The organism is Pseudomonas extremorientalis, from assembly GCF_024584605.1.
Taxonomy (GTDB): Bacteria; Pseudomonadota; Gammaproteobacteria; order Pseudomonadales; family Pseudomonadaceae; genus Aquipseudomonas; species Aquipseudomonas extremorientalis.
In genome coordinates this window covers 3674086-4586083 of record NZ_CP089519.1, presented here as the reverse complement: position 1 = coordinate 4586083, position 911998 = coordinate 3674086, and the positions used below count along the sequence as shown (strand labels likewise).

The following is a 911998-nucleotide window of genomic DNA, read 5'->3' as shown; positions in this document are numbered from 1 at the left end:
CAGTTTCGGCGGGGTATAGCGCGATGACGCCAGAAGTCGCCGTCGACCTGTTCCGTGAAGCATTGTGGCTGACCACCGTGATGGTCGCCGTGCTGGTGGTGCCGAGCCTGTTGGTCGGCCTGCTGGTGGCGATGTTCCAGGCGGCGACCCAGATCAACGAACAGACCTTGAGCTTCCTGCCGCGCCTGCTGGTGATGCTGGTCACCCTGATCGTGGCCGGCCCGTGGCTGGTGCAGACCTTCATGGAATATATCCTGCAGTTGTACGGCAGTATTCCGCAGTTGATCGGCTGACCCGATGCAGTCCTTGCTGGCGTTGACCGACACCCAGATCAGCACCTGGGTGGCGTCTTTCATCCTGCCGCTGTTCCGGGTCACGGCCATGCTCATGGCCATGCCGGTGTTCGGCACCACACTCGTCCCACGGCGCGTGCGCCTGTACTTTGCGGTGGCGATTACCGTGGTGATCGTGCCCGGGCTGCCGCCGATGCCGCCGGTCAATGCCATCGACCTCAGTGCGTTGCTGCTGATTGCCGAGCAGATCCTGATCGGCGCGCTGATGGGCTTTTCCCTGACGCTGTTCTTCCAGGCCTTTGTGATCGCCGGGCAAATCATCTCGATCCAGATGGGCATGGGCTTCGCCTCTATGGTCGACCCTACCAACGGTGTGTCGGCGGCGGTGATCGGGCAATTCCTGACCATGCTGGTGACCTTGCTGTTCCTGGCCATGAACGGCCACCTGGTGGCCTTTGAGGTGATGACCGAAAGCTTTATCACCTTGCCGGTGGGGTCTGGGCTGGTGGTCAATCACTTCTGGGAGGTGGTCGGGCGGCTCGGCTGGGTATTGGGGGCTTCGCTGTTGCTGGTGTTGCCGGCAATCACCGCGTTGCTGGTGGTCAACATCGCCTTTGGGGTGATGACCCGTGCGGCGCCGCAATTGAACATCTTCTCGATTGGTTTCCCGTTGACCCTGGTATTGGGCATGGGGATTTTCTGGATCGGCCTGGCCGACATTCTCAATCAGTATCAACCGCTGGCGACCGACGCCTTGCAGTTCTTACGTGATCTGGCACGGGCGCGCTGAGCCATGGCTGAGAGCGAGAGTGGTCAGGACAAAACAGAAGACCCCACGGAGAAACGTAAAAAGGACTCCCGGGAAAAGGGTGAGATTGCCCGCTCAAAAGAGCTCAATACCGTCGCCACCATGATGGCCGGTGCCGGCGCGTTGCTCATCTACGGCGGCGGCCTGGCGCTGGACCTGATGGAGTTGATGAAACACAACTTCGCCTTGCCTCGCGAGGTGCTGCTCAATCCCGACGCCATGGGCCGGTACCTGTTGCATTCGGGCAAGATCGCGATCCTGGCGGTGCAGCCGATTCTGATCACCTTGCTGCTCGCCGCACTGATCGGCCCGGTCGCCTTGGGCGGCTGGCTGTTCGCTGCCGGCAGCATGGCGCCCAAGTTCAGCCGCATGAACCCTGGCGCCGGGCTCAAGCGCATGTTCTCCACCAAGGCCCTGGTGGAGCTACTCAAGGCACTGGCCAAGTTCATCCTGATCCTGTTCGTGGCGCTGATGGTGCTGTCGTCCGACATTGATGACCTGCTGCTCATTGCCCATGAACCGCTGGAATCGGCGATCATCCACAGCGTGCAGGTGGTGGGCTGGAGTGCGCTGTGGATGGCGGCCGGGCTGATCATCATCGCGGCGGTGGATGCGCCGATCCAGTTGTGGGAAAGCCACAAGAAACTGTTGATGACCAAACAGGAAGTGCGCGACGAGCACAAGGACCAGGAAGGGCGCCCCGAGGTCAAGCAACGCATCCGCCAACTGCAGCGCGAGATGTCCCAGCGCAAGATGATGGCCTCGGTGCCCGACGCCGATGTGGTCATCACCAACCCGACCCACTATGCCGTCGCCCTCAAATACGACCCGGAGAAGGGCGGCGCGCCGATGCTGCTGGCCAAGGGCAGCGACTTTACCGCCTTGAAGATCCGCGAGATTGCGGTGGCCAACGACATCCTGTTGCTGGAGTCGCCGGAGCTGGCGCGGTCGATTTTCTACTCCACCGACCTCGACCAGGAGATTCCCGCCGGGTTGTACCTGGCGGTGGCTCAGGTGCTGGCGTATGTCTATCAGATTCGCCAATACCGCGCCGGCAAAGGCAAGCGCCCGGATCCGCTCAAGGATTTGCCGATTCCGCCGGATTTGCGCCGCGATTCCTGACGTACTCCCGCTCTGCCTACCACTCATCGATAACTGTCGTCTACCTGTCAGACTTCACAGTAGCCAAAGCGCGCTGCTCGCGGTTCTATTGCCCTATGCACTGCGCGCAGGCTGTAAACGAGATGCAGGGAGAGTGGTTTTGAATCGGGTTATCAGAGGCATCGTCAAATCCTATAACCGGAAAACTGGAAAGGGTTTGATTGTCGTGGATGGCGAGGCCGTTCCGGTGGATCTCATTGGTTCGCGGGACGTCCGGCTTGCGGTGGGGGTGCAGGTGGTCTTTCAGAAGATCCATCGACCTGACGGCGTTTTTGCGTCCGATGTCAGGGTCATCCAGCAAGTCCTTGAGTGAGATGTCAGGAGAACGGCAATGGCAACAGGTACGGTGAAGTGGTTTAACGCGGAGAAGGGGTTTGGGTTTATCAAGCCGGACGACAATAGCTCGGATGTTTTTGTCCATTTTTCGGCTATCCAGACAGAGGGTTTCAAAAGCCTGACAGAGAATCAAAAAGTCGAATACGGCATCACTCAAGGTCCAAAAGGTCCGCAGGCCGATAACGTCAAGCCCTTGTAGTTTCGTCCTCACTGATCGTTTCAAGGAGTTGCCCGAGAGCGATCTGCCCTCTAAAGCAAAAGTTGGAAGGCTTCTTGCAATACCGCCTCCAGGACGCCCAGCCGCGTCAAAACTTTGCTTCAAAGGACACGAGGAATACTGGTGGATCGCTCTCAAATGCTCGGCACGGCACGCAGCACCCTGACTGACCTCTCGCGGGGCAATCTGGGTGTGCCGTTGTTGTTGCTGGTGATGCTGGCAATGATGATGTTGCCGATGCCGCCGTTCCTGCTCGACGTGTTCTTTACCTTCAACATTGCCCTGTCCGTCGTGGTGCTGCTGGTCTGCGTGTATGCCTTGCGGCCGCTGGATTTCGCGGTGTTCCCGACCATCCTGCTGGTGGCGACCTTGTTGCGCCTGGCGCTCAACGTGGCGTCCACCCGCGTGGTGATGCTCCACGGTCAGGACGGCCATGCCGCCGCCGGCAAGGTGATCCAGGCCTTCGGCGAGGTGGTGATCGGCGGTAACTACGTGGTGGGTATCGTGGTGTTCGCGATCCTGATGATCATCAACTTCGTGGTGGTGACCAAGGGCGCCGGGCGGATTTCCGAGGTGAGCGCGCGGTTTACCCTCGACGCCATGCCCGGCAAACAAATGGCGATCGACGCCGACCTCAACGCCGGCCTGATCGACCAGAACCAGGCCAAGACACGCCGCCTGGAAGTGGCACAGGAAGCCGAGTTCTACGGCTCCATGGACGGTGCCAGCAAATTCGTGCGCGGTGACGCCATCGCCGGCCTGCTGATTCTGTTCATCAACCTCATCGGCGGCATGGCCGTCGGTATCTTCCAACACGGCATGACCTTCGGCGATGCGGGCAAGGTCTACGCCTTGCTGACCATCGGTGACGGTTTAGTGGCGCAATTGCCATCACTGTTGTTATCCACAGCAGCGGCGATCATGGTGACCCGTGCTTCGGGCTCCGAAGACATGGGCAAGCAGATCAGCCGGCAGATGTTCGCCTCGCCCAAGGCCCTGGCCGTGGCGGCGGGCATCATGGCGATCATGGGCATCGTGCCGGGCATGCCCCACGTATCGTTCCTGACCATGGCGGCCCTGGCCGGCGGTGCGGCCTACCTGTTCTGGAAAAAGCAGAATGCGGTCAAGGTCCAGGCCCAGCAGGAGATTGCACGCCAGCAGGAACTGCTGCCATCCCCGGCCCGCGCCCAGGAAACCAAGGAGCTGGGCTGGGATGACGTGACCCCGATCGACATGATCGGCCTGGAAGTCGGCTACCGCCTCATTCCGCTGGTGGACCGCAACCAGGGTGGTCAATTGCTCGCGCGGATCAAGGGCGTGCGCAAGAAGCTGTCCCAGGACCTGGGCTTCCTGATGCCCACCGTGCATATCCGCGACAACCTTGACCTGGCGCCCAGCGCCTACCGCCTGACCCTGATGGGCGTGATCCTGGCGGAAGCCGAGATCTACCCGGACCGCGAGCTGGCAATCAACCCGGGGCAGGTGTTCGGCAGCCTCAACGGCATTACCGCCAAAGATCCGGCTTTTGGCCTGGACGCGGTATGGATCGAAATCAGTCAGCGCAGCCAGGCGCAGTCCCTGGGTTACACCGTGGTGGACGCCAGCACCGTGGTCGCCACCCACCTCAACCAGATCCTGTACAAGCACTCCCACGAGCTGATCGGCCACGAAGAAGTCCAGCAATTGATGGGTTTGCTCGGCAAAGCCTCGCCAAAACTCGCCGAAGAGCTGGTGCCGGGCATTCTGTCGCTGTCCCAGTTGCTCAAGGTATTGCAGGCGTTGCTGGCCGAACAGGTGCCGGTGCGCGACATTCGCAGCATTGCCGAGGCTATCGCCAACAATGCCGCCAAGAGTCAAGATACTGCCGCGCTGGTGGCTGCGGTGCGCGTCGGATTGTCGCGTGCAATCGTGCAAAGCATTGTAGGGCTTGACTCCGAGCTGCCTGTGATCACCTTGGAACCCAGGTTGGAACAAATATTGCTCAATAGTATTCAGAAGGCAGGACAAGGCCAGGAAGAGGGCGTTCTGCTGGAGCCAAGCATGGCCGAGAAGCTGCAGCGTTCGTTGATCGACGCCGCGCAACGCCAGGAAATGCAAGGCCAACCGGTGATCCTGCTGGTGGCAGGCCCGGTCCGGGCGATGTTGTCGCGGTTTGGGCGCCTGGCAGTACCGAATTTGCACGTTTTGGCTTATCAGGAAATTCCTGACAACAAGCAAGTGACTATCGTCGCGACAGTAGGGCCCAACGGCTGAGGGTAGTGGGTTATGCAAGTGAAGCGTTTTTTCGCCGCCGATATGCGTCAGGCCATGAAACTGGTTCGTGATGAGCTGGGCGCCGACGCCGCGATTATCGGCAACCGTCGTATTGCCGGCGGTGTCGAGCTGACGGCTGCCCTGGATTACACCCCTTCGGCCCTGGCGCCGCGCGTGCCGAACATGGAGCTCGAAGACGAGCTGCGCAAGACCGCTTCGCGCATCGTCTCGGCCCAGGCTGAACTGAGCATGCGTGGCGACAGCGATGCCACCACCAATCGTCAGTTGTTCGCTGGCCTGCCGCTGACCGCCGCCGAGCCATTGGTTGAGCCGACCTTCAAAGAGCCGCCGCGTCCTGCTGCGCCAGCCCCGGCAGCGGCGGTTGACCAGCGCGTGTTCGATTCGATGCGCTTTGAACTCAACGGTTTGCGTGAACTGCTCGAAGTGCAGTTGGGCTCGCTGGCCTGGAACCAGTTGCAAGGCAGCAAACCGCAACAGGCCAACCTGTGGCGCCGCCTGCAACGCATCGGCCTGTCCGGCCCATTGTCCCGCGACCTGCTGGCCCTGACCACCGAGATCGAAGAGCCTCGCCAGGCCTGGCGCATGTTGCTGGCCCATCTGGCGCGGATGATTGCCACCCCGGAAATCGAACCTCTGGAAGAGGGCGGTGTGATCGCCATGGTCGGCCCTGCCGGCATGGGCAAGACCACCACCCTGGCCAAGCTGGCCGCCCGTTACGTGCTCAAGTACGGCGCTCAGAATATCGCGCTGGTGAGCATGGACAGCTACCGTATTGGTGCCCAGGAGCAGCTCAAGACCCTGGGCCGCATTCTCAATGTGCCGGTGACCCATGTCGACCCGGGCCAGTCCCTGGCCAACGCCCTCGACCCGCTGCTGCGCAAGCGCGTGGTGCTGATTGATACCGCCGGCCTGCAAGCCAGCGACCCGGCCTTGCGCATGCAGTTGGAAAGCCTGGCCGGGCGTGGCATCAAGTCGAAAAATTACCTGGTGCTTGCAACCACCAGCCAGAAACAGGTTCTTACCGCTGCGTATCATAGTTACAAGCGCTGCGGCCTGGCCGGTTGCATCCTCACCAAGCTCGACGAAACCGCGAGCCTGGGCGAGGTGCTGAGCCTGGCCATCAGTCATGAATTGCCGGTCGCCTACCTGACCGACGGGCCGCGGATTCCGGATGATCTGCATCTGCCGCGCCGTCATCAGTTGGTCAGCCGTGCAGTCAGCGTGCAAATGCAAGACGAGCCTAGCGAGGAAGCGATGGCCGATATGTTCGCCGACCTCTACCACAACCCGGCGAAGCGGGTAGGTTGAGGACGGTATGAACACCGTGAAAAGTATCTACATCGATGGTCTGCAAGCGATTCACGCGGCCAAGCCATGTAGCCTGCGTCTAAGCAAGACAAGGTAAAGAAATAAAATGGGCAGCATGCATCCCGTACAGGTGATCGCGGTGACCGGCGGCAAAGGTGGCGTCGGAAAAACTAACGTGTCAGTGAATTTGTCCCTGGCCCTGGCAGAGCTTGGCCGTCGCGTCATGCTGCTGGATGCTGACCTGGGGTTGGCGAACGTCGACGTTCTGCTGGGGCTGACGCCCAAGCACACCCTTGCCGATGTGATCGAGGGCCGTTGTGAGCTGCGCGATGTGCTGCTGCAAGGGCCCGGTGGCATCCGCATCGTCCCGGCCGCCTCCGGCACCCAGAGCATGGTGCACCTGAGCCCGGCGCAGCATGCCGGCCTGATCCAGGCCTTCAGTGACATCGGCGACAACCTCGACGTGCTGGTGATCGACACCGCCGCCGGGATCGGCGAATCCGTGGTCAGCTTCGTGCGCGCCGCGCAGGAAGTGTTGCTGGTGGTCTGCGATGAACCCACCTCGATCACCGACGCCTACGCCCTGATCAAACTGCTTAACCGTGATTACGGCATGAACCGCTTCCGCGTCCTGGCCAACATGGCCCAGAGTCCGCAGGAAGGGCGCAACCTGTTCGCCAAGTTGACCAAGGTCACGGATCGTTTCCTCGATGTCGCCTTACAATACGTCGGCGCAGTTCCCTACGACGAGTGTGTGCGCAAGGCTGTGCAAAAGCAGCGTGCAGTCTACGAAGCATTCCCTCGTTCCAAGTGTGCATTGGCGTTCAAGGCTATTGCCCAGAAGGTCGATACCTGGCCGTTGCCCGCCAACCCCCGGGGGCATCTGGAGTTTTTCGTCGAGCGATTGGTGCATCAGACGAGCGCAGGACCCGTGCTATGACAGCGACCGGCTACAACGCTTACAAGAAGTCTGCCCGTGACAGCCAGGGCGAGTTGATCGAGCGCTACGCGCCCCTGGTCAAGCGCATTGCCTATCACCTGCTGGCACGCCTGCCCGCCAGCGTGCAGGTCGAAGACCTGATCCAGGCGGGCATGATCGGCCTGCTCGAAGTGTCGACCAAATACGACGCGAGCAAGGGGGCGAGTTTCGAGACGTATGCGGGCATCCGCATCCGTGGCGCGATGCTCGATGAAGTGCGCAAAGGTGACTGGGCGCCGCGTTCGGTACACCGCAACACACGCATGGTCAGTGACGCAATTCGCGCAATTGAAGCAAAAACCGGTCGCGACGCTAAAGATCACGAAGTTGCGGCCGAACTCCAATTGAGTCTCGACGATTACTACGGGATTTTGAACGATACCTTGGGCAGCCGCCTGTTCAGTTTCGACGACCTGTTGCAGGACGGCGAACATGAAGGGCTGCACGAGGACGGCGCGAGTGCTCATATGGAGCCATCGCGTGACCTGGAAGATGAGCGTTTCCAGGGAGCGTTGGCGGACGCGATTGCCAATTTGCCGGAGCGTGAGCGGCTGGTGTTGGCGCTGTACTACGACGAAGAGCTGAACCTCAAGGAAATCGGTGAGGTCCTGGGTGTCAGCGAATCGCGGGTCAGCCAGTTGCACAGCCAGTGCGCAGCCCGCTTGCGGGGGCGTTTGGGAGAGTGGCGAGCGCGCTGAACAGGCAGTGTGGGGACACTGCAGACGATACCGCGAGGGCAACCGGCCTTCGCGGGTTCGACCCGTGGTGCCCCCGGCAGTCCTTTTTGTGTAATGCCTGTTGATTGAAATGGCGCGTCCAGGTGCTGGGCGCGTTTAAGACTGCTTGGAGGTCGAATTGGACAAGAACATGAAAATCCTCATCGTTGATGACTTCTCAACGATGCGGCGGATCATAAAAAACCTGTTGCGTGACCTTGGGTTCACAAACACGGTCGAGGCGGATGACGGCATTACGGCCATTCCGATCCTCAACAGCGGGAGCATCGACTTTCTGGTAACGGACTGGAACATGCCGGGCATGACCGGTATCGACTTGCTGCGCCACGTGCGCGCTGACGAAAAGCTGCGCAGCCTGCCTGTGCTGATGGTCACCGCCGAAGCCAAGCGTGAGCAGATCATCGAAGCCGCCCAGGCCGGGGTCAACGGTTACGTGGTCAAGCCATTCACGGCATTGGCCTTGAAAGAGAAGATCGAAAAAATCTTCGAACGCATCCACGGCTAATGCCATCGCGGGGGAGCTATGGAGCATAAAGAAACGTCACAGGGAGACTTCGAGTCGACCCTGAAAAAGCATGCTCACCAGTTGGTCGACAGCCTTGAAAGAGGCCAGTTCGGCGACGCGGTGCAGTTAATCCATGAGCTCAACCAGACCCGTGACCGCGGCCTGTACCAGGAAGTGGGCAAGCTCACACGCGAGCTGCACAGTGCGATCGTCAATTTCCAGATTGACCCGCACATGCCCCAGGCCGAAGAAATCTCGCAAATCACCGATGCCACCGAACGCCTGTCCTATGTGGTCAGGCTGACTGAGGCGGCGGCCAACCGCACCATGGACCTGGTGGAAAACGCCACGCCCCTGGTCAACGGCATGGCCACTGAGGCCCAGGCCCTGAGCCACGACTGGGGCCGCTTTATGCGCCGGGAAGTGGGGGCCGAGGAGTTTCGCGAGTTGGCGCGTCGGGTCGACGGTTTCCTGTCACGCAGCGAGCAGGAAAACCGTACGGTTTCCAGCAACCTCAACGACATTCTGCTGGCCCAGGATTACCAGGACCTCACCGGTCAGGTGATCAAGCGTGTGACCCAGTTGGTCACCGAAGTGGAAAGCAACTTGCTCAAATTGGTGCTTATGGCAGGCCAGGTTGACCGTTTCGCCGGCATCGAACATGACCGCGAAGCGATCCTCTCGGAAAAAGATCCACAAAAACATCTCGCCAAGGGTGAAGGTCCGCAGATTCATGCCGATAAACGTGAAGACGTTGTATCGGGTCAAGATGATGTCGATGACCTGTTATCCAGTTTAGGCTTCTAAGGAGCACCCACATGAGCTTCGGCGCCGATGAAGAAATCCTTCAGGATTTCCTTGTAGAGGCCGGCGAAATTTTAGAGCAGTTGTCCGAGCAACTGGTCGAGCTGGAAAGCCGACCGGATGATGCGAACCTGCTCAATGCAATTTTTCGCGGTTTTCACACTGTAAAAGGGGGCGCCGGCTTCCTCCAGCTCCATGAGCTGGTGGAGTGCTGCCACATCGCCGAGAACGTGTTCGACATCCTGCGCAAGGGTGAGCGTCACGTTGATTCGGAGTTGATGGACGTGATTCTCGAAGCACTGGATGCGGTCAACGGCATGTTCAGCGAGGTGCGTGAGCGTGCCCCGATCACGGCGGCGACCCCGGAACTGCTGGCCGCCCTGGCGCGCTATGCGGAGCCTGCCGACACGTCGGCCGCACCGGTGGTTGAAGCCGCGCCGGAGCCTGTGGTTGAGGCCGAACCGGATGTGACCGACAGCGAGTTCGAGCAGCTGCTCAACTCCCTCAGTGCCGTCAAGGCCGAGGCGCAAGCACCGGCCGCGCCGGTCGCCGCACCGACCAGCGAAGACATCACCGACGCTGAGTTCGAATCGCTGCTCGACCAGTTGCATGGCAAAGGCCAGTTTGCGGCTGACGCCGTGGCACCCGCCGCTGCGGCTGCGGATGCACCGGCGGCCAGCGCCAGCACCGATATTACCGACGATGAGTTCGAGGCATTGCTCGACCAACTGCATGGCAAGGGCACCTTCGCGGCCGACGCCTTGCCGGAAGTCGCCGCCACGGCTGCGGCACCGGCTGCTGCCAGTGCCGCTCCTGCGGGCGATGGGCTGATCTCCGATCACGAGTTCGAATCCCTGCTGGACGAATTGCACGGCAAGGGCAAGTTCAGTGAAGTGGCCCCGGCCGCTGCGGTTGCGACAGCTGCACCGGCCGCCGCCAAGGCCGCTGCGCCTGCTCCAGCCGCCAAGCCAGCACCGGCTCCGGCCGCCGCACCTGCTCCGGCGCGCGCCGCCCCGGCACCGGCAGCCGAGAAGCCTGCCAGTGAAGCCGAGACCACCGTGCGGGTGGATACCGCGCGCCTGGACGACATCATGAACATGGTCGGCGAACTGGTACTGGTGCGTAACCGCCTGGTGCGCCTGGGCCTGAGCAGCGGCGATGAAGCCATGCAAAAGGCCGTGTCGAACCTCGACGTGGTGACCGCCGACCTGCAGACCGCCGTGATGAAAACGCGGATGCAGCCGATCAAGAAAGTCTTCGGGCGCTTCCCGCGCCTGGTTCGCGACCTCGCGCGTCAGCTGAAGAAAGAAATCAACCTGGAACTGGTGGGCGAAGAAACCGACCTCGACAAGAACCTGGTCGAGGCCCTGGCCGACCCGCTGGTCCACTTGGTGCGCAACGCCGTGGACCACGGCGTGGAAACCCCGGAAGAGCGCGAAGCCTCGGGCAAGTCGCGCAACGGCAAGGTGATCCTGGCCGCCGAGCAAGAGGGCGACCACATCCTGCTGTCGATCACTGACGACGGCAAAGGCATGGACCCGACCATATTGCGCAACATCGCGGTCAAGCGCGGCGTGATGGACAAGGACGCCGCCGACCGCCTGACCGACACCGAGTGCTACAACCTGATCTTCGCCCCGGGCTTCTCGACCAAGACCGAGATTTCCGACGTGTCCGGCCGTGGCGTCGGCATGGACGTGGTGAAGACCAAGATCAGCCAGCTCAACGGCTCGATCAACATCTACTCGACCAAGGGCCAGGGCTCCAAGATCGTCATCAAGGTGCCGTTGACCCTGGCGATCATGCCGACCCTGATGGTGATGCTGGGCAACCAGGCGTTCGCCTTCCCGCTGGTCAACGTCAACGAAATCTTCCACCTCGACCTGTCGCGCACCAACGTGGTGGACGGCCAGGAAGTGGTGATCGTGCGCGACAAGGCATTGCCCCTGTTCTACCTCAAGCGCTGGCTGGTGGCATCGGCCAAGCATGAAGAGCAGCGCGAAGGCCATGTGGTGATTCTCTCCGTGGGCACCCAGCGCATCGGCTTTGTCGTCGACCAACTGGTTGGCCAGGAAGAAGTGGTCATCAAGCCTTTGGGCAAGATGCTGCAGGGAACCCCGGGCATGTCGGGTGCGACCATCACCGGTGACGGTCGGATCGCGCTGATTCTCGATGTTCCGAGCATGCTCAAGCGTTACGCCGCTCGGCGTATTTGATTCTGGTGGGGCAGGGCGGTAGTGCCCGCCCCGCCTAACGGAGTGTTTATGGCAGTCAAGGTCCTGGTGGTGGACGATTCGGGTTTCTTCCGCCGCCGCGTCTCGGAAATTCTTTCCGCCGATCCAACGATCCAGGTGGTCGGCACGGCCACCAACGGCAAAGAGGCGATTGATCAAGCCATTGCGTTGAAACCGGACGTGATCACCATGGACTACGAGATGCCGATGATGGATGGCATCACGGCAGTCCGGCACATCATGCAACGCTGCCCGACCCCGGTCCTGATGTTTTCCTCGCTGACGCACGAAGGCGCCCGGGTCACCCTGGATGCGCTGGACGCCGGCGCGGTGGACTTCCTGCCGAAGAATTTCGAAGACATCTCGCGCAACCCCGAGAAGGTCAAGCAGATGCTCTGCGAGAAAGTGCACAGCATTTCGCGCAGTAACCGTCGCAGCCTGTTCAGCGCGCCTGCGCCAACCGCTGCGCCAGCACCGGCTCCAGCGGCACCGACATCGTCGTTTGCGCGCCCTGCGCCTGCGCCGGTGGCACGGCCTGCGGTGGCACCCGCTCGCACGGCGGCGCCTGCGTCTTCGCATTCGCCCGCACCCAAGCGCAAGGCCTACAAGCTGGTCGCCATCGGCACCTCCACCGGCGGCCCGGTTGCGCTGCAACGCGTGTTGACCCAATTGCCGGCCAACTTCCCGGCGCCGATCGTATTGATCCAGCACATGCCGGCGGCGTTCACCAAGGCTTTCGCCGAGCGCCTGGACAAGCTGTGCCGCATCAGCGTCAAGGAAGCCGAGGATGGCGACATCCTGCGCCCTGGCCTGGCGCTGCTGGCCCCCGGTGGCAAGCAGATGATGGTCGACGGCCGTGGCGCGATCAAAATCCTGCCGGGCGACGAACGTCTGAATTACAAGCCGTGCGTGGACATCACCTTCGGTTCGGCAGCCAAGTCCTACGGTGACAAAGTTCTGGCGGTGGTGCTCACCGGCATGGGCGCCGACGGCCGTGAAGGTGCGCGCCTGCTCAAGCAGGGCGGCAGTGCCATCTGGGCCCAGGACGAAGCCAGCTGCGTGATCTATGGCATGCCCATGGCCATCGTCAAGGCGGACCTGGCCGACGCCGTCTACAGCCTGGACGACATCGGCAAGCATCTGGTGGAGGCCTGCCTCTGATGGATGTACTGAGCCTGATCGGCATCATCATGGCGTTTGTCGCGATCATCGGCGGCAACTACCTCGAGGGCGGGCACCTCGGCGCCCTGGCCAACGGCCCGGCGGCGCTGATCGTGATCGGCGGCACCGTGGGCGCGGCGTTGTTGCAATCGCCCATGAGCTCGTTCAAGCGCGCCATGCAGATTCTGATATGGATCATTTTCCCGCCACGCGTGGACCTGCCCGGTGGCATCGACCGCGTGGTCAACTGGAGCCTCACCGCGCGCAAGGAAGGTCTGCTGGGCCTGGAAGGCGTGGCCGATGCCGAGCCCGACAGCTACGCGCGCAAAGGCCTGCAATTGCTGGTGGACGGTGCCGAGCCGGAAGCGATCCGCAGCATTCTGGAAGTGGATTTCTACACCCAGGAAAGCCGCGATATCAACGCCGCCAAAGTCTACGAAAGCATGGGCGGCTACGCGCCGACCATCGGCATCATCGGTGCGGTGATGGGCCTGATCCACGTGATGGGCAACCTGGCCGACCCCTCGCAACTGGGCAGCGGCATTGCCGTGGCGTTTGTCGCCACCATCTACGGCGTGGCCAGTGCCAACCTGGTGCTGTTACCGGTGGCCAGCAAACTCAAGTCGATTGCCATGCGCCAGTCGCGTTATCGCGAGATGCTGCTCGAAGGCATTCTGTCGATCGCCGAGGGCGAGAACCCGCGTTCCATCGAATTGAAGCTCCAGGGCTTCATGGATTGATGACCATGAGTATCTACTTGTGGCGAGCGAGCTTGCTCGCGTTGGGGCGCGAAGCGGCCCTGATCCAGGCACCGTGTTTTTTCAGAAAGATTGCGGTGCCGGGTTTTGGGGCTGCTCCGCAGCCCAACGCGAGCAAGCTCGCTCGCCACAATGAACCGGTTGGCAGTGAGTACTGTGTGCAGGGAGGTAATTGCCTGTGAGCCGTCGCCGTCGCGAGCCTGAAGAACACGTCAACCACGAGCGGTGGCTGGTGTCCTATGCGGACTTCATCACCCTGCTGTTCGCGTTTTTCGTGGTGATGTACTCCATCTCGTCGATCAACGAAGGCAAGTACAAAGTCATTTCCCAGGCGCTGATCGGCGTGTTCAACGATGCCGACCGTGCGCTCAAGCCGATCCCTATTGGTGAAGAACGGCCCAAGACCGTGACCCCGGCCAAGCCGCTGGTCAACGACAGCGATGAAACCGCCGCCGGCGTGGGCGGCACCAGCGACCCGCTGAAAAGCATCGCCGACGACATCAGTGCCGCGTTTGGCGACTTGATCAGCTCCAACCAGATGACGGTGCGCGGCAACGAGTTGTGGGTGGAGATCGAGTTGAACTCCAGCCTGCTGTTCGCCAGCGCCGATGCGATGCCCAGCGACCAGGCATTCACCATCATCGACAAAGTGGCGGCGATCCTCAAACCGTTCGAGAACCCGATCCACGTCGAAGGCTTCACTGACAACGTTCCGATCAGCACCGCGCAGTACCCGACCAACTGGGAGCTGTCGTCGGCACGAGCGGCGAGCATCGTCAGGATGCTGGCGATGCAGGGCGTCAACCCTGGACGCCTGGCGTCGGTGGGCTACGGTGAGTTCCAGCCGGTGGCCAACAACGCCACGGCGCAAGGCCGCGCGCGTAACCGTCGGGTGGTGCTGGTGGTCTCGCGCAACCTGGATGTGCGCCGCAGCCTGACCGGCACCGGCACCGCCAATGCAACACCGGATGCGGCCTTGAAGCGGGCTGGCACACAAACTGCACCGGCCCCGGTAAAACCGCCGGTTCGACAGAGTGCCGTCAATTCTCCGTCGCTGGCTCAATAACCCCATGCAATGTCTCGGTCGCGCCTGTGCCTGCCGGGAGGAACCAACCGAATGAGAGTCTGGGCAGTTGCCAATCAAAAAGGTGGAGTCGGCAAGACCACCACCTCCATCGCCTTAGCCGGCTTGCTGGCCGAGGCGGGCAAGCGTGTGGTCGTGGTGGACCTGGACCCTCACGGCTCCATGACCAGCTATTTCGGCTACGACCCGGATGCGCTGGAACACAGCAACTACGACCTGTTCCTGCACAAAGGCAGTGTGCCGGCCGATCTGCCCGGGCAACTGTTGTTGCCCACCAGTAACGAAAGCATTTCGCTGCTGCCGTCCAGCACCGCGCTGGCCACCCTGGAGCGCCAGTCGCCGGGGCAGAGCGGCCTGGGCCTGGTGATCGCCAAGACCCTGGCGCAACTGTGGCAGGACTTCGACTACGCGATCATCGACAGCCCGCCGTTGCTCGGCGTGCTGATGGTCAACGCCCTGGCGGCCAGCCAGCAACTGGTGATCCCGGTGCAGACCGAGCATTTGGCCGTCAAAGGCCTGGAGCGCATGGTCAGCACCCTGGCGATGATCAACCGCTCGCGCAAACAGGCGCTGCCGTTCAGTATCGTGCCGACCCTGTTCGACCGCCGCACCCAGGCGTCCCTCGGCACCCTGCGCGTATTGCGCGATGCCTACCCTGACACCATCTGGAACGGCTATATCCCGGTGGACACGCGCCTGCGTGACGCCAGCCGCGCCGGCCTGGCGCCGTCGCAGTTCGACCCGAAAAGCCGTGGCGTACTGGCCTACCGCGCGTTGCTCAAACACCTGCTGTCCCAGCAGCTTGTGGCGCAGGTGGCGTGATGAACCGTCCCGTCGAACTCAAGACCCGGCCGCAACTGGCACTGGAATCCTACCTGGATGCCCTGCTGCAGGACGCGACCGAGGAAGCCATGCCGGAACCGATCCTGGTACTGGAGCCTGCTGTCGAGCCAGAAGCCGCGCTGGATGAATTCCAGTTGGCGGTGTTGGAAGAACAAGCCCGGGATGCGCAGGTCGTGGTGCCGATTATGCCGGCCGTGGCGATCCCGGCAGTGGTCGAGCCGGTGGTGGAAGTGCACCTGCCGCCGAGCATCACACCGCCGCCGGTCACCGGTGATGATCGCCCGAGCTGGGCCGCCGAGCCGTTCGAATGCCTGTTGTTCGACGTCGCCGGCTTGACGCTGGCGGTGCCGCTGGTGTGCCTGGGCTCGATCTATTCCCTGGAAGGTCAGGAACTGACGCCGCTGTTCGGGCAGCCGGAGTGGTTCCTCGGCATCCTGCCGAGCCAGGCCGGCAACCTGAAGGTGCTGGATACCGCGCGCTGGGTCATGCCCGACCGCTACCGCGACGACTTCCGCCAGGGCTTACAATACGTGATCTCGGTGCAGGGCTACGAGTGGGGGCTGGCGGTGCATCAAGTCAGCCGCTCGTTGCGCCTGGACCCGAACGAAATCAAATGGCGCAGCCACCGGGGCCAACGGCCTTGGCTGGCGGGCACCGTGATCGAACACATGTGCGCGTTGCTCGACGTCGCCGAACTGGCCGAGTTGATCGCCAGTGGTGCCGTCAAAACGATGCCGGTTACTAAACGCAGTTGATTGAACAATAAGGTCCACGCTGGTGCGTGGCCAATCTTGAAGGGGTCAGGGGTATGAACAAGTCAGCGTCCGCACAAGGTTTGGATGATCCGATCCTGCAATGGGTAACCTTCAAACTGGACAACGAGTCCTACGGCATTAACGTGATGCGCGTGCAGGAAGTGCTGCGCTACACCGAAATCGCCCCGGTACCGGGTGCGCCGAGCTACGTGCTGGGCATCATCAACCTGCGCGGCAACGTGGTGACGGTGATCGACACCCGCCAGCGTTTCGGCCTGGTACCGACCGAGGTCAACGACAACACGCGTATCGTCATCATCGAGGCCGACAAGCAAGTGGTCGGGATCATGGTCGACAGCGTGGCCGAAGTGGTCTACCTGCGCCAATCGGAAGTGGAAACTGCGCCGAACGTGGGTAACGAAGAGTCCGCCAAGTTCATCCAGGGCGTGTGCAACAAGAACGGCGAACTGCTGATTCTGGTTGAGCTGGACAAGATGATGAGCGAAGAAGAGTGGTCGGAACTGGAGAGTATCTGATTGTTCCTTGAGGCTGCGGTGATCGTCCTGGCCCTGTTGTGGGCCGGGACGTTGGCATTTCTGCTGCGCCATGTGAGCCAGCAGCGCGAACTGTTGTTGCAACAGGCCGAGCGTGATGCGGTGCGTGACCGCCGCATCCTGGAGTTGGTCAAGCGGGTCGATCATTACCAGCAGAGTGCGGTGAGGGTGGGGGATGAGGTGCACGAATTGCGCGCCATTCTTGCGCCGTTGCCGGACAAGCTGGCGCAGATCGAGCAACGCGACCCTTCGAGCCTTTCGTTTGCCCAGGCGGCGAAGCTGGTGGGCATGGGGGCTACGGTGGATGAATTGACGCAGTCTTGCGGCTTGACCCAGGCTGAGGCGCAGTTGATGAGCAAGCTGCACAAGAGCTGATGTCTGGTCGTACCGCCATCAACTTGCAGGGGGCTGAGCCCTTCTACAACAAAACAGTACAAAAACGAATTGTTGGCAAATTCGCTGAGATACCCTAAAAGCCTTGAAGTAGAGCCTTCAAGAAAAAAATGAAGGTGTCCAGGGCGGTCTTTTTTTGCGAAATGTGTCACAGGGCCATACACCCTGATGGCACTTTTATGTCTTTGTGGTGACCAACCTGCGCATGTAGGAAGTTTCACTCACAAGGATGCGAAATGTCTTTCGACGCTTTACCTAGAACAAAACCCTCTGTTTTGCTGCAGTCTTGCGTCGCCACCTGCTCCCTTGTCGGTTTGCTTGCCAGTGCAGCGACACTGGCCGCTGAGCCTCAAGCGCCCGCCCAGCAATTGCTCCTGCAACAACAACGTGAACGTGCCCAGCGCGAGCAGTTGGAACCGTCCCCCGACGTCCGTCTCGAAACTCCGCAAGACAGCTCCGGCACTCTGCGTCTGCCGCGCAATGAAACGCCGTGCTTCAAGATCGACCGTGTGGTCCTTGGCGGCGACCAGTCCGAAGATTTCCAGTGGGCCTTGCGTGCCGCCAACCCGAGCGACGATCCGGTGCAGGGGCAATGCGTCGGCTCCGCCGGGATCAACCTGACGATGAAGCGCATCCAGAACGCGATCATCGCCAAGGGCTTCATCACCACTCGCGTCCTCGCCCAGCCCCAGGACTTGAACCAGGGCACGCTGGCGCTGGTGCTGGTGCCCGGACGCATCAAGCACATCCGTTTTGCACAGGGCACCTCCACGCGCGCCAACTATTGGAACGCCATGCCCGCGTCGCCTGGCGATGTGCTCAACCTGCGCGACATCGAACAGGCGCTGGAAAACTTCAAACGCGTGCCCACCGCCGAAGCCGATGTGCAGATCACGCCAGCCGAGGGCGCGGATGCACAGCCGGGGGAGAGTGATGTCGTGATTGCCTGGAAGCAGGCGATTCCAGTACGCGTGAGCCTGTCGGTGGATGACTCCGGCAGCAAGCAGACCGGCAAGTATCAGGGCAACGTCGCTCTGTCGCTGGATAACCTGGCGACCCTCAATGACCTGTTCTACATCAGTTTCAACCACGACCTGGGCGGCGGTCAGAGCGGTGACCGTGGTTCGAAAGGCCACACCGTGCACTACTCGGTGCCCTACGACTATTGGCAACTGAGCCTGACGTCCAGCGAGTATGACTACCACCAGACGATTGCCGGGGTGAACCAGGCCTATTCCTACAGTGGCCGCAGCCGGACCAACGAGGTGCAGCTGTCACGGGTGATCTACCGCGACGCGGTGCGCAAGACCACTGTGTCGGTTGGTGGCTGGAGTCGTACGTCCAGCAACTACATCGAAGACACCGAAATCGAACTGCAACGTCGCCGCATGGCCGGTTGGCAGGCCGGGATCAATCACCGTGAATTCATCGGCGCCAACACCCTCGACCTCGGTGTCGGTTATCGCCGTGGCACCGGTGCCCGTGATGCGCTGCGTGCGCCTGAAGAGGAAAACGGCGAAGGCACCTCGCGTTCGCAGATCATCACCGCCAACGCGCAATTGCAGGTGCCGTTCACCCTGTCGGATCAACGTCTGCGTTACGTCGCTGGCTGGCGCGGGCAGTGGAACCGTACACCGTTGATCCCCCAGGACCGCTTTTCAATTGGCGGGCGCTACACCGTGCGCGGCTTCGACGGCGAGCAGATCCTGTCGGCCGAACGCGGCTGGACGTTCAGCAACGACCTGGGCCTGAGCCTGGCCAACACCGGCCAGGAACTGTACCTGGGCGTGGATTACGGCGAAGTCGGCGGGCATTCCACCCAGTACCTTTCGGGCCGGCGCCTGGCTGGTGCGGTGGTGGGCCTGCGCGGGGGCTACAAACAATTTTCCTATGACATTTACACCGGCAAACCCCTGGAAAAACCCAAGGGCTTCCAGACCGCCGACGTGACCAGTGGCTTCAGCGCCAACTGGTCGTTTTGAAGGAGCCCAGCATGCATCACGACACCTTGGAGGTGCTTGCTCCCGAGCGCGCCGACAGCGCCATCGACGAAGCCCAGGTGCTGGGCTCGGCGGTGTGGCTGTGGATGCACTCGGCGGCCCATCGCGATGCGCCGTTGCACAGCCTGTCGACCTTGTTGTTGCCGGCGATCAAGCGGCGCCAGTTCATCTTGATCAGTGAAGCCGGGCAGCCGGTGTTTTTCATGTCGTGGTTGAACCTCAGTGCCGAGGCCGAGGCGCGCTATCTGCGCGAACCTGCGGTGTGCCTGCCGGCGGCGGACTGGGACAGTGGCGACCGCCTGTGGATCAACGACTGGGTCGCGCCGTTTGGTCACACCCGGCGCGTCAGCAGTTTGCTGCGCCGTCGCCTGTGGCCTGGAAGGATCTTCCGTGCGCTGTACCACAAGGGCGAAGAACGCGGTTTGCGCGTCATCGATTTCCAGGGCATCGCCGTGCTCGACCTGGAGGCGCAAGCCTGGTTTGCCAGCCACCCGTTACCTCTTCACGCGCTCTGATCAGCCACCGCGCAAGGGATTTGCATGAATAAGCAGCTATATCGAATTGTGTTTAACAAGGCTCGCGGCCTGTTGATGGTCGTGGCGGAAAACGTCAAGAGTGCCAGCAAGGCACCCGGCACCACGGGTAGCGTTGGCCGGGCCGGCGGTGCCGTGGCCACACTCACGCCCTTGCGCTTTGCGCTGATGGTGGGCATGGGCTGGGTTGCGCTGGTCATGCCGGCCCAGGCCCAGGTTGTGGCTGACGGTTCGGCCCCCGCAGGCCAACGCCCGAGCATCGGCGCGGCGGGCAACGGGGCGCCTGTGGTCAACATCACCACGCCAAGCGGGGCAGGCGTATCGCGCAACACTTACCAGCAGTTCGACGTCGACAAGCGCGGCGTGATCCTCAATAACGCCGTCACCAACAGCCAGACCCAACTGGGCGGCTGGGTCGAAGGCAACCGCGCGCTGGCCAACGGCAGCGCACGGGTGATTCTCAACGAGGTCAATTCGAGCAACCCCAGCCAGTTGCGCGGTTTTGTCGAAGTGGCGGGTTCCAAGGCCCAGGTAGTGATTGCCAACCCCTCCGGAATCGCCTGCGATGGCTGCGGTTTTATCAACGCTGACCGCGCGACGCTGACTACCGGGCGGGCGCAGTTCGAGAACGGTTTGATTACCGGCTATCAAGTCTCTGGGGGAAAGGTCAGCATCGGCGGCGCGGGCCTTGACGCCACTCGCGCCGACTACACCGAGATCATCGCGCGCACGGTCGAAGTGAACGCGGGCATCTGGTCCAAAGACTTGACTATCAAGACCGGCGCAGCAGGCCAGAACCCGGCCGACGCCCCCGCCGTGGCCATCGACGTGGCACAGTTGGGGGGCATGTACGCCGGCAAGATCACCCTGGTAGGCACCGGCGCTGGTGTCGGTGTACGCAATGCCGGACAGATTGGTTCCAGTGCCGGTGAAGTGGTCATCGGCAGCGATGGGCGTATCGAGAACCAGGGCCAGATCAGCAGCGCCACGCACCTGACCGCTCAGGCCGACAAAGGCATCGATAACAACGGCACGCTGTTCGCCCAGGGTAACCTGGCCTTGGAGACGGCGGGCAATATCGACAACAAGGGCATCGTGTCTGCCCAGGGCGATACCCGCCTGAGCGCCAAAGGCGCGAATTCGGCGATTCGCAGCGATGCCGGCTCTGCACTCGCCGCAGGTGTAGACAGCACGGGTAAATTGGGCAGCAGCGGTTCGCTGACCCTGACGGCGGCCGGCACCCTCACGGCCAAGGGCCAGAACCTGGCGGCGCAAACCATGAAGGCCACTGCCGCCCAGGTCGACCTGAGTGACAGCCAGACATCGGCTGGCACGGTCGAACTGAACAGCACCGCTGGCCATCTGGACCTGCGCCGCAGCCACGTCACCGCCGCTCAATCGCTGACGGCCAATGCCAGTCAAACCTTGTTCAGCGATGCTGCACAGGTGGGCGCGGCGCAAATCGGCATCGTCGCCATGGATATGTCCAACGTCGCCGGTAAGTGGGTGCAGACCGGCAAGGCGGGCATGCGGGTGACCCTCGCGCGCAATCTGGACAACCATGGCGGCATCCTGTCCAGCGGTGGTCGCCTTGATGTGAGCGCCAAGACCCTGGGCAACGCGGATGGCCTGGTGCAGTCCGGTGATGGCGGTGACCTGTACATAACGGCACAGGATGCGCTGGATAACAGCAACGGCAAGCTGGTGACCGCCGCGAATCTATCCCTCAACGGCGGCAACCTCGATAACCAGCGCGGGCAGGTCACGGCGGGCGCTGTGCTGGATATCAACGCCGCACAATTGAACAACGCCAAGGGCACCGTCGCCGCCGTCCAAACCCTGACAGTCAGGGCCAACAGCCTGTTGAACCAGGGCGGCACCCTGGGCTCGGTGGCGGGCGACCTGATCCTCGACAGCGATGCTGCCGTGCTCGATAACCGTGGCGGCCGCCTTGAGGCCGCCAAAGCCTTGACCCTCAACGCACAAGGTTTGAACAACACAGGCGGCGTCATCACGGGGGCCCAACTGCTGCTGGATACGCAAGGCCAGCGACTGGACAACGCCCAGGGCACCCTCGACGCCAGCGATACGCTGACACTCGATAGTGGTGTACTGAACAACGACGGCGGCATCGTGCAAGCCAAGTCGAACCTGTGGGTGGATACCCATGGCCAGCAACTCAGCAACCGCAATTCCGGTAGCACCGGCGGCATTCTTGGGCAGCGTGACGTCACGGTGCGTACCGGCCAGTTGATCAATGACCAAGGGTTTATCGGTAGCGCCGGCAGTCTGGCTGTTGACGCCGGACAGGTGAGCAACCAGTCGGGTCTGTTGCGTGCCGATGGTCATCTGTTGCTGACTGCCGCCAGTGCGGATAACCGTTCGACCCAGGGCGCCAACCAGGGCATCAAGGGCCTGGGCGTCGAGATGAACGTCGATACCCTCGATAACCGAGGCGGCTCGCTGGTTGCCGATGCGGCGTTGAGCATCACGGGCAGCGGTGCGCTGGATAACGACCAGGGCATTATCTCGGCCGGCAGCGTGCTGAGCGTGACTGACCGCGACCTTGCGCAGAAGCGCCAGGCCTTGAATAACGGCACGGGCACGCTGATTGCGGGCCAGTCGCTGCAGGTCGACAGCGCCAGCTACAGTGGCAGCGGTAAAGCCCTGAGCCTGAGAGACCTGGCGTTCAAGCTGAGCCATGATTTCGTCAACACCGGCCTGTTCCAGGCCAATGGCAACCTGTCTGTAGAAACGGCTGGGCTTTTGACCAACCAGGGTAGTTTCCAGGCGGGCGATGGGTTGCTGCTCAACGCCAGCGCACTCGACAACACCGCCAGCGGTTCGATCAGTGCCCGCCGGGTCCGGGTCAATGCGCTCAATCAACTCGACAACCGTGGCCTGATCGACGGCGAGGCCACGCGCCTGAGCGCCGCGAACCTGAACAACCTCGGCACGGGGCGTATATACGGTGATCACTTGTCGATTGCCGCCACCAACGTCATGAACAGCGTGGAAGGTTCGACGGCAGCCACCATCGCCGCGCGCAACCGCCTGGATATCGCCAGCCAGACTCTCGATAACCGTGAGCACGGCTTGATCTTCAGTGCCGGCGACCTGGTGATCGGTAGCACACTGGATGTCGATGACCACGCCACCGGCCAGGCCCAGGCGCTGAGCAATGCCAGCGCCACGATTGAAGCGCTGGGCAGCCTGAGTGCCAATGCCCGGCTCATCAGCAACACCAATGAACATTTCGCCACCGAGCGGGTACTCGTCTCCAATGAGGCACTGCAGGAATACCAACTGTCGGGCTCGACCAACCGCTATACGCCTTCGCAGATCTCGACCTACAAGGATGAGGTGCAGTACCTGGTGACCCCGGAGGGGCGCAAGGATCGTTGGAACTTCTATAACTACGACCGCGCGGTGACCGAGACCCGGATCGTCAGTTCCGACCCTGGGCAAATGCTCGCGGGTGGCGCCATCAACCTGACTGCCGACCACCTGCTCAACGACAAAAGCCGGATCATCGCCGGCCAGGCCCTGACGGCCAGTGTGGGCCGTGTGGACAACACCGAAGTGACCGGCGAACGGATTACCACCGACAGTGGTACCCTGACCAACTTCTATCGCATCCAACGCAAGGGGCGTGATCGCCAGGGGACCAGCGTCACGGCTTATAAGCCTGCGCCCTTGATCGAGCAGATCGCCCTCAGACCGACGGTATTTACCGAATACGCGACCATCAATGGCAGCGGCACACAGGTGGGTGCGCGGGTAATGGCCAACGTCGGCGATACCACCCGCGGTACCGGTGAGCTTGCCGGTGCGGGCAGAACCCACACCGTCAGCCCGATCAGCCAGGTGCAGGCATTGACCCAACAGAACGGTGCAGGCGCGGTGGAGCAGATCCGTACCGGCGGGTTCAACCCCGACCTGCCGGACAGCAGCCTGTTCCGCACCAACCCCAACAGTACGGCTGGCTATCTGGTGGAGACGGATCCGCGTTTTACCAATTACGGTCGGTGGTTGTCGTCGGACTATATGCTCGACCGCCTGAACCTCGATCCGGCCGCCACCCAGCAACGGTTGGGCGACGGCTTCTACGAGCAGAAGCTGATCCGCGAACAAGTCGCGCAACTCACGGGGCGCCGGTTTGTCGATGGTTACGCCAGCGACGAAGCGCAATATCGCGGCATGATCGACAACGCCGTCACCCTGGCCGAGCAGTGGAAACTGATCCCGGGCGTGGCGCTGACCGCCGGGCAAATGGCGCAGTTGACCAGCGACATCGTGTGGCTGGTGTCCAGGGACGTCACCCTGGCCAGCGGCGAAGTGCGCCAGGTGCTTGTGCCGCAAGTGTATGTGCGGGTTCGCGAAGGCGATGTGGACGGCTCGGGCGCGTTGATGGCCGGGCGCACCTTGAATCTGGATGTGCGCGGTGACCTGGTCAACTCGGGCAGCCTGGCCGGGCGCGACGGTGTGACCATCAGCGTGCAGAACCTCAACAATCTCGGCGGCCGCATCCAGGGCAACGAGGTGTCGCTCAATGCCAGCCAGGACCTGAACAACATCGGCGGCCTGATCAGCGCCAACAGTCGCCTGGCGTTGAGCGCCGGCAATGACATCAACGTGCGCTCGATCACCACCGACAGCGCCAGCGAGCAGGGCACCCGCACCGCGTTGTCGCGGGTGGCCGGGCTGTACGTGTCGGCCCCGGCGGCGAACCTGATTGCCACGGCGGGCAATGACATCAACCTGCAAGCGGCTCAGGTCAGCAACACCGGCGTGGGCGGCAAGACCGCGCTGGTGGCGGGCAACGACGTCACCTTGAGCACCGTGAAAGAGTCCTACACCCAGGCCAACCAGTGGGACGGCGACAACTGGCGCAAGGAAGCCGGGCGCAATGAGGTCGGCAGTTCGGTGCAGGCCAACGGCGATATCCGCCTGGGCGCCGGGCGTGACGTGCAGGCACGCGGTGCGCTGGTCAACAGTGACGCGGGCGCGGTGTCGGTCAGCGCGGTGCGCGACATCAACGTCGAGGCCGGCGAGCGCTTCAACAGTGCGGACGAGGCGCACAAGGTCAAGGGCAGCAACGGCCTGTTCTCCAGCAAGACCACCACCACCCGCGATACGGTCGCCCAGACCACCGCGCAAGGCTCGACCTTCAGCGGCGAGCAAGCGGTGGTGCAGGCGGGCAACAACATCACCCTCACCGGCAGCAACGTGGTCTCGACCTCGGGCACGGCGCTGGTGGCGGGCAATGACATCAAGGTATTGGCGGGTACCGAGACGCTCGACGAGAAACACACCAAGGACGTGAAGACCAGCGGCATGTTCAGCGGCGGCGCGATTGCCGTCACCATCGGCTCGCAGCAGCAGACCAACAAGGACAGCAGCCAGCAGACCACGGCCGCCGCCAGCAACGTCGGGTCCACCGACGGCAATGTGCTGATCAGCGCGGGCGGCGAATACCGCCAGGTTGGCAGCAATGTGAGTGCGCCCAAGGGTGATGTGTCGATTGACGCATCCGAGGTCAATATCCTCGAAGCGCGCAACCTCGCCGCGCAGCAGCAGGAGCAGCGCTTCAAGCAGACCGGCGTGAGCCTGACCCTGACCAACCCGGTCGTGAACGCGGTGCAAACCGGCCAGCGCATGAACAAGGCCGCCGAGCGCACCGACGACAAGCGCATGAAAACCCTCGCCGCGCTGAACACCGCGTGGGCCGCCAGCGAAGCGCATACCCAGGTGATGGCCGACCCGGCAGCGGCGGGCGGGATCAACTTGAGCATCGCCCTGGGCATGAACAAGAGCGAGAACAAAAGCGAGCAGACTTCCAACACAGCGGCCGGCTCGACGGTGGCGGCGGGGCACGATGTGTCGATTGTGGCTACCGGCGGCAAGCGCAACAACGACCTGACCGTGCAGGGCAGCCAGATCACTGCCGGCAACGATGCGTTGCTCAAGGCCGACGGCAATATCCTGTTGGCGGGTGCGCAGAACACCATCGAGCAGCACAGCACCAATAAGAGCGTGAACGGCAGCCTGGGGATTGGTATCTCTTTCGGCAGCGAGAAAAACGGCCTGAGTTTCAACGCTTCAGCCTCCCAGAGCCGCGGCAATGCCGATGGCAACGACCTGGTGTGGAGCAACACCCACGTGACAGCAGGCAACCAGGCCAGCCTGATCTCCGGCAAGGACACCACCCTGCGCGGAGCGGTGGTCTCGGCCGACAAGGTCAAGGCCGATGTCGGCGGCGACCTGAACATCGAGAGCCTGCAAGACACCAGCACATTTGCCTCCAAACAGAAGAGCATGAGTGCCGGCATCAGCATCTGCATCCCGCCGGTGTGCGCGGGTGCGGCGACGGCCAGCTTCAGCTCCAGCAATACCCAGCAGAAGTCCAACTTCGCCAGCGTCATCGAGCAATCGGGCATCCGCGCCGGCGACGGTGGTTTCGACCTCAACGTGCGTGGCAACACCGACCTCAAGGGCGGCGTGATCGCCAGTTCCGACAAGGCCATTACCGACGGCAAGAACAACCTGACCACCGGCACATTGACCGTGGCCGACATCCATAACGTGTCCGAAGCCAGCGTCAAGACTTCCGGGGTGGAACTCAATTCGGACATGCTCGACGGCAAGCTCGGCACGGCCAAGGCGCTGCTCGCCAACAGCCTCGCCAACGGCTCGGACTCCGATTCCGACTCCAGCGACACCCGCAGCGCGATCAGCGCTGGCACCCTGGTCATCACCAATGCCGAGCGCCAGCGCGTGGTGGCGGGCATGAGCGTCGACCAGACGATTGCCAACCTCAACCGCAATACCGAGGCTGCCCATGCTGCCGTGGAGCGCCTGGACGTGGCGGAGATGGGGCGCAAGGTCGAGGCAGAGCAGGAGATCAAGCGTGAGTTCTACAACCAGGTGTCGCTGCTGGCGGATGAGGCGTATCGCAAGATCTTTATCGAGAAGGCGCGGGTGTATGAGGTCTTGAAGGACGAGAATGGCAAGGCACTGCTGCTCGATGGCAAGAAGGTTCAGTACCGCGAGTTGAGCGACGAAGAAAAGCAGCACCTCAAGCCTGGCCCGGACGGCAAGGTACATATCGCCAACAACGGCATTTTCAACGACGCCGACGGTGCCGCCAAATATGCCGAGCAACACAGTTCGGCCGACACTGGGCCGCAGTATCTGATCCATTTCGAGAAGGCCAACAACTTCACGTCGGAGTTGATGATCGCGGCGTATCAGAAGAACCTGGAAAACGATTTCTGGGGCCTGTCCAACGCGACGGTGCAGACCAAGGAATACATGGTCCAGTTCGGTCAGAGCGGGTTGCATATCGACGGGCATAGCCGTGGCACCATGACCACGGGCAATGCCATGGAGTCGTTGGTACGTGATCAAGCGAACGTTGGGCTGTTGGGTGATACATCGATGAACTTCTTCGGGGCGGCGTATGGGGTGAAAAAGGCCGATACGCTATTGGGGATATTGCAGGACCGTACAAAAATCACCTCGGCGGAACAGCGCGACGGGTTGATCTTGCAGTATCAGAACCATGATTTCGACCCCGTTGCCCGCACACCGGGCGTAGGGTTCAACCCGGGGACTGGCGGCAACATTCCCGATGGCAGTAATCGCTTGTGGGAGTGGTTGAAGGTATTTGGTGCTGAGAACACCGTGCATAACTGCTACGCCAATGGCGGAGAAGCGTGCCGCAAATACTGGAGCCACTCCCCCACGGGCAAGCCAGAGTTCGTCAAGGTCCCGCAATCATGAGGAATCCGAATATGTTCAAGATTACCGTTATGTTGAGTCTGTGCCTTTTGGCACTCGGCGCGTGTACGCCCTTCCAGCCTCCGCCTGGGTCCTACACCCAATGGAAAAAGAAGGGAGTCTCCCAGCAGGGCGTCGACGAAGCAATGCGTGCTTGCGGGTACACCAACCTTGATGGTGTGGGAGACAAGTCGCCAATTGATGTGGTGCTGACGCGCTTCTACTGCATGAAGGATGCAGGTTTTACCCGCAAGGACAATCTGGACCTGTGCAAGGAAGGCCGCATCGGCGAATCGCCGGTGTGCGAAGGCCGCCGCTAATCCATCACTAAAAGGAACCAAGGAATGATCGATCTACGCAAAGGACTGTACGGCGCCGCATTGGTGCTGGCGGCAACCACCCTGGGCGGTTGCGCCTCGTCGGCCGCCGTCACTGGCGAGCCGGGGGTGAATATGGGCGACAGCTACCAGCAGGTGCTCGCCGTGGTCAGCCGCAACAACACTGTGACCAAGCAGGTCGATGGCCAGGGCTTTCGCGCCGAGGGTTATTCGGCGATGTTCAAGGACTGCCGCGTCAAGTACTTCCTGTTCCAGGACGCTGATGGCTTGCAGCGCGTGAGCTACGAGCCGGCGCCGCACCTGTCGGTCAAGCAGAATTGCCGCCAGCCGTAAACACCCCCGATGCGAAAGGATGGCTGATGAAAAGGTTAATGGTGATACCTGTTGTGTTGCTGGCCCTGGGCGGTTGCGGCCAGGTGGCGAACATCCGTTCGCTGTCCACCGGCTACGTGCCGCCGCAAAGCGGTGAGACCGCCCGGGTGCGTGTCGTCACCGACGGCCTGGTACGCGCGGTGCCGGGGCGTGACTGCCTGGACTGGAACGTGCCGGGCGCCGGGGTGATGGCCTCGGTGAAAGCCGGTTTCCCCGATCACAACGGCGAAAATCTCGGCATGCCCGGGCCGATCTACTCGTGGGCCGGGGCGGTTACGTCCGAATTGGTGGTGCCAGCGGGCAAACCGATCGCGTTCCATTACCTGGGGCGGTTGCAATACTCCCGCCAGTGCGCCAAGACCATGACTTTTGTGCCCAAGCCCGGGCGCGACTACATGGTGCAGGCGTCGATGTCGGCGGATTGTTCGTTCCTGCTCGACGAGTTGCCGGCGGACGGCAGGCAATGGGTGCGGATCGAGCCGACGCCGGTGGGCAAAGTCTCGATGTGCAACGCGATGGACAATTTCTAGGGCGGCCAATTAATTTACGTTGCCCATGGCTTTTTTTCGGTTGCCAAAGGTCCACATCCTTCATGCACCTTTGAATCCAGGAGTAAGCCCGCTATGACCAGCCCCAAGGCACTGTTGATCCTCCACGGCAAGCAAGCCCTCAACGAGGACGTGCGCGCTGCCGTGAAGGCCCGGCGCGAGCAGGGTGGGGAGTTGGCAGTACGGGTCACCTGGGAAGGCGGCGACGCCCAGCGCCTGGTCAACGAAGCCCTGGCTGACGGCTACACCCACATTATCGCCGGTGGCGGCGATGGCACCCTGCGCGATGTAGCCGAAGCCATGGCCCAGGCCAAGACCGACGCCAGCCTGGTGCTGATGCCCCTGGGCACCGCCAACGATTTCGCCAAGGCTGCCGGCGTGCCGTTGGAGCCTGACCAGGCCCTGGCGCTGCTGGACGTGCCACCCAGGGCCATAGACCTGGGCCAGGTCGGTGGGCAGATCTTCCTCAATATGGCCACCGGCGGTTTCGGCAGCCAGGTCACCGCCAACACCTCCGAAGATTTGAAAAAAGTCCTGGGTGGCGCCGCCTACCTGTTCACCGGTTTGACGCGGTTCAGCGAGTTGAAGGCTGCCTACGCCGAGCTGGATGGCCCTGATTTTCATTGGAAAGGCGAGTTGCTCGCGCTGGGCATTGGCAACGGTCGCCAGGCAGGCGGTGGGCATGAGCTATGCCCAGGCGCCATGGCCGACGATGGCCTGCTGGACGTCAGCATCCTGCCGGCGCCCCAGGAAGTGGTTGGCACCTTGCGAGAGTTGATGAACAACGGCTGGGGCCTGGACACCATGTTCGTCCGGGCGCGCCTGCCGTGGGTGAACATCAAGGTTGCACAGGGCCTGTATATCAACCTGGATGGCGAGCCGCTGCAGGGCGATGACCTGCACTTCCAGGCCTTGCCCAAGGCCTTGCGCGTGCACTTGCCGGTGGGGTCGCCGCTAGTCGTCCAGGCTGATGATCTGCTCGCGCACCGCGAATAGCACCAGGCCGGCCACGTCGAAAATCTGCAGGCGCTTCATGATTTGCGAGCGGTGGGCTTCCACGGTCTTGATGCTCAGGCCCAGGCCGTGGGCGATTTCCCGGGTGGACTTGCCGCGCACGATCAGGCGCAGGATTTCCAACTGCCGCGCCGTGAGGTTGTGGCTGTGGCCGGCGGGAGTGGTGGGCCCCTGGCTGCGCACCAGCGCCTGGTTGATCACGGTGTGGGCGATCGCCGGGCTCAGGTAGCGCTCGTTGTTGCGCAAGGCCAGCAGCGCGTGTTCCAACTCGTTGGCGGTGGTGTCCTTGAGCAGGTAGCCATGGGCGCCGGACTCCAGCGCGCACATGATCAGTTCCGGGTCGGTGTGCATCGACAGGATCAGCACTTTGCTCTTGGGGTAGGCGCGCTTGAGCTGCTGCAAGGCGTCCAGGCCGCCGGTGTGCTTCATCGACAGGTCCAGCAGCACGATATCCGGCAGCAGGGCGCTGAACTGCTCCAGCAACTGCTCGCCATCGCTGGCTTCGCCGATCACCGTGTAGCCGGGAATGTCCTGGACCAGCGCGCGTACGCCGGCCCGGATCAGTGCATGGTCATCCACCAGGAGTAATTTGCAGCTCACTCGAGAACCTTAGGGGAACTGGCCCGTTCGAGGGCGCGGGGCGCCCAGGGGAAAAGCGCTTCGATCCGTGTCCCTTTGCCTGGCTGGCTGCTGACGGACAACGTACCGCCAAGCTGATCTATCCGCTCGGACATGCCGGCCATGCCCCGTTGGCCTTCCAGGCCGGGATTGACGGCCGGTGAAAAACCCTGGCCGTCATCGCGGATAGTCAGCGACAGGCCTTCGGGCAAACGTTGCAGGCGTACCAGCAGGTTCTGCGCCTGGGCGTGGCGCAGCATGTTGGTCACCGCTTCCTGGGTGATGCGGAAGGCCGCCACCGCCATTTCTTCCGGGATTCCGGTCAGCCGTTGCTGGCATTCCAGGCTCCAGTGAATCGGCGTGTTTTCCAGGGTCTTGAGCAGGTGCGCGCGCAGGCTGGCTTCCAGGCCCAGGCTGGCCAGCTGACGAGGGTTGAGGATGGCGGAAACGTCACGCACCTTGGCCAGGGTTTCGTTCAGGGTGTTGCACAGCACCGTGCATTGGCTTTGCAGGTCGTCGGGCAGGCGACGCTTGAGCCATTCGCTTTGCAGCTTGGCCGCGGTGAGCAGTTGGCCGATATCGTCGTGCAGTTCACGGCTGAGGCGATGGCGTTCGTTTTCCTGTACCTGCAACAGGCGATCGGCCAGTTCCTGGGGCTGGAACTTGATGGACTTGCGTGAACGCCATTGTTGCAGGCCGACCACTACGAGAGTGGCCAGGTTAAGCACAATCACCAGCAACGGCAGCGGTTCTGAACTGGCATAGGTCCACAGGCTCAGCAGCAGCGAGCCAAGGCACAGGGCGAGGATCAAGCGGCGTGCATTGCTGCGGGACGCGGACCTTGCGATGAGTGTCTTGAGGCTGGCGTACATAGCGGATGGAGCCAATGAGGGTGCGCTGCGGGAAGCCCGGTCACTGGGGCTGACGGGGCTCTGTTTGGGATGCGTTATCGAATCGTTTTTATGCATGATGAAGTTGAGTCACTTCGAGCGGGGCATAGTACCACCACTATTACCGTTGGTCGCCTGGTGCCGTGCCTTACCGGATTATTGACCGCGCAAATACTCCGGGCGGTATTCCCAGAGTTCATGAAGTGGGGAGTTATATTATTTCTGTTTGGTTGTATCGTTATTACCGTTAATAGCTAATTGATATCTTCGTGTGCGCGGTTCAATTCCAGCCAATTAATAGCCGTGTCGTTTTTGGATAACTTCAGGTTCGAATACGACTTGGTATCCGTTCAAGAGGCGTGGTGTACACGCTGCTGCGGTTTATAAGTGAAATCCTTCTGCGGGATCTGAAGCGTGACGGTTGCAATCAATGTCGCCTGCTCACTCTCGTCCATACTCAGTTCGCCGGTGCGCACATCGATCAATTCCAGTTGCCACGCGAGCAACGTCAGGCACGCGTGCAGTGCATCCAACGCCTGGTCATGCAGTTGCATCGGGCTTGCCGCATTGGCGATCACGTACTGGATATGCCGGGAGAATTCGCTGATCACCTGCAGGGCCAGGCTGTCGGCCTTTTCGGCGAGTGTGGCCAGGCTAGCCTTCATGCAGTCGATGGCATCGCTGTCGTCACGAATCAGATGCAGATGGTTTAGGCACTCTTGCGACTTGGCCAGCAGCGTTTCTGCTTCAAGCAGGAACTCGGGAAGTGTGGTCTGCCATTCATTTGCGCTGTTCATCATACAAGTCTCCACAACATGAGGTCGGGTGATGAGATGTCGCACCGGGTGAATGGCTTAAAAATAGCGCCGAAATATGACTGGGACCTGTAGGTGGCTTCTGAGTTTTTAGTAGGACGTTTATTAGAGTGACGGCAACGGCTGTGCGCTGCCCTCATGAGCGGGGTCAATTGCGTACCTTCGATTGCCGACATCTGTATGTCTGGAAGGCCCGTGGGCCGAGGGCTTGGGATGGCAAACAAAAGCCTGACTCCATTCATGCATTGAGAATGGCGTCACATTAATGGCTATTAGATATTGCGAATATCAGGTTGGGCCTGATTGCGTGTAGGGGAATCCCTTACATAGCGGAACCTTGCGTCGAATTGAATGTCGCGCAACGTCGCTTTATTGCCATACGGAGAGGCCAGCGCAGTAAAGCATGATGTCAGTGTGACATCAATGGATTTACGTGGCATTTTACAGGGGTCAAGGTCTGGCACTCGCCGCCGATAACCCACGTTATGTGAACCGCACAAATTCCTTAGCGCATCAGGAGCTTTTAATGGCCGGCATTCTCGACACGGTAGATCAACGCACGCAACTGGTGGGTGAGAATCGCCTGGAGATCCTCATGTTTCGCCTGGCGGGGCGCCAACTGTTCGCGATCAACGTGTTCAAGGTGCAGGAAGTGCTGCAACTGCCCAAGTTGACCCTGATGCCCCAGCGCCACCCGTTTGTATGCGGCGTGGTCAATCTGCGTGGCCAGACCCTGCCGGTGATCGACCTGTCCCAGGCCATCGGCATGCGCCCGCTGGTGCCGGGCCCCAACAGCACCATCATCGTCACTGAGTACAACCGCTCGGTGCAGGCCTTCCTGGTGGGCGGTGTGGACCGCATCGTCAACATGAACTGGGAGGCCATCCTGCCGCCACCGACCAGTGCCGGGCGCCAGCATTACCTCACCGCCATCAGCAAGGTCGACGACCAGTTGGTGGAAATCATCGATGTGGAAAAAGTCCTGGCCGAGATCGTGCCGTACAACGCCAAGGTTTCCCGCGAGAAACTCGAAGACCCGGTGCTGGAGCGTGCCCGTGGCCGCGAAGTGCTGCTGGTGGATGATTCCAACGTAGCCCTGTCTCAACTGCGCGACACCCTCGGCCAGCTGGGTGTGAAGATGCACATCGCCAGTGACGGCCTCAAGGCCTTGAACATGCTCAAGGCCTGGGCCGACGCTGGCCATGTGATGACCGACAAGTTGCTGATGATCTTTACCGACGCCGAAATGCCCGAGATGGACGGTTATCGTCTCACCACCGAGATCCGCAATGACCCGCGTCTGCGCAGTCTTTACGTGGTATTGCACACCTCGCTGTCGGGCAGCTTCAACGAGTCGATGGTGAAGAAGGTCGGCTGCGACAATTTCCTGTCCAAGTTCCAGCCCGACAAGCTGGTGGACGTGGTCCGTCAGCGTCTGATGCTGGACGAAGTGCCTGCTTGACCTTAGGGTTATGGCTTTGCCCCTCAGGAATGCAGGCCCATGCTTCGTCTCAGCGCGTTGTACCGTTACCCTTTGAAGTCCGGCAAGGCCGAGATATTGCAGCAGGTCGGCCTGGATAAGCTCGGGGTGGACGGGGATCGACGCTGGATGCTGGTGGATGAAGCCAGTGGGCGCTTCCTCACGCAACGCGCCGTGGCCAGGATGAGCCAATTGTCGGCATTGTGGAACAGCAAAGGCGGGCTCACCTTGAGTTCGCCCGGTTACCCGCCGCTGGATGTCGCACTGCCGGGCGGTAATGCCGAGTTGCGCGGTGTGACCATCTGGCGCGACACCCTGCGGGTGCCGGACGCGGGCGACGCGGCAGCGGCCTGGGTCAGTGACTTTATCGGCAAGCCGACGCGGCTGGTGCAGATCCCCCTCGAACGCGCCCGCACCACCGAAGCCGGTTATGGCAGGGACGATGATCAGGTCGCATTTGCCGATGGCTACCCGCTGCTGGTGATCGGCCAGGCTTCGCTGGACGACCTTTCGCAACGCATCGGCCGGCCTATGGAGATGCTGCGGTTTCGCCCCAACCTGGTGATCGAAGGCAGCGCCGCCTTCGCCGAAGATAACTGGAAGCGCCTGCGCATCGGCGATGTGGAATTCCGTGCGGTCAAGCCCTGCTCGCGCTGCATCCTCACCACCATCGACCCGCAGACCGGCGAACGCAGTGCCGACCGTGAACCCTTCGCGACGCTGGAGACCTATCGCAAGACTGAAAATGGCGCGATTTTCGGCCAGAACCTGGTCAACGATGGCATTGGCCGCCTGGAAGTCGGGATGCCGGTGACCATTCTCGAATAGTGTTCGACGCGAATAAAAATGCCCGTCTCTCAGGAAACGGGCATTTTTTGTTTCCGGGAAACCCTTAGCCGCGGTATTCGCACAGGTAAGCGGTGTCCACGGCGACCTTGAGTTGGAACTTGCTGTTGGCCGGCACGTTGAACTGGCTGCCGGCGGCGAAGGTTTCCCAGTCGCTGGCGTCAGGCAGCTTGACGGTCAGGGCGCCGGACACCACGTGCATGATTTCACGCTGGGCGGTGCCGAATTCGTATTCGCCCGGGGCCATGACGCCGATGGTCGCCGGACCTTCTGCGGTGCCGAAGGCGATCGACTTGACGGTGCCGTCGAAGTACTCGTTGACTTTGAACATGGGCGATTCCTCGGAAAAGGGTCTGGAAAGGTCGGCCAGTATGCCCAAGGGCAGGGAAGCTGCCTAGACCGGCAGAATCAGTGGCAGCAGGCGCGCGGTGTTGCGTGCATCTTCCAGCGCCCGATGCTGCTGTCCATGGAACTGCATCCCCGCCAATTGCAGGGCACCGTTGAGCCCCAGGGGCTTGTCCAGGCGCCGGGCCTTGGCGAAGCGCTGCTTGAGGTTCACATGGGGCGTGGTGGCGAGTGCGCTGGCCAGGCCATGGCGCTGCCATTCCAGCTCCAGCTGCCTGCGATCGTAATCGCCCCAACTGGCCCAGCCTTCCAGGCGCGCCTGGTGTTGGCCCAGCCAGCGCTCGAACAGCGGCCATACGTCGGTGATCGGCACCGCGCCGTCGATGTTGGCCTGGGTGATGTGGGTCAACTGACGGCAAAAAGGCGTCAGCAAGGGACGGCGCAGCGGCCGCACAAAACGCTGGAAGTGATCCAGCTCGCGGCCCTGGCGGTTGACCAGGCTTGCGCCGATCTCGATGACTTCCATCTCCGTCACGGGCCAGCCGCCTTCATCCGTTGTGGCTTCAAGGTCAATAATCAGCCAATGGGGCATCGCGCAGGTTCCCGTACTCTTCCCTTTCTGTTGGGGATAGAGCGTAGCCCGGCCCTGTAGTTCCGCCTAGGGGCTAGACGATCTCGAGTAACACCTGACGATTGTGCACCTGGTCACCGGCGCTCACCTGCACGCCTTTGATCACACCGTCGATGCCGGCGGTCAGCGGATGCTCCATTTTCATGGCTTCGAGCACCAGCAGCAGTTGGCCCTTGGTGACGCTGTCACCGGTGCTGACCCGCACATCGACGATGGCACCGTCCATCGGCGCCTTCACCGTGCCGCTGCTGGCATCGGCCTGGCGGCTGGCCACTTGCTGCGTGCGGTTGGTCACGCACAGGCCGGGCATCCATAGTTGGTCGCCGTCGAGGTGATAGGCCATGCGCCGGCGGATGCCGTTGAGCACCAGGGTGGCGTGGCGGCCGTCGGCGCAGAGCAGCAGGGGGGCGGTGCTGACGGTGTGGATTTCGCCATTGACCTCAAGCCGATAGGTGCAAGGGCTACTCGCGGTGTTGCGCCAGCCCGACAAACCGTGGGGATGTTGCTCGGCACCGTGGGTGTAGAACAGCGCAGCGGCCAGGGCTAGCTGTTCGCTCGATACAGGCTGGCGTGGGATCTCGCTGAAGTGCTCGGCGATAAACCCGGTGCTGAAATCGCCGTTGATAAACGCCGGATGCTTGAGTAAATCAGCCAACAGTTGCTGATTGGTGGCGACGCCCAGCAACAGCGTGTCTTCCACCGCCCGCAGCAGTTTGCGCCGCGCCTCTTCGCGGGTGGCGCCGTGGGCGATGAGTTTGCCCAGCATTGGGTCGTAGAACGGGCTGATACGTTGACCTTGTATCACGCCATGGTCGATGCGCACGCCGGTCGCCGGTTCCCAGCGCAGCACCTCGCCGGTTTGCGGCAGGAAACCCTGGGCCGGGTCTTCGGCGTACAGGCGCACTTCCATGGCATGGCCGCTCAGGGTCACGTCCGCCTGGGTCAGCGGCAGCGCCTGCCCGGCGGCGATCTGCAGTTGCCAATCCACCAGATCGAGGCCGGTGATCAGCTCGGTGACCGGGTGTTCCACCTGCAGGCGGGTGTTCATTTCCAGAAAGTAGAACCGGCCATTGCGGTCGAGCAGGAACTCTACGGTACCGGCGCCCACGTAATTCACCGCACGCCCGGCCTTCAATGCGGCTTCGCCCATGGCCTGGCGCAACTCGGGCGTCATGATGGGGCAGGGGGCTTCCTCGATGACTTTCTGGTGGCGGCGCTGGACCGAGCAGTCGCGTTCGCCGAGGTAGATCAAGTGGCCGTGGCTGTCGCCGAACAACTGGATCTCGACGTGGCGCGGCTCGATCAGCGCTTGCTCAAGAATCAGTTCATCGCTGCCAAAGGCATTTTTGGCTTCCGAGCGGGCGGTGTGCAGGTTGTCCAGCAGGGCTTCGGGTTGGTGCACCAGGCGCATGCCGCGACCGCCGCCGCCGGCGCTGGCCTTGATCATCAATGGGTAGCCGATGCGTTCAGCTTCCTGTTGCAGCGTGTTGTCGTCCTGGGCACTGCCCTGATAGCCGGCAATGCACGGCACGCCGGCGTCGAGCATGGCGAGTTTGGACAGGCGTTTGCTGCCCATCAGTTCGATGGCCTCGACGCTGGGCCCGATGAAGGTCAGGCCGGCGTGTTGGCAGGCGCGGGCGAAGCCGGGGTTTTCCGAGAGGAAACCGTAGCCGGGGTGGATCGCATCGGCGCCGGTGAGTCTGGCGGCGGCGAGGATCGCCTCGATATTGAGGTACGACTGTTGTACCGGGGCGGGGCCGATATTGACGGCTTCGTCGGCCATCTGCACATGCAGGGCCTGGGCGTCGGCATCGCTGTAGACGGCGACGGTGCGGTAGCCCAGGGCTTGGGCGGTGCGCTGGAGGCGGCAGGCGATTTCGCCGCGGTTGGCGATCAGGATTTTGTTGAAGGCGGGCATGGGTTTATCCCTTGGCTGATGGGGTGTTTGATCGGACCTCATCGGGGGCAAGCCCCCTCCCACAGTGTGGGAGAGGGCTTGCCCCCGATGGCGTTATTTGCACCACCGAGGCTTTCTTTTCTGCACAAACGCCTGCGTTCCTTCAAGCCCTTCGTCACTGCGCACCGCTTCGGCAAACCACTGCGCGCCCCGATCCAGCACCGCCTCCAGCGGCTCATCCACACTGGCCAGCAACAGCGCTTTAGTCCGCCCATTCGCCGCCGGCGCGCACGTGAGCACCTGCCCCAGCACCTCATCCAACCGCTGCGCCAACGCCTGCGGGTCGCGCTCGGTAAAGTGCACCACCCCCAGCCGCTCAGCCTCAAGCCCGTCAAACCGTGCCGCTGTCAGCGCCAGCCGCCGCGCCTGGGTCAGCCCGATGCGCTTGACCACGAACGGCGCAATCTGCGCGGGCAGCAAGCCCAGGCTGGTCTCCGGCAAGCCGAATTGCGCCTGGTGATCGGCGATGGCGATATCGCTCACGCACGCCAACCCAAATCCACCGCCCAGCACCGCGCCTTGCAGCACCACGATCACCACTTGCGACAGCGCTTGCACTTCCTGCAGCAAGGTGCCAAATGCGCGGTTCAGCGCCTGCAGTTGATGGCCTGCGGTGACCAGGTCCTTCACATCCGCCCCGGCGCAGAAATGTCCGCCCGCGCCGATGATCACTACCGCGCGCGTCTGGATGTCCAACTGCGATAGCACCGTGCGCAATTCATTGACCATTTCCAGGCTCATCGCATTGCGGCAGTCGGGCCGGTTGAGGGTGATGTGCAGCACGCCGTTGTGGGGTTCGAGCAACAAGGTGTTCATGGCTGTTTCCCCGGCAAGGTGCCCATCAACTTGCAGATGATGCCCAGCATGATTTCGTCGGCGCCGCCGCCGATCGACACCAGCCGCACGTCGCGATAGGCGCGGGCCACGGGGTTGTCCCACATGAAGCCCATGCCGCCCCAGTATTGCAGGCAACTGTCGCTGACTTCGCGGCCCAGGCGCCCGGCCTTGAGCTTGGCCATGGACGCCAGGCGGGTCACGTCCTGGCCTCTGATGTACTGCTCGGTGGCCTGGTAGACCAGCGCGCGCAGGCATTCGATTTCGGTGGCGAGCTCAGCGAGGCGAAAGTGGATGACCTGGTTGTCGATCAGCGCCTTGCCGAAGGTCTGGCGCTGCTTGCAGTACTCGATGGTGCTGTCGATGCAATGCTCCAGGCCCTTGATCATATTGGCCGCGCCAAACAGGCGTTCTTCCTGGAACTGCAGCATCTGCATCATGAACCCCGCACCTTCGTGGCCGATGCGGTTGCGTTGCGGCACGCGCACGCCGTCGAAGAACACCTGGGCGGTCTCGGAGCTGTGCATGCCGAGCTTTTCCAGGGGCGGGCTGACGCTGATGCCGGGGGTGTTCATCGGCACCATGATCAGCGACTTGTTGATGTGCGGCTTGTCGTCGGAGGTATTGGCCAGCAGGCAAATGAAGTCGGCGCTGGGTGAGTTGGTGATCCACATCTTGCTGCCGTTGATCACGTAGTCGTCGCCGTCCTTGCGCGCATGGGTCTTCAACCCGGCCACATCGGAGCCGGCGCCGGTTTCCGAGACGCCGATGCAGCCGACCTGCTCGCCGCTGATGGCCGGGCGCAGGAATTCGTCGCGCAGTTCATCGCTGCCGAAGCGGGCAAGGGCGGGGGTGCACATATCGGTCTGCACGCCGATAGACATGGGGATACCGCCGCAACGGATGGTGCCGAACTCCTCGGCGGCGACAATGGAATAGCTATAGTCCAGGCCCATGCCGCCGAATTTCTCCGGCTTGGAAATGCCCAGCAGGCCGAGGTCGCCGGCCTTGCGGAAAATGTCGTGGATGGGAAAGCGCCCGGCCTTTTCCCATTCGTCCACATGGGGGTTGATCTCGCGGTCGACGAAGGCGCGGACGGTGCGGCGCAGTTCCTGGTGTTCCTGGGTGAAGATCATTTTTATTGTTCTCCTGATTAGAAACGCGCCACACCAAAGGTGTTGGGCTGCAATGGCCGCACCTCAGCCTCATGACAGATATCCAGCAGAAAACCGAGCAAGGTCCGTGTATCCCGAGGGTCAATCAGCCCGTCATCCCACAGGTTCGCGCTGCCGTAGAGCGCGGTGGACTGGCTGTCGAGCTTCTGTGCGGTGACCTGTTCCAGCATGTCCAGCACCTTGGGATCCGGCAGCAGGCCATCCTTCATTTGCTTGGCCTCAGTGACAATTCGCAGGACTTTGCCCGCCTGGGCACCGCCCATCACTGCCGTGCGGCTGTTGGGCCAGGCGAAGATAAAGCGCGGGTCCAGGCCACGGCCGCACATCGCGTAGTTGCCCGCGCCGTAGGAGCCGCCGACCACAATGGTCAGTTTAGGCACCCGCGCGTTGGCCACGGCCTGGATCATCTTCGCACCGTGCTTGATCACGCCTTGTTGTTCCGACTCGGTGCCCACCATGAAACCGGTGGTGTTGTGCAGGAACAGCAGCGGTGTGCGGCTCTGGTCGCACAGTTGGATAAATTGCGCGGCCTTGCTCGCGCCCTTCGGTGTAATAGGACCGTTGTTGCCGATCACGCCCACGGCGCGGCCCTGGATGTGCACGTGGCCGCAGACGGTGTGGGCGTCGAATTCGCCCTTGAAGTCGAGAAAGCGCGAGCCGTCGGCCAGTCGCGCGAGGATTTCACGGACGTCGTAGGGCTTTTTCGGGTCGTCCGGGATCAGGCCCAGCAGCTCTTCGATGGGGTACAGCGGTTCTGCGTAGGCACGTTTCGGCGCCTGTGGAAGGCGATCATTCCACGGCAACAGGCTGACGATTTCGCGCGCGATGCGCACGCCGTCCGCATCGTTTTCCGCCAGGTACTCGGCGGTGCCGGCGGTTTCTGCGTGCATCTGGGCACCGCCCAGTTCTTCATCGGTCGCCACTTCGCCGGTCGCGGCTTTAAGCAGCGGCGGGCCGGCGAGGAACAGTTTGGCCCGACCGCGCACCACCACCACGTAATCCGACAGCCCCGGCTGATAGGCGCCGCCGGCCGTGGCCGAGCCATGCACCACGGTGATCTGCGGCAGGCCCATGGCCGACATGCGCGCCTGGTTGGCGAAGCTGCGCGCACCTTCGACGAATATCTCGGCGGCATAGTTGAGGTTGGCGCCGCCGCTTTCGGCGAGGGTCACCACCGGCAGTTTGTTCTCCAGGGCGATCTGTTGCAGGCGCAGGGATTTCTTCAGGCCGGTGGGGGAAATGGTGCCGCCCTTGATCGCGCTGTTATTGGCCACCACCAGCACGCGCACGCCGCTGACGTAGCCGATGCCGGCGATCAACCCGCCTCCGGCGGCGCTGCCGTCCTTGTCGTCGTGCAGCTTGTAGCCGGCCAGGCTGGCCAGTTCCAGGAACGGCGCGCCGGGGTCCAGCAGTAGGTTGAGGCGCTCGCGGGGCAGCAGTTGGCCGCGCTTGTCGAACTTGGGCTTGGCGTCCTGTGCCTTGCTCAACAGGGTGTCTTCCAACTGCCGCAGCTGGGCGATGGCGGCCAACATGGCCTCGCGGTTTTGCGCGAATGGGGCGCTGTGGGCGTCGATCAGGGATTCAATCACCGGCATGGTCTATTGCCCCGCCTTGAGCACATCGGGCAGGTAGGCGCGGTGGAAGCCATTGAAGGGTTCGCTCGGCGCCTGCGCCTTGTGCAACGGCCAGGCACGACTGCCCAGGCTGGCGGCACCGTCGATACGCAGTGTGCTGCCGCTGATAAAGGCAGCGGCCGGGCTGAGCAGGAACACGATGGCCGCGCTGACTTCCGATTCGGTGCCGATACGCTTGAGCGGCACATGTTCGCGCAGCGTGGGAATCACCGCCTTGAACGCGCCTTCGTAGGTGTCCATGCCGCTGGAGGCGATCCAGCCCGGCGCCACGGCGTTGACCCGGACGCCGGCATAGCCCCACTCGAAGGCGGCGGTCTTGGTGAAGTTGTCCATGCCCGAACGTGCTGCCCCCGAGTGACCCATGCCGGGCATGCCGCCCCACATGTCGGCGAGCATGTTGACGATGGCGCCGCCGTGCTTGCTCATGGATTGGTTGAACACTTCCCGCGCCATCAGGAAACCGCCGACCAGGTTGGTGCGCAGTACGGTTTCGAAACCTTTCTGGTTGATTGCGGCCAGTGGTGAGGGGTACTGGCCGCCTGCATTGTTGACCAGGCCATGGATAGCGCCGTGGTCATTCAGGACCTGGCCGACCAGTGCCTTCACCGCCTCTTCATCGCGAATATCGCAGGCCTGCCAATGGGCGAGGCCACCGTCTTCAGCGATTTCCGCCGCGACGTTCTGCAGCTTGTCCGGCTTGCGTCCCACCAGGATCACCTGGGCACCCAGCGCCGCCAATTCATGGGCGGTGCAGCGGCCAATGCCACTGCCGCCGCCGGTGACCATCACGGTTTGCCCCTGGAACAGGTCGGCTTTGAAGATCGAGTCGAAGGCCACGGCAATGCTCCTGTTAGGCGAGTTGATCGGCAATGTGTTGCGGCACGGCAATCGGGATCTCCAGCAGTTGCTGGGCGAAGGCTTTGCCCTGCGGGTCGATGCGCAGGCTGGCGATGCCACCGCCGCCCAGGGCGTTTTCCAGCAGGAAGTTGAGGCTGTGGCTGCCGGGCAGATACCAGCGCTCGACACGGCCGTGCACGGGGTCGAGCAGATGGCCCATCCAGTCGACGATCACCTGCGGGGTGAGTGCTTCGGCGATCCATGGCAGGTAATCGGGGTGGCGGGCGATCACGCCGATATTGCTGTGGTTGCCCTTGTCTCCGGAGCGCGCCACGGCCAGTTTCACCAACGGCACGCTGGCGTCGGCGCGGCCTTGGGGCTTGGGCGGATCGATGGACGCATCGGGCAGGCGCGGGGCGTCGGCAGGTGGCAGTGCGCAGGGGTGGCGTGCGCCCTGGAAGTCGATCACCCCGTCACAGGCCGTTTTATCGATCAGGAACGAAAACAGTCGGATCAACGGGTACACCGTCGGCCGCCCGCCGACGATGCCGGTCAGGCCCGGTGCCATGCCGGTCGCGGCCTGGGCAATCTCGCGGGCGAACAGCACCAGTGCTGGTTTGTTGGGGTGGCGCACCGCCAGTTTCACCACCACTTCGCGACAGTCCTGGCGCCTGGCGTGGGCGCCGTAGGTGGCTTCGCTGCCGAGCAGTTCGATATTCACTTCGGTGTAAGGCGCCCAGCCGCGCTGGCGGAACAGCTCCGAGGTCTTGTTGATGATCGCCTGGCTGACCCGCTCGGCCTTGGCGACCGCATCAATGCCGGCGATCAGGCAACTGGCGGTGCAGCGAAAACCTTCCGGGTAAGTGGCGCTGACCTTGTATTGATCGGTGGGCGGCAAGCCCTTGGCGCCGTGCAGGCGTACCTGGTGTTTGCCTTGCTGCTGCAATTTGACCTGGCTGAAGTCGCAGATCACATCGGGCAACAGGTAGGCATGCGGGTCGCCGATTTCATACAGCAGTTGCTCGGCGACGCTGAGTTCGCTGATCAGCCCGCCTGTGCCGTCGACCTTGTTGACAGTGAATTGGCCGTCGGCGCTGACGTCGACGATGGGAAAGCCGATGTGCTCGTAGTCCGGCACGTCGCGCCAATCGGTGAAGTTACCGCCGGTGCACTGCGCGCCGCATTCGATGATATGCCCGGCCAGTGCGGCCTGGGCGAGGCGGTCGTAATCCTGCCAGGACCAGTCGAATTCATGCACCAGCGCCGCGCTGACTACTGCGCTGTCCACCACGCGGCCGGTGATGACGATATCCGCGCCCAGCTTCAGCGCCTGGGTGATGCCCGGCGCGCCCAGGTAGGCGTTGGCGGACACGCACAGCGGCGGCAACGGCGCACCGTTGAACATGTCGGTGATGCCGTGCAGGTGTTTGAGCTGGGGTTGCAGGTCGTCGCCCAGCAGCACGGCGATTTTAAGGGGGATACCGGCCTTGTCGCAGGCGGCTTGCAGGGCGGCGGCGCAGGCCTGGGGGTTGATGCCACCGGCGTTGCTGATCACGCGAATGCCCTGGTGCTGGATATCCGCCAGCAGCGGCGTGAGCACGTCGACGAAATCCGTGGCGTAGCCGGCCTGGGGATCTTTCATCCGCGCACCGGCCAGGATCGACATCGTGACTTCCGCCAGGTAGTCGAACACCAGGTAATCCAGCTTGCCGCCTTGCACCAGTTGGGCGGCGGCGGTGCAGGTGTCGCCCCAGAAGGCGCTGGCACAGCCGATACGAACCGTCTTGCTCATGAGAAATCCTTCCTCGAATGGCTGGGGTCGAGACTACCAAGCAAGCGCTTGGTTTGTAAACTGCGGATACAAGTTTCAGCCAAGCGCTTGCTTGGGTGGCCGCCACGGCCTAAATTGCGGGCCAAGACGTCCGTGGAAGTAGAGGAGAGAGGCATGGATGAGCACAAAGCCCTGCGGGTCATGCGCACCATGGTCGATGGCGGCCAATTGACCGACCCCGACAGCGCCCGGGGCAAGCTGCTGCAAACTGCGGCCCATCTGTTTCGCAACAAGGGCTTCGAACGTACCACCGTGCGCGACCTGGCCAGCGCCGTGGGCATCCAGTCCGGCAGCATCTTTCATCACTTCAAGAGCAAGGACGAGATCCTGCGGGCAGTGATGGAAGAAACCATCCACTACAACACGGCGATGATGCGCGCTTCGCTGGAAGAGGCGAGCAACGTGCGCGAACGCGTGCTGGCGCTGATCCGCTGCGAATTGCAGTCGATCATGGGCGGCAGCGGCGAGGCCATGGCGGTGCTGGTGTACGAGTGGCGTTCGTTGTCGGCCGAAGGCCAGGCCCAGGTGCTGGCCCTGCGCGACGTGTACGAGGCGCTCTGGCTGCAAGTGCTGGGGGAGGCCAAGGACGCGGGCTACATTCGTGGTGATGTATTCATCACGCGGCGTTTCCTCACCGGCGCGCTGTCCTGGACCACCACTTGGTTTCGCGCCGAGGGCAGCCTGACGCTTGAGCAGTTGGCCGAAGAGGCCCTGTTGATGGTTTTGAAGGCCGATTGAGGCGCAAGCTATTAATTTACCGCTGGAAAGTTGTCTCTCCAGACAAAAACGCCTAGCTTATCGCCATGAGCGTTTTTGAACGGTGTGTGCCTTGATGTTTTCGCCATGGCGGCTGGCTGCAGGACTTACCTTTTGGGCACTGGGCACCGCGTGGTGGATGCCAGCTTCGGCTGCGCAGTTGGTACGCATCGGCGCGGCGCATTTCCCACCCTACACCGTACGGCCGGAGCAGGGCGCCGACACCGGTTTGCTGCCGCAACTGGTCGAAGCCCTGAACGCCGCGCAAACCGATTACCAGTTTGTGTTGGTGCCCACCTCCATCCCCCGACGCTTTCGTGATTTCGAGCAGGGCCGTGTGGATATGGCGATCTTCGAAAATCCCGATTGGGGCTGGCAGAACATTCCCCACACCAGCGTCGACATGGGCCTGGAAGATGCGGAAATCTTCGTCGCCCAGCGTGAGCCCGGTCGTGACCAAAGTTATTTCGCCGACCTCAACGGCAAACGCCTGGCCGTGTTCAGCGGTTATCACTACGCCTTCGCCAACTTCAACCCCGACCCCAAGTACATGGCTGAGCACTTCAACGCCACGTTGACTTACTCCCATGACAGCAACCTGCTGATGGTCGCGCGCGGGCGTGCCGATATTGCCTTGGTGACGCGCTCGTACCTGAGTGATTTCATGGTGCGCAATGCGCAAATGGCGGGGCAGTTCCTGGTCTCGGAGCGCATTGACCAGGTCTATCACCACTTCGCATTGCTGCGCCCGAAGGCGCCGATCACGGGGGACGCGTTTGCCGCGTTGCTCAAGCGCTTGCGCGACGATGGCGAGATGCTGAAGATTTTCGAGCCGTATCGCATTGATGTGATGGCGGTGCCCTGAGGCACCACCGGTGCGGCATCACACCCTGCGCGCAAACGTATCGCTATGGCTGCCCGACACCTTGCGGCAGTGCACCAGCGCATCACGGATCATGAAGTTCACCAGGGTCGGCGACACGCCCAGCTCCTTGGCGATGTCCTTTTGCGGCACGCCGTGCAGGCGGTACATCTCGAACGCATAGCGGGTGCGCTGGGGCAACTCGGTCAGGGCGTCGGCGATGTTTTCCAGGGTGTTGAAGTTGATGTGCGAGGTTTCCGGTGAAGCGCCGTGAATAACCACATTCAAGCCTTCCTCTTCCGTCCCGGAGTATTTGAGCTCCAGGGCCTGCTTGCGGTAGTGATCGATCGCCAGGTTGCGCACGATCTGGAACAGATAACTCAATTGAGCCTTGAACGAAGACGTGATTGTCGGCGCCGATTGCAGCCGGAAGTAGGCGTCCTGCACCACGTCCTCGGCGCGGGAGCGGCAGCCGGTAATGCGTGCCGCGATCTTCACCAGAATCAGCCGATTATCGACGAATGCCTGGAGAAGCGGTGAGTCGCACCTGCCTGTGGATACTTGTTCCGTCATGGAAATCACCTTACTGCCAATAGGTTAGGGGAGGGCGTCCGTGCCGGGGCCTCCTACACATCGGGCAACAAATTATGCTGAATGATAATGATTGTCAAATGAGAAGGCGAACTAATCTTATGCTTTCTCGTTTGGTGTGAACCACGTCTCGCCCATACCTGGCGACTAATTATTTGCCGGTGCCGTCCGTTCTTCTGGGTGACAGGTCCGTTAGTAAAACGACCAAGGAGGAGGACGACATGGGTTTCTATCGTGCAAGCGGCGTGTATCGGTCTGGAGTTGTCGCCTGATGAGTACGCCGACTCGACTGCGCCTGTTCTGCCTGCCTTATTCGGGCGCCAGTGCCATGGTTTATGCGCGTTGGCGCCGGGCCCTGCCTGAGTGGTTGCAGGTCTGCCCGCTGGAATTGCCCGGCCGTGGCATGCGCATGGACGAGCCGTTGCAACGCGATATCAAGGCCTTGGCTGCGCAGCTCGCCGATGAAATCAGCTGCGACTTGAACGGCCCCTATGCCCTGTTCGGCCACAGCCTTGGTGGTCTGCTCGCCTTTGAGCTGGCGCACGCCTTGAACGCTCGCGGTGTGCCCGCGCCGCTCGCCTTGTTCGCCTCCGGCACAGCCGGGCCAGCCCGGCGTGATGTCAGCGAATACGCCATCGAAAAGACCGACGAACAACTGATCGCCCGCCTGCGCGAACTGCAAGGCACCACCGAAGAAGCCCTGGCCAACCCCGAATTGATGCAGTTGATGCTGCCGATCCTGCGCGCCGATTTCCTGCTGTGCGGCAGTTTCACCTACGGCGAACGTGCACCGCTGGGCATGCCGATCCATGTGTTCGGCGGCAAGCAGGACAGTGTGCGCGCCGACCAGTTGCTCGACTGGCAACTTGACGCCGCCAGCGGCTTTTCCCTGGACATGTTCGACGGTCACCACTTCTTCCTCGTGCAACACGAAAGCGCGGTGCTGCGTTGCGTGCGGCGCTACGCCGACGAACACCTGGCCCGCTGGCGCAATGGCGCGGCGCGGCCACTCGCCGTCGGCTGAACAAACCCCCGAATTCTTGAATTTCCCGTAAGCCGATTTCAGGCAGGAACCCCATGATGGACGCCTTCGAACTTCCCCGCACCCTGGTCCAGTCCCTTCAACGTCGCGCCGCGCAGACCCCGGACCAGGTCGCCTTGCGCTTCCTCGCCGAATCCGCCGAGCACAGCGTTGTGCTCAGTTATCGCGACCTCGACCAGCGCGCCCGCACCATCGCCGCTGCCTTGCAGGCCAATGCCGAGCTGGGCGATCGTGCGGTGCTGTTGTTCCCCAGCGGCCCGGATTACGTCGCGGCGTTCTTTGGTTGCCTGTACGCGGGGGTGATCGCGGTGCCGGCTTATCCGCCGGAGTCCACCCGCCGCCATCACCAGGAGCGCCTGCTGTCGATCATCAGCGATGCCGAGCCGCGCCTGTTGCTGACCATCGCCAGTCTCGCCGATGGCCTGGCGCAGATCGAAAATGCGCCGCCGGTATTAAGCGTCGATAGCCTGGAAGGTGTCGGCAATTGGGTCGGCCCTGACCTGCACCCGGACGATATCGCCTTCCTGCAATACACCTCCGGCTCCACTGCGCTGCCCAAGGGCGTGCAAGTCAGCCACGGCAACCTGGTGGCGAACGAAGTGCTGATCCGGCGCGGTTTCGGCATCGACCTCAACCCCGACGACGTCATCGTCAGCTGGCTGCCGCTGTACCACGACATGGGCCTGATCGGCGGCCTGTTGCAACCGATCTTCAGTGGCGTACCGTGCGTGCTGATGTCGCCGGCCTACTTTCTCGGCCGGCCGTTACGCTGGCTGGAAGCGATCAGCGAATACGGCGGAACCATCAGTGGCGGGCCGGATTTCGCGTATCGCCTGTGCAGTGAGCGGGTCAGTGAATCGGCCCTGGACCGCCTGGACCTGAGCAAATGGCGCGTGGCGTATTCCGGGTCCGAACCGATCCGCCTCGACACGCTGGAACGCTTCGCCGAAAAGTTCGCCACCTGTGGTTTCACCCCGAACAATTTCTTCGCCTCCTACGGCCTGGCCGAGGCGACCCTGTTCGTCGCCGGCGGTAGCCGTGGCCATGGCATTCCCGCGCTGCGCGTCGACGAACAGGCCCTGGCCGCCAACCGTGCCGAGCCAGGGCACGGCAGTGCGATCATGAGTTGCGGCACCAGCCAGCCCGAACACGCGGTGCTGATCGCCGATCCGCACAGCCTCACCGAACTGCCCGATAACCACGTCGGTGAACTCTGGGCCAGCGGGCCGAGCATCGCCCACGGCTACTGGCGCAACCCCGAGGCCACCGCCAAGACCTTCGTGCAACATGCCGGCCGTACCTGGTTGCGCACCGGCGACCTGGGTTTTATCCGTGACGGCGAGGTGTACATCACCGGCCGCCTCAAGGACCTGCTGATCGTGCGCGGCCACAACCTGTACCCGCAGGACATCGAGCAGACCATCGAGCGCGAAGTGGAAGTGGTACGCAAAGGCCGGGTCGCCGCGTTCGCGGTGAATGATCAGGGCCTGGAAGGCATCGGCATTGCCGCCGAAATCAGCCGCAGCGTGCAGAAGATCCTGCCGCCCGATGCGCTGATCAAGGCGATCCGCCAGGCCGTCGCCGAGGCCTATCAAGAGGCGCCGAGCGTGGTGGTGTTGCTCAATCCCGGTGCCTTGCCGAAGACTTCCAGCGGCAAGGTGCAACGCGCGGCGTGTGCGCTTCGTCACAGGGACGGCAGCCTCGACAGCTATGCGCAGTTCCCCGATCTGCAAGCGCAGGTGAGCGCTGGAGCGCTGGAATCCGACCTGCAAAACCAGATCGCCGCGATCTGGTGCGAACAGTTGCAGGTCGCGACCGTTGCGGCCGATGACCACTTCTTCCTGCTCGGCGGCAACTCCATCACTGCCACCCAAGTGGTCGCGCGCCTGCGTGAAACCCTCGGCCTGGAGTTGAGCCTGCGCCTGCTGTTCGAAGCGCCGACCCTGCAAGGCTTTGCCGCGACTGTCGCGCAATTGCAGCAGGATGGCGGCGTCGCCCAAGGTGTAATCCACAAGCTGTCCCGTCAGAAGGAACTGCCCCAATCCCTGGCACAGAACCGCCTGTGGATCACCTGGCAACTGGACCCGCACAGCAGCGCCTACACCATCCCCGGTGCCCTGCGCCTGCGCGGCGAGTTGGACGAAGACGCGGTGCGCGCCAGCTTCCAGCAATTGATCCAGCGCCACGAAGCCCTGCGTACGCGCTTCTATGAGCGCGACGGCCAGGCTTTCCAGCGTGTCGACGCCAAAGCGGATTTCGAACTGCAAGTCATCGACCTCAGCGACCTGCCCGTTGCCGAGCGCGAAGCCCGTGCGCAACAGATCCGTGAAGACGAAGCGCGCACCCAGTTCGACCTGGAAAAAGGCCCGCTGCTGTGGGTGACCCTGGTGCGTCTGGATGACGAAGATCACCAACTGCTGGTGACCCTGCACCACATCATCGCCGACGGCTGGTCGCTCAATATTTTGATCGACGAATTCTCGCGCCTCTACGCCGCCGCCGCCCAAGGCCAGACCCTGGAACTGCCGCCCCTGGCCCTGCAATACGCCGACTACGGCAGTTGGCAGCGCCAATGGCTGGCCGAAGGTGAAGGCCAGCGCCAACTGGCGTACTGGAAAGCACAGTTGGGTGAAGAGCATCCCACCCTCAGCCTGGCGACCGACCACCCGCGCTCGGTACACCACTGTCACAGTGCCTCACGCCACACCGTGCGGCTTGGCGCCAGCCTCAGCAAAGCGATTCGCCACGCCGCCCAGGCCAACGAGTCCACCCCATTCATGCTGCTGTTGGCGGCATTCCAAAGCCTGCTGCATCGCTACAGCGGCCAGCGCGATATCCGCATCGGCGTGCCCAACGCCAACCGCCCGCGCCAGGAAACCCAAGGCCTGGTCGGCTTCTTCATCAACACCCTCGTGTTGCGTGCCGAGCTAGATGGGCGCCTGCCGTTCAACGAGCTATTGGCCGCGACACGCCAAACGGCATTGGGCGCCCAAGCCCATCAGGACCTGCCCTTCGAGCAACTGTTGGAAGCCTTCCCGCAAGCCCGCGAACAGGGCCTGTTCCAGGTCATGTTCAACCACCAGCAACGCGACCTCAGCGCCTTGCGCCGCCTGCCGGGCATGCTCGCCGACGAGCTGCCGTGGCATAGCCGCGAAGCCAAGTTCGACCTGCAATTGCACACCGAAGAAGACCGCAACGGGCGCCTGAGTCTGTCGTTCGACTACGCCGATGAACTGTTCGAAAACGCGACCATCCAGCGCCTGGCCGAGCACTACATCAACCTGCTGCATGCCGTCTGCGAACAGCCCCGGCAAGCCATCGGCGACCTCATGCTGATGCAGCACGACGAACAGGCGCCATACAGCCAAGCCCCTTGCGCGCCCGCCCAACAGTGGCTGCCCGATCTGCTCAACCAGCAGACCTCGGACAGCACCGCGCTGGTCTGGGACGGCGGCAGCCTGACCTTCGCTCAACTGCACACCCAGGCCAACCGCCTGGCCCACTACCTGCGCGATAAAGGCGTGGGTCCGGACGTGTGCGTGGCCATCGCCGCCGAGCGTTCGCCGCAACTGCTGATCGGCCTGCTGGCAATCATCAAGGCCGGTGGCGCCTACGTCCCCCTGGACCCGGACTACCCCGCCGAACGCCTGGCCTACATGCTCAAGGACAGCGGCGTCCACCTGCTGCTGACCCAGACTGCATTGCTGGAACGGGTGCCGAGCGCTGACGGCGTCTGCGTGATTGCGATGGACAGCCTGCACCTCGACAGCTGGCCCACCCAGCCGCCCGGCCTGCACCTGCACGGCGATAACCTCGCCTACGTGATCTACACCTCCGGTTCCACCGGTCAGCCCAAGGGTGTGGGCAATACCCATGCGGCGCTCGCCGAGCGCTTGCAGTGGATGCAGGCCACTTATCAACTCGACGCCACCGATGTACTGATGCAAAAGGCGCCGATCAGTTTCGACGTGTCAGTGTGGGAATGCTTCTGGCCGCTGATCAGCGGTTGCCGCCTGGTGCTGGCCGGCCCCGGTGAGCATCGCGATCCGCATCGCATCGCACAGTTGGTACAGGAGCATGGCGTGACCACGCTGCACTTTGTGCCGCCGCTGTTGCAGCTGTTTATCGATGAGCCGCAGGTGGCCGAATGCACCAGCCTGCGGCGTCTGTTCTCGGGTGGTGAAGCCTTGTCCGCCGAGCTGCGCGACCGCGTGCTGGCACAGTTGCCAGCGGTGCAATTGCACAACCGTTATGGCCCCACCGAAACCGCGATCAACGTGACCCACTGGCACTGCCACGCCGAAGACGGCGAGCGCTCGCCGATTGGCCGTCCGCTGGGCAATGTGATCTGTCGCGTGCTGGACGAGCAGCTCAACCCGGTGCCGCTGGGCGTGCCGGGTGAGCTGTGCATCGGCGGGATTGGCCTGGCGCGGGGTTACCTCGGTCGCCCTGGGTTGACCGCTGAACGCTTTGTTGCCGACCACCATGGCACGCGCCTGTATCGCACCGGCGACCGTGCCCGGTGGAACGCCGACGGTGTGCTCGAGTACCTAGGCCGTCTCGATCAGCAGGTCAAGCTGCGCGGTTTCCGCGTGGAGCCGGAGGAAATCGAAGCGCGCCTGCTCGCCCTGGATGGCATCGCCCAGGCCGTGGTGCTGGTGCGTGACGCCCAGTTGCTCGGCTACTACACCGCCCATGCCGAACTGGACGAACAGCAGGTCAGGACCGCCCTGGCCGCCGAACTGCCGGAGTACATGGTGCCCGCGCTGTTGATGCGCCTGGACGCCATGCCGTTGAGCCCCAGCGGCAAGTTGGACCGCCGCGCATTGCCGGAGCCGGTGTGGCAAACCCGTGAGCACGTCGAACCCGAAACGCCGTTGCAACAGCAGATCGCTGCAATCTGGCGCGAGGTCCTCGGGCTGCCGACAATCGGCCTGCACGATGACTTCTTCGCCCTGGGCGGTCACTCCCTGCTGGCTACGCAAATCATCTCCCGCACCCGCCAGGCCTGTGATGTCGAGCTGCCGTTGCGCACCTTGTTCGAAGCCAGCGAGTTGGGCGCTTTCGCCGAACAGGTCGGGCTGATCCAGGCCTCGGGCCAACGCAACCAACAAACCGCCATCGCCAAGGTCGACCGTAGCCGGCCGGTGCCGTTGTCCTATTCCCAGCAGCGCATGTGGTTCCTCTGGCAGATGGAACCGGACAGCCCGGCCTACAACGTCGGTGGCATGGCGCGCCTGCGTGGCGTGCTGGATGTCGGGCGTTTCGAGGCGGCGTTGCAAGCGCTGATCATGCGTCACGAAACCCTGCGCACCACCTTCCCGAGCGTCGACGGTGTGGCCTGTCAGAAGGTCTCGGCACAGACCGGCTTGCGCATGGACTGGCAGGACTTCTCCGCGCTGGCCGAACCCGAACGCCAGCAACGCTTGCAGCAACTGGCCGATCACGAGGCGCATACGCCGTTCAACCTGGAAACCGGGCCGTTGCTGCGCGCCTGCCTGGTCAAGGCCGCCGAGCGTGAGCATTACCTGGTGCTGACCCTGCACCATATCGTCACCGAAGGCTGGGCCATGGACATCTTTGCCCGTGAACTCAGCGCGTTGTACGAAGCCTTTATCGACGAACGCCTGTCGCCGCTGGCGCCGTTGCCGGTGCAATACCTGGACTACAGCGTGTGGCAGCGCCAGTGGATGGAAGCGGGTGAACGTCAGCGCCAGTTGGATTACTGGACTCGGCAACTGGGCACCGAACATCCGCTGCTCGAACTGCCTGGCGACCGCCCACGCCCACCGGTGCAAAGCCATCGGGGCGAGTTGTACCGCTTCGATTTGAGCGATGACCTCGCCGCCCGCGTGCGTGCCTTCAACGCCGAACACGGCCTGACCCTGTTCATGACCATGACCGCCACCCTGGCCGTGTTGCTCTACCGCTACAGCGGCCAGACCGACTTGCGCATCGGTGCGCCCGTGGCCAACCGTATTCGCCCGGAAAGCGAAGGGCTGATCGGCGCGTTCCTCAATACCCAGGTGCTGCGTTGCCAGCTCAACGGGCAGATGAACGTGGCTGAGCTGTTCGAACAGGTGCGCCACACCGTGATCGAAGGCCAGTCCCATCAGGACTTGCCCTTCGACCACTTGGTGGAAGCCCTGCAACCGCCGCGCAGCGCGGCCTACAACCCGCTGTTCCAGGTGATGTGCAACGTGCAGCGCTGGGAATTCCAGCAGAGCCGCCAACTGGCTGGCATGACCGTCGAGTACCTGGCCAACGATGCCCGCGCGACCAAGTTCGACCTCAACCTGGAAGTCACCGACCTCGACCATCGCCTGGGTTGCTGCCTGACCTACAGCACCGATTTGTTTGATGAGCCACGCATCGCCCGCATGGCCGAGCATTGGCGCAACCTGTTGGAAGCGTTGATCGCCAATCCCGAGCAGCGTCTGAGCGAATTGCCGTTGCTCAGCGCCACGGAACAGCGCGCGTTGCAGGACAGCCTGGGCATCGAAGCCGGTGAACATCGCCTTGATCAGTGCATTCACACGCTGTTCAGCCAGCAGGCGAAAGCCCGTGGCGATGCGCCCGCGCTGACCTTCGCCGGCGTTACCCTCAGCTACCGCGAACTGGACGCCCGCGCCAATCGCCTGGCCTGGATGCTGCGCGAGCGTGGCGTCGGCCCGCAGGTGCGGGTCGGCCTGGCGTTGCCGCGTTCGCTGGAAATGGTCATCGGCCTGCTGGCGATCCTCAAGGCCGGCGGCGCCTACGTGCCGCTGGACCCGGAATACCCGCTGGACCGCCTGCACTACATGATCGAAGACAGCGGCATCGGCCTGCTGCTCAGCGATGCGGCGATGTTCGATGCCCTTGGCGAATTGCCGGCGAGCGTGGCGTGCTGGTGCCTGGAAGATGATTTGCCGGTACTCGCCAACTACCCGACCGATGAGCTGCCGTTGATCAGCCTGCCGCAACACCAGGCGTACTTGATCTACACCTCCGGCTCCACCGGCAAGCCCAAGGGCGTGGTGGTGGCCCACGGTGAAATTGCTATGCATTGCGCGGCGGTGATCGAGCGGTTTGGCATGCGCCCGGACGATTGCGAGCTGCACTTCTATTCGATCAACTTTGACGCCGCCACTGAGCGCCTGCTGGTGCCGTTGCTCAGCGGTGCGCAGGTGGTGTTGCGTGCCCAGGGCCAGTGGGATGCCGAGGAAATCTGCGGATTGATCCGCACCCATGGCATCAACATCCTGGGCTTCACCCCGAGCTACGGCAGTCAGTTGGCGCAGTGGTTGGCGACTCAGCAGCAGACCTTGCCGGTGCGCATGTGCATCACCGGCGGCGAAGCCCTGACCGGCGAACACTTGCAGCGCATTCGCGCGGCGTTCCAGCCGCAGGTGTTCTTCAACGCCTATGGCCCGACTGAAACCGTGGTGATGCCGCTGGCCAGCCTTGCACCGGAGCAGTTGGAGGAGGGCGCCGCCAGCGTGCCGATCGGCAGCATCATCGGCGACCGTGTGGCGTACATTCTCGATGCCGACCTGGCCCTGGTGCCGCAAGGGGCGCCCGGCGAGTTGTATATCGGTGGTGCGGGCCTGGCGCAGGGTTATCACGAGCGTCCGGGCATGACCGCCGAGCGGTTCGTGGCCGATCCCTTTGCGCGTAACGGCGGGCGCCTTTACCGCACCGGCGACCTGGTGCGCCAACGCGCCGATGGCCTGGTGGAGTACCTGGGGCGGATCGACCATCAGGTGAAGGTTCGCGGTTTCCGTATCGAATTGGGCGAAATCGAAACCCGCCTGCTGGAGCACGAGTCCGTGCGTGAAGCAGTGGTGCTGGCGCTGGATTCGCCGAGTGGCAAACAGCTGGTGGCTTACCTGGTCAGCGATGCCGAGCACCACGCATTGCGCGATGCGCTCAAGGCGCACCTCAAGGCGCAACTGCCGGACTACATGGTGCCCGCGCACCTGATCGTGCTCGACAGCATGCCGTTGACCGCCAACGGCAAACTCGACCGTCGTGCGTTACCGCAGCCGGATCCCGAGGCGAATCGCCAGACCTATGTTGCGCCACGCAACGAGCTTGAACAGACGTTGGCAGCGATCTGGTGTGCCGTGCTGAATGTGCAGCAAGTCGGCCTGGACGATAACTTCTTTGAACTGGGCGGTGATTCGATCCTGTCGATCCAGGTGGTCAGCCGTGCGCGGCAGGCCGGGATTCATTTCAGCCCTCGCGACCTGTTCCAGCACCAGACCGTGCAAACCCTGGCTGCCGTGGCCACGCGCTCCGAGCGAATCACCGCCGAGCAAGGTGTGCTCACCGGCAGCTCGGGCCTTACGCCGATCCAGCACTGGTTCTTCGACACCGAGATCCCGAACCGTCAACACTGGAACCAGGCGCTGGTCCTCAAACCCTTGCAACTGCTGGACCCTCATCGCCTGGAGCAAGCGCTGCTGGCGGTGCTGGAACACCACGATGCGTTGCGCCTGAGCTTTTCCCAGCGCGATGCACAGTGGCACGCCGAGCATCTAGCCGTGCCGGAAGGTGGCGTGCTGATGCAGGCGCAAGTGCGTGATATGGCGCAGTGCACTGCGCTGTTCACCGACACCCAGCGCAGCCTCGACCTGCAACGCGGCCCGCTGCTGCGCGCCTTGCTGGTGGACGGCCCCCAAGGGCAACAACGCCTGCTGATCGCGATCCATCACCTGGTGGTGGATGGCGTGTCCTGGCGCATCCTGCTTGAAGACCTGCAAACGGTCTACCGCCAACTGAGCGACGGCCGCTCCGTCAGCCTGCCGGCCAAGACCAGCGCGCTGCGTGACTGGTCTGCGCGTTTGCAGGCGTATGCCGGCAACGAATCCCTGCGCGAAGAGTTGAGTGTCTGGCAAGACCAATTGGCTGGGCCGGAAACCGTATTGCCGGTGGCCCGTCCGCAAGGCTCGCTGCGTAATCGCGATGCCGACACCGTCAGCGTGCGCCTGGATGCCGAGCACACCCGCCAGTTGCTGCAACAGGCCCCGAGCGCCTATCGCACCCAGGTCAACGACCTGTTGCTGACCGCCCTGGCCCGTGTGCTGTGCCGTTGGACTGGCCATGCTTCGGCACTGATCCAACTGGAAGGCCACGGCCGTGAAACCCTGTTCGATGATATCGACCTGACCCGCAGCGTCGGCTGGTTCACCAGTGCCTACCCGCTGCGCCTGACCCCGCACGCCGGACAGGGCGATTCGATCAAGGCGATCAAGGAACAACTGCGCGGCGTGCCGCATAAGGGCCTGGGTTATGGCGTGTTGCGCTACCTGGCCGATGATCTGTGCAAACACAGCATGGCTGCCTTGCCCAGCGCGCAGATCACCTTCAACTACCTGGGTCAGTTCGACCAGAGCTTCGGCGCCGATGCGCTGTTCCACCCGCTGGACGAGTCCGCCGGCCTGGCCCATGACCCGGACGCGCCGCTGCCCAACGAGTTGAGCGTCGACAGCCAGGTGTACGGCGGTGAACTGGTGCTGCGCTGGACCTTCAGCCGCGAACGCCATGATCAACAGAGCATCCGTGAACTGGCAGATGCCTATCTCGCTGAGCTGCAAAGCCTGGTCGCACATTGCCTGCAGGACGACGCCGGTGGCCTCACGCCGTCCGACTTCCCGCTGGCCCACCTGACCCAATCGCAACTCGACAACTTGCCGGTGCCCGCCAGCGTCATCGAAGACGTCTACCCGCTGACGCCGATGCAGGAAGGCCTGTTGCTGCATACCCTGCTGGAGCCGGGCACCGGCCTCTACTACATGCAGGACCGCTACCGCATCAACAGCGCCCTCGACCCCGAGCGTTTCGCCCAGGCCTGGCAGGCGGTGATCGCCCGCCACGAAGCCCTGCGTGCGTCGTTCTGCTGGAACGTCGGCGAAGACATGCTGCAAGTGATCCACACACCGGGCAGCACGCCGATTGAGTACCTGGACTGGAGCAACGACCCGGAAAGCGAACAGGAACCGCGCCTGCAAGCGCTGCTCAAGCAGGAGCGCGAGGCCGGTTTCGATCTGCTCAACCAGGCGCCGTTCCACCTGCGGCTGATCCGCGTCGGCGCCGAGCGCTACTGGTTCATGATGAGCAACCACCACATCCTCATCGATGCGTGGTGCCGTTCGTTGCTGATGAATGATTTCTTCGAAATCTACATGGCCCTGGGCGAAGGCCGCGCCCCGCAATTGGCCACGCCGCCGCGTTATCGCGATTACATCGCCTGGCTGCAACGCCAGAACCTGAGCGAAGCACGCCAGTGGTGGCAGCGGAACCTGCAAGGCTTCGAGCGCACCACGCCGATCCCGAGCGACCGTCCGTTCCTGCGTGACCACGCCGGCCACGGTGGCATGGTGGTGGGCGACTGTTACACCCGCCTCGACGCTCGCGACGGTGCACAATTGCGTGAGCTGGCCCAGGCTCACCAACTGACGGTCAATACCTTCGCCCAGGCAGCGTGGGCGCTGGTATTGCGCCGTTTAAGTGGCGACCGTGACGTGCTGTTTGGCGTCACCGTGGCTGGGCGCCCGGTAGAGATGCCCGAGATGCAGCGCACCGTTGGCCTGTTCATCAACAGCATCGCGCTGCGGGTGAAGCTGCCCGAGGACGACCAGCGTTGCAGCGTGCGCCAGTGGCTGAGCGGTTTGCTCGACAGCAATATGCAACTGCGCGAGTACGAATACCTGCCGCTGGTGACGATCCAGAAACTCAGCGAACTGCCCAAGGGCCAGCCGCTGTTCGACAGCCTGTTCGTGTTCGAAAACGCCCCGGTGGAAGTCTCGGTGCTGGACCGTGCGCAAAGCCTGAATGCCACCTCGGACTCGGGCCGCACCCACACCAACTTCCCGCTGACCGCCGTGTGTTATCCGGGCGATGACCTGGGCTTGCACCTGTCCTACGACCAGCGCTACTTCGACGAAACCACCGTGCAAGGCATGCTCGGTGAGTTCAAGCGCCTGCTGCTGGCGCTGGTTCAGGGCTTCCATGGCGACATGGCCGACCTGCCGCTGATTGGCGAGCAGGAGCGTGAGTTCCTGGTGGAGGGTTGTAACCAGAGCGAGCATGCCTACCCGCTTGAGCGCAGCTATATCGAGTTATTCGAACAACAGGTGGCCGCGCATCCGCAGCGCATCGCCGCCAGTTGCCTCGACCTGCAATGGACTTATGAAGAGCTGAACCGGCGCAGTAACGGACTGGGTCATGCGCTGATTGAAGCCGGCGTGGGTCTGGATCAACCGGTGGCGTTGCTGGCCGAACGTAACCTTGACCTGCTGGGCATGATCATCGGCAGCTTCAAGGCCGGTGCCGGTTACTTGCCGCTGGACCCGGGTCTGCCGAGCCAGCGTTTGCGCAGCATCATCGACTTGAGCCGCACGCCGTTGCTGGTATGCACCGAGGCATGCCGCGAGCAGGCCATCGAGTTGCTGGACGGCTTCGACTGCCAACTGTTGGTGTGGGAAGAGATACCGGCACGTGGCGAAAACCCGGGGATCTACAGTGGCCCGGACAACCTCGCCTACGTCATCTACACCTCGGGCTCCACCGGCCTGCCCAAGGGCGTGATGGTGGAGCAGCGCGGCATGCTCAATAACCAGTTGAGCAAGGTACCGTACCTGGCCTTGAGTGACGGGGATGTGATTGCGCAGACCGCGTCGCAGAGCTTCGATATTTCCGTGTGGCAGTTCCTTGCCGCGCCGCTGTTTGGCGCGCGGGTGGATATCGTGCCGAACACTATCGCGCATGATCCCCAAGGTCTGCTGGAACACGTTCAGACCCAAGGAATCACCGTGCTGGAAAGCGTGCCATCACTGATCCAGGGCATGCTGGCCCAGGACCGTATCGGCCTGGATGGCCTGCGCTGGATGCTGCCAACCGGCGAAGCGATGCCACCGGAGCTGGCGCACCAGTGGTTGCTGCGTTATCCAGAGATTGGTTTGGTGAACGCCTATGGTCCGGCGGAATGTTCGGACGATGTGGCCTTCTACCGTGTCGACCTGGCGTCGACCCGTGGCACTTACCTGCCGATTGGTACACCGACCGACAACAACCGTTTGTACCTGTTGGATGGTGCGCTGGAGCTGGTGCCCCAGGGTGCTGTGGGTGAGTTGTGCGTCGCCGGCACCGGCGTAGGTCGCGGTTACGTCAGTGACCCGCTGCGCACCGCCCCGGTGTTTGTGCCGAACCCGTTCGGTGCGCCGGGCGAGCGCCTGTACCGCACCGGCGACCTGGCGCGTCGTCGCAGTGACGGCGTGCTGGAGTACGTCGGGCGTGTCGACCATCAAGTGAAGATTCGCGGCTATCGCATCGAATTGGGTGAAATCGAAGCGCGCCTGCACGAACAGCCGGAAGTGCGCGACGCGGCGGTGGGCGTGCAGGAGGGCGTCAACGGCAAGCACCTGGTTGGCTACCTGGTGGCGGCGGATGCAGTGCTTAACCCAGGCGAACGCCTGGACCGCATCAAGCAACGCCTGCGCGCCGAACTGCCGGAATACATGGTGCCGCTGCACTGGCTGTGGCTTGACCGCCTGCCGCTCAACGCCAACGGCAAACTCGACCGCAAGGCCCTGCCGGCCCTGGAGATCGGCCAGTTGCACAGCCAGGACTACCTGGCGCCGCGCAACGAACTGGAAACCACCTTGGCCGCGATCTGGGCCGAAGTGCTGAAGGTTGAGCGGGTAGGGGTGCAAGACAACTTCTTCGAGCTGGGCGGCCATTCGTTGCTGGCCACGCAGATTGCCTCGCGGGTGCAAAAGACCTTGCAGCGGGATGTGCCGCTGCGGGCGATGTTCGAGTGCAGCACGGTGGCGGAGTTGGCTGAGTATATCGAGGGGCTGGCGGCCAATGAGATCAGTGCCGAGAAGGTGGATCGGTTGAGTGATTTGATGGCGGAGTTGGAGGGGTTGTGAGGGGGCCGTTGGTCTGAACTGTCAATTTTGACAGTAGGCGAGAAACCGTCAAAAGAGCTCACTTGAGGGAGACCTTCGGCCTCAGATCTGGCTGAGGGTAATAAGTCCTGAACACGGAGTTCTTATCATGGTTAAAAAAACCGCAACGCCGAACGGTTCTACAACGACTGTCGAAGCTCCAAAACCTAAACTGCCAAAGCCCAAGGCGCTGGAGGTGAACAGCCCGTTGGTTTCTAGTGAAGTGAACGCAACGGTGGCTACTTCCAGAATGAAGGGTTCATACCTGAAATTCGACCCGCGGATGGACGAGGATCACCCCATTACCGTCACGTTCCGCACACGGGAAACGCCTGGGCCGGTGTTCAAGGATATTGTGTATCCAAGCCCTGAGCCAGGCGAAGGAAAGACTGAAATCCCTCTGCCTTACATGACGAAGGCTATGGAATACACGCTCGTAATCAGTTATACCGGGACAGTAAATGGGCAAGCAGCCACTTCTTTGGAGAAAGAAGTTTTAATGGAGTTTTACCCAGCGAGCGAAGGTAAAGAGCTCGCCCCTTACTTTCTCAAAGAAAAAATTTTTCAAAATACACCTACCTTAGATATGCACGATTTCAAAGGGGATGGGATTGTCAAAACGAAGGTTCCTTATCTTGCCCAAGTAGGCGATAAGTTTTACTGCACTCTCGTTACGCAGCAATTTAGTGGGGATCCCGTTTTCTACACAGGAGCTTACGGGTATGAGTTAACGGTTGAGGATATTGAGTCAGGCGAACTTACTCATGCTGTTAGCCGTGGTTGGTTGGCGCGGCAAATACCACTGTATGAAGCAATGACCTTGCAATGTGGCTATATAACGAGTGGCTTAGCGGCGCAGCCTCCAGCCGACGTTACTAACCCCGATGAGAAGACGCTTCTTCCAAGGAATGCCCTTCAAATTCAATATCGTCGTACGACTGCTTTCATTGGGGACCAACGCCTTGATCTTCTGCCTGCACATTTGCGGCAGTCCGCCTTTTTCAACAATGAATGGTGCCTTAACCCAGAACTCACCAAACAAGGTGGGAATGTGGACACTCCCGGTTTGGACACCTATGCAGACGACCAAGTCTGTTTTTATGTGAGTGGGCCGGGTTATGGGAGCAAGCCGCTTGGCTGCGTGACAATCCAAAACGACGGGGATCTGGCAACCATCGAGCTATCGCCCTGTGTCATTGCCTGCTTTTTTAACAAGCCGATGACGCTGACCTACACCGTTCAATTCCCTAACAATAATGAACCACAGCGATCACCTGAACGTGTGGTCAATGTATTACTGCCCCAATTTCCTCACGCTGAGATCGAACAAGCAACGGGCAATATCGTTGATCTCAATACATTTTCAACGGACGCGACTGCCTTTGTGTCTGTAGGGGACTATGCCGAATGTGCGAAATGTTGCTGGATGTGGATCACGGGTGAACGTGAAGACGGCAGTACTTACCGTTTTGATGTTCTGATGGATGCGCCTGTTAACGATGATTGGAAGGCCAACGGAGTCGATTCTCCGATCCTCAGGGCTGAGCTGCAAAAGCTGGCTGATTGCAGCGAATTCAAGCTGCATTTCGCGGTGAGTTTTTGTGATAAATGTGATCTGGCGAGCGCGCATGAATTCCCTGCTCAAACCTTCAAAATCGAACAGGAGCCCTTGGCTCTGATCAAGCCGGCCGTGAGGGAAGCGGTGGTTGACCAGTTGACCGCTTACAACGGACGCAACGGCGTACATGTAGAAGTGGATTACGTCGGCAATAACCTCAAGCACTCCATCTCTGTCTGCTGGAAGAGGCCGAACGGTTCTTACTGGCCATTGGCCCCTAAACCTGGTAGCCCAACGGGTGCGGTGGTTTGGATGTTGCCGCCGGAAGCCGTGATCGAGAGCATGGGTAAAGTGGTGGAGATCATTTACACGGTCACCACCGCATGCAAGGTGCAGACTTCACCACCTTTGAACTTGAACGTCAGTTTGCCGGTACGCCTGGAGGCACCAAACGTGCTGGAGGCGACGCCACCCAGGACTCAGAACGCCGTTCTGGACCTGAGGACATTTACTGGGAACGCCAATTCTCTCGAAGATACGATGTGGTTCCTGCAGGCAGGACAGAAGTGCTGGTTGCGGGCGGACGGGACGGACAAAAACGGCAATGCCTACTCGTTCAATGTGTATTCGGCCAGAACCATTACGGCGGCAGAGGAGACCGCGGGGGTGGCGGGGCCTGTACTGCGATCCGAGTTGGATAAGCTAATGGACAAAACCAACTTGACCTTAACTTTCAGCGTTGCAACTGACGGTAGCTCGACTGCGAACGTGGTGTGTCCACCACGGGACTTGACTGTACTAGCTCCACTGTATGACTTATCCCCATTCACGGGGGGTAATTGGAATGGCTGGGGCCCTGGTGCTGCGGCCTATCGTCCGGTGGACCTCCTTATGATGAACCTTGGAGGAAACTGGGTCTTGGTTCATGACGCAAGTGATACTAGAGCTGGGGAGTTGATGAAAAAGCGTTATGACGGGTTAAACATTGGTAGAACCTATGAATTTAGTATTAGGGTTAAGAATCGCAATGGGTACCTGCCTGTCCCTACGCTTTCCCTTCAGGCTACAGATGGCCTCACGGTGATTAGAGTCACTGCGCCTACGCAGTTTTATGCGCAGGCATTTGTTGAGCTAAAGGGCACGTTTCAAGCCACGGCGTCGACTATGTGGTTGAGTGTCATTACCTATCAATCGGTACCCCCCGGGGGGGATGGTGATGATTACGAACTTGACGACGCTCTGGTGCGTTCAATTTAGCGCCCCCCAAAGTCATGACTAGCTCAACTGTAGTCAAGCGTTTGCATCACTAAAACCTGGAATACAGCTTTGATGGAGTCGGGCCTCCAGTTTTTTGGAGGCCCTTTCCGGAGGAGGCAAATCGATTTATTTAGGCCCCAAAATCTTCCCCAATTTCTCCGGCGAAGGCGCCCCTTGTTGCTGCTGCAACCCACCTTTGTCATCCAGATAGAAAATCGCCGGCGTCGCCGACAATTCCAGCTCCTCCATCAACTTCATGTTGCTATCAAGCTTGGCCTCGATATCCGCCGGGATCTTGTCCAGTGCCTGCAACTTGCTGCCCTTGCCAGCGGCTTCGTGTTCCTCCAGGGCTTTTTGTGGGTCTTTGGCGGCGAACAACGCAGCCGATTTGCCCGGGCTGTCTTCGCGGATGATGCCGACCATGATGTGGCGCAATTGCACCTTGCCGGCCTTCACCCACGGGCGGGCCTGTTCCCAGAACATGTTGCAGTAAGGGCAGTTGGGGTCGCTGAACAGGTAGACGATGCGGGGGGCTTTAACGTCGCCGTCCTGGATCCAGCTGCTTTTTTCCATCTTGGCCCAGACTTCCTTGGCCATCGGCGCGTACACCAGCTTTTCCAGGGGCGCGCTGCTCAGGTCGTTGCCCTGGGCGTCGTACAGGTTGCCGGCGAGCACGCTTTTGCCGTCGGCGGTCAGGTAGAGGGCCATGCCGCGGTTCTGGTACTGGGCGGCGTAGCCGGTGAGGCCGCTGGGGGCGTCGAACTTGCCGAGGATCTTGGCGCCCTTGGCTTCGATCTGTTTGATCGGCGCCGGCCAGTCTTCGGCCTGGGCCAGGGTAGCGGCCAAGGTCAGTGGCAGCAGGGTCAGCAGGTGGCGGAGGCGAGGCATGTCGGTTTCCTTGTGGCGGCAGGGGCGTTGTCGAAGGGTTCCATGGCGCGGGCCAGGCTGGCCTGGGACAGTTCACCAAGGTGGCTGTTGATCAGGCGTCCATCGGCTTGGTAGAACAGGGTGGTCGGCAAGGCCATGGAACCTACGGCCTGGCCGAGGCGGCCGCTGGCGTCGAACAGCACGTTGTCGAGGGTCAGGCCCTGGGTGGCGAGGAAGGTGCTGACGCTTTGCATGCTTTCGGCCTGGTTGACGAACAGGAAGGTCACGTCGGGCCGCTGGTGTTGGGCGCGCTCCAGTACTGGCATCTCGCGGCGGCACGGCGGGCACCAGGTGGCCCACAGGTTGATCACCAGCGGGCCGCCCTTGTAGTCGGCCAATTGCACCACCTCGCCATTGGCATTGCGCAGGGTGATGTCCGGCAGTTGCGAGCCCTTGTCGTACAGGCTCAGGGACAGGCTGGTCATGCCCCAGAACACCAGGCCGGTGATCACCCCGGCACTCAGCGGCTTGCGCAGGGCCGGGCGCCGCCAGCCATAGGCCAGCGCACCAAGGACCAGGGCGATCACGCCGGGCCAGGCGAGGAAGCCACCGTCGCGCAGGTCGACCATCTGCACCCAGTCGTTGCGGTAGTCGCTCCAGTACATCAGCACAAAGCTGACGCGGGCAGCGAGCATGCCCAGCAGGAACAGGCTGAACAGCACTGATTCCGGGTTTTCACCACCACGCTTGGCCACGCGCCAACCCACCAGGGTGGCGAGAATCAGCGCACTGATCAGCAGGATATGATTCAGGGCAATGGCGAAGGTGCCGATGGTCAGGGTCAGCATCAGAGAGCGTCTCGGGTTTGCATCCAGCGTTGCAGGAAAGCGGCGGCATCCACTTCGCCGGTGATGCGTTGGGCGCGGCGTTCTTCACCGTCCGGGCCGATCCACACGAAGCTCGGTGGGCCAGGCACTTTGTAGCGGCCGAGCAGCGCGCGGCTGGCGGCGTTGTCGGCGGTGACGTCCAGGCGCAGCAGGCGTACGTCTTTGAGCGCCTGCATGACTTCGGGTTTGCCGAACACCTGCTTTTCCATGATCTTGCACGACACGCACCAGTCGGCGTAATAGTCGACCAACACCCATTGGCCTTGGGCCTTGGCGCTGTCGAGCTGGCTTTGCAGCACGGCCGGGTCGTTGATGGTCATGAAGGCATCGTGGGCGGAGGCTGCGCCAGCGACCCGTGAACCGCTGTAGACCTTCAGCGGTTGCCACAGGTCTTCGCTGCCCCCCGCTGCGCCCACCACCAGCACCGCGCCCCACAGGCCCAGTACCAGGGAGCCTGCGCCAAATACCTTGGCGGCCAGGCCGTATTCGCGGGCCAGGGTCCAGCCGCAGTAGGCCATGACCAGCGCGAGTACGCCCCACAGGCCGATCCACAGGTTTTCGCCGACCACCGGGCGGATCATCAGCACGGCGGTGCCGAGGAACAGGAAGCCGAAGATGCCCTTGAGCACGTTCATCCAGGTGCCTGGCTTGGGCAGGAAGCGGTTGCCCACGGTCACCAGCAGCAACAGCGGAATGCCGATGCCGATGCCCATGGCGAACAGGATCAGGCCGCCGTGCAGCGCATTGCCGCTCTGGGCGATGTACAGCAGGGCACCGGCCAGGGGCGCGGTCATGCACGGCCCCACCAGCAGGCCGGACAGCGCACCGAGAATCCCTGCGCCCACCAGGCTGCCACCGCTTTGCTGGCGGCTGACGTTATCCAGGCGATCACGCAGGAAGGCGGGCAGTTGCAGTTCAAAGAAACCGAACATCGGCAGGGCGAGGATCACGAACAGCGCGGCGAAACTGCCCAGGATCCACGGGGTTTGCAGGAGCGCGGCGAGGTTGGCGCCAAGCAAGGCAGCCAATACGCCGAGCGCGGCATACACCAGCGCCATGCACACCACATAGCTGCTGGCCAGGGCAAAACCGCGACGCGGGCTGGCACCACTGCCCACCACCAGGCCGGCGAGAATCGGCAGCATCGGCAATGAACACGGTGCAAAGGCCAACAGCAGTCCCAAGCCAAAGAATATCAACAGGCTCCAACCCAGGCTGCGTTGTTGCAAACCGCTGGCCAGGCTCTGGTCCTGGGCTTGTGCGGCGGTGGCGACGGCCGGGTTGCCACCCAGGTCCACGGTGATCGACTGCGGCGGGTAGCACAGGCCCGCATCCGCACAGCCCTGCCAGCCCAGCTTGACCTGGCCGGTGGCGCCGGCGGGAATCTTCACTTCCAGGCCTTGGCGATAGACCTCCTGGTCGCCGAAGAACTCATCGCTGTGATCCTCGCCTTTGGGCAGCACGGGTTTTTCGGCCAGGCCGTCGAACTTCATGCGCTGCTTGTACAGGTAGTAACCGTCGGCAATCTGCCAATACAGCTGCATCTCGCCACTTTCAAGACGTTCGGAGGTAAAGATGAAGGCCTTGCCCACCGGGAGGAAATCGGGTTTGGTCTCAAACGGGTTGCCCGGCACGGCCTGGGCCAGCCCCGCGAACAACACCAGCAGAAAGGTAAACAGATGCCGCATGGTCAAGCCTTAGTTCGATGCAAGTAGGCACACAATGTGTGGCGTTGATTAACCGATGATTAACCACGGCTATTCTAGATTGAGTGAGGGGTGTTTAGCGGCATAATCTGCGCTTAATCCGCTGCCCCTTTAATCTCCCCATCTTTCATGAAGGGTTCACCATGCACGTACTGGTCTGTGAAGACGACAAACTGATCGCCAGCGGCATTGTGGCCGGCCTCACCGCCCAGGGTTTCACCGTTGAACACGTGGCCACGGCGGGCGCCGCACGCGCGATGCTCAAGGCGGCGACGTTCGACATCATGGTGCTCGACCTGGGCCTGCCGGATGAAGACGGCCTGAAGTTGTTGCAGCAACAGCGCAGCCAGGGCCTGGAGATTCCGGTGCTGATCCTCACCGCGCGGGACTCGGTGACCAATCGCGTCGACGGCCTGCAAGCCGGCGCCGATGACTACCTGCTCAAACCCTTCGACCTGCGCGAACTCGCCGCGCGCCTGCAAACCCTGCTGCGACGGGTGGCAGGGCGCAGTGTCAACCTGATCGAGCATGGCCGCCTGGCCTACGACCCCAGCAGCCGCGAAACCTTCCTGGGCGGCGAGCCGGTTGACCTGTCGCGTCGCGAGCAGGCGCTGTTGCAAGCCCTGCTGCACAACAAAGGCCGGGTGCTGTCCAGCGAACAGCTCAAGGACAGCGTCTACGGCTTCAACGACGAACTGGAAAGCAACGCGCTCAACGTGCATATCCACCACCTGCGGCGCAAGTTGGGCAACGGCATTGTCGAGACCGTGCGCGGCCTCGGCTACCGCCTGGGCCCAGCCGATGGGGGCGAGGACGTATCGTGAAAAGCCTGCGCCTGCGCCTGACGTTCAAGCTCGGCGCCGCCTTTGTGCTGATCTGGGCCCTGGCGGCGGCCTGGATGCTCAACGACCTGCGCAACCAGATGATGTTCTCCCTCGACCAGCGCCTGGTGGCGTCGGCGCGCATGGTGGCGGGGCTGACCGAACAGATGCCCGGCCTGGCCAGCGTCAGCGGCGGCGCGCATTTCAGCGCTGAACAATTGAATGTGCCCGGCGGCATGGCCTGCCAGGTCAGTTCCCTGCGCGGGGAAATCCTGGCGCGCAGCCACACCACGCCGGATGAGGGGCTGGAGTCGCGCAAGAGCGGGTTTCGCGACCAGGTCGTCGATGGCGTGGGCTGGCGCAGTTTCACCCTGTCCCGTGGCGACCTGCTGATCACCACGGCCGACCGGCAAGTGGAGCGCGAGGCGCTGAACCTGTCGATCCTGCTGGCGGCGTCGGTGCCGGTGGGCGTGGCGATGCTCGGCTGCCTGTGCCTGTTGTGGCTGGGCATCGGCCAGAGCCTGCTGCCGCTCAACCGCATGCGTGACGCCTTGATGCGCCGCAGTGCCGATTCCCTTGAACCGTTGCAGATCCACCCGTTGCCCAGCGAACTCGAGCCACTGCTGGACACCCAGAACCAGCTGTTGCAACGCATTGCCAAGACCATCGAGCGCGAGCGCCGCCTCACCGGTGACGCGGCCCACGAACTGCGCAGCCCGCTCACCGCGATCAAGACCCACCTGCAAGTGGCGCGCATGACCGAAGGCGCGGCCCGCGACCAGTCCCTGGCCCATGCCGAGGAGGGCGCCGACCGCCTGCATCGGACCCTGGAGCAATTGCTGTTGCTGGCACGGGTCGAGGGTAACCTGTCGTTTGACGATGGCATGCACTCCAGCGCCGAAGAAGTAGCGCGCCTGGCGATCCAGGATGCCAATGCCGGTGACAATTCGCGCATCGACCTGATCCTGCCGGACGACCTTTCGGCCACCCCGGTGGACATGCCGGTGGGCCTGGCGGTCGCCGCCTTGCGTAACCTGCTGGACAACGCGTTGCGCCACACGCCGACCGATACCCGGGTGGAACTCAGCGTATTCACCGCCGCCGATAATGTGGTGTTCCGCGTGCGTGACCACGGCAAGCAGATTGCCCCCGAGGACTTGCAGTACCTGACCCAACGCTTCTGGCGCAACGGTAACAGCGAAGGCTGTGGCCTGGGCCTGGCGATCGTGCAAGCGATCGTGCAGCGCTGTTCCTGCTCGTTGAAGTTCGACAGCGGGCCGGACGGACTGCGCGTTGACCTGGGTATGCCACTGCGCTGCTGATCACTTTTCTTTCAAGTGCCAAATAGCTACCGCCCTCCTGAAGTTGAAGCCTTCAGGATGGCGGTAATTTTTTGCGCTTGAACGGGCTGAATGACTCGGCCTGTATTGAAAAAGGACGGTTCTCATGTTGGTCATCGATACCAGTTTCCCTGCCAGAGGCTTCAACGATCGCAACGGCGAGCCCGTGCGGCAGGTGATCCTGCATTACACCGCAGCGCCTTTTGGTGCCTCACTGCGCACCCTGACTCAGGATGGGGTGAGTGCACACTACTTGCTGCCCGACCCTGATGAGCCCGACTATCGCGCGGCTGGCTATGAAGAGCTGCGTGTCTTCCGGTTGGTGGAGGAAGACCAGCGCGCCTGGCACGCCGGGGTGAGCCATTGGGCGGGGCGCGACAACCTCAACAGCCGCTCGATTGGCATCGAGATCGTCAACCAGGCGCGGGATGACGGCGGTGTGTTCACCTTTGCGGCCTATGCGCCGGAACAGACCGACGTGTTGATTGCACTGGTTCGCGACATTCTTGAGCGATACCCGCAGATCGGGCCCACCGACATCCTCGGGCATGCGGACGTGGCGTTCGGTCGCAAGAGTGATCCTGGGCCGCGGCTGCCGTGGCGGTGTCTGCATGAAGCGGGAGTGGGGGCCTGGTTTGATGAGGCGACACGGGCGATGTATCAGCGCCGGTTTTGCCTGGGCCTGCCGCCGGAGGTCGAGGTGGAGCGGGCGTTTCAACGCTATGGCTATGCGCCGGCGAAGAACCGGCAAGGGTTTGAACAGAGGACGCGGGCGTTTCAGATGCACTTTCGGGCGCGGGATTACTGCGGGTTCCTGGATGCGGAGACCTGCGCGATTTTGTATGCACTGAACGAAAAATACCGCGGTCTTTGACGCCGAACGCAATTCCAATGTGGGAGGGGGCTTGCCTCCGATTGCGCTCTGTCAGTCCCGACACCAGTGACTGATCCATTGCTATCGGGGGCAAGCCCCCTCCCACATTTGGTTTTGTATTCACTGGCGAGTGATCAAAGGCCCTAAATCCCCTCGACGCTGGTGCGTTTCCAGAACAGGAAATCCGTGCGCATGCCCCTTGGGGCCAGACGCCAGCGGATCGGCAGTTTGGTCACCATCATCAGCGTATTGAGGGATCGAGAAATGTCAGTCGCTACCAGCCGTATCGAAGACGCCCAGGTGCATGAAACGCTTTACCAGTTCGACGAAACCCCGCTGCTGGCCCGTCAGCGCCAACAGGAATCCAATGCCCGCAGCTACCCGCGGCGCATTCCCCTGGCACTCAAGCGTGCCAAGGGGATTTACGTGGAGGACGTCGAAGGGCGCAGCTTCATCGACTGCCTGGCCGGCGCCGGCACCCTCGCGCTGGGGCATAACCACCCGGTCGTGATCGAGGCTATTCAACAGGTGCTGGCTGATGAATTGCCCCTGCACACGCTGGACCTGACCACCCCGGTCAAGGACCAGTTCGTGCAGGACCTGTTCGGTTTGTTGCCGCCGGCGCTGGCGCGGGAAGCGAAAATCCAGTTCTGCGGCCCCACCGGCACCGATGCGGTGGAAGCCGCATTGAAATTGGTGCGCACTGCCACCGGGCGCAGCACCGTATTGTCATTCCAGGGCGGTTATCACGGCATGAGTCAGGGCGCCTTGAGCCTGATGGGGAGTCTGGGGCCGAAGAAACCCCTGGGTGCCTTGCTCGGCAGTGGCGTGCAATTTCTGCCATACCCCTACGACTATCGTTGCCCGTTCGGCTTGGGCGGCGCGGAAGGCGTGCGGGTCAACCTGCACTACCTGGAAAACCTGCTGAATGATCCGGAGGCCGGTGTATTACTGCCGGCGGCGGTGATTGTCGAAGTGGTGCAGGGCGAGGGCGGTGTGATTCCGGCTGACCTGGACTGGCTGCGCGGCCTGCGCCGTATCACCGAGCAGGCGGGCGTGGCGTTGATCGTCGATGAGATCCAGAGTGGTTTCGGCCGTACCGGCAAGATGTTTGCCTTTGAGCACGCCGGGATCATCCCGGATGTGGTGGTGATGTCCAAGGCCATCGGCGGCAGCCTGCCGCTGGCGGTGGTGGTGTACCGCGACTGGCTCGACACCTGGCTGCCGGGCGCCCATGCCGGGACCTTCCGTGGGAACCAGATGGCCATGGCGGCGGGGTCGGCGGTGATGCGCTACCTCAAGGACCATGACCTGGCCGGTCATGCGGCGGCCATGGGCGAGCGCCTCGGTGAACACCTGCGCATCCTGCAGCGCGACTTCCCGCACCTGGGGGATATTCGTGGTCGCGGGCTGATGCTCGGCGTGGAACTGGTCGACCCGACTGGCACGCCGGACATTCAAGGTCATCCGCCGGTGCATCGCCAATTGGCGCCGCTGGTGCAGCGTGAATGCCTCAAGCGCGGGCTGATCCTCGAACTGGGCGGTCGGCATGGCAGCGTGGTGCGTTTCCTGCCGCCGCTGGTGATCACCGCCAGCGAAGTGGACCGGGTGGCGGACATCTTCGGACGTGCGTTGGCGGCGGCGGTCGCCAGCCTCTAATTTTTTGCCAGCCTGGTACGTTTCTACAGATATCGGTACTGCGCACGGTGCGCAGCCAGCCTTATAGCGATGGAGAACAGCAATGACCTCAGTATTTGACCGCGACGACATCCTGTTTCAGGTAGTGGTCAACCATGAAGAACAGTATTCCATCTGGCCCGACTACAAGGCCGTACCGGAAGGCTGGCGCACCGTGGGCAAGAGCGGCCTGAAGAAAGAGTGCCTGGCCTATATCGAAGAAGTCTGGACCGATATGCGTCCACTGAGCCTGCGCCAGAAGATGGATGGCGCCACGCTCGCTTAAGCACCGCAAATCAAATGTGGGAGCGGGCTTGCCCGCGATAGCGGTTTATCAGTCATCGAATACATCGCCTGACACACCGCCATCACGGGCAAGCCCGCTCCCACAGAAACGCTTTACAGTGCCTGGTTGGCGTACAGGTAATCCGTCGCCAACGCCGCCAACGTTCTCACCCCCACCACCAACGCTGATTCATCCACAAAGAACCCCGGGTTGTGGTTCGGCGCCGCCTTGCTCATATCCTGATCTCTCGGCGTCACCCCCAGGAACACAAACAGCCCCGGTGCTTCCTTGGCATAAAACGAGAAATCTTCGGCGCCGCCCACCAGCGGGCTGTGCACCACGTCATCCTTGGCCGCCCAGCGCAGGCTCGGCAGCATCTTCTCGGTCAATGCCGGGTTGTTGATGGTGGGGTCGTACTTCTCGATGATGGTGACTTCAGCCTTGGCGCCGCCGCTTTCGGCGATTTTTTCCACGGTCTGCCGCACATCCGCGTGCAGTTTCTGGCGGATGCCGTAGTCGTAGGAGCGAATGGTGCCGGTCATGTCCACCGACTCAGGGATGATGTTGTAGCGCGTGCCACCGTTGATGGTGCCAATGCTCACCACTGAGGGGAACGAGGAAATGTCGGTGCGGCGGCTGATCACGGTTTGCAGGCCGACGATGGTCTCTGCGCCCACGGTGATCGGGTCGATGCCGTCCCAGGGGCGACCGGCGTGGGTCTGTTTGCCGAGGATCTTGATGCGCAAGTCATCCGAGCTGGCCAGGGTCGGTCCCGGGCGGTAGGCAATCTGGCCGGCGGGTACACCCGCCCATACATGCAGGCCAAACACCGCGTCCGGCCTGGGCGCCTTCATCACGCCTTCTTGCACCATCATTTTGGCTCCCCAGGTATTTTTACCGTCGGGGATGAAATCACTCGGGCCTTCTTCGGCCGGTTGGAAGTAGAACACCACGGTGCCGGGCAGGCGCTCGCGCATGCCGGTCAGGATCTTCGCCGTGCTCAGCAGGATGGCGACATGGGCGTCGTGGCCGCAGGCGTGCATCACGTCGACATCCTTGCCCAAGTAGGTGCCCTTGGCTTTGGAGGCGAAAGGCAAGTCGGCGACTTCCTTCACCGGTAGTGCATCCATGTCGGCACGCAAGGCGACGGTCGGGCCGGGCAAGGCGCCTTTGAGTACGGCGACCACGCCCGTGCGCGCGACGCCGGTCTTGACCTCGAGGCCCAGGTCACGCAGTTGCTTGGCGACCAACTCGGCCGTGCGAGTCTCGGTGTTGCCCAGTTCAGGGTGGGCGTGAATGTCGCGTCGGGTTTCCAGCAGCGCCGGCTCGAGTGCTGTTGCCTGGGTGGCGATTGTCTCCCGGGCCCTGTCCTGGTCGCTGCTGGCGGCAATCACGACACTGCTGGCTACCGCGCACAGCATGCCGAAAGCCCATTGGTGTGTCAGACCGGTTAAACGCATAAGGACCTCTCCTGAGTTTATTGTTGTTGATCTTTCTCCTGCACCGTGCCGGCGGTCACCACCTGCACACTCAAACGCGGCGTAGCCAGATCCAGTCCTGCCTCATCCAGATGCCGTTTCAGCGACAGGTTGAACGCCCGCGACACTTCCCACTGTTTGATCGGCGCCGTCTTGAACCGTGCCCGCAGGATCGCGCTGCCCGACTCGAAACTCTCCACCCCCTGAATCTCCAGGGGCGACCAGATATTGCGGCGTTGCAGCGGGTCGTTGCGCATTTTATGGCCGACGTCGCGCATCAGCTTGATGGCGTCGTCGATTTCCATGTTGTACGGGATCGCCACCCGGAAGATCGCGTAGCCGAACTCCCGCGAGTAGTTTTTGATGCTCTTGATCTCGCTGAACGGGATGGTGTGCACAATGCCGTCGATATCCCGCAGGCGTACGGTACGGATGGTCAGGCCTTCCACGGTGCCCAGGTGGCCGCCCACATCCACGTAGTCGTCGATGGCCAGGGAGTCTTCGATGATGATGAACAGGCCGGTGATCAAGTCCGCCACCAGCGACTGCGCGCCAAAACCGATGGCCAGGCCGATCACACCGGCACCGGCCAGCAGCGGCGTGACGTTCATGCCCATGTTCGCCAGGGCGACAATGGCAGCAATGATAAAGATGGTCACGAACAGCACGTTGCGGATCAACGGCATCATGGTCTGCGCACGGGCATTGGCCAGGCCCTTGCGCGAGCGGGTGAGGGCATGATGGATCGCCGTGTCGCTGAGGATCCAGATCAGCCAGGCGAACAACAAGGTCCCGGCCAGGCCGAACAGCTTGACGCTGACTTCATGGCCATCGCCTTCGGTAAAGCGGATCAGCGACAGGCCCCACACCCGCAGGCCCAACTCGATAAACACCAGCCACACGATCAGGTGGGCCAGGGTGTAGACGAAGCTTTTCAGGCGTTCGGAATACAGCGCGTGGCGCTTGTGACCGCGTTGCGGCTTGAGCGCGTGGCGTCTCACCAATCCGTTGATCACCATGCACAGCACCAGCAGCACCGTACACAGCAGGGACTGGCGCAAGGCGGTGCTGGTATCGCCAGCCGAGACGAAGGTGGCGAACAGCGAGATACCCACCAGCAGCAAGGCCGGGATGTACCAGAAGGACCCGATGATTTCGATGGTGTCGCTGAGGGCGCGGCGCGTCAGGCGGCGCGACAGCGGCTGGTTGCGGATCAGGTGGGCGATGGGCCGGCGGAAACGCAGGATGAATACACCGGTCGACAGCGCCGCCATCACATTGGCGACTGTCGCGGCGGTGTGGGACAGGTGCTGGCCCAGGGCCTGGACCAGTCGCGGGTCGCTCAAGGCCTCGCCAAAGGCGGCAAAACTGCCGATCCACCACAGCGGGCGGAACGCCTGGTGGCGCAGGATATACAGCGCGCGATGACGGTGCGGGCCGTCGAGTACCGAAAAAGCGATCACGCAGATCGCCGAGAAACAGGTGCCCACCACCAGTGCGTAGGCCAGCACCATCGCCAGGGACTTGCCCAGGGACGAGGGCAGGGCGTAGCTCAGGTACACCGTGATCACCAGGGCGATCATCCACGGGCCGAGCTTGCGCAGGGCGAAGCGCACCATGTCCCAGGTGCGTGGATGTTGCGGCAATTCTTCAGGCAGGCCGAAACGTTCGCGCACTCGATGGCTGAGCCAGATCAGCGCGTACGCCAGCAGGCTCCACACCGCGAGGATCAGGGCAAAACCGAAAATGATCGGCAGCCATTCGTTGGCCGGCAGCATCAGCGCGCCGAGTTCTTCCTTGGCCAGGTCGACCTCGTTGGACCAGCGCCCCAGCGGGCTGTCGGCGCCCGAAAACTGTGCCTCGAGATTGGCCAGGGTGCCGCCGATCAAGCCCAGCACACCTTCCTCGGCGGCCGGCTGGGCCTTTTGCGTGGCGGCACGCAGCTTTTTCAGGTCGCTCAGCAACTGAGTGCGCTGCTGGTCGTTTTCCAGGGTCTTGATCACCTCGTCCAGCGACTGCCCCAGCGGCACTTCGGCCTGGGGTTGGGTCTTGTTGGTGGTGCCGAGCAGGCCGGGCAAACCCACGGCATGGGCAGGCGTGAGCGGCAGCAAGGTGAGCAGGGCGATCAAGCAGTAGCAGGGCAGGGCAAACAGACGGGAAAGCACGAGGCGGTCAACCTTGGAAACGACGGGTTGAGCGAGTGTACGAGTGCAAGCGTCATTCGGCCAGTTTGGCGAGGATCTTGTACACCACGGTGCCCAGGATCAGCAGCATGCCGAGCCACATGCCGAACACGCCAAGGGGCTTGTCGCGAAAGTTGAAACCCACGGCCAACATGATCATGCCGATCAGGATAGGGATAAGCATGGCGTGGAAGGAAGACATGGAGATCATGGTGCGACGGCCTTGTCGGAGTGGGAATACTGACAAGTCTAGGTCGGATTATGAGAAGTGCAGGTGATATAGATCAGGGGTACACAACACCAATGTGGGAGAGGGCAAGCCCCCTCCCACATTCAGATCAGGGCAGATCGTGGCTCGCGTAGAACGCCCCCAACACCTTGACCAGGTGCGCCAGGTCATGGCTGCCGCACAGTTCGCGGATCGAGTGCATGGCGAACGTCGGCAGGCCGATGTCCACGGTGCGCACGCCCAGGTGGCTGGCGGTGATCGGGCCGATGGTTGAGCCGCAGCCCATGTCGCTGCGCACCACGAAGCTCTGCACCGGTACTTCCTGGGCCATGCACAGGTGGCGGAAGAACCCGGCAGTTTCGCTGTTGGTGGCGTAGCGCTGGTTGCTGTTGACCTTGATCACCGGGCCGGCGTTGAGCTTGGGGCCGTGGTTGGCGTCGTGCTTGTCGGCATAGTTCGGGTGCACGCCATGGGCGTTATCGGCTGAGACCAACAGGGATTTCTGAATGGTGCGTACGAATTCATCACCTTCCGGCAGCAGGCGACGCAGGGTCTGCTCCAGCATCGGGCCATCGGCGCCGCACGCCGAGCAGGAGCCGACTTCTTCGTGGTCGTTGCACACCAGCACGCAGGTTTCTTCGCTGTCGCTGGTGAGCAGGGCTTGCAGGCCGGCGTAGCACGACAGCAGGTTGTCCAGGCGTGCGCCGGCGATGAAGTCACCGTTCAGGCCGATGACCGCAGCGCCTTGGGTGTCGTAGAAGCTCAACTCGTAGTCGAGCACCACGTCGGCGTTGAGTCCATGTTCGCGTGCCAGTTGATCGGTGAGCACGGCGCGGAAGTCCACGCGCTCGTCACCGGCAAATTGCGCGAGGATGGGCGGCAGCTCGGTCTGGGCATTGATCGCCCAACCCTGGTTGGCTTCACGGTTCAGGTGAATGGCCAGGTTGGGGATGATGGCAATCGGCAGCTTGAAGTCGATCAACTGGCTTTCGACCTTGCCGTCGCGGCGGAAGGTCACACGGCCGGCCAGGGACAGGTCGCGGTCGAACCACGGCGCCAGCAGCGCGCCGCCGTAGACTTCCACGCCCAGTTGCCAGAAACCCTGGCGTTGCAGCTCGGGCTGGGGCTTGACCCGCAGGCACGGGCTGTCGGTGTGGGCGCCAACCAGGCGGATACCGCCCTGCAGCGGCGAATGACGGCCAAGCTTGAAGGCGATGATCGAGGAGTCGTTACGGGTCACGTAATAGCGCCCGTTGGCCTCGGTGGCCCAGGTTTCGCGTTCGTCGAGACGCTGGTAGCCGGCCGCTTCCAGGCGCTGGGCCAGGGCGGCAGTGGCATGAAAAGGAGTAGGGGAGGCCTTGAGGAAGTCGATCAGGCCTTGATTCAACGCTTCGCGCATAAATAGCTCCAGACAGCAATGCGCGGAGTTTACCGTTCGATGGCAAGAAGTGCACAGCACAAATGTGGGAGGGGGCTTGCCCCCGATGGCAGTGGGTCAGCCAACCCATACAGTGATTGACACTCCGCCATCGCAGGCCAGTGGAATCATCGCACCGCCCCTCCCAGATTGACTGCGTTGACAGCTTTAGAACGGTGCGGGGCACTCGAAGCGCAACCGCTCGCCACTTTGCGGGTGAGTGAAGCTCAACATGCTCGCATGCAGGCACAGGCGTGGCCAGGCGGCCAGGGCTTGCTCATGGGCATACAGGCCGTCACCCAGCAGCGGGTGGCCGATGGAGAGCATGTGCACACGCAACTGGTGCGAGCGCCCGGTGATCGGCGTCAGTTCGACGCGGCACCAGTCCCCGCAACGCTCCAGCACCTTCCAGAACGTCAGCGCGTGCTTGCCGAACTCGTGGTCGACCACATGCCGCGGCTTGGTCGGTGGGTCGTAGCGCAGCGGCAAATCGATGCTGCCACTGTCCAGTTCCGGTTGGCCCCAGGCCAGGGCGGTGTAGGCCTTTTCGGTTTCACGGTCATGAAACTGGCGGGACAGCTCACGGTGCGTATCGGCATCCCGCGCCAGCAGGATAATGCCCGAGGTTTCCCAGTCCAGGCGATGGACGATACGGGCTTCGGGATAGCCGTTTTCCTGCAGGCGGGTGATCAGGCAGTCCTTGTTGTCGTCGGCGCGGCCAGGCACCGAGAGCAGCAGGGTGGGCTTGTTCACCACCAGGACGGCGGCGTCCTGATACAGGATGTGGATATTGGACAGCGGCATCAAACAGCCTCGTAACAAACGCCAACGGCGGCTCGCCCACCCGGTTCCCGAAAAGGGATCAAGGTGACCGAGCCGCCGTGGCGGCCGCCTGTTCGATCAACGATCAGGCAGGGTGATATTGAGTTCCAGAATCGAGCAGCTGCCGTCATTTTCCAGGGCGACATGCACGTCATCGTTGCCGATATTGACGTACTTGCGGATCACCTCGACCAGTTCCTTCTGCAAGGCTGGCAGGTAGTCCGGGGTGCTGCGTTGGCCGCGTTCGTGCGCCACGATGATCTGTAGACGCTCTTTCGCGACCGACGCGGTCGTAGGCTTTTTGTTGGCGCGAAAGAAGTCGAGAAATTTCATTGTTTAGTTGCCTCCAAAGATACGCTCGAAGAATCCCTTCTTCTTGACATCGAGGAAGCGGTGTTCCACGGTCTTGCCCAGCAAGCGATCGACGGCATCGCTGTACGCCTGGCCGGCGTCGCTCTGGTCATCAAGAATCACCGGCACACCCTGGTTGGAGGCTTTCAGCACCGCCTGGGATTCTGGAATCACGCCCAGCAGGGTCACTGCGAGGATTTCCTTTACGTCTTCAACGCCGAGCATCTCGCCGTTGCTGACACGCTCAGGGTTGTAGCGGGTGAGCAGCAGGTGCTCCTTGATCGGATCGCGGCCTTCTTCGGCGCGCTTGGACTTGCTGGCCAGCAGGCCGAGCATGCGGTCCGAGTCACGTACCGAGGAGACTTCCGGGTTGGTCACCACGATGGCTTCATCGGCGAAGTACATCGCCAGGTGAGCACCGGTCTCGATGCCGGCGGGGGAGTCGCACACCACGTATTCAAAGGTTTCTGCCAGTTCGGCGATGACTTTGCCCACGCCTTCTTTGGTCAGCGCATCTTTGTCACGGGTCTGGCTGGCGGCCAGCACGTACAGGTTTTCAAGGCGCTTGTCCTTGATCAGGGCCTGTTGCAGGTTGGCTTCACCGTTGACCACGTTGACGAAGTCATACACCACGCGGCGTTCGCAGCCCATGATCAGGTCGAGGTTACGCAAACCGACGTCGAAGTCGACGATAACTGTCTTGTGGCCGCGCAGAGCGAGGCCGGTACCGATAGCGGCGCTGGTGGTGGTCTTACCCACACCACCCTTGCCGGATGTAACCACGAGAATCTTGGCCAAGGTGTTTCACCCCTAAGGAAAAAGGACTTTTCAGTCCCTGAAAAACATCTCTTGGAACTCGCTGCAGGCGGACAGCCTTGTAGGAATAAAAAATTCCTACATAAGTAATGCCGGTTTCGCTGTGCTATCAGAGTCTAGAGATGCTTGGAAAATGCGGCAGTATCCGTTAAAGACGGATGATGTTCAACACATCGCCCGACAGGTTGACCTGCACCGAAGCCCCCCACAGCGGATCACGGCGCAAATCTTCTGAAACCTTGTACTGGCCTGCGATGGACACTAGCTCAGCGGTCAACTGCTGGCAAAAAATACGGGCCTTGGTATCACCCTTGATGCCGGCGAGGGCACGTCCGCGCATCGGGCCGTATACATGGATGTTGCCATCGGCGAGAAGTTCCGCCCCCGGGCTGACCGAGGAGACCACCACCAGGTCGCCCCCCTGGGCGTAAATCTGCTGCCCGCCGCGTACGGGCGAGGTGATGATCTTTGTAGGCTTGATCGCAGGCTCGGGTGGTTTTTCCGGTTTTTTCTTCTCTTCGCCGACCAATGGTTCCAGTGGACGCTCGCGCGCGCCGGACGGTGGCAGTACTGGCAGTTCAATGGCGATGGCCGCCGCGATGTCTTCGATACGGCTGGCGCGAATCGCCAGGGTGCGCAGGCCATGGGAGCGGCACACGCGCATCAGGCCGGGCAAATCGATACTGCCCTGGTCGGCGGGCAACTTGTCCAGGGCCAGCACCAGCGGGGCGTTGTTGAAGAAGTTCGGCGCCAGGGCGACCTTGGCCGCAAGTTGGCGGTCCAGGGCGTCGAGGTCGTTACGGGCGAGTTCCAGTACGGTGATGGCGAGCATGCTGCCTTTCAGCTGGAACACGGGATCTTGGTCTAGCGGTTCGGTTTGGCTCATGGTCGGCAAAAGCGGCTTGTCGCGAAAAGTGTCGAGACTTATAACGAGAACACTCACTGGCCGCAAGCCGGGTCGAACCGTTGTAGAATGCGCGGCCCTTGTCTTTACCGGAATCTGTAATGGATCGCCCGCGTTTTCGAGCTGTATTTTTTCACCCGCGTTTCTGGCTGTTATGGCTGGGGCTCGGCCTGTTGTGGCTGGTCACCCAACTGCCGTACCGCGCGCTGCTGACCATCGGTCGCCTGCTGGGCGCCGGCATGTACCGCGTGGCCGGCGAACGCCGCCGCATCGCCGCACGCAACCTGGAACTGTGCTTCCCGGAAAAATCCGCCAAAGAGCGTAAACAGTTGCTCAAGGAAAACTTTGCCTCCACCGGCATCGCGTTCTTTGAAATGGCCATGAGCTGGTGGTGGTCGCGCCAGCGCCTGGCGCGCCTGGCCCACGTCGAAGGCCTGGAACACCTCAAGCAGGCGCAGTTGGATGGCAAGGGTGTGATCCTCATGGCCCTGCACTTCACCACCCTGGAAATTGGCGCAGCGTTGTTGGGGCAGAAGCACACCATCGATGGTATGTACCGCGAGCACGGCAACCCGCTGTTCGACTATATCCAGCGCCGTGGCCGCGAACGTCACAACCTCGATTCCCTGGCCGTGGAGCGTGAAGACGTGCGCGGCATGCTCAAGCTGCTGCGCGCCGGCCGTGCCATCTGGTACGCACCGGACCAGGACTATGGCGCCAAGCAAAGTATCTTCGTGCCGTTGTTCGGCATCCAGGCCGCTACCGTGCCGGCCACCAGCAAGTTCGCCAAGCTGGGCAAGGCACTGGTGGTGCCGTTCACTCAACAGCGCATGGCCGATGGCAGCGGTTACCGTCTGGTGATCCACCCGCCGCTCACCGACTTCCCCGGCGAAAGCGATGAAGTCGACTGCCTGCGCATCAACCAATGGGTTGAAGCCTCCGTGCGTGAATGCCCCGAGCAATACCTGTGGACCCACCGCCGCTTCAAGAGCCGGCCACCGGGTGAACCCAAGCTGTACGAAAAACGCCGTCGATAAGACAGACATTTCCCCACATGGAGTGACGCAATGCGCCCAGCTGAACCGGTTACTGGCTTGATTCTTTCCGGCGGCGGGGCGCGAGCGGCGTATCAGGTGGGGGTATTGGCGGCGATTGCCGAGTTGCTGCCGCCGGGGGCGCCCAATCCTTTTCCGGTGATCGTCGGTACGTCGGCCGGTGCGATCAATGCGGTAAGCCTGGCCAGTGGCGCCATGGACTTCACCGCCGCGATCCAACGCCTTACCGCTTTCTGGCAGGGCTTCAGCAGCCATCTGGTGCTGCGCAGTGACTGGCCGGGGGTGATCCGCCAGGCGAGCCGTTTCCTGATCCACAGCCTGCTGGGCTTGGGCGCACAAGTACCGGTGGCACTGCTCGACAGCACGCCGCTGAAGGCGCTGCTCAAAGACAAGCTGCATCTGGACGGCATCGACGAAGCCATCCGCAACAAACACCTGCATGCGGTGGCGGTTACGGCTTTTGGTTATGAGTCCGGGCAGGCAGTGACCTTCTATCAGGGCGGCGGCACCATCGACGCCTGGTTGCGCCACCGCCGTATCGGCCTGCCGACTCAACTGACGGTCGAACACCTGCTGGCCAGTTCGGCGATCCCCTTGTTGTTCGCCCCGGTCAAACTCGACCAGGAATACTTCGGCGACGGCGCCGTGCGGCAGTCGGCGCCGATCAGTCCGGCGTTGCACCTGGGCGCCAGCCGCGTGCTGGTGGTCGGTGTCAGCGGCAACCCGCGGGGCAATGAGCCGGCGGTACAGCGCAGCTACACCGGCCAGGAGCCGACCCTGGCGCAGATCGGTGGGCATATGCTCAACAGCACGTTCATTGACAGCCTGGAAAGCGATATCGAATTGCTCGAACGCTTGAACCAGTTCAGCCATGTCGCGCCGGGGGTGGCGGCGGTGGAGGTGCTGGTGATCGCACCCAGCCAGCCGATCGACGAGATCGCGGCGCGGCATCGCCAGGAACTGCCGGCGGCGTTGCGCTTGTTTCTGCGCGGGCCGGGGGCGACCAAGACGAGCGGGGCGGGGGTGTTGAGTTACCTGCTGTTCGAGGCGGGGTATTGCAGTGAATTGATCGAGCTGGGGCGACGGGATGCGTTGGCCAAGCGCGAGGAATTGTCGAAATTCCTCGGCCTGGCCTGACGGTCAGAAGTGATACTTGACCAGGAAGCTCGCCGTGTCCTGGTTGGTCTTGAACGCGCCGGAATCTTCGATCCCGTACTTGTTCTTCCAGTAGTCGTATTCAAAACCCACGTACAACTGCTTGTCGCCCCAATGCAGCGCCTTGCCCAGGTCATATTTGACCTGCGGGTTGAAGTGCAGGTTGGCGTGGTAGGTGCCACGGGCGTTCTTGTCGTTGTCCGTCACCCAGTCCATGAAGCCGTCGATCAGCACGTCGGAATTGCCCACTGGGATGGTGTAGGACCAGACCGGCGTGATCTGCCAGACGCCGTCACCTGGGCGATTGCCTTCGGTCTGGCGTTGGTAGAAGTTCAGCTGGAAGTAATCGAAACCGGGGATGTTCAAGTCAAAGCCTGGCCCGAGCAGGTACGACTCGTTGTCGCCTTCGCCGAACTCGTAAGTGAACGCCAGCAATACATCCTTGATGGGGCCGAAGGACAGGTCTTTATCGAAGATTTTGCCGAATGACAGACGTGGGCTTATTTCGCCGTAATACGTACTGGGGCCGACGTTGCCGTCTTCCTTGCCGTTGTAAAAGATGCGGTCGACGAAGATAAAGTTATCACCGTACTTCCACGCATCGGCATGTTCGAACGTGACGGTTTGCTGAATCTGCGGGTTGACGGTAAAGCTCTTGCCCCACAAGTAAGTCAGGCTGTTGTTCTGCCACTGCAACAGGTCACCGGCCACGGCTTGGCCACCGGCCAGCAGGGATCCCGCCAGCATCAGGCCTTTGAACATAGGTTTCATTCGGTTGCTCCCGAGTTAAAGTTTTATGGTTTTTCTTCTACGCAGGCGCTCTGGTGTGGCGCCTTTTGGTTCGCTGCAAAAATCGTCTGTTCGGTCAGCTTTAGTGCTTTTAGCAAGAGCTGCGCCAAGGTGTTTAAAAAGCCAAAAAATCCCCGTCGGCTGCATGAGATGCAGTCGAATTCAGAGGACATTTGCGCACTTTGGCCGCAGACATTAGGCCGGGATAAGTTGGCCTTGCAGTCAGCTTTTACATTCGCTGTTTTTTTTTGAGTCGATTCGAGCGGGCGCGGAGAATACTGGCTCCCAGGCCTGGGCTCAAGTGCGCCGTTACAGCGCGCGCGGGGCGAGAATGGGGCACGGCTTGTGACCGGCCCCAGGTGAGCGGTGTGCATGTTGATGTTCCCTGTTTCGTTATTGTTTTTGTGCGAACGAAGGAATCAATGCGTAGGAGCAACGGCTGGTCGTTCAGAACCGCCGAGAATGTTGAACAGGATATTCAGCGACAACGCGCTGAGGGTGGCCATGGCGATACCGCTGTGGGTAATCGGGCTCATCCATAGCGGCAGCTGCGCGAAGAACTCCGGGCGCACCACCGGGATCAGGCCCATGCCGATGCTCACCGCCACCAGCAATTGGTTGCGCCGGTCGGCGATATCGGCTTCCTGCAGGATCTTGATCCCGGTCGCCGCCACCATGCCGAACATGGCAATCGCCGCGCCGCCCAGCACCGCCGGCGGGATCGACGCGACCAGGTACGCCGCCTTGGGCAGCAGGCTGAGCACGATCAGAAATGCGCCGGCCATCATCGTCACCGAACGGCAACGCACGCCGGTCATCTGCACCAGGCCGATGTTCTGCGCGAACGAAGAGTGGGTGAAGGTGTTGAAGAACCCGGCAAAGAACGATGCACCGGCATCACACAGCAGGCCGCGCCGCAGCATTTTCGGCGTGACGTCCTGGCCGGTGATCTTGCCCAGCGCGAGGAACATCCCGGTGGACTCGACAAAAATGATCACCACCACCAGGCACATCGACAGGATCGGCGCCAACTCGAATTTGGGCATGCCGAAGTGCAACGGCGTCACCACCTGCACCCACGGCGCCTGGGCCAGGCCACTGAGGTCGACCATGCCGATGGCGCCGCACAAGGCGTAGCCCAGGCCCATGCCGATCAGCACCGAGATGTTCACCCAGAAGCCACGCATGAAGCGGTTGATCAGCAGGATGGTGGCCAATACCAGCGCGGCAACCGCCAGGTAGACCGGTGAGCCGAAAGTCGCGGCGGCACTGCCACCGCCGGCCCAGTTCACCGCCACGGGAAACAGCGACAGGCCAATCGCGGTGATCACCGTGCCGGTCACCAACGGCGGGAAAAAACGCACGACCTTGGACATGAACGGTGCGATCAGCATGCCAAAGAACCCGGCAGCGATGGTCGCGCCGAAGATGCCCTGCAAGCCGATACCGGGCATGCCGGCCATGGCGACCATGCTGCCGACGGCGGCAAAACTGGCGCCCATCATCACCGGCATGCGAATGCCCACCGGGCCGATGCCGAACGACTGCACCAGGGTGGCGATGCCGGCGACCAGCAGATCAGCGTTGATCAGAAAGGCGATTTCTTCACGGCCGAGGCCTGCGGCCTGGCCAATGATCAAGGGCACGGCGACGGCGCCGCCGTACATCAGCAAGACGTGTTGCAGGCCTACCAGAATCAGTTGCAAGAGGGGCAGCCGCACCAGGGCGGGTGCGGCGGGAATCTGCGGTTCGGCTAACTCGGTCATGCAACACCTCGGATCTTTTTATTGTTGTGTTGTTCGGCATTCAATTGCCGGGTGGAACTCGATCTTCAAAACCCTGGAGACCCTTGTGGGAGGGGGCCTGCCCCCTCCCACCTTTGGATCTGCGCCAGCCTGTCAGTTGGTACGCGCCCCCTGGTTGATCCAGGTGCCAATCAAATCCCGCTCCTGCTGGGTCATCTGGGTGATGTTGCCCAGCGGCATGATCTGGCTCGCCACGGCCTGCGCCTGGATACGTGCGGCCTGCTGCTGGATCTGCGCCGGGGTGTCGAACATCACACCCGCTGGAGCCGTACTGAACAACGGACTGGTGGGCTTGGCCGAGTGACACACGGCGCAGCGCTCCTGGATCACCCCGTGGACCTTGTCGAAATCAATCGTCGCCTGGGCCGGAGCAGGTTCAGCGGCGGGGGCGGCAGGCGCTGCCGGTTTCAAGCCACCGCCCAGTGCGGTTTCCGGCAACGGTTGGTACTCGATGGCCGCCGGGGCCTTGGCCACTTCGGCCACCGGCTTGGGGCCGGTCACGTAGGCGAGGCAGATCATTGCCAGTGCACCCACCGGCAACGTCCACGCATACTTCTGGCTGTTATGCCGGGTGTTGAAGTAGTGGCGCACCAACACCGCCGCCACCGCGATGCCCGCCAGGATCAGCCAGTTGTATTGGCTGCCGTAGGTGCTCGGAAAGTGGTTGCTGATCATGATGAACAGCACCGGCAAGGTGAAGTAGTTGTTGTGACGCGAACGCAGCAGACCTTTGGCGGGCAGCGCCGGGTCCGGCGTGCGGTTTTCCGCGATCGCCGCCACCAGCGCGCGTTGTGCCGGCATGATGATGCGGAACACGTTGCCCACCATGATGGTGCCGATCACCGCACCCACGTGCAGGTACGCACCCCGCCCACTGAACACTTTGCTGAAGCCGTACGCGGCGGCAATCAACAGCACGAACAGGATGAAACCGAGCAGGGCAGGGCGCTTGCCCAGGGCCGAGTCGCAGAGGAAGGAGTAGATGAACCAGCCGGCGAACAGTGAGCCAATGCCCAGCAACACGCCTTCCGGGCCACTGAGACTGCTGCCCGGGGCCAGCAGGTACAGCGTCGGGTTCCAGTAGAACACCACGCACAGCAGCGCAATGCCCGACATCCAGGTGAAGTAGGCCTCCCATTTGAACCAGTGCAGGTTGTCCGGCATGGTCGGTGGGGCCAGTTTGTACTTTTCCAGGTGGTAGATACCGCCACCGTGGATCGCCCACAAGTCACCGGCCAGGCCGCTCTTGGGGTTGACGCGATTGAGGTTGTTTTCCAGCCAGACGAAGTAGAAAGAAGCGCCGATCCACGCGACGCCCGTGATCATGTGAACCCAGCGCACGCTCAGGTTCAGCCATTCCATCAAATGTGCTTCCACAGTCTTTACCTCTCGCCTGTCACCCTTGTTGTCGGGTGATCAGACCTTCTCTTATTGGTGGGGGGCGAGGATCAACCGCTCATCCTCTTTGAAAAAATGCTCATCGCAGTTATTGCCTGTGCCACTGCGATCAACCACCAGGAAGTCATCCCGCTTTTCGATCGTCAGCACCGGGTGGTGCCAGACGCCGCGATGGTAATTAATGCCCTGCCTGCCGTTGGTGACGAAGGCGCGGACCAAGCCCGATACAGGTTCATCGCCAAGTGGCGCGACCACGATCAGAAAGGGGTTGCCGAGCAGCGGAATGAAAGCCTGGCTGCCCAGCGGGTGTCGTTCCAGCATGCACACGGTCAGCGGCATGTCCTGCGCATCGGCGCGGAAGATGCTGATGATTGCGTGGTCTTCCGGCGTCGCGGTTTGCACCGTCGCCAGCTTGTGAAAGCGCATGGTCGACCCGTTGTTGATCATGAAGTGATCGCTGCCATCGGTTTCGATAACGTCTCCGAAAGGGGCGAAGGCTTCTTTGGTCAGGGGTTCGATCATCAGTGTGCGCATGGCTGTCTTCTTAAATTTTCGAGTGTGATGGTGTCTGGTCTACCGTTATCGCGGGCAAGCCCGGCTCCCACATTTGACCGCATACTCCTGTGGGAGCCGGGCTTGCCCGCGATGGGGTCCACCCTTATTTCGCTACCTTACCGAGGACCCGCAGGCGACTTACGCCCCCATCCGGGAACACATTCAGGCGGATGTGGGTAATCGGCCCCAGCGCCTTGATCTGCTCGGCGAAGGTGTGTTCGGCGTGCATTTCCAGCTTCTGCGCCGGCAGCAGTTCGCGCCAGAACAGCGACTGGGTTTCGATCTGGCTGTCGGTGCCGCCCTTCACGAACGCGCCCTGGATCGAGCAGGTGTCCGGGTAGTTGCCCTTGAAGTGCAGGGTGTCGACGATGATCTTCTCGATCTCGCCCGGGTGACCCAGCGCCACGATCACCCAGTCATTGCCCGGTGTGCGACGACGCGCGGTTTCCCAGCCGTCGCCCATGTTGATGCCACGGCCTGGATTGAGGATGTTGCTCATGCGACCGAAGTGTTCATCGGAGCAGGCCAGGGCACGGCCACCGTTGAGTGCTGCCGCCAGGTCGACCTGTTCGTTGTCGCCCACCGAGGACCAGTCGCGAAACGGCACGCCGTATACGCGCAGGCGCGCCACGCCGCCGTCCGGGTAGATGTTGAAACGCAGGTGGCTGAAGGCCTGGTCGTTGTGGATCTCGTGATAGTGGTGGCTGTTGCCTTGCAACTCGACGGCGGACAGCACTTCGACCCACTGGGTGTTGTCATCCGGCTCGCCCGAAGTCAGGAAGCAGGCTTCCAGGGAGGCCGATGGCGGGAAGTTGCCGGTAAAGAATGAAGTGTCGATGTCCACGCCTTTGATCGAGCCTGGCACACCCAGGCGGATCACAGCGCTGTCGTAGCCTTCGAAGCGTTTGCGGCGCGACTCCCAGCCGTCCATCCACTTGCCGTTGTCATCGAAAACGCCCTCCTTCCATACAGCCGGGGTCGGCTGGAACAGGCGGTTGGCGTCGGCGAACCAGTCATCGGTGACGGAGATGATCTTGGTGCCCAGGCGGGCGTCGGCCAGGTTGACGAACTTTTCGAAAGGTACGGCGTAAGCTTTCATTCTTCTTGTCTGCCTTAGATAAAGTGGCTGGGGATGGTCGTTTAGAGGGTCAGTAAGCGGAACAACGCGATCTTGTTGATCTCGGCCAGTGCACATTTGAACTCGGCCTCGACCGAGTTGTGAATGCGCGTTTCGAACGCGGCCAGGATCTGATGCCGGTTGCTGCCTTTTACCGCCATGATGAAGGGAAACTTGAACTTGGCCTTGTAGGCGTCGTTCAGCTCGGTGAAGCGCGAGAACTCTTCGGCCGTGCATTGGTGAATCCCCGCGCCAGCTTGCTCATCGGTGCTGGCTTGGGTCAGTTGGCCCTGGACGGCGGCTTTGCCGGCCAGGTCCGGGTGAGCGTTGATCAGCGCCAGCTGGCTGGCATGATCAGCGCTCAACAGGATGTCGCTCATGCGCTGGTGCAGGGTTTCGATCTGGTCGATCGAAGCATCCTGGCCCAGGTCGAAGGCCTTTTCGGCCACCCATGGCGAGTGTTCGTAGATATCGGCGAAGGCAGCGACAAACTCATCTCGGCTCAAGGTCGAGGGTTTCAGGCCGTGGAACGCAGTCATTTCGCCGCTCCCGTGTAGGGGTGGGTTTCCTGCCAGTGGCGGGCAATGTCGACGCGGCGGGTGAACCACACCTGCTCGTGACCTTTGACGTACTCGATAAAGCGCTTCAACGACGCCAGGCGCGCCGGGCGGCCGATCAGGCGGCAGTGCAGGCCGATGGAAAGCATCTTCGGTGCCTCGGCCCCTTCGGCGTAGAGCACGTCGAACGCGTCCTTGAGGTACTCGAAAAAATCATCGCCCTTGTTGAAACCCTGCACCTGGGTGAAGCGCATGTCGTTGGTGTCCAGGGTGTAGGGGATCACCAGGTGCGGCTTGCCGGTCGGGGTGTTGGGTTCCCAGTAGGGCAGGTCGTCGTCGTAGGTGTCGCAGTCATAGAGGAAGCCGCCTTCCTCCATGACCAGCCGCCGGGTATTGGGGCCGGTGCGCCCGGTGTACCAGCCCAGTGGGCGTTCGCCGGTGAGTTCGGTGAGGATGCGGATGGCTTCGAGCATGTGCTCGCGCTCCTGGGCCTCGTCCATGTATTGGTAGTCAATCCAGCGGTAGCCGTGGCTGCAGATCTCATGGCCGGCGTCGACCATGGCGCGGATCACATCCGGATGGCGCTGCGCGGCCATGGCCACGGCGAAGATGGTCAGCGGGATATCGAATTCTTTGAACAGCTTGAGGATACGCCACACGCCGGCACGGCTGCCGTATTCGTACAGCGACTCCATGCTCATGTTGCGCTCGCCCTGCAGGGGCTGGGCCGAAACCATTTCGGAGAGAAAGGCTTCGGATTCTTTGTCGCCGTGCAAGATATTGCGCTCGCCGCCTTCTTCGTAATTGAGTACGAAAGACAGCGCAATGCGCGCCTTGCCCGGCCAGTGGGGGTGAGGAGGGTTACTGCCGTAACCGATCAGGTCGCGTGGGTAGTCAGCGCTCACTGCAGTCTTCCTTCTTGTTCGTCGTAGTAGCGATGAGTGATTGTATACAACTTATCGCGCACTTTGTAAGCCTACATTTCTGCATTTTTTCGGCGTAGCGCTAGACCAGTGGTGTAGCAAGAAACTTGCCTGGTTGGTCAGCTAATGGACAAAAGGTCGTTTAAAAGCAAGGATAACGCGCAGATTGCCCTGTTGAGCAATGGCAGCAGGCGGATCTGAGAGTTTGTGATTTTTATTGTGTACAATTTTTTTAAAAAGTGTCTTAATCGATCATCGCCGGCTTTTTCGATGCCCTGAAAAAGTGCGGATCATTCTTCTATTGACCACAGGAGGCGCGTAGACGCCATGGGACGCTTGACCACACACGTATTGGACGCCGCACACGGCTGCCCCGGCAGCGCAATCAAGGTTGAGCTGTACCGCGTCGAAGGCGCGCAGCTGGCACTGGTCGCCACCGCGCAGACCAACAGCGACGGCCGCTGCGACGCACCGTTGCTGCAAGGCGATGACTACCGCAGCGGCGTGTACCAATTGCAATTCAGCGCTGGCGATTACTATCGCGCCCGTGGCGTGCAACTGCCGGAGCCGGCCTTCCTCGATGTGGTAGTGCTGCGTTTCGGCATCAGCGCCGAACAGGATCACTACCATGTCCCGCTACTGATTTCGCCCTACAGCTACTCCACCTATCGCGGTAGCTGAGCGTCAACTCGCTTCACACCCCCAAAGCCCTTCGTTGGTTTTTCGCCCGCCCACACTGCGGGCTTTTTTCGATTCTGGGCTTAACTATCTAGCTCCTTTCGCGTGTGCGCCCTATTTAGGCTGGGTTTTTCTCATTGATAGAAAACACCATGAGCCCGCCCCCCGATACCGATGATGCAGACATGGCCGCCCAAGCGGCGTCGCAGGAAATACGCAAAACACTGCGGTGGCGAATAAACGCCAGTACGCATCCCAGCCGCTTGATCAATAAGATTGCCTTTGCCGACCTTCGGTGCGTCGAGTCGACTCGGGCGCTTGCCCGCCTGATAGGACGTTCGCCCACAGTGTTGAAGGTCATCCGCGCCGAGCTGCACAAGGCGTTCGAGATTGACCCGGACACACTGTTGTTTACCGAGCCCAAACCGCCGCTTGTACCTGAGAAGGTCCAGACGCTGACCGAGCGGGCATTGTTGTTGCTGGTCAAGCCGGTGGTGGAAATCAACGTCAATGCCTTTACCGTCCTGAGCGTCAAGGGTGAGCCGAGTCGTCGATTGTCCTACACGCCGTTGGAGGTATTGCAGCGGGTAGTCGAGATGCGGCTGTCTGACCGGCTGGCGCGTGCGCATGACACCTATTGGAATACCCTGGCCGAGGGTTCCTGGCTGACGCGGCGTGAGCGCTGGATCGAGCTGCATGCAGGACTGTTCGCTGACCGGGCCTTTATCTCGTGGCAACTCAACGAACTGTCGAGTGCGGCAATGCTGATGGTCCAGGCCGTGATCGATGCCCCGACTGCTGAAGCACGCCAGCGGGCAGGTGGGCATTGGGCCAACGTGCACGTGAGCCAATTGATGTGGCCGGGCTCGCCGGCTGAAGCGATCCCCGGAGCGTTGCATATTTACCGTGAGGGTGAGTCTGCTGAAGCCCTCCACGTGACTTACCTTCCAGGTGTGGTACGCAACTTCTACGAGTACCCGAGCTTCAACGACCTTCAGTGCGGCCTGCTGGAGCTGGACAGAGAGCGCTTTCACCAGTTGTGGCAGTGTATGCCGTTGAAGCGGCGCAATGGATTGTGCTCACCGGCCGGCCTGTCGTCGGCAACTGGATTCGCGTGTGGTCCGAAGATTGTGGGGGATGCGCTGACGCAAGGCACGCAGATGTTGCTGGAGGGGCAATGGGCCAATGAAGTCGCTTGTGCCTTTACGATTAATCTGGCCCAGGTCTTCTCCGCAGAGCCCCCCCAGTCTCAATCGCTGGAGGTAGTGCCCTTTCTCAGGTTCATGGAGCGCACCAGAAAGCAGTTGATCGGCGGCGTTCGCCTGGGGGCCATCCGCGACTCGTTACTTGAATGGGATCATCAGCGACGACACGCAGAAATAATTTTTGCCAGCATGCCACCCGGCCTCGCATTCCTTACCGTAAAGCATCAGGTCAAGCGCTATGAAAAAGGCCTGGTCGCGCTGTTGGCTCCGAATGATCCCGCTGCTCAGACACCTGCGTACCAAGATCACCTGTCGCTGATGAGCCAATTGGAGATTCATACACAGGCGTTAAAGACGTTGATCAAGGAGGCACCGCAAAGGTCGCTTGATCTGGCTTTTTGGGCTGAACGACCCGGCGGGGCGGGTACTCCCAGGCGTGTTTCGCTGTTCATGAACGCCCAGGCCGAGGCTCTGCGCTGTGAGGTTCAATTGCAACACCGGCTCAAGCTCCTCAGCACGGCACATCGGGACTTGATGATTGAGGTGATAGATCAGCCTTTGGCAAGCAAGCGCCCCGGCAGTCAAACCCAGGTGATGTCAGTCGCCATTGGCAACGACCCAGACGCCTTCTATCCGCTCCATAACGTGTGGGTGATCACCACCGCAGCGGCGTTGAGCAGGCCGACACGCCAGCTTCCCGTGGTTCTGTACGCCTTTGGGGAAGAGGGGGGGGTATTGGCTTTTTCCGGGGTGGACGGGCTAACACGCAGTCTCAAGGCAAGCCTGGGCAGTCGGGACGACTCTGTGCTGTGGGGCTGTGTCGAGCACGATAAGCGTCGCGACTTACGTGCACATGCCGCCCGTGAAACCCTGAGCGTGCGCTATGTAGACATCCCGGGTAAGCCCGCGCTGGCCACTCTCAAGAAGTTGCTGGGGACTTACGACCGATTGCACAAAAGCAGCGAAGATATCACCCGCGTTTTCAGTGAGGTAAAGGATGCGCAGTTGAGCCGTGCACTGCTGCTGACTGAGCTGGAGCAACAACTGAAGGTGCCTGTCAACAGCGCCCTGAGCCGAGCGCAGGCGAATATTGAGCTGCTGCGCAAGGTTGCGCTTGAAGCGAAAAAACTGCCGACATGGTTGACGACGGCAACGCGTGCGCAGCGTAGGCACTGCAGGCGCGTGCAAAAGCACTACATGAGCAGCGCCTGGGCATTGTTAGCGCGGCAAGAACAGCGTCTGCCAGATTTACACACGTATGCCAGGCAGGCGTTGACCGCCCGCTTGTATAGCGAGGGGATCGCCCTGGAGATTGATATGGACGAGCCTTTTATCGCGATGTCTGGCGATATTCACGGCACCTATTGTGATTACGAAGAGGCCTGCCTACTGAAGGACCCGAAAACCCGATTGCCTCTGTCTTCTGCATGCAGGGCCTTCAGTCTGATGGAGGTGGCGCTGCAAAACCTGGATCCGCTGGCATCCTGGACCCAGTACAAATTAAACCGTGCCTGTCTTCTGCGAGTGCCGTGGCCAGGCTTTCATGTTAACCATCTGAGGCAAATAATCGCTTCGCTGGATATCGGCGGTCGGTACGGCGTGCTGATCAAAGACAGTTTTTATCCACCCGTTAGCCCTGACCAGTCGCTCAGCGAAGGCCGAATGCCTGAGTTACTGAATCGAGTGTTGCGCGCGGGCGTTGACTATCATCTGTTTTCAGCGGTTCAACAGGGGCTGTCGGCGCAAGCGCAGAGCGTATTCAGCACTGCAATGGCCGCGCGAACGCCGCAGGACCTGTTGAAAAACCAGCATGAATTACAACTGCACGTGGTTCATCTGGTTGGGCATACGCTGCAGCATGATCGCTATGTCACCGGGATAGTGGTCGTGCAAGACAAGCACTCGCAGCTTTGCGTGGTCTATTGGCCGCAGGCCCCGCACGCCTGGGTGCTCACTGAGTACAGTAGTCTTGAACAAGCCACGGCTGAATTGAATCGCTTCGGCGCATTGCCCGATAACGCCAAGACGCTGGCGCGGCAGGTCGCCGCCGGCTGGGCCTTTGAGGCAACGTTCGACGCTCTGTTTGAACGCAATGTCTTCAGCCTGGCTAAAGCGAAGGCTGGGATGTTTTTTGTGATCGGGAAATGGCTGTTGTCTCGTGTGACCCGCGCAAAGCATCTGGAGCCATCGCTGTCGCTTGATGAGATAGAAGCGCAGGTGTTCGAGCAGATTGCCAGCAACCCAAAGGATTGGCTGGCGATTGTCCCCCGGTCCAACAGCGATGCCCAGGCGTTGCTGTACCACGGCCATGTGCAGTGCCTGCAACGACAGACACAGGCCGCCAGCTATTCCAATAAGGCGCTGGAGGAATATCGAACCCGGCGCCTTCGCGACGATAGCGTATCTAAAATACGGATGATGTTAGGTGTCTTTTTTCCGATTGCCGGGGCGTTCAATGACATCGTTGAACTGTACCTGGCGGTGCGGCGCTATCAGCGTTCTGGCGATCCCCGTGATAAACGTGTGTTGGCCGATACGATAAAGCTTTCTATGGTTGGTCTTGTGATGACCTTCGTACCCGGCCCCAAGAGAGTCGGTAATGTGGCGAATGCTGCTATACGCTCTGCTTTGCCGCCGGCGTTGGGACGGATACGCCGTTGGCGTGGGGAACTGAGTGGCGTTCCCCGTCCGGTGTCATCGGTGAAGCAACTTCCGGCGCTGGAGCGTTTCAAAGTCAAATCGGTGCCCGAAGGGGCCGTGGCGCTCAAAGGGCTGGGCGAGGACGGTGTGTACGCGAAGGGGGGCACGCTTTTCATGGCGGATGGCACCCACCATTACCCTGTTTATCGGCGCAACAACGAACCGTTTCTTCGCCTGAAAAACCAGCAGGTCGCGGGCCAGGACGAACTGATCCTGAACATCCATGAGTCGGGCGAGTGGTTGCTCGGTGCGGACGCGCCCCAGCCCGTGGCGGGGACGAGTTCAGGAACGTTGAATCCATGGCGCTCGCCGGTGTCGCCCCCGCCTGATTGGTGGCCGCCCATTGTGCGCACGGCGACGGAAAATACGATTCTTCGATCAACTAGCACGACTGAACATTGGACAAGTTGGCGTATACCAGCCCCTGATCCTCGACAAGTGGTTTCTCCTGCACCTGGCGTTTTCCGCGTTCCCGGTGAGGCCCCCGGTTGTTCCTATAATGTTGCGCGAATCGCCCCGCCGAATGTTGCATTCGACCACCTGACAAGTGGTTTTTACAGGTTGCTACCTGAGGGACAGCAGGCGCCTTTGAACCGTATTGTGTTTATGACAAGGAATGAGCCTCTGGCTTCAAAGGCTGCCGTTGATATCGTGCGCTGGACAAGCACGGCGCGGCATGAACAACCCCTTCCAATGTCCTTCTCTGCCCAGGGCGAATGGATACCCCATGCTCCGCTGTTCGACAGACCGTTGGCTCAGTCTGTAGGTGAGGCCTTCCCCTCCATGACAATCAGGGATCGAGATCTCACTGTCATACGCATGATTGAGTTGTCTGGGCCAGAAGGTTCTGCAACGGCAACTCATTTGCTTAACATCCGCACAACGTTGGACAAATGGTTGCCGCCACTGCCTGCTCGGCCGGGGCAAACGGATGACTTGTTGAGAATGCTAAGGCCCGTTGAGAGGGGCACCGGGAACTTTTTTATTGGTTATCAGGGTGCTAGCCCTGGCTTCACGCGTGTTGACTTTCAGATGAGGGGATTAGACCCCTCATTGCGGATCGTTAAGTCTCGTATCTCCCCCGAGCGCCGCACTGTGATGATGACTGCCGTCGAGGGGGGGCTGCTGCAGCGGGGGTTCACGGTTCATCAACTAGACGTTAAGCGTCCCGGTTCCCCATCATGTGAGTTGGCGGCGACGCATCCCGGGTCGAATTCACTTTATTACGTGTCAGTTCACTGGGTAGAGGGAGGGAGTATCCACTTACAAAAAAGACTGACCGATGAATGGCTCAACATTACCATTCGCAGAAACTCAAAGAACCCAGCATTCTTGCCCGTCAAAACAGCTATGGAGGAAGGGCGGTTGGTCCGGATCGTGGCAGGCATTCAATGGCCCACCACGGGTACGGTTCCCCCGAGCATTTATTTTGTCAAAGTGAGTCCATCCTGACCTTCATCAGCGACATCACCCCCGCACCGCCAAACAACCCTGCGCTGACGCGGTTGAACCAGCCTTGACCTTTGCCGCTGCGTAGATACCGTGCGGCCCCCTGGGCGCTCAAGCCATAGGCAAGCTTGCAGAGCAGGTCGAGCAGCGTCCAGGTGGCGATCATCATTAGCAATTGCGGCAGAAATGGCCTTTCGGCGCTGAGAAACTGAGGCAGGAAGGCGGCGAAAAACAGAATGTCCTTGGGGTTGCTCGCGCCGAGCACAAATGCGCGGCCAAACAGGCTGCAAAAGCGCGGTGTGGCAGCCGACATCATGACCTCGGCGCCTAGGGCCGGTTGTCGCGATTGCTTCCAGCTCTGCCAGGCCAAATAGAACAAGTAGGCTGCGCCGACCACCTTGAGCGCACTGAATAGCTGTTCCGACGCCAGCAACAGCGCGCCCAAGCCGAGGGCCGAGGCGCTGAGCAGGCAGATCGAGGCGGTTACGCCGCCGAGGAAGGCAGGGTAGGAGCGGCGCAAGCCATAGTTGAGGCTGTTGCTGATCATCAACAACGACAGCGGCCCGGGGATCAGGATCACCACCAATGCCGCGCCACTGAACAACAACCAGGTTTCCAGACTCATGCCTTGCTCCTCTTTATAGAAATATGAATTTCGCGATGAAAATCGCGCACAGCACCCACAGGCTCACGGAGATCTCGCGGTACTTGCCGGTACCGGCCTTGAGGGCCACGTAGGTGATAAACCCCAGGGCAATCCCATCGGCGACCGAGAACGTCAGCGGCATCATGATCGCGGTGACAATCGCCGGAATGCTGTCGGTGGCCTCATCCCAATTGATATGGGCCATGCTCGCCATCATCAGCATTGCCACGTAAATCAGCGCACCTGCGGTGGCATAGGCCGGAATCATCCCGGCCAGCGGTGCGAAAAACATCGCGGCCACAAACAGCACGCCGACGGTGACGGCGGTCAACCCGGTACGGCCACCTGCGGCCACCCCGGCAGCACTTTCCACGTAGCTGGTCACCGGCGGCACACCGACCATGGCACCGAACACGCTGGAGGCACTGTCGGCCTTCAATGCACGGGACAGGTTGTCGATCTTGCCGTCGGCATTGACCAACCCGGCCCGTTGCGCGACGCCCATCAGTGTACCTGCGGTGTCGAACATGTGTACAAAAAGAAAGGCAAATACCACGCTGATCATGCTGACATTGAACACACCCGCTACGTCCATCGCCATCCAGGTCGGCGCCAGGCTCGGTGGGGTGGAGATGAAACCGTTGTAATGCACCAGGCCCAGGCCCCAGCCGGCGAGGGTCACGGCGATGATGCTGATCAGGATCGCGCCGAAAACCCGGTGGTAGCTGAGAATCGCGATCAGTAAAAAGCACACCGCCGCCAACAGCGGCGCAGGCTCATGCAAGGAGCCGAGCTTGATGAGGGTCGCCGGGCTGTCGACGATGATGCCGGCGGTCTTCAGGCCGATCACCCCGAGGAACAACCCCACGCCGGCACCCATGGCGTGGCGCAGGCTGACGGGGATGCTGTTGAGCAGCCATTCACGCACCCGGGACAGGGTCAGGAACATGAACAGCACACCGGAGATAAACACGGCGCCGAGGGCGGTCTGCCAGGTGTAGCCCATGGTACCAACCACGGTGTAGGTGAAAAACGCATTCAAACCCATGCCCGGCGCCAGGCCCACGGGCCAGTTGGCATACAGCCCCATCAACAGGCAACCGAGTGCGGCGGCGATGCAGGTGGCGACGAACGCCGCACCGTGATCGATGCCCGCGTCGGCCATGATGTTGGGATTGACGAAGATGATGTAGGCCATGGTGATGAAGGTGGTGAGGCCGGCGATCAGCTCGGTCTTCACTGTGGTGCCATGCAAGCGCAGTTTGAACAGGCGTTCCAGCCAGCCATTTGGTGAGGGGGCAAGGTCCAGCGTCGGGGCTTCGGATTTGCGGCTATCCACAGCGAGTACTCCTCAAGCATTTTATTGTTATGGCCAGCGCGGAAGCGCTGAGAGGTACTGGCGGGTTTGTTGACCAGTAGGTCAGGAACTCGCACCAAGCGAATTATGCTTTTGTATACAAATAAAGCAAATAATGTTTTCTATCTGCTGCGCCAAATAGATGAAAGGCAACCACAGGGTCAGGGCTGGTTGGCGAGCGCCTGATTCACCGCCAGCCACCCAACCACCGCGTCTTCACCGGCGTCATTGAAGGCACGTTGCAGCAACTTCACCTGTTCGCGGCGCAGTGACTGTTCGAAGCGCAGGCCTTCTTCGGTCAATTCCAGCAGGCGTTTGCGCTTGTCTGTCTCGGACGCGACGCTGTTGACCAGGTGCATCTCCTGCAATTGGCGCAGAGGGATGTTCAGTGCCTGCTTGCTCACACCGAGCAGTTCCAGCAGTTCCTTCACGCTCAGCGCCGGGTAGCGCGCGATGAAAAACACGATGCGCTGATGCACCCGGCTCAGCCCGCGGCGCTCGAGCATTTCGTCGGCCTTGGCGGTAAACGCCTGGTAGCCGAAGAAAAACGCTTCCATCGCGGCCTGCTGGGCGGTTGGGTTTTTAAGGTCAAGCATATTGACGTATCCGTGCGAGTCGTCGTAATTTCGGTCAACCAGTTTGACGTATTTCCCACAGTCTTCGCTACCGGTGACCCCATGGCCTTCTCTGAACGTGTTACGCGCCTCAAAAGCTCCCTGATCCGTGAAATCCTCGCGGCAGCCCAGCGCCCGGAAGTGATGTCGTTCGCCGGTGGCCTGCCGGCCGAAGCGATGCTGCCTGCCTTGAACTGGGACGACATGCCGCTGAACATCGGCCAGTACGGCATGAGCGAAGGCGAACCGCAGTTGCGCGAACTGCTCGCTGCCGAGGCGCGTGCCCTGGGCGTGCCGTGCCAGGCCAGCCAGGTGCTGGTGGTCAGCGGCTCCCAGCAGACCCTCGACCTGGCGGCCAAGCTGTACATCGACAAGGGCACCCGGATCCTGCTGGAAGGCCCGACCTACCTGGCCGCGTTGCAGATCTTTCAACTGTTCGGCGCCGATTGCCTCACCGTGCCACTGGACGCCGACGGCCCGGACCTGAACGCGTTGCGTGCCAACCTTGAACGCCATCGCCCGGCGTTCATCTACCTGATCCCGACCTTCCAGAACCCCTCGGCCGTGCGCTACAGCGAGGCCAAGCGCGAAGCCGTCGCCGCCTTGCTCGACGAATTCGGCGTGACCCTGATCGAAGACGAACCCTACCGCGAACTGACTTTCGACGGCGGCAGCGCCAGACCCATCGTCGGGCGCCTGAAAAAAGCCAGCTGGATCTACACCGGCACCGTGTCCAAGACCCTGTTGCCGGGCCTGCGCGTGGGCTATCTGATCGCCAGCCCGGACCTGTTCCCGCACCTGCTCAAGCTCAAGCAATCGGCGGACCTGCACACCAACCGCGTCGGCCAATGGCAGGCCATGCAGTGGATCGGCACGGAGCAATACCAGCAGCACCTGACTCAACTGCGCGGCTTTTATCGCGAGCGCCGCGATGCTTTCCAGTCGGCGCTGGAGCGTCACTTCGTCGAGCTGGCCGACTGGCAGGTGCCCCAGGGCGGTTTATTCTTCTGGCTGACCTTGAAACAGCCGCTCGACACCCGCACCTTGTTGGCTCAAGCGCTCGACCAGAACGTCGCGTTCATGCCCGGTGAACCGTTCTTTTCCGAGCCCGACCGACACCTGGGTTCGTTGCGGCTCAATTTCAGCCATATCGACCCGGCCCGTTTGGACGAAGGTCTCAAGCGCCTGGCCGCGGTGGTCCGTCAAGCACAGCACGCGCAAGCAGCATAAGGGGGAGCCCCATGTACAAGGTTTATGGCGATTACAAGTCGGGCAACTGCTACAAGGTCAAATTGATGCTCAGCCTGCTGGGCATCCCGTACCAATGGATCGATGTGGACATCCTCAAGGGTGACACCCAGACCGCCGAGTTCCTGGCGAAGAACCCCAACGGCAAGATCCCCGTGCTGGAGCTGGAAGACGGCACCTGCCTGTGGGAGTCCAACGCGATCCTCAACTTCCTTGCCGATGGCAGCGAGTTCCTGCCCACCGAACCGCGCCTGCGCACCCAAGTGTTGCAGTGGCAGTTCTTCGAGCAGTACAGCCATGAGCCGTACATTGCGGTGGCGCGGTTTATCCAGTTTTACCTGGGCCTGCCCGAGGACCGCCTGGAGGAATACAAGAAACTGCACAAAGGCGGTTACAAGGCACTCAAGGTCATGGAGCGCCAACTGCAACTGACGCCGTACCTGGTGGGCGAGCAGTTCTCCATCGCCGATGTGGCCTTGTATGCCTATACCCATGTGGCCCATGAGGGTGGTTTTGAGCTGGAGGCTTATCCGGCTGTGCAGGCGTGGTTGAAGAGGGTTGCCAGCCATCCCAAGCATGTGGCCATGCTCGGTTAAACCTGTGGGAGGGGGCTTGCTCCTCCCACATTCAGTTCTTCGTTCAGCAAGTCAAAGCAGCGTTGCGCCGCCGGGCTCAGGCCCATCCCGCTGCGACTGATCAGCCCGATCTCCCGGTTTACGCCGGGATGCTCGATGTGGATGCGCTTCAACCCCGCCAGGCTGTCCGCCGCCGATTCCGGCAGCACACTGATCCCCAACCCCTGGCGCACCAGTGCCAGCACCGTCGACATGTAGTTGGCCTCCATGCCCGCGTTCATCGTCAGGCGCGTCTCATCGAACAGCGCATCCACTTGCTCGCGCACGCTGCTGTCGCGGCCAGTGAGGATGATCGGTTGGTCCGCCAGTTGTGCCAGGGTCAGTTTGCGATGGCGGGTCAGCGGATGACCGACCGGTACAAACGCGCACAGGCGATCGTTCAGCACTGGCACGAATTCCAGGCCATGGCTGAGCCGTGCACGCACGCCAATGCCGAAATCCACCTCGCCCGACCGCACCTGGGCGTGTATGCGATGGGCCACCAGGTCATGCAGGCGCACTTCGATTCCGGCAAAGCGCTCGCGAAACAGGCGCAGTACCGGTGGCAGGCTGCCGGCACAGACCGAGGGCAGGGCGGCGATGGTCACCACGCCTCGGCGCAACGCCGCCAGGTCGCGGGACCCGCTGACGATGTTGTCCAGGTCCAGCAGCAGTTTTTCCATCGGCCCGCGGGCCTCCTGGCCGGCGGCGGTAATACTGACGTGACGCGGGCTGCGGTCGAGCAGGGCGACGCCGAGCCAATCTTCCAGTTGTTGCACCTGCACCGTCAGCGCAGAAGGCGACAGATGCAGCTCATTGGCCGCCTTGGTGAAACTGCCAGTACGGGCCACCGCAAGAAACGCCTGAATGTGTTGGATACTGTTCTTCATTTTGTTTTTCCGAACACTAGCGGGTGAATATTCCAATTTACAAAGACTAACCTGCTTCCAATACTCCAGGGAAAACAATAACCGACCAAAAAGGTCGCTCTGGAGTAACCCATGCTCGCTACCCTGGGTGTCATTACCATCCTGTGCCTGCTCGCTGCCGTCATGAGCAAACGCCTCTCGCCGCTGGTGGCCCTGATCGCCTTGCCGATCATCGCCGCACTGCTCGGTGGGTTCGGCCTGCAAACCAGCGCCTTCATCATCACCGGTATCAAGAACGTCGCCCCCGTGGTCGGCATGTTCGTCTTTGCGATCCTGTTTTTCGGGATCATGACCGATGCCGGCATGCTCGACCCCATCATTGATCGCATCCTGCGCACGGTAGGGACGCGTCCTACACGCATTGTTGTAGGCACCGCGACCCTGGCGCTGCTGGTACACCTGGACGGCTCCGGCGCGGTGACATTCCTGGTGACGGTGCCGGCGATGTTGCCGCTGTATACGCGGCTGGGTATCGATAAGCGCATCCTGGCCTGTGTCTGCGCGATGGCGGCCGGGGTCAACTTCCTGCCGTGGACGGGCCCGGTGCTGCGCTCGTCAGCGGCCCTGCACGTGCCGGTGGCGGACCTGTTCCAGCCGTTGATCCCGGTGCAGATCGTCGGCCTGATCTTTGTGTTTGCCTGTGCCTGGTGGCTGGGCCGTCGCGAAGAAAAACGCCTGGGCCTCGGCGCCGGCTCCACGGTGGATGCGGTGCCGCAACGGGTGCTCAGTGAAGACGATATCAAGCTGCGTCGCCCGCGCCTGTTCTGGGTCAACCTGATCCTGACCGTGCTGGTGATGGTGGTGATGATTGCCGGCTGGGTCGACCCGGTGGTGATGTTCATGCTCGGCACCGTAGTGGCGTTGTGCATCAACTATCCGAACGTAGATGCCCAGCGTGCCCGCATCGATGCCCATGCCAAGACCGCCCTGACCATGGCCAGTATCCTGCTGGCCGCCGGGGTGTTCACCGGCATCATGCAAGGCACCGGTATGCTCAAGGCTATCGCCGAAGTAGCGGTGGCGCAGATTCCGGCGGGTCACGGCAAGTTGATCCCGGCGGTGGTGGGGTTCATTTCCATGCCGTTGAGCATGCTGTTCGACCCCGATTCCTACTATTTCGGCGTGATGCCGGTGATCGCCGAAGTCGGCAAGGCCCTGGGCGTCGACCCGCTGCAAGTGGCCCAGGCCTCGTTGCTGGGGGTGCACACCACCGGCTTCCCGGTCAGCCCGCTGACCCCTGCGACCTTCCTGTTGGTGGGCCTGTGCAAGATCGAGTTGGCCGATCACCAGCGCTTCACCATTCCGTTTCTGTTTGCCGCGTCGGTGTTGATGACCCTGACCGCGTTGCTCCTGGGAGTGATTTGAGATGAAAACCTTACGCATCGGTTCTGGTGCCGGCTATTCCGGCGACCGTATCGAACCGGCGGTCGAGTTGGCCGAACACGGCGACCTGGATTACCTGGTATTCGAATGCCTGGCTGAACGCACCATCGCCTTGGCGCAACAGGCGCGGATCAGCGATCCGCAGGGCGGTTACGATCCACTGTTGAGTGAGCGCATGCGCCGGGTGCTGCCGTTTGTGGGTGTGCAGACCGGGCGCCGTCGCCTGCGGGTGATCACCAATATGGGCGCGGCCAATCCAGTGTCGGCGGCGGCCGAAGTGCGGCGAATTGCTGTTGAGTTGGGCCTGGATCTCAAGGTGCTCGCTGTGGTGGGCGACGACGTGTTGACGATGTTGCAGCCCGAGTTTCTGCTGGATAACGGCCAGAGCGTCGGCTCTTTGGGCGAACGGTTGATCTCTGCGAATGCCTACCTGGGCGTCGACGGCATTCTGCAGGCATTGCACGCCGATGCGGACGTGGTGATCACCGGGCGCGTGGCCGACCCCTCGCTGTTCCTGGCGCCGCAGATGGTTGAGTTCGGCTGGGCGGCGGACGATTGGCCGCGGCTGGGGCGCGGCACCTTGGTGGGTCATTTGCTCGAATGTGCCGGGCAAGTCAGCGGTGGGTATTTTGCCGACCCGGGTTTCAAGGATGTGGATGACCTGGCGCGCCTGGGTTTCCCGCTGGCCGAGATTGATGCTGACGGTCAGGCCGTGATCACCAAGGTCACCGGCTCCGGTGGGCGGGTCAGCCGTGCCACCTGCACCGAGCAACTGATCTACGAAGTGCATGACCCTGCGGCCTATCTGACGCCGGATGTAACCGCCGATTTTTCCCGGGTGTGCTTTGTCGAGGAGGGCGCTGATCGCGTTCGTGCCCAAGGTGCTGGTGGTCGCTCGCGTCCCGAACGGTTGAAGGTGAGTGTTGGCTATCTGGACGGCTGGATCGGCGAAGGGCAGATGTCCTACGGTGGGCCCGGTGCTGTCGCACGGGCGCAGCTGGCGCGGGATGTCGTGCTCAAGCGCCTTGAGTTGATAGGCGTGAAGATGCAGGACGTGCGTGCCGAACTGATCGGCATGGACTCGCTGCACGGCCCGCGCAGCACGTTGGAGCCCTGGGAAGTGCGCCTGCGCGTGGCGGCTCGCTGTGAAGAGCGCAGCGAAGCGGTGCGCGTGGGCAACGAAGTGGAAACCCTTTACACCAATGGCCCGTCCGGTGGCGGCGGCGCGAGCAAGAGCGTGCGGCAGGTGGTGGCGGTGGCGTCGTTGCTGCTGCCGCGTGATGCGGTCAACCCGAGGATCGAAGCATGAAGCTGCACACACTGGCCCATTCCCGCACGGGGGATAAGGGCGATACGTCGAACATTTCGATCATTGCCTATCGTGCCGAGGATTACCCCTGGCTCTGCGAACAACTGACCGTCGAGCGTGTGGCTGGGTTTTTTGCGGATCTACTGGAGCCAGGCGCCGCACCGGTGCGGCGCTATGAGCTGGCGAATGTGCAGGCACTGAACTTCGTGCTGCCGGGCATCCTGCGCGGCGGTGTGACCCGCTCGCTGGCGCTGGATGCCCATGGCAAGTGCCTGGGCTCTGCACTGCTGGACATTGATTTGCCAATAATGAACTAAGTGTGGGAGGGGGCTTGCCCCCGATAGCAGAGTGTCAGTCACACACTAAGTTGACTGATACACCGCCATCGGGAGCAAGCTCCCTCCCGCATGGGTCATCCAGTGTCTGTCAGACCGCAGCGAAACGCTTGTCGAGGTAATCGATGATCACCTTGGAGTCATACATCCAGGTGGTCTGGCCATTCTCTTCAATGCGCAGGCACGGCACCTTGATCTTGCCGCCTTGCTCCAGCAGGGTCTGGCGGTCCTGCTCGTTGTTCTTCGCGTCCTTCAACGCCACCGGCACATTCAGGCGGTGCAGGGTGCGACGGGTCTTCACGCAGAACGGGCAGGCGTGGAACTGATACAGGGTCAGTTCCTTGGCCGCTGCATTCACCTGCGCCTGCTGTTCGGCGGGGCGCTGTTTTTTACGGGGACGGGTCAGGAAGTCGCCCGCGATGATGATCTGGCCGAGGCCGACTCGAAGTGCTTTGACCAACATGGTTTAAACCTCTTGCCCATAACTGAGGGGCGGCAGCTTACCTGAATTCTGCGGGCGAAAAAAAAACCGGCGATGAACGCCGGTCTTTTCCTACGCAGCCCGTTACTTGATCAGGCTGAGGAATTCGCTGCGGGTCGCCGCGTTTTCGCGGAACTCACCCAGCATCACCGAAGTGATCATCGACGAATTCTGTTTCTCCACACCACGCATCATCATGCACATGTGCTTGGCCTCGATCACCACGGCCACGCCCAGGGCGCCGGTGACTTGCAACACCGCGTCGGCGATCTGGCGACTGAGGTTTTCCTGGATCTGCAGGCGGCGGGCATACATGTCGACAATCCGCGCGACCTTGGACAGGCCCAGCACTTTGCCGCTCGGGATGTAGGCAACGTGGGCCTTGCCGATAAACGGCAGCAGGTGGTGTTCGCACAGCGAGTACAACTCGATGTCCTTGACCAGCACCATTTCGCTGTTGTCGGAGCTGAACAAGGCACCGTTGGTGACTTCTTCCAGTGTCTGCTCATAGCCGCGGCAGAGGTACTGCATCGCCTTGGCGGCACGCTTTGGCGTGTCGAGCAGGCCCTCGCGGGAAACGTCCTCGCCGAGTTGGCCGAGGATCGCGGTGTAATTCTGTTCCAGGGACATGAAACTACCTGTGGGATTTTCGCAAAGCGCAAGGTTACGGTGGCGGGCACATCGCTGCAAGCCTGACGATGGCACTTGTTACTCGTCGCGCCCTTCCATCATGGTCCGCTTGAGCATCACATACACCGCCCCCGCGCCGCCGTGGCGGGCCTGGCACGAGGTAAAGCCGAGTACCTGGGCGTGCTGGCGCAGCCAGGTGTTGACGTGGCTCTTGATCATCGGCCGCTTGCCGTCCAGCCGCACGGCCTTGCCATGGGTGACGCGCACGCAGCGGATTTCGAATTTGGTGGCTTCGGCGAGGAAGGCCCACAGGGTTTCCCGGGCTTTTTCCACGGTCATGCCGTGCAGGTCGAGGCTGCCTTCGAACGGGATCTGGCCGATCTTGAGCTTGCGCATCTGGCTTTCCTGCACACCGTCGCGGGCCCACATCAGCTCGTCTTCGGGGCCGACGTCGATCACGAACTGGTCCGACAGGCCGTCCACGGTGGTGGCATCGGTGCGCACGGTCGCGGCCTGGCGCAGCTTGGCGATCTGCGCGCGGTCGGCCTTGGGTTTGCCGGTGTCGGCGCGGTCGTGCTTGATCGGCTTGACGCCGCGCAGCTCGTTTTTGAACAGGGAAAAATCGTCGTCTTGCATGTCAGCCTCCGCGAAGGGCGGCCAGTTTACCTAAATCGCGGCGGCCGGGGCGCAGGAAACGCTATCCAAGCGCCATCAGTCGTGTTTTTTCATCAGGTGCGAAGCGATATTAAGCGACAACGGCTGGCGCATTTTCCGACGGCTGCGCCGCCACAACCATACGCCCAACCACAGTACCAGCAGCCCGATCCCCAACAGGATAGCCGAGCCGCCAGGGCTGGCATTCAGCTCGCCAAGGGCCGGGGAGTGACCAGACAGACCAGCGCCACCAGCGCCGGCCAACAGCAGACCTACGATCGCCAGCAGCGCGGCGATGCCGGCAACCAGGCGCAGACGCCAGTTGCTCGGGCCCTTGGGGCGCAAGCGACGAGCATCAAAACCATCGGATATCTTCATTCCGACCTTTCCTCCAGGGTATCGGCCCTTCGACCGGACAATACACAGGTTGTTCCGGGGCGAGGGGTAAATGCGCCAAATGAAAAGGCTTTGCGGATGAGCGGGGCAATAAACATTGCCGCACCGCTCATCAGAAGGTCGATCAGATCAGGTCTTTGGTCAACGCCAGGGTGGCGAAGTTGTCGGCCATGATGGCCATTTCGGTCTGCTGTACGTGCTCGGCGCTCAGGATGCCGCCTTTGCAAGGCAGGTCGCGGGTGGCGCAGGCATCTTCCACCAGGGTGCAGCGAAAGCCCAGGTTCTTGGCGGCACGCACGGTGGTGCTGACGCTGGAGTGGCTCATGAAGCCGCAGACAATCAGGTCCAGGGAACCGAGGTCCTGCAGGTGTTTTTCCAGGCCGGTGCCGTGAAATGCGCTGGGCAGCAGTTTGCCGATGATGGTTTCGTCGCCTGCAGGCTCAAGGCCCGGGATGAACTCACCCCGTTCGCCTTGCGGGTCGAACAAGCCGCCAACGGTGCCCAGGTGACGCACATGCACGATCGGGCGCCCGGCGTTGCGCGCTGCGGCGACCAGTTGCTTGATGTTACCAACGGCCGCGTCCATGCCCGAGAGGGCGAGCGGGCCGCTGAGGTATTCCTTCTGGGCGTCGATGATCACGAGGGTCGCATGGCTGAGGTTCGCAGCTGCGTAACCACGACCGCTGAGTTGAAACATCGTCTTTGGAACGGACATTCTGGGGCTCCTGTGAGGGGGGCTTTTGCGACATTGTCCACTGGCTGAGCGGTTCTGTGAATCGCTACCATCGTAAGGTACGCCGTTGTTGACGTGTAGCCATGTCAAGAGGTGGGCCTGTTTGACACAATGATGGCAATTCGGATGAAATCCGACGGATGGGCGCTGGGTTTCGTACATCGTCGGTACAGGTGAACGCTGTTAGAATCACCAGTCGTTTTTTCCAGGAGCTTGCCCCCGTGATCACATCCCGCCTGCGCACGTTGCGCGACCACATCCGTTGGGCTGTCAGCCGTTTCCATGGGGAAGACCTGTTTTTCGGGCATGGCACTGACAATGCCTGGGACGAAGCCCGTCAATTGGTGCTCGGCGCGTTGAACTTGCCGTGGGAGATTGCCGACAGTTATCTGGACTGCAACCTGGAGGAAGAGGAAGTTTCCCATGTGCAACGTTTGCTGCACAGGCGCATCCATGAGCGCGTGCCCACCGCGTACCTGTTGAACGAGGCGTGGTTCTGCGGCATGTCGTTCATCGTCGACGAACGCGTGCTCATCCCCCGTTCACCGATCGGCGAGCTGATCGAAAACCGCTTCGAACCCTGGCTGGCGCAACCGCCGGCACGCATTCTCGACCTGTGCACCGGCTCCGGCTGTATCGGCATTGCCTGTGCCTACGAGTTCCAGGACGCCGAAGTGGTGCTGGGCGACCTGTCGTTCGAAGCCCTGGAAGTGGCCAACCAGAACATCGAGCGCCATGGCGTCGATGAGCGCGTGTACACCGTTCAGGGTGACGGTTTCGACGGTCTGCCGGGCCAGCGTTTTGACCTGATCGTGTCGAACCCGCCGTATGTGGATGCGGAAGATTTCGCCGACATGCCCGACGAATACCAGCACGAACCGGAACTGGGCCTGGCCTGTGGCGATGATGGCTTGAACCTGGTGCGGCGCATGCTGGCCGAAGCGGCGGACCACCTGACCGAGAAAGGTTTGCTGATCGTGGAGGTGGGCAACAGCCAGGTGCACGTCGAGGCGTTGTACCCGGAAGTGGACTTCGCCTGGCTGGACTTCCAGCGTGGTGGGCATGGGGTGTTCATGTTGACGGCGGAGCAGTGCCGCCAACATCAGGCGGTGTTTGCCGCCCGCGTTTAACCCACCTTACTGAACGAATAGGGCCAATGTGGGAGGGGGCTTGCCCCCGATGGCGGTGGATCAGTCAGCTACTCCAAATACTGACACTCAGCTATCGGGGGCAAGCCCCCTCCCACATTCAGACCTTATTTCAAGGCATAGACTCATTTCAGCGGTGGGTGGCAATCCAGATCAACAACCCCGCCTGAAACACCGTAAACGCCACCAGGCAGGTGATGGTAAAGCGCAACCCGCTGTCCTCACGCTTGAACTTGGTGACCTTTTCCTCTTCCTTGCGCAGCTTCACTTCCTGCTCCGCCAGGTTCTGCTCAGCCTGTTGCAGCATCTGCGCGGCTTCGAGAATCTCCACGAACTGCACCTTCTCGGTGTTCCAACTGTCCAGCACATCACCGACCTTGCCCGGCTGCACATTACCTTTGAGGTGTTGCACATCGGCGTAGGCCACATCAAAGCCCTGGATGCGCAGGAAGTGATCGCGGCGCAGGCGGGTGGCCTCGTTCAAGGCATCTTTGTTGGCCAGGTCGACGCCGTCGACGCGATAGTGTGACCACTTCTTCTTCGCCCACGCGGCGCCCTGGGCCACCAGGAAGCGACCGATACCCCGGTTGGCTGGTTCGATTTCGAGGCTGTTGCCCGGGCCGAAGTGCACACGGTGCTTGTCGTGGTCGACCCAGATATCCAGGTGGTTCTGCTCACGGCGCACGCGCTGCCCTGGCAGCTGGATGACCATGCGCAGCAGGCTGTGGTGTTTGTCATTGCGCTCGGCGTAGCCGAACTGCACGAACCGCAACGGTCGCACGCCAGTGGCACGGTCGGTGGCCAGGGGCGCCAGGCGCAGCATCTTGAAATGCTCGGCCTGGACATCCGCCCACGGCAGGGGCGCCGCGTCGACGGCCTCGGTTTTTTCAGCCGGGGTGTCGGCGGTGGATTCCGGTGTTGCTTCAGTGGTTGTCATGCGGCGCGATCCTGTCCAAGCCCAGCGAGCCGACAGTCTTTTTACTGTCGACCCAGGGCTTATCGGCCGGTTTTCCCAGGACTGGAGGCAAATAGTCGCTTAATGGGGTTGAAGTCCTTCGATAAAACGCACGACGCGGCTGCCCAGCTCGGCGGCGAGGGGTAGTTGCGGATCGTTGTAGGAGGCCAATTGTTGCTTCACATCGTTGGGCACGATGCGCATCACGTGGTTCATGCCTTCGATCACCGCCAACTGCGCGTCGGGCTTGGCCTTTTTCAATTGCTGGGCGTCGCTCACACCCACCTGGATATCGTGGGTGCCCTGGATGATCAGCGCGGGCATGCGCAACTGGGCGAAAGCGGCCGATGGGTCGGCACGGAACAGGCTGATCAGGTACGGCTGCACACTGGGGCGGAAAATACCTTCCAGCGGGCCAGGCACGTCGTTATCCACCTGGCCGGCCTTGAGGTGATCGAGGATCTCGTTGCTGCGCAGCAGCAGGGCGGGGGGCAGGTGATCGGCCAACTGCTGGCGGATCACCTGGTCTACCGGGCGTGCGCTGCCGGACAACGAAATGACGCCGGCCGGGTCCAATTGCGGCGCGGCGAGGGTCGCCACCAAAGCGCCTTCGCTATGACCCAGCACAATCAACGGCCCCAGGCGTGTGTCGGCCTTGAGCCGCTTGCCCCAGGCCACGGCATCGGCCACGTAGGCATCCAGGGTCAGGTTGCGCTCATCCGGCGTGGCCGCCAGGCTGGCCGCGACGCCGCGCTTGTCGTAGCGCACGCTGGCGATATTGTGCCGCGCCAGTACCCAGGCCAGACGCTTGAGGCTGTCGTTGCGCGCGCCGTCGGCACTGTTGCCGTTGCGGTCGGTGGGACCGGAGCCGGCGATGATCAGTACAACCGGGACTGGCCTATCGGATTTGGGCAACAAGAGTGAGCCAAACAACTCGCCACTGCCGGTGTCGAGGCTGATGGGCCTTTGCAGCACGACCGGGGAGGCGGCGAAGCCAACGCTGGAAAACAGGGTGAGGGTCAAAAGCAGAACTCGCAGCATCATCGCGCCATCATGGGGAAGGTGCCGGTTGGACCAAGGTCTACCGGGAAGGTTTCGAGGATGAACTACTCGGTTAGCCTGCGTATACTGGCCGCCTTAAGTTATTACGGTTGACTTGATTCAACTGATTTCACGGAGCGCCCTGCATGTCCGGCAATACCTTCGGCAAGCTGTTCACTGTCACCACCGCGGGCGAAAGCCATGGCCCGGCGTTGGTCGCCATTGTCGACGGCTGCCCGCCAGGCCTCGAACTGTCCCTGGAAGACCTGCAGCGTGACCTCGACCGCCGCAAGCCCGGCACCAGCCGCCACACCACCCAGCGCCAGGAGCCGGACGAAGTCGAGATCCTCTCCGGCGTGTTCGAAGGCCGCACCACCGGTTGCGCCATCGGCCTGCTGATCCGCAACACCGACCAGAAGTCCAAGGACTACTCGGCGATCAAAGACCTGTTCCGCCCGGCCCACGCCGACTACACCTACCACCACAAATACGGCGAGCGCGACTACCGTGGCGGCGGCCGCAGTTCGGCCCGCGAAACCGCCATGCGCGTGGCCGCCGGTGCCATTGCCAAGAAATACCTGGCCACCCAGGGCATCGTGATCCGGGGCTACATGAGCCAACTGGGTCCGATTGAAATCCCGTTCAAGACCTGGGACAGCGTCGAGGACAACGCCTTCTTCAGCCCGGACCCGGACAAGGTGCCGGAACTGGAAGCCTACATGGACCAGTTGCGCCGCGACCAGGATTCCGTCGGCGCGAGGATCACCGTGGTGGCCGAAGGCGTGAAGCCGGGACTGGGCGAGCCGATCTTCGACCGCCTCGATGCGGAACTGGCCCACGCGCTGATGAGCATCAACGCCGTCAAAGGCGTTGAAATCGGTGCCGGCTTTGCCTGTGTGTCCCAGCGTGGCACCGAGCACCGTGACGAGTTGACCCCGCAAGGCTTCCTCAGCAACAACGCCGGCGGCATCCTCGGCGGTATTTCCTCCGGCCAGCCGATCGTGGCGCACCTGGCGCTCAAGGCCACATCGAGCATCACCACGCCAGGGCGTTCGATCGACGTGCACGGCAACCCGGTGGACGTGATCACCAAGGGCCGCCACGACCCATGCGTCGGCATCCGTGCCACCCCGATCGCCGAAGCGATGATGGCCATCGTGTTGATGGACCACCTGCTGCGCAATCGTGGGCAAAACGCCGATGTGCGCGTGAGTACGCCGGTGCTGGCCCAGTTGTGACGGCGCTGCTGTGACAGCCCTCCCATACTGGCGCCTCTCCAGCTTCTACCTGTTCTACTTCGCCCTCCTGGGGGCGACCGCGCCGTTCCTGGCGCTGTACTTCGATCACCTCGGGTTCTCCAGTGCGCGCATCGGCGAGCTGGTGGCCATTCCCATGCTGATGCGTTGCGTGGCGCCCAACCTGTGGGGCTGGCTGGGCGACTACACCGGCCGGCGCCTGGCCATCGTGCGTTTTGGTGCGGTGTGCACCCTGGCGAGTTTTTCGCTGATCTTCGTCAGCCATACCTACGCCTGGCTGGCCCTGGTCATGGCGCTGCATGCATTCTTCTGGCATGCGGTACTGCCGCAATTTGAAGTGATCACCCTCGCGCACCTGCAAAAGCAGACGGCGCGCTACAGCCAGATCCGCCTGTGGGGCTCCATCGGGTTTATCCTCACCGTGGTGATCATGGGCCGCTTGTTCGACTGGTTGAGCCTGGACATCTACCCGGTGGTGGTCGTAGTCATCATGGCCGGCATCATCGGCGCCAGCCTGTGGGTGCCGAATGCGCAGCCCGCGACCCACGGCAATCGTCTGGCGGGCGATGGCTTCCTCAAGCAATTGCGCAGCCCCGGCGTACTGGCGTTTTATGCCTGCGTGGCATTGATGCAACTAAGCCACGGCCCGTATTACACCTTCCTCACGCTGCACCTCGAACACCTGGGTTACAGCCGGGGCGTGATCGGCATGCTCTGGGCGCTGGGGGTCGTGGCGGAAGTATTGATGTTCCTGGGCATGAGCCGCATCCTCATGCGCGTTTCGGTGCGTCGTGTACTGCTGGCGAGCTTCCTGTTGGCGGCATTGCGCTGGCTGCTGTTGGGGTCGTTTGCCGAGTATTTCTGGGTGTTGTTGCTGGCGCAGGTGATGCACGCTGCCACGTTCGGCAGCTTTCATGCAGCCTCGATTGCCTTTGTGCAACGCAGTTTTGGTGACCGGCAACAAGGCCAGGGCCAGGCGCTCTACGCCGCCCTGGCCGGCACCGGCGGTGCGCTGGGTGCGCTGTATGCCGGCTACAGCTGGAACCTGTTGGGGCCGACCCTGACCTTCAGTATCGCGAGCGTCGCGGCCCTGGCCGCCGCCCTTATCATCGGTCTTCGATTGCACGAGCAGAACCAAGGAACCCTTCAATGAGTTATGTCGCCGTCTACTGCGCTGCTTCACCGGACACCCCGAACAAGGTGCTGACCCACCCCGAGGATATTGCTGCGACCCTGGCCGCGCACGGCGTGCGTTTTGAGCGTTGGCAACCGGTTTCTATCGAGAAGGGGGCCACAGATGCGCAACTGATTGCGGCGTACAAGGCACAGATTCAAGCCTTGGGCTACGCGGATGCGCAGGTGCTCAGGGTGACGGAGGATCATCTCCAGAAGGCCGAGGTGCGTGCGGGCTTTCTTGCCGAGCGCCGCTGCAGCGAAGCTGCCGCACGTTTCATCATCGCTGGCCAGGGGCTGTTTTCCCTGCACATAGGCGATTATGTATACGCCGTGCGTTGCGAGAAAAACGACCTGCTTGTGATCCCGGCCGGTATGCCGCACTGGATTGACATGGGGGAGAACCCGCACTTTGTCACACTGCGGCTGTTCAATACGCTTGAAGAATGCATACCGGAGTTCATCGAGGACGATATTGCCAGTCGTTTCCCCGGCCTGGACGACTAATCCCCACCGATCAAAAACTACAACCCCTGAAGGTTGGAAGTTGCTGTGGGAAGAAACTTAAACTTCTGTAAGGCTTGGATGTTTATGCGCGGGCCTGCGCCTTAATACCATTCGTTATGTAACCCTCTGCGACATCAATGTTTATGTCACCTGTCAATAGGAGGAATCCGAAGAGGGGGCGGCATGAGCCAGAGAAAGGAGAGGAACTAATGAGTGGCCCCAAGGAATCGTTTCTACCGCCATATTCGGTACCCAATGCAATCAGGCGACGTTTGAACCTGGCTGGCAAGGCCCTGACTCCGGCGGAGTTGGAAATCCTGCGCTGGGCTTCGGAAGGCAAGACCGTCTGGGAGATCAGCCAGATACGCGCCACGTCCGAAGCAACCGTGAAATTCCACCTGCGTAATATCTATTGCAAGCTGCAAGTGACCAATCGGGTACAAGCCGTCAATGAAGCCAGCCGCCAGGGGCTGTGTTGAACCCATGAAAAAGGGCCGCGACGCTCAATGCGTCGCGGCCCTTTTGGGTATTTCAGGCTTAAGCCGAGTGGTAGGTCGGCAAGGCAAAGCGGTTCTGGCTTTGCAGCATCGAAATCTGCGGCAACTCGCTGGCCTGTTCAGCCAGGTCGCGGCGAATGGCGCTGATGACCCAGGTCAGCTGATCGGCAGTGTGCAACTGCTGATAGGAGATCGAACGCTTGACCTGTTTACCTTCGCTGTTGCGCAGGGTCAGCAGGATGCCGCCGTCTGGACGAGGCTGGGTGGTGACATCGTAGTTGGAGAATACTGAAGCGAATTTATCTTGGATCAGGCTCATGTCTATCAGCTCCGTTGGCTCAAGTGGGCAAGCATGGAGAGATAGGTGCAGTGATTGTGCCAGCTAGTGATTTAGATAAATATCGTTATAAATCAATGAGTTATAAAAATACAAAATTTCCGGATTCGTGCAATTTGCATGAATGGCCATCATGCATCCTGCATTTTGCGTTGCTGGGCGCGCTCGGGCAGGTGCCTCATTACTCATAATGACTCTCTCTGCCTGGCTTAATTCCTTTTTTCAGCGTTCGCTTATCGGGATACAAAACTTTTCAAATCCTGCGTGTACAGCCGAAGAGGGCCTGACGTACTTTTCTGCAAGGTTTACGAACAATAAGAAAAAGGACGTTCCCATGAGCCACCCGCAAAACGACATGATCACCTGGGGCATGATGCTGCGTAAGGTGCCGGCCATTGTTCGTGCTCTGCCTCGGGTGGTGCGCGGCATGCGGGCCGCCAATGTCACCGACCCCGCTCAGCCCTGTGGCCTGGGCTGGCAGTTTGAACAAGCCACCCTGCGCAACCCGGATGGCACCGCCTTGTTGTACGGCGAGCGCGTGCTCAGCTACAGCGAAGCCAACCAGCAGGCCAACCGTATTGCCCACCATCTGCAAGCCCAGGGCATCGGCAAGGGCGATGTGGTGGCGATCTTTATCGAAAACCGTCCCGAGTTGCTGCTCAGTGTGCTGGCCGTGGCCAAGCTGGGCGGCATCTGCGCGATGCTCAATACCGCGCAGACCCAGGCGGCGCTGCTGCACAGCCTCAACCTGGTGAACCCGGTGGCGATTGTGGCCGGTGCGGAATTGGTGGCTTCCTATGACGCGGTACGTGAGCAGGTGAGCATTCCCGCTGAACGCACCTGGTTTGTCGCGGACCAGCAAGCCACTGCGCTGCCCGATGGGTATTGTGACCTGATGGCTGCCAGCGCTGGTGGGCCGGTAGATAACCTGCCGAGTACCGCGCAGATTTTCTTCAACGACCCCTGCTTCTATATCTATACCTCCGGCACCACCGGGCTGCCCAAGGCCGGCATCATGAAACATGGCCGCTGGACCAAGACCGCGATCAGCTTCGGCAGCATTGCGCTGGACATGGGGCCGGAGGATGTTCTTTATTGCACCCTGCCGCTGTACCACGCCACCGGCCTCTGTGTGTGCTGGGGCTCGGCGATTGTCGGGGCGTCCGGTTTCGCTATCCGGCGCAAGTTCAGCGCCAGTCAGTTCTGGGAGGATGCGCGCAGATTCAAGGCGACCACCCTCGGCTACGTCGGCGAACTATGCCGCTACCTGCTCGACCAGCCAGCGGCCGAAAACGACCGTGATCACCGCGTGACCAAGATGGTCGGCAATGGCCTGCGCCCTGGCGTGTGGGCGCAATTCAAGGCGCGCTACGGCGTGGAGCATGTCTGCGAGTTGTACGCCGCCAGCGACGGCAATATCGGTTTTACCAACATATTGAATTTCGACAACACCGTCGGCTTTTGCCTGCAACACTGGGCGTTGGTGGACTACGCCCACGACACGGGTGAACCGATCCGTGGCGGCGATGGTTTCATGCACAAAGTGAAGACCGGCGGGCAGGGCTTGTTGCTGGCCAGGATCGATGAAAAGTCGCCCTATGACGGGTACACCGACCCGGAAAAAAACCGCAAGGTGATCCTCACGGATGTGTTCGAGAAGGGCGACCGCTACTTCAATACCGGCGATCTGGTGCGCAGTATCGGCTTCGGCCATGCACAGTTCGTCGACCGCCTGGGCGACACCTATCGCTGGAAGGGAGAAAACGTCTCCACCACCGAAGTGGAGAACATCCTGTTGCAACATCCGCAGATCGCTGAAGTCGTGGCCTATGGCGTGGAAATCGAAAACACCAACGGCCGTGCCGGCATGGTCGCCATCACCCCGAGCGAATCGCTGGCTGCCCTGGACATGCGTGAGTTGCTGCAGTTCGCCCACGGCCAGTTGCCGCACTATGCCGTGCCATTGTTCCTGCGGATCAAGGTGAAGATGGAAACCACCGGCACCTTCAAATATCAGAAGGTGCGGCTCAAGGAGGAAGCCTTCGACCCGGACAAGGCGGGCAATGACCCGGTCTACGCCTGGCTGCCGGGGTCGGACAGTTATGTGCCGGTCACCGGGCAATTGCTGGCGCAGATCCAGGGTGGGCATTTTCGTTATTAAAGTAGCGCCATTGATTCTGCCTATGGCCGCTTTTGACAAAAAAGCCATGACAGGGGGGAACTCCCTCGTGACACTGGGCGCCATATAAAGGACCAGACAAGGAGCCCCACATGTCAGACCAAGCCAAACAAATGACCGAAGACGAAGCCGCCGAATTTGCCGAGCAGGTCTTCGACGTTGCCCGCAAAGGCGACGCCGCCATGCTCGCTGCGCTGCTGGCCAAAGGCTTGCCGGCCAACTTGCGCAACCACAACGGCGACACCTTGCTGATGCTCGCGGCTTATCACGGCCATGCCGAGGCGGTAAAAGTGCTGCTGGAGTTCAAGGCCGATCCGCAGATCGCCAACGACAAGAACCAGCTGCCGATGGCCGGTGCAGCGTTCAAGGGCAACCTGGACGTGGTCAAGGCGCTGATCGACGGAGGCGCGCCGGTGGACGCCGCGTCTTCCGACGGCCGTACGGCGTTGATGATGGCGGCGATGTTCAACCGCGTGGAAATGGTCGATTACCTGCTGGGGCAGGGCGCCAACCCCAAGGCCACCGACGCTAATGGCGCCACCGCACTGGCTGCCGCGCAAACCATGGGCGCGGTGGATACGACGGCGCAGTTGCAGAAACTGGTGTAGGCTACGCGCCCTCAAAAGCCAGCCCGCTACAGGACCATTCCCATGAAAACCGCCCTCGTCGAACTCATCAGCAAAATCAGCGCCGGCGTCATGGGCGAGGACGAGGTGGCGCGCATCGCCGATGAGGCAGCCCAGGCCTACGCCGACCCGGCCGCGTTTCTGGCGGCCAACCCGGATATCAACTATGACGACACCTTCCCCATCCCACTGGGTGAGTGGGTGGTGGTCGGCAGCCTGCCGGACACCGTGCTGTTCCAGGCCGACACCTATGGTGACCTGTTCGCGCAGATCGTCGCGTCGTTCGGCCCGGGCGTTGCGTTCAACCTCAAGCCCAAGCAACTGGCCAAGACCGAAGACCTGACCGCACTCAACCGCATCCAGATCCAGATGAGCGCCCTCAGCCCGGAGGATGGCGGCTATGTGCTGCTCAACTTCAGCCAACTGCTGGATGACGAGATCCAGGCGGTACTGGTGTACGGCAACGACCTGCCGCGCGTGCTGGAGCTGTGCGCCGAAATCGGCATCAAGGGCGAACCGTCCCTGGAAGCGCTGAAAGTCGCGGTTCACGTCTGAAATAAAACGGAACCCCCGTGAGGGCTGACTATCCTACAAGGGCATGCCCTCACTTAGGAGCGACACCATGGGTTCCACGTTTAATAGCTTGATCGGGCTGATCATCCTCGCGCTGGATATCTGGGCGATCATCAACGTATTCAAAAGCGGCGCAAGCACGGGCGCCAAGGTGTTGTGGATCTTGTTGATCCTGCTGCTGCCGGTGCTGGGCCTGATCATCTGGGCGATTGCCGGACCACGGGGTAATGTGCGGATCTGATCTCGCACACCACCTGGCAGCTGTCGAACCCTGGCTCGGCCGCTGTCGGGCCACGGGTTTACCCTTCAATTCATTTTGTGTTTCGAAATATTCGCTGCACAAAATTTTCACATCCCTTCCAAGACAATTCGCCGGCTTTATCTTCCTGCCAAGGCCCTGTCCCAAGAGCCACTAAAGGCGGAGCGTCGGTGCACGTTCAGTAATTAATAGCCTTGCCGCCGTTGATCGGGCACCATTCGCGCCACTGCACTACTTCGTCACTTAAACTTCCAATGGGTCCTGAAACGACATGGCAAACCCGGACGCCCTGAGTCAGCAGCGAGCTTCTAATCGCCTGCTGCAACCGACCGTCAAATCCCATCTGGCGTACACGCTGCTCTGCGCACTGGTCATGATGGTGATGTTCTCCCTGCTGCGCCTGGCGCTGCTGGTCTACAACCGCGAAATGATCCTCGACACGCCGGCCTCGACCTTCCTCGAAGCGTTCGGCAATGGCCTGCGCCTGGACATTCGCCTGGTGATGTACCTGCTGGTCCCGCTGCTGCTGGCCTTGTTCAGCGTCCGCGCCATGGCTGCGCGTGGGTTCTTCCGTTTGTGGCTGACCGTCGCGTCCAGCATCGCCCTGTTCCTGGGCCTGATGGAAATGGACTTCTACCGCGAGTTCCACCAGCGCCTCAACGGCCTGGTCTTTCAATATGTGAAGGAAGACCCGAAGACCGTGATGAGCATGCTCTGGTACGGTTTCCCGGTGGTGCGCTACTTGCTGGCCTGGGCCGTGGGTACGTTGATCCTGAGCATGGCGTTCAAAGGCGCCGACCGCGCCACACGCCCGCGTGGCCCGTTCAGCGGTGGCAGCATCGGCACTCGCCAGGTCGCGCCGTGGTACACGCGCATCGCGGTGTTCGTGGTCTGCCTGCTGATCGCCGTGGTCGCCATCCGTGGCACCCTGCGCCAGGGGCCGCCGCTGCGTTGGGGGGATGTCTACACTACGGATTCGAACTTCGCCAACCAGTTGGGCCTCAACGGCACCTTGTCGCTGATCGCCGCGGCCAAGTCACGGTTCTCCGAAGATCGCTCCAATATCTGGAAGGCCACCCTCGACCAGCCGCTGGCCACCCAGACCGTGCGTGACATGCTGGTGCTGCCGCAAGAGAAACTGGTGGATACCGACATCGCCGCCGTGCGCCGCGACTACATGCCGCCGGCCGAGAAGACCCTGCCGATCAAGAACGTGGTCGTGATCCTCATGGAAAGCTTCGCCGGTCACTCGGTCGGCGCCTTGGGTCGTCCGGGCAACATCACGCCGTACTTCGACAAACTGTCCAAGGAAGGCCTGCTGTTCGACCGTTTCTTCTCCAACGGCACCCATACCCACCAGGGTATGTTCGCCACCATGGCGTGCTTCCCGAACCTGCCGGGCTTCGAATACCTGATGCAGACCCCGGAAGGCAGCCACAAGCTGTCGGGCCTGCCGCAGTTGCTCAGCGCGCGCAAGTTTGACGACGTGTATGTGTACAACGGCGATTTCGCCTGGGACAACCAGTCGGGCTTTTTCAGCAACCAGGGCATGACCAACTTCATCGGTCGCAATGACTTCGTCGACCCGGTGTTCTCCGACCCGACGTGGGGCGTGTCTGACCAGGATATGTTCAACCGTGGCCTGGAAGAGCTCAAGGCGCGTGAAGGCGGCAAGCCCTTCTATGCGTTGCTGCAAACCCTGTCCAACCACACGCCGTACGCGTTGCCGACGCCGTTGCCAGTTGAGAAAGTCACCGACCGTGGCAGCCTCAACGAGCATTTGACCGCCATGCGCTATTCCGACTGGGCCCTGGGCCAGTTCTTTGAGAAGGCCCGCAAGGAGCCTTACTTCAAGGAAACCCTGTTCGTCATCGTGGGTGACCATGGCTTCGGCAACGAGCAGCAGATCACCGAAATGGACCTGGGCCGTTTCAACGTGCCGATGCTGATGATCGCGCCAGGCATGCAGGAAAAGTTCGGCGAGCGTGACCACACCGTGGGCACCCAGATCGACATCGTGCCAACCATCATGGGCCGCCTGGGTGGCGATACCCTGCACCAGTGCTGGGGCCGTGACCTGTTGAACCTGCCGGAAGGCGATAAGGGTTTTGGTGTGATCAAGCCATCGGGCAGCGATCAAACCGTGGCATTGGTGACGGCAGATCGCATTCTGGTGCTGCCGAAGGAAATGCCACCGAAGTTGTGGGAATACGAACTGGGCGCCAACCCGACCGGTAAAGTGATTCCCGAGTCGCCGGACGAGGCGGCACTGAAGCAGAAACTTGAGTCGTTCCTGCAGACCGCTACCAAGAGCCTGTTGGATAACACCGCCGGTGTGGTCAACGGCAAGCCGGACTAATTAACCGGCCATAAAAAAGAGGCCCTTTAAAGGGCCTCTTTTTTTGCCTGGCGTTTATATACGCCCAAGCAACAACAGTACCAGCAGCACCACCAGGACAACGCCCAGGATACCTGACGGGCCATAGCCCCAGTTACGTGAGTGAGGGAACACTGGCAGACCGCCGACCAGCAGGAGGATCAAGATAATGATCAGAATGAGGCTCATGGTTTTTTTCCTTATTGGCCTTCTGCAAAGACCGGTTGTTTAACGATAGGCCCGCATATTAAAGACAGACGCCTTAACAACTCCGACTGTGGTTCTTCGCAGAAAATTCAGTATTTTTTTAAAGCATTTCGCACACAGGCTTATTTCTTTTAATGCGCTCGCAACTAAACCTATTAGTTGAAAAATATTGAACTTAGGCTATACGCGAACATCCGACCCGGCCCACGGTTTGCCAGGGGCATTCATCACTCTGATGGTGGATGGGGGCAGGAAAAACCTTCGCTACACTGCCGGTCACTTCTTCCGTGAACCACAAGGCAACTTCCTATGCAAAATCGCATGATGATCACTGGCGCCGGGTCCGGCCTGGGTCGTGAAATCGCTCTGCGCTGGGCCCGTGAGGGCTGGCAGTTGGCCTTGTCGGACGTGAGCGAGCCCGGCCTGCAGGAAACCCTCAGGCTGGTGCGCGAGGCCGGTGGCGAAGGTTTTATCCAGCGCTGCGACGTGCGCGACTACAGCCAGCTCACCGCGTTCGCCCAGGCCTGTGAGGTCAAGCTGGGCGGTATCGATGTGATCGTCAACAACGCAGGCGTGGCGTCAGGCGGTTTCTTTGCCGAGTTGTCCCTGGAGGACTGGGACTGGCAGATCGCAATCAACCTGATGGGCGTGGTCAAGGGCTGCAAGGCGTTCCTGCCGCTGTTGGAAAAGAGCAAGGGCCGCATCATCAACATCGCCTCCATGGCCGCGCTGATGCAGGGGCCGGCCATGAGCAACTACAACGTAGCCAAGGCGGGTGTGGTGGCGTTGTCGGAGAGTCTGCTGGTGGAGCTCAAGCAGCAGGAAATCGGTGTACATGTGGTGTGCCCATCGTTCTTCCAGACCAATCTGCTGGATTCCTTCCGTGGGCCGACCCCGGCCATGAAGGCCCAGGTGGGCAAGTTGCTGGAAAGCTCGCCGATTTCGGCGGCGGATATCGCCGATTACATCTATCAGCGGGTCGCGGAAGGTGAGTTCATGATCCTGCCCCACGAACAAGGGCGCATGGCATGGGCGTTGAAGCAGAAGAACCCGCAGTTGTTGTATGACGAAATGACCAGCATGGCCGACAAAATGCGCGCCAAGGCACAGGCCGCCAAAGGCTGACCGGGAAGTGGTCTGTCAGGCATTTTACCTACACATGTAAGTAGTGCCTGATTTCACGGCAAGCCATTGATGCACACCACAGCCTGCGCGCATGGTCGAGGTCCTTTCACTGTTAAAAGGACAACCGCCATGCTGGTTTTAAGCCGCGCCATAGGCGAAGTCATCTCCATTGGCGATGACATCGCCGTGCATATCCTCGAGTTGAACGGTACCCAGGTGAAGTTTGGCGTTGAAGCGCCGGCCGGGGTGCATGTACATCGCGCGGAGGTGCATCAGAAAATCCGCGAGCGCCAGGCCGCCAGCACCCATCCGGTGCAGGTGCCCAATCTCTGACGTCAGTCGAACAGATGCTTGGGCACGTCGTGCTTGAGCATCAACTGGCACTGCTCGCTTTCCGGGTCGAACACGATCAGCGCCTGGCCCTTGGTCAGTGCCTGGCGCACACGCAGTACGCGGGTTTCCAGCGGCGTGTCGTCGCCATTGTCGGTGCCGTCGCGGGTCACGAAGTCTTCGATCAGGCGTGTGAGCGTGTCGACTTCAAGTGCATCGTAGGGAATCAGCATACAAGCCTCGGGTGATGGATCCCGGCGATCCTACTGCGCCGGGACCGTAGTTGCCAGTCTCAGGACTTGTTGCCCACCAGGCTATCCACCGACGGCACTCGCGTGTCGCTTTCCATCTGCGTCTCGTGCTCGATCTGGTGACTGAACCGGTCCAGGGAACCCTGTGCCGGCTGTGCATCGCTGGCGAACACGGGCGGGCTGAGAATGTAGGCGCCCAATAGACGACTCAGCGCCGCCAGACTGTCGATATGCGTGCGCTCGTAGCCGTGGGTCGCATCGCACCCGAACGCCAGCAACGCGGTGCGGATGTCGTGGCCGGCGGTGACGGCCGAGTGCGCGTCGCTGAAGTAGTAGCGGAACAAATCGCGGCGCACTGGTAACTCATTGTCCGACGCCAGGCGCAGCAAATGCCGCGACAGGTGATAGTCGTACGGCCCGCCGGAATCCTGCATCGCGACGCTCACCGCATGCTCGCTGGAGTGCTGGCCGGGGGCGACCGGCGCAATGTCGATGCCGACAAACTCACTGACGTCCCAGGGCAGTGCGGCCGCTGCGCCACTGCCGGTTTCCTCGGTGATGGTGAACAGCGGATGGCAGTCGATCAGCAACGGCTCGCCACTGTCGACGATGGCCTTGAGCGCGGCCAGCAGCGCGGCAACGCCGGCTTTGTCGTCCAGGTGCCGGGCGCTGATGTGCCCGCTCTCGGTGAATTCCGGCAGCGGGTCGAAGGCGACATAGTCACCGATGCCAATGCCCAGGGAATCGCAGTCGGCACGGGTGGCGCAGTAGGCATCCAGGCGCAATTCCACATGGTCCCAGCTCACCGGCATTTCATCCACGGCAGTATTGAACGCATGCCCTGAGGCCATCAACGGCAACACGCTGCCACGGATCACGCCGTTATCGGTAAACAGGCTGACGCGGCTGCCTTCGGCAAAGCGGCTCGACCAGCAACCCACCGGCGCCAGGCTCAAGCGGCCATTGTCCTTGATGGCGCGCACGGCGGCGCCAATGGTGTCCAAGTGTGCTGATACCGCACGGTCGGGGCTGTTTTTCTGGCCCTTGAGGGTGGCGCGGATGGTGCCGCGCCGGGTCATTTCAAAGGGGATGCCCAGCTCTTCCAGGCGCTCGGCGACGTAGCGCACGATGGTGTCGGTAAATCCGGTGGGGCTGGGGATGGCGAGCATTTCCAGCAGCACTTTTTGCAGGTAGTTCAGATCCGGTTCGGGGATGTTTCGGCTCATAAAGACTCCTGATGAGGTGTGGCGAGCAGCCGTGTTGTGGCTAGCTGGCTCACCACAAGAGGTCCCCTGGTCACAGGGTTATTGAGTGGCAGGCTGGCTATGGGGAAACAACAAATCCACAAACTTCTCCGCGGTCGGTTGCGGCTCGTGATTGGCCAGGCCGGCCCGTTCGTTGGCTTCGATAAACACGTACTCGGGTTGGTCGGCGGCGGGCACCATCAGGTCCAGCCCCACCATGGGAATATCCAGGGCGCGGGCGGCGCGCACGGCGGCGTCCACCAGCGTGGGGTGCAGGATGGCGGTGACGTCTTCCAGGCAACCACCGGTATGCAGGTTGGCGGTGCGGCGCACGGCCAGGGTCTGGCCACGGGGCAGGATGCTGCTGTAGTCATAGCCAGCGGCTTTCAATGTGCGTTCGGTCTCACCATCCAGAGGGATTTTACTTTCACCGTCGGTGGCGGCCTGGCGACGGCGGCTCTGGGCTTCGATCAATGCGCCAATGGAGTGATGACCGTCACCGGTGACTTCCGCAGGACGGCGGATCGCGGCGGCCACCACCTCGAAACCGATGACCAGGATGCGCAGGTCCAGGCCTTCGTGAAAGCTTTCCAGCAACACGCGGCTGTCGAACTGCCGCGCCGCTTCAATGGCTTGCTGCACCTCTTCGATACTTTGCAGATCCACGGCGACGCCCTGACCCTGCTCGCCATCCAGCGGCTTGACCACGATGCGCTGGTGCTCATCGAGGAACTCCAGGTTGTCATCCGCGCTGCCCGCCAGTTGCTGCGAGGGTACTTTCAAACCGGCGGCCTTCAGCACCTTGTGCGTCAGGCTTTTGTCCTGGCACAAGGTCATGCTGATCGAGCTGGTCAGGTCGCTCAAGGACTCACGGCAACGCACACGGCGCCCGCCATGGCTCAGGGTGAACAGCCCGGCATCGGCGTCATCCACCTGTACATCGATACCGCGCCGATGGGCTTCCTCGACGATGATCCGCGCATAGGGGTTGAACCCCGCCTGCGGGCCAGGGCCGAGGAACAACGGTTGGTTGATCCCATTCTTGCGCTTGATCGCAAAGGTGGTCAGCGCGCGAAAACCGAGCTTGGCGTAGAGATTCTTGGCCTGGCGGTTATCGTGCAACACCGACAGGTCCAGGTAGCTCAGGCCACGACTCATGAAGTGTTCCACCAGATGGCGCACCAGTACTTCGCCCACGCCGGGGCGCGTACACAGCGGGTCGACCGCCAGGCACCACAGGCTGCAACCGTTTTCCGGGTCATGAAACGCCTTCTGGTGACTCAGCCCCATCACGCTGCCGATTACTGCGCCGCTGTCTTCATCTTCCGCCAGCCAGTACACCGGGCCGCCCTGATGGCGCGGCGTGAGGCGTTCAGCGTCGACCGGCAACATGCCGCGCCCCTGGTACAGTTGGTTCACCGCCAGCCAATCGGCCTCGGTCTGCACCCGCCGGATGCGGAAGCCGCGAAATACCCGGGTAGCCGGGCGATAGTCGCTGAACCACAGGCGCAGCGTGTCGGAGGGGTCGAGAAACAGCTGCTGGGGATCGATGCCCAGGATCTGCTGGGGCGCCGCCACGTACAGAGCAATGTCACGCTCACCCGGCTGCTCATGGAGCAGTTCCTGGGCCAGGCTGGCCGGGTCGGGAAAGGTATGCCCGATCAGCAACCGGCCCCAGCCGCAATGCACCGCAATCGGCTCGGCGGCCAATGGGCTGCCGTCTTCCGCCAGGCGCGCCTGCAGGCGCTCGTAGGTCGGCGCCTGGCCCTTGATCAAGCGTTGGCTGTAGGCCGCTGCGAGAGGTTTCATCAATCAGATTCCTTGTTCGCTGAGCCACAGGTTCAGCGCTGCCAGTTGCCACAGCTTGGAGCCACGCAACGGCGTCAATTGGCCCTGCGGGTCGGTCAACAAGCGGTCCAGCGCGGCGGGGTTGAACAGGCCGCGATCCTGGCTCGGGTCGAGCAGCAGTTCGCGTACCCAGTTCAAGGTATCGCCCTGCAAGTGCTTGAGGCCCGGCACCGGGAAGTAGCCCTTCTTGCGGTCGATGACTTCGCTCGGAATGACCCGGCGCGCGGCTTCTTTCAGCACTTGCTTGCCGCCATCGGGCAACTTGAATTTACCTGGCACGCGGGCCGACAGCTCCACCAGGCGGTAGTCCAGGAACGGCGTGCGCGCTTCCAGGCCCCAGGCCATGGTCATGTTGTCGACGCGTTTGACCGGGTCGTCCACCAGCATCACCGTGCTGTCCAGGCGCAGGGCCTTGTCCACCGCCGCATCGGCGCCGGGCATGGCGAAATGTTCGCGCACGAAATCGCCAGCCGCGTCGTTGGCGGTCAGCCATTTGGGCGCGACAGTGGCGGCATAGTCGTCGTAGCTGCGGTCAAAAAATGCATCGCGATAAGCCATATAGGGATCGGCGGCACCGTCGACCTGCGGGTACCAGTGGTAACCGGCGAACAACTCATCAGCGCCCTGGCCGCTTTGCACCACCTTGCAGTGCTTGGCCACTTCCCGCGACAGCAGGTAGAAGGCGATGCAGTCATGGCTGACCATCGGCTCGCTCATGGCGCGGAAGGCGGCAGGCAGTTGCTCGATGATCTCACTTTCGGCGATGCGCAATTGGTGGTGGCGCGTACCGTAGTGTCTGGCGATCAGGTCCGAGTACTGGAACTCATTGCCGGCCTCGCCACCGGCGTCTTCAAAACCGATGGAAAAGGTCGACAAATCCTGTACGCCGACTTCACGCAGCAGGCCGACGAGCATGCTCGAATCGACCCCACCGGAGAGCAGCACACCCACATCCACCGCAGCGCGTTGACGGATGGCCACGGCTTCGCGAGTGCTGTCGAGCACGCGGTCGGTCCAGTCTTCCAGGCTCAGGTTTTTTTCATCTTCGCGCGGGCCGTAGGGCAGGGTCCACCAGGTTTGCTGTTCAGCCTTGCCGCTGGCATCGATACGCATCCAGCTGGCCGGCGGCAGTTTTTCGATGCCCGCCAGCAAGGTGCGTGGTGCCGGCACCACCGCATGGAAATTCAGGTAGTGATTCAGGGCTACCGGATCGAGGATCGGGTTGATATCGCCGCCCTTGAGCAGCGCCGGCAAGGCCGAGGAAAAGCGCAGGCGCTGGCCGGTGCGCGACAGGTACAACGGCTTCACGCCGAGGCGGTCGCGGGCGATGAACAGGCGCTGGGCATCACGTTCCCAGATGGCGAAGGCAAACATGCCGTTGAGCTTGGGCAGCAGTGCCTCACCCCAGGCGTGGTAACCCTTGAGCAACACTTCGGTGTCGCCGCCGGAATAGAAGGCGTAGCCCAGGGCTTCCAGCTCTTCGCGCAATTCCGGGAAGTTATAGATCGCACCGTTGAAGGCCAGGCTCAGGCCCAGGTGCGAATCGACCATCGGTTGGGCCGAGCCGTCCGACAGGTCCATGATTTTCAGGCGCCGATGGCCCAGGGCTATCGGCCCCTGGGCATGAAAGCCCCAGGCGTCGGGGCCTCGCGGGGCCAGGTGATGGGTGATGCGTTCAATCGCCGCCAGGTCGGCAGGTTGGGCATCGAAACGTAATTCTCCAGCTAATCCGCACATAAATTCCTTACCGGTTTTTCCGTTGGGGAGCATAAAACTCAATACGCCCAAAAGGGCGCGTACCCAGAAACTGACACGGGGCTATTCGTGGAGTTTTAGATCAATCGGTTATAAGCGGAGTGGGCCTGTCGCAAGGCGGTATACAAATACCCGGTTTTGACCCAGGCCAGGCTTATCGTTTGGCGTCATGTTCAGCTGGCTGAGGAAACATGCCGATGACGCAAAACCGCGATTTGAGTGAGGTCGCCGCAGGGGCGACCCAGGATGAGCTGGACAGGGCATTGCTCGACATGACCGCCGACCTGGACAAGGCGCAGGTTTTGCGCAAAACCCTGCCGCACTGGTTGGTTGAGGCCGACGCTTCGATACTCACGGCCCTTGAGCAGGCGCATATCGACAGCAAGGCGATCCGTGAGAACGTCCGTTATCTAATACAGCGCCTGGAATCGCTGGATCAATACTGCGCAGAGCGCTTGACCAATTTTCTGCGGGCCAAAGGGGTTGAGTCGCCGGATGTCAGGCAAGACCTGCTGGAGTTGCCCAAACGTAAGCTCACCGGCGTCAGCCCTGACCTGGGCGGCGGCTTGCACCAGACCGTTACCTACACCAAGCAGAGCCTGCTGCACGCGGCGATGCAGAATTTCTCCGAAGAGCGCGCCGAACCGGGGGGCATGTCCGTCGCAGCGGTGGTGCGCTCTGCGGCCACCAGGCAGCCGATGGTCGGGATGACGGTGCCTGAATTTGTCGGTTATTGCCGGGAGCTGGACCTGGGGGCCCTCTATCAAAAACACATCGAAGAGGTCTTCGACCTGCCCGACCCGAAAAGCAAAGAGGAAGTCAGCTCCTACAACCAGGCTGCCGTCAGTATTGGCCTGGGCAAACTCATGGACATGCGCACGGATCTGCATATTGCCTTGTGCAAGGGGCATATCGAAGCCGGGACCTATGCCCGGTTGCTCAAGCTGATCGGTTTCGACCGTCCGGCCAGTGAGCTCAAGAGCAAGGTGCCGGGCAACGGTCTGACTACGTGGCAAGGCGTGAACATTGATGACACCTGTGTGTGGAGTGTATTGGTGTTTTCCGACAGCGTACCGGGCAGCCTGGATACCGGCCCCTTTATTGTCTACATGCCTAACGAACCCTCCAGGCCCTGGTACGAGTACCCGACGCTGGAAGACTTCAAGCTGTACTTGTCCTTGAAGCTGCAAATCAAGAGCTACCGGACGTTTTTCGAAGGGTACCTGGATGAGTCCAACCGCCTGGATTTTTTCGAATCGTTCGACATGACGCGCAAGGTTGGCCAGCTGCGCGCCTTACCCGTCACGACCAGCCTGACGGGGTTCTTCTTCCAGGCATTCGTCGGCAAGATTCAATTGGATGCGTTAGTGCTGGCGGTGCCCAAGGCCCAGGTCGACCAGCAAGCCAGTGAAGAGCGCACGCAGCGCTATCTGGACCTGGGGCTGGACCTGCTGAATGTGGCGGCGTTGGTGGTGCCGGTGTTGGGTCAGTTGATGCTCGGGGTAGCCATCGGACAGCTGTTGGGGGAAGTGTTCGAGGCCGTCGAGGACTGGCAGCACGATGAACATACCGAGGCCCTCAGGCATCTGGTGAATGTGGCCGAAAACGTCGCGGCCATGGCTTTGTTTGTGGCAGGGGGGCGGGTCGTGGGGACGTTGAAGCGCACCCTGACAACCTCTACGGAGTTCTTCGAGAAGTTCGAAACCGTCACCACTGCCGACCAGGGCCAGAAACTCTGGCGGCCACGGCTCAATGCCTATCGACAGCCTGAGCCGGTCGCACGCCAGACCGTGGCCAGTTCTCGCGGCGTCTACCAAGTCAACGGCCGCTCTTACATCCGGATGGGGGGAAACCACTATTCGGTTGCCTTCGATACCAAACTGCAGAAGTGGCGGGTTATTCATCCACAGCGCCCGCAGGCTTACCGCCCGACGCTGGAGCACAACTTCCGTGGTGGCTGGCAGCATGTCTACGAGCGCCCCTTGCAATGGGACGATCCCGTCTACAGCCTCAGGCGACTGGATCCAAGCCTTGAGGAATTGCCCGCTGAGCCGTTGTCGAACCTGGCAACCCTCACAGGAATGACCCTGCCACACTTGCGGGCATTGGGCAGTGCCTACGAGCCGTTACCCGAGCGTTTTCATGACAGCGTGCTGCGCTACAAGCAAAACGACAGGGTCCGTGAACTGATGGAGTACCTGGCGCGTGGTCAACGTCCGGATGCGAGTACCGCACGCGTCCAATTGTTTGCATTGCCGCTGGTGCCTGGCTGGCCCCAGGGACGTTTTTTCGAGGTGCTGGACGAGGAGGGCGAACTGCTGGAAAGGCATCCGGAAACAGCACCTTTCGATTATGAGGACCTGAGCATCCATATCACCCGCAAGGAGTTGAGGGATGGGCGGGTCATGGACACCTTGCTGGAGCATCTGAGCGACGAAGAGCGTGTCGACCTGTTGGGCAAGGGCGTGGCGGAAGACGACATGCGCAGCACACTGGAGCGGCGTCTGTTGGACACCCTGCGTAGCCGGCATCAAACCGTGCTTGATCGTTTGTGCACCTATTACGCCGGTGTTGCTCTGAACGAGTTGGTGCCGTTGTGCGAACGCTTCAAACAACTGCCGCCCCGTGTGGCGTGGGAGCTGTACTCACAGGCCACATTGTGGGAGCGCCGGTATTTGCGCACCACTGGCCGAGTACCACTGGTGCTTGCCCAGCGGGCACGCGAGGCGGTGGACCAGTTGGAGCAGGACCGCGCGCTGATGGGCCTGTACTGGCCGGAGTTGGCGGGGGACGGCACCCGACGCGTGGCCGTCGGTATGCTGGAGCGAATGCCCGGCTGGCCCCGAGACCTGGCATTGCAGGTACGCAGGCACACCCTGAGCGGGGAGGTGCTGGCCGAGACGGGCGCTTCAACAGCTGCGACGCAGAGGACCCTGGTCAGTACGCCCCAGGGGTATCAGGCATTCGATCAAAAAGGCAAGGCCCTGGGGCCGGTCGCGACAGGCGCGGACGGCTTGTACACGGCGCTTTTCGATAGCCTGCTGCCACGCCAGCGTATTGCATTGAAGCTCCAGGCCGAGAATGAGGCCGCCGACTTGCGGGGCCGCCTGCGTGCCACCACGGTGCATGAGCGTGAAAGCGTCGCCCGTTACCTGTGGCCGGAACGCGGGCTGCTGGAAGAAGAACCGCTGATCTGTACCCAGTCGGCGCGGGGCGAGGCAGAGCATTTTCCGGCGGCGTTGGTGCGTAAGGTCAACAAGCTTTATCCCTTGTTCAGTCCGTCGCAGGTCAACGATTTCTTGCGCGATGCGGGCCATGATCACCTGTCTCGTGCCAAGGCGGTCCAGGCACGTGAGCAGGAGTTTGAAGCGCTGCACACGGCACTCAAACGCTGGCGTGCCGAGAGGTCTGTCAATATCGTGCAGGCCGACCCCCTGTGGGACTATCGATTGAGTCGCCACCAGGCGGCGAAAAGCATCGAAAAATGCTGGCGACGGATGTCGACCCTGCCCGATGAGCGCGCCAGCCAGGTTCCAGGGCTGTTGCTCGATGATATGGTCATCGGCCCTCTGCCGACATTACCCGCACAGGTGCGCTTCGATCACGTCGAGCATTTGTCATTGCGCCGTTTGAACCTGACCGACGATGTGGCGTATTTCCTCAGCCACTTCAAGGGGCTGCGCACCCTTGAACTGGGCGAAAACCAGATTACCCGGCTACCTGAAGCCCTGTCGCACATGCCGGGCCTGGAGCGGTTGTACCTGAGCAACAACAAACTCCAGCTCACCGAATACACCCGTGCCAAGCTGGCCGATCTAACGCGCCTGAAGGTGTTGAGCCTGGCGGATAACCCGCTGCTGGACCCGCCGGATATCAGCCGTATGTTCGCGCTGCGCAGCCTGGTGTTACGCAACTGCCGGCTCAAGGAACTGCCCAGGGACCTGTGGCGTCTGCCTTATCTTGAACACATCAATTTGCGCGCCAATGACATCAGCGTGCTGCCGGAGTGGCTATTGCGCGTGCCGCGAAACGTTGCCCTGGGTGTCAACTTGCGGCACAACCCGTTATCGGCTCAAAGCCGACTGGCCCTGAAAAATTACCGGCAGGCGTACGGTCCGGGCATGGGGTTCCTGGAAGATGATATTGCGCGTTTGAACGAGCAGAGCGCACGCGAACTGTGGCTGGCGGACGAACGGATGGCGGGCTATGCGGCGAAGAAAGTCACGTGGACGGGCCTCAAGGACGATCACCGATCGGACGCCCTGTTCAAGTTGCTCGCGGAACTGGGCGGCACCAAAGACGCCGAGTTCGTGCGTGAGGACCTGCAGCGCCGCGTATGGCGGGTGCTGGAGGCTGCCGCAATGAACAGCGAACTGCGTGAGGAAGTATTCGAACGGGCCGCCACGCCGATCAATTGTGACGATGCCGCCGCCGTCAACTTCAGCAGCCTGGAAGTCCTGGTGGAAATCAGCGATGCCAAGGCCCTCATCCAGGGGCGTGCGCTGACGCCCAGGCCGCTGTTGAAACTGGGTCGTGGCCTGTTTCGCCTGGAGCAGTTGGAGGCGATTGCGCGCCGTCACAGTGGCCTGCATCCTGCCGCCGATCCATTGGAGGTCAGCCTGGCTTTCCGCACAGGGCTGGTCGGCGAATTCTATTTGCCCGGCCAGCCTCGGCACATGCGTTATTCGCGGCTGGGGGAGGTCACTCAGTTGGCGCTGGATGAAGCCAAGGCTGAAGTCACGCTGGCCGAGCTGTCCCCCGAGCTGATGACGTATCTCAAGAAGCTGCCGTTCTGGACCGACTACCTCAAGCGTGCCCATGCGGCTCGCTTCGAGGCCTTGAGCTCGCCCTATGACGAGCGCCTCAATGACATCTTCGAGCAAAGCCTGGTACTGAGCGATGCCGATTACCGTAGTCGCATGCACACCGTCCTCAGTGAACGGGAGCAGGCCGAAAGCGTGCTGATCGAGCGCTTGACCGAGGACGCCATCAAGGCCGAAGCGCTGGGCTCCGTGTGTGAGGTCCCAGCCGGTTGATCACTCGACCTTGCCGGTGGTGGCGCGGATCAGCGCCCGCACGGCAAACCGATTGGGGTGGCAGGCGTCAGCCACGGCGCGCGGCACCGGCAGCGGCTCGTTGTCCAGCCAGGCGGCGAGCAACTCCGCACTCAACGGGGCGGTGATCAGCCCCCTTGAGCCATGGCCGCTGTTGACGTACAGCCCGTCCAGCCAGGGGCAAGCGGTGCCTGGCACTTGCCGGGCGTCCTTGCGCAGGGCGGCGTAGGCCTGGTCGAACGCCTGGCGGTCAGCCAATGGTCCCACAATCGGCAGGTAATCCGGGCTGGTGCAGCGGAACGCGGCGCGACCTTCCAGGGTCGCCGGCTCCAGGGTGTCGGCGCCCAGGCGCTGGGCCAGGTCCTCGGAGATGCCCATGAGCAGCTCCAGGTTTTCGGCATGTTCAGCGGCGGTGGGCGTAAGGTCATCGCTTTTGAAGTCGAAACTGGCGCCCAGGGTGTGCTCGCCCAGGCGTGGCGGGGCGACGTAGCCTTCGGCACACACCACCGTGGCCAGGGCCTGGCTGTCGGCGGTCTGCGGCAAACGGGTGATCTGCCCGCGAATGCGCTTGAGGGGCAGGTCGGCGAACCGCTGGACTTCGGCGGCGCCGGCCAGCACCGCCACGCAGGCGCTGGCCAGCAGGTGTTCACCGTCCCAGGCTTGCCACTGGTCGTCGACATGACGCAGGTCGAGCACATCGTGGTGGGTTAGCACGGTCACGCCCGGTTGATGGGCTTGCCACTCGCACAATGCGGGTGGGTGCACCCAGCCGCCTTCGGGGAAAAACAGCCCACCGTGCGCCAGTGCGATACCGGCGCGGGCCTGGGCCTGGTCGCGGTCGAGCAGGTGCAGCAAGTCCGGCGCGAAGGCAGCGGCCAGTTGCGCCTGGCGCTGGGCCTCCTTGGCATCGAAGGCCAGTTGCAGCACGCCGCAACCGTCCCAGTCGACGCCGCGATGCAAGTGCTCCAGCACTCGACGGGTATAGCCGAACCCGGCCACGATCAACTGCGACAAGGCAGTGCCGTGGGCCGACAGTTTCAGGTATAGCACGCCCTGGGGATTGCCGGAGGCTTCCCGCGCCACGCCGTCATGGCGCTCCAGCAGGCTGACTTGCCAACCCCTGGCCGCCAGGCTGGCCGCCGTCGCACAGCCCGCCAGGCCGGCGCCGATCACCAGTGCGTGGCGGTCACCCGTAATGGCGGGCGGCCTGGCGAACCACGGCTTGGCCGCGGCCGGTACCGGCGTGTCGGTCGGCCAACCGAGAAACTCCCCACGGAGGATCTCCCACTTGTGGCCAATGCCCGGCGTACGTTTCATCTTGAACCCGGCGGCATTGATCAGCCGACGCACCCAGCCGGTGCTGGTAAAAGTGCTGATGGTCGAACCCGGTGCCGCCAGGCGTGCCAGTTCGGCAAACAGCTCGGCGGTCCACATATCCGGGTTTTTCGCCGGGGCGAAGCCGTCCAGGAACCAGGCGTCGATCTGCGCGTCCAGTTGGGGCAGTTGCTCCAGGGCGTCGCCGATCAGCAGGGTCAGGGTCACGCGGCCGTTATCCAGCACCAGGCGCTGGAAGCCCGGATGGATGGCAATGTATTGCGCCAGCAGTTGTTCGGCGAAGGGTTGCAGTTCCGGCCAGAGCAGCAGGGCGCGTTGCAGGTCGGCATGGCTGAGCGGGTACTTTTCCACGCTGACGAAATGCAGGCGCGCACCGGCCACGGCGTGTTGTTCGAACAGTTGCCAGGCGCAGAGGAAATTCAACCCCGTGCCGAACCCGGTCTCGCCAATCGCCAGCCGCCCACCGGCGGGCAGCGCGGCAAAGCGCTCCCGCAAACGGTTCTGTTCCAGGAACACGTAGCGGGTTTCTTCAAGGCCTGACTTATCGGAAAAGTACACATCGTCGAAGATCCGCGAGTGCGGGCGACCTTGGTCATCCCAGTCGAGTTGGGCGTGGGTGATGGGATTCATGGGCGGCTCGGTAAAGGCAAGGCCGCCATTCTAGCCGATCAACCGGCGTTGAATTGATCCATGGCAAGCGCCGGTGGAATTTCCTCCCGCGTGTTGCTGCCTAATCCGCTAGTCTTGAGCCATCTTGAAACGGAGCTGCCCATGTTCGAATCCGCCGAAATCGGTCACGCCATCGACAAAGACACCTTTGAGGCCGAGGTGCCGGCCCTGCGCGAGGCCCTGCTGGAAGTGCAGTACGAGCTGCAGCAGCAGAAGCGCTTCCCGGTGATTATCCTGATCAACGGTATCGAAGGCGCCGGCAAGGGCGAGACGGTCAAGCTGCTCAATGAATGGATGGACCCGCGCCTGATCGAAGTGCGCACCTTCGACCAGCAGACCGACGAAGAACTGGCGCGCCCGCCGGCCTGGCGCTATTGGCGCCAACTTCCTGCCAAGGGTCGCATGGGCATCTTCTTTGGCAACTGGTACAGCCAGATGCTGCAAAGCCGCGTACATGGGCAGATCAAGGACGCCCGCCTCGACCAGGCCATCGCCGGCGCCGAACGCCTGGAGAAAATGCTCTGCGATGAAGGCGCGCTGATCTTCAAGTTCTGGTTCCACCTCTCCAAGAAACAGATGAAGGCGCGGCTCAAGGCCCTGGCCGATGACCCCCTGCACAGTTGGCGCATCAGCCCGCTGGACTGGCAGCAATCCGAGACCTACGACAAATTCGTGCACTTCGGTGAGCGCGTGTTGCGCCGCACCAGTCGCGACTATGCGCCGTGGCATGTGATCGAAGGCGTGGACAGCAACTACCGCAGCCTCACCGTGGGCAAACTGCTGCTCGAAGGCCTGCAGAATGCGCTCAAGCTGTCCAAGGGCAAGGCCAGCGGCATGAACCCGGCGCCGTTGATCGCCTCGGTGGACAAGAAGAGCCTGCTGGACAGCCTCGACCTGTCCCAGCGCCTGGACAAGGACGATTACGAAGAACAACTGATCACCGAACAGGCGCGTTTCTCCGGACTGATGCGCGACAAGCGCATGCGCAAGCATGCCCTGGTCACGGTGTTCGAGGGCAACGATGCGGCGGGCAAGGGCGGGGCGATCCGTCGGGTGGCGGCAGCGCTGGACCCGCGTCAGTACCACATCGTGCCGATTGCCGCGCCCAGTGAAGACGAACGCGCCCAGCCTTACTTGTGGCGGTTCTGGCAGAAGATCCCGGCGCGCGGCATGTTCACCGTGTTCGACCGTTCCTGGTATGGCCGCGTGCTGGTGGAGCGCATTGAAGGCTTCTGCACCCCGGCGGACTGGATGCGCGCCTATGGCGAGATCAATGACTTCGAAGAGCAACTGCGCGATGCGGGTGTGATCGTGGTCAAGTTCTGGCTGGCCATCGACAAGGACACGCAACTGGAGCGCTTCCAGGCCCGCGAGGAAATCCCGTTCAAGCGCTTCAAGATCACCGAAGACGACTGGCGCAACCGTGACAAATGGGATGACTACCGCGCGGCCGTGGGCGATATGGTCGACCGTACCAGCACCGAGGTGTCGCCCTGGACATTGGTGGAGGCCAACGACAAGCGCTGGGCGCGGGTCAAGGTGTTGCGCACCATCAACCTGGCGCTGGAAGAAGCGTTCGCCAAGACCGACAAGCACGACAAAAAGAAAAAGAAAAAATGACGCAGTGAGCCGGCTCGCCATGGTTTTGTATCTATGGGGTGAATGATCGTCGCGGTGGCGCGGGGCGGGATCTATGCTCGATCCGACAACCACAAGATCGAGGTAGCCCATGCGTGAAGTAGTGATCGTCGACAGTGTGCGAACCGGCCTGGCCAAGTCCTTTCGCGGCAAGTTCAACCAGACCCGCCCCGATGACATGGCGGCCCATTGCGTCAACGCGCTGCTCGCCCGCAACGGCATCGACCCGGCGACGGTGGAGGATTGCATCGTCGGCGCCGGCTCCAACGAGGGCGCACAGGGCTACAACATCGGGCGCAATGTGGCGGTGCTCTCGCAACTGGGCACCGGCGTGGCCGGCATGACCCTCAACCGGTTCTGCTCCTCGAGCTTGCAGGCGATTGCCATTGCGGCCAACCAGATTGCGTCGGGTTGCAGCGATATCATCGTCGCCGGCGGTGTCGAGTCCATCAGCCTGACGATGAAAAGCGTCAATACCGACAACCTGATCAACCCGCTGCTCAAAGAGCAGGTGCCGGGTATCTATTTCCCCATGGGCCAGACCGCCGAGATCGTCGCGCGTCGCTACCACGTCAGCCGCGAAGAACAGGACCTGTACGCCCTGCAAAGCCAGCAGCGCACCGCCCAGGCCCAGGCCGATGGGCTTTTCAGCGATGAAATCGTGCCGATGGCGGTCAAGTACAAAATCGAAGACAAGAACAGCGGTGAGGTGCAGATCCTGGAAGGTGTGGTCGATCGTGACGACTGCAACCGCCCGAACACTACCCTGGCCAGTCTGCACGGTTTGAAGCCGGTGTTCGCCGAGGATGGTTCGGTGACGGCGGGCAACTCGTCGCAGCTCTCCGACGGCGCCTCGATGACGCTGGTGATGAGCCTGGAGAAAGCCCTGGCACTGGGGCTCCAGCCCAAGGCGTTTTTCCGTGGCTTCACCGTGGCCGGTTGCGAGCCGGACGAGATGGGCATCGGCCCGGTGTTCTCGGTGCCCAAGTTGCTCAAGGCCAAGGGGTTGCAGGTGGCGGACATCGACCTGTGGGAGCTTAACGAAGCGTTTGCCTCGCAATGCCTGTATGCGCGCAATCGCCTGGAAATCGACAATGCCAGGTACAACGTCAATGGCGGTTCGATCTCCATCGGGCATCCATTCGGCATGACCGGCTCGCGGCAGGTGGGGCACCTGGTGCGTGAGTTGCAGCGACGCAACCTGCGTTACGGCATCGTCACCATGTGCGTGGGCGGCGGCATGGGGGCCACCGGGTTGTTCGAAGCGGTGCGCTGATCGGCAAATTAAGTGTTCGCTACACAAAGTGCATCGGGTGCCCCTAGAATGCGGCTCCACTTCCTCCAGCTTCTGGGGTACTCATGCACATCTCTTCCGGCCGCTGTGTCTATGGTTTTCTCCTGACCCTGCTGACCGCGTTTCTGTGGGGCATTCTGCCGATCAAACTCAAGCAGGTGCTGCAGGTGATGGACCCGATCACCGTCACCTGGTTTCGCCTGATCGTGGCCGGCAGTTGCCTGTTCGTCTACCTGGCGCTGACCAAACGCTTGCCCAGCCGCAAGGTGCTTGGCCCCCGGGGTGGTTGGCTGGTGGCGATGGCGGTGTGCGGACTGGTGGGCAACTACGTGCTGTACCTGGTGGGCCTGAAATTGCTCAGCCCCGGCACCGCGCAGTTGGTGGTGCAGATGGGGCCGATCTTTTTGATGGTCGCCAGTGTGTTCGTCTTCAAGGAGCGCTTCAGCCTGGGACAGGGGGTGGGGCTGGTGGTGTTGATCATTGGTTTCGGCCTGTTTTTCAACCAGCGCCTGGAAGAACTGCTGACCTCGCTCGGCGCCTACACCGCCGGCGTGCTGACCATCCTGCTTGCCACCACGATCTGGGTGTTCTACGCCCTCGGCCAGAAACAACTGCTGACGGTGTGGAACTCGCTGCAGGTGATGATGGTGATCTACCTGTCCTGCGCCGTGTTGCTCACGCCTTGGGCACATCCCCTGGAGGCGTTGCACCTGAGCCCGCTGCAAGGCTGGCTATTGCTGGCGTGCTGCATGAATACCCTGGTGGCCTACGGCGCCTTTGCCGAAGCGCTGGCCCACTGGGAGGCCTCGCGGGTCAGTGCGACCCTGGCGCTCACGCCTTTGGTGACCTTTGTGGCGGTGGCCGTGGCGGCCTGGCTGTGGCCCGACTATGTGCAGGCCGAAGAGATCAACGCCCTGGGCTATGCCGGGGCGTTGGTGGTGGTGCTGGGTTCGGCAGCCGTGGCGCTGGCGCCGTCGTTGCTCGCCGGGCTCAGGGCCCGGCGGTTGCGCCTGGCGTCCTAGGCTAGGTGCCCAGCATGTCTTCGGGGCGAACCCACTGGTCGAACTCCCCATCGGTGAGGTAGCCCAGTTCCAGCGCGGCTTCCCGCAGCGTCAGCCCTTCGGCATAGGCCTTCTTGGCGATCTCGGCGGACTTGTCGTAGCCAATGTGCGGGTTGAGCGCGGTGACCAGCATCAAGCCACGCTCCAAGTGTTCCGCCATTTGCACAGGGTCAGGCTCCAGCCCGGCCACGCAGTGTTCCTGGAAGTTGTTGCAGCCGTCGGCCAGCAGGCGGATCGACTCCAGCAGGTTGTGGATGATTACCGGCTTGTACACATTCAACTGCAAGTGACCCTGGCTGGCGGCAATGCCGATGGTCACGTCATTGCCCAACACCTGGCAGGCCAGCATCGACAGTGCTTCACACTGGGTCGGGTTGACCTTGCCCGGCATGATCGAGCTGCCCGGTTCGTTGGCCGGCAATTTCACTTCGGCCAGCCCGGTGCGCGGCCCGGAGCCCAGCAGGCGCAGGTCATTGGCGATTTTCATCAGGGCCACGGCCAGGGTTTTCAGCGCGCCGTGCAGCGTCACGAGAGGCTCATGGCCGGAGAGGGCGGCGAATTTGTTCGGCGCGGTGACGAACGGCAAGCCCGATAGCGCCGCCAGCTCCGAGGCAATCGCCTCGCCGAAGCCATGGGGCGCATTGAGCCCGGTGCCCACGGCGGTGCCGCCCTGGGCCAGCTCGCACACGGCGGGCAGGGCGGCACGGATCGCACGTTCGGCATAGTCGAGTTGAGCGATGAATGCCGACAGCTCCTGGCCGAAGGTGATCGGGGTGGCATCCATCATGTGGGTGCGCCCGGTCTTCACCAGCTTCATATGTTTGGCGGCTTGCTCTGCCAGGCCGCCGGACAGGGTGGCAATCGCCGGCAGCAACCGTTGATGCACCGCCTGCACGGCGGCGATGCTCATGGCGGTAGGGAAGCAGTCATTGGAACTCTGGGAACGGTTGACGTGATCGTTGGGGTGCACCGGGCTCTTGCCGCCGCGCTTATTGCCCGCCAGTTCGTTGGCGCGACCGGCGATCACTTCGTTGGCGTTCATGTTGCTCTGGGTCCCGCTACCGGTCTGCCACACCACCAGGGGGAACTGGTCGTCATGTTGACCGGCCAGCACTTCGTCGGCGGCCTGTTCGATCAGGCGGGCGATGTCGGCGGGCAGGTCGCCATTGCGGTCGTTGACCCGTGCCGCCGCCTTCTTGACCAGGGCCAGGGCGTGCAACACCGCCAGGGGCATGCGCTGCTCGCCGATGGCGAAGTTCACCAGCGAACGTTGGGTCTGGGCGCCCCAGTAAGCGTCATCCGGGACATCGACTTCTCCCAGGCTGTCGGTTTCGATACGGCTCATCGGGCACACTCCTTCAGGTTCGTTTGCGCAGTTTAGGCTGTGAAGAGCCTCGGGGGTTCCCCTGAAAGACTTTTCATCGGGCAATCCCTGTCCGACAAGGCCCGGGGTTGAGCCCTAAGGTTTTTTAGGCGCAGAATGGGCGCCCTTGGGGTCTTACCTCGCCTGCTAGAAAAGGAAACTCGATGACTCGTCTTCGTGCCATCTGTACCGCGGTTGCTCTGGTTTGCGCCAGCGGCCAGGTTCTTGCCGATACCGCCAGCCACAACGCCAGTGCCGAAGCCTTCCTTACCCTGGCCCACGCCGACAAGCTGGGTACCCCGGTGTACATGCAAGTGCAACAAATGTTCGCCCAGCGTTTCGAACAGACCAAGGCGCCTGCCGCCAAGCAGTCCGTACTGGACAGCTACCAGGCCAAGGCCAACGCCGCCCTCGACCAGGCCATCGGCTGGCCGAAGCTGAAACCGGACATGGTCAAGCTCTACACCACCAACTTCAGCGAATCCGAGCTCAAGGACCTGGTTGCCTTCTACCAGTCGCCACTGGGCAAGAAAGTCCTGGAAAAAATGCCGCAACTGACCCAGCAATCGGCCCAGATGACCCAGGCGAAGCTGGAAAGCGCCGTGCCGGTGGTGAACAAGCTGTTGGAAGACATGACCAACGAGCTGACGCCTAAAGCCGCCGCCCCGGCCAAGAAGAAGTAAGCAGGAATGACCATGCAACAGCGTATCGAAACGGCGCTTGCCGCCCTGGGCACCGACCACCTGAGTGTGCTGGACGAAAGCCACATGCACAGCCGTGGGTTGCAGACCCACTTCAAGGCCGTGCTGGTCAGCCCGCAGTTCGAGGGGCTCAACCGCGTCAAGCGCCACCAGAAGGTCTACGCCACCCTGGGTGACCTGATGAGCGAGTTTCATGCGCTGGCGCTGCATACCTACACGCCTGAAGAGTGGGCGAAAATCGACGCAGCCCCGGCCTCGCCGACCTGCGCCGGCGGGCATGATTGATGATCGGGTGTCTCTGACACCGGGCATTTGTTAGAATCCGCGACGCGCCGCCTAGACGGCGCGTTTTTTTTGCATCCGGTTCACCCCTTACGAGGGTAGCCACCTGGAGAGAACACCCATGACTCAACCGATTGTCGTGGCGGCACTGTATAAGTTCGTCACCCTCGAAGATTACGTCGCCCTGCGCGAGCCACTGTTGCAGGCGATGCTCGACAACGGCATCAAAGGCACCTTGCTGATCGCCGAGGAAGGCATCAACGGCACCGTTTCCGGCAGCCGCGAAGGCATTGATGGCTTGATGGCCTGGCTGAAGAACGACCCGCGCATGGTCGACATCGACCACAAAGAATCCTACTGCGACGACCAGCCGTTCTACCGCACCAAGGTCAAGCTCAAGAAAGAGATCGTGACCCTGGGCGTCGAAGGCGTCGACCCGAACAAGAAGGTCGGCACCTACGTCGACCCGCAGGACTGGAACGCGCTGATCAGCGACCCGGAAGTGCTGTTGATCGACACCCGTAACGACTACGAAGTGTCCATCGGCACCTTTGAAGGCGCGATCGACCCGAAAACCACCAGCTTTCGCGAATTTCCCGACTATATCAAAGCCAACTTCGACCCGGCCAAGCACAAGAAAGTCGCCATGTTCTGCACCGGCGGCATTCGTTGCGAGAAGGCCTCGAGCTACATGCTCAGTGAGGGTTTCGATGAGGTCTACCACCTCAAGGGCGGCATCCTGAAGTACCTCGAAGAGGTGCCGCAGGCAGAAACCAAATGGCAGGGCGACTGCTTTGTTTTCGACAATCGCGTCACCGTGCGCCACGACTTGAGCGAAGGCGACTACGATCAATGTCATGCCTGCCGCACACCCGTGAGTGTTGAGGACCGCGCCTCCGAGCACTATGTGGCGGGCATCAGCTGCCCGCATTGCTGGGATAAGCTGCCGGAGAAAACCCGCCGCAGTGCGATCGACCGGCAGAAGCAGATCGAGCTGGCCAAGGCCCGTAACATGCCGCACCCGATTGGTTTCAACTACAAGCAAACTCCTTCCGAGGCCTGAGCCATGTCCGCGCGCCTGCTCTATGTAATGGACCCGATGTGTTCCTGGTGCTGGGGCTTTGCCCCGGTGGCCGAGGCGTTGGTGGAGCAGGCCCAGGCGGCCGGCGTGGAGCTGCACCTGGTGGTGGGCGGCTTGCGTACCGGCAGTGGCGCGGCGCTGGAGCCAACCACGCGGCGCTACATCCTGGAGCACTGGCAGGCGGTGACCGACGCCACCGGCCAGCCGTTCAAGCGTGACGGCGCATTGCCCGACGGTTTCGTGTATGACACGGAGCCGGCGTGCCGCGCCATCGTCACGGCGCGCAGCCTGGCGCCGGATTGTGCATGGAAGCTGCTGGGGCTGATCCAGCGCGCGTTTTATGTCGAGGGCCGCGACGTGACTCTCGCCAGTGTGCTGGTGGAACTGGCCGAACAGGCGGGCATCCCGCGCATCGAGTTTGCCGGCGAATTCGACCGCGCCGAACAGCACGCCGCCACCGCTGCCGATTTTACCTGGGTACAGGACCTGGGCATCGCCGGTTTCCCGACGCTGCTGGCCGAGCGCAATGGCCAGTTGGCGTTGCTGACCAACGGTTACCAGCCGCTGTCCGAGCTTTCGCCTTTGCTGGGCCGATGGCTGGAGCGAGCCACCTGTGCATGAGCAACCTCAACGCACCGACCGCCTGACCTGGGCGGAAATCCGCCGCCTGGCCCTGCGCCACAAGAAGTCCCTGTGGATCGCCAATGGCGTCGCCGTGCTGGCGACTCTGTGCAGCGTGCCCATCCCTCTGTTGTTGCCGTTGCTGGTGGATGAAGTGTTGCTGGGCCGTGGCGATGCCGCGCTCAAGGTGATGAACCACGCCTTGCCCCTGGGCTGGCAGAAAGCCGCCGGCTATATCGGCCTGATGTTGCTGGTGACGCTGTTCCTGCGCTGCGGCGCGCTGGTGTTCAATGTGGTACAGGCGCGGCTGTTTGCGCGGTTGGCCAAGGACATCGTGTACCGCATCCGCGTGCGCCTGATCGAGCGGCTCAAGCGTATTTCCCTCGGCGAATACGAAAGCCTGGGCAGTGGCACGGTCACCACCCACCTGGTCACCGACCTGGACACGCTGGACAAATTCGTCGGCGAAACCCTCAGCCGGTTCCTGGTGGCGATGCTTACGTTGGTGGGCACGTCGGCAATCCTGGTGTGGATGCATTGGCAACTGGCGCTGCTGATCCTGCTGTTCAACCCGTTGGTGATCTACGCCACGGTGCAGTTGGGCAAACGCGTCAAACACCTGAAGAAACTGGAGAACGACAGCACCTCGCGGTTTACCCAGGCCCTGACCGAAACCCTGGATGCCATCCAGGAAGTGCGCGCCGGCAACCGCCAGGGCTTCTTCCTCGGGCGCCTCGGCCAGCGGGCCCAGGAAGTGCGCGACTACGCGATCCATTCCCAGTGGAAAACCGACGCATCGAGCCGCGCCAGCGGGTTGTTGTTCCAGTTCGGTATCGACATCTTCCGTGCGGCGGCCATGCTCACGGTGCTGTTCTCCGACCTGTCCATCGGCCAGATGCTCGCGGTGTTCAGCTACCTGTGGTTCATGATCGGCCCGGTGGAGCAGTTGCTGAACCTGCAGTACGCCTATTACGCGGCGGGCGGGGCGCTGACGCGGATCAACGAACTGCTGGCGCGGGCCGATGAACCGCAATACGCGGGCGGCGAAGACCCGTTTACCGGGCGCGAAACCGTCGGCATCGAAGTACGTGGCCTGAATTTCGGTTATGGCGAAGACCTGGTCCTCGACCAGTTGAACCTGGCCATCGCGCCCGGCGAGAAGGTCGCAATCGTCGGCGCCAGCGGCGGTGGCAAAAGCACCCTGGTGCAACTGCTGCTGGGCCTGTACACGCCCCAGGCCGGGACGATCCGCTTTGGCGGTGCCACCCAGCAGGAAATCGGCCTGGAGACCATCCGCGAGCACGTCGCCGTGGTGCTGCAACACCCGGCGCTGTTCAACGACACCGTGCGCGCCAACTTGACCATGGGCCGCGAGCGCAGTGACCAGGCCTGCTGGCAGGCACTGGAAATCGCGCAGTTGGAGGCGACCGTCAAGGCGTTGCCCATGGGCCTGGACAGTGTGGTGGGGCGTTCCGGGGTGCGGTTTTCCGGCGGCCAGCGTCAGCGCCTGGCGATTGCGCGCATGGTGTTGGCCGAACCGAAAGTGGTGATCCTCGACGAAGCGACTTCCGCCCTGGACGCCGCCACCGAGTACAACCTGCACCAGGCGCTGGCGCGCTTCCTCAGCGGCCGTACTACACTGATCATCGCCCACCGCCTGTCGGCGGTTAAGCAGGCAGATCGAGTCTTAGTGTTCGACGGCGGTCACATTGCAGAGGATGGCGACCATCAGCAATTGATTGCTGACGGTGGTTTGTACGCCAAACTCTATGGGCACTTGCAACAAGTACGTTGATTTAGCCTAGGCTGAGCTATCGGAAGCGGTGTTTCGCGTGCGTATCCAGCAGTGCATGTGCAAGGGGCTTCATGAAGCAAAAGCGGACTCTCGGAACTCCACGGTTGTTGGGCATTGTCTGGCCCTTTATCGCCGTGGTGCTGTTCCAGGCATTGTTGGGTTGTGTCAGCCTCTACGTGCTCTCGGCGGTGCGCGGTTATGTGGCTGGCGAAAGCCTGTGGTCCAAGGGCCAGAAAGACGCGATCTACTACCTGACGCTGTATGCCGACAACCGCGACGAAACCACTTACCTCAAATACCAGCAGGCGATCGCCGTGCCCCAGGGTGGGCATGAACTGCGTGTCGCCCTGGACCGCTCCACCCCTGATCTTGCTGCCGCTCGGTTGGGTATCCTCAAGGGCGGCAACCACCCGGATGACGTCGCCAGTCTGATCTGGCTGTACCTCAACTTCCGCCATTTCAGCTACCTGGAAAAAGCCATCGAGCTTTGGACCGTGGGCGATGGCTACCTGGTGCAACTGGATGACCTGGCGCGAGAGATGCACGGTGCAATCACCCGTGACCAGGTCAGCGCCAACGATGTGCGCCAATGGAAGGCGCATATCATCGCCATCAACGAAGGTGTGACGCCCGCTGCCAAGGCGTTCAGCGATGCCTTGGGCGAAGGTTCGCGGATGATCCTGCGGCTGCTGGTGATCACCAACCTGGCCACGGCACTGGGCCTGATTGTGCTGGCGCTGTTGCGCACGCATAAACTGCTGGCCCAGCGCCATGCCTTCGCCGACGCCCTGCAGCAAGAGAAGGAGCGGGCGCAGATCACCCTGGAGTCGATTGGCGACGGGGTGATTACCACTGATGTCGATGGCGCCATCACGTACATGAACCCGGCGGCCGAGGCGCTGACCCACTGGAATTCTGCCCAGGCCCAGGGGCTGCCCCTGGCGGCGCTGTTCAATCTGCTGGATGACAATGCCCAGCCCGATGGCTTTACCCTGATCGAACATATCGTCAAGGGCCAGCTCGGCGGCGGCAGGGAGCATTCGAAAACCATCCAGCGCCTGGATGGCAGCACGGTCTCGGTGACCCTGGTAGGCGCGCCGATCCGCAGCGCCGGCAAGGTGACCGGGGCGGTGCTGGTGCTGCACGACATGACCCAGGAGCGTCAATACATCGCCAACCTGTCCTGGCAGGCGACCCATGACGCCCTGACCGGCCTGGCCAACCGCCGTGAGTTCGAGTACCGCCTGGAGCAGGTGCTCCACCCCATGGGGACGCAGCAGGGCGGGCGGCATGCGCTGATGTTCCTCGACCTGGACCAGTTCAAGTTGGTCAACGACACCTGTGGCCATGCGGCAGGCGACGAGTTGTTGCGGCATATCTGCGCGCTGTTGCAATCGGACCTGCGTGAAGGTGACACCCTGGCGCGCCTGGGCGGCGATGAATTCGGCATTCTGCTGGAGAACTGCCCGGCAGCCGCGGCTGAAAAAATCGCCGAGAGTCTGCGTCATACGGTGCAAAGCCTGCACTTCGTATGGAAGGGCCGGCCATTCATGACCACCGTCAGCATCGGCCTGGTGCACCTTGGGCACACCCCGACGACCCTGGAAACCTCACTGCGCGCCGCCGACATGGCGTGCTACATGGCCAAGGAAAAGGGCCGCAACCGCGTGCAGGTCTACCACGCCGACGACTCGGAATTGTCCGTGCGCTTCGGCGAAATGGCCTGGGTGCAGCGCCTGCACATGGCCCTGGAAGAAAACCGGTTCTGCCTCTATGCCCAGGAAATCTCACCCCTGGGGCACACTGACGGTGGCGATGGGCATATCGAGATCCTGCTGCGCCTGCATGACGAGGCTGGCCGCATCATCCTGCCGGACAGCTTTATCCCGGCCGCCGAACGCTATGGCTTGATGACGTCCCTGGACCGCTGGGTAGTAGAAAATGTGTTCAAGATCATCAGCCGATGTCTGCAGGAGCGCCCGGGGCGTCCCTTGGCGATGTGTGCGATCAACCTGTCAGGCATCACCATTGGCGATGATGACTTCCTCGGGTTTTTGCGTGAGAAGTTTCATACATACAATATTCCGCCGGGCATGATCTGTTTTGAAATTACTGAAACCAGCGCAATTGCAAATTTGGGCAGTGCGATCCGATTTATCAATGAACTCAAAGCCTTGGGTTGTCATTTTTCGCTGGATGACTTTTGTGCCGGAATGTCCTCGTTCGCATATCTCAAACATTTACCTGTAGACTTCCTGAAGATCGATGGAAGTTTCGTAAAGGATATGCTGGACGACCCGATTAACCGCGCGATGGTCGAAGTGATCAACCACATCGGCCATGTCATGGGTAAGCGCACAATTGCAGAGTTTGTCGAGACACCGCACATCGAACAGGCGTTACTCGAAATTGGTGTGGATTACGCTCAGGGCTACCTGATTGAACGACCGCAATTGTTTACCTTTGATAGCTTGCAGTGTCGACCTGTGCGGCCGCAGCCTCTGTTATTCAAGGCGCCCGGCACATTCCGCTGAAAACTTTGCTGGTCTGTACAATCACACTTAAAAAGGAGCCTTACAGTGATCGACACATTCAACAGAACCGGCCCGCTTATGGAAGCCTCGAGTTACCCCGCCTGGGCTCAGAAACTGATCCTGGACTGTAGCGAGAGCAAGCGCCGAGTTGTCGAACACGAACTGTACCAGCGCATGCGCGACAATACGCTCAGCGCCAGGACCATGCGCCACTACCTGATCGGTGGCTGGCCGGTGGTGGAGCAGTTTGCCTTGTACATGGCACAGAACCTCACCAAGACCAAATTTGCCCGCCATCCTGGGGAGGACATGGCGCGCCGCTGGCTGATGCGCAATATTCGCGTGGAGCTCAACCACGCCGATTACTGGGTCAATTGGGCCCGTGCCCACGGCGTGAGCCTGGACGAATTGCAAGCCCAGGACGTACCGCCGGAGTTGCATGCCCTCAGCCATTGGTGCTGGCACACCAGCTCGGCCGATTCGTTGATCGTGGCCATTGCCGCGACCAACTACGCGATTGAAGGCGCAACCGGCGAGTGGTCCGCCGTCGTGTGTTCCACCGGTGTCTACGCGGCGGCCTTCCCCGAGGAAGAACGCAAGCGTGCGATGAAGTGGCTGAAGATGCATGCCCAGTACGATGACGCCCACCCGTGGGAAGCGCTGGAAATCATCTGCACCCTGGCCGGGATGAACCCCACCAAGGCATTGCAGGCGGAACTGCGCCAAGCCGTGTGCAAGAGCTACGACTACATGTATTTGTTCCTGGAAAGCTGCATGCGTCTGGAGAAAGAAAAAGCCCCGGCGGTGATGCGTGAGCGTCAGGCGCGGGTTGCCAGCGAGGCTTGATGTAACCGTTGTGGCGAGCGGGCTTGCCCCGCGTTGGGCCGCGAAGCGGCCCGCTTTTTATTCAAAAAGCATGGGACTGCTGCGCAGTCCAACGCGGGGCAAGCCCGCTCGCCACAACATGCCCGATTACCCCAACAAGCCTTATTGCCCCAACAAGCCTTATTGCCACAGCAAGCCAGTTCGCTACAGCTGAAGGGGGTTACCCCGCCATCGCCAGGCGGTTGCGGCCTTCGCGCTTGGCCACGTACAACGCACTATCGGCCCGGCGCAGCAGGCTTTCGGCAGATTCGGCGGGCAGCAGGGTCGAGCAACCCAGGCTCACCGTCAATTCGATCCGCGTTCCGTCCGCCCAATAATCCTGGGCTTGTGTCGCCTGGCGCAGGCGTTCGCCAACCATCTTCGCCGCATCGCGGCCGGTGTTGGACAGCAGGATCAGAAACTCTTCCCCGCCATAACGAAACACCATGTCCACGTTACGCAGCTGGCTCTTGATCGATGCCGCCACAGTGCGCAGCACGTTGTCGCCGGCGGCATGGCCGTGGGTGTCGTTGATGGTCTTGAAGTGGTCGATGTCCAGCATCAGCAAGGACAGCGGGTTCAGGTGGCGGCGCGCCATGTCGATTTCCCGTTGCAGGGTCTGGTCCATGGCGATGCGGTTGCCGGTCTCGGTCAGTGGGTCACGCAGCGCGCTGCGGGTGGCGGCGCGGTAGAGCAGGGCGTTGCGCATCGGGTAGAGCAGGGTCGCCAGCAGCGATTCAAGTTGGCCGAGTTCTTCTTCCGCCAGGCGCTGGTTGCGCCGGAAGATCAGCTCGCCCAGGTGCTCGCCTTCATGGCTCAAGCTGTAGCTCATCGAGTGATGGCCGCGATGGCCGAACTCCAGGCGCAGGTCGCTGGCCTGGTGACGGTAGTGCAGGGCGTCCAGGGGCACCAGGCGTTGGATCTCACGGAAGAACAGCGCCAGAATGCGCTCCGGTTCCAGGCTGGTTTGCAGTTGCTGGCCCAGTTGCTGGCGAAGTTCGATAACGGTGGTGGGGCGGCGCGGCAGGAGGGCGGGTTGACCAAAGCCCAGGCGTTGCAATTTGGCACTGTCAAAGTCAATTGCATGGGTCTGGGTAGGTGTTTTCATAACCGTTCGGCCTCTAAGCGCTCAGCTGTCTTACAGGCTCGATGAGAGTGGCGAATGCCAGGCGTCTTACTGTTCCTTCAGTTCCGTAAAACATGAATTACAGTCTAGACCGCTTTACCGTGGGTTATAACCCCTGGGCACTGCCGCACGTCTTGTCATCGCTTAACCTGCTTGGAGAGGGTTAGAGCGAGTTTCATGCCACATTCGTTCAATTAAATAAAAAGCCTTACAAATCAAGCGACTGTTTTTATCTCTAAAAACAGTCGCCGAAGGATGACGCCAGTTATTTGGCAAGCGGGCGTCGCGCTTACTGTTTTTGCGGATCGAACTGTTTATCGCGAATAAACAACGCCGGGATGACGCCGCAGATGAAGTACGCGCCGCCCATTACCAGAAACCCCATGCCGATGGAGCCATGGGACGCCAGGAAACCAATGGCTGCCGGTGCCACTGCCGCACCAATGCGCCCGATGTTGTAGGCCCCGCCCACTGCCGAACCACGAAACTTCGCCTCGAAGCTTTCGGTCATGTAGGTGGCATTCACGCCATAGGGAATCCCGTACAGGAAACCGAACACCACCAGCATCCACAAGATGTTCTCCGGGCTCTGGAACAACACGATTACCGGCAGGAAGACCGCCGTGCCCAGGGCGCCAAACGCAAACACGGCGCGACGTCCCAGGCGATCCGCCGCCAACCCCGCAAGGATCTTGCCGAAGATCATCGCGGCGTAGGTGCCGACCATATAGCTGGTCATCGACTTGAAGTTCATCCCCAGTTCGCTTTCCAGGTAGGACGGCATCCAGTTGTTCACACCGTAGTAGCCGAACTGCAGGAAGCCTGCGGTCAAGGCCCAGAGCAGGAACATGCGGCTGGCTTTGGGGTCGCTGAAGATCAGCTTGAACATGCCGTCTGGCTTTTTCTGCTGGGCTTGCCGGGTGCCATTGGCTTTCTCCTGCGCGCGCTCGGCGCGTGCGGTCAGCCAGGCTTGAGGCTCTGGCACCAGGCGTTGCATCAACACGGCGAGGATCACCGGGATGATCGCCACGTAAAACAACCAGCGCCAGCCGTGTTCGGGCAGGATCCAGCCTGCCAGCAGCGTGGCGACGATGTACCCCACCGACCAGCCAGCCTGTAGGGTGCCGAGCACAGTGGTGCGGTAGCGGGTCGGCACGTATTCGGCCATCAGCGTATTGCACGCCACATACAGCGCACCCAGGCCGAGGGAGGCGAAAAACCGCGTGCTCGCGAACTGCCAATAGCTGTGGGTCATGCCCAGGATCGCCGTGCCCACGGAGAACAGCACGATGCTCCACACGACGGTTTTGACCCGGCCGAAGCGGTCACAGGCCCAGCCCCCGTAGATGCCACCAATGGCCATGCCGGCCAGGGTGAAACTGCCCAGGCTGCCGGCCTCGACGCTGGTCAGGCCGAACTCGGCCTTGAGGCTGCTGAGGCTGTAGGACAGCAACATGAGGTCTGCGCCATCGATCAACAGACCGAGGAAGCAGAAGATAAAGACAATGATCCACAGTTTGCTTTTTGCAGGCGACAACGCGCCCGCCGATGCGGCGACTTCCATAGCGATACCTTGTTGTAGTTGTTAGGGCATTGGGTATGGGTGGTGCTCAGCGTTGCGCCGCGCGAATCATGTTGCGGGCAATCACCAGTTGCTGGATCTGCGTGGTGCCTTCGTAGAGGCGGAACAGGCGAACATCCCGGTAGAAACGTTCAATGGCGTACTCGCTGATATAGCCGGCGCCGCCATGGATCTGCACACAGCGGTCAGCGACGCGACCGCACATCTCGGTGGCGAACATCTTCGAGCAAGAAGCTTCGGTGCCGATGTCCCGGCCTTCGTCACGCTTGCGGGCGGCGTCGAGCACCATGCAGCGCGCCGCATAGATTTCGGCCTTGCTGTCGGCGAGCATGGCCTGGATCAGCTGGAACTCGGCAATCGGCTGGCCGAATTGCTTGCGTTCGATCGCGTAGTTCAGCGCGTCACCCAGCATGCGCTCGGCGGCGCCCACGCTGACGGCGGCGATGTGCAGGCGGCCTTTGTCGAGGACCTTCATGGCGGTCTTGAAACCCACGCCTTCCACGCCACCGATCAACTGGCTGGCTGGCACGCGGACGTTGTCGAAGATCACGTCGCTGGTGTGCGCGCCGTGCTGGCCCATCTTGTGATCGCGCTTGCCCAGGGACAGGCCTGGCGTGTCACGTTCGATGATGAACGCGCTGATACCGCCCGAGCCGCGGATCGCCGGGTCGGTGCGCGCCATCACCGTGAAAATCCCGGCGTGGGGTGCGTTGGTGATAAAGCGCTTGGTGCCGTTGATCACGTAGTGGTCGCCATCGCGTACGGCGGTGGTTTTCAGCGAGGCGGCGTCGGAGCCGGAGTCGGGTTCGGTGAGGCAGAACGAGCTGAGCAGCGCACCGCTGGCCAGCAACGGCAGGTAATGTTCCTTCTGCGCATCGGTGCCGTCGAGCAGGATGCCGATGGAGCCGATGCCATTGTTGGTGCCGAAGTACGAGCGGAAGGCCGGGGAGGTGCGCCCCAGTTCAAAGGCGATGGTCACCTCTTCTTCCATGGTCAGGCCCAGGCCGCCGTAGGCTTCGGGAATGGTCAGGCCGAACAGGCCCATGTCCTGGAATTGGCTGATGATGTCCGCCGGGATTTCATCGGTTTCGGCGACTTCGTTTTCCCGTGGGATCAGCGCTTCATCGACGAACTGCGCAATGGCGTCCACCAGGATATGCAGGGTTTGTGCGTCTCGGATCATGTGCAGCCCTCAGCGGCCCGTTCGGCGGGCCTGTTATCGTCAATCTGCCGAGGCCATGCACCTGTCCAGCTAGCGGGTGGCGGCCTCGATATTGTTCACCATGTGCTTGAGGCGGGGGCCGATGTCGTCTTCGAGTTTCTCCCGGGAGAGGTGGAAACTCGGTCCGCCACAGTTGAACGCCAGCAAGCCGTGTTGTGCGTGTCGCAGCGGTACGGCGATGGCGTTGACATCGCGGTGCCACTCACCGATCGACATGCAATAGCCGAAATCGGTGTAGTCCCGGAAGGCGCGTTCCAGCCCCTTGCGGATGTTCGGCCAGTCCTCCAGATGGCGCTGGCGGATGTGGTCGAGAATGAACTCCCGCTCGTTTTCCGGCATCGCTGCCAGGCAGGCGCGGCCTGCTGAACTCAAGTGCAACGGCAACCGTGTACCGACCTGGCGGCGCATGGTCATGTTGGCTTCGCCCTGGACCACATCCAGGTACACCGCGTCGAGGCGGTCGCGGGTGGCCATCGCGACGGCCGCCTGGGCGTACTTGGCCATGGTCTCCATCAACGGGTGGGCCACGGCGCGGATCGACAGGTTCGACAACATGGCGTAACCGAAGGCCATCACGCCCACCTCCAACTGGTACCGGCCCGACTGCGGCAGGTGCCTGAGGTAACCCAAGCGGGTCAGGGTGTGGGTCATGCGGGTGATCGTCGGTTTCGGCAGCCCGGTCTTGCGCGCCAGTTCCTGGTTGCCCAGCACACTCTCGCTCGGCGTGAAACAGCGCAGCAGTTCCAGGCCACGGGCCAGGGCGGTGACGAACTGGCGGTCCTTGTCTTCCTCCTCATCGTTGTGCATCGGGTCAATCAACAAATGCTCGAAGGCGTTGTTGCCTGCTGGGACTTGGTTGTTGTCCGAGTCCGGGTTTCGACGGCGCATGTTAAGCCTCATTTTTTTATAAAATCAACAAAACAAAATAGTATTCCGCACAGCGAAACTAAGCAACTTTTTGCTTGGCGATTATTTGATGCGATAAATCCCGATAAAACAGCAGGTTAAAGACTGTATGTGCATGAGTTCGGGTTTTTACGTTTACACCTGTGGGGACGATACTTATGATTATCGATAAATACGGAATGTTATTTCGCATAGCGAAACAAGTGCAATCCAACTAACAAGAACTGTGCAGCAGGAGTCAATGTGACCAACGCTAACCCACCCGTGGTGACCCTCGACGTCCAGGACAATGGCGTGGCCGTGGTCCGTATCCATCGCCCCGAAGTCAAGAACGCCCTGAATACCCAGGTGCGTGAAGCGCTCGCCGAGCACTTTCGCGCTTTGGCTCGCCGTCAGGATGTGCGTGCCATTGTGCTGACGGGGGGCGAACAGTTCTTCGTCGCAGGTGCGGATATCAAGGAGTTCGCCGCTGCCGGGGCGATCGATATGTACCGCCGCCACACCGAATATCTGTGGGAAGCCATCAGTCGCTGCCCCAAGCCGGTGATCGCGGCCGTCAATGGTTTTGCCCTGGGCGGTGGCTGTGAGCTGGCGATGCATTGCGACCTGATCGTGGCGGGCGAGTCGGCGCGGTTTGCCCAGCCGGAGGTCAAGCTGGGCTTGATGCCGGGGGCGGGCGGCACCCAGCGGCTGGTGCGGGCGGTGGGTAAATTCCAGGCGATGCGCATTGCGCTCACCGGCTGCATGGTCAGCGCAAAGGAAGCCCTGGCCATGGGCATGCTCAGCGAGATGGTCAGCGACGATCAGACACTGCCCCGCGCCCTGGAACTGGCCGCGCAGATCGCCGCGCTGCCGCCGTTGGCGGTGGAGCAGATCAAGGAGGTGATGCTGGCCGGTGCCGACCTGCCGCTGGAGAGCGCCCTGGTGCTGGAGCGCAAGGCGTTCCAATTGTTGTTCGACTCCAAGGACCAGAAGGAGGGCGCTGCGGCGTTCTTCGAAAAACGCACGCCGCAGTACCGGGGGGAATAAGCATGAGCGACGCTATCAACACGATGGGCCTGGTGGGCACCGGTGTCATGGGCGCGGGCATTGCGCAAATCGCTGCTCAGGCCGGTGTTCGGGTATGCCTGTTCGATGCTCGCGACGGCGCTGCGCAAGCGGCCCGTGACAGCCTCGGTGGTACATTTGCGAAGTTGGTGGGCAAGGGCAAGATCAGCCAGGCGGCGGTGGACGCAGCGTTGGCCAACTTGCAGGTGATCGACCGCCTTGAGGACCTGCGCGATTGCGACCTGGTGGTCGAAGCCATCGTGGAAAACCTCGACGCCAAACGCGGCCTCTTGCAACAGCTTGAAGGTATTGTCAGCCCCACGTGCATCCTGGCGACCAACACGTCTTCACTCTCCGTCACGGCCATCGCCACTGGTTGCCGGCACCCCGGGCGTGTGGCGGGCCTGCACTTCTTCAACCCGGTGCCGTTGATGCGCGTGGTGGAGGTGATCGATGGCCTGGCCACCGCGCCCAAGGTCGGTGAGGCATTGCTGGCCCTGGTTGCACGCACCGGCCATCGCGGCGTGCGCGCCAAGGACACGCCTGGTTTCATCGTCAACCACGCCGGCCGGGCCTACGGCACCGAAGCCCTGAAGATGATGGAAGAAGGCATCGCCGAGCGCGGCGATATCGACCGTATCCTGCGCGACGGCGCCGGGTTTCGCATGGGGCCGCTGGAGCTGCTGGACCTCACCGGCCTGGACGTGTCGCACCCGGTGATGGAGTCGATCTACAACCAGTTCTACCAGGAGCCCCGCTACAAACCGTCGCCCCTGACCCGGCAGATGCTGGTGGGCGGCCGCCTGGGGCGCAAGACCGGGCACGGCTTCTATCAGTATGAACACGGCCAGCTCATCAACGGCCCGCAACCCCAGCCGGTGCCCACGGTGCAACCGCTGCCACCGGTGTGGATCGCCACGGAAAACAGTGAAGACTACGAGCGCTTGAGTGCCCTGGTGATCGACCTGGGCGCCCATCTGGAACACGCTGCGCAACCGTCGCCACAGGCGTTATGCCTATTGGCGCCTTACGGCCGCGATGCCACCAGCACGTGCGTGCACTTCGATACCGACCCGGCGCGCACGCTGTGCATCGATGTGCTGACGGACCTGTCGCGCCACCGCACGCTGATGCAAAACCCGCTGACGGCCCCGGCGATGCGCGATGCCGCTCACGCCTTGCTCGCAGCGGATGGCGTGGGCGTCACGGTGATCGGCGACAGCGTTGGTTTTGTGGCCCAACGCACCTTGGCGATGGTGGTCAACCTCGCCTGCGACATTGCCCAGCAGCGCATCGCCAGTGTCGAGGATATCGACCAGGCCGTGCAGCTCGGCCTGGGCTACCCCAACGGCCCGCTGGCCTGGGGCGATGCCCTCGGGCCACGACGCCTGCTCACGATTTTACAGCGCATGAGCGAGCTCACCCACGACCCGCGCTACCGCCCCAGCCCGTGGTTGCGGCGACGGGCGCTGCTGGGGATTTCCCTGCGCCATGAAGCGCCGAAAGCCGGCTGATTTCCCAACCTCACAGGATAAGAAAAATGGGTGCATTGACAGGTTTGCGGGTGCTGGATCTGAGCCGTGTGTTGGCCGGCCCCTGGTGTGGGCAAGTGTTGGCCGACCTTGGCGCGGAGGTGATCAAGATCGAACGCCCGAAAAGCGGCGACGACACCCGTGCTTGGGGCCCGCCGTGGATGAAGACCGACACCGGTGAGTCGTCCGGCGAGGCTTCGTATTACCAGTCGACCAACCGTGGCAAGTTATCCGTGGCCATCGACATCGCCAGCCCCGAAGGCCAGGAGTTGGTACGGGCGCTGGCGGCCAGTTCCGATGTGTTGATCGAGAACTATAAAGCCGGCTCCCTGGCCCGCTACGGCCTGGACTACGCGACCCTGGCCGAGCTCAACCCGCGCCTGGTGTATTGCTCTATTACCGGCTTCGGCCAGACCGGCCCGCGTGCCGAGGAGCCGGGCTACGACTTCATCATCCAGGGCATCGGCGGCCTGATGAGCATCACCGGCGAGCGCGATGACTTGCCCGGCGGCGGCCCGCAAAAGGTCGGCGTGGCGTTCTCCGACCTGATGACCGGCCTGTATTCCACCGTGGCGATCCAGGCCGCGCTGCTCAGCCGTGAGCGCACCGGCGTGGGCCAATACATTGATATGGCGTTGCTGGATGTGCAGGTCGCGACCTTGGCCAACCAAAGCATGAACTACCTGGCCTCGGGCAAGGTGCCGCAGCGTTATGGCAATGCCCACGCCAATATCGTGCCTTACCAGGTGTTCCGTGCCGCCGACCGCGACTTCATCATCGCCTGTGGCAACGACAGCCAGTTTGTCGCGCTGTGCCAGAGCATCGGCCTGGCGCATCTGCCGGACGACCCGCGCTTTCGCCGCAACGCCGACCGCGTGGCCCATCGCGAAGAGATTGTCGCGCTGCTCTCGGCGCACTTTCTGGGGCGCAGTGCCGATGAGTGGGTGGCGTGTATCCATGCCTCGAAGGTGCCGGTGGGGGCGATCAACTCCATCGCGCAATCCCTGGAAGAACCCCAGGTGATCGCGCGCAACCTGATGGTGAAGATCCCCCATCCGCAAAACCCGGAGTTCGCCATGGTCGGCAGCCCGATCAAAATGTCCGGCACCCCCGTGGAGTACCAGCGGCCGGCGCCGAGGCTGGGGCAGCACACCGACGACATCCTCGGCGAGCGGTTGGGCTTGTCACCGGAGCAACTGGCCCGACTCAAGGCCCGCGGGATCGTTGAACAGCAGGGTTAGACCAGGGTGGTGCGGTCGATCTGCGCGATGGACGTGACGCCAGTCAGGGTCATGGCCACGCGCATTTCCTTGGCAAAGATGTCCAGCAGGTTTTCCACGCCGTGCTGGCCATCGGCGGCCAGCGCGTAGGCGGTGGCGCGTCCCAGCAGGCACGCCTTGGCACCCAGGGCGAGCATGCGCACCACATCCAGCCCGGAACGGATGCCGGAATCCACCAATACGGTGAGGTCATCGCCCACTGCATCGGCAATCGGCGGCAAGGCTTTGGCGGTGGACAACACGCCGTCCAATTGGCGGCCGCCGTGATTGGAGACCACGATGCCATCGGCGCCGAAACTCACCGCGTCCTTGGCGTCCTGGGGGTCGAGGATGCCTTTGATGATCATCGGGCCTTTCCAGAACTCGCGGATCCACTCCAGGTCTTTCCAACTGATCGACGCGTCGAAATTGTTCGCCAGCCAGCCGATGTAGTCTTCCAGGTGGGTGGGTTTGCCCAGGTATTTGGAGATATTACCCAGGTCATGGGGACGGCCCATCAACCCCACATCGAAGGCCCATTGCGGCTTGGCGACGGCTTGCAGCATGCGTCGCTGTGCGGCGAACGGGCCGGACATGCCCGAATGGGCATCGCGATACCGTGCGCCGGGCGTGGGCATGTCCACGGTAAATACCAGCGTCGTCACACCGGCCGCTTGCGCGCGCTCCAGCGCGTTGCGCATGAAGCCGCGGTCCTTGAGCACATACAACTGGAACCAGATCGCTTGCGCGCTTTGCGACGCCACTTCTTCAATCGGGCACACCGACACCGTCGACAGGCAGAAGGGGATGCCCTTGTTCGCCGCCGCCTTGGCTGCCTGCACTTCACCGCGCCGCGCATACATGCCGGTCAGGCCGACCGGGCTGAGGATCACCGGCATGTCGAGTTCCTGGCCGAACACCGTGGTCTTCAGGCTCAGATTGTCTACATTGCGCAGGATGCGCTGGCGCAGGCTGATCTCGGCCAGGTCCGAACTGTTCGCACGCATCGTGTGCTCGGCGTAGGCGCCGCCGTCGATGTAGTCGAACAGGAAGCGCGGCAGCTTGCGCTTGGCGGCTGCGCGGTAGTCGGAGGCGGACGAGATGATCATTTTTAGAGGCTCCACGGGCAAGGTGGCTTCAGGATAGGCAATTCTCTGGCATGATAAAAACAACTTTTATCGCTGGCAGCCAGTCGCCAAAGGAATACTGATGAACCTGAGAACATTGCGTGCCTTTGTAGAAGTGGTACGCCAGGGTGGTTTTTCCCAGGCTGCCGAGGTGGTGTCCCTGACTCAATCCAGCGTGAGCAAGGCGGTCAAGACCCTGGAAGACGAACTGGGCACGCCGCTGCTCAATCGCCTGGGGCATCGCAACGAACTCACCGCCGCCGGCGAAATTGCCTACCGCCGCGCCCTGGTGCTGCTCGCCGAGCGCAATGACCTGGTGGCCGAGATCAACGATTTGTGCGGCCTCAAGCGCGGCGTACTGCGCATCGGCCTGCCGCCGGTGGGTTGCGGCGTGCTGTTCGCGACCATGTTCGCCACCTACCGCAGCCGCTACCCGGACATCGACATTGAACTCACCGAATACGGCAGCAAAAAACTGCGCGAGTGCCTGGAAGCGGGGGAGGTCGACCTGGCAGCGCTGCTGCTGCCGGTGGACGAAGACTTCGACTACCAGCCCGTGCGCAACGAACCGTTGATGGCCGTGCTGCCCATCAGCCATCCGCTGGCCGACCTTGAACGTATCGACTTTACTGACCTAGCCTATTCGCCGTTCATCTTGTTTGAAGCCGGCTTCGCCCTCAACGCCAAGATTCTCGCCGCCTGCGAGCGCAAGGGCGTCACCCCCAAGGTGACCGCCCGCAGCGGGCAGATCGACTTCATCATCGACCTGGTCGCCGCCGGCCTGGGCGTAGCCTTCGTGCCACGCATGCTGGCGCACAAACACCAACACCCCGGCATCGCCCTGATCCCCTTGGACGAACCCCACACCGACTGGCACATCGCCCTGGCCTGGCGCGCCAGCGCCCACCTGCCACCCGCCGCCCTGGCCTGGCTGGAACTGGCTAGGGAGCACGCCGTTTCAACCGGCCATCCGGTTTAATCACGCCGAGTGCCAGAGAAAGCTTGACTTCTCCTTTTCAATCAGTAACATACGGCGCATTCCGCGATAGCTCAGTTGGTAGAGCAAATGACTGTTAATCATTGGGTCCCTGGTTCGAGTCCAGGTCGTGGAGCCAGATAGCGACATAAAGAGAAGCCTGCAGAGATGCAGGCTTTTTTTTGCCTTGGATTTCTCTGAGGTTGATCAAAGCGCACAGCGTGACCAGCATGAAGCCGTCTCTAATCCTACGATTCAGAGGGAGCGGGGCGGGGAAAGGGGAGGATAACGTCAGTAAGGGGTCCAGTACGCTGAAGGCATTGGATGCCATGGGCCAGTTTATAAATGGCCCGACAGGCGATGCCAAATTTGGTAACAGCAAGCAGAGTTCCAGCGAGCAGGTTGTTGAGCAAACTAATCGTTCATCAACCCTCAAGGCGGGTAACGACGTCGATCTGTCGGCCGGTAACGATGTCACGATCAAGGGCAGCCAAGTGGGTGCGGGTCGCGACATCAACATCAAAGGTCGCGATGTCACACTCGATGTTGCTAAAGGCGGTGTCAGCCAGGAAAACACCCAAAGCCAGAGCTGGGGCGGAATTCATGGCGGCTCCAGCGGTGGTATCAAGGTGGGCGTGGGCGGCAGTCATGGCGTAGCCAATGAAGACCGTAATCGTGAGTCCGCTACTGCCACCAATCTGGATGCCGGTCGTGCGATCAATCTTGATGCCAGCAATGATCTGAACCTGATAGGGACGCAAGCCAAAGCTGGCCGCGATATCGACCTCAAGGCAGGAAATGACTTGAATATCCGTTCTGAACAGAACGGTGCTACCAACGACAGCAATCGAAGCAGCGGCGGGGGGGAAGTCGGCATTACAATTGGTTCCGAGGGCTTTGGCGTCTACGCTAGTGTCAGTCTCGGAAAGGGCAACCTGGAGCGTGATAGTAAGCGCCAACAAGATGCCTATCTCTATGCCGGTGATCGCCTAGGCTTCACCAGCGGCAAGGACACCAACATTGCGGGTGCCACTTTACGCGGTGATGAAGTCGTTGGCCGTGTTGGAGGTGACCTTAATGTCGCCTCGGTGGCAGACACGGGGAAGGTCAAAGGTAAAGAGTTCGACATCAATGCGACCGTTACCATTGGCCCGGGAGCCGGTGTCAGCGGTTCAGTCGGCTTTGGCCAGACCAGCGGCAAGACCAATTGGGTCGAAGACCAGACGCGGATTACTGCCAAGGACAAAGTGGACATCCGCACGGAGAATCACACTCAAATCGATGGAGCGCTGATTGCCTCGGATACCGGCAACCTAAAGCTGGACACCCGTACCCTCGGTTTCAGTGATATTGCGGGAGAAGACAAAGAACACGGCTACTATCTGAGCGTCGGCGGTACTTTCACGTCAGCTAACAGCAAGACAGCCACGACCCAGGATCCGACTCAGGTTGGTAAAGGCAAAGAAGGCGAGACCAGCGCAAGTATCAGCGGTTGGAAGTACGATAAAGAGCGAGAACAAGCTGTTCGTGCCACCGTGGGGGCGGGTGACATTGTCGTGCGCAATGATGCCGAGACAGGGGCTGACTCAACGGCCGGTCTGAATCGTGATGTCAGCAAAGCCTATGAGGTCACTCAAGACAAAGAGTCGCGTACAGATCTCTACGTCAGCAGTTCATCGGTCGAGGATGCACTCCATCCTGTCGATACGGCCAAGAAACTGGCCTTGGGCGTGTACAACTACGACAAGAAATCCAAGGAGAACTGGGACGCAGCCAGCACTGGCATGAACGCCATTATCAATAAGGTGGAGGCTGCTCTTGGTCGCAAGATGGATGCGGGCGCTCTTGCCATTGGCGGCAAGGACTTGGCGGAAAATACTCTTGAAGCGTTGATTCTTTCTGGCAAGAGCCGTGCCGATGCCATGGCAATGATGAGAGATCCGGGCTTTCAGCAGGGCGTGCTCGCGCAGCTCGACAACATCATGCACGTCAACGATGTTGTGCTGAAAAAGACGCAGGCAGACGTTGGGCCGATGGTGGATGAGTATATGTCGTCCGCTGCCGGGTCTTTGGTCATCAAGACACCAGTGGTCACTGAGGGTGAGCAAAACGCGCAACAAGCGACATTGTCACCCTTGATGTTGATAGTGCGGACGACCAGTACCTTACAGGTTTCAAGCCTGGAACGATAACCAGCTATCAGCAGTATCATGATAAGCAGGGAAGTCGGTTAAAATATGAAGCTGGGGAATGGAAAAACTGGGAGTGATGGTGAATGACTTTATTAGTTCCTGATCTTATGGCTGAGTTGAGTCCTGGCTTGAGTGCGGCTGGTTTTTATTTGGGCGAAGATTTTTCCTGTGTTCAGGAAAAAATTGGCGCTGTGGAGTGGTACGACTCAAACTCCGCTCTTAATAAAATTTTGCTCGAAAGTTCAGTTTGGATTGGCGTTCGAACGGCGGTGGGCTCCGCCATCGGTATAGGTGCAGTCGTGGAGTCTTTCAGCTATCGGAATGACTGGGTTTCATTGGATTTTGGGGAGGGCAATAAGCTATATAGGATAGTGGTTGGTAGAGGCTATCAAGGGAAGTTTAAAGTGGTTATGCCTGGCAGTGACCTACTGCTGCTTGAGGATTTTTACGAGTTGGATTTTAATGAAGTGGATGATGAGTTTCTGATTATTGAAAATGGTGAATATATAGAGGGGATTAGCTTTATTACCGACTATAGAGCACCCTTGGAGTATGAGTCTAATCAGAAGATCGAATTGATATCGGTGCATGACTGGTCGTTTCAATAGAAGTAAATTTGGAACCAAGTATGCTGGGGCGATCAAATAAAGAGTATAAACGCGGGCAGACCCCGCGCAGTAAGACCCCGCGCAGTAAATGGGGTCAGACCCTGAGGGATCCTTGATCACCGGTATCGATCTGAGCCGGATCACCGGGAAAGATCTGCTTGGCGCCAGCAGAATAATAGAGGCTTAAAAATGACCATTACCATGAGTGTTGAGATTGAGGAAGGCATTTCATTTGATGCGATTTCCGCGGTGATATCCAAGCTGGCGGGCGGGTATACAATTGAACAGGAATATTTGACTGGGAATTTTGATTGTTCAAATTGCTATTTTGCGTTTCGCCGTGTTTTTCCTCATGATGATGTTGCTGCCGAAGGCGTAGAGGCTAGCTGGAAAGTAAGTGTGCGAGGTGCGTTTCATGCGCCAATCAGATCTTTATCTGAGAGCTCAAAAGACATTCAGGATTTTCTTGTTGGGCTTTCAATAGAAACAGAACTGAGATTTGTACTCTCTTTTCAATATGAGAGCGTATATGCCGTTCGTGATGAGCAGGGTTTAAGGTTTGTAAATAGCATGGTTGTTGAACCCTGAGTGATCGCTGAGAATTTAAAGTCGCCACTTTGTCTTTGTTTTTTCTCAGGTTTTGTAGGTGAAGTGTGTTTGGGGAATATGAATTTTTGCTGGATTCAATAGGGTCAGAAGATTACTGGTCGGATGTAGGAATTGATGTCGCGGCCTCCAAGATCTCTCAGTTTGATAATTCAAGCTGGGACGAACTTGAATCTACTCTTCTGGCGAAGTCTGAAGTCTGGCGAGGTCGGTGCGCGGAGTCTCTCGGTGACTCGAATGATGAGCGGGCGTTGCGTGTTTTGCTAACGCTTCTAAAAGCTGGAGAGGAGTCGGTTGTCATTCATGCAATTGAATCAATTGAGTCAGTTTTTTTGGCTGGCTACATTCATGACAGGGCGCAGGTCTTACGCGCTCTAGATGAAGGATTTGAGGCAGAGAGCAGAACGTTGAAGCTAATGGCGGCTACGTTGGTCAGGAAGTTAAGTGAGGCATGAAGATTGCTCGGTAGCTGACAGAGGACGCCTCCTTTTCCTACAGGTCATTGTTTTGCCACGCTTTGACAAGCCAACCCAACCCGACTAACTTTCGTGGCGTGACGTATTCGCGTACTCACGCTATGCAGCGATTCTATTTCTCCAGCACGTTTTTCGTGGCCCAGTTGTGACTAGTCGGTAGCAAATGACTGTTAATCATTGGGTCCCTGGTTCGAGTCCAGGTCGTGGAGCCAGATAGCGACATAAAGAGAAGCCTGCAGAGATGCAGGCTTTTTTTTGCCTTGGATTTCTCTGGGGGGATCAAAGCGCACAGCGTGACCAGCATGAAGCCGTCTCTAATCCTACGATTCAGAGGGAAGCCCCATGAAAGTCGCTGCAGTGGTTTCAACCAAAGACGGCAGAGTCGGCGTAGCGAACGTCATGATTCAGCCCCTGGCGGATGACCGAAATACGCCTTGTAGGCGTGGTTGAAGTTGGCAGGGTTGGCGTACCCCAGGCGGTGGGCAATCTGCGCCACGTGCCATTTGCGCTGGCGCAGCAGGGTGCGCGCCAACTCCAGGCGCTGCTGGCGCACATAATCGAGCATCGATTGGCCGTACACCCGGCTGAAGGCACGTCTGAGGGTGGTTTCACCCACGCCCAGTTCCCGTGCCAGCGCCAGCGTGCCGGGTGGTTTCATCAGGTTTGCGTCGAGCTTGAAGCGTGCTTCATGTGCCAGGTCCGAATGGCTGCGCAACGGGGCCGTGGGCTTGGCCGGTTGTGGCGCCAGGTGCGTGGCCAGCTCGACCAGCACGGCCAGGCTCAGGCTTTCCTGGTTCAGCCGTTCCAACGCCCCCTGGTAGGGCGAGTGATAAAGGCGCTCGAACAAACGCCCGACGGCGCGACAGCCGTGCAGTTCTGAAAAGTGCATGCCATCGTCGAGCAGCCTGGCCAGCGATTGCAGTGACGGGTCTTCTTCGGCCAATTGGCGCAGGTAGTCGCCGCCGATGCGCAGCCCGGCCATGCGCGCACGGCTGCCGGCAGGCATCTGGTCCATGGCTTCCATGCTTTCGCTCAAGCCCAGCACATGGGGCGCGCCGGGGGTGTATTCATTTAGCCGGCCGTCTACCCGATGCTGCCATTGCCCACCCAGTACCTGCACGATGCACACGCTGTCGGGCAGCACCTTGTGGATGCGTAACGGTTCGGGGAACTGCAGATCGCAGTCGAAATACTGCAGGTGCGGCCGCACCGTCTGCGCACGGTAATGGCCGATCGCGCTGCCCATGACCTGCTGCGCGCTGTCATCGAATACACCGGCCTGGTCCAGGGCCTCTGGGTGATCGAAGCAGAAGTGGGTGTCCAGATAGGGGTTGCGGCGGTCCATTGGCAAAAGCGTCCGTCAGAGCGGGTGGGCAGCGTTGCATGATATCGACATCGGGCAGCCCGATCAGTTGTTGTGAGTCACGGCCTTATTGTTGTGCGCCACGGCCGTGCCGCTTGGCAGGCGTCGGCGCGTTGATTTCAATGGTCGGCTTTGAACTGTCGAGGAAACCGTAAATGTTGATATATCGCAAGTGGGCAGCGCTGCTGGGCCTGGTTCTGGCCGTGATCGTGGGGATCGCCCAGGCTGACAACCGCCCGGAAGTCGCGGAAAAAGTGCTGGCCTATGCCGGCGAAGGCGGCGTGAAAGTCTGGACCCTGCGCATCGGCACGCGCAGTGACAATCTGGCGCTGGTGCAGGTAGAGGGCGTGGACCACGACTGGAACATGAAGATCCAGAAAATGGCCGTGGAAAAGACCGGCAAGGACACCCGCTATTCCACCACCGTGGACGGCCAGAAGTTCGTCGTGCTGGTGCTGCGTCAAGGCTGGGGCGAGCTGTACTTGCCCGGCGAAGCTCAAGCGTTGAACGTTGGCTATGACGAGTTCCTGTCCAGCCAAGGCAATGCGCAGGCATTCCTGACCGATTATTTGCAGGCCAACTGAGCAGTGGGTCGATTCGCACGGTGGTCGTGGGCGCTGACGATACTGGTACTGCCGCTGGCCCTGATGGGGTGGGCCAGTCTGCAGAGCTGGCGCGCCGATGAAGTGCTGCGGGACGCGCAAAGTATCGACGGCGACTACGCCTGGCTGCGTGTGCGTCAGGCCCTGGCGGGGTTGGCGTACTGGCTGGCCATCGCCGCGTTGGTGGCCGGGCTCTCAACATGGCTCAAGATGCGGCTGGACGCATGGCGCGCGCGGCAATCCAAGGACTTTCTCTACGGCCGTCTGTTCCTCTGCTGGCGTGCTCTGGGCCACTGGTTGGTGGCCTACACCGGGCTGCTGGTCTGCGCGCTGGCGCTGTGCCTGCTGTATGAACTGAGCTGGGGCTGGAGCCACTTCAAGGCCGGCGGCTGGTTCATGCTGTTGGTGGCGGTGCCAGTGATTACCGTGCTCTGGACAGGCTGTCTGTTGATTGAGCGGTTGCGCCGGCAATGGCACGCCTTGGACCGGCCTTCCTCGGCGTTTCTGGGCCAAACCCTGGGGCGCGCCAAGGCACCGGCCTTATGGGCGTGGGTTGAGCAACTGGCCAATACGGCCGGTGCGCCGGTGCCCGACCATATCGTGGTGGGCATCGACCAGGCGTTTTTCGTCACCAGCGTCGATGTCGCGCTGCAGCCCGCCGGTGACGTGCTCAGCGGGCGCACCCTTTACTTGCCGCTGACCTACCTCTCGAGCCTGAGCCAGGCCGAAGCGGCGTCGATCATCGGCCATGAGCTGGGCCATTTCAGCAGTCGCGACACCGAACGGGGCAGCGAGATCGGGGCGCATTTCAGCCTGATGTGCCTGCACTTTTCGTATATCAGCGCTGGGGATGCCGACCCGGCGTGGGTCGAGCGCCCGGCAATCTGGATGACGCAGCGTTTCCTGCACCACTTTCAACTGGCGGTGCACCACTGGGGCCGCGCCCAGGAATTGGTCGCAGATAGGGTGGGCGGCAACATCGGCGGCGAGCGCTTATTCTGCCAGGCACTGTTACGGGTCATCGCGCTCGACGGTGAGATCCACACGCTGCTCACCGAGCGCCACCCGAACCTGATCCAGGCCCTTGCCGACCACCTGCTTCATACACCGCTGCGCTTGGACAAGGCAGCGCTGGACCATGCCATCGCGCACCCGTTCGATACGCACCCGCCGACATCACTGCGCATGCAGCAACTGGGCGTGCGACTGGATGACGACCTGCTGGCCCAGGCCACTCGCGTGCCTACCGAGCACGACCGCCACTGGTTCAGCCAACTCACCCATGCATCGTCCTCCGATGTCGGGCTGCCTGTATCACCGCCTATATCAATCGCTCAAGGAGAATGACCCATGACCCAACCCTCCGATCCGCTGTCGGATCTCGCCAGCACACTCAGTCAGGAATATGCCGACTCCCGCGAAGCTCAGCGCGAGCGTGCGATCGCCGAACTCGAGCAGGTCATCCATCGCGTGCCCGAGCAGACCGAATTCACCAATTCGCGCCGTTACAAGGTGCGCGGTCCGCTGTTTTTGCTGATTGCCCTGGGCTTGCTGGGCTTCGGGCTGCACCGAGGTTACAACGGCTTGGCCGTGTGTGCCGCGGTGATGGCCGTGGTGTTCGTACTGCTCACTTGGCAGCACCGCAACGCCGGGCAACATACCTTTATGCGCCTGACCCGCCGCCAGTTGTTTGTGGACACCTTGAGTGCGCCGGTCGATCTCGTCGAAATTGCCGACGTCAGCGTCAGTGAGGAAGGCTGGCTGACGGTACAGAAACTGATTTTGCGACCCGGTGCGCCCCTGCCTGTGCATCGCGCCACGCGACAGCTGTTCGGCAACCAGGCGCTGGCCCTGAACAAACCCCAGCCGCAGATCCTGATTCAATCCGCCGGCCTGATGCATGAGGGCCATACCCTGGATGACGACCAGATCGCAGGCATCCTCAACGCCTATTGCCAAGCCGCCCAGGCCCAACAACATCTTGATGCGCTGCGCCAGGGCACTCAGCGCGATTCCTGAGCGGTTGTACGGTAGAGCCGGTTCAGGGTTGTTGAAATTGCCTCGCTGCATTGACATCCAGATCCGCAAATCAACCTGTTGAGCATTCAGTTTATGACCGTGATCGCGCCAGTTGCGATGGCCGCGATCAACATCACCAGCACGGTGCCTAAGGTCCACTTCAGCGAGACCCGCTGGTTATCGCCATAGTCAATGTCCAGCAGCCCGCACAGTAGGTAAGTGGAGGCCACCAGCGGGCTGAGCAGGTGCACTGGCTGGCCGATCAACGAGGCGATGGCCATTTCGTGGGGGCCGATGCCGTAGTGGGCAGCGGTTTCGGCGAGGATGGGCAGCACTCCAAAATAGAACGCGTCGTTGGTCAGGACGTAGGTGAACGGCATGCTGAGCAGCGCGGTGATGACTGACATGCCGTGGCCAGCCTGCTCTGGCAGGATGGCGATCAGGTTATCGGAGATAGCCTTGATCATCCCGGTGCCGCCCATGATGCCGACGAAGATGCCCGCCGCAAAAATCAGCAGGGTCACGGCCAACACATTGTCGGCGTGCCGACCGATGACTTCCTTCTGCTGTTTGAGCGTCGGGTAGTTGATCAGGCAACCCAGGCCGAAGGCGACCATGAACAGGATCGGCAGCGGCATCAGGCTGAGCATCATCGAGCTGATGAGGGCGACCGTCAGGACCACATTGAACAGAAATTTCGGGTCGCTCAGGCGAACGTGTGCGTAGCCTTCGAGCACCTTGTCTTCGCTGACGCTGACAATACCCAAACGGCGGTATTCCATTCGACCTAGCCACCAGGCGGCAAAAATCACCCATACACCGCCAGCAATCATGATGGGAACCATCTGTAAAAACAGCTCGGTGATGTCGACGTGCATGGCACTGGCCGCTCGCGAAAACGGCCCGGCCCACGGCAGGATGTTCATCACCCCGATGGCCAGCAGTAGCACGGTGGCCATGACCTGCAAACGAATGCCGGTCAGACGATACAGCGGCAAAAAAGCTGCTGTGGCGATGATGTACGTGGTTGCGCCGTCGCCGTCCAGGCCAACGCACAACCCCAGCACGGCGGTGCCGACAACGATCTTGCGCGGATCGCCCTTGACCAGCCGCAACAGCACCTTGATCAGCGGGTTGAACAGACCGGCGTCGGTCATCATGCAGAAATACAGGATCGCGAAGGTCAACATGATGCCGGTGGGGGCGAGCATCTTCACGCCGTCGTACATCATGCCGCCCAGTTGCGTGGCGAAACCGCCGAGGCAACCGAAGAGGATCGGCACCAGCAGCAGCGCCACCAGCGGTGAAAGGCGCTTGCTCATGATCAGGTACATGAAGCAGACGATCATGGCGTAGCTCAGAAAGATCAACATGGGCATCCCTTTTATTGGTTTTGTAGGGGGCGAGCGCGGGACGGCTCGCGTTCTTCGGGCCGAACGAAGCCGGTGCAGCAGGCGCACAGGATTCAGCGTGTTGCGGGTTTAGTGGTGCGAGAACATCGGCTGGCCGCTGTGGGGCAGGTCGGCGACCAGGATGGAACCGGTAGAAGAGTCGGTGATGAACAATTGCCGATTGCCCTCGCCACCGAACGCCAGGTTGGTCAGGGTGCGGCCTTGGGTGCACGAGCGGATGCGGTACAGCGGCACGGCGTGAGGGTCGAACACCCAGACGCAGCCGTTACCGGCATCGCACACATACAGATTGCCTTCGCTGTCCAGCGCCATACCGTCGGCGCCACTGACGCCCCCGGCCATGGCGGTGAAAATGCCCGCCTTGCTGGTGCCGCCGTCGCGTTGGATCGGCAGGCGCCAGACAGCGTTGCCCCGAGTCATCGCCACGAAGAGCGCGTTCTGCGCGAGGTCCATGACAAGGCCGTTGGGGCTCGGGCCGTTGTCGATCAGACGCGTGAGGGTCTGCTTTTCCAGATCATAGGCGTAGACGCGACCGGTCGGGTCCTGCTGCCCGGTCTGGCCCTGATCGGTGAAGTACAGCTTGCCGCCGGCATCGAAGAATAGGTCGTTGACACCCTTGAAGCCTTCGCTGCGACTGTGAGTGAGGAACGGTGTCACCGCGCCGGTGTGCGGAACGAGCGTCAGGAGCCCTTGCTTGTAATCGGCGATGAAAATCCGCCCGTCGCGGTGGATTTTCAAACCGTTGGGCCAGCCATCGTACTCGGCGATCAACGTCCAGTGGCCTTGAGGGTCGATGCGCAGGATGCGGCCGTAGGGAATGTCGGTGACGTACAGGTTGCCGTCCCGGTCGAAGGACGGCCCTTCGAGAAAGCTTTTGACCTTCTGCCCTGGTTTGTTGGCGCGTACCCAGTCGGAGTCGCCGTCTTTCCAGAATTCTTCGGGCAGCGTGGTGAACACGCGGGTCGACAAATCGCGAGGCGGGGCATACAGGCTCACAGGATCAGCTCCTACGGGGGCGAACGGAAAGCACCGATCTTGCTGGTGACGAGACCTTTTCGCCTTATTGTTTTTGTTCTATCTGACAGAACGTTGTGTTTGCAGATAGAACAAGGTTCGACTTTATTTTTTCAGCTGTCAACCCACCGGGATTGTCTGTTTTTCATTTCGCCATTCATCACCAGGCACTCCCAACGCTCTCGGGAGCGCCCTGACGCATCGCTCGGGATGAGAGGCGTTGACAGTGGGATTTTGTCGGCTCATGATTATTTCAGAACAGTGTTCTGTCAGATAGAACTATTGCATTCCACCACCCGGAGACCCGGCGATGAACTCTAATAACAACCTGGACATCCTGATCAGCGAGGTCGGCCCCCGTGATGGCCTGCAAAGCATTAGCGCGACCATGCCCACTGCGCTCAAGCTTCAATGGCTGACGGCCCTGGCCGACGCGGGCTTGAAAGAGATCGAGGTCGGCTCGTTCGTGTCCCCCAGACTGCTGCCGCAAATGGCCGATGCCGCCGAGTTGGTGGCGCACATGCGTCAGCGTTCGGACGTGTTCGTTACCGCGCTGGTGCCGAACCTCAAGGGCGCCGAGGCAGCGTTCAACGCGGGCGTACAAAAGATCACCCTGCCCATTTCCGTCAGCGAGCCCCATTCACTGGCCAACATCCGCAAGACCCATCAACAGGTCTACGACGAAGTGCGCACGGTGATGGCCCTGCGCAACGAGCGCTTCCCGCACGTCGAGGTCGAGGCCGGGCTGTCGACGGTGTTCGGTTGCACGATTCAGGGCGAGGTGCCCGAGGACGACGTGCTGCGCATGGCCCTTACGATGGTCGAGCTGGGCGTCGATGAAGTCGGGCTCGCCGACACTGTGGGGTACGCCAATCCGGCGCAGGTGCGTCGCGTGTTCACCCGTCTGCGCAACGAGATCGGCAGCAAGGCCGGCAGCGCGCATTTTCACAATACCCGTGGGCAGGGCCTGGCCAATGTGGTCGCGGCGCTGGATGTTGGCGTCACCACCATCGATGCCTCTCAGGGCGGTATCGGCGGTTGCCCGTATGCGCCGGGGGCGTCGGGCAATATCGTGACCGAGGATCTGGTCTACCTGCTCGAGTCCATGGGCCTGCGCACCGGCGTGGACATCGACAAGCTGGTGGCCGCTCGCGCCTGGCTGAAACAGGGCCTGCCAGGAGAGCCGCTGTATGGCTTCATCCCTGACGCAGGCGTCGGCAAGAATTTCCATTACGCCGGAGGTGCGCGATGAGCCTGCTCAATCGGAACCTTCAGGCGCTGCCGCTGGCAGGCGTGCGCGTGGTCGAGTTCGTGCACATGGTCATGGGCCCGACCTGTGGGCTGGTGCTGGCTGACCTCGGCGCTGAAGTGATCAAGGTCGAGCCGACGCCCGAGGGTGACAACACGCGTCGCCTGACCGGCTCCGGCGCTGGCTACTGGATGACCTACAACCGCAACAAGAAAAGCTTCGCGGTCGACATCAAGACCGAGGAAGGCATGGCCGCGGTGCGCAAGCTGATCGAAAGCGCCGATGTGGTCACCGAGAACTTTCGTCCCGGCGCCATGGACAAGCTCGGCCTGGGCTACGAGCAGGTCAAGGCGATCAAGCCGGACATCATCTACAGCTCGATGAAAGGCTTTCTGCCGGGGCCGTATGAACATCGCACTGCGCTGGACGAGGTGGTGCAGATGATGACGGGCCTGGCCTACATGACGGGTCCCGAAGGCCGCCCGCTACGCGCCGGTGCCTCGGTCAATGACGTAATGGGCGGTATGTTCAGCGCCATCTCGATTCTGGCGGCGCTGTGGCAACGCAAAAACACCGGGGAAGGGCAGTTCGTGCAGACCGGGCTGTTCGAGAACTCAGCGTTTCTGGTGGGGCAACACATGATGCAGATGGCAACCACTGGCAAGCCTGCCGCGCCGATGCCCAGTCGTTTGTCAGCCTGGGCGATCTACGACGTGTTCAATACCCTGGGCGATGAGCAGGTGTTCATGGGCGTGGTGAGCGACAGCCAGTGGGTCAATTTCTGCCAGGGTTTTGGCTTTACAGAGCTGGGGCGCGACCCTGGACTGGCGAAAAACACCCAGCGCGTGCAGGCCCGGGCGAGGATTCTGCCGCAGGTCCGCGAGCGTCTGGCGCAAATGAGCAAGCAGGAGGTCATGGACCTGTGCGAGCAGACGGGCCTGCCGTTTTCGCCGATCCAGCGGCCGCAGGACCTGTTCGAGGACCGGCACCTGAACGAGTCGGGTGGGCTGGCCCATCTGACGCTGGAGAATGGCGACGCGGTCAAGGTGCCAATGCTGCCGTTCGAGATGAATGGTCGTCGCTTCAATACCCGCCTCAATGTGCCGCAAATGGGCAGTCACTCTGCCGAGCTGCTCGAAGAAATGGGCTACGCGTCGGGTGACATCGAAGCGTTGCGCGGGCGTGGCATCGTTCGCTGATACCGCTGGAAGGGATTCCTGATTCCTGTAGCTGACGGACATTCCCGCCGTCAGCCTTATAAAAATAAATGCTGAGGAAACCCGTCATGGCCATCGTCACGACACCCCCGCACAGCAGCGATATCAGCAGCGTGCGCTCCCTGGATGCCGAACAGACCCGCGTCCTGCACAAGGCCGCCTGGCGCTTGATCCCCTTGCTCGCGCTGGCGTATTTCTTCAATTACCTGGACCGCACCAGCGTCGGCTACGCCGCGTTGCAGATGACCGAGCAGTTGGGCCTGACCGCCACGCAGTTCGGCCTTGGCGCGGGCATCATGTTCTTCGGCTACTGCCTGTGCGAAGTGCCGAGCAATCTGGCGATGTACCGTTTCGGCGCCCGCCTGTGGATGGCGCGGATCATGATCACTTGGGGCCTGGCCGCTGCTGCCACCGCGATGATCGTCGGGCCGTACAGCTTTTATATTGTGCGCTTGATCCTCGGCATCGCTGAAGCCGGCTTCTTTCCCGGCGTGATTTTCTTCCTTACCCTGTGGTTCCCCGCGCAATACCGCACGCGGGTGTTGGCCTGGTTTACCGTGGCCACGCCGATCTCGTTTCTGGTGGGTGGGCCGCTGTCGATCTGGCTGTTGCAGATGCACGGTTTGCTCGGGCTTGCGGGTTGGCAATGGATGTTTCTCATCGAAGGGGTGCCAGCGTGCATCCTCGGTTTGATTACCTTGAAGGTGCTGACCAACCACCCGGCCGAGGCCAAATGGCTGACCGCCGAAGAACGCCATGTGCTGACCGGCATGCTCGCCGAAGAGCAGAGCAAGGGGCAGCACAGCCATGGCTTCAAGGCCGCACTCAAAGACCCACGCGTGTGGATTCTCAGCTCGATCACCTTCAGCTTCACCCTGGGCTCCTACGGCATCGGTATCTGGTTGCCGCAGATGCTCAAGGCCCATGGTGTCGAAGTCAGCATGATCGGCTGGGTTGCGGCCATTCCGTACTTCTTTGCCACTGTAGCGCTACTGATCTGGGCCAAACATGTGGACCGTACCGGCAAAGGCATTTTCAACCTGACCGTGGCCATGCTGCTGGCAGGCTTTGCGTTAATCCTGGCGCTGCGAATGGACGCGCTGGTTCCGGCACTGGCAGGGATTACTTTAGCGCTGATCGGCACGATCGCTGGCAAGACGATTTTCTACACTTTGCCGGGCAAGTTCCTGCGCGGGCAAGCCGCAGCGGGTGGAATCGCACTGATCAATTCCATTGGCGCGTTTGGCGGGTTTGTCGGGCCTTACCTGATGGGCTTTTTGAAGGACTACACCGGGTCGTTCACCGCAGGTCTGATGGTCATGGGCTGCATCATGTTCGTTGCCGCAGCAATGGTCGTCTCGCTTCGCTTCTTCCTGCGCGAGTAGTGAGCAGCGGCTGCACTTTTTTCAGAAGGGATCGGGCGGCTCTGATATTGTCTTGCGGGTTGGCGGGGTGGTTTGCGAATCATCCGCCGCCTGCGAGCGACGAATCGACAATGAGTGTCTATGACTACCGAATCTGAAAAAAACCTTTCCGACCAGGCCGCCAATGCCGAAGGCGGCGTGGCTGCCGTCGACCGCGCATTTGCCATTTTGTCGGCCTTCAGCATCGAGCAGGACTGTCTGGCCCTGGCCGAAATCGCGCGGCGGACGGGGTTGTACAAAAGCACCATCCTGCGCCTGATCGCCTCGCTGGAAAAAGCCGGGTTCGTCCGTCGCCTCACCGATGGTCGTTACTCGGTCGGCCCTGAGCCTCTGCGGTTGTCGCAGCTGTACCAGACCTCGTTCCGACTGCGCGACGTGATTCACCCCTTGCTGGAGTCGATCACTGAGGAAAGCGGTGAAACCTCTTCGTTCTACGTGCTGGAAAACGGCAGCCGCGTCGTGTTGTTTCGGGTCGAGCCCAAGCGTGCGGTGCGGGTTTCGGTGCTGGAAGGCGCGCGCTTTCCGTTGCAGGCCGGAGCGTCAGGCAAGATCCTTCGGGCCTTTTCCCGCGATGCGGAGCCTGCATTGACCGAGGTCCGCGAACGCTTCTGGGCCTGTTCCTTCGGCGAGCGGGACCCGGAAACTACCGCCGTATCAGTGCCGGTGTTTGCCATGGGCCATGAGTTGAAAGGGGCGCTGACCTTGTCCGGTCCGTCCGACCGTCTGCTCAAGGAACACATCGAACATGCGGCGTCGATCCTGTTGAGAAACGCAGCCATCGCCAGCAATGCGCTCGGAGGTAATGACCGAGAACTACGTGCAGCTCTGACACGTCTGGGCGAATCGATGGTCCGTCGTTAACCGGCGAGCGACCGCTTAGGGCCGATGTTGTGAGAGGCAGCAGTCGGCCCACCCAAGGCCGGCAATACCCATTCTCTTGGAGTCGGTAGTGGTACAAAGTTGTACATTTAATTGACGCCACTATATCGCCATCTTAAGATCGCCGCTCATTGATGGCACTACGCCATATAGAGGGATCTAGAAATGTGGCGTTTGGTACGCCGGACCAGGCTTGGCCTGCTGTCCGCTTGTTTTTGCCTGGGCTTCGCCGGGACGGCTCAAGGCGCGACCCCGCAGAGCACCCCGGGCGTCACTGATCTGATCCGTGATCGCCAGGATCGTCTGCTTCAAGAGCAACAACGCCGCCTCGACGAACTCAAGGACCTGCCCGGCAAAGCCGTCGCTCCTGCCAAACCGACGGCGCCTGCTGACACCCGCTGCTTCGCCATCAAGGCCATCGAACTCACCGGTGCCGACGCGCTGTCTGAACGCGAACGCAACGCGCTGATCCAGCCCTACATCGGGCAATGCCTGGGCGTACCGCAACTCAATGAGGTGCTTAAGCTCATCACCGACCACTACCTGGCCAAAGGACTGGTCACCAGCCGTGCCTACCTGCCGCAACAAGACCTCTCCAGCGGCGTGCTCAAGATCCAGGTAGTCGAAGGCAGGCTCGAAGGATTGAAGGGCGAGCAGGGCAGCGGCATCACCGACCGGCAACTCGCGATGAGTTTTCCAGGCAAAAAGGGTGAATTGCTCAACCTGCGTGAAATCGAGCAGATGGTGGATCAACTGAATCGTCTGCCCTCGAACCAGGCCCAGATGGAGTTGGCTCCCGGCAAAGAAGTAGGCGGCAGCGAAGTGCTGGTCAAAAATACCCCGCAGAAACCCTGGCGCGTCGGCCTGTCGCGTCACAACGGCGGCCAGCGCGCCACTGGCGAGCAGCAGTGGGGCGCCAGCCTGGATTGGGATAACCCTCTCGGTCTGGCTGACCAACTCTCCCTGCGCGGCGGCCACGATGCCGTCAGCGACCACCAGAAGACCTCGCGCAACTCGATGCTCAACTACAACCTGCCGTTTGGCTGGTGGAACCTCAATTACAGCTACAGCGAGACTGAATACCGCTCCCTCGCCCAGGCCAGCGGCTTCAACTTCAAGCAGTCCGGTGACAGCCAGAGCCACCAGTTGCGCTTGGAGCGGGTCGTCCACCGCGACGCCCTGAGCAAGACTTCTCTGAGCACCGGCGTGGCCTACCTGCGCACCAACAACTTCATCGAAGACAGCAAGCTCGCCCTGAGCAGCAACCGCCTCAGCGAAGCCCAGTTTGGCATCAACCACGGCCGGCGCATCGGCGGCTCGTTCCTCAATGTCGACCTGGGCATGCAGGACGGCATTGGCGCTTTCGACGCCCAGGCCAACCACAACCCACGACCCGGCCAGGCGGATGCGCGCTACCGCAAATACACCGCGACCCTGAGCTACCTGTACCCGTTCAAGTTGTGGGGCGAGTCATTCAGCTTCAGCAGCCTGATGACCGGCCAACGCAGCGAAGACGTGCTGTTCAGCCCGCAACGCATGAGCCTGGGTGGGCAGTCCTCGATTCGCGGCTACAAGGATCAAAGCCTGTCCGGCGACAGCGGCGGCTACTGGCGCAACGACCTGCGCTGGAGCCGCCCGGTGACCTGGGCCTGGATGCAGCCGGTGTTCAGCGAATACGGCACCAGCCTCGGCTACGACCAGGGCGTGATCAGCCATGGCCGCTACAACGCCGAACAGCACGGGCGCATGACCAGCAATTCCCTGGAACTGTTTGCACGCGGCAAGAACGTCGCGGCCACAGTGACCTTTGCACACTCTTTGGAACGACCGGGGCCAATCACTGAACGTGAAGCGCCGATCTACTTCCGTATGGATTTCTTCCTTTAATTTTTTATCGCCCTTTGGGCATCGGGACATGACATGGACGTTTGCCAGTTCGCCTTTCTTGCGCGCCAACCTTCTGCTGCCTTGAAAAGCCGTTCTACCTTCCTGGGCTTGCCCAAGCGCGGGTTGGCGTTGGTACTGGCGAACGCCATGTTCTGGCAGCCCCTGCTGGCTCAGGCGGACGGCATTGCCGTGAGCGGACCGGGTACGAGCCTTGGGCAGGCGGGTAACGGCGTTCCGATCGTCAACATCGCTGCGCCCAACGCTAACGGGCTATCGCACAACCAATTCCACGACTACAACGTCGGCGCCAACGGGGTCATTCTCAATAACGCGACCAGCCGGACCCAATCCACCCAATTGGGTGGCATCATCGTGGGTAACCCAAACTTCAATGGCAGCGCCGCCAGCGTCATCCTCAACGAGGTGAATGGCGGCAGCCCCAGCCAATTGCGTGGCTACACCGAAGTGGCGGGGCAGTCGGCCCATGTGATTGTGGCCAACCCCTATGGCATCAGTTGCAACGGTTGCGGCTTTATCAACACCCCTCAAGCCACCCTCACCACGGGCAAGGCGGTCATCGAAAACGGCCAGATCAGCCGCTACCAAGTGGATCAGGGCAACGTCGCCATCGAAGGCACCGGCCTGAACGCCAGCAACGTCGATCAGTTCGAAATCATCACCCGCGCCACCACCCTCAACGCGCAGCTCCAGGCGAAAAAGCTCACCATCGTAGCGGGTCGCAATGATGTGGATGCGCGCACGCTGAACGCCACGGCGCGTGCGGCGGACGGCAGCAAGGTACCGGACCTGGCGATTGACTCGTCGGCGCTGGGCGGCATGTATGTGGGTGCGGTCAAGTTGGTGGGGACCGAGGCCGGCGTAGGGGTGAAACTGTCCGGGGACATGGTCGCCGGTGGTGATATCCAGATTGATGCAGCGGGCAATGTGGTCATGGGCCAGACCTCGGCCGGTACGGCAGTGGCGGTCAAAGCAGCCAGCGTAGAGGCCAAGGGCGCCGTGTATGCCGGTACTGACTTGTCGGTGACCACCCAAGGCGCACTGACCAATCAGCAAACGCTGGCGGCCAGGGACAGCATCACACTGGACGCTGCTGGGCGGTTGACCAACAACGGGATCATCGAAGCGGGCGTCAATGCGGATAACAGCCGCAATGCCCAAGGCGATGTGCGCTTAAAAGCAAATAGCATCGACAACAGCGGCAAGACGGTGATCGCCAGCCGTGACTTGACCATCAACACGGGCAACCTGGCCAACCAGGGTGGCACCTTGAGCGCTCAACGCGATGCGCAACTGAACGCGTCGACTCTGGACAACCAGAACCAGGGCCGCATCCTCAGCGCGGGCAACCTGGGAATCGACGCCAATCAACTGCTTAACAGCCAAGGCGGATTGGTCACCAGCACGGGCAACTTGACGGCGGGCATCGGGCAACTGATCAACCGCAGTGGCGAGCTGTCGAGCCAGGCTCAAGTCGTGCTGCAATTGGCAGCGCTGGACAATGTGGCGGGCCTGGTGTCGGCAGGTCAATCGTTGAGCCTCAACGCATCAGGTCTGGTCAATAACCAGAGCGGTCGAATTGCAGCGCGTCAGTCGGTGCAGGTCAATACCGGCGCTCTAGACAACAGTCAAAAGGGCGCGCTCAACAGCCAAGACTCTCTGACGTTGAATCTCAACCAAGGGCACTGGGATAACCGCAACGGTCTGATCAACGCCAGCGGTCAATTGACCCTTAACAACCTCAAGACTGTCGATAACCGTCAAGGCGAAATCTCCAGCACGCAGTCATTCCTCCTGGCCGCCAATAGCCTCGACAACGACGCGGGTAAAGTGCTCAGCGACCAAGACTTGACCCTGCGTATCGCCGGAGCGATGAACACTGCTTTGGGCATGGTTTCGGCGTCGAACCTCTACATCAACGCCGCGAGCCTGAACAACCAGGGCGGCAAGCTCGGCGCACGTAATCATCTGACAACGAACATCACAGGTCTGCTGGATAACCGCACCGGCGAGCTTCTGGCAACCGACCTTGCGTCCACCACCGGTGAACTGAACAACGACCGCGGCCGCCTGCAAGGCGATCGCTCCCTGGTGCTCAACAGCGGCGTGGTGTCCAACCAGCGCGGGACATTGGCGGCAGGTGCAACCGCTACCCTCAATGCATCCCGCCTGGACAACAGCGTAGGCACGTTCACCAGCGACGGCGCGTTGGTCGCGGCGATCACCGGGCAATTGCTCAACCAGACCGGTCTGTTTGCCGCCAAAGGTGATGCACGCCTCAACCTGGGTCGCCTTGATAACCAACAAGGCACGCTTGTCGCCCATAACCTCACTGTGCAATCGAGCGGCCCGCTGAATAACCAGCGTGGCACCTTGCGCGGTGATGTCGCGTTCAACTTGAGCGCTGGCCAAGTGGATAACAGCGAGGGCGGCCGCATCAGCGCGGGCCAAATGCTGAATGCTGGCGTCAGTGGTCTGGATCAGCACAACGATGGCCGATTCTTCGGCCAGGGGGATGTGCGCCTCGATCTCAATAACGGTCATTTGAACAACCAGGGTGGCACGATCAACGCCCCAGGCCAATTACTGCTGAGCAACCTCGCCAGCGTCGATAACCAGGGCGGCGAAATTTCCAGCACCCAGGCGTTCACCCTGGCCGCGGACACCCTGAATAACCACCACGCCAAGCTCCTCAGCGAGCAGGGTTTGACCGTGCGCATCGCCCACGCACTCGATAACACGCAAGGCTTGATCTCGGCTAAAACCCTGGACGTGCGCGCCGCCAGCCTGACTAACCAAGGTGGCACGCTCAGCGCCGGCGATGGCTTGATCGCGCAGATCGACGGCGCACTGGATAACCGCAGTGGCAAGCTGTTGGCGCGCACGGCATCGGTCAACAGTACGTCGCTGGATAACCGCGAGGGCCTGCTGCAAGGCGACGCGATGCTCTCGCTCAACAGCGTGGGCCTGATCGACAATCGCCAGGGCACGCTGTTCGCCGGGCAGGCGATGGACATCACCTCGACGCGCTTGGACAACAGCGGCGGGAAGCTGACCAGCGACGGTCGCCTTACCGCGTTGCTCAGCGCGTATCTGCTGAACCAGGCTGGTCTGTTCAGCGCAACCGGCCCATTACGGGTGAGCACGGCAAGCCTGGACAATAGCGCCAAAGGCAATATCCACAGCCAGGCGGGTGTAGCCCTGGACCTGAACCACGGCCATCTGAACAACCAAGGCGGTTTGATTCATGCGCCGGGTGCGCTGCTACTGAGCAACTTAAGCAGTGTTGATAACCAGGGCGGGGAAATTTCCAGTGCCCAGGCCCTGGTGTTTACCGCAGGCAGCCTCGACAACCGGGGCGGCAAGTTGCTCAGCGAGCAAGGGCTTGTGGTGCGCGTTGCCAACGCGCTGGACAACACCAAAGGCCTGGTCGCCGCCACGGGGTTGGACCTGCACGCAAACAGCCTGGTTAACGCCGAAGGCCAGCTCAAAGTCCGCGATGATCTGACGCTGTCCGTCGACACGGCCCTTGACAATCGCCACGGTGAAATCGTCGGTGCTACCACCACCTTGAGCAGTATGAGCCTGGATAACAGCCAGGGGCTGTTGCAAGGGGATCGGTTACTTGACGTCACCACCCGTGGTATCGCGATCAACCGTGGCGGCCGTTTTGTCAGCGGTGAGCAGGCGGACCTGGCGATGGGTCAATTCGATAACCGTGGCGGCAGCGTAACGGCAGCCGGGCCGATGCAGGTAAGCGGCACGCAGCTGGATAACCGCGAGGGTGGCTTGCTCAATGCACGCCAGTCGCTGGTGATGAAGGTTGATAACCTGAACAACCAAGGCGGCGAAGTTTCCAGCCTCTCCGACCTGTCATTTAACGGCAGGCAGTTCGACAACAGCCACAAAGGTCGCCTTCTGGCGAACGGCGCACTGAGTCTGGAACTCGACCAACTGAACAACCAGCAAGGCACCGTGCGCAGTGACAAGCGCCTAACCCTGCAAACCACCACATTGAACAACGACAGCGGCCGCCTCAGCAGCGGCGCGGCGTTGAACCTGACCGCCAACGGCGTTCTGAGCAACCGCAGCGGCGAGCTGCTTAGCGCAATGGCGTTGACCGTGAGCAGCGCCAGCATCGACAACAGCGGCGGCAAAATGATCGGTGACGGCGCGGTGCGCATCACGACCGGCGCGTTGAATAACCAGAGCGGCGGGCGCCTCACCAGTGCCGATCTCCTGGACCTGACGGCAGGGCAGGTGGATAACCGTTTTGACGGCCATATCGCCAGTAACAAGGCACTGACCGCCAGCCTCACCGGCCTGGATCAGCGCAACGGTGGCCAGCTCTACAGCACCCGCGATTTAAGCCTGGACATGAACCTCGGCGTTCTCAACAACGCCGGTGGCCTGATCCACGCGCCAGGGCAATTGCTGTTGAAAAACCTCGCCTCCGTCGCCAACCAGCACGGCGAAATTTCCAGCGAGCGTAGCTTTGTCCTGGCTGCGAAAAGTCTGGATAACAGCGACGGCCATGTGCTCAGTGACCAGGCGCTGACCCTCAAAGTCGACCAAGCGCTGATCAACCTCAAGGGCGTCATTGCTGCCGCAGGCCTGACTGTGCAAGCAGAGCGACTGGATAACTCCAGCGGCGTATTCAGCAGTTCCAAAGACCTGGCGTTAACGTTGGGGGCCGACCTGCTTAACGATGACGGCGAAGTCTCCAGCAGCGGCGCCACAGTGGTCAACGCGATGACCCTGAACAACCGCAACGACGGTCATGTGATGGGCGACATCAGCCTCGACCTGACAACCACCGGCGCGCTGTCCAACCAAGGCGGCACCTTGGGTGCCGGCCAGCGTTTGAACGTGACCGCGGCCAGCCTGGATAACAGCCAGTCCGGCAGCCTGGCGACCGATGGCAGCCTGACGCTGAAGGTCGATGGCCTGCTTGATAACCAAGCCAAAGGTGCTGTGCTCGCCAAAGGCGTGATGGACATCCAGGCTGGGAGTGTGGACAACCGCACCGGTCGCCTGTCCGGACAGAACCTGCTGACCCTGCGCAGCAATAGCTTGGACAACCGTGGCGGAGCGGTGCGCGCCAATCAGGGCCTGAACCTGCATGTCGGCCAAGTCGACAACCGCGAAGGCGTGCTAAACAGCAAGCAGGCGCTGGTGCTTGCCGGCCAGTCCTTGAACAACCAGAACGGCCTGACCAGCGCGATTGGCCCGGTACGCCTGACCCTCGATACCGTCGAAAACGCCAAGGGACGCATTGCCAGCCAGGATGATCTGGACGCCACGGTTGGCGTGCTGAATCAGCAGGGCGGTCAGTGGGTCGCCCAGGGCAATCTGAGCCTCAACGCTGACACCTTGGATAACCAAGATGGCGGCCTGCTCGCCGCGACAAAAGTGCTGAAACTCAAGGTCGGCAGTACCGACAACCGCAGCGGGGAAATCTCCAGCCAGCAGAGCATCGACTTCAGCGGCACGCGTCTGAATAACAGCGGCGGCAAGTTGTTGGCCGGTACTGGGCTGGAATTGGTCATGGCCGAGGTGATCAATCAGGCCAAAGGTTTGATCTTTGCCCAGGACGCTCGGCTTACCGGCACTGCTGTCGATAACACCGATGGCACTGTTGGCGCTCAGCGTGCTTTGGCACTTCAACTGAAGGCAGGCCTGGACAACACCGGCGGCAAGCTCACCAGCGAAGGCTCCATGGAGCTGGCAGGCCAGCGCATCGACAACACCCGCGGCAAGATCTCCAGCGCAGGACCGCTGACCCTTGCGAGCGCAGCGGCGCTAATCAACCAAGGTGGCACCGTCGAAAGCGGCCAAAACCTCACACTGACCAGTGCCAGCCTGGAGAACACCAACGGCCTGCTCAAAAGCCAAGGCCTGGCGACGGTCAACACCGGACTGTTCACCAACGGCATCGACGGCCGCGTGATCAGCGCCGACAAGCTCGACCTCCGCGCCACCCAGCTCAACAACAGCGGGCATATCGGCAGCGTCGGCGCCATGAATGCCAGCCTTACCGGCCTGACGCAGCTGGGCGGCGCCGAACTGGTCAGCACCACGCAACTCAACCTTGACCTGCACAATGGCGAACTGGTGAACGCAGGGGTGATCAACGCACCCCTGCTGACACTCGACAAACTCGCCACTGTCAACAACCAGTACGGCGAAATCTCCAGCCAAAACGCCTTCACCCTGGTCGCAAAAAACCTGGATAACAGCAACGGCAAACTGATCAGCAACCAGGCACTGACCCTGCGTGTGGAGCAACTGCTGGCCAACCTCAAAGGCCATATCAACGCCGCCAGCCTCGATGCCCGCAGCACTCGCCTGGACAACACCGAAGGCCTGCTCAGTGGCCGTGGCGATGTCACCCTCAGCGCCAGCGAATGGTTCGATAACCAACGCGGTAGCGTGATCGCTGACGGCGCCTTGTTGCTGACCAGCGCAACGCTGGACAACCGCAACGGCGAGATCGCAGGCAAGGCGCTTGCGACGATCAACGCGAGCAAACTCGACAACCAGAACGGCAAGCTGATCAGCACCGACGCCCTCAACCTACGCGGCGCAAATCTCGATAACCGCAACGGTCTGGTAGGCGCCACAAAAGCGCTGAAACTCGACGTGGCGACTGTCGACAACCGCAGCGGCGAATTGACCGGCAACGCCGACGTCAGCGTCACCGGCCAACAACTCAACAACAGCGACAAGGGCGTGGTGTTCGCAGGCGGTACGTTGAACCTTGCCGTTGATCAACTCATCAACCGCACCCTCGGTGAACTCAACGGCCAACGCTTGATCCTGACCGGCACATCGCTGGATAACAACGGCGGCAAACTGCTCAGCCAGGAATCGCTAAAGCTGGATCTCGCAGGTGATTTCGACAACAGCCAAGGTGTGCTTAGCAGTGAAGATGCGTTGGCCGTCAAGGCCCGTAGCCTGAACAACAGCAAAGGCAGCCTGTCCAGCGCCAAGGGCTTGAGCGTCTCCGTCACCGACAGCCTCAACAACAGCGAAGGCAAACTGGTTACCGACGGCGGCCTGACCCTGCAAAGCGCCAATCTGGGTAACCAGCAAGGCATCATCAGCGGCAAAGGCCCGGTCACGGTTAGCACCGGAGGGCTGAACAACCAAAACGGCCGCCTCAACAGCGGCGATACCCTGGACTTGACCACCGCACAGTTGAACAACGGCGGCAGCATCGGCAGCGCCAAGGCGCTAACCGTCAGCGTCACCGGTTTGGATCAGCAGGGCGGCAAGCTGTTCAGCAACGCGGGTTTGAGTTTCGACCTGAACAACGCTCAACTGAACAACCAAGGCGGATTGATCAACGCTATTGGCCCACTGACGCTCAACCACCTCAGTAGCGTCAATAATCAGGGCGGTGAAATCTCCAGCGCCCAAGCCTTCACCTTGGCCGCGCAAAGTCTGGATAACAGCAACGGCAAGCTGCTGAGTAATCAGGACCTGACCCTGCGCGTCAATCAAACCCTGGCTAACCTGAAAGGCCTGATCGGCGGCGCCAGCCTCGACGCTCACGCAGGTTCCGTCGACAACCGTGGCGGCACGCTCAATAGCCGCAGCGACTTGCAACTGACCAGCGATGGCTTGTTGAGCAACCAGGACCAAGGCTTGATCAGTGCCAAGCAATCCTTGAACCTCAACGCTGCCAGCCTCAACACGGGCAATGGCGGTGAAGTCTCGGCCAAAGGCGCGTTGACCGCGAACCTCAACGCTCTGGCACTGGCGGGCGGCCGCGTGGTGGGCGAGCAGGGGATGACCCTGGACCTCAACAACAGCGACTTGGACAACCGCAACGGCCTGCTGCTGACTAACGGCCCGCTGACCCTGAAAAACCTGCGTGACCTGAATAACCAAGGCGGCGAAATCTCCAGCCAGCAAAGCTTCGCTCTGACGGCGCGCAGCCTGGACAACAGCGCCGGCAAGCTGATCAGCAGCCAAGTGCTGACTGTCAACGCGTCCACGATGAACAACACCGCAAGAGGCCTGCTGTCCGGCTGGCAAGGTCTGAACGTCAGGGGTGACAACCTCGACAACCGTGACAACGGCACGCTCTCCAGCCGCAGCGGTGCAATTGACGTGCGCCTGAGTGGCGCGTTGCAGAACAACAACGAAGGCGCGCTGGTTAGCCAAGGCCGTTTGGGCGTCAGTGCCGCCAGTCTGGATAACAGTGGCAAAGGCGTGCTGTCCAGTGGCGACGGGCAAACGCTCACCGTGGCCGGTGCGTTGACCAACGTCGATGGCGGTTTGATCGAAAGCGGCAACACGCTGGATCTGCAGGCGGCAACGCTGATCAACCAAGGCACGATCAATGCCCAACAAGCGATGACTGTCGTCGGCACCGACCTGAACAACAACGGCGGCACGTTGGCGACCAACGGCCGCCTGACCCTCAACCTGCTCGGCACCCTCAACAACAGCGGCGGCAGCATTGCCAGTTCCGGCCCCTTGTTGCTTCAACGGGCGATGCAGGTCAACAACGACGCCAAGGGTAAAATCATCAGCCAAAGTCTGTTGACGTTGTTCAGCGGTGGCCTGAACAACAGCGGCAGCGGCACCCTCGCTGGTAAAGACCGCGTAGCGATCACCAGCAGCGGTATCGTGCAGAACAACACCGACGGTCTGATCTACAGCCAGGACGCCGATGTGCAGTTGACCGCGGTGGGATTGAACAACGCCAAAGGCAAGGTGCAGGGTCAAACCGGCCTGGGCCTGAACATCAGCGGCGACCTCAATAACCAAGGCGGCACGCTCCAGGCCCATAGCCTGAACCTGAATGCCAACCGCCTCGACAACCAGAGCGGCTTCATCGCTGCGCAGACCGGCGATGCAGTGGTCAACGCCAACTACTTTGCCAATGCCAATGGTGGGATGTATGCCACCGGCTTGATGCGAGTCAGCGGTGTGCAACTGGACAACAGCGCCGGGCAGATTGCAGGTCGTGCGGTTGAGCTGAACGCCGGTGGCGCGCTGATCAACCGCAGCGGTGTGATTGAAAGCGACAGTACCCTGAGCGTGACGGGCGGCAGCGTCGACAACCAAAACGGGCAACTGCGCGCGCTGGGCCGCAGCGGCAAAACCAGCTTCCAGCTCGGCGGTGCATTCGATAACCGTAATGGTCGACTGGAAACCTCCAACGCTGACCTGACCCTGAATGCCGGCGGCTTCCTGAACCAGGGCGGGAGCCTGTTGCACGGCGGCACCGGCACTTTTGATATCGCCACCGCCAACCTGATCAATGCCGGCGGCAACCTGGTGACCCGTGGCGGCCTGACTCTGGCCGCAGACAGCTGGACCAACAGCAGCGTGATCCAGGCCGGACGCTTGACGGTCAACGTCAATACCCTGAACCAGACCGCCAGCGGCCAGTTACTCGCCTCCGACAGCCTGACGGGCAACGGCGGCAACTGGAACAACGACGGCCTGATCGCCAGTGACGGCACGGCCAATCTGACGCTGGCCGGCAGCTACGGCGGTAACGGGCGCTATAGCAGCCTGGGCAACCTGGGCCTGAGCGCTGCGCAGATAACCGTGAATGAAACCGCCAGCGTGGCTGGCAGTGGCACTTCCCAACTGACCACCGGGGGCCAACTGCTCAACCGTGGGCGTTTGACCTCCAGCGGCGACTTGCGCATCAACGCTGGCAGCATTGTGAACACCGGCACGTTTGGGGCTTCGCAAAACCTGGTGCTGACGGCCCAAAGCTTGCTCAACGATCACGCTGCAAGCGGTGTCGGCGCACGCGGATTCCTGTTCAGCGGCCAGGACTCGACCTTCAACCTGGGCAGCCTGACCAACAACTATTCGGACATCTACAGCCTGGGCAACCTCACGGTAGCGGGTGTAGCCGGTGGAACCCAGGCGCAGAGCGTGCGTAACGTTTCCGCCAGCATCGAGAGCATGGGCGACCTCCGAATCGCGGCCAACGACGTGGTCAACGAGCGCGAAAAATTCAAGCTCAACCAGCAGTTGACGTCCGTGGGCGTGGGCATTCGGTGCACCCAGCATTGCAGCGGCGGTTGGAGTGACCGACGCCCTGCGGTGACCTTGAGCCGTACCGTGTCGAGTGTGCTTGAGATCGACTCGCCTTCGGCCACCCTTAGCGCCGGGCGCAACATGGTGGTTACCGGGCAGAACTTCACCAACCGCTACAGCGTGGTGTCGGCCGCCAATGACCTATCGATTACTGGCGAAAACATCCTCAACCAGGCAGCTACCGGTGGTTCCGGTTCTCAGAGCCAGGAATACGGCGGTATTACCAAAATCTCCAAGGGCCAGTACAACCAGATGGTCGCCGCGGTGCAGGCCTATAACCGCGCGCACCCGCAGGGTTCGCCAGTGGATGAGGCGGCGTTTGCGGACTTGATGGCGCGGTTCAGTCCGTCGCTGTTTCCCGGTATCAACCAGCCCATCGCCGTACAAGGCGGCACCCAAGTGGTGGCCCCGGCGATTATTCAGGCCGGTGGCAATGCTGCGCTCACCGCCAGTAAAAGCATCAACAACATCAACGTGATCAAGACCGCGCAGGCGGTGGGTGGGCGTTCGCTGGACACCGGCGTAGGCGCCAATAAAACCCAGGTGGTTGTGCTCAATGCACAGTTGCCACCCGACCTTGCCCAACAGCAGGTCAACCCCCTGACCCTGCCGGGCTTCGGTTTGCCCAGCGGGCAGAACGGATTGTTTCGTTTAAGTGGCCAAAGCGGCACGACGGGGCAGGCGGGCACTGTTAATCAGAATTGGACGCTGGGCAGCGCCAGCCTCGATCCGAGCCAGCGCCAGCAAGCGCTGCCATCCACCCATGGCCGCGTGATTCAAGTCGGCGAAGCGGCGCAAGTAGCCACCAGCACGCGTCAGGTCGCCGTGGCTGCCCGTGAAGCGGGTTTGCTTAATGCGGTCGCCAGCGCCATCGATACCGGCGGTGTAGGCAGCGCCGATGTGCAAATCCGGCTGCCGGGACGCACCAACGGTGCCGACATCACCCGCGTTGACGGCATTGACGCGCGCAATCCCGCGGGTGTTTCCCAGCCTGCGGTCGATGGTTCGCGGCCGGGCATCGGCCTGCCTGCCGTCACGCCAGGCGATAGGGTTGTGCATACGTCGTCAGACGGGGCTCTCCCTGATCTGAGTGTGCCGGGCTTGTCGACCAATGCGCGCAGTACCGACGTTGCGGCGATCGCTGCGTCGGAGACCCAACTGCCGGGCCTTACCCCGGCTGTCCAGGACGTACTCGCTGGCGGTCACATACAACCACCCGTCGTCAGCCAGCCCACGGCATTGGCCGGCCAAACCATCAGCCGCGTCCAGGGCCTGCCGGACAGCCGTGCCGTATCGCAGCCGCACAAATACCTGATCGAAACCAACCCGGTACTCACCGACCTCAAGCAATTCATGAGCTCGGACTACCTGCTGCAAGGCCTGGGTTACAACCCAGACGAAAGCTGGAAGCGCCTGGGCGATGGCCTGTACGAACAGCGTCTGGTTCAGCAGGCCGTGCAAGCGCGCACCGGCCAACGCCTTATCGACGGTCAGACCACCGACGAAAAACTGTTCAAGTACTTGATGGACAACGCCATCAGCAGCAAGCAGCAGCTGAACCTGTCGATGGGCGTCAGCCTCACCTCACAACAGGTCGCAGCCCTGACGCATGACATCGTGTGGCTGGAAGAGCACGAAGTGAACGGTGAAAAAGTCCTGGTGCCGGTGCTGTACCTGGCCCAGGCCAATAACCGTCTTGCCCCCACCGGAGCCTTGATCGCCGGTAACGACCTGAACCTGATTGCCGGTGAAAACCTGGTCAACGCCGGCACCCTGCGCGCCACCAACAACCTGTCGGCCAAAGCCGCCAATGATGTGACCAACAGCGGGCTGATCGAAGCAGGCAACCGCCTGGACCTGCTGGCGGGCAACAACATCGTCAACAAAGCCGGAGGCATCATCAAAGGGCGAGATGTGACGCTGACCGCCATCAATGGCGATGTGATCAACGAGCGCAGCGTGACCGGTTGGGATGACAAAGGGGCAGGGTATTCGCAGCATCGCGATTATGTGGACAGCGCTGCGCGGGTTGAGGCGGCGAATGATCTGGACATCGGCGCCGGGCGAGACTTTGCCAGTGTCGGTGGTGCTCTGCAAAGCGGTCGCGACACGACCATTGTCGCTGGGCGCGATGCCAGCTTAGTCGCCGCCGAAGAACGCAATGCGATGGATATGGGCAAGCGCCTGCAATCCAGCAGCGCCACACAACACGGCTCCGATGTGGATGCCGGGCGCGATGTGAATGTCAAGGCGGGACGAGACATCGCAGCGATCGCCAGTCAGATCGATGCCAAGCGCGACATCAACATGCGTGCTGGCGGTGATTTGATTCTGGCTTCGGCTGCAGATGAGGAACATTCCTCCCGCAAAAGCAAAAAGGAGAAACGTCAGGAAGATCATGTCAGTCAGGTTTCGACCGCGCTGAGTGCGGGTGAGGATGTATCGCTGGGTGCGGGTAAGGATCTGGCGATGATTGCCAGCCGGATCACTGCGGGGGACGAGGCATACCTGGTTGCTGGCGGTAAATTGGCGCTGCTGTCGGCAGAAGACAGCGATTATTCGCTGTATGACATGAAGAAGAAGGGGAGTTGGGGCACCAAGAAAACCCAGCGTGACGAGGTGACTAAAGTCACCAACATCGGTAGTGAAATTAAAACCGGTGGCGATCTTACGATTCAGAGCCAGGGTGATCAGAAGTACCAGGCTGCCAAGTTGCAAAGTGGCAATGACCTGACCATTGCCAGTGGCGGTAGTGTGACGTTTGAAGGTGTTAAGGACCTTCATCAGGAAAGCCACGAGAAGTCCAATAACAATGCTTTTTGGGTGTCATCCAAAGGCAAAGGCAATACCGACGAAACCGTGCGTCAAACGCAAATGGCTGCCGCAGGCGCTATTGCGATCAAAGCGGTGGATGGTTTGAAAATTGATGTAACGCAGGTCAATCAGCAAACGGTTAGTCAGTCCATTGATGCAATGGTCAAAGCTGATCCGCAATTGGCATGGATAAAGGATGCAGAAAGGCGTGGCGATGTAGATTGGCATCAAGTTAAGGAAATTCACGAGAGTTTCAAATACAGCAACTCCGGACTTGGTCCTGCGTCGCAGATCATTATCGCGATCGTGATGGCTACTGTCGTAGGGCCTATGGCTGCGACTGCGGCGGGTGGTGGTGGTGTCACGGCGGCGGCGGTGGGGGCTGTTGCTTCAGGTGCCGCGACTAATGCAACCGTCAGCGTTATCAATAATCGGGGCAATCTGGGGGCAGTGTTCAAGGACGTCACCTCATCGGATGCGATTAAGGGCTACGTGATATCGGGCGTGACGGCAGGCCTGACGAAAGGGCTTTTCGATGGTTGGACAGGCACGCAGACCAATCCAAACACAGGGGCCGTTATCACTTCGCCAGCCCTCAACACCTGGACCGGCGTTGGCCAGTTTGCGGCGAACCAAGCCTTGCAGAACGGTACGTCGACTTTGCTGAGCAAAGCGCTCGGACAAGGTGGTGACTTTGGTGATGCACTCAAAGGCGCATTGTTCAATACATTGGCAGCCGCAAGCTTCAATGCTGTGGGGGATTACACCAAGGGCAAACTGACTGATGGCTACCCGCCGAAGATATTGGTGCATGCGATGGTCGGTGGATTACTTGCCCAGGCGACCGGTGGGGACTTCAAGACCGGCGCGTTGGCGGCGGGTATTAACGAAGCGGCTGTAGTTCAGTTGGATTCGTTGGTTCGCGGCGATAAGAATCTGCTCTCCATGAGTTCCCAGATAGTTGGGGTCTTGGCGGCGGCTTCCCAGACGGATGCGGATGCGAAGTCTATGGAGAAGGGCGGTTGGGTAGCGAAGAACGCCACACAATACAACTATCAGGGGCATACCGACGATTACAATAAGAAGCGTGGGGCATGTTCGATTAACCCTACCGCCAACGGATGTTCCACGATCTTGAAAATGGAGGGGACATCGTCAAGCGACCTGGGTGATGTCATTATTCATCAGGATGATAGCGGTAAGATTGTTAGTTATACATTGAAGGATGAAGTCAGCGGAAAGCCCTTTATAACGATGGAGCCGCTGGAATATAAAATATATATTACAGCGCCCGATGCTGTTCGGCAGGGATATAAAAGTGCATCTCAGTGGAATCTGGATATAGCCTCAGGGCTGGCTTACGGTTTTGAGGGTAACAGTTCAAAAGCTTCCGAGGGTTTGGTTTCGGTTGTTACCAATCCGGGGTACTGGGGTGAAGTGGGATTGGGCATGGCACTCTCGCTGGCTCCAGGTGGCGGGTTCGCCCGCTGGGGAGCTAGCAGTGAAGCAACAACAGTTTCCGTATTCCGTAAAATGTCGGTGGCAGAAGCGGATGCAACCTTGGGAGCTATGAAGCTGCAGCCTGCAATCCCTAAGACGAACTCCAGCAAATACTTGTCGGAATCGATGTCGAAAGTTGAAGCATTCCAGAATAATGGCGCTTTGGGCGTGGATCAAAAAATCGTGGAATTTGTTCTTGACAAGCGTGGCTATGATGCAATGATGTCGAAAGCGGTGGATCAAAGTGCTTCTAAAGGTATTGATGCGATAAAAATAAACTTAGAAGGTATTGACCCAGTTTCTAATTTTCGAAATATCGGGGTGCCTCCTTCGCTATTGGAATCATTCAATTCACTTGTTAAACACGTTAAAGTAGTTGGAGAGTAGCCGTGAACGAATCTGATTTTAATGATATTAAGAAACAATTGATTAGGTACCTCTCAACCGGGCTTGTCGAAAATGCAATTGAATATTTCAAAACCCGCTCGCATTCACTGTCTGAGTCTGCATGTGCTGAATGTTTAGGTGATATATGTTTCTATCAGCGTGACTTTGCCCAGGCTATTAAGCATTATGAAGTCGCTACCCAGTTGGCCCCAGATCAAGTCATAGCTCGATATCTTTTCCTTGCAGGCGTATCGAATGAGCGCGCGTCAAATGTTGTCGACGCATTCAAATATTATCAGGCCGCCATTGAAGCCGAACCCTCATTTGTCGATACGTATCTTGAACTCGGTGCGATGTTGGTTAAGGTGGGAGATCTTGAAGGCGCCTTGCAGTGTTATGAGGATGCTATGGAAATAGAACCTACAGACTTGGCCATTCATGAAAGTCTGGTGTCGATTTTGGGGGAACTTCACAAGCGTACTCCGGAAAAATATGCTGATAAGTATTTAGCGGTCAACGCGGAAATTGAAAAAATTAAGCATTCCGGAAAGTCGACACCCTCGAACCGTCAAGCTGCGTGGTGAGTAAAATTGATAAAGAGGATCCTTAAGGGGCGGATTTATTGAATTTGAGGTGGGTGACGAAACGAATTGAGTGATGATGCTGTATCTAATCGGGCCGACAATCGCCTCGCGCTGAATGGCGGGCTGATGGGGTAAACTGTGTTTGACCCTGAGGGATCCACTGTTCGTTTTGTTGATGAGGTTGAAAAAAATGCAGGGGTTGATATCGAACATAGAGGCCGTGGTAGTCCGAAGTTAGATGTGGGAAAAAATAGAAAAAATCTGTCCCCTTTTGTACTATCACTTCCAGGTGATACGTAATAGCAAGACTGGAGGAATAACAAATGCCTTTATCACTATGCCGCCGATGACAAACTGATGGCTAGTTTGGCTTGGCTTGAGAGCCTCAAGGAGTCGTTTGTTTCAACGGGTCTGGATTATGAAGACCTTTACGAATTGATAGAGGCTTCTATGGCGAGGGGGAAGATTAATTTTCCAGCGCTTATCTATAACGCCTCGCGGGGATTTGGCTTTTCTGTGAGTGAAGGATTTTTTTACTCTCTTGATCAGGACTGGGACGTTCCAGAAGATTTCAATGAGGTCAGTTTCTTTCTGGGTGAAGTGGGAACTTCAAGTATCCCAGTGCCTGACTACGTTTTCCTGATGAAAGTTGCAGCTGATGTTTACTCTGCATTCTTTCCTGATGATAGGGGCAGTATTCTAAGGTCTGCTGAAAGATTAGAAGAGCGCTACTCAAAGAAGTCTCCAGTCTAGTTTAGGACGTTTATTCAAGATAAAAATGGGCGGATTTATTTGTTATTCATTTGCTAGGCTGAATAGAAAATAAATCTGTCTCATTTTTCTGTTGGGGAAGTTTTAAAGTATTCAAAAAGTCTTAGTCCTGAAGATTTTATACCGAGGTAGATTTCATGAAGTTGAATTACAGTCAGTCTAATGGGCTCGAGAACTTCTTTTGCGGGCAAGGCAGAGAGGAGGTCAGGAAGGTTATAGGTTTGCCATATAAGGTTTTTCCTAAAACTGAATTGTCAGAAAATTCAATTGACGCCTTTGGTGACGCTGTCATGCAAGTTTGGTACAACTGCTCTAATGAGTTGTTGGGGGTGGAGGTCTATTTTCCTAATGCTTGTTTTTATTATGATGGCAAGCAGGTTTTAGGTCTGCCTATTGAGGCAGTTGAGAGTTTTTTTGTGGCTGAGGGCGTGTCTTTTGAAGTGGAGAAAGATAAAACCGGCATAAACGTTAACCAGAATTCGGTCAGGTTTTATGCTCCTGATATGGATGATTTAGGGGGCGAGCCACGGTAGAGGCTGTATACGTTGGCTTTAAGTAGGGGCGGGACTTTAATTTAAAAGTTAGCCTTGATTACTGCGGTGCAACAGGACTTGGAAGGGTTGCGTCGACATTCTTTTTTCTCAAGCAATGCAACATACTCTGTACGGTGGTAAGCAAAGCAGTGGGGGACATATGGGACCAGGACAGGAAGGAAAGACAGTCTTCACTGAAAGTTGAGAGGAAATAGGGGGCAGACCCTGAGGGATCCGCACAAATTTATTCCAGGCTCTGCGTCTGATGATGCACCTCATCACGCAGAGCATGCTCCAATGTTTTTAGGTGTTTTCGGTCACCGAAACCTGTGAAACTGCGCCCATACTCCAGGCCAAAACGCCACAATGGAAGTACTCGCTTCTCTTTGAGGATGTTGCTTTGATAGCGCTGTTCCAAATGGTTATCCCTTGCCTGCAATCCTGCTAGGAAGATGAGGTAGCTGGCTAAAGCGGCAATCAACAACACTTCGATGCGCTTTGGGCAATGGCTTCGATGCAGATTCAGGCCCAATCCCAGGTGCTCCCTTTTTACATCTCGGAAGCCCTCTTCGATCTGCATGCGGCGCTTATAAATCGCCACGATTTTTGCTGGGGTCCACTCTATTTGCGGCAAGTTACTTGCAAGCAACCACGGCTCGCACTCACGTCTGGCAGACTGCCGGCTTCGCTTGCTTCTGGCAACTGTGCTCGTAACACTTTGGCGTTTACGACCCTTCGCTGAGTGGCGAACGCAGTACAAATCGACGAAGTGAGGAGCGCTACGCGTCATCTCGACACGGCCTAAGCGGAAAGAGGGGGCAGTCCAGGGTTTTGTAAAGGTAATCAGCATTTCTCTTTGAAACATGTGAATGGTGGTCTGACCCCCTATTTACAGGGGCCGTTATCACTTCGCCAGCCCTCAACACCTGGACCGGCGTTGGCCAGTTTGCGGCGAACCAAGCCTTGCAGAACGGTACGTCGACTTTGCTGAGCAAAGCGCTCGGACAAGGTGGTGACTTTGGTGATGCACTCAAAGGCGCATTGTTCAATACATTGGCTGCAGCAAGTTTTAATGCCATTGGCGACTACACCCATGGGGTACTGACGGAAGGCTACCCTCCTAAAATTGTGGTTCATGCAATGGTGGGTGGCTTGCTCTCTAAGGCCACAGGCGGGGACTTCAGAACGGGGGCTTTGGCAGCCGGGATCAACGAAGCTCTAGTCGTTCATCTGGACTCTTTGGTTAAAGGCGATAAGACCCTTTTGTCCATGAGTTCACAGATTGTGGGAGTGCTGGCAGCGGCTTCGCAGAAGGATGCTGATGCTAAGTCGATCGAGAAGGGTGGCTGGGTTGCGAAGAATGCTACGCAATACAATTTCGGGGAGCATCTTCCGGCAGGATTGGCGCAGTGCGGGCAGGCGTCAACTACCCTCGCCGAATACATGCAGAAACAGGGGTATTCTGCTGAAGAAGCTGCGCAAGCGCAGTTGGCCCTTGCACAAGGTCAAGGTTTTGATGGGCCACAGCCTGCGAATGAGTTTGTGAAGGCGTGGGCCATGTTCATGGCCGGAGAGCTGACAGGTGTAGGCATTGCGGCAGTTTTAGGTAAGATGGGATTGTGGGGTGCAAAAGCAACGGCGATTGAGTTTTTGCCGAAGGCTACCCGAAATAGTGCAGGACAGATTGAGGCCAATGTTAGCCAAGGCAGCGCCATAAAGACCCTTGAGTCTAATGGTTATATAAAATCTATTTCCCAGGATGGCTCAGTTACTGTGTTAACTAACGGTGAGAAAACATATCGTTTCTATCCAGCTTCGACGTCCACTGGGCAACCCTCCGCCTCGTTGACTGTAGAAGGGCTGAAAAAACCCACCGCGAAAATCAGATTCACAGAGGAGTAGTGATGGCTATTTCTAGAGTTGAAGATTTAGAATTGACTTTTTTCCTTGATAGGTTGACAGGTATTATTGACTTTAATAAAGATCTGCCGATGAAAGTGTTTACTAGTGGAGGGCTTTCGTTTTGGTTCTTTGAGAGACCATTGTTGTGTTATGTTGATGTGTGTGTCGGGTTGATCTTGAAGAGTGTTTCCAGTTTTAAGTCAGATGTATTTATAAAGTTTTCAGGAGGTGAAGCATTGGAAAAAACTTGTTTTTCTGTCGATGGAAGTGATTTGGAGAGAGACGTTTTTTGGTTGAATAAACGGTTTGAAAGTTTTTTTGATGGCGCGGTTGGTTATCCAATTATTCTATGCGATAGCGCATGCGATTGGATCGTCTTTGAAAGTGCATATGAGGAATTTGGTGTAATTGCTGTAAGGGATTCAGCGCTAAATGAAGAATTTAATGAGTATTTGGATTTAAATTTTATTTCGAAGGATACGTTAGCTGAGTTGGCAGCGGGTTCCTCAGTAGAAGGTAAAACAGCAAAAGCTCTGATGTCTTCGTATTGTAGCTAGTTTCCTTTAATCGCTGAATGGGAGCGAAAAGGGGACGGATTTATTTTTTATCCATTTGCTAGGCTGTAATTTTTTAAGAAAGGAGGTTACCTATGCCCAGAATGGGACGCATCGTTTCGGCAGACTATCCGCATCACGTTGTACAGCGTGGTGTTTGCTGCTGAAGAAAATTGCCAGCGTTATGTGAGCGACCTCCGAGAGCTCAAGAACGCATTTGGAATAAAACTATATGTCTATTGTTTGACGATAAATCATGTCCATTTGTTAGTGGCACTAGGCAAATCAGTGGCGGGACTAGGGCAGTTAATCAAGGTGCTTGCCGCTCGGGCTACTCGATATCGAAAAAAGTTAGAGGGTCGTACAGGTACGTTATGGGAGAGTCGATATAAATCAAGTTTGGTACAAACAGCGAATTATTTGCTTGCGTGCTGTCGGTATATTGAACTGAATCCAGTACGTGCCTGCATGGTAGCTGATGCAGTAGATTATCCATGGTCAAGTTATAACGCCCGTGTGGGGCATGCGGTTAATGGGGTCTGACCCTGGGGAGTCAAGAATCCCGGATATAAAGTTTTATATGAGTTTTCGAATCAAAAAGTTGAGGTATAGGCTAAAGCGTTCATTCGGTCCAATGGTTTTGATAACATTGTTAGTACTAGGACAAGAATTCCATGAGTGCAGCAGATATAGAGTTATGGTTTTATGCGCGCCCTGATAAAGCTCAATCTATAAATCAGCGACATGCTGAAGTCATGGATAGAATGTCTCGGATTGGTGCTCCTTTAGGATTTGCAGGTCTTGAGCTTCCGGCTACCCCGAGTTGCGGCGACGGATTGGTTGCAACCTATACGATTAAACTTCCCATCAGAGGGCTCCGGTGTGTGGGGGACTATGCGTATCGTGGTGATCGATACATATATGAAGATAGAGCCTCCTTTGACGAGCACTTGCGGTTTGGATTTAAAATATCAAATAAGGCTATTGATTATACGCTTGTTGTGAATGAGTATTTGCCAAAAGTGATTGAGGCGTTCAAGGGGTATAGGGCTCATGTATCCTATGACCTGTATGGTCTGTATTATCAAGGAGGGCTGAGCGATGATAACGCGGTTTATAATCGGTTGCGTGAGGACAAAACTTTAGATGTTGATGGGCGCAATAATATCTATACGCTATATCCTGCCCAGTTCTGGGATGCAGAACTTTGTCAGAGTGCTCTAGGCTATGGGCCTGATGAAGTAATTGCACGATTGATAGGAAAGTGTCGTAAGGCGGTACGGCTGATGGGGGGGGTCTATTTAATTCTCAACGATGACCCGAGCATGTCCTATGAGACTTTTGTACAAATGAATGAACAGATCAAGCCGATATTGGGTCTGGTGTAGTGGGCATATCTTGAAGGAAAGGGAAGAGGGAAGGGGGGCGGATTTAAATTCTCTGAATAAATAAGTCTGGCCCATTTTCTCCCTTTTCTCCAGAAAGGTGGCCTGAATTATAATATGAAGCGATAGTTATTATGCTGGTAAATGAAACGTTAAATGATTTTAGGTTTCGTTCGTTTTTTATGAGTGGAGATTTAGTATGTGAGTTTTTGGTGTTGTTTTTTAACCTGTCTTCCACCGGATGGGTATCGTTGACAATTAGTGAGGGTGTTTCAAGTTTTGTGTCGTTAAGGTTGGAGCCGGAATTGCTCGGGCTGCCTGAGGTAAATGATGATTTTTCGTACCCTGTTAAAACTTTTAGTAGTTTGAAAAGTTTTTTTGGGTTGAGCGTTGTGGCGGTTTATGAATATAGGAAGGTTGGTGTTGACGGCGGCTGTGTCGGAGTGTATTTAGAGTTTGATGGTTGCGGACTTAGTGTGCTTGAATCTGATGATTGTCTGTCAGTTGTAGAAAGTAATATTGATTTTTCTAATGGCTGCATTTCGCTGTGTGAGATAAGTATTTAGGAGGTCTCGAAGTCAGGCCATATCTTTCCAAACAAAAAATTACAAAAAAGAGAGCGGATTTAAATTTTCTTAATATATGAATTTGACCCTTTTTCTCGCTGTGAATGTTGTCGAGGATCAGGGCGTCATGTTGCGTTCGCCTAGGAATACTCCGCGATGGAAGAAAGAGTGACTTACGCTGAAATTAGGGCTTGGTTTTTGGGCAGTTATTACAGCTACTGCAGAGTAAAGCTTAGGCATCGAAGCGCTTGGGTCGAAGGTGAAAGCGAGGTAGGCTTTGCCTATAGCGAACTCGAAAACTCCTTCGATCTGCCCGTTGAGAAATTGATGCTTGAAATTTTAGCCCTTGTTCTTTCAGCGGGTCGATCTTCCGAGAGTGTCAAGAAATATCATATGGATTCTGCCTTAAAGCTGATCGAGAAGATTGGCCTTTCCTCTGTGTTGAAAGAGTTGCCGCCGGAAGAGGCCGCAGATTTTATAGATGATCTTCGAGTATTAGGGGTTTGTTAAACTCTGTATAAAGGTGGTTTTAAGATCGTAAGAAACCGCAGGCTCGGCAAATGTGTATCGTATCAGTCATAATGGGATTGAGTAAAATATCGCTGTCGGAGTCAGCACTAATGGCCTTGTAGTGCGCGCGAATTAGGTAAGTACATGGAGGATTTTAGAATGATCAACTTAAGACTGGCGAATGAATATCTGGCAGGGCCGATATTTTGCCCTGATTCAGATCAAATGGGGCACGTTGACATCGGAGACTTACCTGTTTCGTAACCGATCCATCACCCACACATTCAAAGCCGCCCATTGAAGCCCGATGCTGCGCTCCCGATCTCTTTCTGGAGCCGGCACCTCATGATGCGTCCCGACGCCAAAGTCGAAAAAGTTTACCTTTACCCCAAGTCCGTGAACTTACGAAAATCCATCGACGGCCTAGCCGCCCTGGTCGAGCTGGATATCAAGGTGGCCGTCTTCGACCCGGTACTTTTCGTTTTTCTGAATCGCTCCCGCAACCGGGTGAAATCCTCTATTGGGAGCGCAACGGCTTCTGTCTTTGGCTCAAGCGCCTGGAATCCGAGCGTTTCAAAACCTCGCCCGACGTCACCGACGAAGCCATCGTATTGAGCGTCCAAGAACTGAACTGGTTGCTCGACGGTTTTGACCTTTGGCGCAATCGCCCTCATCAGGTTTTGACCCCACGCTACGTAGCCTGACCCGGTATAATCCGGGCCATGATTTCCCTGCCCGACGACCTTCCTGATGATCCTGTTTTGCTCAAGCAACTGCTGCTTGAGGCACTCAGTCGCCAGGAAGAAGTGGCCCAGGCTTATCAAACCCACATCGTCGACCTGAAAGAGCAGATCAAGTTGCTGCGCGACCGCTTGTTCGGGCGCAAGTCCGAACAGACTGTCGAGCCCAACACGCCGCAACTGGCGCTGTTCAACGAGCCCGAAAGCGAGCCGATGCCGCTCGTTGATGACCCTGACGAAGAAGCCGTTGCGCCGACGCCGCGCCGCGCCGTGGCAAGCGCAAGCCGTTGTCGGCCGATCTGCCGCGTATCGAAATCATCCACGAACTGCCCGAACACGAACTGACCTGTGCCTGCGGTTGCCGCAAACACGCCATCGGCGAAGAAACCAGCGAACAACTGGACATCGTGCCGATGCAGATCCGTGTCATCAGGCACATCCGCAAGGTCTACGGTTGCCGGGGGTGTGAAACTGCACCGGTCACGGCTGACAAGCCTGCTCAGTTGATCGAAAAGAGTATGGCCAGTCCCAGCGTGCTGGCGATGCTGCTGACTACCAAGTACGTCGATGGCTTGCCGTTGCACCGGTTTGAAACCGTGCTCAGCCGACATGGCGTCGAGATTGCGCGCCAGACGCTGGCGCGCTGGGTGATCCAGTGCAGCGAACACTTCCAGCCACTGCTGAATTTGATGCGCGACCGCTTGCTGGAAAGCCCGGTGATCCACTGCGATGAAACCCGCGTCCAGGTGTTGAAGGAGCCGGATCGTGACCCGACCAGTCAATCTTGGATGTGGGTGCAGGCCAGTGGCCCACCGGACAAGAAAGTCGTGCTGTTCGACTACACCTCCAGCCGAGCGCAGGATGTACCGTTGCGTTTGCTGGACAGCTATCGCGGCTATGTGATGACCGATGATTACGCCGGCTATAACGCCTTGGTGTTGCAGCCGGGCGTGGAGCGACTGGCATGCATGGCGCATGCACGCCGCAAGTTCGTGGATGCGCAAAAAGTGCAGCCTAAGGGTAAAACCGGGAGGGCTGATATCGCGCTGACGATGATTAACAAACTGTACAGCATCGAACGCGAATCCAAAGACGCCAGCGATGAGCAACGGTTTATCGCTCGTCAGGAAAGAAGCTCGCCGATCCTGGCCCAACTGAAAAGCTGGCTGGCTAAGACCCAATCCCAAGTGACGCCGCAAAGCGCATTAGGCAAGGCTGTGCACTATCTGGCAAATAACTGGAACCGACTGGAGCGCTATGTCGAAGCGGGTTATTTACCCATCGACAACAACGCCGCTGAAAGAGCGATCAAGCCGTTTGTGATCGGACGCAAAGCTTGGTTGTTCAGTGATACCGTCAACGGCGCCGCCGCCAGCGCAAAGATTTACAGCTTGGTCGAGACCGCCAAGGTCAACGGCCAGGAGCCCTATACGTGGCTGCGCCACGTACTGGAGCGGTTGCCATATGCCTCGACGGTCGAAGACTACGAAGCCTTGCTGCCGTGGAACTGCTCACCGGAGATGCCACGGTAAACCGTTGACTCACCTTGGGATAGGTGGGGTTTATGGATCGCTTACAATGCAACCGTCAGCGTTATCAATAATCGGGGCAATCTGGGGGCAGTGTTCAAGGACGTCACCTCATCGGATGCGATGAAGGGCTACGTGATATCGGGCGTGACGGCAGGCCTGACGAAAGGGCTTTTCGATGGTTGGACAGGCACGCAGACCAATCCAAACACAGGGGCCGTTATCACTTCGCCAGCCGCCCTCAACACCTGGACCGGCGTTGGCCAGTTTGCGGCGAACCAAGCCTTGCAGAACGGTACGTCGACTTTGCTGAGCAAAGCGCTCGGACAAGGTGGTGACTTTGGTGATGCACTCAAAGGCGCATTGTTCAATACATTGGCTGCAGCAAGTTTTAATGCCATTGGCGACTACACCCATGGGGTACTGACGGAAGGCTACCCTCCTAAAATTGTGGTTCATGCAATGGTGGGTGGCTTGCTCTCGAAGGCCACAGGTGGGGACTTCAGAACGGGGGCTTTGGCAGCCGGGATCAACGAAGCTCTAGTCGTTCATCTGGACTCTTTGGTTAAAGGCGATAAGACCTTGTTGTCCATGAGCTCACAGATTGTGGGAGTGCTGGCAGCGGCTTCGCAGAAGGATGCTGATGCGAAGTCGATCGAGAAGGGTGGCTGGGTAGCTAAAAATGCTACGGAGTATAACTACCTGGGCGATCATCAAAAGGCTCAGAGAGAGAAAGAGCTGGCAGAAAGCAGTGACTCGTTGGATCGGCTCAGGATCAATACGAAGTGGGAATTGATCGATGCTGGGCAGGACGCCAGCTTTGCGGGTGGGGCAGTGGTTGGGGTGCCGGAAGGGCTACTTGATACGGTCAAGGGCATCTTGGAAGCTGCCAGCAGCCCGATGGAGACGTTTCGGGCATTGAAATCCGTGGTTCAAAGCGGGGATGTGCTGGGTAACGTCTCGGACGCCATGAAGCAGTCCTATATCCAACGCATTGACAATCTAGAAGCGGAGTATGAGAGAGCCGGGGCGAGTGGATCGTTTAACGCAGGGCGTGAAACCGGGAAGCTGATAAGCGAAGTGGCGGCGCTTGCGACGGGAGTGGGAGGAGCCCTAAAAGGAGGGGCATTGCTCGTCGAAAAGGTCGCTGCTAAGGTTGTTAAGGTGGAGTTGAAGGGTGCAAAAGGACCAGTGCAGGTTATCCCTGATGCAATCAGCCCACCGAAGCTCAGCCCGGTTGAAGACCTGTTTGGGCAGACATTTGAAAGTATCCCGCTGTCGCACCTTCCCAATTGGAAGACCGGTTCGCTTGTAAATGATGGGGTGTTGGGCGAGCAACTGGCCCTTCAAACCCTCAATGGAAAAACCGGCCTCAATTTCAAGCCATTGCAGAACGGTAGCAACCACGGCTGTGATGGCTGCGCGGTGGCGATCAATGGCGATACGATTACCGTGGTAGTGATGGATGCGAAGTCTTCGGTGAATGGCGTGAGTAAGGCCGGTACGCCGCATGGGGACCCGAGGACGCGGTTGGAGGGGTGGCTGGGTAATAAATCAATTGCCGACTCTGATCCTGCCTTGCGTGATGCTTTGCAAGCGGCGTTGGATTCAGGAAAAGCCAAGGTTCAAGGTGTAACAGTCAAAGTCGGTGTTCCCGCCCCCGGTAAAACAGGTGTAGCAGAATTTAAGGTGGAACCATGGACCAAGAAGTAATTCAGTGCGAGCGCTCGGGCGTAAACCCAAAATGGCCCTCCTACAAAAGTGTGCTGGTGCGCATAGCCAAGGGACCACACGTCTCAGATGAATACGAGTTGAACGGCATCCGTGAATATGTTGAGCGCGGTGATGCATTTGCGAAGCCATCAATGCCTGTACCGAATAGTGACAACGTTACGCGTAGTAGCTCTGAATGGATGGCCGTTACACGAGCCCACAAGGTATTGGCAACCGCACCAGATAATCCGCAATGGCTTCTGGAATTGGCCCATTGGCTGCGCTATTACCAAGTAGGCATTTGGCAGTTGTTCTTCTGGGCGGGCCAGTTCGACATTATTGCCAAAGCGGCAGGCAATGATCGACGGCGCCAGAACTACAGCATCCAAACCGCCACTAATATGATGGCCGCTATGGCGATGTTAGGCTGGAAGGATGCCGTCATCCATCAGGGCTATCTCACCCATGCGGCTCTCAACCGTGGGCATCAATTAGTGATTGAGTACGAGGAGCAACACCGCCGCGCCCAAGCCTTTATGCTGCGTGTGTTTGCCGATTGGGTGGGCGATGTCTCGCATCAATGGCCTGCTTATGCTTACGACGAACCCATCTACGAAGCCTTGTTGGCCAAGTGGCGCACTCCCTGCCCCGACGACCTGATGCCCTGTCTGTTGGCCGCGTGTGACCGCCACACTTGGCAAACCGGCAAAGAGAGCCAGAAGAATTCCTACGACTTCAATCAGGATTGGCACTTGGAGCGCGTGCCCGTGGAAATTCTCTATATCTTGCGCCTGCGCCAGTGGGAAGGTTTAGCCAATCCGCAGAAGATTGATCATCCGCTGCTGACCGCGCCCTTTGACCAATTGCCGCCCGAGCAGCCAGTGCCTGAGTTGGACAAGTTGATGCAAGGTGTGCTCAAGCGCGCAAGGGAAGACTGGCCGCAGTACGATGAAGTGCTGTCTTTGCCAGCATTGAAGGGTTGAACAGGTGCAAAAGCCACAGCGGGTTCTGTAGACAAGCAAGCGATGCCTAGTTTTTCCAATCAATTCCCAGATCATCCAACCGTTGTTATAACGCTAATCTCAGATACAAAATTGACCCAAAGCGCAGAAAGATATAGCTAAGTCGTTCTTCAGGATGGTCAGTTAGTGAACGGGCGAAGGTTTAATGATGTAGGTGGTGGTCACATTGACCTAGCGAATGGCAAACCCGTTGTTGCTGCGGGATAAGTAAAATTGTGAGCGGAAAAGTTAAATGTATTGATAATGCATAAGCATACTATGACCCCTCTGGTCGGGCTGCTCAAGCCGCAGCAGAAGAAGCTTTTTCTAAAAAAGGGTTTGAAATGGGAGAGGAATATATAGAAAAGTCTGGGTGCCAGATTCTGGCAATTCCAGAAAAGGTGTTTGGGGGCCGAAATGAATGACGTCATTAAAGAGTTTGATGAGCTTTGTGATATAGCTATAGCCGCTTTTGGTGAAGAGCTAGACATTACCTATGAGGGGGGCTTGATAAATATTTTGGAGTTTGTAAAAAAAACATCCTGGCTGTAAAGAATGTTTCATAAATAGATTTAAATTGATTTTAGTGTCTCGGGGGGGCTCCATTTGAAGTTGTGGAATTTTGTATGCGTGAGCTTCAGTGGCCCGAAATTAAAGAATTTGTCATTTCAAACATGAATCCTTCTGAGGACCCTCGTAGTGAGGCCCTACAAAGTACATTAACCGCATACGACGAACGTTGGCCTGATGCGGATCTTTACAGTTACTATGGTGGGGATTAATGGGTCCAAAGCAACTGGTGGCGCTGCCAGAAAGTTAGATGATCTAGCTACTAGTGGCTTAAGTTCAGCGTCAAACCTGCTAAGTGGAACAGGTCTTGGTGGTTTCAAGGTCGACTCAAGTGCAGGCGACATCACTGCTATAAATTCACAGTTTGGCAGTTTGGTTTCATTCAGAGAAATTGATACGGCTATTGCAGATGCTGCCAATTATGATGGTTTTTATAAAGAAAGCGGGTTCAATGATCAGGGGTATTACTGGCGGGCATCTTTTTGGTAATGGAAATAAATGGACTGCTGTTGAAGTGGTTGAGCAGCTGAATGTAAAAACGGTGTGGATGGCCCGCCAAAGCAAATTATTTGGAATGTTGTGGATAAGGGGTAAATGGGGTCTGACCCCAATTAGTCCGTGGATAAGGGGTAAATGGGGTCTGACCCCAATTAGTCCCAGTAAATGGCGGCTGACCCTGAGCAGTCCCGTTAGAGTAGTTGGAGAGTAGCTGTGAACGAGTCTGATTTTAATGATGTTAAGAGACAACTGATTCGGTACCTCTCAACCGGGCTTGTCGAAAATGCAATTGAATATTTCAAGGCCTGCTCGCATTCACTGTCTGATTCTGCATGTGCTGAATGTTTAGGTGATATATGTTTCTATCAGCGTGACTTTGGCCAGGCTATTAAGCATTATGAAGTCGCTACCCAGTTGGCCCCTGATCAAGTCATAGCTCGATATCTTTTCCTTGCAGGCGTATCGAATGAGCGTGCGTCAAATGTTGTCGACGCATTCAAGTATTATCAGGCCGCCATTGAAGCCGAACCTTCATTTGTCGATACGTATCTTGAACTAGGTGCGATGTTGGTTAAGGTGGGAGATCTTGAAGGCGCCTTGCAGTGTTATGAGGATGCTATGGAAATAAAGCCTACAGACTTGGCTATTCATGAAAGTCTGGTGTCGATTTTGGGGGAGCTTCACAAGCGCACTCCGGAAAAATATGCTGATAAGTATTTAGGGGTCAACGCGGAAACTGAAAAAGTTAAGCATTCCGGAACGTCGACACCCTCGAACCGTCACGCTGCGTGGTAAGTAAAATTGATAAAGGGGATCCTAAACGGGGCGGATTTATTGAGTTTGAGGTAGGTGACGAAACGAATCGAGTGATGATGCTATATCTAATTCGGGCCGACAATCGCCTTGCGCTGAATGGCGGGTTGATGGGGTAAATGGTGTCTGACCCTGAGGGATCCCGACCAAGCCAAGTTCCATCAGATTACGTAATGATTGACGGGAAGAAAGTTATCGCAAACACTAGGAGTTCAACTGCTTTGATAGAGGCAGGCGTTCCTAAAAATCAATGGTATGGAACCAATAAGACAGGAATAAAGGCATATGATAACTTGACCTTTGATGATTTGGTAAGGCAACAGCTTAATAACAACTACGGCGGCTCTGTAGATAAGGCTAGAAAATGATTGAAAAAATTAAATTGTCAAATCCTAGGCAACTGCTTGATCTCGATCAGTTGTTGCCTGGTGGCGGTGAAAATAGATTTGAGATTTTTTATTCGGGAACAACTCTTGAATTGGATGTTTATTATGATGATGAGAATTCAAGTGCTGGAGAGATTAAAAAGAGTATTCGTTTCTTAAAGGTTTCATATTTTTTAAAGCAGCCATTTCCCGGTTATAGTTTTTTTAGTTGTAAGGATGATGGTGATATTTCAATGCTTGGATCTCTTGTTGAATATGGATATTCAGATATTATAGCCATGCAGCAGGGCAAAGAGCTTTCAAGTGGTGACAAGCATTACAGGCTATTTCTGCATTCTGTAGGTGTTGCGTTATATGTAGTTGCAAAATCAGTAGAGGTTTGAGTTTGTGAGGTGGTAAGTTGTTGAAGGTAGGGTGTGTTCACGTGATTTAAGCATGTATAAAAGGCCTGATTTCTTGGTGTTAGTGGTTAGGCTTTGTAAGTGTTAAGGGCTGTTTCTTGTTTGTTTTTGGGGTCTTGTACCGTTGTATGGGAGAGGAAAAGTTGTCGTTGGGGAATTCTGTCTATCTATTATCTTCGATAATAAAGTTACGCGGTACGTGATTGGTTGACCAAGTGTTGTTTTCGGCCCGAAAGAATTTGAAACTGCTTGGATCAATTCGTAGTCTAGAACTTGTCCCTCTTTAGCTGCCCCTCAATTAGTAAAGCAATTTTCGCCCAACCTTCTGTATCTAGCTTAATGCCGAAGGTTACTCGGTAACTGACAGAGGGCGCCTCCTTTTCCTACAGGTCATTGAAAAGTCCTGCTTTGACAAGCCCCTCCAACCCGACTAACTTTCCTAGCGTGACGCACTCATGCGACCCACGCTATGCAGCTAACCTATTTTCTGCGCCACATTTCGTCGTGGCCCCAGTGCGCCTAACAGCTAGCAAGTGACTGTTAATCATTGGCTCCCTGGTTCGAGTCCAGGTCGTGGAGCCAGATAGCGACATAAAGAGAAGCCTGCAGAGATGCAGGCTTTTTTTGCCTTGGTTTCTCCCTGGCGATCAACGCGTCCAGTCTGGCAAGCCGGTACTAGGGCTGTGAAACTGTGGCGGTGCCAGGCACGGCTGCTTGGCGAATCGTGTAGCGAATATGCAGGATGACGTCCGTCAGGCTTATCAGTAGCTCGCGTTGACGCGTCGTGGCGTTCGGAAATGACAGCACAAAGACGCCCTCATTGATCGGTATACCTTCGAACGGGAAATACTTGCCGTCATTGAAATCAAGTTGGAACTGGCCATTGTCATCAAACCCGCGGGACAACGCTACCGCCTTGCAGCCGTCAGCGAGTGGATGGGTGGAGGCATACTGAAGTACCGCCTGAACGTCTTGGTAAGGGCCGAGCACCGCCGGTAACGACACGCTCAGCGTCTTGATCTGGCGCAACGTGCCCAAGTTCAGTGCGCTGGGGTAATCATCGTTTATCTGCATGGTATTCAAGTTGAATTGGATCGCCAGCAGGTCGTTCGCCAGGCTTACCTCGATGACCTCGGGTTTGCTGGGCGGGGTAACGTCGTTGAGCAGGTCGCGCACCACCTGACTCAAGGTCTGCTTCGACAATTGCTGCAGGGAAACAGTGCGTTGTACCTCTAACGTGCGGCGGTCCCAGTCCAGGTATCTGTTTTCCATGTGCTGAAGGTTCTGCAGCAGGCCTTCACCTGCCAAAAGGCCCTGTTTGGCGTCGCTCCAATTGCCTGAGCGCAGATACGCCGTAATATCGCCTGTTTCCCATTGATAACTGCGCTGTGCGCGGGCGCAGAGACCGACGGTCAAATCATAGAGTTGGTAATACAGCGCCGCGAGGCGGCCGGCCTGCCAGTTGAACAGCGTCTGGCTGGTGAAGCGGGTGCTCAGCGTATCCAGGACCGCTTGGTTATAGGCCTGTTCCCGTTCTGTTTGCGCCGACTGTTTGCGCGCCATGGTGATCTGTTCCGTTGCTGAAAGGATCTGCTCGTCCAGTTGGGCAATGTCATGCGCGCTCTGGTCAAGCATGGCCTTCCACTCTTCGCGCCGGCGTGCATATTGCTCGGAAGCCTCGAGTTTGTTGGCTTTGCCGTTGTTGGATTGCGCATCCAGCTCCAGCACCTGTGCCGCCGCTTGGGCCAAGCCGCCAAACTCCTTGTAGCCGATGCCGAAGGCCATGCCAGCTGTGAAATGGGTTGGGATCTGGTTTAAGAAGCCCGCGGTGGTGGCCAGTGCGCCGGCGCTGAGTTGTTTGTCACTGGCGCTGGTGCGCAAATCCAAGGCGCGTTGTTCGTTGTCGGTGATATGCCGGTCATACAAATCCTTGTAATGCAGTTCACGCTGCTTAACGCCGGCCAGGTTCGCCTGCAACGAGGCCAGGTTATGCTCCAGTGACGCGATATTCGCCAGATGCACTTCGTTGGCCATGCCCAACAAGGCGCCCTGTTGAGTCTGTTGCAACACCCCCAACGCATCGGCGTCGCGCCGCTCCAGGATGCCCTGCAAGTTGCTGCCAAACTGGATCACCTGTTGCACGGCCGTGCGGGCGCGCTCGAGCAACAGCAGGAAGCGTTGGCTCCCAAGGCCTAGGCCGGCCATTGAGGGCGCCGGGTCGCTGCCATCGCCGGCTTGCCGGGCCTGCTGCAGGGCGGTGGGGGAGACGGGTTCTTCGAACAGCCGCATAATCAATGGCTGGCCGTTAATGGAGAGGTTGTTGCGCAGGTTGAACAGACGCTGCTCCACCCGCCGCCAGTACTCCAGCACAGCGCCATTGAAGGGCTTCTTGAACGGGCCGTTGGTCACTTGGATCTGCCCAACCAGGCCGGGTGCCAGCGCCGTGGGGTAGGCATCGAATAACTTTTCCAGCAGTTTCAGTGACACGCTGTTTTCGACACTCGCCTGACCCAACGTCGGATCAGCCCAGTTCAGCAGCAGCGGCATGGCCGGCCGCCGACCCAGCAGTTGCAGGGCTTGGACGTACCACATCTTTGCTTCGGTCAAACTGTCACGGTTTTGCTGGCGGTACAGATGGTCGCCCCGCGCGAGCAGCAGTTCCAGCCAACGCAGGTACACGGCCAGCTTATAGTGCATGGGGTCGTCGAGGGCGATCAGGTCTGGGTCATCGGTGTTTTCCAGCGAGGAAGGGTTCCAGGTGGTGTCCTGTTGCAATGTCCGGACGTTCCAGAAGCGCGGTGTGCTGCCGATCATGTCAAGGCTGCCGTCTGCCTTGCGATAGCCGGCGGGGTTGAAGATGCGCTTGAACCAGCGCTCGGCTTCGTCGAAACGCTGCTCGGCCAGCAGCCGATTGGCGATCAGGAAAGGCACGTGGAAAAACAGCTCCCAAGTATATTGGCCTATGCCGCCTTCGAAGCGTATGGGTGTATTAATGATGGTACCGCCCCAATCTGTTCCACTCGGGTCGACAGGGATGGCTTGGGTGTCCCACGAGAGCAGCACGTCGGTGCCTTCCTGCATCCGTTGTTCCAGTAGCGGCCCTGCAAGGGTCGTCATCACATGCTCGGCACCGGCGCTGCCTGCGTAGTATTGTAGGTAAAAGACTTGACTGTGTCCCAAGCGCTTGGGAGAAGTCACCATCCACCAGTTGACGTCCGGCGTGAAGTTTGTGATTTTTGCGGGTTGATCAAAAGTCGCTCGCACGAGAGGGACATCGTAAACAATAAGTTCACGGTATCCGCCGGAGGTTGTTATCAAAAATAACCTAATCGTTATGCCGTGATTCGACGCTATGACTTGCTGGCTATAACATGTTTGCAAACGCACTCTTTTATTTGCATTCGTGCGGAGCTCTTTATACGAATATAGAGGTTCAATGCCGCCGCCTTTTGTCAATGTAATAAAATACGCGTTGCCGTCTTGAGTCTTGGGGGTAGATGTAAAATACAATTCTCCTTCCCATATGGTGAAGTCAGTAACAGTGGTGGTGTAGTCCTCGGCTCTCGCTGATGCCGCTACCGTCACGGTATGAGTCGGGGGGGCCAAGCGAGGCTGGTATTTAAGTGGTTGAAAAACGGGATAGTTGGTAATCGTTGGGTAGAGTCCAATGTCGTAGTTGAAAGTGAAACTCCACGACTTACCGGGCGAGTCGATATGTTGTAGAAGTTTGCTGAAGCGACATAAGTAGCGCACTTTGACGTTTGCTTCTTGTTGAACGAAAAACACACCCAATGGCCGATCTGCTGGGCTCCCTTCCTCTCTTAGTTCTGCTGCAAACAAGCGTGTGGGGTTTACGAGATCCGTAGAAGGAATTAAATTTTCCAATGGATAGCTACGCTGCGCCCATTGACCATTTGCCTGCAACGAAGCGAGGTGCAGCTCCCACGAGACAACTTCCCGTGCCACCAAATCGTTTTCCGAGCTACCGGCTTTATCAATCTGTAATTTACGAATCTTTTTGTGTAACCACAGCACATGGACCCGGTGATTGAAATACACAATCGCTGGATCACCTTCTGCTTTGATAGGCACTTGGATCTTGGACCACTCACTCCAGGCCCCAGGATTACGCAATCGACCGTGGACTCCGCCCCTGCTGCCATCGACATAGCGCCAGTAGCAGGCGCCATCATGATCAAGGGAGCGACCTAGAAAATAGACAGGTGTATTGGCTACCTCCGGCTCGACCTGGTAGGCGCTGAACGATCTGATATCCAGCACAGCCCGCAACTCCCCCACATAATTGCGCATCGCCTGCTCAACCCGCTCTTCGGTCACCCGCCCCTGGTTGATGGTCAGCTCCAGGTTTTTGAACAGCGTGGTCTTGCGGTAACGCAGTGCCGGGTCCAGATAACTGGCCGGGTAGTGCAGCAAGCGTTGCAACCCAGCCCAGGTGGCGTAGCGCTTGTTGTACGCGTCCCACTGGGCCAGGTAGCGGTCGGGGCGCGAAGCCTCTGCCATGGCGGGTAGGCTGATGCCGGGTTCCAGCCACTGGCGACAGCGATGGATATACAGCTGAACGCTGGCAATCGCCTCGGCAATCCGGCTGGTCGTGACCTGGCCGCTCACCTGCGGGTCCAGCAGCAGGTACTCGTAAAGGTCGTCGGCCGTTTTGATGCTTGCGGCGAGAGTACCCAGCCCACGTTCAGGAATGACGTACGTCAGATAGTAGCTCAGCAGCGCATCGCGCTTGGCTTGGTTGAGCGAGATTTCCAATGCGCTATTCATGATGCCTCCGGTTCAGGCGTGGGCAGCGGCGAGGATATTGGAGGCGAATTGTTCAAGCGTATTCTGGTCGGGTATCGTTCCGGCCAACAGATCCAGGAGGCTCAGATCCGTCGGGGCCTGGCCAAGCTTCTGCCCCAGTTGCATGCGCGCGACGAGCGGGTACAGCTCACGAAAGCTCCTGGGCACGACGGCAAGTAATTTCATGCAGCCGAGTACCTGAATTTTGTCCCAGCCATGTAACAGCGCAAGCTCCTCCGCTATGTCTGCGGGCGCCGTCAACTCGCCGGCCGCAGCGCGCTGCAAATACCGCCGCCCTTCGGCCACCGGCAGTACCAGCAATTTCTGCCAGTGCCGGTAGCGTGACAGCAGCAACAGCAATGGCAGGTCGGGAAGCGGCGGCAATAATTCGCCGGTCAGCAGCGAACGGGAAGGGTGCGGCATGATGAGTGCCAGGTCCTGCTCGCTGAGTTGCGCCCAATGGCACAGCAGGGCGAACTGGGCAAGCAGGTTTGCGTATTGCACCAACTGTGGGAGGTCCGATTCCAGGGTCGATAACCCCCTCACCGGGCTACTGTAATAGGCTTGGATCTGCTCCCAGAAGGTCAGCACCGAGTAGCCGGTAAATGCCGGGTTCAAGCGAGCGGCAACGGCATCGATCCATTCGATCAGACGCAGGGACGTGCCCGGTTTCAAACCAAACTGTGCACCGACGTGCCGACACAGCAGTTCGAACAGCGCCTGATCGCTGCGAGTATCACCGGGTTGCCCACTGAGCGTGCTGTAGATGTTCTGGAAAAAGCTTTGCAGCTCCGGTGTCGCGACCTGGCGATAGTCGCGGGAGGTCATCACAATCAGACGGGCGGCATCCAGGCCTTCGCGCTGCATCCAGTCCGCCAGGTAACCCGTGCGCTCCAACGCCGCGAGCGCTGCCGCCACCGGCCGCTCTTGCCGGCTGAGACTCTGAGCGATCACGCCCCGTGCATCCAGCAGATCCCACAACTGCAATGCTTCGTCCGGAGCCAGCCCAAACAGGCGTGGGATCGCCACCAACCGATAGAGTGCGTCTACATGCTTTATATCCAGGGCGGGCAGGACATAGCCGTTGGCGGCCCCATCATCGATGACCCCAGGCAGAAAGCGGGCCAGTAGGATGAGCACATCGGCACTGATGCCCAACCCTTGGCACAATATGGCGCGTGCCGCCTGTGAAGGTGCATCGTCGCGCGGTGGCGACAGGAACAGGCGCGTATTGAGAAAATCGTCGTTTCCAAACAACTCCCGGAAAAACGACTGCTCGCCCGTGCGGTGGTAGGTGTTGATCGAGCCGATACACGCAACGAAGGCATTGACGGAAAAACCGTAGCGTTCACGCAGCGGCAGGTAGACGGCCAAGGCTTGGAGTGGCCGGGTCAACGGGTAATCGTAGAGGTTGACCGCCGCCGCCACGATCAACCAATCAAGCTCTTCGAAGGTCATCCCGACGCGCCGCTGAAGCCGGATCACGCGATTGAGCCGTTCCAGACTTTGACCGTGACGGTTGTACAGCCTGCTGGTCGCCGGGTTGTTGGCAGGCGGCGTCGCGGGGTGCCCTGCCCGTGTTCCTACGTACGCATACAGAGGGGGGTAGGGGTTGACGTCACTATCCCAGCCGTGAATGTAGCGGGCGCCGTACTTCTGCGGGGCAATCAACGGCCACTCCAGGGAGATTGGGCCGTTTGATACATATTGCCGAGGCCTGGGTCGGTAGGGGGGGGAATACCCAAGAACAAAGGTTAGAACAAAATCAGATCGGCTCAGCACTCCTGAGTCGATATCCAAGGTTATTCTCACTTCTCGCGTCACTCCTGCCGGCGTGCCGTTACTCCAATGGATCATGGGGTCGTCACTCGTGACCGATTCGTTTCCCCAGCGCATTTCAATATAGAGTGACGCATCTTCCATATATGCAGAGGTGACGGTATACCGGGCAGTTACCTGAGCCACCCAAGTAATCTGATCAGCCTCCCTATCTATTCTTATGTCGTAGATCGTGACTAAAGAATAGCCACCATCATCAGACGAGTGATCGATCCTTAGTTCTACCGGTTTACGGTATTCGAGTGTGCGATCGCCCACATCTCTCTGAATGGCACCCACACCCAGTGCCTGCATCAACGTCTCCTGGTCCAGCTGAGTACGTTCCAGCAAGGACCGATCCTTCTGAATCGCTGTAATAGTGGCCTCCGACCCCACATGCGTCATGTCCGCAATTCGGCTCAAACCGTAGTATCGCCCGACTGTGGCCTGGGTGTTCTGCATGCCCTGCGTCAGTATCCCGAACTCCTCAGGCGATAACGCCAGCCGATCGCGCACGCAGCCCGGGGTCAGTACTTCGGTGTTCCATGCATCAAAGGGGATAGATGAGAACGCGCGCGCTTCGTTATCGCCCAGCGTGGCCCATATTTCGGCTTGCGAACTCTTCAAGGCAGCCAAGCCCTGGCGGATCTGCTCGCTGGCATGGTTGTAAGGCAAGTTCGTCGGATAAACCTTGGTGCGCAGCTGTTCTTCGGCATCCCCCACCACGCCTTGCTCCAATACCTCCAGGATCAGGGTCAAGAGGGATATTTCTTTGTTCAGGTTGTTGTCACTCAACGGCAGGCGACTCAGGTCGGGACGCCGCTTATCCAACTGCAAACCATGGGTGGCGGGATGCAGCCCTTTGGCGACCTGGTACAGCGTCGTCAGGTATTTGCCAGGGGAAAACAGCGAGCCCATCGAATCGGGATTGGCATAGAGCAGGTTCTGGCCGAACCAATCTTGATAATTGCCGCGGGAGCCGAGGGCGCGATCCAGCCACTCGGCATCATAGGCAATGCCCAGCTTGGCGATGGCCTGGGCGATCGGCTCGCCGCGTGCGGTCAACCGGCGATGCAACCGGGTCAAGGCTGCGGCGTGGGCTTCGGCCTGTTCAAAAAACTGTTGCGCCGCAGCCCGCTCGCGCTTCGCAGTTTTCTTGCCCAGATAGCTGGATATCGTCTCGGCACGGCCCTTACGGACGACGTCGAACACTGACTCGTAGCCCCGCTCGGCCAGTTGCTGGCGAAACGCTTTGATCTGCGCCACATCACTGTCGGGGGGCGGGGTGACTGCCGGTGGCGGCTTGTCTGCTGTCTTGACTGTCTTGCGGGTGCGTACGGGCGCCTTGGCCGCAGTAGCGCTGGGTGCGCTTTTCTTCGCCATACGTTTCTCCTAACGTACAACATTGCGCACACTGCGGTGGACCGTGCATTGAGTGATGAATATGTAGTAATAGACGATTTTTTTAAGAGAGCAAGACGAGTCCGTTTCTGGTTCTTCACTTAGCAGTGAGTCTCACCTCCACCGGTAAAAACCGCCCCCTCAATGTGATAAACCTGTGGCTCATCCGCAAAGTATTGCTCCAGTCCCAGCATGAATACGCGATGGCTTCGACCACACCGGAAACGTCATGACTGGTGATGGCGGGGAGGGACACCAGGCCAGCGTAGTCGCCGCGTCGTACCTGGTAATCCAGCGGGTTGAGGGAAGTTGCGTGGACCCGCACCAGCACCTGACCCTTTTGCGGCACAGGCTTGGGTACCTCGCAGGGTTCGAATGAATCCGGGTCGCCAAATGATTCAAGCATCATCGCTTTCATTGCATTACTTCGTTTCAGTATCAGTGGGGTATCGGGATTTCTCGATATCCTGGGATAAAAAACTAAAGCTCCTTGCCTATGATCTTGGTAAGGGCGCTGATGGTTGCTTCGTTTCGCTTGTAATACGTCCACCGCCCGATGCGCCGTGTCTCGATCAACCCCGCCCGATGAGCCAGGTCTACCACCAGGCCGCGCGGCGCTGCGGCTTGCAACTCATCACTCCCGGCTTTGATTTCCAGGCGCTGGTGATGGAGGCGATCTACGGCGAACGGGGGATCAAGGCGGGGTTTACCGCTGGCGTGTGCCGTGAGCAGTTGCTGCTGGCGGCGGAGCATTTGTGTGAACAAGGGGCGAAGGTGTTGATTCTCGGGTGTACCGAGTTGCCGTTGGTGCTGGCGCATTGCGAGGCGTTCGAGATCGGCGCCCACCGGGTCGCCCTGGTTGACCCCACGACGGTCCTGGCGCGCCGTTGTGTCAGCCTTTCGTCGGGAGCTCATCGTGTCGGATAAAAAAATTTTGTGAGCGCCGCTTGAAAATTTCCAGCCTGAACCTACTTAGGTTTTACGCGATGCCGAATGCGGGTCGCGTATCAAATCACTTGGAGAAACCTCAGGAGATTTTGCAATGGCTACTACTCTTTCGTTGGCCCCACTGTTCCGTCACTCTGTCGGCTTTGACCGTTTCAACGACCTTTTCGAATCGGCGCTTCGCAGCGAGGCCGGCACCACCTACCCACCTCACAACGTCGAAAAGCACGGTGACGATCATTATCGGATCGTGATTGCGGCCGCAGGCCTGGTGGAGGATGACCTGGAAATCCAGGTGGAAAAAGGCGTGTTGACCGTCGCCGGCGGCAAGCGCGAACACGATGAGGGCATCACCTACCTGCACCAGGGCATCGCCCAGCGCGCGTTCCGCTTGTCGTTCCGCCTGGTCGACCACATCGAAGTGCAGGGCGCGCAGCTTTCCAACGGCCTGCTGAGCATCGACCTGCTCAGGGTGGTACCGGAGGAAGCCAAGCCAAAACGCATTGCGATTGGTGGCGCTGCCAAGGCGGATGTGAAATCCATCAGCGAGCAGTGAGTTGAAATGAATAAAGGCGCTCTTTGGAGCGCCTTTATTTTGCCCAATGATTAACAGTCATTTTCTATCTTATTTGCGCTCGTCGTTTGAGCCCGAGTCCACCCCTGCGCGGCCGGGCACGATGCCAAGGGCTCGGGATCGTCCGCTGCATATGGGGTCAGGCCTTTATGAAGAATTATTTAAGAATGACCTGGCACATCCTGTCGGCGTGAGTGCTTTCTGGGCGTACCGCGTTTTTGACTCCCTTCATTAACCCCTAATAATCAATTGCTTGAAAAAGAATAGTCAGTGTCGGATCGGGAAACCGTTCATAAGCTGGCTATCTTTTTATGCGCGTTTTATTCCAAAAAGGTCTTTTGTCGAAAAAGCGGCGACATGATTGATTCACGTTGAAGTGTAATAACTTGTTTCAGATTTTTTGCCGCTTTTGGGTACCGATCTGAGGGCTTTCTGTCGGATAACAGGGGGACATCCGTTCGTTGCGATGCGGTGGTTTCGGCCTGTGACATTGATGATTTTGCTTCCACCCACGCGGTGGAGTGCAAACAAGGGATCTGTATTAATTATCGAGGCTTGAACCGATGAACCTACAAGGGCCAGGACTACACACTTGGTAAAGCACCCGCCGACAGCCGGGGCGACCTGGCTGTCGGCGCGGTTGTGCGCCTTTCAAGAGGATCACAAGCATGGCATTCACCACCCTGATACTCGATGCACCCGGCCCGCCGTTGTTATTCGAGGAAGTCGACCGATTCCTCGCGTTGGGCCTGGTCGTCACCCTGAATCTCTACTATTTCACTGATAAGGATGGTATCCGCGAGCACTATGGCGAGCGCATTCACTACACCGAGATCAACGGTCACGACCGGCAGGCTTTCATGGGGGCCGTGATGTTGGCCGGAGGGTACAGCGTGTTCAAGACGCGCCTGAATATTCCCATTGAGGGCGAACTGATTCGCAACGCTGCGTCACCGGCTCTGCCAACGCCGCTGCGCGCTATTGCTCAAGCCGGTACGGGTGTCAACCATATCGACCGGCAAGCGGCCCAGCAGTGTGGCGTGACCCTGCTGAACACTCCAGGCGCCAACGCGATTGCGGTTGCTGAATATGTCCTGGCCCAGGCGTTGTATTTATCCCGGGACCTGGACCACTACAACGCTGAAACGCACAAGGGATGCTGGTCCAAGGGCACCTTGGCGCCAGGCCTGGAGTTCGGCGAACTCACGCTAGGGGTGGTCGGCACGGGCAGCATCGCTCAAGAGGTCGCACGCAAGGCGGGAGCGCTCGGTCTCAAGGTCATCGCCACCGGTTCGGAACGCTTTACCGACCAGGTCGCGCGCAGCCTTGGCCTTGAGCGCCGGCAAACCCTCGAAGCATTGCTGAGGGAGGCCGACGTGGTCTCGATCCACGTACCGTTGACCCCGCTGACCCGCGGCCTGTTTGGGCTGACCCAGTTCAGGCAGATGCGCCAAGGTTCGATACTGATCAACACCGCGCGCGGCGGCATCGTCGATGAAGCGCAGTTGGCGAGTTTCATGACGGCGTTTCCCAGGCATATAAAAGCAGTCGCCATCGATACCTTCGCCCTGGAAAAAGACTGCTTCCACTCGCCACTGGCAGGCGTCGGCAATGCCCAGCTCACACCGCATATTGCAGGCACCACAACGACGGCAATCCGCAAGGCTTCGCGGCAGATTGTCGACAAGATCCACGCGCTCAGCCTGGCGGCGAACGCAGGTTAACCCCTCGACACAAGGAAGCCTTCCTCATGCAACGCTCTATTCATCAACGCCTGGACGCCCTCAGTTGTACCGACCTCAAGCCGCTGGACCGGTCCTTCAGCCTTACGGGCAAAGCCTGGACCCTGCGCTACGGACCTGTTGGCCTGGAGGGGGGCTCGGTGGGCGACGGCCATCGACGCCGGTGTCCCATTGCGGCAAGCGCGCGCAGACTACGGGTACCACGCCTTGCAAACCCCGCGCGGCTGACAACCCTGATCGAGCCAACGGCGTAAGCAAGCAGTGGCACACTGGGCGAGGACGTGTTGCAATCCCCCGCAGCCGTAACCGGGTGGACCCAGTGTGAAACGCCATTTCGAAGACCTGCAGCTCGGCAGCATCGAGCTGTTTTGCCTCGCCGCCGAAGCCAACAGCTTCACCGCCGCCGCGCAGGTTGCCGGTGTCACGCCGGCGGCCGTGAGCCGCAGCATTTCACGCCTGGAAGAGCGCCTGGGCTCGCGGCTGTTTGTGCGCACCACGCGCAGCATCCGCCTCACTGACAGTGGCCGCACCTTCTTCGAACAATGCCGCCAGGCCCTGACCCAACTGGTGGAAGCGCAACAGGAGGTGATGGGCGCGCAAGCAGTGCCGTCCGGCCTGTTGCGCATCAGTATTCCCACCACCTACGCCCATCACCGTCTGCTGCCGCTACTGCCCAGGTTTCGTGCGCTGTACCCGCAGGTGACGGTGGATATCCACATCAGCAATCGCAATATCGACTTCGTCGCCGAAGGCTACGACCTGGCGGTCCGTGTGCGCGCCCAGCCCGACTCATCGCTGATTGCGCGCCTGCTGGAAGACGCCGAGTTGGTGGTGGTCGCGGCACCGTCCTATCTTGAACGCGCCGGCATCCCACAGACGCTGGAAGATCTGCCCGCCCATGAATGCATCCAGTACGAATTGCCCAGCAATGGCCGGCGTATCTCCTGGCTGTTTCAGGTGGATGGCAAGGCGCAAGAGTATGCGGGGCAGGCGGGGTACAGCTGCTCCGATGATGTGCTGGGCGGGGTGACCCTGGCCAGGCACGGCGCGGGGTTGTTTCAGACCTACAAGTTTATTGTCGAGCAGGAACTGGCTGACGGCAGCCTGGTAGAAGTCCTGCAGCCGTTCGGTGGGCGTTCACGGCCGTTTACCTTGTTGTATCCCCATGGTCGCTATGTGCCGCATCGGGTGCGGGCGTTTGTGGATTTCCTGATGCAATGCCGGGACGAATCGGCGGCGCCGTAGACGCGGCAATATCCCAGGTCAGCAGCAGTTGGCTGATCGCCGCGTCGATGCTGGCGTGGGGTACGTTGTCGCGCGCAAGGATCGAAATGCCCTGCAGGAAACTGTCAAATACCGTCGCCATCACCGCCGGGTCAATCGTGCCTGGCAATTGCCCTGCACGTATCGCACGCTGCACACAGGCCACAATCCCCGCCCGTGTGCGCAGCCGCGATTGCGTCAATCCATTCGCCACCCGCGCATTCTCGGGGCTCGGCGCACTCATCACGCCCAGCGCCACCATGCAACCCTTGGGATGCCCGTCTTCACACTGCATGCGTGCCGACTGGCGCAGCGCCGTTTCAACCGCCTGACGCGGCGACAGGCTTTCGTCCCACAGGCATTCGGTGACCTGTGCATAGGTCGTCAGGTAGCGCTGTACACATTCGTCGAACAGCGCCTCTTTGGAACCGAACGCCGCATAAAAACTCGGCGCGGAGATACCGCCACCCAGGCCAGCCTTGAGTTGGGCGAGTGAGGTGGCGTCGTAGCCGTGCTGCCAGAACAGGTGCAAGGCCTGGTCTACGGCGTGATCGCGGTCGAAGGTGCGGGGGCGGCCCATTTGTGCCATGGCGGATCTCCGGTGGGGGAAGCGAGATAAATACTAGTCGATACATATGTCGTTGACAACGCGCTATGTCCGGTCGCAACATTTGTATCGATCAGTATTTAAATCTCGCTCAAGGAGTTACCCGTGACACCTTCACTCACTTTATCGGAGTCATCCGACCGCCTGCCCATCGGCGCCTTGCTAGCCCTGGCCATGACCGGCTTTATCTGCATCGTCACCGAAACCCTGCCCGCCGGCCTGTTGCCGTTGATCAGTGACGGCCTGGCGATTTCCCCGTCGATGGCCGGGCAGATGGTCACCGCGTATGCCTTGGGCTCGGTGCTGGCGGTGATCCCCATGACCATCGCGACCCGTGGCTGGCGCCGGCGCAATGTGCTGTTGCTGACCATCGTCGGTTTCCTGCTGTTCAACTCCATCACCGCGCTGTCGTCCCACTACGGTGTGACCCTGGTGGCGCGTTTTTTTGCCGGTGTGGCAGCGGGGTTGGCCTGGAGCCTGCTGGCCGGTTACGCCCGGCGCATGGTCGCGCCGCACCAGCAGGGCAGGGCGCTGGCGTTGGCGATGGTCGGCACGCCGATTGCGCTGTCGTTGGGTGTACCGCTCGGCACTTGGCTGGGTGGGTTGGTGGGATGGCGCACCACGTTTGGCCTGATGTCGGCGGTGAGTCTGGTGTTGATTGCGTGGGTGTTGGTCAAAGTCCCGGACTACGCTCCCCAGCCCGCCCATCAACGTATGTCGCTGGGCCAGGTGCTGAGCACGCCGGGCGTACGGCCGGTGCTGGCGGTGGTGATCAGTTGGATGCTGGCGCACAACATTCTGTACACCTACATTGCACCCTTCGTGGCGCCGGCGGGGTTGGCCAAGCGGGTCGACCTGGTGCTGTTGGTGTTCGGGGTTGCCGCGCTGGCAGGGATCTGGCTCACGGCCAGGCTCGTTGAGTCGTTGTTGCGCAAGACCGTGCTCGTCAGCCTGGCGGTGTTCGCGGTCGTCTCGCTTGGGCTGGGTCTTTTTGGCAACCTGCCGGAAGTGGTCTACCTCGGCGTGGCCGTGTGGGGCCTGAGTTTCGGCGGCGCCGCGACCCTGCTGCAGACCGCCCTGGCCGATGCGGCGGGCGATGGCGCCGACGTGGCGCTGTCGCTGAATGTGGTGGCCTGGAACAGCGCTATCGCCGGCAGCGGTGTCGTCGGTGGGGTGTTGCTCGAGACCTGGGGCGTGGCCTCGTTTCCGTGGGCGATGTTGCTGTTGATCGGTGTGTCGCTGGCGATTGCCTGGAGCGCCCGTGCCCATGGTTTCAAACCCGGGCGGCGCATGGGGGCGCAGATAATGGCTCATTAAACCCTCGGACGAATGCCAGAGGGTGTACGCTGGGTATCAATTCATCGGATATCAGCCCTTCATGTCCACGCTAAGCGAAGAGAGCCGCCAGATCGTAGCTTCTCTGGCGCACCGTGTTGGTCCCTCCGTGGATATCGCAGGCATCGCCGAGGCGATCACGTCGATATTGCAGGACATGGACGCAGCACTCACGCCCATCATCGGGCAGCAAGGCTGTGTCGCCTTGCTGCGCCGCAGCCTGCACCTCAGTGCCTCGGCCCATGCGCGATTGGCCGGCATGCACGATCGTGTGCAAGCCACGCCTGACAGATCCGGGCTCAAAGCCGTACTGCTTGAGCAGACTGAGGCCGATGCGCTGTTTTTCGGTGAGGTGCTGCTGACCACTTTTTACACTTTGCTCACCACGCTGATCGGGCCTTCGCTGACCGCGCGTTTACTACGCGACGTGTGGGAACCTTCTTTGAGCGACACCCCTTCGCAGGAAAATTCGCCATGAGCACCAAAGTAACGATCAACCGCCTGGCTACCGGTGTGCCAGGGCTGGACGAGGTGCTGGGCGGAGGTTTGCCGGAGTTTTCGTTCAACCTTATCGCCGGTCCGCCTGGCTGTGGCAAGACCACCCTGGCGCATCAGATGATGTTTGCCCTGGCGACACCCGAGCGTCCGGCGCTGTTTTTCACCGTGCTGGGCGAGCCGCCGCTGAAGATGCTCCGTTATCAGCAGCAGTTCGACTTCTTCGACAGCGACGCGATCAACCAGTCGATCCGCTATATCAACCTGGCCGACGACACCCTGGCCGGCGACCTGGACGAAGTGCTGCGCCGGATTGTCAGCGAAGTGGAGGCGCATGCGCCGTCGTTGGTGTTTGTCGACTCCTTCCGTTCGGTGGTGCTGGCCAGCCAGACCCAGCACAACCCCAATAACAACCTGCCGCAGTTCGTACAACAATTGGGTATGTTGATGACCACGTGGCAAGCGACCACCTTCCTGATCGGCGAGTACTTCACCGAGACCGACACCAACCCGATCTTCACCGTGGCCGATGGATTGATCTGGTTGCGCCAGAGCGTCGAGCGCAATTCGATGGTGCGCAAGATGGAAATCATGAAGATGCGCGGCCAACCGACCTTGCCGGGGCTGCACACCTTTCGTATCGCCAGTTCAGGCATCAGGGTGTTCGCACCGGCCCCGCTCAACCCGGACGAGACGCCGAGATCGCTGCCCATGCAGCGCCTGAAAATGGGCGTGCCACGCCTTGATGAGATGCTCGGTGGCGGCCTGCCCCGTGGCTATTCGTTGCTGGTGGCGGGGCCTTCGGGGTCGGGTAAGAGCATCCTGGCAGCGACCTTCCTGGCCGAGGGCGCGCGCAATGGCGAAGCCGGTGTGATCGCGGTGTTCGAGCAACGGCCCAACCACTCGCAAAACGCAACGCTGGCCGACTTGATCCGCAGCGGCCAGGTCAGCCTGGTAGACAGCCGGGCGCCGGACCTGTCGATCGACGAAATTGTCCAACTGCTGCTCAGCGAAATCAGCCGCTTGAACGCCACGCGGGTGGTCATCGATTCGCTGTCGGGCTTTGAGCTGGCCCTGGCGCCGACCTTCCGCGCAGACTTCCGTGAGTCGTTGTCACGTATGGTCACCGCGTTGACCCGCGCCGGGGTCAGCGTGTTGATGACCTCAGAGCTGGAAGACCGCTACACCGACCTGCGCTTCAGCCCCTACGGCACCGCGTTCCTGACGGACGCGATCATCGTGCAGCGCTACATCGAAGTCCGCAGCCGCCTGCTGCGCATCCTGGCCGTGGTCAAAGTGCGCGCCAGTGCCCACTGCGACGAGCTGCGCCAATACCACATCAATGACGATGGCCTGCAGATCGGCGAGATGCTCGCTGACCAGGAGGGGCTGCTGGGTGGGCGTCCGACGACCCAGCGCACAGGAGACCACAATGATTGAACTGACCCATGAGTAATTCGGCGGGAGAGGACGCGCGTAAAGTGGCCAATGCGGCCCATGAGCTGTTCCTGCTCGGCCAGAAAATCGTTGAAGCCCGTGCCGTACTGGCTGTGCTGCAGCAACAACTGGAAGGCGCCAACACTCGCCTAGAGGATACCCAGCATGTCGAGCAACTGATCGAGGCCAACCAGCAGTTGGTGCTGGCACTGCTCCTGGCCCAATCCGACACTGTCGCGGCGCCGAAGGTAGAGGACCAACTGCTGTTCCAGAAGCTGCGCGAAGCCAATGCGCAACTGGTGTTCGCCGCACTCAGCGCCCAGGACCTGCAGGTCACCGCCGAACGTGCGTTAGGTCAGCAGAAACGCATCCTGGCGATGGTCGCCCATGAACTGCGCAACCCGCTGACGCCTATCAGTCTGATTGCCGAGCGCATGGTCCGGCTACCCAGCGACGAACTGCCGCGTATGCGTGAATTGATAGAGGGCCAGGTCCAGCATATTTCCCAACTGGTCGATGACTTGCTGGATGTCTCGCGTGCCAGCACCGGCAAGCTGCGCATCCACCGTCGCGAGGTGGACATGCTGCGTATCCTGAATGCCGCTGTCGAGGCCTATAGCCCAGTGATGATCGGTCGAAAGCAGCAATTCGATGTGGTGTTGCCGGATGTTATCCCGAGCCTGTACGGCGACCCCGTACGGCTTGCGCAGATCCTGCACAACCTGCTGGGCAACGCAGCCAAGTACACGCAAGCGGCTGGCCGTATCGCGATGGTGGTGAGCGTAGAGGCCGGGCAACTGAAGATCAGCATTGCCGACAACGGCATTGGCGTGACCGCCAAGGCCTTGCCGTTCATTTTTGATCCTTATGTGCAAGATGCCCACGCCATCGGTTTCAACAGCGCCGGCCTGGGTATTGGCTTGACCGTGGTGCGCGAACTGGTCGAAGCCCACGGCGGTACAGTGACGGGCATGAGTGAAGGACACGGCAGGGGCAGCGAGTTTGTGGTCGTGCTGCCGCTATCCAGTCAAGGGATCAGCCGTGCATCGCGCAACTGATCGAACACGTCGAAAAAGGCCTGGTCGCTGGCCTGGTAAGCGGTGAAACCCAGTTGGCGGCTCTTGGACATATCGGTGACCACCTCGATCGGCCGTCCCAGGTCGGCGTCGGTGTGCCATGGCGAAATGAGTCGGCTGATGTCGGCTTCTTTCAGCCCGTACTGCGCCGCGATCTGGTTCCAAGTGGCCTGGTCGTCGGCCATCTGGCGCTCGAGTGGGGCAGGCGCGGCTGGGAACGGTGCTGGTGCAAGGCCGAAGTAATCGGCAATCTGCCCCCACATCCATTGCCAGCGGAAAACATCGCCATTGGTGATGTTGAACGCCTGGTTGGCAGCCGCTGACGTGGTGGCTGCCCATAGCTGTTGCTGGGCCAATTGCCGCGCATCTGTCATGTCGGTGAGGCTGTCCCATTGCACGCGGGAGCCTGGGAACACGAATGGGCGCCCGGTGTATTTGCACACGCTGGCGTAGACGGCGAGGGTGGTCGCCATATTCATCGCATTGCCCACAGCGACACCCGTGACGGTGTGCGGGCGGTGCACGCTCCAGGTGAAACCATCTTTCTCGGCCGCAGCGAACACTTCGTCTTCCTGGGCGTAGTAGAAATTCTCCACGTCCAGGCGGCCTTGGTCTTCGCGGAACGGAGTTTGCGGCAGGCTGCCCTTGCCATAGTTTTCAAAGGGGCCGAGGTAGTGCTTCAGCCCGGTGACCAGCGCTACGTGTTGCACACTGCCGGTGGGGCGTAAGGCGTCCAGCACGTTGCGCACCATGGCGGCGTTGACGCGGATGTTCTCGACTTCCGTGGCCTGGCGCGACCAAGTGGTGATGAATACGTGGGTGGGTTTTAACGCGGTCAGTGCCTGCTGTACGGTGGCCGGGGATTGTAAGTCGGCGCTTATCGGGATCACGCCGGGCACCTGGGAGGGGCTGCGTGAGAGCGCGGCAACCTGCCATTGGTTGTCCAGCAGTAATTGGGTGATGGCGCTACCAACGATGCCGCTGGCGCCGACGACTAAGGCTGTCTGGGTCATAAAATTCCTCCGAGGATGTAGGGTTCTGAACCCTTGCATGTAGGAGAGGTTCAACCTTTACCGAAAGCCTGGCGGCACCAAACAGGTATCTGAGGGTCCATAGGCCCCGCACGAATATTCGCGCGTGTCCGTTTACCCTTACCATAAGATCTAACGCATGTACCTACGCAACGTTGCAGTCGGGCTGTCGGCCCTCGTTTTGCTCTCCACCGCTGTAGACGCACGCAGCCTCGCCAATCCCTATACCCCCACCCAGCAGCGCAGTTCGTTTGACGGTTGCGCCCAACTCTTTCCTGCCACCAGACCGATCAACACCGCCACCGTCCCGGCGTCGATGAAGCCTCTGGCCCTGTGTTCGGACACCTTTGCGGTGCTGTACTCGCAAACCAGCAAGACCCCGCTGGTGGTCGTCGAGCGCCTGAATGCCGCGCAATTGAAAGACGCCAAAGGCGAGGAGCGCACCAACCAGTTCTATGCGGACCCGCGCATTCCCCAGGGTGGCCGCGCGGAGCTGAGCGACTACCGCAGCCAGCACCCGGCCGTGGACCGTGGTCACCAGGCCCCGGCCGCCGATGCGCCTGACGCGCACGCCATGGCGCAGTCTTTTGCCCTGTCGAACATGGTGCCCCAGGACCCCACCAACAACCGCAAGGTCTGGAGCAAGGTCGAGGCCGACGTGCGCAAGTTTGCCGTGCGTGCCGGTGGCGACGTGTATGTGTTCACCGGCCCGTTGTTCGACCCGGGCTACGGCACCATCGGCCACAACAAGGTCTGGGTGCCGACGCGGTTGTTCAAGCTGGTGTATGACGCCTCCAGCAAGCGCGCCTGGGCCTATGTGCTGCCCAACGCCGAGACGCGCATCCAGAAACCGATGGACTACGCGACGTTTGTGAAGAGCACCGGGCTCAAGCTGCTGGGTGATCTTCCGGTGTCGGGGTCGGTGGGGCGGGGTTGACCCCCATCTTGCGGGCCAATCGTGGTGAGCAGGCATCTGTGGCAAGCCCGCTCGCCACAGATGCATGAACAGCTTTACCTGGCTTTTTTCAACGCCTTGAGGCGCTGTGTCGCACGCTGTACGGCCGCCATCTTCTCCGGGCGTTTCATGCGTTTCCATTTGCGGATGTCATCCTTGGTGCGTCCGCAACTGACGCAGAGGTCGCCGCTGAGCTGGCAGAGGGAAACGCACGGGTTCTCGATGTCTTTGGCCACGGGTTCACCGGCTGATGGAGGAAAGGGGCGACGTCAGGCCACACGCATCCCGGGATTATCTACACACAAGGGTATACTCGCCACCCTCGCAGCCTACTCCTTTCAAACAGACCGAGATTCCCCATGAGTACCTCTCTGCCTCTCACCCCCGCGCGCAAACCCGTCGCGCCGCTGGTGGCCTTTATCATCCTGGTGCTGGGCGCCCTGTTCCTGCAAAACAGCGTCGGTTCGCACCAGGTGTTGTTGCTGGTGGTCGGCGCGGCACTGGGCTTGACCCTCTACCACGCCGCCTTCGGTTTCACTTCGGCCTGGCGCGTGTTCATCAATGATCGCCGTGGCGCTGGCTTGCGCGCGCAGATGGTGATGCTGGCGCTGGCGGTGCTGCTGTTCTTCCCGGCGCTGGGGGCGGGCACGCTGTTCGGGCAGCCGGTGACCGGGCTGGTAGCGCCGGCCGGGGTGTCGGTGGTGTTCGGGGCATTTATTTTCGGCATTGGCATGCAGCTGGGCGGCGGTTGTGCGTCGGGCACGCTGTTCACCGTCGGCGGCGGCAATGCGCGCATGCTGGTCACGTTGCTGTTCTTTATCTGCGGTTCGTTGATCGCCACGCACCATGTTGACTGGTGGTTCGGGCTGCCGGCGTTCCCGGCGGTGTCCATCGTCAAGAGCTTCGGCGTGGTGCCGGCATTGGGCTTGAGCCTGGCGGTGTTCGCGATCATTGCGCTGGTGACCGTACGGCTGGAGAAGGGTCGCCATGGTCAATTGGAAGAGGGCGTGAAAAGTGAGCACCGAGGCCTGCGCCGCTTTCTGCGCGGGCCGTGGCCACTGGTGTGGGGCGCCATCGGCCTGGCCCTGCTCAACTACGCCACCCTGGCGCTGGCGGGACGGCCCTGGGGCATCACCTCGGCGTTCGCGCTGTGGGGCGCCAAAGTCGCCAGCGGCCTGGGTGTGGACGTGGCCAGCTGGGCGTTCTGGCAGATGCCGGGCAATGCCAAGGCCCTGGCCGCGCCGGTGTGGGAAGACATCACCAGCGTGATGGACATCGGCATCGTCCTCGGTGCGCTGCTGGCCGCCGGCCTGGCCGGGCGCTTTGCCCCCAGCCTCAAGATTCCGGCGCGCTCGCTGGTGGCGGCTGTGATCGGCGGCCTGCTGCTCGGCTACGGCTCGCGCCTGGCGTACGGTTGCAACATCGGCGCGTACTTCAGCGGCATCGCCTCGGGCAGCCTGCATGGCTGGGTATGGCTGGTGGCGGCGTTTATCGGCAACAGCGTGGGCGTGCGGTTGCGGCCGTTTTTCTTTGCGGGGGAGCGGCGGCAGGTGGCGTTGAGCGGTTGCTGAGTCAGCTTTCCGGGGAAAGGCTTGGGTCCTGGGCAGCTTCGGCCGCGAGCTTTTCCCGGTCTGCCTTGCTGATGTACTTGTCCTTCTTCTTCGGCGCCAATTTGGCGTTGGCCTTCCTGGCTTTTTCCTTGAAGAGCTGCTGGAGTTTTTTCTGGCGGTTCATGTGGTTCTCCCCGGGTTGTACAGGCCCGGGATGATACCAGCTAAAAATCGGCCGCCGCGCGCCGTGCCGCTGTCCGCCCCAAAAAACCGGTGATCAGATCCAGCACCTGTTGCTGAATCACCGCCCTTGGCCGAGCCCCCTCGCCATCACGGCAAATCATGCCATCGCCCGGCGAGTCTTCTTCGATCAACGCCATGCCACCCGGCTTGCAGATCGACATAAAGCTGAAGTGCGTAGCGTCGCTGATCTCCACATACTCGGTCGAGGCCTTTGGCATACGCCTGACCATATCGGCGGACTCCAGGTTGGGGTCCATATCTTCCGTTGGCACGCCCCCCGCAATCACCAGCGCTGGCACCGGCAGGGCGGCCAGGCTGGCGTCGGTGAAGCCGCGCGACAGGCCCAGGTCCAGGGTCACCACGGCGCCGACGCGTGGGTCGCGCAGGTCAGCGGCCAGTTGGGCCTTCGCCGCCGGTGTCGCGGCGGGTTTGATCTGCTGGTAGCCAATGCAGCCGCCCAATTTAGGGTGAGTGTTGCAGTCGCGGGCGAAGAGGTCCGGGTCGAAACGCGCGCCGGCGATTTCCATGGCAGTCCAGCCACCGATGGAGTGGCCGACCACGGCGATACGGTTGTTTGCCACGGTGCCGAACTGCGTCGGCTGGGCGATCACCGCATCGATGGCCCGGCTCAAGTCTTTGGGCCGTTGCCACAACTGCGCAGCGGCCTGGGGGCTGCGATCCTTGCTGGTGGTGCCGGGATGGTTGACCGCCGCCACGATGTAACCCTGATGGGCCAGGGCGCTGGCCAGCCACACCTGGTTGCCCCAGTTGCCGCCGTAGCCGTGGGAGAGCACCACCAGCGGATGTTCGCCGCTCGCTGCCGGCGCATCGGGCACTGCCAAGGCACCGAAAAACACGGCGTCATCGCGGATCAACTCAGGCGTAGCTGCGGTGGCGGCGGGGTACCAGACCACCATTTGCAGCGGGCGTTGTGCATCAGGGACGTTGATGCTCTTGAAGCCGATGGGCGTGGTGTCGGCGAATGCAGGCATCGCCAAGCCAATCAACAGCAGCGCGGTGAGGGTGGTTTTCACGGTTTTATCGTCCTTGATGTGAGGGCGGCATCATGCCTTGGAACAGGGGTTTTTAATAGAGGGGAGGCGGGACTAGGAAGTTACTGACAAAGTCCTACTTGTAAGTATTACAGATAAGGGCTTCATGTTTTTAGGAAGCGGGTGCCTTACTTGAATTGAAAAATCGTGCAAGGGTAGTGGTGTGATTCCTACTGCTGGAATGATTGGAACCTCAGGTATTAATTTGTGAACTAGGGTGAAGATTATGAAGAGCTCGAAAAGTATCAATAAGGTTTGGCTTGCTGTGGGTGTTGTTTTAACTATTTTTACAAAAAATTCCGTGTTGGCGGCGGAGGGCGTCTTTACTAAAACGGTGGCACCAACTCCCGTATTGGTACTGTCCAATTCTAATACTGTGCCGAGTCGTGAATTCGCAAACTTTAGCGTGCTGGCTGCGGATATTCCCTCAGGAACACTCCAAGACCCCAAGCAGATATCAGAAATTCGGTGGAGTACAACGTACTATCCTGGGACACTGAGTGAGAAGGTTGAGCTGTGTTACTTTCGCTCCTTCAGTGCTGAAAAAGATTGTCGTGATATCTTTCCGAGTTCTTCGGGTGTGCTGATGGATTTTAACAATCAGTCATTCGGTCATGGTTCAAAAGTTACGATTTTTCATACGGTATTGGGCGGCACTCCACCTTACGCTCGTCCTGCCGGCGTTGATTCTGTGACAATTAAATATAGCTATTAGTGTGGTGTGATGCCCGCAGCCAATTTGGCTACGGGTATTTGGATAGGTAAGAAACTTTTACATGACCATTCACATGCCTAACGCAAGGTGAATACTAATGATCACTATCAGCCCTAATACCTCCTCGTCAAACAATCGCGTGACGAATGATTCCGTCGGCATTGTTATTCCGTCCACAGTCTCGCCTGACAACGCCGAGGCTGATACACCCCTCTCTATGCGTAATGACGGCACCATGACCGTCTCAATCCTGGCGCGTCAATTGAGTGATGCGGCACAGCGTGCGGAAACGCCCATGGCCCAAAAGAACGCCGACTCCCTAGAACCCATCACCGACGAACAGTATTTCGCCAACAAGGCACAACACGACGCAGAGATTCCAACGGCCAATAATCCTGAACTCCTGGCCCGTGCGCGACAAGCGACAGGTTTCCTCAACGGCCATGACAGCAACCCCTTCAAGGGACTCGGGCGAGACCAACTCAACCTGATCGCCCGCGACAACGGCGGCGCCTTCACGGTTAACGAGCGAAGGGTGGCGTGGGAAACCGTCCAGTCGATGGCGCCTTCAGGTGTTTCTTATCCTGAGCCAGTCCCCATTAACGGTCGTGAGACCTTCATTTCGCGCATGTTTCACAATGGCGAACCACCCGTTGCCCTTCCACCCGCGACCTTTGAAAACGGCACTCAAAATCGCAACGACTTTCTCACCCTCGATGACCGTGCCTTGATCTCGGATATGTACGCTTATGCACATTCAGAAGGTGCGGATCTACGTCACGTCGACCGATTGGTTTATGCACTCGCTGACTATCGTTATTTCAGCGACGGTCGCCAACTCATTAGCAATAATGGCTATTACGTCGATGAGTATTGGACGACGTTCGATTTCAAGCCGGAGGACGCCACCATCGCTTCACGGATACTGTCCAGTTCAGCGCTCGGCAGCAGCCGTATTGACCCGGGTTTTGTGAAGCACATCCTGGATCCGGGCATTGGGGTGTACTCCCACTTTGGCGGCATACCGTTCCTGGAGCGTATGGTGAAAAAATTCTCCAGTGAAGGTGCGGATCAACCCCCCCTCTGCAGTGAGTACGTCACCTTCAACTACGCCAAGGCGGCGGACCATATCGTCACCACCACGCACAAGGACATAAAACTCCCCCCCTCCGAGGCTCTCTTCGAAGTCGTCAACGGGGTGTGGAACCTCACCGAATACGGCAAGGCCGCCGGCTATGTACTGGATGTGGCTAACCGCCGTGTCTATAAGCCAGAGGAACCAGCAAGCGTTCCAACTCACCCGGTTTCAAACGTGAACGGGCCTGACGGTGAAGCTTCCAACAAAACCTTTCTGGACGCTCTCGGTGAGACTCGCGAGCCGCCCCAAGCACGCTGGATCTGGCCCGGCCACCTGTTCAAATTGATGAAAAACTTCAAACCCTGAGCTCCCGGCGCACTGCGTAACAAACCGTGAATCTTGCTATTGGCCAACACGGCCCCATAACTAGGCAGGTATTCACTTATCGCAAGGGCAGACCATGACCAACTCAACCGAAACCGCCATCCTCGCCGGCGGTTGCTTCTGGGGCATGCAGGACCTGTTGCGCCGCTACCCCGGCGTGCTGCACACCCGCGTCGGCTACACCGGCGGCGATGTGCCGAATGCCACCTACCGCAACCATGGCAACCACGCCGAAGCGATTGAAATCGTGTTTGACCCGGCGGTGATCAGCTACCGGCAGATTCTGGAGTTCTTTTTCCAGATCCATGACCCGAGCACGCCGAATCGGCAGGGCAATGATTTGGGGACCAGTTATCGTTCGGCGATTTATTACCTGAGTGAGCAGCAGCGGGAGGTGGCCGAAGATACGGCGGCGGACGTGGATGCATCGAAGCTGTGGCCGGGGAAGGTGGTGACGGAGATCGAGCCGGCGGGGCCGTTTTGGGAGGCGGAGCCGGAGCATCAGGATTATCTGGAGCGGATTCCCAATGGCTATACCTGCCACTTTATTCGGCCGAATTGGAAGTTGCCCAAGCGTGGCTGAAAGCACTGCCTGGAAGCGCGAGTCGTTGTAAGGGGCAGCCCTTTCAAGGTCGTTAGGTAGAACTGACGATAAGTACCCTGTGGCGAGCGGGGCAAGCCCGCTCGCCACAGTTGCAGTGTTCGCCCTTATGGGACGGCATCAGCCGGATATGGCCGGTTTCTCAAAGACCTGGATCGGCTAGCGTAGCTTCGCGCTCCATCAGCTTATCCACCAACAAAACCCCCAACTCACTCAACTGGTGAATGGCCAGCACCACATCCCGCTGTTTACCCGTCAACGCCTCCGACAGGTCGAGCAGCAAGGCGCTGACCGAGGAAAAGGTTTCGTAGCTGTTGACGATCAATGTTTCGTTGCTGGCATCGCTGGCGATGCTGAAGAGTGGCGCAGGTGGTGCTTCGGCACCGGGGTTGAGGTAATGGTCAATCGCACGATTCGCCGCATGATTGAGCTTCAGGTCGGGACCGTTTGGAGGATTGGGCGTGACTTTGAACATGTGTGTTGTACCTGTTTTAGGGCCAACACCTTTTCGCTACTAAACGAGAGGGTGGCGGCTGTACGCAGGTTAGTAGACCGGGGAAACACACAAAGCCGGCGCGCCCGAGGGCGCCCTGCGCACAGCCACCATCAAGCACAGACAAGAACATCTGATCGATGAGGCTCATGCACTTTATGTTGTCACTCGGGCTACTAAACCCGATCACTGAGTGTTCAGCGACCGAGCCACCTTAGAGACGCTCACCCAAGCGCACAAGCCGGCGGATTCTGACGCAAGCTTAGGCAACCGGGCAAGGCTCGCGCCTTTCGTCCCGGCAGGATTAGGACTTGTCGTACGCCCTGTACGCGTTCTGCAGCACGATATGGTCCGCCACGTACTTCGCATCGTGCCAAACCCCATAGATAAATGAAGATGCGCGGTTGACCAGGTTCGGCAAACCCAGGAAGTAAATTCCGCTCTGTGCCGAGATCCCGCGTTTGTGGAACGGCTCGCCTTTCTCGTCGAACGCGTCCACCTTCAACCAGCTGAAATCGAACTTGAAGCCGGTGGCCCAAAGGATTGTGGTCACGCCCGCTTCAGCCAGGTCCAGGCTCAACATCGGGTTCACCAGGCACTCTGGATCGGGCAACAGTTCCCAGGCCTGTGGCTCCGGCGGGAACGGCAAGCCATTGGCCTCGATATACGCATCCGCATCGCGCAGTACGTCAAAGTAAGCGCGGTCGCCTTCAGCCACGTTCTCGGCCAACCCCGGTTGAAACCTCATCACGCCTTCCGCCCAGTCCTGGGTAACGCCCACCAATTGAATGCCTTGATGTGCCAGTCGGCGAAAGTCCACCGTCTTGCCGCCTTCGTAACCACTCACCGCAAACGCCACGTGCTTTTTCTTCGGCTGGATCTTGACTTCATCCCACAAGCCCAACGCGCCCAGCCACCAGCAATAGTCGCGGCCACGATAGGCGCGGGGCGGGCGGTAGTGTTCGCCCACCGAGAGGTACACGGTCTTGCCGGCCTTTTGCAGTTCTTCGGCGATCTGCGAGCCGGAGGCACCGGCGCCGACCACCAATACGGCGCCTTCGGGGAGTTGGCCGGGGTTCTTGTAGGCGCAGGAATGCAGTTGGTGCAACGGTGCGCTGGCGGGGACGATGTTCGGGATTGACGGGCGCTGGAACGGGCCGGTGGCAGCAACGACGTTGGCGGCTTCGATCACGCCCGCGGAGGTGGTGACCTTGAAGCCGGGGCGGCCTGCGTGGCGTTCCACCGACTGGACTTCCACGCCCGTGCGGACAGGGGCCTGCAACTTATCCGCGTAGGCCTCGAAGTAGTCGGCCATGCGCTCTTTCGGCGGGAAGGCTTCCGGCGAAATGCCTTCGAAGGTGAGACCGGGAAAGCGGTCATGCCACGCCGGCCCGTTGGCGACCAGAGAGTCCCAGCGTTCCGAGCGCCAGCGTTCGGCAATGCGGTGGCGTTCCAGCACGAGGTGGGGCACACCCATCAAGGACAGGTGCTCGCTCATGGCGACGCCGGCCTGGCCTGCGCCGACGACCAAGGTGTTGATTTTTTCGACGGACATAGGCGGTTCCTGAACAGTCATTAGGCGGTTTGGCCTAGCAATTCGGCCACAGCCGTGATTGCCAGTTGGTAACCCAGCGCCCCCAACCCGGCGATCACACCGGTGGCGGCCCTGGACACATAGGAGTGGTGCCGGAAGCTTTCGCGCTGCCAGATATTGCTCATGTGCGCTTCGATGATCGGGCCGTCGAACGCCAGCAACGCATCGAGGATCGGCACCGAGCTGTAGCTGAGCCCGGCGGCGTTGATCACGAGGGCGTCGGCGTGCAGGCGTGCTTCCTGAATCCAGTCCACCAGCACGCCTTCATGGTTGCTCTGGCGAAAGTCCAGCGTCAGGCCCAGGGCGGCGGCGTGGCGTTGGCAGCGGGCGTCGATGCTGGCGAAGCTTTCGCTGCCATAGGTGCCGTTTTCATCCAGCCCATACAGGTTGGCGTTAGGCCCGTTGAGGAAAAACACACGATGGGTCATGGGGCACTCCAGGCAATCAGCGCTTTCATACGGCCCAATCGTCCGGCACCACGGCGATCACATCGATCTCCATCAACCATTCCGGCTGGCCCAGCCCGGAGATCACCAACCCAGTGGAAATCGGGAACACACCTTTGAGCCACTTGCCCACCTCCTGGTACACCGGCTCGCGGTAGCGCGGGTCGATCAGATAGGTGGTGGTCTTCACGATGTGCGACAGGTCCGAACCTGCTTCTTCCAGCAGTAGCTTGACGTTCTTCATCGCCTGCTCGGCCTGGGCGCGCGGGTCGCCGAGGCCGACCAGGTTGCCGTCGAAATCGGTGCCGATCTGGCCGCGCACGTAAATGGTGTTGCCGGCGCGCACGGCCTGGCACAGGTCGTTGTCCAGCGCCTGGTTGGGGTAGGTCTGTTGGGTATTGAACATGCGGATGCGGGTGTGGGTCGGCATAACGGCAACTCGTGGGAAGCGGGATAGATCCAGCTTCACACCGCCCCGGCTGCGGCGAAACCAGCATTTGCGCGGGGTAGTGCTTAGGAAAAACCGAAGCCCGTGCAGGTCATCGGTTTGCGCCTGACCCGGCACGAACCCTGCAACACCACCGGTACAGTCATTGTTGAGGGGCAGGCGTCATGCTCAGTCGTATTACTCAGCGTCAACTGGAGTATTTCGTCGCGTCGGGAGAGGCGGGCAGCATCAGTGCGGCCGCCGAGCGCATTCATGTGTCGTCGCCGTCGATCTCGGCGGCGATCACCCATATGGAGGCGGAGCTGGGCATTCAGTTGTTCATCCGCCATCACGCCCAGGGCATTTCCCTCACGGCGGTGGGGCGCCTGGTGATGCAAGAAGCCAAGCTGATCCTGGAGCAGATGACCAACCTCTACACCATCGCCTCGGAGTCCTTGAACACGGTGCGCGGGCCGTTGCGCGTGGGTTGCCTGGAGTCGCTGGCGCCGATGATCACGCCAGAGCTGGTGTTCGGTTTCGGCCGTGCGTTTCCCGGCGTACGGCTGACGCAAGCCGAGGGCAACCATGAAGAGCTGCTGGAAAAACTGCGCAGCGGCGAGCTGGATATCGCCCTGACCTACGACCTGGTGACCAGCCCGGACATCGACTTCCAACCCCTGGCGCAACTGCCGCCCTACGTGATGGTGGGCGAGTACCACCCACTGGCGAACTCACCGGCCGTGAGCATGCAGGACCTGGAGGCCTTCCCGGTGGTGCTGCTCGACACGCCGTGGAGCCGTGACTATTTCCTCAGCCTGTTCATCCAGGCCGGCACCACACCGAACATCATCATGCGCTCCACCAACCTTGAAACGGTGCGCGCCATGGTGGGCAACGGTATCGGCTATTCCTTCGCGAATGCGCGGCCCAAATCGAACATGTCCCAGGACGGCAAGCGCGTGATCCGCCTGCGCCTGGCGGGTGCACACCGGCCGATGCGCCTGGGCTACGCCACGGCCAGCAACACCCAGCTGTCGCGGGTGGTGTCGGCGTTTGCCGAGCGGTGCCGCATGTTTGTGTCCGACCAGTACATCCCCGGCATGGCGCCGCCGAGCTTTTTTGACCCGCATGCGGTGCGGGTGTTGAGCGGTGTGGGCTGAGCTTGCACCAGTAAGTGGCATGCGCAATACGGCCGATTCAAGCCTGCACCAAAGGTGGGAGGGGGCCCCTCCCACATTGGATTTTGGTTGCTCTCAGGCTGCATAGGTTCTGCCTACCCAGTGCCCCGGCTTTTACGAATTGACCCCAACCGCCTCCCGCCACGACTCTGAACCCATCGATGTAGATCAACTTCTCAGGGCACAGCGACGATGACATTCGACTGGAACTACATGTTGGGTTTGCTGGGCGATGCCGAGTTCTGGCGCGCGACGTGGACGGTGATCAAGCTCAGCACCCTGACCTGGGTGTTGAGCATTGGCCTGGGCTTTCTGCTGGCCCTGGCCAAGCAATCCAGACATGGCCTGCTGAGCGTGCCGGCCCGCGGCTACATCTGGCTATTTCGCAGCCTGCCGTTGCTGGTGCTGCTGATCTTTATCTACAACCTGCCGCAAGCGTTGCCCGGTACCTCGGCGGTGCTGGCCGACCCGTTCTGGTCCGGCCTGTTGGCCCTGGTGATCTGCGAGACCGCCTACGTGGCTGAGATCCATCGCGGTGGCCTGCTGTCGATTCCCAAAGGGCAGGGCGAGGCGGCTCGGGCGCTGGGCCTGAAGTTCTTCGGCACCCAGTGGCGCGTGGTAATTCCCCAGGCGCTGCGGGTGGCGTTGCCGTCGCTGGCCAACGAATACATCTCCATCGTCAAGCTCACCTCCCTGGTGTCGGTGATCTCCCTGACCGAGATCCTGATGGTCGGCCAGCGCCTGTATTCGCAGAACTTCCTGGTGATCGAAACCATGGCGGCGGTGGCGTTCTTCTATGTGTTTATCGTCACGGTGTTCGACTTCCTGCTCAAGCGCCTGGAGCGCTTTCTCGACGTCAACCAGCGCAACGTGTCCCGTGTTCCCGATGCGGCGGTGCTGGCCCTGGCGACCCAGCAGCGCACTGCCTTGGCGCGCCCGGCCAATAATGGCGAGTCGGCGTTGCAGGCCACGCGGTTGCACAAGGCCTACAACGATATCGAGGTATTGGGCTCGGTGAATCTGCAGATCCAGCCCGGTGAAGTGGTGTCTGTGATCGGTCCGTCGGGCTCCGGCAAGACCACGCTGATCCGCCTGCTTAATGGTCTGGAGCAACTGGACAACGGCGAGATCAGGATCAATGGCCAACCCTTCATCCACTTGAACAAAGTCGGCGCGCAGAAACCCCAGTACATCGAGCACGCCGAGCATCGCCTGCACATCGGCATGGTGTTCCAGAGCTTCAACCTGTTCCCCCACTTGAGCGTGCTCGACAACCTGCTGATGGCGCCCAAGTACCACCGCCTGGGCGCGACCGCCGAACTCAAGCAACAGGCCTACGCGCTGCTGCACAAGGTCGGCATGCTCGACCACGCCTGGAAGTACCCGCACCAGTTGTCTGGCGGCCAACAGCAACGCGTAGCCATCGCCCGCGCCTTGATGATGCGCCCGCAGATCATGCTGTTCGATGAGCCTACCTCGGCGCTGGACCCGGAGAAGGTCAACGAGGTGCTGCAGGTGATCGAAGCCCTGGCCGAGGAGGGCATCACCATGGTCATCGTCACCCACGAGATGAACTTTGCCTTCAAGGTCTCCGACCGCATCGTGTTCATGGAGAAGGGCCGCGTGGTCTGCGACGACACGCCGGGCGTCTTGCGCAGCGGCCACAACCCACGCGTGGAGGCGTTCCTCAAGGACGTCTCGCTGGCGTGATCTCTTTAACGTTCAGGAAACACTAAAATGATCGAGCAATCGCAAATCGAACAATTCCAGCGCGACGGCTTCCTGGTGGTCGAAGGCGTGCTGTCGCAGGATGAAGTGGCCGCGTTGCAGAACGACTTCGACCAATGGGTGGAAGAAAGCCGCAGCCATGACCGGGGTTGGGGCGCCACTGTCGATGGCCGTGAGCGCTTTGACCTGGAGGGCGACCACCGCGCCGACCACCCGTCCCTGCGCCGGGTCAGCTCGCCCACGGAGATTTCGCCGGCCTATGAGCGCGTGGCGTTGCACTCGCGCATGGCGGCGATTTCCGCGCAACTGATCGGCGCCCAGGGCACGCGTTTTCACCACAGCAAGATCAACTCCAAGCTGCCCCACACCGCGACGCAGGTGAAGTGGCACCAGGACTTTCTGTTCACGCCCCACAGCAACGACGACATCGTCACCGCCTTGCTGATGGTCAGCGAAGTGACGCCGCAGAACGGCCCGCTGAACGTGATCCCCGGCAGCCACAAAGGCCCGCTGTGGTCGCACTGGCAGCATCAGCGTTTCACCGGTTCGGTGGACGACAGCGTGGTCGCGCAACACTGCCAGCAACCGGTGGCCTGCTACGGGCCGGCCGGCTCGGTGTGCTTCATGCACACCCGGCTTTTGCATGCTTCCAGCCCAAACGAGACCGAACTGCCGCGCACGCTGTTCATCAGTGTCTATGCCGCTGAAGACGCGCTGCCCTTCGGCGAAAACCCGTTGCCCAGCGCACATGCCGGCCTGTTGGTGGCCGGTGAAGAAAGTGGCTTGGTGCGTTCCACCGACAACCACATGCGCCTGCCGCAGAAGCCCCGTGGTGCCTCGTTCTTCGTGCAACAGGCGGGACAAGATTCAGCCACTGCCTAACCCCCCTAAACCCTTGCAGGTAATCACCATGACAGCGTTTCGTAAAAGTGTTCGTCCCCTTGCCGTGTGCCTGCTGGGCGCAGCCGTTGCACTGACCTCGTTGGCCGCTTCGGCGTTCCAGCAGGACGGCAAGATCATCGCCGGTTCCGACGTGACGTTCTTCCCCTATGAGTACATGGATAACAACAAGCCGGCGGGTTTTGATATCGAGTTCATGGACGGCCTGGGCAAGGTCATGGGCCGCCAGGTCGAGACCCTCGACACACGCTTCCCCAACCTGATCACTGGCCTGCAGGCCGGGCGTTTCGATGTGACCAACTCGTCGATGTACATCACCGCCGAGCGGGTCAAAGTGATCGACATGATCCCTTATCTGAAAAGCGGCGAGTCGATCCTCACCCTTAAGGACAGCGCCTTCCAGCCCAAGACCCCGGAAGAGTTCTGCGGCCACAAGATCGGCTCCATGGGGGCCACCTCGTGGCTGGCGCAGATGAACAAGCTGTCCACCGAATACTGCGTCGCCAAGGGCCTGAAGCCGATCCAGATCAGCGAATACAGCACTGACCCGCAAACCACCCAGGCGCTGCTGGCCCACGCCGTCGAAGCGCAGATCACCGATGCCGCCGTGGCCCGAGGCGTGATCGACAAGCTCGGCAGCCGCGTGGTGATCTCGTCCGACACCCTGATCTACCCGGTGCTCAACGGCTTCGGCGTGAAGAAAGGCAATGACACGGTGAAAAAAGCCCTGCTCGACGGCCTGGAAAAATACCGCGCCACGCCGGAGTACGCCGCCCTGCTCAAGAAGTACAACTTCCAAGCGCCGACCGATGCCGACATCGCCGCACTGATGCCGAAGTAAACCTACACGCGCGTGCCGCATTCGCCTGCGGCCGCGCCCTGCGGAGAGCGATCCATGGCGTTATCCCACGAAGAACAGACGCGCATCGACCTGGCGGCGACCTTTCGCATCATCGCCCATCTGGGCATGCATGAAGCGGTGGCCAACCACTTCAGTGCCGCCGTTTCGGCCGATGGCAAACAGTTTCTGCTCAACCCGAAGTGGAAGCACTTTTCGCGTATCCGCGCGAGCGATCTGTTGCTGTTGAATGCGCACGACACGGCCTGTGCCGATCACCCCAACGTGGACGCCACGGCCTGGTCGATCCACGGGCAGATCCACCGGCTGTTGCCACAGACCCGTGCGGTGCTGCACCTGCACCCGGTGTACACCACCGCGGTGGCGTGCCTGGCCAGGCCGCACATCCCGCCGATCGACCAGAACACCGCGCGTTACTTCAACCGCGTAGCCGTGGACGAGTTGTACGGCGGCATGGCCGACACCGAGGCCGAAGGCGCACGGCTGGCCGGGTTGCTCGACGGCAAGACGCGCTTGTTGATGGGTAACCACGGCGTAATGGTCACGGCCGGTTCCATCGGTGAAGCGTTCGACGACATCTGGACCCTGGAACGTTCCTGCCAGATCCTCGTCACGGCCTGGTCCACCGGACAGCCGTTGCGGGTGCTGTCCGATGAAGTGGCGGAAAAAACCGCGCGGGGCTGGGAAGGCATCGCGGACTTTTCGCGCCAGCATTTCGAAGAAATGAAGCAGCTGATGATCGACGCTGACCCTTCCGTGCTCGATTGAGGACACCTCCATGACGTTTTCGGTTGTCGCCCGCTGCGCCGAGACGGGCCAGTTGGGCATTGCGATCAGCTCATCGAGCATTGCCGTGGGCGCGCGTTGCCCATGGCTGCGTCCCGGCGTGGGCGCGGTGGCATCGCAGAACATTACCTTGCCGAGCCTGGGGCCTCAGGTGCTGGATTTACTGGAGCAGGGCCTGACACCGAGTGAAGCGCTGGCGACGTTGGCCGGTCAGGATCACAGCGAGTATCGCCAGGTCAGCGTGATTGATCACTTGGGCCGCACCGCGCATTTCAGCGGTGCGCAGACCCTGGGTATTCACCACGCAGTGAGTGGCGAGCAATGCGTGGCGGCAGGGAACATGTTGGCCAACCCCGGCGTAATCGAGGCCATGGTGGCGGCGTTCGAAGCGGCCCCGGGGCACCTGGCCGACCGCCTGCTGGCCGCGATGCACGCCGGTGTGGCAGGTGGTGGTGAAGCGGGGCCGGTGCATTCGGCGGCGCTGGTGATTGTCGATGACCTGCTGTGGCCAGTGGTCAATCTGCGTGTGGATTGGGCCGATGCGGACCCGATCAGCGCCCTCGACCAACTCTGGCAAGCCTATCGCGGGCAACTGCAGGATTACATCGACCGCGCCCTCAACCCGCAGATCGCACCGGGTTATGCGGTGCCGGGAGATGACCGATGAACAGCCGCGACCTGCTGGCGCAACTGGTGCGTTTCGACACCACCAGCCGCGAATCCAATCTGGCCTTGATCGACTTCGTGCGCACCTATTTGCAAGACCACGGCGTGGCCTGTGAGCTGGTGTACAACGCGCACAAGAGCAAGGCCAACCTGCTTGCGACCATTGGCCCGGCGCAGGTGCCCGGCATCGTGTTGTCCGGGCATACCGATGTGGTGCCGGTGGACGGGCAGCGCTGGCGCGTGGCGCCGTTCGAGCTGACCGAACAGGACGGCAAGTTGTACGGCCGTGGCACGGCGGACATGAAGGGCTACATCGCTTGTGTGCTGGCGTGCGTGCCGGCGTTGGTGCAGGCGCCGTTGCGCATGCCGGTGCATATCGCCCTGTCCTACGATGAGGAAGTCGGTTGCCTGGGCGTGCGCTCGCTGATCGAGCGGTTCCACGGGCAGCCGGTAAAGCCGCTGCTGTGTGTGATTGGCGAACCCACCGAACTCAAGCCGGTGCTGGGCCACAAAGGCAAGCTGGCGATGCGCTGCCAGGTGCATGGCGCGGCGTGCCATTCGGCGTACGCGCCGGCGGGCGTGAACGCCATTGAATACGCGGCGCGCCTGGTCAGCGAATGGGTGCGGCTCGGCGAAACGCTCAAGGCGCCAGAGCATCTGGATGCGCGTTTCGACCCGGCGTTTTCTACGGTGCAGACTGGTTTGATCAGTGGCGGCAAGGCGCTCAATATCGTGCCGCAGGACTGCAGTTTCGACTTTGAAGTGCGCTCGCTGCCGGCCCAGGATCCCTGGCAGGTGGTGCAGCAACTGCGTGACTACGCCGAGTACTCCCTGTTGCCGGCGATGCGGGCGGTGAGTGCGCAATCGGCGATCAGCATCAGTGAGTTGTCGAGCTATCCCGGGCTGGCCACATCGCCTGAAAGCCAGGCCGCCGAATGGGTGGCGCAGTTCTGTGGCTCGCAGGATTTTGGCACGGTGGCCTTTGGGACAGAGGGTGGTCTGTTCGACCAGGCCGGTATTCCTACGGTGGTGTGTGGGCCTGGCAGCATGGAGCAGGGCCACAAACCGGACGAGTTCATCAGCCTGGCGCAGTTGCAGGCCTGCGACCGGATGTTGGCGCGGGTGCTGAAGTTTGTGAGCGTGTAGGTTACCTGTGGGAGGGGGCTTGCCCCCGATGGCGATGGGTCAACTAACAATGCAGTGACTGGATGTCCGCAATCGGGGGCAAGCCCCCTCCCACCTTTGATCTTTGTTGTGCCCTCTAACTGTCAGTGCTTTTTGCCACACCCACCCGCCACTGCGCAGGCGGCAGGACTCCATTGACCAGGTAATTGCCTACGATCCGCGACTTGTACACCCGCGGGTTATGGTTCGCCAGGGTGCGCGCATTGCGCCACAGCCGGTCCAGCGCCTTGCTGCTGGCGGTGGCACTGGCGCCCAGGGCGTCGAACAAGGCGGTGGTCGCGGCCAGCGTCGCATCCACCACCGGGTTCACCGCCAGGCACACTTCCAGCTCGGCCAATGCAACCTGCGGATCATCGTCATGCAGTGGCTGGTCATGGGCAATCACAGACTGCGCGGTGTACTCCAGGCGTTGCGCCGCTTGCTGGGCAATCGCTTGAGCAGCGTAGGCTTGGCTCGCGACTTCGCCAATCACCTGTAGCAGTTGCACGTCCTCGCCTGCGGTGTCGGCATTGCCCGTGGTGAAGGTGCGGGCGCGCTGGCTGAGTTCTTCGGCACCGCTGAGGGCGGCGCGTCGGGCGATTCCGGCGAGGGTGCTGAGGTGGTAGAGCTGGAAGAACGACTGTCCATGGCCGAAGCGCTGTTGGGTGGGGCGCGCATCGTTGTCCATCACCGGTGCGTGATCGAAGATGCAGGTGCCGCTGGCGGTGAGGCGTTGGCCGAAGCCGTTCCAGTCGTCGACGATCTTCACGCCGGGGGCTTTCAGGTCGACGACAACCGTATACACGGTGCCGTTTTCACCGGTCGCGATGGTATTGATCAGGTCGCTGTAGAGCGCGCCGGTGGTGTAGAACTTCTTGCCGCTGATGCGCAATGCGCCGGCGGCATCGCGGTGCAGGCGGGTGTCGAAATCGCCACGGGCTCCGTTGCCGACTTCGGTGCTGCCGGGGGAGAGCAGGGCGCCTTGGCCGAGGCGGTCCAGCCACTTGGCGCGCCAGTCGAGGTCCTTGGCGCTGAGTACGTCTTCGCAAAAACCAAAGTGGCCGCGCAGGGCCTGGGTGATGTTGGAGTCGGCGGCGGACAGTTCCGCAAGCAGCGTGAGCAGCTCGACCAGGGTCGCATCCTGGCCGCCATAACTGGCCGGCAGGCGCCAGCGCGGCAGACCCAGGGCGTTCAGTTGCTGGATCACCGTGGCGAGGCTGGCGCGTGTCTGATCCGCCTCGGCGGCCTGCGCGAGAATGTGCGCAAACAGTGGGCGAAACGGCGCGGCCAGTTGTTCGTAGCGGGCAGTGGGCGGAGCGCCCCAGATATTCAAAGCGGGAATCGACATGCAATGGACCTTGCTGAAAGTGGTTCAGGTGCTGGGGTCCAGTGGTCTGGTGACGTCACCCTAACCCAGCGGCAGCGAAGGTTTTAATACGAAAAGCAACTAGCGACCTGTGGGACGGTTCTATCGATAGTGCCCAACAGTATTAAACCCCGCGCTTTTATTGCGTTAGTTTCTACCTGACGCGACCAGACTGCATGCCCACAGATGGTTAAACCAACCCTCTAACCCTGTGGGATTTTTCATGATCAACCGTCGAACACTGCTGTCCTTGCTGGGCGTGGCCTCCCTTGCGCTCTATGGTCCGTCGGCCAGCGCCGCCGAGCCGTTGACCCTCGTCGTGGGTGACCAGTTCTTTTCCAACCGCATCGTGCTGGAGCTGTCCGGCGAGCTGAAGGACCTGCCGTACAAAGTCGACTTCAAGCGCTTCAACACCGGTTCCCCGGTAGCCTCGGCCGTGGCCAGCGGCGCGCTGGATGTGGGCATCGTCGGCGACACCCCGGTGATCAGCCTGGCCGCCAACGGCGCACCGGTAAAAGTCGTCGCCAGCACCCAGACCAGCCTTGATGGCGTGGGCATTGTGGCGCGCAAGGGCATTCACTCGGTGGCCGACCTCAAAGGCAAGACCGTCGCCATCTGGAACGGCTCATGGAGCCAGCAACTGGCGTACAAGGCGCTGGATGAAGCGGGGGTGCCACGCAGCAGCGTCAACTTCAAATACCTGCTGCCGGCCGAGGCCAGCCTGGCGTTGACCCAGGGCGACATCGACGCCTTCGGTACCTGGGAACCCTACGTGTCGCTGCAGGAAAAAGAAGGCAGCACCCTGATCCGCAACGCCAAGGGCCTGATGAGTGCGCCGACCTACATCGTGGCGTACGAGCCGGCCCTGGCGCAGAAAAGCGCGATCATCAAAGACTTCATTGCCCGCCTGACTCGCGCCCGAGCCTGGAGCAACGCCCACGTCGATGAATACGCCGAAGCCTGGGCAAAGGCCAACCAGTCGGCGCCGGAAATCGCCAAGGTGTGGTTCAAGCGCGATGCAATCAAGGTGCTGCCGATCTCGCCGACGATTATCAGCGAGGCCCAGGCCACGGCGGACTTTTTGGTGGATGCACAGATGTTGAAGCAGCGGTATGACGTGGCGCCGTTGTTTGATCGGGTGCTTTAAACATTGGGGAAACAAGCGCTCATAGTATCCATCCGATGGTTGTGCAGGTGCTGAACCAGGGTTTTTTGTTCCGGCGCTCGCCGGAAATAAAAATCCATTGGCATCGACAGGGAGTAGCCGAGGATATGCCGATCCTCGATCTGGATACGTCCGGAACCAGCGTCTATGAGGCTTCGCGCTTTCTTGACAGCCCGGAGACCATCAGTGCGTATCTGGCGCAAAGTATGAAGGCTCAAGACATGCAGGTGCTGATGAAGGCGCTTGCCGAGATTGCCAAGGCCCAAGGTGTGAACAAAGTGGCCGAGGCGGCTGGGGTGAACCGGGCGAGTCTTTATAAAACGTTGAAAGGCGGCTCGAAGACCCGCTACGAGACGATCCAGAAGCTGATGCTGGCCTTGGGCGTCGAGCTGACGGTACAGCCAATTGCAGGAGCGGGCGTGCTCGCGAAGAAAACCTAGGCATTGCGTTTATCCGGAGAGGACGCGTTATCGTTGGCGATCTTCGCGAGCAAGCTCGCTCCTGCAGGAAGGGGTTATCGCACCAGGCAGGGTTGCTTGTTGTTGAAGCGCCACCCCGGAATCAAGAATTGCATCGCCACGCTGTCATCCCGCGCGCCGAGGCCCATGCCTTTGTAGACTTCGTGGGCCTGGGCCACGGCGTCCAGGTCGATCTCCACACCCAGGCCTGGTTTGCTTGGGACCTTCACGTAACCACCTTCGATCTTCAGCGGCGCTTTGGTCAGGCGCTGGCCGTCCTGCCAGATCCAGTGGGTGTCGATGGCGGTGATGTCGCCCGGTGCTGCGGCGGCCACCTGGGTGAACATCGCCAAGGAAATATCGAAGTGGTTATTGGAGTGCGAGCCCCAGGTGAGGCCCCACTCATGGCACATCTGTGCAACACGCACCGAGCCCTGCAGGGTCCAGAAGTGCGGGTCGGCGAGGGGGATGTCGACCGATTGCAGCTGGATCGCGTGGCCCATCTCGCGCCAGTCGGTGGCGATCATATTGGTGGCGGTCTTAAGGCCGGTGGCACGGCGGAATTCGGCCATGACCTCACGACCTGAGTAACCGTTTTCTGCACCGCAGGGGTCTTCGGCATAGGCGAGTACGTGGTGCTGGTCGCGGCACAGGCGGATAGCCTCTTTCAGTGACCAGGCGCCGTTCGGGTCGAGGGTGATGCGTGCATCCGGGAAGCGTTCGGCCAAGGCGGTGACCGCTTCGATTTCGGCGTCGCCGCTCAATACGCCGCCTTTGAGCTTGAAGTCGTTGAAGCCGTATTTGGCCTGGGCGGCTTCGGCCAGGCGCACCACGGCGTCGCTGGTCAGGGCCGTTTCATGGCGCAGGCGGAACCAGTCGTCGTCGCTGTCGGCTTCGTTGCGGTAGGCGAGCGTGGTGGCGTTGCGGTCGCCGACATAGAAAAGATAGCCGAGCATTTTTACCGCATCGCGCTGCTGTCCTTCGCCGAGCAAGGCCGCCACCGGCACTTCGAGAAACTGGCCCAGCAAATCGAGCAGCGCCGCTTCCATGGCGGTGACGGCATGGATGGTGATGCGCAGGTCAAAGGTCTGCAGGCCGCGACCGGCGGCATCGCGTGAAGCAAAGGCGCTGCGCATCTGGTTGAGGATGCGCTGGTACTGGCCGATGGGCTGGCCGATCACCAGGCTGCGGGCGTCTTCCAGGGTTTCGCGGATGCGCTCGCCGCCGGGCACTTCGCCGACGCCGGTGTTGCCCGAACTGTCCTTGAGGATGACGATATTGCGCGTGAAGTGTGGCCCATGGGCGCCGCTGAGGTTGAGCAACATGCTGTCGTGGCCGGCGACGGGTATGACCTGGAAGTGCGTAACGACGGGAGTATTCATGGCAGGTTCCTGACGGGTCTCAAAGTGGTTTGCCGAGGGCGGCGGTGGGCACGCCGCTCGGTGGCTTCAATGCGGCAGAGGGGGCCGTCCTGGCAAAAAACACCAGGATCGCGGCGAACACCGAGGTGCCGGCCAGGCCATAGAGGCCACCCTGGATCGAACCGGTGGTCTGCTCCAGAAAGCCGAAGGTGGTCGGCGCGACGAAGCCGCCCAGGTTACCGATGGAGTTGATCAGCGCGATCACCGCAGCGGCAATGCGCACATCCAGGTAGCCCTGGGGGATCGGCCAGAACAGTGACGACGCCGACTTGAAGCCGATGGCCGCAAAGCAGATCGCCACAAACGCGAAGATAGGCCCGCCGGTGGTCGACATGAACATCCCCGCCGCCGCAATCAGCAGTGCTGCCGCGACCCAGGCCTGCTGGAACTTGAACTTGCCGGACAACGACGCGAAGGCATACATGGCGATGATCGAGATCAGCCACGGGATCGAATTGAAGAAACCGACCTGAACATCACTCAAGTCGCCCATCTTCTTGATGATGCTCGGCAGCCAGAACGTGGCGGCATAGATCGTCAGCTGGATGCAGAAATACAACGCGCAGAACAGCAGGATCTGGCGGTCCTTGAGCAGCTTGCCTAGGGTCGGCTTGACGCGGGTGAGGGCTTCGCGGTCGCGTTGTTCCTGGTCGATGGCATTGACCAGTGCGTCCTGTTCCTCGCGGGTCATCCATTTGGCGTCGTGGGGTTTGGAGTCGAGCCAGAACCACACAAAGAACCCCAGCGCCACTGAGGCCAGGCCTTCAATGGCAAACATCCATTGCCAGCCGTGAAAGCCAAACCCTTCGATCTGCAACAGCGCGCCGGAAAGCGGACCGGAAATCAGTGACGCGACCGCCGAGCCACTGAGGAAAATCGCAATGGCTTTACCACGCTCCACACCGGGCAACCAGCGCGTGAAGTAGTAGATCACCCCCGGGAAAAAGCCGGCTTCAGCCACGCCCAGCAAGAAGCGCAGGATGTAGAAGTGGGTTTCGTTCTGAATGAACGCCATCAGCGTAGCGACGATGCCCCAGGTGAACATGATGCGGGTCAGCCAGATACGCGCGCCGACCTTTTGCAGCAGCATATTGGAGGGCACTTCGAAGAGGGCATAGCCGATGAAGAACAACCCGGCACCGAAGCCATACGCCGCTGCGCCGATGCCCAGGTCGTGTTCCATGTGCGTGCGCACAAAACCGATATTGACCCGGTCGATGTAGTTGAGGATGAACATGATCACGAACAGTGGGAGCACATGGCCCTTCACCTTGCTCACGGCGCGCGTGAGGACGGCATCATTTTCGGGTGTGGCAGATGCATGGCTTGAAGTGGTCACCATTCCAGACTCCCCCTGATTGTTTTTATGTGGGTTTGCGTGTCGAGTTGCCAGACATCATACAAGCTGTTTTATTTTTTCTGCAACATCCTTGGGTTTTCTTGGTTATAGAGAGCTTTACAAATTAGTTGTCATACAAGTTGGCGGTTTTTTGCGCATCAACCACCCAGTAGGCGCGAGGGCCAGGTGGGGATGTTAAGCTTGCGGCTGCTCAACCCTGTGGACGCGTAATATGCCCATCGATAATGGAAGCTCTGTCCGCAGACGCTCCACCAACCTGGCCCAAGGCGTGGTCGACGCGCTGACCCAGCGCATCCTGCTCGGCCAACTCAAACCCGGTGAAAAACTGCCCTCGGAATCCACCATCGTGCACGAGCACGGCGTGAGCCGAACGGTGGTGCGCGAGGCTATCTCCAAGTTGCAGGCGTCCGGCCTGGTCGAGACCCGCCACGGCATCGGCACCTTTGTGTTGGAGCAGCAGGCCCAGCAAGGTTTGCGCCTGCATGTGGACACGGTGGCCAGCGTGCGCAACATGCTGGAGTTGCGCCTGGGCCTTGAAGTACAAGCCGTCGCGCTGGCGGCCGTGCGCCGCACCGACGCCCAATTGGCCCACATGCGCCAGGCGCTGGACGACTACCAGGCTTCCCTGGCCAGTAACGACAGCTGCGTGGAGGAAGACAAACGCTTTCACCAACTGATCGCCGAGGCCACCGGCAACACCTTCTTCACCGAAATCATGCTGCACTTGGGCAATGCGATGATCCCGCGCACCCAGGTCAAGGGCGATGAGCGCGGCGGTGCCGACTTCGCCAGGCTGGGCCAGTTGGCGAACCTGGAACACGAGGCGATCTTCAACGCGATCAAACGCCAGGACCCGGACGCCGCCCGCGCCGCCATGGTGCTGCACCTGACCAACAGCCGCGATCGTTTTTCCGGGGAGCAGGGCCGTTGAACGAACACAGCTTATCCCTGCGCCTGGAGCGCGTGGCCGCTAACGTACCGGCGAGTACGCGGCTGGCCGATATCGGCTCCGATCACGGTTATTTGCCGGTGGCGTTGCTGCGTCGCGGCCTGATCACGGCGGCAGTGGCGGGGGAGGTGGCGACCACGCCATTCCATGCGGCGCGACGTACCGTGCGCGACAACGGCCTGGAACAGCAGGTCACCGTGCGCCTGGCCGATGGGCTGGCGGCCATCGAACCCCATGACGGCATCACCGCTATCAGCGTCTGCGGCATGGGCGGCGAGACGATCCGCGACATTCTTGAAAGCGGCAAACGGCACCTGAGCGGCCAGGAGCGCCTGATCCTGCAACCCAACGGTGGCGAACAACCGCTGCGCCAGTGGCTGATGGACAACGGCTACGCGATCCTCCATGAAGAGCTGCTGCGCGAGAACCGTTTCTACTACGAGATCATCGTGGCCGAGCGCACCGGACCGGTGGCCTACACCGCCGAACAGCTGTACTTCGGCCCCCTGCAAATGCAGGCGCGCAGCCCGGCGTTCCTGGCCAAGTGGCAGCGCCTGTTGCAGCAAAAGCACAAGACCCTGGCCAGCTTCGAGCAGGCGCGGCAGGCGGTGCCGCAGGAAAAGTGGCAGGAGATTTCCCAACAGGCCAGGTGGATCACCGCGCTGCTGGCTTGATCGACCCTCATTCAAACCTGATGACCAAGGAAAACCACCATGGCAGACGCCATCGACCCCACCTTCTACGACCGCGCCGACGCGCATATCGAGCTGTCGAACGCGCAGCTCCAGGCCCACGAAAACCTCGGCCAGGTCAGCGCCTCGATGATGTTTGGCACCACGCGCTTCAACGCCTGGGCGAGTGCGCGCAACTTCAAGTCCGGCGCGGAAATGGCCGATGCACGGGAGGCGATGTTGAAGTACTTCTGCGACCAGTACCGGATGATGCTTGAGGATAATCTGGATGATCACATCAATAACTTCAGCCGGTACATGGCCGGACAGACGCAAGGGTAAGCGAGGCTGTCGGGGAGTGAAAATGTAGGAGGGGGGCTTGGATTTGTGGCGTGGTTACAAATCTGCGCTCAGTGATGGGTGGTTTTGCCCCATTTCAGGGCGCTTTGCGTGCACCGTCAGGTGCCAACCCGTCTGTATCCGGCCTCTCTACCAACGGCCCACATCTTGCTAGTGCCTTCCCAATCAATGACATGGCATTTTGCTGTTAGTCATTTCAAGGCTTCACCCGGCGGTGCACCGCCTGGGTCGTTTTTGGGGAGTGGTCGCACATGCACAGCCTTTTATCACCGGGTATCCGCCTGCTGGGGCGGTTCGGCTTTGCGCGCAAGTTCCAGATTCTATTCTTCCTGTTCATGCTGCCCCTGGCGGGCAGCCTGTGGATGATCGGCTCGGACTACCGCGACAAACTGACCGTGATTTCCAGCGAGCAATCCGGCGTTCGCCAACTGCTGGCCCTGGATGGGCTGGACGGCCAGTTGACGGCGCAGCGCAACCTGGCCGCACGCTGGAAAGCCGCCGATATCCTGCACGCCCCGACCCCGGCGGCGAAGGCGGCGATGGACAAGGTCGATGCGAATTTCCCACTGATCCTGCAGAGCCTGCAAGCCCTGGGGGATTCACTCAAGGCCCGGAATGCCGGTGCCGACGTGCTGGCCCGCTTCGATGCGTTGCAGGCCACGGTCAAGGGCATGGACTCCCAGTCCCTGCGCACCGTGGGCTGGTGGCCGGACGGTTACGACCGTTTCACCTCGGCCCTGACCGCCATGCAAACCCTGCGCGAACAGATCACCCTGGACGCCGGCCTGATTCTCGACCCGTGGCTGGAAACCTACCTGTTGATGCAGATTTCCACCCAGTACACGCCGGACCTGATCGAGCGCATCGGGCGCATGGCCAGTGTCGGCCAGTCTTCCATCGCCTCGGGGCAATTCACCTTGCAAAGCCGTTTGCAGATGCGTGACCTGCGCGGCCGTATCGGCGATGCGCGGGACCAATTGGTCAAGGCGGCGGCCTCGCTCAAGGCCAAGCAATATGCCGGCCTGGAACCCTGGACCACCCAGTACGACACCAGCCTGCAACGCCTGGACAACGAACTCAAAGTGCTCGACGACGGCGTGTTCGGCGGCACCATCAAGCTTGATACCGCGGCCTTTGAAACCAGTGTCGACGGCATGCTCGACAGCCTGGGCGCGCTGCGTAACCAATCCCTCGACTCGCTGGATGCGCGCCTGGGTCACTACCGTGACCGTTCGTTGCAGAAATTTGTCCCCGTCGCGGCCCTATTCAGTCTGCTGGCCCTGGCCGCGCTGTACCTGTTCATGTGCCTGCAAGCCTCGATCCGCCGCAGCGCCAGCGGCATCACCACCCTGGCCGAGTCCCTGCGCGACGGCAACCTGTGCGTGGAGGTGGCGGTGGAAGGGCGCGACGAACTCGCGGCCATCAGCACCGCGCTGAACGTGGCGGTGGTGCAACTGCGCACCAGCCTGCTGGGGGTCAATCACGAGACGCAGCAACTCGGCTCGGCGGTGCTCACCCTCAATTCGCAATCGGGCAGCACCCTTACCGAAGTCGAAGACCAGCAACACCAAATCAGCCAGATTGCCGCCGCTGCGACCCAGCTGGCCGCCACTTCCCTGGGCGTCGCCAAAAGCTGCGAGCACGCCTCGGGCAGTGCCCAGCAGACCCGGCGTATTGCCGAAGACAGCAGCCGTGACAGCCAGCGCACCACGGCCAGCATCCAGCAACTCAACCAACGCCTGACTGATACCGCCGATGCGCTGGAGCAAGTCAGCCAGCAGGGCCAGCAGATTCAGTCGGTGGTCGACACCATTCGCGGCATCGCCGAACAGACCAACCTGCTGGCCCTCAACGCCGCCATCGAAGCCGCGCGCGCCGGCGAGCAGGGCCGTGGTTTTGCGGTGGTGGCCGATGAAGTGCGCAGTTTGTCGCAGCGCACCCAGGCCTCCACCGCACAGATCGCCGGTACCGTGGACAGCCTGCGCGCCACGGTCAGCCAGGCGGTCACCCTGATGGGCGCCGCGTGTGAACAAGCGCTGGCGGATGCGGAGTCCGTCACCGGGCTGGGCACCCGTCTGGGCGAGATCGCCGGGGCGGTGCAGCAGGTGACCGACACCCTGGCGCAGATTGCCACCGCCGTCGAGGAACAAGCGGCGACGGCGGATGAAGTGAGCGGCAACATCCAGCAAGTGGACCAGGCCGCCGGGCGCTTGCTCGACGGTGCGCGGGCAGTGAACCGCGCAGCCGACACCCTGAGCAAAGGCAGCCAGGCGTTGAGCGATAACACGGCGCGGTTCCGCCTGGGCTGAGCAATGGGATGAACCTTCGGCGGATATGGGGCTCACTTGTCAGGTAGCCCTGTGTTCTTGCCGAAAGGAATCCGCATGCCCGCCACGCCCCTCCCGCACGGCCCCGTGATTCGCGAACTGAGCCTGCGCGCCGTCATCACCGGCACCGTGCTCGGCATTCTGCTCACGCCCTCCAATGTGTACGCCGGGTTGAAGATCGGCTGGTCGTTCAACATGTCGATCATTGCCTTGCTGATCGGCTATGCCATCTTCCAGGGATTGGCCAAGCGTGCCACCGAACCACTGCCGTGGACCTTGCACGAAAGCAATATCAACCAGACCGTCGCATCGGCCGCCGCGTCGATCATTTCCGGCGGGTTAGTGGCGCCGATCCCGGCCTATACCTTGCTCACGGGCAACCAGTTGGACGCTGTGCCGATGATCGCGTGGGTGTTCTCGGTCAGTTTCCTGGGCATTTGGATCGCCTGGTATCTACGGCCGTCTCTGCTGAATGACCACGCGTTGAAATTCCCCGAAGGCATGGCCACCCTGGAAACCCTGTTGCACATTTACAACCACGGTCGCGAAGCCGCGACGCGTTTGAAGGTGCTGCTCAGCGCCGCGCTGCTCTCCGGTTTGGTCAAGTGGGTCGATACCTTTATGTGGGCGTTCCCGCGCTGGTCGCCCAGCGCGCACTTGGAGCGCCTGACGTTCACTGCCGACCCTTCGCTGTTGCTGGTGGGCTTTGGCGGCATCATCGGCATTCGCGTGGGCCTGACCCTGCTGCTCGGCGCCTTGCTCGCCTGGGGCGGGCTGGGCCCCTGGTTGTTGGCGCAACACCTGGTGACATTGCCTGCGGACAGCAGCGGCCCACAGTTTGCCGCGCTGGTGGAGTGGTTGCTGTGGCCGGGTGTGAGCCTGATGGTGTGTTCCACCCTGGCCTCGTTGACGATACGTTTGTGGGGTTTGTACCGATCGACCCAGTCCAGCGGCGGCTCGACGTGGACCCTGCCCAAGCCCGGGCCTGCCGCTGGGTTCGCGCTGTCGATCGGGCTGGTGGTGAGCCTGCAGGCGCTGCTGTTCGGCATCGACCTGGGGATGGCGTTGCTCACCATTCCGCTGGCGATCTGCCTGGCTGCCGTCGCCGCGCGCGTGGTGGGAGCCACCGGCATCCCGCCCATCGGTGCCATCGGCCAACTGTCCCAATTGAGCTTCGGCATCGTTGCGCCGGGGCAGGTGCCGATCAACCTGATGAGCGCCAATACCGCTGGCGGTTCAGCCGGGCAATGCACGGACCTGATGAACGATTTCAAGGTGGGCAAGGCCATTGGCGCCACACCGCACAAACAAGTGATCGCGCAGATCCTGGGGATTTTCATCGGCAGTATCGTCGGCGTATTCGCCTACCTGGCACTGATCCCCGATCCGCAGTCCATGTTGCTCACCGAAGAGTGGCCGGCACCGGCGGTCGCCACCTGGAAAGCGGTGGCACAAACCCTCACCCATGGGCTCGACTCGCTATCGACCAGCATCCGCTGGGCGATTGCCATCGGCGGCTTGGTTGGCGTGCTGCTCGGCGTGCTGGACAGCACCTTGCCTGCCCATCGCGCCCGCTTCCTCCCGAGTGCCGCGGCACTGGGCCTGGCCTTCGTGCTGCCGGCTTCGGTTTCGCTGATGATGGCCCTGGGCGCCATACTGACCTGGCTGGTGAGCTGCCGCTGGCCGAGCCTCACCGAGCGTTTTGCGATTACCGCCGCTGCCGGCTTGATCGCGGGGGAGAGCATCACCGGCGTCGGTGCTTCATTGTGGTCGATGGTGAGGTGACGCATGGCTCGGCAAACGCCGAGCCTGCCGTCCCGGCCTCAGGCGATCTTCACATTCATGGTGATCTTCGCCGTAAACACCTTCACCCCGCCCTCATCGAAAATATCCACCGGCACGATCTTGTCGCCAGCCGTTGACCAGTCAATGCCACTGCCATCCGCCACCGCACGGATGTTCGACTTGGCCTTCGCCAGGTACTCCACGGTCATGCCCTTGGGAATCCATCTGGCGCCTTGGGCAATCGACACATCCGTCATCGTGCCGCCGGCCAATTCCGCCGCGTTGCACAACGCAATCGCATGCACCGAGGCCAGGTGGTTGGTGATTTCCTTGCGAAACGGCACGTTGACCACCGCATGGCCTGGGCGCAGTTCGGCGATTTCAGGGTTGATGGTGCTGAAGTAGGGCGCCACCTGGCAGGCCATCTGGCTGAACGCGGCTGGGCCTACGCTGTTGAACATGCTGAGAAACTGACTCATGGATTTCCTCCTGATAGGTTTACAGAATAATATTCTGTGACGGAACAATATTCTGTGAACTCCAAGGGTGTCAAGCCATGCCTTCTCTAGCGGCTGCTGTACCTTTAGACTCCGCACATTTGGCGAGCGACTTCATGCACGCACCTGATCTGATCGAGCGCACCTTCCCGGGCCGACGCAGCGACCTCAAGCGCAGCATCCTGCGCGAGGCGCTGGCCTGCTTTAACGAAGTGGGTATTGAAGCCACGAACATCGAAACCATCCGCGCGCGGTGCGACACCAGCGTGGGTGCCATCTACCACCATTTCGGCAGCAAGGAAGGCATCGTCGCCGCGCTGTTTTTTGCCGCGCTGGAGGACCAGGCCGCCCTGCGTGAGCACTACCTGACGCAGGCGCAAACCGCCCAGGCAGGTGTGCAAGCGTTGGTGTGCAGCTATGTGGAGTGGGTGGACGCACAACCCGACTGGGCGCGCTTTGTGTTCCAGAGCCGTTTCGCCGTGGCCAACGGCCCGTTCAAGGATGAATTGCTCACCCGCAACAAACAGCGCAATCGGCAATTGACCGAGTGGATGAGCGAGGAGGGCCGCGCTGAAGCGTTCAGCCACATTCCCGCCGAGCTTTTGCTCTCGCTGATCATTGGCGCGGCAGAAAACTACGCCCGGGCGTGGTTGTCCGGGCGGGTCAAGAAAAGCCCGAATGCCTATGCGTCGTTGTTGGCCCAGGCGGCGTGGGCGTCGATCAGCCAAACGCCTCCTCAATAAACGCCTCGAGTGTCTTCTCTTCCAGGATCTCCATGGAGAAGTGCCCGAAGCGCTTGGGCAGCCAGATAATGCGCCCGCCAGAAGGTGACTGTAGGTTCTCGCGGGCCAGGGGCACGCCGTTTTCATTCTCGGGTTGCACACCGGCGGCGATCAGCTCGTCATAGGCGACCTCGATGTCCGGCGTGGTGTAGCAGTGGCGGTAAATCATGCCTTCGCCGTGGGCGTCCAACAGCTCGCGCAGATTCCCGACAATCGGCTGGACCAGCATGAACCGCTCTTGCCCCATCAGCACCACGGCATAGCGCACATGCAGACCGCCGCGTTCCCACACGAAAGTCTTTGAGATGCGTGCGTTGAGGATGTGCGCGTAATAGGCGCAAGCCTCCTCGAGGTTTTCAACCAGTATGTCGACGTGACTGAACTTCAGGTCCATGGAGGAACTCCTGTGAAATCGATCCCCATGGTAACCACGCGTGTTTGTCGCGTTGAAATTTAATTGTCGGCACTCCCGGACGCTGGCGTAGTCTGTTTCCAAGACATCCTTTCGCTCCGCGGAGTACTCAATGATCATCGTCCACCACCTCAACAACTCACGTTCGCAACGCATCCTGTGGCTGCTCGAAGAACTCGGCCTGCCTTACGAGATCAAGCGCTACCAGCGTGACCCAAAGACCAACCTGGCGCCGCCGGAACTCAAGGCCATCCACCCGCTGGGCAAATCCCCGGTGATCGAAGACGGTGGCCAGGTGTTGATCGAGTCCGCCGCGATCATCGACTACCTTATCCGCCATCACGGCCAGGGCCGCCTGCAACCGGACCCGGCCAGCGCTGCCTATGACACCTACGTGCAATGGCTGCACTTCGCCGAAGGCTCGGCCATGTTGCCGTTGATGCTCAACCTCTATGTTGGCCGCCTGGGTGAAGCCGGCGCGCCGTTGCATCCGCGTATTGAATCGGAAGTGGCCAACTACCTGGGTTATCTGAACGACGCACTGACAGATAACGCGTACTTGCTGGGCGACGAGCTGAGCGGTGCGGATATCCAGATGAGCTTTATCGGCGAAGTCGCCGGGGCCCAAGGCAAATTGCAGGCCTACCCGCACCTGGCGGCTTGGGTAGAAAAATTCCAGGCCCGACCTGCGTATCGCACGGCAGTGGAGCAGGGTGGGGAGTATGCGTTTGCCAAGTGACTAGCGCTGCGTCAGCCCTTTCTGTGTGCCGGTTTTGAGCGGATGCCCAGGTAGATCAGGTAAACCGCGCCCGCCCACTTCACCGCGTTGAATGCGTTAGCCAAGGTCATCAAAACGGGGCTCGACCGCCAGTTATCCCCAACTGAACGTCGTTTACAACTGTTAACGGATTCAACGGCGCAATCGCTATAGGCTTTGCGTGGTCCTTCAGGAGTCCTCGACCATGAACCTGCGAGCTGTCGTCGCCACGTTGTTTGCCTTTGCCCTTTTGCTGCCGTCACCGGCCGAAGCCTCGGCGCCTATCACCCGTGTCGCCATATATCGTGGCCTGGCAGGCTGCGATGACTGTTCGGAAAACGTGGCAAAGGCCCTGCAGCGCATCAACCCCAACTACCGTATCGACTTCGTGGGCGCCGACGAGCCTATCGACATCACGCCGCAAACCCTGGCGCGCTACGACCTCTACGTGCAACCCGGCGGCGGCCAGGACATCCCCGGCGCTTTGCGCAGCCTGGGCGATGCGCGCAGCGAAGCGATCCGCGATTACGTGGCCAACGGCGGGCGCTACCTGGGCTTGTGCATGGGTGCCTACCTGGCGGATGACAACAACCTCGGCCTGATCCCGGTGGACCTCGACGGCGAAGCCGGCCGCCCCGGTTTCGAAGTGCCCGACAGCGCCGACGCCGCCGTGCAGGTCACATGGGACGGCAAGCCCGACCAGGTGTTCTTCCAGGACGGCCCGTTCTTCCCCAAGGTAGCGCCCTACACGGCCATCGCGACCTACCGCAACGGCGACGTCGCGGCGGCGCGGTATACCTTCGAGAAGGGCGTGGTGATCCTGAGCGGCCCCCATCCTGAAGCCAGTGCGCAGTGGTTCGAGAACGCCGAAATCCCGTTGAGCCAAATGCCCCGGGGGGACCTGTTTGGTTCGCTCATACGGCACTTCTAACCGCCTCTTCATTCCTTGTGGTGAGCGGGCTCATTGTGGTGGACAGGCCCGTTCATCACACGTTGAGTACGACTGCGGCTAAAACACAATGGGCGATCAGCCGGCGCGTCGGTGTGTTCTTGCGTGGGGTGGAGCGCCTAATCAGCGCACCACATCCAGCGTCTGGATTTCATTCACATAGTGGGTCTGGCTCGACGTCGACTCCAGCGTCAGGGCCACCCCCAGGTCCTCGATAAACGCGCGCGACGACGTGTAGCCGTCCTGTTCGCAGGCCAGCCGGATGGCATCGCCTGTCAACGATGCAAACACCTGGCGCGCCGGGAAGCGCTCGCCGACCTTGCAGGTCAAGGTGGTCTCGGTCGGTTTGTCAGTGGGCTTGACCGGCACATTGGCCATCTTCAGGTGCGCACTCAGGGTCTGGCCCGCTGCCCAACTGGTCGGCAGTTTTACCTCGGCCTCGCGGGTCTGCAGCACCTGGCCTTCGCCTACACCGTTCATTTTCGATTTCAGCTGGATCAGGTCCGCCAACATCAGTCGGTCCACATTGAAGGCGCTGCCGTAGGCCTCATTCTTGACCAGCAAACCGCCCTCGGCCTTGAACCGGATGGTGATCGGCGCGTCCTTGCCCGCGGCATTCCTCGACAGGTAGGTGTAGCTCAACGTCTTGAACCTGGGCTGCAACAACGGTGCATCGAGGCTCTGGAGCACAGTGGGCGGTACCGGCACATCGGCGAGATTGGTGTCGGCCACTGTGCGCGGGTAATCGACCGGCGCGATGTCCGGCCGCAGCAGCGCGACCAGGCCGGGAGTCACACCGCCCTGCACCGAACAACTCACACGGGAATGCTGGCCCTCCGGTTCCACGATCAGCACCCGCTCCACATGGCGCAGCCCCGGTGCCTTGCCCGGCATCGGCTTGATCGCCTGCCAGCTGTTGCCCACCTTCAGCTCGCTGCGCGTGTATTGCCCTTCGCCTTTTTGCAGCGCTGCGGGTTGGTCCAGCAGTGCGGCAAAGCGCTGCGCGACCTCATCAATGTTGCCGTCCACCGTGAAACCCCAGAAGTAATACAGGCCCAACGGGCCGAGATCGCTGACCTCATCGTTGTAGGACAGCAACTTCAAACCGGCGATGGCCGGCGCGCTCACCGGCACGGCGGTGGCCTTGGGGTCGGTGCGATCGCGCACCGCGATCCAGCTGAAGTCCTTCTCTTGCTTGAGCGGCGCGTAGGCCTGCCAGGCGTCGCGGTGGGTGTTCAGGCTGCTGAAAAAACTCGCGTCGCAGCGGGTGAAGGCCTTGAGGGTGTCGACCAGGGCGGCGTCGTCGGCGTGGGCCATCGAAGGCGACAGTAGGGCAGACGCGAGCAGGGCAGCGGAAAGCGGCAACTTCATGGGGCGGGATTTCCTTTTCAGCGGGCGGAGAGCAGGGCGAGGCATTATCCAGCAGTTGGGCGCCAGGCTCTAGTTGGCTGAGCGGGTCAGGCGCAAACGCCAATTGCCGCCGTGCTGGGTTTGGCAGGCTTCTTCGGAGTCAAGTTGAACGCAGCGCGGCAACGGCACGGGTGGGATGTCGGCATCGTGCAGGGCCGCGGCTGTGAGTTCGCGGATGCGTGCGTCCAACCCGGTCGCCACCGCGTGGTCTTTATTGGCGCGGGTGTCGAAGACCCAGGTGATGCGCAGGCTTTGAGGGAAGTCGGCGTAGTTGACCGTGTGCGTCAGCCATTCAAACCCCGGGATTTCAGCCTTCGCTGTTTCGCAGGCGTCAGTCAGTGCTGCGACCAGTTGGCGTTCGATACCAACGGTTTCACGTTTGGACAGGGCCATGTATAGCTCCGAATGCAGATCAATTATAGGCGCTGTCGAGCTTCAGCGAGGCTGCTATGGGATCACCTCGGTGTCCAGATAGCGCGACGCGCCAGGGCTACGCCTGAGCTCTAAGCGCACTGATGATAAACCCATGCAGGCTGTTGACCGCCTTGGATCCGCGCGAAGCCCGACTACGTAGAATCGACACCTCCATCGGTTCGATAGCGCCCAAGCCGTGTTCGCTGCTCAAGACCTGCAAGGACGGCTGCACGGTGCACTCCGTAATCGCAGCAATCGCCAGCCCACCTTCCACGGCGGCGAGCTGGCCGGCCAGGCTGGAGCTGTTGTACACCACTTTGAACTGGCGGCCCTGTTGCGCCAGTGAATTCACCGCATACCGGCGCGCCAGGCTTTCGCTTTCGTAGACGGCGATAGGCACCGGGTCGCGGCGCCACAGCTCGAATTGCGCGGAGCCGACCCACACCATCGGCTCCTTGAACAGAAACGTCCCTGTGTGCGGCGAGTCCCTGGACACCAGCGCAAGATCAAGGTCGCCGCTGCGCAAACGCGGGATCAGGGCGGTCGACTGTTCACAGGTCAGCTCGATGTCGACCCCCGCATAACGCGGCGCAAAACGTTTGAGCAGCGGCGTGAGGTACTTGGCTGCGTAGTCCTCGGCCACCCCCAGGCGGATACGCCCGGTCAACGCCTCGCCGTGAAACGCTGCCTGGGTCTCGGCGTGCAGGGCGAGCATGCGACGGGCATAGCCCAGCAGTGTCTGGCCGTCATCGGTCAGTTGCAGGTGCCGCGGGCCACGGTTGAGCAAGGGCCGGCCCAGGGCAGCCTCGAGTTTTTTCATCTGCATGCTGACGGCGGACTGCGAGCGGTTCACCTCATGGGCCGCCCCCGACAGCGAACCGGCATCCACCACGGCGACGAAGCACTTGAGCCAATCGATCTGCAAATCGCTGGAAGACATGGCGATAACCTTTATTCGTTAATCGAATGGCTGCGACGTGAATTATGCGCTTTTCACGGCCGTTGTTCATTTGCAAGATAGCAGTCAAAACCACCCATTGCGGACTTGATCATGCCCTTCGAGACCTGGTTGCTCTACCTGATCACCTGCTGCGGGATATCCGTGGTGCCAGGTCCGAATGCGTTGCTGGCGCTGACCCATGGCGCGCTGCACGGCAGTCGCAGAACCCTGTTCACCATCAGCGGCGGCGTGCTCGGTTTTGCCTTGGTGCTTGCGCTGTGCGCGCTGGGCCTGGGCGCACTGATCCAGGCCTCGGCCACCGCGTTCACGGCTTTGAAGATTGCCGGCGGGCTCTACCTGATCTGGCTGGGCTACGGACTGTGGCGCGCCGCCCCCGTCAGCCTGGAAACAGCGGCCACTTCCAGCCTGCGACGCTGGTCGCTGTTCCGCCAAGGGTTGGTCTCGGCCCTCTCCAACCCCAAGGCGTTGCTGCTGTTTACCGCGTTTATCCCACCCTTCCTCGACCCCCACAGAAACATCATCACGCAGACCGCCATCATCGCGCTGACCTACGCCGTGGTGGAGTTCGTCGTCGAATACCTGGTGGCCAGCGCCGCGCACCGGGTGCGGCCATGGTTGGCCCGCACCGGGCGGCGGTTCAATAAAGTCTGTGGTGGGTTCTTTGTGTTGTTCGGGGTGGCGTTGCCGTTGCATAGCTGAGGGCGAGACGTGGCTCAGAAGTTATCGCCCCAATTGCACAACTTGCTCTCACCCAACGGCACCCGAGTGCCCTCAATCTTGCCGACCAACATGCGCTTGAGCGTCACCCCGCACTTATAGCGACCCGCTGCATCCAGCTCATAGTCCATCCCCGCCTCAGGCACGAAAGTGAACATGTTGTAGCAACGATTGCCGATGTAGTGAAACGCGATGGGCTGCCCGGCCGGCACCCGCAGTTCGCTCATCACCGTGCCATCCGAATACCGCTCCACGGGCGCCATGCCCAGGCTTTCGCCGTTGCGGTCTGCATAGCCCTCTCGATTGGCCACCATCACCCCCGCGCCGGGCAGGCGGAAGTTGATGCAGTTGGAATTGGGCACGGCGCGCACCATGCCATCGCTCATCACACGCAGGCGCACGGTTTCAGCGCTGGTGGGCGTGGCGTAGGGCGTGGAGAACGAGCGCACATCGGTCAATGCGCCGCAGCCGCTGAGGGCGGCGAGGAGGGTGAGGCAGATGAGTGGCTTGAACGGGCGCGGGGAGTTGAGCATGGTGTCGATTCCATTCGTAAGGGGGTCGATAAGCGGGGTCAGGCAACCGAAGCACGTAGCCGTTGCCACTCACTCCAGCAGTCTTCGGCGACGATATCTGGATAACCTCGCTCGGTTTCCATCGCCAGCGCGGTGCTGAACGGCAGCGCGATACAGGTGGCTGCATCGCGGATTTCACACACTTCGGCTTCGGTCAGCGGCGTGCCTTTTTTCGCCTCGGCGGCGGTGAGTACAGCCACAAGGGCGGGGACAAAAACCAGGCATAGCGGATCGGTGGACATCGAGTGCTTCCCTGCGTGAGCGGCGCAAAAGGCGCCAGTGTAAACGTGGGGCGGGTGCTTGGGGGAGGGCGTATTCAATATCTCGCCCGCGCTGTCGATAACCTCTGCTGATGTGATCAACAGGAACGCCGTGCGCAGGAAGCCAGATGATGATTTTCGATGTCAATCGCTACGCCCAGATCTACTACCAGAATATCCAGCCCTCACCGGGTAACGACTACCCCCGACTCAAGGCGTGGGAGTTTCTCTATGAATACATCTGGGACGAATCCCGCCCTCGCTGGGCTGACCTCATCAGCGAAGAACAGATCGACACCACCGCCCTGCATATCGGCTTCTACCTGGCGAACTGGGGGATGTTCCGTGGCTCCTCGGGCCTGCTGCAGAACAGCAACCTGGACCTGATGAAAGCCTTGGCCAAGCGCCTTTTTACCGGCCAGGGCCCGGAGTTGTTTGAACTGTCCCTGGATAATTTCGCACCCGGCGCACCGGACCTGGCGTACAACCAAGCCTTGTTGGACAGCGTATTGGCCTCCATGGAGACCTTGGCCACCAACGTCTCCTGGACCGACACCCTCAAGACCAAAATCCTGATGGGGGTCTGGGGAGAGTGCCCGGCGCTGGACCGTTTCTACATTGCCGCCTGCCGCGATCTGTTCCCACGTCGCGCGTTCATCACCACCGCCAGCGGGAAGGGGCTGACGGCGTTGGCGGGCGTGGTGGAGCAACTGAATCCTTCACCCCTGCCGTTGAAAACGGGGCGTCTGGAACTGCCGTATCCTACGGCGCGGGTGATGGATATGGCGTTGTTTCAGTATGGGCTTGGGTTGTAAGCCTTGTGTGGAAAACGCAGAAATAGGGGGCAGACCATCATTATTGAAAACGTGGTCTGACCCCCACGGAGAATGCGGTGGAGGTGTTGGGGGGAGGGAGGGGGAAGTTTTCTGCTGCGGAGGAGGGAGCGGATGACTGTGGGCTATCGGCCAAAAGTGGTCAGTCGGCCGATGAAATTTGGCTTGTACCAACCCACGATGTTGTATGTAATTCCACGCCAATTCAGTGCATAAAGCGGTTCGCAGGAATGGACACCAGCTCCCTCACATTTCAACAGTTGTTTCGTCCGGGAAGCGCCTCAAATGGCTGCACCGTGGCCGAACGACTCTCCATCGATTTTCAGATAAACGAACGTTCGTTGCTCAGTGCTCTCGTTATGGCAGCTGGTGATCATTCCGATTTCATGGGCTGTTTCGTCAAGGGCTTCCCGGAGCAAAACAAACAATCTAGTTCTCGTCTGCTATTACGCGAGCCAGCTGAAACAGAGAGCGGTCGGATACTCCTTTACATCTGCCCCGAGTGCGGCGACATCGGGTGTGGCGCCTACGCAGTATCTGTTTGCCAAAACGATGACTGTTTCACGTGGGATTCCTTTGCTTATGAGAACGGCTATGAAGAGCCTCAAATTATAGATGTCGTTGGCCCCTTCACATTTGAAAAGCATGCCTATGAGGCTGCTATCAACGACGCGGCTGCGTTCTAGAGGTAATTCAACCTGAATTGCTAAAGCGGGCCGATTGTGTCCGTCGACCGCCGCTTTTGGTAGATATCGGTCAGTTATGATAGGCAGAAATCGGCCAGATGCAGACGCCACTCAATTCAGCGCGCTGATTGTGATTGCTCTCGAAATCAGGGAACGAGCGACGAGTCCTCCTTTCAAAAGCGTAACGAATCCTTCGATACCGCTTTCCAGACACTTTAGCTTTTCCATCGCCTATTCCTTATTTGATTCGCATCAAACGGAATTGGGCTCAGACCACCATTATTGAAAACGTGGTCTGACCCCCAATTCTCCCGATTTTCTCCCGACGCCATGCCCGAAGGCGGGCGCCTCCTGCTCGAAACCAGCAACCACTGGTTCGACGCCCACACCGCCCGCGCCCATGACCTGCGCGAAGGCCCGTACCTGCGCCTGAGCGTCACCGACACCGGCACCGGCATGCCCGCCGACGTCGTGGCCCACGCCTTCGAACCCTTCTACACCGCCCAACCCCTCGGCTTGGGCACCGGCCTGGGCCTGTCGATGATCTACGGCTTCGCCCAACAATCCGGCGGCCAAGTGCACATCCACTCCACCGAAGGCGAAGGCACTTGCGTGTCCCTCTACCTCCCACGTCACCACGGCGCCGCGCCGGGTGATTAACTAACACCGGGGCAAGTGGCCATCGAAGTCGCCCAACACGGCGAAACCGTACTGCTGGTGGACGACGAATCCACCGTCCGCATGCTGTTCGCCGATGTACTGGGTGAATTGGGCTACACCGTGATCGAAGCAGCCGACAGCGCTGCGGGGCTGAAACTGCTGCGCCCGGATGTGCCGATTGATTTGCTGGTGACGGATGTGGGGCTGACGGGCGGGGTGAATGGGCGGCAGATGGCCGAGGCGGGGATGGCGCTGGGGCCGGGGTTGAAGACGTTGTTTATTACCGTGTACGCGGAGAACGCGGTGATGGGGTATGGGCAGTTGGGGGAGGGGATAGGGTTGTTAGTGAAAGGTTTATATACGGGATGTATGGTGAATATTTAATTAATTGCAAAGGGGGGCGGTGGCTGCTAGTTTCACGTTGGTTGCGTGCTTCGCTGTCGGGTGTGGGGAGTCCTCTTGCCTCCCCACACCTCCTATCTCGAGCTTAAGTCGCGCCGGGAACACTTAGGTGAATTAGTTTTTGCTCGTTTGGACTGATGCTCGAGCCGAAAAATAATTTATGCCCTGGAAAAGTCGAGATGAAGTCATATTTCTCCGTTTGGTAAAAGTTTCGTATTACAAACTCGATAAACTGCCGTGGAGTCAGGGGGCAACCAACCGGGATACGACAACCCTCTACATCACCCAAAGTAAGGTGACACGTGGGGTGGATAATATCTTTTGCTGCCAGTACGTCGTAGTCAAATCTTAAGGGGAACGGAATTAAGCGCCTTGAGACAATGTCTACGTATACCTCCTCCCGCATATATAGCTCAGGGTCATCTTGGAATGAACGTAGGCTCGGAGATGGATAATACGCCAAGCGATGTTTGATGAGTGAGTTGTCATCAAAAATATACGATAGCTGAAGTAATCCGCCATCGACCAGCTTGACATTAAAAGACCGTTTTTCTAGCAGTTCAGAATATATGATGTCATAGTCTATGTCTGACATGGCAATAGATATATGTTCTGCTCCTTGAAAAGAAACCTCCCATTTGTTGTTTCCGGTCTGTCGAAGAGCTGGGAAATTTTGATCGTCAGATAAACCATTTCCTATTAGCTCCGAAATTAAGTGCTCTAGGTCCTCGCGGATTTGATGAGATGGAGATGGGTTTTTTTTCATTTCTGCCCACTCAGTAACTTGAGTAGTTTCTGTCGAGTGTCATCATCAAGGTCTTCAGCAATAAGTTCGCCGGTTTCCAAAGCTTCAGTTAGCTCTTGGGCACTATATTTTTTCTGCTCTAAACGTTTTTTCTCATGAGTTGATAAGTCGCGATGGACAATTCGAATCTTTCCTAGCTGTTCATCGGTTGGATATTGCATATTTAATCGGAATGCATTTTTTTTGAGCTCTTCGAATTCTCGTAGTAGTCCATCCATTCCAGGGCCGTAGCCAACAACTCTAACCCAGCCCTTACTTCGCGTAATTGCTGTGAATAAGCGGTTTCGCAGTGTGGATAGGCCAGCACCATGACCATCACAGTCTTGAGCATTTATCACGTAAACCATGCCAGCTTCATTTCCCTTGGCTCGGAAAATCCCGGTAAATGTGACAGAGCCGATATCGGACCTAAAAAATACGTCAGCGTCCGTGTCTACCCCTGCTAGGTGGCTCTGGATTCCTCGACTAAACAAGGACTTTCTGATGGGGGCGCATCGCTCTCGCGCGCTTATGGGGTCCGGGTTTATGATAATGACGTCATCATGTCTCAGCTCGTCTTCATTTATATTTTTTTGAATTTGTTCAGCGATCCAATCGTTTTGTTCGGATTCGGTCGAAAATTTTATTATTTGTACTAAGTCATTAATTGCAGAGTGGGCTTCCAAAAATCTAGGGCTGGTCTCATCGGTGCGTTCCAGAGATACATTGTGCCCTTTCGATAGTTCTCCGTCGTGAACTCTATAGCCAATTTCTTCCCATAGGGCTGGTTGTTCAAACATTTGAACAAGGCCTGTGTCGGTACCTTTTAGTGGGGGGCGATAAACTCCAAAACCCAACGCGTGGGCTGTTGCAAGAATTGGGCGTGAGTTTCGGTAGCACTTTTGTAGAATTACGTCTTTACGAGGGTCTCTTTCCAATGAGACTAACGGATTGCCCCTATCATCTGCACCAAAAATATCTTCTGGTGGTGGAAGTGAAGTTCCAGATAGGTTTTGCAGTTCATCATATGCATAAACTAAGCGCTTTGGAGGCTTAAGCATCGAATAGCATAACTGCAAAAAGCTCGGAGAGAAGTCCTGTGCTTCATCAACAAGAATCGTATCGTAAATTTCAATCGGTGCCTGTATTTTGCTCAAAGCATCACGACAAGCACCGTCAAACGCTTTGTTGTTTCCTCCATGTTTCAGGCTTGCGCTACGAAAGTCGTAGAAGTCAACGCCACTTTGTCGACATGCTTCATAATAAATACCGTCCCGCTCGATTCCTCCGGGTGCACCCCAAGCATTGAGAATTCGAAGCTTAGTCCAGTCCGGCTCTTCGCCGCTCTGCTCAATACAAAAATTATTAATCAATCTCTTAAACTGTGCTTTCAAAGATCGAGTGTTGAAAGTTACTGCAATGCGCCAGTCCGGTTGCTGAGTATGAAGGTACGCAGCCTTAAGTGCGAGAACTATAGTCTTACCTGATCCTGCTAGCCCCCTAATTCGTTGAACACCCTCTACGGTTTCAACGACGGCGCGATTTTGTCTGTAATCCAGCGTTGCAATTGAATCTTCTAGTTTTTTTAGTTTTGCCCCGCGAGAGTCGGGCCTTATTACATCACGCTTAGACCTACTTTTTCTGATTGAAGATAGACTCTCAATGGCTGAGGTCGTTAAGCGATAGATTTCGTCATCAGAATTTTCCCAGGTTAGCTCTCGTACAATGTTAGCTAAGTTGCCTTCATTTGCTAGAGGGTAGCCATCTTCCGCAAGGGCTTGTACATCACCAATAGCTGGTGCAAATGTTACTACATGTAGTTGTGGGATCAAAGTTCGACCCTTCATAAGGTCTTTGTGTAGCTTTAGTTTTGACTCAATTTTATTCGCGAGGTCGTCTTGGCGTTCAGAGTAGTTTCCAATGTTTTGACCTTCTAATATGTCAAACAAGACTATCCCTTTGTCGGGACTTAGTAATGTCGCATCAACAAAGTATTTACCTTCTGGGGTGGCGATCAAAGGGTATCCAAAAAAACAGCTTCCATCTAAACCTACAATGTTTGCAAGGCACTCTTCCAGCGCGGTCGAAGCAACTGGTTTTCCGTTCGTGCCTCTGGTGAATTCAACTGTATTCATAATTAGTTTCCGGCGTTAGGTGTCTACCGTGATGGCTCGCCACATCTGGATGGAGCTAGGTGTGTAGTATACAGCGATGGCATGTGAGTGAGAGGAGGGATTGAAACGGTTCTTTGCTGCGTGCCACAGCTGTGCCATGAGTTTATGGGCTCTGAATCTGCTTCTCAATGTATGGGGATCTAAACCAGGTTTCCGCGAATCTGCAGGTCGAAGCTTTGTTGTTTCTAGCTAAATTGTGTGTTTTTCCATTCAGATGACTGTCAGTCAAACCACCTTCCTAAACAGGATTTCGAGCCTCATTTCCTAAAAATTTTAGGCTCAATTGCCATCAATGCCCTCGAAAATCGACCGAATAAGCGGCAGAGCTGAAAGCGTTGTGGTTGACCTTAGGTTCAAAAAACGATGGTGATCCCGCTGTAACGTCGTCGCACGTAGCATACGACGACGCAGAGCTTTGCGCCGAATATCTGGGTTTAACGTGTTAACGCTCAGTCTGTGGAAGGCACTTCGCGGTCCAGCAGTTTGGCAGTGAGGAGTACGCCTAGCTCACTTAATTGGTGGATAGCCAGTGCAATATCTCGATGTTTGCCGCTCAGATCGTCGGATAGATCGAGCAGAAGGGTACTGACAGAGGCGAAGGTTTCGTAGCTATTGGCAATGAGGGCTTCATTGCTTGCGTCTGGAGCAACGCGAAAGAGCACGGTTGAATCCTGCATGACGTGAGACATAAAGATATCCTGACTTGGGCCACCACCTCCCCGCTACTAAACGAGTGGGTGGCAGCTGTACGCAGGTTAGTAGACCGGTGGATATCTAAAGCCGGCGCGTCCGAGGACGCCCTGCGCACAGCCGCCATCAAGCACAGACGTTATGTCTGACTGATGAAGCTCATGCACATTCAGATAACCGATCCGGGCTACTAAACCCGATCACCGAGAAATTCAGCGACCGCGCCACCTTAGTTTCGACCACCCCAGCGCACAAGCCGGCGGATTCTGACCCACGCGTAGGCAATCGGGCAAGCCACTGCCCAGCTTTGGGAATTGTCCTAGGACACCGCCCTCACACCGTCACCACGATTTTCCCCACCTGCTGGTTCGCCTCCAAAAACCGATGCGCCTCCTGCACCTCATCCAACGCAAATGTCTTCGCAATCACGGGCGCCAATGCGCCAGACGCCAGCCCGTCCAGAATGAACGCCTTGGCCCGCGCCAACGCCGCCGGGTCGGCGACGATTTCGGCGTACAGATACCCTTTGAGCGTCAAGCATTTGCCCAACACGGTAAACAACGGAAACGGCGTCGGCTCCGAGCTCAGCGCGCCGTACTCCAGCAAGATGCCGCCTCGGGTCATGCTCTGGGTGAGGGCTTCGAAGCCCGGCCCGCCGATGGGGTCGAACACCACGCGGGCGCCTTGGTCGTGGGTGAGTTGCATCACGCGTTCGACCAGGTTTTCTTCGTCGCTGACGATGACGTGCGCTGCGCCGGCATCCAGCAGCGCCTGTTTTTTTGCACGGGTGCGGGTCACGCCGATGGCGGTGGCGCCGACGCTGCGGGCGATCTGGAAGGCGGCGAGGGCGACGCTGCTGGAGGCGGCGGTGACCAGCACGGTGTCGCCCTGGGTCAGTTTGGCCTGTTCCACCAGGGCGCCCCAGGCGGTGACGTATTGCATCCAGCACGCGGCGGCTTGCACAAAGCTGATGGTTTGCGGGTGTTTGACGGCGAGGTGGGCGGGCACGTTGGCGACTTCGCCATAGGTGCCCCAGCGGGCGATGTCCAGCGGTGGGATGACGCTGACGGCGTCGCCCACCTGCAGGTCGGTGACACCGGTGCCGACCGCTATCACCACACCGGCCGCTTCGTAGCCCAAGCGACTGGGGAATTCGGCTTCCTGCAGGTAGGCGTGGTTGCGGAACATCACTTCGGCGCGGTTGAGGCCGAAGGCTTTGACGTCGATTTGGACCTCATCGGCGGCGGGGGCGGGGACGTCTACGTCTTCGAGTTTCAAGACGCTGGCGTCGCCGTAGGCGTGAATCCGGACGATGCGTGCCATGGGGGCTGACCTCGGGGTTGATCGATAAGGCGTTCAATGTAGGCCGCAGGCGGATGGAGATAAAGCACAAACGCCTGCCCGTGCCTCAAGCCTTGGCCAACCTGCGCGCCTCAATCCGCTCAAACAGCCACATCCCCAGCGCCATCGCCAACACGAACACCCCCACCTGCCATTGCCCGGTCAGCAACAGCGCCACCGCAGGGCCGGGGCACAGCCCGGCGATCCCCCAGCCGACACCAAACACCACACTGCCGAGCACCAGCCGCCGGTCGAGGGTGCGCCTGGTCGGCATCTGTATCGGCGCGCCCAGCAACGCGGTGCGGCGCTGCCTGGCGACGTAGAAGAACACGCTGCTGACGGCGAGCGCGCCGAGCATGACCAGCGCCAGGGACGGGTCCCATTCGCCGGCCAGGTCGAGAAACCCGAGCACCTTGGCCGGGTTGGTCATGCCGCTGAGGTACAGCCCCAGGCCGAAGAGCAGGCCGGCGATCAAGGCGGTCAGTTTGCGCACGCTCAGGCTCCCATCAGATGGCGGATGATGTAGACAGTGGCAAACCCGCTGCCCATGAAGCACGCCACCGCCACCAGCGAGCGCAGCGACAGGCGTGACAGCCCACAGATCCCGTGCCCACTGGTGCAGCCGGCGCCGTAGCGGGTGCCGAGGCCTACCAGCAGCCCCGCCAGCACCAGCGCGGCGCCACCGGCCTGGATCGACGCGCCGGGCAAGGTGGCGAACAGTGACCACAGCCAGGGCGAGGCGAGCAGGCCTAGCAGGAACAGGGCTTTTTCGGCGCGGCCTTCAGCGTGTTTGGCCAGCAGGCTGCCGAGCAGGCCGCTGATACCGGCGATGCGCCCGTTGAGCAGGATGAACAGGCCGGCGCTGAGGCCGATCAGTGCGCCGCCGAGCAGGGAGGCCCAGGGGGTGAAGTCGGGGGAGAGCGTCATGGTGCTGGGCCTGCGGGGCGGGTGGGGGATCCAGCTTAGCGCTATCACGGTGTTGTGGGGCAGTGTCATGAAAAAGGCCGCCCGGTGAGCGCGATATGCGCAAAAGCCGCGCCTTTCTGTGCCAGCCGGTCTACCATGCCACCCCGGCAGTGGTTCCACGCGCTACCGAATTCTCTCTTTTAAGGTATCGCCCATGTCCATCGACCAGATCAGCCTGCCCAAGGGCGTCGGCCCCCACGCCACCAAGCTGTTCGACGCCATCACCGGCGCCGCCACCCCTGAGGAACTCAACCGCGCCGGCGGCAAGGCCGAGGGTTTTGTACTGGGCCTTGAGTCCACCAAGGCCATCAAGAGCCAGGTCGCCGAGTCGTTGTATGTGGTTTACGACGACGCGGCGGCGCATCGGGCTAGTGAGTTGAAGGGCTGAGATCAGAAGCCCTGGCTGACGCTGATCCCGCGTGAGATCGAAAAGCGCGGGTCGATCAACTGCAACCCTGGTTCACCCTTCACCCGGCCGACGGTCACGTGGTAGGTCTTTGGCGCTTCGGAGAGGTTTTCCGGGTGGCGCGTGAGTTTCTCAATCGCCGGGTTTTTCGCCCACGGGGCGACGGGCTTCTGGCGGATGTCCACGGTCACCTGCCAGGATTTTTCCACGGCCGGTCCCATCTGGTCAGTGTTGACCTCGGTGCTCTGGACCCTGGCGATTTCATAGCCCTGGGCGTAGCAGAACCCGGAGGCCTGGGGCACGTGGGCGGCTTTACCTGGTTCGGTGAGGGTGTAGGTCTGGTCGCTCTTGACCAACAGGCCTGCATCGACCAGCGCATCGAAGGCCGGTGCGTTGCCCTTGGACACGCTGCGGGTGAAGCTGTCGCCCAGAGTTACGGGGAAGTCTTTGAACATCGGCGCGCTGATGCAGGAAGCCCCTTCCAGGCGGGGTTGCAGGGCGGCTTGAATGTCGGTGTCGGAAGGGCTCTCGCTGCAGGCGGTTAGCAACAGGCTGCTGGTGGCAACGAGGGCCATGGTGGTGATTCGCATCGTTTTATCCTTGACGATTGGGGCCGGTTTTTAGCCCGCGGCAAAGTGTATAGAAATCCTGCTGTCACGAAACCCTCCACACCGTGGTGTAACCTCTGCCGTTCGAGCGCGTCACGGATAACGGAGAGCCCATGACATTGACTGTCGAAACCTTGCTCAACCTGGCCATGGCCAACCCCATCAACGCCGAAATCACCGCGCGCCTGCCCGACCTGGGTGTGGACCAGTGCTTTCTCACGGCGGGCTGCCTGTTCCAGGCGGTGTGGAATCATCAGTCGAATTTGCCGGCGGCCCAGGGCGTAAAGGACTACGACGTTTTCTACTTCGATACCGACCTGTCCTACGAGGCTGAAGACGCAGTGATCCGTGCGGCCGAGCGCTTGTTCCAGGACCTGGGCGTCAACGTCGAGGTGAAGAACCAGGCGCGGGTGCATCTGTGGTACGGCGAGCGCTTTGGCCGGCCTTACCCGCAGCTGCACTCGGCGAGGCAGGGGATTGACCGTTACCTGGTGGCGGGCACGTGCATCGGCCTGGAGATTGCCACGGGGGAGGTGTATGCGCCTTATGGCTTGGAAGATGTGGAGCAGGGCGTGTTGCGCATCAACCCACTGCATCCTGAGCGGGCGTTGTTTGTGCAGAAGGCCCGCAGTTATCAGGCGCGCTGGCCTTGGCTGAACATCGTGATGCCCTGAATCGCAGTGAACTTTTACCCGCGTCCTACGCGTCAAAGTTGAAATACCCAGCCAAGGACCGTCCATGACCTTCTTCATCTTCCTGCTCGCCTGCGCCGCCGCTGCCAGTACCGGCATTATCTTCAAGCCGGGAGCCTGGTACGAATCCCTGGTCAAACCCAGCTTCACCCCACCCAACTGGCTGTTCCCGGTGGCCTGGACGATCATCTATCTCTTACTGGCCTGGGCCGGTTACCGCCTCAGCCTCATCCCGGGCAGCCAAATGGTGCTGGCCTTGTGGGCCGCGCAGATTGCGTTGAACACCTTGTGGACGCCGGTGTTCTTCGGCGCCCATCGCATCCTGGCCGGGATGGTGATTATTGCGGTGCTGTGGCTGACCGTGGCGACCATGGTGGTACTGGCGGTGCAACTGGATTTGATCACCGGCTTGATCCTGTTCCCCTACCTGGCGTGGCTGTGCGTGGCAGCGGCGCTGAACTTTTCGATCCTGCGGAATAACCGCTGATGGCCCACAGAACCTGGCCCGCCAGTGACCCGGAACTGGCCGAGATGCGCCGCTTCAACCAGAAGCTGGCCTGGATGCCGCGCTTCAAGATCCGTAATCGCGTCACACCGCGCCTGATCCAGGCGCTGTTGCGCACCAGCCAAATGCTTAAGAAAGCGCCGGCTGCTGAATGCAAACTGGTCGACTCCGTACCCGTGCGCATCCTGCGGCCGAGCGGCAAGCCCAAGGGCGTGGTGCTGGATATCCACGGTGGCGGTTGGGTGATCGGCAATGCGCAGATGGATGACGACCTCAACCTGGGCATGGTCAACGCCTGCGAGGTGGCGGTGGTGTCGGTGGATTATCGGCTGGCGGTCGACACGCCGGTGCAAGGGCTGATGGACGACTGCCTGGCGGCGGCGCGTTGGTTGCTCACGGCCGATGAATTTGTCGGCCTGCCGGTGTTCGTGGTCGGCGAATCGGCCGGCGGGCACTTGGCGGCGGCGACATTGCTGGCGTTGAAGCAATGGCCGCAACTGCTCCAGCGCGTATGCGGGGCGGTGTTGTATTACGGCGTCTACGACCTTACCGGCACCCCAAGCGTGCGCGCGGCGGGGCCGGACACCTTGTTGCTGGACGGCCCGGGCATGGTCGAGGCGCTGCGCATGCTGACCCCGGGGTTGAGTGATGATGAGCGTCGGCAGCCGCCGTTGTCACCGTTGTATGGCGACTTCGAGGGCCTGCCGCCGGCGTTGATGTTTGTGGGGGAATTGGACCCGCTGAAGGATGACACGCTGTTGATCGCGGAGCGGTGGCCGGGGGCTGAGGCGCATTTGTTGCCGGAGGCGGCGCATGGGTTTATTCATTTTCCGGTGGTGATGGGGGGGAGCGTGCTTGCTTATAGCCGCCAGTGGATCAGTGCCCGACTGGGGAGATGATCATTCAAGCCGCCATGTAAGCGTGCGTACGTCTGGGATAAAGGGCAGTGGGGTGTGCGAGTTGCGCCTGTGAGTGCTGCCGGCAAGACGGTAAAGGCTGATCCATTGAACTTAAAAACTGATCGATGAGTCAGGTTAATCAGCTGCTCTTCTTCACCTCCCAGGACTTTTCCATGCGCGAATACACCCTCAGCTACCTGTTCAACGATGAATCCCGCACCCACGTGTTCGAACTTGAGCAATCCCGGTTGTCGATACATGAGGCGGCGTTGCACCTCCTGCAGCTGCATTTCGGCGATGCCGAGAATGGCTTGATCCTGCCCCCTGCGGATGCAAGCCCGGAAGAAATTCTGGAGCAGGCGCAGGTGTTGGGGATTACGCAGATAGCCATTGTATGAGCCCAAGGCTCAGCATTCAGGCGGTCGCGACGGCGGATATCCCTGAGGTATTGAGGTTCGTGCTGCAAGCTCGTTCCGAGCTTTTCCCCAAGCTCAATGCAGAGGGGATGCCGGCAGACTTGGCGCGTTTCGAGGCGGTCTATCTGCAGGGCCATGGGCAATTTCTGATCGCTTGCGCTGAGGGGCAGATTGTCGCTGCCATTGGCTACCTACCCTATGATGGACGTTTCCCGCAGTTGAATTACCAAGGCCGCAAGACGGTGGAGGTGGTGCGGTTGTTTGTGCTTCCCGCCTTCCGTCGTTTTGGCCTGGCGAGGCAGTTGTACCGCGCACTGGAAGCGCTGGCGCAGGCGGATGGGGTTGAGGTGATGTACCTGCATACCCACCCATTTTTGCCGGGGGCGATTGAGTTCTGGGTTCGGCAGGGGTTCGAGGTGGTGGATGTGGAAGCAGACCCGGTGTGGCGGACGACGCATATGCAGCGGTCCCTGTAGGCCTGTTGTGGCGAGCGGGCTTGCCCCGCGTTGGGCTGCGCAGCAGCCCTGAAACCCTGCGCCCCGGTTCGACCTGGAGGAATGCAGCGGCCTTATTGGGGCTGCTTCGCAGCCCAACGCGGGCAAGCCCGCTCGCCACGATAAACCGCTATTCCAGTATCAAGCGGAACGCAGCCGCAGGATCTGCGCCCCATCAAACGGGTCCGTCAGGTAATGCGCCTGCACGCCGAATGTCTCGTGCAACCGCTGCGGCGTCAGCACTTGCAGCGGTTTGCCCAGCGCCACCAACCGCCCGCGATCCAACACTGCCAGGCGGTCACAGGTCAGTGCCTGGTTAAGGTCATGCAGCGCAATCAAGGTCGTCACGGGCAGCGCCTGCACACCCTTCAAGATCGCCAGCTGATGCTGGATATCCAGGTGATTGGTCGGCTCATCCAGCAACAGAATCTGCGGCCGTTGCGCCAAGGCGCGGGCGATGTGCACGCGCTGGCGTTCACCGCCCGAGAGGCTGCGCCAGGCGCGGTGGCTCAGGTGGGTGGCGTCGACGTCGCGCAGGGCCTGGCGCACGATGGCATCGTCCTCGCTGGACCACGGGCTCAGCGCCGACAACCATGGCGTACGGCCCAGGGCCACGGCGTCGAATACGCGGATGGCGTCGTCGGTGTCGGCCTGTTGCTCCACCACGGCCAGTTGCTGCGCGATGGCGCGGCGGGACAGCGTGCCCAGGCGCTGGCCGCCCAGCAGCACTTCGCCGGACGCTGGTGCACGTAGCCCGGCCAACAGCTTGAGCAAGGTGGATTTGCCGGAGCCATTCGGGCCGACGATGCCGAGGGTTTCACCCAACTGCACGTCCAGATGAACATCCCGCAGCAACTCGGCCTCGCGCACCTTGAAGCCCAGCCCGCGGCAGCTCAATACGCTCATCGCGCATTCCTCCGGCCGATCAGGATCAGCGCAAACACCGGTGCACCGACCAGCGCGGTGACCACGCCGACCGGAATCACCTGGCCCTTGATCAGCGTGCGCGACAGCACATCCGCCGCAATCAGGAATAACGCGCCACCCAAGGCGCTGGCGGGCAACAGCCGCGAATGCCCGGTGCCAAGCAACAGGCGCACGGCATGGGGAATCACCAGCCCGACAAAACCGATAGAGCCGACAATCGACACCATCACTGCCGTCACCAGCGCCGCGCAGCCCACCAGCACAAATTGCACGCGGCGCACCGGAATACCGAGGGACGCCGCCGAGTCGCTGCCAAAGGTAAACGCATCCAGCGCCCGGCGGTGCCACAGGCACACGGCCAAGCCGGCGACCGCCACCGGCACCGCCAGCCACACCGAGGGCCAACGCACGCCGCTTAGATTGCCGAGCAGCCAGAACAGGATGCCGCGCGCCTGTTCGGAGCTGGCCGACTTGGTGATCAGGAACGCGGTGAGCGCATTGAACAATTGCGAGCCGGCAATACCGGCGAGGATGATCTGGCCGGTGCCACTGACCGAACCGCTGGCCCGCGCCAACAGGATCACCAGGGCAAACGCCGCCATCGCGCCGATAAACGCGCCCGCCGACAACGACACCAAGCCGCCGCCCACACCCATCAACGCCACCAGCACCGCACCGGTCGAAGCGCCGGCGCTGATGCCCAGCAAGTAGGGATCGGCCAGCGGGTTGCGCAACAGCGATTGCAAAATCACCCCGCAGGTGGCCAGCCCGGCACCGCAGGCGGCGGCGACCAGGGCGCGGGTGAGGCGGTAGTTCCACACCACGCCTTCATCGATGGGGTCGAGCACGTAGCCGGCGCCCCACAGTTTGTTGGCGAGTACCTGGAGCACCACCTGTGGCGAGATGGCGGTTTCACCAATGGCCACGCCGGCGAGGACGGCAACCAGGAGCAGGGCCAGGGCGAGCAGGGCGCGCATCATTTTGGCAGGTCGTAGCCGTCGATGGCCGTGGCCAGTTGTTCAAGGCCGTCGAACATACGGATGCTGGCCTGCAACGCCAGGGCGTCGAGGATGATGATGCGGTTGTTTTTCACCGCGTCCATGTTGCGCGTTACCGGGTCGCTGCGCAGGAAGGCGAGTTTCTTTTCATGGTCGTCGGCCGGGTAGCGGCGGCGGTCCATGCGCGCGATGACGAGGAAGGTCGGGTTGGCCTTGGCGATGGTTTCCCAACCCACGGCGGGCCACTCTTCATCGGACTGCACCACGTTGGAAAGGCCCAGGGTTTGCAGCATGAATTCGGGGATGCCCTTGTGGCCGGCCACGTATGGATCGCTGGCCATCTCGGCACTGGAGAACCACACCAGCGCGCTGGCCTGCTTGAGGCCTTTGCCCTGCACGGTGGCGACGGATTTGGCCAGGCGCGCCTTGAGTTCGTCGTTCAGCTGCTGGCCGCGCTCCTGCACGTCGAATATCTGCGCCAGTTGGCGGATGCTTTTATAGATAGTCTCGATGCGAAACGGCTCCAGCCGCGTGCCGTCGGCGCCCACCAGGTTGTCCTTGCCTTCGCAGTCGGAGGGCAGCAGGTAGGTGGGGATCTTCAGTTCATGGAACTGCTCGCGGGTGCCGACCACACCTTGCGCGCCGACCACCCATTCCAGCTCGGCGGCCACCAGTTGCGGGCGCTTGGCGATCACGGCTTCGAAGCTCGGTTCGTTGTTGGCCAGGCGCTCGATTTTATCGTTCTGTGCCTTGTACTGCGGCAACACACTGTTGAACCACAGCGAGGTGCCGACCACTTTATCGGCCACGCCCAGGGCATACAGCATCTCGGTGGCGGCCTGGCCGATGGTCACGCTGCGGGTGGGAGCTTGCGCAAAGGTGATCTGGCTGCCGCAGTTTTCCACCGTCAGCGGGTAGTGAGTGGGCGCGGCTTGGGCCAGGGCACAGAAGCCAACGCCTGTGAGCAGGGCGGTAACGCGTGGCAGCATGGGGCGATCTCCGAGTGAAGCGTACGTGCCATTCGGAAATTCACTCTCGGGCTCCGGGGGAGCGACAGGCAAGAATGTCCTTCCCGGACACCCCGCCGGTTAGTGATTGAGCTTGGGCCGGCAGGTCTCCTGACTGATGCGTCGTCGCCAGGCTCCAGCCTTCCCGGACGAGGTCCAGTGGCATCGAGGAGCAGGCTCGGCATCTACAGTTGCGGGGGCAGTTCCGGTTGGCGCGGGTGTACCGCGCCTCGGATTCCCTATTAGTCCCGTTTGGGAACCGGCGCGGTATGGTAGTTGATTAAGGCGGGGCGACATAGCCCACGGCGTGCCCGGTCAGAGACGAATGTCCTCGGGCCCCTGGATCAGCGCTTCGATGCGCGTGCCGGTGGCGCGTTCTTCGTTGCTGAAGCCGTCGTAGTCGGCCAGGTTGCCGAAGCGGATGCCGGTCAGGCGCTCGATCTGGATCACGCTGCGCTGGTAGGTGCGCAGTTGGCCGAACACCAGGTCCAATTGGCCCAGTTCGCGGCTCTGATCGATCATGTAGGCGCTGGCCGAAGGCTTGCCGTCATCGCTCAGGTAGGCGACCACCTTCCAGAACGCCTTGGGGATCTGCACGCCCCGGTAAATGCGGTCGTCGTCGGCGAACACCGGGCCGCTGAACACCGTGGCCCGGGCTTTCCAGCGTTGGGTGTTGTCGAGGATGTAGTCTTCGAGTTCCAGCCAGGTCTTCTGGTTGAACCCGCTCATCTGCGGCGAGCAGTTGGTGAAGTGGAAGGTGTCGAGGTTGGCGGTTTGCGCCACGTCGCCCCAATTGGGGTCCTGGCGGCGCACCAGGTGGCCGCGGTCCAGGCCATTGCCGGCGTAGAGCGCTTCGCCGACTTGGGCGTCGACCGGCAGGCGGCCATCGTAGGCCCAGGTGTCGTTGCTGCGGATGATGTCCACATGCTGGCCGCCGTCGATGTTGACGCCCACATACAGCGCGAGGCGCTTGGCGCGTGACATCGTTATGGAGAAGTGCGTGTAGTCCAGGCGCTTCTGGGCATCGCTCGCCAATGCTTCTTCCAGTGTGGGCCAGGGCACCCCGAAGCTGCCGAGAAAGTCTTCTGCGTAGCCACTTCGGTCCTTCAAGTCTTTGGCCGGTGTGACGCGGGGTGTCGCTGCCCTGGCCTCCAGCAGCGTGGGGCTCGGCGCGATCAACGGGCGCAGGTCGGCGAGCCGGGGGCGGTAGGCGAGGTCGATTTTGGTTTTACGTGCGGGCATCGGTCAGTCCTCCTTGGATAAACACGACTGCAACATAGATTAATGACAATTGATCATACGCACTAACCCCTGGGGGCTATCCTCAAACGGTCACCCGGACGTTCAGCACACGCCAACAAGGAGCCAGCCCATGTGTGATCGCCATTACCGTAACCCGATTTTCTGCCTGATCCCGCCCTATATGCTCGACCAGATCGCGCGTAACGGTGACAAAGCGCAACGGGATGTCGCGCTGCGTACCCGCGCCAAGGACAGCACCTTCCGCTCGCTGCGCATGGTCGCGGTGCCCGCCAAGGGCCCGGCGCACCTGGCGCTGGCCATGGGCGCCGACAAGCGACGCTCGATCTACAGCGCCGAGGGCAGCGACAGCCTGCCGGGCAAACTCATCCGTGGCGAAGGCCAGCCCGTCAGTGGCGACGCGGCGGTGGACGAGGCCTATGATGGGCTGGGTGCCACCTTCGACTTTTTCGATCAGGTCTTCGACCGCAACTCCATCGACGATGCCGGCATGGCCCTGGACGCTACCGTGCACTTTGGCCAGAACTACAACAATGCGTTCTGGAACTCGACCCAGATGGTGTTCGGGGATGGGGACGGCGAGCTGTTCAACCGCTTCACGGTCGCCCTCGACGTGATTGGCCATGAGCTGGCCCACGGTGTGACCGAGGATGAGGCCAAGCTGATGTATTTCAATCAGTCCGGCGCGTTGAACGAGTCGTTGTCGGACGTGTTCGGTTCGTTGATCAAGCAATATTCGTTGAAACAAAAGGCCGAGGACGCCGATTGGCTGATCGGCAAAGGGCTGTTTACCAAGAAGATCAAAGGCACCGCGCTGCGCTCGATGAAAGCCCCCGGCACCGCGTTTGACGACAAGCTGCTGGGCAAGGACCCTCAGCCCGGACACATGGATGATTTTGTGCAGACCTACGAGGACAATGGCGGGGTGCATATCAATTCCGGTATTCCCAACCATGCGTTTTACCAGGTGGCGACGAAAATCGGCGGGTTTGCCTGGGAACGTGCCGGGCGCATCTGGTACGACGCGTTGCGTGATGCGCGGTTGCGGCCGAACTCAGGGTTTTTGCGCTTTGCACGCATTACCTACGATGTTGCCGGTCGCCTCTACGGCGCGAACAAGGATGAGCAGAAGGCGGTCAAGGAGGGCTGGAAGGCGGTCGGTATTTCAGTCTGACGTGAGGAGCAACCATGCAAATTTCGCTGAAGGAAAACGGCGGGCCTGCTTTTTTTCCGGGCCTGGCCAAGCCGCGTACGGTTGAGCTGGACAGCCTGCCCGAGCAGGACCAGCAGGAGTTGCGGCAGTTGGTCGAGGCGTGCGACTTCTTTCAACTGCCGCAAAGCAGTGAACCCGCGCCCGGTAACCCGGGCCAGGTGCATTACACCCTGACGGTGAAGGAGGACCAGCGCGAACACACGGTCTGTGTGCTCGCGCCAGTGAAGTCGCAGGCGCTGGAGGGGTTGGTGCAGTGTGTGCGGCGGCATATTCGTGCATAAACAATTTCAGGCCACCGCATGCCTGTGGTGAGCCACAGGTCAGGCGCTGCTCTGATTTATGTGCGATCCAGCCACACGGTCTGCGCGTTGCAGAACTCGCGGACACCGAAGTGCGACAACTCGCGGCCGAACCCGCTTTTCTTGATCCCGCCAAACGCCACCCGAGGGTCGGAGACACTGAAGGCATTGACGAAGATGCCGCCGGTTTCCAGCTGATTGGCGATGTCCCGCGCCTTCGCCGGGTCGCGGGTGAAGATGCTCGCGGTGAGGCCGAACTCGCTGTCATTCGCCAGGGCCACGGCGTGGTCGGCGTCGCGGGCGGTGATGATCGAGGCCACGGGGCCGAACAGTTCCTGTTTGAACGAGGTCATCTGGTCGGTGACGTTGGCCAGTACGGTCGGCGCGTAGTAATTACCGGTGCCGGGTACTTTATGGCCGCCCAGCAGCAGGGTCGCACCTTCTTCCAGGGTGGCCTGGACCTGGCCATGCAGCTCGTCGCGCAGGTCGAAGCGGGCCATCGGGCCGATGTAGGTGGTGGCTGAAGTCGGGTCGCCCATCACCAGGGCGCGGCTGGCTTCGAGGAATTTGGCGGTGAAGGCTTGCACCACGCCTTCCTCGATGATCAGGCGCTTGGCGGCGGCGCAGACCTGGCCACTGTTCTGGAAACGGCCGATCAGGGCGGCTTGTACGGCGGCATCGAGGTCGGCGTCGTTGAGCACGATGAACGGGTCGGAGCCGCCCAGTTCCAGCACGCATTTTTTCAATGCGGCACCGGCTTGGGAGCCGATGGCGATACCGGCGCGCACGCTGCCGGTGAGGGTGACGGCGGCGATGCGTGGGTCGGCGATGGCTTGGGAGACACCGTCGTTGGTCACGTTGACCACTTCAAACAGGCCTTTGGCAAAACCGGCGGTGTGGAACGCCTGCTGGATCAGGTAAGCGCTGCCCATCACGTTGGGTGCGTGTTTGAGCACGTAGGTGTTGCCGGCCAGCATGGTCGGCACGGCGCCGCGCAGCACTTGCCACACCGGGAAGTTCCACGGCATCACCGCGAAGATCGGACCCAGTGGGCGGTATTCGATCTGGGCGCTGCCGTTGTCCACCTGCGTCGGTTCCGGGGCGAGCATGGCCGGGCCGTGGGCGGCATACCACTCGCTGAGCTGCGCGCATTTTTCGATTTCGGCACGGGCCTGGGCGATGGGTTTGCCCATTTCCAGGGTGATCATCTGCGCCATGTCTTCGGCTTGTTCGCGCAGGGCGCTGGCCAGGCTCAGCAGCAACTCGGCGCGCTGGCTGACCGGCTGGCGGCGCCAGGTGCGGAAGGCGAGGGTGGCGCGCTCAAGGGCGGCATCCAGTTGCTGCGTGGTTTCATACGGGTAGCTGCCGACCGTTTCGCCGTTGGCCGGGTTGATCGAGAGGGCGTGGGTAGTCGCGTTCATGGCACCGTCCTGCTGAATGATGAGGTTGGGTTCAGCCTACGGGGCTATATCTTTTCTGGAAACTGAATAATATTAAGCAATATATTCACGATTGGAGAATGACTTGGACCTGGTGCAGCTGGAAATCTTCAAGGCCGTTGCCGAGCAAGGCAGCATCAGCGCCGCCGCGCAGTTGATTCACCGCGTGCCGTCGAACCTGACCACGCGCATCAAGCAACTGGAGCAGGACCTGGGCGTGGAATTGTTTATCCGCGAGAAAAGCCGCTTGCGTCTATCGCCGGCGGGCTGGAACTTCCTCGGCTATGCGCGGCGCATCCTCGACTTGGTGCAGGAGGCCCGTGCGACAGTGGCGGGGGAGGAGCCCCAGGGTGCGTTTGCCCTCGGTTCGCTGGAGAGCACGGCGGCGGTGCGTATCCCGGCGTTGCTCGCGGCGTACAACCAGAAACACACCAAGGTCGAGCTGGACCTGAGCACCGGGCCGTCGGGCACGATGATCGAAGGCGTGTTATCGGGGCGGTTGGCGGCGGCGTTTGTCGACGGGCCGGTGCTGCATGCCACCTTGGAAGGCGTGGCGGTATTCGAGGAAGAGATGGTAGTGATCGCGCCGCTGCATCACGCGCCGATCACCCGGGGGCAGGATGTGAATGGCGAGAACATCTACACTTTCCGCTCCAACTGCTCGTATCGGCACCATTTTGAGCGCTGGTTCTCACAGGATGGCGCGGTGCCGGGCAAGATCTTCGAGATTGAGTCGTACCACGGCATGCTCGCCTGCGTCAGTGCCGGCGCCGGGCTGGCGCTGATGCCGCGCAGCATGCTCGAGAGCATGCCGGGGTCGGCGGCGGTGAGTGTGTGGCCGCTGACGGACAACTTCCGGATTTTGAATACCTGGCTGATCTGGCGGCGCGGGACGGTGTCACAGAGCCTCAACAGCTTTGTAAAGCTGTTGGAGGAACGCGATCTGGTTGCTTCCTAGATTGTGATTGGTATCAGCCGCCGAATTGCAGGGTGCCCATGGCCAGTTTTGCCATGATTGCAGTTGCGCCCAACTGCACCAGCCACAGCGCCAGGCCGCCAAGGAATACACCGAGCGCCACTTGCAGTACCAGGCTCTTCTGGCGCTTTGCTTGCGGTGCACGCGGGGGGAAGTGGTCCAGCTCGTCGCGGTCGGCACGCAGGTCCAGGTCGTCGTTTCTCATAAGGTACTCACAGCAAAGGGGCGGTCGAGGTTCAGTCTAGGGGCTGGAGACGAAAAAGGGGAAGCCATCGGCTTCCCCTTCTGGTGCAACGGCTACAGATTTACAGCACCTGAACGATTGCCTTTGTGACTGCATCAATGTTCGACTGGTTCAACGCCGCCACACAGATACGCCCGGTATCCAGTGCGTAGATGCCGAATTCGCTGCGCAGGCGGGTAACTTGCTCAACGGTCAGGCCGGAGTAGGAGAACATCCCGCGCTGGCGGCCGACGAAGCTGAAGTCGTGCTCCGGAGCAGCCTTGGCCAGGGTGGCGACCATCTGCTCACGCATGCCACGGATGCGCAGGCGCATTTCAGCCAGTTCGGTTTCCCACTGGGCGCGCAGCTCAGGGCTGTTCAGCACCGCTGCCACGATGGCCGCACCGTGGGTTGGCGGGTTGGAGTAGTTGGTGCGGATCACACGCTTGACCTGGGACAGGATGCGCGCGCTTTCTTCCTTGGACTCGCCGACGATGGACAGTGCGCCCACGCGTTCGCCGTACAGGGAGAACGACTTGGAGAACGAGCTGGACACAAAGAAGGTCAGGCCCGATTCAGCGAACAGGCGCACAGCGGCGGCGTCTTCGTGGATGCCGTCGCCAAAGCCCTGGTAGGCCATGTCGAGGAACGGCACCAGGTTCTTGGCCTTGACCACGTCCAGCACGTTCTGCCAGTCGGCCGGGCTCAGGTCGACGCCGGTCGGGTTGTGGCAGCAGGCGTGCAGCACCACGATGGATTGCGGCGGCAGGGCGTTGAGGTCTTCGAGCAGGCCGGCGCGGTTCACGTCATGGGTGGCGGCGTCGTAGTAGCGGTAGTTCTGCACCGGGAAGCCGGCGGTTTCGAACAGCGCGCGGTGGTTTTCCCAGCTCGGGTCGCTGATGGCGACGACGGCGTTGGGCAGCAGTTGCTTGAGGAAGTCAGCCCCCAGCTTCAGCGCGCCAGTGCCGCCGACCGCTTGTACGGTGGTGACGCGACCAGCGCTGAGCAGTGGCGATTCAGCGCCGAACAGCAGGGTTTGCACAGCCTTATCGTAGGCTGCGATGCCATCGATCGGCAGGTAGCCACGGGCGGCGTGTTGCGCCACGCGAATGGCTTCCGCTTCGGCAACGGCACGCAAGAGTGGAATCTTCCCCTCCTCGTTGCAGTAAACGCCCACGCCAAGGTTGACCTTGGTGGTTCGTGTATCGGCGTTGAATGCTTCGTTGAGGCCCAGGATAGGGTCGCGTGGTGCCATTTCGACAGCGGAGAACAGGCTCATTTTTGCGGCAGCTCTATGGGGGGTAGGAGGGACGTGTCGCGCTCCAGCCGAATGCACTAGAGCGGTGCACAAACGGGGAGCTAGTATAGAGGCCATCACCGTCGAGGGCGACAGCCGAAATGGCTTTTCGGCCAAGTTTTTCGGTTTATTTGCTGACCGTTAGTCTTATTGCAACATTGATCCGGCACGGCACGTAGGACGATGGTCTTGAAACCCGTCACATTCGGCACCACTTCTACAGCTATCATGGTTTTTTCCTGCAACCTGCGATGATCATTCGCGGGTTGCCGAGCTATTTCGTCCCTGGCGGTTTCGAGTCTGGGGTGACTTCACGAGGTACGTTATGTCGGATTTCCAACTCGTCACCCGTTTTGAACCCGCCGGCGATCAGCCGGAAGCCATTCGCCAGATGGTCGAAGGCATCGAGGCCGGCCTGGCCCACCAGACGCTGCTCGGGGTGACCGGTTCGGGCAAGACCTTCAGCATCGCCAACGTGATCGCGCAGATCAATCGTCCTACCCTGGTGCTGGCGCCGAACAAGACCCTGGCCGCGCAGCTCTATGGTGAGTTCAAGGCGTTCTTCCCGAACAACGCGGTGGAGTACTTCGTTTCCTACTACGACTACTACCAGCCCGAAGCCTACGTGCCGTCCTCCGATACCTTTATCGAGAAGGATGCGTCGATCAACGACCACATCGAGCAGATGCGATTGTCGGCGACCAAGGCGCTGCTGGAGCGCAAGGACGCGATCATCGTCACCACGGTGTCGTGCATCTACGGCCTGGGCAGCCCGGAAACCTATTTGAAGATGGTGCTGCACGTCGACCGCGGCGACAAACTCGACCAGCGCGAACTGTTGCGTCGCCTGGCCAGCCTGCAATACACGCGCAACGACATGGACTTTGCCCGCGCCACCTTCCGGGTGCGCGGCGATGTGATCGACATCTACCCGGCCGAATCCGACCTGGAAGCGATCCGCATCGAGCTGTTCGATGATGAAGTCGAGAGCCTGTCGGCCTTCGATCCGTTGACCGGCGAGGTGATCCGCAAGCTGCCGCGCTTCACGTTCTATCCGAAAAGCCACTACGTGACCCCGCGTGAAACCCTGATGGGCGCTATCGAAGGCATCAAGACCGAGTTGGCCGAGCGCCTGGAGTACCTGCGTTCCAACAACAAGCTGGTGGAAGCCCAGCGCCTGGAACAGCGCACCCGTTTCGACCTGGAGATGATCCTGGAGCTGGGCTACTGCAACGGCATCGAAAACTACTCGCGCTACCTGTCGGGACGCGAGTCCGGGGCGCCGCCGCCGACGCTCTACGATTACCTGCCGCCGGATGCATTGCTGGTGATCGACGAATCCCACGTCAGCGTGCCGCAGGTCGGCGCGATGTATAAGGGCGATCGGTCGCGTAAGGAAACCTTGGTGGAATACGGTTTCCGCCTGCCGTCGGCGCTGGATAACCGGCCGATGCGCTTTGATGAGTGGGAAGCCATCAGCCCGCAGACTATTTTTGTGTCCGCCACGCCGGGCAACTATGAGGCCGAGCATGCCGGCCGTGTGATCGAGCAATTGGTGCGGCCGACCGGCCTGGTCGACCCGGAAATCGAAATCCGCCCGGCGTTGACCCAGGTCGACGACTTGCTGTCGGAAATCACCAAGCGCGTGGCCCTGGATGAGCGGGTGCTGGTCACCACGCTGACCAAGCGCATGTCCGAAGACTTGACCGACTACCTGGCCGACCACGGCGTGCGCGTGCGCTACCTGCACTCGGACATCGACACCGTGGAACGCGTGGAAATCATCCGCGACCTGCGCCTGGGCACCTTCGATGTGCTGGTGGGGATCAACCTGCTGCGCGAAGGCCTGGACATGCCGGAAGTGTCGCTGGTGGCGATCCTCGATGCGGACAAGGAGGGCTTCCTGCGTTCGGAGCGCTCGCTGATCCAGACCATCGGCCGTGCCGCGCGTAACCTCAATGGCCGGGCGATCCTGTACGCGGACCGCATCACCGGTTCCATGGAGCGGGCGATTGGCGAGACCCAGCGCCGTCGCGACAAGCAGATCGCGTTCAATCTGGAAAATGGCATCACGCCCAAGGGCGTGTTCAAGGACGTCGCCGACATCATGGAAGGCGCCACTGTGCCAGGCTCGCGCAGCAAGAAGCGCAAGGGCATGGCCAAGGCTGCCGAGGAGAGCGCCAAGTACGAGAACGAACTGCGCTCGCCGAGTGAGATCACCAAGCGGATTCGGCAACTTGAAGAGAAGATGTACCAGCTGGCGCGTGACCTGGAGTTCGAGGCGGCGGCGCAGACGCGGGATGAGATTGGCAAGTTGCGCGAGCGCTTGCTGGCCGTTTGATTGGTGGTGGTTTCATCGGGGGCAAGCCCCCTCCCACATTTGACGGTGTTCACATATCGACTGTGGGAGGGGGCTTGCCCCCGATAGCCGCGCCTCGGTTTTCCAGAAATCCCCCAGGCTGTTACCATTCGCTCCTTGTTTCAATTTTCAGTTTTATCGCCCATTCGAGACCTGCCATGACCACCGTCCGCACGCGCATCGCGCCATCGCCTACTGGGGATCCCCACGTCGGCACTGCTTACATCGCCTTGTTCAACTACTGCTTTGCCAAGCAGCACGGCGGTGAATTCATCCTGCGGATCGAAGACACCGACCAACTGCGCTCCACCCGTGAGTCGGAACAGCAGATTTTCGATGCCTTGCGCTGGCTGGGCATTACCTGGGCGGAAGGTCCGGACGTTGGCGGACCGCATGGCCCGTATCGCCAGAGCGAGCGTAGCGATATCTACAAGCAATACACCCAGCAACTGGTCGACATGGGCCATGCGTTCCCGTGCTTCTGCACCGCAGAAGAACTGGACCAGATGCGCGCCGAGCAACAGGCCCGCGGCGAAACCCCGCGCTACGATGGCCGCGCGCTGCTGCTGTCGAAAGAAGAAGTGGCCCGTCGCCTGGCCGCTGGCGAGCCTCACGTGATCCGCATGAAGGTGCCGAGCGAAGGCGTGTGCGTGGTGCCGGACATGCTGCGCGGTGACGTCGAGATCCCGTGGGACCGCATGGACATGCAGGTGCTGATGAAGACCGACGGCCTGCCGACGTACTTCCTGGCCAACGTGGTCGATGACCACCTGATGGGCATCACCCACGTATTGCGCGGCGAAGAATGGCTGCCGTCGGCGCCGAAGCTGATCCTGCTCTACGAGTACTTCGGCTGGGAACAACCGCAGCTGTGCTACATGCCGCTGTTGCGTAACCCGGACAAAAGCAAGCTGTCCAAGCGCAAGAACCCGACCTCGGTGACCTTCTACGAGCGCATGGGCTTCATGCCGGAAGCGATGCTCAACTACCTGGGCCGCATGGGCTGGTCGATGCCGGACGAGCGCGAGAAGTTCTCGCTGCAGGAAATGGTCGATAATTTCGACCTGTCCCGCGTGTCACTGGGCGGGCCGATCTTCGACATCGAGAAGCTGTCGTGGCTCAACGGCCAGTGGCTGCGTGATCTGCCGGTGGAAGAGTTCGCCAGCCGTGTGCAGCAGTGGGCGTTGAACCCCGAGTACATGATGAAGATCGCGCCGCTGGTGCAGGGCAGGGTGGAGACGTTCAGCCAGGTCGCACCGTTGGCCAACTTCTTCTTTGCCGGAGGCGTGAACCCGGATGCCAAGCTGTTTGAATCCAAGAAACTCTCGGGCGACCAGGTTCGCCAACTGATGCAGTTGATCCTGTGGAAGCTCGAAAGCCTGCGCCAGTGGGAGAAGGATGCGATCACCGCGACGATCCAGGCGGTGGTGGAGTCCCTGGAATTGAAATTGCGTGATGCCATGCCGCTGATGTTTGCCGCGATCACCGGGCAGGCCAGTTCCGTGTCGGTGCTTGATGCGATGGAAATCCTCGGCCCGGACCTGACCCGTTTCCGCCTGCGCCAAGCCCTTGATTTGCTTGGTGGTGTATCGAAGAAAGAAAACAAAGAGTGGGAAAAGCTGCTGGGCGCCATCGCCTGAGCACACGGTTGAAACGACGAAACCCCGGTTTTCCGGGGTTTCGCTGGTAAGTGATTGTTATCCCGGCAAAAAATTTTGGAAATTGTTGAAAATAAATTTGACACGTTTCCAAACCGCCATTAAGATTCGCCCCGTCCTCACCGATGAGGGGCTATAGCTCAGCTGGGAGAGCGCTTGCATGGCATGCAAGAGGTCAACGGTTCGATCCCGTTTAGCTCCACCAATTTTCAGGTTCAAGGTCTGGCCACACCGTCCTTGAATCGATCAGTTCTCAGCGCTGATCAGATGTACAGAAGGTTTTGTCCCCTTCGTCTAGTGGCCTAGGACACCGCCCTTTCACGGCGGTAACAGGGGTTCGAGTCCCCTAGGGGACGCCAGTTTCACCAAGCAGTTCGAAAGGTCTGCTGCGTCGCGAGACGAAAAATCCGGGGCTATAGCTCAGCTGGGAGAGCGCTTGCATGGCATGCAAGAGGTCAACGGTTCGATCCCGTTTAGCTCCACCAATTTACAGTTCCAAGGTTCCGGCCACACCGTCCTTGGATCGATCAGTCTCAGCCTGATCAGTGTACAGAAGGTTTGTGTCCCCTTCGTCTAGTGGCCTAGGACACCGCCCTTTCACGGCGGTAACAGGGGTTCGAGTCCCCTAGGGGACGCCACGATTACCCGCTCTGCGGGATTTTTAAGGGTCATTCAATTATTGAATGGCCCTTTTGTTTGTCTGGCGTTTGGCCAATTCTTTTTCCTTTCCTACTTTTCTTCTGACCAGCGGTCATGCCCGTCGCTTGCCAAATATTATTATGGTAATAATATTCAACCCATGAACATCGGAGGCGATGATGAGCGATAAAAAAGCGCAAACCCGCGAACGCATTTTGCAGGCCGCCAGCGCCGCGCTGATCCAGCGTGGCCCGGCTGAACCGAGTGTGGGCGAAGTGATGGGCGCGGCGGGGCTGACCGTCGGTGGTTTCTACGCGCACTTCGAAAGCAAGGATGCGCTGATGCTGGAGGCCTTCACCCAGTTGCTGGCCAAGCGTCGAGCGTCGATTGATGACATGGACTCACAGCTGACCGGAGAGGAGCGCAGAAGCCTGGTGGCGGCGTTCTACCTGTCGCGCAAGCACCGCGACTCCACTGCCCAGGCTTGCCCGATTCCCGCCACGGTCGGCGAGATGAGCCGCCTGCCGGATGAGTTCCGCCAGGCGTTGAACGAGCACTGTGAGCTGATGGCTGCGCAGTTGGCTGCCAGCCCCGAAGACACCGACAAAGCCCTGGCTGACATGGCGCTGATGATCGGTGGTCTGGCCCTGGCCCGCGCCTTGGGGCCGGGTGAGTTGTCTGACCGTGTGCTGCGCGCCGCCAAGTCGGCCGTGCGCTAGAAGAGGGCTGCATGATGGGCACGCTTACCTGGGTTCGTCGCTTCAACAGCACGCTGGGCCACTTGGTACCGCAAACGGTGGCCAACCGCATGCGTCGCGCCTTCATGACGCCCCGCGACCTGCCGCCGCGTGACTGGGAACTGCCGCTGCTGGCGCAATCGGAGCGCATCACCCTGCGTTTCGGCTTGTCCGCGTTGCGCTGGGGCCAGGGGCCGGCGGTGTTGCTGATGCACGGTTGGGAAGGGCGTCCTACCCAATTTGCCAGCTTGATCAGCGCATTGGTCGACAACGGTTATTCCGTGATTGCCCTTGATGGTCCCGCCCATGGCCGTTCGCCGGGGCGTGAAGCCCATGTGCTGCTGTTTGCCCGCGCCATGCTTGAAGCTGCCGCCGAGTTGCCGCCGCTGCACGCCGTGATCGGCCATTCCATGGGCGGCGCCAGTGCGATGCTGGCGGTGCAGTTGGGGCTGCGCACCGAGGCGTTGGTGAGTATCGCCGCGCCGTCGCGCTTTCTGGATGTGCTGCGCGGCTTTACCAGGATGGTCGGTTTGCCAGCGCGGGCGCGTTCGGCGTTTATCCAGGAGGTCGAGTTGACTTTCGGAATGCCGCTCAAACACCTGGACGTGGCGCATTACCAGATGAATATTCCCGGCCTGATCGTGCACGCCGAAGATGACACCTTCGTTCCGGTCAAAGCCTCGCAAGCCATCCACGAAGCCTGGTTCGACAGCCGCTTGCTACGCCTGGAGCAGGGCGGTCACCAGAAAGTCCTGGCCGATCCGCGTGTGATCGACGCTGTACTGGCGTTGCTGGCCAGCTGTCGTCTACAGGAGCGGCAGAGCGCCTGATACACTCTCCTCGCCGACATTAATCGACTGGGAGCAAGGCATGGGCTGGGATTTGGCAACGCCATTCATCATCGATCTGCAGGTTGCGCCTGAAGACATCGACGGCCTGGGGCACGCCAATAACGCGGTGTACGTGTCCTGGCTGGAGCGCTGCGCCTGGCGCCACTCCCAGCGCCTGGGCCTGGACCTGACCGAATATCGGCGCCTGGACCGCGCCATGGCCGTGGTGCGTCATGAGATCGACTACCTGGCCGCCGGTTATGAAGGCGACGAGCTGCAACTGGCCACCTGGATCGTCGACTGGGACCAGCGCCTGAAAATGACCCGGCGCTTCCAACTGGTCCGCCCCCGTGACGGCGCGACCCTGCTACGTGCGCAAACCACCTTCGTCTGCATTGAACTGTCCACCGGCAAGCCCAAGCGCATGCCGGCTGAGTTCCTCGACGGTTATGGCCCCGCCCTGACAGGGGGTTAACGGTTGCTGTGGGAAACCCAGTAAACTGCGCCACAATTTTTGTTGAGTGTTTTCCATGCAAATTGCTTTGGCGCCCATGGAGGGGTTGGTCGACAACATCCTGCGGGACGTGCTGACCCGTGTCGGTGGTATCGACTGGTGCGTGACCGAGTTCATCCGCGTCAACGACCGCCTGCTCACCCCGGCGTATTTCCACAAACTCGCCCCGGAACTGCTGCACGGTGCCCACACCGCTGCCGGTGTGCCGCTGCGCGTGCAATTGCTCGGCTCTGATCCGGTGTGCCTGGCGGAAAACGCTGCGCTGGCGTGTGAGCTCGGTTCGCAGGTCATCGACCTCAACTTCGGCTGCCCGGCCAAGACCGTCAACAAGTCCCGTGGCGGTGCGGTGCTGCTCAAGGAGCCGGAGTTGCTCAACCAGATCGTCGAGCACGTGCGCCGTGCTGTGCCGGCGCACATCCCGGTGACTGCCAAGATGCGCCTGGGTTTCGACAGCCCGGACGGCGCCCTGGTGTGCGCTACGGCCCTGGCGGAAGGCGGCGCGGCGCATATCGTGGTGCATGCGCGTACCAAGACCGACGGCTACAAGCCACCGGCGCACTGGGAGTGGATCCCGCGTGTGCAGGATGTGGTCAAGGTGCCGGTGTTCGCCAATGGCGATATCTGGAGTGTCGAAGACTGGAAGCGTTGCCGTGAAATCACCGGTGCCGAAGACATCATGCTGGGTCGGGGCCTGGTGGCGCGCCCGGACCTGGCGCGGCAGATCGCTGCCGCGCGGGCGGGGGAGGAGGTGGTCGAAATGACTTGGGCGCAGATGCAGCCCCTGCTCCAGGACTTCTGGACCCAGTCGGTGGCGCAACTGACCGAGCGACAGGCGCCAGGTCGATTGAAGCAGTGGCTGGCGATGCTCACGCGCAACTACCCGGAAGCGGTGGAGCTGTTTACGGCGATGCGTCGGGAAACCGAGCTGGCCCAAGTGAGCCGTTTGCTCGGTATGGTGCCGGTAGACAGTCAGTGAGTGACGGCGCTGAAAAATAGCGTTGATATTTAATAAGTTTTCAAATACATCGATAAATGGGCGCCCTTGGCGCCCTTTTTTTGGGCTGTGTTTAAGTGAAAGTTCCGGGTTGTCAGGGGTGCAGCATTAATGTTTATCGAGGGTGATAGCGCGTTCTGAATGTATGCAGTTATTTGATTGATACCTTGATTTTCAGGAAGAATACAGTTTAATTAACTTCTGGTACGCGCTTGTGCGCAATTAACATAAGTGTGAAATCTTGCCGGAGTAAATGGTTTCATTATTTTAGATTTGGGCTTGGTTGTTACCTTGTTTGTCCATGGAATACTCGCTGGTGCAGTGGATTTAGAGCGGTTTCTTGAATAGTCATAGGCTAAAACCTGATTCTTGATTTTGTTTGCCTTTTGTGAAGTTGGATTGTTGGAACTTGATTGCGTTTCGGTCCACGAAAATAGGGACTGCGAGATGATGATTGTTTCCAGTTTTACATTAATTGCTGTCCGGATTTCCAAATGCTTCGAGGCAGCACATAACTAATCATGAGGTTACAAGATGTCTAATGTATCGCTTGGCACTCCTAAGGCTTTTATTCCGGAACTCCCGTCGGCGAGCAAAAGTTCGACCGGTCTTGTGAAAGATGTTGAGCGCGTCGGCACGCTCGCTACGGATCTCGGTATTAAAGGGGTTGCACGAGACGTTAATCAAACTGTGACGGAGGCAAAGGAGATTTCCGTTAACTCCGATGCGCTGGAAAAATTATTTGAGATGTTTGATCTGGTCTTCAAAGCCATGCGCAGCCTGTTGTCCGGCAGGGGATTCAGTTCTCATGCCACGACAGTAGTACCGCATGCAGCCAAGGCGGAGAGTGGTGTTGAAGTGTCTGTGGAGGGTGGTTCGAATTCCCAAGGGAAGTCGTCACCTTTTGCCAGGAAAGGTGAACGGGTCTCCGGCGGCATTGCGGGCGTGACTATCAATGCAGACGGCTCCACGCAAATGAAGACTGTTGACGATAGTAAGAAATCGACAGTCACTGCGGATAAGGAAGCTAAAGTCAATGTTGGTACTGACGGCTCTGTGCAAGTGAAGACTGCTGGTGATGCTACTAAATCGACAGTTACCGCAGATAAGGGCGCTAAAGTCAATGTTGGTGCTGACGGCTCTGTGCAAGTGAAGACTGCTGGTGATGGTACTAAATCGACAGTCACCGCAGATAAGGACGCTAAAGTCAATATTGGTGCTGACGGCTCCGTGCAAGTGAAGACTGCTGGTGATGGTACTAAATCGACAGTCACCGCAGATAAGGACGCTAAAGTCAATGTTGGTGCTGACGGCTCCGTGCAAGTGAAGACTGCTGGTGATGGTACTAAATCGACAGTCACCGCAGATAAGGAAGCTAAAGTCAATGTTGGTGCTGACGGCTCCGTGCAAGTGAAGACTGCTGGTGATGGTACTAAATCGACAGTCACCGCAGATAAGGACGCCAAAGTCAATGTTGGTGCTGACGGCTCCGTGCAAGTGAAGACTGCTGGTGATGGTACTAAATCGACAGTCACCGCAGATAAGGACGCTAAAGTCAATGTTGGTGCTGACGGCTCTGTACAAGTGAAGACTGCTGGTGATGGTACTAAATCGACAGTCACCGCAGATAAGGACGCCAAAGTCAATGTTGGTGCTGACGGCTCTGTGCAAGTGAAGACTGCTGGTGATGGTACTAAATCGACAGTCACCGCAGATAAGGACGCTAAAGTCAATGTTGGTGCTGACGGCTCCGTGCAAGTTAAAACCACAGGCGATAATAAAGCGGCGACAGTCACTGTGGGCAAGGACGGCAATGTAAGCGTTGGTGCTGATGCCTCCATGGGAGTGAAGACTGCCAGCGATCATACTCAATCGCCAACAGTCACTGCGGGTAATGACGCTCAAGTCAATGTTGATTCCAGCGGCGGTGCACACGTCAATACGGCGGGCGGTAAAAAATCGACCTCAGTGACTGCCGGCAAGGACGGTGATGTTAAAGCGAACGCGAGTGGCGGCAAGCAGATGAACATCACTGGTTTTAGCAATAGTTCGTCGGCGGAGACTGTCGGAAATAGCGTTCAGGGCAAAGTTGGCAGTGACGCGCAGGTGGGCACGTCGGGTAGTGATGCCCAAGTGCAGGTCATGCCAGATGGCAGTACGCAAGTGAGCCTTACACCTGAGGAAGGCAAACAATTCAGGGTGCGTGTGGAGGCCGGTGTCAACGTGCGGATCAGTTCGGAGGGTTGGGGGGAGAACCAACCAGTAAAAATCCGTGACATTACCCCGGGGCAGTCGACGCGTGTGTCGCTGGATACGCAGCCGGAGGCGGAAGTAAAGACCATTTCTCAGTTGAAGGCAGAGGCGAGAGTGGGGACTGAATCCAAGGTGAATGGCGAGTCGAACCCGGAGCAAAAGGTCGAGGTGAAGGTCGAGTCTGAACCCAAGGTACAGACGCCGCCTAATCCAGAGCAAAAACCTTCGGACAAGGTTGATGCAGGGCCAACTGTCGAAGTGAAAAACCCCACCGCCCCGCGCCGGGTCATGAATCCTCGACTGGAGGGGGTAAGGGCCTGATGTGCAGGCGAGCCTTGATAACACCCGGCTCGTCTTAAGGGTTTGATGAGGGATCCAGCCTCCCCGATCACAGGTGCGATTGGGGAGGGCTGGTTGGGGGGCAGCGTTTTTTTCACTCATTCAATTTGGTTTCGGAGGGTTTATGACCTTTGCTGTCTTTGCTCCTCCTGTCGGCTGGGGAAATTCACCGGACTACAGGCACGTTACCCACGCTACGGAGCAGGCGGTTGCCAAACCGACCGCAAAGGGCGTTGGCTTTGAGGCTTCTCGGCGGCATTTTGGCGAGAACTTTGATACCAGCACCCTTGCGGCGGTCATCAAGATGATGATGGCAACCTTTGGGCCAAGACCTGAAGACATGTTTGCCTGGTTCGCACCGGCTGCCGGGGGGTATGCCTTCACCATGAAGGATGAGTTCAAGGGAAAGATTTCCCACCACGAACTCGAACAGACAAGGCGCGCCTCCCGTTTCACCGGCGCAGACAGCGACGCAGTCGACAGCGCCAACGTCGCGCTCGCCGCCTATGTTAAACGTAAGCAGGTGATGGGCGGCTATCACCGCTTTGAGGACGCTCTGGCTGACACTCTGCAGGGTGAGACGACGCTGCGAGGGCTGCAGGGCATGGGTGTGTACGGGCTGTCGCAATATGTTCCGGCGCATCAGATGGTGGGTGATGGGGGGGCGGGTGTGCTCGAGACGCATAGCCGAGGCAGTGCGTTTGTTCTCGATGGCGTCAGGCACGACTGCAACGGTAGGCGCCGTGTTGACCGCGGGTACGGCTACCGGCTGTTCAACGACAAAGCCCAACCCGACACGGCTTCGCCGAATGGCAGAAACACGGTTGTTTCACAGATGCCGGTCGGCATGAAACCCAAGAATATATGGAGCGGCTTTTATCAAGGTGCCGAAGGTAATTGTGTCGCGGTGTCGGCGATCAAAGCCGCGATGATGAGGTTTGGCCAGAATCCCGCGGGCATTTACAAAAGTCTCAGCGCTGTACCCGGTGGTTTTGAGGTGATCATGCGTGATGGCTACAAGGTGTTTCTCAGCCATGAAGAGCGGCGCAAGGCCGAGCATGGGGCAAACCTGGACGGTTCTGACCAGGCGCTCAAGGACGACGCTATTTTTTTGTATGCCGTGAGCGCCAAGCGTGCGCAAATGGAGAACAATGACATGCGTGCTGGCCGCAGTTTCGAGGACGCCATGCATTCGTTGAACGACGGAGAAGCGCCGGGCCAGGTGTTGCGCAGGTTGGGGTTGTCTGCCTACGTGCGGCAGAGCAGTCCACAAGAGTTGGCCAGAGGCGCCATTGGCACCCTCGCAGACCACTGGCATTCGGTTGTGGCCATAGGCGGCTCGGTGGACAACTACGGCCAAAAGCTCGGCTTGATGGCATCGGGGTGGTCCGATAGAGCAATGTGGGCATTGAAGCTGGTGTGAGGGGCTACTTCAACAGTTGCCGGAATCCCTCGATCGGCAAGGGTCGGCTATGCAAATAACCCTGGAACAAATGGCAGCCCAGTTTTTGCAGGAATGCCAGTTGCTCCGGGGTTTCAACGCCTTCGGCGATCACTTCCAGGTTCAGGCTGCGGGCCATTGCCACAATCGCACGGATGATTTCAGCGTCGTTGGGGTCATGGGTCGCGTCGCGCACAAAGGACTGGTCGATCTTCAGCGCATCCACCGGCAGCCGCTTGAGGTAAGTGAGCGATGAATAGCCGGTGCCGAAGTCGTCCATGGCAAAACTAACGCCGAGTTTTTTCAGGCGGCGCATTTTGCTGATGGTGTCGTCCAGATTCTGGATCACGATGCCTTCGGTGATCTCCAGTTTCAAAAGGCTGAACGGCAACTGATGTTGCTTGAGGCTGCGCTCCACCCGCTCCACGAAGTCGTTCTGGCGAAACTGCCGGGGGCTGATGTTCACGCACAGGCTGAAATTCAGTGGGTCTACCAAGCCTTCGTGGATCAGTTGTTGAAAGGCCGCGCAGGCTTCATCCAGGATCCAAGTGCCCACCTCAAGGATCAGGCCGCTGTCTTCCAGCACCTTGATGAATTCGGAAGGTGACTGAGCGCCCAATTGCGGGTGTTGCCAGCGTACCAGGGCCTCGGCGCCGACGATCTTGTTGCCCCGCGCGTCCACCTGGGGTTGGTAATGCACGCTGAACTCGCCACGTGATAAGGCCAGGCGCAAGTCTGTCTCCATGCGCAGGCGTTCGCTGGCGGTTTTTTGCATGCTGTTGTGAAACATCTGCGTGGTGTTGCGCCCTGAATCCTTGGCGCGATACAGGGCGATGTCGGCACGCTTGAGCAAGTCCGCTGGCGTGGAGCCGTGATCGGGAATCAATGCCACGCCAATGCTTGGCGTGACCTGCAGGCGATGACCGTCCAGGAACATCGGCTCCGAGAGCAACTCACGCAGGGTGTCGGCCAACTCCTGCACCTGGCCGCTGACTTCCATGCGCGAGCCTTCCAAGCCGCTGAGCAGCACCACAAACTCATCTCCCCCCAGGCGCGCCACGGTGTCTTCCATGCGCACGCTGGCTTCCAGGCGCGCGGTGACAATCTTCAACACCGTGTCACCCACCGGGTGGCCGAGGGAATCATTGATGTGCTTGAAGTGGTCGAGGTCGAGGAACAGCAGTGCGCCGCGCAAATTGTGGCGCTTGAGCAAGGCGATCTGCTGGCTCAGGCGGTCCATCAGCAGGGCGCGGTTGGGCAGGTTGGTCAGCGGGTCGTGATAGGCCAGGTGGCGGATCTGCGCCTGGGCGTTTTTCAGCAGGCTCACATCGCGGGCGGTCAGCAACAGGCACGGGGTTTCATTCAGGGTGATGGGCTCCACCGAGACTTCCACCGCCAGCAACTCGCCGCGCTTGTTGTGCCAGAGCATTTCCAGGTGATGAATGCGGCCCTTGATCTGCAACTCGGCCAGCAGCGCGGCGCGCTGGTTTTCATCGGCCCAGATGCCGATCTGATACAGCGTCAGGCCAATGGCTTCCTCGGCGCGGTAGCCGGTCAGGCGGCAGAAGCCGTCGTTGACCTCCACATATCGACCGGTGTCGCGCTCAGTGATGGAAATGGCGTCGGGGCTGGAATGGAAGGCCTTGGCGAACTTCTCTTCGCTGGCCTTGAGCGCCGCTTCCGAGCGCTGCTGCTGGGTGATATCGCGCAGCGTGGTGACGATGCACGACTGGTCGCCCACCTTGATCAGACGGCTGGATATCACGCAGGTCAGGCTTTGGCCGCTCTTGTGATGCACCACGATCGCCACATTGTTCAATGCCTGCTCGCGGATCACCCGCTCGATACGCTGCAGGCGCTTGCTCGACTCGTCCCACAGGCCGATCTCTTCGGCGCTTTTGTCGATGACCTCGGCGGCCGTCCAGCCAAAGGTCTGGGTAAACGCGGGGTTGATCTCGATAAACGCGCCGCCCTCCAGACAGGTGACGCAGATCGGGTCCGGGCTGGCCTGGAACAGGCTGGCAAATTTTTCTTCGGAAGCGGTCAGGCGTTGTTCGCGTTCCACCTGGTCGGTGATATCCAGCAGAGTGCCGGCCATACGCAGGGGCGCCCCGTGCTCATCGCGGTACAGGCGGGCGCGGCTTTCGAGGTAGCGTGAGCTGCCGTCTTCCATGGGCACGCGATACGTCAGCTGATAGTTGCCGGCCGGGCCTTCGCGTAGGGTGCGGTAGGCGTTGCGCATGCTATCGCGCTCTTCATCGGGCATGCCCTCGAAGAAGGCGTCGAAGAACTCATGGAACGGCTCCGGCGGCAGGCCGTGCAATTGGGCGGCGCGGGCCGAGCCGTAGAGCATGCCGGTGGGGATGTGCCAGTCCCAGGTGCCCAGTTGCGCCGAGTCCAGGGCCAGGTCGAGGCGCTCCTGGCTGTCCTTGAGGGCCTGCTCGGCGTTTTTGCGCTCAGTGGTGTCGAGAAACGTACTGATCAGGTAGGCCTCGCCCTCCAGTTCGACTTTTTGTGCGCTGAGCGTGCCATCGTGGATTTGGCCGTTACTGGCGCAAAATTGCACCTCCATGGTGATGGGCTCGCCCTTGCGCTGGGTGGCCTTGACCAGCTGCGCGCGTTGCTCGGGGTGGCGCCACAGGCCCAGGTCCAGGGTGGTGCGGCCGATGGCATCGGCGACCGGCCAGCCGAAGAGCATCTCGAAATACTGGTTGGCTTCACTGATCAGTCCGTCGGACTGGCGCGTCAGCAAGACCATGTTGGGGCACAAGTGAAACAGCGTGGCGAAGCGCTTTTCGGAGTGGCTGAGGGCGCTTTCCCGCTCGCGTTGGTGGGTGATTTCGCGGATCACGCCGATCATGCGCCGGCGTCCGGCCTTGTCCGGTAACAGGCTGCCGTTGATTTCCAACCAGTGGAAGCTGCCGTCGGGCCATTGGATACGGTGGTGCATGGCCTGCTCGAACGGCTCGCCCGCCAGCACCGCGTGAAAGGCCCGTACCACCCTGGCGCGATCCGCCGGTGCCAGCAGGTCCAGATAGTCCAGGTCCTTGGGCAGTGGCTGGCGCGGGTCAAAGCCGAACAGCGCCTGGGTGCCCCGCGACCAGCTTATCCTGCCGGTGTCGATTTCCCAGCACCAGGCGCCCAGCCGGGCAGCGTTGAGCGCGGCCAGCAGTTGCGGGGCACTGTCCCAGCTTTGTTCCGCCTCTTGGGGGTCCAGGGCGTAAATGCGGGGCAGGGGTGGCACGGAGTCGACGGGGTTGCGCATTATCAAAGGGCCTTGGCTCGATGGGCGTATGGCGCGGTACAGTTCAGACCTTGAGGCCGCACGGTTTCATGCCGGTATCCCTGGCAGATCGACCTGTGCATCCAATAGGCTCATGAAAGCCCGCGCAGCATTCGACAGCGTCCTTTCGGTGTGCACGATATAGCCTAGCTGGCGACTGAGCTGTATGCCCGGCAAAGCGATACTTGCCACCTGATCATCGAGCATGGTGCGCGGCAACACGCTCCAGGCCAGGCCGATCGACACCATCATCTTGATCGTTTCCAGGTAGTTGGTGCTCATCGCGATATTCGGCGTGAGGCCCTGGGCTTCGAACAACCGGCTGACGATATGGTGGGTGAAGGTGTTGCCGCCGGGAAACACTGCCGGGTGGCCGGCAATATCGGCCAGGTTGACGTGGCCGTTGCTGATCAGGCTGTGCTCTGGCGCCACCACGAAATCCAGTGGGTCGTCCCACACCGGGGTGGCGCGCACCAGGTTGTGGGGATCGGGCGCCAGGGTGATCACCGCCACTTCGGCGCGGCCGTGGAGGATTTCTTCGTAGGCCACTTCCGAATCGAGAAACTGAATATCCAGCGCCACATTCGGGTACGCCCGGGTGAAGGCGCGCAGCACCGGCGGCAGGCGATGCAGGCCGATATGGTGGCTGGTGGCCAGGGTCAGGCGCCCGCTGACTTCGCCGGTGAGGTTGGTGAGGGCGCGGCGCGTGTCGTCCAGCACGTTGAGGATCTGATAGGCGCGTGGCAGCAAGGCCCGTCCGGCCTCCGTCAGACCGACTTCACGGCCCAGGCGATCGAACAGGCGCACCTTCAATTGTTGCTCCAGGCCGGCAATGCGCTTGCTGATGGCCGGCTGGGTCAGGTGCAGGCGCTCACCGGCACCTGAGAAGCTGCCGGTCTCGGCGATGGCGATAAAGGCATTGAGGTTGGCCAGGTCCATGGTGTATTCCAGTTGGTAATCCAAAGCATAAAAAATATGAATTTGAGTTATTTAATGTAGCGCCATACCATCAGCCTCACAAGCCAAAGGGTTATTGAAAAGCCCGGCATAGAGAAACACCGCTGATGAGGACCGACTGATGGCCGGCAAAACGCTTTACGACAAGCTTTGGGATTCCCATGAAGTGAAACGGCGCGACGATGGTTCGTCGCTGATCTATATCGACCGCCACATCATCCATGAAGTGACCTCGCCCCAAGCGTTCGAAGGCCTGCGGCTGGCCGGGCGCAAGCCTTGGCGCGTCGACTCCATCATCGCCACCCCGGACCACAACGTGCCGACCACCCCTGAGCGCAAGGGCGGCATCGAAGCCATTGCCGACCAGGTGTCGCGTTTGCAGGTGCAGACCCTCGATGACTACTGCGACGAATATGGCATCACTGAATTCAAGATGAATGACGTGCGTCAAGGCATCGTGCACGTGATCGGTCCGGAGCAGGGCGCCACCTTGCCGGGCATGACCGTGGTGTGCGGCGACTCCCATACGTCCACCCACGGTGCGTTCGGCGCCTTGGCCCACGGTATCGGCACCTCCGAGGTGGAACATGTGTTCGCCACCCAGTGCCTGGTCGCCAAAAAGATGAAGAACATGTTGGTTAAAGTCGAAGGCCAGTTGCCGTTCGGCGTGACCGCCAAGGACATCGTGCTCGCCGTGATCGGCAAGATCGGCACCGCCGGCGGTAACGGCCATGCCATCGAGTTCGCCGGCAGCGCGATTCGCGACCTGTCCATCGAAGGCCGCATGACCATCTGCAACATGTCCATCGAAGCCGGTGCCCGCGTGGGCATGGTGGCGGCGGACGAAAAGACCGTTGAATACGTCAAGGGCCGTCCATTTGCCCCACAAGGCAAAGATTGGGACGCCGCTGTCGAAGCCTGGAAAGACCTGGTCTCCGATGCCGATGCGGTGTTTGACACCGTGGTCGAGCTCGACGCTGCCCAGATCAAGCCGCAAGTCAGCTGGGGTACCTCGCCGGAGATGGTCCTGGCTGTCGACCAGAACGTGCCGGACCCCGCGCAGGAAGCCGACCTGGTCAAGCGCGGCTCCATTGAGCGCGCCTTGAAGTACATGGGCTTGAAGGCCAACCAGGCGATTACCGACATTCAGTTGGATCGCGTGTTCATCGGTTCCTGCACCAACTCGCGGATCGAAGACCTGCGCGCCGCGGCGGTGATCGCCAAGGGCCGCAAAGTGGCTTCGACTATCAAGCAAGCCATCGTGGTGCCGGGCTCGGGCCTGGTCAAGGCGCAGGCTGAAGCCGAAGGCTTGGACAAGATTTTCCTCGAGGCCGGTTTTGAATGGCGTGAGCCGGGCTGCTCCATGTGCCTGGCGATGAACCCGGACCGCCTGGAGTCGGGTGAGCACTGCGCGTCCACCTCCAACCGTAACTTCGAAGGGCGTCAGGGCGCCGGTGGGCGTACCCACCTGGTCAGCCCGGCCATGGCCGCCGCCGCTGCCGTCAACGGTCGTTTCATCGACGTTCGCGAATTGATCTGAGGAATACCCGATGCGTGCTTTTACCCAACACACCGGCCTTGTCGCCCCTTTGGATCGCGCCAACGTCGACACCGACCAGATCATTCCCAAGCAGTTCTTGAAGTCGATCAAGCGCACCGGCTTCGGCCCGAACCTGTTCGACGAGTGGCGCTACCTGGATGTGGGCTACGCCTACCAGGACAACTCCAAGCGCCCGCTGAACAAGGATTTTGTGCTCAACGCCGAGCGTTACCAGGGCGCCAGCGTCTTGCTGGCCCGGGAAAACTTCGGCTGCGGTTCCAGCCGTGAACACGCGCCATGGGCCCTGGAAGAGTATGGCTTTCGCAGCATCATCGCGCCGAGCTATGCCGACATCTTCTTCAACAACAGCTTCAAGAACGGCCTGCTGCCGATCATCTTGAGCGATGCCGAAGTGGACGAGCTGTTCAAGCAGGTCGAGGCCGAAGAGGGCTACCAACTGACCGTTGACCTGGCCGCGCAGACTGTGACCCGTCCAGACGGCAAGGTGTATCACTTTGAAGTGGATGCGTTCCGTAAGCACTGCCTGATCAACGGCCTGGACGATATCGGCCTGACCTTGCAGGACGGCGATGCGATTGCCGCGTTTGAAGCCAGGCACCGGGCGAGCCAGCCTTGGTTGTTTCGCGATGCCTGATTGGCGGTAACCGTGCGGGCCCCATCGCGGGCAAGCCCGACTCCTACATTGGAATGCATTCCAACTGTGGGAGCTGGCTTGCCTGCGATAGCGCCAGTACCAACACCCCAAAACCCAAGGAAACCACCATGACCACCACCGCCCACACCCAAGTTGTGCAAAAACAATTCGGCGAGCAAGCCTCCGCCTACCTGAGCAGTGCCGTGCACGCCCAGGGCACCGAATTCGCGCTGCTCCAGGCCGAACTGGCCGGGCAGGGCAGTGCGCGACTGCTGGACCTGGGCTGCGGTGCCGGTCATGTCAGCTTTCACGTCGCGCCGCTGGTCAATGAAGTGGTCGCCTACGACCTGTCCCAGCAGATGCTCGACGTGGTCGCCGCCGCTGCGACGGACCGTGGTCTGGACAATATCCGCACCGTGAACGGCGCCGCTGAGCGCCTGCCGTTCGCCGATGGCGAGTTCGACTTCGTGTTCAGCCGTTATTCGGCCCACCACTGGAGCGACCTCGGCCTGGCCCTGCGTGAAGTGCGCCGGGTGCTCAAGCCGGGTGGCGTGGCGGCCTTCGTCGATGTCTTGTCACCGGGCAGCCCGCTGTTGGACACTTACCTGCAAACCGTTGAAGTGCTGCGCGACACCAGCCACGTGCGCGATTACTCTGCCGCCGAGTGGATGCAGCAGCTCAGCGAATCCGGTCTGCATGTACGAACCAGCAGTCGCCAGCGCCTGCGCCTGGAATACACCTCGTGGGTCGAGCGCATGCGCACGCCGCAGGTGCTGCGCGCGGCGATCCTCGAGCTGCAACAGGCGATGGGTCAGGAAGTGCGCGATTATTACGAAATTCAGGCTGACGGCACCTTCAGCACCGACGTGCTGGTGGTCTTCGCCGAACGCTGATTGTTTTTTCCCGACCTGCCCACGGGCGGGTCGCTTGATGAAATGAGGAACGCATGAGCAAGCAGATTCTGATTCTCCCTGGCGACGGTATTGGTCCGGAAATCATGGCCGAAGCGGTCAAGGTGCTGGAACTCGCCAACAGCAAGTACAGCCTGGGTTTCGAGCTGAGCCACGATGTGATCGGCGGCGCGGCCATCGACTTGCATGGCGTACCGCTGGCCGATGAGACCCTGGAGCGCGCGCGTGCGGCCGACGCCGTACTGCTCGGCGCCGTGGGCGGCCCGAAATGGGACAAGATCGAACGTGACATCCGCCCTGAGCGCGGCCTGCTGAAAATCCGTGCGCAACTGGGCCTGTTCGGCAACCTGCGCCCGGCGATCCTCTACCCGCAACTGGCCGACGCCTCGAGCCTCAAGCCGGAAGTGGTCGCGGGCCTGGATATCCTGATCGTGCGTGAGTTGACCGGCGGTATCTACTTCGGCTCGCCACGCGGCGTGCGCGAGTTGGAAAATGGCGAGCGCCAGGCCTACGACACCCTGCCGTACAGCGAGAGTGAAATCCGCCGTATCGCCCGTGTCGGCTTCGACATGGCCCGCGTGCGTGGCAAGAAGGTCTGCTCGGTGGACAAGGCCAACGTACTGGCCTCCAGCCAACTGTGGCGCGAAATCGTCGAAGAAGTGGCCAAGGACTACCCGGACGTCGAACTGAGCCACATGTACGTCGACAACGCCGCCATGCAACTGGTGCGTGCGCCGAAGCAGTTCGACGTGATCGTCACCGACAACCTGTTCGGCGACATCCTGTCCGACCAGGCGTCGATGCTCACCGGTTCCATCGGCATGCTGCCGTCGGCGTCCCTGGACACCAACAACAAGGGCATGTACGAGCCTTGCCACGGTTCGGCGCCGGACATCGCGGGCCAGGGCATTGCCAACCCGCTGGCGACCATTTTGTCGGTGTCGATGATGCTGCGTTACAGCTTCAACCTGAGCGACGCGGCGGATGCCATCGAGAAAGCCGTGAGCCTGGTGCTGGATCAGGGGTTGCGCACCGGCGACATCTGGTCGCAGGGTTGCACCAAGGTCGGTACGCAAGAAATGGGCGACGCAGTAGTCGCCGCGCTGCGGAATCTGTAATCTCTCGGGCCCGCTTGCAGTTGTTGCTGCAAGGCGGCCCACTTTTTAACAAGGTGTAGTTGCGATGAAACGTGTAGGTCTGATCGGTTGGCGCGGTATGGTCGGTTCCGTGCTCATGCAGCGGATGCTGGAAGAGCAGGATTTCGATCTTATCGAGCCGGTGTTTTTCACCACTTCGAATGTGGGTGGCCAGGGGCCGTCCGTGGGCAAGGATATTGCTCCGCTCAAGGACGCCTACAACATTGAAGAGCTGAAAACCCTCGACGTGATTCTGACCTGTCAGGGTGGCGACTACACCAGCGAAGTCTTCCCCAAGCTGCGCGAAGCCGGCTGGCAGGGTTACTGGATCGACGCCGCCTCGAGCCTGCGCATGCAGGACGACGCGGTGATCATCCTCGACCCGGTGAACCGCAAGGTCATCGACCAGCAGTTGGATGCCGGCACCAAGAACTACGTCGGCGGCAACTGCACCGTCAGCCTGATGCTGATGGGCCTGGGCGGCTTGTTCGAAGCTGGCTTGGTCGAGTGGATGAGTGCCATGACCTATCAGGCGGCCTCTGGGGCCGGCGCGCAGAATATGCGTGAGCTGATCAAGCAGATGGGTGCGACCCACGCCGCGGTCGCCGATCAACTGGCCGACCCGGCCAGCGCGATCCTCGACATCGACCGCCGCGTGGCCGAAGCGATGCGCAGCGATGCTTACCCGACCGAAAACTTCGGCGTGCCGTTGGCCGGTAGCCTGATCCCATGGATCGACAAGGAACTGCCGAACGGCCAGAGCCGCGAAGAGTGGAAGGCCCAGGCCGAGACCAACAAGATCCTCGGCCGCTTCAAGAGCCCGATCCCGGTGGACGGCATCTGCGTGCGCATCGGCGCGATGCGCTGCCACAGCCAGGCGCTGACCATCAAGCTGAACAAAGACGTGCCGATCACCGATATCGAAGCGTTGATCAGCCAGCACAACCCGTGGGTCAAGCTGGTGCCGAACAACCGTGATATCAGCATGCAGGAACTGAGCCCGACCAAGGTCACCGGCACCCTGAATGTACCGGTGGGTCGTCTGCGCAAACTGAACATGGGCAGCCAGTTCCTCGGTGCGTTCACCGTGGGCGACCAGTTGCTGTGGGGCGCGGCCGAGCCGCTGCGCCGCATGTTGCGGATCTTGCTGGAGCGTTGATCGCGTGAGGCAATGATGGAAACCCGCGCTCTGGTGACAGGCGCGGGTTTTTTGTTGTTTGGTCGGGCCTCATCGGGGGCAAGCCCCCTCCCACATTTTGACCTGCGAACCCGTTCGAGTGTGGGAGGGGGCTTGCCCCCGATAAGGCCATCAGCCCTACCACAAATGCCAGCTTAATTGCCTCACCCCCCACCACCCGGTAAAGTGCCGCTCCCCCCGCAATGCCCGAGGCAGCCCCCATGACCCAGACTTTTGAAATCGCCGTGATCGGCGCCACCGGCACCGTCGGCGAAACCCTGGTGCAGATCCTGGAAGAGTTGGATTTTCCGGTGGGCACTCTGTATCTGCTGGCGGGCAACAACTCGGCCGGCGCCTCCGTGCCCTTTCGTGGCAAGAATGTGCGGGTCAAGGAGGTCGACGAATTCGACTTCAGCAAGGCGCAGTTGGCGTTCTTTGCGGCGGGGCCGGCGGTCACCCTGAGTTTTGCGCCGCGTGCCACGGCGGCTGGGTGCTCGGTGATCGACTTGTCCGGCGCCTTGCCGGCCACGCAGGCTCCGCACGTGGTGCCGGAGGCCAATGCCCACGTGTTGGAGGGGCTGAAGAAGCCGTTCCAGCTCGGCAGCCCCAGCCCGTCGGCGACCAACCTGGCGGTGGTGCTGGCGCCTCTGCGGGGCTTGCTGGATATCCAGCGGGTGAACGTCACCGCCAGCCTGGCGATGTCGGCCCAAGGGCGTGAAGCCGTCAGCGAACTGGCCCGGCAAACCGCCGAGCTGCTGAATATGCGCCCGCTGGAGCCGAAGTTCTTTGATCGGCAGGTCGCCTTCAACCTGTTGGCGCAGGTTGGCACGCCAGACGCCCAGGGGCATACGGCCCTGGAAAAACGCCTGGTCCATGAGTTGCGTGCAGTGCTGGAATTACCTTTGCTAAAGATTTCCGCAACCTGCGTTCAAGCGCCGGTGTTTTTTGGCGATAGCCTGACAGTGTCCTTGCAACTGGGGGCGGCGGTTGATCTGGCGACAGTGAGCCGTGCACTTGACGCTGCGCCGGGCATCGAGCTTGTGGATGAAGGGGATTTTCCTACAGCCGTCGGCGATGCAGTGGGCCAGGATGTGGTCTACGTCGGTCGCGTCAGGGCAGGTGTGGATGACCCGGCGGAACTAAATCTGTGGCTGACGTCAGATAACGTACGCAAAGGCGCCGCACTGAATGCCGTGCAGCTGGCGCAGTTGTTGATAAAAGGCCTTGCGTAAAAGATACTTGGCGGCAATTTGTAGATTGATTCTAGCCAGGCGCTATGCTTGGTCCCAGGCAGGAAAAGTTGCGCGTCGGTGACCTATCGGCTCGCCATGCCTTATGGCAGCGGTTACCAACCTTCTCGCAGGCCGGGGAGTGTTCAAACAAAGGATGAGGCTATGGTTCAAGTTCGCAAACTGGTGTTAGCAATAGCGGCCGCCTCGGCGCTGTCCTCCGGTATGGCGCAGGCGCTGCAGCTGGGGGAGATGACCCTCAAGTCGAAGTTGAACCAGCCGTTGGCGGTGGAAATCGAATTGCTCGATGTCGGTGGCCTCACGGCCTCCGAGATCACGCCAAGCCTGGCTTCGACCCAGGCATTTGTGGACGCGGGCGTTGATCGCCAGGCGTTTCTCGATGACCTGACGTTTACCCCGGTGGTCAATCCAAACGGCCGCAGCGTGGTGCGCGTCACCTCCAGCAAGCCGTTGCCTGATTCCTACGTGCGTTTCCTGTTGCAGGTGCAATGGCCTAATGGCCGTTTGATGCGTGACTACAGCGTGTTGCTCGACCCGGCCAAGTTCGAGCAGCCGGCACCCACCGCTGCCGCGCCTGCGCCGCGTCTGGCTGCGCCGACCAACGCCGCGCCCGCCGCGAGCAAACCGGCACAGCACACCACCACCTCCCGCGACACCCTGTGGGAAATCGCCGCGAAGCACCGTAATGGCGGCTCCGTGCAGCAGACCATGCTGGCGATCCAGGCGCTGAACCCGGATGCGTTCATAGACGGCAATATCAACCGGCTGAAAACCGGCCAGGTCCTGCGTCTGCCAGATGCCGTACAAAGCACTGCACTGCCGCAACCCCAGGCAATTGCTGAGGTGAGCGCGCAAAATGCCGCCTGGCGCCAGGGCCGACGCGCCGCCACCAACCCGGCAGCGGGCAAGCAGCAACTGGACGCCACCAAGCGCACCCAGGCCGGTAACGCGCCCGCAAGTACCAACACCAAAGACAACCTGAGCCTGGTGTCGGCCGAGGCCGCCAAGAAGGGCGCCAAGGGCAAGGCGGGCGACAGCGCGGCACTCAGCGACAAGCTGGCGATGACCCAGGAGCAACTGGACACCACCCGTCGCGACAACGAAGAGCTGAAAAGCCGCGCGGCAGACCTGCAAAGCCAGTTGGACAAGCTGCAAAAACTGATTCAACTGAAAAACGATCAGCTCGCCCGCTTGCAGGCTGAAAAGGGTGTTCCGGCTGCTCCGGCGACTGCCGCGATGCCCGCGCAGTTGGCAGGCGAGCCATCCACTGCACCTGCTACGCCCGAGGTCGCCACCCCTGCACCCGTCGCGCCAGCGCCTGAGCCGGTCAAGGCGGACGCGGCACCGGCCAGCGCCGACGGCAAATTCAATGAACTGCTGACCAACCCGATTGTTCTCGGTGTGATCGGGGGGGCGGCGGGCCTGCTGGTGCTGCTGCTCCTGCTGTTGTGGGCGCGCCATCGCAATGCGCGCCGCGAAGAGGAAAAACACCTGCGCATGGCGCGGGCCCTGGCTGAAGAGCCGGAGTTCACCTCGAACCTTCATGACGACCTGCCGCCGAGCAGCTTCGAAGGCCTGGAGACGCCGCCGCCCAGCGTAAAGCTGGCCGCCGCACCGGCCCCGGCTCCGGTGGTTGAACCGGCGGTTGTTGTGCCGACTGTTGCTTCCGTACTTGCGCCGCTGGCGGTTGCCGTGGCCCCGGTGAATTCAAACGATGCGCTGGCCCAGGCCCAGTCTCATATCGATCGTGGCCACCTGAACCAGGCTGCCGACGTGCTGGAGCAAGCGATCAAGCATGAGCCCAAGCGCAGCGACCTGCGCTTGAAGTTGATGGAAGTCTACGGCCTGCAAAACGACAAGGACGGCTTCGTGACCCAGGAGCGTCAACTGGTGGCCAATGGTGAAAACCACGCCCAGGTCGAGCAGCTCAAGACTCGCTTCCCGGCCATGGCCGTGTTGGCGGCGGGTGTCAGTGCCGCGGTGGCGGCTGCTGCCCTGGATGCTCAATACGTCAAGGATTTGCTCGAAGACAAACCGGCGCCTGCGCAGCCGGAGGCCTTTGACACTGATTTCGATCTCAGCCTGGACGATCTTGAAGAAGCTTCCCCGGCTCAGATCAAGGACGATCAGCAGACCTTTGAGTCGCTGTTGCAGCAGCAGACCGAAGCCAAGGCCGAGACGGACGACTTGTCGGACTTCGATCTCGACCTGCAACTGGATGCCCCGGCTTCGGCACAATCCGACGACGACTTCCTCTCGGGCCTGGAAGAGCAGATGAAGGACGTGCCGGCCGTGGAGCCGCCGACCCTCACGCCTGCGGCATTGGATGACTTCGATTTGCCGGAGGATTTCGACCTGTCCCTGGCTGATGAGCCGGAAGCGGCCGCCAAGCCCGATGCTTTCACGTCGGAACTGTATGATGTCAACGCCGAGCTGGATCGCCTGTCCCAGAGCCTGGAACATCCGTCCATCGAGCCGTCCTTTACCGCGGAAGACGCGGCGCTGGGCGATGATGAGCCGGAATTCGACTTCCTCTCCGGCACGGATGAGGTGGCTACCAAGCTCGATCTGGCCCAGGCCTATATCGACATGGGCGATGCGGACGGCGCGCGGGATATCCTTTCCGAAGTGTTGACCGAAGGCGATGAGGTTCAACGCGGCGAAGCCAAGGAAATGCTCGGTCGGTTGGCTTGACAGCCCGTTGTTCAAACAGCGGCGACCTTCGGGTCGCCGTTTTGCTTTTGTGGGCTCTCCTGCAAACCGGCATAATGGCCGCCTTCGCGCAACTCATCAGGCTCTCAGTTCTTGGCAAATATAGATAACCCGACCGCCGAAATGGCGGCCGCAGGCTTTTACCGCATCGCCTTGGGCGTGGAATACAAGGGCTCGCGCTATCGCGGCTGGCAGCGTCAGGCGTCCGGCGTGCTGACGGTGCAGGAGACCCTGGAGAACGCCCTGTCGAAAGTCGCCGATTCACCGGTATCGCTGATGTGCGCCGGGCGTACCGACGCCGGTGTGCATGCCTGTGGCCAAGTGGTGCATTTTGACACTCAGGCCGAGCGGTCAATGAAGGCCTGGGTGATGGGCGCAAATATCAATTTGCCCCATGACGTCAGCGTCAGTTGGGCCAAGGTCATGCCGGCGCATTTTCATGCGCGTTTCAAGGCCATCGCCCGGCGCTATCGCTATGTGATCTACAACGACCAGATCCGCCCGGCGCACCTCAACGAAGAAATTACCTGGAACCACCGCCCGCTGGATGCCGAGCGCATGGCCGAGGCTGCGCAGCACCTGGTGGGTGTGCATGATTTCAGCGCCTTCCGTGCTGGCCAGTGCCAGGCCAAGTCGCCGATCAAGGAGGTCCACCACCTGCGGGTGACTCGTCACGGCAAGATGATCGTGCTGGATATCCGTGCCGGGGCCTTCCTGCATCACATGGTGCGCAACATCGCCGGGGTGCTGATGACCATCGGCACTGGCGAGCGTCCGGTAGAGTGGGCCAGGGAAGTGCTGGAAAGCCGCGTTCGTCGCACGGGAGGGGTCACGGCACACCCGTTCGGCCTTTACCTGGTGGATGTGGAGTACCGCGACGAGTTCGAGTTGCCGGAGCGTTTCATCGGACCACACTTCCTCACAGGTTTCAGCGAACTTGGCGGCTGACGCCCGGAAAAGCTTTTGTTACCATCCGGGGCTTTCTCGGTCCAACCCTGGAGGTTTCCACGACATGTCAGCCGTTCGCAGCAAGATTTGCGGGATTACCCGCATAGAAGACGCGCTGGCGGCGGTCGAGGCAGGGGCGGATGCCATCGGTTTCGTGTTTTATGCCAAGAGCCCACGGGCGGTGAACGTGCTGCAGGCGCGAGCGATCATCGCCGCATTGCCGCCGTTCGTGACCACCGTGGGTCTGTTCGTCAATGCCAGTCGCTGCGAGCTCAACGAAACCCTGGATGCCGTAGCCTTGGACATGTTGCAGTTCCATGGCGACGAAACGCCTGAGGAATGTGAAAGTTACCAGCGGCCGTATATCAAGGCGCTGCGTGTCAAAGCCGGGGATGATATCGCGGCGGCGTGTTCCGCCTACGGCAGTGCCCGCGGGATTTTGCTGGACACCTATGTCGAAGGCGTACCCGGCGGTACTGGCGAAGCGTTCGACTGGTCGCTGATTCCCGCAGGCTTGAGCAAGCCGATCATCCTGGCCGGCGGGCTCAACCCCGCAAATGTCGGGGCGGCAATCGAACAGGTGCGACCGTATGCCGTGGATGTCAGCGGTGGGGTGGAGCAGGGCAAGGGCATCAAGGATCACAGCAAGATTCGCGCATTCATGCAGGCTGTGCGCAACAGCAGGGGTGCAATGTGACGGCTGGCAGTCTGCCGCCGTCCATAACTACCACTGTGTAAAACAGCCCGGCGCCGCCTGTGGTGGCCCGGAAACGAAGTGGCAACCCTGCGCTGGCAGGTTGTCTGGAAGGCTGAGGATACAGGCAGGAAAAGGCCGGTCGAACGTCTGACCCCGTCCAGCCTGTGTCATCGCCACATATGAATTTAGCTCAAGGGCATACGCGGGGCTGTGTTCAAGCCACCGGTACTGGAGAAAGAAAGCATGAGCAACTGGTTAGTAGACAAACTGATCCCTTCGATCATGCGTTCCGAGGTGAAGAAAAGCTCGGTTCCTGAAGGTCTGTGGCACAAGTGCCCATCCTGCGACGCGGTGCTGTACCGCCCGGAGCTGGAAAAGACCCTGGACGTTTGCCCCAAGTGCAACCACCACATGCGTATCGGCGCCCGCGCCCGCATCGACATCTTCCTCGACGCCGAAGGCCGTAACGAGTTGGGCGCCGACCTGGAGCCGGTTGACCGTCTGAAGTTCCGTGATGGCAAGAAGTACAAGGACCGCCTGACCGCTGCGCAAAAGCAGACCGGTGAGAAAGACGCCCTGATTTCCGTCAGCGGCAAGCTGCTGGGCATGCCGGTCGTGGTGTCGGCATTCGAGTTCTCCTTCATGGGTGGCTCCATGGGCGCCATCGTCGGTGAGCGCTTTGTCCGCGCCGCCAACTATGCCCTGGAAAACCGTTGCCCGATGATCTGCTTCGCGGCCTCCGGTGGTGCGCGCATGCAGGAAGCCCTGATCTCCCTGATGCAAATGGCCAAGACTTCTGCGGTCCTGGCACGCCTGCGTGAAGAAGGTATCCCGTTCATCTCCGTGCTGACCGACCCGGTCTACGGCGGCGTTTCCGCCAGCCTGGCGATGCTGGGTGACGTGATCGTCGGCGAGCCCAAGGCGCTGATCGGCTTTGCCGGCCCGCGCGTGATCGAGCAGACCGTGCGTGAAAAACTGCCGGAAGGTTTCCAGCGCAGCGAGTTTCTGCTGGAGCACGGTGCGATCGACCTGATCATCCCGCGCGGTGAGCTGCGCCCACGCCTGGGCAACCTGCTGGCGCAAATGATGGGCCTGCCGACTCCGGTGTACGTCGCGCCTAAAGTCGAGCCGATCGTCGTGCCGCCGGTGCCTGCAAACCTATGACCCAACGTACCCTGGGCGAGTGGCTCGCCTACCTTGAGCAGTTGCATCCGTCCGCCATCGACATGGGCCTGGAGCGCTCGCAACAGGTAGCGGCCCGCCTCGGGTTGGGCCGCCCGGCGCCGCGAGTGATCACGGTGACCGGCACCAATGGCAAAGGCTCTACCTGTGCCTTTGTCGCGGCGCTGCTGCAGGCCCAGGGGCTGAAAGTCGGCGTCTACAATTCCCCGCACCTGCTGCGTTATAACGAGCGGGTGCAGCTCAATGGTGTCGAAGCCACGGATGAGCAACTCTGCGAAGCCTTCGCCGCACTCGATGCGGGCCGGGGCGAGATCTCCCTGACTTACTTCGAGATGGGCACCCTGGCGGCGTTCTGGCTGTTCGAGCGTGCGCAACTGGATGTGGTCGTGCTGGAAGTCGGCTTGGGTGGGCGCCTGGATACGGTCAACGTGGTGGATGCCGATTTGGCGTTGATCACCAGTATTGGCGTGGACCACGCCGACTATCTTGGCAATACCCGTGAGTCCGTGGCCTATGAAAAGGCCGGGATCTTCCGCCAGGGCAAGCCGGCGTTATGTGGTGATATCGATCCTCCGCACACCTTGCTGGACAAGGTGCGTGAGCTGGATTGCCCATTTTTCCTGCGTGGCCGCGAATTCAATCTCCAGATCGGCGCCTTTGACTGGCAGTGGCGTGGGCGTGATGCCCGTGGCCAGGTCGTCGAGCTGAGCGGCCTGCCGCTGCTGAACCTACCGATGGAAAACGCCGCGCTCGCGCTGCAAGCCTATCTGCTGCTGGATCTGCCGTGGAATGCCGAACAGATCGCGGCCACCTTGCTGGCGACTCGCGTGGTAGGGCGTCTGGACCGACGTGAATTCGAATGGCAGGGCAAGCGCCTGAACCTGCTGCTGGACGTGGGGCATAACCCCCATGCGGCCGAGTACCTGGCGCAGCGTCTGTCGCGCACGCCGCCGGTCGGTCGTCGCTTGGCCGTGTTCGGCCTGCTGGCCGACAAGGACCTGGAGGGTGTGGTCGCGCCCTTGCTGGGCAGTGTCCAGGCCTGGGCCGTCGCGCCGCTGGATACACCGCGCAGCCGCCCGGCCGCCGAGCTGGAAGCGGCCTTGCAGAACCTTGCTGCGCCGGTGACGTCGTATGCAAGCGTGACCGATGCCCTTGAAGCGCAGTGCGCCATTGCCACGCCCAACGATGAGATTCTGTTGTTCGGGTCATTTTATTGTGTTGCCGAGGCGCTTGAGTGGTTAGCCCGGCGCTCCACGGAGGAAGCTGCACATGGCATTACTGGATAGCGCATACAAGCAGCGAATGGTCGGTGCCCTGGTGCTGGTGGCATTGGCGGTGATCTTCCTGCCAATGCTGTTTTCTCGCCAGGATGAAGAGCGTCAGGTCGTTGTCGAGGCGCCGGCCGCGCCCCAGGCGCCCGCAGTGCCTCAGGTGCAGGTTGAGCCAGTGGTGGTTCCAGAGCCTCAGGCCTTGCCGGAGGAGGAGCCGGTGCCGACTGATGCTCAGGTAGTCGCACAGCAAGCGCCGTCGATGCCGGTGCAGCCGAGCGTGCCGGTGGTCAAGCCGGCGCCTGCGCCGACCGTAGCGGCCAAGCCTGCTGCGCCGGCACCTGCGCCCAAGCCGGTAGCGCCGCAGCCCGCCGCGCCGGGCAAGCCGGATGTCGGCCAGAGCCGCATCGATCCGAATGGCTTGCCGATCAGTTGGTCGATCCAGGTGGCCAGCCTGGGCAGCCGCGAGGGCGCCGACGCGTTGCAGAAGAAGCTGCGTAGCCAAGGCTACAACGCCTATATCCGTAGTGCCGATGGCAAGAACCGGGTGTTTATCGGGCCGCTGATCGAGCGTGCCGAGGCAGACCGCCTGCGGGATTTGCTGGATCGCCAGCAGAACCTCAAGGGTTTCGTGACCCGGTTCCAGCCTGAGCGGGGTTGAAAGCGGATTTGCTCACCCCAAACTACTGATTTGCAAGGCAGCCACAATCACAGCTTACCGACAGCCCGACGCTCTGCTAAAATGCGCCGCCTCATCTGTCCGTAGGCTCCAACGTGCCATTTACCTGGGTTGATTGGGCGATTGTTGCAATCGTCGCCATCTCCGCTTTGATCAGTCTAAGCCGCGGCTTCGTCAAAGAAGCACTGTCGTTGCTGACCTGGATCATCGCAGGAGTCGTAGCCTGGATGTTCGGTGGTTCATTGTCGGTCTACCTGGCCGGATACATCGAGACACCTTCGGCTCGCGTCATCGCGGGCTGCGCCATCATGTTCATCGCCACGCTGCTGGTGGGGGCAATGGTCAATTATCTTATTGGCGAGTTGATACGTGTCACCGGCCTCTCCGGGACCGATCGATTTCTCGGCATGGCCTTCGGCGCCGCGCGTGGCGCGTTGCTGGTGGTCGTGGCGGTCGGGCTCTTGAGCCTGGGGCCGGTACAGCAGGATTCGTGGTGGCAGGAGTCGGTACTCGTGCCAAAATTTCTATTGGTTGCAGACTGGTCCAAGAACCTCATTCTGGGGTGGAGCAGTCAGTGGCTGGCCAGCGGAATCAGCGTACCCGCTGATCTTCCGTTCAAGGAACACCTCTTGCCGGCCAAAACGCCTCAGTAAGTTGTGTTCAGTCAAGATTCATTAAGTAGGGGTTGCGTCGCATGTGTGGCATCGTCGGTATCGTCGGTAAGTCGAACGTCAATCAGGCGCTGTATGACGCGCTAACCGTCCTCCAGCACCGCGGCCAGGACGCTGCCGGTATTGTGACCAGCCACGACGGCCGGTTATTCCTGCGCAAGGACAATGGTCTGGTACGTGACGTGTTCCATCAGCGTCATATGCAGCGCCTGGTCGGGCATATGGGCATTGGCCATGTGCGTTATCCGACTGCCGGTAGCTCGACGTCGGCCGAAGCTCAACCTTTCTACGTCAACTCGCCTTACGGCATCACCCTGGCGCACAACGGCAACCTGACCAACGTTGAACAACTGGCCAAGGAGATCTACGAATCTGACCTGCGCCACGTCAACACCAGTTCCGACTCGGAAGTGCTGCTCAACGTGTTCGCCCACGAGCTGGCCCAGCGTGGCAAGCTGCAGCCGACCGAAGAAGACGTCTTCGCCGCCGTTACTGACGTGCATAACCGTTGCGTCGGTGGTTACGCGGTAGTGGCCATGGTCACCGGCTATGGCATCGTCGGTTTCCGTGACCCGCACGGCATCCGCCCGATCGTGTTCGGCCAGCGTCACACCGACGAAGGCGTCGAGTACATGATCGCTTCCGAAAGCGTGTCCCTGGACGTGCTGGGCTTCACCCTGATTCGCGATCTCGCGCCAGGCGAAGCGGTGTACATCACTGAAGACGGCAAGCTGCACACCCGTCAGTGCGCCGTGGCGCCGAAGCTCACCCCGTGCATCTTCGAACACGTCTACCTGGCGCGTCCGGATTCGATCATCGACGGCGTTTCGGTCTACAAGGCGCGCCTGCGCATGGGCGAGAAGCTGGCCGAGAAGATCCTGCGCGAGCGCCCAGAGCACGACATCGACGTAGTGATCCCGATCCCGGACACCAGCCGCACCGCTGCGCTGGAACTGGCCAACCACCTGGGCGTCAAGTTTCGCGAAGGCTTCGTGAAGAACCGCTACATCGGCCGCACCTTCATCATGCCGGGCCAGGCAGCGCGCAAGAAGTCGGTACGCCAGAAGCTCAATGCCATCGAGCTGGAGTTCCGCGGCAAGAACGTGATGCTGGTGGATGACTCCATCGTGCGCGGCACCACCTGCAAGCAGATCATCCAGATGGCCCGCGAAGCCGGTGCGAAGAACGTGTACTTCTGTTCCGCAGCGCCTGCCGTGCGTTACCCGAACGTGTACGGCATCGACATGCCGAGCGCCCACGAGCTGATCGCGCACAACCGTTCGACACAGGACGTGGCCGACCTGATCGGCGCCGACTGGTTGATCTACCAGGACCTGCCAGACCTGATCGAGGCGGTCGGCGGTGGCAAGATCAAGATCGAGCAGTTCGACTGCGCGGTGTTCGACGGCAAGTACGTGACCGGCGACGTCGACGAGGCCTACCTGAACAAGATCGAGCAGGCGCGCAACGACTCGTCGAAGATCAAGACCCAGGCGGTCAGCGCGATCATCGACCTGTACAACAACTGAGTGACAACCGGCCCTGAGGGGCCGGTTTTGTATCTTAAATAAAGAATTGAGTAAGGAGTGGCAGCATGAGTCAGGAATGGGATGCCGGTCGGTTGGACAGCGACCTCGATGGCGTAGCTTTCGATACCCTGGCTGTGCGCGCCGGCCAGCACCGCACCCCGGAAGGTGAGCACGGTGATCCGATGTTCTTCACCTCCAGCTACGTGTTCCGTACTGCGGCCGATGCCGCTGCGCGCTTTGCCGGCGAAGTGCCGGGCAACGTGTATTCGCGTTACACCAACCCGACCGTGCGTGCGTTCGAAGAGCGTATCGCGGCGCTGGAAGGCGCTGAGCAGGCGGTTGCAACGGCGACCGGCATGGCCGCCATCCTGGCGGTGGTGATGAGCCTGTGCAGCGCTGGCGACCATGTGCTGGTGTCGCGCAGCGTGTTCGGGTCGACCATCAGCCTGTTCGAGAAGTATTTCAAGCGTTTCGGCATCGAAGTCGATTACGTGCCCCTGGCGGATCTGTCCGGCTGGGATGGGGCGATCAAGGCCAACACCAAGCTGCTGTTCGTCGAGTCGCCGTCCAACCCTCTGGCCGAACTAGTGGATATCGCTGCGTTGTCCGAAGTGGCGCACGCCAAGGGCGCAATGCTGGTGGTGGACAACTGCTTCTGCACTCCGGCGTTGCAACAACCGTTGAAGCTGGGCGCGGATATCGTTGTGCACTCGGCCACCAAGTTCATCGATGGCCAGGGCCGTTGCATGGGCGGTGTGGTGGCGGGTCGCAGCGAACAGATGAAGGAAGTCGTCGGCTTCCTGCGCACCGCTGGCCCGACCTTGAGCCCGTTCAACGCCTGGATCTTCCTCAAAGGCCTGGAAACCCTGAGCCTGCGCATGAAGGCCCATTGCGCCAACGCCCAGGCCCTGGCCGAATGGCTGGAGCAACAGGACGGCATCGAGAAGGTGCACTACGCCGGCCTCAAGAGCCACCCGCAACACGAATTGGCTCAGCGTCAGCAGCGCGGTTTCGGTGCTGTGGTGAGTTTCGAAGTGAAGGGCGGCAAAGAGGGCGCCTGGCGCTTTATCGATGCGACACGCCTGATCTCCATCACCGCCAACCTGGGTGACAGCAAAACCACCATTACCCACCCGAGCACCACGTCTCACGGCCGCCTGGCGCCGCAGGAGCGTGAGGCTGCGGGCATTCGTGACAGTCTGATCCGCATTGCGGTAGGCCTGGAAGACGTGACGGACTTGCAGGCTGACCTGGCTCGCGGGCTGGCAGCCTTGTGATCGAGTGGTCCATGGAAGCCGCAGTTGCCAGTAACGGCCGTGTTGCGCTGGTCACCGGCGCGGCACGGGGCATTGGCCTCGGGATTGCCGCATGGCTGATCAGCGAAGGCTGGCAGGTGGTATTGACCGACCTGGACCGTGAGCGCGGTTCCAAGGTGTCCAAGGTGCTGGGTGAGAATGCCTGGTTTATCAGCATGGACGTGGCCGACGAGAAGCAAGTCGCCCAGGGGGTCGCCGAGGTGTTGGGGCAGTTCGGGCGCCTGGACGCGTTGGTCTGCAACGCGGCGGTGGCCGACCCGCGCAACATCACGCTGGAAAGCCTGGACCTCGCGTACTGGAATCGGGTGCTGGCGGTGAACCTCAGTGGGCCGATGTTGCTGGCCAAGCACTGTGCGCCGTATCTGCGCGCCCACGGCGGCGCTATCGTCAACCTGGCGTCGACGCGGGCTCGCCAATCGGAGCCGGACACCGAGGCCTATGCTGCGAGCAAGGGCGGCTTGCTGGCCCTGACACACGCCCTGGCGATGAGCCTGGGGCCGGAAGTGCGGGTCAACGCGGTCAGCCCCGGCTGGATCGATGCGCGTGACCCGGCGGCCCGGCGTGCCGAGCCGTTGAGTGACGCCGATCACGCCCAGCACCCTGCGGGCAGGGTAGGTACGGTGGAAGACGTGGCGGCAATGGTGGCGTGGCTGTTGTCGCGCCAGGCGGGGTTTGTTACCGGGCAAGAGTTTGTCGTGGATGGCGGCATGAGCAAGAAGATGATTTACAGCGAGTAGGGTGGATAGCTGTCTTGAAGCAATTTTGTCTTTTTCAGAAAAACTTCAAGCAGGCTATTGACTTAGGTCCGCTACCTGCGTAAATTTCGCGGCCTCAACGAAGCAAAGGGTGATTAGCTCAGCCGGGAGAGCATCTGCCTTACAAGCAGAGGGTCGGCGGTTCGATCCCGTCATCACCCACCACTTCTTGAGAGTTTTGCTTCAGGGCAAGACGCAACGTTAAAGGTTGCACCGACGCGCAGCGGTAGTTCAGTCGGTTAGAATACCGGCCTGTCACGCCGGGGGTCGCGGGTTCGAGTCCCGTCCGCTGCGCCATATTTTCCAGGTTCGATGTGTCGGACTTGAGATTGAACAGCCAATGCTGATCGATCAGATGTTTAAAGACGGTTGAGTCCTTATGTTCAGCCGGTCAAGCGATACGCAGCGGTAGTTCAGTCGGTTAGAATACCTGCCTGTCACGCCGGGGGTCGCGGGTTCGAGTCCCGTCCGCTGCGCCATATCTGTCTCAAGGCCTACTGAACGCCTTGGAGCACAAAGCAAGCCTCTGGCTACTTTGATCCGATAGCAAAGACCCTGGTCGAAAGACCGGGGTTTTTTGTGCCTGTGATTTGATAAGTGCGACCTGTAGGAGCCTGCAAACGGGCTCCTACAGGTTCGAGTCAGAATCCCAATTTGTCGCGTAGCCCGTAGTACCAGGCACCCATTGCCGCAAATGGTGTGCGCAACAGTTGCCCACCCGGGAACGGGTAGTGCGGCAGGTCGGCAAACGCGTCAAAACGCTCTGCCTGGCCTCGCAGTGCCTCTGCCAGTACCTTGCCCGCCAGGTGCGTATACGTCACGCCATGGCCGCTGCAGCCCTGTGAGTAGTAGATGTTGTCGCCCAGGCGACCCACCTGCGGCAAACGCGACAGGGTCAGCAGGAAATTGCCGGTCCAGGCGTAGTCTATCTTCACGTCCTTGAGCTGCGGGAAGGCCTTGAGCATCTTCGGGCGGATGATCGCTTCGATATTCGCCGGGTCGCGCGCGCCATACACCACGCCGCCGCCGAAGATCAGGCGCTTGTCGCGGGTGAGGCGGTAGTAGTCGAGCAGGTAGTTGCAGTCTTCGACGCAGTAATCCTGCGGCAGCAACGTTCTCGCCAGCTCATCGCCCAAGGGGGCGGTGGTGATCACTTGTGTGCCGCACGGCATGGACTTGGCGGCCAACTCCGGCACCAGGTTGCCCAGGTAGGCATTCCCCGCGACGATGATGAACTTGGTCCTGACCTTGCCCTCGGCGGTATGCACCACCGGGTTGGCGCCGCGCTCGATACGCACGGCAGCGGATTGCTCGTAGATCGTGCCGCCCAGGGACTCCACGGCGGCCGCTTCGCCGAGTGCCAGGTTGAGTGGGTGGATGTGCCCCCCGCTCATGTCCAGCAAGCCGCCGACGTAGTTGTCACAGGCTACTACTTCGCGAATACGGCGTTCGTCCAGTAGCTCCAGTTGGGTGTGGCCGTAGCGCTCCCATAGACGCTTCTGTGACTCCAGATGGCCCATGTGCTTACTGTTGAGCGCGGCGAAAACACCACCATCCTTCAGGTCGCACTGAATCTGATACTTGGCCACCCGCTCACGAATGATCTTGCCGCCTTCAAACGCCATCTGCCCCAGCAGTTGCGCCTGCCTGGGGCCGACACTGCGCTCGATTACATCAATATCACGGCTGTAGCTGTTGACGATCTGCCCGCCATTGCGGCCCGAGGCGCCAAACCCCACCTTGGCGGCTTCCAGCACCGTCACGCGAAAACCGCTCTCCAGCAGGAACAGGGCGCTGGAGAGGCCGGTGTAGCCGGCGCCGATCACGCACACATCGGTTTCGACGTCGTCTTGCAGGACTGGGCGAGGTGGAGCTGCATTTGCGGAAGCGGCGTAATACGACTGGGGGTAGGGGGTGTTCGCCATCCTGGAACCTCTGTTTTATATTTTTTACGAGTGCGCCGATCCTACCTGAGTTGAAAATTGCCTGCCAGCCACCCGAAATCCGCAGGTGTACCCCACGCAAATAAAAAATTCGCATATTCATAGGGTTAGCTGCAAAAAAGATGTTGACACCCCTCCGGAATTCCGTAGAATGCCGCCTCACAGCAGGCACGTAGCTCAGTTGGTTAGAGCACCACCTTGACATGGTGGGGGTCGTTGGTTCGAGTCCAATCGCGCCTACCAAACAAAATCCGCTCTGCTGGGCGGTCTAGAAGGGCTCACCGAAAGGTGGGCCCTTTTTTGTTGCCTGCGATTTGAAAAACTTTTGCAAACCCTCTCTTCAGCCCGTATCTCCAAGAAAAATCTGCAGCAACACCAGTTCAACTACCGCCACCAGCAGTAAAAACATCACGAACCTGAGTGAGAACACGCGTTTTCGCCGTGGTGGGGTGTAGTCGCCTGCGAACTCAAGCAGCTTCCAGATGAATTCGAGAAACTCGCTCATGATGAGGGCTTACTTGGCCTTGGCGTTCTTGATATCGCTGATCATCTGTTTGGCAATCGCCTGCACCTGCTTCTGCGTCATGGCCGAGGCAATGCCTTCCCAGGCGGATGACGAGGTGTCGTAGGTACGCGAGCCAATCGGCGTGCCTGATTTCAGGTCGAAGTAATTCGCGCGGGAGAACACCCAGGCGTTGCCTACCAGCGCACCGGCTACATACCGTGAGCCCGGCTCGATGTAACGAAACTTGCTCACATTGATCTTGATGCCGACACCCTCTTCACCACTTGGTGCTACCGCCGTGCTTTCGGTGACGTTGAAGCCGGCCTGTCGGGCTTCGACCTGAAGCGCGTTGTTCCAGTCGCGCTTGAGCAGGTTCCAGTCCGGGTTTTGCTCGACTTGGCCTTCGCCCTTGATGCTCACCACGAGGTTGTGTTTCGCGGAGTCCGGGATCGCCAGCGCTGCGCTGCTGCCACTTTTTACCTTGGCGGCGCAACCACCCAGCATGGACAGCGCAACTGCGCAGGAGAGGGCGATCAGGGCCTTTTGGGTTTTCATTGAATTTCCGTATCCACAGCAGTTAGGAGGGAGAGGCGTGCGCAGGCCATTCGCGCAGGCCTGTTAAATAAGCGGCGCCAAGATGCGCGAATCCCTGCGGGTCTGTCCACATCTCGTTACATGCAGGCTGTGCAATCACCCACAAAATTTATTGGTTCGCAGCAACAATTTTTCTTGTTGGACACCTCCCGCCCCCAGGCAGCAAAGTTGCCGCCACTGACGCTCGACCTTCTGGGTCAACAATAAAAAAACCGAGCCGACTGCACGCCACTTCCTGCTGTGAACCCTTTGTTCACATCCTGCTGTAATGGCCCCGCAGCGCGCACTTAAGGACCTCACCGCCATGCAAACTGTTGTGAACTTATGGCCGTTGATCGGCGTACTGGTGATCGTGGTTGGCTTTGTATTGCGTATCAACCCTCTGTTGGTGGTCACCGCCGCCGCTATCGCCACCGGGCTTGCCGCCCATTTCCCCCTGGAAAAAATCCTCGCCACCATGGGCGATGGCTTCCTTCAGACCCGTGCCCTGCAATTGATTCTGTTGCTGCCCCTGGCGGTCATTGGACTGCTGGAGCGGCATGGGCTGCGCCTGCATGCGCAGAATTGGATTGCACGGTTCGAGCGCGCCACGGTCGGGCGCTTGTTGATCATCTATCTGTTTGTGCGTGAATCCACGGCCGCCATGGGCTTGACCAGCCTGGGCGGGCATCCGCAGATGGTGCGTCCGCTGCTGGCGCCGATGGCTGAAGGTGCAGCGGAAAAACGCTACGGCAAACTTCCCGACAAACTGCGTCATAAAGTGCTAGCGATGTGCGCGGCAACTGACAATGTCGGCCTGTTTTTTGGTGAGGATATCTTTGTCGCCTTCGGTGCAATCGCCTTGATGCACACCTTCCTGCTGGGCTCGGGGATTGATGTGGAGCCGCTGCATATTGCGGTATGGGGGATTCCTACGGCGATCTGCGCCTTCATCATTCACGCGATCCGCCTGCATCGGTTTGACCGAAGGCTCACCCGAGAGATGACGCCGGCCGCTGCGCTCGTGGAGGCCGCACAATGATTATTTCCATTCAATACCTGTATTGGCTGGCCGGGGTTCTGCTGCTGATCACGGCGGGCATGATCCTGATGGATCGCACCCATCCCAAACGCTGGACCAGTGCATTGTTCTGGCTGTTGTTCGCCATTCCATTCCTGATCGGTGAGCGTCTGCCGTCGGTGGCTATCGGGGTAGGCATAGTGGTCATGGCCTTGATAGCCGGCATGGGCGGCGTCGGCCGTGGCAAGCATGCCGAGCTGCACGACAAGGCATCCCGTGCCAGTGCTGGTCGCCTGGGGCACAAGCTGTTCATCCCGGCGTTGGCGATCCCGCTGACCACGGTGATCGGATCGGTGTTGCTCAAGCACACCGAGATCGGCGGAGTGCCGTTGCTGGACCCGAAAAACACGACCTTCGTTTCTCTCGGTATCGGCTGCCTGATCGCCCTTGGCCTGGCGTGCTGGTTGACCCGTGATACGCCGGTGCAGGCCTTGCGTGAATCCCGTCGCCTGACTGAAGCGCTGGGCTGGGCCATGGTGCTGCCGCAGATGCTGGCAATGCTGGGTTTACTGTTCAACGAAGCCGGGGTTGGTACGGCTGTCGCGCATGTCACCACTACCTATATCAACCTTGATTTCAAGTTGGTGGCGGTGATCGTCTATGTGCTGGGCATGGCGTTGTTTACGGTGATCATGGGGAATGGCTTTGCAGCTTTCCCTGTAATGACCGGCGGTGTCGGCGTGCCGGTGTTGGTGGGTATCTATGGCGGTAACCCCGCGGTGATGGCGGCGATCGGTATGTTCTCCGGCTACTGCGGTACCCTGATGACCCCGATGGCAGCCAACTTCAATATCGTCCCGGCGGCGTTGCTCGAGCTGCCGGACAAGAATGCGGTAATCAAGGCCCAGCTTCCGACCGCGTTGATGATGCTGGTGGTCAATATTGTGCTGCTTTATCTGTTGATGTGAGGCCGTGATGCAAATTGTACTGCTGACGGGTTTCGAGCCCTTTGATCAAGACCGGGTGAACCCCTCCTGGGAAGCCGTGCGCCAACTGGACGGCGTGCGACTGGGAAGCGATGTGCAGATTGTTGCGCGATTGCTGCCTTGCGCATTTGCCACGGCGGGCGCTTGCCTGACCGGGCTGATCGACGAGTTGCACCCGGCGATGGTGATTGCGACTGGCCTGGGGCCTGGGCGTAGCGATATCTCAGTCGAACGGGTGGCGATCAATATCAATGATGCACGCATCCCCGATAACCTCGGGGAGCAGCCTATCGATACGGCTGTCGTAGCCGGCGGCCCGGCGGCCTACTTCACGACCTTGCCGATCAAGGCGATGGTCAAGGCTGTGCGCGACGCGGGAGTCGCGGCCTCGGTATCGCAGACGGCTGGGACATTTGTGTGCAACCAGGTGTTTTATCTGTTGCAGCATGCGCTCGCAGGTTCTGGGGTACGCAGTGGGTTTATCCACGTACCTTTTCTGCCAGAGCAGGTGGCAGATTCACAGCGGCCCTCAATGGCGTTGGATACGTTGGTTGTGGGTCTGCAGTCAGCTGTGCTGGCGGCGTGGCAAACACCGGTGGATGTAGAGGAAGCGGGCGGGCAGGTCAGCTGATCGGCCCGACGCTCCTCAAATCGCAAACAGTCGAGTAAGCCCGAAGGTGATAGCGCAAGCCAGGCCTGTCATGGCGAATGCGGTTGCCACGTACCATTTGATAAGGTTCAGTTCAGTAGTTGCCAGGTCTGCCTTGGAAGCGAAGTGCTTGTCCATGGCGTCTGCCTTGCTCGAAACGGTGATCAGCTTCTCATTCATTTCAGCCAGCCCCTTTTCCAGTAAACCTAATCGCATTTCCATTTCAGGATCTCCATAATTTTACCGCTGCCGGCTCTCCCTTGAGCCCCTTGGGAAGCGAGACTAGTCTGGCTCGCGACCAGTGTTAAGAGACAAACCTTTGCAAAATAACACCGGGCGTTTGCGCTCAATCTTCCCGTCTAGGAAAGAACAGCTCAAAACACGTCACACCTGCCTCACTGCTTACGCTGTACCGCCCGTTATGCAGTTGCATGATGGTTGCCACAATCGATAATCCCAACCCGTTGGACTGTGCAGAACGTTCCCGTGACTCATCCACCCGGTAAAACCGTTCGAACAGCCGCGGCAGATGCTCGGCGGCGATGGTCTCGCCCTGATTGCTGACCCTCAGGTGAATGCCATCGGCGCTTGGCACGGCGCGGATCTCCAGCTCGGTACGTGGCGCACCATATTTGATGGCGTTGGCGCACAGGTTCGCCAGCGCCCTGCGCAGCAGCATCGGCTCCGCCCAGATCACGCCTTCACCTTCTGCGTGAATGCTGATATCCGCATCACCCGCCAAGCCCTCAAAGTACTCGGCGATGCGCTCCACCTCGTCCCAGGCACTGAGTTCCTGGCGTTGCCGCAAAGCACTGGCCGGGTCGGTGCGCGCGAGGAACAGCATGTTATCGAGCATCCGCGCCAGGCGTTCAAGCTCTTCCACATTGGACGCCAACAACTGCTGATAACTTTCAATGCTGCGGTGCTGTTGAAGGGCGACCTGTGTTTCCCCCAGCAAATTGTTGATGGGGGTGCGCAGCTCGTGGGCCATGTCGGTGGACACCTGACCCAGTTGGACAAAGCCCTTGGCCAGCCGCTCAAGCATGGTATTGAATGAATCAATCATCGGCAGCAGTTCTTTAGGCGCACCGTGGCTGTCGAGGCGTTCAGCGAGGTTGCCGACGCCAATGCCTTGAGCGTGCCGGGCCAGGCGTCGCAACGGTAACAGCCCGCGATGAACCAGCAGGTAGCCGACCAGGGCCAGGATGAGTGCGGCAATGCTCGCCAGGATATAAACGCTCAGGCGATAGCTGGCGAGTACGCTGGTGCGCTCGGTCATCAGGCGCCCCGTGGTGACTTGCAGGCTGCCCAGGTCGCCGGAGTCGATGGACGCGGCGACGGTGGCGAAGGGTACGCCGTTGATGCTGGGAAAATGGTGTACGTCGGCGAGCGTCAGTTCGTGGTTCTTGGGGACCGGGGGTATGGAAGGCAGGTCGATATTGCCGGGATTGACCGTCAGCAATGGCTTCTGTCCTGGCGCGGCGATGCTCAGTACCGATTCGCGGTTGCCGAGCATGTTCTGGAACAACTCCGGCTTGGTCTTGATCAGGTCCAGGGTGTTGCTGTCATTGAGCAGGTTGCGCAACTGATCGATGCGGTAGATCAAGGCCGCGTCGTCACGCATGATCAATTCCCGCTCCAGTTCGCGATACAGCGCCACACCGAGGGTCGCCAGCAGGGCGAAGGCGAGGAGGGCGAAGATCAACGCCAGGCGCAGGGTCAGGGAGTAATGACGGCGTGTGTTCATGGCTGGGTATCGAAACGGTAGCCGATGCCACGCACGCTGTGGATCAGCTTGAGCTGGAACGGGTCGTCGATTTTCAGGCGCAGGCGCCGTACGGCCACGTCGACCACGTTGGTGTCGCTGTCGAAATTCATGTCCCACACCCGCGAGGCGATCAGCGAGCGGGACAGCACCTGGTCCTGATGAGTGGCGAACAGGTGCAGCAAGGCGAACTCTTTGTTGGTCAGGGTGATGCGGGTGCCGGCGCGGGTGACACGGCGTTTGAGCACGTCGATTTGCAGGTCGGCGATCTGCAGTTGTTCCTCTTCCCGGCTTGGGCCGCGACGGGTCAGGGTTCGTAAGCGTGCCACCAGTTCAGCGAAGGAAAAAGGCTTGATCAGGTAATCATCGGCACCCAGCTCCAGGCCCTTGATGCGGTCGGCAATGTCGTCGCGAGCCGTCAGGAAAAGTACCGGCGTATCGGCTTCCTTTCGCAGGCGGCGCAGCACCTCCCAGCCGTCCATTTTCGGCATCATCACATCCAGCACGATCACGTCGAACGCTGTTTCCAGGGCCTGGTGCAAACCGTCCACGCCGTCACGGGCAAGGCTGACGGAGTAACCCAGTTCCTGCAGGCCGTTGAGCAGGTAATTGCCGGCCTTGGGTTCGTCTTCGACTACAAGAATGTTCATGGGAAGTGCCCTGTCTCAATGCGTGGCGCAAGTGTAGCCCGATCAATTGTCGCTGGCGCAACCGATGCCCTGGACCTGGTAGTCCAACACATGTTCGCGACCCTGGCTGTCCAGGTAGTCGAGGCGCGCCGGGACGATGCCGCATTGGCCGTAGGTGTCGGTGCTCGACAGCACTTTGGCCACATCCAGGTGCACGAAGAAGCCGGTTTTGTCATGGATCACAGGTTCTGCGGCAAGCACGGAACCGGTAGCGAGCAGAGCGGTAAAACCGAGGACAAACAGTTTCATGGTGGTATCTCTCTTAAAGGGTTGGCTGCCAGATCGTGACAGTGAGTTCACGGTAACCAGGCACCCCGAACAGCCAACCAACAGGATGATGACAAGTTTGTAATGCGCGGCTCAGGGCTGGCGGCCAGAGGCCTCGAGGATCAGGTCGGTGATTTCCTTGGCGTGGGACACCAGCGACAGGTGGCTCGAAGGCACCTCGATGGTGGTGGCGTTCATGCGCTTGGCGAGGAAGCGCTCCAGGTCCGGATTGATGGTCTGGTCATTCGCCGACACTGCATACCAGGAAGGCTTGGTGTGCCAGGCGGCGTTGACGGTGCGACCGCTGAACAGGGTCTTGGCGATGGGCTGCTGCACGGCGTACAGCTCCATGGCCTTGGCATGCGGCACATCGCCGGCAAAGTATTTGAGGAAGGCCCCCTGGCTCAGGGTGAGGTAGCCGTCGTGGTCTTCAACGCCGGCCCGCACCGGCATGCTCGGATACTTTGCCGAGAGTGCGACAAAGTCTTCATTGGCGTCCGGCGCGCGGGCGGCCACGTACACCAGGGCGCTGACCTTCGGGTTGGCCCCGGCGTCGCTGACCACGGTGCCGGCGTAGGAGTGGCCGACCAGCACGGTGGGGCCGTCTTGCTGGTCCAGTACACGGTTGGTGGCGGCCACGTCGTCGGCCACCGAGGTCAGCGGGTTCTGCACGGCAGTGACATGCAGACCGGCGGCCTGGAGGCGGGTGATCACCTCGGACCAGCTCGAGCCGTCAGCCCAGGAACCATGCACCAGCACCACGTTATCGGCTTTGACTGGCGCCACGTTGCCGGCCATGGCGGTGCCCGTGCCCAGCATCAGCAGGCTGGCGGCGATCAGGCAGAGTTTGCTTGCAGGTTTCATGGGGGGACCCTTTTCATCAGTAGGAAGTGGCGTCATCCGGTGTGGGTGACTGACAACTCCACTGTATGAAGTGAGGGTGCTGGTAAGACTTACCGCTCCATTACAAACCTGTAATGCAATCTACGGATCACCTCGGTAGCGTTTACAAGCACCGAGGTGATCCGTAGATTGCATCGGCCTATCATTTTTCCGCCCATGAGGAATTCGCTCAGTGTCTATCCGAGCTTCAGCCGTGTTCAACCGCCGTTACCGTGCCTTTTTGTTTGATATGGATGGGACCTTGCTCAACTCCATTGCCGCTGCCGAGCGGGTGTGGAGCATCTGGGCTGAACGTCATGGGCTGGATGTGGCGGCTTTTTTGACGACTATTCACGGCGCCCGCGCGATCGACACCATCACGCGCCAGGCATTGCCGGGCGTCGATCCCGAGGTTGAAGCGCAGTGGATCACCGAGGCTGAAATCAATGATGTCGAAGGTGTTGTGGCGATTTCCGGCGCCGTGGCATTTCTGAGCCGTCTGCCGGGTGATCAATGGGCGTTGGTCACTTCTGCCCCCAGGGAGTTGGCGTTGCGCCGACTGCAAGCAGCGGGCATTGCGCCGCCGGCGGTATTGGTGACGGCTGAAGACGTGGCCGTCGGCAAGCCGAATCCGGCTTGTTACGTTTTGGGGGCGCAACGCCTGGGTGTGCCGGTGCAGGAATGCCTGGTGTTTGAAGATGCGGCGGTGGGTATTCGTGCGGGAGAGGCCGCAGGCGCGGATGTGATGGTCGTGACGTCGACGCATCACACGCCTGTGGCCACTGACCACCCTTCGATAGACGGGTACCAGCAGTTGGACGTACAGCGTGACGCAGACGGCTTGTTGTACTTGCAGAGTCGGGCGGGCTGATACGAAAAGGCCAAACTCGTGCTGTGACGCTGTTGATAGCGGCGCCTGCTAGCGATGAGCGCGATATCACTGACGAGTTTGCCGGCACAACCTGCGTTGCACGGACTTCTGGATAGGTTTGAGACAAAACAGGAACAAGTACCCGCAAAGCAGCAGCGCCAAGTCCAGCCCCGAATGAGGAGCGGCGGAGCCGGAGCCTTCGATTGCATACTTCAAACCATAGGCCAGCCCTGCGAAGACCCATCCTATCGATAAGGCGATCATCCAAGACGTGTAGGCAAATGGCGGTGGGGGCCTGGGCCGCATCGACATGCTCCTGAATGCACACGGATGGCTGAGTGTCAGTCAGAAGATTCGGCTGAGAATGAAACAACAAGTTCCGGGCGTGAAGACAGTTTCATCTTTCCATGAAGATGAACGCATTGGTGGCGTCAGTCACGCAGCAATGACAAGAGCGGTGTGAAGAGGTTTTCGCCAGCCATTACAGTGCACGAAAGGGCTGGCTACTGAGGGCGCTTCAAGGCGTCTGGTTTTTGTCCGGGGCAGTCAAACCGGCCTGGATGCGCTGGTAGATCTCCTCGCGATGCACGGCAACATCCTTGGGTGCGTTGATGCCGATTCTTACTTGCTGGCCGCTGACGCCCAGGATGGTGATCGTGATGTCATCACCGATGTTTATGCTTTCACCAACTTTGCGGGTGAGTATCAGCATGGACTTCTCCTTGATTACTTTTAAGGACACATGTTTCAGACAGGGCAGGTGTCGGATGTGTGTAGCTTACTGCTAAGCGCTTCCCTGTGACTGCCTCTTTTTAGGACGCATAGAGGCGACATTAATTCCCATGGCGGCATCATACAGGTCTGCGATACATGATTCGCATTGTTTAAGCCAACGTTTATGACGGCCAGAATAGACAGTGAATGATAAAGTCGCCTCTTTATCTTTAAAGGAGCAGGGCAGTGCGTAAAGTAGCGATGGCAATGGCGGTGTTGGCATTGGCCGGTTGCGGTGAGGGCAAACGCGTGGAGGCCCCCAGGAGCAAGCCTGTCGTGACCGAAAACCAGCCTCGAACCGGCGCGATTGCTGCCCAGGAATGGGATGTGTGGGTCGGGCCGCCGGACCACAAGCTACAGGCCATCACCGACCTTACGGCCTGGTTGCTGGAACATGGTTTCAACTTTTACATCGTGAAGGTTGACGGCAAGGACGAAGTCTTGCTGGGGCCGTTCGCGACCAAGGCTGAAGCGGAGGCCAAGCAGGCACTGCTCAACGAGAAAATGGCGCGCGCCAAGAAAACCGATACCGAATCGCAGGTTATCGAGCACAAGGCGGCACAGTAACGCGCCGGGTGGGCGGGAGTTTCGCCCATTTTCAACTACAGGCTTTCAGATTCACCGGGCCGACAAACTCATTGCCGCGCCCCATCACACACGCCACTGTCTGGTTACGCTGGCGCTCCCAGGCCTGCACCGGGTAGGTCTTGTTCCAGGCTTCGTACAACTGGCGATCCTGTTTCGACAGTCGCAAGCCGTACTGTTTGCTCATATAAAAATAGGTGCGGGCGATCATTCCCCGGATGGAAGGGCGCGGCATGACCTTCTTGGCCTTGAAATCCACTTGAGTCAGGCAAGACCCATACTGCCCGCTTTGTACCGGCAGCCAGCCAAAACTGAAGTTATTTCGGTCACCGTTGACCTCACCGATGCTGGGTACCAGGTTGTGCAGGTCCGCTTCGGCACGCTTGAACACGTCATCATGGCGCGTGCAGTTCTTACGCCCACCGTCCTGCCAGCATTGGCGCTGATGCCCGATCTGCCAGGCGGGAACAATGTGCTCCCATTCGATGCGTGCGGCACGATTGGCGTTTTTGCGGGGGATGTAGCCACAGGCTTTCAAGTCCACGCGATTGCCCGTGTACTTGCAACCGCAATAGAACTCGGTGGATTGTGGAGCGTAGAGCTTCCAGGCGATTTTCTTGGCTTCACTGAACGTGCGTGGCGCCTGGGCGTGGGCGGTGACAGCAAAAAACAGGCAGCACACCGCGATAAAACGGACACTCATTGAATCAATCTTCCTTCGGTACAACCCAGAAAATCTGTACGCCACCGTCGTCACGATAGGCGAGGGTGACGTTGTCGTTCTCTGCTATTTCCTCCAGCAAGCGCGCCCATTCATCCTCGGGCTCGTCCGGCAAACGGAAGATCAACGCTGCCTTGGCTTTCTGGGCGTTGGTTGAATTGATGATCTTTTGCACGCGAATAGCCAGGCGTTCGTAGGCATCAGGTGCGGTTGGCACTGCGGAAGAGGACTTTGCCACGGAGTATTCCTTAATAGGCTGTACGCACATACAGTATTTAACTGTAGGCGATTTCGCAACTACTTAAAATTCAAGAAGTTCGTCTTACAGCAATTCAGGCAATTGGGTGTAGGGCGGGGCGGGATGGTGCAGGAGCGAGCATGCTCGCTCCTGCAGGGGGACAGTCAGGAATCAGTATTCCCAGAACATGCGCTGCAGCTCTTTGCTGTCTTGGGTCTTGGTCAAGGCGACCATGGCCAGGATGCGGGCTTTCTGCGGGTTCAGGTCGAGTGCAGCCACCCAGTCGTATTTGTCGTCAGGCTGTTCGGCGTTGCGCAGAACCATGCCACCGGCATTCACGTGGGAAGAGCGAATGATCTGTACACCCTGTTTGCGCAGTTCCACCAGGGCAGGTACGACTTTGGAGGACACGGAGCCGTTGCCAGTGCCGGCGTGGATGATGGCTTTGGCGCCTGCTTGAGCCAGGGCCTTGTAGGCAGTGTCGCTCACGTTGCCGTAGCCATAGGCGATCTCGACGTCCGGCAGGCTCTTGATGTTCTTGATATCGAATTCCGAATCCATGGTGTGACGCTTGGCCGGCAAGCGGAACCAGTAGGATTTTCCTTCAACCACCATGCCCAGTGGGCCCCATGGGCTCTTGAACGCTTCGGTCTTGATATTGATCATCTTGCTGACGTCGCGACCCGACTGGATCTCGTCGTTCATGGTGACCAGCACGCCTTTGCCGCGTGCATCCTTGCTGCCGGCCACGGCCACAGCGTTGTACAGGTTGAGCATGCCGTCCGCCGACATGGCGGTGCCTGGTCGCATGGAGCCGACCACCACGATTGGCTTGTCGGTTTTCTCCACCAGGTTCAGGAAGTAGGCGGTTTCTTCGAGGGTGTCGGTACCGTGGGTGATCACGATGCCGTCCACATCCTTGCTGTCGGCCAGTTCGGCGACGCGGCGACCCAGTTGCAGCAGGTTGTCATTGTTGATGCTTTCGGACGCAATTTGCATCACTTGCTCGCCACGCACATTGGCGATCTGGCTAAGCTCAGGAACACCAGCGATCAATTGCTCGATACCGACTTTCGCTGCCTGGTAGGTGGCGCTGTTGGCTGCGCTGGCACCGGCGCCGGCAATGGTACCGCCGGTGGCGAGGATCACCACGTTGGACAGTTTGGTCTTGGTTTCAACTTCCTTTGCCTGGGCGGCAACGGGGAACAACAGCAGGAGGGCTAACGCGCCCGGAACAAAAGTCTTCAGTGCAGATTTCATTATTTTTCTCTCTGGTTTTTGATGAGTGCTGTAGCAGGTTCATCTAGAACACCCGTGCGGTTCTGAATGCCACGAGGTGATGAGGTAGAGCAGGATCTATACCAGGCTCAGCGTAAACGCTAAAACAATTTAAATTATTGATTTATAACAGTTAATATTGATTTTTCGAGCTTGTTGATCATGTGGGTGTCCGGCTTTCCGAACATCGCACTGCATTGCGTTCGGTTGTCCGAAAAAGTTGATCGCCTGGCTCTGGGGGATGCATGAATGGTGCGTTCCAGCCTGTCGTTTCAGACAACGATAGGAAGTGTGTGATGTTTAGCTGCATCTATGCCCAAGCGTGAGGGACGGCCTGGATAAAAGGCTGTTTTCAACCGTTGACAAATCTCGACAAGGTTCTCATAGTTTGAACAACGCAAACGTTTGCGAGATGTTTCACGGAGTACTCATTGAGTATCGTGACAGCTCGTATCAGTCCCCCGGGTGGGAAGGCTGCCGAAGGGGTCTTCGGTGCAAGCGTTGCTCACAATAATCATAAGATCGGAGTGAACCCATGAAGCTGCCATTCGCTGGACGTCTTCTTGCTGTCGCTGTGCTTGCCGCCGCATCCGCTGCCCTGCCTCTCTCCTCTGCATTTGCCGATGACGCCGCCAAACCCAAGGTCGGCCTGGTCATGAAATCCCTCGCCAATGAATTCTTCGTCACCATGCAGGACGGTGCCAAGACGTATCAGAAAGAGCACGCCGCCGATTTCGACATGATCACCAACGGGATCAAGAACGAAACCGACACCAGCGCGCAGATTGATATCGTCAACCAGATGATCCTCGCCAAGGTCAACGCCATCGTGATCGCGCCTGCCGATTCGAAGGCACTGGTCACCGTGCTGAAGAAGGCCTCCGATGCCGGTATCAAGGTCGTCAACATCGATAACCGCCTCGACCCGGATGTGCTTAAAAGCAAGAACCTCGATATCCCGTTCGTAGGCCCGGACAACCGTAAAGGCTCGAAACTGGTGGGTGACTACCTGGCCAAGCAACTGGCCTCGGGTGACAAGGTCGGCATCATCGAAGGTGTGCCGACCACCACCAATGCCCAGCAACGTACCGCAGGCTACAAGGACGCGATGGACGCTGCCGGCATGAAGATTGTGTCCACTCAATCCGGCAACTGGGAAATCGACCAGGGCCAGAAAGTGGCGTCCGCCATGCTGAGCGAATACCCGGACCTCAAGGCCCTGCTGGCCGGTAACGACAACATGGCCCTGGGCGCGGTCTCCGCCGTGCGTGCGGCAGGCAAAGCCGGCAAGGTGCTGGTCGTAGGCTACGACAACATCGAAGCCATCAAGCCGATGCTGCAGGACGGTCGTGTGCTGGCGACCGCTGACCAGGCCGCTGCGCAGCAAGCCGTGTTCGGTATCCAGAATGCGCTCAAGCTGGTCAAGGGTGAGAAAGTCGATGCCAAGGACGGCGTGATCGAGACCCCGGTCGAACTCGTCCTCAAGAAGTAATTCCGGCAATACCCCAACAGCGCCCGCTCGTCCTGGGCGGGCGCCTGGAGATTTTCCTATGTCATCTTCCGCCCCGAACGCTGTCCTCTCGGTCAGCGGTATCGGCAAGACCTATGCCCAACCGGTTCTGTCCGACATCACCCTGACGCTCAATCGTGGGGAAGTGCTGGCGCTGACCGGTGAAAACGGCGCAGGCAAAAGTACCTTGTCGAAGATCATCGGCGGGCTGGTCACGCCGACCACCGGGCAGATGCAGTTCAACGGCCAGGATTATCGCCCTGGCAGCCGCACCCAGGCTGAAGAGCTGGGCGTGCGCATGGTCATGCAGGAACTCAACCTGCTGCCGACGCTGACCGTTGCCGAAAACCTGTTCCTGGATAACCTGCCCAGCCACTGCGGCTGGATCAGCCGCAAGCAACTGCGCAAGGCGGCGGTCGAGGCCATGGCCCAGGTCGGGCTGGACGCTATCGACCCTGACACTCTGGTTGGCAGCCTGGGCATTGGTCATCAGCAAATGGTCGAAATCGCACGCAACCTGATCGGCGATTGTCACGTACTGATCCTTGACGAACCCACGGCCATGCTCACGGCCCGTGAAGTCGAGATGCTGTTCGAACAGATCACCCGTCTGCAGGCCAGGGGCGTGGCGATCATCTATATTTCGCACCGGCTGGAAGAGCTGGCCCGTGTTGCCCAACGTATTGCGGTACTGCGCGACGGCAAGCTGGTCTGTGTCGAGCCGATGGCCAACTACAACAGCGAGCAACTGGTCACCTTGATGGTCGGTCGTGAGCTGGGCGAGCACATCGACCTGGGCCCGCGAACCATCGGGGGGCCGGCGCTGACCGTAAAAGGCCTGACCCGCTCGGACAAGGTCCGCGACGTGTCCTTTGAAGTGCGTGCGGGCGAGATCTATGGCATCTCCGGCCTGATCGGTGCCGGCCGTACTGAATTGTTGCGCCTGATCTTCGGCGCCGACCTGGCCGACAGCGGCACCGTGGCGCTCGGTTCGCCGGCCCAGGTGGTGAGCATCCGCTCGCCCGTGGACGCGGTAGGCCACGGCATTGCCCTGATCACCGAAGACCGCAAGGGTGAAGGGCTGCTGCTGACCCAGTCCATCAGCGCCAACATCGCTCTGGGCAATATGCCGGAAATCTCTGGCGGTGGGGTGGTCAACAGCCGCGACGAAACCGCCTTGGCCAAGCGTCAGATTGACGCCATGCGCATCCGCAGTTCCAGTCCGGCGCAGTTGGTCTCCGAACTGTCCGGCGGTAACCAGCAGAAGGTGGTGATTGGCCGCTGGCTGGAGCGCGACTGCTCGGTGATGCTGTTCGACGAGCCAACCCGAGGCATCGACGTGGGGGCCAAGTTCGATATTTATGCCTTGCTGGGCGAGTTGACCCGCCAGGGCAAAGCGCTGGTGGTGGTGTCCAGCGACCTGCGTGAGCTCATGCTGATCTGCGATCGCATCGGTGTATTGTCCGCCGGGCGCTTGATCGAGACGTTCGAGCGCGACAGCTGGACCCAGGATGAATTGCTCGCCGCCGCCTTCGCCGGCTATCAGAAACGTGATGCGCTGCTCAACGACGCAGTGCTTAGGGATACCCCATGAAAACCACAACTTCCCCTGGCAAGACCGGCGGCAACTTCTATGGCCTGGGTACCTACCTGGGTCTTGCGGGTGCCTTGCTGGCGATGATTGCGCTGTTCTCGGTGCTCAGCGATCACTTCCTGTCCTATGACACCTTCAGTACCCTGGCCAACCAGATTCCGGACCTCATGGTGCTGGCGGTGGGCATGACTTTCATCCTGATCATCGGCGGGATCGACCTGTCGGTGGGCTCGGTGCTGGCACTGGCTGCATCGGCCGTCAGCGTGGCGATCCTCGGCTGGGGCTGGAGCGTGTTGCCGGCTGCCGTACTGGGTATGGGTTGTGCGGCCTTGGCCGGCACCATCACCGGCTCGATCACCGTGGCCTGGCGCATTCCGTCGTTTATCGTCTCCCTCGGCGTGCTGGAAATGGCCCGGGGTGTCGCCTACCAGATGACCGGCTCGCGCACCGCCTACATCGGGGATTCGTTCGCCTGGCTGTCCAACCCGATTGCCTTTGGTATCTCGCCGTCGTTCATCATCGCGTTGCTGGTGATCATCGTCGCGCAGCTGGTGTTGACCCGTACTGTGTTTGGTCGTTACCTCATCGGTATCGGTACCAACGAAGAGGCCGTGCGCCTGGCGGGGATCAATCCAAAGCCCTACAAGATCCTGGTGTTCAGCCTCATGGGCCTGCTGGCCGGCGTGGCGGCGCTGTTCCAGATTTCGCGCCTGGAAGCGGCGGACCCGAACGCCGGCTCCGGCCTGGAGCTGCAAGTGATTGCGGCTGTGGTGATCGGCGGCACCAGCCTGATGGGCGGGCGCGGCTCGGTAATCAGTACTTTCTTTGGTGTGTTGATTATTTCGGTACTGGCGGCTGGCCTGGCGCAGATCGGTGCCACGGAACCGACCAAGCGCATCATCACCGGTGCCGTGATCGTGATTGCCGTGGTACTCGATACCTACCGCAGCCGGCGCGCCAGTCGGCGGGGTTGAACCATGGCAACCATCAAGGATGTGGCAGCGCTTGCGGGTATTTCCTACACCACGGTGTCCCATGTGGTGAACAAGACCCGCCCGGTCAGTGAGCCGGTGCGCATCAAGGTTGAAGCGGCGATCAAGCAGCTCGACTACGTGCCCAGTGCCGTCGCGCGCTCACTCAAGGCCAAGACCACGGCCACCATCGGTTTGCTGGTGCCCAACAGCCTCAACCCGTATTTTGCGGAGTTGGCTCGCGGCATCGAGGATTACTGCGAGCGTAACGGCTACTGCGTCATCCTGTGCAACTCCGACGACAACGCTGAAAAGCAGCGCAACTATTTGCGCGTGTTGCTGGAAAAGCGCATCGACGGCTTGATCGTCACATCGGTGGGCGGCGATGACAGTGGCCTCGCCGCCGGCTTGAGCGCAGTGCGCACGCCCATGGTGATCGTCGACCGGGCGCTGGATGGCATTGATGTGGACCTGGTGCGTATCGATCACGAGGAGGGCGCCTACCTGGCGACCCGGCACCTGCTCGAATTGGGCCATCGCGACATTGCTTGCGTTGGCGGCCCTGCCCATACCCGTGTCGCACAAATGCGTTTGGCGGGCTTTCACCGTGCGTTGCGCGAGGCTGGTGTCGAGGTGGCCGCCAACCGCACCCAGGAAAGCGATTTCACCAGCACGGGCGGTTATGCCGCCGCTGTGCAATTGCTGGCGCAAAACCCGCCCAGTGCGATTTTTGCCAGTAACGACATGATAGGTTTCGGCGTATTGCGTGCAGCGGCAGAGCGCAATATCCGCGTACCCGGCGAGCTGTCTGTGATCGGTTTCGATGACATTCAAATGAGCCGTTACGTCTACCCGGCGCTGACCACGGTCGGGCAGTCGATCGTGCAGCTGGGCGAGACGGCCGCCGAGCTTTTACTGCGAAGAATTGCAACACCCCAAATGCCATTCGATCAACGCATCGTGACGCCGAGCATCGTGTTGCGTGAGTCGACGGCACCTGTCTCCGGTACGTTCGCCCAATACCGCTGAACCGAATTGATGAGTACTGATGTATGCCAGCAAAAGTAGTGGTAATAGGCAGCTTGAACATGGACCTGGTCACCCGTGCCAGCCGTTTGCCCCGTGCCGGTGAAACCTTGATCGGCCAGACATTCTCAACCGTACCTGGCGGCAAGGGTGCGAACCAGGCGGTAGCCTCCGCACGCTTGGGGGCCGATGTGTCGATGATCGGCTGTGTCGGCAGCGATGCCTATGGCATCCAGTTGCGCGATGCGTTGGTGGTGGAAGGCATCGATTGCCAGGCCGTCAGCACCGTGGACGGTTCCAGTGGCGTGGCCTTGATCGTGGTCGACGACAGCAGTCAGAACGCGATTGTGATCGTGGCGGGCAGTAACGGCGAACTGACGCCAGCCTCATTGCAGGCGTTTGATGCGGTGCTGCAGACGGCTGAGGTGATCGTCTGCCAGCTGGAAGTGCCGATGAATACGGTAGGCTATGCCCTCAAGCGCGGTCGTGAGCTGGGCAAGACGGTGATCCTCAACCCTGCACCGGCCAGCGCGCCATTGCCGGCCGAGTGGTACGCCTCGATCGACTACCTGATCCCCAATGAAAGCGAAGCTGGCGCACTGAGTGGCGTGGCCGTCGACTCCATTGACAGTGCCAAGGCCGCGGCCACCCAACTGATCCAGGCGGGCGCCGGCAAAGTCATCGTCACCCTGGGTTCTCAGGGCGCACTGTTTACCGACGGCCAGAATTTCGAGCACCTGCATGCGCCCAAGGTCAAGGCGGTAGACACAACGGCAGCGGGTGATACGTTCGTCGGTGGCTTTGCTGCGGCGTTGGCCAACGGCAAGAGCGAGGCCGAGGCCATTCGTTTTGGCCAGGTCGCGGCGGCATTGTCGGTCACCCGCGCCGGTGCGCAGCCCTCTATTCCAACGCTGCATGACGTACAAGGTTTTGTGCCCTCATGAAAAAGACACCTCTGCTCAATATTGCCCTGTCGCGTGTGATCGCCTCCCTGGGGCACGGTGACATCCTCGTGATCGGTGACGCTGGCCTGCCAGTGCCGCCGGGTGTCGAGTTGATCGACCTGGCGTTGACCCAGGGCATCCCGGATTTCATCAGCACCTTGCGTATCGTGCTCAGCGAGATGCAGGTTGAACGCCATGTGCTGGCGGAAGAAATCCTGCTCAAGCAACCACCGGCGCTGGTCGAGCTCAATGCGCTCACAGAGCAGGCGGCCCTCGGTGAGCGGCGCCTGGTCAGCCATGACGAATTCAAGCAGCTCAGCCACAAGGCGCGCGCGGTGGTGCGCACTGGCGAATGCCAGCCTTACTGCAATATCGCGCTGGTGTCCGGCGTAACGTTCTAGCGTTCTCAACGACAAGGAGTGTTTTATGCAATATGGTCTTCCCACCCTGAAAAACCTGTTCCGGAGTGTTCTGCTTTTGTCTGCACTCACTGCTGCAAGCGCCCAGGCGGCGGAAAAAATCGACCTGATCATCGACACCGACCCAGGCGCCGATGATGTGGTGGCATTGTTGTTTGCCATGGCCTCCCAGGATGAGCTGAACATTCGCGCGCTCACCACCGTCGCCGGCAACGTGCGCCTGGACAAGACCTCCCGCAATGCACGCCTGGCCCGTGAATGGGCGGGGCGCGAGGACATCCCGGTGTACGCCGGTGCGCCCGCACCGCTGCTGCGCACGCCGATCTACGCCGAGAATATCCACGGTAAGGAAGGCATTTCCGGCGTCACCGTGCATGAGCCGAAAAAGGGCCTGGCGGACGGCAATGCCGTTGATTACCTGATCAATACCCTCAGCACTGCCAAGCCGCACAGCATCACCATCGCGATGCTCGGCCCGCAGACGAACCTGGCGCTGGCGCTGACCCAGGCACCGGAAATCACTCAGGGCATCAAGGAAGTCGTGGTAATGGGCGGCGCGCACTTCAACGGCGGCAATATCACGCCGGTGGCAGAGTTCAACCTGTTCGCCGACCCGGTCGCGGCTGAGATTGTGCTCAAGAGCGGTGTCAAGCTGACCTACCTGCCGCTGGACGTGACCCACAAGGTTCTGACCAGCGAAGCGCGCCTGAAAAAGATCGCCGACCTCAAGAACAACGCGAGCAAGGTGGTTGGCGATATTCTCAATGAATACGTCAAGGGCGACATGGAGCACTACGGTATTCCCGGCGGCCCGGTGCATGATGCAACCGTTATTGCCTACCTGCTCAAGCCTTCGCTGTTCAGCGGACGTGAGGTCAACGTGGTGGTGGACAGCCGTGAAGGCCCAACCTTCGGCCAGACCATCGTCGACTGGTACGACGGCCTGAAACAACCGAAGAACGCGTTCTGGGTGGAGAACGGTGATGCCCAGGGCTTCTTCGATCTGCTGACCGAGCGCCTGGCGCGTCTGAAGTAATGGGTTGACCGGTCCAGTCGGTTCTTATTCGCGCTCGGGGTCATGTGCCCCCATGTGATCGGCCGGGTATTTCTCGAATATCTGGCCGATGAACGCTTGGGCCGCCTGCGTACCCAGTTCCTTGACCAGCAGGTCGATGCCGATGATCGCCAATTCCTCTGGGCTGCCGGGGCTGTAGGAGCTTTGTCCTTGTGGCCACTTGGCTTTGATATCGGCTTGGAGCGTTACGGTGGTCATGTAGGTCTCACGGGGCTGAAAGTACTGGGCAATGCGCTGGAACGCGGTTCTTACCGGGCCAGTTAACCATTTTGCATCGCGTTTGGCACTGATACTTAGGCATGAGGCGATTCGGCATGACGCTGCTGCTGTGCGACACTGTCCGCCTGTTTAATTTCCGGGGACATCACGTGCAGATCGATTTGAACAACCCCGAGAACCTGACGCTGGCGAATGTGCGCCAGCTCCTCGCCAGTGCCAGTGACGATGAACATGCCCAGTTGCGGGTGACCAAGGCCGGAATTGCCTATATCTCTTCAGGGAGGGTTGTCGGTGGCGTGGATATCGATGGGCTGCTGTTCCGGCTGGAGACTTGGGCCAAGGGTTCCGGATACGTAGGGAATGTGGCCGCCAGTGATGAAGTCTGGGTGACACAGATCTTCAATGCACTGAAGGAAAACTGGCCGAAGCCTGCGTTCGACTACATCGATATCTATTGAGCACATTCATATCCGGTCACGATTGAGCGGGCGAATGCCTGTCCCGACTCAGGCAAACTTGCCCGGTGGCGGTTTACGTCTTGAAACCAATCCGCACAATCGCTGTCGCACGATCTCTGTCCATTTTTATCATAGGAGGCTTCATGCCTTGGAAGCTCGCATCATTCGGTACTTTGTTGGCGGCACTTGCGTTGGCGGGTTGCAGCACCCCGGGTGCCTCTGAGCCAGCCAAAGACGCCGCCGTGACCGACGCCGGTCATAGCCGCTGTGAGTCGAAGGCTGCCGAATTCACGATCGGCCAGAAAGCCTCGCCCCAGTTGCTGGAGCAGGCGCGTACCCGTGCCGGCGCGCAGAACGCGCGGATCCTCAAGCCGAATGACATGATCACCCTGGAATACCGCTCCGACCGCCTCAACCTGAACACCGATGACAACCTGGTGATCACGCGGGTCAATTGCGGCTAAGTCTCTCAAGGCTTTTGCAGTGCCCATAAAAAACCCCGTCACATGGACGGGGTTTTTTTAGCTCAGCGGAGAATTACTCGCCGCGAACCTGTGCAGCTTGCATACCCTTTTGGCCTTTCTCAGCCACGAAGGAAACGGTTTGGCCTTCTTTCAGGCTTTTGAAACCGTCGCTTTCGATAGCTTTGAAGTGTACGAACAGGTCGTCACCGCCACCTTGAGGAGTGATGAAGCCGAAGCCTTTTTCATCGTTGAACCATTTAACGGTGCCGGTTTGGCGATTAGACATGGTGTATCTCCAAGAAACATATATTTTCAGTAGTGCTGTGCTGCTCAGGCCAACTGGGCACACCGGGCTATCATAGTCGAAATGTTCGGCTTGGGAGCCCCCCCAAGGCATTGTTTGCTAATCAATAGCGTTGCGTTTAGTCCCTGTTCCGGCTGAAAGCCCCGATCTACGGGGCTTGCGCCCGAAATATCAACTGGTAAAAAAAGCCGTAAAAGCTGCGTAATTTGTGAGAAATGGCAGTTTTACAGCCGTTTTACCGGTAAAAAAACCGTCTGATCTGTGGCAGATATTACTTTTTCTTCACGACTTTGCAGGACGAAATAGCCGCGACTGCTTTGTTTTTAAGCTCCGGGCTGGCGTTCTGGTTGGTCATGAGCTCTTTGATTTCCGCAGTGCTCAATTCGGCGTTGATCTTGTCGGCGCCACATTCGCAGTGGGCTTTGGCAGTTTTGACGTCTACGTTCTGGCTGGCGGCTGCGCTGCAATCGCTGACGAAGCTGTCACGGGCACCGGCAGGCCAGTTGGACGGAGCGGCCGCCTGTGCACCGAGGGAAAGAAGGGTCAGGGAAGCGGCGAGAGCGAGGGTAGAGGTAAAACGCATCATGAGGATGCTCCTTTGGGTCGAGGACGAACGGCGATTCTCAGTGGGTTTGAGGCATTGCGTACAGCTCAAGTTCACTTTTGCAGCTATAAATGGTGGATTTTGTCGTAACGCAAGATAGCAGCGCCGCGATGACCGTTCATCTGTGCTAGCATCTTGCGCTTGGCTATTTCCAGGCGTGCCAATTGCCGCCTTGCCAGGTTCTTTTTAGCTCACTCCAGTCACTCTGGTTCGATTATCGGTTGGCCGAAAGGCTCCTGCCGCTGTAAGGCAGGCGTTCATCATTGAACGGCCTGGTGTTGGATCTTGTACTGGCTCATCCCAACCCACGTGACCTTTGGTAGGGGTCACCACTAGGAGAGGAGGCGCCATGCCAACTATTACTCTTCCCGACGGCAGTCAACGTTCATTCGATCATCCGGTTTCCGTAGCCGAGGTCGCCGCATCCATTGGTGCAGGCCTGGCCAAGGCCACTGTAGCCGGCAAGGTCGACGGCAAGCTGGTCGATGCCAGCGACCTGATCACCAGCGACGCCAGCCTGCAAATCATCACGCCCAAGGATCAAGAGGGGCTGGAGATCATTCGCCACTCTTGCGCGCACTTGATTGGCCATGCGGTCAAGCAGCTGTACCCCACCGCGAAGATGGTGATCGGCCCGGTCATTGAAGAAGGCTTCTATTACGACATTGCCTACGAGCGTCCTTTCACTCCGGACGACCTGGCTGCCATCGAACAACGCATGCACGCGCTGATCGAAAAAGACTACGACGTGATCAAGAAGGTCACGCCGCGCGCCGAAGTGATCGACGTGTTCACCGCCCGTGGCGAAGACTACAAACTGCGCCTGGTGGAAGACATGCCGGACGAGCAGGCCATGGGCCTGTACTACCACGAAGAATACGTCGACATGTGCCGTGGCCCGCACGTGCCGAACACACGCTTTCTCAAGTCCTTCAAGCTGACCAAGCTGTCCGGCGCCTACTGGCGTGGCGACGCGAAGAATGAGCAACTGCAGCGGATCTATGGCACTGCCTGGGCTGACAAGAAGCAACTGGCGGCCTACATCCAGCGCATCGAAGAAGCCGAGAAACGCGACCACCGCAAGATCGGCAAGCGCCTGAACCTGTTCCACCTCCAGGAAGAAGCGCCGGGCATGGTGTTCTGGCATCCGAACGGCTGGACCCTGTACCAGGTGCTCGAGCAATACATGCGCAAAGTTCAGCGCGAAAATGGCTACCTGGAGATCAAGACACCTCAGGTCGTTGACCGCAGCCTGTGGGAAAAGTCCGGGCACTGGGCCAACTACGCCGACAACATGTTCACCACCCAGTCGGAAAACCGCGACTACGCCATCAAGCCCATGAACTGCCCTTGCCACGTGCAGGTGTTCAACCAGGGCCTGAAGAGCTACCGCGAGTTGCCGATGCGCCTGGCCGAGTTCGGTGCCTGCCACCGTAACGAGCCATCGGGTGCGCTGCACGGCATCATGCGCGTGCGTGGTTTTACCCAGGACGACGCCCACATCTTCTGCACCGAGGAGCAGATGCAGGCCGAATCCGCCGCGTTCATCAAGCTGACCATGGACGTTTATCGTGATTTCGGCTTTACCGAAGTCGAGATGAAGCTGTCCACTCGTCCGGAAAAACGCGTCGGCTCCGACGAACTGTGGGACCGCGCCGAAGCGGCACTGGCCGCTGCGCTCGACAGTGCGGGCCTTGCGTACGACCTGCAACCGGGCGAGGGCGCTTTCTACGGTCCGAAGATCGAGTTCTCGCTGAAAGATTGCCTTGGCCGCGTCTGGCAGTGTGGTACCCTGCAGCTCGATTTTAACCTGCCGATCCGTCTGGGAGCCGAATACGTCTCCGAAGACAACAGCCGTAAGCACCCGGTTATGCTGCACCGGGCGATCCTTGGCTCGTTCGAACGGTTCGTCGGGATCCTGATCGAGCACTACGAGGGTGCATTCCCTGCGTGGCTGGCTCCGACCCAGGCAGTGATCATGAATATCACTGATAAACAGGCAGATTTTGCCGCTGAAGTTGAAAAAACACTCAACGAAAGCGGATTTCGTGCCAAGTCCGACTTGAGAAATGAAAAGATCGGCTTTAAAATCCGCGAGCATACTTTGCTCAAGGTTCCCTATCTTTTGGTTATCGGAGATCGGGAAGTCGAGATGCAGACTGTCGCTGTGCGTACTCGTGAAGGTGCTGACCTGGGCTCGATGCCCGTCGCCCAGTTCGCTGAGTTCCTCGCGCAAGCGGTTTCCCGGCGTGGTCGCCCAGATTCGGAGTAATTATTATTAAGCGTGAAATGAGACAAGATAAACGAGCTGCACCGAAAGCCCCGATCAACGAGAATATCTCGGCACGCGAGGTTCGGTTAATTGGCGCTGACGGCGAGCAGATTGGCATCGTCTCGATTGATGAAGCGCTTCGTATCGCTGAAGAGTCCAAACTGGACCTGGTGGAAATCTCCGCCGACGCAGTCCCGCCTGTTTGCCGGGTGATGGACTACGGCAAGTCGATCTTCGAAAAGAAGAAGCAGATTGCTGCGGCGAAGAAGAACCAGAAGCAGATTCAAGTAAAAGAAATCAAGTTTCGTCCAGGGACGGAGGAAGGGGATTACCAGGTAAAACTGCGCAACCTGGTACGTTTCCTGAGTGATGGGGACAGGGCCAAGGTATCCTTGCGATTCCGCGGCCGTGAGATGGCCCACCAGGAGCTGGGGATGGAGCTCCTCAAGCGGGTTGAAGCTGACCTGCTCGAGTACGGTTCGGTCGAACAGCATCCTAAGATGGAAGGACGCCAGCTGATCATGGTCATCGCCCCGAAAAAGAAGAAGTAATCAACAGGGCACGGCAGGCCTTCTGATTATGTTTATCAACTGAATGCGGAGTATCCGAACATGCCAAAGATGAAGACTAAAAGTGGTGCTGCTAAGCGGTTTCTGAAAACTGCTAACGGTATCAAGCACAAGCACGCTTTCAAGAGCCACATCCTGACCAAAATGTCGACCAAGCGTAAGCGTCAACTGCGCGGTAGCAGCTTGCTGCATCCGTCTGACGTGGCAAAAGTCGAGCGCATGCTGCGCCTTCGTTAATTTTTGGATCAAGAATAGAGGAAGTAACTCATGGCTCGTGTAAAGCGTGGCGTCATTGCCCGTAAGCGTCACAAAAAAATTCTGAAACTCGCTAAAGGCTACTACGGCGCGCGTTCACGCGTATTCCGTGTTGCCAAGCAAGCGGTAATCAAGGCAGGCCAATACGCCTACCGTGACCGTCGTCAGAAAAAACGTCAGTTCCGCGCTCTGTGGATCGCTCGTATCAACGCTGGTGCACGTGTTAACGGTCTGTCCTACAGCCGTTTCATCGCTGGCCTGAAAAAAGCGTCCATCGAGATCGACCGTAAGGTTCTGGCTGATCTGGCAGTGAACGAAAAAGCGGCGTTTGCTGCGATTGTCGAGAAAGCTAAAGCCACCTTGGCTTAAGTACCCCCGACAGTCACCCTGGGTTACGCTGTAGCCCAAGGTGTTAAACGTCATAAATAGGGGAAGAGCCTTCAAGCTCTTCCCCTATTTTGTATCTGGAGTCTGTACATGGAAAACCTGGACGCGCTCGTCGCTCAAGCCCTTGAGGCTGTGCAAAGCGCTGAAGATGTAAATGCCCTGGAGCAAATCCGGGTTCACTACCTTGGCAAGAAAGGTGAATTGACTCAGGTGATGAAGACCCTGGGGAATTTGCCGGCTGAAGAGCGCCCGCAAGTCGGTGCGCTGATCAACGTCGCCAAGGAGCGTGTCACAGAGGTGCTCAATGCGCGCAAGGCGTCGCTCGAGGAGGCCGATCTTGCGGCCAAGCTCGCCGCCGAGTCCATTGACGTAACCCTGCCTGGCCGTGGTCAGGCCTCGGGCGGTCTGCATCCGATCACCCGGACTCTGGAACGTATCGAACAGTTCTTCACCCATATCGGCTACGGCATCGCCGAAGGCCCTGAGGTCGAAGACGATTATCACAATTTCGAGGCACTCAACATCCCAGGCCACCACCCGGCCCGGTCGATGCACGACACCTTCTATTTCAACGCGAACATGTTGTTGCGCACCCATACCTCGCCGGTACAGGTCCGCACCATGGAAGCGAACAAGCCGCCGATCCGCATCGTCTGCCCAGGCCGTGTATACCGCAGCGACTCCGATATCACCCACTCGCCGATGTTTCACCAGGTCGAAGGCCTGCTGGTTGATCGCGATATCAACTTCGCCGACCTCAAGGGCACCATCGAAGAATTCCTGCGGGTGTTCTTCGAGAAGGAGCTGGCGGTACGTTTCCGTCCATCGTTCTTCCCGTTCACCGAGCCGTCCGCTGAAGTCGATATGGAATGCGTGATGTGCAGTGGTAAAGGCTGCCGCGTCTGCAAACAGACCGGCTGGCTGGAAGTGATGGGCTGCGGCATGGTTCACCCCAACGTGCTGCGCATGTCCGGCATCGATCCGGAAGAATTCTCGGGCTTTGCCTTCGGCATGGGTGTAGAGCGTCTGGCCATGCTGCGTTACGGCGTGAACGACTTGCGTCTGTTCTTCGACAACGACTTGCGGTTCCTCGCGCAATTTCGCTAGTCGTAACGAATCTTTAGGAGAGCAGGATGAAATTCAGTGAACAATGGCTGCGTGGCTGGGTAAGCCCGCAGGTTAATCGCGACGAGCTGGTTGCGCGTCTGTCGATGGCCGGTCTTGAGGTCGATAGCGTTACGCCGGCCGCCGGTGTTTTCAGTGGGGTGGTGGTAGGCGAGGTGCTGAGCACCGAGCAGCATCCCGACGCTGACAAGTTGCGCGTATGCCAGGTGAGCAATGGCGCGGAAACCTTCCAGGTCGTGTGCGGAGCGCCCAATGTGCGCCCGGGCCTGAAGATCCCGTTCGCCATGATCGGTGCCGAGTTGCCGGGCGACTTCAAGATCAAGAAGGCCAAGCTGCGTGGCGTTGAATCCAACGGCATGCTGTGTTCCCAGGCGGAGCTGCAGGTCGGCGAAGGCAATGATGGCCTGATGGAACTGCCGGCCGACGCGCCCGTGGGCCAGGACATCCGTGTTTACCTGGAACTGGAAGACGCCAGCATCGAGGTCGACCTGACCCCGAACCGTGGCGACTGCCTGTCCCTGGCTGGCCTGGCGCGTGAAGTGGGCGCTTTGTACAACGCCCCGGTCACTCGTCCGGTCGTTGCAGCTGTACTCGCTGTGCACGACGAAGTACGTCCGATCGACGTGCTGGCCCCCAACGCCTGCCCACGTTACCTGGGCCGGGTGATCCGCAACGTCGACCTGTCCAGGCCCACCCCGCTGTGGATGGTTGAACGCCTGCGCCGCGCTGACGTGCGCAGCATCGACGCTGCCGTCGACATCACCAACTACGTGATGCTGGAGCTGGGTCAACCGCTGCACGCGTTCGACCTTGCCGAAATCAACGGCGGCATCCGTGTGCGCATGGCGGAAGAAGGCGAGAAGCTGGTGCTGCTCGATGGTCAGGAAGTCAGCCTTCGCGCAGACACCCTGGTTATCGCCGACCACTCCCGCGCCCTGGCGATTGCCGGCGTGATGGGTGGCGAGCACAGCGGCGTATCCGCTACCACTCGCGACGTATTCCTCGAAAGCGCATTCTTCGACCAGATCGCTATCGCCGGCAAGGCCCGTTCCTATGGCCTGCACACCGACGCGTCGCACCGCTATGAGCGCGGCGTGGACTGGAACCTCGCCCGTGAAGCCATGGAGCGCGCCACTGGCCTGCTGCTGGAAATCACTGGCGGCGAAGCCGGCCCGATCACCGAAACCGTCAACAAGCAGTTCCTGCCATCGGTTGCGCCGATCACCCTGCGTGCCAAAAGTGTTGAGCAGATGCTTGGCCTAGTGATCGAACCGGCTGAAATCGAGCAACTGTTGTCCGCCCTCGGCCTGGGTATTTCCGCCGGTGGGGAAGGGCAGTGGAGCGTTGAAGTACCAAGCCATCGCTTCGATATCAGCCTGGAAGTCGACCTGATCGAAGAACTGGCCCGCCTCTACGGCTACAACCGCCTGCCGGTTCGTTACCCGCAAGCGCGCCTGGCGCCGCAACCCAAGGCCGAGGCGCGTGCGCACCTGCCTGAGCTGCGTCGCCTGCTGGTTGCCCGTGGCTACCAGGAAGCGGTGACCTACAGTTTCATCGATCCCAAGCAGTTCGAACTGTTCAACCCTGGCGTCGAGCCGCTGCTGTTGGCGAACCCGATCTCCAACGACATGGCGGCCATGCGTTCGTCCCTGTGGCCAGGCCTGGTGAAAGCACTTTCCCATAACCTGAACCGTCAGCAAGACCGCGTGCGCATGTTCGAGAGCGGCCTGCGTTTCGTTGGCCAGCTCGATGGCCTGAAGCAAGAGCCAATGCTGGCTGGCGTGGTGTGCGGTAGTCGCCTGCCGGAAGGCTGGGCACAGGGCCGCGATGCCGTGGACTTCTTCGACGTCAAGGCTGACGTGGAAGCGGTGCTGGGCTTTGCCGGTGCACTGGACGCCTTCACCTTCGTACCAGGCAGCCATCCGGCGTTGCACCCAGGCCAGACAGCACGCATCGAGCGCGAAGGGCGTTTGGTAGGTTTCGTCGGTGCCCTTCACCCTGAACTGTCGAAAACCCTCGGTCTTGATCGTCCGGTGTTTGTGTTCGAACTGGTCCTGGCTGAAGTGGCTTCGGGCAAAATGCCTAAATTCAGCGAACTGTCGCGCTTCCCTGAAGTGCGCCGTGACCTGGCGCTGATTGCCGACCGTGACGTGGCTGCCACTGCCGTTCTGGATGTAATCCGTGAAAATGCAGGGGAATGGCTGACAGACCTCAGGCTATTTGACGTCTATCAGGGTAAAGGTATTGATCCGCATAGAAAAAGCCTTGCAGTTGGCTTGACCTGGCAGCATCCATCGCGCACTCTTAATGACGATGAGGTGAATGCCACGACACAAAATATCCTCACCTCGCTCGAACAAAGGTTGAACGCCACGTTAAGGAAGTGACGTATGGGGGCTTTGACGAAAGCTGAGATGGCGGAACGTCTGTACGAAGAGTTGGGTCTGAACAAGCGCGAGGCCAAGGAATTGGTCGAGCTGTTTTTTGAAGAGATCAGACACGCTCTGGAAGACAACGAACAGGTCAAATTGTCCGGTTTCGGCAATTTTGACCTGCGGGACAAACGCCAGCGGCCTGGCCGCAATCCAAAAACGGGAGAAGAAATCCCGATCACGGCTCGCCGTGTGGTCACCTTTCGTCCAGGGCAGAAGTTGAAGGCCCGAGTTGAGGCTTATGCTGGAACCAAGTCATAACGACGAGCTACCCGTCATCCCAGGCAAACGCTACTTCACCATTGGTGAAGTCAGCGAGCTTTGTGCGGTAAAGCCGCACGTGCTGCGCTATTGGGAGCAGGAGTTTCCTCAGCTCAACCCCGTCAAACGCACCGGGAACCGTCGGTATTATCAGCGCCAGGATGTGCTGATGATCCGACAGATCCGAGCGTTGCTCTACGATCAGGGGTTCACCATCAGCGGCGCGCGCCAGCGTATGTCCGGTGATGAAGCCAAAGACGACACCACCCAATACAAACAAATGATCCGCCAGATGATCGCCGAACTCGAAGATGTGCTGGTGGTGCTGAAAAAGTAATTCCGGCTTTTAAAATACTTCCACATTTCAAAAGCTTGCGGTATATTCCGGTTCGCTTCGTCAAGAAGCAAACCCAGTAACACGCCTAGTCGGGGCGTAGCGCAGTCCGGTAGCGCACTAGCATGGGGTGCTAGGGGTCGAGTGTTCGAATCACTCCGTCCCGACCATATAAATCAAAGGGTTGCGAGATTTTATTTCGCGACCCTTTTTATTTGTGAACGATTTTACCCCCATAAAATCGCTGGCTCTGGGTGGAATTCTCACGGCTTTCACGTGGGTAGACGCAGGCGTTAGCGCTCACGCGTGGTCTCTTTATTGAATCGGCTGAAATCTTATTCTCGACGATTAGGAAAAAGTCGTGGCCGCGTCCGATAAGTTCTGTACGTGTGAGCTAAATCCATAAATGGACATGTCAAATCTATACAAATCAGTAGCTTATTTTTTGTCCATTGTCCATTTTTCTCAAATCGATGAACATGTCGGCTACCCCCACCCCCCACACAAAGCCCGCAATTCCATAACCCTCATTCCCCAAGTGCCGCGCACGACTCCTCCAGTTAGCCCTCCAGGCGCCCCGTCGGGTTCCCCAGCACGGCGCATTAAAGATAGTATTGTGCCATTACCTATGGACACTTAGATGCCCAGCCACCCCCGCCTAAGGGGAGAGTAGGGCGGTAGGAATTCGGCATGGATCAGCTACGCCACAGAAACGCAGACAGACGACCATCATATCCCGAGGCGGCTACTTGGGAGTCTTAGTCGTGCATGCGATTAGAAGAGCACCCGCTTGAAAGCCTGAAAGCCCAATAACTCAAGAACCCAGACGAATCCCCAGACGAACAATATGCCGACAACTAAGGAACTCATGCATGAGTGAGCAGGAACAGGAAAAGGGCCAGGAACAGAAGCAGGAATATGCTTTTCATCCTGCCGATCTAGTCGAATACGCGATGGACAAACCCATCGGCGCAGCCCGCGCGGCGCTGGCAATTGGACTGGAAGAAGCTGACGTTGACCCTGAAATCATTATTGCCGAACTGATGGGGAATATGGAGTTGAATCAGCGTTTCCTGAAGAAGCTCACGGGCGCCTTGCGGAAGAATCCAAATAAAATCCTTGGTGAGATGCCAGATCGTATCCAGACTCTACAGGTGGAGCGCGACCTCGGATTATGGTATGGGCTAATTACAACTCAGCAAGCAAAGTACCTTGTCGCAGAGGAGTAGCTAATGTCTTTTGGTGAAAATGCCATTAAGCTCCCTCCACCCCCGGAATTCGAGCTCACAGCACTGGATGTAGAAAAAGGTGAAACAGTTCATCCCCTGGATCGCCTGCAGATCATGTCTGCGGATACTTGGGAAATCTTTACGCTGGAGTTCGTCTCTTACTTAGGTAAAGACTACGAATCGGTCACTCGCTGTGCTGGTGCGGGAGACAAGGGGCGCGATGTCATCGCGCGGCATGCGACCGGGTGGGACAATTACCAATGCAAGCACTACAAAGATAAACTGAGCGTAGCAAACGTAGTTGGGGAGCTGGGTAAGCTGGTTTACTACACGTGGAGGGAGGATTACACCCTGCCGCGTGAGTACCGCTTTGTTTCCCCGAAAGGTTGCAGCTCTGATTGCATCGATATGCTGTCCAAGAAGTCTCGCATCAAGGCTGAGATCATTAAGCGTTGGGATAAGGTATGTAAGGATAAGATTACGAAGGCGGAGTCCATTCCTCTTGAGGGTGGTCTGTTGGATTATATAAATACCCTTGATTTTTCATTTGTTGATGAAATGTCTTCACAGGAGTTAATTGATAGGCACGCCCTGACGCCATATCACACGACGCGGTTTGGAAGCTATCATCTTAAGCGACCGCAGGTTCGGAAGCCTGAGCCCAGCGCTGTTGGTGATAATGAGAAAATTTATATTGATGCGCTTTTAGATGCGTTCTCTGATGCCGATGGTGCAGAGTATTCATTCAGTAGCGTCATGGACTCTGAGTATAAGGAAGATCTTGAGCGAGCGCGGATTAACTTTTTCAGCGCTGAGTCACTGGAGATATTTTCGCGCGATGCTTTTCCTACAGGATGCTATGAAAGCCTCAAAGGTGAGTGCCACGAAGGCTTGCACAGCGTGGTGCGTAAGAAATTCGATGATGGGTATCAACGTTTTCTCGAAGTAAGCACGCAGTCCGTTAATATTCCATATGACTCTCATCCACTTCGGCATTTCTTGCAGACCTCCGATCGAAAGGGGCTATGTCATCAACTGGTGAATGACCTAAAGTTTAAATGGATTAAGAAATAGATGACGAGCTCAAAGGATTTGTACAACAGCCCTGTGGAAGTTGGTGCACGCATTGTTCTGTTGCTTGCAGGCTTAGCCCGGCAGCTTGATCTCGATGAACTTATCTTCTTTGACTATGCCTCTATTTATAGTAGTGACTTTCAAGGGGATGCAAGCCTGCATCCAATCCTTTTGAATCGACTTGCCGAACTGGTGCGTAGGCGAGAAATTTTCCCCGGCGCCATAAAACTATTTACCGCTAAAGGTTTGATTACTTCCCAAGTTGATGAGAAAGGTGTTCGATACTCTATCACCAGTGCGGGTAGTGTGTTTGCCGCCAAGTTGAGTACTGAATATCATGTGGATTTCAGAAGACGTGTTTCTTGGGTCGAGGCTAATGTTGATTTTCTCGCTGCTCAACGCCGCACTATTTATAAAATTGACAGGGTGGTCTGATGTATATTGAAAGCGTTGTCGTGAGTGGCCCTGACCGTGCAGACGCCGCTGTTTATTTTGAGAAGGGTGCGAACGTTGTTCAAGGCGGCTCCAACACTGGTAAGTCCTACATTGTTCAGTGCCTGAAGTTTGCCCTTGGTGCAAATACGCCTCCAAAGCCTATCAACGAGTCGCAGGGCTACACCACTCTCAAGGTTAAGTTTGTGCACGATGATGGGCGCTCCTTCACTATTGAGAGGCACCTTTCAGAAAGCTCTAAGCCTACTTTTTACGATGAAGAGGGGAAGGTTCAAACCCTGGGGGTGAAACATAACCCTACAAAGATGAATTCGATCTCCAATCAATTCCTGGATAGGTTGGGGTTGAATGGAAAGCTGTTGTTGAAAGGTACAGCCTCTCTCAATAACGCTTCGTTCTCTCTTCGTGATTTCGAAAAAGTATTTTTGATGGATGAAACGCGAATCGTGGCTGAGTACTCTCCACTGGGTACGGGTCAGAAAGATGAGCGCACTATGGAGACATCCATTCTGAAGCTGTTGCTAACGGGGAAAGACGACACCGGGGTTAAAAAGGCTAAAAAGGAGTTGGCGTCAAAAGGGGCATTGAGGCACAGGGCAGCTGCTGTCGAAGACATTATCAAGCAATTCTATCCAGGTGACGACGCGGCTGAGGCGCTTGAACTCCAGAAGCTCAGTTCTTTTACGACCCAAGTTAAGCTTCGGCTCAAGGTGGCTGAAACTGAGCTGGAAGGCGCTTTTCATTCGAGTGAAGGGCTATTCACCCAAAAGGCCAGCCATATCTCCGAACTGGAAGTGGTCGAAGGAAAAATTGCTGAAGATAGGGCCCTACTGGGGCGGTTTGGCATGCTTGGCCAGAAATATGAATCAGACCGCCAGCGTCTACAGGGAATTGAGCAAGCGGCAGTCTTACTCGACGAGTCAGACGCGGTGCTTTGTCCAACCTGTGGCAATCATTTCGACTCCGAATCATGCACAACCGATGTCGATGACATCAAGAAGGGGGTTTCCTTCGAACTGGAGCGAATTTCGAAAAACCTCCATGAGCTTGGGGAGGCACAGGGATCCTTGGCGGCAGCGATTGAACGGAATACTTCCACCGCTGAGACTACCAAAACGTCCATCGCAGCACTGGAGAAGTTGATCTCCACAGAGATTCAGAGCTCAGTGCAGCTGGTGAGCGATCTGAAGGAGCTAGCCTCATGCCTCAACCAGGATCACTCGGCGCTGGATAAGTACGTTACGAATAAGGCCAAGTTAAGAGGGGAGCTGAAAAAGCTGGGTGTATTGCTGCTTGAGGAGCAAAACAAATACACCCCTGAAAGCTTTGAGGAGTCTGCCAAGCCTTTGGTTAAAGAGATTCAGGATATCTTGCAGCGCTGGAGTTTCCCGAATCACGCCCCGGTGGAATTCAACTTCAAAGCACGGGACATCACCATTGGTGGGAGTGCGAGAGGCAATTTTGGCAAGGGGTATCGAGCCATCGCGTCTTCTGCATTTGCTCTAGGGCTGATGAATCTACTAAAACTCTCTGGGCGCCACCCTGGCTTTGTGGTGCTTGATTCGCCACTGACGACATACAAAGAAGGGGATCCGGAGCCTGAGGAAGATGATGAGGAAGTGGCAGCGGACGTGATTTATGCGTTCTATCAGGATATTGCCGACAACTTCAAAGATTCTCAAGTGATTGTATTTGAGAACAAGGAGCCTGATATGGCGCTCATCCCTCATTTGAATTATCAGCACTTCACGAAAAGCAGAAAGAGTGGGAGATACGGCTTCTTCCCACTACGAGGCTGATCCGACTGTATAGTTTGTCGGTCACCCTTACATGGCGGGGTGATCGACTTACTAGCTTTCGGCTCTCTGTAAACACGAATGATTGGTTTGGGTGAAGGTACAGGCCAAAGCTTAAACCTTCCCGATCAGCGTCATGGGAGCCCTGAGTCTTGAGTCCCGAGTCATGGAGTCGTGGAGAGCTAATAACGCCCAAATATTAACTCGTGGGCTTGGCTTGGGCTATCCCCGTGCAGGTCAGCTAAAAAGTCTGTTTGCATGGCGGGCTGTTGAGGTCTTCTCCACAGCCCTGAGCGCATGAAATGATCAGTCGAGAAATTCTACGGTTGCATGCACGAATTGCTGGCCGTCCTCATTCCTCCAGAAGGTATGACTGCATTGCTTACACTGATGCTGAGTCATCGGTGGGTCAATTCTTTGCTGCTTGGTTTCGAGGTCATGACCATGGCATACGCTACAGAACAATTCCCAATCTAACCTGGCTGTTGCCCACTGAGATAAATTGATTTTGACGAGAGGGAGGGAGGCCTCGATGAGTGAGGCAAAGACCTGCGCCCATGCCTCGAACCGCGCCTGTTGGAATGTATGACCTTCCCACTCGCCTCGATCCAGGCCGGTGTTGTTCAGTTTCTCTTCGCTACCATGGATATACCCATTGAGCAGGCTGTAGGCATCGGAGATGGTAGTTTCCAGCTCTGTCGAAATGATCCCATCTTTTTTCAGGCGCGATAGAACTCCGTCCTTGCCACGTATCGAAGGCGCTTGGTACTCGTTAGATTTCCATTTCTTGAACAGCTCGGGCCGTCTGCAAAAATGGATTGGTAAAATGACGCTTTCGATGAATCCGCGCAGCACTTGCATGGACTGACGGTAGTACAGCGCGCCCGCCAGCTGTACAGAGCACATCAGATCAGACCGGGTTTCAAGCATGTGTGAAAGAGAAAAATATCCTGCTTCGGACAAGACGTTGCCGATGGTCTCTTGCCAAGCTATCAATGTCTTAGCTAACCGTCCGAACACAGGGTCATGCTCAAAGTCGACCATCACGGGTGCTTGGGTTCGTGCACCAGGCGCCGGCATTGAATGACTTGCGGTCTCTGCAAAGTGGTCTGCCAAAGCCAGGGCTTGGTTGATCGCTCCCTCCAGCCTTTCATCTGCCTGATCTTCATAACCCGTACCTTCAAGTAGTTTGTGAATGAAGGTATGCAGGTCGTTTCCTGACGCCCAGGCTGATATGGCCTCCGGAACGAATGGCAATATTGAGAGCGCGTTTTGCGGGAAGATTTCCTCTGGGCTCGCGTCAGTAGGGAAGGTACCTTCAAAAACACTGTCCATGAATTTCGATTTCCTTGGTAGATTTTGAAAATGTGAGCCTTCGGGGGGCGAGGGTGAGCATCCCAGCGTCTCGCTGAAATTCTATCGTGATGATCAGGTCTTCCACATGGTGCCATCTGTGGATTTGGAGGAGCAATGTGAATCCAGGAAGAGGCCGCAAGCATCGGCGTTGATCAATTACTTCGCGGAAAGTTTTTCAGCGCTCAGGCTAAGCGATCTTCGGCTTATGGGATCAGTGAATCACGGTGCCGGCAGCAATGAGTAACGTTCAAACAGCGAGCGATAGAATATTATCAGCACCTCCTCGGCATTAGGCTGCTGAAGCTCGTGAACACCGAAGCGATAGACCTCATACCCCACCAGCCTAAGAGCCCTGTCAGCTGCCATCATCTCGGCGTAGAGGCGGGGACTTGAGCGTCCGGTTGCATCGCAATAGTGGTGTTTGCCATCAATCTCGATGACAACCCGCACCCCGCCCGGCAATAGTAGAAGGAAGTCCATGCGCGACCTGAGCAATGCCTCCTTGCCGCGCCGTGAGACCGTCAGGGGATCCCAGTGAAACCAGACCTCGGGCAGTAAGACTGGAAGTTCAGGAATGTGTGTCGTGAAGGCCTTGAAAAAGCTGCTGAAGGCTAGCGCTTGAGGGGGCGATGATTTAGGCAGGCAGGCCTCCAGGCGCCGATATAGGCGATTTTTGGCCTGGCCTTCCTCGATGTCATAGGTTTGGGCATACCAAGCCTGTAGGTCGCGCCACAAGAGGCCGGTGCTTCCGATAGGTCGGTCATAGATCAGGATATCCGTTGGGTCGGACATCACCTCGATATCGTTGTCCAGGGCGTTGCCGAGTCGCAGATCTGGCTTCGTGGTGGAGGCGAAGATCAGGTTCTTGGGGGAGGACTGCTTGGCTGATCCTACGTAAGCCAAGGAGGCCGTCAGGAAGGCATCGTCCCCCACCCCGACGACAATGTGGACTCCACACGTTTTGAGGGTATCGTTGACGATCTCAATGAATTTTCGCTGAGCGGGTTCGCTGGGCAATACCCGCGAGGAAGCCAAGGCTTCGACGAATCGGCCAAATCGGGCATGCGAGGACTGAAACGCTCCGAGCTTGTCGAAGATCGTCACCGCATCCCAATCGGGATTTTCGATGTAGTGGCGGACAATTTCTTGGCGAAGTGTCGGGGTCGGTCGCAGCAAATTCACAAACGACATCGTGTCGATTTGCCAGAACTCACCGAGCACGTGTTCAAAAGCAGCCCTGTCTATGAATAGCTCGATGGGGTTGAGCCTTTCTGCCAGCTCTCTTCGGTAACGACCGGGGATGACAGGCGCTGTTCCATCGTCCCACACCAGCTCTTGAAGCTGGTCTCGCTCATGAGCCGCAAAGCCGATCAGTTCCAAGGCCGTCTGAGCGGCAGCCAACATTTGAGCATCACTCGAAGCTTCTACTGCTTTCTCAAGGTGTTGCCTTTTGGAGCTGTACTCAGTGCAATCATCCAGCCCTAGCCTGAAAAGCAATTCAGGGATCCGTGTATCCGTGTAGTGGTCTTTCTGGTTGCCCAAGATCTGACTGAAGGTATCTCGCAGGCTGGTGAGGTTTTGCTGGGTTCGAGGCATGCGCAGGGGGGGCTCCGATGTCGTTGAACGGATCGTGCTCACCCTAGTTCGATATTCGGCCCGTAGGTCAGAATATCTACCAGGCGCAGCGCTTTTCGAGCATCCGTCTTTAGGTTGGCGAATTCAGGGTCTCGCAGGGCAGTGATGAGCATTGAGCGGTCGCTGGCATCGGTCGCTGCTATGAGCAACTGGCGAGTCCAGTATTTCTTAGAATCTGGATTCTCGGACGCATACACCGCAGGAAAAGCCTGGCCGGCAGTGAATTCGCCGGCATATAACGCGGCTAGTGGCGGCATTGCTTCCAAAGATGCTTCACGAACAGTGCCTTCGTTGCGCTCCATCGAGTCGGGGATGCTTTCTCGTGCGGTTTCAGCCGCAGCAGATTGTGTGACGGTAAAGGTCGCAATTTCAGTAGCTGGCGGAAGTGTGCGCTCCTGTCTTTTGGCCTCAAGGGCTCTGATGGCTGCGGTACAGCGTTCTTTGAACTGTCCCTGAGCCGATACCGCCGAAGCCCTGCGAAGCTGGCCGATTAGCTGACCGATGTCGTCGACCATCGATACCAAGAACCAGTATGGGCGCTCTGTTCCTTGCTGGCTCAATGCAGTAGCCACGAAAGGCCACACCTCTTGACCGGTGAGCGTTTGCCGATCCAGAGTCTCGCGTAGCTGCTCAGGGCCTTGGAGGCACAAATCGAGCAAGAAGGACTCTGGGGGCAGATCCAGAATACCTTGATCGAGCCGTCCATTTGCATTTCCCACGTCTGCGCCAAACTGCTCACGCGCGTGGCCAAAGGCTTGGCGCATGTCCTGCAAGGCGATAGGTAACGCATTTGGGTCGTTTGGCCGGACAACTACTGGTAGTGCTTGGCCCCCTGCATTCATGCGACGGAACCTCATTGGTGCCGCGCGTTCAAGTGTTTCCAAAAGCAAAGTGATGTCAGCAGGGCGTGGCGAGACTACGGAGCGGTCAAACGCTTCAAGCCACTCCGGTGCTTCTGGGGGGACTTCGGGGAGGATCAGGAACAAAGATCGTAAGGCGTTGACCCGCTCGGTAATTGCATCGGTGCTTTGGAATTTTTGAATGAGGTCATCAATCAATACAGTCTGGTCGATGACTTCATCTGGTGGTATCGGCAACCGATCCATATAGGCGCGGATACGAGTTGACCTGGCTAGGAGCTCAAGGAAACTGTGAACCTTCACGGCTTGTTTCAGTGTCACTGTGCGAGACAAACCAAGGCCAGCATGGAGCCCGGTCGCCCGGTAGGTGAAAAGCACAGAAAATCCTTCTGACGCCTGCAGGATCGACTCGCGGTGTTGAGCGGGGTCGGCTACGCCTGCGGTCAGGAAAGAGCTAGCAGGAATGGGCGCGCGGAGTAAATCCCTCATGTCCGACAAAATCTGTCGCGCGCTTTTGTACTGGGTGGGGGACGCAGCCAGAGCCTCATCGCCCCGAACCTGAACGATAATTGCAGCCAAAGCCTGCTCAGCGGCGGCTCCGATCAATCCAATCGCGGGGGAGTATCGAGCTACCTCAACTCTCAGGCTTCCCCGATTTGGAGTGCCCAGGCAATGCAGCGCCAAGGCCAAAGATTCTTGGCTCGCTTCCAAAAGACGTATTGCGCTGTTACTGAGGTATCTGGGCATCGCGAATCCTTGCACTGCTCAATTGGTGGCTCAGCGGAGGATGGCCTGGAGAGGTCATCGTCTCTGGCTAGATCAAAGCGATCGTCACTGCTTACGACGAATCAGCTCCGATGGCATGCATGACGTCCACTGTACAGTGTGGACGCCATCGCTCAGACCGAAAAATTGCCGTGGTGCACTGTCGAATCGATGTTGCCGGGGCACTATCAGGTAAACCCCCACACGGGTGAATTTATAGAGACCAAAGGGGGAAATCACAAAGGTCTGAAGGCCTGGAAAGTACAGTATGGTGCGGAAACTGTTGAGTCGTGGCTCAATTGATCCATCAGCCGCGCTAGGAGTTTTCAGCCTAACGAGACCAGGCAACTCATGCTGCCTGTCCCAACGGACGCCACCGTCTGGCTCGCAGATCCGTAGCCCAGCAAGATTAGTGAGCCGTTGATTGGGCCCATCGAATTTGCCACTTCATTGCCTGAACTGCTGCTTGGTCTCTCTGTATTCGGCATGTCATGGCCGGCAAGCCGACTTTCAGCGGGTCATTCTAGTGATTAGCTTGCTTGGCCAGCACAAGCATCCCGAGCAATTCGGACGTATTGCCAGCGTGCTGCTTCAGCGCATCGTCCAGCAGAGTCTCCATATCCGTTTTCGCCAGCCGAAGCGAGCCTACGGCGATGGCAGCAGCGAACTCAAGGGCTGCGTCGCCGAAGTCCTTGTCCGAACGTGCAAACACCTTCACTAACAGCTCTTTCATCACCTTGCTGAGCTCAGGGCTGGATGAGTAGTCCAACTCCGCTGGGTGGCATGCCCTCAGCATGCACGCTTGCAGGATGGCCTCGTTGAATCTGAGGAAGCACTCTGGGGCCAATACGACCGACTCGTAGCCGTTGGGGCAGAGGCGCCTTTCGTGATCTTTGTGTTCCCGGGCGTTTTGGAGCACGGCTGCCATGGTGAGGTGCACCATGCTGGGCTCAACGTCAGCGTAGCGCCTGGCAATCTCGGTTTTGTTTCCGAAAAAGAGAAAACCTTCTGAGAGCCGCAGCGGGTTGCCTCGTGGCGAAAGCAAAAATCCTCGAAACGCACTTAAGGCTGCCTTTCCAGCTAGATCGAGGGACGGCAGGATGTTGGAGGTGTTGGGCAGGTGCTCAAGGCCTAGGTCATGGATGTTTTGTTCCGAATGAGCCTTGTGAGTTTCGATCAAGCGATGCCAAGAGTTGTCATTGGAGTCTTCACCAAGTGGGAGCTGTATCCAGTTGGAAAAGCCGTACTCCCTGGTCGTGGGGTTGCGAACCAAGAACATACGCAATTGGTTCCATGACGCGTTCGTCTGGGGGATACCGATCGGGGAAAGAAAATGCCTCGGAATGTACGCTTTGATGTACGAACGCAGATCGCGACTGATTTCGCGAAGCACGCCGCCATCTCGGGCGACGGTGGAAACGATCACTACGCCGGTGGCGTCTTTGCAGTTGTCCTTCTCCAGTTCGTGGTATGGAAGCACTGTAATCGACGAACCAGCAGCCAAGCGAGTGCGCAGGCGAGCCACGACGATCACTGCGAGAGCTTTGGAAGCCTCGTCATCGGCGTGGATAACGTGACTTACGGTCAGGGGGAATGACCAGTCAATTTCTGCGTCGAGCCATTTCTTAAACTCTGCGTGTTCCAGCAACTCGATGACATCAAGCTGCAGCAGCTTGCTCTTCGTTCCAACTCGGGTATTGAAAGGGTGTATCGAAAAGCCAAAAAACTGATGGAAATCGGTCAAGGCTTTCGGAGTATGTGGCTGTCCGAGAACGACTGGTCGAGGAGGCTTGGCTTTTGACGAGAAATTTTCGCCGATGATCTCGATCAGGGTGCCGTCGCTGACTTTCAAGTCAGGGAATGCGACCCCCATATTATCAAGCGCGACCATTACGTCGCCGGCTCGTCCCTGGGACGTCACATCGACGATGGTGGCGATTCGCTGAGGATCCCAAACGCTGCTTGCCATCTTCTTTGCCATGCTTCCGGACGTCGAGGCGGAGACAATGCAGAAATAGGGATCTGATGGAGGATTGATCTTCTCCAACTCATCATAGGAGTGGAAGCTGACTATCTCTGCCTCGGAGCGGCACAGGGCCAGGGCACATTTGACGTAAGCATAGATACCCATGGTATCGATGAAAACCTTGGTGCTCCCTTGCAGGGCCTGCCCGTGGCATAGCGTGATCAAGTATGCGACGACGTACAACTCTGCCTCGCCTGAGGCGATTTCCCTTGCTTGGATGAAGACCTTGTTCCGGCGTTGGGAAGGGTGCTTGAACACATGGCCAGAGGGGGCCTGGTGAATGGCACTGTTCTTCTCGATAAGGCTGTTTACGCCACGGGTTATGAGAAGCTTCAGATCCACGTTGTAAGGGCCCGTATGCGCTCCAAGGGCGTGTTGATTGAAGTTTGTGCCATCCCACTCAACGAAGGTGTATTGCTTCACGAAGTCAAAGCCAGCCTTCATGCCGCGCTTGATCATGGTTTGCAGGTGCAGATTGGCCGGATCCCAGGCTGCCTTGAACGTGTTGCATTGCTCGGTAGAGCCCACGATGTACACGCAATCGGGAAGATTGGCATCACTCTTGAGGGCGGTCTCTACATCGGTATACACATTGCCTTCGGTCAGTTGGCAGCGTTTATAGCAGAGCACTAGGGCTTCAATGCTGCCGTGCGTGGGGCAGTGTTTCAGGTGCCGCCAGGAATAAAAGCGTTCCATCACTGGGCCCTCAGCGGTACGAGAATAGAAATGACCGCACCTTGAACGGGCGAAAGGTTGGTTTCAGTCCAGTCATTGAAAGCAAAAAGGTCACGGTTATCGCCAGGCGTGAAGGCGTTGAACATCGACAGCCTTCCCGTGCGGATCCTCATCAGCCCGCCGATTTGCCTCAACTCTTGCAAGACCGAGGGCAAGCCTTCACCTGCTGCTGTCTGGGATTTCGACGTTGATTTGTGCTGCAGGCAACGGAGAAGCGCTCGTCGTTCATCTTCGAGTGACATCTCTTGCACGCGCTTGCCAGTGAAGCGGCTGACTAACCCTGGCCCTGAGTCAAAATAGCTGATCTCGAATGCCCGGAGGCTCTTGGCTCCGGTTTCGGTTCTAGCAGCTTCATCATTCCAGTATTTGTTCAGATCGGGGTGGCCAGAGAAATCGTCTTTGAAGGTCGACTCGTAAAACCGTGTCCAGCCCATCAGCACCCCCTCGACATGCGAGAGATACGGCCTGCCAGTATGGTCTGTGATCGCGTGCTCTTGGGTGTTTTGAATAAGCTCAGCAGAGAACAAAGCGAGCGCATCGACCAGGGACTCAGGTACTTTGGCCCTGCTTTGCTGCGTTGTACGATCCACTAGCGTGCGCATCACTGGGGCCATGCCGTCTTTCTCTTTAGCCTTGCCTCGCGAAGAAAACAGCGGCTTCAGATACTGGATTTTGGAACCTCCGACGCACAGGAGGTCTATACAGCGCCCCTTGACAAGGTCGTCAAACTCTTGAGCATCCATCGCTTGCATTCTTTTGGTCGCGAAGGTCAGAACGTCTCGGCGATCAATTTCCTTGCTACCAATCCGAATTCCCTTGGACAGCCGAACCCCTGCAATCCCAGGTGAGTAATCACAAACAGACTGCTGAGCATCCAGTTCTTGAGCGTTTGGATGAATGTCCAGATAGTCATCTTCGAGTTTTTGGCGAGCAAGCGTAACGACCATCTGCAGTCGCGATGCGTCATGCATCGGGCTATGTCGAGCGCCGAGGGTGTCTATAGGGAAGCGAAACACGGTATCGCTGTCGGAGTACTCGATCTGGGAGATGATTTCCTCAATCTCAACCAGGCTCCGGCACTTCCCCACGTGGTTAATTGCCAAGCTATCACCTCTGAAACGTGGGTTTACTTTTGGGCCGGGAGGCTTGCCAGGAGCTGCTTGATTTGGGGCTCGGGTTTCCAGTAATTGGGGCCCTTAAGGAATTTCCCATTCTCATCGTAGATAGGCTTGCCATCGGCACCTAGCTTGCTCTCGTTGCTGTCCATGATCAGCTCCAGTACGGCTTCAAGAGGGATGCCGTACTTCATTGCCTCGGAGCGGCAATACACGATGACGTCGCCGAGAAGGTCTGCAATGGCGACCTGAACATCGATGGCATCGTCTCCTCGACGAATCTGCTCAGTAATGTCATCGATCTCGGCGACTTCGTCGAGCAGCGTCCGCTTGAATTTCAGGAGGCGATCTTCTGCATCAGGGAAGAGGTGCGGAGCCTCATGGATGGGCAGCTTGTACATCGCATTCATTGTCTGGATGCGGTCACGAAAACTTTTGCTCATTGATCCATCTCCGTTGGTGAGGCGTTAGCAGCAGACACTACGCTTCTTTTTCATGGCAAAGCAATCCAAAACACCCTGGCCTGCCATAGCTTCGCAGACGCTCTCATGGCGCCTCTGTCTCGTAGTTTGCATTTCATCCGGCAGAGCAAACCCAGGCGTTAGAAGCTTGGCGTTACAATTATGGTGTTAACCTCTGACCTTTCTTCACAAAGGCGTGCCACGTCTGTCAGGCACGCTCTAGGACAGCAGGGAGCCTTCAGGTAGCGGATTCACCAACAACAGACCCTAATTCCCCATCACCTCTGGCCCAGGCCGAGGCAGAAGGAAAATCGCCCGTCCCTGACAGAAGCGTGATGCCGGTAAAGGGTGGCTTTTTCAGTGGTCTCGCCAGCCTCATTTTCGACGCCGTAGGTTTCAAGCAGCGCTCGGCTTGGAAAGCTGAGCACCTGGTCGGCGTAGGAGAGGGCTTCGAGTCGGGTAGAGACCATCGAGTGGAACTGGGCCGCGTTGAGGGGCGGACTGGGCGCCCGGAGGGTAAAACCGAAGGCTTGGCAGAGGGCTCTGCTCAAGGGCATAGCCAAGGCCTTGATGAAGGCAAGCTGATAGTTGAGCTGCGTCCAGGAACCACTGACCAGCCTGGTTCACCTCCATCAAGGAAGCGGCCCTCTTCAAGGACTGGAGGTTTGCAATCAGGGGGGAGATGTCGACCAGTTCAGTCGGATCACCCTCAACCAGTAACGCCCGCCAAGGTTGGCGCTTTCTAGCCTAGTTGAACAACTGGGTGAGGTCTGCGAAGAAGCTGATGGCCTGCCGGTGAGCGCCGCGGTTGACCACGGCCTGGATCAGCGCTCGGACATCATGTTCGGAGACGCTGCTCACTGCGGTCTTGCCGAGTGCTGGCATAAGGTCCTTGTTAAAGCGTCGTTGCAACTCGGCATTGCCGTCTTTACGCGCGACACCATCCAGCAGCCAGGCCTTGACCAGATCCTGGACGGTCAGTGTTTGCACCTTCGTTGTTTTTAAGTGTTCGGTCTCTACGTTAGCGGCGGCGTATGCCTGCACCTTCGCGGTTTTCTTGTGCTCGTTGGGATTGATCTGCTCATCAATAAGCGCACGGGCCTGGTTGCGCGCCTTGCGGATGTCCGTCAGGGATTTGCGCGGCCAGGATCCGCAGGAGTACTCTTTGTTCTGGTCGCCCCAGCGATACCGATAGAAAAAGCTGACCGACACACCGTCCTTACGCATTGAGATTCGACCGGCCAGATTGCCATCCTCCCGGAGGATTCGGCCGGCATCGTTGGCGGTCAGCGACTCGAGTTCTTTTATGGTGATTTTGGCCATAAAATCGGTTCCCCCTACTTTTCCCCCCACAAAAACGTCGGCTCTTGATGGACGTGACTGGACTCTCGTGGAGCAGAACTCCGCTGAAACTCAAGTAAATACTAGCTTTGAATATTCCAGAGTAAAATTTTGAAAGCTTTCAAGAAGTATGAAAAAGGAGATGGGGTGCTAGGGGTCGAGTGTTCGAATCACTCCGTCCCGACCATTATTCCTGAGTAAAATCAGACTCTTAAGCCGATCAGTTAGATCGGCTTTTTTGTGCCTGCACAAAACTTCTCGTTGATTTCGCTGATGTTCAGATCCGGAACTGCCTCGGACCAGATGATTTCCCCATGGGTCCCGCTGATAGTTCTTGGTCATGCCCTCAATTTGCGCCATGAGACGCCGATACGATAGGTATGACCCAAGAGGCGATGTCCTATGTTCAATGCAAGCCTTAAGAAACAGCTTCAATCTCAGACCAGTGAACTGTTAGAGCTTCGCCAACTGCGCGACGGTCTGAACCGTGAAATGCTGACGTTGAGTATCGACTCGTCGTTTAACATCACGGCCTGCAACGAAAACTTTGGAAATACGCTGGGCTACGCTCCGGATCAGCTTGTCGGTCGCGCCATGGCCGAGATTGTTCCCTCGTATGTCTCCAAACTGCCGTGCTTTCATAACTTTCGAGCGGCGGTGGCCGCGGGTAAGTCAATCAGCGACGATTACAGATACCTTCATGCCAATGGTTCGTTGGTGTGGATTCATGCACATTGGCAGCCAATCATGGACGCGAGCGGCCAGTTGAGTCATGTCACTTGCTACGCGACGAACATTACCTCCCGAGTGGAAAAAGCCTCGGAAAACGCGTCGTTCATTGAGGCGTTATTACGTTCTACTGCGGTGATCGAGTTTGATCTCTCCGGGCATGTACTGATGGCGAATGATCAGTTTCTACAAGCCATGGGCTACAACCTGGGACAGGCAAAAGGGAGCCATCACCGGGTTTTCTGTAAACCGGAGCTGACTTCGTCCCAGGTGTACAAGGACTTCTGGGCAAAGCTGAACAGAGGTGAATTTGTTGCCGGCCGGTTCGAACGTATAGACAGTCGCGGCCAAACGGTGTGGCTGGAAGCGACCTACAACCCGGTTTACGACACCGAAGGCAATCTTTGCAAAGTGGTGAAGTTCGCCACGGTAGTGACCGATCAGGTGGCCCGTGAGCAAGAAGTGAGCGGGGCCGCCCAGACGGCATTTGAAATTTCTCAGCAAACGGATGTCAGCGCTCAACGAGGCGCAGTCGTCGTCAACGATACGATGCATACCATGCGTAAGATTGCCGTTGATATGCAGGCGGCCTCCGGGGGAGTAGAAGCGCTGGGCAAACAGTCATTGTTGATCAGCTCAATTATTCAGACGATCAGCAGCATCGCGCAGCAAACCAATCTTCTTGCTTTGAATGCTGCGATTGAAGCGGCTCGCGCAGGTGAACAAGGTCGAGGATTTGCCGTTGTGGCTGATGAGGTTCGACAATTGGCGGGCAGAACCAGCACGGCGACTGAAGAAATCGCGTCGGTTGTCTTGCAGAATCAGAAGTTGGTCGATGAGACCGTCGCTGAGATGGCCAACAGCAAGTCCCAAGCCGAGCAAGGCCTGGAACTTGCCACTCAGGCAGGCCAGGTGATTGTTGAAATCCAGGACGGTGCCAAGCAAGTAGTCGACGCCGTGGGCAGGTTTGCGACCCAGTTGGCTTAGGGAGCGAAAGGGCGCGCCACAGCTGTCATCAAGGATGGGGCCTGGACACGGCCCTGCGCTGAAACGCCGGTCGGCTCAGCACAGGAACCATCCGCCCCTAAGTCATGTGTCGAGTGCCTGCTGTTTGGCTATTTCCTGGTTGCGCAAAATAAACCGCTGCAACTTTCCACTCGGTGTCTTGGGTAGTTGTTCGACGAATTCGATTTCCCGCGGGTAAGCATGTGCAGCCAGGCGCTCTCGCACGTGCAGGCGCAGGATTTCCGCCAATTCGGCGCTGGGCGAATACTGGCCATGCAATACGATAAACGCCTTGATCAGTTCAGTGCGCTGCGGGTCGGGTTTGCCGATCACCGCGGCCTCGACCACCGCCGGGTGTTCGATCAACGCGCTCTCGACATCGAAAGGCCCGACGCGATAGCCCGAGGTGGTGATCACATCGTCGTTACGGCCGACGAAGCTGATACTGCCGTCGTCATTCAACTCCACGATATCGCCGCTCAAGTAATAGCGGCTGACGAAGGCGTTGGTCGGCATCGCGAAGTAGCCGTTGAACCAGCACTGCGGCGAACGCTCGCGGTCCACCGCCAGCACGCCAGGCTGGCCAGTCGGCAATTCCCGGTGGGCGTCATCCAGCACGACAATCCGGTATCCCGGCACCGCATAGCCGGCCGAGCCCTCACGTACCGGGTGGCGTAGCCCATGATGATTGCACAGCACCATGCCGATTTCGGTCTGGCCGTAATGGTCGTGGATGACCACGCCGAGCTGTTCGGCAAACCAACGGATGACTTGCGGGTTGAGCGGCTCGCCGGCGCTGCTGACGATACGCAGGTGGCCGCGCACGGCGTCGGCGAACTCGGCTCCTGCCGCGATCAGCAGGCGATAGGCTGTCGGCGAGCCGGCCAGGTTGCGGATGCCGTATTTGGTGATGATCCGGCAGGTACTCTCCACCGAAAACGGCCCGTCATAAAACAATGTGGCATGGCCACATGCCAATGGGCCGGTCACCGCGTAGTACAGGCCATACGCCCAGCCAGGGTCGGCGAGGTTCCAGAATGGCTCGCCCTCACGCAGGTCGATTGCATCACGCATATAGCCCTTGAAGGCCAGGAGGGCGCTTAAAGGCACTTCCAGCGGTTTGGCCGGCCCGGTGGTGCCCGAGGTGCACATCAGCAGAAAAGGCGCACTGGCATCCAGCAACTCGGGTGCGCATTCGGTGTGTTGATGATCCAGTGCACTCCAGAAATCGTAATCGCCTGGGGCCCGTGCATGGTCGCCGGTCACCAGGATGCCTGGGCAGTCCGGGATGTCATCCAGCTTGGAACGGTTGTGCGCGTCGGTCACGATCCAGCGTGCCTTGGAGCAGCCCAATCGCTGCTCGATCGCCTTGGGACCGAATGCGGTAAAAAGCGGCTGGTAGACCGCGCCGATACGCCAGGTGCCCAAGATGGCGATCAACAGTTCAACCGTGCGTGGCATCAGACCCGCGATACGCTCTCCGGGCTTGACTCCCTGTTCCCGCAGAAAATTGCCGAAGCGCGCAGCATGGGCCTGCAGTTCGCTGAAGCGGTAATGCGTGGCACGGCCATCCCGCGTTTCGCAATACAACGCCACGGCATTTGCGTCAGCGTGGCGGTCGCAGCATTCGACGCAGGCATTCAAGGCATTCAGCTCGCCCTGCAAATCCTGCGCGGCCAGGCGTAAAAAATCGAAGGAGCTCACTGCTGAGTCGTAATCGCGCATAACGTACCTGATTGTTATTGTTGGATTAGGTGCTTTGCCCACGCCCATGGTGCGGGGGGGAGGTTGCCCCAGCCTGCAAGGCGGCCGACAGGGCCTGTGCGTCAAAGGCAGCCGCCCCCGGCAGGGCTCGCCAGGCCGACGGCCCGGCGGCGATTTCCTCGGCACTGAGCAGGCAGTGGTCGAGTTCACGCTGCAAAGCATGGGTGTCGAGATCCTGGCCGATGAACACCCACTCCTGCCGACAGTCACCGACGATGCTGTCCCACTTGGCCATGATGCTCTGCAACCGGTATTCATCCCGCGGCCACTGCGACTGCTCGATGAAGTTCCACCAGTGCCCGACGTAGTCCCACTGGAACTGCGCGCCGCTTTGCGCCAGCAGGCCGGTTTCCAAGTGTCGGCTGGCCAGCCAGAAATACCCTTTGCTGCGTAACAGGCGGCCGTTGCTCCAGGGCCGTTGGAGGAAATCGAGCAAGCGTTGTGGATGGAAGGGCGCGCGTTCGCGGTATACCCAGGACGTCACGCCATAGGTGTCCGACTCGGAGGCCGGAGCGTCTTCAACCTCCATTTTCCTCATCCAGCCCGGCGACGCCGCAAGGCTGGGCAAGTCAAACAGATGGGTGTCGAGGAGGCGGGTCAATTCGACCTGGCCGTGGGCCATCGGCATGATCCGGGCGGTCGGATTAAGGCTTGTGAGAATCGCCCGCACAGCCTGATAACCCGGCTCGTCGATCAGGTCCCGTTTGTTGACGAGAATGACGTTGGCGTATTCCACCTGCTCGATCAGCAGGTCCGCCAGAGGACGTGCAGGGGTGCTCTCCTGTGTGTCGTCGCGGGCCACGGTGTCCGGTGACCTGAGCAATGCCTGAAAACGGCTGCCATCGACCACCGTCACCAGGGTGTCGAGCCGTGCCAGTTCGCTGAGGCTGAAGCCTTCAGCGTCAAGGAAGGCGAACGTCTCGGCGACCGGCATTGGCTCCGAGATGCCCGTGGATTCGATGAGCAGGTAATCGAAACGCTGCTGACGCGCCAGGGCACTGATCTGTTCGAGCAGATCGGCGCGCAGCGTGCAGCAAATGCAGCCGTTGCTCATTTCGATGAGTTCATCGCGACCACGGTGCAGCGACACGTCGCGCTGCACCTCGGCGGCATCGATATTGACCTCGCTCATATCATTGACGATGACCGCCACCTTCAGGCCTTCGCGATTGCGCAGGATATGGTTGAGCAGGGTGGTCTTGCCGGCACCGAGGAAGCCGGAGAGCACCGTCACCGGCAGTCGGCCCGCCTGGGTACCGTCCCTCATACGTTCACCGCTCGAGGGGCATCGACGCGGTCCAGGTAGCTTTCGAACAGATCGACCACCACGAAGCCGTCGTCTGCCGCATCGCCCCACAGATCTTTCACGGCAAACTCCACATGGTAGGTCGGCTGATGCGCCGCGCTTGTATCGCCATGGCCGATCGCGTCCGGGAACGGCCATTTTTCCGACGTGCGATGCAACACCACGCCTTGCTTGCCGCGCACATAGGCCGGCATGCGGATATGCCCGGCCACGTACTCGTCGCGCACGACCACGCGGTCACCGACCTCAAACGGCGCTCGACCGGTGATCGCCGCACGACCTCCAGCCTGTGCCGGGTTTGCCAGCTTGAAGTGAGAACCCAAGGCCTGGTCGAGCTCCGCCTGGGTGATGACGCCCGTTTCGACCAGCAGGGTGGCGGTCGCGATGACGTAGCGTTCGTAGTACTGGGTGCCGACATGTTGGCGAACGTCCAGGCGTTCGACGGCATGACGCACTTCGTCCACGCTGAACTTCTTCAAATGATCGGCCCCGACGAACATCAAGCTGTAGGCCAGGTGCTCCCAGTCCTGCTTGAATACCTGTTTGTAGTCCAGGCTATTGATGGTGTGAGGGACTTTGCCAAAGCCTTGGAAACCGCCGAGATCGTGAAAGCCATCCATAATAGAAACTCCGGGAGTTGAACGATGATGCGTGGTTTTTCTCAGCCAACGCGGGGCAGGGCGACGCCGATCAGCACGTCTTTGGTCACGAGTGCCTGAAGCTGCTCCTCACTCATGTGCTCGGAACCTTCAGGCCTTACCGGCAACACCAGGTAGCGGGTCTCGGCGCTGGTATCCCAGACCTTGACCACCACGTCGGTTGGCAGCTCCGTCCCCAGTTCTTGCAGCACCGTGCGCCCCTCCCGGACCAGGCGTGCACGGAACTCGAAGCCCTTGTACCACTCGGGCGGCAGGCCGAGCACCGGCCAGTTGGTGCAGGAGCACAAGCTGCAGACAATGACGTTCTTCACCTGCGGCGTGTCTTCCAGCGCGACGATGTATTCGCCCTGCGGTCCGGTATAGCCGAACCGGGCACACGCAGCGGTGCCGTCCTTGAGCAACAGCGCCCGGAATTGCGGATCGACCCAGGCCTTGGCGACCACACGGGCGCCGTTCTCCGGGCTCCAGCCGTGCTCCATCAATTGCGTGAGCTGCTCGACGTAGCCCTCCGGGATAAGGTCCTTGCTCTTGAGGACTTGAAACAATGCCCAGGCCCGTTCACCTGGGGTTGAAGTGCCCGCAGGCGTGGAATTGGATGGACTCATGGGGTATCTCCTATCAGTCAACGCGGTTGTGGAGTGGTTGAAACGTGCCGGTGTTTCTTATTGTTTTCCAGGTTGGGCGCTCAGAGCGTGCGCCAGTCCACCGTGGCTTCGAACGCCGCCGCGGCCTGGTAGATCGTGCCTTCGCCGTAGTGCCTGGCGACCAGCATCAGCCCGACGGGCAGCCCGTCCACCAGGCCGCAGGGAATCGACATGGCCGGATGCCCGGTGATGTCTTGTGGCGCGGTATTGCCGATCATTTCCAGGGCGCGGGCCACGTATTCAGTGATCGAACAGCCCGCTGGCGGGTGGGGCTGGGCGGTGATGGGCGTGGTCGGCATCACCAGCAGGTCATAGCTCTGCAAGGCCTTGTCATAGCCTTGCCGGGCGAAGCGGGCGAGGTTCTGGGCCTTGGCGTAATACCGCCCGTTGTAGTGGGTCAGGCCGTACTGGCCGACGAACATGCACAGCTTGAGTGACGCGGATAATTGGTCCGCCTGTTCGCGCCAACCGGCCTGTTTGTCCAGCAGGCCGACGTCGTACAGGCCTTTCCAGTTAAAGCCCGCACCGTTGCCGTGCATCATCTGCATGGTCAAGCCTTCGCAACCGATGGGATGCCACAACGAACCTGCCAGGTTGTGTTCGGGAACGGACACCGGCTCGACATGGGCGCCCAACGCTTCGAGACGGGCGATAGCGTCGCGCACCTTGTCCGCCACGCGCGGGTCCTGATTGGCCAGCGCGAACCCCTCCTGCAACACGCCGATTCTGAGCCCGCTCACGCCCCGCGCCAGGTAACTGCAATAGTCATCGACCTGGGGCGCCGCCTGGCGTGGGTCGAGGCCATCGGAACCGGCCATGGCCTGCAGCATCAGCGCGTTGTCGTGCACGTTGGCGGAAATGGGGCCGACATGATCGATCGTCGCTTCAATCGCCATGATGCCGGTGTAGGGCACCAGGCCATGGGTGGGTTTCATGCCGTAGGTACCGCAGAAGGCCGACGGGATGCGGATGGAGCCGCCTTGATCGCCGCCCACGGCGATGTCGACTTCACCAGTGGCGACCAATGCCGCGCTGCCCGATGAAGACCCGCCGGCGGCATACCCGTGACGATGGGGGTTGTGTACCGGGGCTGGGTCAGAGGTATGGCTGCCGCCCGACAGACAGTAGTGCTCGCAAGTGGCTTTGCCGAGGATGGTCGCGCCGGCATCGAGCAAACGCGTGACCACGGTGGCATCGAAGCCCGGCACAAACCCTTCCAGCGGTGCGGCGCCGTTCATCATCGGGACGCCGGCCAGGGCGATGTTGTCTTTGAGCGCGACGGTTTTACCGGCCAGCAGGCCGCCACGGGCGCCATTTACTTCAGTCCGGTAGTACCAGGCGTTGAGCGGGTTTTCCTTGGCCGAGGGACGATAGCCTGAGCTGCGCTCGTAACGTATCGGCGGAACGAAATCACACAGTTCGTCGACCAGGTCGTATGCATCGAAACTCGGTTGCATCAGGTCCAGGTAGGACGCTGCCTGTTCGTGGGTCAGTTGCATGTTCAACTGGGCCGCAATGGCTAACAGCTGATCAAGCGTGGGACGAGTAATGGCCATGATTTTCCTGTCTTTTTATCGATTCAGTCCGGGTAGCAATGGACACCAAATTAGGCCTCTATCACTGTGTTCGCATGGTTGAGCAGGACACGCAGTTGGCTGAAAAGGACAGCGGCACTCAGAACACTTTCAAGACGCGCAGATTCAGGCGTGCACCTTCCCTGAAGCCTTGCTCCACCTCGATATCCCTGCCGAGCTGCGCCTGGACCTGCAAGGTTGGATCGATAAAGTGCGTGACCGTGAAACGTGCATAGGACGTCGATACGCCATCGTGCTGGTCAACGCCGTCGACGCTGGTTGCGGCCCCGGTGACATAGCCTCCGCCGAGGGCGAACGTGGTGCTTGGGGTCCAGTTGTAGCGCACGGCGGCCTGGTACTCGTAGCGCGTGTTTTCTTCGAGTTTTGCGCTGCTGGCGCCGTAGTCGTGATTGGTCGAAACCCAGGACACGTCTGCTACGGTGTCCAACGCCCACTGCGCTGAGAAGTGGTGGATGTAGGCTGCTTGTAGCGTCGCCCGCCAGCGATTCTCGCCCAGGTTCAAGGCATCGTTTTTGTCGTAGCTGCCCACGGGGATGTACAGGTAGGGGGCCAGGGCAAATACATCTTTGTTGGCGGTGGGCAGTGTCCACTTGAGCGGGGCGGTGAGAATCGGGTCGCCCACGCCGTGGGCATCGCCCAGTGCGCCGACATCGCCAGCGGCGTTCATGTAGCCGAACGGCAGCAATATCTGCGGTTCCCATGAAAGGTTTTCGCCGAGGCCTATGGCATGGATGTAACGCAGGATCCCTACGTCGGAGCTGAGCTTGGCGTTGTCCGAGGTTCGATGGCCGTTCTGATACAGCTCGGACCGGTCGGTGTGCTGGTAGTAAAACAGCACCGCATCGGCCCCGGCGGGCAGCGGCTCGAAATCCCCCGGCGCGACTTCAAGGGCCTGGCTTTTGGCAAATGGCAACATCCCCAGCACCAGCACGAGTCGACTCACGTTCATGGCCGTTCTCCTTGTGCGGCAGCGGCATCGCGCAGCATTCCGGTGTGCGGATGGCAGTTGATGTACTCGAAGATCTGGCTGTTGGCGTCTGACACTGACACTTCGTGGTACAGCCGCAACTTTTTCAAACCGGCGGCCACGCGGAAGAACGTCACGAAAATACGCAGGTGGGTCGGGTGGGATTCGGCCCAGCGCTCGAGTTTTTCCACCGAGCGCCAGTGGCCGATGTTGTAGCTGATGTCGAGAAAGTTGCCGTCCAGGTCGATATTGCGCACGAACCGATTGCTGTAGCAGCCCAGCGGCTGGCCGTTGTCACGCAGGAAGTCCATGCCGTCCTGCAAGGTTGGCAGAATTTCGTCGAGGTACAGCGCGCGCTCATCCGCCTCGGCGTCCGCCCAATCCTGGCCGGAACGAATCAGCGTGAGGTTGTCATGCCCCAGCACCACCACCCGTCCGCCCCTGGCAGGATCACCGCTGATCACTTGCAGCTCACTGGTAGGCTTCATCCAGTCGGTCTGGGAGATCGGAAAGCGGTCGCGCATCGAGCCCCAGTAACCGTGCTCTTCGATTTCGCCGCTGGTCTTGTCCATGACTGCGCCGACACCGGGCAGATTGTCCTGGAAGGCGTACAGCGTCTCGAACTGCTCCGCGCGCGGTGCGCTGATTTCACGAAAATAGCCCAGCCCGTCGTCGAGGCGATCCTGGGAGGCCCACCAGTCGTTGACCGGTGCGCAGCGTAACCAGCGGCAGTGAGCTGCCGGGTCTTTCCAGTAGCCGACCACCATCAGGTTATCGAAGCCGCTGTTGTCGGTGTGGTGGGTCACGTCATGGTTCTGCGGGCCATCGGCGAGGCTGAAGCTGCCGACGATGTGACGCATGGCCTGGAGCGCGGCTTCGCGCTGCGTCTCCCCTCGGTACTGCACGCCGAAGTAAGCCATCACCACCTGTTCCAATTGCTCGTCGGCGCGTGCAACCCACATGGCAAAGGGTGGCTGGTACTCTTCGGGCACACGGCGAGACAGGGTTCGTGGGCATTTGAGATGTGTGTCGATTGCAGATTCCATGTTGAGCTCCTCGTTATTTTCGTTCAGGCCTACGGGCGGGCATCAGTGCTGGGGCGACGGGTCGCGCTTGGCGGTCTGTCGTCGGCGCAGCAGCTTCATGGCCCCCCACTCAATCAACCAATAAGCCGACTCTTCAGGCACGAGGTCGCGCCTCTGCAAGAGCCAGGAGGCATCAGCCGAAGGGTGTGAACAGTTTCGATGCATGGCGTGCCTCATCAGCGGGGAGTTGAGCTGCTGTGAGGTGGAAATTAGGCGTGACGGCAAGGCGGCGCTTGGTTCGTCGAGACAACCGTTTGGCTGGAAGAGACAACGCCGGTGGGGACTCCCACGGGTGATCGGCGTTGGTGCGCCCGTGTCGAAAGCTCAGGCCTCTGTGCCTCTTATTGGGGACGACGAGGGCGTTGAAAGCCACGCTTGGGTGCAGGAAACCGATAGGCGTACGTGAGGGCGAGCGTCAATGTGCCTGGCCTGTTAATTGCTAGCGCTGAAAAGCCGGTAACACCTTTTCGAGCTCTTACTGCATCGCTGTACCGAGGTCAGTGCCATGAATCCAAGCACTCAGTATTCGACCCTTGCCGTTGCTGCACCACGTCGATTTGATTACTGGAAAGAAGTGGTCTGTCGCCATTGCTTGGCGGCCGATAGCAAACCCCTGTCCCAGAGCAGTTTCGATGGCGTTCTTGCGGTCAATTCCCTGGGCGCTCTCGATCTCTGTTCCCTGTCATCGCCCCTGCATTACTGGGAGCGTTCCGAGCAGCATCTGCGCAGCGGTCCGGCCGACGATCTATGGTTGGGGTTTGCCCGAAACGGTTATGGACAGATCGAACAGAGCGGAAGAAAAGCCAGCCTGGCAACGGGCAATTTGTTTCTTTATGACGCAACGCAACCGTTCCGATTCAGCCTTGGTGGTACCGAAAACCACCTGGTGCGTATTCCGCGGGCATTGCTGACCGAACGCCTGCCGCGTATTGCGGAGCACACCGCGATGGTCCTCGATGATCGGCGGCCTGGTGTGATTCCCTTGCGGGAAATGCTGCGCCAAGCAGCGATTACGCCGGCATCCTTACAGGATCAGGGCATCTCCAGTCGCTATTCAGGGGCGTTGCTCGACCTTCTGGTGATCAGCCTGGAACTCCAGGACCTGAAGGCCACTCACCAGGAACTGGACCTTTACGGCCGCATCATGCAGTACATCCAACGGCATCTGGCCGAGCCGGACCTGTCGATTGAGGTCATCGCCCAAGCCCACAATGTGTCGACCCGCACCGTCACGCGCGCCTTCGCGCGGCACCAGAAAACCCCCGCCGCAGAAATCTGGAGGGAACGCCTGAATGCCAGCCGTGAAGCGATCGAGCGCGGCCAGGTGCGCAGTATCTCGCAAGCCGCACTGGACTTCGGGTTTTCTGACTTCTCCCATTTCAGCCATGCGTTCCGCAAAGCGTTCGGCGTCGCGCCTAACACCCTGTTGCAGCGAAATTGAGAGGGCTTATCCAAGGAAATGAGCGGTCAATGCAATAGGGTCAAGCAGGGGGAGCGCTAGCCTGCGCTCCTGTTCCTGGACATATCAACCTCAAACGTTATCTCCTCTGCAAGCTGCTGTACGCTCGAGCTGTCTGCAAGCTTGGCCAGGTTGATACCCGTAGTGCAGAACATTGATTCAGTATCTGGCTGCCTGACAAAGACGGTAGCAGTCCAGCCATTGATCAGAACGCAATCGACCTTATGCCCCGGCAGACTCTGCTCCAGACCCTCGGTCAGCGATATTTTCTTCCAGCTGTGCATGATGACGTACTAACGTGGGTAGTGATGCACGGTTGACCTGCGCATCTTCAAGAAGTGCCACTAGGCCATCATTTTCAATCTGAACAACCTTTATACCTGATTGATCAAGACCCCGAATATTCCTGCTCGGCGCTTGCCAGCAGGTTGGCGCCAGTGCTCAGTGCCAGCACCGTGAACAACAGCACCAGGATCAGCGCTTTGTTCTTGAACAGCATGTTCGGATGACCTCACCTGAACCTGAAGGAAAGCGGCCGCAAGGGCCGCAATCGTCGACTTACCAGAGGGCAATGTCATAAGTGAGGTAAAGGCGGTTGCTGTCGCGGCCCCGGGAGAATTCAGAGCGATAGACATAGTTGCGCATGCGCACCCCCAGCCCCTTGAACGTGCCGGCCTGCACCACGTAGGCCAGCTCGGTATCACGCTCCCATTCCTTGACGGTGGTTGCGGACTTACCGTCATTGCCGCTCAGGTAGCGCGTTGAAAAGGTCAGGCCGGGCACGCCGACGGCGGCGAAGTTGTAGCCGTAGTTGAGCATCCAGGTCTTCTCGTCCTCCTCGATGAATTTGCCGATGCCAGCGTTGCTGAACGAGTAGACGGTGGCGCCGCTGATGTAGGGCAGACCGGCGTCTCCGCGAAGGGTCTGGTAGCCGCCGCCGACGGTATGGCCTGCGATCACGTAGGACAGCTGGCCGCTGAACATGTCGTTGTCGATTTTGCCTGCGTAGGCAGAGCCGCTATCGACACTGTTGAAGTAGCGCAGGTCGCTGGTCAGCACACCACCGGCCAGTGGCAGGTCGTGCTGGATACCGGCGAAATTCTGTCGGTAGAAGTTCTCGAGTTCTCCATAGAAATAACTCAAGCGAAGGTTTTTGCCCCATTTGTACTCAGCCCCGGCGTAGTTGAAATCCCCCGATTTTTCCCCGCTGTAGCCATCGGGCACGATCGGCACGCTGTTGGTGGAGTCGCGTAACTTGAAGCGGTCCAGGTGCCCGCCGGTGACGGTCAGGTTGTCGATGTCGGTGCTGCTGACCTGAGTGCCCTGGTAGGTCTGGGGCAACAAGCGTGCATCGTTGTAAATCAGTACCGGCGTCTTGGGCAGCAAGGTGCCGTACTTGACGGTGGTTTTGGCGAACCTGGCCTTTGCGGTTGCGCTGGCGCTGGCGAACTCGTCGGCCGCTCGCCCATCGTCATGCACCGGCATGAGCCCGGTGCCACTGCGACCGCGCCCCGAATCGAGCTTTACGCCATAGAGCCCCAGGGCGTCCACACCAAAGCCAAGGGTGCCCGGCGTGAATCCGGACTGATAGTCCAGCAGAAATCCCTGGGCCCACTCGGTACGCTCGCTTTTTGCCGTTCTGGCGGCTCGCGCACTCAAGCCGTGCTCGTCGCGAAAGTTCTCGTTGAAATACACATTGCGCAGTTGCAGCTTGAGTTTGCTGTCGTCAATAAAACCTTCGGCGTTCGCACTTGCGACCGGTACCAGGGCAAACGCGCAAAACAACGCCCGATGGGCATACACATGGTTCATGGCAAATGACTCTTTGTTGTTATTTGGGGTGCAGGGCGACACGCGCCCCGTGAGCGAGGCGCGCTGAAAGACAGCGGAGGTTGTGGGTGGATCAGGTGAACAGGCTGATGGCCCCGGTCAACAAGGCCAGCGCGGTGACGACCAGCGAGGTCAGCACTGCCCATTTGACGGTGGCCTTCTGGAAGTCGCCGATATCGCGATCGACCATGCCCACCAGCAACAGGGTCGAGGCCACCAGCGGGCTCATGAGGTGGACGGGCTGCCCCAGGATCGAGGCGCGCGCGATTTCAACCGGGTCGATGCCATACGCCGCGGCGGCATTGGCCAGGATCGGCACCACGCCAAAATAGTAGGCGTCATTGGACAGCACGAACGTCAGCGGCATGCTGGTGATCGCGACCACCAATGGAAACAGGTGGCCCCAGGACGGCGGGATCCAGTCGACGAGGGTCTGCGCCAGGGCGTCCACCATCTTTGTGCCGGAAAAAATCCCGGCAAAGATCCCGGCGGCGAATACTAGCAACACCACGGTCATGGCGTTACCCGAGTGCGCCAGGATGCGTTCTTTCTGAATATCCAATTGCGGGTAGTTGATCATCAGCGCGAGCACAAAGCCGATCAGGAACAGGATCGCGGAGTGCATCAACCCCATCACCAGGGCCGCCATCACCGCAATGACCAGCACCAGGTTGACGTAGGCCAGTTTCGGACGCTTGTGGGGGGTGTCCTCAAGAATCGCGTTGATGTAGCAATCGCCGCCACCGCTCTGCAGTTGGACGTTGCCGATCCGCTTGCGCTCGGCACGCCCCAGCAGGAAGGCGGTGAAGATCACCCACAGGGCGCCGCCGATCATGGTCGGCAGCAACGGCACGAAGTATTCGCCGGCATCCAGGCCCAACGCGGCAATAGCCCGTGTCGCGGGGCCGCCCCAGGGGGTCATGCCGCTCATGATGCTCAGCGACAGCATGGAAATGGTCGCCAGGATCATCGGGTTCATGCCGATGCGCTTATACAGCGGCAGCATTGCCGCACAGGTGATCATGTAGGTCGTGGTGCCGTCGCCGTCGAGTGCGACCAGCAAGGACAGCAGGGCAGTGCCGACGGCGATCTTCATCGGGTCGCCATTGACCCGCTTGAGGATCTTGCGGATCAGCGGGTCGAACAAGCCTGCGTCGATCATCAAGCCGAAGAACAGGATCGCAAACAACAGCAAGGCGGCAGACGGGGCGACCATTTTCAGGCCGTCGAGCATCATCTTGCCGGTGGTGCCGCCGAAACCGCCAAGCACCGCGAAGACGATAGGTACAACGGTGAGCGCGACGATTGGCGACAAACGCTTCGTCATGATGAGGACGGTGAATACGACCACCATGGCCAGGCCAAGGAAAGCGAGCATAGGACGATTCTCTTGTTGTTATCGTAATAGTGGCTGACGCCGAGGCGCACGCGCCCTGATCCGCCGGGCGGCCGAAGGCGCCTGGCGGAGGAGGGGTCAAGTCAGGGAGGGGCGTTGCCCGGTTATTGTTAAACGCGCTTGGGGACTTTCAAGTCTTCCCAGGCTTCTACCGGCGTCGCAGAGGGTTTTGCGTCGAGCATCCGGTGCAGCGTTTCGCGATGGCAGGCATTTTCCGATAGGGAAATCACTACCGTCGCGACGGCGTTGCTGGCCAGGCTGGTCAGGGCGCGCGCTTCGGACATGAAGCGGTCAACCCCGATCAGCAGCGCCAGGCCGGCCAGCGGGATGTCGTGAATGACAGTCAAGGTCGAGGCGAGCGCGACGAACCCGCTGCCCGTCACGCCGGCGGCACCTTTGGAGGACAGCAGCATGATCGCCAGCATGGTGATGATTTGCGTCAGGCTCAGGTCAATGTTGCAGGCCTGGGCAATGAAAATCGCCGCCAACGACAGGTAAATAGCCGTGCCGTCCAGGTTGAACGAGTAGCCGGTGGGGAGTACCAGGCCTACGACGCCTTTTTTGCAGCCCAGCGCTTCGAGTTTTTCCAGCATGCGTGGCATGACCGGTTCCGTGGAGGACGTGCCCAGCACCACCAGGAATTCTTCGCGAAAGTAGCGCAACAGTTTCCACAGGCTGAAGCCGTTGCTACGGCAAATGCTGCCCAGGACCACGAACACGAAGAAGCCGCAGGCGATGTACAACGTCATGATCAACTTCGCCAGCGAACCCAGCGAAGTGATGCCGTACTGACCCACGGTGAACGCCAGGGCGCCGAAGGCACCGACCGGGGCAAAACGCATCAGGTACGCGAAGATCTTGAAGACCATCTGTGAAGCAGCTTCGAGTACGTCGAGTACCGGCTTGCCACGCTCGCCCAGGGATGACAAGGCAAACCCGGACAACACTGCAATAAAGAGCACCGGCAGCACTTCCCCCTTGCTGAAGGCACCCACGAAGGTTTCGGGGATGATGTGCATGAAGAACTCCACAACCCCAAGCTTTGCCGCCGACTCGGTGTACTGGGCCAAGCCTTTGGTGCTCAGTTGGGTGGGATCAATGTTCATGCCGACGCCCGGCTGGAACACATACACCGCCACCAGGCCAATCACCAGGCTGATCACCGTAAGGCCAAAAAACAGCAGCATGGTCTTGCTGAGCAGGCGTCCAAGCGAGCGTTTGTCGCTCATTCCGGCAATGCCGGTGACGATGGTGCAGAACACCACGGGGGCAATCATCATCTTGATCAGCTTGATGAACGCATCACCCAGTGGTTTGAGCGCGATGGCCTGCTGAGCCCAGAAATGCCCGACCACAATGCCCAGCACCACGGCGCAGAGGATCTGGAAGTAGAGCGATTTAACAACTTTCATGGCATCACCCATTTTTAGAATTGTGCGGATGCAAAAATGCCAACGACCGCCGGAATTATCCGGCGAGGCGCTGTGACTCAGTGGCGTAGACGTAACCGGAGAAAAGCCTGCGCGCGGTGCGTACGACGGACGCTTGAATTGTCTCACCATTGCTGCCGGTGTAGGACAATACGACATCAATCCCGCCGCTTGGATGTTCGATACGCACCGCTTCACGACGCGGCGTGCTGACCCCGCCAAGCATCTGCGCGACGATGCTGCCTTCTATCACGCACGCGGTGGCCAGACCAATCGAGCCGGTAATGGCAAGCGCGCGGTGGCAGTTGTGTGGCATGAAATAGCGAACCTGAATCGTACCGCCAGCTTTCGCGGGCGAGACCAGCACCGGCTTGGGAATCACTTTGCCGCTGACATCGCCCAGACCCATGGCCAGGCCGGCCTGGAGCCGCAATGTCTCCAGGCGTCGCAGGAACTCCTTATCGGCGTCCAGTTCCGCTGGGCTCTCATCGCCTCGCTTGCCCAGTTGGCTGGCTTCGACGAGCACCATGGGCATCGCCATGTCGATACAGGTCACTGCAATGCCATCAAAGACGTCCTGCGTGTTGCCGGTGGGAAAGAGCTTGCCCGTCTTGCTGCCGGCTGCATCCAGGAAGGTCAGTTGCACCGGCGCCGCAGTACCGGGCACGCCATCAATGGCGGTATCGCCCTCATAACTGACTTTGCCATCCGGTGTGTACACCTGGGAATGGATGAAGGTCCCGGTGTTGACGTTGCGAATGCGCACGCGGGTGCGTCCGGGGGTGGCTTTGACCAGGCCCTGTTCGATGGCGAATGGGCCAACCGCACACAGCATGTTGCCGCAATTGGGTGCGCTGTCGACTCTGCGCTGAGACACCATCACTTGGACAAACAAGTAATCGACGTCCGCATCCGGGTGCAGCGAAGGGCTGACAATCGCAACCTTGCTGGTTTGCGGGCTGCCACCACCGATTCCGTCGATCTCCAGTTCATGACCGGAGCCCATCAGGTTGAGTAGCAGTTCGTCGCGGGCCTCGATGGACGACGGCAAATCCCAGTCGAGAAAAACCGGACCTTTGGAGGTACCACCGCGCATCAGCACACAGGGGATTCTTTGCATAATACTGACTCTTGTTGATCAATCGAGGTAATTGATGCTCTGTGAGCAAGAGTCTCAAGCTTTGAAAAATGTTTCCAATGCAAAAATTGACGTTATTATTGCGTTTGGCGAATGATGAATGTGCGCTAAACGACTTCCCAATTTCCTTGGCTGATGAGGCTGGACATGGACTATGAGCTGAATGACATACGATCTTTCGTGAAAATCGCCGAATTGGGGAGCTTTCACGAAGCGGCCGATGCTTTGCATCTGTCTCAACCTGCACTCAGCCGGCGGATAAAAAAACTCGAAGAGGGGCTGGGCACGGCGTTGCTGGATCGCACCACCCGCAAAGTCAGCCTTACCAGCGTCGGGCGTGACTTTCTTCCCAAGGCGCGCCGGTTGCTGGATGACTTCGACGAGTCGATTCTTAATATCCGTGAACTGGCCGAACGCCAGATCGGCCGTGTAACCCTGGCGTGTATCCCTACCGCCGCGTTCTATTTCCTGCCTTCAGTGATCCGTCTGTACAACGAGCGCTACCCGAAAATCCGCATCCGTCTGCTGGATTTGAGTGCGAATGAGGGGCTTGAAGCGGTGCTGCGCGGGGAAGCCGACTTCGGTATCAACATGATGAGTGGGCAGCACCCGGACATTGAGTTCGTGCCATTGGTCAGTGAGCCCTTTGTATTGGCGTGCCGGCGTGATCACGAGCTGGCAGGGCGCAGTTCGGTCACCTGGTCTGAATTGAGCGATTACCGCCTTATCGGGGTAGGGCGTTTGAGCGGCAACCGCATGCTGCTCGACCACGCTTTGTCGGGCTTGAGTTGGCGGCCGCAATGGTTCTATGAAGTCCAGCACCTTTCGACTTCACTGGGCCTGGTGGAGGCCGGCCTGGGGGTTTCGGCGATGCCAAGCCTGGCCATGCCGGCTGATGATCATCCCACCCTGGTCAGCGTTCCATTGATCGAGCCCGTGGTGAACCGCTCTTTGGGCCTGGTTTACCGCCGAGGGTCATCGCTTTCGCCGGCGGCGGAAAAATTCGTCTCGATACTGCTTGAGCAATGGCCACAGTGAACGGCCGCGTGTTGCCGTTCGCCAGTGGTCATCGTCATGAATGCGAGGTGGGCATGCTCTGAGTTGTTACTTCTGCCCACTGAGGGGGCGTTTTCTGAGCGGTCTGGTAGCAAGCTTGTGCACGATCCCTTCACGGTTTCCGCTGATGCAATGGGCCTATTTCATTTGAATCAAGCGCTTGGGTCATAGCGCCGTGATTTGGCATGCTTCCTGCTTTTTCGTATCCATGGATAATTGGATACAAAAATTCAAAAGGTGCTGCCGATGCAATTTGCCCCCGCTTACGTTGACCGCCAGCCCCTCACCGCCGAGGAGGAGGCCTACAACTTCCTGCTCGATGCCATTTGCGGCGGTCGCTACCGCAAAGGCGACCGTCTGATCGCCGAAGATATCGCCAGCGAAATCGGCATGAGCCGCATGCCGGTGCGCGAAGCCTTTCGCCGCCTGGACGCCCAGGGCCTGGTGACCTTGCGGCCCAATCGCGGCGCCATCGTCAGCGGCCTGGATATCGATGAACTGCACGAAGTGTTCGAAATGCGCAGCGCCCTCGAAGGCCTGGCGGTGCGCGTCGCGGTGGGGCGTATCGGCGAGCGCCAGTTGGCCGCGCTGGAGCGCTTGCTCGACGCGATGGACGACTACCGAGATGACAGTGCCGCCTGGGTCAGCCGGCACCGCGCTTTCCACGAATACCTGTGCAGCCTCAGTGGCCGCCCACGCCTGATGAAGCAGATTTCGGCGCTGTACTCACTGGTCGAAGCGCCCATGCGCCTGTGGTTGCAACACGGCGAAAAACCCCTCAGTGCCCGCCAGGAACACGCGGTGATCCTCGACGCGATCCGTGCCGGTGACGCCGCCCGCGCCGAGGCCGTGGTGCGCGAACACATCGAAGGCACCGTGCCTGCACTGATCCAGTTCCTGCAAACCGAACAACAATAAGAAACACCTGCTGTGTGTTGACGTTGAGTCCTGCCCCGTTAATCAACGAACTGGAGTGTCTGGTCATGCATAAACACCGCGCCTTGCTGGTGGCTGTCTCCCTCGGCCTCTGTACCCAATGGGCCGTTGCCGCGCCCCAGGTGCCGGAGCGCCTGAAGAACGTCGACAAACTCATCTACTGCTCGGGGATGGATTCACCGCCCCTGGTGTCCTTCGATGAAGCACAGAAACCCCGCGGGCTCACCATCGACCTGGGCCTGGAGATCGCCAGGCGCCTGGGCGACAAGCAGGTGCAGTGGCGAGTGATTCCGTTCTCTGGCCTGGTGCCGGCATTGCTCGCCCAGCAGTGCGACATGATCGTCGACCAACTGTTCGACAAGCCTGAGCGACGCCAGGTGATCGACATCGTCAACTACATGTATTCCAGCCAATCGGTGGTGGTGCCCAAGGGCAACCCCAAGGGCATCAAGACCCTGGATGACTTGTCCGGACACAAGGTCGCGGTGCTCAACGGCTCCACCATCAAGACCCTGCTGGACGCGCAGAACGACAGCCTGGCCAAGGCCGGCAAACCGCCGATGAAACTGGTGGTGTACAACACCGACACCGACGCCTTCCAGGCCCTGCGCATCAGCCAGGTCGACGCCTACGGTACCACCGTGGAAACGGCCGGCTATTACGCCGCCATGGCCCCGGACCTGTTCCAGGAAGGCGTGCCAGCGTTCAGCCGCATCCTTACCGGTTTGGGCATGCGCAAGGACGACCCGCAACTCACCGCCGCCGTGCAGCAGGTGATCAGTGATATGCGCAGCGACGGCAGCTACGTCCAGTTGCTGAACAAATGGCATGTCAGCAGCGACACACTCGACTGAGGCACACCGGCGATGAATTTCAATTGGGATGTGTTCTGGCAGTACCTGTTGCAGCCGAGCGGGGTGTACCTCACCGGGCTGTGGCTGACCTGCCTGATCGCGGTGTCGGCGATGCTGCTGGGCTGCGTGCTGGGGTTGGCGGCGGCGCTGCTGCGCTTGTCGAAGAACCCGCTGTTGCACTTGCCGGTACGCTTTTATGTGTGGCTGATGCGTGGTACGCCGCTGCTGGTGCAGATCGTATTCCTGTACACCGCGCTGGCGGCGGGCGGGATTTTCCGTTTCGAGGACATCGCGCTGTTCGGCCTGGTCATCCCCGGCAATATCCAGGCGGCGATCATTGCGCTGGGCTTGAACGAAGGCGCATACATGGCCGAGATCATCCGCGCCGGCATCGGCGCGGTGGACAAGGGCCAATACGAAGCCGGGCGTTCCCTGGGCATGGGCTTTGCCAAGCTGATGCGGCGCATCGTGCTGCCCCAGGCGTTTCGCGTGATCGTGCCGCCGCTGGGCAATGAGTTCAACGTGATGCTCAAGAACACCACCCTGGTCAGCGTGATCGGCGTGCAGGAATTGCTGCTGAGCACGCAGATGGTCACCTCGGCGACGTTCCGCGTGTTCGAGTTGTACCTGGTCGTGGCGATTTACTTCTTGATGCTTACCACGCTGTGGGGCTTTTTCCAGCGCTGGCTGGAGGCGCGCTTCGGCCAGTCCGACCGGCCATCCGCGCCGCCACCGGCGTCCAGCCGCATGTTCGGGCGCAGCACCTTGAAACTGCTGAGGGGACGATAACCATGGCGCACCAGAGTGAAGAACTGATCATCGAGGCGCTGGACATCCACAAGTCGTTCGGCACCCTGCAGATCCTCAAGGGCATCTCCCTGCAAGTGCGGCGCGGCGAAGTGGTGGTGCTGATCGGCGCCTCCGGCTCGGGCAAGACCACCTTTATCCGCTGCATCAACCTGCTGGAAGACATCCAGAGTGGGCGCATCCGCGTCAACGGTCGTGCCATGGGCTATCGCGAGCGCAGCGATGGCAGCCTGGTACGCGATTCGGAGCGCAACATCGCGCGCCAACGCCGCGACATCGGCATGGTGTTCCAGCGTTTCAACCTGTTCCCCCACATGACCGCGCTGGAAAACATCATCGAAGCGCCGATCCAGGTGCTCGGCACATCTCGCGCCGAAGCCTTGGAGCAAGCCCGTGGATTGCTGGCGCGGGTCGGCCTGGCGGACAAGGCCAGCCATTACCCGTCGATGCTTTCCGGCGGCCAGCAGCAGCGGGTGGCGATTGCCCGCGCCCTGGCGATGAAACCCCAGGCCATGCTGTTCGACGAACCCACCAGCGCCCTCGACCCAGAAACCGTCGGCGAGGTGCTGCAGGTGATGAAGGAGCTGGCCGAGGAGGGCATGACCATGGTGGTGGTCACCCACGAAATGGGCTTTGCCCGTGAAGTGGCCGACCGCGTGGTGGTGCTCGACCAGGGCGAACTCATCGAACAAGGGCCGCCGGAACAGATTTTCAGCCGCCCCAGCCATCCCCGTACCCGGGCCTTTCTCAGTCGTGTGTTGTGAGTCTTTCCATCACCCTGTGTTGACGAGTCTTAGCCATGTTGAAATTTTCTGCTCACGAGTACCCCTATCCCTCGCAGCGCCAAAGCGTATTTGCCCGTCGCGGCATGGTTGCGGCGTCCCAGCCCCTGGCGGCCCAGGCCGGTATCCAGATCATGCAACAGGGCGGTAACGCCATTGATGCGGCGATTGCCACGGCGGCCGCGCTCACGGTGGTGGAGCCCACCGGCTGTGGCCTGGGCGGCGACGCGTTCGCGCTGGTCTGGTGCAAGGGCCGGCTGCACGGCCTGAACGGCAATGGCCACGCGCCGGCGGCCTTGAGTATCGAGGCGGTCAAGGCGGCGGGGCACGACCGGATGCCGCTGTATGGCTGGACACCGGTCACCGTGCCCGGTTGCCCCTCGGCCTGGGCCGAGCTGTCCGAGCGCTTCGGCAAGTTGCCGTTTGCCGAGTTGCTGCAGCCCGCCATCAGCCTGGCGCGTGACGGCTTCCCGTTGTCGCCGGTGATCGCCCAGCTCTGGCAGGCCGCGCTGGATGAATTCGGCCCCCATCGTGACCCGGCCCTGGACGCCTGGTTCGACACGTTCCTGATCGACGGCCGTGCGCCCCGGGCGGGTGAGATATTCCGCAACCCGGCCCAGGCACGTACCTTGGAAGAACTCGCCGCTACCCGTTGCGAAAGCTTGTATCGCGGTGCCCTGGCCGAACGCCTGGATGTGCATTCCAGGGCCAGTGGCGGTTACCTGCGCGCCAGCGACCTCCAGGATTATCGCGCCCAATGGGTGGACCCTATCCACGTCAACTACCGAGGGGTGGACGTCTGGGAAATCCCGCCCAGCGGCCAGGGCCTGGTGGCGCTGATGGCGTTGAAAATCCTTGAAGGCTTCAGCTTCGATCACCGCGACAGCCAGCAGACCTGGCACCGCCAGTTGGAGGCGATGAAACTCGCCTACAGCGACGGCCTGCACCACATCACCGACCCGTTGCACATGCGCGTGGCCGTCGCCGACCTGCTCAGCGATGCCTACAGCACCCGCCGCCGTGGGCAGATCGGCGAACAGGCGCAGCCGCCCGCGCCCGGCGACCCCCATGCCAGCGGCACGGTGTACCTGGCCACGGCGGATGCCGAGGGCAATATGGTCTCGTTCATCCAGAGCAACTACCACGGCTTCGGCTCCGGCGTGGTGCTGCCCGACAGCGGCATCGCCCTGCAGAACCGTGGGCAGGAATTCAGCCTCGACCCAAGTCACGCCAACTGCCTGGCACCGGGCAAGAAAACCTTCCACACCATTATTCCCGGCTTCCTCACCAAGGACGGGCAGGCCCTCGGGCCATTCGGCGTGATGGGCGGCTACATGCAACCCCAGGGCCATGTGCAGATGGTGATGAACCTGGTGGACTTCGGCCTCAACCCGCAAGCGGCCCTGGACGCGCCGCGCTGGCAATGGCTGGGCGACATGAAGGTCGGCATCGAACACGGTGCCTCTAGTGACCTGGCCAATGCCCTGGCGCGACGCGGGCACCAGGTGCAGATCGCCAGCGACCTCACCGACTACGGGCGTGGCCAGATCATCCTGCGTGATCCGGTCAGTGGTGTATTGTGCGGTGGAACGGAGCCAAGGACGGATTCAACGATCGCAGTGTGGTAAGCGAAAAAAATTGGCTGAAGCCTGTCCCTTTTTTTCACCTCGCCTGTCATTCCAGGCAAGTGAACAATATCGAGAGCTTCCGCCAATGCCCGCAGTCCGCCCCTTGCTCAAACTGAGCCTGATGCTGAGCCTCAGCGCCAGCCCGTTTTTCGCCGCCGTCAGCTACGCCGAAGACACCGCCGCCCGGCGCAGCTACCAAGTGCCGGCGGGCAGCCTGAGTGCGGCGCTGACGCGTTTTGCCGGGCTGTCGGGGGTCAACCTGTCGGTGGACCCGGCGCTGGTCAGCGGGCGCAGCAGCACTGGCTTGTCCGGCGAATACGGCGTGGAGGAGGGCTTTGCCCGCCTGCTGCAAGGTTCCGGCCTGCAACTGCAAGCCATGGGCGAGCAGGCCTACATGCTGGTGCCGGTGCCGGAGGGCAGCAGCCTGGAACTGGCGCCCACGTCGATCCTCGGCACCACCGGCCTGTACGACGGCGACACCTACGGCGGTGGCCAGGTGGCGCGCCGCACGGCGCAGGGCATGCTGGGCACGCGGGATTTCATGGAGACTCCGTTCAGCATCACCACCTACACCCAGGAGGCGGTGAAAAACCAGCAGGCACGCACCCTCGGCGACCTGATCGCCGCCGACCCCTCGGTGCGCGCCACCAACCCGGCCGGTGGGCGCTACGAGCAATTCACCATTCGCGGGTTCAGCCTGTTCAACAGTGACGTGGCCTACAACGGCTTGTACGGCGTGCTGCCGACGTACACCATCGACATGGAAATGGCCGACCGCGTCGACATCCTCAAAGGCCCGAGCCAGTTGATCAACGGCATCTCGCCGCGTGGCAGCGTGGGCGGCGGGATCAACGTGGTGCCCAAGCGCGCCACCGACAAGGACATCAACTCGTTTACCGGCAACTGGGCGTCCGACAGCCAGGCCGGCGGTGCGGTCGACATTGGCCGACGCTTTGGCGAGGACAACCAGTACGGCATTCGCTTCAACGGCGTGAAGCAATCCGGCGACACTGCCTGGGACCACCAGAGCGTCGACCGCGAAATGGCCGTGCTGGGCCTGGATTTTCGCGGCGAGCGCCTGCGCCTTTCCACCGATATCGGCCACACCGAGCGCGACACCGATGCCCCCCAGGAGCGCGTGCAGGTGGCGGCCGCTGCGCCGGTGCCGAGTGCCAGCGATGTGCGCCGCAACTATGCGCAGTCGTGGAGCAAGGCTCGCACCAATGACACCTTTGGTACGGTCAACGCCGAGTACGACCTCAGTGACAACGTGATGCTCTACGGTGGCGTGGGCGCGCGCAAAAGCAACCACGACTTCCTGCGTCACGCGGTTTCGGTGACCAATGCGGCCGGCGATTTCAGCGTGCAGCCGCGGGATTTCACCCGCGATGAAAACGTGCGCACCTACACCGCTGGCGTGCGCAACTGGTTCCATACCGGGCCGGTGAGCCATGAGGTCAACCTGGCCGCCAGCTACTTCGACATGGACTTCACCAACGGCGGTGCGCGGTATACGGCGCCGTCGAGCAATCTCTACAACCCGGTGCAGTCGCCGACGCCGTCACGGCCGACGCGCTTCGATCCCAAGGTCTACACCGAAAACAAATTCAGCGGCGTGGCCTTGTCCGACACCCTGGGTTTTTTCGACGACCGTCTGTTGCTCACCCTCGGTGCGCGCTGGCAGCGGGTCAAGGTGACTGACTGGAGCGACGGGATCAAAGGCGACACCGCCTATGACGAAGAAAAGGTATCGCCGTCGGGCGGCATCCTGTTCAAGGCCACCGACAAGTTGTCGCTGTACGCCAACTACATGGAGGGCCTGAGCCAGGGCAAGATCGCGCCGTCGACCTCGAGAAACGAAGACGAGATCTTCCCGCCGTTCATCAGCCGCCAGGTGGAAGTGGGCGCCAAGTACGATGCCGGTGCCTTCGCGGTGACCGCCGCCGTGTTCCGCATCAAGCAACCGGCCTATGAAACCAATGCGACCACGCGGCTGTTTGGCCCCAACGGCAAGCGCGAGAATGCCGGTGTGGAATTGAGCGTGTTCGGCGAACCGCTCAAGGGCTTCCGCCTGCTGGGCGGGGTGATGTACATCGACAGCAAACTCAAAGACACCACCAATGGCACCTGGGACGGCAACCGTGCGCCGGCCACGCCCAAGTACAACGTCAACCTCGGCGCCGAATGGGACGTGCCGGGCCTGGAAGGCCTGACGTTGACCAGCCGTGGCATCTACTCCAGCTCGCAGTACCTGGACCAGTCCAATGTCAAGGAAATCGACGCCTGGAACCGCCTCGACGTCGGCGCACGCTATGGCTTCAAGGTGGATGACAAGCACATCACCCTGCGGGCGAATGTGGAGAACGTCGCCGATAAACGCTACTGGAGCTCGGCCGGTGCATCGGATGACAGCGAGCCGGGGCTGACCCTGTCGACACCGCGCACCTACCTGCTGTCGGCCACCGTCGACTTCTGACACTGGGCTGTGCAGGTTATAAATGAGAATGTTTTTTGATCACGCCGCGCCGATATGGAATAGTACCCGCCGTTTTCCCCGGCCTGCCTAGCCGGGGTGTTTTAACGCCGAGGTCCTTGTCATGCGAATGCTGCGTTCCATCCCCACCCTGGCCGCCTGTGTCCTGGCGTTCTCGTCCAGCCTGCTGAGCGCCGCCCCCATCGACCTCAACGACGGCCAGCACGCCGTGCATCTGCCCGATGCCCCCAAGCGCGTGGTGGTGCTGGAGTTTTCCTTTCTCGACAGCCTGGCCGCCGTTGACGTCACCCCGGTCGGCGCCGCCGATGATGGCGATGCCAACCGCGTGTTGCCCCGCGTACGCCAGGCCATCGGCCAATGGCAGTCGGTGGGCCTGCGCTCGCAGCCGAGCATCGAGGAGATCGCCCGGCTCAAGCCCGATCTGATCGTGGCCGACCTCAATCGCCACCAGGCGCTGTACAGCGACCTGGCGAGCATCGCGCCGACCTTGCTGCTGCCGTCCCGTGGCGAGGATTACCAGGGCAGCCTCAAATCCGCCGAACTGATTGGCAAGGCCCTCGGCAAGAGCGCGCAGATGGAGGCGCGCATCCAGAAGAACCGTGAAAACCTCAAGGCCATTGCGCAACAGATCCCGGCCGGCGCCAGCGTGTTGTTCGGTGTGGCGCGTGAGGACAGCTTCTCGGTGCATGGCCCGGACTCCTACGCCGGCAGCGTGCTTGAGGCCATCGGCCTGAAAGTCCCATCGGTACGCGCCAACGCCGCGCCCACCGAGTTCGTCAGCCTGGAACAGTTGCTGGCCCTCGACCCGGGTTGGTTGCTGGTCGGTCATTACCGTCGCCCCAGCATCGTCGACAGCTGGAGCAAGCAGCCGTTGTGGCAAGTGCTCGGCGCCGTGCGCAATAAGCATGTGGCCGAAGTGGATGGCGACAGCTGGGCGCGCAACCGTGGCGTGCTGGCGTCGGAGCAGATCGCCGAGGATGCGCTGGCGATTCTCAAGGGCGGTAAAGCCGTATTGAGCCAATAACCGTGCAACGCAGTTTCGCCGCCGTTGGCATTCTGCTGTCGGGTGCCGGGTTGTTCTGGCTGTCGCTGTACAGCTGGTCGCCATTTACCCTGACAGCGACGGATGCGTGGAATGGCCTGGTTCACCAGGGCCGCGTCGGCGGCAACATGGCCTATATCGTCGCCCAGTTGCGTGTGCCACGGGCCGTGTGTGCCGCGTTGGTCGGTGCCTGCCTGGGCCTCGCGGGGGCGCTGATGCAGGGCATTACGCGCAACCGCCTGGCCTCGCCGTCGCTGTTTGGCGTGACGGCGGGCGCCGCGCTGGGACTGGCCCTGTTTTCCACCGGCCTGGTCGCGCCGCCCTTTGCTGGCGGTGCGCTGCTGATGACCTGCCTGGGCGGAGCGCTGGCCTGGATCACCGTGTTCAGCCTGGGCGGTGCCTGGTCGCCGACCACGGCCCAGGGCCGTCTGGTTTTGGCTGGCGTGGCCGTGGCGGCGTTGTGCGCCGCGTTGACCCGGCTCACAGTGATCCTGGTCGAGGCCCAGGCGCAAAGCGTGCTCAACTGGCTGGCCGGTTCACTGGCCAATGTCGGCGCTGCGCAGGTGCAACTGCTCTGGCCATGCACCTTGATCGGCGGCCTGTGGGCACTCTGGTGTGCGCCGCGCCTGAACCTGATCAACCTTGGCGAAGACGCCGCACGCTCGCTGGGCGTCGGCATCGCCAGCCTGCGCCTGCAGGTGTTTGTCGCCAGTTTGCTGCTGGTGGGCGCCACCGTGTGTGCGGTGGGACCGATCGGGTTTGTCGGGCTGATCGCGCCGAATATCCTGCGTCAGTTCCTGGGCAATGACTACCGCTGGCTGATCCCGCTGAGCGCCACATTGGGCGCGGTGATCGTGCTGGGGGCCGACCTGCTCAGCCGCGCCGTTGCCTTCCCGGTGGAAACGCCGGCGGGAGTGGTCACCGCGCTGATCGGCGCGCCGTTTTTCCTCTTTCTTGCCAGGCGCGCCCTATGATCCGCCCACGACTGCGCTTGTGGCTGCTGCTCGGCCTGTTGCTGCTGGCAACCGGGGTCAGCCTCAGCGCCGGCACCCTGTGGCTCACGCCGCACACCGTTTTCGAACGCCTGCTGGCCCACGACGCCCTCGACTTTGAAGTGTGGAACCACCGTCTGCCACGCAGCCTGATCGCGATTCTCGCCGGTGCGGCCTTCGGCCTGGCCGGGGCGATTGTGCAGGGCGTGATCCGTAATCCGCTGGCCTCGCCGGAGATCCTCGGCGTAACCCAAGGCGCCGGGCTCGCGCTGACCGTGGCGATCATCAGTTGGCCACACCTGCCGATTGCGTGGCTGCCGCTGGTGGCTTGCCTGGGCGGGGCGGGTGGTGCGCTGTTGTTGGCGCTGTACAACACCGGCGTGATTTTTTCCGGGGTGCGCTTTGCGTTGTCCGGGGTGGCGATTGCGGTGACCTTGTCCAGTGTCACCGAGTTTCTGATCCTCTCTCACCCCTTGGATATCAACACCGCGCTGCTTGCGCTGACCGGCAGCCTGTGGAGTCGCAACTGGCACCATGTGGCGCTGGTGTTGCCGTTCCTCGTATTGATCCCCGTGGGCCTGTGCCTGGCCAAGCCGCTCAACCTGATCGCCTTGGGCGATGAGGCGGCCCACAGCCTGGGCACCGCGCTGAGCCGTACGCGTTGGTCGGCGATGGCCTGCGCGGTGTTGCTCACCAGCCTGGGCGTGGGGGTGATCGGTCCGATTGGCTTTATCGGCCTGGTCGCGCCGCACATGGCGCGCCGGCTGGTGGGCGGGCATCACCAGTACCTGCTGCCGGCGGCGATGCTGATCGGTGCGTTGCTGCTGGTGCTCGCCGATACGCTGGGGCGCACGCTGATCGCGCCCAGCGAAATCCCCGCCGGGGTGCTTACGGCGGTGATCGGCGCGCCGTATTTTCTTTGGTTGCTGGCACGGTTCAGGGGTTGATGACATGAGTATTCTCCAGGCACGTGAGCTGGACATCGGCTACGGCGCCACCCGTATCGTGCAAGGTCTGTCCTTTGCACCGCCCGCCGGCAAGGTCACCGCGTTGATCGGCCCCAATGGCTGCGGCAAGTCCACCTTGCTCAAGGCCTTCGCGCGCATCCTCAAGCCGACTCAGGGCGAGCTGACCCTGGATGGCCAGGCCTATGCCAGCCTGTCTGCCCGCCAGTTGGCCCGGCACATCGCATTCTTGCCGCAAGTGTTGCCGGTGCCGGAAGGCGTCAGCGTGCGCCAGTTGGTTGCCTATGGCCGCAGCCCGCATAACTCGCTGTGGGGACGCCTGAGCGGCAGTGATCAAGCTCACGTGAGTCAAGCCATGCAGCGCCTGGAACTGGACGTGCTGGCTGATCGCGCCCTCGCGGACCTGTCCGGCGGCCAGCGCCAGCGTGCCTGGCTGGCGATGGTGTTGGCGCAGAATGCGCCGGTGGTGCTGCTGGATGAACCCACCACTTACCTCGACATCAGCCATCAGGTCGAACTGCTCGACCTGATGGGCGAACTGGCTGCCGAGGGCAAGACCGTGATCACTGTGCTGCATGACATCAACCAGGCCTGCCGTTATGCCGATCACCTGGCGGTGATGCACGGCGGCAAACTGGTCGCTGATGGCACACCGGCGCAGGTGGTCAGTGCCGAGTTGATGCGGCGGGTATTTGAGGTGCAGGTACAGGTGATGCAAGAGCCGGTCGCCGGCACGCCGATGTGCCTGGTTGAAAAAAGCACTCGGGCCAAGGCCTGATCAAGATCAAGACCGACTCGCTTCGCATCGTGTGTACGGTTTTCGTTCTGTGTAGCCGGCCTGCTGTGGTGGGCCGGCCTGCTGTGGCGAGCGGGCTTGCCCCGCGTTGGGCTGCGAAGCAGCCCCAAAAACAGTCACGCAATCCAATCAGCGCGCTCCCACATTTCAACGCTCGATAATCCTGGTGAACGGCCACTCGAAAGTGCGAGTGTGCTCCGCGTCGCAGGTGAAGTAAGTCCTGTGAATTTATTGGGCTGCCGTTTAATTGTGGCAAAGCGCACAAGTGGCGAATTGCAACTAGCGAAGTAGTGGCTATTAGCTGCTAAGGCTCTGTCACGGGGTTCTTGGTCATTGTGTTTATTTTATTCCCCTCTTTCAGGAACTAGCGCTATAACTTCCAGTCGATAACCCCGGCTTGCTCTCGCTTGGGTTATGGCTAACTAATGGCATGTTTAAGTAGTTCTAAATAGCCATACTTTCTCGCAATACTAGATACCTCAACGTTATGTCGTCAGCGCCTATCGATGCCTGCCAGATGCAGATCCCGCACACCGACCAGGTGTGTGCGTGGTTGATGCAGCATGCTGGGCTGAAAACGGTAGACCTGGAGCGCGCCCGGCGCTTGCCGTCGGATGACCTGCTAAGCCTGCTGACCCGCCTGGGCCTGGTTTCCGATATCGAACTGGCCCGCGCCTGGGCGGCGTTGCTCGGTGCGCCGCTGTTGCTGGCGGACGCCGCGCCGCCGTTGCTCGATCCCTTGCCTGCCCTGACTGAACGCTTCATGCGCCATTACCAGGTCGCGCCCATGGGCTGGACCCAGGGTGGCCTGCGCGTGCTGGCCGCCAACCCGGCGCTGCGCTATCCGTTCCAGGCCCTGGCCTATGCATGCCAGGTGCCGGTGTGGCTGGCCATCGGTCCGCGCACTGAGGTCGACACACTGATCGAGCGCTACTACGGTCAGGGCCGTTCGGCCATGGGCACGCTGATCGAAAACCTCGATGAACAGGGCGGCGCCCAGGACGATATCGAACACCTCAAGGACCTGGCCTCCGAAGCGCCGGTGATCCGCCTGGTCAACCTGATCCTGCAACGCGCCGTGGAGCAACGTGCTTCGGACATCCACATCGAACCCTTCGAACACCAACTCAAGGTGCGCTACCGCATCGACGGTGTGCTGCATGACGCCGAAGCGCCGCCGGCCAGTTCCTCGGCGGCGGTGATTTCGCGGGTGAAGATCATGGCGCGGCTGGACATCGCCGAGCGCCGGTTGCCGCAGGACGGGCGCATCATGCTGCGTATCCAGGGCAAGGAACTGGACCTGCGGGTGTCCACGGTGCCCACCAGTTTCGGCGAGTCGGTGGTGCTGCGCCTGCTGGACCGGCAAACCGTGCAGTTCGACTTTCCCAGCCTGGGCTTCGACGGCCAGCGCCTGGCCGCCTTCCTCGACCTGCTGGAACGGCCCCACGGCATCCTGCTGGTCACCGGGCCCACCGGCTCCGGCAAGACCACCACGCTCTACACCGCGCTGTCGCGGCTCAACACCGCCGAGCGCAAGATTATCACCGTGGAAGACCCGGTGGAGTACCAGCTCGAAGGCATCAACCAGATCCAGGTCAAGCCCGCCATCGGCCTGGACTTCGCCGGGGCGTTGCGCTCCATCGTGCGCCAGGACCCGGACGTGATCATGATCGGCGAGATCCGCGACCTGGAAACCTGCCGCATCGCCATCCAATCTTCCCTCACCGGGCACCTGGTGCTCTCCACCCTGCACACCAACAGCGCCTCCGCGAGCATCACGCGGCTGCTGGACATGGGCGTGGAAAGCTACCTGATCGCCTCGACCGTCAGCGGCATCCTCGCCCAGCGCCTGGTGCGGCGCCTGGACCCGGCCACGCGTGTCGCTTTCGAAGCGCCGCCCGAACTGATCGCCGAACACGGCCTGGATCGCCTCACCGAACAACGCCCGATCCTGCTCTATCGCGGCGCCTATCACGGCCGCAGCGCCCTCACCGAACTGCTGGTGATGAACGACGAACTGCGCAGCCTGCTGATGCGCCACGCCGATGCCTCGACCCTGGAGCAGGCCGCGCGCCGCGCCGGTTTGCGTACCTTGTATGAAGAAGGTTTGCGCCAGGCACTGGCGGGGATTACTTCGCTGGAAGAAGTGCTGCGCGTGACCCGTGGAGAGGACGCGTGAGCCTGTTCAGATACCGCGCCCTGGACAGCCAGGGCACGCCGCAGAACGGTACGTTGGAGGCCACCGATCAAACCGCTGCGGTGGCGGCGCTGCACAAGCGCGGGTGGCTGCTGTTGCACATCGAACCGGCCGGCAGCCTTGGCCTGCGCACGGCACACAGGCCGTTGAAGGGCCAGGCGTTGGTGAGTTTTACCCAGCAATTGGCGACGCTGCTGGGAGCGGGCCAGCCGCTTGAGCGCTCGTTGAGCCTGCTGCTCAAGCAGCCCGGCCCACCCCAGGTACGTGCGCTGATCGAGCGCCTGCGCGACCGCGTCAAGGCCGGCAAGCCATTGTCCGCCGCGCTGGAGGAAGAGGGTGCGGCGTTCTCGCCGTTGTACCTGAGCATGGTGCGCGCCGGTGAGGCCGGTGGCGCGCTGGAAGGAACCCTGCGCCAACTCAGTGATTACCTGGAACGCAGCCAATTGCTGCGTGGCGAAGTGATCAATGCGCTGATCTATCCGGCGTTCCTGGTGGTGGGCGTGCTGGGATCCCTGGCGTTGCTGCTGGCGTATGTGGTGCCGCAGTTCGTGCCGATCTTCCAGGACCTGGGCGTGCCGATTCCACTGATCACCGAGGTGATCCTGGCCCTTGGAACGTATCTCGGCGCCTATGGCCTGGCGCTGTTGGTCGGGTTGATCGTGATCGTCTGGTTGGGGGCCGCGCGCTTGCGCGATCCGCTGTTTCGCGAGCATTGCGACCGGCGGCTGCTCGGTATTCGCGTGGTCGGCCCGTTGCTGCAACGCGTCGAGGCGGCGCGTCTGGCACGCACCCTCGGCACGCTGCTGAGCAATGGCGTGGCGTTGCTGCAGGCCTTGGTGATTGCGCGGCAAGTCTGCACCAACCACGCTTTACAGGCGCAGGTCGGGCGTGCGGCGGAATCGGTAAAAGGCGGCGGCACCCTCGCCAGCGCGTTCGGCAGCCAGCCGCTGTTGCCCGAACTGGCCCTGCAAATGATTGAAGTCGGCGAACAGGCCGGCGAACTCGACGGCATGTTGCTCAAGGTGGCCGACATCTTCGACGTCGAAGCCAAGCGCGGCATCGACCGCCTGCTGGCCGCGCTGGTGCCGTCCCTGACAGTGGTCATGGCGGTGCTGGTGGCGGTGATCATGCTGGCGATCATGCTGCCGCTGATGAGCCTGACCAGCAATCTATAAAGGAGCTGACCCCATGAGAAAACCACGCCGCCAAGGCGGTTTCACCCTGTTGGAAATGCTCGCGGTGATCGTGCTGCTGGGCATCGTCGCCACCATCGTCGTGCGCCAGGTCGGCGGCAATGTGGACAAGGGCAAGTACGGTGCGGGCAAGGCCCAGTTGGCCAGCCTGAGCATGAAGATCGACAGCTACGCCCTCGACGTCGGGGCACCGCCCACCAGCCTGCAACAGTTGGTGGACAGGCCCGGTGGCTATGCCAAGCCGTCGGACCTCAAGGACCCGTTCGGACACGCCTTCGGTTATCGCTTTCCCGGCGAACACGGCGCGTTCGATCTGATCTTCTATGGCCAGGACGGCCAGCCGGGCGGCGAAGGCTACAGCGCCGACCTGGGCAATTGGGAGTAGGGCCGCCATGTTGCAGCGCGGCTTCACTCTGCTGGAAATGCTGGTGGTGATCCTGCTGATCGGCCTGGCTGCCAGCGTGCTGGGGCTGGGCGTGCGCCAGGGCTTGCAGGTGGCGCAGGAACGCCGTGCGGTGGGGCAGATGGTGGAGGCGCTGCGTACCACGCGGGCGGGGGCGATTGTCAGCGGGCAGCCTGCGCGTACCGTATTCGATCTGAGCGACCGTACGTTCCAGGCGCCGGGGCGTGCGTTGCAACGGTGGCCGTCGCGGTTGCATGTCACGCTGCACACTGCCGAACAGGTCGGCCCTGGCGTCGAGTTCTACCCCGACGGCAGCTCCACCGGCGGCAATCTTCTGGTGGCCAGCGGCGCCCGGCGTTGGCGTATCGATATCGGCTGGCTCACCGGCAGCGTGCAATCCAAGGCGCTGCCATGAAGCGCCAGGCCGGTTTCACCCTGCTGGAAATGCTCGCCGCCCTCACGCTGATGGCGGTGTGCAGCACGGTGCTGCTGGTTGCGTTTGGCCAGAGTGCGCGCTCGTTGTCCCAAGTGGCCCACAGCGACCGGTTGACCCACGCGGCGCTGACGATTTTCGACCAGGAAGCGGCGGGGCGCTTGAGCAACGGTGTCAGTCAGGGCGAACTCGACGGCATCCACTGGCAGTTGACCAGCACCCGGCAGCAGGCACGGATTGTGCGCCTCGACCTGGTCCTCAGCGAAGGCTCGCACCAGGCCCGCTTCAGCACCTTGAAGGCGCGCCTGTGAAGCGCCGTGAACAGGGCTTCACCTTGCTGGAAATCCTTGTGGTGCTCAGCTTGCTCGGCGTGTTGCTGGTGCTGGTCGGCGGTGCATTGCTGGGGGCCAATCGTGCCGTGTCCAAGGCCCAGGCATACACAGTGAACCTTGATGAAGTGCGTGCCGCCCAACAGTTCTTGCGCACGGCGATCAGCGAAGCGTTGCCGCTGGCGGTGGGCGAGGGCGATGGTTTCTTTGTCGGCACGGCGCAGCGCCTGGAGTTCGTCTCGACCTTGCCCGGCGTGCTCGGTGGCGGGATCCATCGGTTCAGCCTGCAACGGGTCGAACAGGCGTTGCAGGTGCGGTTTTCTCAACGTGAACCCCAGGTGCTGCTGAACAACATCGAGGCGTTGCAGTTCAGCTATCGCGGTGAGTCGCCGCTGGGCCAACCCACCGGCTGGGTGAGTGAATGGCCCTGGCCCAGGCGCTTGCCTTCGGCCGTGCGTATCGCTGCCAGCGTGGAGGGGCCGGTGCCCTGGGTCACCCAGGTGATTGCCCTGCGCCTGAACCTGTCCAGCGGAAGCGTTGAAGAATGAGGCGCCAACGCGGTGCAGCGTTGCTGCTGGTGCTGTGGGTACTGGCGCTGCTCAGCGTGTTGCTCGGCGGCCTGGCTGGCTGGGTACAGCTGGAAAGCCGCCAGGCCCTGTGGCTGCGCCAGCACACCCAGACCGTATTGGCCGCCGAAGCCGGCATCGCGCTGGTCATGGCCGAGCGGCACTGGGTTGCCGATGGCCGCGATATCCCCCTGAGCTTTGACGACGCCATCTTGCACGTGAGCCTGCGCAGCGAGCGCGGCAAGCTCTACCTGATCAACGCTGATGCCCAGGACTTCACGCGCCTGGCCCTGGCCTGTGGCGCTACGCCGGCCCAGGCCAGGCAACTGGCCACGGCCCTCGAAGCACGACGCAACCAGGGCCTGGCGCCGTTGCGGGTGCTGGAAGAAGTACGCCAGTTGCCCGGCATGACGCAAACCCTCTACAGCCGCTTGCTGCCCGAAATCACCTTGTGGAGCGACCTGGACCGCCCTGATCCCGCCTTCGCCAGCCCGCTGATGCGCAAGGCGCTGAACCTGCCGCGCCAGGACGCCGAAGGCGTGGACCCCGGCGAAGTGCTGGTGGTGGACAGCCGCGCCGAGCGGCCCGGCGGTTATCAGGCGCGGCTTCAAGTCACCGTTTTATTGAGCCCATCGGAGGACAGCGCACAACCCTACCGGGTGTTGCGTTGGCAAGAATGAATCGACTGGAACCCATCGCCCGGCACTGGCGCGGCAGCCTGCTGCAACAGGGTTGGCAGGCATGGATCGCGGAGTTGCGCGCCTGTGTACCTGCGTGGCTGGCGTGGCAAGAGCCGCCCGAGCAGATCCATCACTGGCCATTGAGCGCGCCGGTCGCAGCAGCCAGCACGCGCCAGGTGCTGATGCTCGGCGCCGACGCTGTGCTGGTGCAAACCGTACAACTGCCCCTGGCGGCCGCGCGCAACCTCAGCGCCGTGGTCGGTTATGAGCTGGACCGCTACACGCCATTCGAGGCGGACCAGCTCTACTTTGTGGCGCGTCAGGAGCGGCGCACGCCCACCCACCTAGAGGTGACAGTGGTGGCGATCCTGCGCGAGCGCCTGGACCGGATCCTTGCCGACTGTGCCACCCTCGGCCTGCATCCCCACCGCGTGGATGCGGCCGACCTCGGCGTTGATCTGCTGCCCGCGCCACTGCGCCCGCAGCGGCCCACCGGCATGGGCCTGCAACGCAGCCTGCCGTGGCTGTGCGGGGCGTTGCTGATCGCGGCGATGCTGCTCTGGCTCAACGACCGCCAGCGCGTTATCGACGTGATGCACGCCAGCGTCCAACGGCAAAAAGCCGAGGTCGCCGAGGTGCACGCGCTGCGCCAGCAACTGCTCAATACCCGCGGCGCCGCGCAGTACCTCACCCGGCGCAAACTGGCGCAACCGCCACTGGCGGCGCTGCTCAACGACCTGACCACCTGCCTGCCCGCCGACACCTGGCTGGATCAACTGGACGTGAAGGATGGTGAAATTTCCATCTCCGGCCAGAGTGCCAAGGCCAGTGCGCTGATCACCCGCATCAAGGGCTGCCGCAGCCTGGAAAACGCCCAGTTCGAAGGGGTGATCCAGCCCGATGCGCGCACCGGCAAGGACCAGTTTGCCTTGCGCGCCCACCTACGCCAGGAGACCGCCGATGCGCCGACCCCTCACACCCCGTGAACGTCGCGGCGCGGCCTTGCTGCTACTGGCCGTGGTGGTCGGCGCGGCCTACTGGCTGTTGGTCGACAGCTGGTTTGCCGGCCCCTTGCGTGACATGGGCGAACAGGCCGAACAACTGCGCGAGCAACAGCAACGTTATGCCGGTGTATTGCGCCAACGCGATGCGTTACGCCAACAGCTTGAGCAAGCCCGCCAGGACCCCGCCAGCAGCACCAGCCTGCTGCCGGGGGACGACCCGGACGTGGTCGCCGCCGATCTGATGCAGCGCCTCGCTGACCTGATCAATAGCCACGCCAACCTCGGCGGCGGGTGCAGCCTGACCCAGCGCAAGCCCATCACCGCGGAGCAGGACGATGGCGAGCCTTATCGCCAGGTCAAGGTCAGCCTGACACTCGATTGCGCCATCGAACCCCTGGAAGCGCTGCTGCATGAGCTGGAGTACCAGCCGCCGTTCCTGTTTGTGGATGAGTTGCGCATCCGCCGCAGTCAGCAGGCGCCGGCCAGTGGTGGTGCGGGCAAGCTGGTGGTGCACCTGCTGGTGCGCGGCTACCTGCAACCGTCGCGGGTGACGCCATGATGAGCCGGTTGCGCCCCGTGGAGTGGGGCTTGCTCGGCCTGTCGGGGTTGCTGGGCGTGTTGATGGCGGTGATCCTCAGCAGCCTCGGTGATGAACCGCAATGGCTGCCCGAAGCGCCTGTGCGCGCCCATCCCACTCCTCGAGTACAAGGGCTGCCCAGTGTGCCGTTGGACAACCTGGCCGCGACGTGGCAAGCGCCGCTGTTCAGCCCGGATCGCAGCCCGGATCGTGTGGTGGGCAAGGCACAGGTCAGCAGCCTGGCCCATCTCACCCTCAGCGGCATCATGATCACCGGCAACCTGCAGATGGCCATGCTCAAGCAGGTCGACGGCCCGCTGCTGACCGTGCGCCTGGGCCAGACCCTGCCCAACGGCTGGCGCCTGGAACACCTCACTCCGCAATCCGCCCGTTTCAGCCTGGACGGCCGCACCCAGACCTTGAGCTTCTACGCCAAGCGCTTGCCGCCACCGTCCAAGCGCCCCCCCCTTACTTTGCCCCGCGAGCCCCTCCCTTGATCGACATGCGCACCTCCACGTTATGCCTGGCCACCGCCCTTGCCCTGGGCGGCTGTGGCAGCTTCCCCGACCGTCTCGAACCGGATGATGAGCTTCTGCATGAGGCCATGCAGGGCACTGGCTCGCAACGCCCGCCCGGCGAGGCGCCCCCAGTGGAAGTTGCCCAGCCCTTGGTCAAGCCCCCCGCGCAGCGCCAGTTGATGCGGGGCAACCAGCAGTTCGTGCGTCCGCCGGCGACCGCGCCGGGTGTGAAGGCAGAAGGCGGCGACATCGTGTTCAACTTCGCCGACCAACCCATCGAAGCGGTGATCAACAGCGTGATGGGCGACCTGCTGCACGAAAACTACAGCATCGCCCAGGGCGTGAAGGGCAACGTCAGCTTTTCCACCTCCAGGCCCGTGGACAAGCAGCAGGCCTTGTCGATTCTCGAAACCCTGCTGTCCTGGACCGACAACGCGATGATCAAGCAGGGTGACCGCTACGTGATCCTGCCGGCCAGCCAGGCGGTGGCGGGCAAGCTGGTGCCGCAGATGAGCGTGGCGCAACCTTCCAGCGGCTTGTCGGCGCGGCTGTTTCCGCTGCGCTACATCTCCGCCACCGAGATGCAGAAACTGCTCAAGCCCTTCGCCCGCGAGAATGCGTTTCTGCTGGTCGACCCGGCGCGCAATGTGCTGAGCCTGGCCGGTACGCCGGATGAACTGGCCAACTACCAGGACACCATCGACACCTTCGACGTGGACTGGCTCAAGGGCATGTCGGTGGGCGTGTTCGGCCTGCAACGCGCGTCGGTGGCCGAGCTGATGCCTCAGCTGCAAAGCCTGTTCGGCCCGGACAGCGGCATGCCCCTGGCGGGCATGCTGCGCTTTCTGCCGATTGAACGGACCAACTCGGTGGTAGCGATTTCTTCCCAGCCCCAGTACCTCAGCGAAGTCGGCGACTGGATCCGCACCATCGACGAAGGCGGCGGCAACGAGCCACAGATGTACGTCTACGACGTGCGCAACATGAAGGCCGCCGACCTGGCCAAGTACCTGCGGCAGATCTACGGCACCGGCGCGATCAAGGACGACACGCCGGCCAAGGTTGCGCCTGGCCTGCGCACGACAACCCTGTCGTCACTCAATACGGGTGGCTTGCAGAACAACCCGCCCGCTGCCGAAGAACCGGAGCCGGAGGAAAAGGTGATCGCGCCCACCAACGCGCTGGAGGCGGGTACCCGTATCACCGCACAAAAGAGCAGCAACCAACTGTTGGTGCGCACCCGTCCCGCGCAGTGGAAAGAGATCGAAGCGGCGATCAAGCGTCTCGACAATCCGCCCCTGCAAGTGCAGATCGAGACACGGATTCTTGAGGTCAAGCTCACCGGTGAACTGGACCTGGGTGTGCAGTGGTATCTAGGGCGGCTGGCGGGCAATTCCGGCAGCACCACGGTGGCCAATGCCTCCGGCAGCCAGGGTGCGCTGGGCGGTGGCGGGGCAGGGCTGGGGGCGACGGACTCGTTGTTCTACTCATTTGTCAGTTCGAATCTGCAGGTGGCGTTGCATGCGCTGGAAACCAATGGACGCACCCAGGTGCTCTCGGCGCCGTCGCTGGTGGTGATGAACAACCAGCCGGCGCAGATTCAGGTGGGGGACAACATTCCCATCAGCCAGACCACCGTCAACACCGGGGATGCCGATACCACGTTGAGCAGTGTCGAGTATGTGCAGACCGGGGTGATCCTGGATGTGGTGCCGCGGATCAATCCGGGGGGGTTGGTATACATGGATATCCAGCAGCAGGTCAGTGATGCCGAGAGTCAGAGTGGTACTAGCGATACGCCGGTGAATCCGCGTATCTCGACGCGTTCGGTGTCGACGCAGGTGGCGGTGCAGAGTGGGCAGACGGTGTTGCTGGGAGGGTTGATCAAGCAGGACAACGGGGAGAGTGTCAGTGCCGTACCGTATCTGGGAAAGATCCCGGGGTTGCGCTGGTTGTTTGGGAGTACCAGTAAGTCGAAAGATCGGACGGAGTTGATTGTGTTGATTACGCCCAGGGTGATTACCAGTAGTGGGCAGGCGCGGCAGGTGACGGATGATTATCGGCAGCAGATGCAGTTGTTGCGGCCGGGTAGGTAGGTGTACATATCCGTTTCTTCGGTAACGGCTACTTATGGTTCCGCTCTTACAGCGGCTCACTTTTGGAAAGGCCCAAAAGTAAGCAAAAGGCCTTCGCCCCAACACTCGGCACCTCGCTTAGGCTCGGTGTGCCCTCACTCCGGCTTGAATCCGTGGGCCGCCGCCACGCGCCATCCATGGCGCGGGGCGGCTAACCCGGCGTCCTGCCGGGTTACCCACGGATTCAAGCCTGCGTTCGGCCAGCGTGTTTGACGGGGCGCCCCAGATCAAGATCAAGAGCAAGAGCAAGAGCAAGAGCAAGAGCAAGAGCAAGAGCACGGCGGCCTGGTAGCCGACCTGAGTGGTGTAGATCAAAAGCAGAGCTGGTTGATTCCTCAGCCCAGAGTGGCCGGTATTTTACTGTCGATCTCGGTTAAATGTGGGAGGGAGCTTGCTCCCGATAGCGGTCTGTCAGTTGATGCATCTGTGCCTGCTTCACTGCTATCGGGAGCAAGCTCCCTCCCACAGTTTGATCTCCATACAGCAGTCAGATATCCGCCTGCTTTTGATCTGGCTTTTGATTTTGATCTTAGGCGGCCCCCCAAATCACTGTCGGATTACGGGCACACCGAGCCTAGGCGAGGTGCCGAGTGTTGGGGCAAGAGCCTTTTGGTTACTTTTGGGCTCTTTTCAAAAGTGACCCGCCGTAAGGGCGGAACCATAAGCCGCCGTGACTCAAGTAACGGATATGCCCCAATCCCCAAATCGCAAAAAACATTACTTATATGAATAACAAAATTCATAAATAATGAAATACAAGAATATTAGCTTATGCCCAAATAGCATTATATTTTCAAAACCCATTCCGTTATGTTTGAACTCAACAGCCTACCCCTGACCTCGGATGGTACCAATCTAGACTCGGATTCTGCGCTGCCACCCCGCAGCAGAACCGTTGGAAGGGAGTTCAACGTATGTTGCCAATTCAAACCTCGCCCCACACCTAGCCCCAAATCGCCCTGACACCCCAGAAAAAAACCGAGCACCGCGCCCACCCGCGTGACGGCCCGACTTCGCGATTTGGAAACGCAGGAACCCCTATGAAGCGAGTGCTACAACCCACCGCCGCATTCACCCTGGCCATCTTGGCCAACACCGCACACGCCCAGGATGACAGCACCCTGTCCACCGTGGTCGTCACCGGCAACCGCGGCGCCGAGCAGCGTACCGTCACCAGCAGCCCGGTGCCGATCGATGTGGTCAGCGCCAAGCAATTGCAGAACACCGGCAAGCCCGGCCTCATGGAGGCCCTGAGCGCAGTGATCCCCTCGCTGACCCTGCCGGAAAAAACCGGTTGGGACGCCAGCGGTATTGCCCGAGCCCCCAACCTGCGTGGCCTGAGTGCCGCCGAGGTGCTGGTACTGGTCAACGGCAAGCGCCGTCACACCGCCGCCACCTTGAACATCAACGGGATCAATATCGGTGCGGCCCCGGCCGACCTCGACCTGATCCCCATCAGCGCCATCGACCATGTGGAAGTCCTGCGCGACGGCGCCGCCGCCCAGTACGGTTCCGATGCCATCGCCGGGGTGATCAACGTGATCCTCAAGGCCGACACCAGCGGCACCGCGGTGACCAATATCGGCCAGGGCTATGACGGCAAGAAACAGACGGTGCAGCAAAGCCTCAACAAGGGTTTCGAGATCGGCGACGGCGGCATCGTGCAGCTCGCCCTCGACGCGCGCAGCCAGAACGATGACAACAAGGCCAGCGCGAACGGCTACACCTATGCCCAGGCCTACGAGCAGGCCGGGCGGTCGACCTACGGCGGTTATGGCACGCCCAAGACCAACCTGCTGACCCTGGGCTACAACGCCGAGTTGCCGCTCGACGACAGCCTCAGCCTGTATTCCTTCACCACCTATTCACGGCGCAAGGCCGAGCAGGGGCAGAACTTCCGCCTGCCGACCATCACCAACACCATCACCACCGGGCCCAACGGTTATCCCGGCGGCTACACGCCGACGTGGTTTATCGACGAGGATGATTTCCAGGCGGCATTCGGCGGCAAAGGCACGGTGGGCGAGTGGGACTGGGACCTGTCCACCACCTACGGGCGCAACGAGGCGGAGCAGGGCACCACCCATAATCAGAACCCGTCCCTGGGGGAGGCCACGCCGAATCACTTTACCTCCGGTACCTGGATCGCCACCGAGCTGACCACCAACCTCGACTTCAAGCGCGGCTTCGACATCGGCCTGCAAAAGCCTCTGGACCTGAGCGTCGGCTTCGAGCATCGGCGCGACACTTATGAGGTGCAGGCCGGTGACTATGAATCCTATGCCAACGGCGGCTACTGCGTGGCGCCGGGCAATTGCGCGTCGTCGGGCGCGCAGGTCACCAACGGCATTTCGCCTGACGAAGAAAGCAGCGCGTCGCGCAACAGCTTGGCCAGTTATGTCGATGTGGGCTTCAACCCGGTGCCGGACTGGTACGTCGGCACGGCGTTTCGTTACGAGCACTACAACCAGGGCGTCGGCGCCACGCGCAGCGGCAAGCTGACCACCCGCTATGACTTCACCCCTCAGTTCGCCGTGCGCGCCACTGTCAGCAACGGTTTCCGAGCGCCTTCCCTGGCCAACAGCCTGTTCAGCGCACGCTCCACCACCTATGGCGTGGTGGACGGCGTGTACCAGTCGATCAACTACGGCGTGTTGCCCGTGGGTTCCGCCGCGGCCCAAGCCCTCGGTGCCCAGCAATTGAAGCCGGAGCGTTCGACCAACTTCAGCCTGGGTTTCACCCTCACGCCCACCGACCGCCTGAGCTTCACCGCCGACGCCTACGTGATCAACCTGCGCGACCGCATCACCCTCACGGGCACCTTGCTCGGCCCCGAGATCACCCAGGTATTGCAGAACAATGGCATCCACTCCACCTCCGGCGGGCAGTACTTCATCAATGGCGCCGACACCCGTACCAAAGGCCTGGACCTGGTCAGCAACTACAGCCAGGACCTCGGCCGGTACGGTTCGGTGAAATGGACCGCAGCATTCAACTGGAACCAGACCAGAATCCTCAACTACAAGGAATCCACGGACATCCTCGGCACCTCCTACGAGCTGATGAACCGCGAGGCGCGCAACCTGATCACCGGCGTGCAGCCCAACACCAAGTTGATCCTGGGCGGCGACTGGAGCATCGATCGCTTCAACCTCAACCTGGCCCTGACGCGCTACGGCTCCTACAAGGAAGTGAACTCATCGGCCAATCGCGACCTGGACCGCATCTACAGCGCCAAGTGGATCACCGATCTCGACCTTGGCTACAACCTCACCAAAGACCTGAACATCGCCGTCGGCGCCAAGAACCTGTTCGACATCTACCCCAAGAAACAAGGGGTGCCGAGCAGCACCATGGTCAGCAGCTATGGCGTCTATTCGCCCTACGGTTTTACCGGCGGGTACTACTACACCCGCTTGACCTATGCCTTCTGAGGCCGAGGAATACACCATGCCTATCGTCGCCAAACCCTATGACCTGATCGACGCGCCCAGTCCGGTGCGCCAGGCCCGTGTCTCCACGCCGATCAAGGCCCTGCAGGTGGTGCCCGCCCGGCATCCCTGGCGCTGGGCCGGGTCGATCTTTGCGGCGCTGGTGCTGCTGGCCATCGTGCACTCGCTCGCCACCAACCCGCGCTGGGAGTGGGGCGTATTCGGCCAGTGGTTTTTTTCGCCGTCGGTGCTGCGTGGTCTTGGGCAGACGCTATTGCTGACCCTGCTGAGCACGCTGTTCAGCATTATCCTTGGTACCGCGCTGGCGTTGGCGCGGCTGTCGGGCTCGCCGCTGCTGGCGGCGTTGGCCTGGGGCTATATCTGGTTTTTCCGCTCGATGCCGGCGTTGCTGGTGCTGATCATCCTCTACAACTTTGCCTACCTGTATGACCACATCGTGCTCGGTGTGCCGTTCACCAGCCTGGTGTTCGCCGAGTGGTCGACGGTGGATGTGCTCAGCCAGTTCACCGTGGCCGTGCTGGGCTTGAGCCTGATGCAGGCGGCGTATGCGGCGGAGATCATCCGTGGCGGCCTGATCGGCGTCGACGCCGGCCAGCATGAAGCCGCCGCGGCCCTGGGGTTGCCGGCCTCGCGGCGCATCTTCCGGATTATCCTGCCCCAGGCGCTGCGCTCCATCCTGCCGTCGGGTTTCAACGAGATCATCGGCCTGGTCAAGGGCACGTCCATCGTCTATGTGCTGGCCCTGCCGGAGCTGTTCTACACCGTGCAGGTCATCTACAACCGCACCCAGGCGGTGATCCCGCTGCTGATCGTAGCGACGGTCTGGTACCTGATCATCACCACCGTGCTGACCAGCGCTCAGTACTACGTCGAACGCCACTTTGCGCGGGGCACCGCACGGGTGCTGCCACCCACGCCGCTGCAACGCATTCGCGGCTGGATCAAGGAGAAGACCCATGGCTGAAGCACGCGCCGGGCGCATCCAGATCCAGGGCGTGGGCAAGCGCTTTGGCAACCAGCAGGTGTTGAAAGACATCGACCTGACCATCGACCCGGGCAAGGTCACGGTGATCCTCGGGCCGTCCGGCTCGGGCAAGTCGACCTTGCTGCGCACCATCAACCACCTGGAAAAGATCGACAGCGGGCATATCACCATTGACGGTGAATACGTCGGTTACCATCGCAAGGGTGATCTGCTCTACGAACTCAAAGAACGGGAGATTCTCAAGCGCCGTATCGACGTCGGTTTCGTGTTCCAGAACTTCAACCTGTTCCCCCACCTCACCGCCTGGGAAAACGTCGCCGAAGCGCCCCTGGCCCACAAGCGCTGGAGCAAGGCCGAGGCCCAGGCCAAGGCGGCCGGGTTGCTGGCCAAGGTCGGCCTGGCGGACAAGGTCGATGCCTATCCACGCCAGCTCTCTGGCGGCCAACAACAGCGCGTGGCCATCGCCCGTGCCCTGGCGCTGGACCCCAAAGTGCTGCTGTTTGATGAACCCACCTCGGCCCTCGACCCGGAACTGGTGGGCGAAGTGCTCGACGTGATCAAGGGCCTGACCCAACTGGGCGTGACCCTGGTGATCGTCACCCACGAGATCGGCTTTGCCCGCGAGGTGGCCGACCACGTGGTGTTCCTCTGCGACGGCCAGTTGATTGAAGAAGGCCCGCCCGAACAGATTTTCCGCCAACCGCGACATCCCCGCACTGTGGCCTTTCTCGGCAAGGTGCTGTAGTTCAAGGAGTGACTGCCCATGTTTATCTCTACTGCCCGCGTGGCCCTGCTGGCGTTTGCCGTCAGCACCGCGCAACACGCATTCGCCGTGCAACAGGTCGACCTCAGCCCCGACCGCCCGCGCATCCATGTGCCGCGTAACGAGGCGGCCATCGCACAGATCCCGCCGGGCTTCAAGTTCGCCCAGCCGGGCAAGTTCACCGTGGCCGTCTCCGGCGTGGCCGGGCCGCCCCTGGCGCTGTTGGCCAGCGACGACAAGACCACCATCGGCAGCGAGGCTGACACCGCGCAGCTTGTTGCCGATAGCTTGGGCCTGCAACTCAATGTGGTGCAGACCAGTTGGGAGGACTGGCCCCTGGGTGTCAGTTCGGGCAAGTACGACGCGGTGATCAGCAACGTCACCGTGACCGAGGCGCGCAAGAAGCGCTTTGACTTCGCCACCTACCGCCAGGATGTGCTCGGCTTCTACGTGAAGAGCACCAGCAAGATCAGCGAGATCAAGCAGGCGGCGGACATCGCCGGGTTGAAGATCATCGTCGGTTCCGGCACCAACCAGGAAAAAGTCCTGCTGGCCTGGAACGAGGCCAACGAGAAGGAGGGGCGCAAGCCGGCGCTGTTGCAATACTTCGACGACCAGGCTGCCGCCCAGTTGGCCGTGCAGTCCGGGCGCAGCGATGCGCTGTTCGGGCCTAACTCGGTGTATGCCTATTCGGCGGCAGTCACTGGCGGTATCAAGCTCGTCGGCACGGTGAATGGTGGCTGGCCGTTGAAGGCCGATATCGCGGTGACCACGCGCAAGGACAACGGCCTGGTCAAGCCGATCCACACCGCCCTGGAAGGCGCGATTGCCGGCGGCCAATACGAGCAGGTGCTGCAACGCTGGGGCCTGGACATCGAGCGGGTCGACACGTCGCTGATCAACCCACCGGGCCTGCCGGATTAAGGAGCATCGAGCATGGGACTGACACGACGTGAAGCGCTGTCGAGCATCGCTGCGGTAGGGGGCGAGCTGGCGGTCAAGGACGCGCTGGCGGCATTGGGCCTGGGGCCGTCGTCACACCGCCGTCCGCAACCGTTGAAACTCAAGGAAGGCCTGGGGCAGGGCACGCGTGTGCTGGTGCTGGGCGCGGGGATTGCGGGGCTGGTCACAGCCCTGGAACTGACCCGCGCCGGCTTCGAGGTGCAAGTGCTGGAGGCCCGTGAGCGGGTGGGCGGCCGCACCTGGACGATCCGCAACGGTGACCGCGTGGACTACAAGGACGGCCGCACGCAAACCGCCGCGTTCGACCCGGGGCATTACTTCAACGCCGGGCCGGCACGGATTCCCAGCCAGCACCGCACGATTCTCGACTATTGCAATGAGCTGGGCGTGCCGCTGGAAGTGCTGGTCAACAGCAGTCATGGCGCCCAGGTACGGCCTGATGTGGGCAAGCCTGCATTCACGGTCGGCCAGGCCATCAACGATGCGCGCGGGCACCTGTCCGGCTTGCTCGCCAAGGCCGTGCAGCGCGATGCTCTCGATGATCTGTTGAGCGGTGAAGAGCGTACGCGCTTGCTGGCGTTCCTGCGGGTGTATGGCGACCTGTCCCAGGAGCTGGCTTTCGAGGGCACGATCCGTTCGGGGCACCTGGAATCGCCAGCCCACCCCGGCGCCTTGCCCGCCAGCCGCCGCCCGTTGGCGCTGGACCAACTGCTGCATCCGGAACTGTGGGGCGCGTTGCTGCACACCGAATTCCCGGAGTTCTCTGCCACCATGTTCCAACCGGTGGGCGGCATGGACCGCATCACCGACGCCTTCTACCAGCGCGTCAGCGGTCATGTACAACTGGGCGCCCAGGTGCGCCGTATCCGCCAGTTGGAAGACGGCGTGGCGGTGACCTATCACGACCAGCGCAGCGGCCGCGAGCAGGTCGTGCGCGCCGACTACCTGATCTCGACGTTGCCGCTGCCGTTGCTGGCCAGGCTCGACACCGACTTCAGCGACCCGATCAAGGCCGCCCTGCTCAGCACCCGCAGCGACCAGGCGACCAAAGTGGCGTGGCAGTCGCCGCGCTTCTGGGAGACCGACTACCGCACCTACGGCGGCCTGTCGTGGATCGAACACCCGGCGCGCCTGCTGTGGTACCCGAGCAATGACCTCAATACTCGCGAAGGCCTGCTGGTGGCGGGCTATGTGACCGGGGAGGGCGCCGATGTGTTTGGCGCGCAACCGTTCGACAAACAGTACGCCACCTCCAGGGAGGCCGTGGAACTGCTGCATCCCGGGTATTCCAAGCACCTGCGCAATCCGCTGGCGGTGTCCTGGGAGCAGATTCCCTACAGCGAAGGCCCGTGGCTGCAGCGCGAGCATTTCCCGGCCGACGCCAGCGCCTTGCTCGAAGCCGGGCATGGTCGGGTCTATTTCGCCGGCGACGGGCTGGTGCAAAGCGGCGTGGGTATCTGGCAGGAATCGGCGGCCAACTCGGCGCGCCATGTGGTGGGGCAACTGGCTGAACGGGTGACTCAACACCGTCATAGCGCGGCATTGGCCGCTTCATAAGGAGATTCATCATGAGCGACAGCATTCAACGTACCAGCGTCGGCGACTTCCCGATTTCCCAGACCGTCACGGTGCCGGCATCCGCCAGCCTGATCTTCATCAGCGGCACCTTGCCCGACCTGCACGATGCCAGCGCCCCGGCGGGCACACCGGCGGCCTATGGCAATACCGAAGTGCAGACGGTGTCGGTGTTCAACAAACTGCGCACGATCCTGCGCCGGCAGGACCTTGACCTGGGCGATATCGTGCAGTTGCGGGTGTTCCTGGTGGGGGCCGATGAGACGGGTGGCAAGCTGGATTTCGCCGGCTTGCAGGCGGGGTACACGCAGTTCTTCGGTACACCTGAGCAACCGAACAAGCCGGCACGTACGGCGCTGCAAGTGGTGGCGTTGCCATTGCCCGGTGCGTTGATTGAGGTCGAGGCGGTTGCTGCAAGAGCGGTGTGAGGCTCAACGAGTCTTGGCAATCACACCGCTCATGTATTGATTCAAATCGCGGAAGTCGCTAACCCTCCATGCGAACGGCGCTAGCTTCACGCCGTTCTCTCGCAACGTCCTTGGGATCAGGTCGCCATTGGGGCGAAGTATGATTGAAGAGACGATAACGCCTGGGTAGTCATTCAGGCGTTTTTTGAACGCGGCGGTGGTCAGGTCAGGGGTGGGGGGATTGCTCTTGTTGGCCAGGGGGCCTGTGCCTTTGATATCCGCGCCGTGACACATCGCACACCGCTGGGTGAAGAGGGTTTTCCCGTTGGTGTTATCCGCTGCAGAGAATGACGGTTGGAGGAGCGATAAAGCGCCGAGCGATGCGATAAGTACTCGTTTCATTTCCATATGGCCTTAGTGTGTCAATCAGATGTGAGCCGATGGCGTCAAGGACGGTGGGCCAGCCAAGGCTGATTACTCCTGCAGCTGCAAAGCCCGCTGCTTGAGCTTGCGCTTTTGCTCGAACGGCAGCTTCTCATCATCCCCATACGGCGCGCTGTACCAGTTGCCATAGGTCGGGTTGGGCAACAAGAACCAGCGTTGCCCCAACCAGTTCACATAGGGCTCCACCGCCTTGCGCTGATCCGCGAGGGTGTTGTGGTCGGCCTGCACGAAATCCCCCAGGGAATCCCCGGCCATCAATAACACGCGGGCATGGGCCGCGACCCATTGGCGGCGGCAGTTCTTGCCGTAGCCGGCGCTTTCGCAGTGGCCGGTGGGGGTGCTGGCGGCCAGGACCTGTTGGTCGCTTTCAACCGGGAAACCGCGCAGGCGCAGGTTCTTCACCGTGGCGGCGACCTGGCTGTGTTCGCGGTTGGTCAGGTAATACACCTTGATGCCTTTTTGCCGGGCTGCCTGCAGGAACGCCACGGCACCGGGCAAGGCCTGGGCCCTGGCCTGGTCGACCCAGGTGTTCCAACGGTCGTAGGAATAGACCTGGTTGTTGACCACATCGCGGGCGTTGAGCGGTACGTTGTCCAGCAGGGTTTCGTCGATATCGACCACCACCGCCGGCGGTAACCCGTTCAGGTTGCGTGGGGGAAAGGGCAGGGCATCCCAGGTGGGATCGGCCAACGCCACGTCAAGTTGACGGGTGGCATTGGCGAAGAGCTGGCGGTAAATCAACTCATGCTCGATGGAGGTCTGGGTCCAGAGCACGGCATCGAGTTGGTCATTGGCCGGCGGCGTTTGTTGGCAGCCCGCCAGCAGAAGCAGGCTGGCGAAGATCAGGTTGCGCATGGGCAGTCTCGCAAGTGAGGAGTGAATGGGCAGCACGTTAGCGTAATCACGGGCGCCATACAGGCATGATGTGTTCATCAATCGCCCAGTGGGGTTGGCGAGGTCGCAAGCATATGCCACCCACCCATCGCACATGGCTGGCGTGATCCAGCCAGTTGGCGTCACCGTTCAACACGGCCTGCCCCAGCGCAGTCAACGCCAGCACCTGGCGTGGCCAGTCCAGGTGCGTGTCGGTGGCGGTCAGTAAAGGGTTGTCGCCATCGATCAGCGGTCGCAACAGCGCATGAAACATCATGTCCCCCAGGAACGGCAGCGGTTCACGCTTGGCCATCAGTTCGGCGAACACTCGACCGAATGGCGTTGGCCCGTTCTCGGCGAGGTACGTCAGGGCCAGGCGCTCGGTCAGCGACAGGCCGTCGTGCAGGCCGGGCAATTCCTGTAATTGACGCAACAACGCCGGGGCAAGCAACGGCAAGGCGGTGTGGCTGTCGTGGGCTATTTGCGCCCATCTGACTGGCGAGCTGTCGCAGTACGCCGACCAGGCCTGTTTGGCCAGTTGCACGGCGTCCTCCTCGAGCAAGCGCCGTTGCGGCCATAGCCACGCCAATACATCCGGCGCCAGTTGGCCGATGCCGATAAAACGCTGCACGCCGGGAATGCGGTCCACCTCGATGAGCTCCAGTTTGTGCGGCACCTGTTCAAGACCGGCGAGTGCGCGGATCAGGAACAGCTGGTCATAGGCATCCGCTTCGCACCACAGCACACTGTGGTCGGCGCTGGCCAATGCGTCGAGGTGGTCATATTCAACGTCGACGCGACGAGCTGCATCGGCTTCATCGATGGCGAAGGCCTGGCTGATAAAGGCACTGCGCAGGGCGCGGAACGCCTGGCGGGGCAAATCGCGGACCGGGCCCATGCACAGCGGGTCGGCGAGCATCCGGAACTGCCCTTTGAACCCCGCCAGTTGCAGGCTGTGGGCAATGTCATTGCCGCAGCGCCAATGGGTGGTACGGGCTTCATCACTGGCGGCAAAATCGGGGTGGCGGGCGGCGAAGTCGATGGCATCGATATGGGCCTTGAGCTTTGGCCAACTGCTGAAACCCAGCTGCCTGGCGATTGCCCATTGGGCCAGGGACAGGGTAGCGTTCGGGTTTTCGGCTTTCAGGCGTGGCAGCAGTTCCTTGGCACGCTTGCGCTGTTGCTCAAGGTTGAGACGGCCATCGGTGTTGAGTGGTTGGGACATACGATCTCCTTGCACAAACCTTTTCCGCTTCAAGGTGGGGAGTCGTAGAAAAAGAGGGTGTTGCAGTGTCCTGGGCGCAGCCCTTTCCGCGGAAGGTGGCGTAGAGAGCGCCAGGCGGGAAATATAGGCAGTGCCGCGCTCGTTTGCAAATCAGTGTTGCGCGTCTGGCGTGTGATCAACCCAATGGGTCTTGATCCCCTTCGCCCACGCCACTGTGTAGAAACAGCTCAGCAATACAATCCCCCACTGTTCGGCATTGATGGATGACCAGAACCAGAACGGCTGGCCCGCCATGCCGAACAGGCAGGCGTAGCGGCGCACTTTCAAGCGTTTGCTTTGGCTGAACCAGATGGCAACGACGCCGAGGGCGGCGATCATGATTTGGGCAATCACGGGGGGCTCCTTGAATGGGAAAAGGCAGCCTTGGCGCAAGGCTGCCAAGGCATTACTTGTCCTTGCGCGCATCCATGGTCTTTTGATGCTCAGCCAAAAACGGCTGCTCTGCCGGATCAAAGCGGTCGATCCCGGCGGTAAAGCGATGCCAGTAGGGGTACAACGGCTGGCGACGCGTCACGGCTTCGATGCGTGAAGATTGTTCCTGGGTCAGTGTCAACTCAGTCGCAGCGAGGTTGTCGCGCAAGTGTTCTTCAGTGCGAGCGCCGACGATCAGCGAAGTGATCCCCGGTCGATCCTTGAGCCATGCCAGGCACGTGCGGGCTACCGAGACACCGTGTTCATCGCCGACCGCCGCAAGGGTTTCGATGATATCGAGCGCCCGCTCCTGATCATGCACATAGGGTTCCGGCCAACCGCTGCCCTGGCGGGTGTTGGCGGGCGGCTTGTGACCCCGACGGGTAGACCCGGTCAACAGGCCTTCGCCCATCGGGCCCCACACCAGTGTGCCCACCGACTGGTCCAGCGCCAGTGGCAGCAGTTCGTACTCGGCCTCGCGGGATTCCGGGGTGTAGTAGATCTGCTGGGTGACAGGTTTGAGCATGCCGTGCAGTTCGGCCTTGCCCAGGGTTTTCATCATCTGCCAGGCGGTGAAATTGCTGGTGCCGAAGTAGCGTATTTTCCCCGAACCTACCAACAGCCGCAGCGCTTCGAGGGTTTCCTCGATGGGGGTCATACCGTCCCAGTTGTGCAGTTGATAGAGGTCGATATGGTCGGTGCCCAAGCGTTTCAGGCTGGCTTCGCACGCGCGAATCAGATGGTAGCGCGAAGAACCGGAGTTGTTGGGGTTGTTGTCCACCGGGCTGCGGCCCTTGGTGGCCAGCAGGATATCGTTGCGTTTGGCGCCCAAGGCTTTGCCGACGACTTCCTCGGCCAGGCCGTGGGAATAGAGGTCGGCGGTGTCGACCATGTTCACACCCGCGTCGAACGCGATATCGAACATGCGTTTGGCCTGGGGGACATCCACCGATCCGCATTGCTCAAACTCGGCGCGACCGCCGAAGGGCACGGTGCCCAGGATGATTTCGGATACCAGCAGGCCGGAATGGCCCAGTTGTCGGTATTGCATGTCGCCTCCTCGGTAACGTTGAATCTAAAGCTCTGAGCCACACCGGATGCGATAGTTTGAATTTTTTGCATGAAATCCTGGCGAGTGTGCCTCACCATTGCATCATCCGGATTGAGAGGAACACCGCGTCCATGAGCGCACTGATTGAAACCCGCGCCCTCACGCGCCTGGACGAGCGTCGCCAGGTGCCGTTGCTCCAGCCCACCGATTTCAGCCTGCAGGCCGGCGACCGGGTGTCGATCACCGGCTCATCCGGCTCCGGCAAAAGCGTATTCCTGCGCGCACTGGCGCTGCTGGATGCGCCCACGTCCGGGCAGATCCTGTGGAACGGCGAGCCGATCGGCAACGCGCAGATTCCTCACTACCGCTGCCATATCAGCTACCTCTCCCAACGTCCGGCGCTGCTCGACGGTACGGTGGAAGACAACCTGCGTTTTCCCTACAGCCTCAAGACCTCGCGCAAGCGCAGCTTCGACCTGGCGACGGTGACCGCACTGCTGGGCCACGCCGGCAAGACGCCGGACTTTCTGGCCAAACACGCCGCCGACCTCTCAGGCGGTGAGTCCCAGGTGGTCTCGCTGATCCGCACCCTGCAACTCAACCCCGAAGTGCTGCTGCTGGACGAGCCCACCGCCGCCCTCGATCCCACCTCGTCCCGCGAAGTGGAAGCGCTGATCGACGCCTGGTTTGCCGAGGACAGTTCCCGTGCCTGCATCTGGGTCTCCCACGACCTGGACCAGGCCCGGCGCATGAGTGACATCCACTTGCAGATGAGCGCCGGTGTACTGAGCGGAGTGGCCCAGCCATGAATTACCAGAACCTCACCGCGCTGGACATGGGCATTGCCGCCTCACTGATCCTGATCAATGGCGCGCTGTCGCTGCTGTTGCGCCTGGGCCTGGGCCGCCAATTGCTGTGGGCGGCGGTGCGCACGGTGGTGCAACTGCTGGCCATCGGTTACCTGTTGGGCTGGGTCTTCGAGTTCGCCTATTGGTACGTGGTGCTGCCGCTGATGTGCGCCATGACCCTGATCGCCGGTCTCTCCGCCGCCGGGCGAGGACGGCGGACTTACCGGGGCCAGCGGGTCGACAGCATCCTGTCGGTATGGGGCAGCTCATGGCTGGTCACCGCCGTGGGGCTGTTTGCGGTGATCCGCATCCACCCCTGGTACGAGCCGCAGTACGCGATCCCGATCCTTGGCATGATCCTCGGCAACACCCTGACTGGGGTCTCCCTGGGTATCGAACGCATGACCCAGGAACTGACCTCGGGGCGCAACACCATCGAAATGATCCTGGCCCTCGGCGGCTCACGCTGGGAGGCCGCGCAGGACGCCATCCGCCAGGCGGTGCGCGCCGGCATGATCCCGACGCTGAACCAGATGACGGTGGTCGGCATCGTCAGCCTGCCCGGCATGATGACCGGGCAAGTGCTGGCGGGAGAAAGCCCGGTGGATGCGGTGCGCTATCAGATCGTGATCATGTTCCTGATTGCCGCGTCGTCGGCGTTGGGTACGGTGGGGGCGGTGTTGCTCACTTACCAGCGGTTGTTTTCTGCGAGCCATCGGTTTTTGCGCGACAGACTCGAGGAACGCTGAGCGGTATTGTTTCACTGGGTGAAATGCTCGATTGTAGAGCGTGGTGATTCCAACGTCAGGGGCCGGCGGTAGAGCATGTGCGGCGTTGCCATCCCATTCTCTTGGAGCCTTTCATGATCAAACTCTATGGTTTCCCGTTGTCCGGCCACTCTCATCGGGTCGAGCTGATGTTGTCCCTGCTGGGCTTGCCCACGGAATTTATTCTGGTGGACCTCAAGCAAGGCGCCCATAAGTCCTCGGACTATCTGGCCACGATCAACAGCTTCGGCCAGGTGCCGGCGATTGATGACAACGGCGTGGTGTTGGCCGACTCCAATGCGATCCTGGTCTACCTGGCCAACACCTACGGCAAAGGCCAGTGGCTGCCAAGCGATCCGGCAGGGCAGGCTCGCGTGCAGCGCTGGCTCTCGGCCGCCGCCGGTCAACTGCACGTCGGGCCCGCGTCGGCGCGGTTGGCCACGGTGTTTGGCGCGGACATCGATACCTGCGTCGCCATTGCCCGTTCCCACGCCTTGCTGAAACTGATGGAGACGCAACTGAGCCAAAATCGCTTCCTGGCCGGCGAGCAACCGACCATCGCCGATGTCGCTTTCTACACCTACACCGCCCATGCGCCGGAAGGCAATGTGTCCCTGGCCGACTACCCTCAGGTGCGTGCCTGGCTCGCCAGCATCGAAGCGCTGCCGGGATTTGTCGGCATGCCTCGCACAGCCGTGGGCTTGCAATCCCACTAACGCGAACCCTGGTTGTGGTCAGTGAGCCTGTTGTGGCGAGCGAGCTTGCCACAGGGGAATAGCGATATGCAGTTGCTTGAGAGGAGTGCCGATGGACCGATTTCATGAAATGCAGGTGTTCCTGGCGGTGGCCGAGGAGGAGGGTTTTGCCGCCGCCGCACGCCGCCTGAACACCTCGCCACCCAGCGTGACCCGGGCCATCGCCGCCATGGAGGAACGTATCGGCACCCAACTGCTGGCGCGCACCACCCGCAGCGTGCACCTGACCGAAGCCGGCCAGCGTTACCTGGAGGATTGCCGGCGTATCCTGGCAGACCTCGATGAAGCCGAAGAAGCGGCGGCCGGCAGTTACTCCATCCCCTGCGGCCACCTGACGGTCACGGCGCCAGTGCTGTTTGGCGAACTGTATGTGGCGCCGGTGTTGGGGGAGTACCTGGACCGCTTTCCGCTGGTGAACATCAATGCCTTGCTGGTCGACCGCGTGGTCAACCTGGTCGACGAAGGCGTCGATGTCGCAGTGCGTATCGGTCATCTGCACGAGCCGGGCCAGCAGGCGATCAAGGTCGGCGAAGTGCGCCGGGTCGTCTGTGCAGCGCCAGCCTATCTCGACCAGCACGGGCGACCCGAGCACCCGTCGCAGTTGCGTGAGGCCAAGATCGTCACGTCATCGTCGAGCCAGCTGGTGAGTAGCTGGGAGTTTGTCGACGCCGGCCAACCCTTGACCGTGCCCATCGAACCGCGCCTGGTCGTTACGGCAAACAATGCCGCGATCAACCTGGCGCGCCTGGGCTGGGGCATGACGCGGGTGCTGTCCTACCAGGTCGCAACGGCGGTGGCAGCGGGCGAGTTGGAGATCGTCCTTCAAGCGTATGAGGCCGAGCCGTTGCCGATCCAGGTGGTGTTCCAGAAAAGCGGCCGCGTGCCGGCCAAGATCAACACCTTTGTCGACTTTCTCAGCCATCGCCTGGGCCAGGACGCCGCCCTGAACCCTGCGATGAAACGGCGCGGTTGATGGAGCGCTATCGCGATATGCAGTTGTTCGCCGCACTGGCCGGACACTCGAGCCTGGCCGGCGCAGCGCGCAGTGCGCAGGTGTCCGGGCCGACCCTGGTCCGTGCGGTGGCCCGCCTGGAAGCGCGCCTGCGCGTGCCATTGCTTGAACGCAGCACGCAGGGCGTGAGCCTGACCGACGCCGGCAACGCGTACCTGGCCGATTGCGTGCGCCTGCTCGCCGCCGTGGACGCCGCCGAAGCCTCGGCCAAAGGCTTGCATGTGCAGGCCCAGGGCAACCTACGGGTGTTTTTGCCCTTTCTGTTCAGCGCTCATGTGATGGCGCCGGTCTTGGCCGACTACCTGGACCGTTATCCCGAGGTGAGCCTCGCGGCGCACTACCACGACTATTATCCCAACCTGCACGAAGAAGGGCTGGACGTGGCGATCCTCGTCGGTGAGTTGCCCGACTCGTCGTTGATCGCGCGGCCGGTGGGGCAGGTGCGGCATATCCTTTGCGCCAGCCCCGGTTATCTGGCGATTCACGGTGAGCCTCAACGCCCGGACGACCTCCAGCACCATCGGCTGATCGCCACTGCCGGCCAGGTGCATTGGGATTTCCAGGGCTACCCACTCAAGGCCCGTGCGCGCCTGGGCTGCGCCACGGTGCAGGGCGCGATCAATGCGGCGGTGCATGGGGCGGGGGTGATTCGCTGCCTGAGTTACCCGGTTCACGAGCATTTGCAGAGCGGGCAATTGCGTCGCCTGTTGCCGGGTTTTGAACAGCCACCATTGCCCGTGCACGTGGTGTACCGCGAAGGCCGCAACGCACCGATGCGCGTGCGCAGCTTTGTCGACCACTGCGTGGCGGCGCTGCGTGAACATCCGGCATTTCAACTGGCGTAACAGTGGATTGCCTGGCGTGGTGCTTCCCTGGGTGGCGAGCAGGGCGCAGCATCGGGCTATCCAACATGAGGTGCTTGCCATGAACCTGATCGAACCATCGCCCTGGCATGCCGGTGAACGGCACATGCAACAAGCAGTGGGTGTCGCCGAGCGCATGGCCGTGGTCGGGCCCAAGGTGATCCGTGATCATTTGCCCGAACAGCATCGGGATTTCTACCCTTTGTTGCCGTACCTGATGCTGGGTGTGGTGGACGAGCAAGGCATTCCCTGGGCGACGCTGCTTGAAGGCGCCCCGGGCTTTGCCCACTCGCCGGACCCGCAGACCTTGCAGGTCGACAGTCTGCCGTCGGCCAACGACCCGGCCCGCAACGCCTTGCGTGAAGGTGCATCCATCGGCCTGCTGGGCATCGACCTCAACACCCGCCGCCGCAACCGCATGAACGGGCATATCGGTGCGCTCGATCACGAAGGCTTTTCGGTCGACGTGGTGCACACGTTCGGCAACTGCCCCAAGTACATCCAATTGCGGCCGGTGGATGCCATCGCACGCAAGCCCGGCAGCGTGGCCGAACGTTCCAGCAGCCTGGATGACGCGGCCCTAGCGCTGATCCGCAATGCCGACACCTTCTTCGTCGCCAGCTACGTCGAGGTGGACGGCCAGCGCTCGGTCGACGTTTCCCACCGCGGCGGCAATACGGGTTTTGTGCGGGTCGAAGGCAACGTGCTGACCATCCCCGACTTTGCCGGCAACCTGTTCTTCAACACCCTGGGCAATCTGCAGGTGAACCCGGTGGCGGGGTTGTTATTCATCGATTTTGAATCGGGGGATGTGCTGCAGGTGGCCGGGCGCACTTCACTGATCCTCGACGGCCCGCAAGTGGCGCTGTTCGAGGGCGCCCAGCGCTTGTGGACCGTCACCGTGGAACATGTGGTGCGGCGCCCGGCGGCGTTGGCGTTGCGGTGGCAGTTCGCGGAGTTTTCGCCGTTCAGTCTGGCGATGGGAAGTTGGTAGCCAGCACCCCTCGATGATCCCCGATATGTTGCGGGATGTTGAACCGCCGGATTGAACGATTGCTTTGGGTTAGCCTTGTTTTCCTACCGACAACAAGGAAATGTCATGCAGAGAAAGGTCATTAATCCCACAACGGTATTCAACGCCCTGCAATACGGCTTCAGCCAGGCCATGGAAGTGCCGGAGGGTCGGCGCATCATGCTGTCCGGCCAGGTGGGTGTCGATGCCGACGAGCGCACCGTCGGCCCGGGTATTGCGGAACAGACCGCCGCCGCTTTGGACAACATCGAAAAGGTGTTGGCCGAGGCAGGCGGTGATTTGTCCCATGTGATCATGTTGCGGCTGTACATCGTCGAGTCCGCCCGTGACCAGCAGAAGCCGATCGCGCAAGCGCTGCGCGAACGCTTCCCGCACAACCCGCCGCCGTCTTCGTGGATTATCGTCAGCGGGTTGTCGTTGCCGGATTGGTTGATCGAAATCGAGGCGGAGGCGGTGATTGCGCAGGCGTAGATACAGTGAGGGCTAGGGGCACGTGAGCTTACTGTGGTGAGCTGATTTGTTGGGTGAGCAGGCCTAATGCAGCAGTCGGGCTTGCGCTGACGTCCCACGCGCCGCCCAGCGCTGTATACAACTTCACTTCCGCCACCAGTTGCGCCAGGCGGTCGACGATCAACGCCTGTTGCGAGCTGAACAACGTACGTTGCGCATCCAGGAAGGTGAGGTTGCTGTCGACGCCACTGCGGTAGCGATGCTCGGCCAGGTTGTAATACTGCTGGTTGGCCGCGACGAAATCCCGTTGCGCCTCCAACTGGTCGGTATAGGTCTGCCGCGCCGCCAGGCCATCGGCGACTTCCTGGAAGGCGGTCTGGATCGATTTTTCGTACTGCGCCACGCTGATGTCTTTTTGCAGTTTGGCGTAGTCGAGGCTGGCGCGCAGGCTGCCGGCGTTGAAGATCGGCAGGTTGATCTGCGGCTGGAACGTCCAGCTGCCCGAGCCGCCCTTGAACAGCCCCGACAGTTCGGTGCTGGCGCTGCCGGCGTTGGCGGTCAGGCTCACCGACGGGAAAAACGCTGCACGTGCCGCGCCGATATTGGCGTTGGCGGCGCGCAACTGGTACTCGGCCTGGAGGATATCCGGGCGGCGCTGCAGCAAGTCCGAGGGCAGGCCGGCCGGCACGCGGGCCACCAAGTCGGCGGCGAGTGGACGCGACGGCAATTGTTCGTCCACCGGGCCACCCACCAGCAGGGCGAGGTTGTTGAGGTCCTGGGCGACCTGGCGCTCATAGCGGGCCACGCTGGCGCGGGTGCTTTCGACGCTGGTGGTGGCTTGCACCACGTCCAGCGCCGAGGCTTTGCCGGCGGTTTTGCTGCGGCTGGTGAGGCGCAGGCTATGCTCGTTGGCCACCAGGGTTTGCCGGGCCAGGGCCAGCAATTCCTGGTCGGCACGCCAGGTCAGGTAGGCATTGGCGACGTTGGCGACCAGGCTCAATTGCGCACTGCGCCGCGCCTCTTCGGTGCCCAGGTAGGAGAGCATGGCCTGTTCGCTGAGGCTGCGGATGCGGCCGAACAGGTCCAGCTCATAGGCGCTGATGCCCAGGGTCGCGGAATAGCTGGAGGTGATGGCGGCCTTGCCGGTGCCGGTCACGTCCCCGGGCACACGCCGACGCTGGCCGGCGCCGGTAGCGGACACCGCCGGGAACAGGTCGGCACGCTGGATACGGTACTGCGCCTGGAACGCCTCGACGTTCAACGCAGCCACGCGCAAGTCGCGGTTATTGACCAGCGCATCGCCAATCAACCCTTGCAGCGCCGGGTCGTGGAACAGCTGCTGCCAGTCCGATGTGCCGGACTGCGCCAGCGCATACACGCCCGCCTGGGGATACTGCGCAGGCACGGGCGCCGCAGGCCGTTGGTAGTCCGGGATCAGCGAACAGCCGCCAAGCATCCAGGCCATCGCAAAGGTACTCAATTTATGCATCAGGCGCCCACCATCCACTTGGCCAGACCGTGCCTTCCACTCACGCCCAACTTGGCGGCGGCGCGCTTGAGGTAGGTTTCGATGGAGCTGTTCTTCACGCTGAGTTTCTCCGCGATCTGCGGCACGGTGCCGCCGGTCAGCAAGCCGAGGCACACCTCTTGCTCGCGCGCCGACAAGGTGATGTCGCCCAGGGACAGGCGCTTGTAGAACTCACGTTGCAATTGCGATTGCTCCAGCATCGTGTGGGCCGGTTCGACCTCGGTGTGCGGTGCCTGGCGCAGGCTCTGGGCGTGGCACTCGATCAGCGGCAGCAGGGTGTCCGACAGGCACTTGAGAAACGACAACTCGGCCAGGGAAAACCCGCGCTGGGTCGGCGGGCGATAAAACGAAATCACACAGCGCCGGTTGCCCTGGCGCGACACCAGGTTGCACTGGTGTGAGGTGTCACGCGGGTCTGCGCTGTTGGCCTTGGCTTTCAACTGGATCAGCAGCGGGTCCTGCATGCCGAGCATTTCGCGCAACAGCGGATGGTCGTCCATGGAATTCAGGGCCAGGGGCGGCAGGTCCTGCGTCTGGCCGGCGCTGCCCAGCAGCGTGATATCGAGCACACGGTCGCGTAGCTCGTCGAGGGTCCATTCGCTCAGATCCACCAGGTGGATCGGCACCCACTTGTCCACCAGGTGCAGCATGTGGGCGGCAAAGCCCGGGTGGCCACTGCTGGCAATCAACTCGCCCATTTCGGCGTAGAAATGGGGGCTTTGGGTGTTGGCAATACTGCTGGTCAAACTCATAGCCTTCTCATCCTTGATATCGAAAACCGTGTACAGACCCTCTGGGCCTCTGCGGGGCGATCCGTTGCTCACACACCAGAGTCGGTATTCGAAAGTGTATTTAGCCAGTGGATTTGTCCTACGTATGTAGCGGAAACGTGGGACATAACCTGCCATAAAAACCGCGTCATTAATTCGACGTTTCTGACAGGTAATTCCCACTACGAATAGCCAATGGAGATTTTTATGTTTAAGTAACTATTTGATATATAAGTAAAATATTGTTTTTAGAAAGCATTCGCATAAAAAAGCATCGGCCAGATATAGCCAATGTCCTACAACTCTTTAATCGTTTCAGCAATGAACCATCAGCCACGCCCGGTCTATCCATTCGGATGTCCGGGTTTAGGGTGACAGACAGCCCCTGGCCACCATGCTCCAATCCGGCCCATTCGTCGTAATGGGCACCCCTGCGCGGCCAGTGCCTGACCTCCATGAGAAGGATCTTATGAAGCATTCACCCAGCTTCCCCCTCACCGCCGCCCAGCAGGACATCTGGCTCGACCAACTGCGCGCAGGCGACTCGCCGTTGTACAACATCGGTGGTTATGTGGATTTTGCCGGTGCCATTGACCCCGGCCTGATGCAGCGCGCCGTTGAATGCCTGGTGGCCAGGCACGATGCGTTGCGCACGCAACTGCACAGCGACGCCGACGGCCTGCCTCGCCAGACCTTCGCTGCCACGTTGGCTGCGGACCTGGCGCTGCATGACGTTTCCAAGGCTTGCGATCCGCAGGCCGCGAGCCACGCCCTGATGCAGGCGCAAATGGCCCTGCCTTATGCGATGCAGGGTGCGCCGTTGTTCCGCTTTTTCCTGGTCAAGCTCGACGACGATCATTACCGCCTCGGCACCCAGGCGCATCACCTGATCCTCGATGGCTGGGGCTTCGGCCAGATGCTGCAATCCCTCGCGCAGCTGTACACGGCCCTGGCGCAAGACCGGCAACCGGACTTGCCGGCGCCGTCCTACATCGATTTTATCGACGCAGACCAGCACTACCACGCGTCAGCCCGTTATGCCCGCGACCGCGCCTATTGGCTGGACAAATACCGCTTGATTCCGGAGCCGCTGCTGACCCCACGGCACACGGCCAAGGCCGCGAGCAATACCTTGGTGCAGGCGTTTCCGGTGGCACTGCTCAACCGAATGGAACAGGTGGCCAACCGTTACCAGGCGTCGGCGTTTCATGTACTGCTGGCGGCGCTGTATGTGTATTTCACCCGCACCGCCCAACGCGAAGAATGGGTGGTGGGGGTGCCGATTCTCAACCGTTCCAATGCACGGTTCCGCTCCACCGTCGGGTTGTTCACCCAGGTCAGCGCCGTGCGCTTGCAGTTTGATGAGCAGTCGCCGTTCAGCGCGGTGGTGCGTGGGGTGCGCGACCAGCTCAAGCAGGACTTCCGCCACCAGCGTTTCCCCCTCAGCGAGATGAACCGTGAGTTGGGCCTGCGTCGCAGCGACCGCGGCCAGCTGTTCGACCTGTCGGTGTCCTTCGAGCAGGACGACCATGAACTGCGCTACGGCACGACAGTGGCCCGTGCGGTCAAGGTGTCCAATCATCACGAGCCGCTGCCCCTGGCCCTCCACCTGCGCAGCAACCGTTACCAGGACACCGCTTGCCTGCATTGCGTCTACAACGAGGCGTACTTCCAGCACGATGAAGTGGCGGCCCTGGCGCAGCGCTTGACCTGGCTGCTGGAACAGGGGCTGGAAGACACCGCGCTGACGATCAGCGATTTTTCCCTGGTGACACCCGCCGAGCAGGCGCGGTTGCAGCAATGGAACGCCACCGACCAGCCTGTCACCCAGCCACACACTCTGCACGCGCGCATCGAAGCCCAGGCCGCGCGCGCACCGGACGCCGTGGCGGCGGTGTACCAGGGGCGGCACCTGAGCTATGCCCAACTCAACCAGCAGGCCAACGCGCTGGCCCATCAACTGCTGGAGCGCGGCGTGCAGCCTGACGACCGGGTGGTGATCCTGGCACGGCGTGGTCTGGATACGCTGGTGGGCTTGCTGGCGATCCTCAAGTCCGGCGCCTGCTACGTGCCAGTGGACCCGGCCCATCCCGCCGAGCGCCTGAATTACCTGCTGCAAGACAGCGACCCGGTGGTGGTGCTGACCCAGCACGATTTGCTGCATCGTTTGCCTCAGTTGACGGTGCCGGTGATCCAGCTCGACCGCCCGACCTTCCACCTGGGCACCAACCCCCGCGTCGCGGTCAGCCCCTCTCACCTGGCCTACGTGATCTACACCTCCGGCTCCACCGGTTTGCCCAAGGGCGTGATGGTCGAGCACCACAGCGTCTCGAACCTGGTGGACTGGCACTGCCGGGCCTTCGACCTGCATGCCGGCAGCCACACCGCCAGCGTCGCCGGTTTCGGTTTTGATGCGATGGCCTGGGAGGTCTGGCCGGCGTTGTGCGTGGGCGCCACGCTGCACCTGCCGCCGGCCCATGATGGCGCCGAAGACATCGACGCGCTGCTCGGTTGGTGGCGGGCACAGCCGCTGGACGTCTGCTTCCTGCCGACGCCCGTGGCCGAATACGCCTTCAGCCAGGGCCTGCACCACCCGACCCTGCGCACCCTGCTGATCGGCGGCGACCGCCTGCGTTCTTTCACCCAGGCGCAGTCCTTCGCCGTGATCAACAACTACGGCCCTACCGAAGCCACGGTGGTCGCCACCTCCGGCCCCATGGCCGTCGGCCGGCCATTGCATATCGGCGCGCCTGTCGCTAATGCCAGGGTGTATGTGCTGGACGCGCAGCAACGGCCGCTGCCCATCGGGGTGGCAGGGGAACTGTACGTGGGCGGCAAGGGCATCGCGCGGGGTTACCTCAAGCGTCCCGAGCTCAGTGCCGAGCGATTCCTCGACGACCCCTTTACCCAGGGGCGCATGTACCGCACCGGCGACCTGGTGCGCTGGCTGCCGGACGGCAACCTTGAGTACCTGGGGCGCAATGACGACCAGGTGAAAATCCGTGGCGTGCGCATTGAGTTGGGCGAAATCGAAACGGCCCTGGCCACGCATTCGCATATTCAGGACGCCGTGGTGCAAGCCCGCGAAGGGCAGTTGCTGGCCTGGTTCGTCCCCCGTGAAGCCGTGCCGATAGAAGCCTTGCGCGCCCACCTGCAAGCATCGCTGCCCGACTACATGCTGCCGGCTGCCTACGTGCAGTTGGACGCGTTGCCCCTGACCGCCAACGGCAAGCTTGATCGCAAGGCGTTGCCCGCACCGACCCAAGAGGCGTTCGTCACCCGTTTGTATGAGGCGCCGCACCTCGGTGTGGAAAGCGTACTGGCGCAGATCTGGGCCGAGCTGTTGCAGGTGCAGCAGGTTGGGCGCCACGACCACTTCTTCGAACTGGGCGGGCATTCGTTGCTGGCCGTGCAATTGGTGCAACGCATGCGCCAGGTCGGGTTGCATGCCGATGTGCAGGTGCTGTTCGGCCAGCCGACCCTGGCGGCCCTGGCGGCGGCAAGTGAGCTCAGCGACGTGGACGCCCCCGACCTGGCCGAACTCGACCCTGCCAGCTTTGATCTGATCGTCGCGAGCATTCCCGGCGGCGTGGCCAATGTGCAGGACATCTACCCGCTGGCGCCGTTGCAGGAAGGTTTGCTCTACCACCACATCACCGATGAGCGCGATCCGTATCAGCAGCAGGCGCTGTTCAGCTTTTCGCAGCGCGAGCAGTTGGACGCGTTTGCCCAGGCCCTGCAACAAGTGATCAACCGCCACGATATCCTGCGCACCAGCCTGGTATGGGAGGCCCTGGAGCAACCGATGCAAGTGGTGTGGTGCCAGGCGCGATTGCGTGTTGAACCGTTGCGCGAGGACCCTGCGCCGCTGGATTTGCGCCAGGCGCCGCTGATGGCCCTGGACTATGCCGAAGAGCCGCAGCACTCGCGTTGGGTTGCGCGGCTGCGTTTCCATCACCTGGTCAATGACGCCACCTCGACCACCATCCTGATGCAGGAAATCCGCGCTCACTTGCTCGGCCAACAGGCGCAACTACCGGCGTCGGTGCCGTATCGCAATGTGGTGGTGCAAGCCCGTTCGCCGGCACGTCAAGCGGCGCACGAGGCGTTCTTTCGCGAGCAGTTGGGCGATGTCGACGAGCCGACCCTGGCCTTCGGTCTCCAGGAGCGCCAGGCGGATCGGGCGCACACCGAAGAAGCCGAACGTGGCTTGAGTGACAGCCTCAATCAACGTTTGCGTGCCCAGGCGCGTGGTATGGGAGTGAGCACCGCCAGTCTGTTCCACCTGGCCTGGGCCCAGGTGCTCAGCCGTATCGCCGGCCGCGATGACGTGGTCTTCGGCACCGTGCTGCTCGGCCGTTTGCAGGCGGGCGAGGGTGCCGATCGCGCCCTGGGCATGTTCATCAACACCCTGCCGCTGCGGGTGCGCCTGGCCGGGCGCACGGTGACCGAAGCCCTCACGCATACCCACGCACGCCTCAGTGCCTTGCTTGCCCATGAACAAGCCTCCCTGGCGCTGGCCCAGCGTTGCAGCGGTGCGTCGCCATTGTTCAACAGCCTGCTCAACTACCGCCACACCGACGCCGAGCGTGACCTGACCCTGGTGCCGGGCATTGCCTTGCTCAGCAGTGAGGACATCCTCAGCTACCCGCTGATGCTGACCGTGGACGACACGGCCAACGGTTTCCGGATCAAGGCCAAGGCGCCGCAGCAAATTGGCGCCTGTCGGCTGCTCGACTACCTCGAAACCACACTGATCAACTTGGCGGACACGCTGGACCAGGTGCCACAGACACCTTTGCGCGACGTTCAGGTACTGCCCGCCGGCGAGTTGAAAACCCTGCTGGTGGACTTCAACGCGACCGACACCGACTACCCCGACACCTTCACGGTGCAGGCGCTGTTCGAAGCCCACGCACGGCATATCCCCCATGCCATCGCCGTGCAGGCCGGCGAGTTGCAACTGACCTACCGCGAACTCAACGAACGCGCCAACCAACTGGCCTTCCACCTGCGTGAGCGCGGTGTGCAGCCGGACGCCCGCGTGGCGCTGTGCGTCGAGCGTGGATTGGAGCTGGTGGTGGGCCTGTTGGCCATCCTCAAGGCCGGTGGCGCCTATGTGCCGCTGGACCCGGGTTATCCGCGCGAGCGCCTGGCCTACATGCTCCACGACAGCCAACCGGTGGCGCTGCTGGTACACGCCGCTACCCGTGACGTGCCGGGTGACGTGTCGATCCCGGTGATCGACTTCGACCACTGCGCCTGGAGCCAGGCACCTGTCGGCAACCCGCTGGTGCCAGGGCTGAGCGTGGCCAACCTGGCCTACGTGATGTACACCTCGGGCTCCACCGGTACGCCCAAGGGCGTGATGATCGAACACCGTGGCCTCGGCAACCTGATGCACTGGGGCTCGCAGCTGTGCCCCAATGCCGAGGGCGGCGCGCTGTTGCAGCGGGCGCCGTTCAGCTTCGACGGTTCGGTGTGGGAGCTGTTCTGGCCGCTCTCCAACGGCATGCGCCTGGTGTTGGCACGGCCCGATGGTCATCGCGAACCGGCCTATCTGGCGCAGGTGATTCGCGAGCAGAAGATCACGGTGATCAAGTTCGTGCCGGCGATGTTGCAGCAGTTCCTTGAGCTGGAAGAGTCCGCGCTGTGTACCAGCCTCACTGATGTGCTGTGCGGCGGTGGCGAACTCACCGAAGCCCTGGCTCGTGGCGTGCAGGCGCGCTTGCCCAAGGTGCGCCTGCATAACGTCTACGGCCCCACCGAAGCCACGGTGGACAGCAGCGCCTGGACCCTGGAACCCGGCGCGCCGGTGCCGGCATTGCAGTTGCCGATCGGGCGGGCGATCAACAACACACGCCTGTATGTGCTGGATGAGCACGATGCGCCGGCGCCCATGGGCGTGAGCGGTCAGTTGCACATCGGTGGGGTCGGCGTGGCGCGGGGTTACCTGGGGCTGCAGCAGATGACCGCCGAGCGTTTTATCGACAGCCCGTTCGTGGCCGGAGATCGCCTGTATCGCACTGGCGACCTGGTGCGTTACCTGCCTGACGGCAATCTGGAGTTCCTCGGGCGTAACGACTTCCAGGTCAAACTGCGCGGTGTGCGCCTGGAACTGGGGGAGATCGAGTCACGGCTGCTGGTGCATCCGGCGTTGCGTGAAGTGGCGGTGTTGATTCGCGATGAACGCCTGGTGGCGTACTTCACCGTGCGTGCCGAGGCGCCGAGCCCGGATGCGTTGCGCGCCCATGTGCTGGAGCAATTGCCGGAATACATGGTGCCGGCGGCGTTTGTGCAGCTCGACGAATTACCGCTCAACCCAGCGGGCAAACTCGACCGCAAGGCCTTGCCGGAGCCGGGGTTGGGGGCGGTGGTGAGCCGAGCCTATGCCGCGCCGGTCGGAGCCGTGGAGAGCTTGATGGCCGGGATCTGGGCTGAGGTGCTGAAGTTGGAGCGGGTGGGGCGACACGATCATTTCTTTGAGCTGGGGGGGCATTCGTTGTTGGCGGTGAACCTGGTGGCGCGGATGCGCAAGGCGGGGGTGGAGGTGGATGCGCGGGCGTTGTTCAGTCATCCGACGGTGGCGCAACTGGCTGGGTGTGTGTTGACGCAGGTGCAGCGGGTGGAGGTGCCTCAGGCGGCTATTCCGCAGTTGGGGCGGCGGCGGCGGATTTGACGGGGCGCCTCAGATCAAAAGCAAGATCAAGAGCGACTCGCTTCGCATCGTAAATACGCTGCTTTTGTAGTCATTACATGAATGAGCGAAGCCGGCGTTAGCGTCGCGCAGAGAGCAGGTCTTTAGCATTATGCAGTGCCGTTTGTCGGGTTCTTTTTTTCACGTCTGTAGGAATAAGTTCCGTTTTGCAAGATATACCTGCGGTGGTGTTGGATTTTTCGATTATTTGGATAGTTTCTAAGGTGTTAAATTTACATGGATTGATTTTTTGAAGCACGGTTGGTGAGGGGCCTGATATTTTTGGCAATGGTTGATCTTCCGAAGTTCGTGAGTGAAATTTCCTAAATCTAGTAGTTATATTTCCCGCATAAGATTTTTATTGTTGTTGCGATATTCTCACGCTGGGCTAGATTTGGTTTTATTGCTTGATGAAGGGCAGCTCAAAGTCAATGTATGCACAAAGCTGGAGATTTGAGATGAACAGTGAAGTGTTCGGAGCGCTTGTTTATAGTTTCGAAAGTGAAGAAAGTTTCAACCCGTACGCCGGTAATGCAGGTGCGTCAGGCATTCAAGGCGGGTGCGGTGGTAATGGAGGATGTGGTGGGGCGGCAGGTATAATGGGGTAGGTGGGGCCTGCCATAACTCCATAATAGAGCCTTCATCGACAGAAAAGTAAATTCAGTATTCACAGAAGCTTGAGTCGTCGATGCTCAGCTCTAGACTAGGCATGATGGTCCCGTTTTCGTGAGGTCAATCATGGACTTTTATTTCGTATCGAGGCCGGCTTTGCTAGCGGCGTTATTCATAAAAGAACAACTCAGAGAACCTGTTGCATTATTTTGGACAGTGGTATCTCCAGTGGTTACCTATTATTTGCTTACCTACGCGCGTGCGCCACTGAGTGGTGAGGCCGTGGATTACCTGTCGAAGACTTCATGGTTTTACGCCTTTGTTTCCTCAAATGTTGCACTGTTCGGGCTTGCCTTTTACATAGTTGGTCGAAGGGAAAGTGGTTTTCTTCGGTCTTTTGTTTACACGGATCGTACGAAGGTTGTTTTTTTGATTGGGCAGTTTTCTGCATATTCAGTTGTTTCAATATTGTATTGCTCCGTATTTTATATGCTCACCCGAATTTTTTCAGGGGAGTTTGATGTCGCGGAGTATCTTGTGATCGTAGGGCGATTTTATGTTTGCTTTCTTCTTTTTTCTATACCCGCGCTGTTGCTGACGCTTGTCCCATTAGGCTTTCAAAATGCGAGTACCCTCTTTTCAATTTTGTCCCTTACGATGTTGGCTCTCGGGATCATCAGTATGGGTCCAGTGAGTCCCGCCTTAGCTATTGCCGGTTTTTTTAACCCGATGTGGTGGGCGAATAAGATTATGTTGGACGGCGTGGTTGAATGCGGTTTGGTTTTCTGGGTTGTTGTCATTTCACTTGTGTTTTTGTTTTTAGTGATGTGTCGTTATTTATTAATTAATCCTGTTTGGAGTCGTTATTGATGGCAAGGCTTCTCGTAGACTCTCTTGACGTCAGGTATGGAACTCATATCGTGTTTCATAAGGCTTCTCTGACAGTCACCGCCGGCTCCATATCAGGTCTTCTTGGCCCAAACGGCTCCGGCAAAACCACCTTTTTTGATGTGCTGTGCGGCCTGAAGAAAAGAGAGGGTGGTGAAATAAGCAGCGCCTTTTCCAAGCTGCTGTACCTGTCACAGATCATCAGCACACCCCCTGTATTTCGCATGTTCGACATCTTCAAAATGACCATGCTGTTTTGCTCCGACACCCGGGTCACCCAACAACATGCACTCGATAAAATCGAAAAATGGAGCCCCGGCATCGCCGATCGGTATTGCGAGATCTGGAACAAAAAATCTGCGCTCTGCAGCTATGGAGAGAAACGCTGGTTTTTTACGTTGTCGTTGCTCTGTGCCAACGCGGACCTGGTGATACTGGATGAGCCCACCGCGGGTGTGGATCCAGAGTTTCGTTATCACATTTGGCGCTGTCTGGAGGGGGCAGCGGCAGAGGGTGTCGCGGTCTTGGTTTCATCACATAACGTCGATGAGATCGTCGCCCATTGCGATGATTTTTATATGCTGAGCCAAAGGCGATTCAACCGGTTCACTGACGCGCAAGGCTTCATGGACGCGTACGACGCCCAAAGCCTGGATGAGGCATTTATCCATGCCGCCAGCAAAAAAATGTAAGACCGCCGTCTATTTGGGCACTGGAACGAACGCCACGCTGCCGTCCTGGCGTTTTTGAAACATTCGCTCGCCGTTGTCCGGCTGGGTGGTGATGACCTGGTGATCCGCGCCCAGGTAGGCCAACGGTGTCGGGTCGTCCTTGGAATACTGCGCGACGATGATCGTGCGCTGCGGGTCGAAGGCCTTGCCGCTGGTTTTCTGCAACCAGGCCATGAACGCTGCGCTGTCGCCCTGGCGCGGGAAGTCCTGGGACTCGGCCACGTAGTAGAACGGCTTGCCACCGTTTTGCAGGTACATCGGCACCTTGTTGTCCACTTCCACCAGCACCAGTTGCCACTCCTCCCACGGCGCGCTTTTGACGGCTTCAGTGCGCACGTCCTCGGCCAAGCGGGTGACGCCGCCATTGCCGTTGCTCCATGGATAGGCCACGCCAATGACCAGCAGCATCAACACCGCGGCGCAGGCGAACCCTTTGTACCAGCGCGGTCGGCTGGCGGGCCTGGCTTGCAGGCGTTCGCTGAGCCACCAGGCGCCGAGCAACTGGGCGAAGGGCACCAGTGGCAACACGTAGTAGCTGCGCCGGCTGCCACTGGCGGTGAAGAACACAAACAACAGGCCCAGGCCCCACACCAGCCATCGCACGTTGGGCGGGGTCTGGCGCCAGTGCCGCAGCGCCAGCCGCAGGCCGAGCAGCCAGCACGGCAGCCACGGCAGGGTGTAGGCGGGCAGGTAGATCAGGTAGGTGTAGATCGGCCCCATGTGGTCGAAGGGGTCGAAGAATCGCACCACGTTTTCGCGGAATACCAGGGCCAGGCCGCTTTGCCCATAGGTCGGCGCACCGTAGACATGCGACAGCACGAACGGCACGGCATACACCGCGGCGGCGATCAGCAGGGCGAGCACCAGGCGCAGGTTGAGATGCTGCTTGTAGCGCTGCTCGCCGAGCAGGTGCGGCAGCAGGACCAGGCCTGGCAGCACAAAGCCGATCAAGCCCTTGAACAGCGAGGTCACGGCGAGCAACAGGAAAAACACGGTATAGCGACCCAGCCGGGTGTCCTCTGGTCCACGCCAGTACCACCAGACCGCGGCCAGCACGCCACACACCGTCAGCACATCCGCCGTGGCCACCCGCGCCCAGAACAGAAAGTAGAAGGTGGTGGCGAGCATCCAGCCGGCGATCAGCCCGGTGCCTTTGCGCATCAGTTGCTCACCGAGCAGGTAGACCAGCCACACGCTCAGCCAGGCGCCGATCACCGAGGGCAAGCGCAGTGACCACGGCCCGAGGCCACCCATCAGGTGGGCCGTGGCGGTGATCAGCCAATAGGAAGGCAGGGGCTTGTCATAATAGGGCGCGCCCTTGAGGTAGGGGTCGAAGTAATTTCCGCTCTGCAGCATCTGCAAGGCGATGTTCGCCCAGCGGGTCTCCGGGCCCCACAGGTCGCGTGCGCCGAGGCCGGTGAGCAGCAGCAGCGCGGTAACGCCCAGCAATAGCAGCAGGGCGCCGCGCTCGGTCTTCCACAACGTCGTCATCAGGGCAGGCTCGGGTAGATGATCAGCTCGAGATAACCCTTGTAGTAACGTTTTCCGCCGGGCGGCAGTTGCCCGGCTTCGCGCATTTCACTGGTGCTGTTGACCCGCAGCAGCACGCCCACCGAGCCGTGCTGGCGCGCATCCTTGAGCCAGGCCTGGACTTCCTCCAATTCCACCTTGCGGTGCACCGAGCCTGCATACTGCAAGCCGTAGCGCAGCTCGCCCTCGGTGTCGTACAGCGACACTTGCGGGCGTTTCAGGCGCCAGGCCAGGGCGCTGGCACTGCCCAGGTCGTTGCTGAGCAGGGCTTGGGTCTGTTGCAATTCGTCCAGGTGTTCGAGCACAAATTGGTCGGGCATTTCGTTGTCCGCGATCCACGACGGCATGCTTGCCGGCAGCAGGATCACCAGAACGCCGATACCCATTGCAGGCATTGCCCACAGCGTCAACGGGCGAATCACTTGCAGCAGGTTGGCCAGAATCCACACCAGCAACACGATGAACGCCAGGGACAGGCTGAACATCTCGGCGTGACTGTTGCTGTACAGCGGCCGGGCGATTTGCAGGTAGATCAGGCCGATCATGGCCGCCATGCCGATCACGAAGTTGAACAGGCCATTGAAGCAGATGGTGCGGGCTTTGCCCTGCTTCACCAGGTCGGTCAGCGTATGACCCATCAGCAAAGCCAAGGGCAGCAGGCACGGCATGATGTAGGTCGGCAGCTTGCCTTTGCTCAAACTGAACAGGCCCAGGGGCAGCAGTAGCCATAACGCCAGGAAGGTAATCGCCGGCTGGCGTTTTTCCTGCCAGGTCTTGTGCAGGGCGGACGGCAGCAGCCCGGCCCACGGCAGGCTGGAAACGGCGATGATCGGCAGGAAGAACCACCATGGCCGCACATGCTGGGCGTTGTCGGCGCTGAAACGGCGAATGTGTTCATTCCAGAAAAAGAAGCGCCAGAAGTCGGGTTCCTGAAGATGGATGGCCAGCACCCACGGCAGGCCCACCAATACCGCGACCGCCATCGCCAGCGGGCCATAACGCAGCAGCTCTCCCAGGCGGCGTTGCCAGAGCATGTATGGCACGGCAATCAGCACCGGCAACACCAGGGCCAGGAAACCCTTGGTCATGAAACCCATGGCGCAGGCGAGGCCCACGATGACCCAGGCCCCGAGGCGGCCGCGCAGTGTGGTGCTGTCGAGCGCAAACCACAGGGCTACCAGACTCAGGTTGACCCAAAGCGTGAATTGCGGATCGAGGTTGGAGTACCCCGCCTGCCCGGCGACCAGGCCGAAGCTCAGGTAGAGCAGGGCACAGGCGAAGCTCTTGCGCGGGTCATTCCACAGTCGACGGGCGATCAGGTAGGCCAGCAGCACGCTCAAGCCCGTGGTCAGCGCCGAAGCGATGCGCACGCCGAACAGGTTCTGGCCGAAGACCGCCTGGCCCAGGGCAATCAACCAGTAGCCGCCTGCGGGTTTTTCGAAGTAGCGGATGCCCATGAAGTGCGGCGCCACCCAGTTACCGCTCTGGAGCATTTCCTGGCTGATCTGGGCGTAGCGGGTTTCGTCCGGGATCCACAAGCCATGCAGGCCCAGGGGCAGCAGGTAAAACGCAACGAAGGCCAGCAATAACACCGGCAGGGGTTTTAATCGGGTCATGCAAACGTCGCTCCCTGACGCTCAGTGATGTAGGTTTCAAGTTGTGAATTAATAGTTGGAAAAGTCACAGCGTTCACGCAATTGCAGAAAATATTCATGATGTCCTTATTTAAAAGGCGCAACTAAACATGCCAGAACAGGGCTGTCTTTTTGCTGAACAGGGCGAGGGGTAAGTTAGTGAGTCTGTTTTAGCGCGGCGGGCCAATCCGGGTTGTTGACGATGCCCAGGATCTTCAATTTGCCGTTGGGCAACGCCTGCACGAACAACGCGCTGCCATATTCGGGGAACGCGGCATGGGGGAAGCCCTGGGTTTTTTCGAAGTCGGCGATGCAACCACTGTGGGTGACGAACACCAGGTTGCGTCCGGGGGTCTTTTGACTGAGCAATTCCTCGCCCATGGCCGTGCCGCAGATGGCCTGTTGGCCCGAGGTCAGCTCGTTTTTGTCGAACATGAAACGCAGGGTCTGCGCCGTGCGGATAGCCGGGCTGGCAAGCACATCGCTGGTGTCCATCCCCATGGATTTAAAGGCATTGCCGAGCTTTTCGGCCTGTTGGCTGCCGTGCACTGTGAGGCCTTCCACCGGGCCCAGGCATGGGTTGGTGGAGCGGTCGCAGCGCTCTTCATGGCGCACCAGTACGATCAGGTCGCCGTCGCGCCACAGCGGCATCACTTGCGAGGTCAGCAGGCGGTTGCCGATGCCCAGGTCCCGTGGCGACGCCGGCCAGAACAGGCTGCAAACCAGCAGCAGGCCAACCACCGCAAGTCCCAGCCAGAGTCGTTGCAAACGCTTGAAAAAGTCCCGGGGCGAGCGCGGTTTGGTCAGGGTAAGGTCAACCACTTCATTCACCATGGGCATTGTTGGCAGTGTTGTATTAGTTAGGTGCAACGTTTTAGCGAATGTCCTTAGTGGGACCAGAGGCTGTCACACGACGGCTGTCTTTTCGCTGAACACCTTGCATGTAAAAAGTTGTGAAAAAGGGCAACTAACAAGTTGCCGACAAGTGATGCTTGGTGGGTAATTTAAAGAGGCGCGGGTGGGCAGCCGGTGAAATCCATGTGAAAAATTTGCGTGGCCTTGGGCGGTAGCCGTTATTCTCGATGGCCGCCCATCAAACGAGTGTTGTCATGTTGCAGGTGCAAGGTGTGACCAAAAGCTATGCCACCCCCCAGGGGCCTTTGGCAGTGTTGGCCGGTGTCGATCTGCACCTGGGCCGGCGCAGCAGCCTGGCGCTGATGGGCGAGTCGGGCAGCGGCAAGAGCACCTTGCTGCACCTGGTGGCCGGGCTCGACCGTGTGGATGGCGGCAGCATCCGGGTGGGCGAGCAGCGCCTTGACCAACTGAGCGAAGCGCAACTGGCCCATTGGCGACGTACCGAAATCGGTCTGGTGTTCCAGCAGTTCAACCTGATCGGCAGCTTGCCGGTCGAGGATAACCTGGCGTTCCAGGCGCGGCTGGCGGGGCGCTTTGACCCGCAGTGGCAGGCGCAATTGGTCGAGCGCCTGGGCCTGGGGGATTTGCTCAAGCGCTACCCGGAACAACTCTCCGGCGGCCAGCAGCAACGGGTGGCGGTGGGGCGCGCATTGGCGTCACGCCCGGGCCTGTTGTTGGCCGACGAGCCCACCGGCAACCTGGACGAGGCGACCAGCGACGAAGTGCTGCAACTGTTGCTGGACCTCTTGCGCGACAGCCCCACCAGCCTGTTGATGGTCACCCACAGCCCGCGCATCGCTGCACGACTGGACCGGCAGGTGGTGTTGCAGCGTGGGCGCGTCCTAGCCGCAGGCGCCGCCTGAGATGGCGGTATTTCAGTGGACTTTGCGCGCATTGCTCAGCCACTGGCGACGGCATCCCGTGCAGTTTTTCAGCGTGCTCACCGGCCTCTGGCTGGCCACCGCGCTGTTGATTGGCGTGCAAGCCCTCAACAGCCAGGCGCGAGACAGCTATGCCCGCGCCAGCCAATTGATCGGCGGCGAACCCCAGGCCAGCCTCGGTGCGCCGGACGGGGCGAGTTTCCCCCAGGCGGTCTTCGCTCAATTGCGCCGCGCTGGCTGGCCGGTGTCTCCGGTGGTACAGGGGCGGGTGCAGCTCAAGGGGCAGGAGGATGTACGCCTGCAGTTGATGGGCATCGATCCGTTGTCGTTGCCCGGCAGCGGCGCCGTGGCGGGGCAGCGCTTGAGCCAGGCGCAGATGCTCGCGTTTTTTGATCCGCCGGGGCGTACCTGGATCGCGCCGCAGACCTTGCAGGTCTTGGGGCTGCGCGAAGGCCAGCAACCGACCACTGTGGGCGGCCGCACACTGCCGCCATTGCAAGCCCAACCAGACATGGCGCCCGGCCTGTTGCTCACCGACATCGGTTTTGCCCAGCCTGTGCTGGATATGTCTGAGCGCCTGTCGCGGCTGCTGGTGGACAAGCCATTCGCCGCCAGCCAACCCACGCCGCCCGCCGGGTTGCAACTCAAGCAAGGCGAGGACAATAACCTCGCTCGCCTCACCGAAAGCTTTCACCTGAACCTCGACGCGTTGGGCTTCCTGTCCTTCGTGGTGGGGCTGTTCATCGTGCATGCCGCCATCGGCCTGGCCCTGGAGCAACGGCGCGGGCTGCTGCGCACGTTGCGCGCGTGTGGGGTCAGCGTGCGCCTGCTGATTGTGAGCTTGAGCGTGGAATTGGGCGTGCTCTCGCTGCTCGGTGGTGTGCTGGGCGTCGCCAGCGGCTACTTGTTGGCCAGTCTGCTATTGCCCGATGTGGCCGCCAGCCTGCGTGGCTTGTATGGCGCTGAAGTACCGGGACAGTTGAGCCTCAGCCCGTGGTGGTGGGGCGCGGGGCTGGGCTTGAGCCTGCTCGGTGCGGTGCTCGCCGGTGCCGGCAGCCTGTGGCGGGCGGCGCGCCTGCCCTTGCTGGCGCTGGCCAACGCACAGGCCTGGCATGAAGCTCACGGGCGCTGGTTGCGTCGTCAAGCGTGGGTGGCCGCGGCTGCGTTGCTGATCGCCGTGCTGGCGCTGTGGCTGGGTAACAGCCTGGCTGCCGGCTTTGTACTGATGGCGGCATTGCTGCTTGGCGCCGCCCTGGGGTTGCCGGTGCTGCTCAACGGCCTGCTCAAGGCCGTGTTGGGGCGTAGCCGTTCGGTGCTCGGCCAGTGGTTTCTCGCCGACTGCCGCCAGCAGTTGCCGGCCTTGAGCCTGGCCCTGATGGCGCTGCTCTTGGCCCTGGCCGCGAACATCGGCGCGGGCTCCATGACCTCGGGTTTTCGTCATACCTTCAACAACTGGCTGGAGCAGCGCCTGACTGCCGAGTTGTATCTCAACCCACAAAGCCCTGCCCAGGCCGAACAACTCGGCACCTGGCTGGCGCAACAGCCGTTAGTGCAGGCCGTGCTGCCCACCTGGCAGGTCGCCGTGCAAGTGCAGGGCTGGCCGGCGGACCTGTTTGGCGTGGTCGACGATCCCACCTACCGTCAGCATTGGCCGCTGCTGGAGGCCACGAGCGAACCCTGGGACCAGTTGCAGAAGGGCAACACCTTGATGCTCAGCGAGCAACTGGCGCGCCGGCTCGGGGTGAAACTGGGCGATGCCGTGAACATCCCCACGCCCCAGGGTGTGTGGTCGCCGAAGGTGGTGGGGATTTACGCCGATTACGGCAATCCCAAGGGGCATGTGCTGGTCAACTCACAACATCTGCTGGCGCACTGGCCGACGCTGTCACCGGCGCGTTTCAACCTGCGGGTGTCACCGTCGGACGTGGCGCCGCTGGTACGTGAGGTGCAGCGCGCCTTTGTCCTGGACGACAGCCGTATTGTCGATCAAGAACAACTCAAGGGCTGGTCGAGCCAGGTGTTCGAGCGCACCTTCGCCGCCACCGCTGCCCTGAACAGCCTGACCTTGGGCGTGGCCGGCGTGGCGTTGTTCATCAGCCTGTTGACCCAGAGCCAGAGCCGCCTGGGCCAGCTCGCACCGCTGTGGGCATTGGGCGTCACGCGTCGGCAATTGATGCTGCTCAACCTCGGCCAGACCTGGCTGCTGGCGGTGCTCACATTGGTGCTGGCCGTACCGCTCGGCCTGCTGTTGGCGTGGTGCCTGGATGCGGTGATCAACGTGCAGGCGTTTGGTTGGCGCCTGCCATTGCAGGTGTTCCCGTGGCAGCTGGCGCAATTGCTCGGGCTGGCGATGCTGGCGACCCTTCTGGCGTCGGCCTGGCCGTTGTGGCAGTTGTACCGCAGCCGTCCTGCGGATTTGTTGAGGACGTTTGCCCATGAAGATTAAGCCCCTGTTGGTGGCGTGCCTGTTACTGGCTGCTTGCGACAAAGTGCCTGCGCCACAGGAAAGCTTTGCCGGCCTGGGCAGCGACGCGGCGGACTTTGCCCAGGTGGTACCGGGCAAGGTGTTCAGCTTCCCCGAGGATCATGGCCCCCATGCGGACTTCCGTATCGAATGGTGGTACGTCACGGCCAATCTCAAGGACGCGCAGGGCAATGTATTTGGCGTGCAATGGACGTTGTTTCGCAATGCACTCAAGGCCGGTCCGGTGCAAGCAGGCTGGCATGACGCCACCGTGTGGCTCGGCCACGCGGCCGTCACGTCTGCCACCCACCATTACGCCGCCGAGCGTTACGCACGCGGTGGCGTCGGCCAGGCCGGGGCCCAGGCAGTGCCGTTCAACGCCTGGATCGATGATTGGAATTTCGCCACCCGCCCGGGTGCACTGGGCGCCTTGTCGGACATGCAACTCAAGGCCAGCGGTGCGCAATTCGCCTACGACCTGCACCTGACATCCAGCCGTCCATTGGTGCTGCAGGGCGACAGCGGTTACAGCCGCAAATCCGACCAGGGCCAGGCCTCGTACTACTACAGCCAACCGTTTTTCAGCGCCAGCGGCAGCGTCAGCCTTGATGGCCGGGTGTATCAAGTCAGCGGCCCGGCCTGGCTCGACCGCGAATGGAGCAGCCAACCGCTGACCGCCAGCCAGACCGGCTGGGACTGGTTTTCCCTGCACCTGGACCGGGGCGAGCAATTGATGTTGTTCCGAGTACGGCAAACCGATGGCGCGTCCTACCTGACCGGCACCTGGATTGATCGCGAGGGCCATACACAAACCCTGCACAACGCGGATATCCAACTGACGCCGCTGGAAACGACGGCCATAGAAGGGCGCAAGATCCCCACCCGCTGGTCGCTGAAAATCCCCGGCAAGCAGCTGGATATCACTACGCAAGCAGTCAACCCGAATGCCTGGATGAACCTGAGTATCCCGTACTGGGAAGGCCCGGTGCAGTTCGAGGGTGGGGTGGGTTACCTGGAAATGACCGGGTATTAGGATTGTTTCCGTAGGCTGTATTTCTTTGCTGCGTAGGCAGCTTCCCAAATGTAAATCGCCCCCCCTGGACGTGTGTCCGGGGCCTAGGCGCTTGCTTATATTTCGACGCCATCTTCATTGCTCACCGGATGTGAGGCATGGCGCAAAGCTTTATCAACGACCGCGCGACGGACTATCAGAGCTTGAAAAACCGACTGATGGGCGGTGCCCCGGGCCGCCAGCGTTCCGCTCATTTTGACGTGCTGAATAGACACCTGCGCCCCGGTTTGGTGGCGCCGGGACAACTGGTGATTATTCCCGACAGCCACAGCGTGAATTGCTCGGTCGAGGAGGCCTGGTTGATGCGGCATGCCGAGGAGGTAAGTCGTCACTTGCAGAGGCGTGCAGCGGTCGGTACGGAGGTGATCGACAACTATGACTTGCTGCAGAGTTTCATGGCGAAGGGCTCGGTAGGCATCGGCAGTGCGACGTCGGCCTGGGCGCGACATCTGGATGACGTGGCGCAGACGCTGGAGGAGATCGAGCGGTTGCATCAGCGCTTGAAGGACGGTGCGTTGGACAGGACGGCGTTTATCCAGCGGCGCCAGGCGTTGTTCCGGCGGTTGGAGGTGCAACTGCAAGGCGCGGCGCGGTTGGGGACGGGGTTGCAGGGTAATGAGTCGTTGAAAAAGGTGTTGGGCCTGTCGACCAAGAGCTATCTGCATAAAGGTGAGATTGCGGGGTATGCGAAGCGGATGCGGGAGATTGCGCAGATGTCGAAGTGGTTGGGTAAAGGGACTTATGTGGGGCTGGCGCTGGACGTGGGGGTGGCGGGGTTGGAGATCAGGGAGGCATGTGTGGCGGGGCGGGAGGCGCAGTGTAGAAGGGCGAAGTATGTGGAGGCGGGGAGGTTGGCAGGTGGAGTCTCAGGAGCTGCCTTTTTCGGAAGAATCGGTGCAGGAGCCGCTCGTAGGGCATGCACAATGTTCCTAGGCATTCGCATGAAGGGAACAGGTGAACTCGCCTGCGGAATTATCGGAGGCTCAGCGGGAGGGTATGTGGCAGGTGATAGGGTCGGTAGTGCTGGGGCGCTTTTGGGAGGAAAGATCATGGACGCCGATGGGGATTTGATATTCCTACCTGAGGGAACCTAACCATGGATTTTTTTCTCATCTACTCCATCGTGTTGTTTGTCGGGACGTTTGTTGTCTTGGGACTGATGATTTTTGCGGAATATGCAAAGCTCGATGAGGTGGAAAGTTATTTCCGTCAGAACGAAAGGGTCCTAGACAATAAGCGATTTTGGAAGCGAAACCAGTGGATCGACAGGCAATATCGCATGTTGCTTATTTCCGAGTTCTTCTCAGACTCAAAGCGCCATGTGGAGGCCGGTATTGTGACGGAGGCTGAATTAGCGTCAGTTCCTTTGGCGCTCAGGCGTTGGATGGTGTGGCCTTATAAAGTTGGCTATATCTGGGCCTTCGGTACAGCTATCTGGAGCTTCTGGCGCTGGTGGTGCGACATCCCCACTCCATAGAAATTGAAATTTCTTCAAAAAAATACTGTACATCCATCCAGTCATATCCTACATTCCATCCCAGGTGACCGGACGTCACCTGAGCTTCACTTTTTAACTATGGATGGATAAAAAATGAAATCGAAAAAAGCCTTTATGCTGGGCGCGGCCATGGCGGCCTCCTGCTTCGTTTCGGCCTTCGCCCTGGCCGAGCAATACCCTCACCTGGCTGCACAAGCCGTTCAAACTGACATCAAGCAAAGCCTCAAAGCCGCCGGTATAGTGCCGGCCACCAAGGCCCCAGCGACGCTCAAGCAGCAACTCAAAGCGGGTGCTCAACTGAAAAAACCGGCGTTCGCCGCCAAGGCCCAGGCCGATTCGGTGGTGGAAGATCATGCCGCTCCGGCGCCGGTAACCCAGGTCAAGAAAGCCGATGCCCAGGCAGCGGCCGCCGTGCAGGCGGCACTGGTCCAGGGCTGTGAAACCACGCTGGATGTGAACCAGTTGTACACCATCAATGGCGTACAGACCGGTGACCTGCTGTGCTACCACTTCAACCTGCCACAGAAGGCGCGCATCAACGCGTTGCTGGTGGGTCAGACCGCAGGCACCGACATGTCGTTGACCCTGTTCCAGGACGATGGTCAAGGCAATCCGCTCCCGCTGGGCACCTCCAATAATCCAGGCACGGGCGATGAAAGCCTGAGCGGGGTGGTGCCTGCCGGTGACTACTACTGGTTCATGGAAGCCAACGCAGCGGTGCAGGGCTCCAGCTTCCAGTTCGGTGTGGCGGTGGATGCCAACATCGATGCCTATGAACCTAATGACACGCCCGACACGGCGTTTCAACTGCCGGATACCCTGAACTACATCAAAGGCAACGCTGACAGCCTAGACGATGTCGACTACTTTGATTTCACGGCGGTCCGTGGCCAGAGCGTAGGCATAGCCCTGACGGCCGACGCGGCCAGTGGCAGCACCCGTAACAAGTGGATCCTTGAGCGTTTCGATGGCAGCCAGTGGGTCACCGTGGGTGCGAATGTCGTGTCGACGTCGATCCCGAACCCGGGTGTCGGTGGGGTAGTCAAGGTGCGTGTTCGTCCGAACCAACACCCGAATGAGCCTTGGAGCGCAACGGGCAAATACAACCTGTCCTTCGGTTCCAACCCTCGGGTCAACAGCCCTGATGTAAAAGGCGAAGGCAACGTGTTGCGCATCCCTTACTCCGCGTCCGACGTGGGGTATGGCTACATGACCACCCAGGCCTATCGCGACCTGACCTGGACCATGGGGCTGTCGGACAGCACCGGCGCACCGCTGGTGGGGCTGCACCCGATCGTCTACCTCGACCAGCACATCAACCCCGACACCGGTGCTATCGTCTACAAAGGGTATTCGGCGGCTACCAACAGTGCCGGTCAGGCGAGTGGCACGATCAACGTGGGCACCTGCTTCGGTGACTTCCAGACCACCTTTGTCGACTACGCCCAGGGCTACAAAAACACTTGGCGTACCGACTTCAACTACGGGGTATGGCGCATGGAAGTGCTGGAATACCCAGGTATCGGCGTCGGTGGTGATAACACTGAGTTCGTCAGCTTTGGCCATCTGTGCAAGCAGACCCTGCTCAGCAGCACCAAGAGCTAAGCGTGTTTAACCAGTAACCACCAGGGCATACAGGCCGCGCGCCTGTATGCCCTTTTTGCGTCAGGGCGCCAACGCCTGTGCCAACGGCAACCGCGCCATGCTCGTGCCCTTCAACGAGCCCAGGTACAACCACTCGCCATATTCCCGAGCGGTAGTAATGGGCGAGTAATTCCCCGCGCTGCCATCCTGCAAATTGGCAATCACCTTGCCTTGCGTATCCAACCCCAGCACAAAGGCTTTGCGCTCGATCGGCTTGGGCACCACCATCAACGCCCGCACCATCACTTTGCGCAGCAAGGGGTAGCCGGCGAAGCTGTCCAGCAACGGGTTACGCGGTGAATACAGTGCTACCCAGAAACGGTCCTGGCCGTTGAAACTGAGGTTGTCCGGCAGGCCGGGCAGGTTGTCGATAAACAGGTCATGGCTGCCGGCACGTTCGCCCTTGAGCCAATACCGGCTGATGCGATAGGCGCCGGTCTCATTGACCAGTACGTAATGTTCATCCGGGCCCAGGGCCACGCCATTGGCGAATTGCAGCTGGTCGAGCAGCACCTCGGTGGTGCCGTTGCTGAAGTCATAGCGCAGCAACCGGCCATCGCCACCATGCTCGATCACCGCTTCGCCGTCCTGGCCGTAACCCCAGCGGCTCGATGCATCACTGAAGTAGGCATAACGCCCGCTGGCGTCCACGGTGACGTCATTGGTGAAACCGAAGGGGACGTTATTGGCACCCGTGCTCAAGGTAGTGAGTTGGCGGTTTGCATCCAGGGCGAGCAGGCCCTTGATGCCATCGGCAATGATCAAGCGCCCATCCGGGTGCAGCGCCAGACCCAGGGGCCGCCCGCCGGTGTCGGCCAGCACCTCCAGGCTGCGGCTGTCGGGCGCGGTGCGGATGACGCGCCCGTCATGCAGGCCGCTGATCAGATAACCCTGTGCATCCAGCAGCAACGCCTCTGGCCCGGCGATGTCCTGGGCGCCGATCTTCTGCACGCCCTTGAGGCGCTGGTTTTCGGCGTAGGGGCCGTCCTTCATCGACGGTGGCTTGGGCGGTGTCCAGTTCACCGGTTGCACTTTGGTGGGCATCAGCAGCAAGAAGACGATCACCAGCAGAAACAGTACAAACAACAGATGACGCAGTTTTTTGGGACGGGTACTCATGACGATTCCTGGTTGTCGTGGGGGCCCGGCTCCCAGTACAGGGTGCCGAACAGGTAATCCATCAGCGGGAGGACGATATTGAAATTGCGCCCCTGCATCAGCTCACGGCGGTGATGCAGGGCGTGCAACTGGTGCATCTGGCGGATCCACGGCAGGCGTGCCACCGGGTGGTCGGCGGGCAGGTGCTCACAGGCGTGAAACAATTCGTAAAGCAAATACCCGAGGATCATGCACCCGGCGAACAGGCCGGCGACGTTGGGGCTCAGTTGCTTGATCAACCACCACGCGGGCAGTGTGATCGCCAGGCTGTGCAACACGATCAGCCAGGCCGGGAACAGGATGACGCGCCAGTCCCGGGGGCTGTCGTAGGTCATGTGGCCGGGGGTGAAAAAGCTGTGGTGATCGCCAGTATGGCGCGCATAAAACAGACGGGCCAAGGCGTGTTTGTGGTGGCCAAGGTGGCGGTGCACCAGGTAGATACACAGGTTGAAGAACACCAGCGTCGCCGGCACGGTCAGCCATTGCAGAGCAGTAATGTGATGTGTCGATGACCAGGCCAGGCTGATGCACACAATGCCGTAGCCGAACACGAAACCGGCGTGAAGCCAGGGGTTGTAGTGGGGCGCGACGTGGGCGCGGTAACGGGCGCGAAAGGTCTCGGTGGGATGGGCCATGGCGGGCAGCTCGGTATTTTTTATTGGAGGCTGAGCTTAGTTGGTACTCAAGATTGTGCGAGGTTTTGTGGTGCACACATGAACACGTGTGGGAGGGGGCTTGCCCCCGATGGTGGCGGGTCAGTCACTTACATCGCCAACTGACACTCCGCCATCGGGGGCAAGCCCCCTCCCACATTCCGACCGAAGCCGACCAGTGGCCCCTTGCGTCACGCGAATTTCCTTGTTAGCTTCTCGCAAAATGTTAACGATAACATTTGCTCTAACAATAAAAACAAAACAGAGAACCACGCCATGAAAATGCTCCCGAAAACCCTGTGTTTATTGGCTGTAAGCATCACCCTCGGCACCGCTGCCCCTGCTTTTGCCGACGCCGCCAAGCCGATCCGCATCGGCGCGTCCTTCCAGGAAATCAACAACCCCTATTTCGTCACCATGAAAAACGCCCTGGAAGAAGCCGGGGCGAGCATCGGTGCGAAACTGATCATCACCGACGCCCGCCACGACGTGTCCAAGCAGGTCAGCGACGTCGAAGACATGCTGCAAAAAGGCATCGATATCCTGCTGATCAACCCCACCGATTCGGTCGGCGTGCAATCGGCCGTCAAATCCGCCCATGCCGCCGGTGTGGTGGTTGTCGCGGTCGATGCCCAGGCGGATGGCCCGCTGGATTCCTTTGTCGGTTCGAAAAACTTCGACGCCGGCTTCCAGGCCTGTGAATACCTGGCCAAGAGCATCGGCGACAAAGGCAACATCGCCATCCTCGACGGCATCGCCGTGGTGCCGATCCTGGAGCGTGTGCGCGGTTGCAAGGAAGCCGTGGCCAAGCACCCGGCCATCAAGATTGTCAGCATCCAGAACGGCAAGCAGGAGCGCGACCAGGCGCTGACCGTCACCGAAAACATGCTGCAGGCGCAACCGACGCTCAACGGTATTTTCAGCGTGAATGACAACGGCTCCCTCGGCGCACTCTCGGCCATCGAAGCCAGCGGCCTGGACGTGAAACTGGTCAGCGTCGACGGCGCGCCGGAAGCGATCAAGGCGATCCAGAAGCCGGGCAGCAAGTTCATCGCCACCTCGGCGCAATACCCCCGCGACCAGATCCGCCTCGCCCTGGGCATTGCCCTGGCCAAGAAGTGGGGCTCGCAAGTGCCGGCCACCATCCCGGTGGACATCACCTTGATCGACCGGGACAAGGCCAAGGATTTCAGCTGGTAAATCACCCAGGCCCCACGCCGTCCGTGGGGCTTGCGGTCTCCTTCTGAATACGAGGTCGGCGGTATGAGCAGTCTTCTGAAGCTTGAAAATATCTGCAAGCGTTACCCGGGCGTACAGGCCCTAAAGTCCATCAACCTGCAGGTCGAGCGCGGCGAGATCCATGCCTTGCTCGGCGAAAATGGCGCGGGCAAATCGACCCTGATGAAGATCCTCGGCGGCGTCGAGCATCAGGACGAAGGCCAGATCCTGATCGATGGCCAGGCCCGGCAGTTCGCCACCTACCGCGATGCAATCGCCGCTGGCATCGGCATCGTGTTCCAGGAATTCAGCCTGATTCCCTACCTCACGGCAGTGGAAAACATCTTCCTCGGCCATGAGCTCAGCAACCGTTTCGGCCTGCTGCGCAAGCGCGAAATGGTCGAGGCCAGCGAGGCCTTGTTTAAGCGCCTGGGCGTGGCCATTGACCTGCAATGCGCAGTCAAGCACCTGAGCGTGGCCGAGCAGCAGTTTGTCGAAATCGCCAAGGCCCTGGCCCTGGATGCGCGCCTGCTGGTGCTCGACGAACCCACCGCCACCCTCACGCCCAGCGAAGCCGAGCTGCTGTTCGAGATCATGCGCGAGCTCAAGCGCCAGGACGTGGCAGTGATATTCATCTCCCATCACCTGGAGGAGATTTTCCAGGTGTGCGACCGCATCAGCGTGTTGCGCGACGGCGGCAATGTCGGCGTCACCGAGGTGGCCGACAGTGACATCGACCGCCTGGTCGAGATGATGGTCGGGCGGCGCCTGGAATGCAGTTTTCCGCCCAAACCGAGCGGCGCACGCGGCCCGCTGTTGCTGGAGGTCAGGGACATCCAGCTGGTGCGCAACGGGCCCCGCAACAGCTTCCAACTGCACAAGGGCGAGATCCTCGGTTTTGCCGGTCTGGTCGGCTCCGGTCGCACCGAACTGGCGCTGGGCATGATGGGTGCGCTGCCGTCGGTGAGCAAAGACGTGTGGCTGCGCGGTGAGAAAATCACCCTCGATGACCCGGCGCAAGCGCTCGCCCACGGCATCGGCCTGCTGCCGGAAAGCCGCAAGAGCGAAGGGCTGATCACCGATTTTAGCATTCGTGAAAACATCTCGCTGAACAACCTGCCCAAATACCAGAACGCTTCGGGCCTGATCGACAAGGCCAGGGAAAGCGCCAGCGTCGAAGACCTGATGCGTCAGCTGTCGATCAAGGCCCCCAGCGGCGAAAGCCGGGTGTTCAACCTCAGTGGCGGTAACCAGCAGAAGGTGGTGATCGCCCGCTGGATCAACCACCACTGCGACGTGCTGGTGTTCGACGAACCCACCCGTGGCATCGACGTGGGGGCCAAGGCGCAGATCTACGCGCTGATGCGCAGCCTCACCGAACAGGGCTACGCAATCATCATGATTTCCTCCGAGTTGCCGGAAGTCATCGGCCTGTGCGACCGCGTCGCCGTGTTTCACAAGGGCGCCATCGTCAAGGTACTCGAAGCGTCCGCCGTCAATCCTCAAGAGGTCATGCGCCATGCAACAGGGGGCTCAAGTGAATACGTCCATTAACACCGTCGACAGCAGTCGGCTGCGCCTGAACCTGGCGCGGCTGGTGCGCTCGCCGGCGTTCTACCCGTTCGTGGGGCTGGTGGTGGTGACCCTGGTGATGATCCTGGCCAGCGACACCTTCCTCACCGCCAGCAACCTGTCGAACATCGCCCGCCAGGTGTCGATCAACGCGATCATCGCGGTGGGCATGACCTGCGTGATCCTCACCGGCGGCATCGATCTGTCGGTGGGGCCGGTGATGGCGTTGTCCGGTACGCTCACCGCCGGGTTGATGGTCGCGGGCCTGCCGCCGGGCCTGGCGATTGGCGCGGGGATGTTGATCGGCGTGGCCTTCGGCGTCGGCAACGGCCTGTTCGTCGCCTACCTGCACATGCCGCCGATCATCGTGACCCTTGCGACCATGGGCATCGCCCGGGGCCTGGGCCTGATGTACACCGACGGCTACCCGATTTCCGGGCTGCCGGAGTGGTTCGGCTTCTTTGGTCGCCAGAGCCTGTTTGGCATCGAAGTGCCGATCCTGATCATGCTGGTCACCTACGCCGCCGCCTATGTGCTGCTGCAACACACGCGCATCGGCCGCTACATCTACGCCATCGGCGGCAATGAAGAAGCGGTGCGCTTGTCCGGCGTGCGCGCCGCGCGCTTCAAGTTGCTGGTGTATGGCATCAGCGGCCTGACGGCGGCGATTGCCGGGCTGGTACTCACCTCACGCCTGATGAGCGGCCAGCCGAATGCCGGCGTGTCGTTCGAGCTGGATGCGATTGCCGCCGTGGTACTCGGCGGCGCGTCGATTGCCGGCGGGCGCGGGGTGATCGTTGGCACTTTGCTCGGCGCCATGCTGCTCGGCGTGCTGAACAACGGCCTGAACATGCTTGGCGTTTCACCCTACGTCCAGAGCGTGATCAAGGGCGGGATCATTTTGCTGGCGATTTTCATCAGCCGTCAGCGCCACAAATAAACTCCTAACAAGCACAGGACTCCACACCATGGACAAGCACACCGACATGCAAGCCGTCGTCTGCCACGGCCCCAAGGACTATCGCCTGGAACGCATCGGCAAACCCCAGGCCCGCGTCAACGAACTGGTGATCCGCATCGCCGCCTGTGGCATCTGCGCCAGTGACTGCAAGTGCCACTCGGGCGCCGCGATGTTCTGGGGCGGCGACAACCCCTGGGTCAAGGCGCCGGTGGTACCGGGGCACGAATTTTTTGGTTATGTGGTGGAAGTGGGCGAGGGCGCCGCCGAGCACTTTGAGGTCGCGGTCGGCGACAAAGTGATCGCCGAGCAGATCGTGCCCTGTGGCAAGTGCCGCTTCTGCAAATCCGGCAAGTACTGGATGTGCGAAGTGCACAACATCTTCGGCTTCCAGCGTGAAGTGGCCGAAGGTGGCATGGCCCAGTACATGCGCATTCCCAAGACCGCCATCGTGCACAAGATTCCCGAGTCGGTGTCGCTGGAAGACTCGGCGCTGGTGGAGCCGATGGCCTGCTCGATCCACACCGTCAACCGTGGCGATATCCAGCTCGATGATGTGGTGGTGATCGCCGGTGCCGGCACCCTCGGCCTGTGCATGGTCCAGGTCGCCGCGTTGAAGACCCCGAAGAAACTGGTGGTGATCGACATGGTCGACGAGCGCCTGGAACTGGCGAAGCAATTTGGCGCCGACGTGGTGATCAACCCGGCCCGCGACAACGCCCGCGAGATCATCAATGGCCTCACCGACAACTACGGTTGCGACGTCTACATCGAAACCACCGGCGTACCGGCCGGTGTCACCCAGGGCCTGGACCTGATCCGCAAGCTCGGGCGTTTTGTCGAGTTCAGCGTGTTCGGCGCCGAGACCAGCGTCGACTGGTCGATCATCGGCGACCGCAAGGAACTGGACGTCCGCGGCGCGCACCTCGGCCCCTATTGCTACCCGATCGCCATCGACCTGTTCGAGCGCGGCCTGGTCACCTCCAAAGGCATCGTCACCCATGACTTCCCGCTGGACGACTGGGCCGAAGCCTTCGAGCTGGCCAACTCGACCAAGTCGATCAAGGTGCTGTTGAAGCCGGTGGTTTGAGGATGAATTACGTGATGGGGGTCGACATCGGAACCCAGAGCACCAAGGCGCTGCTGGTGGATGGTCACGGCACGATCATCGCCCAGCACAGCCAGGGGTATCGCGTGGATACCCCGAAAGTGCGCTGGGCCGAACAATGGCCGCAGGTCTGGCTGGACGCGGTCGAGATCTGTGTGGCGCAGTGCATGGCCAAGGCCGGCGTGGCGAAAGACCAGGTCAAGGCGTTGTGCATCAGCAGCCTGTACGGCGGCTCGGGGATTGCGGTGGATGCGCAGCTCACACCGGTGCACCCGTGCCTGATCTGGATGGACCGCCGCGCCGGCGAGCAGGTGGCCTGGGTGCGTGAGCATGTGGACCTGGAGCGCCTGTACGAGGTGACCGGCAACGCGGTGGACAGCTACTACGGTTTCACCAAGATGCTCTGGCTCAAGCAGCACCAGCCCGAGGTGTGGGCGAAAACCCGCTACCTGCTGCCACCGAACAGCTACCTCAACTGGTGCTTCACCGGTGAGTTGGCGGTGGACCACAGCAGTGCCGGCAACATCGGTGGCGTCTACGACGTGAAGACGCGTGGCTGGTCTGGCGAAATGCTCGATGCATTGGGCATACCGCCGGCGATGATGCCGGAGCGCCTGGTGTATTCCGGGGAGGTCGTCGGTGGGTTGCTGGAGGGGTGGGCTGCGCGTCTGGGCCTGCAGGCGGGGACACCGATCCTGGCCGGTGGCGTCGATGCGGCCATGGCAACCTTGGCGGCGGGAGTGACTCAACCAGGCAATCATGTGGCAATGATCGGCACCAGCATGTGCTGGGGGTACCTCAACCAGCAGGTGGATGCACACCATGGCCTGGTGAGCATGCCCCACGTCTACAACGGCCACCGCGACCTGTATATCTTTGGCGGTGCGATCACCGCCGGGGCTTCGGTGAGCTGGTTTCGCGAGCAGTTCTGCCAGGCCGAAGAGCAGCAGGCCAAGGCCAGCGGCCAGGACAGCCTGGCGTTGCTGGAACAGCGTGCGACGCATATCCCGGCGGGCAGCGAAGGGTTGTTGTTCCTGCCCTACCTGATGGGTGAGCGCAGCCCGGTGTGGGACGACCGCGCCAGTGGCAGTTTTGTCGGCTTGAACCTGTATCACAGCAGAATCCACCTGTACCGCGCAGTGCTGGAAGGGGTGAGTCTTGCCCTGCGGCACAACATCGAAGCGGGCACGCGCGGCGCGCATTCCCTGGACCCGCGCTTGATCGTGGTGGGCGGGGCGAGCCATTCGGACCTGTGGATGCAGATCATCGCGGACGTTACGCGGTATCCGGTGTACACCATCGTGCAGGAGGTTGAGGCGGCGTTGGGCGCGGCGTTGCTGGCGGCACATACGGTGGGGTTGGTGAGCGATGGGGAGATGGACAAGGGCTGGGTACAGCTGGAGTTGCGAGCCGAGCCCAAGGCGGAAAATGTCGAGGCGTACGACCGTGCGTTCGGCGAATACCTGGAGCTGTATCCGGCCCTGAAACCGATCATGCACAGCCTGCAGGATAACTGAATGAACGCAGCCTTCGACTTCACCCATCACCGCATCCTCGTCACCGGCGCCAGCAGTGGCATCGGCCGTGAAATCGCCTTGCAACTGATTGCCAGCGGCGCCGATGTGTTTGCCCTCGGCCGCGACGCCCAAGCCTTGGCCGAACTCGGCTGCCATAGCCTCTGCCTGGACATCGCCGACAGCGCCGCCCTCGACAATGCCCTGCAAGACCTGCCGCCGCTGCACGGCCTGGTCAACTGCGCGGGTATCTCGCGCCTGGAGCCCGCCGCTGCCATCAGCGCCGAGGCGTTCGACCAGGTGATGCAGGTCAACGCCCGCGCCGCCGCGCAGGTCGCCAGCCGCGTGGCGGCAAAAATGATCGAAGCGCAGATCGCCGGCAGCATCGTCAACGTCTCCAGCCAGGCGTCATTGGTGGCGCTGGACGATCACCTTGGCTACTGCGCCTCCAAGGCGGCGCTGGATGCGATCACCCGTGTGCAATGCGCCGAGTGGGGCCGCTTCGGCATTCGCGTCAACAGCGTCAACCCCACGGTCACACTCACGCCGATGGCAGCCATGGCGTGGTCCGCGCCGGCCAAGCGCGACCCGGCGCTGGCGGCAATTCCCTTGGGGCGGTTTGCTGAAACTGCGGAAGTGGCCCTGCCGGTGCTGTTCCTGCTGAGCCGCGCGGCCAGCATGATCAGCGGCGTCAGCCTGCCCATCGACGGCGGCTATACCAGCCGCTAGCCGTTTTCCAACTGGCCGGCGATGACCACCTTATCCCGGAGCTTGCCCGGGTCTTCGAGACGGTCAAGCAGCAGGCGTACCGCGCTGCTGCCGGCCAGGGACGCGTCGTGGGCCACGCAGGCGATGGGTACGCCGAAAATATCGGCGAAGGGCAGGCGGTCGATGCCGCAGATGGTCAGGCTGTCGTGGGGGATATTGTGCATGCGCAGCGCACGCAGGGCGCCGAGGGTGATCAACTGGTTGAACCCCATGATCGCGTCCGGCGCCGAGTGTTCGGCCAGGTAGTCGAGGGTGTGCAGGTAGGACGGCATCAGCGTGTAGTCGCCGGCCTGCACTTCGACCTGCACCTGCGGGTGTTCGGCCAGCACTTCACGCAGGCCTTTGAGGCGCTCCACAGTGATGCGTGAATGTTCGGGGCCGGTCAGCACCAGCAGGCGCCTGAGGTCGGGCGTCTGGCGCAGCAGGTAGTGCGCGGCCTGGATGCCGCTGTGGTAGTTGTCGAGCACCACGCGGCTGAACGGACTGTCGTGGATCGTGCGGTCGAGCAGCACCACCGGGGTCTTGCCGTTGGCCAGGCGTTCCAGGTAGTCGGGCTGGTAGCCCGGCTCATCCGAGACCGGCGACAGGATGATCCCCGCCACGCGGTAGCCCAACAGGGTGTCCACGGCCTTGCTTTCCAGTTCTTCCAGCTCATCGGTGTCCACCAGCATGATGGTGTAGCCGTGCTGCTTGGCCTCGCGGGAAATTGCCTTGATCATTTCGCTGTAGAACGGGTTGTCTACCGAGGCGGTGATCACGCCGATGATCAGGCTTTCGCTGCGCTTGAGGCCGCGGGCGAATGCGTTGGGCACATAGTCCAGCTCCCGCGCCACTTCGAGGATGCGCGCCAGGGTGGCCGGCTTGACCAGGTCAGGTTTGCTCAGCGCCCGGGACACCGTGATGGTGGTCATGCCGACCTGTTTGGCGATGTCGCTGATGGTGACGGACTTTTTCTTGTTCATCGGTAAGGCTGCAAAAGGAAACACCCGCAGGCTAGCATGCGCGGCGGATATTGTTGCTTCAAATCAGCGGGTCCCAGCGCTGCGACCAGTCGCTTTCGGCCTTGACCACCTCGCGCAGCAACGCCAGTGCCTGTTGCAACACCGCCGAATCCCGCGCCCGTGAATACACCAGGTACGTGGGGAAGCTGAACTCCGGCGCCTTGGGCACGCGTTGCATCACGCCGCTGTCCAGGTAGCTCTGCACCACGCGGGTGCGAAAATAACCGGCGCCGCCATTTTCCAGGATGTACTGCAACGCCAGCGGCCCCAGGTTGAAACTCAGTGCGGCGCGGGCCTTGTCGGGCAGGGCGGCGTCGTGTTGTTGACGAAAGCCGGGTCCCCAATCGATGTACACATAGGGCGCCGGGTTGCTCACCAGCTGCACCAGGATCAGTTTTTCCTCCAGCACCTGCTCCACCTGCAAGCCCGGCCAGTATTGCGGCTGGAACACCAGCGCGGCGTCCAGCACACCCAGCTCCAGTTGGCGCAGCAGGTATTCGCCTTCGCGGATTTCGGTGCGCAGGGCATGGCCGGGGATGTTCTGGCGCAGGGCCTGGGCCCAGCCGAGCATCAACGGGTTGCACAGGCTGACCTCGCCGCCGATGTGCAGCACGTTGCGATAGCCATCGGGCAACGGCAGGTCGCGTTTGGCCGCTTCCCAGGTTTGCAGCAACTGGTTGGCGTACACCACGAAGGCCTCGCCGTCGGCGGTCAGCCTGGCGCCGGCGCGGTTGCGGATGAACAGCGTGCTGCCCAATTGGCTTTCCAGGCTCTTGACCCGTGCGGTGATGGCGGTCTGGGTGACGTGCAGTTTCTCGGCCGCTGCGGCGAGGCTGCCGCAGCGGGTGATTTCGAGGAAGGTGCGTGCCAGTTCGATGTCCATGAAGCCCCCGGGGATGAATGGGGGGACAGTGTAATGGAATGGGGTTGAAACTGTGGGAGGGGGCTTGCTCCCAAGGTCTTCAGGTAGAACTGGCGAAAAGTACCCACAGTTGCAGTGTTCGTCCTCAGCCAGATAGGTCCAGGACCATCGGCGTGTACCCCGTCCCACATGGTGTCCTACGGTGTTCTGATGATTGGCGCTTGCAGGTGCTTGGTCGGGAATGCCTTTGCATACGCCTGGCACACCCGCAACACCTGCTCATCGGCAAACCGCGCCCCCACCACATGCAAGCCCACCGGCAAGCCATTCGCCGCCAGCCCGCACGGCACCGATGCCGCCGGTTGCTGGGTCAGGTTGAAAGGGTAGGTGAAGGGCGTCCACTGCGTCCATGCCTGCAAGCCGGAGCCGGGCGGTACGTCGTGCCCGGCTTCGAATGCGGTGATCGGCATCATCGGCGACACCAGCACATCGTAATGCTCATGGAACGCGGCCATGCGCGCCACCAATGCGGCGCGGGCTTCAAGGGCGGCGCTGAAGTCGTCCAGGCTCAACTGTTCGCCGCGTTGTGCAATCCTTGACAGTCCGGGGTCCAGCAGTTGTTTTTGTGTCTCGCTCATGGCGCCGGTCAGGCGTGCCGCGCCGGCTGCCCACAAGGTGCTGAAGACGTCCAGCGGGTCGCTGAAACCGGGGTCGATCTGCTCGACATGGGCGCCCAGTTGTTCCAGGCCTCGCACCGCCTCCGCGACCACCTTGGCCACTTGTGGGTCGACCTTCACGTAACCGAAGTTCGGACTGTAGGCCACACGCAACCCTTTCAAATCCGTACCCGGCGTCAGCCATGGTGTGGTGCGTGGAGCACCGATCAACCCATCCCGTGGGTCTGGCTGGGCGATGGTTTGCAGCATCAGCACACTGTCTTCCACCGTGCGGGTCATCGGCCCCAGGTGCGACAGAATGGTCATGGAGCTGGCCGGCCACTGCGGCACATAACCGAAGGTCGGCTTGATCCCGAAGGTGCCGGTAAAGGCGCAGGGAATGCGGATCGAGCCGCCGGCGTCGCTGCCCTGGTGCAACACGCCCAGGTTCAACGCCGCCGCTGCGCCCGCGCCGCCGGACGAGCCGCCCGCCGTGGTGCGGGTGTCCCACGGGTTGCGGGTGATGCCGTACAGTGGGTTGTCGGTGACGCCTTTCCAGCCGAATTCCGGGGTGGTGGTCTTGCCCAGCAGCACCGCGCCGGCCTTGCGCATAAAGGCTGTGAAGGGCGCGTCGACGTCCCACGGCCCTTCGGCGGATGAGGTGCGCGAGCCCTTGCGGGTCGGCATGCCGATGGTCAGCGTCAGGTCTTTGATCGACGCCGGCACACCGTCCAACGGCCCGCAGGGTTGGCCCTTGAGCCAGCGTTGTTCCGAGGCGCGTGCGGCGTTCAGCGCACCTTCCGGGTCGACGTGGCAATAGGCGTTCACCACCGGGTTGTAGCGCTCGATGCGCAACAAAGCGTCCTCGGTGACTTCCACCGGCGACAAGGTCTGGTCGCGAAAATGCTGCAGCAGTTGCACCGCTGTCAGTTGGCCGATGTCGCTCATGCCACGTCCCCCTGTGCCGCATTGACCATGGCGCGCAGCAATACCGCGCAGCCAGCTGCCAGGTCGTCCGGCGCGGCGTTTTCGATTTCGTTATGGCTGATGCCGCCTTCGCACGGCACAAAGATCATGCCGGCCGGGCCGAGTTCGGCGACAAAAATCGCGTCGTGCCCGGCCCCGCTGACGATGTCCATATGGCTCAGGCCCAAGGCTTCGGCGCCGTCACGCACCGCATTGACGCAGGCCGGGGCGAAGTCCAGCGGTGGAAAGTCGGCGGTAGGCGTCAGCTCAAAGGTCAGGCCGTGTCGCTGGGCAGTGGCTTCTATCACGCCGCGCACTTCATCGACCATGGCTTGCAGCTTGTCCGCGTGCAGGTGGCGCAGGTCGATGGTCATGTGCACCTGGCCGGGAATCACGTTGCGCGAGCCGGGGTGCAGGCTCAGGCAACCCACCGTGCCGCAGGCGTGGGGCTGCTGTTGATGGGCGATGCGGTTGACCGCGCTGACCACCTCGGCGGCGCCGACCAGGGCGTCCTTGCGCAGGTGCATCGGCGTCGGGCCGGCGTGGGCTTCGACGCCGGTCAAGGTCAGGTCGAACCATTTCTGCCCCAGGCACCCCATGACCACGCCAATGGTGGTGGTCTGGTCTTCCAGCACCGGGCCCTGTTCGATATGCGCCTCGAAATACGCGCCCACCGGGTGGCCGAGTACGGTGCGCGAGCCGGCATAGCCGATACGCTGCAATTCGGCGCCCACCGACAGGCCCTGGTCGTCGACTTTGTCGAGGGTGTCCTGCAAGTCGAACTTCCCGGCAAACACCCCGGAGCCCATCATGCACGGCGGAAAACGCGAGCCTTCTTCGTTGGTCCACACCACCACTTCAATCGGCGCTTGGGTTTCGATGTCCAGGTCATTGAGGGTGCGGATCACTTCCAGCCCGGCCATCACCCCGTAGCAGCCGTCGAACTTGCCGCCAGTGGGTTGGGTGTCGATATGGCTACCGGTCATCACCGGGGGCAGGGCGGGGTTGCGCCCGGCGCGGCGGGCAAAGATATTGCCGATGGCGTCGACACTGACGCTGCACCCGGCATCCTCGCACCATTGCACAAACAGGTCACGGGCCTGGCGGTCGAGGTCGGTGAGGGCGAGGCGGCACACGCCGCCCTTGGCGGTGGCGCCGAGTCGGGCCAGGTCCATCAGCGATTGCCACAGGCGGTCGCGGTTGATCAGAGGGGCGTTGCTCTGGAGCGGTTGCGTAAAACTGTTCATGTGCAATCTCCGGTCAGGCACTCAGGGCCAAATAACGGTTTTTGATCGTCGGGTCGGCGCGGAAGGCTTCGGCGCTGCCTGCGTATACGACGCGGCCCTGTTCAAGCACGTAATGGCGGTCGGCGAGCTTGTCGCAGACCATCAGGTTTTGTTCCACCAGCAGCACCGGCAGGCCGTCGTCCTTGACCTTGCGCAGGATTTTCACCAGTTCGTCGACGATCACCGGGGCCAGGCCTTCGGTGGGTTCATCGAGGATCAGCAGCTTGGGGTCGTTGAGCAGGGCGCGGGCGATGGCGAGCATCTGCTGCTCGCCGCCGGACAGCGCGTGGCCGGCGTTTTTGCGGCGCTCCTTGAGGCGCGGGAACATGGCGTACACGTCTTCGAGCTGCCAGCGACTGGTCTTGCGTGCGGCGATGCGCAGGTTTTCCTCAACGGTGAGCAAGCGGAAAATCCCACGGTTCTCCGGGACCAATGCCAAACCCTGACGGGCGATTTCGAAGATCTTCTGCCCGACCAGCGCCTGGCCGTTGAAGTGGATCTGGCCCTGGCGCGGGCAGATGATGCCGAGGATGCTGCGCAGGGTGGTGGTCTTGCCGGCGCCATTGCGCCCCAGCAGCGTTACCAGTTCGCCGGGGTTGACGGTCAGCGACACGCCTTCCAGCACGTGGCTCTTGTCGTAGTAGGAATGGATATTCTCGACGATCAGCATCAGGCAGCCTCCCCAAGGTATGCGGTGCGCACACGTTCATCGGCGCGCACGAATTCCGGCGTGCCTTCCACCAGGATCTGGCCGTGGCTCATCACCGTGATGCGTTGGCTGATGGACATGACAATGCTCATGTTGTGTTCGATCAGCAGTACTGTGTGATCGCGGCCAAGGTCGCTGATCAACTGAGTCATGATCGGGATATCGTCGATGCCCATGCCCGAGGTGGGCTCATCCAGCATCAACAGTTTCGGCTTGGAGCAGATCGACATGCCCACCTCCAGTACCCGTTGCTGGCCGTGGGACAACTCGCCGGCCAGGGTGTCGGCGCGGGCAGTGAGTTGCAGGCGTTCGAGCACCTGGTCGGCCATCTCCAGGTGTTCGCGCTGGCTGTCCACGCGACGCCAGAAGTTGAGGGCACGTGCGCCGTCACGGCCCTGAGCGGCCAGGCGCAGGTTCTCGCGCACGCTGAGGTTCTGGAACAGGCTGGTCAGCTGGAACGAGCGCGCCATGCCCAGGCCCACACGGCCGTGGGCGGGCTTGCGCATCAGGTTTTTACCGTCGAAATGAATTGCTCCAGCGGTGGCCTGGCGCTCGCCGGTGAGGCAGTGGAACAGGCTGGTCTTGCCGGCACCGTTGGGGCCGATGATGGTGTGGATGGTGCCGGCCTCGACCTTGAGGTTGACGCCATTCACTGCGTGGAACGCGCCGTAGGCCAGTTCCAGGTCCTGGGTTTCCAGCAGGATGCTCATAGCCCTTCCTCCTTGGCGATAACCACGTTCTTGCGGCTGCCGCGTACCTTCTCGAACAGCGACGCCAGGCCGCCCCACAAACCACCGCGCATGAAGATCACCACCAGGATCAGGATCACCCCCAGCAGCATCAGCCAGCGCGGCCACAGGTCGGAGAGGAAATCCCCGAGCAGCACGATGGAACCGGCGCCCAGCAACGAGCCAAACAGCGAGCCGGTGCCGCCGACGATGGTCATGATCAGGATGTTCTCGGACATCGCCAGGTCGATGTTCGACAGCGGCACAAAGTGCAGCAGCATGGCGTACAGCGCCCCGGCAATCCCGGTGACGGCGCCGGACAGCACGAACACCAGGATCTTGAAGTGCCGCGTGTCGTAGCCGATGGCCGAGGCGCGGGTTTCGTTTTCGCGGATAGCCATCAGCGTGCTGCCGAACGGCGAAGCGATGACCCGGCGCGCACCGATGAAGATCAGCAGGAACAGCACCGCGACAAAACCGTAGAACGCGCGGGCATCGGCCAGGGACAGCAGCACGGTGTCGCGGAGGCGGATTTCCGGGCGCGGCACGCTGAGCAGGCCGTTGTCGCCGCCGGTCCAGTCGCTGAGGGTGTAGGCGACAAAATACGCCATCTGGCTGAACGCCAGGGTCAGCATCACGAAATAGATACCGGTACGCCGGATCGCCAGGGCACCCACCAGCAAGGCCAGGAACCCACCCGCAATGGCGGCGCCGAGCAACGCGGTGAACAGGCCCAGTTGCAGGTGGATCATCAGTAGCGCCGCACAGTACGCGCCGGCCCCGAAGAAGATGCCTTGGCCGAACGACAGCAGCCCGGTGTAGCCCAGCAACAGGTTGCAGGCCAGGGCGGCCATGGCAAAGATCAGGATCTCGGTGGCCAGGGTCGCCGATGGCAAGATCAGCGGCAGGCCGATCAAGACTGCCAACACCCACAGCAGCATTGCGCGCGATTGCGTCTTGGCAAACGGCAGGGGATTTTTCTCGCTCATGTCAGGCTCTCCCGAACAGGCCGTAGGGACGGATCAGAATCACCACGGCCATCGCGCCGTAGATCATCAGGCTCGCACCCTGGGGCCAGAGTGTGGTCATCAGGCTTTGCACCACGCCCACCAGCAAACCGCCGACCAGCGCACCGCTGAACGAGCCCATGCCGCCGATCACCACTACCACGAAGGCCACGCCGAGGATCTCCGGGCCGACAAAGGGCTGCGCGCCGCGCAACGGTGCGAACAGCACACCGGCGACGCCGGCCAGGGCCACGCCGAGGGCGAAGGTCATGGAGAACAGGCGGAAAATATTGGTGCCCAGCAGCGACACGGTTTCGGTGCTTTCACTGCCGGCGCGCACCAGGGCACCGAAGCGCGTGCGTTCCAGCAGCAACCACAGGCCCAGGCCGACCAGCCCGGAAAACACAATGAGGAACAGGCGGTAGTAGGGGTACACGAAGTCACCCACCACCAGCACGCCGCGCAGCAGTTCCGGTACCGCGACGCTCTTGCCCACCGGACCCCAGATCATCACGCTGGCCTCCTGGATGATCAGTGCAATCCCCAGGGTCACCAGGATCTGGAACATGTGCGGCAAGTGGTAGATCCGCTGAATCAACAGGCGCTCGATCACCCAGGCCAGTGCAGCCACCACCAGTGGCGCGATCAGCAACGCCAGCCAGAAGTTGCCGGTGAGGCTCACGGCGGTGTAGCAGATGTAGGCACCCAGCAGAAAGAACGCGCCGTGGGCGAAGTTGACGAAGTTGAGCAGGCCGAAAATGATCGTCAGCCCGACCGCAATGAGGAAGTAGATCATCCCCAGCCCAAGGCCGTTGAGGATCTGGAACAGGTAAAGATTAAGCATGCAGGAACCCTCGGCAGGACGCCGCTTGCGCGGCCCTGCGCTACAAAATTCAGGGGATCAGCCGAGCGTGCAGCCCGTGGCGTCCACCGGCGGGAACGATTGGCCGGCGCTGAGCACCTTGGCCAGGTCGTCCTTGTCGGCCATCTCGCTGCTGGCCTTGCCGATCAGCAGGTAGTAGTCCTTGATCACCTGGTGGTCGCCGGCGCGGATCGATTCCTTGCCGGTGGGCCCTTCGAAACTCAGGCCCTGCATGGCCTTGGCCACGGTCGGCCCGTCGAAGCTGCCGGTGGCGATGATGGTTTCGAGCATGACCCTGGTGCTGATGTAGTCGGCGGCCAGCGGGTAGGTGGGGTTGATGCCGTACTTGGCCTGGGTCAGCTTGACCAGTTCACGGTTGAGCGGGGTGTCGACCTGGTGCCAGTACTGTGCGCCAAGGTACACGCCCTCGAGTACATCGCTGCCCAGTTCCTGGAATTGGTCGAGTCCGGCGGACCACACCAGCAGCACTTTCATGCGCTCCTTGATGCCGAAGTTGACCGCCTGGCGCAGGGTGTTGGACGACTGGCTGCCGAAGTTGAGCAGCACCAGCACGTCGGGTCTGGTCGAGATGGCGTTGGTCAGGTAGCCGGAAAATTCCTGTTCCTGCAGCGAGTGGTAGCTGTTGCCGACGTGTTCCAGGCCGTGTTCCTTGAGCACGTTTTTGGCGCCTTCGAGCAGGGCTTCGCCGAACACGTATTGCGGGGTGATGGTGTACCAGCGCTTGGCGTCGGGCAGCAGTTTGATCAGCGGCACCATGGTTTCGCGGATTGCGCCGTAGGTCGGCACGGACCAGCGGAACGTCGCCTTGTTGCAGTCCTTGCCGGTGACTTCATCGGCGCCCACCGGGGTCATGAACACGCCGCCGACCTTGTCGACTTCCTTGGCCACCGCCAGCGCCGACGAGGACAAGGTGCACCCCTGGAAGAACCGCGCGCCGTCCTGCTGGATGGCTTCCTGGACCTTGCGCACCGCCTTGCCGGCGTTGCCTTCGGTGTCGATAACCTTGTAGTTCAACGGGCGACCCAGCACCTCCGGGTGCTGCTCCACCGCCAGGCGCGAACCCATGTCGGCAAACTTGCCATAGCTGGCAAACGCGCCAGACATGGACTTGAGGCCGTAAAAGGTAAAGGGCTCGGCGGCGAATGCCGAGCGCACGCTCAGCGGGAGGCTGAGGGCGGCTGCGGCGGTGAGACTGGCTTTCAACAACGTACGACGCTGCATGGGGTGACTCCCTGGTTTAGTTATTGGCAGGAGTGGCAATGGCGATACGGTGGAGCAAGGGCCTGTGGGCAGGCCTGTTATTGGATGAAACGATGTGTGGTTGAAATGCTGCCCACATGGGGTCTGTGGTGTTCTTTAAGAGTGATCGAACTCCAGTAGAAAATGCGGGCTGACTTGGCCTTCAAGGGCGGTCATGTGGTGTTCGGCATCGCACATGTGTTCATGCATCAAGCTGCGTACCGCGCTTTCATCCCCGGCACGAAAGGCGATCAGCAACTGCTTGTGATAATCCAGGTTGGCCGCGTCGAACTGCTTGCGCTTGGGCTTGTAGGCTTTTTTCAGCACCACCAGGTCGCGCAGCAGGTCGTTGAGAAACTGCGCCATGAAACTCAGCAGCGGGTTGGGGCAGGCCTTGGCCAGCAGGTTGTGGAACTCCAGCTCCGCCAGGCGTTGTTCGCGCTGGCCGGCCTCGCTGTCTTCCGGGGCGCTGCAGAAATCCACGTTGTCTTGCAGGGCCTGGTAGTCGTCTTCGCTGAGGCGCCCGAGCACCGACACCGCCAGTTCCACTTCGATGACTTTGCGCAGTTGGTACACCTGTTCGCCATCCAGGTGCTGGAAGTGCAGGTAGTTGCGCAATGCGCGGCTGGCCGGTTCGGTGCCGGCCTGGTTCAGGTAGGCGCCACCGCTGGGGCCGGTGCGGGTGCTCACCAGGCCTTCCACTTCCAGGGCCTTGAGTGCTTCGCGGGCAGAGCCCTTGGAGCACTGGAAGCTTTCCATCAGCTCACGCTCGGTGGGCAGGCGGTCGCCGGGCTTCAAGGCGTCGGTGACGATTGAGCGCTTGACCGACTCGACAATCACATCGGACAGCTTCTGGCGTTTGCGTCGTAGCGGGCGGCTTAGCATGGGTTCGATTTATCGTATTAATGCGGATAAATAGCACTTAATAACGATCGACCCCCAACGTCAACGCCAGGTGTCGTTTTTGAGGACAACAGGTCGCAAACGAGGGTTACTGTCCTTCGGCGGAATCCAGGCAGCGGGTGGCCCGGGGTGGTTGCTTGCCGTAGATCAGGAAGTCGCCCACCCAGCGGTTGATGCAACGGCTGGCGTCCTGTGTGGACGAGTCTTTCAGGCGCAGTTGTTCAACGAAGGGTGCCGCCATTTCGCTCGCGTGCGCGTTGACCAGTACCATGCGCGTGACCCGTTCGGGAAACAGCGTGGCGTAGCGGTTGCCCAGGCGTGCGCTGTCGGCATTGCCCAGGTAGCGCAATTGAGCTTCACCGAGTTGGGTACGTACGAACTCCAGGTCCTGGGCCGCCTGCTCGATGCCATTGTCGGTACTGAGGTCGCGGGTGCTGAGCTCGATGACGTCATAACGGTCGACCAGCCGGCGATAGGCCGGGTGGGAGTGGGAGCCCCACAGGCTGGCCAGGTGGATGACGAAGGTGCCGACCTGAGTCTTCTTGGCCGCGTCGCCGGCCTGGGCAATGATCACGCCTTCACGGTTCAACGGGTCGCGGGCCCCGACGCGGGTTACGTACAAGCGCAACCTGCCCTGGCGGGGTGCGGCATGATTGCGCGGTACGCTCACGGTGCCGCATTGGGTCCGTTCCAGTACCGCAGGGTCCAGGCGTTCAACGGAGGGCAGGGGACAGTCCAGCAACCAGTCGATGGCAGTGGGGGGGATCAACGGCTGGGCTGTCGCAAGGTTTGCCATCAGCCAGAGGCAGGCGCCCGTCAGGTGTTTTGCAGCAGTCATCGAGAGGTCCCGGGCAACCGTGTGATAGCGGCTTTTTTACCAAGGACCTTGGGTCGAAGAATGTAGGCTGAAAGAACGTCTGTTGTATGAAATTGGAGTTTTGTTTATCGGATCTCTGTCTGCCAGCCACCACCCAGTGCTTTGTACAGGGCGATACTGGCCTGTAGGCGTGACAAGCGCAGTTGCACGTTCTGGTCCTGGGCCGCGTACAGGGTGCGCTGGGTTTCCAGCACGGTGAGCAGGTCTTCGGCGCCGGCCTGGTAGCGGCTTTCGGCAATCTGGAACGCCGTCTGCGCCTGTTGCAGTTCTTCACGCTGCCATTCGCGTTGCTGGTCGAGGCGGGTGATGCTGCTGAGGGCTTTTTCCACATCGGCAAAACCGTTGATGATTGCGCCGCGATAGGTTTGCAGCAGTTCATCCTGGCGGGCGCGGGCCTTGTCGCGTTCAGCGCTTAAACGGCCGTTGTTGAAGATCGGGCCGACCAGGCCGGCGGTCAGCGTGTAGTAGGGGCTGCGCAGGATATCCAGGGCCTTGTAGGCATCCGAGCCCAGGGTTGCGCCCAGGGTGATGGCAGGCAGCATGGCGGCGCGGGCCACGGTGACGTCGGCCTGTGCCGCCGCCAGTTGTGCTTCGGCCTTGGCGAGGTCGGGGCGGCGGCTGAGCAGTTGGCTGGGCATGCCCGCGCCGATGGTTGGCCAGGTCAGCGCCTGGAAGCTCTCGGAGCCCAGGTCCAGGCCTTGTACCGGCTGGCCGAGCAGGGCGGCCAGGGTGATCCGCGACTCTTCGCTCAGTTGCTGGATCAGCGGCAATTGGCGTTGCTGGCTGGCCACCAGGCTTTTTTGCTGGGCCAGTTCCAGCGCGGTGGCGGAGCCGGCGTCATAGCGGGTCTGCACCAGCGCGAGCACGTTGCGCGCATTGGCCAGGTTCAGCTCGGCAATCTGCTCGCGCTGCCGGGCGGCCAGGGTTTGCGCGTAGCGGTCGGCGACGCTGCTGAGCAGGGTCAGTTCCACCGTGGCCTGGTCGAACGCGCTGGCGCGCAGACTCTGTAAGGCGCTGTCGCGGGCGGCGGCGCGGCCACCCCAGAAGTCCACCTCGTAACTGGCGGTGAGGTTGGCGCTGTAGTTATCGACGGTATCATCGCTGCGTGTTGCGTCCAGGTCCGGGCCACCAGGGCCGCGCAGCAATTTCTGGCGGCTGGTGCCGAGGTTGAATTTCACCTCCGGCAGCAGCGGCGCGCCGGCGATCACTGCGCTGGCCTGGGCCTGGCGCACGCGGGCCGTGGCGGCGGCCACGTCGAAGCTGTCCCGGCGGGCCTGGTCGACCAGGCGATTGAGCTGCGGGCTGCCGAACTGGGTCCACCATTGCTGCTGGGTGGCCTGGGCGGCGCTGCGCTCGGTATATTGCCAGGCAGCCGGCGGTGCAATGCCGCTGTCGATGGCAGGCGGGTTGCCGGTGCAGGCGCTGAGCAATACGCAGAGGCCGGGCAGGTAAAGGGATCGTTTATTCACTGGTCAACGCCTTAACCGGATCGAGCCGGGCAGCTTTACGGGCCGGCATAAAGCCGAATACGACGCCGGTGACAAGGGCGCAACCGAATGCACCGAACACCGCCACCAGGGAAAACTGCACCGCCACCTTGGCCAGCACCAGCACGCCGCCCACCAACAGCGCGAGGGCGATGCCGCACAGGCCGCCGACCACCGAAAGCATCACCGCTTCGGTGAGGAACTGACGCAGGATGTCGCGCTGGCGTGCGCCGGTGGCCATGCGGATACCGATTTCACGGGTACGCTCGCGTACAGTCATCAACATGATGTTCATCACGCCGATGCCGCCCACCAACAGGGAAATCGCGGCAATCGAACCGAGCATCAGCGACAGTGTGTTCTGCGTGCGCGCCTCGGCCTGGATCATCGCGGCGTTGTTGGTCAGCTCATAGTCGCGCTTGCCGTTGTGCAGTTTTTGCATCAACTGGTCGATGGCCACCTCGGCCTCGCGGACCTTGCGCGCGTCCGCCGCGGCGATCACCACATACTCGGGGTTGTAGCTGCCGAACAGGCGCACGCTGGCGGCGGTGTAAGGGATGGCAACGCGATCGTCGCTGTCCTTGTTGCCGGAGCTGGCGCCTTTTTCCGCCAGCACGCCGATCACCTGGAATGGCACGTTTTCAATCAGGATGTACTGGCCGATGGGGTCGACCTCGCCCTTGAACAGCTTCTCACGCACACGATGACCAATCACCGCCACGGTGGCAGCGGCACGCTCGTCGGCGGCAGTGAAATAATTGCCCTCGACCACCGGCCAATTGAAAATCTCCGGGAAGTTGGTGTCGTTGCCGCCCACGTAAGCCATGTAGTCGACATTGCCGAAACGCACCCCGGCTTCGTTGCCGTTGACCGGCATGATGCGCTGCACCTGCGGCAGGGCCGCCAGCGCATGCACGTCATCGAGCGTCACGATCCCCAGCGGCGTGCGCGGATTCGGCGATGAACCGCTGAGGTAGATGATGTTGGAGCCGAACGCGCCCATCTGCGCCATGACCTGGCGCTTGCTGCCTTCGCCCACTGCCAGCATCACCACCACCGACGCCACGCCGATGATGATGCCCAGCAGGGTCAGCGCGGTACGGAAGCGGTTGATCCACATCACACGCCAGGCAGCTTGCACCGCGTCCACCAGTTCGGCTTTCCAGGCGCCGTTGTGCTCGGCGCCGTCGGCCAGGCGCTGGCGCAGGTCCACGGCTTGCAGGGCGCCGGTGGTGGCTACGGGCCTGGTGTCGCTGTCATTGGCCGAGTCACTGATGATCAAGCCATCGCGAATTTCGATGATGCGGTTGGCCCGCGCAGCCACTTCGCGGTCGTGGGTGATCAGGATCACTACGTGGCCCTGGCTGGCCAGTTCGTCCAGCAGGGTCATGACCTCGGCGCCGCTGTGGCTGTCGAGGGCGCCGGTGGGTTCGTCGGCGAGGATGATATGGCCGCCGTTCATCAACGCACGGGCGATGGACACTCGCTGCTGTTGGCCGCCGGACAGCTGGTGCGGACGGTTGCCGGTGCGCTCGGCCAGGCCCAGGCGGGTGAGCAGGGCGTTGGCGCGGGCATGGCGTTCGGCGGCGCTGATACCGGCGTAGATCGCCGGCATCTCGACGTTTTCCTGGGCCGTGCCCGAGGGGATCAGGTGGTAGCCCTGGAACACAAAACCAAAGGCTTCGCGGCGCAGCCAGGCCAGTTCGTCGCTGTCCAGGTGCGCGACGTTTTCCCCGGCGAACAGGTAGTCGCCGGTGCTGGGGCGGTCAAGGCAACCGAGGATGTTCATCAACGTGGACTTGCCGGAGCCGGAGGCACCGACGATGGCGACGAATTCCCCGGCATGGATCGCCAGGTCGATGCCGCGCAACACGTCGACCTGCGGGCTGTCGCCGCCGCCGTAGGACTTGCGGATGTCCTTGAGTTCGATCAGAGGCGTGTTCACCTCAACCCCCGTTGCCGTCGGCCGGGCCGACCAGCAGTTGATCACCTTCGTTCAGGCCGTCGAGTACCTGCACGCGCAGGCGGTCGCTGATGCCGACCTGCACCTGGCGCTGCTCGATACGGCCATTCTTGCCCACCACCCGGGCGATCTGCTGGTTGGCGTTGGTCGTGCCCTGTAGCGCAGCGATCGGCGCCGTCAGCGTATCCTGGGCCTGGCTGGCGACGAAAAATACCTGGGCGGTCATTTCCGCCATCAACGCGTTGTCGCTGTTGTCCACATCCAGCAACACGGTGTACAGCACCACGCGGCCGCTGCCGCTTTTATTCGAACTGTTGGGGCTGCCGCTGCCCTGGGTTTCGTTCAACGGCTTGGGCGGGATCGGCAGGATCTGCCGCACGGTGCTGGTCCAGCGCCGGTTGCCGCCGCTCAGGGTGGTGAAATAGGCGGTCATGCCCGGTTTGACGTGGCCGATATCCGCTTCCGAGACTTCCGCCCAGACGGTCATCGGCGACAGCTTGGCGATCCGCAGGATCAACGGTGTCTGCTGCTGTGCGTTGAGGGTCTGGCCGACCCGCGCGTCCACCGCGACCACGGTGCCGGTCATCGGCGCATAAATCCGCGTGTAGCCCAACTCGGCTTCATCACTGCGCAGGCTGGCCTGGGCTTGCAGGATCTGCGCCTGGAACATATCGACCCGGGCCTGGGTGGCGCTCAGTTCCGCCTTGGCGGTTTGTACGTCTTCCTCGCGGGTGGCGTTGCCGGCGACCAGGCGCTGCTGGCGCTGGTATTTCTGGCGCGCCAGTTCGTGCTGGGCCTTTTGCTCCTGCAACTGGGCCTTGAGGTTTTCGATGGCGTAGCGGCTGGCGTCGAGCTTGGCCTTCTGCGTGGACGGGTCGATCTCCACCAGCAGTTGGCCTTCCTGCACCTGGTCGCCGGCCTCGACGTGGATCTTGCGGATCTGCCCCGATGCCTGGGCGCCCACGTCCACATAACGACGCGGTTGCAGGGTGCCCAGGGCGGTCACGCTGTTTTCGATATTGCCGCGGGTGACGGTGACGGTGGTGAGGGTGTCACGCCCCGGCGGCAGCACCTGCCAGGCCGCGACGGCGATAATGGGGATCAGGCACGCGATAACGAGCAAGGCGCGTCGGGCAGGTCGAGGGCGTTTCATGCGTGGGTTTCCAGCCAGGAAAGTTCGGACCGCAGTTGCGGGGAGCTGACAAGTAAACGAGAGAATTGCGCGGGGATTTAGGCGGTTACATAAGCAGTTACAGCTCCCTTGAAGAAAAAAATCGTCCGTTGATGCGAGTCTGCTTTAAAAGTAGATGAGAATTACTATAAATTGCACACACTCAAACTGCCATCACCTGAACGCTGTCTTTTTTGCACCCGGGGACCTAATGCCGCCACCCCGCGGCCGGGAGTCATGTTGGAAAACTACTATCGCGAGCTGGTGTGTTTCCTCAACGCCAAGCTGGGCAACCGTCAGGTGGCCGAGGATGTGGTGCATGACGCGTATGTCCGGGTGCTGGAACGTTCCAGCGACACCCCCATCGAACAACCCCGTGCCTTTTTATACCGCACCGCGCTTAACCTGGTGATTGACGGCCACCGGCGCAACGCCCTGCGCCAGGTCGAACCGCTGGACGTACTCGATGCCGAAGAACGCTTTGCCAGCAGTTCGCCGCACACCACCCACGACCACGGCCAGCGCCTGGAACTGCTCGAACGCGCCCTGGCTGAGCTGCCGCCGGCCTGTCGCGACAGCTTCCTGCTGCGCAAGCTCGACGGCCTGACCCACCTGCAGATTGCCGAACGCCTGTGCATTTCCCGCGCGTTGGTGGAAAAACACATCGTCAACGCCATGAAGCACTGCCGGGTGCGCATGCGCGAGTGGGAAGCGCACTGATCACTGATCAGTTAAATTTTATTTCACTGTCCTCGTTTCCTATCAACACACGGCCTGATGTGCAGGCCTTGAAAGGTATTCCCGCCCCACCGCCAAGGGGCTTATCCAGAGGACACTGGAATGACACAGGCAATTGCTTCGCCCGCGGTTCACGACCTGATCGGTATCGGTTTCGGCCCTTCGAACCTGGCGCTGGCCATCGCCCTGCAGGAGCGCGAAAAGGCCCAGGGCAAACTGGACGTACTGTTCCTGGACAAACAGGCCGACTACCGCTGGCACGGCAATACCCTGGTCACCCAGAGCGAGCTGCAGATCTCGTTCCTCAAGGATCTGGTGACCCTGCGCAACCCCACCAGTCCGTACTCCTTCGTCAATTACCTGAAAGCCCACGACCGCCTGGTGGAGTTCATCAACCTGGGCACCTTCTACCCGTGCCGCATGGAGTACAACGATTACCTGCGCTGGGTCGCCGGCCAGTTCCAGGCCCAGGCGCGCTACGGCGAGGAGGTGCTGGCCATCGAGCCGATCCTGCACCAGCAGCAGGTCGAAGCCCTGCGCGTGATCTCCCGCGATGCACTGGGCGAGCAGCATGTGCGCACCACTCGTTCGGTGGTGGTCAGCGCCGGTGGCACGCCACGTATTCCTGAGGCGTTCAACGCGCTCAAAGGCGACAGCCGGGTGTTCCACCATTCCCAATACCTGGAGCGCATGGCCAGCCAGCCGTGTGTCGACGGCAAGGCCATGCGCATCGCCATCATCGGCGGCGGCCAGAGTGCGGCCGAAGCCTTTATCGACCTGAACGACAGCTTCCCGTCGGTGCAGGTCGACATGATCCTGCGCGGCTCGGCGCTCAAGCCGGCCGATGACAGCCCGTTCGTCAACGAAGTGTTCTCGCCGGCCTTTACCGACCTGGTGTTCCAGCAGGAGGGCGCCGAGCGCGAGCGCCTGGTGGCCGAGTACCAGAACACCAACTATTCGGTGGTGGATCTGGACCTGATCGAGCGCATCTACGGCATTTTCTACCGCCAGAAAGTTTCCGGCATCGCCCGCCAGGCGTTCCGCACCATGACCGTGGTCGAGAAGGCCACGCCGGGCCCGCTGGGCATCGAGTTGGCGCTGCGCAACAACGCCAACGGCGAAACCAGCCTCAACCATTACGACGCGGTGATCCTGGCCACCGGCTACGAGCGCCAGACGCACCGCGCCTTGCTCGCGCCGCTGGAAGACTACCTGGGCGACTTCGACGTGGCGCGCGACTACCGCATCGTCACCGACGAGCGTTGCAACGCCGGCATCTACATCCAGGGGTTCAGCCAGGCCAGCCACGGTTTGAGCGACACCTTGCTGTCGGTGCTGCCGATCCGCGCCGATGAAATTGCGGCGTCGTTGTATGCCCTGGACCGTGGGCGCGGCAAGGGGCGCTCGGTGCAGGACCGGTTGCTTGCCACCGCCAGCTGACCAACTGCGCTTGTGACCGGGAGGGCTGCCTGATACTGTACAAAAAACCAGTATCGGTAGCCCTCCATGCAGTTGATCGAAAAACTCAGCATTCTCGCCGACGCCGCCAAGTACGACGCGTCCTGCGCCAGCAGTGGCGCGCCCAAGCGCAGTTCCGAGGGCAAGACGGGGCTGGGTTCCACCGATGGCATGGGCATCTGCCACAGCTATACGCCGGACGGGCGTTGCGTGTCGTTGCTCAAGGTGCTGCTCACCAACTTCTGTCTCTACGACTGCCAGTACTGCGTCAACCGCCGCTCCAGCGACGTGCCCCGCGCACGGTTCAGCCCGGAGGAGGTGGTGACCCTGACCCTGGATTTCTATCGGCGCAATTGCGTCAGCGGGCTGTTTCTCAGCTCCGGCATCATCCGTTCGTCCGACTACACCATGGAGCAGTTGGTGCGCGTGGCCAAGCTGCTGCGCGAAGAGCACGACTTTCGCGGCTATATCCACCTCAAGACCATTCCCGACGCGGACCCGGCGCTGATCGCCGAGGCCGGGCGCTATGCCGACCGGCTGAGCGTGAACATCGAACTGCCCACCGAGGCCAGCCTGCAGACCCTGGCGCCGGAAAAAAAGATCGGCTCGATCAAGCAGGCCATGCAGACCATCTACACTGGCGAGCAGACGGTCCGTAACGAACCGCGTGCACCGCGTTTTGCCCCGGCCGGGCAGAGCACGCAACTGATCGTCGGCGCCGACGACACCGATGACAGCACCATCCTCCACGGTGCCGAGGCGTTGTACGGCAACTTCAAGCTGCGTCGCGTGTATTACTCGGCGTTCAGCCCCATCCCCAACAGCCCGAAAAGCGTGCCCCTGGCCGCGCCGCCGCTGATGCGCGAGCACCGCTTGTACCAGGCCGATTTCCTGTTGCGCAGCTATGGGTTCAACGCCAATGAGCTGTTCAAAGGCCCCGGCCACCTGGCCCTGGACATCGACCCCAAGCTGGCCTGGGCCCTGGACAACCGCGATGTGTTCCCTCTGGACCTGAATCGCGCCGAACCGACCTTGATCGCACGCATTCCAGGCATTGGCCTGCGCACCACCCAGCGCCTGGTGGACCTGCGTCGCGAACGCAAGATCCGCTTCGAAGACCTGGCGCGCATGCGCTGCGTGCTGGCCAAGGCCAAGCCGTTTTTCATCACCAGCGACTACCATCCGCAACAGGCCGACAGCACCAGCGTGCGGCTGCGCGAGCAACTGCGCGACCGCCCGCAACCTGAGCAGATGGGGTTGTGGGGGTGATCAGCCTGGAATGCGACAACCTGTTCGCCACCTGGCGCGACCAGGCACGCTGGCTGCTCAGCCATCAGGTCGATCCCAGTCAGGTGAGCTGGGGCGAGGCGGAGGTGGCGGACCTGTTTGCCACTGACCAGTCGATTCCCGAGGCGCCCGGGCCTTTCCAGACGCGAGTGCCCAAGGCCCTGCTGGAATTGCTGGAATCGGCTGCCTGCTACCACGGCGACCAACGCTGGAGCCTGCTGTATGAGGTGCTGTGGCGCGTCAGCCATGGCGACCGCACCGCGATGCTGGCCGGGGACAAGCTGGGCAGCGAGTTGCAGCGGCGGATCAAGCAGGTCAGCCGCGAGGCGCATCACCTGCATGCATTTGTGCGGTTTATCGCGCTGCCGGCGGGAGCGGGGCCGGAACTGCCGGAATACGTGGCCTGGCATGAACCGGCCCATGACATCCTGAAATCCGCCAGCCAACATTTTATCGGGCGCATGGGCCGTCATCGCTGGATGATCGCCACACCGTTGGATGGGGTTTACTACGATGGCGAGCAGTTGATCCACCAGCGTGAGTGCCCCGAGGCGTGGCGGCAGTTGGCGCAGAATGTCGAGGACCCCCATAGCGCGATGTGGCTGACCTATTACAGCCACATCTTCAACCCGGCACGGTTGAACCCCAAGGTGATGGAAGGGCATTTGCCCAGCCGGTTCTGGAAGAACCTGCCGGAGGGCAAGTTGATACCTGGGTTGATCAGCGAGGCAAGGACGGGGAAGCAGAAGGATGGGCAGGCCAGGCTGATTGGCACCAAGCCTGGCAAGAGAATCTTAAGCGGGCAGGGTTGAATATGTGGGAGGGGGCTTGCCCCCGATGAGGGAGTGTCAGTCACAGATGCATAGACTGACACACTGCTATCGGGGGCAAGCCCCCTCCCACATTCGATCGGCAGTGTTTTGGAGAGATAAGATCAGGCCAACTCGGTGGCGGTGTTCTTGACCACTGCCAATTCCGGATGCGCCACCAACTTATCGATGTGCAACTCATCATTGTTCAGCCAGGTCTCTGTCAACACCCGGTAATGCTCCATGTCCCGGCAACGCATGCGCAGGCTGTAGTCGAACGGCCCGCTGATCAGCTGGCATTCGAACACCTGCGGGCAGGCCTTCACACAGGCTTCGAAGGCCTTTTGCGCCGAGCGCCCGCTTTGGTTGGACAAGGCCACCAGCACCAGCAATGACAAGCCTGGCGAGACCATCTGCACATCGATGATCGCCCCATACCCACGGATCACCCCGCGCCGCTCCAGCTTGCGCACCCGTTCCAGGCAGGGCCGGGGCGTGAGGTGTACCAGCGACGAGAGCTTTTCGTAGGTGATGCGCCCCTGATGGCGCAGCACTTCGATAATGGCTTCATCGATGCGGTCCAGCGCAGGGGAGGAATGGGGTCCGTTGGCCTTGGTATCCATGGGTTTCACTTCAAACGGTTGGAAAGAAATTGCTGCAGGCGCTCACTGCGGGGGTGGTCGAGGATCCTGGCGTCGCCTTGTTCCTCAACCTTGCCCTGGTGCAAGAACAGCACTTGGCTGGACACCTGGCGGGCAAAGCCCATTTCGTGGGTGACCATCAGCATGGTACGACCTTCCTCGGCCAACGTCTGTATGACTTTGAGGACTTCTCCTACAAGTTCTGGGTCGAGCGCGGAAGTCGGCTCATCGAACAGGATGATCTCCGGTTCCATCGCCAAGGCCCGGGCAATCGCCACGCGCTGCTGCTGGCCGCCGGACAGGAACGCCGGGTACTGATCCGCCACGCGGCCCGGCAGGCCGACCTTGTCCAGGTACAGGCGTGCGCGTTTTTCCGCCTCGGCGGCGCTCACGCCCAGCACCCGGCGCGGGGCCATGGTGATATTTTCCAGCACGGTCATGTGGCTCCACAGGTTGAAGTGCTGGAACACCATGGCCAGGCGTGTACGAAGGTTCTGCAGTTGGGCCTGGTGCGGCGCGCGGGTGCCGGCGCGGCCTTGCTGCATTTCGATGCTGATGCCGTCCAGGGTGATCACCCCGGCGTCCGGCTGTTCGAGGAAGTTGATGCAGCGCAGCATCGTGCTTTTGCCGGAGCCGCTGGCGCCGATCAGGCTGATCACATCGCCATTGCGCGCATTCAGCGATACGCCCTTGAGCACTTCGTGTTCGCCGTAGCGTTTGTGGATGCCTTCGACTTGCAGCTTGATAGCGGCGGTGGCGGGTGTGGCAACGGGTTCGTCAACGGGATAAGTGGCCAGGGCCTGCGCGGACTGATTCATGGGTTAGCCTCGGGTAGGAACAAGAAAACGCATCCAGCGACGTTCGGCCAGTCGGAACAGGCCCACCAGTGCAAACGACAGCAGCATGTAGAGCAGGGCGGCGATGCCGAAGGCCTGGAACGTCAGGAACGTCTCGGCATTGGCGTCGCGGGCCACCTTGAGGATGTCGGCGACAGTGGCGGTAAACGCTAGGGAGGTTGCGTGCAGCATCAGGATCATTTCATTGCTGTAGGCCGGCAATGCACGGCGCAGAGCCGCCGGCACCACCACAAACAGGTTCAGCCGCCAGCCATGCAAGCCATAGGCGCGGGCCGCTTCGATTTCGCCATGGGGAATATTGCGGATCGCCCCGGCGAAGATTTCCACGGTGTAGGCGCAGGTGTTGAGCACGAAGGCGAGCAGGGTGCAGTTCAGCGCGTTGCGGAAAAACTGGTTGAGCAGGGCGTTGTCCTGCACCACTTCCAGGCTGTACAGCCCGGTGTAGCAAATCAGCAGTTGGATATACAGCGGCGTCCCGCGGAACAGGTAGGTGTAGACCTCTACCGGCCAGCGCAGCCAGAAGTGCTCGGAAACCCTTGCCAGTGCCAGTGGAATCGACAGCACGAAGCCGAACACCACCGAGATGATGAACAGCCACAGGGTCATGGCCACGCCAGACAGCCCCGCGCCATCGCTGAACAGGTAGGCCAGGCCGTATTGCTGGAACAGTTCGATCATCGCGCCATCCCCTTGATGCCGAGGTTGTAGCGCCGTTCGAGGCGCTTGAAGATGCGGTTGGATAGGGTAGTGATCACCAGGTACACCAGGCCGGCGAGGATCAGGAAGTACAGCGGCTCGTTGGTGGTCTTGCCGGCGTTCTGCGCGGCCTTGACCAGGTCCGACAGGCCGATGATCGACACCAGCGCCGTGGACTTGAGCAGCACCAACCAGTTATTGCCCAGGCCCGGCAGGGCAAAACGCATCAACTGCGGGAACAGCACCAGGTGAAAACGCTGCCAGCGGCTCAGCCCATAGGCGGTCGCCGCTTCCAGTTGGCCGACCGGCACGCTGAGGATCGCGCCCCGGAAGTTCTCGGTGAAATACGCGCCGTAGATGAAGCCCAGGGTGACGACGCCTGCGGTAAACGGGTCGATTTCAAAGTAGCCCCAGCCGAACATTTCGCTCAGGTCGTTTAGCCACAGTTGCAGGCTGTAGAAAATCAGCAGGATCAGCACCAGGTCCGGCACGCTGCGGATCAGCGTGGTGTAGAGCGTGGCCGGTACCCGCAGCCAATTGGCGCTGGAGAGCTTGGCGCCGGCGGCGATCAGACCAAGGGCGAGGCTCAGGGCCAGGGCGAGGAAGGACAGCTTGAGCGTCATCCACGCACCCTGGGCGAGCATCGGGCCGTAGCCCTGCAAGTTGAGGAATTCATTCATGGGAAGAATCTCGTTGGCGCGCACAGATTTACTGTGGGAGAGGCTTTTTGTGGGAGGGGGCTTGCCCCCGATGAGGGTGTGTCAGTGACACCTGTATCAGCTGACCCACTGCTATCGGGGGCAAGCCCCCTCCCACACAAGCCAGAGCCCACAGAGGGCAAGGGGGTTACTCGTGGTAGATGTCCTGATCGCCGAAGTACTTCTTCTGGATCTGCGCGTAAGTGCCATCCGCCTGCACGGCAGCGATACCCTTGTTGATCAGCGTGCGCAGTTCCTGGTCGTTCTTGCGCAGGCCCATGGCGATGTCCAGGGGCAGGGTCGGGTCCTTGAACGCCGGGCCGGTCTTGAAGTCGGCACCTTCGGGCTTGGACAGGAAGTTGAGCTGGGCTTCGAGCTTGTCGGTCAGGGTCGCGTCGAGGCGGCCGTTCTGCAGGTCGGCGTAGTTCTGGTCCTGGGACTGGTACGCCTTGATCTGCGCGCCGAGCCTGGCCAGGTGCGCACGGGCATAGGCCTCCTGCAACGAACCTTGCAGTACGCCGACCTGCTTGCCCTTGAGGGATTGCGGGGTGTCGCCGAAGTCGGCGCTCTTGCGGGTGATCACCGAGGTCGGGCTGAGGAACAGCCGGTCACTGAAGTCGATGATTTTTTCACGGGCGGGGGTGACGGCCATGGACGACATGATCGCGTCGAACTTGCGCGCACGCAGGGCCGGGATCATGCCGTCGAATTCGTTGTGGACCCAGGTGCATTTCACTTCGAGCTTGGCACAGATCGCGTTGCCCAACTCGATATCGAAGCCTTGCAGGCTGCCGTCGGCGGCCACGGATTCGAAGGGTGGGTATTCGGGGAATACGCCGAAGCGGATTTCTTTCCAGTCCTGGGCGTGGGCGGCGCTTGCGCAGAGTGGCAACAGCAGCGCGGCGAAGAGTGATCGCAATGGAGTCATGTGCAGGTCCCTATATTTTGTAATTGATGTCAGGGCAGTGAATAACTGGGAGCAGAGAATGCTTCATGATGGTGCGTTTTTTGTGTCGTTTACCCCGTGCATAAAGCGCGAATTGCGCTGTTAAAACCGGCAATGCAGCGGAATCGGCTGTGACACCCGCTGAATCGGCTTTTCATCCCTGAAAAACCGGCCTGCCATCGACGCAAAGCAGCAGGCCAGAGCGGTCTCAGGCGCGCTTTTTCTGCTGTACGCGTGGCTGTTGGGCCAGGCGTGCGAACAGGTCTTTCGGGTCGGCCAGGTCCGGCACCAGTTCCAATTCGCTGCCCACCTCCAGCGCCTTGGCTACGTCGAGTACGTAGCGCAGGGCCGAGTAGTCTTCGATGGCGAAACCCACCGAGTCGAACAGCGTGACCTGGCGCGCATTCTCGCGGCCTGGCTGCTGGCCGTTGATCACTTGCCACAGCTCGGTCACCGGCGAGTCTTCCGGCATGTGCTGGATTTCACCTTCGATACGGCTTTGTGGTTCGTACTCGACGATCACACGGGCGCGCTCGACGATACGTCGGTCCAGTTCGGTTTTGCCCGGGCAGTCACCGCCGACGGCATTGAGGTGCATGCCCGGCTCGATCATGTCGTCGGTGAGGATGGTGGCGTAGGCCTTGTCGGCAGTGACGGTGGTGACAATGTCGGCGCCTTTGACCGCCTCGGCCACGCTGCCGGCCAGGATCACTTTGATTGCCGGGAAGGCTTTGAGGTTGGCCGCCAGCTTGGCGGTGGCCTTGGCGTCGATATCGAACAGGCGGATTTCATTGATGCCGAGCATGGCGTGGAAGGCCAGGGCCTGGAACTCGCTCTGCGAGCCGTTGCCGATCAGCGCCATGCTGCGGCTGTTCTCGCGGGCCAGGTAGCGGGCGACCAGCGCCGAGGTGGCGGCGGTGCGGATCGCGGTGGTCAGGGTCATTTCCGCCAGCAGCACCGGCAGGCCGGTATCGACATCGCCCAGCGCACCGAAGGCCATCACGGTGAGCATGCCGGCCAGGGTGTTTTTCGGGTGGCCGTTGACGTACTTGAACGCATACAGCGACGCGTCGGACACCGGCATCAGCTCGATCACGCCGTCCGGCGAGTGGTTGGCCAGGCGCGCGCATTTCTCGAAATCCTGCCAGCGCAGGTAGTCGGCGCGAATGTACTCGGCCATCTCGGTGATGCAGGTGGGCAGGCCTTTTTGCGAGACCAGGTAGCAGAGATCGTTGACGTCGATATAGCGGGTCATGGCAAGACTCCTTATTGAAATGAGGGACGGGCAGGCAGGTGCACTTCCGCCAGCATGCAGCGGGCACTGCCGCCGCCGATGCGTTCGATGTTGTCGATGTTCACCACCACCGGCCGGGTGTGGCGTTCTATGTGTTGGCGCTGGGTCGGTTGCAGGGCGCCCCAGGCGCTGGCCGACATCACCAGCAGCGGCTGGCCGTCGCGGTCGTGGACTTCGAGCATGTTGCCGGCGAAGGCTTCCAACTGGTCGAAGTCGAGGGCGACGATGTCCTTGCCAGTGTCGCGCAGGGAGCGCTCCAGGGCCTGGCGCTCATCGGCAATCGGCAGGGCTTGCAGGCACACCACCGAGAGGTCGCGGCCGACGCTCATCATCACGTTGCTGTGGTAGATCGGCGCGTGGTGGCGGTCGACCGCATGGAACACGCAGAGCTGGTAGTCGAGGCGTTCGGCGAACTGGCGCAGGGCGTCGTGGTGAGTGCGCCCGGAGTGGCAGGCGTAGCTGATGCGGTGCTGGCGGTCGAGCACCATGCTGCCGGTGCCTTCGAGGAAGATGTTCTGTTGTTCGAGGTGGCTGAGGTCGATGGTGTCCTTGACCGTAAATCGCTGTTCCAACACTTGCAGCACGCCTTTGTCGCGTTCCAGTCGTCGGTTCTGGCCTTCCATCGGGTACAGCACCAGGCTGCCGTCGGCGTGGCTGCTCCACCAGTTGTTGGGGAAGATCGAGTCGGGGGTGTGCGGCGCCGGGGTGTCCTGCACCACCAGAACCTCCACGCCGTGATTGCGCAGGGTGGTGACATAGCCGTCGAACTCCTCCAGCGCTTTCTGCTGTGCGTGGAGCGGGTCGAGGGGCGGGCGTTGGAAACGGTTGTTGATCGCGGTGTCCGGGTTGAAGGCAAAGCGCGCCGGGCGAATCATCAAGACGGTGTTGGTGGTTTGCATGGGGGCACGAATTCCATGAGGTGAGCAGTGCGGCTATTTTGTGGGTTGTGCGGGATGAATCCCGGCTGAAACCGAGGGGTGGTTCAGCCGGGAAAGCTGAAAAGTGGGGTAGGGCAGCCGAATCGGCTGCCGGAGTGAAATGCACGCAACCTGTGGGAGGGGGCTTGCCCGCGACAGCGGTGGGTCAGCCAGAAAATCTATATCTGAAAGCATGCTATCGGGGGCAAGCCCCCTCCCACATGGGTAGAGTGGTGTTTGTTGCAGCTGTGTCAGCCAGGAGGAATTATGTCTACCGTCGTTCGTTTAGCCCAAGCCACCGATGCCGAGGGCATCAGCCAGGTCATCCTGGCCGCCCTGCACAGCAGCAATGCGCGGGACTATCCGGCGCATGTGATTGCGCGGGTTGCCGCTAACTTCACGCCGGAGGCGGTGCTGGAACTGCTCAAGCGACGCGTGGTGCTGGTAGCGATTCAGGATCAGGTGATCGTCGCCACCGCAGCGCTGGATGCGAATGTGGTGCGCTCGGTATTCGTCAACCCGCCGCTGCAAGGGCAGGGCATTGGGCGATTGTTGATGATCGAGATTGAGCTACGCGCCCGCGAAGCCGGGGTGACGGTGCTGAGCGTGCCGTCATCACTGACCGCCGAGCCGTTCTACACCAAATTGGGGTTTCACACCGTGCGCGACGTTTATCACGGCAGCGAACGTACGTTGGTGATGGAAAAGGCCCTGCTGTCCCGGCATCCCATCGGGCCGTATCGCGACCGTCAGCACCGGGCGCAGGTGGTGGCGTTGTGGCAAGAGGCGTTTGGCTACGAAACGGCGCACAACCTGCCCGCCCTGGCGATTGATAAGAAGCTGGCGGTCGACGATGGGCTGTTCTTTGTCGCGACGGACAAAAAAACCGTGATCGGGACCATTCTGGCCGGGTACGACGGGCACCGTGGCTGGCTGTATTCAGTGGCGGTGCATGGGGACTATCGGCGGCAGGGTTTGGGATCGTCGCTGGTGCGGCATGCGGAACAGGTATTGACGGCGCTGGGCTGCATGAAGATCAACCTGCAGATCACCAGTGGTAATGAGGGGGTCGTCGGGTTCTACGAGGCATTGGGGTATGGGGTGGAACCCAGGATCAGCATGGGCAAGAAGCTAGTGGTGAATATCCCCGAACAATGAAAAAACCCGCCAGATGGCGGGTTTTTCCAGGTGGCTCAGACCTTGACGATCCAGCCTTGCGGCGCTTCGACGTCACCGGTCTGCACACCGGTCAGCTCTTTGTAGAGCTTCTGGGTGATCGGGCCGACTTCGGTCTCGCTGTGGAACACGTGCAGCTTGCCGTTGTACTGGATGCCGCCGATCGGCGAGATCACCGCCGCCGTACCGCAGGCGCCGGCTTCCTTGAACTGGTCCAGTTTGTCGATGAACACTTCGCCCTCGATCACGTCCAGGCCCAGGCGGGTCTTGGCCAGTTCGATCAGCGACAGGCGGGTGATGCCTGGCAGTACCGAAGGCGACTTCGGCGTGATGAACTTATTGTCGTGGGTGATCCCGAAGAAGTTGGCCGAGCCGACTTCTTCGATTTTCGAATGGGTCATCGGGTCCAGGTAGATCGCGTCGGCAAAACCGGCTTTCTTCGCTTCGGAACCCGGCATCAGGCTGGCGGCGTAGTTGCCACCGACCTTGGCGGCACCGGTGCCTTGTGGCGCGGCGCGGTCGAAGGTGGAAATCTGGAAGTTGTGCGGCACCAGGCCGCCCTTGAAGTAGGCGCCGACCGGGATGCAGAACACCGAGAAGATGAACTCCGGCGCAGTGCGCACGCCGATGTTGTCACCGGTGCCGATCACGAACGGGCGCAGGTACAGCGCGCCACCACTGCCGTACGGCGGGATGAAGCGCTCGTTGGCCGCGACCACTTGCTTGCAGGCGTCGATGAAGTCTTCGGTCGAGACGTGCGGCATCAGCAGGCGGGCGCAGCTGCGCTGCATGCGGGCGGCGTTCTGGTCCGGGCGGAACAGGTTGATCGAACCGTCCTTGCAACGATAGGCCTTGAGGCCTTCGAAGCATTGCTGGCCGTAGTGCAGGGCGGTCGAGCCCTCGCTGATGTGCAGCACGTTGTCGTCGGTCAGGGTGCCTTCTTGCCATTCGCCGTTTTTCCAGACCTGGAGAAACCGCTTGTCGGTCTTGATGTAGTCAAAACCCAGCTTGTCCCAATTGATGCTTTCGTTACCCATGACACCCTCTATCGTTGGTCAAGTCGGTTTTTTTCTGGATGGGCGCAACAATACTGCATTCTTGGCTTGTGTGGGAGCCACTGGGTGGACGCCTTCAGCCCCTGTATTGACCGATCCACCACTATCGGGGGCAAGCCCCCTCCCACATTTGGAATGCATTCCCCTGTGGGAGGGGGCTTGCCCCCGATGGCCTCACCGCGTTTTTACAGATGCAGCGCGTGCCCCAAAGCCCGCAGCGCGGCTTCCTGTACGGCTTCGCCGAGGGTCGGATGCGCATGGATGGTGCCCGCCACGTCTTCCAGGCGCGACCCCATTTCCAGGCTCAGGCCAAAGGCGGTGGACAGTTCCGAGACGCCCACCCCCACGGCTTGCCAGCCGACGATCAGGTGGTTGTCACGGCGTGCCACCACCCGCACGAAGCCGGTCTTGGACTCCAGGGTCATGGCCCGGCCATTGGCTGCGAACGGGAAGCTCGACACGATGCAGTCAAGGCCAGCGGCCTTGGCTTCGTCGGGCGTCTTGCCGACCACCACCAGTTCCGGGTCGGTAAAGCACACCGCCGGAATGGCCGCCGGGTTGAATTCACGATGCTTACCGCTGATCAGTTCGGCGACCATCTCGCCCTGGGCCATGGCCCGGTGTGCCAGCATCGGCTCGCCGCTCAGGTCGCCAATGGCATACACGTTGCGCATGCTGGTCTGGCAGCGATTGTCGATCTTGATCGCCGCGCCGTTCATGTCCAGGTTCAGCGCTTCGAGGTTCCAGCCCTGGGTGTTGGGTTTGCGACCGACCGCAACCAGCACCTGATCAGTGGCCAACGACAAGGTGTCGCCGTTCGGGTCGCGCACTTGCAGGCTGCCATCGGCAAAACCGGTAACACTGTGCTTGAGGTAAAGCTTCACGCCCAGTTGCCTGAGGGATTCGTTCACCGGCTGGGTCAGCTCGGCATCATAGGCCGGCAGGATACGATCCTGTGCTTCGACCACACTCACGTCGGCGCCGAGCTTGCGGTAAGCGATGCCCAGTTCCAAACCGATGTAACCGCCGCCCACCACGATCAGGCGCTTGGGCACGCTTTTCGGTGCAAGGGCTTCGGTCGAGGAGATGATCGGCCCGCCAATCGGCAGCATCGGCAGGTTGACGCTTTTCGAGCCGGTGGCCAGCAGCAAGTGTTCGCACTGGATGCGCTGGTCGCCGACGTCGACGGTCTTGCCGTCCACCACCTTGGCCCAGCCGTGGATCACTTGCACCTTGTGCTTTTTCAGCAGCGCCGCGACGCCAGTGGTCAGGCGATCGACAATGCCATCTTTCCATTCCACGCTCTTGCGGATGTCCAGGGTCGGCACATCCACTTCGATGCCCAGTTGTGAACCCTGGCTGTGGTGCACGGTTTGCTGGAATTGCTCGGCCACATGGATCAGGGCCTTGGATGGGATGCAGCCGATATTCAGGCACGTGCCGCCCAGCGCCTGGCCCTCCACCAGGATGGTCGGGATACCCAGTTGGCCGGCACGGATCGCCGCCACATAACCGCCAGGGCCGCCACCGATAATCAGCAGGGTGGTATTCAATGTCTGCGTCATGCCTTACTCCAGGAACAGGCTGGCGGGTTGTTCGAGCAGGCCGCGAATGGCCTGGATGAATTGCGCCGCGTCCATGCCATCGACCACGCGGTGATCGAAGGAGCTGGAGAGGTTCATCATCTTGCGCACCACGATCTGGCCCTTGATCACCATCGGCCGCTCGACAATGCGATTGACGCCGACGATGGCCACTTCCGGCAGGTTCAGCACCGGCGTGCTGACAATGCCGCCCAGCGCGCCCAGGCTGGTCAGGGTAATCGTCGAACCCGATAGCTCATCGCGGCTGGCCTTGCCGTTGCGCGCCGCCGTGGCCAAGCGTGCGATTTCCTCGGCATTGCCCCACAGGCTGCGGGCTTCTGCGTGGCGCACCACCGGCACCATCAGGCCGACATCGCTCTGGGTGGCGACGCCCACATGCACCGCGCCGAGGCGGGTGATGACCTGGGCTTCGTCGTCGTAACGCGCATTGATCTGCGGGAAGTCGCGCAACGCCACGACCATGGCGCGCACGATGAACGGCAGCAGGGTGAGCTTGCCGCGTGTGGCGCCGTGTTTCTCATTGAGGTGCACGCGCAACTCGTCGAGGGCGGTAACATCGATTTCTTCAACATAGCTGAAATGCGCGGCGCGCCGGGTGGCGTCCTGCATGCGCTGGGCGATCTTGCGGCGCATGCCGATCACCGGGATCTGTTCCTCGGTGTTGCGTTCGGCATAAGGGTTGGCCGTTGCCGAAGACTTTGCCGCGCCTTGTTGCAGGTAGGCGTCGAGATCTTCGTGCAGAATCCGCCCGGCGGGGCCCGTGCCCTGCACCAGGCGCAGTTGAATCCCGGCGTCCAGGGCGTGTTTGCGCACGGCGGGGGAGGCCAATGGGCACTCGTCGGCGGCACGTGCCACGGGGGCCTGGGCCGCGACAAACGGTGCTGGCTTGCTTTCAACCATGACCGGTGCAGGCTTGGCTTCCATCACCGGTAAGGCCTTCGGCGCCTCTTTGACGACCGGCGCATCCTTGGCGTTGCCCGCGCCTTCCACTTCAATGCTGATCAGAATACTGCCCACCGCCATGACCTCACCCGGCTCGCCGCCGAGGGAGATCACCTTGCCGTGCACCGGCGAGGGAATGTCCACCATCGCCTTGTCGGTCATTACGTCCGCCAGCACCTGGTCTTCGACCACCATGTCGCCGACCTTCACATGCCACACCGACAGTTCAACTTCTGCGATGCCTTCGCCAATGTCCGGCATCTTGATAACGTGCGTGCCCATTCAGACCTCCATGACCCGTTTCAACGCCGCACCCACGCGGGACGGCCCTGGGAAATACGCCCACTCCTGCGCGTGCGGGTAGGGGGTGTCCCAACCGGTAACGCGTTCGATCGGCGCTTCCAGGTGGTGGAAGCAATGCTCTTGCACCAGAGACACCAGCTCGGCACCAAAGCCGCAGGTGCGGGTGGCTTCGTGTACCACCACGCAACGGCCGGTCTTCTTCACCGATTTGACGATGGTTTCCAGGTCCAGCGGCCACAGGCTGCGCAGGTCGATGACTTCGGCGTCGATGCCGGTTTCTTCGGCGGCGACTTGCGACACATACACCGTGGTGCCGTAGGTCAGCACGGTGACGGCCGAACCCGGACGCACGATGGCGGCCACGTCCAGCGGCACGGTGTAGTAACCGTCCGGCACCTGGGCTTGCGGGTGTTTCGACCACGGCGTTACCGGGCGGTCGTGGTGGCCGTCGAACGGGCCGTTGTACAGGCGCTTGGGCTCGAGGAAGATCACCGGGTCATCGTTTTCGATGGAGGCGATCAGCAGGCCCTTGGCGTCATAGGGGTTGGACGGCATCACCGTGCGCAGGCCGCAGACCTGGGTGAACACCGCTTCGATACTCTGGCTGTGGGTCTGGCCGCCGTAGATACCGCCGCCGCAGGGCATGCGCATGGTCAGCGGCGCGGTGAACTGGCCGGCCGAGCGATAACGCAGGCGCGCCGCTTCCGAGATGATCTGGTCGGTGGCGGGGTAGACGTAGTCGGCGAACTGGATTTCGGCAACTGGGCGCAGGCCATAGGCGCCCATGCCTACGGCCACGCCGATAATGCCGCTTTCCGAGATCGGCGCGTCAAACACCCGCGAGCTGCCGTACTTGGTCTGCAAGCCTTCGGTGCAACGGAACACGCCGCCGAAATAGCCCACGTCCTGGCCAAACACCACCACGTTATCGTCTCGTTCGAGCATCACATCCATGGCCGAGCGCAAGGCCTGGATCATGGTCATGGTGGTGGTGGTCATGGCGGTTTCCACTTCAATGCTGTTGTTGTGATCGTTCATGTCAGACCCCCAACTCTTGACGCTGGCGCTTCAAGTGCTCCGGCATCTCTTTATAGACGTCTTCGAACATGGTCGCGGCGCTTGGAATCTGGCCACCGGCCAGGGTGCCGTACTGTTCGGCCTGCTTTTGCGCGGCAATCACTTCGGCTTCAAGTTCGGCACTGACCGCCGCGTGTTCCTCTTCGGACCACTGGCCAATCCTGATCAGGTGCTGCTTGAGGCGGGCAATCGGGTCGCCCAGGGGGAAGTGGCTCCAGTCGTCGGCGGGGCGGTATTTGGAAGGATCATCCGAGGTGGAGTGCGGACCGGCGCGGTAGGTCACCCACTCGATCAGCGTGGGCCCCAGGTTGCGGCGCGCGCGCTCGGCAGCCCAGGCCGAAGCGGCGTACACCGCGATGAAGTCGTTGCCGTCCACCCGCAGGGAGGCGATGCCGCAACCGACGCCGCGTCCGGCGAAGGTCGTTGCTTCACCACCGGCAATCGCCTGGAAGGTGGAGATGGCCCACTGGTTGTTGACTACATTGAGGATCACCGGCGCACGGTACACGTGGGCGAAGGTGAGGGCGGTGTGGAAGTCGGATTCGGCGGTGGCGCCGTCGCCGATCCAGGCGGAGGCGATCTTGGTATCGCCCTTGATCGCCGAGGCCATGCCCCAGCCCACGCCCTGGACGAATTGGGTGGCGAGGTTGCCGGAAATGGTGAAGAAGCCGGCGTCTTTCACCGAGTACATGATCGGCAACTGGCGGCCCTTGAGCGGGTCGCGTTCGTTGGACAGCAACTGGCAGATCAGGTCCACCAGTGGCACTTCACGGGCCATCAGGATGCTTTGCTGGCGGTAGGTGGGGAAGCACATGTCGTCGATGTTCAAGGCCAGGGCCTGGGCGCTGCCGATGGCTTCTTCGCCAAGGCTCTGCATGTAGAACGACATTTTTTTCTGACGCTGGGCGACCACCATGCGGTTGTCGAAGATCCGCGTCTTGAGCATGGCGCGCATGCCTTTGCGCAGGATCTGCACCGGGACGCCTTCGGCCCACGGACCGAGGGCCTGGCCCTGGTCGTCGAGCACGCGGATCAGGCCCTTGGCCAGGTCGGCGGTGTCGGCGGGTTCTACGTCGATGGCGGGTTTGCGCACGGTGCCTGCGTCGGTCAGGCGCAGGTACGTGAAGTCGGTCTTGCAGCCTGGACGGCCCGAGGGTTCAGGGACGTGCAGACGCAGTGGTTCATACTGCTGGGTCATGGCTTTCTACGCTCTATCTTGTGAATTTCTTGTAGTGGGCGCGCTAGCTGACAGTCAGTCCCCGGGTAGGGGAAATCTTGTCCTACAACAATCATAGGCGTGGCGTAGAAGAATATTTATCTCTGTTTCGTTGCGCCCGCGGTCATTTGCGGATAAAAAACCTGCATAAACATAATAAACAGGTGAATTTGTCTCATGCGCAAACTGGACCGTACCGATATCGGCATTCTCAACGCTCTGCAGGAGAATGCACGGATCACCAACGCCGACCTGGCCCGCTCGGTCAACCTGTCGCCCACGCCGTGTTTCAACCGGGTGAAGGCGATGGAAGAACTGGGCCTGATTCGCGACCAGGTCACGCTGCTGGACGCCGACCTGCTGGGGCTGCACGTCAATGTGTTCATTCACGTGAGCCTGGAAAAGCAGAATGAGTTGGCGTTGCAGCAGTTCGAAGGGGCGATTGCGGACCGTCCGGAAGTGATGGAGTGCTACCTGATGGCCGGCGACCCGGACTACCTCATCCGCGTGCTGGTACCGACGATCCAGTCGCTGGAGCGTTTCATGATGGACTTTCTGACCAAGGTGCCAGGCGTCGCCAACATCCGGTCCAGTTTTGCACTTAAACAAGTGCGATATAAAACAGCGCTGCCGTTGCCACGGGATGGACTAATGGTATGAATATCGGAGAGTCGCAACAGCCGTTAATTATAATGGTTAGCTAAGCAATGATCTGCGTCATGTTTATTTGCCACTATTCATAAAAAAATACGTAAGTAGTCACGTTTTTTTCACACTCGGTTAAACAAAGTTGTACCCGTAAGGCCGTGTACAGCACGGCCAAGGGGAAGGGTGAGCCGAGATGTCCATGAGAGCCTTGAAGTTGAACTTTCGTACCACATTGTGCTTCGGTGTGGTGTGTTTCCTGCTATTAATACAAGGCGCAATGACGCTGATAAAAGTCGATAAGGTGTATTCATCGACGGTCGAAATACAAAACAACTGGCTGCCCAGTATTCGCCTGGCGGGCCAGATCGATTCCACGTTTTACAAACTTCGTCTGGACCTGCGGCGTTACGCCATGGAATACGCGGACAAGGACCCCGCCTCCCTGGAAAAACTCAAGGCGGTTCGCGCCGAAGTGCTGCAAGTTGCCGAGCATTATGGAACGCTGGTATCGAGCCCCGAGGAGCGTACCAAGTACGACCAGGCACTGAGCGAGATAAAAAACTACAGCCAGAAGATGGATGAATTCCTCGCGCAAGCCTCCAGCTTTTCCGAGGAACAAATGGCGGTGTATTTGCGCGACGTCAACGGCCCCATTGCACGCCAAGTGCAGGCCTCCATCAGCGATTTGATTGCGATCAATGAAAAGGGCTCGAAGACCGCGGTGCAAGCCGCCGCCAGTGAGCATGATGCGGCACGTTTGTTCACGTGGGTGTTGATGGTCAGTTCGGTGCTGATCGCCGTGGTGGTGGCTCGCTTGCTGACCCGCAGCATTATCAATCCGGTGCGGGAGTTGCTGGTGTCGACCGGCAAGATCGCCGACGGCGATTTGCGTGTGGCAATTGCCATCAGCGGCAATGACGAACTGACTGAGCTGCAACGGTCGACCGCCACCATGCAAATGAACCTGAAAAGCACGTTGCAGCACATCTCGGAGGCGTCCGGGCAGTTGGCGTCGGCAGCCGAGGAGATGAGTGCGATTACCCGTGAATCCACTGCCGGTATTGAACGCCAAAGCCAGGAAACGGATCAGGCTGCCACGGCGGTCAACCAAATGACGGCGGCGGTCGAGGAAGTGGCCAGGAATGCAGTGTCTGCTTCCCAATCGACGCAGGACTCGCAGCGTTCGGCAAACGTGGGGATGGAGCGTGTGACGCAAACCATTGCTTCGATCGAAAAGTTGAGCACTACGGTGCAGCAGACCGGGGTGGAAGTTGAAGGGCTGGCTAAACAGGCCCAGGACATCGCCCGGGTCGTCGAGGTGATCCGTTCCATCGCCGAGCAGACCAACCTGCTTGCCTTGAACGCAGCGATTGAAGCAGCGAGGGCGGGAGAGCAAGGCCGGGGCTTTGCGGTGGTGGCCGATGAAGTGCGGGCGCTGGCCCATAGAACGCAAACATCGACCCAGGAAATCGAACAGATGATTGCGAAAATCCAGAGCTGTTCGAGCGAAGCAGTGGCTTCCATGGCCCTCAATCGCAATGAAGCGGTAGACTCGCTGAAAGTTGCCCACGAAGCCGGCGTGGCAATCACCCAGATCACCCAAGCCATTACCGACATCAATGAGCGTAACCTGATGATTGCAACCGCGTCGGAAGAGCAGGCGCAAGTGGCGCGTTCCGTTGACCAGAACCTGATCAGCATCCGCGATCTGTCCATCCAGAGCTCCTCGGCCGCCGGTCAGACGTCGGTGGCCAGCCAGGAACTGTCCAGGCTCGCCGTTGACTTGAAGCAGATCGTGGCGAAGTTTGCGGTGAGTTGATCGCCAGGCAGGTCATGCCTTTGGGGGGATGATAAATGCTCAAGTGTATTGCGTGTTCCCAAGTGATGCTGGGAATGTATCTACACAAACTGGACGGCCCGTGGATCGGCCATGGGTTCTGGAAGAGCAGCTTTTTATTGGACCGTGAAGAGGACCGGCAGCGTTTGCTGACGTCGCAGGTCCAGCGGGTCTGGATCGATACCGCAAAAGGCTGCGACGAACCCCAACCGGCCCCACCGGCGCCGGTCACGGTCAAACAACCTGCCACACCCCGCGCTCGGGTGCCTGCCCCGGTGGAGATGAAAGCGGAGGTGGCGCGCGCAGTGAAGGTGTGCGCGGTCGCCAAGCGTGCCGTGGTCAGTATGTTCAGTGACCTGCGCATGGGGCGGGCGGTGGAGGTTCGTCAAGTGGCCAGCCTGGTGGAGGACATCTCCCGCTCCATGCTGCGTCATCCCCATGCCTTGCTTAGCCTGGTGCGCCTGAAAAAGGCCAATGAATACACCTATATGCATTCCGTCGCGGTCAGTGGCTTGATGATCGCGCTGGCGCGGCAATTGAACCTGTCGCCGGAACTGGTCCAGGAAGCCGGGTTGGCGGGGCTGTTTCATGATGTTGGGAAAATGGCCATTCCCGAGCAGATCTTGAGCAAGCCGGCCGGGGTGACCGAGGCGGAGTTCTGTACCGTACGCCAGCACCCGGTGGAAGGCGCGCAGATGTTGCGGCTATGCCCGCAGATCAGCGCCCTGGTGCTGGATGTGTGCTTGCATCACCACGAGAAATCCGACGGCAGCGGCTATCCCCTTGGCCTGGCGCAGGACCAGATCAGCCTGTTCGCGCAAATGGGCGCGGTGTGCGATGTCTATGATGCGATCACCTCGGAGCGCCCCTACAAACAAGGGTGGGGGCCCGCGGAGGCGATCCAGAAAATGGCCGAATGGAAGGGACACTTCGATGCCCGGGTGTTCCAGGCGTTTGTCCGTTGCGTAGGTATTTACCCCATCGGCGCCTTGGTGCGCCTGGAAAGCGGGCGCATTGGCGTGGTCGTCGAACAAAGCCCCGCGTCGCTGCTGACCCCCAAGGTCAAGGTGTTCTTTTCGGCGCATTCAGGCATACCGATTCCCCAGTCGGTGCTGAACCTGGCTGAGCAACCGGACAAGATCATCGGCCGTGAAAGCGCCGAGGAGTGGGGCTTCAAGCATGTCGACGAATTGTGGTCGGGGCTTGCGCCCTCCAAGTCGTCGTACTTTGAGTAAGCGCGATTCAGAGCTGGTTGAGCGGAATCTTCAGGTACACCACCCCGTTATCTTCCGCCGGCGGCATATTCCCCGCCCGCACATTCACCTGGATCGCCGGCAGCAGCAGCGTCGGCATCCCCAGCCCGGCGTCGCGTCGGGTGCGCATTTCTACAAACGCCGCTTCATCCACGCCGTCATGCACATGGATATTCCCTGCGCGTTGCTCGGCCACTGTGGTCCGGCACTTCGCCTCGCGGCTTTCGGGCGGGTAGTCATGGCACACGTACAGTTCGGTTTCCAACGGAAAGGCCAGCAACTTGCGCATCGATGCATACAACTGCCGCGCATCCCCGCCGGGGAAATCACAGCGGGCGGTACCGACATCCGGCATGAACAGCGTGTCACCCACCAGGATCAATCGGCCGTCGATCAGGTAGGCCATGTCCGCCGGTGTATGCCCTGGCACATGCAGCGCCTGGGCCTTGATATTGCCGATATGAAACACCTCATCCGGCGCAAACAGATGATCGAACTGCGAGCCATCCACACGGAATTCCGGCTCCAGGTTGAACAGGTGCTTGAACACACCCTGGACTTTGCTGATGGCCTGGCCAATCGCGATCTTGCCGCCCAAGGTGCGGCGCAGGTAGGGCGCCGCCGACAGGTGGTCGGCGTGGGCGTGGGTTTCCAGCAGCCACTGCACCTGCAAGCCGTGCTCGCGCACGAACGCGATGACGTTATCGGCCTGGGCGGTGTCGGTGCGCCCCGAGGCCGGATCGTAGTTGAGCACTGAGTCGACAATGGCGCACGGGCCGCCGTCGGTTTCATAGACGACGTAGGTGTAGGTCGACGATGCCTCGTCCAGAAAGGCTTGAATCAACGCTGGCATGGCGAACGTCCCCGATGGAGAAAAAAGTAGTTACAATCAGTTTACGTTTTCACATAATGTTTCGAGCTTAAGTGACACAAAGGACCCGAGGCAAATGGAATCTACTCTGAGTGAAGGCGAAGTTGCCCAGTTGCGCGCATCGGCGTCCAAGGCCTGCTCCTTGCTCAAGGCCCTGGCCAATGAGGATCGCTTGCTCATCCTGTGCCAGCTGACCCAGGGCGAGCGCAATGTCGGCGAGCTGGAAGCCCTGACCGGCGTGCGCCAGCCCACGCTGTCACAACAGTTGGGCATCCTGCGTGACGAAGGGTTGGTGGCCACCCGTCGGGAAGGCAAATACATTTTCTACGGGCTGGCCAGCCATGAAGTGATTCAAGTGATGAAGACCCTGTCCGGGCTGTACTGCGGCGCGGTCATAAAAAGCTGGGCGTGACGCCATCCGGCAGCGACCCTTGTGTGCATGTATTACAAAGGCGATAGACCATGACCGACCAACACTGGGGCCCTACCATCAGTGGCGATATCGTAGTCATCGGCGGCGGCTCGGCGGGCATCGGCCTGCTGGCCAGCCTGCTCAAGCGCGATCCCCACCTGCATATCACCCTGATCGAACCGAGCGACCACCACTGCTACCAGCCCGCCTGGACCCTGGTCGGCGGCGGTGCCTACGACGTGAAGAAAACCCGCCGCCCACTGGCCGACGTCCTGCCCAATGGCGTCACCTGGGTACAGGCCGCCGTCACCGAACTGCTGCCCGATGCGCAGACCCTGGTGCTCGACAGCGGTCAGCGCGTCACCTGGAACAACCTGATCGTCTGCCCCGGCCTGCGCCTGGCCTGGGAAAAGGTCGAGGGGCTGCAAGACTCCCTGGGCAAACATGGCGTCACATCCAACTACAGTTACCAGCACGCTGCTTACACCTGGCAGTTGGTGCAGCAACTCAAGGGCGGCAAGGCGATCTTCACCCAGCCGGCCATGCCGATCAAATGCGCGGGTGCGCCGCAGAAAGCCATGTACCTGTCCTGCGATCACTGGCTCAAACAGGGCACGCTGAACAATATCGACGTCGAATTCAACCTGGCCGGCGCCGCACTGTTCGGGGTGGCGACCTTTGTGCCGCCGCTGATGAAATACGTGGAAAAATACAACGCCCGCCTGGCGTTCAATGCCAACCTGGTGAAAGTCGATGGCCCTGCGCGCAAGGCCTGGTTCGAGGTGAAGGACCCCGAGGGTAACGTCCGCGTCGAGGAGAAAACCTTCGACCTGCTGCACGTGGTGCCACCGCAAGTGTCCCCGGATTTTATCCGCCAAAGCCCACTCGCCGACGCCGCCGGTTGGTGTGAGGTGAACCCCCATAGCCTGCAGCACCTGCGGTATCCGCATATCTTCGGCCTGGGCGACGTGTGCGGCACCACCAACGCCAAGACCGCCGCAGCGGTGCGCAAGCAAATCGTGGTGGTTGCCGAAAACCTGCTGGCCCTGCGCAAACAGGCGCCGTTGCCGCTCAAATATGACGGCTACGGTTCCTGCCCCTTGACGGTGGAGAAGGGCAAGGTGGTGCTCGCCGAGTTTGGCTATGGCGGCAAGCTGCTGCCGACCTTTCCCCTGGACCCGACCCGGGCGCGTCGTTCGATGTGGTTCCTCAAGGCGACCTTGCTGCCGTGGTTCTACTGGAACGGCATGCTCAAGGGCCGCGAATGGCTGACCCGCCTGAGCAAGGTGGACTGAATGCTGCTCGCCAGTGTGTTGGGATTGTTGATGGGCCTGGTCATGGGCCTGACCGGCGCCGGTGGCGGCATCCTCGGGGTGCCGGCGCTGGTGCTGGGCCTGGGTTTGAGCATGACCCAGGCGGCGCCGGTGTCACTGCTCGCCGTGGGCGCGGCGGCTGCGGTGGGGGCGGTCGATGGTTTGCGCCATGGCCTGGTGCGCTACCGCGCGGCGTTGCTGATCGCCTTGCTTGGCGCGCTGTTTTCGCCGGTGGGGGTGTATCTCGCCCACCAATTGCCGGAAGCCCTGTTGATGGGGCTGTTCAGCGCATTGATGGTGCTGGTGGCCTGGCGCATGTTGCAGCGGGAAAAACCCGAGGCAGGGCCGAGTGACCACGGCACCGCCTCCTGGGGCCAGAAGAACTGCATGCTCGACCAGCACACCGGGCGCCTGGCCTGGACTGCCAAATGCAGCGCGACCCTGGCCGCTCTTGGCGCAGTGACCGGTGCGGTGTCCGGCTTGCTCGGTGTCGGCGGTGGCTTCCTGATCGTGCCGGCATTCAAGCAACTCACCGACGTGCAGATGCGAGGCATCGTCGCCACCTCCCTGATGGTGATCAGCCTGCTGTCGTTGATCGGCGTGGCCGGCGCGTTGCATGCCGGTGTGCGCATCGAGCCGGTGGGTTGGGTGTTTATCGCCGCGAGTATCGGCGGCATGCTCGCCGGTCGGCGCCTGTGTTCGGTGATTCCTGCGCGTACCTTGCAAGTGGGGTTTGCCAGCCTGTGTGTCGTGGTGGCCGTGGGCATGTTGGTCAAGGCCGGTCTTACATCCTAAGTGCCGGGCCTGGACTAAACCGAACTTGCCGGGCACCCGCTGCCTTTCCAAAGCATCCGCAAATCAGGGCCAAGGCAGCGTATGCCATGGCCCACCTCCTTTTGATAATCGCCTCCGACATCAAGTCCCCGTTGCGGAGCGCACCATGCATAATAATAAGAACGTCCCCCTGCGTCTGTTACCTGCCTTTATCCTCGGCCTGGGCCTCAGCCCATTCGCCGACGCCGAAATCATGCTGTACGACAAGGACGAAACCACCTTCTCCACCGATGGCTACATCAACGCCTTCTACGTCAATAGTGACGTCGACCGTGCCGGTGACCAATACGACCGCCGCCAGTCGCGTGTGAAGATGGGCTTCTTGCCCAACTACCTGGGCTTCAACATGACCAAGCAGGTGGACGACCTCAAGCTCGGCGACAACCTGAAGCTGGTGGCGGAGTACAACCAGTTCCAGATCGAGGCGCATGACACCCATGCCCAAAATGAAGACACCGATACCTTTGCCGTAGGTGCTGTCCTCACGTGGTAGTCATCTGAAATGCAATCAAAATGTGGGAGGGGGCTTGCCCCCGATAGCGGTGGATCAATCACTCATGCATCGACTGATACACTGCAATCGGGGGCAAGCCCCCTCCCACATTGGATCTCCATTGGCTTTTGAGAGAGTGGTCTTGAAAGCCTCATCCCATCGCATCCCCCACCCAGTACCCAAGTAGCATAGGCCCATGCCCAGGCCCTTCGTACACTGATGCTTCAGAGGGGGAGGCAACGATGCACAACAGTGAAGGCGTAGTCAGCGCCATGTCCCAGGCCACCGATGCCGGGCAGGCCGCCGAGGAATTGGCCCAGCAACTGCTGCACCCGTACCTGGGTTTTGTGCTGTTTTTCTGTTCCGCGTCCTACGACCTCCAGGCCCTTGGCCAGGCCCTGCAACAGTGCTTCGGCAAGGTGCGTGTGGTCGGCTGCACCAGCGCCGGAGAAATCACGCCCCAAGGCTACGGCCGTAATTGCATCACCGCGATGGGCTTTAACCACGCGCACTTTTCCATCGCCACCGAGCTGATCGATCAGGTCGAGCACTTCAGCCTGATCGGTGCCCAGGACATGGTCGAACGTCTGGTCGGCGGCTGTCGCAGCAACACCCTGGCGCCGATCAAGGGCAACACGTTTGCGCTGACCCTGCTTGACGGCCTGTCCAGCCGCGAAGAAATGGTCCTCGCCGCCCTTAGCGCGGCTCTTGGGGATATCCCGCATTTCGGCGGTTCGGCCGGTGACGACAACTTCCTCACCCACACCCACGTGTACTTCAACGGCGTGTTCCACAGCGGCGCGGCGGTGGTGATGCTGGTCAACACCTGGCTGGATTTCGAGGTGTTCACCACCCACCATATCCTGCCGCGCACGGAAAAGCTGGTGGTGACCGGCGCCGACAGCGCGTCACGCCGCGTGTTCGAGCTCAACGCCGAGCCCGCCGCCGAAGAGTACGCGCGGCATATCGGCGTGGCGGTGGCCGACCTCGACCACCGCACGTTCGCCGCCCACCCGTTGGCGGTGCGTATCCACGACCAATACTACGTGCGCGCTATCCAGCAGGTGCATGAAGACCTCAGCCTGAGTTTCTACTGTGCGGTGGAAAACGGCATCGTGCTGACGGTGATGACGCCCGGCCCGCTGCTGCCGAACCTGCAGGCTCTGTTCGACGGCCTGCAAGCGCGCCTCGGCGACCTGTTGCTGACCATCGGCTGCGATTGCTTTTTGCGCCGCCTGGAGCTGGAGGACAACGGCACCCTCGAACAGCTCGGCGGTTACTTGCGGGACCAGCGGGTGATGGGTTTCAACACCTACGGAGAACAGTTCAATGGCATGCACATCAACCAGACCTTCACCGGGGTCGCCATTGCCCGAGGCCGGCGCTGATCTGCCCGCTCAACTGGCCCGGCTGCAACAGGACAACCTCAAGCTGGCGCGGATCAATGTGGCGCTGATCGAGCGCATCGAGTCCGGCATGCCCCAGGGCAACAACCCCTACACCACCTTCCAGCATTCGGTGGTGCTGGCCGAGCAAGTGCGCGAGCGCACCGACGCGTTGAACCAGGCGATGGCCGAACTCAAGGCCAGCAACCACCTGCTGATCAACGCCCGCCTGCGTGCCGAAACGCTGCGTGGCGAACAGGCGGCGGCGCAGAAAGCCCAGGAGAGCGAGCGCTGGATCCGCCTGATCACCGACAACGTGCCGGCGCTGATCGGCTACCTGAATGCCGACCTGGTTTATGAGTTCACCAACAAGGTTTATGAAGAATGGTACTGCTGGCCGCGCGGCATGATGCTCGGCCAGAGCCTGCGCGAAGTGCACAGCGAGCAGCATTGCCAGCGCCTGGACGCCTACGTCGCCCGTGCCTTGGCGGGGGAGAGCGTGACCTTCGAGTTCGCCGAAACCAACATCAACCACCAGGAACGCTACATGCTGCGTTCCTATGTCCCGAATATGCTGGCCAGTGGCGAGGTGGTGGGGATCTTCGTGTTGATCCGCGATATCACCGAACGCCGCCGCACGGCCGAAGCCTTGCACCAGGCCTACCAGCATCTGGAACAGCGCGTGGCCCAGCGCACCTCGGAGCTTACGTCGCTCAATGACCAGTTGCTCAAGGAAATTGACGAGCGCCGTCGCATGGAAACCCGCCTGCGCGAAGCCAAGCTCGAGGCCGAGCAGGCCAACCTGTCGAAAACCAAGTTTCTCGCCGCCGTCAGCCATGACCTGTTGCAACCGTTGAATGCGGCGCGGCTGTTCACCAGTGCCTTGCTGGAGCGTCCCAGCGAAGCCCTGGTGCGCAATGTGAGCAACTCCCTGGAAGACGTGGAAAACCTGCTGGGGACCCTGGTGGATATTTCCAAGCTGGATGCTGGCGTGATCAAGGCCGATATCGCGCCGTTCGCCTTGAGTGAGTTGCTCGACAACCTCGCCGCCGAGTACACCCAGCTGGCCCGCGCCGAAGGCCTGGCGCTGCACTTTGTCGGCTGCTCCGCGTTGGTGCGCAGCGACATCCAGTTGCTGGCGCGGATCCTGCGCAACCTGCTCAGCAATGCCATTCGCTACACCTACCAGGGGCGGGTGGTGCTGGGTTGCCGGCGTCAGCAGCAGCGCCTGTTGATCCAGGTGTGGGACAGCGGCATGGGGATTGCCCAAGAGCGCTTGGAGGAGATTTTCCAGGAGTTCAAACGCGGCGACGTGCAGCGACCGGACCAGGACCGCGGCCTGGGCCTGGGCCTGGCCATCGTGGAAAAGATCGCCGGGATACTCGGCCATCGTATCAGCGTCAGATCCTGGCCGGGCAAAGGCTCGATGTTCTCGGTGGAGGTACCGTTGAGCGCCACGGCCCCCAAGTCGCTGCCTGCGCCTTCCATGAGCGAGCCGTTGCTCGAGCGCCTGCAAGGTGCCCGGGTGTGGGTGCTGGATAACGACGCGGCGATCTGCGCGGGTATGCGTACCTTGCTCGAAGGCTGGGGCTGCCGGGTGATCACGGCGCTGTCGGAACAGGACCTGGCGCGGCAGGTGGACAACTACCATGCCGAGGCGGACCTGTTGATTGCCGATTACCATCTGGACGACGACCAGAACGGCGTGGACGCCGTGGCCCGCATCAACGCCCGGCGCGGGAGCGCGGTGCCGGCGTTGATGATCACCGCCAACTACAGCAATGAATTGAAGCAGCAGATACGTGAGTTGGGGCATACCTTGATGCACAAGCCCGTCAGGCCCATGAAGCTGAAAACCGCCATGAGCCACCTGCTCAGCCGGCCCTGACGAAATGCATATCAAATGTGGGAGGGGGCTTGCCCCCGATAGCGGTGCGTCAATCAATGGATGTGCTGACTGACACTCTGCCATCGGGGGCAAGCCCCCTCCCACAGTTGATTTGTGGTGTGTCAAAGGGTCAGCGACGCAGGTACGAGCCGAGAATTGAAGCAGCAGATACGTGAGTTGGGGCATACCTTGATGCACAAGCCTGTCAGGCCCATGAAGCTGAAAACCGCCATGAGTCACCTGCTCAGCCGACCCTGACAAAATGCAGATCAACTGTGGGAGGGGACTTGCCCCCTCCCACAGTTGATTTGTGGTGTGTCAAAGGGTCAGCGACGCAGGTACGAGCCGAGAATTGAAGCAGCAGATACGTGAGTTGGGGCATACCTTGATGCACAACCCCGTCAGGCCCATGAAGCTGAAAACCGCCATGAGCCACCTGCTCAGCCGGCCCTGACCAAATGCAGATCAACTGTGGGAGGGGGCTTGCCCCCGATGGCAGAGTGTCAGTCAGCACATCCATTGATTGACGCACCGCTATCGGGGGCAAGCCCCCTCCCACAGTTGACTGGTGGTGTGTCAGACCGTCAGCGGCGCAGGTACGAGCCGAAATCGATATCCCCGGCACTGAGTATCGCCTGCACCCGGTTATGCACATTCAACTTGCGCAAAATCGCCGACACATGGGCCTTCACCGTGGTCTCGGCAATCTCCAGCGTATAGGCAATCTGCTTGTTCGATTCGCCCTTGGTCATCCGCTCCAGCACCAGCAATTGTTTACGGGTCAGTGCCTGCAACAGCTCCGGGGCAAACCCCGGGCTGTCGTTCATCCGCCGCTGCCCGGTGTTTTTCTGGGTGCGGATGATGTCCGGCGGCAGGTACACATTGCCGTTGAGAATCTGCTGGATCGCCTCGGTCATTTGCAGGCGCGGTGATGACTTGGTGATAAAGCCCACTGCGCCGTAGGTGATGGCCTGCAGCACGATCTGTTTGTCCTGCTCGGCCGAGACAATCACCACCGGGATGGTCGGCGACTCGTTGCGCAGGTTGATCAGGCCGTTGAGGCCGTGCATGCCGGGCATGTTCAGGTCCAGCAGGATCAGGTCGAGGTCGTCATGTTCCTGGGTCAGGGCGAGGGCGCTGTCCAGGTCGGCGGTTTCCAGCACATCGCTGCCGGGGAAACCGTCGCTGATGACGTTGTGGATCGCCTCGCGAAACAGCGGGTGATCATCGGCGATCAGGATTTTGTACATGGCCGTTCACCTTCTTGTTGTGGTTTTTTATTCAAAGGGTTCGGGTGTCGCAGCCATCACTGGCAGGTTTGCCGCTTCCCATGCATCCAAACCATCGCGGTACCAATACACAGAGGTATAGCCCAGGTTGGCGGCCCGTTTTACCGCGTTCCAACTCAGCCAGCAATCAGCGCGGCAGTAGAACACCAGCGGGCGGTCCAGGTTGCCGCCCGTGTATTTGTAAAGGTGGCGCACAAAGTAACCTTGCCACTCGGGCGTGAGGTCGCCGTCGCCGGTATTGGCCAGCCAGTGACTGCCGGGCAGGTTGGCGTGGGGCTGGTCTTCGATGAAACGACCCTGTAGCCACGGGCGGCGGTACACGTCGATCAATACCGGTGCGGGCATCTGGGCCAACAGCGTTTGCAGGGCAGGTGTGTCGACAATGACGGCCCCGGGCAGGTGTTCGGGCGTGGGGCTGCGGTACAGGCTGATGCGGTAGCCATCGGCGGAAAACAGTGGAGTGTCGGCCTGTACGTGCGTGATGAACAGGCACAACAGTGCCGCAAGTGGCAGTCTAGCGGGCAGCATGGCGGGTCCGGTCCTTATCGTTATGCCCCCATTACACGCCAGTCCCGCTGCCTTGGGAATGCGACGATAGACAGCAAAACCAGTACCAAAGTAGTAGGTCCCATTGGTCCCCGGGGTTCTAGCATGGCCAGAGGTACTGCCATGGGAGGCACTATGAACATCCTGCTGGTCGATGATCACGCCGTGGTCCGCCTGGGTTACGCCAGCCTGTTGCGCAGCGGGCTGCCGGGTGTGGTGGTGCGCGAAGCCGCGAGTGGCGAGGACGCCTTGACGCGGGTGCACGAAGCGGTACCCAACCTGGTGATCATCGGCTTTGGCCTGCCGGGTATCAGCGGCCTGGAAACCACCCGCCGTCTGCGCCAGCGCCTGCCGCAATTGCGCGTGCTGTTTTTCAGCCAGCATGCCGAGTTGCCCCTGGTGCGCCAGGCGTTGGAGGCCGGTGCGTCCGGCTACCTGACTAAAAGCGCGTTGCCGGCGGTGATGCTGGATGCGGTCGAGCGCATTCTTGACGGCCACACCTATATTGAACAGGACCTGGCCACCCAGCTGGCTTACCACCCCACCGACCGGCGCCTGCAAAGCATGACCCAGCGTGAGCTGGAGATTTTCCTGATGCTCGCCAAGGGCACCCCGACGCGCGCGATTGCCGCTCAGTTGAGTATCAGCAGCAAGACCGTGTCCAATCACCTGACCTTGCTCAAGAGTAAGTTGCAGGTGAGTTCCCATGCCGAGTTGGTGCATTTGGGTATCGACATGGGGGTGGTGCGGGTGGCGGGTTAACGATCCCAGGTGGTCGGGCAATCCTTGCAACCGTCCATATTCGCATCCTGGAAATTCGCATAGTGCTGGCGGCTCCCGGTGAGCGTGGCTTTTTCCAGGTTGCTTTCGCCGAACTTGGCTTCTTGCAGGTTGGCGTCGCTGAGGTCGGCGCCTTGCAGGTCGGCCTTGCTCAGCCAGGTCATCTCCAGGTCGGCCGCACGCAGGTTGGCGTGGTGCAGCTTGGCCCCCGACAGCCGGGCAAATTGCAGGTAGGCGGCGCTGAGGTTGGCGTTTTCAAACTGCGCACCCTGGGCGAACAGCCCCCAGCCTTGCACGGCCATCAGCGTGGCGCCGGTGAAGTCGGCCAGGCGCAGGTTGGCTTGTTGCAGGCTGGCGCGGGTCAGGTTGGCGCCTTGCAGCTGGGCTTTTTCCAAGTTGGCCAGGTCGAGGTTGGCGTGGCGCAGATCGGCATCGCGCAGGTCTGCACCGGCCAGGTTCATTTTGCTCAAGTCCTGGTTGCTCAGGTCGGCGCCCTTGAGGTTGGCACCGGGGCATTGGCTGTGTGCGGCCAGGGTGCAGCCGTTGATGACCAGCGGCGCGTCGTCACCCTCGTCGGCGTGAGCCAAGGGCAGGGATAGCAGGATTAAAAATGGCAGATATTTCATCGCGAGACCTCTGGGGATCCTGGGGTGAGCGGGCTTGCTGTGGCGAGCGGGCTTGTTGTGGCGAGCGGGCTTGTTGTGGCGAGCGGGCTTGCCCCGCGTTGGGCTGCGCAGCAGCCCCAAAACCTGACGGCTCGTTGGTGCTGGAGAAAAGCCGGGAGCCGCTTCGCTGCCCAACGCGGGACAAGCCCGCTCGCCACAAAGGATGACCCCGGCATATAGGGTGAGGTTACTTCTGCGCGGTTTTCAGGTCCCAGCTCGGGATCTTGAACACCCAGAACGACCCACCCTGTGCCACCGGCTTGGTCAGCTCCGCCATGTCGCCGCCCCACAACGGCACCGCGCCGCCGTAGCCGACTGTCACGCCGATGTACTGCTCGCCATCCTGTTCCCAGGTGATCGGCGGCGAGACGATGCCGCTGCCGGTCTGGAATTTCCACAGCTCCTTGCCGGTCTTCGCGTCGAAGGCCTTGAAGAAGCCATCGCCGGTGCCGGTGAACACCAGGTTGCCCTTGGTCGCCAGTACGCCGGCCCACAACGGCAGGTGTTCCTTGTGCTCCCACACCACCTTGCCGGTGGTCGGGTTCATCGCCCGCAGGGTACCGACGTGGTCGTCATACATGCGCTTGATGCGAAAGCCCATGCCCAGGTACGCCGAGCCCTTCTTGTAGTTGACCTCTTCGGTCCAGTATTCCTCTTTCCACTGGTTGCCCGGGATGTAGAACAGCCCGGTGTCCTGGCTGTAGGCCATGGGGTTCCAGTTCTTGCCACCCAGGAACGGCGGCGAGACTTCCACCGGCTTGCCCTTGGTTTCACCCGGCAACGGCTTGGCCGGACGCTGGCCTTCGTTTTCCACGGGGCGGCCGGTCTTCAGGTCGATGTGGCTGGCCCAGGTGATGTTGTCGACGAACGGGAAGGCGTTCTGCAGCTTGCCGTTGTTGCGGTCGACCACGTAGAAAAAGCCGTTACGGTCAGCGTGGCCGGTGGCCTTGATGACTTTGCCGGCCTTGTCCTTGTAGTCGAACAGCACCAGCTCGTTGTTGCCGGAGAAATCCCAGGCATCGTTCGGCGTGTGCTGGTAGAACCACTTCACTTCGCCGGTGCTCGGGTCGACGCCGACCTGGCCGGAGGTGTAGAGGCTGTCGAAGTCGTGGGGGTTACCGTCCTTGGAGGTGCGCGCCCAGGTGTTCCACGGGCCAGGGTTGCCGGCGCCGACGATGATGGTATTGGTCTCGGCATCGAAGCTCGCACTCTGCCAGGGCGCGCCGCCGCCGTGGCTCCAGGCCTCGACCTTGCCGGTTTCGGTGGTCGGGTCATCCGGCCAGGACGGAGCCTTGACGTCGCCGGTCGGGGTGCTGTCCTTGCCGTTCAGGCGGCCCATGTGGCCTTCCACGAACGGGCGCATCCACACCTCTTCGCCGGTGTCCGGGTCGCGTGCATACAGCTGGCCGACCACGCCGAATTCATCGCCGGAGCTGCCGTGGATCAGCAGCACCTTGCCGCTGACCTTGTCTTTGATCAGCACCGGGGCGCCGGTCATGGTGTAGCCAGCGGCGTGGTCGCCAAACTTCTTGTTCCACACCACTTTGCCAGTGTTCTTGTCGAGGGCGATCAGGCGTGCATCGAGGGTGCCGAAGTAGATCTTGTCGCCGAAGATCGCCGCGCCCCGGTTGACCACGTCGCAGCACGGGCGAATGTTGTCGGGCAGGCGGTGGTTGTAGGTCCACAGGCGTTTGCCGGTCTTCGCATCGAGGGCGAACACCCGGGAATAGGAGCCGGTGACGTAGACCACGCCGTCGCTGACGATGGCCTGGGATTCCTGGCCACGCTGCTTCTCGTCGCCGAACGAATAAGACCAGGCCGGTGTGAGCTTGAACACGTTCTTGTCGTTGACCTGGGCCAGCGGGCTCCAGCGCTGGGCGTTGGTGCCCATGCCGTATTGCAGCACGTCCTTGGTGGTCAGGTGGTCGTTGGCGATGTCTTCCCAGGTGACGTTGCGGGTCTGTTTGGCAGGCTCGGCGGCGGCGAAGCTGGCCGCACTCAAGGACAGGCTGCCGACCAGCAGGAAGGCCTGCACGGCAAGGCTCAGCGGCGAGAGGGCGGGTAGCGATCTTATTGTCATGGTTGCAGTTCCCAGTGGAGGTTATGGCCTGCACAGGGTGCGATGTGAACGCCGTGGCGAATACGGAAAAAGTCCCGGTGTTGCCGGGACAATTTCCCGAACCGCCTCTGATTTAGCAGTGCCCCACAAGGCCTGCTACCAACGGATGAGAACCCGCCCACCAAAGCAGCATACGGGTCCTGCCGGGTGCTTCCTAAGATGGTTGCCATAGCCTCTGCCAAGAGGTTTTGCGTGCACTCCCGAGGGAAAAATAATGACAACAAAACGCAACGCCTTGATTACCGCCTGCCTGCTCGCCAGTGCAATCAGTAGTGGATCCGCCTGGGCTCACGGCAACGTGACGCCCACCGCCGTGGAAACCAAAGGCCTCACCCCGATCAAGGACGCTGGTGTGCCGCTGGACGCCGATGGCTGGGCCGCCACCAACCCCTATCGCACCACGCCCGAACATGACAAAGCGGTGGAGGTCGGTGCGTCGGCCTATAACCAGAACTGCGCGGCGTGCCATGGCCTGGAAGCCAAGTCCGGTGGCATCGCCCCCGACCTGCGCATGCTCGATGCCGGCGACGCCGGCGATGAATGGTTCGTGGAACGTGTGCGCCACGGCGCCGTGCGCGATGGCCGGGTGTACATGCCGAAAATGGCCGACTACCTCAGCCAGGAAGCCCTGTGGGCGGTGCGCACCTACCTCGACAGCGTGCACGTCGAGGAGTAAGCCATGGGCCTGCGCGGGTGGTGGCTGTGCTGTGTGCCGATGCTGGCCTGGGGCGCGCCCGTGGACCCGGTGCCCTCGGTGATGTGGGCCTACTATCACCAGCGCTTGCTCGACAATGCAGCGTTTGTGTTCGACGAGCGGGTGAAGCTCCTGGCGCCGCCGTTCGCCGAGGATGCGCGCCAGGTGCCGCTGGAGATCGACGCCCGCGCCTTCAAGGGGGACGTGGTGAAGATCCTTGCCTGGGCCGAGCTGAACCCGCTGCCGCAGATCGTCGATTTCCAGCCGTTGGGGCCAGTACTGCCGTGGCTGTCGCTGCGGATTCGTATCGAACAGGCCACGCCGTTGCGTGCAGCGGTGCTCACCCGGGATGGCATGTGGCATGTCGGCTCGGCCCTGATCGATGCCGCCGGTGGCGGCTGCACCGCGCCCAGCGTGGTGCGCACCCAACCCGGCTGGGAAGAACACCTGGGCGAAGTGCTCGGCGGCCGTTACCCGCGTGCCGAGTTCAGCCGCGTGAAACTGCAAGTTGCCCATCCGATGGATAACGGCATGATCAGCGGTATTCCCGAATTCTTTATCCACCAGGCCGAGCTGCGTGGCGCAGATAACCAACTGCTGGCACGCCTGGAACTGTTCCCCGCCGTCAGCGAAAACCCCAGCCTGGCCTTCGACATCGAAGGCCGCGAGCCCACGCGCCTGACCCTGCGCGACACCAGCGGCAACCAGTTCGAGGCGGCCATCCCATGAGCCTGCGCTGGATTGTGCTGTGGCTGCTGCTGTTCAGCCTGCCGGTGCTGGCGGACCTGGATTACGTCCTCAAACCTCGGTTGATCGCCGATAACACCTGGCTGCTGGAAGGCAGCACCGACAACTTCACCAGGGACAATGGCGGCAATATCGTCAATGTCGGGTTCATCGTCACCGAGCCCGGCGTGGTGGTGATCGACACCGGGCCGTCCAGGCGCTACGGCGAAGCCCTGCGCCAGGCCATCGCCCGTGTCACCGACAAACCGGTGATCCAGGTGCTGCTGACGCACCACCATCCCGACCACGGCCTGGGCAACCAAGCCTTCAGGGATGTACCGATTGGCGCCGTGGCCGGCACCAAGAATTTGCTGCATGAGCAGGGCGACAGCATGGCCGAGAACCTGTACCGCATGGTGGGTGACTGGATGCGCGGCACCGAAGTGGTGTTGCCCTCCGAAGCCCTGCCAGCGGGGGTGAAAACCTTCGGCAGCCACGACCTGCAACTGCTACACCTGCGCGGCCATACCGGCGCCGACCTGGCGATCCTCGACCGCAGGACCGGCGTGCTGTTTGCCGGCGACCTGGTGTTCTACCAGCGCGCACTCACCACGCCCCATTCACCGGGGCTGGCGATCTGGCTGGCGGATATCGCCACCCTGCAAGGCTTGCCCTGGACCCTGATCGTGCCCGGCCACGGCCCCATTGCGACCGACGCCAAACCCTTCGAACAGATGCGTGACTACCTCACCTGGCTCGATCAATTGCTACGCGACGGGGCAGCCCATGGCAGCGACATGCCAGAGCTGATCCGCAGCCCGATCCCCGAGCGATTCGCGGGCATCAACCTGAGCCGCTATGAACTGACCCGCAGCGTGACCCACCTGTACCCCCACTACGAACGCACCCAGATGCAGCCCATCAACACCCAACAATAAGCAGAGGCCTCACCATGATCTACGCCCAACCTGGCACCCCCGGCGCCATCGTCAGCTTCAAGCCGCGCTACGGCAACTACATCGGCGGTGAGTTCGTCGCACCGCTCAAGGGTGAGTACTTCACCAATACCTCGCCGGTCACCGGTGAAGTCATCGCCGAGTTCCCGCGTTCCAGCGCCGCCGATGTCGATAAGGCCCTTGACGCCGCCCACGCCGCCGCCGATGCCTGGGGCAAGACCTCGGCCCAGGACCGCGCCCTGGTGCTGCTGAAAATCGCCGACCGTATCGAGCAGAACCTGGAAGTGCTGGCTGTGGCCGAGACCTGGGACAACGGCAAGGCCGTGCGCGAAACCCTCAATGCCGACATGCCCCTGGCCGCTGACCATTTCCGCTACTTCGCCGGGTGTATCCGTGCCCAGGAAGGCGGGGCCGCCGAGATCAACGAGCACACAGCGGCTTATCATTTTCACGAACCATTGGGCGTGGTCGGGCAGATCATCCCGTGGAACTTCCCATTGCTGATGGCGGCGTGGAAACTCGCGCCGGCACTCGCCGCCGGTAACTGCATCGTGCTCAAGCCGGCCGAGCAGACGCCGTTGTCGATCATGGTGTTTGCCGAGCTGATCGGCGACCTGCTGCCGCCCGGCGTGCTGAACATCGTGCAAGGTTTTGGCCGCGAGGCCGGGGAGGCCCTGGCTACCAGCAAGCGCATCGCCAAGATCGCCTTTACCGGCTCCACCCCGGTGGGCGCGCACATCATGCACGCGGCGGCCGAGAATATCATCCCGTCCACCGTGGAGCTGGGCGGCAAGTCGCCGAACATCTTCTTCGAAGACATCATGAGCGCCGAGCCTGCGTTTATCGAAAAGGCGGCCGAAGGTCTGGTGCTGGCGTTCTTCAACCAGGGCGAAGTGTGCACCTGCCCCTCGCGGGCGCTGGTGCAGGAGTCGATCTACGAGCCGTTCATGGCCGAGGTGATGAAGAAGATCGTCAAGATCAAGCGCGGCAACCCGCTGGACACCGAGACTATGGTCGGCGCCCAGGCCTCGGAGCAGCAATACGACAAGATCCTGTCCTACCTCAAGATCGCCCAGGAAGAGGGCGCGGTGCTGCTCACCGGCGGCGCGGCCGAGCGCCTGGAAGGCGACCTGTCCAGCGGCTATTACATCCAACCGACCCTGCTCAAGGGCCACAACAAGATGCGTGTGTTCCAGGAGGAAATCTTCGGCCCGGTGGTGGGCGTGACCACCTTCAAGGACGAGGCCGAAGCCCTGGCGATTGCCAATGACAGCGAGTTCGGCCTGGGCGCCGGCCTGTGGACCCGCGACATCAACCGCGCCTACCGCATGGGCCGGGCGATCAAGGCGGGTCGGGTGTGGACCAACTGTTATCACCTGTACCCGGCGCATGCGGCGTTTGGCGGGTACAAAAAATCGGGCGTCGGGCGTGAAAACCACAAGATGATGTTGGATCACTACCAGCAGACCAAGAACCTGCTGGTGAGCTACGACATCAACCCGCTGGGCTTCTTCTGACCCTCTGATTGCAACGCGGTCCCCTGTGGGAGGGGGCTTGCCCCCGATAGCGGTGTGTCATTGACATAAATGTTGACTGACCCGCTGCCATCGGGGGCAAGCCCCCTCCCACATTTTGGCCTCTGTACATTCGCGACTAATGCAGTGCGCTTGATACTTCGAAAGTAGCATTCGCTGCCCCATCTCCCCCATGCATTAATGACCCCACCGGAATTTTCCGGAACAACAAGAGGACTGCCCCCATGTGGACCAAACCTGCGTTTACCGACCTGCGTATCGGCTTCGAAGTGACCATGTACTTCGCCAGCCGTTGATCGCGGGAGCTGTCGGAAGGATGCCTCTTTGGTCTGATTGCATTCGCAGCCGGATCGGTTAGTGTGGAGCGCATTCTTCCAAAATAATAAAAACAGGCTTTCCAATGAGCCCAAATCTGAGCCTCCTGCGTAAATTCGTCTCGCCTGAAATCATCTTTGGAGCCGGTTGCCGGCACAACGTCGGTAACTACGCCAAGACCTTCGGCGCGCGCAAGGTGCTGGTGGTCAGCGACCCCGGCGTGATCGCCGCCGGTTGGGTGGCCGATGTGGAAGCCAGCCTGCAAGCCCTCGGCATCGACTACTGCCTGTACAGCGCCGTCTCGCCCAACCCGCGTGTCGAAGAAGTGATGACCGGCGCCGAGGTGTACCGCGAACACCACTGCGACGTGATCGTAGCCATCGGCGGCGGCAGCCCGATGGACTGCGGCAAGGCCATCGGCATCGTGGTGGCCCACGGGCGCAGCATTCTTGAGTTCGAGGGCGTCGACACCCTTCGCGTGCCCAGCCCGCCGCTGATCCTGATCCCCACCACCGCCGGTACCTCGGCGGATGTCTCGCAGTTCGTGATCATTTCCAACCAGCAGGAACGCATGAAGTTCTCTATCGTCAGCAAGGCGGTAGTGCCGGATGTGTCGCTGATCGACCCGGAAACCACGGCCAGCATGGACCCGTTCCTGTCCGCCTGCACCGGCATCGACGCATTGGTGCATGCTATCGAGGCGTTCGTTTCCACCGGCCACGGCCCACTCACCGACCCCCATGCGCTGGAGGCAATGCGCCTGATCAACGGCAACCTGGTGCAGATGATCGCGAACCCTACGGACATCGCCCTGCGCGAGAAGATCATGCTCGGCAGCATGCAGGCCGGGTTGGCGTTTTCCAACGCGATTCTCGGCGCAGTGCACGCCATGTCCCACAGCCTCGGCGGCTTCCTCGACCTGCCCCATGGGCTGTGCAACGCAGTGCTGGTGGAGCATGTGGTGGCGTTCAACTACAGCTCGGCGCCGGAGCGTTTCAAGGTGATTGCCGAGACGTTTGGCATCGACTGTCGCGGCCTCAATCACCGGCAGATCTGCGGGCGGCTGGTGGAGCATTTGATAGCGCTCAAGCGGGCCATCGGCTTCCACGAAACCCTTGGCCTGCATGGTGTGCGCGTGGCGGATATTCCGTTCCTGTCCCAGCATGCGATGGGGGATCCGTGCATCCTCACCAACCCGAGAGAGTCGAGCCAGCGTGACGTCGAGGTCGTCTATGGCGAAGCTCTCTGACGACCAGCAACGCGCACTCGCCGGGTTGCTGGGGCTGGGCGACCAGTCGGCGCGCAAGAGCCATTACCCGGAACTCACGGCGCGGCTGGATGAGCTGGAGGCTGAGCGCAAGCGCTATATCCGTCTCAATGACGAGTTGGAGCAGCGGGTCGCCGCACGCACCGATGAACTGTTGGAAGCCAACCACAACCTGCAACAGCAGATCGCCCAGCGCGAGCAGATCGAACAGGACCTGCGCGACGCCCGCGACGCCGCCCAGGCCGCCAACCGCAGCAAGGACAAATACCTCGCCGCCGCCAGCCACGACCTGTTGCAACCGCTGAATGCCGCACGCTTGTTGATCGCCACCTTGCGTGAACGGTCGTTGCCCAGCGTCGAGCAGGTGCTGGTGGAGCGCACGCACCAGGCGCTGGAGGGCGCCGAGGACTTGCTCACCGACTTGCTGGACATCTCGCGGCTCGACCAGGCGGCGGTCAAGCCAGATGTGGCGCTGTACCGCCTCGACGAATTGTTCGCGCCGCTGGTCTCGGAGTTCCAGTCGGTGGCCCAGGCGGCCGGGTTGAGCCTGCGGGTGCACACCGGCTGCTATGCGATCAACACCGACTTGCGATTGCTGACGCGGATTTTGCGTAACTTCCTCAGCAATGCCTGTCGCTATACCGACGAAGGTTGCATCCTGTTGGGCGCGCGTAAGCGGGGCGATGGCCTGCGCCTGGAGGTCTGGGACACCGGGCGCGGGATTGCGGAGGACCGGCTGGAGGCGATCTTCCTCGAGTTCAACCAGCTTGACGTCGGCCGCGCAGCGGACCGTAAAGGCGTTGGGCTGGGGCTGGCGATTGTCGAGCGGATCGCCGAGATCCTGGGTTACCCCATCGCCGTACGCTCGTGGCCGGGACGTGGCTCGATGTTCAGTATCGAGGTGCCGTTGAGCAACGAGATCCCTCTGCCGATCAGCCAGTTGCCAGCCCAGCCGACCACCGGCAACCCGCTGCCGGGACGGCGTCTGCTGGTGATCGACAACGAGGTGAGCATCCTCGACAGCATGCGCGCGCTACTCGGGCAATGGGGCTGTGATGTGGTTACCGCCACCGACCAGGCCGGAGCGTTGCTGGCGTTGGAGGGCAGGGCGCCGGAACTGATCCTGGCCGATTATCACCTCGACCATGGGGTGGTGGGGTGTGCGGTGGTCAAGCACCTGCGTGAGCATTTCGAACTGAACATCCCGGCCGTGATCATTAGCGCCGACCGCACCGACCAGTGCCGTAGGGCGTTGCGCCGGTTGGAAGCGCCGTTGCTGAACAAGCCGGTCAAGCCCGGCAAGTTGCGGGCCGTGTTGAGCCAGTTGTTGGCCTAGGTCAACACGTCGCAGGTGCTTTTAGCCCATGCTCAAGGCCTGATCTAGAGCCTTGGAGTGGCCCATGAGTGCGGCATCTTTCAAATTACCCCTGGGCCTGGTCGTCGCCGTGTTGGTGATGGCCGGGGTGCTGCTGTTGCCGGTGCCCGCCGACTTGCCGGTCGCCGGGCACCGCATGCTGGCGATCCTCGCGTTTGCCGTGGTGGTGTGGATCACTGAAGCGGTGTCCTATGAAGCCAGTGCGATCATGATCACGTCGCTGATGGCCTTTCTGCTGGGCACCGCGCCGTCGTTGCAGGACCCCGCGCATGTGATCGGCACCAGCCCGGCGATCAGCATGGCGCTCACCGGGTTTTCCAACCCGGCGCTGGCGCTGGTGGCCGGGGCGCTGTTTATCGCAGCAGCCATGACCCACACCGGCCTGGACCGGCGTATCGCCTTGGTGACCCTGAGCCGGGTCGGCACCAGCACCCGGCGCATCCTGCTGGGGGCGATTGCGGTGACGGTGCTGCTCAGCCTCGTGGTGCCCAGCGCCACGGCGCGCAGTGCCTGCGTGGTGCCGATCATGATGGGCGTGATCGCCGCGTTCGGCGTGGACAAACGCTCGAATATCGCCGCCGGCATCATGATCGTGGTGGCCCAGGGCACCAGCATCTGGAACGTCGGCATCCAGACCGCCGCCGCGCAGAACCTGCTCACCGTCGGTTTCATGGACAAGATGCTTGGCCAGCGCGTGTCGTGGATCGACTGGCTGATTGCCGGCGCGCCGTGGGCGTTGATCATGTCGGCGGTGTTGCTGTTCCTCGTGCTCAAGTTGCTGCCGCCGGAGACCGACAGCATCCCCGGCGGTAAAGAGGCGGTGGCGCAGTCACTGGTGGAGATAGGGCCGATGACCGGCGCGCAGAAGCGCCTGTTGAGCGTTTCGGTGTTGCTGCTACTGGCCTGGGCCACGGAAGGGCGCCTGCACAGTTTCGACACCACCTCGACCACCTACGCCGGCCTGGTGTTCCTGTTATTGCCGGGTATCGGCGTGATGACCTGGAAGGATGTGCAGTCGCGCATTCCGTGGGGAACGGTGATCGTGTTCGGGGTAGGCATCAGTCTGGGAACGGCGCTGCTGACCACCCAGGCCGGGCAATGGCTGGGCGCGCAAGTGGTGGCGCATACCGGGCTTGACCAGGTGGGGCCGCTGGGTGTGTTTGCGATTCTTGGTGCGTTCCTGATCCTGATCCACCTGGGCTTCGCCAGCGCCACCGCGTTGACCTCGGCGCTGTTGCCGATCCTGATCGCGGTGTTGCAGACCTTGCCGGGGGATTTCAGCCGGTTGGGCATGACCATGCTCCTGGGGTTTGTGATGAGCTACGGGTTTATCCTGCCGATCAATGCGCCGCAGAACATGGTGTGCCTGGGGACCGGGACGTTCACGGCGCGGCAGTTCGCCAAGGTGGGGGTTCTGGTGACGCTGGTTGGCTACCTGTTGATGCTGGTATTCGCTGCGACCTACTGGAGTTGGCTCGGCTGGATCTGAATACGCAGGACATCCCAGGGGGGGCAGGGCGCCGAGTCGACTTGCCCTCGCACATTTCAGGTGATGCCTGTTCTTCGCATCAATTATGCCCTCGACATGGCAAGATGAACTCCGCTCAGGTTTACTGTCTCTGAGTATGGGTTTACCTGAGTCATCGAATGAACAAATACACCCCCCACACCTGGGAGCCCCACGAGCGCCCGAGCCTGCCCGGTTCGCCGTCTACGCCGCTGCACCCGACGCACAAGCGTTGGCTGTTCGCGATGGTGGGCGTGCTGGTGGCGATTACCGGTGGGTTGGGAAACGCGCTGGTCATCGCCAACCTGCAATACCTGCAGGGCGCACTCGGCGCGACCACCGCTGAAATGGCCTGGCTGCCCGCCGCCTATGTGATGACCAACGTGTGCATGAACCTGCTGCTGGTGAAGTTCCGCCAGCAGTTCGGGCTGCGTGCATTTACCGAGGTGTTCCTGGTGCTGTACGCCTTGGTGACTTTCGGCCACTTGTTCGTCAACGACCTCAGCTCGGCCATCGCGGTGCGCGCGGCCCATGGCATGGTGGGGGCGGCGCTGAGTTCGCTGGGTTTGTACTACATGATCCAGGCGTTCCCGGCCAAGTGGCGCTTGAAGTCCCTGGTGCTGGGGTTGGGTACGGCGCAGTTGGCGTTGCCACTGGCGCGCCTGTTCTCCGAAGACTTGCTGCAAATTGCTGAATGGCGCGGGTTGTATCTGTTTGAACTGGGCATGGCGTTGATCTGCCTGGGCTGCGTATTCCTGCTTAAACTCCCGCCCGGCGACCGCTTCAAGACCTTCGAGAAACTCGACTTCCTCACCTTCGCCATCCTTGCCACCGGTGTCGCCTTGCTCTGCGCCGTGCTGTCCCTGGGCCGCATCGACTGGTGGCTGGAAGCACCGTGGATCGGCGTGGCCTCGGCCTGTTCCCTGGTGCTGATCATGGCCGGCCTGGCCATCGAGCATAACCGCGCCAACCCGATGCTGATGACCCGCTGGCTGGGCAGTGGCGTGATGATCCGCCTGGCGCTGGCGGTGATCCTGATCCGCATGGTGTTGTCCGAGCAGTCCACCGGCGCCGTGGGTTTCATGCAGATGTTGAACATGAGCTACCAGCAGATGCACACCCTGTATGTGGTGATGCTCGCGGGGGCGATTGCCGGGCTGGCGGTGAGTGCGTTGACCATCAACCCCGCGCACCTGTTGATGCCGCTGGTGATCTCCCTGGCTCTGATGGCCACCGGGTCGGTGATGGACAGTTTTTCCAGCAACCTGACCCGGCCGCAGAACCTGTATGTCAGCCAGTTCCTGCTAGGCTTCGGCGGTACATTCTTCCTGGGGCCGACCATGGTGCTGGGCACCAGGAACGTGCTGGCCAACCCGCGCAACCTGGTGAGTTTCTCGGTGATGTTCGGTATCTGCCAGAACCTCGGCGGCCTGATTGGCGCGGCGTTGCTGGGCACGTTCCAGATCGTGCGCGAGAAGTACCACTCCAGCATGATCGTCGAGCACTTGACCCTGCTCGATCCGCGTGTGGCCGCGCGGGTATCGAGCGGCGGTTCGGCCTATGGCGGCATTGTCGCCGACCCCGAGTTGCGCAACCTCATGGGCATTCGCAGCCTGGCCACGGCGGCGACCCGCGAGGCGAACGTGATGGCCTACAACGATGTCTTCATGCTGATCGCGATCATCGCGATACTGACCATGATCTGGATCTTTATCCGCAGCCTGTGGCTGATGAGCACGACCAAAACAGCAGCCCCTCCCGTTCAACCCAGCGGCGCTTCTTCATGACCGAACCGACTTCCACCACCACGACCACCAACGCCATCGCCGCCACCCCGGAAGGCACCACGCCGCCAGGCGCCTCGGTCACCGAGCCACGTTCCCTGCGGGTGCGCATCGTCTCATCGCTGGGGTTTGCCGCGATTGCCATTGTCGGGGTGCTGATCGTGTTGTATGCCTGGCAGTTGCCGCCGTTCAGCAGCGCCGTGGAAACCACCGAGAACGCCCTGGTGCGTGGGCAGGTGACGATCATCGGCCCGCAACTGAGCGGCTATGTGTTCGAAGTGCCGGTGCAGGACTTCCAACACGTCAAGGCCGGTGACCTGCTGGTGCGCCTCGACGATCGCATCTACAAACAGCGCCTGGACCAGGCGTTGGCGCAACTGGCGGTGCAGAAGGCCTCGCTGGCGAATGTGGTGCAGCAGCGCAACAGCGCCGAAGCCACCATCAAGCTGCGCCAGGCAGCCTTGGTGGACAGCCAGGCACAAGCCCGCAAAAGCACGGCCGATTTGCGCCGCAATGAAGAACTGATCAGCGACGGCTCAGTGTCCAGGCGCGAGCTGGACGTGACCCGCGCCGCCAATGCACAGACCATCGCCGCCGTGGCGCAAGCCCAGGCCAGCCTGGAAATCGCACGACAGGACCTGCAGACAGTGATCGTCAACCGTGGCTCCCTGGAAGCTGCCGTAGCGAGTGCCGAGGCCGCGGTGGAGCTGGCGCGTATCGACCTGTCCAACACCCGCATCACTGCGCCGCGTGACGGTCAGTTGGGGCAGATTGGCGTGCGCCTGGGGGCCTACGTCAACTCCGGCGCGCAACTGATGGCGCTGGTGCCGCCGCAGCTGTGGGTGATTGCCAACATGAAGGAAACCCAGATGGACAACGTGCAGGTCGGCCAGCCGGTGACCTTCACGGTAGATGCCTTGAACCACCGCAAATTCCACGGCACGGTGCAGCATATTTCCCCGGCCACCGGTTCGGAGTTCAGCCTGTTGCAGGCGGACAACGCCACCGGCAACTTCGTGAAGATCGCCCAGCGCGTGCCGGTGCGGATCACCGTAGATCCGAACCAGGCCGAGAGCGAGCGGTTGCGGCCTGGGTTGTCGGTGGTCGTCAGTATCGACACTGCCGGGCGCCTGAAAAACGCTCCACCCTGACTCAACACACATCAAAACTGTGGGAAGGGGCTTGCCCCCGATAGCGGTGTCTCAGCCACCGCTGTATTACTGATTCACCGCCATCGGGGGCAAGCCCCCTCCCACATGTTGTATGTATTTGAGCTTGAAGTTGAGTTGTACCAACTGATTGTGTTCCAGCAGTTTCAGGCCCGGCCGTCCGGCCAGGTGATGGGCATTCACCGGATGGCTCACCGGTTCGATGCAGAAGAACCCCAGCCCCGGTGGGCAGTACAGCAGAAAGTAGTCGGCGCCGGTGGCCTGGCATTCCAGCGTGTAGCCCAACTCTGGCTGCTCGATCAGGCAATGCCCGTCCCACTGGCAAAAGCCATTGTCCACCAGGCCTTCCGGCAAGGTCTTCAACGTCTGGAAGTCCCAGGCGGCCGGCACGGGTGCCAGCCCCATGGGCAGTTTCGACGCATCACTCATCCACACCTGCGAGGCCTTTGCCTGCAACCGCGTTTGTGGTGTGCGCGGCAGGTAGGGATGCAATCCCAAGCCATGCCACGCGGGGTTATCCGCCAGATGAGTCACCCGCAACGTGATGCTCAGTTCACCGTCGCGCAAGCAAAACCGCTGCTCGGCGCGATAGGCGAACGGTGTGTCGCACAGCAGTTCCAGCACCACTTCGTCCGCCGACTGGCTGACTACCTGCCACGCCTGTTGCCAGGCCGACCCATGGATGGGCAGTGGGTCGGTCAGGCTGTTCGGCGCGAGCGCCAGCCAGCCGTCGGGGTTATCGAACCCGCCTTGGGCGATCCGGTTAGACCAGGGTGCCAGCGGATAACAGCCGAGTTTGCCCGGCAGGCCCGTATCCAGGGCCTGTTGGTCGCTGTGGCGCAACAACGGCTGGCCGCTGGCCCGCACGCGCCAGTTGACGATGCTTGCGCCCACGGCCGGGGCCAGGGTGAGGTGGGTCAGGTTGTCTTCCAGTTCGATCAGCATCACAGCACCACGCTTGGCAGCCACAACGACAGCGCCGGAATGTAGGTCACCGCCATCAGGATCAGGAACAGCACCCCATAGAACGGCAGCAGCGCTTTCACGGTCTTCTCGATGCTCACCTTGCCCACTGCGGCGCCCACGAACAACACCGCGCCCACCGGTGGGGTGATCAGGCCGATGCCGAGGTTGACCAGCATGATCATGCCGAAGTGCACCGGATCGACACCCAGCCCGAGCACCACCGGCAGCAGGATCGGCGTGAGGATCAGGATCAGCGGCGCCATGTCCATCACCGTGCCGAGCAACAGCAGCATGATGTTGATGCACATCAGGATCACGTAGCGGTTGTCCGACAGGGTCAGGAACGCCGTGGTGATCTTCGCCGGGATCTGCATCAGGGTCATGATGTAGCCGAAGCTGGCGGCGAAGGCGATCAGGATCATCACGATGGAAATGGTGCGCACCGTGCGGTGCATCAGCTTGGGCAGCTCGCGCCATTTGTAGTCGCGGTAGATGAACATGGTCACGAAGAATGCCCACAGCACGGCAATCGCGGCCGATTCGGTGGCGGTGAAGATGCCCGAGAGGATGCCGCCGAGGATGATCACCATGGCCATCAGGCCCCAGAGGGCATCGGCGGCGATCTTCAGCGCCTGCTTCAGGGGAATGACTTCGCCCTTGGGGTAGTTGCGCTTTTTCGCGAAGATCAGGCACAGCACCATCAGGCAGGCGCTCATCAACAGGCCCGGCACCACGCCGGCCATGAACAGCGAGGCGATGGACACGGTGCCGCCGGCGGCCAGGGAGTAGAGCACCGAATTGTGGCTGGGTGGCGTCAGCAACGCCTGCACCGAACCGCTGACGGTCACGGCGGTGGCAAATTCCCGCGGGTACCCACGGCGTTCCATTTCCGGGATCAGCACCGAGCCGACCGAGGCGGTATCGGCCACCGAGGAGCCGGAGATGGCGCCGAAGAACGTCGAGGCCATGATATTGACAAGGGACAGGCCGCCGCGCACAAAGCCCACCAGCACCCCGGCAAACGCCACCAGCCGACGTGACATGCCACCCTCGGCCATGATCGCCCCGGCCAGCACAAAGAACGGAATCGCCATCAGCGAAAACTTGTTCACGCCCCCGGCCACCTGAATCATCAGGGCCTGGAACGGGATGTCGATCCACCACGCGCCGATCAGTGCCGACATCCCCAGGGCGTAGGCCACTGGCATGCCCAGCAGGATCAAGGCGATAAAACTGCCCAACAGAATCAATGCATCCATTTCAGGCAGCCCCTTCGTTTTCTTCCACCAGGTCGAACCGCACCACGCGCCGCTGGCTCTGGTCGCCGAGCAGGAGTTTTTCCAGCACGAACACCAGGGTCAGCAGCCCGCCGATGGGGATTGGCATATAGGTGATGCCCACGCGCAGTGTGGGGATGGCGCTCATGAACTGGTTCCAGGTGGACAGGCACAACTTGGTGCCCCACACGGCCATGAACAGGCAGATGGTCGCCATCAACAGTTGCGCGACGATACCGGCGATCTGGCGTTGGCGTGGCGGCAGGCGGTCAGTCACCACCGCCACCGACATATGCGCACCCGCGCGGTAACTGGCGGCGGCGCCGACGAAGGTGAAGATCAGCATCAGCAGGATGGCGGTGGGTTCCGGCCAACTGGCGCCGGTGCCGAGGACGTAGCGGGCGAAGATGCCCCAGGGGATGATCAGCGCAACCCCCAGTACCGAGAGGCCGGCGACCCAGATACAGGTCATGTACAGGCGGTCGTTGATGCGCAGCAGTAAATTCTTCATGGCGTTCACCGTAACCGGGCGCGTCGGTGCCGACCGCGCCGGGCCTTGCTAGAGAAGGAGGGCGTTACTGAACGGCGTCGATACGCTTGATGATATCGGCGTAAGCCGCGCCGTATTTGGCGCGAACCGGCGCGGTGGCGTCATAGAAGGGCTTTTTGTCGACGGTGATGAATTCCACGCCGGCGGCCTTGAGCTTGGTTTCACTGCTGGCGGACTTGGCGTCCCACAGCACGCGCTCGTCCGCCTGGGCGGCCTTGGCGGCTTTCTTCACCATGTCCTGCTGGGCGGGAGTGAGCTTGTTCCAGGTGATTTTCGACATTACGATGGGCTCGGGCAAGATCAGGTGTTCGGTGAGGGTGTAGTACTTGGCGTTCTGGAAGTGGTTGTGTTCGAGCAGGGTCGGCGGGTTGTTTTCCGCGCCGTCGATCACCCCGGTCTGCAGGGCGCTGAAGATCTCGCCGGTGTCCATGGCAATGCCGTTGGCCCCCATTTCATTGAAGGCCTCGATGAACAACGGGTTGCCTTGCACGCGGATCTTCATGCCCTTGAGGTCTTCGATCTTGCGCACCGGTTTCTTGGTGTAGAGGTTGCGCGTGCCACCGTCCATCCAGGCCAGGGCCACCAGGCCGAATTCCGAATTGGTGATCTTGGCGAGGATCTCATCGCCGATCTCGCCGTCGATGACCTTGCGCATGTGCGCCTGGTCACGGAACACGAACGGCAGGTTGAACACATTCACGTCCGGCACCACCGGGCCGACGATACCGAGGCTGACACGGGTCATCTGGACCGCGCCGACCTGGGCCTGTTCGACCACTTCTTTCTCGGAGCCCAGCACACCGCCTGGGAAGTACTTGAAGGTCAGTTCGCCGTTGCTTTCCTTGGTCAGGGCCTTGCCCATGTTTTCTTCGGCGACGACGGTGGGGTAGCCGGCAGGGTGGATGTCGGCGAACTTGATTTCCAGGGCGTGGGCGGCGCTGGCGAGGGTCAAGCATGCAGCGGCGAGCAAGGTGCGTTTGAAGTCCATGGGGTGTCACTCCTGTCTTGTTATTGTTGTATTCAAGGCACAGCGATGCAGCTAGAGGGTGAACGTGGGCTCCGGCAATCCGACAACGCCGGGGTTGAGGGCGAACACGCCGCCGGACAGCGACTGGGGACTCTGGTCGTCACGGATCGAGGTGACGAACAGGGTGTCCAGGCGACTGCCGCCGAAGGCGCACATGGTGGGTTTCTTCACCGGTACGGTGAGGGAGCGGTCGAGGCGGCCGTCGGGGGTGAACCGGTGGATCAGGCCGGCGTCATTGGCGCAGATCCAGTAGCAGCCGTCGGCGTCTACCGCCGCGCCGTCGGGGCGACCGAGGTAGTTGTGCATGTCCACGAAAACGCGGCGGTTGGAAGGCGTGCCGGTGTCGGTGTCGTAGTCGAAGGCCCAGATCTGTTGCACCAAAGGGTGCGAGTCCGAGGCGTACATCGTACGGCCATCCGGGCTGAAGGCCAGACCGTTGAGGGTGATGAAACCGTCCAGTTGTGCATGGGGCGCCGCGCCGCAAGCGTAGCGGTAGAGGATGCCCTCGGCCGCATTCAAGCCCATGTTCAGCACCATGCTGCCGGCCCAGAAGCGGCCCTGGCGATCACAGCGACCGTCGTTCAGGCGCATGTCGGCGCGGGGGTGTTCGACACCGGCCAACGGCGTGGTGTCGAGGCTGCCATCGTTGTGCGGGGTCAGTTGGAAGAAGCCGGTTTCCATTCCCGCGACCCAGTTGCCGGCATCGGTGCGGGCGATACAGGCGAGCATCTGCGGGGCTTTCCAGGCGGCGAGATGGCCGGTGGCAGCACTCCAGCGTTGCAGGCCACCGTTGGGAATATCCACCCAGTACAGTGCGTTCTCCTCGGGCACCCACACCGGGCATTCGCCCACGGCGTTGCGGGCGTCGACGATCAATTCAGCGGTCATGGTCAGTCCCCGAATGGCCCGGCCGCGCAGAACGCGCCACCCTGGTAGACCTTGGCCGGGTCATCGGCGGCCACCGGTGGCTGGGTCTCGACCTGGGCGCGGAACACTTCCGAGCTGTCCTTGGGCGCAAAGCCCAGGTGCGCGGCGTAGCGGTTGTCCCACCAGGTGTCGAGGTTATCCGACATGCCGTACACCACGGTATGGCCGACGTTGGGCGTGTACAGCGCACGTTCCAGCAACTGTGTGAGGTCATCGAAACTCAGCCAGGTGTGCATCATCCGGCGGTTCTGCGGCTCCGGGAACGACGAGCCGATGCGGATGCTCACGGTCTCGATGCCATAGCGGTCGAAGTAGAAACTGGCCATGTCTTCGCCGTAGGACTTGGACAAGCCGTAGTAGCTGTCCGGGCGGCGCGGCGAGTGGGCGTCGAGCTGTTCACCCTGCTTGTAGAAGCCGATCACATGGTTGGAACTGGCGAAGATCACACGCTTCACGCCGTGGCGGCGGGCGGCTTCGTAGATATGGAAAATCCCGCAGATATTGGCGCCGAGCACTTCTTCGAACGAACGCTCAACCGATACGCCGCCGAAGTGCAGGATGGCGTCGACGCCTTCCACCAGGTGGTGCACGGCTTGCTTGTCGGAGAGCTCGCAGGTCTGCACTTCTTCGGACGCGTCGGCGGCCGGCGCCATGTTGGCGATGTCCGACAGGCGCAGCACGTTGGCGTAGGGGCGCAGACGTTCGCGCAGGACTTTGCCGAGGCCGCCGGCGGCACCGGTGAGCAGCAGGCGGTTGAATGGAACAGGCGTGGTTGTGGAAGTGGTCATGAGGGTTCCATTGTTGTTGTAGGTTGTCTTATGACTATGGGGAAGTATCGTTAGGGATTCCCTGGGTTGTCAACGCTCATACAGGCGATGGGGTTTCAAATGCGGGATATCCATTGACTCGACGTTTGCGCCCGACCCGAAACCTACAGCAGCGAAATCGGGTAGCTGATAAAGAGCCGGTTCTCGTCGAACTCGTTATTGCTGAAGTCCCGACGCATGGTCGAGTTGCGCCAGCGCACGTTCAAGTCCTTGAGTGCACCGCTCTGTACGGTGTAGGCCAACTCCGATTCGCGACCCCATTCCTTGCCATCGGTGATCGCCCCGGTGTGCACGTTGCTGCCGCTGATGTAGCGGTTCATCAGGGTCAGCCCCGGAATGCCGAGCACCACGAAGTTGAAGTCATGGCGCACCTGCCAGGATTTCTCCTTGGCGTTGTCGTAGCTGGCGTTGTAGCTGTCGTTGGCCAGGGTGCCGCCGCTGGTGCCATTGACCCGCATCCACACGCTGTCGCCGGTGAGTTTTTGCAGGCCTACATAGAAGGTGTTGCCGTTGTACCTGGCCGAGAGCAGGGCGAAGGCGGTCTTGTTGTCGAGGTCGCCGGCCAGCGCGCTGCCATCTTCCTTGCCGGTGAAAAAGCCGAGGTTGGCGCCCAGGGTCCAGTCGCCCACGGGTTGGCTGTGGGTCAGGTTGAAATACTGCTGCTGGTAGATGTCGGTGAGTTCGGCATACCACACGCCGACCTGGGTGCGTTTGTCGTTGAAGCTGTATTCGCCGCCACCAAAGTTGAAACGGTCGGAGGTGAACGCGGCTTTGCCGTTCATGAACATGTCTTCCATGCTCGCGTCGTTGCGCGGGCTGTTGCCGCGAAACTGGCCGCCGTAGAGGGTCAGGCCGGCGATCTCATTGGACGTGACCTGGCCGCCACGGAAGGTCTGGGGCAGGGAACGGCCATCGTCGGAGCGCAGGATCGGCAGTACCGGCATCCATTCGCCGACTTTCAGCTCGGTCTTCGACAGCTTGGTTTTCAGCGCCACACCCAGGCGTCCGAAGTTATCGGCCGGGCGGCCATCGCTGTGGATCGGCAGCAACTGCGTACCGCCGGTGCCTTTACCGCCATCGAGCTTTTGCGAATACAGGCCCAGCACATCAATACCGAAGCCCACCGTGCCTGTGGTGTAGCCGGACTTGGCATCGAGGATGAAGTTCTGCGTCCACTCTTCGGCCTTGCCCTGAGGGTTGCTCGGGTTGGTGAAGTTGCGGTTGAAGTAGGCGTTGCGCAGGTTGAGCGTGGCTTTGGCATCGTCGACGAAGCCTTCTGCCGAGGCGGCGAGGGGGAAGGTGAAGGCCAGGCTGCCGAGGCCGATAACACCCAGGCGAACGGAGGAATTGCGGGCGAGTGAACTCACAGTGAAGCTCCCTTTCTTTTGTTGTTTTTATTATTTGTCATACGTTGTCGTACAACATTGAGTGCGATATTTGCGAGGTTTTCAGGCGCTGTCAAGTAGAAGTTATACGATGACCTGCTCGGTGTGGAGGTTCAATGTAGGAGGGGGCTTGCCCCCGATGACGGTGTGTTTCAGTCAACCATGAGCATCGGCGGCAAGGTGCCCAGGAGGGAAACGGCGGCGACGGCGGCAATCCCCAGCACCCACTCCAGCTTCACGCTGGCCTTCAGGCTGCCCAGGCGTTCTTCACAGCGCTCGATACGCAGCCGGTTCAGCAGCGCCAGGGCCAACATGCCCAGCACCAGCAGCACCTTGATCAACAGAATCAGGGCGAACCCGTTGAACAACGGTGTAGGCCACAGTTGCCCGGTGAGTACACGCACGTTGATCAAGCCAGTCACCAGCAAGCCGGCGACCAGGCCATAACCCACACCGCTGAACCGTCGCAGGATCGGCTCCAGCGCAACAGGCGGGGATTGGCGCAGGATCAACACCAACAGCAGCAACCCGCCGAGCCAGGCACCGACACACACCAGGTGCACCACCTGATTGAGGATCAGCAATCTGCCGCTGAGTCCGTCCAGCATGGCGCCATGGCCGACCGGTGCCAGTGTCGCCAGCAGCAGTGCGATCACTGGCAGGCGCATCATCGGCCATGGTTTGACCAACACGATCACCAGCAGCAGGTTCAGCAACAGATGCCACACCCACACCTGGCCAAAGAAGGTCTTGCCCAGCACCAGCTGTACGGTGGCCGGCTGCAATGCCGCGTCCCAGCGGCCGGCCATGCTCGCGGTGATCAGTAACAGCCAGGCGAGACCGGAGCCCAGCCCCAGCCAGGCCAGCCCCCGGGTGATCCGCTCAAGTTGCCGGTCCAGCGCCGGTTGCGGTGCAGCGCCGAGCAGCCAGGGCCTGAATGCGCAGGCCCCGAACATCAACAACACGACGCTGAAATGCAGGAAACGGCACAGCACCAGCAGGGTAGCCACGGGTTACTGGCCGACCTTGAAGCTGTATTCGCCGTTGCTCTTGTGGGTATCGACCGAGACCGCGTTCCACACCACTTTGTAGGTGCCGGCGGCCAACGGGGCGGCTGGGGTGACCACCAGCACTTTCTTGTCGGCGTCCGGCGTTTCCAGGCCCTTGATCGCGATTTCGGTGCCGTCCTTGCTCAGGGACACCTTGGTGAAGGTGGCTTCGACGCCTTCGCTGAAGGTCAGGCGCAGGTCCTTGGGCGCAGCGACGCTGCTGTCGGCCGCTGGCTCCGCAGCCTTGAGGTGGGCGTGGGCAAACGCTGCCGAGGCGCCGAGCAAGGAGGCGAGCAGGGCGAGGGTGGTGAGGCTTTTCTTGATCAACATTGTTCAATACCTTCGGGGTCAGGGAGTCGGTAGAGCCATGTGCAGCAAGGGAAAGGGCTTGCCTTCGCCATCCAGCGGCGAGCGCGCGACCTGGATAAAACCATAGTGCAGGTAGAACCCCACGGCTTGTGGGTTTTGTTCGTTTACATCGACGGTGAGCGTGTCGTGACGGGCACGGGCGTGGTCCAGCAACTGGCGGCCGATGCCCTGGCCACGACGCTCGGGGTCGATAAACAGCATCTCCACATTGTTCCCGCCGGTACCGATAAAACCGGCGATGCCTTGTTGATCTTCATACACCCACACTTCCAGGGCAGGCATCGGCAGGTAGGTGTCGCGTACCAGGGGCAGCAAACGTTGAATGTCATCCTCGGGGAGGAAGTCATGGGTGGCGCGCACCGAGCGTTCCCACAGTGCTCCCAGCACGGGGTCGTCGGTGGCCACACGAGGTCGAATAGTCATTGCAATGATCCTTCATGGGGACCGCGATCCTAACCAATCCGATTTCCTGGGGAAAGGTTCGCGTCAGAAGTTTCACTATGGCCTGTCGCCCCGATCTAGAGCCGATGGTAGTCTTTAAGCCAAGTTGTTGTCAGGGAGCCCTTATGGGCAATCACAAGATCGGAATTCGTCGGGTCAACGTCGAAAAAATCCTGCTGGCCGCGGAGAAAATCTTCGCCGAAAAAGGCTACGGCAGCACCGCCATGGCCGACATTGCTGAAGAAGTGCAACTGCCGCGCTCCAACCTGCATTACTACTTCACCACCAAGAGCGAGCTGTACAGCGCCGTGCTGTTCGACCTGCTGGAAGTGTGGAAGCAGGACGCCCTGAGCTTCGAGACCTTCGATGACCCCCGGGTGGTGCTCAGCAGCTACATCCGCGCCAAGATGCAGCGCTCGCGCACGCGGCCGTATGGTTCGAAAGTCTGGGCCAACGAAATCATCCACGGCGCGCCGACCCTGGGTGAGGCGCTGGATGAAAGCCTGTACGACTGGGCCAAGATGAAGGAAGCGAAAATTCGCCAATGGGTGGAGGACAAACGCATCCTGCCGGTGGAGCCATCTAGCCTGCTGTACATGATCTGGGCCTCGACCCAGCACTATGCGGACTTTGATCACCAGGTAAAAATCTTGAATGATCACCAGCCGTTGTCAGATATGCAGTTCGAGAAGGCGATCCAGACGGTGACCAGTGTGATTTTGCGGGGGATTGGGTTGGAGCCTTGATCTTTGTTGGGGCTGAGGGCCTCATCGGGGGCAAGCCCCCTCCCACACCTGACTGCATTTCACCTGAAAGAATGCGGTCGAATGTGGGAGGGGGCTTGCCCCCGATGCCGGTCTAAAGGCCTACACAGCCTCCCGGTAGGGATTCCTCGGATCCTGCGTCCAATTCAAAAACGGCTTGCCGGTGTCTATCGGTACCATCTCGATGCAATCGGCCACCGGACAGGTGATCTGGCATAGGTTGCAGCCCACGCACTCATCGTCGATCACCTCATATTTATGCGTGCCATCCGCCTGTTTCAGGCTGGCAATGGCCTGGTGCGAGGTGTCTTCGCAGGCGATATGGCAACGCCCGCAGCCAATGCAGGCGGCCTGATCGATCCTGGCGATCACCTGGTAGTTGATATCCAGGTACTTCCAATCCGTGGTGTTGCCCACCGCTCGCCCGGAGAACTCCTGCAGGCTGGTGTAACCCTGGCTGTCCATCCAGCGCGACAGCCCGTCCTTCATTTCCTCCACAATGCGAAAGCCATGCAGCATTGCCGCCGTGCACACCTGCACCGCGCCGCAGCCCAGGGCGACGAACTCCGCCGCATCGCGCCAGTTGCCGATGCCGCCAATGCCGCAGATCGGCAGGCCCTGGGTCTGCGGGTCGCGGGCGATTTCGGCGACCATGTTCAGCGCAATCGGCTTCACCGCCGAACCGCAGTAACCGCCGTGGGTGCTCTGGGTGCCGACTACCGGCAGGGCGACCATGCGTTCCAGGTCCACGCTGGTGATGGAGTTGATGGTGTTGATCAGTGACACCGCATCCGCACCGCCGCGGTACGCCGCCCGCGCCGCCACGCGGATATCGGTGATGTTCGGGGTGAGCTTGACGATCACTGGCAGCGAGCAGTACGTCTTGCACCAGCGCGTCACCTGTTCCACGTACTCCGGCACCTGGCCCACCGCCGCGCCCATGCCGCGTTCGGGCATGCCGTGGGGGCAGCCGAAGTTCAGCTCGATGCCGTCGCAACCCGTGGCTTCAACCAGCGGCAGGATGTTTTTCCAGGACTCTTCGACGCACGGCACCATCAGCGACACGATGAGTGCACGGTCGGGCCAGTCCTTTTTCACCTGGGTGATTTCCCGCAGGTTGATCTCCAGCGAGCGGTCGGTGATCAGCTCGATATTGTTGATGCCCAGCACTTCCCGGTTGGCGCCGTAGTGCGCCGAGTAGCGTGACGACACGTTGACCGCCGCCGGGTCTTCGCCCAGGGTTTTCCACACCACGCCGCCCCAGCCGGCTTCGAAGGCGCGGACCACGTTGTAGGCTTTGTCGGTGGGCGGCGCGGAGGCCAGCCAGAACGGGTTGGGGGCCTTGATACCGGCGAACACAATCGAGAGATCGGCCATTACGCAGCCTCCACAGTCAGCATGAGTTGGGCGTGCATGGCTTCGGCGGCCAGCTTGCCGTGTTGCACCGCCTGCACGGTGAGGTCCTGGCCGAGGCTGACGCAATCGCCGCCGGCGTACACCCCGGGAATGCTGGTGCGCAGCTTTTCGTCGACGAAAATACGCTCGCCGACCCGGTGCAGTTGCTCGGCCAACGGGTCGTGCAGGGCCTCGTTATCGAAACCCTGGCCGATGGCCTTGAAGATCGCGTCGGCGGCCAGTTCGAAGGTTTCACCGGTGGGGTGCAGGCGACCGTTTTCCATGCGCGTGCGCAGGAAGCGCATGCCGCGTACATGACCCAGGTCATCCAGCAGCACGGCTTCGGGCTGGGCCCAGGTCAGCAGGCGCACCTGGTTGGCCTTGGCGATATCCTGTTCGTGGTGGGTGGCGCCCATGTCCGCCAGGCCGCGACGGTATACCAGGTTCACATCGCGGGCGCCGAGGCGGGCCATTTGCACGGCCATGTCGATGGCGGTGTTGCCGGCGCCGAGCACGATGCAGCGATCGGCCAGGGGCAGTTGGGTGAGGTCGTCGGCCTGGCGCAGCTCGCGGATGTAGTCGGTGGCGGCGAGCAGGCCGGGCGCGTCTTCATTCGGCAAGCCGAGCTGTTTGCTGGCGGCAAGGCCGAGGCCGAGGAACACCGCATCGAAGTGCTGGTGCAGTTCGCTCAAGGTCAGGTTGTCCCCCAGGCGCTGGCCGTGGCGGATCTCGATACCGCCGATCTGCAAGAGGAAATCCAGCTCCTTCTGCGCAAAGTCATCCACCAGTTTGTACTTGGCGATCCCGTATTCATTCAGGCCGCCGGCTTTTTCCCGGGCTTCGAAAATCACCACGTCGTGACCGTGCATGGCACTGCGATGGGCACAAGACAGACCGGCAGGCCCGGCACCGACCACGGCAATCCGCTTGCCGGTAGGCGCGGCGCGGTGGAAGGGGTGTTCGCTGAAGTGCGCGTTGTCGATGGCGTAGCGTTGCAACAGGCCGATCAGCACCGGAGCGCATTCTTCGGCGTTGTTACGCACGCAGGCTTGCTGGCACAGGATTTCGGTGGGGCACACCCGCGCGCAACTGCCGCCGAGGATATTGGCCGAGAGAATCTTCTGCGCCGCGCCTTGCACGTTTTCGGTGTGGATGTTGCGGATGAACGACGGGATATCGATTTCGCTGGGGCACGCGTTCACGCAGGGCGCGTCGTAGCAATACAGGCAGCGCGAGGCTTCCAGTTGAGCCTGGCGGGCGTTGAGGGGCGGCGCCAGGTCGGTGAAATGGCTGGCGAGTGTCGGTCCATCCTCAACGGGATGGGGGAGGTGGGTCAGGGTCTGGATCACGGTGTTGGCCTCACGGTTATTGAGGTGCTGCCTCTGATGGGCATTGGTTTTGTTGTTGCTTGCACTGGCCTCATCGGGGGCAAGCCCCCTCCCACACTTGACCGCGTTGATCCTGTTGGAATGGGGTCAATGTGGGAGGGGGCTTGCCCCCGATAGCGGTCTCAGCGCTTCACAGCCACTGGCCTGGAATACTCAGCCCGCTTGCTCAACTGCTCGAACACCGGCGGATACGCCGGCCGCTCCACATAACGCCCGGCCCCGCGCTCGGCGCGCAGATCGCCATCGGCCCAGACCAGCTTGCCCTGGCTGATGGTGTGGCTGGGCACACCGCGTACGGTCTTGCCTTCGAAGATGTTGAAGTCGACCTGCTGGTGATGGGTCTTGGCGGAAATGGTCCGCGTGCCCTGTGGGTCCCACAGCACCAGGTCGGCATCCGCACCTACGCGAATCGCACCTTTGCGCGGGTAGAGGTTGAAGATCTTCGCAGTGTTGGTGGAGGTCAGCGCCACGAACTCCTGCATCGACAGGCGCCCGGTGTTCACGCCTTCATCCCACAACAGCGCCATGCGGTCTTCGATACCGGCGGTGCCATTGGGGATCTTGCTGAAGTCGTCGCGCCCGGCGGCTTTTTGCTCGGCGCAGAAGCAGCAGTGGTCGGTGGCGGTGGTGTGCAGGTTGCCCGATTGCAGGCCGTGCCAAAGCGCGTCCTGGTGCCCGCGGGGTCGGAACGGCGGGCTCATCACGTAGCCGGCAGCGGTCTGCCAGTCGGGGTGTTGGTAGACGCTGTCGTCGAGCAACAGGTGCCCGGCGAGGACTTCACCGTAGACCGGCTGGCCTTTGGCACGGGCGTAGGTGATTTCGTCCAGCGCTTCTTTGGTGGACACATGCACCAGGTACAACGGCGTGCCGAGGGTCTCGGCGATGCGGATCGCCCGGCTGGCCGCTTCGCCTTCCACCTGCGACGGACGCGACAGCGGGTGCGCTTCCGGCCCGGTGATGCCCTGGGCCATCAGCTTGCGTTGCAGGTGATACACCAGCTCGCCGTTTTCCGCATGCACGGTGGGCACTGCGCCCAGCTCCAGGCAGCGCTCGAAGCTGGCGACCAGGGTGTCGTCCGCCGCCATGATCGCGTTCTTGTAGGCCATGAAGTGCTTGAAGCTGTTGATGCCGTGGTGGCTGACCAGCTCGGCCATTTCCTCGCGCACCTGCTCGCTCCACCAGGTGATCGCCACATGGAAGCCGTAATCGGAGGCGGACTTTTCCGCCCAGCCGCGCCATTGGTGAAAGGCTTCCAGCAAGGATTGCTGCGGGTTGGGAATGACGAAGTCGATGATCGACGTGGTGCCTCCCGCCAGGCCCGCCGCCGTACCGCTGAAAAAGTCTTCACTGGCCACGGTGCCCATGAAGGGCAATTGCATGTGGGTGTGGGGATCGATGCCGCCGGGCATCAGGTATTGGCCGCTGCCATCGAGTATTTCAGTGCTGGCGGGAATATCCAGGTTCGTACCAATAGCCCGGATCAGACCGCCTGCGCATAACACATCGGCGCGGTAACTTTCATCATGGGTAATAACGGTGGCGCCACGGATCAACAGCGACATGTCGAGTTCCTCACAGGCTTGACCGGCTTGTGCCAGTTCTAAGTGTTGTATTGCTGCTTGCCGATGGTCGGTTAATTCCTGTCATCGGTGACAGGAATAGAAACTAGCCCGAGTTTTTCGATTGGGCAAGAAGATTTTTTATAAGCATATATCGTTTTCAACCTATTGATTTTTAAGGATAAAAATCAATAATCACCAAAATGTAGCGACCTCTCACCATTTTGACGCACTTGACAGGTTCTTGAATTGAGCAACATTTCCTATTGCAAATCAGACGCTTGAGACATGCCTCTTGACGGGTAGGGGAAATAAAAATAATTGTGTTGCACCAGATTGAGTCCTGATGGTTCGGGCAACTTCCGCACTATTTAGCCTGAGTAAGGCGGCAAGTACCGAAGGCGCAATCGGAAAGCTGATAAACATCAGCACGTTATATAAGCGGTGAGGGTGCGGTAACGCTTGTCGGCACGGTTATTGAGTGCAGAGGCGGCTGGCCGGGCCCGTGATGTCATGTTGTTTACGAGGTACTCCGGCCGCCTGCACCCAACTGCAGGCGCGCAACAATAATTCGAAAAAACCGTGGAGCGGCCATGCAACAGAACAGATCGCAAGTCATTGAACGCAACGGCCTGTACGAACTCGACGCCGGCCCCGACGTCCTCGACAGCCCTCGCTACAACCACGACATGGCACCGACCAAGGTGCACGAACGCACCTGGAACAAGTGGCACATCACCGCGCTGTGGGTCGGTATGTCGATCTGCGTGCCCACGTATACGCTGGGTGGCGTGCTCACTGCGTACTTCGGGCTGTCGGTGGGCGAGGCGCTGATTGCGATCCTGCTCGCGAACATCGTGGTGCTGATTCCGCTGACGCTGAACGCCTTTCCGGGCACCAAGTACGGCATACCGTTTCCGGTGTTGTTGCGGTCGTCATTCGGCATCCTCGGCTCCAATGTGCCGTGCCTGATCAGGGCGTTGGTGGCCTGTGGCTGGTTTGGTATCCAGACCATGTTTGGCGGGCTGGCGATCCACCTGTTCCTGGGCTCGATCTTCGAGGGGTGGAAGTCCCTTGGCGGCACCGGCGAGGTGATCGGTTTCATGATTTTCTGGTGCCTGAACCTGTGGGTGGTGCTGCGTGGCGCCGAATCGATCAAGCGCCTGGAAACCTTGTCGGCGCCGTTGCTGGTGGCGGTGGGCATCGGCCTGCTGGTGTGGGCGATGCCCAACGTGTCGATCAGCGAATTGATGGCGATCCCGCCCAAGCGTCCCGAGGGTGCGAGCGTGACCGGTTACTTCATGGCCGGGCTCACCGCGATGGTAGGGTTCTGGGCCACCTTGTCACTGAACATTCCCGATTTCAGCCGCTACGCCAAAAGCCAGAAGGACCAGATTCTCGGGCAGATTTTCGGCCTGCCGCTGACCATGTTCCTGTTCGCCGCCCTCGGCGTGATCATGACCGCCGCTTCGGTGAAACTGGTGGGCGTGAGCGTGTCCGATCCGGTGACACTGATCGGGCATATCCAGAGCCCGGTGTGGGTGGCCGTGGCCATGGCGCTGATCATCGTCGCCACCTTGTCCACCAACACCGCCGCGAACATTGTCTCGCCCACCAATGACTTCCAGAACATCGCGCCCAAGCTGATCAACCGCACCACGGCGGTGATCCTCACCGGCCTGGTCGGGCTGGCGTTGATGGCCCATGAGCTGCTGAAGAAACTCGGCCTGATCGTTTCCGAGGTGAGCCTGGAGACCGTCTACTCCAACTGGTTGCTCGGCTATTCCAGCCTGCTGGGGCCGATCGCCGGGATCATGGTGGTGGACTATTTCATCACCCGCAAACAGCAACTGGACTTGGCCGGCCTGTATCGCGATGACGTTTACCCGGCATGGAACTGGAGCGGTTTCATCGCCTTCGGCGTGCCGGTGGTGCTGACCTTGCTGTCGTTGGGCAGCGATGCGTTCAGCTGGTTCTACAGCTATGGCTGGTTTACCGGTTCGGCGCTGGGTGGGTTGTTGTATTACGGCCTGAATGCCAAGCGCGGGGCCACGCCGGTCACCGTCAATCCATAAGAAGAAATGTAGCCTGAGGAGATCCCCATGAACGCTGCCCTGGACGTTCTGCAATCCACCCATCAGCACATCAACCGCGACCGCCTGTGGCAATCGCTGATGGACCTGGCCAGGCTCGGCGCCACGCCCAAGGGGGGTGTGTGTCGCCTGGCCCTCACCGACCTCGACCGCAAGGCCCGCGATCTGTTCGTGCAGTGGTGCGAAGACGCCGGCTGCACCGTGACCGTCGACGGCATCGGCAATATCTTCGCCCGCCGCCCCGGACGCAACCCTGACCTGCCGCCGGTGATGACCGGCAGCCATATCGACACCCAGCCCACCGGCGGCAAGTTTGACGGTTGCTTTGGCGTGCTGGCAGGGGTGGAAGTGCTGCGGACGCTCAATGACCTCAAGTTGGAGACCGAGGCTCCGTTGGAAGTGGTGGTGTGGACCAACGAAGAAGGCTCGCGTTTTCCGCCCTGCATGATGGGCTCGGGGGTGTTTGCCGAGAAATTCACCCTGGCCGATACCTTGGCCAAGGTCGATGTGGATGGCGTCAGTGTGGGCGATGCGCTGAATGCGATTGGCTACGCGGGCTCGCGGCCGGTCAGCGGGCACAAGGTGGGAGCGTATTTCGAGGCGCATATCGAACAAGGGCCGATTCTTGAGGATGAGAAGAAGACGATTGGTGTGGTGCTCGGCGCCTTGGGGCAGAAGTGGTTCGACCTGAAACTGCGCGGCGTCGAGGCGCATGCGGGGCCGACGCCGATGCACCTGCGCAAGGATGCTCTGGTGGGCGCGGCAGCGGTGGTGGCGGCGGTGAACGCAGCCGCATTGGCGCACCAACCTCATGCATGTGGGACGGTGGGTTGCCTGCAGGCTTATCCGGGATCGCGCAACGTCATTCCCGGTGAAGTGCGCATGACCCTGGATTTTCGTCACCTGGAGCCGGCGCGCCTGGACTCGATGATCAGTGAGGTGCGCAACGTTATTGAGGACACCTGCACCAAGCATGGGCTCAGTTTCGAGATGGAGCCCACCGCTGACTTCCCGCCGCTGTATTTCGATCAGGGCTGCGTAGACGCGGTGCGCAATGCCGCCAATGGCCTGGGCTTGTCGAACATGGATATCGTCAGCGGGGCAGGGCACGACGCAATTTTCGTCGCCGAACTGGGCCCGGCGGGGATGATTTTCGTGCCGTGCGAGGGCGGCATCAGCCACAACGAAATCGAGAATGCCGCACCGGATGACCTGGCGGCGGGATGTGCGGTGTTGTTGCGCGCGATGGTTGCAGCGTCAGCCGCTATCGCCAGCGGCAAGCTGGCCGCCTGAAATGCAGTAAAAAATGTGGGAGGGGGCAAGCCCCCTCCCACAATGAGTGTGTGTTCAGCTTTATATCCAGATTGCATCCCACAGCGGGTAGTCGCCAATCTTCTCTACCAACCCTGCCCTCAATGGGTTAGCCACCACATACCTGGCCATTTTCACCAAGTCATCTTCCTTGCGCAGTGCCCGGTCGTGGAAGCTTTCCTGCCAGAGTCTTCCCTTGCGTCCGCTTAGGCCGTTGACGGACCGCGTGCTCTTGGATTTTACCTGCCGCATCAGGTCCGCCAACGAGCCTTTTTTCAACTCAATAAGCCAATGAAAGTGGTCAGGCATGATCACCCACGCCAGCGAGTTTGCGAGCCCTCGGTACTGAGCCAGGCGAAACTGCCAGACCACCAGTCGACCGAGGTGGAAGTCGCTGAATATCGGTAGGCGTTCGTGGGTGTTGGTGGTGATCAGGTAGATGCGGTTGGGTTCGCTGAAGCGTCCGATGCGCAGCCGATGTGAAGCGGGTAAATCTGCCATTCCCTGGCCCTCTCAAGGTGTGTTCAGAGAGGCTAGATCGGTGTGTAAAGGCTGATTGGCCGGCCTTTGGCAGGATGTGTCTGGAAGAACGCCATCGGGGGCAAGCCCCCTCCCACATTGGTTCTGCGGCGTTCATACATTGTGTGTCTGGCACAGGAGCAGGGTGGAAGGGGACAAGCCCCCTCCCACATTGGTTCTGCGGCGTTCATACATTGTGTGTCTGGCACAGGAGCAGGGTGGAAGGGGGCAAGCCCCCTCCCACATTGGTTCTGCGGCGTTCATACATTGTGTGTCTGGCACAGGACAAGTGTGGGAGGGGGCTTGCCCCCGATTGCGGTAGTTCAGTTGACAGTTATGTGACTGACCCACCGTATCAGGCGCCCGGCTGCCAGCCACCGCCAAGCGCCGTCACCAACCCCACACTCGCCTGCAACTGCCGCGTCTGCACCGCCTGCAAGGTGCGCTGCGCCTGTAACGCTGCCGTCTGCGCCGTCACCACATCCAGATAACTCACGGCCCCCGCCTCGTAGCTGTTCATCGCCAGCGCCTGGGTGTGCTGCGCCGCATCCGCTGCTGCCTGCTCATCCAAGGCTTCCTGCTGCAGATCTCGCAATTGCCCCAGGTTATCTTCCACCTCGCGCACGGCCTTCAACACCTGGCTGCGGTAGTGCGCCGATGCCTCTTCGAATTCGGCTTTGGCCTGGCGCTCGTTGGCGCTCAGGCGGCCCCCGTCAAAGATCGGCAGGTTCACCAGCGGCCCCAGCGCCCAGTAGCGATTACCGGCGGACAGCAGGTTGCCGACGCCCTGCGTCTGCCCGCCAATCAACCCGGTCAGGCTGAAATCCGGATACCACGCTGCCTTCGCTACGCCGATGTTGGCGTTGGCGGCAAACACCCGCCGTTCCGCCGCTGCAATATCCGGCCGACGTTGCAGGAGATGGCTTGGCAGCTGCGATGGAATGCCCGGCAGTGCAATCAATTGCGGGCTCGGCGGCACGGAGAACTCGCTGGCCGCCACGCCCACCAGTTCACCGATGGCATGCTCGGTCAGGTTGCGTTGCCCGCGGACTTCATCCAGCTGCGCCTTGGCTTCGGCCAGTTGGTTCTGTGCACGCGTCAGGTCCAGCTCCGAGGCGATCTGGCCCTCATACCGGCTGCGGGTCAGTTGCAGGGCCTGGCTGAAATCATCCAGCGAACGCTTGAGAATCCGCGCCTGTGCATCCAGCCCATTGAGCTGCACATACAGGCTCGCCAGTTGATGCTGCAAGCTCAGGCGCGCCACCGCCAGGTCGTCACCCGACGCTTGCGCCTGGGCGTCACCCGCCGCCACCTGGTTGCGGATTTTGCCCCACAGGTCCAGGTCGTAACTCAACGAAAACCCTGCGCTATTGCTGTTGTACACCGACGGCTGCGTGGTCCCGCGTAGCGGCCGTGAATCCGATTGGCGCTGGCGCAACGGCTGTGCGCTGGCGGTGATCTGCGGGAACAGCCCGGCATGCAGTTGGCTGGCGTACGCCTGGGACGCATCGAAGTGCGCCAGTGCCGCCGCCAGGTCCGGGTTGGCCTTGAGCAGTTGCTGTTGCAGGTCGTTCAGGCGCGGATCGTGGTAGAGCTTCCACCATTCGGGCGCCAATTGGTCGGACGGTTGCGCGCTGTGCCAGGGACCGTCGCTGGTCTGTTCGCGGTAGTGCGCAGGCAGGTCAATCGGCGGCACCTTGTAGGTGGGCGCCATCGAGCAACCCTGTAACGCCAGCAGCATCAGTGCAACGAGGGGCTTAAGCCTTGGGCGCATGCGTACCTCCAGCGGCGTCGGCCAGTTGCACCGGGTCGCCTTCGCGCAGGGCGTCGGGCGGGTTGTCGACCACGCGGTCGGCGGGTTTCAGGCCCTGGTCGATGACCAGGCGTTCACCGAGGTCGAGGCCGATATGGATGTCTTGCAAGTGCACATGATTCTGCGCATCCAGCACCGCCACTTGCGTGCCCTGGGCGCGGAAGATCAACGCGCTGGCCGGGATGCTCACGCCATGGGTGTCCGCCGGGATCGGCAGGGTCGCTTCGGCGTAATCGCCGGGCAGCAGCTCGCCGTTGGGGTTGTCGGCCACGAACTGCGCGAGCAGGGTGCCGGAGCGCCGGTCGATGGCAGTGGAGTCGCCGATCAGGCGCGCCTTGAAGTGCTCGCCAGGATGCTCGGGTACCGTCAGCTCGGCTTCAAGGCCGGGGTGGATGACCGCGGCGTAGTTCTGCGGCACCGGTACATACAGGCGCAGTTGGTGGGTGTCGGCGATGTTGAACAGCTCCGGGTCGCTGTCGGTGTCGGCCTTGATCAACTGGCCGATATCGGTGTTACGTGCGGTGATGGTGCCGGCGAACGGCGCGCGGATAGTCTTGTAGCTTTCCAGTGCGGTCAGCCTGGCGTAGTCGGCAGCAGCGGCCTCGGCGTTGGCTTTGGCGGCGGCGGCATTGGAAGTTTTCTCATCGGCTTCCTGGCGCGACACCGAGTGGCTCGCCAGCAAGTTCTGCCAGCGCGTGGCGGTGGTGGCGGCCAGGCGTGCGTTGGCCTGTTCCTGCACCAGGCGTGCGTGGGCCTGCGCCAGTTGTTGGTCGAGGTCGGGGCTGTCGATCTCGGCAAGGATTTGCCCGGCTTCGACCCGCGTCCCGATGTCGGCTTTCCAGTCCTTGAGGTAGCCGCTGACCCGCGCATGGATCGGTGCCTTGCTCCAGGCTTCCAGGTGCGCGGGCAGGCGCAGGGTATCGCCGGCCGCATTCTGCTGCGGTTGGAACACCATCACCTGCGGGATGGCGGCGGTCTCGGTCCAGGCCGTGACCGACTGTTCGTGCAAGGTACGGGCGTGCAGGCCGTTGGCGACCAACAGGGCGGCCAGGGTCAGGCCGCCGACACCCATGAGCATCAGACGCTTGCGCGAGGGTTTGTGATCAGACGACATGAGACGTTTCTCCAGCTGTAGCACGATTAGGGTGACGACCGTGGACCAGGCTGAAGACCACGGGTACAAACAACAGGGTGGCGGTGGTGGCGAGGATCAGGCCACCGATCACCGCGCGGCCGAGCGGGGCGTTCTGTTCTTCGGACATCGCCAGGGGCAACATGCCGATGATCATCGCCAGGGCGGTCATGCACACCGGGCGAAAACGCGTGTAGCCGGCTTCCAGCGCCGCCTTCAATGCATCGCCATGTTCGGCCAGGCGTTCGCGGCAGAAACTCACCACCAGGATCGAGTTGGCGGTGGCGACGCCCATGCACAGGATCGCGCCGGTCAGTGCCGGCACCGACAAGGACGTGCCGCTGAGGAACAGCATCCACACGATCCCCGCCAGCGCCGCCGGCAAGGCGGTGATGATCACGAACGGGTCGACCCATGATTGGAAGTTGACCACGATCAGCAGGTAGATCAGCACCACCGCACCGAGCAGGCCAAAACTCAAGCCGCTGAACGCTTCATGCAGTGCATCGATCTGCCCATGCAGGCTGATCACCGCGCCTTTGGGGCGCATGGAGGCGGTGTCATCCAGCACTTTCTGAACGTCACGGGCCACGCCGCCGAGGTCGCGGCCTTGCACGTTGGCATACAGGTCCAGGGTCGGCTCGATGTTGTAGTGGGTCACCACCGCCGGGCTCTGCACGCGGGAGATGGTGGCTACACCGCCGAGGATCTGCGACTGGCCGTTAGCACCGGTCACCGGCAGGGCTTCCAGCGAGGGCAGGCTGTCGAGGCGGTATTGCGGGGTGGCCGCGACGATGGAATAGGACACACCGTTGGCCGGGTTGAGCCAGAAGGTCGGCGCTACCTGGGAACTGCCGGCGAGGGACGCCACCATGCTGTTGGTCACGTCGCGCTCGGTGATACCCAGGCCATTGGCGCGCAGGCGGTCGACGTTCACCTGCAGCGACGGGTAGCCGGTGGATTGCTGGATACGCAGGTCGGCGATGCCCGGTACGTTTCGCAGGCGTCGCTCAAGCTCCACTGCATAGGCGCGGTTTTCTTCATCACTGCGCCCGGAGATCTTCACGTCCAGCGGAGCCGGGGCGCCGAAGTTGAGAATCTGGCTGCTGATGTCCGCCGGCAGGAACGCAAAGTGGCTGCCGGGGAAACTTTGCGGCAGGGCTTCACGCAGTTTTTTCACGTAATCGGCGGTGGGCGCATGGTCCTTTTTCAGGGTGACCTGTATATCGCCATCCTGCGGACCGATGGTGCCGCTGCTGCTGTAGGCCATGTCGATGCCGCTGAGCGGAATGCCGATGTTGTCGACGATGGTGTCCAACTCTTCGGCGGGGATCACTTCGCGGATCCGCGCTTCGATGCGGTCGAAGGCCGCGGCGCTTTCTTCGATACGCGTGCCCAGTGGCAAGCGTACGTGCAGGGCCAGGGCGCCTGCGTCGGTAGCCGGGAAAAAATCCTGGCCCAGGCTCGGCAGCAGCAGGAACGACGCCAGCACACAGGCCAGGAAGCCGACGATAAAACGCTTGCGATTGCCCAGCGCCAAGGTCAGCAAGCCGTGGTAGGTGTCGCGGATGTTCGAGAAGTGACGCTCGAAGCCCTGCTGGAAATTCAGCACCGATTGCAGCACGCGATTGCGCGGTTTCGGGTGCTGTTCACCCTCGTGGTGGTTGATGAATTCATCTTCCGGGTGATGCCCAGCGCCTGGCTCCGGCGTGTGCGGCTTGAGCAGGAACATCGCCAGGGTCGGCACTAGCGTCCGCGAGAGGATGAACGAACTGGCCATGGCAAAGATCACCGCCAGGGCCATCGGCCGGAACAGGTAACCGGCGATGCCTTGCAGCAGGAACATCGGCACGAACACGATGCAGATGCACAGCAGCGAGACGAACGCTGGGCCGACAATTTGCGCGGCACCGTCGAGGATCGCGGTCTTCACCGCCTTGCCTTGCTCCAGATGCCAGTTGATGTTTTCGATGGTCACCGTGGCGTCGTCCACCAGGATGCCCACGGCCAGCGCCAGCCCGCCCAACGTCATCACGTTGAGGGTTTGCCCGCTGGCCGCCAGCAACGCGATGGCCGAGAGCACGGCCAAGGGAATTGACGCGGCGATGATCAGCGTCGAGCGCCAGCTGCCGAGGAACAGCAGGATCATCGCACTGGTCAGCAGCGCGGCAATGATGCCTTCCTGGGCCACGCTGCCCACCGATTGCTTGACGAACACCGATGCGTCGCCGAGCAGCGAGGTCTTCAGCGATGGCGGCAGGGTTTCGTTGATGCGCGGCAACATCTGGCGGATGCCGTCGATGATCGACAGGGTGGAAATGCTGCCGTTTTTCAGCGCCGGCATCAGCACGGCGCGGTGGCCGTCGACGCGCACAATATTGGTCTGCGGTGGCGAGCCGTCACGCACGTGCGCCACCTGGCCAATCGTGATCAGCGCACCGTCGACGGTCTTGATCGGCAGGTCGTTGAGTTCATCGATGGCCTTGGGGCTGTTGTTGAGCAGGATCGTGTATTCGTCGGGGCCGAGTTTGGCGGTGCCCACCGGGATGATCTGGTTTTGCAGTGCCAGGGCGTTACCCACGTCCTGCGCCGACAGGCCTTTGGCAGCCAGCGCCTGCGGGTCGAGGTCGAGGGTGATCTGGCGTTGCTTGCCACCCATCGGTGTCGGCATGGCCAGGCCGGGCAGGGAACTGAGCGGCAAGCGAATGTTGTTCTGCACCAGGTCGCGGATCTTGGCTTCCGAGAGGCTGGGGCTGGAGAACGCCATTTGCAGGATCGGCACCGTGGAGGCGCTGTAGTTGAGGATCAGCGGCGGCGTGATGCCCGGTGGCATTTGCTTGAGTACAGTTTGTGAAACCGCCGTCACTTGGGCATTGGCGGTGCGGATATCCACGCCGGGCTGGAAGAAGATCTTGACGATGCCCATGCCGGGCAGCGATTGCGATTCGATATGTTCGATGTCGTTGACGGTGGTGCTCAGGGAGCGTTCGTAGGTGTAGATCACCCGGCCGGCCATGGCGTCCGGCGACAGGCCGTTGTACTGCCAGACCACGGCGACCACGGGGATGCCGATATCCGGGAAAACATCAGTAGGGGTACGCAGGGCCGCCATTGGCCCGATGATGCAGATGAAGATGGCCAACACGATAAAGGTGTATGGCTTTTGCAGTGCGGTCTTTACCAGCCCGAGCATGCGTGAAACCTCCGGAAGGAGCAGGATTGCAAACCCCGGCAGTCTCACGCGACCCACCTAACACGCACCTTTCAGCCAGGTGAAGGAACATTTAGGTTAGGGCTGAAGATCGTTTCATATGTATTCATTTGTTCTACAAAGGGCAGCTCCTCAAGCTTGCAACCCATCGGACACATTGTCTTTCTTTGGAGCCCTGCCATGTCACTCAAACCTTTATTGTTGATTCCTGCCCTTGGTGCTGTGCTGTTGTTGTCGGCATGTGCCGGCCCGATCCCCAAGGCTGACCCGAGCGAAGCGTGGATCGGTCTGAAAGAAGAAGCGCCGAATGACCTGATGGCCGAGCGGGTAGATGGCAAGCGCGTGGATGACGGGCGCTTTTTTGAAGTGCCACCAGGCGATCATCGCCTGGATGTGACGCTGTTCGAGGAAGAACCCGGCGACGATAATCAGCAAGACTGCCAGGGGCGTGTCGAGTACAAGCATTTCAAGGCGGGTGAGCACTACACCCTGGTCGAATCCAGCCTGGGTACTACCGTGCGTGCGTCCTTGATGGACGGGCACGGCAAGGAAGTTGCGGCCACTCAGGACTTCAATTGCATGCCAGGCTAGGCGTGATGCACCGCGGCCTTGTGAGGCTTGGCGGGTGCCGTCGGTTTGACGTGGGGGTGATGGTGCCGGCGGGTAATGCGCAACACCCCCCACAGCATGGCGCCGGCTACCGCCAGCCAACCGCAGATCAACAGGAAAATCGTCGTTGCAAGGCTCATTCGGGCCTCCTTTCGCCCCGCAGGGGGCACACACAGTCTTCTCAATGGACAGTCTAGCTACCTGGCGGTTGCCTGCTATTGACCAATGGTCGAGTGCGACCAACTTCTTTGCTATATCCACGCCCCCTGCACAATCGCGATTGGGCTATGATCAGGGCCCTTACCGGCACTCGATCAAGAGAGTAGAAAATTGCGGTTACGGTCGAACCTGAAAACATCCTTGTTAATTGCTTGTGCCCTGGGCCTCGCGGCCTGTTCCTCCGCACCGTCGAGGCTGGCGGGCCTGCCGGAGCGAGTCGAACTCAATGGCGTGCCGACCTTTCGCAGCGAGGCTTATCAGAGCGGTCCTACATCGTTAGCCAGCATGCTGTCGCAACAAGGCATTGTCATGACACCGGGGTTGCTGGATAAGCCACTGCATCTGCCGGGCGGTGAAGCGGACCTTGAGCGCAACATGCAGGTACTGGCGCGTGAGTACGGGCTGATGGTGTACCCGCTGGATGCGAAGCTGACGGCGGTGCTGGCACAGGTCGCGGCGGGTTATCCGGTGATGGCGCGGATTGGTGGCGGGCTGTGGTCCGACGCGCACTACGTGGTAGTGGTGGGGTTCAATCAGCAGAAAAGCACGGTGCTGCTGCGCTCAGGCATGGATCGGCGCCTGTTGATGAGCTTCGGCGACTTCGAGTCAAAATGGAAAAGCGCCGGAAACTGGGCAATCCTCACCCAGCGCCCGAGCCAGTTGCCAGCCAATGTCGACGCGCAGCGCTGGCGGGATGCGGCTGACGCAACGGCCCAGGCCGGGCAGGAGCGGGCGGCGGCGCAGGCGCTGAAGGTGTTGGCGGAACGCAAATAAAAAACGGCGCTATCAAGCGCCGTTTTTTATGGTCGGTTATCGACGCGCTTCTGCAGCATTCGGCCGATTTTTCAGGTTCTTGTCGGCCTTGTAGCGCAACGCCACATCCGGCACCGACCCGCTCTTGCCGGTTTCAACCCAATTGCGGATACGGCTGGCATCGGCAAAGTGGGTGAATTTGCCGAAAGCGTCCAGGATCACCAATGACACCGGGCGGTTGCCCATGCTGGTCACCAGCACCAGGCAGTGGCCGGCCTGGTTGGTGAAGCCGGTCTTGGTCAGCTTGATGTCCCAATTGGCGCGGTTGATCAGGTGGTCGGTGTTGGAGAAGCCCAGGGTGTAGTTGGGCTTGCGGAACGACACGGTCTTTTCCTTGGTGGTGCTCAATTGGCTCAGCAAGGGGTAGTGACGCGCGGCGGCGAGCAGTTTGCTCAGGTCACGGGCGGTGGACACGTTGTGGATCGACAGGCCGGTGGGTTCCACATAGTGAGTGCTGGTCATGCCCAGCGCCTTGGCCTTGGCGTTCATCGCGGCAATAAACGCCGGGTAACCGCCTGGATAGTGGTGCGCCAGGCTCGCGGCGGCGCGGTTCTCCGAGGACATCAAGGCGATCAGCAGCATTTCTTTGCGTGGCATCTCGCTGCCGATTTTCACCCGGGAAAACACGCCTTTCATTTCCGGCGTGTCCTTGATGTTGATATCGATGTATTCATCCATGTTCTGCTTGGCTTCCAGCACCACCAGGCCGGTCATCAACTTGCTCACCGAGGCGATCGGCACCACCACGTCAGGGTTGCTGGAATAGATGACCTTGTTGGTCTGCAGGTCCACCAGCATGGCGCTGCCGGAGGCGATTTGCAGTTTGGAGGTATCACGCGGGGCCTGGGTGGTTTCGGCGGCATGAGCGAAAGTGCCTGTAAACGCAAAAAATAGGCTGACGATAGAGAGACGAATTTTCACGCGGATGAACTCGCTAAAAAAGTAAGGAAATACCGTTCGGGAACGGTTTTTGGATAAATGCCGTTACATTTTAGGAGTATGGATCAGAAAGTGTCGAATGTTCTTCTGGAACCAGACGAAAGTGCTTAAAAACTAAGAAAAAACAGGATTTATTACGGGCAATAAAAAGCCCTGCGATAAGGCAGGGCTTTTTCAGTACACCCGGTTATTAAGCGTGCAGGGTCTCTGCGGCGTACAGGGTGTTTTCCAGCAGGCAGGCGCGCGTCATCGGGCCGACACCGCCGGGTACCGGGGTGATCCAGCCGGCGCGGGGCAGGGCGGTTTCGTACACCACGTCGCCGACCAGCTTGCCGTCTTCCTGGCGGTTGATGCCCACGTCGATGACGATGGCGCCTTCCTTGATCCACTCACCCTTGACCAGGCCCGGCTTGCCGGCGGCAACCACCACCAGGTCGGCGCGGCCGACGTGGCCGGCGAGGTCCTTGGTGAAGCGGTGGGTAACGGTCACGGTGCAGCCGGCCAGCAGCAGTTCCATGGCCATCGGACGACCGACGATGTTGGACGCGCCAACAACCACGGCGTCGAGGCCGTACAGGTCGACACCGGTGCTTTCCAGCAGGGTCATGATGCCCTTCGGCGTGCACGGGCGCAGCAGCGGGATACGCTGGGCCAGGCGGCCGACGTTATAAGGGTGGAAACCGTCGACGTCTTTGTCCGGACGAATGCGCTCCAGCAATTTGGAGGCGTCCAGGTGCTCGGGCAATGGCAGTTGAAGCAGGATGCCATCGATCTTCGGGTCGTCGTTGAGGCCGTCGATCAGGTCGGTAAGGGCCTGCTGGGTGGTCTCGGAAGGCAAGTCGTAGGCCTTGGAAATAAAGCCGACCTCTTCACAGTCTTTACGCTTGTGCGAGACATAAACCTGAGAGGCAGGATCGCTGCCGACCAGGATCACCGCGAGGCCAGGCGTGCGCAGGCCTTGCTGGCTGCGCTCGGTGACTCGTTTTGCGATCTGCTGGCGCAGGCTGGCGGCGATTGATTTGCCGTCGATAAGTTGTGCAGTCATTACGCGTGATTAACCATCGAGAGGGGGAAGAAAAGTGCGCGCATTCTCGCATGCCAAGGCGTGAGGGCAAAGGCGCTTGGTCTGCAAATTGCCCTAACCCCTTAAATAAAATGAATTTTTTTCAAAAAAGATTTGACGGGTTTCGAGGGCGTCTATACTATTCGTCGCACTTGTCGGGCACAGCCTAGCACTGGTTAAGAAGGTCGAGCAGAATAGCGTGTTGTTCTGCAAGGCTGGAAGCACTTAGTTTGTAATCCTCCAAGAGTACAGATTAATAAGGCGCCCGTAGCTCAGCTGGATAGAGCATCCGCCTTCTAAGCGGATGGTCGCAGGTTCGAGTCCTGCCGGGTGCGCCATTAGGCAGCTTTGGCACAAGTAGCGTCAGATGGTGGGCGTAGCTCAGTTGGTAGAGCACGGGATTGTGACTCCCGTTGTCGAGGGTTCGATCCCCTTCGTCCACCCCATATTTTGAAAGGCGCCAGATTAATCGTCTGGCGCCTTTGCTTTAAGAGCTTCAAGCGCGGATGTGGTGGAATTGGTAGACACACTGGATTTAGGTTCCAGCGCCGCGAGGCGTAAGAGTTCGAGTCTCTTCATCCGCACCAAATAAAGCCTGGCCTTGTTGAGAAACGGGGTAGGGCTAGACAAAGAAGTGGTTTGGTTTCTTTGTTAACGCAATATGGTGGGCGTAGCTCAGTTGGTAGAGCACGGGATTGTGACTCCCGTTGTCGAGGGTTCGATCCCCTTCGTCCACCCCATATTCGAAAGGCGCCAGATTTAACAGTCTGGCGCCTTTTTTGGTTTCAGCGGTTCGACTATTCGGCGGCAGCACGTAGTGGGCCGCAACGGCAGGGCGTTTCGTCGTATTTATGTATCTCGATGATGCTGCGCTGCCTGTCAGCCCTGTTTGAAGGGTTGGCCGTCAGGGAGATGGATGACGACTTCTTCTATATATAGAAGGGGCGGCGCAGAGCCCTGGCGTGATGGGCTGTATTTGTCACCGGGGCGAGGTGCATCAGTGCCTTCGTACCGATAAATTGCCGGCTGTTTTCGGGCGTATTTGCAGTAGGGTGACTTCTTGAGTTTGACCCACTAGAATGCATGCCCTTGATTGGGGTCGGAAATGGCCGGCTAACGTCTGTGCAACGAGGAATATCCATGCAAGTTTCTGTTGAAAATACTACTGCTATCGAGCGTCGCCTGAGCATCACCGTGCCGGCTGAGCGTCTCGAGACTGCGGTCAACAAGCGTCTGCAGCAGACTGCCCAGAAGGCCAAGATCGCTGGTTTCCGTCCAGGCAAAGTGCCAATGAGCGAAATCAAGCGCCGTTTTGGTGCCGATGCGCGCCAGGAAGCTGTGGGCGACGTGATCCAGGCTTCTTTCTACGAAGCGGTCGTTGAACACAAGCTGAACCCGGCGGGTTCGCCGTCGATCGAGCCTAAGTCCCTGGAAGCAGGCAAAGACCTGGAATACGTTGCCGTATTCGAAGTGTTCCCTGAGTTTGAAGTGGCCGGTTTCGACGGTATCGCCATCGAGCGCCTGAGCGCCGAAGTGGCTGACTCGGACCTGGACAACATGCTGGAAATCCTGCGCAAGCAGAACACCCGTTTCGAAGTGGCCGAGCGTGCTGCCCAGAACGAAGACCAGCTGAACATCGATTTCGTTGGCAAGGTTGACGGCGAAGTGTTCGCTGGCGGCTCCGCCAAGGGCACTCAGCTGGTGCTGGGTTCCAACCGCATGATCCCGGGTTTCGAAGACGGCCTGGTTGGCGCCAAAGCCGGCGAAGAACGCGTTCTGAACCTGACCTTCCCTGCTGACTACCAGAACCTGGACCTGGCTGGCAAAGCCGCCGAGTTCACCGTGACCGTCAACAGCGTTTCCGAGCCTAAGCTGCCAGAGCTGAACGAAGAATTCTTCGCGCAATTCGGTATCAAGGAAACCGGTATCGAAGGTTTCCGCGCCGAAGTTCGCAAGAACATGGAGCGCGAGCTGCGCCAGGCCATCAAGTCCAAGGTCAAGAACCAGGTCATGGACGGTCTGCTGGCTGCCAACCCGATCGAAGTGCCCAAGGCCCTGCTGTCCAACGAAGTGGATCGCCTGCGCGTTCAAGCTGTTCAGCAGTTTGGTGGCAACATCAAGCCTGACCAGCTGCCGGCCGAGCTGTTCGAAGAGCAAGCCAAGCGTCGCGTCGTGCTGGGCCTGATCGTGGCTGAAGTGGTCAAGCAGTTCGACCTCAAGCCGGACGAAGACCGCGTTCGCGAAATGATCCAGGAAATGGCTTCGGCCTACCAGGAGCCTGAGCAGGTCGTGGCTTGGTACTACAAGAACGATCAGCAACTGAACGAAGTGCGTTCGGTTGTGCTGGAAGAACAAGTTGTGGATACTGTTCTGCAGAAGGCTAAGGTGACCGATAAAGCGGTCTCTTACGAAGAAGCAGTCAAACCGGCGGAAGCAGCACAAGCCGACTGATTGTCCAACTCGTTGGAAATTCAACCATAAGCCAGCCTCGCGCTGGCTTATGCGTTTTCAAGACATGACTATTTGGGAGTAACTGCAGAGCATGTTCCGTAATTCCTATATTCAGCAGAACTCTGATATCCAGGCCGCTGGCGGCCTGGTCCCGATGGTTGTCGAGCAGTCCGCTCGTGGCGAACGCGCCTACGACATCTACTCGCGCCTGCTCAAGGAGCGAGTGATCTTTCTGGTGGGCCCCGTAGAGGACTACATGGCCAACCTGATCTGTGCGCAGCTGCTGTTCCTTGAAGCGGAAAACCCGGACAAGGACATCCATCTCTACATCAACTCCCCAGGCGGTTCGGTAACGGCGGGCATGTCGATCTACGACACCATGCAGTTCATCAAGCCGAACGTGTCGACCACCTGCATCGGCCAGGCCTGCAGCATGGGCGCGTTCCTGCTGACTGCCGGTGCCGAGGGCAAGCGCTTCTGCCTGCCCAACTCGCGCGTGATGATTCACCAGCCACTGGGCGGTTTCCAAGGCCAGGCGTCGGACATCGAAATCCACGCCAAGGAAATTCTGTTTATCCGCGAGCGCCTCAACACGCTGATGGCCAAGCACAGCGGGCGCACCCTGGAAGAAATCGAGCGTGATACCAACCGCGACAACTTCATGAGTGCCGAAGCGGCGCAGGCATATGGCCTGATCGACGCAGTGATCGAAAAGCGCCCCGCTTAATATAAGCCGCTCAAAATAGGGCTGGTCGGCATGTCCGACCACTGGCGGGCTTGAAAAAGCCCGCATAAGCCTTCATCTTGTGTTGCAAGCCTATCGGATTTGGATCGAACGAATGACTGACACCCGCAACGGCGAGGACAACGGCAAGCTGCTCTATTGCTCCTTCTGTGGCAAAAGCCAGCATGAAGTACGCAAATTGATTGCCGGCCCCTCGGTGTTTATCTGCGACGAATGCGTCGACCTGTGCAATGACATCATCCGTGAGGAGGTGCAGGAAGCCCAGGCCGAGAGCAGCGCGCATAAATTGCCTTCGCCTAAAGAAATCAGCGGCATCCTTGACCAGTATGTGATTGGTCAAGAGCGTGCAAAGAAGGTTCTGGCCGTAGCGGTATACAACCACTACAAGCGCTTGAACCAGCGTGACAAGAAAGGCGACGAAGTTGAACTCGGCAAGAGCAATATCTTGCTGATCGGTCCTACAGGCTCGGGTAAAACCCTGCTTGCAGAAACCCTCGCTCGCCTGCTGAACGTTCCGTTCACCATCGCCGACGCCACCACCCTTACCGAGGCTGGCTACGTGGGTGAAGATGTCGAGAACATCATTCAGAAACTGCTGCAGAAGTGCGACTACGACGTAGAGAAGGCCCAGATGGGTATTGTCTACATCGACGAAATCGACAAGATCTCGCGCAAGTCGGACAACCCGTCGATCACCCGGGACGTTTCCGGTGAAGGCGTGCAGCAGGCACTGTTGAAACTGATCGAAGGCACGGTCGCTTCCGTACCGCCACAAGGCGGCCGCAAGCACCCGCAGCAGGAATTCCTTCAGGTTGATACACGCAACATCCTGTTCATCTGTGGCGGTGCGTTCTCCGGCCTGGAAAAAGTGATCCAGCAGCGTTCCACCCGTGGTGGCATTGGCTTCAGTGCAGAAGTGCGCAGCAAGGAAGAAGGCAAGAAGGTGGGCGAGTCCCTGCGTGAAGTCGAACCTGACGATCTGGTCAAGTTCGGTCTGATCCCTGAATTCGTTGGTCGTCTGCCGGTCCTGGCCACGTTGGACGAGTTGGATGAGGCGGCTTTGATTCAGATCCTCACCGAGCCGAAGAACGCCCTGACCAAGCAATACGCCAAGTTGTTCGAGATGGAAGGTGTAGACCTCGAGTTCCGTACCGACGCACTCAAATCAGTGGCCAAGCGGGCACTGGAGCGCAAGACCGGTGCACGTGGCCTGCGTTCGATTCTCGAAGGCGTGTTGCTCGACACCATGTACGAAATCCCCTCGCAGTCCGAGGTGAGTAAAGTGGTGATCGATGAAAGCGTTATAGAAGGCAAGTCCAAGCCACTGTATATCTACGAAAACAGTGAGCCGACTGCCAAGGCTGCGCCAGACGCGTAAGCGTTTCGCAGTGTTTGTATAAGCAAGGGGCCTCCAGGGGCCCCTTTGTTTTTACGGCGTTTTTACGCAGGAGCGTTTACTGCGTTAACTGCTGGCAATAAGCTTGTTTTTTTTGCATGCAGACCCCATCTTGGTTTCAAGCTTACTTTTCAATTGTCATAGAGGCGAAATCATGAAGACAACCATCGAATTGCCTCTCCTGCCGTTGCGTGATGTCGTCGTCTATCCGCACATGGTTATCCCGCTGTTCGTGGGGCGCGAGAAGTCTATCGAAGCCCTCGAGGCCGCGATGACGGGCGACAAGCAGATCCTGCTGTTGGCCCAGAGAAATCCTGCCGATGATGATCCAGGCGAAGATGCCCTGTATCGCGTCGGTACCATTGCCACCGTGCTGCAACTGCTCAAGCTGCCCGATGGCACCGTCAAGGTGCTGGTGGAAGGCGAGCAGCGTGGTGCGGTGGAACGCTTCATGGAAGTGGACGGCCACCTGCGCGCCGAAGTGGCGCTGATCGACGAAGTCGAGGCCCCTGAGCGCGAGTCCGAAGTGTTTGTACGCAGCCTCCTCTCGCAGTTCGAGCAGTATGTGCAGTTGGGCAAGAAGGTCCCGGCTGAAGTCCTGTCCTCCCTCAACAGCATCGATGAGCCGAGCCGCCTGGTCGACACCATGGCCGCGCACATGGCGCTGAAGATCGAGCAGAAGCAGGACATCCTCGAAATCATCGACTTGCCGGCACGTGTAGAACATGTATTGGCACTGCTGGATGCCGAAATCGACCTGTTGCAGGTTGAGAAGCGCATTCGTGGTCGCGTGAAGAAGCAAATGGAGCGCAGTCAGCGCGAGTACTACTTGAATGAGCAGATGAAGGCCATTCAGAAGGAACTCGGCGACAGCGAGGAAGGCCACAACGAAATCGAAGAGCTGAAAAAGCGCATCGATGCCGCCGGCCTGCCGAAAGACGCCCTGACCAAAGCCACCGCCGAGCTGAACAAGCTCAAGCAGATGTCGCCGATGTCGGCCGAAGCCACCGTGGTGCGGTCCTACATCGACTGGCTGGTGCAGGTGCCGTGGAAGGCTCAGACCAAGGTACGCCTGGACCTCGCTCGTGCCGAAGACATTCTCGACGCCGATCACTATGGCCTGGAAGAAGTCAAGGAACGCATCCTCGAATACCTCGCTGTGCAAAAACGCGTGAAGAAAATCCGTGGCCCCGTGTTGTGCCTGGTTGGTCCGCCGGGTGTGGGTAAAACCTCCCTGGCCGAGTCGATTGCCAACGCTACCAACCGTAAGTTCGTGCGCATGGCCCTTGGTGGTGTACGGGATGAAGCGGAAATCCGTGGTCATCGCCGCACGTACATCGGTTCGATGCCAGGAAGATTGATTCAAAAGATGACAAAGGTGGGTGTGCGCAACCCGCTGTTCCTGCTCGATGAAATCGACAAAATGGGTAGCGACATGCGTGGCGATCCGGCATCGGCGTTGCTGGAAGTGCTTGACCCCGAGCAGAACCACAATTTCAACGACCATTACCTGGAAGTCGACTACGACCTCTCCGATGTGATGTTCCTGTGCACCTCCAACTCCATGAACATCCCGCCAGCGTTGCTGGACCGGATGGAGGTGATTCGTCTGCCGGGTTACACCGAAGACGAAAAGATCAACATCGCCGTCAAATACCTCGCGCCCAAGCAAACGTCGGCCAATGGCCTGAAGAAAGGCGAGATCGAATTCGAGGTCGAGGCGATCCGCGACATCGTGCGCTACTACACCCGCGAGGCCGGTGTACGGGGCCTTGAGCGCCAGATTGCGAAGATCTGCCGCAAGGCGGTCAAAGAGCACGCGCTGGAAAAACGCTTCTCGGTGAAGGTCACGGCCGACTCCCTGGAGCACTTCCTGGGCGTGCGCAAATTCCGCTACGGCCTGGCCGAGCAACAGGATCAGGTCGGCCAGGTGACTGGACTGGCGTGGACCCAGGTGGGCGGCGAGTTGCTGACCATCGAAGCCGCAGTGATTCCAGGCAAAGGCCAGTTGATCAAGACCGGATCGCTCGGTGACGTGATGGTCGAGTCCATCACTGCCGCGCAGACCGTGGTGCGCAGCCGCGCCAGGAGCCTGGGGATCCCCCTGGACTTCCACGAGAAGCACGACACGCATATCCATATGCCGGAAGGGGCGACCCCCAAGGACGGTCCTAGCGCTGGCGTAGGCATGTGCACGGCGCTGGTTTCGGCATTGACCGGCATTCCGGTACGCGCCGATGTCGCCATGACCGGTGAAATCACCCTGCGTGGCCAGGTATTGGCTATCGGTGGTCTGAAAGAGAAATTGCTGGCTGCACACCGGGGCGGTATCAAGACCGTGATCATTCCTGAAGAGAATGTTCGCGACTTGAAGGAAATTCCTGACAATATCAAGCAGGATCTTCAGATTAAACCGGTTAAATGGATTGACGAGGTCCTGCAAATTGCGCTGCAATACGCGCCGGAGCCCTTGCCGGATGTGGCTCCGGAGATAGTTGCTAAGGACGAAAAACGCGAGTCTGATTCCAAGGAAAGAATTAGCACGCATTAATGTGTTAAAGCCCGGGGGCTTCCTTGACAGCTTTTTAGAGCCCTTGTTATAAAGCGGCTCTTAAGTGTCTGTAGGCCATTCAGCACTGGTTTTTGCTTTCACCAAAAAACTTAGAATCATACTCAATAGATATATAAGGGGACTTAGAGTGAACAAGTCGGAACTGATTGATGCTATCGCTGCATCCGCTGATATCCCGAAAGCTGCTGCTGGCCGTGCGCTGGATGCAGTAATCGAATCCGTCACTGGCGCTCTGAAGGCCGGCGACTCCGTGGTACTGGTAGGCTTCGGTACTTTCTCTGTGACTGATCGCCCAGCTCGCACTGGCCGTAACCCACAGACTGGCAAAGCACTGCAAATCGCTGCTGCCAAGAAACCAGGTTTCAAAGCCGGTAAAGCCCTGAAAGAAGCCGTTAACTAAGCTTCGACCAAGCCTTTACCTACCCGGGTCGGACGCAGGTTCGACCTGGCAGCGGAGCGGCCAGCAGACCCAGGTATTCATCGGGTCGCCAAGCCGGGGGGAACGAAAACCCCCGTCCGCTCCGCCAGTTGCGAGAAGGCGCATCCTTGGATGCGCCTTTCTTATATCCGTACTCTACCCACGCTCCACGGTTGCCTATTCTTGAAGTTCAACCGTTTCTGGGGGACGCATGCTGCAAAATATCAGGGACAATTCACAAGGCTGGATTGCCAAGACCATTATCGGGATCATCGTCGCGTTGATGGCGTTCACCGGTATCGAGGCCATTTTCCAGGCTTCGGGTAACAACAAGCAGGACGTGGCCAAGGTCAACGGTGAAGAAATCACCCAGACTGAACTGAGCCAGGCCGTCGACATGCAACGCCGCCAGCTGATGCAACAGCTGGGCAAGGATTTCGATGCTTCGCTGCTGGACGAAAAACTCCTGCGCGACGCGGCACTCAAGGGCCTGATCGATCGCAAGCTGCTGCTGCAAGGCGCCGCCGACTCCAAGTTTGGCTTCTCCGAAGCTGCACTGGACCAGGTGATCCTGCAGACGCCGGAATTCCAGGTGGACGGCAAGTTCAGTCCTGACCGCTTTGACCAGGTCATTCGCCAACTGGGCTACACCCGTATGCAGTTCCGTCAGATGCTGACCCAGGAAATGCTGATCGGCCAGGTTCGCGCAGGCATCGCCGGCAGCGGTTTTGTGACCGACGCGGAAGTCCTGGCATTCGCCCGCCTGGAAAAGCAGACCCGCGATTTCGCCACCGTCAACATCAAGGCCAACCCTGCCGCGGTGAAACTCACCGACGACGAGGTCAAGGCTTACTACGACCAGCACGCCAAAGAGTTCATGACCCCTGATCAAGTGGTCATCGACTATCTGGAACTGAAGAAGTCTTCCTTCTTCGACCAGGTCACCGTGAAGGACGATGAGTTGCAGGCTGCCTATCAGAAAGAAATCGCCAACCTCGCTGAGCAGCGTCGTGCCGCGCACATTCTGATTGAAGTCAACGACAAGACCACCGACGCGCAAGCCAAGGCCAAGATCGAAGAAATCCAGGCACGCCTGGCCAAGGGTGAGAAGTTCGAAGCCCTGGCCAAGGAGTTCTCCCAGGATCCAGGTTCGGCCAGCAACGGCGGTGACCTGGGCTTTGCCGGGCCTGGTGTCTACGACCCGGACTTCGAAACCGCCTTGTACGCGTTGAACAAGGACCAGGTCTCGGCGCCGGTGCGCAGCAGCTTCGGTTGGCACCTGATCAAGCTGCTCGGCGTTGAAGCACCGCAAGTGCCGACCTTTGCCAGCCTGAAAGACAAGCTGACCAAAGAGCTCAAGACCCAGCAGGTCGAGCAGCGTTATGTCGAAGCGACCAAGCAATTGGAAGATGCGGCATTCGAAGCCTCCGATCTGGCCCAGCCGGCGTCCGACCTGAAACTGACTGTACACACCTCCGCGCCGTTTGGCCGTGAAGGAGGCGAAGGTGTTGCGGCCAACCGTGCCGTGGTCACCGCTGCGTTCAGCCCGGAAGTGCTGAATGAGGGTGCCAACAGCAGTGCTATCGAGCTGGACCCGGAAACCATCATCGTGCTGCGTGCCAAAGAGCACCTGAAGCCTTCGCAACTGCCGCTGGAAAGCGTTGCAGCGGCGATCCGCACCCAGATGGCCAAGGAACGCGCCAGCGCGGCTGCCAAGACTCACGCTGACGAGCTGATCGCCAGCCTGCGTGATGGCAAGACCCCGCTGAACCAGCCGGTCGACGGCCAGGCCTGGAAGGTCACTGAAGCCGCAACCCGTACCCAGGAAGCGATCGACCCTGCCGTGCTGCAAGCCCTGTTCCGCATGCCCAAGCCTGCGGCCAAGGACAAGCCGACCTTCACCACCGTGACCCTGGCGGATGGTAGCCTGGTCATCGTGCGCCTGAACGGCGTCAACGAGGCCGCTGCGCCAACGGACGAAGAAAAGGCGCAATACCGCCGCTTCCTCGCCTCCCGTGTCGGTCAGCAGGACTTCGCGGCCTACCGCAAGCAGTTGGAAACCAAGGCTGACATCAAGAAGTTCTGATGTCGGTTTGACTCAAAAGCCCCCGGCCTGAAAAGACCGGGGGCTTTTTTATGGTCGCTGGAGTGGACTGCCCGGTGGGGTACGCGCCGTTCTGCTCCTTTTCAGCGTGCCTGCCGCGACCTTGAGCAAGCGCTGAAAATTCGGGCATTGCCCATGGTCAGGTGCCGGGCAGTCTGCCGCATGCCGCAAGCCCTGACTCATCGCTTTCAAGCGCTTGATGGTCGCGTCGATGCTGTCGGCCTTGTCCAGCAACAGCTGTCTGTCCACCTGCAATGCGCCCTCCAAGGGTAGCATGCTGCGGATTTCATCCAGCGACAGGCCGCCGGCTTGTCCGAGGGCGATCAGCGCCAATTGATCGAGCACGGCGGGCCTGAAGTGGCGCCGTTCCCCTGGGGCACTGGTCGCGGTGATCAACCCGGCCTTCTCGTAAAACCGCACGGTGGAGGAGGGCAGTCCCGTACGCCGGGCCACTTCCGAGATATCCATGATGACTCCCTTGACTTGAAGTTGACTTCAACTTCTATCCTGCCTGTGAACGAGGGTCTCATCAATCGGAGGGCAGGTCATGTTGTCGATGGAAGAAGGTGTAAGGCTGGTATTGATCGGGATCGGGGCGACTGTCGTGATGGATGTGTGGTCGATGATTCTCAAAGGCTTGGGCATTACAACGCTCGATTACTCGATGGTGGGCCGCTGGGCCGGCCACCTGCGTCACGGCACGCTTGCCCATGCCAGTATCGGCAAGGCCTCGCCGGTACGCGGCGAATTGGCGCTGGGCTGGGCGATTCACTATGCCGTGGGTATCGCCTTTGCGGCGCTGTTGGTGAGTATCTACGGCGTGCAATGGCTGCATGATCCCCAATGGTTGCCTGCGTTGATGGTGGGCACGCTGACGGTGGTGATCCCTTACTTTGTGATGCAGCCCGCGATGGGCGCGGGTGTGGCGGCGTCTCGCACACCAACACCTTGGAGAAATCGCCTGCGCAGTGTGCTGTCCCATGGCGTGTTTGGTGCCGGTCTGTATCTTTCGGCCGTGGTGCTCAGCCAGGTAGGGTCTTATTGATTCTTCAACTGCGGGCGCCTCTCGACGCCCCGGTCAATGCCCACAGCATCAGCAACACCACCGCCCAGGGAAATGCGGCGACGCCCCAGCCCTGGAGCAGCACCCCGCCCGCGAGGCCGCCGCCAGCGATGCCCAGGTTCCACACGGTCACCAGCATCGATTGCGCGGCGTCCGCCGACTCACCTGCCGATTTGGCCAGTGCGGTTTGCAGCAACGCAGGCAACCCGCCGAATGCCAGGCCCCCGGCGCGTCGTAGCCGGTCCTGCGCACTCCGTTGGTCAGTACCACCATCGAGTCCCTCAAGCATGTGGTGCTCGACGGGTTGGGGATCGCCTGCCTGCCGGACTACATGGTCGAACAGGCCGTGCAGCAGGGGCGCCTGCAAAGGGTGCTGGATGATTTTCTGGAACACCGAGGCAGTTTCTGGATGTTATGGCCATCAAGTCGCCATGCTTCGGTCAAATTGCGCGTGTTTATTGATCATATGTGTGCAGGTCTTTTTCCTACAGGCGGCGCAAGGTAAGGCTGTGACGTTTTACCGACAGGAATGCGCGCGCCAAGGGCTCGTTCTGTTGCACAATACCGCCCGGACCGTTTTCCTCAGGATTTTCAATGTCGACATCATTTCACTTGCGTAGCCTCGGGCTGGCGCTGGTGCTGGCGGGCGCCGCGGGCTGCTCGTCACCCAAGACCGCCATTTATGAACATGAGAATTTCGACGACTCCGGTACGTTTTCCCGCGATTACCCGGTCACCGATGTGGCGGCGTGCGAAGCGGCGCGACGTGCCTTGCTGAGCCAGGGCTATATCATTACCAGCAGCGATCCGAAACTGGTGGTGGGTAACAAGAGCTTCCAGCAGACCGGCGAGACCCACCTGCAGATCAGCTTCAACGTGGTGTGTGCCGACGATGGCAAAGGTACCAATCACTCGACCATGTTCGCCAACGCCTTGCAGGACCGTTACGCGCTGAAGAAGGTCAACAACTCCGCGAGCCTGGGCGTGGGCGTGCTGGGTTCGGTGTCGATGCCGATCGGTTCCACCGATGACTCGATGGTGAAGGTGGCGAGCGAGACCGTTTCGGCACCGAAATTCTACGAGCGCTATTTTGCGCTGGTGGACGTGTTCTTGCCTCAGGAAGTGAAGAAGGCCGCGCATATCCCGGAGCAGCCGAAAGCCGAGCTGGGTGTGCCGGAACCTAAAACCGCACCGGCAGCAGAGAAAACCGAGCCGCCGAAGGAGGAGCCTGCCGTTTCCCAGCCCGTCACGCCGCCTGCCGAGGCCGCGCCGATTGCGCCGCAGGCGGAACCCGCGCCGGCTACCAGTAACCCGGACCTGCCGGCACCGACAGAAGCGATTCCGCCCCTGCCGACACCGGCGCAGTAATTCAGACCGCCACGGGATTGACCTTGTCGACGTTGATCCCGTAGCGGCTGATGGCTTCACTGACTTTTTCACGACCGATAACGCCGTCATCCGCCAACGCCTTCAAGGCTGCCAGCGCGATGAAATACCGGTCCACTTCGAAGAACGCGCGCAGGGTTTCACGGGTATCCGATTGCCCGAAGCCGTCCGTGCCCAGGGCCACAAAGCGTCGGCCCTGGACAAAGGGGCGGATCTGATCGGCGAACAGCTTCATGTAGTCCGTCGCCACCACCACCGGCCCGTTCTGCCCGGCCAGGCATTGCTCCACATAACTTACCCGTGGCTCGCTCTGCGGGTGCAGCAGGTTCCAGCGTTCGGCTGCATGCCCGTCGCGGCGCAATTCGGTGAGGCTGGTGGCGCTCCACACAGTGCTGTGCACGCCGAAGTCCTGCTCAAGCAGCTCGGCCGCCGCGATCACTTCGCGCAGGATTGAGCCACTGCCCATCAGTTGCACCTGGGCCTGCTCGCTGGTCTTGAGCGGGTACATGCCCTTCAGAATCCCGTCTTCCACCCCTTCGGGCATCGCCGGGTGCGGGTAATTCTCGTTGAGCAGGGTGATGTAGTAGTAGATGTCCTCCTGTTCCACGTACATCCGCCGCATGCCTTCGCGAATGATCACCGCCAGTTCGTAGGCAAATGTCGGGTCGTAGGACACGCAGCACGGAATCACCGACGACAGGATATGGCTGTGTCCATCGTCATGCTGCAAGCCTTCGCCCATCAGCGTGGTGCGGCCGGCCGTGGCCCCCAGCAAAAAACCGCGTGCCCGTGCATCGCCGGCGGCCCAGGCCAGGTCGCCGACCCGCTGGAAGCCGAACATCGAGTAGAAGATATAGAACGGCACCGTCATCAAGCCGTGGTTGCTGTAGGACGTACTGGCCGCGATCCACGAGGAAATGGCGCCGGATTCATTCAGGCCTTCCTGCAGGATCTGTCCGTCCTTGCTTTCCTTGTAGTAGCTCAGTTGCCCTGCGTCCTGCGGGGTGTAGAGCTGGCCTACGGCGGAGTGGATGCCAATCTGACGGAACAGGCTTTCCATGCCAAAGGTGCGCGACTCGTCCGGCACGATAGGCACGATCAGTTTGCCCAGGTGCGGGTCCTTGAGCAGGGTGCCGAGGATGCGCACAAAGGCCATGGTGGTGGAGATCGCCCGTTCGCCGGTGTCCTTGAGCTGGGTGGCAAAGGCGGCGAGTTCGGGGATCTGCAAGGGTTCGACCGCACTGTGGCGTGCCGGTACATAGCCGCCCAGGGCCTGGCGGCGCGCCGCGAAGTAACGGGCTTCTTCGCTGTCGGCGGCGGGCTTGAGGTAGGGAATGTCGGCGAGTTGCTCGTCAGCGACTTCCAGGCCAAAACGATCGCGGAAGGCTCTTACCGCGTCTGCGCCCATCTTCTTCAATTGATGGTTGATGTTCTGGCCTTCGCCAGCTTCACCCATGCCGAAACCCTTGACGGTTTTCGCCAGGATCACCGTAGGCTGGCCGCTATGGCGCACAGCGGCGGCATAGGCGTTGTAGACCTTGTCCGGGTCATGCCCGCCCCGTGAGAGCTTCCAGATTTCGTCGTCGGACATGTCCGCAACCAATGCCAGCAACTCCGGGTATTTGCCGAAGAAATGTTCGCGCACATAAGCGCCGTTCTGCGACTTGTAGTTCTGATAGTCGCCGTCCACGCATTCCATCATGCGTTGGCGCAGCAGGCCGCTGTGGTCTTTGTCCAGCAGGGCGTCCCAACCACCGCCCCAGATCACTTTGATCACGTTCCAACCGGCGGCGCGATACAGGCTTTCGAACTCCTGGATCACCTTGGCATTGCCGCGCACCGGGCCGTCCAGGCGTTGCAGGTTGCAATTGACCACAAAGATCAGGTTGTCGAGTTTCTCGCGCCCGGCCAGGGAAATGGCGGCCAGGGATTCCGGCTGGTCCATTTCGCCATCACCGAGGAAGGCCCAGACCTTGCGCCCCTGGTGGGGTTTGAGGTCGCGCAGTTCCAGGTAGCGCATGAAGCGCGCCTGGTAAGCGGCAGTGATCGGGCCAAGGCCCATGGACACGGTGGGGAATTGCCAGAAGTCCGGCATCAGCCGTGGGTGCGGGTAGGACGAAATACCCTCGCCACCGGCCTCACGGCGAAAGCTGTCGAGTTGCGCTTCGCTGATGCGGCCTTCCAGGTAGGCGCGGCCATAAATGCCGGGGGAGGAGTGGCCTTGGATGTACACCAGGTCGCCGTCAAAGTGCTCGGTACGGCCACGAAAGAAGTGATCGAAGCCTACGTCGTAGAGCACGGCGGCTGACGCATAGGTTGCGATATGCCCACCCACCCCTGAGTGCTTGCCTGCACGCAACACCATTGCCATGGCATTCCAGCGGATAAACGCATTGATACGGCGTTCGATGGCCAGGTTGCCGGGGTAGGGCAACTGACGGTCCACCGGGAGGGTATTGACGTACGGCGTGGTCACCCGCCCGTAGAAGTCGCCATGCCGCGCCACGTCGAAATCCAGCAACTGATCGATCAGGTAGTGCGCGCGGGGCCGGCCTTCAGTGGACAACACCGATTCGATGGACTCCAGCCACTCGCGGGTTTCCTGTGGGTCGTCGTCGCGTCTGACAGCGTTGTTCGGGGTCATGTGAGGCTCCAGGGTAGGCAGGTTTGAAGTGGCGGGCTCCTTGTGGGAGTGCCGGCAAATGTAATTGCAATTGCAACTACATGGCCGAATCTAGCGCGGGATGAGCTACTATTGCAACCTTCTTGAAATTCCCCGGATGGTGTTGCATGTCGTCGAAAGAGCCGGATGTATGGTTCCGTTTTGTCAGGGCCCACAGGACGGTCATCCGTGAAATCGAGCGTCGCCTGGCTGAGGCGGACCTGCCGCCGTACGCCTGGTACGACGCGCTATGGGGTCTGGAAAGCGGCCCCGACGGCACCCGCCGCATGCATGAATTGGCCGACGTACTGGCCATCGAACGCTACAACCTCACGCGGCTGGTCGACCGCCTGGAAAAGGACGGTCTGGTGGTACGTTCCCGCTCCGACGGCGATGGCCGCGCGGCGTTTGCCGCGATCACCGAGGCCGGTCGGGTACTGCGTAAAAAGATGTGGAAGATCTACGAAAGCACGGTGGATGAGTTGTTTCTGTCGCAGATTGAGCCCGAGCAGCGCCAGGGCTTCGCCGACGCGTTGGAGCGCACCGCCGGGCTGGCGATGGAGGCGGGCGTGCAGACCCGCAGTCGCCGCAAAATCTGAAACCCTGCGGCGCTGCCTTGCCGTCACTCGCATTCCACTGCATAGCGCTTCATCGCGTCCTGCACTTGCCGTGTGTCGATCCGCCCTTCATCCGCCAATGCCCTGAGCGCCGATACCACGATCCAATATCGACTCGGCGCCGCCGCCTGCACCGACCCCGCGCCCAGCGCCACAAAGCGTGCATCCACGTGCGCCCCCAACTGATCGACAATCGCCTGCGGATACCCGGTCACCGCAATCACCGGCGCAGCGCTTCCCGCCAGGCAATCACGCAAATGGCAACCGCGCTTGGGCAGCCTGGGGTGCAGGCGATTCCAGCGTTCAGCTGCCGCTGCCTCGCGGGCCAGTCGTGTGTAACTGGGGCAGCTCCATAGCTGCGCGCTGATGTTCCAGTGCTGTTTGAGCAAGCGCCTGGCGTGCACCACCTCGTCAAGCGCACGGCCTGCGCCGAGCAATCGCACATCGAAGGGGCTGTTGCGCTGGAGTGGATACATGCCCTTGAGCGCGGCCTCCCGGTCCTGCTCACTCAACGGCGCTGCACTGTCCTGATCGTGCAACGCGAGGTAATAGAAACCGGGCTTGCCCTCGACATACAGGCTTCGCAACGCCGCCAGCACAATCGCGCGGGCTTCTTCCCCCGAGGCCGGGTCATACGGGGTACAGCGCGGATGAGTGGCCAGCCACAACGGCAAGGACGGCTGCGCACCTTTGGGCCAGCGGGAGGGCTGGTTTTCAATGTCGTTGCACAGGATGCCGCGCTGCCGGGTAACCTTCGATAGCGCGCTCAACTGTGCCGCCGAGTGCGCGCTGTGCAGGTACAGCAAGGGTTTTTCCACGGCGTTGCGGGCGAACCAGGCGGGCCAGTTACCCACGCGTCGGGAGTGCGACTGGCCGTGGATCACCCAGGCCTGGCGGCTGGATTCGAGGGTGCTGGCCATGCTGATCACGGTGTGCAACGGTGACCGGCTGGCGGGAGTGGCAGTGCTCAAGGCGTCGATACAGAGCTGCGCGGCGTGTGCGGTAGCGGCGGTCATGGAGAGGGTCACCTGGCGACGAGTGCCCATACCCTAATGGAAATTCGCATTTGATTGCAATTGCAATGATTGCAATAGTGCCTCATCCCTCGGGTGCTAAATCCCTGCAGCGCTGCTACGTTTAATCCTTGAGTGCAGGAACGTCATGACGTCGACATTTTTTCGTCATCACGGCACTTTAGGCTGGTGATGCAGGTCATTTATTTGCAACCCCTGTTAACGCAAGAAGGAGTCCGCCATGGACGATTACCAGGAAGAACTGCTTGAATACCACGCGATTGAGTTGGACCCGCTGGAACCGGCAGACGATGCAACAGAGCTGTAATAAAGACTTCAGGCGGAATGCCGCTGACTGCGGCGAAATTCCCCTGGGGTCTGGTTGTTCCACCGCCTGAAGGCCCGTTGAAATGCCTGGGCCGATGCAAAACCGAGCAAGTAGGCGATCTCGCCGAACGCCAGTTCCGTGTCGCGGATGTAGGTCATGGCCAGGTCACGGCGGGTGTCGTTGAGAATAGCGCGAAACTGAGTGCCTTCATCGGCCAGTTTGCGGCGCAGCGTCCAGGTCGGCAGCTTCAAGCGTGCCGCCACTTCTTCCAGGTCGGGTTCCCGGCCGCCATTGAGCATCGGCCCGAGCAAACGGGTAATGCGCTCGCGCAGGCTGCGGGTGCGGGTCAGTTGCTCCAACTCTCGCTCACACAGCTGCAACAACAGGTTCCAGGTGCTGGGGCAGTGCTGCGGGTTGCGCAGGGCCAGGGTGTGCTGGCTGAGGCGCAGTTGATTGGCGTCGGCACCGAAGTGAACGTCTCCCAGCGCGTCGTAGCGTTCGCGGTACTCCGGCGCCTCGAACTCGATGTCGATACGCTGCGCCTGCACCGGTTGCCGGGCCAGGCTCGACAACTGATGCAGCCAGCCGGCGATGATCGAGTCCACCACGAAGCGGTTGTAGGCGTTGTAGGGGCTGATGGAGTAGAAGCGCAACCAGGCGCCCTCGGCATCCTCGACGAAGCTCGACTGCCCGCGATAGTTGGAGCCGTACAGCGCCTCGAAACGCGTTAATGCGCGCGCCGCCTCGCGCACGTTGGGTGCCTGGTCGGCGGTGACGCCGGCGAGCCCCGCCTGGCTCAAGCGGCTGAGCTGGCCCATGCGCAGGCCCAGGCCCGGGTCGCCGGTGAGCTGGATGGCGGCATGGCCCAGGCGCATGTAACGCGGGATCGACAAGCGTGCACCGGCTTCGGCGAGGCGCGCCGAGTCGAGTCCGTATTGCAGTAGCAGCGGCTGCGGGTCCAGGCCGTGGCTGCTGATGGCATCGGCCAGGCTGTGCACGAAGCCCACCGACAGGTCCCCCAGCCGTACCGGTTTCACAACCAGATATTCAACAAGCGCGCGCCACGGGCCTCGCCATCGGCGCTGATTTGCCCGTTGCTGCTGAGAAAGCTGTGCCCGGCGGTGCCCAGGTCCCAGAACTGCCCGCGCAGGAACACGCTCATGCCGGCGCTGGCCTGGCTGATCGGTTGCTGGCTGATCAGCGTAAGACGGCGCCAGGCTTCGCCTTCACTGAGTTCTTCGGGCTTGAGGCTGATTTCGGTCGGGGTGGACACGCTTTTGAAGCCGCGCCACGGACGGTCCCAGGTATCGCGACCCAGCACAAAGGCTGGCACCGCGATCAATTGCGCGCCTTGTTCGTTGAGCTTGCGGTAGTTGTCCGGGTACCAGCTGTCGCTGCCGACCAGCACCCCCAGGCGCCCGGCCGGAGTGTCGACCACGCTGACCATGTTTTCATCGCCAGGCTTGATGAAGCCGCGCTCATCGTAGATCGGGTAGAGCTGGCGCTGCGGATCGCCGATCGGCAGGCCGTCGGCGGCAAACACCACGCTGGCGTTATACAAGGCGCCATGGCCGACCTGCAGTTGACCCTGGCTCACGCTCGGGTTCGGCAGGGTGATGGAGCCGGCCACCAACGTAACGCCGAACTCCTTGGCCAGGCCGCCGAACAACAGCTGATAGTCCCGTGCCATGCCCGAGGCTTTCATACGCAGGTAGGCGTCGTCGGTGCGGTTGTCGCCGGTGGCGCTGATCCAGGCGCGGGCGAACAGCAGCGGGTTGCTGACCGACAGCCAGTTCATCGCATCTTTCACATGGAGCGCCTGGTACACCTCGTTTTTTTCGCCGGTGAGCATCAGCCAGGTGCCGATATGTTCGGGCAGCACCACGATGGTCTTGTCATTGATCAGCCCCTGGTCCCGGGCTTTTTGCAAGTACGCCGCGAGCTTCAGGTGCAGGCGTTCCAGGCTCTGGTAGTCGGCAGGGAACAGTTCCGGCTGGATGCCCAGCAGGTTGCCACGGTCGGCAGGCAGGCCTTCGTTGACGGCGAGGGTGATCCGCAGGTCCGACAGGTAATGCGCCACGGGGCGTTCCTGGGTCCAGACCAGATAGGCGGCGATGGCGGCAACCAGCGCCAGGGAGACGGTAAGAGCAAGAAGTTTACGCATGGGGGAACAGACAACAGACCGTGTGCAGGGTTCGCCGACTAGGGTAGGGCCCATGGGCGGGCTTGCCAAGGGGCGCTGTGCATTTGGATCAATAACTTGTCAGTTTCAGTCATTGAGCCGTCATCCACCGCCTCTTAGTCTGTGGGACATAAACCGATGGCGGGTCGCACGAGCCCGTCACACCCCGTGATGATCCGTTGTGGAGCTTGACCATGACCGCTGCTGCCTACCCGCATCTGCTGGCCCCGTTGGACCTGGGTTTTACCACTTTGCGCAACCGTACCCTGATGGGTTCGATGCACACTGGCCTTGAAGAGAAACCCGGCGGGTTCGAACGCATGGCTGCCTATTTTGCCGAGCGCGCCCGGGGCGGCGTGGGCCTGATGGTCACCGGCGGCATCGGTCCGAATGACGAGGGCGGTGTTTATGCCGGCGCGGCCAAGCTGACCACCGACGCAGAAGCGCAGCAACACAAGATCGTGACCCAGGCGGTGCACGCGGCCGGTGGCAAGATCTGCATGCAGATCCTCCACGCCGGCCGATATGCCTACAGCCCCAAACAGGTCGCGCCGAGTGCGATCCAGGCGCCGATCAACCCGTTCAAGCCCAAGGAGCTGGACGAAGAGGGCATCGAGAAGCAGATCCAGGATTTCGTCACCTGCTCGCTGCTGGCCCAGGTCGCCGAGTACGACGGCGTGGAAATCATGGGCTCCGAAGGCTACTTCATTAACCAGTTCCTCGCGGCCCACACCAACCACCGCACCGACCGCTGGGGCGGCAGCTACGAAAACCGCATGCGCCTGGCAGTGGAAATCGTGCGTCGTGTGCGTGAAGCCGTGGGTCCGAATTTCATCATCATCTTCCGCCTGTCGATGCTCGACCTGGTGGAAGGCGGCAGCACCTGGGAAGAAATCGTGCAGTTGGCCAAGGCCATCGAGGGCGCCGGTGCGACGATCATCAACACCGGTATCGGCTGGCACGAGGCGCGCATCCCGACCATCGCCACCAAGGTGCCGCGTGGCGCGTTCAGCAAAGTCACCGCCAAGCTGCGCGGGGCGGTGCAGATTCCGTTGATCACCACCAACCGTATCAACACCCCGGAAATCGCCGAGCAGATTCTCGCCGAAGGCGATGCCGACATGGTCTCCATGGCACGCCCGTTCCTGGCCGACCCGGAGTTCGTCAACAAGGCCGCCGCCGGCCGCGCCGATGAGATCAATACCTGCATCGGCTGCAACCAGGCGTGCCTGGACCACACCTTTGGCGGCAAGCTGACCACTTGCCTGGTCAACCCACGGGCGTGTTACGAAACCGAGCTCAACTATTTGCCCGTTCAGCAGATCAAGAAGATCGCCGTGGTCGGCGCCGGTCCTGCCGGCCTGGCCGCTGCGACGGTGGCCGCCGAGCGTGGCCACCACGTGACCTTGTTCGATTCCGCCAACGAGATCGGCGGCCAGTTCAACATCGCCAAGCGGGTGCCGGGCAAAGAGGAGTTCTTCGAAACCCTGCGCTATTTCAAGCGCAAATTGCAGACCACCCATGTGGAGCTGTGCCTCAACACCCGCGTGGACGTGGCGCAACTGGCGGCGGGCGGCTATGACGAGATCATCCTGGCGACCGGCATCGCGCCGCGTACCCCGGCGATCCCGGGGATCGACAACGCCAAGGTGCTGAGCTACCTGGACGTGATCCTGGAGCGCAAACCGGTCGGCAAGCGCGTGGCGGTGATCGGCGCGGGCGGTATCGGTTTCGACGTGTCTGAGTTCCTCGTGCATCATGGCGTGTCCACCAGTCTGGACCGCGAAGCGTTCTGGAAGGAATGGGGCATCGACACCCAATTGCAAGCCCGTGGTGGCGTGGCCGGGATCAAGCCGCAACCCCATGCCCCGGCGCGTGAAGTGTTCCTGCTGCAACGCAAGACCTCCAAGGTCGGCGACGGCCTGGGCAAGACCACCGGCTGGATCCACCGTACTGGTTTGAAGAACAAGCAGGTGCAGATGCTCAACAGTGTCGAGTACCTGAAGATCGACGATGCCGGCCTGCACATCCGCATTGGCGCCGAGGGCGAACCCCAGGTGCTGGCGGTGGACAACATCGTCATTTGCGCCGGCCAGGACCCGTTGCGCGAATTGCAGGATGGCCTGGCCGCCGCCGGCCAGAACGTGCACCTGATCGGCGGCGCCGATGTGGCGGCCGAGTTGGACGCCAAGCGCGCCATCAACCAGGGCTCGCGCCTCGCGGCCGAGCTGTAAGACCCGGGGCGGGGCGGTGGTAGACTACCGCCCCGTTTTTCATGCAGATCCCGCCCGATGGGTCCCTTCGATTGGCTTCCCCACGCACCGCTTGAACCGCTGTATCTGGATTGGCTCAGAGGTGTCGAGCTGGCCGTGCTGCGCCTGGATCGCATCGACCCGCTGATCAGCGGCAACAAGTGGTTCAAGCTCACCGGGCATCTGGCGCAGGCGCAGGCCGCTCGTGGCCTGATCAGCCTGGGCGGGGCTTACTCCAACCATCTGCATGCCTTGGCTGCCGCCGGCAAGCGCTTCGGTTTCCCTACCGTCGGCCTGCTGCGCGGGCACCCGCAAGACACGGCCACCGTCCTCGACTTGAAAGCTTTTGGCATGCAGTTGCATTGGCTGGGTTATGGCGGTTATCGCGCGCGGCATGAACCGGGTTTCTGGTTGCCGTGGCGTGAGCAGTATCCCCACCTGCACCCCGTGCCCGAGGGCGGCGGTGGCCGTGCGGGCGCCCTGGGTTGCGCGGTGCTGGTCGAGCAGGTGCGTGTACAGTTGCACAGCGTGGGCTGGACGGATTACGACGCCTGGTGGCTGGCCGCAGGCACCGGCACCACCCTGGCCGGCCTGGCGCTGGCAGAGGCGGGCGCGCACCCGGTGTACGGCGCCATGGCGGTGCCGGACGATCACGGTGTGGCGCAGAACGTCGAGGCCATCGTGCAGGGCGGCTATGAACTGCTGGACGCCAGCCGAGGTGGCTTCGCCAAAATCGACGCCGAGCTGCTCGACTTCATCGAGAGCACGCAACAAGCCTGCGGCGTGCCCCTGGAACCGCTCTACACCGGCAAGGCGTTACTGGCCTTGAAGGTGCAAATCGAAGCCGGACGCTTCGCCCCCGGCACTCGTCTGGTCTTCGTCCACACCGGCGGTCTCCAAGGCCGGCGCGGCTTCAAGGGTTAGCGCGCTTGCCCGGCATCATCCGCAACGCGGTGTTATCCCGCAGGATGTAGTGGTGAGCGATCCCGGCCAATGCATGCAGGCCGATCAACCAGTAACCGATCTTGCCGAACAGCACATGCCAGCCTTCAATCTGCTTGGCCAGCGCCTTGTTTTCCGCGATCAGCGGCGGCAATTCAATGCCGTAGAACATCACTGAATGCCCCTCGGCACTGACAATCAGCCAGCCGGCGATCGGCATGCCGATCATCAATGCGTACAGGGCAAAGTGCATCAGGGTTGCCAGCAGGCTCTGCCACGGCGGCGGCGCCGGTACGATCTTTGGCGCTACCCCCAGGCTGCGTGCGAACAGGCGCAGCCACACCAGCACAAACACGGTGAGGCCGAACATGAAGTGCATCTCGACGATCAACGTTCGTGCACCGCTGCCTTTGGGAAACTGTCCGCGTAACTCAATGCAGGCGTAGACCACCGCCAGTAGCACCACCATCAACCAGTGCAACGCAATCGACATGGTGCTGTAGCGTGTATCGGAGTTTTTCCACGGCATCGCTGGGTTCCTCACTCATCAGGGCATACCTCCATTCTTTGGCGATGGAGTCCTTTAACTGTATGCCGGTTTTGAGCGGATTGCCTGACCGCGATCAACTTTTTTGTGAACGATGTCGTAAAGAGTGGGATGTTGAGTTGTTGATAATAAAAGTTAGTTCGGTCCAGTGTTCAGTGCGTAACATTTTGTAGGTTTGTAGATGTGGTTTGTTTTTTTTGGTACGACGTCGATGGGTTTTCATTTGAGGAAGGTAAATAATTTTTACTAATTGCAAGAGAGTGTAAGTGTAGTTCGATATTTGCGAGCGGGCAGTGGAGTCATGGTTACGATGTTTAACTTGCGGATTGTGCAATGACATACTTTGTCGACATAGAGGTGTGGCAGGTTCACGGGGGACGTGAGAATGTGCGCTTGCTAGAGGCGGTAATCGACTAGATCTCAAGTGGAATGCAATACCGCCTACGTAGGCGTTTGTGTTTTGAGGTGTGGTGTATTGATAGTTATTAAGTTCTAATATTGTGAGGTATTTGATATGAGTTTTATGTCGCGTGATTCCGTCAAAAGTTTCAGCGCATGGCCGAACATGCAAGGTTTTAGCTTGAATGCAAATCAACAAGAAGTGACTTCGGCTCCGACTGCGGGGGCGCAACTGAGAATGTCAGGGGTTGATGTGCATCGGTCTAGTACGCCGAGCGCCAAAAATATTCAAGAACAATTGGGTGCCTTGTTGTCAACGATGAGTGCTCTCGTCATGAAAATTAATACGATGTTGGAAAATAAAAATACACCCACGACAAAGCCGGTTAATAGTGTTTTAACCTCGCAGGCTCAGACGAAGCCTGTTGATCAGGCACCTTTAGCCCTCAGTGAGAGCACTAAGGCCTATTCGGCATTTTCTACAAAAAAAATTGGCGAAAAACCAGCTGATGTTTACACAGGGGTAAAATTTTCCAGTTACAAGAACGAACCAGTACTTTCATCGATAAAGGCGGCAATGGAAAGGTTTGGACAGAGTCCTCTAAGTGTTTATGCAAGTGTGACACGATCCGGTGAAGGTTACGATATTGTCATGAGGGACGGTGTTAAGGTCAGTATTACTCCCGGGGAAATAGCCAAAGCAAAGTTATTGTGTGGGTTCCAATATGAGCCGGGCAGGGAAAACGGGAGTATGTTTAAAGATGTTGTGTTTATGTATGCGGCGAGTGCCAAGAGAGTTCAGTTGGAGCGTCGGGAAGATAAACCGGTGACTTATGACGAGGCTCTCAATGTGCTTGCCTCTCATCCAGGGGCGTACGAAAGTCTGAAGCGGTTGGGGATTGTTGAATATGTGCGCTCCTCAACCGCCCAAGAGCTCGTTGAAACTGGAGCTATAGGTGTTGTGGAAGTCGGGTGGAATACAAACTTTGCACGTGACGGATTGCTGGATGGGTGCAATACGAAGAAGAGAATGCCGTCAGACAATCGTTGCCGCTCTGTTTATAGGCTTGTTTGATTGAGTTTTATTGGGCGGTTTCCATTGTTTGGCTGACTGATTTTTCTGCATCAGTTTGTTCAGGTGTCTATTGTATTTTCAGAGGATGTGAAATGAACTGCAGCCATGTGTCAGGTGTTGCCGGGTTTTCAGGAGATGTCGGTATGTATTCGGATAAGAATATCACGCCCAAACCTGTGGAGCGAGAAGCAGTCCGCTCAGGATTTTCAGGCCCTACGAAAAACACATCATTGCTTCCATCTGTCAAAAAGTCGAATCTTGATGGGGAGGTGGGCGCTATTGAAAGTTTGGTGTCCCTTGTTGCTGAATTAACGGCAGCGGTTGAGTTACTGCTGCGAATGATATCGAGTGATGATCGCCGAGACAAGGAACCCAATTCTTTAAGCGTATCCCATGATAAGAAAGACATCAGTCGAGTTGTGAATGATACTCCTGTGAGGCCCGTAATCGATAAGAAAAATGTCGCTGTTTTCAATGAAAAAGCGGTCGGGATCCCCAAGGATATTTGGTTTGGGTTCACTGAGGGAGAATTTAATAACACTGGGATGGTGGCGGGGATCAAGGCTGCAATGATGAGGTTTGGTCAGAGCCCCACGGAAGTGTTTGCTTCAGTCAGAGAAGGCAAGGGGGGATATGAAGTTGTAATGAAGGATGGCTACAAGACATCTATTACCCGAGAAGAAGTTGACAAGGCTCGACAGTGGGCAGATTTCAACGGTGCTGATGCAGGGATGATCAAGGATGCGACTTTTATGTATGCGGTGGCTGCCAAGCGCGAACAAGATAACAGATCCATTGAAATGCTCAACGGCGGAGTAACCCACTATCGCGACGACCCGTTCGAAGATGCAATGGATTCGCTGAACAACTATTTTTGGGGGCACAAGGCCTTGGTGAATTTGGGCCTCTCCGGCCACATGCGCAAGATGCCGTATTCGCAAGCAGAGTCAGAAGGCGTGGTGGCGGTAGTGACTGTTAACTATCAAAGTCTGCTCATGACGAACGGTAATGTCGATTTGGCTGGGCCGCAGAAGCTAGAGGGTTCGGCTAGAAAACGCCGGGGTCTTTTCGGTGAGGAGGCTATTGATACTCCCGTACATGCACTGCGTTAGTAATCAGTGCAGTTACATAGAATAGCGGGGCGTTGTGGTTTATCTCCAATAATCCAAGCCCGATGTTGGAGTCATCAGGTATTAATGGCTCACTTCATCGAACAAGCTGAGCCATTAATGTTCTGCGGCATCTCGCCTTCGGCCAGGCGCCGATTGATTTCAGTGATCACCGCAGGCAAGTCGTTGATGGTGTCGATCAAGTAATGCGGACGTGAACCTTCGAACATCGCTTCGATGCGCTTGCGCTCGCTGGCCAGAGTCGCGGCATCCAGGGCGCGGAACTGTTCGTAGGTCAAACCCAGTGCATTGCCGGAGCAGGTCAGGGCCACGGTCCACATGCCGGCGCGCCGCCCTTCGAGGATGCCCGGCACGGTGTCGTCGACCTTCACGCATGCCGCCACATCGTCAATGCCCAGGGCGATGACGTTGGCCAGGGCCTGGGCCGGCCATGGGCGACCGTTGGGCACTTCGTCGGTGGCGACCACATGGTCGGCGATATAGCCGTTGGTGGCGGCCAGGGCGACCACCTTGTCCATCACTTGCTTGGGGTAGCCGGAGCAGGAACCGATCTTGATGCCTTGTACCCGCAGCCGGGCGAGGGTGTCGAGGGCGCCGGGAATCAGCGCCGAGTGCTCGGCGATCTTCTCGATCTGCAACGGCATGAAGCGTTGGTAGATGGCCGTCACGTCATCGTCGGTGGGCGTGCGACCGAAGGCCTTGCGGTAGCGCTCGGCGACCTGCGGCTGATCGCACAAGGCACGGATGTGATCCCACTTGCCCATGCCCATCGGGCCACGGGCTTCTTCGATGGAGACTTGCACGTCGAATTCGGCGAAGGCTTCGACAAAGATCTGCGTGGGGGCGAAGGAGCCGAAGTCGACCACGGTGCCGGCCCAATCGAGGATCACGGCTTGCAGGGCGTTGGGGTTCTGGTAGTTCATGCGTGTGCTCCAATCGATGAGAGGGTGAGACCCATGGCCTGCAAGCCGTCGGCGATGGCGGTGACGGCGGCGTGCATGTCGTTGGCATCGACATGGCCGATGCAGCCCACGCGGAAGGTTTCTACCTGGGTCAGTTTGCCCGGATACAAGATGAACCCCCTGGCCTTGACCCGTTCGTAGAAATCCCTGAACTGGTAGCGCGGGTCCTGGGGCGCGTGGAAGGTGACGATGATCGGCGCCTGGATGGCGGCCGGCAGGAAACTGCGCAGGCCCAGTTCGGCCATGCCGTCCAGCAGTGCCTTGCAGTTATGGGCATAGCGTTGATGACGTGCGGGCAGGCCGCCTTCCTCGGCATATTGCAGCAGCGCTTCATGCAGGGCCGCCACCACGTGGGTCGGTGGGGTGAAGCGCCATTGGCCGGTCCTGGCCATGTAGCTGTGCTGGTCGAACAGGTCCATTGCCAGGGAGTGGCAGTTGCCTTCGGCGGCGCTCAACGCCTGTTTGTCGACGAAGACAAAACCCATGCCCGGCACGCCTTCCAGGCACTTGCCGGAGGCGGCGATCAGGGCGTCGAATGGCACCGTGCGGGCATCGATGGGCAACGCGCCGAAGGAACTCATGGCATCGACGATCAGGCGCTTGCCGTGGTGTTTCACCACCTGGGCGATCTCGGCCAATGGGTTGAGAATACCGGTGCTGGTTTCGCAGTGGATCAGCGCGACATGGGTAATGGCCTTATCGGCGTGCAGCAGGCGGCCCACATCGGCGGCGGTGGTGGGTTGGTCTTCGGCGGTTTCGAAGGTGCTGAAATCGCGGCCCAGTACTTCGCAGATTTTCGCCAGGCGCTTGCCGTAGGCGCCGTTGATCAGCACCAGTACCTTGCCGTTGCGCGGGACCAGGGTGCCGATGGCCGCTTCGACGGCGAAGGTGCCGCTGCCTTGCAAAGGCACGCAATGGTGGCTGGCGGCGCCGTCGATGATTGCCAGCAACTGTTCGCAGACGCTGGCGGTGAGCTGGTTGAAGCGCTCGTCCCATGAACCCCAATCCACCAGCATGGCCTGGCGGGTGCGGTTCGAGGTGGTCAGGGGACCTGGGGTCAGCAGGATGGGCGTCGTCATTACAAATCCTCGCGAAGCATCGGTTGAATCTACGGCGCCTAAATTGCAGTTTGGCTTGTCATCAATCAAATTGTTTGTTGTTATGCGAGCTATCAGTGAGGCCGATAACTATGAACCTGTTCCAACTGCGTGCATTCGATGCCGTGGCCCGCGAGGGCAGTTTTACCCGTGCGGCGGCGCGGCTGTTCATCAGCCAGCCGGCGGTGACCGGGCATATCAAGGCCCTGGAGGAGCACTACCAGATCGCGTTGTTGCGCCGCACCGCCAGGCGGGTGGAACTGACCGAGGAAGGCACGCGGCTGGCGGCCATCACCCGGGCGATCTTCGGCCTGGTGGACGAAGCGCAGACCCTGCTGGAGGCCAATCGCCAATTGCTCACCGGACGCCTGGAAGTGGCGGCGGACGGTCCGCACCTGGTGATGCCGATGATCGCCAGCCTGCGTGCACGCTACCCGGGCATCACCGTGAACCTGCGCCTGGGCAATGCTCAGGAAACCCTGGCGGCGCTGTTGTCCGAGCATGCGGACGTGGCGGTGCTGACCGAGGTCGAGCCGCGCAATGGCCTGCACCTGCAGCCTTTGGCCGAATCGCGGATCTGCGCGCTGGTGCCGGTGGCGCATCCGTGGGCGAGGCAATCCGAGGGCGTTCACCTGGAGCAACTGCATGAGGTCATCATGGTGCTGCGCGAACCCGGCTCCATCACCCGGCGCACGTTTGACGGTGCTTGCCTGGCTGCCGGTGTACAGCCCAAGGTGTTGCTGGAGCTGGACAGTCGCGAGGCGGTGACCGAAGCCGTGGCTGCCGAATTGGGGGTTGGGGTGGTGTCGTCGATGGAAGTCAGCCCCGACCCGCGCGTGCGCGCCGTGCCGATCCAGGGCGACGGCCTGGTGAACCGGCACCTGCTCGGTTGCATGGAACGGCGCAGCGCATTGCGCCTGATCCAGGCGTTTTTCGAGTTGGCGCCCTGACGGTTTTTTGGTGGAACGATGTGTTTTTGCGCTATAAACTCTGCCCCCAAAGCGCCGGCCAGTAGACGTTTGGGCGCGATGGACATAAAGAGAGTGAGTCATGGGCGCACAGTGGAAAGTCAAACATAAAGAAGCGGCAGCCAATGCCAAGGGCAAGATCTTCGGCAAGCTGGTGAAAGAAATCACCATTGCCGCCCGCAATGGCGCCGACACCGCAACCAACGCGCACCTGCGTCTGGTGGTGGAACAGGCGAAAAAAGCCTCGATGCCCAAGGAAACCCTGGACCGCGCCATCAAGAAAGGCGCCGGTCTGCTCGGCGAAACCGTGCAATACCATCGCGTGACCTACGAAGGGTTCGCCCCGCACCAGGTGCCGCTGATCGTCGAATGCGTAACCGATAACATCAACCGCACCGTGGCGGAAATCCGCGTGGCCTTCCGCAAGGGCCAGCTCGGCGCTTCCGGTTCCGTGGCTTGGGACTTCAACCACGTCGGCCTGATTGAAGCCTCGCCGGACAGCCCGGACGCCGATCCGGAAATGGCCGCAATCGAAGCCGGCGCCCAGGATTTCGAAGCAGGTGAAGAAGAGGGCACCACCCTGTTCATCACCGAGACCACCGACCTCGACGCCGTGCAGAAAGCCTTGCCGGAGCAGGGTTTTACCGTGTTGTCGGCCAAGCTCGGCTACCTCTCGAAGAACCCGGTGAGCGGTTTGAGCGATGAGCAGATGGCGGAAGTCGAAGCCTTCCTCGAAGGCCTGGACAACCACGATGACGTGCAGGATATGTTCGTCGGCCTGGCCGGCTGATCCCTCACAATGCGGGAGGGGACTTGCCACCTCCCACATCGGATCAGCGGAGTTGGACTGATTCCAGGAGCGCTTCGATCTCTTCGAATCCAGGCCGTGCCAGTACCTCGTGCTGACAGCAGTTTTTCTGCAGCTCGACTAAGTCGCTGCTCACCTGCTCCTCAACCCGCTCCAACAATTCCCCCAGCAAAATCCCGAACGCCCGCACTTCAATACGCTGCAACGCCCTGGTTTCCAAGGTATTCGCCGTGGCATGGAACGACGCCGCGCCAAAGTCCCCGAGCAGGCAGTCACCTGCTTCATTCCACAGAATATTGTGGCCATACAGGTCGCCATGGGTGATGCCGTGCCGGTGCAGATGCGCCGCTACCGAGGCGATACCACGGGCCATACGCAACGCCACCTCAAGGCTGAAACGGGTGTCCGCTGCGTAGATATCCCGGGTGCACGACGCCAGGCTCGGCAGGGCCGCGAGGTTGCGGTAGCTCGGGTCGATCAGGTCCATCACCAGGGCGGCCTGGTCATCGGGGTGGCCGACCACGCGGCCTTCGACCTTGATCAGGTTGGGGTGCAGCCCGGCGGCGATACAGGCCTGCATTTCGTGCAGCGGCGAACCGTCGCTGGTGATGCTGCCCTTGTAAAGCTTAACGGCGACGGGCTTTCCTGACGGCGCCCAGAGCGCCTTGCGGATCACCCCGGAAGCGCCTTCGCCCAGCACTTCGGCCAGTTCCAGTTCGGACCAGGGAACCTCCGGTGTGGTGTCTTCATCCGCCAGCGTCACCGCCATTTCCACCGGGTTACCGGCGTAGGCCAGCCAGGTCAGGCTCGGCAGCGTCAACAGCCACTCTGGCAGGCGCGTGAACCGGTTGGCGGCGATGCGCAGCAGTTCGAGGTTGTGGCAGTTGGCCAGGCTGTGCGGCAGGTGCGCCAGCTGGTTGCCGGCCAGCATCAGTTTTTGCAGCAATGGCCGTTCGCCCAATGCCTCGGGCAGCGCGCTGATGCGGTTATCGGTCAGGATCAGCCAGCGCAGCAGAGGCGGCAACGCTGCGGCGGGCACGTGGCTGATCTGGTTGGCCTTGAAGCCGATCATGCTCAGGTTGGCGCATTGACCGAGGCAAGCCGGCAGCTCGGTGAACCGGTTGTCCGAGCAGAACAGCACGCGCAGGTGCGGCAGGCGGTGCAGGTCGTCGGGCAGGCTGCTCAGGGCATTGCCGCTGAGGTTGAGGATTTCCAGGGAGTCGGCCAGCTCGAAGATTTCCCGGGGGAACTCGGTCAGCCCGCAGGACAGGTCAAGGCGCGTGATGCCGGCCAATTGGCCGGCCTTGAGTTGGGCGAGGGTATTCATGAACGGCGCGGTCACTCGGCAAAAAGGCGTGGAAGGCGCTCATGATAGCGGGTCGGACGCGGGTTGCGGGGCGGCCTGCTGCAATTGTCCGAGACGGCTGGCGGTGCGGGCGAGGTCGATGGCCTGGCCGCTCAGGGCAATCTCGAGCGGCAATTCGCCGATCAATACCAGATGCTTGTCGCGGTCGTAGAGCACATCCACCAGGTTGATAAAGCGCTGTTGCACGGCAATCGGGCAGTTCGCCAGTTGAGGCAGGCCGTCGATGATCCAGTGGTCGTAGTCCTGGCACAGCAGCAGGTAGTCCATCACCGCCGTCAGTTGTTCGCACAGGTCGTTGAAGGTGAAGGCAATGCTGCGCCCTTCATGGCGGCGGCACATCAAGGTCCGATGGCCCACGCCCAGGGGGCGCGGCGGGCTGTCTGCAGCGGGCAGGTCGAGCGCCGAGCGCTGATCCGGGGTGCCCGGCCACATGTATTGACCGCAGGTAAACCGTTGCGCACTCTGGGCCTGGGGCAGGCTGCGAAAATCCTCGGGTGAGCTGACTTCCAGCACCTCCATGCGCGCGGCGATCAGGTCGATCACCGGCTTGAAGCGCTCATGGTACAGGGGGTTGGGCAGCAACCCTTGCGGTGCATAGTTGGACGTCACCAGCACCAGTACACCGCGCTCGAAGAGGGCCTTGAACAGCCGCGTGATCAGCATGGCATCGCCGATATCATGGACGTGGAATTCGTCGAAACACAGCACCCGGCAGCCTGCCAACTGTTCATCGAGCGTCACGGCCAGGGCATCGTCCTGCGCACGGTGCGTGAACATGCCGAGATGCAGTTGGGCGAAAAAATCATGGAAGTGAACGCGCTGCTTCTCGGCGATCGGCAACGCCTGGAAGAACCCGTCCAGCAGCCAGCTTTTGCCGCGACCCACGGGGCCGTGGAGGTACAGGCTGCGGGCGGGCTGGCCGGCGAGCAGTTGTTGGGTTTCCCGGGCCATTGCGGCAATTGCGCGGGTTTGACCGGTGCTCAGGGTGTAACCCTGTTGCTCGGCCTTTTGCTGAAAAAACGCGGGAATGGGCGAAGCGTCAAGGGGCCCGGGCTTTTGGCCGAGCAGGCGACGGATCAGGGAAAGCGCGGCCAATGCAAGTCACTCTGTATTTCGATGGTCGCTCACTTTAGGGCGCTCGCTGCGTTTTGACCAATAGAGAAGGGCGCTGCCAGCTATCTCGAAAAAGCATCTCACGCCGGTAATCCTGTCCAGACTGGCAGTTTCTCGCTGAGTGACTAACCTCCTACACAGCAGTCACCCCTGTACAAGGATCTGGGGCAGTGAAGGGACGAGCAGTATTGGCAGTCATGGGCACAATGCTCTGCAACACGGCTTACGGTGCGCAGCTCCAGGTGGAGGTGCGTATCGACGTGCAGCGGGGCTGCCAGTTGGTGGGCACCACCCGCAGCGCTGGCATCGAGCAACTGGGCATACTGGATTTCGGCAGCGGCTCGCGTCTGGATGACCCGGCCGGGCCACTGAGTGCGGCGCTGATCAGCCAGCGCCAGCCGCGCCTGGAGTGCAACCCCGACACGCCGTACCAGGTCCGCGTCGATGGCGGCCTGCATGGTGGCACCGGCGAAGTGCGCTACCTCAGCGCCACCTCATCGACCAAACCCATTCCCTATCGCATCTATGCCGACGCGGCGCGGCGCGTGCCGTTGCTGGTAGATGTGCCGCTCAGCGGCCGGGTGCCGGACACAGGCTTCGTCGACCTGCCGCTCTATGGTCGCATCGAGCCGCTCAAGGACATCCCCGCCGTCGGCCGCTACACCGACCTGCTCAAGGTCACGGTGACATGGTAAGCCGTTGCCTGGCCCTGGTGGCCATGGGCGGCCTGCTGGTGCTGGCAGAGGACGTGCAGGCGGCTGTCTCCAGCGGGTTTATCCAGGCGCGGCTGGTGATCACCGCCAGTTGCGAAGTGAGCAAAAGCGTGGAGAGCGCGCCGGTCAACCCCACGGGCGGCACGGCGATGCTCGACTTCGGCAGTCAGGGCCCGACCTGGAACAACCCGTTGGGTGCCGGCGTCACCGCTGGCGACAAGGCGCCCCTGGCGGTGTCGTGCAACCCCTCGGTCTCGAGCTTCACCGTGACCATCGACGGCGGCACCAACGGCGATGGCACCACCCGGCGCCTGAGCAATGGGCGCCAGATGATTCCTTATCGGCTGTCCGCCGACCCGCAGGGGCACAGCGCCTATAGCATCGGGCAACAACGCAATTTTGTCGTGGCCAAGGGCACCCAGATACCGATCCCGGTGTTTGGCTCCGTGGTGGCAAATACCAGTGCCTTACCGGCAGGGATCTACACCGACACGTTGACGGTGACACTGGACTGGTAACTCAAGAGGATGAAAACCATGCATGTACTTGTTTCGCGATTAGGTGTTTGCGCACTGGGCCTGGCGATGGCCTCCAGCCTCAACGCGGCGACCACGGTGACCGGGCAGATCACCTCCAGCCTGATATTGATCGCCAGTTGCCAGGTCAACGGTTCGGGCGCGGCTACCGGATTGAACTTCGGTAGCTTGAATTTCGGCACCACCAATAGCCTGTTCACCAACGCCGATGCCCAGTTGCTGGGCGGTACTGGCACCGGTGGCGCGTTGTCGATCCTGTGTTCCAGCGGCACTACGCCAGCGGTCAAGGTACGCGCCGGTGCACATGACGGCGCGTCCCCCGGGGGCAGCCGTGCATTGGCCGACGGTGCGGGCAACTTCGTGCCCTACGATTTCTACACCGACAGTGGGCACTCCGCGCTGCTGGCGATTGACGGTGTGATCACCCTCGCCACCAGTACAGGCGTGGCGCAAACCGTCAACCTCTACGGCAGGGCGGTGGGCAAGGCGGGGCTGCCGGCGGGCACCTATACCGACACCGTGGCCGTGGAACTGACGTTCTAGCAATGTGGCTCAGAGCCTTGCTGGCCTGCGGGCTGGCGGTACCGCTGCCGTTGTCGGCGGTGACGAGCCAGAGTTTCCAGGTGAGCGCGACCATCATCCCGGGCTGCCTGATCGTGGGCGGCAGCTCCAATTATGGTGCGCTGACCTATGGCAGTCATTCGGCCCTGGCCACCAGCACGGTCACGGCGGCGCTGACGGGGGGCGTGACGTTGCAATGCACACCGGGCGTGACGCTGAGCATGAGCGTCGACGGCGGGCAGCACAGCAGCACCGGGCGAAATCTGCAGCTCAATAGCGGTAGCGCGCGGGTGGCTTACCAGTTGTTTCGGGATGCGGCGTTCAGTCAGGGCCTGGGGATCGACCAGAGCGTCAACGTGGCCTACAGCGATGCGAACAATATCAGCCTGCCGATCTACGGGCGGGTGCAATTGCCGGGCAATCAGCCTGGGGGGACATACAGCGACACGCTGCAGGTGCAGCTGACGTGGTAAGGCTATCGGTATAAGGAGTGGGGTTATGCGTTCACCATCCCGGCGGTTGTGGGCCGCGGGTATTGCCTTGAGTGCGGTGTGCACGGCGGGGCTTGTGCAGGCGGCCAGCTCGGTGCTGATCTGGCCCATCGACCCGGTGCTGGAGGCCGATCAACAGGCTAGCGCGCTGTGGCTGGAAAACCGTGGGACCGAAACCGCGAGCCTGCAGATTCGTGTGTTTGCCTGGAGCCAGAGTGGTTTCGAAGAGCAATACCAGAACCAGCGTGATGTGATCGGCAGCCCGCCCGTAGCGCGGATCGAGCCGGGGCAGAAACAATTGGTACGCCTGACCCGCACCCGTGAAGTACCACCGGGGCAAGAGTTGGCCTACCGCATCATCATCGATGAAATCCCTTCACCCCTGCAGGTGCCCACGCCGCCGGAAGGCAAGAACACCGCAGCGGCGATCCGCTTTCAGATGCGTTATTCGGTGCCGCTGTTCGCCTACGGCGCGGGCCTGTGGAACAAGGAGGACAGCACGCGCCAGCGTGATCCCAAGGGCGCCGGCAAGCCGGATCTGAGCTGGCACAAGGTCACGGTAGCAGGGCGCGACTACATCGAAGTGCGCAACCAGGGTGCCGTGCATGCGCGCCTTACCGATGCCGCATTCAAGCAGGGTGGGCAGACACGGCCCTTGGTGGATGGCCTGTTGGGCTACGTGTTGCCGGGCGCCAGCATGCGTTGGCCGGTGCCGCCAGCGCTGTCGGCCGACCAGCCGCTGCAGGTCAGGGTCAACGGCGCATCCCAGTTGGAGAGCCTCGCGCCGCAGCGGTAACAAGCCTGTAACGGGGCAGGAACGCCCCGGGATTTAAACGGATGGAGATGTCCATTGAAGGACACAACGCCATGGTGAGTCGTGGTCTGGCTCGCAGTCTATGGCTGTCGGTGGTGGGCGGACTGGGCGGCGCAGTGGTTGCGCTTCCGGGCGTGGCTGGCGACCTGCCACCGCCCCCGAGCAGTATGGAGGCTGTCGCCGATGCACAGTTGTTTCTGGAGCTGGTGGTCAATCAGATGGACACCGGCCGCGTTATCGCGGTCGATCAACGGGCCGGGCAACTCTATGTGCCGGTCAGCGCGCTGCAGGACGTGGGCATGAAGCTGCCCGGCGAATTGAGCGGCAGCGTGGCGCTGGACAAGATCCCCGGCCTGCACAGCGATTACGACAGCAACGGCCAGCGCCTGCTGCTGGATGTGCCGCCGTCGTGGCTGAAGGAACAATTTATCGGCAACCGCGACACTTACCCGCGCACCCAGGCAATGAGCAGCTTTGGCGCCTTGCTCAACTATGACCTGTATTTCAACGACACTGACGAAGGCGGCAGCTACCTCGCCGCCTGGAACGAAGTGCGGCTGTTCGACAACTGGGGCACCTTGTCCAATACCGGCCAGTACCGCCAGACCTTGGCTGATGGTGTCAGCAGCAGTACGTTCAACAACGGCTACCGGCGCTATGACACTACCTGGCGCTTCTCCGATGATGAGCGGCTGCTGACCTACGAAGCCGGTGACGTGATCAGCGGCGCCTTGCCCTGGAGCAGTTCGGTGCGCCTCGGCGGTGTGCAGTTCTCGCGGGACTTCGCGGTGCGTCCGGACCTGGTGACTTACCCCCTGCCGCAATTTGCCGGTGAGGCCGCGGTGCCGTCGTCGGTGGACCTGTTTATCAATGGCTACAAATCCGATAGCGCGCAGTTGCAACCGGGGCCGTACACCCTGACCAACGTGCCGTTTATCAACGGAGCGGGCGAAGCGGTGGTGGTGACGACTGACGCCCTGGGTCGCCAGGTGTCGACCACCGTGCCGTTCTATGTGACCAGCACGCTGTTGCAAAAAGGCCTGACGGATTTTTCGGTGGCTGCCGGCACCTTGCGCCGAGAGTACACCCTCAAGGACTTCGCCTACGGCCCTGGCGTGGCGAGCGGTACCTTTCGTTATGGTTATTCCGACAATTTGACCCTGGAGAGCCATGCCGAAGCCTCCACTGACCTGACCCTCGGCGGCCTGGGCGGTAACCTGCGGCTGGGCAATCTCGGCGTACTCAATGCCGCCGTCAGCCAAAGTCGATTCGAAGGGCGTAGCGGCCAGCAACTGAGCCTGGGGTATCAGTACAACAGCACGCGCTATAGCCTGTCCTATCAGCGGGTGGAACGACACGACGAGTACGCCGACCTGACCCTGGTCGACACCGCTTACGCCAGCCTCAGCAAGCGCAGCGAGCAGGTGACGCTGAGCCTCAACCTTGAACGTTTTGGCAGCCTGGGCATGGGGTATTTCGACGTGCAGGCGGCGGACGATTCGCGCACGCGGCTGCTCAACCTGAGCTGGAGCAAGCCGCTATGGCGCAATACCAGTTTCTACCTGTCGGCCAACCGCGAGATCGGCGACAGCAATTGGGCGATGCAGGCGCAGTGGGTGATTCCGTTCGACCTCAACGGCAGCCTGGCCTTGAGCACCGAGCGCAGCAAGGACGGCGCCAGTCGCCAGCGCCTCAATTACAGCAGCGCAGTGCCCAGCGAGGGTGGGGTGGGCTACAACCTCGGTTATGCCCAGGGCGATGGTGCGGCGTACCGGCAGGCCGACCTGACCTGGCGCTTGCAGTCTGTGCAATTGCAGGCCGGCGTGTACGGCAGCAGCGATGCCCAGACGCGCTGGGCGGATGCCAGTGGCTCGCTGGTGTGGATGGGTGGCGATACCTTCGCTGCCAACCGTATCAATGATGCCTTTGTGGTGGTGAGTACCCAGGGCTTCGCCGGTATCCCGGTGCGCTACGAGAACCAGCTGGTGGGCGAAACCGACCGTAATGGGCATCTCCTGGTGCCATGGAGCAGCGCGTACTACCGCGCCAAATACGAAATCGATCCGCTGAACCTGCCGCTCAATGTGCAAAGCCCGAATGTGGAGCAGCGTGTATCGGTGCGCCGTGGCAGCGGCTACCTACTGGAGTTTCCATTGCGCCGAGTGCTCGCGGCGAGCGTTACCCTGGTGGACACCCGGCATCAGGAATTGCCCTTGGGCAGCCTGGTGGTGCACGAGCAAAGCAACCAGCAGGCAGTGGTCGGCTGGGACGGCCTGGTGTACCTGGAAAACCTCTCGGCGCATAACACCTTGCAGGTCACGCTGGGTGAAGGGCGTACGTGCCAGGCGCGATTCGAGGTCAACGAGCAGGAACAAGGCGTGCCGCTGATCGGGCCGTTGGTGTGCCAATGAGACGCGTGGGCTGGCTGTGGCTCCTCGGGATGGTGTGCTCGGGGCAGGCAATGGCGCTGTGTTCGACAGTGGCGACGGCTCCGGTGAGTTTTGGCTCGGTGAGTTCGATCAACGTACGCACCGCGACGCAAAACAGCTCGACCCTCAATGGCGGTTTGAGCTGCACCGCTTCACTGATCGCACTCGGCACCGGTGACCACTTCTATGCCACGATCACCTCGACCACCAGCGGCATGGTCGGCCCCACGGGGGACGTGATCGGTTATACGCTTTATGGCAATAACACCACCACGTTCCCTATTACGCGCGGGCTCCAGTTCGATTTCGGGCCCAATGGCATTGCGACAAGCGCGGGGCTTTTGACGGGGCCGGGCAGCAAGAACCTGCCGCTTTACGTGGGCAGTATTACCGGGACCAATGTGGCGGCCGGCGTGTATACCGAAGTCCTCAGCGTTGCATGGACCTGGGATTATTGCATTGGCCTGGGGGTGGGTAACTTGTGCGTATTGCGCGACAAGAACCTGACTCCCCAAGTCAAGCTGCTGACCGTGAGCATGACCGTCACCAATGACTGCCAGATTACCGCGCCCAATATCAGTTTTGGCAGTGCGCCCGTCATCAGCGGGTTCACCGCGGTCACCGGCCAGACCATCAGTGTTTCCTGCACCAAGGGCAGTGCCTACAGCGTGGGCCTGAGCGACGGCCAGAACGCTGTCAGTGTGGGCGGGCGGCGGCGCATGATCTCAGGCACCAATTACCTGGCCTACGACATCTTCAAAAGCGCCGGCACCACGCGCTGGGGCAGCGTGGGCGCGGCGCGGCGCGACAGTTCCAGCGCCGAGGTCAACCCCGGCAACGGCCTGGGTATCGGCAGCCAGGTGTTCAACTACAACGCCAGGATCTACACCGATCAAACCACACCGCCCGCCGGCACCTACCTCGACAACGTGGTACTCGACGTGGGCTTCTAGAACTTCAGCATCGCCGGGGTGGGCTGATCCGCCGGGCTGACCACCGCATAGTTGTAGCCGGCACCGGACCAGTACTGGGCCTGCAAACCATCGGCGCTGCGGCTGCCACGGGGCAGAAAGCCGTTTTCCGGGCCTGGCGGGCGGATGTAGAAGCTGATGCGCCGCCCTTGCGGGTCTTCGTACAGCACCATGGCGGCGGCGCCTTGCTCGGTGGTGAGCAGGCGCCCGCTGACCGGCGTGAAGCCCGACGCGCTCAGGTCAGGCAGGCGGTGGGCCTGGTTGAAGTAGCGGTCGAGCCAGGCCTGCATCGTGCCGCCGCCCTGGCCCTTGTAGTCCGCCGGCATGATGCCGTCCTGGGCAAACAAGCGGAACGCCTGCATCGCGTCGGCCATGGGCAGTTGGGCCGGCTGGCTGACTTCACGGGCGTGCCAGCCACCGATACCGCCGAGGCTGACAGCGATCAGCAGCACGGCTGCCGTAGCCAAGTGGCGGCGTGATTGACGCTTGATGCGCTGGCGGATCAACGCCGGGTCCAGGTCCGGGTTGGCCGGCTGCTGCAGGGCACCGCCCAACGCGGCACGCAGCAACTGCGCGTCGTGCTGCCAGGCATGGACCTGGGCTGCGACATCCGGGTGGGCTGCCAGATAGGTTTCAAGTACACGGCGATCACTCTCCAGCAGTTGGTGATCGACGTAGGCATGCAAATCGCGTTCGCTGGGGGGCAGGCTGATCATTTGAGTATCCGCAGGGAAGGGCTGGCAATTTCGCCATCACTGAGTTGACGCAGGGCCTGGCGCGCACGGGACAAGCGTGACATCACCGTGCCGAGGGGCACATCGAGGATCTCGGCGACATCCTTGTAGCTCAAGCCTTCGACCGACACCCACAGCAGCAGGGCGCGCTGCTCGGTGTTGAGCTGATCGAAGGCTTGCAGGGTCGACTGGGCGATCACCGTGCGTTCGACCGACGGCTGCGCATCGTCACGCCCGGTAAAGAATTCCAGCATGCGCGCATAGCGCCGGGTGCGACGGTGGGCATCGAGGAACTGGCGGTAGAGGATCGAGAACAACCAGGCACGCAAGTCGCTTTCGACACGTTTATCGGCCCAACGGATGATCGCCCGCTCCAGGGTCGACTGCACCAGGTCGTCGGCGCTGCTGGCGTTACGGGTCAGGGACACGGCAAAGCGCCGCAGCCTGGGGATGAGTTCACGTAACTGTTCGTCGAGTTCATGCATGGGAATCTGGCTGGTCACTACGCTGGGATTAGAGAGACGTGCGCCGTTGAGGGTTATTCCCCGTGCTTGAAAATAAATCCAGGGCCAGGGAATAGAGCCGATCGGCGTTCGTCTTAATGCTCCGACCTTATGTTCACCCCTAAGGCCTTTGGCCCCGGAGTTCCTTCATGGTAGATCACTCATCACCGCCTCGTCCCCCGTTGAGCACCGCGAGCCTGATCGCGCGCCTGGCGGGTATCAGTGCCGTGGTTGCGGTTGTGGCGGGGGCCTTTGCCTACGTCAACGGCACCCTCGACCCACAGCGCCTGCGTCCTAAAACCCTGGTCAACGCGCTGGAAACCAACAATGGCGTGCACCCGGGCTTTCGGCGTAACCATGCCAAAGGCATCTGCGTCGCCGGGTATTTCGAGAGCACGCCCGAAGCTCGCACCTATTCCAGTGCCCAAGTGTTCAGCGAGGCCAAGACCCCCGTGATCGGCCGCTTTGCCTTGCCCAGCGGCAACCCTTACGCGCCCGACAGCAGTGTGCCGATCCGCAGTTTTGCGGTGCAGTTCTCCCAGGCCAACGGCCAGCAATGGCGCACCGGTATGAACAGCATGCCAGTGTTCCCGGTGGGCACGCCCGAGGCGTTCTATCAGTTGCTCCAGGCCGGCGCACCGGAGCCCGCCACTGGCAAGCCGAACCCGGCGAGCATGCCGGCGTTTTTCGCCGCCCACCCCGAGACCGCGCCGTTCCTGGCGTGGGTCAAGACTGCCAAGCCTTCGGCCAGCTATGCGACCGAAACCTATAACGGTATCAACGCGTTTTACCTGGTGGGCGCCGATGGCAAGCGCCAGGCCGTGCGTTGGGGCGTGGTGCCGCAGAGTCAGGATGCGCCGGGCGATACCGCGCCAGCCGGAAGTGATTACCTGGAACAAGACCTGGTGCAACGCTTGGCCGCCGGGCCGCTGCGCTGGCAGTTGAACATGACCCTGGCCAACCCGGGTGACCCAGTGGACGATGCGAGCAAGGCCTGGACTGGCGAGCATAAAGTCATCAATGCCGGCACGCTGGTGTTGCAAAGCAGCCAGCCGCAAGCGGACGGTGATTGCCGCGACATCAATTTCGACCCGCTGATTCTGCCGAGTGGCATCGAAGCGTCCAATGACCCGTTGCTGGCGGCACGCTCGGCGGCGTATGCCAGTTCCTACCTGCGCCGCGCCGGTGAAGTCGGCCCGTTGCACAGCGCCCCTCAGGAGTCGAAGCCATGAATGCCCAACCACGGTTTTTTGCCCCGCTGGCGCGCCTGCTGCACTGGCTGATGGCGCTGATGATCATCGCCATGCTGTTTATCGGCGCGGGCCTGGCGGCTTCAGTGTCGGAACGGCATGAGTGGTTGATCCACCTGCACAAGCCGCTGGGGATCGCCATTCTGGCGCTGGTGATCGTGCGCCTGGCGGTACGGTTCTCCACGCGCCAACCGCCGCTGCCCGTCGACCTGCCGTTGTGGCAAGTGTTGGCGGCCAAGGTGTCCCATGTGGTGCTGTATGCCTTGATGCTGGTATTGCCGCTGCTGGGCTGGGCGATGATTTCGGCGGCAGGCGATCCGGTGATGCTCAGCAGTTCGGTGCAGCTGCCGGCGCTGGTGGGCGCGAACGCGCCATTGTTCGCGGTGCTGCGCAAGGCCCATGGTTATCTGGCCTACCTGCTGTTCCTGACGGTGCTGTTGCACCTGGCGGCGGCGTTGTTCCATGGGCTGATCCGCCGCGATGGCGTGTTGCAGAGCATGACCGGCACCAAGGAGTGATGCCGGCGGGAGAGGGCGTCAGCGCAGCGCGGTGACGATATCGGCCACCGTGCTCAGCACGTCCTTGCCCAATTGCCTGGAGCGCTCGCCTGACCAGCCGGTCCTCGGGTTGGGCGCGTCGTCGTTGTCCTTGAAGGGCATTTCCAGGGTCAGCGACAGGCAGTCGTATTTCTGGCCGACCGCGTTGCATGCCAGGGTCATGTTGGCTTCGCCCGGCAGGTCGCGGGTGTAGCCGTGGGTGGTCTGGAAGTCGCGGGTCAGGGCGCTCAAGTGGCTGCGAAAGTGTTTTTCCAATGCCTCGATGCGTGGGGTGTAGCCGGGGTTGCCTTCGCAGCCAGCGGTGAAGACGTAGGGGATTTCCTCGTCGCCATGGATATCGAGAAACAGGTCGACGCCGTACTTTTCCATTTGTTGCTGGACGAACAACACTTCCGGGCTGCTCTCCTGGCTGGCGCTCTGCCAGGCACGATTGAGGTCCTGGCCCATGGCGTTGGTGCGCAGGTGACCGTGGAAGGCTCCGTCCGGGTTCATGTTTGGCACCAGGTACAGGTCGGCGACCTTCAGCAGTTTTTTCAGCTCGGCGTCACCGTCCTGTTGCAGGCGTTCGATGATGCCCTCCATGAACCATTCGGCCATGTGCTCACCGGGATGCTGTTGGGCGATGATCCAGATCTTGCGCCGACCTTCGCCACCCTTGCCGCGACGCAGTAGCTGGATGTCACGGCCTTCGGCACTTTTGCCGGTGGCCAGCAAGCAGGTATTGGCGCGACTCAGGGCCTGCTCGATCAGCCAGTCGTGGCGTTCGCGGCTATAGGGTTCGAAATAGGCGAACCAGGCGTGCTTCTCGCGGGTTTCCAAACTGATATGCAGGATTTCCCCGTCGAAGCGCGAAGGCACCCGGAACCAATTGACGTGGTCATAGGAGGCCACGGCGTTGTAGCCACTCCATGCGTGTGGGTAGGACGATTTACCCGCGTTGCTCAGGCGAAAGGTGTGGGTATGGCCCACGTGCATGCCTTCGGCCTTGAAATGGAACCATTGGTAATGTTGGCTGCGCGTGTCGGGTTTGATTGCCAGCAGTAACTGATAGGCGTCGTGGGCATCCAGTACCTGGATATTGCCACTGTCGAAGTCGGTGCTGATCCTGATGGAGGTCAAGGCCACGGTCATAGTCTGGTTGCCTGAATATGAGTGTTGTGGCGGCTATCTTACACAGGAGTCTGGTAAAGACTGGACGCAAAATTGTTGCGAAGGGGGAGGGGGCGTCTTCCTTGACGCCGCAGCAGCTTAGGATCTATGAGATTGATTCTCAAGCGCTATTTCGAAAAGATGGGGGCTAGAGCGGTAGACTGGCTTTCTTTTGGCGATAGTCTTTTGCTACCATGCGCGCCATCAAGCAACACACAGTCTTCATTAGCCTGAAGCCATGCCAGGGAAACTGGCAAAAAAAAGACCCGGCCAAAGAGCCGGGTCAAAAACCGTGATTAGCCTGATGAGGAGATATTCCAAGAGTCCGACCTAAGGTCCCTTGGTCTATCGACTGATCTCGCGATCAGCTGGGTCCAATAATAATCATTATCATTTGCAAGTCAAATGTTTTTATCCGTGAGATAGAAATATTTTTTCTTTGCGCCTGTCATCCGTTCGCTTGAGCCTCCGGCGCCTGCAACGACCGCTCCACCATCGCCTTCGCCATATCGATCAAATACACCACCGAAAACGCCAGGTCACGATGAGTGCCGCGATGGCTGCTCGCGGACTCATAGGCCGTGGCCGCTGCGCTGCGCAACAGGTCCGAGGCGTGCACCAGGGCTTCCTCCGGGCTGATGCCTGGCTTGATGGCAAACAGGGCATCGTCAGGGCCTTGTGCCGACATATCTTCTTTCAAGTAAAAGTCCAATGCGCGCTTGGCGGCGCCGCTGCTGCGCAGGTCGTGCAGCTCGGTGTCTTCGGGGATTTCAGGCAGCAGATACGGGCTTGTCGTCATAGGGGGCGGTACTCTGGGGTGGGTGTCGAAAACCTTATGCCCGATGATAGTACGTATCGTATTTATGTCGTTTTATGGATTACTACAAACTGTTTATTGCCCTGGAAACTGCGTGACGTATTGTCAGCGCCCATGGATAACTGGATCGCGTTGGTCAAGGCCAACATGGAAGACCGCAAGGTCACGCAAGGTGAACTGGCTGAGCGCCTGGGCATGTCCCAGGGCGGCGTCGGCCATTGGCTCAACAAGCGCCGTGCGCCGAGCCTGGTGGACATGAATCGGGTGCTGGCGGCGCTGGGGCTGGGCTATCTGGAAGTCGCGCTGGATATTCGCGAGCGGGTCGATGAGCCGCCTGCGGAGAAAAACTACAACCCGTATTTCCGTTATCCGGTCAGCGATTGGAATGGGTTGTGCGAAGTGCGTGAGCCGCGTACACCTTACGGCGCTGCCCGCTTCGAGCTGACGGATTACCATGCCCGGGGCGAAGCCTTCTGGCTGCCGGTCACCGGCGACGCCATGACCGCACCCAGTGGCCTGAGCATCAGTGCGGGCATGATGATCCTGGTGGACCCGGCCATTGCCGCCGAGCCCGGTAAATTAGTGGTGGCCCAGTGGGTCGGGAGCCCCCGGGCGACCTTTCGCCAGTTGCTGGAGGAGAGCGGCCAGCGTTACCTGGTGCCGCTCAATCCCACCTACCCGAAGCAGTTGCTGACCGACGATTGCCGCCTCCTGGGCGTCGTCGTACAGGCCACGGCAAAATTTTAACCAGCCGTTTCAAGCTCCACCAAAGTGCAACCTTCGGCAACCATTTCCCCTTCCTGGCAGAACAGTGCCTTGACCACCCCGGCCTGGGGCGCGCGGATGCTGTGTTCCATTTTCATGGCTTCCAGCACCACCAGTTGCGTGCCGGCTTCCACCGGTTGGCCCACCTCTACCAGCACCCGTACGATGCTCCCATTCATCGGGGCTGTCAGCCCACCCTGATGGGAATGGTTGGCCTCGACTGCAGCAATCGGATCGAACAGCGATACGCCGCGCATCTCGCCGTCCCAACGCAGATACACCGTGTGGTCATGGCGTACCGCCAGATGGCTGCGACGCACGCCCTGTTGTTCGATCAGCAACTGTTCGCCACGCAACTGTGGCGCCTGGGCGGCCTGCGTCACCAGTCGGTCCTGGCCATTGCAACTCAAATGCAGTGACATCTCGGCAGGCAGCCCGGCGCGAAAGCCGCGTTTATCTGCCCAGGGTCCATCCGATGGTGGCAGGCTCTGCATGAATGCCGCGGCGGCTGCCTGCCAGAATTCATCACCCAGTTCACCGGCCTCGGGCAACAACTCATCCTGATAGCGCGGAATGAATCCGGTATCCAGTTCCGCATCCGCAAACGCCGGATGCCCGATAATGCGCCGCAGAAAACCCAGGTTGGTCTTGAGCCCGCCGATGGCAAACTCATCCAGCATGCCCAACAACCGCAACCGCGCCTGTTCACGGTCCTCGCCCCAGGCAATCAGCTTGCCGAGCATGGGGTCATAGAACGGCGAGATGTTGTCGCCTTGCTCGACACCGCTGTCCACACGGCGCCCTGGTCCGGGTGCGGATTCGCGATACAGCGCCAGGTGCCCGGTGGCAGGCAGGAAGTCATTGGTCGGGTCCTCGGCATACAGCCGCACTTCGATCGCATGGCCGACCAGCGGCACCTGTTCCTGGGTGATCGGCAGCGCCTCGCCCTGGGCGACACGAATCTGCCAGGCCACCAGATCCAGGCCGGTAATCGCTTCGGTGACGGGGTGCTCCACCTGCAGTCGCGTGTTCATCTCCATGAAGAAGAAATCGCCACGCGCGTCGAGCAAAAACTCCACAGTGCCGGCACCGACATAACCGATGGCCTGAGCCGCACGCACAGCCGCCTCGCCCATGGCCTTGCGTTGTTCAACACTCAACCCCGGTGCCGGCGCTTCCTCGACGACTTTTTGATGGCGACGCTGAATCGAGCAGTCCCGTTCGTTGAGGTACAGGCAATGCCCGTGTTGATCGGCGAACACCTGGATCTCCACATGACGTGGCTTGAGCAGGTATTTCTCCACCAACATCTGCCCATTGCCGAAAGACGACAGCGCTTCTCGCTGGGCCGAAGCGAGCGCCTGGGCCAACTGGCTGACGTGCTCGACCACCTTCATGCCCTTGCCGCCGCCACCGGCCGTGGCCTTGAGCAGTACCGGGTAGCCAATGCGCTCGCAGGCGGCGCGGAAGGTGTCCAGGTCCTGGGCGTCGCCGTGATAGCCCGGCACCAGGGGCACGCCTGCGGTTTCCATCAGCGCCTTGGCGGCCGACTTGCTGCCCATGGCATCGATGGCGGAGGCGGGCGGCCCGAGGAAGATCAACCCGGCGGCTTCAATTGCACGGGCAAACCCGGCGTTCTCCGACAGAAAACCATACCCCGGATGGATCGCCTGGGCGCCGCTGGACTGGGCGGCGGCGATCAGCTTGTCGATTTGCAGGTAGCTGTCGGTAGCCTTGCTGCCGCCCAGGTCGACGCGGATATCCGCCTCACGGCTGTGCCGTGCATCGCGGTCGATGGCGCTGTGCACCGCCACGGTGGTCAGGCCCATGGCCTTGGCGGTGCGCATCACGCGGCAGGCAATCTCGCCACGGTTGGCCACCAGCAGGGTTGTCAATGTACTCATGAACGCGGCTCCTGGGGCTGCCAGCTCGGTGGACGTTTTTGCAGGAACGCGCGCAAGCCTTCCTGGCCCTCGGCGCTGACCCGGATGCGCGCAATGGCGTTTTCGCAATAGCGGCGCAGCGCTGGGGTGAGGGCACCGTTGCCCACTTCGCGCAACAGGTCTTTGCTGGCGCGCATGGCAGCCGGGCTGTTGTGCAGCAGGTTGGCGATCCACTGTTCGACCTGATGGTCCAGCTCGCCGATCGGATAGCTTTCCGCCAGTAAGCCGATGTCGCGTGCGCGCTGGCCGCCAAAGCGTTCGGCGGTCAGGGCATAGCGCCGTGCTGCGCGTTCGCCGATGGCTTGCACCACGAACGGGCTGATCACCGCCGGCGCCAGGCCGATGCGCACTTCCGACAGGCAGAACTGCGCATCATCGGTGCCAATCGCCATGTCGCAGCAACTGATCAAGCCGAGTGCGCCCCCGTAGGCCGCGCCTTGCACCACCGCCAGGGTCGGCATTTTCAATTTGGCCAGGTTGTACATCAGCTCCGCGAGTTCGCGGGCATCGTCCAGGTTGGTGTGGTAATCCAACTCGGCCGACTGCTGCATCCAGGCCAGGTCGGCGCCGGCGCTGAAGTGCTTGCCGCGCCCGCGCAGGACCAGGAAGCGCAGGGACGGATCGCCTTGTACCCGATCGAGGGCGATGATCAGTTCGCGGATCATCTCGGCGTTGAACGCGTTGTTCTTGGCTTCACGACTGAGCCACAGCGTGGCAAAGCCACGGGAATCGGTGATCAGTTCGAGGGTGTTGAAATCGCTCATGGGGTACAGCTCCATTTACATGCGGAACACGCCGAAGCGGCTCGGCTCGATGGGGGCATTCAGCGACGCGGACAAGGCCAGCGCCAGCACGTCACGGGTCTGCAACGGGTCGATCACACCGTCGTCCCACAGGCGTGCGCTGGAGTAGTAGGGGTGGCCCTGGGTTTCGTACTGGTCGAGGATCGGCTGCTTGATCGCGGCTTCTTCTTCCGTGCTGAACGCTGTACCGGCGCGTTCGGCCTGCTCGCGCTTGACCTGCACCAGCACCCCCGCCGCCTGTTCGGCGCCCATCACGCCAATCCGTGCGTTCGGCCACATCCACAAAAAGCGCGGGTCATAGGCGCGGCCACACATGCCGTAGTTACCCGCGCCAAAGCTGCCGCCGATGATCACCGTGAACTTCGGCACCTTGGCGCAGGCCACGGCGGTGACCAGCTTGGCGCCATGCTTGGCGATGCCGCCGGCTTCGTACTTCTGGCCGACCATGAAGCCGGTGATGTTCTGCAGGAACAACAAGGGAATGCCGCGCTGACAGGCCAGCTCGATAAAATGCGCGCCTTTTTGCGCGGCTTCGGCAAACAGAATCCCGTTGTTGGCCAGGATCGCAATCGGGTAGCCGTGCAGGTGGGCAAAGCCGCACACCAGGGTGGTGCCAAACAGCGCCTTGAATTCATCGAACACCGAACCGTCCACCAGCCGTGCAATGACTTCGCGCACATCAAACGGCTGCTTGGCGTCGGCCGGGATCACGCCGTACAACTCTTCACTGCTGTACAGCGGAGCTACCGGCGAACGTTGCAGCAACTGGCCTTGTTTGCGCCAGTTGAGGTTCGCCACGCTGCGCCGGGCCAGCGCCAGTGCATGCTCATCGCTGTCGGCATAGTGATCGGCCACCCCGGAAATCTTGCAGTGCACATCGGCACCGCCGAGGTCTTCGGCACTCACCACTTCACCGGTCGCCGCCTTCACCAACGGTGGACCGGCGAGGAAGATGGTGGCCTGGTCGCGCACCATGATTGCTTCGTCGGCCATGGCTGGCACATAGGCGCCACCGGCGGTGCACGAACCCATCACCACCGCAATCTGCGGGATGCCCTGGGCGCTCATGTTGGCCTGGTTGAAGAAGATCCGCCCGAAGTGCTCGCGGTCCGGAAACACTTCGTCCTGGCGCGGCAGGTTGGCGCCGCCGGAGTCCACCAGGTAGATGCACGGCAGGCGGTTCTGTTCGGCGATGGTCTGGGCGCGCAGGTGTTTTTTGACGGTGAGCGGGTAGTAGGAGCCGCCTTTGACCGTGGCGTCGTTGGCGACGATCATGCATTCGACGCCTTCCACGCGGCCGATCCCGGCAATCACCCCGGCGGCCGGCACGTCTTCGCCGTACACCTGATGGGCGGCCAGTTGGCTGAGTTCAAGGAACGGCGAGCCCGGGTCGAGCAAACGATTGATACGCTCGCGCGGCAGCAACTTGCCGCGTGAGGTGTGTCGCTCCTGTGCCTTGGCGCCGCCGCCTTGCTGCACGTGGGCGAGCAGGGTGTGCAGGGCGTCGACCTGTTGGCGCATCGCCGCGCTGTTGGCGGCAAACTCCGCCGAACGCGGGTTGAGCTGGGTGTGCAAGGTGGCCATGGTGCGCTCCTTCAGCGGGTTTCGTTGAAGAGTTCGCGACCGATCAGCATCCGCCGGATTTCACTGGTGCCGGCGCCGATCTCATACAGCTTGGCGTCGCGCAGCAGGCGCCCGGCCGGGAATTCGTTGATGTAGCCGTTGCCACCCAGGATCTGGATCGCGTCCAGGGCCATTTGCGTGGCGCGTTCGGCACTGTAGAGGATCACCCCGGCGGCGTCCTTGCGCGTGGTCTCGCCACGCTCGCAAGCCTGGGCCACCGCGTAGAGGTAGGCGCGGCTGGCGTTGAGCTGGGTGTACATGTCGGCAACCTTGCCCTGGATCAGCTGGAATTCGCCGATGCTCTGGCCGAACTGCTTGCGGTCGTGAATGTAGGGCACGATCAAGTCCATGCACGCTTGCATGATTCCGGTAGGGCCGCCGGAGAGCACCACGCGCTCGTAGTCGAGGCCGCTCATCAGCACTTTCACGCCGCCGTTGAGCGCGCCGAGGATGTTTTCTTCGGGCACTTCCACCTCATCGAAAAACAGCTCGCAGGTGTTGGAGCCGCGCATGCCCAGCTTGTCGAACTTGTTGCTGCGGCTGAAGCCCTTCCAGTCGCGCTCGACGATAAACGCGGTGATGCCGTGCGGGCCTTTTTCCAGGTCGGTCTTGGCGTAGATCACATAGGTGCTGGCATCGGGGCCGTTGGTGATCCAGGTCTTGCTGCCGTTGAGTACGTAATGGTCGCCGCGCTTATCGGCGCGCAGCTTCATCGAGACCACATCGGAGCCGGCGTTTGGCTCGCTCATGGCCAGGGCGCCGACGTGTTCGCCACTGATGAGCTTGGGCAGGTATTGGAGTTTCTGCGCGTGATTGCCGTTGCGGTTGATCTGGTTCACACACAGGTTGGAGTGTGCGCCATAGGACAGCGCCACCGAAGCCGAGCCGCGGCTGATCTCTTCCATGGCCACCACATGGGCCAGGTAACCCAGGCCGGCACCGCCATATTCTTCTGGCACGGTGATGCCCAGCAGGCCCATGTCACCGAACTTGCGCCACAGGTCGGCGGGGAACAGGTTGTCGATGTCGATCTGCGCCGCACGGGGCGCGATTTCCTTGCCCACAAAGGACTGCACCTGGTCGCGCAGCATGTCGATGGTTTCACCGAGGGCGAAGTTCAGGGACGGGTAACTCATGGACAGGCACCTTAATGTGAGCATTGTTGTTGTGTGGATGGGGCGCCAGGGGAGGGCGCTCACCTTTACGTTAACGTAAGCTTGCGTTACGGCGCTGTCAATCGTAGTTTACGTTTACGTCAACCTACAAAAAAGACAACAGGGGTCGTTATGGAACAACCGAACCAGAGCTACAGCCGCGGCTCACAGGACAAGACCTTGCTGGCCATGACGATTGGCCAAGCCTTTGACCGAACCGTTGCGCAATTCCCCGATGGCGAGGCCCTGGTGGTGCGTCATCAACAACGCCGCTACACCTGGCGACAACTGGCGGAGACTGTCGATTTGCACGCGCGGGCGTTCATGGCCCTGGGCATGCAAACGGGCGACCGCCTGGGCATCTGGGCACCCAATTGCGTCGAGTGGTGCATCAGCCAGATTGCCAGCGCCAAGCTCGGGGTGATCCTGGTCAACATCAACCCGGCCTATCGCAGCAGCGAGTTGGACTACGTGCTCAAGCAGTCCGGCTGTCAGTGGCTGGTGTGCGCCGGCTCATTCAAAAGCTCCGATTACCACGCCATGCTGCAGGAGCTGAAACCCGACGTGCGCGGCCTCATCAGTCTCGATCCCAACCCGCCCGCAGGGTTCATGCCGTGGTCGCAACTGGCCGCGCTCGGCGCTGGCATTGCGCCCGAACAGTTGCACAGTCGCCAGGCCAGCCTGCACTTCGATCAGCCCGTGAATATCCAGTACACCTCCGGCACCACCGGCTTCCCCAAGGGCGCCACCCTCAGTCATCACAACATCCTCAATAACGGCTACATGGTCGGCGAAAGCCTGGGCCTGACCGCGCAAGATCGCCTGGTGATCCCGGTGCCGCTGTATCACTGCTTCGGCATGGTCATGGGTAACCTGGGCTGCATCACCCATGGCACCACCATGATCTATCCGAACGACGGCTTCGACCCGCTGCTGACCCTCACCACCGTCGCCGAAGAACGCGCCACCGGTCTTTACGGCGTACCCACCATGTTCATCGCCCTGCTCGATCACCCACAGCTGGGCGACTTTGACCTGTCTACGCTGCGCACCGGCATCATGGCTGGCGCCACGTGTCCCATCGAGGTGATGCGCCGGGTCATCAGCGAACTGCACATGCGCGAGGTCCAGATTGCCTACGGCATGACCGAGACCAGCCCGGTGTCGCTGCAAACCGGAGCGGACGATGACCTGGAGCGCCGTGTGACCACGGTCGGGCGCACCCAGCCACAGTTGGAAAGCAAGATCATCGATGCAGACGGCAACACGGTGGGGCGTGGAGAAATCGGCGAATTGTGCACCCGTGGCTACAGCGTGATGCTCGGCTACTGGAACAACCCCGACGCCACGCGCGAGGCCATCGACGACGCCGGCTGGATGCACACCGGCGACCTGGCAAGCATGGATGCCCACGGCTACGTATGCATCGCCGGGCGCAACAAGGACATGATCATTCGCGGCGGCGAGAACGTGTACCCGCGTGAGCTGGAGGAGTTTTTCTTTACCCATCCGGCGGTGGCGGATGTGCAGGTCATCGGCATTCCGGATGCGCGCTACGGTGAGGCTATCGTCGCCTGGATCAAGTTCCACCCCGGCCATGTCGCCAATGAACTGGAGCTGCAAACCTGGTGCAAGGGCCGCATCGCGCACTTCAAGACGCCCAAGCACTTCAAGTTCGTAGAGGAGTTTCCGATGACGGTAACGGGCAAGATCCAGAAATTCCGCATGCGCGAGATTTCCATGGAGGAGTTGGGGGCAGGGCAGGAGTAAATCCCTGAATGCACAAAGGGGACCCGAGGGTCCCCTTTAATTTGTCGTTGCGTGCTCTTTTTTTATTATTGAGGGGCGGTCTATTGTTGTTTTTGGCAACCGTTACCCTTTACCGCTGTTTTTGGCGACCCCCATCCGGGATCAAGAGCAAACGTATTTTTTTGAGCGCTGATCTGCTTCTTCGTGATGATTCAACCAGTGGGCAGCTACCTGAGGTAGTTTTATTTTTCTCTGACCGGTTGCGGGTTTCGGCATGCCGTACCCTGCGAAGCACATCTTCTCCAAAAAAATCTGTTAGCTGCGTCTCTGCCGTGTTGTTTTTGTTATGTCAGAGTCGTTTCGTCTTATTTTTATTAGGTTTGGCGCTTTTTATTCTTGTTATGCGATAGAGATAGCAGAAGCCGTGCCAACTTTTTAAAACCCTTTAAAATCAATGAGTTGATTTTTGCGTAGGGATTGGCCTACGGCAAATACGACAAAATATGTTCCCGTGTTACTCGATGTGTAGGCGTGCGGTAACACATTGTCACGGCTAAGCTACTCAACCGGCGTTACGCGCCTTGGCCACACGCGATCCTGTTGGCCGGCCCAGTACGCTGCTGATCTGCTGCCCCGCGCCAATCAATGCCTCAAGGTCGATACCGGTCTCGATGCCCAGGCCGTTGAGCAGGTACAACACGTCTTCGGTGGCGACGTTACCGCTGGCGCCCTTGGCATAGGGGCAGCCGCCGAGGCCCGCGATAGAGCTGTCGAACACCGTAATGCCTTCCAGCAGGCTGGCGTAGATATTCGCGATGGCCTGGCCATAGGTGTCATGGAAGTGCCCCGCCAGTTTGTCCCGTGGCACCTGCGCCCCGACCACCTCGAACAGCCGCCGCGTGGCGCCTGCCGTGCCGGTGCCGATGGTGTCGCCCAGAGACACCTCGTAGCAGCCCATGGCATATAACTCCCGCGCCACCGCCGCGACCTGTTCCGGCGCGATCTCGCCTTCATACGGGCACCCCAGCACGCAGGACACATAGCCCCGCACGCTGACCCCATGCTGCCTGGCCGCCGCCATGATCGGCGCGAAGCGCTCCAGGCTTTCATTGATGGAGCAATTGATATTGCGCTGGGAAAACGCCTCGGACGCAGCGGCAAACACCGCCACTTCCTTAACGCCAGCCGCCAGCGCGTCCTCAAACCCGCGCAGGTTCGGCGCCAGCGCACCATAAGTCACACCGGGCTTGCGCTGGATCTGCGCAAATACCTCGGCGGAACCGGCCATTTGCGGCACCCACTTGGGCGAGACAAAACTGCCGACCTCGATATAGCGCAAGCCGGCAGCGCTGAGGGCGTCCACCAAATGGACCTTGTCCGCCACGCTGATGGGTTGGGCTTCGTTCTGCAAACCATCGCGCGGGCCGACTTCCACCAGGCGCACGTGTGAGGGGAGGGACATGGCAATTACCTTCTGATCAGTGGTCGGCCTGGCGCAGGGTGTGGGCCAGGGCCTGGGTGCAGCGCTCTTCGGCGGTGTCCAGTTCCAGCTTCATCTGTTCGATGTCCAGCAGTTGCTGTTCCAGCTGCTCACGGCGCTCGGCGATTTTTGCCAGCATGCTGTTGAGTTGCACGTGGTTGCCACTGGTGGGGTCGTAGAGTTCGATCAGCTCGCGGCACTCGGCCAGGGAAAAACCGATGCGCTTGCCCCGCAGGATCAGTTTGAGGCTGACCTTGTCGCGCGCCGAGTAGATGCGCTCCTGGCCCCGGCGTTCCGGGGCCAGCAGGCCTTGTTCTTCGTAGAAGCGAATGGCGCGGGTGGTGATGTCGAGCTCGCGGGCGAGGTCGGAGATGCTGTAAGTCGTGCTCATGGGGGCGCTCAAGGAGGTCTTGGCGTTAAGCTACTGGCAGGTTGACGTAAACGTCAAGGGTCGCGGCGTGACCCATCGGGGGCAAGCCCCCTCCCACAGGGGGCTCGCTAACCTCACGCCTGTTGTTTATCCAGCTTCTTCTCATGGGCCGTGACCTGCTGGCACAACTCGATCATCTGCTCGCGCATCCAGCGGTTGGCCGGGTCCTGGTCGGTGCTTTCGTGCCAGTACAGATGGGTTTCCACCGGCGGTACGTCGTTGACCGGCAGGTTGAACCAGTGCAGTTCATGGCGGCGGGCGAAGCGCTCGGGCACGGTCATGACCATGTCGGTCTGCTGCAGCACCTGCGAGGCCATCAGGTAATGCTGGGAGCGCAGGGCGATCTTGCGCTGGATGCCCATCTTGCCCAGGGCCAGGTCCACATGGCCCAGACCGTTGCGCCGGCTGGAAATATGGATGTGGGTCAGCCCCAGATAGTCATCCAGCGTGAGCTTGTCCTTGCCGGCCAGCGGATGCCCCTTGCGCATGGCACACACGTAGCGGTCTTCCATCAGCTTGACGTGGCGCACCTGCGGGTCGGTGTTGAGCGGCGCATCCACGGCAAAATCCAGGCGCCCGGCGGCCAGTTCCTTGGTGGTTTCGCGGCGCTTGGACAGGAAACTCTCGATCACCACCGTGGGCGCCAGGCGGCGCAGGCGCTGGAACAGCAACGGCAGGATCACCGCCTCGGTGAGGTCGGTCATGCTGATGCGGTAGGTCTTGGCCGCCTGTTGCGGGTTGAAGATGCGGCTTTCCTGCACTGATACCCGCAGCAACGACAGCGCATTGCGCACCGGGCCGATGATGTTCTGTGCCATCGGCGTCGGCACCATGCCCTGGGCGGTGCGCACGAACAGCGGGTCGTTGAAGGTCTCACGCAGGCGCGCCAGCGCGTTGGACACCGCCGGCTGGGTGATGCCGACAATCTGCCCGGCGCGGGTCAGGTTGGCTTCGGTGTAGATCGCGTCAAAGACGATAAACAGGTTGAGGTCGACCTTGCTCAGATTCATTTCGCAGCGCTCTTATTGTTAGGTGGCCATACGTCGATCATATATCGGTGATGAATGTTAATACACGCCGAGAATAGGCTAGGTAAATTATCAACGCTGTTCTAGCATCGATTGCATGACCTAAACAACCTCTCAGAGAAGGGAGCTGCTCATGGATTTCGCCTATTCGCCCAAGGTTCAGGAACTGCGTGAACGCGTCACTGCGTTCATGGACGCTTACGTTTACCCGGCCGAGCCGGTGTTCGAACGCCAGGTCAGCGAAGGCGACCGCTGGCAGCCCACCGCAATCATGGAGGAGTTGAAAGCCAAGGCGAAGGCCGAAGGCCTGTGGAACCTGTTCCTGCCTGAATCCGAACTGGGCGCCGGCCTCACCAACCTCGAATACGCGCCACTGGCCGAAATCATGGGACGCTCCCTGCTGGGCCCGGAGCCGTTCAACTGTTCCGCCCCCGACACCGGCAATATGGAAGTGCTGGTGCGCTACGCCAACGAAGAACAGAAGCAACGTTGGTTGGAGCCCTTGCTGCGCGGTGAGATCCGCTCAGCCTTCGCCATGACTGAGCCGGACGTAGCTTCCTCGGACGCCACCAACATGGCCGCCCGCGCCGAGCGCCAGGGCGACGAATGGGTGATCAACGGCAAGAAATGGTGGACCTCCGGGGCCTGCGATCCGCGCTGCAAGATCCTGATCTTCATGGGCCTGAGCAACCCGGATGCGCCACGCCACCAGCAGCACTCGATGATCCTGGTGCCAGTGGACACCCCGGGTGTGAAAATCGTGCGCCCGCTGCCGGTGTTCGGCTACGACGACGCGCCTCACGGCCACGCCGAGGTGCTGTTCGACAACGTCCGCGTACCCTATGAAAACGTCCTGCTCGGCGAAGGCCGGGGTTTCGAAATCGCCCAGGGCCGCCTCGGTCCAGGCCGTATCCACCACTGCATGCGCTCCATCGGTATGGCTGAGCGTGCGTTGGAATTGATGTGCAAACGCTCCGTCAGCCGGACCGCGTTCGGCAAGCCGCTGGCCCGGTTGGGTGGCAATATCGACAAGATTGCCGACTCACGCATGGAGATCGACATGGCGCGCCTGCTGACCCTGAAAGCGGCGTACATGATGGACACCGTGGGCAACAAAGTGGCGAAGAGTGAAATCGCCCAGATCAAGGTAGTGGCGCCGAACGTGGCCTTGAAGGTGATCGACCGCGCAATCCAGATTCACGGCGGCGCCGGCGTTTCCAACGACTTCCCGCTGGCCTACATGTACGCCATGCAACGCACCCTGCGCCTGGCCGACGGCCCGGACGAAGTGCACCGGGCGGCCATCGGCAAGTTCGAGATTGGCAAGTACGTGCCTAAAGAGCTGATGCGCAGCGGGCAGTAACACCGCGTCGCCTGCATCGGGGGCAAGCTTCCTCCCACACTTGGATGTGTTCACAGATCAAAATGTGGGAGGGGGCACCCCGATGAGGCCGGATCAGGCAATGAAGACCCATCAGCCCTCAGTAAACCCACACCTCCACCCGCCGATTCTTGATCCGGCCTTCATCCGCCGTATTCGCCGCCACCGGCATCTGCGCACCCAACCCACGGATATCGCGCAGCACCACGGCGTTCTTCACCAACTCCCGACGCACCGCCATCGCCCGCAACTTTGACAGTAGCGCGGCGCGCTGCGGGTCATCCTTGGCATCGCCAAAGCCCACCAGCGTCACCTGCTTATCCAGCTTGTCGTGGCTCTTCAGATACGCCACCACCCTTTGCAGATCCTGGCGCGCCTTGTTGTCCAGGCTGGCGCTGCCTTCTTCAAAGCGAAAATTCACCGTCAGGCGCTGGGCGTCGCGGGCGATACCCTGATAATCATCGGGCATCGACGGACGCGGTTGCACGGCGATCGCCTGCACCTGCTGCGCAATAAACCCGTTTGCGGCCACAATCGCCTGGCCCTTGGCGCTCTGGGTAAAGTCCACCAGCGCCTTGGCCCACGGGTTATGCCCGGACGGCGGCAGGTAGAAAAACAACCGGCGTGACAGCGGGTAATCCTCGGTAGCAATCAGGCTGTTGAGCGCCAGCATGGGCTGTGAATCGCCATCCACAATCGCCACGGCTTTGGCCTGGCGTACGTAGGGCAGGCCGATAAAGCCGATACCCTGCGGGTCTTGGCTGACCGCGTCGGACAGCTGCTCGCTGGACTCGAAACGCTTGGCACCCGAGGCAAGCGGCTTGCCACGCAGACGCAATACCAGTTCCTTGAACGTGTCGTAGGTGCCGGATTGATCATCCCGTGCATACACATGAATGGGGCCGCCCACTCCACCCAGCGCCTCCCAGGTACTGACCTCACCATTGAAAATCTGCGCCAGTTGCTCGGTATTCAGTGTGTTCAACGGGTTCTGCGGGTGGAGGATGATCGCCAGGCCGTCGATGGCAATCACTTGTTCGGCTTCAGGGCTTTTCAGGTCGCCCAGGGGTTCAAGGTCGACCAGTTCACTGTCCTTGATCGGGCGAGACGAGGCGGCGAGATCGGCGCTGGCTTTTTTCAGCGCCGTGAACCCGGTGCTCGATCCGTGGGCCGCGACCTCGATGGTCACGGTCTTGCCTTGGCGCGTCTTGCCGATCACACGCTGTTCATTGACGCCTTCGCCCGGTTCGCTGTGCACCGCCTGCAAGCCCTGATGCTCCATCAGCCCCTTGACCAGTGCCGGACCCAACGCCGCGCCAATGGTATTGGAGCCCTGGATACGCAGTGCCGGGCCTTGATCGGGAAGGGGCAGGGGAGCGGATACGGCGAAGAGGGGAAAAACGGTCAGCAGTAACAGAACGCGCAGCCTCATGCCGGCACCTTCTCAAGCCAAAGGGAGTGCCGCGAGAATAAGACAGGCAGGTTGCATAAATGTGACGGGTGCGCCGCAAGGCTGAATGTGGGAGGGGCAAGCCCACTCCCACTTTTTGCGATCAGCTCAGTTCCAGCCAGATCGGCGCATGGTCCGAAGGCTTCTCCAGCCCACGCAGCTCGTAATCCACCCCGGCATCCTTGACCCGCGAAAGCAGGCCATTGGAGGCCAGGATCACGTCAATGCGCAGCCCACGCTTGGGCTCGTCTTCAAAGCCCCGGCTGCGGTAGTCGAACCAGCTGAAGCGGTCGGCCACGTCCGGGTTGAGGTGGCGGAAGCTGTCCACCAGGCCCCAGTTCTTCAGGCGAGCCATCCATTCGCGCTCTTCCGGCAGGAAGCTGCATTTGCCGGTCTTGAGCCAACGCTTGGCGTTGTCGGCACCGATGCCGATGTCGCAGTCTTCCGGGGAAATGTTTACGTCGCCCATCACCACCAGCGCCTGGTCGTTGCTGAACTGGCTTTCCAGCAGCTGCTGCAGGTCTTCGTAGAAGCGCTGCTTGGCCGGGAACTTGGTCGGGTGATCGCGGCTTTCGCCCTGGGGGAAGTAGCCGTTCATGATGGTGACCGGGTGGCCGTTCGCGTCGGCGAAGGTGCCCCAGATAAAGCGACGCTGGGCGTCCTCTTCGTCACTGGCAAAGCCTTTGTGCACGCTCAGGGCTTCCTTGCGCGAGAGCAGCGCCACCCCGTAGTGGCCTTTTTGCCCATGGTAGTACACGTGATAGCCAAGGGCCTGCACTTCGGCCAGCGGGAATTGGTCATCGTGGACTTTGGTTTCCTGCAAACCGATCACGTCGGGCTGGTGCTTTTCAATCAGCGCCGCCAACTGATGAGGGCGGGCGCGCAGCCCGTTGATATTGAAGGAGACGATTTTCATGGTCGGCAGTCCAGTCTGGCAAAAGGGCGATGCTAGCGGACAAGTCGGACGGGGGCCAGCGTGGCGGTAGGGCACATGCACTGCTAATGTCTGGGAACGACTCGTGCTGTGTAGGTTCGTACCCATAAGAACGCTGCCTTTTGAGCCGCGCCCAGGGAGATTGACGGTATGCCGGACACTACAACTGCAATTGCTGAAATTCGCCTGCTCAACAGCGGTTACTCCCGCGAGGCCCGGTCCCTGTTGTACCAGGCCTATCGGCATGAGCCGACCTTCGCCTACATCTTCGAAGCCGAGCGCCCCGGTTATGAACAACGGGTGCGCGCCACCGTGCGCGAGTTGGTCAAGCAGCACTTCTTTCAGAAACTGCCGGCCATCGGCCTGTTCGTCAACGACCGGCTGATCGGCATCGCCCTGATCGCGCCACCGCAGCGGCGCCTGGGCATCACCGAAAGCTGGGCCTGGCAACTGCGCATGTGGCTGAGCACCGGCGTGCGCGGTACACGGCGTTACCTCGACTACCATCACGCGGTGCTGGCGTGCCTGCCCAGTGAGTCGGTACATGTACTGCCGTTGCTGGGCATTCACCCGCAGTTCCAGGGTAAGCATTACGGCGAGCAGTTGCTGGAAGCCGTGCACAATTGGTGTGCCGAAGACCCGCATTCATCCGGTGTGGTGCTGGACACTGGGAATTCACGTTACCTGGAGTTCTATAAGCGTCAGGGCTACGAGGAAATCGGTGAAGTGGCGGTAGGCCCGATCCTGGAACATGTGTTTTTCCATCCCAATCCGCAGTCGTTACATGCTGCAACGGCTTAATACAGAATTATTCAGATAAATCCGAGTTCAAAGAGTCTCCCTTGCTCGTGTAGCATCCGCGCCTATGAAGTTTCCAGGAAGATTTACCAGCGGCTTGATTCTGCTGTTCACAAGCTGCGGCGCGTTGGCGCAAAGCGAACTGGACGTGCGGATCAAGCCTTCGAACGACGCGTTGAAAGCCAACATCGAAGGCTATATCGGCGGGGTGGGCGATCGTGATGAAGAGGCCCTGCTGCGGTTCAGCCGTGGCGCCGAGGAGCAGGCGCGCAAAGCTGCCCAGGCCCTTGGCTTCTATCAGCCACAGATCGACAGTGAAGTGAAGGGCGGCAAGAACCCGCGCCTGATCCTCACCATCGACCCCGGCGAACCGGTGCATGTGCGCAACGTGACCATTCGGGTCGACGGCCCCGCCGCAGACCTCAAGACCTTTCGCGTGCCCGTCAGCAACGACCTCAAGACCGGCGCTGTGCTCAACCACGGCCATTACGAAGACGCCAAGCGCCTGATCCAGAACCAGGCTTCGCGCTACGGCTTTTTCAGCGGGCGCTTCACAAGCCAGAAACTCGCGGTAGACCCGAAGGCCGGTGTCGCCGATATCGAACTCATCTACGACAGCGGCCCGCGCTATACATTGGGCAAAGTCAGCTTCGCCGGCGACACGCCGTTTGACGAAGAGCTGCTGCAACGCATGGTGCCGTTCAAAAGCGGCACGCCCTACGATTCCGAACTGATCGCCGAACTCAACCAGAACCTGCAAGCCAGTGGCTTTTTTGAAGGCGTGCGCGTGGACGCCGCCCCTGCCGCGTCGACCAATGACATCATCCCGGTGGCCGTGCGCTTGGAGACCCGCAAGCCGCGCACCATGGGGCTGGGCCTGGGGTTTTCCACTGACGTCGGCCCGCGTGGCAAAGCCAACTGGACCCGCCACTGGGTCAACCCCCAGGGCCACAGCTATGGTTGGGAAGCCGAGCTGTCGGCGCCGCGGCAGAACGTCGGCCTGTGGTACGACATACCGCTGGACCCACCGCTCACCGATAAACTGCGCTTTGCCGGTGGCTATCAGAACGAAGAAATCGCCAATACCGACACCCTGAGTAAATTGCTCACCGTGGGTCCCGAGTGGCACAGCAAGCTGCCCAGCGGCTGGACCCGGGTGATTTCGCTCAAGTATCAGCGTGAAGAATATCGCCTGGGCAATGACTCCGGCCTGAGCAACCTGGTGATGCCGGGCGTCAGCTATTCCTATCTGCGCAGCGACAACCGCATCGACCCACACAACGGCTACCGCCTGCAATTCGACACCAAAGTCGCCAAGGAAGGCCTGGGCTCCGATACCAACCTGCTTTACGGCACCGCCATGGTCAAAGGCCTGACCACGCTGTGGGACAACCATCGCTTCCTGGCCCGTGCGCAGGTGGGCGGCAGTGCCACCAACGGCTACAAATCGGTGCCGCCATCGCTGCGTTTCTTTGCCGGTGGCGACCAGAGCGTACGGGGCTATGAGTACCAGACACTGTCGCCGGAGAACGACCGGGGCGATCGCATCGGTGGCCGCTACATGGTGGCCCTGAGCGCCGAGTATCAATATTCCATCGCCGAGAAATGGCGGATCGCGACCTTCGTCGACCAGGGCAACTCGTTCAATACCCTGGAAATGCCCAGCCTTAAAACCGGCGTTGGCGTCGGTATCCGCTGGGTGTCGCCGGTCGGCCCGATCCGCCTGGACCTGGCCCATGCCCTGGAAGACCCGGGCGGCATTCGATTGCACTTTTCCATGGGGCCTGAGCTGTGATGCGTGGTTTTAAAATAGCGGGGTTGGCCGTGGTGGCGAGCCTTGCCGTGTTGTTGCTGGCAGTGTGGGCGGTGCTGGGTACCCAGGCGGGCAGCCGCTGGGTGTTGGCACGCGTGCCGGGCTTGAGTGTCGACAATTTCCAGGGGCATCTGGGCGGCCAATGGAGCGCCGACCATCTGCTGTGGCAGCAGGACAGCAGCCGCATCGAACTCCAGGCGCCCAAGCTGGATTGGTCGCCGGCCTGCCTGTTGCGCATGACCCTGTGCATCGACCGCTTGGACGTGGAACAGGTCAGCCTGCAATTTCCACCGAGCGCCGAAGAAAGCAGCGGCCCCATCGCACTGCCTGACTTGAAGCTACCCGTGGCCATCCAGTTGGGCGACGTTCGCGTCGGCAGCCTGCTGTTCAACGGCAGCGAAGAGCTAAAGGGCCTGCAACTGGCGGCGCATTGGACCTCCGCCGGTATGCAGATCGACTCGGTTCACCTGCAACGCGATGGCCTGGTGCTGGAACTGGCCGGCCTGCTGCAACCCACCGGCGACTGGCCGTTGAGCGCCAGCGGTAATCTCAGTCTGCCCTATGCGCCAGATGATGCACCCTGGAAGGTGGCGCTCAAGGTTAAGGGCGACCTGCTCAAGACCCTCAAGCTTGACGCCGACAGCACGGGCTATTTGCCAGCCAAGCTCACGGGAGAACTTCAACCCCTGGTGGAACACCTCCCAGCGCAATTACACATCACCGCCGACGGCTTCAAGCCTAGCGCCGAGCTGCCCGACACCCTGCAACTCAATCAACTCGACCTCACCGCTCAAGGTGATTTGAGCCGTGGCTACCAACTGCTGGGCAAAGCCGTGCTGCCGGCGGAAAAAGGCCCGGTGGACTTGCTGCTGCAAGGCAAGGTCGACGCCAAGGGTGCGCAGATCGCCGGCCTGGACCTGAATGCCGGTGACAAGCAAAGCCTCAAGCTCAGCGCCAATCTGGACTGGCAACAAGGCTTCAGCGCCGATGCCAAGGTCGACTGGCTGGACTTCCCCTGGCATCGCCTTTATCCCGTCGTCGACGAGCCCCAGGTTGCACTGCGTACATTCAATGGCGAGGTCTCCTACAAGGATGGCAACTACCTGGGCAACCTCAAGGCTGACCTCGACGGCCCCGCAGGCAAGTTCAACGTGGTCACGCCGTTCAGTGGCGACCTCACGCAAATCTTCCTGCCCGAGCTGAAACTCATCGCCGGCCAAGGCAAGGCCGAAGGCCACCTGAACCTGCAATTCGCCGATGGCATTGCCTGGGACACGGCCCTCGACCTGTCGGCGCTGAACCCGGCATATTGGGTGGCCGAACTGCCCGGCACCCTGGCCGGGCCGCTGCGCAGCAAGGGCGAGTTCAAGAACGAGCAGCTCAAGCTGAACGCCGACCTCGACCTCAAGGGCCGCCTCCGCGGGCAAACCGCGGTGCTGGCGGCCAAGGCCGAAGGCGCGCGCGAGCAGTGGACCCTGGCCAACCTGGATATCCGCCTGGGCGACAACCGCATCAACGGCAGCGGCAGCCTGCAACAACGCCTGGCCGGGCAGATCGATATCAAGCTGGCGCGTCTGGCCCAGTTGTGGCCGCAGTTGCGCGGGCAGGTCAATGGCCGGCTCGACGTGGCCGGCAGCCTCAAGGCGCCCCAAGGCAAGCTCGGCCTCAATGGACAGCAACTGGCGTTCGCCGACAATCGCCTTCAAAGCCTGACCCTCGACGCCACGCTGGATAACGCCCAACGCGCGAAGATCGACCTCAAGGGCAGCGGTATCCAGGCCGGCGACACCCAGGTCGGCACCCTGACGGCCAGCGCCCAGGGCGATATCAAGAACCAGAAAGTCCAACTGGACCTGGCCGGCCCTCTGGTCAAGCTGGCCCTGGCATTGGACGGCAACCTCGACAAAGGCAACTGGCGCGGGCGCCTGGCCAGTGGCGACGTCCAAGCCGGTGGCCAGGACTGGAAGCTGCAAGCCCCGGCCAAGATCGAGCGCATGGCTGATGGCAGGCTGACATTTGCCGCGCACTGCTGGGTGTCCGGCCCCGCCAGCCTGTGCGGCGAAGACCAGCGCCTGATGCCCGAGCCGAAGCTGCGTTACCACCTCAAGCAATTCCCCATCGACAGCCTGGCGGCGTTCCTGCCCAAGGATTTTGCCTGGCAGGGCAAGCTCAATGCCGACCTGCAACTGGACCTCCCGGACAGCGGCCCCAAAGGCGTGGTCTCGGTGGACGCCAGTGGTGGCACCCTGCGCGTCAAGGACAAGGACCAGTGGCTGGATTTCCCCTATGACACGCTGAAACTGGAAACCACCCTCAACCCCAAGCGCATCGACACGCAGCTCAACTTTCAGGGCGGCAAACTCGGCGAACTGCTGTTACAGGCACAGATCAACCCGTTGCCGAAAAACAAACCGATCACCGGCAACTTCAGCCTGGTCGGCCTCGACCTCGCGGTGGCGCGGCCGTTTGTGCCGATGGTGGAGAAACTCACCGGCAAGCTCAACGGCAATGGCCGTCTCTCCGGCGGCCTGCTGGCGCCCCAGGTCAACGGCAACGTCAACCTGGTGGGCGGCGAGATCTCCGGGTCGGAACTGCCCATCAGCCTGGAAGGCTTGAATGTGCAGGCGCTGATTGCCGGCGAAAGCGTGCAGCTCAACGGCGCCTGGCACAGTGGCAAGGCCGGGCAGGGCAGCCTCAAGGGTCAGGTCGACTGGGGCAAGGCCCTGGTGGTGGACCTCAGTTTGCAAGGCTCGCAGTTGCCTGTCACGGTCGAACCTTACGCCGTGCTGGAAGTGGCGCCCGACCTGAAAATCAGCCTGAAGAACGACAAGCTGGCCATCGCCGGCAACGTGCACATCCCACGTGGCGACATCACTGTGCGCGAGCTGCCGCCGTCGACGGTCAAGGTTTCCGATGACACGGTGATCATCGGCAGCCAGACCGAGGAGGGCAAACCACCGATGGCCATGGCGATGGATATCAACGTGGTAGTGGGCGAAGACAAGCTCAACTTCTCGGGCTTCGGCCTCACCGCGAAGGTCCAGGGCCAGGTGCACATCGGCGACAACCTCGACACCCGGGGCGAACTATGGCTCAACGATGGCCGCTACCGCGCCTACGGCCAGAAGCTCGATGTGCGGCGTGCGCGGCTGTTGTTTGCCGGGCCGCTGGACCAGCCATTCCTGGATATCGAAGCGATTCGCAAGACGGGCGATGTGGTCGCCGGTATCCGCCTCAGTGGCAGCGCGGAACAACCCACCACGCAAATCTTCTCCGAACCGGCCATGAGCCAGGAGCAGGCGCTGTCCTACCTGGTGCTGGGGCGTCCGCTGAGCACCACCGGTGAAGACAACAACATGCTGGCCCAGGCTGCGCTGGGCCTGGGCTTGATGGGCAGTGCCGGGGTCACCTCGGACCTGGCGAAGAACCTGGGCATCCAGGACTTCGAACTCGACACCCAGGGCAGCGGCAATAACACCGCCGTGGTGGCCAGCGGCAAGATCACCGAGAAACTCAGCCTGCGGTATGGGGTCGGCGTGTTCGAACCGGCCAGCACCATTGCCTTGCGCTACCTGTTGAGCAAGAAGGTGTACCTGGAAGTGGCGAGCGGCGTGGCCAGCTCCCTGGATATCTTCTACAAACGTGACTTCTAAGCCACACAGGGACAAAAATGTGGAAAGGGGCAAGCCCCCTCCCACATTTGATCAGTGGCGTTGATGGATTTATGGCAAGCAGGTCAGGGCCGCCTGCTCATAGTTCAGCGCCTTATTGCGCTCGCCCAGCGTATACGGCGCCTGGCAGTGCTGGTCACCCCACTTGATCACCAGCGTACCGGCATCCTCTTCGATCAATGCCAATGCCTTGCCGCTAGGATCGGACATCGCGATCTGCTTGCCCGCAACACTCTCCAGCGACGCACCAAACGGGATGGGCTGGTGATGCGCGTCGAACAGCGCAAACTGCACGCGCCGCCCGCTCTTGCTGGTATAGCGGGCCACCACCACGGCCCCACGACGAGGCACGACCTGCTGGGTGGCGTTATCGATTTCAATGTCAGCGCCCAGGTCACGAGTGTCCAGGCTGATCCAGTTCACCCGGTAAGGCTGCGCATTGGGGATCACCGCATAGCCGTTACGGCCGGTCTTTGCCCCGGAAAAGCTGCCGATCTTCACGCCCTGCACGCCGTCGACGTGCGCCAGCGCAAAGGTCTCGCCCACGGTCTGGCCCAGGTTGATACCGCCTGGGTGGGCCACCACCGACCCCGCCACGTTGAGGTTCTGCGCGCTGTACCCACGGCCCTGGCTGTAGCCGCCGCTGATGTCCATCAGCGAGGTGCGGGTACTGAGGTTGGCCGAGCCGGTGCTGCCGCCTGTGCTGCTGTTACCGCCTTGCAATGAGTAATAGGTGTCGCTGTTTTCGGTCAGGTAGCCGTTGACGCCCAGTTGCGTGGTGTCGCTGCCTTTCTGCGTGCTGGCCGACATAAAGGCCCTCGGCGCGCGGGGCTTTGAGCCCAGCGGAAAGGATACGGACAGGTTGATCAGCGTGTCGTTGTTCGACGCCCCGTAGTTGCCCACGTCCTTGGTATGCGTGGCGCTGAGGTTGTAGCTCACGTCGCCCCAGTAGTTGCTGTAGCCCGCCGAAAGGCTTTGCGAACCGCCGCGTCCCCAGTAGCGCTGGTCGCTGGCATTTACGTACACACTGCCGAACTGCTGGTTGCGGCCCAGGCTCTGGTTGATGGTCAGGTCGGTGCGGGTCTTGGAGTTGCCGTTGCGTTTTTGGCCCTCATTGCTGAGTTCCTCGACGTGGTCGGCGAGGGTGCGATAGCCCTCGGTCGAATACCGATAGGCCGCCAGGGTGAAGTTGGTGTCGGTGCCGGTAAAGGTCTTGGCGTACAACGCGCGCACGCTGTTGCCCGTGACCTGCTGGCCGAAGGTGCGGCTGACGGAGTGGGTCATGTCCAGCGATACCGCGCCGATCGACGTGTTGCGTCCAGCCCCCACGGACAACGCCTGGAAGTCCTGCGTGGCTTGTATGCCGACAATCCCCGACAGGTTGCTGCTGATGCCATAGGCCAGGGTGCTGCTGACAAATTGCGGTTTTTCTTGCCCGTCGTCATTGCTGTTGTACTGGCCGGCGGAGAGGCTGTATTTCAACTGGCCTTCGCGCACCATGATCGGCAGGCTGGAAAATGCCTGCACCGTGACCCGGCGACGGCCGTCAGCCTCGATGACCGTCACTTCCAGGTCGCCGTTGGAGCCGCTGGGGTAAATGTCGCTGATCTCGAACGGGCCCGGCGGCACGTTGGCGGTGTAGAGGATGTAATTGTTCTGGCGGATTTCCACCGTGGCGCTCGATTGCGCAATGCCACGGATGATCGGCGCGTAGCCACGCTCGCTGTCGGCGCGCATGCCGTCGTCGGAGGCCAGCTTGAGACCGCGATAGCGCACGCTGTCGAACAGGTCGGTGTCCGAGAAAATATCTCCGGCACTGAACTGGCCCTTCAAGGCAGTCACGTCATGTTGCAGGTAGGTGCGGTTGCTCTTGAACGTACTGGGGCGGTCGGTGCTGCTGTTGAAGTTCGATTCGTTGCGCAGGCGCCACGCGCCCAGGTTAATGCCGTTGCGCAAGCCCAGGTTATTCGAGAGCGTGGTATCGGCGTCAGTGCTGTTGCGGTTGCTGCTCAATTGGTAATTGATGAACGCCGCAGGCACGCCTTCGTCCCACAGCGCAGGGTCGACGTAGCCGCGCCGCCCACGCTCCATGGCGCGTTGAGGCACGCTGACCAGCAGGCGCAGGCGCGGTACGTCGTAGCGCACGCTGGCATGCTCGATCAAGGCAGGCAGGTCCAGGCAGGCATTCGGGTCGGTATCGACGAGCTTGCCGCTGGCCTGTAATGCGCCGATATCGACGCCCACTTGCTGCAGTATCTCCAGGGTCAGGCAGGCCTCGACCTTGCCGTTTTGCGGGTTGCGGTGAAAGTCGATATCGCGCCGACCAACCAGGGTTTCATTGCCGTACAGGTCAACCCGGTAAGTGCCGGGCAGTACGCTGCTGCTGGCGAGCAGCGTGTGCAAATCGACGTCAGCTGCCGCACCTTGCAAAAACGAAGTATTGAATTGTTCGTCGCCATCGGCCTGGCACAATGAAGTGAAGCCCAGGGCAATCAATAACGGCGCCAATCCATCGCGCTTGAATAAAAACATGCAGGAACCCTATATCACCTCCGATACGAACTAACGGAGCGAAGAGAAATACAGTGAAAGTGCGGCTGCGCGAACGGCAGGCGCGTTATGGTGATTCTGTGTTCAAACTGGCTGATGTAGGCGCGCCGTTAACCAGTTGCGCGGAATAACGATCTTGCGCGCCATAGTCATTAATGCTGCCGAACATCAAGCGTGACGGCTGGCTTGAATTAAGTTGTTTAAGATTGAACTCTTTTAGTTCGCCCGGCCCAATCATTAGCGAATCGAACGGGTGTTCACTGACAGCACCGGCTTGCAGGGTAATGTCGGCAATCGACACGTGATAAATCCCCGGGTTGGTGACCCGCAGCACGTGCTTGCCGTCGTGCTCGGCCAACTGCCAGAGCAGCTCGGTCGGTGCCAGGTAGGCTTTGTTTTTCAAGCCGGCGGGGCGAAAGAACACCTTGATGCGCTGGCGCACGGCAAGCTGCAAGGTGTTCTGGGTTTTCGACGCCTGGGGGATTTCCTGCACGTTGAGCCACACCACCGACTCCCGGTCAGTAGGCAGGCCCGCGCCGGCATAAATCACCCGCAACAGCTGTTGCTCATTGGCCGTGACCCGTGCCAGCGGTGGGGTAACGGCAAACGGCACGGTGCCGGTAGCAGCGGTGCCGGTGTCGACCCAGGATTGGATCAGCACGTCTTCACCGTTGTTACGCACTGTGATACCGGCTTCTTTGTGCTGGCCATCGAACACCAGCCGTGTGCTGCTCAACGAAATGCCGGCCGTGGCCTGGCTGACCGCAAGCAGGCCCAGCAGGCCCGCGCAGAGGGAAAGAGAATGACGAAACAACATGATGGCTACCACTACGTTCGAGAGGTGTGCGGGGCCCGAAGGCCCCGCGACGCTGGGGGTTATTCGTATTGCAGGGTGAATGGCAGGGTGGCGTCGCCGCGACCCGCTACGACGGATGCAATGTCGGCCGTGGTGACATAGGCGGCCGAGAATTTCAGCGTGGTGTTGCTGTCCTGCAGGGTGTTTTCGATCTTCGCGGTGGTTGGCGAGCTCAGGTCGATCAGCGCGCCGTTGGCGTCAAGCAGCGCGATACCGACGTTCTTGGCTGAGCCCAGGCCGTCGATCAGCTTCAACACTTTGGTGCCGGCAACGATGCCCGAACCTGCGCCTTTGGTCGGTTCGAAGATCATCGCCACCTTGGTGCCGGCGTTGCAGCTGATCTTCATGTCGAAGTTCTCGGCGCTCAGAGTGCCGCTACCTTTTGGCGCGGTCGCGGTGCCCATGTCCTTGATGGACACTTCGCCCATGTTGATCGAGATGGTTTTGTTCAGGCCAATGCCTTCAACGGAACAGGCATCATTGTTGATGCTGCCGGTGAAACTGATGGTGCCACTGCCGGCTTTGGTTGGCGCGGTGGGTTCGCCGGCGGCGAATGCATTAACTGCGGCAAATACCGACAGAGCCAAGAGTGCGCGAGAGAACTGCTTCATGTTGTTTTTCCATGGTTGGGGTTAAAACAACACAATAAGGCGCAGGCCCTGAGTGGAACATCAGACGATCCCTAGAAGTGAACGTTAGTTAAACAAGTTGCGCTCTATGCAATAAGCCAATAAGTCCTGGTCGCTGCTGACTTCCAACTTGCGCATGGCCGCGACTTTTTGCGTGCTGATGGTTTTGGCGCTGCGGTTCAATCCACGGGCAATCTCATTGACGCTTTGCCCGGAGACAAACAGCCGCAGAATCTCATGCTCCTTGGGTGACAACCGGGTGAAGCGCTGGTCGAGGTCGAACGACTCCAGCACCGAGGTCGGCCGCGGCCCCTTGCTGCGAATCGGGTTGCCGCGCGCGACGGCCTTGAGCGCAGCCTGGATCTCCACGTGCAGCTGGTTTTTCTGGATCACGGCGAGGACACCCAGTTCCTGCAATCGCGTGAGGATCAGTGGGTTGGAGATCATGGTCAGCACCAGCACGCGCACCCTGGGAAAGTGCCTTACCAGGTATTCCAACAGCTTCAGGCCATCGCCGTAGGGCGAGTCTGCTGGCATGTTGAAGTCGGTGATCACCAGATCCACCTCGGTGTTTTCCAGCAACGTCACCAGTTCGTTGGAGCACACGGCTTCGCCCACCACGCGAAAGCGCTCATCACGCTCGACCAGTTCCCGCACCCCGACCAGCACGATGGGGTGATCGTCTGCGATGACTACGTTGAGGGTTTCCATGGGTTTTTTATCCAGAGTGAAGTTATTCAAGGGTGTCGAGCAATGCCGTGAGGCGCGCAAGGTGCTGCCGTACTTCCAAGGCCAGGGCCGGTGTGACCGCCATGCCGGTCAGGCGTAGCTCCAAACCGACAAAGGCGCTAGCCATATCGTCCAACTGCACCGCGCCCAGAGCGCCGGCCATGCTGTGCAGTTGCTGCGCCGCGCCATTGGCGTCCCGATTGTCCATCGCGGTCAAGGTAGTCTGTACGTCCTGGCGCAGCGTGGTGACAAACAGCTCACGCATCCTGGGCGACAACGGCGGCATGTCGACCACCGCCGGTATTTCGATCTTGCAGTGTTGTTCCAGCTGCGTACGCAAAGCGGCGAGGCTCAGGGGCTTGACCATCCACGCGTTCATGCCGACAGCGGCGCAATGCTCGCCTTCTTCGCGCAGGGCATTGGCGGTCACCCCGATGATCGGCAGCACGGCATCCTGTCGGCGCAAGGCTTCGGTCAGTTGGTAGCCGTTCATCACCGGCATATTCACGTCGGTCAGCACCAGGTCGAAGCGTCCCGGCAGCCACTGCATCAGCGCCTGTTCGCCGTTGGCCGCCACGACCACCTGGCAACCCAGGGCTTCCAATTGTTCTTTGATAATGGCCGCGTTGATTACATTGTCTTCGGCCACCAGCACCTGCAGGTTCAGTGGCTGTGCCTTGGCGGACGGTACGCGGCGTGGGCTTGCTTCGGCGCCATGCTGCGCCCGGTAAATCGCCCAGGCAATGGCGCGCACATTGTCGGCGTCGACGCTCCAGTCGGCACCGCACGGTTGAGCCGGGTCGGGCCCGCCCGCCGAGGCGATGATGCGCGTGCGGGGCCATGCCAGGTCCTGGGCGAAATCCACCAACAGCGCGTTAGCCGGCATCTCGGCTGACAGCGCACGGCTGGGAAGCCCCAGGCGATTGAGCCAGTTGATCAGGTGCTGCGCCCGTTCGGGTTCCTGTGCGCGTACGTAGACAGGCGGCAGGCCGGGGCTGAACGGCGGGCAATCGGCCAGGCTGCCGGGAACGACCTGTAATGCGAGCTGCAAGGTAAAGCTGCTGCCCAGCCCGGGCTCACTCACCACATTCAACTGGCCGTGCATCAGCTCGCACAGCCATTTGCAGATTGCCAGGCCCAGCCCGGCACCGGCCTGGCTGGCGGCATCTTCGGCCTGGTAGAAGGGGTCGAAAAGCTGGTGTTGCTGCGCCTGGGAAATGCCCACGCCGGAATCGCTGACCTGCCATTGCAGGCTCACCTGGTCGTCGCTGGTTTGCAGGACACGCAGGCGCAGCACCACGCGCCCGTTATCGGTGAACTTGATCGCGTTGCTCAGCAGGTTGTTGAGGATCTGGCGGATACGCTGCGGGTCACCGCGCAGTCGGTCCGGCAGGTTCGCGTCGATGCAGGCATACAGCTGCAAGCCCTTGGCGCGGGCGAAGGCGCTGTAGGTGCGCACGCTGTCCTCGCTCAGTTCCAGGGGGCAGAAGTCCTGAAGTTCGAGGGTCATTTGCCCGGCTTCGATCTTTGACACATCCAGCACGTCGCTGATCAGTTGGAACAGGGAGGTGGAGGAGCGCTGGATGGTCTGCAGGTAGTCCTGCTGGCGTGGTGCGAGCGAGGTCAGGCCGAGCAGCTCCAAAGTGCCTAGTACGCCGTACAGTGGTGTGCGGATTTCATGGCTCATGGTCGCGAGGAAGCGACTCTTGGCCAGGTTCGCCGAATCGGCCGCCTGACGCGCTTCCTCCAGAGCGGCAGCATCTTCGATATGCCGGGTAACATCGTGCACCGCGCACAACCACGCGTCCTGGCCTTGGTAACGGGTGGGCACGAAGGCCACGTGCAGGTGGCGGCCGTCACTTTCAAGGTCGGCCTGGCCAGGCGTGGTGCGCGGCTGCTGCTTGAGCAAGTCGAATAATGCGCGGGCGTCCTGCCATTGCTGGGCACGCTGGTTTTGCAGGAGCACGTGATGATCGCTGCGGCGGATCACGCACAGGCCGGTCGGCGCGGTGTCGATGACCGCGCGGCTGAACGCCTCGCTTTCGGCGATGCTCGCGTGGGCCTGGTGGGCGGGCAACACCACTCGCGCCGTGTACCAACGGTTGAAGGCGCGGCCACAGCCCAGCATCGCCAGCACCACGGCCAGCAGGCACAGCAGTGGCCACCGCGCGTAGTCGAGGAAACGTTGCAGGCTGATCATGTAGATCGCGGTCCACGGCTGCCCGCCCTGGCTGGTCAGTTTGAACACCAGGCCGTCACGGGTGACGTTCACACCTTCGTTCAGCACCTGGCCGGGCTTCAGCGCCCCGGTCAATACCACGCCGGCGGGGGTGATCAAGGTGAAGTTGTCGTAGATCGACCATTGCATCAGGCGCTCGATGTTATTGACCTTGGCCAGGTCCAGCAGCGATGCCAGCACTACCCAGGTGTTAGCGCCGTCGATGGTCAGTGCGGTCGGGGCCAGGTTGATGTCGACATAGCCCAGCAGCACGGGCGCAGCGTTGTCATCGGGCGTGGGGTCGTAGGGTTCCCAGTGCACCTGATGATCCGGCAACGATGAATTCTGTGCGTGCAGGCGCTCGTTCAACTGGGTCAGCACGTCCACCAGCGCGCCGACCGGCACTTGACCGCCATCGCGCAGCCGACCGGTGGCGGGCACGCTGATGTCGAAGTTGTCCGGGCCGTTGACCACCATCACCTGGGGCGACTGATAGTGGGAGGCGGCCCAGAAGGCGCTGTAGTAAGCCGACAAGTAGGTGCCGAGGGCAAATACCTTGGGGTAGTGTGCGGCGGCGATTTTGTCGGGGTTGATTTTCAAGCTGTAGGGCAGGGCAAACGGCAGCCCGCGACCTTCATAGATATTCGGCCCTTCTTCGGGCAGCGGCTTTTGCACAAAGGGTGGGAGCAGGGCAGAAAGGTTGAGTTCGCCCTGGATACTGCCCCGCGAAACATCGCGCAGGAAGGCTTCCTGCTCGTGGATATTCTCCATCAGTCGGGCGAAGTGGAATTGCAAGGTTTCATGCTGCTCCTTGACCATGCGCTGCACTCCCAGGTAGGTGATACCCAGCAGCAGCACCGCCAATACGCCCAGTACCAGCAAGCCTTTGTTCAGGCGCAGTGAACTGCTGGTGAGTTTCTCCAGGAAGGCATTGGGGGGATGCATGACGCGGTGACCTCGCAAGCTAACGGTGTTGTTCCACACCCGGCAGCCGGGTCAATAGGCGCTCGCTGGCCCGTCGTGGGTCAGCAATTGCTGGAACTGATCCGCAGAAACGGCGTGGGAGATCAGGAAACCTTGGACCTGAGTGCAGTCGATCTTACGCAACAGTGCAAGTTCTTGCGCGGTTTCTACGCCTTCGGCAACCACGATCAAGCCCAATTGACGTCCCAGGCTGACGATGCTGGTGAGGGCCTGGGCCAATTCTTCGTTGGCGTTGCAGCCCTCTACCAGGGCACGGTCGATCTTCACCTCGGTGAACGGCGCCGACACCAGGTTCATGTACGAGCTGTAGCCCTTGCCAAAATCGTCCTGGGACAAGCCGAACCCCTTGATGCGCAAGCGGCAGGCGCCGGCGTAGAAATTGCTGATGTCATCGGGTACCGAGCACTCCATCAGCTCGAAACACAAGCGTGCGGGCAAACCCTGGTGTTCCAGCACGAACGCGAGGATGCGGTCGGGCAGGTCGTGGCTGTTGAGCAGGTGCGTGGGCAGGTTGATCGACACTGGGATGTCATAGCCGTGTTGGCGCCACGTGGCTTGGGCGGCCATCGCTTGTTTCAGCACGCACCACAGCAGGCGTTCTTCCAGGTCGCAGGCGATCAATGCCGGCAGGAACACACCGGGCAGCAACAGGCCATGCTCGGGGTGCACCCAGCGCACCAGGGCTTCGGCCGCGACGATGCGACCATTGCTCAGGGCTTTCTTGGGTTGGAACCAGGCGTGCAGTTCACCGTTGTCCAGGGCATTCATCAGGCTTTGGCAATCGATGCCGGGCTGGGTCTGGGCCGGGGCAACCTGGCGCAGCGCCTGCAACTGGTCGATCAGGCAACGCAGGGCCGCGGCATTCACCGGCTTGGAAATCAACCCGATCACCTTCACTTGCAGGTTGCTCGCTACCAGACTCGCGCCCATCAGCATGCGCCGTGACGCGGCGCTCATGATCGCCAGCGCGGGGCGTGAGGGTTGTGCGGCCAGGCCCTGGATAAATTGCACACCGTCCATGCCGGGCATCAGCAAGTCGGTGAGCACCAGGTCGAAATCGCGTTGTTTCAGGCAGGCCAGCGCTGCTTCACCGTCCCTGGCGCACACCACATCAAAATCCCCCAGCTCGCTGAACAGGTTCTGCAGATACAGGTGCTGAAAGGGATGGTCTTCAACGATCAGAATGCTACAGGGTTTCATGGGTAGCTCGTGCGTAGGGAGCCAGGGCAGTGAACAAGGCTCGCAGTGTGAAGGGTTTGACCAGGCAGTGATTCATGCCGGCCGCCAGGCACAAGGCATCTTCACCGCGCAGGGCATTGGCGGTTGCGCCGATGATCGGGGTGTTGCAGCCAAGGCATCGCAGGGCTTCGGCCAGTTCGTAGCCATTGAGCTTGGGCATGTTGACGTCAGTGAGAACGATGTCGAAGGCGCCTTCGTACCAGCGCGACAAGGCCTCTTCGCCATCGCCGGCCAGCTCTACGGTACAACCGAGTTCTTCAAGCTGGTCACGCAGGATCAACTGGTTGATGGCGTTGTCTTCGGCCACCAGGATATGCAGGTGCAAGGGGTGCAGGTCGCGCCGCTCGCAACGCGCCTGGGACGGTGCGGCCTGGCCGTTCTGGGCGTGGCGAACCGCCTGGTGGATCGCGTTCAGGTCGTTGAGGTTGACCTGCCAGCCATCGCCGGTGAATTGCGGTTCGTGGGCACCATCGCTGCTGGCGAATACCCTTGGGCCGTGCCAGGAGGTGTCCAGGCTGCGCTCTACCAGTTCGAGCAGTACCGCGGGTGCGGCCAGCTCGGCGCTGGACGGCGGGCCGACCTGCGCACGGGCACCCCAGCGGCGCAGCCAGCCGCAGAGGCTGTCGGCCAGTTCGCGTACAGGCGAGAGCACATACACCACCTCCTGCGCCAACGGCGGCCGCAGCGACGGCACGATGCTAGCGGGTTGCTCCAGTGGCACGGCCAGGGAAAAGCTGCTGCCAAGCCCCGGCTCGCTGACCATGCGCAGGGTGCCGTTCATCAAGTGGGTCAGGCGCAGGCAAATGGGCAGGCCGAGGCCGGTGCCGGCGATCACATGGGGGTTGCCTTCGGTCTGGTAGAACGGCTCGAAGATCAGTGCCTGGTCTTCCTGGGCGATGCCTTTGCCGGTGTCCGAGACTTGCCATTGCAGACACGCCCGTTCGCCTTCACGGCTGAGCTTTTTGACCCGCAGTACTACGCGCCCGGAGTCAGTGAACTTGACCGCATTGCTCAGCAGGTTGTTGAGGATCTGGCGCAAGCGGCTGGCATCGCCGATCAGGCGCAGCGGCAGTTGCGGGTCGAGGCACGCATACAGCTGCAAACCCTTGCTCTGTGCGGCGGCGGCGTAACCCTGCACCACTTCCTGCACCAAGCTGGGCACACAAAACTCACTCAGCTCCAGGGCCAATTGGCCGGCTTCGATCTTTGACACGTCGAGCACATCGCAGATCAGTTGCAGCAGCGTCGCCGAGGAACCTTCGATGGCATGCAGGTAGCTTTTCTGCTGGGCATCCAGGCGAGTACGAGCGAGAAGCTCCAGGGTACCGAGCACGCCATACAGCGGCGTGCGGATTTCGTGGCTCATGGTCGCCAGGAACAGTGTCTTGGCTTCGTTGGCGGCATCGGCGGATTGGCGTGCCTGTTCCAGCGCCGCTTCGATCTGGGTGCGCGCACTGATGTCGCTGAAGGCGCAGAGCAACACGTCTTCCCCCTTGTAGCGGGTGGGCGCGCAGCTCAGGTACAGGTGGCGGCCATCGGCGGCTTTGAAGTAGTCGGTGAGGCAGGGGGCGTCCGTATCGAAGGCATTACGGATCCAGCCCGGCCCCAGCTGCGCGCCGGCCTGGCCGAGCCATTGTTGGGCGAGGGTGTTTTCCAGCACCACTTCGCCGTCCGTACGCCGCAGCACGCACAGGGCCACGGGCGCAGTCTGGATCACATCGCGGCTGAACAGCTCGCTTTCCACCAGCGCCTGGATGCGGTGGATGGCGGGGATGATGAAGCGGTGTTCCAGTCGGCGGGTCAACAGGGCCACCAGGCTGATGGTCAGCAGGCAGAAAAGCAGGGCGCCGAGCATCTGCGGCCATAGCGCCCAGAGCACCGCGTGCAGGTCGATGGAGTAGGTGAGCTGCCAGTCCGACGACTTCAGCTGTTTGCGCAACACCAATTGCTCGGGCAGCCAACCGTCGCCGACAAAGCCGAAGAAGTCCTGCTGGCGCAGGTGCGGCAGGTTTTGCCCGGGCGGCGGGTTACGGCTATTGCTGAAGAGGGGCATACCTTGGGCGTTGAACATGGTGAACTCGCCAGCACTGTGGTCGCTCAACGCCTTGGAGACTTCACGGTCATCCATTTCCAGGCCGAGCCAGCCGGAGTCCAGGTCGCGTTCATCCAGGCGGATAAAGATATATAGCTGCGAGTTGCCGCCGTCGGTGTGGGTCAGCCAGAGTTCCTGCAGGGTTTTCTGCTGCTTGAGGGCATTGAGTTGCACCAGCATGGGCGCGGGAAAGTCCGCAGCCACGGGACCCGCATCGTACAGTCGCAGCACCTGGGCATCGGTGCCGACGTACAGCAGGTTGAGCTGCTTGGCCTTCAGGAAGTCGCGCATGCGCTGGGTCAGCCAGATGCTCCATTGCTTACCCGGGATTTTGCCGAGCAACAGGCGGATTTCCTCATCGTTCACCGGCAGGTTCAATTTGGCCTTGCGTGTAGCCGACAGGCTGAGGCTTTCCAGCAGGGCTTCACGGGTGGTGAAAAAGGTATGGGCCTCGGCGATGGCGCTGCTCATGTAGCTGCGCCGCTGGGAGATCTCGTTGTTGAACGTAAATAGCAGGAAGCTGTACACGCCGCCCAGCATGCCCACCAGCAGCACCAGCGCAAAAATGCGCAACAGGCGGCGGGCGGCGTGGGGCGTGGACAGGACGGGGCTGATCTGGTGGAGATAGTTCTTTAATCGCATCCCGTCACTCTAGGGATGGCCGTATGTAGGAAAAATCAGACGATCCTTAGTTTGCTACAGGTAGTTCACGATAAAGGTGACTTCGGTGTTGGCGCTGCCGGCTTCGACGTTGCCGGTGGGCAAGCGGTAATACGAGGCCGACAAGGGAATCTTGAAATTGGTGCCTGTGGTGGTGAAACCGCTGAAGGAGTAGGTGGTATCAAACGCAATAGGTTGCCCGGCATCATCCATCAATTGCAGGCCGATGCCTTTGGCGGTGGAGCCGCCGTTGAGCGCGACGACACCTTTTGCCGCGTCGACGATGGGCGTGGTGGCCTTGAGCGAATAGGTCACTTTATTGATACCGGTCTGGCACTGGTTCAAGCCGATGTCGAAGCGAATGGTGCGAGGGGTTGCGCCTGCGTCGCGAAACTCCCAGAGCTGATAGTCGTCGCCCATGGCGACGGGCACGGAAGGGGTCTGGCAGGAGGCAGCGTTCAGCACCAAGGGGTTGGTGAGGTTGTACTTGCTGATGATCAGATCGTCAGATTGCAAGTTGCCCAGGTTGCCGGCAGCGACCTTGACCTGTGGAGACAGCGGGCCTGACTTGACGATTTCCAGGCGTACCGAGCCTGGGGGGATGCCGTAACTACTCGGCTTAAGGGAAGCAGGTGCAGCCATATAGTAATCCAGGCTGTCGATCCAGACGCGGAACGAAAGGCCTGTCTTGCCGATAGGGTAGGTCGAGCCGCTGGTGACCGAGCCTAACGCAGGGTTTATCACGATGCCGTATTGGGAGGAACCTGTGCATTTCCAGCTGTTCTGACCCGATTGCACCGTGTCTTGGTAAATCACGGTGCCGTCGGGAGTATCAGCGGGAACTGTCAGGCTGCCGCTGGACAGACTTGCGCCGAAATTAAGGGTTTCATTGGTGTTGACGGTGGCTGTGCAATTAGCCGCAGAGGCGGCTGATGCGCCCGCCAGTGTGACGACCGCGAGGCAAGCAAACTGTTTTAAGGAAGTCATGGGAAGGAGGGGGTCGACTGGTCAAAAGGCTACTCAGAGTACTCAGCGAAGGCGTCACACCCCATCAGGCAATCCTTAGAACCCCGCCATTCATCCGCCCATTACCAAGCAAGCTAATAATTCCATTTGACATTCGCTGCCTAAGCAGTAACATCTTGTCATACATTCACTGCCTAGGCAGTAATAAGGTGACTTCCGATGCCCCACTTCACCCCTGACAGCTTTCGCAACTGCCACCTCGGCCTGCTCCTGGGCCGGGCGGCGCTGCTCAAGGACCGCATTATCGACACCCATATGGAGCCGTACGGCGTGACCGCCGCGCAGTTCAAGGTGTTGATTATCATCGCCCAGTTCGACGTGGATACCCCGGCGGAGCTGTGCCGCAACCTGTCCCTGGACAGCGGTTCCATGACCCGCATGCTCGACCGCCTGGAGCAGAAAGGCCTACTGGCACGCCAGCGTTCCGAGCAGGACCGGCGCCAGGTGCGGCTGGTGCTGACCGAGGACGGCCAGCGCCTGGCGGACATGCTGCCGCACATCGGTGCCCAGTCGATGAACGAATTGGCCGGCGCACTGGAGCCCGGCGAGCTGCAGACCCTGGAGCGGATCCTCAAGAAAATTCTGGTAGCTGCCGGTGACGCCATCGTCATCCAGCGGGTAGGTAATCAATGAACACACGTGCACTCAGCCTGGTGCTGGTGGCCATGAGCATGGCCGGTTGCGCCAACTACAGCGGCCTCGACACCCAAGGCAAACGCCTCGACGCCAGCACATTGCAAACCGGTAAAACCTCGAGCGGCGTGACCTTGTCGAGCGCTGCCTGGCCGACCGCTGACTGGTGGAAAAGCCTCGGTGACCCGCAACTCGACGGCCTGATCCAGGAAGCCCTGCAAAACAGCCCGGACATGCAAGTGGCCAGCGCCCGTGCCCACCAGGCCGAAGCCGCCGCCTACGCTGCCGACGCAGCGCGCATGCCGACCCTGGATGCCAGCGCCGGTGTGACCCGCTCTCGCCTGGCCAAGGACCAGGACCCACGCGGGCAGGGCGATGCCTATTCGACGGTGCGCAATATCGGCGCCAGCTTCAATTACACCTTCGACCTCTGGGGCGGCCAGCGTGCGGCCTGGGAAGCCGCGTTGGGTGAGGCGCGTGCTGCCCAGGTCGACCAGCAGGCCGCGCGCCTGACCCTGGCGGCCAACGTCGCCAAGGCCTACAGCGACCTGGGCCAGGCCCATATCGTGCGCGACCTGGCCAACGATGACCTCAAGCGTACCCGGCAGATGCTTGACCTGGGCAAACGCCGGCTGAATTCGGGCATCGACAGCCAGTACCAGTACCAGCAGACCGAAAGCCTGGAAGCCAGCGCCCAGTCGCAACTGATCGACGCGGAAAAACAGTTGCAAAGCGCCAAGATCGCCCTGGCCGTATTGCTTGGCAAAGGCCCGGACCGTGGCAGTGAACTGGCCCGGCCCAACGTGCTGAAACCCAGCGCGGTGGCCGTGCCCTCGGTACTGCCGGCCGAGCTGCTGGGCCGGCGCCCGGACTTGATCGCCGCGCGCTGGCGGGTCGAATCGGCGGGCCGGAATATCGATGCCAGCAAGACGCGCTTCTACCCCAACCTCAACCTGAGCGCGAGCGCCGGGGCCGAGTCGTTGCTGGGGGATGCGATGTTCGGGTCGGCCAGCCGCTTCTTCAACATTGCGCCGACGATCTCGCTGCCGATCTTCGACGGCGGCCGCCTGCGTGCCGACCTCGATGCCCGCGACGCCGACTACGACCTGGCGGTGGCGCAGTACAACAAAACCCTGGTGCAAGCCCTGGGCGATATCGGCAACACCCTTTCGCAACTGCGCGACACCGGCCGGCAGATCCAGGCCCAGCAACATGCCGCGGACATTGCCCAGCAGTCCTACGACACCGGGGTGCAGCGCTACAGCTCCGGGATCGGTAACTACCTGGATGTGCTCAGCATCGAGCAGCAACTGCTGCAGGCCCAGCGTCAGCTGGCAACCCTGAATGCCGCGCAGATCGATCTGTCGATTCAACTGATGCAGGCCCTGGGCGGCGGCTACAGCGCCGACAACGTGGCAGCGACCACCCCCGCCACACGCACGGAATAATTTGAGGTATTTGTCATGGCCACTGCCGAAAACACCAATGCAACCGAACAACCCAAAGACAACAACCCACGCAAACGCAAGGTGATGCTGATCGGCCTGGCGCTGATCGTCATCCTCGCCGTGGTCGGCGTATGGGGCTGGTATGAGCTGTACGGCCGCTTCAGCGAAAGCACCGACGACGCCTACGTGAACGGCAACGTGGTGGAAATCACCCCGCTGGTCACCGGCACCGTGGTCAGCATCGGCGCCGACGATGGCGACCTGGTCCACGAGGGCCAGGTGCTGATCAACTTCGACCCGAACGACGCCGCCGTCGGCCTGCAAAGTGCCCAGGCCAACCTGGCCCGCACCGTGCGCCAGGTGCGCGGCCTGTACAGCAACGTCGACGGCATGAAGGCCCAGGTCAATGCGCAGAAAGCCGACGTGCAGACCGCCCAGGACAACTTCAATCGTCGTAAAACCCTGGCCCAGGGCGGGGCGATTTCCCAGGAGGAGCTGTCCCATGCCCGTGACAGCCTCACTGCGGCCAAAAACGCCCTGACCAACCTTGAGCAACAACTGAAAACCACCAATGCGTTGGTGGATGACACGGTGATCAGTTCTCACCCGGATGTGCAGGCCGCCGCCGCGCAACTGCGCCAGGCCTACCTGACCAATGCGCGCAGCACCTTGATCGCACCGGTCACCGGCTATGTGGCCAAGCGCACCGTACAACTGGGCCAGCGCGTACAACCGGGCACCGCATTGATGGCGGTGATCCCGCTGAACCAGCTGTGGATCGACGCCAACTTCAAGGAAACCCAACTGCGTGACATGCGCATCGGCCAGCCGGTGGACATCGAGTCGGACATCTACGGCAGCGACGTGAAATTCAGCGGCACCATCGACAGCCTCGGCGCCGGTACCGGCAGCGCGTTTGCCCTGCTGCCGGCGCAGAACGCCACGGGTAACTGGATCAAGATCGTGCAACGGGTGCCGGTGCGTATCCACATCAATGCCGAAGAACTGGCCAAGCACCCGCTGCGCGTGGGCTTGAGCACCCTGGTCAAGGTCGACCTGCATGACCAGAGCGGCCCGGTACTGGCGCAACAGGCGCCGCAGAAGGCCTCGTTCAGCACCAACGTGTATGACCGCCAACTCGCCGAGGCCGACGCCATGATCACCCAGTTGATCCATGACAACAGCCTCGCCGCGCCCAAGGCTGTGCAACGCTGATGAGCAATAACGCCTCCTTCACGCCACCCAGCCTGTTGATGGCCACCATTGGCCTGTCGCTGGCGACCTTCATGCAGGTGCTCGACACCACCATCGCCAACGTGGCGTTGCCGACCATTTCCGGCAACCTGGGCGTGAGTTCGGAGCAGGGCACCTGGGTCATCACCTCGTTTGCGGTGAGCAACGCGATTGCCTTGCCGCTCACCGGCTGGCTGAGCCGGCGGTTTGGCGAGGTCAAGCTGTTCTTGTGGGCGACGATGCTGTTCGTGCTGGCGTCGTTCCTGTGTGGTATTTCCACGTCGATGCCCGAGCTGATCGCTTTTCGCGTCATACAAGGCCTGGTGGCCGGGCCGTTGTACCCGATGACCCAGACGCTGCTGATCGCCGTCTACCCGCCGGCGAGGCGCGGCATGGCCCTGGCGTTGCTGGCGATGGTCACGGTGGTGGCGCCGATTGCCGGGCCGATCCTCGGCGGCTGGATCACCGACAGCTACAGCTGGCCGTGGATCTTCTTCATCAACGTGCCCATCGGTATCTTTGCGGTGATGGTGGTGCGTTCGCAGTTGAAGAAACGTCCGGTGCAGACCAGTTATCAGCCGATGGACTACGTCGGGTTGCTGAGCTTGATCGTCGGCGTGGGCGCCTTGCAGATCATTCTCGACAAGGGCAATGACCTGGACTGGTTCGAATCCAACTTCATTATCGTGGGCGCGGCGATTTCGGTGATTGCCCTGGCGGTGTTCATCATCTGGGAACTCACCGACAAACACCCGGTGGTCAACCTGAAGCTGTTTGCCTACCGCAACTTCCGCATCGGCACCATCGTATTGATCCTGGGGTACGCAGGCTTCTTCGGCATCAACCTGATCCTGCCGCAATGGTTGCAGACCCAGATGGGCTACACCGCGACCTGGGCCGGGCTGGCGGTGGCGCCGATCGGTATTTTGCCGGTGCTGATGTCGCCGTTCGTGGGCAAGTACGCGCACAAGTTCGACCTGCGCCTGCTGGCGGGCCTGGCCTTCCTGGCGATTGGCTTGAGCTGCTTCATGCGCGCAGGTTTCACCAATGAGGTGGACTTCCAGCACATCGCCCTGGTGCAGCTGTTCATGGGGATTGGCGTGGCGCTGTTCTTCATGCCGACCTTGAGCATATTGATGTCCGACCTGCCGCCGCACCAGATTGCCGACGGCGCGGGCCTGGCCACGTTCCTGCGCACCCTGGGCGGCAGCTTCGCGGCCTCGCTGACCACCTGGATCTGGATTCGTCGGGCGGACCAGCACCATGCCTACATGAGCGAGAACATGACCACCTACGACTCGGCGACCCGCGATGCCTTGCAGGCGCTCGGTGGGGCAGGGCAGAAGGCCTATACGCAGCTGGACCAGATCCTCACCAGCCAGGCATACATGATGTCCACCGTGGATTACTTCACGTTGCTGGGGTGGATGTTCATGGGGTTGATGCTGCTGGTGTGGCTGGCCAAGCCGCCGTTTGGCGCCAAGGCAGGGCCGGAAGCCTCAGGCCACTGATCAGTAAAGGTTGAAATACAATTCAATGTGGGAGGGGGCTTGCCCCCGATAGCAGTGGTTCAGCCAACAAATATGTTGAGTGTGCCGCCGCCATCGGGGGCAAGTCGAATCGTCGCACCGCCCCTCCCACATTTGGATCTTTGTTCACATTGGATTTGTGGTGTCTGAGGTTCAGGCGCCGGGCAACGCCAATTGCGGATTGACGAAGTCAAACGCCGCCAACTGAAACCCTTGCTCATCCACCTGCAGCGCCCAGCCCTGCTTGTCCCAATCCCCCAGCACAATGCGCTTGGCGGCCTGGTCGCCAATCTGCAACTTGTGAATGGCGGGGCGGTGGGTGTGGCCGTGGACCAGGGTGCGCACGCCGAACTGCTGCATCACCCGCGGCACTTCCTCGGGCGTCACATCCACAATGTCGTTGGCTTTCATGCGCGTCTGCGCCCGGCTTTCACTGCGCAGCTTGCGCGCCAGCTTATGGCGGGTGCTCAAAGGAAGGTGGCGCAGGATAAACAGCACGATCGGGTTACGCAGGATGCGCCGCAGCTTCATATAGCCGACGTCGCGGGTGCAGAGACTGTCGCCGTGCATCAACAGCACGGGCTCGCCATGGAGCTGCACGACACTCGGGTCCTTGAGCAAGGTGGCGCCTGCGGCTTTGCAGAACGCCTTGCCGATCAGGAAATCGCGATTGCCGTGCATGATGAAAATCGGAGTGCCGCTGTCGCTCAGTTCGCGCAAGGCTGCGCAAATGGAGCGCTGAAACGGTGTCATCCCATCGTCGCCAATCCAGGCTTCGAAGAAGTCCCCCAGAATGTACAACGCCTGGGCGCCACGGGCGCGGCCGTGGAGCAGATCCAGAAACGCCCGGGTGATGTCCGGGCGCGTATCGATCAGATGCAAATCTGAAATCAGCAATATCACCCAACGATCTCGGCTTTCTCGACGATCACGTCTTCTACCGGAACGTCCTGGTGACCGGCTTTACCGGTGGTCTGCACGCCTTTGATCTTGTCGACGACGTCCTGGCCTTCGGTGACTTTACCGAATACAGCGTAGCCCCAGCCCTGCACGTTCTTGCCGCTGTGGTTCAGGAAGGCGTTGTCGGCCACGTTGATGAAAAACTGCGCGGAGGCCGAATGCGGCTCCATGGTACGGGCCATGGCGACGGTGTACTTGTCGTTGGAAAGGCCGTTGTCCGCTTCGTTCTGGATGCTTGGGCGCTTGTCTTTCTTTTCTTTCATGCCAGGCTCGAAACCGCCGCCCTGGATCATGAAGTTGCCGATGACACGGTGGAAAACGGTGTTTTCGTAGTGGCCGGCGTTCACGTACTCGATGAAGTTGGCGACGGTGATCGGCGCTTTCTCGGCGTTGAGCTCGATGACGATGTCACCGTGGTTGGTGGTCAGTTTGACTTGAGTCATGTTGGCTACTCTTTTCAGGGAATTCGTGGGTTTGGGTGCCCGGGGCACCACGACCGGTATGGCGAAACTGCGGCCAAGGCGCGCAGTTTAGCGTGACCTGCAGGAATTTCGAGGTGGTTTTTTACCACTGGTGCGTTAAATGCACCGCAACCCTGTCAGCGGCTTGACAGCATCAGCTATGATAAGCCCTTTGTTTTGTCGGCCTAGCCCGGCCACGTACTTGTCTGTTCAAGGATCCTATGAGCAAGCCCACTGTCGACCCTACCTCGAATTCCAAGGCCGGACCTGCCGTCCCGGTCAATTTCCTGCGCCCGATCATCCAGGCGGACCTGGATTCGGGCAAGCACACGCAGATCGTCACCCGCTTCCCGCCAGAGCCCAACGGCTACCTGCACATCGGTCACGCCAAGTCGATCTGTGTGAACTTCGGCCTGGCCCAGGAATTCGGTGGCGTCACGCACCTGCGTTTCGACGACACCAACCCGGCCAAGGAAGACCAGGAATACATCGACGCGATTGAAAGCGACGTGAAGTGGCTGGGTTTCGAATGGTCCGGTGAAGTGCGCTATGCCTCGCAGTACTTCGACCAACTGCACGATTGGGCCGTCGAGCTGATCAAGGCCGGCAAGGCCTACGTCGACGACCTGACCCCGGAGCAGGCCAAGGAATACCGTGGCACCCTGACCGAGCCGGGCAAGAACAGCCCGTTCCGCGACCGTTCGGTAGAAGAGAACCTTGACTGGTTCGCCCGCATGCGCGCCGGTGAGTTCCCGGACGGCGCCCGCGTACTGCGCGCCAAGATCGACATGGCCTCGCCGAACATGAACCTGCGCGACCCGATCATGTACCGCATCCGCCACGCCCATCACCACCAGACGGGCGACAAGTGGTGCATCTACCCGAACTACGACTTCACCCACGGCCAGTCGGACGCCATCGAAGGTATTACCCACTCGATCTGCACCCTGGAGTTCGAAAGCCATCGCCCGCTGTACGAATGGTTCCTCGACAGCCTGCCGGTGCCGGCGCACCCGCGTCAGTACGAGTTCAGCCGCCTGAACCTGAACTACACCATCACCAGCAAGCGCAAGCTCAAGCAACTGGTCGATGAAAAGCACGTCAACGGCTGGGACGACCCGCGCATGTCGACGCTCTCGGGTTTCCGCCGTCGCGGCTACACCCCGGCATCGATCCGCAACTTCTGCGAGATGGTCGGCACCAACCGTTCCGACGGCGTGGTCGACTACGGCATGCTCGAGTTCAGCATCCGCCAGGACCTCGACGCCAACGCCCCACGTGCCATGTGCGTGCTGCGCCCGTTGAAGGTCGTGATCACCAACTACCCGGAAGACAAGGTCGACCACCTTGAACTGCCGCGTCATCCGCAAAAAGAAGAACTCGGCGTGCGCAAGCTGCCGTTCGCCCGTGAAATCTATATCGACCGCGATGACTTCATGGAAGAGCCGCCAAAGGGCTACAAGCGCCTGGAGCCGAACGGCGAAGTGCGCCTGCGCGGCAGCTACGTGATCCGTGCCGACGAAGCAATCAAGGACGCCGATGGCAACATCGTCGAACTGCGTTGCTCCTACGACCCGGAAACACTGGGCAAGAACCCCGAAGGCCGCAAGGTCAAGGGCGTGATCCACTGGGTGCCGGCGGCGGCCAGCATCGAGTGCGAAGTGCGTCTGTACGATCGCCTGTTCCGCTCACCAAACCCTGAAAAGGCTGAAGACAGCGCCAGTTTCCTCGACAACATCAACCCTGACTCCCTGCAAGTACTTACGGGTTGTCGTGCCGAACCCTCGTTGGGCGAAGCACAGCCGGAAGACCGTTTCCAGTTCGAGCGCGAAGGTTACTTCTGCGCGGATATCAAGGACTCGAAACCTGGTCAGCCGGTATTCAACCGTACCGTGACCTTGCGTGATTCGTGGGGCCAGTGATTCTGTTTAAGGAACTGTCGTGCTAACGATCTACAACACACTCAGCAAGACCAAAGAAGTCTTCAAGCCGCTGGATGGCAACAAGGTGCGCATGTACGTGTGCGGCATGACCGTGTACGACTACTGCCACATCGGCCACGGCCGCAGCATGGTTGCCTTCGACCTGGTGACCCGCTGGTTGCGTTTCAGCGGCTATGACCTGACCTATGTGCGCAACATCACCGACATCGACGACAAGATCATCAACCGCGCCAACGAAAATGGCGAGTCGTTCGACGCGCTGACCGAGCGCATGATCGCCGCGATGCACGAGGACGAGGCCCGCCTCAACATCCTCAAGCCGGACATGGAACCGCGTGCCACGGACCACATCCCGGGCATGCACGCGATGATCCAGACCCTGATCGACAAGGGTTATGCCTACGCCCCAGGCAACGGCGACGTGTACTACCGCGTCGCCAAGTTCATGGGCTACGGCAAGCTGTCGCGCAAGAAAATCGAAGACCTGCGCATCGGCGCCCGCATCGAAGTCGACGAAGCCAAGCAAGACCCGCTGGATTTCGTGCTGTGGAAAGCCACCAAGCCCGGCGAGCCGAGCTGGGAGTCGCCATGGGGCGCCGGGCGTCCGGGCTGGCACATCGAATGCTCGGTGATGTCCACCTGCTGCCTGGGCGAGACCTTCGACATTCATGGCGGCGGCAGCGACCTCGAGTTCCCGCACCATGAAAACGAAATCGCCCAGAGCGAAGCCGCCACCGGCAAGACCTACGCGAACGCCTGGATGCACTGCGGCATGATCCGCATCAATGGCGAGAAGATGTCCAAGTCCTTGAACAACTTCTTCACCATCCGCGACGTGCTGGAAAAGTACCACCCGGAAGTGGTGCGTTACCTGCTGGTGTCGAGCCACTACCGCAGCGCCATCAACTACTCGGAAGACAACCTCAAGGACGCCAAGGGCGCCCTGGAGCGGTTCTACCACGCGTTGAAAGGCCTGCCGGCCGTGGCGCCGGCCGGCGGCGAAGCCTTCGTCGCACGCTTCACCGAAGTGATGAACGACGACTTCGGCACCCCGGAAGCCTGCGCGGTGCTGTTCGAAATGGTGCGCGAGATCAACCGTTTGCGTGAGAGCGATCTCGACGCCGCGGCGGGTCTGGCGGCGCGCTTGAAAGAACTGGCCAGCGTGCTGGGGGTTCTGCAAATGAAGCCTGAGGATTTCCTGCAAGCCGGTGCCGAAGGGCGCGTGGATGCGGCGCAAGTGGATGCGCTGATACAGGCGCGTTTGACTGCACGTGCCAACAAGGACTGGGCGGAATCCGACCGACTCCGCGACCAACTCACCGCCATGGGCGTGGTGTTGGAAGACGGGAAGGGTGGGACGACGTGGCGGTTGGCTGATCAGGCTTGATTGGTAAACGCTGAATGAAAAACGCCCCGACTGGTTCGGGGCGTTTTTTTGCACATCCGTTTAACGGCTTACTCGATCGACTGTGGTAGCTGGCAGGGCGGGTGATGAGCGCCCTGTGGCGAGCGGGCTTGCCACAGTTACGCGCGATATTGAAAGTTGTGCTGATACCTATGTCGCGATAACAGAGTGTCTGCCATATATCGATTCGCCCACCTCCATTGCACGCTGGCTTTGCAATTGCTACGACAGCGATACTTCATAGCGGCTCTGCACAAATCCATTGTCCGATACATACGTGCCGAGATGACGAAGTTCTTGCTCGCTGCCCATCTGGCTGAACAAACAAACGCCTTTGCCCAGCAACACTGGTATGCGTGTGATGATCAACTCCTCGATCAGGCCCGCTTCAAGAAACGCCTGGATCGTCTGGCCACCGTCGATATAAAGGTGCTTCATACCGCGCTCGGCTAACATTGCCACCAGTGTGGTCAGGTCTCCCGCCATGACCTCGATCTTGCCCTCCAGATGTGTCGGAATCTGCAACTGCTGGCGAGACAGCGCAATCACCGGGATACCCTCATAGGGCCACTCCGCAAAGGACAACACCTTCTCCAGGGTCTTGCGTCCCATCACCAGCGCATCCACCGTGGCGACAAAGCCTTCATAAGTCACGCCGTTCAACTCGGCGGTTTCATACTCCGGCCGGTGCAACCAGTCGATATCGCCGTCCGGGCGGGCGATGAAGCCGTCGACGCTGGCGGCGATAAACACTGAACATTTGATAGGCATGGCGCAAACTCCTTTTGTGCGCTTGGACGCTAATGTTGATTTAATCCTCGCGTGTAACAACCGGGCGTCTGGGAAACAACCCTGATGCCCCTGTCTGCCGTGCGAGGATGTATGCGAAGTTGGTTGATCCGTTACCGTTACGCAATCATTTTCTGGTTGTGCTTCGGCGTTTTCCGTACCTCACTGGCGGACTGGAATCCCATTCCCTCCGGCTCCATGCGCCCGACCTTGCTGGAGGGCGATGTAGTGTTGGTGAACCGAGTGGCCTACGACCTCAAGCTGCCGCTCACGGACATTTCCCTGGTCAAGCTCGATAACCCCCGGCGCGGTGATGTGGTGACGTTCTCGTCGCCCAAGGATGGCATGCGTCTGATCAAGCGCATCGTCGGCATTCCCGGTGACACCCTGGAAATGAAAGATGAGGTGTTGTGGGTCAACGGCGTGCCTGCCACCTACAGTGACGCGCAGGACATCAGCGAACCCATCCTGCCCGGCCATACGGTGCCAGGAATCAAGCTGACCGAACGGGCGGCCAACCGTCAGCGCACGGTGCAGTTCATGCCGACGGTGCGGGCACTGCGCAATTTCGGGCCGGTGGTGGTGCCGGCCGGCAGTTACTTCATGCTGGGGGACAATCGCGATAACAGCGATGACTCACGGTATATCGGCGTTGTGCCGCGTCGGCTGTTGATCGGGCGCGCGCACCATGTGCTGGCATCGGCGCAGATCCTGGATCACTGGATGCCACGCCTGAACAGGTTTGGCGCGCCGATCCTGTAAGGACGAGCCCCCATTACCCTTTTAGGAGCTGGCAAGCCGGCTCCTACAGTTGGGTGTATTACGAGGGCCCCTGAATCCAGACACTAACTTTTGGGTTAGCCCATTACCTTTTCGTGCGTTCTTGTGGGCTGTCCGCCCGGTTCCTATCCTGCGGTCTTCGTTTATCCAGGAGTAGGTTCCATGAGCTTTGATCTCGGACTAAAAGGCCTTCGTGCGCTGGTCACCGGTGGCACCAAAGGTATCGGCGCCGCCGTGGTGGCGGTGTTGCGTGAACAAGGCGCCCAGGTGATTTCGGTCGCGCGTTCGGCGGCGGATTCGACGCCCGAAGGCGTGCATTTCATCGCTGCCGACCTAGGCACTGCCGCCGGTTGTGCGAGTGCTACTGAGGCGGTGAAGGCTCGGCTTGGCGGCGTCGATATCATCGTCAATGTGCTCGGGGGCTCAAGCGCGCCCGGCGGTGGTTTTGCGGTGCTCGATGATGAGCAGTGGGCGAATGCCCTGGGCCAGAACCTGATGGCGGCAGTGCGGGTGGATCGGGCGCTTCTGCCTGGGATGCTCGCGCGCGGCACCGGGGTGATTATTCATGTCACGTCTATCCAGCGGGAGTTGCCGTTGCCGGAGTCGACCACGGCGTATGCCGCTGCAAAGGCAGCATTGGCGACCTACAGCAAGAGCCTGTCGAAAGAAGTCACGCCCAAGGGTATTCGGGTGGTGCGGGTTTCGCCGGGCTGGGTGGAGACGGACGCGGCGGTAGCACTGGCGGAGCGCCTGGCGGAGCAGGCGGGAACGGACTACGAGGGGGGCAAGCAGATCATCATGCAGGCGCTCGGCGGTATTCCGCTTGGACGGCCGGCCAAGCCCCAGGAGGTGGCTGACTTGATCGCCTTCCTGGTCTCGCCCCGCGCCGCGTCGATCAGCGGCACCGAGTACGTGATCGATGGCGGCACCGTCCCTACGGTCTAATTCGTCGGTTTGGCGGCCTGCCATTTGAGCAGGCCATCCAGTACCGGGCACAGGCTCTGCCCCCACTCGCTCATACGGTATTCCACTTTGGGCGGCACCACTGGGTAGACCGTGCGTTGTACCAGGCCATCGGCTTCGAGCTGGCGCAATTGCTGGGCGAGCATCTTTTGCGAGATATCCGGGATCAGTCGCTCAAGGTCGGAATAACGCTGCACCTGGCCGCCGAACAGGTGGAATAGAATGATCAGCTTCCAGCGCCCGCCAAGCCAGGCGAGCGTGGTTTCGACGTCGGCGGCGGCGGTGGCAGGGGTGTAGGTTTTACTCATCGCATACGTCCTAGGACATTTCGGAAAGTTGCCATTTGTTTTGACGTCCGCTGCAGCCTGGCTTTAGATGGTCGACACGACCAAACCCACGATCAAACCAGCGGTGATTCAAATGGATTGTATCTTCTGCAGCATTGTTCAAAAGACCTCCCCAGCGCATATTCTGTGGGAAGACGACCAGCATATGGCGTTTCTTTCGATCTTTCCCAATACACCGGGTTTCAGCGTGGTAATCCCCAAGCAGCACTACGGCAGCTATGCGTTTGCGCAGTCGGATGAGGTGTTGGCCGGGCTTGCCGTTGCAGCGAAGAAAACCGCGCTTCAGATCGACCGTGCGTTTCCCGATGTGGCGCGCACCGGGATGATCTTGGAAGGGTATGGCGTGGATCACCTACATGCGAAGCTGTTTCCCATGCATGGAACCGGCGGCGACAGTACCTTCAAGCCGCTGAGTTCGAAGGTGGACAAGTTCTTCGAGGCGTATGAAGGCTATATCTCGTCCCATGACCATGTGCGGGCGGATGATGCCGAATTGGCTGAACTGGCGACCAGAATCCGATCTTTCGCCTGACACAGTTCAAAATGTGGGAGGGGGCTTGCCCCCGATGGCAGTGTGTCAGCCAGTATATCTGTAGCTGACCCACCGCTATCGGGGGCAAGCCCCCTCCCACAGTTCTGACCGTGTTTTCTATAGGGATCAACGGCGGCTGCTGACTTCGGCGGGTACATCATCCCCAGCCATGCGCTTGCGGAACAACGCCGTGCGCGCCAACAGCAACGTGGTCACCGGCACGGTGATCGACAGCAGAATCGGAATCAACCACCCGTGCAACACCGGCCCGGACTTGAGCACCGAAAAATAGATAATCGACGCCAACGCCACACACCACGCTCCCAGCGTCGATGCGAGTGCCGGCGGGTGCATGCGCTGGAAGAAGTCCTTCATGCGCAGCAACCCGATCGCGCCAATCAATGCAAATACACTGCTGAGCACCAGCAGCACGGCCACGACGATTTCCATCCATAACGGCATCATTCAATCACCTCCCCACGCAGCAGGAATTTCGCCAGGGCAAACGAGCCGACGAAGCCGAACAGCGCGATCAGCAGCGCCGCTTCAAAGTAGGTGTCACTGGCATACCGGATACCCAGCACCAGCATCATCAACATCGCCAGGATGTACAGGTAGTCCAGCGCCAGTACCCGGTCCTGGGCTGACGGGCCTTTGAACAGGCGGATAAGCGTCAGCACCATGGCCAGGGAGAACAGGAACAGGCTGAACAGGATCGCATTGGAGAGCAGCGCGCTCATTCGAAGATCTCCATCAGGGGCCGTTCGTAGGTGGTCTTGAAGTGCTCGATGAAAGGCGCCTCGTCGTCCAGGTCGAATACGTGCAAGAGCAGGATGCTGCGGTCCAGCGCCAGTTCCGACCAGATGGTGCCGGGCACCACGGTGGTGATCATCGACAGCGCGGCGAGGCCGTTGGGGTCGCGCAGGTCCAGGGGAATCCTGATGAAGCGCGAACGCGGTGGGCGGGAGCCGCAGGTCAGCACGCCCCAGGCCACTTGCAGGTTGGAGACGATCACGTCACGGCCCACCAGGAAAAACAGGCGGATGATCACGCCGGGGCGACGGATGCGGATCGGCAGTGGTCGCAACGGTGCCATCAGCAGCGGCGCAAGAAAGCCCAGCAGTGCACCCAGCAGCAGGTTGCCCGGGCTGACCGACAGGTTCAGCACCAGCCACAGCACCCACAGCGCCAGGGACAGCCACGGAGCAGGGAACAATCGCTTCATGGTTGCACCTCCAGGGCGGCGGCCTGGGCTTCGGGGCTCGGCACCGGACGCGTGGCCATCACCGCCATCACATAGTGCTCGGGGTTGTTCAGGCTCACGGCAGTGGCCTGGGTGTAGCGCAGCAGTGGTTCCGCCTTGAAGGTCAGCAGGATGCTCAAGCCCAGCAGGAAGAAAATCGGCACGCATTCATAGCGACGCAGTAGCGGCGAAGGGCGTTCTTCCGGGGTCCAGAAGCGCTGGATGCCCAAGCGTGCGAAGGCAATCAACGAGGCTAGGCCGGAGAGAATCAGCAACGCCACCAAGCCCCAGGCGGCTGGCCGGATCGGTTCGTCAATACTCACACCCAGGCCCAGCGGATTGACCAGCGCACTCAACAGACTGAGCTTGCCGATAAACCCGGAGAGCGGCGGCATACCGATGATCAGCAGGGCGCAGGCGATAAAGCTCAAGCCCAGGAACGCCATGGTCCAGGGAATCACCTGGCCGACCACGGCTTGCTGCTCATCATCGAGGTTGACGCCAGGGCGCGGGTGCAGGGATTCCATGGCCTTGGGCAACGCATCGATCTCTTCGTCCAGCGGCAGGTCGTTGGCCGAGCGTGACCGTTCGATCAATTCAGCCAGCAGGAACAGCGCGCTCAAGGCCAAGGTGGAACTGACCAGATAGAACAGCGCGCCCGCCGTCAGGCTTGGTTGGGCGAAACCGACGGCGGACAGCAAGATCCCCGCCGACACCAGGATGCTCAAGCTGGCCATGCGCTCCAGGCGCTGCGCCGCCACCATCGCCAGCGCCGCGCAAATGATGGTCGCCATGCCGCCATACACCAGCCAATCCCCGCCAAACAGCGCCGAAGCACCGGCCTGGCCGGAGAACAGCAGCGTCCACAGGCGCAGCACGGTGTACACGCCGACCTTGGTCATGATCGCAAACATCGCCGCCACCGGCGCACTGGCCGAGGAGTAGGCGGGCGCCAGCCAGAAGTTCAGCGGCCACATGCCGGCCTTGGCCAGGAACGCCGTCGCCAGGATCGCCGCACCGGCATGCAACAGGCCACGATCGGCCTCCGGCACCAGCGGAATTTTCAGCGCCAGGTCAGCGAAGTTCAGCGTGCCGGTGACACCGTAGATCATCGCCGCGCCAATCAGGAACAGCGAAGACGCCAACAGGTTGATCGCAATGTAATGCAACCCCGAAGACACCCGCGCACGCCCGGAGCCATGCAGCATCAGGCCATAGGAGGCCGCCAGCAGCACTTCGAAGAACACGAACAGGTTGAACAGGTCCGCCGTGAGGAAGGCGCCGTACAACCCCATCATCTGGATCTGGAACAGTGCGTGGAAGCTGGTGCCCGCGCGATCCCAACGGGCCATGGCGAACAGCAGCGCACTCACGCCGATGATCCCGGTGAGTACCAGCATCAGCGCCGACAGTTGGTCCACCACCAGCACAATGCCGAATGGCACCTGCCAGTTGCCCGGCAGGTAAACCCCAATCGAGCCTGGGCCGCCTTTTTGCGTCCAGTACAGCAGCAGGATGGCGATGCCCAGGCCGATGACGCTGGAGAACAGATTGATTTTCGCCTTGAGCGGGCGGCGCTTTTCGCCAAGCATCAGCATCAGCGCGGCGGTCAGCAACGGCAGCAGGATCGGTGCGACGATCAGTTGATTCACCCAATTCATTCCTTGGGCTCCCGGCCGTCCACATGGTCGGTGCCGGTCAGGCCCCGGGAGGCGAGCAGCACCACCAGGAACAACGCGGTCATGGCGAAGCTGATCACGATGGCCGTAAGCACCAGGGCCTGGGGCAGCGGATCGGTGTAGTTGAGCAGGTCCTGCGGCACGCCGCCCTTGATGATCGGCTCCTTGCCGATAAACAGGCTGCCCATGCTGAAAATGAACAGGTTGACGCCGTACGAAAGCAGGCACAGGCCCATCACCACCTGGAAGGTCCGTGGCCGCAGGATCAACCAGACGCCGGAAGCCGCCAGGACTCCAATGGCAATTGCGATGACTTCTTCCATCAGGCGGCTCCTTCCGTTGCGGCAACCACTTTGGCCTGGTTGCTCGGTTTATGGGCCCGCACGGACTGGTGACCGAGGGCGGTGAGCATCAGCAGCGTCGAGCCGACGACCATGGCGTACACGCCGACGTCGAAGAACAGCGCGCTGGCGATGTGAATGTCGCCAAGCAATGGCAGGCTGAAATGCCAGGTGTGAGTGGTGAGGAACGGGTAGCCGGCAAACAGCGCGCCGAGCCCGGTCAGGGTTGCCGACAGCAGCCCGAAGCCCATCCAGCGCATCGGCCGCAGGCTCATCTGCGCCTCGACCCATTGCGTACCGGCGACCATGTATTGCAGGATGAACGCCACCGACATCACCAGCCCGGCGACAAACCCGCCACCCGGTTGGTTGTGGCCGCGCATGAACAGGTAGAACGACACCACCAGCGCAATCGGCAGCAGCAGGCGCACCAGCACCGCCGGCACCATCATGAAGCCCAGGGCGGTGTCGCTGGCCTGGCGCGGGTTGACCAGGTCGGTGGCCACGTCCGGCGCCAACTGGCGCTGTTGCGGCGGCAACTCCATGCTCTCTTTTGACGGGCGGAAGCGCCGCAGCAGGGCGTACACCGTCAGCGCCACGGCGCCGAGTACGGTGATTTCGCCCAGGGTGTCGAAGCCCCGGAAGTCCACCAGCATCACGTTCACCACATTGCTGCCGCCGCCTTCGGGCAGGGCGCGGCTGAGGTAGAACGAAGAAATATCGTTGGGCGTCTGGCGCGTCAGCATCGCGTAGGACAGCAACGCCATGCCGCCGCCCACCACGGTCGACAACAGGAAGTCACGCAGGCGACGGATGCGCGCCTTGCGCAGCGAGCTGGGCAGTGGCGACACCTCTTCGATCCGCCTTGGCAGCCAGCGCAGGCCGAGCAGGATCAGCACGGTGGTCACCACTTCGACCACCAACTGGGTCAGCGCCAGGTCCGGCGCCGAGAACCACACGAAGGTCACGCAGGTCATCAGGCCGCACACGCTGACCATGGTCAGGGCCGCCAGCCGGTGGTACTTGGCTTGCCAGGCGGCGCCGAGGGCACAGGCTATCGCCAGCAGCCACAGGGTGACGAACACGATGGAGCCCGGGATCTTCGGGCGGTCGCCCCAACTGAGGCCACTGTTGAGCATCGGGATCATGCCGCCGATCACCGCCACCAGCACCAGCAGGAACAATTGGGTCTGCAGGCGCTTGGTGCTGATGCGTTTCTCGATCCTGCGCACGCCGCGCATCATCACCACCAGGCTGCGCTCGAAGCCGCGCTTGCCGTTGAAGTAGCTGATCACCGGCGGGTACTTGAAGCGGCCACGCTTGAGTTGCTTGCGCAGCAGCAGGTACAGCACCACGCCGCCGGACATGGCCACCAGGCTCATGATCATTGGTGCGTTCCAGCCGTGCCAGATCGCCAGGCTGTACTCCGGCAGCACGCCACCCACTACAGGCAGCGCGGCGGCGGCGAGGATCGAGCCGACCACCTGGGCCGGGAAGATCCCCACCAGCAGGCAGGTGAACACCAGCAACTCGACCGGTGCGCGCATCCAGCGTGGCGGTTCGTGGGGAGTGTGCGGCAGGTTGGTCGCGGTCGGGCCGAAGAACACGTCGACGGTGAAGCGCAGGGCGTAGGCCACGCTGAAGGTACCGGCGATGGTCGCGATCAACGGCAGGGCGAACTCCACCCAGGCCGTCGAGGTGATGAACACGGTTTCGGCGAAGAACATCTCTTTGGACAGGAAACCATTGAGCAACGGCACGCCGGCCATGGACGCACTGGCCACCATCGCCAGGGTCGCGGTAAACGGGATCAACCGCACCAGCCCGCTGAGCTTGCGGATGTCCCGCGTGCCACTTTCATGGTCGATGATGCCCGCGGCCATGAACAGCGAAGCCTTGAACGTGGCGTGGTTGAGGATGTGGAACACGGCTGCGACGGCCGCCAGCGGGCTGTTGAGACCCAGCAGCAAGGTGATCAGCCCGAGGTGGCTGATGGTGGAGTAGGCCAGCAGGCCCTTGAGATCATTCTGGAACATGGCGCAGTAAGCGCCGAGGAGGAGGGTAAGGGCGCCGGCACCGCCGACGATCCAGAACCATTCTTCGCTGCCGGACAGCGACGGCCACAGGCGGGCCAGCAGGAACACGCCGGCCTTCACCATCGTTGCCGAATGCAGGTACGCCGACACCGGCGTAGGGGCCGCCATCGCGTGGGGCAGCCAGAAGTGGAAGGGGAACTGCGCGCTTTTGCTCAAGGCGCCGATCAGCACCAGGGCCAGCATGACCGGGTACAGCGAATGCGCGCGGATCTGCTCACCCGCCGCCAGTACCTGGTCCAGGTCATAGCTGCCGACGATATGCCCCAGCAACATTACGCCCGCCAGCAGGCACAGGCCGCCGGCGCCGGTGACCATCAGCGCCATGTACGCCCCACGGCGCGCATCGGCGCGGTGGTGCCAGTAGCCGATCAGCAGGAACGAGAACAGGCTGGTCAGTTCCCAGAAGAACACGATCTGGATCAGGTTGCCGGAGATCACCAGCCCGAGCATGGCCCCCATGAAGGCCAGGAAAAACGCGAAGAAGCGCGGCACCGGATCGTCCGGCGACATGTAATAGCGCGCATACAGCGACACCAGCGTGCCGATGCCCAGCACCAGCATCGAGAACAGCCAGGCAAACCCATCCATGCGCAGCACGAAGTTCAGCCCGAGGCTGGGCAACCACATGAATTCTTCGCGGATCACGCCACCGTGGGCGATCTGGGGGTAGAGCAGGGCGACTTGAATAGTGCCGACCAGGGCCACCAGGCCGGCCAGCAGGGATTCGGTGTTACGTGCATTGTGCGGCAGCAAGGCCGCCAGACAGCTGCCAATGAACGGCAGAAGCAGTAGAACTATCAGGGACATAGGCTTCTAATCTGCGGGAGTTTGGGATGCATCATACGTGCCGCTTTCACGATCACCAAACGGCAAGATGTGGCAGGATCCTACAAGCTAAGCCGAAATCGCCCATTTGGCATTGTTTCAGGTAACCCGATTCGGGCACGCGACACCGCCCCCCCTGTGGGAGCCGGGCTTGCCCGCGATGGCGATCTGACAGCCACTGCAAGTACTCGGACCTTATCCCTGCTGTTCCTGTTCCCTCTCATCGCGCAATTCCAGGGCCTTCTGCCCCTTGGTCTTCATCTCGCTGACAATCACCGCCAACACAATCAACGCCGCCCCCACCATCGCGATCGGCGGGAAGCGTTCCCCGGCAATCCGCCCGACCACGCCGGCCCACACCGGCTCACCGGCATAAATCAACGTGGCGCGGGTCGGCGAAACACTTTGCTGCGCCCAATTCATCGCCACCTGGATCACCGCACTGGTCAAACCCAGGCCCACCGCGCTGAACAGCAGCAACCACGAAAACCCCGGCAGCGCCTCGCCCATTGGCACCACCATCAGGAACGACAGCAACGACGCCGTGGCCAGTTGCACCACGGTCACCCGACGCACGTCCACCTGCCCGGCAAAGGCGCTGATCAGGATGATCTCCGCCGCGATTGCCACCGCACCGATCAACGTGGCGATTTCACCGGGACTGAAATTCAGCGAAGCCCCCGCCGGCCCGGTCAGCAGCATCAAGCCGGTAAACGCCAGCATAATACCGATGCTCGGCATCAACCCCGGGCGACGGCCCAGCACCAGCCATTGCAACAGCGGTACGAACGGCACATATAACGCCGTGATAAACGCCGATTGACTGCTCAAGATGGTCTGCAAGCCAATGGTTTGCAGCCCGTAGCCAAACATGATCGCCACACCGATAAACACCCCGGCTTTCAATTCGAACAGCGTCAGGTCGCGCAACGTGCGCAAGGAAAAGCACCCCACCACAATCGCCGCGGCGGCAAAGCGCAAACCGACAAAAAACATCGGCCCGCTGACCGTCATTGCGTGCTGCACCAGCAAAAACGTGCCGCCCCAGATCATGGTGATCACCACCAGGATGCATTCGGCTTTGCTGAAACGGTTGAAACGAGGGGAGGCGGTCGGGGTGGTCATGGCGGCTCGGTCTTGCAAGGGAAAGGCACGGACCGCACAATGCGCCGCACGCTGGGCAGTATACTGCGCACACCCACCCATTGAGCAATATAGTGCACAAAGAAAATCCCCACCGGGCTTCGGTCCTGCAGCACGTCAGCCAGAACGTCCGTCGCCTGCGGCATGCCGCCGACCTGAGCCAGACTGCGCTCTCGGAAAAATCCGGCGTCAGCCGGCGCATGCTGGTGGCCATCGAGGCGGGCGAAAAGAACGTCAGCTTGTCCACCCTCGACCGCGTGGCCGAAGCGTTGGACGTGGCGTTCAGTGACCTGATCCAGGCGCCGGATGCCCCCGACCACAGCCGCATCAACGAACTGGCCTGGGCCGGTGACATTCCCGGCAGCAAGGCGGTGTTGCTGGCCAAGGCCACGGCGCGGCGCGAGGTCGAGTTGTGGGAAATGCAATTGGAGCCGGGCGATCGCTACAACCCTGACCCCGACCCGGATGGCTGGAGCGTGCAGTTGTTCGTATTCCAAGGCTGCCTCACGCTGCTGGTGGGCGATGAAGAAAAGCGCGTCGCCGCCGGTGAGTTTTATATGTTCGCCAGCCGGAACGTGCATGGTTATCGCAATGACGGCGACATGGCGGTGCGCTTTGTGCGCAACGTGGTGATCTAACTGTTCTTCCGGCAACAGTGGATGGACACTTTGCTGGTTTGAAACGCGCTCGGCTGCGCTGAAATGCCAGCAACTCGCTGATTTTATTGGCGATTAGATTCAGGCACGACTCCTGCAATCACCCAGGTAATCCCCTCGGAGCCTGGAGTCGGCCCATGTCAGCCCACCCTCAACACCCTGCCCATATCATCCGCTCGGACGCGGAGGCCATCGAGGTCGCCACGCGCCTGGCCAAACGCTTTGCCGTCGAGGCCAGTGCGCGCGACCGTGAGCGGCGCCTGCCGGTGGCCGAGCTCGACGAGTTCTCCGCGAGCGGCCTGTGGGGCATCACTATTCCCAAAGCGTACGGCGGCGCAGGCGTGTCCTATGTGACCGTGGCCGAGGTAATCAAGCTGATCTCCGCCGCCGATCCGTCCCTGGGGCAGATTCCGCAGAACCACCTGGGCGTGGTGGACATCCTGCTGCAAACCGCGACCGAGGCACAAAAACGGTACTACTTCGGCAAAGTCCTCCAGGGCTATCGCTTCGGCAACGCCTTCTCCGAAGCCAAGAGCAAGAACGCCGGCACCTTCGACACGCAGATTCGCTTCCATGGCGACACCGCGCAAATCAACGGCGAGAAGTTCTACTGCACCGGCGCGCTGTTCGCCCATCTGGTGCCCACCGTCGGCAACAATGAAGACGGCCAGGCCTTTATTGCCTTTGTCGAACGCGACGCGCCCGGCCTGAACGTGATCGACAGCTGGGACGGCTTCGGCCAGCGCACCACCGCCAGCGGCGGCGTGACCCTCGATGGCGTCAGCGTGCCCTTGAGCGCGGTAATCCCGGCCCACCTGGCCTTCGACCAGCCCACCGCCAACGGCCCGATCTCGCAGATCATTCAGGCGGCGGTCGATACCGGTATTGCCGTTGGCGCTTTGGAGCAGGCGAAAATCTACGCACGCCAGGCGCGGCCCTGGATCGACAGCCAACAGGATCACGGCTGGCAGGACCCGTTCACCATCGCCGCCATCGGCGACCTGGAATGGCGCGTGCACGGCACCGAAGCCATCCTCGCCAAAGCGGGGGAAGCGGTGGACCGCGCCCTCGCCGAGCCCGGCGAAGACAGCGTCGCCCACGCCTCACTGGTGGTCGCCCAAGCCAAAGTCCTTTCTGCCGAAACCGCCTTGCTCGCCAGTAGCAAACTGTTCGAACTGGCCGGCACCCGCTCGGTCACCGGCAAGCACAACCTCGACCGCTTCTGGCGCAATGCACGCACCCACACTCTGCACGACCCGGCGCGCTGGAAATACCACCTGATCGGCAACTATGTGCTCAACGGCGTAAAACCTGCGCGCCACGCCTGGAACTGAGGAACCTCACCCATGACTGCACTGACCCTTGCGCGCCAACTGCTGGACAGCACCCGCCGTCACGTTGAAAACAGTACTGACCCCTACGTGATCAGCCGCTTCGGCGACTTGCAGATTCGCGTCGATGTGGCCGCGGCCTTGTTTGAACGCGCCGAAACCCATCCAGGCCCGGTGGCGTTGACCGAAGCGCAAATCGCCGCCGCAGAGGCGCTGATCGCCGCGAGCAACGCCGAGTTCGAACTCACCGGCCAACGCACCGCACTGCCGTCGAGCCTTGATGACCCGCTGCGTACGAAGTACCAGATCGTCGGCAACTACCACCTCAACGGAGTGCTTTGATGTCCCGTGAAATCCGCTTGAACGCCTTCGACATGAATTGTGTCGGCCACCAGTCGCCGGGCCTGTGGGCGCATCCGCGTGACCGTTCGTGGCAGTACAAGGACCTGGAATATTGGACCGACCTCGCCAGGATCCTTGAACGCGGCAAGTTCGACGGCCTGTTTATCGCCGACGTGCTGGGCATCTATGACGTGTACAACGGCAACGGCGACGCGGCGATTCGCCAGGCCACCCAAGTGCCGGTCAACGACCCGCTGTCGCTGATCGCACCGATGGCCTTGGTCACCGAACACCTGGGCTTCGGCCTGACCGCTTCGTTGTCGTTCGAACATCCGTACCCGTTCGCCCGCCGTCTCTCGACCCTGGACCACCTCACCAAGGGCCGCATCGGCTGGAACATCGTCACCTCCTACCTGGAAAGTGGCGCCAAGAATCTCGGCCAGAAGGCCCAGACCGAGCACGATGCGCGCTACGACTACGCCGAGGAATACCTGGAGGTCTGCTACAAACTCTGGGAAGGCAGTTGGGAGGAGGGCGCCGTGTTGCGTGACCGCGAACGGCGGATTTTCAGCGACCCGAGCAAGATCCACGAGATCCGCCACGTCGGCAAACACTTCCAGGTGCCCGGCATTCACCTCTGCGAACCGTCGCCGCAGCGCACGCCAGTGCTCTACCAGGCGGGCGCGTCGAGCCGTGGCAAGCAGTTCGCCGCCGAACAGGCCGAGTGCGTCTTCGTTGCCGCGCCGTCCAAGGTGCTGCTGAAAAAGACCGTGGCCGACATCCGCCGACGTGCGGCCGAAGCCGGGCGCGATCCGAAGAAAATCCTGATCTTCAACTTGCAGACGGTGATCGTCGGCGAAACCGATGCCAAGGCCAAAGCCAAGTTCGAGGAGTACAAATCCTATGTCAGCTATGAAGGCGCCATGGCGCTGATTTCCGGCTGGACCGGCATCGACTTCAGCCAATTCAAACCGGATGAGCCACTCAGGCACGTGCATACCAACGCCATTCAATCGGCGGTAGAGGCGTTCTCTACGGCCGATCCGAACAAGGTCTGGACCCCGAATGAGCTGGCCGACTGGGTCGGTATCGGCGGCTTTGGCCCGCTGTTCGTCGGCGGCCCGGAAACCGTCGCGGACCTTTTGCAGGAATGGGTCGAAGAGACCGATGTGGACGGCTTCAACCTGGCCTACGCCCTGACCCACGAGACCTTCATCGACGCCGTGGACCTGCTGGTGCCGGAGTTGCAGAAGCGCGGGGTGTACAAGACCGAGTATGCCCAGGGCACGTTGCGCGAGAAGTTGTTTGGCGACGGCGCAAGGTTGGCCTCCAACCACCCTGGTGCCGGCTACCGCAATTTATCTGACGCGCACATAACCAATGTGGGAGGGGGCTTGCCCCCGATAGCGGCAGTCCAGTCAAAGCACTTGTGACTGACACACCGCCATCGGGGGCAAGCCCCCTCCCACAGTAGATCGGTGTTGATCCAAATAATCCAGCCAGCGGACCACCGCACGCACACACACCAATAGGAGCACTACCCCTATGAGCGTGCACGAACTCAAATGCCCACTGGCCGTGGAGTGGCCCGCCGAATGGCTCGGCCACCTGCCCAAGGCCCTCGAACAACTGCACCACTGGGCGCAGATTACGCCGCTGCACACCGCCCTGCGCCACAAGCGCCAGGGGCAGTGGTACGCATGGCGCTGGATCGACGCCTTGCGCGATGTGGAGCGCCTGGCCGATGGCTTGCGCCAGCAGGGGGTCAGCGAGCAATCGCGGCTGGCCCTCAGCGGGGCGTTCGAGCCGAACCTGCTGTTGCTGGCCCTGGCGGCGCAATCCATCGGCGCGCAGGTGCTGACCCTGGCCGATGACCTGGAGCCCGAGGCGCTGCAACACCACCTGTGGCGCATTCGCCCGACCCATTCCTATGTGCAGTGCCGCCAGACTGCGCGGCACTGGCAGTCGGCCAACTTGTTGGATTTTGCGCAGTTGCTCGGCCCGTTGGCGCCGACGCAACACTTGGCACGCTGGTGGCAGCCCACGGGTGAAACCCTGTTGTGGAGCGAAGAGGGCACCCACTGGCAGGGCGGTCTGGCGGTGGTGCTGGAGCAATGGCTGAACAGCGGTCACGGTCTGGCCTTCCCTGAAAGCCTGGCCTCGGCGCGGCGCGACCGCAGCGAAGTCGCACCCACCGGCCTGCTGTTGTCGCCCGCACGCTTGCAGCACCTGGCCGACGAGATCGAAAGCCGCCTGGCGCCCCACGGCACCTGGCGCCGACGCTTATGCGACTGGGCCATCGCCCACCCGCAAAGCGGCCTGCGGCGCCTGCTGAAAAACCGCGTGCGCCGGCTCCTGGGTTTCCAGCGCCTGGCGTACATCTGGCAACCCGTCAAAGCCGCCCATTCACCGGTATGGCTGGCGGAATTCAAACGGGACATCGCATGAGCCAGGCCATTTTGCAGGTGCGGAATATCTCGCTGTCGTTCAAGGGGGTCAAGGCGATCAATGCCTTGTCCTTCGAGGTGTTGCGCGGCGAGATCTGCGCGTTGATCGGGCCGAATGGTGCCGGCAAGAGTTCGCTGCTCAATGTGCTCAATGGCGTGTATCGCTTCGATGCCGGCGAGATTGTGTTCGAAGACCAGCACTTTCACCGTATCGATCCGTTGGGCGCCGCGCGCCGCGGCATTGGGCGCACGTTCCAGAACAACGCGCTGTTCAAGAAAATGAGCGTGCTCGACAACATCCTCACCGGCCTGTCGCGGCATATGCGCAGCAGCTTTATCGAACAGGCCCTGGGCTTGCCTCGCGCACGCCGGGAAGCCGAAGCGTTCCGGTTGCGCGCCCAAGGCATTCTCGAATTCCTGGAACTGCAAGCCCACCGCGATGTGCTGGTGGGCAACCTGTCCTACGGCCTGCAAAAACGCGTGGAACTGGGCCGGGCGTTGATCGCAGGGCCGAGCTTGTTGCTGCTGGACGAGCCCATGGCCGGCATGAACGCCGAGGAAAAACAGGAAATGGCGCGCTTCGTTGCCGACGTCAACCGCGACCTCGGCACCACCGTGGTGTTGATCGAACACGACATGGGCGTGGTCATGGGCCTGTCCGACCATGTGGTGGTGCTCGACTACGGGCGCAAGGTCGGCGACGGCACGCCGGCGCAAGTGCAGGCCAACCCCGAGGTGATCGCGGCTTACCTGGGAGTGGTGCACTGATGACGTTTTTCTTTGAAACCCTGCTCGGCGGCCTGCTCGCCGGCACCATGTATTCGTTGGTCGCCATCGGCTTCGTGCTGATCTACAAGGCCAGTGGCGTGTTCAATTTTGCCCAGGGCGCGATGCTGCTGTTTGCTGCACTGACGTTCGTCAGCCTGCATGACCAGGGCGTGCCGTTTGCCCTGGCGTTGCTGCTCACGGTGATTGTGATGAGTGTCGGCGCCTTGCTGATCGAGCGCCTGGTGCTGCGGCCATTGGTGAACCGTTCGCAGATCACCTTGTTCATGGCCACGCTGGGCCTGTCGTTCATTATCGAGGGCCTGGCCCAGGGGTTGATGGGCTCCCAGGTGCGGGCGCTGGACCTGGGCATCGACGACGTACCGCTGTTCGTCGGCCCGCTGATGCTCAGCCAGTTCGACCTGATCGCTGCCGCCGCTGCGGTGGTGCTGGTGACGGTGCTGGCGCTGCTGTTCAACAAGACCCGCATCGGCGTGTCGCTGCGCGCGGTGGCGGATGACACCACGGCGGCGCTGTCCATCGGCATCAACCTCAACCGCATCTGGCAGATCGTCTGGGCGGTGGCCGGCATCGTCGGGCTGGTGGCCGGGCTGCTGTGGGGCGCGCGCCAGGGGGTGCAGTTCTCGTTGTCGCTGGTGGTGCTCAAGGCCTTGCCGGTGTTGATCATCGGCGGCTTTACCTCGATTGGCGGGGCGATTGTCGGCGGGCTGATTGTCGGCGCGGCGGAGAACCTTGCCGAGGTGTACATCGGCCCGTTGATCGGCGGCGGTATCACGCCATGGTTCGCCTATGTTCTGGCCCTGGCCTTCCTGTATATCCGCCCCGCCGGCCTGTTCGGCGAGCGCGCCATCGAGCGAGTCTGAAACATGTCGATCCCTCTTGCACAACACACCGCGCCGTTGCTGCTGATTCAGCGGCGCATCCCCTGGGCCTTGATTGGCCTGCTGGCACTGGCCTTTATCGGGGTGCCGCTGTGGGGCAATGACTATTGGCTGAACGCGATCCTGATCCCGTTTCTGGTGCTGTCATTGGCCGGGCTGGGCCTGAACCTGCTCACCGGCTATACCGGGCAGACCTCGGTGGGCGCGGCCGGCTTCATGGCCGTCGGTGCGTTTGCCACCTACGGTTTTCTGCTGCGCCTGCCGGAGCTGGGGTTGCCGGTGGCGCTGCTCGGCGGCGGGGTCATCAGTGCGTTGGTCGGCCTGCTGTTCGGCCTGCCCAGCTCGCGGATCAAGGGCTTCTACCTGATGGTCACCACCCTGGCTGCGCAGTTTTTCCTGGAGTGGCTGTTCGTCAAGTTTCCCTGGTTCTACAACTACGGTTCGTCCGGGACCATTTCCGCGCCCAGGCTAGCGCTGTTCGGCCATGACCTCAACACACCGCTGGGCCGCTACCTGCTGACCCTGGTCACGGTACTGCTGCTGACCTGGACCGCGATCAACCTGGTGCGCAGCCAGGTCGGCCGCAACTGGATGGCGATCCGCGACATGGACACCGCCGCCGCCGTGGTCGGCATTCCGGTGGTGCGCTACAAGCGCCTGGCGTTCGCGGTCAGTTCGTTCTACCTGGGCATAGCCGGTGCGCTGTGGGCGTTCGCCTACCTGGGCACCGCCAGCGCCAGTAGCTTTGATATCAATCGCTCCTTCCAGATCCTGTTCATCATCATTATCGGCGGCATGGGCAGCATCGCCGGCAACTTTGTCGGGGCGGCGTTCATCAGTTTGCTGCCGATCTTCCTCAGCCATGCCGGGCAGGCGTTGTTCGGCGGCTCGGTGGATGCGGGGCAGTTGCAGAACCTGCAGAAAATCATCTTTGGCGTGTTGATCATCGTGTTCCTGATCAAGGAACCCGAGGGCTTGATTCGCCTGTTGCACAACTTGCGTGACCGCGTGCGGCAGTGGCCGCTGCGTTTCTGACATTCCCTTAAGAGAATCCCTATGCGTGCATCCTTGAAACGTTCCTTGATCGGCGCCGCGTTTACGCTGGCAACCTTGGCCGGTGCAGTCCCCCAGGCAATGGCCTCGCCGGACCAGCAATTCATTCCCCTGGCGACCTATCGTGTGGGCGCCTATGCGTCCAGCGGCGTGCAGGTGTGGGCCGGGATGATCGATTACCTGCGTTACATCAACGAGGTCGAAGGTGGCATCAACGGCGTCAAGCTGGTGTGGCAGGAATGCGAGACCGAGTGGACGGCAGAGAAGGGCATCGAGTGCTACGAGCGCTTCAAGCATGGCCTGGATGGCGCGCCTGTCGCGGTGTACCAGCCCAATGGCGCGCCGGCGGCGTATGCGCTGAGCGAGCGGGCCGAGGTGGACAAGATCCCGCTGATCACCCTCGGCTACGGCCGCACCGAAGCCACCGACGGCACGGTGTTCCCGTATAACTTCCCGGTGATGCTGACGTTCTACAGCGAAGCGTCGACGCTGGTGAACTACATCGCACAGCGTGAAGGCGGTTTCGACAAGCTCAAGGGCAAGAAGATCGCCACGGTCTACCACGACTCGGCCTACGGTCGCGAAACCCTCGGCCCGCTCAAGTTGCTGGCGGAAAAATACGGCTTCGAAAACATCCAGATCCCGGTCGCCGACCCCGGCAACGAGCAGTCTGCGCAATGGCGCCAGGTGCGCCAGGCCAACCCGGACTGGGTGTTCCTGCGCACCTGGGGCGTGTCCACGCCGGTGGCGGTGAAGACCGCCGCGCGCTTCGGCTTTCCGGTGGACCACATCATCGGCGACATCTGGGCCAGTTCCAGTGAAGACGTATTGCCCGCAGGCGCCGCCGCCAAAGGCTACCTGGCCCTTACGCCATACCCGGCCGGGGCTGATTTCGAGATCCACAAACGCCTCAAGCAATACATCCTCGACAAGGGCCACAGTGACCTCAAGGACCTGAAGAACTTCGGCAGCGTCTACTACAATTCCGGCCTGGTGAACGCCGCCGTGGCGGTGGAGGCGATCCGCACCGGCCAGGCCAAGTTCGGCAAGCGCCCGCTCAATGGCGAAGAAGGCCGCTGGGGCCTGGAACACCTGAACATCGACGATGCGCGCTTGAAGGACATGGGCTACCTGGGCCTGATGCAGAACCTCAAGCTGTCGTGCCGCGATCACGAAGGCGGCGGCTCGGCGCGGGTGCAGCAGTGGGACGGCGCCAACTGGACGCTGATCAGTGAGTGGATCGCCGCCGACCGTGGGTTGTTGCGCCCGTTGATCGATGAAAAGTCGGCAGCGTTCGCCAAGGAAAAAGGCCTGACGCCACGCACCTGTACCGGGGACGAATAAATCATGCGCCAGCCCGCCACCGATGCCGCGCAGTCGTCGCTGCTGACGGTCAACGATATCGAAGTGATCTACGACGGCGCGATCCTCGCGGTGGCCGGAGTGTCGCTGAGCGTGCCCAAGGGGGCCATTGTGGCCTTGCTCGGTGCCAATGGCGCCGGCAAGAGCACCACGCTCAAGGCCATCTCCGGGCTGGTACGTGCCGAGCGGGCCGAGGTCAGCCGCGGCGTGATCGAATACGCCGGTGCCGACCTGGCCGGCATCGACCCCAGCCAGCGCGTGCGCCAGGGCATGGTGCACGTGTTGGAAGGCCGCCATGTGTTCGGCCAACTGAGCGTGGAAGACAACCTGCGCAGCGGCGGCTTTGTGCGACGCCTGAGTCGCCGGGACCTGGAGCACGACCTGGAACGCGTCTACGCCTGGTTCCCACGGCTCAAGACCAAGCGCCATACCCGCGCCGGCCTCACCTCCGGCGGCGAGCAGCAGATGGTCGCCATCGGCCGGGCGTTGATGACCCGTCCTACTTTGGTACTGCTCGACGAGCCGTCCATGGGGTTGGCGCCTATGATCGTGCAGGAGATTTTCGCGATCATCGCGCAGCTCAACCGTGAGCAGCAGGTGAGCTTCCTGATCGCCGAGCAGAACATCAACGTCGCGCTGAACTATGCGTCCCACGGCTACGTATTGGATACTGGGCGCGTGGCCTTGAGTGGCAGCGCCGCTGAGCTGTTGGCGCGGGGCGACTTGCATGACATTTACCTGGGCAAACAGTAAGGGCGACTTCGCATGAATGAATCCATCCGCAACGCTGATGTCCTGATCATCGGCGGCGGCCTGAGCGGCACGATGCTGGCCGTGCAACTGCTGCGCCGGCCGGGCGCGCTCCGGGTGCTGGTGATCGAACCGCGTGCCGAGCTGGGCCGGGGCGAGGCCTACAGCGCCGTCGAACTGGGCCACACCCTGAACGGCAACGCGGCGCGCATGAGTGTCGACCCGGACAACCCTGACGACCTGACCCAATGGCTCACCGACTACATCGGTGCCGGCGGCTGGCCTGAGTCCGACCAGCAACACGTGCCGATCAGCGAACTGTTCCCGCCACGCGGGATATTCGGCTTGTATGCCCAGCAACGTTTGGCCGAGGCGAAGGCGCAGTCCGCATCCAGCGTGGAGCATGTGCGTAGTGAGGTAGTCGACCTGCAAGTGGATGAAGGCTCAACCCTGCTGACCCTCGATAACGGCCAGCAACTGCGTGGCGCGTTTGCGGTACTGGCTACCGGCATGTTCCCGGCGGCGCGTACACCGCAGACTGAATCCAGCGGGCTGAACGCGGCGGCGGTGGACCCGTGGGACGTGAGCGCGATGCGCCGGATCGACCCGCAGGCGCCGGTGCTGATCATCGGTTCCGGGCTGACCATGGTCGACGCCGTGGTGTCCCTGGAACAGGCCGGGCATCGCGGGCCGATCGAGGTGTTCTCGCGTCACGGCCTGCTGCCCCATGTGCGGCGGCAACCGCCGGCCTGGGGGGATTTCCTTGGGGAGGACCACCGCCTGCGCAGCCCTCGGCAGTTGCTGCGCGAGGTGCGCCGGCAATGCGCGCTTGCACGGGAGCAGGGCATCGACTGGCAGGCGCCGCTGGACACCGTGCGCGTGCATATCGCGCGCCTGTGGAGCCAGGCCAGCGAGCGCGAGAAGCGCCAGTTCGTGAGGCATGTACGGCCCTGGTGGGAGAGCCATCACCACCGCTCGCCGCCGTTGAGCGCGCAGTTGGTGGCGCGCTTGCACGAAGAGGGGCGGTTGCGGATCCGGGCGGCGTCGTTCAAGGGGTTGGAACCTTCGGGTGAAGGGGTGACGATTCGTTTGCGTTATCGCGGCGAGCAAGGCATCACCCAGGTCTCGGGCGCAGCGCTGATCAACTCCAGCGGTATCGAATACGACTGGCGCCGCGTGGCGCGGCCGCTGCCCCGGCAGTTGCTCAAGCGTGGGCTGATCCAGCCAGGGCCGCTGGCGTTGGGGATTGCGGCGGATGCGTCGGGGGCAGTGGTGGACGCCCAGGGGCAGGTCAGCCAGCGCTTGTTCGCCATGGGCCCGCCGTTGCGTGGGATGTGGTGGGAGAGCACGGCTGTGACTGATGTAGCGCTGCAAGCCAAGGCACTGGCCGCAAAGCTGGCGCCCCTCCCACATAGGGTTTTCCATTTATCTTGAGGTCTTCACAAGGCCGGGTTTCAGGCCGAAGACTTCGACGCCCTGCGCGGTTGATTGCCCCGTGGTCACCTTCACCCGCTCCACCGGCTTATCCATCGTCTCCCGATACTCCACCGTGTTGTCCGCCTGGATTGCCTGGCTGGGAATCACCATCGCCTGGGCATTGTTGTAGGTCACGATGGTCAGCCGCGCACTCATCCCCAGGCGCACCCGTTGCAACTGCTGCGGCGTGAGTCTGGGGATCGACAGGGTCACCGGAAACTGCGCGCTGCCCTGGCTGTCGTTGGCAATTGCCAAGCCGCTGACCACGCTTACCGAGCCGGTCAGCCGCTCGCCATCAAACCCGTCGCCCAGCACTTCCACCGCCTGGCCCTGATGCAACTGGTTGATGTCCAGCTCCGAAACCTTGGCGGTGATTTTCAGTCGTTCAATGTTCGCCAGTCCAAACAGCACCTGGCCCTGGCTGACCTTGCTGCCGGCCTGCACCGGGGCATTGTTGTTGCCGCCGCCCTGGGATGAGGTGTTGCCCGGTGGCGGCACCACGATGCCGGAGAACGGCGCCTTGACCTCCTGGCCGTCGAGCAGCTTGTGCAGGGCGTCGTATTTCACCGTGGCGTTGGTCAGCTCCATGTCGGCGATCTGGCGGTACTCGCCCTTGCCCTGGTCGATGGCCTGCTGCAGTTCGCTGCGGGCGGACGCGAGATCCAGTTGCTGCTGCTGGGTCTGTTGCCTGAGGTCGTCCAGTTCATTGCGCGGGATGATGCCGCGCTTGAACAGGTTTTCGCTTTCGGTGAGTTTGCGCTGGGTGTTGCCGGCGGTCATTTCGGCGGTGCGCAAGCTGCGGCGGGCGCGGCTGACGGCGGGGCTGCTGTCCCAGTCCTGCATCTCTTGCACGGTGCGCCGGGCCTTGAGCTGGGCGGAAAGCGCTTCGCGCAATTGCACTTCCAGGGTGGCCGGGTCCATGCGCAACAGCACCTGGCCGGCCTCGACCCGCTGACCTTGCTCCACCAGGTTGGCTTGCACGTTGCCATCGAAGGGCGCGGTGAGGGTGATCGTGGTATCAGGCTCGATCTTGCCTACCAGGCCGATCCGGTGCTCCAGCGCTTCGGGCTTGACGGCCAGCCACTGTTCGCTGGCACCGCCCGGATCGGACGCCGGGCTGCGCAAGGCCAGGCCCGCACTGCCCAGCAGGACGATCAACACAGCACCCAGCAGGCGTTTCTGATTAGTAGTCATTGAGGGCGATTTCCCAACTTTCCAGCGTCATGCCCAGGGTCAGGTCGAGCTGGGTCTGGGCGTTCAAATAAGCGATCAGCGCATTCAGTTGCGCGTTTTCGGCGTTGCGCAGGTCGGTCTCGAAACTCAGCACCTGGAAGTTGGTGGAGCGTCCGGCGCTGAGTTTTTCCCGCTCGATCTCGATCTTGCGCCGCGACAATTCCACGGCGCGCTGGGAAATTTCATACTGGCGCCAGCGGGTGCCGAGGTCACGCACCACATCGTTGACGCTGCGTTCCAGTTCCTGGCGTGCATCGGTGATGCGGATGGCCTGGTCCTCCACATTCACTCGCGCGCGCACTTCGGCCTGGCGCGTGCTGATATCGCCGATGGGAATCTGCACTTGCACCCCGGCGTAGCTGTCCCAGGTACGGTTGTTGGAACGGCCGGTATCGTTGTCAGTGTTGGCGCGCACCTGGTTGGCGCCGGCCACCAGGTCCACTTGCCAGCGACCCGAGTCCTTGGCGATCACCAGGTTGAGGTCGGCCTGCTGGCTGCCGAGCAGGGCGGCGAGGTATTCGGGTTGCTGGGTCTGCGCCAGGTTGAAGGCCTGGCGCTTATCGATCTGCATGGGCCTGGCCTCCAGGGCTTCGGTGGCGCGAATCGGCGTGGACAGGTCCAGGGCCAGCAGGCGCAGCAGCGCCAGGCGGCTGGTGTCCAGTTGGTTTTGCGCTTCTTCCACGCCCAGTTGCTGGGTGGCGATATCGGCTTCGGTCTGCACGATTTCGAATTCGGCCATGCGCCCGGCACTGATCAGCGCCTTGTTCACTTCCAGCAAGGTGCCGGAACGCTTGAGCGCATCCTGCACGATGCTCAGTTGCTCCTGGGCACGCAGCAGTTCGCGGTAGGTGGCAATGATCTGGCTGATGGTTTGCGCGACGGTGGCCTTGAGGTTCAGGCGGTTGGCCTGTTCCGACAGGCGCGACAGGCGCAGCGGCGCGGTGGTGGCGTCCCAGCCGGCACCGCGCAGCAGCGGTTGGATGATTGCCAGGTCAAGGCCGTCGCTGCGGTAGCGACCGGCGCGGTCGGCGTTGCTCAGTTGCTGGGTCCAGGCCATGCTCAGGCGTGTGCCGTACTCGCCGAGCAGGCTGGTGGCGGGCGCCACGTTGGCATTGCGCGTATTGTCGGCGGAGCCTCGGGTGCTGCGGTAGTAACTGTTGAGGGTGAGCTTGGGGTTGAACACATCTTCGGCCACGCGCAGGTCGAACTTCTGTGCCACCCGTTGCAGGTACGCGCTGCGGATCGCCGGGTTGTTGCGCAGGCCCAGGTACACCGCATCCCCGAGGGTCATGGCGGTGGTCTGGGCATTCAACGAAACGCTGCGCTCGTAGCCGCTGCGGGTGGTGCTGGGTGCCGATGGTCTGATGACCACGTCGGCGGCCATGCCGGGCAGGCTGGCGAATGCGAGCAGCCATAGCCATTTACTCATCGCGCAGGGCCTCCACTGGCTGCAACCGCGAGGCCGAGACCGCCGGGTAGATGCCGAAGAACAACCCCACCAGCAACGTGCTGCCCACCCCCAGCGGCAGGGCGGCGACCGCCAGGGCAAATTCCCAGCCCGACAGCCAGGCGTACAACCAGGCCGCCGTCATGCCCAGCACGGCGCCACACAAGGCACCGACGGCGGTGAGGGTCACGGCTTCGAGCAGGAACAGGTTGCGGATGTCGCGCTGGCGTGCGCCGAGGGCCATGCGAATGCCGATCTCGCGACGGCGCTCCGAGACGTTCATCAGCATCACGTTCATCACCCCGACGCCACCGCCCACCAGGGAAATCGCCCCCAGGGCCAGCAGCAGATACGCAAAGGTGCGGCTTTGGCGGGTCATGCCGTCGATCATTTGCTGGGGCACCTGGATGTCTGCATCGTGGTCGGAGAGCTGCGAGCTCAGGGCGCCAGCCACGTCCTTTGCAAGGCGTTCCATGTCCTGGCCGGGCGTGGCGCGGATGATCACGTTGCCGATCTGCGGTGTGGCATAGATGCGGCGCATGCCTTCGGCGGGGATGAACAGCGACTCGTTGGCCTGCACCGGCATCAGCATCGCCCGGGGCTGGTTGCGCAGGATGCCGATGATCAGGAACAGATAGTCGTTGATGCGCACACGGTCGCCCAGTTGCAGCGGGTCACCTGGCGCACCGAGCGCCTGGGCCAACTGGTCGCCGATCACGCCGTAGGTTTCATTGGCATCGAAGTTCGACAGGAAGCGCCCCTGCTGCATCACCAGGCGCATCGCGTCCTTGATGTCCGGCGTGCTGCCGACGAAGTTGGCGTTGGTGGTGCGACCGTGGAACACGATGGGCCCGCTGAACAGCGTGAGGGCGCCGATATGGGCAATCCCCGGCACGGTTTGGCGCACGGCGTCCAGGTCGAGGCGGGCAGGCATGGGGATACTGCTGCCGTCCTTGGGCGGGAACTGGGCGATCAGGGTGTCGGTGCCCATGTCCTTGAAGATCATCGCCGCGTCGGTGGCGGCGTTGTGGCCGATATTGATCAGCGCCACCACCGACGAACTGCCGATGACGATGCCCAGCAAGGCCAGGACCGAACGCTTGCCCAGCGTGCGCAGGCTGACGAACGCTTCATGCAACAGTTGGCTGAGGCTTTGTTCGACCCGCAGGCTCATAGGCTCCCGGCCTCTTGTACCACGCCATTGCGCACCAGGATCTTGCGCTCCAGGCGCTCGGCGATATGCGGGTCGTGGGTGACGATGATCAGCGTGACTTGCTGTTCGCGGTTCAACGCCAGCAGCAGGTCCATGATCTCCTGTGCGGTGGTGCTGTCGAGGTTACCGGTGGGTTCGTCGGCCAGGATCACCGACGGGTTGCCCACCAATGCCCGCGCGATGGCGACCCGTTGGCGCTGGCCGCCGGAGAGGTCGGCAGGGCGATGGTGGGCGCGGTCGGCCAGGCCGACCTGATCCAGCATGCGCAAGGCCTGTTCCACCGACTCATGCCGCGACACGCCGCGATAACTCAAGGGCAGGGCGACGTTGTCCAGGGCGCTGAGGCGCGGCAGCAGGTTGAAACTCTGGAACACGAAGCCGATCTGCTGGTTGCGGATAGCCGCCAACTGGTCCGGTGTGGCGTTGAAAATATCGTGGCCGGCGAAGTGGTACTGGCCGCAATTGGGCAGGTCCAGCAGGCCGAGGATATTCAGCAGGGTACTTTTGCCCGAACCGGAGGCGCCAAGGATGCCGCAGCTGTCGCCACTGGCGATGGACAGGCACACATCATTGAGAATGGCCAGGTGTTGCCCGGCCAGCTGATAGCTTTTGCCGATGCCTTGCAGGGAGATCAAGCCTGGGTGCGCGGGGGTATCTGTCATCATGACTACGCCTGCAGTCTCGACGATGCCGTGCTGCCCCCGGAAAAGCATTGTTACAAGTTCGGGAGCTGCCTGGCATGCGTCACGGACTGGTTTTATTTCTTGTTTTTAAAATATTGTTTGAATACTAACCGTGTTCCCGCTGCTTCGCCAGCCATGGATATAGAGCGGTTTCATCCTTTGAAACGATTTCCTCCATGGGCCTCCAGGCCGCTCAAAATTCATCCGACCAGTCTCAAAGAGCCGGTGGGCGCAGGCTTTTGATCATATGGCGCAGTGTCACTACTTGCTTTCAGGCGGCGGCCCCGGTATAAAAAATCAAATTATTTTTTAAAACAATATTTCCCACGTGGAACTTCTATGGTCGCGAAGAAAGTCAGCGCTCCAAACATTACCAAGACTCGATTGCTGGATGCGACAGAGGCTCTCTTCATCAAGTACGGATATGACGCGGTTTTGTTACGGCAGATTACCGAGCGTGCCCAGGTCAACCTGGCGGCGGTGAACTACCACTTCGGGGACAAGGATTCCCTGATGCAAACCCTGCTCAAGCAGCGCCTGGAGCCGCTCAACGAGCAGCGGCTGGAACTGTTGGCGCGGTGCGAGGCCGAGTCCGACGGCCCGCTGGACTGCGACACCTTGCTCGGCGTGCTGTTTGCCCCGGCCATGGGCCTGGAGCGCAGCGACCCGGCCAGTGCCAATGGGGAAGGGCGTTCGTTCATCCGCTTCCTGGGCCGGGTCTACAGCGACACCTCGCCGTTTATCCAGGAATACCTCAAGGTGCATTACCAGCCGGTGTTCCAGCGTTTCTTCGAAGCCTTTGCCCTGGCCCTGCCGGACCTGCCGCGCAATGAGCTGGGGGTGCGCCTGCAATTTGCCCTCAAGGCGATTTCCGGGGTGATGGCGGGTACCGAACTGCGGCTGCTGATGAACTCCATGAGCCTGGGCCGCCCGGCGACGGATGCCGAGGTGATGGCCAAGCTGATCACCCTGGTGTCGGCGGCGATTCGTGTGCCGCAGCAGAGCCCGGAAGCGGAAACAGCTTTGGCACGGGTGCTGGACACTCAGCGAGCTATTCGTGAACAAGCTGCGGCGCCGGTTGCCAAGGCCTTGCGCTGAAGCAAATCCGACACAAAAAAAAAGCCCGCTGGGGCGGCGGGCTTGATATGCAACATTTGTAACGGATGAGGCTTCACCCTACGTTCCGGGATGTGAATAAAACGTGAAAAATATGTAAGAAATGATGTGTAAAGTGCGATAGTTCATGCATTCAAAACACTACTTCAAACCATCACTCTTCGCTACCTGTCAACTTTGACAGCTAGACACGTTGAGTGATGAGGCGTGTGATTTCTCCCTGACTCGTGCACGACCTGCACGGGCTTAAACCCGGAGAAAAATCATGTCTGCCGAACCCAAAGGCCCCAAATCCTCGGTCGAGGACGCCGAGACACAGGCTTCCGCATCCTCTGAATTGTCCGCGTCAGGCACTGCGAGGCCTGCTCCGCGAAAAAAACCAGCTCCCGTGGTGAAATCGTCGGAAAGCCGCCCCGGGTTTACTATTATTGAGGATCTTGACTCTCCCTACACCTCCCCTACGCAGGTTATACCAGTAGAGAACGCGTCCTATGGTGTGGGCATCCGTCATCTTGAGGAGGGGGTGGACGTCGTTTTTGAGCGTTGGGAAACCTTTTCCGTGGGTGACATCTATCGGTTCAAGCAGGAAGACCTGGTGCTGATGCAGGACAAGGTTACGGATAACAGCACCACTATTAAACGAGTCTTCCTAAACATTCCTCGTAGCACTATGCCGTTGGGCTTCGTAAACGACGTCTACGGCGAAGTTGAGCGTGTTGGCACCACCACCCTCAGTACCTCGCCGCGCCAAGTTATATTTGTAAAGGACACCCGTCCGGGAGGCGCCGACGACTATCCCAATGAAAACTGGCACTCCAAACTGGTGTTGACCCTTTCGGATACAAATATTGACGCTGTCGTCGCAGCCAGGGGGGTTACTGCAACGATTCGCGCATGGGAGCACATGCGGGTTAACGACTTGGTGATGTTCTACTGGGGCGCGCATCGTTTTGAACTACCCCCTATTACAGCTGACCAAGTGGGTTTTGACCTGATTTTTTTGATCACGGGTGCATTCATAATCGCGGCCGGATCAGGTGATTTTGTCGCGCAGTTTTATCTGTTTGACGAGGTGCGCAACCGCTCGGGTGAGCTGCAGCCGTGGTGCAAACCGGTACCGGTAAAAGTCAATTTGAACATAGCGTTGCCGCCGGAACCGTTTATCGTCGAGGCGGACCCAAAAACGATGGTCCTGGACGCAGATGCTCTAGGTCAGGCTTCTGCCACTGCGGAAGTGGAGGTGCCGCGTGACAGTCCTTATTTTCGAGTGGGTGATTTTATCTTGCTCACCGTGCACGGCACCACTCCAACAGGTGAGTATGTGACTGAATCCTTGCGGCTGCCGGTTGACAAGATTCCAAAGTATTACGAATTTCCTATCCGGAACGAGTTGGTCCGCTCACTTATTCAAAGCACCCTGACGGCTTCCTATGTTAGGCAAAGAGACGGTGAAGATGATCTGCCCTCCAGGGAGACGACGGTTACCGTTGCCGGCCGGCGTTTTGAATTGCCAAGGCCACTGGTTCGCCAAGCCCATGGACCGTTCATCCAGCCGGACTTGCCGCTCATTACCGCGGAAATGCCGGACTACCAACCGCCGGGCAGCCCTGGGGACGATTTGACAGTTCGCATTCAGGGGGTTCGCTTGGACAACACCTCTGAACTGGTTTGGTCTTCGCGTCTGGCTGGCTCGCATGTGCGCACGCGTGATTTTCTCAATGACCAATACGCGCGTTTCGAAGGCTTGCGCGACACCAACGTGCACTACATCGTCACTGGCGCATTGGGGGTACGTGAGTCAGACCGCCGTTGGATACAAGTAGGAATTCCAGCGCGAACGCTGCAGGCACCTGTGTTCCAGGACGCGATCAATGACAACGTAGACCCCGCGCGGGTCGGCAGCGTGGGTACGCTGGAGCTGCGTGCGGATTTCAAACAGGGCGACCTGGTCATCCTTAAGTACAAGGGCTCCGTCAGTGGGGAAGCGCAGTATGAATACCCGCTGTTTGTAGCGGGCAATCCACTCTTGGTGGATGTTCCAAAACAGCTCTTCGTTGACAATCTGGACGGCACGCTCACTGCCAGCTTCCTGATTGACCGCTATGGTGTCTTCGAGTATTCCGAAGAGGCGGTGGTGACCATCGGCACGGCATTGGGCAAACTGTTCATGCCCGAAGTGCTGCAAGCCAACCCCGACACCCATGAACTCGACCCGATACATACATGGCCGGACGGTGCGACGATCCGGGTGCGTTACGAGTTCATCAAGCCCGCCGACAAAGTCGAGGCTGTCTTTAAGGGGCTACCAGGAATAGGCTGCTATTCGGAAATCAAGGAAGGGCAGACCGGAGACCATATCGACTTCACGGTCCCGGTCGGAGCCATCGGCTACAACATCCATCCTGATGGCCGTGATATCGAAGTGTCCTTTAAAGTGATCCGCAATGGATTTGCTACACCGTCACCGACACTGGTGGTGCGTTTACTCTCGCTGCATCATTTGTCTGGGCCCCTGATCGACAGCATTGGCGAGGACAGCGTGTTGCAGAAAACGTTGTTGGACGATCTGGACATGACTCGTGTGCCGCCATACCCCTACGCCGCGATGGGGCAACGCATGTGGTTGCACTATTCGGGCTGGCTCGACACGGGAGCTCCCTATGAGGAGTCGACGTTTGTCGCCCGCGAGGCTGTTGACGATGATGTCACATTTGGCCCATCGGCATATACGCCAGTGGGTCGTCTGCGCCGCCTTCAAGACTGGTCTGCACTGACGATACGCTTCTGGGTGGCGTTCGATCACAGTTCGCAGAAGGACAACGCTGTGCTATTTGGCGTTCGTCATCATGTGGTCCAGGACCAACCGAACGTATTTCCTCATCCGTCGATCAAAGACTCGACGCCTGCCAGCGGGCCGGAAGTGTCGGTTAACCCACTGACAGTCGAAAACAAGTGCCAGGTGCTGGTGAGCTACCCCAACATGAACCTGGGGGGGGTGGACAAGGTATTGCTTCACTGGATCCTTGCTAATGGTTTGACGATTGATTTGGGGCCGCTGGATGGTTTGGATGGTGGCACGGTTACCTACAACGTGCCCAATGATTTGGTCGCCAGGAGTGTAAACAGTACTGTTCATTTACAGTACTTCGTACAGTTGGGTCGAGGTGGCGAGGGTACATCCGATGAACAGAAGGTCACGTTCGGTACGATTGCGTCCGCCAACCTGCCACGAGCCCTCATCAATGGCGTGGCCCATGGAGGGAGCCTCAATCCACCTACACTTACCGGTGACGGCCGGATCGCAGTTGCCAAATGGCGCTTGAGTAGCCCCGGGCAACGGGTGTGGTTGTCGGTTTCCAGTCCTGGAGCTGTCACGCAGAACCTGTTAACGGCCTATCCGATCAATTCGTTGCAGGCTGCCAATGGCCTGCGCGACCATTTGATCTCGCGCGCCTGGTTATTGGGACTGCGGAATAACAGCGTGGTCACGGTCGCGTTGGCGGTTACCTTCAACGGCAGTGAGGAGCGCAGTGATGCGATACCTTTCCCTTCCACGCAGTACAACATTCGCCTGACGTCGCCGCTGAATTTCGACCAGTCTGCGGTCACTTTGAGTGCTCGGACTTACATACTTCCCGGAACTCCCAATATATTGCCAACCTTCGGCGCAGGAAACTCGATCACGCGCCGGGCTTCGGGAGGTACAGCGCCCTACTACTACTCAAGCAGTACATCGGTGGCCGTGGTGGATGGCGGAGGGCTGGTGACCGTGCGCGGCAATGGTTCTGCGACGATTACCGTCAGGGACTCGTCGGTGCCGGCGCAGACCCGCAGTTACACCGTTTATGTCAGCAACGTCGTGCAAGTGTATGGCATGGGCAGGAATACGTTCAGGAATATCAGTACGGCAGTGGCGAATGCTGGGCTACGCATGCCCAGTCTCGATGAGCTACGCGCCATCAACCACGCCTATGGAGCCAGGTGGCCCATGGGGTATGCGTGGTACTGGTCGGGTACCTTCTCCCATTCATTCCTCTTTACCAATTATTACTACTTTCTGGATATTCCTAGCGGTGGCACAGGGACGGAAGCCGACAAGTTGCTCGGCGGCCACCTAAATGGTATCGGGTTGAGATAACGCAAGCGTGAAGGGCTGGCCGGTGGATCGCATAGAGAAACCGGCCTTTTCATCATTAGTTGATTGAGTGAGGAGGCTCAGATCTTCCAGTGACTTGCACTATTGGCCAGTCGTTGGCGCATCGCATCCACATTCGCCGCCAACTGCACCGTCAATAAGCGATACCCATCCAGCGCGCTGTAGACCGGCGTATCCAGTGCTGGCTCGGTGCCTGTGATAGGGCTGGGCCGCTGCAACCGTTCCGTCACCCCCGACTTCAACGCCCGCGCCATCCCCACCAACTGCACTCGAATCTGCCGATGTTCGGTCCTCAACATCACCTGCATCCGCGCCATCGCCTGTTCATCCCGTGGATCGGGCCGGGTATTGCCAAGAATCTCCAGGGTGCTGATGCACATGCGCAAATGCCGCTGGATCGCGTCGAGTTCGGTCATGGAAATCCGCACTTCCTTCGACACCGACGGCATCAGCGAACGCAGTTGCACCATCGACGCATTCAAGCGGTTGAGCAGCTTGACGTGCTCATCATCGGTGACTGACTGGCCATTGATGATCCGGCTGTAGATCGCCGCACAATCGCGCAGCGCACTGGCCAGGTTGTAGCGCCACGAATACACGGCGTACAGCGGCAGGGCGAACGAAAACGCCAAGGCCAGCACAATGCCGATCAAGATATCGACGGTGCGCCATAGCCCATCGGAGATCGGGTTGTCCCCGTGGCCGGCGACGATAAACACGGTGATCGCTGACAACAGGGCGATGTAGCCGCCCTTGCCGATGGCGTGATAGGAAAAGAACCCGCACACCGCCGACATCAACAGGTAGGTCAAGAAGGGCAGGCCGAAGTAGGCCTGCTGCACCACCACCACCAAGCCGACGCTGGCGCCGATCAAGGTGCCATAGGCACGCTCCACCGCTTTCTTGCCGATATTGCCGTGGTGCTGCAGACCACCGATCACGATCAGCATGGTCACCGACGCCCACTCACCGTGGGGCAGGTTGATACCGGTGGTCAGCAGGATTGTCGCCAGCAAGCCGATGGACACGCGCACGGCGTGAATCAGCTTGGCATGGCGGTAGCGGCGGTACGGGTCGAGCAGGGGGCGCAACAGGCGCCGGGCGAAGAAGGGCAGGTTCATCGGTAGTAAAGTGGCCTCGAAATTCAGGGGGTACACGGTCCAAGTGTGGGAGGGGGCTTGCCCCCGATAACGGTGGATCAGTCAACCGGTCTGTTCCTGAGCGACTGCTATCGGGGGCAAGCCCCCTCCCACATTTGGGTCTGTAGCGTTTTCAGAAGATGTAGTCGGTAGTCAGGAAGCTTGAATCGCGGTTACGCAATATGTCGCTGACCAGCGCCTTGTTGCTCTCCTGGAACTTGGTCGCCACCAGGGTGCGGATCGAAAACACGCGCAACGCGTCATGTACCGACAGCGTGCCCTCTGCCGAGTTCTTGCGCCCGTTGAACGGGAAGGTGTCCGGGCCGCGCTGGCACTGGGCGTTGATGTTGATACGGCCGACCTGATTGGCGAAGGCGTCCACCAGGCGCCCGACTTCCACGGCGTTGGTGCCGAAGAGGCTCAGTTGCTGACCGAAATCGGAGTCGAGCACGTACTCGATCACGGTCTCCAGGTCGCGGTAAGGCACGATCGGCACCACCGGGCCGAACTGCTCTTCGTGGTACACGCGCATCTGCGGGTTCACCGGGTACAGCACCGCCGGGTAGAAGAACGAACCGCGACTTTCACCGCCATGCTCATTCACCACCTTGGCGCCATGTTGCGCGGCATCGGCTACCAGGCTGGTGAGGTAATCCACCTTGCCCACTTCGGGCAATGGCGTCAGCGCCACGCTGTCTTCCCACGGCATGCCGGGCTTGAGCGTGGCCAGTTTCTGGTTGAATTTCTCGATAAAACTGTCGACGACATCTTCATGCACGAAGAGGATTTTCAACGCGGTGCAGCGTTGGCCGTTGAACGACAGCGAGCCGGTAACGGCTTCGCTGACCGCATTGTCCAGGTCCACCTCGGGCAGCACGATGCCGGGGTTTTTCGCATCCAGGCCCAATGCCGCGCGCAGGCGGTGTGGTTTCGGGTGTAGTTTTTTCAGGTCGCTGGCGGCCTTGTTGGTGCCGATAAACGCAAAGATATCGATCTTGCCACTGGCCATCAGCGCACTGACGGTTTCACGGCCGCTGCCGTAGATCACGTTGATCACCCCGGCCGGGAAGCTGTCGCGGAACGCCTCCAGCAACGGACGGATCAGCAGCACGCCGAGCTTGGCCGGCTTGAACACCACGGTGTTGCCCATGATCAGCGCCGGGATCAGCGTGGTGAAGGTTTCGTTCAGCGGGTAATTGTAGGGGCCCATGCACAAGGCCACGCCCAGCGGTACGCGGCGAATCTGGCCGAGGGTGTCCTGTTCCAGCTCGAAGCGGCTGGAACGGCGGTCCAGTTCTTTGAGCGCGTTGATGGTATCGGTGATGTAGTCGCAGGTGCGGTCGAATTCTTTCTGCGAGTCCTTGAGGTTCTTGCCGATCTCCCACATCAGCAGCTTGACCACCGCGTCGCGCTGTTCACGCATGCGGCGCAGGAATGCTTCGACATGCTGGATGCGCTCGGCCACGCGCATTGTCGGCCATTCGCCCTGGCCGCGGTCATAGGCACGCACGGCGGCGTCCAGGGCGGTAAGGGCGGTCTCGGCGTCCAGCAACGGCGTGCTGCCGATATGCGCGCGCTCGTCGCCAAACTGCACCGGGCTTTGCACCTTGGCCAAGGGGCCGTTCCATACCTGCAACTGGCCGTCGACCAGGTAATCACGCTGTTCAATGGGCGCTCCGAGCTGGAACTGCTCGGGAACTGCGGCGGCGGAGGCAGGAAACAGCTGGGCGAGCAGGTTGCTAGTGGTCATGGCGCTACCCCTGGAATAGTTGCAAAACATGACTAGAGAGTCACCCAACAACAGGCTCTATGGCAAGGCTTGCGCGCTTTCTTGTACGCAGGGCTGTGCCCGGCGGTTAAACTGCGCGGCTTTTCAGAAGGAGTTCACATGAGTCAGTACCAGCCGGGCATTCTTGCCGCACCGGTGCCGTTGCAGGCACGCCATCTGTTTTTTGCCGTGGAGGCTCTGGCAGCCGTACCCGCTGCGTTGGACGCACTGGTGCAACTGACCGATTCGGCGGCAGTGGTCGGTCTTGGCGAGCCGCTGGTTGCCGCACTGGGCGCACGCGTTGAAGGCTTGCGCAGTTTTCCGGCCATCAGCGGGCCGGGCGCGCATAACCCGTCCACACAGCAGGCGCTGTGGGTGTGGCTGCATGGCGTGGATCGCGGTGAACTGCTGTTGCGCAGCCGTGCATTTGAAAAGGCCCTGGCTCCGGCATTTCGCCTGGTGCAGATGACCGAAGGTTTCCGCTACAAGACCGGCTTCGACCTCACCGACTACGAAGACGGTACCGAAAACCCCCACGACGACGCCGCGGTCGACGCCGCCCTGACCGACAGCGGCGCCAGCTTCGCCGCGATCCAGCAATGGCAGCATGACCTCGATGGCTTCGCTGCGCTGCCGGCTCAGGAGCGCGACCACATCATCGGCCGCCGCCATGGCGACAACGAAGAACTCGACGACGCCCCCGAGTCCGCCCACACCAAGCGCACCGCCCAGGAAAGCTTCACCCCGGAAGCCTTCGTGGTGCGTCGCTCCATGCCCTGGGCCGAGAATGGTCAGGCGGGCCTGATGTTCCTGGCGTTCGGCCATTCCTTTGATGCGTTCGAAGCGCAACTGCGCCGCATGAGCGGTCTGGAGGACGGGATTGTCGATGGCCTGTACCGCATCAGCACCCCCTTGACCGGTGGCTACTACTGGTGCCCGCCGATCAAGGATGGCCACCTGGACCTGAGCGCCCTGGGCTAAAGCACGCCGCAGGCCACACGTTCACCGCCGCCGCCCGACGGTCTCATCGCCCGCGGGTGCGCCGCCTGCTCGAACCAGGTGGGCGCGACAAAACGATAGCCCATGCCCGATGCCGTGGCGATGTACGGCACATCGTCATCGTCATCGCCCAGCGTGCGGCGCAGAGTCTTGATCTGTGTGCGCAGGTTGCATTCCTCGACCACCCGTTTCGGCCAGGCAATGTCGAGCAGTTCGGTTTTCTGCAGCAATTCGCCGGGCCGCGAGGCAAGGGCGATCAGCAGGGTCAGGGCGCGGTTGCCAAGGTTTACCGGCTGGTCATGCCTGAGCAGTTGGTGGCGCTTGGGCAGCAGTCGATAAGGGCCGAAGTGAATCTCAACGCAACCGTCGTCTTTGAGGAGAGTGGTGGGTGAATAATTCATGTCGGTCATAGATCACCTGAAAGATTTATATATAGCCGGCCTGAAAGCGAGTCCTTTGGTTATTAGTGCAGTTGCACTAGCAGGCGCGGAGGGAAGTTGCTCGCCAAGCAATTGGGTTGCTTGGGACGAGTTATCAAACGCGATGATTAAGTCGCTTCTGTTACAAATCAAAATGTCTGGAAAGTTGGGCAAAAGGCTATTAGCGAAAAATGTGAAGTAATCGCGAAAATAAATGCCGGGTGTCGCTAGGTGGCGCGTTTCAAAAGAGGCTTATTGTTCAGCATTGTTCAGTGGGTATTAGCGGAGTGCCCGTAAACATTGGTCTTGAGCGTGTTTTTGTTTTTCTCTGAAAGTTCCATGTCACTCAGGCGATGAATTTTTTTCAACGCCAGGTTGAGCCAGACCTTTCACAACCTGTATCTGAAACGTTTCACAAGCTTTCACAGCGAAGGCGTTTTGATCGTGAGTAGTATGGGGCCCATGCAAACCAACAACGGTTCGAAGGCGCATTGTCTGACGTTTTGGGCCTTCATCGGTTTGCATACTTTCAGCGTGCTGTTGCGCAACTGAATAACTTCCCTATCGATGCAAGGAGATGAACATGGCTGATGTCCCACCAGTAAAAGCAGGCGGCGCCGACGACGCTATCGCGAAGATGGAAGCTACCTTCAACATGGCTATCGAGAAGTCGGCCAAGATCACCGAAATCAGCACCGCGAAAAAAGCCGAGCTGGACGCCACCAAACAGCGTCCGCAGAACTGATTCGCCAAACGGGCGGCGCTGGCGCTGCCCGTTTACCTCTCGATTCCCGTTTTTATCCTGATTCTTGACCCCGTTGCACAGGCTCAAAGGGGCAAACCCGACTATGACAGCCCTGATTTCCCTGGGCCCGGTCGCCGCAACTGGCGCACCGACCCTGACGGTGACCGGCGGTTTGCATCAGGGCAGTTCCCTGGTGCTCGACCAGCCTGTCTACACCCTCGGCGCCGATCTGGCGGCTGATTTGGTGCTCAGCGATCCCGGCGTTGCCGGCCTGCACCTGCGCCTGCGTTTTGAAGGCGGCCAGGTGGCGGTCGAAGCCTTGGGCGGTGACGTATTGATCGCCGGCAATGTGCGCATTCCCCAAGGCAACGGTCATCGCGCGCGGCTGCCGGTGCAGCTGCGCATCGGCACGGCGGGGGTGAGCCTGGCAATGCCTGGCGGTGCTGAAAAACCAGTGCCCGCGTCACGCACATTGGCCCCCTGGATCGTCGCGACCGCGCTGCTGTTTATCTGTGCTGGAGCGCTGGCGTTTCGCAGTGAAGCACCACCGCAGCCGGCAACCGCCGTTACCGCCGTTGCACCGCTGAAAACACCTTCCCGCGAACAGGCCAAGGCCTGGCTGGAGCAGCAGTTGCAAGCCGCCCGACTGGATACCGTGAAGGTCAGCAACAGCAACGGCCAGCTCAGCGCCACGGGCACCTTCGAACAGTCGCAAAAACCGCAGTGGCTGGCGGTGCAGCAAGCCTTCGACCAGCGTTACGGCCAGCAGATCGTGCTCAACCCGCGCGTCGCCGTGCGGGCCGATGCGGCGGCGCCGCGCGTGCGCTTGCAGGCCGTGTGGTTCGGGCCTCATCCGTACGTGATCAACGACAGTGGCAAGCGCCTGTACCCCGGCGCGGCGCTGGCGGACAACTGGGTGCTGGAACGTATCGAAAACAACCAAGTGATCCTCGCCCGTGGTGAGGAGCGCTTCACCTTCACGTTGTGACCATGCTTTTAAGCTAAGGCCCTGGGATGAAAGTCGAACCCCGCCCGTTGATCCCCAGTGACGTACGCAGTGCGCCGGTCGAAGCTGTGCGCCCGGTCAATTCGCGCCAGGCCACCGCCTTCGAAGCGGTGCTCAAGACCCGCAAGACCCACACCCGTCGCTCCCTGCGCAGCGACCTCGAAGAACTCACCGGCGCCGCTGGCGTCGACTCGCTGTTGTTCGGCAGTGCTCGCTCCCTGGAACTGCTGGAGCATGTGATGGAACACATCCTGCCAAGCCTGGACGCCGAGCCACACATCAAGGCACTGGCCGTCGAGCTGATCGGCGAAGAGATCGAGATGCGCCGCACCCTCGCACAGCAACGCTCGGAGGTACACGCCTGATGGCCCGCGATAACGACGACGCCGTGCAACTGCTCAAGGGCATCGGCGAGCTGTACCGGCGCAATGGCCAGTCCCAGCGCGCCCTGGTGATGCTGCTGATCGCGGTCAACGTCGCCCCCGATGACGGCGTGTTGCTGCGCTCGCTGGTGCTGGCTTTCACCGACAGCGGCGACGCGTCCCGCGCCCTCGGCGCCCTGGACCGTCTGGTGGCGCTGGAAGGCGAGTCCGCCAGCCTGTTGCTGTTGCGCGCCCGCGCCTTGTGGTACGGCGAGCGCAAGGACGACGCGCGCCAGTGCTTCAAACGCTATCTGGCTGCACGCAGGGCCGGCGCATGAGTGCGCTCAACCGCCTGAACAACCTGGCGCGTCTGGCTGCCCAGCGCACCGACGTGATCATCGTCGCATTCATGCTGATGGCGATTGTGATGATGATCATCCCGCTGCCCACCTACCTGGTGGACGCGCTGATCGGTCTCAATATCGCCCTGAGCATCCTGATCCTGATCGTGGCCTTCTACATCGGCCACTCGGTAGAGTTCTCCGCGCTGCCGCCGCTGATCCTGCTCAGCACGCTGTTTCGCCTGTCGCTGTCGATCACCACCACCCGTTTGATCCTGCTGCACGGCGACGCCGGGCATATCGTCAAAGCCTTCGGCGACTTCGTGATCGCTGGGCAAGTGGTGGTGGGCATGGTGGTGTTCCTGATCATCACCGTGGCGCAGTTCGTGGTGATCACCAAGGGTGCCGAGCGCGTGGCGGAAGTGGCCGCGCGCTTCACCCTGGACGCGATGCCCGGCAAGCAGATGAGCATCGACAACGACCTGCGCAATGGTGATATCGACCAGGCCGAAGCCCGTCGTCGCCGCTCGCGATTGGAGCGTGAAAGCCAGATGTTCGGCGCGATGGACGGCGCCATGAAGTTCGTGAAGGGCGATGCCATCGCCGGCCTGGTGATCCTGGCGGTCAACCTGCTGGGCGGCATGCTGATCGGCATGATCGAGCGCGACATGCCGTTCGGCGTGGCGGTGCACACCTACTCGTTGCTCACCGTGGGTGACGGCCTGATTGCACAGATCCCGGCGCTGCTGATTTCGGTGGCGGCGGGCACCGTGGTCACTCGCGTCAACAGCGACGGCGAAGCGGGGGACCTGGGCAGCGAGATCATCAAGCAACTGGGCGCCAGCTACCGCGCTCTGGGGTTGACCGCGTTGATCATGATCGGCGTGAGCCTGCTGCCGGGGTTTCCGACCTGGGTGTTCCTCGGCTTGTCCCTGGTGTTCGGTGGCGCGGCATTCATGATGTATCGCCGGCATCACCGCCAGCCGGAACTTGAAGTGCTGGTCGAGACGCCGGAGCCGGTGGTCGAAGCCCAGGCCGAACGGGATGACAACCTGTTGCCCGATACCCGCGTGCTGCTGACCCTCGGCAGCGGCGTGTCCCAAAGCGCACCGCGCCAACTGCTGCGCCAACGCGTCGAAGCGCTGTGCCACGACCTGCGCACCGAACTCGGCGTGGATATACCGGTACCGGGCATCTACATGGAAGCCAAGGCCACGCCTGGCAGTTTCCGCGTGTCCCTGGAAGGCGTGCCGGTAAGCGAAGGCGAGTTGCCGACCAACTGCCTGCTGGTGCAGGACGATCCGGTGCATGTGCAGTTGCTCGACCTCGCCACGGTGCAGGCCGATTCGCCGCTCACGGGCCGCAACGCCCACTGGGTCGAGCGCCAACACGAAGACACGTTGCGCAACGCCGGCATCGGTTTCCTGCTGCCCGACGAGGTGTTGCGCGGTGTGCTGGAACGCAGCCTGCGCCGCTATGCCGCCGACTTTCTCGGCATCCAGGAAACCCGCCTGCTGCTGGAGCGCACCGAGGCCACCTACGGCGAACTGGTCAAGGAAGCCCTGCGCCTGGTGCCGTTGCAGCGGGTGGCCGAGACCCTGCGTTTGCTGGTGGGCGAAGGCGTGTCGATCCGCAACCAGCGCGCCTTGCTCGAAGCCATGGTGGAGTGGGGCGCCCGTGAAACCGATGCCGGGCGCCTGGCAGAGCACCTGCGCGCCGCGTTGGCACGGCAGATCAGCCATCAGTACGCCGACCGCAACCGGGTGATCGGTGCGCTGGTGCTGGCGCCGGGCCTGGAAGACCAGTTGCGCGGCTCCCTGCGTCGCCAGGAACCGCAGCGCGAGTTGATCCCCGAGGACGTCAGCCGCGCCTTGCTCGCCCAACTGCGCCAGGCGTGCGAGCACACCCGCGAGGTCAACAGCGCGGTGTTGCTGGTGCACCCGGAACTGCGCCGCAGCCTGCGCCGCCTGGTGGTGCGCGGCGAGCTGGAACTGGCGGTGCTGTCGTTCCGCGAGCTGGCCACCGAGTACAACCTGCAAGCGCTGGTGACCATCAGCCTGACCGAGATTTCCAATCGCCGCGGGCCTGCCGCGGCTTCCGTCACTCCCCTGGCGTCTGCCTCATGATGCGTTTTTGTGCGTTGTTGCTGACTGTGTTTTCGTGTGTGAGCCAGGCTCAGGAAATCGCCGCCGGTGCCGGAGGTTCTATCGCCCTGGCCTCCGGCGAAGGGCGCATCCTGCATTTTGTCGCCCCCGTGGACACGGTGTTGGTGGCCGAGCCGAATGTGGCCGACTTGCAGGTGGTGTCACCGGGCACCCTCTACATCTTCGGCAAGGCGCCGGGCAATACCAGCCTGATCGCCCTCGGCAGTGACGGTCAGCAACTGGCGAGCCTGAGCCTGGCCGTCAGCAGCGCCAGCCAGGCGGTGACGGCGCCGATGCAGGCATTGCATCCCGGCAACGCTGCGCAGATCAGCGGCGCGGGTAACCGTCTGATCGCCAAAGGCACCGTGGGATCGGTAGCGGAAGCCACGGACTTGAACGCGCTGCTCAATCCCCAGGGGCAGGGTTTCCAGAGCGCGATCAACACCACCGAGTACGCAGGGGCCGCCCAAGTGAACTTGCGGGTGCGCTTTGCCGAAGTGTCGCGTTCGGAGTTGCTGCACTACGGCGTGAACTGGAACGCGATGTTCAACAACGGCACGTTCTCGTTCGGCCTGATCACCGGCGGGCCATTGGCCGCAGCCTCGGCGGGTGGCTTGGCCGCAGCGGGCGCAGGCTCGGGCAATGTGAATATCGACGGCATGCTCGACGCCTTGCAGGCCAACGGCGTGCTGCAGATTCTCGCCGAGCCGAACATCACCGCCATGACCGGCCAGACCGCCAGCTTCCTCGCCGGTGGCGAAGTGGCGATCCCGGTGCCGGTCAACCGCGACCTGGTGGGCATCGAATACAAGTCGTTCGGCGTGTCGCTGTTGTTCAACCCGACCCTGCTGCCCAACGGCCGCATCGCCCTGCAGGTGCGCCCGGAAGTCAGCAGCGTGGTCAGTGGCGGCACCGTGGATTTCGGCAACTTTCATGTGCCGTCCTTCAGCGTGCGCCGCGCCGATACGCGGGTGGAAGTCGGCAGCGGGCAGACCTTCGCCATCGCCGGGCTGTTCCAGCGGGAAAGCAGCCAGGACATCGAGAAACTGCCGCTGCTGGGTGACCTGCCGATCCTCGGCAACCTGTTCCGCTCCAAGCGCTTCCAGCGTAATGAAACCGAGTTGGTGATCCTGATTACGCCGTACCTGGTGGAGCCGGTGCGCGGTCGCACCCTCGCCACGCCCCTCGACGCACCACCGGCTACCGCAGCGGCCACCGGACCGCGCAGCGGCGGGGCGTTCGGTTTCTACATGAATTGATCAGGGGGCCTGCCATGAATGTTTTACGTGTGTTGCTGCTGTTGCCCCTGGCGCTGATGGGTTGCCAGACCCACCTGGCGCCGACGTACTACTCATCCGAATACCGCGCCGATGGCTTGCCGACCCAATGCCAGCAACCCCCGGCGACGGACACCATTGGGCTGGGCGAGGATTTCAAGCCGACGTTGGCGCTCGGCTGTGCGAACAATTTGAACCTCATGCAGATGGTCGAGCGCAAGCAGGACTTGACCCAAGGCCGCCCCACAGGCCCGGCCATGGCCGCGCCAGTGGGCCGCGCTGCCCAGGTGTACATCGAAGGGTTTGACCGTGAGCAATTGCAGCGGCGCAAGGATCAGCAAGAAGCCAAGGCCGATGCGGCGGGGGGCAAGCAATGACCTGTGTTGCTTGTTGTGGCGAGCGGGCCTGTTGTGGCGAGCGGGCTTGCCCCGCGTTGGGGCGCGAAGCGGCCCCTGTCAAATTCACCGCATTCCAACAGACAGTTCTCAGCGCCTGGTTTTGGGGCTGCTTCGCAGCCCAACGCGGGGCAAGCCCGCTCGCCACAACAGGCCCGTTCACCACAGAAAGCTCACCCACAACAGATTCAGCGCGGATCCACCAACCCCAACTCCCGAGCCTGGGCCACCGGATCGCTGATCGCCTTGATGCGCTCGGCTTCGTTCACCAACCGCGCCCGTTCGGCAGCGGGAATATCGTCCAACGGCAGTGCAGCGATGCGGTCTTCGTACCCCGCCAAGACCATCACCAACAACTCATTACGCTGATGCCGCGCCAATGCGCGGGGCGACTGGGCGACCGGGGCGATGGTGTCCAACGCCTGCTGCGACTGCCCGCCCAGCGCATACGCCAGGGCCAGGTTGCAGCGGTTGTCGAGGTCGTCGGGCTTGAGGCTCAGGCTCCTGGCGAACGCGGTTTGCGCCGCCGCGGCCTGGCCATTGAGGATCTGCGCGACACCCAGGCGGGTGTACGCAACCGGCAAGCCGCTGATCCCGGCCGCCTGGCCCAGGGCGGTGACGGCACGCTGAGTCTTGCCCACTTGCAATTGCGCGGTGCCCAGGCCGAGCAGGGCTTCGGCATTGCGGGCGTCGAACCCCAGGGCCTGCTGGAAGGCCCGCTCGGCGCCCGCCGCATCCTTGGCGTCGAGCCTGGCCTGGCCGAGCTTGAGCCACAGCTCGATACCCGCGCCGGGTTGCTGCGCCGCCCGCTCGTACAGCGCTGCCGCACTGGCGTAGTCGCCGCGCTGGCTCAGGTCATTGGCCAGTTGCAGGGACTTGTCGGCATCGGTCGCAGGTGGGTGGGCGCAGGCGGTCAGCAGCAGGGTACTGGCGAGCAGAAATCTAGGGGTCATCGTCACAACTCGTCTGGCGAAGGCGGAGGCCATGTAAGCATATTTTTGATGGCTGTCCTATGCCTGTTCAGCGCCAGTTTCGCCCACGCTGCCGAAGAGCCTGACTGGTTCTCCCAACCCTACGCCTACGTGCTGGTGGACCAGGACGTGCGCAGTGCCCTGGAAGAATTCGGGCACAACCTCGATGTGCCGCTGGTGCTCTCCGACAAGGTCCGCGGCAAGGCCCGCAGCACGATTCGCGCGGCCACCGCCGGGGAGTTCCTGCAAACCCTGTGCAGCACCAACGGCCTCACCTGGTACTTCGACGGCAACCTCTTGTACCTCAACGCCAGCGATGAAATCAGCACCAGGCTCTTCAAGGCCAGTGCCCTGGACCTCGACCAGTTGCAGGCCTACCTCGGCAACCTCGATGTGTTCGGCCAGCAGTTGTCCATGCGCAACGGCCCCGAGGGCGATGAAGTGTTCGTGTCCGGACCACCGCCGTACCTGGCGCTGGTGCAGCAGCATGTCGATCACCTGCAACCCAAGGTCACCGCCGCCCCGGTGGCGCGCGAGCGCGGTGTGCGGGTATTCCGTGGCGCCCAAGTCAGTACCGAAACCCCAACCCAGTAAAGGAGCAGCACCATGTCCGTAACGGCCGTAGACAGCAATCTCGCCCCTGGTGGCGCCAGCCCTGAAGCCAGGTTCAACGCGGCGGTGGATAACGCCAAGGCCGGCGATAAGCCCGCCGAGCCCACCGACGCCGAACTCACCGATTCGTTCATCACCCAAGCGGTCACTTACGGCGGCCAGTTCATCATCATGCCGAAGATGCAGGAACTGCTGAACGACGCCATGTCCGATGACGACGAAGAGTAGGAAGCCCCTATGACTATCAGTCTCGCCGCCGGCGCTTCGGCGTTGCCGCCGTCTGCCGGCGCGGGGCCCGCCGGGGCCTCGCAGAACCTGTTCGAGCACATGGCCAACACCGCCAAGGGCATGCCCGAAGGCGCCAGCCCGCACCAGATCGGCTCGGGCCTGATGGAGCGCATGAACAGTTTCATCGACCGTACGCGGGCGTTTTCCGAGCGCGCCGACCTGCTCACCAACAATCCTTCGGCACCGCCGCCGGCCCAGGCAGAAATCCGCACCGCCAGTGCTTCGCCCCAGGGTGAACCCGGGAAAAAAGTCGGCGAGCAACAGGTCGACCAGATCGTCCACTCCCTGGGCAAGATGTTCGATTACTCCATCGAAACCCAGATGGTGGTGCGCGGTGCGACACAGATTTCCGGCTCCGCCAACACGCTGCTCAAGGGGCAATAACATCATGCCAAGCCCAAACCGTGCGCTGCGCCTGTTGCTGATCGGCCTGCTCGCCAGCCTGTTGCAGGCGTGCAACACCGACCTCTACACCAACCTCAGCGAGCGCGACGCCAACGCCATGGTCGCGGTACTGCTGCGCGGTGGCGTCCCGGCCGAGCGCAAGGCCCAGGACAACGGCCAGCTCAAGGTGGTGGTCGATGAGTCACGCTTTGCCGAAGCCATGACCCTGCTCGACAACGCCGGCCTGCCGCAGCAGAGTTTTTCCAACATGGGCGAGGTGTTCAAGGGCAATGGCCTGGTGTCGTCGCCGGTGCAGGAGCGGGCGCAGATGATCTATGCGCTCAGCGAAGAGCTTTCGCATTCGGTGTCGCAGATCGACGGCATCGTCGCTGCCCGCGTGCACGTGGTGCTGCCGGACAACGACCTGCTCAAGCGCGTGATCTCGCCGTCATCGGCCTCGGTACTGGTGCGTTACGACCCGGGCACCGACATCAATACGCTGATCCCGCAGATCAAGACTCTGGTCGCCAACGGTATCTCCGGGCTGAGTTACGACGGCGTTTCGGTGACGGCGATCAAGGCCGCCGTCGCCATCAGCCAGAACCCGGCGCAACCGCGCCTGGCGCGCTTCATGGGCCTGTGGCTGCTGGAAGACAACCTGGCCCAGGCGCGGCTGATGTTCGGGGCCTTGTTGCTGATCGCACTCGGTGCGGTGGGTGTGCTCGCCCGTCAGCAGTGGGCACGTCGTCAGTCCCAGGCGTTGTATGTGCTCAAGGAGGGTGAATGAGTTTGTTCGAACGCTGGCAGGGGCTGATTGCCGAGCCGCTGCGGTTTGTGCGCGGGCCGAGCCTGGGTGCATGTTTTGCCGATGAATTGCCAGACGCCGTGCTGCAGGCGATGCAGGGCCAGCCACGCTTTCGCCAGCGCCTGGAGCAGTTGTTGGTCAGTCATTATCAACTGGCACCCATGGCGCAATTGACCACGCCGATGGCGGCGGACTTGGCGGTGCTGTTGTTGTCGCCGGCACAGTTTGCCCGCTTGCCGAGGTTGTGCGGCGCCATCTGGCACGCCCCGACCCTGAGCCGCGAGATCCGTCGCGAGGTGGTCAACGAATTGCGCGAAGGCCTGGGCGCTGAGGTCTTCGTGAGTGCCCTGGCCTTGCGCCAACTCGGTGGTGCGGCGGATCTGCTGCGCGAGCCGGTCGAGTTGGTCGACGCCGTCGACCGCGATGGCCAAGGCTGTGTCGCGGCCTGGCTGCACGCCCAGCACGCCGACTGGCAGGGCTGGCTGCGTTTGCGCTTTGCCTTTCCCCAGGGCCACGGCGCCCGTGTACCGCGCGACCTGGAAATCGTCCAGGCCGCCGCTGCGTGCCTGCTGGCCGAGGAGATCACGCCATGAGTGAACTGCCAAGCCGTCCCACCGCCCGCATCCTGCGCGCCGAAGACGCCGCGTTGTGGAGCGATGGCTTTGCCTTCCTGCAAGCGGCCAAGGCGCAGGCCGAGCAGATCCGCGCCGACAGCGAGCAATGGCTGAGCAGTGCCCGCGCAGAGGGCTTTGAAAGTGCCCGGCAAGCCGGCGCTGAACAGGTGGCGCAACTGCTGCTCGCTACCCAAGCCCAGGTGCAGCATTACTTGAGCAGTCTGGAAACGTCCCTGGTCGACCTGGCCCTGGGTATCGTGCACGAAGTGCTGGGGGAGTTGGACAACGCCGAGCGTGTGGTGCGCAGTACCCGCCAGGCGTTGAGTGCGTTTCGCCAGGACCAGGCCCTGACCTTGTGGGTGCCGCCGGCGGACGTGGACGCCCTGCGCCAACGCCTCAAGCTGGAGGGATTGGCAATCGCGGTGGATGCGGATGAACAGCTGAGCGCCGGACAGGCTCGCCTGAACAGCCCGGCCGGCTCCGTGGAGCTGGGCCTCGAAGCCCAATTGCAGAACCTGCGTCGCAGCCTGTTGCCCTTTGCCGAAGAGGGCCTGGCATGAACCTGGAACAGCTGCTGCCACGCCTCTGCGAGCGCCTGGCCCAGGCGCGCCCGCGGCCCATGCACGGCACCGTGCTGAGCATTCGCGGTGTATTGCTGCGCGCCAGTGTGGCCGGGGCGAGCATCGGTGAGCTGTGCCAGCTGCGCGACCCCGGCAGCGCCCGCAGCCTGAGCGCCGAGGTGATCGGTTTTGACGGTGACGAGGCCATCCTGTCGCCCATCGGCTCCATGGAAGGCCTGTCCACGCGCACCCAAATCACCGCCACCGGCGAGACCCTGGGCGTGGCCGTCGGGGATGCGCAGCTCGGCCGGGTCATCAGCCCCATGGGCGATTTCCTCGACGGCGACGGCATGCCGCCGACCGTGGCCTTGCAGCACTACCCGCTGCACGCTGAACCCCCGGCAGCGTTTTCGCGACAGTTGATCGTGCGTTCCATGGCCCTGGGCATTCGCTCCATCGATGGCCTGCTGACCCTGGCCCAGGGCCAACGCATGGGCATCTTCGGTGAGCCCGGTGTGGGCAAGTCGTCGCTGCTCGCCAGCATCATCCGCAACAGCGAAGCCGATGTGATCGTGATCGGCCTGATCGGCGAGCGGGGCCGGGAAGTGCGTGAATTGCTCGATGTGCAGCTCGACGCCCAGGCCCGTGCGCGCACGGTGGCGGTGGTTGCCACTTCGGATCGCCCGGCGGCCGAGCGGGTGCGTGCGGCGTTTGTCGCCACCACCCTGGCCGAGTACCACCGCGACCAGGGCCGCAACGTATTGCTGTTGATGGACAGCCTCACGCGTTTCGCCCGGGCCCAGCGCGAGATCGGCCTGGCGGTGGGCGAGCCGCCGACCCGGCGCGGTTATCCGCCGTCGTTCTTTTCGGCCTTGCCGCGTTTGCTGGAACGCGCCGGCCCCGGGCCCACCGGCAGCATTACCGCGCTGTACACCGTGCTGACCGAGGGTGATGCCGCCAGCGATCCGGTGGCCGAAGAGGCCCGTTCGATCCTCGACGGTCACATCGTCTTGAGCGCCGAGTTGGCCCAGCGCAACTACTTTCCGGCGGTGGATGTGTTGCGCAGTCGCAGCCGTTTGATGGAGCAGGTCGCCGGTGAAGAGCACAAGCGGCTGGCGATGCGCATGCGTGAATTGATGGCGCGGTATGGCGAGATCGAAATGCTGATCCGCGTGGGGGAGTACTCCGCCGGCAGCGATCCTTTGGCCGATGAAGCGATCAACCGCCACGCCGCTATCGAAGCCTTCCTGCGCCAGAACGCGGGTGAGCCGAGCAACCTGGAACAGACCCTGGCCCACATGCGCCGGGTACTGGCATGAACAAGGAGCAAATCCAATGAAAACCCAACAACTACGCACCCTGCAAACCCTGCGGGTGTTGCGTGAACAGCGGGCCGCCAGCCAACTGGCCGCGCAGCAGCAACGCTGCGAGCAGACCCACGGTGTGCTGACTGACGCCAAGGAGCAATTGCGCCTGCACCGTGAGGCGATTGCCGAAGAAGCGCGGCAGGTTTATGCGTCCCTGACCGAAGGCCTGTCGGTCGCCAGTTGGCAGGCCGCCCAGGATCGCCTGCGCGGCCTGTCGGATGACCAGCAGCAACTGGAAAACGATGTGGCTCACGTGTCCACCACGCTGCGAAGCCAGGAGCGCGAGCGCGATGTGTTCCGTCAGGAGCGCCTGAGCCGCCAGCGCCAGTCCGAGGCCTGGCAAAGCCTGCTTGAGGGCCGTGAAAGCGCCGAGCGCCGGGTGGGCGAGCTGCGTGATGAAGGCGCCGGCACATGATTCCAGCCCTTGCCGATTCGCTGTCGCCGTGGCTGACCCACTACGACCCGGCGTTACTGGCTCTGCACAACCAGTTGCACCGCCGCTGCCGTCCCTGGCAGGGCCGTTGCGGCGGGCAGGACTTGCGCGTGAGCTGGGCCGCCGCAGCGCGCCGCCTTGACGCGCCGCGTCATGTGCCGCTGTCGCTTGGCGGTGCCGCGATGCGCCTGAGTTTGCCCGCTGCGGCGCTGGAGCAACTGATGCTGCCGTTGGCGCTGCCGTTCGATGTGCAGCCGTTGCCTGCGCTGCCGCGCGCGTTGTTGCTGGAGCTGGCGTTGCTCGACCTGATCGAAAGCCTGGAGCCGTTGCTCGGTCACCCGCTGCAGGTGCTCGAAGCCGGTGATGAGCAGGGCGTGTTTGCCCTGCGGCTGGCGCTGGAATTGACCTTCGGCAACCAGCCCGCGATGAGCGCCCAGTTGGACCTGAGCGAAAGCGCCGCCGTACTGGTCACGCAACTGCTAGCGCAATACGCCGAGGTCGAACCCGACCCCTTGCCAGGCCTGCGGCAGACCCTGGCGGTGGTGGCGGGGCGCCAGTGGCTGTCCCTCGGTGAACTGCGCAGCCTGCGCCCCGGTGATGTGCTGATGCTGGAGCAAGGCCCGGGCCTGTTGCTCGACCTCGATGGCCGCCTGCAGGCGCGCTGCCAATACCAGGGCGAAGTCCTGCGCCTGCAGGAAGCCTTGAAAGCCCCCTTTGTGGAACCGGAGAACCCCATGACTGATGTTGATGCCGCCGTTGCGCTGGATGACCTGCCGTTGAAACTGGTGTGCCAGGTGGGCAGCCTGGAACTGACCCTGGCGCAGTTGCGTGAACTGGGCGCCGGCAGCCTGTTGCAGCTCGACACGCCGGGTGTGGACAGCGTCGACCTGATGGTCAACGGCCGTCGCGTCGGCCAGGGTCAACTGGTGAAAATCGGTGACGGCCTGGGTGTGCGCCTGCTGAGTTTTGCCACCCCATGACCGGTTATCAGCCGAACCTGATCGAGATCATCCTGGTCGTTGCGACGATCGGGCTGATCCCGCTGGCGGTGGTGACACTCACCGGGTTCATGAAGATCTCGGTGGTGCTGTTCCTGATCCGTAACGCCCTTGGCGTGCAACAGACGCCGCCGAACCTGGTGCTGTACGGCATTGCGTTGATCCTGTCGGTGTACGTGACCACGCCGTTGATTGGCGACATGTACCGGCAGGTGGAGGGGCGCGACCTCAACATCGAGCATGTGGAGCAACTCAAGGATTTGGGCGATGCATTGCGTCCACCGTTGCAAGCGCACCTGAAGCGGTTTGCCAATGAGTCCGAACGCGGTTTTTTCGTGCAGGCCACCGAGACCATCTGGTCGCCTGAAGCACGCGCCGATTTGCGTGACGACGACCTAGTGGTGCTGATCCCGGCGTTCGTCAGCTCGGAACTGACCCGCGCCTTCGAGATCGGCTTTCTGCTGTACATCCCGTTCCTGGTGGTGGACTTGCTGGTGTCCAACGTGCTGATGGCCATGGGCATGTCGATGGTCTCGCCGAACCTGATCTCCATTCCGCTGAAGATTTTTTTATTCGTGTCCCTGAGCGGCTGGTCGCGCTTGATGCACGGTTTGATTCTGAGTTACGGCTGAGGCACGATCCATGGGCCAGGACGTATTCCTGTCATTGATGAAACAGGCGCTGATGACGGTGCTGATGCTCTCCGCACCGGCGCTGGGCGTGGCGATTATCGTGGGCTTGAGCGTGGGCCTGTTCCAGGCGCTGACGCAGATCCAGGACCAGACATTACCCCAGGTGGTGAAGCTGGTCGCGGTGTTGCTGACCATCGTGTTCCTGGGGCCGGTGCTCGCCGGGCAGGTGGCGGAACTCGGCGGCCAGGTGCTGGACAACTTTGCGATGTGGACGCGCTGACCGCCCATGGATGCCAGCCTGACCGCGCAGTTCCTCGAAGTCGCCTACCCGGTGATCAGCTCCGCGTCGCTTGCCGCTTGCCGTGCCATGGGCGTGGTGGTGATCACCCCGGCGTTCAACCGCCTGGGCCTCACCGGCATGATTCGCGGCTGTGTGGCCGTGGCGATTTCCATCCCGATGTTCTTCCCGGTGTTCGACGCGCTGACATCGATGCCGGAGCACGGCAGCCTGTTTATCGCCGGGTTGCTGATCAAGGAGTTCCTGATCGGTATTTTGATCGGCCTGCTGTTCGGCATTCCGTTCTGGGCCGCCGAGGTGGCGGGGGAGTTGATCGACCTGCAACGCGGCTCGACCATGGCGCAACTGGTGGACCCGCTGTCGTCCGGGGAATCCAGCGTGATGGCGACCCTGCTCACGGTGATGCTGATCACGCTGTTCTTCATGTCCGGCGGGTTCATCCTGATGGTCGACGGCTATTACCACAGCTACCAGCTCTGGCCGGTCACCGCGTTCACGCCGGTGTTCGCCAGCTCGGCGCTGCTGGCGGTGTTGTCGATCCTTGACCAGATCATGCGCGTCGGCGTGCTGATGGTCTCGCCGTTGCTGATCGCACTGCTGGTGACCGACCTGATGCTCGCCTACCTGTCGCGCATGGCGCCGAACCTGCATATCTTCGACCTGTCGCTGCCGGTGAAAAACCTGTTTTTCACGATCCTGATGGTGGTCTACATCGGCTTCCTGATCCCGCTGATGCTCGACCAACTGGCGGAGTTTCGCGGCACGGTCGAACTGCTCAAGACCCTGGCCGGCATGGAGTAGCCCATGGCCGATACCAGCGAAGAAAAATCCCAGCCGGCCACGGACAAGAAGCTCCAGGACGCACGCAAAAAGGGCCAGGTTGCCAAGAGCCAGGACCTGGTGTCGGGCATGGTCATCCTGTTCTGCACACTGTGCATTTCCGTTCTGGCGCCACGGGCCAAGGCCCAGGTCACGGCGCTGATCGACCTCACCGCGCTGATCTACGTCGAACCGTTCGCCACGGTGTGGCCACGGGTGCTCGACCATGCCGAGCAACTGGTGATCGGCATCACGTTGCCGGTGATGGCGGTGACCACCGGCGTGGTGATCCTGACCAATATCATCACTATGCGCGGGTTTGTGTTCTCCACGGACCCGATCAAACCCGAGTTCAAACGCATCAACCCGGCGGAGGGCATGAAGAAGATCTTTGCGCTGCGCAACCTGGTGGAGTTCATCAAGGGCCTGATCAAGGTGCAGGTGCTGGCAATCGCGTTCTACGTGGTGGGCAAGCATGCATTGCAGGCGCTGATGGAGTCGTCGCGCTGCGGTGCCGAGTGCATGCAGTCGACATTCTTCCTGGTGCTCAAGCCGCTGGTGTTTACCGTGCTGTGCGCATTCATCCTGGTGGGCGGGGTGGACGTGATGATGCAACGCTGGCTGTTCGGCCGCGACATGAAGATGACCCGCAGCGAGACCAAGCGCGAACGCAAGGACATCGACGGCGACCCGCTGATCAAAAGCGAACGCCGCCGCCAGCGCAACGAGATGCAGGCTCTGGCGACCAAGTTGGGTTTGGGCCGTGCGTCCTTGATGATCGGCACCACCGACGGTTGGGTGGTTGGCGTGCGTTATGTGCGCGGGGAAACGCCGGTGCCGGTGATCGTGTGCCGGGCCTCCCCGGAGGAGGCGTTGTTGATGCTGCAGGAGGCGTATGACCTGGGGATTCCCCATGCGCCGGACAAAACCCTGGCAGCGGACATCGCAAAAAAGGCGGTGGCTGGCGACCCGGTACCTGATGCCGCATTCCAGGCAGTAGCGGACTGGTTGGTGGCAGCCCGTCTGATCTGAAGTAAAGGTGGTGTCATCGCCTTTACTTCAGATCAGACGCGCATGGCTCCAGAGGTTGGGGCCGCCGCCACAACGGGTAAGACAGGCGCAACCGGATTGGCAGCGCCTACGACTGTTGGCGCCTTTTCGAGGGCGGTATCGACTGCCGGTCCAGGTGAATCGACAGAGGTCGCCTCTTTCACGGCAGGTTTTTCCGGGAGGCGCAGATGTTCGGGGACCTCGTTTTTCAGGGCTTTCCAGGACGGCTCAAGCGATACTGGCGGTTTTTTGGGGGGCGCGGCGGCTGGTTCCTTGTCGGGTGCTGGTTTAGCTGTCTTTTCACCTGCTATGGCTTTAATCGCTTTACCTGTGCCGTAGGTGGCGCCGGCAGTGGCCACACCGGTGACGGCACCGACAGCGATTGCTTTGCCAGCGCCAATCAAGGCGGGAATGATTGCAGCAAGAAATGGAAACATAGGTAGGGTCCTTCATTGGCCGGGACGGAAGCCGATCATGAGTGTCCAGAGCGCCTCCATCAGTTCCATTTCTTACTGCTGGGTTCAATCAATTCCTACGTCGTGGTTGTCGTTGGTCCACTCCGACGGTTTGAGCGAGTACTTATCCTGGTCTGCCTGACAGGGTCATTTCACCGCTGTAAAAGCTTGTGCGATTCATCCCGTGTTCAATCACTACCGGTGCTGGAGCCGCGGCAACGAGGCGATGCGCAACTTGGGTTCCTGCAACCGCGCCAGGTCGGTCGCGATCTGCGCCCGCCAAAAATGCGCGCCCGCCAACTGCGCGTCCACCCAGGCCTGGCGCAGCAGCACGGTGGCCTTGTCCACCGAGCCGTAGTGCGCCTGGCGCAGGATCAGTTGCGCCTTGATCCGCAGTATTTGCGGCACGAACCAACGTTCATGGCGGCCGAGGGCCAATTGCAGGGTGTCTTCGAGCACTTCCAGGGCGAGTTTTTCCAGGCCCAGGCGCGCCAGGCCCAGGGCGTACTCACAGCGCAGCAGGCTGTAGAGCTGGCTGTCGCCCTGGCCTTGCAAGTGGTGCAAGGCTTCGCCCAGTTGCGGCACGCCGGTTTCCGGGGCGCCTTCGCGGATCAGCAGGATGTTTTCGAAACACAGGCGAAATTGCCGCCAGATATGCAGGTCCTGGCCGGTGGTGCTGTCTTGCAGCAGGCCCAGGTAATAGCGCACTTTCGGCAGGTTGGATGCCAACAGTGCCAGGGGTATGGCACCCAGGCACAGGGTGTACCAGAGGGTCGCGGGGTGTTCGAGGGAGATGGCTTCGTCGACGCAACTGCCGATCAGGCGCAGCGCCGGGTCGACATCGCCTTCAAGCAACTGCACCTTGGCCTTGAGGCAGCGGGCGGCGATGCGTTGGTCGAATTGCAGGTCGATGATGTGCGAACGCGGTGCCGACGGCGAGCCCAGGGCTTCATCGATGTTCTGCCGTGCCCCCATCAGGTCACCCATATGGAACAGCGCCACGGCACGCATGCGCTTGCCGAGCAATTGTTGGCTGCCGCTGCTGTTCAGCGCGATGTAGCGCTCGGCCAGTTCCAGGGCTTCGGTGTACTGGTTGCAGCCGCAGCGGTCGGTCCACAGACCCCACAGGGCACGCAACTTGTGCTCGGCATCGCCGAGGTCGCGGGCGTCTTCGCATACCTGGCGCCAGGCGTCGCGCATCGGGCCGCCGGTGCCGTAGGTGAGCATCAGCACGCTGGCCAGGGCCGTATGCAACAACATGCGCTGGCGTAAGGGCAGCGGGATGAGGGCGTCGCTGGCCAGGCCTTTGTCGACCCAACTGCGGCACTCGCTGATCAAGGACACCCGCAGCCACAACGGCACGCCGCCCAGGGTCAATTCGATGCCCAGGGACAGGTCGCCGGTGGGCGAGTAGGCCCAGTCGAGGGCTGCCCGGATGGTATTGATCTGCGCAGCGTAGAGGGCCAGCCAGGTGCCTGGCGACAAGCCATCCAGGGTTCGCCCGGCTTCCTGCAGCACGCCGAGCGCATAGCGCGCATGACGCTGGCAAGTGGTACGGGTTTCGCCCTGTTCGTCGAGTTTTTCCAGGGCGTAGGCGCGGGTGGTTTCCAGCAGGCGGTAGTGCTTGGGCACGGTGGATTCGCTGGCGATCAGCAGCGACTTGTCCATCAGGCTTTCGAGCAAGGGCAGGGCGTTGCGTGGGGCCAGGCGGCTGGAGGCTGTCATCGTCTTGACCGCCTCCAGGGTGAAGGAACCAGTGAACACCGCGAGCTGGCGCAGCATGGCCTGTTCGTCGTCGCTGAGCATGGCGTAGGTCCAGTCCAGGGTCGCGCTCAGGGAACGGTGCCGGGCGAGGGCGGTACGCCGGCCAGTCATTTGCAGGCGGAAGCTGCCGTCGAGCAGGCCCACCAGGTCCTGGATGCCAAAGGTGCGCACGCGGGCGGCGGCGATCTCGATCGCCAGCGCGTTGCTGTCGAGTTTGCGGCAGATCGCACTGACGGCCGCGACGTCGGCGTCGGTGAACACAAAACCCGGGTCGAGGGCGCGTACGCGTTCCACAAACAGACGCACGCCGGACCATGCCAGGGCTTGCTGGGCGCTGAGGTGGGCGTGTGCGTCGGGCACCTCCAGCGGCGCCAGGTCATGCACCCGTTCGCCGTGTGCACGCAGCGGTTCGCGGCTGGTGGTAAGCACACAGCATTGCGGGGCGCTGCGCAGCAGGATTTCGACCACGTCGGCGGTGGCCGGCAGTACGTGTTCGCAATTATCGAGCACCAGCAGCAAACGGCGGTTGGCCAGGCTGGCGACCACACAGTGCAGCGGGTCTGCGCTGACGGTCTGGATACCCAATGCACTGGCGAGCATGCCGGCCACCCATTGCCCGCCAGTGGCGGGGGCCAGGTCGACGAAGCACGTGCCCAGATTGAGTTCACCGGCCAGGCGCTGCGCCACCGCCATGGCCACGGTGGTCTTGCCGATTCCGCCGGGGCCGGTGAGGGTCACGAAGCGCTGGCTCATGACCTGGTCGGCCAGGCTGGCGATCAAGGCGTCGCGGCCGATCACCTCAGCCGTCGGCGTCGGCAGGTTGGGCTCATCCACACGCACATAGGGCGCGGGCAGGTGCTCTTCACTGGCCGCCTGTACGGTGACGGGGGCGACAAAGCGATAGCCGCGGCCCGGCACGGTGACGATATAACTGCAGTTGCCATCGTCACCCAGCGCGCGGCGCAGCGCGACGATCTGTGCGCGCAGGTTGCATTCTTCCACCACCACCTTGGGCCAGGCGAAGGCGATCAGTTCGGCCTTCTCCAGCAATTCTCCCGCACGGGTCACCAGGGCAATCAACAGGTAGAGCGCGCGACTGCCCAGGGTGACCGGCACGCCGTTGCGCAACAACACATGCTGCTTGGCCAGTAATAGATAGGGGCCAAAGCCCAGGGTGCTGTCAGGGGCGGCCGGCGCGGGATGGTCTGCGTCCAGGAAGGACACTGCGTGGTTCTTGCTCGAGCTCATCAAATCGTCCTTTTTATAGTCAGGCTTGTTATTGGCGATCAGGCCATTCGCCCTTTTTGGGGTACAGATGTGCAGCAGCAGTCTTGGAAAAATGATGTCGATCAACCGTGTTAAAGGCTGCCCTCCTTTGGGGCGTGGTCGTTTTTATGGTGACGTCACGGAGCCTGTTTCAGGGGATGAGACTGTCTCAGAGCTGAAACATTTTATTACTAGAAATACTGATAAAGCAGAATGTATGCCAGTTGGCATGTAACAAACATGACAACAACCGCATGAAATTTATGGTGATTTTTGCGGTCGTCGACGACAGGGGAGGGCCTTCGTTCGGAAAGGCGAATATTTCTAATTGTGTCGTTCGGGATGCCGAATAAAGCGCCGGGGTTTTGGCACTGTTTTATTGACTGTGTATCGAACTGTATCCCTGCACCATCCTGATACACCTGCATGACGTTCTGTCGCGTTCGCGACACAGAGCGGATACACGCCTGGCTTTAACTCTGCTCACCAGCTGGCGCAGGCGGTCACCGACCCCAAGCGCCCTGGCCACCCTCAGTCAAGCCAGGAGACTCATCTTATGAAGCGTCCTTACGCAGCCCTCGCGGCAACCCTTGCGCTGTCCCTCAGCGCCTTCGCGGCCGTGGCTCACGCCGACGAGCCCAAGCCCCAGGAAAAATGCTTTGGCGTGTCCCTCGCCGGTGCCAACGATTGCGCCGCCGGCAAAGGCGCCTCGTGTGCCGGCACCGCCACCACCGACTATCAGGGCAACGCCTGGGTGCTGGTGGACAAAGGCACCTGCACCCAGATCAAGACCCCTAAAGGCTTCGGCAGCCTCACGGAGCAACCGTGATCCAGCGCCTGCTGCCCGAAGCCCTGCTGTTGCTGGTGGCGCGGGTGGCGATCGCGGCGGTGTTCTTTCTGTCGGGACGCACCAAGGTCACCGGGTTGATTGAACTCAAGCCGTCGACCTACACGCTGTTCCGCTCGGAGTACGCCTTGCCGCTGATTCCGCCGGAGTGGGCGGCGCACCTGGCGACCTACGCCGAGCACCTGTTCCCGCTGTTGCTGGTGCTGGGCCTGCTGACCCGTCCGTCCGCCGCCGCGCTACTGGGCATGACCCTGGTGATCGAGGTGTTTGTGTACCCCGATGCCTGGCCGGTGCACCTGACCTGGGCGGGGCTGTTGTTGCCGCTGCTGGCTTATGGCGGTGGGGCCTGGTCGCTGGACCGCCTGATGCTGGGCAAACGTTCTTAACTTTGATGGAGATTTCCCATGCGTATGCTTTCTTCCCTGGCCATTGCCATGGCCTTGACCGTTCCGATGCTGGCCCAGGCCGCGGATGCCCCGCAGCCCGGCACCGGTAAAAGCGTGGTGATCGTGCCCGGTTCGTTTGTCGACGGCTCCGGCTGGCGTGTGGTGCACGACATCCTGATTCACAAGGGCTACAAGGTCACGGTGGTGCACCAGGGCCACGAGAACCTGGCCGCCGACGTGGCCGAGGCGCGCGAAGTGCTGGAGCAGCAAGTCGGCCCGGTGGTGCTGGTGGGTCACAGTTCCGGTGGCGGGGTGATCTCGATTGCCGGCGACCGCGACAAGGTCAAGTCGCTGGTCTACGTGTCGGCGCTGCAACCGGAAGTGGGCGAGAACATGGCCCAGTTGATCGGCTCCATGCCGGCGCCCAGCGATGACATCAAGCAGAGCCGCGACGGTCACCTGTTCTTCGACCGTGCCAGGTTCAACGCCGACTTTGCCGCCGACCTGACCACCAACCGCACCGACTTCATGGCCGCGTCCCAGGTGCCCGCGACCACTGCCCTGTTCGGCGGCACCGTGTGGGCCGCGGCCTGGCACAAAAAGCCGACCTACGCGGTGGTCTCCACCGAAGACCGAGCCCTGAGCCCCGACCTGCAGCGCTGGATGTACAAGCGTGCCGGTTCCAAGGTCACCGAAATCAAGGCCAGCCACTCGGTGTACATCTCCCAGCCCGAGGCTGTGGCGAAGGTCATCGAAGACGCTGCTTCCGTTATCAAGTAATTCACCCCAACCCTGGAGAAACACCCATGAACACTGCACTCAAATCCCGCCTGAGCCTCGCTGCCGCTGCCGCCCTTATCGCCATGGCCTCGGCCTCATTCGCCACCGCCGCCAGCGCCGCCGACCAACAGGAAAAACCCGGCCGCTGCTACGGCGTCAACACCTGTAAAGGCACCAGCCTGTGTGCCACCGCCAAGAACGACTGCAAGGGTCTCAACAGCTGCAAGGGCGAAGGCGTGATCGTCAAGACCCCGTCCGAGTGCCTCAAGGCCGGTGGCACCTTGACCGAACCGAAGTAATCCACCCGGCGGGCCCTGTGTGGGCTCGCCACTTATTCGTTGCGGAGATCCGTCATGTCGACATCCAACCCTCACTTTTCAGGCTACGGCCTGGGGCTGCGCAAGGAGCATTACTGCGACTTCCTGGAGACTTCGGTGCCCGTGGATTTTGTCGAAGTGATCTCCGAAAACTTCATGGTCGCGGGCGGCCAGCCCCGGCACATCCTGCGCCAGGTGCGCGAGCGCTACCCGGTGGCACTGCATGGCGTGTCCATGTCCATCGGCACCGCCGAAGGGCTGGACACCGACTACCTGCGGCGCCTCAAGTCGCTGGTGGATGAAATTGAACCGCTGTTTGTCTCCGACCACCTGAGCTGGTCGCGCAGTGGCGGTTTCAATGCCCATGACTTGTTGCCGGTGCCCTATACCGACGAAGCGCTGGACCGGGTCTGCGCCAATATCCACCAGGCCCAGGACGTGCTGGGCCGTACGATGCTGTTCGAGAACCCCTCGAGTTACCTGGCGTTCGAGGGGGCCTGCATGACCGAGTGGGAGTTCATCACGGCCATGGCCCGGCGCACCGGCTGTGAACTGCTGCTGGACGTCAACAATGTGTTTGTCAGTGCGAGCAATCACGGTTTCGACGCCCTGGCGTTTCTCGACGGCATCCCCGCCGAGCGAGTACGCCAGGTGCACCTGGCCGGCCACAGCCAGGGCCGTGACATCTTGATCGACAGCCATGACAGCCCGGTGTGCACCGGCGTCTGGGAACTGTACGCACGGGCCATGCAACGGCTGGGGCCGGTGGCGACCATGATCGAGCGTGATGATGAGATCCCGCCGCTCGCCGAGCTGCTTCAGGAACTGTCGATGGCCCGGACGTTGGGGGCGGCGCTATGAACCTGGCGCAACTTCAGCAGGCTTTTCGCCGCTGGCTGGTGAACGCGTCGGATGAATCCGCGCAGTTGCTGGGCAGCAATCACGTCGGTTTGGCGGTGTACCATAACAACTACCGCGCCCAGTTGGTGGGCTGCCTCGAACAGGCGTTCCCCAACCTGCGCCGTTGGCTTGGAGAGCAAGCGTTTCTGGCCGCGAGCATTACCTATATCGACAACCATCCGCCCCATGCCTGGACCCTGGATGCGTACCCCGAGGGGTTCCACGCCACCTTGAAGGATGTGTTTCCACAGAATCCGGATGTGCATGAGCTGGCCTGGATCGAGTCGGCCCTGAATGAGGCCTTTGTCGCCGCTGACGCGCAACCGCTGGCCCTGGAAGCGCTGGCCGAGCTGGACTGGGACACGGCGGTATTGCAGCTCACACCGTCGTTGCGTTGCCACGACTTGACCACCAATGCCGAGGCCATCTGGTCGGCGCTGTGGCAGGAAACGTGCGCGCCGGAAGAGGTGATGCTGGAACAGGCGGGCGGTTTGCTGGTGTGGCGGCGGCAATTCACCTCGCGGCTGCGTCAGGTGGATGCGCTGGAACTTCAGGCGGTGCAGCAGGTACAGGCTGACGGCAGTTTCGCCGGGCTGTGTGAGTTCCTTGTGCAACGCCTGGGGGAGGACGCGGGCGTGATGCAGGCAGGTGAATACCTGGCCGCTTGGCTGGGCAGTGAATTGATCGTGGGGGTGAGAGATGTTTGACCGTCGTGGTTTTTTATTGCTGGCGACGGTGGTGATCACCGCCCCGGCGTTTGCGCTGCAACAGGTGAGCACGGATGAGGGGGAGGTGCGTTATGAGCAGTTCGGGCCGGAGGACGGCCGCGCGATCATCTTGCTGGCGGCGGATGTGCAGGTGTTTGCGGCGGTCAGCGGGCCGCTGGCGGCGCAGGGTTTCCGGGTGATCGTACCGTACCTGCGCGAGGCCGATGACGTGGCGCTCGGCCAGGATGTGCTGGAACTGATGAACGCGCTGCATATCCCCGAGGCGGTGCTGGCCGGTGTGGAACAGGCCGCACGCGTGGCGACGCACACGGCGACCCTGAAACCGACACGCTGCGTGGGGCTGGTCACGCTCAACACGTTGCCCCAGGCGGGTTTTGCCGAGGCGGTAGGGGTGATGGCTAAAACCGGGCACTGGCGAACATGAAAATACGGACAGTTAGCCAATCGGCCACTGAATAAATTCGCGGCTGCCATTAATCTAACCGCCTTAGTCACCTGCGCGGATTGTTCATGTCTTCTGTTGCCGATGGGTTGCCCCTCGATAAACGCCTGCCGGCCGTGATCGCGATCTCCCTGGGGATCGGCATGGCGACCCTGGACACGGCCATCGTCAACACGGCGTTGCCGACCCTGGCCGAGGGGATCGGCACCGATTCCGCTTCGGTGATCTGGGTGGTCAATGCCTACCAGTTGGCGATCATCGCCACGGTGCTGCCGTTTGCTTCGCTCAGCGATGTGCTGGGGCATCGCCGGGTGTACCTCGGCGGGTTGTTGCTGTTTATTGTGTCGTCGCTGTTTTGCGGGTTGGCCGGCTCGCTGCTCACCCTGACTGCCGCGCGAGTGGCGCAGGGGCTTGGGGCGGCGGCGATCATGAGCGTGAACACGGCGTTGCTGCGGCATATCTACCCGTCAAAAATGCTCGGGCGCGGGCTGGGCTATAACTCGTTGGTGGTGGGGTTGGCCTTTACCCTTGGGCCGACGGCTGCGTCGGCGATTCTGTCGGTGGCGACCTGGCATTGGTTGTATCTGATCAACGTGCCGCTGGGGTTACTGGCCTTGGGGTTGGGCGTGCGCTCGTTGCCGACCCTGCCGATGACCGGGCATGCCTTCGACCGTCTTGCCGCCGTACTGTGCGCCGGGCTGTTCGCCCTGCTGGTGCTGGGCCTGGGCACGGCGGTGCACGGTGCCCAGGGTGCGCTGACGCTGGGTGTGATTGCTGTGGCACTGGTCTGCGGCGTGCTGCTGTTGCGGCGCCAGGCCGGGCACCCGGCACCGATGCTGGCGCTCGACCTGTTCAAGCGCCCGGTGTTTGCCTTGTCTTCCTTGACGGCTGTGTGTGCCTTCAGCGCCCAGGGCCTGGCCTTTGTGTCCCTGCCGTTTTTGTTGCAGGCGGTGCTCGGCCATAGCCAGGTGGAAACCGGTTTCCTGATGACGCCATGGCCGGCGGTGGTGGCGGTGATGGCGCTGGTTGCGGGGCGTCTGGCGGACCGTGTGTCCCTGGGCGTGCTGTGCGGCATCGGCTTGTTGATGCTCAGCGTGGGGATGGCTGCGTTGGCCACCCTGGGCAGCGGCGCCTCGGCATTTGATATCGGCTGGCGCATGGCGCTGTGCGGGGCCGGGTTCGGCTTTTTTCAGTCACCCAACCTCAAGGCGTTGATGACCAGCGCACCGCTGGCGCGCAGTGGCGGGGCGAGCGGCATCGTGGCGATTTCACGCCTGCTGGGCCAGACGCTGGGCGCATCGCTGGTAGCGTTGTGTTTCCACCTGTCCGTGGGCAGCGGCCCGCATTATGCGCTGTGGCTGGGCTGCGGGTTTGCACTGGTGGGCGCGGTGGCCAGTGGTCTGCGTTTGTTGCCCTATGGGAAAAAGGGCTGATTAACGCTACCGTGGCGACCTGAATATTTCGGGATGTTTCAGATTTATGTCCAGCCTGGCCCTCCGCACCGCTGATACCCACTCCCGCCGCGCCGCTTTGACCCTGGCTTTATGCCTGCCCAGTGACGTGTTGCTCTACCTGTTGCTGCCCATGGAATCCCAGGCGTTCGGCATCACCCTGGCCCAGGCCGGGGTGTTGCTGGCCGCCAACCGTCTGGTGCGGATTTTCGGCTACCGGCATGTGCTCAATTTCTACGCACGCAACGGCGACCGCCTGACCTGCATGATCGCCGCCGGCGCCGCAGCGTTGTGTGCGGTGGGCAACTCAATGTTGTCCGGGTTTGCCGCATTGCTCTGCCTGCGCCTGGTGTGGGGCTTGTGCTTTGCAGCGTTGAACCTGTCGACCCAAGTGCTGGCCACGTCGGAACCTGCCGGCGCCTCACGCCGCGCCGGGCGCTCACGGGCGTTGATCGCCCTGGGGCCGATGCTGGCGCTGCCCCTGGGCGGCTGGCTGACGCTGTGGGCCGGGCCGCGTCCGATCTTTCTGATTCTGGCCGGGTGTTGCCTGGTGGGCTTGTGGATGGCGCGCGGTTTGCCTACGGTCGGGCATGATTTGCACAGCACCCCGGGCCGACGCTTCAAATGGCCGGACAGTGTGGCAGTGTGGTCGTTTATCGAGGGCGTGGCGCTGGACGGGCTGTTTATCTTCGGCCTGTCGCTCCAGGCGCAGAAGCTGCTGGGCGGGGATGCGGTGCTGATCGCCGGCGGCCTGATGGCGTTGCGTTATGTCTCGGAAATGCTCCTGAGCCCTTTGGGCGGTCGAGCGGCCCAGCGGTTTGGCGCCACCTCGATGCTGTTGCTGTTTTCGTTCCTGAGTGCCCTGGCCCTGACGGCGTTCGGCAGTTACTGGGTGATTGTCGGCGCGGCGGCGGTACTGGTGTTGCGCGCACTGCAACTGCCGCTGGTGACTACCCTGGTGGCGGAGCGCAATCCCGGGTCGATGCGCGTGTCGGCCCTGGCCTCGAATGCCGTGTGGCGCGATATCGGCGCCGGCCTCGGCCCCTTGCTCGCCGGCCTGCTGCTGCCGATCGCCTCGGCGCCGTGGGTGTTTGGCCTGGCCGGTGCAGCCATCGCCGTCAGTGCGGTGTTCTGCTGGCGGGCAAAAAATTCCAACTGATGATGTGAGGTTGTACGTGTCCTCTCAAGAAAGCTTCGTAGACGTGCTGGACAAGGCCTATCGACACTGGACCGGCCAGGGACTGCCGGCCCCGGCATACCTGGACGCACAACAGCGCCTGGCCTGGCTGCACCGCGACGCACCCTACAGCCTGCTGGCCCATGACGGCGGCGCAGATCCGCGATTTACGTATGTGAATGAATGCGCCCTGCAGTGCTTCAAATACCCGCGCGAGAGCTTTATCGGCATGCCCTCACGCTTCAGCGCTTCGGCCCTCGACCGCGATGCGCGTCAGCTGCTGCTGGAGCAAGTCACCGCCAACGGCATCGCCGAGGGCTACAGCGGTTGGCGGGTGGATGCGCACAACCAGCCGTTCATGATTCATGCCGGGGTGGTATGGACCTTGCTCGATGACGCCGGCCAGCCGTGCGGCCAGGCGGCGCTGTTCTGGCCCGACGAGCAGCGCATCGGCGAGTTGCCTTAAGCGGTTTTCAAGGCTGCCAGCCAGGCGGGGTCGAGACGGGTTTGTTCGGTGTCGATCCCCAGCGCCTGCATCCTGGCCTTGTGCGCCTCGACCTCAGCCACCAACTGCACCTGGGCGCTGGAGTTGGCCTCCAGCTCATGCATCTGCGTCAAGCCCAAGTGGTAGAAGCGCAGTACCTTGATCGCCGCCGGGTCATTGGCCTGCACCCGCTCGATGACCTTGTGCATCACATTGGTCACGCTCATCAGGCTGCGCTTGAGCTGCCAGCCATACACCGCCGGCGCGAGCCACCCCTGGGTCCAGAACGGGCCACGGACCAGGGCCATGGTGATCAGCACCCCGGCGAACACACCGCCGACATTGAAGCGGAAATTGTCACCGCCGGGCTCACCAAACAGCATCACCGCCAGGCTCGACAGCAGCATCGCCAGGGCGACGAACAACACGGCCACGATCAGCGTGCTGCGCCGGGTCTGTTGACGGAAGGTGACAGGGTCGCAGGGTTTGAGCTCGAACATCCGGGGCATTTCTCCAGAAGGGGCCGGCATCATCTCACGCTTGGGCAAACAAGTTGAACGATGCTGCACGGCGGTTTCTCTAAATTGGTGTAGACCCTTTGAGGTGAGCCATCATGCCCGAATACAAGCAACCACCGCCCGGTACCCCGAACCCTGACCGCACACCCGGAGAGGAAGAACGCGACAACGATGCGTTGCGCCCCAACGACCCGGCGGAGCGCCAGGAAGACGACGTGGAGCGCGTCGAGGAAGACCTTGAAAGCCTCCATGACAAGGCTCGCCCACTTTAAATGAGGAGAACGCCGTGAGTGACACATCGAAAGGCCCGGCTTCGGGCGAGCATTCCAGTGTTCAGGATGAACTGGGGTTTGATCCGGATTCACCGGATGTATCGGATCCGCAGGTAGACCCCATTGGCCCGGCTATCGCGCCGTTGGATAAGAAAAACACCGACAAGGACGAGCGGAAACCACCCTACGATCCGCTGGGAGATTTGAAGACTTGATCCGGCCACGGTCCTTGCGGCTCATTCTTGCCGACACGCATCGTGCGTGGCGAGGTCGCGATACTGTCCTTTGAAGTACACCAATGGCTGCGAAGCAGTCGCTTCAGGCAGGTTCATGGCTTTCACTTCGCCGATCACGATCAGGTGATCACCGGCGGCGTGTTCGGCGTGAATTTCGCAATCCAGCCAGTACAGGCTGCCGGCAATGAGCGGATTGCCCAGTGGTGATCCCTGCCACTCCACGCCGTGCCACTTGTCTGTGCCTCGCCGAGCGAACTGGTTGGAAATCCTGACCTGCTCGCCGGACAGGATATTGACGGCAAACCGGCCGGCCTGGCGCATCCTCGGATAGCTGGCTGAATTGGACATGACGCTGAATGACACCAGCGGCGGGCTCATCGACACGCTGTAGAACGACTGGCAAGTGAAGCCGATCGGCTCGCCGTCAACGTGGGAGGTAATCACTGTGATACCGGACGCGTAGTGCCCGAGGGCTTCTCGAAAGCGCGAGGGCTCGATGGGAGGTGACATAGGCGGTCCTGAATGGGGTGACGTGCGAATGCGCCAGGCAAGGCCTGACATCGTCAGGCCTTGCGCATTCTCAGTACGGGTTCGAGAGTTCGCTTCGGACAATCGCTGCGCCGGCACTCAACGCATTCAGCTTGCCCCTGGCGATGTGACGAGGCAGCGGCGCCATGCCACAGTTCGTGCAAGGGTAGAGCTTGTCGGCATCGACAAACTGCAGTGCTTTTCTCAAGGTGTTGGCGACTTCCTCGGGTGTTTCAATGGTGTGGCTGGCCACGTCGATGGCGCCGACCATCACTTTTTTGCCGCGGATAAGTTCAATCAGCTCCATGGGCACATGGGAGTTGTGACACTCCAGCGAGACGATATCGATACTGGATTGCTGCAGCTTGGGGAAGGCTTCTTCATATTGACGCCACTCTGATCCCAGCGTCTTTTTCCAGTCAGTATTGGCTTTGATGCCGTAGCCGTAGCAAATATGCACGGCGGTTTCGCATTTGAGGCCTTCAATGGCCCTTTCCAGGGTGGCCACGCCCCAGTCGTTCACCTCATCAAAGAACACGTTGAAGGCGGGCTCGTCGAATTGGATGATATCCACCCCGGCGGCTTCTAATTCAAGGGCTTCCTGGTTGAGGATTTTGGCGAATTCCCAGGCGAGCTTTTCACGACTCTTGTAATGGTTGTCATACAGCGTGTCGATCATCGTCATGGGGCCAGGCAGCGCCCACTTGATGGGTTGACTGGTTTGCTGGCGCAAGAACTTGGCGTCTTCGACAAACACGGGTTTCTGGCGGGAAACAGCCCCTACGACCGTTGGCACGCTTGCGTCATAACGATCACGGATTCGCACGGTCTCGCGTTTCTCGAAATCAACACCGCTGAGGTGTTCAATAAACGTCGTCACAAAGTGTTGGCGCGTCTGTTCACCATCACTGACGATATCAATGCCCGCGTGCTGTTGTTCCTGCAGGGACAGGCGCAAGGCGTCGTGTTTGCCCTCGGTCAATGCCTCATCCTGCAGTTTCCAGGGCGACCACAGTGTTTCAGGTTGAGCCAGCCAGGAAGGTTTAGGCAAACTGCCGGCGGTCGAAGTAGGTAACAACTTTTTCATCAGGGATGACCTTGTAGTATTAATGCGTCAAAGCGCGCAGTGGGCGGACCACTGTTGAAGAACAGCCTGGTAGGGTTTGATAAAGTGCTCTTCAACGAATTTTCCCTGTTCAATCGCCAGGCGGCTGCGTTCTTCTCGATCGTAGACAATCAACGTCAGTGAGTAATCCTGGTGCTTCAAGCTGGGTCGGTAGAATTTGCCGGCGGCAGAATTGGCATTGTAAATCTCGGGCCGGTAAATCTTCTGGAAAGTGTCCATGGTGCTGATGGTGCTGATGAGTTCAAGATTGCTGTAATCCGCCAGCAAGTCACCGGAAAAATAAAAGGCCAGCGGCGCAACACTGTGTGAAGGCATGAAGTAGCGAACCTTCAAGCCCATTTTACTGAAGTACTCATCCGTCAAGGAGTAGGCGTCCTGTTGGTATTCAAAGCCCAGTACAGGATGCTGGTTTTCTGTCCGATGATAGGTCCTGGTGTTCGAAACGCTCAGGCAGATCACCGGCGGCTTCTTGAAGTTTTCTTTGTACGTGTTTGAGTTGACGAAGTGCTTGAACAGTTTTCCATGCAAGTCGCCAAAGTTCTCGGGTGTGCTGAACTCGGTCTGATTCTTGTTGTGCGCTGACAAGGCAACGCTGAAATCGTAATCGCGAATGTAGGAGGAAAAGTTGTTGCCGACAATACCCTCACTGCGTTCATGGGTGTGTTGATCGACTATCGTCGTTTTCAATATTTCAATCAGCGGGATGGCGTTGCCACGCTGTTCAGGGGCAATGTCCATTTCAACCGAGACGATATCAAGTTCCACTCTGTAGCGATCACCCTTGGGGTTATCCCACTGCGCCAATGCATTGAAACGATTGTTGATCATCCTCAATGTGTTGCGCAGATTCTCCTGGCGACTTTTACCCCTGGCCAAGTTGGCAAAGTTGGTGGTGATGCGCGTGTTTTTCGAGGGCTGATAATGTTCGTCGAAACGCAGGGTTTTGAGGGTAAAGGCAAACTCGCTGTTCATTGTGGCCTGACATCCTGATTTCCGGAATACACCTGATGGGTTGTTCAGGTGCCAGATTGATTTCTAGAATCAATAATTAGGATGTAGTTTAGGTAGCGCATGGGTCGAGTGAAATTGAATTGATTTCACTGAAGCGTTAGCCCTGTTCATGATGGGCAAATGGTCAACTGCAGAGGGTGTTAAAAGCCCCACCTTGTACGATGGGGCTATGCACTTACTTGGGTGCGATCCACGTGACATCCGTAATCCCAAACTTCTCCGCCCAGGGCCGGGTGGTTTTCTTGACCTGCTCATGCCCCACGCGCCCCACGCGACTCACATGGGCAATATCGGCATCCACCGCCGCCCAGTGCCAGGCCTCGGCGTTGTTCATCACTTCAGCACGCACCACAAAGGTTTTCGGTTGACCGTGCAGCTGATAATTGATCGTGTAGATTTTTGCGGTACTCATGTTGCCTCCCTGTGTTGTTATAGATGGATAGGGCAGCGTTCAAAAAGGTTCATTCAAAATGACAATCTGCAGGTTGGCGCGGCATAGTGATGCCTTCTTCCTGTGCCCAAGGATCGCGCCATGTCTCTGCTGACCCATAGCCGTCTCTACCTGCAACGCCTGGGTTATGACACGCCGCCGGCGCCCACCCTGCACACCTTGCAGGCCCTGCAACTGCGCCACGTGTGCAGCTTTGCCTTCGAGAACCTGTCGAGCCTGATACGCCTGCCGGTGCCGATCGACCTGCCCAGTGTCGAACAAAAAGTGCTGTTGGACGGGCGGGGCGGCTATTGCTATGAGCTGAACCAGATGTTCCTGGCCTTGCTGCAGGAACTCGGCTTCGAGGCGCGTGGCATCACCGGCCGGGTGGTGATGGGCGGGGCGCCGGATGCACGCACGGCGCGTACCCATCGTTTGAGCCTGGTGACCCTGGACGGCGTGCGCTACATCACCGATGTCGGCTTTGGCGGCATGGTGCCCAGCAGCCCGTTGCAACTGGACACCGAAGCGGTGCAGGCCACGGCCCATGAACCGTATCGCCTGACTTTCGACGGGCAGGGCAGTTACACCTTGTGGGCACAAGTGGCCGAGGAGTGGCGTGGGCTGTATGTGTTCGACCTGCAAGTACAGGCGGATATCGATTACGAAATCGGCAACTGGTACGTCTCTACCCACCCGGATTCGGTATTTGTGGGCCAACTGAAAGTCGCACGCCTGGCACCGGGCAAGCGCCATACCCTGAACAACACCCACTATGCGATCCACTCCCTGGACCGGCCGAGCGAAAAACGCACGCTTGGCAGTGCCGATGAGGTGGTGCAGATGCTGACTGAAACCTTCAGGATTCGCGTGCCGGACACGGCAACACTTCGGCAAACCCTGGATGGCCTGGTCCTGGCTGCCTCCCGGGAATAGTGAGCTAGAGCCTCGCTGAACCGTTTTACCTCCAAATCCACGCAAATTAATTCGAACCTTTGGCGCATGCCGGGGTTCGAACCGTTTCCTGAATAATTTGCTCACCAGACAAGGAGATGTAAAACGATGTCCAAGCTATTCGGAAAACTCTTCAAGGGTTCCTCGCTGCTGGCGCTGGTCGCTGCGCCTGCCGTGGTGTTCGCCGCACCGTCCACCGACCCGATCTCCACCTTCGGGATCCTGGGCAGCTACAACGACTTCAAATTCGAAGGCGGCAGCCAGAGCGACAAGAGCCACATGCCTGAGGCGGGCCTGTTCTACAACTTCGGCAACAAGCTCACCGCCGAATCCGGCTTTATCTACCAGGCCGGTATCGAAGCCAAATACGGCGAAAAGAGCGATAACAAACTCAAGGAAGGCCAGGCAGACCTGGATCTCGGCTGGCGCGCCGCGCTGGATGCGCGCAACTTTGTCGACGTGATCGTTGGCGGTGGCTACAGCTGGACCCGCTACGAGCCAGAGATCAACGACCTCGACGTGAAGCTCACCAACAAATCGCCGTTCGCCAAGGCGGCCCTGGGCTATAACCACCAGTTCGATGACATGACCCTGCGTCTTGAAGCTGGCGCCCGTCGCACCATCGACGGTCGTACCAAGCTCAAGGTGGAAGATTTCGGCAGCGACACCGTGGACCTCAAGGACCGCACCAACCCTTACGCCGAAGTCAGCCTGTTGATGAATCAGAAGGGTAACCTGCCGGTGGTCGCGGGCTTGTACTACACCCGCACTGAGTACAAACTCGACGGTAACTCCGAAGTGGCTGACAACACCAAACTCAAGCGAGATGAGTACGGGTTCAAGGTCGGTATCGCGTTCTAAGTGCATCGCCCGGACGTGGGCGGCCAACGCCCACGTTCAACTGTCCCCGCCAGCCCCCCTTTGTGTCCGCCAAAACCCTCAACGCAGTCGCGTCGCTGCCTTAGTGTGGAACCTGCTTTCCATATCCTGAGAAGAGAGGGTGGCCATGCCCCGCATCGCCTACCAGACCCTGGCCTGGGCAATTTTCACCTCGGCGCGTTGGGCGTGGCCACTCGCATCCGCTCGCAGAACCGCACCCTGTATCACCTGCGCGAACGCTAGTGGACCGCCAGGACTGGGGGTGGCTGCGCATAACATGCTCGGCGGCCCATAGTGCTGAATGAAAAAGCCCCGAACCTGTCGGGGCTTTGTTGATCAACCCAATGCAGCGAGTTGCGCTACGGTTTCCGGGAAACGTGCCACCAGGCGAATCAGGGTGGCGGCCTGGGCATTTGGCTTGGCCCGACCTTGTTCCCAGTTTTCCAGGGTGCGGGTGTTGGTGCGCAGGTACATGGCGAACACCGACCGGGAGAGGTTGAGTTGTTGACGCACGGCCACCACCTCCTCGGCGGTAAGCGGCTCCAGTTGATTGAGATGAACCTTATGGGTTCGCAGGGTGACTTTGCCCTGGCGTTCGTTTGCCAGGGCGTCGAAGCCTTCGACCAGTTCGGAAAAAATTTCACGTTTCATGATGTGTTCTCGCTTTGATTTCCCTGTCCAGCATGTGTTTTAGGGCTTTTTTGTGCTGTGGTGTCAGGTCATCCTGTTCGTGCTTGCCGTACAGGGTGAACAGCCAGAATTGCGTGCCGCCCGACCACCAGTAGTAAATGACCCGCAGGCCACCGCGCTTGCCTTTGTTGCGTCGCTCGTCGATGAAGCGAACCTTGCGCAGTCCGCCTGTTCCCTCGATCACATCTCCTGCTTCCGGGTTCTTCATCAACTCTTGTTGAAAACCCTGGAAAAGCTCGTCACTCAGATAGTCCTTGCGATGCCGCTCGAAGGGCGGTAGTTCGATAAATAGAGCATCCATGTTCTGTACGTAGACTACGTATAGTTTGGTGGCCCACCTGCTTATGGTCAAGTGACCTGGCTGTGGGAACTTTCCTAAAACTCAAACACCATACGGCGGGCTTCGGCGTGCATATGCCAGATGAGTAGGCGAGTGGAAGAGGAAATTTCCGTGAGTTGAAAAGGGTGTTTGAACCCCATTGCCCAGAATGCAAAACGGCGCCCGAAGGCGCCGTTTTGTTGACTGCATACCGCTAAGCGATCAAACGCCCAACACCGCGTGCTGCACCAGGGTGAGCAGCGGTTGTGGGTACACGCCCAGGAAGAACGCGAGCAGGGCAATGGCCAGCAGCATTACACCGCCTGCCTTCTGTTCCCAGTGCAGTTCGGCATCCACACGGCGCAGGTTTGGCTCGATCAGGTACAGGGTGACCATCACGCGCAGGTAGTAGAACACTCCGATGGCGCTGCCCAGTACCAGGGAGGCAACCAACCACCACTCGTGCGCTTCGACGCCGGTGGCGACGATGTAGAACTTGCCGATGAAGCCCGCCGTGAGCGGAATACCGGCCAGGGACAGCATCATCACGGTCAGTACGGCGGTCAGGTACGGACGGCGCCAGAACAGGCCGCGGTACTCGTACAGGGCGTCGGCGTCACGGCCTTTGAACGGCGAGGACATCAGGGTGATTACGCCGAACGCGCCGAGGCTGGTGATCACGTAGGTGACCAGGTACACACCCATGGCTTCCACGGCCAGGCCTTTGCTCGCCACCAGGGCGATCAGCAGGTAGCCGAAGTGAGCGATGGACGAGTAACCCAGCAGACGCTTGAGGTTGTTCTGGGTCAGGGCCAGCAGGTTACCGAACAGGATCGACGCGATGGCGATCACGGTCAGCACGTTACTCAGCACGCCAGTGTTGGCAGCAGGCGAGATCTGGAACAGACGCACCATCACCGCAAACACCGCAACCTTCGACGCGGTCGCCAGGAAAGCGGCCACCGGCGCCGGGGCGCCTTCGTACACGTCCGGGGTCCACAGGTGGAACGGCACCAGCGACAGCTTGAACGCCAGGCCGATCAGCATCATGGCCAGGCCCAGTTGGGCAATCGGCGCAGGCAGGCTGGTGGTCGCCAGGGCGTGGCCGATACCGGTGAAGCTCAGGCTGCCGGCTTCGGCGTAGAGCAGGGCCATGCCGAACAACAGGAACGCGGAACCGGCGGCGGACAGCACCATGTACTTGATGCCGGCTTCCAGGGAGCGCTTGTTGAAGAACGCGTAGGCCACCAGGCCGTAGGTCGGGATCGACAGCAGTTCCAGGCCGATGAACAGGCCGGCCAGGTGCTGTGCGCTGACCAGCACGATGCCACCGGCCGCGGCCAGCAGGATCAGCAGGTACAGCTCTTCCTTGTTGCCTGGGTAACCGGTGCCGCCTTCGCCCATGTAGGCGTGGGCGAGGGTGACGCAGGCCAGGGTCGCGACCAGGATCAGCGCGATATACAGCAGGGCGAAGTCATCCACCATCATCAAAGGCGTGACCGCCAATGGCGCGACCTTGAGGGCCGGGATGATCGACAGCAGGGCCAGGTTCAGACCGGCACAGGACAGCAGGAACGTTTGCGAGTGATTGCGGCGCCAGGCGATTGCCAGCATCACCACCACGATGGTGAGGCTGGTGATCAGCAGCGGCGCAAGCGCGATAAAGTGTTGGATCGTGAATTCCATAGCGCTCTTACCGGGCCGAAGCGAGTTGAGAGAAGGCGGTGCCGAACCACTGCTGCACGCCATGCATCGTTGCGGCAGAAGTGTCCAGGAACGGTTGCGGATACACGCCGATATAGATCAGCAGTACCGCAAGGCCGAGCACCATGATCAGTTCGCGAGCATCCATCCCTTGCAGGACGGTGTCGGACTTGGCCGGGCCGAAGTAGGCGCGGTGGATCATGATCAGCGAGTAGACCGAACCGAACACCAGGCCGGAGGTAGCAATCGCACTGATCCACGGCGTTTGCACGAAGGCACCCATCAGGATCAGGAACTCGCCGATGAAGTTACCGGTGCCCGGCAAGCCCAGGGACGCGGCGGCGAAGAACAGGCTGATCGCCGGCAGGTAGGCGATGCGCGACCACACGCCACCCATTTCACGCATGTCACGGGTGTGCAGGCGCTCGTACAGCTGGCCACTCAGGATAAACAGGGCAGCGGCCGAGACACCGTGGGCCAGCATCTGGATTACCGCGCCCTGCAGCGCCAGTTGGCTGCCGGAGTAGATACCGATCAGTACGAAGCCCATGTGGGAAACGGACGAGAAGGCAATCAGACGCTTGATGTCGGTTTGCGCGAATGCCAGGAACGCACCGTAGAAGATCCCGATCAGACCCAGGGTCATGGCGATCGGCGCGAACTCGGCCGAGGCATTCGGGAACAGCGGCAGGGCGAAACGCAGCAGGCCGTAGGCCGCAGTCTTCAGCAGGATACCGGCCAGGTCCACGGAACCGGCAGTCGGCGCCTGGGCGTGCGCATCAGGCAGCCAGGAGTGGAACGGCACCACCGGCAGCTTCACCGCGAAGGCGATGAAGAAGCCCAGCATCAGGATGTACTCGGTGGTCAGGGACATCTTGGTCTTCAACAGGTCGGCGTAGTTGAAGGTAATCACGCCGGTGTTATTGAAGTTGACCAGTACCAGGCCCAGGATCGCCACCAACATGATCAGGCCGGAAGCCTGGGTGAAGATGAAGAACTTGGTCGCCGCGTAGATCCGGGTTTTCTTGCCGTCCGAAGAACTGTGACCCCAGAGCGCGATGAGGAAGTACATCGGCACCAGCATCATTTCCCAGAAGAAGAAGAACATGAACAGGTCGAGGGCGAGGAACACGCCGACGACACCGCCCAGGATCCACATCAGGTTCAGGTGGAAGAAACCCACGTGACGCTGGATCTCTTTCCAGGAGCAGAGTACCGAGAGGATACCCAGCAGGCCGGTCAGCAGGATCATCAACAGCGACAGGCCGTCCAGGGCCAGGTGCACGTTGATGCCGAAGCGCTGGATCCACACGTGCTTGAATTCAAGCGCGAAGGTCGGATCGACACCCGGTGCCGGAGCAAATGAATAGTCGCCATGGGCCCACAGCCAGAGGCCGAGCGCGAGTTCCAGGGACATGGTCAGCAACGCAATCCAGCGGGGGAGGGTGGCGCCGAAGCGTTCACCCATCCAGCAGAGCAGGCCGCCGATGAAGGGGATCAGGATTAGCCAGGGCAGAATCATGACAGGCTCGTTTCCTTTCGCAAGTTCGCAAAGATCGCAATGTTCATAGTCATATCGCTACCACGACGATGGCGCCGATTACCAGCACGGCACCGGCCGCCATGGAGGCTGCATACCAGCGCAGTTGGCCAGTCTCGCTGCGGCTCAGGGCGGTGTGACCGGCCTTGGCGGCACGCGGGATCAGACCGATGGTCTGGTCGAGCGGGTCCTTGCGCAGAATGTGGCTGATGGCGAGGTAAGGCTTGACGAACAGTTTGTCGTAGATCCAGTCGAAGCCCCAGGCGGCGAACCACCAGGCCGACAGGAAGCGGCCGATGCCACTGTTGGCGATGGCCGTCACGAAGCGACGCTTGCCGAGGAACAGCAGGGCCGCCAGCAGGATACCGGCAATGGCGATGGCGCCTGAGGCGATTTCCAGGCTGTGCTGGGCTTCGCCACCGGCATGGCCGACGCTTTGCGGCAGTACACCGTGCAGAGGCGGGGTGATCATGGCGCCGACGAAGGTCGACAGGATGATCAGTACCGACAACGGCAACCAGTGCGAGATGCCGTGGCCTGCGTGAGCTTCGGTCTTGGCTTCACCGTGGAAGGTGATGAAGATCAGGCGGAAGGTGTACAGCGAGGTCATGAACGCACCCACCAGGCCTGCGTACAGCAGGTTCTGGTTGCCGCTGGCGAAGGCTTCCCAGAGGATTTCATCCTTCGAGTAGAAACCGGCGGTCACCAGCGGCAGGGCGGCCAGGGCGGCACCACCGACGATGAAGCTGGCATAGGCCAGTGGCAGTTTCTTCCACAGGCCGCCCATCTTGAAGATGTTCTGCTCGTGGTGGCAGGCCACGATCACCGCACCGGAAGCGAGGAACAGCAAGGCCTTGAAGAAGGCGTGGGTCATCAGGTGGAAGATCGCCGCGTCCCAGGCGCCAACGCCCAGGGCCAGGAACATGTAGCCGATCTGGCTCATGGTCGAGTAGGCAAGGATGCGCTTGATGTCGGTCTGTACCAGGGCAGCAAAGCCAGCCAGGACCAGGGTCACGCCACCAACGATGCCGACCAGGTGCAGGATGTCCGGCGCCAGGGTGAACAGGCCGTGGGTACGGGCGATCAGGTAGACACCGGCGGTTACCATGGTGGCAGCGTGGATCAGTGCGGAAACCGGGGTAGGGCCGGCCATCGCGTCCGCCAGCCAGGTTTGCAGTGGCAGTTGCGCGGATTTACCCACGGCGCCGCCGAGCAGCATCAGGGTGGCCAGGGTGATCCAGAAGTCGCCAACCTGGAATTTCTGCGGTGCCAGCACCAGCAGTTCCTGGATGTTCAGCGTGCCCACTTGCTGGAACAGGATGAACAGGCCGATGGCCATGAACACGTCGCCGATGCGGGTGACGATAAAGGCCTTGAGTGCTGCGTTACCGTTGTTGCGGTTGCTGTAGTAGAAACCGATCAACAGGTACGAGCACAGGCCCACGCCTTCCCAGCCGAAGTACAGGAACAACAGGTTATCGCCGAGCACCAGGAACAGCATGCTGGCGATAAACAGGTTGGTGTACGAGAAGAAGCGCGAGTAACCGGCTTCACCGCGCATGTACCAGGACGCGAACAGGTGGATCAGGAAGCCCACGCCGACCACCACGCCGAGCATGGTGATCGACAGGCCGTCGACGTAGAGGGCGAAGTTGGGCTTGAAGCCCTCCACCGACATCCACTGCCACAGCACCAGGGTGTAGTGACCGCCTTCCGGCGGTGCCACGTTGAATTGCCAGATGACGTAGGCGGCAACGATCGCCGACAGGCCAATGGAACCCACGCCCACCAGGGCAGACAGATTTTCCGACCAGCGTCCACGGGAGAACGACAGCAGCAGGAAACCGATCAGGGGAAATACGAAAGTCAGAAAGATCATGTTCATCCGCGCATCTCACTGGCAGCGTCGATATCAAGCGTGTGGAAGCGACGATACAGTTGCAGCAGGATCGCCAGGCCAATGCTGGCCTCGGCGGCTGCCAGGCTGATCACCAGGATGAACATGACTTGTCCATCCGGCTGGCCCCAACGTGCACCCGCAACGATGAACGCCAGTGCCGCGGCGTTCATCATGATTTCCAGGCTCATCAACACGAACAGAATGTTACGGCGGACCATCAGGCCGACCAGGCCAAGGCAGAACAGGATGCCGGCGACCGCCAGACCATGCTCCAAAGGGATAGCAGGCATCGTCATTGCTCCTTGGCTTCGTTGCGGCCCAAGTGGAAGGCGGTGACGGCTGCAGCGAGCAGCAGCATCGACGCCAGTTCGACCACCAGCAGGTACGGGCCGAACAGGCTGATGCCCACGGCTTTTGCATCCACGGTGGTGTGGCCGATGGCCTGGCCGCTCTGGTGAGCGAACAGCACATACAGCAGTTCACCCAGCAGCAGCGCTGCCAGGACAACCGGACCGAGCCAGATGCCGGGCTTGAGCCAGACGCGTTCCTGGGCGACCGAAGCCGGCCCCAGGTTAAGCATCATCACCACAAACACGAACAGCACCATGATGGCGCCGGCATAGGCGATCACTTCCAGCACACCGGCGAACGGCGCGCCGAGGCTGAAGAAGGTCATGGCCACGGCGATCAGCGAAATGATCAGGTAGAGCAGGGCGTGCACGGGGTTGGTGTTGGTGATCACGCGAAGCGTGGACACAACCGCGATACCCGATGCGAAATAGAAAGCGAATTCCATCTTTCTTCCTTAAGGCAGCAAGCTCTTCACGTTGATCGGCTCGGCTTCGTTTTGTGCGGCGCCTTTCGGCTTACCGGCAACGGCCATACCTGCAACACGATAGAAGTTGTAATCAGGGTTTTTACCGGGACCAGAGATCAACAGATCTTCTTTCTCGTACACCAGGTCCTGACGTTTGAACTCGGCCATCTCGAAATCCGGTGTGAGCTGGATCGCGGTGGTCGGGCAAGCTTCCTCGCAGAGGCCGCAGAAAATGCAGCGCGAGAAGTTGATGCGGAAGAAGTCCGGGTACCAGCGACCGTCTTCGGTTTCAGCTTTCTGCAGGGAGATGCAACCCACCGGGCACGCCACGGCGCACAGGTTGCAGGCTACGCAACGCTCTTCGCCATCGGGGTCGCGGGTCAGTACGATGCGGCCGCGGTAGCGCGGCGGCAGGTATACCGCTTCTTCCGGGTATTGCAGGGTGTCGCGTTTGCGAAAGCCGTGACCGAACACCATCACCAGGCTTCGCAACTGGGTACCGGTACCCTTAACGATGTCGCCAATATATTTGAACATGGGTCAAATCCTCACTGAACCGCAGCCGCTGGCGTGTGCATCAGCACCACGGCAGCAGTCACCAGCAAATTGATCAGGGTCAGCGGCAGGCAGAAGCGCCAGCTGAAATCCATCACCTGGTCATATCGTGGACGCGGAATGGAAGCGCGCAGCAGGATAAACAACATGATGAAGAACGCGGTCTTCAGGAAGAACCAGAAGAACGCCAACTGCGGCAGGATGCCGAACGGTCCGTGCCAGCCGCCGAAGAACAGCGTGACCAGCAGGGCCGAGATCAGGATGATGCCGATGTATTCACCGACGAAGAACATGCCCCACTTCATGCCGGCGTATTCGATGTGGTAACCGTCGGCCAGTTCCTGTTCCGCTTCCGGCTGGTCGAACGGGTGACGGTGAGTCACGGCGACACCAGCGATGAAGAAGGTACAGAAGCCGAAGAACTGCGGAATGATGAACCACAGGTTCTGTGCCTGGTACTCGACGATGTCGCGCATGTTGAACGAGCCGACCTGCACCACGATGCCCATCAGCGCCAGGCCCATGAACACTTCGTAGGACACGGTCTGGGCCGAGGCCCGCAAGCTGCCCAGCAGGGCGAACTTGTTGTTGCTCGACCAGCCGGCGAACAGCACCGCGTAGACCGACAGGCCGGCCATGGCGAAGAAGAACAGCAAGCCGATGTTCAGGTCCGCCACGCCCCAGGTCGGGGTGATCGGGATGATCGCGAAGGCGATCAGCAAGGCGCTCATGGCCACGACCGGTGCCAGGGTGAAGATCACCTTGTCGGCAAACGGCGGGGTCCAGTCTTCCTTGAAGAACATTTTCAACATGTCGGCGGCGATCTGGAACATGCCGAACGGGCCAACGCGGTTCGGACCGTAGCGGTCCTGCCACCAGCCCAGTAGGCGACGTTCGACGAAGCTGAGCAGGGCGCCCGCGACGACCACGGCCAACAGGATCACGATGGCCTTGACGACCGAGATGATCACGTCGATCACTTCAGGGGTGAACCAGGTCATTGCGCTGCCTCCTGCAGACCGTCAACGGTTTTGCCAAAGATCGCAGGCGGAATACCGGCGAGGCCTTTTGGCAGTGCAACCAGGCCTGCACCCAACTCATCGTTGATGCGCAGCGGCAGACGCAGGGTCTGGCCGGCCACGTTCAGGCTGAGCAGGGCACCGTCGTTGACGCCCAGGCGGTCGGCTTCGGACTTGGCCAGGGATACGTAGGCTTCAGGGATGCGGCTTTGCACCGGCGCGGCCTTGGAAGAGTTCTCTTCGCTGCCGAACAGGTGGAAGAACGGCACAACCTGCCAGGTGCCCTGGGCTGGGTTGAACGGACGCGGTACGGCGGCGAACCAGTTCAGTGCGTCACCGGTGCTTTCGATCAGGCGGGTGCCCGGGTCGCCAGCGCGGATGTGACCACCGACTTCGTCCTGGAACTTGTTCCAGGCCTGCGGCGAGTTCCAGCCCGGCGACCAGGCGAATGGCACCTGCTGACGCGGCTCGACCGAACCCGAGTAGCCTTCCATGGAGAAGGCGAACGCGGTGTCGTTGTCTTGCGGGGTACGCGGTTCGTGCACGCTGATGTCGGCGCGCATCGCGGTACGACCGGAATAACGCAGCGGTTCACGGGCCAGTTTCAAGCCCTTGATGCGGAACGAAGCGGACGGTGCCGCATCGACAATCCGCGCCAGTTGCGGGGCGCTGGCAGCGGTGGCTGCGGTGACGTGGTCGAGCTGGGTCCAGTCGATCGGCTGGTTCAGCAGGGTGGCGCGCAAGGCATGCAGCCAGCGCCAGCCTTCGTGAACCAGGATGCTGGCGTCCATGTACTTCGGATCGAACACCTGGAAGAAGCGCTGGGCACGGCCTTCCTGGCTGACCAGGGTGCCGTCGCCTTCGGCGAAGGTGGCGGCCGGCAGTACCAGGTGGGCGCGGTCGCTGGTGGCGGTCTTCTGGTGATCGGCAACGATCAGCACTTTGGCCGCGTTCAGTGCCGCGTCGACCTTGGCCGCATCGGTGCGGGTGTACAAGTCGTTTTCCAGTACCACGATGGCGTCGGCGTTGCCGTCGGTCACCGCTTGCAGGGCAGCGTCCAGGGACTCGCCACCGAGCATGGCCAGGCCGAGGCTGTTGGCTTCCGGCACCACCAGGCTGATGGAACCGTTCTTGTCGCGTAGCTTCAGGGCCTTGGCGATGTTGGCAGCGGCTTCGATCAGCGCCTTGGAACCCAACGAGGTGCCAGCAATGATCAATGGGCGCTTGGCCGCCAGCAGGGCGTCAGCGATGCGCTGGGCCAGCTCGACGGCTTCGGTGTCCAGGCCTTCGACGGCAGGCGCGCTGGCGTCCAGGGCGTGGGCCACGGCGAAACCGAGGCGGGCCAGGTCGTCCGGAGCTGCGTGCACACATTCTTCGGCGATGTCGTCGAGCTTGGTTTCAGCAATGCTCGCAATAAACAGCGGGTTCAGCGCGTGCTGGCCGATGTTCTTCACTGCGGCGTCGAGCCACGGCTGTACGCGCATGGCGTCGGCCATGTCTTCGGCCTTGCCCTTGACCGACTGGCGCAGCGACAGGGCGATGCGGGCGGCGGTCTGGGTCAGGTCTTCACCGAGCACGAAGATCGCGTCGTGGTCTTCGATGTCGCGCATGTTCGGTACGGGCAGCGGGCTGTCGTTCAGCACCTGCAGGACCAGGCGGATGCGCTCCAGTTCGCCGGCTTCGATACCGCTGTAGAAGTGCTCGGCGCCGACCAGCTCGCGCAAGGCGAAGTTGCTTTCGAGGCTGGCGCGGGGCGAACCGATACCGACGATGTTGCGGCCGCGCAGCAGGTCGGCAGCTTTATCCAGCGCGTCGTCCAGGCTCAGCTTGGCGCCGTCGGCCAGCAGTGGTTGGCGAGGGCGGTCTTCGCGGTTGACGTAGCCATAGCCGAAACGGCCACGGTCGCACAGGAAGTACTGGTTGACCGAACCGTTGAAGCGGTTTTCGATGCGACGCAATTCGCCGTAGCGCTCGCCCGGGGAAATGTTGCAACCGCTGGAGCAGCCATGGCAGATGCTCGGGGCGAACTGCATGTCCCACTTGCGGTTGTAGCGCTCGGAGTGCGTCTTGTCGGTGAACACACCGGTGGGGCAGACCTCGGTGAGGTTGCCGGAGAACTCGCTTTCGAGCACGCCGTCTTCAACACGACCGAAGTACACGTTGTCGTGGGCGCCGAATACGCCGAGGTCGGTGCCGCCGGCGTAGTCCTTATAGAAGCGCACGCAGCGATAGCAGGCAATGCAGCGGTTCATTTCGTGGGAAATGAACGGGCCGAGGTCCTGGTTCTGGTGGGTACGCTTGGTGAAGCGATAACGGCGCTCGTTGTGGCCGGTCATCACGGTCATGTCTTGCAGGTGGCAGTGACCGCCTTCCTCACAGACCGGGCAGTCGTGGGGGTGGTTGGTCATCAGCCATTCGACGACGCTGGCGCGGAACGCCTTGGATTCTTCATCGTCGATGGAGATCCAGGTGTTGTCGGTGGCTGGGGTCATGCAGGACATGACGATACGACCACGGGTGTCGTTCTCGTCGGTGTACTGCTTGACCGCACACTGGCGGCAGGCCCCGACGCTACCAAGCGCGGGGTGCCAGCAGAAATACGGGATATCGAGACCGAGCGACAGACAGGCCTGTAACAGGTTGTCTGCCCCATCGACTTCGAGCGCTTTGCCGTCTACGTGGATAGTGGCCATGGTTCAAAGTTCTTCGTTGGCCCGTTGTCAGCGGGCGTGGCTAATGGAATCTTGTTATTCATGGGCCTCAACACAGCCTCTACGGCGTCAGCCCATGAGAAAGCGAAGGGCACGGACCCTTCGCCTTTTAAAGCGTTACGCGCCGACTACGATCGGCCTTGCCAGAGGCGGGACGGCAGCGCTGGTAGGCGCGATGCCGGCTTCGAACTCCGAGCGGAAGTATTTGATTGCGCTGCCCAATGGCTCCACGGCGCCCGGTGCGTGAGCACAGAAGGTCTTGCCCGGGCCGAGGAAACCGACCAGGCCCAGCAGGGTCTCGATATCACCCTCGCGGCCTTCGCCGTTTTCCAGCGCCATCAGCAGCTTCACGCTCCATGGCAGACCGTCGCGGCATGGGGTGCAGAAGCCGCAGGACTCGCGGGCAAAGAACTGCTCCATGTTGCGCAGCAAGGACACCATGTTCACGGTGTTGTCGACCGCCATCGCCAGGCCGGTACCCATCCGGGTGCCCACCTTGCCGATGCCGCCGGCATACATTTGTGCGTCGAGGTGCTCGGGCAACAGGAAACCGGTACCGGCGCCGCCTGGCTGCCAGGCTTTCAAGGTGTAGCCGTCGCGCATGCCGCCGGCGTAGTCCTCGAACAGCTCGCGTGCGGTCACGCCGAACGGCAGCTCCCACAGGCCAGGGTTCTTGACCTTGCCGGAGAAGCCCATGAGCTTGGTGCCCATGTCCTCGCTGCCTTCGCGGGCCAACGATTTGTACCAGTCCACGCCGTCGGCGATGATCGCCGGCACGTTGCACAGGGTCTCGACGTTGTTCACGCAGGTCGGCTTGCCCCACACGCCCACGGCGGCAGGGAAGGGCGGCTTGGAGCGCGGGTTGGCGCGGCGACCTTCGAGGGAGTTGATCAGTGCGGTTTCTTCACCGCAGATGTAGCGCCCGGCGCCGGTGTGCACGAACAGTTCGAAGTCAAAACCCGAACCCAAGATGTTCTTGCCCAACAGGCCGGCGGCCTTGGCTTCTTCCACGGCACGGTTGAGGTGCTTGGCGGCGGTGGTGTACTCGCCACGCAGGAAGATGTAGCCCCGGTAGGTTTTCAGCGCGCGGGCGCTGATCAGCATGCCTTCGATGAGCAGATGGGGCAGTTGCTCCATCAGCATGCGGTCTTTCCAGGTGTTCGGCTCCATTTCATCCGCGTTGCACAGCAGGTAGCGGATGTTGATGGATTCGTCCTTGGGCATCAGGCCCCACTTCACGCCCGTGGGGAAGCCTGCACCGCCGCGGCCTTTGAGGCCAGCGTCTTTCACGGTCTGGACGATATCGTCCTGGGCCATGTCCGCGAAGGCTTTGCGCGCAGCCGCGTAGCCGTTCTTGGCCTGGTACTCGTCGAACCATACCGGTTCGGCATCGTCACGCAGGCGCCAGGTCAGCGGGTGGGTCTCGGGCGAACGCTTGATCAGGTTGGCCGGGCCGAAAGAAGTCAGGGTCATGGGTAGCCCTCGAGCAATTGGGTCACGCCAGCGGGCTGCACGTCACCGAATGTGTCGTCGTCGATCATCAACGCCGGCGCCTTGTCGCAGTTGCCCAGGCAGCACACCGGCAGCAGCGTGAAGCGGCCGTCCGGGGTGGTCTGGCCGAGGCCGATGCCCAGCTTGTTCTGGATCTCGCTGACCACCGATTCGTGGCCGCCGATGTAGCAGACCATGCTGTCGCACACGCGAATGATGTGGCGGCCCACCGGCTGACGGAAGATCTGGCTGTAGAACGTGGCCACCCCTTCGACGTCGCTGGCAGGGATGCCGAGGATTTCGCCGATGGCGTAGAGGGCGCCGTCCGGCACCCAGCCTCGTTCCTTCTGGACGATCTTCAAGGCTTCGATCGACGCCGCGCGCGGGTCTTCGTAGTGATGCAGCTCGTGCTCGATGGCCGAGCGCTCGGTTTCACTCAAGGTGAAACGGTCTGTCTGGATAAGCGTGCTGTTCATGCTTAGCGGTCCACGTCGGCCATAACGAAATCGATACTACCCAGGTACGCAATCAAGTCCGCGACCATCTCGCCTTTGATCACCGAAGGGATCTGCTGCAAGTGGGCGAAGCTCGGGGTACGGATCCGGGTGCGGTAGCTCATGGTGCCGCCATCGCTCGTCAGGTAATAACTGTTGATACCCTTGGTCGCTTCGATCATCTGGAAGGACTCGTTGGCCGGCATGACCGGGCCCCACGAAACCTGCAGGAAGTGCGTGATCAGGGTTTCGATGTGCTGCAGCGTGCGCTCTTTCGGCGGCGGCGTGGTCAGCGGGTGATCCGCCTTGTACGGGCCGGCCGGCATGTTGCGCATGCACTGCTCGATGATCTTCAGGCTCTGGCGCATTTCTTCGACGCGCACGATGCAACGGTCGTAGGCATCGCCATTGGCCGCCAGCGGGACTTCGAATTCGAAATTCTCATACCCGGAGTACGGACGTGCTTTACGCAGGTCGAAATCGCAGCCGGTGGAACGCAGGCCGGCACCGGTGACGCCCCATTCCAGGGCTTCCTTGGTGTTGTACTGCGCGACGCCGATGGTACGCCCCTTGAGGATGCTGTTATCCAGCGCGGCCTTTTGGTACTCGTCCAGGCGCTTGGGCATCCAGTCGATGAATTCCTTGACCAGGCGTTCCCAGCCGTTCGGCAGGTCGTGGGCCACGCCGCCGATGCGGTACCAGGCCGGGTGCAGGCGGAAACCGGTGATGGCTTCGATGACCTTATAGGCGCGCTGACGGTCGGTGAAGGTGAAGAACACCGGGGTCATGGCGCCGACGTCCTGGATATAGGTCCCCAGGAACAGCAGGTGGCTGGTGATCCGGAAGAACTCGGCCATCATGATGCGGATGGTGTCGACGCGGTCCGGTACCTTGATACCGGCCAGTTTCTCGACCGAGAGCACGTACGGCAGGTTGTTCATCACGCCGCCGAGGTAGTCGATACGGTCGGTGTACGGGATGAAACTGTGCCACGACTGGCGCTCGGCCATTTTCTCGGCACCACGGTGGTGGTAGCCGATGTCCGGCACGCAGTCGACGATTTCTTCGCCGTCCAGTTGCAGGATGATACGGAAGGCGCCGTGGGCCGAAGGGTGGTTCGGGCCCAAGTTGAGGAACATGTAGTCCTCGTTGGTGCCGGAGCGCTTCATGCCCCAGTCTTCCGGACGGAAGCGTGCAGCCTCTTCTTCAAGCTGTTGCTTGGCGAGGTTGAGGCTGAACGGGTCGAATTCGGTGGCGCGCGCAGGGAAGTCCTTGCGTAGCGGGTGACCTTCCCAGGTCGGCGGCATCATGATGCGCGTCAGGTGCGGGTGGCCCGGGAAGTCGATGCCGAACATGTCCCAGACTTCGCGTTCGTACCAACTGGCGTTCGGCCAGATACCGGTCACGGTCGGCACGCTCAGGTCGCTCTCGGACAGGGCGACCTTGATCATCACGTCGCTGTTACGTTCGATCGACAGCAGGTGGTAGAACACGGTGAAATCGGCGCCGCTCGGCAGCCCCTGGCGCTTGGTGCGCAGACGCTCATCCACACCGTGCAGGTCATAGAGCATGACGTACGGCTTGGGCAGGTTGCGCAGGAAGGTCAGGACTTCGACAAGCTTGGCACGCGCCACCCACAGCACCGGCATGCCGGTGCGTGTGGCCTGGGCGGTGAAGGCGTCAGGGCCAAAACGGTTATTGAGTTCGACGACCACATCCTGGTCGTCTGCCTTATAAGGCGGGATGTACAGAGCACTGCCTGTAGTCATGGTTTTTTATCGCTTTCGGTCAACGTAAAGAATGAAACCAGGTGTTCGTTCTATTAAAGAAGCGGCGCTGGATCAGACTTCGTCGGGGCTGCGCAGGTTGGTGACTGCGATACGCTGTTCGCGGCGCTGTTCCTTTTGCGAGGGCATCTCGGCGCGGTACACGCCTTGATCGCCGACGACCCAGGAAAGCGGGCGACGCTCCTTGCCAATCGATTCCTGCAACAGCATCAAGCCTTGCAGGAACGCTTCAGGGCGAGGCGGGCAGCCAGGCACGTAGACGTCCACGGGCAGGAACTTGTCCACCCCTTGAACGACGGAATAGATGTCGTACATGCCACCGGAGTTGGCGCACGAACCCATGGAGATAACCCACTTCGGTTCGAGCATTTGCTCGTAGAGACGCTGGATGATCGGCGCCATCTTGATGAAGCAGGTGCCGGCGATAACCATGAAATCCGCCTGGCGCGGCGAGGCCCGGATAACTTCGGCGCCAAAGCGCGCGATGTCGTGGGGCGCCGTGAAGGCGGTGGTCATTTCCACGTAGCAGCACGAAAGACCGAAGTTGTACGGCCACAGGGAGTTTTTACGCCCCCAGTTGACCGCGCCACTCAGCACGTCTTCCAGCTTGCCCATGTAGATGTTTTTGTGGACTTGGTCTTCTAACGGGTCGGAAACGGTTTCCCGCTCGCCGATGGGGTACTGCTCGTTAGGAGCATCCGGGTCGATCCTGGTGAGATTGTATTGCATCGCCAAAGCCTCATTGTTTCAGCTTCGCTTGCCGCTTACGACGAGCTTCCGGAGCCCAGTCAAGGGCGCCCACTCGGAATAGGTAGACAAGACCTGCCAACAGAATTGCTATGAAAACGAGGGCTTCGACGAATCCGGTCCAGCCGCTTTCGCGGACGGACACAGACCAGGCAAAGAGAAAGAGGGCTTCGATATCGAAGATCACGAACAGCATCGCGACCAGATAGAATTTGGCTGAGAGCCGCAAGCGGGCGCCACCTGTAGGCAGCATGCCGGACTCGAACGGTTCATTTTTGCTGCGACCCCAGGCTTTTGACCCGAGGAGGCTGGAAACACCGAGCATGAAGGCGCAGAGGCCGACAACACCGAGGAGGAAAATGGCAAAGCCCCAGTTGTGGGCCATGAGTCCTGTCGCTTCGGTCATGCTGGAAATCCTTAACAGAGAGCAAAGGTCTCTGAGCTCGAAAAAGTAACGATGCAGTGACGATATGTCGCACTGCAATCAATCGCGGTGATTTTATGGCTAAACACCGGGCAAGTAAAATTCCGATAGCGAAATTATTCGATGGAATAAGCACATAGTGCACCTTCTTGGGGCTGCAGCCCTTGTGTGGCGGGCATTAGCGGGCATTTAATCAAATGTGTTTTGTTTAACCGGTAACGAAGTTTTCACGAGCTAAATGATAATGAATATTGTTTGCGCGGGTTTTAAGCGGGTGTGTGTGGTGGGGCGGGGGAAGTTGCTGTTACTTGGTTGAATACCGCTTAGTTGCCGACGGGGATCTTTTAACCGATTTGATCCCTGCCAATACCGCTCTGGATCAATGTTTTGCACAAAATCCAGAGCCGCGTCGGCATTTCCAGTGTGGGAGGGGGCTTGCCCCGATGACGGGATGTCAGTTGATACGTCTGTGATTGACCCGCCGCCATCGGGGGCAAGCCCCCTCCCACAGGTTGATCTTCATTTTGACAGGGAGGTTTTTCACGGGGCAAAAAAACGCCCCGAACAGGTCGGAGCGTGATCTTTGTGCGGCACTGCGGTTAGGTCTTCCCTGGGGCCGCAGTGGCCGTGTACTCAGTCAATCAGTGGAACTGCTCTTCTTCGGTCGAACCGGTCAGCGCGGTCACGGACGAGGTGCCGCCCTGGATCACGGTGGTCATGTCGTCGAAGTAGCCGGTGCCCACTTCCTGCTGGTGGGCCACGAAGGTGTAGCCCTTGGCGGCGTCAGCGAACTCCTGCTCCTGCAGCTTCACGTAGGCGGTCATGTCGTTGCGGGCGTAGTCGTGCGCCAGGTTGAACATGCTGTGCCACATGTTGTGAATGCCGGCCAGGGTGATGAACTGGTGCTTGTAGCCCATGGCGGACAGTTCGCGCTGGAACTTGGCGATGGTCGCGTCGTCCAGGTTCTTCTTCCAGTTGAAGGAAGGCGAGCAGTTGTAGGACAGCAGTTGGTCCGGGTATTCCTTCTTGATCGCTTCGGCAAAGCGACGGGCTTCGTCCAGGTCCGGCTTGGCGGTTTCGCACCAGATCAGATCGGCGTACGGCGCGTAGGCCAGGCCGCGGGCGATGGCCTGGTCGAGACCGGCACGTACCTTATAGAAACCTTCCTGGGTGCGCTCGCCAGTCACGAATGGCTGGTCGTACGGGTCGCAGTCCGATGTCAGCAGGTCAGCCGCGTTGGCATCGGTACGCGCCAGGATGATGGTCGGCGTGCCGGCAACGTCAGCGGCCAGGCGGGCAGCGGTCAGTTTCTGTACGGCTTCCTGGGTCGGAACCAGTACCTTGCCGCCCATGTGGCCGCATTTCTTCACGGACGCCAGCTGGTCTTCGAAGTGCACGCCGGCAGCGCCAGCCTCGATCATGCTCTTCATCAGTTCGTAGGCGTTGAGTACGCCGCCAAAACCGGCTTCGGCGTCGGCCACGATCGGCGCGAAGTAGTCGATGTAGCCTTCATCGCCCGGGTTCTTGCCGGCTTTCCACTGGATCTGGTCGGCACGACGGAACGAGTTGTTGATGCGCTTGACCACGGTCGGCACCGAGTCCACCGGGTACAGCGATTGGTCGGGGTACATGGATTCAGCGGAGTTGTTGTCCGCCGCCACTTGCCAGCCGGACAGATAGATCGCCTGGATACCGGCTTTCACCTGCTGGACTGCCTGGCCGCCAGTGAGGGCGCCCATGCAGTTGACGAAATCTTTGTCGGGACGGAAGGACGGCTTGGCACCTTGTGTCACCAGGTTCCACAGCTTCTCGGCGCCGAGTTTTGCAAAGGTGTGCTCAGGTTGAACCGAGCCACGCAGGCGGACGACGTCAGCAGCGGAATAAGCGCGGGTCACGCCTTTCCAGCGTGGGTTTTCAGCCCAGTCTTTCTCAAGGGCTGCAATTTGCTGTTCGCGTGTCAGTGCCATGGAAGTAAACCTCGTCGCGTGTTCTTGTGGTGGAAAAAATCCATTTGCCAGCCCTGCATTCAAATGCGTGGGCAGGGCTGCTCGCTGACCAGAAGCTTAGGCGGTCATGTCGGGTCTGGCGGGGAATGCGACGGGATGAACGAGTGGCGGGAGGGTGGAGTAGGTACAGGCGGACCGAGAACAGTCTCCGGGCGTCGTGGGCCCTCGGGTGCTCAACAGCGTGTAGCCGGGTTACCTGGTTAGCTTCCGTCCCTCGGGACAACTTCGTTCCAGTCGCAACCTCGTCAAACACGCCTTGTGGGCGGTACAGACACGAATCGGCTCGGGTGGGTAGCTTGGAGCGACGATCCGAAGGCCCTTGCCAGGGCCCCTGATTAGCGGGAGCGAGGCCATCATGCCCATGCTTTTTTGGATCGTCAAATGTTTTGTAGTGCTTTTTTTCAAGCACTACATCTTTAGTCTAGTACGACTCGTCAGTCAGTTTTTGGTGCTTCAGTTCAGGGTGTCGACCTTGACCCGTACTGTCAGGTCATCGCGGCCCTGAGTAGAGTAGCTGCGGGTTGTAGAGGATTTGTCGGCCTGGGTCTCGCGATTGATGCCGGCCAGGGTGATCCATTCACCCAGGCGCCCGCTGACGGTTGTGTCGGTACTCTGTACGTTCACTACATCGGGACGCTCCTGGCTCATGCGGTCACGGTTGGTGCTGATTGCCAAGTGTACGGTCTCGCCGGTGACGCTGGCGGTCACGTAGAAGCCCTGGGTCACGTTGCGATACTGGGTCTGGTTCTGCAGGCGGCCATAGCTGTCCTGCTGGGTGGTGGTCAGCGGCACGCTCTGGCCGACCTGGATCAGCGCGGGCACGCCTTCGCTGGCCTGGATCTGCTGGACGCCGCCGTCGCGGCTGGTGGTGCCGTAGCTGATGATGCGGGTCTGGCTGTCACCGGTGTTCTGCTGGTTGTTTTCGTTGGTGTCGACGGTGATCAGCAGGCGTTTGGCCGGCGTATCCAGCTGGGAAAGCAGGGCACGCAGGTCCTGGATCTTGCCGGGGTCGGCCTTGACGATCAGTTGGTTGCCGTAGGCGCTGACGGTGCCGTCCTTGCCGATGAAGTTCTGTGCCACCGGCAGCAGGTCGGCGCTGGTACGGTTGCTCAGGTTGACGACTTCGGTATCGGCCATGGCCGCGGCGCTGGCGGTCAGGAGGAGGGCGGTGAGCAGGGTGCGTAGGGACATGTCCGTTATCTCTGCGAGTCAAAGGCTGGATAGTGCCAGTTTGTCGGCCTGGCAGGTCGCAAATTGAATCGTAGACGGCAAAATGCCCTGGCAGTGCAGGGCATTTATGGTGCTGCTGATATCGCTTTCGCAGGCAAGCCAGCTCCCACATTTGACCGCATTCCAAGGAGTGTACTCGGTCAAGTGTGGGAGCTGGCTTGCCTGCGATGCAGGCGACGCGGTGTCGGATCAGTCCCCGCGCACCATATCCACATGCGGAATCCCGACCTCAAGAAATTCGTCACTGACGATCTTGAAGCCCAGCCGCTCATAAAACGGTGCTGCATACACCTGCGCACTCAGGAACTGCCTGGTCTGGCCACGTTGTTCGGCCACGCCAATCACCGTTTCCATCAGCTTGTCGCCGACCTTCAGCCCGCGCCAGTCCTTGAGGACCGACACGCGGCCAATCTCGCCGCTGGGTAGCAGGCGGGCGGTACCGATCGGAAAATCACCTTCGAATGCAAGGAAATGCACTGCGCCGGCGTCGTCCGCGTCCCACTCCAGCTCCGGTGGAACCGATTGTTCAGCGATAAACACCGCTTCACGAATGCGCCGAATCTCGGCGATATCCTTTTGCCAGTCCGCGACACTTACGTGAATCCTATTCATCGGCAAATCCCAGGCTTCCTTGCTTGACCAATTCACACAGCAGGTCGCGACCGTCTTCGTCTGCCAGCCATTCGCCCAGGTTCTCGCTGTGCAGCGCATCGGCCGAACACACCAGCTTCAGCAGTTCACGCAGCTTGCCCGGCAGGTAACGGCTCTGGCCACTGGCAAACAGCAATACATCGTCGTCCACTTCGGACCAGGCCAGGCGCGCACTCGGGTTGCGCACCAGGATCGCACCGTCCTGCAGGCTGTTGAGGAAGTCGTCTTCGCCCAACTCTTCGCCGGCCACCAGTTCAGGATAGCGCGGTTCGGTCATGAACTGGCCGAACCAGGTCAGCAGCATGCGCTCGTCGCTCATGTGCTCGGCCAGCAGGCTCTTGAGGCGGTCCAGGGCGTCGCTCTGGATCTGGTGCGGGTCGCTGACCGGCTGGGCGTCAGCGTCGGTATAGCGCTCTTCGTCGGTCAGGTACTGGCTGAGGAAGTCGGTGAAGTGGGTCAGCACTTCGGCCGCGCTCGGTGCACGGAAGCCCACGGAATAGGTCATGCAGTCGTCTTCGGCAATGCCGAAGTGCGCCAGGCGCGGCGGCAGGTAAAGCATGTCGCCCGGTTCCAGGACCCACTCGGCGCTTTCTTCGAATTCGGCGAGGATACGCAGGTCGGCGTGCTGCAGCAGCGGGCTTTCGGAGCTGCACATCTGGCCGATCTTCCAGTTGCGCTTGCCTTGTGCCTGCAGCAGGAACACGTCGTAGTTGTCGAAGTGCGGGCCAACGCTGCCGCCCGGTGCGGCGAAGCTGATCATCACATCGTCGATGCGCCAGCTCGGCAGGAAGCGGAACTGCTCCAGCAACTCGGCCACTTCCGGCACGAACTGGTCGACCGCCTGTACCAGCAGGGTCCACTCGCGCTCGGGCAGGGTGCTGAAGGCATCTTCGGCGAACGGGCCGCGACGCAGCTCCCACGGGCGCTCACCATGCTCGATCACCAGGCGCGACTCGACTTCTTCTTCCAGCGCCAAGCCGGCCAGTTCGTCGGCGTCGATCGGGCTTTCGAAATCAGGGATGGCCTGGCGGATCAGCAGCGGTTTTTTCTGCCAGTAGTCGCGCAGGAATTCCCGTGCCGTGATGCCGCCCAGAAGTTGAAGAGGGATATCAGGATTCATGTGTAACCTATTGAAAAAAAGCACTTTTCAGACTGGAATAAAAACGCCCGGCGCGGCCGGGCGTCTCAAAGGGTCTTGCGATGATCAGATGCGCTTGGCTTGCTCTACAGCGTTGCCAATGTAGTTGGCCGGGGTGAGCAGTTTCAGCTCGGCCTTGGCGGCGGCTGGCATGTCCAGGCCGTCGATGAAAGTTTGCAGTGCTTCAGGGCTGATGCCCTTGCCGCGCGTCAACTCTTTGAGCTTCTCGTACGGGTTTTCGATGTTGTAGCGGCGCATCACGGTCTGGATTGGTTCGGCCAGGACTTCCCAGCATGCGTCCAGGTCAGCGGCGATCTTCTGCTCATTGAGCTCAAGCTTGCTGATGCCCTTCAGACTGGCTTCGTATGCGATCACGCTGTGAGCGAAGCCCACCCCGAGGTTGCGCAGCACGGTGGAGTCGGTCAGGTCGCGCTGCCAGCGGGAGATCGGCAACTTGCTGGCCAGGTGCTGGAACAGGGCGTTGGCGATGCCGAGGTTGCCTTCGGAGTTTTCGAAGTCGATCGGGTTGACCTTGTGCGGCATGGTCGACGAACCGATTTCACCGGCAATGGTGCGCTGCTTGAAGTAGCCCAGGGAGATGTAGCCCCAGATATCGCGATCGAAGTCGATCAGGATGGTGTTGAAGCGCGCAATGGCGTCGAACAGTTCGGCAATGTAGTCGTGCGGTTCGATCTGCGTGGTGTAGGGGTTGAAGCCCAAGCCCAGCTCGTCTTCGATGAAGGCGCGGGCGTTGGCTTCCCAGTCGATCTCCGGGTAGGCCGACAGGTGGGCGTTGTAGTTGCCTACGGCGCCGTTGATCTTGCCCAGCAGCGGTACGGCGGCGACTTGAGCGATCTGGCGCTCCAGGCGGTACACCACGTTGGCCAGTTCTTTGCCCAGGGTGGTCGGCGACGCCGGCTGGCCGTGGGTGCGCGACAGCATCGGCACGTCGGCAAAACGGATGGCCAGTTCGCGGATGGCATTGGCGGTCTGGCGCATCAGCGGCAGCATCACGTCATCACGGCCTTCGCGCAGCATCAGGGCGTGGGACAGGTTGTTGATGTCCTCGCTGGTGCAGGCAAAGTGGATGAATTCGCTGACCTGGGCCAGTTCCGGCAGCTTGGCCGCTTGCTCTTTGAGCAGGTATTCGATGGCTTTTACGTCGTGGTTGGTGGTGCGCTCGATCTCCTTCACACGCTCGGCGTGCTCCAGGGAGAAGTTTTCCGCCAGAGCGTCGAGCACAGCGTTGGCTTGCGCGGAAAACGCCGGCACTTCGCTGATGGCGGGGTGAGCGGCCAGGCGCTGGAGCCAGCGCACTTCAACCAGTACGCGAGCACGGATCAGGCCGTATTCGCTGAAAATAGGGCGCAGGGCCTGGGTTTTGCCGGCGTAGCGGCCGTCTACAGGGGAAACCGCAGTGAGCGAAGAGAGCTGCATGGGGTGTTCTCGGACAGTCGGGCAACGAAATGGGGCGCGTATCATACATGAAAAAATCCGCCGGTCCGTTGCCAACTGACCGGCGTATTACGCGTAACGGCTTGAAAATGGCCTGCTGCTGCGACTTATTCGTTGCGCATCAACGGGTAAAGCTCTTTGAGCAATTTGCGACGGCTGATCACCAGCTGCCAACGATGACCACCCAACTGGCGCCACAACCGCGCCGAGCGAATACCGGCCAGCAGCAGGGCGCGGATTTTCGAAGCGTTGTTCGGTTGCTGCAGGTTGCGCATGTCGCCGTGGACCTGGATCCGCTGGCGCAAGGTGCTCAAGGTGTCCTGGTACAGCGCGCCACAGGCCGCGATCACGTTTTCGTGGGCCGGGCCGAAGTGTTCCACCTGGGACTGGATCTGCGGCAGGCGTTTGCCGATGGTTTCCAGCATGTCTTCGCGCTTGGCCAGTTGACGCTCCAGGCCGAGCATCGACAGGGCGTAGCGCAACGGCTCGCGTTGCAGGGTGCTGGGGTCGCGCTCCAATGCGCCGATCAGTGCGCGATAACCTTCGCGCAGCGCCAGGTCGTCGCCGCCGTAGACCTCCAGGGTGTCCTTGGGGTCGCGGATCAGCAGGCTGCCGAGCATGCAGGTCAGGCCGGCCTCGGTGACCTGGCCGGTCTTGGCAATCTTGTCCACCAATACCGCGGCGAGGAACACCCCGCCCAGTGCCGTCAATTGCTCCTGGGTCGGGCTCATGCCTTCTGGCTCCAGGCTTCGGCGATTTCAATCACGCCGCCGCCCAGGCAGATTTCGCCGTCGTAGAACACCACGGACTGGCCAGGGGTGACCGCGCGTTGCGGGTCATCGAAGGTGGCGCGGTAGCCGGTGGCGGTTTTTTCCAGGGTGCACGGCTGGTCACTCTGGCGATAGCGCACTTTGGCGGTCAGGCGACGTGGCGTGCTCAGGTCGATCGGGTTGACCCAATAGATTTCCGAAGCGAGCAGAGCGCCGGAGAACAACAGCGGGTGCTCGTTGCCCTGGCCGACGATCAGCACGTTGTTTTCCAGGTCCTTGACCAGCACGTACCACGGCTCTTCACCGGCGTCTTTCAAGCCGCCGATGCCCAGGCCCTGGCGCTGGCCGATGGTGTGGTACATCAGGCCATGGTGACGGCCGATGACGTCGCCTTCGGTGGTGCGGATCTCGCCCGGTTGTGCCGGCAGGTATTGCTTGAGGAAGTCGCTGAAGCGGCGCTCGCCGATAAAGCAGATGCCGGTGGAATCCTTCTTCTTGGCGGTAGCCAGGCCGTGTTTCTCGGCGATCCTGCGCACTTCGGGTTTTTCCAGCTCGCCTACCGGGAACAGGGTCTTGGCGATCTGTTCGCCGCCGACGGCGTGCAGGAAGTAGCTCTGGTCCTTGTTCGGGTCCAGGCCCTTGAGCAGTTCGGTGCGGCCATCGATGTCGCGGCGGCGCACGTAATGGCCAGTGGCGATCAGGTCGGCGCCAAGCATCATGGCGTAGTCGAGGAACGCCTTGAACTTGATCTCGCGGTTGCACAGGATGTCTGGGTTGGGCGTGCGACCGGCCTTGTATTCGGCCAGGAAGTGCTCGAACACATTGTCCCAGTACTCGGCGGCAAAGTTGGCGGTGTGCAGCTTGATGCCAATCTTGTCGCACACGGCCTGGGCGTCCGCCAGGTCGTCCATGGCGGTGCAATATTCCGTTCCATCGTCTTCTTCCCAGTTCTTCATGAACAGGCCTTCCACCTCATAACCCTGCTCCATGAGCAGAACGGCGGAAACGGAAGAGTCCACGCCGCCGGACATGCCGACGATGACGCGCTTCTTTTGTGTGTCAGAAGGGGCTGGATCACGCATAGGGTTTCAACGGGTGTCTTGAAAAAGGACGCGATTCTATCAGGCTCAGGCCTTCAAGGCTAAAGAGAAGGGCGGATCAATTCGAGACTGTGGCAGTGGCCGGCCAGATAATCATCGATACAGCGGATGATCAGCTCGCTGCGCCAGTCGTCGCGCAGGTCCATCAGTTCGTCGCGGGTCAGCCAGCGGGCACGCAGGATACCTTCGTCGAGTTGATAGTCGGGGTGGTGTTTCAGGGCCTTGGCGATGAAGCAGACACGTTGGTAGGTCACGCCGTTGCTGGGGGCGGTGTACAGGTAGATGCCGACGATGCCGGTGGCTTCGACGTCCCAACCGGTTTCTTCGAGGGTTTCGCGGACTGCGGCTTCGGTGAGGGTTTCGTGCGGGTCGAGGTGGCCGGCGGGCTGGTTGAGCACGGCGCGGCCGCCCTTGAGCTCTTCGACCATCAGGAAGCGGCCGTTGTCTTCGACGAGGGTGGCGACAGTGATGTGGGGTTGCCAGGTCATGGTTGCCTCTGGATTTAAGATGCGGTGCTGTCCTGGAACAGGATAACAGTCAGTGTGGGAGGGGGCTTGCCCCCGATGAGGGCGTGTCAGTTGATCTATCTGTGCCTGACCCACCGCTATCGGGGGGCAAGCCCCCTCCCACATTTTGATTGGGTTTTCTCAGCAAAAAAGCACATAAACAGAAACCCCGGCACAGGGCCGGGGCTTGTTTGCATCCTTACAACCTTACTTCAACTTGGCAATCGCCGCATTGAGGGTGTTGCTTGGGCGCATGGCCTTGCTGGTCAGCTCCGGGTTCGGCGCGTAGTAGCCGCCGATGTCCACTGGCTTGCCCTGGACGGCGTTGAGCTCGGCAACGATGGTTGCCTCGTTCTCGGTCAGGGTCTTGGCCAGTTCGCCGAACTGCGCTTGCAGTGCAGTGTCTTCGGTCTGGGCGGCCAGGGCTTGAGCCCAGTACAGCGCCAGGTAGAAGTGGCTGCCGCGGTTGTCGATGTTGCCGACTTTACGCGATGGCGACTTGTTGTTGTCGAGGAACTGGCCGGTGGCCTGGTCCAGGGTCTTGGACAGGACCAGGGCCTTCGGGTTGTTGTACGTCACACCCAAATGCTCGAGGGACGCAGCCAGGGCCAGGAACTCGCCCAGGGAATCCCAGCGCAGGAAGTTCTCTTCCACCAGTTGTTGTACGTGCTTCGGCGCCGAACCGCCGGCACCGGTTTCGAACAGGCCACCGCCGTTCATCAGCGGCACGATGGACAGCATCTTGGCGCTGGTGCCCAGTTCCATGATCGGGAACAGGTCGGTCAGGTAGTCGCGCAGAACGTTGCCGGTCACCGAGATGGTGTCCAAGCCCTTGCGGGTGCGCTCCAGGGTGAACTTCATCGCGTCGACCGGCGACATGATGCGGATGTCCAGGCCTTCGGTGTTGTGGTCTTTCAGGTAAGCCTGAACCTTCTCGACCACGACGCCGTCGTGTGCACGCTGAGGGTCCAGCCAGAAGATGGCCGGGGTGTTGCTGGCGCGGGCACGGTTGACGGCCAGTTTGACCCAGTCCTGGATCGGCGCGTCTTTGGTCTGGCACATGCGGAAGATGTCGCCGGCTTCGACTTTCTGTTCCATCAGCAGGTTGCCCTTGCTGTCGGTGACGCGGACTACGCCGTCAGCCTTGATCTGGAAAGTCTTGTCGTGGGAGCCATACTCTTCGGCTTTCTTCGCCATCAGGCCGACGTTCGGCACGCTGCCCATGGTGGTTGGGTCGAAGGCGCCATTGGCCTTGCAGTCTTCGATGACCGCCTGGTAGATGGTGGCGTAGCAGCGATCCGGGATCACCGCCTTGGTGTCGTGCAGTTGGCCGTCGGTGCCCCACATCTTGCCGGAGTCACGGATCATGGCCGGCATCGAGGCGTCGACGATCACGTCGCTCGGCACGTGCAGGTTGGTGATGCCTTTGTCGGAGTTGACCATCGCCAGGGCAGGGCGAGCCGCGTAGACGGCCTGGATGTCAGCTTCGATCTGCGCTTGCTGCTCGGCCGGCAGGGCCTTGATGCGCGCGTACAGGTCGCCGATGCCGTTGTTCAGGTTGAAACCGATCTGCTCCAGCACGGTGGCGTGCTTGGCCAGGGCGTCTTTATAGAACTCGGCAACGATCTGGCCGAACATGATCGGGTCGGAGACCTTCATCATGGTGGCTTTCAGGTGGACCGACAGCAGCACGCCTTGTTTCTTGGCGTCTTCGATTTCAGCGGCGATGAACGCACGCAGGGCTTTCTTGCTCAGCACGGCGGTGTCGATGATTTCGCCGGCCTGTACCGAGGTCTTTTCCTTCAGGACGGTGGCGGTGCCGTCCTGGGCGATCAGCTCGATTTTGACAGCATCAGCGCCTTCGATCTGTACGGCTTTTTCGCTGCCGTAGAAGTCGCCATTGCTCATGTGGGCGACGTGCGACTTGGAGTCGGCAGCCCAGGCGCCCATTTTGTGCGGGTGCTTGCGTGCGTAGTTCTTGACCGACAGCGGTGCGCGGCGGTCGGAGTTGCCTTCGCGCAGTACCGGGTTCACGGCGCTGCCCTTGACCTTGTCGTAACGTGCGCGGGTTTCTTTTTCCGCGTCGGTGGTTACGGTTTCCGGGTAGTCCGGCAGGGCGTAGCCCTGGGCCTGCAGTTCCTTGATCGCGGCTTGCAGCTGCGGGGTCGAGGCGCTGATGTTAGGCAGTTTGATGATGTTGGCTTCAGGCGTAACGGCCAGGTCGCCCAGTTCGGCGAGGTGGTCCGGGATAGCCTTGGCACCCAGTTGCTCGGGGAAGCTTGCGAGGATGCGCGCGGCGAGGGAGATGTCGCGGGTTTCCACGGCAATATCAGCGGAAGCGGTGAAGGCCTCTACGATAGGCAGCAGTGAATAGGTGGCGAGGGCCGGGGCTTCGTCGGTGAAGGTGTAGATGATCTTCGAGCGGGTGGGCATATTCGGATTAACTCTCTTCTTTGCTGAAAGCGTGCGCAGAAACTCGAGATGCGCCGGGTGGAGCGCGTTCGTTCAAAGTCATCCATGAGCGAAATGTCGAGGTTTCTTCGCGGTGATGTTGGGTTGCATCAGTCGAGCGTCAAGCGGGTGGACTATTGTAATAGTCCTGCTTTGTAGCGGAAGGCTGTGTTCTAGAGCGGTCCGCCGTCGTGACTCTTTGGTCAGCGGCGGCATTATACATAGGTCGCTATGCTTACGCCGAGCCTTCATACAAAAGGTGTGTCGTCCATTGGTCTAAAGGTCGCAGGTACCTGATTGCGACGAAAGTCGCACGATGTGCTCAAGATTGGCGATTTTGCCTTTGCTTTCAGGCTTGTAGGCGACAAATTATGCTGTTTTCGATGCAAATGAGCATGGCGCGAGGTTTCAGTCGCCATTTATCTGGAGTAGGCTCGAACGCAGCCAGATGTTCAATCCATAGATGGAGTTCAGCATGGGATACAAGAAGATTCAGGTTCCGGCAGTCGGCGACAAAATCACCGTCAATGCAGACCATTCTCTCAATGTTCCTGACCAACCGATCATCCCTTACATTGAAGGTGACGGTATCGGTGTCGACATCAGCCCGGTGATGATCAAGGTAGTCGACGCCGCTGTTCAAAAGGCCTACGGCGGCAAGCGCAAGATCTCCTGGATGGAGGTTTATGCTGGCGAGAAAGCAACTCAAGTCTACGACCAGGACACCTGGCTGCCCCAGGAAACCCTGGATGCGGTCAAGGATTACGTGGTCTCCATCAAGGGCCCGCTGACCACCCCGGTGGGTGGCGGCATCCGTTCGCTGAACGTGGCCCTGCGCCAGCAACTCGACCTGTATGTGTGCCTGCGCCCAGTGCGCTGGTTCGAAGGCGTGCCCAGCCCGGTCAAGAAGCCTGGCGACGTGGACATGACGATCTTCCGGGAAAACTCCGAAGATATTTACGCCGGTATCGAGTGGAAGGCAGGTTCGCCTGAAGCGATCAAGGTGATCAAGTTCCTCAAGGAAGAAATGGGCGTGACCAAGATCCGTTTCGACCAGGATTGCGGAATTGGCGTGAAGCCGGTCTCGAAGGAGGGTACCAAGCGCCTGGCGCGCAAAGCCCTGCAATATGTAGTGGATAACGACCGCGACTCGCTGACCATCGTGCACAAAGGCAACATCATGAAGTTCACCGAAGGTGCCTTCAAGGAATGGGCCTATGAGGTAGCGGCTGAAGAATTTGGTGCGACGCTGCTGGATGGCGGTCCATGGATGCAGTTCAAGAACCCCAAGACTGGCAAGAATGTGGTGGTCAAGGATGCTATCGCCGACGCCATGCTCCAGCAGATCCTGTTGCGTCCGGCTGAGTATGATGTGATCGCCACCCTCAACCTGAACGGCGACTACCTGTCTGATGCCCTGGCGGCGGAGGTGGGGGGGATCGGTATTGCGCCGGGTGCCAACCTTTCGGATACCGTGGCGATGTTCGAGGCGACCCACGGTACTGCGCCGAAGTATGCGGGCAAGGATCAGGTCAACCCGGGTTCGCTGATTCTGTCGGCAGAGATGATGCTGCGCCACATGGGCTGGACCGAGGCGGCGGATTTGATCATCAAGGGCACTAATGGCGCGATTTCTGCCAAGACTGTGACTTATGACTTCGAGCGTCTGATGGACGGCGCCACGCTGGTGTCTTCGTCTGGCTTCGGTGATGCGCTGATCTCGCACATGTAAGCGACAGGGGTAAGAAAACCGGCCACACCGTAAACGGGATGGCCGGTTTTTTATTGGGCGCCTGCTCGGTAGCTGATCAGGCTAATTGCTCTTTTGATTTTTGAGCGACGCCCTCTCTGGCTGTGCCGATGGTGACTGGCGCACTGATTTCGATCGCGTGCTTGCCTTTGGGCCCCTGAATAATGTCAAAGGAGACCGGCTGCCCAGCTTTCAGCGTTTTATAACCTTCCATTTTGATCGCTGAGTAATGCGCAAAAAGGTCTTCATCCTTGCCGTCTTCAATAATGAAGCCGTACCCTTTGGCATTGTTGAACCACTTGACCTTACCGCTTGCCATACCCATATCCCTCTGCACCAGACTCCATCACTGGAGTATCATCCAGTTTATCCGTCCTAACCCGAATAAATAAGGTTGACTGCGCGGACCTTTTTTACCCACTGTGGGTTCTATTGGTTGTAACACCGTTTCGCCGATAGTCAAGGCGACCAGTCGGTCAGAGTTGAAATTCTGACAGGTCGCCCCCACCACTGTATTTGAACCACTGACGAACCTTTCTTTCCATGCATGCAAACAGCCAGATTCGACTAACATTCAATCAGGATCGACCGGATCAGCAACATGATGACGACGGTTCTGCAGGCATTGCTGTTCAGGAGGCCAAGCCTGCTCTACAGGCGCCGCCGATGTACAAGGTGGTTTTGTTCAATGATGACTACACACCGATGGATTTCGTGGTCGAAGTGCTCGAGGTGTTTTTTAACCTGAACCGCGAGTTGGCGACCAAGGTAATGCTGGCCGTTCACACAGAAGGACGGGCAGTATGTGGAGTGTTTACCCGCGACATCGCCGAGACAAAGGCCATGCAGGTCAACCAGTACGCCAGGGAAAGCCAGCATCCGCTACTCTGTGAAATCGAGAAGGACGGTTAACGCCGACCACTTGGGTATGAGGTGAAGCTATGTTAAACCGCGAGCTCGAAGTCACCCTCAATCTTGCCTTCAAGGAGGCTCGTTCGAAGCGTCATGAGTTCATGACCGTCGAACACCTGCTGCTGGCACTTTTGGATAACGAAGCTGCCGCCACCGTTCTACGTGCGTGCGGCGCCAACCTCGACAAACTCAAGCATGACCTGCAGGAGTTTATCGACTCCACAACGCCACTTATTCCAGTCCACGATGAAGACCGTGAGACCCAGCCAACCCTGGGCTTCCAGCGGGTGCTTCAGCGTGCCGTGTTCCATGTTCAGAGCTCCGGTAAGCGTGAAGTCACGGGCGCCAATGTGCTGGTGGCGATTTTCAGCGAACAGGAAAGCCAGGCAGTGTTCCTGCTCAAACAGCAGAGCGTTGCCCGTATCGATGTCGTCAACTACATCGCCCACGGTATCTCCAAGGTGCCCGGGCACGGCGATCATTCCGAGGGTGAGCAGGATATGCAGGACGACGAGGGCGGTGAGTCTTCTTCTTCGGGCAATCCACTGGATGCCTATGCCAGTAACCTCAACGAACTGGCGCGCCAGGGGCGGATCGATCCGCTGGTGGGGCGTGAGCTCGAGGTTGAGCGTGTCGCGCAAATCCTCGCGCGTCGTCGCAAGAACAACCCGTTGCTGGTGGGCGAGGCAGGCGTGGGTAAAACCGCGATTGCCGAAGGCCTGGCCAAGCGCATCGTGGATAACCAGGTGCCGGACCTGCTGGCCAACAGCGTCGTCTACTCCCTTGACCTGGGCGCCTTGCTCGCCGGGACCAAGTACCGTGGCGACTTCGAGAAGCGCTTCAAGGCGCTGCTCGGTGAGCTGAAAAAACGCCCGCAGGCGATCCTGTTCATCGACGAAATCCACACCATCATTGGTGCCGGTGCAGCCTCCGGTGGGGTGATGGACGCCTCCAACCTGCTCAAGCCGCTGCTGTCGTCGGGTGATATACGCTGCATCGGCTCGACCACGTTCCAGGAATTCCGTGGCATCTTCGAGAAAGACCGTGCCCTGGCACGTCGCTTCCAGAAGGTCGACGTGTCCGAGCCTTCGGTAGAGGACACCATCGGCATCCTGCGCGGGCTCAAGGGGCGCTTCGAGGCGCACCATGGCATCGAGTACACCGATGAAGCCCTGCGTTCAGCCGCTGAGCTGGCGTCGCGCTACATCAATGACCGGCACATGCCGGACAAGGCCATCGACGTAATCGACGAGGCCGGTGCCTACCAGCGTCTGCAGCCGGTCGAGAAGCGTGTAAAACGCATCGACGTGCCGCAGGTCGAGGATATTGTGGCGAAGATCGCGCGGATTCCGCCAAAACACGTCACCAGTTCCGACAAGGAGCTGCTGCGTAACCTGGAGCGCGACCTCAAGCTGACCGTGTTCGGTCAGGATGCGGCCATCGACTCGCTGTCCACCGCGATCAAGCTGTCGCGTGCAGGCCTCAAGTCGCCGGACAAGCCGGTGGGTTCGTTCCTGTTTGCCGGCCCGACCGGTGTCGGCAAGACCGAAGCGGCCCGGCAACTGGCCAAGGCCATGGGTATCGAGCTGGTGCGGTTCGACATGTCCGAATACATGGAGCGTCACACCGTGTCGCGCCTGATCGGCGCGCCTCCGGGTTATGTCGGTTTCGACCAGGGCGGCCTGTTGACCGAGGCGATCACCAAGCAACCGCATTGCGTGCTGCTGCTCGATGAAATCGAGAAGGCCCACCCTGAAGTCTTCAACCTGCTGCTGCAGGTGATGGATCACGGGACCCTGACCGACAACAACGGGCGCAAGGCGGATTTCCGCAACGTGATCGTGATCATGACCACCAACGCCGGTGCCGAAACGGCCGCGCGGGCTTCCATTGGCTTCGCGCACCAGGATCACTCGTCCGATGCGATGGAAGTCATTAAGAAGAGCTTCACGCCTGAGTTCCGCAACCGCCTGGACACCATTATCCAGTTTGGTCGCCTCAGCCATGAGGTTATCAAGAGCGTGGTGGACAAGTTCCTCACCGAGCTCCAGGCGCAGTTGGAAGACAAGCGCGTGCAGCTGGAGGTCACGGACGCGGCGCGCAGCTGGCTGGCCGAAGGCGGCTACGATGCGGCAATGGGCGCACGCCCAATGGCGCGTCTGATCCAGGACAAGATCAAGCGGCCGCTGGCCGAAGAGATCCTGTTTGGCGAGCTTTCCGACCATGGTGGCGTGGTACACATCGACCTGAAGGATGGCGAGCTGACCTTCGAGTTCGAAACCACGGCTGAAATGGCCTGATCGATAGCTACGGGCGTCAATGTGGGAGGGGGCTTGCCCCCGATAGCAGTGTTTCAGTCGCTACATGAGTGACTGATCTACCGCTATCGGGAGCAAGCCCCCTCCCACATTGGTTTGTGGCACTTGGTAAATAGCGCACACACAAAAACGCCCGGCATAACCGGGCGTTTTGTATTGACTTGCTTAGCGAGCGCGGTAAGTGATGCGCCCTTTGCTCAAGTCATAGGGCGTCAGCTCGACGCGCACTTTGTCACCGGTAAGAATACGAATGTAGTTCTTGCGCATCTTGCCGGAGATATGCGCGGTTACGACGTGCCCATTTTCCAACTCCACACGAAACATGGTGTTGGGCAGGGTGTCGACGACAGTGCCTTCCATTTCGAAGCTGTCTTCTTTCGACATGCAGTAAAGCCCTCGGTATCCAGTGAATGGCCCGGTGCAACTGCGCCAGGCAAAAGCGGCGTGCATTGTGCCCGAAAAAGGGTGTTCAAGCCAAGGGGTTCTAGTTAAGCACGACCCATCTTTGATTAATCAGCAGTTCAATGGGCCGATATTGGGTCTTGTAGTTCATCTTTTTGCAGTTCTTGATCCAGTAGCCGAGGTACACCGCCTCCAGTTCCTGGCGCAAGGCTTCGCCAATTTGCCAGAGGATCGCAAAGCGTCCCAGGCTGCGGCGTTCTTCGGCGGGTTCATAGAAGGTGTAGACCGCCGACAGGCCGTTAGGCAACAGATCGGTCACCGCGACAGCCACCAGCCGACCGTCCGCACGAAATTCGTAGAAGCGCGAGAAGGGCAGGTCGCGGACCAGGAACGTGGAAAACTGATCGCGGCTGGGCGGGAACATATCGCCGTCAGCGTGGCGTTGCTCGATGTAGCGCTGGTAAAGGTCGAAATATTCTTCGGTGAAGCGCGGCTTGGCCGACGTCACCGTCAGGTCGGCGTTGCGTTTGAGGATGCGTTTCTGGTTGCGGTCCGGTAGAAACTGCGCAACGGGGATGCGTGCGGGCACGCAGGCATTACAGTTCTGGCAATGCGGCCGGTACAGATGATCGCCACTGCGCCGAAACCCCATCTCCGACAGGTCGGCATACACATGCACGTCCATAGGCTGGCTGGGGTCGAGGAACAGCGTGGTGGCCTGCTCGTCGGGCAGATAGCTGCAAGAGTGGGGTTGAGTGGCATAAAACTTCAAACGCGCCAACTCGGTCATGATCAACCCTCGGATAAGCTTTGAAATAAGTGTAAGCCAGGAGCGCGGATGTCGCCTAGGAAACCCACGGTCCGGCGTTGGGCTGGTCCAGATGGTCGTGCAGGAACCCTGCGAAGTCGCTGCGGGATATGGCGCGGGCACCCAGGCTGTGCAGGTGATCGTTGGGCATCTGGCAGTCGATCAGCACAAAGCCCCAGGCCTGCAATTGATGGGTCAGCGTGGCAAAGCCGAATTTCGAAGCGTTGTCGGCGCGGCTGAACATGGACTCACCAAAAAACAGCTGGCCCATTGCGAGGCCGTAGAGGCCGCCTACCAGTTCACCTTTGTCCCAGACCTCCACCGAATGCGCGTAGCCGCGCTGGTGCAGTTCCAGGTAGGCGCTCTGGATGCCTTCGGTGATCCAGGTGCCAGCGGCATGGGCGCGTGGCGCCGCGCAGGCCTGGATAACGGCGGCGAAGTCCTGGTCGAAGGTCACGCTGTAGCGCTGTTGGCGCAACAGTTTGCCCAGGCTGCGCGATACATGCAGTTCGTCGGGGAATATCACGGTGCGTGGGTCGGGCGACCACCAGAGAATCGGTTGGCCCTCAGAAAACCAGGGGAAGCAGCCGTGACGGTAGGCTTGGATCAGCCGTTCGGCGCTGAGATCACCGCCGGCGGCGAGCAAGCCATTGGGTTCGCGCATGGCCTTGGCCAGTGGGGGGAAAGTCAGTGAATCGCGTTGTAACCAGGTCAGCATGGCATCCAGGCTTTACGGAAGGGGAGGGGAGTGGCAGGAATGACACCTGCGGCGGCAGTGCTGATTATTGTCGACCTGGCGCCATCGGACCAGCCCGAATCGGGCATTAAGGTGGATTAGCGTGAGCAGGTGTTTCTGCAACTCTATGCCGGGGGCGTGGTCGTAATCGGGTCTGTTCCATGCAGGCCATTTGCCAAGCTTGCCTTGATTGGTAAAAACAGCTCATAAGCCTTTGTCAGCAAAGACAATGCATGCTCAAATTGAACATCTTGTGACACACAATTGGCTATGCTGCTGGAAGAGCGCCAAGCGGCGTGGCATCAGGGACACAAACCCGTACAATGCGGCCATTGTGGCGTTATCGTCATTTCATCCAGCAATAGTCCGGTGTTAAACAGTAGATTCAACGACGCTCGTTCATTTTTTCAGCTGCTCGGATTGGGCAGTATTTGCAGTCATTCAACAGATGGACGCGCTAAAGGCGCAGGAAAAGACCCGTTTTGAAGAAATCCGCCGCAACACCTAAAGCAGCAGTCGTGCCGGCCTGGCGCCAGCACCTGCATTATCGCCTCAAGGAAGGTGCGCTGATCGCGATCGGCGCGCTGTGCCTGTTCCTGATGATGGCCTTGCTGACCTATGGCAAGGACGATCCGGGCTGGAGCCACAACAGCAAGATCGAAGACGTGCAGAACTTCGGTGGCCCTGCCGGTTCCTACAGCGCCGATATCCTGTTCATGGTGCTGGGTTACTTCGCCTATATCTTTCCGTTGCTGCTGGCGATCAAGACCTGGCAGATCTTCCGCCAGCGCCATGAGCCGTGGCAGTGGAGCGGCTGGCTGTTCTCCTGGCGTCTGATCGGCCTGGTGTTCCTGGTGTTGTCCGGCGCGGCGCTGGCGCATATCCATTTCCATGCACCCACCGGCCTGCCGGCGGGCGCCGGTGGTGCGCTGGGCGAAAGCCTCGGCGACCTGGCGCGCCGGACCCTGAATATCCAGGGCAGTACCCTGATGTTCATCGCCTTGTTCCTGTTCGGCCTCACCGTGTTCACCGACCTGTCCTGGTTCAAGGTGATGGACGTGACCGGCAAGATCACCCTCGACCTGCTGGAGCTGTTCCAGGGCGCCGCCAATCGCTGGTGGGCGGCCCGTGTCGACCGCAAGCGCATGGTCGCCCAACTGCGTGAGGTCGACACCCGTGTCAACGAAGTGGTGGCCCCGAGTACACCGGACCGGCGTGAGCAGGCCAAGGTCAAGGAACGCCTGATCGAACGCGAACAGGCCTTGAGCAAGCACATGTCGGACCGCGAGAAGCAGGTGCCGCCAGTGATTGCTCCCGCGCCGCCCAAGCCGGCCGAACCAAGCCATCGCGTACAGAAAGAGAAACAGGCGCCGTTGTTCATCGACAGCGCCGTCGAAGGCACCTTGCCGCCGATCTCGATCCTCGACCCGGCCGAAAAGAAACAACTCAACTATTCGCCGGAGTCCCTGGCGGCCGTCGGCCACCTGCTGGAAATCAAGCTCAAGGAATTCGGCGTCGAAGTATCGGTGGACTCCATCCATCCCGGCCCGGTGATCACCCGTTACGAAATCCAGCCGGCCGCCGGTGTGAAGGTCAGCCGCATCGCCAACCTGGCGAAAGACCTGGCCCGCTCCCTGGCCGTGACCAGCGTGCGCGTGGTGGAAGTCATTCCCGGCAAGACCACCGTGGGTATCGAGATTCCCAACGAAGACCGCCAGATCGTGCGCTTCTCCGAAGTGCTGTCGACGCCCGAGTACGACAACTTCAAGTCGCCGGTCACCCTGGCCCTGGGCCATGACATCGGTGGCAAGCCGGTGATCACCGACCTGGCGAAGATGCCCCACCTGCTGGTCGCCGGTACCACCGGTTCCGGTAAGTCGGTAGGGGTGAACGCGATGATCCTGTCGATCCTGTTCAAGTCCGGCCCGGAAGACGCCAAGCTGATCATGATCGACCCGAAGATGTTGGAACTGTCGATCTACGAAGGCATTCCACACCTGCTGTGTCCGGTGGTCACCGACATGAAGGACGCCGCCAACGCCCTGCGCTGGAGCGTTGCCGAGATGGAGCGCCGCTACAAGCTGATGGCGAAGATGGGCGTGCGTAACCTGTCGGGCTTCAACGCCAAGATCAAGGAAGCCCAGGAACGCGGCGAGACCATCGACGATCCGTTGTACCGGCGCGAAAGCATTCACGACGAAGCGCCAAAGCTGACCAAGCTGCCGACCATTGTGGTGGTGGTCGACGAATTCGCCGACATGATGATGATTGTCGGCAAGAAGGTTGAAGAGCTGATCGCGCGTATCGCCCAGAAGGCCCGTGCCGCCGGTATTCACTTGATCCTTGCCACCCAGCGGCCGTCGGTGGACGTGATCACCGGCCTGATCAAGGCCAACATCCCGACGCGCATGGCGTTCCAGGTGTCGAGCAAGATCGACTCGCGGACCATCATCGACCAGGGCGGCGCCGAACAACTGCTCGGCCACGGCGACATGCTCTACATGCCGCCGGGCACCAGCCTGCCGATCCGGGTGCACGGCGCCTTTGTTTCCGACGATGAAGTGCATCGTGTGGTGGAAGCCTGGAAACTGCGCGGCGCACCGGAGTACAACGATGACATCCTCGCCGGTGTGGAAGAAGCCGGCAGCGGCTTCGATGGCGGCAGCGGCGGTGGCGACGATGATGCCGAGACCGATGCGCTGTACGATGAAGCCGTGGCGTTCGTGCTCGAAAGCCGTCGAGCCTCGATTTCCGCGGTGCAACGCAAGCTGAAAATCGGCTACAACCGTGCCGCTCGTATGATCGAAGCCATGGAAAACGCTGGCGTCGTGACCGCAATGAACACCAACGGCTCGCGTGAAGTCATTGCCCCCGGGCAGATGCGCGACTGATCCCGCGCCGCGTGACAGCACGCGGCGCGTCCTGACTACTCAATGAGGACTCCCATGCGCTTTATCCGCATGCTGTTGTTGCCGGCACTGGCCCTGACCGCTGTTTCGGCGCACGCTGACCCGGCCTCCGTCGCCAGCCTGAAGAACCTGCTCGACAAATCCCAGACCCTGACCGCGCGCTTCTCCCAGTTGACCCTGGATGCCGGCGGTACCCAGTTGCAGGAAACCGCCGGCGAAATGGCCGTGCAGCGTCCTGGCCTGTTCTACTGGCACACCGAGGGCAAGGCCGAGCAGACCATCGTGTCCGATGGCCAGAAGGTCACCCTGTGGGACCCTGACCTGGAACAGGCGACCATCAAGAAGCTCGACCCGCGCCTGAACCAGACCCCGGCGCTGTTGCTCTCAGGTGACGTGTCGAAGATCAACGACAGCTTCGACATCACGTCCAAGCAGACCAGCAACGTGATCGAATTCACCCTCAAGCCGAAATCCAAGGACACGCTGTTTGACACCCTGTCCTTGTCGTTCGGTAACGGCGTGATCAACAACATGCGCCTGATCGACAGCGTCGGCCAGCGCACCGATATCCTGTTCTCCGGGGTCAAGGCCAACCAGCCGGTACCGGCGTCCAAGTTCAAGTTCGACATCCCCAAGGGTGCCGACGTGATCCAGGAATAAATTCCCCAGAGGTTTCAAACGCTGCCCATGGACCTGTTTCGAAGTGACCCGATTGCCCAGCCACTGGCCGCACGCCTGCGTTCGACCAACCTGGATGAGTACGTCGGTCAGGAACACCTGCTCGCTCGCGGCAAGCCCCTGCGTGAAGCCCTGGAGCAGGGTGCGCTGCACTCGATGATTTTCTGGGGGCCACCGGGGGTGGGCAAGACCACGTTGGCGCGGCTCTTGGCGAAGGTCTCGGATGCGCACTTCGAAACGGTCTCGGCGGTACTCGCCGGGGTCAAGGAGATCCGCCAGGCGGTGGAAGTCGCCAAGCAGCAGGCGGGGCAGTACGGCAAGCGCACCATCCTGTTCGTCGACGAAGTGCACCGTTTCAACAAGTCGCAGCAGGATGCGTTCCTGCCCTATGTGGAAGACGGCACGCTGATCTTCATCGGCGCCACCACCGAAAACCCTTCGTTCGAGCTCAACAACGCCTTGCTGTCGCGGGCGCGGGTCTATGTGCTCAAAAGCCTGGACGAGGCCGCGATGCAGAAGCTGCTGCAGCGCGCCTTGAACGAAGACAAGGGCTTGGGCAAGCGCCAACTGAGCGTGAGCGAAGAGGGCTTCAAGATCCTGCTGACGGCCGCCGATGGCGATGGTCGTCGTTTCCTCAACCTGTTGGAAAACGCCTCCGACCTGGCCGAAGACGGCGGTGAGATTGGCGTCGACCTCTTGCAAAGCCTGCTCGGCGACACGCGCCGCCGCTTCGACAAGGGCGGCGAGGCCTTCTACGACCAGATCTCGGCACTGCACAAATCCGTGCGCGGCTCCAACCCCGACGGTGCGCTGTACTGGTTTGCACGCATGATCGATGGCGGTTGCGACCCGCTGTACCTCGCCCGCCGCGTGGTGCGCATGGCCAGCGAAGACATCGGCAACGCCGACCCGCGTGCACTGAGCCTGTGCCTGGCGGCATGGGACGTACAGGAACGCCTCGGCAGCCCGGAAGGCGAGTTGGCGGTGGCCCAGGCCATCACCTACCTGGCCTGCGCGCCAAAAAGCAACGCGGTGTACATGGGCTTCAAGTCCGCATTGCGCGCCGCCGCCGAATATGGCTCGCTCGAAGTGCCGATGCACCTGCGCAACGCGCCGACCAAGCTGATGAAGCAGCTGGGTTATGGCGATGAATACCGTTACGCCCACGATGAGCCGGATGCTTACGCGGCCGGTGAAGACTATTTTCCCGATGAGCTTGAACCGTTGCCGCTCTATCAGCCGGTGCCCCGTGGCCTGGAGCTGAAGATCGGCGAAAAGCTCAATCACCTCGCGCAACTCGATCGACTCAGCCCCAGACAGCGGAGAAAGTAGTGTTCAAGACGATTCTTGCCGTGTCCGCAGCCGGCATCGCTGGTACATTATTGCGTTTCGCCACCGGCACCTGGGTCAGCGCCAACTGGCCCAGGCATTTTTACGCGGCGACCCTGGCGGTCAACCTGGTGGGCTGCCTGATCATCGGGCTGTTGTACGGCTGGTTCCTGTTGCGCCCGGAAGTACCGATTGAAATTCGCGCCGGCTTGATTGTCGGCTTTGTAGGCGGTCTGACGACCTTTTCATCCTTTTCACTGGATACGCTGCGCCTGCTTGAAAGCGGGCAGGCCCTGATAGCCTTCGGGTACCTGGGCATCAGCGTATTCGGCGGGCTGCTCGCTACCTGGGCCGGCCTGTCCTTGACCAAACTTTGATAAACGAGAGACCGACATGCTCGATTCCAAACTGTTACGTAGCAACCTTCAGGACGTAGCGGACCGCCTGGCATCCCGTGGCTTTGCCTTGGATGTTGCGCGCATCGAAGCGCTGGAAGAACAGCGCAAGACCGTCCAGACCCGCACCGAAGCACTGCAGGCTGAGCGTAATGCGCGTTCCAAATCCATCGGTCAGGCCAAGCAGCGCGGCGAAGACATCGCACCGTTGATGGCGGATGTCGAGCGCATGGGCACCGAGCTGTCCGAGGGTAAAGTCGAGCTGGAAAAAATCCAGTCCGAGCTGGATTCGATCCTGCTGGGCATCCCCAACATCCCCCACGAATCGGTGCCGATCGGCGCAGACGAAGACGGCAACGTCGAAGTGCGTCGCTGGGGCACGCCGAAGGCCTTTGATTTCGAGATCAAGGACCACGTCGCCCTGGGCGAACTGAGTGGTGGCCTGGATTTCGAAACTGCCGCCAAGATGTCCGGCGCGCGCTTCTCTCTGTTGCGCGGCTCGGTTGCACGCCTGCACCGCGCCCTGGCGCAGTTCATGATCAACCTGCACACCGGCGAGCACGGTTACGAAGAGGCCTACACCCCGTACCTGGTGCAGGCGCCGGCGCTGATGGGCACCAGCCAGTTGCCGAAATTCGAAGAAGACCTGTTCAAGATCAGCCGCGACGGCGAAGCCGACCTGTACCTGATTCCGACCGCCGAAGTGTCGCTGACCAATATCGTCTCCGGCGAGATCCTCGACGCCAGGCAACTGCCGATCAAGTTCGTCGCCCACAGCCCGTGCTTTCGCAGTGAAGCCGGCGCATCGGGCCGCGACACCCGCGGCATGATCCGCCAGCACCAGTTCGACAAGGTCGAGATGGTGCAGATCGTCGAGCCGTCGACCTCGATGGACGCCCTGGAAGGCCTGACCGCCAACGCTGAGCGCGTCCTGCAACTGCTGGAACTGCCGTACCGCGTGCTGGCCCTGTGCACCGGTGACATGGGTTTCAGCGCCGTGAAGACCTACGACCTCGAAGTGTGGGTGCCGAGCCAGGACAAGTACCGCGAGATTTCGTCGTGCTCCAACTGCGGTGATTTCCAGGCCCGTCGCATGCAGGCGCGTTTCCGCAACCCGGAAACCGGCAAGCCGGAGCTGGTGCACACCCTCAACGGTTCCGGCCTGGCCGTAGGTCGTACCCTGGTGGCGGTGCTGGAAAACTACCAGCAGGCTGACGGTTCGATCCGCGTACCGGAAGTGCTCAAGCCTTACATGGCGGGCGTTGAGGTCATTCGCTAAATGGAATTTCTGCCGCTGTTTCATAACCTGCGCGGCAGTCGTGTGCTGGTCGTCGGTGGCGGGGAGATTGCCTTGCGCAAATCCCGGCTGCTGGCCGACGCCGGGGCGGTGCTGCGGGTGGTTGCTCCCCAGATCGAAGACCAGTTGCGTGAACTGGTACTGGGCAGTGGCGGGGAACTGATTCTGCGCGGTTATCAGGAGGCTGACCTCGACGGTTGCATCCTGATCATTGCGGCAACCGACGACGAGCCGCTGAACGCGCAAGTGTCCAGCGATGCCAAGCGCCGTTGCGTACCGGTCAATGTGGTCGATGCGCCTGCCTTGTGCAGCTTGATCTTCCCGGCGATCGTCGACCGTTCGCCCTTGGTGATCGCCGTGTCCAGCGGTGGCGACGCGCCGGTGCTGGCGCGCTTGATCCGCGCCAAGCTGGAAACCTGGATTCCATCCACTTACGGGCAGCTGGCCGGGCTGGCGGCGCGTTTTCGTGCCCAGGTCAAAGGCTTGTATCCGGATGTGCAGCAGCGGCGTGCGTTCTGGGAAGAAGTGTTCCAGGGCCCGATTGCCGACCGCCAGTTGGCCGGGCAGGGCGATGAGGCCGAGCGCTTGCTGATCGAGAAGGTCAACGGCGCGCCGCCTTATGCGCCGGGCGAGGTTTATCTGGTGGGTGCGGGTCCGGGTGATCCCGACCTGCTGACCTTCCGTGCCCTGCGCCTGATGCAGCAAGCCGATGTGGTGTTGTACGACCGTCTGGTCGCGCCCGCGATCCTCGAACTGTGCCGCCGGGATGCCGAGCGTATCTACGTCGGCAAGCGTCGCGCCGACCACGCCGTGCCACAAGACCAGATCAACCAGCAACTGGTGGACCTGGCCAAGCAGGGCAAGCGGGTGTTGCGCCTCAAGGGGGGCGATCCGTTCATCTTTGGTCGTGGTGGCGAAGAGATCGAGGAACTGGCCGCCCATGGCATTCCGTTCCAGGTGGTGCCGGGAATCACGGCAGCCAGCGGTTGCGCGGCATATGCCGGGATTCCGCTGACCCATCGCGACTATGCGCAGTCGGTACGCTTTATCACCGGGCATTTGAAGGACGGGACCTCGGACCTGCCCTGGCATGACCTGGTGGGCCCCTCACAGACCCTGGTGTTCTACATGGGCTTGATCGGCTTGCCGATCATCTGTGATCAGTTGATCAAGCACGGGCGTGCGGCGGATACCCCGGCGGCCTTGATCCAGCAGGGCACCACGTCCAACCAGCGCGTGTTCACCGGCACCCTGGCCGACTTGCCACGCATGGTGGCGGAGCATGAAGTGCATGCGCCGACACTGGTGATCGTCGGCGAAGTGGTGCTGTTGCGCGAGAAGCTGAAGTGGTTTGAAGGCGCACAGTCGCAGGTCTGAACCTTGAAAGCATCGGGGGCAAGCCCCCTCCCACATTGGACTGCATTCCAGTGTGGGAGGGGGCTTGCCCCCGATGAGGCCCTAAAAGCCAGCCAATACGTCGGATCAGTTCCACACGCCTTTGCCAATCAATTGCTTCCGATCGTGCGGTTCATCAAACCCCTGCGACGGCCCCTTCGGCACAATCCCCGTCGGGTTGATCGTGCGATGGCTGGCATAGTAATGCCCCTTGATGTGTTCGAAATCGACCGTCTCGGCCACCCCCGGCCACTGATACATCTCCCTCAACCAATTCGACAGGCTCGGGTAATCCGCAATCCTGCGCAAATTGCATTTGAAGTGGCTGTAATACACCGCATCAAAGCGAATCAGCGTGGTGAAGAGCCGTACATCCGCCTCCGTCAGGTAATCGCCGGCCAGGTAACGATGGTCGCCCAAGTGCTGTTCCAGATGATCCAGCTCGGCAAATACATCATCAAACGCACGTTCATACGCCTGCTGTGAGGTGGCGAAGCCTGCGCGGTACACGCCGTTGTTCACCGCCGGGTAAATGCGCTCGTTCAAGGCGTCGATGGTTGCGCGCAACGGCTCGGGGTAGAAATCCAGGGTGTTGCCGGTCAATTCATTGAAGGCGCTGTTGAACATGCGGATGATCTCCGCCGACTCATTGCTCACGATGCGCTGCAGCTTTTTGTCCCACAGCACCGGCACGGTGACGCGCCCGGTGTAATCGGCGGTGTCGGCGGTATAACGTTGGTGCATGAAGGCTAAGTCGTCGAGTTTGTCGCCGGTCGAGCCATGGGCCTTGTCGAAGGTCCAGCCATTTTCCAGCATCAACCAACTGACCACGGACACGTCGATCAGGCTTTCCAGGCCCTTGAGCTTGCGCAGGATCAGCGTGCGGTGAGCCCAAGGGCAGGCCAGGGAGACATAGAGGTGGTAGCGGCCGGCCTCGGCTGTGAAGCCGCCTTCGCCACTCGGGCCTGGCGCGCCGTCGGCGGTGACCCAGTGGCGGCGTTGCGCCTGTTCGCGCTGGAACGCACCGTCCGCGCTACTTTCGTACCACTGGTCTTTCCAGTGCCCTTCGATCAGCAAACCCATGACTGGCTCCTTGGCTAATAAGCGTTGGAACCCAGTCTAAAGGGATGAGTTCGAACTAAAAGCGCAAAGACCGGGGGTTAATCATCGATTAAATCGATTTGTCCCGTGCGATCCAGTATTGCCGGGCCAGTTCAAAGGCCTGCTCCCGTGGGTGACCCAGGCCACGCAGGGCCAGGGCCATGGTGGCGATCAGTGCCAATTGCGGGTAGCTGTCCTCAATGTCGCCGCGCCACACGGCTTTCAAGTGTTCGGGGTCGAGGGTGGCCGGCTTGACGTGGCGTTGGGCGGAGAGGGCGGGCCATTCTTCGTCCCAGCTTTCGCCGCCGGTGGTGCCGTACAGATGGCTGAGGGTGTCGGGGTTGATCTCGACCTCGCCGCCATCGCCCTTGACCACAATCACATTGTCGCCGAGCAGGCCGCTGGCATCGCGGTGCACGCCTTGGTAACCGGGATGGAAAATGCTTTGCAGCCCCAATCGCGCATTCAGCGGATTGAGCAGGCGCGCCAGGGAATGGATGGGCGAGCGCAAGCCCAGGGTATTGCGCAGGTCGATCATGCGTTGCAATTGCGGCGCCCAGTCACCCAGCGGGATAAAGGCCAGGTTGCCTTTTGCATAGGCAGCCTCGACCTGCTGCCAGTTGCGGCACAAGGGAATCTGCAAACCCTCCAGCAATTGCTCGGTGTACAGCCGTCCCGCCGTGTGGGCGCCGCCGCCGTGCATGAGGATGCGCACGCCGTTTTGCGCCAGGCACTTGGCCGCCAGCAGGTACCACGGCAGGTGGCGTTTCTTGCCGGCGTAGGTCGGCCAGTCGACATCCACGTTCAGTGCCGGGGCATCCAGGCGTTCGCGCACGGCTTCGGTGAAACCGGCCAGTTCTTCCGGGCTTTCTTCCTTGTGGCGCAGCAGCATCAGGAAGGCGCCGAGCTGGGTGTCCTCGACTTTTTCGTCGAGCAGCATGCCCATGGCTTCGCGGGCCTCCTCACGGGTGAGGTTGCGCGCACCGCGCTTGCCTTTGCCCAGGATGCGCACGAATGGTGCAAACGGGTGCTCGGCAGGGGTTTGAAGAGTCAGCGGGGCAAAGTCGGTCATAAGCAATTCGTCGGCCTGGGCAGGCCCGCCAGCTTGGCGGCGAGTTTGGCGGGAGTGCCGTTGAACAGTTTGTTGAGGTGCAGGCTGTTGCCTTTTTCCGGGCCCAGCTTCAAGGCGGTGTACTTGATCAGCGGGCGCGTGGCCGGGGACAGCTGGAATTCGCTGTAGAACTGGCGCAAGAGCGTGAGGATTTCCCAATGGTCCGCGGTCAACGCCAGGGTTTCGGCGGCGGCCAGGGCGCTGGCGACTTCCTCGGACCAGGCGTTCAGGTCGACCAGGTAGCCGTCCTTGTCCAGTTCCAGGGTGCGTGTGCCTACGGTCAGGGTGTTCATAGCCAGCCGTTGACCTTGTCGTAGTCGAGCGACAACTGCACGAAACCCGGGTAATCGACGCTGTCGGCCCAGTCCGGCAAGGGCAGGTTGCGCGCCTGCATGTCTTCGGCCAGCACAAACACCTTCACGCCTTTGGTTTGCAGCGCCGCGTTGTGCAGCCCATAGGCGCCGTCGCCGCAGAGCAGGATGGCGTCATTAACGCCACAGATACGCAGGCAGCTGTCCAGGCGGCTATCGGTAAACGGGGAGTGGGAAACCACATGTAGAGTCGACATCAGAGGGTTATCACCTGGTCGTAACGGTCAATCAACTGGGAGATCGCAGCGCTGTCCAGCGGCTGTGCGCTGGCGGGTGTCGTGAGGCCGCGTTCGGCCAGGCTATGGTGGCAGGCGAATACCTCGTCGATACCGAACAGGCCCAGCGCCTGCAGGTTGGCGCCGAGGTCCTTCTGCTGCACGGCCTTGGCGTCCTGATGTGGTGCCAGTTGGAACACGCCGTCGTCGAGGAACAGCAGGCCGATGGGCAGATCGAAGGCACCGCCAGCCAGCACGATGTCCAGTGCTTCGCGTGCGCCCGGGCCAGACCAAGGTGCCTGGCGGCTGATCACCAATAGGGATTTGGACATGTCACGGCCCTCCAAAACAGATCAGGCGATCGGCGGCCTGGGCGGCGTCGTGCAATTGCCCCAGGCCCGACAGCTCCCACGGCGCATCGAGGTTGACCGCACTGCGTTGATAACGGGTGGCTTCCTCCTCGTTGAGCACGCCACGACGCAAGGCGGCGGCGATGCACACCACGCTGTCGAGTTGGTGCGCGCTGACAAACTCACGCCATTGGCGAGCGATGTCCTGCTCATCCTGGGGCACAACAACCGAATTGGACGCGCTGTACACGCCGTCCTGGTAGAAAAACAGCCGCACAATCTCATGCCCGCCGGCCAGTGCCGCCCGGGCAAACAGCAGGGCGCGGCGCGAGGAGGGCGCGTGGGCGGCACAAAACACTGCAATCGCAAACTTCATGGAACACTCTGCAAGCAAACGTGGGCCAATGATAAAGCCGCCGCCGCGAAAAAGCCCGCCGTGATCAAAACGGTCACTGTCGGTGACCGTTCCGGCGATTGCCGACCGGCGCAAGGCTGCCTAGTCTGTGGGCATTCAAAACCGAAATGGAGTGCCCATGTCAGGTCCCTTGGCGTCCCTCAAAGTGCTGGATTTTTCCACCTTGCTGCCTGGCCCGTTTGCGTCGCTGATGCTGGCAGACATGGGCGCCGAGGTGCTGCGTATCGAGTCACCCACGCGCATGGACCTGTTGCGCGTACTGCCACCCCACGACCAGGGCACGTCGGCCAGCCACGCCTACCTCAACCGCAACAAGCGCAGCCTGGCGCTGGACCTCAAGCAGGCCGAGGCGCTGGAGATCTTACGGGCGCTGGTCAAGGAATACGACATCCTGCTTGAACAATTCCGCCCTGGGGTGATGGAGCGACTGGGGTTGGGGTATGAGGCATTGAAGGCGATCAACCCCCGGCTGATATATGTATCGATCACCGGTTATGGCCAGACTGGCCCGTACAGGGACCGCGCCGGGCACGACATCAATTACCTGGCGCTGGCCGGGGTGGCCAGCTACACCGGGCGCCGGGACAGCGGCCCGTTGCCACTGGGCGTACAACTGGCGGATGTGGGCGGCGGGTCGCTGCATGCGGTAGTGGGGCTGCTCGCGGCGGTCATCGCCCGGCAGCAGAGCGGGGTAGGCCAGTACCTGGATGTGAGCATGACCGACTGCTCGTTCAGCCTGAACGCCATGGCGGGTGCGGGCTTCCTGGCGTGCGATGTCGAGCCTGAACGCGAAAGCCATGTGCTGAACGGTGGCAGTTTTTACGATTATTACCGCTCGCGGGATGGGCGTTGGATGTCGGTCGGCAGTCTGGAGCCTGGGTTTATGCAGCAACTCTGTGACGCGCTGGGACGGCCGGAGTTGGCGGCGCTGGGCCTGTCGCCCACACTCAAGCAGGCGCTGCAGGTTGAATTCGAGAAACGAAGCTTTGATGAGTTGTGTGAGTTGTTTGCCGGGGTGGATGCGTGTGTGGAGCCGGTGTTGAGCCTGAGTGAAGCGGTGCAACATCCGCAGTTAAGGGCTCGGGCGCTGGTCAGTCAGGTGCCCAGGGGGGATGGCTCGAGCCAGGCGCAGATTGCCTGCCCGTTGAAGTTCTCGGAGGGGTTGCCAGCGCCCAGGCATATAGGCGCTGCTGTGGGGGCGCACAGTGATGAGGTGCTGGCGGAGTTGGGGTTCAGTGTTCAGCGCATACAGGATCTGCGGCGGACCAAGGTAGTAGGGTGACTGGATCGACGCCATCGGGAGCAAGCTCCCTCCCACACTCGATAGGCGGCGCGGTCAACAGGTGGGAGGGGGCTTGCCCCGATGAGGCCCTCATTCCACTCGGGTTTCACCGGTAAACACCAGCGTCTGCCGGCACCGCCTGCACAAATACCTTCGGCCCTGAGCCACCATGCCATGGCGCTGGGGCGAGAACGGAAAGTCACTGTCCGCGCACGGGCACTTGTAGATATAGCGGGTCACCTGGCGGCGCTTCACGGCATAGGTGTGGCAACGGTCCGGCGGCAGTTCGTAGACCCCGCGCATGATCAATTGCCATTCCTCACCATGGGGCTGGATGCGTTCACCAAACAATTGGTGGGCAATCAGGTGCGCCACTTCATGGGCTACGGTCTGCTTGAGGAAATGTTGGCTGTTTTCTCGGTACAACTGTGGGTTGAAGCGCAGCAGGTTCTCGTGCAAATGCGCGACACCGGCCTTCTGGCCCCGCAGCTTGAGGCTGACCTGGGGACGTTTGAAGCTTCGTTTGAAAAAGGATTCGGCTAGCAGGAAACAATCTTCGACGCGGGTATTGAGTTGCTCGGGCATGCTGTACATATCTCCAGAGACGCCCAGTATGCCGCAAAGCCGGGTGTTTCCGAATCTGTCAGGCGCCGAATGGTCATGCATGATGCACAAAGCCACCTTGCGGTGGCTTTGCCCACGGTTCATCTGCTCAGTTGGTATAGATCGGGCCTACGCCCAAGCCCCAGACAATCACGGTAAAGGCCATGATCGCCACCAGCACCACCAGCCCCACGGCCAGTATGGAACTGGAAAACAGGAAGCCTTCATCCGGATCAATGTTCATAAAGGTCGGCACACCTACATAAAGCAGGTACACCGTGTAGCAGATGGCCGCCGTGCCTACCACCATGCCCAGCCACATATGTGGATAGAGCGCCGCCAGCCCGCCGATGAACAGTGGCGTGGCGGTGTAGGTGGCAAACGCCACGCAGCGGGCCATGCTCGGGTTGGCGTCATAGGTACGCGCCATCCAGTGAATGAATGCACCCATCACCGCCACGCCGGCGAGCATCGCGGCGTAGGACATGATGGTCATCCACAGTGCGCTTTCCTGGGTCAGCATCACCGGCGCGCGGTTGCCGATGACCCAGCCGACCTGGGTGGTACCGATAAACGCGGAAACGGCGGGAATCGCCGCGAGAATCAGGGTGTGAGTGAGGTACATGTGGCCGATGCTTTCTTCTTTATCGCCACGGATTTCCCGCCATTCCTGGTCGGGATGGGTAAAAAGCCCCACGACGTGATGGATCATGCCAGTCACTCCTGTCGTTATTGCCATCGCCCCCCATCGGAGCGCCCACGGGCCAAATGGCCTCAAAGGTCCTGGATAGCTGTGCGACCTCTTGTCGCAGTATAGGAAGGGATGACCGGAATAACTTTAGGGCCTTTAGAGCGAATTGCGCTGTAAACGTTGGGGTTAATCGCAGATTGGAATGCAGCCCCCTCCCACATTGGAACTCGGTGATTCTTACCGGTAAAATGCTGGGCTTTTCGTCACACACCTCCAGCGGATCCAAGCGCCATGGGCACTCTTACGGTCAACCAGAACAAACTGCAAAAACGCCTGCGTCGCCTGGCCGGTGAAGCGGTCGCCGATTTCAATATGATCGAGGACGGCGACAAGGTCATGGTCTGCCTCTCCGGCGGCAAAGACAGCTACACCATGCTCGACGTGCTGTTGCACCTGCAAAAGGTCGCGCCGATCAAGTTCGAGATCGTGGCCGTCAACATGGACCAGAAACAACCGGGCTTCCCTGAGCATGTGCTGCCGGCCTACCTCAAGGAACTGGGCATCGAGTACCACATCGTCGAGAAAGACACCTACTCGGTGGTCAAGGAACTGATTCCGGAAGGCAAGACCACCTGCTCCCTGTGTTCGCGCCTGCGCCGTGGCACGCTGTACACCTTCGCCGATGAGATTGGCGCGACCAAGATGGCCCTGGGGCACCATCGCGACGATATCGTCGAGACCTTCTTCCTGAATATGTTCTTCAATGGCTCGCTCAAGGCCATGCCGCCCAAGCTGCGTGCCGATGACGGGCGCAACGTGGTGATCCGCCCGCTGGCGTATTGCAACGAGAAAGACATCCAGGCTTACTCCGACTTCAAGCAATTCCCGATCATCCCGTGCAACCTGTGTGGCTCCCAGGAGAACCTGCAGCGCCAGGTGGTCAAGGAAATGCTGCTGGACTGGGAGCGCAAGACCCCGGGCCGCACCGAAAGCATCTTCCGCAGCCTGCAGAACGTGATTCCCTCACAGTTGGCCGACCGCAACCTGTTCGACTTCACCAGCCTGAAAATCGATGAGACCGCCGCGTCGCGCTTCGTCAATGTTGTGAACCTCTGAGCCCATTCAAGGCTCTGACACACGGCGCTCGCGGGCGCCGTTTTCCATTCAATTGCCAGGAGAGGGCATGCGCGATTACAAGTGGCTGCACGAATATTGTCTAAACCGCTTCGGTTCGGCGGCCGAGCTGGAAGCCCACCTGCCTGTGCCCAAAACTGCGGCGCAATTACGCAAGATCAGTGATGATCGCTACCTGTCGACCCTGGCGTTGCGCGTGTTTCGTGCAGGCTTGAAGCACAGCGTGGTGGACGCCAAGTGGCCGGCGTTCGAAAAGGTGTTTTTCGGCTTCGACCCGGAAAAAGTCGTACTGATGGGCGCCGAGCACCTGGAGCGGCTGATGCAGGACACCAGCATCATCCGCCACCTGGGCAAGCTCAAGAGCGTGCCGCGCAATGCGCAGATGATCCTGGATATCGAGCAGGAGAAGGGCAGCTTCGGCGCGTTTATCGCCGATTGGCCGGTGACCGACATTGTCGGCCTGTGGAAGTACCTGAGCAAACACGGCCACCAGCTCGGCGGGTTGTCCGCGCCGCGCTTTTTACGCATGGTCGGCAAGGATACCTTTGTGCCGAGTTATGACGTGGTGGCGGCGTTGAACGCGCAGAAGATCGTCGACAAGGCGCCGACCAGCCTGCGCGACCTGGCGACGGTGCAGGGCGCGTTCAACCAGTGGCACGCCGAGAGTGGACGGCCGATGTGCCAGTTGTCGATGATGTTGGCGTACACCGTCAACCATTGAGGCCGGGGTGATGCCATCGGGGCAAGCCCCCTCCCACATTGGATAGGCGGCGCGGTAACAGTGTGGGAGGGGGTTTGCCCCCGATGACGTATTTCAGGCCGCTGCCAACCGCCGGTTCAACTGATGCCGCCAGCGCACATACAACAGTGCCGTGCAAAACACCGCCAGGCTCGCCAGCATCTCCAGCACCCCGAACCACTGCCGGTTCGGGTCATACGCCGCCAGCGCGCCCTTGATGAAATACAGGTTCACCACAAAGCACATCCATGAGTGCCCGCGCGCGCTGCCCAGCAGCATGCCTGGCGCCAGCACCAGCAAGGGCACCAGTTCGATCAGCAGGATCACCCACGGCCGTGCGCCGTGCAGATCAGCAACGAACAGGTAGTACACGCACAGCAACCCCACCAGGCCAAAAAACGCCAGCAGGCTCAGCGCGCGAGCAATTCTGACCCGTGGCTCCAACCACGCCTGGGGTGGCAGGACCTTAGGCTTCCTGGCCACGACCGCCCTCCAGCAGGGTGGCGGTGTTCGCCAGGCGTAGCCCCAGGGCGCGGCACAGGGCGATCTCATGCTGGTCGAGCATGCGCTTGCCGTCCGGCCCGGCGTGATGGCTGGCACCATAGGGCGTGCCGCCGCCCTGGGTATCGAGCAAGGCCTGTTCGCTGTAGGGCAGGCCGGTGATCAGCATGCCGTGGTGCAGCAACGGTAGCAGCATCGACATCAGCGTGGTTTCCTGGCCGCCGTGCAGGCTGGCCGTGGAGGTAAACACCCCGGCCGGCTTGCCGACGAGGGCGCCGGTGAGCCACAGGTTGCTGGTACCGTCGATGAAGTACTTGAGCGGCGCGGCCATGTTGCCGAAGCGGGTCGGGCTGCCCAGGGCCAGGCCGGAGCAGTGTTTCAGGTCGTCGAGGCTGGCATACAGCGCGCCTTCCTCCGGAATGCTCGGTGCCACGGCTTCGCACTCGGTTGAGATCGCCGGCACGGTGCGCAAGCGTGCCTCCATCCCGCCTTGCTCGATACCCCGGGCAATCTGCCGGGCCATTTCGCTCACCGAGCCATTGCGGCTGTAATACAGCACCAGCACATACGGCGACGTCACGGCAGGATCTCCAGTACGTTTTCCGGCGGCCGGCCGATGACGGCTTTGTCGGCGGTTTCCAGGATCGGGCGTTCCATCAATTTCGGGTGATCGGCAATGGCGGCGATCAACTGGGCTTCGCTGAGGCTGGCGTCGGCCAGGTTCAGGGTTTTGTATTCATCTTCGCCGGTGCGCAGCAGTTGGCGCGCGCTGATACCCAGCTTGCCGAGCAGCGCCTTGAGTTGCGCGGCGTCCAGCGGGGTTTCCAGGTAGCGTACGACGGTGGGGGTGAGGCCACGGGCCTCCAGCAGCTCCAGCGCACCGCGGGATTTCGAGCAGCGCGGGTTGTGATAAAGCGTCAGATCGGTCATGTGCGGGTCGCATCTTGCGTAAGGTGGCGGGTATTCTACCCGTGCAGCGACCTGTCCTTAAACCGTAAGAGGCGATAGGCCGCAGCCAACGTTCATTTTTGCGAAGGATTACCCCATGACAAGGCGACTGATCGGTGCATTGGCGATCATCACAACCCTGCTGCTCAGCGGCTGCGGTAACGATTACGGCGTTGACCAATTTGGCAAGAAGGTGGCGTCCGAACGCTTGGACAAGCAGTGGCTGGTGGTCAATTACTGGGCCGAATGGTGTGGTCCGTGCCGCACGGAAATCCCCGAGCTCAATGCCTTGGCCGAACAGTTGAAGGCGCAGAACGTGGGCGTGTTCGGGGTCAACTTCGACAATGTCCAGGGCGAAGAGCTGAAAGCCGCCAGCGACAAGCTGGGCATCAAGTTCACGGTACTGGCGCAGAACCCGGAAGAGATTTTCGATATTCCACGCAGCGAAGCGTTGCCGGTGACCTACATCATCGATGACAAGGGCAAGGTGCGCGAGACGTTGATGGGCGAGCAGACGGCGGAAGGCGTGCTGGCCAGGCTCAAGGCCTTGCGCGGCTAGGGGCTACCCGGAATCAAATGTGGGAGGGGGCTTGCCCCCTCCCACATTTAGCTTCCATCAATCCATGGATTGGGAAAATCAGCCTTCCTCAAGCCACAGGCGGATCGGTTTGCCCTCGGCCGGCCAGAACCGGGTCTGCTCGATCGGCGAGATATCCCAGCGCTGCACGCCTTGCAGGGCCTGGAAGAAGCGGTGTTCCTGTTCCATCAACGCTTCGGCGCAGAGTTTGCGGGTGCTGCCGATCTGGCCGAAGCTGAGCTTCTCACCGTCGACGGTGTAGGGCGCGAACCAATGGTTGCAGCCGCCGTTGCCATAGGCGCGACCATCGGCGCCGAGGGTGACGGTCAGGTGCGCGTAATCCATCAGCGGCCGCTCGCCAATCCATTCCACCACGTAGCTGTGATCCTGTTTGAGCTTGACCGCGTCGCCGGCACAGCCGGTCAGGCCCGCCCCGAGGGCGGCGAGCAGAAACAGGCCTCTCATTGCGCAGCCTTCTGGCATTTCGGGCAGCGGTGCTTGTCGCCCTCGCTGGCCCAGCCCAACTCGGCGATCCGCGCATTGGCGGCCGGTTGCAGCGGTTCTTTGGTCAGCTTGGTTTCCACCGCAAACTCGAAGTCCAACACGGCGTCGCAGCTGTCGCAGTTGACCTTCCAGGTGTGAATCTCCAACTCCCCGAACTTCGGCCCCTGGGCCATGGCGACCCACTGGCCCGCCGGGCGGATGGAGTAGCGCGCGTCACCTTCGACGGTGAGGCGCATCGACAGGGTTTTACTGCCGCGCAGGGAGACGATCAGAACGTCGCCATGCTTGATCGAGCCACCGTTGCCGGTGACCTGGTAACGGCCCGGCACCAGGGCGCGGCATTCGATCAGGGTGTGTTGCGGGCTCAGCAAACTGAAGCGGAAATCGTGTTCGGCCATGGATCCTCCAAATAGGCGCGGCATCCTATCACGGGTGCTGGCTCATCATGAGCCTGGTATGTAACCGCTGATCATCCTTCGACGAGGTTCTGTGCCCGGCCATCGGCCCAGGCGGCAATGTTGGCCAAAGTCGTGCCGGCGATGGCGGCCAGGGCCTCGCGGGTCAGAAACGCCTGGTGGGCAGTGATGATCACGTTAGGGAAGGTCAGCAGGCGTGCGAGCACGTCGTCCTGCAAGGGCAGATCAGAGCGGTCCTCGAAAAACAACTGCGCTTCTTCCTCATAGACATCCAGACCGAGGTAGCCGAGCTGGCCGTCCTTGAGCGCCTTGATCAGCGCCGGGGTGTCGACCAGCCCACCGCGACCGGTGTTGATCAGCATCGCACCCGGTTGCATCTGCGCCAGGGACCGGGCGTTGATCAGGTGTTTGCTGTCGGCGGTGAGCGGGCAGTGCAGGCTGATGATCTGCGCCTGGGCCAGCAGTTCGGGCAGGCTCACGTACTGCGCGCCCAGGGCCTGGACCTGCGGGTTGGGGAAGGGGTCGTAGGCCAGCAACCGGCAGCCGAAGCCGGCCATGATGTTGGCGAAGGTGGCGCCGATCTGTCCGGTGCCGACCACGCCGACGGTCTTGCCCACCAGGTCGAAACCGGTGAGGCCATGCAGGCTGAAATCGCCGTCGCGGGTACGGTTGCAGGCGCGGGGCAGGCGGCGGTTGAGGGCGAGGATCAGCGCGACGGCGTGTTCGGCCACCGCATGGGGCGAGTAGGCCGGTACGCGCACGATGGTCAGGCCCAGGCGCTTGGCGGCGGCCAGGTCCACATGGTTGTAGCCCGCCGAGCGCAGGGCGATCAACCGCGTGCCGCCCTTGGCCAACTGCTCCAGCACCGGGGCGCTGAGGTCATCGTTGATAAAGGCGCAGACTACTTCGTGATGTTCGGCCAGGGCCACGGTGTCGAGGTTGAGCCGGGCGGGCTGGAATTGCAGCTCCAGGCCTACGGGCAACGGTTCGCCGAGAAAGCTGTCGCGGTCGTAGGTTTGGCTGCTGAAAAGAATCACGCGCATCAAAAGGCTCCCCGCAATTAATCAGTTGGAAACGCTGGACAACTGTGGGAGGGGGCTTGCCCCCGATTAGGGTGTGTCAGCTACAGATGCTTCGACTGATACGACGCTATCGGGGGCAAGCCCCCTCCCACAGCTGATCGGCGTCAAAGTCTCTTCAGGCGCTGACCCGCGCCTCACTGGCCAGCCGTGCAATCGCCATGTCGAGTTCGTCCAGCGCATGCATGGCCTTGGCGTCATCCTGCTTGAGCAGGGTTTCGGCACGGTGGCAGGCGGCGCGCAGTTGCGGTACGCCACAGTAACGGGTGGCGCCGTGCAGACGATGCACCCGTTCAATCAGGGCGTTGTTGTCGTTGGCGTCACGGGCAATGGTGATGGCGAGTCGGTCGGCTTCCAGGGAGGCAAGCAACATGGCGAGCATGTCTGCTGCCAAATCAGACTTGCCGGCCGCCAGGCGCAGGCCTTCCTCGTGATCGAGCACCGGAAATTGCACGCCAGGGCCGAGGTTGTCTGTCGCGCGCTCCGGCCCCTGATTGCGCAGGGCCAGGCCGGTCCATTTCAACACCACCTGGGCCAGTTGGCGTTCGCTGATGGGTTTGGTCAGGTAATCGTCCATGCCGCTTTGCAGCAAGGCGCGTTTTTCATTGGCCATGGCGTGGGCGGTGAGGGCGACTACCGGCAATGGCGTGCCGCTGCGTTCGCTTTCCCACTGGCGGATCGCCTCGGTGCTTTGGCGGCCGTCCATGCCCGGCATTTGCACATCCATCAGCACCAGGTCGAAGGTGTCCTGCTTCACCGCGTCGATGGCCGCATAACCGCTTTCCACGGCGCGTACCCGGGCGCCCATGTCTTCCAGCAGGGTCTGGACCAGCAACAGGTTCGCCGGGTTGTCATCCACACACAGTACACGCGGTGCCCTACTGGACAAGGGTTCGCCGGGTTCGCTGCGCGTGGGGCGCGGGCTGATCAGGTCGGACAAGGCACGCCGCAATTTGCGTGTACAGGCCGGCTTGGCCTGCAATTGACTGTTGGGGTTGGGCACCGACTGATTGAACAGCATCTGTTCGGTGGTGGGGCACAGCACCAGCACTTTGCAGCCCAGGTGTTCGAGGTCTCACAGGTGCTGGTTGAGGCGCTCGGGCGGGATGTCGTTGGCAGTAACACCAAGGACGGCAAGGTCAATGGCTTGCTCGGTCTGGTGGGCACTGGTAATGCCGTTGGTCAGGCTTTCCAGGCTGGTGAACGGCGTGACTTCCAGGCCGCAGTCTTCCAATTGGTGCTGCAGCGCCTGGCGTGCCAGTTCGTGGTTTTCCAGCAAGGCAACACGATGGCCCAGCAGGGGCGCCGACGGCAGGTCCTCCACGTCGTCGCGGGTCTTGGGCAGGTTGAGGCTGATCCAGAACTCCGAGCCTTCGCCCGGTGTGCTGTCGACGCCGATTTCGCCGCCCATCTGTTCGATCAGGCGCTTGGAAATCACCAGGCCCAAGCCCGTACCGCCGGGTTGGCGCGAGAGTGAGTTGTCAGCCTGGCTGAAGGCCTGGAACAGGGCACGCACGTCCTGGTTGGACAGGCCGATGCCGGTGTCCTGCACGCTGATGCGCAATTGCACGCTGTCTTCCTGCTCGTCCTCGATCATCGCTCGCGCCACGATGGTGCCTTCGCGGGTGAACTTGATCGCGTTGCTGATCAGGTTGGTGAGGATCTGCTTGAGGCGCAGCGGGTCGCCGACCAATGCCAGCGGCGTGTCGCGGTAGACCAGGCTGACCAGTTCGAGCTGTTTGGCATGGGCGGCGGGGGCGAGGATGGTCAGGGTGTCTTGCAGCAAGTCCCGCAGGTTGAACGGAATGCTGTCGAGGACCAGCTTGCCGGCTTCGATTTTCGAGAAGTCGAGGATCTCGTTGATGATCCCCAGCAGGTTGTCGGCGGATTTTTCGATGGTGCCCAGGTAGTCGAGTTGACGCGGGGTCAGCTCGCTCTTTTGCAGCAAGTGGGTAAACCCCAGGATGCCGTTGAGCGGCGTGCGGATCTCATGGCTCATGTTGGCCAGGAACTCCGACTTGATGCGACTGGCCTCCAGCGCCTCCTTGCGCGCCAGGTCCAGCTCGATGTTCTGGATCTCGATGGTTTCCAGGTTCTGGCGTACGTCTTCGGTGGCCTGGTCGATGCTGTGTTGCAGTTCTTCCTGGGCGTTCTGCAGGGTCTCGGCCATGCGGTTGATGCCAGAGGCGAGTTGGTCCAGTTCCTGGCTGCCCAGGGGCGGCAGGCGGGTTTCCAGGTTGCCGTCCTTGAGCTGGGCCACGGCTTGCTTGATCTGGCCAATCGGCGCGTTGATGGTGCGGCTGATACGCAGGGCCAGTGCCGCGGTGCAGATCAGGCCGATGGCGATCAGCAGCAGGCTGGCGAACAGGCTGCGGTAGCCACGCAGCAACATGCCATTGTGGGACAGTTCCACCTCGACCCAGCCCAGCAGGCGGTCGGCTTCATCCGGGATCAGGTCGCCGGCGAGGTTGCGATGGCGGCCAAACACCGGCAGCAGGTAGCGCGTGGCGTCATTGCCGGTGCGTTGCAACAGGTGTGAGCTGTTGCCGATGGGGGCCTGGTTGAGCATGGTCGGGCCGGCGTGGGCGAGGGTCGCACGGTCCGGGCTGAGGAACGACACGGTGCGCACGTCCGGCTGCTCCAGGGACTGGGTGGCGATGCGCTCCAGCAGGTCGGTGTTGCGTGCACTCAAGGCGGGCGCCACCAGTGGTGCCAACTGCTCGGCGATCATTTCGCCACGTTGCAGCAACTGGGTCTGCAGTTCCGACAACTGCATCCAGGTGAAATAGCCGCCCAGCAACGAAGCCATCAGGCTGGTCGGTAATAAGGTCAGCAACAGTACGCGGCCTTTTATCCCCATTCTTGTCAGCACGCCACTCTCCTGCTACCACATTGATATCGATGATTCACACGGGCATCCGGCCCGCGCCACCTGCGCAGTGTAGCCATTTGCGCAGCGCGGAATCTTGCAAATTAATGACATATGGCAATCTTCGCGCCATTCGGCGCCCGGTGGCGATTGCCTGTGGCGGGGTAATCTTGAATAATCAGCCATTGAGAATGACTTGCAGATACTAATGAATCCCGCAGCAATTGGCCTACCCAGTATCCTGACTATTGAAGATGACCCTGTTCTGGGCGCTTATGTCCATGAGCACCTGGGCCGCTGTGGTTTCCACGTGACCTGGTGCCAGAATGGCCAGCAGGGCCTGCAGATGGCGCGCGAGCAGGCCTTTGACGTGGTGCTGATGGATATCCTGTTGCCGGGGATGGACGGCCTGTCGATCCTCACTCATCTGCGCCAGAGCCATTCGATCCCGGTGATCCTGATGTCTGCACTGGGCGCCGAAGCCGATCGCATCAGTGGTTTTCGCCTGGGGGCCGATGACTATCTGCCCAAGCCGTTCAGCATGATCGAGCTGCGCGTACGCATCGAAGCCATCCTGCGCCGGGTGGCCCTCGACCGCCGTCCGCTGCCGATCTCTGCGCCGGTGCACGACGATGCCCGCACCCTGCGTTTCGATGATGAACGGTGTGATGTCTTCCATCTTGACCACTGGGCCGGCTTGACCCGCAGCGAATACCGCCTGCTGGAAACCCTGCATCGCAACAGCGAAGAAGTCCTCAGCAAACCTTTCCTGTACCAGCATGTGCTGCAACGCGGTTATGCGCCCCATGACCGCAGCCTCGACATGCATATCAGCCAGATCCGCCGCAAGCTCAAGGCGATCAACTACACCGAGCGCGAAGTGCGCACGGTGTGGGGCAAGGGCTATGTGCTGAGCGGTCACGATGACGGGCTTTGAACGCCCCTTGAAACGGCTGCCGGGCCGGCACTCGTTATTCTGGAAGCTGGCCTGCCTGCTGATCGCCTTTTGCTTGCTGATGATCTGGCTCAGTTGGTCCTGGGGCCGCTACATGGAACAGAAGAACGCCTACCTGTCCGATGAGGCGCGAGGCACCTTGAGTGGTTATGCGGTCGCGGCTGAGCAGGCGTGGAGTCGCGATGGCAGTGCCGGCGTCGACGCTTGGCTGCAGGCGATGGGCAAGCGTGAAAGTACCTGGATAGGCGTGATCGGCAATGACCTGCAATCGTTGAGCAGCATCCCGCTGAGCGACAACGAAAGCCAGCGACTGACCTTTCTGCGTGGGTTGGATTGGCCGGTGAGCCGGCATGTCAAAGGCCTGCCATGGCTGAAGATCCCGTTTCCGACCGACCCCCATGCGGGGTCGCTGGTGATCGAGTTACCCCAGCGCTTTATGCCGGGGCGCTACCAACTGTTCTGGCGAGTGGTGACCAACGGGGTGATTCCCGGACTGTTTACCCTGTTGCTGTGCATCGGCCTGTATCGGCTGCTGATCATGCCCCTCAATCAACTGCGCGAGCAGGCCAATGCCTGGCGCGCCGATCAGTTGAATACGCGGTTGTCCCACGACGCGACCAGTCGCCAGGACGAGTTGGGCGAACTGGGGCGAGCGTTCGACCATATGTCCGAGCGTTTGCAGGGCACCGTGGTGTTGCAGCAACAGTTGCTGCGAGACATGTCCCATGAGCTGCGCACCCCGCTGAGTCGACTGCGAGTGGCCTGTGACAGTGAGCAAGACCTGACGCAGCTGCGCGAGCGGCTTGGCCGTGAAATCGACGCGATGCAACGTCTGGTTGAAGACAGCCTGCAACTGGCCTGGCTCGACACCGAACGGGCGCCGCTGCCCCAGGAAGCTATCCAGCTTCAAGCGCTGTGGGACATGTTGCGCGAAAACGCTTGCTATGAGAGCGACTGGCCAGCGTCGCGGCTGCCATGCCTGCTGGGGGGGGACTGCTGGGTGCGAGGCAACCTGAATGCGTTGGCCCAGGCTTTGGAAAACATCTTGCGCAACGCTATTCGCCACTCACCGTCGGGCGGTGTGGTCAGCCTGGACGGGCGTCGCGAAGGTGATTGTTGGCATGTCTGGCTGGAGGATCAGGGCGGCGGGATCGATGAAGGGGATCTGGAACGGATCTTCGCGCCTTTTACTCGCCTGGACGGTTCACGCCCCGGCGATGGCGGCTTCGGGCTGGGCCTGAGCATCGCCCGCAACGCCGTGCAGCGCCAGGACGGCAGCCTGTGGGCGGAAAATACCGGGCAAGGCCTGCGCGTGCACCTGCGCTTGCGGGCCTGCTAAGCGCGACGCTGTTTGCGCTTTTTCCACTGGTGGGCCACCCACCAGCGCCAGTAGCCCATGGTCAGGCAATAGGCGAGGGCGCCCAGCACCAGCCCCAACACCACTGAACCCAGCAGAAACGGCTGCCACAAGGTGCTCAGTTGGCCACTGATCCACTCCCAGGTCAGATCGTCGGGCAGGCTGCGCGGTGGCACGTTCATCAGCCAGGCGCCGGTCATGTAGGTGCAGATAAAGACCACCGGCATGGTGATCGGGTTGGTCAGCCACACCAGGCTGACGGCGATGGGCATGTTGCCGCGCACGGTGATCGCCAGGACCGCGGCTAACAGCATCTGCAAGGGGATTGGGATAAACGCGGCGAACAAACCCACGGCCATTGCGCGTGCGACCGAGTGTCGGTTCAGGTGCCAGAGGTTCGGGTCATGCAGCAACGTGCCGAGAAACTGTAATGACTTATGTTCCCTGATACTCGTGGGATCGGGCATGTACCGTTTGAATAAGCGCCGGGGCATAAGGGATCCAGGTCAGTTCGAGGGGCAAGTATGCCCGCATTCTATAAACAGAAAATTCAGACTTTGTGACAAAACATCATAGGCCGCCCTGGGCATCCGGCTAAGACTGAGTGGATCACTTGAAAAGGATGATTCATGAAGACAGGGATGTGCGCGTTTGCGCTGGGGTTGCTGGCCCTGCGTTTTTTGCCGGCGTTGCCGCCTATGGGCTGGCTGGTTGCCTGGCCGGTGCTGGCGTTGATGTTGTTGCCGTTTCGTACCTACCCACTGGCGTTTTTCCTGCTGGGGCTGAGTTGGGCATGCCTCAGCGCACAGTGGGCGCTGGATGATCGTCTGATGCCTGCCCTGGATGGCCAGACGCGCTGGCTGGAGGGCCGGGTGATCGGGTTGCCGCGACAGACGGGCGAAGGTGTGCGCTTCGAACTGGCCGATAGCCGGTCGCGCAATGCCCGCTTACCCAAACGCATCCGCGTGTCCTGGCGTGGCGGGCCGCCGGTGCGCAGCGGTGAACGTTGGCGCCTGGCGGTTACCCTCAAGCGTCCGACCGGGTTGCTGAATTTCCACGGGTTTGATCAGGAAGCCTGGCTGTTGGCCCAACGCATCGGCGCCACGGGCTCGGTCAAGGATGGCGAGCGCCTGGCGCCAGCCCGCAATGCCTGGCGCGACAGCGTGCGTCAGCGCCTGCTGGCGGTGGATGCCCAAGGCCGGGAAGCAGGCCTGGTTGCCCTGGTACTGGGCGACGGCTCAGGGTTGGCCGCTGCCGACTGGCACGTGTTGCAGGACACGGGCACCGTGCATCTGCTGGTCATTTCCGGCCAGCACATCGGTTTGCTGGCGGGTTTGATCTATGGGCTGATCGCCGGGTTGGCCCGCTACGGTTGCTGGCCGCGAACCTGGCCGTGGTTGCCCTGGGCGTGTGGCCTGGCGTTCAGCGCTGCGTTGGGCTACGGCTGGCTCGCAGGGTTTGGCGTGCCGGTGCAACGGGCTTGTGTGATGGTCGGGTTGGTGTTGGTGTGGCGGCTGCGCTTCCGGCATCTGGGGCTGTGGTGGCCGTTGCTGCTGGCGCTCAATGGGGTGCTGATGCTGGAGCCGTTGGCCAGTTTGCAGCCTGGGTTCTGGTTGTCGTTTGCGGCGGTGGCGGTGTTGATTCTGGCGTTTGGTGGGCGGTTGGGGCCGTGGAGCCTGTGGCAGGCATGGACCCGACCGCAGTGGCTGATTGCCATTGGGCTGTTTCCGGTGTTGTTGGTGTTGGGACTGCCCATCAGCCTGAGCGCACCGCTGGCCAACCTCGTGGCTGTGCCGTGGATCAGCCTGGTGGTGTTGCCGCTGGCGCTATCGGGGACCGCATTGCTGCCATTGCCATTTATTGGCGAAGGTCTTCTGTGGCTGGCGGGCGGCGCTCTGGATGGTTTGTTCAGAGGGCTGGCGTGGCTCGCCGGACACATGCCGGCGTGGATCCCGGCGCAAGTACCATTGGTTTACTGGCTGGTGAGTCTGCTGGGTGCCGTGTTGCTACTGCTGCCCAACGGCGTGCCGTTTCGCGTATTAGGCTGGTCAATGCTGTTGTTGGCAGTGTTCCCTGCGCGAGAACTGGTGCCCCACGGGCAGATGGAGGTGGTGCAGTTGGACGTGGGGCAGGGGCAGTCGCTGATTCTGCGCACGCGCCACCATGCATTGCTTTACGACGCCGGACCGCGCACCGGAACCTTTGATCTGGGCGCGCGGGTGGTGCTGCCGTCGTTGCGAAAACTCGGGGTGAGGGCATTGGATCTGATGCTGCTCAGTCACGCCGATGCGGATCATGCCGGCGGCGCGTCGGCGATTGCCAAGGGCATACCGATCAAGCGCGTGGTGGGCGGGGAAACCGATGGGCTGCCGGCATTTATCGGTACGCAACCTTGCGTCAGCGGCGAGCGATGGACCTGGGACGGGGTAACGTTCGAACTCTGGCAGTGGCCTGGCGCCATCAGTGGTAACGCAAAGTCCTGCGTGTTGCAGGTGCAGGCCAATGGCGAGCGCCTGTTGCTGACCGGCGACATCGACCGCGAAGCCGAACAGGCCATGCTCGCGTCGCCTCTGGCGGTGCCCACCGAGTGGCTGCAGGCGCCCCACCATGGCAGTCGCAGCTCTTCGTCCTGGGCGTTTGTCGAGCGGCTCTCCCCCCGTAATGTGCTGATCTCGCGGGGGCGCGGCAATGCGTTCGGCCATCCCCATCCGCAGGTGCTGGAACGTTACCAGCGGCTGGGCAGCCAAGTGTATGACAGCGCCGAACAGGGCGCCGTGCGTGTGCAACTGGGAGCATTCGCGCCACCGGTCGTTGCGCGCAGTCAACGCAGGTTCTGGCGCGAGCGCTTACCCTAGGGGTTCAAGGCCTCGGCGGATGGGGTCTGTGGCCGACGCACCTATATGGTAAAGTGGCGCACTTTTTCGAGGGGACATTCACTGTGTGGGAATTGGTCAAATCCGGCGGCTGGATGATGTTGCCGATCATCATGAGCTCCATCGCCGCACTCGGCATCGTCGCCGAACGCTTGTGGACCCTGCGCGCCAGCCGTGTGACCCCCGAGCATCTGCTGGGGCAGGTCTGGGGCTGGATCAAGAACAAGCAACTGGACAAGGAAAAGCTCAAGGAGCTGCGCGCCAACTCCCCGTTGGGTGAGATCCTTGCCGCAGGCCTGGCCAATTCCAAGCATGGTCGCGAGATCATGAAGGAGTGCATCGAAGAGGCCGCCGCCCGCGTCATTCATGAACTGGAGCGCTACATCAACGCCCTCGGCACCATCGCCGCCATGGCGCCATTGCTCGGCTTGCTCGGCACGGTGTTGGGCATGATCGACATTTTCAGTTCGTTCATGGGCTCCGGCATGACCACCAACGCGGCCGTGCTGGCCGGTGGTATCTCCAAGGCGCTGATCACTACGGCGGCCGGCCTGATGGTGGGTATTCCTTCGGTGTTCTTCCACCGTTTCCTGCAACGCCGCATCGATGAGCTGGTGGTGGGCATGGAGCAGGAGGCCATCAAGCTGGTGGAAGTGGTGCAGGGCGACCGCGACGTGGACCTGGTTGGGGGCAAAGCGTGAAATTTCGCCGCAAGCAACGGGAAAATGTCGATATCAACCTCGCGTCGCTGATCGACGTGGTGTTTATCCTGCTGCTGTTTTTTGTCGTCACCACGACTTTCACCCGGCAAACCGAACTGCGCGTCGACCTGCCGGAAGCCGTGAGCGGTTCGCCGGCCGAAGACCAGCAAGTCAAGCAACTGGACATCGCCATCAGCGCCGACGGGGTGTTTTCGGTGAATAACCAATTGCTGGAGAAAAACGACCTTGCCAGCTTGATGGAAGCCTTGCAGAAAGAGTCCGGCGGCGACACGCAGTTGCCGCTGTCCATCAGCGCTGATGGCAAGACCCAGCACCAGGCTGTGATCACCGCGATGGACGCTGCCGGCAAGCTCGGTTTCAGCCATTTGCGCATGAGTACCGTCGAGGCGGCGAGCCAACCCTGATGGCCATGTCCGATCGTTTGCTCAAGGCCTGGTACGAGGGCCATCCGGCACTTTCGCTACTGCGGCCGTTGGAGTCCCTGTATCGCCGGGTGGTGCAGCGCAAGCGCGCACGGTTCCTGGCGGGTGAGGGTGATATTTACCAAGCGCCGGTGCCGGTGGTGGTGGTCGGTAATATTACCGTGGGCGGCACCGGCAAGACGCCGTTGATCCTGTGGTTGATCGAACACTGTCGGCGCAGCGGCTTGCGTGTGGGTGTGGTCAGTCGCGGTTATGGCGCCAAGCCACCACAGTTGCCGTGGCGGGTCGAAGCCAGCCACAGCGCCGAGGTGGCGGGTGACGAACCGTTATTGATCGTGCAGCGCTGCGGCGTACCTTTGATGATCGATCCTGATCGCAGCCGTGCGGTCAAGGCGCTGCTGGCCAGCGACACTCTGGACCTGATTCTCTCCGACGACGGCCTGCAGCATTACCGCCTGGCCCGCGACCTTGAACTGGTGCTGATCGATGCCGCCCGTGGCCTGGGCAACCGTCGCTGCCTGCCGGCGGGGCCGCTGCGCGAACCGGTGGAGCGTTTGCAGAGTGTCGATGCGTTGCTGTACAACGGCGCCGCCGACGACCGCGAGGACGGCTTTGCCTTTCGTTTGCAGCCTACTGCACTGGTCAACCTGCAAACCGGCGAGCGCCGGCCAGTGGATCATTTTGCGGCGGGCCAGCAGGTGCATGCGGTCGCCGGCATTGGCAACCCGCAACGTTTCTTCAACACCCTTGAAACGCTACACTGGCAGCCGATACCCCATGGGTTTGCCGACCACGCGACTTACAGTGCCGAGGTCCTGAATTTTACGCCGTCATTGCCGCTGGTCATGACCGAGAAGGACGCGGTGAAGTGCCGCGCCTTCGCCCAGCCCGACTGGTGGTACCTTGCGGTGGATGCGCTGCCGTCGCCGGCGTTCGTCGCCTGGTTCGACACGCAGTTGATGCGTCTGTTGCCTGCCCGTCTTTTGCCTTAAACCGCTTTTTTCCAGGAAACACTCATGGACACCAAACTGCTCGACATCCTCGCTTGCCCGATCTGCAAAGGCCCGCTCAAGCTCAGCGCCGACAAAACCGAGCTGATCAGCAAAGGCGCCGGCCTGGCGTACCCGATCCGTGATGGCATCCCGGTGATGCTGGAAAGCGAAGCCCGTACCCTGACCACCGATGAGCGCCTGGATAAATGACCACCGCCTTTACCGTTGTCATTCCCTCCCGCTATGCGTCGACCCGCCTGCCGGGCAAACCGCTGCAACTGATCGGCAACAAGCCGATGATCCAGCTGGTATGGGAACAGGCCTGCAAAAGCAGCGCCGAGCGCGTAGTGGTGGCCACCGATGACCCACGCATCATCGAGGCCTGCAAAGGCTTCGGCGCCGAGGCGGTGCTGACGCGTGAAGACCACAACTCCGGCACCGACCGCCTGGCTGAAGTGGCCACAAAGCTCGGCCTGGCGCCCGACGCCATCGTGGTCAACGTGCAAGGTGACGAACCGTTGATCCCGCCCGGCGTTATCGACCAGGTGGCCGCCAACCTGGCCGCCCATGGTGAAGCGCGCATGGCGACCCTGGCTGAGCCGATCGAAGACATCGAGACCCTGTTCAATCCGAATGTGGTCAAGGTGGTCAGCGACATCAACGGCCTGGCGCTGACGTTCAGCCGTTCTACCCTGCCGTGGGCACGCGATGCGTTTGCCAAGCAACCGGATGTACTGCCGGAAGGCGTGCCGTATCGCCGTCACATCGGCATTTATGCCTACCGCGCCGGTTTCCTGCATGACTTCGTCAGTTGGGGCCCGTGCTGGCTGGAAAACACCGAATCCCTGGAGCAACTGCGGGCGCTGTGGCACGGCGTGCGCATCCACGTGGGCGATGCACTGGAAGCGCCGCCGGCTGGTGTCGACACGCCCGAAGACCTTGAGCGCGTCCGTCGCCTGCTGGGGGCCTGATGGAGGTTTTGTTTGTCTGCCTGGGCAATATCTGCCGCTCGCCCACCGCAGAAGGCGTGCTGCGCCACAAACTGCGCGAAGCGGGGCTGACTGGGCAGGTCGATGTCGCGTCCGCCGGCACCGGTGAGTGGCATGTCGGCAACCCGCCGGACCAGCGCAGCCAGCGTGCGGCGTTGGCCCGCGGCTACGATCTGTCGGCCCAGCGTGCCCGGCAGGTCTCCCGCGCCGATTTTGCGCGCTATGACCTGATCCTGGCCATGGATCACAGCAACCTGCGCAACCTCAAGGCGATGCAGCCGGGGCAGGGCAAGGCGGAGCTGGACCTGTTCCTGCGCCGTTACGATGGCGAAGTGGACGAAGTGCCAGATCCGTACTACGAAGGTGAACAAGGCTTCGAACGGGTCCTGGACCTGATCGAACAGGCCTGTGATTTATTGGTGATCGAATTGAAGGGGCGGTTATGACCTTGCAGGTGCTTGCGCAGGTATCGCTCAAGCCATTCAACAGTTTTGGCATTGATGTGCATGCCCAGCTGTTCGCCGAGGCCCACAGCGACAGCGATGTGCGTGAGGCCCTCACCTATTCCACCGCACACAATGTGCCGTTGCTGGTGATCGGCGGCGGTAGCAACCTGTTGCTGACCCAGGACATTCCGGCGCTGGTGCTGCGCATGGCCACCCAGGGCATTCGTGTGCTGCACGACGACGGCCTGCACGTGGTGGTCGAGGCCGAGGCGGGCGAAGCCTGGCACCCCTTCGTGCTGTGGACCCTGGACCAAGGTTTCTGTGGCCTGGAAAACCTCAGCCTGATCCCCGGCACCGTCGGCGCCGCGCCCATGCAGAACATCGGTGCCTACGGTGTCGAGATCAAGGATGTATTCGCTGGCCTGACCGCCCTGGACCGCCGCACCGGCGAACTGCGCGACTTCAGCCTTGAGGAGTGCAACTTTGCCTACCGTGACAGCCTGTTCAAGCACGAGACCGGGCGCTGGCTGATCCTGCGCGTGCGCTTCGCCCTCAGCCGCGCCAGCCACCTGAAACTCGACTACGGCCCGGTGCAGCAGCGCCTGGCGGCGCAGGGGATCACCGAGGCGACGCCGAGCGACGTCAGCCGTGCCATCTGCAGCATTCGCCGTGAAAAACTGCCGGATCCGGCGGAGCTTGGCAATGCCGGCAGCTTCTTCAAGAACCCGTTGGTCTCCCAGGTGCTGGCGGCTGAGCTGCAGGCGCTGTATCCGGACCTGGTGGCCTACCCGCAACCTGACGGGCAGATGAAGCTCGCCGCCGGCTGGCTGATCGACAAGGCCGGCTGGAAGGGCTTCCGTGAGGGGGACGCTGGCGTGCACAAACTGCAGGCGCTGGTGCTGGTCAACTATGGCGCCGCCTCGGGGCATGACATTGCCAACCTGGCCCGCCGCATTCAGCGAGACATTCTGCAGCGCTTCAAGGTCGATCTGGAAATGGAACCCAACCAGTACTGATCTTCTGAAAACAAAAATGCCCCGCATCTTTCGATACGGGGCATTTTTATTGAGGTAAGTAATCAGTCATCGCGGCTCATGATGCCGAAGATCTGCAACAGGCTGATGAACAGGTTGTAGATCGACACATACAGGCTGATGGTCGCCATGATGTAGTTACGTTCGCCACCGTGGATGATCGCGCTGGTCTGGAACAGGATGCACACCGAGGAGAACAGCACGAAACCTGCGCTGATCGCCAGTTGCAGCCCGCTGATCTGGAAGAACATGCCCGCAACCACTGCCGCCAGCAGCACGAAGAAACCAACGGTGATGAAACCACCCAGGAAGCTCATGTCCTTGCGGGTGATCAGCACATAGGCCGACAGACCACCAAACACGAGCGCCGTCATGGCAAACGCCGAGCTGACCACTTCCGCGCCGCCGGCCATGCCGAGGTAACGGTTGAGGATCGGGCCGAGGATAAAGCCCATGAAGCCGGTCAGGGCAAATGCCGACACCAGGCCCCACGCAGAGTCGCGCAGTTTGTTGGTGAGGAAGAACAGGCCATAGAAGCCGATCAGCACCACAAAGATATTCGGGTAGCCAACGCGCATCTGCTGGGCCACGAACGCCATCACGCCGCTGAATGCGAGGGTCAGGGCGAGCAAGCCATAGGTGTTGCGCAACACGCGGCTGACTTCAAGCTGCTCAGCCTGCGCGTTACCATTCACTGCGTAATTCTGTTCGCGCATGGCGACACTCCTTCAGTTTTGAAACGTTCAGTCGCAAAGATCATAACAGACGCTCTGTAACAAGCTATGGCGAGAGTTTGACAGTGTGTTTCATTCGGGTATTATGGCGCCCGCTGAGACGGGATAGGCTACTATAATCCTGTGATGCACAAGGGAAATTGGCAGAGTGGTTGAATGCACCGGTCTTGAAAACCGGCGGACGTTAATAGCGTCTCCAGGGTTCGAATCCCTGGTTTCCCGCCAAGATTCAAACGAAAGCCCCGCGAATGCGGGGCTTTTGTGTTTCTGGGGTTTGGGTGGAGCGCGACGGTTTTTGAGAGGCGTTCCGAAACTTCCGGGTAGGCGTTCCGAAACTCTGCCTATTTTGATGGTTTGGCAGTGGCGCCAATCCTTCTGTATACCCGTTTGGTGATCTCCTGCTTGCTATGTCCCAGCAGTAGGCTTGCGTCGCCAATATCGAGGATTTCCGATGCCGCCTTGGGTCTGATGTCACGAAACTGAAACCCTCCAATCTTTGCTGCGAGCATAGGGTCGCCCTGATCGAGCGCGTTCTGCTGCGCCTTTCCCCTTGCCTTGTCCCAGCGTAGGCGCAACATACCTTTCGTCATCCTTTTACCGTACTTGTTGATGAGTAGGTACTTGGACGGGTGATTGGCATTCCTTTCGGTTATCTCTCTAACCAATTTCCCGAGACTGTTTTCTCCGGATTCTGTTCGCATCAAAATTCTGAGTTTCTGCCCAGTTTTACCTTGAGTGACTAGGAAGTAATCGCCCTCTGTGTCGTCACTACGCATGATGATTACGTCGGCCGGCCTCTGGCCTGTCAGGTAGGCCAGATCCATGGCTTCCTTAAGTTCGGGGCCCGCCATACCGTAAACTGCGTCCCAAACCACCGCATTGGCGTAGTAGTCGCGTGGAACCTCCTTGTTCTTCCTGACGCCTTGGCAAGGATTCTCCCGCTCGGTGAGGCCCCACTCGCGAGCCATATTGAAGACGTGAGAGAGAAGGGCGATTTCCCTGTTAGCCCTGACCTTGGCGGTGCGTGCGTCGCGATACCCAGCGATATTTGCCGGCGTGATGGAGTCTATGGGAGCCCCATCGAATGTGGGACGTAGCTGTTTTAGTTCGGCCAGGTTGTCTTTCTGGGTACGCTCGCCTTTTTTCGGAATGACGTCGCGGACGTATCGATCAAATATCCCCTGCATTATGGTCAGATCTGCTGGCTTTTCCTTGGCCTCAAGCTCTGCCCACTTCAATCGGGCTTTATTCAGGTCGCCGCCAAGCGGGATTTCTTTTCCCGTCGAGTCTTTGTAGTAGTAACCGACCCATACTTTACCGTTCTTACGAGGGCGTTTACGGCGGACCATTCCCGGAGGCAAGTCCCTATTTTCTGTGTTTCGAGGCCGCATCTCAGTTCACCCTGGAGAAGTCAGGCGTCCAAACTGGCCGCGTAGGTGGGGGGCTTTGCTCAATTAGTACTGGATTGCTCATGCCTAGCTTCATGCGAGCGTACATGCGCCCGACTAAAGGGCGACCCCCACGGCTCTCGATGAATACCCAGTTGCGGTCGATTAGCCACTTTCGTTGGTGGGCTCGCTGCTTATAGCCGGTTAGGTCGGCCAGTTCATCGTCCGAGAAGATTTCAGCCTCTAGGGCTTTGGGCTGTGAACGGGTCGTATACCCCACGACAGGCTGCGCGAGCGGGCGTTTCTGAGCGTTTAGCGTTGCATCAGCGAGCGCTGCCCCGCGCAGCTTTTCGTGGGGTATAAGTGCCTCGGCGGTGTCGCTGGAAGGAGCAATAATGCCTGCTGCTACGCAGCAGAGGCTGTTTGTTTCTAGCGTGTCGACGCTACCTGCAATGCGGAGCAAAGCGGGCAGGGCGCCGGTGTTGTCCTGTTGGTTCTTCATGCCGCTTTCCTCCGATGTTCGATTGCGAGTTGGTCCATCAGCCGCTGGTGGTAGGTGAGCCGGGCTTCGGCGGCAGGCCATGGGCGGATGGTTTCAACCATGGGTTCGATGCCGACCAAGCAATCCCAGATAGCCGGATCGGTTGGCATCAGGTCGCGGCGTTCGGTAGCAAGTGCGATCAAGTCGGCCTTGTAGATGCACGCGGGGAGTTCTGGGGCGATGTCGAACCGCTCGCACACTCGCCACCAGATACAATCCTCAAAGTGCTGGTAGGCGCTAATCCACTGCTTGAGTGGCCGCGTCATGTCACCCAGGTACGCCTCGGCGGCGTCGTGAAGTAGGGCCGCGAGTTTGTGCTCTTCCGGCACCAGCTCGGCAACGATGCAACTGTGTTGGGCCACGCTGTAGAACTCGCGGGTGTGGCCGTTGAATCGGCACAGGTGGGCCAGTGCGTGCGAGATGTCCCGTGGGTCGATCATGTCGGCGTTATGCTCGAACAAGTCGAAGCGCTTGCCGGTGGAGGTGAGGATCCAGTTCATGCGGCTTCCCTCACCAGGTCGGCCAGCAACAAGGCGTTATCGGTTGCCTTGTGCAATTGGCGCAGAGCTTCATAGCCGATCAGGGCTTTCAACTGGCGGTCGAACTCTTTGCTGTAGCGGGTCAGAGCGCGCAGTTGCTTGGTGGCCTTGGCGTGTTGCTGCTCCAGTGTGCCGGCGGCTTGGGGTGTCAGGCGCAGCATAGGGATGGCTCGGCTCATGCTGCATCCCTCTTCAACTCGAAGCGATCCATCAGCGCAGCCATATTCAGTGCCTTGTCACGTAGGGCAAGCGCCTGAGTTGCTTGGGTTTCGGATCTGACAGCGCGGAAGGTGTCTGCCGCGAGCTTCAGCTTTTCGGCAATGTCCAAAAGGGTGTAGCGGTCTTGTGGTTCCCGGCTCAATAAGAGTTCGGTGCGCATGCATTGATCTGACATATCTTTGAGAGAGGCTGCGTATGCGGCTGAAGCTTCCTCCCGGCCTGAGACGTACCCTTTGGAATAGCCTTCGTCGTAGCCATCATTTTTGCCATCTGTGAGGCCGCCTCGGTAGCCGACCCAGTAGAGGATGCCGGTGGCGAATACGATGCCGATCAGCGCGCAGATTTGAATCGCAGTCATGTGGTGTGCTCCTGGTAGTTACATTGGCTGGTGGTGGCAGCCGTTGGGGTTACTGGTCTAGCTCGGTTGAGTCGTTTTGCAGTCGTGCCATGTCCTCGTCTGCTCTGTAGGCGCGGATATCGATCAGTGCCGCGACATGCTTGATGTGCGCGTACCGCAAGGCCTTCACACTGTGATCCAGCGTGGTTACCGGCAGCTGAATCCGGCCGCTGTTGATCGCCTCGGTGAAGGTCTTTTCGTTGAGATTCTTGAAGTAGTGCACGCGCAGCTTTTCCAGGGGGATAAGCACGTCGCCGAAGAGTTGGTGCAGCATCTCGACGGTCGCGCTATCCGGTGCGGGTTGCAGCCGTAGCGGTGTTTGACTGTTGGTGCTCATGGGCAGCGGCCTCCTTGCGTTTGAGTCGTGAAGGGTGGTTCCAGGCATTCAGGCAATGGCGTTTGGTCAGCTCCCGCAGATGCTCCGGCACTTCGAGGAGCGCAGCGTTGCGCTCCTCGCGTGTGCGCATGGCGACGATCTGGCGGGCGTACTCCCTAGGCCACGTCACGGTTGTCTGCCGGGATGGCTGGCAGTTCGAGGCCCAACTGCTCGGCGAGCCAGCGGATGCCGGCTTGGCGGACCCTGGTCGACTGGCTGTACTGCATGCCGGCGGTTTCGTGGTACCAGTTGCTGTCCTTGACTCGCAGGTACTCGCGATCCCGCACAGGGAAGGCCGGTAGGTTGCGGTCGTTGAGCAGGCCCTTTTCACGCATGAGTGCGATCAGCTTCGGGCGGGTGAAGCCGAAGTACTTGGCGGTTTTTTCCAGGCTACGTTCCATTTTGGCCTCCTAAGCAGCATGCGCGGCGGGTGTCGCCACGGCGGCCAGGTGGGTGATGGATTCGGCCACCATGGAGTAGATCTCCACGTCGCTGCCGTACACCGTGAAGCACTTGGTGCGTGGCTTTCTGACGCCGATGCTCATGATGGTGGTGATGCCGGTGCGGGTTTTGTTGCGGTGGATTGCCAAGTTGATCGGTTGCTCGAAGCCCATATCGAGACTGAGAACGCCGCCGGTCTGCACTAGGTCTAATACTTGCTGCTTTTGTTCGGTCTCGAACACGCCGAAGCGGCGGTCTGCATGTGGCAGGGATGATGGATCGTTTGGGGTGGTTGGCCCGTTGACGATCTCCTCAATGAAGTCCGCCAGTTTGAGGTGCATCTTCTTGGTGTTGGCCAGGGTCAGCGTGTGGCGTTCGCTGCCCAGTTCAACGGTGAAGTGCGTGTCGGCTTTGCGGCGCTCCACGTTCAGGCGGAAGGCCAGAGCCTCACGCTGTGTTTCTGCGCGCAGCAGGTGGTTGAAGGTTTGGGTCAGGCATACCTGGGCCTTGAGCAGGGTCAGGGTACGGTTGTCGAGTTTGTACTTTTTCATGCTGCGTGCCCTCCGCCGTTTGGATCGAAGGGGGCAGGTGAGTAGCGCTGTTTCAGCTTGGGTTTGGACGCGATGAAGGCGCAGCCGCAGTCTTGTGCCAGGCGGCGGATTTCGAAGATGCGGGAGGGGTTAGCAGCGCTCGGATGGACGTGCAGGGTGGCTGTGGTGTGCATGGTGTTGCCTCGCTCTGTGGTGGAAGAGTGAGGCAAAGTTAACCTATAAGGTTAATTTGTCAAGATGAGGGAGTAAGTGTTTTCGCATGCGGCCTTGGATCGGTATCGCGTCTGCTATGGCAATGTGCTACTTTTTTCAGCGCGACGACCTCGAACACATCAAGCTCATTGACCAATTTCTATAAGGAATTAGACGTGGAAACAACGGATGTCATTACTTTTACAGTTGGCGTAGCTTTGGCTATTGTTTCTATAGCACTTGGCGTGTTTGCGATCTGGTATAGCCAGAAATTATCTGAAAGCTCCAATGCCGCCCTCGAATCTGTAAAGGATCTAGCAAGAGAAACAAAAATATTGGTAGATGCAAGTCTATCCCAGCAGAAAGATTTCTCAAATAAAATGCTGGACTCAATTCTTCAGCAGAATAAGTTTGGGAGTGGTGCAGTTGATATGACATCTGAAGTGGCGCCAGCTTCAGTTGTTACTTCTGAGATCACTAAGATATTAGAGATATTCGAGAAAAATATTGGTTCTTCAATAGCGAAGACGATAGAGAGTGTCCAGGCATCTAATCCAGGAAAACAGGAGGAGCTCAAACAAGCACTTGAGGCGATCCAGCGAGACATAGGGAATTTAAGTCAAGCGGCCCCAGTCATATCGTCTGTCGTTACCGGTTCTGATGAGTTGCGTCAGAGTTTGCAGTCTTTCCGCGATCATCCTGCCCACTACGTTGTTCTTAATGGAGTCGTAAGTGGCGGCTTAAGAGATTATGAGGATAAAGATAGGGTTGCGGATGTGTACAATTTTCCCAGCGGTTGGGAGGATGGTATAGAGAATCTAATAAACAAAGGGGTACTTGAAGCTGATGGCGACGAGGGCTTCGATATTCCGATGCAGTACGAATCTCTTTTGAAGGATTGGATAGCGCGTAACAGCGTCAGGCTGGATCGCCTTAGGAATATGTATAAAAAGAGGAAGGACAAAGGCCCTAGCGCTCCTACCACCATGGAAGTCTTAGTTGGAAGCCAATTTGAACACTGAGGACATTTGGATTAAAGATCTGATATTTTCCATCGCGCCCGACCGCAGATTGTCCATTCTTCTGTGAGTTTGATTATGCGTTCAGGCCAGTCTGGGTTGAGCGCATACAGATACAGTTCAGTTCCTTCTTGTCTCAATTGCTTAAGAGTCGCGGCTTGATCTCTTGTTCGCTTGGCAACAACATAGTGTCCAGGTAGCGCTTCAAGGCTGGGATCAACTACAATTTTGTCTCCAGCTAAAAACTTAGGCTCCATGCTCATACCTTCAACTCGCAGAATAAAAGCCTTAGGTCCGACCGGACCAGGAGCGTCAATCCATTCTTCAGCATCTGCGGTGTCAATATGATTTTCAGGCTCGCACCATGCACCTGCCGCGATCGAGCCTATAACAGGTAGTTTACGCCCCGTGTGGCTAAGTACAGTTGCATCATGAGTTGTACCGCGACCATAAGATATATCTAAATAGCCGTTCTCTAGGCAGAGAGCCTTTTCGATTTCGCGAGCGATTTGATCGCCAATCCCTTTGGTAGGGTTCTTACCGCCGAAGGCGCTTACCTGTGCCGGGGCCTTGCCCAGAAGGTCGGCAATATCGGTCAGGCGGAGCTTTTTCTCCGTCAATATTTTCCTGAAGTTTTGAAGGCGAGTGTCTGCGATTTTCATGGCAAGAGTCTGGCCAAAGTAACCTTCGAGATAAATGTCCTCCGGGGTATTGATAGTGTTAACCTCTGGGGTTAATATGCGCCTGGAGGTGATCACTTTGAAACTACGCGATTACATCAACAATTTGGATTCGTCGGGGCTTGAGACTTATGCGAAGCGATGTCGTATCGCTGCGAGTTATCTACGCCTACATATCAAATACGCCAGTAAAGATCCGAGTGTATCTCTCATCAGGTCATTAGCTCGTGAAAGCGAAGGTCACGTGTCTATTTCAGATGTTCTGGAGCATTTCGGCATCCACAGGGAGGGTTAAGCTGATCGAAATTTAGCTAGAAAAAAGGCGACCCAAAGGCCGCCCAGTTCCTCCCGGCACACACCACCACAGTGCTGTCGGGTCGCGACGAAGGTAGGAGGGCACACCACATGCAAACCGCCTCCCTTTATCGCGCTGCCAAGACACGGATGTCTTGGGTTGCTGCCTTTTCCACCACAGATTAGGCAGCTGTTGCGCCAGAGGTGAGCAACGGATTGTTCGCCTCGGCACGGTGCCGGTTTCGATCCCTAGATCTTGCCGGCGTTTGGGCCCTTTCAAGCCACGCGGCAAATGTATCACCACTACACGTCGCGGGGCACTGGCAACTTAGTAGGATTAATGCCATGAGCCGAGTAGCTTTAAGCTGTGTTGATCGAGCGCAAAAGGAAGTACTGACGCTCGAATTAGCCTTGTACCACGCCGCACGGGACTATCCCGGCGGTGCCGCCGCAATCGCCGCCACCACCGGCCGCAATGCCACCACGCTGCAGCACAAGTTGTCTCCCACCCATCCCTCGCACACCGTCAATATCCAGGAGTTCGGCGAGATCCTCGAACTGACCAAGGATCGCCGCATTCTCGATGCGGTGCACGCCCTTGTCGGCGACACGATCTGGCAGGAAATGGCTGAGGCGTACACCAACGACATGCCTGAAACCCTGACAACGGGTATCGCCATGTTTTTCCGGCAGGTCGCCGATTTGTCCGAAACCTGGGCCAAGCACATTGGCGACGGCAAGGTCGACGACGGTGAACTGGCCGAGATCCGCCAGTTGGTGTTTCGCGGCATTCAGGGATTGTTGGGCATGTACAACCGCGCCCGCTACGTCAACCAGACGACTTGTGGGGTGGAACGTGGCTGATATCGCTGATTTTGCAAATGATCTGGTACAGGAACGGATCGATCAAGCCGTGGCTGCACGCTTGGCGCTGATGTCCAGTACGGCCCAGCACTCCCTGATGTTCTGTGATGAGTGCGACGAACCTATTCCTGAGGCGCGCCGCTTGGCACAACCCGGTTGCACGCTCTGCATTGGGTGTAAAACCGCTTGGGATCAGAGGGCTTCTCGTTATGCTCGATGACGTGTTCAATCAGTTCGCGGACTACGGTCTCGAACCCGCGCAGCCCCTCGTATTCGGAAAGCTCACCCGTTGCAAAACCACCCAGGATAAGGGCAAGGAAAAGAACGGCTGGTACGTCATCCACGAACACCGCACCGAAAAGAACGAGACGCTGATCTTCGGTAGCTTTGGTGACTGGCGCTCCGGCGAGACCCAGAAGATCAAGGTCAAGGCCAGTCGTATGAGCCCAGAAGAGCGCGACGTCATGCGCGCTCGCCAGGAGGATGCCAAGCGCAAGGCTGCCGAGATCGCGGCCAACGCGTCACGTCGAGCGGCCAACCGCGCTGCCGGACTGTTCAAGCGTATGCCGGAAAAGGGCAAGAGCGCCTACTTGGATCGAAAGCAGATCGTCGGCTTCAAGGTTCGCTATGCGCCACGTACCGGCGCTTTTTTGGTCCCCATGTGCAACGTGCGCGACCAGATCGTTGGCCTGCAGGTGATCTTCCCCGCGAAGCAAGAGGACACCGGGCGTGACAAAGCCTACTGGCCCTACGGTATGTCGAAGGAAGGCGCATTCCACCTGATCGGCCCACACCCTGAACCGGGCGAGCCGGTGCTGGTGTGTGAGGGCTACGCCACGGGCGCAAGCCTGCACATGGCGACTTCGCTCACCGTCGCCATCGCCTTTGACGCGGGCAACCTGCTACCGGTCTCCAAGGCCATGCGCGAGCGCTTCCCCGGCTGCCCGCTGATCATCTGTCGCGATGATGACTGGAAGACCAAACGCCCCAACGGCGACCCTTGGAACCCAGGCGAAGAGAAGGCCAACAACGCTGCGCTGGTTGTCGGCGGCCAGGTGGTTGCCCCGGTGTTCTCCGGCGTGCGCGAGGTCAAGTGGACCGACTTCAACGACCTGCACGTCGCCGAAGGTTTGGAGGCCGTCCGCCGCCAGGTGCTGGCGGTGGTCAAGCCTCCTGCAGCTGGCGGTTGGAAAGACCAACTCGCTCGCACCGAGAACGGCTCCCTGATCGCGCACATGCAAAACGTCGAGCTGATCCTGGGCAACGACGAGCGCTGGGCCGGTGTCATCGGTTACAGCGTGTTCAGCTCCAAGATCGTCAAGCTAAGGTCTGCACCCTTCGGCGGCGGTGCAGGCGATTGGGCCGATATCGATGACATGCGAGTGATGAAGTGGCTCGCGCAGCAGTACAACCTGCGTGTGAAGGCGTCCCATGTGATCGAGGCGGTCAGCGTGGTTGCACACGATCATGCCTTCCACCCGGTCCGCGAGTACCTGGAGAAGCTGGAGTGGGACCGCGTACCTCGCATTGAAACCTGGCTCACTGATGTGCTGGGCGTCCAGGCCAGCGAGTACTCGGCCAAGGTCGGCAAGCGCTGGCTGATCTCTGCGGTCGCACGGGTAATGCGCCCAGGCTGCAAGGCTGACTCGGTGATGATCCTCGAAGGCGGGCAGGGTGCTGGTAAGTCCACGGCAATGGGCGTTCTCGGTGGCGAGTGGTTTATGGATACTCCTTTTGCTCTCGGCGACAAGGACAGCTTCCAGGCAATTCGCGGCAAGTGGATTGTCGAGCTGGGCGAGCTGGACAGCTTCAACAAGGCCGAAAGCACCAAGGCCAAGCAGTTTTTCTCCGCGTCCACCGACACCTACCGCGAGAGCTACGGCCGCAGAACGAATGACGTGCCACGCCAGTGTGTTTTCGTGGGCACCACCAACCAAGAGGAGTACCTCAAGGACGCCACGGGCAATCGCCGCTACTGGCCGGTGTTCTGCAACAAGGTCGACCTGGAACAATTGCGCGAGATCCGCGACCAGCTATGGGCCGAGGCGCTGTTTTGCTTCGAGGCCGGAGATATCTGGTGGGTGAACAAGGACGAATCCAAGATGTTCGCCGAGGCCCAGGACGAACGCTTTGTCGTCGACGAATGGGAAGGGCCGATCCTGGCCTGGATGGAAGAGTCGCAGATCGGCGAAACGGCCACCGGCAACGAGATCCTCACCCAGGCGCTCAAGCTGGACTTCGGCCATTGGGGCAAACCTGAGCAGATGCGGGTCGGGGCGATCATGCACCGGTTGGGCTGGCGCAAGCGGCGCATGCCGGCATTGCCTAAGAGTGGGGTGCGGCCCTGGGCCTATGTAAAGCCTGCGGGTTGGGGGCGTGCGTCTGCGTTGCAGCAGTCGGTGATCGAGGAGCCTTGCTTCGATGATTAAGCGAATCGACGAGATGCTCAAACTATGGGCGCAGGATCTGCACTCACCCATGCCGGAAAACATGGGCGGGCCGAGCGGCGGCAACATGATCGCCATGCTGATGGAATGCAAGGGCGAGTTGATACGCGGCACACGCGGCAGTCGGGTGCTGCTGGATGAATCGGCCGACATCGAGCTGATCGTCAACAAGCACTTGCCGCCGCAGCTGTCGGTCGTTGTGCGTGAGCATTACTGCAACCACGAAAGCTTCCTCTCGCAGAAGTACACCCATTGCGGATGCGGTCGGGATACCTACTACCAGCGTCTGCACGAAGCACACCTGCACATTGCCGGCATGCTGATGGGGAAGGCTGCATGACCCCCGGCGTTACTCCGTGTGCCTTTGTCCTACTGTCCGCCCTTGTCCGACTGCCATTTAGCGCAGTTGGACAGGCGCAGGCCGCACCGTTGTTGGCCTGTCCTACCGTCCAACCTTCACCCGCCCCACGCACACATGAGCATAGCGAGCATGTAATCGCGCCCATGGCGCGCATGCGTGCTTTTAGCTTTCTCTCTATACACAAGAGAAAAGGAATAAAGGTAGGACAGTAGGGCAGAGCCTCGTATTCAGACGCCTGTAGCTGTCCTACCTCGATCAAGAGTAGTGGGACAGGTCAGACGGGGCACCAGAAACGATAGCCGACTGAATGCGTTGTCCCTGCGTTGCACCTGCGTCATACCTGTATTGCACCCGTATTGCGCCATGGCATTAAAACTCCCTTGCTGCCACCGGAATCGACCTGTAAAAAGTACCCATCTTCGATAGGTGCGACCGCAAGGCTAAGGGCGTTCTGAACGATTCGAACCTTCACCTTTGGCCCAGATTGCAGTTACCGCAATGGTAGCCACCAGGTACACGAAAAAGTTCAGCATGTAGAAGAACAAGCCTATTACTTCCATTCTCTGGATCGGCGCTTCGGAATAAGCAAATTTGTAAAACTCATTAGCAGAACTAATTAGCATTGCGAGAGCACCTAGAAGGGCTAGAGATCGATACAAGATGCTTCCCATAATTCTGAGGCGGCGTACCGCTCCGCCTAAGACGTCTGCTGGAGCAAACAGCCAAGCGACAAAACTTCCTCCGATCACGGTCGTAAGCAAGCCAGTGAAAACCCCAGAAGCATCCATGTAACACCCTGTTTTAACTTGAAGTTGAACAACCGACGATATCAAGAAACCCGGCCCTGAGCCGGGTTTTTGCATTGGAGAGAGTGATGACGAACGAGCAGCAAGCACTTATTGAGATGCCGGTCTGGATGGTGATCCTACTGTCCTTGGTCGGCGGGATTTCCGGCGAGGCATGGCGGGCCGACAAGGCGGGGGTAAGCGGCTGGTCCCTGGTCCGCCGCTTGCTGCTTCGGTCCGGGGCCTGCGTGGTCTGCGGGCTTTCCACCATGATGTTGCTGCACGCGTCAGGCATGTCGGTCCTGGCAGCGGGAAGTATCGGATGCCTCACCGCGATGGCCGGCGCCGATGTCGCCATCGGTCTGTACGAGCGCTGGGCCGCCAAGCGGTTGGGTGTGTGCGATGTGCCGCCCACGGGCGGCGGTCAGGCGTGATGCGCTGGAGGCCACGGAATACGTGGCCTGTAGAGGTATGCGCCAAAATGAAGTGCCGAAAGGCCGCCGGGGACCCTGGGGGCATTCGAGGGACACGGGGCATGAAACCCGCAGGAAAGCGTTAGCGAACAGTTCACCAGCTTAGTGAACTGAGGTGAACAGGTGAACTACCCCGTATTCATTGGGTGAACAGGACATTCCATCATGACCGTAATTAGCAAAACGGAGTTTGCGGCGCGACGTGGTTGGGCCAAATCGTATGTTTCTAAGCTGGCTAATCAGGATCGGCTGGTGCTGACTCACGACGGCAAGGTCGACCTGGAAGCCACCGAGGCTTTGCTCGCTGACTCTGCTGATCCGAGCAAGGCCGCTGTCGCGGACCGCCACAACCGGCTTCGCCTTCAAAAGGAGGCTCAAAACGCCGCCGAAGAACCTGCGGTGCCGCAAGTTGGGCTGGCGGCAGACTTTCAAAAGTCTCGTGCGCTGCGTGAGCACTACCTGGCACTGCAGGAACAAGCCAACTTTCACAAACAGCAGGGTTCTCTGGTCGAGCGCGAAGCTGTTGAAACCGGTGCTTACAACGCCGGACGTCTTTTGCGAGATCAGCTCCTAGGAATGTCTCCACAGCTCGCGCCTGAGCTGGCAGCGATGACTGATCCATGGCAAATCGAGAGGCACTTAACGGCGGCGATCCGCCGCTCTTTAGAGGACGCTGAACGTATGTCTTCATCCGACCTTGAACATGTACTGAACACGAGTTAAGCCCATGCATACGCAAATGCCTGATGGTGAAGAGGTTTACCGTGAAGCGTATTTCCGTGGGCTAAAACCTGATCCGGATGTCTGGATTGATGAGTGGGCTGACGAGTATATGCGGATCCCGCGTGATACCGGGGCTGCTGAGCCAGGCCAGTATCGCACCTCACGGACACCTTACGCTCGTGAACCGATGCGGTGCCTTTCGCCGGCGCATCCCTGCAAGCGTGTGATCACTATGGTCGCATCGCAACTGATGAAAACGCAGATCGGCCTGAATTGGATCGGAGGCCTGATTCATATGGCTCCGTCGAATATCCTCGCGCTGTTGCCTAGTCTGGGCCTGGCAAAACGGGTGTCCTCCAGAATCAACAAAACCATCAAAGCCACACCTGTGTTGCGTAAGCGTGTCGCTTCCACCAGGTCGCGAGACGCACGCAATACCATGGACACCAAGGAGTTCGAGGGCGGCTCGCTTTACGTAACCACTGCGGGATCTGCAGCCAACCTTTCAGAGCTATCTGCGCGTTATATCTATGGCGATGAGATCGACCGGTGGGAAGTTGACGTAGGGGAAGAGGGCGATCCTATCGAGTTGGCAGAAACGCGGGGTAGCACTTTCGGCCGCAACGCCAAGTTCTATTTCTCCAGTTCGCCGACCATCAAGGGTGCTTCGCGTATCAGCGACCTGTTCGAGTCCAGCGATCAACGTTACTACTACGTTCCATGCCCGTACTGCGGTCACATGCAAGTACTTGAGTGGGAGAACCTTCTCTACTCTGCAGACTTTAGTGTGGTGCATTACAAGTGCGCAGCTTCTGGGATGGACTGCGACGTGCTGATTGAAGAACACTTCAAGGGGCAAATGTTGGCCCAGGGGGAATGGCGTTCCCAGGCACAAGGCGATGGCGAGACGGTCGGCTTTCATCTGAATGCGCTCTATTCCCCTCCAGGTTGGATGGACTGGCGCACGCTCGCCAGGCAGTTCGAAAAGGCGAAAAAAGCCCAGGCCAAGGGCGACCTTGAGCCCATGCAGGTGTTCTACAACACCCGCCTGGCTAAGGTGTGGGACAGCGCGCAAGAGCAGACCAAGGCATCGGTGCTGATCGAGCGGGCGCGCCGGGAAGGGTTCTCCCTTGGTGCGATGCCGGCCGCTGTGATGATGATCACCGGCGCTGTCGATGTACAGGCCGACCGCCTGGAGTTCATGGCAATGGGCTGGGGCGTCGGCATGGAGCGCTGGGTCATTGATCATCGTGTGATCGCGGGCGACCCTTCGGACGAACGCACCTGGGCTGTGCTGGATGAACTGCTGAAAGAGCGGTACCGGCACCCCTGCGGCGTCGGCTTAGGCATTCTTGCAGTCGCCGTCGACTCCGGCGGCCACCACACCGACGAGGTATACCAATTCTGCCGCGTGCGGCGCTGGCGCAACATCTTCGCCATTAAGGGCGCGAGCAAGCCCGGTAAGCCGGTGATCGCTCAGCGGCCGTCTATGGTCGATGTAACCTGGAAGGGCCAGACCGAACGCGGCGGCGCCGAGCTTTGGTTTGTTGGTACAGACACCGCGAAGGATTGGATCTACAACCGCTACCAGTTCGAGTCCGGTCCAGGGGCTTTGCATTTCGCCAATGACCTGCCGGACGAGTTCTTCGCCCAGTGCGTGGCCGAGCGCAAGGTCGCCAAGTATGTGCGCGGTCACAAGCGTATCGAGTGGATCAAGGGCAAAGCCGAGCGAAACGAAGCCCTCGACCTGATGGTGTATTGCCTGGCGATGGCGCATTACCTCGGCATCAACCGGTATCAGGAACACGACTGGGACCGGGTACGGAACTCGCTAGCACAGGCCGGTTTGTTCGATGAAAAGGTGGTCGCTGCTGAGCGTGTCACGGTCGCCGCAGAGGCTCCCGCGACCCCCCAAGTGGCGCCTGAACCCGTTGCCCCGGTCGCCCAACCGCGACTCGCTGCACCCCCACAACGCCGCAGCTCCACCAGCGGTTACCTGAAGAGACGCTGATATGTCGTTTACTCCGAAGCACCTCGAAGCCATCGAGCGCGCCATCGCACGTGGTGAAAAGACCGTGCGCTACAGCGACCGCACGGTGGAATACCGCTCCATCGACGAACTGCTCAAGGCTCGCGACGAGATTCGCACGTCGCTGACCAACGCCGCCGGGCCACGCTCTCGCGTGATTCGGCTTACCCACGGAGGCAAGGGACTCTAATGGCCCGACATTATCCGACGCTCACCCGTAATGGATTCTTGCTGCCGTCGAACATCAAGGCCAGTTACGAAGGCGCCGGGGAGGGCCGGCGTTCGGCCAGTTGGGAAGCCACCGACAACGGCATCAACAGCATCAACACCCCGGCCCTGCGCAACCTGAGGGCTCGCTCGCGGGCGGCGGTGCGTAATGATCCGTACGCGTTCAACGTCATCGACAAGCGCGTCAGCAACCTGATCGGTACCGGCATCACGCCCAGGCCGACCACGGATGACGCGGCCCTGCGCAAACTCAAGCAACAGCTGTGGGACGACTGGGTGGATGAGGCGGACGCCGACGAGCTGACCGACTTCTACGGCATGCAGGCGCTGGTGGCGCGCACCGTTGAAACGGCCGGTGAGTGCTTTGTGCGGCTCAGGCCGCGCAGTCCGAGCGAAGGTTTAGCGGTGCCACTGCAGCTGCAGGCACTGGCCCCTGAGTTTGTCCCACACGACAAGTTCGAGACCGCCAAAAACGGCAACGTGATCCGCGCCGGGATCGAGTTCAACCCGGCAGGCAAGCGTGTGGCCTATTGGATGTACCTGTCGCACCCACGCGACTCCTCGTCGCTGAATGCCGGCTACAACCAGTTGGTGCGCGTGCCGGCGGCGCAGGTGCTGCACATCTTTGAACCGATGGAGCCGGGGCAACTGCGCGGTGTACCGCGTTTGGCGCCCGTGTTAAAGCGCCTGCGCAGCTTGGACAACTACGATGACGCGGTGCTGTTCCGCCAGGAAGTGGCGAACCTGTTTGCCGGTTTTATCAAGCGGCCATCACCGGAGATGGGGCAGCAACCCCGCGATCCTGTCACGGGGCAGCTGCTGACCACCGACCGCGACGGCTTCACACCGATGGTGGCCCTGGAGCCCGGCACCATGCAGGAACTGGGGCCAGGTGAAGAGGTGGAGTTCTCCAAGCCACCGGACGCCGGCAACAACTACCCCGACTTCATGCGTCAGCAGCTGATGGCTGCGGCGGCGGGTTCGGGCACGCCTTACGAGATCCTTACCGGCGATATGCGAGAGGTCAACGACCGGGCGCTGCGGGTGGTACTCAACGAGTTCCGGCGCCGCCTGGAGCAGCTGCAATTCGGCGTGTATGTGCATCAGCTGTGTCGCCCGGTGCGAGCCGCCTGGATGGACATGGCGGTGCTGTCCGGTGCCCTTGTGCTGGAGGACTACGCGCAACGTCGCCGCGAATACCTGCGCACACGATGGGTGCCACAAGGCTGGGCCTACATTCAACCAGTACAGGACGTCCAAGCGCGGCGGATGGAAGTGCAGGCGGGCTTCGGTTCGCGCAGCGAGATGTGTCTGCGCAACGGATACGACGCGGAAACCATCGACGCGGAAAACGCGGCTGACCTCGCCAGGTCCACCGATCTGGGCCTCAACTACACCACGCTTGATGCCATCGAGCCGATTGATGACAAGGAACAACAATGAGTAAAAAAGCGATCCCGCGCATTTATGACAAGGCTGGCAAGCAGGTAAAAGTCGCGGATAAAAGTTGGTACACCTTCAAGGCCAGCGGCGAAGCCGAGCAACAGACCATTGAGGTCTTTGTATACGGCGAGATCGGCACCTGGGGTGTCAGCGCTAATCAGTTTGTTCAGGATCTGCGGGCGATGGATGACGGCGCTTCCCCGGTGGTTGTGGCGTTCAACAGCATCGGCGGCGACCTGTTCGACGGCCTGGCTATTCACAACGCGCTGTCGCGCTTGGGCGAGCGCTGTACCGGGCGCATTGATGCGCTGGCTGCCAGCGCGGCCAGTGTTGCCGTTTGTGGCGCTCACCGGGTGGTGATCGCGGCCAACGCCATGCTGATGATTCACAACCCCTACACCTTTACTGGCGGTGATGCCGAGGACTTCCGGCGTGTCGCCGACGTACTGGACCAGACACTGGAAGCGATCATTGCGGCTTACAAGTCCAAAGCGCCGGACATCGACGAGGCCGAGCTGCGGCGCATGGTCAACGCCGAAACCTGGCTAACAGCCAACGAAGCAGTGGCCTTGGGCTTGGCCGATGAAGTGGGCGACGGTCTGAAGGTGAAAGCCTGCCTCGGGCAGGGCAGTGTGTTGCAGCGCTTCCAGAATGCCCCGGCTGAATTGCTGGCTCAGTTGGACGAAGAGCCAGATGTCGAGCCGACGGATCCTGTAAAACCTGCGGATCCAGCACCCGTATTGGACGCTGCCGGATTGGCGTTGATGGTTACCAAGGGGTGTGCGGCTGCAGGCATCAGCAACCTGGTGGATCCGATACTCGCTTCGACGAAGCTGGAAAGCGAAGCGGTAGTCACTGCGGCGCTGACCAAGGCGAAAGCGCTGCACGGCTTGTGCGTGGCAGCACGATTGCCGGAACTGACCGGCGAATTTCTGGCTGCCGGTTTGGATGAAGCAGCCGTTAGGGCGCGCCTGTTCGACAAGCTGGTGAGCAGTGGCGGCGGCTTTGAAATCAATAACAGCTTGCCGCTGGACAATGACCCGGCCCCCAAGGTCCAGGCTAAGCAAGCCAACCCTCAATCAATCTGGGCTTCCCGTCAGGCGGCGCAGAACAGTAATTCGAAAGGAGCAAAAGCATGAAAATTGAATCAATGCACGCAGGCGAATTCCTGCTGTCCGAGGGCGCTGGCACCATTTCCCGCGAAGCGATCAATGTCGCTGCCGGTCCAGCGTTAGAACCTGGGCAGATCCTCGGATTGGTCACCGCCACTGGTGAGTTTGCACCATATAGCCCTACAGCTGAAGACGGTAGCGAGAACGCGCAGGCAATCCTCTTTGGTCCATTGAGCATGTCGGATGTGGTGCGCCGGGGGCGCGCAGTGGTGCGTCTGGCCGAGGTTAGCGAAGCACACCTGACTGGTCTTGACCCTGCCGCTGAGAAAGCGCTGAACGCCCGAAACGTGATCGTCCGCTAAGGCGATCCGTTCATACCCTTCAACCCGCGTTTTGCGGGTTTTTTGTTTTCTGGAGACATGTTTCATGGCAGACATTCAAATCTTCAATGACGATGCGTTTTCGGTATCTTCGTTGACCGCCGCAATCAACGAACAGGAATACGTTCCCGGACGTATCAGCAGCCTGGGCCTGTTCCAGGAAGAGGGCATTACCACTCTTACGGTACAGATCGAAAAGGACGGTGACACTTTGGCATTGGTGCCGGCCGGTGAACGGGGGACGTCCGGTCTGGTAGTTGGGGGTACTAAGCGCTCGCTGATCCCCTTCAACACCGTACACCTGCCGCAACGCTTCACCATCAAGGCTGACGAGATCCAGGGTATTCGCGCTTTCGGCACGCGTTCCGAACTTCAGTCGGTACAGGACGTGGTCAACAAACGGTTGGCCAAGGCACGCCGACAGTTGGACGTCACTCATGAATTTCAGCGTCTCGGCGCGCTAAACGGCAAGATCTACGATGCCGACGGCAAGACCGTGCTGCTCGATTTGTATGATCGCTTTGGCGTTAAGCGAAAATCGTTGTCGATGGGCTTGGTCGGTGAGAAAAAGTCGTTTCGCGTGCAGTGTGGTGAGGCATTGGATCTGCAAGAGGATGCATTGGGCAGCGTGACGCGCAGTGGCTCGCGTGCTTTCTGCGGCAAGAATTTCTGGAATGCGCTTTTGGAAATTGATGAGGTGAAAAAAACTTACCTCAACACTCAGCAAGCCGCTGCTCTGCGCGGTGATGCCCGGGAAAGTTTCGACTACGGTGGCATTACCTGGGAACGTTATCGCGGCAAAATCGCCGGGATGACGTTCGTGCATGATGACAAGGCTTTGCTCATTCCTGAAGGTGTTCCGGACTTGTACATCTCAGTGTTCGCCCCCGCTGACTATATGGAAACGGTCAACACCGAAGGTGTTCCTTACTATAGCAAAATCGAGCCGCTGCCTTTCAACAAAGGCATGGCCGGGGAAGCTCAGTCCAACCCGCTGCACTTGTGCACGCGACCGTTGGCGCAGATCCTGCTGGAGATGTGACCGTGGCCTTCCGCGATCTGATCGACGACATCGACGACGTGGTCTTCGAAACCCTCGGCGACATCGCCCAGATCGAAGGTCGCGACGAGCCGGTGCTGGGCATGTTCTCTGCACCCTGGAAACAGCCCCAGTTCGGCAAACTCAATACCGGTCTGCGGGAGCCGCGCTTCGAGATCCGCGTCAAGGATTCGGATGGCTTGGTAAAGGGCTTACGGGTCAGCGTTGATCTGCCGGCGTTGGATGGTGGCGGCGACTATGACCTGCTGCAGCTTGAGCCAAACGGTAATGGCCTGGTGGCCTTGATCTTGAGGAAACGGCCATGAGCATCGGCAGCTATACCCAGCAGAAGCGCGACGGTGGGATGCTCACCATCCAGCCGTCGGCGGTGCATGTTCAGGCGCTGAAGGAGTTCGGCGAGCTGGTGCCCAAGGCAGCGGCGGCGGCCCAGCGGCGTGCAATCAACAAAACAATCCGTTGGCTGCGCACTCATATTGCACGGGCTGTCGGCAAGCAGGAACGGATCGCCATCAGTGCCGTCCGGCAACGTCTTCGGGCGTACCCGGTGACTGGTGGGGAGATGCGCGGCAAGTTGTGGTTCGGCATCAATGCCATTGAAGCCAGCCGCACTGGTCGGGCACGGCAAACCGGGGCGGGTGTGTCGGTTGCTGGTCGGCGTTACCAGGGGGCGTTCTTCAAGAAGGTCTACGGCAGTAATGCCGATATCTGGATCCGCACGTCCAGTAAACACTTCAACACCACCGACTACCCGGATGCCGCTCAGGGTGGCAGACGCTCGGGCTTTGTCGAAGAAAACGACAACCGCTTTCCCCTGGCGAAAGCCAAGGTGTCGCTGGAGCAAGTGCGACCGCACTTCGATGCCTGGGTAAAGCGTGCCGATGAGCGCCTGCTGGAGATCCTCACGCAGGAACTCAACTTTGAACTGCAGAAGTATTTGAAGGGGACACCACGTGTCTGACGAAACGTTGACCCTCGACCAGCTTTATCAGGCTATCGAGCAGCACCTGCAGCAACATCTACCGGGGGTTCAAACCGTTGCTGCCTGGCCGAATATCGAGAATCACATTCCCTTGCCTGCGGTGTTCCTGGAGATGTCCGAGATCGAGCCAGGCGTGGATATCGGTACCGGTGAAACCACCATGGTCTGCAAGTTTGAAGCGCGGATCATCGTAGATCCCCTCCAGTCTGATCATCACCGTCAGGTGGTGCAGTTGGCGACTCAGCTGATCGTGTTGTTGCGGGCGCAGAACTGGGGGTTGCCTGTCGAATGTGCCGAGTTTATCCAGGCGGTGCAGGACTGGACTCGCCCAGAGTTGGATGGCTACACCGTCTGGCTGGTGGAGTGGAATCAGACGATCTATCTCGGTGCCGAAGAGTGGCCCTGGCCGGATGAACCACCGGGCACGCTGTTGATCGGTGTAAGCCCGGATATTGGCCCGGGCAGCCGAGAGCAGTACGTCGCGCCGGAGCACTTGGAATGAGCTACGGGAGCGGCGAGAGCGACCGCATGATCGCCGCGATGCTGATGGATTGTGTGGTGGCTGCCGTTGATACCACGGCCTCGCCGCCGGTTGTCAGGGTCAGGGCAGGGGCGTGGGTCAGCGCCTGGGTGCGCTGGCACAGCGTGGCCGCTGGTAAGGCCCGGCATTGGCGAGTGCCCAGCCTAGGCGAGCAGGGCAAGTTGTTCAGTCCCAGCGGCAACCCGGCAATGGGCACGTTCATTCCTGGCTTGTATGGCGATGCAGGTCCACCACCGGACAATCGCGATCACGTCGAGGTGTGGCGTTTTGATGACGGCGGGTCGCTGGTTTACGACTGGCAGGCCAGCAGCTACAGCATCACCTTGCCTTCCGGGAAAGTCACTATCAAGGTCGGCGGCACGGTAGCCACCGTCACCGATAGCGCGGTCACGGTGGTGGCAGGGGATATCGGGCTGACAGGCAATGTCGCTATTACTGGGCCATTGCACGTAACGGGCGACATTACTGGTGGAGGTTCGATCATCGATACCACTGGCAATACGCCGAATCACAAGCACTGACAGATCACTATTTACTGCCCGCCGCGTGCGGGCGTTTTCATTTCTGGAGTACCCATATGAACAAGCCCATGCCGGACGAGCAACCGCCCGTAGCCCAGCCATCGGCGGCAACCAAGGTACAGCTGCCACCGAAATCTCCCAGCCTGCCTCGGACTTTTCGCGACACGCTGTTTACCTCGCGAACGTTGATCACGCCGGAAGGCCAAAGCCTCCCGGTGGTCAGGGGGCAGGTAACTGCCACCACTCCTGATCAATACCAGTTCCTCCAAAGCCACCCCGACCTTGAACCCGCAGTGGAGTAGCCCGGATGATCGGAATGGATCGCCGCACTGGGCAGCCCATCTCCGGCATCGAGCATCTGCGTCAGTGCATAGAAGACATCCTGACAACCCCTTTGGGTAGCCGTCGACAGCGGCCCGACTACGGCAGCCAACTGCGCCGCTTCGTCGACCTACCGGTTACCGAAGGTTGGAAGAGCGCGGTCCAGGCAGAAGTTGCACGGGCGTTGGGGCGATGGGAGCCAAGGCTGAGTATCAGTCAGGTACGTGTGGTTGCCGTTCTGGACGGCCGAATCGAGTTTGAACTCAAGGGCCTGTTCAAGGGCGAAAACGCGCTAGTGAGGGTCGCCGCATGAGCACTGTGGATTTATCAGCGCTGCCGGCACCGCCCGTGCTGGAGGATCTCGACTTTGAGCAAGCCTACGCCGAGGAGTTGGCCGCGTTTCGTTTGTACATGGGAGATAACTGGACCGCCGAGCTGGAAAGCGATCCTGTGGTCAAGCTGTTGGAGTTGGGCGTTTATCGGCGTATTCAGAACCGGGCGCGGGTGAACGATGGGGCCAAGGCATTGATGCTGGCTTATGCCATTGACGGTGACCTCGATCAGCTCGCCGGCAATGTCCGGCTGCAACGCCTGGTAATTCAAGAGGAGAACCTCAACACCGTTCCGCCAACGCCTCGGGTGATGGAGTCAAACGACGCCCTGCGCGAGCGAGTGCAGTTGGTGTACGAAGGGCTGACCACTGCTGGCCCACGCAACAGCTACATCTTGCACGCCCGCAACGCGTCGGCCTTGGTGGCGGACGCAACGGCTGAAAGCCCGTCTCCTGCCGAAGTCGTGGTCACCGTGCTTCACCTTCAAGGCAATGGCGTCGCCGAGCAGGCCCTGCTGGATGTGGTGATGAAATACCTCAGTGATGACGACATTCGGCCTGTCGGGGATCGCCTCACTGTTCAAAGCGCCGAGGTCATTGAATACCGTATTGACGCGGTGCTGCATATGGCCGGTACCGGCTCGGAGAACGAGGCGATTCTGGCAGCGGCTGAACAGCGCCTGGCTAGCTGGGTCAATCCTCGGCGCCGGCTGGGCGTAGAGGTGCCACGTTCCGCCATCGATGCGCAGCTGCATATCAGCGGCGTCGGTCGAGTGGACCTGCTCGATTGGCAGGACATCAAGCCGACCAAGTACCAGGCCGCTTACTGCGTGGGCTTTTCCGTGAAGCAAGGAGGGGCGTCTTGAAGAGCCTGCTGCCTCTCAACAGTACTCAGTTGGAGCGAGCGATTGAAGCGGCTACCGACGAAGTCACCGATGTTCCGTTACGCACACTCTACAACCCCAATACCTGTCCGGCGCATCTACTGCACCAGCTGGCCTGGGCCTGGTCGGTGGACCGCTGGGACAACAAGTGGTCGGAAGCGGTCAAGCGCTCTGCCATCCGCTCGGCGTTTTACGTGCATGCCCACAAGGGCACCATCGGCGCGTTGCGCCGGGTGGTGGAGCCGCTGGGTTACCTGATCGAAGTGGTGGAGTGGTGGCAGACAAACCCCAAGGGTGTACCGGGCACCTTCGCTCTGAAGGTGGGCGTGTTGGAGACCGGTATCACTGAGGAGATGTACCAGGAACTGAGCTGGCTGATTGACGACGCCAAGCCGGTTAGTCGGCACATGACAGGGCTAGCCATCAGCCTGGAAACCACCGGGAGCCTTAACATTTTCGCCAGTGTTTACGACGGCGACGAAATCGACGTGTACCCGCCCGTAATGCGCGATATCGAATCGACAGGTGTTATTGGCGGAGCTGGACGCGAACACACGATTGATGAGCTGGACGTCTACCCGCCGTCCCCAGGAGCGATCTCCATCGACTGCCACCTCGGCGTGTCTGGCCGTGAACACTCAATAGACCTTTTGGACGTATACCCATGATTGATGCCAATTCACAGTTTTTCGCCATCCTGACCGCTGTTGGGGAGGCCAAACAGGTCAAGGCCGACTCCGGGCTGCTGACTTGGAAGATTTCGCACATGGCCGTGGGAGATGCGAACAACATCGACCCGATGCCTGACCGGCTGCAGAAGACGCTGATTAATGAGCGGCGCCGAGCCCCTCTGAATTCGTTAGGACCGGATCCGGCGAACCCAGGCATTTTGGTGGCAGAACAAATTATCCCTGCCGACGAGGGTGGGTTTTGGGTTCGTGAGCTGGGGTTATTCGATTCGGACGGCGATCTGGTTGCGGTCGCCAACTGCGCGCCGACCTATAAATCGAAGCTCTCCCAGGGGTCTGGCCGTACTCAGATCGTGCGCATGAACTTCATCGTTAAAAGCACAGCGAACATCGTGCTGAATATCGACCCCTCGGTGGTTGTTGCCACACGCCGGTACGTTGATGAATCGATTGCCAGTGCAGTTAACCGGCTGGACTCCAAGCAATCGGTACTGGTTGCGACAACTGCTCCAATGGTATTGGCCGGTGTCCAAGAGATCGATGGATTGGCTGTGCCTGCGGGCTCGCGTGTACTGGTCAAAGATCAAGCCCAGGCAAAGGACAACGGACTTTACCTGGTAGGCACTGACAGTTGGGTACGCACCGTTGATGCTGATAGTAGCGACAAGGTTACTCCGGGATTGCTTGTTACGGTCGAGCGGGGTACGGCAAACGCTGACACCGTCTGGCAGCTGATTACTGATGGCCCGATAACGCTGGGTACAACACCTCTGACGTTCCAATGGGCAGCAGGGCAAAACGTACCTACCCCCGCCATTGATGACCGGTCTAAGCGCAGTGCCAACACTGAGTCCGTGAGGGCTCAGATTGAAAGCCCTAAGCAGGAGTTTCCTGTACATGTCTACCGGAAAAACAGGCTGATCAATGGCACCTTTCAGGTCTGGCAGCGGGGTAAGTCCGGCGTTATTGGTAAAGCCAACGGTGACCCTGAAAGTGCTTTCGGTCCCGACCGCTGGATGATTTACAGCCCAAAAAACGCCGTGTGCAATTGGAGCCAACTGTCTCTTGAACAGAGCGCCAATATCAACGAATCAAAGTTTGGCCTGCGACTTTCCCGACAGGGTGAAGGCCAGGGTTGGAACCTCAGTCAGCGCATTGAGAACGTCGAAACGCTGGCCGGTGGTAAGGTCACCGTCTCGTTTTATATGAGAACCAGCGTGCCACATACATGTGCCGTGATCCTTCGCCAGAACTTTGGGGTGAACTCAACTGACCCGAACGTTGACGTTGGCACCTCGGTGGAGCTCACAACAGCATTCAAAAAACACGTTGTTACCCTCGACCTTGGCTCTGTAGTAAACAAGAATAAGGGCGTTGCCAACGACTTTCTGGAAGTTATCTTCGCCAGTTGGGGAACGGGTACCCACTACACGGACATTACCAACATCCAAATTGAAGCAGGCAGCATGGCAACTCCGTACGACTACCGTGCATACCAGGAGGAGCACCGTGCATGCCTTCGATACTTCGAAAAATCCTTCCTGCAGGATCATCCAATCAAATCGAACAACGGGCCGTCGACCTGCATCGCGACCTTCACGCAATCGGCAGCTTCGCAGTCCTCTCAGTCTGCTTTGCGAATGGAGTTCCGAGAAATCAAACGGGTCGTTCCCACGTTGAAACTGTATTCACCAGGTGAGCAATCATCGGAAGTGTGGGCTCAGTCGCTTGGTAAGCCATGCACGTTTACCAACATCCAGAGCTTATGGGCGACAGGCTTTGCTGTTTCTTGTGTGCCGCCAAGCGGATCCGTTCCAGGTTACACGCTTCAAATTGAATGGACTGCTGATGCTGAACTTTAAAGGTGAGTCTCATGGATAACATTCAGTACAAACACTGCCTGGCAGGCGTCCAACGATTGCCTGATAGCGTGTTTATTCCCAACGATGTGGGGAACAAGGATTGGGTCGCTTATTTGGGTTGGGTAGAAGAGGGGGGACAAACGTTACCGTTCTCAACAGCTGATGATGACGCTAACGCCGAACGTCGCTGGCGCGATGGTGAACTGGAGTCGGTCAAGTGGATGCGCGAGCGTCACCGCGACGAGCTGGAATTAGGTGGTTCCACGTCATTGACTACTGATCAGTACGGCGAGCTTTTGGCTTATATGCAGTTGCTGCGCGACTGGCCCCAGTCAACGAAGTTTCCGGTTCAAAAATACCGGCCCACAAAGCCTGGCTGGATCGACCAGCAAACTCTTTAACGCCCTGCATAGTCGGGGCGTTTTTTTATCCGTTGTTTAACCCTTCAAAGCCCCGCTCATGCGGGGCTTTGTCATTTCTGGAGAACACGCACTATGGCCTCTTCCGGTCGTTTTCACGGCGTTACCGTCACCTTGGTGGATACCGGGGCACGGACTATCGCGCTGCCGTCGTCGTCGATTATTGGACTGTGCGACACCTTTACTGTGGTGCCAGCGGCATCTGCTAAACCCAACGAACTGACCCTGATCACCAGTGAGCGTGAAGCGGTGGCCGCCTGGGGCGAAGACTCGGCGATCACTCGTGCGTGCAAGGCGATTTTCGTTCGTGCCAAAGCCGTGGTCATTGGCTGCGGCGTTGCCAAAGTTGAAGATCCGGCCCAGCAGACCTCTGCAATTATTGGCGGTGTTCTGGCGTCAGGGCAGCGTACCGGCATGCAGGCACTGCTGGACGGCAAGAGCCGTTACAACGCACAGCCCCGGCTACTGATTGCCCCGGGTCACACCGCGACCCAGGCGGTTGCTACTGCGCTGGACGCGTTAGCCAGCAAGCTGCGGGCCATGGCAATTCTCGACGGCCCGAACACCACTGATGAGGCTGCTATGGCCTACGCCCAAGAGTTCGGCAGCAAGCGCTGCTTCCTGGTCGACCCGGGCGTGCAGCTGTGGGACACGCTGCAGAGCAAAACCGTCAACGCACCGGCCTCGGCCTTCGCTGCTGGTTTGTTTGCCTGGACGGATGCCGAGTATGGCTTCTGGTCGTCGCCGTCGAACAAAGAGTTCGTCGGCATTACCGGCACCTCGCGGCCGGTCGAGTTTCTGGATGGCGACGAAACCTGCCGGGCCAACCTGCTCAACAACGCCAACATCACGACCATCATCCGCGACGGCGGATATCGCTTGTGGGGTAACCGTACGCTGTCAGCGGATCCCAAGTGGGCGTTTGTTACCCGTGTACGCACGGTCGACATCGTCATGGACGCAATCCTGGCGGGGCACAAGTGGGCGGTCGACCGTGGAATCACCAAGACCTACATCAAGGACGTCACCGACGGCCTGCAGGCATTCATGCAAGACCTGAAGAACCAGGGCGCTGTGATCAACTTCGAGGTGTTCGCCGACACCGAACTGAACACCGTCAGCCAGCTGGAGCAGGGCAAGGTGTACTGGAACATCCGCTTCACCGACGTACCGCCTGCCGAGAACCCGATTTTCCGGGTTGAGGTCACCAACCAGTGGCTCACTGAAGTCCTGGAAACTGCCGCCTAAGGAGGCCGCTCAATGATTCCTCAAGTGCTTTACAACACCAATCTGTTCGTTGACGGCATCAATTTTACCGGCGACGTACCCAGCCTGAGCTTGCCGAAGCTGGTGGTTAAGACGGACGAGTATCGCGGCGGCGGCATGGCTGGCCCCATCGAGATGGACATGGGCCTGGAGAAGATGGAGGCCAGTTTCACCACCAATGGCGTGCGCCGTGAGGCCATGAAGTTCTTCGGTCTGGCGGATCAAACCGCTTTCAACGGTGTTTATCGCGGTTCGTTCAAAGGCCAGAAGGGGCAGACCACGGCGGTGGTGGCGACTTTGCGCGGCATGCTCAAGGAGCTGGACCCGGGCGACTGGAAGGCGGGCGACAAGGCCGAGTTCAAATACTCGATTGCCGTCAGCTACTACAAGCTGGAAATCGCCGGCCGCCTCATCTACGAAATCGACATGGTTGCCGCGATCCGCGTGATTGACGGTGTGGATCAACTGGCCTCCATGCGCAGCGACCTGGGGCTCTAAGGAATTTATCGAATGACGACCCCTGAACTGAAAAAACTGCCGACCTGGCTGAAGCTGACTGCCGAGCACGCCACCATCTCGTTGTCGCGGCCTTCTGAGGTCAATGGTGTGAAGGTTGATACCTTGACCATTCGATCACCCACGGTGCGCGAGGTCCGCGCTGCTGATCGCGCCTCGGGTGATGACGAAGAACAGCGCGAGTTGATGCTGTTCGCCGGGCTTTGTGACGCCGGTCAACAGGATCTGGAGAGCCTGAAACTGGTGGATTACCACCGCCTGCAGGCCGGTTATTTTCGCCTGGTGCAGGACGACGGGGTTTAACCCCGCATTGCTGAAACTGGCGGCCAAACGCTTGGCAGCGGAAACCGGTTTTTCCGCCGCCGAGATCCAGGCTATGCCGTTTGCCGAGATGGTCTGGTGGCTCTCGGATTGAGCCACCCACCGTAATCACTCGCTACAGGGAGCCACGACATGGCAAACAAACTCGCGCTCGGCCTGGTGATCGGCGGCGCCGTCAGTTCCACGGTCGGCACGGCCTTCAAGGATGTCCAGGGGCGGATCAAGCAACTCGAAGCCCAAGGCACCAAGGCTCGGGTGCTGCAGCGCACGATTGGCGACACCATCCGTCTGCGGGAAGAATGGAAAAAGGCCAATGACAGCGGCGCCGCTGGGGCCAGTACGTTGTTGCGTAAACTGGAATCCAATCTCAGCACCCTCAAAAAGCAGGGTGTCGAGGTGCGTAACCTTGCCAAGGCTTACCAATCCATGGAGCAGGTCGCCCGAAAGGCCGACCTCAAGGCAACCGGGTATTCGCAGGTCAAGCAAGGCAAAGATGGTCTGACCGGCATGATGGGCAAAGCAGCGGCTGCTACGGCGCTGATTGCCATCCCAACAAAGATCTCGGCCAACTACCAGACACAAATCCGGCAGATAGCCTTGTGGGCGCACACCGCAGGCACGGATGGCGAGCAACAGATGGCCGACAAGATCAGTGAAGTGGCCGCGAAAAAAGGCATGGGCCAGCAGGCTCTCGCTCGGGCGGTTGGTGGCTTGATCGAGAAGGGTATCGACTGGGAAGAGTCAGTGGACTACGCGCCACTGATCGCTGACCTGGTCGACGGGCAGGGCATGGAAGCGGAAACCATTGCTACCTTGTTCAGTGCCTTTAAAGAGGCCGGGGTCAAGAAGGAAGACATGGGCGCCATGCTCGGCCAGGTGGCCGCTGCGGGGGACATTGGTGCGTTCGGTCCCAAGGACATGGCCAAGTACATGCCGGCACTGCTCGGCACGATCAAGCGTCTGGGCATGGAAGGCCCAGAGGCTGTGCGTTTCCTCGGTGCGAGCCTGCAGTCGCAGTTCTCGCAAACTCAGGACGCGGCGGCCGCTGCGACCAACATGAACAACCTGCTCAATGCGGTGATCAGCAGCACCAGCCAGGAGCGGTTCGCGAAGCAGGGTTATGACCTGGCGGGCTCGATCTTGGCGGCCACCAAAAGCGGCAAGGCGTCCAACCCGGTTGAAGCCTTCATCATGCTCAGCGAGCAGTTGATCCAAAAACAGGATCCGGCCACTGCTAAGAAGGTCGCGGCGCTCAAGGCCAAGATTAAGGCGTCCAAGGATGGCAGCGCTGAGGAAGAGCAGGCGATGGTCGCGCTGATCCAGGCGGCGGGCTTGGCGAATATCGTCAGTGACCAGAGCGCCAGTGACGGCTTGCTCGCCCAGATCAAGTACGGCACCACGATCAAAGACAACATGACCACCATCAAGGAGACCGATGGCAAGGCCAAGATCGAGGCCGACGCGGCGAAGGCCCGCGAGACGTCCAACGCCAAATGGAGCGCGGCGACATCGAGCATGGAAGCGACGATGACGAGCTTGGGCGACGCGTTGAGGCCGCTGACGGATCTGGCGGCTGATGGGTTGACCAAGGTTGGTAACGGCCTTTCTGCCTTGACTGATAAGTATCCGAAAATCATCAGTGGGACAACTGCAGTTGTCGCAGCAGTAGGTGCTGCGGCCACCGCGTTCTATGGCTTCAAGGTTGCGAAGGGGCTACTGAACATTGCGAAAGGGGGCTTGCCGGGTAAGTCCGGAGAAGTGCAAAAGGTCTTTGTCACCAACGGCGATGGTGTTGGTGGAGGTGGGGCTGCCTCGAAAGGGAAGGCCGGTACCGCGTTGTCGGTGGTGGAAAAGGGACTGAAAGCGGTTGCTGCTTTTAGAGGTAAAGGTGAGTCAGCCCCAGACGCTGATCCGAAGGCCGGTGGGTTTGACCCAGTCGCTACGGGCTTAGATGTCGTGTCGATGATCCAGGATGCGGTGGGAGCAGGGGGAGGGGCGGATGCTGCCGAAAATGGTGACAGTGGAGTGCGGCGCGTGTTCGTTGTGAACATGGCAGCCATGGGCGGCATGGACAACACGCGGTCGGCGCGGCGCCGGAACAGAAGAAAACCGTCTTCTCGTTCCTCGCGTCGGCGGTCGTCGGCGCCGCCTCGTGGACGTCCACCAACGTCACCACAACCAGTTGTACGGGCACCGGCTCCAGTACCTCGGCCGCCTCCTGTAGTGCCAAGCGCCGGCGCCAAAATGCTGACCTCGGTCGCTGGTGGGGTTGGCAAAGTTGGGAAAGTGGTCAAAGGCATTCCGGGAGCTTCTTTGGTCGAGTCCGGCAGCATGGTGCTCAATACCTACCTGACTGCAGAGACCCAGGACGAAAAGGCGCAAGGCTATGGGGAAGCGGCAGGAACGCTTGCTGGCACCATGGCAGGTGCCGCTGCTGGTGCTGCTATTGGTTCGGTGGTGCCGATCATTGGCACAACCATCGGCGGCATGGTGGGTGCCTACCTCGGCAGTATGGGGGGGCAGCAGTTGGGCGGTTGGGCCGGGTTGTCGATGTTTGGCAGTGACAAACCCAAAGAACCCTCTGCGCCGATTACGCCGATGTTGTTGGCTCCACGACCTGGCCCCGCCGTATCCAGCCTGGCAACGATGGCGAACAGCTTTGCTGGGCGACAACCATCCGGGTTGGCCCAGGCAGATCCACTGAAACTGCCAATGGCACCTAAGTTAGGCGACGTCACTCGCTCACTTGCCGCGCCTGTTGCACCAAAACCCGCGAACCTCGTTATTCAGGCGCCTGCAGCACCTAAGCCTGAAGCGACACGGGTAGACCAGAAGTTCAGCTACTCGCTGAGCATGCCGGTCACGGTCGAGGGTGATGCCAAGGATCCGCAGCAGTTTGTTCAGCAGTTGCTGCCCTTGATACAACGTGGTCTCAACGACCTGGCCCAGCAGGATGCCAGGCGCAACCTATACGACGATCCGCATTCATAAGGAGGGACCATGGAATACCTGGAGCAGATGCAGTCCGGCTTCAAATACCTGGTCAGCGCAGGCGAGGCGGGTCGGCGTAGTCTGGATGGGATGCTCGGCCCGGTAAATGGCGCGATCAGCGAAATCACTGGCGCCGCCGCTGAGCTTGAAAACGTGCCGTTTATTCCCGACGGTGTCGGGGAAAAGCTGCAACGTACTATGCGGGGCGTCAGTGCGGCGCAGGCCAAGGTCGGCGCTGTGGTGGAAACCTATAGCCGCGCTTCACGGGCGGCATCACAGATAGACGAGCGCCTTGGCGTGCTGAAGGAGCAAGCCGCCAAGGCGGGCGCCGCGATCAATCAAGTGGCGGGCAAGATCAGTCCATCGTTGGCAAACATTTTTCCAACCGAAGCGCTGGGGCTTTCGCAAACGCCACTCGCCGAAGCGGTGAAACCGTTTCCGCACCTGTTGATCATCCAACCGCTTAAGCCGAACGCACAACCGTACTACTTCAACCTGGATACGGCAGCCTTCGACGAGTTACGCCGGCAGACAGAGTTCCGGTGGGCCTCGCAAGAACGCCTCAGCCGTCGACCGGCGCAACAGGCCATCGGTATGGGCGAGGAAAAAATGACCCTCAAGGGCTCGATCTTTCCCGGCTTCAAGGGAGGGCTCAAGCAACTGGACACCTTACGCAGCATCGGTGCCCAGTTGTTGCCACTGACCCTTACCACCGGCTACGGAGAAGTGCTGGGCACCTGGTGCTTAAAGAACCTCGACGAGGAACAGAGCGCGCTGCTCCAAGGCGGGATCCCGCGCAAGCAAGTATTTACCCTGGAGTTTGTACGTTATGGCGATGACCTGCAGAACGTCTGACGGCGATGTGCTGGACACCTTGTGCAACCAGTTCTATGGGCACCTGAACGGCACCGTCGAGGCGGTACTGGCCCACAACCAAGGGCTGGCTGACCAGCCGCAACCGCTCAAGGCCGGATTGCTGATTGTCTTCCCGGACCTTCTACCGGCCACGGAGGAAACGGTGCAGCTGTGGAGTTGATAATGCTGCTTTGAATCAACCACTCATGGCAAAGCCCCGCACTGCGGGGCTTTGTCGTTTCTAGAGTATCGAGATGAAACCAATGTTTAGAATTGTCGCTGACGGGACCGACATCACGGCCCTGATCAACGACCGTCTGTTGTCCCTGCGCACCGTCGATAAACCTGGTATGGAGTCGGACGACTTCGAGCTGCGTATCGATGATCGCGATGGTGCGGTGTCATTACCCAAACGCGGCGCCGGCATTGAGATCTATCTGGGTTACGCCGGCAACAGCCTGACGCGCCTCGGCCGTTACATCGTGGATGAGGTCGAGGTATCCGGCCCGCCCGACACTATTGTGATTCGCGGTAAAGCCAGCGACATGCGCGGCTCTGGCAAAACCACCCGCACCGGCAGTTGGGAAAACGTCACCCTCGCGCAGATTGTCGGCGACGTGGCGGCACGCAATGGCTGGCAACCGGTCTGCTCGATCACAACCGTAGTACCTCGTGTCGACCAGATCGGCGAATCCGACTTCAACTTCATCACCCGACTGTCCAGGCAATACGACTGCACCGCCAAGGTCGCTGACGGCAAGTTGCTAGTGATGCAGCGGCAGGCGGGCCAAAGCGCGAGTGGCAAAACCCTCGGCGTGGTCACCATCACGAAGAGCGACGTTAGCCGCTGGCAGTTTCGCTTCGCTGATCGCACCACACAAAAAGCCGTCAAGACGCGCTACCAGGACAAAAAGAGCGGTGAGCTGGTGACCCTGGAGCTGGGTAACGATGACGTGCCAGAAGGGATGCCGCCCGTACATACCGACCGGCATATCCATCCCAACAAGTCTGCAGCGGAACAGGCCGCCAAGGCACGGCTGAATGCGTTCAATCGTTCTTCGGCAGCAGTTCGGCTGGAGATGGTGGGGCGCACCGACTTGTTTGCCGAGCGCCACATAAACGCGCAGGGCTTCAAGGACGGATTGGACGGGGATTTTCTGGTGGACTCGGTGGAACAGGTGTTCACCCAGGCCGGCTGGTCCACCACGGTCGAGTGTAATGCCGGTAAGAAAGGCAAAGCCAAGGCCAAAGGGAAGAAAGAGAAAAAGCCGCTCACCGTGCTGACGGTGCCGTGATCGCTTAACGCACTTGCCCTATCCGCAACAATAAACTTAGGAGGCGTCATGCCCATCACCGAGCAACAACTTCAACGCATCATGCCCAACGCCCGCCGCGAAGCGGGCGTTTTTGTATCTGCCTTAAACGCAGCGATGACCAACAGGAAGATCGATACACCCAAGCGCCAGGCCGCATTCCTCGCCCAGGTCGGACACGAATCGGGTCAGCTGCAGTACGTACGCGAAGTGGGCAGCGATCAGTACCTCAGCAAATACGACACCGGCTCTCTGGCGGCCAAGCTCGGCAATACCCCGGAAGCCGATGGGGACGGTCAGCGTTACCGTGGCCGTGGGTTGATCCAGATCACCGGCCACGACAACTACCTACGCTGCAGCCTGGCGCTGTTCGGCGATGAACGATTGTTGCGCACACCGGAGTTGCTCGAGCAGCCGCAATGGGCGGCAGAGTCGGCGGCGTGGTTCTGGTCGGTGAACGGGTTGAACGCGCTCGCGGATCAGGATCAGTTCAACACCATCACCCGCCGGATCAATGGCGGCCTCAACGGCCTGGAGGATCGGCTGCAGCTGTGGGGCAGGGCGAGGGCGGTGTTATGCGTATCTTCGACCTGATCCCTGCGCAGTTCCGTATCGCTGCAGCCGGTGTGCTGTTGTTGATGGTGGTCGCCGGATCTGCGGCGTTGGCCTGGACCGCCCAAGACTGGCGATATGGCCGAGTGCTGGAACGTCAATCCCGGCTGCAAGCTGACGCCCTCAACGAGTTATCCCAAGCGTCTGCTGCCCTGAAGCGTACCGAGCAGGACAAGCGCCTGGCCCTGGAGCAGCGCCTGCACAACAACGACGAAACCCACCATAAGGAATTGACCGATGAGCAAACCAAGCAGGCTCGTCTGCGTGATCGCCTGGCTACTGCTGATCTGCGGCTGTCAGTCGTTCTCGCCGCCACCGAAACCACCGGCAACTGTGCAGTGCCAACCACCACCGCCACCGGCCGCGTGGTTCATGGCACCACAAGAGCCCAACTTGACCCAGCGCATGCTCAACGAATTATCGGAATCACCGATGCCGGCGACCAAGGATTGATCGCCCTACGGGCCTGCCAGGCCTACGCAAAAGAAATCTCAACACCGAAGTAAAAGGAGCGGCCGGACAGGATGCGTCAACATCCAACCCGGCCACCTTCCCCGCAGATCGACCCTGCAAGTCCAGCCAAGGCTCCTGCTTCGTGCACAAAGCGGAGCGAGCCTAGCACTGTTTATTCATACAGCAAAGGTCTTGCTTTCATATGTCCACACCCATCATCCCTTGGATGGGCGGCAAGCGCCGCCTCGCCGACCGCCTGATCCCTCTTTTCCCACCGCACGAATGCTACGTTGAAGTCTTTGCCGGCGGCGCCGCGCTCTACTTCATGCGTCCCCAGGCCGCGCCGGTTGAAGTCCTCAATGACATCAACGGCGACCTAGTGACTCTTTACCGCGTTGTGCAGAACCACCTGGAAGAATTCATACGCCAGTTCAAATGGGCGCTCAGTTCTCGGCAGGTGTTCGAGTGGCAGAAGATGACCCGCCCTGAAACCCTTACCGATATACAACGCGCCGCCCGATTTTTCTACCTGCAGCACCACGCCTTTGCCGGCAAGGTGACAGGGCAGACGTTTGGCACCGCGACCACTGGACCGGCTATCAACCTGCTGCGGATCGAGGAGAATCTTTCGGCAGCTTGGCAGCGTTTGTCCGGAACTTACGTTGAAAACCTGAGCTGGCTTGAATGTGCCGAGCGCTACGACCGTGCCCATACGTTCCACTACATGGATCCACCTTACTGGCAAACCGCAGGCTATGGCGTAGACTTTCCTTTTGAAAACTACGAGCGAATGGCCGATTTCATGCGGACCTGCAAGGGTAGGGTTATGGTCAGCATCAATGATCATCCCGATATCCGGCGGGTGTTTGAAGGCTTTCATTTCGAGACGTTGGATATCCGGTACAGCACAGCTAACCAGCGCCAAGGTAAAGCCGAGATGAGCGGTGAGTTGGTAATCATGAATTGGGAGCCGGCAGCGTTGGGTGGGCTGTTCTGATAGGCGCCGCAGTCTTGAACCGGTGGCGCGTTGCCCTCACTGAACTAAAGTTGCCCCTGTAGCTCGTACTGCAGTCTTTTAACTTCACACTGGGTAGCAGATGGATAAGCAACTCGCGGGTCTTTCATTTCTGCTTACCCTGGTGTGGATCTCTGCAGTCGCCTTCGTGATGTGGTACCTGAGCTGATCTGTCTGGCTCGATCAGTTCCTGTCCCTGATTTCTAACATTCCCTACGGCCTTGCCTACGGGAAACCATTCAAACTCTTCCGTGGGTTGGCACAATTCCTTTGCAATCTCCTCCGCTCGCGATGGAGTTATGCCGGGATCAAGCCACTCGTTGGCGTGTTCTGGCGTCAGTACCAAAGGGCGCCGGTCGTGGATATCGACCATGCCCTGATCGCTTGCGGCGGTGATAATGACAAAACCATCGCCCTCATGAGGCTCCAACCCTGGATTGACCTGGGCAAGCGCCCCGAAGAACATCGGGCGCCGGCTCTTCAGACGGATGAAGTAGGGCTGCTTCTTCTTCGGGTCGTCTGGGTCTTTTACCCATTCATACCAGCCTTCACTGGGCACAATGGCCCGGCCATTCGGCCAGAGCTCTTTGAAGAACTTCCCGGTGGTGACCGTCTCGACCCTAGCGTTAATCGGATCCGGACGTTTTCCCTTCGCCCAGAACGGTGCCCATCCCCATTTCACTGCATCGATATGCAGCCCATCCTCAGCTGTGTGTAGAACCTGCACCCGCGTTGACGGTGCCACGTTGTAGCGATCAATAGGCTGAGCGTCATACCCGCTGAACAGCTCTATCTGCGGGCTCAGCTCTTCAATGAAGATCGCCATCCCTTCGTATTGCACGAATCGCCCACACATACGCACCTCTCCGCTTGTCGAAATTCCCTACAGAAAAATTGACCGCAAGCGTCCTACAAAGTTAACTGTACATTCATACAGTAATTGTAAAAGGCCGCATCATGAGCTTCACCATTCTAGGTCCCATCGCTGAGCTCGGCGCGAAGTTGCCGTTGTGCTCGTTCCAGGTTCCGGCCGGTTTTCCTTCGCCGGCAGCGGACCATATCGAGCAGCACATCTCATTGGATGAGGTCCTCAATATCCGTGCGCCCCACGTGTACCTGGTGGCGATCACCGGTGAGAGTATGCAGGGCGTCGGGATCTTCGATGGTGACCTGGCTGTTGTAGACCGTGCCATTGAGCCGATCCATGGGCATGTGGTCGTGGCACTGCTGAATAATGAGCCCGTCTGCAAGCGCCTATGCAAGCGCGGCCGGGAGGTGGTCCTGCTTTCCGAAAACCCCAAATTCCCGGCACGCTACGTTCTCGAAGGCGACGAACTGTCGATCTGGGGCGTGATCACCAGCACAGTGCGCAGCCATGTCTAAGCAGCCAACCTTCGCACTGATCGACTGCAACAGCTTCTATGCCAGTTGCGAGCGGGTATTCCGGCCAGACCTGGCGAAGGTGCCCATCGTGGTGCTGAGCAATAATGACGGCTGTGTCATCGCCCGCAGCTACGACGCAAAGCCCTTCATCAAGATGGGCGAGCCGTATTTCCAGATCAAGCACAAGCTCCGGCAGCACGGCATCGTCCCGTTCTCCTCCAACTATGCACTGTACGGCGACATGAGCGAGCGCGTGATGAGCCTGATCGAGGCGATGGTGCCGGCGGTGGAGGTGTACAGCATAGACGAGGCGTTCGCCGACCTGACTGGTATCGGTGAGCTGGATGCTTTAGGCCGGCAGATTCGCGCTCAGGTGCTTCGTTGCACTGGCATCCCTGTCGGTGTAGGTATCGCTCACACAAAGACCCTGGCGAAGTTGGCAAACCACACCGCGAAGCGCCTCCAGTCCCAAACCGGTGGGGTGGTCAACATCACCGACCCGGTTAAGCGTGACTGGGTCCTGCGCAATACGGACGTGGCGGAAGTGTGGGGTGTCGGTCGAAAGATGAAACTCCATCTTGATGCCATGGGTATCAAGTCGGCTATGGACCTGGCTAAGGCCGATCCTTGGACGCTCCGTAAGAAGTTCAGCATTGTGATCGAGAAGACGGCCAGGGAGTTGGGCGGCACGCCTTGCCTGGAACTGGATGAGCCGGATCCTCCAAAGCAGGAGATCTGCTGCAGCCGCATGTTCGGCATGAGGCTGACAGAGCTGCCGCCAATAAGAGAGGCGGTGGCCACCTACATGATGCGTGCCTCTGAGAAGCTCCGCGCTCAGAAATCGCTGTGTAAGAAGGTACGCGTGTGCATCCGCACGGGCATGTTCAATCCGGAGGAGGCGAAGTATGCCAATGGGGTGGTGGTGGATATGCCGTATCCCACCGACGACGTGCGGCTGCTTACTCAGGCAGCGGTGGGTGCGCTTGATCGGATATTTCGATCAGGTTTTAAGTACAGCAAGGCTGAGGTGATGTTGCTGAACCTCTGCCACCCTGGTGAGTACACCGATGATTTGTTTGCAGTATCACAGCCGGCTGAGGCAACGAGGGTGATGACAGTCATGGACCAGATCAATGAGCGATGGGGTAGGGGCACGCTGCGTTCGGCTTGTGTGCCGGCAGTTCCTGATTGGGGAATGCGCCGCGATATGATGAGCCAAAGTTATACGACTAAGCTTGATCAGCTCTGGTCTGTCGCCTGTATGTAGGGGCGGCTTTCGGCCAGAAGCGGACAGTCTAACTGGGACTAGGCTGGTGTCTCTGAGGCTCGAAAGCATCTATGAAACTCGGGGCGATTCAATTCGCTCGCCCTTCTTAGCCTTTGACAACGCAAAATAGTTTAGCTATGTAAAGATCGATGGTCGTCACCTCGCCGTTTTTCGAGGGTGCAAATGCCCCTATAGGTAAATATCGAGCTCGTTAGAGAAAAAAGGCGAGCTCTCTAGCGATTTTATCTTCTCTGTCCTATATTTACGTAGCGCACTCTGTGACGCAAAAAATGACAATAATTAAAGGGTATTTACGTGGCGAAAATAAAAAGTTTCACCATCAAAAGATTCAAGGGAATTGAAAGCGTCAGTATCGATATCGCCAATAAGTCGAATAGCCCAGTAATAACACTGATAGGACTTAATGAAAGTGGAAAAACAACTGTTTTAGAGGCTCTTTCATTGTTCGTTACTGGCGACAAGTCTGTCGCTAGTATTTTTGACGGACAATTCGCAGCAAGCTCTGCTATTCGTCTTATCCCTATGCACCTCAAAGCTGCATTCTCAGACGCGGTTGAAATTCAAGCCGACATCGAAGTCCACGAGCAAGATATACAAGAGCTTGTTGATCTTGCAAAGAAGAATTCCTTGGTTCTTGACGAAAAATCAATAAAAAGAAACTTCACGCTAGTTAAGAAGTTTTATTTTGAGGATAGCGCTCTTAAGCGGACTATAAATGAATGGGCAATAAGCTTCACAGTTAAAAAGCCTAGAGGAAAACAAAATATCAAGCTCGACAGGCCAGATCAAAAGGTCAATGATATTGATTTTTGGTTGATTGCAATCAATCATCTTTCCACAAAGATCGAGCGAGTATCTTACTTTCCAACTTTCTTAGTGGACATGCCTGCGAGAATCTATCTTGAAGAGTATGAGGGCGAAACGGCAATCAATAGGCATTATCGATTTGCCTTTCAAGACATACTTGACAGTTCGCAAGCTGGCATAGACATAGGGAAACATGTTTGCGATAGAATTAGAGAGTTCAAGGCAAAGCAGAACAACCAAAACTGGCTCTCAATGCTTTTTGGTAGCCCTAGCAAAGGACTAATAGATTCTGTGTTTCAGAAAATATCAAGCACTATAACAAGAGAAGTCTTAGGTAGCTGGCAAAGAATATTTCAGCGATCAATATCAGCTAATAGCATCACGGTTGACTGGGGGATTGACTCCCAAAAAAATGATGTGCCCTATGCAACCTTCCAAGTTTCTGATGGGGAATCTAGATTCTCAATTAATGAAAGGTCTCTCGGATTCAGGTGGTTCTTTTCCTTCTTGTTATTCACCGCATTCAAAAATACGAGCGACAGGAAAACTATCTTCATCTTCGATGAGCCCGCAGCTAACTTGCACGCTAAGGCACAGGCAGAACTTCTGAAAAGTTTCTCGCGAATTGCCTCTAATGGAAATCGAATAATTTACTCCACTCACAGTCATCACATGATTAATCCACAATGGTTAGGATCAGCTTATATTGTTGAAAATTCCGCTCTGGATTATGACAAGCCCGACAATTTTGGGCTAGATACGAAGCCTACCACGATATCAGCAATTCCTTACCGCAGATTCGTATCAGATTTTCCCTCTAGATCAAGTTACTTTCAACCAGTCATCGAAAGGTTAGAGTATGTCCCTCCAGAGTTGATTGGGGCGGGTCCGTATCTAATTGTAGAGGGAATATCTGACTACTACGCACTGGAATTGGCGCGCAAAGTATTAAAAAAGCAAATTAATTTTAGCATTATGCCTGGCGTGGGGTCCGGGGCTTCAGACCCGGTCATAAGTCAGCTCATGGGGCAGGCACAAAAGTTTTTTATTCTCTTAGATGATGATAAGGAAGGTATAAAAGCCGCCAAACGTTATAAGGATGAATGGTATCTGACGGGAGAACGTGTTGCTACGATAGCGTCTGTTGATGCCAGCTTCTCGAATATGGCTTTGGAAAAGTTACTAACCAGCATCGACTTGGAAATTATAAAAAATGAGCTAGGTATTGCATCAAAGCCGACAAAGAAACAAATAGGATGGTATTTGGCTGAGGCATGCGGTACGCCGTCACCAGATACCAAAAAACTATCTCCTGAGACTCTATCTAAATTAGAGCTAATTCTTGATTATATGCAGACCACCTTTGATGCCCAGCCCCCGTTTTACTAAAGGATAACCAAGCATTATGACCAGCTTTCGATTTCAGCCAGCGCGTACTAGAGTGCGCGGCTGAATCGCCACAGTTTAGCAGATGATTTGAAGGTCTGCTTCTGGACGGAAGGTGCCGCTCTCAAACGTCCGCTTTTGGCCGAAAGCAGTCTGTCATACAAGTTTATATTGAGCATCGCCGCTTGCCCGCTGCGATTCTGAAAGGACACAGAAGTGGCTTAGCCGGCACTCGAACCCTTGAGCTTGGCTAGGCCCTGTTTGATGTGGCCAGCGTTTTCACCAATCGTTTGCAGTGCTCCGCGGATATTCTCCCCCACTTCTGACTCCCCCTGCTGTTCGACATGTAGTGTCAGCTCCATCAAGGCGGCCTCAAGGGCCAGCTGGTTGGTGTACATCCTCTCCAGTACATCTGACAGTGAATAATCACCTGGCATGGCGTCGACTCTTTTCAAGAAAGGTACAAGCATAGTACCGGTAGTGCCTTTGTCACGCAGGAAACGCGGATTGCTTAGAAATTGCTACAAAGCAGAGAGACTTCGGCGTGTTAGCCAATTTGGCTGGTGCGTTCGAGGAGGGCTACGCCCAATCCATCATCGGGCGGATCGTTTCTCTAGAGCCTCGAGCGCCGAGCGTGGGGCAAAAATTGAGCAAACCATACGCCAATCTTTGCCATCCAATGCCAAATATGCGTTTATGCAACAGGATGCATGCACGCATTACAGCCAGCAACCACGGGGCTATCCGCAAAACCGCGCTCATACCCCTACACAATCGGGGGCTGAGCGATGCGACGTAGCGAGGGGCTGCTTACGACCCTAAGCTGCCCTCCGCGAACTGCTGGGCCAAAAGTAAACGCTCAAATATTTATTAAAATTTGATCGATTCATTCCTCTAGAATAAATTTTGGGTAGATAAATTTGAGTCGCTTGCTCGACTGCGAAGTGATCAAAATTAACTCGGCCTATATTGACCAAAAGCTGAGCCTGCCTCATTAATTGTTTCGAGTTTATACCCGTTTTCTTTGCTTAACGCAGCTTAATGGCTTCTATAAGTTTCTTTAAGTCGTCTGTGCTGATTTTGTCTAGGACTTGCATTATTGGCGGCTTTTCTGTGTGATTGCCATCCAATGTTTTTGATGCATTAAAAGCGATAGCCTCAATAGCTTTGGCGATCAATTCTTGTTGTAGACTTTCAGTGCTGGCTCCGAGGTCTTGCAGCTGTTTCTTGTAACTCTCATAGGACGATGCAAATGCTTCTTTGTGAGCATATTCTTGCTGTAGGCGCTCGTACTGACTGCGCCTGGTTGCCGAAAATACGGCTAACCAAATCACAGGTAACGCAATAGGGAGTCTCGCCAGCATCGTTCGAAGCATCTCATCCCACCCAACAGCCTTAACTAGTAAGACTTGGGGAGGCCAGAGAGTGACGCTGTCAATTACAAAAAAAAGACTACCAAAAATCAGCGCTGCCATAGAGCCATAAAAGATGTTTGTGTAATTTTTAATGGGGGATTCGAAACGATCTTTCAATGTCTTATAAGATGATGCTAAGCCCGCGCTAGTCGCACCTGGTAGTAGAGCCTCAATCTGCTTAAACATGGTTTTGTGACGTGTTTCATGTTCGGCTTCTTGTGTTTTTAATTGTAGTATTCTGGCGGCTACCTCAGCTTTTAAACCTTTCTGTTGGTCATCCTGGTTTTCTAGAGAGGTTAATCCAAAAACTTGATCATAAAAGGCCTGTAGCTCGGCCGTTTTTGTTTTGGAAGACTCAAGCAGGATTGTTAGGTTTTGATGTATATCTGAAGTTTCTTTGTGGGTGGATTTGATGATCGTAGAGAGAGAGTCCGGCCCTTCGAGTAAAGCCTGGTGTAGGTCTGAGACCTCTCGATGTTTTGCTTCGGTATCAACGACTAAATTTTGAATATTCTGCTCGGCACCAGGTTCACCCTCAACCCCTTCAAAAAGGTAGATATTTACAAGTCTCACTTTTTGCTCGATTTCGGAGATGGAGGAATCACTGGCTCTTGCGTTTTCCAGCGCCTGCGATAGTTGAGACGTTATTTCGGCTGACTTGACGCGGAATGACTGAAGGTGTTCTGAAACTGTTTCAGAGAAACTCTGACTGGCATTGCCATATCCAGTAAGAGCTTCGCTGGGAGGCACCATATAAGGACGGACATAGGTGAGTATGTTGTCGAAGTGCTCGTTGGCTGTTACAAGGTGCGTAGCATTTCTATATGAGTTGTAGTTATTAATCTGTTGTACGCAAGCTTGCGCTTGTGGTACGCAGCTGGTCCAGACTGACTTGGGCGTAAGCTCCGGATCAATATTACATATAATTTCGTCTACAAAGGTGATTGCTTTACGAAGTCGCGCCAGCTCCTCGACAGTCGTTGTTACTGTCTCATCATCAACAGTAACCTCTGCAATTTTTGTAGTCAGTGCTTTCCAGTTTTCGTGAAAAGCCCCTTCTTGAAATTCGCGACTCCATCTTGTCATAACAACTCCTTTTGATTCGGCATGCCTAACATTTGGCTACAGTGCGGACAGTAATTGTCGCGATTTATATGATCTTGAATAAGTTAAAAAACCTGGCGTCACATACTAATTTTCGTGTGATATTGTATTGCCATGCAGGCTAAAAGCAAGGTCTTAAAGGGCCGCGCTGACGTTGGAGAATTATGCTGCATCAGCCTCCGTTGAACGCAGCCTTTTGCCCCATGGCGCAGGCGCGCGACAGGCTACTTTCAGGCGATTCCCCCTTGCGCGCCGTACGTTAAAGTCACCTACGAGTAACCGCTCCTGGCCGGCCGCTGTCGCTGGCGGCCGAAGGATTTTGACCCACAGCTGACGTTGGTGGCAGGCAGAAACCGGCCAGAAACGGGCGCTCGCAATGAGTCTAGGGCGTGTGGCGATTCAATAAGCGCCTTTGCGTCATCCAGGTTTGAAGGTTTTGCGATTTGGGCAACGGGCTGTAGATGTCCGTGCGATCAATCAGGGGGTATTGAGAGCGGCTAAGGTTAGCTTGATGAATTCTTCGTTCCTGTCGATGGTGTCCAGTGCACCGGGCACGTTGTCGGCGATTTCGGTGTCGCCTTGCTGCTCAACTCAGTTCGTCAGCTCCATGGTGGCCGCTTCGAGAGCGAGTTGGTTTTCGTTGAATTTGGACAGCAAGGAAGGTGCTAGGTCTGTGTTCGGCATGGCTGTTCCATTGTGGAGCAGAAAGAGTAGCAGCAGGTTTTGAATGTGGGGCATGTACGGTCGTCAGGACGCCGGGGAAGGGGGGGAAACAGTTCCGAAACGTAAAACTACCCCTTCTGGAAATGGGGCCTCCAGCCTGGACGCTAATGCTGAATAATGGAACTCCGCGAGCCCTTAAAGCCGCAGCCCACTGGAGTTTGCAGAGCGGTCTTGAAAACCGGCGGACGTTAATAGCGTCTCCAGGGTTCGAATCCCTGGTTTCCCGCCAAGATTCAAACAAAAGCCCCGCGAATGCGGGGCTTTTGTGTTTCTAGGGTTTGGTGCTTCTACCCCGCTTCAAGCCTGATCGTTTCCGCATCATTTCAAGCGGTTTGCGATTGGGGCAGGTGCAGTAGTCACGACCTCCTTCTTGTGCTCGTATCGCTGACGCTAGCGCGCTCGCGAACGTTTTTTCGACGAGTGACGTGTCTAGATCAATGGTTCCGTGAGTATTGGGGTTGTCACCTCGAGCTTCGGCGTCTACCCTGAAAATGTATGGATTGTTACGAATAATTTCGGAGGCGCCAGTTTTTGAGGCGCGATACTTCAGGACGAGGAACGAAACATGTTTTCACACGAGGGTCCCGCAATAGAGCTGTTGTTGTTCGTTTTTGGTCTGGCTGGCGTACTGCTCGTCGCTTGGTTTATTCATCATCAATACGAACGTAAAAATGGGAAGGGCGTTAAAAAACAACAAAATCGTAGCGAGGGTCGCTCAACCTAAGGTCCTTTTGGCTATATCCATTCGAGCCAGTCGTTTCCGGCTGGCTTTCAATGACTACTCCTCTACAGAACAGATCCAGCGATGATTGTGCCGATATGGCGCACGGATGAAATGGACGTCTGAAACCATCTTCATCCCGCGTCCCTGAAGCGCTTGGGTCAGTTGTACGAGTGTCTCTGCTTGGATAGTCATTGCTGTCACCTCATCAGATTTACTGCGTTCATAATTCCTGACCGGACGGACAACTGACTAATTCAAATTTTCTACAGCGCTGATTGATGTATGAATCGCATTGGGGGTGAACTGCGTGACGTTTGCCCGGCTTTGCTCTCGCGCTGGGTGGTGGTATCCAGTTCACACTCCGATGCAGCCTTTTTGAAGGCGACCCATCCTCATGGGGATCTCGACTGCGCACCTTGATCCCACAGTCATTAGCCCATTGGATTTGTGCCATTCCTGCCAAGCTTTTCCTCGTCATCTCTTTGATTTTTTACTACTATTGTTCACCTGCGCACTCAAGGAAGAGCGGCTGAGCGCCTTGAGTCTGGTAGAAAATGTACGCTCGATCATGGATTGAGTGATGACTTTTACCCAGAACCTAACGACTCAGCCAACCCCAAATACCTCTTGGTGAAACCGATGAATAAAATGTGTGGCATCGTTGTAGTGGTAGGTCTTGCTCTCTCGGGATGCGCTACGAAAACCCCAGAAAAACCTAAAGAGACTCCCCCTCCAGCCGTCGTCCATGAAGCACCCGCTGAAGCCGCGCCTTCGACACCACCAGAAAATTTCACTGTGCGATATGAGGCTGCACCTGCGAACCCACGTCCTGTAGCCCCAATCAATGTCTCCCAGGAGGCTGCTCAGGAAGAGTCTGAAACAAACTTGAACCAGAATCGCGCCGAGCAATGCCGTAAAGAGCTCGATGTTCTAAGGGTGTACAACAAGGCGTCTTACGATAAATACGAGGCGCAATACCAGGCCATTGCTGCCAAGACGGCCAAGTACATGGAAGTCAAAGACTCGTTGGGTCCTGATTTGAACTACATGGTGATGCCGGCCTATCAATTTCAAATTCGTGAGTTCTGCTTCCGGGTCAAGACCCGTTTGACGGAGCTTGTGCTTCGCCAAGCCAAATAATCGTTCCACGTCAGGGTGAGTCTTTTGCCAATTGAAACGCTGAAAAAGATGTTCATTTCTGGTTGATTTGCCCAGGACTACAAAAGCCAATGCCCCGACACGTCGGGGCATTGGCTTTTAATCGGCGCGCGCGGTGTTGATCAGTCGCAAACCGCTGCCTTCTCACCCGGTACATCTCCCCACCCGCATGACTCAACAGGGTATCGGCATCCAGCTCATCCTCCCCGGAAAAAAGACCACGACGATACTGCAGCCGGTTGTCCAAGGCGCCTGCCCAAACGTATGATCAGGCCGGGCGTCCTCTACGGTCGCTGGGACTCACCCCATTTTCAAGGACACGAGCATGCAAAAGCACTTCGGTAATTCAGGCCTGTTCAAGGCTGCTTCGTATCGTTGCAACAAAACCCTCGGCAACGGCATCGCCCGCTGGGAGTTGAACAACAGTGCGTTGAATACGAAGGAGTTTTTGATATGTCCAAAGAACTACTCGGAGTTTCTGCTCTAGGGTTGATGGTCGTTGGTGAATTTTGTGCAATCTACAGCGAGGTAATCACCGCCCGGCTGGCTCAGGCGGGCGACGGTTCATGGCAGGCGTTCGTCATGCCGGTGGTGTTGATGTGTTTTGCCGGGCTTTGCCTGCTGGGAGCTTACTGGCTGGGGTACCGGGCGGTCGGTGATATCTGGGTGGTGACAGTCGTTTCCATCACCTCGTTATTGCTGCTGGAGCCTGTGGTGATCTGGGCGCTGTTCCAGGAAATGCCCGGGCGGGGTGCCCTGATCGGGTTTTGCCTGGGGGCTCTGGGCATGCTGGCCACGGTCTTGCTGTAGTTGCACATTCTGGCCCGGCCAATGGGTGTCGGGCCAGATGCTGAGGGAGTTGCAGGCAATACCTTCCTGCGCCGCAGCCGCGGCTGAATTTGAAGCCGGTGACACGTTGTTCAGCAAAAAAGCTGAGCTACCGAAAGCAGGCAAATCATCTGAACAACCATTTGCGCCCGAATTGGATGTTTCATTGCCGTCACCTCCTATACAGCTGCTTATGAGCAAATGCGCAAAAAATACACGCAGCTGTTGCTCTCAGTATAGGCCCTGAAACGAATCCTTCACGATTGCGCCGATTCACCTGCCCGGTGGTCTCTGCTTACAACTATCTGCCTGGATCCACTGCACTTTTTTGGATTTCTCCGCTCTATCCTTGTCCCAGCCCTGCCGATTTCCCGCGTGGGCAGATGAATCAGATCGGGTGCCGATGGATCGCACATTTCCTCGTTTCAACCTTCAACGCGGTTGCCAGCCCTTGCTGCTGGCCGCTGTGTTGATGCTCTGCGCCAGCGGTTGCAGCCAGCAACAGGGGCGGGATATCGCCAAGCAGTTCAGCAACGGCAAACCCGATGAGTTCTTCCAGACCAGTGTCGACCGCATGGCCACGCTGGGCATGCGCGACAACCTGCAAAGCCTGTATCTGCTGATGAACAAGCTCTATTTGCGCAACCCCAGCCAGTGGCGTCAGTCGGGTTATCCGGATGCGGTCAGCGCTGCGCGAGAGATCCGCCAGGCCATCGAGCAACGTCGATCGCTGCCGGCTCTGGATGATCGCCGCGACTTGGCGGCGCTGAGTTATTCCCTGAGTCCGGAGTTCAAAGGCGATCGTGTCGGCGCGTTTATCTACGCCATCGGCAGCATGATCGTGACGGCCCACGGTGGGCGTACTGAGTTCTACATCACCGATTCGATCAACCCGCAGTTTGTCAGCAACGCCGCGCGCAATATCGAGAAGGCCACCTGGCTGCTGAGCAAGCGCCAGGATGCCAATGGCGTGCTGCTGTTGTTCTCCAACGAAATATCGGAGGAGGGCAGCAACCTCAGCTTCGCGGTGGAGTTCGGCAAGATCGTTGCGCGCCTCGACCTGCTGACCCAGATGCTCGACGAGCGCTACCGGCGCATCGGTCTCAATTACGCGCAGAGCTTGTTGCTGATGAATTTTCTGCCGGTGCAATAAAGCTCGGCATCCTCTGGTGATTGGTACGGTGTTTCGTTTTCCCTTGTAGGAAGAGGCCTATCTTGCATCTCGATGGTTGAAACACCCAGTACTCATCAATAGCCTCGGATTTTTCCGAAAGCTTGAGGCCTCTACCATGGGTAAGCAAAAGACGGTTTGGCCCACTGATCGCGAAATACGTTTGCGTTTTATCCTTTTTGCCGTGATCGATGCGGCGAGTGTCCAAGGCGTTTCTGCCGAGGTGTTGCTGCCAGCGCACAAGTTATTGCGGGACTCGCCGACCGAGGCGCAATTATTGGAAGCGCTCGACAAAATCCTCAGTGCGGATGAAATGTATGGATTCCGGTTTGCTCCGGGATCAGAAGCAGATGAACTGATGCAAAGCCGGCTGATACCCCCCCATTGAGGATTGACACTGCAACTGTGGCGAGCGGGACAAGCCCGCTCGCCACTTCCTGCTGCTCTGCCACCCTCGTGCAGCGAATAGTCTTGGTCCGACGTTGGTGTGGGAAGGGGCTGGTCCGTTAATAAGGAGTGACCTGGCGGGTGCCCCTGTCTTCCCACCAGGTGCCCCCCGAATTCCAAGGACCTGCCCGATGCTGCTGCGCCAACCTCCGCTCTTGTTTGCCGCCCTGACCTTAAGCTCACTGGTGCACGCCGAAGACCTGCAATTGGCCCCGGTCGAAGTCACCGGCAGCCAAGCCAGCGACGGTGAAGTGGCCCAGGCGCAGCTCAAGAGCGTGCCCGGCGGCACCAACTATATCGACATGAACAGCGTGCAGCAGGGAAGGGTGAGCACCAACGAAGACGTGTTCAAGTACCAGGCCGGAGTGTATGCCAAGGCGGCCAACAACGAAGGGGTGAAACTCTCGATTCGTGGTTCGGGCCTGAACCGCAGCCCCGGTGCCCATGCCTCCGGCTTGTATGAAATGTTCGATGGCCTGCCACTCACCGGCCCCGGCGGCACGCCTTATGAGCTGAAAGATCCCTTGTGGCAAAGCCGGGTCGAAGTGCTGCGCGGCGCCAACGGTTTTGATCAGGGCGCGCTGGCCTTGGGCGGCGCGGTCAACTATGTGACCCGCACGGGCTACGATGCACCCAAGCTGCAACTACGTTACGAAGCGGGCAGCAAAGGCTACGCCCAGCGCGAGATCAGCTCGGGCCAGGTACTGGGGGATGCCGACTACTACATCAGCCTCACCGATTCCGAATCCGACGGCTACCAGCACCAGAGCGCTGCCACCGGCAAAGGCGTGGCCGCCAACTTCGGCTACCGCTTCAACCCGGACCTGGAAACCCGCTTCTACTTCCGTTACCGCGAAACCACCAACGACACCCCAGGCAAACTCACGCGCAGCCAGATCAGCCACGACCCGCGTGCGGCCAACAGCCTCAACGCCGCCAGGGATTCCAAGCGCCTGCAACCGGGCTCCACCTGGATCGCCAACAAGACCTCCCTGCAATTGGACGACAACGCGCGGGTCGAAGTCGGGCTGGCCTACCACGACTACCCGATGGACTTGCGCGAAGGCACCAACCGCCTGAAAGTCGCCTACACCGATATCAGCAGCACCCTCAATTACATCCGCCAGGACACGCTGTTCGGCCATGACAGTAAAACCACTGTCGGCCTGCGCACCACCCAGGCGATGCCCAATAACGGCGCTTCGGAATACGTGCGCACACCCGCCGGCAATACCGCAACCTACGCCCCCGGCACCAAGACCCGCGACTACAGCTACCTGGGCTCCGACACCGTGTTGCATATCGGCAACGACCTGGAACTGGTGCCTGACCTGTGGCTGACCACTGGCCTGGCGGCGATCTATACCCGCCGCGAAACCCAGGTCACCTACCCTGAAGGCCAGGCGCCGCTCAGCCAGCACGACTGGGACTACGCACCACGCATCGGCCTGCGCTACGACTTCACCCCACAATTGCAGGTGTACGGCAACCTGAGCCGCTCGGTCGAGCCGCCGCATGCGTGGTCGATGATCTGGGGTTCCAACAAATACTTTACCGGTGGTCCGGCCAAAGGCCTGGCACGGGAGGGCGTGAGCCTGAAAAACCAGACCGCCACCACCCTGGAGATCGGCGGGCGCGGTGAGGCCTGGCTCGGCCAGTGGGACCTGGCCCTGTACCGCTCCGAAGTGCGCCACGAATTGCTCAGCGTGGAAACCCAGGCGCAAACCTCTACCAGCAATGCCATCGTCGCCGAGTCCAACGCCAGCCCCACCGTACACCAGGGTGTGGAACTGAGCCTGCTCAGCCCGTTATGGGACGGCGGCCGCAACGGCCGGCTTGCGCTGCGCCAGGCCTACACCTTCAGCGACTTCCATTACCGCGACGATGACCGCTTCGGCGACAACACCTTGCCCGGCATCCCCAGGCACTACTACCAGGCGCAAGTGCGCTACAGCCATCCGACGGGTTTCTACACCAGCCTCAACACCGAGTATTCCTCACGGGTGGCGGTGGACTACGCCAATTCCTACTACGCCGCGTCCTACACCCTGCTCGGCGCCACGCTCGGCTACGACGCGCCCAAGCAGGACTGGCAAGCCTGGGTCGACCTGCGCAACCTGACCAACCGTCGTTACGCCAATACCGTGACGCCGGGTTATGACGACAAGGGGGTGGATGTAGCGCGTTCTACGCCGGCGGATGGCCGTGGCATCTACACCGGCGTGTCCTGGAGTTGGCGTTAAAGACAGGCCCTTGCCCCAAGCGGGTTTTACTGGCATTGTTCGCGCAATTGGTAACTCTTCCCATTTGAGATCTTTTTGCGCATGCATGACATTCCGGCCGCGCTGGGCGACTCCGTGCGCCAGCAGACCCTCACGGCGATGTACAGCGAGCACCACGGCTGGTTGCACGGCTGGCTGCGCAAGAAACTCGGGTGTTCCCAGCAGGCCGCCGACCTGGCCCATGACGCGTTTATCCGCGTCCTGATGCTGGCCGAGCCGCAGAGTATCAAGGAGCCTCGCGCTTTCCTGGCCACCACGGCTGGTCGGTTGTTGATCGACAGTGCCCGTCGCCGTCGTATCGAAAAAGCCTACATGGAAGCCCTGGTGATCCAGTGCGAAGACGCCGACATGCCCGACCCGGCTGCGATTCATGTGGCCTTGCAAGCCCTGGAGCGTATCGCAGAGATGCTCGCCGGCTTGCCTTTCAAAGCCCGCGAAGCATTCCTGTTGAGCCGCCTCGACGGGCTGACCTACAGCGAAATCGCCCTGCGCCTGGACGTTTCCTCCAGCACCGTCAAAAACTACATTTCCAGCGCCCTGGTGCATTGCTACCACAGCCTGCACCCGGCAGACCCGCTGGCATGAGTTCCGAGCAGATCATCCAGCAAGCCGCACAGTGGCTGACTCGCCTGCACGACGAAGGCGTGACCGACGCCGACCGCCAGGCGTTCAACACCTGGCGCCAGGCCGACCCGCGCCACGCCGTGGCCATCGAGCGCATGAGTGCGTTATGGGGCAGCCTCGATGCCTTGCCCGCCAAGCCAGCGCGCATTGCCCTGAACCGCGCCTTCACCCCGCGACGCCCACGTGGCGCGCAGGTGGTGGGTGTGCTCGGCCTGGTTCTGTGCGGCTGGCTGGGCCTGCAACACTTGCCGGTGTGGATGGCCGACCAACGTACCGGTGTCGGTGAGCGTCGGCAGATCGCCCTCGAAGATGGCAGCCAGTTGCAGCTCAACAGTAACTCGGCGGTGGATGTGCAGTTCGATGGTCATCAACGGGTGATCGAACTGCTGCAAGGCGAGCTCTGGGTCGAGGTGGCGAAGGATGCGCAACGGCCGTTCGTGGTTCGCACCGACCAGGGCACGGCCACTGCGCTGGGCACGCGTTATCTGGTCAAGCGCGCGGCAGACGGCACCACGGTGGTCACGGTGATCGAGTCCACGGTCGCGATCAAAGGCGATGCCGGCGATGGGGTCAAGGTCACGGCCGGCCAGCGTTCGGTGCTCGACCACGGCCGCGCCCAGCCACCGCAAGCCATCGGTGACAGCGATCCCGACGCCTGGACCCGCGGCCTGCTCAAGGTCAACGACCAACCCTTGAGCGAGGTCTTGCAAACCCTCGCCAGCTACCGCCACGGCTTGCTGCGTTTCGACCCCCAGGCCCTGCAAAACCTGCGGGTGTCCGGGGTGTTCAAGCTGGACGACACGGCGGCGGCGTTGTCGTCACTGGCCGATAACCTGCCGATCCAGGTGGAGTACTTCACCGACCTGCTGGTGGTGGTCAAGCCACGCTAGCCTTCGTTCTGGCGCAGGCGTTTGTACAGGGTATTGCGGCTCACCCCCAGCTCTCGCGCCAGATGGGAAATATTGCCGCCGGCGGCTTTCAAGCGCTGGTTCAGGTCGATGCTGTCATCCAGGTACTCACTGGCGGGCGGCGGCGCCGCGACGTTCAAATCCACGAAGAAATCGTCCGGCAGGTGCTCTGCACGGATCGGCTGTTCCTCGGCCATGGCCAGCGCCACCTGCAACACACTGCTCACCTGGCGCAAATTCCCCGGCCACGGGTGCCGCTCGAACAGCGCCAATACTTCGGCGCTCAGGCCCGCCCATTGAGTCGGCTCGCGGTGTTGCTGCCACAGTTGCTGGAACAGCGCCTGTTTGTCGGTGCGCTCGCGTAACGGCGGCAGTTCCAGGGTCAGGCCACCGATGCGGTAGTACAAATCCTCACGGAAACGCCCAGCCTGTACCAGATCCCGCAGTGCACGGTTGGTGGCCGAGATGATGCGCAAATCCACCGGGAACAACTCGCTGCTGCCTACCGGTTGCACGCAACGCTCCTGCAACACCCGTAGCAAGCGGGCCTGGGTGGGCAGCGGCATATCACCGATCTCGTCGAGAAACAGCGTGCCCTTGTCGGCCTTGCGGATCAGGCCGATGCTGCCTTTCTGGTTGGCGCCGGTGAACGCGCCCTTTTCATAGCCGAACAGCTCCGATTCCACCAATTCGGCGGGAATCGCCGCGCAGTTCACCGCGATAAATGCCTTCTGGCTGCGCGAGCTGGCGTGGTGCAGGGCTTTGACGAACACCTCCTTGCCCACGCCGGTTTCGCCGTGAATCAGCAGCGGGATGTCTTTCTCCAGCAGGCGCTCGGCCTGGCGCACGGCTTTCTCCACGCGCGCGTCGCCGAAATGCAAAGTCTTGAGGCCAATCGGCGCAGGCTTCGATGGCGCCGGCTCGGTGAACACGCGCGCCTGCACCGGCATCTGCCTGGGGCGCTTCAACAAGCACTGGAAGCGATTGCGTCCCGCCGCTTGCAGGGAGAAGGGCAGGCCTTCCGGTTGGTTCAACAGTTCCAGCAACGATACCTTGAACAGGCTGTCGATCATCACCCGCGACAGGCTGATGCCCAGCAGGTTGTCGGCACGTCGATTGGCCGACAGCACCTGGCCGCTTTCATCAAAGATCAGCAGGCCGGCCCACTGGCTGTCGAGGTTGCTCAGCCCGGTGTTGAAGGTCAGCTGGAAATGTTCGCCGCGAAACAGGTTGAGGATCAGCCGGTTCTCCACGGTCTGGCTCATCATCTTGACCATGCCCAGGGTGTGGGAGGGCGGCAGGTAGCTGTCGCTGGACACATCCAGCACCGCGATGATCTCGCGCTGGGCGTCGAAGATCGGCGCCGCCGAGCCGGTCATGAAGCGGTTGGCCTTGAGAAAGTGTTCATCGTGTTCGATATGCACCGCCTGGGCGCAGGCCAACGCGGTGCCGATGGCATTGGTGCCGCTGGAACGCTCCATCCAGCTGGCGCCGGGGTTGAAACCACGGGCCAGCTTGGGCTCGATAAAGCGCTGGGTGCCCCAACTGGTCAGCACCTGGCCCTGGTTGTCGGCCAGCATGATCAGGCAGTTGGAGTTGCTCAGGATGTTCTCGTAGTAGGGCAGCACTTCCTGGTGGGTGGTCTGCACCAGCGAATGCTGGCTCTCCAGCAATTGGTTGATGCCCTCGGCGGGGAGCTGGTCGAAGCTGGGCGTGCTCTGGTGGTCCAGGCCAAAGGCGCGGCAACGGCGCCAGGATTCCTGGATAAGGGTGTCGTGAGCCAGTGGTTCGGCCATGGGGTGACCTGCGTTTTTATTGTTATGGGGTCTTGCGCAACGGACTGCTGGAAATCATTCCACTGTATTGGTCGTCAGAGTGTTGTTCAGAACTGTTCATTGTCAAGGCCCTGACTGTTCAGTTGTTCAGCCAAATTGTTCACTCCTGAACATCGCTTTCAGCTGATTTCCTTGCACATCAACCACTTGTCGTTTTGGCACGAAACTCGCTGTGTCACCTGGCCAGATTCATTCCAATAATAAAAAGGTCGTGTCATGTCATTGACCCTGGAACATGTCTCCCGCGTTGTCGAAGGCCAGACCTGGATCGACGACGCCAACCTGCGTTTCGAAGCCGGCTCCTTCAACGTCTTGCTCGGTCGCACGCTGTCCGGCAAGACCAGCCTGATGCGCCTGATGGCCGGTCTGGACAAACCCGACAGCGGCCGCATCCTGATGAACGGCGTGGACGTCACGCAAAAACCGGTGCGCTTGCGCAACGTGTCGATGGTGTATCAGCAGTTCATCAATTACCCGACCATGACCGTGTTCGAAAACATCGCCTCGCCGTTGCGCCAGGCCGGTGTGTCCAGCGAGCTGATCCAGAGCAAGGTGCTGGAAACCGCCAGGATGCTGCGCATCGAAAAATTCCTCCAGCGTCACCCCCTGGAACTCTCCGGCGGCCAGCAGCAGCGCACGGCCATGGCCCGCGCACTGGTCAAGGATGCCGAACTGATCCTGTTCGATGAGCCGCTGGTGAACCTGGACTACAAACTTCGCGAAGAGCTGCGTCAGGAAATGCGCGAACTGTTCGCCGCACGCCACACCATCGCGATCTACGCCACCACCGAGCCCAACGAAGCCCTGGCCCTGGGCGGCACCACGACCATCCTCCACGAAGGCCGGGTGATCCAGAGCGGCAAGGCGGCCGAGGTGTATCACCAGCCGCAGACTGTGCTGGCCGCGGAGTTGTTTTCCGAGCCGCCGATCAACCTGATGCCGGGGCGCATCAGTGGCAATGAAGTGAGCTTCGCCAATTTCGTGCACTTCCCACTCAACGTCGACCTGCGTCCCATCGGCGAAGGCGAGTTCCGGTTCGGCGTACGCCCCAGCCACATCAGCCTGGTGCCGAGCAACGATGACGACCTGGAGCTGGCGGTCACCGTGGAAGTCGCCGAGATCAGCGGTTCGGAAACTTTCCTGCATGTGCGCAGCGAACATTTCCTGCTGGTGCTGCACCTGCCGGGGGTGCACGAGTACGACGTCGATGCGCCGATCCGCGTGTATATCCCCACCCATAAACTGTTTGTGTTCGATGGCCAGGGCCGTTTGGTCCAGGCTCCCGGACGCCGTGTCGCGAGGGTTGCCTGATGGCCGAGATCCATTTGCAGAACCTGGCGCACAGCTACAGCCCTGCGCCGAAAGGGCCTGAAGACTACGCTATCCGAGCAATGAACCACGTGTGGGAGCAGGGCGGGGCCTACGCCTTGCTCGGGCCGTCGGGCTGCGGCAAGTCGACGTTGCTCAACATCATCTCCGGCCTGCTCAGCCCGTCCGAAGGCCAGGTGCTGTTCGACACTCAAGTGGTCAACGACCTCACCCCGGAAAAACGCAACATCGCCCAGGTGTTCCAGTTCCCGGTGGTGTACGACACCATGACGGTGTTCGACAACCTGGCATTCCCGCTGCGTAACCAGGGCATGGCCGAGGCGAAAATTCACAGCAAGGTGCAGGAAATTGCCGAAGTCCTCGACCTGCAAAACCTGCTGACCAAAAAGGCGCGCAACCTCACCGCCGACGAAAAACAGAAAGTCTCCATGGGCCGTGGCCTGGTGCGCGACGACGTATCGGCGATCCTGTTCGATGAACCGCTGACGGTGATCGACCCGCACCTCAAGTGGAAACTGCGGCGCAAACTCAAGCAGATCCACGAGCAATTCAACATCACCATGGTCTATGTGACCCACGATCAATTGGAGGCCTCGACCTTCGCCGACAAGATCGCAGTGATGTACGGCGGGCAGATCGTGCAGTTCGGCACGCCGCGTGACCTGTTCGAACGGCCGAGCCACACCTTTGTCGGCTATTTCATCGGCAGCCCTGGGATGAATCTGATCGAGGTGCAGGCCCAGGCGGGCGGGGTGCGCTTTGCCGAGACTCATTTGCCCTTGTCCGAGGCGTTGCAGCAACGTATTGCCAACACCGACTACAAGAAGCTGCAGGTCGGCATCCGCCCGGAATTCATCCACGTATGGGACGAGTACAACCCTGACGCCCTGCAGGCCGATGTCACTCATCTTGAAGACCTTGGCACCTACAAGATCGTCACCCTCAACCTCGACGGCGCGCTGCTCAAGGTGCGCCTGGCCGAAGACAAGCCCGTGCCGGAAGGCAAGGCGTCCATCAGTTTTCCGGCGCAATGGCTGATGGTGTATGCCGACGACTACCTGCTGGAGGTGCAGCCATGAACAAGGTGCAGAACAACAAGGCCTGGTGGCTGGTGTTACCGGTGTTCCTGCTGGTGGCGTTCAGTGCGGTGATCCCGATGATGACCGTGGTCAATTACTCGGTGCAGGACATCTTCGACCAGTCCAGCCGCTACTTCGTCGGTGCCGACTGGTACAAGCAGGTGCTGCTCGACCCGCGCCTGCATGACTCGTTGCTGCGTCAGTTCATCTACTCGGCCTGTGTGCTGCTGATCGAAATCCCGCTGGGCATCGCCATCGCCCTGACCATGCCGACCAAGGGGCGCTGGTCGTCGCTGGTACTGATCATTCTGGCCATTCCGCTGCTGATTCCGTGGAACGTGGTGGGCACCATCTGGCAGATTTTCGGTCGCGCCGACATCGGCCTGTTGGGTTACAGCCTCAATGCCCTGGGCATTAGTTACAACTACGCCGCCAATACCATGGACGCCTGGGTCACGGTGTTGGTCATGGACGTATGGCACTGGACCTCACTGGTGGCGCTGCTCTGCTACTCCGGCCTACGGGCGATTCCGGATGTGTACTACCAGGCAGCACGGATTGATCGTGCATCGCCCTGGGCGGTGTTCCGACATATCCAGTTGCCGAAGATGAAAAGCGTGCTGCTGATCGCGGTGATGCTGCGGTTCATGGACAGCTTCATGATCTACACCGAACCTTTCGTCCTCACGGGCGGCGGGCCGGGTAACGCCACCACGTTCTTGAGTCAGACCCTGACCCAGATGGCCGTAGGCCAATTCGATCTGGGCCCGGCTGCGGCGTTTTCCCTGGTGTACTTCCTGATCATCCTGTTGGTGTCCTGGCTGTTCTACACCGCCATGACCCACTCCGACGCCAACCGCTGAGGCCGCCAACATGAACAAGAGAAAGCTGATACCGCTACTGATCTACATCCTGTTCCTGCTGGTGCCGATCTACTGGCTGCTGAACATGTCCTTCAAGAGCAACACCGAAATCCTCGGCGGGCTGACGCTGTTTCCGCAGGACTTCACCCTGGCCAACTACAAGGTGATCTTCACTGACCCGAGCTGGTACACCGGTTACCTCAACTCGCTGTACTACGTGAGCCTGAACACGGTGATCTCCCTGAGTGTGGCACTGCCCGCGGCCTACGCGTTTTCGCGCTACCGCTTCCTCGGTGACAAGCACCTGTTTTTCTGGCTGTTGACCAACCGCATGGCGCCACCGGCGGTGTTTCTGCTGCCGTTCTTCCAGTTGTACTCGTCCATTGGGCTGTTCGACACGCACATCGCAGTGGCCCTGGCCCACTGCCTGTTCAACGTGCCGTTGGCGGTGTGGATCCTGGAGGGTTTCATGTCCGGCGTGCCCAAGGAAATCGACGAAACCGCCTACATCGACGGCTACTCGTTTCCGAAGTTTTTCGTGAAGATTTTTATCCCGTTGATTGGTTCCGGCATCGGTGTGACGGCGTTTTTCTGCTTCATGTTTTCCTGGGTCGAACTGCTGCTGGCGCGCACCCTGACCTCGGTCAACGCCAAGCCGATTGCGGCAGTGATGACGCGCACGGTGTCGGCATCGGGTATCGATTGGGGCGTGCTGGCGGCGGCGGGGGTGTTGACTATCCTGCCCGGCATGCTGGTGATCTGGTTTGTTCGCAACCACGTGGCCAAGGGCTTTGCCCTGGGCCGGGTCTGAGGAGTCGATGATGGAATGGATGGCCTGGACCACCCCCACCGCGCTGTTCTTTGGCGGCATAGCCCTGATCCTCGCGGGCATGGCCACCTGGGAGCTGCGTTCGCCGAGTATCCCCCGGCGGGGCTTTTTGCCGATCAGCACCACCCGTGGTGATCGTTTGTTTATCGGTCTTCTCGGCAGCGCCTACCTGCATTTGCTGGTGATCGGCGTTACCGACTGGAGCATCTGGGTAGCGTCCGCGCTCTCCCTGGTATGGCTGTTGAGTGTGATGCGTTGGGGCTGATGCCCTTATGAATAAACAACCAGGAGGTCTCTATGTTGAATAAGAACAATAAGCTGCGACATAGCATTTCATTGGCCGCCGTACTGGCTATGAGCGGTTTGAGCGCTTCGGCCTGGGCCGATGCGTACGAAGATGCCGCGAAAAAATGGATCGGCAGCGAGTTCAAACCGTCCACCCTCACGGCCGAACAGCAGTTGGCGGAATTGAAGTGGTTTATCAAGGCCGCCGAACCGTTCCGTGGGATGAAGATCAACGTGGTGTCGGAAACCCTCACCACCCACGAGTACGAGTCCAAGGTGCTGGCCAAGGCCTTCACTGAAATCACCGGGATCAAGCTGACCCACGACCTGTTGCAGGAAGGCGACGTGGTGGAGAAGCTGCAGACCCAGATGCAGTCCGACAAGAACATCTACGACGGCTGGGTCAACGACTCGGACCTGATCGGTACGCACTTTCGCTACGGCAAGACCGAATCCATCACCGACCTGATGGCCAACGAAGGCAAGGATTTCACCTCGCCGACCCTGGATATCAAGGACTTTATCGGCATTTCCTTTACCACCGCGCCGGACGGCAAGATCTATCAGTTGCCCGACCAGCAGTTTGCCAACCTCTACTGGTTCCGCGCCGACTGGTTCGAGCGTCCGGAGCTGAAAGCCAAGTTCAAGGAAAAATACGGCTACGACCTCGGCGTACCGGTGAACTGGTCGGCCTATGAAGACATCGCCAAGTTCTTCAGCGAAGACGTCAAGGAAATCGACGGCAAGCGCGTGTATGGGCACATGGACTACGGCAAGAAAGATCCGTCCCTGGGCTGGCGCTTCACCGATGCCTGGTTCTCCATGGCCGGTGGCGGCGACAAGGGCCTGCCCAACGGCCTGCCGGTGGACGAGTGGGGCATTCGCGTGGAGGACTGCCACCCGGTGGGCTCCAGCGTCACCCGTGGCGGCGACACCAACGGCCCGGCCGCAGTGTTTGCCACGCAGAAATACGTGGACTGGATGAAAGCCTACGCGCCGCCGGAAGCGGCGGGCATGACGTTCTCCGAGTCCGGCCCGGTGCCGTCCCAGGGCAACATCGCCCAGCAGATCTTCTGGTACACCGCGTTTACCGCCGACATGACCAAACCGGGCTTGCCAGTGGTGAATGCCGACGGCACGCCGAAATGGCGTATGGCGCCGTCGCCGGTGGGACCTTACTGGGAAAAGGGCATGAAGAAGGGCTATCAGGACGTAGGCTCTTGGACCTTCCTCAAGTCGACGCCTGAGAAACAGAAACTCGCGGCCTGGCTTTACGCGCAGTTCGTGACCTCGAAAACCGTTTCACTGAAGAAAACCATCGTCGGCCTGACGCCGATCCGTGAGTCCGACATCAACTCCCAGGCCATGACCGACATGGCGCCGAAACTCGGTGGCCTGGTGGAGTTCTACCGCAGCCCGGCCCGCGTCGAGTGGACTCCGACCGGCACCAACGTGCCGGACTACCCACGCCTGGCGCAACTGTGGTGGAGCAACATCGCCGCCGCCGCCAGCGGCGAGAAAACTCCGCAACAGGCGCTGGATAACCTGGCCAAGGAGCAGGACGCGATCATGACGCGCCTGGAACGCTCCAAGGTGCAACCGGTGTGTGGCCCGAAAATGAACCCTGAGCGTGACGCGCAATACTGGTTCGACCAGCCGGGCGCGCCGAAACCGAAACTGGCCGACGAAAAGCCGAAAGGCGAGACCGTGGGCTACAACGATCTGCTCAAACAGTGGGAGGCGGCGCGCAAGTAAACACCCCTGTAACTGCTAAGTGTGGTGAGCGGGGCAAGCCCGCTCACCACATGTGTTCTCTCAACATATCCGCGCCGGCGAAAAACCGAGCGCGGACCGCCGATCCGCAGCTTTCAAACCCCAATTGAATTTTCCGCACACCCCGATGCTCTTCACTTTAGAAGCGTGTGGTACTGAGCGCTCTTGCGGGGCCTCCTTGTCGGGGAGGCCTGGTTGTATCGGACTTTGCGGAAACTGCCATCATGACGCTTCTTACAGCGCTGTCAGGCCAACCGGCCTCTATCACCCACTCGGCGCCCGGCCAATACCAGCGGCTGTACCAACAGCTTTACGGTGAAGCCCAGGGGGCCGAAGAGATCGCGCGGGATTTCCTGCTGGCGCAGTTGACGCAAATGCGAGACGCCGCCAGCGATCTGCCCGAGATGGCCGAGCAACTGCCTGCCTGGGTCGAGCAGCGCTGCGCGCAGGTGGCCCAAGCCTATGCCGATTACCTTGAACAACGCCAACAAGGTCGACCACGTCGCTATTTTCAGAACAAGGCCCATGCGCTGTATTTCCTGCAGCACGTCGCCCCCACCAAACAGGTCGACGGCGCTTGGCTGAACGGCCTGCTGCGCTATTGGCACGCCCCGAGTTTCGACGGCCTGCTCACCACCTACCTTGAAGAGTTGGGTGACGGTGAAGCGGCACAGAACCATGTGGTGATCTACCGCAAATTGCTCAACGAACACGATGCCGATAGCGACGCCGGCCTCGAAGATGTGCACTACCTGCAAGGTGCCCTGCAACTGGCACTGGGATTGTGTGCCGAGGACTTCCTGCCGGAGATCATCGGCTTCAACCTGGGCTACGAACAGTTGCCCCTGCACCTGTTGATCACCGCCTACGAGTTGAGCGAACTGGGCATCGATCCGTATTACTTCACCCTGCACGTGACCATCGACAACGCCAGCAGCGGCCACGCCTGCAAGGCAGCGCAGTCGGTACTGAGCCTGCTGCCGATGGGCGAGGGCAGGGCGGATTTCTACCGCCGGGTGGCCGAGGGGTACCGCCTCAACGACCTGGGCCCGGGGACCACCGCGATTATCAGCGGTTTCAACCTGCAGGACGAAGTGGTCGCGATGCTCGAGCGCAAGCGCAGCTTCGGCCAACACATGCACTCGGACTATTGCCGCTTCGAAGGCAAGACCGTCAACCAGTGGCTGGGTCAGCCGGGGCAGATCGGCGCCTTTCTCCAGGCACTGGAAGACAAGGGCTGGATCAAGCGCAACCAGGACCCGGCCGAAAGTCGATTCTGGCAACTGATCGAGGGCGCGGGCGCGGCGATGTTCGGCGTGTTCAGCGGCTATGAAAAACAGGTGCTGCATGATTGGATCGCCGGCGACTGGATCAGTGACAAACGTGTGCCGCCCGTGCGGCCCGGGCGCGGCAGCCGGTTTTCCCGCGAGCAGCAACGCCCGACGGACCCGGACACCCAGGCGCTGGTTGATTCATTGTGCAACCTGTCCGATCAACAGCAGCTCAACGCACTGATCCCGTGGATGTCGGCGCGACGCCATTGCACGCCCGCCGGGTTGTACGCGACCCGCCGCTTTATTCAATTGCGCGCGCGATTGCGCTAAGGAACTTCCCATGTTTGCACAACACCTGGCCGATCGCGCCCTGTTGAACCTGGGCCGCAGGTTGAAGCAGCGCGGCTACCGTTTCATCACCCCGACGCCCTTGACCCACGAACGCGTCTATCAACGTCGGGCTGCCTCCCAGGCATCGGACCTTCGCGACGTATTCGGCTGGTCGATGCCGTTTGACCGCGACCTGGTGCCCGACACCTTCCGCGAGGACCTGCAACAAGCCGATGTCGTCGAACCGCATGGCGCGCTGTGGCGCAGCGCGGTGCGTTGGTCCAGCCTGGACGATCTTCTGTTTGCGCATTCCGCATACCCCACCACTGAACCGGATGCCGTGTTCTTCGGCCCCGACAGCTACCGCTTCGCCCAGGTGATCGAAGCCCATCTGCAACAGCGCTTCGAACCGCTCAAGCGCGCCGTGGATATCGGCTGCGGCGCGGGTGTGGGGGCACTGGTGATCGGCCGCGCTCGACATGACGCGCAGGTGTTGGCGGTGGATATCAACCCGCGCGCCCTGCGCATGACCGCCGTGAATGCCGAGCTGGCCGGGCTGAGCAATGTCAGCGCCTACCACAGCGATGTGCTGGCAAGCGTGGAGGGCGAGTTCGATTTGATCGTGGCCAACCCGCCGTACATGAATGATGACCGTCAACGCGCCTATCGCCACGGTGGCGGTGCATTGGGTGAGCAGTTATCGGTGCGCATCGCCGGCGAATCCCTGGGGCGCCTGGCCCTTGGTGGCAGCCTGGTGCTGTATACCGGTGTGGCGATAGTCGCGGGCGAGGACCCGTTCCTGGCGGCGGTCAAGCCATTGCTCGGCAGCGATGCGTTCGGCTGGACCTACCGTGAACTGGACCCTGACGTATTTGGCGAAGAGTTGGATAAGCCGGGCTACGAGCGGGTAGAGCGGATTGCGGTGGTCGCGCTCACCGTCACCCGTCTGCGCTGAAGGTCATGCTCACTTTCGGTATCGAAGAGGAATATTTCATCACCGACCTGCACACGCGGCACATGGTCGGCGAACCGTCGGCGGCGGTGCTGGCGGCCTGCCGGCAGGCGATTGGCCCGGGCTTCGCCCTCGAAATGTTCCAGGGCCAGATTGAGGTGGCATCCCCGGTGTTCAAGGCCAGCAGTGAGGCGGCGGATTACCTGGCCACCGTGCGCCACAACCTCGCCCGCTCCTTGGGCGCATTCGGTCTCGGTGTGGTCTGTGCCGGCAGCCATCCCTTGGCGGCATGGCGCGAGCAAATGGCCACCGACCGCGTGCATTTCCAGCAATTGTTCGAAGACATCCAGTACGTCGCGCGTCGCAGTGTGCTCTGTGGGTTGCACGTGCATGTCGAGGTGCCGGCCGGAATCGACCGCATCGCGGTGATGAATCAGGTCTCGCCCTGGTTGCCGTTATTGCTGCTCCTCAGTTGCTCGTCACCGTTCTGGGAGGGCGCACCCACAGGGTTCATGAGCTATCGCCAGGCCGCGTGCGATGAGTGGCCACGCATGGGCGTTCCCGAGCACTTCACCGATTGGTCGGCGTACTTGGGCTATTTGGCATTGCTGCAGCGCGTCGGTGCGATCAAGGCCGATGGCAACGGGTGGTGGGGCATTCGGCCTGCGGCGCGTTATCCCACCCTGGAACTGCGCATGACCGATGCCTGCCCCAGGCTGGCGGATGCGTTGGTGCTCGCCACCTTGTTTCGGGTAATGGTTACTCATGCCTGTGCCCTGGAACATCCCGGCGCCGGGTTCACCGCCGAGGCGCGCTGGCTGCTCAAGGAGAATCGCTGGCAGGCCAAGCGCTACGGTGCTGCGGGCAGCTTTGCGCTGGATGACCAGGGGACGATGGGCACTGCTGAACAGTGGCTGCTAGAGGCGCAACGCATCTTCGCGGCCACCGCCGGGGCCATGGGCGAGCCTCAGGTGTTTGATGACCTGCATAGGTTGCTGGCGTCAGGCAACAGCGCCGTCGATCAATTGCGCTGCCATGCCGACGCCCGGGCCTCGGGCGCCGATGAGCACGTGTGTCTGCAGCAAGTGGTCGACCGCCTGCTGGCCCAGAGTCGCGCTGCCCATTGACCTACTGCGCGAGCAATCAGGCCGCTTGTGGCTGCAGATGCAGTGCACCGTCGACATCCTTGACCAACCCACTGGCCAAAAACAGCGGTACCAACCGCTTGTGCAACTGCGGCTCGACAAACTCCTTCACCGTATCCAGCGCCAGCACACCACTCAGGGGCAATTCGGCCTTGGTGTACGACAACCAGGCTTTCTTCAACACCTGCAACACATCGCTGCCCGCCGTGGTGGCGAAGCGGCGCTGGGTGGGTTTGCCGTCGAAGGTGAAGCTGTGCTGGAACGCATAGCCGTTTTCATCGCCGTTACCATCGGTGCAGCGGATGCAGCTGCACGGGCCGTCGCCGAACGCGCTGCGCAGGTAGGCGTTGAAGTCCACCACGGGTTTGAGTGACAGGCGCTTATCCACCTCGAACAGGTCCCCGGTCATTTTTTCGTCAGTGTTCAACGTCCATTTCCTCGCTGGTTCGGCAGTTTTTCAAAGCGCGGCACAATAGCAGCCGGGGGCTGGTTTGTGGGCCATTTGCATAACAATAGATCCCGATATTCTTTTCCACTCTTAAAAATCGTCGCTAGGCTCCATCACCTTCTTAAAAACGCGGCAGACTCCCATGACTTTCAAGCGCTCCTCCCTGACCCTCTTGGCGGCTGCGACGGCCCTGATCAGCATCGGCGCCCAGGCCGAAGGCAAGATCAGCATCGCCCAGCAATTCGGCATCGGCTACCTGATCCTCGACGTGGTGCGCGACCAACACCTGATCGAAAAGCACGGTAAGGAGCAGGGCCTGGATATCCAGGTGGAGTGGAACAGCATTTCCGGCGCCACCGCGATGAACGAATCGCTGCTGGCCGGTGCGCTCGACGTGGTTTCCGCTGGCGTGCCGCCGATGCTGACCCTGTGGGACCGCACCAAGGGCAAGCAGAACGTCAAGGCCATCGCCTCCCTGGGCTCGATGCCCAACTACCTGCTGACCAACAACCCCAACGTGAAGACCCTCAAGGACTTCAGCGAAAAAGACCGCATCGCCGTGCCCGCCGCCGGTGTGGGTTTCCAGTCGCGCACCTTGCAGATCGAAACCGCCAAGCAGTTCGGCGATGCCAACTTCAAGAAGTTCGACGACATCTCCATCAGCCTGGCCCATCCCGATGCGACCGCCGCGTTGATTGCCGGGGGATCGGAGATCAACGCGCACTTCTCCAGCCCGCCGTTCCAGTATCAGGAACTGCTGAACCCTAACGTGCACAAGGTGCTCAGTTCCTACGACATCCTCGGTGGGCCGGCCACGTTCAACGTGCTCTACACCACGCAGAAATTCCACGACGAGAACCCCAAGACCTACAAGGCGTTCTATGACGCATTGGCCGAAGCCGAGACGATCATCAAGGCTGACAAGCCAGCGGCAGCCAAGGCGTATATCCGCGTAGAGCAGTCGAAGTTGCCGTTGGACCTGGTGGAAAAAATCGTCCAGGACCCGGAAATCGACTTCACCATCGTGCCGCAGCGTACCTACATCTACGCCGAGAAATTGCAGGCACTGGGCGTGCTGAAAAACAAGGCCGCCAGTTGGAAGGACTACTTCTTCGAAGAGGCTCATGGCGGCAATGGCAGTTGATGTCAGCGGAAAAACTCACCGGGCGTGGCCTCGAATTGCTGCCGAAACGCATTGATAAACGCCGACGTCGACTCATAGCCACACCCCAGCGCCACATCCGTGACCCGCTCGCCTTGCTCCAGGGCGGGCAGGGCGCTCAATAACCGCAGGCGCTGGCGCCAGGCGCGGAACGTCAGCCCGGTGTCGCTCAAGAACAACCGACTGAGTGTCTTCTCGCTCACCCCCAGTTTCTGGCTCCACTGGCCCAAGGTAGTTTGCTGTTCCGGGTGCGCACTCAGGCTGCGATAGATCGACCGCAAGCGCGGATCCGATGGCAATGGCAGCATCAGATCGACGTGCGGCGCCGCCGCCAACTGATCCAGCACCACCTGGGCCAGGCGCCCGTCCGGCCCATCCTCGGCATACTCCACCGGCAGTTCGCTGAAGCTGCGGATCAGCTCGCGCAGCAGGCTGCTCACCGCCAGCACATGACAGCGCTCCGCCGCCCAGGTGGTGACGCTGCAATCCAGGTACAGGCTGCGCATTTCGGTGTGGGGCGAGCTGAACACGCGGTGCGGTACACCGGCTGGAATCCACACCGCGCGCTGGGGCGGTGCGACGAAGCGGCCGACGCTGGTCTGGATCTCCAGCACCCCGGAAATCGCGTAGGACAATTGCACCCACGGGTGACTGTGCCGGCGGGTCAGGGCGCGGTTGGGCAGCGATTCGGTGCGCCCATACACCGGCCGTGGCAGGCTGGAAAGGCCTGGCACGCTACGGCGCACCGTGTTGGCATGTCCTTTAGGCGGCATTTGTTGGCTCATTGGCGTTAGTCGGTAACAAGCCGTTACGTTAGAGTCGCGATGACGCTCTTGGCAACCCCCGGAAGATCCTGCTTATGACTCGCCCCCGTTTCCTGCCTGACAACTTCACCCTGACCCTGATCGCCACGGTGATTCTCGCTTCCCTGCTGCCCGCCAGCGGCCAGACCGCCGTGGCCTTCGGCTGGGTCACCAACCTGGCCATCGCGTTGCTGTTCTTCCTGCACGGCGCCAAGCTGTCGCGCCAGGCTATCGTCGCCGGCGCCGGGCACTGGCGCCTGCATCTGCTGGTGTTCAGTCTGACTTTCGTGCTGTTCCCGTTGCTGGGCCTGGCGCTCAAGCCGGTGCTGTCGCCGCTGATCGGTAAAGACCTGTACATGGGCATGCTCTACCTGTGCGCCTTGCCGGCCACGGTGCAATCGGCGATTGCCTTTACATCGCTGGCGCGGGGCAATATCCCGGCGGCGATCTGCAGCGCGGCGGCGTCCAGCCTGTTCGGCATCTTCCTGACACCGTTGCTGGTGACGCTGCTGCTCAATGTGCACGGCGAGGGCGGCTCGACGGTCGACGCGATCCTGAAAATCAGCGTGCAATTGCTGCTGCCGTTTATCGCCGGGCAGATCGCCCGCCGCTGGATCGGCGCGTGGGTCGGCCGCAACAAGTCCTGGCTGAAATTCGTCGACCAGGGCTCGATCCTGCTGGTGGTCTACGGCGCGTTCAGCGAAGCGGTGAATGAAGGCATCTGGCACCAGATCCCACTGTGGGAACTGGGCGGCCTGGTGGTCGCGTGCTGCGTGTTGCTGGGCCTGGTGCTGGTGGCCTCCACGGTGCTGGGCAAGGCGTTCGGTTTCAACCAGGAAGACCGTATCACCATCCTGTTCTGCGGTTCGAAAAAGAGCCTGGCCACCGGTGTGCCGATGGCCCAGGTACTGTTCGCCGGGGCGAGCATGGGCGTGCTGATCCTGCCGCTGATGCTGTTCCACCAGATCCAGTTGATGGTGTGCGCGGCGTTGGCACAGCGTTATGCGAATCGGCCGGAGTCGATTCCGGAATTGATGGGGCAGGTGGACCCTTGATCTACGCCGAAGGCCTTGTCGCTGTTACGACCAGCGGTATATACGAGCGGATGCCCTCGGCAAGCCCATTCAATCGGGGTCTACGTGCTCATCATGACCGCACCCTGACCCGGTTGAGGTGATTTTGAGCGGGATGAGCGTCAACAGCCGGGCCGGAAACCTATAGAATGCCCGGCGGCGGCGCTTGTCCTGGGTGGCCGTCTGATCATCGTCCGAGTACCGCGCCCTTCAATGAGCATTTCAGCCGCAACGCCCCAAGCCAATTGGCAACCGGTCTTCGCCCTCGCGTTGGCCGCGTTTGTGTTCAACACCACCGAATTCGTGCCCGTCGGGCTGCTCAGTGCCATCGGCGCCAGCTTCGACATGCCAGTGTCCAGCGTCGGGCTGATGCTCACCATCTACGCCTGGATCGTCTCCCTGACGTCGCTGCCGGTGATGCTGCTGACCCGCAACGTGGAGCGGCGCAAGCTGCTGATCGTGCTATTCGGCCTGTTCATCGCCAGCCATGTCCTGTCCAGTGTGGCCACCAGCTTTGGCATCCTGATGCTCAGCCGGGTCGGCATTGCTTTGTCCCATGCGCTGTTCTGGTCGATCACCGCCTCGCTGGCGGTGCGCCTGGCGCCGGAAGGCAAGCAGGTGCAAGCCCTCGGCCTGCTGGCTACTGGCACTTCCCTGGCGATGGTGCTGGGTATTCCGTTGGGCCGTCTGCTGGGCGAGGCCATGGGCTGGCGCACCACGTTCCTGGTGATCGGCGCGTTCGCCGCTGCGCTGGTGTTCTGGCTGGCGCGTACGTTGCCGTTGTTACCGAGCCAGAACTCCGGCTCGCTGCGCAGCCTGCCACTGCTGTTCAAGCGCCCGGCGCTGGTGGCGCTGTATGTGCTCACCGCGATGACGGTGACTGCGCAGTTCACCGCCTACAGCTACATCGAGCCCTTTGTCGAAGGCGTGGCCGGCATGAGCGGCAGCGCGGTGACCCTGATCCTGCTGGTGTTCGGCGGCGCGGGCATCATCGGCTCGCTGCTGTTCAGCCTGGTGCACCGTTTCAACCCGCACCTGTTCGTGGTGGGCGCGGTGTTTATCCTGAGCGCCTGCCTGGCGTTGCTGCTGCCCTTGAGCGGAGCCGAATCTTACCTGGTGGTGCTGAGCATTTTCTGGGGCATGGCGATCATGGGCTTCGGCCTGGCCATGCAATCCAAGGTGCTGGTGTTGGCGCCCGACGCCACTGACGTGGCCATGGCGATGTTCTCCGGCATCTACAACATCGGCATTGGCGGCGGCGCGCTGATGGGCAGTTGGGTCGGCAGCCAGTTCGGCTTCGCCTGGATCGGCGCGGCCGGTGGGTTGCTGGCGGCGGTAGCCCTGATCGGGTATTGCCTGGCGATCAGGAAATTTGGGCAGGGCGTTGTAAGCCGCTAAGACCAGACAAGTCCTACACGATATATTGATACCCATTGCTACCGTCGCCTCGGGCCGCCCACCTCCCGTGGCGACGGCACTTGAGCGGCAATGGGAGTTGATTGTGCAAAAACGTTTGACTGCAGAGTTCATGGGTACTTTCTGGCTGACCTTCGGCGGCTGTGGCAGCGCCATCCTGGCGGCTGCGTTCCCCGGGTTGGGTATAGGTTTTGTGGGGGTTTCCCTGGCGTTCGGGCTGACGGTGTTGACCATGGCCTATGCGCTGGGCGGTATTTCCGGCGGTCATTTCAACCCGGCGGTGACCATCGGCCTGTGGGTGGGGCGCCGTATCGAGGGCGCTGATGTGCTGCCGTACATCCTGGCGCAGGTTGCGGGGGCGATTACTGCTGCTGCCGCGTTGTTCCTGATTGCCAACGGGCAGGCGGATTTCTCGGTGGGCGGTTTTGCTGCCAACGGCTATGGCCCGCTCAGTCCCGGTCATTTCGACATGAAGGCTGCATTGCTGGCCGAACTGATCGCCACGTTTTTCTTCGTCTTCATCATCCTGCGTGTGACCGCACCCGGCGCGGTGCCTGGCTTTGCCCCGATTGCCATTGGCTTGGCGCTGACCTTGATTCACCTGGTCCTGATCCCCGTCACCAACACCTCGGTCAATCCTGCGCGCAGCACCGGGCCGGCATTGTTTGCCGGAGTTGATTACCTGGCACAGCTCTGGCTGTTCTGGCTGGCGCCGATCGTGGGCGGCGTGATGGGCGCGGTGGCGGCTCGAGCAATGGATGAGTGCCGTAAAAAAGTGCCCGCCTGAACCCCAGCGTCGCCATGCCGATCATCTCGGCGGCGACGTTGTGCACGGCATAACGGTCCAGGGCTCAGAGCGCTGCGAGGACCGCTTCGAGTTTTTCCTGGTCGCGGGCAAACTGGCGAATGCCTTCAGCGAGTTTCTCGGTGGCCATCGCGTCCTCGTTGGAGCCCCAGCGGAACTGCGCTTCGTTGAGGGTCTGGCGCGGCTCCCCAACTGCCCCCGGATTCAATCGACGCTCCAGCAGGCCCTGGTCTTCATCGAGCTTTTGCAGCAGCTCGGGACTGATGGTCAGGCGGTCGCAGCCCGCCAGTTGCTCGATCTGGCTGAGGGTGCGGAAGCTGGCGCCCATGACCACGGTGTTGATGGCGTTGGCCTTGTAGTAGTTGTAGATCCGCGTCACGGACTGCACGCCTGGGTCCTCGGTGCCGGTGTAGTCCAGGCCGGTGTTCTTGCGGTACCAGTCATAGATGCGGCCTACGAATGGTGAAATCAGGAACACCCCGGCGTCGGCGCAGGCGGCGGCCTGGACGAACGAAAACAGCAGGGTCAGGTTGGTCTGGATCCCGGCCTTTTCCAGGCGCTCGGCGGTGCGGATGCCTTCCCAGGTGGAGGCCAGTTTGATCAGCACGCGGTCGCGGCCGACGCCGGCCTGGTCGTACAGCGCGATCAACTGGTTGGCCTTGGCCCACAGCGCGTCTTGGTCGAAGGACAGGCGCGCATCGACTTCGGTGGAGATGCGCCCCGGAATCACCTTGAGAATGCCGCAGCCCACCGCCACCGCGAAGCGGTCACACGCCAGGTCCACATCGCCCTTGGACTGGCCCACCGCGCTGTGCAGCAACTCGGCATATTCCGGGATGGCAGCGGCCTTGAGCAGCAGCGACGGGTTGGTGGTGGCGTCCACCGGGCGCAAGCGGCTGATGGCTTCCAGGTCGCCGGTGTCGCACACCACGGTGGTGAATTGCTTGAGTTGTTCGAGCTTGGACGTCATGAGCGGCAGTCTCCAGAAACGGTTATTGGTTGAGGGCCTGTGCGGTGTCCAGGTCGGTGATCAGGATGTCCAGGTAGCCGCCCTGGAGCGCGCCGCGAATGGCCTGGACCTTGTTCAATCCACCGGCCAGGCCGAGCACCCGGTGGATGGCGCGCAGCTTGGGCAGCGCCACCGAGACCACGAATTCTTCATCTTCCTCCAGCACCGGCTTGCCCTGGGCATCGAAGTAACGCAGGCAGATATCGCCCACCGCGCCGCGTTCGGCGAGCAGGCGCAGCATGTCTTCGGTGTAGTAGTTGCCGCTGTTGCGCAGCAGTTGCGAGGGCTCCAGGTCGCCGATGCCGACAATCGCCAGGGTGATGCTGTCAAAGCGCTGCAGCACTTCCTTGACCTCTTCCATCTGCACGATGCGCTGCTTGCTCTCCACCGATTGCTCGATGCTTTGCGAGGGCAGCAAAAACGCCGGGCAGTTGAGCAGGGTCGCCAGGCGCTGGGTCAGCAAAGTGGCTTCAAACGCGCCCTTGTGGCCGACGCCGCCCAACAGTTGCACCACTTCCTGGGCGGCCTGTTTGCCCGGCTGCGCGTGCAAGTGGCCGACCATGGCGCGAATGGTGCTGCTCCACGACGAGATACCGATACGGTCCTGGGGCGACAGGCTGGTTTCCAGGTAGTGGGCGGCGGCCGAACCGATGGCCTGCTTGATGCTCTCGTCATTGCCGGGCTCGGTGGCTTCCACCACGATCACCCGGCGCACGCCGTAGCGGCGCTGCAACTGGGTTTCCAGTTCCAGGTGCAGGCCTTGCAAGCGCATCACCGTGATCTTCACCACGCCTTCCTGCAGCGCCCGGCGCAGGGCACGGCTGATAAACGATTGGGACAGGTCCAGTTGCGCGGAAATCTCGGACTGCTTGAGCCCTTCTTCGTAATAGAGGCTCGCGATCTTGGTGATCAGGCGCTGTTCTTCGATCTGGCTCATGAAGGCCTCAGGGCTCTTTATAGTAAAAGGCATGACTCAATGGCCGTGAGGATACCAAACCCTTACGACATGATCAGGCCGCCGTCGATATTGATCGCCTGGCCGGTCAGGTAGGCGGCATCGTCCGAGGCGAGAAACGCCACCAGGCCCGCCACATCCGAGGGTTTGCCGGCGCGGCGCAGGGGGATGTTCTTGACCCATTCGGCCATCAATTCACCCTTGCCGTAGCGCTTCTCGTCGGTGCTGAGGATCTCGCCCCACACCCGGTCGTTGTAGTCCCACATCTCGCTTTCGATGATGCCGGGGCAGAACGCATTCACCGTGATGTCATGCCGCGCCAGTTCCAGCGCCAGGCTCTGGGTGATGCCGATCACGCCCATTTTGCTCGCGGCATAGTGGGGCGTGTAGATGAACCCCTGGCGGCCCTGGCCGGAGGAGGTATTGATCAGCCGGCCGCTGCCTTGCTTGACCATGTACTTGGCGGCCTCCCGGCAGCCGAGCCACACGCCGGTGGTATTCACCTGCAGCACCTTGTCGAAATCGGCACGGGGCATCTTGTCGTAGTGGTCGATGGTGATGATGCCGGCGTTCTGCACCGACACGTCGATGCTGCCAAAACGGGCGTGGCCTTCGCGGTAGAGCTTTTCGATATCGTCTTCACGGGTGACGTCGATGGCCAGGGCCAGGGTGTCGACCTGGTATTCCCGGGCCAGTTGGTCGGCGGTGAAGGTCACGCGTTCCAGGTCGTTGGAAGCCAGTACCAGGTTGGCGCCTTCCTGGGCGAAACGCTCGGCAATGCCGGCGCCGATGCCCCGGCAGGCACCGGTGATGACCACAGTTTTACCGCTAAATCGTTGGGACATGACGAACTCCTACCAGCACACAAAGCCGCCATCGACCAACAGGTCGACACCGGTGCAGAAAGACGAGGCGTGGCTGACCAGGAAAATCGCCGGGCCGACCATTTCTTCCACGCTGGCCATGCGGCCCATGGGCGTGGTCTGTTCAAAGATCTTCACCTGGTCGGCGACTTCCGGGCGCGAGTTCATCGGCGTGGCGGTGTAGCCGGGGCTGATGCAGTTGACCCGCAAGCCCTTGTCGGCCCATTCCATCGCCAGGCTCTTGCTCAGGTGAATCACGCCGGCCTTGGAGGTGTTGTAGTGCGCTTGCAGCAAGCCACGGTTGACGATACTGCCGGACATCGAGGCGATATTGACGATGGCGCCCTTGCCACGGGGCAACATCACGGCGGCCTGGGCCTGGCAACTGAGGAAAATTCCGGTGAGGTTGATGTCCAGGGTGGTCTGCCAGCGTTGCAGGTCCAGGTCTTCGGCGGCCTGGGCATTGGCGATGCCGGCGCAGTTGATCGCGACGCTCAGTTGGCCCAGTTCGGCTTCGGTGCGTGCCACCGCCGCGTCCAGTGCGGCGCGCTCGGTGACCGTACCGCTCAAGGCCAGGGCACGACGGTCCAGGGCCTGGATGCGTTCGACGGTGCTGGCGATGCCGGGGCTGCCCGGCAGATCGAAGCAGGCCACATCCGCGCCGGCCTCGGCCAGCCCCACGGCAATCGCCTGGCCAATGCCGCTGCCGGCGCCGGTGACAAAGGCCACTTGGCCTTGAAGACTAAAAAGCTGCATGGATAACTCCGTTATTTGAAATCACAGCCGACCCCTGTGGGAGGGGCTTGCCCCCGATGGCGGTGTATCAGTTATAAATTTTTCAATTGAACCACTGCTATCGGGGGCAAGCCCCCTCCCACATTGGATCTTCATTGTTTGTGGGTCAGGCAGTCGCCATTTCCATCACCGAAACGGGGGTGGCCTCGCCACGTTCCAGAATCCCCATCTGCCGGCCCCGGCTCATGACCAGGACGCGGTGCGACAAACCAAGCACCTCATCCAGATCCGAGCTCACCACCATCACCGCCATGCCTTTGGCCGCCAGGTCCGCGATCACTTCATAGATGGCCGCCCGCGCACCCACGTCGATGCCGCGGGTCGGTTCATCCAGGATGAAGACCTTGGGGTTGCGCGCCAGCCATTTGGCGATGATCACCTTCTGCTGGTTACCGCCGGACAAACTGGAGATGCGCGACTGCGGCGCACCTTTGACCCCCAGCCTGGCCACCGCCGTGCGGGCGAATTCGCGCAGCGGGGCAGGGAATACCCAGCCGCGCTTGTCCAGCAGGTCGGTGTTGCCGTAGATCAGGTTATCTTCGATGCGGTGTTCCACCACCACGCCTTGCTGCTTGCGGTCCTCGGGCACCAGCACCACGCCGGCCTGGATCGCCTCGAAGGGCGAGCGAAGCTGGCGTACTTCACCGTCGAGTATCAGGTGGCCTTGGACATCCTGTGCTGCGCCGGCAATAGTGCGCACCAGTTCGGTCCGCCCGGCGCCGACCACGCCGGCAATGCCGAACACTTCGCCGGCGCGCACGCTGAAATCGATGCCGTGCAAGGCAAATTCGCGGCAGCTGAGGTCCTTGACCTGCAACATCACGCGATCCTGTGGCGCTTGAAGGGCGGGGAAAATCCGCTCCAGGCTGCGCCCGACCATCTGTTCCACCAGCTCGCGTACCGGCACCTGGGCGGTGGCGTGCAAGGCGATCTGGCGCCCGTCGCGCAGTACCAGCACACGGTCGGCGATGCGTGCGATTTCTTCCAGGCGGTGGCTGATATAGATAAACGACACGCCCTCGGCCTTGAGCCGTTCCACCTGTTTGAACAGCAACTCGGTTTCTTCGCCGCCCAATGCCGCAGTGGGTTCATCCAGAATCAACAGGCTGGCCTTCAGGGTCAGCGCCTTGGCGATTTCCACCAATTGCTGGGCCGCCACGCTCAGGCCTTCGACCTTGCGCGATGCCGGCACTTTGAGCCCCAGGCGCTCCAGCTGGATCTGCGCCTGGGCCTCCATGTACGCGCGGTCCACCCGCCCATGACGCATGGGCAGGCGACCGACGAAGATATTCTCGGCGATCGACAATTGCGGCAGCAGGCGGATTTCCTGGTGGATCAGACCGATCCCGGCGCCCAGCGCCGCACCTGGCGACGCGGGTGCGTAAGGCGCGCCGCGCCAGGTCATGCTGCCCCCGGCTTCAGGCTGTACCAGCCCGGCGATGATCGACGACAAGGTCGACTTGCCCGCACCGTTCTCACCGAGCAGGGCCAGCACTTCGCCGGGGCGGATGTCCACATTGACCTGCGACAGTACCTGCACCGGCCCATAGGCCTTGCTGATATTGCGCAGGCACAGCACCGCGTCGGCGTGGGCGGTGTCCAGGGCTGCTGCTTGCATGACGACCTCCAAGGCTTACGGGTGCTGTTGCAGGAACGGCGCGACGTTTTCTTTGGTGGTCAGCACAGTGGGCAACAGTTGCTCCTTGGGCACGGCCTTGCCGGCTTTCAGGTCGATGGCCGATGCCACGGCCAGGCGGCCCATCTTCTGGGTCTGCTGGGTCATGGTTGCATTCAGCACGCCACTTTCCACGGCCTTGAGCCCGGCGACGTCACCGTCGAAACCGACCACCACGACCTTGTGGTCGAGGTTGCCGACCTTCACCGCCTGGGCAGCGCCCAAGGCCATGGCATCGGCACGGCCGAAGAACACGGTGATGTTCGGGTCACGCTGGAGCAGGTCCTGGGCCACGGCGAAGCCTTTGTCCTGGGCCCACTCGGCGGGTTGCTGGGCGACGACCTTGAGGTCCGGGAAAGCTTTCAAGCCTTCTTCGAAGCCCTTGGCGCGATCGTTCTCGGGGGTGGTGCCGAGCTGGCCTTGCAGGATCGCGATGCGGCCCTTGCCATCGGTGATCTTGCCGACGTATTCGGCCAGGGTCTTGGCCCCGGCCACGCTGTCGCTGGCGATAAAGGTGTCACCCGGTGCATCGGGTGCGTTGCGGTCCACGGCGATCACCGGGATGCCGGCGGCCTTGGCGGCTTTTACCGGGACGCCGGCGGCAGTGGCACCAGCAGGGATATAGATCAGCACATCGATCTGGCGGGTGATCAGGTCTTCAATCTGGCTGACCTGGGTGGAGGAGTTGCCCTGGGCATCCACGGTGATCACCTTGATGCCCTTGGCCTTGCCCTCGGCTTCCACCGATTGCTTGATCTGGTTGAAGAAGTCGGCCTGCAGGTTGGCCACGGCCAGGCCGATGGTCAGGTCCTTGGCCCAGGTGGTGCCGGCAGCGGTGAGGGTGGCAGCCGCGAGGGCGGTGGCCAACAGCAGTTTCTTGGGGCTGAACATGTCGGTGACTCCTGGTTTTATTGTTGGAGGGTGTCAACTGTCGAACAGGTTTAACGGGCAGTGCTGGAGCGGCGTCGCAGGGTGTCGATGGTCACGGCGAGGGCGATGACCACGCCGATCACCACTTGTTGAATGAAGGGCGAAACGCCCAGCAGGTTGAGACCATTGCGCAGCACGCCAATGATCAGCACACCGACCAGGGTGCCGCCGATGCTGCCGACGCCACCGCTGAGGCTGGCGCCGCCAATTACTACGGCGGCGATGGCGTCCAGTTCCAGGCTCAGGCCGGCGCTGGGTTGGGACGAGTCCAGGCGCGCGGCCAGGGTCACGGCGGCGATGCCGGCCAGCGCACCGCTGATGGCGTATACCCACAGGGTGATCGCCCGCACCTTGATGCCGGACAGGCGCGCCACCTCCGGGCTGCCGCCCATGGCATACAGGTTACGGCCGCCGGCGCGAAAGCGCAGGAACACCCAGGCCACCACCAGCATCACCAGGAACAGCCCGACGGTTGCCGAGAGAAAGCCGAAGTGACGCACCGTGGCCAGGCTGGTGAACCAGTCCGGGTAACCGACGATCTGCCGGCCTTCGGTGAGGATGTTCGCCAGGCCACGGGCCACCGACATCATGGTCAGCGTGGCAATGAACGGCGGCAGCTTGGCATAGGTGATCAAGGCGCCGGACACCAGCCCGGCGAGCATGCCGCTGGCTATCGAGATCGGGATCGCAAACCCCAGTGGCAACGCCTGGTCCTGGTACAGCCAGCCGAGCATCATCATCGAGAAGGCCAGCACCGACCCCACCGACAGGTCGATGCCGCCGATCACGATCACGGCGGTCATGCCAATTGCGAGGATGCCCAGCACCGTGACCTGATCAAGAATGTTCAGGCCATTGCGCAGCGAGAAGAAGAATTCGGAACTGAAGGAGAAGACCAGCACCAGCAACACCAGGCCGATCAGCGGGCCGCCGATATTGCTGGGAAGCAGTTTCACCAACCGGGGGCGGTGGGGCGGCTTGAGTTCGGCCGGGTGCTGGACAGTAGCTTTGGCGTCCACAGTGTTCTCCTGATTTATTTTTTTTGGAGTGCTTTCAAGTGCGCTGAATATTTATGCGTGCTTGACTGTTAATTCAGATTCCAGTGCCACCGTGGCAATGTCAAGCGCTTAATTTTTCCAACAGGCCTCTGGATCGCGACTTTCATCCGGCGCAAAGCCACGGGATAGATACGCGCGTGTGGGATTTCGGCCGTTTGTCCGAGGGACATTTCCAGGTTTTATTTCATTTTTCCACCGGTCATTCACTTGACCTGTCGAGCGTTCGGCGTCTAAATAGAAATATATTGTCACTGCTGAATAAATATTCAAATACAGCTTTGCACACTTTTACCCCGCGTGGTCAGCCTCAAAGGAGCCGCTGCATGAATGCCTTCCAGTACGACGCCCACCAGATCAAAGAACAGGCCCGCCTGATCCGGCGCCATGTGATCCGCCTGAATGCCGACTCACCGGCCGGCGGCCACACCGGGGCCGATCTCTCGGAAACCGATATTCTTGCCACCCTGTATTTCCGCATTCTCAATACCGGGCCGGAACGCACTGAAGACCCTGAGCGCGATATCTATATCCAGAGCAAGGGCCACGGTGTCGGTGGTTTGTATTGCTGCCTGGCGCAGGCGGGCTACATCCCCGTCGACTGGCTGCCCACCTACCAGCACTTCAACTCCCACCTGCCGGGTCACCCGGTGCGACAGAAAACCCCTGGCATCGAACTGAACACCGGCGCCCTCGGCCACGGCCTGCCGGTGGCGGTGGGGCTGGCGCTGGCGGCGAAGATGTCCGGCAGCAAAAAACGCATCTATGTGCTGACCGGCGACGGTGAATTGGCTGAAGGCTCCAACTGGGAAGCGGCGATGGCGGCGGCCAAATACGGCCTGGATAACCTGTTCGTGATCGTCGACAAGAACAAGCTGCAACTGGCGGGCCTGACGGCGGACATCATGCCGCTGGACCCGCTGGACGTGAAATGGGCGGCCTTCGGTTTTCGTGTCAGCGAGTGCGACGGCAACGATGCGGACCAGTTGATCGAAGCCCTGGAAAGCATGCAGGCCAAGACCGGCGCGCCCCAGGTGCTGATCGCCCACACCATCAAAGGCAAGGGCGTGTCGTTTATCGAAGCCCGTCCCGAATGGCACCACCGCGTGCCCAAGGGTGATGAAATCAACGCGGCACTGGAGGAGTTGAATCATGGCGAGTGAACATCTGGCGAGCGTCATGGTGGAAGCCTTTATTGCCGCCGTCGATGCCGGGCTGGACGTGGTGCCGGTGGTCAGCGATTCCACCTCCACGGCCAAGATCGGGCCGTTTGTGCAGCGCTTTCCCGAGCGTCTGATCAATGTGGGGATTGCCGAGCAGTCGCTGGTCAGCGTCGCGGCGGGCCTGGCCTTGGGCGGCAAGATCGCTGCGACCTGCAACGCAGCGCCATTCCTGATTTCGCGGGCCAATGAGCAGATCAAAGTCGACGTCTGCTACAACCAGGCCAACGTGAAGATGTTCGGCCTGAATGCCGGTGCCAGTTACGGCCCGTTGGCCAGCACGCACCACAGCCTCGACGATATTTCGGTAATGCGCGGCTTTGGCAACGTGCAGATCTTTGCTCCGGCCGACGCGCTTGAATGCCGGCAGATCGTCGACTACGCGCTGCGCTACCACGGCCCGGTGTATATCCGGCTCGACGGCAAAGCGTTGCCGGACCTGCACACGGGCGACTATCAATTTGCCCCAGGGCAGGTGGATATCCTGCGCCAGGGCGCGGACGTGAGCATCGTCGCCCTGGGCTCGGTGGTGCATGAAGCGCTGGATGCGGCACGGGTGCTGGCGGAGCAGGGCATCCAGGCGCAGGTGATCAACCTGTCGTCGATCCGGCCATTGCAGCGTGACGTGTTGCTCAGCGCCCTGCGTGGCACGCGGGCGGTCATCACGGTTGAAGAGCACAACATCAACGGTGGCGTGGGCAGCCTGGTGGCCGAAGTGCTGGCCGAAGCCGGGCTGGGGATTGCCCTGGTGCGCCTGGGCATCGGCGATGGTGAATATGCCGCCGCCGGCGCTCGCGAACCGACCCGCGCCTTGCATAACATCGACGCGGCTGGGATTGTGGCGGCTGCCACTCGGTTGCGGTGAATGCGATGACAGACAATACGCCGCTGATCCTGGCGATAGATGAAGGCACCAGCAACGCCAAGGCGGTGCTGGTCAACGAGCGCGGACAGGTGATTGCGCGGGGCTCGCGGCCGCTGAGCATTACCCATCCGCAGCCGGGGTTTTCCGAGCAGGACCCGCTGCTGATCTGGCACAGCACCCTGGCCGCCATTGAGGAGTGCCTGGCCCAGGTGGACCGGCCGATCACCGCGCTGGCCATCAGCAACCAGCGAGAATCGGTGGTGGCCTGGGACCGGCATACCGGCGAAGCGCTGTCGCCGTGCATCAGTTGGCAATGCCGGCGCTCCACCGCGTTGTGTGCCCAGTTGCATGAGCAGGGGCATGAAGCGCTGATCCTGGAAAAAACCGGGTTGGCCTTGGACCCGATGTTCTCGGCCGGCAAGTTCCGCTGGATTCTCGACCACCTTGAGGATGGCCACGCACGCGCCGCTGCCGGTGATATCTGCCTGGGCACGGTGGACAGCTGGTTGCTGTGGAAACTCAGCGGCGGCCAGGTGTTCGCCACCGACTACTCGAATGCCGCCCGCACGCAACTGTTCAACCTGCACACCTGTGCCTGGGACCCGGCGCTGCTGGCGCTGTTCAAGATTCCATTGGCCGCATTGGCCCCCATCCAGCCCAGTGCAGGCTTTTTTGCCGAAACCGTTGCGGCGGGCGGGTTGCCCGCCGGCATCCCGGTAATGTCGATGATTGGCGACTCCCACGCTGCGCTGTACGGGCAGGGCGGCTTTGCGCCGGGGCTGGTGAAAGCGACACTGGGCACCGGGTCGTCGTTGATGACGCCCATGGGCGGCCCGATTGCCTCGACTCACGGCTTGTCCACCACCCTGGCCTGGCACGACGGTGGTCAACCGACGTTCGGCATGGAAGGCAACATCGTCCATACGGGCGCCGCCGTGCAGTGGGCCTCGCGCCTGGTGGCGGGGGAATCCCTCGATGCCCTCACCGAACAGGCGGCGCAACTGTCGGATAACGGCGGCGTGTATTTCGTGCCGGCGTTGTCCGGGCTGGGCGCGCCCCACTGGAAGGCCGATGCACGGGGCCTGATCTGTGGGCTGACCGAGGCCACCTCTGGTGCGCATATCCTGCGGGCGTCGCTGGAGTCCATCGGTTATCAGATCCGCGATGTGTTCGAGGCCATGCAGCAGGACATCGGCAGCCCGTTGAAAGAGCTGTGGGTGGACGGCGGCGCCACGCGCAACCGTTGGCTGATGCAGTTCCTGGCCAACCTGCTGCAACGCCCGGTGGTGCGCAGCCTGTCACCCGAAGTCTCGGCACTGGGCGCGGCGCACCTGGCGGGGAGGGCGTCGGGGGTGTGGGCGAGTGATGCAGCGCTGGAGGCGCTGGAGCGGCAGCGGGAGCGGTTTGAGCCGCAGGATGATCCCGCGATGGAGGGGCGTTACAGCGAATGGAAAAAGGCCCTGGCCCGCACCCTGTTGTGACCATCGTGATCCAAATCTGTGGCGAGCGGGCTTGCCCCGCGTCGGGCTGCGAAGCAGCCCCCACACCAGCGGCCGAAGAGTGCCTGACTCACCGCATTCCTCCTTCCAGGGTCGCTTCGCAACCCAACGCGGGGCAAGCCCGCTCGCCACAGTTGCAGTACTCCCTGTTACGCCCTCAAGGCTTCCAGGTCTGTACATCCTTGGCATCCACCGCCTTGGGCAATAACCCCGCCTTGAAGAACGCATCGGCGATTTTTTGCTGTTCGCCCAACTGATCGAGCGTCACCGGTTGCACCAGGTAGCTGCGGTGCGCATTGGCTGCTTCAACCGTCGCTACATCCAGGTTGCCCCACAACGGCCCCAGCACCTTGGCCGCATCCTGGGGGTGGGTTTTCACCCACTGCCCGGCTTTTTCCAACTGCTCGTACACCACCCTCAATACTTCCGGGTGCGCCTTGGCGTACGGTGTACCGGTCAGGTAGTAACGCTTGTAGCTGGCCAGCCCTGCGCCGTCCGCCAGGGTGCGTGTGGGCAATTGGCGCTGCACGCTGGTCAGGAAGGGTTCCCAGGTAACCCAGGCGTCCACCTTGTTGTTCTCGAACGCCGCGCGACCGTCGGCGGGTGACAGGTAGGCCGGTTCGATATCCGAAAAGGCCAGCCCCGCCTTGGCCAGTGCGGCGATCAGCAAGTAGTGGGTGCCAGCGGCCTTGGTCACGGCGATCTTCTTGCCCTTGAGGTCCGCCAGGTTCTGGATCGGCGAGTCCTTGCGTACCACGATGGCCTGGGCCGCGGGCGAGGGCGCTTCCTGGGCGAAATAGGTGAGTTTGGCCTGGGCCGCCTGGGCGAAGATCGGCACGGTGTCGGCCACGTCGGCGCTGATATCCACATTGCCCACGTTCAGTGCTTCGAGCAGCGGCAGGCCGCTGGGGAACTCGTGCCAGCTCACGTCGATGTTGTCGGCCTTGAGGGCTTTTTCCAGGGTGCCCTGGGTTTTCAGCAAGGTGATCAGGGTCGAGGACTTCTGGTAACCGATGCGTACGGTTTCCTGGGCCTGCGCGCTGATGGCGACGGACAGAGCCAGCAAGCCGAGGAGTGCGGCGAAGGGGTGACGTAGGGACATGGCGAGCTCGATCTGTGACGAAATAGGCCTGAGCTTAAAGTTCTAAAAACTATTCGTTAAATACTCTTTCGATCTGAGCTTAGGACGCTTTTCCCTGCCGCCTATGAATTGGGCATAACCATAGAATTATAAGATTCTTTCATCATTGCTCATCGTTAATATAATCGAACAAGCTTTATTGCCAGGCCTGACGCGGTTTTTTGGCATAAGCAGCGCCCTTCATTTCTTCCTCGCCAAGGCCTCCCATGACGTTCAAAAAACTAATCGTCGCCGCCAGCCTGCTGTTCGCCGCCACGGCGGCCCAGGCCGAGCAAACCCTGGACATCAGCTACCAGCGCTCATCCACCCTGTGGATCCTGCTCAAGCAAAATGGCCAGTTGGAACAGCGCCTCAAGCCCCTGGGATTCACGGTGAACTGGCATGAATTCAGCACCGGCCTGCTCAGCTCGCTGAATGCCGGCAGCGTCGACCTGCACGCCGATGTGGCTGACGCTTTCGCGCTGTTTACCCAGGCCGCCGATGCGCCGCTGACCTATTACGCCCAGGAAAACGCATCGCCCGGCGCCCAGGCGATCATCGTCCAGGACACGTCGCCGATCCACAGCATCGCCGACCTCAAGGGCAAGACGGTTGCCGTGTCCAAGGGCTCGGGCAGCAACTACCTGCTGATCTCAGCCCTGAAAAAGGCCGGCCTGACCTTGGCCGATATCACCCCGCGTTACCTGGAAGCCCCGGATGGCGGCGCGGCCTTCGCTAATGGCAGTGTCGACGCGTGGGTGATCTGGGACCCGTTCTTCGCCACCCAACAGTTGGATCACCATGTGCGTGTAATCGCCGACGGCAAGGACGGCCTGGCCGACTACAACCGTTTCTATCTGGCGACGACGACGTTCGCCAAGGCCCACCCGGACGTGTTGCAGGTGACCTTCGACACCCTGCGCGAGACCGGCCAATGGGTGAAGGCCCATCCCAAGGAAGCCGCCGCCATCCTTGGCCCGCTGTGGGGCAATATCGCCCCGGCCACGGTCGAGCGCGCCAATAGCCGCCGCAGCTACGACATCATCCCGGTCAAGCTGGACAACCTCGCCGAGCAACAGCGCATCGCCGACACCTATTACGCCGCCAAGCTGATCCCCAAGCCGTTGCAGGTCAGCGCCATCACCGTGTGGACGCCCAAGCCATGAGCCGCCAGATCCATTTATCCGCGTTCCTGTTGAGTGGGCCCGTGGTGCACAGCCACGCGGTGTGGCGCCATCCTGAAACCGTCGGCAATTACCTCGACCCGGAGTACTACGCGCGGGTCGCCAAGGTGGTGGAAGAGGGGCTGTTCGACTTCCTGTTCTTCGCCGACCGCCTGGCCGTGGGCGACCAGATGGGCGGCTCGCGCGAGTTGGCCTTGCGCTACGGCGCTCAGGACGCCACGCGTCTGGACCCGTTGCCGATCCTGTCTTACCTGGTCGGCAAGACCAGCAGGCTGGGCCTGGGCGCAACGCGGTCCACCACCTATTACGAACCGGCGCACATCGCCCGTGAATTCGCCACCCTCGACCACCTGTCCAGGGGCCGCGCGGCGTGGAACATCGTCACCTCGATGAACGACAGCGAGGGTCGCCTGTTCGGCAAGGACAAGCACCTGGAGCACGACCTGCGCTACGACCGCGCCGATGAGTTTGTTGAAGTTGCGCTGAAACTGTGGAACAGCTGGGGCAAGGACGCGCTGAAACTGAACCGCGAAAGCGGCGTGCTGGCAGACCCTGGATTGATCCGTTCGGTGCAGCACCAGGGCGAGTGGTTCAGGGTCGAAGGCCCGCTGAATATCCCGCGCACGCCCCAGGGCCGACCGGTACTGATCCAGGCTGGTTCTTCCGGGCGTGGTCGGCGCTTCGGTGCGCGTTGGGCCGAGGCGATCTTCACTATCCATCCGCACTTGGCGGCCATGCGTGCATTCCGCGATGACGTGCGTGCCCAGGTGGTGCAGCAGGGGCGCGACGCCGACAGCTGCAAAGTGCTGACGGCGGTGATGCCGTTCATGGGGGGCAGCGAGGCCGAGGCCCGCGCCAAGCGCGATCGGCACAATGCGCTGGCCCGTCCGGAACTGGGGCTGGTGACACTGGCCTCGCAGTTGAATGTGGACCTGTCGCCATTCCCGCTTTCGGCGACGCTGGCCGAGATCGCCCAGTCGCCGCTGATCCACCCGGCGGCGGCTGAAAAGCTGTTGATGCAGGGCCCGCAAACCACCCTGGAGGAGCTCGGACGCATCTTCGCCAGCAGCGTACGTGTTCCGCAGCTGGTGGGCACCGGCGCGCAGATTGCCGACCAGTTGGCCGAGCTGTTCGAGCAGGGCGGTTGCGATGGGTTTGTGATTTCGCCAGGGTATCTGCCGGGCTCGTTTACTGAATTTGTCGAGAGCGTGATTCCGCATTTGCAGCGCAAGGGGCTGTTCCGCACCGCGTATGAAGGGGCGACGTTGCGTGAGCATTTGGGCTTGGCTGATCTGGACAGTTGACTGTGTGGCGAGCAGGCCTGCAGATCCGGGTAGCCGCCCCTTCAGTTCAGCGCAATCGTCGCCGGGGCCAGCGAGCTCAACGCCCCGGCGCGGTCCGCCAGGTAACGCGCCGGCGGCTGGCCTACCGTCTTGCGGAACATGGTGATAAAACCGCTGGCGTTCTCATAGCCCAGGTCCAGGGCCACGCGTTGCACGCTCTCACCCCTGGCCAGGCGTTGCAGCGACAGGATTACATGCAACTGCCGGCGCCAACGGCCAAAACTCAGGCCCAGTTCCTCCAGCAGCAGACGCGTCATGCTGCGTTCGCTCATGCCGATGCGCACCGCCCATTGACCGAGGGTGGACTTGTCCGCCGGTTCAGCCAGCAGGCTGTCGGCCAGGCGACGCAGGCGCGGATCTTGTGGCATGGGCAGGTGCAGGGCTTCAACAGGCGCGACGGCCAATTCATCCAGCAAGGTACTGATCAAACGGCCCTGGGCGCCGTGCTCGTCATACAGTTGCGGGAAACTCACCGCCTTGCTGATCAGCTCATGCAACAGGGCCGACACCGCCAGTGTGCAGCATTGCCGGGGCAGGGCGCAGGCGGCATCGGGGTCGATCAGCAGGCAATAGACTTCCGCAGCGCCGGCCCCCCGTGCCGCGTGAGGCGTTCCGCCGGGAATCCACAGCGCGCATTGCGGCGGCACGATCCAGATACCGGCCTCAATCTCGCAATGGATGACCCCGCGCAAGGTGTACATCAGTTGGCCTTTGCGATGGGCATGCTGGGTATGTTCCCAGGTATCCGACGTGGCGGTGGCCCCTACGGCCACTACGGCGCGGGGGAATACGTCGGCGTCTCTGGACAGTGACGGATCGTGCATTTCCAGGCGATGGTGTTTCATGACAAGGGATCGCAGGTTGGCTGAATTGCGAAACAGTCTGGCTATTCTGTGCAATGCCGTCCAGCGGCTTGAGCCCTATAGTGAGATCAATTCTCAACAAGGAGCTCGGCCATGCGACTCGACAGTTCAACATTCCCGGTGGTGAAAATCGTCTTTGATGCGCCCAATGAAGGTGGGCCGGAGGATGCCTTCGCCGTGTTCGAAAGCCTGCTGGCCCGCCAGCAACCGTTCCTGCTGCTGCACGAAAAATCCGTGGACGAGAACAATCACGAACACTCCCATGAGGAGCGCAAGCAAGCGTCGATCTGGATGAAGAAAAACAAACAGGCGCTGCATACCTACGTCAAAGGCATGATCCAGGTCGAGCCCAGTGCCGCGCAGCGCCTGGCGCTCAAGCCGTTTGCCGCGATGTTCGGCAAGGCCTGGGGTTATCCGTTGCTGGTGGTGGAATCCCGTGACCGGGCCTGGGCACTGGCGCGGGATGTGCTGGATGAGCGGGTGTCGGATGTGGCGCACTTTTGAGCGCACGCAACATTGAGCTGCGGCGAGGGAGTCCCCACTCCCTCTGTGGCGAGCGGGCTTGTCCCGCGTTGGGGTGCGAAGCGCCCCTGATGAAGCTTGACCTGCGTGTTTCAGGTATCCTCCGCGCCCCGCTTACCACCGATTCAAAGACAGATGACTGGACAAGACATGCAGGCGCTGCTGGAGTCGATCCTCGACGAAGTGCGCCCCCTGATCGGCCTCGGCAAAGTCGCCGATTACATCCCGGCATTGGCCGATGTGCCTGCCAACCAATTGGGCATCGCCGTGTATGGCAACGACGGCTCGGCCTATTGCGCCGGTGACGCCGACACGCTGTTCTCGGTGCAGAGCATTTCCAAGGTGTTCAGCCTGGTGCAGGCCATCGACCATGGTGGCGAAACCATCTGGGAACGCCTGGGCCATGAGCCTTCCGGGCAGCCGTTCAACTCCATGGTGCAGCTGGAATTCGAACGTGGCCGCCCGCGTAATCCGTTCATCAACGCCGGTGCGCTGGTGATCTGCGACATCAACCAATCGCGCTTCGCCGTGCCGATCTTGTCGATGCGCGATTTCGTGCGGCGCCTGTCGGGCAACCCGCAGATCCTGGTCAACAGCGTCGTCGCCGAATCCGAGGCCCAGCACGGTGCCCGCAACGCCGCCATGGCCTACCTGATGAAATCCTTTGGCAACTTCCACAACGACGTGGACGCGGTGCTGCACAGCTATTTCAACTACTGCGCCTTGCAGATGAGCTGCCTGGACTTGGCCAAGGCATTCAGCTTCCTGGCCAACGAAGGCACGAGTGCCCACAGCGGCGAACAGATTTTAACGGCGCGCCAGACCAAGCAGGTCAACTCGATCATGGCCACCAGCGGGCTGTACGACGAGGCAGGCAATTTTGCCTATCGCGTGGGCTTGCCGGGCAAGAGCGGGGTAGGGGGCGGGATTGTCGCGGTGGTGCCGGGGCAGTTTACGGTGTGCGTGTGGTCGCCGGAGTTGAATACGGCGGGGAACTCGCTGGCGGGGATGAAGGCGTTGGAATTGTTGAGTGAGCGGATTGGGTGGTCGGTGTTTTGAGGGCGCGCCCCGTTCATGGGAGCGATCGCCGTTGGCGATTGAGAGTATTGATCGCTTTACGGGTGTAATAGGGTCTCCCGGAAAATGAGAACCAGTGTGGGACCTGGCTTGCCTGCGATGGCGGTACATCAGCCAGCACATCCAGTGGCTGACACATCGCCATCGCGGGCAAGCCCACTCCCACATGGGGAGTGGTGTGAGTGAGGGCTCTGTTCAGCTCCAATTGAGCCGATCCAGCAAGCTGTACCACGCCACTCCCGCGCCAATGTAAAACCGCTGCAACCCATGCATCGGCAAGCGCTGCAACGGTGTTACCGGATAGGCGAACTCCGCGGTGCTGTCGCACAACCGCCCCGCCAATTGCTGCCCCAGGCTGGTACACAGTGCAATCCCACGGCCATTACAACCCAGTGCCAATGTCAGCCCCGGTGCGGGCTGGTGCACATGGGGCATGAAATCCCGCGTGATCGCAATACGGCCCGCCCAGCGATATTCGAATTCCAGTGGCCCCAATTGCGGAAACAGCAGCGCCAGCGAGCGTTCCAGGTGGGCGAAATCCGTGGGTGACGTGGGGTCGTTGAACAGCCCGCGTCCGCCCATCAGCAAGCGGCCATGGCTGTCTTTGCGAAAGTACAGCAGCAGCCGTTGTGCGGTGGAGACGGTTTCCTGCCCCGGCAAGATGCTGTCCGCCGCTCGCCCGCTCAAGGGTTTGGTGGCGACGATAAAACTGTTCGCCGCCAGGATGCTCTGCGCCATGCCCGGCCACAGGTTGCCGCTGTAGCCGTTGGTGGCCAACACCACTTGATCGGCCGTGACCTGCGCACCGCCAGCCGTCTGCAATTGCCAGCCGCAACCCTGGCGCTGCAACCCGGTCACCGCGCTCTGCCCATGGATCCGCACACCCGCCGCCAACGCCGCGCCCACCAGCCCACGGGCATACGCCAACGGCTGAATCGCCCCGGCGCGACCGTCCAGCCAGCCACCGGCAAACGCCTCACTGCCCATGCGCGAAGCCACCGCTGCGGCATCCAGGCGCTGCACCGGTACACCGCGCCTGGCCCATTGATCTGCCCGTGCGTGCAACCCGGCGACGCCTTTTTCGCTGTACGACACCTGCATCCAGCCCTTGCGTACCGGCGCGCAATCGATGCCGTGTTTTTCGATCAGCTTGAACACCAGGTCGGCCGAGTTCGATACAGTCGAGATCAACGGTTCGGCGCGCTCCGCTCCGTACATCCGCACCAGTTGCTGCGGATCGTATTTGAGCGTCGGGTTGACCTGTCCGCCGTTGCGTCCGGACGCACCCCAGCCCGGCTCGTTGGCCTCCAGTACGCACACGCTGACGCCGCGCTCGGCCAAATGCAGCGCCGTCGACAAGCCGGTATACCCCGCGCCGACAATCGCCACGTCCACCTTCACCGACTCGCTCAAGGCAGGCGTCGGCACGACAGATGGAGCCGTGGCTGACCACAAAGTCTTCATGACAGGCTCCGCGTGTTGCCGGTGGGGTGCAGCACGCGCCGCAGGAAGTCCTGGGTCCGCGCATGCTGCGGGTTGCCCAGCACCTGTTCGGCGGGCCCGCTTTCGACGATGTAGCCGCCATGCAGGAAGCACACACGGTCGGCCACTTCGCGGGCAAAGCCCATTTCGTGAGTGACGACGATCATGGTCATGCCCTCATCGGCCAGGGTGCGCATCACCGCCAGCACATCACCGACCAGTTCCGGGTCGAGGGCCGAGGTGGGCTCATCGAACAGCATGGCTTCGGGTTTCATCGCCAGGGCACGGGCGATGGCCACGCGTTGTTGCTGGCCGCCGGAGAGCTGCTCCGGGTAGGCCTCGGCCTTGGCGCTCAGGCCGACTTTTTCCAGCAGCACCAGGGCTTCTTCGCGAGCCTGCCTGGGCGGCTCGCCTTTGACGTACACCGGGCCTTCCATCACGTTCTCCAGCACGGTGCGATGGGGGAACAGGTTGAAGCGCTGGAACACCATGCCCATGCGGCTGCGCAGGGCGTGCACGCTCTTGCTGCCGCGCTGCACGGTTTCGCCGAACACGTTGATGTGCCCGCCGTCATAGGCTTCCAGCGCGTTGATGCAGCGCAGCAAAGTGGATTTGCCCGAGCCCGACGGCCCGATCAGGCACACCACTTCGCCCTTGGCCACGTCGAGGTCTACGCCGTGCAGCACGCGGTGGCTGCCGTAATGTTTTTGCAGTTGGCGAATCTCGATCATGCTTTTTTCCTCCGGCCCAGGTGTTGTTCCATGCGGCGCAGGCCGTACACCAGCGGCAGGCTCATCAGCAGGTAGAGCAGGGCGACCAGGGTGTAGACGGTCATGTTCTGGAAGGTCGACGAGGCGATCAGTTGGCCCTGGCGGGTCATCTCCGCGACGGTGATGGTGGACACCAGCGACGAGTCCTTGAGCATCATTACCAACGTGTTGCCGTACGGCGGCAGGGCGATGCGAAACGCTTGCGGCAGGATCACCCGGCGCATCATCAGCGCCGAGCGCATGCCCAGTGCTTCGGCGGCTTCACGCTGGCCCTGTTCGACGGCAATGATGCCCGTGCGGAAGTTCTCGGCCTGGTACGCCGAGTAGGCGATGCCCATGCCGATCACGCCCGCGTAGAACGCGGTGAGGTGCACGCCCATGTCCGGTAGCACGAAGTAGATGTAGAACAACTGCACGATGATCGGCAGCCCACGGATCACATTGATGATGGTGCTCGCCGCCCACGACAGCGCACGGATCGGCGACAGCTTGAGCAACGCCAGCACCAGGCCGATGGCACTGCTGAGCAGGAACGACAGCACGGTGATCTGGATCGTCACCCACGCGCCTTGCAGCAGAATCGGCAAAAAGTCCTGGGCGTTTTGCAGGAACTCCGCCGGGTTCATGGGCGCACCTGGGTATCCAGGCCCCACTTTTTGAGGATGTTGTCGAGGGTGCCGTCCGCCTTGATGCTGGCGATTGCGGTGTTCAGGCGCTCCAGGGTTTGCGCGTCACCCTTGCGCACCACCAGGCACACCTGGCCGACGTTGGTGGGCTTGTAGTCCGGCGCCAGTTTCACGCCTTTGAACAGCTTCTGGCGGATCTGGTAGGCGACCACCGGCTGGTCACCCACGGCGGCCTTGATGCGGCCCAGGGACAGGTCGCGGACCATCTCGCCGATGGAGTCGTAGGTGCGGATTTCCTTGAAGATGCCGAGCTTGTTCAACTGGTCATAGAAGACGGTGCCGGCCTGTACGCCGACCACCTGATCCTTCAGCGGCATCAGGTCAGGGTAGGCGGTATTGTCGTCGGCGTTGATGATCAGGCCTTCACCGTAGGCATACACTGGGGCGCTGAAGTCGACGACCTTGGTGCGCTCTTCGGTCTTGAGCATGCCGGCGGAAATAAAATCCAACTTGCCGGAGGTGAGAGAGGGGATCAGCGCAGCGAAGTTGGTCTGCTCGATCTGGCTGGTAAAACCGCCGGCCTTGCCCACGGCCTCGGCCACATCGACCATCACGCCCTGGATGCTGTTGCTCTTGATGTCGAGGAAGGTAAACGGCGAACCACTGGCCGTTGCACCGACTTTGTACGAGGACGCACTTTCTGCGTGCACCGCGGTGACGCACAGCGTGGCGCAAAGACCGAAGGCGAGGCGGCGAAACAAGGGCGAAAGACTGTTCATCGGGTTACTCCAGAAGGAAAACGGATAGTCAGTACCGCAAGCGGCTGCCGATGAAATCGCAAGCTCTGTGCCATTTCGATTGATTAAAATCGAATATAGCTATAGAAAATCGACAAAATGAACTGTTCGTATCGATATGCGATATTAAGTGGTCTATTTCTGTGATTTGAGGTAGAAATATCACCACGCCTGATCGACCTGACCGCGAGTCCGCCATGTCCGAAGAACGCAACAGTCTGCACAACCAATCCCTGGAAAAAGGCCTGTCGGTGCTCAAGGCATTCAGTGCACAGCGCCGCAGCATGAGCCTTGCAGAGGTGGCCGAGGCCGCCGGCATGACCAAAAGCTCGGCCCAGCGCATGGTGTTTACCCTCGAAAGCCTGGGTTACCTTCGGAAACACTCCCGCACCCGGCATTACCAACTCACACCCCGGGTGCTGGAGTTGGGCTTCAGTTACCTGGATGCGCATTCGTTGATCGAGGTGGCGAATCCGTTTCTGTCGGAGTTGACCCGGCTGACCGGCGAGACCTCGTGCCTCACCGAGCCTGCGGGCTACGACATGACCTACATCGCACGTTTCGTCAGCGCGGGCTTTGTGCCGGTGCACATGCCGATCGGCTCGCGGGTGCCGATGTACTGCACGGCGTCGGGGCGGGCGTATTTGAGCGCGTTGCCGCAGGAGGAAGCGCTGGTGTTGATCGAGAACAGTCAGCGTATTGCCCACACCAGCCAGACGCTGACGGAAGTCGACGAAATCATGGCGTCGTTGCAGCAGGTGCGTGAGCAGGGCTATGCGGTCAATGGCCAGGAACTGTTCCTGGGCGACATGACCATCGGCGCCCCCGTGCTGGGTGCCAATGGTCGACCGGTGGCGGCGGTGCATGTGGTGGCGCCGACCAGCCGCTGGACTCGGGCGGATGCGGAGAAACAGTTGGCGCCGGCGCTTCTGCAATGCTCAAGGGCACTGAGCAACTCGGCCCGTAACCTGGAATGACAGACACCCTGAAACCCAATGTAGGAGGGGGCTTGCCCCCGATTGCAGTGTCTCAGTCAACACAGGTGTGACTGGTCTACCGCTATCGGGAGCAAGCCCCCTCCCACATGCAGCTGCCTATTCAGGCAATCGCATCCCAAGCCCGATCACCGTTCTCGTCTTTGATCCGAGTCGGCAACCCCATCACATCCAGCGCCTTCAGGAACGGCTCGGCCGGCAGTTCCTCGACGTTGGCCATGTGCTTCACATCCCACTCGCCACGTGCCACCAGCAGTGCAGCGGCCACTGGTGGCACGCCTGCGGTGTAGGAGATGCCCTGGCTGTCGGTCTCGGCAAAGGCTTCTTCATGGCACGCCACGTTGTAGATGAACATCTCGTGGGGCTGGCCGTTCTTGGTGCCCTTGACCAGGTCGCCGATGCAGGTCTTGCCGGTGTAGCCGGGGGCCAGCGAAGACGGGTCAGGCAGCACGGCCTTGACCAGTTTCAGCGGCACGACTTCCAGGCCTTCGGCGGTGGTGACCGGTTTTTCGGAAAGCAGGCCGAGGTTTTTCAGCACGGTGAACACGTTGATGTAGTGTTCGCCGAAGCTCATCCAGAAACGCACGTTGGGCACGTCGAGGTTTTTCGACAGCGAGTGCACTTCATCGTGGCCGGTGAGGTAGAGGTTCTGCGAACCGACAACCGGCAGATCATCGGTGCGTTTGACTTCGAACATGGTGTTGCTGGTCCACTGGCTGTTCTGCCAGCTCCACACCTGTCCGGTGAACTCGCGGAAGTTGATTTCCGGGTCGAAGTTGGTGGCGAAATATTTGCCATGGGAGCCGGCATTGACGTCGAGGATGTCGATCGAATCAATGCGGTCGAAATGCTGTTGCTGCGCCAGCGCGGCATACGCGTTGACGACACCCGGGTCGAAGCCCACGCCAAGGATGGCGGTGATGTTCTTCTGTTTGCACTCTTCCAGGTGGTTCCACTCGTAGTTGCCGTACCACGGCGGGGTCTCGCAGACCTTGCCCGGCTCTTCGTGGATGGCGGTGTCGAGGTACGCAACGCCGGTGTCGATGCAGGCCCGCAAAACCGACATGTTGAGGAACGCGGAACCGACGTTGATGACGATCTGCGAGTCGGTCTCGCGGATCAGGGCCTTGGTCGCTTCCACGTCCAGGGCGTTCAGCGCGAAGGCTTGGATATCGGCGGGTACCTTGAGGCTACCCTTGGCCTTGACGCTGTCGATGATGGCCTGGCATTTGGAGATGTTGCGCGACGCGATAGCAATACGACCGAGTTCGTCGTTGTGCTGCGCGCACTTGTGGGCCACCACCTTGGCGACACCTCCTGCACCAATGATAAGAACGTTCTTTTTCAATTGCTTTATCTCTCCTTTATCCGCCAGCTTACGAAAGGCTGGACAGGTAGTCGTCGTAACCAAATTCACGAACCATCTCGACTGTACCGTCGAGTTGTTTCACTACGATGGACGGCATTTTCAGGCCGTTGAACCAGTTTTTCTTGACCATGGTGTAGCCTGCGGTGTCGATGAACGACAGCCGATCGCCGATGGCCAGCGGACGATCAAATTGATACTCGCCGAAGATGTCTCCGGCCAGGCAGGATTTGCCGCACACCATGTAGGTGTGTTCACCGTCGCTTGGTGCCAGCTTGGCGTTGAGGCGGTAGATCAGCAGGTCCAGCAGGTGGGCTTCGATTGAGCTGTCGACCACGGCGAGGTGCTTGCCGTTGTAGAGGGTGTCGAGCACGGTCACTTCCAACGAGGCGCTGTTGGTGATCGCCGCTTCGCCGGGTTCCAGGTACACCTGCACGCCGTACTTCTCGGAGAATGCCTTCAGGCGGGCGCAGAACGCGTCCACGGCATAGTCTTCACCGGTGAAGTGGATGCCGCCGCCGAGGCTGACCCACTCAACCTTGTGCAGCAGCGCGCCGAAGCGTTCTTCGATGACGCCGAGCATCTTGTCGAACAGGCTGAAGTCGCCGTTCTCGCAGTTGTTGTGGAACATGAAGCCAGAGATCTGCTCGATCACACCTTCGATCTTCACCGGGTCCCATTCGCCCAGGCGGCTGAACGGACGCGCCGGGTCGGCCAGCAGGTAGTCGGAGCTGCTCACCTGCGGGTTGACGCGCAGGCCGCGGGTCTTGCCTTCGCTGCGTTCGGCAAAGCGCTGCAGCTGGCTGATGGAGTTGAAGATGATTTTGTCGCAGTTATCCAGCATCTCTTCGATTTCATCGTCGGCCCAGGCCACGCTGTAGGCGTGGGCTTCACCTTCGAACTTCTGGCGGCCGAGCTTCAACTCGTACAGCGACGACGAGGTGGTGCCGTCCATGTATTGCTGCATCAGGTCGAACACCGACCAGGTCGCAAAGCACTTGAGCGCCAGCAGGGCCTTGGCGCCGGACTGTTCGCGCACGTAAGCAATCTTCTGCATGTTGACCAGAAGCTTCTGTTTATCGATGAGGTAGTACGGCGTTTTGATCATTTTTGAGAGCCTGCGGCGGTGCCTGCCAAAAAAGGACACGCATTGTGCCCGCACTTGGATCGAATCGAAAGGTTAGTGGGCGGATTTTGCTGCGTCCGGTTTGTGACCCTACCCTCCGAGTATGACCATCTATGGATGGGCACCGATCCAATGTGGGAGGGGGCTTGCCCCCGATGGCAGTGTATCAGCCACCCAATCCAGTACTGACCCACTGCCATCGGGGGCAAGCCCCCTCCGACAGTTTGGCCCCTGTATATCGGGTCCACCGACATCAAACTGTCATCACCCTAACGCCGAATTGCCACATTCCGCCGCTACTGTCCTCGCCAATGAGATCGATCTCAAGCGAGTGACAATGACTGACCTGAAAGACGTCGCGCGGCTGGCCGGCGTATCCCGCGCCACCGCCGCCCGCACTTTTGCCTCCCCCGACCAGGTGCGCCCGACCACCCGTGAGCAGGTGTTCGCCGCCGCCCGTGAGTTGGGGTTCCGGCCCAATCTGCTGGGCCGCCAATTGCGCCTGCAAACCACCCGGTTGATCGGCGTGGTGGTGCCCAACCTGCTCAACCCGGTGTTCGCCGAACAGTTCCAGGCCATGGAGCGCGCGGCACGTGCACGCGGCTACAGCCTGCTGTTGGCGACTACCGACTACAACAGCGAGCGCGAAAGCATTGTGGTGGAAGAGTTGTTGCGCCAGCGCGTGGACGGCCTGGTGCTGACGGTCACGGATGCTGAAAGCAACGTCGTGCTCAGCAGCCTGAATACAGAGAAAACCCCGTTTGTGCTGGCCTACCACCAACCCAGCAACCCCAGCTACAGCGCTGTGTCGGTGGACAACCGCGCGGGCATGGCCTTGGCCACGCGTTATTTGCTGCAAGCGGGGCACCGCCGCATCAGCATGGTCGCCGGTCCCGCCTTGCAGTCGGACCGTGCGCGCCTGCGGTACGCCGGGTATTGCGAGGCGATGCGCGAATGCGGCTTGCCAGCGCGTCCGGTCACCGAAATGCCGGCACACACCCAGGCGGAATTCGCCGCCATCGCGCCATTCCTCCAAGGCGAGGAGGCACCCACCGCACTGCTGTGTTCCAACGACTTCCTGGCCATCAGCCTGATCGCCGAACTGCGCCGCAACGCCTGGAACGTGCCCGAACAACTCTCGGTGATGGGCTTCGATGGCATCAGCCTCGGCACCCAGATGCACCCGACCCTGTGCAGCGTGGTGCAGCCGATTGCGCTGCTGGCCAGCACCGTGATTGACCAACTGCTGGCGCAGATCGCCGGCCATGCCCCGACGTCCCATTGCCTGCCTTGCCATATCCGGCCGGGCGAAAGCACTCAACCCCACGAGGAAACCCCTGATGCGCGCATTCCGTAAAACACTGGCAGCCGTGCTGCTGTGCGGTGTGGCCAGCCTGGCCCAGGCCGCCGAAACCGCGATCTGCTACAACTGCCCGCCGGACTGGGCCGACTGGGCCACCCAGCTCAAGGCCATCGCCGCCAGCACCGGCGTGCAAGTGCCCTTGGACAACAAGAACTCCGGCCAATCCCTGGCACAGTTGGTGGCAGAGAAAGCCGCACCGGTGGCCGACGTCGTTTACTACGGCGTGACCTTCGGCCTGCAGGCGCAAAAAGCCGAGGTGGTCGGCACCTACAAACCCAAGGCCTGGGAGCAGATCCCTGCTGGCCTGAAAGACCCGGCCGGCCATTGGTTCGCGATCCACTCCGGCACCTTGGGCATCATGGTCAACGTCGATGCGCTCGGTGGTCTGCCGGTGCCGCAAAGCTGGGCCGACCTGCTCAAGCCTGAATACAAAGGCATGGTCGGTTACCTCGACCCGTCCAGTGCCTTCGTTGGCTACGTGTCGGCGGTGGCGATCAACCGCGCCATGGGCGGCGACCTGGACAACTTCGCGCCGGCCATCGACTACTTCCAGAAACTGGCGAAAAACGCGCCCATCGTGCCCAAGCAGACCGCCTATGCGCGGGTGCTGTCCGGCGAGTTGCCGATCCTGGTGGACTACGACTTCAACGCCTACCGCGCGCGCTACAAAGACAAGGCCAACGTCGCCTTCGTGATTCCCCAGGAAGGCAGCATCAGCGTGCCCTACGTGATGAGCCTGGTGGCCAACGCGCCGCACCGCGCCAACGCAGAAAAGGTCCTCGACTTCGTGCTGTCGGACGAAGGCCAGGCGCTCTGGGCTAAAGCCTACCTGCGTCCGGTACGGCCGATGAAGATGCCGGCGGAGGTGGCCGCACAGTTCCTGCCCGACAGCGACTACGCCCGCGCCGGCGTGGTGGACTACGAAAAAATGGCCGCTGTGCAGGAAGCCTTCGCCGCCCGTTACCTGAACGAGGTCAAGTAAGTGGCCGCATCGGCAAGACACGCAGCCTGGGCACTGGCCCCGGCCTTTGCGGTGCTGCTCGCGTTCTGGCTGCTGCCGCTGGCGCACCTGATGGTGCTCGGTGCCGAGAGCCGCGACAGCCATGGCAGCGGCTACTGGCAGGTGCTCAGCAGTGCGCAGTACCTGGGCAGCCTTGGGCAAACCCTGCTGCTGGCGGTGGTGGTGACACTGGTGGCGCTGCTGATCGGCGGCATCAGCGGGGTGTTCCTCGCCCGGCAGCAGTTTTTCGGGCGTTCGGCGCTGGTGGCATTGCTCACGTTTCCCCTGGCGTTTCCCGGCGTGGTGGTGGGTTTCCTGGTGATTCTGCTGGCTGGCCGTCAAGGCCTGCTCGCCTCACTGGGCCTGCAATTGGCCGGTGAGCGCTGGATCTTCGCCTACTCGCTGGCGGGGCTGTTCGTGGGCTACCTGTATTTCTCGATCCCACGGGTGATCCTCACGGTAATGGCGGCATGCGAGAGCCTCGACCGCAGCCTGGAAGAAGCCGCCCATTCCCTGGGCGCCGGGCATTGGCGAGTGGTGTGCGATGTGATCGTGCCAGGCCTGGCGCCGGCGCTGGCCTCCTGCGGGGCGATCTGTTTCGCCACCTCCATGGGCGCCTTCGGCACCGCCTTTACCTTGGGCACGCGTCTGAACGTCACCCCGGTGGCCATCTACAACGTGTTCACCAACTACGCCAACTTCGCCGTGGCGGCCGCACTGTCGGTGGTGCTTGGCGTGGTGACCTGGGCCGTGCTGCTGCTCACGCGACGGCTGGTGAAAAATTCGGGGACTGTGCTGTGAAGCGCTCATCGCTGTTTGTGTTGCAACTGCTGTTCACCCTGGTGGTGTGCGCCTTCATGCTGGTGCCGGTGCTGATGTCGCTGCTGGCCGGGCTGACCCGCAATTTCTTCGTCGGCCTGTCCAGTGGCTTGACCTTCGATTGGCTGGTGCAGGTGTGGCAGGCATATTCGCCCACCGTGTGGTTGTCGCTGCAACTGGCGCTGGCCTGCGCGGTGTGCGTCTGCGTGATTGGCGTGCCGGCGGCCTACGCCTTGGTGCGCATGAACAACCGCTTCAGCCGCGCCTTTGAAGAGTTGATGGTGCTGCCGGTGGCCATGCCGGGGTTGGCCAGTGCGTTGGCGTTGCTGTTGACCTACGGCCAATTCGGCAGTTTTCGCAGCAGTTGGCTGTTCATCCTGGTCGGCCATGTGCTGTTCACCCTGCCGTTCCTGGTACGCCCGGTGATGGCGGTGATGCAGCGCCAGCAACTGCCGGTGCTGGAGGAAGCGGCGGCCAGCCTGGGGGCCGGTCCGATCAAGCGCTTTTTCAGCGTGGTGGTGCCCAACTGCCGGGCCGGGATCCTGGCCGGTGTGCTGATGGTCGTCACCTTGTCCCTGGGTGAATTCAACCTGACCTGGATGCTCCACACGCCGATGACCAAGACCTTGCCCGTGGGCCTGGCCGACAGCTACGCCTCGGCGCGCCTGGAAATCGCCAGCGCCTACACCCTTATCTTTTTGCTGATGATCGTGCCGCTGTTGATTGCGCTGCAGGCCATCAGTGCCCGTTTGTCCCGTGGAGAGCGTCGATGACCGCTATCACTATCCGCCTGCAAGGCTGTCGCAAGGCGTTCGCCGACGGCACCGTGGCCGTGCATGACTTGAACCTGACCGTCGAAGGCGGCGAAACCCTGGCCATTCTCGGTCCGTCCGGCTGTGGCAAAACCACCACCTTGCGCCTGATCGCCGGCCTCGAACGCCCGGATGTGGGCCAGGTGTGGTTCGGCGACCAGGACGTGACGCGCCTGCCCATCGAACGCCGCGATGTGGGCATGGTGTTCCAGAATTACGCGCTGTTTCCCAACCTGAATGTGGCCGGGAATATCGTTTATGGCTTGAAGATTCGCGGTATGTCGGTGGTGGAGCGTAACCAGCGCTGCGACGAGTTGCTGGAACTGGTGGGCTTGCAGCACCACGGCAAACGCAGCATCCATGAGCTCTCCGGCGGCCAGCGCCAGCGCGTGGCCTTGGCGCGTGCGTTGGCGCCGCGCCCGAAAGTGTTGCTGCTGGACGAACCGCTGGCCGCCCTGGATGCGCAACTGCGCGAACGCCTGCGCAGCGAGCTGAATGAGTTGCTGCGCGGCCTGGGCATCACCTCGGTGTTCGTCACCCACGACCAGGGCGAAGCCATGGCCCTGGGCGACCGCATCCTGGTGATGGAGCACGGACGTGTCGCGCAATTGGCCAGTCCGCGTGACATCTACCAGAAACCGGCCAATGCCTTCGTCGCGGGCTTTGTCGGCAACCTCAATGCCTTTGCCGTGCTCGAGCCATCGGCCCATGGTTTGAAAGTCTGTGGCGGCGAGTTGCCGTGGCAGGACGTCAACCTGCCCAGCACCGTCTATTGCCGCCCCGAACACCTGAGGGTGATGGAGAGCGAAGGGCACTTGCACGGCCACCTGCTGGCGCAGTTCTTCCAAGGCGCGCAAAGCCGCCTGCTGGTGGATGTGGGCGGCCCGCAACCGCTGCTGGTCGACAGCAGCGACAACCAGCTGTACGCCGTCGGCGCACCGATTGCCCTGGCGATCGCGCCGCACATGTTGTTCACCCTGAATGCTTGAGACTCTATCGTGAATCGTCCGTTTCTCGTCGCGCAGATCAGCGACTTGCACCTTAAAGCCGGCCAGCGTCTCACTTATGGGGTTGTCGATACGTTAGGCGCACTGCGCCGCGCCGTCGACCACTTGAACGCCAGCCACCCACGGCCCGATATCGTGGTCATCAGCGGTGACCTGGTGGACTTCGGCCGCGCCGATGAATACGCCGTGCTGCACCCCGAACTCGCGCGCCTGCACATGCCGTGCTACCTGGTGCCGGGCAATCACGACAGCCGTGGGCCGTTACTGGAAGCATTTCGTGATCACGCGTATCTGCCGTTGTCGGCCGAGGGCCCGCTGGACTGGGTGGTCGACGACCATCCACTGCGCCTGATCGGCCTTGACTCGACCATTCCTGGCGGCCACGGCGGCCAGTTGCTCGATAGCCAATTGCACTGGCTGGACGAGCAACTGGCGTTGCGCCCGGATGCACCGACGCTGCTGATCCTGCATCACCCGCCGTTCATCAGTGGCATCGGCCACATGGACCGCGAACCCTTCATCAATGCCGGCACCCTGGAGCAAGTCGTTGCCCGCCATCCGCAAGTGGAGCGCTTGCTGTGCGGCCATCTGCACCGGCCGATGCAGCGGCGTTTCGGTGGCAGCCTGAGTTGTGTGTGCCCCGGCACCTCCCACCAGATCGTGCTGGATTTGCAAGAAGCGGCGCCCGCGCATTTCAACCTGGAGCCGGCGGGCTATCTGTTGCATCGCTGGGAGGTGCAGCAGGGTTTGATCAGCCACAACGGCGTGTTCGGGGAGTACCCGGGGCCGTATCCGTTCTATGACGCCCATGGATTAATTGACTGAGGTTGTGATGAAAGCCACTTTGCATGTGTTAAGCGTATTGACCGGCGGCCTGGGCATTGCCCTGAGCCCCCTGGCCTCGGCTGATTTTCTGAGTGACAGCAAAGCCAACTTGAGCCTGCGCAACTTCTACTTCAACAACGACAACCGTGACGGCGCCGCCGCACCGTCGAAGACCGAAGAGTGGGGCCAGGCATTTATCCTCAACTACCAGTCGGGCTTTACCGACGGCACTGTCGGCTTCGGCCTGGATGCCGTGGGCATGCTCGGCGTCACCCTCGACAGTGGCGCCGGCCGTCATGTGGGCAGTTCGATGATCCCCACCGACGACGGCAAGGCCGCCGACACCTGGGCCCGTGGCGGCGCGACGGCCAAGGCGCGTTTCGCCAAGAGCGAACTGCGCTACGGCTACCTGCGCCCGAACCTGCCGATCCTGGTGAGCAACGACGGGCGCCTGTTGCCGCAGTCGTTCGAAGGCGGGCAGATCACCAGCAAGGACATCGATAACCTGACCTTGATCGGCGGCCAACTGCAGCACACCACCGGCCGTGGTTCCAGCGACCGCAGCGGCCTGGCGGCGGCCGGTGGCACCCAGGAAAGCAATAAATTCAACTACGCCGGTGCCGATTACCAGGTGACCAAGGACCTGTTGGTCCAGTACTACTACGCCAATCTCGAAGACTATTACCAACAGCACTTCGCCGGTTTGATCCATGTATTGCCCCTGGGCGACTACGGCTCATTGAAAACTGACCTGCGCTACTTCAAGACCACCTCCGACGGCAAGAACAGCAGCGTCGCCGGCCGTGCCGAAGGCTACAAGCTCGGCGGCTATACCAAGAACGGCACGGGTGAAATCGACAACAACACCTGGAGCGCAGCGTTCATCTACTCCCTGGGCCCGCACGCGATCACCGCCGGTTACCAGCAAGTCTCGGATGACAGCAACTTCGCCCAACTCAACCAGGGCGGCCTGGTCAACAAAGGGGAGGGCGGTTCCAGCCTGTACCTCTACACCGACCGTACCGTGCAGACCTTCATCCAGGCCGGCGAACGCACGGCCTTTGCCCAATACGCCTATGACTTTGCCTCGCTTGGCGTGCCGGGCCTGAAGGCGTCGGTGATGTACTTGAAGGGCGAGCACATTCTCACTGCCAGCGGCAACGATGCCAGCGAGTGGGAGCGCGATATCTCGCTGGATTACGTGGTGCAGAGCGGCACGTTCAAGAACGTCGGGTTCGGCTGGCGCAACGGTGTGTCGCGCAGTGAAGTGGCGCGGGACCAGGATCAGAATCGGGTGTTCGTGAGTTATTCGATTCCGTTGATGTAACGACCTTTCAAGCACTGCAAAACCCACTGTGGGAGCCGTCGAGCCCCAGCGAGGCCGCGATGACGGCGGCACTGCCGATAGAGATGCCGCTGACACACCTCCATCGTAGCCTCGCTGAAGCTCGACGATCCCCATTTTTATTGTGTGTTGCGCAGCCGGCAGCATCCGTTTCAGCCGTTTTTCAAGCTTTTTACGTGGGTGGCGGTGTCATCAGCCACCTGATCAAAACCGCATCGAACATAAAAAGCTGCGGCCTCCGATGTGTCGGTGGACAGACGTACTTTGTGAAAATGCACGGCAGCATTTTCCAGCAGCTGCACCACCAAGGCCTTACCAGCCTGTCGCCCACGGTAAGTACGTTCTACGTATACCCGGCGAAGCCGTCCAACCCCTGATCCCGCGACGAGATCACAAGAAAGACCACCGACGGCGATCAGCCGCCCATCACAAAACATTCCCAGAAAGCATTCACCCGGCCGATCAAATCGATTGGAGCCGTCTTCCCACTCCGTGATCAATCGTGTCAGGAACCGGAAGCCTTCGGCGACTGCCTGCGCTTCGAGGGCTCGGATCTGCGCCGGGAGTTGCTCCAGTTTGCGTATCGAGACGTTTGCGTTGAGCGGACTCAAAGGAACTGTCCACCAAGCCAGGGTGCCTTGGACTCAATGCAACTGTGCGCCTGGTTCTTTACCTTGAAGGGGGTATCGAGCGTGCCCAGCGCAATCGAAATCCACTCTGGATACTTTCCTTCAGCGTCGCTCCAGAACAGCGATGAACCACATTCCGAGCAGAATTGACGGGTGATACCTGGCGAAGATTCATAGCTTTTCAGCGTGTCACGCACAGCCCGTATCGTCACTTCTGATCGGCGCGCGCTGGCATACGTCGCGAACGCAGCGCCATGCCCTTTCTGGCATTTTTTGCAGTGGCAGTGGGTGACGGCCTTGAGCGGTGTCGAAACGTGATAAGTAATTGCGCCGCAGAGGCAACTGCCTTGGGTGAATACATCCATGTCTGGTTTTGTCCTGAAGGATCCGGCAAACACTATACCTGTGGCGAGTGAGCTTGCTCCCGCTCCGATGCGCAGCCTCCCCATCCAGCCCAACCACAAACATACAAGAATCCCCCCATCTCCCCTCAGTAGACTCGCCACACTCTTTCTACTGCAGGTCTTCCATGGACATCTTCCTCTACGCCTTCAGCGTCATGTACAGCCCCGGCCCCGTGAATTTCATGGGCCTCAACGCCGGGCTCACCGGTCAGTTCCGGCGCTCCACCGGGTTTTTCATCGGCGTGGGCTGCGCGATGCTGGTGTTGTTCGTGCTGTTCGGCTACACCGGCGAGGCGATCATTTCCCAGGTGGCGTTGCCCTATGTTTCGTTGGTTGGCGGCGTGTACACCTTGTACCTGGCTTATCAAGTGTTCACCGCGCGCACGGTGGTCGATGAAAAAGTCTCTACCGCACCGGCCAAGACCCTCACGTTCTGGAACGGCTTGGTGATCCAGTTGCTCAACCCCAAGGGCATCATGGCGGTGTTGCCGATCACCAGCGTCATGCTGCCGGCCGCGCATATCACCGGGGTGTCGATTGCACTGGTGTCGGCGTTGCTGGCTTTTGGCGCGTTTGGCGCGCCGTGGCTCTATGCGTTGCTTGGCGCAATGCTGGGACGGCGGATCAACGGGGCGTCGGCGTTTACCGTGTTCAACCGTTGCATGGGCCTGGCGCTGGCGGTGTGTGCGTATTTCATGTTTCACGCGTTTTATGCGCATCTGGTCGCAACATGAATGGATCTTGTCAACTCGACTCACGCATGGATCGAGTTTCTACAGGTACTTGAGCCAGGCCAGGTCGCGGCGCCGGGCCTTGAGCCCGGCGAACCAATGTACCGGCGCGTACAGCGCCAGCGGCAGCAGCAACGCCACCAGCCAAATGGCGCCCATGCCGTCGAAGCCGAAGTAGTTGCCGTGAGTCAGGCCAAACAGTGCCACACACGTGACGTAGAGGATTTTCAGCACGTACAGGTGCAGCAGATAGAAGAACATAGGCGCTGCACCGAAGGTGGCGAGCATGCTGATCCAGCGCTTGCTTCCCGCCTTCTCGAACGCCAGCAACAGCAGTAGCCCAATCCCCAGCGTCAGTGCCAGAAACAACAACGAAGGCGGGTACTTGGTGATGTTGAAAAAGCTCATCAGGGTTTGCACGCCGTTGTCATAGGCTTGCCATGGTTTTTCGCCATACCCATTGACCGCTCGCACTACCACGAACCCTATCAATGCACTTGCACCGCCCAGCCACAGATAACGCTGGCGCTGCGCCGGCTGCATGTCTTTGGCAAACCAGGGGCCGAGGCTGTAGCCCAGGGCGATCACGCCGATCCACGGTAGCACCGGATAAGTGACGCGCAGGCGCAGCGACGCGCCCACTTCGATCCAACTGCGCTCATGCAGGATTGTCCACGGAATATGCAGTGCCGAACCGGCCTCGAAGTGCAGCCCATCCAGCAGGTTGTGCCCGGCAATGATCACCACCGCCAACACGACCAGCAGCGGGCGCGGCAACCACACCAGCGCCGCAAGGGCGATCATGCTCACGCCAATCGCCCAGATGACTTGCATATAGATCACGCTGGGCGGCAGTTGGAAGGTCCAGGCGAAGTTGACCAGGGTGAACTCCAGCACCACCAGGAACAGCCCACGCTTGAACAGGAACGCCGACACATCGCGACGGCCTTGGTACTTCTGGCCGTAGAGCCAGGCCGACAGCCCGGTGAGCAACACAAACACCGGCGCGCACAAGTGGGCGAGGGTGCGGCTGGCAAACAGTGCGGGCTCGGTGGTGTCGATGGCCATCGGGTCGCTGACCTGGCGGTGCAGCAGGAAGGTTTCGCGCACATGGTCGAGGAGCATGAACAGGATCACCAGGCCGCGCAGGGCGTCGATGGAAAGCAGGCGTTGGCGCAGGGGAACAGCGTCGGTCATGGGCGTGATCACAGGGCAGGGTGGTAAGGGAGCGTTATCCTATAACATTGGATTCTGATACCGTCAGCTAAATCATTTTTCCAGGTACTCACCATGACGACGCCGCAGGATGTCATCGACTTCTGGCAACACGCCGGCCCCAAGCGCTGGTTTGCCAAGGACGCTGCTTTCGACGCCAGCTTCCGCGACACTTTCCACAGCGCGCATCTGCAAGCCGCCCGGCGTGAGCTGGAAAGCTGGCTGGACTCGGCGCACGGTGCCCTGGCGTTGCTGATCCTGCTCGACCAGTACCCGCGCAATGCCTTCCGTGGCACCGCCCATATGTTCGCCACCGACCCGCTCGCACGGCTGTATGCGCGGCGCATGGTGGACGCCGGGCTGGACCGGCAGGTCGAACCGGCATTGCGTGCGTTCTGCTACCTGCCGTTCGAGCATTCGGAAGACCCGGCCGATCAACAGCGCTCCCTGGACCTGAACCGGCAACTGGATACCAACACCTACCATTGGGCCAAGGAACATGCGCGCATCATCGAGCAATTCGGGCGTTTTCCCCATCGAAACGAGGTGTTGGCGCGTGAGACCACGGATGAGGAACGTGCCTTTCTGGACGAGGGCGGATTTGCCGGTTAACCCGGTATTCCACCCAGGAATGCCCCCATAAAAACAGCGCATTGTCTTTCTTGTGGCGCATCTCGTAGCGTGGTGTTCCCCCTCAAGGAGAATCGTTATGCGCCTGTATGTGGATCATCTGTACACCAGCCCCTACGCCATGTCGGTGTTCGTGACTCTGCGCGAAAAAGGCCTGGCGTTCGACACGGTTACCCTGGACCTGGATGCCGCGCAGCAGCACGCGGCCGACTTTGCCCAACTGTCCCTGACCCAACGCGTACCGACCTTGCTGGAGGGCGACTTCGCCTTGTCGGAGTCGTCGGCGATCACCGAGTACCTGGAGCAGGCCTACCCTGAAGTGCCGGTGTATCCGGCCGATCCAAAACAGCGGGCGAGGGCGCGGCAGGTCCAGGCATGGCTGCGCAGCGATTTGCTGCCGATCCGTCAGGAGCGCTCGACGATGGTGGTGTTCTATGGGCAGAAGATGCCCGCACTGTCGCCTGTGGCTCAAGTGGCGGCAACGAAGTTGATCAGTGCGGCCCAGGCGCTGTTGGCGGGTAATCCGCCGTACTTGTTCGGTGAGTGGTCCATCGCTGATGTGGACCTGGCGGTGATGCTCAATCGCCTGATCCTCAACGGTGACAGCGTGCCTGCCGAGTTGGTGGCATACGCCCAACGCCAGTGGCAGCGGCCCTCCGTGCAGGCGTGGGTGCAGCAACAACGCCCGGCGCAGTAACCACCATTCATCTTCCGTCTGCGGTGAGGCGCTTGACAGGCACCACCCGGCGGAAGAATACTCTGGTCATATTCATATATATGACTACATAACAAAGTGAATGTGACCCCATGAATACGCTGTCCAGTGATGCCCGCCTGCCGCTTTACCAACGCTTGCGCGACCAGCTGATCGAGCAGATCGCCAACAATCGCTGGCGCCCCGGCGAAGCGATTCCCACCGAAGCGGTGTTGTCCGCCGAGTACGCGCTGTCGACCGGTACCGTGCGCAAGGCCGTGGATGCACTGGTTAGCGAGGGCATTCTGGAGCGTCAGCAGGGCCGTGGCACCTTTGTGCGCCGCCCGCAATTCCAGTCGTCGCTGTTTCGCTTTTTCCGTTTTCAAGGCCCGTCGGGCGAGCGTCAGGTGCCGCAAAGCCGCATCCTCACGGTCGAGTCCGTGCCTGCGCCGTCGGCGGTCAGCGAGGCGCTGGGCCTGGCCCCCGAAGCCCAAGTGATCCGCATCGTCCGGACCCGTCTGTTTGACGTGCAGCCGCTGCTCGCCGAAGAAATCTGGCTACCGCGCGCACGCTTCCAGGCGCTGCTCGACATCGACCTGGCTGCGCAAGGCCCGTTGCTGTATCCGGTGTATGAAGACGTCTGCGGGCAAGTGGTGGCCTCGGCCGAGGAAACCCTCACGGCCGAATCGGTCAACGCGGTGTACGCGCGCTTGCTGCAAGTACCGGTCAACAGCCCGGTGGTGGTGATCGAGCGCCTGGCCCGCGACTACGCTGGCCAGCCCCTGGAGTGGCGACGCTCCCGTGGGCATGCCGAACACTTCCGCTACCGCGTGGACATTCGCTGACCGCACACCCGCACCGTTAACTGTTTGCCCAACACTGGCCCGACTGTGGCGCGGTTCGCGCCCGGCTGCCTCGCGTTTGACCTATAAGGATAAAAATCATGTTCAGTTGGTATCGCCAAGTCACTCCTCGGGAGCGCAAAACGTTCTGGGCCTGCTTCGGCGGCTGGTCCCTGGATGCATTGGAAGTGCAGATGTTCGGCCTGGCGATCCCGGCACTCATCGCGGCATTCGCCTTGAGCAAGGGCGATGCGGGGCTGATCAGTGGTGTCACGCTGGTGACCTCGGCCATCGGCGGTTGGGTCGGCGGTACCTTGTCCGACCGCTACGGCCGGGTGCGCACTTTGCAGTGGATGATCCTGTGGTTCTCGTTCTTCACGTTTTTGTCGGCGTTCGTCACCGGCTTCCACCAACTGCTGGTCGTCAAGGCGCTGCAAGGCTTCGGCATCGGCGGTGAATGGGCGGCGGGTGCGGTGTTGATGGCCGAGACCATCAACCCGAAATATCGCGGCAAAGTGATGGGCACCGTGCAGAGCGCCTGGGCCGTGGGCTGGGGCGTGGCGGTCGGGGTGTTTGCGCTGATCTATTCGTTTGTGCCCCAGGACATGGCCTGGCGGGTGATGTTCGTGGTGGGCCTGCTGCCGTCGTTCCTGATTATCTGGGTGCGGCGTAACGTTGAAGAACCCGACAGCTTTCAGCGCCTGCAAAAGGAACAGGCGATTCCCCAGAGTTTCTTCAAGTCGCTGGCGGGCATCTTTCGCCCTGAGCTGATCCGCGTCACGCTGTTCGGCGGCCTGCTGGGCCTGGGTGCCCACGGTGGTTACCATGCGGTGATGACCTGGCTGCCGACCTTTCTCAAGACCGAGCGCAACCTGTCGGTACTCAACTCGGGCGGCTACCTGGCGGTGATCATCTTTGCCTTCTGGTGTGGCTGCATCGCCAGTGGTTGGCTGATCGACCGCATTGGTCGCCGCAAGAACATCGTGCTGTTTGCGCTGTGCTGCGTGATCACCGTGCAGGCCTATGTGTTCCTGCCGCTGAGCAATACGCAGATGCTGTTCCTTGGCTTCCCGCTGGGCTTCTTCGCCGCCGGTATCCCGGCCAGCCTGGGGGCGTTGTTCAACGAGTTGTACCCGGCGGATGTACGCGGCGCCGGCGTGGGCTTTTGCTACAACTTCGGGCGCGTGTTGTCGGCGGTGTTTCCCTTCCTGGTGGGGCATATGAGCGACTCGATGTCCCTCGGCTCGGCCATCGGCATCGATGCCGGGATCGCCTACGGCGTCGCGGTGATCGCCGCCCTGTGCCTGCCGGAAACCCGTGGCCGCGTGCTCGAAGCGGCACCCGCCGAGCGCGTCGTGAGCGGCCAGCGCGCCCAGGCCTGATCCTTTTTACTTTTGAAAGACGACCCCATGCTTGATAACCGTTCCATCACCGGCATCGACGCCCACGCTCATGTATTCAGCCAGGCGCTGACCCTGGCCGGTGAGCGTCGCTACACCCCAGGCTACGACGCCACGCTGGCGGACTACCTCGGCCACTTGCACGCCAATGGCCTGAGCCACGGTGTGCTGGTACAGCCCAGTTTCCTGGGCACCGACAACGGCTATCTGTTGGCCGCTTTGCAGCAAGCCCCGGATCAGTTGCGCGGCGTGGTAGTGCTGGAGCGGGATATCCCGCACGACGCTTTACAGGCGATGGCCCGCGCAGGCGTGGTTGGCGTGCGCTTGAACCTGGTGGGCCGGGCGCTGCCAGACTTTGCCGAGCCCGGCTGGAAGGTTTTTTTCGAGCACCTCGTCGCCCTGGGCTGGCACGTGGAATTGCACCGCGAGGTAGCCGACCTGCCGCAATTGGTGCGCCAGTTGCTGCCGTTCGGGATCAAGTTGGTGGTCGACCATTTTGGCCGGCCGGATGCACGACTCGGCGTCGCCCAGCGCGATTTTGCCGAGTTGCTGGACTTGGGCCTCAGCGGTCAGTTGTGGTTGAAAGTCTCGGGGATCTATCGCCTGGGTGGCAGCCCGGCGCAGAACCTTGAGTTCGCCCGCCAGGCCATGCCGTTGCTGCAGCAGAGTTTCGGTCTGCACCGCTTGGTGTGGGGCAGTGACTGGCCACACACCCAGCATGAAACGTCAGTCGACTACCCCGCAGTGATCGAGCAACGCCAGGCCCTGGGCTGGTCGACACCGGTGGCGCAGGCCTTGCTGATCGATACGCCTCGCGCGTTATTCGGCTTCCACCACCCGTAGCCAATCCTCTTTCACACGGCGGTCCAGCTCCTCCCAGTCGGCCATGCCCAGTACCCGCGTGGTGTTCAGGCCGCGCAGGTAGCCCCGCAGTTGCTGGGCACTGGCGCTGATCCGATCTGCGTCCGCCGCCTCGTCCTGCAGCACGTGTTCATAGTCGACCAGGTAATCGGCGACCCGCTCGCGGAACTCCGGTAGTACGGCTTCGCGGATGCGGTCGAAGGTTTTCTGGTAGGGCTTCATGGCGTGGTCCTTATAGGTTTTATGTCAGCACTATCGGTTCAGATAATAGTCATCATCAAGCATCGCAAGTTCTGTTTTTGCAGGAAAAGCGGAAAATCGCCCCATCGAGACGCTGTTCAAGGAAATGCGCGATGAGGACGTTTATTCAGGTGGCTTTGATGGCTCTGATGCTTGGCACGGTGGTCATCAACAACGCGGCAATCGCCGATGATCTGCATACCAGCCATTTGCTACCTATCATCGGTAGCGTAGACTCCCTGCAGCACGCGCAGTCAGTGGGTGTGTTGTTGAGCGACAACACCCGCGACAACCTCAGCTACCTCGAACGCTACCACGATATGGCCTTGAATGGCGCCAAGGATGCCCTCGACGGACGTATCCGCCAGGCGTTCGTCAACAGTTCCGACCCGGAACTGGCCATCGATTGGTTGATGAGCTCGCTGCAAGGCACCTTTTTGTCGGTAACGGTCTACGACAACCTGGACGCCCTGGTGCAGGCGCACCCCGATGTGGTGGTGATGCTCGATACCCATAACCAACTGCTGACCCAGCGTAACGATGTGGTGGAGGCGCGTTTTATCGCGCGGTTCTACGACGCGAACCTGCAGTACATCGCCAAGGCCGAAGGCTCGGTGCACAAGCAGGTGCCATCGGTGTGGGTACATGACAAGGCCGCGCCGGAGATTGCCGCGCAGATCGAGCAGCAGCGTGATGTGCAACTCGATGCCTTGAAGCAGTTCGATGCGTCGCTCAAAGCGTTGGTCCGTGCCGGTTGATGTGAACCTTTATTTTTATAGTCAGGAATTTTTCATGCGCGCTTTTTTCGCCCCGGCCTTGGCCATTGCTTCCCTGTTGTTGGCTGGTTGTGTAACCGCCCCCAACGCCCCGAGCCTGACCCTGCAAACCGGCAAGAGCCCGGAAGCCTATGTGCAGTGCGTGCTGCCCAAGCTGGAAAAACACGGGATCACCTCGACCGTCACCCAGAACTCGCGCCATGCCAAAGTAGTGCTGACCAGCAAGATAGCCGCCGATGATGTGCTGGAAGCCTACAAGGCCGGAGAGGGCGCCAAGGTGTTCTTGTATGAGCGCAAGCCGTTGGCGTCGACGATTACACCGTCGCGGCTGGAGCTGGCGGCAAAGGACTGCCAATAATCCCAGGCATGCATAAAACCAAATGTGGGAGGGGGCAAGACCCCTCCCACATGTAGATCTATGTATGGCTCAGGGCTTGGCTTCGTTGCTGAAGCTGTTCACTGTCTTGACCAACCCCTGCGCGGCCAGCGCCACCAATTCCCCACCTTTTTCCACCGTCGCCAGCGCCGGGTCCGAGCCCATGCGCCCATCCGGGAAGCGCGCGCGGAAGTCCAGGGCTTCGCGGATCGGCCCGGTGTTGGCGATTTGCGGCGAGTAGTCGGCGGTCTTGATCGTGTCCGGGTAGGCCCATTGGGTCACCGCAATCTCCGACGGCGTGGCATGGCTGCCGTGGCCCACCGGGAACTGGCGCTGGGCCAGGTCGGTCACGCCTTCCAGGTCCCACCAGTTCACCAGCTTCAACGCAAACCCGGCGGGGCGACGGGCGAAGCTCGCTTCGGCGTACAGCTCGGAAAACGCCGCTTCAATCGTGGCGATATTGCCGCCATGGCCGTTCAGAAACAGAATTTTCTCGAAACCATGCCCGGCCAGCGAACGCACCCAGTCGCCAATCGCGGCGATAAAGGTGGAAGGGCGCAGGGAAATGGTGCCGGGAAACCCCAGGTGATGCTGGGCCATGCCGATATTGAAGGTCGGGCCGATCAGGATGTCGGCGCTCTTTTGCGCCTCATGGGCGATGATTTCCGGGCACATCCAGTCGGTGCCGAGCAGGCCGGTGGGGCCGTGCTGCTCGTTGGAGCCGATGGGAATCACCACCGTGCGGCTGCGTTCCAGAAACTGCCCGATCTCGATCCAGGTGGACTTATGTAGAAGCATGCGGCGCTCTCTTATCTATGGGGACAGGCTATCCGCCACGGATTGTACGACTACTCGCCACCTGTTGGGGTTTGCAATTGAGGTAGGTCGAAGACTTCAACCAACGCTGGTCGGGATACCACGAAAACATGAACTGCCCATCCTTGAGCTTGTCCACTACCTGGCGGGCTACCTGCGGGCGCACGGCCGGGCAACCCTGGCTGCGACCGATACGACCTTCACGCTTGCTCCACAGGGGGCTTACGTAGTCGGCGGCGTGGATCACAATGGCGCGGTCGCGGGCCTGATCGTTGAAACCCGGCTCCAGGCCGTCCATGCGCAACGAGTAACCGTGGGTGCCCAGGTAGCTTTCCTGGGTGCGGAACAGACCCAGGCTGGACTGGTGGCTGCCTTCCAGGTTGGAAAACTGGGTGGCGAAGTTTTCCCCGGACTTGGCGCCGTGGGCCACCAGGTCGCGCAGTACCAGGGTCTTCTTGCGCAAATCGAAGATCCACAGCCGACGGGCGGTGGAAGGCTGGGAGTAGTCAATGACCGCCAGGCGTTCGGAACGCTCTTCGCCGTTATTGACTGCGCACTGCACCGCGTTCAGGGCGCTTTTGAGGACAGTGGGATTGAGTTCTGGAGCCGAGCGCGCCAGGCTGCTATACAAGTTAGGAGAGGTCTGATTGGCGGCGAGCGCAAAATTGCTCAGCGTAGCCAACGTCACGGTCATCAAGCCGAGGCGGCGCATAAAAGTCAGCATCTACAAAGTATCCCCCCGCTGTGGATTGGAGCCAGGTCAATTGTTCAAAAAACACGCATGTTACTTGAGCATTTGCCTGCTCGTTGCACCATTGGTCGCGACAGCCGATGCGCTGCCGGTCGAGCCGTTGCCGGTGACCACGCCCGCACCGGTCGACCTGGCACCCGTGCAGCAGGCCTTGGCGCAACTGCCGAGCGTCTGCCCCAGCCTGGTGCCGCAGATTGACGCGGCTGCCCAACTGCGTCTGCAAGCGTTCTACCAGCAGCAGGGTAATGGGCCACTGTGGTCCGCCGACGAGCGCCGGCAAGCCCTGCAATCTCAGTTGCTGATGCTTGCCGATGACGGCCTGGACCCCACCCACTATAGCCTGCCTGCGCCAGATGCCACGGCCAACGTGCTGTGCAGCGACATCGCCAGCAGCCAGCACTACCTGCAAGCCCTGCAGGATCTGCACTATGGGCGCCTGCAGCAATCGCGCTTCGAGCCGCTGTGGCATTCCCAGCCGCCGACCCGCGACCCCAATATTGAAGTGCTGGCGTTTGCCGCCACCGGCCTGCAAGACATGGCCCAGGCGTTCGATCAGGCTCGCCCCAGCGCGGACCTCTACCGTAGCCTGCGCAATGCCTATGCCACTGTGCGCCAGCAACCATTGCCGCATTGGGACCCGGTCGCCAACGGCCCGCTGTTGCGCCCCGGGATGGACGACCCGCGCGTACCGGAACTGGCGCGGCGCCTGATCGGCGGGGGTTACCTGGCCAAGGCCCCCGGCGGCAGGCAGTACGGTGACGAGTTGGTCAAGGCGGTCAAGGCCTTCCAGCTGAGTCATTCGTTGCAGGCCGACGGCGTGATCGGCGCCGGTACGGTGGCCGAGCTCAATATCAGCCCGGCGATCCGTCGCGAGCAACTGCGCATCAACCTCGAACGCTTCCGCTGGCTGGCCCAGGACCTGGAGCCCGAGGGCGTGCTGGTCAACGTCGCGGCGGCGCAATTGAGCGTGTACCAGAGCGGCATCCCGGTGTGGCAGACCCGCCTGCAAGTGGGCCGCGCCGAGCGCCAGACGCCATTGCTCAAATCGCGTATTACCCGGCTGACCCTCAACCCCACCTGGACCATCCCGCCCACCATCATGCGCGAGGACAAACTCCCGGCCATCCGCCTCAACCCTGAATACCTGCGCCAACAGAACCTGCAAGTGCTCGATGCCGAAGGCCACCCGCTGGCGCCGGAACAGATCGACTGGGCGCGCCCAGGCAACATCCTGCTGCGCCAGGAAGCTGGCCCGCGCAACCCGCTGGGCAAGATCGTGATGCGCTTTCCCAACCCGTACTCGGTGTACCTGCACGACACGCCGAGCCAGCCGCTGTTCACCAAAGGGCCACGGGCGTTCAGTTCGGGGTGTGTGCGGGTCGAGCAACCGCTGCTCCTGCGCGATCTGCTGGTGAGCCCGGCCGAACGCGCGCGCACCGATGAACTGCTGGCCACCGGCGTGACCCACGAATTCAGGCTGGCCACGCCGGTGCCGGTGTTGTTGAGTTACTGGACGGTTGAGGTCAACCGTGAGGGCGGGTTGGTGTACGCGCCGGATATCTACGGCCGGGACCTGGTGTTGATGAAGGCGATGGGCAGCGTGTTGTAGGCGGCTCAACCTCGTGGCGAGCGGGCCTGTTGTGGCGAGCGGGCTTGCCCCGCGTTGGGCTGCGCAGCAGCCCCGGTAAGCCCCTGCATTTCCCCTGTCAGAACGCATTGCCTGGTTTCAGGGCCGCTTCGCGCCCCAACGCGGGGCAAGCCCGCTCGCCACAGAGGTGAGGTTCGCCATCGTTGTTGTCACGGCTTGCTCCGGTGTCATGCAGGCGGTATCGAGCGTCAAGGGCACTTCATCCCAAACCTCATACTCATGCGCCAACACAGACGCCCAGGAGGGCGGAACCAGGCCGGGAATATCCCCCGTGCGGGTTTCCACCCGTCGTTGATGTTCCTGCTGGTCTGAGCAGATCACCCGAACATTCAGTAATGCCGCCTTTGCTGCTACAGCGACGGCCTTCCACGCTTGCCGGCTTTCCCTGACCGGATTTACGCAGTCCGCCACCACGGTATGGCCCAGTTGCAGACTGCTCAGCGCCAGTGCATTCGCCACGCCATAACCGCTGGCACCCACGTCCCCCGCCAGCACACCGGCCTCGCGTATAGCCTGTTCAATCACGTCGATACGCAGGTAAACCGCCGCGGTCTGGCGTGCGAGTTCGCGGGCAATCGTGGTTTTGCCGGTGCCGGGCAGGCCGCTGAAGACAGTTAGCATAGGTGGGTCTCATAAGAGTGGGCCGGTTCAGAGTATCCTTCAGTTCCCCCACAGGTCGACCACAGGACAACCGATGCTTTTGCCGTTCGTGAAAATGCACGCCCATGGCGATGACTTCATCATCATCGACCGCCGTGGCTTGCACGATCCCATCACCGCGCAGATCGCCCGCCGCCTGGGCGACCGTCACACCGGTATCGGTTTCAACCAGCTTGCCGTGGTACTCGACTGCGATGATGCCGCCGCGCGCATCAAGTTCTGGAACCCCAACGGTACGCCGCTGGCCACCTGCGGCAGCGCGACCCGTGGCGTGGCTGATCGCTTGATGCATGAGGCCGCTACGGATTCGGTGCTGTTGCGTACCGACCGGGGCCTGCTGACCTGCGTGCGTGCCACCGGGCGGCAAGTCTCGGTGAACATGGGCGAGCCGTCGCTGGACTGGCATGCAGTGCCGTTGGCCGAGGCCATGGATACGCTTGTTCTGCCTATCGAGGGCGACCCGGCCGCGTGCAGCATGGGCAACCCGCACTGTACGTTTTTCGTGGATGACCTCACCACAATCGACGTCGCCGCCGTGGGCCCTGCGCTGGAAAAACATCGGTTGTTCCCGGACAAGACCAATGTGCATTTCGTGCAGGTGCTGGACCGTGGCCGTATCCGCCTGCGCATCTGGGAGCGTGGCGGCGGCGTGCCGCTGGGCTCCGGCTCGTGCTGCTGCGGCGCGGTGGTCAATGGGATCCGGCGAGGGTTGCTGGATGCCACGGTGCAGGTGGAGTGCGACGGCGGCATCGTGACCGTGCACTGGGCGGGTGAGGGCGGTGTGGTGCTGACCGGCAGTGTCGAGCCGGTGATGCAAGGCAGCGCCTACGTGTTCTGAAACGTCACGGTGAAGGTGGTGCCGCCGGTGGCGCAGGAGCTCACCGCCACATCCCCGCCGTGCACCTTGGCCAACTCGCGCACGATATACAGGCCCAGGCCCACGCTTCGCACATCACTGCCCTGGTCGGTACCTCGGGTCATGGGTTCGAACAGCCCGGCCAGCAACGCTTCGGGAATGGCCGCGCCGTGGTTGTGTACCGCCACTTCGCAGCCGCCAACGCCCAGGCGTGAGGTAATCCGGATCGGTCGTTGCAGGTCGCCATAGGCCACGCTGTTGGCCACCAGGTTGCCGATGATCTGCTGCACGCGGTCGGCATCCAGGCAGGCGTCGCCATGGCCTTCTGCGTGATGTTCCAACGTCGCCTTGGGAAACGCCACGCGCAGTTCGTCCACGGTGCGATGAATCACGCCATGCAAGTCCAACGGCAGGGCCTTGATGGAGATGCCCTGGCCGACCCGGGCCTGGGTGAAGTCAAGCAGGTCGGCGATCATGCGTTGGGCGCGTTCGGACGACTGGCCGATGTGCCCCAGCAACTGGCGCTCCTTGGCCGTGCGTTCGCTGCGGCTGAGAAAGCCGGAGGCCATGCGGATGGCGGTGAGCGGGTTTTTCAGGTCGTGGCTGACAATCGCCACCATCTGCTCGGCGAACAGTGCGCGGCGCTGGGCGATGGCATAGGCCTCGCGCAGTTCGGCCTGGGCTTGCTGCAAGGCCAGTTCGGTGGCAGTTTTTTCCTGCAGCAGGGCTTCGGCCAGGTTGCGTGCGTTGAGCAGCTCGCGTTCGTACTTGTCGCGGTCGGTGGTGCCGAACAGGGCCAGGTCGTACACCGTAGCGTCGGCCTGCTCGCGCTTGTTGCCGTTGAGCAGCACGGTGATCTTGTGGCCGTCACGGTGCAGCATGTCCAGCTTCACTTCGGTGACGCTGCCATGCATGCGCAACATGGGCGCCAGGTGGGTCTGGTGGAAAATCCGGCCGCCCATGGTCAGCAGGTTCTGGAAGCGCTTGCCGCACAGCTCGGCGGCACTGAACCCCAGCCATTCGCTGAAGCGTGCGTTGGTTTGCACCAGGGTGCCATCTTCCGAGGTGACGGCCAGTGCGCAAGCGGCGCTATCGAATAGATCAGCTGGCACGTGCAGCTGCCCACGGCGCAAGGAAGCTGTCCATGGCCGCCGCGCAAGCCTGGGGCGCGCTCATGTGCGGGCAGTGGCCGACGTTGTCCACCAGGTGATAGGTGCTGTTGGGCAACACGCTGTGCAGGTATTCGCCGACAGCCACCGGGGCGATCAGGTCGTCGGTCGATTGCAGGATCAGCACCGGGGTGGCCAGGCCGATCACATCCTGGCGGTTGTCCGACATGAACGTCACCCGTGCGAATTGCTTGGCGATATCCGGCTCGGTGCGGCAGAAACTCTTGGTCAACTCTTCGCCCAGCGCGGGCTGATCAGGCGCACCCATGATCACCGGGGCCATGGCGCTGGACCAGCCGAGGTAGTTGCTGTCGAGGGTGTCGAGCAGGTCTTCGATATCGCTACGCTTGAAACCGCCGATATAGCCGTCTTCATCGATATAGCGCGGCGACGGGCCGATCATCACGTGGGCGGCGATCCGTCCCGGTGCCTGGCGGTCGGCGAGGGTGCCGATCATCGCGCTGACCGAGTGACCCACCAGAATCACCGGGCCTGCGGCATGGGCGTCGATGATCTGATTGAGGTCCCGGGCATAGCCGTCCAGCGTGCTGTATTTGTCTTTGTCGTACGCGCTCAGGTCCGACAGGCCTGCGCCGATGAGGTCGTACAGAACTACACGAAAACGCTCGAGGAAATGCGGTGCCAGGTAGTTCCACATGGCCTGGTTGCAGCCAAAACCATGGGAGAACACCAGGGTCGACGCGCCGGTGCCCATTATATTGACGTTGTTGCGCTGACGTAGATCCATCGGCTTCTCGGTTATGGCGTATTGCTATGTATGTGCGCAGTTTAGATAGTCAACGCCGTGGGGTCACGCGTTATAGCGTTGATAAGGTAAAGTCGGCGCCTTCAGGAAGAAACTTCAGGTAACAAAGCATGATGGCGATTTTTCGGCAATCGATCCTGGGCCTGGTGGGGCTGGTGCTCATCGGCCTGTTGAGCACCGCCCATGCAGAGGATTCGCCGATCGGCGTGGCCCTCGACCAACGGGTGATCGACCTCACCAACACCCTGGATGCCGCCACCGCCACCGGTCTGAAAAACCAGCTCGCCGACCTTGAACAGCGCAAAGGCGCGCAAATTGCGGTGCTGCTGGTGCCCACCACTGGCGGCGCGAGTATCGAGGACTACGCCAACCAGCTGTTCCGTGCCTGGAAGCTGGGGCGCAAGGACATCAACGACGGCATCCTGCTGGTGGTGGCCAAGGACGATCGCAAGGTGCGTATCGAAGTGGGCTACGGCCTGGAGGGCACGGTGACCGACCTGCTGGCCCATCGCATCATCGAAGAACACATCACGCCGGCGTTTCGCCAGGGCGATTTCGCGGGCGGTGTCTCCCAGGGCGTGAACGATCTGGTGGTTCTGGTCGACGGCGGGGACTTGCCTGCGATTGCGGCGCCGGGGCTCAATCCGCAGTTCATTGCGATACTGCTGGCGTTTGCCATCGGAGCCATTGGCGGTGTGCTCATCGCCGCCGGCAAGCTGCATTGGCGCCGCGCGTTGATTGCCACCGCGGTAGTGACTGCGCTTCTGGCGATCTATGGCGGCGGGCGCGATTGGCCGATGTACCTGTTTGTAGTGCCGCTGACGTTGCTGATCGGCGGCGCCACATTCGGCGCACTGTGGTTGGCGCGTGGGGTGTTTTACAGCGTGTTGGGACTGCTGGCGTACATCGTCGCGGTGCTGGTGGCGAACCACTTCGTCGAGGTCAACTTCGTCCATTGGCTGGTGTGGCCGTTTGGCAGCGCCATGGTGCTGGGATTGTACGTGGGGCTGTTTTTCGTCATCCGTGAATCCTGGAAAAAACGCCCACGCTTTTTCATCCTGCGTGTGTTGGTGGTGCTGGCGGTCTATGTGGCCGTGGGGATGTTGCTGGGGCAGGGTTACCAGGGCTGGATAGTGGCGATACCGGCTGCGACCATCGTGGCGTTTATTGTGTTTATCCAGAGTATTTCCGAGGGCGGCTCGGGGTCGGGCGGTGGTTCCGGTTCCAGCTCCGGCAGCTCCCGGTCCAGTTCCAGCAGCAGTTCATCCGGCGGCGGTGGTTCCAGTGGCGGCGGCGGGGCGTCAGGGAGCTGGTAAAACATCACAGCGATTTAGACAGGAACACCCGGCTGCTGCCGTCCGGTTCGCATGGAATCTCGCCAAAGCGCACCCAGCCATGCTTCTCGTAAAACGCCGGCGCCTGGAAACTCAGGGTGTACAGCACCGCATTGCGACAGCCACGGCGCCGGGCCTCTTCTTCAAAGGCATGCAGCAACTGACTACCCAGGCCTGAGCCGCGCAACGTGTCGGGCAGGTGGAACAGATCGAGAAACGCCGTGCCCAGCGTGGTTTTGCCGGTGATACCGCCAAGGATTTTCCGGGTGTCGGGATCCTTGATCAGCACCGCCAGCAAGCGCCGGTCGTTATAGCCCGTGATGGCCTCATTGAACGCCGCCAAGCCGGCGCCGAGGATACGCTCCGCGTCGGGGTTGGGCTGGTCGCTGACTTCAATGTAGTGGGCTGTCATCACGGGTTCTCGTCTGGCTTATGCGCGCTGCCATCCTCCCATGTTATCGGCCTTGATCTCAAAATCCATTGGTTCGCGGTACGGATTGCCCAGCGGCGTATGTTGCCCTTTGCCCGCCGCCTGGGTGGGTTGCCAGCTTTGCGTATTGGGGTCGAACACTTCGGCATCATCCCCGGCGGTGTCATCCAAGGGGTTGTGGCGTGCCTGGTCGTTGTCGATGTGTGTTGCAAGCGCTTGATAGGCAGCGGTGTAAGGGTTGAAGCCGTTGATTGAAGACATGGCAATACCTCTCTGATAGTGAAAAAAACCAACCCGTCAGCACCTGTCTGGCGGGTTGCATCAGAGGCTACAGAGCGTGCAAAGGCTGTTCAATCAGGCGGTTTTCGGCGGATGTAACGAGGTGAAACCGCTACCGGGTGCACTCATGCAATGGCTTGCGTGGCTGTACGACATGTCCGGTTTTTTGTTTGCCGATGCAGGTGGAGTATCAGAGTGGGTGCATCTAGATCAGGTATTTGCATGCTGAAATACATTGGCGTCTTTTACTGCCCGTGACTGGCTTACGTCCGGACACACAAGTGCTGCATTAACCCTGGGGTCTAGAACACCATCACCATTTCATGCCACGCCATGCCACCGTGATCCGATGGCGACGGCTGCACATACTGGTAGCCCATGCGCTCATACAGCGGCACGTGTTGCTCCTTGCACATCAGATGAATCGTCTGCTTGCCCATGCCGCGCATGCGCTGCACAAACTCGGTCATCAGTATTTTCGAATAGCCCTTGCCCTGGTGCACCGGGTCGACCACCACCGACATGATCACCACATTCGGCGCGTCGGCCGAATGGCCGACCAACTCCTTGAACGCCTCGTCCGACATCACCACGTGGTGGGCGCAGCCGCAGTTGATGAAACCCACCACTTCGCCAGCCGCTTCCAGGATCAGAAAGCCTTGCGGGTATTGCGCAATACGCGTGCCGATCTTTTCCAGGGTGGCGGCTTCGTCGCCTTCGTACGCGCCGATCTCGATTTCAAAGCAACGGGTGGCGTCGGCGGGGAGGGCGTTGCGCAAAGTGAGGGCGGGCATGGGCGTTTCCTGAGGCATTGAGCGAGAGGCCACATGATAGACAAACATCGACCCGAGCGACACAGATCCCCTGTGGCGAGCGGGCTTGCCCCGCGTTGGGCTGCGAAGCAGCCCCAAATTCAGCACAGGAGACCTGCCTGGCACACCGCATTCAACCTTACTGGGGCCGCTGCGCAGCCCAACACGGGGCAAGCCCGCTCGCCACAATGACCTCATCACTCAACTCACAGCGGGTACATCAAACCCCACCCACCAACTTCCCTCCGTCCATCCGGCGCTTATACGCGCTGTCCCGACTCGCCAGCCAGAAGTACAACGGCGACGTCACCACCAAGCCCACCACCCAGGACAGGTCCGCCCCGTTGATGTGCGCCGAAATCGGCCCCACATACAGCGGTGTGTTCATGAACGGAATCTGCACCACGATCCCCACCGCATAGGCCAGCAATGCCTGTGGGTTGTATCGCCCATAGATCCCGCCATCCACGCGGAAGATCGAGGCAATGTCGTACTGGCCTTTGTGGATCGCGTAGAAGTCGATCAGGTTGATCGCTGTCCACGGCACCAACACCACCAGCAGCACCAGCACCATGTCGACGAAATGGCCGATGAAATCCTTGGAGGCAAACACCGCCGCAATCGCACAGGCCGCCAACACCAGGATCGAGATCACCGCACGGCTTTTGGCGGTGGGAATCCAGCGGTACGCAAAGGTCTGCACCAGGGTGATGATCGACAGCACCGCACCATACAAGTTGAGCGCGTTGTGGCTGATCACGCTGAGCAGAAACAGCACCAGCATCAATGGACCGATGGCGCCGGTGGCGAGTTTGACGGCGTCCATGGTGTCCATGCCGACCGGGGTGGCGAGTACGGCGACGGCGCCGAAGATGAACGACAGGCTGGAGCCCAGGGCCGAGCCGAGGTAGGTGGTCCAGAAGGTGGAGGCGACTGGCACGTCGGCCGGCAGGTAGCGCGAGTAGTCGGAGACGTAGGGCGCGAATGCGATTTGCCACAGCGCCGCCAGGGACACCGTTGCCAGCCAACCGGAGATGTTGAATTCACCGCGGGTCAGGAAGTCGGTGGTCTGTACATGGGTGAAGATGTAGCCGAACCCCAGCACAATCCCGGCGCCGAGCACCCAGGTGCCGATGCGGTTGAGCACGTGGATGAAGCGATAACCGATGATGCCGATGATGCCGGAGCCGATGGCGCCGATCACGATGCCCACCGGCACGGGCACGGCGTCGACCACGCCGTGCAGGGACTTGCCAGCCAGTACGATGTTGGAGGCGAAAAAGCCGATGTACATGACGCCGGCAATCACCACCACCAGCAGGGCACCGAGTGAGCCGAACTGGGCACGGCTCTGGATCATTTGCGGGATGCCCATCTGCGGGCCCTGGGCCGAGTGCAACGCCATCAACACCCCGCCGACCAGGTGGCCGACGAGGATCGCGACGATGCCCCAGAGCAGGTTGAGGTGGAACAGTTGCACCCCCAGCGCCCCCGTGACGATCGGCAACGGCGCGATGTTGCCGCCGAACCACAGGGTGAACAGGTCTCTGACCTTCCCATGGCGGTCTTCCGGGGGCACGTATCCAATCGTGTGTTTTTCGATAAGCGGGGCGGAGGATGTTGCAGTGGTAACCATGACGAGCTCCAAGGCAAGGTGAGTACGTTGACGTACTTCGCTGTGCGCCACCTGCGCGGCGCTTTGTTGTTGGCGTGATCATCTGCAATGGGCGCGGGGAGGTAAATTAGTAAGTTTGTTGCTATAGACCTTAAAAAATATAGCTCGCGTCTTGTCGCGCTCCGGTATGTTGCCTACACCTGATTGACGGGCGAAGCCCCACGTTTCTGGAGGTCCCGATGGCTGCCTATAACCTGCGCCAGCTCAGATATTTCGTCACCACGGCCGAGTGCGGCAGCGTCGCCGAGGCGTCGCGCAAGCTGTATATCGCGCAGCCGTCGGTGTCCACGGCGATCAAGCAGCTGGAAGACAGCTTTGGCGTGCAATTGTTTATCCGTCATCACGCCCAGGGCGTGTCGCTGACGCCCAGCGGCGCACGCTTCTATCGCAAGGCGCTGGAGCTGTTGCGGGTGGCCCACGAGTTCGAGCAGAACGCCCTGGCGGACAATGACGTGGTGGCGGGGCAGATCGATATCGGCTGCTTTGAAACCGTGGCGCCGCTGTACCTGCCGCGTCTGATCGCCGGTTTCAAGGCGCGCTGGCCGGGGGTGGAAATCCGTATCCGCGATGGCGAACAACAGGAGCTGGTGCAGGCGCTGACGGCGGGCAGTATCGACGTGGCCATGCTGTTCGAGCACGACCTGGGCGCGACTATCGAAACCACCCCGTTGATGCCGCCGCAGCAGCCCTATGCGCTGTTGCCGGCCGATCATCGCTTTGCGCAACAGGCCAGGGTGTCGCTGGCAGACCTGGTGCTGGAACCGATGATCCTGCTGGACGTGCTGCCCAGCCGCACCTACTTCGTGAGCATTTTCGAAGAGCGCGGGCTGACGCCGAATATCGTGTTCAGCTCGCCGTCGATCGAGATGGTGCGGGGCATGGTGGGGCGGGGGTTCGGGTTTTCGATTCTGGTGACCAAGCCGTTCACCGAGTACACCTACGATGGGCAGAAGGTGGTGTGTGTGCCGTTGGCCGAGACCGTCACCGGTTCCGGCCTGTCAGCGGTATGGCTGCGCCGCGCACCGCTGACCAAGCCGGTGCAGCTATTTGTCGACTACTGCCGCGAAGAACTCGCCCGCTTGCTCGGCTGACATGATCGTTCTCACGCAGAACGTGGGAAAGAGGGTTGAATGTTTTACATCGTGAATTTTCGCAGGGTACTGGGTGTCTCCTGACCGGACTGCTACTCACAGATGGATCAAATTCGTCCTGAAGATGCGTTTCTTTGCGACACCAGGGAACAATCAATCTTTATTCTGATGGGGCGTAATTCCTGATGCCGGCCTCATCAAGCTTTTGTTGGAACTCTCGATGGAAATCACTGATTCTCATCTGTAAGGCAAGGCTGAAGGTACCGTCACGTGCGTCAGGTTTGAAACTGAAATGAAGTGTGTTGTACATACCAAACCCGCCACCAAAATCATTGAGATCATAGACGTCAGATTGTTGTTTGACACCGATGTCTTTTGACCTGGCGAGTTCATCGAAGATCTTTTGCGCGCCTTGGTAGTCATGCAGTTGTATCGTGAAGCGCATCCCGGTTTTGTGCAGCACGTTGTCAAGAGTGCGCACGTGCAACGCCTGATGTGCTCCTTGAAGTGACGAAGGAGTGGAAGATGAATGGATACTTGGCATAATCGGACCTATGAGTTGATGGCGACAATAGGTGGCGACTCAACAGGCTCGGTTCCTGATCATTGGATAAAGCCCCGTTTCAAGTGTTTCACCCTTATTCAGAGGCGGGATACTTCAGCTCGGACGTGCTACAGCAATGTTGCCAGCATCCGCTGCAACATCCGATCACAGCCGTCGAGCTGTTCCACACCCACGAACTCATCCGGCTTATGCCCCTGGTCCATGCTGCCGGGCCCGCACACCACCGTGGGAATGCCCACCGCATCAAACAGACCACCCTCGGTGCCAAACGCCACCGTGCCGAATTCCCGTGAACCGGAAAACGCGGCAATCAACTGCGCCGCCTGGCTGCGCTCGTCGGTGACCAACCCGGGATACGCCGATAACTCGGTAAACCGGATCGCACTTTGCGCGCTCACCGCCTGCATGCGTGGCAACACCTGCTGCTCAGCGTAAGCCTTCAACTCGTCCGCCACCTCGGACGGGTCTTGCGACGGCAACGCGCGCACTTCGAAATCAAACCTGCAGTCCGCCGGCACGATGTTGAGGGCCTTGCCGCCACTGATCACCCCGGTCTGCACCGTGCTGAACGGCGGGTCAAACCGCGCGTCCTGGGTATCGCGCAGGCGCTGGCCAATTCGCCCCAACTCACCGATCAACTCGGCGGCATGTTCAATCGCATTCACTCCATACGGCGCATAGGCGGAGTGACACGCCTCGCCATGTACATCGCAACGCATCGCCAACTTGCCCTTGTGCCCGAGCACCGGCTTGAGTTCGGTGGGTTCGCCGATGATGCACAGCATGGGTTTGACCGGGCGTTGCTCCAGCACCGCGAGTAACGAACGCACGCCCAGGCAACCGACTTCTTCGTCATAGGACAGGGCGATGTGCACCGGCACCCGCAGCGGTGCTGCAACCAGTGCCGGCACCAGCGCCAGTACGCAGGCGATATAGCCCTTCATGTCGGCGGTGCCACGGCCAAACAGCTTGCCATCGCGCTCGGTCAGCTCGAACGGCGGCACGGTCCAGGGTTGGCCGTCCACCGGCACTACATCGGTATGCCCCGACAGCACAATGCCGGGCAACTCCACCGGGCCAACGCTGGCAAACAGGTTGGCCTTGCTGCGTTCCGGGTTGTAGACCAACTCGCAGGCCACTCCGAAGCCCGCCAGGTAGTCCCGCACGAACTCGATCAGTTTCAGGTTGGATTCACGGCTGGTGGTGTCGAACGCAACCAGCGTCTGCAGCAGTTCGCGGCTGGTATTCATCGGTCATCTCCGGCCACGCCGTAACCGGGGGAGCGGTCCGGGGCGAGGGCGCGGTCGATGTAGTCCTGCACCTGTGGACGGTAGGCGTCCCAGAGTGTTTGCAGTGCAAGGATCGGCTGTTCATCGGCCCAATCCACCCGCAGGTTGATGATCGGCCAGGTCAGTTCGCCCACCACCACCAGTGCGGCAGAGTGCACCGGGCCGGCTTCGCCACCGGCGGCAATCGCGGCGTGCATGGCCGCCAGCAGTCGGTCGGCCAATTGGCCTTCGCCCTGCTCGAAAGCGCTGACCATTGCCTCGATCACCGCGCGGTCGGCCAGCATGTTGCCCGCCGCCACGCACTGCTCGCCCGATACCGCGTTGTGCGTGCCGAGGGTTTCACTGCCGCTGAAATGCACGCTGCGTCCCAGGTGATCAATCGCCGTCAGTTGCCGGTACTGGCTGTAGCCATTGCGAGTCAGCGCTTTGTCGAGGGCGTCGGCAGGGGCCAGGCCTTGCTCCAGCAGGTCCAGCACGTCCGGGCCCAACGCCGGCAAGGTAATGTTCTGGGTCGACACCGCGCCCACTCCGGGCCGCAACCAGGGGCAGCGGGCGCCCACGGCAATGCTCGAGGAGCTGATGGCAATGCCCAGTTGGCCGGTTTCGGCGCACCGACCGACGATTGAAAAGGTCATGTGCGGCTCCTCACTCGGGAATAACGGCGATCACATCGATTTCCATCAGCCACTGTGGCTGGCCGAGGGCCGACACCACCAGCCCGGTGGAGATCGGAAACACGCCCTTGAGCCACTTGCCAACCTCCTGGTACACCGGCTCGCGGTAGCGCGGGTCGATCAGGTAGGTGGTGGTCTTGACGATATGCGACAGGTCGGAACCGGCCTCTTCCAGCAGTTGCTTGACGTTTTTCATCGCTTGCTCGGCCTGGGCGCGTGGGTCGCCAAGGCCGATCAGGTTACCCTCGAAATCGGTGCCAACCTGGCCGCGCACATACACGGTATTGCCGGCGCGCACGGCCTGGCACAGGTCGTTGTCCAGGCTCTGGTTGGGGTAGGTTTCTTTAGTGTTGAACATGCGGATTCGGGTGTGAGTGGGCATCAAGAAAACTCCGGCAATGAAGGCTCAGGCGTTGACAGGGGATGGGCGAGCCAGCGGGGCGGCTTCGCGGTATTCAAGGTATTGACGCTGGATGGCGATGTGGTCGGCGACGTATTTGGCGTCGTGCCACACGCCCCAGATGAACGACGACCCCCGGCGCGACTGCCACGGCAACCCGAGGAAGTAGACTCCGGCCTCGCTGGAAACGCCGCGTTGGTGCCGGGGCTTGCCGGCCTCGTCGAAGGCTGCGACTTTCAGCCAGCTGTAGTCCACGGCAAAACCGGTGGCCCAGATGATCGAGGTAACACCGGCCTTGGCCAGGTCCAGTTCCAGAATCGGGTTCTTGATGCAGTCCGCATCTGGGAAGACGCGACGGGCTTCGGGCTCCAGGGGCAAGTCCAGGCCGTTGCGTTCGATGTAGGCATCGGCGGCATCCAGCAGGGCCAGGTAGTTTTCGTCGCCGCGTGCCAGGTTTTCCACCAGGTTCGGCTGGAACGTGGCGACGCTGCCCTTGAACGCCTGGGTCAGGCCCACCAGGGTCATGCCTTGCTGGGCCAGCTCGCGGAAGTCGATGGTCTTGCCGCCGTGCGCGCCGCTGACCGCAATGGTCACGTGCTCGCGGCCGGGCTTCATCGCCGCCTGGTCCCACTCACCCAGCACCCCCAGCCACCAGCAGAAATCGCGGTTGCGATAGGCGCGGGGCGGGCGGTCGTGGGCGCCGACGGAGAGGTACACCTGGCGCCCGGAACGCTGTAATTCATCGGCAATCTGCACGCCGGATGAGCCGGCGCCCACCACCAGCACGGCGCCGGTCGGCAGCTGCGCGGGGTTGCGATACTCGGCGGAGTGGATCTGGTGCAGGGCCGTATCTTTCGGCGCAATCGCCGGGATCACCGGTTTCTGGAATGGTCCGGTCGCGGCCACCACCCGGTTGGCTTCGATCACACCTTCACTGGTGTGCACGGTGAAGCCGGGGCGGCCGACATTGCGTACCACGGACAGCACCTCGACGCCGGTGCGAATCGGCGCGTTGAACTTGCGGGCGTAGGCTTCAAAGTAATCGGCCACGCGTTCCTTCGGCGCAAAGCCGTCCGGGGCGACGGTGTCGAATGCGAGGCCGGGAAAGCGGTCATGCCACGCCGGCCCGTTGGCCACCAGTGAATCCCAGCGCCCGGTGCGCCAGCGCTCGGCGATGCGGCTGCGCTCCAGCACCAGGTGGGGCACGCCTTGCTTGCTCAGATGCTCGCTCATGGCCACGCCAGCCTGGCCGGCGCCCACCACCAGCGTGTCTGTTTTTGTTATTGCTTCAGTCATGTCCTCTGTCCTTGCGTAATGCCGTTGGATTCAGCGTTGGCATGACTTCAAGGCTAGGGGGAGGGCGGTTATTAATAAAATATTATTAAGCTGGGAAGTGAGCATAAATATCGGATGCAGCGGGGCTTACGCACGGCTTGTCACTGGAACTCCCCGGCATACTTCACGGCGGCCGCCGCCCGCGAGGGCACACCCAGCGTACGCAGCAGCGACGACACATGGATACGCACGGTAAACGGCGAGATATCCAGGGCCCTGGCGATTTCCTTGTTGGTCTTGCCCTGGGCGATCAGACGCAGCACGTCTTGCTGGCGGGCGGTGAGGGTATGGGTGTCCAGTGGCAGCAGGCCAGAGGGAGCGAACTTGACCAGTACTTCGCCTTCGCGGATCGCCAGCAGCGCCTGGCCGATCTCTTCGGGGGCAATATTCTTGCCGATGAACCCGTCCGCGCCCAGGGCCATGACTTGGTCGATCAGCGCCGGGTCGTCCACCATCGATACCACGATCAGCGTGGTGCGCCGCAATTGCTGGCGCAGTTCGACCAGTTGGCTCATGCAGGTCAGGCCGGGGAAGCGCAGGTCGAGGATCAGCGTGTCGATCTCGCCGCCGTCGCGGATCAGCGCGAGCACACCGTCGAGGTCGCCGGCTTCCTGCACCAGGGCGTCCGGCAGCAGGCGTTGCACGGTGCGCAGCATGCCTTCGCGGAACATCGGGTGGTCATCGGCGATGATGATACGGCCGGTCATGGGGTGCTCCTCCCTGGGGCAAGGTTGTGCCGTTGCATGCTACCTTACCACCGCGCCCAAGGCCTGCCTGCGGTGCGTGAAGGAATTGATGACTGCCGCACAAGGACGTAAACCCATGAGTCTTGAGACTAACTCCGAACTCGACCAGGCCAACCTGCGCATCGTGGTCGCCAGCATTGCAATCGTCTACATCGGTGCATTGGGCTTCCTGCCGGGACAGTCGGTGGACACCTACCTGCCGGTGATCCTGTATATCTTCCTGTTCCTGCTGGCCTCCATTGCCTTGCGCCAAGTCATCGTGCGCTGGCCGGGGCATTACCCGGCGCGGCGCATCTTCGGCATGATCCACGACTACACCGGCACCTCGTTCGGCATGGTGGTGGGCGGTGAAGCGGCGTTGCCGTTGTATGCGGTGATGGTATGGGTCAACCTGGGCAACGGTATGCGCTACGGCTCGCGCTACCTGGCGATCGCCACGGCGCTGGCCTTGCTGGCGCTGCTGATTGTGTATCGGCTGACGCCGGTGTGGCAGGCGCAACCCTTCATGGTGCTGATGTTGATGATCACCAGCACGGTGATCCCGGTGTACGCGCATATCCTGCTGGAGCGCACGCGCAAGGCCTCCGAGCAGGCCATTGCCGCCAACCTGGAAAAATCCCGTTTCCTTGCCCAGGCCAGCCATGACCTGCGTCAACCCATCCATTCCATCGGCCTGTTTACCGCTTGCCTGCGCGAAGCCCGGCTGGGTGATGAAGAGCGGCGCCTGGTCGATAACATCGACCGTTCGCTGCTCAACGTATCGCAATTGTTCCGCTCGATTCTCGATCTCTACACCCTCGACAACGGCCGCGTGTTGCCCAAGTACCAGGCGGTGCACCTGGGCGAGTTCCTTGCCGACCTGGTGCGCCAGAACGCCGAAGCCGCGCGTTGGGCCGGGGTGGAGCTGCGCCTGCGGCCCTGCACGCATTGGGTGCTGGTCGACCCTGCGCTGCTGGCGACCATGGTGCAGAACGTGCTGTCCAACTGCTTCAAATACGGCGCGCAACGGCCTGTGCTGATCGGCGTGCGCGTTCGCGACGGCGGCTTGGCGGTGGAGATTCATGACCGGGGCCGGGGGATTGCCGAGGAGCATCTATCAAAGGTCTTCGAGGAGTTTTATCGAGTGCGCCACCTGCGTGACAAGGACGTCGAAGGCGTCGGCCTTGGACTGTCCATCGTCAAGCGCCTGGGGCAGTTGATGGGGGTGCAAGTCGGCCTGCGCTCACGGGTGGGCCATGGTACTTCTGTTAGCCTGTATGGCTTGACCCTGGCCTCTGCGCCACGTGCCACGGCACCGCGCGACGACACGCGCCAGGCCGGGCTGCTGACTGGGTTGAAGGTGTGCCTGGTAGAAGATGACCACAACGTGCTGCTCGCCACCCAGGCCCTGCTGGAGCGCTGGGGTTGCGAGGTGCAGGCGGAGTCTTCGGGGCGTGCTCTGGTCAGTGACTGCGACATCATCGTCGCCGACTACGACCTGGGCAACCACGCTACGGGTATCGAATGCATCGATGCCCTGCGCGAGCAACGCGGCTGGGCCGTCCCTGCGCTGATCCTCACCGGGCATGACGTGGAGAGAATCCAGGCCGCCTTGCACGACCGCCGGATCGCCATTCTCTCCAAGCCGGTGCGTCCCGCCGAACTGCGCGGGACCTTGCGCGACCTGAGCCAGCAGACGGTTACTGGGTGAAGCCCTGCAGTGGGTTGCCGCGTGCACCTTTGGGTTGGCAGTAGGCCGCAGGCTTCATCATGCCAAAGCTGGCCACGGCGAACATGCCGCCGCTGGCACCGCTGGGCACCGAGCAGTTGTACTCGCCGGAGGCGGCACTGGCGACGTAGTAGGTGGTCATCGAGTCGCTGCGCACATTGGAAATACGCTTGACCGGTTCGCCCAGGTTGGTCTCCGACAGCGTCTTGAGGTGATCTTCGGTAGGTTTGATATTGCTGCAGCCGGCGACGCCGATGATCAGGGCGCCCAACAGGGTGAGGCGGGTAACGGAGGATTGCAGTTTCATGGTGCTTCTTCCTTGGGGTTGTTATGGTTTTTCCAGCGCACAACGCGCCCACGCGCAAGAAATGCACGGTGCCGGAGGAGCGCTGGAAGTGCCGGGGAATATAGCGCCGCAGGGAGGAGGGGTCGATTAGCACAAGTGTGCTAATGGCACGATGATTTCATGGAAAGGGGGGTGAAATGCTGGAGATAAAACGCGCCACCCCACGAGCAAATGATGCAGTGGCCGTGTGGCACAGCCGAGGACGGTTAAAGCGCCCCGAAAGCCGCGCTCAGTTGAGCAATCACCTCATCGACTGACGCCCCCTGGATCGGCGGGGGCGAAGTGCTCTCTGCAAACTCCCGCCAGACAAACAGGGCTGTATCTCATAAAACGGGTCGATCTGTGTCTACCGTCCACCGTGTCTTGTGAATAGCCTCAAGACACATCAATCAACGCGAGCGCTCGCCATGGATCTCACTGCTGTTCCTTTTGGCACCACCGACTGGTCCACGGTCGAACCGGTGATTCACCCAGGTATCACTGGCAATGCCCTGTGGCGCACCTGCCACTTCGGCACAACACGTGTGCGCATGGTCGAATACACGCCTGGCTACCTGGCGGACCATTGGTGCTGGCGGGGGCATGTGCTGTTATGCCTGGAAGGCGAGTTGCACACAGAACTGGAAGACGGCCGTCAGTTTACGCTGACGGCCGGGATGAGTTACCAGGTGGGCACTGACATGGAAGGGCATCGATCTTCGACGAGTGCCGGGGCAAGGCTATTTATCGTGGATTGAGGCGGGTGCGCACGTCTCAGTGCATCTTGCCATGGTCCATCTTGCTATGGTCCATCCCATCCAGGCCACGCACCGGCGCCTTCACTTCAATCGCCTGCTTTTCGCCCTTGGCGTTCTGCACCGTCAGGGTCAGCGGCACCTGGTCGCCTTCCTTGATCTGGCCGGTCAGGCCCATCAGCATCACGTGATAACCATCAGGGTCGAGGGTCACGGCCTTGCCGGCCGGCAGGGCTACCGAGTCCACCGGGCCCATGCGCATCACGTCGTCCTTCATGCTCATTTCATGGATCTGCACGTCCTTGGCCACCGGCGAGGCCACGCTCAGCAACTTGCTGTCGCTGTCGGCGGTGACGGTCATGAACGCGCCGCTGGACGGCTGGCCCGGCACAGTGGCGCGTACCCAGGCGTCGGTGACTTGCACCTGGGCGCTGGCGTGCGCGGCGAGACCCAGCAGGGTCATGCCGATAAGGGTGCGCTTGAGGTGTTGAACGGCAGTCATTAGCAGACCTCCATGACGGTGAGCAGGTCTTCTGCGCACTCTTTAGCGGTAAGGGATGCCTGCAGGCCGAGGCGCAGGTTGCCACGGGTGTCGAACACGAAACTGGTGGCGGTGTGGGACAGGGTGTAGGTGTCGCCGGCGGGGATCTTTTCATAGAAGATCCCGAACTCCTTGGCGGCCACGGCGATTTCTTCCGGGGTGCCGTACAGCGCTTCGAAACTGGGGTCGAAGGCCTTGACGTACTTGTCGAGAATCTCGGGCGTGTCGCGTTCCGGGTCCAGGGTGATGAACACCACCTGCATGATTTCGCCGTCGCGGCCCATCAGCTTCTTGGCCTGGGCGGCGCGCGCCAGGGTGGTCGGGCACACGGCCGGGCACTGGGTGAAACCGAAGAACACCACCGGCATCAAGCCACGGAACGAGCTCAGGGTGACGGTTTCGCCGTCGGTGTTCTTGAGCTTGAAGGTGCGGCCCATGATCTTGTCGCTCAGGTCCTTGCCGTACTTGAAGTTCAGCCTGGGGCTGTAGTCACAGCCGCCCAGCAGGCTGCCCAGGCCCAACAGGCCCATACCGGTCAGCACCTTGCGGCGGGTGAATAACGTACTCATCAACTGTGCATCCTGTGAAGCGCCTGCATTGCTCTGGATCAATACGTCAGGCTTTGAGGGCGCCCAGTCTACCAACCCTGGGAAGCGCACGTAATCTGCGACGTTCTGCCACAGGGGCATGTCGCGCTTCATCCTTTTGCGGCGCGGGTGGTAGAGTCGCCGCCATGAAATCGAGCCACCCCGACCGTTCGCTGATCGCCTGGGCCCTGTACTTCTGCGTGCTCATGAACCTGTTCGTCTGCGGTTTGGGGCATGGGCAGATGACGGGGCAGGCGCTCAATGGCATCGGCGGGGCGTTCTGTTCGGTGAGCGGCAACCAGGCGCCACTTTCCGACAAAGGGTTGGGCAGCCCGTCTTCCAGCAACATCTCGAACTACTTTGCCTGCCCGGTCTGCAACGCATTGACCGTTGCCCTGGTGTTCCTGGTCGGCCTGGCCTGGCTGCTGGGCCTGGGACACCCCCCGCGTCCGGCCCATGAACGGCGCAACAAGGCGCCACCACGATATTCCTGGCCCTCGGCCAACCCCCGCGCTTCCCCTGCATTCTGACGTTTGCCTTGGGCCTCCTGAAACCGGGAGGCGTCCCATCGTCATGACTGTGAGTGCGTTTCATGAACCACCTGTTGCCCGCAGGCGCCAGCCGCCTGGTCAGCAAGGCGTCCCGCCGCCTGCACGCGGAGCCGGCGCCGCCTGAATACCCCAGCAATTCCCGCAGTTTCGTGCACCTGGATGCTCGCCTGCTGCCGTATTGGCACACCTTGTTCGACATCTGCCCGGCGCTGCTCAAGCTGGACCCGCCCGAGGGCCTGAACCTGTTTCGCAGCTTTATGACCTGGGCCTATCGCCACCGGCCACCGCAGGATTGGACTTACCACGTGAACGTCTGCCGCTGGCTGCTGGGCTCGGTGTATCGAGCACGCATCGATGACGAACCCATTGAGGCATTCATGGCGGCCGCTGCCGCATGTTGGGTGCAGACGGATAAAAGCCAGGCCAGGGGTGTGGTGCTGGCCTGGCAGGGCGCAACGCTGTTCGATTGGAAGGGTTCGCCGTGCGCGATGGTTGAACGCCAGCCATTGCCCCCAGCGCAAACGGACTTCGCCTGGTGCCCATTGAACAGCCGGGGTGAATTCAGCCGATGGTTGCCGGTGCCCTGAGGTGTTGGCGGATCCACGTGACAACGTCCGTCATCCTCAGGCGCGGCAGCACTTCGACAGTACTTGATCAGGGAAACAGGCGTTCCTTGAGAAAGTCGATAAACACCCGCAACTTGGGCGACGGGTGCCGGCTCGACGGCCACATCATGCGGAAGCTGCCATGCTCGGTGCAGTCAGGCAGCACCTGCAGCAATTGCCCGCTGTCGAGGGCCTCGCGAATGGCGAAGTCCGGCAGGTAGGCGATACCAATGCCGTGCAGTGCAAAACATACCCGGGCTTCGAGGTTGTTGCAGATCATCGCCGCCGGCAGGTGCTGGTCGAGTTCGATGCCCTGGGTGTGCAACGGCCAACGCTGCAACTTGCCGGTATTCGGGAAGCGGAACAGGATGCAACTGTGCTGGGCCAGGTCGCTGGAGCGCTGCGGTGTGCCGTGACGCTCGAGGTAGGCGGGGGCCGCCACGACGATCATCCGATAATCCCCCACCAGCCGTGAACTCAAGCGCGAGTCCGGCGCCTCGCCGCTGCGCAACACCGCGTCGTAGCCTTCCTCAACCACATCCACGCGGCGGTCGGTGAAGCTCAGGTCCAGTTCGACGTCGGGGTAGGCCTGCTTGAAGTCGGCCAGCACCGGCAAAAACGGATGGCCCACCAACGGCAGGCTGACCTTGAGGCGACCACGGGGCGCCTGGCTGACCTGGGACAACTCCGCCTCGGCTTCCTCGATTTCCCGCAGGATGCGCCGGCTGCGCTGCAAAAACAGCTCGCCCTCGGCAGTCAGCGTCACGCTGCGCGTACTGCGGTGGAACAGCCGCACACCCAGGCGCTCCTCCAGGCGCGCAACGCTCTTGCCGACCGCCGACGCCGTCACCCCCAACACCCGCCCGGCGGCGACAAAGCTGTGAGTGTGTGCGACCTGCACAAAGGCATTCAGGGTCGTGAGGTTGTCCATCTGATGCACCGATTGCCGACGGGAATTGCCCGATACCCTAGCGCAATTGCCAGCATTGCGGAATGAAAGCTCCGCAGACCCAGGAATCGCCCCCTACTTAATCCCGTGGAGCGAGGTTCTTATCCTTGCGCAAAACCCTTACGAGAGACCTGAACATGACCGACTTGATGCAACGCTGGGAAATCCCGACCTTTGGCCTGCATACCCTGCGCCTGGCCCGTGTGCCGCGACCGGTGGCCAAGGCCGGGGAGGTGCTGGTGCGCGTTGCGGCGGTGTCGCTCAACTACCGTGACGCCGAGGTAGCGGAAAACGGCATGGGCGCCAGCCTGCAATTCCCTTTCACCCCGGCGTCCGACATGGCGGGCACGGTGATGGCCGTGGGGGAGGGTGTGAGCCGGTTCAAGGTGGGCGATAAGGTGCTGTCGAGTTTCTTCGCCGGCTGGGTCGACGGCAGGCCGTTGTCCTGGGCCGACGCGCCACCGCAAGGCGGCCCGATCCCCGGCATGCTTGCCGAGTACGTGGCCACCCCTGCCGAATGGTGCGTGCTCGCGCCGCGCTCGTTGAACGCCACCCAGGCCAGCACTTTGCCGGTGGCGGCATTGACGGCTTGGATGGCGCTGATCGAACTCGGCCACTTGCACGCCGGCCAGACCGTGGTGGTGCAGGGCACCGGCGGCGTCTCGCTGTTTGCCGTGCAATTGGCGGCGGCCCATGGTGCCCGTGTGATCATCACCAGCAGCAGCGATGAAAAAATCGCCCGTGCCGTCGAACTGGGCGCCACCCATGGCATCCACCGTGGCCGGGTGCCGGACTGGCACCACGCCGTGCTGGAACTGACCGGCGGACGCGGCGCCGAGCACGTGCTGGAAATGGCCGGTGGCGACAACCTGGCGCGCTCACTGCAAGCGGTGAGCAACGGTGGGCGTGTCTCAGTGATCGGCCTGCTGGAGAGCGACCAGTTGAGCGCGCCGCTGATGAGCCTGCTGGCCAAGCGCGCCGCCATCGTCGGTGTAGCGGTGGGGCCACGGCGTGCCCTTGAAGACCTGGTTCGCATGGTGGAGCGACACAGCCTCGAACCGGTGATCGACCACACCTACCGCTTTGCCGAAGCGCCCCGGGCCTTCGCCCATTTGCAGCGCGGCGCCTTCGGTAAAGTCGTGATCGAGGTCGGCCCGTGATCTACATCATCCTGGGGTTGTTCGGCCTGTATACCCTGGAGTTTGGTGTGGTCGGCATCCTGCCGATGATCGTCGAGCGGTTTGCGATCAGCGTATCCCAGGCCGGGTGGTTGATGGGTTTGTTTGCGCTGATAGTTGCGGTGTTGGGGCCGTTCCTGGTGCTGCTGGCCTCGCGGGTAGTGCGCAAGAAAATCCTGGTGGGTGCCTTGGTGGCGTTCTCGATCAGCAGTGTGTTGTCGGCGTTTGCGCCGAACTTCGAGACACTGATGGCGCTGCGCGTGGTGCCGGCCATGCTCCACCCGGTATTTTTTGCCGCCGCGTTTTCCACGGCGGTGTCGCTGTACCCCCGCGAACGAGCGGCCCATGCCACAGCGCTGGCGGTGGTGGGCACCACGCTTGGGCTGGTGTTGGGCGTGCCTCTGACGACGTGGGTGGGGGCGAGTCTTTCCTATGAGGCCTCGTTCTATTTTTGCGCCGTGGCAACGGCAGTGGCGGCGTTGGGCTTGTGGCTCAAACTGCCCGATCACCCGCGTTCGGCACCCCTGAGCTTCGGCAAGCAACTGGCGGTGCTGCGCAGCCTCTCGGTGTGGTTGGCGATCCTCGCTACCGTGTTGGTGTTTACCACGATGTTTTCGGTGTACAGCTACGCCGCCGAATACCTCAAGACCCAGGTCGGTATGGATGGCCGGACCATCAGCGTCATGCTGGTGATCTTCGGCATCGGCGGCGTCGTCGGTAACCTATGGGTGGGGCGCGCGCTCAGCCGGCATTTGGTTGTGACGGCCGTGCTGTATCCGGTGGTACTGGCGGCGGCATACCTGGTGTTGTATGCCTTTGGCAGCCTGTCGTGGGCGTCGATGAGTATGATCGTGTTGCTCTGGGGCGCGGCGCATACCTGCGGCCTGGTAGTCACGCAAGTCTGGCTCACGTCTTCGGCACCCGAGGCGCATGAGTTCGCCACCAGCCTGTATGTGTCATCGGCGAATGCCGGGGTGGTGATCGGGTCATCGGTGGGCGGGCTGTTCATCAATGCCTTCGGCACCACCGGGGTAATTGGCTGCGGACTGATCTTTGCCGGGTTGTCGCTGTTGGTGATCGGCTGGAAGGCCCTGGCATTTGGAGGGACCAAGACCGTGCCTGTACTGGCCTGATCAGCGCAAGGTATAACCGCCGTCCACCACCCAATCCTGGCCGAACACGCTGCGTGCGCCCTGGCCCAGCTGGAACAGGATCACATCGGCCACGGCGCCCGGCTCCAGGAACTGCCCGTTGAGCAGGCGGGCGTTCACGGTCTTCGCCACCGAGCCCAAGGCTTCGTCATTGAGCCCCAGGGTGCTCCAGATCGGCGTGGCGGTGGGGCCGGGAGATACCATGTTCAGGCGGATGCCGTGGGGCGCCAGTTCCACCGCAAGGGTGCGCACCTGGGCGCGCAGGGCGGCTTTGGACGCAATGTAGGCGGCCAGGCCGGGAAAGGTCACTTGCTCCAGGAACGTGCTGATGAACACCACCGATGCCTGCGCCGCCAACTGCCCGCGCAGGCTGCCCAAGGTGTTCAACGCGCCGGCCCCATTGACCGCCCACTGCCGGTCGAAGGCGGCCAGGTCCAGGCCATCGGCCAGTTGGGCAATGCCCGCATTCGGCACCAGCAAATCCACTGGCCCCATCGGTGCCGCCACCTGCGCCAGGCGCGCAAGGTCGGCTGCCTCGGTCACATCCCCGGCCAGCCACCTGAGCTGCTCGCCAAACTGCTCGGCCAACACGCCAAGCCCGCCCAGTTGGCGCGACATCGCGACCACCTTCGCGCCGCGTTCGAGCAAACGTTGGGTCACGGCCAGGCCGATGCCTGAACTGGCACCGGTGACGACGGCGAGGCGCTGGTTAAATTCATTGCTCATGGTGATCTCTCTGTGGGTTTCGACGATTTGTCCTGCCCATTTCCGAGTCAGAAATCATGCCAATGAATAACGTTATGAAAATCAGTCGGTTGCGATTTTTGTTGTCGTTATGACTCTGGCGTCCTGTAGTCGCTATGACCCGATGTAGTCGTTATGACTCAACAGCGCTGAGCAACGGGCGGGTCTTCAGCACAGCCTTATGGTCGGCGAGCACCTCCGGCAGGGAGCTGCGCAGGTACTCCACCCAGGTTTTGATTTTTGCGTCCAGGTAATGCCGGGAAGGGTAGATGGCGTACAGGCTCAGCTCCTCCAGGCGGTACTCGGGCAGTACGCGCACCAGGCTGCCGCTGCGCAGCCCCTTGATCGCCGCATGCACGGGCAGGATGCCGACGCCCATGTCATTGCTGATGGCGGTTTTCATCGCGTCAACCGAATCCACCAGGAAGGGCGAGTGGCTGATGATCACGTTTTCCTTGCCATTGGGGCCGTCGAAGGTCCAGTCCTCGAGAGGGATCACCGGGCTGACCAGGCGCAGGCAAGCGTGGTCGAGCAGGTCCTTGGGAACCTGTGCGATGCCGTGGCTTTTTACGTAGGACGGTGATGCACAAACGATGCTGTAGGTGCTGCCGAGCTTCTGCGACACATGGCTGGAGTCAGGCAGGTCGATGGCCAGCACGATCGATACGTCGAAGCCTTCGTGCACCAGGTCCGGCGTACGGTTGCTCATGCTCAGGTTGAAGGTCACATCCGGGTAGTGCTGGCGATAACGAGCGATGGCGTCCACCACGTAATGCTGGCCGATGCCGGTCATCGAATGCACCTTGAGCTGGCCGATGGGGCGGGTATGGGCGTCGCCGGCTTCTACCTCCGCTTCTGCGATCGAATGCAGGATCTGCTCGCATCGCACCAGGTAGCGTTGGCCCGATTCGGTGAGGGCGATGCGGCGTGTGGTGCGATTGAACAGGCGCGTGCGCAGGTGGGCTTCCAGGTTGGAAATGGAGCGGGATACATGGGTGGTGTTGGTGTTCAGCCGCGCCGCCGCGCCGGTAAAACTGCCGGCTTCGGCGACGCAACGGAAGATGCGCATGTTCTGCAGAATGTCCATCGATGGCTACCAGGGATAACGGATTTTTCCAGTGTGGCATGAAGTCGCGGGCCGCTGTAAACGCTATTTATTGTGGTATTTCGCGTAACAGTCATTCACGTTCTGGATGACTTACCGACCCTGGCGCAACCGCCTAAAGTCGCCGGCCTTGTGTGCCAGCCAGCTTGTCGGGAGTCCCTGTTTCGTGCCACCACTCACTGATTGTTCACGCCGGCTCAGAGCACTGCCCTGGCGCCGGGGCTTCCTGGAATGGGCGCGCACCGACGGGGTGATGTGGGTCTACCTGTTCAAGGTGCTGATCGCTTCGTACCTGGCCTTGTGGCTTTCGATGCGTCTGGAGTTGCCGCAGCCCAGTACGGTGATCACCACGGTATTTATTGTGATGCAGCCCTACAGCGGGCATGTCCTGGCCAAAAGCGTCTACCGCGTGATGGGTACGCTGGTGGGGTCGTCGTTCATGGTGCTGTTGATGGCGCTGTTCGCCCAGAGCACCGAGTTGTTCCTGGCCGGGCTGGCCGCGTGGGTGGGCGTGTGCTCATACGGTGCGGCGCGCAATCGTCATTTTCGCGCCTATGGATGGGTGCTGGCGGGGTACACCGCGGTGATGGTCGGCTTGCCAGTAGTGGGGCACCCGGAGCAGGTGTTCATGGCGGCGGTGTGGCGGGTGTTGGAGATCACCCTGGGCGTGCTGTGCGCCACCGGGATCAGCGCAACGTTGCTGCCCAATACGGCGGGCGCCGCCATGCGCAATACCCTGTACCAACGCTTTGGTCGTTTCGCCGGATTTGTCGTGAGCGGTCTGCGCAGTACCCACGACCAGGCGGCGTTCGAGGTCGCCAACCTGCGCTTCATCGCCGAGGCCGTGGGCCTGGAAGGGATGCGCAGCGTCAGTGTGTTCGAAGACCCTTACATGCGCCGACGCAAGGGGCGGCTGGATCGGCTCAACGTCGAGTTCATGGCCATCACCACGCGTTTCAATGCCCTGCATCAGTTGCTCGACCGAGTGCAGATGCGCGGTGCCACGGCGGTGCTGGAAGCTGTGGGCCCGGTACTCAAGGCGCTGGTCAATGTGCTGGAACCGTTCGCCGGGCAGGTACTCACAGACCTGGATGCGGCACATTTGTCGACACGCCTGAAGCGTTATATCCACGGGCTGCCGAGCCAGGTCCGCCACCTGCGCGCCGAGCTGGCGCAGGCGCATCCGCCCGCCGATGACCTGCTGGATTTCCACACGGCCTGCGAGCTGCTTTATCGCTTCGTCGACGAGGTGCTCAGCTACGCTCAGACCCATGCTTCCCTGACCGATCACAGCCCCCGGCGTGAGCGTTGGGCCGAGCCTTTTCAGCCACAGACCCACTGGCTGGCAGCGGTAGGCGCCGGCCTGCGTGCCGCAGTGGTGCTGTTGGTGTTGTGTGCGCTGTGGATCGCTACCAGCTGGCCCAGTGGCGCGGCGATGACCCTGGTGTCCGCGCTCACGGTGGGGCTCTCGGCGTTCTCCCCCAACCCCCGGCGCATGTCTTTCCAGATTGCCTGTGGGACAGTGTTGGCGGCGGTCATCGGGATTTTCGAGGTGTTCTTCGTCTATCCCCGGATCGACGGGTTCCCGTTACTGTGCCTAGTGATTGCGCCGGTGATCATGCTGGGATCCTTTTGGTTGGCCAAACCTCAGTGGGCGGGCTACGGTCTGGGCATGCTGGTGTTTTTCGGCACCAGTTCGGTGCCCGGCAACCTCACGCTCTACAACCCTTATGGCTTGATCAATGACTACCTCGCCATGGTGTTCGGCATGCTGGTGTGCGCGGCAGCAGGGGCGATCATTCTGCCGCCCAACAGCCCCTGGTTGTGGCGTCGGTTGGAACAGGACCTGCGCCGGCGGGTCGTGTTCGCCCTCCACGCACCCTTGCCGGCGCTGGGCTCGGGTTTCGAAAGCGGCACCCGTGACCTGCTTAACCAGGCCCATGGCTTGTCCGCCGGCCAGCCGCAGGTGCAACACCGCCTGCTGCGCTGGACGTTCGTGGTGCTCGACGTCGGCCATGCCCTGATCGAACTGCGCCGCGAACAGGCGCAGTTGCCGGCGCTGGCCTGCTACGCCGAAACCACTGCGTGGCGCCAGGCGCTACGTGCCATGGGGCGGGCGTTGGCGCGCCTGTTCACCCAGCCGGGGCATGCACGGTGGCAACGCGCGCTGGCCCGCGTCGAACACGCGATCGAGTGCGTGCAGGACACCGTCGAACCTTTCGAAGCGCACTTTGAAACTTCGGCCTTGCGCCGGGTGGAAAGTTACCTGCACTTCATCCGCACCTCACTGCTGGACACGCGCTCGCCACTGGTTGGATTGTTACCCAAACTGAAAAAGTGATTGGCGGTTTTGCCGGCTTTTTCCCGGCCACGCAACGCTATACCGTGCGCGCTCCCGTTGACTGCAGTCCCCTGGCACAACAAAAACAGCGCTGCGACGGGGCGCCTCAATCACTTCTCGGAGCCTTCATGAACCACAAGACTTGCCTGGCGCTCGCCGTCTCCATCGGCGCTGCGCAGCAGGCGGCTGCGTCGGGTTTTATCGATGACAGCAAAGCCAGCCTCGACCTGCGCAACTTCTACTACAACCAGGACACCCGCAACGCCAAGGCCGCCTCGGACAAGGAATGGGGCCAGGCCTTTATGTTCAACTACCAGTCCGGTTTCACCGAAGGCACGGTCGGCCTGGGCCTGGACCTGCAAGAGTGGTACGGCCTGCGCCTGGACGCCTCCGGCCGGGCTGGCAAGTCCGGTGCCGATAACACCCCCGGCAGCGTCTTCCCGCTGGACGATGGCAAGGCCGCCCATGACTTCAGCAAGACCGGCGTCACCGGCAAACTGCGCATTGCCCAGACCCAACTCAAGGCCGGCAGCCTGACGCCCAGGCTGCCGGTGCTGACCACCGAAGACGGGCGCCTGTTGCCCCAGACTTTCCGCGGCTATCAGGTGGAGTCCAAGGACTTCAAGGACATCAACCTGATCGCGGGTAAGATCGAGCAGGTCGTGGACCGCAATTCCAGCAACGGCCAAGGCCTGTCGATTGCCGGCGCCAATGACCCGGTCAAGGGCAAGTCCAGTCACCAGTTCTACTACGGCGGCGTGGATTACACCGTCAGCAAGCAACTGCAGGTGCAGTACTACTACGCCAGCCTGGAGAACTTCTACCAACAGCACTTCCTGGGCCTGGTGCACAACTGGCAACTGCCGGTGGGGCAGCTCAAGAGCGACCTGCGGTATTTCTACAGCACCGCCGACGGTAAGAACGGCAGTGCGTCGGGCCGGAGCGAAGGTTATGTCGGCTCGGGCTACTACGCGCCCGGCGTCAACACAGGCAAGGTCGACAACCGCTTGTGGAGCGCACTGTTCACCTATGGCTTGAGCGGGCATTCGCTGAGCCTGGGCTACCAGAAAACCACCGGGCAAAGTGACTTCCCGCACATCAACCAGGGGCAGGGCCGTTCGCTTTACCTGATCACCAACTCCCAGTCGCTCAAGTTTGTGAATGCCGGCGAACAGGCCATGGTGGGCAGTTATGCCTATGACTTTGCCAGCCTGGGCGTACCGGGGTTGCGCTCCAGTGTGACTTACATTCACGGCAGCCATATCCGCACCGCCGGCCGCGACAACAGCGAATGGGAGCGCGACCTGCGCCTGGACTACGTGATCCCCACCGGCGCCTTGAAAGGGCTGGGCTTTACCTGGCGCAGTGCGGTATTGCGCGGCAATGACACGGCGGACAAGGACGAGACGCGGCTGATTGTCAGCTACAGCATCCCGTGGCTGTAACGGGCTTGACCGACGTCAAGGCGCGCAAGCCTCCAGGCCGCCACACTGTCGCCTCGACGCCACCTGCGAGGCCACCATGCTTTACCTGCTGTTTCTGCTGGCCCATCTGTTCGCCGCGCTGATCTTCATCGGCACGGTGTTTTTCGAAGTGCTGATCCTGGGCGGTCTGCATCGGCAATTGCCGGCGCGGGTGATGCTGCAGGTCGAGCAAGGCATCGGTGTGCGTGCCCGGGCGCTTATGCCGTGGGTGTTGCTGGTGCTGTTCGGCGCCGGGCTGGGCATGGTCGGCTTGCGTTACCTGCCGGTGTTGGCCGCGCCGTTCGCGTCGTCGTTCGGCACCCTGTTGACCCTCAAGCTGATCCTCGCCGCCAGTGTGCTGCTGCACTTTCTGCTGACGATGCTGCGCATGCGCCGTGGCCGGGTGAGTGCGGCTTACCTGCGGGTTATCCATCTGAGCCTGTTCGGGCATATGGTCGCCATCGTGCTGTTGGCCAAGAGCATGTTTTACCTGACCTGGTAAAGCCCTTGATGCACATCAAGGTACGCCGTGGCGTCGCACCGATGAGGGTTTCACGGTGCACGGTGATTGCAGCCGCATTGGTCTGGGTCTGTTCGGCTGACACTAGCGGGACGTGCCCTCGGCAAACTCGATCTTGTTGACCCGCTGGTGCAGGCGCACGCACAGCGTGCCGAGCAAGGCGAACTTGCTCCGAGGTTAATCCGGTTGCCCTTGGCGCAGCTTGATCTGCGACAAGAGCAAGATGCGCACACCGGCGCACCATCGGCGCAGTGATAAATTCAGGAGCCCTGCCATGCACGTACTGGATCGACGCAAGGCCATGTCGATTACCCCGCTGTTTCGCCTGGCCTTCCGGCCGTTTTTCCTCGGTGCCTGCCTGTTGGCCGCGCTGGCGGTGCCGCTGTGGCTGCTGGCCCTGGGCGGCATGACCGGCAGTTGGCAACCGGCCGGCGGCTGGCTGGCCTGGCATCGGCATGAACTGCTGTTCGGCTTTGGCCTGGCGATCATCGCCGGTTTCTTGCTGACGGCGGTGCAGACCTGGACCGGTCGCCCCGGACTCAGCGGGGCACCGTTGGGCGCACTGGCGGCGCTGTGGCTGGCGGCGCGCGTGGGCTGGTTGCTCGACCTCCCGCTGCCATTGCTGGTGGTGCTGGAACTGAGCTTCCCGCTGGCTGTGGCGGGCGTGATGGGATGGACGCTGTGGCAGGTGCGGCAGACGCGCAATTATCCGATTGTGCTGGTGCTGGTATTGCTGGCGGTGGCCGATGGCTTGTCACTGTATGACCAGGGCCTGCAGCGCCAGGCGGTGTTGACCGGCCTCTGGCTGGTGGCGGCGATGATGGGGCTGATCGGCGGGCGGGTGATCCCGTTTTTCACCCAGCGCGGCCTGGGTCGGGTCGCGGCGGTCAAGCCCTGGCCCTGGTTGGATCACCTGCTGTTGGGCGGTTCGATTCTAGTGGGGCTGTTGTATGCCGGTGGGGTGGCCTTGTTGCCACGGGCCTGGATCGGTGTGCTGTTCGCGCTGCTGGGCGTGGGCCACCTGCTGCGCCTGGCGCGTTGGCATGATCGCGGCCTGTGGCGGGTGCCGCTGCTGTGGTCCCTGCACCTGGCCTATGCCTGGCTGGCGCTGGCGTGCCTGGGCATGGCGCTGTGGCATTTTGGCGTGCCGCTCAACCCGAGCCTGGCGGTGCATGCGCTGACCATCGGCGCCATGGCCGGGTTGATCCTGGCGATGATCGCGCGGGTCAGCCTGGGCCATACCGGCCGGCCAATGCAGCCGCCCTCGGGGATGACCCTGGCCTTTGCGCTGCTGAACCTGGCGTGTGTGTGCCGGGTGCTGCTGGTGCTGGTGTGGCCGGTGGCGGCGTTGTGGCTGGCCGCGCTGTGCTGGTCCGTCGGCCTGGGGCTGTACCTGTGGCGCTACGGGCCGATGCTGTGGCAGGCGCGTGTCGACGGGCATCCGGGTTAGGAGAGATCCATGTATTCAGTGCTATTGATGGTTCATCTGCTGGCGGCCAGCGCGTTCATCGGCACGCTGTTTTTTGAAGTGGTGATCTGGCACCGCGCCCGGGAGGAGTTGGCCTGGTCCGCGCAGTTCACCTGCGACCAGGCGATTGCCCGGCGCTCGCGACGGGTGCTGCATCTGGTGGTCATCGTGCTGTACGGCGCGGGCCTGGGGCTGGCCTGGCACTACTGGGGCGTGCCGTGGAACAGTCGTTTTGCGTGGCTGCTGAGCCTGAAAATCCTGCTGGCCCTGAGCATCATCGGGCACTACCTGTTGCTGGCGTACTGGCTGGGTAAACAGCGCCTGAGCGCCAAGCGTGCACGGTGGATTCGGCGCAGCATCCTCGCGCACATGGTGCTGATCGTGATCATCGCCAAGTCGTTGTGGTAAGCGGTATGCGGCGTCATGCCGCGGCCGATTGTTGATCGCGGTCAAGGGATAACGGTGCGCCAGTTCCCACACTGTGGCGAACTTTCTGGAGGACCGCGCCATGCCCCTGTCCCTTGCGCAATTGCGCCGCAACTACACCCTCTACGGCCTTCGCGACGACTGCCCGCAGGCCGACCCGCTGGAGCTGTTCGGCCAGTGGCTGGATCAGGCCCGCAAGACCGAAGTGCCGCCCGCCGAGGCCAACAGCATGGCCCTGGCCACGGTGGACGGCCAGGGGCATGCCCACTGCCGCATCCTGCTGCTCAAGGGCTTCAGCGCCGACGGGTTTTTCTTTTTTGGCAATTACCAGAGCGCCAAGGGCCATGAACTGGCGGACAACCCCCATGCTGCCATGACGTTCTTCTGGCCGGGCCTGGAGCGCCAGGTGCGTATCGAAGGCCCGGTGGTGAAGGCCGATGCCGAGCTGTCGGACGACTACTTCGATGCCCGCCCGGCCGCCAGTCAGTTGGGCAGCTGGGCCTCGCCCCAGAGCCAGCCCCTGGCCCATCGCAGTGAGTTGGAAGGGCGTCTGCGTGAGGTCACCGAGCGTTTTGCCGGGCGCCAGCCGCCCCGGCCCGAGCACTGGGGCGGCTACTGCCTGCAACCCCGGCGTATCGAGTTCTGGCAAGGCCGGCCGGACCGCTTGCACGATCGTCTCGACTACCGCCTGCATGACGCCGGGTGGCAGCGCACGCGCCTGGCCCCCTGACGGCATACCTCCTTCGAGGAATAGGCCCTGCGCCCGATGCGGTGCAGGCTGGACGCATCTTTTCAACGCCTGGAGCCTGGATCATGGCCCATCTGACCCAATGCAGTTTCGTTTCCCTGAACATCGCGGTGCTGACCATCAGCGACACCCGCACCTACGACACCGACACCTCCGGGGACACGCTGGTGGACCGCCTGCAACGTGCCGGCCACATGCTGATCGACCGGGGCATCGTGATGGATGACATCTACCAGATCCGCGCACGCGTCTCGCAATGGATCGCCGACCCGCAGGTGCAAGTGGTGCTGATGACCGGTGGCACCGGCTTCACCGCGCGCGACAACACGCCCCAGGCGGTGTTGCCGCTGCTGGACAAACAGGTGGACGGCTTTGGCGAGTTGTTCCGCCAGGTGTCCCTGGCGGAAATCGGCATGTCGACCCTGCAATCCCGGGCCCTGGCCGGTTTCAGCAACGGCGTGCTGGTGTGCTGCATGCCCGGTTCGCCGGGGGCCTGTCGTACTGCCTGGGACCAGATCCTGGTTGGCCAGTTGGACAGCCGTACCGGCCCGTGCAATTTTGCGCCGCACCTCAAGCCGCAACTCGATCAGATACTCGCTGCTTGTGAGACGCGCTCATGAGTCCCTGCGACAGCGGCGACCTGCTGCCGGTGGAAGAGGCCATCGAGCAGTTGCTGGCCCAGGCGCCGCCGCCACCGGCCACCGAAATGCTTGCGTTGGCCCAGGCCCTGGGCCGGGTGACCGCCGAAGAGGTGTTCTCGCCCCGCGACCTGCCGGGTTGGGACAACAGCGCCATGGACGGCTACGCCCTGCGCGCGTTTGACGTGCCGGAGCAGGGCGGCTACCTGGAAGTGGTCGGGCGGATCGCCGCCGGGCACAGCACGGACGTGCCGTTGCAGCCCGGGCAAGCCGTGCGCATCTTCACCGGTGCGCCGCTGCCGCCGGGTGCCGACAGCGTGGTGCCGCAGGAGCGCTGCCGGGTGTATGGCCAGCGCATCTGGTGCCCGCCGTTGCGCCTGGGCGAACACGTTCGCAAGCGCGGCGAAGAGCTGCAACGCGGGCAACGAGTACTGAGCGCCGGCAAACGCCTGCGCGCCCAGGAACTCGGCCTGTTGGCGGCGGCGGGCATTCCCCGGGTCAAGGTCTACCGGCCTCTGCGCGTGTGCCTGCTCAGCAGTGGCGATGAACTGCGCGAGCCGGGCGAGTCGCTGGCGCCGGGGCAGATCTACAACAGCAATCGCTACCTTGTGGCGGCGTTGCTGCGTGGTTGGGGCGTGGAGGTACACGACTACGGCGTGATGGCCGACGCCCTGGCGGCCAGCCGCGATGCGTTGATGCTGGCCTCGTCTGAGTGCGACCTGCTGCTGACCACCGGCGGCGTGTCGGTGGGTGAAGAGGACCATCTCAAACAGGCAATCCAGGCACTGGGCAAGGTCGAGTTCTGGCGCCTGGCGATCCAGCCCGGCAAACCCCTGGCGTTCGGCCAAGTGGCCGGCAAACCCTGGATCGGCCTGCCGGGCAACCCCACGGCCGCGCTGGTCACCACGCTGATCGTGGTGCGCCCGTTCCTGCTGCGCGCCCAAGGTGTGGAGCGGGTGTTGCCGGTGCCTGTCAGCGTGCCGGCGGCCTTCGAGTGGCTCAAACCCAACAAGCGCCGCCAGTACCTGCGAGCGCGCTTGAGCCCCGACAGCGATGGGCAGCTGCTCGCCATCCTGCACCCTCAGCAAAGCTCGGCGATGCTCGCCGCCGCCTGCTGGGCCGATGGCCTGGTGATCGTCGAGCGCGAGCAGCAGGTGCTCAAGGGTGCCGCCGTGCCGTTCCTGTCGTTTGCCGATTTTCAATAAGGAGCCACCATGCAACTGGTCTGCCCGGCAGGCAACCTGCCTGCGCTGAAAGCCGCTGTACGCCAAGGCGCCGACGCGGTGTACGTGGGTTTTCGCGATGACACCAATGCCCGGCACTTCGCCGGGCTGAACATGGACGACAAGCAGTTCGACGCTGCTGTCGCCCATATCCGCCAGCACCAGCGCAAGCTCTACGTGGCGGTCAACACCTACCCGCAACCGAAAATCTGGTCGCGCTGGCAACGCGCCGTGGACCGTGCCGCTGACCATGGCGTGGACGCCCTGATCGCCGGCGACCCCGGCGTTCTCGGCTACGCCGCGCAACGTCATCCACAGCTGGCGTTGCACCTGTCGGTGCAGGGCTCGGCCACCCATGCGGCGGCGTTGAAATTCTATGTGGAACGCTACGGCATCCGGCGCGCCGTGTTGCCTCGGGTGTTGTCGTTGGCCCAGGTCAAGCAGGTGGCTGCCAGCGGCACGGTGCCCATCGAGGTGTTCGGCTTTGGCAGCCTGTGCATCATGGCCGAAGGGCGTTGCCATCTGTCCTCCTACATCACCGGCGAATCCCCCAACCTGTGCGGCGTGTGTTCGCCGGCCAAGGCGGTGCGCTGGAGCGAGGACGCCGATGGCCTCAGCGCACGCCTGAGCAAAGTGCTGATCGACCGCTACACCCCGGACGAACCCGCCGGCTACCCGACCCTCTGCAAGGGCCGCTTCCTGGTGGGCGGCAAGCGCTTTCATGCGCTGGAAGAGCCCACCAGCCTCGACACCCTGGACCTGTTGCCCGAACTCAGTGCCATCGGCGTGGAAGCGGTGAAGATCGAAGGCCGGCAACGCAGCCCGGCCTATGTGGAGCAAATTACCCGCGTATGGCGCGCCGCCCTCGACGCCCATCGCAGCAGCCCGGCCCATTTCGCGGTCCAGGACCAATGGCGCCAGGTGCTTGCCGGGCTTTCCGAAGGCAGCCAGACCACCCTGGGGGCTTACCATCGTGCATGGCAATGAGGACACACACATGAAGCTCAGCCTGGGACCGGTGCTGTTTTATTGGGACAAGGAACAGTTGGGGCGCTTCTACGCCGACATGGCCGCCTTGCCCCTGGACGTGATTTACCTGGGGGAAACCGTGTGCGCCAAACGCCGCGCGCTGAACCTGGATCAATGGCTGGGCCTGGGGCGTGAGTTGCAGGCGTGCAGCCCGGCGCAGATCGTGCTGTCGAGCCTTACCCTGATCGAAGCCGCGTCCGAACTCTCCAGCCTGCGCCGCCTGTGCGACAACGGCGAGTTGCTGGTGGAGGCCAACGACATGGGCGCCGTGCAGTTGCTGATCGAGCGCAAAGTGCCCTTTGTCGGCGGCCCGGCGCTCAACCTCTACAACGGCCACGCCCTGGTGCAACTGCTCGACGCAGGCATGCAGCGCTGGGTGCCGCCGGTGGAATGCTCCCACGGGCTGATCGCCGATGTGCTGGAGCAGGTCCGCGAACTGGGGCGGCCGCTGCCCGAGGTGGAGATCTTCGCCTACGGCCATTTGCCCCTGGCGTACTCGGCGCGCTGCTTCAGCGCCCGTGCGGAAAACCGGCCCAAGGACGACTGTCAGTTCTGTTGCATCAATTACCCGGATGGCATGGCGTTGACCAGCCAGGAGGGGCAGGCGCTGTTTACCTTGAATGGGATTCAGACGATGTCCGCCGAGGTGACCAACTTGCTGGCGGACTATCCCGGTCTGGTGGCCTGTGGCGCCGACCTGTTGCGCCTGAGCCCACGGGCCGAGGGCATGGCCGAGGTGGTGCGTGCCTTCGACGAGGTGCGCCAGGGGGCCACGCCGCCGTTGGTGGTGAGTGGCTGCAACGGTTACTGGCATGGGCAGGCCGGCATGTTACGGGTCGAGGAGGTGGGGTTGTGTTGAGTCGCAAGCAATGGTTGCTCAAGGGCGCTGACCGGGTATTGCCGCTGGTTCGCCGTGTGCCTTTCGCAGTGCAGCGCCTGGCGTTGCAACAGGGGCTCAACCGCTGCCTGGCCGAGCCGCTGCGCGACGGCGGTTTTGACCTGCTGCGCGGGCGCTGGCTGTGCCTGCGGATTCCGGACCTGGGTTTGTGCTGGTACCTGACATTGACGCGGGACGGGTTGCGGATTGCGCAGAAGGCGCAGGCCCAGGTGACCATCAGCGGCAATTGGCGCGAATTTCTATTGCTGGCCAGTCGGCAGGAAGACCCGGATACGTTGTTCTTCCGGCGGCGCCTGGTGATCGAAGGGGACACGGAGCTGGGGTTGGGTTTGAAGAACCTGATCGACAGCCTCGACCCGGAGGTCTTGCCGCCCTGGTTGTGGCGCAATCTGGAGCGGGCCGGGCGGGGGCTTGCGACCTGACGGCATCTGCGCCCTGGGGGTTGGGGTATGCCTCGTTGGGGGGGGGCTCGGTGGGCATATGTCGGTGGGCATATCCGTTTCTTCGGTAACGGCCGCCTATGGTTCCGCCCTTACGGCGGGTCACTTTTGAAAAGAGCCCAAAAGTAACCAAACCAGGATGAACGCGGCGACCTCACTGTTTTTTGGGGCTGCTTCGCAGCCCGACGCGGGGCAAGCCCGCTCGCCACAGTAAGTGGGTTACACAGCACAAAAAGCGTATCTGCGATGCGCAGCGAGTCGCTCTTGCTTTTGATCTTCGGCGCCCCGTCAACCCTGTGTCCGGTCCATACAGCGCTCTTCCAAAAGTGACCCGCTGTAAGAGCGGAACCGTCAACAGCCGTTACCTAAATAACGGATATGTACTCACACCCCTCAACCTCAAAAAAAACTCACCCGACCTGCCTCAAATGCTCCATCGCCCAAACCGCCGCTTCCACCCGCGACCTCAACCCCAGCTTATGCAGCAAATTCTTCACATGCACCTTCACCGTCCCCTCGGTAATCCCCAACTTATGCCCGATCACCTTGTTGCTGTAGCCACTGGCAATCGTCTTCAACACCTGCCGCTCCCGCTCGGTCAATTCCACCGCCGCATGGGGTTGCGGCGAGCGCAGCGCCTGGGCCAGGACCCTGGTCAAGCCAGGGCTGATCACCAATGCACCATGCAACGCATCACGGATAAACTCGACCACCAATTCCGGTTCCATGTCCTTGAGCAGGTACCCATTGGCATCCAGGCGCAGCGCATCGCGAATATCGTCTTCAGCGTCGGACACGGTAAACAGCAACACCTTGCCCGCGTAGTCCATGGCCCGCAGGCGGCGCAGGGTTTCCAGGCCGTTCATCTGCGGCATGTTGTTGTCCAGCAGCACCAGGTCCGGTTGCAGGCTGGCGATCCGGTCGAGGGCTTCCTGGCCGTTGCCGGCCTCGCCGACCACGTGCAGGTCATCTTCCAGTTCTAGGATCTGGCGCATGCCGTGGCGCATCATCGGGTGGTCGTCGACCAGCAGGATCCGGTGACGAAGAGGGACGTTCATGAGGTGCTGCCTTGTAGGGTGTGGCCGAGGAATTCCGGCTGGAAACGCAGTTGCACGCGGGTGCCCTGGGGCTCGCGTGGGCTGATCTCAAGCAGGCCGTGCAGGCTGCGGGCGCGTTCGTCCATGATGGTCAGGCCGTGGTGTTCGCGCTGGTCGACGGCGCCGCAGAAGCCCCGGCCATCATCTTCGATGCTCAGGCTCACGGTCTCGCCGACCTGGCGCAGTTGCAGCCAGGCATTCTGTGCATGGGCGTGGCGCAGGCAGTTGGACAGCGCCTCGCGGGTGATCTGCAGCATGTGAATCTGCTCGCTGGCCGACAGCTGGAAGGCCAGGGCGTCCGCGTGCAAGTGCACCTGGAATTCGCCGCGTCGGGAGAATTCTTCGGCGGTGTCCTGCAGCTCCTGCACCAGCCCGGCGTCGTGGATCTGCAGGCGGAAGGTGGTGAGCAATTCGCGCAGTTGGCGGTAGGCGTTGTTCAGGCCATCGCGCAGTTCGCTGGTGACGGAGGCCAGGGTTTCCACCGGCTCGCCACGGCGGATCAGGGTTTGCATGCGGCTCACTTGCAGCTTCATGTAGGACAGCGCCTGGGCCAGGGAGTCGTGCAGTTCGCGGGCGATGATGGTGCGCTCGTCCAGCAGCAACAGGCGGTGGTCCTGCTCGCGCTGGCGCTTGAGCGACAGCGAGGTGCCGATCAGGTTGGCCAGGGCCTGGATCAGTTGTTTTTCCCAGTCCTGGGGCGGGTGGCCATCGAGGAAGTGCGCCTTGAGTTCGCCCAGTTCCGTGCCCTGGTTACTGATACTGAACACCTGCGGTGGTGCGGCCTTGTGTTTCTGGCAGGTGGCGCAGTCGCCGATGGCGCACACGTTGCGGCTGTTCTCGCCGTGCAGGGCCAGCATCTGCTGGGCCGGGGCAAGGAAGTGACCTTGCAGGCACAGCGACAGGCGCAGGCCCGGCAGGCGTTTCTGGAAGCGCCGGATCAGTTCATCCAGGCCCTCGGCGTTGGCCAGGCGCGTGGCCAGGCTGCGGCTGCTCTGGTAGAGCAGTTCGAGGGCGGCGTTGGCTTGTTGCAGGTTGAGGGTCTTGAGCTGTACCTGGGTTTCCAGGGTGCGATGGGAGGCCTCGATGGTCTCGGCCATGGCGTTGAAACTCAGGGCCAGTTGACCCAGTTCATCCTCGGAGCGGTGGTTGACCCGGGTCTTGAAGTCGCCGTCGCGAAAACGCCGGGTGGCGTGCACCAGTTCTTCCAGCGGGTTGACCACGCCGTACTGCAACTCGTACAGGCCGAGCAGCAGGATGATCAAGGTGCTGAACAATGCCAGGCCCTGGATGCCTTGCTGCCAGCTCTGCTTCTGTTCGCTCTGTTGCTGCAACAGGCTGACGAACTGGTTCAGTTGCTCGACGAACGCCGGCGCGCGGGCCTGGAACAAGTCGGCATCACCGCGGATTACCGCCGGGCGCAGTTCGGTGTCCCAGCGTTGGCGGATCTGCTGGTAACTCTGCAACAGGGCGCTTTGCGGGCCGTCTTCCAGCGCCGCCTTGAGCGAGGGGCTGTCGAGCCGGCGTTGCAGGCTCTGGCTGACCTCGGCGACCTCATCCGCGCGCGCGCCGGCCGCCAGCTTCCAGCTGAGGTGGTAGGTCTCCATGCGCACCGAGCCTGCGGTGTTGATCGTTGCGGCGTCGCCCTGGCTGAACCAGGCGATCAGCCCGGCGCTGAGGGAGCTGGCCAGGGCCAGGATCGCGATCAGGATCACCGCCAGGCCGGCGCGCGCGGGCAGGGAGCTGCGCAGCCAGTCAAGCATGACGGTGCAGTCGGAGTGGATGGCAGAGCAGCATGGTCGCACCTGGAGCGGGAAAGGGGGGTGTCAATGGCCTTCCCTGGCGCACTACCTCTAAAGAATTGCCGGCGAACCCTCCCACGGACAAAAGCCGGCACAAGAGAACAATCCATTGATAAATAAAGGCTTTCTCTTGTTCTGGTGCCTACCTCCTTGGAGGTAGACGCGGCGAGCATAGCCCCATACCCACCCGGCGGACGTTGACCTGGGTCAAGTTCCACCCAAGTGCCGCCCCTAACCTGCGCCCATGGAATCACTTTCTGGAGCGCATACCGTGACTCAACCC

The 911998-nt window shown here is 61.0% G+C and carries 831 protein-coding genes, 15 tRNA genes, 22 pseudogenes and 1 riboswitch (2 of these 869 running past the window's edge); of the genes and pseudogenes, 511 read left to right on the top strand and 357 right to left on the bottom strand.

The annotated features are described in order from the left end of the window. The 27 genes from fliP to yegS all read left to right on the top strand — a co-directional run. Window positions 1-19, top strand: partial view of a flagellar type III secretion system pore protein FliP gene (gene fliP, locus LUU92_RS20550; RefSeq protein WP_016976565.1) — the 3' end only. 725 nt of this gene lie to the left of the window's left edge; only the last 19 of its 744 coding nucleotides appear in the window; its start codon lies beyond the left edge, outside the window; its stop codon occupies window positions 17-19. Window positions 20-23: 4 nt separating this feature from the next. Then, window positions 24-293, top strand: coding sequence for a flagellar biosynthesis protein FliQ (gene fliQ, locus LUU92_RS20545; protein ID WP_010208761.1), 270 nt, complete (start codon window positions 24-26; stop codon window positions 291-293). A gap of 4 nt (window positions 294-297) precedes the next feature. Then, window positions 298-1083, top strand: coding sequence for a flagellar biosynthetic protein FliR (gene fliR, locus LUU92_RS20540; protein WP_071489820.1), 786 nt, complete (start codon window positions 298-300; stop codon window positions 1081-1083). Window positions 1084-1086: 3 nt separating this feature from the next. Further along, window positions 1087-2223 carry a flagellar biosynthesis protein FlhB gene (flhB, locus tag LUU92_RS20535; protein ID WP_071489819.1) on the top strand — a complete coding sequence of 379 codons (1137 nt, stop codon included), beginning with the start codon at window positions 1087-1089 and terminating at the stop codon, window positions 2221-2223. A gap of 133 nt (window positions 2224-2356) precedes the next feature. Further along, window positions 2357-2575, top strand: a complete 219-nt coding sequence (locus tag LUU92_RS20530) for a cold-shock protein (RefSeq protein WP_231999521.1) — start codon at window positions 2357-2359, stop codon at window positions 2573-2575. An 18-nt stretch (window positions 2576-2593) separates the two neighbouring features. Further along, the gene (locus LUU92_RS20525) at window positions 2594-2797 is read left to right on the top strand and encodes a cold-shock protein (RefSeq protein ID WP_071489817.1); all 204 of its coding nucleotides are present in this window, start codon (window positions 2594-2596) and stop codon (window positions 2795-2797) included. Between the two features lie 156 nt (window positions 2798-2953). Then, window positions 2954-5068: a flagellar biosynthesis protein FlhA gene (gene flhA / locus LUU92_RS20520; RefSeq protein ID WP_219731804.1), complete on the top strand. Its 2115-nt coding sequence runs from the start codon at window positions 2954-2956 to the stop codon at window positions 5066-5068. Between the two features lie 12 nt (window positions 5069-5080). Beyond that, window positions 5081-6397, top strand: a complete 1317-nt coding sequence (gene flhF / locus LUU92_RS20515; protein ID WP_071489815.1) for a flagellar biosynthesis GTPase FlhF — start codon at window positions 5081-5083, stop codon at window positions 6395-6397. Window positions 6398-6503: 106 nt separating this feature from the next. Beyond that, the gene (gene fleN / locus LUU92_RS20510; protein WP_003192912.1) at window positions 6504-7337 is read left to right on the top strand and encodes a flagellar synthesis regulator FleN; all 834 of its coding nucleotides are present in this window, start codon (window positions 6504-6506) and stop codon (window positions 7335-7337) included. Continuing rightward, window positions 7334-8074 (top strand): RNA polymerase sigma factor FliA, encoded by a 741-nt coding sequence (fliA, locus tag LUU92_RS20505; RefSeq protein ID WP_016976604.1) that lies wholly within the window; start codon window positions 7334-7336, stop codon window positions 8072-8074. Before fleN ends, fliA begins: the two co-directional genes overlap by 4 nt. 169 nt (window positions 8075-8243) lie before the next feature. Then, the gene (locus LUU92_RS20500; RefSeq protein ID WP_015885173.1) at window positions 8244-8618 is read left to right on the top strand and encodes a chemotaxis response regulator CheY; all 375 of its coding nucleotides are present in this window, start codon (window positions 8244-8246) and stop codon (window positions 8616-8618) included. Between the two features lie 18 nt (window positions 8619-8636). Beyond that, on the top strand, window positions 8637-9425 hold the full coding sequence (locus tag LUU92_RS20495) for a protein phosphatase CheZ (RefSeq protein WP_058427225.1): 789 nt from the start codon (window positions 8637-8639) through the stop codon (window positions 9423-9425). An 11-nt stretch (window positions 9426-9436) separates the two neighbouring features. Further along, complete coding sequence (locus LUU92_RS20490) at window positions 9437-11638, top strand: chemotaxis protein CheA (protein ID WP_071489814.1); 2202 nt, start codon at window positions 9437-9439, stop codon at window positions 11636-11638. A gap of 48 nt (window positions 11639-11686) precedes the next feature. After that, window positions 11687-12817 (top strand): protein-glutamate methylesterase/protein-glutamine glutaminase, encoded by a 1131-nt coding sequence (locus LUU92_RS20485; protein ID WP_071489813.1) that lies wholly within the window; start codon window positions 11687-11689, stop codon window positions 12815-12817. Beyond that, window positions 12817-13557, top strand: coding sequence for a flagellar motor protein (locus tag LUU92_RS20480; protein ID WP_033900785.1), 741 nt, complete (start codon window positions 12817-12819; stop codon window positions 13555-13557). The genes LUU92_RS20485 and LUU92_RS20480 overlap by 1 nt, the downstream gene beginning before the upstream one ends. Before the next feature lie 196 nt (window positions 13558-13753). Beyond that, window positions 13754-14641 (top strand): flagellar motor protein MotD, encoded by an 888-nt coding sequence (motD, locus tag LUU92_RS20475; RefSeq protein ID WP_071489811.1) that lies wholly within the window; start codon window positions 13754-13756, stop codon window positions 14639-14641. Between the two features lie 51 nt (window positions 14642-14692). Then, entirely contained in the window at window positions 14693-15481 is a 789-nt protein-coding gene (locus LUU92_RS20470) for a ParA family protein (protein ID WP_016976611.1), read from the top strand. Further along, a complete protein-coding gene (locus LUU92_RS20465) occupies window positions 15481-16257 on the top strand; it encodes a CheW domain-containing protein (RefSeq protein ID WP_222540176.1) in 777 nt (258 codons plus the stop codon). Before LUU92_RS20470 ends, LUU92_RS20465 begins: the two co-directional genes overlap by 1 nt. A gap of 53 nt (window positions 16258-16310) precedes the next feature. Beyond that, window positions 16311-16793 (top strand): chemotaxis protein CheW, encoded by a 483-nt coding sequence (locus LUU92_RS20460; RefSeq protein WP_010564003.1) that lies wholly within the window; start codon window positions 16311-16313, stop codon window positions 16791-16793. After that, window positions 16794-17186 carry a DUF2802 domain-containing protein gene (locus LUU92_RS20455; RefSeq protein WP_071489809.1) on the top strand — a complete coding sequence of 131 codons (393 nt, stop codon included), beginning with the start codon at window positions 16794-16796 and terminating at the stop codon, window positions 17184-17186. Window positions 17187-17440: 254 nt separating this feature from the next. Beyond that, window positions 17441-19186 (top strand): ShlB/FhaC/HecB family hemolysin secretion/activation protein, encoded by a 1746-nt coding sequence (locus tag LUU92_RS20450; RefSeq protein ID WP_257102570.1) that lies wholly within the window; start codon window positions 17441-17443, stop codon window positions 19184-19186. 11 nt (window positions 19187-19197) lie between these two features. Continuing rightward, window positions 19198-19719, top strand: a complete 522-nt coding sequence (locus LUU92_RS20445; protein WP_071489807.1) for a toxin-activating lysine-acyltransferase — start codon at window positions 19198-19200, stop codon at window positions 19717-19719. A gap of 24 nt (window positions 19720-19743) precedes the next feature. Next, window positions 19744-27522: a hemagglutinin repeat-containing protein gene (locus tag LUU92_RS20440; RefSeq protein WP_257102569.1), complete on the top strand. Its 7779-nt coding sequence runs from the start codon at window positions 19744-19746 to the stop codon at window positions 27520-27522. Between the two features lie 11 nt (window positions 27523-27533). Then, window positions 27534-27839: a hypothetical protein gene (locus tag LUU92_RS20435; protein WP_071489805.1), complete on the top strand. Its 306-nt coding sequence runs from the start codon at window positions 27534-27536 to the stop codon at window positions 27837-27839. A gap of 24 nt (window positions 27840-27863) precedes the next feature. After that, window positions 27864-28190: a hypothetical protein gene (locus tag LUU92_RS20430; RefSeq protein ID WP_071489804.1), complete on the top strand. Its 327-nt coding sequence runs from the start codon at window positions 27864-27866 to the stop codon at window positions 28188-28190. A 26-nt stretch (window positions 28191-28216) separates the two neighbouring features. Continuing rightward, the gene (locus tag LUU92_RS20425) at window positions 28217-28759 is read left to right on the top strand and encodes a hypothetical protein (protein WP_071489803.1); all 543 of its coding nucleotides are present in this window, start codon (window positions 28217-28219) and stop codon (window positions 28757-28759) included. A gap of 93 nt (window positions 28760-28852) precedes the next feature. Then, window positions 28853-29773, top strand: a complete 921-nt coding sequence (gene yegS / locus LUU92_RS20420) for a lipid kinase YegS (protein WP_071489802.1) — start codon at window positions 28853-28855, stop codon at window positions 29771-29773. Here the strand turns inward: yegS and LUU92_RS20415 are convergent. The 3 genes from LUU92_RS20415 to LUU92_RS20405 all read right to left on the bottom strand — a co-directional run bounded on the left by LUU92_RS20415 (window position 29732) and on the right by LUU92_RS20405 (window position 32099). Continuing rightward, window positions 29732-30391, bottom strand: coding sequence for a response regulator transcription factor (locus LUU92_RS20415; protein WP_071489801.1), 660 nt, complete (start codon window positions 30389-30391; stop codon window positions 29732-29734). The genes yegS and LUU92_RS20415 overlap by 42 nt on opposite strands. Next, a complete protein-coding gene (locus LUU92_RS20410) occupies window positions 30388-31281 on the bottom strand; it encodes a sensor histidine kinase (protein WP_257103873.1) in 894 nt (297 codons plus the stop codon). Before LUU92_RS20410 ends, LUU92_RS20415 begins: the two co-directional genes overlap by 4 nt. 368 nt (window positions 31282-31649) lie before the next feature. Beyond that, complete coding sequence (locus tag LUU92_RS20405; protein WP_173668591.1) at window positions 31650-32099, bottom strand: hypothetical protein; 450 nt, start codon at window positions 32097-32099, stop codon at window positions 31650-31652. Window positions 32100-32640: 541 nt separating this feature from the next. Between LUU92_RS20405 and LUU92_RS20400 the strand changes: the two genes are divergently transcribed. Both LUU92_RS20400 and LUU92_RS20395 read left to right on the top strand, forming a co-directional pair. Beyond that, window positions 32641-33576, top strand: a complete 936-nt coding sequence (locus LUU92_RS20400; RefSeq protein ID WP_092243082.1) for a chemotaxis protein CheV — start codon at window positions 32641-32643, stop codon at window positions 33574-33576. Window positions 33577-33615: 39 nt separating this feature from the next. Further along, window positions 33616-34422, top strand: a complete 807-nt coding sequence (locus LUU92_RS20395; protein WP_071489798.1) for an MOSC domain-containing protein — start codon at window positions 33616-33618, stop codon at window positions 34420-34422. 64 nt (window positions 34423-34486) lie between these two features. Here the strand turns inward: LUU92_RS20395 and ppnP are convergent, their stop codons facing one another. The 8 genes from ppnP to LUU92_RS20355 form a co-directional block, all read right to left on the bottom strand. Further along, window positions 34487-34771: a pyrimidine/purine nucleoside phosphorylase gene (gene ppnP, locus LUU92_RS20390; protein WP_058424671.1), complete on the bottom strand. Its 285-nt coding sequence runs from the start codon at window positions 34769-34771 to the stop codon at window positions 34487-34489. Between the two features lie 63 nt (window positions 34772-34834). Next, a complete protein-coding gene (locus tag LUU92_RS20385) occupies window positions 34835-35377 on the bottom strand; it encodes a 3'-5' exonuclease (protein WP_071489797.1) in 543 nt (180 codons plus the stop codon). Between the two features lie 73 nt (window positions 35378-35450). Next, a complete protein-coding gene (locus LUU92_RS20380) occupies window positions 35451-37334 on the bottom strand; it encodes an acetyl-CoA carboxylase biotin carboxylase subunit (protein ID WP_257102568.1) in 1884 nt (627 codons plus the stop codon). A gap of 93 nt (window positions 37335-37427) precedes the next feature. Further along, window positions 37428-38189 carry an enoyl-CoA hydratase/isomerase family protein gene (locus LUU92_RS20375; protein ID WP_257102567.1) on the bottom strand — a complete coding sequence of 254 codons (762 nt, stop codon included), beginning with the start codon at window positions 38187-38189 and terminating at the stop codon, window positions 37428-37430. Next, entirely contained in the window at window positions 38186-39343 is a 1158-nt protein-coding gene (gene atuD, locus LUU92_RS20370; RefSeq protein ID WP_257102566.1) for a citronellyl-CoA dehydrogenase, read from the bottom strand. The genes LUU92_RS20375 and atuD overlap by 4 nt, the downstream gene beginning before the upstream one ends. 17 nt (window positions 39344-39360) lie before the next feature. Further along, window positions 39361-40977, bottom strand: a complete 1617-nt coding sequence (gene atuC / locus LUU92_RS20365) for a geranyl-CoA carboxylase subunit beta (protein WP_257102565.1) — start codon at window positions 40975-40977, stop codon at window positions 39361-39363. A gap of 3 nt (window positions 40978-40980) precedes the next feature. Then, window positions 40981-41853, bottom strand: a complete 873-nt coding sequence (locus LUU92_RS20360) for an SDR family oxidoreductase (RefSeq protein ID WP_071489792.1) — start codon at window positions 41851-41853, stop codon at window positions 40981-40983. A gap of 13 nt (window positions 41854-41866) precedes the next feature. After that, window positions 41867-43645: an acyclic terpene utilization AtuA family protein gene (locus LUU92_RS20355; RefSeq protein WP_257102564.1), complete on the bottom strand. Its 1779-nt coding sequence runs from the start codon at window positions 43643-43645 to the stop codon at window positions 41867-41869. Between the two features lie 153 nt (window positions 43646-43798). Between LUU92_RS20355 and LUU92_RS20350 the strand changes: the two genes are divergently transcribed. Both LUU92_RS20350 and LUU92_RS20345 read left to right on the top strand, forming a co-directional pair. Beyond that, the gene (locus tag LUU92_RS20350) at window positions 43799-44422 is read left to right on the top strand and encodes a TetR/AcrR family transcriptional regulator (RefSeq protein ID WP_071489790.1); all 624 of its coding nucleotides are present in this window, start codon (window positions 43799-43801) and stop codon (window positions 44420-44422) included. A gap of 94 nt (window positions 44423-44516) precedes the next feature. Continuing rightward, the gene (locus tag LUU92_RS20345) at window positions 44517-45305 is read left to right on the top strand and encodes a substrate-binding periplasmic protein (protein ID WP_071489789.1); all 789 of its coding nucleotides are present in this window, start codon (window positions 44517-44519) and stop codon (window positions 45303-45305) included. Window positions 45306-45323: 18 nt separating this feature from the next. Here LUU92_RS20345 and LUU92_RS20340 read toward each other — a convergent pair whose 3' ends face one another. Next, complete coding sequence (locus LUU92_RS20340) at window positions 45324-45875, bottom strand: RNA polymerase factor sigma-70 (protein ID WP_005789991.1); 552 nt, start codon at window positions 45873-45875, stop codon at window positions 45324-45326. Window positions 45876-46164: 289 nt separating this feature from the next. Between LUU92_RS20340 and LUU92_RS20335 the strand changes: the two genes are divergently transcribed. The 3 genes from LUU92_RS20335 (at window position 46165) to LUU92_RS20325 (ending at window position 62682) form a co-directional block, all read left to right on the top strand. Further along, the gene (locus LUU92_RS20335; RefSeq protein WP_071489788.1) at window positions 46165-46917 is read left to right on the top strand and encodes a thioesterase II family protein; all 753 of its coding nucleotides are present in this window, start codon (window positions 46165-46167) and stop codon (window positions 46915-46917) included. 53 nt (window positions 46918-46970) lie between these two features. Continuing rightward, entirely contained in the window at window positions 46971-59849 is a 12879-nt protein-coding gene (locus LUU92_RS20330; protein ID WP_257102563.1) for a non-ribosomal peptide synthetase, read from the top strand. Window positions 59850-59976: 127 nt separating this feature from the next. Further along, on the top strand, window positions 59977-62682 hold the full coding sequence (locus LUU92_RS20325) for a hypothetical protein (protein ID WP_257102562.1): 2706 nt from the start codon (window positions 59977-59979) through the stop codon (window positions 62680-62682). A 126-nt stretch (window positions 62683-62808) separates the two neighbouring features. Here LUU92_RS20325 and dsbG read toward each other — a convergent pair whose 3' ends face one another. From dsbG to dsbD, 3 genes are read right to left on the bottom strand one after another with little or no spacing between them, the layout of a single operon-like run. After that, window positions 62809-63570, bottom strand: a complete 762-nt coding sequence (dsbG, locus tag LUU92_RS20320; protein WP_071490801.1) for a thiol:disulfide interchange protein DsbG — start codon at window positions 63568-63570, stop codon at window positions 62809-62811. Beyond that, on the bottom strand, window positions 63546-64397 hold the full coding sequence (locus LUU92_RS20315) for a TlpA disulfide reductase family protein (RefSeq protein ID WP_257102561.1): 852 nt from the start codon (window positions 64395-64397) through the stop codon (window positions 63546-63548). The genes dsbG and LUU92_RS20315 overlap by 25 nt, the downstream gene beginning before the upstream one ends. Then, window positions 64397-66124 carry a protein-disulfide reductase DsbD gene (gene dsbD, locus LUU92_RS20310; protein WP_257102560.1) on the bottom strand — a complete coding sequence of 576 codons (1728 nt, stop codon included), beginning with the start codon at window positions 66122-66124 and terminating at the stop codon, window positions 64397-64399. The genes LUU92_RS20315 and dsbD overlap by 1 nt, the downstream gene beginning before the upstream one ends. Window positions 66125-66285: 161 nt before the next feature. Between dsbD and LUU92_RS20305 the strand changes: the two genes are divergently transcribed. The 5 genes from LUU92_RS20305 (at window position 66286) to LUU92_RS20285 (ending at window position 71140) form a co-directional block, all read left to right on the top strand. Further along, complete coding sequence (locus LUU92_RS20305; protein ID WP_071490798.1) at window positions 66286-66966, top strand: response regulator; 681 nt, start codon at window positions 66286-66288, stop codon at window positions 66964-66966. Next, a complete protein-coding gene (locus LUU92_RS20300; RefSeq protein WP_071490797.1) occupies window positions 66963-68285 on the top strand; it encodes an ATP-binding protein in 1323 nt (440 codons plus the stop codon). Before LUU92_RS20305 ends, LUU92_RS20300 begins: the two co-directional genes overlap by 4 nt. Before the next feature lie 124 nt (window positions 68286-68409). Continuing rightward, window positions 68410-69177 (top strand): N-acetylmuramoyl-L-alanine amidase, encoded by a 768-nt coding sequence (locus LUU92_RS20295; RefSeq protein ID WP_071490796.1) that lies wholly within the window; start codon window positions 68410-68412, stop codon window positions 69175-69177. Window positions 69178-69441: 264 nt separating this feature from the next. Further along, window positions 69442-70836 carry an aspartate aminotransferase family protein gene (locus tag LUU92_RS20290; protein ID WP_092243138.1) on the top strand — a complete coding sequence of 465 codons (1395 nt, stop codon included), beginning with the start codon at window positions 69442-69444 and terminating at the stop codon, window positions 70834-70836. 82 nt (window positions 70837-70918) lie between these two features. After that, a complete protein-coding gene (locus LUU92_RS20285; RefSeq protein WP_071490794.1) occupies window positions 70919-71140 on the top strand; it encodes an MbtH family protein in 222 nt (73 codons plus the stop codon). 113 nt (window positions 71141-71253) lie between these two features. Here LUU92_RS20285 and LUU92_RS20280 read toward each other — a convergent pair whose 3' ends face one another. The 8 genes from LUU92_RS20280 to minC form a co-directional block, all read right to left on the bottom strand. Further along, window positions 71254-72600, bottom strand: a complete 1347-nt coding sequence (locus tag LUU92_RS20280) for an amidohydrolase (protein ID WP_071490793.1) — start codon at window positions 72598-72600, stop codon at window positions 71254-71256. Window positions 72601-72617: 17 nt separating this feature from the next. Continuing rightward, entirely contained in the window at window positions 72618-74783 is a 2166-nt protein-coding gene (locus LUU92_RS20275; protein WP_071490792.1) for a mechanosensitive ion channel family protein, read from the bottom strand. A 52-nt stretch (window positions 74784-74835) separates the two neighbouring features. Further along, complete coding sequence (locus LUU92_RS20270; protein ID WP_163034621.1) at window positions 74836-75012, bottom strand: hypothetical protein; 177 nt, start codon at window positions 75010-75012, stop codon at window positions 74836-74838. A 127-nt stretch (window positions 75013-75139) separates the two neighbouring features. After that, window positions 75140-76429 carry a M18 family aminopeptidase gene (locus tag LUU92_RS20265; protein ID WP_071490791.1) on the bottom strand — a complete coding sequence of 430 codons (1290 nt, stop codon included), beginning with the start codon at window positions 76427-76429 and terminating at the stop codon, window positions 75140-75142. A gap of 186 nt (window positions 76430-76615) precedes the next feature. Continuing rightward, a complete protein-coding gene (locus tag LUU92_RS20260; protein WP_015885133.1) occupies window positions 76616-77251 on the bottom strand; it encodes an RluA family pseudouridine synthase in 636 nt (211 codons plus the stop codon). Between the two features lie 96 nt (window positions 77252-77347). Then, window positions 77348-77602: a cell division topological specificity factor MinE gene (gene minE, locus LUU92_RS20255; protein ID WP_010208824.1), complete on the bottom strand. Its 255-nt coding sequence runs from the start codon at window positions 77600-77602 to the stop codon at window positions 77348-77350. A gap of 3 nt (window positions 77603-77605) precedes the next feature. Continuing rightward, window positions 77606-78418 (bottom strand): septum site-determining protein MinD, encoded by an 813-nt coding sequence (gene minD, locus LUU92_RS20250; RefSeq protein WP_071490790.1) that lies wholly within the window; start codon window positions 78416-78418, stop codon window positions 77606-77608. 166 nt (window positions 78419-78584) lie between these two features. After that, window positions 78585-79322, bottom strand: coding sequence for a septum site-determining protein MinC (gene minC, locus LUU92_RS20245; RefSeq protein ID WP_071490789.1), 738 nt, complete (start codon window positions 79320-79322; stop codon window positions 78585-78587). A 119-nt stretch (window positions 79323-79441) separates the two neighbouring features. On the opposite strand from minC, the gene LUU92_RS20240 reads away from it, so the two are divergent. Together LUU92_RS20240 and LUU92_RS20235 are read left to right on the top strand one after the other, a co-directional pair. Further along, window positions 79442-80377, top strand: a complete 936-nt coding sequence (locus LUU92_RS20240; protein ID WP_257102559.1) for a lipid A biosynthesis lauroyl acyltransferase — start codon at window positions 79442-79444, stop codon at window positions 80375-80377. A 30-nt stretch (window positions 80378-80407) separates the two neighbouring features. Next, entirely contained in the window at window positions 80408-81532 is a 1125-nt protein-coding gene (locus tag LUU92_RS20235; protein ID WP_071490787.1) for a patatin-like phospholipase family protein, read from the top strand. 3 nt (window positions 81533-81535) lie between these two features. Here the strand turns inward: LUU92_RS20235 and LUU92_RS20230 are convergent, their stop codons facing one another. The 7 genes from LUU92_RS20230 to puuE all read right to left on the bottom strand — a co-directional run bounded on the left by LUU92_RS20230 (window position 81536) and on the right by puuE (window position 88676). Further along, on the bottom strand, window positions 81536-82321 hold the full coding sequence (locus LUU92_RS20230; protein ID WP_028617274.1) for an outer membrane protein OmpK: 786 nt from the start codon (window positions 82319-82321) through the stop codon (window positions 81536-81538). A 437-nt stretch (window positions 82322-82758) separates the two neighbouring features. After that, window positions 82759-84105, bottom strand: a complete 1347-nt coding sequence (locus tag LUU92_RS20225; RefSeq protein WP_071490786.1) for a nucleobase:cation symporter-2 family protein — start codon at window positions 84103-84105, stop codon at window positions 82759-82761. Between the two features lie 132 nt (window positions 84106-84237). Then, window positions 84238-85521: a urate hydroxylase PuuD gene (locus LUU92_RS20220; RefSeq protein ID WP_071490785.1), complete on the bottom strand. Its 1284-nt coding sequence runs from the start codon at window positions 85519-85521 to the stop codon at window positions 84238-84240. 51 nt (window positions 85522-85572) lie between these two features. Continuing rightward, complete coding sequence (locus tag LUU92_RS20215) at window positions 85573-86076, bottom strand: ureidoglycolate lyase (RefSeq protein WP_071490784.1); 504 nt, start codon at window positions 86074-86076, stop codon at window positions 85573-85575. 124 nt (window positions 86077-86200) lie between these two features. Further along, entirely contained in the window at window positions 86201-87196 is a 996-nt protein-coding gene (gene alc / locus LUU92_RS20210) for an allantoicase (protein ID WP_071490783.1), read from the bottom strand. Window positions 87197-87237: 41 nt separating this feature from the next. Next, complete coding sequence (uraD, locus tag LUU92_RS20205; RefSeq protein WP_071490782.1) at window positions 87238-87753, bottom strand: 2-oxo-4-hydroxy-4-carboxy-5-ureidoimidazoline decarboxylase; 516 nt, start codon at window positions 87751-87753, stop codon at window positions 87238-87240. After that, window positions 87750-88676, bottom strand: coding sequence for an allantoinase PuuE (gene puuE, locus LUU92_RS20200; protein ID WP_071490781.1), 927 nt, complete (start codon window positions 88674-88676; stop codon window positions 87750-87752). Before puuE ends, uraD begins: the two co-directional genes overlap by 4 nt. Window positions 88677-89021: 345 nt before the next feature. On the opposite strand from puuE, the gene uraH reads away from it, so the two are divergent. Both uraH and LUU92_RS20190 read left to right on the top strand, forming a co-directional pair. Beyond that, window positions 89022-89375: a hydroxyisourate hydrolase gene (gene uraH / locus LUU92_RS20195; RefSeq protein WP_071490780.1), complete on the top strand. Its 354-nt coding sequence runs from the start codon at window positions 89022-89024 to the stop codon at window positions 89373-89375. A 149-nt stretch (window positions 89376-89524) separates the two neighbouring features. Then, window positions 89525-94729, top strand: coding sequence for a dermonecrotic toxin domain-containing protein (locus tag LUU92_RS20190; RefSeq protein ID WP_257102558.1), 5205 nt, complete (start codon window positions 89525-89527; stop codon window positions 94727-94729). Here the strand turns inward: LUU92_RS20190 and LUU92_RS20185 are convergent. The 3 genes from LUU92_RS20185 to LUU92_RS20175 form a co-directional block, all read right to left on the bottom strand. After that, window positions 94710-95351 (bottom strand): LysE family translocator, encoded by a 642-nt coding sequence (locus tag LUU92_RS20185; RefSeq protein WP_071490778.1) that lies wholly within the window; start codon window positions 95349-95351, stop codon window positions 94710-94712. The genes LUU92_RS20190 and LUU92_RS20185 overlap by 20 nt on opposite strands. 13 nt (window positions 95352-95364) lie before the next feature. Next, window positions 95365-96711, bottom strand: coding sequence for an NCS2 family permease (locus LUU92_RS20180; RefSeq protein WP_071490777.1), 1347 nt, complete (start codon window positions 96709-96711; stop codon window positions 95365-95367). Between the two features lie 179 nt (window positions 96712-96890). After that, entirely contained in the window at window positions 96891-97325 is a 435-nt protein-coding gene (locus LUU92_RS20175) for a MarR family winged helix-turn-helix transcriptional regulator (protein WP_257102557.1), read from the bottom strand. Between the two features lie 81 nt (window positions 97326-97406). On the opposite strand from LUU92_RS20175, the gene LUU92_RS20170 reads away from it, so the two are divergent. Together LUU92_RS20170 and LUU92_RS20165 are read left to right on the top strand one after the other, a co-directional pair. Then, a complete protein-coding gene (locus LUU92_RS20170) occupies window positions 97407-98573 on the top strand; it encodes an aminotransferase-like domain-containing protein (protein ID WP_092243166.1) in 1167 nt (388 codons plus the stop codon). 11 nt (window positions 98574-98584) lie between these two features. After that, entirely contained in the window at window positions 98585-99187 is a 603-nt protein-coding gene (locus tag LUU92_RS20165; protein WP_071490774.1) for a glutathione S-transferase family protein, read from the top strand. On the opposite strand, the gene LUU92_RS20160 is transcribed toward LUU92_RS20165, so the two are convergent. After that, window positions 99184-100095 carry a LysR family transcriptional regulator gene (locus LUU92_RS20160; RefSeq protein WP_092243171.1) on the bottom strand — a complete coding sequence of 304 codons (912 nt, stop codon included), beginning with the start codon at window positions 100093-100095 and terminating at the stop codon, window positions 99184-99186. The two genes, LUU92_RS20165 and LUU92_RS20160, sit on opposite strands and share 4 nt — an antisense overlap. 111 nt (window positions 100096-100206) lie before the next feature. Between LUU92_RS20160 and LUU92_RS20155 the strand changes: the two genes are divergently transcribed. Genes LUU92_RS20155 through LUU92_RS20145 form a run of 3 tightly spaced genes read left to right on the top strand, consistent with a single transcriptional unit; the run spans window position 100207 to window position 103143 of the window. Beyond that, complete coding sequence (locus LUU92_RS20155) at window positions 100207-101499, top strand: CitMHS family transporter (protein ID WP_071490772.1); 1293 nt, start codon at window positions 100207-100209, stop codon at window positions 101497-101499. Window position 101500: 1 nt separating this feature from the next. After that, on the top strand, window positions 101501-102826 hold the full coding sequence (locus tag LUU92_RS20150) for an acyclic terpene utilization AtuA family protein (protein WP_257102556.1): 1326 nt from the start codon (window positions 101501-101503) through the stop codon (window positions 102824-102826). Further along, the gene (locus LUU92_RS20145; protein ID WP_071490770.1) at window positions 102823-103143 is read left to right on the top strand and encodes an AtuA-related protein; all 321 of its coding nucleotides are present in this window, start codon (window positions 102823-102825) and stop codon (window positions 103141-103143) included. The genes LUU92_RS20150 and LUU92_RS20145 overlap by 4 nt, the downstream gene beginning before the upstream one ends. A gap of 109 nt (window positions 103144-103252) precedes the next feature. On the opposite strand, the gene LUU92_RS20140 is transcribed toward LUU92_RS20145, so the two are convergent. The 5 genes from LUU92_RS20140 to LUU92_RS20120 form a co-directional block, all read right to left on the bottom strand. Further along, a complete protein-coding gene (locus tag LUU92_RS20140; protein ID WP_092243183.1) occupies window positions 103253-103624 on the bottom strand; it encodes a glutathione S-transferase N-terminal domain-containing protein in 372 nt (123 codons plus the stop codon). 102 nt (window positions 103625-103726) lie between these two features. Beyond that, a complete protein-coding gene (gene folE / locus LUU92_RS20135) occupies window positions 103727-104272 on the bottom strand; it encodes a GTP cyclohydrolase I FolE (RefSeq protein WP_003236739.1) in 546 nt (181 codons plus the stop codon). A gap of 78 nt (window positions 104273-104350) precedes the next feature. Then, window positions 104351-104908, bottom strand: a complete 558-nt coding sequence (locus LUU92_RS20130) for a Smr/MutS family protein (RefSeq protein ID WP_058424628.1) — start codon at window positions 104906-104908, stop codon at window positions 104351-104353. A gap of 75 nt (window positions 104909-104983) precedes the next feature. Next, entirely contained in the window at window positions 104984-105304 is a 321-nt protein-coding gene (locus LUU92_RS20125) for a hypothetical protein (protein WP_058424627.1), read from the bottom strand. A 142-nt stretch (window positions 105305-105446) separates the two neighbouring features. Beyond that, a complete protein-coding gene (locus tag LUU92_RS20120; protein ID WP_071490768.1) occupies window positions 105447-106037 on the bottom strand; it encodes a cysteine hydrolase family protein in 591 nt (196 codons plus the stop codon). A gap of 239 nt (window positions 106038-106276) precedes the next feature. Between LUU92_RS20120 and prmB the strand changes: the two genes are divergently transcribed. After that, complete coding sequence (gene prmB / locus LUU92_RS20115; protein ID WP_071490767.1) at window positions 106277-107185, top strand: 50S ribosomal protein L3 N(5)-glutamine methyltransferase; 909 nt, start codon at window positions 106277-106279, stop codon at window positions 107183-107185. Window positions 107186-107333: 148 nt separating this feature from the next. On the opposite strand, the gene LUU92_RS20110 is transcribed toward prmB, so the two are convergent. Then, entirely contained in the window at window positions 107334-108140 is an 807-nt protein-coding gene (locus tag LUU92_RS20110; RefSeq protein ID WP_058424625.1) for a hypothetical protein, read from the bottom strand. Window positions 108141-108239: 99 nt separating this feature from the next. After that, a complete protein-coding gene (locus LUU92_RS20105) occupies window positions 108240-109202 on the bottom strand; it encodes an alpha/beta hydrolase (RefSeq protein ID WP_222540154.1) in 963 nt (320 codons plus the stop codon). 143 nt (window positions 109203-109345) lie between these two features. Here LUU92_RS20105 and aroC point away from each other — a divergent pair, with 143 nt between their 5' ends. The 4 genes from aroC to LUU92_RS20085 all read left to right on the top strand — a co-directional run bounded on the left by aroC (window position 109346) and on the right by LUU92_RS20085 (window position 112614). Next, window positions 109346-110437: a chorismate synthase gene (aroC, locus tag LUU92_RS20100; protein ID WP_071490765.1), complete on the top strand. Its 1092-nt coding sequence runs from the start codon at window positions 109346-109348 to the stop codon at window positions 110435-110437. 10 nt (window positions 110438-110447) lie between these two features. Continuing rightward, window positions 110448-111608 (top strand): MFS transporter, encoded by a 1161-nt coding sequence (locus tag LUU92_RS20095; RefSeq protein ID WP_257102555.1) that lies wholly within the window; start codon window positions 110448-110450, stop codon window positions 111606-111608. Then, a complete protein-coding gene (locus LUU92_RS20090; RefSeq protein ID WP_257102554.1) occupies window positions 111605-112135 on the top strand; it encodes an acireductone dioxygenase in 531 nt (176 codons plus the stop codon). Before LUU92_RS20095 ends, LUU92_RS20090 begins: the two co-directional genes overlap by 4 nt. 209 nt (window positions 112136-112344) lie before the next feature. Next, window positions 112345-112614 (top strand): response regulator transcription factor, encoded by a 270-nt coding sequence (locus tag LUU92_RS20085; protein WP_071490762.1) that lies wholly within the window; start codon window positions 112345-112347, stop codon window positions 112612-112614. Window positions 112615-112672: 58 nt separating this feature from the next. Here LUU92_RS20085 and LUU92_RS20080 read toward each other — a convergent pair whose 3' ends face one another. Further along, window positions 112673-112951: a DUF3509 domain-containing protein gene (locus LUU92_RS20080; protein ID WP_003172952.1), complete on the bottom strand. Its 279-nt coding sequence runs from the start codon at window positions 112949-112951 to the stop codon at window positions 112673-112675. A gap of 352 nt (window positions 112952-113303) precedes the next feature. Between LUU92_RS20080 and LUU92_RS20075 the strand changes: the two genes are divergently transcribed. The 5 genes from LUU92_RS20075 (at window position 113304) to LUU92_RS20055 (ending at window position 118965) form a co-directional block, all read left to right on the top strand. Continuing rightward, window positions 113304-115130: a long-chain-acyl-CoA synthetase gene (locus tag LUU92_RS20075; RefSeq protein ID WP_071490761.1), complete on the top strand. Its 1827-nt coding sequence runs from the start codon at window positions 113304-113306 to the stop codon at window positions 115128-115130. Window positions 115131-115240: 110 nt separating this feature from the next. Further along, the gene (locus LUU92_RS20070; protein WP_071490760.1) at window positions 115241-115756 is read left to right on the top strand and encodes an ankyrin repeat domain-containing protein; all 516 of its coding nucleotides are present in this window, start codon (window positions 115241-115243) and stop codon (window positions 115754-115756) included. Window positions 115757-115798: 42 nt separating this feature from the next. Further along, a complete protein-coding gene (locus LUU92_RS20065) occupies window positions 115799-116329 on the top strand; it encodes a hypothetical protein (protein WP_071490759.1) in 531 nt (176 codons plus the stop codon). 67 nt (window positions 116330-116396) lie between these two features. Beyond that, window positions 116397-116588 carry a PLDc N-terminal domain-containing protein gene (locus LUU92_RS20060; RefSeq protein ID WP_003192770.1) on the top strand — a complete coding sequence of 64 codons (192 nt, stop codon included), beginning with the start codon at window positions 116397-116399 and terminating at the stop codon, window positions 116586-116588. 289 nt (window positions 116589-116877) lie between these two features. Beyond that, complete coding sequence (locus LUU92_RS20055) at window positions 116878-118965, top strand: LTA synthase family protein (protein WP_071490758.1); 2088 nt, start codon at window positions 116878-116880, stop codon at window positions 118963-118965. Window positions 118966-119019: 54 nt separating this feature from the next. Here LUU92_RS20055 and LUU92_RS20050 read toward each other — a convergent pair whose 3' ends face one another. After that, a complete protein-coding gene (locus LUU92_RS20050) occupies window positions 119020-119172 on the bottom strand; it encodes a DUF3309 family protein (protein WP_015885095.1) in 153 nt (50 codons plus the stop codon). Between the two features lie 327 nt (window positions 119173-119499). Between LUU92_RS20050 and LUU92_RS20045 the strand changes: the two genes are divergently transcribed. Both LUU92_RS20045 and csrA (LUU92_RS20040) read left to right on the top strand, forming a co-directional pair. Beyond that, a complete protein-coding gene (locus LUU92_RS20045; protein ID WP_071490757.1) occupies window positions 119500-120315 on the top strand; it encodes an SDR family oxidoreductase in 816 nt (271 codons plus the stop codon). A gap of 129 nt (window positions 120316-120444) precedes the next feature. Beyond that, on the top strand, window positions 120445-120648 hold the full coding sequence (csrA, locus tag LUU92_RS20040; protein WP_071490756.1) for a carbon storage regulator CsrA: 204 nt from the start codon (window positions 120445-120447) through the stop codon (window positions 120646-120648). Window positions 120649-120650: 2 nt separating this feature from the next. Here the strand turns inward: csrA (LUU92_RS20040) and LUU92_RS20035 are convergent, their stop codons facing one another. The 4 genes from LUU92_RS20035 to LUU92_RS20020 all read right to left on the bottom strand — a co-directional run bounded on the left by LUU92_RS20035 (window position 120651) and on the right by LUU92_RS20020 (window position 125725). Continuing rightward, window positions 120651-120878 carry a YheU family protein gene (locus LUU92_RS20035; protein WP_003192759.1) on the bottom strand — a complete coding sequence of 76 codons (228 nt, stop codon included), beginning with the start codon at window positions 120876-120878 and terminating at the stop codon, window positions 120651-120653. Between the two features lie 59 nt (window positions 120879-120937). After that, complete coding sequence (locus LUU92_RS20030; RefSeq protein ID WP_033900901.1) at window positions 120938-122122, bottom strand: osmoprotectant NAGGN system M42 family peptidase; 1185 nt, start codon at window positions 122120-122122, stop codon at window positions 120938-120940. Between the two features lie 78 nt (window positions 122123-122200). After that, window positions 122201-123949 carry an N-acetylglutaminylglutamine synthetase gene (gene ngg, locus LUU92_RS20025; protein WP_257102553.1) on the bottom strand — a complete coding sequence of 583 codons (1749 nt, stop codon included), beginning with the start codon at window positions 123947-123949 and terminating at the stop codon, window positions 122201-122203. A 3-nt stretch (window positions 123950-123952) separates the two neighbouring features. Further along, window positions 123953-125725 (bottom strand): N-acetylglutaminylglutamine amidotransferase, encoded by a 1773-nt coding sequence (locus LUU92_RS20020; RefSeq protein WP_257102552.1) that lies wholly within the window; start codon window positions 125723-125725, stop codon window positions 123953-123955. Between the two features lie 215 nt (window positions 125726-125940). Here LUU92_RS20020 and LUU92_RS20015 point away from each other — a divergent pair, with 215 nt between their 5' ends. Then, complete coding sequence (locus LUU92_RS20015) at window positions 125941-130779, top strand: NEL-type E3 ubiquitin ligase domain-containing protein (protein WP_257102551.1); 4839 nt, start codon at window positions 125941-125943, stop codon at window positions 130777-130779. Here LUU92_RS20015 and mnmC read toward each other — a convergent pair whose 3' ends face one another. After that, window positions 130780-132762: a bifunctional tRNA (5-methylaminomethyl-2-thiouridine)(34)-methyltransferase MnmC2/FAD-dependent 5-carboxymethylaminomethyl-2-thiouridine(34) oxidoreductase MnmC1 gene (gene mnmC, locus LUU92_RS20010; protein ID WP_257102550.1), complete on the bottom strand. Its 1983-nt coding sequence runs from the start codon at window positions 132760-132762 to the stop codon at window positions 130780-130782. A gap of 141 nt (window positions 132763-132903) precedes the next feature. Between mnmC and pap the strand changes: the two genes are divergently transcribed. The 3 genes from pap to LUU92_RS19995 all read left to right on the top strand — a co-directional run bounded on the left by pap (window position 132904) and on the right by LUU92_RS19995 (window position 136755). Then, the gene (gene pap / locus LUU92_RS20005) at window positions 132904-134421 is read left to right on the top strand and encodes a polyphosphate:AMP phosphotransferase (RefSeq protein WP_071490751.1); all 1518 of its coding nucleotides are present in this window, start codon (window positions 132904-132906) and stop codon (window positions 134419-134421) included. 109 nt (window positions 134422-134530) lie between these two features. Further along, window positions 134531-135715: a thiolase family protein gene (locus LUU92_RS20000; protein WP_257102549.1), complete on the top strand. Its 1185-nt coding sequence runs from the start codon at window positions 134531-134533 to the stop codon at window positions 135713-135715. A gap of 83 nt (window positions 135716-135798) precedes the next feature. Beyond that, window positions 135799-136755, top strand: coding sequence for a DMT family transporter (locus tag LUU92_RS19995; RefSeq protein ID WP_257102548.1), 957 nt, complete (start codon window positions 135799-135801; stop codon window positions 136753-136755). Window position 136756: 1 nt separating this feature from the next. On the opposite strand, the gene LUU92_RS19990 is transcribed toward LUU92_RS19995, so the two are convergent. Further along, on the bottom strand, window positions 136757-138139 hold the full coding sequence (locus tag LUU92_RS19990) for a class II fumarate hydratase (RefSeq protein WP_071490748.1): 1383 nt from the start codon (window positions 138137-138139) through the stop codon (window positions 136757-136759). Between the two features lie 182 nt (window positions 138140-138321). On the opposite strand from LUU92_RS19990, the gene LUU92_RS19985 reads away from it, so the two are divergent. The 7 genes from LUU92_RS19985 (at window position 138322) to LUU92_RS19955 (ending at window position 146017) form a co-directional block, all read left to right on the top strand. Next, on the top strand, window positions 138322-138840 hold the full coding sequence (locus LUU92_RS19985) for a DUF2059 domain-containing protein (protein WP_058424992.1): 519 nt from the start codon (window positions 138322-138324) through the stop codon (window positions 138838-138840). Between the two features lie 6 nt (window positions 138841-138846). Then, window positions 138847-139143 carry a BolA family protein gene (locus tag LUU92_RS19980; protein ID WP_038847405.1) on the top strand — a complete coding sequence of 99 codons (297 nt, stop codon included), beginning with the start codon at window positions 138847-138849 and terminating at the stop codon, window positions 139141-139143. 118 nt (window positions 139144-139261) lie between these two features. Beyond that, entirely contained in the window at window positions 139262-140203 is a 942-nt protein-coding gene (trhO, locus tag LUU92_RS19975) for an oxygen-dependent tRNA uridine(34) hydroxylase TrhO (protein ID WP_071490747.1), read from the top strand. A 36-nt stretch (window positions 140204-140239) separates the two neighbouring features. Continuing rightward, complete coding sequence (locus LUU92_RS19970; protein ID WP_172832155.1) at window positions 140240-140842, top strand: DsbA family protein; 603 nt, start codon at window positions 140240-140242, stop codon at window positions 140840-140842. Continuing rightward, window positions 140835-142637 carry an ABC transporter ATP-binding protein gene (locus LUU92_RS19965; protein WP_058424989.1) on the top strand — a complete coding sequence of 601 codons (1803 nt, stop codon included), beginning with the start codon at window positions 140835-140837 and terminating at the stop codon, window positions 142635-142637. The genes LUU92_RS19970 and LUU92_RS19965 overlap by 8 nt, the downstream gene beginning before the upstream one ends. A gap of 71 nt (window positions 142638-142708) precedes the next feature. Beyond that, the gene (locus LUU92_RS19960; RefSeq protein WP_257102547.1) at window positions 142709-145171 is read left to right on the top strand and encodes an EAL domain-containing protein; all 2463 of its coding nucleotides are present in this window, start codon (window positions 142709-142711) and stop codon (window positions 145169-145171) included. A gap of 78 nt (window positions 145172-145249) precedes the next feature. Next, window positions 145250-146017 carry an iron-containing redox enzyme family protein gene (locus LUU92_RS19955; protein WP_219733315.1) on the top strand — a complete coding sequence of 256 codons (768 nt, stop codon included), beginning with the start codon at window positions 145250-145252 and terminating at the stop codon, window positions 146015-146017. A gap of 199 nt (window positions 146018-146216) precedes the next feature. On the opposite strand, the gene LUU92_RS19950 is transcribed toward LUU92_RS19955, so the two are convergent. The 4 genes from LUU92_RS19950 to LUU92_RS19935 form a co-directional block, all read right to left on the bottom strand. Continuing rightward, the gene (locus LUU92_RS19950) at window positions 146217-147143 is read right to left on the bottom strand and encodes a GGDEF domain-containing protein (RefSeq protein WP_071490743.1); all 927 of its coding nucleotides are present in this window, start codon (window positions 147141-147143) and stop codon (window positions 146217-146219) included. Window positions 147144-147450: 307 nt separating this feature from the next. Next, the gene (locus LUU92_RS19945; RefSeq protein WP_071490742.1) at window positions 147451-148725 is read right to left on the bottom strand and encodes an MFS transporter; all 1275 of its coding nucleotides are present in this window, start codon (window positions 148723-148725) and stop codon (window positions 147451-147453) included. Between the two features lie 46 nt (window positions 148726-148771). Then, window positions 148772-149926: an acyl-CoA dehydrogenase family protein gene (locus LUU92_RS19940; RefSeq protein WP_071490741.1), complete on the bottom strand. Its 1155-nt coding sequence runs from the start codon at window positions 149924-149926 to the stop codon at window positions 148772-148774. 69 nt (window positions 149927-149995) lie between these two features. Then, window positions 149996-150865: an IclR family transcriptional regulator gene (locus LUU92_RS19935; protein WP_092243260.1), complete on the bottom strand. Its 870-nt coding sequence runs from the start codon at window positions 150863-150865 to the stop codon at window positions 149996-149998. Window positions 150866-151114: 249 nt separating this feature from the next. On the opposite strand from LUU92_RS19935, the gene LUU92_RS19930 reads away from it, so the two are divergent. The 3 genes from LUU92_RS19930 to LUU92_RS19920 are packed head-to-tail and all read left to right on the top strand — an operon-like array spanning window position 151115 to window position 154691. Next, window positions 151115-151900 carry an enoyl-CoA hydratase gene (locus LUU92_RS19930; RefSeq protein WP_071490739.1) on the top strand — a complete coding sequence of 262 codons (786 nt, stop codon included), beginning with the start codon at window positions 151115-151117 and terminating at the stop codon, window positions 151898-151900. Between the two features lie 2 nt (window positions 151901-151902). Beyond that, on the top strand, window positions 151903-153432 hold the full coding sequence (locus LUU92_RS19925; protein ID WP_257102546.1) for a 3-hydroxyacyl-CoA dehydrogenase: 1530 nt from the start codon (window positions 151903-151905) through the stop codon (window positions 153430-153432). Between the two features lie 26 nt (window positions 153433-153458). Continuing rightward, a complete protein-coding gene (locus LUU92_RS19920; RefSeq protein ID WP_071490737.1) occupies window positions 153459-154691 on the top strand; it encodes a CaiB/BaiF CoA transferase family protein in 1233 nt (410 codons plus the stop codon). Here the strand turns inward: LUU92_RS19920 and lldD are convergent. Beyond that, entirely contained in the window at window positions 154688-155818 is a 1131-nt protein-coding gene (lldD, locus tag LUU92_RS19915; RefSeq protein WP_058424979.1) for an FMN-dependent L-lactate dehydrogenase LldD, read from the bottom strand. The genes LUU92_RS19920 and lldD overlap by 4 nt on opposite strands. A 100-nt stretch (window positions 155819-155918) precedes the next feature. Here lldD and LUU92_RS19910 point away from each other — a divergent pair, with 100 nt between their 5' ends. From LUU92_RS19910 to LUU92_RS19890, 5 genes are all read left to right on the top strand, one after another. Then, window positions 155919-156815: a LysR family transcriptional regulator gene (locus tag LUU92_RS19910; protein ID WP_257102545.1), complete on the top strand. Its 897-nt coding sequence runs from the start codon at window positions 155919-155921 to the stop codon at window positions 156813-156815. A 60-nt stretch (window positions 156816-156875) separates the two neighbouring features. Next, a tRNA-Asn gene (locus LUU92_RS19905) sits at window positions 156876-156951 on the top strand. 190 nt (window positions 156952-157141) lie between these two features. After that, window positions 157142-159004, top strand: coding sequence for a hemagglutinin repeat-containing protein (locus tag LUU92_RS19900; protein WP_257102544.1), 1863 nt, complete (start codon window positions 157142-157144; stop codon window positions 159002-159004). A gap of 83 nt (window positions 159005-159087) precedes the next feature. Then, the gene (locus LUU92_RS19895) at window positions 159088-159612 is read left to right on the top strand and encodes a hypothetical protein (protein ID WP_257102543.1); all 525 of its coding nucleotides are present in this window, start codon (window positions 159088-159090) and stop codon (window positions 159610-159612) included. Window positions 159613-159801: 189 nt separating this feature from the next. Beyond that, window positions 159802-160200 carry a hypothetical protein gene (locus tag LUU92_RS19890; protein WP_257102542.1) on the top strand — a complete coding sequence of 133 codons (399 nt, stop codon included), beginning with the start codon at window positions 159802-159804 and terminating at the stop codon, window positions 160198-160200. A gap of 891 nt (window positions 160201-161091) precedes the next feature. On the opposite strand, the gene LUU92_RS19885 is transcribed toward LUU92_RS19890, so the two are convergent. Then, on the bottom strand, window positions 161092-162039 hold the full coding sequence (locus LUU92_RS19885) for a helix-turn-helix transcriptional regulator (RefSeq protein ID WP_092243278.1): 948 nt from the start codon (window positions 162037-162039) through the stop codon (window positions 161092-161094). Between the two features lie 173 nt (window positions 162040-162212). Here LUU92_RS19885 and LUU92_RS19880 point away from each other — a divergent pair, with 173 nt between their 5' ends. From LUU92_RS19880 to LUU92_RS19870, 3 genes are read left to right on the top strand one after another with little or no spacing between them, the layout of a single operon-like run. Beyond that, window positions 162213-162641, top strand: a complete 429-nt coding sequence (locus tag LUU92_RS19880) for a hypothetical protein (RefSeq protein WP_257102541.1) — start codon at window positions 162213-162215, stop codon at window positions 162639-162641. Window positions 162642-162644: 3 nt separating this feature from the next. Beyond that, complete coding sequence (locus LUU92_RS19875) at window positions 162645-164006, top strand: M48 family metallopeptidase (protein WP_257102540.1); 1362 nt, start codon at window positions 162645-162647, stop codon at window positions 164004-164006. Between the two features lie 3 nt (window positions 164007-164009). Beyond that, a complete protein-coding gene (locus LUU92_RS19870; RefSeq protein WP_257102539.1) occupies window positions 164010-164678 on the top strand; it encodes a hypothetical protein in 669 nt (222 codons plus the stop codon). Between the two features lie 86 nt (window positions 164679-164764). Here LUU92_RS19870 and LUU92_RS19865 read toward each other — a convergent pair whose 3' ends face one another. Then, complete coding sequence (locus LUU92_RS19865; RefSeq protein WP_257102538.1) at window positions 164765-166051, bottom strand: CitMHS family transporter; 1287 nt, start codon at window positions 166049-166051, stop codon at window positions 164765-164767. Window positions 166052-166159: 108 nt separating this feature from the next. Further along, window positions 166160-167086, bottom strand: a complete 927-nt coding sequence (locus tag LUU92_RS19860) for an SMP-30/gluconolactonase/LRE family protein (protein WP_222540140.1) — start codon at window positions 167084-167086, stop codon at window positions 166160-166162. A 328-nt stretch (window positions 167087-167414) separates the two neighbouring features. Here LUU92_RS19860 and LUU92_RS19855 point away from each other — a divergent pair, with 328 nt between their 5' ends. The 9 genes from LUU92_RS19855 to LUU92_RS19815 all read left to right on the top strand — a co-directional run bounded on the left by LUU92_RS19855 (window position 167415) and on the right by LUU92_RS19815 (window position 190441). Then, window positions 167415-168356, top strand: coding sequence for a hydroxymethylglutaryl-CoA lyase (locus LUU92_RS19855; RefSeq protein WP_071492792.1), 942 nt, complete (start codon window positions 167415-167417; stop codon window positions 168354-168356). Next, window positions 168353-169552: a CaiB/BaiF CoA transferase family protein gene (locus LUU92_RS19850; RefSeq protein WP_071490726.1), complete on the top strand. Its 1200-nt coding sequence runs from the start codon at window positions 168353-168355 to the stop codon at window positions 169550-169552. The genes LUU92_RS19855 and LUU92_RS19850 overlap by 4 nt, the downstream gene beginning before the upstream one ends. A gap of 86 nt (window positions 169553-169638) precedes the next feature. Beyond that, window positions 169639-170955, top strand: coding sequence for an MFS transporter (locus LUU92_RS19845; protein ID WP_058424970.1), 1317 nt, complete (start codon window positions 169639-169641; stop codon window positions 170953-170955). 120 nt (window positions 170956-171075) lie between these two features. Next, window positions 171076-171855 carry an IclR family transcriptional regulator gene (locus LUU92_RS19840; protein ID WP_102592320.1) on the top strand — a complete coding sequence of 260 codons (780 nt, stop codon included), beginning with the start codon at window positions 171076-171078 and terminating at the stop codon, window positions 171853-171855. A gap of 183 nt (window positions 171856-172038) precedes the next feature. Continuing rightward, window positions 172039-173760 carry a ShlB/FhaC/HecB family hemolysin secretion/activation protein gene (locus tag LUU92_RS19835; RefSeq protein WP_257102537.1) on the top strand — a complete coding sequence of 574 codons (1722 nt, stop codon included), beginning with the start codon at window positions 172039-172041 and terminating at the stop codon, window positions 173758-173760. A 33-nt stretch (window positions 173761-173793) separates the two neighbouring features. Further along, complete coding sequence (locus LUU92_RS19830; protein ID WP_257102536.1) at window positions 173794-188553, top strand: two-partner secretion domain-containing protein; 14760 nt, start codon at window positions 173794-173796, stop codon at window positions 188551-188553. 2 nt (window positions 188554-188555) lie between these two features. After that, window positions 188556-189137, top strand: coding sequence for a tetratricopeptide repeat protein (locus LUU92_RS19825; RefSeq protein WP_257102535.1), 582 nt, complete (start codon window positions 188556-188558; stop codon window positions 189135-189137). Window positions 189138-189494: 357 nt separating this feature from the next. Beyond that, on the top strand, window positions 189495-189890 hold the full coding sequence (locus tag LUU92_RS19820) for a hypothetical protein (protein ID WP_257102534.1): 396 nt from the start codon (window positions 189495-189497) through the stop codon (window positions 189888-189890). Window positions 189891-190045: 155 nt separating this feature from the next. Then, a complete protein-coding gene (locus LUU92_RS19815) occupies window positions 190046-190441 on the top strand; it encodes a hypothetical protein (RefSeq protein ID WP_257102533.1) in 396 nt (131 codons plus the stop codon). Window positions 190442-190685: 244 nt separating this feature from the next. Here LUU92_RS19815 and LUU92_RS19810 read toward each other — a convergent pair whose 3' ends face one another. Beyond that, window positions 190686-191231: a transposase gene (locus tag LUU92_RS19810; protein ID WP_371322064.1), complete on the bottom strand. Its 546-nt coding sequence runs from the start codon at window positions 191229-191231 to the stop codon at window positions 190686-190688. A gap of 113 nt (window positions 191232-191344) precedes the next feature. Here LUU92_RS19810 and LUU92_RS29275 point away from each other — a divergent pair. From LUU92_RS29275 to LUU92_RS19735, 15 genes and pseudogenes are all read left to right on the top strand, one after another. After that, window positions 191345-191830, top strand: a pseudogene (locus LUU92_RS29275) (DUF637 domain-containing protein); the annotation flags it as partial. Between the two features lie 515 nt (window positions 191831-192345). Then, window positions 192346-192900, top strand: a complete 555-nt coding sequence (locus LUU92_RS19800) for a hypothetical protein (protein WP_083351490.1) — start codon at window positions 192346-192348, stop codon at window positions 192898-192900. Between the two features lie 92 nt (window positions 192901-192992). Then, window positions 192993-193413: pseudogene (locus LUU92_RS19795) on the top strand (transposase); the annotation flags it as partial. Window positions 193414-193571: 158 nt separating this feature from the next. Further along, on the top strand, window positions 193572-194285 hold the full coding sequence (locus LUU92_RS19790; RefSeq protein WP_236318885.1) for a hypothetical protein: 714 nt from the start codon (window positions 193572-193574) through the stop codon (window positions 194283-194285). A gap of 131 nt (window positions 194286-194416) precedes the next feature. Continuing rightward, window positions 194417-194848, top strand: coding sequence for a hypothetical protein (locus LUU92_RS19785; RefSeq protein ID WP_257102532.1), 432 nt, complete (start codon window positions 194417-194419; stop codon window positions 194846-194848). A gap of 168 nt (window positions 194849-195016) precedes the next feature. After that, the gene (gene imm2, locus LUU92_RS19780) at window positions 195017-195358 is read left to right on the top strand and encodes an Imm2 family immunity protein (RefSeq protein ID WP_257102531.1); all 342 of its coding nucleotides are present in this window, start codon (window positions 195017-195019) and stop codon (window positions 195356-195358) included. 345 nt (window positions 195359-195703) lie between these two features. Then, window positions 195704-196062, top strand: a pseudogene (tnpB, locus tag LUU92_RS19775) (IS66 family insertion sequence element accessory protein TnpB). A gap of 18 nt (window positions 196063-196080) precedes the next feature. After that, window positions 196081-197630, top strand: a pseudogene (gene tnpC / locus LUU92_RS19770) (IS66 family transposase). Between the two features lie 39 nt (window positions 197631-197669). Further along, a pseudogene (locus LUU92_RS19765) lies at window positions 197670-199340 on the top strand (DUF637 domain-containing protein); the annotation flags it as partial. A gap of 308 nt (window positions 199341-199648) precedes the next feature. Continuing rightward, window positions 199649-200323, top strand: coding sequence for a hypothetical protein (locus LUU92_RS19760; protein ID WP_071490205.1), 675 nt, complete (start codon window positions 199649-199651; stop codon window positions 200321-200323). Between the two features lie 435 nt (window positions 200324-200758). Further along, window positions 200759-200893, top strand: coding sequence for a hypothetical protein (locus LUU92_RS19755; protein WP_257102530.1), 135 nt, complete (start codon window positions 200759-200761; stop codon window positions 200891-200893). 195 nt (window positions 200894-201088) lie between these two features. Beyond that, window positions 201089-201400, top strand: coding sequence for a hypothetical protein (locus LUU92_RS19750; protein ID WP_130898116.1), 312 nt, complete (start codon window positions 201089-201091; stop codon window positions 201398-201400). Window positions 201401-201622: 222 nt separating this feature from the next. Further along, window positions 201623-202204, top strand: a complete 582-nt coding sequence (locus tag LUU92_RS19745; RefSeq protein WP_257102529.1) for a tetratricopeptide repeat protein — start codon at window positions 201623-201625, stop codon at window positions 202202-202204. Between the two features lie 191 nt (window positions 202205-202395). Next, window positions 202396-202590, top strand: a complete 195-nt coding sequence (locus LUU92_RS19740; protein ID WP_257102528.1) for a hypothetical protein — start codon at window positions 202396-202398, stop codon at window positions 202588-202590. Continuing rightward, window positions 202587-202991 carry a hypothetical protein gene (locus LUU92_RS19735; protein ID WP_130898115.1) on the top strand — a complete coding sequence of 135 codons (405 nt, stop codon included), beginning with the start codon at window positions 202587-202589 and terminating at the stop codon, window positions 202989-202991. The genes LUU92_RS19740 and LUU92_RS19735 overlap by 4 nt, the downstream gene beginning before the upstream one ends. 693 nt (window positions 202992-203684) lie before the next feature. On the opposite strand, the gene LUU92_RS19730 is transcribed toward LUU92_RS19735, so the two are convergent. The 5 genes and pseudogenes from LUU92_RS19730 to LUU92_RS19710 all read right to left on the bottom strand — a co-directional run. After that, window positions 203685-207797 carry a Tc toxin subunit A-related protein gene (locus LUU92_RS19730; protein ID WP_257102527.1) on the bottom strand — a complete coding sequence of 1371 codons (4113 nt, stop codon included), beginning with the start codon at window positions 207795-207797 and terminating at the stop codon, window positions 203685-203687. 12 nt (window positions 207798-207809) lie between these two features. Continuing rightward, window positions 207810-211016: a Tc toxin subunit A gene (locus LUU92_RS19725; protein ID WP_257102526.1), complete on the bottom strand. Its 3207-nt coding sequence runs from the start codon at window positions 211014-211016 to the stop codon at window positions 207810-207812. 119 nt (window positions 211017-211135) lie between these two features. Then, window positions 211136-211243 (bottom strand): annotated as a pseudogene (locus LUU92_RS29270) (antibiotic biosynthesis monooxygenase family protein); the annotation flags it as partial. Then, window positions 211237-211452, bottom strand: a pseudogene (locus LUU92_RS19715) (alcohol dehydrogenase catalytic domain-containing protein); the annotation flags it as partial. The pseudogenes LUU92_RS29270 and LUU92_RS19715, both read right to left, overlap by 7 nt. A 62-nt stretch (window positions 211453-211514) precedes the next feature. Beyond that, a pseudogene (locus LUU92_RS19710) lies at window positions 211515-211619 on the bottom strand (transcriptional regulator); the annotation flags it as partial. A gap of 3 nt (window positions 211620-211622) precedes the next feature. Here LUU92_RS19710 and LUU92_RS19705 point away from each other — a divergent pair. The 4 genes and pseudogenes from LUU92_RS19705 to LUU92_RS19690 all read left to right on the top strand — a co-directional run. Next, window positions 211623-211961: pseudogene (locus LUU92_RS19705) on the top strand (aspartate/glutamate racemase family protein); the annotation flags it as partial. A 115-nt stretch (window positions 211962-212076) separates the two neighbouring features. Continuing rightward, window positions 212077-212535, top strand: a complete 459-nt coding sequence (locus tag LUU92_RS19700; RefSeq protein ID WP_071490189.1) for an Hsp20 family protein — start codon at window positions 212077-212079, stop codon at window positions 212533-212535. Between the two features lie 686 nt (window positions 212536-213221). Beyond that, window positions 213222-214277: an NAD(P)-dependent oxidoreductase gene (locus tag LUU92_RS19695; RefSeq protein ID WP_071490188.1), complete on the top strand. Its 1056-nt coding sequence runs from the start codon at window positions 213222-213224 to the stop codon at window positions 214275-214277. 339 nt (window positions 214278-214616) lie between these two features. Further along, complete coding sequence (locus LUU92_RS19690) at window positions 214617-215540, top strand: LysR family transcriptional regulator (protein WP_100490118.1); 924 nt, start codon at window positions 214617-214619, stop codon at window positions 215538-215540. Here the strand turns inward: LUU92_RS19690 and LUU92_RS19685 are convergent. Next, the gene (locus LUU92_RS19685) at window positions 215443-216147 is read right to left on the bottom strand and encodes a TetR/AcrR family transcriptional regulator (protein WP_092250632.1); all 705 of its coding nucleotides are present in this window, start codon (window positions 216145-216147) and stop codon (window positions 215443-215445) included. The two genes, LUU92_RS19690 and LUU92_RS19685, sit on opposite strands and share 98 nt — an antisense overlap. A gap of 123 nt (window positions 216148-216270) precedes the next feature. Here LUU92_RS19685 and LUU92_RS19680 point away from each other — a divergent pair, with 123 nt between their 5' ends. From LUU92_RS19680 to LUU92_RS19665, 4 genes are all read left to right on the top strand, one after another. Further along, complete coding sequence (locus tag LUU92_RS19680) at window positions 216271-217482, top strand: MFS transporter (RefSeq protein WP_257102525.1); 1212 nt, start codon at window positions 216271-216273, stop codon at window positions 217480-217482. Between the two features lie 61 nt (window positions 217483-217543). Then, window positions 217544-217978 (top strand): hypothetical protein, encoded by a 435-nt coding sequence (locus tag LUU92_RS19675; RefSeq protein ID WP_257102524.1) that lies wholly within the window; start codon window positions 217544-217546, stop codon window positions 217976-217978. Continuing rightward, a complete protein-coding gene (locus LUU92_RS19670) occupies window positions 217975-219435 on the top strand; it encodes an ATPase domain-containing protein (RefSeq protein ID WP_257102523.1) in 1461 nt (486 codons plus the stop codon). Before LUU92_RS19675 ends, LUU92_RS19670 begins: the two co-directional genes overlap by 4 nt. Window positions 219436-219443: 8 nt before the next feature. After that, window positions 219444-220490, top strand: coding sequence for a sensor histidine kinase (locus LUU92_RS19665; RefSeq protein WP_257102522.1), 1047 nt, complete (start codon window positions 219444-219446; stop codon window positions 220488-220490). Here LUU92_RS19665 and LUU92_RS19660 read toward each other — a convergent pair. Beyond that, on the bottom strand, window positions 220460-221521 hold the full coding sequence (locus LUU92_RS19660; RefSeq protein ID WP_257102521.1) for an SDR family oxidoreductase: 1062 nt from the start codon (window positions 221519-221521) through the stop codon (window positions 220460-220462). The genes LUU92_RS19665 and LUU92_RS19660 overlap by 31 nt on opposite strands. Before the next feature lie 157 nt (window positions 221522-221678). On the opposite strand from LUU92_RS19660, the gene LUU92_RS19655 reads away from it, so the two are divergent. After that, window positions 221679-222476: a DNA/RNA non-specific endonuclease gene (locus tag LUU92_RS19655; protein ID WP_071490180.1), complete on the top strand. Its 798-nt coding sequence runs from the start codon at window positions 221679-221681 to the stop codon at window positions 222474-222476. 74 nt (window positions 222477-222550) lie between these two features. Here LUU92_RS19655 and LUU92_RS19650 read toward each other — a convergent pair whose 3' ends face one another. Beyond that, window positions 222551-222730, bottom strand: coding sequence for a DUF1289 domain-containing protein (locus tag LUU92_RS19650; protein WP_058425670.1), 180 nt, complete (start codon window positions 222728-222730; stop codon window positions 222551-222553). 123 nt (window positions 222731-222853) lie between these two features. Between LUU92_RS19650 and LUU92_RS19645 the strand changes: the two genes are divergently transcribed. Further along, window positions 222854-224065 (top strand): YeeE/YedE family protein, encoded by a 1212-nt coding sequence (locus LUU92_RS19645; RefSeq protein WP_071490179.1) that lies wholly within the window; start codon window positions 222854-222856, stop codon window positions 224063-224065. 1 nt (window position 224066) lies between these two features. Here LUU92_RS19645 and LUU92_RS19640 read toward each other — a convergent pair whose 3' ends face one another. Both LUU92_RS19640 and LUU92_RS19635 read right to left on the bottom strand, forming a co-directional pair. Beyond that, a complete protein-coding gene (locus LUU92_RS19640) occupies window positions 224067-224228 on the bottom strand; it encodes a DUF2986 domain-containing protein (RefSeq protein WP_071490178.1) in 162 nt (53 codons plus the stop codon). Window positions 224229-224268: 40 nt separating this feature from the next. Further along, window positions 224269-225321 carry an alpha/beta hydrolase family protein gene (locus LUU92_RS19635; protein ID WP_257102520.1) on the bottom strand — a complete coding sequence of 351 codons (1053 nt, stop codon included), beginning with the start codon at window positions 225319-225321 and terminating at the stop codon, window positions 224269-224271. Window positions 225322-225565: 244 nt separating this feature from the next. Here LUU92_RS19635 and LUU92_RS19630 point away from each other — a divergent pair, with 244 nt between their 5' ends. The 3 genes from LUU92_RS19630 to msrA all read left to right on the top strand — a co-directional run bounded on the left by LUU92_RS19630 (window position 225566) and on the right by msrA (window position 228099). After that, window positions 225566-226054 (top strand): hypothetical protein, encoded by a 489-nt coding sequence (locus LUU92_RS19630; RefSeq protein WP_130898114.1) that lies wholly within the window; start codon window positions 225566-225568, stop codon window positions 226052-226054. Window positions 226055-226151: 97 nt separating this feature from the next. Then, window positions 226152-227498, top strand: coding sequence for a hypothetical protein (locus LUU92_RS19625; RefSeq protein WP_257102519.1), 1347 nt, complete (start codon window positions 226152-226154; stop codon window positions 227496-227498). Between the two features lie 94 nt (window positions 227499-227592). Then, on the top strand, window positions 227593-228099 hold the full coding sequence (gene msrA / locus LUU92_RS19620; protein WP_257102518.1) for a peptide-methionine (S)-S-oxide reductase MsrA: 507 nt from the start codon (window positions 227593-227595) through the stop codon (window positions 228097-228099). A gap of 160 nt (window positions 228100-228259) precedes the next feature. Here the strand turns inward: msrA and LUU92_RS19615 are convergent, their stop codons facing one another. The 4 genes from LUU92_RS19615 to LUU92_RS19600 all read right to left on the bottom strand — a co-directional run bounded on the left by LUU92_RS19615 (window position 228260) and on the right by LUU92_RS19600 (window position 231080). Next, the gene (locus tag LUU92_RS19615; protein ID WP_078049491.1) at window positions 228260-228592 is read right to left on the bottom strand and encodes a DUF6124 family protein; all 333 of its coding nucleotides are present in this window, start codon (window positions 228590-228592) and stop codon (window positions 228260-228262) included. A 322-nt stretch (window positions 228593-228914) separates the two neighbouring features. Next, a complete protein-coding gene (locus LUU92_RS19610; RefSeq protein WP_257102517.1) occupies window positions 228915-230165 on the bottom strand; it encodes a flavin-containing monooxygenase in 1251 nt (416 codons plus the stop codon). Between the two features lie 20 nt (window positions 230166-230185). Then, complete coding sequence (locus LUU92_RS19605) at window positions 230186-230632, bottom strand: type II 3-dehydroquinate dehydratase (protein WP_071490172.1); 447 nt, start codon at window positions 230630-230632, stop codon at window positions 230186-230188. 25 nt (window positions 230633-230657) lie between these two features. Then, window positions 230658-231080 (bottom strand): RidA family protein, encoded by a 423-nt coding sequence (locus LUU92_RS19600; protein WP_222540117.1) that lies wholly within the window; start codon window positions 231078-231080, stop codon window positions 230658-230660. Window positions 231081-231262: 182 nt separating this feature from the next. Between LUU92_RS19600 and LUU92_RS19595 the strand changes: the two genes are divergently transcribed. The 7 genes from LUU92_RS19595 (at window position 231263) to argE (LUU92_RS19565) (ending at window position 238340) form a co-directional block, all read left to right on the top strand. Further along, window positions 231263-232237, top strand: a complete 975-nt coding sequence (locus LUU92_RS19595) for a LysR family transcriptional regulator (protein ID WP_071490171.1) — start codon at window positions 231263-231265, stop codon at window positions 232235-232237. A gap of 210 nt (window positions 232238-232447) precedes the next feature. Further along, window positions 232448-233965, top strand: coding sequence for an amino acid ABC transporter permease/ATP-binding protein (locus LUU92_RS19590; protein WP_071490170.1), 1518 nt, complete (start codon window positions 232448-232450; stop codon window positions 233963-233965). A 27-nt stretch (window positions 233966-233992) separates the two neighbouring features. Next, window positions 233993-234865 carry a phytanoyl-CoA dioxygenase family protein gene (locus LUU92_RS19585; protein ID WP_257102516.1) on the top strand — a complete coding sequence of 291 codons (873 nt, stop codon included), beginning with the start codon at window positions 233993-233995 and terminating at the stop codon, window positions 234863-234865. Window positions 234866-234893: 28 nt separating this feature from the next. After that, a complete protein-coding gene (locus tag LUU92_RS19580) occupies window positions 234894-235724 on the top strand; it encodes an ABC transporter substrate-binding protein (protein ID WP_071490168.1) in 831 nt (276 codons plus the stop codon). Between the two features lie 54 nt (window positions 235725-235778). Then, window positions 235779-236510, top strand: a complete 732-nt coding sequence (locus tag LUU92_RS19575) for a class II aldolase and adducin N-terminal domain-containing protein (protein WP_071490167.1) — start codon at window positions 235779-235781, stop codon at window positions 236508-236510. Window positions 236511-236520: 10 nt separating this feature from the next. Next, the gene (locus tag LUU92_RS19570) at window positions 236521-237195 is read left to right on the top strand and encodes a DUF1028 domain-containing protein (protein ID WP_071490166.1); all 675 of its coding nucleotides are present in this window, start codon (window positions 236521-236523) and stop codon (window positions 237193-237195) included. Continuing rightward, window positions 237192-238340: an acetylornithine deacetylase gene (argE, locus tag LUU92_RS19565; protein ID WP_222540116.1), complete on the top strand. Its 1149-nt coding sequence runs from the start codon at window positions 237192-237194 to the stop codon at window positions 238338-238340. The genes LUU92_RS19570 and argE (LUU92_RS19565) overlap by 4 nt, the downstream gene beginning before the upstream one ends. A 115-nt stretch (window positions 238341-238455) precedes the next feature. On the opposite strand, the gene LUU92_RS19560 is transcribed toward argE (LUU92_RS19565), so the two are convergent. Further along, complete coding sequence (locus LUU92_RS19560; RefSeq protein ID WP_257102515.1) at window positions 238456-239706, bottom strand: acyl-CoA dehydrogenase family protein; 1251 nt, start codon at window positions 239704-239706, stop codon at window positions 238456-238458. A gap of 241 nt (window positions 239707-239947) precedes the next feature. On the opposite strand from LUU92_RS19560, the gene LUU92_RS19555 reads away from it, so the two are divergent. Together LUU92_RS19555 and LUU92_RS19550 are read left to right on the top strand one after the other, a co-directional pair. Beyond that, window positions 239948-240871 carry an ABC transporter substrate-binding protein gene (locus LUU92_RS19555; protein WP_257102514.1) on the top strand — a complete coding sequence of 308 codons (924 nt, stop codon included), beginning with the start codon at window positions 239948-239950 and terminating at the stop codon, window positions 240869-240871. Between the two features lie 125 nt (window positions 240872-240996). Next, window positions 240997-241329 (top strand): addiction module antidote protein, encoded by a 333-nt coding sequence (locus LUU92_RS19550; protein WP_257103870.1) that lies wholly within the window; start codon window positions 240997-240999, stop codon window positions 241327-241329. Window positions 241330-241403: 74 nt separating this feature from the next. On the opposite strand, the gene gudD is transcribed toward LUU92_RS19550, so the two are convergent. After that, window positions 241404-242729 carry a glucarate dehydratase gene (gene gudD, locus LUU92_RS19545; RefSeq protein WP_257102513.1) on the bottom strand — a complete coding sequence of 442 codons (1326 nt, stop codon included), beginning with the start codon at window positions 242727-242729 and terminating at the stop codon, window positions 241404-241406. A gap of 19 nt (window positions 242730-242748) precedes the next feature. Further along, window positions 242749-244107 carry an MFS transporter gene (locus tag LUU92_RS19540; protein WP_093124973.1) on the bottom strand — a complete coding sequence of 453 codons (1359 nt, stop codon included), beginning with the start codon at window positions 244105-244107 and terminating at the stop codon, window positions 242749-242751. A gap of 232 nt (window positions 244108-244339) precedes the next feature. On the opposite strand from LUU92_RS19540, the gene LUU92_RS19535 reads away from it, so the two are divergent. From LUU92_RS19535 to LUU92_RS19515, 5 genes are all read left to right on the top strand, one after another. Beyond that, on the top strand, window positions 244340-245059 hold the full coding sequence (locus tag LUU92_RS19535; RefSeq protein ID WP_071490160.1) for a FadR/GntR family transcriptional regulator: 720 nt from the start codon (window positions 244340-244342) through the stop codon (window positions 245057-245059). Then, entirely contained in the window at window positions 245056-245751 is a 696-nt protein-coding gene (locus LUU92_RS19530) for a tRNA (adenine(22)-N(1))-methyltransferase (protein ID WP_257102512.1), read from the top strand. Before LUU92_RS19535 ends, LUU92_RS19530 begins: the two co-directional genes overlap by 4 nt. Window positions 245752-245790: 39 nt before the next feature. Continuing rightward, window positions 245791-246090, top strand: coding sequence for a DUF3144 domain-containing protein (locus LUU92_RS19525; protein ID WP_222540112.1), 300 nt, complete (start codon window positions 245791-245793; stop codon window positions 246088-246090). A gap of 269 nt (window positions 246091-246359) precedes the next feature. Continuing rightward, entirely contained in the window at window positions 246360-248417 is a 2058-nt protein-coding gene (locus LUU92_RS19520) for a methyl-accepting chemotaxis protein (protein WP_071490157.1), read from the top strand. Window positions 248418-248492: 75 nt separating this feature from the next. After that, window positions 248493-250220 (top strand): OPT family oligopeptide transporter, encoded by a 1728-nt coding sequence (locus LUU92_RS19515; protein ID WP_257102511.1) that lies wholly within the window; start codon window positions 248493-248495, stop codon window positions 250218-250220. Window positions 250221-250258: 38 nt separating this feature from the next. On the opposite strand, the gene LUU92_RS19510 is transcribed toward LUU92_RS19515, so the two are convergent. Further along, entirely contained in the window at window positions 250259-250699 is a 441-nt protein-coding gene (locus LUU92_RS19510; RefSeq protein ID WP_071490155.1) for a hotdog fold domain-containing protein, read from the bottom strand. 134 nt (window positions 250700-250833) lie between these two features. Between LUU92_RS19510 and LUU92_RS19505 the strand changes: the two genes are divergently transcribed. Beyond that, complete coding sequence (locus LUU92_RS19505; protein ID WP_071490154.1) at window positions 250834-251460, top strand: TetR/AcrR family transcriptional regulator; 627 nt, start codon at window positions 250834-250836, stop codon at window positions 251458-251460. Here the strand turns inward: LUU92_RS19505 and LUU92_RS19500 are convergent. After that, complete coding sequence (locus tag LUU92_RS19500; RefSeq protein WP_222540109.1) at window positions 251438-251893, bottom strand: VOC family protein; 456 nt, start codon at window positions 251891-251893, stop codon at window positions 251438-251440. The genes LUU92_RS19505 and LUU92_RS19500 overlap by 23 nt on opposite strands. A gap of 130 nt (window positions 251894-252023) precedes the next feature. On the opposite strand from LUU92_RS19500, the gene LUU92_RS19495 reads away from it, so the two are divergent. Together LUU92_RS19495 and LUU92_RS19490 are read left to right on the top strand one after the other, a co-directional pair. Then, complete coding sequence (locus LUU92_RS19495; protein ID WP_257102510.1) at window positions 252024-252650, top strand: glutathione S-transferase family protein; 627 nt, start codon at window positions 252024-252026, stop codon at window positions 252648-252650. A gap of 223 nt (window positions 252651-252873) precedes the next feature. After that, complete coding sequence (locus LUU92_RS19490) at window positions 252874-253599, top strand: BPL-N domain-containing protein (protein WP_257102509.1); 726 nt, start codon at window positions 252874-252876, stop codon at window positions 253597-253599. Between the two features lie 141 nt (window positions 253600-253740). Here LUU92_RS19490 and LUU92_RS19485 read toward each other — a convergent pair whose 3' ends face one another. The 3 genes from LUU92_RS19485 to LUU92_RS19475 all read right to left on the bottom strand — a co-directional run bounded on the left by LUU92_RS19485 (window position 253741) and on the right by LUU92_RS19475 (window position 256381). After that, entirely contained in the window at window positions 253741-254988 is a 1248-nt protein-coding gene (locus LUU92_RS19485) for a hypothetical protein (protein WP_222540106.1), read from the bottom strand. Between the two features lie 69 nt (window positions 254989-255057). Then, the gene (locus LUU92_RS19480; RefSeq protein WP_071490144.1) at window positions 255058-255420 is read right to left on the bottom strand and encodes a hypothetical protein; all 363 of its coding nucleotides are present in this window, start codon (window positions 255418-255420) and stop codon (window positions 255058-255060) included. Window positions 255421-255517: 97 nt separating this feature from the next. Continuing rightward, window positions 255518-256381 carry a LysR family transcriptional regulator gene (locus tag LUU92_RS19475; RefSeq protein ID WP_071490143.1) on the bottom strand — a complete coding sequence of 288 codons (864 nt, stop codon included), beginning with the start codon at window positions 256379-256381 and terminating at the stop codon, window positions 255518-255520. 111 nt (window positions 256382-256492) lie between these two features. On the opposite strand from LUU92_RS19475, the gene LUU92_RS19470 reads away from it, so the two are divergent. Further along, window positions 256493-257101: a LysE family translocator gene (locus LUU92_RS19470; RefSeq protein ID WP_071490142.1), complete on the top strand. Its 609-nt coding sequence runs from the start codon at window positions 256493-256495 to the stop codon at window positions 257099-257101. 14 nt (window positions 257102-257115) lie between these two features. Here LUU92_RS19470 and LUU92_RS19465 read toward each other — a convergent pair whose 3' ends face one another. Both LUU92_RS19465 and LUU92_RS19460 read right to left on the bottom strand, forming a co-directional pair. Continuing rightward, a complete protein-coding gene (locus LUU92_RS19465) occupies window positions 257116-257652 on the bottom strand; it encodes a hypothetical protein (protein ID WP_257102508.1) in 537 nt (178 codons plus the stop codon). Window positions 257653-257690: 38 nt separating this feature from the next. Next, window positions 257691-257933, bottom strand: coding sequence for a hypothetical protein (locus LUU92_RS19460; protein WP_071490140.1), 243 nt, complete (start codon window positions 257931-257933; stop codon window positions 257691-257693). Between the two features lie 149 nt (window positions 257934-258082). Here LUU92_RS19460 and LUU92_RS19455 point away from each other — a divergent pair, with 149 nt between their 5' ends. From LUU92_RS19455 to LUU92_RS19445, 3 genes and pseudogenes are all read left to right on the top strand, one after another. Next, the gene (locus LUU92_RS19455) at window positions 258083-258766 is read left to right on the top strand and encodes a hypothetical protein (protein WP_071490203.1); all 684 of its coding nucleotides are present in this window, start codon (window positions 258083-258085) and stop codon (window positions 258764-258766) included. Between the two features lie 248 nt (window positions 258767-259014). Continuing rightward, window positions 259015-259470 carry a hypothetical protein gene (locus tag LUU92_RS19450; protein WP_257102507.1) on the top strand — a complete coding sequence of 152 codons (456 nt, stop codon included), beginning with the start codon at window positions 259015-259017 and terminating at the stop codon, window positions 259468-259470. A 324-nt stretch (window positions 259471-259794) separates the two neighbouring features. Further along, a pseudogene (locus LUU92_RS19445) lies at window positions 259795-260514 on the top strand (ATP-binding protein); the annotation flags it as partial. A gap of 103 nt (window positions 260515-260617) precedes the next feature. Here the strand turns inward: LUU92_RS19445 and LUU92_RS19440 are convergent. From LUU92_RS19440 to LUU92_RS19415, 6 genes are all read right to left on the bottom strand, one after another. After that, on the bottom strand, window positions 260618-261298 hold the full coding sequence (locus LUU92_RS19440) for a DUF2290 domain-containing protein (RefSeq protein ID WP_257102506.1): 681 nt from the start codon (window positions 261296-261298) through the stop codon (window positions 260618-260620). Beyond that, entirely contained in the window at window positions 261295-263451 is a 2157-nt protein-coding gene (locus LUU92_RS19435) for a DEAD/DEAH box helicase (RefSeq protein WP_257102505.1), read from the bottom strand. Before LUU92_RS19435 ends, LUU92_RS19440 begins: the two co-directional genes overlap by 4 nt. A gap of 488 nt (window positions 263452-263939) precedes the next feature. Then, a complete protein-coding gene (locus LUU92_RS19430; RefSeq protein ID WP_257102504.1) occupies window positions 263940-264179 on the bottom strand; it encodes a DUF6124 family protein in 240 nt (79 codons plus the stop codon). Between the two features lie 334 nt (window positions 264180-264513). After that, window positions 264514-265503 (bottom strand): zinc-dependent alcohol dehydrogenase family protein, encoded by a 990-nt coding sequence (locus tag LUU92_RS19425; protein ID WP_257102503.1) that lies wholly within the window; start codon window positions 265501-265503, stop codon window positions 264514-264516. 85 nt (window positions 265504-265588) lie between these two features. After that, the gene (locus LUU92_RS19420; protein ID WP_093124750.1) at window positions 265589-266014 is read right to left on the bottom strand and encodes a DUF6691 family protein; all 426 of its coding nucleotides are present in this window, start codon (window positions 266012-266014) and stop codon (window positions 265589-265591) included. A gap of 2 nt (window positions 266015-266016) precedes the next feature. Next, window positions 266017-266448 carry a YeeE/YedE family protein gene (locus LUU92_RS19415; protein ID WP_071490130.1) on the bottom strand — a complete coding sequence of 144 codons (432 nt, stop codon included), beginning with the start codon at window positions 266446-266448 and terminating at the stop codon, window positions 266017-266019. A gap of 193 nt (window positions 266449-266641) precedes the next feature. Here LUU92_RS19415 and LUU92_RS19410 point away from each other — a divergent pair, with 193 nt between their 5' ends. Next, window positions 266642-266875, top strand: a complete 234-nt coding sequence (locus LUU92_RS19410; RefSeq protein WP_058425621.1) for a hypothetical protein — start codon at window positions 266642-266644, stop codon at window positions 266873-266875. A 2-nt stretch (window positions 266876-266877) separates the two neighbouring features. On the opposite strand, the gene LUU92_RS19405 is transcribed toward LUU92_RS19410, so the two are convergent. Beyond that, complete coding sequence (locus LUU92_RS19405; RefSeq protein ID WP_071490129.1) at window positions 266878-267483, bottom strand: SEN1982 family lipoprotein; 606 nt, start codon at window positions 267481-267483, stop codon at window positions 266878-266880. A 131-nt stretch (window positions 267484-267614) separates the two neighbouring features. On the opposite strand from LUU92_RS19405, the gene LUU92_RS19400 reads away from it, so the two are divergent. The 5 genes from LUU92_RS19400 to LUU92_RS19380 all read left to right on the top strand — a co-directional run bounded on the left by LUU92_RS19400 (window position 267615) and on the right by LUU92_RS19380 (window position 270489). Further along, window positions 267615-268175: a nucleotidyltransferase family protein gene (locus tag LUU92_RS19400; RefSeq protein ID WP_257102502.1), complete on the top strand. Its 561-nt coding sequence runs from the start codon at window positions 267615-267617 to the stop codon at window positions 268173-268175. Between the two features lie 64 nt (window positions 268176-268239). Then, entirely contained in the window at window positions 268240-268680 is a 441-nt protein-coding gene (gene tspO / locus LUU92_RS19395) for a tryptophan-rich sensory protein TspO (RefSeq protein ID WP_222540100.1), read from the top strand. Beyond that, window positions 268680-269597 (top strand): alpha/beta hydrolase fold domain-containing protein, encoded by a 918-nt coding sequence (locus tag LUU92_RS19390; protein ID WP_257102501.1) that lies wholly within the window; start codon window positions 268680-268682, stop codon window positions 269595-269597. Before tspO ends, LUU92_RS19390 begins: the two co-directional genes overlap by 1 nt. 173 nt (window positions 269598-269770) lie before the next feature. After that, window positions 269771-269995 carry a hypothetical protein gene (locus LUU92_RS19385; protein ID WP_071490201.1) on the top strand — a complete coding sequence of 75 codons (225 nt, stop codon included), beginning with the start codon at window positions 269771-269773 and terminating at the stop codon, window positions 269993-269995. Beyond that, window positions 269992-270489, top strand: a complete 498-nt coding sequence (locus LUU92_RS19380) for a GNAT family N-acetyltransferase (protein WP_257102500.1) — start codon at window positions 269992-269994, stop codon at window positions 270487-270489. Before LUU92_RS19385 ends, LUU92_RS19380 begins: the two co-directional genes overlap by 4 nt. 159 nt (window positions 270490-270648) lie before the next feature. Here LUU92_RS19380 and LUU92_RS19375 read toward each other — a convergent pair whose 3' ends face one another. The 4 genes from LUU92_RS19375 to LUU92_RS19360 all read right to left on the bottom strand — a co-directional run bounded on the left by LUU92_RS19375 (window position 270649) and on the right by LUU92_RS19360 (window position 274681). Continuing rightward, window positions 270649-271413 carry an ABC transporter ATP-binding protein gene (locus tag LUU92_RS19375; RefSeq protein WP_257102499.1) on the bottom strand — a complete coding sequence of 255 codons (765 nt, stop codon included), beginning with the start codon at window positions 271411-271413 and terminating at the stop codon, window positions 270649-270651. Beyond that, the gene (locus LUU92_RS19370; RefSeq protein ID WP_257102498.1) at window positions 271410-272414 is read right to left on the bottom strand and encodes a FecCD family ABC transporter permease; all 1005 of its coding nucleotides are present in this window, start codon (window positions 272412-272414) and stop codon (window positions 271410-271412) included. The genes LUU92_RS19375 and LUU92_RS19370 overlap by 4 nt, the downstream gene beginning before the upstream one ends. Beyond that, window positions 272411-273421, bottom strand: a complete 1011-nt coding sequence (locus LUU92_RS19365) for an ABC transporter substrate-binding protein (protein WP_071490122.1) — start codon at window positions 273419-273421, stop codon at window positions 272411-272413. Before LUU92_RS19365 ends, LUU92_RS19370 begins: the two co-directional genes overlap by 4 nt. A gap of 102 nt (window positions 273422-273523) precedes the next feature. After that, window positions 273524-273718: riboswitch (cobalamin riboswitch) on the bottom strand. A gap of 36 nt (window positions 273719-273754) precedes the next feature. After that, window positions 273755-274681 carry a DNA/RNA non-specific endonuclease gene (locus LUU92_RS19360; protein WP_071490121.1) on the bottom strand — a complete coding sequence of 309 codons (927 nt, stop codon included), beginning with the start codon at window positions 274679-274681 and terminating at the stop codon, window positions 273755-273757. Between the two features lie 130 nt (window positions 274682-274811). On the opposite strand from LUU92_RS19360, the gene LUU92_RS19355 reads away from it, so the two are divergent. Both LUU92_RS19355 and LUU92_RS19350 read left to right on the top strand, forming a co-directional pair. Beyond that, on the top strand, window positions 274812-275873 hold the full coding sequence (locus LUU92_RS19355; protein ID WP_071490120.1) for a M4 family metallopeptidase: 1062 nt from the start codon (window positions 274812-274814) through the stop codon (window positions 275871-275873). Between the two features lie 14 nt (window positions 275874-275887). Further along, on the top strand, window positions 275888-276193 hold the full coding sequence (locus tag LUU92_RS19350; protein ID WP_071490119.1) for a protealysin inhibitor emfourin: 306 nt from the start codon (window positions 275888-275890) through the stop codon (window positions 276191-276193). A 56-nt stretch (window positions 276194-276249) separates the two neighbouring features. Here LUU92_RS19350 and LUU92_RS19345 read toward each other — a convergent pair whose 3' ends face one another. Further along, complete coding sequence (locus tag LUU92_RS19345; protein WP_222540094.1) at window positions 276250-277632, bottom strand: aldehyde dehydrogenase family protein; 1383 nt, start codon at window positions 277630-277632, stop codon at window positions 276250-276252. 103 nt (window positions 277633-277735) lie between these two features. On the opposite strand from LUU92_RS19345, the gene ptrR reads away from it, so the two are divergent. Continuing rightward, the gene (gene ptrR / locus LUU92_RS19340) at window positions 277736-278608 is read left to right on the top strand and encodes a putrescine utilization regulator PtrR (RefSeq protein WP_257102497.1); all 873 of its coding nucleotides are present in this window, start codon (window positions 277736-277738) and stop codon (window positions 278606-278608) included. A 13-nt stretch (window positions 278609-278621) separates the two neighbouring features. Here ptrR and LUU92_RS19335 read toward each other — a convergent pair whose 3' ends face one another. Together LUU92_RS19335 and LUU92_RS19330 are read right to left on the bottom strand one after the other, a co-directional pair. Continuing rightward, window positions 278622-278831, bottom strand: coding sequence for a hypothetical protein (locus tag LUU92_RS19335; protein ID WP_092250320.1), 210 nt, complete (start codon window positions 278829-278831; stop codon window positions 278622-278624). A gap of 100 nt (window positions 278832-278931) precedes the next feature. Further along, window positions 278932-280128 (bottom strand): amino acid aminotransferase, encoded by a 1197-nt coding sequence (locus tag LUU92_RS19330; RefSeq protein ID WP_071490115.1) that lies wholly within the window; start codon window positions 280126-280128, stop codon window positions 278932-278934. A gap of 343 nt (window positions 280129-280471) precedes the next feature. Between LUU92_RS19330 and uvrB the strand changes: the two genes are divergently transcribed. From uvrB to LUU92_RS19270, 12 genes are all read left to right on the top strand, one after another. Next, on the top strand, window positions 280472-282487 hold the full coding sequence (uvrB, locus tag LUU92_RS19325; protein WP_071490114.1) for an excinuclease ABC subunit UvrB: 2016 nt from the start codon (window positions 280472-280474) through the stop codon (window positions 282485-282487). A gap of 176 nt (window positions 282488-282663) precedes the next feature. Further along, window positions 282664-284145, top strand: a complete 1482-nt coding sequence (gene gltX / locus LUU92_RS19320; RefSeq protein ID WP_222540091.1) for a glutamate--tRNA ligase — start codon at window positions 282664-282666, stop codon at window positions 284143-284145. Between the two features lie 147 nt (window positions 284146-284292). Continuing rightward, window positions 284293-284368 (top strand) — tRNA-Ala (locus tag LUU92_RS19315). Window positions 284369-284446: 78 nt separating this feature from the next. Next, window positions 284447-284522 (top strand) — tRNA-Glu (locus LUU92_RS19310). Between the two features lie 50 nt (window positions 284523-284572). Next, window positions 284573-284648: transfer RNA gene (locus LUU92_RS19305), tRNA-Ala, on the top strand. Window positions 284649-284725: 77 nt separating this feature from the next. Further along, window positions 284726-284801: transfer RNA gene (locus LUU92_RS19300), tRNA-Glu, on the top strand. Between the two features lie 180 nt (window positions 284802-284981). After that, window positions 284982-285521, top strand: coding sequence for a TetR/AcrR family transcriptional regulator (locus tag LUU92_RS19295; RefSeq protein ID WP_058426896.1), 540 nt, complete (start codon window positions 284982-284984; stop codon window positions 285519-285521). Window positions 285522-285535: 14 nt separating this feature from the next. Further along, the gene (locus tag LUU92_RS19290; protein WP_257103869.1) at window positions 285536-286369 is read left to right on the top strand and encodes an alpha/beta hydrolase; all 834 of its coding nucleotides are present in this window, start codon (window positions 285536-285538) and stop codon (window positions 286367-286369) included. Between the two features lie 40 nt (window positions 286370-286409). Further along, entirely contained in the window at window positions 286410-286844 is a 435-nt protein-coding gene (locus tag LUU92_RS19285; protein WP_033901813.1) for an acyl-CoA thioesterase, read from the top strand. A gap of 55 nt (window positions 286845-286899) precedes the next feature. Next, window positions 286900-287859: a tRNA dihydrouridine synthase gene (locus tag LUU92_RS19280; protein WP_071488108.1), complete on the top strand. Its 960-nt coding sequence runs from the start codon at window positions 286900-286902 to the stop codon at window positions 287857-287859. 552 nt (window positions 287860-288411) lie between these two features. Then, a complete protein-coding gene (locus tag LUU92_RS19275) occupies window positions 288412-290451 on the top strand; it encodes a hypothetical protein (protein ID WP_257102496.1) in 2040 nt (679 codons plus the stop codon). Between the two features lie 142 nt (window positions 290452-290593). Continuing rightward, window positions 290594-291892, top strand: a complete 1299-nt coding sequence (locus tag LUU92_RS19270; protein ID WP_071492226.1) for a hypothetical protein — start codon at window positions 290594-290596, stop codon at window positions 291890-291892. A 4-nt stretch (window positions 291893-291896) separates the two neighbouring features. Here the strand turns inward: LUU92_RS19270 and LUU92_RS19265 are convergent, their stop codons facing one another. Together LUU92_RS19265 and LUU92_RS19260 are read right to left on the bottom strand one after the other, a co-directional pair. Continuing rightward, window positions 291897-295175, bottom strand: coding sequence for an EAL domain-containing protein (locus LUU92_RS19265; protein WP_071492225.1), 3279 nt, complete (start codon window positions 295173-295175; stop codon window positions 291897-291899). A gap of 66 nt (window positions 295176-295241) precedes the next feature. Then, window positions 295242-296132: a LysR family transcriptional regulator gene (locus tag LUU92_RS19260; protein ID WP_071492224.1), complete on the bottom strand. Its 891-nt coding sequence runs from the start codon at window positions 296130-296132 to the stop codon at window positions 295242-295244. Between the two features lie 139 nt (window positions 296133-296271). Between LUU92_RS19260 and leuC the strand changes: the two genes are divergently transcribed. From leuC to LUU92_RS19165, 19 genes are all read left to right on the top strand, one after another. Continuing rightward, window positions 296272-297690, top strand: a complete 1419-nt coding sequence (gene leuC / locus LUU92_RS19255) for a 3-isopropylmalate dehydratase large subunit (RefSeq protein WP_058426888.1) — start codon at window positions 296272-296274, stop codon at window positions 297688-297690. Window positions 297691-297700: 10 nt separating this feature from the next. Continuing rightward, complete coding sequence (gene leuD / locus LUU92_RS19250) at window positions 297701-298345, top strand: 3-isopropylmalate dehydratase small subunit (RefSeq protein WP_058426887.1); 645 nt, start codon at window positions 297701-297703, stop codon at window positions 298343-298345. 128 nt (window positions 298346-298473) lie between these two features. After that, a complete protein-coding gene (locus LUU92_RS19245) occupies window positions 298474-299238 on the top strand; it encodes a class I SAM-dependent methyltransferase (RefSeq protein WP_222540085.1) in 765 nt (254 codons plus the stop codon). 53 nt (window positions 299239-299291) lie between these two features. Then, window positions 299292-300374: a 3-isopropylmalate dehydrogenase gene (leuB, locus tag LUU92_RS19240; RefSeq protein ID WP_071492222.1), complete on the top strand. Its 1083-nt coding sequence runs from the start codon at window positions 299292-299294 to the stop codon at window positions 300372-300374. A gap of 64 nt (window positions 300375-300438) precedes the next feature. Continuing rightward, window positions 300439-301551: an aspartate-semialdehyde dehydrogenase gene (gene asd, locus LUU92_RS19235; protein WP_092250344.1), complete on the top strand. Its 1113-nt coding sequence runs from the start codon at window positions 300439-300441 to the stop codon at window positions 301549-301551. A gap of 239 nt (window positions 301552-301790) precedes the next feature. Next, a complete protein-coding gene (locus LUU92_RS19230) occupies window positions 301791-302801 on the top strand; it encodes an aspartate-semialdehyde dehydrogenase (RefSeq protein ID WP_257102495.1) in 1011 nt (336 codons plus the stop codon). A 162-nt stretch (window positions 302802-302963) separates the two neighbouring features. After that, window positions 302964-305513 (top strand): FimV/HubP family polar landmark protein, encoded by a 2550-nt coding sequence (locus tag LUU92_RS19225; protein WP_257102494.1) that lies wholly within the window; start codon window positions 302964-302966, stop codon window positions 305511-305513. A 141-nt stretch (window positions 305514-305654) separates the two neighbouring features. Further along, window positions 305655-306479 (top strand): tRNA pseudouridine(38-40) synthase TruA, encoded by an 825-nt coding sequence (gene truA, locus LUU92_RS19220; protein ID WP_071492219.1) that lies wholly within the window; start codon window positions 305655-305657, stop codon window positions 306477-306479. A gap of 64 nt (window positions 306480-306543) precedes the next feature. Continuing rightward, entirely contained in the window at window positions 306544-307176 is a 633-nt protein-coding gene (locus tag LUU92_RS19215; protein WP_071492218.1) for a phosphoribosylanthranilate isomerase, read from the top strand. Between the two features lie 243 nt (window positions 307177-307419). Then, entirely contained in the window at window positions 307420-308340 is a 921-nt protein-coding gene (accD, locus tag LUU92_RS19210; RefSeq protein WP_025856447.1) for an acetyl-CoA carboxylase, carboxyltransferase subunit beta, read from the top strand. Beyond that, complete coding sequence (folC, locus tag LUU92_RS19205) at window positions 308337-309644, top strand: bifunctional tetrahydrofolate synthase/dihydrofolate synthase (RefSeq protein ID WP_257102493.1); 1308 nt, start codon at window positions 308337-308339, stop codon at window positions 309642-309644. Before accD ends, folC begins: the two co-directional genes overlap by 4 nt. Further along, complete coding sequence (locus LUU92_RS19200) at window positions 309628-310287, top strand: SPOR domain-containing protein (RefSeq protein WP_257102492.1); 660 nt, start codon at window positions 309628-309630, stop codon at window positions 310285-310287. The genes folC and LUU92_RS19200 overlap by 17 nt, the downstream gene beginning before the upstream one ends. A gap of 113 nt (window positions 310288-310400) precedes the next feature. Then, window positions 310401-310958, top strand: coding sequence for a CvpA family protein (locus LUU92_RS19195; RefSeq protein ID WP_003192538.1), 558 nt, complete (start codon window positions 310401-310403; stop codon window positions 310956-310958). A 41-nt stretch (window positions 310959-310999) separates the two neighbouring features. Then, window positions 311000-312505 (top strand): amidophosphoribosyltransferase, encoded by a 1506-nt coding sequence (purF, locus tag LUU92_RS19190; RefSeq protein WP_058426877.1) that lies wholly within the window; start codon window positions 311000-311002, stop codon window positions 312503-312505. Window positions 312506-312570: 65 nt separating this feature from the next. Then, entirely contained in the window at window positions 312571-313782 is a 1212-nt protein-coding gene (locus LUU92_RS19185) for an O-succinylhomoserine sulfhydrylase (protein ID WP_071492215.1), read from the top strand. Between the two features lie 11 nt (window positions 313783-313793). Then, on the top strand, window positions 313794-314558 hold the full coding sequence (locus LUU92_RS19180) for an SDR family oxidoreductase (protein WP_071492214.1): 765 nt from the start codon (window positions 313794-313796) through the stop codon (window positions 314556-314558). 107 nt (window positions 314559-314665) lie between these two features. Then, a tRNA-Val gene (locus tag LUU92_RS19175) sits at window positions 314666-314741 on the top strand. 55 nt (window positions 314742-314796) lie between these two features. Continuing rightward, window positions 314797-314873 (top strand) — tRNA-Asp (locus LUU92_RS19170). A gap of 105 nt (window positions 314874-314978) precedes the next feature. Then, a tRNA-Asp gene (locus tag LUU92_RS19165) sits at window positions 314979-315055 on the top strand. A gap of 162 nt (window positions 315056-315217) precedes the next feature. Here LUU92_RS19165 and LUU92_RS19160 read toward each other — a convergent pair. Further along, window positions 315218-316501: an NAD(P)/FAD-dependent oxidoreductase gene (locus tag LUU92_RS19160; protein WP_257102491.1), complete on the bottom strand. Its 1284-nt coding sequence runs from the start codon at window positions 316499-316501 to the stop codon at window positions 315218-315220. A 184-nt stretch (window positions 316502-316685) separates the two neighbouring features. Here LUU92_RS19160 and LUU92_RS19155 point away from each other — a divergent pair. Further along, window positions 316686-316762 (top strand) — tRNA-Val (locus tag LUU92_RS19155). 97 nt (window positions 316763-316859) lie between these two features. On the opposite strand, the gene LUU92_RS19150 is transcribed toward LUU92_RS19155, so the two are convergent. Both LUU92_RS19150 and LUU92_RS19145 read right to left on the bottom strand, forming a co-directional pair. Continuing rightward, window positions 316860-317024, bottom strand: a complete 165-nt coding sequence (locus LUU92_RS19150; protein WP_257102490.1) for a hypothetical protein — start codon at window positions 317022-317024, stop codon at window positions 316860-316862. A 9-nt stretch (window positions 317025-317033) separates the two neighbouring features. Beyond that, entirely contained in the window at window positions 317034-317579 is a 546-nt protein-coding gene (locus LUU92_RS19145; protein ID WP_257102489.1) for a hypothetical protein, read from the bottom strand. A gap of 343 nt (window positions 317580-317922) precedes the next feature. On the opposite strand from LUU92_RS19145, the gene LUU92_RS19140 reads away from it, so the two are divergent. The 3 genes from LUU92_RS19140 to pcp are packed head-to-tail and all read left to right on the top strand — an operon-like array spanning window position 317923 to window position 320235. Next, a complete protein-coding gene (locus tag LUU92_RS19140; RefSeq protein WP_257102488.1) occupies window positions 317923-318639 on the top strand; it encodes a DUF969 domain-containing protein in 717 nt (238 codons plus the stop codon). Then, a complete protein-coding gene (locus tag LUU92_RS19135; RefSeq protein WP_071492205.1) occupies window positions 318636-319586 on the top strand; it encodes a DUF979 domain-containing protein in 951 nt (316 codons plus the stop codon). The genes LUU92_RS19140 and LUU92_RS19135 overlap by 4 nt, the downstream gene beginning before the upstream one ends. 7 nt (window positions 319587-319593) lie before the next feature. Continuing rightward, window positions 319594-320235 (top strand): pyroglutamyl-peptidase I, encoded by a 642-nt coding sequence (gene pcp, locus LUU92_RS19130; protein WP_257102487.1) that lies wholly within the window; start codon window positions 319594-319596, stop codon window positions 320233-320235. A 15-nt stretch (window positions 320236-320250) separates the two neighbouring features. On the opposite strand, the gene LUU92_RS19125 is transcribed toward pcp, so the two are convergent. The 5 genes from LUU92_RS19125 to LUU92_RS19105 form a co-directional block, all read right to left on the bottom strand. Next, entirely contained in the window at window positions 320251-320475 is a 225-nt protein-coding gene (locus LUU92_RS19125) for a hypothetical protein (protein WP_058426270.1), read from the bottom strand. 124 nt (window positions 320476-320599) lie between these two features. Further along, entirely contained in the window at window positions 320600-322000 is a 1401-nt protein-coding gene (locus LUU92_RS19120; RefSeq protein WP_222540076.1) for a heavy metal sensor histidine kinase, read from the bottom strand. After that, entirely contained in the window at window positions 321997-322668 is a 672-nt protein-coding gene (locus LUU92_RS19115) for a heavy metal response regulator transcription factor (RefSeq protein WP_071492202.1), read from the bottom strand. Before LUU92_RS19115 ends, LUU92_RS19120 begins: the two co-directional genes overlap by 4 nt. 42 nt (window positions 322669-322710) lie before the next feature. Next, complete coding sequence (locus LUU92_RS19110) at window positions 322711-322956, bottom strand: DUF2790 domain-containing protein (protein WP_071492201.1); 246 nt, start codon at window positions 322954-322956, stop codon at window positions 322711-322713. 111 nt (window positions 322957-323067) lie between these two features. Beyond that, a complete protein-coding gene (locus LUU92_RS19105; protein ID WP_257102486.1) occupies window positions 323068-323838 on the bottom strand; it encodes an alpha/beta fold hydrolase in 771 nt (256 codons plus the stop codon). 211 nt (window positions 323839-324049) lie between these two features. Here LUU92_RS19105 and LUU92_RS19100 point away from each other — a divergent pair, with 211 nt between their 5' ends. Then, complete coding sequence (locus LUU92_RS19100) at window positions 324050-324727, top strand: HAD-IA family hydrolase (protein WP_257102485.1); 678 nt, start codon at window positions 324050-324052, stop codon at window positions 324725-324727. Between the two features lie 517 nt (window positions 324728-325244). Here the strand turns inward: LUU92_RS19100 and csrA (LUU92_RS19090) are convergent. Then, window positions 325245-325439, bottom strand: a complete 195-nt coding sequence (gene csrA / locus LUU92_RS19090; protein ID WP_003192511.1) for a carbon storage regulator CsrA — start codon at window positions 325437-325439, stop codon at window positions 325245-325247. Window positions 325440-325702: 263 nt separating this feature from the next. Between csrA (LUU92_RS19090) and LUU92_RS19085 the strand changes: the two genes are divergently transcribed. Then, complete coding sequence (locus LUU92_RS19085) at window positions 325703-326068, top strand: penicillin-binding protein activator LpoB (protein WP_071492197.1); 366 nt, start codon at window positions 325703-325705, stop codon at window positions 326066-326068. A gap of 31 nt (window positions 326069-326099) precedes the next feature. Here the strand turns inward: LUU92_RS19085 and LUU92_RS19080 are convergent, their stop codons facing one another. The 3 genes from LUU92_RS19080 to LUU92_RS19070 all read right to left on the bottom strand — a co-directional run bounded on the left by LUU92_RS19080 (window position 326100) and on the right by LUU92_RS19070 (window position 328305). After that, complete coding sequence (locus LUU92_RS19080) at window positions 326100-326789, bottom strand: endonuclease (RefSeq protein ID WP_071492196.1); 690 nt, start codon at window positions 326787-326789, stop codon at window positions 326100-326102. 4 nt (window positions 326790-326793) lie between these two features. Further along, on the bottom strand, window positions 326794-327045 hold the full coding sequence (locus tag LUU92_RS19075) for a DUF1654 domain-containing protein (RefSeq protein ID WP_083351486.1): 252 nt from the start codon (window positions 327043-327045) through the stop codon (window positions 326794-326796). Window positions 327046-327216: 171 nt separating this feature from the next. Then, on the bottom strand, window positions 327217-328305 hold the full coding sequence (locus tag LUU92_RS19070) for an asparaginase (protein WP_071492194.1): 1089 nt from the start codon (window positions 328303-328305) through the stop codon (window positions 327217-327219). A gap of 553 nt (window positions 328306-328858) precedes the next feature. Here LUU92_RS19070 and LUU92_RS19065 point away from each other — a divergent pair. From LUU92_RS19065 to LUU92_RS19035, 7 genes are read left to right on the top strand one after another with little or no spacing between them, the layout of a single operon-like run. Beyond that, on the top strand, window positions 328859-329815 hold the full coding sequence (locus tag LUU92_RS19065) for a sugar ABC transporter substrate-binding protein (RefSeq protein ID WP_016978157.1): 957 nt from the start codon (window positions 328859-328861) through the stop codon (window positions 329813-329815). Window positions 329816-329873: 58 nt separating this feature from the next. Beyond that, window positions 329874-331427: a sugar ABC transporter ATP-binding protein gene (locus tag LUU92_RS19060; protein WP_071492193.1), complete on the top strand. Its 1554-nt coding sequence runs from the start codon at window positions 329874-329876 to the stop codon at window positions 331425-331427. Next, window positions 331424-332401: an ABC transporter permease gene (locus tag LUU92_RS19055; protein WP_017528200.1), complete on the top strand. Its 978-nt coding sequence runs from the start codon at window positions 331424-331426 to the stop codon at window positions 332399-332401. Before LUU92_RS19060 ends, LUU92_RS19055 begins: the two co-directional genes overlap by 4 nt. A 3-nt stretch (window positions 332402-332404) precedes the next feature. Beyond that, window positions 332405-333427, top strand: coding sequence for a LacI family DNA-binding transcriptional regulator (locus LUU92_RS19050; RefSeq protein WP_257102484.1), 1023 nt, complete (start codon window positions 332405-332407; stop codon window positions 333425-333427). A gap of 23 nt (window positions 333428-333450) precedes the next feature. Then, window positions 333451-334368, top strand: coding sequence for a ribokinase (rbsK, locus tag LUU92_RS19045; RefSeq protein ID WP_071492191.1), 918 nt, complete (start codon window positions 333451-333453; stop codon window positions 334366-334368). Next, window positions 334365-334769 carry a D-ribose pyranase gene (gene rbsD / locus LUU92_RS19040; protein ID WP_071492190.1) on the top strand — a complete coding sequence of 135 codons (405 nt, stop codon included), beginning with the start codon at window positions 334365-334367 and terminating at the stop codon, window positions 334767-334769. The genes rbsK and rbsD overlap by 4 nt, the downstream gene beginning before the upstream one ends. A gap of 25 nt (window positions 334770-334794) precedes the next feature. Beyond that, the gene (locus LUU92_RS19035) at window positions 334795-335823 is read left to right on the top strand and encodes a nucleoside hydrolase (RefSeq protein ID WP_071492189.1); all 1029 of its coding nucleotides are present in this window, start codon (window positions 334795-334797) and stop codon (window positions 335821-335823) included. A 24-nt stretch (window positions 335824-335847) separates the two neighbouring features. On the opposite strand, the gene LUU92_RS19030 is transcribed toward LUU92_RS19035, so the two are convergent. Beyond that, window positions 335848-336060: a hypothetical protein gene (locus LUU92_RS19030; protein ID WP_010209115.1), complete on the bottom strand. Its 213-nt coding sequence runs from the start codon at window positions 336058-336060 to the stop codon at window positions 335848-335850. Window positions 336061-336230: 170 nt separating this feature from the next. On the opposite strand from LUU92_RS19030, the gene LUU92_RS19025 reads away from it, so the two are divergent. Continuing rightward, window positions 336231-336539 carry a hypothetical protein gene (locus tag LUU92_RS19025; RefSeq protein WP_071492213.1) on the top strand — a complete coding sequence of 103 codons (309 nt, stop codon included), beginning with the start codon at window positions 336231-336233 and terminating at the stop codon, window positions 336537-336539. A gap of 143 nt (window positions 336540-336682) precedes the next feature. Beyond that, window positions 336683-337003, top strand: a complete 321-nt coding sequence (locus tag LUU92_RS19020; RefSeq protein ID WP_071492188.1) for an I78 family peptidase inhibitor — start codon at window positions 336683-336685, stop codon at window positions 337001-337003. 73 nt (window positions 337004-337076) lie between these two features. Here LUU92_RS19020 and LUU92_RS19015 read toward each other — a convergent pair whose 3' ends face one another. Further along, window positions 337077-337289: a cold-shock protein gene (locus tag LUU92_RS19015; protein ID WP_003234260.1), complete on the bottom strand. Its 213-nt coding sequence runs from the start codon at window positions 337287-337289 to the stop codon at window positions 337077-337079. A gap of 289 nt (window positions 337290-337578) precedes the next feature. Continuing rightward, complete coding sequence (locus LUU92_RS19010) at window positions 337579-337893, bottom strand: hypothetical protein (RefSeq protein WP_016978147.1); 315 nt, start codon at window positions 337891-337893, stop codon at window positions 337579-337581. Window positions 337894-338260: 367 nt separating this feature from the next. Between LUU92_RS19010 and thrS the strand changes: the two genes are divergently transcribed. The 13 genes from thrS to LUU92_RS18945 all read left to right on the top strand — a co-directional run bounded on the left by thrS (window position 338261) and on the right by LUU92_RS18945 (window position 350101). After that, window positions 338261-340183, top strand: coding sequence for a threonine--tRNA ligase (thrS, locus tag LUU92_RS19005; protein WP_003192490.1), 1923 nt, complete (start codon window positions 338261-338263; stop codon window positions 340181-340183). Next, window positions 340183-340734 (top strand): translation initiation factor IF-3, encoded by a 552-nt coding sequence (gene infC, locus LUU92_RS19000; RefSeq protein ID WP_169850653.1) that lies wholly within the window; start codon window positions 340183-340185, stop codon window positions 340732-340734. Before thrS ends, infC begins: the two co-directional genes overlap by 1 nt. Window positions 340735-340794: 60 nt before the next feature. After that, window positions 340795-340989, top strand: a complete 195-nt coding sequence (gene rpmI, locus LUU92_RS18995; protein ID WP_002553160.1) for a 50S ribosomal protein L35 — start codon at window positions 340795-340797, stop codon at window positions 340987-340989. Between the two features lie 30 nt (window positions 340990-341019). Continuing rightward, window positions 341020-341376: a 50S ribosomal protein L20 gene (gene rplT / locus LUU92_RS18990; RefSeq protein WP_002553161.1), complete on the top strand. Its 357-nt coding sequence runs from the start codon at window positions 341020-341022 to the stop codon at window positions 341374-341376. 108 nt (window positions 341377-341484) lie between these two features. Then, window positions 341485-342501, top strand: coding sequence for a phenylalanine--tRNA ligase subunit alpha (pheS, locus tag LUU92_RS18985; protein WP_003192486.1), 1017 nt, complete (start codon window positions 341485-341487; stop codon window positions 342499-342501). 26 nt (window positions 342502-342527) lie between these two features. Next, a complete protein-coding gene (pheT, locus tag LUU92_RS18980; protein WP_071492187.1) occupies window positions 342528-344906 on the top strand; it encodes a phenylalanine--tRNA ligase subunit beta in 2379 nt (792 codons plus the stop codon). 3 nt (window positions 344907-344909) lie between these two features. Further along, complete coding sequence (gene ihfA, locus LUU92_RS18975; protein WP_002553164.1) at window positions 344910-345212, top strand: integration host factor subunit alpha; 303 nt, start codon at window positions 344910-344912, stop codon at window positions 345210-345212. Continuing rightward, complete coding sequence (locus tag LUU92_RS18970; RefSeq protein ID WP_010209127.1) at window positions 345193-345549, top strand: MerR family transcriptional regulator; 357 nt, start codon at window positions 345193-345195, stop codon at window positions 345547-345549. The genes ihfA and LUU92_RS18970 overlap by 20 nt, the downstream gene beginning before the upstream one ends. A 90-nt stretch (window positions 345550-345639) precedes the next feature. Beyond that, window positions 345640-345716, top strand: a tRNA-Pro gene (locus LUU92_RS18965). A 702-nt stretch (window positions 345717-346418) separates the two neighbouring features. Next, entirely contained in the window at window positions 346419-346775 is a 357-nt protein-coding gene (locus LUU92_RS18960; protein ID WP_257102483.1) for a hypothetical protein, read from the top strand. A 3-nt stretch (window positions 346776-346778) separates the two neighbouring features. Further along, complete coding sequence (locus tag LUU92_RS18955; protein ID WP_257102482.1) at window positions 346779-347849, top strand: ABC-three component system protein; 1071 nt, start codon at window positions 346779-346781, stop codon at window positions 347847-347849. After that, window positions 347850-348284 (top strand): ABC-three component system middle component 2, encoded by a 435-nt coding sequence (locus LUU92_RS18950; RefSeq protein ID WP_257102481.1) that lies wholly within the window; start codon window positions 347850-347852, stop codon window positions 348282-348284. Continuing rightward, window positions 348284-350101, top strand: coding sequence for an AAA family ATPase (locus LUU92_RS18945; protein ID WP_257102480.1), 1818 nt, complete (start codon window positions 348284-348286; stop codon window positions 350099-350101). Before LUU92_RS18950 ends, LUU92_RS18945 begins: the two co-directional genes overlap by 1 nt. A 303-nt stretch (window positions 350102-350404) precedes the next feature. Here LUU92_RS18945 and LUU92_RS18940 read toward each other — a convergent pair whose 3' ends face one another. The 3 genes from LUU92_RS18940 to LUU92_RS18930 form a co-directional block, all read right to left on the bottom strand. After that, window positions 350405-351433, bottom strand: coding sequence for a hypothetical protein (locus tag LUU92_RS18940; protein WP_257102479.1), 1029 nt, complete (start codon window positions 351431-351433; stop codon window positions 350405-350407). Window positions 351434-351673: 240 nt separating this feature from the next. After that, window positions 351674-353050, bottom strand: coding sequence for an AbiJ-related protein (locus tag LUU92_RS18935; protein ID WP_257102478.1), 1377 nt, complete (start codon window positions 353048-353050; stop codon window positions 351674-351676). Between the two features lie 38 nt (window positions 353051-353088). Continuing rightward, window positions 353089-354696, bottom strand: coding sequence for a hypothetical protein (locus LUU92_RS18930; protein ID WP_257102477.1), 1608 nt, complete (start codon window positions 354694-354696; stop codon window positions 353089-353091). 213 nt (window positions 354697-354909) lie between these two features. Between LUU92_RS18930 and LUU92_RS18925 the strand changes: the two are divergent. Then, window positions 354910-355017, top strand: a pseudogene (locus LUU92_RS18925) (transcriptional regulator); the annotation flags it as partial. 220 nt (window positions 355018-355237) lie between these two features. On the opposite strand, the gene LUU92_RS18920 reads toward LUU92_RS18925, so the two are convergent. From LUU92_RS18920 to LUU92_RS18905, 4 genes and pseudogenes are all read right to left on the bottom strand, one after another. Next, window positions 355238-357436 carry a hypothetical protein gene (locus LUU92_RS18920; RefSeq protein ID WP_257102476.1) on the bottom strand — a complete coding sequence of 733 codons (2199 nt, stop codon included), beginning with the start codon at window positions 357434-357436 and terminating at the stop codon, window positions 355238-355240. Then, complete coding sequence (locus LUU92_RS18915; protein ID WP_257102475.1) at window positions 357436-358578, bottom strand: hypothetical protein; 1143 nt, start codon at window positions 358576-358578, stop codon at window positions 357436-357438. The genes LUU92_RS18920 and LUU92_RS18915 overlap by 1 nt, the downstream gene beginning before the upstream one ends. 23 nt (window positions 358579-358601) lie before the next feature. Then, window positions 358602-359033: a nucleoside triphosphate pyrophosphohydrolase family protein gene (locus LUU92_RS18910; RefSeq protein WP_008037541.1), complete on the bottom strand. Its 432-nt coding sequence runs from the start codon at window positions 359031-359033 to the stop codon at window positions 358602-358604. A 687-nt stretch (window positions 359034-359720) separates the two neighbouring features. After that, window positions 359721-360374, bottom strand: a pseudogene (locus tag LUU92_RS18905) (integrase arm-type DNA-binding domain-containing protein); the annotation flags it as partial. Window positions 360375-360794: 420 nt separating this feature from the next. Here LUU92_RS18905 and LUU92_RS29265 point away from each other — a divergent pair. Beyond that, window positions 360795-361571: pseudogene (locus LUU92_RS29265) on the top strand (PAS domain-containing protein); the annotation flags it as partial. 99 nt (window positions 361572-361670) lie between these two features. Beyond that, window positions 361671-362108: a methyl-accepting chemotaxis protein gene (locus LUU92_RS29260; protein ID WP_371322063.1), complete on the top strand. Its 438-nt coding sequence runs from the start codon at window positions 361671-361673 to the stop codon at window positions 362106-362108. Between the two features lie 102 nt (window positions 362109-362210). On the opposite strand, the gene LUU92_RS18890 is transcribed toward LUU92_RS29260, so the two are convergent. From LUU92_RS18890 to oxdA, 7 genes are all read right to left on the bottom strand, one after another. Continuing rightward, entirely contained in the window at window positions 362211-363851 is a 1641-nt protein-coding gene (locus LUU92_RS18890; protein ID WP_257102474.1) for an AMP-binding protein, read from the bottom strand. Between the two features lie 25 nt (window positions 363852-363876). Further along, entirely contained in the window at window positions 363877-365157 is a 1281-nt protein-coding gene (locus LUU92_RS18885; RefSeq protein ID WP_071492184.1) for a GTP-binding protein, read from the bottom strand. After that, a complete protein-coding gene (nthB, locus tag LUU92_RS18880; protein ID WP_071492183.1) occupies window positions 365154-365816 on the bottom strand; it encodes a nitrile hydratase subunit beta in 663 nt (220 codons plus the stop codon). The genes LUU92_RS18885 and nthB overlap by 4 nt, the downstream gene beginning before the upstream one ends. 41 nt (window positions 365817-365857) lie before the next feature. Further along, the gene (nthA, locus tag LUU92_RS18875) at window positions 365858-366460 is read right to left on the bottom strand and encodes a nitrile hydratase subunit alpha (RefSeq protein ID WP_071492182.1); all 603 of its coding nucleotides are present in this window, start codon (window positions 366458-366460) and stop codon (window positions 365858-365860) included. An 80-nt stretch (window positions 366461-366540) separates the two neighbouring features. Beyond that, entirely contained in the window at window positions 366541-368055 is a 1515-nt protein-coding gene (locus tag LUU92_RS18870; RefSeq protein ID WP_257102473.1) for an amidase, read from the bottom strand. Window positions 368056-368173: 118 nt separating this feature from the next. Further along, on the bottom strand, window positions 368174-369043 hold the full coding sequence (locus LUU92_RS18865; protein WP_257102472.1) for a transporter: 870 nt from the start codon (window positions 369041-369043) through the stop codon (window positions 368174-368176). Further along, complete coding sequence (gene oxdA / locus LUU92_RS18860; RefSeq protein ID WP_071492180.1) at window positions 369040-370107, bottom strand: aliphatic aldoxime dehydratase; 1068 nt, start codon at window positions 370105-370107, stop codon at window positions 369040-369042. Before oxdA ends, LUU92_RS18865 begins: the two co-directional genes overlap by 4 nt. A 544-nt stretch (window positions 370108-370651) precedes the next feature. On the opposite strand from oxdA, the gene LUU92_RS18855 reads away from it, so the two are divergent. Continuing rightward, window positions 370652-371587, top strand: a complete 936-nt coding sequence (locus tag LUU92_RS18855; RefSeq protein WP_222540062.1) for an AraC-like ligand-binding domain-containing protein — start codon at window positions 370652-370654, stop codon at window positions 371585-371587. Window positions 371588-372163: 576 nt separating this feature from the next. On the opposite strand, the gene LUU92_RS18850 is transcribed toward LUU92_RS18855, so the two are convergent. The 4 genes from LUU92_RS18850 to LUU92_RS18835 form a co-directional block, all read right to left on the bottom strand. Continuing rightward, a complete protein-coding gene (locus LUU92_RS18850; protein WP_257102471.1) occupies window positions 372164-373417 on the bottom strand; it encodes an OprD family porin in 1254 nt (417 codons plus the stop codon). A gap of 91 nt (window positions 373418-373508) precedes the next feature. Then, a complete protein-coding gene (locus LUU92_RS18845) occupies window positions 373509-374813 on the bottom strand; it encodes a CitMHS family transporter (RefSeq protein ID WP_092250438.1) in 1305 nt (434 codons plus the stop codon). A 128-nt stretch (window positions 374814-374941) separates the two neighbouring features. Beyond that, window positions 374942-376255 (bottom strand): dicarboxylate/amino acid:cation symporter, encoded by a 1314-nt coding sequence (locus LUU92_RS18840; RefSeq protein WP_092250441.1) that lies wholly within the window; start codon window positions 376253-376255, stop codon window positions 374942-374944. A 43-nt stretch (window positions 376256-376298) separates the two neighbouring features. Next, the gene (locus tag LUU92_RS18835; RefSeq protein ID WP_071492173.1) at window positions 376299-377381 is read right to left on the bottom strand and encodes a 4-oxalomesaconate tautomerase; all 1083 of its coding nucleotides are present in this window, start codon (window positions 377379-377381) and stop codon (window positions 376299-376301) included. Between the two features lie 165 nt (window positions 377382-377546). Here LUU92_RS18835 and LUU92_RS18830 point away from each other — a divergent pair, with 165 nt between their 5' ends. The 28 genes from LUU92_RS18830 to LUU92_RS18695 all read left to right on the top strand — a co-directional run bounded on the left by LUU92_RS18830 (window position 377547) and on the right by LUU92_RS18695 (window position 407952). Then, window positions 377547-378437 carry a LysR family transcriptional regulator gene (locus LUU92_RS18830; protein ID WP_071492172.1) on the top strand — a complete coding sequence of 297 codons (891 nt, stop codon included), beginning with the start codon at window positions 377547-377549 and terminating at the stop codon, window positions 378435-378437. Window positions 378438-378701: 264 nt separating this feature from the next. After that, window positions 378702-379373 (top strand): GntR family transcriptional regulator, encoded by a 672-nt coding sequence (locus LUU92_RS18825; RefSeq protein WP_071492171.1) that lies wholly within the window; start codon window positions 378702-378704, stop codon window positions 379371-379373. Between the two features lie 65 nt (window positions 379374-379438). Further along, window positions 379439-380245, top strand: coding sequence for an ABC transporter substrate-binding protein (locus LUU92_RS18820; RefSeq protein ID WP_071492170.1), 807 nt, complete (start codon window positions 379439-379441; stop codon window positions 380243-380245). Window positions 380246-380257: 12 nt separating this feature from the next. Continuing rightward, the gene (locus LUU92_RS18815) at window positions 380258-381034 is read left to right on the top strand and encodes an amino acid ABC transporter permease (protein WP_058426249.1); all 777 of its coding nucleotides are present in this window, start codon (window positions 380258-380260) and stop codon (window positions 381032-381034) included. A 2-nt stretch (window positions 381035-381036) separates the two neighbouring features. Next, window positions 381037-381816, top strand: a complete 780-nt coding sequence (locus tag LUU92_RS18810) for an amino acid ABC transporter ATP-binding protein (RefSeq protein WP_071492168.1) — start codon at window positions 381037-381039, stop codon at window positions 381814-381816. 35 nt (window positions 381817-381851) lie between these two features. Beyond that, window positions 381852-383462, top strand: coding sequence for a gamma-glutamyltransferase family protein (locus LUU92_RS18805; protein WP_257102470.1), 1611 nt, complete (start codon window positions 381852-381854; stop codon window positions 383460-383462). 85 nt (window positions 383463-383547) lie between these two features. Then, the gene (locus tag LUU92_RS18800) at window positions 383548-385938 is read left to right on the top strand and encodes a TonB-dependent receptor (RefSeq protein WP_257102469.1); all 2391 of its coding nucleotides are present in this window, start codon (window positions 383548-383550) and stop codon (window positions 385936-385938) included. Between the two features lie 127 nt (window positions 385939-386065). Continuing rightward, a complete protein-coding gene (locus LUU92_RS18795; RefSeq protein ID WP_371322062.1) occupies window positions 386066-386980 on the top strand; it encodes a Fe(3+) dicitrate ABC transporter substrate-binding protein FecB in 915 nt (304 codons plus the stop codon). A gap of 2 nt (window positions 386981-386982) precedes the next feature. Further along, window positions 386983-387972 (top strand): iron-dicitrate ABC transporter permease FecC, encoded by a 990-nt coding sequence (fecC, locus tag LUU92_RS18790; protein WP_257102468.1) that lies wholly within the window; start codon window positions 386983-386985, stop codon window positions 387970-387972. Next, entirely contained in the window at window positions 387969-388937 is a 969-nt protein-coding gene (locus tag LUU92_RS18785) for an iron chelate uptake ABC transporter family permease subunit (RefSeq protein ID WP_257102467.1), read from the top strand. Before fecC ends, LUU92_RS18785 begins: the two co-directional genes overlap by 4 nt. A gap of 4 nt (window positions 388938-388941) precedes the next feature. Next, window positions 388942-389733 carry a Fe(3+) dicitrate ABC transporter ATP-binding protein FecE gene (gene fecE / locus LUU92_RS18780; RefSeq protein ID WP_071492162.1) on the top strand — a complete coding sequence of 264 codons (792 nt, stop codon included), beginning with the start codon at window positions 388942-388944 and terminating at the stop codon, window positions 389731-389733. A gap of 505 nt (window positions 389734-390238) precedes the next feature. Beyond that, window positions 390239-391930, top strand: a complete 1692-nt coding sequence (locus LUU92_RS18775) for a GspE/PulE family protein (RefSeq protein WP_503366963.1) — start codon at window positions 390239-390241, stop codon at window positions 391928-391930. Then, window positions 391927-393123, top strand: coding sequence for a type II secretion system inner membrane protein GspF (gene gspF, locus LUU92_RS18770; RefSeq protein WP_257102466.1), 1197 nt, complete (start codon window positions 391927-391929; stop codon window positions 393121-393123). Before LUU92_RS18775 ends, gspF begins: the two co-directional genes overlap by 4 nt. 13 nt (window positions 393124-393136) lie before the next feature. After that, the gene (locus LUU92_RS18765; RefSeq protein ID WP_010209194.1) at window positions 393137-393526 is read left to right on the top strand and encodes a type II secretion system protein GspG; all 390 of its coding nucleotides are present in this window, start codon (window positions 393137-393139) and stop codon (window positions 393524-393526) included. A 7-nt stretch (window positions 393527-393533) separates the two neighbouring features. Continuing rightward, the gene (locus LUU92_RS18760) at window positions 393534-393959 is read left to right on the top strand and encodes a GspH/FimT family pseudopilin (protein ID WP_071492159.1); all 426 of its coding nucleotides are present in this window, start codon (window positions 393534-393536) and stop codon (window positions 393957-393959) included. Continuing rightward, window positions 393956-394288, top strand: a complete 333-nt coding sequence (locus LUU92_RS18755; RefSeq protein WP_058427615.1) for a type II secretion system protein — start codon at window positions 393956-393958, stop codon at window positions 394286-394288. The genes LUU92_RS18760 and LUU92_RS18755 overlap by 4 nt, the downstream gene beginning before the upstream one ends. Next, the gene (locus LUU92_RS18750) at window positions 394285-394854 is read left to right on the top strand and encodes a type II secretion system protein GspJ (protein WP_071492158.1); all 570 of its coding nucleotides are present in this window, start codon (window positions 394285-394287) and stop codon (window positions 394852-394854) included. Before LUU92_RS18755 ends, LUU92_RS18750 begins: the two co-directional genes overlap by 4 nt. Next, a complete protein-coding gene (locus tag LUU92_RS18745) occupies window positions 394851-395552 on the top strand; it encodes a general secretion pathway protein GspK (protein WP_071492157.1) in 702 nt (233 codons plus the stop codon). The genes LUU92_RS18750 and LUU92_RS18745 overlap by 4 nt, the downstream gene beginning before the upstream one ends. Continuing rightward, complete coding sequence (locus tag LUU92_RS18740) at window positions 395549-396538, top strand: type II secretion system protein GspL (protein ID WP_071492156.1); 990 nt, start codon at window positions 395549-395551, stop codon at window positions 396536-396538. Before LUU92_RS18745 ends, LUU92_RS18740 begins: the two co-directional genes overlap by 4 nt. Beyond that, a complete protein-coding gene (gene gspM / locus LUU92_RS18735; RefSeq protein WP_102592727.1) occupies window positions 396513-397115 on the top strand; it encodes a type II secretion system protein GspM in 603 nt (200 codons plus the stop codon). The genes LUU92_RS18740 and gspM overlap by 26 nt, the downstream gene beginning before the upstream one ends. After that, a complete protein-coding gene (locus LUU92_RS18730; protein WP_071492154.1) occupies window positions 397112-397630 on the top strand; it encodes a type II secretion system protein, XpsN-like in 519 nt (172 codons plus the stop codon). The genes gspM and LUU92_RS18730 overlap by 4 nt, the downstream gene beginning before the upstream one ends. Window positions 397631-397635: 5 nt before the next feature. Beyond that, window positions 397636-399747, top strand: coding sequence for a type II secretion system secretin GspD (gene gspD, locus LUU92_RS18725; protein ID WP_257103867.1), 2112 nt, complete (start codon window positions 397636-397638; stop codon window positions 399745-399747). Between the two features lie 1079 nt (window positions 399748-400826). Next, window positions 400827-403220, top strand: coding sequence for a TonB-dependent receptor plug domain-containing protein (locus LUU92_RS18720; protein ID WP_257102465.1), 2394 nt, complete (start codon window positions 400827-400829; stop codon window positions 403218-403220). A gap of 16 nt (window positions 403221-403236) precedes the next feature. Continuing rightward, a complete protein-coding gene (locus LUU92_RS18715) occupies window positions 403237-404202 on the top strand; it encodes an amino acid ABC transporter permease (protein ID WP_257102464.1) in 966 nt (321 codons plus the stop codon). Beyond that, complete coding sequence (locus LUU92_RS18710; RefSeq protein ID WP_257102463.1) at window positions 404195-404968, top strand: amino acid ABC transporter ATP-binding protein; 774 nt, start codon at window positions 404195-404197, stop codon at window positions 404966-404968. Before LUU92_RS18715 ends, LUU92_RS18710 begins: the two co-directional genes overlap by 8 nt. An 18-nt stretch (window positions 404969-404986) precedes the next feature. Next, the gene (locus LUU92_RS18705; protein ID WP_257102462.1) at window positions 404987-405910 is read left to right on the top strand and encodes an ABC transporter substrate-binding protein; all 924 of its coding nucleotides are present in this window, start codon (window positions 404987-404989) and stop codon (window positions 405908-405910) included. 12 nt (window positions 405911-405922) lie between these two features. Further along, a complete protein-coding gene (locus tag LUU92_RS18700) occupies window positions 405923-407506 on the top strand; it encodes a flavin monoamine oxidase family protein (RefSeq protein WP_071492148.1) in 1584 nt (527 codons plus the stop codon). 11 nt (window positions 407507-407517) lie between these two features. Continuing rightward, window positions 407518-407952 (top strand): RidA family protein, encoded by a 435-nt coding sequence (locus LUU92_RS18695; RefSeq protein WP_071492147.1) that lies wholly within the window; start codon window positions 407518-407520, stop codon window positions 407950-407952. A 3-nt stretch (window positions 407953-407955) separates the two neighbouring features. On the opposite strand, the gene LUU92_RS18690 is transcribed toward LUU92_RS18695, so the two are convergent. The 5 genes from LUU92_RS18690 to LUU92_RS18670 all read right to left on the bottom strand — a co-directional run bounded on the left by LUU92_RS18690 (window position 407956) and on the right by LUU92_RS18670 (window position 411995). Next, entirely contained in the window at window positions 407956-408333 is a 378-nt protein-coding gene (locus LUU92_RS18690; protein ID WP_371322025.1) for a c-type cytochrome, read from the bottom strand. Window positions 408334-408405: 72 nt separating this feature from the next. Next, on the bottom strand, window positions 408406-409230 hold the full coding sequence (locus LUU92_RS18685; RefSeq protein ID WP_102592878.1) for an HAD family acid phosphatase: 825 nt from the start codon (window positions 409228-409230) through the stop codon (window positions 408406-408408). Between the two features lie 46 nt (window positions 409231-409276). After that, on the bottom strand, window positions 409277-410473 hold the full coding sequence (locus LUU92_RS18680) for a DUF1835 domain-containing protein (protein ID WP_257102460.1): 1197 nt from the start codon (window positions 410471-410473) through the stop codon (window positions 409277-409279). 150 nt (window positions 410474-410623) lie between these two features. After that, on the bottom strand, window positions 410624-410866 hold the full coding sequence (locus LUU92_RS18675) for a hypothetical protein (protein WP_058426121.1): 243 nt from the start codon (window positions 410864-410866) through the stop codon (window positions 410624-410626). Window positions 410867-410918: 52 nt separating this feature from the next. Then, window positions 410919-411995: an aldo/keto reductase gene (locus tag LUU92_RS18670; protein WP_257102459.1), complete on the bottom strand. Its 1077-nt coding sequence runs from the start codon at window positions 411993-411995 to the stop codon at window positions 410919-410921. Window positions 411996-412126: 131 nt separating this feature from the next. Between LUU92_RS18670 and LUU92_RS18665 the strand changes: the two genes are divergently transcribed. The 7 genes from LUU92_RS18665 (at window position 412127) to LUU92_RS18635 (ending at window position 417744) form a co-directional block, all read left to right on the top strand. Further along, window positions 412127-412804 carry an ABC transporter ATP-binding protein gene (locus LUU92_RS18665; protein ID WP_071492142.1) on the top strand — a complete coding sequence of 226 codons (678 nt, stop codon included), beginning with the start codon at window positions 412127-412129 and terminating at the stop codon, window positions 412802-412804. Further along, window positions 412801-413592, top strand: coding sequence for an ABC transporter permease (locus LUU92_RS18660; protein ID WP_071492141.1), 792 nt, complete (start codon window positions 412801-412803; stop codon window positions 413590-413592). The genes LUU92_RS18665 and LUU92_RS18660 overlap by 4 nt, the downstream gene beginning before the upstream one ends. Window positions 413593-413705: 113 nt before the next feature. Continuing rightward, entirely contained in the window at window positions 413706-414326 is a 621-nt protein-coding gene (locus tag LUU92_RS18655) for a glutathione S-transferase family protein (RefSeq protein WP_071492140.1), read from the top strand. Between the two features lie 91 nt (window positions 414327-414417). Then, window positions 414418-415338, top strand: coding sequence for a LysR family transcriptional regulator (locus LUU92_RS18650; protein ID WP_257102458.1), 921 nt, complete (start codon window positions 414418-414420; stop codon window positions 415336-415338). Next, window positions 415338-416222 (top strand): LysR family transcriptional regulator, encoded by an 885-nt coding sequence (locus tag LUU92_RS18645; RefSeq protein ID WP_257102457.1) that lies wholly within the window; start codon window positions 415338-415340, stop codon window positions 416220-416222. Before LUU92_RS18650 ends, LUU92_RS18645 begins: the two co-directional genes overlap by 1 nt. 79 nt (window positions 416223-416301) lie before the next feature. After that, entirely contained in the window at window positions 416302-417234 is a 933-nt protein-coding gene (locus tag LUU92_RS18640; protein ID WP_071492137.1) for a pyridoxamine 5'-phosphate oxidase family protein, read from the top strand. A 105-nt stretch (window positions 417235-417339) separates the two neighbouring features. Next, window positions 417340-417744: a RidA family protein gene (locus tag LUU92_RS18635; RefSeq protein ID WP_257102456.1), complete on the top strand. Its 405-nt coding sequence runs from the start codon at window positions 417340-417342 to the stop codon at window positions 417742-417744. A 28-nt stretch (window positions 417745-417772) separates the two neighbouring features. Here the strand turns inward: LUU92_RS18635 and LUU92_RS18630 are convergent, their stop codons facing one another. After that, window positions 417773-419212, bottom strand: coding sequence for an efflux transporter outer membrane subunit (locus LUU92_RS18630; RefSeq protein ID WP_257102455.1), 1440 nt, complete (start codon window positions 419210-419212; stop codon window positions 417773-417775). Further along, the gene (locus LUU92_RS18625; protein WP_222540041.1) at window positions 419212-420003 is read right to left on the bottom strand and encodes a helix-turn-helix transcriptional regulator; all 792 of its coding nucleotides are present in this window, start codon (window positions 420001-420003) and stop codon (window positions 419212-419214) included. The genes LUU92_RS18630 and LUU92_RS18625 overlap by 1 nt, the downstream gene beginning before the upstream one ends. A gap of 487 nt (window positions 420004-420490) precedes the next feature. Here LUU92_RS18625 and LUU92_RS18620 point away from each other — a divergent pair, with 487 nt between their 5' ends. From LUU92_RS18620 to LUU92_RS18610, 3 genes are all read left to right on the top strand, one after another. Next, the gene (locus tag LUU92_RS18620; RefSeq protein WP_257102454.1) at window positions 420491-426700 is read left to right on the top strand and encodes a non-ribosomal peptide synthetase; all 6210 of its coding nucleotides are present in this window, start codon (window positions 420491-420493) and stop codon (window positions 426698-426700) included. Between the two features lie 756 nt (window positions 426701-427456). Continuing rightward, entirely contained in the window at window positions 427457-428200 is a 744-nt protein-coding gene (locus LUU92_RS18615) for an ABC transporter permease (protein WP_257102453.1), read from the top strand. Then, window positions 428200-428910, top strand: a complete 711-nt coding sequence (locus LUU92_RS18610) for an AAA family ATPase (RefSeq protein WP_257102452.1) — start codon at window positions 428200-428202, stop codon at window positions 428908-428910. The genes LUU92_RS18615 and LUU92_RS18610 overlap by 1 nt, the downstream gene beginning before the upstream one ends. A 9-nt stretch (window positions 428911-428919) precedes the next feature. Here the strand turns inward: LUU92_RS18610 and LUU92_RS18605 are convergent, their stop codons facing one another. The 3 genes from LUU92_RS18605 to pmrG all read right to left on the bottom strand — a co-directional run bounded on the left by LUU92_RS18605 (window position 428920) and on the right by pmrG (window position 432947). Next, entirely contained in the window at window positions 428920-430440 is a 1521-nt protein-coding gene (locus tag LUU92_RS18605) for an ArnT family glycosyltransferase (protein ID WP_257102451.1), read from the bottom strand. Next, on the bottom strand, window positions 430440-432095 hold the full coding sequence (arnT, locus tag LUU92_RS18600) for a lipid IV(A) 4-amino-4-deoxy-L-arabinosyltransferase (RefSeq protein ID WP_257102450.1): 1656 nt from the start codon (window positions 432093-432095) through the stop codon (window positions 430440-430442). The genes LUU92_RS18605 and arnT overlap by 1 nt, the downstream gene beginning before the upstream one ends. A 174-nt stretch (window positions 432096-432269) precedes the next feature. Continuing rightward, window positions 432270-432947, bottom strand: a complete 678-nt coding sequence (pmrG, locus tag LUU92_RS18595) for a lipopolysaccharide core heptose(II)-phosphate phosphatase PmrG (protein ID WP_257103866.1) — start codon at window positions 432945-432947, stop codon at window positions 432270-432272. A gap of 275 nt (window positions 432948-433222) precedes the next feature. On the opposite strand from pmrG, the gene LUU92_RS18590 reads away from it, so the two are divergent. The 6 genes from LUU92_RS18590 (at window position 433223) to LUU92_RS18565 (ending at window position 440548) form a co-directional block, all read left to right on the top strand. Next, entirely contained in the window at window positions 433223-433891 is a 669-nt protein-coding gene (locus LUU92_RS18590; RefSeq protein ID WP_071492127.1) for an ABC transporter ATP-binding protein, read from the top strand. Window position 433892: 1 nt separating this feature from the next. After that, a complete protein-coding gene (locus LUU92_RS18585; RefSeq protein ID WP_257102449.1) occupies window positions 433893-436355 on the top strand; it encodes an ABC transporter permease in 2463 nt (820 codons plus the stop codon). Continuing rightward, entirely contained in the window at window positions 436345-437406 is a 1062-nt protein-coding gene (locus LUU92_RS18580) for a lipocalin-like domain-containing protein (protein ID WP_257102448.1), read from the top strand. The genes LUU92_RS18585 and LUU92_RS18580 overlap by 11 nt, the downstream gene beginning before the upstream one ends. Before the next feature lie 137 nt (window positions 437407-437543). Beyond that, a complete protein-coding gene (locus tag LUU92_RS18575; protein WP_071492124.1) occupies window positions 437544-438539 on the top strand; it encodes a hypothetical protein in 996 nt (331 codons plus the stop codon). Window positions 438540-438541: 2 nt separating this feature from the next. After that, the gene (locus LUU92_RS18570) at window positions 438542-438922 is read left to right on the top strand and encodes a hypothetical protein (protein ID WP_071492123.1); all 381 of its coding nucleotides are present in this window, start codon (window positions 438542-438544) and stop codon (window positions 438920-438922) included. 114 nt (window positions 438923-439036) lie between these two features. Next, window positions 439037-440548 (top strand): hypothetical protein, encoded by a 1512-nt coding sequence (locus LUU92_RS18565; protein WP_071492122.1) that lies wholly within the window; start codon window positions 439037-439039, stop codon window positions 440546-440548. A gap of 60 nt (window positions 440549-440608) precedes the next feature. On the opposite strand, the gene LUU92_RS18560 is transcribed toward LUU92_RS18565, so the two are convergent. Both LUU92_RS18560 and LUU92_RS18555 read right to left on the bottom strand, forming a co-directional pair. Then, window positions 440609-441706 (bottom strand): SMP-30/gluconolactonase/LRE family protein, encoded by a 1098-nt coding sequence (locus LUU92_RS18560; RefSeq protein WP_071492121.1) that lies wholly within the window; start codon window positions 441704-441706, stop codon window positions 440609-440611. After that, on the bottom strand, window positions 441703-442380 hold the full coding sequence (locus LUU92_RS18555) for a sterol desaturase family protein (RefSeq protein ID WP_257102447.1): 678 nt from the start codon (window positions 442378-442380) through the stop codon (window positions 441703-441705). Before LUU92_RS18555 ends, LUU92_RS18560 begins: the two co-directional genes overlap by 4 nt. A gap of 294 nt (window positions 442381-442674) precedes the next feature. Between LUU92_RS18555 and LUU92_RS18550 the strand changes: the two genes are divergently transcribed. From LUU92_RS18550 to LUU92_RS18525, 6 genes are all read left to right on the top strand, one after another. Further along, window positions 442675-443598 (top strand): substrate-binding domain-containing protein, encoded by a 924-nt coding sequence (locus tag LUU92_RS18550; protein ID WP_071492119.1) that lies wholly within the window; start codon window positions 442675-442677, stop codon window positions 443596-443598. 63 nt (window positions 443599-443661) lie between these two features. Further along, window positions 443662-445170 (top strand): sugar ABC transporter ATP-binding protein, encoded by a 1509-nt coding sequence (locus LUU92_RS18545; RefSeq protein ID WP_071492118.1) that lies wholly within the window; start codon window positions 443662-443664, stop codon window positions 445168-445170. Beyond that, window positions 445136-446128 carry an ABC transporter permease gene (locus tag LUU92_RS18540; RefSeq protein ID WP_071492117.1) on the top strand — a complete coding sequence of 331 codons (993 nt, stop codon included), beginning with the start codon at window positions 445136-445138 and terminating at the stop codon, window positions 446126-446128. Before LUU92_RS18545 ends, LUU92_RS18540 begins: the two co-directional genes overlap by 35 nt. 28 nt (window positions 446129-446156) lie before the next feature. After that, window positions 446157-447236, top strand: coding sequence for an alcohol dehydrogenase catalytic domain-containing protein (locus LUU92_RS18535; RefSeq protein ID WP_071492116.1), 1080 nt, complete (start codon window positions 446157-446159; stop codon window positions 447234-447236). A 2-nt stretch (window positions 447237-447238) separates the two neighbouring features. After that, the gene (locus tag LUU92_RS18530) at window positions 447239-448771 is read left to right on the top strand and encodes an FGGY-family carbohydrate kinase (protein WP_071492115.1); all 1533 of its coding nucleotides are present in this window, start codon (window positions 447239-447241) and stop codon (window positions 448769-448771) included. Beyond that, the gene (locus LUU92_RS18525; protein ID WP_071492114.1) at window positions 448772-449497 is read left to right on the top strand and encodes an SDR family oxidoreductase; all 726 of its coding nucleotides are present in this window, start codon (window positions 448772-448774) and stop codon (window positions 449495-449497) included. It begins immediately after the preceding gene. On the opposite strand, the gene LUU92_RS18520 is transcribed toward LUU92_RS18525, so the two are convergent. The 14 genes from LUU92_RS18520 to LUU92_RS18455 form a co-directional block, all read right to left on the bottom strand. Next, window positions 449494-450498, bottom strand: coding sequence for a LacI family DNA-binding transcriptional regulator (locus tag LUU92_RS18520; RefSeq protein ID WP_071492113.1), 1005 nt, complete (start codon window positions 450496-450498; stop codon window positions 449494-449496). The two genes, LUU92_RS18525 and LUU92_RS18520, sit on opposite strands and share 4 nt — an antisense overlap. Before the next feature lie 58 nt (window positions 450499-450556). Beyond that, window positions 450557-451420, bottom strand: a complete 864-nt coding sequence (locus LUU92_RS18515) for a LysR family transcriptional regulator (RefSeq protein WP_071492112.1) — start codon at window positions 451418-451420, stop codon at window positions 450557-450559. A 176-nt stretch (window positions 451421-451596) separates the two neighbouring features. Continuing rightward, window positions 451597-453003 (bottom strand): amidase, encoded by a 1407-nt coding sequence (locus LUU92_RS18510; protein ID WP_071492111.1) that lies wholly within the window; start codon window positions 453001-453003, stop codon window positions 451597-451599. Continuing rightward, window positions 453000-454268 (bottom strand): Zn-dependent hydrolase, encoded by a 1269-nt coding sequence (locus LUU92_RS18505; protein WP_071492110.1) that lies wholly within the window; start codon window positions 454266-454268, stop codon window positions 453000-453002. The genes LUU92_RS18510 and LUU92_RS18505 overlap by 4 nt, the downstream gene beginning before the upstream one ends. Before the next feature lie 13 nt (window positions 454269-454281). Further along, window positions 454282-454977 (bottom strand): ABC transporter ATP-binding protein, encoded by a 696-nt coding sequence (locus LUU92_RS18500; protein WP_071492109.1) that lies wholly within the window; start codon window positions 454975-454977, stop codon window positions 454282-454284. Continuing rightward, the gene (locus LUU92_RS18495) at window positions 454977-455726 is read right to left on the bottom strand and encodes an ABC transporter ATP-binding protein (RefSeq protein ID WP_071492108.1); all 750 of its coding nucleotides are present in this window, start codon (window positions 455724-455726) and stop codon (window positions 454977-454979) included. Before LUU92_RS18495 ends, LUU92_RS18500 begins: the two co-directional genes overlap by 1 nt. Continuing rightward, window positions 455723-456733 (bottom strand): branched-chain amino acid ABC transporter permease, encoded by a 1011-nt coding sequence (locus tag LUU92_RS18490; protein ID WP_071492107.1) that lies wholly within the window; start codon window positions 456731-456733, stop codon window positions 455723-455725. The genes LUU92_RS18495 and LUU92_RS18490 overlap by 4 nt, the downstream gene beginning before the upstream one ends. Before the next feature lies 1 nt (window position 456734). Beyond that, a complete protein-coding gene (locus LUU92_RS18485) occupies window positions 456735-457595 on the bottom strand; it encodes a branched-chain amino acid ABC transporter permease (protein ID WP_071492106.1) in 861 nt (286 codons plus the stop codon). A 57-nt stretch (window positions 457596-457652) separates the two neighbouring features. Then, window positions 457653-458855, bottom strand: coding sequence for an ABC transporter substrate-binding protein (locus LUU92_RS18480; protein ID WP_071492105.1), 1203 nt, complete (start codon window positions 458853-458855; stop codon window positions 457653-457655). Between the two features lie 135 nt (window positions 458856-458990). Continuing rightward, window positions 458991-459758, bottom strand: a complete 768-nt coding sequence (locus LUU92_RS18475) for a FadR/GntR family transcriptional regulator (RefSeq protein ID WP_015884774.1) — start codon at window positions 459756-459758, stop codon at window positions 458991-458993. A 106-nt stretch (window positions 459759-459864) separates the two neighbouring features. After that, window positions 459865-460614 carry an alpha/beta fold hydrolase gene (locus tag LUU92_RS18470; RefSeq protein ID WP_071492104.1) on the bottom strand — a complete coding sequence of 250 codons (750 nt, stop codon included), beginning with the start codon at window positions 460612-460614 and terminating at the stop codon, window positions 459865-459867. Between the two features lie 104 nt (window positions 460615-460718). Further along, window positions 460719-462122: an efflux transporter outer membrane subunit gene (locus LUU92_RS18465; protein WP_257102446.1), complete on the bottom strand. Its 1404-nt coding sequence runs from the start codon at window positions 462120-462122 to the stop codon at window positions 460719-460721. Next, window positions 462115-464085 carry a MacB family efflux pump subunit gene (locus tag LUU92_RS18460; RefSeq protein ID WP_222540022.1) on the bottom strand — a complete coding sequence of 657 codons (1971 nt, stop codon included), beginning with the start codon at window positions 464083-464085 and terminating at the stop codon, window positions 462115-462117. Before LUU92_RS18460 ends, LUU92_RS18465 begins: the two co-directional genes overlap by 8 nt. Before the next feature lies 1 nt (window position 464086). After that, a complete protein-coding gene (locus LUU92_RS18455; protein ID WP_257102445.1) occupies window positions 464087-465256 on the bottom strand; it encodes an efflux RND transporter periplasmic adaptor subunit in 1170 nt (389 codons plus the stop codon). 255 nt (window positions 465257-465511) lie between these two features. Between LUU92_RS18455 and LUU92_RS18450 the strand changes: the two genes are divergently transcribed. The 4 genes from LUU92_RS18450 to LUU92_RS18435 all read left to right on the top strand — a co-directional run bounded on the left by LUU92_RS18450 (window position 465512) and on the right by LUU92_RS18435 (window position 469569). Next, window positions 465512-465994 carry a sigma-70 family RNA polymerase sigma factor gene (locus LUU92_RS18450; protein ID WP_071492100.1) on the top strand — a complete coding sequence of 161 codons (483 nt, stop codon included), beginning with the start codon at window positions 465512-465514 and terminating at the stop codon, window positions 465992-465994. Window positions 465995-466114: 120 nt separating this feature from the next. Further along, window positions 466115-467452, top strand: a complete 1338-nt coding sequence (locus tag LUU92_RS18445; RefSeq protein WP_071492099.1) for a lysine N(6)-hydroxylase/L-ornithine N(5)-oxygenase family protein — start codon at window positions 466115-466117, stop codon at window positions 467450-467452. Between the two features lie 66 nt (window positions 467453-467518). Next, window positions 467519-468739 (top strand): putative DNA modification/repair radical SAM protein, encoded by a 1221-nt coding sequence (locus LUU92_RS18440; protein ID WP_257102444.1) that lies wholly within the window; start codon window positions 467519-467521, stop codon window positions 468737-468739. Continuing rightward, window positions 468736-469569 (top strand): TIGR03915 family putative DNA repair protein, encoded by an 834-nt coding sequence (locus LUU92_RS18435; protein ID WP_092244641.1) that lies wholly within the window; start codon window positions 468736-468738, stop codon window positions 469567-469569. Before LUU92_RS18440 ends, LUU92_RS18435 begins: the two co-directional genes overlap by 4 nt. Before the next feature lie 122 nt (window positions 469570-469691). Here LUU92_RS18435 and LUU92_RS18430 read toward each other — a convergent pair whose 3' ends face one another. The 7 genes from LUU92_RS18430 to ctlX all read right to left on the bottom strand — a co-directional run bounded on the left by LUU92_RS18430 (window position 469692) and on the right by ctlX (window position 475597). Beyond that, window positions 469692-470189 carry an Lrp/AsnC family transcriptional regulator gene (locus LUU92_RS18430; protein ID WP_016974875.1) on the bottom strand — a complete coding sequence of 166 codons (498 nt, stop codon included), beginning with the start codon at window positions 470187-470189 and terminating at the stop codon, window positions 469692-469694. Window positions 470190-470194: 5 nt separating this feature from the next. Continuing rightward, entirely contained in the window at window positions 470195-471025 is an 831-nt protein-coding gene (locus tag LUU92_RS18425) for an ABC transporter ATP-binding protein (protein ID WP_257102443.1), read from the bottom strand. 3 nt (window positions 471026-471028) lie between these two features. Beyond that, window positions 471029-471742 (bottom strand): ABC transporter permease, encoded by a 714-nt coding sequence (locus LUU92_RS18420; RefSeq protein ID WP_065903984.1) that lies wholly within the window; start codon window positions 471740-471742, stop codon window positions 471029-471031. Continuing rightward, the gene (locus tag LUU92_RS18415) at window positions 471739-472440 is read right to left on the bottom strand and encodes an ABC transporter permease (RefSeq protein ID WP_257102442.1); all 702 of its coding nucleotides are present in this window, start codon (window positions 472438-472440) and stop codon (window positions 471739-471741) included. The genes LUU92_RS18420 and LUU92_RS18415 overlap by 4 nt, the downstream gene beginning before the upstream one ends. Before the next feature lie 166 nt (window positions 472441-472606). Next, the gene (locus LUU92_RS18410; RefSeq protein ID WP_092244644.1) at window positions 472607-473386 is read right to left on the bottom strand and encodes an ABC transporter substrate-binding protein; all 780 of its coding nucleotides are present in this window, start codon (window positions 473384-473386) and stop codon (window positions 472607-472609) included. 226 nt (window positions 473387-473612) lie between these two features. Further along, window positions 473613-474659, bottom strand: a complete 1047-nt coding sequence (gene ocd / locus LUU92_RS18405) for an ornithine cyclodeaminase (protein ID WP_257102441.1) — start codon at window positions 474657-474659, stop codon at window positions 473613-473615. 11 nt (window positions 474660-474670) lie between these two features. Beyond that, window positions 474671-475597, bottom strand: a complete 927-nt coding sequence (gene ctlX, locus LUU92_RS18400; protein ID WP_092244650.1) for a citrulline utilization hydrolase CtlX — start codon at window positions 475595-475597, stop codon at window positions 474671-474673. Between the two features lie 285 nt (window positions 475598-475882). Here ctlX and LUU92_RS18395 point away from each other — a divergent pair, with 285 nt between their 5' ends. After that, window positions 475883-476773, top strand: a complete 891-nt coding sequence (locus LUU92_RS18395) for a GNAT family acetyltransferase (protein ID WP_083351484.1) — start codon at window positions 475883-475885, stop codon at window positions 476771-476773. A 35-nt stretch (window positions 476774-476808) separates the two neighbouring features. Here LUU92_RS18395 and LUU92_RS18390 read toward each other — a convergent pair whose 3' ends face one another. The 5 genes from LUU92_RS18390 to LUU92_RS18370 all read right to left on the bottom strand — a co-directional run bounded on the left by LUU92_RS18390 (window position 476809) and on the right by LUU92_RS18370 (window position 482970). Further along, window positions 476809-477828 (bottom strand): branched-chain amino acid aminotransferase, encoded by a 1020-nt coding sequence (locus LUU92_RS18390; protein WP_071492093.1) that lies wholly within the window; start codon window positions 477826-477828, stop codon window positions 476809-476811. A 203-nt stretch (window positions 477829-478031) separates the two neighbouring features. Then, entirely contained in the window at window positions 478032-479411 is a 1380-nt protein-coding gene (gene lpdA / locus LUU92_RS18385) for a dihydrolipoyl dehydrogenase (protein WP_222540016.1), read from the bottom strand. 3 nt (window positions 479412-479414) lie between these two features. Next, the gene (locus LUU92_RS18380) at window positions 479415-480674 is read right to left on the bottom strand and encodes a dihydrolipoamide acetyltransferase family protein (protein ID WP_257102440.1); all 1260 of its coding nucleotides are present in this window, start codon (window positions 480672-480674) and stop codon (window positions 479415-479417) included. Continuing rightward, the gene (locus tag LUU92_RS18375; protein ID WP_016978112.1) at window positions 480675-481733 is read right to left on the bottom strand and encodes an alpha-ketoacid dehydrogenase subunit beta; all 1059 of its coding nucleotides are present in this window, start codon (window positions 481731-481733) and stop codon (window positions 480675-480677) included. It lies immediately after the preceding gene. A 1-nt stretch (window position 481734) separates the two neighbouring features. After that, complete coding sequence (locus LUU92_RS18370; RefSeq protein ID WP_222540015.1) at window positions 481735-482970, bottom strand: 3-methyl-2-oxobutanoate dehydrogenase (2-methylpropanoyl-transferring) subunit alpha; 1236 nt, start codon at window positions 482968-482970, stop codon at window positions 481735-481737. A 195-nt stretch (window positions 482971-483165) separates the two neighbouring features. On the opposite strand from LUU92_RS18370, the gene bkdR reads away from it, so the two are divergent. From bkdR to LUU92_RS18355, 3 genes are all read left to right on the top strand, one after another. Continuing rightward, window positions 483166-483648, top strand: a complete 483-nt coding sequence (gene bkdR, locus LUU92_RS18365; RefSeq protein WP_058426744.1) for a Bkd operon transcriptional regulator BkdR — start codon at window positions 483166-483168, stop codon at window positions 483646-483648. A gap of 181 nt (window positions 483649-483829) precedes the next feature. Next, the gene (locus LUU92_RS18360) at window positions 483830-485455 is read left to right on the top strand and encodes a methyl-accepting chemotaxis protein (RefSeq protein WP_257102439.1); all 1626 of its coding nucleotides are present in this window, start codon (window positions 483830-483832) and stop codon (window positions 485453-485455) included. Window positions 485456-485490: 35 nt separating this feature from the next. Then, window positions 485491-486708 carry a cyclic di-GMP phosphodiesterase gene (locus LUU92_RS18355; RefSeq protein WP_257102438.1) on the top strand — a complete coding sequence of 406 codons (1218 nt, stop codon included), beginning with the start codon at window positions 485491-485493 and terminating at the stop codon, window positions 486706-486708. A gap of 7 nt (window positions 486709-486715) precedes the next feature. On the opposite strand, the gene LUU92_RS18350 is transcribed toward LUU92_RS18355, so the two are convergent. Then, window positions 486716-487579, bottom strand: coding sequence for an MBL fold metallo-hydrolase (locus LUU92_RS18350; protein WP_071492087.1), 864 nt, complete (start codon window positions 487577-487579; stop codon window positions 486716-486718). A gap of 94 nt (window positions 487580-487673) precedes the next feature. Here LUU92_RS18350 and LUU92_RS18345 point away from each other — a divergent pair, with 94 nt between their 5' ends. The 8 genes and pseudogenes from LUU92_RS18345 to LUU92_RS29250 form a co-directional block, all read left to right on the top strand. Beyond that, window positions 487674-488009: an ArsR/SmtB family transcription factor gene (locus LUU92_RS18345; protein ID WP_005789341.1), complete on the top strand. Its 336-nt coding sequence runs from the start codon at window positions 487674-487676 to the stop codon at window positions 488007-488009. Window positions 488010-488059: 50 nt separating this feature from the next. Further along, window positions 488060-489304: an NAD(P)/FAD-dependent oxidoreductase gene (locus LUU92_RS18340; RefSeq protein WP_071492086.1), complete on the top strand. Its 1245-nt coding sequence runs from the start codon at window positions 488060-488062 to the stop codon at window positions 489302-489304. After that, the gene (locus tag LUU92_RS18335; RefSeq protein ID WP_071492085.1) at window positions 489305-490117 is read left to right on the top strand and encodes a sulfite exporter TauE/SafE family protein; all 813 of its coding nucleotides are present in this window, start codon (window positions 489305-489307) and stop codon (window positions 490115-490117) included. A 145-nt stretch (window positions 490118-490262) separates the two neighbouring features. Continuing rightward, window positions 490263-490592 (top strand): annotated as a pseudogene (locus LUU92_RS18330) (porin); the annotation flags it as partial. A 299-nt stretch (window positions 490593-490891) separates the two neighbouring features. Next, complete coding sequence (nosP, locus tag LUU92_RS18325; protein WP_093124293.1) at window positions 490892-492037, top strand: nitric oxide-sensing protein NosP; 1146 nt, start codon at window positions 490892-490894, stop codon at window positions 492035-492037. Next, the gene (locus LUU92_RS18320) at window positions 491979-493922 is read left to right on the top strand and encodes a PAS domain-containing hybrid sensor histidine kinase/response regulator (protein WP_175486689.1); all 1944 of its coding nucleotides are present in this window, start codon (window positions 491979-491981) and stop codon (window positions 493920-493922) included. Before nosP ends, LUU92_RS18320 begins: the two co-directional genes overlap by 59 nt. A 138-nt stretch (window positions 493923-494060) precedes the next feature. Further along, window positions 494061-494180: pseudogene (locus LUU92_RS29255) on the top strand (hypothetical protein); the annotation flags it as partial. A gap of 76 nt (window positions 494181-494256) precedes the next feature. After that, window positions 494257-494376, top strand: a pseudogene (locus LUU92_RS29250) (hypothetical protein); the annotation flags it as partial. 130 nt (window positions 494377-494506) lie between these two features. Here LUU92_RS29250 and LUU92_RS18315 read toward each other — a convergent pair. After that, window positions 494507-495172: a response regulator transcription factor gene (locus tag LUU92_RS18315; RefSeq protein WP_071492080.1), complete on the bottom strand. Its 666-nt coding sequence runs from the start codon at window positions 495170-495172 to the stop codon at window positions 494507-494509. Window positions 495173-495199: 27 nt separating this feature from the next. Beyond that, window positions 495200-495739: a PQQ-dependent catabolism-associated CXXCW motif protein gene (locus LUU92_RS18310; RefSeq protein ID WP_071492079.1), complete on the bottom strand. Its 540-nt coding sequence runs from the start codon at window positions 495737-495739 to the stop codon at window positions 495200-495202. Between the two features lie 153 nt (window positions 495740-495892). Here LUU92_RS18310 and LUU92_RS18305 point away from each other — a divergent pair, with 153 nt between their 5' ends. Continuing rightward, the gene (locus LUU92_RS18305; protein ID WP_257102437.1) at window positions 495893-496519 is read left to right on the top strand and encodes a response regulator; all 627 of its coding nucleotides are present in this window, start codon (window positions 495893-495895) and stop codon (window positions 496517-496519) included. On the opposite strand, the gene LUU92_RS18300 is transcribed toward LUU92_RS18305, so the two are convergent. Next, the gene (locus LUU92_RS18300; RefSeq protein ID WP_071492077.1) at window positions 496516-497163 is read right to left on the bottom strand and encodes a pentapeptide repeat-containing protein; all 648 of its coding nucleotides are present in this window, start codon (window positions 497161-497163) and stop codon (window positions 496516-496518) included. The two genes, LUU92_RS18305 and LUU92_RS18300, sit on opposite strands and share 4 nt — an antisense overlap. A 226-nt stretch (window positions 497164-497389) precedes the next feature. Beyond that, a complete protein-coding gene (exaA, locus tag LUU92_RS18295; RefSeq protein WP_083351482.1) occupies window positions 497390-499282 on the bottom strand; it encodes a quinoprotein ethanol dehydrogenase in 1893 nt (630 codons plus the stop codon). A 253-nt stretch (window positions 499283-499535) separates the two neighbouring features. On the opposite strand from exaA, the gene pedF reads away from it, so the two are divergent. The 10 genes from pedF (at window position 499536) to LUU92_RS18245 (ending at window position 510631) form a co-directional block, all read left to right on the top strand. Further along, window positions 499536-499997: a cytochrome c-550 PedF gene (gene pedF / locus LUU92_RS18290; protein ID WP_071492075.1), complete on the top strand. Its 462-nt coding sequence runs from the start codon at window positions 499536-499538 to the stop codon at window positions 499995-499997. A 3-nt stretch (window positions 499998-500000) separates the two neighbouring features. Continuing rightward, entirely contained in the window at window positions 500001-500744 is a 744-nt protein-coding gene (locus tag LUU92_RS18285; RefSeq protein WP_071492074.1) for a quinoprotein dehydrogenase-associated SoxYZ-like carrier, read from the top strand. Beyond that, window positions 500741-501679 (top strand): quinoprotein relay system zinc metallohydrolase 1, encoded by a 939-nt coding sequence (locus LUU92_RS18280; protein ID WP_371322024.1) that lies wholly within the window; start codon window positions 500741-500743, stop codon window positions 501677-501679. Before LUU92_RS18285 ends, LUU92_RS18280 begins: the two co-directional genes overlap by 4 nt. 14 nt (window positions 501680-501693) lie before the next feature. Continuing rightward, window positions 501694-503214 (top strand): acetaldehyde dehydrogenase ExaC, encoded by a 1521-nt coding sequence (exaC, locus tag LUU92_RS18275; RefSeq protein ID WP_071492073.1) that lies wholly within the window; start codon window positions 501694-501696, stop codon window positions 503212-503214. A gap of 242 nt (window positions 503215-503456) precedes the next feature. Then, entirely contained in the window at window positions 503457-503528 is a 72-nt protein-coding gene (pqqA, locus tag LUU92_RS18270; RefSeq protein WP_010209364.1) for a pyrroloquinoline quinone precursor peptide PqqA, read from the top strand. Between the two features lie 104 nt (window positions 503529-503632). Further along, complete coding sequence (gene ercA / locus LUU92_RS18265; RefSeq protein ID WP_071492072.1) at window positions 503633-504796, top strand: alcohol dehydrogenase-like regulatory protein ErcA; 1164 nt, start codon at window positions 503633-503635, stop codon at window positions 504794-504796. Further along, window positions 504780-506150 (top strand): ATP-binding response regulator, encoded by a 1371-nt coding sequence (locus tag LUU92_RS18260; RefSeq protein ID WP_071492071.1) that lies wholly within the window; start codon window positions 504780-504782, stop codon window positions 506148-506150. The genes ercA and LUU92_RS18260 overlap by 17 nt, the downstream gene beginning before the upstream one ends. 64 nt (window positions 506151-506214) lie before the next feature. Next, window positions 506215-507678, top strand: a complete 1464-nt coding sequence (locus tag LUU92_RS18255; protein ID WP_071492070.1) for a DASS family sodium-coupled anion symporter — start codon at window positions 506215-506217, stop codon at window positions 507676-507678. Window positions 507679-507836: 158 nt separating this feature from the next. Continuing rightward, the gene (locus LUU92_RS18250) at window positions 507837-509483 is read left to right on the top strand and encodes an MFS transporter (RefSeq protein ID WP_071492069.1); all 1647 of its coding nucleotides are present in this window, start codon (window positions 507837-507839) and stop codon (window positions 509481-509483) included. Further along, complete coding sequence (locus LUU92_RS18245) at window positions 509480-510631, top strand: HlyD family secretion protein (RefSeq protein WP_071492068.1); 1152 nt, start codon at window positions 509480-509482, stop codon at window positions 510629-510631. Before LUU92_RS18250 ends, LUU92_RS18245 begins: the two co-directional genes overlap by 4 nt. Before the next feature lie 66 nt (window positions 510632-510697). On the opposite strand, the gene LUU92_RS18240 is transcribed toward LUU92_RS18245, so the two are convergent. The 10 genes from LUU92_RS18240 to LUU92_RS18195 form a co-directional block, all read right to left on the bottom strand. Beyond that, window positions 510698-511594, bottom strand: a complete 897-nt coding sequence (locus LUU92_RS18240) for an aldose 1-epimerase (RefSeq protein WP_071492067.1) — start codon at window positions 511592-511594, stop codon at window positions 510698-510700. Continuing rightward, window positions 511594-512874, bottom strand: a complete 1281-nt coding sequence (locus LUU92_RS18235) for a TRAP transporter large permease (protein WP_092244716.1) — start codon at window positions 512872-512874, stop codon at window positions 511594-511596. The genes LUU92_RS18240 and LUU92_RS18235 overlap by 1 nt, the downstream gene beginning before the upstream one ends. Window position 512875: 1 nt before the next feature. Next, a complete protein-coding gene (locus tag LUU92_RS18230) occupies window positions 512876-513403 on the bottom strand; it encodes a TRAP transporter small permease (RefSeq protein WP_071492065.1) in 528 nt (175 codons plus the stop codon). A gap of 64 nt (window positions 513404-513467) precedes the next feature. After that, window positions 513468-514430: a TRAP transporter substrate-binding protein gene (locus tag LUU92_RS18225; RefSeq protein WP_222540007.1), complete on the bottom strand. Its 963-nt coding sequence runs from the start codon at window positions 514428-514430 to the stop codon at window positions 513468-513470. Window positions 514431-514481: 51 nt separating this feature from the next. Beyond that, a complete protein-coding gene (locus LUU92_RS18220; protein ID WP_093124258.1) occupies window positions 514482-515357 on the bottom strand; it encodes an SMP-30/gluconolactonase/LRE family protein in 876 nt (291 codons plus the stop codon). 2 nt (window positions 515358-515359) lie between these two features. Continuing rightward, window positions 515360-516184, bottom strand: a complete 825-nt coding sequence (locus tag LUU92_RS18215; protein ID WP_257102436.1) for an NAD-dependent epimerase/dehydratase family protein — start codon at window positions 516182-516184, stop codon at window positions 515360-515362. 143 nt (window positions 516185-516327) lie between these two features. Beyond that, a complete protein-coding gene (locus tag LUU92_RS18210; RefSeq protein ID WP_257102435.1) occupies window positions 516328-517590 on the bottom strand; it encodes an OprD family porin in 1263 nt (420 codons plus the stop codon). Between the two features lie 170 nt (window positions 517591-517760). Beyond that, entirely contained in the window at window positions 517761-518618 is an 858-nt protein-coding gene (copD, locus tag LUU92_RS18205) for a copper homeostasis membrane protein CopD (RefSeq protein WP_071492060.1), read from the bottom strand. Window positions 518619-518621: 3 nt separating this feature from the next. Then, entirely contained in the window at window positions 518622-518987 is a 366-nt protein-coding gene (gene copC, locus LUU92_RS18200; RefSeq protein WP_058426824.1) for a copper homeostasis periplasmic binding protein CopC, read from the bottom strand. 18 nt (window positions 518988-519005) lie between these two features. Then, window positions 519006-519449 carry a GNAT family N-acetyltransferase gene (locus tag LUU92_RS18195; RefSeq protein WP_071492059.1) on the bottom strand — a complete coding sequence of 148 codons (444 nt, stop codon included), beginning with the start codon at window positions 519447-519449 and terminating at the stop codon, window positions 519006-519008. Window positions 519450-519592: 143 nt separating this feature from the next. On the opposite strand from LUU92_RS18195, the gene LUU92_RS18190 reads away from it, so the two are divergent. After that, window positions 519593-520213 carry a TetR/AcrR family transcriptional regulator gene (locus tag LUU92_RS18190; RefSeq protein WP_025854871.1) on the top strand — a complete coding sequence of 207 codons (621 nt, stop codon included), beginning with the start codon at window positions 519593-519595 and terminating at the stop codon, window positions 520211-520213. A 120-nt stretch (window positions 520214-520333) separates the two neighbouring features. On the opposite strand, the gene preA is transcribed toward LUU92_RS18190, so the two are convergent. The 3 genes from preA to hydA form a co-directional block, all read right to left on the bottom strand. Further along, window positions 520334-521608 carry an NAD-dependent dihydropyrimidine dehydrogenase subunit PreA gene (gene preA, locus LUU92_RS18185; protein WP_092244737.1) on the bottom strand — a complete coding sequence of 425 codons (1275 nt, stop codon included), beginning with the start codon at window positions 521606-521608 and terminating at the stop codon, window positions 520334-520336. After that, window positions 521608-522975 (bottom strand): NAD(P)-dependent oxidoreductase, encoded by a 1368-nt coding sequence (locus LUU92_RS18180; RefSeq protein WP_257102434.1) that lies wholly within the window; start codon window positions 522973-522975, stop codon window positions 521608-521610. Before LUU92_RS18180 ends, preA begins: the two co-directional genes overlap by 1 nt. 161 nt (window positions 522976-523136) lie before the next feature. Then, window positions 523137-524576 carry a dihydropyrimidinase gene (gene hydA / locus LUU92_RS18175; protein WP_071492056.1) on the bottom strand — a complete coding sequence of 480 codons (1440 nt, stop codon included), beginning with the start codon at window positions 524574-524576 and terminating at the stop codon, window positions 523137-523139. Between the two features lie 590 nt (window positions 524577-525166). On the opposite strand from hydA, the gene LUU92_RS18170 reads away from it, so the two are divergent. Both LUU92_RS18170 and LUU92_RS18165 read left to right on the top strand, forming a co-directional pair. Then, the gene (locus tag LUU92_RS18170) at window positions 525167-526648 is read left to right on the top strand and encodes an NCS1 family nucleobase:cation symporter-1 (protein WP_257102433.1); all 1482 of its coding nucleotides are present in this window, start codon (window positions 525167-525169) and stop codon (window positions 526646-526648) included. 27 nt (window positions 526649-526675) lie between these two features. Then, window positions 526676-527959: a Zn-dependent hydrolase gene (locus LUU92_RS18165; protein WP_257102432.1), complete on the top strand. Its 1284-nt coding sequence runs from the start codon at window positions 526676-526678 to the stop codon at window positions 527957-527959. 60 nt (window positions 527960-528019) lie between these two features. On the opposite strand, the gene LUU92_RS18160 is transcribed toward LUU92_RS18165, so the two are convergent. The 4 genes from LUU92_RS18160 to LUU92_RS18145 all read right to left on the bottom strand — a co-directional run bounded on the left by LUU92_RS18160 (window position 528020) and on the right by LUU92_RS18145 (window position 534634). Further along, complete coding sequence (locus LUU92_RS18160) at window positions 528020-528478, bottom strand: REP-associated tyrosine transposase (RefSeq protein WP_093124221.1); 459 nt, start codon at window positions 528476-528478, stop codon at window positions 528020-528022. Between the two features lie 373 nt (window positions 528479-528851). Next, the gene (locus LUU92_RS18155) at window positions 528852-530270 is read right to left on the bottom strand and encodes an efflux transporter outer membrane subunit (RefSeq protein ID WP_222541490.1); all 1419 of its coding nucleotides are present in this window, start codon (window positions 530268-530270) and stop codon (window positions 528852-528854) included. Further along, a complete protein-coding gene (locus LUU92_RS18150) occupies window positions 530254-531423 on the bottom strand; it encodes an efflux RND transporter periplasmic adaptor subunit (RefSeq protein ID WP_222541491.1) in 1170 nt (389 codons plus the stop codon). Before LUU92_RS18150 ends, LUU92_RS18155 begins: the two co-directional genes overlap by 17 nt. Further along, window positions 531413-534634, bottom strand: a complete 3222-nt coding sequence (locus LUU92_RS18145) for an efflux RND transporter permease subunit (RefSeq protein ID WP_058426815.1) — start codon at window positions 534632-534634, stop codon at window positions 531413-531415. Before LUU92_RS18145 ends, LUU92_RS18150 begins: the two co-directional genes overlap by 11 nt. 198 nt (window positions 534635-534832) lie before the next feature. Between LUU92_RS18145 and LUU92_RS18140 the strand changes: the two genes are divergently transcribed. Further along, window positions 534833-535243: a PA0061/PA0062 family lipoprotein gene (locus LUU92_RS18140; RefSeq protein ID WP_058426814.1), complete on the top strand. Its 411-nt coding sequence runs from the start codon at window positions 534833-534835 to the stop codon at window positions 535241-535243. Here the strand turns inward: LUU92_RS18140 and LUU92_RS18135 are convergent. Next, complete coding sequence (locus LUU92_RS18135; RefSeq protein ID WP_165447913.1) at window positions 535240-535401, bottom strand: hypothetical protein; 162 nt, start codon at window positions 535399-535401, stop codon at window positions 535240-535242. The two genes, LUU92_RS18140 and LUU92_RS18135, sit on opposite strands and share 4 nt — an antisense overlap. Before the next feature lie 190 nt (window positions 535402-535591). On the opposite strand from LUU92_RS18135, the gene LUU92_RS18130 reads away from it, so the two are divergent. Then, window positions 535592-536254 (top strand): C39 family peptidase, encoded by a 663-nt coding sequence (locus tag LUU92_RS18130; protein WP_071492049.1) that lies wholly within the window; start codon window positions 535592-535594, stop codon window positions 536252-536254. A 36-nt stretch (window positions 536255-536290) separates the two neighbouring features. On the opposite strand, the gene pbpG is transcribed toward LUU92_RS18130, so the two are convergent. Continuing rightward, window positions 536291-537214, bottom strand: coding sequence for a D-alanyl-D-alanine endopeptidase (pbpG, locus tag LUU92_RS18125; protein ID WP_071492048.1), 924 nt, complete (start codon window positions 537212-537214; stop codon window positions 536291-536293). A 208-nt stretch (window positions 537215-537422) separates the two neighbouring features. Continuing rightward, window positions 537423-538277 (bottom strand): bifunctional methylenetetrahydrofolate dehydrogenase/methenyltetrahydrofolate cyclohydrolase FolD, encoded by an 855-nt coding sequence (gene folD, locus LUU92_RS18120; RefSeq protein WP_071492047.1) that lies wholly within the window; start codon window positions 538275-538277, stop codon window positions 537423-537425. Window positions 538278-538556: 279 nt separating this feature from the next. On the opposite strand from folD, the gene LUU92_RS18115 reads away from it, so the two are divergent. The 10 genes from LUU92_RS18115 to LUU92_RS18070 all read left to right on the top strand — a co-directional run bounded on the left by LUU92_RS18115 (window position 538557) and on the right by LUU92_RS18070 (window position 547963). Next, window positions 538557-538633 (top strand) — tRNA-Arg (locus LUU92_RS18115). Window positions 538634-538665: 32 nt separating this feature from the next. Next, window positions 538666-538741, top strand: a tRNA-His gene (locus LUU92_RS18110). A 56-nt stretch (window positions 538742-538797) separates the two neighbouring features. Further along, window positions 538798-538882 (top strand) — tRNA-Leu (locus LUU92_RS18105). 77 nt (window positions 538883-538959) lie between these two features. Then, window positions 538960-539035 (top strand) — tRNA-His (locus LUU92_RS18100). A 400-nt stretch (window positions 539036-539435) separates the two neighbouring features. After that, on the top strand, window positions 539436-540746 hold the full coding sequence (gene tig, locus LUU92_RS18095) for a trigger factor (protein ID WP_071492031.1): 1311 nt from the start codon (window positions 539436-539438) through the stop codon (window positions 540744-540746). Window positions 540747-540837: 91 nt separating this feature from the next. Further along, complete coding sequence (gene clpP / locus LUU92_RS18090) at window positions 540838-541473, top strand: ATP-dependent Clp endopeptidase proteolytic subunit ClpP (protein WP_222541493.1); 636 nt, start codon at window positions 540838-540840, stop codon at window positions 541471-541473. A 112-nt stretch (window positions 541474-541585) separates the two neighbouring features. Then, window positions 541586-542869 carry an ATP-dependent Clp protease ATP-binding subunit ClpX gene (gene clpX, locus LUU92_RS18085; protein ID WP_003238279.1) on the top strand — a complete coding sequence of 428 codons (1284 nt, stop codon included), beginning with the start codon at window positions 541586-541588 and terminating at the stop codon, window positions 542867-542869. A gap of 172 nt (window positions 542870-543041) precedes the next feature. Next, complete coding sequence (lon, locus tag LUU92_RS18080) at window positions 543042-545438, top strand: endopeptidase La (RefSeq protein ID WP_071492029.1); 2397 nt, start codon at window positions 543042-543044, stop codon at window positions 545436-545438. Between the two features lie 133 nt (window positions 545439-545571). Beyond that, window positions 545572-545859, top strand: coding sequence for an HU family DNA-binding protein (locus LUU92_RS18075; RefSeq protein ID WP_221034285.1), 288 nt, complete (start codon window positions 545572-545574; stop codon window positions 545857-545859). A 229-nt stretch (window positions 545860-546088) separates the two neighbouring features. Continuing rightward, window positions 546089-547963 (top strand): SurA N-terminal domain-containing protein, encoded by a 1875-nt coding sequence (locus tag LUU92_RS18070; RefSeq protein WP_071492028.1) that lies wholly within the window; start codon window positions 546089-546091, stop codon window positions 547961-547963. A 48-nt stretch (window positions 547964-548011) separates the two neighbouring features. Here the strand turns inward: LUU92_RS18070 and LUU92_RS18065 are convergent, their stop codons facing one another. Beyond that, on the bottom strand, window positions 548012-548449 hold the full coding sequence (locus LUU92_RS18065; protein ID WP_222541494.1) for a helix-turn-helix domain-containing protein: 438 nt from the start codon (window positions 548447-548449) through the stop codon (window positions 548012-548014). A 79-nt stretch (window positions 548450-548528) separates the two neighbouring features. Here LUU92_RS18065 and LUU92_RS18060 point away from each other — a divergent pair, with 79 nt between their 5' ends. Continuing rightward, on the top strand, window positions 548529-549026 hold the full coding sequence (locus LUU92_RS18060; protein ID WP_257102431.1) for a DUF2938 domain-containing protein: 498 nt from the start codon (window positions 548529-548531) through the stop codon (window positions 549024-549026). 4 nt (window positions 549027-549030) lie between these two features. On the opposite strand, the pseudogene LUU92_RS18055 reads toward LUU92_RS18060, so the two are convergent. Further along, window positions 549031-549267 (bottom strand): annotated as a pseudogene (locus LUU92_RS18055) (MFS transporter); the annotation flags it as partial. Between the two features lie 15 nt (window positions 549268-549282). Between LUU92_RS18055 and LUU92_RS18050 the strand changes: the two are divergent. After that, window positions 549283-549549 (top strand): annotated as a pseudogene (locus LUU92_RS18050) (LysR substrate-binding domain-containing protein); the annotation flags it as partial. An 89-nt stretch (window positions 549550-549638) separates the two neighbouring features. Continuing rightward, complete coding sequence (locus LUU92_RS18045; RefSeq protein WP_071492024.1) at window positions 549639-550412, top strand: DUF2242 domain-containing protein; 774 nt, start codon at window positions 549639-549641, stop codon at window positions 550410-550412. Window position 550413: 1 nt separating this feature from the next. Here LUU92_RS18045 and aceE read toward each other — a convergent pair whose 3' ends face one another. After that, complete coding sequence (gene aceE, locus LUU92_RS18040) at window positions 550414-553074, bottom strand: pyruvate dehydrogenase (acetyl-transferring), homodimeric type (RefSeq protein ID WP_257102430.1); 2661 nt, start codon at window positions 553072-553074, stop codon at window positions 550414-550416. 146 nt (window positions 553075-553220) lie between these two features. On the opposite strand from aceE, the gene LUU92_RS18035 reads away from it, so the two are divergent. Beyond that, a complete protein-coding gene (locus LUU92_RS18035; RefSeq protein ID WP_257102429.1) occupies window positions 553221-553691 on the top strand; it encodes a MarR family winged helix-turn-helix transcriptional regulator in 471 nt (156 codons plus the stop codon). A 23-nt stretch (window positions 553692-553714) separates the two neighbouring features. On the opposite strand, the gene LUU92_RS18030 is transcribed toward LUU92_RS18035, so the two are convergent. The 3 genes from LUU92_RS18030 to LUU92_RS18020 form a co-directional block, all read right to left on the bottom strand. After that, the gene (locus tag LUU92_RS18030; RefSeq protein WP_257102428.1) at window positions 553715-554725 is read right to left on the bottom strand and encodes a transketolase-like TK C-terminal-containing protein; all 1011 of its coding nucleotides are present in this window, start codon (window positions 554723-554725) and stop codon (window positions 553715-553717) included. 333 nt (window positions 554726-555058) lie between these two features. Beyond that, entirely contained in the window at window positions 555059-556087 is a 1029-nt protein-coding gene (locus LUU92_RS18025; RefSeq protein WP_071492020.1) for an AraC family transcriptional regulator, read from the bottom strand. Beyond that, window positions 556084-557214 (bottom strand): carbon-nitrogen hydrolase family protein, encoded by a 1131-nt coding sequence (locus LUU92_RS18020; RefSeq protein WP_092244796.1) that lies wholly within the window; start codon window positions 557212-557214, stop codon window positions 556084-556086. The genes LUU92_RS18025 and LUU92_RS18020 overlap by 4 nt, the downstream gene beginning before the upstream one ends. 212 nt (window positions 557215-557426) lie before the next feature. Between LUU92_RS18020 and LUU92_RS18015 the strand changes: the two genes are divergently transcribed. Together LUU92_RS18015 and LUU92_RS18010 are read left to right on the top strand one after the other, a co-directional pair. After that, on the top strand, window positions 557427-559466 hold the full coding sequence (locus LUU92_RS18015) for an NADPH-dependent 2,4-dienoyl-CoA reductase (RefSeq protein WP_257102427.1): 2040 nt from the start codon (window positions 557427-557429) through the stop codon (window positions 559464-559466). Window positions 559467-559523: 57 nt separating this feature from the next. Continuing rightward, complete coding sequence (locus LUU92_RS18010; protein WP_071492017.1) at window positions 559524-560408, top strand: 1-aminocyclopropane-1-carboxylate deaminase/D-cysteine desulfhydrase; 885 nt, start codon at window positions 559524-559526, stop codon at window positions 560406-560408. On the opposite strand, the gene LUU92_RS18005 is transcribed toward LUU92_RS18010, so the two are convergent. Then, window positions 560398-560955 (bottom strand): cytochrome b, encoded by a 558-nt coding sequence (locus LUU92_RS18005; RefSeq protein ID WP_071492016.1) that lies wholly within the window; start codon window positions 560953-560955, stop codon window positions 560398-560400. The genes LUU92_RS18010 and LUU92_RS18005 overlap by 11 nt on opposite strands. Before the next feature lie 532 nt (window positions 560956-561487). Between LUU92_RS18005 and LUU92_RS18000 the strand changes: the two genes are divergently transcribed. Continuing rightward, window positions 561488-562447: a hypothetical protein gene (locus tag LUU92_RS18000; protein WP_257102426.1), complete on the top strand. Its 960-nt coding sequence runs from the start codon at window positions 561488-561490 to the stop codon at window positions 562445-562447. A 92-nt stretch (window positions 562448-562539) separates the two neighbouring features. Further along, complete coding sequence (locus tag LUU92_RS17995; protein ID WP_257102425.1) at window positions 562540-563559, top strand: hypothetical protein; 1020 nt, start codon at window positions 562540-562542, stop codon at window positions 563557-563559. A gap of 89 nt (window positions 563560-563648) precedes the next feature. Here the strand turns inward: LUU92_RS17995 and phnX are convergent, their stop codons facing one another. Together phnX and LUU92_RS17985 are read right to left on the bottom strand one after the other, a co-directional pair. Then, on the bottom strand, window positions 563649-564500 hold the full coding sequence (gene phnX, locus LUU92_RS17990; RefSeq protein ID WP_257102424.1) for a phosphonoacetaldehyde hydrolase: 852 nt from the start codon (window positions 564498-564500) through the stop codon (window positions 563649-563651). Continuing rightward, on the bottom strand, window positions 564497-565618 hold the full coding sequence (locus LUU92_RS17985; RefSeq protein WP_222541500.1) for a 2-aminoethylphosphonate--pyruvate transaminase: 1122 nt from the start codon (window positions 565616-565618) through the stop codon (window positions 564497-564499). Before LUU92_RS17985 ends, phnX begins: the two co-directional genes overlap by 4 nt. Window positions 565619-565728: 110 nt before the next feature. On the opposite strand from LUU92_RS17985, the gene LUU92_RS17980 reads away from it, so the two are divergent. Both LUU92_RS17980 and LUU92_RS17975 read left to right on the top strand, forming a co-directional pair. Continuing rightward, window positions 565729-566586: a LysR substrate-binding domain-containing protein gene (locus LUU92_RS17980; RefSeq protein ID WP_071492013.1), complete on the top strand. Its 858-nt coding sequence runs from the start codon at window positions 565729-565731 to the stop codon at window positions 566584-566586. A 100-nt stretch (window positions 566587-566686) separates the two neighbouring features. Next, window positions 566687-567394 (top strand): YebC/PmpR family DNA-binding transcriptional regulator, encoded by a 708-nt coding sequence (locus LUU92_RS17975; RefSeq protein ID WP_058423896.1) that lies wholly within the window; start codon window positions 566687-566689, stop codon window positions 567392-567394. 43 nt (window positions 567395-567437) lie between these two features. On the opposite strand, the gene LUU92_RS17970 is transcribed toward LUU92_RS17975, so the two are convergent. Together LUU92_RS17970 and zapE are read right to left on the bottom strand one after the other, a co-directional pair. Further along, complete coding sequence (locus LUU92_RS17970) at window positions 567438-568739, bottom strand: protein kinase (protein WP_257102423.1); 1302 nt, start codon at window positions 568737-568739, stop codon at window positions 567438-567440. Between the two features lie 39 nt (window positions 568740-568778). Next, complete coding sequence (gene zapE / locus LUU92_RS17965) at window positions 568779-569873, bottom strand: cell division protein ZapE (protein ID WP_071492012.1); 1095 nt, start codon at window positions 569871-569873, stop codon at window positions 568779-568781. Between the two features lie 215 nt (window positions 569874-570088). On the opposite strand from zapE, the gene LUU92_RS17960 reads away from it, so the two are divergent. From LUU92_RS17960 to LUU92_RS17930, 7 genes are all read left to right on the top strand, one after another. Continuing rightward, window positions 570089-570586 carry a Csu type fimbrial protein gene (locus LUU92_RS17960; protein ID WP_423213190.1) on the top strand — a complete coding sequence of 166 codons (498 nt, stop codon included), beginning with the start codon at window positions 570089-570091 and terminating at the stop codon, window positions 570584-570586. After that, the gene (locus LUU92_RS17955; RefSeq protein ID WP_071492010.1) at window positions 570580-571122 is read left to right on the top strand and encodes a Csu type fimbrial protein; all 543 of its coding nucleotides are present in this window, start codon (window positions 570580-570582) and stop codon (window positions 571120-571122) included. The genes LUU92_RS17960 and LUU92_RS17955 overlap by 7 nt, the downstream gene beginning before the upstream one ends. 18 nt (window positions 571123-571140) lie before the next feature. After that, window positions 571141-571683 (top strand): Csu type fimbrial protein, encoded by a 543-nt coding sequence (locus tag LUU92_RS17950; RefSeq protein ID WP_034107216.1) that lies wholly within the window; start codon window positions 571141-571143, stop codon window positions 571681-571683. Between the two features lie 2 nt (window positions 571684-571685). Next, a complete protein-coding gene (locus LUU92_RS17945) occupies window positions 571686-572174 on the top strand; it encodes a Csu type fimbrial protein (protein WP_222541505.1) in 489 nt (162 codons plus the stop codon). Window positions 572175-572199: 25 nt separating this feature from the next. Next, window positions 572200-572988: a fimbrial biogenesis chaperone gene (locus LUU92_RS17940; protein WP_071492008.1), complete on the top strand. Its 789-nt coding sequence runs from the start codon at window positions 572200-572202 to the stop codon at window positions 572986-572988. A gap of 71 nt (window positions 572989-573059) precedes the next feature. Further along, window positions 573060-575417, top strand: a complete 2358-nt coding sequence (locus LUU92_RS17935; protein ID WP_071492045.1) for a fimbria/pilus outer membrane usher protein — start codon at window positions 573060-573062, stop codon at window positions 575415-575417. After that, window positions 575414-576388 carry a Csu type fimbrial protein gene (locus tag LUU92_RS17930; protein WP_257102422.1) on the top strand — a complete coding sequence of 325 codons (975 nt, stop codon included), beginning with the start codon at window positions 575414-575416 and terminating at the stop codon, window positions 576386-576388. The genes LUU92_RS17935 and LUU92_RS17930 overlap by 4 nt, the downstream gene beginning before the upstream one ends. On the opposite strand, the gene LUU92_RS17925 is transcribed toward LUU92_RS17930, so the two are convergent. Together LUU92_RS17925 and LUU92_RS17920 are read right to left on the bottom strand one after the other, a co-directional pair. Then, complete coding sequence (locus tag LUU92_RS17925; protein ID WP_222541508.1) at window positions 576385-577122, bottom strand: anti-sigma factor family protein; 738 nt, start codon at window positions 577120-577122, stop codon at window positions 576385-576387. The two genes, LUU92_RS17930 and LUU92_RS17925, sit on opposite strands and share 4 nt — an antisense overlap. Continuing rightward, a complete protein-coding gene (locus LUU92_RS17920) occupies window positions 577119-577625 on the bottom strand; it encodes a sigma-70 family RNA polymerase sigma factor (RefSeq protein WP_071492005.1) in 507 nt (168 codons plus the stop codon). Before LUU92_RS17920 ends, LUU92_RS17925 begins: the two co-directional genes overlap by 4 nt. Before the next feature lie 167 nt (window positions 577626-577792). Here LUU92_RS17920 and LUU92_RS17915 point away from each other — a divergent pair, with 167 nt between their 5' ends. Next, window positions 577793-578875: a catalase family peroxidase gene (locus LUU92_RS17915; RefSeq protein ID WP_071492004.1), complete on the top strand. Its 1083-nt coding sequence runs from the start codon at window positions 577793-577795 to the stop codon at window positions 578873-578875. Then, window positions 578872-579411 (top strand): cytochrome b, encoded by a 540-nt coding sequence (locus tag LUU92_RS17910; RefSeq protein WP_071492003.1) that lies wholly within the window; start codon window positions 578872-578874, stop codon window positions 579409-579411. The genes LUU92_RS17915 and LUU92_RS17910 overlap by 4 nt, the downstream gene beginning before the upstream one ends. 18 nt (window positions 579412-579429) lie before the next feature. Here the strand turns inward: LUU92_RS17910 and LUU92_RS17905 are convergent, their stop codons facing one another. Further along, window positions 579430-580581, bottom strand: coding sequence for a M14 family metallopeptidase (locus tag LUU92_RS17905; RefSeq protein WP_257102421.1), 1152 nt, complete (start codon window positions 580579-580581; stop codon window positions 579430-579432). Between the two features lie 466 nt (window positions 580582-581047). Next, window positions 581048-581398 (bottom strand): DUF6124 family protein, encoded by a 351-nt coding sequence (locus LUU92_RS17900; RefSeq protein ID WP_071492001.1) that lies wholly within the window; start codon window positions 581396-581398, stop codon window positions 581048-581050. A 132-nt stretch (window positions 581399-581530) separates the two neighbouring features. On the opposite strand from LUU92_RS17900, the gene LUU92_RS17895 reads away from it, so the two are divergent. Further along, the gene (locus tag LUU92_RS17895; protein ID WP_071492000.1) at window positions 581531-582163 is read left to right on the top strand and encodes a LexA family protein; all 633 of its coding nucleotides are present in this window, start codon (window positions 581531-581533) and stop codon (window positions 582161-582163) included. Here the strand turns inward: LUU92_RS17895 and LUU92_RS17890 are convergent. Genes LUU92_RS17890 through LUU92_RS17875 form a run of 4 tightly spaced genes read right to left on the bottom strand, consistent with a single transcriptional unit; the run spans window position 582160 to window position 587686 of the window. Further along, entirely contained in the window at window positions 582160-584085 is a 1926-nt protein-coding gene (locus LUU92_RS17890) for an acetyl/propionyl/methylcrotonyl-CoA carboxylase subunit alpha (RefSeq protein ID WP_257102420.1), read from the bottom strand. The genes LUU92_RS17895 and LUU92_RS17890 overlap by 4 nt on opposite strands. Beyond that, the gene (locus LUU92_RS17885) at window positions 584082-584888 is read right to left on the bottom strand and encodes a gamma-carboxygeranoyl-CoA hydratase (RefSeq protein ID WP_222541512.1); all 807 of its coding nucleotides are present in this window, start codon (window positions 584886-584888) and stop codon (window positions 584082-584084) included. The genes LUU92_RS17890 and LUU92_RS17885 overlap by 4 nt, the downstream gene beginning before the upstream one ends. Window positions 584889-584903: 15 nt before the next feature. Continuing rightward, the gene (locus LUU92_RS17880; RefSeq protein WP_071491997.1) at window positions 584904-586511 is read right to left on the bottom strand and encodes a carboxyl transferase domain-containing protein; all 1608 of its coding nucleotides are present in this window, start codon (window positions 586509-586511) and stop codon (window positions 584904-584906) included. An 11-nt stretch (window positions 586512-586522) separates the two neighbouring features. After that, a complete protein-coding gene (locus LUU92_RS17875; RefSeq protein ID WP_071491996.1) occupies window positions 586523-587686 on the bottom strand; it encodes an isovaleryl-CoA dehydrogenase in 1164 nt (387 codons plus the stop codon). 150 nt (window positions 587687-587836) lie between these two features. Here LUU92_RS17875 and LUU92_RS17870 point away from each other — a divergent pair, with 150 nt between their 5' ends. Further along, window positions 587837-589474, top strand: coding sequence for an AMP-binding protein (locus LUU92_RS17870; protein WP_257102419.1), 1638 nt, complete (start codon window positions 587837-587839; stop codon window positions 589472-589474). 541 nt (window positions 589475-590015) lie between these two features. Here LUU92_RS17870 and LUU92_RS17865 read toward each other — a convergent pair. The 3 genes from LUU92_RS17865 to LUU92_RS17855 form a co-directional block, all read right to left on the bottom strand. Beyond that, a complete protein-coding gene (locus LUU92_RS17865; RefSeq protein WP_257102418.1) occupies window positions 590016-590915 on the bottom strand; it encodes a hydroxymethylglutaryl-CoA lyase in 900 nt (299 codons plus the stop codon). Between the two features lie 16 nt (window positions 590916-590931). Continuing rightward, window positions 590932-591324, bottom strand: coding sequence for a MerR family transcriptional regulator (locus LUU92_RS17860; protein WP_071491993.1), 393 nt, complete (start codon window positions 591322-591324; stop codon window positions 590932-590934). A 113-nt stretch (window positions 591325-591437) separates the two neighbouring features. Further along, on the bottom strand, window positions 591438-592373 hold the full coding sequence (locus LUU92_RS17855) for a LysR family transcriptional regulator (protein WP_222541515.1): 936 nt from the start codon (window positions 592371-592373) through the stop codon (window positions 591438-591440). A gap of 151 nt (window positions 592374-592524) precedes the next feature. Between LUU92_RS17855 and LUU92_RS17850 the strand changes: the two genes are divergently transcribed. Continuing rightward, window positions 592525-593754, top strand: coding sequence for an acyl-CoA dehydrogenase (locus LUU92_RS17850; protein ID WP_028616890.1), 1230 nt, complete (start codon window positions 592525-592527; stop codon window positions 593752-593754). A gap of 118 nt (window positions 593755-593872) precedes the next feature. On the opposite strand, the gene LUU92_RS17845 is transcribed toward LUU92_RS17850, so the two are convergent. Next, window positions 593873-595204, bottom strand: a complete 1332-nt coding sequence (locus LUU92_RS17845; RefSeq protein ID WP_257102417.1) for a substrate-binding domain-containing protein — start codon at window positions 595202-595204, stop codon at window positions 593873-593875. A 121-nt stretch (window positions 595205-595325) separates the two neighbouring features. Beyond that, entirely contained in the window at window positions 595326-596138 is an 813-nt protein-coding gene (xthA, locus tag LUU92_RS17840) for an exodeoxyribonuclease III (RefSeq protein ID WP_093124042.1), read from the bottom strand. Window positions 596139-596306: 168 nt separating this feature from the next. Here xthA and LUU92_RS17835 point away from each other — a divergent pair, with 168 nt between their 5' ends. The 3 genes from LUU92_RS17835 to LUU92_RS17825 all read left to right on the top strand — a co-directional run bounded on the left by LUU92_RS17835 (window position 596307) and on the right by LUU92_RS17825 (window position 602420). Continuing rightward, window positions 596307-596957: a GNAT family N-acetyltransferase gene (locus LUU92_RS17835; protein WP_071491988.1), complete on the top strand. Its 651-nt coding sequence runs from the start codon at window positions 596307-596309 to the stop codon at window positions 596955-596957. A 64-nt stretch (window positions 596958-597021) separates the two neighbouring features. After that, on the top strand, window positions 597022-598749 hold the full coding sequence (locus LUU92_RS17830) for an autotransporter assembly complex protein TamA (protein WP_257102416.1): 1728 nt from the start codon (window positions 597022-597024) through the stop codon (window positions 598747-598749). Continuing rightward, a complete protein-coding gene (locus LUU92_RS17825) occupies window positions 598749-602420 on the top strand; it encodes a translocation/assembly module TamB domain-containing protein (protein WP_257102415.1) in 3672 nt (1223 codons plus the stop codon). The genes LUU92_RS17830 and LUU92_RS17825 overlap by 1 nt, the downstream gene beginning before the upstream one ends. Before the next feature lie 69 nt (window positions 602421-602489). Here the strand turns inward: LUU92_RS17825 and LUU92_RS17820 are convergent, their stop codons facing one another. The 8 genes from LUU92_RS17820 to LUU92_RS17785 form a co-directional block, all read right to left on the bottom strand. Beyond that, window positions 602490-604970, bottom strand: coding sequence for a fimbria/pilus outer membrane usher protein (locus LUU92_RS17820; RefSeq protein WP_257102414.1), 2481 nt, complete (start codon window positions 604968-604970; stop codon window positions 602490-602492). Between the two features lie 85 nt (window positions 604971-605055). After that, entirely contained in the window at window positions 605056-605805 is a 750-nt protein-coding gene (locus LUU92_RS17815; protein ID WP_257102413.1) for a fimbrial biogenesis chaperone, read from the bottom strand. Between the two features lie 59 nt (window positions 605806-605864). Beyond that, on the bottom strand, window positions 605865-606455 hold the full coding sequence (locus tag LUU92_RS17810) for a fimbrial protein (RefSeq protein ID WP_071491983.1): 591 nt from the start codon (window positions 606453-606455) through the stop codon (window positions 605865-605867). Between the two features lie 84 nt (window positions 606456-606539). Beyond that, window positions 606540-607184, bottom strand: coding sequence for a response regulator (locus LUU92_RS17805; protein WP_071491982.1), 645 nt, complete (start codon window positions 607182-607184; stop codon window positions 606540-606542). Between the two features lie 22 nt (window positions 607185-607206). Beyond that, a complete protein-coding gene (locus LUU92_RS17800) occupies window positions 607207-610365 on the bottom strand; it encodes a hybrid sensor histidine kinase/response regulator (protein ID WP_257102412.1) in 3159 nt (1052 codons plus the stop codon). Window positions 610366-610416: 51 nt separating this feature from the next. After that, window positions 610417-611604, bottom strand: a complete 1188-nt coding sequence (gene pvrR / locus LUU92_RS17795; protein ID WP_071491980.1) for a response regulator cyclic di-GMP phosphodiesterase PvrR — start codon at window positions 611602-611604, stop codon at window positions 610417-610419. Further along, window positions 611591-614377 carry an ATP-binding protein gene (locus tag LUU92_RS17790; RefSeq protein ID WP_071491979.1) on the bottom strand — a complete coding sequence of 929 codons (2787 nt, stop codon included), beginning with the start codon at window positions 614375-614377 and terminating at the stop codon, window positions 611591-611593. Before LUU92_RS17790 ends, pvrR begins: the two co-directional genes overlap by 14 nt. A gap of 54 nt (window positions 614378-614431) precedes the next feature. Further along, a complete protein-coding gene (locus tag LUU92_RS17785; protein ID WP_257102411.1) occupies window positions 614432-615037 on the bottom strand; it encodes a fimbrial protein in 606 nt (201 codons plus the stop codon). A 543-nt stretch (window positions 615038-615580) separates the two neighbouring features. Between LUU92_RS17785 and LUU92_RS17780 the strand changes: the two genes are divergently transcribed. Genes LUU92_RS17780 through LUU92_RS17765 form a run of 4 tightly spaced genes read left to right on the top strand, consistent with a single transcriptional unit; the run spans window position 615581 to window position 620246 of the window. Further along, complete coding sequence (locus LUU92_RS17780) at window positions 615581-616054, top strand: MarR family winged helix-turn-helix transcriptional regulator (protein ID WP_071491977.1); 474 nt, start codon at window positions 615581-615583, stop codon at window positions 616052-616054. Then, window positions 616051-617502 (top strand): efflux transporter outer membrane subunit, encoded by a 1452-nt coding sequence (locus LUU92_RS17775; RefSeq protein ID WP_257102410.1) that lies wholly within the window; start codon window positions 616051-616053, stop codon window positions 617500-617502. Before LUU92_RS17780 ends, LUU92_RS17775 begins: the two co-directional genes overlap by 4 nt. A 15-nt stretch (window positions 617503-617517) precedes the next feature. Further along, complete coding sequence (locus LUU92_RS17770; RefSeq protein WP_071491975.1) at window positions 617518-618717, top strand: HlyD family secretion protein; 1200 nt, start codon at window positions 617518-617520, stop codon at window positions 618715-618717. After that, window positions 618717-620246, top strand: a complete 1530-nt coding sequence (locus tag LUU92_RS17765) for a DHA2 family efflux MFS transporter permease subunit (protein WP_058423856.1) — start codon at window positions 618717-618719, stop codon at window positions 620244-620246. Before LUU92_RS17770 ends, LUU92_RS17765 begins: the two co-directional genes overlap by 1 nt. A 171-nt stretch (window positions 620247-620417) precedes the next feature. Here LUU92_RS17765 and lpxH read toward each other — a convergent pair whose 3' ends face one another. After that, window positions 620418-621167, bottom strand: coding sequence for a UDP-2,3-diacylglucosamine diphosphatase (lpxH, locus tag LUU92_RS17760; RefSeq protein WP_071491974.1), 750 nt, complete (start codon window positions 621165-621167; stop codon window positions 620418-620420). Continuing rightward, the gene (locus LUU92_RS17755) at window positions 621164-621667 is read right to left on the bottom strand and encodes a peptidylprolyl isomerase (RefSeq protein WP_010209496.1); all 504 of its coding nucleotides are present in this window, start codon (window positions 621665-621667) and stop codon (window positions 621164-621166) included. The genes lpxH and LUU92_RS17755 overlap by 4 nt, the downstream gene beginning before the upstream one ends. Window positions 621668-621906: 239 nt before the next feature. Between LUU92_RS17755 and LUU92_RS17750 the strand changes: the two genes are divergently transcribed. Together LUU92_RS17750 and cysS are read left to right on the top strand one after the other, a co-directional pair. Next, window positions 621907-623607: a glutamine--tRNA ligase/YqeY domain fusion protein gene (locus LUU92_RS17750; RefSeq protein ID WP_071491973.1), complete on the top strand. Its 1701-nt coding sequence runs from the start codon at window positions 621907-621909 to the stop codon at window positions 623605-623607. Between the two features lie 19 nt (window positions 623608-623626). Further along, the gene (gene cysS / locus LUU92_RS17745; protein WP_071491972.1) at window positions 623627-625015 is read left to right on the top strand and encodes a cysteine--tRNA ligase; all 1389 of its coding nucleotides are present in this window, start codon (window positions 623627-623629) and stop codon (window positions 625013-625015) included. A 240-nt stretch (window positions 625016-625255) separates the two neighbouring features. Here cysS and LUU92_RS17740 read toward each other — a convergent pair whose 3' ends face one another. Next, window positions 625256-625804 (bottom strand): dihydrofolate reductase family protein, encoded by a 549-nt coding sequence (locus LUU92_RS17740; protein WP_257102409.1) that lies wholly within the window; start codon window positions 625802-625804, stop codon window positions 625256-625258. 111 nt (window positions 625805-625915) lie between these two features. On the opposite strand from LUU92_RS17740, the gene lepB reads away from it, so the two are divergent. Both lepB and LUU92_RS17730 read left to right on the top strand, forming a co-directional pair. Next, complete coding sequence (gene lepB / locus LUU92_RS17735; protein WP_071491965.1) at window positions 625916-626584, top strand: signal peptidase I; 669 nt, start codon at window positions 625916-625918, stop codon at window positions 626582-626584. Window positions 626585-626764: 180 nt separating this feature from the next. Further along, entirely contained in the window at window positions 626765-627547 is a 783-nt protein-coding gene (locus tag LUU92_RS17730) for an SDR family oxidoreductase (RefSeq protein WP_071491964.1), read from the top strand. Here the strand turns inward: LUU92_RS17730 and LUU92_RS17725 are convergent. Further along, entirely contained in the window at window positions 627544-627873 is a 330-nt protein-coding gene (locus LUU92_RS17725; RefSeq protein WP_257102408.1) for a winged helix-turn-helix transcriptional regulator, read from the bottom strand. The genes LUU92_RS17730 and LUU92_RS17725 overlap by 4 nt on opposite strands. A 112-nt stretch (window positions 627874-627985) precedes the next feature. On the opposite strand from LUU92_RS17725, the gene LUU92_RS17720 reads away from it, so the two are divergent. Beyond that, window positions 627986-628444 carry an HIT family protein gene (locus tag LUU92_RS17720; RefSeq protein WP_071492044.1) on the top strand — a complete coding sequence of 153 codons (459 nt, stop codon included), beginning with the start codon at window positions 627986-627988 and terminating at the stop codon, window positions 628442-628444. Window positions 628445-628570: 126 nt separating this feature from the next. Here the strand turns inward: LUU92_RS17720 and LUU92_RS17715 are convergent, their stop codons facing one another. From LUU92_RS17715 to LUU92_RS17685, 7 genes are all read right to left on the bottom strand, one after another. Continuing rightward, a complete protein-coding gene (locus tag LUU92_RS17715; RefSeq protein WP_028616866.1) occupies window positions 628571-628909 on the bottom strand; it encodes a Na+/H+ antiporter subunit G in 339 nt (112 codons plus the stop codon). Then, window positions 628906-629184, bottom strand: coding sequence for a K+/H+ antiporter subunit F (locus tag LUU92_RS17710; protein WP_005789171.1), 279 nt, complete (start codon window positions 629182-629184; stop codon window positions 628906-628908). The genes LUU92_RS17715 and LUU92_RS17710 overlap by 4 nt, the downstream gene beginning before the upstream one ends. Continuing rightward, window positions 629181-629669, bottom strand: coding sequence for a Na+/H+ antiporter subunit E (locus tag LUU92_RS17705; RefSeq protein WP_071493444.1), 489 nt, complete (start codon window positions 629667-629669; stop codon window positions 629181-629183). Before LUU92_RS17705 ends, LUU92_RS17710 begins: the two co-directional genes overlap by 4 nt. Further along, complete coding sequence (locus LUU92_RS17700; RefSeq protein ID WP_071491962.1) at window positions 629666-631348, bottom strand: monovalent cation/H+ antiporter subunit D; 1683 nt, start codon at window positions 631346-631348, stop codon at window positions 629666-629668. The genes LUU92_RS17705 and LUU92_RS17700 overlap by 4 nt, the downstream gene beginning before the upstream one ends. Then, window positions 631345-631689: a Na+/H+ antiporter subunit C gene (locus tag LUU92_RS17695; protein WP_003174762.1), complete on the bottom strand. Its 345-nt coding sequence runs from the start codon at window positions 631687-631689 to the stop codon at window positions 631345-631347. Before LUU92_RS17695 ends, LUU92_RS17700 begins: the two co-directional genes overlap by 4 nt. Then, a complete protein-coding gene (locus tag LUU92_RS17690) occupies window positions 631689-634610 on the bottom strand; it encodes a monovalent cation/H+ antiporter subunit A (protein WP_257102407.1) in 2922 nt (973 codons plus the stop codon). Before LUU92_RS17690 ends, LUU92_RS17695 begins: the two co-directional genes overlap by 1 nt. A gap of 213 nt (window positions 634611-634823) precedes the next feature. Then, window positions 634824-635753, bottom strand: coding sequence for a DMT family transporter (locus LUU92_RS17685; RefSeq protein ID WP_071491960.1), 930 nt, complete (start codon window positions 635751-635753; stop codon window positions 634824-634826). A 92-nt stretch (window positions 635754-635845) separates the two neighbouring features. On the opposite strand from LUU92_RS17685, the gene LUU92_RS17680 reads away from it, so the two are divergent. The 11 genes from LUU92_RS17680 to LUU92_RS17630 all read left to right on the top strand — a co-directional run bounded on the left by LUU92_RS17680 (window position 635846) and on the right by LUU92_RS17630 (window position 646813). Next, complete coding sequence (locus tag LUU92_RS17680) at window positions 635846-636409, top strand: type II toxin-antitoxin system RelB family anti-toxin (RefSeq protein WP_071491959.1); 564 nt, start codon at window positions 635846-635848, stop codon at window positions 636407-636409. Window positions 636410-636564: 155 nt separating this feature from the next. Next, window positions 636565-637761 (top strand): SfnB family sulfur acquisition oxidoreductase, encoded by a 1197-nt coding sequence (locus LUU92_RS17675; RefSeq protein ID WP_222541531.1) that lies wholly within the window; start codon window positions 636565-636567, stop codon window positions 637759-637761. A gap of 12 nt (window positions 637762-637773) precedes the next feature. Next, window positions 637774-638100 (top strand): acyl-CoA dehydrogenase, encoded by a 327-nt coding sequence (locus tag LUU92_RS17670; protein WP_071491957.1) that lies wholly within the window; start codon window positions 637774-637776, stop codon window positions 638098-638100. Further along, window positions 638100-639533 carry an LLM class flavin-dependent oxidoreductase gene (locus tag LUU92_RS17665; protein ID WP_071491956.1) on the top strand — a complete coding sequence of 478 codons (1434 nt, stop codon included), beginning with the start codon at window positions 638100-638102 and terminating at the stop codon, window positions 639531-639533. The genes LUU92_RS17670 and LUU92_RS17665 overlap by 1 nt, the downstream gene beginning before the upstream one ends. Window positions 639534-639645: 112 nt before the next feature. Continuing rightward, on the top strand, window positions 639646-640548 hold the full coding sequence (locus LUU92_RS17660; RefSeq protein ID WP_257102406.1) for an AMP-binding protein: 903 nt from the start codon (window positions 639646-639648) through the stop codon (window positions 640546-640548). Next, on the top strand, window positions 640545-641315 hold the full coding sequence (locus tag LUU92_RS17655; protein WP_093123966.1) for an ABC transporter ATP-binding protein: 771 nt from the start codon (window positions 640545-640547) through the stop codon (window positions 641313-641315). The genes LUU92_RS17660 and LUU92_RS17655 overlap by 4 nt, the downstream gene beginning before the upstream one ends. Further along, window positions 641315-642196 (top strand): branched-chain amino acid ABC transporter permease, encoded by an 882-nt coding sequence (locus LUU92_RS17650; RefSeq protein WP_058423839.1) that lies wholly within the window; start codon window positions 641315-641317, stop codon window positions 642194-642196. The genes LUU92_RS17655 and LUU92_RS17650 overlap by 1 nt, the downstream gene beginning before the upstream one ends. 3 nt (window positions 642197-642199) lie before the next feature. Then, a complete protein-coding gene (locus tag LUU92_RS17645) occupies window positions 642200-643249 on the top strand; it encodes a branched-chain amino acid ABC transporter permease (RefSeq protein ID WP_222541532.1) in 1050 nt (349 codons plus the stop codon). 21 nt (window positions 643250-643270) lie between these two features. Then, window positions 643271-644611 carry an ABC transporter substrate-binding protein gene (locus tag LUU92_RS17640; protein WP_257102405.1) on the top strand — a complete coding sequence of 447 codons (1341 nt, stop codon included), beginning with the start codon at window positions 643271-643273 and terminating at the stop codon, window positions 644609-644611. Between the two features lie 3 nt (window positions 644612-644614). Further along, window positions 644615-645382: an ABC transporter ATP-binding protein gene (locus tag LUU92_RS17635; RefSeq protein WP_222541534.1), complete on the top strand. Its 768-nt coding sequence runs from the start codon at window positions 644615-644617 to the stop codon at window positions 645380-645382. Between the two features lie 12 nt (window positions 645383-645394). Then, window positions 645395-646813, top strand: coding sequence for an FAD/NAD(P)-binding protein (locus LUU92_RS17630; protein ID WP_257102404.1), 1419 nt, complete (start codon window positions 645395-645397; stop codon window positions 646811-646813). Here the strand turns inward: LUU92_RS17630 and LUU92_RS17625 are convergent. Genes LUU92_RS17625 through LUU92_RS17610 form a run of 4 tightly spaced genes read right to left on the bottom strand, consistent with a single transcriptional unit; the run spans window position 646805 to window position 651413 of the window. Next, window positions 646805-648049, bottom strand: coding sequence for an efflux RND transporter periplasmic adaptor subunit (locus tag LUU92_RS17625; RefSeq protein ID WP_093123954.1), 1245 nt, complete (start codon window positions 648047-648049; stop codon window positions 646805-646807). The genes LUU92_RS17630 and LUU92_RS17625 overlap by 9 nt on opposite strands. After that, on the bottom strand, window positions 648039-649517 hold the full coding sequence (locus LUU92_RS17620; RefSeq protein ID WP_071491948.1) for a TolC family protein: 1479 nt from the start codon (window positions 649515-649517) through the stop codon (window positions 648039-648041). The genes LUU92_RS17625 and LUU92_RS17620 overlap by 11 nt, the downstream gene beginning before the upstream one ends. Continuing rightward, window positions 649510-650709 carry an ABC transporter permease gene (locus LUU92_RS17615; protein WP_257102403.1) on the bottom strand — a complete coding sequence of 400 codons (1200 nt, stop codon included), beginning with the start codon at window positions 650707-650709 and terminating at the stop codon, window positions 649510-649512. Before LUU92_RS17615 ends, LUU92_RS17620 begins: the two co-directional genes overlap by 8 nt. Then, complete coding sequence (locus LUU92_RS17610) at window positions 650706-651413, bottom strand: ABC transporter ATP-binding protein (RefSeq protein ID WP_257102402.1); 708 nt, start codon at window positions 651411-651413, stop codon at window positions 650706-650708. The genes LUU92_RS17615 and LUU92_RS17610 overlap by 4 nt, the downstream gene beginning before the upstream one ends. Window positions 651414-651770: 357 nt before the next feature. Here LUU92_RS17610 and LUU92_RS17605 point away from each other — a divergent pair, with 357 nt between their 5' ends. Then, complete coding sequence (locus tag LUU92_RS17605) at window positions 651771-652529, top strand: TetR/AcrR family transcriptional regulator (protein WP_071491945.1); 759 nt, start codon at window positions 651771-651773, stop codon at window positions 652527-652529. A gap of 283 nt (window positions 652530-652812) precedes the next feature. Then, entirely contained in the window at window positions 652813-656685 is a 3873-nt protein-coding gene (locus tag LUU92_RS17600; protein ID WP_242626976.1) for an immunoglobulin-like domain-containing protein, read from the top strand. 77 nt (window positions 656686-656762) lie between these two features. On the opposite strand, the gene LUU92_RS17595 is transcribed toward LUU92_RS17600, so the two are convergent. Together LUU92_RS17595 and LUU92_RS17590 are read right to left on the bottom strand one after the other, a co-directional pair. Further along, window positions 656763-657824 carry an FUSC family protein gene (locus LUU92_RS17595; RefSeq protein ID WP_071491944.1) on the bottom strand — a complete coding sequence of 354 codons (1062 nt, stop codon included), beginning with the start codon at window positions 657822-657824 and terminating at the stop codon, window positions 656763-656765. 151 nt (window positions 657825-657975) lie between these two features. Next, window positions 657976-659592, bottom strand: a complete 1617-nt coding sequence (locus LUU92_RS17590) for an NADP-dependent glyceraldehyde-3-phosphate dehydrogenase (protein ID WP_071491943.1) — start codon at window positions 659590-659592, stop codon at window positions 657976-657978. A 138-nt stretch (window positions 659593-659730) separates the two neighbouring features. On the opposite strand from LUU92_RS17590, the gene LUU92_RS17585 reads away from it, so the two are divergent. Next, on the top strand, window positions 659731-660591 hold the full coding sequence (locus LUU92_RS17585) for a Dyp-type peroxidase (RefSeq protein WP_071491942.1): 861 nt from the start codon (window positions 659731-659733) through the stop codon (window positions 660589-660591). On the opposite strand, the gene LUU92_RS17580 is transcribed toward LUU92_RS17585, so the two are convergent. Further along, on the bottom strand, window positions 660588-661010 hold the full coding sequence (locus LUU92_RS17580; RefSeq protein WP_371322061.1) for a winged helix-turn-helix domain-containing protein: 423 nt from the start codon (window positions 661008-661010) through the stop codon (window positions 660588-660590). The genes LUU92_RS17585 and LUU92_RS17580 overlap by 4 nt on opposite strands. Window positions 661011-661611: 601 nt before the next feature. Between LUU92_RS17580 and LUU92_RS17575 the strand changes: the two genes are divergently transcribed. The 7 genes from LUU92_RS17575 (at window position 661612) to LUU92_RS17545 (ending at window position 667280) form a co-directional block, all read left to right on the top strand. Then, the gene (locus LUU92_RS17575) at window positions 661612-661773 is read left to right on the top strand and encodes a hypothetical protein (RefSeq protein ID WP_016969018.1); all 162 of its coding nucleotides are present in this window, start codon (window positions 661612-661614) and stop codon (window positions 661771-661773) included. Between the two features lie 103 nt (window positions 661774-661876). After that, window positions 661877-662761 (top strand): SctD/MshK family protein, encoded by an 885-nt coding sequence (locus tag LUU92_RS17570; protein WP_257102401.1) that lies wholly within the window; start codon window positions 661877-661879, stop codon window positions 662759-662761. Window positions 662762-662787: 26 nt separating this feature from the next. After that, window positions 662788-663144 (top strand): hypothetical protein, encoded by a 357-nt coding sequence (locus LUU92_RS17565; protein WP_071491940.1) that lies wholly within the window; start codon window positions 662788-662790, stop codon window positions 663142-663144. Further along, on the top strand, window positions 663144-663479 hold the full coding sequence (locus tag LUU92_RS17560; protein ID WP_071491939.1) for a tetratricopeptide repeat protein: 336 nt from the start codon (window positions 663144-663146) through the stop codon (window positions 663477-663479). Before LUU92_RS17565 ends, LUU92_RS17560 begins: the two co-directional genes overlap by 1 nt. Then, complete coding sequence (gene sctV / locus LUU92_RS17555) at window positions 663476-665608, top strand: type III secretion system export apparatus subunit SctV (RefSeq protein WP_071491938.1); 2133 nt, start codon at window positions 663476-663478, stop codon at window positions 665606-665608. The genes LUU92_RS17560 and sctV overlap by 4 nt, the downstream gene beginning before the upstream one ends. Next, window positions 665605-666885: a type II and III secretion system protein family protein gene (locus tag LUU92_RS17550; protein WP_071491937.1), complete on the top strand. Its 1281-nt coding sequence runs from the start codon at window positions 665605-665607 to the stop codon at window positions 666883-666885. Before sctV ends, LUU92_RS17550 begins: the two co-directional genes overlap by 4 nt. A gap of 14 nt (window positions 666886-666899) precedes the next feature. Next, entirely contained in the window at window positions 666900-667280 is a 381-nt protein-coding gene (locus LUU92_RS17545; RefSeq protein WP_071491936.1) for a hypothetical protein, read from the top strand. 206 nt (window positions 667281-667486) lie between these two features. Here LUU92_RS17545 and LUU92_RS17540 read toward each other — a convergent pair whose 3' ends face one another. Then, a complete protein-coding gene (locus LUU92_RS17540) occupies window positions 667487-668251 on the bottom strand; it encodes a tetratricopeptide repeat protein (protein WP_071491935.1) in 765 nt (254 codons plus the stop codon). Window positions 668252-668299: 48 nt separating this feature from the next. On the opposite strand from LUU92_RS17540, the gene LUU92_RS17535 reads away from it, so the two are divergent. From LUU92_RS17535 to LUU92_RS17475, 13 genes are read left to right on the top strand one after another with little or no spacing between them, the layout of a single operon-like run. Next, window positions 668300-668863: an EscC/YscC/HrcC family type III secretion system outer membrane ring protein gene (locus LUU92_RS17535; RefSeq protein WP_071491934.1), complete on the top strand. Its 564-nt coding sequence runs from the start codon at window positions 668300-668302 to the stop codon at window positions 668861-668863. A 12-nt stretch (window positions 668864-668875) separates the two neighbouring features. After that, window positions 668876-669109, top strand: a complete 234-nt coding sequence (locus LUU92_RS17530) for a hypothetical protein (RefSeq protein WP_071491933.1) — start codon at window positions 668876-668878, stop codon at window positions 669107-669109. A 9-nt stretch (window positions 669110-669118) separates the two neighbouring features. Continuing rightward, a complete protein-coding gene (locus LUU92_RS17525) occupies window positions 669119-669553 on the top strand; it encodes a hypothetical protein (RefSeq protein ID WP_058425050.1) in 435 nt (144 codons plus the stop codon). 4 nt (window positions 669554-669557) lie between these two features. Further along, on the top strand, window positions 669558-670340 hold the full coding sequence (gene sctJ, locus LUU92_RS17520) for a type III secretion system inner membrane ring lipoprotein SctJ (RefSeq protein WP_093512805.1): 783 nt from the start codon (window positions 669558-669560) through the stop codon (window positions 670338-670340). Next, on the top strand, window positions 670337-670951 hold the full coding sequence (locus LUU92_RS17515) for a type III secretion protein (protein ID WP_093123912.1): 615 nt from the start codon (window positions 670337-670339) through the stop codon (window positions 670949-670951). Before sctJ ends, LUU92_RS17515 begins: the two co-directional genes overlap by 4 nt. Then, the gene (gene sctL, locus LUU92_RS17510; protein WP_071491930.1) at window positions 670948-671532 is read left to right on the top strand and encodes a type III secretion system stator protein SctL; all 585 of its coding nucleotides are present in this window, start codon (window positions 670948-670950) and stop codon (window positions 671530-671532) included. The genes LUU92_RS17515 and sctL overlap by 4 nt, the downstream gene beginning before the upstream one ends. Next, window positions 671529-672851 (top strand): FliI/YscN family ATPase, encoded by a 1323-nt coding sequence (locus tag LUU92_RS17505; RefSeq protein WP_071491929.1) that lies wholly within the window; start codon window positions 671529-671531, stop codon window positions 672849-672851. Before sctL ends, LUU92_RS17505 begins: the two co-directional genes overlap by 4 nt. Window positions 672852-672867: 16 nt before the next feature. After that, complete coding sequence (locus LUU92_RS17500; RefSeq protein WP_071491928.1) at window positions 672868-673314, top strand: hypothetical protein; 447 nt, start codon at window positions 672868-672870, stop codon at window positions 673312-673314. Further along, complete coding sequence (sctQ, locus tag LUU92_RS17495) at window positions 673311-674312, top strand: type III secretion system cytoplasmic ring protein SctQ (RefSeq protein WP_257102400.1); 1002 nt, start codon at window positions 673311-673313, stop codon at window positions 674310-674312. Before LUU92_RS17500 ends, sctQ begins: the two co-directional genes overlap by 4 nt. Further along, window positions 674309-674962 carry a type III secretion system export apparatus subunit SctR gene (gene sctR / locus LUU92_RS17490; protein WP_017137580.1) on the top strand — a complete coding sequence of 218 codons (654 nt, stop codon included), beginning with the start codon at window positions 674309-674311 and terminating at the stop codon, window positions 674960-674962. Before sctQ ends, sctR begins: the two co-directional genes overlap by 4 nt. A 10-nt stretch (window positions 674963-674972) precedes the next feature. Further along, window positions 674973-675242 carry an EscS/YscS/HrcS family type III secretion system export apparatus protein gene (locus LUU92_RS17485; protein WP_071491926.1) on the top strand — a complete coding sequence of 90 codons (270 nt, stop codon included), beginning with the start codon at window positions 674973-674975 and terminating at the stop codon, window positions 675240-675242. Window positions 675243-675248: 6 nt separating this feature from the next. Further along, window positions 675249-676061 (top strand): type III secretion system export apparatus subunit SctT, encoded by an 813-nt coding sequence (gene sctT / locus LUU92_RS17480; RefSeq protein ID WP_071491925.1) that lies wholly within the window; start codon window positions 675249-675251, stop codon window positions 676059-676061. 3 nt (window positions 676062-676064) lie between these two features. Beyond that, complete coding sequence (locus LUU92_RS17475) at window positions 676065-677111, top strand: EscU/YscU/HrcU family type III secretion system export apparatus switch protein (RefSeq protein ID WP_071491924.1); 1047 nt, start codon at window positions 676065-676067, stop codon at window positions 677109-677111. Window positions 677112-677143: 32 nt separating this feature from the next. Here LUU92_RS17475 and LUU92_RS17470 read toward each other — a convergent pair whose 3' ends face one another. Then, window positions 677144-677566, bottom strand: a complete 423-nt coding sequence (locus LUU92_RS17470; RefSeq protein WP_222541548.1) for a hypothetical protein — start codon at window positions 677564-677566, stop codon at window positions 677144-677146. A gap of 213 nt (window positions 677567-677779) precedes the next feature. Next, the gene (locus LUU92_RS17465) at window positions 677780-680596 is read right to left on the bottom strand and encodes an ATP-binding protein (RefSeq protein WP_071492041.1); all 2817 of its coding nucleotides are present in this window, start codon (window positions 680594-680596) and stop codon (window positions 677780-677782) included. Between the two features lie 574 nt (window positions 680597-681170). Between LUU92_RS17465 and LUU92_RS17460 the strand changes: the two genes are divergently transcribed. The 10 genes from LUU92_RS17460 (at window position 681171) to LUU92_RS17415 (ending at window position 688108) form a co-directional block, all read left to right on the top strand. Further along, window positions 681171-681443 carry a BufA1 family periplasmic bufferin-type metallophore gene (locus LUU92_RS17460; RefSeq protein WP_257102399.1) on the top strand — a complete coding sequence of 91 codons (273 nt, stop codon included), beginning with the start codon at window positions 681171-681173 and terminating at the stop codon, window positions 681441-681443. Continuing rightward, on the top strand, window positions 681440-681847 hold the full coding sequence (locus LUU92_RS17455; RefSeq protein WP_257102398.1) for a DoxX family protein: 408 nt from the start codon (window positions 681440-681442) through the stop codon (window positions 681845-681847). The genes LUU92_RS17460 and LUU92_RS17455 overlap by 4 nt, the downstream gene beginning before the upstream one ends. An 18-nt stretch (window positions 681848-681865) precedes the next feature. Further along, window positions 681866-682627 (top strand): alpha/beta fold hydrolase, encoded by a 762-nt coding sequence (locus LUU92_RS17450; protein WP_071491921.1) that lies wholly within the window; start codon window positions 681866-681868, stop codon window positions 682625-682627. 26 nt (window positions 682628-682653) lie between these two features. Then, entirely contained in the window at window positions 682654-682926 is a 273-nt protein-coding gene (bufA2, locus tag LUU92_RS17445; RefSeq protein ID WP_016979675.1) for a BufA2 family periplasmic bufferin-type metallophore, read from the top strand. Window positions 682927-682980: 54 nt separating this feature from the next. Further along, window positions 682981-683805: an MNIO family bufferin maturase gene (gene bufB / locus LUU92_RS17440; RefSeq protein ID WP_071491920.1), complete on the top strand. Its 825-nt coding sequence runs from the start codon at window positions 682981-682983 to the stop codon at window positions 683803-683805. Then, window positions 683802-684551, top strand: coding sequence for an HvfC/BufC N-terminal domain-containing protein (locus LUU92_RS17435; protein WP_257102397.1), 750 nt, complete (start codon window positions 683802-683804; stop codon window positions 684549-684551). Before bufB ends, LUU92_RS17435 begins: the two co-directional genes overlap by 4 nt. Further along, window positions 684544-684996: an alpha/beta fold hydrolase gene (locus LUU92_RS17430; RefSeq protein ID WP_222541552.1), complete on the top strand. Its 453-nt coding sequence runs from the start codon at window positions 684544-684546 to the stop codon at window positions 684994-684996. Before LUU92_RS17435 ends, LUU92_RS17430 begins: the two co-directional genes overlap by 8 nt. A gap of 86 nt (window positions 684997-685082) precedes the next feature. Continuing rightward, window positions 685083-686447: an MFS transporter gene (locus tag LUU92_RS17425; protein ID WP_222541553.1), complete on the top strand. Its 1365-nt coding sequence runs from the start codon at window positions 685083-685085 to the stop codon at window positions 686445-686447. A gap of 46 nt (window positions 686448-686493) precedes the next feature. Continuing rightward, the gene (locus tag LUU92_RS17420; protein WP_257102396.1) at window positions 686494-687624 is read left to right on the top strand and encodes an MFS transporter; all 1131 of its coding nucleotides are present in this window, start codon (window positions 686494-686496) and stop codon (window positions 687622-687624) included. 16 nt (window positions 687625-687640) lie between these two features. Continuing rightward, complete coding sequence (locus LUU92_RS17415) at window positions 687641-688108, top strand: MEKHLA domain-containing protein (RefSeq protein ID WP_257102395.1); 468 nt, start codon at window positions 687641-687643, stop codon at window positions 688106-688108. On the opposite strand, the gene LUU92_RS17410 is transcribed toward LUU92_RS17415, so the two are convergent. Next, window positions 688105-688626 carry a DUF3087 family protein gene (locus LUU92_RS17410; RefSeq protein WP_071491914.1) on the bottom strand — a complete coding sequence of 174 codons (522 nt, stop codon included), beginning with the start codon at window positions 688624-688626 and terminating at the stop codon, window positions 688105-688107. The two genes, LUU92_RS17415 and LUU92_RS17410, sit on opposite strands and share 4 nt — an antisense overlap. Before the next feature lie 113 nt (window positions 688627-688739). Between LUU92_RS17410 and LUU92_RS17405 the strand changes: the two genes are divergently transcribed. Both LUU92_RS17405 and LUU92_RS17400 read left to right on the top strand, forming a co-directional pair. Continuing rightward, the gene (locus tag LUU92_RS17405) at window positions 688740-688916 is read left to right on the top strand and encodes a hypothetical protein (protein ID WP_222541554.1); all 177 of its coding nucleotides are present in this window, start codon (window positions 688740-688742) and stop codon (window positions 688914-688916) included. 14 nt (window positions 688917-688930) lie between these two features. Beyond that, on the top strand, window positions 688931-689131 hold the full coding sequence (locus LUU92_RS17400; protein ID WP_083351478.1) for a DUF6021 family protein: 201 nt from the start codon (window positions 688931-688933) through the stop codon (window positions 689129-689131). A gap of 21 nt (window positions 689132-689152) precedes the next feature. Here LUU92_RS17400 and LUU92_RS17395 read toward each other — a convergent pair whose 3' ends face one another. The 4 genes from LUU92_RS17395 to LUU92_RS17380 form a co-directional block, all read right to left on the bottom strand. Beyond that, on the bottom strand, window positions 689153-689662 hold the full coding sequence (locus tag LUU92_RS17395; protein ID WP_257102394.1) for a flavin reductase family protein: 510 nt from the start codon (window positions 689660-689662) through the stop codon (window positions 689153-689155). A gap of 70 nt (window positions 689663-689732) precedes the next feature. Beyond that, a complete protein-coding gene (locus tag LUU92_RS17390; RefSeq protein ID WP_071491912.1) occupies window positions 689733-690767 on the bottom strand; it encodes a methionine synthase in 1035 nt (344 codons plus the stop codon). A gap of 27 nt (window positions 690768-690794) precedes the next feature. Further along, window positions 690795-691778: a DUF1852 domain-containing protein gene (locus LUU92_RS17385; RefSeq protein ID WP_257102393.1), complete on the bottom strand. Its 984-nt coding sequence runs from the start codon at window positions 691776-691778 to the stop codon at window positions 690795-690797. 214 nt (window positions 691779-691992) lie between these two features. Beyond that, window positions 691993-692229: a DUF6555 family protein gene (locus LUU92_RS17380; protein ID WP_058425027.1), complete on the bottom strand. Its 237-nt coding sequence runs from the start codon at window positions 692227-692229 to the stop codon at window positions 691993-691995. A 120-nt stretch (window positions 692230-692349) separates the two neighbouring features. Between LUU92_RS17380 and LUU92_RS17375 the strand changes: the two genes are divergently transcribed. After that, on the top strand, window positions 692350-693183 hold the full coding sequence (locus LUU92_RS17375; RefSeq protein ID WP_071491910.1) for an arylamine N-acetyltransferase family protein: 834 nt from the start codon (window positions 692350-692352) through the stop codon (window positions 693181-693183). 126 nt (window positions 693184-693309) lie between these two features. After that, a complete protein-coding gene (locus LUU92_RS17370; RefSeq protein ID WP_071491909.1) occupies window positions 693310-694062 on the top strand; it encodes an outer membrane beta-barrel protein in 753 nt (250 codons plus the stop codon). Between the two features lie 354 nt (window positions 694063-694416). On the opposite strand, the gene LUU92_RS17365 is transcribed toward LUU92_RS17370, so the two are convergent. From LUU92_RS17365 to LUU92_RS17250, 24 genes are all read right to left on the bottom strand, one after another. Next, entirely contained in the window at window positions 694417-694731 is a 315-nt protein-coding gene (locus LUU92_RS17365; protein ID WP_071491908.1) for a type II toxin-antitoxin system RelB family anti-toxin transcriptional regulator, read from the bottom strand. Next, window positions 694721-695071, bottom strand: coding sequence for a type II toxin-antitoxin system RelE/ParE family toxin (locus tag LUU92_RS17360; RefSeq protein ID WP_093513166.1), 351 nt, complete (start codon window positions 695069-695071; stop codon window positions 694721-694723). The genes LUU92_RS17365 and LUU92_RS17360 overlap by 11 nt, the downstream gene beginning before the upstream one ends. A 240-nt stretch (window positions 695072-695311) precedes the next feature. Further along, entirely contained in the window at window positions 695312-696775 is a 1464-nt protein-coding gene (gene nuoN, locus LUU92_RS17355; RefSeq protein ID WP_058425023.1) for an NADH-quinone oxidoreductase subunit NuoN, read from the bottom strand. Window positions 696776-696782: 7 nt separating this feature from the next. Further along, on the bottom strand, window positions 696783-698315 hold the full coding sequence (nuoM, locus tag LUU92_RS17350; RefSeq protein WP_010209575.1) for an NADH-quinone oxidoreductase subunit M: 1533 nt from the start codon (window positions 698313-698315) through the stop codon (window positions 696783-696785). 49 nt (window positions 698316-698364) lie between these two features. Beyond that, entirely contained in the window at window positions 698365-700218 is a 1854-nt protein-coding gene (gene nuoL, locus LUU92_RS17345; RefSeq protein ID WP_257102392.1) for an NADH-quinone oxidoreductase subunit L, read from the bottom strand. After that, window positions 700215-700523, bottom strand: coding sequence for an NADH-quinone oxidoreductase subunit NuoK (nuoK, locus tag LUU92_RS17340; RefSeq protein WP_003174727.1), 309 nt, complete (start codon window positions 700521-700523; stop codon window positions 700215-700217). The genes nuoL and nuoK overlap by 4 nt, the downstream gene beginning before the upstream one ends. Before the next feature lie 2 nt (window positions 700524-700525). After that, complete coding sequence (gene nuoJ / locus LUU92_RS17335) at window positions 700526-701029, bottom strand: NADH-quinone oxidoreductase subunit J (protein WP_016974048.1); 504 nt, start codon at window positions 701027-701029, stop codon at window positions 700526-700528. 9 nt (window positions 701030-701038) lie between these two features. Then, window positions 701039-701587 (bottom strand): NADH-quinone oxidoreductase subunit NuoI, encoded by a 549-nt coding sequence (gene nuoI, locus LUU92_RS17330; protein WP_003174725.1) that lies wholly within the window; start codon window positions 701585-701587, stop codon window positions 701039-701041. Window positions 701588-701598: 11 nt separating this feature from the next. Next, a complete protein-coding gene (gene nuoH, locus LUU92_RS17325) occupies window positions 701599-702606 on the bottom strand; it encodes an NADH-quinone oxidoreductase subunit NuoH (RefSeq protein WP_071491905.1) in 1008 nt (335 codons plus the stop codon). After that, on the bottom strand, window positions 702603-705317 hold the full coding sequence (nuoG, locus tag LUU92_RS17320; protein ID WP_071491904.1) for an NADH-quinone oxidoreductase subunit NuoG: 2715 nt from the start codon (window positions 705315-705317) through the stop codon (window positions 702603-702605). The genes nuoH and nuoG overlap by 4 nt, the downstream gene beginning before the upstream one ends. A gap of 135 nt (window positions 705318-705452) precedes the next feature. Beyond that, window positions 705453-706808, bottom strand: a complete 1356-nt coding sequence (gene nuoF / locus LUU92_RS17315; protein WP_025858970.1) for an NADH-quinone oxidoreductase subunit NuoF — start codon at window positions 706806-706808, stop codon at window positions 705453-705455. Continuing rightward, complete coding sequence (gene nuoE, locus LUU92_RS17310; RefSeq protein ID WP_003174721.1) at window positions 706805-707302, bottom strand: NADH-quinone oxidoreductase subunit NuoE; 498 nt, start codon at window positions 707300-707302, stop codon at window positions 706805-706807. Before nuoE ends, nuoF begins: the two co-directional genes overlap by 4 nt. Before the next feature lie 2 nt (window positions 707303-707304). Beyond that, the gene (gene nuoC, locus LUU92_RS17305; protein ID WP_025858969.1) at window positions 707305-709089 is read right to left on the bottom strand and encodes an NADH-quinone oxidoreductase subunit C/D; all 1785 of its coding nucleotides are present in this window, start codon (window positions 709087-709089) and stop codon (window positions 707305-707307) included. Between the two features lie 72 nt (window positions 709090-709161). Continuing rightward, window positions 709162-709836 (bottom strand): NuoB/complex I 20 kDa subunit family protein, encoded by a 675-nt coding sequence (locus LUU92_RS17300; RefSeq protein ID WP_003174719.1) that lies wholly within the window; start codon window positions 709834-709836, stop codon window positions 709162-709164. 10 nt (window positions 709837-709846) lie between these two features. Then, window positions 709847-710260 carry an NADH-quinone oxidoreductase subunit A gene (locus tag LUU92_RS17295; protein WP_003219575.1) on the bottom strand — a complete coding sequence of 138 codons (414 nt, stop codon included), beginning with the start codon at window positions 710258-710260 and terminating at the stop codon, window positions 709847-709849. A 659-nt stretch (window positions 710261-710919) separates the two neighbouring features. Continuing rightward, a complete protein-coding gene (gene aceA, locus LUU92_RS17290; RefSeq protein ID WP_003174717.1) occupies window positions 710920-712245 on the bottom strand; it encodes an isocitrate lyase in 1326 nt (441 codons plus the stop codon). A gap of 492 nt (window positions 712246-712737) precedes the next feature. Continuing rightward, complete coding sequence (locus tag LUU92_RS17285) at window positions 712738-713475, bottom strand: secretin N-terminal domain-containing protein (RefSeq protein ID WP_257102391.1); 738 nt, start codon at window positions 713473-713475, stop codon at window positions 712738-712740. Between the two features lie 228 nt (window positions 713476-713703). Next, a complete protein-coding gene (locus LUU92_RS17280) occupies window positions 713704-714126 on the bottom strand; it encodes a GNAT family N-acetyltransferase (protein ID WP_071491902.1) in 423 nt (140 codons plus the stop codon). Continuing rightward, window positions 714119-715285: a ribosomal protein uL16 3-hydroxylase gene (locus LUU92_RS17275; protein ID WP_071491901.1), complete on the bottom strand. Its 1167-nt coding sequence runs from the start codon at window positions 715283-715285 to the stop codon at window positions 714119-714121. The genes LUU92_RS17280 and LUU92_RS17275 overlap by 8 nt, the downstream gene beginning before the upstream one ends. An 84-nt stretch (window positions 715286-715369) precedes the next feature. Then, the gene (gene purB / locus LUU92_RS17270; RefSeq protein WP_071491900.1) at window positions 715370-716740 is read right to left on the bottom strand and encodes an adenylosuccinate lyase; all 1371 of its coding nucleotides are present in this window, start codon (window positions 716738-716740) and stop codon (window positions 715370-715372) included. A gap of 125 nt (window positions 716741-716865) precedes the next feature. Next, a complete protein-coding gene (hflD, locus tag LUU92_RS17265) occupies window positions 716866-717489 on the bottom strand; it encodes a high frequency lysogenization protein HflD (RefSeq protein ID WP_016969254.1) in 624 nt (207 codons plus the stop codon). Continuing rightward, window positions 717486-718610 (bottom strand): tRNA 2-thiouridine(34) synthase MnmA, encoded by a 1125-nt coding sequence (gene mnmA, locus LUU92_RS17260; protein ID WP_222541560.1) that lies wholly within the window; start codon window positions 718608-718610, stop codon window positions 717486-717488. The genes hflD and mnmA overlap by 4 nt, the downstream gene beginning before the upstream one ends. Window positions 718611-718669: 59 nt before the next feature. Further along, complete coding sequence (locus tag LUU92_RS17255; RefSeq protein WP_071491898.1) at window positions 718670-719116, bottom strand: NUDIX hydrolase; 447 nt, start codon at window positions 719114-719116, stop codon at window positions 718670-718672. A 225-nt stretch (window positions 719117-719341) separates the two neighbouring features. Next, window positions 719342-721567: an NADP-dependent isocitrate dehydrogenase gene (locus LUU92_RS17250; protein WP_222541561.1), complete on the bottom strand. Its 2226-nt coding sequence runs from the start codon at window positions 721565-721567 to the stop codon at window positions 719342-719344. A 493-nt stretch (window positions 721568-722060) separates the two neighbouring features. On the opposite strand from LUU92_RS17250, the gene icd reads away from it, so the two are divergent. Then, entirely contained in the window at window positions 722061-723317 is a 1257-nt protein-coding gene (gene icd / locus LUU92_RS17245) for an NADP-dependent isocitrate dehydrogenase (RefSeq protein WP_257102390.1), read from the top strand. Between the two features lie 76 nt (window positions 723318-723393). Here the strand turns inward: icd and cspD are convergent, their stop codons facing one another. Then, window positions 723394-723660, bottom strand: coding sequence for a cold shock domain-containing protein CspD (gene cspD / locus LUU92_RS17240; protein ID WP_306459255.1), 267 nt, complete (start codon window positions 723658-723660; stop codon window positions 723394-723396). A 218-nt stretch (window positions 723661-723878) separates the two neighbouring features. Between cspD and clpS the strand changes: the two genes are divergently transcribed. After that, window positions 723879-724247 carry an ATP-dependent Clp protease adapter ClpS gene (gene clpS / locus LUU92_RS17235; protein WP_071491895.1) on the top strand — a complete coding sequence of 123 codons (369 nt, stop codon included), beginning with the start codon at window positions 723879-723881 and terminating at the stop codon, window positions 724245-724247. A 29-nt stretch (window positions 724248-724276) separates the two neighbouring features. Then, window positions 724277-726547 (top strand): ATP-dependent Clp protease ATP-binding subunit ClpA, encoded by a 2271-nt coding sequence (clpA, locus tag LUU92_RS17230; RefSeq protein WP_071491894.1) that lies wholly within the window; start codon window positions 724277-724279, stop codon window positions 726545-726547. A gap of 183 nt (window positions 726548-726730) precedes the next feature. On the opposite strand, the gene infA is transcribed toward clpA, so the two are convergent. The 3 genes from infA to aat form a co-directional block, all read right to left on the bottom strand. Beyond that, window positions 726731-726949 (bottom strand): translation initiation factor IF-1, encoded by a 219-nt coding sequence (infA, locus tag LUU92_RS17225; protein WP_002553999.1) that lies wholly within the window; start codon window positions 726947-726949, stop codon window positions 726731-726733. Between the two features lie 100 nt (window positions 726950-727049). Next, window positions 727050-727757, bottom strand: coding sequence for an arginyltransferase (locus LUU92_RS17220; protein ID WP_071491893.1), 708 nt, complete (start codon window positions 727755-727757; stop codon window positions 727050-727052). A 55-nt stretch (window positions 727758-727812) separates the two neighbouring features. Continuing rightward, complete coding sequence (gene aat / locus LUU92_RS17215) at window positions 727813-728493, bottom strand: leucyl/phenylalanyl-tRNA--protein transferase (protein WP_257102389.1); 681 nt, start codon at window positions 728491-728493, stop codon at window positions 727813-727815. Between the two features lie 500 nt (window positions 728494-728993). Here aat and LUU92_RS17210 point away from each other — a divergent pair, with 500 nt between their 5' ends. The 6 genes from LUU92_RS17210 to cysG are packed head-to-tail and all read left to right on the top strand — an operon-like array spanning window position 728994 to window position 736496. After that, the gene (locus tag LUU92_RS17210) at window positions 728994-731402 is read left to right on the top strand and encodes a DNA translocase FtsK (protein ID WP_071491891.1); all 2409 of its coding nucleotides are present in this window, start codon (window positions 728994-728996) and stop codon (window positions 731400-731402) included. Window positions 731403-731456: 54 nt separating this feature from the next. Next, the gene (lolA, locus tag LUU92_RS17205; protein WP_071491890.1) at window positions 731457-732080 is read left to right on the top strand and encodes an outer membrane lipoprotein periplasmic chaperone LolA; all 624 of its coding nucleotides are present in this window, start codon (window positions 731457-731459) and stop codon (window positions 732078-732080) included. 27 nt (window positions 732081-732107) lie between these two features. After that, window positions 732108-733430: a replication-associated recombination protein A gene (locus LUU92_RS17200; protein ID WP_071491889.1), complete on the top strand. Its 1323-nt coding sequence runs from the start codon at window positions 732108-732110 to the stop codon at window positions 733428-733430. Further along, a complete protein-coding gene (gene crcB / locus LUU92_RS17195) occupies window positions 733430-733804 on the top strand; it encodes a fluoride efflux transporter CrcB (protein ID WP_071491888.1) in 375 nt (124 codons plus the stop codon). The genes LUU92_RS17200 and crcB overlap by 1 nt, the downstream gene beginning before the upstream one ends. Window positions 733805-733820: 16 nt before the next feature. Continuing rightward, window positions 733821-735101: a serine--tRNA ligase gene (serS, locus tag LUU92_RS17190; RefSeq protein ID WP_071491887.1), complete on the top strand. Its 1281-nt coding sequence runs from the start codon at window positions 733821-733823 to the stop codon at window positions 735099-735101. Next, window positions 735102-736496, top strand: coding sequence for a siroheme synthase CysG (cysG, locus tag LUU92_RS17185; RefSeq protein WP_257102388.1), 1395 nt, complete (start codon window positions 735102-735104; stop codon window positions 736494-736496). Between the two features lie 105 nt (window positions 736497-736601). Here the strand turns inward: cysG and LUU92_RS17180 are convergent, their stop codons facing one another. From LUU92_RS17180 to tusD, 6 genes are all read right to left on the bottom strand, one after another. After that, window positions 736602-737597, bottom strand: coding sequence for a glutathione S-transferase family protein (locus LUU92_RS17180; protein ID WP_222541565.1), 996 nt, complete (start codon window positions 737595-737597; stop codon window positions 736602-736604). A gap of 88 nt (window positions 737598-737685) precedes the next feature. Beyond that, window positions 737686-738687 (bottom strand): glycosyl transferase family protein, encoded by a 1002-nt coding sequence (locus LUU92_RS17175; RefSeq protein WP_071491884.1) that lies wholly within the window; start codon window positions 738685-738687, stop codon window positions 737686-737688. Further along, the gene (locus LUU92_RS17170; RefSeq protein ID WP_257102387.1) at window positions 738684-739019 is read right to left on the bottom strand and encodes a TusE/DsrC/DsvC family sulfur relay protein; all 336 of its coding nucleotides are present in this window, start codon (window positions 739017-739019) and stop codon (window positions 738684-738686) included. Before LUU92_RS17170 ends, LUU92_RS17175 begins: the two co-directional genes overlap by 4 nt. Beyond that, window positions 739016-739294: a sulfurtransferase complex subunit TusB gene (gene tusB, locus LUU92_RS17165; RefSeq protein ID WP_257102386.1), complete on the bottom strand. Its 279-nt coding sequence runs from the start codon at window positions 739292-739294 to the stop codon at window positions 739016-739018. The genes LUU92_RS17170 and tusB overlap by 4 nt, the downstream gene beginning before the upstream one ends. Further along, entirely contained in the window at window positions 739294-739644 is a 351-nt protein-coding gene (gene tusC / locus LUU92_RS17160; RefSeq protein WP_071491881.1) for a sulfurtransferase complex subunit TusC, read from the bottom strand. Before tusC ends, tusB begins: the two co-directional genes overlap by 1 nt. A gap of 1 nt (window position 739645) precedes the next feature. Continuing rightward, a complete protein-coding gene (gene tusD / locus LUU92_RS17155) occupies window positions 739646-740038 on the bottom strand; it encodes a sulfurtransferase complex subunit TusD (protein ID WP_092245110.1) in 393 nt (130 codons plus the stop codon). A 157-nt stretch (window positions 740039-740195) separates the two neighbouring features. On the opposite strand from tusD, the gene LUU92_RS17150 reads away from it, so the two are divergent. Continuing rightward, a complete protein-coding gene (locus tag LUU92_RS17150) occupies window positions 740196-741359 on the top strand; it encodes a CaiB/BaiF CoA transferase family protein (protein ID WP_257102385.1) in 1164 nt (387 codons plus the stop codon). A 90-nt stretch (window positions 741360-741449) separates the two neighbouring features. Here LUU92_RS17150 and LUU92_RS17145 read toward each other — a convergent pair whose 3' ends face one another. Together LUU92_RS17145 and LUU92_RS17140 are read right to left on the bottom strand one after the other, a co-directional pair. Beyond that, window positions 741450-741944: a SprT family zinc-dependent metalloprotease gene (locus tag LUU92_RS17145; RefSeq protein ID WP_071492040.1), complete on the bottom strand. Its 495-nt coding sequence runs from the start codon at window positions 741942-741944 to the stop codon at window positions 741450-741452. Between the two features lie 127 nt (window positions 741945-742071). Continuing rightward, entirely contained in the window at window positions 742072-742674 is a 603-nt protein-coding gene (locus LUU92_RS17140; protein ID WP_058425452.1) for a Yip1 family protein, read from the bottom strand. Between the two features lie 270 nt (window positions 742675-742944). On the opposite strand from LUU92_RS17140, the gene ttcA reads away from it, so the two are divergent. Beyond that, entirely contained in the window at window positions 742945-743769 is an 825-nt protein-coding gene (gene ttcA / locus LUU92_RS17135; RefSeq protein WP_058425451.1) for a tRNA 2-thiocytidine(32) synthetase TtcA, read from the top strand. A 67-nt stretch (window positions 743770-743836) separates the two neighbouring features. Further along, the gene (locus tag LUU92_RS17130) at window positions 743837-744508 is read left to right on the top strand and encodes a DNA-3-methyladenine glycosylase I (protein ID WP_071491878.1); all 672 of its coding nucleotides are present in this window, start codon (window positions 743837-743839) and stop codon (window positions 744506-744508) included. A 93-nt stretch (window positions 744509-744601) separates the two neighbouring features. Here LUU92_RS17130 and LUU92_RS17125 read toward each other — a convergent pair whose 3' ends face one another. The 3 genes from LUU92_RS17125 to arsC are packed head-to-tail and all read right to left on the bottom strand — an operon-like array spanning window position 744602 to window position 745957. Continuing rightward, a complete protein-coding gene (locus tag LUU92_RS17125) occupies window positions 744602-745009 on the bottom strand; it encodes a DUF2069 domain-containing protein (protein ID WP_071491877.1) in 408 nt (135 codons plus the stop codon). Beyond that, window positions 744993-745607 carry an NAD(P)H:quinone oxidoreductase gene (gene wrbA / locus LUU92_RS17120; protein WP_071491876.1) on the bottom strand — a complete coding sequence of 205 codons (615 nt, stop codon included), beginning with the start codon at window positions 745605-745607 and terminating at the stop codon, window positions 744993-744995. The genes LUU92_RS17125 and wrbA overlap by 17 nt, the downstream gene beginning before the upstream one ends. Beyond that, window positions 745604-745957, bottom strand: coding sequence for an arsenate reductase (glutaredoxin) (arsC, locus tag LUU92_RS17115; protein ID WP_092245120.1), 354 nt, complete (start codon window positions 745955-745957; stop codon window positions 745604-745606). The genes wrbA and arsC overlap by 4 nt, the downstream gene beginning before the upstream one ends. Before the next feature lie 115 nt (window positions 745958-746072). On the opposite strand from arsC, the gene LUU92_RS17110 reads away from it, so the two are divergent. Next, on the top strand, window positions 746073-746534 hold the full coding sequence (locus tag LUU92_RS17110) for a TlpA disulfide reductase family protein (RefSeq protein ID WP_071491874.1): 462 nt from the start codon (window positions 746073-746075) through the stop codon (window positions 746532-746534). Between the two features lie 78 nt (window positions 746535-746612). Here LUU92_RS17110 and LUU92_RS17105 read toward each other — a convergent pair whose 3' ends face one another. From LUU92_RS17105 to LUU92_RS17090, 4 genes and pseudogenes are all read right to left on the bottom strand, one after another. Continuing rightward, window positions 746613-747017 (bottom strand): META domain-containing protein, encoded by a 405-nt coding sequence (locus tag LUU92_RS17105; protein ID WP_071491873.1) that lies wholly within the window; start codon window positions 747015-747017, stop codon window positions 746613-746615. Further along, window positions 747014-747454 carry a hypothetical protein gene (locus LUU92_RS17100; RefSeq protein WP_071493362.1) on the bottom strand — a complete coding sequence of 147 codons (441 nt, stop codon included), beginning with the start codon at window positions 747452-747454 and terminating at the stop codon, window positions 747014-747016. Before LUU92_RS17100 ends, LUU92_RS17105 begins: the two co-directional genes overlap by 4 nt. A 71-nt stretch (window positions 747455-747525) precedes the next feature. Beyond that, entirely contained in the window at window positions 747526-748515 is a 990-nt protein-coding gene (locus tag LUU92_RS17095) for a 2-hydroxyacid dehydrogenase (protein ID WP_092245123.1), read from the bottom strand. Window positions 748516-748669: 154 nt separating this feature from the next. Beyond that, a pseudogene (locus LUU92_RS17090) lies at window positions 748670-751423 on the bottom strand (response regulator). A gap of 205 nt (window positions 751424-751628) precedes the next feature. Here LUU92_RS17090 and LUU92_RS17085 point away from each other — a divergent pair. Then, the gene (locus tag LUU92_RS17085) at window positions 751629-752357 is read left to right on the top strand and encodes a response regulator transcription factor (RefSeq protein WP_222541569.1); all 729 of its coding nucleotides are present in this window, start codon (window positions 751629-751631) and stop codon (window positions 752355-752357) included. Further along, window positions 752344-753714 carry a sensor histidine kinase gene (locus LUU92_RS17080; RefSeq protein WP_257102384.1) on the top strand — a complete coding sequence of 457 codons (1371 nt, stop codon included), beginning with the start codon at window positions 752344-752346 and terminating at the stop codon, window positions 753712-753714. The genes LUU92_RS17085 and LUU92_RS17080 overlap by 14 nt, the downstream gene beginning before the upstream one ends. On the opposite strand, the gene LUU92_RS17075 is transcribed toward LUU92_RS17080, so the two are convergent. Next, window positions 753711-754226 carry a DUF2062 domain-containing protein gene (locus tag LUU92_RS17075; protein ID WP_071491867.1) on the bottom strand — a complete coding sequence of 172 codons (516 nt, stop codon included), beginning with the start codon at window positions 754224-754226 and terminating at the stop codon, window positions 753711-753713. The genes LUU92_RS17080 and LUU92_RS17075 overlap by 4 nt on opposite strands. 135 nt (window positions 754227-754361) lie before the next feature. Here LUU92_RS17075 and LUU92_RS17070 point away from each other — a divergent pair, with 135 nt between their 5' ends. The 8 genes from LUU92_RS17070 to murB all read left to right on the top strand — a co-directional run bounded on the left by LUU92_RS17070 (window position 754362) and on the right by murB (window position 761192). Further along, window positions 754362-756587 (top strand): DNA internalization-related competence protein ComEC/Rec2, encoded by a 2226-nt coding sequence (locus LUU92_RS17070; protein WP_257102383.1) that lies wholly within the window; start codon window positions 754362-754364, stop codon window positions 756585-756587. Window positions 756588-756670: 83 nt separating this feature from the next. Further along, window positions 756671-757306, top strand: coding sequence for a flagellar polar localization protein PocA (pocA, locus tag LUU92_RS17065; protein WP_058425437.1), 636 nt, complete (start codon window positions 756671-756673; stop codon window positions 757304-757306). Beyond that, complete coding sequence (pocB, locus tag LUU92_RS17060) at window positions 757303-757731, top strand: flagellar polar localization protein PocB (RefSeq protein ID WP_058425436.1); 429 nt, start codon at window positions 757303-757305, stop codon at window positions 757729-757731. Before pocA ends, pocB begins: the two co-directional genes overlap by 4 nt. After that, a complete protein-coding gene (lpxK, locus tag LUU92_RS17055) occupies window positions 757731-758741 on the top strand; it encodes a tetraacyldisaccharide 4'-kinase (RefSeq protein ID WP_071491865.1) in 1011 nt (336 codons plus the stop codon). The genes pocB and lpxK overlap by 1 nt, the downstream gene beginning before the upstream one ends. A 24-nt stretch (window positions 758742-758765) precedes the next feature. After that, the gene (locus tag LUU92_RS17050; protein ID WP_003174668.1) at window positions 758766-758951 is read left to right on the top strand and encodes a Trm112 family protein; all 186 of its coding nucleotides are present in this window, start codon (window positions 758766-758768) and stop codon (window positions 758949-758951) included. After that, the gene (kdsB, locus tag LUU92_RS17045; RefSeq protein WP_257102382.1) at window positions 758948-759712 is read left to right on the top strand and encodes a 3-deoxy-manno-octulosonate cytidylyltransferase; all 765 of its coding nucleotides are present in this window, start codon (window positions 758948-758950) and stop codon (window positions 759710-759712) included. The genes LUU92_RS17050 and kdsB overlap by 4 nt, the downstream gene beginning before the upstream one ends. Beyond that, window positions 759712-760176 (top strand): low molecular weight protein-tyrosine-phosphatase, encoded by a 465-nt coding sequence (locus LUU92_RS17040; RefSeq protein ID WP_257102381.1) that lies wholly within the window; start codon window positions 759712-759714, stop codon window positions 760174-760176. Before kdsB ends, LUU92_RS17040 begins: the two co-directional genes overlap by 1 nt. Then, window positions 760173-761192 (top strand): UDP-N-acetylmuramate dehydrogenase, encoded by a 1020-nt coding sequence (murB, locus tag LUU92_RS17035; protein WP_257102380.1) that lies wholly within the window; start codon window positions 760173-760175, stop codon window positions 761190-761192. The genes LUU92_RS17040 and murB overlap by 4 nt, the downstream gene beginning before the upstream one ends. Window positions 761193-761254: 62 nt before the next feature. Here the strand turns inward: murB and LUU92_RS17030 are convergent, their stop codons facing one another. Further along, window positions 761255-761926 carry a Bax inhibitor-1/YccA family protein gene (locus tag LUU92_RS17030; RefSeq protein ID WP_071491861.1) on the bottom strand — a complete coding sequence of 224 codons (672 nt, stop codon included), beginning with the start codon at window positions 761924-761926 and terminating at the stop codon, window positions 761255-761257. A 152-nt stretch (window positions 761927-762078) separates the two neighbouring features. On the opposite strand from LUU92_RS17030, the gene LUU92_RS17025 reads away from it, so the two are divergent. Then, window positions 762079-762169: transfer RNA gene (locus LUU92_RS17025), tRNA-Ser, on the top strand. A 116-nt stretch (window positions 762170-762285) separates the two neighbouring features. On the opposite strand, the gene LUU92_RS17020 is transcribed toward LUU92_RS17025, so the two are convergent. From LUU92_RS17020 to LUU92_RS16985, 8 genes are all read right to left on the bottom strand, one after another. After that, the gene (locus LUU92_RS17020; RefSeq protein ID WP_257102379.1) at window positions 762286-763335 is read right to left on the bottom strand and encodes a tyrosine-type recombinase/integrase; all 1050 of its coding nucleotides are present in this window, start codon (window positions 763333-763335) and stop codon (window positions 762286-762288) included. A 1-nt stretch (window position 763336) separates the two neighbouring features. Beyond that, window positions 763337-763612 (bottom strand): DUF4224 domain-containing protein, encoded by a 276-nt coding sequence (locus LUU92_RS17015; RefSeq protein WP_257103865.1) that lies wholly within the window; start codon window positions 763610-763612, stop codon window positions 763337-763339. 218 nt (window positions 763613-763830) lie between these two features. Next, window positions 763831-764373, bottom strand: a complete 543-nt coding sequence (locus tag LUU92_RS17010) for a phosphohydrolase (protein ID WP_257102378.1) — start codon at window positions 764371-764373, stop codon at window positions 763831-763833. Beyond that, window positions 764370-764591, bottom strand: coding sequence for a hypothetical protein (locus LUU92_RS17005; RefSeq protein WP_257102377.1), 222 nt, complete (start codon window positions 764589-764591; stop codon window positions 764370-764372). The genes LUU92_RS17010 and LUU92_RS17005 overlap by 4 nt, the downstream gene beginning before the upstream one ends. Further along, window positions 764588-764989: a hypothetical protein gene (locus tag LUU92_RS17000; protein ID WP_257102376.1), complete on the bottom strand. Its 402-nt coding sequence runs from the start codon at window positions 764987-764989 to the stop codon at window positions 764588-764590. Before LUU92_RS17000 ends, LUU92_RS17005 begins: the two co-directional genes overlap by 4 nt. A gap of 49 nt (window positions 764990-765038) precedes the next feature. Then, window positions 765039-765365: a pyocin activator PrtN family protein gene (locus LUU92_RS16995; RefSeq protein ID WP_257102375.1), complete on the bottom strand. Its 327-nt coding sequence runs from the start codon at window positions 765363-765365 to the stop codon at window positions 765039-765041. A gap of 155 nt (window positions 765366-765520) precedes the next feature. Further along, window positions 765521-765805 carry a phage antirepressor KilAC domain-containing protein gene (locus tag LUU92_RS16990; protein ID WP_257102374.1) on the bottom strand — a complete coding sequence of 95 codons (285 nt, stop codon included), beginning with the start codon at window positions 765803-765805 and terminating at the stop codon, window positions 765521-765523. A 9-nt stretch (window positions 765806-765814) separates the two neighbouring features. Beyond that, entirely contained in the window at window positions 765815-766396 is a 582-nt protein-coding gene (locus tag LUU92_RS16985) for a hypothetical protein (protein ID WP_257102373.1), read from the bottom strand. Between the two features lie 368 nt (window positions 766397-766764). Here LUU92_RS16985 and LUU92_RS16980 point away from each other — a divergent pair, with 368 nt between their 5' ends. Then, window positions 766765-767610 (top strand): hypothetical protein, encoded by an 846-nt coding sequence (locus tag LUU92_RS16980; RefSeq protein WP_257102372.1) that lies wholly within the window; start codon window positions 766765-766767, stop codon window positions 767608-767610. A gap of 11 nt (window positions 767611-767621) precedes the next feature. Here the strand turns inward: LUU92_RS16980 and LUU92_RS16975 are convergent, their stop codons facing one another. Next, window positions 767622-768269, bottom strand: coding sequence for a LexA family protein (locus tag LUU92_RS16975; protein WP_257102371.1), 648 nt, complete (start codon window positions 768267-768269; stop codon window positions 767622-767624). A 657-nt stretch (window positions 768270-768926) separates the two neighbouring features. On the opposite strand from LUU92_RS16975, the gene LUU92_RS16970 reads away from it, so the two are divergent. Genes LUU92_RS16970 through LUU92_RS16955 form a run of 4 tightly spaced genes read left to right on the top strand, consistent with a single transcriptional unit; the run spans window position 768927 to window position 772232 of the window. Beyond that, a complete protein-coding gene (locus tag LUU92_RS16970) occupies window positions 768927-769445 on the top strand; it encodes a phage regulatory CII family protein (protein WP_257102370.1) in 519 nt (172 codons plus the stop codon). Further along, complete coding sequence (locus LUU92_RS16965; protein ID WP_503366962.1) at window positions 769333-769665, top strand: TraR/DksA family transcriptional regulator; 333 nt, start codon at window positions 769333-769335, stop codon at window positions 769663-769665. The genes LUU92_RS16970 and LUU92_RS16965 overlap by 113 nt, the downstream gene beginning before the upstream one ends. Then, the gene (locus tag LUU92_RS16960; protein ID WP_257102368.1) at window positions 769655-771874 is read left to right on the top strand and encodes a VapE domain-containing protein; all 2220 of its coding nucleotides are present in this window, start codon (window positions 769655-769657) and stop codon (window positions 771872-771874) included. The genes LUU92_RS16965 and LUU92_RS16960 overlap by 11 nt, the downstream gene beginning before the upstream one ends. Next, window positions 771867-772232 carry a PA0613 family protein gene (locus LUU92_RS16955; protein WP_177147155.1) on the top strand — a complete coding sequence of 122 codons (366 nt, stop codon included), beginning with the start codon at window positions 771867-771869 and terminating at the stop codon, window positions 772230-772232. The genes LUU92_RS16960 and LUU92_RS16955 overlap by 8 nt, the downstream gene beginning before the upstream one ends. Before the next feature lie 461 nt (window positions 772233-772693). Here LUU92_RS16955 and LUU92_RS16950 read toward each other — a convergent pair whose 3' ends face one another. Further along, window positions 772694-773041, bottom strand: coding sequence for a hypothetical protein (locus LUU92_RS16950; RefSeq protein ID WP_257102367.1), 348 nt, complete (start codon window positions 773039-773041; stop codon window positions 772694-772696). Window positions 773042-773127: 86 nt separating this feature from the next. On the opposite strand from LUU92_RS16950, the gene LUU92_RS16945 reads away from it, so the two are divergent. From LUU92_RS16945 to LUU92_RS16810, 28 genes are all read left to right on the top strand, one after another. After that, a complete protein-coding gene (locus LUU92_RS16945) occupies window positions 773128-773472 on the top strand; it encodes a phage holin family protein (protein ID WP_093527474.1) in 345 nt (114 codons plus the stop codon). Between the two features lie 204 nt (window positions 773473-773676). Beyond that, window positions 773677-774234, top strand: coding sequence for a terminase small subunit (locus tag LUU92_RS16940; RefSeq protein WP_257102366.1), 558 nt, complete (start codon window positions 773677-773679; stop codon window positions 774232-774234). Window positions 774235-774238: 4 nt separating this feature from the next. Then, window positions 774239-776245: a phage terminase large subunit family protein gene (locus LUU92_RS16935; protein WP_257102365.1), complete on the top strand. Its 2007-nt coding sequence runs from the start codon at window positions 774239-774241 to the stop codon at window positions 776243-776245. Between the two features lies 1 nt (window position 776246). Then, entirely contained in the window at window positions 776247-776453 is a 207-nt protein-coding gene (locus LUU92_RS16930) for a phage head-tail joining protein (protein WP_069023714.1), read from the top strand. After that, the gene (locus LUU92_RS16925; RefSeq protein ID WP_257102364.1) at window positions 776453-777934 is read left to right on the top strand and encodes a phage portal protein; all 1482 of its coding nucleotides are present in this window, start codon (window positions 776453-776455) and stop codon (window positions 777932-777934) included. The genes LUU92_RS16930 and LUU92_RS16925 overlap by 1 nt, the downstream gene beginning before the upstream one ends. Continuing rightward, a complete protein-coding gene (locus tag LUU92_RS16920; RefSeq protein ID WP_257102363.1) occupies window positions 777931-779073 on the top strand; it encodes a head maturation protease, ClpP-related in 1143 nt (380 codons plus the stop codon). The genes LUU92_RS16925 and LUU92_RS16920 overlap by 4 nt, the downstream gene beginning before the upstream one ends. Next, window positions 779070-779408: a head decoration protein gene (locus tag LUU92_RS16915; RefSeq protein ID WP_257102362.1), complete on the top strand. Its 339-nt coding sequence runs from the start codon at window positions 779070-779072 to the stop codon at window positions 779406-779408. The genes LUU92_RS16920 and LUU92_RS16915 overlap by 4 nt, the downstream gene beginning before the upstream one ends. 64 nt (window positions 779409-779472) lie before the next feature. Beyond that, entirely contained in the window at window positions 779473-780468 is a 996-nt protein-coding gene (locus tag LUU92_RS16910) for a major capsid protein (RefSeq protein WP_257102361.1), read from the top strand. Window positions 780469-780470: 2 nt separating this feature from the next. Continuing rightward, on the top strand, window positions 780471-780791 hold the full coding sequence (locus LUU92_RS16905; RefSeq protein WP_257102360.1) for a head-tail joining protein: 321 nt from the start codon (window positions 780471-780473) through the stop codon (window positions 780789-780791). Beyond that, on the top strand, window positions 780788-781444 hold the full coding sequence (locus LUU92_RS16900; protein WP_257102359.1) for a hypothetical protein: 657 nt from the start codon (window positions 780788-780790) through the stop codon (window positions 781442-781444). The genes LUU92_RS16905 and LUU92_RS16900 overlap by 4 nt, the downstream gene beginning before the upstream one ends. Continuing rightward, window positions 781437-781967, top strand: coding sequence for a hypothetical protein (locus tag LUU92_RS16895; RefSeq protein ID WP_257102358.1), 531 nt, complete (start codon window positions 781437-781439; stop codon window positions 781965-781967). Before LUU92_RS16900 ends, LUU92_RS16895 begins: the two co-directional genes overlap by 8 nt. Continuing rightward, window positions 781964-782527: a phage baseplate assembly protein V gene (locus LUU92_RS16890; protein WP_257102357.1), complete on the top strand. Its 564-nt coding sequence runs from the start codon at window positions 781964-781966 to the stop codon at window positions 782525-782527. The genes LUU92_RS16895 and LUU92_RS16890 overlap by 4 nt, the downstream gene beginning before the upstream one ends. A gap of 56 nt (window positions 782528-782583) precedes the next feature. Continuing rightward, complete coding sequence (locus LUU92_RS16885) at window positions 782584-782829, top strand: hypothetical protein (RefSeq protein ID WP_257102356.1); 246 nt, start codon at window positions 782584-782586, stop codon at window positions 782827-782829. Between the two features lie 5 nt (window positions 782830-782834). Further along, window positions 782835-783161 (top strand): GPW/gp25 family protein, encoded by a 327-nt coding sequence (locus LUU92_RS16880; RefSeq protein WP_257102355.1) that lies wholly within the window; start codon window positions 782835-782837, stop codon window positions 783159-783161. Further along, window positions 783158-784045, top strand: a complete 888-nt coding sequence (locus LUU92_RS16875) for a baseplate assembly protein (protein ID WP_257102354.1) — start codon at window positions 783158-783160, stop codon at window positions 784043-784045. Before LUU92_RS16880 ends, LUU92_RS16875 begins: the two co-directional genes overlap by 4 nt. Next, window positions 784042-784731, top strand: a complete 690-nt coding sequence (locus LUU92_RS16870) for a phage tail protein I (protein WP_257102353.1) — start codon at window positions 784042-784044, stop codon at window positions 784729-784731. The genes LUU92_RS16875 and LUU92_RS16870 overlap by 4 nt, the downstream gene beginning before the upstream one ends. Beyond that, complete coding sequence (locus tag LUU92_RS16865; protein WP_257102352.1) at window positions 784728-786614, top strand: phage tail protein; 1887 nt, start codon at window positions 784728-784730, stop codon at window positions 786612-786614. Before LUU92_RS16870 ends, LUU92_RS16865 begins: the two co-directional genes overlap by 4 nt. Window positions 786615-786625: 11 nt before the next feature. Then, window positions 786626-787015 carry a phage tail assembly chaperone gene (locus LUU92_RS16860; protein WP_257102351.1) on the top strand — a complete coding sequence of 130 codons (390 nt, stop codon included), beginning with the start codon at window positions 786626-786628 and terminating at the stop codon, window positions 787013-787015. A 93-nt stretch (window positions 787016-787108) separates the two neighbouring features. After that, window positions 787109-788281, top strand: coding sequence for a phage tail sheath subtilisin-like domain-containing protein (locus LUU92_RS16855; RefSeq protein ID WP_257102350.1), 1173 nt, complete (start codon window positions 787109-787111; stop codon window positions 788279-788281). 12 nt (window positions 788282-788293) lie between these two features. After that, window positions 788294-788797 (top strand): phage major tail tube protein, encoded by a 504-nt coding sequence (locus LUU92_RS16850; protein WP_056845385.1) that lies wholly within the window; start codon window positions 788294-788296, stop codon window positions 788795-788797. Window positions 788798-788809: 12 nt separating this feature from the next. Beyond that, a complete protein-coding gene (locus LUU92_RS16845; protein ID WP_257102349.1) occupies window positions 788810-789118 on the top strand; it encodes a phage tail assembly protein in 309 nt (102 codons plus the stop codon). Window positions 789119-789268: 150 nt separating this feature from the next. After that, window positions 789269-792127, top strand: a complete 2859-nt coding sequence (locus LUU92_RS16840) for a phage tail tape measure protein (protein WP_257102348.1) — start codon at window positions 789269-789271, stop codon at window positions 792125-792127. Window positions 792128-792136: 9 nt separating this feature from the next. Further along, window positions 792137-792982: a phage tail protein gene (locus LUU92_RS16835; RefSeq protein WP_257102347.1), complete on the top strand. Its 846-nt coding sequence runs from the start codon at window positions 792137-792139 to the stop codon at window positions 792980-792982. Next, window positions 792957-793163 (top strand): tail protein X, encoded by a 207-nt coding sequence (locus LUU92_RS16830; protein ID WP_257102346.1) that lies wholly within the window; start codon window positions 792957-792959, stop codon window positions 793161-793163. Before LUU92_RS16835 ends, LUU92_RS16830 begins: the two co-directional genes overlap by 26 nt. Before the next feature lie 73 nt (window positions 793164-793236). Then, on the top strand, window positions 793237-794277 hold the full coding sequence (locus LUU92_RS16825; RefSeq protein ID WP_257102345.1) for a phage late control D family protein: 1041 nt from the start codon (window positions 793237-793239) through the stop codon (window positions 794275-794277). 48 nt (window positions 794278-794325) lie between these two features. Beyond that, a complete protein-coding gene (locus LUU92_RS16820; RefSeq protein WP_257102344.1) occupies window positions 794326-794889 on the top strand; it encodes a glycoside hydrolase family 19 protein in 564 nt (187 codons plus the stop codon). Beyond that, a complete protein-coding gene (locus tag LUU92_RS16815; protein ID WP_257102343.1) occupies window positions 794871-795413 on the top strand; it encodes a lysis system spanin subunit in 543 nt (180 codons plus the stop codon). Before LUU92_RS16820 ends, LUU92_RS16815 begins: the two co-directional genes overlap by 19 nt. A gap of 149 nt (window positions 795414-795562) precedes the next feature. Beyond that, window positions 795563-796357: a DNA adenine methylase gene (locus tag LUU92_RS16810; protein WP_257102342.1), complete on the top strand. Its 795-nt coding sequence runs from the start codon at window positions 795563-795565 to the stop codon at window positions 796355-796357. A gap of 124 nt (window positions 796358-796481) precedes the next feature. On the opposite strand, the gene LUU92_RS16805 is transcribed toward LUU92_RS16810, so the two are convergent. Continuing rightward, window positions 796482-797231: an SOS response-associated peptidase family protein gene (locus LUU92_RS16805; protein ID WP_257102341.1), complete on the bottom strand. Its 750-nt coding sequence runs from the start codon at window positions 797229-797231 to the stop codon at window positions 796482-796484. 101 nt (window positions 797232-797332) lie between these two features. Between LUU92_RS16805 and LUU92_RS16800 the strand changes: the two genes are divergently transcribed. From LUU92_RS16800 to LUU92_RS16790, 3 genes are all read left to right on the top strand, one after another. Continuing rightward, on the top strand, window positions 797333-797758 hold the full coding sequence (locus LUU92_RS16800; protein WP_257102340.1) for a LexA family protein: 426 nt from the start codon (window positions 797333-797335) through the stop codon (window positions 797756-797758). After that, window positions 797751-799025: a translesion error-prone DNA polymerase V subunit UmuC gene (gene umuC, locus LUU92_RS16795; RefSeq protein WP_257102339.1), complete on the top strand. Its 1275-nt coding sequence runs from the start codon at window positions 797751-797753 to the stop codon at window positions 799023-799025. The genes LUU92_RS16800 and umuC overlap by 8 nt, the downstream gene beginning before the upstream one ends. Before the next feature lie 315 nt (window positions 799026-799340). Then, a complete protein-coding gene (locus tag LUU92_RS16790) occupies window positions 799341-801242 on the top strand; it encodes an AAA family ATPase (RefSeq protein WP_257102338.1) in 1902 nt (633 codons plus the stop codon). Window positions 801243-801460: 218 nt separating this feature from the next. Here LUU92_RS16790 and LUU92_RS16785 read toward each other — a convergent pair whose 3' ends face one another. The 3 genes and pseudogenes from LUU92_RS16785 to LUU92_RS16775 all read right to left on the bottom strand — a co-directional run bounded on the left by LUU92_RS16785 (window position 801461) and on the right by LUU92_RS16775 (window position 804442). Next, complete coding sequence (locus LUU92_RS16785) at window positions 801461-801676, bottom strand: hypothetical protein (protein ID WP_257102337.1); 216 nt, start codon at window positions 801674-801676, stop codon at window positions 801461-801463. Between the two features lie 591 nt (window positions 801677-802267). Next, window positions 802268-803740 (bottom strand): hypothetical protein, encoded by a 1473-nt coding sequence (locus LUU92_RS16780; RefSeq protein ID WP_257102336.1) that lies wholly within the window; start codon window positions 803738-803740, stop codon window positions 802268-802270. Window positions 803741-804235: 495 nt separating this feature from the next. Next, a pseudogene (locus LUU92_RS16775) lies at window positions 804236-804442 on the bottom strand (hypothetical protein). Window positions 804443-805778: 1336 nt separating this feature from the next. Between LUU92_RS16775 and LUU92_RS16770 the strand changes: the two are divergent. After that, entirely contained in the window at window positions 805779-806345 is a 567-nt protein-coding gene (locus tag LUU92_RS16770; RefSeq protein ID WP_256572972.1) for a YuaE family lipoprotein, read from the top strand. Window positions 806346-806490: 145 nt separating this feature from the next. Here the strand turns inward: LUU92_RS16770 and LUU92_RS16765 are convergent. Further along, window positions 806491-806597 (bottom strand): annotated as a pseudogene (locus LUU92_RS16765) (diguanylate cyclase); the annotation flags it as partial. Between the two features lie 258 nt (window positions 806598-806855). On the opposite strand from LUU92_RS16765, the gene LUU92_RS16760 reads away from it, so the two are divergent. From LUU92_RS16760 to LUU92_RS16735, 6 genes are all read left to right on the top strand, one after another. Next, window positions 806856-807173, top strand: a complete 318-nt coding sequence (locus LUU92_RS16760) for a hypothetical protein (protein WP_257103864.1) — start codon at window positions 806856-806858, stop codon at window positions 807171-807173. 421 nt (window positions 807174-807594) lie between these two features. Continuing rightward, window positions 807595-808344 (top strand): hypothetical protein, encoded by a 750-nt coding sequence (locus LUU92_RS16755; RefSeq protein ID WP_071491796.1) that lies wholly within the window; start codon window positions 807595-807597, stop codon window positions 808342-808344. Between the two features lie 136 nt (window positions 808345-808480). Next, window positions 808481-808750 (top strand): hypothetical protein, encoded by a 270-nt coding sequence (locus tag LUU92_RS16750; RefSeq protein WP_222541574.1) that lies wholly within the window; start codon window positions 808481-808483, stop codon window positions 808748-808750. A gap of 190 nt (window positions 808751-808940) precedes the next feature. Then, on the top strand, window positions 808941-811052 hold the full coding sequence (locus LUU92_RS16745; RefSeq protein WP_257102335.1) for a TonB-dependent receptor family protein: 2112 nt from the start codon (window positions 808941-808943) through the stop codon (window positions 811050-811052). 81 nt (window positions 811053-811133) lie between these two features. Next, a complete protein-coding gene (locus LUU92_RS16740) occupies window positions 811134-811676 on the top strand; it encodes a sigma-70 family RNA polymerase sigma factor (protein WP_071491793.1) in 543 nt (180 codons plus the stop codon). Beyond that, window positions 811673-812605: a FecR family protein gene (locus tag LUU92_RS16735; protein ID WP_093123747.1), complete on the top strand. Its 933-nt coding sequence runs from the start codon at window positions 811673-811675 to the stop codon at window positions 812603-812605. Before LUU92_RS16740 ends, LUU92_RS16735 begins: the two co-directional genes overlap by 4 nt. Here the strand turns inward: LUU92_RS16735 and LUU92_RS16730 are convergent. Then, window positions 812602-814419: a sigma-54-dependent Fis family transcriptional regulator gene (locus tag LUU92_RS16730; protein ID WP_071491791.1), complete on the bottom strand. Its 1818-nt coding sequence runs from the start codon at window positions 814417-814419 to the stop codon at window positions 812602-812604. The two genes, LUU92_RS16735 and LUU92_RS16730, sit on opposite strands and share 4 nt — an antisense overlap. A gap of 255 nt (window positions 814420-814674) precedes the next feature. On the opposite strand from LUU92_RS16730, the gene LUU92_RS16725 reads away from it, so the two are divergent. The 9 genes from LUU92_RS16725 to LUU92_RS16685 all read left to right on the top strand — a co-directional run bounded on the left by LUU92_RS16725 (window position 814675) and on the right by LUU92_RS16685 (window position 824299). Then, a complete protein-coding gene (locus tag LUU92_RS16725; RefSeq protein WP_071491790.1) occupies window positions 814675-815769 on the top strand; it encodes an ABC transporter ATP-binding protein in 1095 nt (364 codons plus the stop codon). Then, a complete protein-coding gene (locus LUU92_RS16720) occupies window positions 815769-816866 on the top strand; it encodes an ABC transporter ATP-binding protein (protein WP_071491789.1) in 1098 nt (365 codons plus the stop codon). The genes LUU92_RS16725 and LUU92_RS16720 overlap by 1 nt, the downstream gene beginning before the upstream one ends. Continuing rightward, window positions 816863-817729 (top strand): carbohydrate ABC transporter permease, encoded by an 867-nt coding sequence (locus LUU92_RS16715; RefSeq protein WP_010209674.1) that lies wholly within the window; start codon window positions 816863-816865, stop codon window positions 817727-817729. Before LUU92_RS16720 ends, LUU92_RS16715 begins: the two co-directional genes overlap by 4 nt. A 10-nt stretch (window positions 817730-817739) precedes the next feature. Further along, a complete protein-coding gene (locus LUU92_RS16710) occupies window positions 817740-818540 on the top strand; it encodes a carbohydrate ABC transporter permease (protein WP_071491788.1) in 801 nt (266 codons plus the stop codon). Window positions 818541-818550: 10 nt separating this feature from the next. After that, on the top strand, window positions 818551-818823 hold the full coding sequence (locus LUU92_RS16705) for a DUF2160 domain-containing protein (RefSeq protein WP_257102334.1): 273 nt from the start codon (window positions 818551-818553) through the stop codon (window positions 818821-818823). Between the two features lie 32 nt (window positions 818824-818855). Continuing rightward, window positions 818856-820598, top strand: coding sequence for an ABC transporter substrate-binding protein (locus LUU92_RS16700; RefSeq protein ID WP_222541577.1), 1743 nt, complete (start codon window positions 818856-818858; stop codon window positions 820596-820598). Window positions 820599-820840: 242 nt separating this feature from the next. Continuing rightward, entirely contained in the window at window positions 820841-822220 is a 1380-nt protein-coding gene (locus LUU92_RS16695; protein WP_257102333.1) for an iron-containing redox enzyme family protein, read from the top strand. 10 nt (window positions 822221-822230) lie between these two features. Further along, window positions 822231-823175 (top strand): methyltransferase, encoded by a 945-nt coding sequence (locus LUU92_RS16690; RefSeq protein WP_257102332.1) that lies wholly within the window; start codon window positions 822231-822233, stop codon window positions 823173-823175. Window positions 823176-823180: 5 nt separating this feature from the next. Further along, window positions 823181-824299: a carboxylate-amine ligase gene (locus tag LUU92_RS16685; protein WP_257102331.1), complete on the top strand. Its 1119-nt coding sequence runs from the start codon at window positions 823181-823183 to the stop codon at window positions 824297-824299. A gap of 16 nt (window positions 824300-824315) precedes the next feature. Here the strand turns inward: LUU92_RS16685 and LUU92_RS16680 are convergent, their stop codons facing one another. After that, entirely contained in the window at window positions 824316-824744 is a 429-nt protein-coding gene (locus LUU92_RS16680; protein WP_093123719.1) for a hypothetical protein, read from the bottom strand. Between the two features lie 163 nt (window positions 824745-824907). Here LUU92_RS16680 and LUU92_RS16675 point away from each other — a divergent pair, with 163 nt between their 5' ends. Continuing rightward, window positions 824908-825909 (top strand): ABC transporter substrate-binding protein, encoded by a 1002-nt coding sequence (locus LUU92_RS16675; protein ID WP_257102330.1) that lies wholly within the window; start codon window positions 824908-824910, stop codon window positions 825907-825909. A 2-nt stretch (window positions 825910-825911) separates the two neighbouring features. On the opposite strand, the gene LUU92_RS16670 is transcribed toward LUU92_RS16675, so the two are convergent. Further along, window positions 825912-826700 (bottom strand): AraC family transcriptional regulator, encoded by a 789-nt coding sequence (locus LUU92_RS16670; protein ID WP_092245197.1) that lies wholly within the window; start codon window positions 826698-826700, stop codon window positions 825912-825914. Between the two features lie 86 nt (window positions 826701-826786). Between LUU92_RS16670 and LUU92_RS16665 the strand changes: the two genes are divergently transcribed. From LUU92_RS16665 to aqpZ, 3 genes are all read left to right on the top strand, one after another. Then, window positions 826787-827785 (top strand): bile acid:sodium symporter family protein, encoded by a 999-nt coding sequence (locus LUU92_RS16665; RefSeq protein ID WP_071491778.1) that lies wholly within the window; start codon window positions 826787-826789, stop codon window positions 827783-827785. 231 nt (window positions 827786-828016) lie between these two features. Beyond that, window positions 828017-829201, top strand: coding sequence for a sugar transporter (locus LUU92_RS16660; RefSeq protein WP_093123699.1), 1185 nt, complete (start codon window positions 828017-828019; stop codon window positions 829199-829201). 103 nt (window positions 829202-829304) lie between these two features. After that, window positions 829305-830006 (top strand): aquaporin Z, encoded by a 702-nt coding sequence (aqpZ, locus tag LUU92_RS16655; protein ID WP_071492033.1) that lies wholly within the window; start codon window positions 829305-829307, stop codon window positions 830004-830006. A gap of 64 nt (window positions 830007-830070) precedes the next feature. On the opposite strand, the gene tal is transcribed toward aqpZ, so the two are convergent. From tal to LUU92_RS16620, 7 genes are all read right to left on the bottom strand, one after another. Continuing rightward, window positions 830071-830994, bottom strand: coding sequence for a transaldolase (tal, locus tag LUU92_RS16650; protein ID WP_257102329.1), 924 nt, complete (start codon window positions 830992-830994; stop codon window positions 830071-830073). 22 nt (window positions 830995-831016) lie between these two features. Further along, on the bottom strand, window positions 831017-831970 hold the full coding sequence (locus tag LUU92_RS16645; RefSeq protein ID WP_071491775.1) for a sugar-binding transcriptional regulator: 954 nt from the start codon (window positions 831968-831970) through the stop codon (window positions 831017-831019). Window positions 831971-832032: 62 nt separating this feature from the next. Beyond that, on the bottom strand, window positions 832033-832833 hold the full coding sequence (locus LUU92_RS16640; RefSeq protein WP_071491774.1) for an SDR family oxidoreductase: 801 nt from the start codon (window positions 832831-832833) through the stop codon (window positions 832033-832035). Window positions 832834-832842: 9 nt separating this feature from the next. After that, window positions 832843-833622, bottom strand: coding sequence for an SDR family oxidoreductase (locus LUU92_RS16635; protein WP_257103863.1), 780 nt, complete (start codon window positions 833620-833622; stop codon window positions 832843-832845). A gap of 130 nt (window positions 833623-833752) precedes the next feature. After that, window positions 833753-835264 (bottom strand): sugar ABC transporter ATP-binding protein, encoded by a 1512-nt coding sequence (locus LUU92_RS16630; protein WP_071491772.1) that lies wholly within the window; start codon window positions 835262-835264, stop codon window positions 833753-833755. Between the two features lie 15 nt (window positions 835265-835279). Then, entirely contained in the window at window positions 835280-836212 is a 933-nt protein-coding gene (locus tag LUU92_RS16625; RefSeq protein WP_248482204.1) for a sugar ABC transporter substrate-binding protein, read from the bottom strand. A gap of 50 nt (window positions 836213-836262) precedes the next feature. After that, on the bottom strand, window positions 836263-837270 hold the full coding sequence (locus LUU92_RS16620) for an ABC transporter permease (RefSeq protein WP_257102328.1): 1008 nt from the start codon (window positions 837268-837270) through the stop codon (window positions 836263-836265). A gap of 362 nt (window positions 837271-837632) precedes the next feature. On the opposite strand from LUU92_RS16620, the gene LUU92_RS16615 reads away from it, so the two are divergent. Genes LUU92_RS16615 through LUU92_RS16605 form a run of 3 tightly spaced genes read left to right on the top strand, consistent with a single transcriptional unit; the run spans window position 837633 to window position 840872 of the window. Continuing rightward, window positions 837633-838469 carry a transketolase gene (locus LUU92_RS16615; RefSeq protein WP_071491769.1) on the top strand — a complete coding sequence of 279 codons (837 nt, stop codon included), beginning with the start codon at window positions 837633-837635 and terminating at the stop codon, window positions 838467-838469. After that, the gene (locus LUU92_RS16610; RefSeq protein WP_092245224.1) at window positions 838459-839391 is read left to right on the top strand and encodes a transketolase family protein; all 933 of its coding nucleotides are present in this window, start codon (window positions 838459-838461) and stop codon (window positions 839389-839391) included. Before LUU92_RS16615 ends, LUU92_RS16610 begins: the two co-directional genes overlap by 11 nt. A gap of 5 nt (window positions 839392-839396) precedes the next feature. Continuing rightward, a complete protein-coding gene (locus tag LUU92_RS16605) occupies window positions 839397-840872 on the top strand; it encodes an FGGY family carbohydrate kinase (protein WP_257102327.1) in 1476 nt (491 codons plus the stop codon). 175 nt (window positions 840873-841047) lie between these two features. Here LUU92_RS16605 and LUU92_RS16600 read toward each other — a convergent pair whose 3' ends face one another. Then, complete coding sequence (locus LUU92_RS16600) at window positions 841048-841992, bottom strand: aliphatic sulfonate ABC transporter substrate-binding protein (RefSeq protein WP_071491766.1); 945 nt, start codon at window positions 841990-841992, stop codon at window positions 841048-841050. Between the two features lie 245 nt (window positions 841993-842237). On the opposite strand from LUU92_RS16600, the gene LUU92_RS16595 reads away from it, so the two are divergent. Beyond that, complete coding sequence (locus tag LUU92_RS16595; protein ID WP_071491765.1) at window positions 842238-843176, top strand: aliphatic sulfonate ABC transporter substrate-binding protein; 939 nt, start codon at window positions 842238-842240, stop codon at window positions 843174-843176. Then, complete coding sequence (locus LUU92_RS16590) at window positions 843173-844498, top strand: LLM class flavin-dependent oxidoreductase (RefSeq protein ID WP_257102326.1); 1326 nt, start codon at window positions 843173-843175, stop codon at window positions 844496-844498. Before LUU92_RS16595 ends, LUU92_RS16590 begins: the two co-directional genes overlap by 4 nt. Before the next feature lie 41 nt (window positions 844499-844539). Here LUU92_RS16590 and LUU92_RS16585 read toward each other — a convergent pair whose 3' ends face one another. Next, a complete protein-coding gene (locus tag LUU92_RS16585; RefSeq protein ID WP_093512716.1) occupies window positions 844540-845382 on the bottom strand; it encodes an AraC family transcriptional regulator in 843 nt (280 codons plus the stop codon). A gap of 111 nt (window positions 845383-845493) precedes the next feature. Between LUU92_RS16585 and LUU92_RS16580 the strand changes: the two genes are divergently transcribed. Together LUU92_RS16580 and glsB are read left to right on the top strand one after the other, a co-directional pair. Continuing rightward, window positions 845494-845904, top strand: coding sequence for a hypothetical protein (locus LUU92_RS16580; RefSeq protein WP_071491762.1), 411 nt, complete (start codon window positions 845494-845496; stop codon window positions 845902-845904). A 168-nt stretch (window positions 845905-846072) separates the two neighbouring features. Then, window positions 846073-846981, top strand: coding sequence for a glutaminase B (glsB, locus tag LUU92_RS16575; RefSeq protein WP_071491761.1), 909 nt, complete (start codon window positions 846073-846075; stop codon window positions 846979-846981). A 213-nt stretch (window positions 846982-847194) separates the two neighbouring features. On the opposite strand, the gene LUU92_RS16570 is transcribed toward glsB, so the two are convergent. The 4 genes from LUU92_RS16570 to LUU92_RS16555 are packed head-to-tail and all read right to left on the bottom strand — an operon-like array spanning window position 847195 to window position 850656. Then, a complete protein-coding gene (locus LUU92_RS16570) occupies window positions 847195-848463 on the bottom strand; it encodes an NAD(P)/FAD-dependent oxidoreductase (RefSeq protein ID WP_222541589.1) in 1269 nt (422 codons plus the stop codon). Continuing rightward, complete coding sequence (locus LUU92_RS16565; protein ID WP_071491759.1) at window positions 848460-849212, bottom strand: amino acid ABC transporter ATP-binding protein; 753 nt, start codon at window positions 849210-849212, stop codon at window positions 848460-848462. The genes LUU92_RS16570 and LUU92_RS16565 overlap by 4 nt, the downstream gene beginning before the upstream one ends. Continuing rightward, entirely contained in the window at window positions 849209-849877 is a 669-nt protein-coding gene (locus LUU92_RS16560) for an amino acid ABC transporter permease (protein WP_016977168.1), read from the bottom strand. The genes LUU92_RS16565 and LUU92_RS16560 overlap by 4 nt, the downstream gene beginning before the upstream one ends. Next, a complete protein-coding gene (locus LUU92_RS16555) occupies window positions 849874-850656 on the bottom strand; it encodes an ABC transporter substrate-binding protein (RefSeq protein ID WP_257102325.1) in 783 nt (260 codons plus the stop codon). Before LUU92_RS16555 ends, LUU92_RS16560 begins: the two co-directional genes overlap by 4 nt. Before the next feature lie 215 nt (window positions 850657-850871). Between LUU92_RS16555 and LUU92_RS16550 the strand changes: the two genes are divergently transcribed. After that, window positions 850872-851651 carry an IclR family transcriptional regulator gene (locus LUU92_RS16550; RefSeq protein ID WP_093512708.1) on the top strand — a complete coding sequence of 260 codons (780 nt, stop codon included), beginning with the start codon at window positions 850872-850874 and terminating at the stop codon, window positions 851649-851651. A 121-nt stretch (window positions 851652-851772) separates the two neighbouring features. Here LUU92_RS16550 and LUU92_RS16545 read toward each other — a convergent pair whose 3' ends face one another. Together LUU92_RS16545 and LUU92_RS16540 are read right to left on the bottom strand one after the other, a co-directional pair. Then, complete coding sequence (locus tag LUU92_RS16545) at window positions 851773-853017, bottom strand: saccharopine dehydrogenase family protein (protein ID WP_033896713.1); 1245 nt, start codon at window positions 853015-853017, stop codon at window positions 851773-851775. 28 nt (window positions 853018-853045) lie between these two features. Continuing rightward, window positions 853046-854143 (bottom strand): carboxynorspermidine decarboxylase, encoded by a 1098-nt coding sequence (locus tag LUU92_RS16540; protein WP_071491755.1) that lies wholly within the window; start codon window positions 854141-854143, stop codon window positions 853046-853048. A gap of 355 nt (window positions 854144-854498) precedes the next feature. Here LUU92_RS16540 and LUU92_RS16535 point away from each other — a divergent pair, with 355 nt between their 5' ends. Genes LUU92_RS16535 through LUU92_RS16505 form a run of 7 tightly spaced genes read left to right on the top strand, consistent with a single transcriptional unit; the run spans window position 854499 to window position 861314 of the window. After that, entirely contained in the window at window positions 854499-855518 is a 1020-nt protein-coding gene (locus tag LUU92_RS16535) for a LacI family DNA-binding transcriptional regulator (protein WP_257102324.1), read from the top strand. After that, on the top strand, window positions 855502-856506 hold the full coding sequence (locus LUU92_RS16530; RefSeq protein ID WP_257102323.1) for an ABC transporter substrate-binding protein: 1005 nt from the start codon (window positions 855502-855504) through the stop codon (window positions 856504-856506). Before LUU92_RS16535 ends, LUU92_RS16530 begins: the two co-directional genes overlap by 17 nt. Then, a complete protein-coding gene (locus tag LUU92_RS16525) occupies window positions 856507-857325 on the top strand; it encodes an ABC transporter permease (protein WP_257102322.1) in 819 nt (272 codons plus the stop codon). Then, complete coding sequence (locus LUU92_RS16520) at window positions 857322-858116, top strand: ABC transporter permease (RefSeq protein WP_071491751.1); 795 nt, start codon at window positions 857322-857324, stop codon at window positions 858114-858116. The genes LUU92_RS16525 and LUU92_RS16520 overlap by 4 nt, the downstream gene beginning before the upstream one ends. After that, window positions 858113-859144: an ABC transporter ATP-binding protein gene (locus tag LUU92_RS16515; RefSeq protein ID WP_257102321.1), complete on the top strand. Its 1032-nt coding sequence runs from the start codon at window positions 858113-858115 to the stop codon at window positions 859142-859144. The genes LUU92_RS16520 and LUU92_RS16515 overlap by 4 nt, the downstream gene beginning before the upstream one ends. A gap of 9 nt (window positions 859145-859153) precedes the next feature. Then, on the top strand, window positions 859154-859987 hold the full coding sequence (locus LUU92_RS16510) for a phosphodiesterase (protein ID WP_257102320.1): 834 nt from the start codon (window positions 859154-859156) through the stop codon (window positions 859985-859987). Window positions 859988-859994: 7 nt separating this feature from the next. After that, window positions 859995-861314 carry an OprD family porin gene (locus LUU92_RS16505; RefSeq protein WP_071493311.1) on the top strand — a complete coding sequence of 440 codons (1320 nt, stop codon included), beginning with the start codon at window positions 859995-859997 and terminating at the stop codon, window positions 861312-861314. 170 nt (window positions 861315-861484) lie between these two features. Here the strand turns inward: LUU92_RS16505 and LUU92_RS16500 are convergent, their stop codons facing one another. Further along, window positions 861485-861943 (bottom strand): GNAT family N-acetyltransferase, encoded by a 459-nt coding sequence (locus tag LUU92_RS16500; protein WP_071491747.1) that lies wholly within the window; start codon window positions 861941-861943, stop codon window positions 861485-861487. Continuing rightward, a complete protein-coding gene (locus LUU92_RS16495; RefSeq protein ID WP_083351464.1) occupies window positions 861940-862326 on the bottom strand; it encodes a GFA family protein in 387 nt (128 codons plus the stop codon). The genes LUU92_RS16500 and LUU92_RS16495 overlap by 4 nt, the downstream gene beginning before the upstream one ends. Before the next feature lie 164 nt (window positions 862327-862490). Between LUU92_RS16495 and LUU92_RS16490 the strand changes: the two genes are divergently transcribed. Further along, the gene (locus tag LUU92_RS16490) at window positions 862491-863099 is read left to right on the top strand and encodes a LysE family translocator (RefSeq protein WP_071491746.1); all 609 of its coding nucleotides are present in this window, start codon (window positions 862491-862493) and stop codon (window positions 863097-863099) included. A 39-nt stretch (window positions 863100-863138) separates the two neighbouring features. Here LUU92_RS16490 and LUU92_RS16485 read toward each other — a convergent pair whose 3' ends face one another. Then, complete coding sequence (locus LUU92_RS16485) at window positions 863139-864293, bottom strand: acetyltransferase domain-containing protein (protein WP_257102319.1); 1155 nt, start codon at window positions 864291-864293, stop codon at window positions 863139-863141. A gap of 93 nt (window positions 864294-864386) precedes the next feature. Here LUU92_RS16485 and LUU92_RS16480 point away from each other — a divergent pair, with 93 nt between their 5' ends. The 5 genes from LUU92_RS16480 (at window position 864387) to LUU92_RS16460 (ending at window position 868720) form a co-directional block, all read left to right on the top strand. Further along, the gene (locus LUU92_RS16480) at window positions 864387-864923 is read left to right on the top strand and encodes a DUF924 family protein (RefSeq protein ID WP_222541597.1); all 537 of its coding nucleotides are present in this window, start codon (window positions 864387-864389) and stop codon (window positions 864921-864923) included. A gap of 97 nt (window positions 864924-865020) precedes the next feature. Further along, the gene (gene yfcF / locus LUU92_RS16475; RefSeq protein WP_222541598.1) at window positions 865021-865638 is read left to right on the top strand and encodes a glutathione transferase; all 618 of its coding nucleotides are present in this window, start codon (window positions 865021-865023) and stop codon (window positions 865636-865638) included. A gap of 110 nt (window positions 865639-865748) precedes the next feature. Beyond that, the gene (locus tag LUU92_RS16470; RefSeq protein WP_222541599.1) at window positions 865749-866480 is read left to right on the top strand and encodes a GntR family transcriptional regulator; all 732 of its coding nucleotides are present in this window, start codon (window positions 865749-865751) and stop codon (window positions 866478-866480) included. Between the two features lie 98 nt (window positions 866481-866578). Further along, window positions 866579-867859, top strand: a complete 1281-nt coding sequence (locus LUU92_RS16465) for an MFS transporter (RefSeq protein WP_222541600.1) — start codon at window positions 866579-866581, stop codon at window positions 867857-867859. A gap of 27 nt (window positions 867860-867886) precedes the next feature. Further along, window positions 867887-868720: an amidohydrolase family protein gene (locus LUU92_RS16460; RefSeq protein ID WP_257102318.1), complete on the top strand. Its 834-nt coding sequence runs from the start codon at window positions 867887-867889 to the stop codon at window positions 868718-868720. Here LUU92_RS16460 and LUU92_RS16455 read toward each other — a convergent pair. After that, window positions 868697-868960, bottom strand: a complete 264-nt coding sequence (locus LUU92_RS16455; RefSeq protein WP_071491739.1) for a hypothetical protein — start codon at window positions 868958-868960, stop codon at window positions 868697-868699. The genes LUU92_RS16460 and LUU92_RS16455 overlap by 24 nt on opposite strands. 131 nt (window positions 868961-869091) lie before the next feature. On the opposite strand from LUU92_RS16455, the gene LUU92_RS16450 reads away from it, so the two are divergent. Both LUU92_RS16450 and LUU92_RS16445 read left to right on the top strand, forming a co-directional pair. After that, complete coding sequence (locus LUU92_RS16450) at window positions 869092-869736, top strand: ATPase (protein WP_092245301.1); 645 nt, start codon at window positions 869092-869094, stop codon at window positions 869734-869736. 34 nt (window positions 869737-869770) lie between these two features. Then, a complete protein-coding gene (locus tag LUU92_RS16445) occupies window positions 869771-870112 on the top strand; it encodes a hypothetical protein (protein ID WP_071491737.1) in 342 nt (113 codons plus the stop codon). Between the two features lie 69 nt (window positions 870113-870181). Here LUU92_RS16445 and LUU92_RS16440 read toward each other — a convergent pair whose 3' ends face one another. Together LUU92_RS16440 and LUU92_RS16435 are read right to left on the bottom strand one after the other, a co-directional pair. Further along, a complete protein-coding gene (locus tag LUU92_RS16440; RefSeq protein ID WP_222541603.1) occupies window positions 870182-870928 on the bottom strand; it encodes a creatininase family protein in 747 nt (248 codons plus the stop codon). A 28-nt stretch (window positions 870929-870956) separates the two neighbouring features. Further along, a complete protein-coding gene (locus LUU92_RS16435; RefSeq protein WP_071491735.1) occupies window positions 870957-871670 on the bottom strand; it encodes a murein L,D-transpeptidase catalytic domain family protein in 714 nt (237 codons plus the stop codon). 40 nt (window positions 871671-871710) lie between these two features. On the opposite strand from LUU92_RS16435, the gene LUU92_RS16430 reads away from it, so the two are divergent. Further along, window positions 871711-873306 carry a L,D-transpeptidase family protein gene (locus LUU92_RS16430; protein ID WP_222541604.1) on the top strand — a complete coding sequence of 532 codons (1596 nt, stop codon included), beginning with the start codon at window positions 871711-871713 and terminating at the stop codon, window positions 873304-873306. Between the two features lie 117 nt (window positions 873307-873423). On the opposite strand, the gene LUU92_RS16425 is transcribed toward LUU92_RS16430, so the two are convergent. Then, window positions 873424-873966: a P-loop nucleotide/nucleoside kinase family protein gene (locus LUU92_RS16425; protein ID WP_257102317.1), complete on the bottom strand. Its 543-nt coding sequence runs from the start codon at window positions 873964-873966 to the stop codon at window positions 873424-873426. Window positions 873967-874039: 73 nt separating this feature from the next. Here LUU92_RS16425 and dapF point away from each other — a divergent pair, with 73 nt between their 5' ends. Then, entirely contained in the window at window positions 874040-874843 is an 804-nt protein-coding gene (gene dapF, locus LUU92_RS16420; RefSeq protein ID WP_257102316.1) for a diaminopimelate epimerase, read from the top strand. On the opposite strand, the gene LUU92_RS16415 is transcribed toward dapF, so the two are convergent. Further along, entirely contained in the window at window positions 874831-875973 is a 1143-nt protein-coding gene (locus tag LUU92_RS16415; RefSeq protein WP_257103862.1) for a PAS domain-containing sensor histidine kinase, read from the bottom strand. The genes dapF and LUU92_RS16415 overlap by 13 nt on opposite strands. Then, on the bottom strand, window positions 875963-876778 hold the full coding sequence (locus LUU92_RS16410; RefSeq protein ID WP_257102315.1) for an alpha/beta fold hydrolase: 816 nt from the start codon (window positions 876776-876778) through the stop codon (window positions 875963-875965). The genes LUU92_RS16415 and LUU92_RS16410 overlap by 11 nt, the downstream gene beginning before the upstream one ends. Window positions 876779-876906: 128 nt before the next feature. On the opposite strand from LUU92_RS16410, the gene LUU92_RS16405 reads away from it, so the two are divergent. Next, on the top strand, window positions 876907-878112 hold the full coding sequence (locus tag LUU92_RS16405) for a TPM domain-containing protein (RefSeq protein WP_257102314.1): 1206 nt from the start codon (window positions 876907-876909) through the stop codon (window positions 878110-878112). 4 nt (window positions 878113-878116) lie between these two features. Here the strand turns inward: LUU92_RS16405 and LUU92_RS16400 are convergent, their stop codons facing one another. The 4 genes from LUU92_RS16400 to LUU92_RS16385 all read right to left on the bottom strand — a co-directional run bounded on the left by LUU92_RS16400 (window position 878117) and on the right by LUU92_RS16385 (window position 881287). Then, window positions 878117-878542: a GNAT family N-acetyltransferase gene (locus LUU92_RS16400; RefSeq protein ID WP_222541610.1), complete on the bottom strand. Its 426-nt coding sequence runs from the start codon at window positions 878540-878542 to the stop codon at window positions 878117-878119. A gap of 18 nt (window positions 878543-878560) precedes the next feature. Next, complete coding sequence (locus LUU92_RS16395) at window positions 878561-878821, bottom strand: hypothetical protein (protein WP_071491728.1); 261 nt, start codon at window positions 878819-878821, stop codon at window positions 878561-878563. A gap of 320 nt (window positions 878822-879141) precedes the next feature. Beyond that, entirely contained in the window at window positions 879142-879633 is a 492-nt protein-coding gene (locus LUU92_RS16390; protein WP_257102313.1) for a GNAT family N-acetyltransferase, read from the bottom strand. Window positions 879634-879871: 238 nt separating this feature from the next. Then, entirely contained in the window at window positions 879872-881287 is a 1416-nt protein-coding gene (locus LUU92_RS16385; protein WP_071491726.1) for a purine-cytosine permease family protein, read from the bottom strand. A gap of 218 nt (window positions 881288-881505) precedes the next feature. Between LUU92_RS16385 and LUU92_RS16380 the strand changes: the two genes are divergently transcribed. Continuing rightward, entirely contained in the window at window positions 881506-882417 is a 912-nt protein-coding gene (locus LUU92_RS16380) for a LysR family transcriptional regulator (RefSeq protein ID WP_071491725.1), read from the top strand. A 160-nt stretch (window positions 882418-882577) separates the two neighbouring features. Here the strand turns inward: LUU92_RS16380 and LUU92_RS16375 are convergent, their stop codons facing one another. The 6 genes and pseudogenes from LUU92_RS16375 to LUU92_RS16350 all read right to left on the bottom strand — a co-directional run bounded on the left by LUU92_RS16375 (window position 882578) and on the right by LUU92_RS16350 (window position 887387). Next, window positions 882578-882898 (bottom strand): hypothetical protein, encoded by a 321-nt coding sequence (locus tag LUU92_RS16375; RefSeq protein ID WP_130898105.1) that lies wholly within the window; start codon window positions 882896-882898, stop codon window positions 882578-882580. A gap of 191 nt (window positions 882899-883089) precedes the next feature. After that, complete coding sequence (gene argE, locus LUU92_RS16370) at window positions 883090-884232, bottom strand: acetylornithine deacetylase (RefSeq protein ID WP_071491723.1); 1143 nt, start codon at window positions 884230-884232, stop codon at window positions 883090-883092. After that, window positions 884229-884906, bottom strand: coding sequence for a DUF1028 domain-containing protein (locus tag LUU92_RS16365; protein WP_071491722.1), 678 nt, complete (start codon window positions 884904-884906; stop codon window positions 884229-884231). Before LUU92_RS16365 ends, argE (LUU92_RS16370) begins: the two co-directional genes overlap by 4 nt. A gap of 10 nt (window positions 884907-884916) precedes the next feature. Further along, window positions 884917-885327, bottom strand: a complete 411-nt coding sequence (locus LUU92_RS16360) for a RidA family protein (RefSeq protein ID WP_016969085.1) — start codon at window positions 885325-885327, stop codon at window positions 884917-884919. Window positions 885328-885351: 24 nt separating this feature from the next. After that, window positions 885352-886684: pseudogene (locus LUU92_RS16355) on the bottom strand (flavin-containing monooxygenase). Between the two features lie 97 nt (window positions 886685-886781). After that, window positions 886782-887387 (bottom strand): LuxR C-terminal-related transcriptional regulator, encoded by a 606-nt coding sequence (locus LUU92_RS16350; RefSeq protein WP_257102312.1) that lies wholly within the window; start codon window positions 887385-887387, stop codon window positions 886782-886784. Window positions 887388-887502: 115 nt separating this feature from the next. Here LUU92_RS16350 and LUU92_RS16345 point away from each other — a divergent pair, with 115 nt between their 5' ends. After that, window positions 887503-889116: an ATP-binding response regulator gene (locus LUU92_RS16345; RefSeq protein ID WP_071491719.1), complete on the top strand. Its 1614-nt coding sequence runs from the start codon at window positions 887503-887505 to the stop codon at window positions 889114-889116. On the opposite strand, the gene LUU92_RS16340 is transcribed toward LUU92_RS16345, so the two are convergent. Further along, window positions 889106-889441: a hypothetical protein gene (locus tag LUU92_RS16340; protein WP_033896666.1), complete on the bottom strand. Its 336-nt coding sequence runs from the start codon at window positions 889439-889441 to the stop codon at window positions 889106-889108. The genes LUU92_RS16345 and LUU92_RS16340 overlap by 11 nt on opposite strands. 446 nt (window positions 889442-889887) lie before the next feature. Here LUU92_RS16340 and LUU92_RS16335 point away from each other — a divergent pair, with 446 nt between their 5' ends. Further along, on the top strand, window positions 889888-890217 hold the full coding sequence (locus tag LUU92_RS16335; protein WP_093123532.1) for a DHCW motif cupin fold protein: 330 nt from the start codon (window positions 889888-889890) through the stop codon (window positions 890215-890217). 16 nt (window positions 890218-890233) lie between these two features. Here the strand turns inward: LUU92_RS16335 and LUU92_RS16330 are convergent, their stop codons facing one another. Both LUU92_RS16330 and LUU92_RS16325 read right to left on the bottom strand, forming a co-directional pair. After that, a complete protein-coding gene (locus LUU92_RS16330; protein WP_071491715.1) occupies window positions 890234-890716 on the bottom strand; it encodes a copper chaperone PCu(A)C in 483 nt (160 codons plus the stop codon). Next, complete coding sequence (locus LUU92_RS16325; protein ID WP_025857499.1) at window positions 890716-891324, bottom strand: SCO family protein; 609 nt, start codon at window positions 891322-891324, stop codon at window positions 890716-890718. Before LUU92_RS16325 ends, LUU92_RS16330 begins: the two co-directional genes overlap by 1 nt. Before the next feature lie 164 nt (window positions 891325-891488). Between LUU92_RS16325 and LUU92_RS16320 the strand changes: the two genes are divergently transcribed. Next, a complete protein-coding gene (locus LUU92_RS16320) occupies window positions 891489-891872 on the top strand; it encodes a DUF2946 domain-containing protein (protein ID WP_092245363.1) in 384 nt (127 codons plus the stop codon). A 62-nt stretch (window positions 891873-891934) separates the two neighbouring features. Beyond that, window positions 891935-892480, top strand: a complete 546-nt coding sequence (locus LUU92_RS16315) for a putative natural product biosynthesis protein (RefSeq protein ID WP_257102311.1) — start codon at window positions 891935-891937, stop codon at window positions 892478-892480. Between the two features lie 67 nt (window positions 892481-892547). On the opposite strand, the gene LUU92_RS16310 is transcribed toward LUU92_RS16315, so the two are convergent. Continuing rightward, window positions 892548-893429 (bottom strand): LysR substrate-binding domain-containing protein, encoded by an 882-nt coding sequence (locus LUU92_RS16310; RefSeq protein ID WP_092245369.1) that lies wholly within the window; start codon window positions 893427-893429, stop codon window positions 892548-892550. A gap of 155 nt (window positions 893430-893584) precedes the next feature. On the opposite strand from LUU92_RS16310, the gene LUU92_RS16305 reads away from it, so the two are divergent. Both LUU92_RS16305 and LUU92_RS16300 read left to right on the top strand, forming a co-directional pair. Continuing rightward, window positions 893585-894607, top strand: coding sequence for a zinc-dependent alcohol dehydrogenase family protein (locus LUU92_RS16305; protein WP_257102310.1), 1023 nt, complete (start codon window positions 893585-893587; stop codon window positions 894605-894607). Next, a complete protein-coding gene (locus tag LUU92_RS16300) occupies window positions 894604-895758 on the top strand; it encodes an MFS transporter (RefSeq protein ID WP_257102309.1) in 1155 nt (384 codons plus the stop codon). The genes LUU92_RS16305 and LUU92_RS16300 overlap by 4 nt, the downstream gene beginning before the upstream one ends. On the opposite strand, the gene LUU92_RS16295 is transcribed toward LUU92_RS16300, so the two are convergent. Both LUU92_RS16295 and LUU92_RS16290 read right to left on the bottom strand, forming a co-directional pair. Next, the gene (locus tag LUU92_RS16295) at window positions 895759-896502 is read right to left on the bottom strand and encodes an SDR family NAD(P)-dependent oxidoreductase (RefSeq protein ID WP_257102308.1); all 744 of its coding nucleotides are present in this window, start codon (window positions 896500-896502) and stop codon (window positions 895759-895761) included. 151 nt (window positions 896503-896653) lie between these two features. Further along, complete coding sequence (locus LUU92_RS16290; protein WP_058423936.1) at window positions 896654-897607, bottom strand: LysR family transcriptional regulator; 954 nt, start codon at window positions 897605-897607, stop codon at window positions 896654-896656. 184 nt (window positions 897608-897791) lie between these two features. Between LUU92_RS16290 and LUU92_RS16285 the strand changes: the two genes are divergently transcribed. The 11 genes from LUU92_RS16285 to ubiT all read left to right on the top strand — a co-directional run bounded on the left by LUU92_RS16285 (window position 897792) and on the right by ubiT (window position 908801). Then, window positions 897792-899966, top strand: a complete 2175-nt coding sequence (locus LUU92_RS16285; RefSeq protein ID WP_371322023.1) for an FUSC family protein — start codon at window positions 897792-897794, stop codon at window positions 899964-899966. A gap of 128 nt (window positions 899967-900094) precedes the next feature. Next, window positions 900095-901411, top strand: a complete 1317-nt coding sequence (locus LUU92_RS16280) for an OprD family outer membrane porin (RefSeq protein WP_257102307.1) — start codon at window positions 900095-900097, stop codon at window positions 901409-901411. Window positions 901412-901487: 76 nt separating this feature from the next. Beyond that, on the top strand, window positions 901488-901931 hold the full coding sequence (locus LUU92_RS16275; protein WP_092245392.1) for a CopD family copper resistance protein: 444 nt from the start codon (window positions 901488-901490) through the stop codon (window positions 901929-901931). A gap of 292 nt (window positions 901932-902223) precedes the next feature. Beyond that, on the top strand, window positions 902224-903399 hold the full coding sequence (locus LUU92_RS16270; RefSeq protein ID WP_257102306.1) for an NnrS family protein: 1176 nt from the start codon (window positions 902224-902226) through the stop codon (window positions 903397-903399). 9 nt (window positions 903400-903408) lie between these two features. Next, complete coding sequence (locus tag LUU92_RS16265; protein WP_257102305.1) at window positions 903409-903825, top strand: hypothetical protein; 417 nt, start codon at window positions 903409-903411, stop codon at window positions 903823-903825. 100 nt (window positions 903826-903925) lie between these two features. Beyond that, window positions 903926-904573, top strand: coding sequence for a pyridoxamine 5'-phosphate oxidase (pdxH, locus tag LUU92_RS16260; protein WP_102593161.1), 648 nt, complete (start codon window positions 903926-903928; stop codon window positions 904571-904573). 83 nt (window positions 904574-904656) lie between these two features. Continuing rightward, on the top strand, window positions 904657-905211 hold the full coding sequence (moaB, locus tag LUU92_RS16255; RefSeq protein ID WP_093123484.1) for a molybdenum cofactor biosynthesis protein B: 555 nt from the start codon (window positions 904657-904659) through the stop codon (window positions 905209-905211). Continuing rightward, the gene (locus LUU92_RS16250; protein ID WP_257102304.1) at window positions 905208-906434 is read left to right on the top strand and encodes a molybdopterin molybdotransferase MoeA; all 1227 of its coding nucleotides are present in this window, start codon (window positions 905208-905210) and stop codon (window positions 906432-906434) included. Before moaB ends, LUU92_RS16250 begins: the two co-directional genes overlap by 4 nt. A gap of 9 nt (window positions 906435-906443) precedes the next feature. Next, a complete protein-coding gene (ubiU, locus tag LUU92_RS16245; RefSeq protein ID WP_257102303.1) occupies window positions 906444-907439 on the top strand; it encodes a ubiquinone anaerobic biosynthesis protein UbiU in 996 nt (331 codons plus the stop codon). Between the two features lie 10 nt (window positions 907440-907449). After that, window positions 907450-908340, top strand: coding sequence for a U32 family peptidase (locus LUU92_RS16240; RefSeq protein WP_092245413.1), 891 nt, complete (start codon window positions 907450-907452; stop codon window positions 908338-908340). Further along, entirely contained in the window at window positions 908334-908801 is a 468-nt protein-coding gene (ubiT, locus tag LUU92_RS16235; RefSeq protein WP_092245416.1) for a ubiquinone anaerobic biosynthesis accessory factor UbiT, read from the top strand. The genes LUU92_RS16240 and ubiT overlap by 7 nt, the downstream gene beginning before the upstream one ends. Before the next feature lie 428 nt (window positions 908802-909229). On the opposite strand, the gene narL is transcribed toward ubiT, so the two are convergent. Beyond that, entirely contained in the window at window positions 909230-909877 is a 648-nt protein-coding gene (narL, locus tag LUU92_RS16230) for a two-component system response regulator NarL (RefSeq protein WP_092245419.1), read from the bottom strand. After that, window positions 909874-911676: a HAMP domain-containing protein gene (locus LUU92_RS16225; RefSeq protein WP_257102302.1), complete on the bottom strand. Its 1803-nt coding sequence runs from the start codon at window positions 911674-911676 to the stop codon at window positions 909874-909876. Before LUU92_RS16225 ends, narL begins: the two co-directional genes overlap by 4 nt. Window positions 911677-911986: 310 nt before the next feature. Between LUU92_RS16225 and LUU92_RS16220 the strand changes: the two genes are divergently transcribed. Continuing rightward, window positions 911987-911998, top strand: the beginning of a protein-coding gene (locus tag LUU92_RS16220; protein WP_093123471.1) for an MFS transporter. It continues 1239 nt past the right edge of the window; the window shows 12 of its 1251 coding nt (coding positions 1-12); the start codon lies at window positions 911987-911989; its stop codon lies beyond the right edge, outside the window.

What these genes read in the sequence shown, in the direction of transcription:
- LUU92_RS16685 (WP_257102331.1), top strand. Translation starts at nt 823,181, where the DNA reads ATGCTCACTTTCGGTATCGAAGAGGAATATTTCATCACCGACCTGCAC.
- LUU92_RS20280 (WP_071490793.1), bottom strand. Translation starts at nt 72,600, where the DNA reads ATGCGTTTAACCGGTCTGACACACCAATGGGCTTTCGGCATGCTGTGC.
- LUU92_RS17385 (WP_257102393.1), bottom strand. Translation starts at nt 691,778, where the DNA reads ATGAACAGCGAGTTTGCCTTTACCCTCAAAACCCTGCGTTTCGACGAA.
- LUU92_RS17110 (WP_071491874.1), top strand. Translation starts at nt 746,073, where the DNA reads ATGACAAGGCGACTGATCGGTGCATTGGCGATCATCACAACCCTGCTG.
- LUU92_RS17945 (WP_222541505.1), top strand. Translation starts at nt 571,686, where the DNA reads ATGTGGCTCAGAGCCTTGCTGGCCTGCGGGCTGGCGGTACCGCTGCCG.
- LUU92_RS16865 (WP_257102352.1), top strand. Translation starts at nt 784,728, where the DNA reads ATGATTGATGCCAATTCACAGTTTTTCGCCATCCTGACCGCTGTTGGG.
- LUU92_RS17375 (WP_071491910.1), top strand. Translation starts at nt 692,350, where the DNA reads ATGTCTCTGCTGACCCATAGCCGTCTCTACCTGCAACGCCTGGGTTAT.
- LUU92_RS20450 (WP_257102570.1), top strand. Translation starts at nt 17,441, where the DNA reads ATGTCTTTCGACGCTTTACCTAGAACAAAACCCTCTGTTTTGCTGCAG.
- LUU92_RS16570 (WP_222541589.1), bottom strand. Translation starts at nt 848,463, where the DNA reads ATGAAGACTTTGTGGTCAGCCACGGCTCCATCTGTCGTGCCGACGCCT.
- LUU92_RS17560 (WP_071491939.1), top strand. Translation starts at nt 663,144, where the DNA reads ATGGCCCGCGATAACGACGACGCCGTGCAACTGCTCAAGGGCATCGGC.
- LUU92_RS16660 (WP_093123699.1), top strand. Translation starts at nt 828,017, where the DNA reads ATGAGCATTTCAGCCGCAACGCCCCAAGCCAATTGGCAACCGGTCTTC.
- LUU92_RS20230 (WP_028617274.1), bottom strand. Translation starts at nt 82,321, where the DNA reads ATGAAACCTATGTTCAAAGGCCTGATGCTGGCGGGATCCCTGCTGGCC.
- cspD (WP_306459255.1), bottom strand. Translation starts at nt 723,660, where the DNA reads ATGGGTATGGCAAGCGGTAAGGTCAAGTGGTTCAACAATGCCAAAGGG.
- LUU92_RS20000 (WP_257102549.1), top strand. Translation starts at nt 134,531, where the DNA reads ATGCGTGAAGTAGTGATCGTCGACAGTGTGCGAACCGGCCTGGCCAAG.
- LUU92_RS18390 (WP_071492093.1), bottom strand. Translation starts at nt 477,828, where the DNA reads ATGGGTAACGAAAGCATCAATTGGGACAAGCTGGGTTTTGACTACATC.
- LUU92_RS16725 (WP_071491790.1), top strand. Translation starts at nt 814,675, where the DNA reads ATGTCATTGACCCTGGAACATGTCTCCCGCGTTGTCGAAGGCCAGACC.
- LUU92_RS18350 (WP_071492087.1), bottom strand. Translation starts at nt 487,579, where the DNA reads ATGCCAGCGTTGATTCAAGCCTTTCTGGACGAGGCATCGTCGACCTAC.
- LUU92_RS16885 (WP_257102356.1), top strand. Translation starts at nt 782,584, where the DNA reads ATGAACAAGCCCATGCCGGACGAGCAACCGCCCGTAGCCCAGCCATCG.
- LUU92_RS18815 (WP_058426249.1), top strand. Translation starts at nt 380,258, where the DNA reads ATGAATTTCAATTGGGATGTGTTCTGGCAGTACCTGTTGCAGCCGAGC.
- LUU92_RS20225 (WP_071490786.1), bottom strand. Translation starts at nt 84,105, where the DNA reads ATGACCGAGTTAGCCGAACCGCAGATTCCCGCCGCACCCGCCCTGGTG.
- LUU92_RS17505 (WP_071491929.1), top strand. Translation starts at nt 671,529, where the DNA reads ATGAACCTGGAACAGCTGCTGCCACGCCTCTGCGAGCGCCTGGCCCAG.
- LUU92_RS19260 (WP_071492224.1), bottom strand. Translation starts at nt 296,132, where the DNA reads ATGGACCTGGCCAACCTCAATGCCTTTATCGCCATCGCCGAGACCGGC.
- LUU92_RS19285 (WP_033901813.1), top strand. Translation starts at nt 286,410, where the DNA reads ATGGGCTGGGATTTGGCAACGCCATTCATCATCGATCTGCAGGTTGCG.
- LUU92_RS20240 (WP_257102559.1), top strand. Translation starts at nt 79,442, where the DNA reads ATGGATCGCCCGCGTTTTCGAGCTGTATTTTTTCACCCGCGTTTCTGG.
- LUU92_RS19505 (WP_071490154.1), top strand. Translation starts at nt 250,834, where the DNA reads ATGCACGCACCTGATCTGATCGAGCGCACCTTCCCGGGCCGACGCAGC.
- LUU92_RS17860 (WP_071491993.1), bottom strand. Translation starts at nt 591,324, where the DNA reads ATGAGCACGACTTACAGCATCTCCGACCTCGCCCGCGAGCTCGACATC.
- LUU92_RS20325 (WP_257102562.1), top strand. Translation starts at nt 59,977, where the DNA reads ATGGTTAAAAAAACCGCAACGCCGAACGGTTCTACAACGACTGTCGAA.
- LUU92_RS19920 (WP_071490737.1), top strand. Translation starts at nt 153,459, where the DNA reads ATGGGTGCATTGACAGGTTTGCGGGTGCTGGATCTGAGCCGTGTGTTG.
- clpX (WP_003238279.1), top strand. Translation starts at nt 541,586, where the DNA reads ATGACTGACACCCGCAACGGCGAGGACAACGGCAAGCTGCTCTATTGC.
- oxdA (WP_071492180.1), bottom strand. Translation starts at nt 370,107, where the DNA reads ATGGAATCTGCAATCGACACACATCTCAAATGCCCACGAACCCTGTCT.
- LUU92_RS19375 (WP_257102499.1), bottom strand. Translation starts at nt 271,413, where the DNA reads ATGAGCGTATTGAGCTGCCGCGGGCTGGGCTTCAAGGTGCGCGAGGCC.
- LUU92_RS18960 (WP_257102483.1), top strand. Translation starts at nt 346,419, where the DNA reads ATGAGTGAGCAGGAACAGGAAAAGGGCCAGGAACAGAAGCAGGAATAT.
- LUU92_RS18930 (WP_257102477.1), bottom strand. Translation starts at nt 354,696, where the DNA reads ATGCCCAGATACCTCAGTAACAGCGCAATACGTCTTTTGGAAGCGAGC.
- LUU92_RS17525 (WP_058425050.1), top strand. Translation starts at nt 669,119, where the DNA reads ATGACTATCAGTCTCGCCGCCGGCGCTTCGGCGTTGCCGCCGTCTGCC.
- LUU92_RS17360 (WP_093513166.1), bottom strand. Translation starts at nt 695,071, where the DNA reads ATGGATGCTCTATTTATCGAACTACCGCCCTTCGAGCGGCATCGCAAG.
- LUU92_RS17775 (WP_257102410.1), top strand. Translation starts at nt 616,051, where the DNA reads ATGAACACACGTGCACTCAGCCTGGTGCTGGTGGCCATGAGCATGGCC.
- LUU92_RS19570 (WP_071490166.1), top strand. Translation starts at nt 236,521, where the DNA reads ATGACGTTTTCGGTTGTCGCCCGCTGCGCCGAGACGGGCCAGTTGGGC.
- LUU92_RS18225 (WP_222540007.1), bottom strand. Translation starts at nt 514,430, where the DNA reads ATGGACTTCAAACGCACCTTGCTCGCCGCTGCATGCTTGACCCTCGCC.
- LUU92_RS19230 (WP_257102495.1), top strand. Translation starts at nt 301,791, where the DNA reads ATGACCCAGACTTTTGAAATCGCCGTGATCGGCGCCACCGGCACCGTC.
- LUU92_RS19350 (WP_071490119.1), top strand. Translation starts at nt 275,888, where the DNA reads ATGCAAATTTCGCTGAAGGAAAACGGCGGGCCTGCTTTTTTTCCGGGC.
- nuoM (WP_010209575.1), bottom strand. Translation starts at nt 698,315, where the DNA reads ATGATTCTGCCCTGGCTAATCCTGATCCCCTTCATCGGCGGCCTGCTC.
- LUU92_RS20020 (WP_257102552.1), bottom strand. Translation starts at nt 125,725, where the DNA reads ATGTGCGGATTAGCTGGAGAATTACGTTTCGATGCCCAACCTGCCGAC.
- LUU92_RS19850 (WP_071490726.1), top strand. Translation starts at nt 168,353, where the DNA reads ATGAGCCTGCTCAATCGGAACCTTCAGGCGCTGCCGCTGGCAGGCGTG.
- LUU92_RS19725 (WP_257102526.1), bottom strand. Translation starts at nt 211,016, where the DNA reads ATGGCGAAGAAAAGCGCACCCAGCGCTACTGCGGCCAAGGCGCCCGTA.
- LUU92_RS18315 (WP_071492080.1), bottom strand. Translation starts at nt 495,172, where the DNA reads ATGTACAAAATCCTGATCGCCGATGATCACCCGCTGTTTCGCGAGGCG.
- LUU92_RS16925 (WP_257102364.1), top strand. Translation starts at nt 776,453, where the DNA reads ATGGCCCGACATTATCCGACGCTCACCCGTAATGGATTCTTGCTGCCG.
- LUU92_RS18680 (WP_257102460.1), bottom strand. Translation starts at nt 410,473, where the DNA reads ATGTCCCAACCACTCAACACCGATGGCCGTCTCAACCTTGAGCAACAG.
- LUU92_RS18705 (WP_257102462.1), top strand. Translation starts at nt 404,987, where the DNA reads ATGTTTATCTCTACTGCCCGCGTGGCCCTGCTGGCGTTTGCCGTCAGC.
- LUU92_RS18170 (WP_257102433.1), top strand. Translation starts at nt 525,167, where the DNA reads ATGCAACAGAACAGATCGCAAGTCATTGAACGCAACGGCCTGTACGAA.
- xthA (WP_093124042.1), bottom strand. Translation starts at nt 596,138, where the DNA reads ATGAAAATCGTCTCCTTCAATATCAACGGGCTGCGCGCCCGCCCTCAT.
- LUU92_RS16530 (WP_257102323.1), top strand. Translation starts at nt 855,502, where the DNA reads ATGCGCGCATTCCGTAAAACACTGGCAGCCGTGCTGCTGTGCGGTGTG.
- LUU92_RS16735 (WP_093123747.1), top strand. Translation starts at nt 811,673, where the DNA reads ATGAGTTCCGAGCAGATCATCCAGCAAGCCGCACAGTGGCTGACTCGC.
- LUU92_RS17830 (WP_257102416.1), top strand. Translation starts at nt 597,022, where the DNA reads ATGAAGTTTCCAGGAAGATTTACCAGCGGCTTGATTCTGCTGTTCACA.
- asd (WP_092250344.1), top strand. Translation starts at nt 300,439, where the DNA reads ATGAAACGTGTAGGTCTGATCGGTTGGCGCGGTATGGTCGGTTCCGTG.
- LUU92_RS18070 (WP_071492028.1), top strand. Translation starts at nt 546,089, where the DNA reads ATGCTGCAAAATATCAGGGACAATTCACAAGGCTGGATTGCCAAGACC.
- LUU92_RS18020 (WP_092244796.1), bottom strand. Translation starts at nt 557,214, where the DNA reads ATGCGTAAACTTCTTGCTCTTACCGTCTCCCTGGCGCTGGTTGCCGCC.
- LUU92_RS17750 (WP_071491973.1), top strand. Translation starts at nt 621,907, where the DNA reads ATGAGCAAGCCCACTGTCGACCCTACCTCGAATTCCAAGGCCGGACCT.
- sctQ (WP_257102400.1), top strand. Translation starts at nt 673,311, where the DNA reads ATGATTCCAGCCCTTGCCGATTCGCTGTCGCCGTGGCTGACCCACTAC.
- LUU92_RS17720 (WP_071492044.1), top strand. Translation starts at nt 627,986, where the DNA reads ATGGATTGTATCTTCTGCAGCATTGTTCAAAAGACCTCCCCAGCGCAT.
- LUU92_RS18535 (WP_071492116.1), top strand. Translation starts at nt 446,157, where the DNA reads ATGGACAAGCACACCGACATGCAAGCCGTCGTCTGCCACGGCCCCAAG.
- LUU92_RS19605 (WP_071490172.1), bottom strand. Translation starts at nt 230,632, where the DNA reads ATGACCCATCGTGTGTTTTTCCTCAACGGGCCTAACGCCAACCTGTAT.
- LUU92_RS18005 (WP_071492016.1), bottom strand. Translation starts at nt 560,955, where the DNA reads ATGCCGTGGAAAAACTCCGATACACGCTACAGCACCATGTCGATTGCG.
- LUU92_RS19595 (WP_071490171.1), top strand. Translation starts at nt 231,263, where the DNA reads ATGCTCAGTCGTATTACTCAGCGTCAACTGGAGTATTTCGTCGCGTCG.
- LUU92_RS18845 (WP_092250438.1), bottom strand. Translation starts at nt 374,813, where the DNA reads ATGCTCGCTTTCCTTGGCCTGGCCATGGTGGTCGTATTCACCGTCCTC.
- LUU92_RS19870 (WP_257102539.1), top strand. Translation starts at nt 164,010, where the DNA reads ATGACCCAACCCTCCGATCCGCTGTCGGATCTCGCCAGCACACTCAGT.
- arsC (WP_092245120.1), bottom strand. Translation starts at nt 745,957, where the DNA reads ATGACCGATCTGACGCTTTATCACAACCCGCGCTGCTCGAAATCCCGC.
- LUU92_RS17940 (WP_071492008.1), top strand. Translation starts at nt 572,200, where the DNA reads ATGCGTTCACCATCCCGGCGGTTGTGGGCCGCGGGTATTGCCTTGAGT.
- LUU92_RS17565 (WP_071491940.1), top strand. Translation starts at nt 662,788, where the DNA reads ATGAAAGTCGAACCCCGCCCGTTGATCCCCAGTGACGTACGCAGTGCG.
- fleN (WP_003192912.1), top strand. Translation starts at nt 6,504, where the DNA reads ATGGGCAGCATGCATCCCGTACAGGTGATCGCGGTGACCGGCGGCAAA.
- LUU92_RS17040 (WP_257102381.1), top strand. Translation starts at nt 759,712, where the DNA reads ATGGAGGTTTTGTTTGTCTGCCTGGGCAATATCTGCCGCTCGCCCACC.
- LUU92_RS19810 (WP_371322064.1), bottom strand. Translation starts at nt 191,231, where the DNA reads ATGACGCGTAGCGCTCCTCACTTCGTCGATTTGTACTGCGTTCGCCAC.
- LUU92_RS20190 (WP_257102558.1), top strand. Translation starts at nt 89,525, where the DNA reads ATGAGCCCGCCCCCCGATACCGATGATGCAGACATGGCCGCCCAAGCG.
- LUU92_RS20080 (WP_003172952.1), bottom strand. Translation starts at nt 112,951, where the DNA reads ATGAGCCTGATCCAAGATAAATTCGCTTCAGTATTCTCCAACTACGAT.
- LUU92_RS18530 (WP_071492115.1), top strand. Translation starts at nt 447,239, where the DNA reads ATGAATTACGTGATGGGGGTCGACATCGGAACCCAGAGCACCAAGGCG.
- LUU92_RS18155 (WP_222541490.1), bottom strand. Translation starts at nt 530,270, where the DNA reads ATGCGCCCAAGGCTTAAGCCCCTCGTTGCACTGATGCTGCTGGCGTTA.
- LUU92_RS18240 (WP_071492067.1), bottom strand. Translation starts at nt 511,594, where the DNA reads ATGCTGATCGAACTGGAAGACAACCTGACCCACCTCACCCTGGCCCCG.
- LUU92_RS18740 (WP_071492156.1), top strand. Translation starts at nt 395,549, where the DNA reads ATGAATCGACTGGAACCCATCGCCCGGCACTGGCGCGGCAGCCTGCTG.
- LUU92_RS19670 (WP_257102523.1), top strand. Translation starts at nt 217,975, where the DNA reads ATGAGCACCAAAGTAACGATCAACCGCCTGGCTACCGGTGTGCCAGGG.
- tusD (WP_092245110.1), bottom strand. Translation starts at nt 740,038, where the DNA reads ATGAAGTTTGCGATTGCAGTGTTTTGTGCCGCCCACGCGCCCTCCTCG.
- LUU92_RS16335 (WP_093123532.1), top strand. Translation starts at nt 889,888, where the DNA reads ATGGATCTCACTGCTGTTCCTTTTGGCACCACCGACTGGTCCACGGTC.
- LUU92_RS16820 (WP_257102344.1), top strand. Translation starts at nt 794,326, where the DNA reads ATGCCCATCACCGAGCAACAACTTCAACGCATCATGCCCAACGCCCGC.
- LUU92_RS16325 (WP_025857499.1), bottom strand. Translation starts at nt 891,324, where the DNA reads ATGAGTACGTTATTCACCCGCCGCAAGGTGCTGACCGGTATGGGCCTG.
- alc (WP_071490783.1), bottom strand. Translation starts at nt 87,196, where the DNA reads ATGAAAGCTTACGCCGTACCTTTCGAAAAGTTCGTCAACCTGGCCGAC.
- LUU92_RS19185 (WP_071492215.1), top strand. Translation starts at nt 312,571, where the DNA reads ATGAGTCAGGAATGGGATGCCGGTCGGTTGGACAGCGACCTCGATGGC.
- LUU92_RS17175 (WP_071491884.1), bottom strand. Translation starts at nt 738,687, where the DNA reads ATGACCGACTTTGCCCCGCTGACTCTTCAAACCCCTGCCGAGCACCCG.
- pvrR (WP_071491980.1), bottom strand. Translation starts at nt 611,604, where the DNA reads ATGAAACCCTGTAGCATTCTGATCGTTGAAGACCATCCCTTTCAGCAC.
- LUU92_RS16540 (WP_071491755.1), bottom strand. Translation starts at nt 854,143, where the DNA reads ATGATCAAAACGCCGTACTACCTCATCGATAAACAGAAGCTTCTGGTC.
- LUU92_RS18655 (WP_071492140.1), top strand. Translation starts at nt 413,706, where the DNA reads ATGATCAAACTCTATGGTTTCCCGTTGTCCGGCCACTCTCATCGGGTC.
- LUU92_RS16805 (WP_257102341.1), bottom strand. Translation starts at nt 797,231, where the DNA reads ATGTGTGGGCGATTCGTGCAATACGAAGGGATGGCGATCTTCATTGAA.
- LUU92_RS17790 (WP_071491979.1), bottom strand. Translation starts at nt 614,377, where the DNA reads ATGCGATTAAAGAACTATCTCCACCAGATCAGCCCCGTCCTGTCCACG.
- LUU92_RS16380 (WP_071491725.1), top strand. Translation starts at nt 881,506, where the DNA reads ATGGCTGCCTATAACCTGCGCCAGCTCAGATATTTCGTCACCACGGCC.
- LUU92_RS17600 (WP_242626976.1), top strand. Translation starts at nt 652,813, where the DNA reads ATGTCTGCCGAACCCAAAGGCCCCAAATCCTCGGTCGAGGACGCCGAG.
- LUU92_RS18370 (WP_222540015.1), bottom strand. Translation starts at nt 482,970, where the DNA reads ATGACCCAGCAGTATGAACCACTGCGTCTGCACGTCCCTGAACCCTCG.
- LUU92_RS17075 (WP_071491867.1), bottom strand. Translation starts at nt 754,226, where the DNA reads ATGCCCCGGCGCTTATTCAAACGGTACATGCCCGATCCCACGAGTATC.
- LUU92_RS19700 (WP_071490189.1), top strand. Translation starts at nt 212,077, where the DNA reads ATGGCTACTACTCTTTCGTTGGCCCCACTGTTCCGTCACTCTGTCGGC.
- LUU92_RS18220 (WP_093124258.1), bottom strand. Translation starts at nt 515,357, where the DNA reads ATGACCGCTGAATTGATCGTCGACGCCCGCAACGCCGTGGGCGAATGC.
- LUU92_RS18645 (WP_257102457.1), top strand. Translation starts at nt 415,338, where the DNA reads ATGGAGCGCTATCGCGATATGCAGTTGTTCGCCGCACTGGCCGGACAC.
- LUU92_RS17050 (WP_003174668.1), top strand. Translation starts at nt 758,766, where the DNA reads ATGGACACCAAACTGCTCGACATCCTCGCTTGCCCGATCTGCAAAGGC.
- LUU92_RS17575 (WP_016969018.1), top strand. Translation starts at nt 661,612, where the DNA reads ATGGCTGATGTCCCACCAGTAAAAGCAGGCGGCGCCGACGACGCTATC.
- LUU92_RS20410 (WP_257103873.1), bottom strand. Translation starts at nt 31,281, where the DNA reads ATGTACGCCAGCCTCAAGACACTCATCGCAAGGTCCGCGTCCCGCAGC.
- LUU92_RS19550 (WP_257103870.1), top strand. Translation starts at nt 240,997, where the DNA reads ATGCCGATCCTCGATCTGGATACGTCCGGAACCAGCGTCTATGAGGCT.
- LUU92_RS16240 (WP_092245413.1), top strand. Translation starts at nt 907,450, where the DNA reads ATGAAGCTCAGCCTGGGACCGGTGCTGTTTTATTGGGACAAGGAACAG.
- LUU92_RS19625 (WP_257102519.1), top strand. Translation starts at nt 226,152, where the DNA reads ATGATCACTATCAGCCCTAATACCTCCTCGTCAAACAATCGCGTGACG.
- LUU92_RS16250 (WP_257102304.1), top strand. Translation starts at nt 905,208, where the DNA reads ATGAGTCCCTGCGACAGCGGCGACCTGCTGCCGGTGGAAGAGGCCATC.
- LUU92_RS20155 (WP_071490772.1), top strand. Translation starts at nt 100,207, where the DNA reads ATGCTCGCTACCCTGGGTGTCATTACCATCCTGTGCCTGCTCGCTGCC.
- LUU92_RS18160 (WP_093124221.1), bottom strand. Translation starts at nt 528,478, where the DNA reads ATGGCAGATTTACCCGCTTCACATCGGCTGCGCATCGGACGCTTCAGC.
- LUU92_RS20395 (WP_071489798.1), top strand. Translation starts at nt 33,616, where the DNA reads ATGCTTCGTCTCAGCGCGTTGTACCGTTACCCTTTGAAGTCCGGCAAG.
- LUU92_RS19820 (WP_257102534.1), top strand. Translation starts at nt 189,495, where the DNA reads ATGGCTAGTTTGGCTTGGCTTGAGAGCCTCAAGGAGTCGTTTGTTTCA.
- LUU92_RS18575 (WP_071492124.1), top strand. Translation starts at nt 437,544, where the DNA reads ATGGCGCAAAGCTTTATCAACGACCGCGCGACGGACTATCAGAGCTTG.
- LUU92_RS17365 (WP_071491908.1), bottom strand. Translation starts at nt 694,731, where the DNA reads ATGAAACGTGAAATTTTTTCCGAACTGGTCGAAGGCTTCGACGCCCTG.
- LUU92_RS19360 (WP_071490121.1), bottom strand. Translation starts at nt 274,681, where the DNA reads ATGCCCGCACGTAAAACCAAAATCGACCTCGCCTACCGCCCCCGGCTC.
- LUU92_RS19515 (WP_257102511.1), top strand. Translation starts at nt 248,493, where the DNA reads ATGCCCGCCACGCCCCTCCCGCACGGCCCCGTGATTCGCGAACTGAGC.
- LUU92_RS20160 (WP_092243171.1), bottom strand. Translation starts at nt 100,095, where the DNA reads ATGAAGAACAGTATCCAACACATTCAGGCGTTTCTTGCGGTGGCCCGT.
- LUU92_RS19925 (WP_257102546.1), top strand. Translation starts at nt 151,903, where the DNA reads ATGAGCGACGCTATCAACACGATGGGCCTGGTGGGCACCGGTGTCATG.
- LUU92_RS20465 (WP_222540176.1), top strand. Translation starts at nt 15,481, where the DNA reads ATGAACCGTCCCGTCGAACTCAAGACCCGGCCGCAACTGGCACTGGAA.
- LUU92_RS16785 (WP_257102337.1), bottom strand. Translation starts at nt 801,676, where the DNA reads ATGCCAGGTGATTATTCACTGTCAGATGTACTGGAGAGGATGTACACC.
- LUU92_RS18015 (WP_257102427.1), top strand. Translation starts at nt 557,427, where the DNA reads ATGACCGCTGCTGCCTACCCGCATCTGCTGGCCCCGTTGGACCTGGGT.
- LUU92_RS17605 (WP_071491945.1), top strand. Translation starts at nt 651,771, where the DNA reads ATGGTCGCGAAGAAAGTCAGCGCTCCAAACATTACCAAGACTCGATTG.
- LUU92_RS19370 (WP_257102498.1), bottom strand. Translation starts at nt 272,414, where the DNA reads ATGATGCGCGCCCTGCTCGCCCTGGCCCTGCTCCTGGTTGCCGTCCTC.
- LUU92_RS20235 (WP_071490787.1), top strand. Translation starts at nt 80,408, where the DNA reads ATGCGCCCAGCTGAACCGGTTACTGGCTTGATTCTTTCCGGCGGCGGG.
- LUU92_RS17765 (WP_058423856.1), top strand. Translation starts at nt 618,717, where the DNA reads ATGAGCAATAACGCCTCCTTCACGCCACCCAGCCTGTTGATGGCCACC.
- LUU92_RS19145 (WP_257102489.1), bottom strand. Translation starts at nt 317,579, where the DNA reads ATGAAAACCCAAAAGGCCCTGATCGCCCTCTCCTGCGCAGTTGCGCTG.
- LUU92_RS17450 (WP_071491921.1), top strand. Translation starts at nt 681,866, where the DNA reads ATGCGTATGCTTTCTTCCCTGGCCATTGCCATGGCCTTGACCGTTCCG.
- LUU92_RS18720 (WP_257102465.1), top strand. Translation starts at nt 400,827, where the DNA reads ATGAAGCGAGTGCTACAACCCACCGCCGCATTCACCCTGGCCATCTTG.
- LUU92_RS17920 (WP_071492005.1), bottom strand. Translation starts at nt 577,625, where the DNA reads ATGCATGAACTCGACGAACAGTTACGTGAACTCATCCCCAGGCTGCGG.
- LUU92_RS19645 (WP_071490179.1), top strand. Translation starts at nt 222,854, where the DNA reads ATGAGTACCTCTCTGCCTCTCACCCCCGCGCGCAAACCCGTCGCGCCG.
- thrS (WP_003192490.1), top strand. Translation starts at nt 338,261, where the DNA reads ATGCCAACTATTACTCTTCCCGACGGCAGTCAACGTTCATTCGATCAT.
- LUU92_RS19970 (WP_172832155.1), top strand. Translation starts at nt 140,240, where the DNA reads ATGTGTTCCTGGTGCTGGGGCTTTGCCCCGGTGGCCGAGGCGTTGGTG.
- LUU92_RS18810 (WP_071492168.1), top strand. Translation starts at nt 381,037, where the DNA reads ATGGCGCACCAGAGTGAAGAACTGATCATCGAGGCGCTGGACATCCAC.
- clpP (WP_222541493.1), top strand. Translation starts at nt 540,838, where the DNA reads ATGTTCCGTAATTCCTATATTCAGCAGAACTCTGATATCCAGGCCGCT.
- LUU92_RS16490 (WP_071491746.1), top strand. Translation starts at nt 862,491, where the DNA reads ATGGACATCTTCCTCTACGCCTTCAGCGTCATGTACAGCCCCGGCCCC.
- LUU92_RS17905 (WP_257102421.1), bottom strand. Translation starts at nt 580,581, where the DNA reads ATGACCGTGGCCTTGACCTCCATCAGGATCAGCACCGACTTCGACAGT.
- LUU92_RS19390 (WP_257102501.1), top strand. Translation starts at nt 268,680, where the DNA reads ATGGCCCACAGAACCTGGCCCGCCAGTGACCCGGAACTGGCCGAGATG.
- LUU92_RS19630 (WP_130898114.1), top strand. Translation starts at nt 225,566, where the DNA reads ATGAAGAGCTCGAAAAGTATCAATAAGGTTTGGCTTGCTGTGGGTGTT.
- leuC (WP_058426888.1), top strand. Translation starts at nt 296,272, where the DNA reads ATGGCCGGCAAAACGCTTTACGACAAGCTTTGGGATTCCCATGAAGTG.
- dsbD (WP_257102560.1), bottom strand. Translation starts at nt 66,124, where the DNA reads ATGCGGCATCTGTTTACCTTTCTGCTGGTGTTGTTCGCGGGGCTGGCC.
- LUU92_RS16550 (WP_093512708.1), top strand. Translation starts at nt 850,872, where the DNA reads ATGTCCGAAGAACGCAACAGTCTGCACAACCAATCCCTGGAAAAAGGC.
- hydA (WP_071492056.1), bottom strand. Translation starts at nt 524,576, where the DNA reads ATGTCGCTGTTGATCCGTGGCGCCACCGTTATTACCCATGATGAAAGT.
- LUU92_RS18785 (WP_257102467.1), top strand. Translation starts at nt 387,969, where the DNA reads ATGATCCGCCCACGACTGCGCTTGTGGCTGCTGCTCGGCCTGTTGCTG.
- LUU92_RS16305 (WP_257102310.1), top strand. Translation starts at nt 893,585, where the DNA reads ATGACCGACTTGATGCAACGCTGGGAAATCCCGACCTTTGGCCTGCAT.
- LUU92_RS17995 (WP_257102425.1), top strand. Translation starts at nt 562,540, where the DNA reads ATGAACTGCAGCCATGTGTCAGGTGTTGCCGGGTTTTCAGGAGATGTC.
- LUU92_RS16760 (WP_257103864.1), top strand. Translation starts at nt 806,856, where the DNA reads ATGGTCGTTGGTGAATTTTGTGCAATCTACAGCGAGGTAATCACCGCC.
- LUU92_RS19115 (WP_071492202.1), bottom strand. Translation starts at nt 322,668, where the DNA reads ATGAACATTCTTGTAGTCGAAGACGAACCCAAGGCCGGCAATTACCTG.
- LUU92_RS20065 (WP_071490759.1), top strand. Translation starts at nt 115,799, where the DNA reads ATGAAAACCGCCCTCGTCGAACTCATCAGCAAAATCAGCGCCGGCGTC.
- LUU92_RS16360 (WP_016969085.1), bottom strand. Translation starts at nt 885,327, where the DNA reads ATGCCCACTCACACCCGAATCCGCATGTTCAACACTAAAGAAACCTAC.
- sctJ (WP_093512805.1), top strand. Translation starts at nt 669,558, where the DNA reads ATGCCAAGCCCAAACCGTGCGCTGCGCCTGTTGCTGATCGGCCTGCTC.
- LUU92_RS16405 (WP_257102314.1), top strand. Translation starts at nt 876,907, where the DNA reads ATGATGGCGATTTTTCGGCAATCGATCCTGGGCCTGGTGGGGCTGGTG.
- LUU92_RS18755 (WP_058427615.1), top strand. Translation starts at nt 393,956, where the DNA reads ATGAAGCGCCAGGCCGGTTTCACCCTGCTGGAAATGCTCGCCGCCCTC.
- csrA (WP_003192511.1), bottom strand. Translation starts at nt 325,439, where the DNA reads ATGCTGATACTCACCCGCAAAGTTGGTGAAAGCATAAACATCGGTGAT.
- LUU92_RS17815 (WP_257102413.1), bottom strand. Translation starts at nt 605,805, where the DNA reads ATGTTGTTTCGTCATTCTCTTTCCCTCTGCGCGGGCCTGCTGGGCCTG.
- LUU92_RS16720 (WP_071491789.1), top strand. Translation starts at nt 815,769, where the DNA reads ATGGCCGAGATCCATTTGCAGAACCTGGCGCACAGCTACAGCCCTGCG.
- LUU92_RS18500 (WP_071492109.1), bottom strand. Translation starts at nt 454,977, where the DNA reads ATGCTGATCGTCGAGAATATCCATTCCTACTACGACAAGAGCCACGTG.
- LUU92_RS19500 (WP_222540109.1), bottom strand. Translation starts at nt 251,893, where the DNA reads ATGGACCTGAAGTTCAGTCACGTCGACATACTGGTTGAAAACCTCGAG.
- flhF (WP_071489815.1), top strand. Translation starts at nt 5,081, where the DNA reads ATGCAAGTGAAGCGTTTTTTCGCCGCCGATATGCGTCAGGCCATGAAA.
- LUU92_RS18685 (WP_102592878.1), bottom strand. Translation starts at nt 409,230, where the DNA reads ATGCGCAACCTGATCTTCGCCAGCCTGCTTCTGCTGGCGGGCTGCCAA.
- trhO (WP_071490747.1), top strand. Translation starts at nt 139,262, where the DNA reads ATGACTCAACCGATTGTCGTGGCGGCACTGTATAAGTTCGTCACCCTC.
- LUU92_RS20380 (WP_257102568.1), bottom strand. Translation starts at nt 37,334, where the DNA reads ATGCCCGCCTTCAACAAAATCCTGATCGCCAACCGCGGCGAAATCGCC.
- LUU92_RS17085 (WP_222541569.1), top strand. Translation starts at nt 751,629, where the DNA reads ATGAATCCCGCAGCAATTGGCCTACCCAGTATCCTGACTATTGAAGAT.
- LUU92_RS17715 (WP_028616866.1), bottom strand. Translation starts at nt 628,909, where the DNA reads ATGATGCCGTTATGGATGGAAATCGTCGTGGCCGTGCTGCTGGTGCTC.
- clpA (WP_071491894.1), top strand. Translation starts at nt 724,277, where the DNA reads ATGTTAAACCGCGAGCTCGAAGTCACCCTCAATCTTGCCTTCAAGGAG.
- LUU92_RS17630 (WP_257102404.1), top strand. Translation starts at nt 645,395, where the DNA reads ATGAATGAATCCATCCGCAACGCTGATGTCCTGATCATCGGCGGCGGC.
- LUU92_RS18060 (WP_257102431.1), top strand. Translation starts at nt 548,529, where the DNA reads ATGTTGTCGATGGAAGAAGGTGTAAGGCTGGTATTGATCGGGATCGGG.
- LUU92_RS17695 (WP_003174762.1), bottom strand. Translation starts at nt 631,689, where the DNA reads ATGGAAGAAGTCATCGCAATTGCCATTGGAGTCCTGGCGGCTTCCGGC.
- LUU92_RS19890 (WP_257102542.1), top strand. Translation starts at nt 159,802, where the DNA reads ATGACCATTACCATGAGTGTTGAGATTGAGGAAGGCATTTCATTTGAT.
- tusC (WP_071491881.1), bottom strand. Translation starts at nt 739,644, where the DNA reads ATGTCCAAATCCCTATTGGTGATCAGCCGCCAGGCACCTTGGTCTGGC.
- LUU92_RS17130 (WP_071491878.1), top strand. Translation starts at nt 743,837, where the DNA reads ATGCGCGATTACAAGTGGCTGCACGAATATTGTCTAAACCGCTTCGGT.
- LUU92_RS19785 (WP_257102532.1), top strand. Translation starts at nt 194,417, where the DNA reads ATGCTGGTAAATGAAACGTTAAATGATTTTAGGTTTCGTTCGTTTTTT.
- LUU92_RS19560 (WP_257102515.1), bottom strand. Translation starts at nt 239,706, where the DNA reads ATGTCGATTCCCGCTTTGAATATCTGGGGCGCTCCGCCCACTGCCCGC.
- pedF (WP_071492075.1), top strand. Translation starts at nt 499,536, where the DNA reads ATGACAACAAAACGCAACGCCTTGATTACCGCCTGCCTGCTCGCCAGT.
- LUU92_RS16780 (WP_257102336.1), bottom strand. Translation starts at nt 803,740, where the DNA reads ATGACAAGATGGAGTCGCGAATTTCAAGAAGGGGCTTTTCACGAAAAC.
- LUU92_RS17280 (WP_071491902.1), bottom strand. Translation starts at nt 714,126, where the DNA reads ATGAATAGGATTCACGTAAGTGTCGCGGACTGGCAAAAGGATATCGCC.
- LUU92_RS19455 (WP_071490203.1), top strand. Translation starts at nt 258,083, where the DNA reads ATGATTTTCGATGTCAATCGCTACGCCCAGATCTACTACCAGAATATC.
- uraH (WP_071490780.1), top strand. Translation starts at nt 89,022, where the DNA reads ATGGGACGCTTGACCACACACGTATTGGACGCCGCACACGGCTGCCCC.
- LUU92_RS19960 (WP_257102547.1), top strand. Translation starts at nt 142,709, where the DNA reads ATGAAGCAAAAGCGGACTCTCGGAACTCCACGGTTGTTGGGCATTGTC.
- LUU92_RS19105 (WP_257102486.1), bottom strand. Translation starts at nt 323,838, where the DNA reads ATGAAACCTGCAAGCAAACTCTGCCTGATCGCCGCCAGCCTGCTGATG.
- yfcF (WP_222541598.1), top strand. Translation starts at nt 865,021, where the DNA reads ATGCGCCTGTATGTGGATCATCTGTACACCAGCCCCTACGCCATGTCG.
- LUU92_RS18280 (WP_371322024.1), top strand. Translation starts at nt 500,741, where the DNA reads ATGAGCCTGCGCTGGATTGTGCTGTGGCTGCTGCTGTTCAGCCTGCCG.
- LUU92_RS16930 (WP_069023714.1), top strand. Translation starts at nt 776,247, where the DNA reads ATGTCGTTTACTCCGAAGCACCTCGAAGCCATCGAGCGCGCCATCGCA.
- LUU92_RS16410 (WP_257102315.1), bottom strand. Translation starts at nt 876,778, where the DNA reads ATGGATCTACGTCAGCGCAACAACGTCAATATAATGGGCACCGGCGCG.
- LUU92_RS19245 (WP_222540085.1), top strand. Translation starts at nt 298,474, where the DNA reads ATGACCACCACCGCCCACACCCAAGTTGTGCAAAAACAATTCGGCGAG.
- LUU92_RS16700 (WP_222541577.1), top strand. Translation starts at nt 818,856, where the DNA reads ATGTTGAATAAGAACAATAAGCTGCGACATAGCATTTCATTGGCCGCC.
- LUU92_RS16455 (WP_071491739.1), bottom strand. Translation starts at nt 868,960, where the DNA reads ATGAAGCCCTACCAGAAAACCTTCGACCGCATCCGCGAAGCCGTACTA.
- LUU92_RS17620 (WP_071491948.1), bottom strand. Translation starts at nt 649,517, where the DNA reads ATGAGTAAATGGCTATGGCTGCTCGCATTCGCCAGCCTGCCCGGCATG.
- LUU92_RS19475 (WP_071490143.1), bottom strand. Translation starts at nt 256,381, where the DNA reads ATGTCTTCCAGCGATTTGCAGATCGATTGGCTCAAGTGCTTCGTCGCC.
- glsB (WP_071491761.1), top strand. Translation starts at nt 846,073, where the DNA reads ATGCAGGCGCTGCTGGAGTCGATCCTCGACGAAGTGCGCCCCCTGATC.
- LUU92_RS16315 (WP_257102311.1), top strand. Translation starts at nt 891,935, where the DNA reads ATGAACCACCTGTTGCCCGCAGGCGCCAGCCGCCTGGTCAGCAAGGCG.
- LUU92_RS20110 (WP_058424625.1), bottom strand. Translation starts at nt 108,140, where the DNA reads ATGACAACCACTGAAGCAACACCGGAATCCACCGCCGACACCCCGGCT.
- LUU92_RS16460 (WP_257102318.1), top strand. Translation starts at nt 867,887, where the DNA reads ATGCTTGATAACCGTTCCATCACCGGCATCGACGCCCACGCTCATGTA.
- LUU92_RS17785 (WP_257102411.1), bottom strand. Translation starts at nt 615,037, where the DNA reads ATGGCTGCACCTGCTTCCCTTAAGCCGAGTAGTTACGGCATCCCCCCA.
- LUU92_RS16800 (WP_257102340.1), top strand. Translation starts at nt 797,333, where the DNA reads ATGAGCTTCACCATTCTAGGTCCCATCGCTGAGCTCGGCGCGAAGTTG.
- LUU92_RS18000 (WP_257102426.1), top strand. Translation starts at nt 561,488, where the DNA reads ATGAGTTTTATGTCGCGTGATTCCGTCAAAAGTTTCAGCGCATGGCCG.
- LUU92_RS17370 (WP_071491909.1), top strand. Translation starts at nt 693,310, where the DNA reads ATGTCCAAGCTATTCGGAAAACTCTTCAAGGGTTCCTCGCTGCTGGCG.
- LUU92_RS17390 (WP_071491912.1), bottom strand. Translation starts at nt 690,767, where the DNA reads ATGAAAAAGTTGTTACCTACTTCGACCGCCGGCAGTTTGCCTAAACCT.
- LUU92_RS16970 (WP_257102370.1), top strand. Translation starts at nt 768,927, where the DNA reads ATGAGCCGAGTAGCTTTAAGCTGTGTTGATCGAGCGCAAAAGGAAGTA.
- LUU92_RS19685 (WP_092250632.1), bottom strand. Translation starts at nt 216,147, where the DNA reads ATGGCACAAATGGGCCGCCCCCGCACCTTCGACCGCGATCACGCCGTA.
- bufA2 (WP_016979675.1), top strand. Translation starts at nt 682,654, where the DNA reads ATGAACACTGCACTCAAATCCCGCCTGAGCCTCGCTGCCGCTGCCGCC.
- icd (WP_257102390.1), top strand. Translation starts at nt 722,061, where the DNA reads ATGGGATACAAGAAGATTCAGGTTCCGGCAGTCGGCGACAAAATCACC.
- LUU92_RS19575 (WP_071490167.1), top strand. Translation starts at nt 235,779, where the DNA reads ATGGCGTTATCCCACGAAGAACAGACGCGCATCGACCTGGCGGCGACC.
- LUU92_RS18835 (WP_071492173.1), bottom strand. Translation starts at nt 377,381, where the DNA reads ATGCAAAGAATCCCCTGTGTGCTGATGCGCGGTGGTACCTCCAAAGGT.
- LUU92_RS20140 (WP_092243183.1), bottom strand. Translation starts at nt 103,624, where the DNA reads ATGTTGGTCAAAGCACTTCGAGTCGGCCTCGGCCAGATCATCATCGCG.
- LUU92_RS20090 (WP_257102554.1), top strand. Translation starts at nt 111,605, where the DNA reads ATGAGTTATGTCGCCGTCTACTGCGCTGCTTCACCGGACACCCCGAAC.
- LUU92_RS16830 (WP_257102346.1), top strand. Translation starts at nt 792,957, where the DNA reads ATGGCGATGACCTGCAGAACGTCTGACGGCGATGTGCTGGACACCTTG.
- LUU92_RS18515 (WP_071492112.1), bottom strand. Translation starts at nt 451,420, where the DNA reads ATGGACATCGAACTGGCACGCACCTTCCTCGAAATCACCCGCTGCGGC.
- LUU92_RS16440 (WP_222541603.1), bottom strand. Translation starts at nt 870,928, where the DNA reads ATGCTTCTACATAAGTCCACCTGGATCGAGATCGGGCAGTTTCTGGAA.
- LUU92_RS17580 (WP_371322061.1), bottom strand. Translation starts at nt 661,010, where the DNA reads ATGAATTATTCACCCACCACTCTCCTCAAAGACGACGGTTGCGTTGAG.
- LUU92_RS18945 (WP_257102480.1), top strand. Translation starts at nt 348,284, where the DNA reads ATGTATATTGAAAGCGTTGTCGTGAGTGGCCCTGACCGTGCAGACGCC.
- nuoJ (WP_016974048.1), bottom strand. Translation starts at nt 701,029, where the DNA reads ATGGAATTCGCTTTCTATTTCGCATCGGGTATCGCGGTTGTGTCCACG.
- LUU92_RS19450 (WP_257102507.1), top strand. Translation starts at nt 259,015, where the DNA reads ATGGACACCAGCTCCCTCACATTTCAACAGTTGTTTCGTCCGGGAAGC.
- LUU92_RS17935 (WP_071492045.1), top strand. Translation starts at nt 573,060, where the DNA reads ATGGTGAGTCGTGGTCTGGCTCGCAGTCTATGGCTGTCGGTGGTGGGC.
- LUU92_RS20315 (WP_257102561.1), bottom strand. Translation starts at nt 64,397, where the DNA reads ATGCTGACCCTGACCATCGGCACCTTCGCCATTGCCCTGAATCATATC.
- LUU92_RS16960 (WP_257102368.1), top strand. Translation starts at nt 769,655, where the DNA reads ATGCTCGATGACGTGTTCAATCAGTTCGCGGACTACGGTCTCGAACCC.
- LUU92_RS17100 (WP_071493362.1), bottom strand. Translation starts at nt 747,454, where the DNA reads ATGGCCGAACACGATTTCCGCTTCAGTTTGCTGAGCCCGCAACACACC.
- LUU92_RS19015 (WP_003234260.1), bottom strand. Translation starts at nt 337,289, where the DNA reads ATGTCTAATCGCCAAACCGGCACCGTTAAATGGTTCAACGATGAAAAA.
- LUU92_RS19840 (WP_102592320.1), top strand. Translation starts at nt 171,076, where the DNA reads ATGACTACCGAATCTGAAAAAAACCTTTCCGACCAGGCCGCCAATGCC.
- LUU92_RS18285 (WP_071492074.1), top strand. Translation starts at nt 500,001, where the DNA reads ATGGGCCTGCGCGGGTGGTGGCTGTGCTGTGTGCCGATGCTGGCCTGG.
- LUU92_RS17020 (WP_257102379.1), bottom strand. Translation starts at nt 763,335, where the DNA reads ATGCGGCCTCGAAACACAGAAAATAGGGACTTGCCTCCGGGAATGGTC.
- LUU92_RS18255 (WP_071492070.1), top strand. Translation starts at nt 506,215, where the DNA reads ATGAGTGCGGCATCTTTCAAATTACCCCTGGGCCTGGTCGTCGCCGTG.
- LUU92_RS18660 (WP_071492141.1), top strand. Translation starts at nt 412,801, where the DNA reads ATGAATTACCAGAACCTCACCGCGCTGGACATGGGCATTGCCGCCTCA.
- LUU92_RS20305 (WP_071490798.1), top strand. Translation starts at nt 66,286, where the DNA reads ATGCACGTACTGGTCTGTGAAGACGACAAACTGATCGCCAGCGGCATT.
- LUU92_RS16465 (WP_222541600.1), top strand. Translation starts at nt 866,579, where the DNA reads ATGTTCAGTTGGTATCGCCAAGTCACTCCTCGGGAGCGCAAAACGTTC.
- atuC (WP_257102565.1), bottom strand. Translation starts at nt 40,977, where the DNA reads ATGCCGGTGATTGAATCCCTGATCGACGCCCACAGCGCCCCATTCGCG.
- LUU92_RS20215 (WP_071490784.1), bottom strand. Translation starts at nt 86,076, where the DNA reads ATGCGCACACTGATGATCGAACCCCTGACCAAAGAAGCCTTCGCCCCT.
- ngg (WP_257102553.1), bottom strand. Translation starts at nt 123,949, where the DNA reads ATGAAACCTCTCGCAGCGGCCTACAGCCAACGCTTGATCAAGGGCCAG.
- LUU92_RS18585 (WP_257102449.1), top strand. Translation starts at nt 433,893, where the DNA reads ATGGCGGTATTTCAGTGGACTTTGCGCGCATTGCTCAGCCACTGGCGA.
- infA (WP_002553999.1), bottom strand. Translation starts at nt 726,949, where the DNA reads ATGTCGAAAGAAGACAGCTTCGAAATGGAAGGCACTGTCGTCGACACC.
- LUU92_RS17535 (WP_071491934.1), top strand. Translation starts at nt 668,300, where the DNA reads ATGGCTGTCCTATGCCTGTTCAGCGCCAGTTTCGCCCACGCTGCCGAA.
- kdsB (WP_257102382.1), top strand. Translation starts at nt 758,948, where the DNA reads ATGACCACCGCCTTTACCGTTGTCATTCCCTCCCGCTATGCGTCGACC.
- LUU92_RS18425 (WP_257102443.1), bottom strand. Translation starts at nt 471,025, where the DNA reads ATGAATCAGTCCGCGCAGGCCCTGGCCACTTATCCCGTTGACGAACCC.
- LUU92_RS18760 (WP_071492159.1), top strand. Translation starts at nt 393,534, where the DNA reads ATGTTGCAGCGCGGCTTCACTCTGCTGGAAATGCTGGTGGTGATCCTG.
- LUU92_RS18470 (WP_071492104.1), bottom strand. Translation starts at nt 460,614, where the DNA reads ATGACTGCTGCAAAACACCTGACGGGCGCCTGCCTCTGGCTGATGGCA.
- LUU92_RS16935 (WP_257102365.1), top strand. Translation starts at nt 774,239, where the DNA reads ATGCATACGCAAATGCCTGATGGTGAAGAGGTTTACCGTGAAGCGTAT.
- LUU92_RS20055 (WP_071490758.1), top strand. Translation starts at nt 116,878, where the DNA reads ATGGCAAACCCGGACGCCCTGAGTCAGCAGCGAGCTTCTAATCGCCTG.
- LUU92_RS16470 (WP_222541599.1), top strand. Translation starts at nt 865,749, where the DNA reads ATGAATACGCTGTCCAGTGATGCCCGCCTGCCGCTTTACCAACGCTTG.
- nuoL (WP_257102392.1), bottom strand. Translation starts at nt 700,218, where the DNA reads ATGAACATGATCTTTCTGACTTTCGTATTTCCCCTGATCGGTTTCCTG.
- nuoG (WP_071491904.1), bottom strand. Translation starts at nt 705,317, where the DNA reads ATGGCCACTATCCACGTAGACGGCAAAGCGCTCGAAGTCGATGGGGCA.
- bkdR (WP_058426744.1), top strand. Translation starts at nt 483,166, where the DNA reads ATGCGCAAACTGGACCGTACCGATATCGGCATTCTCAACGCTCTGCAG.
- LUU92_RS19585 (WP_257102516.1), top strand. Translation starts at nt 233,993, where the DNA reads ATGATCGAGCAATCGCAAATCGAACAATTCCAGCGCGACGGCTTCCTG.
- LUU92_RS16450 (WP_092245301.1), top strand. Translation starts at nt 869,092, where the DNA reads ATGAGGACGTTTATTCAGGTGGCTTTGATGGCTCTGATGCTTGGCACG.
- LUU92_RS17610 (WP_257102402.1), bottom strand. Translation starts at nt 651,413, where the DNA reads ATGATGACAGATACCCCCGCGCACCCAGGCTTGATCTCCCTGCAAGGC.
- LUU92_RS16825 (WP_257102345.1), top strand. Translation starts at nt 793,237, where the DNA reads ATGAAACCAATGTTTAGAATTGTCGCTGACGGGACCGACATCACGGCC.
- LUU92_RS16875 (WP_257102354.1), top strand. Translation starts at nt 783,158, where the DNA reads ATGAGCACTGTGGATTTATCAGCGCTGCCGGCACCGCCCGTGCTGGAG.
- LUU92_RS19980 (WP_038847405.1), top strand. Translation starts at nt 138,847, where the DNA reads ATGACCATGCAACAGCGTATCGAAACGGCGCTTGCCGCCCTGGGCACC.
- nuoC (WP_025858969.1), bottom strand. Translation starts at nt 709,089, where the DNA reads ATGACTACAGGCAGTGCTCTGTACATCCCGCCTTATAAGGCAGACGAC.
- LUU92_RS20355 (WP_257102564.1), bottom strand. Translation starts at nt 43,645, where the DNA reads ATGAGCAAGACGGTTCGTATCGGCTGTGCCAGCGCCTTCTGGGGCGAC.
- LUU92_RS18870 (WP_257102473.1), bottom strand. Translation starts at nt 368,055, where the DNA reads ATGGCCATTACTCGTCCCACGCTTGATCAGCTGTTAGCCATTGCGGCC.
- LUU92_RS19600 (WP_222540117.1), bottom strand. Translation starts at nt 231,080, where the DNA reads ATGCCGACCCACACCCGCATCCGCATGTTCAATACCCAACAGACCTAC.
- LUU92_RS20430 (WP_071489804.1), top strand. Translation starts at nt 27,864, where the DNA reads ATGATCGATCTACGCAAAGGACTGTACGGCGCCGCATTGGTGCTGGCG.
- LUU92_RS17080 (WP_257102384.1), top strand. Translation starts at nt 752,344, where the DNA reads ATGACGGGCTTTGAACGCCCCTTGAAACGGCTGCCGGGCCGGCACTCG.
- LUU92_RS18955 (WP_257102482.1), top strand. Translation starts at nt 346,779, where the DNA reads ATGTCTTTTGGTGAAAATGCCATTAAGCTCCCTCCACCCCCGGAATTC.
- LUU92_RS19750 (WP_130898116.1), top strand. Translation starts at nt 201,089, where the DNA reads ATGCGGATCTTTACAGTTACTATGGTGGGGATTAATGGGTCCAAAGCA.
- LUU92_RS17725 (WP_257102408.1), bottom strand. Translation starts at nt 627,873, where the DNA reads ATGAGTAAAACCTACACCCCTGCCACCGCCGCCGCCGACGTCGAAACC.
- LUU92_RS17410 (WP_071491914.1), bottom strand. Translation starts at nt 688,626, where the DNA reads ATGTTCGAGCTCAAACCCTGCGACCCTGTCACCTTCCGTCAACAGACC.
- LUU92_RS19035 (WP_071492189.1), top strand. Translation starts at nt 334,795, where the DNA reads ATGCAATATGGTCTTCCCACCCTGAAAAACCTGTTCCGGAGTGTTCTG.
- LUU92_RS17515 (WP_093123912.1), top strand. Translation starts at nt 670,337, where the DNA reads ATGAGTTTGTTCGAACGCTGGCAGGGGCTGATTGCCGAGCCGCTGCGG.
- LUU92_RS18260 (WP_071492071.1), top strand. Translation starts at nt 504,780, where the DNA reads ATGGCGAAGCTCTCTGACGACCAGCAACGCGCACTCGCCGGGTTGCTG.
- LUU92_RS16585 (WP_093512716.1), bottom strand. Translation starts at nt 845,382, where the DNA reads ATGAAACACCATCGCCTGGAAATGCACGATCCGTCACTGTCCAGAGAC.
- ocd (WP_257102441.1), bottom strand. Translation starts at nt 474,659, where the DNA reads ATGACCCGCTATATCGACGTCAACGATCTCTGCTACCTGGTCTCGCAA.
- LUU92_RS18045 (WP_071492024.1), top strand. Translation starts at nt 549,639, where the DNA reads ATGTCGACATCATTTCACTTGCGTAGCCTCGGGCTGGCGCTGGTGCTG.
- LUU92_RS19845 (WP_058424970.1), top strand. Translation starts at nt 169,639, where the DNA reads ATGGCCATCGTCACGACACCCCCGCACAGCAGCGATATCAGCAGCGTG.
- purF (WP_058426877.1), top strand. Translation starts at nt 311,000, where the DNA reads ATGTGTGGCATCGTCGGTATCGTCGGTAAGTCGAACGTCAATCAGGCG.
- LUU92_RS18970 (WP_010209127.1), top strand. Translation starts at nt 345,193, where the DNA reads ATGCTGGAACCAAGTCATAACGACGAGCTACCCGTCATCCCAGGCAAA.
- LUU92_RS17300 (WP_003174719.1), bottom strand. Translation starts at nt 709,836, where the DNA reads ATGCAATACAATCTCACCAGGATCGACCCGGATGCTCCTAACGAGCAG.
- LUU92_RS16395 (WP_071491728.1), bottom strand. Translation starts at nt 878,821, where the DNA reads ATGTCTTCAATCAACGGCTTCAACCCTTACACCGCTGCCTATCAAGCG.
- LUU92_RS19365 (WP_071490122.1), bottom strand. Translation starts at nt 273,421, where the DNA reads ATGCTGCCACGCGTTACCGCCCTGCTCACAGGCGTTGGCTTCTGTGCC.
- LUU92_RS19855 (WP_071492792.1), top strand. Translation starts at nt 167,415, where the DNA reads ATGAACTCTAATAACAACCTGGACATCCTGATCAGCGAGGTCGGCCCC.
- LUU92_RS20145 (WP_071490770.1), top strand. Translation starts at nt 102,823, where the DNA reads ATGAAGCTGCACACACTGGCCCATTCCCGCACGGGGGATAAGGGCGAT.
- LUU92_RS18625 (WP_222540041.1), bottom strand. Translation starts at nt 420,003, where the DNA reads ATGAGTTTGACCAGCAGTATTGCCAACACCCAAAGCCCCCATTTCTAC.
- LUU92_RS18590 (WP_071492127.1), top strand. Translation starts at nt 433,223, where the DNA reads ATGTTGCAGGTGCAAGGTGTGACCAAAAGCTATGCCACCCCCCAGGGG.
- LUU92_RS17955 (WP_071492010.1), top strand. Translation starts at nt 570,580, where the DNA reads ATGGTAAGCCGTTGCCTGGCCCTGGTGGCCATGGGCGGCCTGCTGGTG.
- LUU92_RS19225 (WP_257102494.1), top strand. Translation starts at nt 302,964, where the DNA reads ATGGTTCAAGTTCGCAAACTGGTGTTAGCAATAGCGGCCGCCTCGGCG.
- LUU92_RS19435 (WP_257102505.1), bottom strand. Translation starts at nt 263,451, where the DNA reads ATGAATACAGTTGAATTCACCAGAGGCACGAACGGAAAACCAGTTGCT.
- LUU92_RS19800 (WP_083351490.1), top strand. Translation starts at nt 192,346, where the DNA reads ATGGCTATTTCTAGAGTTGAAGATTTAGAATTGACTTTTTTCCTTGAT.
- LUU92_RS20295 (WP_071490796.1), top strand. Translation starts at nt 68,410, where the DNA reads ATGTTGGTCATCGATACCAGTTTCCCTGCCAGAGGCTTCAACGATCGC.
- LUU92_RS20350 (WP_071489790.1), top strand. Translation starts at nt 43,799, where the DNA reads ATGGATGAGCACAAAGCCCTGCGGGTCATGCGCACCATGGTCGATGGC.
- LUU92_RS19345 (WP_222540094.1), bottom strand. Translation starts at nt 277,632, where the DNA reads ATGAACGCGACTACCCACGCCCTCTCGATCAACCCGGCCAACGGCGAA.
- LUU92_RS18415 (WP_257102442.1), bottom strand. Translation starts at nt 472,440, where the DNA reads ATGAATGAATTCCTCAACTTGCAGGGCTACGGCCCGATGCTCGCCCAG.
- dsbG (WP_071490801.1), bottom strand. Translation starts at nt 63,570, where the DNA reads ATGCCTCGCCTCCGCCACCTGCTGACCCTGCTGCCACTGACCTTGGCC.
- LUU92_RS18305 (WP_257102437.1), top strand. Translation starts at nt 495,893, where the DNA reads ATGAACATCCTGCTGGTCGATGATCACGCCGTGGTCCGCCTGGGTTAC.
- LUU92_RS20150 (WP_257102556.1), top strand. Translation starts at nt 101,501, where the DNA reads ATGAAAACCTTACGCATCGGTTCTGGTGCCGGCTATTCCGGCGACCGT.
- lpdA (WP_222540016.1), bottom strand. Translation starts at nt 479,411, where the DNA reads ATGACGCAGACATTGAATACCACCCTGCTGATTATCGGTGGCGGCCCT.
- LUU92_RS16225 (WP_257102302.1), bottom strand. Translation starts at nt 911,676, where the DNA reads ATGCTTGACTGGCTGCGCAGCTCCCTGCCCGCGCGCGCCGGCCTGGCG.
- LUU92_RS16815 (WP_257102343.1), top strand. Translation starts at nt 794,871, where the DNA reads ATGCGTATCTTCGACCTGATCCCTGCGCAGTTCCGTATCGCTGCAGCC.
- nuoN (WP_058425023.1), bottom strand. Translation starts at nt 696,775, where the DNA reads ATGGAATTCACGATCCAACACTTTATCGCGCTTGCGCCGCTGCTGATC.
- LUU92_RS19335 (WP_092250320.1), bottom strand. Translation starts at nt 278,831, where the DNA reads ATGAGAAACGACGACCTGGACCTGCGTGCCGACCGCGACGAGCTGGAC.
- nthA (WP_071492182.1), bottom strand. Translation starts at nt 366,460, where the DNA reads ATGAGTCCATCCAATTCCACGCCTGCGGGCACTTCAACCCCAGGTGAA.
- LUU92_RS18710 (WP_257102463.1), top strand. Translation starts at nt 404,195, where the DNA reads ATGGCTGAAGCACGCGCCGGGCGCATCCAGATCCAGGGCGTGGGCAAG.
- LUU92_RS16975 (WP_257102371.1), bottom strand. Translation starts at nt 768,269, where the DNA reads ATGAAAATCGCAGACACTCGCCTTCAAAACTTCAGGAAAATATTGACG.
- LUU92_RS17470 (WP_222541548.1), bottom strand. Translation starts at nt 677,566, where the DNA reads ATGTTTCCATTTCTTGCTGCAATCATTCCCGCCTTGATTGGCGCTGGC.
- LUU92_RS18340 (WP_071492086.1), top strand. Translation starts at nt 488,060, where the DNA reads ATGACCGACCAACACTGGGGCCCTACCATCAGTGGCGATATCGTAGTC.
- LUU92_RS19945 (WP_071490742.1), bottom strand. Translation starts at nt 148,725, where the DNA reads ATGGAAGTCGCCGCATCGGCGGGCGCGTTGTCGCCTGCAAAAAGCAAA.
- LUU92_RS19580 (WP_071490168.1), top strand. Translation starts at nt 234,894, where the DNA reads ATGACAGCGTTTCGTAAAAGTGTTCGTCCCCTTGCCGTGTGCCTGCTG.
- rplT (WP_002553161.1), top strand. Translation starts at nt 341,020, where the DNA reads ATGGCTCGTGTAAAGCGTGGCGTCATTGCCCGTAAGCGTCACAAAAAA.
- LUU92_RS19830 (WP_257102536.1), top strand. Translation starts at nt 173,794, where the DNA reads ATGGACGTTTGCCAGTTCGCCTTTCTTGCGCGCCAACCTTCTGCTGCC.
- LUU92_RS19470 (WP_071490142.1), top strand. Translation starts at nt 256,493, where the DNA reads ATGCCCTTCGAGACCTGGTTGCTCTACCTGATCACCTGCTGCGGGATA.
- pheT (WP_071492187.1), top strand. Translation starts at nt 342,528, where the DNA reads ATGAAATTCAGTGAACAATGGCTGCGTGGCTGGGTAAGCCCGCAGGTT.
- LUU92_RS20435 (WP_071489805.1), top strand. Translation starts at nt 27,534, where the DNA reads ATGTTCAAGATTACCGTTATGTTGAGTCTGTGCCTTTTGGCACTCGGC.
- LUU92_RS16345 (WP_071491719.1), top strand. Translation starts at nt 887,503, where the DNA reads ATGAGTCTTGAGACTAACTCCGAACTCGACCAGGCCAACCTGCGCATC.
- LUU92_RS17395 (WP_257102394.1), bottom strand. Translation starts at nt 689,662, where the DNA reads ATGTCACCTCCCATCGAGCCCTCGCGCTTTCGAGAAGCCCTCGGGCAC.
- LUU92_RS17380 (WP_058425027.1), bottom strand. Translation starts at nt 692,229, where the DNA reads ATGAGTACCGCAAAAATCTACACGATCAATTATCAGCTGCACGGTCAA.
- LUU92_RS19215 (WP_071492218.1), top strand. Translation starts at nt 306,544, where the DNA reads ATGTCAGCCGTTCGCAGCAAGATTTGCGGGATTACCCGCATAGAAGAC.
- LUU92_RS17030 (WP_071491861.1), bottom strand. Translation starts at nt 761,926, where the DNA reads ATGCGCGAACAGAATTACGCAGTGAATGGTAACGCGCAGGCTGAGCAG.
- LUU92_RS20050 (WP_015885095.1), bottom strand. Translation starts at nt 119,172, where the DNA reads ATGAGCCTCATTCTGATCATTATCTTGATCCTCCTGCTGGTCGGCGGT.
- LUU92_RS19935 (WP_092243260.1), bottom strand. Translation starts at nt 150,865, where the DNA reads ATGAGGCTTAACATGCGCCGTCGAAACCCGGACTCGGACAACAACCAA.
- LUU92_RS17885 (WP_222541512.1), bottom strand. Translation starts at nt 584,888, where the DNA reads ATGAGCGATTTCAACACCCTCGAACTGATCACCGATTCCCGTGGCTTT.
- LUU92_RS19290 (WP_257103869.1), top strand. Translation starts at nt 285,536, where the DNA reads ATGGGCACGCTTACCTGGGTTCGTCGCTTCAACAGCACGCTGGGCCAC.
- LUU92_RS16425 (WP_257102317.1), bottom strand. Translation starts at nt 873,966, where the DNA reads ATGCTAACTGTCTTCAGCGGCCTGCCCGGCACCGGCAAAACCACGATT.
- LUU92_RS16940 (WP_257102366.1), top strand. Translation starts at nt 773,677, where the DNA reads ATGACCGTAATTAGCAAAACGGAGTTTGCGGCGCGACGTGGTTGGGCC.
- LUU92_RS17010 (WP_257102378.1), bottom strand. Translation starts at nt 764,373, where the DNA reads ATGAACTGGATCCTCACCTCCACCGGCAAGCGCTTCGACTTGTTCGAG.
- LUU92_RS18745 (WP_071492157.1), top strand. Translation starts at nt 394,851, where the DNA reads ATGAGGCGCCAACGCGGTGCAGCGTTGCTGCTGGTGCTGTGGGTACTG.
- LUU92_RS19060 (WP_071492193.1), top strand. Translation starts at nt 329,874, where the DNA reads ATGTCATCTTCCGCCCCGAACGCTGTCCTCTCGGTCAGCGGTATCGGC.
- LUU92_RS18555 (WP_257102447.1), bottom strand. Translation starts at nt 442,380, where the DNA reads ATGGCCCATCCCACCGAGACCTTTCGCGCCCGTTACCGCGCCCACGTC.
- LUU92_RS19030 (WP_010209115.1), bottom strand. Translation starts at nt 336,060, where the DNA reads ATGACCACCGTAACGCTCCAAGCCGATATCAAAGCCAAGTGGCCACAA.
- gltX (WP_222540091.1), top strand. Translation starts at nt 282,664, where the DNA reads ATGACCACCGTCCGCACGCGCATCGCGCCATCGCCTACTGGGGATCCC.
- argE (WP_071491723.1), bottom strand. Translation starts at nt 884,232, where the DNA reads ATGAATACCAGCCGCGAACTGCTGCAGACGCTGGTTGCGTTCGACACC.
- LUU92_RS18640 (WP_071492137.1), top strand. Translation starts at nt 416,302, where the DNA reads ATGAACCTGATCGAACCATCGCCCTGGCATGCCGGTGAACGGCACATG.
- LUU92_RS17870 (WP_257102419.1), top strand. Translation starts at nt 587,837, where the DNA reads ATGGAACAACCGAACCAGAGCTACAGCCGCGGCTCACAGGACAAGACC.
- LUU92_RS16555 (WP_257102325.1), bottom strand. Translation starts at nt 850,656, where the DNA reads ATGAACAGTCTTTCGCCCTTGTTTCGCCGCCTCGCCTTCGGTCTTTGC.
- LUU92_RS16860 (WP_257102351.1), top strand. Translation starts at nt 786,626, where the DNA reads ATGGATAACATTCAGTACAAACACTGCCTGGCAGGCGTCCAACGATTG.
- minE (WP_010208824.1), bottom strand. Translation starts at nt 77,602, where the DNA reads ATGAAATTTCTCGACTTCTTTCGCGCCAACAAAAAGCCTACGACCGCG.
- LUU92_RS17645 (WP_222541532.1), top strand. Translation starts at nt 642,200, where the DNA reads ATGTCGATCCCTCTTGCACAACACACCGCGCCGTTGCTGCTGATTCAG.
- lolA (WP_071491890.1), top strand. Translation starts at nt 731,457, where the DNA reads ATGCGCTTTATCCGCATGCTGTTGTTGCCGGCACTGGCCCTGACCGCT.
- LUU92_RS18550 (WP_071492119.1), top strand. Translation starts at nt 442,675, where the DNA reads ATGAAAATGCTCCCGAAAACCCTGTGTTTATTGGCTGTAAGCATCACC.
- pdxH (WP_102593161.1), top strand. Translation starts at nt 903,926, where the DNA reads ATGCCCCTGTCCCTTGCGCAATTGCGCCGCAACTACACCCTCTACGGC.
- uvrB (WP_071490114.1), top strand. Translation starts at nt 280,472, where the DNA reads ATGTCGGATTTCCAACTCGTCACCCGTTTTGAACCCGCCGGCGATCAG.
- LUU92_RS16390 (WP_257102313.1), bottom strand. Translation starts at nt 879,633, where the DNA reads ATGCCCGCCCTCACTTTGCGCAACGCCCTCCCCGCCGACGCCACCCGT.
- LUU92_RS19405 (WP_071490129.1), bottom strand. Translation starts at nt 267,483, where the DNA reads ATGCGAATCACCACCATGGCCCTCGTTGCCACCAGCAGCCTGTTGCTA.
- csrA (WP_071490756.1), top strand. Translation starts at nt 120,445, where the DNA reads ATGCTGGTTTTAAGCCGCGCCATAGGCGAAGTCATCTCCATTGGCGAT.
- LUU92_RS17890 (WP_257102420.1), bottom strand. Translation starts at nt 584,085, where the DNA reads ATGAGTACATTGACAACCCTGCTGGTGGCCAACCGTGGCGAGATTGCC.
- LUU92_RS16920 (WP_257102363.1), top strand. Translation starts at nt 777,931, where the DNA reads ATGAGTAAAAAAGCGATCCCGCGCATTTATGACAAGGCTGGCAAGCAG.
- LUU92_RS18520 (WP_071492113.1), bottom strand. Translation starts at nt 450,498, where the DNA reads ATGAACAAGAAAAAGTCCGTCACCATCAGCGACATCGCCAAACAGGTC.
- LUU92_RS20035 (WP_003192759.1), bottom strand. Translation starts at nt 120,878, where the DNA reads ATGCTGATTCCCTACGATGCACTTGAAGTCGACACGCTCACACGCCTG.
- LUU92_RS19900 (WP_257102544.1), top strand. Translation starts at nt 157,142, where the DNA reads ATGGGCCAGTTTATAAATGGCCCGACAGGCGATGCCAAATTTGGTAAC.
- LUU92_RS20105 (WP_222540154.1), bottom strand. Translation starts at nt 109,202, where the DNA reads ATGATGCTGCGAGTTCTGCTTTTGACCCTCACCCTGTTTTCCAGCGTT.
- LUU92_RS17770 (WP_071491975.1), top strand. Translation starts at nt 617,518, where the DNA reads ATGGCCACTGCCGAAAACACCAATGCAACCGAACAACCCAAAGACAAC.
- sctL (WP_071491930.1), top strand. Translation starts at nt 670,948, where the DNA reads ATGAGTGAACTGCCAAGCCGTCCCACCGCCCGCATCCTGCGCGCCGAA.
- LUU92_RS17880 (WP_071491997.1), bottom strand. Translation starts at nt 586,511, where the DNA reads ATGGCCACCTTGCACACCCAGCTCAACCCGCGTTCGGCGGAGTTTGCC.
- LUU92_RS17710 (WP_005789171.1), bottom strand. Translation starts at nt 629,184, where the DNA reads ATGAGCGCGCTGCTCTCCAATGCGATCCTGTTCAGCCTGTTCCTGTTC.
- LUU92_RS16295 (WP_257102308.1), bottom strand. Translation starts at nt 896,502, where the DNA reads ATGAGCAATGAATTTAACCAGCGCCTCGCCGTCGTCACCGGTGCCAGT.
- pap (WP_071490751.1), top strand. Translation starts at nt 132,904, where the DNA reads ATGTTCGAATCCGCCGAAATCGGTCACGCCATCGACAAAGACACCTTT.
- LUU92_RS17435 (WP_257102397.1), top strand. Translation starts at nt 683,802, where the DNA reads ATGAACCTGGCGCAACTTCAGCAGGCTTTTCGCCGCTGGCTGGTGAAC.
- LUU92_RS18165 (WP_257102432.1), top strand. Translation starts at nt 526,676, where the DNA reads ATGAACGCTGCCCTGGACGTTCTGCAATCCACCCATCAGCACATCAAC.
- LUU92_RS17755 (WP_010209496.1), bottom strand. Translation starts at nt 621,667, where the DNA reads ATGACTCAAGTCAAACTGACCACCAACCACGGTGACATCGTCATCGAG.
- LUU92_RS18235 (WP_092244716.1), bottom strand. Translation starts at nt 512,874, where the DNA reads ATGGATGCATTGATTCTGTTGGGCAGTTTTATCGCCTTGATCCTGCTG.
- umuC (WP_257102339.1), top strand. Translation starts at nt 797,751, where the DNA reads ATGTCTAAGCAGCCAACCTTCGCACTGATCGACTGCAACAGCTTCTAT.
- LUU92_RS19065 (WP_016978157.1), top strand. Translation starts at nt 328,859, where the DNA reads ATGAAGCTGCCATTCGCTGGACGTCTTCTTGCTGTCGCTGTGCTTGCC.
- LUU92_RS18345 (WP_005789341.1), top strand. Translation starts at nt 487,674, where the DNA reads ATGGAATCTACTCTGAGTGAAGGCGAAGTTGCCCAGTTGCGCGCATCG.
- LUU92_RS20175 (WP_257102557.1), bottom strand. Translation starts at nt 97,325, where the DNA reads ATGCTTGACCTTAAAAACCCAACCGCCCAGCAGGCCGCGATGGAAGCG.
- LUU92_RS19990 (WP_071490748.1), bottom strand. Translation starts at nt 138,139, where the DNA reads ATGAGCCGTATCGAAACCGACAGCCTGGGAGAAGTCGATGTCCCGGAT.
- nuoE (WP_003174721.1), bottom strand. Translation starts at nt 707,302, where the DNA reads ATGAACAGCACGCTTATCCAGACAGACCGTTTCACCTTGAGTGAAACC.
- exaC (WP_071492073.1), top strand. Translation starts at nt 501,694, where the DNA reads ATGATCTACGCCCAACCTGGCACCCCCGGCGCCATCGTCAGCTTCAAG.
- LUU92_RS17530 (WP_071491933.1), top strand. Translation starts at nt 668,876, where the DNA reads ATGTCCGTAACGGCCGTAGACAGCAATCTCGCCCCTGGTGGCGCCAGC.
- LUU92_RS16515 (WP_257102321.1), top strand. Translation starts at nt 858,113, where the DNA reads ATGACCGCTATCACTATCCGCCTGCAAGGCTGTCGCAAGGCGTTCGCC.
- ppnP (WP_058424671.1), bottom strand. Translation starts at nt 34,771, where the DNA reads ATGTTCAAAGTCAACGAGTACTTCGACGGCACCGTCAAGTCGATCGCC.
- LUU92_RS18485 (WP_071492106.1), bottom strand. Translation starts at nt 457,595, where the DNA reads ATGCTTAATCTTTACCTGTTCCAGATCCTCAACGGCCTTGGGCTGGGG.
- LUU92_RS16320 (WP_092245363.1), top strand. Translation starts at nt 891,489, where the DNA reads ATGAAATCGAGCCACCCCGACCGTTCGCTGATCGCCTGGGCCCTGTAC.
- LUU92_RS20340 (WP_005789991.1), bottom strand. Translation starts at nt 45,875, where the DNA reads ATGACGGAACAAGTATCCACAGGCAGGTGCGACTCACCGCTTCTCCAG.
- LUU92_RS19730 (WP_257102527.1), bottom strand. Translation starts at nt 207,797, where the DNA reads ATGAATAGCGCATTGGAAATCTCGCTCAACCAAGCCAAGCGCGATGCG.
- LUU92_RS18035 (WP_257102429.1), top strand. Translation starts at nt 553,221, where the DNA reads ATGTCGTCGAAAGAGCCGGATGTATGGTTCCGTTTTGTCAGGGCCCAC.
- LUU92_RS17465 (WP_071492041.1), bottom strand. Translation starts at nt 680,596, where the DNA reads ATGAGCTCGAGCAAGAACCACGCAGTGTCCTTCCTGGACGCAGACCAT.
- LUU92_RS16855 (WP_257102350.1), top strand. Translation starts at nt 787,109, where the DNA reads ATGGCCTCTTCCGGTCGTTTTCACGGCGTTACCGTCACCTTGGTGGAT.
- LUU92_RS17405 (WP_222541554.1), top strand. Translation starts at nt 688,740, where the DNA reads ATGCCCGAATACAAGCAACCACCGCCCGGTACCCCGAACCCTGACCGC.
- LUU92_RS19150 (WP_257102490.1), bottom strand. Translation starts at nt 317,024, where the DNA reads ATGAGCGAGTTTCTCGAATTCATCTGGAAGCTGCTTGAGTTCGCAGGC.
- LUU92_RS19010 (WP_016978147.1), bottom strand. Translation starts at nt 337,893, where the DNA reads ATGATGCGTTTTACCTCTACCCTCGCTCTCGCCGCTTCCCTGACCCTT.
- LUU92_RS18610 (WP_257102452.1), top strand. Translation starts at nt 428,200, where the DNA reads ATGGCAAGGCTTCTCGTAGACTCTCTTGACGTCAGGTATGGAACTCAT.
- LUU92_RS16280 (WP_257102307.1), top strand. Translation starts at nt 900,095, where the DNA reads ATGAACCACAAGACTTGCCTGGCGCTCGCCGTCTCCATCGGCGCTGCG.
- LUU92_RS17780 (WP_071491977.1), top strand. Translation starts at nt 615,581, where the DNA reads ATGCCCCACTTCACCCCTGACAGCTTTCGCAACTGCCACCTCGGCCTG.
- LUU92_RS19495 (WP_257102510.1), top strand. Translation starts at nt 252,024, where the DNA reads ATGATCATCGTCCACCACCTCAACAACTCACGTTCGCAACGCATCCTG.
- LUU92_RS17200 (WP_071491889.1), top strand. Translation starts at nt 732,108, where the DNA reads ATGGACCTGTTTCGAAGTGACCCGATTGCCCAGCCACTGGCCGCACGC.
- LUU92_RS17170 (WP_257102387.1), bottom strand. Translation starts at nt 739,019, where the DNA reads ATGAACACCCTGACCGTAGGCACACGCACCCTGGAACTGGACAAGGAC.
- LUU92_RS18320 (WP_175486689.1), top strand. Translation starts at nt 491,979, where the DNA reads ATGGCATGCACATCAACCAGACCTTCACCGGGGTCGCCATTGCCCGAG.
- LUU92_RS17665 (WP_071491956.1), top strand. Translation starts at nt 638,100, where the DNA reads ATGTCCCGTGAAATCCGCTTGAACGCCTTCGACATGAATTGTGTCGGC.
- LUU92_RS19755 (WP_257102530.1), top strand. Translation starts at nt 200,759, where the DNA reads ATGAATGACGTCATTAAAGAGTTTGATGAGCTTTGTGATATAGCTATA.
- LUU92_RS17295 (WP_003219575.1), bottom strand. Translation starts at nt 710,260, where the DNA reads ATGACCGAAGCGACAGGACTCATGGCCCACAACTGGGGCTTTGCCATT.
- LUU92_RS16880 (WP_257102355.1), top strand. Translation starts at nt 782,835, where the DNA reads ATGATCGGAATGGATCGCCGCACTGGGCAGCCCATCTCCGGCATCGAG.
- LUU92_RS18940 (WP_257102479.1), bottom strand. Translation starts at nt 351,433, where the DNA reads ATGGACAGTGTTTTTGAAGGTACCTTCCCTACTGACGCGAGCCCAGAG.
- LUU92_RS19200 (WP_257102492.1), top strand. Translation starts at nt 309,628, where the DNA reads ATGGCATTACTGGATAGCGCATACAAGCAGCGAATGGTCGGTGCCCTG.
- LUU92_RS16480 (WP_222541597.1), top strand. Translation starts at nt 864,387, where the DNA reads ATGACGACGCCGCAGGATGTCATCGACTTCTGGCAACACGCCGGCCCC.
- LUU92_RS18455 (WP_257102445.1), bottom strand. Translation starts at nt 465,256, where the DNA reads ATGAAACGCCCTCGACCTGCCCGACGCGCCTTGCTCGTTATCGCGTGC.
- lepB (WP_071491965.1), top strand. Translation starts at nt 625,916, where the DNA reads ATGCGAAGTTGGTTGATCCGTTACCGTTACGCAATCATTTTCTGGTTG.
- LUU92_RS18250 (WP_071492069.1), top strand. Translation starts at nt 507,837, where the DNA reads ATGAACAAATACACCCCCCACACCTGGGAGCCCCACGAGCGCCCGAGC.
- LUU92_RS20060 (WP_003192770.1), top strand. Translation starts at nt 116,397, where the DNA reads ATGGGTTCCACGTTTAATAGCTTGATCGGGCTGATCATCCTCGCGCTG.
- LUU92_RS18490 (WP_071492107.1), bottom strand. Translation starts at nt 456,733, where the DNA reads ATGAGCGAGAAAAATCCCCTGCCGTTTGCCAAGACGCAATCGCGCGCA.
- LUU92_RS19615 (WP_078049491.1), bottom strand. Translation starts at nt 228,592, where the DNA reads ATGTTCAAAGTCACGCCCAATCCTCCAAACGGTCCCGACCTGAAGCTC.
- LUU92_RS17635 (WP_222541534.1), top strand. Translation starts at nt 644,615, where the DNA reads ATGCGCCAGCCCGCCACCGATGCCGCGCAGTCGTCGCTGCTGACGGTC.
- LUU92_RS17855 (WP_222541515.1), bottom strand. Translation starts at nt 592,373, where the DNA reads ATGAATCTGAGCAAGGTCGACCTCAACCTGTTTATCGTCTTTGACGCG.
- LUU92_RS17220 (WP_071491893.1), bottom strand. Translation starts at nt 727,757, where the DNA reads ATGACCGAGTTGGCGCGTTTGAAGTTTTATGCCACTCAACCCCACTCT.
- uraD (WP_071490782.1), bottom strand. Translation starts at nt 87,753, where the DNA reads ATGACTGCGTTCCACGGCCTGAAACCCTCGACCTTGAGCCGAGATGAG.
- LUU92_RS16690 (WP_257102332.1), top strand. Translation starts at nt 822,231, where the DNA reads ATGTTTGCACAACACCTGGCCGATCGCGCCCTGTTGAACCTGGGCCGC.
- LUU92_RS16350 (WP_257102312.1), bottom strand. Translation starts at nt 887,387, where the DNA reads ATGACCGGCCGTATCATCATCGCCGATGACCACCCGATGTTCCGCGAA.
- LUU92_RS17915 (WP_071492004.1), top strand. Translation starts at nt 577,793, where the DNA reads ATGGTAGATCACTCATCACCGCCTCGTCCCCCGTTGAGCACCGCGAGC.
- LUU92_RS16365 (WP_071491722.1), bottom strand. Translation starts at nt 884,906, where the DNA reads ATGACCTTTTCAATCGTCGGTCGGTGCGCCGAAACCGGCCAACTGGGC.
- dapF (WP_257102316.1), top strand. Translation starts at nt 874,040, where the DNA reads ATGCTTTTGCCGTTCGTGAAAATGCACGCCCATGGCGATGACTTCATC.
- truA (WP_071492219.1), top strand. Translation starts at nt 305,655, where the DNA reads ATGGCGGCCGCAGGCTTTTACCGCATCGCCTTGGGCGTGGAATACAAG.
- LUU92_RS18510 (WP_071492111.1), bottom strand. Translation starts at nt 453,003, where the DNA reads ATGAGCGACATCGGCCAACTGACAGCGGTGCAACTGCTGCAGCATTTT.
- LUU92_RS19410 (WP_058425621.1), top strand. Translation starts at nt 266,642, where the DNA reads ATGTCCATCGACCAGATCAGCCTGCCCAAGGGCGTCGGCCCCCACGCC.
- rbsK (WP_071492191.1), top strand. Translation starts at nt 333,451, where the DNA reads ATGCCAGCAAAAGTAGTGGTAATAGGCAGCTTGAACATGGACCTGGTC.
- LUU92_RS18650 (WP_257102458.1), top strand. Translation starts at nt 414,418, where the DNA reads ATGGACCGATTTCATGAAATGCAGGTGTTCCTGGCGGTGGCCGAGGAG.
- LUU92_RS18690 (WP_371322025.1), bottom strand. Translation starts at nt 408,333, where the DNA reads ATGAAACGAGTACTTATCGCATCGCTCGGCGCTTTATCGCTCCTCCAA.
- LUU92_RS16835 (WP_257102347.1), top strand. Translation starts at nt 792,137, where the DNA reads ATGGAATACCTGGAGCAGATGCAGTCCGGCTTCAAATACCTGGTCAGC.
- LUU92_RS19660 (WP_257102521.1), bottom strand. Translation starts at nt 221,521, where the DNA reads ATGACCCAGACAGCCTTAGTCGTCGGCGCCAGCGGCATCGTTGGTAGC.
- LUU92_RS20290 (WP_092243138.1), top strand. Translation starts at nt 69,442, where the DNA reads ATGTCAGTCGCTACCAGCCGTATCGAAGACGCCCAGGTGCATGAAACG.
- LUU92_RS19510 (WP_071490155.1), bottom strand. Translation starts at nt 250,699, where the DNA reads ATGAGTCAGTTTCTCAGCATGTTCAACAGCGTAGGCCCAGCCGCGTTC.
- LUU92_RS17485 (WP_071491926.1), top strand. Translation starts at nt 674,973, where the DNA reads ATGGGCCAGGACGTATTCCTGTCATTGATGAAACAGGCGCTGATGACG.
- LUU92_RS18145 (WP_058426815.1), bottom strand. Translation starts at nt 534,634, where the DNA reads ATGCTCGGGCTGGTAAAGACCGCACTGCAAAAGCCATACACCTTTATC.
- LUU92_RS20285 (WP_071490794.1), top strand. Translation starts at nt 70,919, where the DNA reads ATGACCTCAGTATTTGACCGCGACGACATCCTGTTTCAGGTAGTGGTC.
- LUU92_RS17420 (WP_257102396.1), top strand. Translation starts at nt 686,494, where the DNA reads ATGTCCAGCCTGGCCCTCCGCACCGCTGATACCCACTCCCGCCGCGCC.
- LUU92_RS16915 (WP_257102362.1), top strand. Translation starts at nt 779,070, where the DNA reads ATGAAAATTGAATCAATGCACGCAGGCGAATTCCTGCTGTCCGAGGGC.
- msrA (WP_257102518.1), top strand. Translation starts at nt 227,593, where the DNA reads ATGACCAACTCAACCGAAACCGCCATCCTCGCCGGCGGTTGCTTCTGG.
- LUU92_RS19835 (WP_257102537.1), top strand. Translation starts at nt 172,039, where the DNA reads ATGTGGCGTTTGGTACGCCGGACCAGGCTTGGCCTGCTGTCCGCTTGT.
- LUU92_RS18495 (WP_071492108.1), bottom strand. Translation starts at nt 455,726, where the DNA reads ATGAGCATCCTGCTGGAAACCCAGGACCTGGAACTGGCCTACGGCGCG.
- folD (WP_071492047.1), bottom strand. Translation starts at nt 538,277, where the DNA reads ATGACTGCACAACTTATCGACGGCAAATCAATCGCCGCCAGCCTGCGC.
- LUU92_RS18450 (WP_071492100.1), top strand. Translation starts at nt 465,512, where the DNA reads ATGTTGGAAAACTACTATCGCGAGCTGGTGTGTTTCCTCAACGCCAAG.
- LUU92_RS19160 (WP_257102491.1), bottom strand. Translation starts at nt 316,501, where the DNA reads ATGGCGAACACCCCCTACCCCCAGTCGTATTACGCCGCTTCCGCAAAT.
- LUU92_RS16810 (WP_257102342.1), top strand. Translation starts at nt 795,563, where the DNA reads ATGTCCACACCCATCATCCCTTGGATGGGCGGCAAGCGCCGCCTCGCC.
- sctT (WP_071491925.1), top strand. Translation starts at nt 675,249, where the DNA reads ATGGATGCCAGCCTGACCGCGCAGTTCCTCGAAGTCGCCTACCCGGTG.
- tspO (WP_222540100.1), top strand. Translation starts at nt 268,240, where the DNA reads ATGACCTTCTTCATCTTCCTGCTCGCCTGCGCCGCCGCTGCCAGTACC.
- LUU92_RS17625 (WP_093123954.1), bottom strand. Translation starts at nt 648,049, where the DNA reads ATGACTACTAATCAGAAACGCCTGCTGGGTGCTGTGTTGATCGTCCTG.
- aat (WP_257102389.1), bottom strand. Translation starts at nt 728,493, where the DNA reads ATGCTGACCTGGTTACAACGCGATTCACTGACTTTCCCCCCACTGGCC.
- LUU92_RS16610 (WP_092245224.1), top strand. Translation starts at nt 838,459, where the DNA reads ATGGCGAGTGAACATCTGGCGAGCGTCATGGTGGAAGCCTTTATTGCC.
- LUU92_RS16730 (WP_071491791.1), bottom strand. Translation starts at nt 814,419, where the DNA reads ATGGCCGAACCACTGGCTCACGACACCCTTATCCAGGAATCCTGGCGC.
- LUU92_RS20345 (WP_071489789.1), top strand. Translation starts at nt 44,517, where the DNA reads ATGTTTTCGCCATGGCGGCTGGCTGCAGGACTTACCTTTTGGGCACTG.
- LUU92_RS17255 (WP_071491898.1), bottom strand. Translation starts at nt 719,116, where the DNA reads ATGACCTGGCAACCCCACATCACTGTCGCCACCCTCGTCGAAGACAAC.
- rbsD (WP_071492190.1), top strand. Translation starts at nt 334,365, where the DNA reads ATGAAAAAGACACCTCTGCTCAATATTGCCCTGTCGCGTGTGATCGCC.
- LUU92_RS20500 (WP_015885173.1), top strand. Translation starts at nt 8,244, where the DNA reads ATGAAAATCCTCATCGTTGATGACTTCTCAACGATGCGGCGGATCATA.
- LUU92_RS19265 (WP_071492225.1), bottom strand. Translation starts at nt 295,175, where the DNA reads ATGCGCAACCCCGTCGACTCCGTGCCACCCCTGCCCCGCATTTACGCC.
- LUU92_RS16400 (WP_222541610.1), bottom strand. Translation starts at nt 878,542, where the DNA reads ATGACAGCCCACTACATTGAAGTCAGCGACCAGCCCAACCCCGACGCG.
- LUU92_RS17820 (WP_257102414.1), bottom strand. Translation starts at nt 604,970, where the DNA reads ATGTTTTTATTCAAGCGCGATGGATTGGCGCCGTTATTGATTGCCCTG.
- tig (WP_071492031.1), top strand. Translation starts at nt 539,436, where the DNA reads ATGCAAGTTTCTGTTGAAAATACTACTGCTATCGAGCGTCGCCTGAGC.
- LUU92_RS18475 (WP_015884774.1), bottom strand. Translation starts at nt 459,758, where the DNA reads ATGCTAAGCCGCCCGCTACGACGCAAACGCCAGAAGCTGTCCGATGTG.
- argE (WP_222540116.1), top strand. Translation starts at nt 237,192, where the DNA reads ATGAACAGCCGCGACCTGCTGGCGCAACTGGTGCGTTTCGACACCACC.
- LUU92_RS17660 (WP_257102406.1), top strand. Translation starts at nt 639,646, where the DNA reads ATGAGCGTGCACGAACTCAAATGCCCACTGGCCGTGGAGTGGCCCGCC.
- LUU92_RS18700 (WP_071492148.1), top strand. Translation starts at nt 405,923, where the DNA reads ATGGGACTGACACGACGTGAAGCGCTGTCGAGCATCGCTGCGGTAGGG.
- accD (WP_025856447.1), top strand. Translation starts at nt 307,420, where the DNA reads ATGAGCAACTGGTTAGTAGACAAACTGATCCCTTCGATCATGCGTTCC.
- LUU92_RS17570 (WP_257102401.1), top strand. Translation starts at nt 661,877, where the DNA reads ATGACAGCCCTGATTTCCCTGGGCCCGGTCGCCGCAACTGGCGCACCG.
- LUU92_RS16840 (WP_257102348.1), top strand. Translation starts at nt 789,269, where the DNA reads ATGGCAAACAAACTCGCGCTCGGCCTGGTGATCGGCGGCGCCGTCAGT.
- LUU92_RS16435 (WP_071491735.1), bottom strand. Translation starts at nt 871,670, where the DNA reads ATGCTGACTTTTATGCGCCGCCTCGGCTTGATGACCGTGACGTTGGCT.
- LUU92_RS17250 (WP_222541561.1), bottom strand. Translation starts at nt 721,567, where the DNA reads ATGCCCACCCGCTCGAAGATCATCTACACCTTCACCGACGAAGCCCCG.
- LUU92_RS16605 (WP_257102327.1), top strand. Translation starts at nt 839,397, where the DNA reads ATGACAGACAATACGCCGCTGATCCTGGCGATAGATGAAGGCACCAGC.
- LUU92_RS17545 (WP_071491936.1), top strand. Translation starts at nt 666,900, where the DNA reads ATGAATGTTTTACGTGTGTTGCTGCTGTTGCCCCTGGCGCTGATGGGT.
- LUU92_RS17005 (WP_257102377.1), bottom strand. Translation starts at nt 764,591, where the DNA reads ATGAGCCGAGCCATCCCTATGCTGCGCCTGACACCCCAAGCCGCCGGC.
- LUU92_RS17105 (WP_071491873.1), bottom strand. Translation starts at nt 747,017, where the DNA reads ATGAGAGGCCTGTTTCTGCTCGCCGCCCTCGGGGCGGGCCTGACCGGC.
- LUU92_RS18150 (WP_222541491.1), bottom strand. Translation starts at nt 531,423, where the DNA reads ATGTCGTCTGATCACAAACCCTCGCGCAAGCGTCTGATGCTCATGGGT.
- LUU92_RS19865 (WP_257102538.1), bottom strand. Translation starts at nt 166,051, where the DNA reads ATGTTGATCTTTCTGAGCTACGCCATGATCGTCTGCTTCATGTACCTG.
- LUU92_RS18355 (WP_257102438.1), top strand. Translation starts at nt 485,491, where the DNA reads ATGCTCAAGTGTATTGCGTGTTCCCAAGTGATGCTGGGAATGTATCTA.
- LUU92_RS18195 (WP_071492059.1), bottom strand. Translation starts at nt 519,449, where the DNA reads ATGACTATTCGACCTCGTGTGGCCACCGACGACCCCGTGCTGGGAGCA.
- LUU92_RS19400 (WP_257102502.1), top strand. Translation starts at nt 267,615, where the DNA reads ATGACATTGACTGTCGAAACCTTGCTCAACCTGGCCATGGCCAACCCC.
- aceA (WP_003174717.1), bottom strand. Translation starts at nt 712,245, where the DNA reads ATGGCACTGACACGCGAACAGCAAATTGCAGCCCTTGAGAAAGACTGG.
- LUU92_RS18310 (WP_071492079.1), bottom strand. Translation starts at nt 495,739, where the DNA reads ATGCTGCCCGCTAGACTGCCACTTGCGGCACTGTTGTGCCTGTTCATC.
- LUU92_RS19280 (WP_071488108.1), top strand. Translation starts at nt 286,900, where the DNA reads ATGCAAATTGCTTTGGCGCCCATGGAGGGGTTGGTCGACAACATCCTG.
- LUU92_RS20495 (WP_058427225.1), top strand. Translation starts at nt 8,637, where the DNA reads ATGGAGCATAAAGAAACGTCACAGGGAGACTTCGAGTCGACCCTGAAA.
- LUU92_RS16495 (WP_083351464.1), bottom strand. Translation starts at nt 862,326, where the DNA reads ATGGATGTATTCACCCAAGGCAGTTGCCTCTGCGGCGCAATTACTTAT.
- LUU92_RS19020 (WP_071492188.1), top strand. Translation starts at nt 336,683, where the DNA reads ATGCCTTGGAAGCTCGCATCATTCGGTACTTTGTTGGCGGCACTTGCG.
- LUU92_RS18560 (WP_071492121.1), bottom strand. Translation starts at nt 441,706, where the DNA reads ATGAGTACCCGTCCCAAAAAACTGCGTCATCTGTTGTTTGTACTGTTT.
- LUU92_RS17810 (WP_071491983.1), bottom strand. Translation starts at nt 606,455, where the DNA reads ATGAAGCAGTTCTCTCGCGCACTCTTGGCTCTGTCGGTATTTGCCGCA.
- LUU92_RS18540 (WP_071492117.1), top strand. Translation starts at nt 445,136, where the DNA reads ATGCAACAGGGGGCTCAAGTGAATACGTCCATTAACACCGTCGACAGC.
- LUU92_RS18695 (WP_071492147.1), top strand. Translation starts at nt 407,518, where the DNA reads ATGAGCGACAGCATTCAACGTACCAGCGTCGGCGACTTCCCGATTTCC.
- fecE (WP_071492162.1), top strand. Translation starts at nt 388,942, where the DNA reads ATGAGTATTCTCCAGGCACGTGAGCTGGACATCGGCTACGGCGCCACC.
- leuB (WP_071492222.1), top strand. Translation starts at nt 299,292, where the DNA reads ATGAGCAAGCAGATTCTGATTCTCCCTGGCGACGGTATTGGTCCGGAA.
- LUU92_RS16695 (WP_257102333.1), top strand. Translation starts at nt 820,841, where the DNA reads ATGACGCTTCTTACAGCGCTGTCAGGCCAACCGGCCTCTATCACCCAC.
- LUU92_RS20490 (WP_071489814.1), top strand. Translation starts at nt 9,437, where the DNA reads ATGAGCTTCGGCGCCGATGAAGAAATCCTTCAGGATTTCCTTGTAGAG.
- LUU92_RS20270 (WP_163034621.1), bottom strand. Translation starts at nt 75,012, where the DNA reads ATGATCTCCATGTCTTCCTTCCACGCCATGCTTATCCCTATCCTGATC.
- LUU92_RS20120 (WP_071490768.1), bottom strand. Translation starts at nt 106,037, where the DNA reads ATGTCCGTTCCAAAGACGATGTTTCAACTCAGCGGTCGTGGTTACGCA.
- LUU92_RS18800 (WP_257102469.1), top strand. Translation starts at nt 383,548, where the DNA reads ATGCCCGCAGTCCGCCCCTTGCTCAAACTGAGCCTGATGCTGAGCCTC.
- LUU92_RS17475 (WP_071491924.1), top strand. Translation starts at nt 676,065, where the DNA reads ATGGCCGATACCAGCGAAGAAAAATCCCAGCCGGCCACGGACAAGAAG.
- sctV (WP_071491938.1), top strand. Translation starts at nt 663,476, where the DNA reads ATGAGTGCGCTCAACCGCCTGAACAACCTGGCGCGTCTGGCTGCCCAG.
- LUU92_RS19485 (WP_222540106.1), bottom strand. Translation starts at nt 254,988, where the DNA reads ATGAAGTTGCCGCTTTCCGCTGCCCTGCTCGCGTCTGCCCTACTGTCG.
- LUU92_RS16890 (WP_257102357.1), top strand. Translation starts at nt 781,964, where the DNA reads ATGAGCTACGGGAGCGGCGAGAGCGACCGCATGATCGCCGCGATGCTG.
- LUU92_RS19880 (WP_257102541.1), top strand. Translation starts at nt 162,213, where the DNA reads ATGTTGATATATCGCAAGTGGGCAGCGCTGCTGGGCCTGGTTCTGGCC.
- LUU92_RS17655 (WP_093123966.1), top strand. Translation starts at nt 640,545, where the DNA reads ATGAGCCAGGCCATTTTGCAGGTGCGGAATATCTCGCTGTCGTTCAAG.
- LUU92_RS18670 (WP_257102459.1), bottom strand. Translation starts at nt 411,995, where the DNA reads ATGCAATACCGACAACTGGGCCATTCCGGCCTGCTGGTATCCGAAATC.
- LUU92_RS18630 (WP_257102455.1), bottom strand. Translation starts at nt 419,212, where the DNA reads ATGCATAAATTGAGTACCTTTGCGATGGCCTGGATGCTTGGCGGCTGT.
- LUU92_RS19940 (WP_071490741.1), bottom strand. Translation starts at nt 149,926, where the DNA reads ATGATCCGAGACGCACAAACCCTGCATATCCTGGTGGACGCCATTGCG.
- LUU92_RS20070 (WP_071490760.1), top strand. Translation starts at nt 115,241, where the DNA reads ATGTCAGACCAAGCCAAACAAATGACCGAAGACGAAGCCGCCGAATTT.
- LUU92_RS16595 (WP_071491765.1), top strand. Translation starts at nt 842,238, where the DNA reads ATGACGTTCAAAAAACTAATCGTCGCCGCCAGCCTGCTGTTCGCCGCC.
- gspM (WP_102592727.1), top strand. Translation starts at nt 396,513, where the DNA reads ATGCGCCGACCCCTCACACCCCGTGAACGTCGCGGCGCGGCCTTGCTG.
- LUU92_RS18840 (WP_092250441.1), bottom strand. Translation starts at nt 376,255, where the DNA reads ATGGGTGATGCCATGAAAGTTGTTAAATCGCTCTACTTCCAGATCCTC.
- LUU92_RS19590 (WP_071490170.1), top strand. Translation starts at nt 232,448, where the DNA reads ATGACATTCGACTGGAACTACATGTTGGGTTTGCTGGGCGATGCCGAG.
- ihfA (WP_002553164.1), top strand. Translation starts at nt 344,910, where the DNA reads ATGGGGGCTTTGACGAAAGCTGAGATGGCGGAACGTCTGTACGAAGAG.
- LUU92_RS18850 (WP_257102471.1), bottom strand. Translation starts at nt 373,417, where the DNA reads ATGAACCATGTGTATGCCCATCGGGCGTTGTTTTGCGCGTTTGCCCTG.
- LUU92_RS19385 (WP_071490201.1), top strand. Translation starts at nt 269,771, where the DNA reads ATGCGCGAATACACCCTCAGCTACCTGTTCAACGATGAATCCCGCACC.
- LUU92_RS20130 (WP_058424628.1), bottom strand. Translation starts at nt 104,908, where the DNA reads ATGCAAGACGACGATTTTTCCCTGTTCAAAAACGAGCTGCGCGGCGTC.
- ubiU (WP_257102303.1), top strand. Translation starts at nt 906,444, where the DNA reads ATGCAACTGGTCTGCCCGGCAGGCAACCTGCCTGCGCTGAAAGCCGCT.
- LUU92_RS19955 (WP_219733315.1), top strand. Translation starts at nt 145,250, where the DNA reads ATGGAAGCCTCGAGTTACCCCGCCTGGGCTCAGAAACTGATCCTGGAC.
- LUU92_RS17865 (WP_257102418.1), bottom strand. Translation starts at nt 590,915, where the DNA reads ATGTCCCTCCCCTCACACGTGCGCCTGGTGGAAGTCGGCCCGCGCGAT.
- LUU92_RS16705 (WP_257102334.1), top strand. Translation starts at nt 818,551, where the DNA reads ATGGAATGGATGGCCTGGACCACCCCCACCGCGCTGTTCTTTGGCGGC.
- LUU92_RS19085 (WP_071492197.1), top strand. Translation starts at nt 325,703, where the DNA reads ATGGCAATGGCGGTGTTGGCATTGGCCGGTTGCGGTGAGGGCAAACGC.
- LUU92_RS16995 (WP_257102375.1), bottom strand. Translation starts at nt 765,365, where the DNA reads ATGAGCACCAACAGTCAAACACCGCTACGGCTGCAACCCGCACCGGAT.
- gudD (WP_257102513.1), bottom strand. Translation starts at nt 242,729, where the DNA reads ATGAATACTCCCGTCGTTACGCACTTCCAGGTCATACCCGTCGCCGGC.
- LUU92_RS16910 (WP_257102361.1), top strand. Translation starts at nt 779,473, where the DNA reads ATGGCAGACATTCAAATCTTCAATGACGATGCGTTTTCGGTATCTTCG.
- LUU92_RS19525 (WP_222540112.1), top strand. Translation starts at nt 245,791, where the DNA reads ATGGCAGACGCCATCGACCCCACCTTCTACGACCGCGCCGACGCGCAT.
- nuoH (WP_071491905.1), bottom strand. Translation starts at nt 702,606, where the DNA reads ATGACCTGGTTCACCCCTGAAGTGATCGACGTGATCATCTCGGTCGTC.
- LUU92_RS19480 (WP_071490144.1), bottom strand. Translation starts at nt 255,420, where the DNA reads ATGGCCCTGTCCAAACGTGAAACCGTTGGTATCGAACGCCAACTGGTC.
- LUU92_RS17825 (WP_257102415.1), top strand. Translation starts at nt 598,749, where the DNA reads ATGCGTGGTTTTAAAATAGCGGGGTTGGCCGTGGTGGCGAGCCTTGCC.
- LUU92_RS16715 (WP_010209674.1), top strand. Translation starts at nt 816,863, where the DNA reads ATGAACAAGGTGCAGAACAACAAGGCCTGGTGGCTGGTGTTACCGGTG.
- LUU92_RS17615 (WP_257102403.1), bottom strand. Translation starts at nt 650,709, where the DNA reads ATGAGCCTGCGGGTCGAACAAAGCCTCAGCCAACTGTTGCATGAAGCG.
- LUU92_RS19050 (WP_257102484.1), top strand. Translation starts at nt 332,405, where the DNA reads ATGGCAACCATCAAGGATGTGGCAGCGCTTGCGGGTATTTCCTACACC.
- LUU92_RS17460 (WP_257102399.1), top strand. Translation starts at nt 681,171, where the DNA reads ATGAAGCGTCCTTACGCAGCCCTCGCGGCAACCCTTGCGCTGTCCCTC.
- LUU92_RS16955 (WP_177147155.1), top strand. Translation starts at nt 771,867, where the DNA reads ATGATTAAGCGAATCGACGAGATGCTCAAACTATGGGCGCAGGATCTG.
- LUU92_RS19695 (WP_071490188.1), top strand. Translation starts at nt 213,222, where the DNA reads ATGGCATTCACCACCCTGATACTCGATGCACCCGGCCCGCCGTTGTTA.
- LUU92_RS17730 (WP_071491964.1), top strand. Translation starts at nt 626,765, where the DNA reads ATGAGCTTTGATCTCGGACTAAAAGGCCTTCGTGCGCTGGTCACCGGT.
- nuoF (WP_025858970.1), bottom strand. Translation starts at nt 706,808, where the DNA reads ATGACCCTGACTTCTTTCGGCCCGGCCAACCTGATCAAGCGTTCGCCC.
- folC (WP_257102493.1), top strand. Translation starts at nt 308,337, where the DNA reads ATGACCCAACGTACCCTGGGCGAGTGGCTCGCCTACCTTGAGCAGTTG.
- LUU92_RS18135 (WP_165447913.1), bottom strand. Translation starts at nt 535,401, where the DNA reads ATGAGCCTTGCAACGACGATTTTCCTGTTGATCTGCGGTTGGCTGGCG.
- LUU92_RS19330 (WP_071490115.1), bottom strand. Translation starts at nt 280,128, where the DNA reads ATGAGCCTGTTCTCCGCTGTCGAAATGGCACCACGCGACCCTATCCTG.
- LUU92_RS16330 (WP_071491715.1), bottom strand. Translation starts at nt 890,716, where the DNA reads ATGACTGCCGTTCAACACCTCAAGCGCACCCTTATCGGCATGACCCTG.
- LUU92_RS19740 (WP_257102528.1), top strand. Translation starts at nt 202,396, where the DNA reads ATGATTGACGGGAAGAAAGTTATCGCAAACACTAGGAGTTCAACTGCT.
- cysG (WP_257102388.1), top strand. Translation starts at nt 735,102, where the DNA reads ATGGAATTTCTGCCGCTGTTTCATAACCTGCGCGGCAGTCGTGTGCTG.
- LUU92_RS19950 (WP_071490743.1), bottom strand. Translation starts at nt 147,143, where the DNA reads ATGAAAACACCTACCCAGACCCATGCAATTGACTTTGACAGTGCCAAA.
- LUU92_RS17925 (WP_222541508.1), bottom strand. Translation starts at nt 577,122, where the DNA reads ATGATCAGCCTGCCCCCCAGCGAACGCGATTTGCATGCCTACGTCGAT.
- LUU92_RS18300 (WP_071492077.1), bottom strand. Translation starts at nt 497,163, where the DNA reads ATGAAATATCTGCCATTTTTAATCCTGCTATCCCTGCCCTTGGCTCAC.
- LUU92_RS16580 (WP_071491762.1), top strand. Translation starts at nt 845,494, where the DNA reads ATGCGACTCGACAGTTCAACATTCCCGGTGGTGAAAATCGTCTTTGAT.
- LUU92_RS17285 (WP_257102391.1), bottom strand. Translation starts at nt 713,475, where the DNA reads ATGTCCCTACGCACCCTGCTCACCGCCCTCCTCCTGACCGCCAGCGCC.
- LUU92_RS20085 (WP_071490762.1), top strand. Translation starts at nt 112,345, where the DNA reads ATGAGTGGCCCCAAGGAATCGTTTCTACCGCCATATTCGGTACCCAAT.
- LUU92_RS19120 (WP_222540076.1), bottom strand. Translation starts at nt 322,000, where the DNA reads ATGAACACACGCCGTCATTACTCCCTGACCCTGCGCCTGGCGTTGATC.
- LUU92_RS19270 (WP_071492226.1), top strand. Translation starts at nt 290,594, where the DNA reads ATGACCTTTGCTGTCTTTGCTCCTCCTGTCGGCTGGGGAAATTCACCG.
- LUU92_RS18190 (WP_025854871.1), top strand. Translation starts at nt 519,593, where the DNA reads ATGGGCAATCACAAGATCGGAATTCGTCGGGTCAACGTCGAAAAAATC.
- LUU92_RS20165 (WP_071490774.1), top strand. Translation starts at nt 98,585, where the DNA reads ATGTACAAGGTTTATGGCGATTACAAGTCGGGCAACTGCTACAAGGTC.
- LUU92_RS17975 (WP_058423896.1), top strand. Translation starts at nt 566,687, where the DNA reads ATGGGCGCACAGTGGAAAGTCAAACATAAAGAAGCGGCAGCCAATGCC.
- LUU92_RS17685 (WP_071491960.1), bottom strand. Translation starts at nt 635,753, where the DNA reads ATGACCACCCCGACCGCCTCCCCTCGTTTCAACCGTTTCAGCAAAGCC.
- LUU92_RS20335 (WP_071489788.1), top strand. Translation starts at nt 46,165, where the DNA reads ATGAGTACGCCGACTCGACTGCGCCTGTTCTGCCTGCCTTATTCGGGC.
- LUU92_RS18525 (WP_071492114.1), top strand. Translation starts at nt 448,772, where the DNA reads ATGAACGCAGCCTTCGACTTCACCCATCACCGCATCCTCGTCACCGGC.
- murB (WP_257102380.1), top strand. Translation starts at nt 760,173, where the DNA reads ATGACCTTGCAGGTGCTTGCGCAGGTATCGCTCAAGCCATTCAACAGT.
- LUU92_RS17150 (WP_257102385.1), top strand. Translation starts at nt 740,196, where the DNA reads ATGTCAGGTCCCTTGGCGTCCCTCAAAGTGCTGGATTTTTCCACCTTG.
- LUU92_RS16630 (WP_071491772.1), bottom strand. Translation starts at nt 835,264, where the DNA reads ATGCAAGCAGCAGCCCTGGACACCGCCCACGCCGACGCGGTGCTGTGC.
- LUU92_RS20185 (WP_071490778.1), bottom strand. Translation starts at nt 95,351, where the DNA reads ATGAGTCTGGAAACCTGGTTGTTGTTCAGTGGCGCGGCATTGGTGGTG.
- LUU92_RS18805 (WP_257102470.1), top strand. Translation starts at nt 381,852, where the DNA reads ATGTTGAAATTTTCTGCTCACGAGTACCCCTATCCCTCGCAGCGCCAA.
- LUU92_RS16950 (WP_257102367.1), bottom strand. Translation starts at nt 773,041, where the DNA reads ATGGATGCTTCTGGGGTTTTCACTGGCTTGCTTACGACCGTGATCGGA.
- LUU92_RS18505 (WP_071492110.1), bottom strand. Translation starts at nt 454,268, where the DNA reads ATGAACAGTTTTACGCAACCGCTCCAGAGCAACGCCCCTCTGATCAAC.
- LUU92_RS29260 (WP_371322063.1), top strand. Translation starts at nt 361,671, where the DNA reads ATGCATACCATGCGTAAGATTGCCGTTGATATGCAGGCGGCCTCCGGG.
- LUU92_RS17430 (WP_222541552.1), top strand. Translation starts at nt 684,544, where the DNA reads ATGTTTGACCGTCGTGGTTTTTTATTGCTGGCGACGGTGGTGATCACC.
- LUU92_RS16565 (WP_071491759.1), bottom strand. Translation starts at nt 849,212, where the DNA reads ATGATCGAGATTCGCCAACTGCAAAAACATTACGGCAGCCACCGCGTG.
- LUU92_RS16645 (WP_071491775.1), bottom strand. Translation starts at nt 831,970, where the DNA reads ATGAGCCAGATCGAAGAACAGCGCCTGATCACCAAGATCGCGAGCCTC.
- LUU92_RS16710 (WP_071491788.1), top strand. Translation starts at nt 817,740, where the DNA reads ATGAACAAGAGAAAGCTGATACCGCTACTGATCTACATCCTGTTCCTG.
- LUU92_RS18570 (WP_071492123.1), top strand. Translation starts at nt 438,542, where the DNA reads ATGGATTTTTTTCTCATCTACTCCATCGTGTTGTTTGTCGGGACGTTT.
- serS (WP_071491887.1), top strand. Translation starts at nt 733,821, where the DNA reads ATGCTCGATTCCAAACTGTTACGTAGCAACCTTCAGGACGTAGCGGAC.
- atuD (WP_257102566.1), bottom strand. Translation starts at nt 39,343, where the DNA reads ATGATCTTCACCCAGGAACACCAGGAACTGCGCCGCACCGTCCGCGCC.
- LUU92_RS18410 (WP_092244644.1), bottom strand. Translation starts at nt 473,386, where the DNA reads ATGACTCCATTGCGATCACTCTTCGCCGCGCTGCTGTTGCCACTCTGC.
- lon (WP_071492029.1), top strand. Translation starts at nt 543,042, where the DNA reads ATGAAGACAACCATCGAATTGCCTCTCCTGCCGTTGCGTGATGTCGTC.
- LUU92_RS20440 (WP_257102569.1), top strand. Translation starts at nt 19,744, where the DNA reads ATGAATAAGCAGCTATATCGAATTGTGTTTAACAAGGCTCGCGGCCTG.
- LUU92_RS17700 (WP_071491962.1), bottom strand. Translation starts at nt 631,348, where the DNA reads ATGAATTGGGTGAATCAACTGATCGTCGCACCGATCCTGCTGCCGTTG.
- LUU92_RS19665 (WP_257102522.1), top strand. Translation starts at nt 219,444, where the DNA reads ATGAGTAATTCGGCGGGAGAGGACGCGCGTAAAGTGGCCAATGCGGCC.
- LUU92_RS16640 (WP_071491774.1), bottom strand. Translation starts at nt 832,833, where the DNA reads ATGTCCCAACGATTTAGCGGTAAAACTGTGGTCATCACCGGTGCCTGC.
- tal (WP_257102329.1), bottom strand. Translation starts at nt 830,994, where the DNA reads ATGACGTCCAAGCTCGAACAACTCAAGCAATTCACCACCGTGGTGTGC.
- LUU92_RS18730 (WP_071492154.1), top strand. Translation starts at nt 397,112, where the DNA reads ATGATGAGCCGGTTGCGCCCCGTGGAGTGGGGCTTGCTCGGCCTGTCG.
- LUU92_RS19070 (WP_071492194.1), bottom strand. Translation starts at nt 328,305, where the DNA reads ATGAAATCTGCACTGAAGACTTTTGTTCCGGGCGCGTTAGCCCTCCTG.
- LUU92_RS17960 (WP_423213190.1), top strand. Translation starts at nt 570,089, where the DNA reads ATGGGCACAATGCTCTGCAACACGGCTTACGGTGCGCAGCTCCAGGTG.
- LUU92_RS17275 (WP_071491901.1), bottom strand. Translation starts at nt 715,285, where the DNA reads ATGAATCCTGATATCCCTCTTCAACTTCTGGGCGGCATCACGGCACGG.
- LUU92_RS17675 (WP_222541531.1), top strand. Translation starts at nt 636,565, where the DNA reads ATGTCAGCCCACCCTCAACACCCTGCCCATATCATCCGCTCGGACGCG.
- arnT (WP_257102450.1), bottom strand. Translation starts at nt 432,095, where the DNA reads ATGACCCGATTAAAACCCCTGCCGGTGTTATTGCTGGCCTTCGTTGCG.
- LUU92_RS18620 (WP_257102454.1), top strand. Translation starts at nt 420,491, where the DNA reads ATGAAGCATTCACCCAGCTTCCCCCTCACCGCCGCCCAGCAGGACATC.
- LUU92_RS20015 (WP_257102551.1), top strand. Translation starts at nt 125,941, where the DNA reads ATGACGCAAAACCGCGATTTGAGTGAGGTCGCCGCAGGGGCGACCCAG.
- LUU92_RS16740 (WP_071491793.1), top strand. Translation starts at nt 811,134, where the DNA reads ATGCATGACATTCCGGCCGCGCTGGGCGACTCCGTGCGCCAGCAGACC.
- LUU92_RS19790 (WP_236318885.1), top strand. Translation starts at nt 193,572, where the DNA reads ATGAGTGCAGCAGATATAGAGTTATGGTTTTATGCGCGCCCTGATAAA.
- LUU92_RS17910 (WP_071492003.1), top strand. Translation starts at nt 578,872, where the DNA reads ATGAATGCCCAACCACGGTTTTTTGCCCCGCTGGCGCGCCTGCTGCAC.
- LUU92_RS16670 (WP_092245197.1), bottom strand. Translation starts at nt 826,700, where the DNA reads ATGCCGCCTAAAGGACATGCCAACACGGTGCGCCGTAGCGTGCCAGGC.
- LUU92_RS17800 (WP_257102412.1), bottom strand. Translation starts at nt 610,365, where the DNA reads ATGCATCCCCCCAATGCCTTCCTGGAGAAACTCACCAGCAGTTCACTG.
- LUU92_RS17705 (WP_071493444.1), bottom strand. Translation starts at nt 629,669, where the DNA reads ATGAAGCGATTGTTCCCTGCTCCGTGGCTGTCCCTGGCGCTGTGGGTG.
- LUU92_RS20445 (WP_071489807.1), top strand. Translation starts at nt 19,198, where the DNA reads ATGCATCACGACACCTTGGAGGTGCTTGCTCCCGAGCGCGCCGACAGC.
- LUU92_RS16505 (WP_071493311.1), top strand. Translation starts at nt 859,995, where the DNA reads ATGAAAGCCACTTTGCATGTGTTAAGCGTATTGACCGGCGGCCTGGGC.
- LUU92_RS18030 (WP_257102428.1), bottom strand. Translation starts at nt 554,725, where the DNA reads ATGACCGCCGCTACCGCACACGCCGCGCAGCTCTGTATCGACGCCTTG.
- LUU92_RS18440 (WP_257102444.1), top strand. Translation starts at nt 467,519, where the DNA reads ATGCAGTTGATCGAAAAACTCAGCATTCTCGCCGACGCCGCCAAGTAC.
- aroC (WP_071490765.1), top strand. Translation starts at nt 109,346, where the DNA reads ATGTCCGGCAATACCTTCGGCAAGCTGTTCACTGTCACCACCGCGGGC.
- LUU92_RS20525 (WP_071489817.1), top strand. Translation starts at nt 2,594, where the DNA reads ATGGCAACAGGTACGGTGAAGTGGTTTAACGCGGAGAAGGGGTTTGGG.
- LUU92_RS19125 (WP_058426270.1), bottom strand. Translation starts at nt 320,475, where the DNA reads ATGGAAATGCGATTAGGTTTACTGGAAAAGGGGCTGGCTGAAATGAAT.
- LUU92_RS16535 (WP_257102324.1), top strand. Translation starts at nt 854,499, where the DNA reads ATGACTGACCTGAAAGACGTCGCGCGGCTGGCCGGCGTATCCCGCGCC.
- LUU92_RS20405 (WP_173668591.1), bottom strand. Translation starts at nt 32,099, where the DNA reads ATGATGAACAGCGCAAATGAATGGCAGACCACACTTCCCGAGTTCCTG.
- LUU92_RS17145 (WP_071492040.1), bottom strand. Translation starts at nt 741,944, where the DNA reads ATGCCCGAGCAACTCAATACCCGCGTCGAAGATTGTTTCCTGCTAGCC.
- flhB (WP_071489819.1), top strand. Translation starts at nt 1,087, where the DNA reads ATGGCTGAGAGCGAGAGTGGTCAGGACAAAACAGAAGACCCCACGGAG.
- LUU92_RS16985 (WP_257102373.1), bottom strand. Translation starts at nt 766,396, where the DNA reads ATGAAAAAGTACAAACTCGACAACCGTACCCTGACCCTGCTCAAGGCC.
- exaA (WP_083351482.1), bottom strand. Translation starts at nt 499,282, where the DNA reads ATGACAATAAGATCGCTACCCGCCCTCTCGCCGCTGAGCCTTGCCGTG.
- LUU92_RS19675 (WP_257102524.1), top strand. Translation starts at nt 217,544, where the DNA reads ATGTCCACGCTAAGCGAAGAGAGCCGCCAGATCGTAGCTTCTCTGGCG.
- phnX (WP_257102424.1), bottom strand. Translation starts at nt 564,500, where the DNA reads ATGAACTACCAGAACCCCAACGCCCTGCAAGCCGTGATCCTCGATTGG.
- LUU92_RS18715 (WP_257102464.1), top strand. Translation starts at nt 403,237, where the DNA reads ATGCCTATCGTCGCCAAACCCTATGACCTGATCGACGCGCCCAGTCCG.
- LUU92_RS18920 (WP_257102476.1), bottom strand. Translation starts at nt 357,436, where the DNA reads ATGGAACGCTTTTATTCCTGGCGGCACCTGAAACACTGCCCCACGCAC.
- LUU92_RS17095 (WP_092245123.1), bottom strand. Translation starts at nt 748,515, where the DNA reads ATGCGCGTGATTCTTTTCAGCAGCCAAACCTACGACCGCGACAGCTTT.
- LUU92_RS19355 (WP_071490120.1), top strand. Translation starts at nt 274,812, where the DNA reads ATGTGTGATCGCCATTACCGTAACCCGATTTTCTGCCTGATCCCGCCC.
- LUU92_RS19295 (WP_058426896.1), top strand. Translation starts at nt 284,982, where the DNA reads ATGAGCGATAAAAAAGCGCAAACCCGCGAACGCATTTTGCAGGCCGCC.
- LUU92_RS17670 (WP_071491957.1), top strand. Translation starts at nt 637,774, where the DNA reads ATGACTGCACTGACCCTTGCGCGCCAACTGCTGGACAGCACCCGCCGT.
- LUU92_RS16625 (WP_248482204.1), bottom strand. Translation starts at nt 836,212, where the DNA reads ATGTTCAGCCCCAAGAAACTGCTGTTGGCCACCGCCCTCGCGGCTGCC.
- LUU92_RS18830 (WP_071492172.1), top strand. Translation starts at nt 377,547, where the DNA reads ATGGACTATGAGCTGAATGACATACGATCTTTCGTGAAAATCGCCGAA.
- LUU92_RS20330 (WP_257102563.1), top strand. Translation starts at nt 46,971, where the DNA reads ATGATGGACGCCTTCGAACTTCCCCGCACCCTGGTCCAGTCCCTTCAA.
- LUU92_RS19555 (WP_257102514.1), top strand. Translation starts at nt 239,948, where the DNA reads ATGATCAACCGTCGAACACTGCTGTCCTTGCTGGGCGTGGCCTCCCTT.
- LUU92_RS17690 (WP_257102407.1), bottom strand. Translation starts at nt 634,610, where the DNA reads ATGTCCCTGATAGTTCTACTGCTTCTGCCGTTCATTGGCAGCTGTCTG.
- LUU92_RS19275 (WP_257102496.1), top strand. Translation starts at nt 288,412, where the DNA reads ATGTCTAATGTATCGCTTGGCACTCCTAAGGCTTTTATTCCGGAACTC.
- LUU92_RS20125 (WP_058424627.1), bottom strand. Translation starts at nt 105,304, where the DNA reads ATGAAGATATCCGATGGTTTTGATGCTCGTCGCTTGCGCCCCAAGGGC.
- LUU92_RS16665 (WP_071491778.1), top strand. Translation starts at nt 826,787, where the DNA reads ATGACTCGCCCCCGTTTCCTGCCTGACAACTTCACCCTGACCCTGATC.
- LUU92_RS17895 (WP_071492000.1), top strand. Translation starts at nt 581,531, where the DNA reads ATGGATAACTGGATCGCGTTGGTCAAGGCCAACATGGAAGACCGCAAG.
- LUU92_RS19380 (WP_257102500.1), top strand. Translation starts at nt 269,992, where the DNA reads ATGAGCCCAAGGCTCAGCATTCAGGCGGTCGCGACGGCGGATATCCCT.
- LUU92_RS20375 (WP_257102567.1), bottom strand. Translation starts at nt 38,189, where the DNA reads ATGAACACCTTGTTGCTCGAACCCCACAACGGCGTGCTGCACATCACC.
- ercA (WP_071492072.1), top strand. Translation starts at nt 503,633, where the DNA reads ATGAGCCCAAATCTGAGCCTCCTGCGTAAATTCGTCTCGCCTGAAATC.
- LUU92_RS17900 (WP_071492001.1), bottom strand. Translation starts at nt 581,398, where the DNA reads ATGACGACAAGCCCGTATCTGCTGCCTGAAATCCCCGAAGACACCGAG.
- LUU92_RS19080 (WP_071492196.1), bottom strand. Translation starts at nt 326,789, where the DNA reads ATGAGTGTCCGTTTTATCGCGGTGTGCTGCCTGTTTTTTGCTGTCACC.
- LUU92_RS17140 (WP_058425452.1), bottom strand. Translation starts at nt 742,674, where the DNA reads ATGATCCATCACGTCGTGGGGCTTTTTACCCATCCCGACCAGGAATGG.
- LUU92_RS19655 (WP_071490180.1), top strand. Translation starts at nt 221,679, where the DNA reads ATGTACCTACGCAACGTTGCAGTCGGGCTGTCGGCCCTCGTTTTGCTC.
- purB (WP_071491900.1), bottom strand. Translation starts at nt 716,740, where the DNA reads ATGCAGCTCTCTTCGCTCACTGCGGTTTCCCCTGTAGACGGCCGCTAC.
- LUU92_RS18065 (WP_222541494.1), bottom strand. Translation starts at nt 548,449, where the DNA reads ATGGATATCTCGGAAGTGGCCCGGCGTACGGGACTGCCCTCCTCCACC.
- LUU92_RS16290 (WP_058423936.1), bottom strand. Translation starts at nt 897,607, where the DNA reads ATGGACATTCTGCAGAACATGCGCATCTTCCGTTGCGTCGCCGAAGCC.
- LUU92_RS17970 (WP_257102423.1), bottom strand. Translation starts at nt 568,739, where the DNA reads ATGAATACCCTCGCCCAACTCAAGGCCGGCCAATTGGCCGGCATCACG.
- nosP (WP_093124293.1), top strand. Translation starts at nt 490,892, where the DNA reads ATGCACAACAGTGAAGGCGTAGTCAGCGCCATGTCCCAGGCCACCGAT.
- LUU92_RS16675 (WP_257102330.1), top strand. Translation starts at nt 824,908, where the DNA reads ATGACTTTCAAGCGCTCCTCCCTGACCCTCTTGGCGGCTGCGACGGCC.
- LUU92_RS18615 (WP_257102453.1), top strand. Translation starts at nt 427,457, where the DNA reads ATGGACTTTTATTTCGTATCGAGGCCGGCTTTGCTAGCGGCGTTATTC.
- LUU92_RS19415 (WP_071490130.1), bottom strand. Translation starts at nt 266,448, where the DNA reads ATGACGCTCTCCCCCGACTTCACCCCCTGGGCCTCCCTGCTCGGCGGC.
- LUU92_RS20045 (WP_071490757.1), top strand. Translation starts at nt 119,500, where the DNA reads ATGCAAAATCGCATGATGATCACTGGCGCCGGGTCCGGCCTGGGTCGT.
- LUU92_RS20075 (WP_071490761.1), top strand. Translation starts at nt 113,304, where the DNA reads ATGAGCCACCCGCAAAACGACATGATCACCTGGGGCATGATGCTGCGT.
- LUU92_RS20460 (WP_010564003.1), top strand. Translation starts at nt 16,311, where the DNA reads ATGAACAAGTCAGCGTCCGCACAAGGTTTGGATGATCCGATCCTGCAA.
- LUU92_RS18480 (WP_071492105.1), bottom strand. Translation starts at nt 458,855, where the DNA reads ATGCAGCGTCGTACGTTGTTGAAAGCCAGTCTCACCGCCGCAGCCGCC.
- LUU92_RS18380 (WP_257102440.1), bottom strand. Translation starts at nt 480,674, where the DNA reads ATGGGCACGCACGTTATCAAGATGCCGGACATTGGCGAAGGCATCGCA.
- aceE (WP_257102430.1), bottom strand. Translation starts at nt 553,074, where the DNA reads ATGACCCCGAACAACGCTGTCAGACGCGACGACGACCCACAGGAAACC.
- LUU92_RS16310 (WP_092245369.1), bottom strand. Translation starts at nt 893,429, where the DNA reads ATGGACAACCTCACGACCCTGAATGCCTTTGTGCAGGTCGCACACACT.
- LUU92_RS18565 (WP_071492122.1), top strand. Translation starts at nt 439,037, where the DNA reads ATGAAATCGAAAAAAGCCTTTATGCTGGGCGCGGCCATGGCGGCCTCC.
- gspD (WP_257103867.1), top strand. Translation starts at nt 397,636, where the DNA reads ATGCGCACCTCCACGTTATGCCTGGCCACCGCCCTTGCCCTGGGCGGC.
- LUU92_RS16945 (WP_093527474.1), top strand. Translation starts at nt 773,128, where the DNA reads ATGACGAACGAGCAGCAAGCACTTATTGAGATGCCGGTCTGGATGGTG.
- LUU92_RS17550 (WP_071491937.1), top strand. Translation starts at nt 665,605, where the DNA reads ATGATGCGTTTTTGTGCGTTGTTGCTGACTGTGTTTTCGTGTGTGAGC.
- LUU92_RS19460 (WP_071490140.1), bottom strand. Translation starts at nt 257,933, where the DNA reads ATGTCCACCGATCCGCTATGCCTGGTTTTTGTCCCCGCCCTTGTGGCT.
- LUU92_RS20470 (WP_016976611.1), top strand. Translation starts at nt 14,693, where the DNA reads ATGAGAGTCTGGGCAGTTGCCAATCAAAAAGGTGGAGTCGGCAAGACC.
- LUU92_RS16560 (WP_016977168.1), bottom strand. Translation starts at nt 849,877, where the DNA reads ATGAACCCGGCGGAGTTCCTGCAAAACGCCCAGGACTTTTTGCCGATT.
- LUU92_RS18765 (WP_010209194.1), top strand. Translation starts at nt 393,137, where the DNA reads ATGAGAAAACCACGCCGCCAAGGCGGTTTCACCCTGTTGGAAATGCTC.
- lpxK (WP_071491865.1), top strand. Translation starts at nt 757,731, where the DNA reads ATGGCCATGTCCGATCGTTTGCTCAAGGCCTGGTACGAGGGCCATCCG.
- LUU92_RS18795 (WP_371322062.1), top strand. Translation starts at nt 386,066, where the DNA reads ATGCTGCGTTCCATCCCCACCCTGGCCGCCTGTGTCCTGGCGTTCTCG.
- LUU92_RS16990 (WP_257102374.1), bottom strand. Translation starts at nt 765,805, where the DNA reads ATGGAACGTAGCCTGGAAAAAACCGCCAAGTACTTCGGCTTCACCCGC.
- LUU92_RS19490 (WP_257102509.1), top strand. Translation starts at nt 252,874, where the DNA reads ATGAACCTGCGAGCTGTCGTCGCCACGTTGTTTGCCTTTGCCCTTTTG.
- LUU92_RS18865 (WP_257102472.1), bottom strand. Translation starts at nt 369,043, where the DNA reads ATGAACGTGAGTCGACTCGTGCTGGTGCTGGGGATGTTGCCATTTGCC.
- LUU92_RS18825 (WP_071492171.1), top strand. Translation starts at nt 378,702, where the DNA reads ATGCAATTTGCCCCCGCTTACGTTGACCGCCAGCCCCTCACCGCCGAG.
- ttcA (WP_058425451.1), top strand. Translation starts at nt 742,945, where the DNA reads ATGGGCACTCTTACGGTCAACCAGAACAAACTGCAAAAACGCCTGCGT.
- flhA (WP_219731804.1), top strand. Translation starts at nt 2,954, where the DNA reads ATGCTCGGCACGGCACGCAGCACCCTGACTGACCTCTCGCGGGGCAAT.
- LUU92_RS18420 (WP_065903984.1), bottom strand. Translation starts at nt 471,742, where the DNA reads ATGATCGAACTGTTCCAGCAATACGGCCTGGCCTACCTGTTCAGCGAT.
- LUU92_RS18335 (WP_071492085.1), top strand. Translation starts at nt 489,305, where the DNA reads ATGCTGCTCGCCAGTGTGTTGGGATTGTTGATGGGCCTGGTCATGGGC.
- LUU92_RS17985 (WP_222541500.1), bottom strand. Translation starts at nt 565,618, where the DNA reads ATGACGACGCCCATCCTGCTGACCCCAGGTCCCCTGACCACCTCGAAC.
- LUU92_RS16600 (WP_071491766.1), bottom strand. Translation starts at nt 841,992, where the DNA reads ATGTCCCTACGTCACCCCTTCGCCGCACTCCTCGGCTTGCTGGCTCTG.
- LUU92_RS18580 (WP_257102448.1), top strand. Translation starts at nt 436,345, where the DNA reads ATGAAGATTAAGCCCCTGTTGGTGGCGTGCCTGTTACTGGCTGCTTGC.
- LUU92_RS18375 (WP_016978112.1), bottom strand. Translation starts at nt 481,733, where the DNA reads ATGAACGATCACAACAACAGCATTGAAGTGGAAACCGCCATGACCACC.
- LUU92_RS17850 (WP_028616890.1), top strand. Translation starts at nt 592,525, where the DNA reads ATGGATTTCGCCTATTCGCCCAAGGTTCAGGAACTGCGTGAACGCGTC.
- tusB (WP_257102386.1), bottom strand. Translation starts at nt 739,294, where the DNA reads ATGTCGACTCTACATGTGGTTTCCCACTCCCCGTTTACCGATAGCCGC.
- yegS (WP_071489802.1), top strand. Translation starts at nt 28,853, where the DNA reads ATGACCAGCCCCAAGGCACTGTTGATCCTCCACGGCAAGCAAGCCCTC.
- LUU92_RS20030 (WP_033900901.1), bottom strand. Translation starts at nt 122,122, where the DNA reads ATGAGCCGAAACATCCCCGAACCGGATCTGAACTACCTGCAAAAAGTG.
- hflD (WP_016969254.1), bottom strand. Translation starts at nt 717,489, where the DNA reads ATGAGCCCGACCCAGGAGCAATTGACGGCACTGGGCGGGGTGTTCCTC.
- LUU92_RS18820 (WP_071492170.1), top strand. Translation starts at nt 379,439, where the DNA reads ATGCATAAACACCGCGCCTTGCTGGTGGCTGTCTCCCTCGGCCTCTGT.
- clpS (WP_071491895.1), top strand. Translation starts at nt 723,879, where the DNA reads ATGCATGCAAACAGCCAGATTCGACTAACATTCAATCAGGATCGACCG.
- LUU92_RS19885 (WP_092243278.1), bottom strand. Translation starts at nt 162,039, where the DNA reads ATGGACCGCCGCAACCCCTATCTGGACACCCACTTCTGCTTCGATCAC.
- LUU92_RS18215 (WP_257102436.1), bottom strand. Translation starts at nt 516,184, where the DNA reads ATGACCACTTCCACAACCACGCCTGTTCCATTCAACCGCCTGCTGCTC.
- LUU92_RS17875 (WP_071491996.1), bottom strand. Translation starts at nt 587,686, where the DNA reads ATGAGTTACCCGTCCCTGAACTTCGCCCTCGGTGAAACCATCGACATG.
- LUU92_RS18635 (WP_257102456.1), top strand. Translation starts at nt 417,340, where the DNA reads ATGCAGAGAAAGGTCATTAATCCCACAACGGTATTCAACGCCCTGCAA.
- LUU92_RS18445 (WP_071492099.1), top strand. Translation starts at nt 466,115, where the DNA reads ATGACACAGGCAATTGCTTCGCCCGCGGTTCACGACCTGATCGGTATC.
- bufB (WP_071491920.1), top strand. Translation starts at nt 682,981, where the DNA reads ATGTCGACATCCAACCCTCACTTTTCAGGCTACGGCCTGGGGCTGCGC.
- LUU92_RS18395 (WP_083351484.1), top strand. Translation starts at nt 475,883, where the DNA reads ATGTCTACCGTCGTTCGTTTAGCCCAAGCCACCGATGCCGAGGGCATC.
- LUU92_RS17980 (WP_071492013.1), top strand. Translation starts at nt 565,729, where the DNA reads ATGAACCTGTTCCAACTGCGTGCATTCGATGCCGTGGCCCGCGAGGGC.
- LUU92_RS16850 (WP_056845385.1), top strand. Translation starts at nt 788,294, where the DNA reads ATGATTCCTCAAGTGCTTTACAACACCAATCTGTTCGTTGACGGCATC.
- LUU92_RS16900 (WP_257102359.1), top strand. Translation starts at nt 780,788, where the DNA reads ATGAGCATCGGCAGCTATACCCAGCAGAAGCGCGACGGTGGGATGCTC.
- LUU92_RS19910 (WP_257102545.1), top strand. Translation starts at nt 155,919, where the DNA reads ATGAACCTGAGAACATTGCGTGCCTTTGTAGAAGTGGTACGCCAGGGT.
- LUU92_RS20260 (WP_015885133.1), bottom strand. Translation starts at nt 77,251, where the DNA reads ATGCCGCTGTCCAATATCCACATCCTGTATCAGGACGCCGCCGTCCTG.
- LUU92_RS16485 (WP_257102319.1), bottom strand. Translation starts at nt 864,293, where the DNA reads ATGACCGACGCTGTTCCCCTGCGCCAACGCCTGCTTTCCATCGACGCC.
- LUU92_RS19520 (WP_071490157.1), top strand. Translation starts at nt 246,360, where the DNA reads ATGCACAGCCTTTTATCACCGGGTATCCGCCTGCTGGGGCGGTTCGGC.
- LUU92_RS18855 (WP_222540062.1), top strand. Translation starts at nt 370,652, where the DNA reads ATGAATCCAAGCACTCAGTATTCGACCCTTGCCGTTGCTGCACCACGT.
- fliQ (WP_010208761.1), top strand. Translation starts at nt 24, where the DNA reads ATGACGCCAGAAGTCGCCGTCGACCTGTTCCGTGAAGCATTGTGGCTG.
- LUU92_RS17650 (WP_058423839.1), top strand. Translation starts at nt 641,315, where the DNA reads ATGACGTTTTTCTTTGAAACCCTGCTCGGCGGCCTGCTCGCCGGCACC.
- LUU92_RS19465 (WP_257102508.1), bottom strand. Translation starts at nt 257,652, where the DNA reads ATGCTCAACTCCCCGCGCCCGTTCAAGCCACTCATCTGCCTCACCCTC.
- copC (WP_058426824.1), bottom strand. Translation starts at nt 518,987, where the DNA reads ATGTTGATCAAGAAAAGCCTCACCACCCTCGCCCTGCTCGCCTCCTTG.
- mnmC (WP_257102550.1), bottom strand. Translation starts at nt 132,762, where the DNA reads ATGAATCCCATCACCCACGCCCAACTCGACTGGGATGACCAAGGTCGC.
- LUU92_RS17540 (WP_071491935.1), bottom strand. Translation starts at nt 668,251, where the DNA reads ATGACCCCTAGATTTCTGCTCGCCAGTACCCTGCTGCTGACCGCCTGC.
- LUU92_RS16445 (WP_071491737.1), top strand. Translation starts at nt 869,771, where the DNA reads ATGCGCGCTTTTTTCGCCCCGGCCTTGGCCATTGCTTCCCTGTTGTTG.
- LUU92_RS18935 (WP_257102478.1), bottom strand. Translation starts at nt 353,050, where the DNA reads ATGCCTCGAACCCAGCAAAACCTCACCAGCCTGCGAGATACCTTCAGT.
- pcp (WP_257102487.1), top strand. Translation starts at nt 319,594, where the DNA reads ATGCAAATTGTACTGCTGACGGGTTTCGAGCCCTTTGATCAAGACCGG.
- LUU92_RS20385 (WP_071489797.1), bottom strand. Translation starts at nt 35,377, where the DNA reads ATGCCCCATTGGCTGATTATTGACCTTGAAGCCACAACGGATGAAGGC.
- LUU92_RS18245 (WP_071492068.1), top strand. Translation starts at nt 509,480, where the DNA reads ATGACCGAACCGACTTCCACCACCACGACCACCAACGCCATCGCCGCC.
- LUU92_RS19735 (WP_130898115.1), top strand. Translation starts at nt 202,587, where the DNA reads ATGATTGAAAAAATTAAATTGTCAAATCCTAGGCAACTGCTTGATCTC.
- LUU92_RS16385 (WP_071491726.1), bottom strand. Translation starts at nt 881,287, where the DNA reads ATGGTTACCACTGCAACATCCTCCGCCCCGCTTATCGAAAAACACACG.
- LUU92_RS17845 (WP_257102417.1), bottom strand. Translation starts at nt 595,204, where the DNA reads ATGAGGCTGCGCGTTCTGTTACTGCTGACCGTTTTTCCCCTCTTCGCC.
- LUU92_RS16615 (WP_071491769.1), top strand. Translation starts at nt 837,633, where the DNA reads ATGAATGCCTTCCAGTACGACGCCCACCAGATCAAAGAACAGGCCCGC.
- LUU92_RS17585 (WP_071491942.1), top strand. Translation starts at nt 659,731, where the DNA reads ATGAGTCAGTACCAGCCGGGCATTCTTGCCGCACCGGTGCCGTTGCAG.
- LUU92_RS19895 (WP_257102543.1), top strand. Translation starts at nt 159,088, where the DNA reads ATGACTTTATTAGTTCCTGATCTTATGGCTGAGTTGAGTCCTGGCTTG.
- LUU92_RS20265 (WP_071490791.1), bottom strand. Translation starts at nt 76,429, where the DNA reads ATGCGCGAAGCGTTGAATCAAGGCCTGATCGACTTCCTCAAGGCCTCC.
- narL (WP_092245419.1), bottom strand. Translation starts at nt 909,877, where the DNA reads ATGAACGTCCCTCTTCGTCACCGGATCCTGCTGGTCGACGACCACCCG.
- LUU92_RS16755 (WP_071491796.1), top strand. Translation starts at nt 807,595, where the DNA reads ATGGATCGCACATTTCCTCGTTTCAACCTTCAACGCGGTTGCCAGCCC.
- LUU92_RS17640 (WP_257102405.1), top strand. Translation starts at nt 643,271, where the DNA reads ATGCGTGCATCCTTGAAACGTTCCTTGATCGGCGCCGCGTTTACGCTG.
- folE (WP_003236739.1), bottom strand. Translation starts at nt 104,272, where the DNA reads ATGTCCCTGGAACAGAATTACACCGCGATCCTCGGCCAACTCGGCGAG.
- nuoK (WP_003174727.1), bottom strand. Translation starts at nt 700,523, where the DNA reads ATGCCTGCTATCCCTTTGGAGCATGGTCTGGCGGTCGCCGGCATCCTG.
- LUU92_RS19425 (WP_257102503.1), bottom strand. Translation starts at nt 265,503, where the DNA reads ATGGCACGCATCGTCCGGATTCACGCCTACGGCGACGCCAGCGTCTTG.
- sctR (WP_017137580.1), top strand. Translation starts at nt 674,309, where the DNA reads ATGACCGGTTATCAGCCGAACCTGATCGAGATCATCCTGGTCGTTGCG.
- LUU92_RS18360 (WP_257102439.1), top strand. Translation starts at nt 483,830, where the DNA reads ATGTCCATGAGAGCCTTGAAGTTGAACTTTCGTACCACATTGTGCTTC.
- LUU92_RS18775 (WP_503366963.1), top strand. Translation starts at nt 390,239, where the DNA reads ATGTCGTCAGCGCCTATCGATGCCTGCCAGATGCAGATCCCGCACACC.
- LUU92_RS17805 (WP_071491982.1), bottom strand. Translation starts at nt 607,184, where the DNA reads ATGGAAACCCTCAACGTAGTCATCGCAGACGATCACCCCATCGTGCTG.
- LUU92_RS17595 (WP_071491944.1), bottom strand. Translation starts at nt 657,824, where the DNA reads ATGAACCTGCCCTTCTTCGCCCGGCGCCTGTTGCGCCCCCTGCTCGAC.
- LUU92_RS19985 (WP_058424992.1), top strand. Translation starts at nt 138,322, where the DNA reads ATGACTCGTCTTCGTGCCATCTGTACCGCGGTTGCTCTGGTTTGCGCC.
- LUU92_RS18885 (WP_071492184.1), bottom strand. Translation starts at nt 365,157, where the DNA reads ATGAGGGACGGTACCCAGGCGGGCCGACTGCCGGTGACGGTGCTCTCC.
- LUU92_RS19610 (WP_257102517.1), bottom strand. Translation starts at nt 230,165, where the DNA reads ATGTCCGTCGAAAAAATCAACACCTTGGTCGTCGGCGCAGGCCAGGCC.
- LUU92_RS19140 (WP_257102488.1), top strand. Translation starts at nt 317,923, where the DNA reads ATGCAAACTGTTGTGAACTTATGGCCGTTGATCGGCGTACTGGTGATC.
- LUU92_RS17425 (WP_222541553.1), top strand. Translation starts at nt 685,083, where the DNA reads ATGTCTTCTGTTGCCGATGGGTTGCCCCTCGATAAACGCCTGCCGGCC.
- LUU92_RS17930 (WP_257102422.1), top strand. Translation starts at nt 575,414, where the DNA reads ATGAGACGCGTGGGCTGGCTGTGGCTCCTCGGGATGGTGTGCTCGGGG.
- LUU92_RS17180 (WP_222541565.1), bottom strand. Translation starts at nt 737,597, where the DNA reads ATGGGTTTGCTGATCGAAGGGCACTGGAAAGACCAGTGGTACGAAAGT.
- LUU92_RS17500 (WP_071491928.1), top strand. Translation starts at nt 672,868, where the DNA reads ATGAAAACCCAACAACTACGCACCCTGCAAACCCTGCGGGTGTTGCGT.
- LUU92_RS20480 (WP_033900785.1), top strand. Translation starts at nt 12,817, where the DNA reads ATGGATGTACTGAGCCTGATCGGCATCATCATGGCGTTTGTCGCGATC.
- LUU92_RS19440 (WP_257102506.1), bottom strand. Translation starts at nt 261,298, where the DNA reads ATGAAAAAAAACCCATCTCCATCTCATCAAATCCGCGAGGACCTAGAG.
- rpmI (WP_002553160.1), top strand. Translation starts at nt 340,795, where the DNA reads ATGCCAAAGATGAAGACTAAAAGTGGTGCTGCTAAGCGGTTTCTGAAA.
- nuoI (WP_003174725.1), bottom strand. Translation starts at nt 701,587, where the DNA reads ATGTTCAAATATATTGGCGACATCGTTAAGGGTACCGGTACCCAGTTG.
- LUU92_RS20400 (WP_092243082.1), top strand. Translation starts at nt 32,641, where the DNA reads ATGGCCGGCATTCTCGACACGGTAGATCAACGCACGCAACTGGTGGGT.
- LUU92_RS17070 (WP_257102383.1), top strand. Translation starts at nt 754,362, where the DNA reads ATGAAGACAGGGATGTGCGCGTTTGCGCTGGGGTTGCTGGCCCTGCGT.
- LUU92_RS18665 (WP_071492142.1), top strand. Translation starts at nt 412,127, where the DNA reads ATGAGCGCACTGATTGAAACCCGCGCCCTCACGCGCCTGGACGAGCGT.
- fliA (WP_016976604.1), top strand. Translation starts at nt 7,334, where the DNA reads ATGACAGCGACCGGCTACAACGCTTACAAGAAGTCTGCCCGTGACAGC.
- LUU92_RS19995 (WP_257102548.1), top strand. Translation starts at nt 135,799, where the DNA reads ATGCACATCTCTTCCGGCCGCTGTGTCTATGGTTTTCTCCTGACCCTG.
- moaB (WP_093123484.1), top strand. Translation starts at nt 904,657, where the DNA reads ATGGCCCATCTGACCCAATGCAGTTTCGTTTCCCTGAACATCGCGGTG.
- LUU92_RS19135 (WP_071492205.1), top strand. Translation starts at nt 318,636, where the DNA reads ATGATTATTTCCATTCAATACCTGTATTGGCTGGCCGGGGTTCTGCTG.
- LUU92_RS19815 (WP_257102533.1), top strand. Translation starts at nt 190,046, where the DNA reads ATGAAGTTGAATTACAGTCAGTCTAATGGGCTCGAGAACTTCTTTTGC.
- LUU92_RS18140 (WP_058426814.1), top strand. Translation starts at nt 534,833, where the DNA reads ATGTCACTCAAACCTTTATTGTTGATTCCTGCCCTTGGTGCTGTGCTG.
- LUU92_RS19640 (WP_071490178.1), bottom strand. Translation starts at nt 224,228, where the DNA reads ATGAACCGCCAGAAAAAACTCCAGCAGCTCTTCAAGGAAAAAGCCAGG.
- LUU92_RS16265 (WP_257102305.1), top strand. Translation starts at nt 903,409, where the DNA reads ATGTATTCAGTGCTATTGATGGTTCATCTGCTGGCGGCCAGCGCGTTC.
- LUU92_RS18545 (WP_071492118.1), top strand. Translation starts at nt 443,662, where the DNA reads ATGAGCAGTCTTCTGAAGCTTGAAAATATCTGCAAGCGTTACCCGGGC.
- LUU92_RS17835 (WP_071491988.1), top strand. Translation starts at nt 596,307, where the DNA reads ATGCCGGACACTACAACTGCAATTGCTGAAATTCGCCTGCTCAACAGC.
- mnmA (WP_222541560.1), bottom strand. Translation starts at nt 718,610, where the DNA reads ATGCGTGATCCAGCCCCTTCTGACACACAAAAGAAGCGCGTCATCGTC.
- pmrG (WP_257103866.1), bottom strand. Translation starts at nt 432,947, where the DNA reads ATGGTGAATGAAGTGGTTGACCTTACCCTGACCAAACCGCGCTCGCCC.
- LUU92_RS18230 (WP_071492065.1), bottom strand. Translation starts at nt 513,403, where the DNA reads ATGAAGAATTTACTGCTGCGCATCAACGACCGCCTGTACATGACCTGT.
- LUU92_RS17740 (WP_257102409.1), bottom strand. Translation starts at nt 625,804, where the DNA reads ATGCCTATCAAATGTTCAGTGTTTATCGCCGCCAGCGTCGACGGCTTC.
- LUU92_RS16590 (WP_257102326.1), top strand. Translation starts at nt 843,173, where the DNA reads ATGAGCCGCCAGATCCATTTATCCGCGTTCCTGTTGAGTGGGCCCGTG.
- LUU92_RS16275 (WP_092245392.1), top strand. Translation starts at nt 901,488, where the DNA reads ATGCTTTACCTGCTGTTTCTGCTGGCCCATCTGTTCGCCGCGCTGATC.
- minC (WP_071490789.1), bottom strand. Translation starts at nt 79,322, where the DNA reads ATGAGCCAAACCGAACCGCTAGACCAAGATCCCGTGTTCCAGCTGAAA.
- LUU92_RS19430 (WP_257102504.1), bottom strand. Translation starts at nt 264,179, where the DNA reads ATGTCTCACGTCATGCAGGATTCAACCGTGCTCTTTCGCGTTGCTCCA.
- LUU92_RS18430 (WP_016974875.1), bottom strand. Translation starts at nt 470,189, where the DNA reads ATGGATACCAAGGCCAACGGACCCCATTCCTCCCCTGCGCTGGACCGC.
- LUU92_RS16845 (WP_257102349.1), top strand. Translation starts at nt 788,810, where the DNA reads ATGACGACCCCTGAACTGAAAAAACTGCCGACCTGGCTGAAGCTGACT.
- LUU92_RS17000 (WP_257102376.1), bottom strand. Translation starts at nt 764,989, where the DNA reads ATGACTGCGATTCAAATCTGCGCGCTGATCGGCATCGTATTCGCCACC.
- LUU92_RS19055 (WP_017528200.1), top strand. Translation starts at nt 331,424, where the DNA reads ATGAAAACCACAACTTCCCCTGGCAAGACCGGCGGCAACTTCTATGGC.
- ctlX (WP_092244650.1), bottom strand. Translation starts at nt 475,597, where the DNA reads ATGCAAACCACCAACACCGTCTTGATGATTCGCCCGGCGCGCTTTGCC.
- nthB (WP_071492183.1), bottom strand. Translation starts at nt 365,816, where the DNA reads ATGGATGGCTTTCACGATCTCGGCGGTTTCCAAGGCTTTGGCAAAGTC.
- LUU92_RS18010 (WP_071492017.1), top strand. Translation starts at nt 559,524, where the DNA reads ATGGGTCCCTTCGATTGGCTTCCCCACGCACCGCTTGAACCGCTGTAT.
- LUU92_RS16750 (WP_222541574.1), top strand. Translation starts at nt 808,481, where the DNA reads ATGGGTAAGCAAAAGACGGTTTGGCCCACTGATCGCGAAATACGTTTG.
- LUU92_RS20170 (WP_092243166.1), top strand. Translation starts at nt 97,407, where the DNA reads ATGGCCTTCTCTGAACGTGTTACGCGCCTCAAAAGCTCCCTGATCCGT.
- LUU92_RS19535 (WP_071490160.1), top strand. Translation starts at nt 244,340, where the DNA reads ATGCCCATCGATAATGGAAGCTCTGTCCGCAGACGCTCCACCAACCTG.
- leuD (WP_058426887.1), top strand. Translation starts at nt 297,701, where the DNA reads ATGCGTGCTTTTACCCAACACACCGGCCTTGTCGCCCCTTTGGATCGC.
- LUU92_RS16745 (WP_257102335.1), top strand. Translation starts at nt 808,941, where the DNA reads ATGCTGCTGCGCCAACCTCCGCTCTTGTTTGCCGCCCTGACCTTAAGC.
- LUU92_RS20485 (WP_071489813.1), top strand. Translation starts at nt 11,687, where the DNA reads ATGGCAGTCAAGGTCCTGGTGGTGGACGATTCGGGTTTCTTCCGCCGC.
- LUU92_RS18605 (WP_257102451.1), bottom strand. Translation starts at nt 430,440, where the DNA reads ATGACGACGTTGTGGAAGACCGAGCGCGGCGCCCTGCTGCTATTGCTG.
- LUU92_RS16340 (WP_033896666.1), bottom strand. Translation starts at nt 889,441, where the DNA reads ATGAAACTGCAATCCTCCGTTACCCGCCTCACCCTGTTGGGCGCCCTG.
- LUU92_RS18910 (WP_008037541.1), bottom strand. Translation starts at nt 359,033, where the DNA reads ATGAGCAAAAGTTTTCGTGACCGCATCCAGACAATGAATGCGATGTAC.
- pheS (WP_003192486.1), top strand. Translation starts at nt 341,485, where the DNA reads ATGGAAAACCTGGACGCGCTCGTCGCTCAAGCCCTTGAGGCTGTGCAA.
- LUU92_RS19110 (WP_071492201.1), bottom strand. Translation starts at nt 322,956, where the DNA reads ATGAAACTGTTTGTCCTCGGTTTTACCGCTCTGCTCGCTACCGGTTCC.
- LUU92_RS18890 (WP_257102474.1), bottom strand. Translation starts at nt 363,851, where the DNA reads ATGCGCGATTACGACTCAGCAGTGAGCTCCTTCGATTTTTTACGCCTG.
- LUU92_RS17950 (WP_034107216.1), top strand. Translation starts at nt 571,141, where the DNA reads ATGCATGTACTTGTTTCGCGATTAGGTGTTTGCGCACTGGGCCTGGCG.
- LUU92_RS18950 (WP_257102481.1), top strand. Translation starts at nt 347,850, where the DNA reads ATGACGAGCTCAAAGGATTTGTACAACAGCCCTGTGGAAGTTGGTGCA.
- preA (WP_092244737.1), bottom strand. Translation starts at nt 521,608, where the DNA reads ATGGCCGATCTCTCGATTGTGTTCGCCGGTATCAAGGCCCCCAACCCG.
- LUU92_RS19180 (WP_071492214.1), top strand. Translation starts at nt 313,794, where the DNA reads ATGGAAGCCGCAGTTGCCAGTAACGGCCGTGTTGCGCTGGTCACCGGC.
- LUU92_RS16270 (WP_257102306.1), top strand. Translation starts at nt 902,224, where the DNA reads ATGCACGTACTGGATCGACGCAAGGCCATGTCGATTACCCCGCTGTTT.
- fliR (WP_071489820.1), top strand. Translation starts at nt 298, where the DNA reads ATGCAGTCCTTGCTGGCGTTGACCGACACCCAGATCAGCACCTGGGTG.
- LUU92_RS20425 (WP_071489803.1), top strand. Translation starts at nt 28,217, where the DNA reads ATGAAAAGGTTAATGGTGATACCTGTTGTGTTGCTGGCCCTGGGCGGT.
- lldD (WP_058424979.1), bottom strand. Translation starts at nt 155,818, where the DNA reads ATGATCATCTCGTCCGCCTCCGACTACCGCGCAGCCGCCAAGCGCAAG.
- LUU92_RS17590 (WP_071491943.1), bottom strand. Translation starts at nt 659,592, where the DNA reads ATGACCACTAGCAACCTGCTCGCCCAGCTGTTTCCTGCCTCCGCCGCC.